Here is a 922,746-nt window from a genome sequence, read left to right as displayed (position 1 = left end):
ACCGCTTTAGGTCTATTTATTTCATCCATTGGTGCTAATCCAACGGCCAGCTACTTTGCAGGCATTAGAGAGCCTCAAATAAAGGTACTCGTTTACGTATTTAGTGGTTTATGTGCTGGATTAGCAGGGATGATACTAACCAGTGACATTCAAGGCGCCGATGCCAATAACGCGGGTTTATGGTCTGAGCTAGACGCCATTCTTGCAGTAGTGGTTGGCGGTACAGCACTCGCTGGCGGTCGTTACTACATAGGCCCCACATTAGTGGGTGTGTTAATCCTACAAACCATGACCACCACCATTTTAACCAGTGGTTTACCTGTGCAATTTACTCACATTGTGAAAGCGGGGGTTGTTATTCTAGTCATGCTAATAATGTCTCCGCAATTCCGCAAAGAGCTAAATGGATTTGGCAAGTTATACCAAAAGGAAGCTGGCAAATGAATATTAAATATATGCCCTTAATGGCGACTATTGTTGTATTTATATCCTTATACAGTTTGGGCTCTATACAGTTCGACAACTTTTTTAGCATGAGAGTTTTCACCAACTTATTTACCGACAATGCGTTTCTAGTGATTACGGCCATTGGCATGACATTTGTTATTTTGTCGGGTGGCATTGACCTGTCTGTCGGCTCTATGATCGCTTGTGTTGGCGTATCGGTTGCGGTGCTTATCGAGCATTACAACGTCCATCCTATTATCGCGTTTACCATAATTTTAATGTTGGCTTGGCTATTTGGTGGCTTTATGGGCTTACTTATTGAGCGCTATAAATTGCCACCATTTATCGTTACATTAGCGGGTATGTTTTTTCTGCGCGGCTTATCGTTTGTCATTAGTATTGAGTCAATTCCAATCACTCATGAATTCTATGATTCGATTGCTGATTTCTCGATACCGATTATCGGTGGAGGAAACTTAACGGTCAGCTCTTTAATCATGTTTGTTGTATTGGCTGTTGCTATCTATATCGCTCATTACACTCGATTTGGACGTAATATCTATGCGATTGGCGGCAACGAACAATCGGCTCGATTACTCGGTGTTCCGGTAGCGAAAACAATCATTAATATTTATGCATTAAACAGCCTATTTGCCGCCCTTGGTGGGATTGTATTCTCTTTCTATACGTTTAGTGGTTACTCACTTGCAGCAATGGGGCTTGAACTTGATGCGATTGCCTCTGTAGTAATCGGTGGTACTTTACTAACAGGAGGAGTGGGCTTTGTCGCTGGAACACTCTTTGGCGTGCTCATTCAGGGTGTAATACAGACCATCATTTCATTTGATGGAACACTAAATAGTTGGTGGACCAAGATATTTATTGGCTTACTTTTATTTGTATTTATCGCCATGCAAAGACTGCTTTCTTCGGCGCGAATGTTGCGCTTTTTAGAAAAATTAAAACATCGAAAACTCAGTGATGCTCACAACTAGTTATGCGCAATGCATTGAATAAGAAAACGAGGTATTTCAAAATAGATACTCAGCGGCTTTTAAATAAGCCGCTGAGAATCGCTATTTTGCTAAACCCAAAACTATCGGCTCACTCTGAAGTGATGCGAGGTATCAGTGATTATGTGAAACACCATGATATAAACTGGTCAATTGTGTTGAGCCAAGAGCTAAAATATAAAAAAACAGATGATATTGAACTGTGGTTTGATGGCATTATTGCTGACTATAGCCAGCCGCATATTCACAAATTACTTGAACCTCTAAACATACCCGTTGTGGGAATATTGAGTGGCACAGATCAAATAAAGGAAGACCATAAGCACCCTGTTGTTTGTTTAAACAATGAAATGATGATCTCGCTGGCCCATGATTTTTTGGTGGCCAAAGGCCTAGATAATATAGGCTTCTACAGCCTACATGATGACGATAGTAATCCTTGGCAAAAAACCAGAACGGAAACCTACTTTAAACTGCAATCTAAGCGTAAAAAGAACCCCATTCTTTACCAAGGCTATCAAGCCAGTTTCTCATCATGGATAAAAGAATACCATAGCTTGTCACACTGGGTTCATGGCTTAAGTAAACCATGCGGCATTATTGTCACTAGTGATGCGCGAGCTCGGACACTCATTAGCGTATGTGAAGAACAAAAAATAATTGTTCCTGATGAAATATCAATAGTGAGTATTGGAGACATAAGACCAACTGACTACTTTAGCTTAACCACTCTATCTGTTGTTGACCCCAATTATTATTCCTTGGGTCAGCTTGTAACAGAAAAATTGGCAAAATATATCGATAATCAACCTATCGAAAAGGTCACCTTCTCTAATCCTGAGTTGATTGTCGAGGGAACCAGCACCGACTTCCGTTCAGTGGTCGAACCTACCGTTATCAGGGCTTTACATTTTATACGTAACAACTTTGCCAAAGGTATAAAGGTCCAAGATGTGGTTGAATACGAAGGATGCTCAAGAACACAGCTAGAATCAAAATTTAAAGAAAGTCTCGGCCATTCTATTCATACAGAAATATTTCAATCCAAATTAGATAGTGCTGTGGATATGTTACTAGAAGAAGATAGCTTAAGCATCGATGAAATAGCCACCCTAGCGGGATACCCTTCTACCCACTATTTCTACACCTTATTTAAGAAAGAATTCAAATTAACCCCAACAGAATACAAAAATAGACATTTAGGACTGGGTAATTAAGTTCAAATTTAATAATAAACTCGCGATACAGACATGTTGATTCTTTATGTTCTCTAAAGCAGTGAATCCATAAGTAAAAGCTATTCATCATTTTGTTTTTTACAATCTAATAGAAAGGTTTCAAACATGAAGATAAATGATCATGCGCCATTCACGCCCTATGTTGCGGATGTTGCGCGGTATGAGTCAATGCCATATCGAAAGTGCGGAAATAGTGGCATTTTACTACCGGCATTTTCTTTGGGGCTTTGGCACAATTTTGGTCAGTTTGACAGCTTCGGCAACGCCAGAAACATTCTAAGAGCCGCCTTTGATTTAGGGATCACCCATTTTGACCTAGCAAATAATTATGGCCCTCCCTATGGGTCCGCTGAAGAAACCTTAGGTCGAATACTCGATGCAGATTTACGCCCATATCGCGACGAATTATTTATATCGACTAAAGCTGGCTATGATATGTGGCCAGGGCCCTACGGTAACGGCGGCTCTCGTAAGTACTTGTGTTCCAGCATCGACCAATCTTTAAAACGAATGAATCTAGAATACGTTGATCTGTTTTATCATCACCGCCCTGATCCCCAAACGCCAATAGAAGAAACCGTTTACGCTTTAGACTTACTGGTGAAACAAGGCAAGGCCTTGTATGTCGGGCTGTCTAACTATAACGCCGAACAAACCAACGCAGCCCTAACGCTATTCAAGCAGCTTGGTACTCCCTTTGTCATTAATCAGTCTAAATATTCGATGTTTGAACGTAGCGTTGAAGATGGCTTGCTGGATCTACTCAGTAACAAAAGCATCGGAATGATAGCCTTCTCTCCGCTGGCTCAAGGCATGCTCACCAATAAGTACCTTAATGGTATCCCTAAGGACTCTAGAGCAAACAATGATAAATCTTACCTCCAAGAGCAGCAAGTTATCGCACACTTACCACAAATAAATAAGCTCGCTACTATCGCCAAAGCCAGAGGGCAAACATTAGCGCAAATGTCATTAGCTTGGTTATTAAATGATCACCGAGTGACATCGGTGCTCATTGGTGCCAGCTCAGCCACACAACTTAGAGAAAATGTGTCATCTATCGAAAATCTAGATTTCACTGACGAGGAAAGCACTCTAATAAGAGAGACTATTGAGTCAAAGATACTCGTGTAGACAACTTAAGTCGCTGAGTCTTAACGGCTCAAAGCAAGTTGTCGCAAACAACCCGCTTGCCTAGCGACTCATTTGATCAACCATAGTGACTTATTTAATGGCTAACTAACTCGCTCACTTAACAGAAAGCTAGATAGCCATTTATTGCGGGATTTAATTGGTATACAATGCCGCACTCAGGCAAAAAGTCCCCTTAGTTCAGCTGGATAGAACAAGGACCTCCTAAGGGGCTTATAGTCCTAAAAATTATAAGTAGTCACTTATATACTCTAAATAAATATATGAAAATACTAATAAATATCAACAACATAACTAAATAACAGCTCATAATCCATCCAGTTATTAGCAATGGAAAATAATTGCCGGCCACCTGCAAAGTACTATTAGCCGTACTATGGTACTATAATATGTACTAGATTCGTTCATAGAAGAGTTTTCGGCAAATGGCAAACCGCTCAAATTTCATACCGAAGTTTACAGAAAAAACTCAGCTTGAAGCTGTTAATAAAAATGACTTCAACCTACCCGTTTATTTTGGCGACGCTCTTGCGACCAAGCCCGAAGAACTGAATAAACAAAAAAAAATTCGACGATTTCCTTTTAAAGATGCCGATATAGCAAAAATCCCACTTTTGACAGAACCACCGCCTAACTCTCAAGTGTTTATTGATTTAACAGATGATGTAGAAAGCATTCAAAACGCTTACTTGCTATTACGAATAACACACAAAGAAAAAGCATTTTATATAAAGACAAAGAGATCAAAAAACACAGTTGCTGCTTGCCGGAAAATTGCAATATGGCAACCTCGTGACCGAGGTGGCAAAGGTAGTCGTCCGCCATCTGGCTATATGACCACGGTAGACGCAAGAAAAGAATTTCAAAAACTATACGACCAACTATCAACTCAAACAACCGAGTCAAGACAGATAGGTAGTATGACCATAAAAGAATACATCACTTATCAATATGCAAAAGATCGCGAAAATTACAACCTTAAAAGTGGCAAACGAAAAAAGCTCAAACCAGAAACGATCAAGCAAATAACCCAAGGCTTCCCACTCTGGATTGATCGCAAGCTAAAAGATGTAGAAAAAGGATGGGTTGAAGAATTCATCGCATACTGGGATTCGTTGATCGTGACGGATCCAGAAACCAAACGACCTATACTTGACCCTAAAACGGGCAACGCCTTATCAACTAACAGTAGTGAAACGAGACGCAAAAAGTATACTATTATCAATGCGATGTTTAATATGTGCGCCCAAAGAGGTTACATACACAGTAATCCTATTGAGGGCGAAATTGGTCGCTTCCCACGTTCCAAATTCAAATCAAAAGTAGAGTACAAATACGAGTACGATGTCATCATTAAACATCTTTTTCAAAGCGAAGATGTTAATGGTTCTTTAGCCGGTAAAATTATTATCGCATCAATGATTTTGTGCGGAGCGAGAAACTCAGAAATATTTCGTAATTATACAAGCAGCTTTAATCTTGAAGCTCGTACTTTATTTATTCCTGAACACATTTCTAAGAACGGTGCCGAACGCACATTGCTCATCGAAAATGATACATATTGGGAGTTCATTGAACTTTATCTAACTCACACGCACTTTAAGAATGCATACGGACACATGTTTCCGAGCACAAAAAAAGAAGGACACGTTACTGAAGCCGTCTATCGTCCAGTGTGGAAAACTTTAAAATCAGTAATCAATCAAGATGGTCGACTTTATGATGTTCGCCACACATTCGCTCGCAGAGTCGAGCGTGAGTTCGGTATATCGAAAGCAGCTGAAATTTTAGGCGATAGCATCGAAACAGCCCACAATCATTATGTAAAAGGCAACGACGACGAAAAGTTTGAAGTAATGAAAGCGGTGCAATCAAAAGCTTCAAACAATACTCCAAAGCTGAATACTACACCTCATAATGCTGATGTTCTTTCCGAACAGAAAATCGTAATAGCAAATGAAGAGTTCATGCCAAGTGAAGTGGTTCGACTACTGAATATGTTCAAAAACGGCAAAATCTTTCCCGCATCCGGACAGATGTATGAAGAGCAATGGAGACACTTTGTCTCCCTAATTTCAAACAATCATCAACGATCAAACATGGGTGAAGATGTCGATGACTGGCTCATGATGCAATAATTTTTGGTAGAAGAATCAGTTCAGCCATAATTGGGCCTAGAATAGTGGCGGATAGATAGGAACTTCACCCCAACACCAAAGGATAAAATTTATTTTATTACAGTAAGCTTATGAAAACAAAGGAAATAAACTTAGCCATCTGTCTAAAACAGATTAAAGCCTATTCCACAGTCTAACATCAAAAAAAAAAAGATATGCTTTCTTGCAACGTTAGGTTCTTAAGTTAATTAATTACTAAGCTAACTTCAATTCTGACGAAAAACCTGACACGTTTTTGGACAAAAGCTTCACAGGCAGTCTGAGATGAAAGCCGAGAAATGATAATAAAATGTAGGGGGGAAGATCTTGATTGCAAAATTCAAGACCTGGCCCCTTCATTCACTCGTAATATGCCCACCGTATGACGCTAAAGGTGCTCTTTCATCTCCTCCGTAGTCTTAAATCGCTTATTCTCACCAATGAAATGTTCAACGGCTTTTCTGCCAAACATTTTCATGAGATTGCCTCGGGTGATGTTTTCAATGCCCAATCGCTTTTTATGGTACTTCATGACTTTGATGAACTCGTCAGCTGTAGGGAGACGAATTTTTGACTGACTTGAGCGACCTATTTTAAAGCAGAACGTATTGTGTTCAATCGCCACTGCCTGCATGTCCTTACATTCTCTTTTGAACCAATCAAGTAGTCCACCATAACCTTCTTCGGATATTTTACGATGTGGGGGGAAAGTGCCAGAGCGTAAAATATCATCGCTACCAGTGTTCAACTTAATGATTTTTTTAATGGTTTTGTCTCTGAGTTCCTTATCAAACCATGTACCTGCTGGGTTATTGTTACTCACTTTAACGGCAACATCGTCTGAAATGTTCATCACGCCCTGCTCATCAATAAGGTCTCGTATCTTCTCGAAGTGCGCTTTTAATGTGTTGGCGTCTGCCAAAGAATTAGGCTCTATTAATAAATATGGGAGAGAATGGCGCTCGTAGACTTCTATGCGATTATCAAGTTTAACTCGGTACTTGGCGGGGTCTTTGGCTGGGTTGTAAGCGTAAATCTTATCTAAGTTGTGTCTGAGCACCTCAATGTAGACTTTATGCCCCATTAAGAAGTCACTTTTCAAGTGTGAGTATTCGATAACAGGATGGGCAATCACATTCCAAAAAGAACCTCCTCGCTCGATGACATCGGTTTTATAGAGCATCAAGATTTCGTAGTAGTGCACCTCATTCCAAGAATCCAATTTGGTGCCATCTTTCGCCACTGGACCATGACATTGCTTTCTCATTGTTTCTGGTAGCTTGCCATCATCAATGAGTTCAAGGAAAAGCTTTTCTACGGTTTCATACGCAGCTTTAATTTCAGAGCGGAGGGTATTAGGGGCAATTTCGGTGCCATCAGTCAGTCTGAGTTTCTCGCCTTTAAAGTTCACCGATAGCTGGTGGTCGTTAACATACCTGCCCTTACCTTTAACTGTGTCAAGATAGCAGTTATAGATCATCGCTTTGCCTTCAGAGGTACGATGCAACGCCTGTTTCCGTGTTTTTAAAGCTCGCTTAAGATTGTACGTTTCGCAAAACTGATTGCGCTTTACTTCTGTTCTCAAGTGTTGCGATAGTGCTCGAAGTTCACTTTGAGAGTGATTTGCAAGAGTGCCATTACTGGGTAGGCCATCAAAGTGTTTTTCGCAAAGGGTGGCTGCTTTCTTTTTTCTGGCGGGGCTCCAGCGGGCCTGACTTGACTGATTGATAGGCCTGGCGTTAATCCACTCTTGCTCGCCATTAAAGCCATAATGTGCGTAGAGAAAAATACAGAGTGCAGGGCGAGCTATAAGCCTCTCGATGATTTCACTGTGCGTCGGTTGAGCGTCTTTGTAGATATCTCTTAGAGAACCGTTAAGCGTCTTAGTGATCGTTGATGTGATTTTTTCACCATGTCGGAGTGCACTAAGAATAGCGGCTTTGTTTCTCTCATGCATTCTTGTTTCACTCAATTCATTGTCTAGCACCGTACTCACTGCTTTTCGCCATTCTAGCGGTAGTTTGGCGATGCGAGCTTCGACATCGGGGAGTTGAAGCCACTTATTCATTAGCGGTGGTTACTAGATACAATCTCTTATCGACATTGAGTACTTGATTTTTACCAATTTCGATAAACGATTTGCTCCAATGTCGATGTCCGAAAGCAACGATGCCTTTACTTTTTGACAATAAATAGTTTGTGATTTCAAGCTCACCTAGCTGGCTATTTGTAATATCCGCAGGACCCAAATGTAATAGGATGAGGTCATTTTTAACAGTTGTAACTTTCGCTAGAGCGCTCATAAACTCCTGCTTTGATTTTCTTTGATTTCTGTCACTGCGCCCAATAATGCCAGATACGCCTCCAATGCGAACACCCAAATAATTTTTACTACTACCGTCGAGCACAATAGTATTCGATGCCAGATGCGACTCCACAACGATATCGTGGTTTCCATGCACGCCAATCACATATGGAAACTCTTTAGCGAATGCATTCCAAACGTTGGTTACGTCACCGGTGCCACCAAGTTTATGAAGCTCCGGATGATCGTAAAAGTCCCCAGCTAAGACGACAAAACTAATTGGTGGAATTTCACCCAATTCAGATAACAAACTTAACTCTTCTGCTACTAACTCTCCAATCAGTCGATTTGTTTTTTTATTTTGTTCTCGCCCTTGAAGATCCGAGGTTATAACAAAAGAAGTAACCCCCTCTGGTAACTCATCAACTATCGCTTTATAGAACGGAAGCACAACTTTACGAATCCTGCCTCCTTGTCCCGAAGATCTATATTCAATTTCATAAAATGGGTCTTCTGATACTTCTAAAAATCTCATGTACACTCTCCCTGATGCCTAACAGGTTAAAAATAAGGAATGATCGTAACCAAAATGATAGGCAATATGTTTCATACTAGAAGCCCTACGGCTAACTATTTACAGCAAATACGCGGAATGTGACGCCAATCCGTCGTGTATTGAGGCGTGAGCATATCCCTTCGCATATGCCACTTGGGGCTGATACCTTGTGAGCCTAAAAACAATGTGTCGCTACCATAGCGTTGATTTAAAGCATCAACCGCCTTCATTAGTTCTGGTCGGCCCGGCTTTGCCGTAAACATATCCAGCTGCTGATGCTGTTCATCAGCTAAGTCCATAAGGCCTACGCCGACTTTGTAGTATTTGATACCTGGAATAAATAGCTTCGGGATAGCTTGTGAGACCAGCTGACTCATCACAATGCTATCGTTAGTTGCACAAGCGGGCCGCAGTACCTGCTTAAAGCCACGACTGATACCATCATCAAACGGCGAGTTATGTGCAAAGATTAAAATCGCTCCAGCTACGCTACCTTGTTCTCTTGCTTTTAAACATGCACTACTTACATGTAGAGAGAATGCTTGAATCAACGAATGTAGCTCCAGTATTCGTTGGCCAGTACTTCTCGTTGAGAAAATCTGCTGCTTGTTCGCTCGAACTTCATCCCATGCTTTTGTGGATACCCCGTTAAGTTCGAGTATCGTTCTCTCCATTTCTACACTGAAATGCTGCTTGGCAAGTTTCGGTGGCATCTTTGCAAGTTTGAGCGCAGTTGTTATTCCCATGTCTTTGAGGCGTACACTTAGCTTTCGTCCAACTCCCCAAACATCGGACACACACATTTTAGATAAAATGCGGTCTCTTTGTTCATTGTTCTCAATCACACACACTCCATCGAAACCTGGTAGACGTTTAGCGGCATGATTAGCGACCTTACACAGCGTCAGCGTTTCTCCAAACCCCACGCAAACGGGTAAACGCACTTCTTTCCAGACAGCTCGTCGGATTTGCTTTCCCAGAACATCAAACGAGGGTAGTGCCTCACGGGCATTTGATACATCTATGAAGGTTTCATCAATACTGTATACATGTTGCCTCGGAGCAAATGCGCCAATGATTTGCATCATATGCATCGATAAATCTGCATATAGTTCATAGTTTGACGAGCACACAATGACACCATGCTTTTCACACAATGATTTTATCTGAAAAAACGGCTTAAAGCGCTCAATACCCATAGCTTTGGCCAAACGATTTACAGCAACTACACAACCATCGTTATTACTCAATACAATGATTGGTTTGTTGCGCCAATCAGGGCGAAACACAGCTTCTGATGAACAATAAAAGCTATTGGCATCAACAAGCGCAAACATTAAAGCAGTTTCAATAAACGAGAGGGACGATGACAGCGTATAGAGCGGATAACGACGCCTTCTACAGTGAACCTATCACAGCTACTAACTGCGACGGGACTATAGTGTTCGTTGGCTGATAGCAGCATACGTCTTGATTTATCGATAATCTTACACACAAACTCACCATTGATATTCGCGACAATTACATCGCCACTCTCAACATGGACGTGACGGTCAACAATCAATACATCTCCATCGTGTATACCGCTACCCAACATTGAGTCTCCGGACGCTAGACCGATAAATGTGGCAGATGGATGCTCAATAAGCAGGTCATCTAAACTCAGTGGGAGTTGTGAATATTCTGTCGCGGGGGACTCAAAACCGGTGAGACCAGCACTCGCGGAAATAGGGATTACTTTCATTCAAACCAAAAACTGTATATACATACAGCCATTATAGATACGTTATACAAAAAGAGAAACTAGTAATTGCTGTAATAAGGAGTCACTTGAGCCAGTCCCCGCATAGACTTCAAATGATTCGAGGATGTCTGTTCGTGTTTTTACAAAGCCTACCTGTCAGGCATGCAATTACGCTCAAGTGAGTAATTATCAACTTACAACCATATTGATAGTTATGTTAGATTTGGACTACACCCTATCTAAAGGATTTATAATGAAAGCATGGATAGCAATTCCGCTATTAGTCTCGGGGTACGTGAACGCTTCTGAATTTCGCACACCAAACTGCCCAATTGGCTGCCCAAGCCTTGATATTGAGGGAAATATCGTCATTTTTGAACGGCTATACACACTCTCCCAAAGTAAGAAAACGCAGTTTGCCGATTGGGTGGCTTATGAAGTAGATGTACTAAACTTTGGCACTACAACCAATCGAACGTGGAAAAACAATCCTTTACTCGATGAAAATGAGCGACTGGAAAAAGACGACTATAGTGGAGCGTCAAGTAAACTCGATATTGACCGTGGACACCAAGCTCCACTAGCTAGTTTTGTGGGAAGTCGCTACTGGCCTACCCTTAACTATTTATCCAATATTACGCCTCAAGCGAAAGGTTTAAACCAGGGCCCATGGAAAAACCTAGAGGAAGCAGTTAGAGATGCTGTTGGGTTTCGAGAAAATCTATATGTTATAACAGGCCCGCTCTACCGAAACGAAATGGAAGGCTTACCAAAAGCCGATGAAGCGCATGCAATACCATCTGATTACTACAAGATTATATATGATGATAAAGGCAACTCTGCCGCGTTTCTCATGAGCCAACAAACAACCAGAGATACAAATTACTGCACAACAAAGAAAACAATCTCTGAATTAAGGACTACCTTGCCATATACCATTCCTGGAGGCTTGGCTGACAGTAATGAAATTTTTGAACGACTAGGGTGCTGAATGTAATTCAAATATCTAGGGGTAGCTTGCTCAAACGACCTACGGATAAGACGCTCTAGCTCGTCTTTGGACAAAAGCGTGTTACGTTATTAGCTCAAATATCGGTGCTTCGGATTAGATTGAGTACGGTTAGATCGGAGTTAACGCCGCAATTTACGGCCGTAGTGTAGGTGCGAAGCACCGAAACGAAGGTCCAGTGAGCGCAGCGAACGAGGTAAGATTGCTTTGTTAAGTTTTGGTTAGATTAAAGCCCTAACCAAAATAAATAGGACCGAAACAATTGCAACTACCCACGCAATTTTACTAAGTAAAAAAATAAGAACACCAAAAATAGTAGCAAAAGCCCAAACAGCAACGGGCCATAGAAAAAAGTAACCTAACGCACAGAAAACCACTGCGGCAATTAAGTAAGGCATAGTATTACGAAGTTTCTATTGCATGTAGTAACTCTACCAACTCTATAGCTTGAACGTCATCCCATCGGAGATAACTATCCAAAGAGCTAGTCCCAGAATCTTTGCCAAGTACACCCAGACATATTTCTTGATGATCTTGTGATGCCGAGACCCATACTTTTTCCGATTGTTGGCAAAAGTATGTAGATCCTTTAATTCCCGTTTTTTGGATTCTCTTTTTCCATGTATCTACTTTCTGCGTAGTTATCTTAATTGACATAACACCTCCTCGAAACTTAACGCCGCCTTAAGCGGTGAGTAATAGTTGGCTAAAATGTGAAACGAAGCGGAACCGAGCCAACTGTTACGAATGATCTTCCCCCGATAAAGTAGACACCGGTTACGCTTCCTTTGCTCTGCCTTCGTATTCTACTGGACTTAAGTATTTTAAACTTGAGTGCAGTCTAAAACGATTATAAAAATGCTGCACATAACCTGCTACTTTATCTCTCAAATCCCACTCACTTGTAAAGTGATTCGATTTAATGAGTTCTCCTTTTAAGGTATGAAAAAACGATTCCATTTCTGCGTTGTCTGTACAATGCCCTGGTCGATTCATACTCGGTGTTACGCCGTACTTACTTAACAGTGATTGAACTTCATGAGCTCTGTACTCAGCGCCTCTGTCAGTGTGAAACACCAATCCAGCCTGTGGCTTTCTATTTCTAAAAGCCATGTGCAACGACGCCATCGTTACTGCTGTTGTTTTACGGTGATTCATCGACCAACCAATCACTTTTCGTGAATAGAGGTCGATAACCACTGCTAGGTATAACCAACGATTACCTTGACGAATATAGGTTAAGTCTCCTGCCCATTGTTCGTTAACAGCAGTTGGTTTTGGCATATCTTTGCGAATATTTTTTATCGATTGATAGAATCGATGTAGCTTAGCCATTTTAATGTAAACCCTTGAACAACGGGCTTTAAGGCCGCGCTCTCTCTCATCAACCTCGCCACGCGTTTTTTGCTGGTGTGGATACCTGCTCGCTTTAATTCTGCATGGACGCGAGGACTGCCATAAGTCTCTCTGCTCTTTGTAAATATCTTCTCTATCCGATAGGCGAGTTGCTTATCAACGAGCCAGTGGCGGCTCACTTTTCGTTTACAGAAGGCATAGTAACCAGAGCGAGACACCTTAAGAAACTGACACATCATGGTGATGGGAAAGCGTTGCTTATAATGGCTTATGAATCGGAATCTCGTCGACTTTCCTCCGCGACGAATCGTTGCCACTTTTTTAGCAAATCATTCTCCAGTTCAAGTTGTTTTACTTTCTTTTGAAGCTCAGCAATTTTTTCATTTTCAGAAAGATTCATGGGTTTGCTTAGTTTTTTCCGTCTTCTATCAGACATGATTTTCCCCTCGCGATAATCCTTTCGCCACCGAGATAACATGAACGGATGAATGTCGAGTGACTCTGCAACTCCTTTAACTGTAGCACCTGCCAAGTGGGTTAATTTAACGGCGGTTGCTTTGAATTCAGTTGTGTATTGCTGAGTTTTTTTACCTGTTTTATAAGCTGGCATAAACACCTCATCTTGTTTGAGTGAAGTGTCTACTGAATCGGATCAACTACAATGTTCCGTTTAAAGTTCTGGTTAGTAATAATTGGAACTAAACTAACGAGTAAGATATTTATTCTATTACCCTATAAGAACTAATTCCTGATCACCATGATAATAGCTATAGGACTCCTAACTCCCCCCTAATTTTCATTTTCCAAATTTCTCCGTCGCGACCAAAAAAAACTTTGGGGTTATTTGACACATCTTTAAAAGGTAAGTCTTTTGATGATTTAATTTTTACTTTGTCTTCAAAGTTAGGACTGCATAAATAAAATCCATCATTAAATCCTCTAACATTTAATATGTCACTCTTTGTTGTTTCTGCTAATGTAAAGTTAACGATTTCAGTAATGGGTTCCTTAACTTCATTTGATAAACCAACATTAAACAACTCAACCCATTTAAGTGTTGTATCTGAACACTTCAACTCAATATCTAATGCATATTTATTTAGTAAATCCAATAACTTTGATTTATTAACGCCTTTGGTTTTGTCATTTAAGACATTACTCAAATCTAAAGCTGCAACTCTTGACTTTATTCCAGCCAAGTAAATCTGAATAGCATCCATATTTGGAACACCTATTTCACAATATAAAGCCAACTCTTCTATTAATTCAGCTTCATCCTCTAAATCTAAATCATATAATTTTCTGACAATTGCATTAATCGCCCAAGGCAATGTCATCGAAAAATAAGAAACACAAATTTCCTGACCATTTTCAAAATCTGTTATTTCGGAAAGTGGTGCTGCACTAAACCACTTCTTACGAACCTTATTTATTTCTTCCTCATCAAAAGCATGTTTAAAAGAAACTGTAGGCATTTGTTGAATCAAGTTTTCAACGCCTTTTGAAAGTTCAATGAGGTTACTAACATCTTTGTCTGAGTCATTATATAAAGCAGTTATTTCTTTTATATGCTCTATATAATTATCTAATACTGACGAAGAGCTTAATGGTATTCCAGACTTTACGATGCCTTCCCAATTTGAAGGATCGCCAGCCATTTTAATTACTGCTTTATTTCTACTTTTAAGAAATTCAATTACCTTATCTTGCGATACGTCTTCATCTTTCTCTGCCTGAATATGAGCAAGAGAACAACGAAACACATCATCTATCCAACTTGAAGGATCTGCACTTAGGGATGCATTATTCTTGTAATCTAAAGCAAGTAATGTGTCATCGAGCCAATCAAAAATCTCTATAAAGCTAGAGGAATAATCGTTATTCCCTTCTTTTAATCTTGAAAAATCATTATCAGCTACCAATTCTAATAACAAATCAAAACTAACCTTACATCTAGCTGCAACATTTTTTAACGTCTTAATCATAGCCAATAGACCACTTTGTGCGTGTTCCATTTTAGAAAAATCAAAATATGATGCACAAAGTTGAAGATCTCTCTCTTTGCTCCAATTTGTTTCATCTATACAGTATAAAACTTTACCTTCAATATCAGAAAAAGCTCGTCCTGCTCGACCTGCAATATTCCAAAAATCTTTTGAGCCTATTCTTCTTTCTTCTTGATGATTCATAAATACATCAGAAAATATCACCGTAGATATACCAATATTTACACCTTGTCCAAGACTAGAAGTAGAAACAATTACTTTTACCTTCTCCGAACGCATTAATTGCTCTATTAGGACTCTAACTTCTGTTGGTAACTTTCCAAAATGGCAAAGAACGCCGTATTCAGCTAACTTAAATATCTCTTCAACTCCAGCTTCACAGCAAGCTAGTTTGAACGTCTCAAGAAGGTTTACATTTCGATAGCTATGCTTTTTAGCTGTCCCACCCATTGCTTTAAGTACTCTTCGAGCACTAGTCAGAACATACCGAGCCTGTGCTACAAATAACAATACAGTCCCTGATTGAGATAGCTTTAAAGCTAATGAAGCTATACCCTCACTTTTAACGTCTGGGAAATATTTTGTTCTTGCTTTTGGCGGAAGAAACTTTTTAATAAAATTCTGATTAAATGATTTTGGTTCACCTAACCACTCTATATTTATATTTTTAGCATGCGTCCATTTTGCAATTCCAAATCTTTTGTTAGCAATTGTCTTATCTGTTTCATAGATATTATTTTCGTCATTAGAAATCCATTTCGAAATGTCTTTTGTATTAGGTAATACCGCAGACAATAAAATAATTTTTCCATCATTTTTCTTAATATGATGTTTAAGCTCTTCAATAAAAAGCTCAATTTTAATTAACCTTTCATCTGCACCAAGCAAGTGACCTTCATCTATAATTAATAAATCTATACCATTGGCTATATCTTCATCTGCTCTTATAATTGCCTTAGCTTTTTCAGGCGTGGCTATAATTACATTTGAATTTTCGATCAAAGCTTTATCTAATTTACTATATTGCCCTCCCCCATATAATAATGTCGTTGTGAAACCTAATGGTGAGAACATTTTATCCATTGACTCTTCTACTTCATAAGATAATGAACGAAATGGTGCAAGGTAGAGTACTTTAGATAACGGGTTATTAACCAGAGCTTCTAAAATAGCAACTTCTGCAATTCTGGTTTTACCACTACTAGTGGGTAAACTAAGTACGATATCAGAAGAGATTTGCATAGCTTGTACAGCGTTATATTGTGCATAAAACATTTCTGTTATTGGGGGATCGTTTAAGGCTAATTGCGTCACATAATTATCAGTTATTTTATGTTCAATTAATTTAGGCAAAACATTCCAAAAGGAATATGTTTTAAACGTATTTATCAAAATAATTAATAATCGAGCAATCCACCAAGTAACAGGCTCATCATCAATAGATGATAACTGTTTTATATCATTGATGTGGTCTTGAGCAACTGCGAGAAACTCTTCTTTACCCGAATAAATATACTCTAAAATCAAGTTAAGAGCTTTAGATAATATAGCTGTGTAATACTTATTATTTCTCTCCAATTCTCCCCCAAGTTGACTAATTGAATCATCTAAATATTCATCATTCAATTGAACTTTATTTATCTCATTAAGTAAGTTTTTGAAATCCTTTTTTAGAAAAAAACTAACTAAACTAATCAGTGGCGAGGTAACTTCAACTTTTTTAATAACAATAAATGATTTTGAGTATTGCGTTGCTAAGTAAAAAGACAAACTACTAATAACCAGTAAAAAATTACTATTTTCATGATTAATACTATCAGGTGAATTGATATAGTGAATAATATCTCCTGCTTTTTCAAAAGCGGCAGAAGCAATATCACTATTTTCTCCGTTCTCTCTTAAAGCACACCCAATTGAAAGATATGTGAATGCTATACTTGTTATTCTTTCATCAAGTCCTTCTGTAAAACTAGGATGATTTTCTTCAGGCTCTTTTACTTCTAGTAATATATTTTTAGCATTCGATTGAGCTATTAAGTTTTGTACAAAACTGTCACTTTCAAATTCAGCAAATAAGTTTAGTGCGTTATCTATATTCACAATTAACCCATTATCATTTTTAACGCTGCGTCAAAACTATCTTTCACTATTTGCGCGGGATTGTTTTCACTGTAGGAAACAACTACAAGGTTTTTATTCTCTGAATTTAAATGTTTCTCTATGGTTTTATATAAATTAATATCACTGTGATAAAAACCAACATAAGTGATAGGAGTTTTAGATTTGTGAAGATTAGAAATCAGGTTATCAATTTCATCTGCTAAACCGATTTCTCCCATTCCTTCTAACCTATCGCAAACAAAAGTTAAGGAAATAGGTAAATTTTTGGTTGTTAAAGAACTAACAATGTCATCTAGAGCTTGTTTACTTTTGGTTGCCCTAAACTTGGCTTCTCCCATGATAATTTTACTCTGAACATCGCCTTTTTCAAAAAGTAAAATATCATCCCCTTTCATAGACTGCTCTACGTTAGGGTTATAATGAAGCTTATAAACTAATAACTCTAAAGCTGTGGATGCGCTTAAATACTCACCCAAAATTATTTCCCCTAAATTACCTTTTTGTGTAGTAAAAGACTTAACGGGAAAAGGCATTGTGTCATCCATATACCCCTTAAACTGATGCTTTCCTAAAATTTGCTTCTTTTTTTGTATCCGAGCTAGACGAGAGGGGGCTACATGATGTTTTAATATCCTGTTGGACAAATAATCAACAAGTGCATCATTTGCTAGTCCTTTATTGGTTAACTTTCTATGCTTCTTTCCGTCTGTTGCTGCTGTGTCTTCGCATTCAAACCAATCAAAGAAAACGCCAGAATTTGGATGTTCTCCAATTAATTTGCTTTGTTCTGACCTTTTATTAACTTTTGCCATAAATTTATTTTTCGCTACAACAATAATTGTCGCTAGCTACCTCTGCCTTTTATTGAGCTTGATGCGCTCATGTGTAGCACATCTATTGAATTACTTGCTAACGCCGCAATAAGCGGACTAAAGCAGTGGGTTATAATGTGGAGCGGAGCGAAACGTAACCCACTGTTTTAGTTCCGTTTAATTGCCTTGTTAGTTGCGTTCGTCAAATCTAGATACACTATCGCTACCCAAAAATGCATAATAGGACTTCAGTCTTTCTTTTCCGTATTCCCCTCTCAAAGGGAACATTGCTGTTGCTTGATCACCTTCATAGTCCGGAGAGCACTCTGCAATCAAGTTACTAATAAAGTACGGTGCGGAAAGTTTTTTTAAATTATATGCGTGCCAAATTGGCTGTCTAGGTAATCTACTTTGTGGATGTCCATTAGCCCAGTATCGAATGAATTTTTTATCCCCAACAGACACACAATTAATGACTCTTTTGCTGCAATTAGCAACATTAGCTTGTAGTGTTTTTAGTACTACCTCTTCTGATAACGTCCCTGCATCATAGATAAATAAGCCACACCAACAATCACTATTTAGTTCTCGAAGAGCTTCTATCTGATCACATAACTTCCCAATCACTTTATGTAATTGCTTTCCTCTAGAAATTGTAGTTTTTACTTCAATTATTGCACGTGTAGCGTCCGCTGTTACAAACTGTAAGTCGCCTTGTTTATATAGCGTTGGGAAATTACGTGATGTAATCAATACATCAATTTGACCCGAGCTTTTTTTCTGACTGGGATAGCATACGAAACCACTCCCGACACGATAGGACTCGGGAATAAACCCCGATATTACATCACGTAAGATATATTCTTTATGCTCCCCATCAGTTAGCCAATGATCACTACCAATCAGGTGCCGAATTCGATCTTGCTCTAGTTTTAGCGCATTACTAATAGCTAGTTGATAGCTTTCAAAGTTTTGTTCAATAGACATCGATACCTCATATGTGTGATAGCAACTAACACCTCACCTAAAGCATTGTGCCATAAACACTAAACTGGCTTGAAGTGAAAGCGCTGAGCGTTGTGAATCACTCTTAAATTTCTTGTCAGGTGCGTGTAACTGAGTGCACCACTTCTTCATATGCAGGGCCCTCAAAGTTAAACGTAATATGGTCATCAGGTGTTCCACTAGCATGGAAAACATTAATTTTTCCATGTGATTCAGTTGCTAGCTGTGATGAGCTGTCCTGAGGCCAAAATACAGCAATACGAAATTCATGCTCCCTGCTGTACGGGTCGGATGGTTTTACAAACGCCAACTGCACCTGAGAAAGATCGAGGATTTCGTTTTCACGCTCATAGTAAGTAATTGAATCAGTAATAACCTCTAAACCTAAGTGTTTATTTGCTGTTTCAATTAACTCCACAAGTTTCGCTACATTAATGCCAATACATATATCAGCCTTAAATAGTTCAAAAAGCTCCTTATCATGGCCTTTTTCGCTTAAGCACAGAACATGGCATCTTCTTGGCGCTTGGGAAAACGTTATAGGCTTATCTGGTACTACTTTGAATTCTCGACCTGCAATAATGACTTTAGTAATAGCATCTGGAGCAAGTTGGATAGACTTTCTTGCCTCGTCATCACTAATATTGTCATTCTCGAGTTTATCCATAGTAAACAAGTCTCGAAACCACAACCCTTTGCCCGTTTCAGCAAAGTGTTCTAAATATTGACTCTTCCCGTATAGATATTTTATCAATGATTATTCCTACTTTCCGCCAAAGCAACTAACGCCCGCATAAACTGCGTAGCAAGTTGGACGCTTTTTTGCGCCTTTGGTTTTTGCAAAAAAGCGGCCGGCTTGCGGAGTCAGATTTAATGCGATTGTTAGATTCTTACTCACTTGCGGGACCTCGCCCTTTTCGCTGATTTGGCGTGCCAGAGTCGATATTAAGTCGCTTATAGAATGGGTCATTTTTATCATAAATTTCAGTGACCTCGAAGGAGTCCATACCACCATCCTGTTGCTGATTACGTAATGTTTCTAATTGCTTTCTCTCGGAGTTTCTCAAGGAATACAATTGGAATACTTGGTTATTGGAATACCCAAGTTCAGATAACCGTTCCTGAACCGATAGCCAATCAAGTGCTTCATATGTACTTTGAGGAGGTTCGCTGTTTTTCCAAGGGAACGATTTCTCAGCAGCAAAGCGCCAATTATACCTAAAGGCTTCCCCCGCAATTTCCCCTAAGAAAATACCTACTGCAATAATGGCTAGAGCCGAACCTACGTAACCTTTAAAGGCTTGCTTATCTTCCGTGTCAATGAAATATTTCCCACCAAATACCGCGCCAGCTAAACCTATAGCTGCCGTGAGAAATGCTCCTACGACAGGTGAGTTTGACGCACCTATCAAGTAGCCAAAAACTAGCGATACTGCGAAGAACCCAGTGAATAACATTCATACCTCCAAGTAAATCTAACGCCTTGCTAAGCGGACTAAAATTGTGGGTTAAAATGTGTAGCGAAGCGAAACGTAACCCACTGTTTTAGTTCCGTTTAAGCAACTTGTTGAACGAAGCCGCTCTGCGGCAGAGTGCATAGCAGCAGATATCTCATACTCAATATTACGCGGCCAATCGGTCGTGATTAACCGGAGTATGCAGCATGAACCCTAGCCAACAACATCGTTATAATGCTTTATATAAACAACACCTTACCAATTTAACCTTACAAGGGAAACGCCCAGCTACCATTGATGCGTATTCACGTGCGGTACGTCGTATTTCTGCCCACTTTGACCGCTGCCCAGACACCTTAAGCACCGCTGATTTAAAGGCCTATTTTGCTCAACTGATTAGCAGCCATTCCTGGAGCACCGTGAAGTTAGACCGCAATGGCTTGCAGTTCTTTTATCGCTACACCCTCGATAAACAATGGCAGTGGTTAAACATTGTAAAACCCCCTCAAGTGAAACGCTTACCCGATATCTTAAGCCCTGCGCAAGTAGGCTTAGTGATTAGCATGACTCAACAACCCCGCTATCAAGTCTTCTTCTTGGTGTTGTATTCCATGGGGCTGCGCTTGAGCGAGGGCTTACAGTTAACCATTCATGATATTGACAGTCAGGCCATGCACGTCCATGTGCGTGATGCTAAAGGCGGTAAAGACCGCTTAGTGCCCATGCCGCATCGCACCCTTCAGGTTTTACGTGCCCACTGGCAAAGCCATCGGCATGCGCGTTTGTTATTTCCGCGCCAAGGTAAACAGGTGGATGTGCCTATGGATAAAGGCGGTGTACAAAAAGCCTTGAAGCGGGTATTGCGCGATTGCGGTATTCATAAACCCATTAGTCCTCACTCGCTGCGCCATTGTTATGCCACCCATCTGCTTGAGCAAGGCTTGGATTTACGCTCCTTGCAACACTTGCTGGGGCACGCCAGTTTAAACACCACCGCGCGCTATACCCAGTTGACCCAAGTGAAACAATTAGATGCGTCAAGGGCGGTGAATACACTCACCGACTCTCTCACCTTAATGTGGCCGTAGCCATGAGCACCTTTATTGATTTACTTCACCAACATGGGGCCAAGCTTGCCCCGCTTTTAGGGGCGGATGCTAAACGGGCAATGTATGCCATGCTGCGCTGTAAAACTGAGCAACAAGGTCAGAGCCATTGGCAGTGTGAGCATTGCCCCCATCATGACCAATTGACGCTTTCTTGCGGCCACAGGCATTGCCCGCAGTGCCAACATCATTGCACCACTGGCTGGTTAACTCGCCAACAACATAAGCTGCTACCCACTACTTACTTTATGGTGACCTTTACCCTGCCTTATGAGCTAAGGGCTTTAGCCCGCGTGCAGTCTAAAGCCTTATACCAAATCATGTTCAAGGTGGCATCAAGCCTGTTAAAGGACTTTGCCAAACGCCAGAACAAGGGCGAATTAGGCTTTACCGCGGTACTGCATACCCATAGCCGCCAGCGTAATCTGCATCCTCATTTACATGTATTGGTGGCCGGCGGGCGCTATCACGTTGCTAAGCAGCAGTGGCATCACACCAACAAGCAGTACTTGTTTAACGCCTTTGCGCTGGCCAAGGTATGGCGAGGGAGAATGCTGGATGCGATTAACCACCACAAGGCGCTGCCTCTGCCCAAGGCGATACCCGCTAAGTGGGTGGTAGATTGTCGCAACGTAGGTTTTGGACTGCCCGCGCTACAGTACTTATCTCGCTACTTGTATCGCGGTGTATTACCCGATAACGACATCATCAGTACCCATAACGGCCAAGTGAGTTTTAGGTATCAAGATAGCCAAAGCCACACCACCAAAATCCGCACCCTGCCTACCTTGCAATTCTTAAAGCTTATCTTGCAGCATGTATTACCCAAGGGCTTACAGCGGGTGAGAGATTATGGTTTCTTACGGGGCAACGCCAAACAGGTATTGCGGCGCATTCAGTTACTACTGCGAGTGCCTCAACGCGTTAACCTCACCGCGCTCCAAACCGACAACAACAGCGCGACCCGGCCATGCCCTTGCTGCCAACACCCCATGCACTGCACAGGCATTAGTCGAACGAGCTAGCCGAAAGGCGAACAGTATAAGGAGAATGGCAGGGCTTAACATGAGGATGAAAATACACACAAAATAACAACTTAGCACTACGCCAAACGGGTAAGGGCTTAACGCCGTTGACCCCGTCTTAGCCAAACTCGCCTTGCGAAAACTAACAAGGCCTTGGCCCCGCCAACATCAACACCGTTATTTACTATAGAAGGGAGCATCGGGCTTGTTCAACACCCGAATAAGGTGTCGGCTGCGCGACACCTATTCTTATTCGTTAACTGCCTTTTAATTTGGTTATGTCGATAGTTTTAACTTCAAGATCTGGCTTTTCAATTAAATTAGTATCTATAAATGCAGGTAAACCAATCTCACCTTGCCCATGAACCCAAACAAAAAGTTCAAGCCCCGTTATTGTTGGATGTATCACAAATGCGTATTGATCAACTTCAATTTTTTGTTTATTTAATTCATCAGGATTTTGTAGGGCAAAATGGTCCCCGATTAAATCTGATTTAGCTAAACCAGATAAAGCATGAGCAATAAATGGCATTTTATTTTGGTCGGGATCATTCGCAAATGTATCTTCATAACATTTTATGGGGACCACTAGAGTCAATTTAGCCCTATCGACATTACTATTTAAATCAAGTGTTAAGCTTTTTGCATGATGCCACATGAGATAGTAAAAAAAATAATGACATTTAATTTGATAGCTAGACATAGATTTAACTATCTGTGAGTAATATACACCTCGGTCATCTACACCATCTTCAGTTCTTGCTGAAGCTAAGACACCACCAAAGTACTCCGCAAGTAACTCATCTTCACTAAATCTTGCTTCATCGTAAACGTGTTTCATCACTCTCGGGTTTACAGTCCCAGGCGATTCTATTTTGGCACCACATTTTTTTTCTGCTTTTTTAAATACAGACGCAATATTATTTTGGCTTTTTTCTACTAGGTTTTTCATTTCACCGCCTAAATACTCGGCAGTTGGCCCTAATAGCTTTGAAACACCATCTTTCGAAAGATATGCGGCTACAGCCGCACCACCTATTGTCATCGGATCTGGCACAATTTCTCCTTGGCAGTTAACGCCTCAATCAGAGGCAAAAAAACAGTTGGTTAAAATAAGCGACGCAGGAGCAAAACCAACTGTTTTTTGTCCTGCTGAATTGACTTGTTAGGCAAATCACAACGTCCCAACTAGATGTAAAATGGATTCAAATGCACTTCTTGATATTTCAACTGCATCTCCTCTGGTATTCATTGAGGACCGCACAGAATCAACAAAGGCTACTGTCTCAGCTTTTTCATCAGTAAAAAGTTTACGATCTAATTTTGTACCCACCGGACAAGTCCAGTTGTATTCAAAATGATCACCATTAGGCTTATTAAAAGTGATGAATTGGGTATAGTTTTTTTGTTCTGGTAGTTTTTCTGATGTTTCCAACCATTTTTCATCAAATCCATGATATGGTGATTTTGTGGTGTAGTTTAAGTGATAGCCTTTGTTCACTTTTCTAATATCAATTAAGTTAATAGCCCATGATATTTGGTCATTCTGAAGGAAGCCACCTCTACTCTTTTTATACTTTGTGTTGGGCTTAGCTCCATAAGGATATACGGCTCGACCAGGTTCACAGTGGTCGAAACGAACGAAAACAACATAATCCCCATCAAGAATGTTCATTATATTTTTAGGATTATTGTTGTCTCTAAACGCCCAAATATCCTGTGGTTTACCATGATGTAAATAATGCTCTTCTGATGCACTAACAATGCAAACCACCCAAAATTTTTCACCACTAAGCCGTGATGGTTTACTTCCAGTTTTATTAGCTAACGCTTGAGATACAATTCCATATGATTTTTTAGTAAACCACTTTTTAAATTCTTCAGGACATAAGTAAACAGTTGGTATTTGATTGTCGCCAACAAATTTTGGTGAGTAATCTTCATCTTGTAAAGCAACGACAAAACCTTTTGATAATCTCCCATCGTAATGAGGAAATCGCTCTGGTTGCTTTTCAAAGTCTCTTACATTCCATTTTAACTCAATGTTTAACTTTGAAAGGCTTGTACTTGGCATTGGATAGAGAACAAAATCAGTTATATGAGCCCCTCCATCAGTTTTTTCACCGACTCTTACTTCAGGGTTCAATCCTTTCACAGCATTAGTTGCCGCATACTCTAAATATTTCTCAGGTAATAATTTTTTTCGTAATGGAGCGTCAGCCAACATAAAGCATTCAAAATAAAATTGCTGTAATACTTTTTCATCGATTAGCTTTTTCGAATTATAGAACACTGAACTTCCTTTGTTTGCCTAACGCTAAGTAGGCCGCACGTGCGGTCTATCCCATTCAATGAGCGCGCGTCCTATCACAAAAAACATGATCTTCATCACGTTCGCTCATCAATTTATGATTTGATATTAACCCATTGTCTACCTTAGTTTTTTACTTGGAATCAATCAATCGTCGATCCATTTCTATCATTGATTGCTTTGACAAATGACGCAAACGAAACTACAAATACTGTATATATATACAGCTTAAAAGTGCGCAACATGTCAAACACACCATTGCGGCTCCAGCAGCGATTTAGAAATACGATTTATCAGCACCATTACAGTATTCGCACCGAGCAAACCTATTGGCATTGGATAAAGCGTTTTTTGTATTTTAATCACAAGCAGCACCCAGCAAAGCTCGGAGCTGCTGATATTGAACGATTTCTAACTCACCTAGCGGTCGATAGGCAGGTCGCTCCGGCTACTCAAAACATCGCGTTTAATGCCTTAATGTTTCTCTATAACAAAGTTCTACGTATCGAAATGATTGGAATTCAGGCGAAACGCGCGAAAAAACGAGTCAAAATTCCCGTAGTTTTTACTCGAGGTGAAGTGAGCCAAGTGATTTCGAATTTACCCGCGGATTATCAGATCATGGCTTCACTGCTTTACGGGTCGGGACTAAGACTCAGTGAATGCTTGAGATTACGGATTAAAGACTTAGATTTTGATCAAAATACAATCACCGTACGGCAAGGCAAAGGAAATAAAGATCGCGTGACTTTGTTACCCCCTAACTTGATCCCAAAGCTTCTCGATAACATTCTCCAGAGCAAAAGTGTTTTTGCCCACGATATGAGTCTAAATTATGCTGGAACGACGATGCCTTACGCGTTAGCCCGTAAGTATCCACATTCTCAACGGTCGTTTTCTTGGCAGTTTTTGTTTCCGTCGACTCGCCTGTGTATCGACGCTAGAACAGGTGAGCTCAAACGCCATCATATTCATCATAGTGTTCTCCAAAAAGCAGTCACCAAAGCCGTGCGTAATGCCGGTATAAATAAGCCTGCAAGTTGCCATACCTTTAGGCACAGTTTTGCCACCCACTTATTAGAACAAGGGACGGATTTAAGAACTATACAAGAATTACTTGGCCATCAGGATGTAACAACGACTGAGATTTACACGCATGTTATCGGTCGTCATACCACGGGCGTCAAAAGCCCCTTAGAGGGCTTGGTTCAAGCTGCAAAATAGATGACTTATTAAAAGAGCATCAAGGCGCTTATGCATTCTAGTTGGCGATTAAACTTGGCTCGTAAAATCAGATTCAAAACCATTAGTTTTGGTATGGAAAGAGCAGTGGGAAATTTTGCTGTTCGCAAGAAGGCCTAACGCGTTTTGGGGCAATTTCGAGTTACGGATGGAAGCCACAAAATGTTGAGAACCTGGTATGTGTCTAGGATTCTCAGGCTTCATCACAGAGAACTGTAAGATTTGAAACTGCTAGCACCTCATAACAGTCAGAGAACTGTAAGATTTGAAACTGCTAGCACCTCATAGCAGTCAGAGAACTGACTTCTAGTGGATTCTACTCTCCAGATTTCAGTGTCCCTTGATATTTTACTGCTGACCGGTGAATAGTGATCATATTCACTATAAGTTATTAACTGATCTGGCTCGTAGTAGAAACACTGCTGTTTATCTAGCTTTCTTGCATAATCACGTGCAATCATTCGGCGATGAGCTTGCTTGATCTCCATTTCTTCGCTCTCTAATCCAAACAATGACAACATAAACTCTACGAACTCCATCAGCTTTTTAAGCTTAACAATCTCGTACTTTTCTTTACCAGTTTTATATATGAAGTCGACATATGGATTATTATTTATACTGCGAACTCGGTAGGGGGAGCGCTTGGTTTTTAGTCGTTTAAATTGCTTGGCCGTAAGCTTAAAACTAAATGTGAATTGTCCCGGGTCTTTAGCTAGACCCAACGCAAAATTGTCACGCTCTGGGTTGTAACTTATGCCTTCGTTACTCAGCAGTTTACCCCAAGTAAAGCGAGTAGCTTTGACTTTGCTTCCGCTAACCCAAGTACCATTTTTGCCGGTCTTGAATTTAATACCTTCGGGTTTACCGTTCTTGCCTTCTTTCACTGCTACAAATACGTTCACTTTAGCGAGCCTCATTACTAAGTCAGTCATGGTTTTGGGGCGACCAAAGCGCTTGTAAGCTTCTTTAAACCTTGCCCTGATAATAGCCGCCTCATCTCTTTTTATGGCGTTTAAACGACCTCCAGCTACTTTAACTTCGACTTTGGTGTAGTTGTAACCAAAATTTTCGTTAGGGTTTTGTAGCTTCCTCAATCCATATCTATTTTCTGCTCGCCTCATACTGGACCAGCCCTTTTCATAATCGTTCGCTGTCGATACTAGAGAGCGCCCCGGCTGATTTTGTACTAAACATGCAGCTATATGAGCGTGCTCTTTATCTGTGTCCATATGCACAGCAGCAGTCCATACAGTTAATCTTGAATAGCCTAAGTCGGTCATGTAATCATTGACTATTTGGTGCCATTGATCGTCTTGTAAGTGCTCACCAGGGGCCAAGGATATGACATAGTGCTTAAAGAGCTTTCGACCTTTCCCTTGGTATAGTGCAGACTGGTCTTCGAACTCTTCAATTATGTCTGAAAGATCCATTTTCCCTCCAGTCATAGGGTCAGCGCTAAATACATTTCCACCAATATGGCGTACTTGAGAGACCTCGTGCTCGTGGGCATCTCCGCGGTAAATGTAGAAAAGAGTAGAGGCGATAGTGTCTCGAGTTTCTTTTGGGTTGTGAGTTGCCATAGTTATAACTCCTCACTAATCTTGACTGTTTTACTTTTTGAAGGTTTAAGCTCTCTACGTATAGCTTGTATAACATTCATTGCTATTAGTAGTTGTTTCATATAAACATTCATAATTTGAGGACCCGCAATATGCAATGCTTTAGTTGCTTGATTTACGTTGTTGCCGAGACTCATCAGCTCAGCAACTAAAGCTGCATTAACTTGTGACTGCTCGATAAATATAAAGCCACCTTTGCTTATGCTTTCGACTGTAGCGTCATGAACAAAGCGCGAGACTTGCGTGTAACCTGCATTTTTTGCTTGATTTTTAAAGAATGCATATTCAGATTTAGTACAGCTAAATTTAATAACTTTACTACGTTTTTCTTCGTCGCTTAATCGTGGACGACCTCCAACTTTTGTTCTATTTTCGTTCATGTTTTAATTCCTCGTGCTTTTAGCATCTTTTTATTATGTCGCGCAGAACCCCCGAGGGTTTGAGCATCCAGTTTAGTTGTTAGTATGAAAAACCGATGGCGCAGCCTATTAAGGTTTTTTGGTGCTATAAAACATTGCTGGCGGTCATTTACTAAAAACTTAAGTTGAAATCTGTCGTTTCAATCTTTAATAAATTTATTATCTACTTTAATGATCAACAGTAACAGGATTTATTGCATGTATGCTTGAAAGTATTTATATGTCAATTGGACAAAAGTGAAAAAAATATTATGAATATAGTTTTAAGTACTAGTTGAATTTAACAACTTCCACACGTGTTACTTCAACTGCCGTACGTGGAAGTTTTTTGGCCGAACATCCACAGGCAATAAGTGTGAAACATCCAACTTTACAATTACCTTGTAGTACTTTAATGCGACCATCTTTTAACATAAATAATCGAAATTTGTTTCGCAAAGCATTAGTGCGAGAGATGAACTTCTTGACTCTTTCACACTCTAGAACAAACTAAATCAAACATAAAAAAGAACTAGGGACTAAGGAAATTCTTTGCGTAGCCGAAATTATTGTTGAATTAAAATACATTGCTACGCTAAATAAGTATCCATATTGCTACCCATTTACAACCAGACTATATGAAAAAAGAGTTTCAACAGATCAATTCGCACCTTTTTATAGAAAACCTACCACTATAATTATCCAATTTTTTGGGGTTCCAGCTAGGTTATCGACGTACTGATTCTATTATGCTATGAAAGTGTTGGCCTAACTAATTAAGCAATTTTCATTGTTAAAATTAGCAATTCACTATTAACTGGATTTCTACTTGCTGCGCAGCGGCAAGGCCACTGTCAAAATGTTTTGTTCATGGCCTGCTTCGTTCCTCGCAGAAAAAAACCAGTCAAGATCAAATAATACAAATTGAGCTTAAGAAGTAGATGGACGTTCTTATCCATTTTATTTGTTCTCAATTATAAGAGGAGTGCACTTTTTCAGAAATTTACAGTAACTTTTTTCACAAACTCTAAAAAAAGTATTATATTCCAAAAAAAAGGTATGCTTCGGTCATTTATACCATAGAGTTTCAAGTGTAATCATTGCGTTTTTCGCAAAAAACCGAGCTGCTAGCACCTCATAGCAGCTGGCATAATGTGAGAGCTGATACTGCTAGTAAGACTGAACGAAGTGAAAACTAAACTGGTAAGGTCTGCAAAGCTTAGACTCATTTTAGGTTCTCAAGACATTGTAGCTTCCATTCGTCATTCGAAACTGTTCAGGGTTGGGTTAGGTAACTCACTTTTGCCCCAAAGTTTGTTACGCCCTCTTACGAACTACACGGTTACACACGGCTTTTTTCATACCAAAACTAATTGTTTTGAATCTCGACTTTGCTAGTTGGTAACGACGGAATCTTGGGATTAGTTTAGCTTCCAAGGTTTGCGCACTTTTTAACTGTGCATCTTTACAGCATTCCTGGTGTCATTTGCGTCATTTGTCAAAGCAATCAATGAAAGCTTTGGATCGACGATTGATTGATACCGAGTAAAAAACTAAGGTAGACAATGGGTTAATATCAAATCATTAATTGATGAGCGAATGTGATAAAGGTCATGTTTTTTGAGATAGGCCGCACGTGCGGCCTACTTAGCGTTAGGCGAAATAGGTAACACCACACAGATGCGTATAAAGCGGAGGTTATTCATTCCAGTACTTGCTTTTCTAATCTTACTAGGATTGGTTATGGCTTTTGATAAAAAATTTCTTTCACTTTCAGAGATGAGAAGCAATTTCGCATTTGCTATCTATATTTATTTTCCAACCCTAATTTTTGCATTCGTTGGTACATTACAATTTCTTCGAGGGCGAAATTGGCCAATCGTAGCTTTCACGGCGGGCTTGTTTGGAACCGCCATATTCCATCAATGTGTCGTTGGTTTTTCCTACGGAAATCCTGGATATATGGTGCCAGGAGGCCACATAGTTGCTCCACTAGTGAGTATTGTCGCCTACTTATTCACTTTTCTTATAGCCTGGGGGATCACCAGAGTATTACAGAGAAAGCGCAGGAGCAATTCTCAAATTGATGAAAACCTTGTGTAAATACAGTCTCAACATTTCGCCTAACAAACGCATGCAGTCTGACTTTTCTGCCGGCTACGCCGTCAAAAAAGCCGCTGATGCGAGGCGTTAGAAGTCAAAATGAGTAAATGGAAATTACAGCACTTCAAAAGTAGAAAGACATCACCGATAAGTTATTGGATTCATAAAGGTGTCAACGAAGAAGAAACTGGCTATAGCTGGTGCACAGAGTATGAACCGCCTTTTCCTGAAAAAGATCCGACCAAAGGATATCCATATTTAACTGTTTCAGTTCAGGGGTTCGAAATTGAATTTGCTTCGTTATTGGAAATTGAGCACTTCCTTAGCGTAATGGAACAAAAGAACCTTCCAACGACCTTAGCCCTTTCTGAACTGAGGGGGACTGGATATGGACCCAATAACCATTGGCTCAGTCGTTTTCCAGCGCACCTGAAGTCTTGGGTTAAAAGAGAAAAAATCATTACAGCCGTTAAAAAAGCAAAAACGTCCGTGGAAGTTTCAGGAAATGACTTCTAACAAGTGCATAATGGTGTTCATAAATTCACTGGGACAAATTCTCGTTGGCTGGCGCTTCGCGCAGTATAGCCAACTCGTATTTGCCCCATATGCAAAGCGTTAACACCAACTGTTCCATACTTTCGCTAATCCGAAACACCATTGAATAAGTCATCACCCAAACACGCTTTTGTCCAATTATTAGTTACACCATATAGATGAGATTCGTTGTTAACACAGGTAGGCTTAGCTAACGTTTGTTATGCTAATGAGCTTTAACTAATTGAAACGAAAATAGACTACTAACCGACGAAAAAGTGGGTTATTTCGAAAGGGCCAAGAATAAGATTCACCAATAGCCAGAAATAACAAAGGCTCCTTCTAGGGAGCCTCGCCAAGAAACAATCTTGGATCCAGAACATCATTACCGGGCACAGCCTCGACCTCTAAGAGGTTACGTGATGTCATGCCAAAAGCATGTCTGCTACATCAGCAGTTGAGTGTACTCTCTCAAGAGCATTCGTCAACCACAAACAATATGGTAAACCGTCGAAAAACTGTAAACACCGCTATGGAGTTAAATCTTGAAGCACAACGGTGTTATTGACATCACTTCCGGAACTTAACAACTGATGCCTAAGGCCGCTGTACTCTTTTTGACATAAACTTGAAAAACAAGACGGCAACAACATACGCCGTTAGTACTAGGGCAACAATTTCCATTGTCATAGTCCCCCCGATAAACGCAAGTGTCGCTCTCGTAGCTGCTGCTCCTGATAACGCTGCAATTGCAGTTCCCGTTGATGCGATACCGTACAAAGCCGCCAACTTAAATACAGCAACACTCGCTAACCAGCCAACCGCTGCGGAAGTGACAACGATAAATGCTTTACGTAAAGGAAGTGTTTTAGGTGAATCATTGTTCGAATTGCAAAAAGGTTATTTTCTCATATAGGGTACTCTTTAACGTTTGCTCTCCTTGCCTGTGTTTATATCTTTAGAATTTATCAATATTTATATCGGTTGGTAGGGTTCGGACTTATAGGACTTTACCTAGAAAAGCCAAATCAGCTAACTGGTAAAGCCTGAGATGCAAATAAAAAACTGGGGGTGAAGGAGCATATTTAGGTGCTGCATGGGGTTTTATATTGATATTTAAGTCATTATAATTTAGCGTACTTGCTTCTTAATTACGACAAGGATGTATTATGCCCCTTGAGCAACGGGTCTATCCTCACCCAACAAGACCGAGTAATCCTAATGCGCTAGAGCTGGCGATTTATCAGTTTGAATTAAAAGCTAAGAAGTTTCATGATGCCAAGCTTGCTGGAGTCCCAGCTTCTAGTGAAGAGGAAAAAGCGCTACTTGAGAAAATGACTCGAGATTATGAGCATCTCGAGGCTGAAAAAAGCCGAATCACCAGCCTCGTTATTGCTCAGGAGTCATTAAAGGCTTATCGAGAGGCATGTTCTAGCGCCTCGTTAAAAGACTTAAAAGAAGAAGCTCATCATCCTACTGACCGCTTGGCAAGGCACCTCGCATCCGTGGGTGAGCCGAAACCTACTAAGCAGCATGAGCCACACCACATTGTGTGTGGTAAAGGGAAATTCTTACGCTCAAGAATGATGCGGGCGCGATTAAACCTCCACCTTAATGGCATTGGTATTAATGACCCCACGAATGGCGTCTGGATGATTAACTTCCAAAAGAACAAACCTGAAGATTGGGCCACGCCATCAACGCCATCGCATCGCGGTATTCATCGTTACAATTATGAGACGTGGATTACGCGCCACCTTGGCCAAACGAGCCTGCAAAAAGATATTTTTGAACGTCGCTTACGTCATATCAAAAATCAGATAAAATCAGGCTCATTGCCTGCTCAGGTTCTCGCACCGAAAGATACATCGTGGAAAGGAATTTAATGACGACCTATCAACTGAAAGCGCCGACGGGATCTTATGAAGTATTAGATCTCGATGACTTCACGTTAGCTGAGCAACTCGGCAATGAAGGACTCGTTGAGACATTGATGTCAGCGTCAATGAATAACACGCCTTTGTCTCCCCTCTGGCATGCCAATATTGCTTGTTCGTATTTTAGCGACGCGAAAGCTCAAGCCTATGATATTTCGATTTCTGGCAGTTTTTTGGTATTGAATCAAACTGCATTGAAGGTGCTGAAACCACAACTTGAAAGCTTTGGTGAGTTTTTGCCTATTAGTGTTGAAGGCGACGCTTATGTTCTGTTTAACTGCTTAACATTTGGCAAAGAACAGAAATCGCTTTGTCTTACGCGCTATCTTGAAGGGATTGAGGACGGCATTGATTCTCTGGTATTTGATGAAAGCGATGTGCAGGATAAGCTGATATTCAAGTCGAAGCTTCAAGGTGCCTCCTCGTTCTACTGTAACGAAGCATTTAAGGCACTGCTAGCAGAGCATTCGTTATCAGGGGTTACGTTTGACGAAGAGCTGTTAGAGCCTTTTTAGCTGCCATCATTGACTAATTAGTAAGGCAAGCCCAAAGGAGTCAGTATTGTCTAAAGAATCTAGAACGAGTTTTGTGAATCGGGTTATGGGCCTAAATTTAGGCGCGACACAAGGAAAATACTCGTACTGTAATGATACGAAAAAACAGGTTCTTTTTAGTTTGGACTTATCTAATGGGGAAGATAGCGACCTGATTCTTAGCCCTAATTGGGCTCCCAAAGGTTACGCCCACTCTCTTAAGCATATTGATAAAGTGATAAATGAAGGGTACGAACTTTTCATTTTTAAAACGCGAACACGCCAAAACAATAAAGGCCAAACGGTTGCTGATGGGTTTGAACCATCGATAGAGAAAAGAGAATTGGTTGTCGATGGAGATGAGTTTAGAGCGGTGCCTCTAGAGGTCTCTTATGAGATATTTGAAAAAAGCTTCAGAGAAAAAGTTAATCAATCATCTACGTCTTCTGCTGAGCTGCGTCGAAAACGTTTAAAAACAGCAACGCTTAAGCCAAAGAAAAGAATGGTATTGACGGCGGTTTACGATAGAAACCCTGATGTTGTCGCTGAGGTTCTATACAATGCAAAAGGTATATGCGGAGGATGTTCAAGTTTAGCTCCTTTTGACCGTAAATCTGATGGTAGTCCGTACCTAGAGGTTCACCATAAAAAACCTCTAGCTAAGGGCGGTGATGATAGTGTTGTTAACGCAATAGCTTTGTGTCCAAACTGCCATAGAAAAGCCCACTATGGCTGACGCTCATATAGCGTTACCAACGTTTGTTTTGCGCTTTTGCTAGGTTATGGAAAATAACCATGTCTTCGATGTTTCTGGTGTGATATTAAATAACCTGACTCACAGTCATGCTGCAAAGCTTAACTGAGGTATTGCGAAGCAAGTGTAACTGCCGATTCTTTATAGATGGGAAGTGGTAAGGCCTAGTACCTCTAGATACTTTCGATGGTGAAGGTGAGTCTCGTAGGATCATTCTCGCTAAAACACAATTGGACAAAAACAAGTTAGTCGAGAACCATCAAGGGCTTAACACTCTAAATTCATTGGATATACCAAGCATCTACATACTAAAATGACCTCTATTCTCCTGCCGACAAGCAGCTGCGTTTTGAGAACTTAGAAAGTATCTATGGTTCGCAGGCCTTACCAAACTGCTAGCACCTCATAGCTGCTGGCATTATCTTGCAGTGCTTTAATGCTACTAATTTTTAACATAAACAATCGAAAGTAGTTTCGCAAAGCATTAGTGCGAGAGATGAACTTCTTGACTCTTTCACACTCTAGAACAAACTAAATCAAACATAAAAAAGAACTAGGGACTAAGAAAATTCTTTGTGTAGCCGAAGTTATTGTTGAATTAAAATACATTGCTACGCTAAATAAGTATCCATATTGCTACCCATTTACAACCAGACTATATGAAAAAAGAGTTTCAACAGATCAATTCGCACCTTTTTATAGAAAACCTACCACTATAATTATCCAATTTTTTGGGGTTCCAGCTAGGTTATCGAGGTACTGATTCTATTATGCTATGAAAGTGTTGGCCTAACTCATTAAGCAATTTTCATTGTTAAAATTAGCAATTCACTATTAACTGGATTTCTACTTGCTGCGCAGCGGCAAGGCCACTGTCAAAATGTTTTGTTCATGGCCTGCTTCGTTCCTCGCAGAAAAAAACCAGTCAAGATCAAATAATACAAATTGAGCTTAAGAAGTAGATGGACGTTCTTATCCATTTTATTTGTTCTCAATTATAAGAGGAGTGCACTTTTTCTGAAATTTACAGTAAGTTTTTATACGAAACCCAAAAAAAAGTATAATACTCCAAAATACCGGCGTAACTCAGTCATTTCAACCATGAGATTTCAAATGTAGTCATTGCGTTTCTACGCAACAAAACCAAGTAAAATTATTTGAATAGACAAAGTATGCTGTGAAAACTAACACTAGCACCTCCTCGCTGTCTGGATAATGCTGAGTTTAGAAACTGCGAGCACCATTCGTTTATCAAGGTCACTTCTAGACGCTATTGAAAGCACTACGATGAAATAGCCAGATTGTTCAATAATTTCAGAAAAACCTAAATAAATGTAGCTTTTCAAAATCAGTTAGATAGACGTGAATATTAGCAAGGGCGAATTTAAGCTGTTGTTTTATTAGCATTTTAGTATGGTCAAAATAATTTTGATTGCTATGCTACCCCAAAATAACAGTGCATCTCAAAAAGAATGCACACAAAAAAGGGGGACACAAAATGCCTACTTCTAACTCTCGAACAGCGCTACATTTTGAAGAACTAACACGTACTCAAGCACCAAAAGCTCTGAGTTCAAATAATGCAAAGAAAAACAACCTTCTTATCAAAAAATTAGAAACTGCCATTTAAATCGAAACGAAATTAACAATGACAAATCATACGAAGCGGTATGTAACCACCACACTCTTTACATCACAATGAAAACAACAGCCCACAGGGCAAAAGGCAAATACAATGAATATCGAAACTAACGCACAAACGGAACTGAGAGAAGTACTTGCACTAGCTAGCCAAAAAGGAAGAACTCGAGACGGTTCGTTCGTAATGAAGCAGCTACAACAAAAAGGTTGGAACTTTAAAACCTACATCAAATCTTCAGACATTGTAAGTAAAACCAGCCATGCATGCGGCTACCAGGGCTGCTACGGAACAGGTGTAATGCATAAAATCGCTTAACATCTTCTCTCCGCTATACGGGACTTTGTAGTCAATTATGAAACGTGAAATCAATTACAAAGAACACTCAACAGAAGCAGCGACATTCGTAGCATTAGCAAAGCAAAGGCGAAATCGCCTTTTTTGGAGATAGCCATTCCCAGTGTTCCCCCCGAAAAAAGCTCGAGTGTCACGCTAAAGCCAGTAAATGTCCTGAAATGAGCTCAAGCTACAAAGATTCATCAGTGCTAACGCTTTGCTAACCCGAGTTCACTGATGAATTTTGTGGGCTTAACGCCCTCAGAATACTCCAGTGGTAACAGGCAAAAACAAGGCGGTATTACAAAGTGTGGCAATACCCTTGCAAAGCGAATACTAATCGAAGCCGCCTGGGCATATCGCTTTGCGCCCAAAGTTTCGAGAGAGTTACTGATATGCCAGCAAGACCAACAACTGAATTTACAACAGCGTTCATGGCAAGCCCAACAACACTTATGCCGACGCTTTGCCCATAATACGACCTGACTGTTTCGTTTTAACGTCTAGATCGCTGAAAGGCAAGAAGGTTCAATCTTGTTTGAGCAACAACACCATTTTAAGATCAAAGTGAGCTAAAAAGCTGTCAATGACACAGATCACATAAACAGAATTTGTTAGCTTTGTCATTCTCGGTTCAAGTCGCTGAATTTAAATGAATATAAAAACCCTAATAAAACTTAATTAAGTGCCAATGGGTTCCTTTAAAAAATTGGTTTTGATACACTATATTTGTCGTCAAATAAAGCCTTTAGTCTTAATTTAACCCCTAAGATTTTTGTCTATCATTGTTCATCAAATCACATGATTACTAGCGTATTTGACTTAATTACAAACATCATCATCTATCTGGATTAATTCTCAGCCAGAGGCTGAGGTATAAAACAACAGTTTGAAAACAAATAGCTTTTTTTCAAGGTTAATTTTTTGCGCTATACCCATGACTCCTTCAGTCGCACTTCACCTCTGCACTATCGCTATTATCTCGTTGCGTTTTATCCATGTTGATTTTTCAACATATTCTTCTGTATATAGACGACAATAATTAAACTTAACTCGTTCTGATGCCTCAATCTATTAACCCGCTGTTCTTACGTATTTCTACTGAGCAGAAACAATTAAATAACACATCCAGATTAACGTTGACGAAATCCGTATCCCCTCCTAACACTTATATTTAGCGAATTTTTCGTTACTTCAATATGAGATGATGACCTAGCGGCAGCTGAGCAATAATCCTGAACACAACTAGCCATTTGTTATTTATTGCTAATATGGCTATTTTCACTAGGTAATATTAAGAAGGAAAAGCAAAATGGAAGACAATGGAAAGCAATTTGAGTTACTTAATCAAGAACTCGCTAAGTACTTTTCAGTGCAAGAAATAGACTACATACTTGAGTTTATCCTAAAATGGTCAGGCGACATCAGCGTCGCAAACAACTGGTTCAAGCTGGAACCGTTACCTGCGTGCGCTAATCTAACCGCAAAGCAATTGTGTGAGTCGGGACGAGCTAATAACGTTCTCGAGTACATTAAAAATATTGAACTTGATGGTTATGCCTAAATTAGCACAATATAGTCATCGGCTCACTCGCAGTAGCTCACTGACCTTACCATAGCGATTGAACCCCAAAATGAAGTACAGCTAACCGATACCTAAGAGCTTGACCCAATTAAACTCACTAATTAGGCCCCTGCTACCTTGAGGTTGATTTTGTGTAAAGCGGAATATATAATTTTTTTGTATCAGCAATAGTTGCTACTTACGTTATGTAAGTGCTGATATGCCGCTATGTTTAACATAGTCCGCGACGGACTCGTTTGTGGGTTGACGGTCACTTGGGATATATTGAAGAGCTGCAACTGTTCTTAATCCCTTCATTTTTTCGCTTTTACCGTTCATTATTAACACTAAATACTGTCTTAAATACGCCTTTGATAGCAATCTCTTGATCCGTTATCTTCTTATTACAAGTTGACTTGATAGCCCGTTATGTGTCAATTCTGAAGTCTTTTGAAAGGTTACACCAATGTCTTCGTAATTCTATCTTTTGCTGCTCATCCATGGTTTTACCTTTTATAGTGAAGTTACATTTTTACCATAAAAAGCGTCGGATGCTCTCAGGCCTTACCAAAGTTTGACTTTTAACTTGCTAAACTGAATACTAAGCTCACTCATAGTTTAGAGAAAGAGTCTTTTATGCTTGGTCCCCGTATCGTCTAATCAGATCCGTGTAGTGGCACAATAAATTTGGCCACCTAATTAGAGGTGTTCTCATGACTTATCATCAATCATAACGATCACTGCTAACATATTTTTGGACAATTTCGAGCTAGAAAATTCCACGAGTAAATTTCAGCCAATGAAGATTCTGGGCAATTCTGATTTACACCCCTGAGGCTACTCGCGCTTATCGGGTAACTTCTTAGTGTTCCAACTAGGCTCCATGTAGTAAGCCAAACGCCCTTACTCACTAAAGTACTCTCTAATGAGCAGTCGTTGCTGGTTTCTGAGACCTGATCTAGAATCCCCCTTCATGTGAGGGAGCCGTTAATTAATAACGATAACTCATACCCTTGATTGAGTACGTCAACTTGAAAGTCGTTAGTCACTTTCACGTTCTTTCTTGCGTAGTGTTCACTAAAACCGCCCAAATCTACGGTCACACTCTCACTGGAATAATAAGCAGCACCCAAACGATAACCCACATAGTTTGTATTTGGACACTAATAATGACGTCACTTGTGTATATGGCTGTTTTTCCATCACTTATTCGTTTCGATATTGGATGAGACCGTGAATTGATATAGACTCTACCTTCTTCTTTGTTGTCTCCGTAGCTCAGTTGGATAGAGCAGGTCCCTCCTAAGGACAAGGTCGCAGGTTCGACTCCTGCCGGGGACGCCACTTTCTTTTTTGTCGTTTGTATATCAATCCACAAAGTTTGCCGAATATTAGCCCTAATTACTATTTTCAAGCATAAAAACGTACTAAAGAAGGTACTATGAAAAACACAATAAAACATATTGCTTTGATTTATATGAATTATTTTTACAAAAAATGATTAACAACACCCCCCTCCTAAGTCTTAGACGTGAGTTCGAATCTCGCAGGGGACGCCAATAATTCCAGCCCATACGGCAATAATCACCAGCCACACCAAATACAAAAAACCTCGAATAACATCGAGGTTTTTGAAACACACTTAAGCTATGGCCTACCAGTGTAAAGTGAAGTTAATCGAGCTTAATGACTATAGAGCACCAGCTCCCGCCATCGCCTTACACACATAAATACTTTCCTTTAAGCCAGTTTTTGCTTGATACTGCTGCTCTACTGCTTGGCATACTTTGTCTACTAAAGCCGGCGGCATTAACGCCACAATACAACCACCAAAACCACCACCAGTCATACGTACCCCACCCTCGGCACCAATGACTTGTTTAACAATATCAACCAAGCTATCAACTTCGGGCACGGTAATCTCAAAATCATCTCGCATTGAAGCATGTGATTGCTCCATCAATACACTCAAGCTTGCCATATCATTGGCTTTTAGCGCTTCAGCCGCTGCCAGTGTACGCGCATTTTCAGTAATAACATGGCGTGCCCGCTTAGCAACAACGGGGTCTAAGGTGTCAGCTTTTTCGGCAAACAAGGCTTCACTAACATCACGTAAAGAACTAAGCCCTAAACCTTTAGCTGCGGCTTCACACTGTTGCCGGCGAGTATTGTATTCACTGTCTACCAAGCCACGTTTTTTATTCGAGTTAATAATCACCACGGCCATCTCTTCCGGCATGGCGACTGCTTTAGTGTCTAGTGAGCGGCAATCAATCAGCAGAGCATGATTGGCCTCTCCTTCGGCAGAGATCAATTGGTCCATAATGCCGCAATTACAACCTACAAAGTTATTTTCAGCTTCTTGGCCAATTAAGGCCAATTGCTGCTGAGAAACCTCTAAATTGAACAGTGTTTTAAAGGTTTGGCCTATCACTACCTCTAGTGCAGCAGAAGAACTAAGCCCTGCCCCTTGTGGCACATTACCACTGACCGCAAGATCAACACCTTTTAGTTGATAGCCTTTAGTTAATAGACAATCAATCACACCGCGTATGTAATTCACCCACATGCAGGTTTCGTCAAATTCTAGCGGCTGACTAATATCAAATTGATTGACTTGATTATCATAATCTACCGATACAACCCGCACGATGCTGTCATCGCGAGGCGAGGCAGCGACTACAGTTTGGTAATCGATGGCACAAGGCAGCACAAAACCATCGTTGTAATCAGTATGCTCGCCGATTAAATTTACCCGCCCAGGAGCCTGAATGAGTTTGGCGGGGGCTGAGCCAGTCATAGTAGTAAAGGCAGTGCTTACCTTTTCAATTAGTTGTTTTTGGCGTTGAGTCATTTGCTGCTCCCTTATTTAACTTGTTCTTTATAATGAACGTCGCTGACATTGCGTAATTTTTCAGCCGCCTGTTCTGCCGTTAAATCTCGCTGGCTTTCGGCTAGCATTTCATACCCCACCATAAATTTACGTACACTGGCAGAGCGCAATAGCGGTGGGTAGAACAAGGCATGTAACTGCCAGTGTTCAGTAGAGCTATCACCTTCTTTAAAGAAGGGCGCAAAGTGCCAGCCCATTGAATAAGGAAATGAACACTGAAATAAATTATCGTAGCGACTGGTGAGCTTTTTAATCGCAAGGGCTAAATCATCTCGCTGCTGGTTTGATAACTCGCTAATACGACGAATAGGCGCTTTAGGCAACAACATGGTTTCAAAGGGCCATGCCGCCCAGTAAGGCACCACGGCGATCCAGTGCTCGGTTTCTACAACGGTACGCGTACCATCGGCTTGCTCTTTGCTCGCATAGTCCACCAGCAAGTTACTACCATGCTGTTGGTAATAGCTACGTAAATGCTGGTCTTTACGTTCAATCTCATTAGGTAAAAAGCTATTCGCCCAAATTTGTCCATGCGGATGCGGCTGTGAACACCCCATGGTTTCCCCTTTGTTCTCAAAGGCCTGCACCCATAGATAGTCTTTACCTAACTCTTCAATTTGTTGATTCCAGGTATCAATCACACAGCGAATCGCATTAAGCGATAACTCCGGTAAGGTTTTACTGTGGTCGGGAGAGAAACAAATCACTCGACTTAAACCGCGCGCTTGCATACTTCTAAACAAGGGATCGCTTGAGGCTGGCACCTCGGGTGAATCGGTCATTAAGGCCGCAAAGTCGTTGGTAAATACATAAGTCCCTTGGTAGTGAGGGTTTTTATCACCCGAAATACGGGTATTACCGGCACACAAAAAGCAGCCTTTGTCATAACTTGGCAAAGTCGCCGTTGCAGGGGCTTCGTCTTGGCCACTCCAAGGGCGCTTGGCGCGATGCGGCGACACCAAAATCCACTGCCCTGTTAGAGGGTTATAGCGGCGATGAGGATGCTCAGTGGGGTCAAATAAATTGTTTACCATGGGTTTATTACTCCATCAAAAACGTCATTTAAACGCTCTCTAATTTCAAAGTGATTACTTATCGTAGCCATTGGGATTGTTCGACTGCCAGTTCCAGGTATCCGCTGCCATATCTTCAACACTCCGGGTCGCCTTCCAGCCCAAGACTTGCTTGGCCTTATCGGTAGCGGCCCAGCATTCGGCAATATCACCATTACGGCGAGGGCAAATGTTATAAGTGATGTCTTTACCGCAAGCTTTGCCAAAGGCATTAAGCATCTCTAATACCGAACTACCTGTGCCAGTACCTAAGTTAAAAACATGTAGACCTGCTTGTTTACCCACCTTGGTCAAGGCAGCAATATGGCCCTCGGCTAAATCCATTACGTGAATATAATCTCGAACACCGGTGCCATCTGGCGTGGGATAATCATTGCCAAATACCGATAAACTGTCTCTACGCCCCACCGCCACTTGAGCGATAAATGGCATTAAATTATTAGGGATCCCTTGCGGGTCTTCGCCCATCAAGCCACTAGGATGTGCTCCCACCGGATTAAAGTAGCGCAGCAGGGTGACACTCAAGTCTGGCGCCGCCAGTTGAATGTCTCGGTAGCATTGTTCCACCATGTATTTACTGCGACCGTAAGGATTGGTGACATCGCCAGTGGGGCTACTTTCATCAATAGGCATCACACTTGGCTCACCGTATACCGTGGCTGATGAGCTAAATACGATGCTTTTAACCCCCGCTTTACGCATAACATCAATCAGTACCAGCGAACCAACGACATTATTATCGTAATACTCATAAGGCTTTTGTACTGATTCGCCCACCGCTTTTAAGCCCGCAAAGTGGATCACAGAATCGATTTTATGCTCAACGAAAATGCGCTCCAGAATGGCGCGGTCTCGCACATCACCTTGATAATAGGCTGGCTGCTTATCGGTTAAAGATTCAATACGTGCCAATACTTCAAGCTTACTGTTACACAAATTATCCAAAATAATGGGGCTTAAGCCAGCTTCAATCATTTGTACACAGGTATGACTACCAATGTAACCCATACCGCCCGTCACCAAGACCTTGTTCATTCCTTTCTCCATTTACGCTGTAACAATCGCTAAGCGCTCATCAAACTAACACTGCTTATAACAGCCTGAATAATTATATTGAAGCACGAAAGGGTAAACGTTTCCACTTTTATGTAAACTTTACTTCTAGTAATCATTATTTTTGTGTCTCTGCGCATTATTCTGTTTGCTTAGCATCAAATGATAAACAGGTACAAACACTGCTAAATAGAGGCTTTAGTTAACTAGCAAATACACTAAACCTTGAACAAAAGGCGTAAACCCCTTAGATACTTCAGCCTCTAATTTGGTCTGAAAACCGATAATAAGGATGAAGAATTACATTTGTATTCACGGCTAAAATGGCAACGTTTACCCATCATTCTAACGGCACTAAACTCGTCCTGCCACTTGCTCAGCAATTGGGGCATTGTAAGCGTCGCCTACAGACCAGAGTAATTGAGTGTGTTGTTGGTAATTCAAAGCCGCTAAGCAGCATGAATTATCGCTTCCCATAACGTGACGAAATATTATTTCATTTTTGCTGAGCTTACACTTGTTCGCTCAATCAAAACTCCCTAAAATAGCCCGCTCAAAGTGGCAACTACTTGCCCTCATCCATTTAAAGGTAAGAATACATGCAGCACATCGTTACCTTGCTTAGCCAACAAGCTCAGCAGCAAGCCCAACAAGTGGCGCTGAAAATTTGGCGTAATCAAGCCTGGCAGTGTTTTACATGGACCGATTTTTCTCAGCAATGGACGCTAGTCGCAAAAGGTTTGGTTCGCTTAGGCCATCAACCACAACAGCGGGTGGCGATTATGTCCCCCAACATGCCTGAATGGACCATCGCCGATCTTGGCATTTTGGCAGCGCGCGGCTGTGTAGTGCCGATATACCCAACCAACACCCTCGAGCAAAGCCAATACATACTAAAAGATGCTGACTGCAAAATCCTTTTTGTAGGTCAAGCAGAGCAGGTAGAAATAGGCTTAGAGCTACTGGCTGCAGGCCATGTGGAAACCTTAATTTGCTTTGAAGACAGCGAACATACTAAGCAGCAAAATGTACTTAGCTGGAAGCAAATTCTCACATTAGGCGAAAGCGCCAACGACACAGAACTTTCAGAGCGCCAAAAACAGCTGCAAATGGATGACTTAGCCACCCTTATTTATACTTCTGGTACCACCGGCGAGCCTAAAGGGGTGATGCTTGATCACCGCAATTTTGCCGCAGCCTTTGCTATGCATGACCAACGTTTAGCGGTAAATAGTGATGATGTATCGCTGAGCTTTTTGCCACTAAGTCACGTATTTGAACGGGCTTGGACTTACTACATATTGTATCGCGGAGCGACCAATATTTACTTAGAAGACCCGGCAACAATACAACAAGCCTTACCGCGCAGTCAGCCTACGCTGATGTGCAGTGTGCCGCGCCTGTATGAAAAAATCCACTCGGCGATTCTACAGAAAGTATCAGCCGCTCCAGCGGTAAAACAAACACTGTTTAACTGGGCAATGTCGGTCGCTCAACAGCGCTTAAACGCTAAGCAGCAACAGCAAACACCCTCTATTTGGTTGAAGCTACGTTACGCCCTAGCGAACAAACTGGTATTAGCTAAGATCCGCGCCGTGTTCGGCCCAGCAAGACTACTACCCTGCTCTGGCGCGAGATTAGCTGATGATATCAATAGCTTTTTTCAATGCTTAGACGTACCGATTAACTACGGCTACGGGATGACAGAATCGACCGCTACGGTGTCTTGCTATAGCGAAACACAAAAAGCGATCAGTACTATAGGTCAGCCCTTAGAAGCCCTACAGATAAAAATATCTGATAAGGGTGAAATTTTGGTTAAAGGTGACACCGTCATGCGTGGTTACTTTAATAAACCACAAGCTACCGCCGAAACCATCGTCGATGGATGGCTACACACCGGCGACGCTGGAAATATTGATGCCCAAGGTAATCTGGTACTGACCGAGCGTATTAAAGAGTTAATGAAGACCTCTGGCGGTAAATACATTGCCCCACAGCGAGTTGAAGGCGCGTTGATTCGAGAGCCTTTGTTTGAGCAAGTCGCGATTATTGCTGACGCTCGCCACTTCGTATCGGCGCTGATTGTACCCGCCTTTGAAGCCTTAGAACTGCATGCCAAACAGTTAGGTATAAAATGGCAACACCGCAATGAGTTGTTAGAAAACGCCGAAATCAAACAACTTATCCAAGCGAGGCTTAAACAAGTACAAACCAATTTGGCGCGCTTTGAACAGGTGAAACAATTTACCCTGTTGCCACGCGAGTTTTGTATGAAACAAGGTGAACTAACGCCAACACTTAAGTTGCGCCGCGCAGTCATCGAAAGTCGCTTTGCTGAGCAAATCAGTGCCATGTATGCCGAAACTAGAACGGCATAACGAGGCCTCTAAAAACAAAAAAGACGCATAAAGCGTCTTTTTTATTTTTTGTCTTGGCTAATCTTGCCACTTAGCCCGCATATTGGCGATAGTCAGTGCGCTGACCCCATGAACGTTAGAGTATTGCCCGTTACAACACACTATCTCTAACTCAGCCTGGTACTTATTGGCAAGGTCACGATAAGCTTGCATTTCCCATTGCTGTACAAAGGTGTTCGCCACTACTACATCATGGCCTAAGGCCAATTGTTGCTCGGTTTGCTGCTGGCACCATTGATGAGCCTGAGCAATTTTATCTGGCTGATAACAGTACTCGCCCTGTTGGTTCACAAAGTACATATCGGCCTCTAGATGAACCGCATCAATAGTATTAGCCAGTGTTGATTTACCGCTCCCGGGTAAGCCGCGTATCAGCGTGAGCTTAACCACTGTGCAATCCTAAGAGACCGCTTTTAAGTGCGGCTGGCGCGGCTCTTGGCAGTATGCCAAAGGCGCTTGTTTCAATAAGCGAATCACCGCATGTTGGTCCATCGCATCACAAGCGTCATTCAGATCGCTAAACAAATCCATCAGTTCTGCCCAAGGGATAAAACTCTCATTGGCAGTGAGGATCCGTGGGTGGTCTGTAGGCCTTTCATCATCGCCCACCAGCAACTCTTCATAGAGTTTTTCGCCAGGTCTAAGCCCTGTATATTTAAGTTCAATGTCGCCGTCAGGGTTATTTTCATCGCGCACTTCTAAGCCCGATAAATGCACCATTCGCTTAGCCAGTTCGGCGATTTTCACTGGTTCGCCCATATCCAGCACAAATACCTCACCCCCTTTAGCCATAGAGCCAGCCTGAATAACCAGCTGAGCGGCCTCTGGTATGGTCATAAAATAGCGAATAATATCCGGATGGGTGATAGTAAGCGCCTCTCCTTTACGGATCTGCTCTTTAAATAAGGGGATAACCGAACCCGAAGAACCCAGCACATTACCAAAACGCACCATGCTAATGGTCGTTTGTGATTGATGGTCGGCCAAGCTTTGCATAACCAACTCGGCTAAACGTTTAGTGGCGCCCATCACATTGGTAGGGCGAACCGCTTTGTCTGTAGACACCAGGACAAACGATCTTACATTTGCTTTGATGGCTGCTTGAGCAATGTTGTAAGAGCCAAATACATTGTTACACACCCCTTCCACCACATTTTGTTCAACTAAGGGCACATGTTTATAAGCGGCAGCGTGATACACCGTATCTACATTGTTAGTTTGCATAATGCTCGTTAAGCGAGGCAGGTGTTGTACAGAGGTCATTAGAGGCACTAGCTCAATGTTAAGTGCTAATGCTTCACAGCGACTCTTAAGCTCTCGTTCTATTTGATACAAGGCTACTTCTGAGCGCTCAATCAATAATAGTCTAGCCGGCCTAAACTGCAGTATTTGCCGACACAATTCAGAGCCAATAGACCCGCCAGCACCACTCACCAACACGGTTTTATTGCGAATTTGGCTTTCCATAAGGTGTACATCAGGGCTTACTGCTTCGCGCCCCAGCAAATCTTCAATATCGACCTCTTTGATCTGATCTACTTTCGCTTCACCGGTGACCAAGTCATTTAAACGGGGAACCGTTAACACTTCGGTATTCAGATTAGCTAAACCAATCAGAATTTCTGAGCGCCTTTTTTTACCCGCATTAGGGATAGCCAATAATACTTTAGATACTTGAAAACGGTGGATCAGTTTCGCTAACTGACTTGGCGGGTAAACCGTTAAGCCATGAATTAGCGAGTTACGTAGCTCTTCTTTATCGTCAATAAAGGCCACAGCTTGAAAATTATCACCTTGGCTAATGGCCTGTAATAACTGCCTACCACTTTCGCCGGCCCCAAAAATAATGACATTTTGTTTGGCACTATTCTCTAACCACACAAACAACAAGCGAATGGCAAACCGAACCCCGCCACACAACATCACCCCAAATGCCAAATAAATAAAAGGAGCCGTTCTGGGAATTAAGGCCTGAAAGTAAAATGAAGTCACAATCATTAATAGCGTTGCGAGCAAAAAGCTCAACAAGATACATTGTAAACTTTTGGCATTAATGTAACGCAATACCGAGCGATACAAACCAAAGTACCAAAAACCGATAAGGGTGGTTAGCGCCACAGAAAAGAAGGTGATCCAAGTGGGGGTATCTTTAAAGTAGTTAGCGTCAGCAAACCTTACCCATAAAGCGCCCCAAAACGCTAAGCTCAAAAACACAATGTCTAGTACTAGCATTAGCGCGGCTTTTTGACGGCGACTAATCAAATTAAGAATAGTGAGATAGGTATGATGAGCGAGCATCTAAATTCCTTTTACCTGCATGCTGTCTAAGTGTTGGTGAACAACAAGTTGCTGCAAAGTCGCTTGTATAGCGCTGCATATCTTGCTCATGTCTGCGGCCAACAAGCTTGGGTGCACCATAAACATCAAAGAACTACGGCTTAACTGCTGAGTATTGCGAAGCGCTTGGCTAGGTTGTACGCCTAAACCATTAAAGGCTTTCTCCAAGTAGATTTCACCGCAGGTGCCTTGCATACATGGCACACCATGCTGGTTTAACTGCTCGACAATCTGATCTCTCGTTATGCCCGCTAACTGTGACTCATCAACAAAGGCATAAAACTTATAAAATGCATGTTGGATATGCGCTGGAACGCGAGGGATGTTGATGAAACTAAACTCACTTAAACACTCGGTGAGCCTCTGTGCATTAGCCACTCGGCGTTGGTGCCAATCGCCCATTCTTTGTAATTGAATGCGACCAATCGCAGCTTGCATTTCGGTCATACGCCAATTGCTGCCAATGCTTTCATGTAACCAGCGAAAACCGGGTGGATGTTGGCGCTGATAAACCGCCTCCCATGATTTACCGTGGTCTTTATAAGACCACATACGTTGCCAAAGCGAAGCATTGTTGGTGGTGACCATACCGCCTTCACCGCCGGTGGTCATAATTTTGTCTTGGCAAAATGACCACGCCGCAATGTCGCCCAAACTGCCAACGGCTTGTCCATGATATTTGGCGCCATGGGCTTGAGCGCAATCTTCAATTAAATACAATTGATGTTGCTCTGCCAAGCGCTTGAAATCATTCATCTCACAAGGCCAGCCGGCCAAGTGCACACAAATTATGGCTTTGGTTTTATCGGAAATAAGCGGGGTAACGGTGTCGACGCTGATATTTTGACTGTCTAGTGCCACATCGGCAAATACTGGTTTTGCACCTACATTAACGATGCAACTGGCCGAGGCGATAAACGTACGAGAGGTAACAATAACTTCATCGCCCTCACCTATCTCTAAGGCACGTAACGCTAACTCTAAAGCTAAGGTGCCGTTGGCTACTGCTACGGCGTGTTCGCTGCCACACCAAGCGGCAAATTCTTTCTCAAACGCTTTACCGTTTTCGCCGGTCCAATAATTAACTTTATTAGATAACAAAACATCACTAACAGCTTGCGCTTCTTGCTCGGTAAAACTAGGCCAACGAGGTAACTCTTCCATGAATACTATTACTTATAATCCTTTATAAATGCTGCCGTTATAGTGAACCAAAGCGACGCCAGCTACAATCATTCAGGCCTTATTTAGCGGGATTTCCGTACACTTTTACAGCATGCTTCACATCTTTTACTACCACTGAACCTGCACCAACAATTACATCGGCTTTAATGATAATTCCCTGAATAATACAACTGCCAATTCCAAGCATACTCGCCCGTCCCACACTCACCTCTCCGGCAAGGTGAGCCCCGGGAGCAATATGCACTCCATCGGCACAATGTCCATCATGATCAACCGAGCTATTATGGTTAATGATGACCCCTCTACCGATGCGGCAATTCACACTCACCGTGGCATTAGCCATAATCACTGAGCCCAATCCAATGCTGGCAGAATCACTAACATAAGCCCTAGGATGAACTAATACGGGTTGCTGATAAGCCAAGCGTTCTAACTGGGCAATTTTGTCTAAACGCGTATGGTTATTACCAATAGCAACATGCACATCCGAGCTGGGCTTATCGGCCAAATAGCGAAGCAAAGCCTGCCAATCACCTTTTACCGAGCAAGCTTCTATCAACCCTAGCTGCTGCCAACGTTCATCAAACAAAACAATGTGGGTGTAACCCAGTTGTTTGGCGATATCAACCACCACCTTAGCATGGCCACCAGCGCCATAAATCGCAATGCTTTTCACGACTTACTCCCGGTGAATTTGCTCATAGTAGCCTGCCCAACTGCGTTAACATCATCTTTACTAATCACTTTTTTCACCGTTAAAAACAGTATTTTAATGTCTAGCCAAACAGAGCGATTTTCAACGTACCAAACATCCAGCTGAAATTTTTGCTCCCAAGTGACCGAGTTTCGGCCATTGATTTGTGCCCAGCCGGTTACCCCGGGTTTAACATTATGTCGTTTTGCTTGTTGCTCTGAATAAAGGGGTAAATACTCCATCAACAAGGGTCTGGGGCCAACAAAGCTCATCTCACCTTTAACGACATTCCACAGCTCGGGTAACTCATCTAAACTGCTGGCACGTAAGGCTCGGCCAAACGCGCCTAAGCGCTCTTCATCTGACAATAACCGACCAGTACTGTCTTTATCATCTCGCATGCTGCGAAACTTAATCATCTTAAACGCTTTACCGTGTAAACCCGGCCGCTGCTGGGTAAATAGGACCGGCCGCCCCAACTTGAACGCGATAAGTACCGCCACCATCAGCAACACCGGTGTTAGCAGCAGTAACAATATGGCAGCCAGCAGCCGTTCAAAGAAACTAAACATCTTGTCTTTTAGCAATTAACTCACTCCGTTGATGACATCTAAGATTTGTTGATTAACCCGTTTTACATCGTAGCGCTGCTCAGCATATTGCCGACTCGCCTGGCCATGCTGCTCAAGCAATTCAGGCTGTTGTAAATAGCAAATCAGCGCATCCGCTAAGGCTGGGCCATTTTGCGGCGCCACTAAAAAGCCATTTTGTTTATCTATCACTGTTTCACGACAACCGGGGGCATCAGTCGTCACAATCGGCCTTGCGGTAGCCATCGCCTCTAACACCGTACGAGGAGTGCCCTCACGATACGATGGCAGCACATATACGTGGCAATTTTCCAAAAGGGGTTTAACGTCATCTACCCGACCATGAAAAATCACTAAACCTTGCTCTATCCATTGCTTTAAATCGGCTTCATCAACACAGCTGGGGTTGTCATCCAACCAGCCGGCTAAATGAAACTCAGCCTGATAGCCCTTCTCTCTTAATATTTTAGCCGCTGCCACATACTCATAAATGCCTTTATCTTTAAGTAATCGCGCTATGAGTAGAAAGCGCAGTGTGGGTAAGCGTTCTGGCAAAGGCTTAGCGGCAAACAGCCCTAAGTTTATGCCAGAGCCATTAATCAGCTGGGTTTTAGCCAATGGCACAATATGTTGTTGAGTAAATAGCTCACGGTCGTCTGGGTTTTGAAAAAATACCGCACGGTTTAATGCCAAGCTCAGTTTATACATCGTGCACACTAAGGCATGTAAAAGCTTTTGCTTAAAGCTTATGGCATGGCTAAACACATAGCCCAAACCGGTTATCATCGAATAAATCTGGCGAACTCCCGCCAGCCTTGCCGCCAATGAGCCATAAATGACCGGCTTAATGGTGTAACTTAATACCGTGTTTGGCTGTAGCGTTTTAATCAGCTTAAATAATGACACCACACTCGACAGGTCTTTAAACGGATTAAGCCCGGTGCGTTGCAATTGATAGGCGTGACCAACAATCCCCATGCTCGACAACTGTTCCAATTGCGCTTGGCTAAAATCAGGGGCAGCCACATGTACTTGGTGGCCATTTGCTTGCATCGCTAACAGCAAATCACCTCTAAAGGTCAAAATAGAATCGGCGAAACTGGCGATAACCAGCACTGAACTACTCAATCTAAGCTCCACTCATCAATTTAAACATTATTTAGCCGCTACATTTTTCAAAATAGTGACTAATTTTTTTGACTGAACCTGCAAAGAGTAACGCTGTTCCGCGGCCTCTCGTCCCGCCAAACCCATTTTTTTTCTCAGATCGACAGACGATAACAATTGCGTTAAAGCCTCAGTCCATGGCTCCTCTGGCTTAACTAGCAAGCCCGATTGGCTATCTTCAACAATCTCGATATTGGCCCCTACCGCACTCGCTATTACTGGTACTCCGCAAGCCATATATTGAATCAACTTATAGCCACATTTCCCTTTCTCCCAAGGCCCATCAATTAAGGGCATAATCCCGATATCGATAGATTGGATAAAAGCGACTTCAGTGGCTTCAGACCAGTCAAAAATCTTAACGGATAAGCCATCAAGTTGCTGCTTTGTAGCAGAAGAGGCTCCCATTAAATGCAATTCAATATCAAACTCAGCGCTAATAACGCGCAGTTGCTCGGCTATTTCAACGACATATTTTGCCGTAGACGGCGAGCCGATCCAACCTATAACCAGCGGCCCCGTTTGCTCTCGCTGGGTGACTTTGTAGCGATCTATATCGAGCACCGTAGGGATAACAGATACACTAGTAGCGCCGGCTTTTTTAGCCTCAGCAGCTAAAAAAGCATTGCCCGCTACCACCCACTGAGCCTTATTCATAACCGAAGATATTTTGTTATTTAGTACTCTGCGAATCAGCCTATTAGAAGAGAGCTGATAGTTGTAAAAAATGGCATCATCGTAATCGACGATAAATGATATCTTGAACAATCGAAGACAGCGTTCAATCAACGCGGGGCAATAAGGAAACAGCTCTTTTTCAATCCACAGAACGTCGTACTTACGAGCGGTAAATAGCACTAACAAACGCCTAAGGTAATAGTACAACACCCGCTTTCTCGACCCGGTTTCATACAGTGTTTGCAGATACTCAGCATCGTATAAACTGCTTGTGGTTATCTTTGCCCCGCTGTCTGTCAACGCATCGAGGTACTGAAAGGTTCTTAACCTAGAGCTTGCGCCATTACGCGAGTATTTAGTCAATACTAACACTTTCATGCTATTTGCCCTGCTCACGAAAAATGGCCCATTTCCAAAGTTTTGAATAGGCAAGTAGCAACTCTTTACAGCCGTCCATATCTCTGCGCAATAAAGATTGCAGCATGCGCAGCAAGGGCTCAATCACTAAGCTTAACAAAGCAACAGCCACGGCAGTAAAACGGCCAAAATGTTTGAAGCAATACAATAGCCGACTTCGAATCGAATAAAACATGCGCAAACCTTTTACTTGCCTTGAAGTGCCTCCTCCCACATGAAAAGCATGAGTCTTGCTCAAAAAGTAACTTTTGTAACCCAAATCAGCAGCCCGTTTTGCAAAATCAACCTCTTCGTAATAAACAAAAAAGCGCTCATCAAAGCCCTTTAGTTGCTGAAAAAGAGTGCGTCGCACATAGTAAAACGCCCCTATAACTTGATCTACTTCGGCGTCGTTGTTGTGATCCCAATCGCGCATAGCTTGACCAAACCTGGGCCATAAACGGTCAATACCCAAAGCATGGGCGGCTATCCCTTTAACGGTGGGCCTGCGCGAACAACTCCTGGCCACCTGCTGATGTTCATCAAGTAGCGGAACCCCGCAAATGCCGATGGCTTGGTTTTCGCTAGCATTCATGAATTGGCTTACCTGCGACAAGGTATCGGCATCTAATGCAGCGTCGGGGTTGAGAAACAATACATAGTCAGAATCACCCAGCGATGCTCCCAAATTACAGGCTTTGGCAAACCCCACATTACTGCTTAATGCCGATAAAGTAACTGAAGGGTAAGCGCTAAGAAAATCAATAGAGGTGTCGCTAGAAGCATTATCAACGACCACTAATTGCCCAAGCAGCTTATGACTATGTTGCAACACCGAGTCTACGCAAGATTTAAGAAGATCTTTAGAATTCCAATTTACAATAACCACATCAACCAGCACAAAATATCCTTATTAATTAAGCTTTCTTGAAAGTAAAAGAGGGGTCGACAACAAAAACCCAATAATGACCCAAGTAGTGAGCAACGACAAATACTGGTCTTGAAACCATTGAATAAACAGTGCGTAGACACTTAAAGAGTAAGCCAGAACAAAACCATACTGACCTAACAATGCGCGTTTATATAACACCGTATGTAATACCCCAAAACCAAACTGGGTGGCAAATACGTATGTCAGGCCATAATCAAGATAATAAGGGTAGAAAACAGTATAAACATTGGTCGCTTGCGGGATGTAAACATAGGGTTTAACCAGCTTAACCGGCTCAAACTCAAAGCCAATTTTAGCCAAAATAGCAAAGAAGGTTCTTAAGGTATTTGACCCATATTGCAAATCATAGGGTTGGCTCAATACCACGTCAAAGGCAGATACCCCACCGAGTAAATACAAAGAGAAGGAAGACATAGCTTCACCTGCATTCTCTCCAACCTTACCCATTACAACACCAATAAAAAAGAAAAAGCCAATAATGGTCACGAAGCCAAGAATAAAGCTTTTCAGCCCCATTTTACTGGGGTTAGTAAACGAAAAAACAAATAAGATAGGAATAATCACTAAGAAGAAATAGGTTCGCCCGGTGCTCATCACCACGTAAAAGCAGGCAATAACTATCGCCAGTAAAAAGGTTAAACGGCCATTTTTAGACTTATAATCAAGCGCCGTTAAGTAGACAGCGGCAAACGCGATGAGGCTGATATACGCTAAGATACCAAAGCTTTGATTACCAAAGGCTTCATGATTTAAACCAAGACGCAAATTCAGCATAAATGAGCCAGTGGTTCCATGAGAGGCTATTTGTTGCGCTTTACGAAAAACAAAAGGTATTCCCAATAGTGCTATAGCGATATAGACCTTATAGAACCCTCGATATTTTCTTAAGTTATAGCTAGGTTTAATTTGGGCATTAGCATTAGTTTGATAAAGCGCGGTGACCAGCAGACAGCCGGCGGCAAAAGACAATAGCGCCCCAACAACCACCAGCAACACATTCGCCCCTGCCGCATTTAAGCTGTGAGGCATAAAACTATGCAAAAACAAAATTGAAGACCACACCAAACTATGTAACACAGCCGGATGTCTAAAGTCTTTGTAACTCACAAAGCTAAATGTCAGCATTGCAAAGGCAACAATGGTCGCAAACAAAGACTCAACACTAAGCGACATCGCTAGCCCCTGAAGACTCAGCCTCTGTGGTTGGCATCGACAAGTATCTATAGATTAGCAAAGCACAGTCTAGGGCTACTCGAAATACCCACGCAATGGCTGCGCCAACAATGCCAAACTCCCCCACCAAGAAATACAATAACATAGCGAAAAGAGGCAGCTCTGCGCAATGGCAAAGCGCCGTATACTTGGTATCACCATTGGCATGTAACCAAGCGTAATACATAACCCCTATCGCATTAAGAAATACGCCCAAGCACAGTATTTGACCAACCCAAACCGACGTTTGGTCAACATACCCCCCCACCCAAATAGACAGAATAATCGGCATCAACATAGCAATGCCAACCATTGCGACAAACATCATCACAGAGACAATAACCAACCAACGTTGAAACAAGGCTTTCGCCTGCTGGGGCTGACTAGCCAATAAACGCGATATCGCAGGAAACGCCACCGAGCTTATGGCCCCTACTCCAATGAGCGCTTGCACGGTAATCTCATAAGGAATGACATACAAAGTGACAGCGGAGGCCGTTAGCATTAGACCAATAAAGAAACGATCGGCTTGCACCAAAAATGGACTAATAATACTGCTTAAGGTGACCCAAGATGAAAACTCAAACAATCGCTTTAAGTGTTCAGTAGCGAAACTAGCGCCTTTGGTGACGCCCAGTTGTACTAAATTTGACTTAGCCAAGTAACGGTATACAAAAAAGGCGATTAACCGAGATAATACCAAGCTGCTAACGAGCAATGGCATGCTATGGCTATAAGCTGCAATTAAGAAAGGCCCACCGAAATTTGCCACTCCCAAAAACACTCTTAATATACTGATCCCTCTAAAACTAAGAAAAGCTTCGTTTAAGCCTTTATAGGTGGCGCTCATCGCTTGGAGTGGAATAGCTAGCGCCAATAACAGTAATGAATGATTAATCTCGGATGAGCTAACCTGCTGCTTGGGTATCCATTGCTCTACCCCTAAATAAACAGATAAACAAATCAGTAAAAACGCCAAACTACCTAGCAAAGAAGTGAATACCACAGCAGTGTTAACAATAGCGGGGATAAGTTGTACATCTTTTGCCCCCAGCTTCACTGACACGTAATGGGTTACCGCCCTCCCCACTCCTAAATCGAAAATACTGGCGTAACCGATTAGGGCCCAAGCCAAGGTTAAAAAACCAAAGCGCTCAAGTCCAATAACAGCCAACAGATGAGGGATGGTAATAACAGCAATAATTAAAGGGAAACCTAAGCCAACAAGATTCCATATGATGTGGCTAACTTTCAACTGAAAACCTCAGTAATACCTTGCAACTGCAACAACGCTTTATCCTTAAAGTGTGTAAAATAGTCATTCAATCCAACAAATTAGCATTAATGCCCATGATAAAAAACATTTTATCTTGGGCGGTCACTGAACCATCAACCAATTCGAACGGCCATGTTGATAAACCAACTCCTTTGACTTCATTTCCACTAACTGATGCAAGCTCAGACCTAGATCCAAACTAAACCTTAGGTTAGCCCCAGCCCCCGTGTCGCCTTGGCCCTGATTAGGGTGAACGGCCACCAAAATATCGAGTAACAAGGTATCTTGCTTACTAATACGTCGATGCTCTGGGTGTATAAGGCTATAAAATGCAAAAGCAGAACGCCGTTTTTGTCTAATGTTACTCATGCCCGCCAAACTATAAGATTGGCTCTGCAAGTTCGCCCAGCTTGCTGGCGCATCACCATTATTTCTGGCCTGGAGCTGTTGCCAAAAACGCTGTAACTCTAAGCCTGCTAGCTCAGCCAAATAAGGGCTTAAATAACCGTCTTGAACCAGCAACGTTCGCTGATGCTGGCTCAGTGTTTCAAGGTCGGCTAGATATTCAAACAAGGCAGTATGTCTTTCTTCTACACCCAAAACATGGTCGGCTTGTTGGCTACCAAGTTGTTGCGCCGATATCGAGCCTACACCACCGCAAAATAACAACACTGTTATCAAAGCACCGCTGAAGCTAGGCTTAAATATTGAGCGGCGAAGTATGGCGGTAAGCTTGAGCAGTAAAAGCATCTTAGTCATAAAATTGTCAAATAAAAGCCGATAAAAAAGCGAGTCTGTTGTATAACTAAAAGCAGATATCGACAACTACAAGGGATGTAAAATGCGAATCACGCCCCGTTTAAGCCAGCAAAACTTGCTTAACAAGCCAATTATTGGCAAAAGTTTAATCACCTTATCGCTGCTAGCAGCCTTATCACTTAATACCGGCTGCGCGAATACCGCCGAAGGTGCGGGTACCGGCGCATTAGCAGGCGCCGCTGGCGGGCTGGTGTCTGGCCTTATTTGGGGAGGCGACCCTCTCGAATCAGCCGCTAGAGGGGCAGCGGTAGGGGCCGCCTCTGGTGCAGCCGTTGGCGCAGTGCAAGACGCCAAACAAACCAGCGCGACCAAACAAGCCAGCGAAGACGCGGCAAAACAGCAACAAGCCAACCAGCCACCCAGTGATGAAGAGTTACGCCAGCTAATTGGCGAACCCGCTTTTAATGCCGTAAGCGCTTTAGCCAAATGTGACTACGCCAGCGCGCTAGATTTAGCCAACCAAGCTAAAAGTGCCAGCAACAATACCCATAAAGAAGCCGGTACTTGGGTCCAAGCATTAAGCTATGCAGAAACGGGAGATGTAGAGAAGCTAAACAGTAGTTACGCTGAAATTATTAAGCTAGACAAAAAAGTGACCAATGTATTAGAGGCGCAATCAAGCTTAAGTGACGCTTTAGATAAGCTAAAAACTATTCGTAAAGAACATAACTTGCCAGAAAGCTGTTCTTAGTGAGGGCCTGTCGATGTGCTTAAGCGAGGTAACACGCTATGCACATCGACAAATTTAAAGAGCGATAACTAGGTCCGGTAAAGCACTTTTACCACATGCCAGCCAAATTTGGTTTTCACTAAATGAGGCGTTAGCACCTCACCACTAAAGCACACTTTATCAAACTGCGGCACCATTTGACCGCGTCGAAACTCGCCCAAATCACCGCCCTTTTTACCCGATGGGCAGCTTGAATATTTTCTAGCAAGGGTTTGAAACTTAGCGCCTTTTTTAAGCTGAGTGAGTATATCTTCGGCTTGTTCTTTATGCTTCACCAAAATGTGTAATGCTGCTGCGGTGCTGGCCATGGTTTTTCCTAGAATTGTTTAGCCGTAAATGATAACAAATCTACAACCAGTTTGAGTTATTAATTACCCAAGAAAACCTGAGAAATAGGCTTGCATTGCGGTAACGATGTATTCCCATTGCTGCCAACGATAAGAACCATACGATGAGTAGGGCTAGTATAAGATAGTGACTGCTCAGCATGAAATGTAATCAGCGACTCTCAGCCAGTATCCGCCACCTAAGAACCCCTCTGTCATTAACGTCCTCATGGTTATTGCAAAATAATAACGCTTTCAATAAAGCTTAGAGATATTTATCTAGTTTCAATACTTTTAGGGTATGCGTTCTAATGCTAAGCTAAGTGCTGAATTATAGGCTTAGGCAATGGAAATGCGATTCAGTAAAGTAGTTATCTCGGCAGCACTGGCTGCGTCTCTTTTAGGCTGTACCCAAGACTATAAAAGCGCCAAAGAACTGGTAGATATCGCAGTAAACGGCTTGCCTGATATTCAATTATCAGAAGAGGAGCGCTTAGCGCTTAATTTTGCCGCTGTTTACATCAAATATGGCGAACATCCCAAGACCTATATCGCACTCGCGAAGGCACAAGGCGATGAAAGAGTATGGGCAGCCAGTGATGGTATCACCGTGGTCACTCGCAATGGCCAAATTATTCGCAGTGACGGCTTACCGTTTGCCAGCAGCGGCGTGCATTACCTCAAGCAAGACCCCTTTGCTCAAGGGTTACTCTCGGTAGAAGAAAACACCCCATACCTCGCCACCCGAGATTACATATCTGAAGACTTATTTGGGGTAACCAGCGAATCAAGCTTTACTGTGCATGAGACTAGCCAAGCAGTTATTGCCGGAAGCGAGCGACAACTACAAAGGGTAAGCGAGCAGTTAAGTGTGCCAGCACTTAAGTTCAGCACCACCAATCAATATTGGGTAGAACAGCGCAACAACAAACAAATTATTTGGCGTACAGAGCAACAATTAGGCCCCAATCAGCCAATGGTATTCTTAGAAAGCTTAATGCCTTTTTTTGAAGATATTTAGTTAACCGGTATTAACTCAAGCTGTGTTAACTCAACAAGGAAGAATGTTTATGCGCGTAATGCGTAAGTCTTTATGGGCCGCTGCGGCCCATTACTCTAGTGCGACAAGCTTAGCCAAACGGCCATTAGCCTTGTGGGTAAAATTTGCTAAAGCCACCCTGCTGGTGTCAGTGTTGAATATCGGTGTAAACAGCGCTCTTGCCGAAACAGCAACTGACGCAGCCACTAACCAAACACCACACATAAGCGTAGCGGTACAACAAGCCCATCAAGCGATACAGCAATATTCGGTTGCGCAAGGTTCACGCCTCAGCCAGCTTATCAGCCAGCTCAGCTTAAGTGACAACGATTACTGGTATGCCACGGCATGGTTGCGCCATGGTCAGGCACTTAAGCATCAACAAAAAAAATCAACCTTACTCACGCTGGTAGACCAGCAAATAGCTAAGCAAGATAAATATGCTGAGCAATGGCGCGCCGTTAAACAGCAGATCGCAGCACTGGTGCCTACCGATCGCTTCACCATTGCGGTACACCCAGACCGCGTGTATGCCGACGGCACGAGTAATTATCTATTACACGCGCAAGACAAAATCATTATTCCGGCTCGACCTAGCACCATAAGCATCACAGGCTTTGCTACATCACTAAATCTCGACCATCAGCCTAGCCAAGACTTAAACGATTACTTGAAAAGCGCCACAATGTTAGCCATGGCAGATAACAGCATCGTTTGGTTAATAAAACCCGATACCACTACCCTGCAGCTACCGATTGCTTATTGGAACAAGCTCAATACGCAAACCCTAGCGCCTGGCAGCATCATTTTTGTGCCCGCTAAAACACAAATATTTAGCGAACAACACCAACAAATAAATCAGCTCTACCTTGAGCTTCTGCAAAATCAGATAATAGGAAGCCCCCAAGGTGAGTAAACGTCAATTTCAAGCCTTAAACATTAAGCCCTTAGCCCCTTTAGCAATGGCTATTTCGGCATTATTACCCCTATCTGCCAGCTTGGCGGCGCCTTCCCAATCAGACTTTGGCGGAGTAGGTTTAATACAAATACCCACTGCCCGCATGAGCCCGGAGGGTGAGTTCGCCTTTAATCTAAACTATGTAGACCCCTATATCAGAGGGGCGATAGCAATCACCCCCGTGCCATGGTTTGAAGGCGTGATACGCTATACCTCGGTTGAGAACCGTTTATATAGCCCCTACCCCGGATACAGTGGCGACCAAAGTTATAAAGACAAAGGCTTTGACGCCAAATTTAGGCTGTGGCAAGAATCTTACTACGTACCTGAAATCGCTTTAGGCTTTCGTGATATTGGTGGCACGGGTTTATTTGCTAGCGAGTACTTGGTCGCCAGTAAACGCTGGGGGAACCTAGACTTCACCTTAGGCATGGGCTGGGGCTATCTAGCCAATGGCAGCGATCTAGATAATCCATTATGTAAAATATCTGACAGCGCCTGTGAACGCCCGGGGCGAAAACCCGGAGACAATGGAGGAAAACTGGGGGCTGGTGATTTCTTCCGTGGTCCAAATGCTGGCCTTTTAGCGGGCCTTGAATACCACACGCCCATTGAGGGCTTAAGTCTAAAGCTTGAATACGATTCTAACGATTACCAGCACGAAGCATTAGACAACCAATTCGATCAAAGCTTACCGGTTAATATTGGGGCCGTTTATGCCTGGGGCGACTACGTCAATCTAAACCTTGGCTACGAACGCGGTAATACGCTGATGGCCGGTATTACCATTCGTACTAACTTTCAAACGGTGCCCAATCAAATCAAGCTTGATGAACCACCAGAGGCTTTAAACGACACCGAAACCTCTGCCCAGGTAGATTACGACGACTTAGTCGACACGTTAGCCGATAACGCCGGATTACAAGCAAGTACCCTAGTATTGAGCGAGAACCGTATAAGCGTGAGCGGCGAGCAACTTAAATACCGAAAACGCAGCGACGCAGACCAACGCATTGCTCGCGTACTACATAACCGTTTGCCTGACACTGTGAGCGAATTTGAGATAGTAGAAACCGCACAAGGCCTGCCTTTATATAGCAGTACAATAGACCGAGCCGCTTTCTTAGATAACGCACAAAACCAACTTGAGCCAGAACAAGAAAGCCCCTATGTAAGCAGCCAAGTCTACCAAGAGTCTGACAGTACAGCGGCAAACCAAACCAGCACTCAGGTAGATAAAACGCCTTATAATGTCTCGCTGTACCCCGGTTTAACGCAAAGCATTGGCAGCGCAGAGACCTTTTATTTCTACGCGGTATCTTTACACCTAGCAGGAGAGTACCAATTTACCGACAAGTTAAAAGCCGATGGCATTGCTTCGTGGACAATTGCAAATAACTACGACAAATTTAATTATACGGTTGATGATTCCACCGGTGCAATCCCGCGTTCACGCACTTATATTCGGGAGTATTTAACCGCCAGTGATATAGGCCTGTCCAATCTACAACTCACCTACTTTGATAACTACGGTAAAAACTTCTACGCGCAATACTACGGCGGCTATTTAGAGTTTATGTATGGCGGTGTGGGGGGCGAACTATTGTATCGACCTTACAATAGTTCACTGGCTTTTGGCGTGGATCTAAACCGCGTTAAGCAGCGTGATTTTGACCGAGGTTTTGGTTTTAGAGATTACGAAGTCACCACCGGCCACGCCGCGCTTTATTGGCAATCTCCATGGTATGGAGTTAATACCGAGCTATCAGCAGGGCAATACCTCTCTGGTGACCGAGGGTTTACCGTTGATGTATCAAGAGAGTTTGATAACGGTACCATTGCTGGTTTCTTCTTCACAAAAACCGATGTCAGTGCTGAAGACTATGGCGAAGGTAGCTTTAACAAAGGCTTCTACATAAAAATCCCCTTCGACATGATGCTGACCCGTTCCAGTACCAAATATGCTGCCTTTAATTGGACGCCACTCACACGCGATGGCGGTCAAAAGCTTATTCGTAAATATAGCCTGTATGATGAGACTAAAGCCAAAGGCAGAAAGAGCATTGGTACTCACTGACCACTATGCTGTAACGCCTAGCTGCAAATAACTAGGCGCTAATCACCCCACAAAAAACGGCGCTAATTAGCGCCGTCTTTTAGTTAAAACCAATGTAGTTTGTACGACTTAATCACTACCAAACAAATCGCGGGTATACACCTTATCTGCTACGTCTTTAATTTCATCAACCATACGGTTGGCAATAATCACATCGCAGCTTTGTTTAAATTCAGCGAGATCGCGATACACCTTTGAGCGGTAAAACTCGTCTTCTTCCATCACGGGTTCGTAAATTACCACTTCAATACCTTTGGCTTTAATGCGTTTCATAATGCCTTGAATACTCGAGGCCCGGAAATTATCTGAGCCAGACTTCATAATAAGGCGATATACGCCTACCCGTTTAGGATTACGCCTAACAATAGAGTCGGCAATAAAATCTTTGCGGGTGGTATTCGCGTCAACAATGGCGCCAATAATATTATTAGGTACATCTTTATAATTGGCTAACAGCTGCTTGGTATCTTTTGGTAAACAGTAGCCGCCATAGCCAAACGAAGGGTTATTGTAGTGACTGCCAATTCGAGGGTCTAAACCCACCCCCTGGATTATATGTTTACTGTCTAGCCCATGGGTTTCAGCGTAAGTGTCTAACTCATTAAAATAGGCAACACGCAGCGCCAAATAGGTATTGGCAAACAATTTTATCGCTTCAGCTTCTGTTGAATCAGTAAGCAATACATCAATGTTTTCTTTAATTGCTCCTTCCACTAACAAGCTAGCAAACACCCGCGCACGCTCAGACTCCTCACCCACCACAATGCGAGAGGGATGCAAGTTATCGTATAAAGCACGCCCTTCTCGTAAAAATTCAGGCGAAAAGATAATATTGTCACAGTCAAACTTTTCACGAACCGATTTGGTATAACCCACTGGTACGGTAGATTTGATAATCATCGTTGTATTAGGGTTGATGGCTAATACATCCTTGATGACCGCTTCTACCGAGCCTGTATTAAAGTAGTTGGTTTCAGGGTCATAGTCGGTAGGAGTTGAAATAATGACGTAATCCGCTCCTGCATAAGCCAGCTTTTTATCTAAAGTAGCAGTAAAATTTAACTCTTTGTTTGATAAAAAACTCTCAATTTCTGCATCCACAATCGGTGATAATTTACGATTAAGTAGCTCGACCTTTTCTTCAATAATGTCGACAGCAACGACTTCATGGTTTTGAGAAAGTAACATAGCGTTCGATAAACCGACGTACCCCGTACCTGCAACTGCAATTTTCATATTTTTCCTTGTAACTCGTAAATATTAATAATCTTTAGTACTAGAGCGTCAAAGCTTTAATAACCTATTACTTAATGTACCGAATAATAGTCTTTATACCAATCAACAAAACGCCTAACGCCCTCATTGATGGCAACTTTAGGCTTATATCCTGTAGCTTGGTAAAGCTCTGAAGTATCCGCCCAAGTGTGATACACATCACCGGCTTGCATTGGCAAATAATTCTTTTTAGCGGGTATGCCAGTGGCATCTTCAATGGCTTTTACAAAGTCCATCAGCTTAACTGGCGCACCATTACCAATGTTATATAAAGCATACGGAGCCGTGCTTTGGTTGGGAAAACTGAAATCACTATGCTGGCTATCAGTAGGTATTAACGCTTGAATGCGCATAACGCCTTCCACAATGTCGTCTATATAGGTGAAGTCACGAGACAAGTCACCGTTATTATAAATATCGATGGTGTCACCATCCAAAATGGCTTTAGTAAACTTAAACGGCGCCATATCCGGCCTACCCCACGGCCCGTATACGGTAAAAAAACGCAGCCCGGTGGTTGGTAAGCCAAATAAATGGGAATAAGTATGAGAGGTCAGTTCGTTAGCACGTTTAGTCGCAGCGTATAAAGACACAGGATGGTCAACCGGATCTTTTACGGAGAATGGCATTTTATTATTCATGCCGTACACCGAGCTGCTAGACGCATATACCAAATGTTCTACTTTATATTTACTGCACCCTTCAAGAATATCGATATGTCCAGCAAGGTTAGCATCAGCATAGCGATGAGGGTTTTCTAAAGAGTACCGAACCCCAGCTTGAGCCCCTAAATGAATAACCCGCTGAAACTGTTGCTCAGCAAACAGTTGATCAATAGCCTCTCGATCGAAAAGATCGATAGAATAAAAATTGAAATGGTCGTAATTTTTAAGCTGCTCGAGCCTGGCTAACTTCAAATTAACATCATAATAGTTATTGAGATTGTCAATGCCTACCACTTCATGGCCTTCTGCGCATAAGCGCCTAGCCACATGAAACCCAATAAAGCCGGCTGCGCCGGTCACCAAATATTTCATAGTTACTTCGTTAAACAATAAAAGCTAGTTAAGGCAACTAGCTTTATTGTTAATTTAAATTATTACTTATAATAGCAATTACAAGCCATCGCGACTATTCAATATTGCTATGCATAAAAACCGTTTAAGCGGCGAATAAAGGCATCAAGTTGATCATGCGGTAGCCGATTAATACCTGCGGCTGCCTTTCTGCCACCACCTGTCACAAATTCGCTACACACTTCATCGGCCCCGGTTTTATTATTTAGCGGAGCCCGAACACTAATCAAGTATGTGTCATCGCCATTATCACTGACGACAGCGTGCGCCTTGTTAGGGTTATTATTGGCCAGTTGATTACCAAACACGCCACCTACCCGTCGGCTCCATTGTTGATTAGGCAGCAAATACACCTCTGCCACATCAGTACTTGCAGCACAATCACTGGCTTCTGCTAACGCCATATCGGCTTTATAAGCGTTCTGTAGCACAGCAAAGGGGGAATTATCAGCGGCAATAGCAGAAAATGGATTGTCGTAAGCCAATAAAGACTGAAATAACTCAACCGGCTTAATATGTAAATCGTCTAGCGTAGCACCGTAACCGTTATAGTTAATCAGTGTACCAAACTCTTTCAGCTGGGCTCTTTGAGATAGATTAAGTTTAGCCTCATCAGCTAACTGCTCAGCTTTAGCCAGCAGGTTGTCACCATAGGCTGCGGTAATGGCCCATAAATGAAATTGCCCATTTAAGTGTTTATCCACTAACAGCGCAGTACAAACGTTAGGATCCATATCAATGGTAGCGTTCAGCGAAGCGTGCTCAGGGATGGTTCCAGGACGATGGTGGTCAAAATAGCTAACTTTAGCACCGGCATTTAATGCTTTGGTCAGGCCATCGATATTCTTCTCCATAGAAATATCTAACACGGTTACTTCGCACTCGGCGCTAAATTCAAGCTTATTCATTAACTGAATGTCGCGCTTAACACCGGTAACCAATTGGCTATCTTTTGGCTCGGCTAAACGTAATTGTAATAAGGCAATAATGCCATCGGCATCACCGTTAAAAATGTCTATGTAGTTCACAACACAATCCTATAAAGGTACTTCGATACACGAGCTGCAAGCTACCAACACTATACTCATAGCTCGGAGCTCGGAGCTCGTAACTCGGAGCTCATAACGCGTAGCTCATAACTCGTAACTCGTAACTCATAGCTCGTAGCTCGTAGCTCGTAGCTCATAACTCGTAGCTCATAGCTCGTAACTCGTAGCTCATAGCTCGTAGCTCATAACTCGTAGCTCATAACTCGTAGCTCGTAACTCGTAGCTCGTAGCTCGTAGCTCGTAACTCGGAGTTCATAACTCGTAGCTCGTAACTCGTAGCTCGTAGCTCGTAACTCGTAGCTCGTAACTCGTAGCTCGTAGCTCGTAGCTCGTAGCTAGCTAATTATCCCAGCGTTTTCTAAGGCTGAAATCACCTCATTGGCACAGTCTTCAACAGATTTACCATCGGTTTCAACATGGATATCAGCACTAGTAGGTACCTCATAGGCTGAGTCTATACCGGTAAAGTGTTTAATTTCGCCTGCGCGAGCTTTCTTATACAAACCTTTAGGGTCGCGTTGTTCGCACACAGCTAATGGCGTATCAATAAACACCTCTAAAAACTCGCCGGCTGATAATTGATTGCGCACTAAATCACGGTCGGCCTTAAAAGGAGAGATAAAGGCTGTTGAAACCACTAAGCCCGCATCAACAAATAACTTGGCGACTTCCCCAATGCGTCGAATATTCTCAACTCTGTCTTTGTCAGAAAAGCCTAAGTCGCCATTTAAACCGTGGCGAACATTATCACCATCTAATACATAGGTATGTACATTACGTTTATGTAAAAGGTGGTCAACCGCATTAGCAACGGTTGATTTACCCGAGCCACTTAAACCGGTAAACCATAAAACACAAGGTTTATGTTGTTTATGCTCAGAACGGGCTTCACGGCTTACACTGTGGGCATGCCACACAACATTTTCGCTTTTATTATCCATAACAACCTCTACAAATTAAAACAAACTCTAGGCTAGCCTTAAATTTTAATAAATCACTCGACACTAGCTCAACGGAAACATCATAGGAACTAAAGTTAACACTACCGCCGCATAAACGAGAGCAACAGGAAAGCCAACTTTAAAGAAATCGATCAATTTATAACGGCCCGCGTTATACACCATTAAATTAGTTTGGTAACCATAAGGGCTAACAAAACTAGCACTGGCAGCAAAAGCTACAATCATGGTAAAGGTCATTGGGTTTGCATCAACCGCAATGGCAAATCCATAGGCAATTGGAAACATCAGTGCTGCGGCCGCGTTATTAGTGACTAGCTCGGTTAATAACCATGTAAGAACGTAAATTACGAGTAAAGACAGCATAATCCATTCCGGATCGGTGATATGGCCAAAGCCACTTTCTAACAATAATACTAGCCCTGAATTATGAAGAGCCTGAGACAGCGTCAGTGCCGCGGCCACAATTAACCAAATTTCTTTAGGAAAACGACGTAGCAACTCGCTAGGGCTTAAGCAACCAGAAAAGAGTAAGATGCCGAGCAATATAAACATCACCTTAAATAAAGGGACAACACCCACAGCGGCTAGCGCAACGGCTGTAAAAAAACCACCAATGGCAATCCATTCTCTAAAACCACTCAAACGGCTTTCCGTTTCTACTCCACTCACTACAATAAAGTTTTTACTCAAGTTGTTACGATTTTTAAAATCGCCACCTACCGCCAACACAAGGAAGTCGCCGACTTGCAAAACCACATCACCTAACTTCCCAGATACTCGCTGACCATCGCGGCGTATAGCAACAACCGCAGCATCAAACTGCGCTCTAAAACCAGCACTTTTAAGGCTTTTACCGTTCAGCATACTTTCTGGGCGTATCACTACTTCGGTTAAATTAGAACCAAGCAACCCGTTAGAATCGGCAAACATTTGCAAGCCAGAAAACTGGTTAAGTTGCATCAACTTGGTGATATCGCCACTAAATACCAACCGGTCACCGGCTTCAAGCACTTCATCAGGGGCTACGGGGCTAATCAGTTTGTTATGGCGAACTATCTCAACTAAAAACAGTGATTCTAAATGGCGTAAACCATTTTCTTCTACACTCTTGCCTATCAAACCTGAATCAGCTTGCACCTTGGCATCGATAAAATAGCTATGAAAGTCCACTTCTTCGGTGTCATTATCAGGCAGAAACCGCGAGCTAAACGCCAGGGTTACGCCACAAGCAATCACCGCCACTAAGCCAATCAAGGTAAAATCGAAAAAGCCAAGAGAAACTCCACTGGTGTCAATCAATAGGCTATTTACGATAAGATTAGTTGAAGTACCAATAAGGGTTAAAGTGCCGCCCAAAATAGCCGCGTAAGATAAGGGCAATAATAACTTGCTTGCACTATGGTTGGGGTTGTTACGAATAGGTGCCAATAAAGTGGCAACCACTGCTGTATTGTTCAAAGCCGCAGAGGCTAATACTGTAATACTGTACAGCCTGATCCACGTTTCTTTCAATGAAGGTTTAATGATTGAAGACGCCACTAAGCGCAGCAACCGTGTTTTTTCTAACGCAATCGAGCACAACATCAACAATACTAAAGTCAATAAGCCGGGGTTAGCCACGCTAGCAATGAGCTGCTCTGTAGACACTAAATTACAAAAGTATAAAAACAAAATAACCCCACCAAAGATTTTGGTCGGGTTATTTTGATAGCGGACTAAGGCCGCGATAGTGCTGGCAAAAACTGCCAGCACTATTATAGCTTGCCATGACATTATTTTAGAAACTCACGCAAGTCCTTGGCATCCCAATGTGGAAAATGCTTCCTAATGAGGGCATTTAACTCTACTTCAAAAGAAGAAAAGTGAGCATTCGGCTTGGTTTCATCTAGCTTGCCTTGACCGGTAATCATACCCGCGCCTACGGTGACATTAGTTATACGGTCAATAATAATAAATGAACCTGTACCTTGTGCTTTAGTGTATGCGTCAAAGGCGACTTGCTGGCTAAACTGGACTTGGCAATGACCAATTTCGTTCAAGTTTAAACGAACCGCGTCTTTGTTTTCTAAAGTATTCACATCAATTTGGTAGTCAATACTATCTACCGAACCCGATGTGGTTTTAGTCGCTAACTTAAAGTCATACTGTTTATTTGGAATTAATGGCTCTTCTGCCATCCAAACAACGGTAGCTTCAACACTGCTGGCTACAATAGGTTGGTTGTTAGTATGCACCAACATATTGCCGCGGCTAGCGTCAATTTCGTCTTCCAAGGTCAGGGTAACCGCCATAGGTGCAAAAGCTTCTTCTATTTCACCATCAAACGTGACGATAGAGGCAACTTTTGAAACTTTACCTGAAGGTAAAGACATCACTTCATCACCTTTACGGACAACGCCTGAGCTAATGGTTCCACAGAAGCCGCGGAAATCAAGGTTAGGTCGATTAACGTATTGCACAGGGAAACGGAAATCGTCAAAGTTTAAGCCAGACGTAATCGGCGCAACTTCTAACATTCCCATTAGCGTATCGCCGTGATACCAAGGGCTTAATTCACTGCGCTCAACCACGTTATCACCGTTAAGTGCAGAGATAGGCACAAACTTAATACTGTCGATGTTTAAGTTTTCAGCAAACTTCTGGTATTCGGCTTTAATTTCTTCAAAACGGGCTTCAGCAAAATCAACCAAATCCATTTTGTTAATCGCAACAACCACTTGCTTAATACCCAGCGACGATACAATGAAGCTATGACGACGGGTTTGCACTTGCACACCGTAACGAGCATCAATCATCACAATGGCTAGCTCACAGTTAGACGCACCGGTCGCCATGTTACGGGTGTATTGCTCGTGCCCTGGGGTGTCGGCAATAATGAATTTGCGTTTATCAGTAGAAAAATAACGATAAGCTACATCAATAGTAATGCCCTGCTCACGCTCTGATTGCAAACCATCCACTAACAAAGCCAAATCAAACTCGCCATCGGTGGTATTAAAACGCTTTGAGTCGTTTTTAATCGTGGCTAATTGATCTTCAAAAATCATTTTCGAATCATGCAGTAAACGACCAATTAAGGTACTTTTACCATCGTCTACACTGCCGCAAGTTAACAAACGTAACAGTTGTTTTTGTTCATGTTGTTGCAGATATTCTTCAATATCTGACGCTATTAAATCTGATTGATGTGACATTTCATCCTCACTCGCCGGGGCTCGCTCTGAAGCTATAAGCTATATGTTAAAAGCTATAAGTGAAACCAAGACTAAAATTACTAATTAATAACGACTACGCCTAAATGCTTTTAGCCAAGCCAAATAGCATTGAACCAAGTTCGCGCGTTTCTTGCATCCAAACATCACCTAAATCATTAGGTATATAATTAATTCGGATACCAATTAAAACTTGTGTACGTAATTCCGCACAAGAGCCTTGAGCGATATTGATAAAGTTTAACTTCTCTTTATCAGAGCGTCTTACCATGCCCTCAGCGATATTACTGGGGATAGACAAAGAAGAACGGGTAATTTGGTCCTTAAAACCGAAATCTTTTGAATCACTAAAATGAGAATAAATGTGAACAGATAAATCTACTGCGCGTTGCCAAACAACTAAGCGTTCAAAATCCATGTAATATCCAAACTCAAACTAAATTCAAGGTTATTCTGTCTCTCTGACTTAAAGCTATGCTCTTCGCTCTTATCGCTGACTTCTTAAGGCTTATGGCTATTTCTAAATCTAGAAATAGCCTTCCATCTTTTTCTTTTCCATTGAGCCAGCGCTGTCATGGTCAATAACTCGACCTTGGCGCTCAGACGTCTTGGTCAGCAGCATTTCTTGAATCACTTCTTGTAGGGTATCTGCTTCAGATTCAACCGCGCCTGTTAGCGGGTAACAACCCAACGTTCTGAAACGTACCATTTTATGCTGAATGTCTTTTTCATCAACCGGCATACGGTCGTCATCCACCATTATTAAGGTGCCGTCGCGCTCAACCACAGGGCGTTTCGCCGCTAGATAGAGAGGAACAATATCGATATTCTCTAAGTAGATGTATTGCCAAATATCAAGCTCAGTCCAGTTAGATAAGGGGAAAACACGAATGCTCTCGCCTTTGTTTACTTTAGAGTTATAAGTATTCCAAAGCTCAGGGCGCTGTGATTTAGGATCCCAGCGGTGGTTTTTATCGCGGAAAGAGTAAACACGCTCTTTTGCGCGAGACTTCTCTTCATCACGGCGAGCACCACCAAAGGCTGCGTCAAATTGATACTTGTCTAAGGCCTGCTTCAAACCTTGAGTTTTCATCACATCAGTATGCACGGCGCTGCCATGGGTAAAAGGCCCCATGCCCATGGCGATACCTTCCGGGTTTTTATGGACAATTAGCTCAAAACCATACTTTTCGGCCATTTTATCGCGAAACTGGATCATTTCTTTAAATTTCCAGTTGGTATCTACATGCATTAGTGGGAAGGGAATTTTACCAGGGTAAAATGCTTTACGTGCCAAATGCAACATAACCGCTGAATCTTTACCAACTGAATAAAGCATCACAGGGTTATCAAATTCAGCCGCCACTTCGCGGATAATGTGAATACTCTCAGCCTCTAAGGCCTTGAGATGGGTTAAATTAAAATTTTCCATTAATTTTGAGCTCTTAATTCCAATATTTCATTAAAAGAGAATACTACAACACCAGATTACGTGATTTTCTGCAATATCTCTAGATAACGCGCTATAACTTTATTGACGCAGAAATAACGTTGCATTCTAAGCCGCCCTTTATCACCCATGCTTATTCGCTGGGCATGTGTGAGATCGGCAATGTCATTAATAGCCAAGGCTAACGAAGCAACACTTTGCGGTTGACACAGTAGGCCCGTTTCACCGTCTTCAACGGTTTCACGGCAACCCACATTGTCGGTGGTAATAATCGGCTTGGCCATGGCAGCCGCTTCTAAAAGACTACGCGGCACGCCTTCGCGATAATAAGACGGCAGTACCACACAGTCACACAAACCAACAATACTAGGTACGTCATCAGACGAACCAAGATAATTAATCAGCCCTTTTTTATGCCATTGATTAACATCATTAATATTTATCGAATTAGGACTTGATGGTTCAGGTATACCAAGTAATTGAAACTCTACGTCACTACGTCGTCGCGCCACCGCCTCGGCGGCTTGCACATACTCGCGAATACCTTTTTGATTAAGCAGCCTAGCCACCAAAATAAAGCGCACTACCCCATCATTTGGCGCTTCCACGGCGCGAAACTTGTCTAAATTTATCCCTGAGCCAGGAATACGACTGGTATTTTCAGCCTTAACATAAGCACCATCTACAAAAATTTTCCGGTCATCTTCGTTTTGAAATAAAACATGCTGCGCCTTCGGTTGGCTATACTTTAACAAGCTACGCACAATGCGGTTTAATAGGTTATCTGAGCTAAAGCTAGTGCCAAGGCCCGTGATATTATTCACCACCGGAATACCTAAACTATGCGCAGCAACCGTGCTGTAAACATTTAGCTTAGGCGTATAATTAAACACCACTTTAGGATTGATTTGCCGATAAAGCGCACGAATAGCGCGTAGCGATAAAAAATCAATTAGGGGATTGGTGCCTCTACGGCTTAACTTAAGAGGGTGGTGAACTAAGCCCATCGCCAGCAACTTGTCAGTATGCGCATCGACCGGAGAGACCACGTGCACCAACCAACCTTCGTCCATTAAACGCTGCATTAAGCCTTGATGAAAGTTGTACAAATACCAAGAGGTGTTAGCAGCAAAAACACACTTTTTAATAGAAGACGGTATAGCAAACTCTCTTTGTTTCATCGTAGAAATTTTCCGCGAAAATATATCACAAACGCGATGAGATTTGAAAAAAATCGAAGTATTTGAGAAACACACAAAAAGCGATTAATCGTCACTCAAGAAAAAGTCATACCATACCTTTTCTTGTGCTTTAAATGTTAAGTCTCCTTCGCCTGGTCGAGCTAAGCCTGCTAGCCAATTATCCAATTTATCTCTTAATTCATCAGCGACCGCCACCTCTAAATTGATGTAGTTAGTTGATTCAGGATCAGGCTGGCTCAAATCAAATAAAAATTCGCTATTTTCAGCGACTCGTAAATACTTCCATTTACCTTTTCTTATTGCTGATTGCCCCCAAAATCGCCAGAATAATTCGCGCTCACTTAAATCAAGATCATCATTGATAACGGGCAATAAATCGAGTCCGTCAACATCTTTGTCGTCAACATCCACTCCAGCAGCGGCCAAAGCAGTAACGGTAAGATCAGTGAGTAACAACGGTTTATCTGTAACAAGCCCTTTAGCGAGTTTATCTGGCCACTGCATAACCATTGGAACTCGAATTCCGCCCTCTGTGAGCATCCCTTTTTCACCTACCCAAGGGGTATTCAAAGAGCCATCCCAAACAGCGCCGCCGGAGGGAATGGCCACATCTGGCATATCAAGTAATAGCGGCGCCCCGTTATCGCTAGCAAACATGATCAAGGTATTATCATAAATACCTTTTTCTTTAAGTATATTGACTAGGGCTCCAACGCCATCATCGATTGCCAGTAGCATAGCCAAAGCATGCCGCCTGCGTTCAGGCATCTCTTGAGGGAACCTATTTAAATAACTCTGTAGAGCAGCCAAAGGGGTATGAGGCGCTAGATACGAAAGATAAAGAAAAAACGGTTCTTCAGCATGCCTGCGTACGAAGGCCTTAGCTGCCGCATTCTTGATTGTAATACGATAGTTAGAGAACTCTTGATATGATAGTTCTTTATCGTTCCCTTCTAAATCGAAATTAGTCCAATACTTGTTGCCTAAACCAAAAAATACATCGTCAAACCCCCGATTTTCAGGAAAATAGGGCGCCAGTGTTTCCTCTGGTATATCGGCGGTTGCTATATTTGAATCGCCCAGAACATTTTGCTTCCAATACCTAGAGCCTGCGTCAACTTGCAAATGCCATTTCCCTACCATGCCTGTAACATAACCGGCACCTTGAAGACGCTCTGGTAAGGTAATTTGCTCAATAGGTAAAGGAGTAAAGCGAGTGTCTTCTAAGCCGAACCTTTGTTGATAACGGCCGGTAATTAAAGCTCCTCTAGAGGGGGTGCACTGCGGTGCAGTCGCGTATGCGCTTGTAGCCCTAACACCATTTATGGCTATTTGATCTATGTTAGGGGTTTTAACGAAGTCTGCTTGACCTTGAACACCCAAATCGGCATATCCATGGTCATCAGTCACTATAAGAATGATATTAGGCTTTGCTACAACATCCTTGTTCTTAACTTCCTGCTCTGAACCACAAGACATCAGACTAATAACTGATACGATTAAACATCCTTTTAATAAAACGCGCATAACAATCCCAAAATTTAAATAAACTGTTCAGATAAGGTTCTCGCAGCAAGCGCAGTAGTTTGCTTAGAAAGCAATTCAAGCTGCAGCGCTATTTGCTCTGTTCTTAGTTGCTTCGATGCTAGATACTTCAATACTAACGGCTCTAAATCATCTGGCGATGTAAAGCAAAGTCCTTTATAAAAGCCCTTGGCATTTTTATTATTATCACTAATAACTAAAGAGCCCGCACTTAAGAAGTCGACATATTTATGACTAACCGCACCATCCTGATTCATCGACTCATGATGGTCTATAAGGCACAACTTGGCATTATGTGCCAAGACCGATATGTCTTTATAAGGGATACTGGTTCCACTCCAATATTTCACCGCATTATTGTTACCACTATATTTATCCCAATTAGGACCGAACAGTTTAAAATCTAATTTATGCTTTTCAACTATAGGCAATATTGCTTCAACTATAGGTCGAATCCTTGGCGTTCCGATGAATGCAATGTCGCAGCTATACTTGGTATCGATAGTGGTTGAAGGGGTAAGTGAAGAAAAAGGTCGAATGATACCAATGTTAGCGGCAGGCAATCGGCAACGTTTATCTACATAAATTTTCGACTGCACTCGCTGACTACAAAAAAAAACGTGGTTAAATATTCCGTAATCTTTAACTTGATCGAAGTGGCAATAGGATAAAGCTATATTGTTCGCAGCTTCATCAAATGGTCCGACTTCAGGGTAAAAATGTAACACTCGCCCACCAAGTAAATAAATCCTATTCTTAGCGCCTGCTCGATAATTAAACCCCAGTAGCTTGAGCTCACTTTTTAAGTTGTCATACAAACGGTAGTCATACCAAAGCTCATTTTTATGCGGAGAAGCAATACAATAATCTGTCAATTTAAATGTTCCGAGTACGCTATAGGTTTAAAGTTTTACGATAACTTGCAATTTTATTCATAATCATCGGCCCGCCGGGCCTAACGACTAAAGCCTGTTCCATTACGCGAAGAGACGCTGCCAAATCTATACTCTCTAAAGCTACCGCCAAATCTCTTAACGCTTCTGCTGATTTACATTGTTTCAAATTGCTAGCATTAGTTATGCTTTTGATGACGTGGGAAAACTCACGTTCTGTGCATCCACGAAAAACTCTTAGTAAATCTAAAGCGTAAATGAGGGGCACACTACTTATCGAGGAAAGACAGTTATTATACCTGCTTTTAACAAACTCACGGCTGATAGAAAGCTCAGGTTCTAAATCGCTGATAAATGCATCAAGTTTTGACGAGTAGCTTTTAGCATTTACTTGTTCAGTTACGAATGAAACGTCTTCTCCTAGCGAGAAGTTATACCCAGAACGGTTCAGTTTAATATTAAGCTTATCAGAAGGGCGTCCCCTATTTAGCAAAGAAACATACTCCATTGGAGAACGAAACATACGGTGTACCACCATCGCAGCTCGGACTTGATGAAGCCGACTATGCAAACACTCTCTTAATTTAGGGTCTGAACGGAACTTAGTACCATCACACAGCACCGAACGCCCTGAGTGCAACAATGGGAAATGAAAACCCATAGCTTTCATATTACAATTGATTTTAACCGCTGTTTTTACTAGGGGGTGAAGCGCGCCATTTATTTCACCTTTTAGAGTCTGAAAAGGTTGCTGACCACCGTATTCATTTATCCATTGAAAGGATAATGTATCTGGGAAATCATTAGCTATAATGAAATCTTGGATTGATGAAACAGAATCATTACTCATCCAAAATTCATCTATATCTAAATAGAAAATGTAATCGAACTCATCGGCTTTCACCTCTTCATAAAAAGCCTTAGAGTAAACAACATATTGAATGTTCTTTTTAACTTGATCAGGGCAAAAGTCAACCCAGTCAGCATTAAAGAAACGTACATTTGAGAAAGATTCTTGGATTTTCTTAGCAATAGCGTCAGTATTATCTGATGTTCTGTTTATGTATATATCAATGGCATCAAAACCAACATTCAGGTGGTGAAACACCCACTCAGGTAGGTAAGCCGCCTCATCCTTTGCTACAGCAATGATCTTAACTTTAGGTTTAGGGCTACTATTCTGTAATAGGCTCACATATCGGTCCTCATAGCTGTAACAGCTTGACGTAACAGTTCCACAGCCTTTTGATTTAGCGTCCACGTAGGCTTAACTAACTTCAACTTTTTGACGGTTAAACACTCTTGATAATTAAGAATATTGGCTGAGAATTTACTGGATAAAACTTGCTCAGCACGACTATCAATAAGGTAGTCACCGATATTTATTTCGTATTGGTAGCTAGCTATAATGCCCTTTAATTCATGTAGCTGGGCGTTGTCAGGAGTATTTAGCCTTCCATAGCAATCCCTTACTTTACTACCTTGAAGGTTAAACTCTCGATAAAAGACTTCGTTTAAAGCTCGAATAATTTCCACATCTAATACATCCAGTGACTTGTTTACCGCATGTGGATTGTCATCAGCTAATAAAAAATCGTCACGCCAAGGGATTGAAACAGCGCTCAGGAAATCACGCAGCAAGCTGTTTTCTGAAGAGGAACGTTCATAATCAATTATCTTCACGTTGTTTTTGCCAAACACTGAACAAAACATGCTTATCTTCAGATCTGGAGATAACATTTGGCTTCTACCGGGCTTTGCAATGTGCTCATGAAAATAGTCAGAAAAAATATCCGTACCGCCGTGTTTTATTACTTCTTGCCAAATCGAATACATTTTGTAGCTAGCACGGCGCCAAGTATAAACGACAACAATTTCTTTCTTGTCAAACAAGCTCTTAATATACTCAAAATCAGACTTACCTAGGGATATAAAATCTTCACTGGAAAGTAAAAAATCATGGGGTTTGTCATTGATAAAATTCACATCATCTTTGCTCAAAGACTTGTTAGCAACCAAATCTCGAAACTGATGATGACCAAAGAACTTTATAAAGCGCTGAGGATAGACAAGGTTATTCCTAAATAGAGTATTTTTATTATCTAGTAAGAATTTTTGAATTAAGGTTGTACCTGTTTTATGAGGCCCAACATGTAAATATAGTTTATTCATTATTCACCTAAAAACGGAAATCGGCCAAAGTTACTCACTAACGGGCCCCATTTCATAATCTGTTGTTCATCTAAACCGTCGTCGACAAATGGATTTTGCCACCCAGCGGCTTGCCATTTATCCAAGGGGTTTAAAATATGCATATTCTGTAGACCAAAGTCACCGGGTATTTGGGCGTCGGCTACCACGTTGTCTCCCACGTGGATAAAGCTATCAGCTGGACCAACCTGAGTTTTAAGTTTCTTCCACATGCTGCCGTTATCTTTACGCAGCCCTAGCTCACTAGACACGTATAGGTGGTAACCGTGAGACAGGCCTACCTTTTTAAGCATGCGGGTTATTTGCGGTTCTGAGTAATAAGTATCTGATACGACGAGTACTTTCTTACCTGACAAAATCAAGTTATTGGCTATTTCTACCATTTCATCTTTTGATTCTATCATGTCTAAATCAAAGGCAAACTCAAGTTCTGCATACTCAGCCGCTAACTGTTCGCTCCAATTAAATGTACTGGCTAATGCCTGATAGGTCTCATCGATAGCGACATCGCCTATAAACTGTTTGGCTTTTCTTACTTCAAACTCGGCGTTATTTCGTTGTTTCACAAAATCATTTGGGTTGTTTATTTTACCTTGTTCGCACAAGTAATTAGCCAATTTTAGCTTGGCATAGTCAGGCACAAAATATTTACGTCGCACCAGAGTATCAAACACATCAAAAGAAACAGTCGTAAATGGCGCTAATTGATTAGCAATCCCATCTGCACTATTTACATAGTTAGCCAAAACAAAAGATTGATCATGGGTAAAAGCGCCTAAGGGCGGATAATAAAAGAGCTGTTTGTAGCCATTTTTTTCGGCTAATAAACCAATGCAACGCTCTAAGGCGTGAAGCTCTGACCCATCATTGGGTAAAGGTTCTGCAGGGAAGTCATCATAACTATAATCAGCGTCGAACAACTGCTTTAAGGCCTGCGGCCTTGCCCAAAACATCCCCCCCACAGGGTAAGCCAAAAAGTCACGGTCTAGCGATAAGCCCCATTGCGTTACCCAACGACCACTATGCGGTTTGTTTTTTAACCAATGGTTTACCCAGTTTGGCATCATCCAGAAAGAGGTAGGGTAATAAATCCCACAGTCTGGGTCGTTGTCGAAATGGGCAAGCATTCGTTTTAATACGGCTTGGTCTTTAAGCAAATACTCGCCTAAATAATCCGCCCACTGGCGTTGCTCTCGGCCTGAATACAAAGATTTTTTAGAGTGCATATGGCAAAGCAAATCATAATTTAGCAACTGCTTACCAAACTCAACTAACATAGGGCCAAAATTTCGCCCTCTATTAGGGACTATAGCGGTGACCACTTTGTTAACTGTAGCTAACTGAGACAACTGTTGTTGGGCCTTGGTGTCTATCCCTTCTTTGCTAACACTAATAAATATGTCTACTTGCCCAGGAAAGTCAGCCAAGCATTCTGCATAGTAGTCGATAAAATCTTCATAAAAAATATGAAAGCATAAGGCAATTTTCTTATCAGTTTTTTTACTGATCGCCTGTTGTTGCTCCAGTTTGTCACTGGGGCGCCATTTAGGAGAAGCAGGCATGGATATCCGCCCCTCATTGAGGCCAAAATTCAAATAATGCGCCAGAGGGTTAATACCTGCGTGATAAATATCTACGTTACACTTTTGATAAATTTCGGTATCAAAGGCGGGGCTAGGGTTAACATTAGAAAACATCGATTTATGCAAGTAATCGGCAAACGCTTGTTCATCGCTTGTAAATGCAGAATGCTGGTGATCATTATACCAATCTAGATCGAAGTGCCCGTGCTTTTTAGCCAATGTAAGCAAACCTAAGTCCGCCTCTCCGCGATATTTTATGCGAGTTGGGATACTTTTCAGATAATACTTAACGCTGCGAATACGCTTTTTTACTGAGCGTAAAAAAGCGTATAACAAAGGATATTGGTGCTTTATAACTGACTTATAACTCATTATCGTAATCCAAAAAACTGAAGCGGGTCTACCGTACCATTACCAGCAACATCATCATCTATTGCGAACAAATGCCATAAAGCACGAGGAATCATATGAGGCTTTACCATATGTTGAATAAGGCTAGACTCTACCTCTTCCTGGCGAAAACCAATGTTGTGCTTCGCGGCATGCACGACATAATCAACAACCCCCGCCATCACCTGTTCTAGTTCATGTATATGTTTTTGAGCGTTGACCTTACGACCGTAGTAAAAATCAAAATCACGCCCAGGTAATTCGCTGAGTCGAACATCCTGAAATTGCCCATTGGGAGAGGTTAACAGCGCCTCTAAAAACATCGACCTATCGAGAGGCACATAGCCATCTCCCATAGTTACCGATTGTTTTAGATAACCTTTCATTATGTTTTCTTGACCATGAAAAGTCGTCATGCCCGGCTTAGAGGAAATGAGATAATGCCCAGTTACCGGTTTTTCTAGCAATAAGCTCATCAGTTTTTGAATAGTGCCTGAATACCCAAGGTCTACAATATGCAAAACACTAGGGGCGTTAAGACCTAGACTATTGAGGTAAGCCAGATAGGCTGTTTTTGTTGGTGCTACAATCTCGGCTAAGTGTTTGGCCTGAGAAAGCAACAACTGACGAACTTTAGAATCATCATCAGGTAAGTTAATTATCGTAGTTTGTACTTTTTTATCAAAATGACGTTGAATCGTGCTGTTACTGATCATAAAGCGTGAGCGTAATAACTCGTAAAAAGTACCCGTGAATTCGCCTTTAAGCGAAAACTCATAGCTTCGTTCATCATCTAACAATAAGCGGAACATAAATGAGCGAGATGCTAATAAATATTGCCCATTATCAGGCATACCCAGTGCTTGCTGATAACGATTATATATATTATGTAAAAAATAGCCTTCGCGAGCGAGAAAGTAGAAAGGTACTTTCTGTTGACTTAGCTGCTCGCAAAAATATACCGCTAATGGGCCTAAGAAATTAGAACCAAACTGGCGAAAGTTTTGGGTTACCATTTAAAGTTCCCTAAGAAAAAAATCAAAAATATTTGCGTCATAGAAATTAAAGCCAGTGTAATACCAAAAAAAATCAATATAAAAATGAGTAAATGCGTTTATCTAGAACGTTAACCATTCTACAACCTTGACAACACAACAATAGAGGGAGTCTAGAAAGTATGAGTTTGAACTAAAATGCAAAGGCATTATATCGTCATTCAGCCTTTAAAGCAGCCCGATATTCTTCTACTTTACGCCGAATAAAAGGGCCCCTGGGCCGTGCTTGGTGGGCAATTTCCATTAGCTTTAAGGCGAGTTCTAGGTTGGTTGATTCTAACCTCAGCGCCTCATCTCTCAAGAAACCAACGTCTGCTGGGCCCTTAATATCCTGTAGGGTCACGTTATGAATAGTCCACTTTTCTGGTCGTTTAATACGAAGAAAAGAATAGCCGTGTCCAATTAGGGAGGTTATTTTATGCGCGTCTACTGCTTTCAACACTGAAATAACATACTCTTTTTCTGCAGTTTCCCCACTGACCACGAGCTCCCCTACATCTAAGGCCTTAATTAAGTCTTGTTTAGTCTGAATCGAGTGAAATGTGAGCAGACTCGCCGCTACAGTAACTAAGCCTGAGTGAGTGCTACTGTCGTTGACAGGCTCAAAACCACGAGAAGACACTGAAAAACGCCACGACTTTTTAAGGTCAATGATGTTAATGGCTAAGCTCGTCACTTTGCTAGAATCAAGTGATTGAGCCGAAATAACATAGTTCAAAGCCTTTGACACCGCGCGCGATTGCAGTTTATTAGGCAGTAGTCGTATGGCAGCGGTAAGGATTATTTTATTCATAATTTTACTCTGTAAATCGTGTTAGCTTTCCGTATCAAAAGTGGTGGTTAAATTTAAAAAGTGGAACACTTTAGCCATTTGTGCCAAGCCCCTCTTTGAAGAATATTGTTCCTCTGCGAGCGCTCTAGCGTTTTGCGAAATTCTCTCCCATAGGGCGCGTTCATTATGCAGGGCCATAATATGGTTTACCCATTGCTCAGGGGTTTCTGCAATAAGGGTACTAACATTGTGAGACAAACCGGTACTCTCAGCAGCAATCGGCGACAAGACACTTGGTAAGCCATAAGCGGCAGATTCGAGTACTTTACCTTTAATTCCGGCTCCAGATAATAACGGCGCGATAAACACCCGGTGTTTTTGAAAAACATCGTCTAAGTTTTCGATATAGCCAACACCTTCAAGCAACGAACTGCCTAGATCTTTATATTTTTCAGGCATATGACTGCCATATATATACAGTTTTACATTGATGGACCGCGCAAGAAAAAGAGGCATAAGCTGTTCAATAAAGAACTCTATCGCTTCAATATTAGGCGTGTGCTTAAATCCGCCTAAAAAGGCTACGCCATCCCGGTCATCAAAGGGCAGCGGTTGAGGCTTCGGTTCCAGAACCCACGGGCACTTAAAAATGTTTTTTTGCTCGAACAGGTGGGAGCAGATAACCGCATGCTCTGTTTCATTGTAAGAAAGAATCGCATCTACGTTGCGCATCACCTCTAACTCTGCGGTTTTAGTTTGATGGGCCTTAGCCAGGGCGATTTGGCGCTCTCCGTCGGTTTGATGGGTTGACAGGGCTGCTCGAACCTCTCTTAAAAAGTGTAAATCTGCATTATTGAAAATAATAGGTATCGCTGGCGCAGCCTTCTTTAAAAATTCAATAAAGTGCGCTGCTACGTTATAGCGCGTGATATAAAAAGCACTTATGTCTTTAAGCCGCTCATCAATGAAGTCTGCGATAGCGTTATAATGAGGGCTGTAACATACCTCTACCCCACTATTTTGCAAATTTTTTGTATAGGCATTTGAATACTTCAAATCAATGGGAACAAAAATAACCTGATAACCTAAACGCTGCATAAGACCTATTTCTTGAATTGCAGCGTAAGAGCCGGCGTCTTTATCTGGAGAAGGCGTTTGCACGTCTAACATTAATATAGTGCCGAGCGATAACTTTTTTGTGACTAGCGACACTTCATTTTTAAAATGTGCTGTTAACGGCTTTATAGACGGGGGCGGATTAGCGTCAGCATCCATAACATCGATTTTTTTCGACATAAACGAATCGTCATGAAAATCAATCGCTGAGTAAACACAAGCATTACCGAGATATACACCAACCTGCTTATCGGTAGTTACTTTAGTTTGCCACATCTGTATAAGCAGCTCTGCACAAACAGGGTCTGCGGTTTCCATAATATGGGCAAGTTCTTTGGTGCGATAAATACTGCAAGAATGAATCGCTTGGCGAACGGTTTGCGTGAAATTTACAGCAGGATGGTTCGCACTCATAACGCGTTCCGAGGGTATTGGTGAGTGCAAATCATTACCATGAGTTAAACCATTGCGATCGACTACCTTGCAACAAACAAAAGCATCCTTTGATGCTTCCATTGTGCTGATCAGCTGCGGTATGGCGTCTAAGCCAAACTCGACAACGTAAGGGCAAAAGAGTATCAATTCGCCCTTTGCCGCATTAATAGCCTTTGCCATAGCGCTTGTATATTGGTCGTTACAATTCAATGTCACTAAGTTGTTTACAGAGAAGGCCTCAGGGGTATTGGTGATCCAAATTATTTCATAAGACGCTTCTAGCAACGTTAGTATTACCGATGAAATCATCATCTTTGCGTCGGCAGCACTGATAAATGGCGGAAGGATAAGCGTGACTTTAGGTTCTAATACTGCTGGTAAACAAATGGTACAGTTTTGGTGCCCCGTTAATACAGAATAAGCAGTAGGAATAAGGCGCTTTTTTTTGTCAGATAACTGCGTTGTACGTAAAGCCTTAGAGAGCCCTTTTATTCTATCCCCTGTTATATCGATGTCAGTAGCGGCGAATATTTTCGTTGGTATGACACGATTAGGGTTGTTAGTGTTATCACTAATGTCTGATTGCCATACAAAACAAGGGAAGCCTTTAATTGCTAACTGATACAACGCTTTATCTGGTCTAACAAAATGGGCCGGTAGTGAGATAACAAACGTGCCATCAATGGCATTTATGTTGTGCTCTGTTGTAGCTAAAGGCGCTCCATTACAATAAAGTATCGTGGTATAAGCACCTAGCTCTACACCCGCATAGTTGAATACTAGCTGGTGTGCCTCCAATCCTTCTAGCTGAAGGGTTATGGCGTCGTAACGATCATCGTCGATTAAGGCTTCAGACACTGCGTTTTGCCTAATGTCTTGTAGGCGAATAACCTTGCCTGCCAACTCTTGGTAGGTTTGTTCAAGCAGCACAGAAAAAGCACATACCCCGTTGGCAAAACCCGCCTCTGCGAGATCAGCCCGGTAAATATCTGGCACAGCTTTGATGACTTGGTCTTCTATTGCTAGAAAAAACTCAGGCGTATCAGCCCAGAGCGGGTCGTAAAACCAACCATTTATTCGCCCAGAGTCTATGCTATCTATATGACCCTTTGCGGTTGTATTGCAAGAATGTGCCGTCAAACTACTGCCTTAAATCAATACTCAAAAAGTGTATGTAGAACACCGGAGACTTTAAGAGCCTCCAGATAGAACTAGATATTACTTACTGAAATGCTTTGTCAGTACCTTTTCGATAACGGATAGACGAGTAGAGATTTCTGCAATATTATTTATAGCGACATTAACCACAGTATTTAGAGAGGCCTGTTCATTAACAGGTGTAGCCTCAACAATTTGGTTGGCAATGCGCTGTGACTCAGCAGTGAGTAACTGCTCAAAACTGTCAATTTGTTCTGAAAACACCTCAACAAACTTAGCTTTATCTATGGCTTCTTGTGTAGTATTTAACTCAACGGGGTTTAGCAAAGTGGCTAGCCCATCTAGGTACACCTGACACTCCACCGAGGTAGAGGGGAAGTTAGCGGCATTTACTTTTAATGTAAAACCGTAATTGCCATCGCCAATGCCAGCATCAGCTAAGTCGACGCGAGGCTGGTCTGCAAGCCCAAACGCTAACACTTTATCTTCATGCTTCAACTCAACCGTGACGCGTTTAGTATCAGCATGAATGTTACGGGCCCAACCTAGCACCTCGTTGTGGCTTACTGCATCAAAATGACAAATGTAGTCTTCTGCTTTAAGTGATGTTAACTCAAGCCCAACCGGTTCAGGGTTTACCTTATGCCCATTGATCAATATATCCACCGATTCGATATCATTCTTCAACACCGCTATATCAGGGGTGATGTTAAACGCGCAATCCCCCAAACCCGCATCGACAAGATCGCTTCGAGCATGATCGGCGTTGTCCTCCCAAAGCAATTCGTCACCGCTGAACACTTCAACTTTAGCTGCTTTTTGCGGCTCCAAATTATTAAATGCCCAACCTGATATCGCTTCAGCAGAAACTACATCGATATGAAACTGAAGATCTTGGAGCGAGGGGGTATTTTTACCCAAGGCAGATTTAAGTTTTCTTTTAAGCATTACTTCAACGGATCCTATAACTGATATGGATTAAGCCATATTCCATTTTATACCCTTATGCGACACTAAAGGTAGAGGTTATGTCCCAAAATACTGATTCATATTAAGGAACTATGTTTACAGTGTTGGCCTTTGGCCTAAAATACTAGCTTCTAAAGTTATCTTGATTGTCTAAAAACCATTGATAAGCATCCTTTAGGCCCTCTTCAAGGTTATAGTTATAACGCCAACCTAAATCAGCTAAACGACTGACGTCCATGAGTTTTCTTGGTGCACCATCTGGCTTAGTGGTGTCCCATACTATGTCACCGCTAAAGCCAGTTACCTTAGCTACTGTTTCTACTAGTTCGCGAATGGTGCAGTCTACCCCTGTACCCACGTTAATATGGCTTAGCATTGCTGAGGTATTCGTATCGTAAGTGGCTTTGTCTAACTCCATAACATGGATCGACGCGGCAGCCATATCATCCACATGCAAAAACTCACGCATTGGTTTACCGCTGCCCCAGGCCGCTACCTGTTTATCACCGCGTAGGGTAGCCTCATGAAAACGACGTAACAACGCAGGAATAACATGCGAGTTTTCTGGGTGGAAGTTATCGTGCGGGCCGTACAAGTTGGTTGGCATTACGCTACGGTAATCAAGCCCATATTGGCGGTTGTACGATTCACATAACTTAATGCCGGCGATTTTAGCGATGGCATAAGGCTCGTTGGTTTCTTCTAGGGTACCAGTTAACAGCGCCGTTTCTTTCATCGGCTGTTCAGCCATTTTAGGATAAATACACGACGAGCCCAAAAACAGCAGATGCTTAACACCACTTTTATAAGCCGAGTGAATGATATTGCACTCTATCATCAGGTTTTGATAAATAAACTCTGCAGGATAGGTATTATTGGCATGGATACCCCCTACTTTAGCGGCCGCTAAATAAACCTGCTCAATATTTTCTTTGGCAAAGAAATCGGCAACCGCTTGTTGGTTGGTTAAATCTAACTCGTTGCGGCTACGTGTAACGACTTCAACATCAGCACGTTGTTCTAACTGCCTAACAATGGCAGAGCCCACCATACCGCGATGGCCGGCTACAAATACTTTATTCATATTATATTCTCTATTTACAACTAACCTGAGGTGACCGTACCTTTATATATCATGGGAGGCTCGCCCTCTTTACCCTCGAACTCTTCAAGCGTTGACGAAAAATCGCTGAACACTTTAGCGCTAATTTCCTTACCATAATAAGTCTCAGTAAACGCTTTAAGTATTTGCAAAACCATATACCTAGATACATGACGAACCACAGAGTCATCAGTACCGTATACTGGATAAGGTAGATGACAGCCAAGCCACTTTACTATTTCAAATGATGGCCAATAAAACGTATTATCTGGGGCCGTAGCCAAAGCTTCATGTAACGCTACTCTTAGCGTAGATTTAGAAACACAATCGGCAGTAACACATGATTGTCCCTGAAATGATGCTTTAAGAGGCACAGGGGATAAAGTTAAAATAACAGGGGCATCTTTATTCACCAGCTGTAACAATTTGATAATGGCGTTAATGTTTTCGGTATTTTCTGAAACACTAGATAACCTAAAGTTATGCCTTCCTTTTTCGAAAACAGATTCAGGGATGCCGCGCCAAAACACTTTATTGGTTAGGCTGTCTTCCCAAATTTCAGCTAAGCCCAAAGTAAAGACAAATGCGGAAGCCGATTTAAACTGACTCAGATAGAAACCACGCTCATATTCAGGCGTCCAGTCACTAACAACACCATCAAGATTTCGCTCGTAGCGATAGCCTTTTGACGTTTCTTCACCAGTAATAACCCAGTTCAAAAAATCTCTCAAGGCGAAAGTATTATTAAGGCCCGAGGGAATCCAAAAGCTATTTGAGGACAATCCCGCTGAAGTTAGGAAATGCCTTAGTTCAGCAGCAAAACAAGAGCCGATAGTAACAACATTACTATTATTGTTTAACAAAGGCTTAGTTGGAGTATGCCCAGTAACCACATACTCCTTTATACAATTGTTAACATCTTCAAATACTCGATTAAGCTGTGGGTATTCGGTGGCATTTTCCACATGCCAATAACTCTCCGCCCAAGACTTTGGACCACTGCCTTTACGTTCTGAGGCAATACTACCCACTTCGGTATCTTTCATAACATTCCCCAAGATAAAAAAGCCCAAGGATTAGGGCTTTTAGCAAACCAAGAGTAAAATTTATTCTTTCGCTACAGAAACATCAAAACCGTGCTGTTCAAGCAAGGCATGTTGCTTAGCTTTACTTAAATCATAGGCAACCATTTCAGCACACATTTCTTCAACGGTAATCTCTGGTACCCAGCCCAATTTTGCTTTGGCTTTCGCTGGGTTACCCAATAAGGTTTCTACCTCTGCAGGGCGGAAATAGCGAGGGTCAACTTTTACAATTACATCGCCAACCTTAACACCAGGCGCATCGTTACCCGAAATAGCCACAACAGTCGCGATTTCATCTACACCTTCGCCGCTAAATTCCAACTGGATGCCGGCTTCTGCGGCAGACATGCGCACAAATTCACGCACCGAAATTTGTTTGCCCGTGGCAATAACAAAATCTTCGGCTACATCTTGCTGAAGCATCATCCATTGCATGCGCACGTAATCTTTAGCATGGCCCCAATCACGGAGTGCATCCATATTACCTAAATACAAACAAGGCTCTAAACCCTGCGAGATATTGGCAATAGCACGGGTGATTTTACGGGTAACAAAGGTTTCACCACGGCGTGGTGACTCATGGTTAAACAAAATACCGTTACAGGCGTGCATGCCATAAGACTCGCGATAGTTAACCACTATCCAATAAGCATACATTTTAGCCACTGCATAAGGTGAGCGCGGGTGAAATGGCGTGGTCTCAGTTTGGGGGATCTCTTGCACTTCACCGTAAAGCTCAGAAGTCGACGCTTGATAAAACTTAGTCTTTTTCTCTAAGCCTAAAAAGCGAATAGCCTCCAACAAACGCAAAGTGCCCATGGCATCTACATCTGCAGTATACTCTGGTGCCTCAAATGATACCGCAACATGCGACTGTGCGCCTAAGTTGTATACTTCATCTGGCTCAACTTCTTTTAAAATACGGGTTAAGTTTGAACTGTCGGTTAAATCACCATAATGCAAAAAGAAACGCGGGTTTTCTTCATGCACGTCTTGGTAAATATGATCTACTCGCGCGGTGTTAAACAATGATGCGCGGCGTTTAATGCCATGTACTTCATAACCCTTTTCTAGTAAAAACTCGGCTAAATAAGAGCCGTCTTGACCGGTTACACCGGTGATAAGTGCTTTTTTCATTCTTATTCCAACTCAATAATATAAAAACCTGATTCTCGAATTCAACCTCAAAACACAGCTACCTTAAAGAAAATACGATACAACGTTGAATTTAAGGGTTTAAAGATAAAAAACCTTACAAAAACCCTCCAAAGAAGCAACTGACAAAATAACAAATGACCTTTCCTATTCGTAACCTAAGGAATTAAAGTAACCATTTTTAGAATAGAAGTATTCAACTTGTTCTTTTGAAAGATAGTCTAGGTGGGTATTCTTTTTCGCCTTCCAGAAAAAAGAATTATTACTAAATTTTGTTTTTTCATCCACTTCAACAAAAATGTCCAAGTCTAATTCAATTGCTTCATTTGGCATCAACTTGTTCAACAGATTTCTTACCGTTACGACCGGTTCATCCACTAAGTCCTCATAACGTATCGAAACGACTTTGTCATTATTGAACGCATCTTGTAGATACTTTTTATAATTTGATCTTTCACCTAACATCGAACTAAAATATCCGCTACCAACATCATCACAAAACTTATTAAAGTAGTAATCAAGTTCTCCTGCGGAGACTAGCTCATCTACATTTTTAACAATCCCACCTTTAAACTGCTCAGTCATTTTATGCAAATGAAAATAGTTCATACTAGAGAAAAATACATCCAGTGGATTTCGATATATCAACACTACCTTATCACATTTCATATTAGGATTATCTAATACATGTGACTTGTAAAACGAATAACTATCGTATTTTAAAACCGCTGATTTCATAATCTCCTTAGTTCTATAATTATGTTGATGAACGTCAGGTATTTCCTTATTAGGATCTAACATAAAAATTTGGCCAATGATATATCTCAGCCATGTATTACCACATTTAGGGTAAGAGGATATTTCAATAACTTTATTCATTAATATTTCCTAGTAACTATTATCTTCTAAGCAAGCAATTCATGAAACAGTTTAATATAATTTCTTGATTGAACATTTTGATTGTAACCAATTCTAGCGAAATCGACGCAATATGCTGAAAGTTTATTGAGATGACTTTCATCTACTAACGAGTTCAACATTGCATGCGCTAATCCGACTGAAGAAATGATGGGAACTAAAAACCCGGTTTCATTATTTCTTACCAAATCACCGACGCCTCCTATATTAAAACCAATCACTGGCGTTCCACATGCCATGGACTCTAAAATAGTGTTAGGGAGGTTATCTTCTTTGGATGGAATAACAAACACATCAGCAGCGCTATACACTAACGCTAGCTTCTCATCTTCACTGATTGTGCCTAGGCTTTGGATAGGAGTGGAGATCTCCCAATCTTCAACGGCGGCCTCTCCAAAGGTCAATATTCGAACAGGCCTCGCACTCAATTCTTGTCTCATTTTGTCGAAATATTCTGTAGCTTTTACAAGCTCATCAAAACCTTTGCGCTTTTCTTTGGCACTTTGAGCACCAAATAAAATAACAAACTCGCTTGGGTCAATACCTAATTGCTTTTTCGCTAAAGTTTTATCCGTTGGCTTATAAATATCAATCTCTAAAGAGTTTGGTATCACTTCAACCCTATGCTTACCAAATAATTCACTTTTCTTTGCTTGCTCACCAAGCCATTTACTTGGTGTTACGATCGTAAGATCTGCATTTTTTAAGGCTGTAATTTTATCTTTTAATACTTTGTGTGCTAGCCGGTGGCTGTTATCTTTTAACTGAATACAGTTTCGACAAGTGTTTGTCGAAAATTCGTAACACCCATTTGTATAATGACAGCCTCCAGTGAAAGGTCTTTCATCATGTAATGTCCATACAATAGGCTTACCAGAATTCGCTAATTTTGTTAGCGTATCTGGTGATATGAATTTTTCTATCCAATGTAAATTTATTACATCGCTAGCGCAGATTTCGGCTATAACTTCATCATCTAACGTAACAAGACTACAGCTAAAATAAGTGCTAGAGACGTCTGTTCTATTTTCATCAATTTTTTTCCATTGACAAAGTCCTTCTTCTTCTTCTTTACCGATAAATTGATCAACTAAATGCACATAATCAAAATTCGACTCTTTGACATTAACATAATAAATTAAGTCATGACTTTGCTTTAGCTTGGATGCTAGTCTCCAAGCCGCACGAGCAGCTCCTCCACCAATATCCCATTTATTTACTACTGAAATTTTCATACTGAAGAAACCTGTTGAAATCGCTTGAATACAAAATTAACAAGGGGTTGACTTGTTAATTTTAACGAGCCCTGCCGCCATTCATTATGATGGTGCATAAAATCATTTGAAAAGTATTCCTTAAGCTCTGTATAAGTATATGGCCTTCCCATTAACCTGTAGTAAGACTCTGATTGGTCTTCGGAGTCATTGTACGAACAATACGCGATAGCTTCTGCTTTCGTAGGCGCTAAAAAGAAGCGACGGTAGTTTTCCTCTAGTAAAGTGATATTATCTGTAGGGAAGCTAGCTAATTGTTCGTATTGGACAACATCCAATAACATATTGGTAAAGGACATCATAGAGGCGTGTTGTACTTTAACTCCCCAGCGAAGACCTACGTTATTATTTTTTTCTCGCAATACCGGAATAAATTTTTCACCATTGTTTTTGTAAAAGTTTGCCCCGCCGTGATCAGCCATTGTAAAAAGCTCTGTCATCGGAACAATATAAGCCTGTCTATCTAGCAGGTTAATCTCATCATCGTGATCAGTAAACCAAGCCGACATAGTGTCTGAAATCTTGTAAACTTTTCTTTTTCTGACACCGAAGTAATGGCCATGAAGGTTGACTTCTTTATTTAATTCCGTAGCAATTTTAGAAATAGAATATTGAAGTGTCCCTCCCCAGCCAATATCAACAATTGAGACATTTTTTGCATTAAAAAAACTTTCTTGGGTAAGATAACCAATTAAGTTATCTCGAAATTCTTCAGCGCGTTCAATAATCAACTCATTGTGCAGTATTAGAAAATCTCTTAATTTATCTCGCTGACGCTCGGTTAGATGAGAATGAGTGTCGGTTAACCCACAGGCCCTTAATTCATTTCTAAACTCGTCGCTTGTAAAGTTAATCCGTTTTAAGACTATATCTGCGCTCAACAAGGAAGTTGGAGCAAAAATCCAATCAAAGCCCTCCTCCACTGAGCTTTTTAGAGCAGGAAATAGTAAGGCCTGCCTCGACACATAAAGGTACTTAGCTTCAATTTTGCCTTTGTAAAACTTATCAATTATTTTACTCGCCATGTTGAATAATATTTGACCATCTCGAGCAAAATAAAAAATGGTTTTAATCCCCTTAGCTAATGCTTGCTGAATAGTCCAAAGCGTAAAATTGAACATAAGAGGCGCTGACACATTAGAAGTCACCTCATGTATAGCTTGTTGGTTAGCATCATCATAAGAATAAGCCAGACGATTGCAACGACTAACGCCGAGTAACATTTCCACTGACTCGGATTGTTCATTATTGCTTTCGTACCTAGTAGCAAAAGTATCTTTAAAGTGAAAGGACGTCATGCCTAACTTTGCTGGCTGTTCAACATCACTATTAAAGTTATCTCCATAATGAGCAAAATCTGTTGGCTTTGCACCTAAATCTGCGAAGACATGTTTGAACAACTCTCCATTCGATTTCATCACTCCTATGCTAGAAGATACATAAAGCTTATCTTGAGGTTTAAATATACCTAAACGCTCAATCGTTTCTTTAATGAAGCTTTCAGGAAGATAGATATCGGTAATAAAGACTATTACAGCCCCTTTATCCCTCAGTTCATCTAGTTGTTTAACAGCTTTCGAGTTGGAAAAAATTGAATTTCGCTCTAACTCAAGCTCTTTATTACGAAACCAAGTTAATTGTTCGGGTGAGTAGTTTGAACTAAGCTCATTGTGTAAATATATTTCATCAAAGGTTACTTCTTTGTTGAAGTGGTGAACTTCTCTAGCTTTGAACTCTGCATCAATTCTTCTTTTAGCGAATCCTTCGCTACTCATACCAGCCAAAGATGCTTCCTTCTCCATTACAGAAAAAACCTTAGCAGGCTTAAGGTATCGGCGCACAATCAACGTATCGAAAAGGTCAAACGTCACATATTTAAAGGAACTAACTAGCTTACTCATTGAATGACTTCCCAAAATACTTGCCACTCATTTTTTTCATGAGACCATTTTACAATTCTACCGCATAAATCTTTGCGAAGTAGACCAAAGCGTTCAGTAAGACGCTGCATACTCTCATCACTAAATGCTAGATATTTCTCCTTCGCATTATGCTCTGTGTCTAGAGCCATTTTTAGCTCTCTAAGGCCGGCTGGCACATGTACAATTGGCATCTCTGATTTATATTTTTCTGGGGCATTTGTTAGTTGATTATCATGATTTCTAAAGCCTCCAAGGAAAGAATATACTTTTACCAAATCAGTATATTTAGCAAAGCGTTGCCATAAGTGAAAATCTGCTGCTAATTTTAAATTTTCATTTAATGGACCTGCCTTATTCCACAGACTTCTTCTCCAGAAAGTCGACTCTTGTTGTATCCAATTTAAGCCACAATCAAGGTTCTGAACGTCATAGTAACCCGCGCGTATAAACTTTCTTGAGTAACTATTGGGAAAAGAGTCAAATCCGACACGTTGTCCTCTCATATTATAAGAGTTAGGAATCCCTGTTATCCAATCAACATCTTCATTCTTTGAAAAAACTTCATGTACCGTAGAAAGTGCAAATGGATGATACATATCATCTGTATTAAGCCATGCTAAGATATCACCTGTAGATCTCGCAAATGCTCTATTGATTGCAGAATACATTCCATCATCCTTTTCAATAAAGTATTTAAAGTCTACTTTTTTATTTTTCAACTTAATCTGTGTCGCTTTTCTTTCTAAGAAGCTAGCGATTCTCTCATCCCCTCCACCATCCTGAACTATATATTCTAGCTCAAAATCACCTTCTTGATTTACTATGCTATCAATTGTCGCCTCAAAATAATCAAGGCGCTTAAATGATGGTGTTACGATCGATATTTTCATTGCACTTACCAATTTTTATTAAAAACTTATTATAATAAAGTGACTCTTTAGCTTCGGCCATTAAGCTGTCACCCGCCAAACTTTCTCTACTGCCAATCACAGCAGAGCTCCGGCCACTATCACCAGTAACTTTAAACATACTAAACACGTCTTCAAAACTTTCATCAAACGGCAAATTTAATACGTTAGCTATTGCTTGCATCTGCTCTTGTGGCTCGTTTAAAAAATCTTCATATTTAAATATTTTTTCTGGTTCAAACTGCTCTAATAACAACAATAGTCGCCGACAATATTCGTCAAAACTTTTTGGTTCAAAATGCACCCAACCGTTTTTTACTAACGACGCATAAGAATCAATTGGATTACGCAAAGTCAATACTGATTTAATTTGGTAATCATCTTCAAGCAATGCTAACAGCGCACTTTTTTCAGGTATAGGTTCATTAGTAGTAAAATCTGCATGAGTATGGTCTCTCAATACTAAAACGCCCCCCATACTCTCGACATGACTGTATACTTCACTAATCGCACTTTTGAATAGTTTGGCCGCCAATTTTTTTTGCTTAGGAATTCCAGCATATTTTGATAAAGATATTATATCCGATGGTGCGTATTTGGGTTGTCCTGTCCCAACAGCAAGCTCTGTAAAAGGATGTACCTCACTCAATAAATATACATTAGGCATTGCTGATATACATTTAGATATTAAGGTACCGCCACTGCACGCTAAGTGATGAATAATTCTTATCGTTGGCTTTTTATCTTCATGTTGTTTACAAACAAGCTCACACCTTTCAAGCAAAGATTGCGTATCCACAAACTGCTCGTTAGCTTCTTGTGGTAATTGCGGTATATCTACTCCCGCCGCGCTTTCTACCAGTGCTAAAGCTTGATCTATTTGCTGTTTAAACTTATTAAAGTTATTACTCATCACAGCACCCCTTACTCATTTTCAGAGTGGTCATTATTCATTAACTCAGGGTGCTCTTGTTGCAGTTGGTAATAGTACTGGGAGGCAACAGTTAACTTGGCGCGTAGTTCTTTTATAAGGTCGATTAAATTTGCTTCAGAATCTAACTTCTCTGCATATTTCTCTCTTAAGTGCTCAAGATCAATATGCGATTTGGTCAGCATTTTTTGGCCTAAACGGCTCGAGCGAGTAAGTTCAGCGTTTTCGGTTTTTAGTTCACTATGCTCAGCCGTTAAGCTTGCTATATTAGCCTCAATTTTTGAGACTTTAGACACCAACTCAGACTCTTTGGCTTTGCTGCTACTTTTAAGCTGTTCGAAATCACTATTATGGCGTTGTTGCTCTTTTTCTTGCGCTATATTCTCGGCCTTGAGCTCTTCAAATAGCCTACTCAATTGAGCTTTTTCATCACTGAGCACAGCTTGCTTCAACGTTATCTGTTCGCACTCTTGCTCTACAGTAGTGACGCGTTCTAGTGCTTGTTGCTTGTCAGCCTCTAAGGCTGATACCTGAGATTCAAGCTTTTCCTTGTCGCTTTGTGCACTGGCTTGCAGTTGTTCTAGGCGTTTGTTTAGGTCAGCTTTCTCTTTACTGAGCTCGGCCTGCTTCGCCGTTAATTGTTCACACTCTTTAGCCAAGTGAGTATTTCGCTCTATCGATTGTTGCTTGTCAGCCTCTAAGGCTGATACCTGAGATTCAAGCTTTTCCTTGTCGCTTTGTGCACTGGCTTGAAGTTGTTCTAGGCGTTTGTTTAGGTCAGCTTTCTCTTTACTGAGCTCGGCCTGCTTCGCCGTTAACTGTTCGCACTCTTTAACTAAGCGAGTGCTTTTTTCTAGTGCTTGTTGCTTGTCAGCCTCTAAGGCTGATACTTGAGATTGAAGCTTTTCCTTTTCGCTTTGTCCACTGGCTTGCAGTTGTTCTAGGCGTTTGTTTAGTTCAACTTTCTCTTTACTGAGCTCGGCTTGCTTCGCCGTTAGCTGTTCGCACTCTTTAACCAAGTGAGTATTTCGCTCTATCGCTTGTTGCTTGTCAGCCTCTAAGGCTGATGCCTGAGATTCAAGATTTTCCTTGTCGCTTTGTGCACTGGCTTGCAGTTGTTCTAGGCGTTTGTTTAGGTCAGCTTTCTCTTTACTGTGCTCGGCCTGTTTCACCGTTAACTGTTTGCACTCTTGCTCTAAGGTAGTAGCGCGCTCTAGGGTTTGTTGCTTACCCAATTCTAATTGGTCAATTTCAGATGCTAATTCAGTAAACTGTTCCATAACTTGCTGCTGATATTCAGCAAATTCTTTTTGCTTAGGCTCACTAAAAAATGACTGTAAAGATTGGATAAAAGCCGAGCCAAGGCTTAATTCCGTGGTGCTTTTTGTATATTGATATAAATTGAAGAAGGGGCCTTGCTTTAAATTTGATAGTGTAAAACCGCTATATGATAAGCCGCTTAACACTAAGTTTTTTTGCTCTTCATATTCAGCGCTTGGGCTTTGTTTAAAAACATACAAGTCTATAGATTGAAAATTGCTCAGCTGCTCATGGCTTGAACAGGCTAACAATTGGCACTCTATACCATTGAGTTCTATCACTAACTTAGCCTGAACCGCCTCTTGTGTTAATTCAGGGTGTTGTTCAAGTAACTGTGTAATAGTAAATTTTTCAGCGGGGATTCTTTTATCTTCAGCGGCCTGATTAAACGTTCCGTCAAGCCACGAGGTATCAACGCCGCTGAATTGGGCAGGCTTAATACAAGTGAAGGTCGTCGCTTCTTGGTTAGGCGTAATAATTTGGTTGAACACTGTTACATTAGAATAAGCACTGCACTTTGTAAGCAAAGAGTCATAAGTATCAGGGTTGCCTTCATACAAATATATTTGCTTAGCACCACTTGATAGATATTTGTCTAACATTTGGCCACTGCCCGCCCCCAAATGAACAATTACATCTAACGCTGCTGATTTCTCCGTGGTTTTTATTTGCTGTTCAGTCATAATCAACCTTGGTTAAAGCCCTTGTGTCGTCTATTTATCTTCAAAAATATCAGGAATAAATTATACATTTATGTTCACCCCATTGCACTTAGAGGCATGGTACTTTTAGAAAACTTTACTTGTTAACTATTCAATATTAAACGTCCAAACATTTTTTTAGCCATTGAGATAATGGCGTATACAGTTGTATGCTGTATGGGTTCTCATTGGGTTCAGAAACCATTTGGGGAGCACTGCCAACATATCTGTCATTTAATGCCCACTTAATAACCGCTAAGCCGAGCCGTTTTGCTTCTCTAGTGACCCAAGTATCAGTGAAACAAATAATCTGTAATTTAAAGTAAGCAGCTAGCCAAAGAACACCTGAGCTTTGGTATTGGTACACGTCGTTACTATAGTTAAATGCTATGATTGAGCTGTCCTTAAACAAGCGCATCAGTTGCTTATGCTCTATAAAACCGCGTATAAGTGTTAGATTGGCGCGCTGAGTATTCAACAGTTGTAAGTGTTGGTCTATCGTCACTAAGTGTACCGCTTCTTTATTTATCGAGTATTGTATCACTATCTGCCAATTGGGGTATCGTTGTGATATGCCCTCTACCATGGTTGGTAGCTCACAAAACCCCTTGTTTTCTTTTGCATCGCCAACATACAAAATAATTTGTTTATTTACGTTATCAATACATTTAACCTGGTCTCGACTTAAATCACCTAGCAGCAAGCATGGTTGTAAGCCCACCTCACCACCAGCAAGCCCTTGAGCAACACCTATAATTTCGGCATCAGCGCCATATAAGGCAACATTAGGAAACTGAACCAGTCTGCGCAGGGGTATTTCAAAGCGCATCTTTTGTTTGATAATCGCGGTTTCACTTTCAACCAACTGGCGATAAGGGTGGTACATAAGGCAAATATTGATGTTCACCTTATCTAGAAAACAAGGTTTACCCCATTTTTTTTCTAACAAGCTAAGCGCTAAGCTAATAGCTTGCGCGTGTGGCCAGTCTACGGTATGACACCAAAAAGTGATTTTTTCAGCTTCGGGTAATTTGCCAACAGCATCAGATATCGCATCATAATACTCTTGCGCTAATCGCTGTATGTACGCTAATAGATCTTGCGGTGAGGGCTGATGATAAAAATACTGATAAAAGTCGGTTTTAAACACCGGTAATACTTCTACGTTCTCAGCCTCTAATTGTTGAGCAAACCCAGCCGGACATTGCTGATGACAATATACTAATAAGCGACAATCGGTTAAATGTTGCGAGGCCTGTGCTATCGATTTAATCGACGCGGGGTGGTGCCCGCCTAGCTCTCTTAAACCAGGGTCGAGTACCACCAAATATTTGTTAGACAGCGAAACCATTATTTCAGTGCACTAATTTCATAATAGTCATGCTTTGCTGTAAATGGTTTGGAACTATTTTAGGTTTTACGCCCTTTAAAGCTGTCCAAACTGCGCCTTGCTGGCACTTTACATAGTAAAATTCTAGCTCTTCTTGCAACTGATGAATTTGTAGCAATGCCAATTCATTTTCAGCTTCAAGCTCTCGTTTATTGGCCGCTAATTTAGCTACTTCCGTCGATAACTCAGATATTTTTACTTCAGCATTTTTTTGCAGTTTTACACTCTCTGCATTGGCTTGCTGGCTGACACCACTAGCATTGTGATGTGCTTGCTCTAACTCTTCTTGAAGCTGATGAATTTGCAGAAGTGCAAGCTCTCTTTCGCTTTCCAAGCTAGCCATTTGAGACTCTAGGCGCTTAACTTCACCCTGCAGGTCGCCTTCTTTAGCTTCAGCGGCCAGTTTCAGCTGGTAATTGTCTTCGCCAAGTTTCTGGTGAGTGTCCCGCTCTTTAAGATAAGTTTGCTCTAGCTCTTCTTGAAGCTGGTGGATTTGAAGTAGTGCAAGTTCATTTTCGGCCTTTAGCTCATTTCGACTAGACTCTACATCCTCAATTTGAGCTGAATACTTCGTTGCTTTTATTTGCGATAGCGCGTTTAGCTGTTGCAACTCGGTTAGGTAGTTCTGCTGCCTAGCGTTAATGCTTGGCTCAAATGCCTTGTTAAGCGAACATGAGGCGCTTTCAAGCTGTTCGTACAAAGCCTGCACTTCTTGGTTGCTATATATTCGGATACAACACGAGAGCACTGTCATTAGCTCTTCAAAATCGCTTTCGCTTGTCTGTGAAAAATGAGCTAAAGACACATTAAACAAACGGCTAAAAATATCGCCCCACTGCTGAGTATTGTTAAACACCTGATGTTGGTTAAACAGTGTTGAACGCGGTAAGTTTGAAAAATGTACATCTAGAAGCTGATTACTCGCCCCTACCCAGGCCTTTGTGGCCTCTTCATCAATACATGAAAACTCTGGCGCAGAATAAAAATGAATAAAGTGGCAATGTTGATAAATGTTTGCCGCATTAGCCAGTGTGCTCAACTCGCCTTGAAAGATGCACGCGTAGGCAGTAGCGGAAGCGTCATTGGTTTCTGCAACTATTTGTTCAGCACACGTTTGAAGTTGCAAATCGCTCTGCTGAGCGCCGAGATATTTAATTGAATCATTTTTGCCTAAGTAATCTTGCAGGGCTTGTTGGTTTTGGGCCTTATTCAGTCCACAAAAAACGAACAATGTCATTATTATTCCTTGGTTATTCTGCTAAGCGAAATAAAACATAGAGGATTTATTGCCTCTATGTTTTTTCAATTATAGTTTTTGTACTTCTTGCAGTGCTTGCTTTATATATTTGGAGGCCGTTTGTTCGTTACTTGCTTCAGCGTAACAACGCAACTCAGGGGCATTGCCAGAAGGGCGTAAATGAATAACATCGCCGTTAGTTAAATTCACTCTTAATCCGTCTGTGGTATCTATACCGTCAACCAGTACATCAGTAAAACCCAAATGAGATAGCAAACTTTGGGGATCTTTAGCACCTTGTTGCAAAATAGATACACTACGGGCTGTGGCAAAGTTTTGAATACGGTCACTGGCGGTAAAACGCTGTGGTAAATTTGCCACTAAAGCAGCAATCCCGTTATCGGCGGCAGCGATAAGTAACGCGATAAATGGAAGAACAGCATCGCGAGTGGGTAAGCTTTTAAGCGCGGTATTGTTAATATCAATATCACTACCTAATAAAAAACCACCATTAGCTTCAAAACCGGCAATACGCTGATATTTTGTGGCTAAATTATCAAATTCTGCGATAACATATGGAGAGCCAATTTTAGTTCTGCTCACATGCGAAAACTTGCCACTTAATTCAATCGCTGTATTACAGCTTACAGGCACAGCAAGTGCGTCAAGTTGTAACGCATCTGCACAGAGTAAACCTAGAATATCGCCACGTAACCACTCACCGTTTTCATCTGAGACTAGTGGGCGGTCACCGTCGCCATCTGTTGAAAAAATCGCATCAAAACCATATTGTTCAGACCAATTTCGCGCTTTAACTTTGTCTTCATCACTTACCGCTTCTGTATCGATGGGAACAAAGGTATTGGTTCGTTCTAAAGAAATAACTTCGGCACCCAACGCTGTAAAAATGTCAGGATACAAATCTCGCCCCGCACTAGAATGCTCATATATACCAATGCGCTTACCCGCCAATGGCTTTACCGTTTGCCCATTCTGCGAATAAAGTGAGGTATAACGCTGAATGTATTGTTGTGTAGCATCATTATCAATCGGCAATTCGGCAAAGTCAGCGAGCAGTTCAAACTGTACTTTCGCCGTTAGTATTGATGATTCGTCCTGTTTGCCAATTTCGCCGTCTGGTCGGTAAAACTTTAAGCCATTTCGGTCAAATGGTATATGACTCCCCGTCACCATAATTGACGGAATATGCTGTTGCATAGCTGAATACGCTAATGCAGGGGTGGGAATAACTCCGCAATAAACAACATTCACATTTGCTTGCTTGGCTGCTGCTGCGCAAGCTTGAGCCATTGCATAACTGCTTGGACGATTATCAATAGCTAAAGCAATCGTATCAAATTGATAGGCTTGGCGCATTACGTCAATAAAAGCATGAGTAAATGCTGCACAAACTTCTGGCGTAAAGTCTGTCACTAAGCCACGAGCACCACTGGTACCAAAAGCAACGTTACTATCACCCAGCACTTTGTCTGTAATACTTTTTTCAGTTGTCATATCTTAACCTTTGATTCGGCCATAACGGTCTTCAAATCGAACGATATCATCTTCACCCAAATAGCTACCGGTTTGTACTTCAATCATTTCTAGCATTATTTTACCGGGATTCTCCAAGGCATGGATAGTACCCAAAGGAATATAGGTAGATTGGTCTTCAGTAACAATGATAGTTTTATCACCATTGGTTACGCTAGCGGTACCGGATACAACGATCCAATGCTCGGCGCGATGATGGTGTTTTTGAATGGAGAGTTTTTCACCCGGTTTTACAGAGATACGCTTCACTTGGTCGCGTTTGCCAAAATCTATTGAGTCATACTTGCCCCAGGGGCGATAAACCTCTCGGTGAATATGATGTTCGGTTCTATTACTGGCCTTTAATTGCTCTACAATGGCTTTAACATCTTGTACTTGGTCTTTATTCGCCACTAACACTGCATCTTTAGTTTCAATAACCACGATGTTGTCTACACCTACTGCAGCAATCATTTTTTGTTCTGCATTAAAATAGCTGTTTGTAGAATTATGCGTTAATACATCACCGCGCATAACATTGCTATTTGAGTCCTTGTCCGATATGTCCCATAAGGCAGACCATTCACCCACATCGCTCCAGTCAGCATCTAAAGGAATAACCACTGCACTGGTGGTTTTTTCCATTACAGCATAGTCAATCGATTCTGAAGGGCAGGCTGAAAAGATGTCATTGTCGACCCGGACAAAGTCCATGTCTGAAACGGCAATATCCATGGCAGCTTCACAGGCTTTATATATGTCAGGTCTATGCTCGTTCAATTCTTCCAAATAGCGCGACGCTTTAAACAAAAACATCCCGCTGTTCCAATAGTAGTTACCATTATCTAGATAGCTTTGCGCTGTTTTTGCATCCGGTTTTTCTACAAACTGATCAACATTAAAACCATGTGTGGTCTCTTGACCTCGTTTAATATAACCATAACCGGTTTCTGGGTGTCTGGGGACAATGCCAAAGGTTACCATTTTACCGTTTTGCGCTTCAACGTAGGCTTTAGCAACACTCTCTTCAAAAGCACTTTGGTTTTTAATCACATGGTCAGCGGCTAACACCAGCATCATCGATTCGGGATCGTGTTTAAGTAGTTGAAAAGCGGCTAAAGCGATTGCCGGAGCAGTATTACGCCCTACCGGCTCTAATATAATTTGGCCAAGTTGGCCCACTTCTCTTAACTGCTCTGCGGCCAAAAACCGATGTTCATCATTACAAATCACAATGTTTCTTTGCTGAGTAAAGGCTTCGGTGCGCTTTACCGTTTCTTGCAACATGCTATTGTCGCTCGTTAATTTTAAAAATTGCTTAGGATGCAATGCGCGAGACATTGGCCATAAACGGCTGCCCGTACCACCCGCCATGATTACCGGAGTAATATTCATAATGATTACCTACAAAAATAGAAAAAAAATAGAATTAAAGTAATGGCTTCCACCAAGATTCGTTGCTTAAATACCAATCTAAGGTTTTTGCAAAGCCACTGTCAAAAGATTCTTTAGGCTCGTAACCTAATTCATGATTGGTTTTGGTAGCATCAATGGCGTAGCGGCGGTCATGTCCTGCGCGATCTTCAACATAGGTAATCAGTTGTTCTGCTTTACCATGTAAAACCTGTTTCGCTAAAGGGAATTGTTCTGCCAGCTGAGGTTGCTGAATAAACTTGTTATTCATCTGCTTACACACTAATTTAACAATATCGATATTGGCCCATTCGTTATTGCCGCCGATGTTGTAGTTTTCGCCAACACGGCCTTTGTTTAGAACAAGTTCAATACCGCGCGCATGATCTTCTACGTATAACCAGTCACGAATTTGTTGACCGTCGCCATACACTGGCAGAGGTTTGTCTTGCAAAATGTTGGTGATAATTAGCGGGATTAACTTTTCAGGGAAATGATAAGGCCCGTAGTTATTTGAACAATTAGAGGTGGTAACCTGTAATCCGTAGGTGTGATGATAAGCGCGAACCAAATGATCACTGGCGGCTTTAGAGGCCGAATACGGCGAGTTAGGCGCATAAGCGGTATCTTCGGTAAATGCAGGATCAGTAGGGCTTAATGTTCCGTATACTTCGTCTGTACTAACATGGTGAAAGCGGTGAGCTACAGCTGGTTTACCATCTATTGCGGGCTGATCTATCCATACTTTTTTGGCGGCTTTTAATAAGCTATAGGTACCCATAATATTCGTTTCAATAAAGGCATCTGGCCCAGTAATAGAGCGGTCAACATGAGATTCAGCCGCAAAGTGCACTAAAGTATCTATATGGTGTTGGTTTAGTAGTTTTTCTACTAACTCGGTATCGCAGATATCCCCTTTTACAAAGCTAAAGTTAGGGTTGGCCGCTACTGGTTCGAGACTAGCTTTATTACCTGCATACGTTAGCGCATCAAGCACTACCACTTTATCTTGAGGGTTATTACTTAACCAATAATGGACAAAATTAACCCCGATAAAGCCGGCTCCACCGGTCACTAATAAATTTCTCATTGTTTCCTCTAAAATATATAAAACCAAAAGTTAATCGCTATAAGTGTAAAACTTTACGTAAAAAGCCTATCACTTAGGGCTTAGTGCTTAGTACTTTCAGCTAAACTAACTGGTCCATCATGCTGCTTAATTGCTGACGCCAGTGCACCGTGTTTTGCCCGGATGCCTGCTCGGCAGTTTGTTTATCAATAACACTGAACGCAGGGCGAGCAGCGGGTAATGGGTAAGCCGCTGCCGCAATAGCTTTAATGGGTATCGCTTTACCTAGCAGGCCTTTTTCTATGGCTAACTCTTGAATAGCGACTGCAAAATCATACCATGAGGCTACACCTGCATCTGTCCAATGATAGATAGGCGTGCGATCTTGCCATTGAGGGTCTGCTGCTACGCTATTGCTAGCTTGCTTAGCTACCATTGCCCATAACCATAAAGCTAAGCCTTTGGCCCAAGTAGGGGTGCCCACTTGGTCATAAATAATACCTAGCTCTGGTTTATCCGCCATTAAACGCAACATGGTTTTTACAAAGTTATTGCCGTTTACCGAATACACCCAGGCGGTACGTACTATTAGCGCTTGCTCGGCTAAGGCCTCGTTTACCGCGATATCGCCCGCTAACTTAGATGCGCCATAAACGTTTATCGGCTTAGTTTGATCATCCACCTGATAAGGCGTGGTTTGATCGCCCGAGAATACAAAGTCGGTAGATATATGCATCAAGTACGCCCCCTGCTGCTTGCAGGCTTGGGCTATATATTTGGCACCTAACTCATTAACCGCAAAAGCGGTAGCTTGGTCCGCTTCTGCTTTGTCTACCGCCGTATAGGCCGCTGCATTTATCACAATGTCGGGTTTATGCAAACCGATAGCCGCTTGCACAGCCACTTGCTGAGTAATGTCTAGCTCTTCTAAGCCTAAGCTTATTAACTCGACATTAGCAGGCTTTGTTTGTTCGAGTTCCCAAGCCAGTTGGCCGCCCTTGCCGGTTACGAGTACTTTCATGAGTATCCTTGAGGTTTAAATGGCGACGATGCTTTTATCGCAAGTACGCCATGGTAACTATTATTGTTTTTACAACTTTGGCGCTAGGTCAAAAGCCAAGCCGTTTTCATCTTTCTCTGATATTAATGGCGCCAGCCCATTCACCAGCGGCCACTTGATACCTATAGCGGGATCGTTCCACTTAATGGATACATCAAATTCTGGCGCATAGTAGTCGGTGCACTTATACACAAACTCGGCTTCTTCACTGGTGACATAAAAACCGTGGGCAAAGCCTGCTGGCACCCATAATTGACGTTTGTTTTCGGCTGATAATAACACCCCAACCCACTGCCCATAAGTGGGTGAATTAGCGCGAATGTCTACCGCTACATCAAACACCTCACCGCTCACTACTCTTACCAATTTGCCCTGGGTATGCTGTGTTTGGTAATGTAAACCACGCAAAATACCTTGCTTAGACTTAGAGTGGTTATCTTGCACAAACGGCTGCTTAGTACAGTGTTGTTCAAATAAGCTTTGGCGAAAGGTTTCCATAAAAAAACCACGGTCGTCACCAAATACGGTAGGTTCGATAATTTTTACATCAGGTATTGCTGTTTCTACAAATTTCATTGCTGTCTCACTTTAGCTTCGGGCTTCGAGCTTCGGGCTTCGGGCTTCGGGCTTCGGGCTTCGGGCTTCGGGCTTCGCAAATATTGCCCTTGGGCTTATCAACACTCAAGCGGTAAATTAACTAAACACTTTGTTTTTAGTTAAGGCCATTAAGTACTGCCCGTAACCATTTTTAAGCATGGGTTTGGCTAAGGCTTGTAATTGTTCGGCACTAATTAACCCTTGTCGGTAGGCAATCTCTTCAGGGCAACATACCTTTAAACCTTGACGTTTTTCTAATACCGATATGAAGTGTGCAGCTTCGAGCAGAGAATCGTGGGTGCCCGTGTCTAACCAAGCGCTTCCACGCCCCATTAGTTCTACGCTTAATTCACCTTTTTGTAAGTAAAGGTTATTGAGATCGGTAATTTCTAGCTCGCCCCGTGGTGATGGTTTAATTGTTTTCGCCATTTCTACCACATGTTGATCATAAAAATACAAGCCTGTTACCGCATAATTTGATTTAGGTTCTGCTGGCTTTTCTTCTATAGATACTGCTTTGCCGTTGTCATCAAAGTCAACCACGCCGTAACGTTCGGGGTCGTGTACATGGTAACCGAATACGCTGGCACCAGAGGTTTGTTGATTCGCTTTTTTAAGCGACACACTCAAATCATTGCCGTAAAAAATATTATCGCCTAATACTAGGCAAGCTGGAGAGCCAGCTAAAAACTCTTCACCTAAAATAAAGGCTTGTGCTAAGCCATCGGGTGAAGGCTGAGCGACATAAGAAAAGGTTAGCCCCCATTGCTCGCCACTACCGAGTAACTCTTTAAAACGCGGTAACTCTTCAGGCGTAGCAATGATTAAGATGTCCGTTATGCCCGCTAACATCAGAGTAGAAATCGGGTAATAGATCATTGGCTTGTCATAGACAGGCATAAGCTGTTTACTAATTACTTTAGTTAACGGATAAAGTCGGCTACCGGAGCCGCCCGCTAATATAATTCCTTTTCTTTTCACTTCGTACGCCTTAATTTTTAGCTAGATACCACGAATAAGAATATCCATAGTACCCATCGTTAATTTTCATATAAAGTACTAAAAAACCGCCAGCTTAAACACTAAGCACTAGTGTCGGGTGATGCTAGTTGAGTTCTTTAATTGTTGCATGAATAATCTTACCCACACCAAACAGCAGCAACAATACAACCGCCATGAGCGCTAAATTATAATTAACATTTGGGTATTTATTCTCTTCTGGCTTAATCGGTGTTTCTACTCTAATAAGGTATTTAAGTTGGCGATAAGCTTCGATACGAGACTTTTCTAAAGATATCTGCGACGAGGTATATGCCGTTAAAGCGAGCTCTAAATCTACTTTATAGTCGGTAAATCTGGCTAACAATTGGCTAACCGACAAACCTTCAGGGTTAGTACTACTTAGCTCTCCACTACGTTGTTCGGTAAGGCGCTCTCTTTCGATAATCAGTTGTTCATATAAAGCATCTAATTTAGCTTGGGCCATAACAACCTGCGGGGCTTGACTGCTCATAGTAGATTTAAGAGCTCGAAGCTCTGCATGAGTAGTCGCAATTTGCCCCTCAATAGCATAGGCGATTTGCGACAATGCCATTCCCTCGGCCTCAGGATCAAGTAAGTTGTATTGCTGCTGAAAGCCTAATAAGCGTTTTTTTGCTTGCTGTAAGCGTTCTTCAACTAGCTGGTGCTCACCCTCTATAAAGGTAAGCTGGGCATTAGCCAATTGATGGCCGATAGAATTAATATACCATTCAGCTCTATTCGCTATGGCTTGACTCAAAGACAGAGAAAATTGAGGGTCAAAAGCTCTTACGTACACAGTAACGATTTGCGACGCATCATCGATATCTACTTGTACTTGATTCTGAAAATACTTGAAGGCGTCTTCTTGAGAGGAAGAATCAGACAGTTTGCTAAACCAGTCAATATCTGAGCTACTATAATGGGCTTTAATGGCGAGTTCAGATTCTAAATATTGCAACATATCATTAGAATAAATGTAGGCTTTAACTAACAGCGGATCGCTGTTACCACTACTGACACCTAAGCCACTTAATATTGCCATTGATGCGTCCATCGTCGCCATGCTGTCGGGTTGTTGCACAATGAGCTGCATTTGACTTTCATAACGAGGGCTAGCAATAACAAGCTGATAAACGGCAAACAGCATCCAAGGCATTAACACCAATAACACAATGGGCCGTTTCATAAATCCAATCAATAGCGCCAACTTACTATTCAGCCGATACTTTGACTTATCCTCGCTAGTTTGTGATTCACTAATAAGCGGGGGGATAGGGTTTTCTGGCGTGATTGAAACGATATTTTCTGTTGTTAAGGGCTCTAGCAACTCAGGATGACTTTTACTTAACTCGTCACGGAAGCGACGATGCAACCCGATAATTTCAGGGCCGTTGCCTTTTAAAAGCTTGGCTCGTTGAATAATACGATAAGCTAAACCAATGTTTGTTTCTGCCATATCACGCGCGATTTGCTTTAGATAAATAGCGTCATTCCATTTATCTTTATCTGTAGATTGCTTTAGCGCTAAGAACTGTGTTTCTATCTGCTCGATAGTGCTAGCGCTAGTCAGTTGGTTTTTCATAAATTATTATATCGCTCTATCGCTTGTTCTAAATCATTGTAAAACGTTAGCGAGCCATCATTGAGAATAATAGCGCTATCACAAAACTGTCTTATTTCATCCAAATCGTGACTCACCATTATTACGTTGGCTTCCTCACTTCGTTGAATTAGGGCACTTCTTGCCTTTCTTTTAAACTTGGGATCACCTACCGACGTTGCTTCGTCTATCAAATAGATATCAAAATCAATAGAAATACAGCAAGCAAATGCTAAGCGCGAACGCATGCCGCTAGAATAGCCTTTCACTGGCAAGTCAAATTTTACAGCTAAAGCCGCAAAAGACTGTACCTTTCTTTCAAATTCGTCTAAATCCATAACCCCGTTCACTCTGCCAATAAATCGCGCGTTTTCGCGCCCACTCATTTCAGGGTGAATACCCGTTGCTAGGGCGACTGGCCAGGAGATATTCAAGTCGGTGGTTATTCGGCCTTTATTCGGATATTCACTGCCCGCGAGCAAACGAAACAAGGTAGATTTACCTGCGCCATTAGCACCCAATATGCCAATATTATGACCAGCAGGAATGGCGAAATTCACGTTTTGCAAAATATACTGATTACCCAATTTTGACGGGTAATATTTTGTTACGTTTTCCAGTTGAATCATCGGCTAATTGCTCGCTTCCACAAAACTCTGTAACAACACAGAGACAAACACACCGCAGTTAAGGTAACAAATAGTAAATAATCTAAGCTTACGCCTTTAGCCCCAAAAGTCGTATAGGCAGCATCGCGAGCTAATTCTATGCCATTTAAGACTGGGTTCCAGTTTAAATATGGCCAATAAATAGAATTTATGTCTTGCAGGCTAAAAAACACGCCCGATATAAAAAATACCGGTTTCATTATCAAGTTTTCAACCTTACTCACTTCGATGACAAAACAACGTAAAAGGCCAAAAATCATACCGAATGCAGTAGCAAAAAGCCAAACAGTACACACTACCGTTATCAGTAGAAGAGGATTATCTAGGCGCACTTCAATACCAATCAGATACATGAGCCCGTAAATACCTAAGAAAACAGCCGCTTTTACTAATAACTCGAACAATGATGCAGCAATAACTGCACTAATCGGTTGAACTTGTCTAAAGGCAAATAGTGAACGATTGCGTAAAATGGCTCCCGAAGACGCAGAAACAGTGGTCAAAAATAGTTGAACCAAGGTCATCCCATAAAACATAAACACAAAGGTAGGAACGGTATGCGTATGCCCCCCTGACACTAAGCCGCGAATAGATGACAACAAAAATATAAATACAACTGGCTCGATCACTGCCCAACTGATACCTAGTTTGTCGCTAAATTTACTCCTAATCTCGCGAATAAAAATGGCAAAGATTACATCTTTCCACACAGCTAAACGGCTGCGTTTTAATACTGTGGCCATTAACCAACACCCTTTTCAGGTTTAACGGCGACTCGCTGAGCATGGCTGCGTTGCGAAATTGAAAGAGAAAACTCAGAGAGAACATCACTAATAATTGAAGGCATCTCACTTAACTCTTGCTGCATGTTGTTTTGCATGTCCTGCTTTAATTGAGGGTTATTATCCAGCTTTTGTAACTGCAGTGCAAAACTGGTATCGATTTCATTGGGTAACCACAAGGCAGATTGCAGGTTTTTGGTGTAAAACGGTATTTGGCCGACCGGCCTAACTAACGGAATAAGCCCTTGCTGCATCGCTTCTAATACGATCATCGCCATGCCTTCATTTTTTGAAGGCAACACTAAGTAACTAAAGTTGGCTAGCGTACTGGGTACTTGATTAGGTAACAGCGCCGGATGAAACTGCACATGTTCACCCAAGCTTAACTGCTCACCCAAAGCGATAAGTTCGGCTTTAGCCCCTTCATCGGGGCCGTATATATCTAAGCGCCAGCCATTGTCTAGCTTACGCATTAAGCTAAGTAGTTGCAGGGCTGTATTTAAGCCTTTATTAGCGGCAACACGCCCGATGAAGACCATTGATTTTGGGTGTTTTTCTGCCGGCACCTTTGCTTGCGGTATAAAGTGGTGGATTATAGAGACGTTTTTCTGCGTTAGCGGCATGATAAAGGCTTGGCTGGCTTCAGAATCTGTACACACTTTGTCAGATAACCTTAGTGACAACTGACTACTCAGCTTATCCAGCCAATGCTTAAACCGATTATTGTGAAATATGAACGCGGTTGAGATGCCAGTGAATAAGCTAATCACCCATAACAACGGTTGGCTACGCCACAAAGAAAACATCGCCCACTCTGGCTGTAGTTTAACCATTAGCTTATAGGCTTTAAAGTAAGTGATGGGGCTAAAGCGCTTGCCATTGATAATGTGCAGCCGTTGGCCTAGTAACTCTTTAGGTAAGCTGTCTACCAAGCCTTGTTCCGCCTGTTCTAAGCACACAAGGTGATACTCGATTTGCTCAGGTAAGTTGCTTAGCAAATACAATGCAGCGTTTTCCACTCCACCAATTTTTAGATGTGGCAAAACATGGACTAATTTAACGGGCTTTGACATTCTTCACCAGGTGTAGGTAACGCTCAGCCACTTGTTCTTTAGCAAAACATTTTTCCATCTCTTGCGAATGCACTAACACATGCTCTTGTTGGCAAGTGCTCACTATCGCAGCCACTAAACACGGCATATTTCTTATTGGCACAATGGTTGCGCCCACGGCACCTCTTACCGCCTCTCTCACGCCACTGCAAGCGGTAGCTATAACCGGCGTGTTTAGCAATAAGGCTTCGATAAGTACTGTTGGTAAACCTTCGTAGTCAGAAGTTAGTAACAATGCTTTGGCTTGTTGTATTAATGGGTAGGGATTGCTCACATGCCCAACAAAATGCACCTTATCGCTAATATTTAGCACATAAGCTAAACGCTCAAGTCGTTTGCGTAAACGCCCTTCACCCGCTATCACTAAAGGCTGGGTAACCTTGGCTTGTGCATAGGCTCTTAATAATCTATCAAAGCGTTTTTGCTTATCTAAGCGCCCTACGGCAATAAGATAGTTATTGGGCTGCAATTGCAACGCTAAAGGCAGCAACTGCTCTCCCGCTTTTAGGCGAATATCTTCAGCATCAATAATATTGGGGATCACTTCAATCATGTTATCGGTGACTTTAAGCCGACGCCGAATATCATTTTTAACTGACTTAGATACCGCTAGCTTGGGTCGGTTTTTTATCGACCTTGCCATCACCATCATATTGACCTTACTCGGCAGCCACCATTTGGCCTTGAGCTGCAAACTTTTTTTATTGTGCAGCACCATGTAGCAAGGCATTTGGCTGACTTGTGAGTAAAGCACTTTAGAATAATGACAATGTAAAAAAGCCACGTCGATGTCTTTTTCTAGCAGTAATTGCTCTAGCTCGGCACTTTTCCGCTTGGCTTTTAACTTGTAAAATACCAAGCCACCAACGCTATACTTGGCTATTCGCCTAACTAAATCGGTTTTCTTATTATTATTGTTAAGCAAACCTTTACTGTTTAGGCTGCTAATTTTAACCCCTTCAGGGGGCAAGATATCGGTGGGTTTTGCGACAATGATTTCTGATTCAATACCGCGCGAGCCAAGTTCTTGACATAAATTGAACACAGCTTTAGTCACACCGTTTCCATCAATACGATTAATGATATGTGCTACTTTCACTGTTGGCCTTGCCCCGCGTACTTTGTTTTACTGAAGCTTAATCGTAGTATGTCTTTAAGCAATGAGCTACTTGCTGCTGCATAGTAGTGATAGTAATTGGCCCGCCAATAGTGCGCCAAGCATTTAAAGCCAGCTAAACGGGCTTGTTTTCCTTGAATGATCGACAAGCGAAACTCTTGAAATGACCTTACTTGTAAGATTAATGCGCGCTGTTCATTTGAGCAATGCGCTGAGTCAAGCAAAGCTTGGTAAGCTTTCAAACGCATAAAAAACTCAGGTGGAAATTGATTACGCCAATAGCCTTTTAGCGCTTTTTTAATCTTCGTAGCCGTACTTTGGTATTGAGCACCCAAGGCATTTTGCTGATGTTGCCGATATTTAATTAATCTTTCAGGTATTAGACCAATGGCATCATTTTGTGCCGCTTTCAAGGCCAACCAGGCATCGTGAGGGTATTCACTATTTAGCGGCAACTGCTGCTTTACAAACTGCTTAGTGAGCGCCACTGTTGCGCCGGTCACCACGTTATGTCGAAGTAATACCGATAAAGCTTGTTGTTGATTAAAACGCTGCTGATTTAAAGACGAGAAGTGCACACACTGCCATAAGTCTGGCTGAATGATATTGAGCGCTTCGTCGGTGCGGTAAGCGTCACTAAATACCATCTGTTTATTAGGGTGTGACACCAAGTATGTTAGCTGTACTTCGGCCCTATTGCTTAGCCAATAGTCATCTTGATCGCTGAGCAATATATACTCTTGGGTACACAGGCTGAGCGCTTGCTCAAAGTTCTTAATAAACCCTAGGTTTACCGGGTTTTCAACTAATTTAAGCTTGATAGATGGGTGATTTTTTGCAAACAACCTGACCAGCGCCAACGAGTTATCGCTTGAGCCATCGTCACACACCACTAACTCATGAGGTGGGTGACTTTGCTTAGCGATGCTTTCTAACTGCTGCTGTAAAAATAGAGCACCATTAAAGGTGCACATGGCTACAGAGTATGCGGGTAGCATATTAGTCTCGCAGTACTACGTTAGCAGCAACAGCGATTTGATAGATAATCTGAGTGATATCTTTAACGGTTTGCATCGTTTTGGCATCAACTTTTGGCATCACCAAGATCTGATCACCAGCCACTAAGGTTTGCTGAGGGGAGAAGTCAATCATACCATTAGCATGCACTATCGCTATTCGCTCAATATCGGCACGCTCGGTAAATCCACCCGCCCAGGCTATGTAGTCTAGTAACACCGCATTTTCATTAAACACAATTGCTTGCGGCATCAATACTTCGCCCGCCACCTGAATAAGATCACTTTTAGGCGGAATGATTATCTCGTCGCCTTGCTCTAACCTTACATTAGCCACTTTACCGTTTGAGGCCAAAATAACCTTACCAAGTGGTTCAATTTGACGGGCTCGCTCAACAAACTGCAAAATTAACTCTGCTTCTTTTTGGCGAATTAAGGCTTCGCCATCTGACGACGCCGGCGCGGTAAATACACTTCGTTCTAAACGACGTAACGATTCTTCAATCAGTTCTTTTTGCTTTAAGGCGACACTTTCACGTTGAATATAAATTGATTGGGTATCGGCCAGATCAGGTTCGACAGAAATATAATCAAGTAGCTCTAATAAACGCGCATCTTTATTTACGGTGTAATAAGACGGCCCTAAATAACTACCTGATATTTTAACATCCACAACCTGCGGGCGTAGATCATCGTTAAAGGTGACTGTATCGCCATCTTTAAGCTCATAAGACTGAAACTGCCTAAACGGTAAATACACCGATACTGGGCCAGAGTCTCTATTGCCCGCCACTGCTACATGGCTAATTTTAGCCATTGGGCGCGCATAGTCAGTTAAACGTTGGCCTAAAGATGTTTGTTCTAACAATTCAAATCGAAATGGGTAGCGAGCCCCTCCTTCTACCGTGACAGTAGGGCCTTGCTCTCCCACCAAGATAACGTCGTTATCTTTGAAAGTAACTTTTGGCAATACTCCGTTTCTTAAGAAGTCATAAAGATCAATAACTTGTAATGGTTTGCCATTTCTGATGATGGTAATATTACGGTAGCTACCTCTTTCTGAATCTACCCCGCCAGTGCGATTTAAATAATATAGTACGCTGTCTGACGCTAAGCCCGCGTATTGACCAGGGCGCAATACCGGGCCGGTTACAAATACACTAACCGGTGTGGCATTTAGTAGGTTGACATACACGTTAACGTTATTGGTATATACCGCTCTAATTTTACCAGCAACAACATTATTTACTTCTGTTGCTGGTACCTCAGATACCTTAATAGGACCAATCTCAGGGATGAAAATGTTGCCTTGATTATCTACCGTTACAATAGCAGCATGGCTTACCGCCCCCCATATTGCTATCGATATCTTATCGCCTGGTGCAACGATATAATCAGGATTTAGCCCATCGCTACGCTCGGCCTCGTAGCCACCTGTAAACAAATTAGCGCCATAAGGCGGCGGCAGACCTTCTTCGCCTACCGGCAATACATTCGCTGAACTAGGGTTGATAGATTGACTAGGGTTGATTGATTGACTAGAAGACGCCACTCTAGATTGGCTAGCGAGAGCCTCTGCTTGAGAAGCTGGGATCAGTTCATTAGCCTGAACAACACTTAGACTGAGAGACGTAGTACTTACCGCCAACAAAAAACGACAAGTTAAAGTTTTAAAGAGATTTTTCACAAGCTTAACTACCTAAATTCAAGTCATAGGTTAAATCTGAAACAGCTGGAGACGAGAGGTACCAAGCATTATCTGTTTGTTGTTTACAGGCGACTCTTATTTCAGGTGAATCTTGAGTGTTGATTTCTTGCGCTTCAAACCTACGGCACAATTTACCACTAGCTGATTGATATAAATCTAGAAGGGTAATTTGATAAATTGATACTTGCAGCTGCTCGTAGGTTTGACCGGTGTCTAACACTACCCAATAGGATTCGGGAATGAGGTTTTTGTCTTTCTCAATAACATTTTCTACCAACTCGCGGCTCGCCACAGGTTGTTCGATAGGTTTAGCGCAGCCTAGCATTATGCCGCTCACACCAAACACTAACATCCATTTAAACATTCTCATTAGTTCAACTATCTTTATTTATAAGTTTAACAGTTTAAGCACCTAAACAAGGCTCTTAGACTTTATTTGACCCACTATAGCGTTATACAGAAAGAATGCGAACAAGAAGCTAGCGAACAGCAAAGGTTCTGGCATTTTGTACACGCAACTCACCACCCCAAAACAAGCCATGCCCAAGGCTAATAGACAGACAATCGCTAACACCTGCTTTTTACTGTAACCGGCGTTAAGCAGGCGGTGGTGAATGTGGCGGTGATCGGCTTTAAGTGGTGATTCGTTAGCTTGTACGCGATGGATGACTACTGAGGCCATATCCATTAAGGGAAGACCCACCATCCACAACGCAGTAGCGGAAGTGAAGCTAGGTGTACTACTCTGAGTACCGCCAATCAGTAGCCAAACCACACTGTAACCTAACAGCATGGCACCTGCATCGCCAAGAAACACCTTGGTTTTAAATGGCGGCACGGTTAAATTCATCAGCAAGTAAGGGATAAGCGCCACTGAAAGAGATAAGGCTAACATAGTGTTAAAGCCGATGCCGTTAAAAGAGAACAATAGTGCCATTGAGGCAAAGGTGACCATGGCCACCCCTCCGACTAAACCATCGAGGCCATCTAACATGTTAAAAGCGTTAATTGCGCCGACTACAGCTAAAGCGGTGAGTAGGTAACTTGCGCTGCCTAGGTAAATATCTCCCATGCCCACCAAATCACCTAAATTAAATAGAAAGTGTTCCATTTGAAAACACAAAAATAGGGTAATCAGGATCTGCATGAATAACTTAAACTTGGCCGACAGACCCGAACGGTCGTCGATGACTCCCAGCAATACACACATCAGCGCGCCGGAAAAATAAGAAATACTGTCGGAATCAAAAGGAACAAATACGAGGGTACTGGCAGCTAAACCAAAGAAAACAGCAATACCACCCACCGCAGGGACGGGACAGTCGTGGTTTTTTCGGCTATCGGGAATATCGTGTAAGCCAATAAACTCAGAGAATGGCTTTAAAAAAGCCAGAGCGACAAACGTTAATACTGTGGTTCCCAACAGTAAAAATATCAGAGATGTCATGAAAAACCTTAGCCTAATACTTTCGAAAAATCCGTTTGTTAACTACCCATTGTCGCAGATACAAAATTGCGAGCAATTATCCATTAGCACTATGTTGTGCCTTTATGAATGCTTTAGGCGACATGAACAACTATGATTATGGCAGTAAATTACTAAATCACAACAGTGAACGCCGACTCGGACATATTAACCCAAAATCGACAAAAATAGGAAGGAAATAAACAAACAATTCTCTCAATTAGCCTACAGGAAACAATTTTAGGCTAATGCGATCTTCAACCAAGTTACGAAAGCGAAGGCTGAAACCGATATCAGCCAGTTGAGCCACCCCTTCGGGGTAACGGGTATCTGCGCGAAGACCTAAAGCAAGGCCTGGATGAGCGGCATCGAAAGGTTTTGGCGCATCAATCAAGCCGGCATTAGCATAGCGAACTTGGTCATGCTCGATGATGCCGTATAAACATGCTGCGGGGGCGCGTAGGTCTGCGGCTTTAATAATGTTGTTTAAGGATTTTAAGGCTTCACTGGGTTGCAGCGCGGTAGGGTCGTTAACCAAAAAGCGGTTCCACATATCTTGAAAGAAGCCATTAACGATAACCGCTGCTACTACCCCTTCATCGCCAAGCAAGCAGATATCCACCACCAAAAAGCCAACGTGATGCTCATCGATTTGCTTAATAATTGGGAATAAGGTTTGGCCTTTAAGCCGATAGTGGCAAAAAAAGCCGACTATTTCTTGGGTCGCCTTAGGAAGAATTTCACGCAATACTAAACTGGCTTGAGCGTCATTGGCTCTGAAGTGGGCTTTGTGCTCATCAAATTCGGCAAATTCCATTTGCAAGTCTTGCTCTTCTGCCATGGATAAGCTCGACAAAATGGTACTGATTAATTCTTGAAAATCGGTGAGAGGTTTAACCAAAAAGTCACTGGCTCCTAATTGCAGAACCCTGCGCAAGTCGGCCATGGTACTTTTGCCAGAAATGACAATAATGCTGCCGTTATAATTGTCTAAGCGCTCCAGCAGTTCGACGCCATTCATGGTAGGCATCACTAAGTCCATTAATATTACGTCGTAATGTTGTTGAGCTAAGGTATCTAAGGCTTCTTGGCCATTTTCTACGGCGCACACCATCGCACCTTGCTGAGTGAGATAAGCAAGTAACTGCTGACGAAATACCACTTCGTCTTCAACAACTAATATAGAAATTCCATATAATGGATTTTCAGCTTGCAGCGACATTCCTTAGTCACCTTTTCCTTATTTATTAATACGTTATTAATTAAACCGTGGTCTATCCAGTTGACTATATAAGCAAAAACGCGATAACGCCAGTAAGCAACCGTAAAAAATAACCAACAAAAAACTAACATTTTCATAAACACACAAGGCAGGCATTTAATACAGCAGTATTGAAGATGGCTAGCCGATGATAGAACTTGAGCCTATTTGCATAAGCATAGACTAGCTCGGCTAATATTCTTCTATCTCGTCTAAATATTCTTCTAGGGCATCGTCTACGTCTTGTTTTGACGACGTTGGCGGCTTGCCGTTGTAGAAACGGTACAAACGATATTGCAAATAGGCATCTTTAACAAACGAGTAACTGTCTAGGGAGTTATCTAATAAAGGTTCTTGTTCAATCACTGAAGCACGCTTGTAGAGGCCATCTAAGCCCCACTTTATCGCTTGCTCTGTTAAAGTAAGACCGGTTAACGGCGACGCAAAAGCGTCTATCCAGTCTCCCACTTCTTTACGAACAGTGGTAGGACCCAACACAGGCAACATAACGTACGGGCCTTCTGGTACACCATAAAAGCCCATTACATCACCAAACTCTTCGATGTCACGGGTAACACCAGAACGCCCCATAAGATCAAAAATCCCAAACAGCCCAAAGCTAGAATTAAACAAAAACCGCACTAAGTTATTCGAGGCTCGCTCTACTTTACCTTGCAGTAAATGGTTGGCAAAACTGGCGGGTTCTTCCAAATTACGAATAACGTTATTGACCGCTTCGCGAAGACCGAAGGGCAAATATTCTGCGTAAACATGGGTAACCGGTCGGTACAAAGGTTTGTCTAAATACTGATAGTTAAAATTCCACATACTGCGGTTAAACCCTTCAAAGGGGTCTGAAAAGTCTTGGATTTCTTGGGCACGCGTCGGCAAAACCATTGAAAAAACGGTGGTAAACAACGCAAAAAACCAAACAACTCTATGTGGCACTTTACACCCCTTCCATGGCGACTTAATACCAAACTAAACAAATTATTAGCCATTCTGATGCGAGAAAAACAGCCACCATGCCTAGCAACGAGTAATGAGGATAAGCCCTTACTGTAATGCTTATTTCAATAACCGCGCGCTACCTGAGAAAGCTTCAGAACAACAATTTGTCTCAATTAGTATTACTACAAGCAGAGCTGGTTGAGTGTTAACAAGCTCTATTTTAGGAAATAAAAAGAGGCTGCATGGCAACCTCTATGCTTATTATGGCATCTAGTTACGAAACTGAATAGCAAAAATTATTAAGCTTAAAGTTAATAAGGTAACGCTATAGCTGAGTATCTATCAGTAGGGTTATCACATCTTCGCCCTCTTGACTTACCGGGGCCGATTTACCTTCCCAATCTCCGTCAGTAGTTTGCACATTATTGTCATAGGATAAGCGTGCGGTGATGTAAAAATCCCCCTGCTGAGACAATTTTAGTCCCTCCATCATACTGTCGTTATCAGAAAGATTAACCGTAACTGGAAATTGCGGGTGGGCAATTTTTTTTGCGGCTAACGGCATAGGTGGCCCATTCACCGCTTTAGCATAAACAAACAAGAAGCTTGAATCAGGTACCGAGAGCCCTTCTTTAATACTCACCCTAATGTTGTAGCCTGGCTCGTTGCTAACTACCCGCTCTTCACTAAGAGCTTGCGGTGCCTCTGTCGTAGCGTCTTTAGGGGGCGCTGTTTGCGCCAATTGGCCTTTGGCAAAGTCGATGCTTTGTTGCAGCATCAGCTCGCGCTCTGAGCCTTTTTCTACCAAGCCTAGCATGCGAGACCAACGATCGATGGCTAACTGAAACTGTTGTTGTTCAAGCGCCATAAATGCGTATAAAGACCACAACTCTAACTCACTAGGGTTTTGTTGCAGGGCTAGCACTAACAAACGCTCTGCTCGAGCTTGCTGAGCAGGCTCTCCACTGTAAAAAAGCGCTTGGGCGTAAATGGTAATATTGTTGGTGCTATTGGGCTCTCGCTGGTAAGCCTGCTCAGCGGCATCAGTCATAATGTCTAAGCGATTTAAGGCTTGGCCAACCTTTGCTAATAAAAACCAACCTCGAGTATCAGAGGGGTCTTGGTGTAATTTAGTTCGCAAGCCAAGCGCGAAGTCGGCTAAGTCTTGCTCGCTGACTTCACCACCTTGCCCCAGCAGCACTTTATTACTTAGCTCTGGCATGTTTTGCACAATGGCTTGCCAATCTTGAACCTGTTCACTACTGCCTAGCTTCATATACAAGCCGATTGAACTGGCCACTACGAAAAACACCCCTGGCAACACCACCCAAGTAGATACCTTTAGGCTCTGCTTAGGCTTATCGGCAGGTATGTCATCTAACAAGTTGTGTTGTAGCTCGCTGACTAGCACTTCGCTGTCGTCTGCTAAGCCTTGCTGGTCTTCTTTCTCAATTTCAGCTAAGCGGTCTTTGTATAGGGTCGTATTCAAATCAGTTTGAGATACCGATGTATTGTTCTTTGAAGCACGCAGCGGCAGTAATACTATCGCCACTGCTAGCAACGTTAACACGGCCGCAGCCAACCAAAACGCTGTCATTATTTATGTTGCTCCGTTTTTTTAATTAATTCAGCTAAGCGCTGTTGCTCTTGCTCATCCAGCGCTGGCTTGGCGCCTTTTTTACGCCTTGATAACTGAAATATGGTTAAACCACCAATTATAATAATGCCAATAGGTGCTAGCCACAGAGTTAACACCGCGGGTGTTAAGGGAGGATCATAACGTACAAAGTTACCGTAACGCGCCACCATGTAATCTAATACTTGTTGCTTATCGCTACCCGCTTTGACCATTTGATAGGTTTTTTCTCTCAGATCTTGCGCCAAACCCGCGTTAGAATCAGAGATATTATTGTTTTGACACTTCGGGCAACGCAGCTCTCTGGTCAACTCGCGAAATAGTTGCTCTTGCTCGGCAGAGTCAAACTGATGCGCTTCAATGGCGGCCATCGCTAGTTGAGAAAAAGTTAACATTAGGCCGACGACCAAACCGGTAATAAGTTTATTCATGTTTACTCCAAGCCTGCAAAAATAGGCCCAAGGGTTTGCTGCCAGTTACGCTGATTAACATCCCCCACATGGCGGTAACGGATCACCCCCTGACTATCGATGAAATAGGTTTCGGGCGCGCCATAAACACCCAAGTCTAAGGCTAGTAAACCTTTACCATCATAAAGGTTTACTTGATAAGGGTTTCCTAACTGCTCTAACCAAGAGATAGCTTTATTACGGTCATCTTTATAATTAAGACCCACAATTTTAACCCCTTGTGCCGCCAGCGAGTTTAAAAAGGTATGCTCGGCACGACAAGTAGGACACCACGTGGCCCATACATTAAGCAATAAGGGTTGCCCTTTGAAAATCTTGGCATCATGTTGCTTATCTTGCTGATAGATATCTTGCAAGGTGAATTCAGGGACAGGCTTGCCAATTAACACCGACTCTAGTTCAGTGGCGTCACTGTACAAACCTCGGTACAAAAATATCGCCACTAACAGAAAAGCAACCAAGGGCAGCATGAAGTACATTAAGCGCTTATTCACCTAAACCTCCTCGGCCAAAGCTTTGGCTTCGCTAGCCGTTTTACCGCTAAGTTGCTGCTGCTTAACTTTAAACCGATAACGTTTGTCAGCCATAGCAAAACAACCGCCCAGCGCCATAATCAGCGAGCCTAACCAAATCCAGCGAATAAAGGGTTTATAGTATAAGCGTACAGCCCAAGCCCCGCCGGGTAGTTGCTCCCCCATAGCGGCGTACAAATCTCGCCAGAATCCAGCATCAATGGCCGCCTCTGTCATCATATTACGCTGTACTCGATAAAAACGTTTTTCAGCACGTAAGGTAGTGGCCAATTGCTCGCCTTTATACACGTCAATCACGCCTACGTGACCTTCGTAGTTAGGGCCCACCAAGGGCTCAACCTGCTTAAAGTGAAAACGATAAGCGGCAAAGGTAACAGAATCACCGGCTTCTAAGCGCAAGTCTCGCTCAATGCTGTAATGACTAGTCATAGAGATACCAATTACCGATACCGCCAAACCAATGTGCCCTAGCACCATGGCCCAATGAGAGCGACTCAACTTGGTGAGTCCGATGCTAAAGGTATGTCGATGGGTGGCACGTAAGTACACCTCTAAGGCGGTACAACACACCACCCAAACAGCGAGTACCAATGCCATATAGGCTAAGGCGTAAAACTGCGGAGCCAATAGCTGCAGTAACAACAGCGGTAATAGCAAACTTATCGCTGCTATCACTAATAAAGGTTTAGTGAGAGGGCGGATATCTTGACGTTTCCAACGCAGTAGTGGGCCAATGCCCAAAGCCAACGCAAACGGCACAATCATCCAACTGAACATGCGGTTAAAGAACGCTTCGCCAATCGAAATACTGCCTAGGCCAATCTCTTTATGAATAAGTGGTAACAGTGTACCTAGCAATACCACTACTAATGCAGCGACCAGCAGAATATTGTTAATTAATAAAAAGGTTTCTCGCGAAAATAGATTATAGGTGCCACGGCTTTTAACCTGTGAACCACGGATCGCAAATAACAATAACGAGCCGCCAATAACCACTAACAAGAAGCCTAAAATAAACAAGCCACGAGCGGGGTCACTGGCAAAGGCATGCACCGATACCAACACGCCAGAACGAACCAGAAAAGTACCTAATAAGCTCAAAGAAAATGCAGAAATAGCTAACAGCACTGTCCATGATTTAAATACACCGCGCTTTTCAGTGACCGCTAATGAGTGCAATAGCGCGGTGCCCACTAACCAAGGCATAAACGAGGCATTTTCAACCGGATCCCAGAACCACCAACCGCCCCAACCGAGTTCGTAGTAAGCCCACCAACTCCCTAAGGCAATACCTACCGTTAGAAATACCCATGCTGCCATTGTCCAAGGTCGAGACCATCGCGCCCAGGTAGAGTCTAAGCGGCCTTCGATGAGCGCTGCAATAGCAAAGGCAAAAGCGACCGAGAAGCCCACATACCCCATGTATAACAACGGCGGGTGAAAAATAAGCCCTACATCTTGTAACAAGGGGTTAAGATCTTGTCCGTCGACGGGGAAAAACGGCAAGGTTCTGTCAAAAGGGTTGGACGTGAGCAGAATGAATAAGTAGAAACCTACACAGATCATCCCCATTACCGCCACCACCCGAGCCACTGCCGATAATGGCAAGCCTCGGCTAAATAAGGCTACCGCAGCCCCCCAAGCCGATAAGATAAGCGCCCACAATAGTAATGAGCCTTCATGGGCGCCCCACACTGCCGACAAGCGAAAATGCAAGGGCAACTGGCTATTAGAGTTATTGGCAACATACGCCACCGAGAAGTCGTTAATCGCAAAGGCGTAACTAAGGATAACAAAAGACAGTGTCACAAAGGCAAACTGCCCCAATGCCAAAGGCCGAGCCAGCTTCATTAATGTCACACTGTTTTTGCTCGCCCCCCAAAGAGGATAAATACTTTGTAAGATGGCTAACGTTGTAGCAAGAATGAGTGCGTAATGTCCAAGTTCAGGGATCATAGTTAACCGTCTCTAGTGCGTTGAGCCCTGTAATTGGGCCTCTGTATATTCTGGTTTAAAGTGTTCCATGCCAACTAACGCTTCGGCCACTTCTGACGGCATGTACTCTTCATCATGCTTGGCTAATACTTCAAAAGCCGCGACGGTATTCAGATCGCTAAGTTCACCTTGGGCAACAATGCCCTGCCCCTCTCGAAATAGATCCGGCAAGATGCCTTCATAGGTCACGGTGACTATTCCGCCGCCTGCATCACTGAGCTTAAAGCTCACTGCTAAACTGGTCTCTGAACGCTCTACCGTACCCGGCAATACTAAACCGCCAATTCTGAGACGCTGCCCCAATTCAGGCTTTAGTGCCTTTGGCCCTTTACCCTCTACCAATTCAGTAGGTGTATAAAACAAGTCTATATTTTGCTGTAAAGCAAAAAGCAACAAACCGATTGATGCGCCTAAGCCAACCACAATAGATAAAATAATTGTTAGGCGTTTTTTACGTCTAGGGTTCATAAGCGTTCAGTTACCTCTTTTGCTGCTTGAGCTCGCTGCTGGCGCGCCGACTGGCGAGCCACAGATTTAAAAATAGCATTGCGTTTTACAATACTGTCGACCACAACGGCAATCATCGCTGCGGCGCTAACGCCAAAAGCTAGCCACACATAAAATCCGTAGCCGCCCATAGCAAGAAAATCGCTTAAAGATTCAAATTGCATGCTAATTACCCTTTGCTTCAAGCTGTTTATTAATGAGTTGTTGTACCCAAGGCCTACGTTGCTCTCGGCGTAACAGTTCAGTTCTGAAGCGAATTAAACTTACCGCCCCTAAAAATAAAGCGAACGCTAACACGTTAATCAGCAAAGGCCAAAGCATTCGCGAATCGATAGAAGGTTTAGCAAACTTGGTAATAGTTGCACCTTGGTGGAGGGTATTCCACCACTCTACTGAGTAATGAATGATGGGAAGATTTATCACACCAACGAGACTTAAAATACCTGCCGCTCGGCCAGCCATGGTTTTATCTGAGAAGGCATTGTATAAGGCAATAACCCCAAGATATAAAAACAACAAAATAAGCTCTGAGGTTAAACGCGCATCCCACACCCACCAAGCTCCCCACATGGGTTTACCCCAAGCGGCACCAGTGAACAAGGCAACAAAGGTGAATACCGCGCCCACCGGGGCGACGGCTGCTACATACATATCAGCTTGTTTGATCTGCCACACTAGGCCAATAAAGGCTGCAATTGCCATTGAGGAGTAGGCCCCCATAGACATAATGGCAGATGGCACATGAATATAAATGATGCGGAAACTATCGCCCTGCTGATAATCAGCAGGGGCAAATGCCAAGCCCCAAATTAAACCAACTGTAAAACTGACAGCAGCAAATACACTAAACCACGGTATAAACTTACCCGCTAGCTGGTAGCTTGCTTCTGGTTTTGCATAGGGATGTAGCCATTTCCACATAATTGAAAGTTCTCTCTGTCCAAATTATAACGTTAGTTAATACTGACTTTTAGAGCCGCAGCGGTTGCAAAGGGGGCTAAGGTTAACGCTGCCAAACTAATGGCCCCCATAATCGCTAAATGGCCCGTATAGGGCAAGCTTAAAGATGCCGCTTCAATCGCCGATGTTGCAAAAATCAGCACTGGAATATACAAAGGCAAGATAAGCAGGCTCAATAATACCCCACCTTTACGTAAGCCCACTGTTAAGGCCACCCCTACAGAGCCAATCAAGCTCAATACCGGCGTGCCTAACAGCAGGGTATAAAAGGTCGCTTGAAAACTTTGCCACTCCAAGGATAGCAATACCGCCAACAAAGGAGACAACAACAAAATAGGTAGGCCGGTTATAGACCAATGGGCAACGATTTTTGCTAATGCGATCAGCGGTAAGGGCGAACCACTAATCACCATCTGCTCCAGCGAGCCGTCGGCATAATCGTCGCGAAATAAGCGCTCTAAAGATAGCAATGAAGATAACAGCGCTGCGACCCACAATATGCCAGGTGCTATACGCGCCAACAGGGCCGGTTCTGGGCCCACGGCAATGGGAAACAAGGTGATAACAATTAGAATAAACCAAAGCGGATTTAATACATCGGATTTTTGGCGAAATGCAGCCAGCAGCTCACGCTTGATAACAGCTAAAAAGGCCTGCATTACACGGCATCCTCAAACGAAGGCTTAATGGTTAAAACGCGGTACAGGTTTTTACTTAAGCTTAACTCTTGATGGGTTGTAAGCAACACCATGCCGCCCGACTGTGCATGCTCAACAATAACCTTTTCCAAATAGGCAACGCCTTGCTTGTCAATGGCAGTAAAGGGTTCATCCAATATCCACAACTTACATTTTACTAGCCATAAACGCGCTAGACCAACACGCCGTTGTTGTCCGGCAGATAGGTGTCCTACCGGTTCGTCTTCAAGCCCGGCTAAACCGACGCGAGCGAGAATGGCATACAATTGATTCGAAGACTGAGTTTGCCCCGCTAAACCGAGGTAAAACTGCAAATTTTCGAGAGCACTTAACTCTGCTTTTACGCCCGCATGATGGCCTAAATACAAACAGTCTTGGTGGTAACGGTCGTAAGTTTGTGCGATAGCCTGCCCTTGCCAACTAATATCACCGTGCTCGGCTCTTGATAAGCCGGCAATAAGCCGTAATAAGCTGGTTTTACCTGCTCCATTTGGCCCGGCAATTTGCAATATTTGGCCTGGCTCTAGAGAGAATGACAAATTGTCAAAAAGCACTCGGTCTTCTCTAACACAACACAGGCGTTTGACTTGCAGCATTCCATTCATTCTTGGTTTGGTAGGTTGTTCGGATGTTATCACAGCTAAACCTTAAATCTAGCTTAAGCGACTGATTTAAGGGATTAGTAAAGAAGAACTGCGGCGAGAATAACAGAACATGCAAGTCGTGTTAATCTCAAGCCTAAATCGAGTGTGTGCTTTTTAAGGTTATACCGTCTTCACAGCTAAACATAACGGAAAATACCGAACTCTAGGTGCGTTAGCAGCCTAACTAGCCTGCCCTTTTATTTTATTGCGCAAACTGAGTAGCAGTTCAGCTTCGGCTTTGGGTAGCTCACATTCGCGCATCACTTCTTCTAAGTCAGCACCTAACTCAACCAGTTTTACCGCTCTAGTATAAAGCTTACTATCAGGGTCTTGCGATTGGATTTCTGAGGTACGTAAAAAGGCTTGTTCAACTTGCTCACTTTGTCGTTCCAGCTCTTTTACTAAAGAAGCATTAGCAAGATGAATTTCTTGCAATTGCTTTTCAACAGAGCGGTGACTCACTAACAGGTTTTTTGTCACCACTTCTAAACTTGCCATTTTTTTGTCACTGCTAGCCACTTGTTGTTTTGCCTTATAAGTAAGCCAATAGCCACCTATAAGGCAAATAATTGTCGCGAGCAGGGCAGTAAGATTAATCCAGTCCATTTACAGTGAGCTTACTTCATCCCATTCGTCATCAGATAGTAGCTTGTTTAAGTCTACTAAAATCAACAATTGTCCATCTCTATTGCTCACACCTTGAATGAACTTGGCGCTCTCTTCGGTGCCAACATTCGGGGCAGAGTCAATCTCTGATGAACGTAAATAAACCACTTCGGCTACACTGTCGACCAAAATACCAATTACCTGAGACTCTGCTTCGATAATCACAATACGCGAGTTTTCAGTAATGTCGGACGACGGTAAACCAAAACGTGAACGGGTATCGATAACGGTAACAACATTACCGCGCAAATTAATAATACCTAACACGTAATCTGGCGCGCCCGGTACGGGAGCAATTTCGGTATAACGCAGCACTTCTTGTACTTGCATTACGTTAATACCGTAAGTTTCACTTTCTAACTGAAATGTCACCCATTGAAGTACTTCGTCTTCAGCTACGTTTTCTGCAATGTTACGTTGCTCGCTCATCTGAATGTCCCTTTTTTATTGTTCATGAGTCCGTTAGGATCTCGCAACTCTTATCTGTTCAGTATATATCATAAGTTATAAAACTAAATGACGGATTTTCCTACTCTTTCAACTAAAGAAACCCGCCAAGCTCTCATTAATTTAGTGTCCTTCGATATTCACACCTTGAGAAAGCATTGCTAGTAGTTCTTCTACGTGCACTAATGCGCACATTTTCTTCTTCACCATGCCCGCTAACCAGCGGCGCTGACCAGGTACCTTACGCCACTTAACATCATCGCGTGTTAAGCGTTCGGTACCAAATAGTTTTTCACAGCTCAAACCCCATGGGCTCTCTCCAAGCATAACGACATATTTATATTCTGGGTCGAAAGGTTGATTAGGCATCACCCATTTTGCGGTATCGACCACTGACAATTTTTGCTCGCGCTCGATCATGATTCCAGCAAACCATTCGGGCTTACCAAATAAAGGACTGACCTCACTGATTCGATGAATGCCACCTAATTCTGTTAAAGGCACCCCAAAGGTCACGCCGGCCACTTCAAAAAAGAGCGCCTGAAACTCATCATCGGTTTCAATGTTTTGCCACTCTGCGGCTTGCGGCTGTTCAACAAGCTCTGGCTCTGTCTGTTGTAAGGTTTCTGCTTGCGGTGACGCAACTACAGCCTCAACAGTATCTAGCACTACCGGTTCAGCCACGGTGGGTTCAACCATGGTTGGCTCCACTTGTTGCTCCGGTAGCTCTTGTATCGGCAACAGAATAGGCGGAGCGTCGCTCATTGCGGCAACCCGCGTTTCTGCTTCAGCAAATAGCGTTGCTAAAGGTTTAACCTGAGGTTCTGCAACCAGCGATGGTCTCTCTACAGTGGCTTCGCTAGGTTTAATCACTGGGGCGCTTTCTTCATTCAATAATGAATCAAAATAGCTGCCTAGTGCTTGCTCCATTAATTTATCACTGTTCATAATAAGCCCTGCTCGTCTGTCATTTGTAGTAAATGGGCCAGTAGAGTTTGATAGGCAAAAACACCACGACAGTTTTTAATATGGTAAGACGGCGGAGCATGACGCAAGCTGGCATCACGAAACTTAGTGTCAATCGGGATAACCGAGTTCCAAATGTTGTTGGGGTAGGTTTCTTGTAAGTCTTTTAAGGCTGCTAATGAGGCTCGGGTACGTTTATCGTACATAGTAGGCACAACCGTATAACGTAAGGGATCCGGACAAGAACGTTGCATAATCGCCAAGGTTTTCACCATGCGCTCTAAACCCTTAATGGCCAAAAACTCTGTTTGTACCGGGACTAACACACGGTCGCTCGCGGCTAATGCATTGACCATCATCACACCTAATACCGGCGGACAATCTATCAATACATAATCGTACTTGTCTTCGATTCTGGCTAGAATGCGTTTTAAAATAAGCCCCATGCCTTCACGTTGACCTAGCACTTTATCTAAGGTTGCTAAAGCCATACTGGCAGGGATGATATCCAAATTGTCGAAGGATGTAGCCTGAATACTATGAGTGACCATGGCATCGTCAAGCTGAGCATTTTGATAAAGCTCATACAAGGTGCCTTGCACACTATCTACATCAAAACCCAAATAACTGGTTAACGAGGCGTGAGGGTCAGTGTCGAGTAGTAATACTCGTTTGCCCTGTTGCGCTAACAAACCGGCTAACGATATCACCGTGGTGGTTTTACCCACCCCACCCTTTTGGTTAGCAACTGTCCAAACTTTCACTTATCATCCTGCCTTGTTGTAAACCTAACCCCACCACCTTCAAGTGGTACAGCCAACATAGTATCACTATCAGGCTTAGGCTTTGGTTTTTCTGTTGTCATCGTCGATTTCCCGTCTTCGACAATAGGCGCCCTTGGTGGCTGCCAACGCTTATTAGACAAAGCGATGACGACTCGCCTGCTCTTACTATGACTTAACTGATCGGTTTGAGGGGAATAGTGTGCATAGGCTTCAATCGCCATGCGTGCTGGTTGCACACCATTCGCTTCTAGTTCTCTTAATACACGGGTAGCTCTAGCTGCTGACAACTCCCAGTTACTTGGGTAAAGCGCACTGTCAATGCTGTCTTCATCGGTGTATCCGCGCACCCGTAAATAGTTATCCACCGTTTTTAGTTTGCCTGCCAACCGGATTATAATTTGTTCGGCTGGTTTAATCAGGTAAGCGCTACCACTGGCAAAAAACAATCGACTATCTAACTCAATACTTAACCATTGATCGTCATAACTCACTATTATGTCGTCAGTATGCAGATAATCTTTAAACTCTAGCGCAATTTGCTCTGCCAACATTGGCAAAGGTTCTAATTCAGGCTGATTTTTAATCACATCTTCAATAACTGCTTGGTTATTGTTTTCTAAAATAGTATCCCCTTCGCCCACCAAGATTGAGTGGTTTGAGTCTTCAACCGCTGGCGGTTCACTAATTTCTAATAGCGCGATAGCCTGTTGTAGACGCTGTTGTAACTCTGGGTATTCTTGTTCATTGGCTATGGCCATTGAGTACAGCACCACAAACAGCGCAAACATCAAGGTCATGTAATCCGCATAAGACACTAACCAGCGCTCTGTGTTGGCATTGCGCTTTGCGGGTGCCGCGTAACGATGCCGCATCTCAGTCGATATCCACGACAAAGCTTTTAAGACGTCGTTGCACATCTAAACTACTGGCACCTTCGGCGATAGACACTAAGCCCGCTAAGGTCATTTCTTGGTAAATAGCGCGATCGCCGGCTTGTGCACGTAACTTATTTGCAATGGGAAGAAATAAAAAGTTAGCGAAGCCCACCCCATAGATGGTCGCAACAAATGCAACGGCAATGCCCTGACCTAACTGTTCTGGGCTGCTGAGAAAATCCATGGCTTGAATTAACCCTAACACTGCGCCTAATATTCCTACAGTAGGGCAATAGCCCCCCATCGCTTCAAACACACCGGCTTGACGATCTAGCCGACTCTGCTCAAGATCTATAACGTCTTCTAAGGCTTGTTTTACTTGTTGTGGCTCGGCGCCATCGACCAGCATTTCTAGGCCTCGTAGGCTGAAGCTATCGGCATGCTGTTGTTGAGTTTCTAAAACCAGATAACCGTCTTTTCGAACAGTATTAGACCAGCTCAATATTAACTTTATCTGGCCTTGGGTATCGTAGCTAGAATTTTGCCAAACTCTTGGCGCGGCTTTAATCGCTTGCAGAAACTGGGCTGAAGGCGTTTGCAACATCACCGCCCCAATAGTGCCGCCTAAAACGATAAATAAAGCATGTAGGTTAATCAGATCACTTAGCTCGCCGCCAGCCAACATATGACCGAAGCCAACTGCAGAAAACGCCAAAAATATACCAAAGACGCTAAGTTTATCCATTCCCTATTTCCGCGACTATCGCATCTGAAAAACGCTCTAGTGGCAGTTGATTAGAGGCTAAACCGGCGCTAGCGACGGCTTGTGGCATACCGTAAACAACACAACTAGCCTCATCTTGAGCCCAGATTGTTGAGCCTTGTGCTTTTAACAGGCGACAGCCGTCTCTGCCGTCTGCCCCCATCCCGGTGAGAATCATGGCTAATACGTTGCCTTGATGACTTTTTGCTAAAGAAGCAAAAGTAATATCGACACAAGGTTTGTAATTTACTTTGTCATTGCCCTCAATGATACGGATTCGACCGTGGGCACCTCTCGACTCAATCAGCATTTGTTTGCCGCCAGGTGCAAGGTAGGCCCAGCCGGGTCTTAAGTCATCACCGTCTTCTGCTTGCTTGACATTTATTTTAGATAAGCTGTTTAAACGTTGGGCAAATGCAGCGGTAAAGGTCGCGGGCATATGTTGAACCAACAGAATAGGCTTAGAAAAACCCGCGGGGATTTGAGTTAATATCATTTGCAAAGCTACGGGGCCGCCAGTGGATGTGCCAATGGCAACCAATTTATAGCGCTTACCAGAAGGCTTAAAGCGAGTAGCAGGGCTTGGCCTCTCAATGGTTGAGGTAGCTGCAGTGGTTTTATTTACTGGAGAATGACCCGTTGATGGACTAACGCGCCTTGCTGAAGGTGTTGAGCTTGCCGGGCTAATTGGCGCACGGCGCGCCATAACACGGCGCCGAGCGATTGCTTTTACCCGTTGTTGCAGTAAGCTAACTGCTTCTTCGCGGTCTCTGGCAATATCCTCAAACTTTTTGGGAATAAAGTCTAAGGCACCTGCGTCTAAGGCCTCTAAGGTGGCTTTTGCGCCGTCATGAGTAAGAGAAGAAAACATCAATACCGGTGTAGGATACTTAGCCATTATCTCTTTAACAGCGGTGATCCCGTCCATCACTGGCATTTCAATATCCATGGTAATCACATCGGGCTTAAGCCTAGCGACCATTTCAATGGCTTCTTTACCATTTTTGGCGGTTTCAATCACTTCTAACGCAGGATCTGCGTTAATTATTTCGCTTACCCTACGTCGAAAAAAGCTTGAATCGTCAACTACTAAAACTTTTATAGCCATACTCAATTCTTCTTGGAGGCAACGCTTACATTTTACGAGCGTAGCGTTTTAACAGACTAGGGATATCGAGTATTAGAGCGATACGGCCATCACTGGTGATAGTCGCTCCTGCCATACCAGGAGTACCTTGCAGTAACTGGTCAAGCGCTTTAATCACGACTTCTTCTTGGCCAATCAGGTTATCAACCACAAAACCCACTTGCTGAGGACCAATTTGCACGATCACAACATGGCCTTGCGAACTTCGTTGACCGGGCTGCATATTCTTAATTAACCAATCCTGCAAATAAAATAGCGGAATCGCTTTATCTCGAACAATAACGGTTTCTTGGCCGTCGACAACGTTGGTTTTAGTTAAATCAAGGTGGAAGATTTCATTAACACTGGTTAGCGGTAAGGCAAATGTTTGCTTGCCAACATCTACCATCAAGGTAGGTAAAATAGCCAGCGTTAACGGAACTTTGATTTGCAGAATGGTGCCTTCGCCTAACTTAGAGTCGATATCAACCGATCCATTAAGTTGGGTGATGCTGGTTTTCACCACGTCCATACCCACACCACGCCCAGAAATGTCTGAAATTTCAGTTTTGGTAGAAAAACCAGGGGCAAAAATCAAACTGTAGGCGTCTTTATCTGGCATGCGAGCCGCAGCATCAGCGTCTAACACTCCGCGCTCAATGGCAATGCCTTTCAATTTGTCAGCGTTCATGCCGGCACCATCATCTTCAATTTTCAATAAGATGTGGTCTCCTTCTTGAGAAGCAGACAAACGAATAACACCGGTACGAGGTTTACCTGCAGCGACACGAATATCAGGCATCTCGATACCGTGATCCACTGAGTTTCTGACTAAGTGGACCAAAGGATCAGCGAGAGCTTCTACCAAGTTTTTATCGAGGTCGGTCTCTTCACCCACTAATTCCAAATTAATATCTTTCTTCAGGCTTCGCGCTAAATCACGTACCACCCGAGGAAAACGACCAAATACTTTCTTGATCGGCTGCATACGCGTTTTCATCACCGCGCCTTGCAAATCTGCGGTCACCACGTCTAAATTAGCGGTGGCCTTAGACATATCTTCGTCGTTACTCACTAAACCTAAACTGACGAGGCGGTTTCTCACTAATACTAGCTCACCGACCATGTTCATTATTTCGTCTAAAGTACGAGTATCAACACGAACCGTGGTTTCGCCTTGCGGTGCTTGTTTAGCGGCCTTCGCTGGCTCTTTAGCCGCCGCAGCAGGCTTAGCCGCAGCGGCGGGCTTAGCCGCAGCGGCGGGCTTAGCAGCCGGTTTTGGCGGCGCTTTTGGTGCCGGTGTCGCAGCTTTGGCGACGGGAGCCGGTGCTTTTGGCTCAGGCGCTTTTCCTGCACCATGTAATTGGTCTAACAGTTTTTCAAATTCGTCATCGCCTATTTCACCATCACTAGCCGAGCTAGCAGCAGCGGGTGGCGCTTTAGCAGCGGGAGTTTTTGCGGTGGGCGCATTAGAGCCATGCAGCTCATCAAGTAGTTTCTCGAATTCGTCATCTGAAATATCGCCTGCACTGGCAGCACTCGGAGGGCTAGCAGGGGCTGGCGGAGTAGCGGGCGCATTGGGCGCAGCACCACCATGTAGTTCATCGAGCAAACGTTCAAATTCGTCGTCACTGATTTCATCAATGCTGGCACCACCAGCGGCGACATCAGCAGCAGGCGCAACCGGTTCAACAGGCTGCTCTACCACCACTTCTGGTTCTGGTGCAACCACCTCATCGGCGGACTCTGGTTTAGAGAGTTGATGTAAACGCTCGATAATTTCAGGAGAAGCAGGGGTTAAGGGCTCGCGAGCTTGCACTTGACCAAACATATCGTTGACCGCGTCGAGAGCTTCAAGGATTACATCCATTAACTCTGAAGATACGCCTCGCCCGCCATTACGGAGAGTGTCAAAAACGTTTTCAGCACCGTGACATACGTCAACCAGTTCAGTTAATGACAAAAATCCCGCACCGCCTTTTACGGTGTGGAAACCTCTGAAAATGGCATTCAATAGGTCACTATCATCAGGACGTTTTTCTAAATCAACCAACTGCTCAGAGAGCTGTTCAAGAATCTCTGCCGCCTCTACGAGAAAGTCTTGTAAGATGTCTTCATCTACATCAAACGACATGCGCTACTCCCTTAAAATCCTAAACTAGATAACAGGTCATCAACATCATCTTGATCGTTGACTACGTCATCCCTTTGCTCTTTATTTATTATTGGACCTTCAGCTTCTATCGCTGATTTGGTGACCGGCTCAGCTTTAGCTAATTCGCTTTTCTCAGCACCGAATAAAGTCAGCATTTCTACCAAACTTTCTTCTACCTCTTGCACTAAGGTGATGACTTTACGGATCATTTGCCCGGTGAGGTCTTGAAAGTCTTGTGCCATCAATATCTCTGTCAACATGCTACGTAGTTTATCTGCATTTGTTGAAGAACTATTAAGGAAAATATCGATTTGGTGACACAGCGCCTTAAATTGGCCCAATTCAATTCGCCGTTCCATCAAACTCTGCCAAATCGGCATTATATCGTTGATGTCACTGGTTAATTTATCAGCAATGGGTAAGCCAGACTCTACCGCGTCCATGGTTTTGTTGGCTGCTTGGTCGGTCATTTCAATGACGTAATTTAAACGCTCTTTAGCGTCTGGAATTTCTTGATTCGCCAGCTCGTTGATACGTATATCGAGCTTAAAATCATTTAAAGAATCGTGGAGTTGACGAGTGAGCTGCCCAACTTTATCAAATAGCAGATTAGCTTTAGGTGCGCACAACTCACTAACGAGTTGATTGGCCTCTGCTACATTGCCTTGTTCAAGCAACGACACCAATTGTTTGGCATCAGCTAACGAAATAATCGGATTATCGGTGCTCACGCATCTTCCTTTATTATTGTAATCGTTCGAAAATCTTATCTAGCTTCTCTTTTAATGTAGCAGCAGTGAACGGTTTCACAATGTAGCCATTTACACCAGCTTGTGCAGCTTCGATAATTTGTTCGCGCTTAGCTTCTGCCGTTACCATTAGTACCGGCAAATGAGCAAGGCTTTCATCGGCACGAATATTTTTCAATAAATCGATGCCTTCCATGCCAGGCATGTTCCAATCTGTTACTACAAATTCGAAATCGCCACCTTTAAGCATCGGTAATGCCGTATTGCCATCATCAGCTTCATGTGTGTTATTAAAGCCAAGGTCTCTCAATAGGTTTTTAATAATCCTTCTCATTGTTGAAAAATCGTCAACAACCAGAATTTTCATATTTTTATCCAAGGTACTTCCCCCAACAGGATGCTTGCTAGCTCACAACTGAGCCATAAATTTATAATATGTAGATATTATGCCTTAATAAACACAATATTAGTCCATCTTTTATTAGTTTTGTAAGGATGAATTTCGCTATTGTGTCCAATCTCGCATTCGAGTTTTCACTCTGGCCAGTGCTTGACTATGAATTTGGCTCACACGAGACTCACTTACGCTCAATACTTCACCAATCTCTTTTAGGTTTAATTCTTCGTCGTAATACAAAGATAATACGAGGGCTTCACGCTCTGGTAGCCCCTTAATGCACTCTGCTAAAGACTGCTGAAAACGTTGGTTGGCAAAGCCTTCAAAGGGGCGATTAAGCTCGCGACTTTCTTCGCTTGAGATAACATCTTCACTTACGCCGAGGTCTTCAATGCCGAGGATTCGGCCACTATTAACATCGGCCAGCATTGAGTGGTATTCATTAATACTCACTCCCAGTTTTTCGGCTATTTCTGCGTCTTTGGCATCACCATTTTTTTCTCTTTCTACCGCCGCAATCGCATCGTTAATAGCGCGGCTGTTTTTATGTACAGATCGTGGTACCCAATCACCTCGGCGAATCTCATCCAGCATAGAACCGCGAATACGGATCCCGGCATACGTTTCAAAACTCGCCCCTTTAGAGCCATCGAAATTACGGGCGGCTTCAATTAATCCAATCATGCCTGACTGAATTAAGTCGTCAACGATGACGCTTGCTGGCAATCTAGCCATAAGGTGGTGGGCAATCCGTTTAACCAAAGTCGCATGACGCTCCACTAAAACATTAGTGTCGTTCACGCTGGCATAAGCGGCAACTTTATTCACTAAGCTGTTCTCTATTTTTGCGTTGACCAAATTCGAGAAGATTCTCGATGAAAAACTCTAAATGTCCACCCGCTTGCTCTGGTATTGGCCAAGTGGTGGCTTTATTTGCTAACGAGCGAAACGCTAGTGAGGCCGGTGATTTTGGATACGCTTCTACAACAACCCGCTGCTTTCTTACTGCCAACCTAACGTTATTGTCATAAGGGATACAGGACACCAATTCTAAGGTTGCATCGAGAAACCGGTCTGTGACTCGGGTAAGCTTAGCAAACAATTCTTGCCCTTCTCTTAGGCTACGTATCATATTGGCCACAATTTTAAACTTATACACACCATGATTATTAGAGAGTAGCTTAATCAGCGCGTAAGCGTCAGTTATTGAGGTGGGCTCGTCACAAACAACCACAACAATGTCTTGTGAGGCTTTAGCAAAACTTAACACCATATCGGAGATACCTGCAGCAGTATCAACCAACAAAACATCAATCGGCGTTTTTAGGCTGCTAAATGCGCGAATCAAGCCTGCATGTTCTGCCGGGCTTAACTCGACCATTGACTGAGTACCAGAAGTGGCAGGGGCAATCAGAATGCCGTTAGGCCCTTCTACGAGCACTTCGTCTAAGGTGCACTCTCCCGATAAGACATGAGATAAGTTTTTAGTTACCCGCAAACCCAGTAATACATCTACGTTCGCTAGACCCAAATCGGCGTCTAATACCATAACGCGTTTACCTTGTGCGGCCATGGCGATACCCATGTTTAGGGTAACGTTGGTTTTACCTACCCCACCTTTACCACCGGTGACAGCGATAACTTTTACATTATTTTTTTGTTGCATCATTCTGAGGCCGCTAGCTTGATCAAATTCATTATCTTTAGAATACATCTGAAACCTTCTGCTGCTCGGTTTCACTGAACCAGAAATGTTGTTGGGTATTGGAGTCCATCACTGATAAAGCTTGCTCTATCAACTTACTCGGCTCGGCCACCGCTATATCTTCTGGTACTTGCTGACCATTAGTCACGTAACTTATTGGTAAAGCGTGGCGTAAAGTGACATTGAGTACTTCACCTAAGGCTAAGCTTTCATCCAATTTGGTAAGTATGGTACCAGCTAAGGGAATGCGTTGGAATTGGTTCACAGTTTCTTCAATTACTCGGCGCTGAGCATTGGCTGACATGACTAAGTAGTTGCGAATATTAACGCGACTATTTTTCACCAACTTGTCTAATTGCTCATGCAGACGCAGATCGCGCTGACTCATTCCGGCTGTATCAATTAGCACCAATTTTTTGTCTTTAAATTGATAGAGTAGCTGCGATAACTCTTCTTCGTCATTGGCTACGCGAACAGCACACCCCATAATTTTTCCATAGGTAGCTAACTGTTCGTGAGCACCAATCCGATAAGTATCGGTGGTTATCATTGCCACACTGTCGGGGCCATGGCGCATTGAAAATTGGGCCGCTAACTTCGCAATAGTGGTGGTTTTGCCCACGCCAGTAGGCCCCAGCAAAGCGATTGCGCCACCTTTCAATAAGATTTCATCTTGACCCACCGGTAACTGATTGGCGAGTAACTCGCGTAAATGCTGCCAACCTTCTTGAACCCCTAACTCTTCAGGGATGTAGCCGGCAATTTGGTCTGCCATGTCTTCATCAAAGCCAACCACTTGTAACTGCTTTATCAACATTGCTCGTACAGGCTCTTGGCGCTCTACTTCCTGCCACATTAAACCCGATACTTGATGCTCTAGCAGCTTACGCATGGCTGCCATTTCTTTCTTGAGCTCGCCGACTTCGCTGGCACTGGCGTCTTGAGCCACCGGATTAGGGCTTCGTTGTTGCGCTTTACTTGATAACGAACCTTGCTGAACCCAGCCTTGTTGCTGCGCAATTGAGCGCGGAGCTTGAACCGTGCGAGGACGCTGGTTGTCTGCTTGGCTCTGAGATTTGGCGCGAGTAGATTGCTGTAAATTTTCTTTCTGACGTTTTTGATGACGCTGCATAAAATTAGTGAGATTGTCTTTTAGGCTAGCGTTTTCGTCAAAATCATGACTAGGGTGACTGTTTGTTGGCGTTTTTCGTGCAGATGAACTTGGAGCAGCCGATAATTTGACACTATCTTCAGCCAACTCTCGCGTTGTGGTACTGGCTGCCTCGCCGGCGCTTGAAGGTTCAATGGCAGCTACGATCTCTATGCCACCAGTAACCTTTTTGTTAGACATTATCACCGCATCACTGCCAAGTGTTTCTTTTACTTCAGCAAGTGCAGTTCGCATGTCTTTTGCAAAAAAGCGTTTCATTTTCACTGTTCACCTTCCTTTTGCCAGTACGCTGAGGCTACTGCCCTACTGAACTCACAATACGTATTTGTTTGTCTTCTGGTACTTCTTGATAAGAAAGTACTCTTAACGCTGGTAGTGCTGTTTTAACAAACCGAGACATGCTTGAGCGCAATATTCCCGAGGTTAATAAAATAGCAGGTTGGCCAGCCAGCTCTTGGTTTTGACATGCTTCAGTGAGTGACACTTGAAGTTTCTCAGCCAAACCAGGCTCCATCCCTGCTCCATCATTTCCAGCTGCCTGCATAGACTGATGCAATATTTGCTCCAAGTCTGGCGATAAAGTAATGACGGGTAATTCAGCTTCGCTGCCAATCAACTCTTGGACAATCAGGCGTTTTAGGGAAATACGGCATGCTGCGGTAAGAATATCTGCATCTTGGCTCTTCGGACCATACTCCACTAAGGTCTGAACGATGCTGCGCACATCACGCACCGGCACCCCTTCATTAAGCAAGTTCTGTAGTACCTTAACCACCGTTGATAAGCTCAATACATCTGGTACTAAGCCTTCGACCAATTTAGGTAAGTTATTACCTAGCATATCCAACAAGTTTTGAACTTCTTCATGGCCCAGTAGGCTCGAGGCATTATTGGTCAGTAACTGGCTCAAATGGGTAGCAACAACCGTTGCCGAATCGACCACGGTGTAACCAAGTGTTTGCGCATGTTCACGTTGTTCTGTAGCAACCCAGGCGGCTTCTAAACCAAACGCTGGATCGGTCGTCGCCTGCCCTTCTATCTTACCAAAAACTTGGCCAGGATTAATCGCCATTTCGCGGTCATGGAATACTTCAGACTCGCCGTAAGTCACCCCCATTAAGGTAATGCGATACTGGTTTGGCCCTAAGTCTAAGTTGTCTCTAATGTGCACTGCGGGCACCAAAAAGCCTAGGTCTTGAGATAATTTTTTACGCACGCCTTTAATGCGCGCGAGTAATTCACCACCCTGAGTCTTATCGACTAATGGGATAAGGCGATAGCCCACTTCTAAGCCAATAACATCCACCGGTTGAACATCGTCCCAACCTAGCTCTTTCGGCTCACTGCTAGACCCAGTATTTGCTGTGGATGGTTGTAGCGCGGTATCGGCCACTTTTTTCGCGTCAGCTTTATGGCGCATCCACGCTGCGCCTAAACATACCGCGGCACAAGTTAAAAATGCTAAATGCGGCATGCCTGGCACGATACCCATTACAAATAGAATCGACCCACAAATGATCATGACCCGAGGGTCTTTAAACATCTGCAGACTGACTTGCTCGCCCATATCGGCTTCGGTATTTTGGCGAGTCACAATCAAGGCTGCAGCAATAGATAATAATAGTGATGGGATTTGTGCAACCAATCCGTCACCAATGGTCAGTAGTGTGTAGACCTCAGCCGCCTCACCGAAGGTCAGGTCATGCTGAGCGACACCAATGATAAAACCGCCAAGAATGTTGATGAACAAAATCAATATCCCGGCGATGGCGTCACCTTTTACAAACTTACTGGCACCATCCATTGAACCGTAAAAGTCGGCTTCGTTGGTGACATCAGCTCGGCGTTCTCGCGCTTGCTCTTGGTCGATAATGCCAGCGTTAAGGTCGGCATCAATCGCCATTTGCTTACCCGGCATGGCATCCAAGGTGAAGCGTGCGCTTACTTCTGCAATCCGGCCAGCACCTTTGGTTACCACCACAAAGTTGATAATCATTAAGATTAAAAACACCACTAGACCTACGGCGTAGTTACCCCCGATCACCACCGAGCCAAATGCTTCAATAACATTACCCGCTGCGTTGCCACCGTTGTGACCTTCCAGTAATACGACTCGAGTAGAGGCAACGTTTAACGCCAAGCGTAATAAGGTGGCAATTAACAACACGGTGGGGAATACAGCAAAATCTAATGGTCGTTTAGTATAAACCGCCACTAGCAGCACGATAAGCGCTAGTGAAATGTTAAAAGCGAATAAAATATCTAGCAGCCAAGCTGCCATGGGTAATACAACCATACCCAAAGTGGCTAGCACCACCATTGGGGTGCCAAATCCTTTTATGATATTTACATCAACTTTTTTTAGATCTTTAAGCTTAAAGCTGGTGAGGCGATTGATGATTTCCATAAATGACGAAATACTGACTTCTTAACGACTGATTGAATGAGAAAAGCAATAACTGAGCCAACAACTAAGCTTGGGAAAGCGGAAGGATAAAATTGCGTTCAATATCGCAACTCGTTTGGAATAGGTAAGTCATCGGCAACCGGCTTAGGCCGCTTACCTTTACCTTTGCGGTATTGCTCCAACTGGAAAACAAAAGCCAGTATTTGGGCCACCGCTATGTATAAGCCTTCTGGTATATCATGCCCTAATTTCGTGGTGTGAAACAATGAACGCGTTAAGGCGGGTGCCTCCATGATGGGAACTTCATAGTGGCGTGCAACTTCACGAATTTTCATTGCTACTTCATCTACGCCCTTAGCCACCACTTTTGGCGCGCCCGTCCCATTGGTGTCATATTTTAAGGCGACCGAATAATGGCTTGGGTTAGTCACCACCACATCTGCTTGCGGCACATCGGCCATCATTCTGCGCGCAGCCATCTCCATTTGTAGACGACGAATCCGGCCTTTAACCTCAGGGCTACCTTCCATGTTTTTGTGTTCGTCTTTAACCTCTTGCTTAGACATTTTCAGCTGTTTGGTGTGGTTCCATATCTGATAAGGCACATCAATAATCACAATAACAATAAGGCTACATACTAAGGCCAACAGCATCCACTGCAGCATATCTAATGCATTGACAATTGAACCAGGAATGGACTGCATGCTTAACGATAAGATATCAGCAAATTTCCAGCGCAGTACAAACCATACCACCCCAGCTATCACCAATACTTTCGCGACACTTTTTATAAATTCAACAAAGGCCTGAACCCCCACCATTCGCTTAATGCCTTGCTTTGGCGACATTTTACTGGCTTTCGGCCGCATAGCTTCCCAGCTGAAAGAAATCCCCCCGAGCAAAGTATTGCCAATGAAAGCTGCCAGCATAATAAAGCTCATAATCCAAATTAATGGGCTTGCCAGCAAACTCGCCATTGAACCAATGATTTTTAGCATCAAGTTTACATCAAACACTTGCTCTCGAGTTAAACTGAAGGCCAGCTGAAACACCTTTACCATTGCCTCGGCTAACATCTCACCAAAGAACATGATGGACATTGCTGCCACAATCAACACCGCGGCGGTACCCAGTTCTTTTGAACGAGCTACTTGGCCTTTATTTCGCGCATCATCGAGTTTTTTCCCCGTGGGGTCTTCGGTTTTTTCTTGATCGTCATCCGCCATAAGATTCTCGGCCTAAGGCTTAACAGCCTATTTGAAGCAAGCTACACGCTGTGCTTCGGCCAACCTCCCACTGTCGTTCGAAATGCGCCAAAAAACCACCAATGGTGAGCCACAAAATAAATAGCCCAAATAACATACTGACCGCAAAACCAATACTAAAGATATTCAGCTGTGGCGCTGCCCGAGTCATGATACCAAAGGAGAAGTTAACCAATAACATGGCCACCACAGAAGAAATAGATAAGGCTAACGCCGCCAAAAACAACTGAGAATACCACCCCGCCAGTTGCTGATAATCAATACTTGTTAAACCGTTCATGCCAATGGGGATGGTTTCAAAGCTCATTGCTATTAGGGTAATTAATTGTAAATGGCCATCCATTGCGAGGAACAACAAGGTGGCTAACAATAAATAGAATTGGCCGACAACCGGTGTGCTTTGGCCATTATTAGGGTCAACCATCGAGGCAAAACCTAAACTGGTTTGCATGGCAATGATTTGTCCACCGACCACAAAGGTTTGCATCAGTAGCTGTGAAATAAAGCCAATTGCCGCACCAATCAACACCTGCTGCAAGATCACAATAATCGCTTGAAAAGAAAACACTTCGATGCCTTGAACATCGGGTAATACCGGTACTAGCGCGAAGGTGATCGCTAAGGCGAGTAATAAACGCACTCTAGTGGGTACAGATTTACCCCCAAAGCTTGCCAAAACCATTAATAGCGCGGCAACTCTAGTTAACGCCCATAGGTATTGGCCTATCCATGCCAATATAATATCGGCAGAAAATTCCATTAACCCACGACCTGAGGGATCATATCCACCATGGTAAAGAATAGCTCCATGAGTTTTGCGGTAAACCAATGGCCAGCAAACATCAGTGAGGCCAAGGTGACCAATAAACGGGGTAAAAAGCTTAAGGTTTGCTCGTTAATTGAGGTGGCAGCTTGGAAAATAGCCACCATTAAACCCACTAAAAGGCTGGGAATAATAGCTGCTGATACCAACAGCATCACTTGACCTAACGCAAGGCGGAATACATCAACAAAGACTTCCGGTTCCATCTAGCGGCTCCTTATGTCTATACGCCAAAACTATTAGCCAGGGTGCCCATAACGAGGCTCCAGCCGTCGACTAATACAAACAGCATCAGTTTAAAAGGCAGCGATACAATCATCGGGGAAAGCATCATCATCCCCATCGCCATCAGAATACTCGCCACGACCAAATCAATCACTAAGAAAGGAATAAACAACATAAAACCAATCTGGAAGGCGGTTTTTAATTCTGAGGTGATAAAAGCAGGAATGAGTACGTTAAATGGCACTTCTTCAGGAGAACCTACTTCTACTTTGGCTATTTTTACAAAGGTTTCTAAGTCGGTAAGCCGAGTCTGGGCGAGCATAAACTCTTTCATCGGCTCTTTAGCTTGTTCAAACGCCTGCATCGATGTGAGTTCTTCACTCAAATAAGGCTGTATCGCATTAGCATTCACTTCTTCTATCACCGGCGACATAATGAAGAATGTTAAAAATAGCGCAATACCAATAATGACCTGATTAGATGGGCTTTGTTGTAAGCCCATGGCTTGCCGTAGGATAGACATCACGACAACAATTCGCGTAAAGGAGGTCATCATAATCACTAAAGCAGGCAAGAACGATAACGCGGTCATCAAGGCTAAAACTTGCAGCGTCACCGAATACTCTTGCCCGCCATCTGAATTTGTTGTCATGGTTATGGCCGGAAGAATACCATCTTGGGCGTAACTAGGCAGGGCAAACATTGCAAGCATTAAAGCTAGCCAGTAGCAGCGCTTATTTTTCATTTTTCGACAACATTCCTTGCAGCTGTTTAGCAAACTGACTGGTCACTTTGTTGGTTTGCACAACCAGTGGTTGCTCTAGCTTATCAAGCAGGTTAATTGATTGGGCAGTCACACCGATCAGATACTGTTGCTCGCCCACTTCCACGACCATCACCCGCTCACGCGTACCCAAAGCCAGGTTTGCCACCACCTTTGCTTGGCCGCCGGCAAACTGGCTTAAGCGCGTTTTCTTTAATACCCAAGCACAAACAAATATTGTTACCAGCACCACAGCTAAAGACATAATCCAAGACAACAGCTCAACTTGGCTGCTAGGCGCTTTGGTCATAGCCTCTTCAGCTGCTACCGGTAGGCTTATGCTAAATACTAGGCTCAATGAGGTTCGTATTAACATTATTTAAGCTTTTTAATACGTTCTGTTTGACTAATAACGTCGGTGAGTCGAATACCGAACTTATCGTTTACTACCACTACCTCACCGTGAGCAATTAAGGTACCGTTAACTAATACATCCAGAGGCTCACCGGCAACGCGATCAAGCTCTACGACAGAACCTTGGTTGAGCTGGAGTAAATTGCGAATACTGATATTGCTGCGACCCACTTCCATAGAAATGGTTACCGGAATATCCATAATCGAATCGAGCTTACGCTGTTCCTCTTCGCTAATCGGCCTAGATTCGTCGACAAACTCCTCTAAAGGCGCAGGCTCTGCTTCCGCCATCGCTGCTGCCCACTCATCAGCCATATCATCTTGATCACTCATAGTTGTTCCTTATTGTCTATCACTCATCACCGGCAGGTCGGCGGCTACTGACCACCATTTCTAAGTCACTTTTTACAGTGTCTGGGCGTTTTAGTTGAGTATCAATTTTTAATGCCATTCTTTCGTTACGCTGACCCATTTTAACTCGGTAGCTAGGTAGGTCTTCAACATAAAGCATGGCTGTTTCTGGCATTTCTACGGGTATAATATCGCCAGCTTTTAGCTCCATTAGTTGCCGCAAGGTTACATCGGTTTCTAACAGTTTGGTATGCAAACCTACTGGTACATCCATGATTTCATCACCCAGCGCAGAACTCCAACGCTGGTCGGTATCTTGTTTATCACTTTGAACCCCGGCATCGAGTAGCTCTCTTATGGGTTCTAGCATTGAGTAAGGCATAGCAATATGGAAGTCACCACCGCCACCGTCTAGCTCAATATGAAATGAACTTACCACGATCACTTCTGTGGGGCTTACAATATTGGCCATTGCCGGGTTTACTTCTGAATCAAGGTAATCAAAGCCGACATCCATCACTGGCGCCCACGCCTCTACGTAATCTTCAAAAATAATTTTTAATAGCATTTGAATGATACGACGCTCGGTGGGCGTAAACTCGCGGCCTTCGATCTTAGCGTGATAACGACCGTCACCCCCGAAAAAGTTTTCTACCAAAATAAAGACTAAACGCGCCTCCATGGTCACCAAGGCAGTGCCTTTTAGCGGTCGAAAACGAACCATATTTAGACTGGTGGGTACAAATAAGGTATGCACGTATTCGCCAAATTTAATCATTTGCACGCCGTTGATTGATACTTCAGCAGTGCGGCGCATCATGTTAAACAGGCTGATTCGCATGTGACGAGCAAAACGTTCATTGACCAACTCCAAGGTTGGCATTCGGCCCCGAACAATTCGGTCCTGAGAAGAAAAGTCAAATTCGACCACACTGCCAGACATTTCTGGTTCAATGATGTCTTCTTCTATGTCATCGACACCATGTAACAGCGCATCGATTTCGTCTTGGCTTAATAAATCGCTCACAATGTTCCTTTATTGCATTACAAAGCCAGTAAATAGTATTTTCTCTACCACCACTTTACCGGTAATTTCTTTTAATGCTTTTTGTGTTTCAACGAGTGAATTTTCACGTAAGGTATCTTTACCTTCTTGGGTCGATAAGTCTTCGACCGATGCCGCGCTAAAGACACTCAGTAATGTACCTTCAATTAGCGGTATATGTAATTTTGCCATTTCTTCATTGTCGGTGCCTCTCACCAATAATTGTACTTTGATTTGTACTAATCGATCTCGGCTATCACCCACAATATTAAACACAAAAGGGCGAGGCATCCCTACATATAAGGCCGTATGGGTAACACTTGAGGTAGCTTCTGCTGCTGGGGTTGCTGCTGCAGGGGCTTGATCATCACCTCCGCTCATCAATAAAAACCCAACTACACCACCAATAAGTAATACCACTACTATTCCAATGATGATAAACAGCTTTTTCTTACTGCCACCCTCACCGTCTTCTACTTGTAACTCTGATTCTTCAGCCATCTGTGCTTCCGTGAACTTGCCGCTAAACTGCTTTTATTATTACATAGTTAAGAGCCGCTTCAACAGCGCCACGATGAAATAATCTAAGCGTAGAAGTCAATCCCATCACTATTTGCTTGGTTTGCCAGCAAAGCGCTCAGGTCTTGCTCAGTTGATTCATCAACTCCATCAAAATTTGTGCCCATTCCGGCACTGGCCGATTGACCCTGCCCATGCTGAGAGCTGCCACCTTGATGCTGTTGATTAACATGACTCTGCCCTAATTCTATCCCCTGTTGCTGCAACATTTCTCGTAAACGAGGCATGGTTTGCTCTAACGCTTCTCTGGCTTGAGGGTTTTGTACTTGAATTTGCACTGAGACTTGTTGGTCTTGATTCATTTGTAAACGAATGTGCATACTGCCAAGTTCGGCTGGGTCTAAGCGGATTTCCGCTTTTTGCATACCTTGGCTAAGCATGTATTGAACCCGTTGGTTCAGTTCTGCAGGGGCTTGATAGTGTGCTGGATTTAATCGCTGATTCATTTGAATATCTTTATCAAGCACCTGATTAGCTTGCTGTGCTTGTTTTAAGCTGACCTCATTTGACAGCTCAGCTCGGTTAGCGATGTCGGCCCCAGATACTGCCCGAAAAATGCTGTGATGATCTTGCGGGCGTGGCGCCTCAGAAGCATTGACAAGAGTAGCGGGTTGAGCTTGAGTTTGTTGGCCGGGTTCTCTATGGCTGCCTTCTTGCTGATTAGAATGTTGCTCTGGGCTACTGCCATCTGACGAGATATTGCTTAACTTTTCGGAAAACTGGTTTGCTTCAGCCGCGCTCGCTTTGTGGCTACTTGAGTGATTGGCTTGAGTCGTTAATTTGGGCTCTTGCGACAGCACTACTTGCTCTTTGGTGACGGCAGAGCTGGATTCAAGCGTTTGGCTAGTCGCAGCGGTCTTTGCGTCAGTTTGTGCAGCGTTATGCTCTACAGAAGACGGTGGATTGTTGATGACCACTTTGGCTGGGCTTCTGTTTTCATTAGCGCCCTCTCTCACTGAAGGCTTGTTCTCCGTTGTTTGGCTATTCCCTGATATGTCACCAGCACTATGTTTGGCCTTCTCTGAGTGGCTTTTATTTGCAAGGCTAGCATCAATGTCTTTCTTCTGATTAGCTTCTAGCTGCTTAGCGTTATCGGCGGTTTTGGGTGATTTTTCAGCGTCTAAGGCACTAGCCTTTGGCTTATTGGCTTCACCGCCATCGACGTTTTTAGGCGTTTTGTCAGCGTCTAAAGTATTCGCTGCCGATTTACCCGTTTGATGTCCATCGACGGGTAAGGCTTCTTTATTAGCCGCTAACTTTGAGCTGTCTTGCCCCAGCCCTGTTTTAGTTTCTAGTGTATCTTCACCTTTGACCGCCACCTGCTCAGCGTTAGTGAAAGACGGAGCTTGCTCTCGTTTCACTGCGTCAGTGTGCTGTTTAGTGGTAACAAGCTCTGCTGCCACGGCCAAACCTTCGCCCTTTTTATTTTCGGCGGAAACACTGTTAGACACCAACTGTACGCTGTTTGGGCCGGGTTCTGCTTTACCACTGGTCTCTACGCTATCTTTAGTGACGCTGGCGTGATTGGGGATTAACGCGCTTGTTGCGCTAACAGATTTAGCCTCTGATGATTGGCTAGGTGCTCCATTACCTTGTGCTTCTTGACTGGAACGACTCACCTGGCCACTGGTATTCGCGCTAGCTTGTTCAAGCATTGCACCATCTTTAACGAGAGCTTTCCCCTCAAGCACCTGGCCATTGTCTGCCTCAGCAGCGTTGACGGTGACTTGATTGTTTGCGCTGGCTTTGGCCTCTATTTCCGCTTGTTGCGTCGGCACATGGGGCGCTAGTTTATTGTCAGCAGCCACTGGCGGCAATTCTCTGCCGCTTGCCTCACCGGCTTTAAGCTCGGCTTTACTCGCTAACAAAGCTTGCTCTGGCTTGGTTTCAGAATCAGCTTGCGCTTCAAGCCCGGTGTCTGCATCAATGTCTATGCTATCGACTAAAGGGTCCAAGCCACTGGTTGTGTTTGCTGCTTGCTCGGCTGACTCTAAACCTTTGGCCATCTGCGTTGCTTCAGCCAACTGCTGTAGCAATTCGCTAGGGCTTTGAGCCCTTGGAGAAACGCGCGATGCCTTACTATCACTGGCGTTAGCGGCGCTATATTGTTTTTCTATTGCGGCACGTAAAGGGCTATCAGCTTTAGGTAATAGCGCTAGCTCTTTGACCATGTTGGCAAAGTCTTTTCCTTCTGCTGAAGAGGCAGTGGAAGTGCTATCAAGTGACCCGAATTGATTAGCATTTGCAGTGTCTGTTAACAATAATTCCATATTGTTGCTTACCTTTACGATTTATCATTATAGTTTTAATTGAAGCTGCAGTTAAACTGCTCGCTTCAAAACAAAGCAATATTTGCGCCAGCAGCTTAAACTTGCACTTGACCACGCAAGTGAGAATACAAAGCGTATTCGTCCAGTAGCTTTTGTTCTTCGCGACTTTGTTGTTGCTCTCGTAACTTTATTTGTTTGGCTATCAGCATTTCCATGGCTTTCCTTTTTGCTTGCAAGTCCAACCATTGTTTACGCTTGAGTAACACGTTTTTCTTTACCTGCTCAATGCTCTTACCCTGCTGAACACTGGCTTGTTCAAGTTTTTGAATAAATACTTGGTATTGGTGAAAGCTATCAGCATAAAATCCATCAACACCTTTAGCTAAAGCTTGATCAAGATAGGAGCGTCGATATTGTTCTAAGTGGGCTAATTGCGCTTCAAACTCACCGAGCTGTTGCTGCGCCTCGGCCATTTCTCTGGCCGCATCTTGTTCTTGATCGTGTAGGCGTTCGGCCAATAAATGTAATGCTCTTCGTGCCATGATCAACTCCTAAATAACACCCTGAGACAGCTAAATGATTCTAAGCCAAGCGCCCCTTAACCAACCGTTAGTTGAGCGGGCCTTGCGCGTTGATATTTGCCATTTGCATGGTTCGTTCCATACGCGTCAGACTTTCGTCATATGCAACCACTTCTTTCATCTCTTGCTGCAAGAACTGATCCATATGAGGTTTCATGGCAATGGCTAAATCAATCCGTTTATCGGCACCGCGCTGATAAGCGCCAATGGCAATAAGGTCTTGGTTTTGTTGGTAGGAGGCATTGAGTGATTTAAGTTGGCGAGCCAATTGTTGGTGGCCGTCGCTGGTCACCGCTGGCATGACACGACTAATAGATTTTTCAATATCCACCGCGGGATAATGGCCGGCATCTGCCAATTCTCGTGATAACACAATGTGGCCATCCAAAATCGCTCTGGCTGCATCGGCGATGGGATCTTGTAAATCATCTCCCTCGGTTAGCACCGTAAAGAAGGCAGTGATTGATCCCTGCCCTTCAGCACCATTACCCGCGCGTTCAACCAAGCGAGGTAACTTAGCAAATACCGAAGGTGGATAGCCTTTTGTCGCTGGCGGTTCACCAATAGCCAAGGCTATTTCACGTTGAGCTTGCGCATAACGAGTCAGCGAGTCCATCAGCAACAGTACATTGAGTCCCTGGTCGCGGAAATACTCAGCAATGGTCAATGTGGTATCACAGCCTTTTAGGCGCATCAACGGTGATGCGTCGGCTGGGGCCGCCACCACCACGGCACGTTTGCGCCCTTCTTCACCTAAGATTTCGTCAATAAATTCTTTTACTTCTCGGCCACGTTCACCGATTAAGCCCACCACCACCACGTCAGCTGTCGTGCCACGAGTCATCATGCCCATGAGAACACTTTTACCGACACCTGAACCGGCAAATAAGCCCATGCGCTGGCCTTGACCAACGGTTAATACCGAGTTTATTGAGCGTACCCCCACATCGAGTGGCGTTTTAATCGGCATTCTGCTCATCGGGTTTAGCCGAACAGAACTTAAATTAGTCACTTGTTTACAGGCGATGTCGCCTAAGCCATCTAAAGGTTTTCCGACCCCATCAATAACCCTGCCGAGCAATTCCATACCCACCGGTACACCATGATTTTCATGCATAGGGATGACTCGGGCTCCCGGCAAAACGCCGGTTAACTGCTCGCTAGGCATCAGAAATAATTTGTCGCCAGAGAAGCCCACTACCTCAGCTTCTAAGAAGCCATCGAGGGTTTCAACCGAACACAAAGATCCTAAGGGAGCCCGACAACCTACAGCTTCAAGCGTTAGGCCCACAACACGGGTTAGTTTGCCTGCCACTGTGGGTTTATTGCGGCTATGCTGGGTTTGATACCGCTTAAGTCGTTGATTCAGTTTCATCGTTTTGGCCATTTTGACGGATGAAAGACTGTAAGCTTTGTTTGATCACTTCATTCATGTCGACCGATACCGAAGAAAGATCGTTTTCAATGAGGCAATCACCTTGGGTAAGGCTGCCATCGGCTAACAGTTGCCATTGTTTTTTCTCTCTAGTATCAGCGGGAAATACTTGTTCGATAATAGCGAGATCAACGGGATGAAGATGGATCCTAATATGCTGTTTTTGCAGGGGCAATGCTTCAACGGCTTGTTTAACCGTTTTAATGATCACGTCGGGGTTAGTCACTAACTCGACTTGGACAATTTCTGCGGCCAGCTTCATGGCTAAATCAAGCACTTGTTGCTCAACTTCATCGTCTATTTGGCGATTCGGTTGATGAAGTTGTCCAATCAGGCTAGACCAATTTGCACTCAACTCATCAATTTGCTGCTGCCCCTCGTTTAAGCCTTTGCTTAAGCCTTCTTGCTGACCTTGAAGGATACCTTGCGCTAACCCCTCTTCGTGACCGCTGACTAAACCTTGCTTATGTCCTTCTTCTTTGCCTTCTGCAAAACCTTCTTCATAGGCCGACTGGCGCAGCGCCTCTAACTCTTCAATGGTCATCGGCTCAAAGTGGATTTCAGGCTCTTGCTCAACAGGCTCTTCACTGAACCAAGCCGGTTTCATATTGAAGGCGTTACTGGCGGGATCTTTGACCTCTTGTTTTACCTCGGTAAAATCTGGCAGAGGCCAGGCGATATCGTCCTCTTGGCTAGGCTCACTGGCTGGCGCAGCTTGTTGGCCGACATCGGCTAACATGTCATCGATGGCTGCTTGCTGATCAGTGGATACTGGTGTATCCGCATCATTGTCAGCGGCTGCTGCTTGGTCAGCGGGTGGTTGCTGAGTTTGCTCTAACAGCGCGGCAATATCGTCATCGTCCATTAAGTCATTAGCAGTATTTGTTTGCTGCTCTGGAATGGATGAGGATGGCTCAGCATCGTCTTGTTTATCGTGTTCAGTCATGGTTTATAAGAACTCATCCCCACCACCACCGCCTATCATAATCTCTCCGGCTTCAGAGAGACGGCGAGCAATAGATAAGATTTCTTTTTGGGCGGTTTCAACTTCACTGACTTTAATTGGCCCCATGGCTTCCAAATCGTCCTTGAGCATTTCCGCTGCACGTTTAGACATGTTGTTAAAGATCTTATCTTTAAGTCCGTCATCTGCCCCTTTAAGCGCTTTTTGCAATAGCTCGCCGGGAACATCTCGTAACAAGGTTTGAATGCCGCGGTCATCAATGTCCACCAAATTCTCAAAGACAAACATAAGATCTTGAATTTGTTGAGCCATTTCTTCATCGCTCTCGCGAATTGAGTCCATTAACATGCCTTCCATATTGGTATCTAGGAAGTTCATGATATTAGCCGCTGCTTTCAAGCCGCCCATTTTGGCTGCTTGAGCGCCAGCTTGGCCAGCGAACTGTTTCTCCATGATTTCGTTCAATTCGGTTAATGCTGCTGGTTGAACTTCTTCTAAGTTAGCAATACGCATCATCAAGTCCAAACGCACTTTGTCTTGGAACTGCGACATAATTTCGGCAGATTGCTCTGCTTCTAAGTAAGACAATACGATGGTTTGAATTTGAGGGTGTTCGTTTTGAATAATGTTGGCGACTTGGCGAGCGTCCATCCATTTTAATGAATCGAGACCCTTGGCTCCACTGCCCATGATAATTTGGTCAACCAAACTAGACGCTCGGTCTTCACCCAAGGCGGCGGTAAGCGCTTTACGCACAAAGTCTTGGCTACCAATACCGATGTTGGTGTATTTTTGGATATCATCAATAAACAAACGGTGTACTGCTACCACCCGCTCGTGAGAAAAATCCTCTAACGAGGCCATCGCCATACCTAAGCGTTGAACTTGTTTTGGCTCTAGATGGCGGAATATAGTCGCCGCATCATCTTCATTGAGGCTCAGCATTAAAATCGCTGCGCGCTCAATACCATTCATATCTCCCAAAACTTCTTCTGGGTTGATTTCGTCATCATTTGGCATCGTTAATTACCCAATCTTTAATCACCATTGCCGCTAGGTCAGGCTCATTAGCCACCAGTGCACGAACGGCTTTCAGCATATCTTCATCTTTATGTAAGTCTGGTAATTTCAGCTGTCCATCGCGTATACCAAAATCTACTTCGGTATTGTCAGCTGAAATTAACTGTAAGTCATCATCATTTTCGTAAGCGGCTAGTGCAGCGTCTAAATCGGTTTCTGCATGTTCAGAGTCTTCACCATTGGCCAAAATACGATTAAGCATTGGTCTAACAACCGCGACAATCAATACGATCAGTACTAATACACTAGCCGCTATACGCATCGCCCGCCAAAACCAAGCTTGCTCCCAAACAGGCAAATCAGCTTCGGTAAAAATCTCTGGTCTTGAGAACGGTACACTGACCACTTCTAAAGTATCACCTCGACTCAAGTTGAAACCAACGCCACCCTGTAGCAAGCGACGAATACTGGCAATTTGCTCAGCGTTACGCGGTTCACGCGTGGTTTCTCCCGCGTCAGAAACTTGACTGTTGTAATCTAAAGCCACTGAAACACTTAAGCGCCTTACTACACCCACCTGTGAACGAGTATGGCTAATGGTGGTATCTAATTCATAGTTTCGCGTTGACTCTTTATGACTACTGCCCGTTTGAGCTTGCGCATTTGCGCCTCCCGCTTGCTCAGGAATATCGGCGGCAACAGGAGGTTGATTGGTTAATGCTCCTGGAATGCCAATAGCGCCAGCGCCAATATTATTATCTTCAATGGTATATTCACTGCGAACCGCTGGTAAATCAGGGTTGAAACGCTTTTGGGTCTGCTCTACCGAGGTGAAATCTAAGGTGACATCCACTTCCGCGGTGTAATTACCAATGCCAACCACCGGAATCATAATCGAATCAATTTTGTCTTTGTATTCACTCTCGCGCTTACGCTCCATCTCAAACTCTTTACGGGTACGAGAGGATAGAGGGTCTTGGCTACCGGAGTTTAGTAGGCGACCATTTTGGTCTGTAACTGTGACTCGGCTTGGTATTAAGCCCTGCACTGCTGAAGCAACAATATCTACGATCGAGTCAATTTCTTCCTGCTTTAAGCCGTTACTACTTCTTAAATTAACCACCACAGTCGCCGAAGGTTTTTGCTCCCGGCGGGCAAATACGTTGCTTTTAGGTATCGCTAGTAGCACCTGAGCGTTACTCACGGAGTTCATTTGCTCGATGGCAGTGGCTAATTGACGTTCACGGCTAAGCTTTAAGCGCTCGCCTTCTAAACGCTGGCTAACACCAAAGCCCATATCGTTCAGTAGGATTTGTTCGCCGCCAGGGGTTGACTCAGTTAAACCAGAGCGACGTAGTTTGAGTTTAATATCTTGATATTGCTCGGCATTAACCAATACGGTATTGCCTTCGATGGTATAGGGGATTTTCGATAGATCTAAAAAGTCTAAGGTTTCGACCAACTCAGGGGTCGTCATACTGCCCAAGGGACGCATTTCTGGCTCTTTCGCCCACATGAGTAAAAATACCGCCATGGCCAGACAAATCGCTAAGGCCAAAATCATAATGATTTGGCGCAGTACGTCGCCATTGCTCAAGAATGACAATGCTGAACTTTGCTGCTCTGTTGCTTCTAAACTATCAGCTTCTGCACCTGAACCTAATAGTGCGGGTTCTTGACTCATTGCGTTACTTCCTTCGCTTGCCATCTTAATTTCCTAGCCAAATTAAACCGGCATAGACATGATTTCTTTGTATGCATCAACAAATTTATTTCTTACCTGAACCGTTGCATCAAAAGCAACGCTGGATTTTTGGGCGGCGATCATCACATCACCAATACTCACGCTGTGATCGCCTAAATCAAAACGTGTACGTAACTCATTAGCCTTCGATTGATGGCTATTTACGTTATTAATCGCGTCGCTTAACAGGCTGCCAAAGTCACTGTTTACTTTAGAAACACCTAAGGGGCTATTTGCTTGGCCAATATCTTGAGCAATACCAGCGGGTTTCATTTCACCGGCCATTGATTGGAGTTCGCTAAACAAGTTTGCTGACTCTATTCTCATGATTTCCCTCTACCGCCAGATTAATGGCATTTGTCTATGTTATGTAGGGAAAAGCAAAAGGCGCGCCAAGATTAGTTAACGACGAGTCGAAGGTTCTCTTTGGCCCGTGTTTTTAGGAGGTAATGATTAACAAAATCTTTTTCTGGCTGAGGTCTAGCGAAGAAATAACCTTGCGCTTGCTCACAGCCCATGACCGACGCTAGATTAGCTTGGGTTTGGGTTTCAATCCCTTCGATCAACACTTGATACTTCATACTACGGGCTATCATAACCATTGCTTTGACAATATGTTGATCAGATAGATTGTCTTCTAAACCAACCACAAAAGCACGGTCAATTTTCAAAATGGTAACGGGCAGATGTTTTAGATAAGCCATTGATGAGTAACCCGTACCAAAATCGTCAATCGCGATACCAAAGCCAGCATCACGCATTCGTTGAATACTGGCTTTTGCTTCTAAGGGTTGCTCCATCATCGCGGATTCGGTAATTTCGATGCAGATACGTTGGGGGTTAACTTGCCATTGGCGAGCATAACTAATCGCGATTTTCTCTGCGTGGCCCAAAGACACGGTACTCGCTGAAAAATTCACTGACAGTTTAAAACCCTCGGGTAACTGATTAGCGTATCGCGCCATAAAGCGCATCGCGTTTTGAAATACCCATTTATCCAGTTGTAGCACTAAGCCTGTTTCTTCGGCTACCGGTACAAATTCATCGGGAGAGATGGCGCCATCGGCAGTAAACCAACGCAACAGCACTTCTGCGCCAACGATAGTGTTTGTTTTTAAGCAATATTGAGGCTGAAAATATAACTCTAATTCGTTATTACCAATCGCTTTTCGCAATTTCGACTCTAAGGTCAATTTGACCAAACCCGCTTGACTCAAATCTGGATGATAGCGACAAATGCTCGCCCCTGTCTTAACGGCATGGTTCAGGGCGGTAAAGGTATTAGCTAATAGCGTGTCGCTGTGCAAGGCTTCTCGGCGAGGGTGATAGGCGCTATAGCCAACATGGCAACGCGTCAATAATTGCAGTTGTTCTAAGCGCAACCAACCCCGACAGCTTTGAACGATCTGCTTGGCAATCTCAATAACCTCTTTATCTTTATTTATTTGTGGCACTACCACCACAAAGTAATGATGGTACCAGTAGGCTAATTGCGCATCAGGATAGTGTTTCTTTAGGCTTTTTTGTACTCGCTTGGCATAGGCTTCTTTGGTGACCTCGCCTAAACGCTGACCAAAGTTTTCAAACACTTCGTTTTGTCGCGGAAAATCGAACATCAACACCGACAAAGGCATTGCGTCATCTAGCCAATTGGTAATTAATCGCGTGATTTGGCGTCGATTAGGTAAACCGGTGACTTCATCATGGTTTTTCCAATAATCTAATTGCTCTCGTAGTAGCAGGTTTTTATGGCTTGCTCGGCTAAGCTGCTGTCGAACCAGCAGAGTAATAGACGCCGTTATAGCCGCAACTAACAGCACGCCCAAAAACCACCAATAGGAGAACAACGAAGCCTGTTTATGAGGTGCAGCATAAGCTTGCCAGCGATGATAGCTTTGCTCAGTAAAATTAGCTTCTTGAGAATTAATACTGCGATTGAAGAGGGTAACTAAAGGTCCCCAGTCATCGCGAATAGCAAATTGGTGCGGCAATGACGGTGCCAACTCGACCGCTTGCTGTAGCCGCCATTGCGGCATGGCGCGCAAATGCGCGGCAACTTCATCGCTACCAGCCACTAAGGCAACGGCTTGTTGTTCGGCCACCGAGCGAATAGCCTCGATCAAAGTGGGATATAACAAAAGCTCTACACTGGGGTAAAACGTTAACAATGCTTCATGGGCGCTACTTCCAGATACCACCGCCACAGCTTGCCCAGAAAACTGCTGCATATCAGAAAAACGGGCTTTATCCAAAGGCTGGAATAAGGCTAGAGGTTGACTCCAAGTGGTTTGGGTATAACGAACAAAAGGATTGAGCCGTCGGTGATTGCTGGCGTTGCTAAGCATATCCACTTTACCTTGCTGTAAAGCCAAAATAGCTTCAGATACGCTAGCAAAGATTTTGTATTCAAGTTTTAAACGGGTTTGAAAAGCAAGTTGATTTAGCACTTCTACTGCATAACCTTGCGGAATGCCAGCATCGTCGACATATTCCAAAGGTAGGCTGTCGGCAATGACCGCAACTTTCACCTTTGGATTATCTTCAAGCCATTGATATTCATTCGCATTGACAATATAAGCATGAACGCTCAATGACCAACAGCAACCTACCACTAGCAACGTTAAAATTTTAACGAGGCACAACCGCAAACTATTTAGCTCCTAAAAAATACCACTGTCTTGGCGTTCTTCGGGCCAAGTACAATTTATCGAGAGAAATATTAACAAACTCACTCGTATCTTAATTTGATTTGAACTCAACAAAATACACTAAAACTTAGGTAAATGAGCATTCAACTCACAAAACTGGCAGGTCAGTCCAAAAACCCACGTTCTTCACTAACCGGAAGCGATCATCGACTGGTATTGCTCACTCCATAGCAGCGCTTGCAAATTCAATTGTTCAACTTGGCTATAGTCCATTCGCAACTGCACAGCTAAACGTTCAGTTAAATACCAATGCCCCTGCTCATAAGACTTAATGGTTAACAACATTGACCTTAATATCGATGGCTGCTCACTGCACAAAGCATCTCTGATTTCTTGGTCTAAAGGTAAACTGTACAACAAGTCATAAAGCGGTTTATCTAAAATAGCATCGAGCAAAGAAAACAAACCACACAAGAACGCAGCTTCACGCATGGCTGGCGATTTACGCATCGCCACTAGCTCACAAAAGCGCGCTCTATGCACCGACATTCGTACTAACTCTCTCGGTTTATGACTCACCGACATAGCACTGGCTAACAAGGCGACTAACTTGCGTAACTGAGCATTACCAATATACACAACCGCTTGTTTTATTGACGTTATATCGTCAATAATAGGTAAATTACCGGAGTTAACAAAACGTAATAACTTATAGGTTAAGCCCGTGTCACGTTCAAAGTAACGTACCACCTCGCTGACATTAACATCTTCTTTGGTTGCGGCATAAAATAAACGAGAAATCATCAGGTAGCTAGCGTCAAGATCCTTTGACAACTGCATCTCAGGCTTACAAAAATAATAACCTTGAAAGAAATTAAAACCTAACTCTGACGCTTTTAAATACTCTTGTTGGGTTTCAACTTTTTCAGCTAATAATTTAATATTCTTTCGCTTTTTAACCGCCGCAAATAAACTCTCAAGCTGCTCGAAAGGCGTTCGTTGAATATCCACTTTAATTAAGCGAATAAATTTTAGGTAAGGTTCCCATTCATCTTTGTAGACAAAGTCGTCGAATGCTAATCGGTAGCCACGATGAAACAGCGATTGACAGCGCTTGTACAATTTTTCACTGGGTTTGACGGTTTCAAGAATTTCAATCACTACCTGTTTATAGGGCAGTAACTTGATGATCTCAGAGTGTAGGCTTTCTTCAGAAAAGTTGATTAAAGCAGGCTTACCTTGGGTTATCGCCTTTAAGCCATCATTAAGCTGGGTTCGAACAATAAGCTTAGAGGTCGCTTCATGAGGGTCAATATCCGGAAATACGTTCTCTGGGCCATCTCTAAAAAGCAATTCATAGGCGACAACTCGCTGCCGGCGATCAAATATCGCTTGGCGCGCAGTATATACATTCATAGTTATTAGTTACCGTTTTTGCCGTGTTTTAGTATTGGCTTTTTGCCTATTTATTTTTAAACCCAGTGATACTTGGGTCAAAACACGGATGAAAAAAAAGAGTCACACTGTGACTCTTTTAAGATTAACTAAGTTACTAGTAATTATCGACTTATTTATTCGCTAAGTTGTTGCAAGCGATCAAAATAATCGGGAAAAGTTTTAGATGTGCATTTCGGATCATTAATCGTTACCGCGGTATCGCTTAAAGCCACTAAAGAAAAACACATAGCCATACGGTGATCGTCGTAAGTATCAATCGCCGCATGGTTCAGTTTCTGTGGTGCGGTCACTTCAATAAAGTCATGCCCCTCAACCACTGTCGCGCCCACTTTTCTCAATTCTGTCGCCATCGCCGCTAAACGATCGGTTTCTTTAACACGCCAGTTGTACACATTTCGGATACAGGTTGTACCCTTAGCAAACAATGCTGTAGTGGCAATGGTCATAGCCGCATCAGGGATATGGTTCATGTCCATATCTACGGCACTTAATTCACCGCGGCGAGCGATAATATAGTCGTCTCCCCATTCGATGTCTGCCCCCATCGCCGCTAGCACATCAGCAAACAATACATCGCCTTGCATCGACTTTTTGCCAACGCCGGTCACTTTAACTTCACCGCCTTTAATCGCACCAGCGGCCAAGAAGTAAGAAGCCGACGAGGCGTCACCTTCAACTAAAAACTCACCCGCGCCACGGTAAACTTGCTGACCTTTAACCACAAACCGCTGATAATTATCGTTTTCAACCTCAACCCCAAAAGCTGCCATCATCTTTAAGGTGATATCAATGTAGGGTTTAGACACCAAATCACCGACAATCGAAATCTCGATGTCTTGCTTAGCGTAAGGTGCGGCCATAAGAAAGGCCGTTAAAAACTGACTTGATACCGAACCATCGATATCAACCTTACCGCCCTGCAAGCCAGTACCACTGATCTTAAGCGGCGGATAGCCCTCATTTTTTAAGTAAGTGAGTTTTGCGCCTACTTGACGTAATGCATCGACTAAAGCGCCTATTGGTCGCTCTTCCATGCGCGGTTCACCGGTTAAAGTGAACTCGCCTTGGCTCAAGCACAAGGCTGCACATAGCGGGCGCATTGCTGTACCAGCGTTACCCAAAAACAGCTCTGCGGCTTGTTCAAGCTGAAATGCACGGCCTAAGCCATTTACTGTGCAGCGACTACGGTCTTCAGACAATTGGTAGTTAACACCCAATTTCTTTAGCGCGTTTAGCATGTGACGGATGTCGTCACTATCAAGCAGGTTACTTAATACTGTTTCGCCTTCAGCTAAGGCGGCTAACAACAAAGCACGGTTTGATACGCTCTTTGAGCCTGGTAGATTAATTTCACCATTAATACGCGAAATAGGCTGTAAGGTTAGTTGTTCCATGTTTCGAGTTCTCTACTTATTTAGTGCCAATAAGCTGGCTTAATGCTTGAATAAAGGTTTGATTTTCTTGCTCAGTGCCAATACTTACCCGCAAATAACCCGGCATTTGGTAAGGCCCAACAGGGCGTACAATCACACCCTTATGCAACAACTGCTGATAGAGTGCTTCGGCATCGCCATCTGGCGCTAAAAAGCTGATAAAATTACCTTTAGACGGGATAAAAGTAATCTTGTTGTCGCTAAAGAAGACGCTTAACTTAGCTAAACCTTGCTGATTTAAATCGACACTCTGCTGCAAATACTGCTGATCGTCTAAGGCTGCGACCGCCGCCACTAAGCTCAAGCTATTAACGTTAAAAGGTTGGCGTAATCGATTAAGTAAGTCAGCTATCTGTGGGGTTGAAATTGCATACCCCACACGCAAGCCAGCTAAGCCATAGGCTTTAGAAAATGTACGAGTAATCACCAAATTAGCAAATTCACTCAGCCAAGCGGTTGATGGCGCTTGTTCTTCGACCGACAAATACTCGTAATATGCTTCATCAAGCACCACCACTACATTTTCGGGAACACGCTGCATAAAGCCATATAGCGCTTCACTGGTGAGAAAAGTTCCGGTTGGATTATTCGGGTTCGCGATGAATATTAAACGCGTTTTGTCGCTTATTGCCTCAGTCATGGCGGTTAAATCGTGGCCCCAATTTTTAGCCGGTACCACAACCGCTTTAGCACCAATCGCTTGAGTAACGATAGGATACACCACAAAAGCATGCTGTGAGAAAATCACTTCGTGCTCAGGGCTAACAAATACTCGAGCAATTAAATCTAATACATCGTTAGAGCCATTACCTAAGGTAAATTGCTCAGCCGACAGCTGGTATTTATCCGCCAAGGCTTGCTTTAAATAAAAACCATTGGAGTCTGGGTAGCGCGTTAATTCTGCCACCGCTTGTTCGATAGCCACGCTTGCTTTTGGGCTCATCCCTGTTGGGTTTTCATTAGAGGCCAATTTAACAATATCGCTAATGCCTAGCTCGCGCTCTAATTCATCAGTAGGTTTACCTGCTTGGTAAGGGCGTAATCCTTGAATACCCTCGTTCGCTAAGGCCTGAAAATCACAACTCATGTTTTATCCTTAGCTATTACGCTTAGCAAAATCATCCATGAAGGCCACTAAAGCTTGTACCCCTTCAATGGGCATCGCGTTATATATACTGGCGCGCATGCCGCCTACAATACGATGGCCTTTTAGCGTGACGAGTCCTGCAGCCGCAGATTCAGCTAAAAACGCAGCATCTAGCTCGCTGTTAGCCAATCGGAAAGGAATATTCATTTTAGAACGGTTTTCAGCTGCAACATTATTTTGGTAGAAATCGCTACCATCAATAAATGAATACAGTAGCTCTGCTTTGGCAGCGTTCTTTTCGGCCATCGCGGTTAATCCGCCCTGTGCCTTTAACCATTTAAAGACTAAGCCCGCCAAATACCATGAGTAAGTTGGCGGCGTATTAAACATAGAGTCGCTGCCAGCCAACAAGCTGTAGTTAAAGATATTTGGCGTTAATGGGTGTGCTTTATCTAATAAGTCTTCACGCACAATGGCAATGGCTAAGCCAGATGGGCCAATGTTTTTTTGCGCCCCTGCGTAAATAAGGCCAAATTTGCTTACATCAATGGGTTGCGACAATATGGTTGATGAGAAATCCCCTACCAATACCATGTCACCGACGTCTGGGATTTCATCAATAGCGATGCCTTCAATGGTTTCATTGGGGCAATAATGCACATAGGCGGCGTCTTGATCTAGTTGCCATTCAGCGCTTGCTTTAACCGCTACCTGACCGTTTTCGTCAGTCTTTAAGGCATCGAACACTTTGGCATCTGCGTGTTTTTCTCCTTCGGCTACCGCGCTTTTAGACCACTGGCCGGTAGTAATAAAGCTAATAGATGTTTTCTCACCCAATAAATTGAGTGGAGCTGCGGCAAACTGACCACGCCCACCACCTTGGCAAAACAACACTTTATAGTTATCTGGGATATCGAGTAAATCACGTAAGTCTTGCTCGGCTTGTGCGGCCATGGCGATATATTCTTTACCGCGATGACTGACTTCCATTACTGATACACCTAGCCCCTGCCAATCACAAAACTCTGCTTGTGCTTGTTGCATTACAGCTTCAGGTAACATGGCAGGACCTGCACAAAAATTGTAAATTTTATCCATGTTAAATCTCTTACTAATATGTTGTGTGCGACCACTTTTGTGGTTCGTATATTGTTTTTAAAACAAAAACGAGCGGCTAAAAGCCGCCCGTTGTTTTTATTACTTTTTTACTATTCTTCTGGTTCGGGGTCACTGCTAGCAGCTTCATCACCGCCAGCTGCAGGCTCTTCACCACTGCTTGGGCTAGATTCTGCTTCTGCAGTGCCTTCTGCGTCGGCCACTTCACCTTCGGCTAGTTCGTCTAACTCTGGCTCTTCAATCTCGTCGATGCGCTGTAAGCCCACCACTTTCTCTTCTTCAGAGGTACGAATTAAAGTAACACCTTGAGTATTACGGCCTACCAATGATACTTCGTTGACTCGAGTACGCACTAAGGTGCCCGCGTCGGTAATCAGCATCATTTCTTGCGCTTCAGTAACCTGAACAGCACCGACTACCAAGCCGTTGCGGTCACTCACTTTGATAGAGACCACACCTTTGGTTGCACGGCTCTTAGCTGGGTACTCTTCAAGTCGCGTACGCTTACCATAACCATTTTCAGTGGCGGTTAGAATATCACCATCACCGTTTGGTACAATTAGCGACACCACTTTTTGACCTGCGTCGAGAGAAATACCACGAACACCTGCTGCAGTACGTCCCATTGGGCGTAAAGCCAATAACTCTTCGCCAGTTTCTGGGTCAAGTTTCACGGCGCCGGTTTCGCTATCGCGTTGCTTCTCGTTAAAGCGAACCACTTTACCTGCGTCAGAGAACAACATAACTTCGTTGTTACCGTCAGTAATGTCTACACCAATTAATCGGTCATCATCGTTTAGGTTAATCGCGCGGATACCGCTTGATAATGGACGTTTGAACGCGGTAAGTGGGGTTTTCTTAACCGTGCCATTAGCGGTTGCAAACAAGATGAACTTGTCTTCTTCGTACTCACGTACCGGCAGAATCGCGGTAATACGCTCATCTTCAGTTAACGGTAGTAAGTTAACAATTGGCTTGCCACGGGCTTGGCGACTAGCAAGAGGCAATTGATATACCTTCATCCAGTACACTTTACCAACAGTAGAGAAACACAATACTGTATCGTGAGTATTCGCCACTAATAACTTCTCGATGAAGTCTTCATTCTTCATCTTAGTGGCGGCTTTACCTTTACCACCACGACGCTGAGATTCGTACTCAGTAAGCGGTTGGTACTTAACGTAGCCTTCGTGAGAGAGGGTTACTACCACGTCTTCTTCGTTAATTAAGTCTTCAATTGATAAATCAGAGCTGTTTGCTGAGATTTCAGTGCGACGCTCATCACCAAATTGTTCTCGAACTGCAATTAGCTCATCTCGAATGACTTCCATCAAACGCTCAGGCGTATTTAAGATGTGCAGTAATTCTGCGATAAGATCTAACAGCTCTTTATATTCGCTGATGATTTTTTCGTGTTCTAGACCGGTTAACTTGTGTAAACGTAAATCTAGAATAGCTTGTGCTTGAGTAGGCGTAATGAAGTACTGACCATCACGAATACCAAACTCGGCTTCTAACCAATCTGGGCGAGCGGCGTCGTCACCGGCGCGTTCTAGCATCGCCGATACAGCACCGAGGTCCCAACCCTTCGCGACCAAGGCAGCTTTTGCTTCAGCGGGCGTTGGAGAGGTTTTAATTAGCTCAATAATTTCATCGATGTTAGCCAGTGCAATCGCTAGGCCTTCAAGGATGTGGGCACGGTCACGGGCCTTACGTAATTCAAATACGGTTCGGCGTGTCACTACTTCGCGGCGGTGACGAATGAAACATTCGATCATCTCTTGCAGGTTGAATATCTTAGGCTGGCCGTTATCAAGCGCCACCATATTCATACCAAAAGACACCTGCATTTGGGTTTGTGAGTACAAGTTATTTAGTACCACTTCGCCCACTGCGTCGCGCTTAAGCTCAACCACAATACGCATACCGTCTTTATCTGACTCGTCACGTAATGCTGAAATACCTTCTAATTTCTTATCTTTTACCAGCTCGGCCATTTTTTCGATTAAGCGAGCTTTGTTCACCTGGTAGGGGATCTCGTGAACAATAATGGTTTCTTTACCGTTTTTATCGGTAACCACTTCTGCTTTTGAGCGAATAGATACTTTACCGCGACCAGTGTGGTAAGCCTGAATAATGCCAGCTCGACCATTAATAATACCGGCGGTTGGGAAATCAGGAGCAGGAATATACTCCATCAACTCGTCGATACTAATATCTGGTTTTTCTATCATCGCCAAACAACCATTAACCACTTCGGTTAAGTTGTGTGGTGGGATGTTAGTCGCCATGCCTACCGCAATACCAGAAGAACCGTTAACTAATAAATTAGGCACTCGGGTTGGCAATACTTCAGGAATTTGCTCAGTACCATCGTAGTTTGGTACAAAATCAACGGTTTCTTTTTCTAAGTCAGCCAGTAATGAATGGGCTAACTTATCCATACGGATTTCGGTATAACGCATTGCCGCAGCAGAATCGCCATCAACCGAACCAAAGTTACCTTGACCGTCAACTAACATGTATCGCAGCGAAAATGGCTGCGCCATGCGAACAATCGTATCGTAAACAGCACTATCACCATGTGGGTGATATTTACCAATTACATCACCTACCACACGGGCAGACTTTTTATAGGGTTTGTTCCAATCATTTCCCAGTACGTTCATTGCGAATAGCACCCGACGGTGTACTGGTTTTAAACCATCACGTACATCCGGCAAGGCACGCCCCACAATAACGCTCATGGCATAATCAAGATATGAACTCTTTAGTTCATCCTCAATATTGACCGGCGTAATCTCTTTTGCAAGATCGCTCATAGACGACAAAATCCTTCGTTTTATTGCTTTTTACAAATACTCAGCGTAATCGCAAACTTTACCATAAAATAGCGACCTTAACAGGCCTGATGTCGCTCTTTTCTATTAGAAAAACGAAAAAACACCAGAATTGAACAAAAGCTTGTGACTGCGATTCACAAGTTCATATAATGCCTATAAATAGTGACGTGGATTGATAAAATAATGGAACAGCGCAATACAAGCGAAAATGTTGACCACCAAGAGATTGCTCATTTTGCGGGTTTAGCCTCGCGTTGGTGGGATAAGCAAGGTGAATTCAAAACCCTGCATCAAATCAATCCGCTACGACTTGACTATATTGAACGTGGTTCGGTTGGCTTATTTGGCAAGAAAGTGCTGGACATTGGTTGTGGCGGCGGCATTTTAGCCGAGAGCATGGCGGTACGCGGCGCAGATGTCACAGCCATCGATATGGGGAAAGAACAAATAGAAGTGGCCAAACTGCATGCCTTAGAAACAGGCACCCAGTTACGTTATCTGCAAACCACGGCTGAAGCCCATGCCGACACTCACGCGGCCACTTATGACGTAATTACTTGTATGGAGATGATTGAACACGTGCCCGATCCAGGCTCGGTGATTGCGGCGTGTGCGCAACTGGTGAAACCCGGCGGGAAAATCTTTGTTTCAACCATTAACCGTACTCCCAAAGCCTACCTTTATATGATTCTAGCGGCCGAGAAACTATTGAAGATAGTGCCTAATGGTACTCACCAGCATGACAAGTTCATTCGTCCTTCAGAATTACTGGCTTGGGCTGATCAAAATGGATTGCGCTCAGAAGCCATTAGCGGGGTACAGTTTTTGCCGATTATTGAAAGCTTTAGCTTAAGCACCAATGTTGATGTGAATTATATGGTGCAGTTAGCCAAGCCGGAGCAAAACCATGAATAAACAAGCCGCGGTGTTGTTTGACTTAGATGGAACTTTATTAGATACCGCGCCTGATTTAGGCGCAGCGGCAAACTATGTGTTAGCCCAATACCAACGAGCACCTCTTAGCCTAGCGCAAGCGAGAGAACTCAGTTCTCATGGCGCCATTGGCTTATTAAAAGCCGGCTTTGGCGACGATTGGGCTAGCCAAGCCCAAACAGAATTGCGCCAACAGCTGCTCGATTACTATCAACAGCACATATGTGAAGGCACAGATTTCTTCCCCGGCATAAAAGAAGCACTGCAACTACTCAATCAACGCGCTATTCCTTGGGGCGTGGTCACCAATAAGCCGGAAGGCTTAAGTAAACAATTGCTGGCTTATTTCCCTGAATTTGCGCAGTGCGGCGTATTGGTCGGTGGCGACACTATTGCTCAGCGCAAACCGGATCCTGAACCGATGCTGCTGGCTTGTAAAAACATCGCCGTTGAGCCAAACAACTGTTTGTATGTTGGTGACGCTGAACGAGATATTGCAGCGGGTAATAACACCAATATGACAACGCTATTAGCCTTATGGGGCTACATTTCAGCGCACGATAAAACGGATGACTGGGCGGCCGATTTACATTGTCAAAAAAGTGAGCAACTCGAGCAAACAATAAGCGACTGGTTGAATGATTTGTAAGCAAGTTCAAGTTTTATAAAAATAATTTTTTCGGCTAAAAAATCGTGAAAAAAACCTTGCATTGGTGCCAGCTGTTTAACACATACCGATAGCTAGTTAGTGGTCACTAACATTCATGAGTTATCTGCAAGTTATACACAATTTTTACACTTTTCCTAGATCTTGCTTAAAAGCCAAAACCTCATTATCTTGTATCCATAAATGTAAAAAACACTATATCTAGTGGCTAAAGAAAAACAGAGCAACTAGATAAGCAATAGCGAAATTAGGATAATAGGCCCCCCCTTCATGAATAAAGATCTACTGGTAACCAAACGAAGCGGTAAACAAGAAGCGATCAACTTAGACAAGATCCACCGAGTGATAACTTGGGCCGCTAAAGGGCTTAATAATGTATCGGTATCGCAAGTAGAGCTTAAGTCACACATTCAGTTCTATTCGGGGATGGCCACTAAAGATATTCATGAAACCATTATTAAATCTGCAGCCGATTTAATCTCGCAAGAAACGCCAGACTACCAATTTTTAGCCGCGCGTTTAGCGGTATTCCACTTGCGTAAAAAAGCCTATGGCCAATTTGAGCCACCGAAACTGTACGACCATGTGGTAAAACAGTGTGAAGCAGGTCGCTACGACATGCACTTGCTGAAAGACTACACGCCTGAAGAGTTTGCCCAAATGGATGATTTTATCGATCACTGGCGTGATATGGACTTCTCTTACGGTGCCGTTAAGCAATTAGAAGGCAAATACTTGGTTCAGAACCGAGTAAGCGGTGAAATTTACGAGAGTGCGCAATTTCTCTATATTCTGGTAGCCGCTTGTTTGTTTGCCCATTACGACAAATCGGTACGCTTGCAGTACATTCGTCGTTTTTATGATGCGACCTCGAAGTTTAAAATTTCATTACCTACACCGATTATGTCAGGTGTACGTACCCCTACGCGTCAATTCAGCTCTTGTGTACTGATTGAATGTGGCGATAGCTTAGAGTCTATAAACGCAACGGCGTCTTCTATTGTTACCTACGTGTCGCAACGTGCAGGCATTGGTATCAATGCTGGTCGCATTCGCGCCTTGGGCAGTGAAATACGCGGTGGTGAAGCCTTCCACACCGGCTGTATCCCTTTTTATAAATACTTCCAAACGGCAGTAAAATGTTGTTCGCAAGGCGGCGTTCGCGGTGGTGCAGCCACTATCTTCTACCCGTTTTGGCATTTAGAAGTAGAATCGTTATTAGTACTTAAAAATAACCGTGGTGTAGACGATAACCGAGTTCGTCACATGGACTACGGTGTGCAGCTAAACAAATTGATGTACCAGCGCTTGGTAAAAGGTGAAAACATCACCCTATTCTCGCCAAGTGATGCGCCTGGCCTTTACGATGCCTTCTTCCAAGACCAAGACGAGTTTGAACGTTTGTATGTGCAATACGAACAAGACTCAAACGTTCGTAAACAGTCGATTAAAGCGGTTGAGCTATTCTCACTGCTAATGCAAGAGCGCGCCTCTACTGGTCGTATTTACATTCAAAACGTCGACCACTGTAATACTCACAGCCCATTTGACCCAGTACAAGCGCCAGTGCGCCAATCTAACCTATGTTTAGAAATCGCCCTGCCAACTAAACCATTACAGCATGTACACGATGAGAATGGTGAAATTGCCTTGTGTACCCTCTCAGCCTTTAATTTAGGTGCGATTGAAAACCTGGATGAGCTTGAAGAGTTATCAGATTTAGCGGTACGTGCTTTAGACAGCTTATTAGATTACCAAGATTACCCAATATTAGCGGCTAAAAAAGGCTCTGATGGCCGCCGTACGCTTGGTATTGGTGTGATTAACTATGCCTACTACTTAGCTAAAAATGGCACCAAGTACAGTGATGGTAGTGCCAATAACCTGACCCACCGTACTTTTGAAGCGATTCAATACTGGTTATTGAAAGCCTCTATGCGCTTAGCCAAAGAACAAGGCGCTTGCCCAATGTTCAACGAGACCACTTATTCGCAGGGTATTTTACCTATCGACACTTATAAGAAGTCATTGGATACGCTGAGCAACGAGCCGCTACATTATGACTGGGAAGAGCTGCGCAACGAAATCACCACCCATGGCTTACGCAATTCAACCTTGTCAGCGCTGATGCCATCAGAGACTTCAAGCCAAATTTCTAACGCAACCAATGGCATTGAGCCACCGCGTGGTTTCATTAGTGTTAAAGCCAGCAAAGACGGTATTCTTAAGCAAGTGGTTCCTGATTTTGAAAACGTTAAAGACAACTATGAGTTATTGTGGGACATTCCCAATAACGACGGTTACTTACAACTCGTTGGTTTAATGCAAAAATTTGTAGACCAAAGCATCTCGGCCAACACAAACTATGACCCATCGCGTTTTGAAGGCAACCGTGTACCAATGAAAACGCTGATTGCCGACTTGCTAACCGCCTATAAATACGGGGTTAAAACGCTGTATTACCATAACACCCGAGACGGTGCTAGTGATCAACATGACAACATGAAACCAGAGCCAGAAGACGATGATTGCGCTGGCGGTGCATGTAAGATTTAAGCCAAGTTTACGCGCTCTAGCGCAACATGAATGTTTAGGAAAAATGTAGATGAGCTACTCAATTTTCACACTAGAAGCCAACGATGCCACTAAAGAGCCAATGTTCTTTGGGCAGCCGGTAAACGTGGCCCGTTATGACCAACAGCGTCATGAAATTTTCGAAAAACTAATCGAAAAACAACTGTCTTTTTTCTGGCGTCCAGAAGAAGTAGACGTCAGCCGAGATCGAATTGATTACAATAAGTTACCGGCTCACGAGCAGCATATTTTTATCAGTAACTTAAAGTACCAAACCCTATTAGACAGCATTCAAGGGCGCTCGCCTAATGTCGCCTTGCTGCCTTTGGTGAGTTTGCCAGAGCTAGAAACCTGGATAGAAACGTGGGCCTTTAGTGAAACTATTCACTCACGTTCATATACCCATATTATTCGTAATGTAATGGGTAATCCTGGTGAAGTGTTTGATGACATCATGCAAAATGAAGAAATTATCAAACGCGCTAACGATATTGCCGGTTACTATGATGACCTGATTCAAGCCACGTCTATTTACCATTTACACGGTGAAGGTCAGCATGAAGTTGATGGCACAATCCACAACATCACTATTCGCGAGCTAAAGAAAAAGCTTTATCTATGTTTGATGTCGGTAAACGTTTTAGAAGCGATACGCTTCTACGTAAGCTTTGCTTGTTCATTTGCTTTTGCCGAGCGAGAGCTCATGGAAGGCAATGCCAAAATCATCAAACTGATTGCCCGTGACGAAGCCTTGCACCTTACCGGCACCCAGCACATGATCAACTTAATGCGCGAAGGTAAAGACGATCCAGAAATGGCCGAAATTGCTGCCGAGTGTGAAGTAGAAGCGTGGCGTATGTTTACCGATGCAGCAGAGCAAGAAAAACAATGGGCCAAGTATCTATTTAAAGATGGTTCAATGATTGGTCTGAACGAAGAAATACTGTGCCAATACGTTGAATATATTACTAATAGTCGTATGCAAGGTGTTGGCTTATTACCTTGCTTCGAAGATCGTAGCAATCCGATCCCTTGGATTAATTCTTGGTTAGTCTCTGACAACGTACAGGTAGCACCGCAAGAAGCTGAAATAAGTTCTTACCTAGTGGGCCAAATTGACTCTAGTATCCACGTAGATGATTTTGAGGACTTTGAACTGTAATGTCTCAACAAGAAGGGCGAGTTATTGCAGGTGGTATTGAGGTGGTCGTAGATGGCCACCACAAAAGCATTTTAGAGGCCTACGAGCAAGCTGGTTTTACCCCAGAGTACCACTGTCGTGAAGGTGTTTGTGGCGCCTGCCGAACCACCTTAGTGAAAGGCGAAGTGGAATACAGCCACACGCCTTTAGCGAACATCCCGCAAGGCCAAATACTCAGTTGTTGCAGCAAGCCCAAAGGCACTGTTGAGCTCGCAGAGTTACCCCCTGTAAAACAAAAAATAGCCTAAATCCCTCCAAACATTGCGAGCATGGCTGGCAATGCTTGGGCTATACTGTGAATAAGACCTTCAGTTTTACGCTTAATGACAGATAACAAAGATACGTCTTTTTTATTTGTGTTGCTTGTGAGGCCGTAATGATCATTCGACGCCAACCGCTGATTGTGATTAGTAGCTCCCTATTATTGATTACCGCCGTGCTTATTGGCTGGAAAGTCATGAGCGCGCCCGCCATTGGCGAAACCGCCATTTGTCGTGCGGCCATCGCCACCCATTTTATGCAACGCCAGTTAGGCCAAATACAAGCGCTGCCCGATTACCCTCACCAGTATGTTAGCGCTAGCCAAGTCGGTGATGTGCCTAAATCGATTGGCTGCCAGATTAGTGGTCAATTGATTAGCATAAGCGAACAACAACAAGCGCTCGCCAACCTCTATTTCCAACAGAAACGTCATCAAGTAGCGATCATCGTGCCTCGAGCAGCGGCGCCTAACCGAGTGAGGTTATTTACCCGAGAGCAACTGACCTTTCCGAAAGTGCGCTTAGCGAAACATGACTTAGCCACCGGCATTCATGAGATGTACGGTGAAGGATTTGATACCAACCAAGTGATTCAGCAAACGGTTGCCTTAGTAAAAGCCAATCATATTTGTGGGCAGTTAGAGCGCCAACAAGACTTAAAACTGTCACCGGTGCCAGTCGAAGATAGCTATATGAAGCAAGCTCATAAACTAACCCCTTATCTGATAAATTTGGTACAGCGCTCGCCACTTAATGTTGAAGAAATGCTTAAAACCAAGCAGCAAATTGCAGATCTAGAACAAGGATTTCAAAAAAATACCGAAAGCTTGGTAAGCTGGCTTAACAAAACCGAGAGCAGTACCCCGATAGATAAACGACTACTGGAATACCATTTGCGCGATTTAAAACGGGCTAATCCGCGTTTAAATATACCGAGTTCATGTAATCAGGCCTATATCCACTCGGCAGAATTAACCCAAACCTTGTGATCGACAACAAAATTATTCTATGACAGGTTTTTTTACACCCTAATCGTTATACACTAGGCGAGCATTTTGAATATCGAGAGGAACTTTGCGCGATGGTTACAGATAGTGAAGGATACATTCAGCTTATAGGTTTTTTAACCGATAACTTGGCGTTGTTTGAGCATACTCGAACGCAACAAAACCCTTTGACTATATGCGACTACGTGACAGAGCAACTGGCTGAAAGCGTCATGTTAGTCTGCAGACAACATGAGCACCTAGACAGTGAGCATCGCTTTACCGTGATTAGAGAGATTGATTCGGTAGTGAATGACTTGGAACAAGTATTGTCAGGGGTATGGATGCGCAGCCCTACTCAGCAACAGCTGCAATTTATTGATGAGTTTGTCGGCTTGATTAAAAATATGTTCGACAATCAACTTATCGCCATTGACCCTATTTAAGCCTGCCAATCACGATACATCTTCCTCATCAATGTTCTTAATGCCATCTAAATGGCTAAAGCAATGTTCACGGGCAATATTTAAGAAAGCATCGATATAAGCACTATCTTGATGACTTTGGTGTTTGGCTGCGTACAAGTTTTGCCATAATTTTCCATCACCCAAAGGCCGAGTAACGATATAACCTTTTTTAACATACTCGGTTAAGGCCCAGTTAGGCAGCACTGCAACCCCCCTACCACTTGCCACTAACTGCATCATCATAATGGTCATATCAACTTTTCGAATAGCCAAAGGTTCTACCCCTGCAGGGTCTAAAAACAAATTAAACAGATCTAAACGATGGCTATCTACCGGATAAGATATCAGTACTTGCTTGGCAAAATCTTCAGGTTCGATCAGCGCCTTCTTGGCTAAGGGATGATTTGGACTTAGCGCCAAGGTGGGCTGATAAGAAAAAAGCGGGGAAAAAATAATTCCCTCACTGGGTTGGGGATCAGAGGTAATCACCAGATCCAATTGCCCCTGAGCCAACTCGGGTAATGGTTCAAAGCTAAAGCCACTACTAAAATCTAGCTCTACGTCTGGCCACAACGCTCGGTAGTTGTCGATAGCAGGCATTAACCAGTTAAAACAGCTATGACACTCTATCGCAAGGTGCAAGCGCCCTGCTCCACCGTCAACTAAACGGGCTAATTCTCGCTCGGTATGCTGAACTTGTTCAATCACACTATCGGCTAAATCTAATACTCGTAAGCCAGCCATTGTGAAACGCAAGGGCTTAGTTTTACGCACAAATAGCTTAGCGCCAATGCGCGATTCTAAATCTTTAAGCTGATGAGACAAAGCCGATTGAGTCAAACACAAACGTTGAGCAGCCACCACTAAAGAGCCTGTTTCTCTGAGGGCTTGTAAGGTTTTTAGGTGTTTGAGTTCTAACATTGGCTCACAATATAAGGCTAAAATTTAGTTAAGTTTATCATTAAGTTGCTAGTACTCACTGTTTAACTAAACAAAAAACCAAGAAAAAACTAAATACTCTTAGCAAATACTTGCATGCAGCGGCAAAAAATAAGTTAATAGCCCTATTCGCCAACGGTCGTAAAAATCATGCATCAAATAGTCAAATCACATAAGCTCGACAACGTCTGTTATGACATTCGTGGTCCAGTACTGAAACAAGCCAAGCGCCTTGAAGAAGAGGGGCATAGAGTTCTTAAATTAAATATAGGCAATACCGCCGAATTTAATTTTGAAGCGCCAGAAGAAATTTTGGTCGATGTTATTCATAACCTGCCTACCGCTCAGGGTTATTGTGACTCGAAAGGATTGTTTTCCGCCCGCAAAGCGGTGATGCACCATTACCAACTGCAAGGGTTGCGCACAACCACCCTAGAAGATATTTATTTAGGTAACGGCGTTAGTGAGCTGATTGTTATGGCCATGCAAGCGCTATTAAACAACGGTGACGAAATGCTGGTACCGTCACCTGATTACCCTTTATGGACAGCTGCCGTAACGCTGTCAGGCGGCAACCCCGTTCATTACCAATGTGATGAAGAGGCGGGCTGGTTCCCCGATATCGAAGACATACGCAGCAAAATCACGCCGCGAACCAAAGGCTTAGTGGTAATTAATCCGAATAATCCAACCGGTGCAGTATACAGCAAAGAAATATTGCTAGAGTTGGTAGAGCTGGCGCGTGAACATAACTTGATTTTGTTTGCTGACGAAATCTATTCAAAAGTGATATACGATCAAGCCCTACATATTCCAATGTCGACCTTGTCAGATGACGTACTAACACTCACCTTTAACGGCTTATCTAAAGCTTATCGAGTATGTGGTTTTCGTTCTGGTTGGCTACTCGTTAGCGGGCCTAAGCATCGGGCCAAAGATTATATTGACGGCTTAGACATGCTAGCTTCTATGCGCCTATGTGCCAATGTACCGGTGCAACATGCGATACAAACGGCATTAGGCGGCTATCAGAGTATTAATGAGTTGATTGTGCCTGGTGGGCGTTTATACGAGCAACGTAACCTGGCTTGGCAACTGCTTAACGATATTCCAGGGGTAAGTTGTGTAAAGCCGCAAGGTGCCATGTACTTATTTCCGAAACTTGATGTGAAAAAATTCAACATTAAGGACGACCAACAATTTGCCCTCGACTTGCTCCAACAAGAAAAAATCTTGGTGGTACAAGGTACCGGCTTCAATTGGTCTAAACCCGATCACTTCCGTATCGTGTTTTTACCACGAGAAGAAGAGTTGCGAGAAGCCATTGGCAAAATAGCCAACTTCTTAGAAGGTTACCGCCAAGCAGATTAAGCAAATACCTAAAAAGACTAAAGGGCGCTCACTAGCGCCTTTTTTTATCCGCGCTGTTTAGTATAAGGTCATGTAATTTTTAGAAAAGGTAGTGTAATGTAAATTAAACGCTTTAGCCTGGAGCTATCATCATGACCGAATTAAGCCAACAAGCTGGCACTGCGCGCTTCGCCGAAGAACAAAGCCAACGACGTAATGATCATAGAACCCCTTGGCAACGAGACCGCGCAAGGATCCTTCACTCAGCAGCATTTCGGCGTTTACAAAACAAGACTCAAGTATTGAGCATAGGCAACAATGACTTTTACCGAACTCGACTCACTCACTCTCTGGAAGTTGCCCAAATTGGCACCGGAATTGTCGGGCACCTGCAAGCCAAAAACCAAACCCTCAATAACTACCTTCCTGAGTTAAACCTCATTGAAAGTCTTTGTTTAGCCCACGACATTGGTCACCCCCCTTTCGGTCACGGCGGTGAAGTAGCTCTCAACTATATGATGCGCGACAATGGTGGTTTTGAAGGCAATGCTCAAACCTTTAGAATATTAACGAAATTAGAGCCCTATACCAAAGATGACGGGATGAATCTCACCCGCCGCACCCTATTAGGCATTATCAAGTATCCTTGTTTGCTAAGCCAATTACAGCGCCACCCCTTACCACCTGTCGCTAAAAGCTTTAGACAGCTTAAAGTAGCAGATTGGACCCCAGCTAAAGGGATTTATGACGACGACCAGAGCCTTTATAACTGGGTTCTGGCTAGCTTAAGCGCTAAAGATCGCGATCTTTTCACCCAATCCAAAACAGTAAACCCTTTACGCCATAAAAAATCCATTTATAAGTCTTTAGATTGCTCGATCATGGAGTTAGCTGACGATATCGCCTATGGGGTTCATGATTTAGAAGATGCCATTGTAATGGGGATCGTCAATCGACAAGACTGGCAAGAGCAAGTGGCTTCGGCCATCGCCGATATTAAACAATGCTGGTTGGCCGATGAAATAGGCGCGCTATCAGTAAAGCTCTTTAGCCGCCACCATTATGACCAAAAAGATGCTATTGGCAGCTTAGTTAATGCGTTTATCACATCAATAAGCTTGCAAGCACAGCAGCGCTTTGATGAGCCATTGCTCGATTTAAAAGCACAGATGGACCCTCCCATGGCGCAAGCCTTAGAGGTGCTTAAGCGCTTTGTACTACATTACGTTATCCAGACGCCCGAGATTGAAATGGTGCGCTTTAAGGGGCAGCAAGTCGTAATGGAGTTATTTCAAGCATTTGCCAGTGACCCAGAGCGCTTATTGCCGTTAAATACTCGAGTTCGTTGGTTAAAAGCTGGTGAAGACCAAGAGAACCCCGCGAGAGTTATTGCCGACTATATTGCGGGTATGACCGATGACTATGCTAATCGACTATTCCAGACCTTATTTTAATAAGCTCAACCACAGACTAAGCGCCCCTAAATACAACACTGCGTTTAATCGCTTTAGTTCTATTTACGGCAACAGACAGCATAGAATGCAGTATAAGTTTGCTTAATAAGCAAATTTTCTGCTGCTTTTTTTCTGATTTTTCAAGCTACTCGACAACTCTCACTGACTAAAAACCAAACCGTCGAATTCGTTGATTTTTATCAAGCCGTTTTCAGCATAAGCTTCTAAATTTAAAGGTGAGAGTAACTAAAAAGAGGCGACCGTTATGATTAAAGTATCAGACATCATGACAACTAATCCGCACACTGTTTTTGAGCAGACGACCTTAGAAGAGGCCGTTAGCTTGTGTAAAGAACATAAGATCCGTCATCTACCGATTATTGATGTAAACGAACACTTGATCGGTTTAGTCAGTGAGCGGACTTTACTTGCCGCGCAAGAATCATCGCTAAGCAAAACCACCGCTTCACAACGCCGCGCCCATGAACAACAAGTCATGCTTAAACATATTATGCTAACTAAATTGCATACCGTTGCTCCAGCAGCCGGAGTAGAAGAAGCAGCCAGGCATATAGAACGGTATCGAATAGGCTGTTTACCTGTTGTAGAGGGCAAAAAACTCATCGGGATAATTACTGATACCGACTTCGTGGGAGTGGCAATCTCCTTATTAGAAATGCTGGCAGAGCAAGAACCTATTAGCCCTGATAACTAAGTAACATTACAACATATAATGAAAATTAGGTGACGTAGTTCTCAATCGCCAGGCTAAACTTTACTATTTTAGTAAAAAAATTACATAAAGAGATTGTTTTGTGAGCGACATCACGTTATTATCAAAACATAAATCGCTAGGTGCTCTCATCCTATAGCGTCTTTTCAGCCGATACTGAAATTGTCGATTTATGGGGCTTACTAATAGCCCGCTAATTTGCCTTTGCAATAGCATGTATTAGTCATTCCTTATGTTTTTTTAGTCCAGCCTCGCGCTGGATTTTTTTTTGCCTAACGGTGAACGCAGGCGGTTGTCGCGCAAACACTAGTCAATAAAAAACCATTAACCCAATTGCAAACGTAGTCACATCATTTTCAATAACTTTAAAACGTTTCTGCTTGGCCGGTTGCTGTTATATGCTTACCTTCAACAACCTCAGTGTACTCAAACATACACTGCGAGTAACCACCATCACCTCTGCTAAAGGGTAAGCTAACGATGCACCTGGTTTTCCGCTTCTTTGCACTATTTTTGTTAACTGTCAGCATAGCTAGTTTAGCTGACGACATAGGCGAAACAGTTTGGATCCCAATGACCGACCCGGGGGTATTCTGGGATAGCCAGATAAAGCTAGAGGCCACCTTATATAAGCCCGAAGGTGAAGGGCCTTTTCCCTTAGTCGTGTTTAATCATGGCTCAACTGGCCCAGGTATTATTGAAGAAAACCTAAGCATTAAGCCTTGGGGTTTAGCGGCTTTATTGACTCAACAAAATATCGCGTTATTGGTACCAATGCGCCGAGGGCGAGGGTTATCAGAAGGCGATTACAATGAATCATATAACTGCAGTGTTAATAGCGTAGAAGCTGGCTTACGTTACGCGTCACAAAGCTTAGATGCCGCTTTTGCTTTTATCAAAGAACAACCTTGGGTTGACCCAAATAGAATAGTAATTAGTGGCAATTCACGGGGCGGTCTGCTTTCGGTTATTTACGCCGCAAAACATGCTGAATTATTTAAAGGTGTAGTCAATTTCTCAGGTGGTTGGATGGGCGAGCAGTGCCAAATAAATGCCCCCAGTGCTAGCAACGTAGGCTTGTTCACCAACGCGGGTAAAACTAGCCCTCTGCCTCACTTATTTATATATGGGCATAATGATGCTTATTACTCTGATGAGGCGATTCAAAGCTATATAAGCGCATTTAAAAAAGACGGTGGGCAAGTGGACTTTCAATTTTACCAATTAGGTAACGAAGTAAACGGCCACGAAATTTTTTATAAACATGCCGATTTGTGGTTATATGGCTTTAACCAGTTTTTACAACAAACAGGTATGGTCAGTGACCCCCCATTTACTGAAGAATAGATAGCGAAATAAATCACTGCACAGAACAGTCCACTAATATATGCTTAAGCGATGAACTATCTTGCGCATTTCCATATCGCCCAGCATACCTCAACCTCCATTTCTGGCGCTTTACTGGGTGACTTCGTAAAGGGTAATCAATGGCAAGACTACCCACCCGTCACTCAACTTGGGATCTTGCTACATCGGCAAGTAGATAGCTTTACCGATCAACACATCGCTGCCGAGAAAATAAGCCTGTGTTTTCAACCTGCCCTGCGTCGCTACAGTGGAATAGCCTTAGATGTTTACTTTGACCACTTGCTCACTCAGCAATGGGAAAACTACGCGTCACTCCCGCTCAACACGTTCATAAAGCATTGTTACCAGCAACTAAAGACATCCCCCTTAAATGACCGAGCCTTAGTCACGGCAAACCATATGCGTGAATATAATTGGTTAAAACAATATCAAACCAGAGACAACATTAAGCTTACGCTACAAGCGATAAGTAAACGCTTACGTCGCCCAGTACGATTAGACTTACTGATGGATGATATTGATAAGCATGAAGCAGTCATTGAAGCCGTATTTATCAGGCTTTATCCGCAAGTACTTTATAGGGCTGAGCAGTTTGTTAAACAACAAAGCCTATAACTGGGCTCGTCGCTTAGCTAAGTGAGCGCTTACAAGGTAAGCTACATTGACAAAAATAAAGAGCAGCTCAAGAGCTGCTCAAAGGGTATTAACTTAGCTTTTTATTATTGGTTTTATACTTAGCTTAACTAAGCGTTTAGCTAAATTGCTCTTCTTCGGTAGAGCCAGTTAACGCGGTGACTGAAGACTGACCACCTTGAATCACGTTAGTTACTTGGTCAAAATATCCGGTACCTACTTCTTGTTGGTGCGCGACAAAGGTATAACCACGGTCAGCGGCCTGGAACTCTTTCTCTTGAACCATGTTCACATAGTGCTTCATGCCTTCACCTTGAGCGTAATTATGCGCGAGGTCGAACATGTTGTACCACATGTTATGGATACCGGCTAAAGTGATGAACTGGTACTTGTAGCCCATGTCACTCAGTTCTTGTTGGAACTTAGCAATTGTTTCGTCATCAAGGTTTTTACGCCAGTTGAAAGAAGGAGAACAGTTATAGGCTAATAGCTGGTCTGGGTATTTAGCATGGATGGCTTCAGCAAACTTACGGGCTTCTTCTAAGCACGGAGTAGCCGTTTCACACCAAATCAAATCAGCATACTCGGCATACGCAAGACCGCGACTAATCGCTTGGTCTATACCGGCATTTACTTTGTAAAAGCCTTCAGCGGTGCGTTCGCCTTGAACAAACTCTGCATCATAGGGATCAACATCAGAGGTGAGTAAGTCTGCGGCATTGGCATCAGTACGTGCAATCACCAAGGTGGGAACTCCAGCAACGTCAGCTGCAAAGCGAGCCGCCACTAGTTTTTGTACTGCTTCTTGGGTGGGAACCAATACTTTACCGCCCATATGGCCACATTTTTTCACTGACGCGAGCTGATCTTCAAAGTGGACACCTGCCGCGCCCGCCTTGATCATATTTTTCATTAATTCGAACGCATTTAATACGCCACCAAAGCCAGCTTCCGCATCGGCCACAATAGGTAAGAAGTAATCTAAGCCACCATTTGCAGGTGATAATCCATTTGCCCATTGAATTTGGTCAGCTCGTTGGAAAGAATTATTAATACGCTCGACGACTTTTGGCACAGAGTCTACCGGATACAAAGACTGATCGGGATACATGCTTGATGCTGAGTTGTTATCCGCCGCTACCTGCCAACCAGACAAGTAAATAGCTTCAATACCTGCTTTAGCTTGCTGCACAGCTTGGCCGCCAGTAAGAGCGCCTAGGCAATTTACGTAACCTTTTTTGGCTTGACCATTGACTAAAGACCATAGTTTTTCAGCACCGTGACGGGCAATGGTATTTTCTGGAATGACTGAACCGCGCAATTTAACCACTTCTTCAGCGCTATAAGGACGCTTAACTCCTTTCCAGCGAGGGTTTTCGGCCCAGTCTTTTTCTAATGCTTGAATTTGCTGTTCTCTTGTTAATGTCATGTTCAATCCCTCTTAGACTTCTATTCCTAAGTACAGCAAGCTGTACTGCATATTCACGTAGGTTATTTAAGGCCGCTTATGATTGCGGATTGCCTTATGGCTATGGGTCAATTGACCGATAAAATATGGCTGAGTACTTTTAGTTATTGTTGTTTTATCTAAAAATACTAAGCCAAAGTTTGGGGAGCTCTATTCAGCCTTATTATTGCTATTGGCTGAGGCCTTTACCCCCGTTTCTAGCGTTAATGATGTGAACGCTTTTTTTTACTGCGTTTATCACATCAAATTGGTCGACTACATACTCATTCCAGCTCGGCCCTGACTAGGGCCCTGTTTATTGGCTTATACAGGCCAAAAACTGTAATCATCTTGTATCTGCCAGAAAACTTACATAAAAAACAAAGTAATTCCAACACTGTTAAAACTAAAGTATTACAGGCTCATATTTTAAAACACTTGTTTCAAAACCACTTCAAGAGCCTGTTTTTTATACCACCCAATAAACAAAACGCAAAGCTTTTTTTAAAGTATTAACTCTAATTAGCCAACAAGGCATTAACATACCGTTTACCACTAAGGTCTCAAATGGTTATAAAATTACGGAAATTAATTACAAATCAAGGGGTGATAAAGAAAACACTGCAACGACCTTTACGTTTACGTAAAGGTAATGGGTATATTGCATTTACAAATAAGAACAATTGAATAGCTAATTATTCAAATAAAGCATGTGCTTACACGTCATTTTAAACGGTCGTTTAAAATATTAGTAGGTAGGATATTTATCAGAATAAATTTACAAAGAAGCTGAAGGCCCCACAGATCGTTATAATACAAAAGTTTTTGTGTTCACTGCTCAGACCAGAAAATTGAAAATAAAATAAAATAAATTTTACTTAAAGTAAAAAAGCTGACATTAAGTCAGCTTTTTTCAGGCTAGTTTTAAGACTAAAGCAGTTTTTCTACTTCATCACCGGCTAAATGCCGTACGTCTTTACCTCGTACAAAATAAATAATGTACTCTGCAATGTTTTGACAACGGTCCCCTACTCGCTCTATGGCACGAGCAGCACTTAAGGCGTCAAGCACCTGAGGGATTGAACGAGGATCTTCCATCATGTAAGTCATTAGCTCACGAATCAATCGCTCATACTCTTTATCCACCTTCTTATCTTCTTGGTGAACCCTCCACGCCATATCAACATCCATACGGGCAAAGCCATCGAGTACATCGTGCAGCATCTTAGCGGTATGCTGGCCTAAATGCTCCAAGCTGGTTAACGACGCTTTAAAGGGTTTATCCATATTGCGCTCAACCATTCGAGCAATACTTTCAGCAGCATCGCCAATTCGCTCTAGGTCGGCAATGGTTTTAATGATTGCCATAATCACCCGTAGGTCACTCGCTGCCGGTTGGCGTTTAGCAATGATACGGGTACATTCTTCATCAATAGCCACTTCGTAAGAATTGACTTTGCTATCGGTAGAAATAACCTTATTGACTAACTCGGCATCGGGACGGTTTAACAAACTCAAGGCGTCATTGAGTTGCTGTTCAACTAAGCCCCCCATTGCCATAATTTGATTGCGCACATGATCGAGTTCAGCATTAAACTGACCAGATATGTGTTTGTTCATGTTCAACTTATCCATAATTATTCCTCAGCTACGGACTTTATTAACCGTAACGGCCAGTAATGTAATCTTCAGTTTGTTTCTTCGCGGGTGTTGTAAACAAGGTATTAGTATCAGCATACTCCACCATATCGCCCATATACATAAAGGCGGTTTGATCTGATACACGCGCCGCTTGTTGCATGTTGTGGGTAACTATCACTACCGTATAACGACTCTTCAAGTCGTTGATTAATTCTTCGATAGTTAGAGTCGAAATGGGATCAAGTGCAGATGTTGGCTCATCCAATAACAGCACTTCGGGTTCAATGGCAATAGCACGAGCAATGACCAAACGTTGCTGCTGTCCACCAGATAAACCAAATGCATTTTCATGCAAGCGGTCTTTTACTTCTTCCCACAATGCAGCGCCGCGCAGCGAACGTTCTACTGCTTCATCTAATACCCGGCGATCTTTCACACCTTGCAGGCGCAATCCATACACCACATTTTCGTAGATAGACTTAGGAAAGGGATTAGGACGTTGAAATACCATCCCCACATTACGGCGCAAAGCCGCTACATCGACACTCTTATCGTAGATATTTTGCCCATGCAGCAAGATTTCGCCACTGATTTTACAAATATCGACTAAGTCGTTCATGCGGTTGATACAACGTAACAAGGTTGACTTACCGCAGCCTGAAGGGCCAATAAACGCGGTAACTTGCCCCTTAGGAATCTTCATCGATACGTCAAATAAGGCCTGCTTATTCCCGTAATGTAGATTCAAGTTTTTTACTTCTAAGGCTGTTTGTTCTGCACTTAAGTTAGCCAAGTCTATTTTTGTATCTCGACTGTTTTCTGTATTCAAAGAAATCATTATTTTTCCTACAAATTTGCCGTTAGCTTATTGGTCTAACGTTTTAAACTTTTCACGTAAACGGTTACGGATCTGAATCGCAGCTAGGTTTAAACCTATGATAACCGTGACTAACAAGAAGGCTGTCGCATAAACCAGTGGTCGAGCGGCCTCTACATTTGGACTTTGGAAACCCACATCATAGATATGAAAACCTAAGTGCATAAATTTACGCTCTAGGTGAACAAACGGGAAGTTTCCATCTAATGGTAAGGTGGGCGCTAACTTCACCACCCCTACTAGCATCAAAGGTGCTACTTCACCGGCCGCCCGCGCTACCGCCAAGATTAAACCGGTCATAATGGCTGGGCTGGCCATGGGAATAACAATTCGCCATAGGGTTTCAGCCTTGGTTGCACCTAAGGCTAATGAGCCTTGGCGCACTGCACTAGGGATCCGTGATAAACCCTCTTCCGTGGAAACAATCACCACAGGCAAAGTCAAAATGGCTAAGGTTAACGCCGACCACATCACACCTGGCGAGCCAAAAGTAGGTGTTGGTAATGACTCGGTGTAGAACAATGAATCGATACTCCCACCCAGCATATACACGAAGAAACCTAAGCCAAATACGCCATACACAATCGAAGGAACACCCGCTAAGTTAATCACTGCGATTCGAATCAAACGGGTAAAGCTGTTATTGCCAGCGTATTCGTGCAAATAGATAGCGGCTACAACACCCAGCGGGGTCACAATCACCGCCATTAGCATAACCATGAATACCGTACCAAAAATGGCAGGAAATACCCCACCCTCAGTATTCGCTTCACGAGGCTCATCGACAATAAACTTGCCCGCTTGGTGAACCCAATGGCCAGCTTTTTGGAACCAGTTCATCTCATTAGGGAAGAACACGTCCAACACGTTATCCATAGGAATCGTGACTAACTCTCCGCGCATATCACGAATAATTAACTGGTCACGTCGTGCATCATCGCGATAAGCAAACAATTGCTTCTCTAACACTAAGTAGTCTTGATGCAATTGCTCGGCATCGGCTTCGATACTGGCTAATAGCGTGTCGTTAAGCTCACCATTCATTTCAAGCTTACGTTGCTTTAAACGCAGGCGCTCAAGCTTGTAGTTGATGCTACCAATATCATGACGCTGCAAAGAATCCGCTTGTTTAATGATGCCATTAGAACGTTCTAGCAATTCAAATAGCTGAGCATGCTCGCTATCAGCGGCGGCATCTATGGTGTCACTACCCTTTACAATACCTTCTACATAACCATAAAAGTTACCGTTGGTTCTACGTTCAACCACGGCCACATTGGAGGGAACACGTTTAGACAAGATTTCATTTTCGGTTAACCAGCGAAAATCCAAATTTACGTATTCACGGTTACCGGTCTTAATCAGTATCCTTTCAACAAAATCACCTTTTAGGCCTTCAGTATTAGCACCAGACGCATGTAAACGCTCAATTGGCACCAATTCGGTTTCATAAAGCTCACCAATGACCGTTTCATTTTTACCATACTGATTAACTTCCATTTCAAGCACTGGGCTTGGCCAGAAATAAACTAAACCGCGGGCAGCGATTAATAGCAGCAAACCTATTACTGCTACCAAGCTAATGCTTACTGCACCGGCTGTCATCCAAATCCACGGGTTACCTGATTTAAACCACTTATTCATCGGTTATTTCCCATATCCCTATTTACAGCGAGCTGTATTTTTCGCGAAGACGCTGACGAACAAATTCAGCAATCGTGTTAAATATGAAGGTAAACACAAACAATACGAACGCGGCTAAAAACAGCACTCGATAGTGTGAGCTTCCAACTTCTGACTCTGGCATTTCTACCGCAATGTTTGCCGCTAAAGTACGCATCCCTTGGAAAATACTCCAATCCATCACTGGCGTGTTACCCGTCGCCATTAATACGATCATAGTTTCACCAACCGCACGGCCTAAGCCCATCATCACGGCAGAGAAGATACCAGGGCTTGCGGTCAGAATGACCACCTTAGTTAAGGTTTGCCATGGCGTAGCGCCTAGCGCCAAGGAACCATTACTCAAGTGCTTAGGCACAGAGAAAATAGCATCTTCAGCAATCGAGAAAATCGTAGGGATAACCGCGAACCCCATTGCTAAGCCCACTACCATAGAATTACGCTGGTCGAAGTTAATGCCTAACTCATTGGTTAGGTAAAGACGCGCGTCTCCATCAAACATCCAAGCTTCTAGCATTGGGCTAAGCTGAATACAGCCCCAGCCAATAAATATTACTACCGGAATTAGCACCAACACATCACAGCCTTCGGGCATCATCTGTCGCAGTTTCTTAGGTAATTTTGACCACGCAAACGCAGTGGCTAAAAATCCAATAGGCAACAACAGCATGATGGCTATAACACCGGGTAGATTGTCTTCAATCAGTGGCGCTAGCCACAAACCAGCCAAAAAGCCCAAAATTACCGTAGGTAAGGCTTCCATAATTTCGACGGTAGGCTTGACCACTTTGCGTAATGAAGGGGACATAAAGTAGGCAGTGTAAATCGCGCCTGCGAGCGCAATAGGTGCGGCAAATAACATCGCATAAAGCGCCGCTTTTATCGTACCAAACGATATTGGTACCAAGCTAAGCTTAGGTTCAAAGTCATCACTGGCTGACGTCGACTGCCAAACATACTGGGGTTCTGGGTAGCCTTCGTACCAAATTTTACTCCATAAGGCACGCCAGGTTACCTCTGGGTGCTCATTATCAACGTGATAAAACTCTAACCCGGCAGCCGTTTCACTCAAAAGCCCACTAGCGCGCGGTGAAAAGGCCAAACTTAAACTGTTACCACTATTGGTATCTTCGCGAACTAAGCGACCGCCGCCAGTGGTATGAAATATCGAAATAGCGCCATCTTCGGTGCCAACAGCAAACCCTTTACGGAAGTACTCAACACCTATATCGAGAATGTTAGCGCCCGCATCAAACTCCCGAATTTGGGTCAGTTTTCGCGCGCCATTTTTCGCTACATCAAACCATTGAGACACTTTACCGTTGTCGTTAGCAACAATTAACGAGCTCGCGCCAGTTAACAACGCCACGTTAGTGACATTGGCATTACTACTATTAATAAAGTCTACCGAGGTGAGTTTTACATCATCAATATCTGAAATGTTGTAGTTGGCTAACTGATTACCACTTCGAATATATAAGCGGCGTAAATCAGGCGTCACCAGCATTTGATCTACGGTTTTTGACAAGCTAGGAATCGTAGCACGCGACGCCACCCATTCTAAAGACTCGCTGAACATGTCTTCTTCAGCTTCCAATCGAACCAGTAAGCCACGCCCATCATCAGTAATGGCAGCAAAAACCGCAGACTCTTCTTCACGCTCAAAAGCCAATTTAGTAATCGCATGCCCTTGATCGTCAATGCTTAAAGGGGCATCTCCCATTGGGTAGGCTAAACTTGGCGTTATTAGGCGCTTATCATTGGGGTAGCTCACACTGAACTTAGGAGCCACCACATAGGCTTCACCTTGTTCTGTCGCATAAGCCACTAAACCCTGATTAGGTACTGTACGGTCAGCGGCGGTAATGTTGGCCTCTAGCTGATAGTCGTCAAACTCGCGCTGTCCATCGGTTAAATTGAAAAAACGTAAACGCCCATCAGCATTGAAGCGATAAGCAATTTCATTTTGTTCTTCCACGCCGATAGCAATGGTACTACTGTTGTCATGCAGTGGAATAGTCTTCAATTTTTCTAGGCTGGCCCCATAAAAAATAGGCGCAACAACATATAATAAGTAGAAGAAGATTAAGATTAGCGCCAAAAGCACCACTATTCCGCCAGCACTTACGCCCCAGCGGGTTAGTCGATCCTTAATTTGCCGCTGGGCACTGCTATTAAATGACACTGACTGCGTCATATATCCCTCACAATTTAATAGGTCTGGCGAAAGTATATGGCAGTTTTATGACACTATTGTTACAGAGTGAAATACTAAAAAAAAAGTCACTTATAACAGCCGAAAATGCGGCGATAACACTATCTTTAGCAACTCAATATGACAATAATATGTATCTAATATTAAAGATAAAAAAATCAGCTAAGCTTAGAATATTAAGGGGTTATAACGCACAGAGTGGCTTCCCTAAAGCATAAAAGCTATGCATACTTTAGATTCTGGGTAGACACAACAATACTCTGAATTTATCCGACTAGTCTTACCATTCAAGGAGTATTTTATGAAACAATTGGTTATCAGCGTTTTAGGCAAAGACCGTCCCGGTATTGTTGACCAGTTATCCTCGTTAGTCGTAAAGCATCATGGAAGTTGGTTAGCCAGTAGTCTTACAGAATTAGCAGGGCAATTTGCTGGTATCTTGCACATAGAAGTCGCCGAAGAAAACGTTGCAGCCTTAAGTGAAGAATTACTCAATCAGCCACAGCTACTCATTAATATAGCCGAAGGCAGCGACAGCGATAACACCGCCGATGAACAGGTGATGATTACGGTTACCGCCAACGACCGCGTAGGAATTGTTCAAGAAGTCACTCAGGTGCTAAATTCATTAGGCATTAGCTTAAGCGAAATTAATACGCATGTGGGCAGCGCGCCCAATTGGGGAGGACTTATTTTTACCGCTCAGTTATTGGTTCCCTGTGCTAGCGATGACCAACGCAACCTGATTCAAGATTCTTTAGAATCCTTAGCTGACGATTTAATGGTCGACTTCTCAGACGAATAATACGTACAAGTGGCAATGGAAAAGTTTTAGATAAGATAGGTGTAAAATGAGCGACAGTCTTTATATTGAGAAAGAGCTAAGTTGGCTATCGTTTAACCAACGGGTTTTGCAAGAAGCACAAGATCATTCAGTGCCAATCATAGAACGAGTCAGGTTTCTCGGTATTTTTTCCAATAACCAAGATGAGTTTTATAAAGTTAGGGTGGCAGCTCTCAAGCGCCGAATTATCTTAAATGAGCTTAAACAAACCGATGACGGCTCTATTAAGTTACTCAATGATGTACAAGCGAAACTCGCCCAACTACAGCAAGATTTTGATGACACCTATCGGGAAATCATCCTGACTTTGGCTCGCCGTAATATCTTCTTAATCAACGAAGACCAATTGAGTAGCAACCATCAAAACTGGGTGAGAAAATATTTCAAAGACAAAGTATTACGCCATATCACCCCGATTGTTATTACCAAACGTACTGATTTGGTTCGCTTCTTGAAAGATGAATACACTTATCTAGCGGTAGAAGTAAAAAAAGGTGAAAAAGAAGACCACCTATTAATAGAAATACCTACCGATGACTTACCGCGATTTGTCGTGCTACCACCAGATGGCTCTAAGACCCGAAAAACCATGATAATTCTCGATAATATCATTCGTTTTTGCTTAGACGATTTACTCAGAGGATTTTATAAATACGATTCCTTAGCTGCCTACTCAATTAAAATGACCCGCGATGCAGAATACGATCTGACTGATGAAGTTGACCAAAGTTTGTTGGAAAAGATGTCTGAAGGCATTAAACAACGCTTAACCGCCGAACCGGTTCGCTTTGTTTACGATCGGGAAATGCCAAATAGCATGATCAAGCGGCTTAGCAAAATGCTACACATTTCTAAGTTAGATCACAGTGTTAGCGGCAGCCGTTACCATAATTTTAAAGACTTCATTGGTTTCCCTAATGTGGGAAGGAAATATCTAGAAAACGCCAAGTTATCGGCCTTAAACTGTAACGATTTTGACCAGTTTGATACCGTATTTGACGCCATTAGCCAGCGGGATATTCTGCTTTATTACCCCTACCATAAATTCCGTTATATCTCTGAATTTGTCCGCCAAGCCTCTTTCGATCCAAAAGTTAGCAGTATTAAGATAAATATTTACCGGGTAGCGAAGAAATCACATCTAATGAATTCGTTAATCGATGCGGCGAATAATGGTAAGCGCGTAACCGTGGTGATTGAATTGCGCGCCCGTTTTGATGAAGGCGCGAATATTGGATGGGCACAGGTACTTACTGATGCAGGTGTTAAAGTGGTATTTGGCGTTCCGTCTTTAAAGGTACACTCCAAACTGCTGTTGATTACTCGAAAGGAAAACAACCAACGGGTGTTCTATAGCCACATTGGTACTGGTAACTTCCATGAAAAAACAGCAAAAATATATACCGACTTTGCTCTGTTTACCAAAAGCCAAGAAATAGGCCAAGAAGTTGAAAATGTCTTTCGTTTCATTCATCAACCTTATCGCCGTTTTAAGTTCCAACACTTAATTGTTTCCCCCAACGAAACGCGTAGACGCCTATTTAGCCTTATTGACTATGAAATAAACCAAGCCAATGCCGGTAATCGAGCAGCAATTACCATTAAGGTTAACAATCTGGTTGATAAAGGCATCATTACTCGACTTTACGCAGCCAGTAAAGCTGGGGTAAAAATACGTATGATCATTCGGGGGATGTGTTCTTTGGTACCAGGGCTAGAAGGTATTAGTGACAACATAAAAATCATTAGTATTGTAGACCGTTTTTTAGAACACCCACGGGTTTTTCACTTCCACCATGCCGGCGAAGAGCAAGTGTATATCGCTTCTTTCGATTGGATGACTCGAAATATTGAAGAGCGAGTAGAGGTGGGGGTTCCGATCTACAACGAGGAACTCAAGCGCCGAGTGATCGACTTACTTGATTTACAGTTTGCCGATACCACTAAAGCTAGGATCATTGATGCCCAGCAGCAAAACAAATACGTACCAAGAGGAAACCGCCGTAAAATCCGCTCACAAATTTGGACTCATGACTACCTAAAGGCGATTGAATCTCGACCACTAAAACCGGTAGAACCCACTAAGGCCATCCAGCCCAATAAAGGCGATTAAACTAAAAAGACTTACTCATATTTATACCAGTAACTTGATAATCCAGTTGCTGGTATAAATGTTGCGCCTTAGTATTGTGCGAAAATACGTGCAACGAGATTTTATCCCCGCCCAGTTGTAAGACACATTTTTCAGCCTCTAGCAGCGCCGCCTTAGCATAGCCGCATCTTTGAAAAAGAGCATAAATTTCAAGATCGTAAACAAACGCACCAGCCCTTGGTTTATGCCTATCAAACATTAACCAGAGGTGCCCTACTGTTTGTTTATGATGCACAATCTGCAATAAATAATGATTTGGCGTCGCTATACCTTGTGGCAATAGTTTTTGATGAGCACCTTTAGAATCTTCCAAAGACTCTTCATCTGAGCAGCGCCCAGCTTGAACATTGTCCTTCGCATAGCTGACAATTGCAGCAGCCAAATAGGTAGAGAACTGCTGTTCGGTCATCGCAATCAGTTGTATCACTGAAATCAAGCTCCTTCCATTAAGTCTATAATTTTAGCTAGGTCTTAACTCGTGCTTAAGTTGCTGTAGGTAGTTCAGCATAAACTGGGTGCGTAACTGAGCTTCGCAACGAGCTGACGGGGTACAAACCGATTCACTGATGTGCAGTAGCTTGCTATAAAAATGATCGAGGGTATATTCTCGATCGTCGGGACATCTTTGCAGGCAAAAGGGATCGTGTTGGTTATATAGTGGTCGGTTTAAGCTGGTGCCTACCTGTAAACAACGACTAAGTCCTATCGCACCTAAAGCATCAAGCCGGTCAGCATCTTGGACGACTTCCGCCTCTATACTATTAGGTTTTACATCCGCGCTATAACTATGAGCCACAATCGCATGGTGAATGGCTGCAAAGTAGGCCTGCGGATAGCGTATACGGCTTAGAAATTCGAGCGCTTTATCGGCAGCCATTTGCGAAGCTAAATGACGTTGAGGGTGGTTTTTAGCCAAAGATACACAATCGTGTAACCAAGCCGCTGGCACTACGACCTCTAGTTGAGCGTGTTCTTGCTTCGCCAGGTGCTTGGCTAAAGCGACCACTCGGCGAACATGATCGATGTTATGGGCACTATCACTATGCTCAAGATCGCAAACGAACAGCGCGCATTGTTGCTCTAAGTCAGCTAACACCACATCCCCTTATACATTTTTTATTGGCGCCACGCTAACCATAATATCACCCACTGTCAAAGCGCTTTAAAAGGAGATGAAAACAGCGTCGCTTATTACAGCGGCTTTAGCGTTATCTTGCTTAGGTGAAGAAACGACGACTTAGTTAAGGCGTTTGGTATACAACTATCATCCTGGCAGTCGACATCATTTTGACTAATTACGTATTTAGCCTGTTTATTTTGGTGATTGTTGAGTAAAGTACAATATATCGTTAAAAAGCGTGAACTCGCGCATTAAAAAGTATAATCACACAGCCCTACCAATTTATTCAATATATTGCATTGTTTTTTCTGCCATTCCCTTTTCGTTATTTAGTTATCACCTACCTTTCATTGTTTATCATGACGCCGCCGCGCCTTTTGATCTTTTGAATTGACCTAAAAAAGACAAAAAAACAATACTAAATGGCAACAAAAAATTCACATTATAACCGCGTTTTCGAACGCTCTTTTGACGAGTTGTATAGTCGCAATACATAAGCCATGTATGACTAGTTCGTTGGTACTTTTAACGAAATTAGGACACTTTAATGAAGACACAACTTTTAGCCTTGTCACTCGCTTTAGGCGGATTACTCACCATTACCCCAAGCACCAGTTATGCTGCAAGCATCACCAAAACGATTTGTGATCCAGCTGGAGACTCTGATAATGGTTACGGCTCAGGCACTTATCGTGGACATTTTTACTCGTGGTTTGAGCTAAGCCAAAATAATATAAAAACCTGTGATGTCAAGATTGGTTTTTATAACGATGCTGGTCGCCATTATCGAGCCGAATGGAACATGGCCAAATCATGGGGCGAAGATGCCATTGGCGGCTTAGGTTGGAGCAAAGGGGCTAGATACCGAAAAATTGGTTATAACGTGGGTGAATTAACCAGTAATTCCAGCATTCAAAAAGCATTGATAGCCCTTTATGGTTGGTCTTGTAGTGGCAGTACCTCTCAAGAGTATTATGTGGTCGATACTTGGAAAGGCCCAGGCCAGTTTGTCCCTTGGGATGAAACAGCAGGCGCTCCTGCTAGCTCTAAAGGAACAGTAAATGCTAATGGTGCCACCTACGATGTGTATCTGGTTGACCGTGATGGCGCACAATTTTGTGGCAGTGGAGACAGTCGTAAATTTAAACAATATTGGAGTGTTCGCCGCTCACCTACCAAGACAGGTGACAACCATAATTTGAACTTTGGCCCTCACGTCAATCGGTGGGACAACTCAGATTTGGGCTTTAAGCGTGATGGCTTAGCAAACGGATATCAAATTTTGGCCATTGAAATATTCGGCGATGCTAACACTAATCACAAAGGTGCGGTCGATGTATCGCTGTGGTTAAGATAATGAATAAATAAAGCAACCAAAGAGATTGAATTAGCCCGCTCAATTTAATCTCTTTCTAGCAACACGTATTCAATTAGTATTTAGAATAACGTACTATTTTTCAGTGAATAAACCATAGAGGTTGAGTAATGAAACCTGTCATCGCGCTGCTGTCAGTCGCTACTTTATGTTTTGCTGGCGGATATCAATATGCACTTTTTAGGCATTCAGGGCCGTCGAATTATTCACAACACCAACAAGACGCTAGCGTATCAAGCTTTGTTGAAAGCCGTGCAACAAGTGCAAACATACCAGATGGTAGCTATACGCAAGATAGCGCTTTTAAGGCCCCAAGTGACTGGCAAGCTGAACCTGACCTGAATCGAGCTAAGCCTAATACGCCGGATCAGCGTACTATCGACGAATTAGACAGTATTCTGTCGAGCATAGACAACATTAACGAGCAAGACGATAAAGGCCAGATTATTGCCAATCAGTTCGATTTACTTAAACAAATGTTAATAAGTAGACCTGAACAGTTAGCTTATACCGTCGCTCAGCTCGATGACTACTCTATTGATGACCCTAAATTCAAACTGCTCATGTCGGTAATACAAAACATGCCCAACAACACTGCCGATGAAGCTTTATTTTCACTAGCAAAACAATATGGAATGTATTCTGACCCAGAATCACAACAAAAATTTGTGACCTTATTGGCCAGTACAACTTCAACGATTGACTCTGAAGAGATCGTACAAGGTTTAGTTGATTTATCCGTGATGGAACACACCGATAGCAACACCCGATTAGAGGCACTCAGTTTACTTAAACCCTTCCAGATTGAGACTGCTGAGAAAAACTTGCTGGTCACTGAAATTGAAAGCCTTATATATAAAAGCAATGCTTCAGACGCTGAGTTGCTGTTACCACAATTGATGCGCTTTGCCATTGACGAACAGCGAACAGCTATGGCAACCGATATGCTGTCTTACGATAACTCTGAATCACTGCGAATGGCTGTATTAGAAAATATAAGCGCAGGCAGTATAAGTGTATCGGACAACGTAAAAATTACTCTCTTGGAAATGGCAAATAATGACTCTGACCCGCTAAATATGGCGGCGAAAAATACCCTAATTGATAGCGCAACACTCAGCCATCAAGAATATTCCCAACTAAGGTATCATTCCCCTCCCTAAGGGCATCAACGGTGTTTTCTTTATCCCATAAACTCGCTGTTCGCCTGCGCTAATATTGGCCTCATGGCAGTGGTTGTTAAGACAGTACAACATGCTCTTTACTATCGTTTTTGTTCGGTATTGGCTCATATACCCAGCAAATTAGGCGTAGCAATGATGGCGGGGTTTCATCGACCTCATAGAATCTCAATTAACGTAAATACCCTTCAGTAGCGCCAGCAAACAATCCAAAAAGGATAAATTCCTGGTTTACAAAAAGACTAAATTCATTCATTATTTAATGATAAACGATAAATAAATGTCATTTTTAGTAATATTGGTCGGCAAGGAAGAACAACAATATGCAATCAATTCAGGCCATAAGCGCAGTAGGAAAACACATGCGGCGCGTATTATGGGGCTTGGTATTTTTCGTGCTGTTATGCTTAGTGGGATTTCCCAGCGAGTTGGGCATTGATATTGAACCGATGAAAAAAAGTCCGTGGGTGTTTAGTTTTTATACCGTCACGGACATGGTAACGGGCCCCCCCGTTGACGAATTGAAAAATCTGCCGCCTCATTTCAGGCCTAAAACGCTGAAGCCTCCTCATCTGCCCTTATCCATTTCTCATCGGATTATTACCGTTGCCATTTTTTTTGCCACTAGTGTGCTAATTGCCTCACTAATATGGCAAATAGACCGCTTATTTAAAGCCTATAGTGCTGGCAAGGTATTTACGGTAGAAACCGCCAAATATTTTCGCTCAATTGGGTGGTTTTTAGTCGCTTTGTTTCCAGTAAACAGTATTTCAAATTATTTCATTGAACAAATAGTACTGCCGCTTAAGCGACCCTTTCATAAAGGTCCACCTGATAATTTATATGACGTAATGCCTCCCGATATGGAGTGGACGGCCATTCAATACATCAGCTTAGATTTCCCATTATTGCTAGCAGGTTTATTTATGGTTGTTGTTGCATACGTCATGCAACTTGGTGTGCAAATACAGGCCGATGTAGACGCCACTATTTAATAGGAGTTGCCCATGGCGATCGTGATTAATTTGGATGTGATGCTAGCGAAACGCAAGATGCGCTTAAACCACTTATCTGAAGCAGTGGGAATTTCGATTCAAAATTTGTCGGTATTGAAAACAGGTAGAGCAAAGGCGATTCGCTTTTCGACACTCAACGCAATTTGTCAGGTGTTAGACTGCCAACCCGGTGATTTATTAGAATACCAACCAGATCAGGATGCCCCCGAAACTGACGGGCTTAACATAAAATAAAATGCCAGTTCATCAGGACGTTAGCATGATAAATAGACTTAAACAAAACCTACGGGTGATTGCCCCTATACTGGCACTAGCTTTCTATTTAGGTGGCGCACAAGCTGAATCTTTCAGTGAGTTGGAAGATCCTTTTGTGGTGATAGATTATGACGCCTCAATTACCCGGCTACCCAGTGAATATCAACAACAAGCAAGAGAGTGGCGCAAGCAATTACTTGGCTTAGAGAGTCAGTTAAGCCAAGAAACAGCTAATCAGCATTTACGCCTTGAAGTAAGTTTTAATGCTTTATACCAACAACTTGAACAGCTGTTTTATGAGGCGAAAATAGACGTTGTCAAAGTTAATATATTAGAAGAACTGCCCGCAGAGCAACAATTGAGCGTATTAAAGCTGTGGCGTGATATTCAAAGCAAAGAAATAGCATTACTTGCGGAATCCTATAACCAAAACACAGAACAGCAACTCGCCGAACAATATGCTCGATTAGATGAGATATTAAGCTCGCTAAATTAGCAACACCTAATAAAGGGTGCGCTAAGCGCCCCCTTGTCTTTAGATTACAGTTGGCGAGTAACTTTAATCAATAATGCTGATTCGGGATCCATAATTGGCAGCTGTAAACCCAACTTCATCAAGCTATCACCGCTAAAGTCAGTCGCTTGATTTATCCAACTTGGTCGTTGCTTCATAATGTGTTTAAAGTCGGGTTTATCTAATACCTCTACCCAATACCGTGCTTTAGGATCTAGGTTTAGTAATTTTAGTGCCCCCGGTAAACTGTAGCTTGGCATCGTTAACTGCACCGCCCAATATACCCCTTCTCCCGTTCGCTGATCTTGCACACCATAGGCTTGCCAACTGGCATCACATTGCGGTAACTGCTGCCAAGTACCACTGTGTAACAACGGGCGTAGGGTTTTATGCAAGGCGATATAGTGAGCAAATTGTTGCCGTTCTTGCTCTTCTACAGCGACTGGATCCAACTCCACCCCCATATGCCCCAACAAAGCGGTAAGGCCTCTAAAGCCAATGCTATGTTGCCGATAGGTAGTATGGCTATGCGCTGGACCAATGTGCGACCCCATCACTTCAGGCGGGAAGAAATACAACATGGCTGGCTGCATTATCTGCCGCTCTAAAGCATCATTGCTGTCAGATAACCAAAAACGCTGACTGCGTTTGAGCACCTCATAATCGATACGCCCTCCGCCTGACGAACAACTTTCAATTTCCAAATCAGGGTGGCGCTGAGCTAACTCATCAAGCAACGCATAAAACGCCTTAGTTTGACCATGCACCGCGGCTTCACCTAAGTGACTGGGTTGCACTAATTCTCGGTTCATATCCCACTTGATATAAGAAATAGTATACTGGCTAAGTAGGCTATCTAGTCGCGCTAATAAATAATCAAATACTTGGGGATGCTGTAAATCCAATACATATTGATAGCGTCCTGTTTTTTGCTGGTAACCCGCTTGACCAAGGATCCAATCAGGATGTTGACGGAACAAATCGGAATCAGGATTAACCATTTCAGGCTCAAACCACAGACCAAACTCCATGCCAAGCGCAAGAACGTGGTCAATCACCTCCTCCAAGCCGTTCGGATATTTTTGCGTATCAAGATACCAATCCCCTAAGCCGGCCTTATCGTGATCTCGCCCAGGAAACCAACCATCATCAATAATAAAGCGCTCAACCCCCATATCTGCAGCTAAGCTGGCCATTTTTTTGATATAAACAGGGTCATGGTCGAAGTAGATCCCTTCCCAGGTATTTAGATGAACTGGCCGAGCTTTAGTTTTGGGAAACCGTAGGATATGTTGACGGACAAAACGGTGAAAGTTTGCGCTCATTTGATTAAGGCCATTGGCCGAATAACTGGCATACAAAATCGGTGTTTGATAAGTCTCGCCTTGCTCTAAACCGACTTCGCCACTTAATAATAACTCTTCAGCTTGTAACCAGCGCCTGCCATCGGTTTTCACGCCGCTTTGTAGCCGATGGTTGCCGCTCCACGCTAAATGAAACCCATATACCTCGCCTTGCTGATGATTAAAACCTTGGCTGCCAATCATTGCACCTGGGAAGTACTGATGAGAAGTACGACCACGACGATTTTCTTGAGCGATGATCCCACGCTCTAGAGGCTGACGATACTGCTGAAACTCTTTTGTCCAGCGACCGTGCAGTGATAATAATTCATTACATTGTTGAGAAAGAGGCAAGGTTAACGCTAAACGCTGCAAGTTATAACGTTTAGCCCCTAAGTTGCTCAACGTAGTTTGCAAGGTCAGTACATCACTTGCTTCATCTAGATTCACACTGAGTTGCAGCGCTAATTGTGCACGCGTGTCTTGCGCCTTGATGGTGAGATGACTATGCCCACTTAAGCTGCAGCTAGCAGTAAAGCTTGGGCACCAATCTTTACCTGCCCGGTTCCCCTCTAAGCCGGGGCTAGCAAACCAACCCTCGCTCGCTTCTGGACAAACTGTTAATGCGACATCTTCATCTAAACTCGCTTCGCCAACGGGCCGAGAAATAGCACTTAATAAGTTATCATCTAAAGGGTGGTTTAGCTTAGCCCCCCAATAAATTATTTCTGGTAAGCTACTGGTTTCTCTCATAACCACACTGCTGCTTTGTCCGTATAAATGATAAATGCTCATTGCTCTGACCCTTTAACAGCAAATTCTATTTGATAATGATAAAACTCAGCGTGTACTTGGTGTTTAGGGTGAACCGATGGACTCCAGGAATCATCGCCACCCACTCCTTGATGCGCGACATCAAGCTGCACATACACCGTTCCACTATCACTTAATTGATAGTTGTGCGTCGCTTCACTCAACTGTTGCTGGCTGTATCGTCGAGCAGCAAACTGCAAGCTTGGTTGACACTCTATTAGCACCATTACGCCCTTATCGTGGTTTAACTCCAGCTGGCGAACGGCCCCCCTTCCTCCGTTTTCACTAGGATAAATATAAGGTGTATGTAGATCATCAACGCTCGATTGATAACGTCCAACCATGGCTGACGCCAAGCGATCACGGTAGTTTTCATGTGGGCCCAAGCCAAACCAACTCACTTGACTAAATTGTTTATCTAAGCTGAGTTCTAAGCCTACCCGGGGTAACGGTGGCAAATAAGGCGCAGCATTAATAGTCACAGCCAGCTTTACTTTATCGGCACTGATAACAAAGCGATGTTGTACCGAAAAGGCCAAGCGCTGTTCAAAGCTATAATCACTGTTACACTCTACCAGCCAGCAACCATTGCTTAATTGGGAAAACTCAAAGCCTACATTGTTACGCTGCAGTTGGTCTAAACCGGCATTCTGCCAACAAGCTATCCAAGAGTTAGGGTCCATTTGGCTCGCTTCGCTGACCCCAATATCGTTATCTAGCGGTGCACGATAGAAATTATCGGTTAAAGCGGCGCTAAATAATTCGCTGCCAGCGGATACCCATGATAGCCACTGAGCGGAAACACCATCAAATACTACCGTTTGCTGCGCGCTAACAAAGCTAATTAGTGAGTCTTGCTGCTGACACTTGACCTTTGCTTTGCTTAACGCCCCTTGCCTGATTAAACCGCCCACCGGCAGCTTAAACTGCTGGTGAGCCACACAGTAACCAGCTTTCGCCCAGTGCTTATCTTCTCTAAGTTTTACTTCAATGCTTAGCCATAATTCTCCACTGAGTTGCTTGGATACCGCCAACAAGGCTTCAGCAGGAAGCTGCAGATATTGCTGCTGTTGAGGAGCCAGCCTTAGCTCCAACTCTCCTTGAGTAAACAATTCACCTTGCTGCTCAATCCGCCAGAATAGACTCACATCGCGGCTATCGGTAAACAAATACTCATTGCTAACGCTAAATCGTCCTAGTGCTAAATCATCGGCTTGTATTTGCCAATATTGCTGTAAGTATTTAATTTCAGCCAAACTTGGGTGTGCTGTTCGATCAGGAAAAACCAAGCCATTAATGCAAAACTGTCGATCATTGGGCTTGTCACCAAAGTCTCCACCATAAGCCCAGTAAGCTTCGCCAGACTCGGTGTATTTGGTAATACCTTGGTCAACCCAATCCCAAATAAAGCCCCCCTGCAAGCGAGGGTGTAAACGAAATGCTCTCCAGTACTCTTCAATACTGCCTAAACTATTGCCCATGGCGTGGGCGTATTCACACAAAATTAATGGTCGTTGCTCATGAGGGTCGCCGATATGGGCGGTAATAGCACGCTTGGGTATCCCTTCACCGCCAGTATCCCAATCGACTCGAGCATACATCGGACAAAGTATGTCAGTTGCAGGGGTATTAGCACCCCCACCTTCATACTGGATAGGTCGGCTGGGATCAGCTTGTTTCAACCACCCGTACATCGCATCGTGATTGCTGCCATAGCCAGATTCGTTCCCCAGAGACCAGACAATAATCGAAGAGTGATTTTTGTCCCTAGCCACCATTCTAGTAAGCCGCTGCATATAGGCATGCATCCATTGCGGATCGTCAGATAAACGACACATAGGGAACATGCCATGGGTTTCTAGGTTGCTTTCATCCACCAGCAATAGCCCGTATTCATCACACAGTTCATACCAGCGAGGATGATTAGGGTAATGGGCGGTGCGCACCGCATTAAAGTTATTCTGCTTAAGCAGTTTAATGTCTTGCACCATCCTTTGTTCGGTCATGACATGCCCTAATTCAGGGTCATGCTCATGGCGATTTACTCCGCGAATTAAGAGCGGCTTGCCGTTTAGTGTTAACAAGCCCTTATTCACTTCTACACAACGAAAGCCTAACGAGCTTTGTTCAACTTCTAGCAATTCTCCGCTCGCATTAAATAAGCCAATTACTGCTCGATATAAATGCGGTTGTTCATCACTCCACAGCTTAGGCTGAGCCACCGGCTTGCTCAAAACTATCCGATCTGCAAATCCCCCCTTCTCATCGATGAGCTTATTGTTAGTATGCCCCACCAGTGCGGAGCCAAACAGGGGGGTGTCACCGTCATAGACTTGTAGCTCGACATAATAGCTATCAAGCTCGTTCAGCGCCCCTCCCGCTAACAGCACTTCCACCTCAAGCCGTGCATCGCGATAACAGGCATCTAATTGGGTTTGAATTGAAAAATCTGCAATATGTATTTGAGGTTTTGCGTAAATAGTCACATCGCGAAAAATGCCACTTAGCCACCACATATCTTGGTCTTCTAAATAACTGCCATCGCTCCAGCGATACACCACCACAGACAGTTGATTTTCGCCCTGTATTAAGTACTCACTAATATCAAACTCGCTCGCTAAACGACTATCTTGGCCGTAACCGACCATCTGTCCATTTAGCAATACATGAAACGCCGAGTTCACACCATCAAATCGCAAGCGTACCTGCTTACCTTGCCAGTCACCTTGATAGTTAAAGCTAGTGCGGTACACCCCGGTAGGGTTATCGCTAGGCACTAAGGGTGGCGTTACTTCAAAGGGATAAATAACATTGGTATATATCGCTTTGTCATAACCATGTAGCTGCCAATTGCTCGGCACTATCAAGCTTTGCCATTGCCCCTTAGCACCGGCTAACAACTGGTCATTGAGTATTTCGGGCTTAGCCAGTAAACAAAACTGCCATTCGCCGTTAAGATTCAAACAATGAACGGGATCTTGCTTATCTAAAGCCTGCTTTAGGTTTGGCCAAGACCGCAATGGCACGTGAGACGCTAAACGATTGCGCTCTGTAACTGCAGGGTTTTCCCAATCTCGGTGGGCTAATAATGTGGCGCTTAAGGGCGTCATTCCTTTCTCCATTGTCCAAACCATATAGGCTAAATGTCGAGTGCATTTATCATTATGGAATGATTTTAGTTGGCCTGCCCACCTGATAATGAGAACCTAATCACGAAAGCGGGAAAACGTTTACACTTGAATTACTCAGCTAAACTCGAATTTACAAAACAAGCGACGGCTAGCAGCCTTAAAGCAAACTTGATCAAAGCTCAGCATTGCAGTGTGGATGTGAAATAAAGAAAACTACGTCAATAGTAAGCCTACGGTCCTGCCTTTGTTAATAAACTTAGACGCTAACGACAGAAAGGCTTATATAAACGCAAGAAACGAGGAGTGGCGAGAATAGGTATTGAGGAGAACTTCGAGCAATGCCCTAACATACAGCCTCCTGTTACCCATTGAGGAGGCTGAAATGCATTTATTGAGCTTTCAGGCGACCCAAACGGGTACTAATAAAACCCAGCACAGCCAACACAAAGATACCAAAGGTACTTGGTTCATTAATCCGAGTAATAGTGGTGGGGTCTGAAGGGTCTCGGGCCCATACGTTTAAATGCGATATCGCTTGGGCATTTCCCCTCTGATTAGGGAAATCGTCGGTATCTAGCGTGCCTGATAATTTGTAAGGCGTGTTGAAGTCTAAGCTCGATGCAGGGTAAGCGAGGAGTTCTGCAGCAAAAATATCGATGAAGTCAAAATCATAAATAACGAAACCGTTACCCGCCTTAATTGAAATAGCCAAGTGGTCAAAGGTAGCCTCTCCCAACAGCTGTGAGACTTGATCAATAATGGTAGGGTCAGTTTCAATCACCCAATTTAGCGCGGTACATTCTCCATCATCACTCTCAACACAGGTGAAGGTCATATCTAACAAAGCATCAATATCTAAAAAGGAGCCACCGTCAACGATGGGACCGGCTTGGTTATAATCCACAGCCAACTTGTTATCACTGCCAACCTCTCCGCCGACACTGGCTAAATGAATCCAACCAGGGTCATCGGCAATGCCCACAGGGAAATTGTCTAAATTTTGTAGCTCGGAAGGCTCAATAAAAAACAAGGAATCATCAGGCCCGTATTTGGTGTTCAACAAACCATCGTCTTTTTGGCCAATGTTCACCACTGGCGCATTAGCGCTACCATCATCATTGCCATCAAACACCAAACAAGAAGAAGCGGAATAAGCAGGAGATGCTCCCCCCAATAATTCGTTAAACTGTCCTGACTCCATGATCGACGTTAACTGAACATTGTCGGTGTTACATACACCATCGGGCACAAAGGCGGTCACTGGTGTCGCCCAAGTGTTTATCGAAAACATCAAAGCCAAAGAAACACTCAACGCATTAAAAATTTTAGTACTCATAAAGCCCTCGGTTACTGCCATTAGGTTTAAGCGCCTATCTAAGTTAAACCAAATACTGTCTTATACGCTAACAAAGCATAATTTACGCCACCCTCACATAACGATTACATATCAACAAGTTGATTTTTGTATCAACGAAGTCAAGTTAACAACTTGTAAATAAAACCGACAAGTGTATAAGATTTATTACACTGATAGAATCATCTATTAATCAATAACTTATTAGTAGCTTTACGAATAGTGCCAAGGCTGAGCACTTGCTATAATTCACGCAAAATACTAACAATGGCCTCTTAATGACCAGCACCGTTTACTACCTTGAGCAGACCACCCTGCAACAACTAAAAGCTAAACCACTCCCCACTTCTATACAGGTGTGCGAAGTCATCGAAAACCAAGCACTTCGAAGCGAACAGTTTTACCGTGAAGTGGGTCAATATTGGCAGTGGACCGATAAACTAATTTGGTCAGCGTTGCAGTGGCAGCACTATACTGACGATCAAAGCTTACGTACTTTTGGCGCTTTTTTTGAAGGGCAATTTGTCGGCTATTTCGAGCTATACAAGCAGCAAGATGCAAGCGTAGAAATTGCCTACTTTGGCTTGGCTAAGCCATATTTAGGACAAGGTTTAGGAGGCAGCTTACTGACTCGGTGCATAGAAACCGCCTGGCAATGGCAAGCAAAACGAGTATGGGTACATACGTGTGATTTAGACCATCCCAGCGCGCTGGCTAACTACCAAGCGCGTGGAATGACATTATATAAAACAGCATTAGAAGATTAACGTTGCAAGTAGCTAAGGTCTAATTGCTCACCATTAACCGGTGGGCACCAATAATAAGCCGTGCTTAAAGGTCTGCTAAACTCAAACAACCCATCTTCAATGCCATCTTCGCAACCCAACATTCGCTTTAACTGTGCTTCAAAAGGGTAAAGACTGTTTGCAAAACACACAAAATTTAGGCCGCATTGCTGATCTTTTACCCAGGGTAAACTTCTACGTAACATGAAGGCTTCTGGAGTAAAACTCTCCTGAGCAGTGCGCCGCACGTGGGCAGAAGGAGGCGATTCAGCAAACTCTACATTATCACTTTTACGACGACCAATAATATTGTCTTGATGTTTGCTTGGTAGCATATTGAAGTGTTTTAGTTGATGTTGCCATTTTTGTACCGCTAGCATGGATGAACCAGCCATGCCCTTATCACCCATTAAGCTCACCACGGACTCAGCATTATCTTCAGGGTTTTCAGTGCCATCTTCATAACCTGTTAAGTCTTTGCCACCTTGATGACAAAAACCGTCTAATTGCTCATTGATACTAAATGTTGGACACAATACATCTAACCACTGCTGTACACGCAGCATCACTTGACCAGGATCGCCACCACTTAAGCGCAACCAAAGATCGTCCTGGTTGGCTGGGCTAGTGCGATTAACACCAACAATGCTGTTAGCAGACTTGAATTCAGGGATAGTTTTGCCTAATTGAGCGATTAGCGGAGCACCAAAACCCACTAAACTATCTTGGCAAGAGTATAGCGCGCTAAACGCTTGTATACATGACGCTAGCTGTTGATTATCTACCAAGCTAAAACGCAGAAAGCAGGCGTAACTGGAGACAGGCTTAAGAATTTGCGGTTGAATACACGACATAAGAAACTCTCATTCATCAATTATTACCTAGCAGTATAATTAATTTTGAGAAGTAGTTATTTGATTAAGCGTAAAATAATAGATTAACTAAAGGAGGCCGCTAACTGATTAGCGAAAAAAGAAAAAATCCCTGATGCGTTGATGCAATCAGGGATTTTAGAACATTTGACTCATGGTTTATTCTCGCTCAGTTGACTATTGCTATCTCGACTAATAAAAGTAGAGCGCTAAGTGCTAAGCTCACATGTTCAAATGTGAGGATTAACGGTGGATGTTTTTAGAATCAGTCGCCTTGTTGTAACCATCAGCTTTAGTGAAATAATAGGTTGTGTATAAAGAACCAAAGTAATCAAACATAGTGTTGCTCCTAATGAAAATAAAGTGTGACCCAAGTCACAACTTAGATATTAATGTGACATAGGTCACATTGCAAGTCTAATTTTGCTTCAAGCAGAAATTTTTCTATACCAGCTGAACCTGAGTCAACTAAGCAGGCATAAAAAAATGCCTGAAAGAGCGAGCTCGTTCAGGCACTGGGGTTAATTTGATTCATTACATTCTTCTCTGTTGTCGTTTACCTTGCCCTAAGCACCCGAAACGAACACAAGTCAATAATGCTGAACCAATGATCGGATGAAGAACCATATATTCACCTGTCAGCTTAATCTAGCGGTGAATATCTTTGCGAGTTTCGCAATAGAAGTTGTAATCATCGGCTTTAGTAACGTAATACGCTGAGTAGGTAGCAAAAAAGTAATCAAACATAATATTTCTCCTAAGTGTTTAATATTATTAGTGTCTTGGAACAATAGTGATCCAAGTCACACTTACAATTTAGTGTGATATAGATCACATTGCAAGTGACAATTTGATTACATTTAATGTTTACTCAGATCTACCAATGAAATGATTTTCAAGCCCTGCTCAGCGTGATATTTAGCTAGTAGACGTCTTCCAGCGCTATAAATCACTAGCAGCAAAATACTTCATTCAAGGACGAACAACATCATTCCTTAATTTTATGCTGCTGTATTGCCACTGTTAGCTGTTGCTGCTCGACACAATTTTCACAAAGCAACTTAAGTCGTTCAAGATTCTCTTGGGCACGGACTACTTGACCAAGATTCAAATACAACTCGCCAAGGTATTCTAAAGCCCCTAGGTGGGAAGGATCGATTGCCAGCGCTTGCTGATAGGCATAAAGCGCTTCTGGATAATGCGCTTGCTTCCTTTGGCTAAAGCCTAATAAATTCCATGCATCAGCCGATCGTCGGCCTTTTGAGCTGTCAACGTACTTGACCAACCAAGTGCTAGCTCGCTCATAGTGTTGCTGAGCTAGCATTTTTTCAACATAGGCTAAGGCACTCTCGTCAGCACTAGAGTCATAGCGGCCACTGCCTGCAGAAAAAGTAGGCAAAGACACGAGGCTTAGTAGTAATACAATTAAGACTTTCATTTTTATTCCTGATCTCATTGTTTTGTTATTACTACGCCCCATCAGCGTAATTAGTTTTTAATGAAATGATGGCTATGCTTAGACCCCTAAACCTAAAAACCCCCGCCAAGGCGAGGGTTTGTCAATTAAGCCAGTCTCTTAAAGAGAGATACCTAATTTTTCGAGGTCAGCCATAACTACTTTCGAAGGTAGTGGTACGTAACCGTCTTTAGCCACGATTTGCTGCCCTTTCTTGGACAATATCATTTTAAGGAACTCACGATCCATTGGCGCTAAAGGCTTATTAGGGTGCTTATTTACGTAAACGTATAGAAAGCGAGATAGAGGGTATTTGCCGGTAGCAGCGTTGTCTAATGTAGCCGCGATGTAGTCATTGCCTTTCTTCGCTAATGCTACAGCTTTAACACCTGACGTTTTATAACCAATACCAGAGTAACCAATCGCGTTCAACGAAGAAGACACTGATTGAACTACAGATGCCGAACCTGGCTGCTCATTGACAGTGTTCTTGAAATCACCTTTACATAGGGCTTTTTTCTTAAAGTAACCATAGGTGCCAGATACTGAGTTACGGCCAAACAACTGAATGTCTTTATTCGCCCATGACCCATCAAGCCCTACATCACTCCAGCGTTCAGCTACACCATTCTCACCACATTTTAGTGTCGATGAAAAAATCGCATCTACCTGAGCAAGGTTTAAACCTTCAATCGGGTTATCTTTATGGACAAATACTGCCAAAGCATCAATTGCTACGCGAACTGCTGTAGGCTTGTAACCAAAGCGTTTTTCGAAGGCTTCAATTTCTTTACTTTTCATTTGGCGGCTCATAGGGCCGAACTGAGAAGTTCCTTCGGTTAAAGCTGGAGGAGCCGTCGATGAACCGGCGGCTTGAATTTGCACATTTACATTTGGATATTCACGTTTAAACTCTTCGGCCCATAAAGTCATCATGTTGGCTAAAGTATCTGAACCGACTGATGAAAGGTTACCTGAAATACCTGTAGTTTTTTTGTATTCAGGAAGAGTGGCATCCAGGCCAGCTGCAAGTACGGTAGTTGTAAGCAATGAAGCAGAAATCGCTACTGCACTAACAAGTTTTTTAAATGTCATCTTTATCTCCATAAATGACGTGTGAAGTTATTTTCGTCATGTAGTATTGGTGAATTCGATGACAATTATATTTCTCTAGTGTGACAGTTGTGTGTCAGTCTCATTATTTCGTAAAAAAACGGTCTTATTCTTCAGCACGTTCAACTTCAAGCTCTAAAGCCATCGTATAAGCAATATAATATTTGTAGACGTTAGATACGTAACGTACTGTTTCTTTACCTATAATTTTTCCTGCTGCAATTTCAACATTACCAAACCAAACATTAGGATCTAAATTCATTTCTTTAGTTAAACGGCGCATTTTGTTCATTTTGCTGGGGCCTGCATTGTAAGCAGCCCAAATAAGCGCCATGCGTTCACTATCTTCAATGTCGTGCTGGTTGATATAGTGCTCTCGTAGCCACGCTAAGTACTTTATTCCTGCAGCAATGTTTTGCTCTGGGTCATCAAGATTGTTGTAGCCCATTTCTTTAGCCGTTGAAGGCAATAATTGCATAATTCCCTTCGCGCCACGGTGGCTCACTTTACTGTTGTCTAAGCCCGACTCTTGATAGCCCTGCGCCACAATAGCTAAATAATCAAATTCATATTCACTAGCATACTTTTTAAATAGAGGGGCGTAACGATTAAAACGATTACGGTCTTCAGAGTTGGCGAGGCGATTGATCCAAGCCGTATGGTCAAAGTAGCGATTTAGGAGCGTATTCCCTAATAAACTCCCCTGCTTCACCTGCTTATTGACGAACTCCTGTAAATTTTTCTGCAATTGAGGGTTTGTTTTACGTACCGCCCAGCCTAGGCTTTGCCCTTCGCTGGTGGTTAAGTGGTTATCAACTCGAATGTCCTTGAACACTTTTTCCCACAAATGCGCCTTGTAGTCATCTATTACTGTGTACTTCATCACCCCTGCATTCACCATCTCAAGAATATCCTCAGAGAGTAAATTACCATCGGCTTCAACCACCTTAATGGGCTTTACGCCTTGGCGTTTCAATGTGAGGTTCAATCGATCAAGATGCTCAACGTAACTACTGCCATCCATCACATATACTTTTTGACCTGATAGCTCTGCCCATTGTTCTGGTTTAGCGGTGTCTTTATGACTCACCAGCACCTCACTAATACCTTCAGCATTGCCTAAGGCAAACCGCAGTTGCTTTTTACGCTCTGGAGTGGCGGTCAAAAAGGCTGCCACTATATCGCCTCGGCCTGCTTCTAAGGCAGGTATCAGCTGATCAAAATGAACTGGCACTATTTTAACTTTGGTTTTTTCTACATCTCGGCGAATGCCTTTATTCAAAAATTCTTCATATAAGCGCAATAACTCAATTTGAATACCGAGGGGGCGCCCGTCGGCTAGGTGGAAGTCAGATTTTCCGTACGTCACTAAAGCGCGAACGATCTTACGCTGCTTGATATCAGCTAAATCGCCAGTAAACGACTGCTGAATATAATAAGGGAAATGCAGCAAGTCTGAATCTTGCTCTGTGTCAGCGGCGCTAGACTTAGCTTCTGTAGCGTGACTTAGGCCAAGGCTAAGCGACAGTATGCTAGTCAGCAATATTAGGTATCTAGACAGGCGGTAGGGAAGAGTTAATCGCAAAAGAATACCATTTAAAATCAAACTTATAGTTCAGTATAAGCTTAATTTTTCAAAAAATGGTAGTTAAGCAAAAAGCTGTGAAGCTAGGCAAGCTTCACGCGGCTTATGACTCGTTAGTAAACAACTTTCGTGGTAACACAAAGCTAAAGGTACTGCCTTTATCCAAAGTGCTTTTAATCTTCAATTGACTATCGTGATGTTGCAATGCATGTTTAACGATAGACAAACCTAGGCCAGCCCCACCAGTATCACGAGAACGCGCTCTGTCTACTCGATAAAAACGCTCTGTAAGTCGCTGTAAGTGCTTTGGCGCGATGCCTGGACCAGAGTCTTTTACTTTGAATAAGGCTCCTTGAGGGATCAAGGATAAGCTTACGGTTATTTCTCCGGGCTCTGTACAATACTTAATGGCATTGCCTAATAAATTGCCGCAAGCACTGCGCAATTGCTCGCGTTCGCCTTGAATGGTAACCCCCGCTTCAATGTTAAAGCTGAAGGTTAATTGTTTATCTTTGGCCAGCCCTGCTACGTCTGCCTCTAAATTGCTTACCATAGCCGAAAAATCTATCGACTCTTGGCTATCCTCAACTGAAGCCGACTCAATTTTTGCCAGTGTAAGCAGTTGGTTAACTAAATTTTCCATTCGGCTGCTTTGATCAAGCATGGTGTTGCGAGCTTTGCCCCAGATCATCGGATCCACTTGGTCTTGATCCAGCATTTCTAAATAGCCACGCAACACGGTTAACGGTGTGCGTAATTCGTGGCTAACGTTAGACACAAAGCGCTTACGCATTCTTTCCAATTTGCGCAGTTGACTCACATCTCTAACCACCAACAAGAGTTGCTGCTGACTATACGGCATTGCCCTAAACTCCAGCCAAACATCGGCTTGAACAGGGCTCATTATTTCTAGCGGCTGGTCAAAGTCTCCTTTGCGTAAGTAACTGACAAACTTGGGGGTTCGAACTAAATTGGTCAAATACTGGCCTGCATCAGCTGGCCACTTTAAGCCCAAAATGCTCTGCGCCAACTGGTTACACCAAAGTATCGCGCCGTCTTGGTTGGTCACAACAATAGCATCAGGCAACGCTTCAGCGCCCAGACGAAAGTATTTCATCAATTGGGCAAGTTCTCGTTCGCGGCCTAAGCGCCGCTTTAGCATATTGTAAATACCGTGAAATACCGGTTCCCAACTGCCAGAACCGTGAGGAGGAGAAAGTTTTCGCTGGTTATACAACCAATTAAGTAGTTTGTGCTGCTGGCTATACATCCAAATGATATGGCTAACCGCCGCTAACAAGCACATTTCTAATAAGTAGCCCGTTAAGGCACCTAAAACGAACAAGGGCGAGTACACTAATGCCACTCGCCATACTACCCGTTGCCAAGAAAAAGGCACAAACATCCGTATTTACTTCGCTCTAGTTGAAAAACGGTAGCCAGAACCACGTACTGTTTGAATGAGTCGATCATATCCTTGATGGCCGATGGCCTTGCGTAAACGACGAATATGAACATCAACAGTACGATCTTCTACATACACGTTAGTACCCCATACGTTATTTAGTAGCTGCTCTCGGCTATAAACACGCTCAGGGTGAGTCATAAAGAAGTGTAACAGCTTAAACTCTGTCGGCCCCATATCCAAGGGTTCATTTTCAACACTAACACGATGAGATACCGGATCTAAACGCAAGCCCTGAACCTCGATGGTTTCTTCTAATGAGGTTGGCGAAATTCGACGTATCACCGCTTTAACGCGGGCCATCAATTCCTTAGGAGAAAACGGCTTGGTTAAGTAATCATCCGCTCCTGCTTCTAGGCCTTGAACTTTATCTTCTTCTTCACCTTTAGCGGTAAGCATAATCACCGGTATTTGGCGGGTAAGGTCGTGGCGACGCATATGCTTAATAATCGAAATACCACTACCACCGGGTAACATCCAGTCTAATAAGGCTAATTCTGGGTAGGGTTCAGTGAGTTTTTCAATAGCTTGATCATAGTCAGCGGCTTCAATAGGTTCATAGCCATGCTGCTCTAATACAAAGCACAACATCTCACGAATGGGCGCTTCATCTTCTACTACAAGGATCTTCCTAGGCATTCCGTTTATCTCAATCTAAGAAACTGTGGCAATTATGCGACGTATTAATGACAGATTTATGACAAGGCAGAGTGTAAATCAAACACTTAGCTAAATATAGCCAGCAAATTACCACATTACGACAAAGCACCATAGTGGTGCGCATTTTAAAGAACCCGCTCATTTGCACCAATAAGGCTCAACATTAATCGAAGTTAGCACTAACAAAACTTTATTTATAATTTTAAAACTAAGCGTAAGGCACTAATAAATAATAACTTTACATCTATAGCAAGTATCACCTTAGCAATTGTGGCATTGCTCGTGCTTCTCCAAATATAAACTCGTCAAAGAGTATTAAGGAATCTCATGCAACATATAGCCAAGCAACTTTCGCCAGCCGAATTGCATATTACATCCAGTAACTTGCTGGTGTTTACTGATTTAGACGGGACCTTGCTCGACCACGACTCTTATAGCCTAGAGGCTGCCTTACCAAGCTTAAACCAACTCAAATTGCTGGATATCCCGGTTATCTTCAATACCAGCAAAACCTTTATGGAAGTGTTAGAGATACAGAAAAAACTGTCAATGGAACAGCCATTTGCGGTTGAAAATGGCTCAGCTATTTGTATCCCACTCAATAGCCCATTGCTCATAGAAGGTATGGATTCGCTTTCTGTTGGCAAACGACATTGGAAGATAAAAATATTTGGCCCCAGCTACCCTGATATATGCCAATACCTAAGTGTACTTCGCCAAAAGCATCATTTTCGCTTTCAAGGCTTCAATGACATGAACGTAGAGGAAGTGCAACTCCACACAGGTTTAGCAAAATACGATGCCCAATTAGCAAAACAACGGATGGCCTCCGAGCCAGTAGTTTGGAACGATAGCCAAGAAAATCTAAGCATTTTTATTAAAAAACTTGAGGACCATAACCTCGAGGTTGTTCAAGGAGGGCGTTTTCTTCATATCAAAGCGCGCTTTGACAAAGCAGATGCAATGATGTGGCTAAACCAAGTTTATCAAAGCAACTTTCAACATGACTTCATTAATCTGGCTTTAGGTGATAGTGACAATGATAGAACAATGCTTGAAAAAGCTGATGTCTCGGTGGTGATCCCACGTAAGCATTCTGCTGCGCTATTTATCGACCACCCACATTGCACTTTAGCACCTCACTCTGGCCCGCACGGCTGGAACCAAGTAGTTCAACAAGTTTTACAATCTTTTCTAAACGGAGCATAACCATGGCTGACTTTTATCAAAACGGCATTGTTACCACCTTACATAACCTTACAGACCGTCCACTAGAAGAATTAGAGCAAGAGCTCATTGCTTTCTCTAAAGTTAGACCTATGAGTTTAGTGCTCCCCTCCTTATTCTCTGAACTAGAACGTCCCGCTTTGGCGAAAATTGTAAAAGAACTGGCCAAGGTTCCTTATCTTAACGAAATCATTATTGGCCTTGATGCGGCCACCAAAGAGCAGTTTGATTATGCTAAAGAGTACTTTGCTGATTTACCGCAGCACGTGCGAATTTTGTGGAATGACGGTCCACGCTTAAGAGCGCTAGACGCGCAACTTGCCGAGCATAATCTAGCCCCAAAAGAAGCGGGTAAAGGCCGTAATGTTTGGTATTGCTTTGGTTACGCGTTAGCCTCTGGTAAAAGTAAAGCCATTGGCCTGCACGACTGCGACATTATTACTTACGACCGCAGTATGTTAGCGCGCCTAATGTACCCAGTGGCCAACCCCTTGTTTAACTATGAATTCTGTAAAGGATTTTATGCCCGCCATGCCGATGGGAAACTCAATGGCAGAGTGGCCCGTTTATTGGTCACGCCCTTGTTAAAAGCCTTGAAAAAGATCGAAGGCTACGATGACTACTTAGAGTATTTAGACAGCTTTCGCTATTCACTCGCGGGTGAATTTTCAATGCAATCAGATGTATTGAATGACTTAAGGATCCCATCAGATTGGGGTCTTGAAATTGGCGTACTATCAGAAATTTACCGAAATCACTCTACCAACCGAATATGTCAGGTAGACATTGCTGATGTATATGACCACAAACACCAAGATTTAAGCTTAGATAACTTGGATGCTGGTTTAGCCAAGATGGCCACCGATATTAGTAAGGCTATTATTAGAAAACTGGCGACACAAGGCCATACCTTCAGCCCCGGTAAACTGCGCTCATTAAAAGCCACCTACTACCGCATAGCATTAGATTTTATTGAAAACTACCACAGTGATGCCTTAATCAACGGCCTCACCTTAGACCGACACGCCGAAGAAGATGCTGTAGAACTTTTTGCCAAAGCCGTTATGTCAGCTGGGGATACTTTCTTAGAGAACCCTTCAGCGACACCGTTTATTCCAAGTTGGAACCGCGTACAAAGTGCCGCTCCTGATTTCTTAGAGCGTTTGTACGAAGCTGTAGAAGCGGATAATTGCTAGACTTTTCTGAATAATCCTTTCGCTCGGCAGCCAGCCTGCCGAGCACTTTTTTGTTGCTAACAAACACCAGCCGTTCGTGAAAAGTCAATTTTAGATCAACTCACTCATTCATACTTCATACCAATAACATAACGACTCAGGATATTAGGGGTGATTGGTATTGAGTAAACATCAAATAAGCAACGACAGAGCATTAATTGTCAGTACACTTACCAAGCTAAGCCCAGGCGTAATGGTAGACATTCAGCTATCTGCTGGTGACAAGCTACGTCTAAAAGCCAAATTGGTGGGCTATGAGGAAGGTGGATATTTTGCATTTTCACTACCAAAGCAGGTATATCATCAGTATCAAGACCGCTTATTTGAAGGTAAAAGCTGTGTGGTAAGAATGATCATTGAAGGTGAGTCTGGATTATGTGTTGCCTTTAAATCACAAATAATCACCTTAAATAAAAAACCACAAATTATGCTGTTTACTCAATACCCTGAGCAAATTGAATTCATTCGTTTACGTAAAAAAAACCGAATAAACACCCATTTACCGGTATTGCTAACGGAACAACAAGCGCCTAGCGACACTGCATCCATCGATCCAAGTGATCGTTTGGAAGGGGTGGTACTCGATTTATCTGAAGATGGGTGTCGGGTTGAATTAGCAGCCCCGCAAGGCCAACACAAATCATCATTGGTATTTGTACAACTACTCCTTCGTTTTCCGCTTAACCCCGACAAACCAATATTGTTAAACGGACAAGTTAAAAGCCAACAACGCTGCGCCAATAATAAGGTACGTGTCGGCATTCAATTTGAATCTAACAAATACCTTGAAACGGTATTTAATAAACTCAATTTATTTAGTCATCCAAGCTTTGCTTAAACAGCCAATAAGCTTTATTTCGGCGCTAACCACAACACTTGATAAGGTTTCAATTTGTAATCTGCTAAGCTGACGTTCTCTTCGCTCAGCAAGTCGTCACATTGTTCCAAAAAAGCCTTTGGTAGCTGAGCTAAGTGCTCCAATTGTTGAGGGTATTTAGTCAGGTTGAATACCGCTAATACCGAGTGAAATTTATCAATATCACTGTCTCTTGGCGCATCGCCTCGCTGCATCACAAATACCGCATCGCCGCAATCGTAAACCCGCTGAGCTGACTCAGGGTGAAAGGCCGTGATGGTTTTACGTAATGCTAACAAGGCACGATAGCGCTGAAAGACTTGTGCTTGCGGGCTATGCTCTTGAGCCAATAGCGTTTCAAATTCCTCTCTTTGCCAACGGTGGCGATTGATAGAACGCGTGCGACCGGTTTGTTCTACTAAAGACTGATCGTTAGCGGTAGCCGTTAAGCTGTGAATATAAATGCCAGGGATGCCTTGCAAGCTCAGTAACAGCTTTTGACTACACAAAAAGCGCTCTACTTGCCACTGATCTGATCCAGTTCGGGTACCTTGCAGCGCATCAAATAAAGAGATATTGAGCTCATAGGGGTTTTGGGTACCGTCACCGTTAGACTTCATGCTAACAAACCCACCAAAGTTATGAACTGATTCGCCTAAATCGGCAATTTCGTGCTTAGGAATAATCTGCTCTACTGCTCTCACCCCGATGCCGTCATGAGAGGCGACAAAATTGAAGTAGTTACACCCTTTTGGCAACGCGACTAAATCACGAGCCCAAGCGGTTAAGTAGTGGCCATTACCTCGGTTTAAGGCGTGCAGCAACAGCGGTGGCAAGGCAAACTGGTAGACTAAGTGGGCTTCATCACCATCGCCAAAGTAACTAATGTTTTCCTGATGGGGCACGTTAGTTTCAGTAATCAACACTAAATTCGGATCCAACTGCTCCATGACCCAGCGTAGCAGTTTCACTACTGCATGCGTTTGAGGTAAGTGAATACAATTGCTGCCCAGAACTTTCCAAACAAACGCTACCGCGTCTAAACGCACAAAGCGCGCGCCTTGTTGCAGATAGAAGATAAAAATGTCGACAAAAGCCAATAGCACTTTGGGATTAGAAAAATCGAGGTCTATTTGATCATCACTAAAGGTCGCCCATACATGTTTTATCCCTTCTCGTGTATAAACATCGACGATCAGAGGGCTGGTTCGAGGTCGTGTCACTGCGCTGTAATCAAGCTTAGGATCTGACTCTATAAAGTAGTCTTTACCTTCACCTGAACCGTTTACAAAATCGTTAAACCATAAACTTTGTCTCGAGCAATGATTCATGACCAAATCAAACATTAACTCAAAATCTTGGTTCAGCTGCTCAATGTCTTTCCAGTCGCCCAAGTTGTAATTGACTTGGTTATAGTCAATTACCGAGAAACCGTCATCAGAACTAAACGGGAAAAAAGGCAGTATATGAACCGAGCTAATCAATCCGGTTAAATACTCCCGCAAAAACTGATGCAAACTTTGTAAGGGTGGTAAACCACCACTTAATACGCTATCCCCATAGGTAATGAGAATAACGTCTTTTTCAGACCACGCTTGGTAACGAGGAAAACCAGCTTGGGCGGCTTCAACTTTTGAGAATATCTGCTTACTCAGTGGTTCAATTAACGAGGGTTCAAAAATTTGTTTTAACAGGTGTTCGAGTTGCTGCATACACGGCCCTTAACAATCAGCTAATACTGTTAGGCAAAAAGATTCCAAGTAACGTGCCAACCCTCAGGTAAACGACCTATTTTAAAAAATACACGCTAAGCAATTGTAAAATATACATTTAAATACTTAGTAGAAACAGCGGTTGTTTTATTGCTTATTTATTGAGTCATTTTTCAAATCGTTATGTTCATTTTTGATGCATTGGTATAGTTCAAGCCCCGGCGGCGCACCAACACGGTGCAAAAATATCAACAGCACTATCGACAAACAATCGAGACAATAACAATTAAACCAACAAATACAATTACTTAACATGCTTCACGTTGAGTACTGGCACTGCTCTTGCTGTACTAAATATAGTATTAATATCAAATCAACCTCACAGCAAAGAGCTGTACCAAGGAGTTTGTATGACCATGATTAAAAAATGTCTATTTCCTGTAGCGGGTTACGGTACGCGGTTTTTACCTGCCACTAAATCGATGCCGAAAGAGATGTTACCGATTGTAAATAAGCCTCTGGTTCAATATGGGGTTGAAGAAGCGGTTGCTGCCGACATGAGCGATATGGCCTTTATTACCGGTCGCGGAAAACGCGCTATTGCTGATCACTTCGACATTAGCTATGAACTCGAAAATGAAATAGCCGGCACCAGCAAAGAGGAGTATCTAAAAGAAATTCGCCACCTAGTCGATAATGTAAATTGTACTTACACTCGACAGAAAAAAATGATGGGACTAGGCCACGCAGTTCTGTGTGGTGAAACACTCATTGGCCAAGAACCCTTTGGCGTTGTGTTAGCTGACGACTTATGTTTTGGTGATGATGGCGGCGTACTGGCACAAATGGCAAAACTTTATGAACAGTTTCGCTGTTCAATCATTGCGGTGATGGAAGTCCCTAGAGAAGAAGCCCACAAATATGGCGTGATAGAAGGCGAAGCCTTACGTGACGATCTATTTCGAGTGACGTCGATGGTTGAAAAACCGCCGCTAGGAGAGGAGCCTTCTAACTTAGCAGTGATTGGCCGCTATATTCTGACCCCAGATATTTTCAGCTTATTACGTGATACCCCTCCGGGCAAAAATGGCGAAATACAATTAACCGATGCCTTACTGACCCAAGCTCAAAACGGTTGTGTCATGGCCTATAAATTTAAAGGTAAACGTTTTGATTGCGGCAGTGTAGAAGGATTTGTTGACGCCACCAATTACTGTTTTGAAAACTTATACGGCAAATAGCGCTTACATCGATACGCCAGTGATAAGTATTACTGGTGTATCAATTGCTTACTGGGGTAAGGATCGAAGCCCATATGTACCAAAGGATACCCGGTGTAACGCTCTGGGCGCTTCCAAAGGACTTCGAAGCGATGACGCAAGTAGAAACTAAATGCCTCTGAATTATCGGCAAACAAATGTAATTCTAAGCGAGATCGTAAACTTTTTGCCAACTCTAATAATTGCGAACCAATGCCCCTTCTTTGCCAGTTAGGCGCTACAAATAGCGCGATCAGTTTATGGTCGACTAAGGCTAGAAAGCCGCAAATTTGTTTTGATACTTCAGCTACCCATACTTCAGATTTAAACTGATATAAGCGCTGTAAAGCCTCTTGTCGCTCCCACCAATATTTTCCAGGCAAAAAATCATGAGCTCGTAAGCTAGCCGATAACCATATTTCACTAATATCGTCATAATCCGTGTTTTTTGCTTGTCGCAAAGTTAAACCTTGGGCAGTAGTGAAAGAGTTCAATGTGTTTTTCATCAAGAAATGATCAATGTTTGCTGATTATGGTAGCCATCTATTAAACATGGTGTGAAACAGATCGAATTTCCTAGGCTGATAGAAGATGTAGATCGCAGTTTACAATGAAAGGCTGTTTCATCAGCACCAAAGTGACCCGCGCCAAATAAACTAAGAAATATTAAAACTAACTGAGAAAGCAAAACTAAATGCCGATATAATGCTTCAACATTATAAGAGAAAACTCAATATTAAGGATGATAATGAGCTTAACTAACATCTTAAAACTCTTCAGTTTAACTATCACTCTCATGGCCACAATGACAAGCAATGCGCAAGTTTATAAGTGGGTAGATGAAAATGGAACCACTCACTTTAGCTCGCAGCGCCCCGCACATGATAAATATCAGGATATAGACATCAGTGTGTCTCCCAAGCGACAAGCGAGTAAAGAAGTACAAGAGTTTGCCGAAAGTCTCCAGCAAGCTGTACTCACCGACCACGGTGATGCACAACAACTTGACTGCTCCGCCGCAGTGGTAAATAGCAAAGACCAATTAAGCTCGATGCAAGCGGTCAGCCTTAAGAACCTACAAGATGGCTACTTAAGCCAAGCTGATTATGACCAGGCCAAGGTTGCAATCAGCGGGGCAAAGAATCAAATTTCGACCCAAGAATGCTTAAGCGCCACTGGCCCCGTGAAAAAATTCTACCTATGTATGAGCAACCAAATGAATCATGTGATGCGATGCGGAAAAAAATACGATTATGGCGCATAAGCACTGCGATGAACTATAAACGCTAAGTTCACATCGATGTAAAAAAAGCGTAAATCAGCACTGACAAGCCAAGTAGTTTTGTTAGAATAGCGCCCCTAATTTATTAATGAGTTATTCCGTTATGTGGTTTAAAAATTTAATGTTGTTTCGAATTACCAAAGAATTGGAACTCGAACCAGAAAAGCTAGACGCCACCTTAGAAGAGCTAAGCTTTACCCCTTGCGGAAGCCAAGACCTAAGCAAATTTGGTTGGGTAACGCCAATGGGCAAATTTGGTCAAAGCATGATCCATGTTGTGGGCAATGAGTATTTAGTATGCGCTAAGAAAGAAGAGAAGATGCTACCCGCATCAGTAATTCGCGATACCTTAGCCGATAAAATTGAGCTAATCGAGCAAGAGCAACAACGCCCGCTTAAAAAAGCCGAGAAAGATGCGTTAAAAGAAGAAATTGTCATGACGCTATTACCGCGTGCCTTTTCTCGTACCAGCTTAACCTACGCATGGATAAGCCCAGACAATAACTTAATCGCGGTTGATGCTGGCAGCGCCAAAAAAGCTGAAGAAGTTATTTCTCTATTACGTAAATCTTTAGGCAGCTTACCGGTTACGCCCATTAACTTAGCCAACCAAGCCGATGTAACCATGACCGACTGGATCAATGAAAAAGCTATTCCAGCCAACTTTGAACTGGGCGAAGAAGCTGAGCTACGCAGTGCCCTAGAGGGTGGCGGTATTATTCGTTGTAAAGAACAAGACTTGTTCAGCGACGAAATTAAAGTGCACTTAGATGCCGATAAGTTTGTAACCAAACTAGAACTAACCTGGGCAGAATCGGTTCGCTTTGTGATAAGCGAAGATATGAGTATAAAAGGAGTTAAGTTCACCGATACCATTACCGAGCAAAACGAAGATATCGAAAAAAGCGATGTGGCCGCGCGTTTTGACGCCGACTTCGCACTCGCCAGTGGCGAGCTGAGTAAAATGGTGCCTGATCTTATCGCCGCTTTAGGTGGCGAAATAACCAGCTAAACACCCCCATAAAACTTACCTATTTCACCAGCCATTAACATAGTTTCAAGTACTTAGTTACTGGCTGGCGGATTTTTAATCAAAAGCATTGCAAGCCCTCTTCTCTACGCGTAAAATGCGCGCCCTTATTGTGCTGTACGCAGCCCTTCTCAATGATTCGACTCAGACCCGGAGCTTTGATGTTTAAACCAGAATTACTGTCGCCTGCTGGCAGCCTTAAAAACATGCGTTACGCTTTTGCCTACGGGGCAGATGCGGTTTATGCTGGCCAACCTCGCTATTCCTTACGTGTAAGAAATAACGAATTTAATGCTGAAAACTTGCAGCTAGCGATTAACGAAGCACACGCACAAAACAAAAAGCTGTACATGGTCAGTAACATTGCCCCGCATAACGCCAAGTTGAAAACTTACCTGCGAGACATTGAGCCCATCATTGCGATGAAACCTGATGCACTTATTATGTCTGACCCAGGCATGATAATGATGGTGCGTGAAGCGTTCCCTGATCAAACTATTCATCTTTCGGTTCAAGCCAATGCCATTAACTGGGCTACCGTTAAGTTCTGGCATCAACAAGGTGTAGAACGGGTGATTTTGTCGCGCGAATTATCGCTAGATGAGATCGAAGAAATCCGTATGCAAGTGCCTGAAATGGAACTTGAAGTATTTGTACATGGCGCATTGTGTATGGCCTACTCTGGCCGATGTTTGCTGTCTGGTTACATCAATAAACGTGACCCAAACCAAGGTACTTGCACCAACTCGTGCCGTTGGAAGTACAACGCCCACGAAGCCAAAGAAAACGAAGTCGGCGACATTATTGCGGCACAACCGCAAATTGTAGAACCCACCTTAGGCGCAGGAGCCCCTAGCGACCAAGTATTCTTGTTGCAAGAGCAAGGTCGACCTAATGAGTATATGCCAGCCTTTGAAGACGAGCATGGTACCTACATTATGAATTCGAAGGATTTACGTGCTATTCAACACGTAGAGCGTTTGACTAAAATGGGTGTGCATTCGCTTAAAATTGAAGGCCGTACTAAGTCATTTTATTACTGCGCCCGTACTGCACAAGTTTATCGCCAAGCGATTAACGATGCAGTAGCGGGTAAGCCTTTCGACCCAAGCCTAATGGGTACCCTAGAAAACCTAGCGCACCGTGGCTACACCGAAGGTTTCTTACGTCGCCATACGCATGATGAATACCAAAACTACGACTACGGCTATTCAATTAGCGACACCCAACAGTTTGTGGGTGAAGTAGCAGGCCGCAATGCGGCGGGCCTTGCCGAAGTGACGGTTAAAAACAAATTTTTGTTAGGCGACACCTTAGAGTTAATGACTCCACAAGGTAACCTCAACTTCAAATTGGAGCACCTTGAAAACAAAAAGGGTGAGCTGATTGATGACGCTAAAGGCAGTGGTCATACGGTATTCTTACCCGTACCCGAACATGTAGATTTAGAGCATGCACTCATCATGCGCAATCTACAAACAGGACAAAACACCCGAAACCCACACCAAGAGACTGAAACTAAAGTGTAAATAAGCATTGCCTGTCTAGGCTAATCAGTTTGTTTACCCATTAGCACTTACCCGCCGATAACTCATTGCTATCGGCTTTTTAGTGCCTATAACCCCCTTAACTAAGGTGCATCTCTGACTAAACGCACATAGTTATAATAACGTTCTCCTCCTTCGCCCAAGGCGCCACCTTGATATTTAGTATCAAATCGCACACCACCCGCACCGTGGAAGTCATTTCCCTCGCCGTCGCTTGCCGTTCCAAATGCCACATACCATGCGTAATAATATTCTTGGCTATCACTACCAAAATAGGCGCTAGTACTAGACCAAAAATAACCATAATCCTTGTCATACACGGTCTCGTCATCTCTCAATTCTGTAATATCAAAAAAATCGGTATCAATAGCAGGCCCTAGGTCTACCTCATTTTGCGTACTAGGAGAGTGAGTGTAATCAACAATGCTGTGCAACTCTTTAATATTAGGCACCCGCCAATCAGTGTAACTTGCCAGCGTTGAGTCTGTTGCATAGGCCAGCGCTTCCTGCCAGTTCATACCATAGCCGCTGTCTTGTTGTGCCCACATTAAGCCTGTTGCTCTGTCAGTAATGGTGCCATCATCATTGTTGACAAACTGATTCACGCCGTAACGATCTCCGCGCACAGCGCGTACATAGTTACCCATTTGGCCAGAGACATCAGCGGCATAAGCTTTTATGTGACCAGAACCGTGGTTTACCCCAAAGGCGGCTGAGTCAGGTCCTGCTATGGTGCTCCCAACATAGACCTCCGTCCAATATTGCTCATCCTTGCTGACGACACTGCCCGCTAAACCAAAATAGCTTGTATCCAAATAAGGCCAACCTATTGAAAAGTCGCTTAATGAAAACAGTTCTTTAGTGCTAGGAACCCGCCAATCACTATAGCCAGCTAACGCTAAGTCATTACAATAATCCACCGCATCTTGATAACTCAACCCCCGATTGTCGGGGATTTGTTGCCACATTAGGCCGGTGATATTGTCGCTTACGGTGCCATCGTTGTTATCGGTGAAACTAAAAGGATTTCCTGAATATTGAGCATCTTGACCAAAATAGTCCTCTCCAGCAACGGGGCAATTAATGACAGCGCCATCATTGCCTAAGCAATTTACCTGCCCTGTGTCGGCCAAATTGAAATCCAAAACATCGTTGGCTTCTTCACTGCTATCGATAATGCCTTCGATGCCATTACACCCACAAAGGACGATCCCTAAACTGACTATACTTAAACGTTGAGGTAGGTGTGTTCGCTGCATTGTGGCTCCATCCTAAAGCTTATCCCGCGTTATTTATCCCTCGATTATTGACAGTGAATATGCAAAAGAGATGGAGAAAAAAGGGAAATTGGCAGTAATTGCCTTGGCGCAGAAGTCCGCCACTAATAGGTGGTCAACACGTTCGCCGACGCTTCTCTATTCACGTAAGTCAGTCTTCATCTTTTCTGCACAATTGGCGAACAAAATGCTTGTTATACTGAAGTGAAGTGACAACGTTCTCACTGACTAAGGCTTGAGCAAACGCAGCCTTCCGATCCGCCAAACTATGATACTCTGAACATGGCTCAGATTAAGCGTTTACCCAACGCTACGGTATTAACCATAAACGTCTCTAAAGTATGACCTTAACTCAAAAACTAAGTACCGCTTTTATCGGTATCACCTTATTTATCCTTGCGGCAACTTTGCTACTCGCGCGTTGGAGCTTTGAGCGCGGTTTTTTAGACTACGTCAATGCGCTTGAGCAGCAACGACTTCAGAGCCTTTCAGCAGAACTGTCTGATGAATACCAAAAAGCTAACAATAATTGGCAGGCGATCCCTAGTAGAACCATTGATCACCTCATTGAAAGGTCAATTGAGGGAGCATCGAGAGAACTTGGTCAGCCTTCGGGCCATAGGCGCCCGCCACCCCCTCGATCCCCTGACTTCAACCAAGCGCCTCCGCCTCCTAGGATGGCGGTGCCTACCTCTCTTTATGATGAAACAGGAACGCTCATCGCAGGGCCAATGCTCAGCGACATTGCAGAGCTTACAGTGGTTGATATTTATGTTGAAAACAGCAAGGTTGGTGAACTTCACAGTGCACCAAAACGAAAGTTCTATTCGCTTCAAGAAACTGCGTTTTCTCAACACCAAGCCCGCACCAGTATCATTATTGGCTTAATTTGTTTGGCTATTTCGGTGTTTGTTTCAGCCATACTTGCCCGCAAGTTACTGGCCCCAGTGAAACGACTATTGGCAGGTATATCTGAGCTATCAAAAGGTAATTACTCAAACCCCATAGGCGAACGGCGCAACGACGAATTAGGCGCGCTGATCCGCGATTTAGACAGACTAGGCCTACAACTAGAACATAACCGCAGCGCTCGCCGTCGCTCACTGGCCGATATATCTCATGAATTACGCACTCCGGTTACCGTATTAACCGGAGAAATAGAAGCGATTAAAGACGGTATTCGCCCCTTATGCATGGCTCAGTTACACTCAATAGACAATGAAGTGTCTCGATTAAGACGACTCATTGAAGACCTATACTTACTGTCACTATCTGACATTGGTGGTCTACATTATCATTTTGAAACACTCAATCTCGCCGAGTATGTAGGCCAAGTGGCACAGCAGTCCGCGAGGCGAGCAAACGAGCAAGGCCTTTCACTAAATATGACGTGTGATGCCCAACCACTCATCAACGGTGACCCAGTACGCATACAACAACTACTGACCAACATTGTGGATAATGCTCTCGCCTATACTGACTCCCCTGGCGTTATTAACATTGCGCTAAAGCAAGGCCCGCATGAGGTTTTGCTTTCGGTTAAAGATTCAGCGCCCGGTTTGGGTGATGCTCCGCCAGAGCAACTCTTTGAGCCGCTATATCGTCAAGATTCTTCACGTAGCAGACGGACCGCCGGAGCAGGTTTAGGCCTAACTATTTGCAAAAACATTGTTGAGGCCCATCAGGGTAGTATTACCGCTGCACCTGCCGAACTTGGCGGTATTGCCATTGAAATCCGTTTCCCCTCCCTTTAAATGAGGTACCAATGAATAACAGCACAATTCTTATCGTTGAGGATGAAGAGAAAATTGCCCAGTTGTTAGCCGACTATCTACGCAATGATGGTTTTCAAGTGAGCATCCTTCACGAAGGCACTCATGCAGTGAGCGCGATTAAAGCGTCTAAGCCGGCCTTTGTCATCTTGGATTTGATGCTGCCAGGTATGGACGGTTTAACCATTTGCAAACAGGTTAGACAGTTTAGCGACGTGCCAATTATGATGATTACTGCCCGAGTCGACGAAATTAGTCGTTTGCTGGGTTTAGAGCTAGGTGCTGATGATTATGTGTGTAAGCCATTTTTACCTAGAGAAGTGGTCGCCAGAGTTCACACTATTTTAAGGCGGGTGCGTTCGATATCGATGGAAGATAGTCATTCATCTATCCAGTATCGCAATATCAAATTAAAGCCTGATGAATTTAAGTGTTTGGTCAATGACAAAGACCTTGAACTGACCCCCGTTGAGTTCAAACTATTACAAACCTTGCTAGAGCACCCCGGTCGCGTATATTCGCGTGAACAGCTGATGCAGCAGTGTTATTCCGACAACCGAATTGTGAGTGAACAAACCATTAACAGCCACATTAAAAACTTGCGCAAAAAAATAACTGAGGCAGCCAATGGTGAAGAAGTCATTCACTCTATCTATGGTATTGGCTATAAAGTTGAATAAAACAAAAATTCGCTATTTCTGCATAATCACTACGCAATGTTTGCATGATGCTCAACTAAACTGTAGTCACTCATCAAATAATAGGATTTAGACATGTGGCTTAACAAACTTTCCCATAAATCACTGCTAACAGCACTTATCGTCGCTGGCCTGGCGCTTCCATTAACGACGGTGCAAGCTAAAGGGCCGCGTAAACCACCTCAAGAAGCCCTAGATGCTTGTGAGGGGATGTCAGAAGGTGATAGCTGTAGTTTTTCAGGTAGAGAAGATGAAGCAATGAGTGGTATTTGTGGTGCACCACCACATGAAGAAGATGCTGTACTCGCATGTATGCCAGAAGGCGGCCCGGAAAGACAATAATTGTCAGTGTAAAAACCATGCTGTAGCAAGGATGCCGTGGCGTGGTACCTAGCTCTATCGCTAGTCCATAGCATTAATATTTAGCACAAATTTACAGCTGACCATTATCACCAATGTGACTCAGTTGGCATTTTTCTGCATTATGGTAGAATGCGCCCGCAGCTTGCACCTAGCGTGATCATAATAAAACTACAGTGACCTGTGCGTCATCGATTCATAACAACAAATCATATTTGGTTATAAGCAATTAGCATTCATAAAGCCTTAGTATTATTCTGCCCAATGACAGAAATAATCGGGTTTTGTAATCGACGGTATTGATTGAAAATATTACGAGTATTGTTTTATGGCCCTGAAAATTAGTAAAAAATGCATCAACTGTGACATGTGTGAGCCAGAGTGTCCTAACCAAGCCATCTCTTACGATGGCGTGATTACGGTTATCGACCCCGAACGCTGTACAGAATGTAAAGGCCACTACGAGCGCCCTACTTGCATTGACGTATGCCCGATCGATTGCATAGCAGTAGACCCCGCTCATAATGAAACCGAAGAACAGCTGTACGATAAGTTTGTAGCCTTGCATGGAGACTTACTGATAGCAAAGGGCGCAGTGTAAAACTTTAGGTCTCTCGCCATACAAACAAAAACACTATAAAAAAAATACTTGCCATTCCTTAACTGGCACCTATTGCTTCTTCAGACAATCCAAGGTGTGGCTGTTATTTATCGCTCAGGTAAAGTGAATCAATGTCTAAAAATACACGCATCTCATACATTTAGCGGTAAACTCTAATTAAAATTAGACTTGTTTATACATATCAAGGAAGCTCAATGAACATTGACAAAATAAATGAAGTGCTCGCGATACCGGTTTTCACCATTCAAGATAAGGCCATCAGTTTAGGCGACATTTTGCTTATTCCCTTTTTACTACTGCTTAGTTACCTCACTCTGAAAACTATTATCAAATTACTAGTCAGGCGTATGACTCGCAAAGGCGTAACGCCGGATGTGATTCATTTAGTCAGTCGCATCGCTTACATACTTGGCATAGTAATAGTGTTAGTAATGGCCCTAGAACTGATCAACATCCCCATTACCGCTTTTGCATTTCTTTCCGGTGCGATAGCTATCGGGGTAGGTTTTGGTGCACAGAACATCATCAACAATTTCATTAGTGGCTGGATTTTGATGTGGGAGCGCCCGATTAAAATCGGTGATTTCTTAGAAGTTGATGGAGTGAAGGGCAATGTTGAAGCCATTAATACTCGCTCAACCCGAATTCGCCGAACTGATGGCGTACATTTACTGATCCCAAATAGTAAATTGCTTGAGAACACCGTGATCAACTGGACGTTAATTGATACTCGAACGCGTACCACTATTAATGTGGGCGTGGCTTATGGCTCACCTTGCCGCCAGGTCGCGTTGTTAATTGAACAGGCAGTAAAAGAACAAGAAGCAGTATTAAGCCAACCCGCCCCCACAGTCGTTTTTAACGACTTCGGTGATAATGCCCTAGCCTTTGTGGTGTATTTTTGGGTCGAAGCCCAAATGGAAGGACAACTTAGGCAGGTGAGCAGTGAGATTCGGTTTAGAATTGATGAATTGTTCGCTGAGCACGACATTATCATCGCTTTCCCACAGCGCGATATTCATCTAGATGGCGCGCTAACAATTTCTCATGCTCAGCAGACAAGTAGCACTGTCGCTTAGTTTCACCCAGCAGGCGCAACCTTGCCCTGCTGATATTTTAATCTGGCGTAGCATGCCGACTAAACAAATTGTAAATCACCATGCTACTTCCACAATTAGCGGTCTTTATTCTCTGAACAATCGGTTTTAGAAACGAATAGTAATACCGCACCAGTTATACTTTATAGTCATTGACCATCGTTCTTAGCTGGGTGGCTAATGCCACTACACGGTCACTGATAATGTTATCTTCACTGGCATCTTTGGCGGTCAATTCAGCGATATCTTGAATATTAGTAACATGGATATTCACTTCGCTAACCGCTTGATTTTGCTGTTCGGCAGACAGTGCCATTTGTGAATTTAGTTCGGCTATCTCGCCACTATGGCTGGCAATATTATCTAAAATGTCACACAACTCATTAATATGGCTTTCTGAATCTAGCGCTGAGCGATTAGCTTCGCCCATGACATCAACCACCCGATCCTTTTGCACACTCAACTGCTCGTTAATCGCTTTTATTTCGTCGGTAGATTGGCGGGTTCTGCTCGCCAGCGAGCGCACTTCATCGGCAACCACCGCAAACCCTCTGCCTTGCTCTCCGGCACGGGCGGCTTCAATCGCAGCATTTAAGGCTAACAAATTAGTTTGCTCTGCAATCGCAGAAATAGTATCAACCATCAGGTTCACTTTCTCGCTGCGCTCGCCCAACTCTGCCAGGCTTTGATTGGCCTTATTAACGATACCCACTAAAGTTTGCATATGGGTCAATATTTGCTGAGCCTTATTGGCCCCCGATTCAACTTGTAAATTGGCCCCTTGAGTTCGTTCTGTAGTGTATTTAGCGTTTTGTTTAACCTCATTGGATGAAGCTTCAATTTCCAATAAGGTGGCTGCCACTGAGTCGGTCCCTGATTTTAGGCTAACCACCGATTGCTCGGTAGACTCAGCCACACTTTTTACTCGCTCAGCCGCATTATGCAACTCTTCACTACTGCTAGAAATGTGGATCAGATTTTTTCTAAAAGAGGCGACTAAACTGTGAATAGAAGCGTATACCCCGCCTATTTCATCATGCCACTCATCGCTGAAATCTACGCGTAAATCAGAATGGGTGGAAGCCTCTAGCAAACGACTACGCAATAGGTTAAGCCGCTTGGCCACCGCACTGCGAAATATCAGCCCCAGCATCAACATACCAACAAAAAAGACGATAGCTAACAAGCCGGCCTGCTTAAACAACGCGCTATAAATCGCTTGCTGGGCATTCGCTAAAGAAAACTCCACTTGAATCACCGCCGCAACGTCTCCTTCTTTACTGGTAAGGTGACACGACAAGCAATCAATGCCGCCGTGATCTTTACTCATAAACACCGGTTGTAGCGCCGTAATAATCGGCTGACCATTGGCCATACCCGCTATCGATAAACGCTCCCCTTTAAAAGCCTGTTGCTGACTAACATTTAAACTGGGTAAAGGATCGTTGGGATGAAACATACTTTGAATAGGCGTAGCGGGGATTAAACGAATATCGAGGATATTATCTTGGCTTAGCATCTTCTTATGCAGCAGCTGTTTATTAGCCATTGCCCCCGATAACATCAAGGTATTTAGGGCTTCAAAGTAACTATCACTTAGTGATTTTATTTGCTGGTTAGCCATCTCACGAACTAAGGTTTGTTCATGGCTGTAGGTGAAACTAAGTGTAATAGCAAGTAGCGACAGGCCAACAATAACCATAGTGATATACAGTTTTGCTGCAATAGACCAACGATAAAAAATCGCCCTCATAAGTATCTCCGCCCTTAAGAATTGAATCCGTTCAACAATCTCCATTTAACCATAGTGTAAAAACCACAAAAATAAATTGATATTTTTCGCAATATACTCAGCCCTAGTCATCACTTCGTTAAACGGTGAGACACTAAGGCTAACAAGCAAAAGTCACCTTGAAAGGAACGGCTATTCGGGCCATAGCTAATAACGCTAAATATTGGAGGACATAATGCTTAGATTGACTCGCCCCCAAAAAAAAGCCAGCGACTGTTTTAGCTGGCTTTTTGCCCAATAAACGATATTTGTCAGCCCAAACAGGCCGTAACACTAAAATAGTTTAAAGATTTTGCCCGCAGTATCGGCTGCTTTGCCAATATCATCGAGGTCAATGCCGCTAGACTCTTGTTCCGCTTTGCTGTTGTTGGTTGAGTCCGTTTGCTTAGTGTGCGCAATTTTCGGAGCCGCTTGTTGCTGTGCTTCTACGATGACTTGCGCGTTCAAAGCACTAATTTCAACTCGACGGTTTAGCGCACGGCCTTTGTCAGTGCCGTTATCGGCGACAGGCTGAGTTTGACCACGGCCAATGGTGTTTAGGCGGTCCTCACTAATACCATGTTCGTCAATTAAGTAATCCATTACTGCCTCAGCACGTGCTGCAGACAGCTTACGGTTGTCACGTTTAGCGCCCACATTGTCGGTATGACCAACAATATCTATTTCAAGCTTGGGGTAGTCGCTAAGCACTTGGGCTAAATCGGCCAATTCACCGGCAGAATCAGGCTTAATCTCAGCCTTGCCGGTATCAAATAGAATACCGTACAAATCGATTTTACCGCTTTCAACTAGGCTAAGGGCGATGGGCGAGATGAGCGAGTCGTTAACTTGCTCTTCTTCGATGACATACTGAAACACTTTGGTTGTTTTATTCTGACGACTCACTAAAAACGTCACCGTCAAATTTCCCTTACGAGCGGCTAAGTAATAGACAGGCTCACCGAGAGAATAACTATTTTCTCGCCCATCGTTTATGACTGGCTCCCAATCATAAAGAGAAGCCCACTTTCCTCCACAAGGCTTTTCACAACTAAACAAAATGTCCATACCTTGACGCTTAACTAACTTTTGATAATTACGGAAGGCTTGCACTTGGGAAATATTAGTTGGCAGCTTGTAGAAAATGTATGTGTAATTTCCGCCAATACGCTCAATCTCATCAGCTTTCCACTGTTCTGCTTCTTCGTAGGGTACACTTAGAACAATATTAATTTCATCATAATCAACTTTGTCGTACTTCTTTATTGTTGCACCTGGAATACGATTAAAAGCAGGATGATCTTTAGCTTGTCCAGCCAGTACAGAAAAACAACTTAATCCCATTAGTGCGCTCAAGCCCAACACTAAACTTTTACGCAAACACTTACTCAACAACATTCTTTTAACATCCTTATCAATAACTAAGGACAAAAATATCAAAAATAGTTAGTAATTTCTATTCAATAACTTAAAGAAGCGAAACTTAATCTAGCTGCTCTATGGGTATGAGTAACAAAGCCATTGATGCGCTCAATGCAAATATCAACTATTGCTAGTTAAATAAAAAGGGCTCCATAAGGAGCCCGTTAGTTAATTATAGATTGAGCTTATACATCGAAGCGATCGGCATTCATTACTTTAGTCCAAGCAGTAATAAAGTCTTTGGCGAACCTTTCTTTATTGTCGTCTTGCGCATAAAACTCAGCATAAGAGCGTAATACCGAGTTAGAACCAAACACCAAATCAACCCGTGTTGCTGTCCATTTAGCTTCTCCACTAACACGCTCACAAATATCGTAAGAGTTTCTGCCCGTTGGTTTCCAGGTGTTAGCCATATCGGTAAGGTTTACGAAGAAATCATTAGTCAGTGTGCCAACCTTGTCGGTAAACACTCCCGCCTCAGAATCAGCATAATTGGTGCCTAATACTCGCAAACCACCAATTAGCACGGTCATTTCTGGCGCACTTAAGCCCATTAATTGAGCGCGGTCGAGCAGTAACTCTTCTGCGGTAACCACATAGTGCTTCGGCAAGTAATTACGAAAACCGTCTGCTTGTGGCTCCAATACTTCAAAGGACTCCACATCCGTCATCTCTTGGCTCGCGTCACCTCGGCCAGCCGTAAACGGTACAGCCAAGTTTAAACCCGCTGCTTTAACGGCGTGCTCAACACCCACATTACCAGCAAGTACAATAACATCAGCAAGACTTGCACCAGTATCTGCAGCAATTGCTTCCAACACACTTAATACTTTAGCCAGTTTTTCTGGTTCGTTAGCCTGCCAATCCTTTTGCGGAGCAAGGCGGATCCGTGCCCCATTGGCTCCACCACGTTTATCAGAGCCACGATAAGTACGGGCGCTATCCCAAGCAGTAGTCACCAATTCAGCTACACTTAGGCCGCTATCAGCAATGCGTTGTTTTACTGCATCTACATCATAAGATGTTGCTCCTGCTGGAATAGGATCTTGCCAAATAAGGTCTTCAGCTGGAATATCCGGACCAAGATAAACAGACTTAGGCCCCATGTCGCGATGGGTTAATTTGAACCAAGCTCGCGCAAAGGTTTTAGAGAAGTACTCTGGGTCATTCTTAAAGCGCTCAGAAATTTTGCGATACTCTGGGTCTACTTTAAGCGCCATATCTGCGTCGGTCATCACCGGGTTGTAGCGAATGTTCGCATCTTCAACGTCAACCGGTTTATCTTCTTCTTTAATATCTACAGGCTCCCATTGAACAGCTCCTGCAGGGCTTTTTGATAGCTGCCATTCATAACCAAACAGCAATTCAAAATAACCATTATCCCATTGGGTTGGATGGGTGGTCCAAGCACCTTCGATACCACTAGTAACGGTATCTCTGCCGATGCCACGCTTGCTATGGTTATTCCAGCCTAAACCTTGTTCTTCAATGCCCGCGCCTTCTGGCTCTGCGCCCAATAAAGAAGCGTCGCCATTACCGTGACACTTACCTACAGTATGACCACCCGCAGTTAAGGCAACGGTTTCTTCGTCGTTCATCGCCATACGTGCAAAGGTAGTACGCATATCTTGAGCAGTTTTAAGTGGGTCTGGCTTACCATCTACGCCTTCAGGGTTTACATAAATCAAGCCCATCATTACTGCAGCCAATGGATTTTCTAAGTCGCGTTCACCAGAGTAACGTGACCCTTCTCCGCCACTTTCTGCTAGCCATTCTTTTTCAGCACCCCAATAAATGTCTTTTTCTGGGTGCCAAACATCTTCGCGTCCAAAAGCAAAACCAAAGGTTTCTAAGCCCATTGATTCGTAAGCCATATTACCAGCTAACAGCATTAAGTCGGCCCAGCTAAGTTTGTTGCCGTATTTCTTCTTGATTGGCCATAATAGGCGACGCGCCTTATCTAAATTGGCATTATCTGGCCAAGAATTTAACGGTGCAAAACGCTGGCTACCACTAGCACCGCCCCCGCGGCCATCTGCAACACGATAGGTACCAGCCGAGTGCCAAGCCATACGAATCATCAAACCACCATAATGCCCCCAATCTGCTGGCCACCAATCTTGGTTGTCGGTCATTAAGGCTTTTAAGTCTTTTTTTAAGGCTTCTACATCAAGGGTTTTGAGCGCTTCGCGATAACTAAACGCCTCACCAAAAGGGTTGGTTTTAGTATCATGCTGATGAAGAATATCTAGGTTCAGTGACTTGGGCCACCAATTCATATTTGCTGCTTGGGGGGTGGTTGCTCCGCCATGCATCACAGGGCATTTACCACCAGAGCCATTATCATTCTCTTTCATAGTCACTCCTTAAATATCACGTTTATATTGTTTTTATATCGGCTGTAAGAGCAGCCTTAGACTAATTTCCAACTCGAAATTAAGCGTATAGCCATATCGTTGAGCAAGCCAATTTGTATAACCTATCGCAGCGATAAGCGGCGATAACCTTATAAAAATAATGGTTAATTAGAGTTTTAACCCAAAGTAAGTAGGAAGGGCCAAGAGCTTTACAATTCTTTACTTTGTGGTTAGCAATTAGAGCGTAGAACCCACAACTATTTGACCAAAACTTATGCAACTGCGGTGGTTGAAACTATAACTAAACTTACTAGCACATTAGGTAAGCTTAGCGCTAGAAACTAGGTGAGTTGCTGGAAGTTAGTCCGAAACATCCGGGCTATGAGGCTTAATAGGGAATAAAGTGTTCAGTGAGCTAGTGTAGGCATCAAGCTTTAAGGGTAGAGCAAGATTAAGTTCAGGCAAACAACGGCACAATAAGTGGACAAAGCATTGCACTAAAAGTAGCACTGAGCACTAGGGCTAATGCGCCGTAAGCGCCATGCTGGTGGCCTTCTTCGGCGATTCTTGCAGTGCCTAAGGCGTGGCAAGCCGTGCCCATGGCAATGCCTTGCGCTTTGCTTGAATGCACACCACACAGTTTTAGCACGGGGATCCCCACCACAGCCCCTACCAAACCGGTGATGACCACAGCAATGGCGGTTAAGGCTGGCTGACCAGCAATTTGTTCACTGATCAACACGGCAATGGGTGTAGTGACAGATTTTGGTGCCAGTGACGCGGCGATTTCGGGGGTAGCGCCCACCAACAAGGCCATGGCGACAGTAGTACTAATGGCTACTGTCGCTGCCACAATGATAGTAATAATAATTCTTGGAAGTTCTTTTTTTATCTCATGAAGCTGCTTGTAAAGTGGCACGCCTAACGCAACCACCGCAGGCTCTAGCAGTTTACTTAACCAACCGCTGTACTGGTTGTAGTCGTTAAAGGGAATATCTAAGGCTAATAAGGCGATAACTAAAATAGTGAGCGTAATCAGTACTGGGTTTAGCCAGGTGACCGACAAGCGTTGCTGTAAGTGTTTAGCGGCAATAAACAAGGCAATAGTGAGAGGTAAATAGAGGAAGTTAATCATGGTTTAGCCTCGCCTTTTAATGCGCCCTTCTGCTCTGAAGTATGCTCCCAATGCTGGTAAAGCTTGCCTACCACCACCAGCAACACCAAGGTAGCTACAGCGCAAGTCAGTAACATTGCCGGTAAAGCTTGTAATAAAGTTTCAATATGATCGACTAAACCGATACTGATGGGGACAAAGAGAAGTGACATCCAACGTACAAATTGATTAGCGGTACGCTCTACCCAAGATAAGCGAATCCAACGGAATTGTAAGGCGATGGTTAAGGCTAACATACCCATAATGCTTGCAGGGAGAAGCTGTCCGCTTATTTCACTTAGCCAACGACCAAGCCACAAAGCTGCGTAGATAACTAACAGACCAGAGCAAATTTCTAGTAACACTGATTTCTGAAACTTTCTCATAACACTTGTCGACTTTTGTTATTGAATGACGCTATTATGTAATAAAATTACAAAACAAGCTATCGTTAGCTAACATTGTTTTAGGAGACGCTATGAAGATCAGTTTTTTCAGCGCTAAGCGCTATGACCGCGAGCATTTCGATGCCCAAAATACATCTTCAGCTGTAAGCATTGAGTACTTTGACATAACTCTATCCGCCAAAACGGCACGTTTAGCACATGGTGCTGATGCGGTATGTGCCTTTGTGAATGACGACTTATCGGCAAGTACCTTACAAGAGTTACACAAAGAAGGCATTAAGCTGATATTGTTGCGCTGTGCGGGGTTCAACAATTTAGATATAAGCTGTGCTGAAGAATTAGGCATAACGGTATCTCGCGTACCCGCCTATTCACCTGAAGCGGTAGCCGAACACGCCATAGCTTTGATGATGACGCTAAACCGTCGTATCCACAAAGCGTATCAACGCACCCGTGACGCCAATTTCTCCTTAGAAGGTTTAACCGGGATGAATATATTCGGTAAAACAGCGGGGGTCATTGGCACCGGAAAAATTGGCTTAGCCACGGCGCGTATTCTTAAGGGGTTTGGCTGTAAGTTGATTGCTTTTGACCCTTACCCCAACCAAGCTGCTTTAGATTTAGGTATTGAATACGTCAGCATGCCAGAGTTATTGGCGCAATCACAAATTATTACCTTGCACTGCCCGCTAACGCCTGAAAATACCTACCTCATTGGTAAATCGGCCTTCACCCAGATGCAAAAAGGCACCTTATTAATTAATACCAGCCGCGGTAAATTAGTCGATTCAACCGCCTGTATTGAAGCCCTAAAAGACGGCACCCTAGGCGGCTTAGCCTTAGATGTATACGAACACGAACAAGAGTTATTCTTTGAAGATTTATCCGCTGAGGTAATTCTTGATGACGTATTCCGCCGCTTGTCTGCATGTCACAATGTTATTTTCACTGGGCACCAAGCCTTCTTAACTCAAGAAGCCTTGCAAAGCATTGCAGATACCACGCTAGTGAATGCCAAAGCCTTTAGCGAAGGCCAACGCAGCGGTAACGAAGTTACTGCCGAAGCGATTGACAATAGCTAGTCCCCGTTAGCGTAAAGCGCGTTAATAAAAAGCAGCAGGTAATTGCTGCTTTTTTGTATCTCACAAACCCACTTAATAGCTGGGCCGATTGTGATTGAGTATTTAACGCACGCCCTACTATTTAACTATTTAGTCTCGCCCAGACAACAAGCATTGTTCACGCAACCAGCGGTGGGTTGGCTCATTAGTGCGTGAGGGATGCCAGTACATATTCACTACAATGTACTCTGGTAAAAAATCGGCTTGTAAGCACTTTAAACCAAAAGCAGCACAATGTTGTTTAGCTAAACGTTCTGGCAATATGCCAATACAGTCACTTTGGCCAATCAGTGGCAACATATCCATAATACCGCTAGATTGCCAAGCTATTTGGCGCTCTGCTAAGCCGGCAATTCCCATGTCTCCTAGGTAGCCAGCTCGCTGCTCTGGCTGAGAGTGAATCACGTGTTTTTCACTCAAGTATTGCTCTAGGTTTAGCTGGTTGCCATTATATCTTGGATGTTGCTGCCTACATACCACCACCAAGCCATCTTGCATGATCACCTCAGATCGCAAATGAGGGTAGCGAGTAGAGTCGGCCTCTATCAGTAGATCCGTTTGGTGAGAACTCAGCAAACTATTCATATCTTGGCCAAATAAGGGCTCTGTTTTAATCGAAGCCATTGGGGCTTGTTCAAATATTCGCTTAGCTAATTGCGGGAACAAGGTAAAACTAAACACACTTAAGGCAGCAATGGTGAACTGGCGCTGACAGTTTGCTGGGTTAAAGTGACGCTGCTCGGGTAGCATGTGCGCAATGCTCTCTACAGAGTTAGCTAAAGCCGGATAAATATCCATAGCATAAGGTGTTGGCTCTACCCCATGGCTGCCTCGCACAAACAAGTTGTCTTTAAATACATCACGCAAACGGGTCACACTTTGACTCACCGCCGATTGGCTTATCCCTAAACGTTTGGCGGCTTTACTGTAGTTTCGCTCCTCTACTATTGCCACAAAGGTAGGAATTAGACTGTAGTCGGAGTGCTTCATATTTATTTCAAACTCAATAAATGCCATGTGTTATTAGATATCTTATATCAGTTATCGCCAAACAAATAGTGCTTTCCCTTAACCTACGGCCATCACAAACGTAAACAAGACATTGGCTTGATATGAAAAAAACAACGATTGCTTTATCTGCGGTACTTGCTATTGGCCTTGCCAACGTTGCATCTGCTGGAACGGAACATCGCTTTGACAATGTTGAAGTAACAATTCCCACCCTGTCTCACGATTACTACTTGGGCAAAGACTCGGGTGCGACCCACTACTGGCATGGTGAAAACCAAAACATGAAGTGGACAGCAACCGGCGGTAACGATGCGTTCGACGCTAAGTCAGACAAAGTACATCCGCAACTTACTGCTCATTCACAAAAAATGGAAAAAGGCATTTTTGCGTACCAAAACACCTTCTTCCAAGTTTACGGTTATGGTTTAACCTCGCCAATGATTGTTGACGGTGATAAAGGTTTGTTAATCTTCGATCCGGTTGAGTCTGTAGACAAAATGCAAGCGGTTATGAGCGACTTCCGTAAAGTAACCGGCAATACTAAGCCTGTTGCTGCGGTTATGTATTCTCACTGGCACCCTGACCACTACGCTGGCGTACGTGGTATTGAAGGCGCAGATGACGCGCTTATTATTGCTCACGAAACCTTTATGGCTAATGTAGTAAAAGGTTCTATGGGGGGCACTGGTCCAGCGCTTGGTTTTCGCGTTGACTACTCGCTGGGCACCCTACTTAACGTAGAAGAAGACGGCCGAATTAACGGTGGCCTAGGTCCAGATTTCGAAATCCGTGAGCACAGCCTTATTGCGCCAAACACCTTAGTGGAAGGTAAATTTGGCCAGCTAAACATGGAAATTGAAGGTGTTAAGGTAGAGTTCAAACACGTTCCTTCTGAAGCGTCTGACGAAATCACTGCCTACTTCCCAGAAGCTAACTTACTGTTTGGTTCTGAAGTAATCCAAGGCGAAAGCTTTCCTAACTTGCACACTATTCGTGGCACTCAATACCGTGACCCAAGCACTTGGTTCCCTGGTGTAGATACGCTTCGCGAATATAACGCCGATGTAATGATGGTATCTCACGGCCGACCTGTTGTGGGTGCTAAGCACGTAGACAACACATTAACGGCTTACCGTGATGCGATTCAATATACTTACGACCAGTCAATCAAAGCGATTAACAACGGCGCTACCCAAGAAGATTTGATTCGCGACATTAAATTGCCTAAACACTTAGAAAACCATCCTTGGTTGGGCGATTTCTACGGCTCTATCCGCCATGCGGCTAAGCAAATCTTTGTAGGTGAAATGGGCTGGTTTGATGGCGACCCAACAACCCTAAACCCCACTTATTCTGTTGAAGCCTCTAGCCGTTATGTTGCAATGGCTGGCGGTAAAGACAAGATGATGACTCTTGCTAAGCAAGCGTTTGACTCGGGTGATTACCAATGGGCTGCTGAGCTAAGCACTCACGTTATTCGAGTAGACCTTGAAGACATGAAACCGCGACGACTTAAAGCAGAAGCACTACGTGAACTAGCTTACCGTGAAACCAATAACAACTGGCGTAACTGGTACTTAACCTCGGCGCAAGAACTAGACGGTACCATTGATTACTCTAAAAAAATCAATCTACAAGCTCCAGACTTAATGGCTGAGTTTAAACCTGCGCAACTGGTTAACGCTTTGCGCTTTAGCCTAAATGCAGAACGCAGTGCCAACCAGCACTTCGCCATAGCTTTTAACTTCTCTGATAGTAAAGAAGTTCACGCTTTAGAAGTACGCCGCAGTGTTGCTCAATTCCATGAGAGCTACACTGGCGAAGCTAAAGCTACGGTTAACCTCACTAAACCAGTATTTCTTGGTTTACTTGTGGGCAAGGTAGATTTTTCTGAAGCAGTTAAAGCGGGCTTTATCACCTTAGATGGTGACGCAGCTACCGTTCCAGCATTCTTTGGCTTGTTAGACAAACCAGCAGAAAACCCAAAGATCACTTTGCGTTAATCGCCTAGTCGTCTCTTGGTTATGATGTAGAGCACCATTGGTGCTCTATTTTTTAATACTAAATCAACCATAGGCTAACCATGAAAAAGTATCTGTTAGTAGCAATGCTCACTGTTATTCCAGCAACCAGTTATGCCTGCAGCCACGATATGTTGTTTTCGGCGCCCCATCTACACGACCACGACGCACTAATAGAGGCCTTAAACCAATCACAAGGCAAACAACCTAAACCGTTTACTCTAAGCGAGTTACCCGCTAAGCCGAATAAAGCTAAATTCCAAGCCAAAGGATTGCGTAAACTGCCCGGTTATAAGATGCCTCCCCCACAAGAAAAAACTTAAAAATTCACCAAAATATGATGAAGCCTTAACACGCTCACGCAAATTAAAATTGCGTTAAAATACATATATTGGTAAAAAGCTCCACTCTTTATCGACGAACTAGAGTTATCAACTTCCAACTATGACCAATGGCCGTTTTATAGCGCGTGCACTCATTATATGGACATTACTGATAAGCCAGTACTCCAGCGTAATGGCGTTTGCCGAACAGTTACACCATAGCGGATCCCAACGCAGTTTAAGTACCGATACTAACGAGCAGCATCAAAATGATAACTGTGCTTCACAGTCTTTAATTCAACACTGTGCAACAAGCTTATTAACCAGCAGTTTTACATGGCGCGTAACGAAGCCATTTAGCCCAATACTAGAACCATTGGCTACAGCCTATTTACCCTTTACAAACCAGCACCAATTAATTCGCGCGCCGCCTCCCCATTCTCTTATCGTTAAACATACGTATATATTTACGCCACGCTGATTAAGTACGAGCGTAAATGGTTACCGCTATAACTTGTAAAGCGCAAGAGTATGGCTTAGTGAACACAGCTTATTTATAGTAAATGAAGCCGCAGAAACAGCGAATGAATTTGATGACTACGATTACAAAAAACACCCACTCCGCCACTATGGTTAAATCACCTAGGCTGGCATCTATTGATGTAATGCGCGGCTTGGTAATGCTATTTATGCTGCTCGACCATGTACGCGAGCGCTTTTATTACCAACACCGGATTACCGACCCCATTACGATTGAAGATACCGAAGCAGAGCTATTCTTTACCCGAATACTGGCTCACCTCTGCGCCCCCATTTTTGTATTTCTTACTGGTGTATCAGCATGGCTATATGCCAACCCGAGTAACAAGGCCCCCCGGTCGCCACGCGCGTTTCTATTAAAACGCGGGCTATTTTTAGTTTTACTAGAAGTTACCGTGATTAATTTTTCTTGGTTTGGTAATTACAACGCGCTGTACCTGCAAGTTATTTGGGCCATTGGCATTAGCATGATTGCATTAGCCCTGCTTAGCAGCTTACCTAACAAACTCATTGCTATAATCGGTTTACTCATTGTATTTGGTCACAACGCCTTGGCGCCTATTCAGTTTGCACCAGGAGAATGGGGATATAGCTTATGGACCATACTACATGACCGTAATCAGCTATTTAGTTCCGACACCTTTAGCGTATTTGCCTCTTACCCTGTTCTGCCATGGATAGGCGTTATTTTACTGGGCTACGCTATTGGCCCGCTATTTAGCAACAAAGTACAGCCTAAGCAGCGCCAGCGAGATTTATTAACCCTATCAGCCAGTGTATTGACACTTTTAGCGGTATTGCGAGGCTTTAATATCTATGGCGAAGCCTTACCGTGGCAACTGGGTTCTAGCCATATAGAAACCATCATGTCGTTTTTAAACTTCACGAAATACCCACCGTCGTTGCATTTTATTTTGCTCACCTTGGGTATCGCTTTTGCATTATTAGCGCTATTTGAAACCTTTAATAATAAGGCAACAAGCGCCTTAAAAACCTATGGCTCTGCACCGATGTTTTTTTATGTATTTCACCTGTACGTATTATTAATTGCTTACAAGCTAGCCATGCTAACGTTTGGGCCAAATGCAGGGGATATTTTTGGTTTTGCAGCACTATGGCAAGTGTGGTGTGTAAGCGCGATATTAGCGGTTGTGTTGTACTTCCCTACTCGGGCGTTTGCCAACTATAAACATACCAGCAACCAAGCATGGATTAAGTACCTGTAGGTGTTTGTCACGTAAATCTTAACACCAACAACGCCGACTTAGTCGTCGGCGTTGTTGTGTAAGCTAAAAGACACTAAAGCATTGAGTTACCGTTAGCGGTTTCTTCCGGCACCATTTGAATACTATCCCAGTGCTCGATAATTTTGCCTGTTTCATCGAATCGAAAAAAATCCATAGTGACGTATTGGTCATTGCCAGGCCAAGTTTGATGAGTATGTAGGGCCACGGTGTCACCTTCGGCAATGCACCTAAGAAATTCTATTTGCTTGTCTGGGTAGTCACGCTGCATCTCGTCAAAATAGTCTATAAAACCCTGCTTACCATTGGCTACCACTGGGTTGTGTTGAATGTAATCCCCTCCCACATAAGCCGCCACGGCTTTAGCGGGTTCACCTAAATAAGCCATTTTGTAAAATGCGATGGCATTGGCTTTGTTTAACGCTAGTTGATGACTCATAAACGCCCCTAACAACAGAATGCTTAACCATTGATACTAGACCACTCAATCCGCTTTGTAAGCCGCTTAAAGTTAAAAGAACAGGCCTGTTTCAATCTCACGTCACACTCAAAGAATAGTATAAGTCTGCCTTAATCTCTTAGAGAAAAACTAAAATCCTAAGCGCAGCTTGCCAATTCAAGCTGATTATTAACCTTCAGCAGTTGCCAAAAACCCTATGCTTAGCCACTTAGATTGCAATAACCACCAAAGCAGCTATTAATTAATCAAAGCTGATGAATTCATTTGCTGTATGTCAAACCGACTACTGAACGAGCACAAAGGATATTTATGACACTGCCACAGAAATTTTTAATCTTAGCTGCTTTTGGGTTGAGCCCTATCGCTTTGTCTTACGGTTTGGCACCACAAACCAGCTTAAATTGGTTATTCGATATATCCGTAAATAGTACTAATGCCACCCATATATTTCGTGCTGTTATGGGCCTTTATTTTGCCATGGTGGTGTTTTGGTTACTTGGTGCCTTTAAGCACAAATACACCCAAGCAGCCTTATATAGCCTCGTGGTTTTTATGCTTGGTCTGGCAGCAGGAAGAGCCGTGAGCTTGGTGGTTGATGGGCCTGCGCATTGGTTACTTATTAGCTATTTTTTACTGGAGCTAGCGTTTGGCCTAGTCGCCATAGTCATGTTACATCGGCTTGATTCTGCGAAGGAAGCTAATGCTACCTAAACGACAACCTAAAGCGGCTAGCTTAGCGCAAATTGGCTAAACCAAAATATTAGTCTTACTATCCAGTTACACCATTATTTTACTAACAACACCATGTGATCTTTTAGCGAGGAATCGCTCTTCAATACTCGTTATATTACAGGCTAGCATGCTTTTTCATTCGCTATTTACAACAAGATTAAATTAGTCGATATCAACAAAGCTGGCTAGTTACGGTTTAATCACTCGCTAACGGCAATAGAAGCGTCTATTTTAAAGAACCTGAACCAAACGAAAACTCAAAGGACTGCTGCATGATTACTCTTTACGGTTCGCCACGCTCTCGCTCACTGCGTGTATCTTGGATGCTCGAAGAACTAGCTATAGATTGGCATTACCATTACATTAATTTTCAAGCGGGCGACCATCGCAGTGAAGAGTTTCTTAAACTTAATCCCTGCGGCAAAGTGCCAGCATTAACCGATGGCGACTTAGCATTTAGCGAATCGGCCGCTATCTGCTTATATTTAGCCGAAAAATATGGCCCTCAATTTTTACCCACACCAGGCAGCAAGCAGGCAGCTCTGCATCACCGATGGGTGAGTTTCATTATCAGTGAGCTAGAACAAGCCCTTTGGACAATGGGCAAGCATCGCTTCGCCTTGCCTGAAGCACTACGCTTACCCGAGATGCAAACCACAGCAGAGTGGGAATTTAATAAAGCTGCAGCCATCGCAGAAATGTGGCTGCCAGATAGTGGCTATCTGATGGGTGAACAATTTAGCGTAGCCGATATTTTGTTATGCCAAACACTAAACTGGGCGGTTACTTTTCAACAACAGTTACCAGAAAAACTAATGGCCTATCGCAAACATGTTAGCCAACGCGAAGCCTTACAGCGAGGCTTGGAAAAAGAGCTCAATGGTAAAGCGATGAGTAAGTTATAACTCTCACCCTCCTTGGTTTTAGTGAGCCAAGGCCAAGCTTATTCTATAATTAGCGCAGTCTCTGCTTGGTGAAGACTCTGTAGATGACTATAATGCGCGACATTACAATCTAGGATAAGCATCATGAGCGGTATCATCACCCTTAAAGCCAAACGCGACAAAGCATTGTTGCGCCGGCACCCGTGGATTTTCTCTAACGGTATTCACAAAGTATCTGGCAAACCATTATCTGGCGAAACGGTTGAGGTTTATAGCGCCGAGGGTAAATACTTAGCGACTGCCGCCTATTCACCAGAGTCTCAAATTAGAGCGCGAGTTTGGAGCTTCAATCAAGAGCAACAGATTGATAAAGCCTATTTTATTGAACGCTTGCAAGATGCAGAAGCTGCCCGCAGCATTTTGTCTGAGTTTGCTAATACTAACGCTTACCGTCTGGTCGCAGGCGAAAACGATGGCTTACCAGGCATTACTATCGATCGTTATGCCAATGTACTGGTATTACAGTTACTAAGTGCTGGTGCCGACTTCCAGCGTGCTAACTTAATAGAAGCATTGAAACATTGTTATCCTGAAGATGTGATTTACGAGCGCTCAGACGTAGCGGTACGTAAAAAAGAAGGCCTAGCGCCTGCACAAGGGTTAATCCACGGTGAACTGCCCGCACAGCCGATGGAAATAGAAGAAAACGGGCTACGTTTATTAATTAATGTAGAAACGGGCCATAAAACCGGTTACTACCTCGACCAACGCAATAACCGCAAGTTGGTAGGCCAGTTAGCCAAGGGCAAAAAAATCCTTAACTGTTTTTGTTACACCGGCGGCTTTGGCACATACGCCTTAGCGGGCGGCGCTAAAAAAGTGGTTAACATAGATGTATCAGATGCTGCGCTGGACATTGCAGCTAAAAACGTTGAGCTAAATGGCCTCGATGCCAGTAAAATTACCCAGCTAAATGCCGATGTATTCAAGCAACTACGGGCCTACCGTGACTGCGATGAGCAGTTCGACATGATAGTGCTAGACCCACCGAAGTTTGTAGACAGCAAAGCTAGCTTAAATCGCGCTAGTCGCGGCTATAAAGACATCAACATGTTAGCCATGCAAATGTTGCGTCCGGGTGGCATTTTATTGACTTATTCGTGCTCTGGACTCATGCCTACTAGCTTATTTCAAAAAATCGTAGCCGATGCCGCCATTGACGCTAAGCGCGAAATGCAGTTTTTAAAAACCTTAGAGCAAGCTGAAGATCACCCTGTAGGCGGCCCTTACCCTGAAGGCCACTACCTAAAAGGTTTTCTGTGTAGAGTGAAATAACACTCCAACAGCACACTAGCTTTTTAATGCTATAAAAACAAAAACCGCAGGCTAGCCTGCGGTTTTTTATAGGTATAACGCTTCAAACCATTGCACGCTTTAGCGTGTTACACCAATACATGGCGATACGGTTTAATTGGTTAAATATGCAGCTTAAAGTGGAACAACTTTATTTGCACATGGACCTTTTTGGCCTTGGCCAACTTCAAATTCAACGGCTTGACCATCATTCAAAGTTGCGTAACCACCGCCAGCTTGGATCTCTGAGTGATGAACAAACAAATCTTTGCTGCCATCTTCAGGTGTAATGAAACCGAAACCTTTATCGGCGTTGAACCACTTAACTGTACCTTTACTCATTTTTTTTACTCATACTGTTGGTGAAATATAAAAATTATATTCGAATTCACCAGTTCGAATACAAAACTAAACTGTTAGATTGCGCTAAAAGTACTGCTATAGCTTAAAGGCAGAGTTAACACTCAAACACTGTCAATACCATGCCCGCATTCTCGAGTAACTGCAAGCGGCATGACCAGAGTAACACAGTTAAAGGGATTAATGTTGAGACCTCTATTTGTTATTTCTGTAATAAATTAGAACAATAATGCGCTAATTAGCCGTAAAAATGATATCGCCATAGTAGGATTCTGCTTTGCTACCGCTATTATCGGTGTCGGTCATAATGGCGATAACATCAATATAACGATAGGCCTGGAGATTTGCTTGGGCACTTCCTTTATCACCAAAATATTTAATGAGATCGTCATAAACATTGCGTTTTTCACTGTACCATTGGCTGATTAGGTCATCCCTTCCGCGTATTGATAGCATTTTGACATTAGCCCCAGCAAAGGCATTGTTCCACACTCGTCCTTTATCCTGACGGCTTGACCACACATAGCTTAAACACTGAGTGTTCCAAAACAACAACCCGCCGTCGATAAGCACATAGATTCTGGCTACGTAATCATCCCCCCGCTTACTCTGTTCATCCAATAATGGAAGCTTACTTTCGCTTAACCAGCTCCAATTGATAAAGGGCGTTGCTAACAAATCAATTTGCGTTCTTAACAAAAGACCTGAGGCTGAATTATCACTCTTTGCCTGTATCGCAATGCGATTTTTATACTGTAATACACGGTATTGGGTTTCCCTTGAGAAAACCTCATGCTCCCAATCCTTAAGACCGTTGTCCTGTAAAGAGCTTACATTATTCGAAGCAAAGGCACTCAAACTAAGCACGACAGCAAGGACTAACACTACACATCGAAACATTGGCTATTCCCTACAAGTATGTATTCGGATGAAGAAAATATCGGCGAAAGCTAAAAATAACTGTAATCCCTTAGGCTAGCTAGATGTCTTATTCTATACCTCGTTTGCTGTAACCACTGCGGAGCATCTATTCGGTATGTTGATTGAGTAACTGGTATTGCTGGCTGAGTTCTATTTCTTGTTTACTCAATCTATACATAGCAAAAAATAAAAGCGCTGTAATCGGATTAAAAAATGGGAAAAGTTGAATACCGGTCAAAGCTAACAATTGACCTCGACTTCTTTTTGAAATGGCTCTTTGTATCCAGAATGCATACGCCAGAGAGAAAAAGACCATCGCATACAAGACAAACGGTGAAAAACCCAACTCTTGATTCATTATTTCTGGCACAAATATCCAGACACCTGCCCCCAATACAATCACAGCAACGGATAGCCAATGAACAATCAGAAATAGCTTTCTAAACCAGCCTAAGCTAGAAAAATTCAATTGGTAGTTATTAATGTCCATATTTATCCTCAAGTTAAAACCCTTCACGGCAGCGCCACTCTCATCCGTCAACCTTTCAAACACTCAGTGAGTAAAAAACACCCGCGCTAAGAAGTGTTGTCATCACATAAAAACCACCAGAATAATTATCACTAATTCATATGGAATTCAGTTAGATAGAGCAAGAAATCACAATATTGTAATTATCCTAAAACTGAAACAGCATGATCATAGAGAACGTGACAGTCTAAAATGCTGACAGTTAGCCTACACGATCAACTCTCTCGTGATGTTGTAGATTATTGCTTGATTCTTCAGGAAGGCTTGAGAAATGGGCTTGTCTCGATATGTATATGTCAATACATAGTCACCAAAACGCATACGCCAATGGCCACTGCCTAGATTAGACTCAATAATCGAAGTCAGACAGGCCCCACTTACCAGTGGACAAAATGGCTTTGAAAGCGACCAAACAAAACGTTACTTATTTAAGTATGCTCTTAGGATATCCGTCGCCGAGACAATGCCTATAAAAATGGTACCTTCCATGACCACGAGGTGGTGAACTTTCTCTTTCACCATTAGCTCACCCGCTTCCTGAACAGACATATCAGGAGCGACTTCAATCACCTTATGAGTGCATAGCTCCCATGCATGTTCTAACTTGGGGTTCACGTGCAAGGTATTAAAATGCACTAAGTCGGTAGCACTTATCACCCCGAAGATTTTGCCGTCGGGTGTTAACACAGGTACACAATGCAGCTTGTTAGCATCTAGAACTTCACAGACTTTTTCAGCCGAATCATCAAGCTCTACACTAATCACGTTGCTTTCCATAAAGGAAGTTACTCGACTATTCATAGTACCCTCACTCTTTAATTTACTAACAGCCCTGTATTATCGATAAAATACTCTGTTCGTGTTTAATTATAGTTAGATAACCCGCCTTTCGCTTCTGATATATCGGCTAATAATTAGCGATTAACAGACTGTTGCGGTAAGTTATTCCAAAGCTTGAGACTATAGTAAACGGGCATATGGTCGGTAAAACTGATCGAAGTGTCTGCTTGCCACTGCTTTAAATTATCGCGCCATTCTTTAAATGACTCTAACAGGTGCTGGTTTATCTCATTTAAATCCATGTTGAGGCTTTTACGGCGAGCTTCCTGCGATTTAAAGGTGCTAAGCACTAACTGCTTATATTGCTCAGAACTCTTCTCTGGTCGCTGATATTCAAGGGTTTGGTCGCTGTGAATATAAACCAACTCACCGGTACTTTCGAAGCAAAACTTTAGCGCGGGTAAATTCGGTGGCAACATCGGGATCGGATCTCTGGCGTGCTCTATTCGCCATGCTGGACGATTGTCTATTAGGCCGTTAAACGCTTTATCACCAACTCTTGGGGCACCATATATATACAAGCCTGTAGCCCGCTTAGTTTTAGCAAAACATAAACTGGCCAGGGCCCCACCTAAACTATGTCCTGTCATCCACATTGGTCGATTGGGGTACAGATCGATTTGCTGCTGAATAAATGCAGCCAATCCAGCTTGGCCCTGCCAAATCTCATCTAGCGCCTTTTGAAACCCGGTATGTACCCGCCCACCTTCGGCAAAAGAACTGGGTAAGGCGTCTAGATCACTTCTTAGTTCATATAAAGCAGATAACGATTTTAGCTCGGTGCCACGAAAACTAATGATTAACACATCTTCATTTGCGGCAGCCATACATTCGGTACCGGTACCTTGGAAGAACCTAAACTGCTCAAAGCCCGCCAGCTTATAGGCCATTCGAGCGAACCCCGGGTGGGTATACGCCAGCAGAGCACAATCGGCTAACCACCAAGCGTTCACCTTGGAAAACACCGTATTGGTGGGCTCGAACGGATGCGTCTCTGCTGCATCAAAATACACATACCCCATATCAGGTGGCACAATATCGTAGCTTTTGGGATCAGGAATAGGCTTTATCAATGTCATCACTCATCACTTATGACTAAGCGCCTAGCTTACCTCATTGATAAGCTAAGCGGCTAAAGGCGAACAGCAGTTATTTTTGAAAATTTGAACTGAGCGAATACTTCAGCACATTTGCAGTAACAACTAAATGATGGCTAGCAGCAAACAAACCACCACAAAGCTAATTCAACGATGGGGCGTAAACCTAAATAGCGTGTGAGAAAAAAAACCACCTACTAATGCAGGTGGTTTCTGAAAAGGTTTATTCTAATGTCGGTCTAATTACTGATAACTAATTTCACCTTGGTCATCGAAGTCTGCCGCGTTGATCGGGCTATGCTGCTGCATAAAGGCTTTTAACACCTCGGCATCAACAAAACCGGTATCCACAAAACCGCTATGCTCAGTTATTTTAGGGTAACCGTCGCCGCCAGACGCATTGAAGTTAGGAATGGTAAAACGATAGCTTTCACTTTCTTGCAAGGCTTTACCACCAATCACTACATCACTCACCTTGCCATTAATCACTCGCATACTTATACCTGCAAATTGCGCATAAGCACCAGTATCTACCGGCATAGCAGCCACAACCGCAAGGTATTCTAATACTTCCGCGCCAGTCATATCCACATAGGTAATGGTATTAGAAAATGGCTGAACGGTAAGCACATCTTTATAGCTCACTGCGCCTTCTTCAATAGAGGCCCGCACTCCGCCAGAGTTCATTACCGAAAAGTCAGCATTCACTCGTTGCATATGAGCCGAAGCAATTAAACGCCCCAAGTTAGTTTGACCAAAACGAACTTTGTCTCGATCTCCAATTAAGCGGCCGCTGAGATCGGCAATTTCAACATTTAGCTGTTCTTGACCCTGTTCTTGATAAGGAGTCAGCAGGGCGAGAACCGCAGGGTCTTGCGCGATTTCATCCTGCACAAATACCCGTTGTTTTTTTCCATCTACTTTTATTTTTTTCTTTAGGTTAACCGGTATCAGCTGGTAGCTATCTAGGGAAAACTCGCCATTTTTAAACGTATAGTCGGCACGACCAACATATTTACCCCATTCATGGGCTTGAACGATCCACGTTCCATTTTGCTGGTCAGGCTTGCAATCATCACCCGGTTTGAAAGATTCTGCATAGTGATTATCACCTTCCATACAGACAGGCTCTTGAGAATGCCCCCCCACTATTAGGTCTAACTCACCATGGTTCAAGGAGCGAGCCAAGCTCACATCACCGGGTGCATTTACGCCATGTTTTGCATTGGCATAATGCCCCATATGAGTCACAGCAAACACTAAATCTGGCTGTTCCTTTTGGTATAACTCTGCGATGACCTGCTTTGCTTCAAGCTTGGGATCGCGAAACTCTAAGTCAGCCACCGTATCCGGATGAACTAACTTATAAGTATCTTCTGTAGTAAAGCCGATAACCGCAACTTTAACCCCCTGCAAATCAAAGGTTTGATAAGCTTGGAACTTACGTTCACCACTAGATTTTTGATAAATATTGGCTGACAAAAAAGGAAAACCGGCCCACTGTTGCTGCTTAGCCAAAACGTCTAAAGCATTATCAAATTCGTGATTACCTAAAGCCATAGCATCATAGCCCAGTAGGTTCATACCTTTAAAGTCAGGCTCTGCATCCAGTAGATCTGACTCCGGTACACCGGTATTAATGTCACCACCAGAGAGTAATAATACACTGCCCCCCTCGGCGGCAACCTCTTGCCGAATACTGTCAATTAGGGTTTTACGCGCGGCTAAACCATATTCACCATATTTATTCTGCCAAAAACGGCCATGATGATCATTGGTATGTAATACCGTTATTTGATAACTGCGGTCTACTTGCCAAGTTTGACTAGGCTCAGAGCTGCAGCCTACTAGCAGCCCCACTATCAATAATGAGGGGAGAATTCCGGTACGGTAAGCTATCTTCATCTTCAATCCTTGATGACATCAATAAGTTGCTTAATCATAGTTCAACAACAAGCTCTTATAACAGGCTAACAGGGATATAATTGCTTAAACCACAGCAAAAATTTACATCTTAGCCTAAGGTGTTGATGCTTATCAAAATCTGCTTAATTGAAAACATAACTTGGGCTAGATCAATAAACCCCAAATGATAATGATTTACATTTAGATTAAATGATAACTCGAGTAAGTCATGTCTAGCACAACCTGTTCAAGCAACATCGTATTACCTGAAATAATGACCGGTCAAGCAAGCCCTTCTCCACTGCAGTTCGCCTTTACCCAAAAAACCGCAGCGCATGCCAAACACGGGCAAAGAAAAACCCTCACTGGAGATGAAGCACATCGTGAATTGCGTAAACACTTAGATACTCCGGCTACAAGCCTACGCCCGCGGGCTATCTACATACATGTTCCCTTTTGTCGGGTTCGTTGTAGCTTTTGCAATTTCTTTCAATACGCCAGTAGCCAGCAAATGATGGATGATTACTTTAAGCTGTTGGAACAAGAGCTAATTGCTAAGTCTCAGTATGCATGGAGCCAAGCAAAACCATTTGATGCTGTTTACGTAGGCGGCGGCACTCCTACCGATTTGACCGCAGAGCAATTATTAAGGCTTGGTAAACTAATTCGCCGCTATTTTTCGCTCACTACCCTTTGCGAAATAACCCTTGAAGGTCGGCTAAATCGCTTTACTGACGACAAGTTTCAAGCAGCCTTAGACGGCGGTTTTAACCGTTTTTCCTTCGGTGTTCAAAGCTTTAACTCTACAGTACGTAAAGCGGCAAAAAGGCTAGATAAACGTGAATACATACTTGAGCGCTTACACCAACTCACTGATTCAGGTAGCGCGACTATCGCTATCGACTTGATTTATGGTTTACCACATCAAACTCCTGAAAATTGGCAGCAAGACTTGCAAGATGTGGTTTCCAGCGGTGTACATGGGGTAGATTTGTATCAGCTACTCACCTTTGGCGGTAGCGGCTTACAACGCAATATTGATGCTGGTAGAGCAAACGTTCCTTTAAGCACTAGCGACAAGGCCTTAATGTATCAACAAGGCCACCAGTTCTTTAAGGAAAAAGCATTCTCGCAATTAAGTTACTGTCATTGGGCTAGTCACCCTAGGGAACAAAGTCGCTACAACAGCTTAGCTAAACAGGGGGCAGAAATACTGCCTATTGGTGCTGGTGCCGGTGGAAATATCAATGGTTATGGGCTTATGCAGGCAAGAAACATTGATAGTTGGAGAACAGGTATTGAGCATAATCACTGGAGTTTCGAGCAACTCAGCTTACCCGCTGCAAACGCAGAATTAACTGCCGCAATTACCAGCGCCTGTGATCGAGGGGTGATTAAAGCTAGTGCATTTACCAATGGTCAAACACTATTTAAACAATGCCAACCTCTATTTGAAGCGTGGAAACGTAACGGTTTGGTAAGCACGGCTGACGACCAAGTAAAACTCAGTCTTGCTGGGCAATTTTGGTCGGTAAATTTAGCCAACGCCATGAGCAGTTACATACAGCAATATACGAGCATTTAAGTTGCCATTCCAAACCCATGACGAAAAATGCACACCCTACGGTTGTTTATTTCGCTCGGAAGCACGATGATTCAAGCACGCTGATTTTATAAAACTAAAAGGGATTTTGGTGTTTGGATCTGTAAGAACTTTCTGGGCTTTAATGGTGGTATTTGGTCATATATTTTGGCTCAGCGACTTTGGTCGCTTTGCTGTCTTTGGCTTCTATATTCTTAGTGGCTACCTCATGACTTATGTGATGCAAAATAGTTACGGGTATAGCAATAGTGGCCGTAAACGATTCGCCCTTAATCGCTTTTTACGGCTTTACCCAGCCTATTGGTTTGCCTGTATCACCAGCCTTATTTTACTCATAGTGTTGGCCAACTATCTACCTGAGACGGGCTTTTCAACAATACGATTACCGCATGATAGCTTAAGTATTCTATCTAACATTACGATGATTTTCCCACACTGGATCCCTCATACGATTACTCCACGATTGTCGCCCGCCACTTGGGCGCTTACGGTAGAAATATTCTTTTATATCGCCATTTGTTTAGGTGTATCTAAAACATTAATAAGAACCTATATTTGGTTGGGCTTATCGATAGCTTTCGTAGTGTTTAGCTACACAGTTGATTTATTTTGGCATGCTCGTTACTTCTCTATTCCAGCAGGTTCTTTGCCCTTTGCAATAGGCTCACTGATTTACTTTATGGTAAAAAACCAAAGCATCCCTAAAAGCTGGAACGTGTTTTTAAAACACCCCGCGGTTATTTTGATCCTTATGGTAACTATTTCAGCGGTAGTGGCGTGGCTAATACCTCAAGGTTTAGACCATCGTGTCGTTGAACTACTCTTTTACTTAAACATGCTAATTAGTGCTCTATTAGTGATGAGCTTGGCAATGGGTTACCAAGTGAGCCATTTAATAAGTAAGAACTTAGACAAGTTTATTGGCGACTTTTCATACCCCATTTACCTTCTTCACTACCAAGCATCGATGATCGCAAGTGTGCTCTTACTAGGCGAAGTAGCGAGGTTTAAGCCTGTTTTTGGTAGCCTTGATTTGGTGACCGTGTTCACTTTACTCACATTGCTATCACTGATAGTTATAAAGTGTATAGATATACCAGTAGAAAGACTCCGACGAGCAATACGACGTTCTAAGTAATTCTCGATTATTTAGGAGCGGGAGATGAAACGAAAAAAGCCACGCGATAGCGTGGCTTTTTAAAATGGCGGAGGAGGAGAGATTTGAACTCTCGAAGGGCTATTAACCCTTGCCGGTTTTCAAGACCGGTGCATTCGACCACTCTGCCACCCCTCCGCAGGGGTGTTGCTGCGATTAAAAAAGCCATGCTTTGCATGGCAGTCTTAATATGGCGGAGGAGGAGAGATTTGAACTCTCGAAGGGCTATTAACCCTTGCCGGTTTTCAAGACCGGTGCATTCGACCACTCTGCCACCCCTCCGCAGCGGTGTGAATATTACGTATATGACTTTCAAAAGTAAAGGCTAATTCTGTTCAACCGCTCGCAATTCAGTCAATTGGACTGAAGTTTCTGATTAAGTGATGAAATCTTAATCACCACTGGCAACGAAAGGATAACTAACCCCTATTTGATTCAATATTTCATCCATCACTTGCATGGTAGCAACACTGTCATTCCAACTAATCACCTCACTTTGAAGCTTGCCATTGCGAACGCAGCGCATCACTTCTTCAATTTGGTATTCAAAGCCAGAGGCCTTAAATGGAAAGTCGAATGTTTTCTCTACTTCTCCGCTAATGCAAATAGAGGCCTTAGTAGCGACCCAAAACATACTGGGGATCGTAATCCGCCCTTTGGTACCGTAAATAGTAAAGTCATTTGCGGTATCGGCCAGAAAGTTACAGGTGAACTGACTTACAGCCGTTGGGTAGCGCAATATTGCCGTGGTACGTTCGTCGACGCCGGTCACGCCTACATGCCCATCGGCAAGTACACTAACCGGATTATCCCCCATCACAAATTGCGATAACGACACATTATATACCCCCATATCCAGTAGCGAGCCACCAGCAAGCTCTAGATTAAGTAAGCGGTCAGTTTCGTCTCGGGGAATATTGAAGCCAAATGAAGAGTTGATCAGCTTGATGTCGCCAATGCATTTTTCGTCCAGCCAACGACGAACTTGCTGCCAAGCAGGTTGAAACCTAGACCATAGCGCTTCCATCAAAAAAACATTATTTTGCTGGGCAATGTCGACAAGCTGTTGCGACTGTTTGGCGGTAACAGTTAAGGGTTTCTCGCACAGCACGGCTTTACCCGCTTCTAAGCACATTTTTATACTGTCAAAATGAAAACGATGTGGATTAGCAATATAGATGGCATCCACCGCGGGATCATTAACCAAGCATTGATAATCATCCATGGCATGCTGAGCTGAAAAATCTGCTGCAAACGCTTTAGCTCTATCTAAATTAGAGCTGGCGACCGCATAAAGACAAGCATCAGGAATAACCGCTAAGCCTTCAGCAAAGTTGCGGGCTATCCTACCGGGGGCTATCACCCCCCAATTAAACATTTCGGTTGACATACAGCCTTCTATAAGTGAACACTAAAAAAAACATAGTACCCCGTCTTTGTTGGCTTACCAGCCACATTTTACCCCGTAGCTAAGCATAATAGTAAACTGTGAGTCAGCTCAAAATGACAGGCCAGCCAATGAAATAATTCATCATTAATATGCAGCAAAACATTACACCGCAGATCTACTAAGATCTGCAGCTAAGCGCTTATTCGCACTACGACTTAAATATCCAACCAAGATGACTAGACTACATAGCGAGAGTAACTGCCAGAGCCATGGTAATGGGCATAATAACAGTAAGGCTAAGAGCCCAAATGAAGCTCGTTCCCACAACAACAATTTACGTTTGTGCCAGCCTTGCATGACTAAAGTAAAGGCATATAAACCCGGAAGAGCAAAAGTAAACACCCACAACGCAGCCAGCCAGTCGCCATGGACGAGCGGCGTATAGGCAAATAATAGTGGAATAATATAAAGGCCTTTAGCAATCTTCCAAGAGGTAAATCCGGTGGCCATTGGCGGTGATTTAGCAATAGCTGCAGCCGTAAAGGTACATAGGCATACCGGAGGGGTAACATTGCTATCTTGCGATAACCAAAATATCACCAGATGCGATGCTAACAGCAGCATCGCGATGGTAGCATCGTCAAGCAACATCGGTCTTAACAGCGCCATCATTTCATCTGGCATTTGTTGTATCAACTGTTGCGCCTGACTAACACTCAAAGCCCCCTGCTCTGGGCTCACGCCAACTAAGGCTAATACAGCTTGAACCTCGGCACTAATGTCACCCGAACTTAAAACATTAACTAACTCTGTATTGGCCATTAATTGCAACAATGCAGGTGCAGATAAGGTCGCTAATACAATATAAGATGCCGTTACTGGCAGTCCCATACCCAGCACTAAAGAAGCGATGGCCACCAATAGCATTGCCACTAATAAGCTCCCGCCTGACCACTCTGTAATCATCAAAGAAAAGGTATTGCCAATTCCAGCAGTAGCGATGACATTAACAATCAGACCTACCGAGCATAACAGAATGGCTGTCACCACCATGTTTCTAGAACCCAAAGCAAACGCGTCTGCGATGGCTCTTAACCCCATTTTGTTAGGGGTAAACCATGAACTGACGATAACAGCAATGATGGCAACAACCGCTGCGTAAGTGGGAGTGTAGCCAATCACTAACAGCACAATAAGCAAGGTAACAGGAACAATAAACGACAAGCCTTCTCGCATTACCATCGGCAATAAGGGAGCACTAGGTTCCATTATTCGAGTCAAACCAGACTTATAAGATTCGGTGCGCACATAAAAAACTAAAGAGGCAAAATACAAAATAGCGGGCAATATGCTTACCATTACAATAGTACTGTAAGGGATCTGCGTATAACTGGCCATGACAAACGCCCCTGCCCCCATTATAGGCGGAACGATTTGCCCGCCAGTAGAAGCGGAGGCTTCAACAGCAGCAGCAAAGCGCGCACTAAAGCCAGCGTTTTTCATTAAGGGAATGGTCACCACACCTGTAGAGGCCGTGTTAGCAACCGCACTACCAGAAATTGTTCCTGTTAATCCGGAGGCAATTATTGCCACAATACCAGGGCCACCAACCATGCGACTGGCGATGCTTTTAGAGAGGTGAATAACAAAGTCGCCAGCCCCTGAACGTAATAAAAAAGCACCAAACAAAATGAACATGAAAACAAAGCTAGCGGATATTCTAGCGATGTTGCCAAAGATGGCATCATCGCCATAAATACTTCTAAATAACAGCGTTTCTAAACTTAAACCTTTAAATTGAAATACCCCAGGAACGTAATTGCCCCACCAAGCCAGATAAGAAATAGCAGTAACAATGAGAACCGGAATAACCCAACCGGTCGCTCGGCGGGTCATATCGATGGCTCCCACTATAACAATGGTTCCACATAGCCAATCTAGAGCAACAAGACGAACCCCCCGTTCATAGATCAAGTCTTCAGCAAACAACAAATACACCGCAGAGCATGCGATAGCCACTACCCACCCCCGGTCTAGCCAAGTGGTGAAACGATGTTTTGCTAGCGGCTTCAGTAAACCGCACAATAAAACGAAGCCCGCAAAGTGCAAAATATTTTGTTGTAACACCGCTATGTCGGCAAAAATATTAAAATAAACATGGCCGAGACTAATAATGATCCCTAGAACATACACCAGAGGGACGGCACGCGTGTCTTCAATTTCTTGACGAATACTTTCAGGTACAGCATTCCATTGCATAGTAAAAATATCCTGGGAAGTGGTTAGTTAAATAGCCCCTGACAGGGGCTATCTAGCTGAAAAGACTTAGTTAGCAACTAAGTTATCTGGGATGGTTAACCCTGCTTCTCGGTAATAGCGAGCGGCGCCAGGGTGAAGTGGTGCAGGCAAACCGGCTAATGCTTTCTCTAAAGCCATCGCATTGGTGGCTTTATGAATCGCCTGCAAAAAACCGAGGTTTTCATAAATAGTTTTGGTGAGCAGGTAAACAAACTCTTCATCAACATCGGCGTGTACCGCCAAGAAATTTGGCTGAGCCATGGTGTTCCAATCATTATCTTGTTTTGGGTAAGTCCCAGCCGGAATCACATAGCGGGTCCATAAACCTAAGCCCCCATTGGCTTGCTCTATTTGCTGGTCAGTAACATCTAGAGGGGCGACATCTTTTGCAGCCGCTGCAAATAACTTAGTCACGGCACCGGTTGGTGCACCAGCGGGTGTATTAATACCGGCTACTTGACCATTTTGTAGTGCTTCAGCAGAAGGGCCATATCCAGCAGAAAACAATTCCATTTGCTTGTCGATATCAACCCCTAAGTTACCTAACAAAAAGCGATTAGACCCGATTGTGCCGGAGTTCTTTTTACCTAATGCAAGCTTCTCACCCGTTAGGGCCAGTAAATCACTGAGGTCACCATTCTTGGCATACTCTTTCTTAACCACAAATTGCTCAACGTTCTGCCATAACATGGTGATAGAGCGTAAATGGGCTTGCTTGCCTTCTTTTTCAAGCGGGCCCGTGCCATTCACTGCATAAGAGCCATATAAGCCTTGTAAAATCGCAAATTGCGCTTCTTTATCACGCAGCAGTTTAATATTTTCACCGGAACCGGCCGAGTTAATCGCAGAGACACTGACTTTGTGTTTCGGTTGGATTTTCACTTTAGTTAAGGTAGCTAAAGCCACACCAACTGGGTAATAAGTACCACCTGTACTGGCAGTCGCTAATAGGTAATTAGTGCCGCTATCAGCTTGCACGGTAAAGGTTAAAACACTAGCAAGTAGTGCAGCCTTTCTAAGCCAGAAACGCATAGTTTTACTCTCCTTAGTAACAGACTTACTGAAGCTGAAGCCAAACCGACAATTTATGAGACGACACTTCAATGATTTTGTTGATTTTTCATCCTAAACACTACTCATAACATTAACAAGGCATTAACATCTTTCTACTACTAAAGTAGCAGTTATATTGACCTTTAAGGGCTATTCAAAATACTTGGTATATAAGTCGCTATAATCTTGAGATAAGCGGACTTGCGCTAAGGCTTGTTGAAAACGATTGAGCTCCTTAGTACTTAAAGATGAGTTAAAGGCAAAGCAATATTCTTTCTCAAAAAGTTGATATATCGGTTTAAAGCTACGCGGGTGGTCATCTAAATACTCTGAAACTAGCGCAATCATGTCTACCCTTCGCAAGGCTAATAACTTAAATGATTGCTCCACTGATTTGGTAGGCACTGCGCTAAACTGTAAGCCAGCTTTGTGCAAATAAGCTTCTATGGCTTGATCTTTTAAGACCGCGATTTTATAAGCGCTTAAATCAGCCAAATTTTGGACAGATAATTGGCTATCACTGAGTACATACAAATTTGCACTGCTTCGATTAATGGGACAAGCCCAGTGAAATAGAGGAAAACGTTGTTCAGTTTTTATGGTCGAAAACAGTGCTGTGTAGTCAAGCTTTTCAAGTAAAGTGTAACCACGCTTCCAGGGCACAATTTTCACCTCTGGAGGTGGGCTACCCAACTGTTTAAACACTAAACCCAGTAACTCAACGGAAAAGCCTGTGACTTGCAGATTTTCGGTATAGTTGTACGGGAAAAACTCTTCACTATAAAAAGTTATCTCTTCAAGGCTATGCGCTTTAGTTGTGCTACTAAGTAAGCCACTAAGAAAAATGACAACCGCCCCTATATGACGCAACATATTGATCCTTATATAAAGTAGCAACGACTCACAAAAGTGGTCAAAGACAAACAGTCCACCAGCGATAGCACTTAGGATAAACTCCAAGTACACTCTCTTTTCATTCTTTAAAAGAGTCATCGTTTTGAAATTCAACCGGCTGTTTACGACAGCAATTATGGGTATATTTTGCTTCTCTCTTTCTGCTGAAAGTTGGCCAGAGCCAGCAGCGAAGTCCCAGCACAAACGAACAATTAAACAAGTAGTTAAGACTTACCATAACGATAGTCTAAAGCGCCTATTACCGCTATTTGTTGCCGCTAAAGTCGATTACCCGCCACACAAAATAACGCTACTGGCCAGCAAACGCTCTCGTAGACTTGAATTATGGGCAGATAGCGGTGAAGGCCCTAGATATATCCATACTTATTGGATCCGCCATGCTAGCGGTACTGCAGGCCCTAAATTAAGAGAAGGTGACTTACAAGTGCCTGAAGGCATTTATCAAATAGAAGCGCTTAATCCCAACAGCAACTTTCATTTGTCGATGAAGCTTAACTACCCCAACAGCTTTGATTTGAAAAAGGCTAAGCAAGAGCAACGCCACCGTCCAGGATCAAACATATTTATTCACGGAAAAGCGTCTTCGGTAGGCTGCTTAGCAATGGGAGACCAAAATATTGAGGACCTATTTATTTTGGTAGAGCGAATAGGCCCAGGTAATAGCAAAGTCGTTATTGCCCCTCATGACCCAAGGCTACTGCCGCTATTTCCGGTACCTGATCACCTACCTGAATGGACAGCTGATTTGTACCAACAAATTCAAGGTGAATTTGAACAGTTTATTGAATAATTTATGGCTAGGTTATAAGAGAAACTAACGAGGTAGCCTAATTCGAAATCCTAATCCTTGAGGCTCAGCATTAAAACACTCAATGCTGCCCATTAAGTGCTGGTGAACCAGGTTATATACTTGGTTTAACCCTAAACCAACATTGCCTGCACTTCGATGGGTTGTATAGAACGGATTAAAAATCAATCCCAAATCATCATTTTGCACCCCTGAACCATTATCTTGATAATTAATGCAAATCTGCTCTTGCTGCGCGTCTATATAAACTTTGAGATGCGGAAAGCTATGTTTGCTGAAGCCGTGTTGAATAGAGTTATCGATTAAACAAGAAAGTATTAGCTCTAACGCTCGTTGGTTAATCAGTAAACTGGGGTTACTACCACTAATGGATAACTGAATGTGTAATTCACTAAAGGGTTGTAACAGCATTTTTAAGTGCTGTTCAAGCCACGTTTTTAGCTTAATTTGCTGTAAGTTCTCATCGATATCACTACCCGCTAAGGATTTAAAAGTATTTACTAAGGCCGCCGAGCGTTGCAAACTACTTTCCAATAACTCACAGCCTTTGGCACCTTGACTTAGCATTTCCTGCAGTTCTGATTTGGCTAAGGTCCCTTCAGCCAAGCTTTTTTCAATAACTTGGTAATTACTCGCTAGCTGCGAAGCGGCAGTAATACCCACACCCAAGGGCGTATTTAACTCATGTGCCATACCCGCAACTAACCCACCTAAGGCGGCCATTTTTTCTTGTTCTACTAGCTGTAATTGAGTGTCATTAAGCTTCTCTAAAGTATGCTTTAGGGTTGAGTTAGCTTCTTCCAGCTGATAGGTGCGTGCCACCACGCGCTGTTCCAATTGCTCTTGATCACTAATCACTTTGGTGGCCATACTTTTCAATAAGCCTCCTACTTGATTAAACTCTTCAAAAGCCAAATGCGGTACTTGGGTATCGTACTTACCTTGCGAGTACTTAGACACCAAGTGGCTTAATTTGCTTAGCGGTTCAACAATGCGTTTCATCAATAACACAGCAATTATTGTTACCAGTGCAAATACAAACAACAAAATGAGCACAAGATTGAATTGCCGTTCTACTAACAAGCTCCATAAAGAACGGCTTTGAGCGCTAAGTGACAACGACAACGGCTCGGGCATATTGTCTAAGAACAGATCTACATCTATATAAAACCGTCGGAGCGGTACTTCGCCTTTGTTGCCGCGAAATAGAAGCTGTTGTGAAAAAAATAATTCCAAAGAGCCTTGTTGCTCAATTCTCGACTCAACCGCATGCCAAATTGATTGCATTGGAATAAAAACAATTAGCGTTCCTACTTGTTGGCTTTCTTTGAGCGCGTTCAAATTTGACTGCATAATTGGCTGCATCAGTAGCAAGCCCGAGTCGCTGTATATGTCGCGCCCATCAGCAACCAGTTGGGCGAATTCAGGGTTTTGATAAACTTCAATTAAGGTTTGGCTATTGCCTAATTTTACCTGCTGGTTTAAACGGTCTATCGCGGGAAGGTGGGCTTGTATATCAAGCACCTCAGCCTGAAGCGGCGCGCCTTCGATAATTCGCCCTTCTGAATCAACAATATAAATAGCCGACACCCAGTCATTTTGTTGTAGCAACTCACTAATTAGTTGGTTAGATTGAAAACCAAAGATAGCCGACGTAGGCGTTAATATAATGTCATTCACCTGCGCTAAGCTTTGTAAATCTAGAGAGACTTGCTGAACTCGATGCTGAATACTTTGCGCAATATTATTAGCTTTTAAATACAGAGTTTGAGTAACACCTTGTTGATCTTGCTCGGAAATTTGCTTTAACAAGAATGAACCAATAAGAATACTCGGCAGCAAAGCTCCCAGCAGAATGCTGATAGTTAAGAACGTTCGAAGTTGATTAATTTTTACGCTCATTACTTTGCTTGCTGCCCGTAATCTCTATCGGCATATTGCTGCATATATCCACTGGCTTTTTCAGCATCAACTAACCCTTTGTTGAATAACTCGAAACCTTTGCGCATGCCAACCCAAGCGCTCGCTTGAGCGGCCTCTGCAGACATTGGCACAGCAAGCTCTAGCTGACTAAGAATAGCTTGCTCATTGCTAGTAGATTGTTGTTTTATTTGCTGAATCAGGGCTGAGTTAGCTGGCAAAAAACGAGCCTGAGTATGCAAGCGGAGTTGTACTTCAGGTGTCTGTAAAAATTCACTTAATTGGCGCAGTGCAGCCGCTTTAGCTGACGACAAACTTTGGTTAGGAAAAACCAATACTAAACTTGATGATAAAGGTCGAAAAGGACGCTCACCAATGCTTGGTATTACCGCAATCCCCAAGTCATCATCTAACTGCTTTTCAAAATCGTCGATGGCCCATTCACCATTGATCGCGTAGGCAACCTTTCCTTCAATAAAATCTCGATAACCACAATCATAAGCACAATCAGCAGACACTAAGTTGCGCGTGGCAATATTTCGATAAAAGTTTAAGGCATCATGCATTGCAGGTTCGTTCAAGGTCACTTTCTTACCACGGGTCATTCGACCACCAAAGGTATTATAGAAACCGGCAAACCAATACATTTCTGAGTAGTTCCAACCTATGGTTGCTACCCCTTGTTTTTCTATGACTGGCTGCTGTTCCAGTAACTCTTGCCACGTTTTTGCAGGTTTACCTACGAAGCGGCGGTTGTAAAATAGCATCAAGTGGTTTCCCTGCAATATTGGGATCCCGTATATTTTTTGATCGATACTAGCTGTAAGCAGCAGCTCTTTGCTCATATCACTACTAATAAGCGTTTCAGGTACCTCAGAAAATTTGGCTTGGCGGGCGATGCCAATGACATCGGAAGGGGCAAATACAACATCAGCTGACTGACCTTGCATTACCGACTTGATCAAGGTGGGTTTTAACGAGTCTGACGTAATCGTATAGATCGTGACTTGGTGATTATATTGTTTAGAAAACTCATCTAATAGCTCGCTAAAAGCTGCTTTCCCTTGCTCTCTATAATACATAAAGCTAAGTTGTTCAGCGCTTAACTTTGAGCAACAGAAAAAGATTAGTAGCAAACAAACGCGCATATTTCATCCTATGAACCACACCTAGGTTTAGTGTAGTCCAATTAACAATAATTGCGTGTTGAGATTCTATATATTGATAATTAGCAAGCACTTAAGCGCTTGCTAATTGAGTATTAGCCGTTCAAGCAGCTTGATATTTAGCGACTAAGCCAGCGCTTTTCTGGAGGCTATCACTCAACCAATCCGGTAAATTGTCAAAATCCAAATTATCCAGTAGGTTTTTAAGCTCCAAGCCCAGCTCAGTATCACCTTCTACTCTAAGACGGCGCTGAAAAAACAGCGTATCTGGGTCTTCCTGACGACCCATTAGCAAAACAAACTCATTCAAGTTACCAGAGAAACTCACGTCTGCATGTTCAACAACAGATTTTACTTTGAGCTGCTGTGCTTCAAAGGTAATAAACCAACTCGCCGATAAATCGCTGACTTCAACCTTTAACCAGCGATTCTCTAGAAAAGCGAGGTCTCCATCGTCAATGGCTTCGGCAAATGCCAATTTAAGCGCCTTTTCTAAGGCATAGCTCTGAATAGCAAATGGACAGTATCTAGCGGGGATACTTAAGATTCGTGGCATATCTTTCACTAAAGATTTCTTCAAGCTATCTAGCACCTAGGTACCTCATAAAAAATAATCGCATTGGGGCTCAAGTTTACTTAAGTTTGCCTAAGCCAAACCTGCTCTGAGTCAATATCCATTGGAACTAAGCCCAGTAGAATGATGAAAAAACTCATCAGTTGAAGGACTTATGGAATTACTATGCCCTGCAGGTTCATTGCCTGCGGTAAAAGCTGCGGTGGACCACGGTGCCGATGCTATTTATATCGGCTTTAAAGACGCGACCAACGCGCGTCACTTTGCAGGTCTAAATTTCGAAGGTAAAAAATTGGACAAAGCGGTTGACTACCTAAAACTACACCGCCGTCAATTACATGTTGCCATTAATACCTTTGCCCATCCGCAACAACAACACCTATGGTTCGCAGCCATTGACCGCGCAGTCGCTATCGGTGCTGACGTGGTGATTTTGGCGGATATAGCTTTATTAGAATATGCCCAACAAAATTACCCAGAACTCACTGTTCATTTGTCGGTGCAAGCCTCGGCGACCAACGCTTCTGCGATTGCTTTTTATCAGCGAAATTTCAATGTGAAACGGGTGGTATTGCCTAGAGTGTTATCCATTCACCAAGTAAAGCAACTGTCTCGGGCTTGTCCCGATATGGAACTGGAAGTATTTGCTTTTGGTAGCCTTTGTGTCATGGCTGAAGGTCGCTGTTATTTATCATCCTACCTGACTGGCGAGTCGCCCAATACGGTAGGCGCCTGCTCGCCGGCATCTTATGTTCGCTGGCAAGAAACCGAGCAAGGCTTAGAGTCACGTTTAAATGATATCTTAATTGATCGTTACGGGCCCAACGAAACCGCCGGTTACCCAACGCTTTGTAAAGGACGTTTCGACATTGATGGTCAGCGCTCACACGCGCTGGAAGAACCCACCAGTTTAAATACCATCGAGCTGATACCAGAACTGTTTGCCGCTAATATTTCAGCAGTGAAAATTGAAGGTCGTCAGCGCAGTCCTGCTTATGTCGCACAAGTGACTCAAGTATGGCGAGAAGCCATTGATAGTTATCAAAGCAATCCCGAGCAATTTAGTGCGAAAAACCATTGGATGAGCCAACTATCCAAATTATCGGAAGGTAGCCAAACGACCTTAGGCGCCTATCACAAGGCGTGGCAGTAACAGAAGGTATATTATGAAGTATGCATTAGGGCCAATTTTATATTACTGGCCAAATCAACAAATTGAAGAATTTTATCATCTCGCTAAAGCCAGCAGCGCTGACATAATCTATATCGGCGAAACGGTATGTAGCAAACGCCGCAATATGAAAGCTAATGATTGGATAGACTTAGCCAAACAACTGCACCAAGCGGGTAAGCAAGTGGTCATTTCAACGATGGCCCTATTGGAAGCGCCATCAGAGGTTAGAAACCTAAAAAAACTCATCGACAATGGCGATTTTATTATCGAGGCTAACGATTTTAGTGCCATTGAAGAAGCGCATAACGCTAGGCTGCCTTTTGTGTGTGGGCCCGCCATTAATATTTACAATGCCTATGCCCTGAACGTATTACTAAAGCAAGGGATGCAACGCTGGGTGATGCCGGTAGAGCTTTCCCGTGATTGGCTACAAAAACTGGTGAGTGAATGCAACGAAATGGGTATTCGCGATCGCTTTGAAATAGAAGTCTTTGCTTACGGTCATTTACCGCTAGCCTACTCTGCACGTTGTTTTACCGCGCAATCGGAAGGCAAGAGTAAAGACGATTGTGAAACCTGTTGTATCAAATACCCTAATGGTCGCCAAGTCGATAGCCAAGAGGGACAATCGTTATTTGTATTAAACGGTATTCAGACTATGTCTGGAGATTGTTACAACTTAATCAACGACCAGCAAAGTATGCAGGGCTTAGTTGATATAGTGCGCATTAGCCCAACGGGCGAAGAAAGCATAGAACATTTAGAGGCCTTTCGCCGTCGTAACCAATCTACCGAGCATTTTCCAACACCCGATAGTGTCAACGGTTACTGGCATCAAATTGCCGGCATAAGAAATCAACAAGAATAAGATTAAGCCCTACAGAGCCAACTGAGCTTGGCTCTCGTAACGACTTAATTCAAACAAGGCTAAACGGTGCTCTACGAAATCATACACATTATTTGCCAACGATAACTTAAAGTAACTACTGGCTAATGGGTGATTGCCTGCCTGCTGCTCTAACTTTGCCATATAAAAATAGGCTTCGCATAAACGCTCTGCTAAATCACGATTATTACCATCCACGTTCGCCGTTTCAGTTAAAAATTGTTGTTGAGTGATTTCGCCCGCGTATAAACGTACGATTTGCCAGCCCCAGTCATCGGTTTTATAGGTCTCGAAGGCTAGGTCTAACTCTTGCTGTGCTTTAGGGGCGTCAGTTTGCTGTTGAATCAGGTATCGCCATAAAACGCGGTAGGGATCATTGGGCGCTTGATCAGCATAATAATCAACATCGACTACCGCCAACTCAGGCTTGTTCGCGTAATTAAGCGCAATGCCTCGGTAGAAGTAAGCAAAGCTGTAATCGGGTGCGAGTTCAATGGCAGAATCGAAAGATTCAAAAGCGCTATCAAAATCTTCGGCCAAAGTGTAGTAAACCCCTAAGAAGTTATAGGCCTCAACAAAATTGGGCTTTAATTGCACCGCCCGTTTAAAGTCAAAGCGAGCCAGTGCTCGAAGACCGACTCGGTCAAACACAATGCCTCGTTCGTAAAACAACTGGGCTGTTTGTTCTTGGTTGTACTCTCCAGAATTTAACATTTGCCCTAAGCGGGCTAAGGCATTTTCAGACTGGTAGTCAACTTGCAGAGGCGTTGCTAATACTATCGTTGGCAGGGCTTGACTCGAGGTGTTAGCACACCCACTGAGATAAGCTATAGCCACCAACAAAAATCCACTGCGCCAGGCTCGTTTTAACATATTGCTTCCACTCGTTGAATCAAACTTAAGGGCTGCAGCGACAATTACAGCCTCACTATCTGTTTACCCTAACAAGAGAAAAAGCTTAGGGAAACTTAAAATTATCATTATAGATAAATATCTTATTTGGAATGAGTGTCTAAATGATCAAAAGACTTCACCAAGTCATCCAGTGCTTTTATCTGAGTCAAGAAAGGTTCCAACTTAGATAACGGTAATGCACTTGGTCCATCACATCGCGCATTTTCAGGATCAGGGTGCGCTTCAAGAAACAGGCCTGCCAAGCTAGTCGCCATTCCCGCTTTAGCTAGCTCACCCACTTGTTCACGGCGCCCACCAGAGGCCGAGCCCAATGGATCACGACACTGTAAAGCATGGGTCACATCAAAGATAACCGGTGAACCATTACTCACCTTCTTCATAGTGCCGAAACCGAGGGTATCCACGACCAAATTGTCGTAACCAAAGTTACTGCCACGTTCACATAAAATAATGTTGTTATTACCGCACTCAGCAAATTTATCAACAATATTACCCATTTGAGAAGGGCTCAAAAATTGTGGCTTCTTAACATTTATTACCGCTCCCGTGTTGGCCATCGCTTCAACTAAATCTGTTTGACGAGCCAAAAATGCGGGTAATTGAATAACATCAGCGACTTCAGCGACAGGGGCAGCTTGAGCAACTTCATGCACATCCGTAATCACCGGAATAGAAAACTGCTGCTTTATTTCTTCCAGTAAGCGTAAGCCTTCTTCCATACCCGGCCCGCGGTATGAATGAATAGAAGAGCGGTTGGCTTTATCAAATGATGCTTTGAAAATATAGGGAATACCAAGCCGGGTAGTGACTTCAACAAAATGCTCGGCAATTTGCATGGCCAAATCACGAGACTCAAGTACATTCATACCCGCGAATAAAGTAAATGGGGCATCATTGGCTACTTTAATTGAGCCTACGTTAATTGTTTTTTGCTGCATGCTGTTCCTCTTAATGCAAAATTGCAGGTTGAGAGTCCATCGTATGGATCTGCACTTTTAGTATCTTCGATAAAGGATCATCTGGACACTGTTCAATAAAGTATTCAAAATCGTTAATAGCGACACTATTACAGTCTAACTGCTGATAGATAAAACCTCTATCACGCATCTCATGGGGGTCACCAGGTTTGAGTCTAATCAGGATTTGAGAGGTTTGAAGGGCCCGCTCAAATTCATCTTCGCGTAAACACGCACTTTTTAGTTCACCAAGCCAACGTTTCGTCATGTCGGCAGAAGACATCGGCTCTAGGTTATCGCTTAACAAGCGAGCGAGATTCCCTTTATGGCCACGATGGATCACCTCTAGTTGAGCGACGGTTTTTTGTTCCGCTGAAAACGCATCAAAATAAATACACTTTGTGCCTAGACTAAACGCCAGAATGGTTTGCGCTGGAAATGCTATCGCGTGACACTCAATATCGAGTTTACGCGCGAAGTAATGTAACAGCACCGATAGGCTCGTACCATTACCGCAACGACGCGACAGTACATCGCTAATCAGAGAATTTTTACTGTGATAATAACTCTGCCAATCACTACTAAAACCTAACTCTTTATAAAACAGGTTTTTTAGTTGTTCAAAGCGTTGCTCGGGAGAGTCTTCGATAGGATTGAGTTTTAGCCAATCTAACCAAAGCCTGTGCAAGGTTTTTCTTACCAGCGCAAAAGACTGACCAGAGATTTCTTCTTCAAGACCTAAAATGCGAAAAATCACTGCATCTCTTTCCTTTAATAAATCTATTTTTGTTATTCGTTGCTAATGGCTAGGCCAAATAACAACCGCCGCTTACTCGGTCCATTCCACCATAGTCTTGCTCAGTAAAGATTTGGCTATAACCGGCCTTATCTAACAACTGCTGTACAGCTTGTTTTTGGTCATAGCCATGCTCCAGTAACAGCCAACCGCCAGCTTTTAAGTAGTCAGTCGCAGTATCGATGATATGTTTAATATCGGCTAAACCGTTTTGCTCAGAGGTCAAGGCGCTTATCGGCTCAAATCGCACATCACCCTGAGATAAATGCGGATCTTGCGGGTCGATATACGGTGGATTACTCACTATCAAATCAAACGTCTGACCTGAAAACGGCTCAAGCCACGATCCTTGTCGTATATCTACCTCAGACAAATGCAAACTACTGGCATTTTCCCTCGCTAACTGCACAGCATCTTCACGTAAATCACTAGCGTAAACCTTCGCTAAGGGGCACTCACTTGCTATCGCCAATGCAATGGCACCCGTTCCGGTACCCAAGTCTACGATTTCTGTATCGGCGAGGTTAACGATTTTCTTTAGGCTTTGTTCTACTAAAACTTCAGTATCTGGGCGTGGAATCAACGTTGCTGGAGAAACCTTCAAGGATAGCGACCAAAAATCGCGTAGCCCGATGAGATAAGCAACTGGTTGCCCAGCCTCTCGCTTTTCCAGTAAGTCTTGGTATTGCTGCCATTGAAGCTCTGTTAAACAGCGTTCTGGCCAAGTTAACAAATATACCGGTTCACAACCCAATACATGCTGCAACAATACCTTAGCATCCACTTGTGGAGATTCACCCAAGTGAAGCTTTTCTCTAGCCCAATTGAGCGCCTCAGCAATAGAAGGATACTTATCCTTCATTTTCGGCCAATGCTGCCAACTGGTCAGCTTGGAATTCTTGTTGAATAGGATCCAACAATGCTAGCAATTCACCTTCCATGATTTCGTTTAAACGATAAAGTGTTAGGTTAATTCGGTGGTCACTCACTCGCCCTTGCGGATAATTATAAGTACGAATACGTTCACTACGGTCACCACTTGCGACTAAGTCACGGCGCATACTGGTTTCTTCCGCGCGGCGCTTATCATCTTCAGCCGCTTGCAGGCGCGCCGACAATACCGACATCGCTTTAGCGCGGTTTTTGTGTTGCGAGCGCTCTTCTTGACACTCCACAACCACGCCGCTGGGGATGTGGGTAATACGAATAGCCGAATCGGTTTTGTTTACGTGCTGACCACCCGCTCCAGAAGCTCGGAAGGTATCGATGCGCAAGTCACCTGGGTTAATTTCAATTTGTTCTGCTTCTGGAATTTCAGGCATGACCGCCACGGTACAGGCCGAGGTATGAATTCGCCCTTGTGATTCGGTTTCAGGAACACGTTGAACACGGTGACCGCCAGATTCAAACTTCATTAAACTATACACGTCTTCACCGTCAATTTTAGCAATCAGTTCTTTATAACCGCCCTGCTCACTTGAGTTGCTAGACATTACCGACATGCGCCAGCCTTGCTGCTCAGAAAACTTGCTGTACATACGGAATAAATTGCCGGCAAAAATAGCCGCCTCATCACCGCCGGCCCCGGCTCTAATTTCCAAAAAGATACTTCGAGAGTCGTTAGGATCACGAGGTAACAACAGTAATTGCAAATCTTCAGACAGCTTGGTCATGCTTTCTTTAGCTTCGTCAATTTCCATTTGCGCCATTTCACGCATCTCAGGGTCTTCATCATTGAGCATTTCTTTCGCTGAATCGAAGTTTTCTTGAGCTTGTTGGTAAGCGCTAAAACAAACCACTACTTCTTCTAATTGCGAGTATTCCTTAGTGAGACCTCTAAACCTATTTTGGTCAGAGATTACCTCTGGCTCACCAAGCAATACTTGTACTTCTTGATAACGCTCTTGCAAGGTTTCAAGTTTAGATATAATTGACGCTTTCATGCTTTCTCTCTTTCAACGCAACATTCCGTCCGCTAACAATTAGCAACGAAACATCATCAACAATCGGGTTATTTTCTTAGGCCAATGGCCTCACGTATTACCGCTAATTCTTCTAAGCGACCATCACGCCCAGCCTTATTTATAGCTTCGGTGGGAGCATGGATTAATTTATTAGTAAGCTGGAAGGCCGTTTCGCGAATAATCAGTGCCGGATCTTTTCCGTTGGCTAACGATTCTAAGGCTTTTTCTACTGCTGCATCACGTACCCGTTCACTGTGACTTCGATAATCACGAATAGTGGTTACCGACTCAAGCGAGCGCAACCACCCCATAAACGCTTCACAGTGTTCTGTAACAATCAGCTCGGCTTGTTCGGCTGCCTCTCGGCGTGATGCCATATTTTGCTCAACAATACCCTGCAAATCATCAACGCTATACAAATAGGCATCACGCAGCTCTCCTACCTGCTCCTCAATATCTCGAGGTACCGCTATATCAACCAAAAACATCGGCTGGAAACGCCGTTTTTTAAGGGCCGTTTCTACCATGCCTTTACCTATAATGGGCAAAGGACTTGCCGTTGAGCTAATCACAATGTCGTAATGAGCTAAATGGTCGGGTATTTCATTTAGGGTAATAACATCGCCAGCAAATCGCTCAGCCAACAACTTAGCCCGTGAAGCCGTGCGGTTGGCCACCATTAGCTTTTTAACGCCCTGATCGACCAAGTGCTTAGCCACCAGTTCAATCGTTTCTCCAGCACCAACCAGAAGAACCTTAGACTGGCTCAAATCATCAAATATCTGTTTTGCCAAACTGACAGCTGCAAACGCTACAGATACCGCATTCACCCCAATATCGGTATCTGTTCTAACCTGTTTGGCCACCGAAAAAGCGCGCTGAAAAAAACGCTCAAGTACACTTCCTACCGCGCCAGCTTCTCGCGATTCGGTATAGGCTTGTTTAATCTGGCCAAGAATCTGTGGCTCACCTAGAATCAACGAATCTAAACCACTGGCCACACGCATCAAATGCGCCACCGCTGTTTGCTGATGATATTGGTAAAGGCACGGAAGAACCTCAGCTTGCTCGAGGTTTTTATAATTAATCAGCCACTGCACCACAGCCGCTGCATCGGTTTCGGCTTCAACAATGTGGCAATAGAGCTCGGTTCTATTACAGGTAGATACAATCACCATTTCTACACCAAGCGCAGAAACCGCATGGTTAAGCGCTTGGTTTACTTGCTCTGGACTAAACGCCACTTTCTCTCGCAAGTTAACGGGGGCTGATTTGTGATTGATTCCTAGAACTAACAGAGTCATCTTTGTGGGGCTGTTGCGCGCCGTATCCAAATAAATAAAGAGCCAAATTGTACGGGAATATAGGGGCAAATAAAAGAAACTCCCGCCCTAACCCGCCTCAATTAGCTAATTTTGCTGTGACAAGGGGACACATCTTTAGCTTTAAAGAATTTACAGCCACCCAGTAGAGCTTTTATACTGCAAAAAAAATACGGATTTATTGTGCGCCAACTCTTTATAATCATTTTGCTCGCTTGCACCATAACAGCCTGTACAACACCACCGCCGATCAGCACGGTTGATAGTGAATGGGAGCGGCACTTAGCAGCGCTAAATCAGCATCAGCACTGGCAGCTCAGTGGAAAAATAGCCTTTATAGGCGACACCACACGCCAAGCAGCTAACTTATTTTGGCAACAAGACGGCCAACGCAGCATACTAAAAATCAATGGGCCTTTAGGTATTCAAGCCATCGAGCTGCATTACCAACCCGGTAAAGTGTGGGTAAAAACCAAAGACCAAGAATACACCGGCAATGATGCTCAGCAATTGGTTGACCGCTTGACGGGTTGGCAAGTCCCGGTTGAGCAACTCCCTAGTTGGCTACTGGGTATTCCAACCCAGAATGATTATCAACTGAATCCACAACATCGCTTAGCTAGCTTTACTACCAAACAACAGTGGACAGTGAGTTACCTAAATTACGGTCAGTACCAAAGCTATCTATTGCCTAGGCAGATGGAAATGCGTTCAGCTGAAAACCTTTTGAAAATTAATATTCATAAATGGCAAATCAATGACTAAGCAACTTTCAAGCGGCCCATGGCTATCACCCGCTAAGCTCAATCTATTTTTATATGTAAATGGCCAACAAGCTAACGGCTACCATGAGCTACAAACCTTGTTTCAGTTTGTCGACTACTGCGATCATTTATATTTCTCCGTAAACAAGCAAGATACTATCTCGCTAAGTTGCGAATTAGATTTTCCTAATGATGATAACTTAGTGGTTAAAGCCGCTAAGCTACTTAAGGCGCATTGCCAAATTGTTCAAGGTGTCGACATTAAACTGGTAAAGCACCTGCCTATGGGTGGAGGCATTGGTGGGGGGTCATCAAACGCTGCTACCACGTTACTGGTGTTAAATGAACTATGGGACTGCCAATTAAACCTTGAACAATTAGCCCGCTTGGGTTTGCAACTTGGCGCTGATGTGCCTATTTTTATTCATGGTCATAGTGCCTTTGCAGAAGGTGTGGGTGAGAAACTACAATCGGTAACCGTGGATGAACCTTGGTATGTTGTTTTGCATCCAGACGTTCATGTTTCTACTGAAAGCGTTTTTGGCCACCCAGACCTAACCAGAACAAGCCCTAAGAGAACTTGGCAACAATTATCAAAGGCTAATTGGCAAAATGATTGCGAAGAAATTGTGGCTAAAGTTTATCCGGAGGTTGCACAAGCTCTTAGCTGGTTGGTAGAATACGCGCCGTCAAGAATGACTGGGACAGGTTCTTGTGTATTCGCCGCGTTTGACAATGAGCGTGAAGCCTTGTCAGTACTGGCGAAACGTCCAAAAAATGTATCCGGCTTTGTGTGTAAAGCCTGTAATCAATCGCCGCTTCATCAGCAATTGACTAACGAAAAAACACTCACAAACACAGCTGGGGCCTAAGAAATAACATTCTTAAGCCCTAAAAAACGTAACGCTCTTTTGACCCGATAAATCTGAGGTTTCCATCGTGCCAGACATGAAACTCTTCGCCGGTAACGCCACGCCCGAACTTGCCCAGCGTATTGCTGATCGCCTTTATACCACCCTAGGTGATATTTCAGTAGGTAGATTCAGTGATGGCGAGATTAGTGTACAAATCAACGAAAACGTTCGTGGTGGAGACATCTTTGTTGTCCAATCCACTTGCGCTCCAACCAACGACAACGTAATGGAGCTGATTGTTATTGTTGATGCTCTACGCCGTGCCTCTGCGGGTCGTATTACTGCGGTAATCCCCTACTTTGGTTATGCTCGTCAAGACCGCCGCCCTCGTAGTGCTCGTGTGCCTATTACTGCAAAAGTAGTAGCAGACTTCCTATCTAGTGTGGGTGTTGACCGCGTACTAACCGTTGACCTTCACGCCGAACAGATCCAAGGTTTCTTCGACGTACCGGTAGACAACGCATTTGGTAGCCCAGTACTTCTGCAAGATATGCTAGACAGAAATCTAGAATCTCCGGTTGTTGTATCGCCAGACATTGGTGGTGTAGTGCGCGCTCGTGCAGTCGCTAAAATGCTAAACGATAGCGATTTAGCGATTATCGACAAACGTCGTCCACGTGCCAACGTAGCCCAAGTAATGAACATTATTGGTGATGTCGATGGTCGTGATTGCATCATGGTTGATGACATGATTGATACTGGCGGTACCCTATGCCAGGCAGCAGCAGCGCTTAAAGCCAAGGGCGCTAAGCGTGTATTTGCTTATGCAACTCACCCTGTCTTTTCAGGTAATGCAGCACAAAACATCACAGAATCAGCACTAGATGAAGTTATTATTACTGACTCAATCCCACTGTCTGATGAAATGCGTAATGTTGAAAAAGTACGTCAATTATCATTGGCACCAATGCTAGCTGAAGCTATTCGTCGCGTGAGTAACGAAGAATCAATATCTGCAATGTTCTAAACAGCATTAAATAAAGATTGATTTAAAAGCGCGGTAATGTGAATTACCGCGCTTTTTTATTGGCTTTCAAAAACGTCAATGGTAGAATGCCGCGCCTTTTGAATTGAAGTGCTTAGGTGTTAATCACTTTTTCACCAAATCAACAAGGTACTGGTTAGAGTTTGGTCGCGAAACTTTAGCCTCATTAATTTATTTGGAGAAACACAAATGTCTAACATTAAACTTGACGCTGAACTGCGTACAGACCTAGGGAAAGGTGCGAGCCGCCGCCTACGTCACGCTGATAAAGTTCCTGCTATCGTATACGGTGCTGGCCAAGAGCCTGTATCAATCACTCTTGAGCAACGCCATGTGATGAAGGCTCAAGAAGCTGAAGCGTTTTACTCTAGCATTATTACTGTAAACGTTGCTGGCGAAGCCGTAGACGTATTAGTAAAAGACATGCAGCGTCATGCCTACAAGCCACGTGTACAACACATTGACTTCCAACGTGTTGATAATACTAAAGCTATCCACAAAGCCGTGCCTATTCACTTCTTAAACGAAGACACTGCAGAAGCGGTTAAAAATGGTGGTAAAGTACATCACTTGGCGACAGAGATTGAAGTTAGCTGTCTAGCTAAAGATCTTCCTGAGTACATCGAGCTAGATGTAGCGAACCTAGAACTAGGTGCTTCACTACACATCTCTGATATCACGCTACCTGCTGGCGTTACATCAGTTGAGTTAGCTAAAGGTGAAAACCACGACCAAGCTGTAGTATCTATTACTACTCCTAAAGGCGTGTCTGAAGAAGCTGACGATTCTGAAGAAGCAGCAGCTTCAGAAGAATAGTGATAAACGATATTCGTTTACTCGTGGGTCTGGGTAATCCAGGCCCCGAATATGCCGCCACCCGCCATAACGCTGGCGCATGGTTAGTCACGCAACTAGCCAACAATCATCACACCCAATTAAAACCAGACAGTAAACATTTTGGACTTACCGGGCGAATTCAGCTGGCAGACCAAGAGCTACGTTTATTGATCCCCACAACGTTTATGAACCTCAGCGGCAAAGCCGTTGCATCTTTGGCTAAATTTTATCGTATCGAACTTGAGCAGATCATGGTTGCTCACGATGAACTTGATTTACCCCCTGGCGTAGCACGCTTTAAAAAAGGTGGTGGACACGGCGGACATAACGGTTTGCGCGATATCATCAGTAAATTTGGTAATAACAAAGATTTTCATCGTTTACGGATTGGTATTGGACATCCAGGTCATAAAGATCGTGTTTCAGGTTACGTATTAGGTAAAGCACCTAAAAGCGACCAAGAACTAATTGATGATGCAATTGATGAAGCGGTGCGCAGTACCGATGTATTGCTTAAAGATGGTTTAAGCAAAGCAATGAATCGATTACATAGTTACAAAGCGGGCTAAGCCCCTTAAACAAATAGGTATTATTATGGGATTTAAATGTGGCATCGTTGGTTTGCCAAACGTGGGCAAGTCGACCCTTTTTAACGCTCTGACTCAGGCCGGCATTGAAGCTGCTAACTTTCCATTTTGTACTATTGAGCCAAATACGGGCGTAGTACCCGTGCCTGATGAGCGCTTAAATGCCTTGGCTGAAATTGTAAACCCACAGCGCATATTACCCACCACCATGGAATTTGTAGATATTGCAGGTTTGGTTGCGGGCGCATCTAAAGGTGAAGGCTTAGGTAACAAATTTTTAGCTAACATTCGTGAAACAGATGCCATTGGCCATGTTGTTCGTTGTTTTGAAAACGACAACATTGTGCACGTATCGGGTAAAGTTGACCCAGCAGAAGACATCGACACCATTAATACTGAGCTAGCACTGTCTGACTTAGATACCTGTGAAAAAGCCCAGATCCGCGTTGCCAAAAAAGCTAAAGGCGGCGACAAAGAAGCCAAGTTTGAGTCAGAAGTGTTGGTAAAAGTCCAAGCACATCTAGAAGCAGATTTAATGCTACGTAGTTTAGATTTAAGCAAAGAAGAAAAAGCAGCTATTGCTTATATGAACTTCTTAACCGCTAAACCGACGATGTACATCGCCAACGTTAACGATGACGGTTTCGAAAACAACCCTTACTTAGATAAAGTAAAAGAAATTGCCGCTAGCGAAAATGCTGTAGTGGTGGCGGTTTGTGCCGAAATTGAAAGTGAAATCGCAGAATTAGACGCTGATGAAAAAGCAGAATTCATGGATGAAATGGGCTTAGAAGAGCCAGGTTTAAACCGTGTCATTCGCGCCGGTTACGAGTTACTCGACTTGCAAACCTATTTCACAGCCGGCGTAAAAGAAGTTCGCGCTTGGACAGTGCCCGTTGGTGCCACCGGCCCTCAAGCTGCAGGTAAAATTCATACCGACTTTGAAAAAGGCTATATTCGCGCCGAAGTTGTTGGTTACGACGACTACATTGAGCATAAAGGCGAGTCTGGCGCTAAAGTTGCTGGCAAATGGCGCCAAGAAGGCAAAACTTACGTCGTTAAAGACGGTGACGTTATTCACTTCTTATTTAACGTATAAGCGCTAAGCTAAAAATAAAAGCCAACTTAAGTGTTGGCTTTTTTATTTCTGCCTGCCAAACAGCGATGTTAATCTCAATGCTCACCAGTAAGGCATTGCCCGCCCCACCGCGCCTATTTCTACACATTAAGTCACCACGTTAAATAGCACTATTTAGTGAACACTGAGAAGCCCTGTTTAGCGGCTAAACAACCCGCTATTTTTAAAGCAAGTTGAAAGCCTTCAACAAAGTTGTGTATAAAGCAACCAGACAAACTGAACAAACGGCCATCACCACGTACACAAAGTGTGCAAACAGACTTTTTTGCGGATTTTTGGCAAAAAAACGGTTGACGCTCCTAGGTCTGATACGCATAATACGCGCCGTTAACAACGCAAAGCGTCGTTCACAAGGCTATGTAGCTCAGCTGGTTAGAGCACAGCACTCATAATGCTGGGGTCGCAGGTTCAAGTCCCGCCATAGCCACCATCTTTCTCACTACCAAGAGTCTGATGTAAAATTTGCGGAAGTGGCGGAATTGGTAGACGCGCTAGATTTAGGTTCTAGTATCGCAAGGTGTGAGAGTTCAAGTCTCTCCTTCCGCACCATCTTTCTTTATGAAAGATACAATTTGTAGGGATATCGCCAAGCGGTAAGGCAGCGGCTTTTGATGCCGCCATTCGTTGGTTCAAATCCAGCTATCCCTGCCACCATTTTAGGCTTGAGTAGTTATACTTGAGTTAAACAACAAGAATTCGCTTTCTTAGTTGTCGGTCTACACTTTACAGTGAAGGCCATCGAAACGCAGTTTCGATGTTAAGTTTCTGCAGGGATATCGCCAAGCGGTAAGGCAGCGGCTTTTGATGCCGCCATTCGTTGGTTCAAATCCAGCTATCCCTGCCACTTTTATTGTGCTCAGGTTATAATCTGGGAAGCAGTAACTGAATAGGGCATTTGCCCAGGTAAGACAGTAAGTACTATGTCGTAGACTAGAATTTGCTAACCCTGCCGAGAAATTTGTAACTTTACCGAGTGAAGATACAAATGGCTATGTAGCTCAGCTGGTTAGAGCACAGCACTCATAATGCTGGGGTCGCAGGTTCAAGTCCCGCCATAGCCACCATTAGTTTTAAGAAGTATTTCGTGCGGAAGTGGCGGAATTGGTAGACGCGCTAGATTTAGGTTCTAGTATCGCAAGGTGTGAGAGTTCAAGTCTCTCCTTCCGCACCATTCTTCTTTAATGAAGAACCCAATTCAAAGAGTTTTGTAGGGATATCGCCAAGCGGTAAGGCAGCGGCTTTTGATGCCGCCATTCGTTGGTTCAAATCCAGCTATCCCTGCCACCTTAAAAGGCCTGCTTTTTAGCAGGCCTTTTTTCTTGTTTCAATTCACCGTCAATAAAAAAACCTGCATCGAGCAGGTTTGCATATCTATCGCTTGATTGTATCTGCTTAAGCACAACTCAAAAATAGGACAAGCCATTATTGTCCAGAGCTAAGATTAGTTAAAGATCTCCCAGCGCATATTTTAAGGCCTGATCTTTGATAGGTCCGCTAGCTTGTACGACTTTAATGGCTAGCTTTCGGAAACGCTGTAACGGCGATAACGAATTTGAAAATAACAAGTAGAACATGTCCATGCTACCTTGCATGACGAGGTTATCGGGACGACGACGCACTTCAAAGCGCCTTAAAGCCTTTGCTTTAGCATCCAGACCACAGTGTTCAATTTGCTCTATTAAACACTTCACATCACGATAGCCGAGGTTTACCCCCTGCCCCGCCAGCGGATTAATAGTATGCGCAGCATCACCAATAATGACCGCACTGTGTTTGACGTAACTGGCAGCATGGCGTCGAGTTAAAGGGAAACTGGCACTAGCCAGTATCTCAAAACCTCCTGGTAGTGTCGGAAACTCAGCGTCAATGCGTTGCTTAAGCTGCGCTTTATTTAACTGTTTTAAACCACGAATCGTGTCTTTAGCGTCATACCAGATTAATGCCGCATGTTGATCGGCTAGTGGTAATAAAGCGCGAGGGCCAGTCGGGTAAAACTGTTGCCAAGTCGCCGTTTGCTGCGGTGCATCCAACTTAATATTGATGGCCAAACAATCGTGGCGATAATCCCAAGCACTAATGCCTACACCAAGTTGCTGGCGCATGGTTGAATTAGCCCCGTCGGCTACCACCATAAGCTTGGCACTATATTGGGTATCGTCTGCCGCCAACACAATACCTTCGGGGTGATTACTCAGTAATCGGCTTTGCTTAGCAATTTTACAAGTGACCCCCGATTGCAGAGCGACTTGCCAAAGCCCCAATTGGATTATTCGATTTTCAACCATAAATCCTAATTCAGGTAAATCCAGCTGGGCAGAATCAAAGATTAACTTATGTTGAGGGTCTTCCCATACCTGCAACTGCTGGTAGGGGCATAATCGCATCGCATTTATCGCAGGCCAGGCTTGCAACTTTTTAAGCAAGCTAACGCTCGCTTGGCTAATCGCGCTAACACGTAGGTCCATCGCTTGGCTAAGCTCAAAGGCTTTCGGCTGAAAAGACTCTAGCATCAAGACCGATAGACCTTGCAGTGCAAAACCTTGGGCACTGGCTGCACCGATCATGCCCCCTCCCACTACAATAACGTCAAAATTTTCCACTACCGTTCAAACCAGGTTAGATATTTAGTTGAAGTTTAACCCGAAGCCCTAAGCGGATGCGAATCAGCTAAGGAATAATTGTGAATCAGATGGCCAGAGAGCCCAAGCGAACGTTTTTTAGTCTTTTTATGGTAAACAGCATGATTGTCTCTAGTCATCGAAACTTTAAACCAGTAAAATACGCGTCCTTTTTTAGCGATGTAATAAAGAGTAAAACAATGGGAAATAAGCTGCATATAAAAACTTGGGGCTGCCAAATGAACGAGTACGATTCGTCTAAAATGGCCGACCTGCTGGATGCGACCCATGGTTTTCAGTTGACAGAAGAAGCCAATGAAGCCGACGTATTACTACTAAACACCTGCTCTATTCGTGAAAAAGCTCAAGAGAAGGTTTTTCATCAATTAGGCCGTTGGAAGACGCTAAAGCAAAAAAATCCAAAGCTAGTGATTGGCGTAGGTGGCTGCGTAGCTTCCCAAGAAGGTAAAGCGATCCGCGAACGCGCACCCTACGTAGACATCGTGTTTGGCCCACAAACTCTGCATCGTTTACCTGAAATGATTAAACAAGTAAGAGGAGGCGAGAAATCCGTCGTCGACGTAAGCTTCCCTGAAATTGAGAAGTTTGATCGTTTGCCGGAACCTCGCGCTGAAGGCGCTACCGCGTTTGTATCTATAATGGAAGGCTGTAGTAAGTACTGTACCTTTTGCGTAGTCCCCTATACTCGCGGTGAAGAAGTGAGCCGCCCGCTAGACGACGTGCTCTACGAAATAGCGTCTTTAGCCGATCAAGGTGTGCGCGAAGTAAATCTGTTAGGTCAAAATGTCAACGCTTACCGAGGCCTTACTCACGACGACAATATTTGTAGTTTTGCTGAATTACTGCGTTACGTGGCCAGCATTAACGGTATCGACCGCATCCGTTTTACCACTAGCCACCCGATTGAATTCACCGACGATATTGTTGAGGTATATGCTGATACCCCTGAGCTTGTCAGCTTCTTGCACCTGCCTGTACAAAGTGGTGCCGACCGTATTCTTAACTTAATGAAGCGTGGCCATACAGCCATTGAATATAAATCTATTATTCGCAAGCTACGTAAAGCCCGCCCTGACATTGAAATAAGCTCTGACTTTATTGTTGGCTACCCAGGTGAAACTACCGAAGACTTCGCAGACACCATGAAGTTAATTGAACAAATCAACTTTGATATGAGCTACAGCTTCGTATATAGCGCTCGCCCAGGTACACCTGCAGCTGACTTGCCAGACGACGTAAGCGAACAAGAAAAGAAACAACGCTTATACATTCTACAAGAGCGTATTAACCAACAAGCTATGCAGGTTAGTCGCCGTATGCTCGATAGCGAACAGCGTATCTTGGTTGAAGGCCCGTCAAAGAAAAACCCAATGGAACTGCGCGGACGCACTGAAAATAACCGTGTGGTTAATTTCGAGGGTAGCCACGATACCATTGGCCAATTTGTCGATGTGAAAATTGTTGAAGTATTCGCCCACTCTCTTCGCGGTAACTTGCTAAGAACAGAACAACAAATGAAGTTGCGAAATGATGTGGCTCCTGCCACTATTATCGACAAAGCGGATGGGCAAGCAGACCACTTAGGTGTGGCAAGCTTTACCCCCTAGTCGCGCATTTGCAAAACTATTAAGGAGTTGGCTGGTTTTAGCTAAACCAGCCCATAAAACAATTTGAGTAATAAAATCAATTCTATTGAGATTTACCTGGAACCCGCTTCCGGTCCCCGTCTGGCTCAATTATGTGGCCCACTTGATGATAACTTAAAGCAATTAGAACGCCGTTTAGGGGTTGAAATTAGTTATCGCAATAATGAATTTCAAATCACTGGTCGCCATGGTATGTGTTTAATTGCCGCCAGTATATTACGCAGTTTGTACCTAGAAACTGCTCCGTTAAAAGGCGGCGATATTCCAGAGCTTAGCCCTGAGCAGGTGCACTTGGCCATTCAAGAGAGCCGAGCGTTAGATCAAGATGACGACGATAGCCAACACTATGGTAAGCAGTTAAACATAAAAACCAAACGTGGCGTGATTAAGCCACGCACCCCAAATCAAGCCACCTATATTGGCAACATGCTAGGGCATGATGTCACCTTTGGTATTGGCCCTGCGGGTACCGGTAAAACCTACTTAGCAGTAGCATGTGCCGTTGATGCGCTAGAGCGCCAAGAAGTTCGTCGAATATTGCTCACGCGTCCTGCAGTAGAAGCAGGTGAAAAACTCGGTTTTCTTCCCGGTGATTTAAGCCAGAAGGTGGACCCATACTTACGCCCACTCTACGATGCGCTATTCGAAATGCTAGGTTTTGAAAAAGTAGAACGGCTCATAGAGAGAAACGTCATTGAAGTCGCGCCACTGGCTTATATGCGTGGTCGAACGTTAAACGATGCGTTTATCATCTTAGATGAAAGCCAAAACACCACGGTAGAACAAATGAAAATGTTCTTAACCCGAATTGGTTTTAACTCTAGAGCGGTGATTACCGGTGATATCACTCAGGTTGACTTACCTCGCCATCAAAAATCAGGTCTTCGCCACGCCATTGAGGTGCTGAGCGATGTACCAGCCTTAAGCTTCAACTTTTTTCAAGCGGCTGACGTGGTTCGCCACCCAATTGTTGCAGCCATCGTAGAAGCGTATGAGCAACAAGATGAGCGCGATCGTATCGCTGAAGAAAAACAGAAACAACGCCGCGATGCAGCCCAAAAGCTTAGTCAAAGCGGTGGAGAATAAAATGGCAATTGTTGACCTACAAATTGCCAGTGGCGATGAAGAGAATCTTCCCACTATTACCGCATTTGAATCATGGCTTCATGCAACTTTAGTCGAGGAAGATGAAGATACCGAACTCACTATTCGTATTGTTGACGAAGCTGAAAGCCAAGCCTTAAATCATCAATATCGTGGTAAAGAGAAACCCACCAATGTACTGTCGTTTCCATTTCAGGCTCCAGCAGGTGTACCCTTACCATTATTAGGCGATTTGGTTATTTGTCGGCAAGTCGTCGAAAAAGAAGCGGAAGAACAAGGAAAAGCTGTATTTGATCATTGGGCGCACATGGTTGTACATGGTAGCCTTCATCTGCTAGGTTATGATCATATAGACGATCAAGAAGCTGAAGAGATGGAAGCATTAGAAGTAGCAGTGCTGACCAAACTTGGTATCAGCAACCCTTATTAATTGATTAGGTAAAACAACGTATATGAGCGACGACAACCCTCACTCGAGCACCGGCTCTGTCAGGAAAAGTTGGATTGAACGAGCAATTCAGCTAGTACAAGGCGAGCCGAAGAGTAGAGAGGAATTGGTAGAAGTAATTCAAGATGCCAATCAAAGAGAATTGATCGACCAAAACACCCGAGAGATGATTGAAGGTGTATTAGATGTATCAAGCCAACGCGTTAGAGACATCATGATCCCCCGCTCGCAAATGGTTACCTTAGACATAAGCCAAACCATTGCCCAAAGTTTACCTACACTTACCGATGCTCGTCACTCCCGTTTTCCGGTGATAAACGAAGACAAAGATCATATTGAAGGCATCTTACTGGCTAAAGATTTACTCTATTATGCTTTTAAAGAAGGCGGCGGAAAAACCCCGCTAGCTCAAGTGATTCGACCCGCGGTGGTGGTACCAGAAAGCAAACGTATCGACAAACTGCTAAAAGAGTTTCGTAGCGAACGCTACCATATGGCGATCGTGGTTGATGAATTTGGTGGAGTATCGGGCCTAGTTACCATTGAAGATATCCTAGAAATTATCGTTGGTGATATCGAAGATGAATTTGCTAACGAAGAAAATTTGCAAGATGATATTCGCCGAATTAATGACAAAACCTTTGCCGTTAATGCACTCACCGATATTGAAGATTTCAATCATTACTTCAGCAGTGATTTTAGCGATGATGAAGTGGATACTATCGGCGGTTTAGTCACTCATGCCTTTGGCCACTTGCCAGGGCGTGGTGAAAGCATTGATATTGAAGGTTATCACTTTAAAGTTCGAACCGCTGACCGTCGCCGCTTGGTGCAGTTACAGGTTAGCATTCCTGAAGATAAAGCCCTAAACTTGAGCGTTCAAGAATAACATGCCTTTAAGCTTGACACCGCGGCTACGTTTATTAGCCGCTTTTGCTGGTGGGTTAATCGCGCCTTTCGCCTTTGCTCCTTTCGGCTTTTGGCCTCTGATGCCAATCTCCCTATTAGCGTTAATATACTTGTTAAACCCAAAGCAATCGGGCTTTAAGCTTGGCTTATGTTATGGCTTAGGTTGGTTTGGCTATGGGATCCACTGGGTACATGTCAGCATGGCCGAGTTTGGCGGCATGCCACTGGTGGTTAGCATAGCGCTGATGGCCTTATTAGTGACCTACTTGTCGCTTTATCCCGCCTTAGCCTGCTGGCTAGCCAATAAATGGCAAGCAAAACGCGGGGCGGCCTTTTATCTATTGTGGTTTCCTGCCTGCTGGCTATTTTCTGAATGGTTGCGCAGCTGGGTGCTCACTGGCTTTCCTTGGTTGCAGCCCGGTTACAGCCAAATTGATTCGCCATTATCAGCAGTTGCGCCCATTTTGGGATTATACGGTGTTACCTGGTTAGTGTTAGTCGTCGCTGCAGCGGGAGTATTACTAATACGCGGACAACAGCGTATGCGCTGGCTAGCAAGTTTGGCGATTACGGCGCCTTGGTTACTCGGCATCGCTTTAACGGGGCATAGCTGGACCACCCCATCGCCCTCAATGACGGTGGCGCTGGTTCAAGGCAATGTGCCCTTAGACATAAAATGGCTGCCTGAAAATAGAGCTGCCAGCCTGCATATGTATCAACAAGAAACCTTAAACATATCTGATGCAGACGTTATCGTTTGGCCAGAGTCGGCCATTGCAGCGCTAGAATATGACGTCATTGAATTTTTGCACCAACTCGATGGTCAACTATTAGCCAAACAGCAAGCCTTAATCACAGGGGTAATCGCCCATGATCTGCAAACCAACGACTACTACAATGCCTTAGTGACACTTGGTCAAGAGAGCCAAGAAAATAATGCTAGTGCTAGTTACTATTACGAAAACCCCAATCGTTACTATAAAAACCACTTACTACCGATTGGTGAATTTGTGCCTTTTGAAAAGCTATTACGCCCTTTAGCCCCCTATTTCAATCTACCTATGTCTTCCTTTGGCCGAGGTGACCCCTTGCAAACCAACTTGCAGGTAAAAGGGCATCAATGGCTCGCGGCCATATGCTACGAGATTGCTTTTGGCGAGCTTATGCGCCCACAATTTACCGCAAACACCGATGCAATCATTACAGTCAGCAATGACGCTTGGTTTGGCACATCTATCGGCCCACAACAACACCTAGAAATAGCACAAATGCGAGCCTTAGAGTTTGGCCGCCCAGTGGTCCGCTCAACCAATACCGGGGTAACCGCTATCATTGACCGATTTGGTAAAGTGCAGCAACGTGCTCCAGAGTATCAATTGCTCACTTTAAAGGGAGAAATCATACCCGCAACCGGAGTCACCCCTTATCAACGCTTAGGTTTATGGCCAATGGGCTTGATAGTATTAGTCGGCTTTATCGTTCGACTGCTACCGACACGGCGTAACAAGTCACTTAAGACTGCAGTTCACTAATTGAGTGACGATAAAAACTGTCACCTTGGCAGTGGTCACATCGGGCGATAATTGTTGGATGCCATAATGCGGTCTTATCACCGCATTGCGCGCATTCAATCACTCCTAAACCGATCAGTTCACCACTTTTATAAACCCCCTGATGTTGCAAATCGCCGATCAGCTCGTGCCATTCGACTTGGCTTTGGTCACTCATTTTAGCCAACCAATACCAGATGCTTTCTTTTAGCATCGTCATTGAAGGGCTTTCATCATAAGCGCGTTTGTAGTCACTGCGCCAATCACTTAAGTCTCGCCGCACATAATTTGCAATTAGCTGCCACTCATCTTTACTTAGATCACTAGCTGCTTGCAGGTACTCTTGAGTAGTATCAATTAACTTGGATAGCTCTTCTTGCCCCACTTCACCGCTTTCTTGTATGCGTTTCTCCAAATCCTTCACAAAGGTTTGATAAGCTTTAACTCTTTTTGGCATAACTCACCCGCTCTCTAACGTGCATTATCAGGTTTAAGCATAGACCTTTTGTTGACTAGCAAATGTGCGCCAAACCAGATTTATCTTTTCCTGATCTTCGCTGAAACACCCCTAAGGGCTATATTAACAAGCCCCCTGCAAAAGCTGAGTACAGAGAAATCATCAGCATTGAACTCAACAAGCTAAGATAAACATGCTCCAGCTATTGTTGTCAGCAAGCGGACTCGGTATCCTATGCGGATCAAATACGGTGGCTACGTGCTGCCAAGTCCAAATTTTGGTTTATTCTGGAAGATCCCATAGATGCAAGAGCAATACAGTCCGCGTGATATTGAAACCAAAGTGCAGCAGCACTGGGAGCAAGCGCAAACCTTTAAAGTCGTTGAGCAACCGGGTAAAGAAAAGTTTTACTGCCTATCAATGTTCCCTTACCCAAGTGGCCGTTTGCACATGGGCCACGTGCGCAATTACACCATTGGTGATGTCGTTTCTCGCTACCAGCGCATGCAAGGTAAGAATGTTATGCAACCTATGGGTTGGGATGCATTTGGTCTTCCAGCCGAAAACGCAGCAATTAACAATAATACTGCGCCCGCTAAATGGACTTACGAAAATATTGAATATATGAAAACTCAACTAAAACAGTTGGGTTTTGGCTACGACTGGGATCGCGAGCTAGCGACCTGCAAGCCAGATTACTACCGCTGGGAGCAGTGGTTCTTCACTAAACTTTACGAGAAAGGTTTAGTGTACAAGAAAATGGCCACGGTTAACTGGGATCCAGTAGACCAAACCGTATTAGCCAACGAGCAAGTAATCGATGGCCGCGGCTGGCGCTCTGGCGCTTTAGTTGAACAAAAAGACATTCCGCAGTGGTTTATTAAAATCACTGACTACGCTCAAGAGTTGTTAGACGATTTAGACCAACTAGACGATTGGCCAGAGCAAGTAAAAACCATGCAACGTAACTGGATTGGGCGCTCTGAAGGCGTTGAAATGCAGTTTGGCTTGGAGAATAGCGAACAGTTAGTACCCGTTTATACTACCCGTCCAGACACGGTCATGGGGGTAACTTACGTAGGTATTGCTGCTCAACATCCGCTTGCCTTAGAAGCGGCTAAAACTCATTCTGAGTTAGCCGCCTTCATCGAAGAATGCAAGAACAATAAAGTAGCTGAAGCTGACATGGCCACCATGGAGAAGAAAGGTATGGCCACTGGCCTTAATGCCGTTCATCCACTGACTGGTAAGCTTGTGCCTATCTGGGTAGCTAACTTTGTACTAATGGGTTATGGCTCTGGCGCAGTAATGGCCGTGCCCGCTCATGACCAACGCGACTTTGAATTTGCTCAAGCTTACGGCTTAGATATTGTGGGTGTAATTAAGCCTAGCGATGCAGAGTTAGATTTATCAGAACAAGCATTCACCGAGAAAGGTGTATTGTTTAATTCTGGTGAATTCGATGGTTTAGAATTCACCGCCGCTTTTGATGCCGTTGCCAGCAAATTAGAATCTATCGGCAAAGGTACCAAACAAGTTAACTTCCGCCTGCGTGACTGGGGCGTAAGCCGTCAACGATACTGGGGCACGCCAATCCCAATGCTAAACCTAGCAAATGGCGATGTTGTACCAGTCCCCGAAGACCAGCTACCAGTGATTCTGCCAGAAGACGTAGTGATGAATGGCGTTACCTCGCCAATCAAGGCAGATCCAGAATGGGCAAAAACCGAATTTGAAGGTCAAGAAGCCTTCCATGAAACCGACACTTTCGATACCTTCATGGAGTCGAGTTGGTACTACGCGCGTTACTGTAGCGCCAATAACGAAGACATGATGTTAGATCCTGAGCAAGCAAATTACTGGCTGCCCGTGGATCAATATATTGGTGGTATTGAGCACGCCATTTTACACTTGCTGTATGCCCGTTTCTTCCATAAGTTACTGCGCGATAGCGGCTTAGTTGAGTCAGACGAACCATTTAAACGCTTGCTAACTCAAGGCATGGTATTAGCTGACGCGTTCTATTACGAAGATGCTAAAGGTGGCAAGGTATGGGTATCTCCGGTAGATGCAGTCACCGAAAAAGATGAAAAAGGCCGCATTACGAGTGCTAAAACTGCCGAGGGCCAAGAGCTGGTTTACGCAGGCATGAGCAAAATGTCTAAGTCGAAAAATAACGGTATCGACCCTCAGGTTATGGTTGATAAATACGGCGCTGACACAGTTCGCCTATTTATGATGTTTGCCGCCCCAGCAGAGCAAACACTCGAATGGCAAGACAGCGCAGTAGAAGGGTCGTTGCGTTTCTTACGTCGCCTATGGAAATTTAGCTTCGAGCATCTAAATGCCGGTGAAGCAGGTGCGGTAGATGTTGCTAGCCTGAATGCCCAACAAAAAGACTTACGTCGAGATGTGCATAAGACCATTGCAAAAGTCAGCGATGACATTGGCCGTCGTCAAACCTTTAATACTGCCATTGCCGCGATTATGGAGTTGATGAACAAATTAGCAAAAGCAGACCAAAGCGATGTAAATACCCGTGCAGTCACACGTGAAGCCATTAACGCAGTGGTATTAATGTTGTCGCCGATTACTCCGCACGTTTGTGACCAACTTTGGACCCATTTAGGTAATGTTGGCGAGATAGATACCGCCGATTGGCCAGTAGCCGACCCAAAAGCCATGGTTGAAGACAGCAAACTTATTGTCGTTCAAGTAAATGGTAAATTACGCGCGAAGCTTACAGTAGCCGCTGACGCCGACCAAGATACCGTACAAAGCTTAGCCATGAACGATGAAAATGTAAGTAAGTTTGTCGATGGTAAAACTATTCGTAAAGTGATTTATGTAGCGGGTAAATTGCTCAACATAGTAGCAAACTAAGCCTTTAGGGCGGGTTGCTTATCGGCCCGCCCTTACTAATTGCGAGATAGCATGAACTATAAAATTGCCAGCGTTGGATTTATTGCTCTGTGTTTAAGTCTATTAACCGCTTGTGGGTTTGCGCCACGAGGCAGTTACTTATTAGATGAAAAACTCACCCAAATTTACGTCTCGTCTAGTGATGAATTTAGCCCGCTCGTTCGCGAGTTAAAGCGCCAGCTTTCTCAAAACAACGTAGCTGTATTTGAGTTTCCTCAAGACGATATCCCCACCTTGCACATCGGCGGCGAAAATATCAGCAAGCGCACCCTATCTTTGTTTGATAATGGTCAAGTAGCCGAGTATGAACTGAGTTATCAAGTTGCTGGCTACTTACAAATTGCTGAACAAGGTAACTTTCCGATTAACGTACAGTTACACCGGGACTTCCAAGATAACCCCCTAGCGGCGTTGGCCAAACAACGAGAGCGTGAACTGCTTTATTCAGAGTTGCGCGTCATGGCTTCAGACCAAATCATGCGCCAATTGGCCACGGTAAGCTGGTAGATGCGAATTTTTGCTGACCGTCTTGCGCAGCAAAACTGCGCCAATTTTAATTGCTTCATCATCGCCGGTGAAGAACCGCTAATTAAGATTGAGAGTATCGACAGCATTCGCCAACAGCTGCAACAACAAGGTTTAGCCGAAGAGCGCTTAAAGTTTACCTTTGATACTGATTTTCAGTGGGGTGACATCTTTGATGCGATGTCTGAATTGTCCTTATTCAGTCAGTACAAACTGATAGAGTTACAAATAGACCGAGCCCCGGACAAAGCGATTCAAAATCAGCTGACTGAATTGTTGCCGCTGATTAACTCAGAAACCCGCTTTTTGCTCAGTTTGCCTAAGGTCACCAAGGCGAACGAAAAACAACAGTGGTACAAGCACTTCGAGCAACATGGCTTAGTAGTAATGGTTTATCCACCAGAGGGTAATCAGCTTCAAGCGTGGGTACGCCAGCGTCTTCAGCAGCACAAATTACCCGCCAGCAATGACCTTATAGCGCTATTGTTACATTACTACGAGGGTAATTTACTCGCGTTGAACCAAGCGGTTGCCAATATTGCGTTACGCTGGGGAGAAAAGCTTCCCTCGCTGAAAGAGATCGAAGCGGGTTTATCTCATGCCAACCATTTTTCTAGCTTTCAATTAGTCGATGCCCTATTAGCTGCTGACTTCCAGCGTAGCTTACTGATCATCAAGCAGCTACGACTAGAAGGTGAAGAGCCAACCTTAATAAACTGGGGGCTAGACAAAGAATTTAAGTTACTACAAATTCTGCAGGCTCAACCTACCAGCCATCACCCCAGCATCTATAAGCAACATGGAGTTTGGAATAAGCGCCAAGGCTTAATTTCTCAGGCGGCCAAGCGCTTCAAACCACAGCAAATAGAGCAAGTGCGCTTGCAAATAGCTGTGATTGACCAAGCCATTAAAGGCTTTACTGGCGATCAAGCTTGGCATCACCTAGAACGTTTAGTTTTCCAACTGGCTTCTCCACATCATGAGCACGCTTAAACTATTTTTCGGAGGGTCTTTTGACCCAATCCATCTAGGACATTTAACGAGTGCTGAACGCTTGCTCGAGATAACTCAAGCGCAAGACATTACTTTACTGCCTAATGCACTATCGCCACTAAAATCTCGGCAGCACATTCCCCCTCATCAGCGTAAACAACTGCTAGAACTGGCACTGCAGCAGTATCCCAATTTGAAATTAGATTGGCGAGAAGTAGAACGAGGTGGTCACTCCTTTACCAGTGATACCCTTCAAGAACTGTCACTGCAATATCCCAATAATCCCATTGGCTTTGTCATGGGCTTAGATTCGTTTAATTACTTAGACCGTTGGCATAATTGGCAGCAACTCAGTGACTACGCCCACCTGATCGTGATTGCTCGACCGGGCTATCAGTTACACATGTCTAAGCCTCTAAAACAGTGGTTAAACGCTAGACTTTGCCACAATGTTGCAGAGTTAGACCAATCAAAAGCCGGTAAGGTCTACTTCTGTGAATTGCAGCCAATGGATATTTCATCCTCGAAGATTCGTGAAAACATTGCCAGTCAGGTCAACCTGCATACCCTAGAAGATATGCTTCCCGCAGATCTAATCAGTTATATTGTTCAACATAAACTCTACGGCGCTTAACCTAGCTAGACTGAGCATGATATACTTAGCCTTTAAATCCAATTTTTGGGGTGCAATAGTTGCAAAACCAACAACTCGTCGATTTTGTTATCGATAAGATCGAAGATATGAAAGGCCGTGATATTCAAAGCCTAAACGTTAGCGAACAATCAACCATTACCGATACTATGATTATCTGTAGTGGCAACTCCAAACGCCACGTTAAGTCTATTGCTGATAATGTTTTTAGGGAAGCGCGTTTAGCTGAACTTGAAGTCATTGGTATGGAAGGCATTGATGAGTCAGAATGGGTATTGCTTGATTTAGGTGATGTGGTCTTACACGTTATGCAAGACAGCGCTCGTGATTTTTACCAATTAGAAAAGTTGTGGGCACCAAGCCACTCCGAGTCTAAGGCCGGATGAAAATACAGTTAGTAGCGGTAGGCACAAAAATGCCTGCCTGGGTCGAAACTGCCTACCAAGAATACTCCCGCCGCTTTCCCAAAGATATGCCCCTAGAGTTAATCGAGGTTAACGCAGGCAAACGTGGGAAAAATGCCGATATTAAGCGAATTCTTGATAAAGAAGGCGAAGCGACACTGGCGGTAATACCTAAAGGAAACCGAGTGGTCACTTTAGAGGTCACCGGCAAACCATGGACGACTCCACAATTAGCTCAGCAATTAGATGCCTGGAAGATGGATGGCCGAGACGTTAGCCTATTAATTGGTGGCCCTGAAGGCTTAGCACCCAGCTGTATTAAAATAGCAGAACAACGCTGGTCGCTGTCGGCACTAACCCTTCCTCACCCAATGGTTAGAGTGATAGTCGCAGAAACGCTATACCGTGCTTGGAGCGTCACTGCCAACCACCCCTACCATAGAGAGTAGCGACTGATTATGGTAAGAAAACGCGTCGCTATGCGAGACCACTCTGCTGAATCACGATTATTTAATCGTCGTTCTTTGGTCTCAATTATTGGCACTTTTGTATTGATTTGCGTGCTGTTAGGAAATCTTTATTACATTCAATTTGAACAGCATGAAACCTATACCACTCGCTCTAACGACAACCGTATAAAAGTATTGCCTCTGGCACCACCTCGCGGTTTAGTTTACGACAGAAATGGCGTTTTACTGGCAGAAAACCGCCCTAACTTTAGCTTAGAAATTGTGCCTGAAAATGTCGATGACCTCGATTTATTGCTGTCTGAGCTCAGCACCTTACTCGGCTTAAGTGAAACCGACATAGAGCGATTCTACCAGCTTAAAAAGCACACCCGTCGCTTTAAGCCTGTAGCCCTAAAATCACAATTAAGTGAACAACAAGTTGCCGTGTTTGCGGTTCAGCAACACAAATATCCTGGGGCAAGTATTGAGGCTAGCCTGATTCGTTACTATCCCTATGGCGATAGCCTTACCCATCTACTTGGTTATGTTGCCAGAATCAACGCGAGAGATTTAGAGCGCTTAGAAAAAGAAAACAAGCTGGCAGAATACGATGCGACGAGAACCATCGGCAAACAAGGTATAGAGCGATACTATGAAGAAATTCTGCACGGCAACGTCGGCTATCAAGAAGTAGAAGTCAATAATCGCGGGCGAATTATTCGCACCATGAAGATTGTTCCGCCTATTCCCGGCAAAGACTTATATCTGAATGTAGACATTCGATTACAATTAGAAGCCCAAAGACTGCTGGCTGGACGTAGAGGCTCGGCAGTATTATTAGACGCTAAAACCAGCGGGGTGTTGGCAATGGTGTCTAGTCCCAGCTACGATCCCAACTTATTTGTAAATGGAATCAGTAGCAAAAACTACAACAAACTACTTAACTCTACCGACCGACCTTTAATTAACCGAGCCACTAAAGGGGTCTACCCTCCTGCTTCTACCGTAAAACCACAACTTGCGGTGATGGGCTTAGAGCTAGGAAAAATAACCGTAGAGCAGCGTATTTGGGATCCTGGTTGGTTTCAAATTCCTAATACTAAACGCCGCTTTCGAGACTGGAAACGCTGGGGCCATGGTTGGGTTGACGTTTATAAAGCGATTGAACAAAGTGTCGACACCTATTTTTACAAATTAGCCTATGAAACGGGCATCAATGACATGCACGCCTATATGAATAAATTTGGCTTTGGTGAATACACCGGCATTGATATTCATGAAGAAAGTAAAGCCAACATGCCCAGCCGCGAGTGGAAACGGGCAAGGTATCGTCAGCCATGGTGGCAAGGAGATACTATTTCAGTGGGTATTGGCCAAGGCTACTGGACGACAACCCCTATTCAGTTAGCTCAAGCAACCAATATCTTGGCCAATCGAGGTAATGTCATTACTCCGCGAATTTTAAAAAGTGTCGGTAATTCCAATTCTCACATAGGGCTTCCCCCTCAAGTCAAAGAGCCCATTAAGTTAAACGATAGCAACAACTGGCAAGTGGCATTAGACGGTATGTATGGGGTAATCAACAAGAGTAACGGTACCGCGCGTAAAGCCTTTAAAGATACTCGCTATGTTGCCGCAGGGAAATCAGGAACAGCACAAGTGGTGAATATCGCAGAAGATGAAGAATACGATGCAGATAAACTTAAAGAACAGCATCGTGATAATGCCATGTTTGTCGCCTTTGCGCCCTTTGAGAAACCTGAAGTTGTCGCGTCTGTAGTGGTAGAAAATGCCGGTGGCGGTAGCTCAATGGCTGCCCCGCTAATTCGCCAGTTATTTGATCGTTATTTTGAAACTAAAGGCAGTTATTAGTTATGGGGAACTATAGCCAAGAACAAAAAAACTCACTGTGGTGGCGACTCCACTTAGACTGGCCACTGTTACTGGGTTTAGTGGCACTAATGAGCCTGGGGCTATTTGTTTTATATAGTGCCAGTGGTGAGAGTATGGACATGCTAAACCGCCAATTTATCCGTATTGGGCTGGCGGCTGTAGTGATGTTTGTTCTCGCTCAGGTTCCTCCTGATGTATATCTTCGCTGGGCCCCATTTTTCTTTTTTACTGGTTTGGTGATGCTGCTTGCGGTATTGATTGTGGGTGACGTTGGTAAAGGCGCTCAGCGTTGGCTTGATCTTGGTTTTATCCGTTTTCAGCCCTCAGAAATAATGAAGCTTGCCGTTCCACTTATGGTTGCGCGTTATATTAGCCAGCACCCACTTCCCCCGAGCTTCAAACATTTATTGATTGGCGCAACTATCGCTATTGCACCTACATTACTGATTGCAAAACAGCCCGATTTAGGGACTTCATTACTGGTAGCCGCCTCAGGGATATTTGCCCTGTTCCTCGCAGGTATGAGCTGGCGCTTAGTCATGGCTGCAGGAGGAATGATCGCGGCATTCATTCCGCTACTGTGGTTCTTTTTAATGCGTGATTACCAGCGACAGCGGGTTCTCACATTACTCAATCCTGAAAGCGATCCTTTAGGAGCGGGTTATCATATTATTCAATCAAAGATCGCCATTGGTTCTGGGGGATTTTCAGGCAAAGGTTGGCTACAAGGCACCCAATCTCAACTAGACTTTTTGCCGGAGCGTCATACTGATTTCATATTCGCGGTATTTGCTGAAGAATTTGGCTTTATCGGCGTAGTATTGTTGCTGTGTTTATATTTTTACATCGTAGGGCGAGGCCTATTCATTGCCACCCAAGCACAAACCGCTTTTGGCCGCTTACTGGCAGGGTGCATTATCCTCACATTCTTTGTTTATGTCTTTGTAAACATTGGTATGGTAAGTGGCTTGCTGCCGGTGGTAGGTGTTCCATTACCTTTAGTGAGTTATGGTGGTACTTCGATAGTGACACTGATGGCTGGTTTTGGCATTCTGATGTCTGTTCATACTCATAAAAGGCTTTATGCCCAATAAGGATAGCTATGCGCTTGTGCTGTTGCTTGGTTTTTGCTGTTACTCAATTATGGTTTAGCTCTGCGTTTGCCAATACCGAACAACAACGCATGGAAGCGTTAAGTAATGAGTTAAATATTCCTTTAACTCAATTGCAACAGGCCGCAGGACAAGCCCAATACCAACAAGCGGTCATTGATGCCATTACTCGCCCTTGGGAAGCCAAACCATGGCATTTATATCGCGCGCTTTTTCTTACAGAAGAACGTCTAAATGCGGGTATAGCTTTTTGGCAAGAGCATCAGCAGACACTGGAGCGAGCCGAAAAAGAATTTAACGTTCCTGCTCAAATGATCGTAGCCATCATTGGCGTTGAAACCTATTACGGGCGACATAAAGGCACCTATCCAGTTATCGATGCCTTATATACCCTAGGTTTTCATTATCCGAAGCGGGCTCAGTTCTTCAGTAAAGAATTCGCCTACTTCATCCGTTTAGCCGAGCAACAAGGTTGGCAATTAGACGAAGTTAAAGGCTCTTATGCTGGAGCAATGGGTTACGGCCAGTTCATCCCATCTAGTTACATTCATTATGGTGTCGATTTTGACCGAGATGGTGAGATAGATATGTTAAACAATCCGGTAGATGCGATTGGTAGCGTGGCCAACTACTTCAGCAAACATCGCTGGCAATTAGGTGAGCCGGTGGTTCACCCTGCTACTGCGAGTCAAATACAAGCAAAACCGTGGTTAACGAGTGAATTGAAATTGAAAGATACCTGGCAACAATTGCATCAAGCAGGCATCACTACTAAGGTGCAGTTAGCCGATAATACGCCACTAAAGTTACTCGAGTTAGAGGAAGTAGAAGGGCATAGTTACTGGCTTGCAGAGCATAACTTCTACGTTATTACTCGTTATAATCGCAGCCCACTTTACGCCATGGCGGTACACCAGTTTAGCGAGCAGCTCAAGCAAACCAAGGCCCAACTCGATGCTAACTAGCCCGCATAACTCTCAGCCTTTACGTCGCTTATTTAGCCTAGCCCTCACGCTAATTGTTGGCGCGTGTAGTTCACCTCCCAGTGAGCAGCGTTATGGCATGAGTAATGATACGGCGCCGGACTCGGCGCCAACTCTAGCGCACCTAGAAAACCCGGTTCCTCGTTATGAGGCATACAGCCGCCAAGGCAATAGAGATTACACAGTACGAGGGAAAAACTATCAAGTATGGCGCGATATAAAAGAGCATGAGACCACGGGCAATGCATCATGGTACGGTAAAAAGTTCCATGGACACCTCACCTCAAATGGTGAGATCTACGATATGTACAGCTTATCTGCCGCCCATAAAAACCTGCCTTTACCCAGCTATGTGGAAGTCACTAACCTTAGCAACGATAAATCAGTAATTGTTCGTGTCAATGATCGCGGCCCGTTTCATCAAGAGCGCATCATAGACCTCTCTTTTGCGGCGGCCTATAAACTAGACATGCTCAAGTCAGGCACAGCAAAAGTCAAAATAAAACTGCTTAAATTTGACAACACAGACTCGAATGCTGAGCGCGCGTTTATCGATGGCAAACAGTATTATGTGCAACTCGTAGCGAGCAAAAATACCGAAGTCATCAGCCAGCATAGAAGCCAACTTGATGCCGCCGGCCTAAGCACCGTATTGATTACAGAAAATGGTTGGCAAAAGCTTCGGGTGGGCCCCTACTACGATGTATTAAGTGCCGAGAACACCTTATTGAAAATGCAGCAAAGCCAATATAAAGATGCTTATATAATTAACCGAAAAGCTAAATAGTCGATTTAGCCTAGGAACTTACCAACACCGCTTAAGTTTTGTTATAGTGAGTGCCGTCCGAGTTTTATTGACTAACAAGCCAAAGAGCCAACAATGATTAAAAATGTATTCCAGCGTGTTAGCTACGCCTCTGTGCTTCTGATTGCAAGTAGCGTGAGTGTCGCTAACGCTGCTCCTCAAGTCATCCCCAACGCCCCTATTATTTCAGCCAAAGGCTATTACTTAGTAGATTTTGATTCAGGGCGAGTGCTCGCAGCCGAAAATGAAGAAGCAAGCCTGGCACCAGCCAGTTTAACCAAGATAATGACCAGCTATATCATTGGTAAGGAAATCAAATCGGGTAAACTAAACCCAAATGATATGGTGACGATTAGCGAGAAAGCTTGGTCTAAAAACTTCCCTGACTCGTCAAAAATGTTTATCGAAGTCGGTAAGCAAGTGCAAGTCGCCGACCTCAACCGCGGTATTATCATTCAATCAGGCAACGATGCTTGTGTTGCAATGGCCGAGCACATCGCTGGTAGTGAAGATTCTTTTGCAAGTTTGATGAACTCTTGGGCTGATCACTTAGGCATGGTGAATACTCACTTCGCCAACAGCCACGGTTTAGATAGCACAGAGCAGTACACTACCGCTAAAGATATGGCTATTTTGGCCACAGCGATGATACGCGACGTGCCTGATGAGTATGCTATTTACAAAGAGAAGTCTTTTACCTTTAACGGCATTACTCAACATAACCGCAATACCCTATTGTGGGACAAGAGTCTAAATGTTGATGGCATGAAAACAGGCCATACGAGTAAAGCCGGTTACAGTCTAGTGTCTTCTGCTACCAACAATGATATGCGTCTAGTCGCCGTTGTCATGGGTACCAATTCTTCGAAAGCTCGCGCCGCGGAAAGTAAAAAGCTGCTCAACTGGGGCTTTAGGTTTTTTGAAACGGTCAAGCCCTATCAAGCAGGTGATAGCTTTGTCGAGCAAGCCGTATGGATGGCAGACCAAGACTCAGTAGCACTAGGTGTTGACCAAAACATTGCGCTTACCCTGCCTCGCGGTCAAGCCAGTAAATTAAAAGCCAGCTTTGAGTTAAAAGACGAGCTAAAAGCCCCATTAACTAAAGGCCAAGTTGTCGGCTCTGTGTATTTCCAGGTAGATGAAACGGATGTCGCGGAATACCCACTAGTGGTGCTAGAAGACGTAGAGCAAGGCAGTATTTTCAAACGCTTACTGGATTACATAAAGCTATTTTTTGCTTCTTTGTTTAGCTAACAATTCAAGGGGCTAGCTTATTGGCTAAGCGGCTTCACATAAATCCTAGGTAAACATCACAAAAACGCGTTAGAATAACGCGTTTTTTATTTCCATCTGCTGCTTTATCGAGTAGCTAGATCTGTATTTTTAGGTCAGTTATGCAAACTAAATTTGATGAGTACTTAGAGTTCCCATGTGATTTTACTTTCAAAATCATGGGCGTTAACAATGACACCTTAGACGACCAAGTACTGAGTGTAATTCAACGCCTCGCGCCGGGTGACTATAGCCCTAAAACAAGACCCAGCAGTAAAGGCAACTACAAAGCGATTAGCCTCGTTGTAAAGGTTACCAGTAAACAGCATATAGAAAGCTTATACACTGAGATTGGCGCTATTGAAGATGTCCGCCACGTATTGTAATGCCTGAACAAAACACACTGCTCGTTCGCCACTTAGGCCTGCAAGAATACAATCAAGTCTTCCAAGCAATGCGTGATTTCACCGATCAACGTGGTGCTGAACAGACCGACGAATTGTGGCTGGTAGAGCATAAACCAGTGTTTACCCAAGGCCAAGCCGGTAAACCAGAACACTTGCTGGCGAGCAGTGACATTCCAATTGTTCAAGCTGACCGCGGTGGACAAGTCACTTATCATGGCCCAGGCCAATTGGTGGCGTACCCTCTATTGAACATTCGCCGCCGAAAACTTGGTGTGCGAGACTTAGTCACCATTATTGAACAGAGCATTATTCAAACCTTAAGCGCTTATCAAATAGACGCCTACGCAAAAAAGGATGCGCCCGGCGTTTATGTAGACCACAAGAAAATTGCCTCTTTAGGTTTACGCATTCGCAAAGGCTGCTCTTTTCATGGATTAGCATTAAACGTAAACATGGACCTTAGTCCATTTTTGCTGATAAACCCTTGCGGTTATGCCGGCCTAGAAATGGCCCAAATAAGCGATTTTGTAGATACCCTCACTGTTGAGCAAGTGGCCGAACAACTTACCCAAGTTATGGTTCAGCAACTGGCTTACAGCAATACCGAACATCAACAAGGACTGCCCACACTATGAGTGCAAAGAAAGTGCGTATGGAGCCCGGAGTAAAACTTCGCGATGCCGACAAGATGGCGTTTATTCCTGTGAAGGTAATACCCTCAGAAAAAGAAACAATGCTACGCAAACCAGAATGGATGCGTATCAAACTGCCTTCTGACACCACCCGCATTAATGAAATCAAAAGTGCAATGCGCAAGCACGATCTGCACTCGGTGTGTGAAGAAGCCTCTTGCCCAAATTTAGCCGAATGCTTTAATCACGGTACCGCTACCTTCATGATTATGGGTGACATTTGTACCCGTCGTTGTCCATTCTGCGATGTTGGCCACGGTAAACCCTTAGCGCTAGACAAAGAAGAACCGACAAAATTGGCAGCAACCATTGCCGACATGAAGCTACGCTATGTGGTGATCACCTCGGTTGATCGCGATGACTTGCGTGATGGTGGTGCGAGCCACTTTGCTGAATGTGTAAGCGAAATACGCAAACATAGTCCAAATATTCAAATTGAAACCTTGGTCCCTGATTTTAAAGGCAGAATGGATAAAGCCCTAGAAATCTTAGATAAAAATCCACCCGATGTATTCAACCACAATTTGGAAACTGCACCAGGTTTATACAAGCAGGTGCGCCCAGGTTCAGACTATCAATGGTCATTAACCTTGCTTAAACGCTTTAAAGAGTTACACCCTAATGTCCCAACAAAATCGGGCTTAATGATGGGCCTAGGCGAGACTAACGAAGAAATATTGCAAGTGATGCAAGATCTACGTGACCATGGCGTAACCATGCTGACACTCGGCCAATACCTGCAACCCAGTAAGCACCACTTACCGGTGACACGGTATGTCCCCCCAGCTGAGTTTGATGAACTAAAAGCCAAGGCAGAAGCGATGGGCTTCACTCACGCCGCTTGTGGGCCGCTAGTTCGCTCTAGTTACCATGCAGACCTGCAGGCTAAAGGTGAAGAAGTAAAATAGCGTCGCTGTTTTTATTTCGGAACAAACTGGAGAGCAGCAGCTCTCCTTTTTTATGGGCGTTTATCCCCATTCACCAGAACCATAATAAGCAGGCAAAGCAATAAGCTGAGCTACCCAGCAGCAGAAAGCTATAATAAAAAACCCGAAAAGTCCGACACGGTTCATTAATGCCAGTAATAGAAGAGAATAAATACGCAGAAACAAATACGCCAAGCTAAATTAGCTTGGCGTTCCAACCAAATACGGAAAGTAATAAACGGTAAATAGACTAACTTACTAAGCAGTGGGACTCACAAAACTACAAATCACACCACTCAACTAAGGCGGTCCAGCCATCTTAAGGATAAGCTCCTTAAGATCTGTAACTTTCCGACCTTGGATCACTCCAAGTTTGGCTTTGACTCAGCGCTGGCGAGACCAAAATACTCACCAACAAATTAATATTAAATCAAATTAGGTTGCTTTGGCAAGATTTAATCATCGATACTAGTAGTTAGTAAAATGTCTATACTTACCATACTTTCATAGCCTTAAAGTTATGCTACGATACCGCAAAAGGACTAGAAAACTCAGTAATGGCTACGCAATACGATTATAGCGGCAAACAGATCCTCATCGTTGACGACCAACGCGCCTTTCAAGTCATGCTGAAAGCTATGCTGCAAAACTTTGGTGCTACCGAAGTCTATTTTGCAAACACTGGCGAAGCCGCGGTTAAAGCCTGCAAAAAGCGTAAATTTGATATTCTACTTGTTGATTACAACCTAGGAACGGGTAAGAACGGGGGTCAACTTCTGGAAGAGTTGCGGGTCAGTAAACTACTCAATGTAGATGCCTTATTCTTCATCATTAGTGGTGACAATAATAAAAGCATGGTTCTCAGTGCACTAGAAATGGAACCCGATGAATTTATTACTAAACCCTTTTCGCAATTCCAGTTACACAATCGCTTAGCGAGGTCGCACTTAAAAAGGCAATCTTTACGCAAAATATATCAAGCGCTAGCCGACAAAGAGTACCAACAAGTTATCACCTTGTGTGACCAACAAATTGAAGCTGACAATAAATACAGTAATTATTGTCGAAATCTTCGCGTAGAAGCCCAAATTGCATTAGGTGAATATACAGCTGCCAAAGCTGCATTAGAAGCCATCTTAAAAGAACGTAAACAAACATGGGCAAAGGCAACCCTAGGCCGCGTTCATCTCTTGTTAAATGACAACCAAAGTGCCATAGCAACGCTTAACCGCTCAATTAGCGAAAGCCCTTTATTGCTTACCGCTTATGATTGGTTGGCGCGCGCTTACCGCGCCGAGGGAGACTTAGACAAAGCGTTAGAAACAGTACTTAAAGCCGCTAAACTGGCAGTAAATAGTATTGAACGTCAGCAACTGTTAGCTGAATTAGCCATGGACGCGGGAGATCTCAGTTTAGCTAAAGAAACCTTTTCTACCATTTTACAACTGGCCCGCCGCTCGATACATCGTGGCCCACACCACCTTTGTAACTACGTGCGCAGCCTGATCGACGAAGCGCAAAGCGAGGACGATTTATACCGTAAGAATCGTTTATTACAAGAAGTGAATTCGGTGTTGTTTCACGCTAGACGTGAAGAAGGTAAAGACGACGATTTCAATTTTGAAGCCTTTGAGGGGATTAGCCAAGCCAGAGTGCATGCCACTAAGGGAGAACTAAATAAAGCCAAGCGTTTACTCTTTGATAGCCATGATGGTTTATTAGATTCCCCCAGCAAGGTAAGCGGCGAGTTATTACCGGATACCTTCTTAACCCTAAATTCTGTCGGCGAATTTGAATACGCAATGCCATTTGCAGAAGAGTTAGAAAAACGCGATAACATCGATCCTGTATCACTATCTTCGGCCCATAAGGTGCTAAAAGCCGAAGACTTTGAGCTAAAATTAGGCCAATTTCGCGAATTTAACAAAATGGGCATTGAAGCTTACGAAGAGCAGCGTTTTTATGAAGCGACCAACTTTTTTGATAAGGCTCTGCAAGTAGCGCCCGGTAATACAGGGGCGATTTTGAACAAAATTCAAGCTATTTTAAAACAAATAAACGCCTCACCAAAGGGCGTTAGCGGTCAGTTGCTAGGTGAATGTAAAATCACTATCAAACTTCTGGATGGGCTTAAACTCAATGAAAATCATGCTGAACGTTACTCCACCTTAAAAAGTGAATTTCAACAACTTGGGAGTAACCGCGGCAAGTAACCCGCCAATCGAAATCTATAACGTTAACGATTTACCACACTGATTTATTTGTTATCCCAAGCAGGCATTAAAAGCTATTTACACCTCTCGCAGTTTCATTTATTTGGCATACACTTATAAAGATTGCAGCGAAGCAAGACTGATTAAGGCTTATGTTTTGTAACGGCCAGCGGGGTATTTGAATGGTGAGATGCGCAAAATGTTTATATCAAGATGCCTCTGGAGCCAGTTGCCAAGAACCGGCTTTGAAGAGTGGTTTATGTTTTTGGCATGATCCTGATGAAGATAAAACTGGGCCCGAAATAAAAGTAAAATTGGAGAACTACGCTAAAGGTGGCGGTGTGCTGCGAGGTATCAGTTTAAAAAAAGCCCAGCTAGTCGATATTGATTTGGTTAAATATAACAGTAAGCAAGGCTACGATATGAGTGGTGCTGATTTATATCGTTCAAACTTGAAAGGAGCCCACCTATTCAACATCGACTTCCAAAACGGCAGTCTGATGAAAGCCGATCTAAGAGGCGCTAACCTAAACCACGCGAATTTAAGCAAAACCAACCTACTTGGCACCAAAATGGATCTCTGTAAATGCGACAGTTTATGTGTTGGTGACAAAATACTGCAAGAACAACTCGGCAGTGCTGCTGAACGCCAGCAAGATAAAGAAGCAATGCATGATTATTACCAACAAGCTGAGGAAATTTATCGCTGTTTACGTAAAACCGCTGAATCCGAAGGCTTATTCACCACAGCAGGTGCTTTTTTAAGAAAAGAGCTCACCATGCGTCGCTATCAAATGCCCAAATTATCTTATCGCCGAGGCATATCTAAATTGGTCGATTTAGTATGCGGTTATGGTGAGTTGCCAACACGAGTAGTACTGACGTCTTTAATCATCATACTTAGCTGCGCCATTGTTTACTTTTTTACTGGTATTCATTTCAACGGCAACATTGTAGCCTTAGACCTCAACCAAAGTGTTAGCCATAACTTCGTGTCTTTTTTTGAATGCTTGTATTATAGCGTGGTCACATTTACCACTTTAGGTTACGGTGATTTTACCCCTGTAGGTTACTCGCGGGCTTTCGCCGCTATCGAAGCTTTTAGTGGGAGCTTCATTATCGCCTTGTTTGTGGTAGTTTTTGTAAAAAAAATGACGCGCTAGCTTACACCAGCAACGGCTGACGACTTCGATAAACAAATATAATGCAATTCTAAGAGTAGTTACGTAAAGTTGTATTAATACATACTTATGGAGGTTCTACATTGAAATTTGTAGTGCTAGCGCTGCTGGCAGTTTTTGTTATTTTATTTATTCTTCGAGCAAACAATGGCGCTAAGGTTACCAAACAAAACCGCCAGTTAGGTCAGGACTTCTTGACCAGTAACGGACAGCAAGAAGGTGTGATTACTACTGAGTCAGGGCTTCAATACAAAGTCTTGGAGGATGTAGTAAGCGATAACGACAAACCCACACCGCACAGTGTTGTAACAGTACATTACCATGGCACCTTACTCAGTGGTTTAGTCTTCGATAGCTCAGTAGACCGAGGGCGCCCCGCTCAATTTCCACTCGGCCAAGTTATCGCCGGTTGGACAGAAGGGTTACAGTATATGAATGTTGGTGAGAAATTTCGCTTTTTCATTCCTAGCCAATTGGCGTATGGCGACCGCAGTGTAGCTTCTATTCCATCAGGCTCAACGCTCATTTTTGATGTTGAACTGTTGTCTATCGACACCAAATAGACTTAACCATAACAAAGCGTTGGCTCTGCCAAGGCTTTGTTATTTAGCTAACTATCAAACCTGTTGTAAAGCCTGCTCAAAATCGGCCAATAAGTCTTCTGTATCTTCAATACCGATAGAACAACGGATCATTGTTTCGCTAATCCCCGAAGCTTGTCGCGCCGCTAATCCCATCTCAAAATAGATGGTCTCTGCTACCGGTAAAGCGAGTGTTCGGTTATCCCCTAAATGCGTTGCGTTAATAACCACCTTAGTTTTATCTAAAAACGCGGCGCAATCGATACCGTCAACCAAATCAAAGCTCACTAATGCGCCGAAGTGCTTAAACAATTCAGACGCGCGTTGATGTTGTGGATGTTGCTCTAAGCCTGGGTAGTATACCTTGGCTACTTTTGGATGAGCATCTAGCATCTTTGCTAACGCAAGTGCATTAGCACACTGTCGCTCCATCCGTAGTGCCATTGTTTCTGCACCAACTGATAACAAGTGAGCGGTTTGAGAGCACAAAGCACCACCAAAATCTCGTAGACCTTTTTTCTTAATCTGATTAATGCCCCACATTTTCGAATCACCGCTTCGGTATCCCTCAAAAATATTTGCATAGTTTGACCAGTCGAATAACCCTGTATCGCTAACTGAGCCACCTAACGCGTTGCCATGCCCACCAACATACTTAGACAATGAAGTTACTATGAGGCTGGCCCCAACGGCCTTAGCCTGGAATAAATAAGAAGAGGTTAGTGTATTATCTACCACATAAACCAAACCTCGCTGCTGACAAAGTTCGCCGATACCGACTAAATCAACAACTTGAGTGGCAGGGTTAGCAATGGTTTCCACAAACACCATTTTAGTATTGGCTTGGCAGGCCTCAGCCACTGCTTCTGCGCTGGTTGCATCGACTAAGGTTACTTCAATACCATAACCTTTTAGTGTGCCAAAAATACTGCTGGTATTCCCAAACAAAAAGCGACTCGCTACGATGTGGTCACCGGCTTTCAACAAGGTAAGAAACACCGTGCCTATCGCCGCCATTCCGGTGGCAAATACTAAACTAGCGATACCACCATCTAACATGGCGATTTTGCGTTGAAGGTAATCTAAGGTAGGAGTGGATTGACGCGCATAGGCATGCCCTACTTGCTTGCCTTGAAAGACATCGACCAAATCTTGGGTGGCGGCATATCCATACGGTACCGAGTTATGAATCGGAGCGTGTACAGCACCGTCTTCTACGCCAGCTAAGCGATCACAATGCACTAGCTGGGTAGTAAATCCTTTAAACGTCATAGGGCTACTTCTACTAAAAACCAAGTCGGGCTATTATGCCCCAGCACTGGTCTAAAAACGAGACGCCCACTTAAACTTGTTCAGTCCAAATACTCTGCCCTTTAGCAATAACTTGTTTTATCGCCAAGGATTGAGGGTCAAGCACCACACAATCAGCGTCAAAACCTTTAGCTAATTGACCTTTGTCCCTCAGACCTAAAGTTTTAGCCGGATTAGCGCTAATCACCGACAGCGCAATCTCCAAAGGAACCTTATAGCGTTGCACCGCCTCTCTTGCTGCTGTATATAAACTATCAAGCTTACCCGCTTGCATACCTACCAATTCACCTTCGAGGTTGAACATAGGGAGGCTCGCATTGGCATCTGAACTGAAACTAACTCGGGTCCAATCTAAGCCTTTATCATAAATAGCGTGCAGCGCTTCAGGACAACTAACTTCGCCTTGCTCCAACAATTGAGGACTGGTGCTAGTGGTTAAATCTATAGCCCCGCCTTCAGCTAAGAAGAGCAAAGCGTCATCAAACAAAGCTCGATTGCGATTACAATGAGTAGGATAAAGTTGAGTAATTGATAAGTCTGAGCAACTAACAATCTCTCGCAGGATATTCAACTTACCGTTACCGTCTCCAACATGAAAAAAGCTAATGCCCTTTTTACCCGCAAGCAAACCAGCAACTCTGGCTTCAGCGACAACGTCAATGAACGCCTGCAACGAAGCTTGACTAGCGCGATGATCCGCAATGGCAATTTCGCCTACCCCTATCATCTCGGGGATGAGAATGATGTCTTGTTCAATAGAGCCCGTTATCGTTTTAACAGGAAGATGATAAGACCCTGTATAACAATAACAACTTAAGCCCTGCGCCGATAACTCACGAGCCTTACCTAGTACTTGAGCCGGCGTGCGAGTCACACTGTCGGTACCTAAGGCGCCAACTAAAGTGGTAACACCGGTAGGTGCTGCGTCTGCAAAGCTCAATTCAGCAGTGCGATAAGCAAACCCTCCTTCACCTCCACCACCCGTAAAATGAACTAAAGCATCAACAAAACCAGGGGCTAAAATAGCTCCTTGCAGATCAATTATAGAGACTAAACCAAGGTTACTTTGCAGGGTGATATTTGGCGATACTTCAGCAATTTTTCCATTTGCTATAAGCACATCCATGGTTCCTAACGGACGAGGAGAATAGACCTGAGCATTTTTCAATAAACTAAGCATGATAATTACTTCTTAAACTAAAATAGCCAAAGGGGGCTATTTCGCCCCCTTTGTATGTATTTAACTGAGTGGCCTCAAATGGCGATGCCAGTGTTTTTCCCAATGTTTAAAACCAAACACCAACATGAAAGTAACACACAAATAAATTAACGCAGCGAAGGTGAACGCTTCAAAAGGTGCATAGTATTTAGCATACACATCTCTAGCTGCGCCAGTTAAATCAATAATTGTCACCACACTCGCAATTGAGCTGGCATGTAACATAAAGATCACTTCATTACTGTAAGCTGGTAGAGCTCTGCGTAAAGCACTGGGTAAGATAATTCTTCGCATAGCTTTAGCATTGGACATTCCATAGGCTTTAGCCGCCTCAATTTCTCCACGGGGGGTGGCTACGATAGCACCACGGAAAATTTCGGTCGTATAAGCTGCCGTATTAAGTACGAAAGCGAGCAAACATGGATAGAACGCTTCACGAACAATTGGCCAAAACATCGATTCTTGGATGCCCTCGATATACGTTACGCCGTAATAAATAATGTATAACTGAATTAACAATGGCGTGCCACGAAATACATAAGTAAACAACCACACGCTACGGCTAATGAAAAAATTATCTGATGCTCTCATCACCGCTAAAGGTATAGCGATAATTAAACCCAATATAAGCGACAAGAATACCAACTGGACAGTCATTACCAATCCGTCCCAGTAGGTAAGTACTGTGGCTAAGTTAAAAATGTCATTGCTGGCGAGCAAGTTTTCGATAGTTTCATACATAACTTAATCCCTACCTTTCAGTACCAGCACTGAAACGAATTTCTAGCCGCTTAAGAAAAATTTCTGACACGCTGGTTAGCGCTAAATAAACGAATGCAACCGGAATGAAAAACAAAAAAGGTTCATGCACAGCGCCAGCGGCTTCTTTTGCTAAACGCACCATATCAGCCAAGCCAATCACTGATACTAAAGCGGTTGTCTTAACTAATACCAACCAATTATTACCAATACCGGGGATCGCATGACGCATCATTTGTGGCACTGTTATTCTGCGAAACACCTGCATCGCACTCATGCCATAAGCTTTACCCGCTTCAATTTGGCCGTTATCTACCGCCAAAAATGCGCCACGGAAAGTCTCAGCCATGTAGGCGCCAAAAATAAACCCAATGGTGGTGACACCGGCAACAAATTCATTAATATTGATATAAAATTCAATATCAAAACTATCGTACACCCAATCAGACACTGCATTAACCATGATTTGGGCGCCAAAGAATATCAATAACATCAATACTAAATCGGGGACCCCGCGAATCACGGTGGTATAGGCAACAGCGACCCCATTAGCGATGCGATTTTTAGACAGCCGAGCGACAGCAGCCAGCATGCCAAGCGCTAATGCCACTGCTAATGATAAAAAAGCGACTTCAATTGTAACAATCGCCCCCATAAATATAGAAGGGCCGTAACCATGAAGATCTAGCATAATGAATCTCTTAGAAAGTTAACCCGAGCAAGGCTCGGGTTAATGGTAGTGCAAGGGTTTACTTTTTGATGCTGTATTCGAAGTATTTGTCGTTAATTTTGTCGTAAGTACCGTTAGTTTTAACAGTAGCTAGCGCTTTGTTGAACATCTCAATCAAATCACCATCACGCTTACGAGCAGCAACACCAACCCCCTCACCTAACTGAACGTTTTCACCTAGCGCTTTAAACTCTGCACCTTTTTCCACTTCTAAGATAGTGCTAACACCAACCGGGAAATCAATAACTACTACATCTAAACGGCCACCTTGAAGGTCAACAACCAAATCATCACCGGTAGTGTAACGCTTGATATCGGCTACTTTTGAATAGTTTTCTGTCGCGTAGGTATCTTGAATAGTGCCACGTTGTACGCCAACACGAAGTCCTTTCAAGGTTTCTGGCTTAGCCGGATCAACCATGCTAGCACTAGGGCCGAAGAAGCCGGTTGGAGTGTTGTAGTATGGTTCTGAGAACAACACTTTCTTAGCACGATCTTCATTGATAGACATTGAAGAGAAGATAGCGTCATATTTACGAGCCAACAGACCAGGGATAATTCCATCCCATGCTTGAATAACCCACTCACACTTAACTTTCATTTCTTCACAAACCGCGTTACCTAAATCGATTTCGAAACCAGTTAATGAGCCATCAGGCGCTTTATATTCAAATGGTTCGTAAGGCACGTCTACCGCAAGGCGAACGACTTCCCAATCTTTTGCTTCAACAACAGTAGTGGTTAGTGCTAAAGCACTCATCATCGCGACTAGTGTTTTTTTCATTTCATTTCTCCATTTTATTTATATTTAGAGCGCTATAGCGCCTTCTTCCATAGTTTTAATATTTCGGCGCAAGAAATTGTTTCATACGCTCGGAATCTGGATTTCCAAATACTTTTGAAGGGCTGCCTTTTTCTTCAACAACGCCTTGATGTAAAAACAGCACCTGATTAGATACATCTCGAGCAAAAGCCATCTCATGAGTCACAACCAGCATGGTGCGCCCTTCTTCTGCCAAACTACGCATCACCTTTAATACTTCGCCCACTAATTCCGGGTCTAAAGCCGAGGTGGGCTCGTCAAACAACATCACTTCGGGATTCATTGCTAATGCTCTAGCTATTGCTGCGCGCTGTTGCTGCCCACCAGACATATGTGCAGGGTAGTAATCTTTGCGATCGTGTAAGCCCACTCTTTCTAAAAAAGCTTCGGCTTGTTCAATCGCCTCTTTCTTAGGTAGTCCGAGAACATGTACCGGTGCTTCAATGATGTTTTCTAATACCGTCATGTGCGACCAAAGGTTGAACCCTTGAAACACCATAGATAGGCGGGAACGAATACGTTCTACTTGTTTATTGTCGGCGGGAAGGCGTTCACCATTACGAGCGTGCTTAAATGCTATTTGTTCACCGTGGAGTAAAATTTCACCTTGAGTGGGGACCTCAAGTAAATTCATACATCGAAGAAAGGTGCTTTTTCCCGACCCTGAAGAGCCGATAATCGAAATCACGTCGCCTTTTCTAGCAGTTAAATCGATCCCCTTCAGTACTTCATTATCGCCAAATACCTTATGGATATTCGATACTTCTAGTGCCGCAGCATCTTGCATACTTTTTACCTTGTTAATAGCTACGTTGAGTAACTAAGCCTTATTTCCCGAGGCGCGTTTTTATTGTTAAATATTTTGTTACACGTTCAACCCCACAAAAAGTATCATTCGAAAAGACAAAACTCAACATATTATGGGGCATTTAGCACAACAACGATTACAAAACACCCTGAACAGCCATTTTACCAGCATCTTTATATTCACGATGAGTGCATAGTTAAGCCGATAACCGTCAACCAGACGCATTTAATTTCAGTTTTCTCAAACCCACATTAATTTAAAGTGTGTCCAAACACCCCACACATCGGGCTAACTGAAAACGCACCTCTTGTTAATCTATTGTAAAAACAATCAATAAATTCGCCCCAATTTGGTGATTTAGCTCCCAATCTTTAAACCCTTCTTTTAGTAAGTAAATTACACAATTAGCTCTATCACGGACTATCTCCGGCTTTATACCTAGAAAAAAAGTAATAAAATTACACGAATCAGGGCTTTCTTGATTTAGATCAAATTCCATTTCTTACTTACTTTGCTACAATTTTGCCAACTAAATTATTAGGTAGATGTTGTGATTACTAACAACAAAGCAGCGGGTTTTGTTAATGACAAATTTTTGTCAAATATCACCTTTATTTTGTTAGTATGGCGTCACCAACTTCTGACGTTACCGTCTAAACTTCTACAGCGAAACCGCATGCTGTTATCCATGTGTATATACTCACTATCCTTATATGCTGTTCGTCATAATGAGGCGATTATCGCAAGTGAGAAGGATCTCAAGCTAAACGGCGCGTAAGCGCTAGCGATTAACCAAATTTTAAATTGTTATTTGAGGAAATTATGTCTAGCAATACCAACCAAACTCAAGACGAAGAGTTGAGTTATAAGGATGCCCACCGACCGGCTTCAGAGTTTGATTCGCGTTCAGATTACTTAGATCACGAATTGCAAATCATGAAGCCTCGTCGTTGGGGAATAAACTTGCCCGGACGTGATTTCCGTTTTGAGTGGGAAGATTTGGTTCCAGCTATCGCCGGTACCATCGGAATCATCGCGATGTATTCTGCGGTAATGATGGCATGGGCAGACGGCCTTACCGAGCGCTGGGACCACATAAACCTAGGTACTGAATTTGCCATTGAAGTAGCCCGTGTAGAAATGCTTATTCCGGCACTACTATTCTGTGTTCTTGCTTCAGGGATATTTAACCCGCGCGCTAACCTAGCGGGTAACCATGGACCAATGATCCCATTAATTGGCGCAATTGCTTTAGCAGGTGCACACCCATTAGCACTGGCTATTCTATTGGGTGTATTCGGTCTTTTATTAAGTTTCTTCAAGGGCGGCTCAAAACTAGTTAACCTTACTAGTGAAGGTGTTGCAGGGGGCTTATTAGTATTCCTTGGTTTTGGCGGAACCATGTCAATGATTGGCGATATCCAATCTTGGGCAAAAGGGCTAGAGTCTATCGATGCTGGCGTTGCCGCCGGTGAAATGGGGTATGTAGGCTTAGTGGTATTAGCTGCTACCGTTATCCTCTACGCCTTTTTAGCTAAAATCAACAAACGCTGGCTGGCGATTCCTGCTTGTGCAGTAATGGGACTAGCCATTGCTCTTGCATTTGGTGCAGGCTTCGACCTTACCTTTAAAACAGAAATGGGCTTACCTAACCTAAACCCTGTATACTGGTGGGGCTCTACCGAGCAAGGTTGGCAGTTAGGTTTACCTAACCTTGAGCACTTTATTGCTTCTTTACCATTCGCCATTTTAGCGGTTGCAATGTGGTCACCTGACTTCTTAGGGCACCGTATCTTCCAAGAGCTAAACTACCCGCGTGGTACAGACAAAGTACTCATGGATGTTGATGACACCATGACCACCTGTTCAATTCGTCAGATTGTTGGTACAGCAGTAGGTGGTGGTAACATCACTTCAAGTTGGGGGACATACATGATCCCAGCAGCTATTGCTAAGCGCCCAATTCCAGGTGGTGCAATCTTACTGGGCTCACTATGTATTGTGATTGCCATTCTAGGGTTCCCAATGGACGTCGCCGTTTGGCCACCAGTAATGAAGATTGCTTTACTAGTCGGTGTATTCTTACCACTACTAGAAGCTGGCATGCAAATGATTAAAGATACTAAAGATTCTCAATCTGCTGGTATTTGTATTTTTGCAGCCGCGGTAACCAATCCAGTATTGGCATGGGCCTTAACCATGTTATTAGATAACAATGGTCTTATCGGTAATAAAGAACGCCCTAAAACCTTATCCATGATTGACCGTATAGTGATTCCTGGCACCGTATTGCTAATCTGTTTCGTAGCGATGCTGGCAGTCGGCATGTTGGAAGGTAAATACGGCATTCCAGCACTATTGTAGTTTTAAAAACTTTACCTCTTGGAACAAGCGCTATACTTGTTCCAAGGCTTGATTCCGGTGCCTTTGGTACCGACATCTAAACCATAGAATATTCATTTGTATACCAACTTATAGGTGGGACAAAAAATGGCAGAGAAGAACGATGTATTTGCTAGTGCTTGGGCAGGCTTTGCAGCCGGCGAATGGCAAAATGAAGTTAATGTTCGTGACTTTATACAAACTAACTACACTCCATATGAAGGCGATGAGAGCTTTCTAACTGGCGCAACCGAAGCGACGGATCAGCTTTGGGACAAAGTTATGGAAGGCATTAAAGAAGAGAACCGCACTCACTCACCGGTTGACTTCGATACTTCAGTAATCTCAACCATCACCTCTCACGATGCTGGTTACATCAACAAAGACTTAGAAACTGTTGTTGGTTTACAAACTGAAGCTCCACTTAAACGTGCGATTATCCCGAACGGCGGTATTCGTATGATTGAAGGTTCTTGTAAAGCTTATGACCGTGAATTAGATCCAGCAGTAAGCAAAATTTACACAGACTACCGTAAAACCCATAACCAAGGTGTATTTGACGTATACACTGGCGCGATTATGAAGTGTCGTAAGTCTGGCGTGCTAACAGGTTTACCTGATGCTTACGGCCGTGGCCGTATCATTGGTGATTACCGCCGCGTAGCGCTATACGGTATCGACTTCTTAATGGCGGACAAAGTTAAGCAACACCGTTCTTTAGAAAAAGACATGGTCAATGGCTCAGACTTACAAGCGACAATTCAGCTTCGTGAAGAGATTAGTGAGCAACATCGTGCACTAGCTCAAATAAAAGAAATGGCCGCTAAATACGGTTGTGACATTTCTCGCCCAGCAGAAACAGCTAAAGAAGCAGTGCAGTGGACTTACTTCGGCTACCTAGCTGCAGTTAAATCGCAGAACGGCGCCGCTATGTCGTTTGGCCGTACAACGACTTTCTTAGACGTATACATTGAGCGTGATATGGCTGCCGGTACCCTTACCGAAAGCGAAGCGCAAGAATTAGTCGACCACCTAGTGATGAAGTTGCGTATGGTACGTTTCCTACGTACTCCTGAATACGATGATTTGTTCTCTGGTGACCCCATTTGGGCGACAGAGTCAATTGGTGGTATGGGTGTTGATGGTCGTACTCTAGTAAGTCGTACTGCATTCCGTTTCTTGAATACCCTTTACACTATGGGTCCTTCTCCAGAGCCAAACATCACTGTTCTTTGGTCTGAGCAATTACCTCTTAACTTCAAGAAATACTGTGCAAAAGTATCTATCGATACCTCATCAATTCAATATGAAAATGATGACTTAATGCGCAATGACTTCGACAACGATGATTACGCCATTGCTTGTTGTGTATCACCAATGGTTGTTGGTAAACACATGCAATTCTTTGGTGCTCGTGCCAACTTAGCTAAAACATTGCTGTACGCAATAAACGGTGGTGTTGACGAAAAGCTGAAAATCCAAATTGCTCCAGTTACCGATAAAATTACTGATTCAGTATTAAACTACGAAGACGTAATGGGTCGCTTAGACGTATTAATGGATTGGTTAGCAGAGCAATACGTGACCGCCTTGAACTGTATTCACTTCATGCACGATAAATACAGCTACGAAGCGTCATTGATGGCACTTCACGACCGTGATGTACGCCGCACAATGGCTTGTGGTATTGCTGGCTTATCTGTTGCTGCTGACTCTTTAGCTGCAATCAAATTTGCTGAAGTGAAACCAGTACGTGACGAAGACGGTATTGCTGTCGATTTCGAAATCAACGGTGACTACCCTAAATTTGGTAACAACGATGATCGTGTAGATACTATTGCTGTTGACTTGGTTGAGCGCTTCATGAACAAGATCCGTAAGCTAAAAACTTACCGTGATGCGATTCCAACTCAATCGGTTCTAACGATTACATCTAACGTTGTATACGGTAAGAAAACGGGTACTACTCCAGATGGCCGTAAAGCCGGTGCTCCTTTTGCTCCTGGTGCTAACCCAATGCACGGTCGTGACGAAAAAGGCGCAGTAGCTTCATTAACCTCGGTTGCTAAACTACCTTTTGCTAACGCTCAAGACGGTATCTCATACACCTTCTCTATCGTGCCAAACGCACTAGGTAAAGATGACGATACGCAAAAAGCTAACTTAGCCGGTTTGATGGATGGTTACTTCTATCACAACGCTGATGTTGAAGGTGGTCAACACTTAAACGTTAATGTTATGAACCGTGAAATGTTAGTTGACGCAATGGAAAATCCTGAGAAATACCCTCAGCTTACCATTCGTGTATCTGGTTACGCAGTGCGTTTTAACTCACTGACCCCAGAGCAACAGCAAGACGTTATTACCCGTACTTTCACACAAAGTATCTAAACTAAGGTTTAGTAGTTTCTGCTAAGCAGAAACTACGGTTATAATTGACCTTGTCCAAACTATTGGACAAGGTTTTTTTTTGGAGAAACAGATGTCAAAAATTGGTCGAATTCATTCTACTGAGTCTTGCGGAACTGTAGATGGCCCGGGGATCCGGTTTATTGCCTTTATGCAAGGCTGCTTAATGCGCTGTCAATACTGCCATAACCGTGACACTTGGGACTTACATGGCGGTAAAGAAGTCACCGTTAGTGAGCTAATGAATGACCTTACCCCGTATCGCCGTTTTATGAATGCCAGTGGCGGTGGTGTAACCGCTAGCGGTGGCGAAGCCATTCTGCAAGCCGAATTTGTTCGGGATTTATTCCGCGCCTGCCAAGAGCAAGGTATTCATACTTGTTTAGATACTAACGGCTATGTCCGTAAACATACCGATGTTATCGATGAACTATTAGACGTCTCGGACTTGGTGATGTTAGACATTAAGCAAATGCATGATGATGTTCACCAGGACTTAGTGGGCGTAAGTAATAAACGAACCTTAGATTTTGCCCGTTACTTAAACAAAGTCGGTCAAACAACCTGGATCCGTTATGTTGTGGTGCCAGGCTTTACCGATGATGAACAATCGGCTCATGATTTAGGCGAATTTCTAGCGCCATTTGATAACGTTGAAAAAATCGAGTTGCTGCCCTATCACGAGCTAGGCAAACATAAATGGACCGCCATGGGTGAAAACTACCCATTAGCTGGTGTGAGCCCGCCTAGTAAAGACACCATGGAAACCATCAAGAACATATTGCAGCAGTACCACTCAAAAGTAATTTACTAGCACTACTACGTTAAAAGGTTACTGCGTAAATGATTATTTGCCCAATTTGCCAAGCTAGCTTGAGCAAGCAAAATAAACAATGGTTTTGTGACAACGGCCATTGTTTTGACCAAGCCAAAGAAGGCTATACCAATCTACTGGCGGTGCAACATAAGCATTCAAAGCAACCTGGCGACAGTAAAGCGATGCTACAAGCTCGCCAACAGTTCTTGAATCAAGGTCACTTTGCTTTTTTGGCTTCGGCAATCAACCAAACCCTTAATCGCTACCAAGCGAGCAAGATACTTGATATTGGCTGCGGCGAAGGTTACTACACCGAATCAATTCAACACCATCAGGTTCAAGCAGAATCAGTGATAGGAATTGATATTGCTAAAGATGGCGTGAGAATGGCAGCTAAACGCTGCAAACAAGCGCAATTTTTTGTGGCCAGTAACCATCGACTGCCGATTGCTGATGCCAGCGTTGATTGGATCGTTAGAGTATTTGCCCCCAGCAATAATCAAGAATTGCTTCGCGTTAGCCAAGCCAACGCCTATCTACTGAAAGTAGTACCAGGCGCTAATCACCTATCTCATTTGCGCAAGCTACTCTATAAAGAGGTGCAATCACACCGCGAAGACGCCGAAGAGATGGAAGGCTGGCAATTAGTCGAGCAACAAAAGATTAATCAACTAAGTGTGTTAAATCAGCAAGATATGAATGCTCTGTGCATGATGACGCCATTTGCATGGAAAAAAAACCAACAATTAGCAGAGCACTTGTCTACGCAGCAACAGTTCGAGATGGACTTTGAATTTGTATTACAATTGTATCAGCGTAATTGATCGTTGAAATCATCGGCTAACACAAAACTTTTATCAAAACGCTTAAAGGCTTTTCTTAGTAACTCCGCTAATTCAGCGTAACGAGGCCGGGTTGCTGCAGGTGTAATACTCTCTCCCGCCTCTTCAAGTTTGTGATGAAGATCACGATACCAAGTCGCTAATGCGGGAGGCAATAGTTGATTAGCTCGGCAGCCCAGCCAATATAGCCCATGCATTGGTAACAGAAAAATCACCAAAGCCATCATCAGTGATTGTGGTAATATTTCAGTCAAATTAGCCATATATGGCATCATTACGGTGACCACTGCGATAGCTGGCATGGTTTTCATAGCCAATGAAGTAGCAAAAATAACGCGATTCTCAGGAAACAAAGGAGACAGAATTCGTTGGTTCGGCCAGCGTTTCATATAGCTTCGACCATCATTTAACATTTCAGAGAATTTGCCCATGGGCACCTCGTGTACAAAAATTGACTTAAACCAATAAACTAGTAATTTTTTTACATTTATAGCTAGTTATTAGTATGACATATATGATTGGAAAAACCTTTCAGGTATTATTACTGCGCGAACGGTTTCATATAAATCAGCTTACAATTTAAGTGTAGCTTGATTGAGACCAAGTCACTAGGCCAATTTAATTGGGCGGTGTCTGTAATTGATCGTTTGAAATGGAAAACGTGTCTACTACTCCCTACGTTTTTCCTTTCACTGACTATAATTGAACAAATTCAACAACAGGTGTCTATAGATGAGCAATAAGCTAGTACTCGTTCTTAACTGCGGTAGTTCTTCACTAAAATTTGCCGTGCTGAATGCCGAGAATGGCCAAGAAATAATTTCAGGCTTGGCAGAATGCTTCAATTTGGAAGATGCTCGCCTCAAGTGGAAAAACCAAGGTACCAAACAAGAAGCGAGTTTAGGCGCTTATGCGGCTCACCGAGAAGCGATTGAGTTTATCGTTAAGAATATTCTGGAAGAAAGCCCAGAGATCTTAGAAGACATTGTTGCTATTGGTCACCGTGTTGTTCATGGCGGAGAGAAGTTCACTCAATCGGCTATCATTACTGAAGCCGTAGTCGCCGGTATTCAAGAGTGCTCAGGCCTAGCTCCACTGCATAACCCTGCCGCATTAATTGGTATTAGAGCAGCTCAAGCTTGTTTCCCTAAACGCCCTCATGTGGCCGTATTTGACACCGCCTTCCACCAAACAATGCCTGAAAGCTCATACCTATATGCTCTACCTTACAAGCTATACCGCGAGAAAGGTATCCGCCGCTACGGTATGCACGGCACTAGCCACTTGTTCGTTGCTCGCGAAGCATCAGCAACTTTAGGCCTAGCAATAGAAGATACCAATGTAATTACCGCTCACCTAGGTAATGGCGCGTCGATTTGTGCGGTTAAAAACGGTAAAAGCTTTGATACCAGCATGGGCTTAACACCGCTAGAAGGCCTAGTAATGGGAACCCGTTGTGGCGATATTGATCCTGCTATTATTTTCCACTTAGTAGACCGTGAAGGTTACACCTTAACCGAAGTCAATAACATGCTACACAAACAGTCAGGGCTAATGGGTCTAACTGAAGTAAGTAGCGATTGTCGCTTTGCTGAAGAGGGCTACGCAGAAGGCAAAGAAGCCGCTATTCGTGCGATGAACGTATTCTGTTACCGTTTAGCTAAGAGCATTATGTCTTACGCTGCTTCCATGGACGGTAAATTAGATGCCTTAGTATTTACTGGTGGTATTGGTGAAAACTCGGCCTTAGTGCGTAAGCTGACAGTTGAAAAACTGGCTTTGCTTGGTTTTAGCCTAGATGAGCAAGCTAATTTGGATGCGCGTTTTGGTCATTCAGGTAATATTGGCACCAGCGATAGCAGACCCATTTTAGTTATTCCAACCAATGAAGAAATGGTTATTGCACAAGATGCAGTAGCATTAACTCAGTAGTCATACTGAAACACTATCAAGGTTAAGCACTAGCTTAACCTTTTCTACTACTTAACTTAAGAGGTACAGCCGTGGCTCGTACAATTATGTTAATCCCAGTTGGCGTCGGTGTTGGTGTAACATCCGTCAGTCTAGGTATGGTTCGCGCAATGGAACGCAATGGCGTAAACGTAAACTTCTTTAAGCCTATTGCTCAACCCAAAAGCCGTGAAAAAGGCGCAGAACGCTCAACAGCAATTATCCGCCAAGCGTCAAATATTATTCCCCCAGAGCCATTTACTCAGTCTTACGCAGAAAACCTGATAAGTGCTAATCAAATTGATGATTTACTTGAAGGTATTGTTGCCCGTTTTAATTCGGCAACCTTAGGGGCAGAAATTGTGGTGGTGGAAGGTTTAGTGCCTACCTCTGAATCACCTTATGCAACTAACGTAAACTACGGTATTGCTAAAGCGTTAGATGCCGATATGGTATTTGTAACCAACCCCGGCGGCGATACTTCGCAGCAATTAAAAGAGCGTATGGAGATAGCCTGCAACAACTTTGGTGGCTTGAAAAACAAACGCATCATTGGTTGTATCATCAACAAAGTAGGGGCGCCTATCGACGAGCATGAAATTACTCGTCCTGACCTTACCGAAATGTTTGATAACAAATCAGATCATTCGACCAATCTTGAAGTACTGCAGATGTTTGGTAAAAGCCCGCTGCGCATCTTAGGCTGTATTCCTTGGAATGCCCCATTAGTTGCACCTCGTGCTAAAGATTTGGCGAATCATTTAAATGCTGTGATTATCAATGAAGGCGATATGGATACTCGCCTTGGCCGAGTAACCTTCTGTGCCCGCAGTATTCCTAATATGGTTGAGCATTTTAAAGCAGGTAGCTTACTGGTCACCTCTGGCGATCGCTCTGATGTCATCGTATCGGCTTGTTTAGCGTCGATGAATGGAGTGAAAATTGGTGCGCTATTGTTAACGGGCGGATACCAACCAGAACCTCAAGTATTAAAACTTTGTGAGCGAGCATTTGCTACCGGCTTACCGGTCATGCTGATCAATTCTAATACTTGGCAAACCTCGTTGGCGCTGCAAAGCTTCAATGCTGAAATACCGGTAGATGATTCGCACCGCATAGAGCTGGTTCAAGATTACGTAGCAGGTCACATTGACAAACATTGGATTGAATCATTAACGGCAATCTCAGCACGCGCTCGTCGTTTATCTCCACCTGCTTTCCGCTACCAATTAACAGAAATGGCTCGCAATGCAAACAAACGTATTGTATTGCCTGAAGGCGAAGAACCTCGCACTATCGCAGCAGCGGCTATTTGTGCACAACGTGGTATTGCCCGTCCTGTTTTATTAGGTGACCCTGATATCATCCAACGTATTGCTCATCAGCAAGGTGTTGTGCTGGGCGAAAATGTAGAAATTTTTAACCCTAGCGATATTCAGTCTAAATATGTTGCGCCTATGGTTGAATTACGCAAAGGCAAAGGCTTAACCGAAGTGGTAGCCAAAGAACAGTTAGAAGACAACGTTGTTCTAGGCACTATGATGTTAGCCAACGACGAAGTTGACGGCTTGGTGTCTGGTGCGGTAAATACTACCGCTAATACCATTCGCCCACCTCTGCAGCTAATTAAAACTGCACCAGGGTATAACTTAGTCAGTTCAATCTTCTTCATGCTCTTGCCTGATCAAGTATTAGTATACGGAGACTGTGCAATTAACCCTGATCCAACTGCAGAGCAGCTAGCTGATATCGCCATTCAATCAGCAGAGTCAGCTGAAGCCTTTGGTATTGAGCCACGAGTAGCAATGATTAGCTACTCAACCGGTAGCTCTGGTTCGGGTTCAGACGTTGAAAAAGTACGAGAAGCCACCAAAATTGCTAAAGAACGTCGTCCTGAACTCATCATCGACGGTCCCCTGCAATATGATGCGGCTATCATGGAAAATGTGGCTAAAAGCAAAGCGCCTAATAGCCCTGTTGCAGGTAAAGCCACGGTATTCATCTTCCCTGACTTGAATACCGGCAACACAACTTATAAAGCGGTACAGCGTAGCGCAGACCTAATTAGTATTGGCCCTATGCTGCAAGGCATGGCTAAGCCGGTGAACGATCTATCCCGTGGTGCATTGGTAGACGATATTGTTTACACCATTGCCTTAACGGCGATTCAAGCAGGTCAACGCAAATAGTTACACCGCAATTAGCCATAGAAGCCGATCTTATGATCGGCTTTTTTTTTACCTATAATTCGCTACAGTATAGGTTTACAAATCTCTGCATGTTGATTCAAAGCGGCTTGCCCAGCGGTAAGGGTGATTGACAACATATTTTGCAGAAACGTGTTTTTTTGCCTTACAGACAAACTTCAACCAAGCCATTAATCAGCGAATCGACACCCCGACATCAATGAAATGTGGGGGCGTAAACTCAAAAAATGACTCAGGGCATAATCAACAAATAAGGTAAGCTTGAATCACACTGCTATTTATGACTCAATAATCCAATAAATAAAGAGAAATAAACTTGAAAAACGATACTTATAATAAAGCGTCAAATCGGGCGCTTCTTTTTTGCACAACAAACAAAAACCTTTAAAAACAACAACATAAAATAAAACACCGCTGTCATACACATATTAATCCACAGATTGTGTGGATAACAATGCCAAAACCCAAAAGTTATACACAAAACTATGAGTTTACTGCATCTTGAACGAATACTTATTCACAACTCACTGAGTTACTCCTGATCAAGTGGCACTTTATGGGTTAAAGCTTGAATTTGATGGGCGACCCCTACTGCCTCCTCAACATCTAATAATACAGCGATACCTTGGCCTTCTTCTTGATCAAACTCTGCCACGGCACTAATGGTATTCAGAATAGGTTTAGCTAAATGACTCTCTACTACAAAGAGTAATACGTCACGTTGAGATTCTAAATTTAAGCCAAAAAAGGTCTTTTTTCGATGAACCCCCTCGCCGCGAGCATTATTGATAACCGTTGCTCCTGTTGCGCCTGCAGCCCGTGCAGAGTCCAACACAACGGTCGTTTTTTGATCGTCAACAAAAGCTAAAATCAATTTAAATTTCATCGTCATCTCCTGACAAAGTATATCGAGCTAAATAATGGGTCATTTGCGCGTAGGCCAATACAGAAATAATCGGGAACAAACTAGCAAAAGCGATTAAACCAAAGCCGTCTAATAGGGGGCTACGGCCTGGCACCGATTCGGCTAACCCCAAACCTAACGCGGTAACCAGAGGCACCGTTACCGTAGAGGTAGTGACACCACCGCTATCGTACGCCAACGGCACGATAGCTTTAGGCGCAAATACTGTTTGTATAACCACCAGCACATAGCCCGCAATGATGTAATAGTGCAGTGGATCACCGACGACGATTCGATAACTGCCTAGAGCCAAACCAAAAGCTACGCCGAAGGCTACTGAGATACGCAGGCCACCCACCGATACCGCACCACCCGATACAGCATTTGCTTTAATTGCAACCGCCAGCAAAGACGGCTCGGCAATCGTGGTACTAAAACCAATAGCGGCAGAAAAAAAGTAAATCCACGCATAAGCAGTCCAATGTTCAGATACCACATAGGGCACTGAATCACTTAAGCCTAGAAAATCAGTACTGGTAAGCTGCTTGGCCATGGATTGGCCTAAAGGGAATAAAGCTTGCTCTAAACCTAACAAAAACAACACCATACCTAGAATGACAAACAGCACACCAAGCAATAACTGTTTTGGCTGATGTAAGGGCTTTTTAATGATGAAGTATTGAAATACTAAAATAGTCACCACAATAGGAAGCAAGTCTCCAAGGGTGCTAAATAGGGTTTCAATAAATGCTAAGAAAGCAACCATCAATAGATAATCCCGTACAGCATCACAAACATGATTGGAGTAAGCGAGGCTAAGGCGATGAGACCAAAACCATCGAGCAAGGGATTTCTTCCCTTAATCGAAGCTGCCAAACCTACCCCCAATGCGGTGACTAAAGGCACTGTTATGGTAGACGTAGTCACCCCGCCAGAATCATAGGCGATACCAATAATTTCTTGCGGTGCAAACAAAGTGAGAACAACAATAAGCAAGTAGCCACCAATAATAATTTGATATAAGGGCCAGCCTTTGATGATTCTTACGACCCCAATAACGATGGCGAACCCCACCGCAAAGGCCACGCTCAAACGTAATCCGGCTGCATATTCAGACATGCTTGCTTCGGAATTTTCAATATGTAATGCCTGCGCGGCAACCTCTGCCGCTTCCTTGGCTACCGCCACCAAAGCGGGCTCAGCAATGGTGGTACCAAAACCCAAACAAAATGCAAAAGCCAGTAAAGCGCTCAAACTGCCTTTGTTCGCAAATGCATGAGCAAGATTTTCGCCAATAGGAAATAAGCCCAGTTCTAATCCCATTACAAAAAAGGTCAGCCCTACTACGACCATGGCAGTGCCGGACAAAATACTTAATACATTAGGTAGCGGGCTATCGAGAACGAAAAGCTGAAAGAACAATATCACCACCACAATGGGTGAGATATCACGAAGGCTTTTTAATAGAGAGGAAAATAAGTGAGACAAGCGAAAGCCCATACTAACTCCTTGTATTAGCCCTTTTAATCAAAGACTAATACAAGCTTAGCAGAGCTATCTTAACAGCTAGGCTAAGCACCTTAGTGAAAGCCCGAATTGTGAAGTTTATTGTTATTTAAGGGAATGGTTCTTAAATATGAGTACTTTCAAACCATCATCTCGGCTTTTCTCTAACACTAAAGCTGGGCGCTCTAACGTCTCTACCAATTGCAATTGTGGTGTCTCTTCAGCTATCACATCTAAAATAAATGCTCTGCTTAACCATGGCGCATTTAAACACAGCATGGCGATGCCATCTTCAGTTAACAAGCTAGGTAATTGACGGATAATTCTAGGGTAGTCTTTTTCAACCAAAAAACTGCCCTTCTGCATTGAAGGTGGATCAGCAATCACTAAATCATAAGGGCCATGTTTGCGTAGTTTTCCCCAGGATTTAAATAAATCATGGCCAAAAAATCGAGCTTTTTTATCATCCAATTGGTTAAGTCGCAAACTGTCTCGGCCAACACTTAAGGCTGCTTTACTCATATCAATATTAACCACCGATTTGGCGCCACCAGCAATCGCCGCGACAGCAAAACCACAGGTATATGAAAATAGATTGAGAACCTGTTTATCTTGAGAATGTTGTTTAACCCATTCTCGCCCTTTGGCCATATCGAGGAACAAACCAAAATTTTGGTGAGTACCCACTTCAATTTTGTAACGAAGCCCAAACTCGGTCACTTCACTCGGTGTTTGTTCTATCCCCCACAAGTGGTTCACTGGCGCCATAGCTTGATCGCGTTGTTGCAAAAAAATCCCTTCGACCAATGGCTGTTCTTTAAGTTGATCCACTAATTGTGTGGTTATTTCTTTCGTTAAAGGTGCATAAGCCACAATCAACATAATGGGCGGTAGCCACTCAATATTGAATGATTCAGCCCCTTTAATACAGTGCCCACGGCCATGAACAACCCGCAAGGCCTGCTCATTTAATAGCGGAAGTTCAAGCTTCATCTATTTGTTTACTCTCTTTTTTCAAATCATCTGGATGGCTCAAGATCCGTGAGAACCAATGGCCACTATTGCTCGATTCTAAGCCAATTTTGATAATCATAGTTAGGGGTACAGACAACAACATACCTACGCTGCCAAATAGCCATCCCCAGAAAATCAATGATAACACCACCACCAAAGAGGACAGGCCTAAACCTTTCCCCATAATCCGAGGTTCGACAATATTGCCCATCACCAAATTCACTGATACATATAAGCCCGCCACCGCCAAAGATTGGCTAGCGCCAAGTTGCAAAAGGGCTAATAATACCGGTGGAACAGCAGCAATTAGCGACCCCACATTGGGAATATAATTCAGTAAAAAGGCCAAAATCCCCCACAAGATAGCGTAATCTAAATCCAACAAACTCAACACGATGGTGATGGGTATCGCCGTAAATAAACTAATCATGGTTTTCACCGCAATATAGCTATTCACCGCTTTAAGAAACTTACTGACCTGAGACATACGTACATCGGGATTGTGGATAGCATCGTGCATCCGCTGCGGCATGGTATCTGCTTCAAGTAACATGAAAATAGTGACCAGCAAAATAATAAATATATTGGCTGCAGCACCGCTCAATCCCGTTAAAGTATTAGCAAACAAACCAAGGATTATGCCCGGGTCAAAATAGTCGGTAACAATACTCATTGATAAATCGACATCAAACTTAGCCGCTAAGGCGACTAGCCCGGCTAAATAATCCAGCAATTGTGCGCGATAGATGGGGATAGAAGCTCGGAAATCGCTAATAGAGCTCCCCACTACACCCGCTAATAGCAAGATAAGGCACACGATAAACAGCAATACCATCATCACTGATATAACCCGAGGGATCCGAAAACGCGTCAAAAAGCTTACAATTGGGCTGGCGATAATTGCGATAAACATCGACAATAAAAAAGGAATTAGCACTGCAGTGGCGGCTTTTAATCCCGCCAACAAAACCACTAAAGCAGCCGCGGTGACTAAGCCATCACGTATTGAGGTGGGTTGATTCACCGTTCACTCCTAGAAATAACTGAACATGCTCAGCAGTTTAGCTTGCATATGCCTTAACTAAAAGGCTAAATAAATGCAAATCAGTAAGAGGGAGCTATAGATGTACTATCTTTGCAGTTTAGGCAGCAACATTAGGCCCCTCCAGCATATCCCAGCAGCAGTAGTTCAATTAAGTAAACGCTTAAGCCCAATAACTGTTAGCGCATTTATCCAAACTACGCCGCTAGGTATAGACGCCGAGCAAGACTTCGTAAACGGTTTAATGTGGTTTAGTAGCCAGCAATCAGAAGCCTGTTTAAAAAGGTTCTTTAATCAACTTGAAGATCGCTTTGGCAGAAATCGCAAAGACCCCTTGTCTAGCAGTAAATCTCGCACACTAGATATCGACCTCATCGGTGCTGCTCAGCGAGTTGAAGATTTACAGCAACTGACTGTTGACCCTTTCTTAGCGCCTCTTAAGCAGCAACTATTTGCGACTCAGCCTGAGCTTGAACGTATCGTCAAATTTGAAATAGTAAATGCTCATGGACACACCTTACCACTGGGCCATCGAACGACCACCGTCGACTTTAATTGAGCAGGCAGTGAGATAATCATTAGTAATAAGTAACTGAATGGTTTGCCAAATAGGTAATAAGCCTCCCTCTTTAGCTAAGGGGGTTTGCTCAATAACCCGTTCACGATGCGCTTTGTCGTGTTCGTCCAAAAATAACATGGGACCCGGTTCTATAGCATTGACCCTAACCTCTGGAGCCCAATGCCCCGCGTAGGATTTCATCAAATTGGCCAAACCAGCTTTAGAGGCGCAATAAGAGCGAAACAAAGAGTGTGGCTGGTCGGCGTATATATCGGTCATCATGACGACAGAGCCCTTCGCTTTCAACAATGCAGGGTGTAAGGCTTCATTGATAAGCTTTGGGGCCAACATGTGTACCGCATACATCGCATCAAAAAATTCGGCTTGTTGTAAACAACTATGCTTAGGGTCGTCTTTAACAAACAGTGAAGCATTGTGAACTAACACATCCAAGCTTTTGCATTGCAGGCTGATTTCTTCGGTAAAAGCAATCAGCTGCTCACGCAGGCTAAAATCAGCTTGAATAAGCGTTACCCCTTTATTGCGTAACGCAGTAAGCTCTGCACGCTCACTGCGATATTGACCGATCACCTGATAGCCCATATCAAGAAATTGATGTGCAAGGAAAAAACCTAAACGTCGTCCAATACCGGTGATTAAAACTGTTGGCATAATCTATCTATCCTAAAAAAACCTGCTATTGTTAACTAAATCAAAGAGTAACATTACAAGCCCTCGATAAGGACTATGTATATAATATGAAGATTTTACTCACCGGCGGAACCGGCTTTATCGGTTGCCGTTTAGTCAAACACTTACAATTTAGTCACGAACTAACCGTATTGTCACGTAATCCTATAAAAGCTTACCAAAAGCTCGGTCATAATTTGTTAGCAATACCTTCGCTAAAGGACCTAAAGGATTTAAACGACTACGACGCTGTGATCAATTTGGCTGGTGAGCCGATTGCCAATAAACGTTGGACAGAGCAACAAAAGCAACGAATATGCAGTAGCCGCTGGCAACTCACCGAGCAAATAGCCGAGCTATTTAAACAAAGCGAACACCCCCCTCATACCTTCATCAGCGGCAGCGCAGTTGGCTACTATGGCGAACAGGGTCAACAAGAACTCGATGAATCGAGCATTATCGAAGATGACTCATTTCCTCATCAAGTCTGTAAAAAGTGGGAACAAATAGCTTTGCAAGCCGCTTCTGAGCAAACTCGCGTTTGCCTATTACGCACCGGGGTGGTGATAGGTATCGAAGGGGGGGCATTGTCTAAATTGCTTCCTGTTTTCAGATTAGGTCTGGGTGGGCCTATTGCCCATGGTCAACAGCAGATGTCGTGGATCCATATTAGCGATATGGTAGAAGCGATTATATTTTTGTTAAACAATAAGCATTGTCAGGGAGCTTATAACCTAACCGCCCCTAACCCTGTCAGTAATCAAGCATTCAGTGAGGCCTTAGCTAAGCAGCTAAAACGCCCTTGCTTACTGAGAACCCCTGCTTGGCTAATGAATTCAGCCTTAGGTGATATGGCCAGCCTGATTGTTGGTGGCCAAAAAGTATTACCAAAGCGCTTAACTAATGACGGTTTCAACTTCCGCTATAAAGATTTGAGCCATGCTTTCAAAGAGATATTAGCTCGCGCTTAATCACCGCAAGTTTTAGGGCTTATTTTCACCAAAAGAGTAAGCGACCACTTGGCTGATTACCGTTAAGGGCATGCTGCTTTGTAGCTGCCAGCCGTTAAAGACCTGCTGCACAGCATTAAGGCCTTTGGCACTTGTGGGGGCTTTATTAACCACTCCTCTGCTGACTAAATACCCCACCACATCATTCGACAAAATAAATGTATCTTTACCCATACGACGTAATGCATAAGAGGCCGAGTTACCACCAAGGCGAGCGCCTTGTTTTTTTAGCATTAACCACAGGCCCACAATGTCGTCGCTAGGCCACTGGGCAATAAACTTGGCAAAGCTGCCATGCTCACGGGCAATGTCTATGATCAATTGCGCGTTGTGCGGCACGGTAATAATTTTTTGGCGATTACGAATAATGCTCGCGTCGTTGCACAGCCGCTCAATGTGGCTATCGTCTAACATCAGCATTTTCTCTGGGTCAAAATCAAAAAAGGCACGTTCAAAATCTGGCCATTTGTTCTCTACCACTCGCCAAACAAAACCAGACTGAAAAATCGTTTTAGTAAAAGCCGACAACCAACGGTCGTCACTAATGCCAGCCAAATACTCACTACTCAATGGTGTAGTAAGTATCTGTTGTAAGGCGGCGTCCCCGCCTTTTCGTTCAGCAGCTCGCTGCCAAATTGATGAGAAATCTTCAACCAAAGCCATCATCCTTATTAATCGAGAAGCAAACACTATGCTTAATATGCGGCTAATTCTAAACTGTATTTCAGGTTTAGGTCACTGCTGTTTAGCATTAATTGAGTAATTTTGTCCGCGGCTTAAGGCAGGTAGGCGCTTTCAGGTTTGTGGATGGCTTATACAATAACAAGGTGTGTCTTCATGCACCCACCAATCACCTAAGTAATAAGTGATTGAACAGTACGAGCGACCACTTGCGGTACGCTCGCATTGTCGATCTATTCTACCTGTACCGCGAGCTTAATGACTTAAGCACGCTAGCAACTGGTCTTCTAAGTTCTCATCAAGCTGGTTTGCAATAATTTCTATACGGCTTTCTTGGCAGTCGTCTAGTTCGGCTTCGCTTAAGCCATCGCTGGTGTAGTTGTAGCCAAATACACCGCTGCTCGTAATAAACACCGCTTTTATACGCTCTACTTTTAGGCTAAGTAGCAGTGCGCGCAACTTCTTTCGGTCAAATACTTTGGTGGGCGCAAACCGCCAACCAATGCTATTAAAGCCTTCACCTTGATTGCTGGCTTTTAGGTAACCGCTCTCGGGGATCGGCAACTCCGACGCCAGCGCTTTTTTATGGCCATGGTGATGATGCTCATCTGCCGCATAATTGCTGGCGGTGGCGCCTTGCAAACTGGCAAGATCTATCCTGCCGTGCTCACTAAACTGCACTTGCGCGCCTTTACGGCCATGTTGCGCTACATAGTTAATCAGGGCTTGTTTATCGTCGGCTTGATAAAGATCTAGCTTATTGCCAATGACCCTATCGGCAATGGCAATTTGCTGATTAAACGTATCGTGGCTGGTGTAGCGCGAGTCGGCTAAATGTCTTGCGTCTACGAGGGTTAAGGTTTTGTTTAACGACAGCACTTGCTGGTAGTACTTGGACGAGAGGACTTGTAGTACTTCTTTGGGGTGGCCCAATCCAGTTGGCTCAATCAGCAATCTGTCTGGCGTTGATTCACTTAACAGCTGGTTTAAGGCAATTTGCATCGGCAAACCGGCCGCGCAGCACATGCAGCCACCGGGCACTTCACGAATATAAACCCCCTGCTGTTGGTGCTGACCTTGCAATAACGCGCCATCGATGCCAATTTCACCAAACTCATTGACCAATACAGCCCAGCGCTCGTTCTCTGGTTTATTGCGCATTAACTGCAAAATAGCCGAGGTTTTACCCACGCCTAAAAAGCCGGTGATAATGTTGGTAGGTACGGTGCTAATTGGCTGGCGCTTACTGCTCATGGTGTTGTATTCCAGTGGTTGCTTATTCAGTTTATGGGAGTTCAGTTTTTAGAGTCATTAGATTGCACTATTTGGCGCAGTCGCAGTTTTCATGCTCATGCTGGTGACATAAGCGGTAATTAAGCCAGTGTCCTATTGCCACCGACGTAGCTCCCAATAGAGTCAGCGCTTTTTCGCCAATTTCACCCATTCTATCTTCGCCTAATACAAGAGCCAATACTAATAATGCTAGGCCTATAAAACCCCACACCAGCACTTTAATACGTTTATGTTGCTTACAGCCCATGGTTAGGGCGTAAATGCTAACCGGTAACACTGCCCCTACCATCCAAAGATGAAAGGCTTCGTTCTGTAGCGGCAACGCGACCATGCTGGGTACCAATATAAATACCAAGGGCAAGGCCAAACAATGAATAGCACACGCAAAGGATAACCCTATGGCAAATTTGTCGCTTATAGCTTGAGATACTTTCATTAACCCTTCTTCCTTGATTTTTAAGTCGTTTGTTGCTTAAGCCGCTTGTTGCATACAGTCGTCACACAGGCAGTTCATTTCTAGCTGTTGGCTCACTAAGGTAAAACCAGCCTGTTGGGCGTTTAGTTTGAGTTCGGCGATGGTTGAGGCAGCAATACTGATTTCTTTTACTTTGCTGCATTTGCCACAAATCAGAAACTGAGGTACGCCATGACTATGGCTGCAACAAATGTGCGCACAGGCAACATATTTGTTAGCCAAACTAAGCTTGTGCACCAAATGCTCGGTTTCTAAAAACTCCAGTATTCGATACACAGACATAGCAGGAATACTCTCATTAAACAGCTGCTTACAGTAATCAATCAGCTCATAAGCAGAGAGCGCTTTATTAGATTGCACTAAACCAGACAATACCTGTTTGCGTTTGTTAGTTAGGCGAACTCCTCGCTGCATGCAGTGTTGCTCGGCATGTTTAATAACGCTATCACATTGATCCATAATGAAAACTCACGCTCTGTTTACTGGGTGTGTGGTTAAACTCAAACAAATGTTACGTTGTAACATATCATTAATGCAAGCTTTGATTTTGCATTTTTGATTACGTTTTTTTTACCAAGCCAAACGCGAGTAATGAAGATGAATTTAACAACAAGGATTAAGCTGCTGAGAGGGTATCGCTGTGTTTCGCGGTTACCAGCAAGTTTATATAGAGACTTGCAGCATACTCGCCGACAAAACAACGCTATAAAGACTGAGGTTTATAGCGGATATGAGATGCCAACTTATTGGCCGACTTGGCTGAAATTACACGCTTATTAACGGCGGATAATAATAGAGGCCTCTAGCGCGAAGCTTTGCCCTAGCTCTTGGGTGATTTGTTGTTTTAGTAAGTCCAATTGTTGGTCACTCATGGCCTGTTTGCTTACCAACTGTAGGTGCAAGGTTAATGGTTTGGCGCTTCGTGCGCGCACCGTTCTTACCAATACGTCGTTAAAGGTTTTGCCCTGTAAACGCTGCACAATTCTGGCCTCTTCCGACAAGCGGTTAAAACTAAACACCAGTGGCACACTCACTAAAGCAACGGCCACTAAGGCGATGGCTAGGCCCTTTTTGGCGCGAGTAAAAGGTGCATAACCTAAGGCTAAAAAGGTTAACGCTGCCGAAAAAACAATACCCGCTAAGTTAGTTAAAAACAGTAATAAGGCGCCAGATGCTACCGATATATCTAACCAACCTAAACCAATGCCAGCTACCGCTAAAGGCGGTACCAAGGCCACTGCAATAGCCACACCCGCTAAGCTTTTGGCGGCATCAATTCGTGCATGGGCATAAGCGCCAGCTATGCCTGAGATAATGGCCACTCCCAGATCTAACAAGTTGGGACTAAGCCGCGCGGCAATTTCTGGAGTGACTAGTTCCATAGGAATAATGAAACTAGCGGTAGCAGCAAACCCTAAGGCCACACACAAACCAGTGGTTAAGGTGCGGATACTGGCGGTCATTAAACTCGGGTCTTGGCGGGTTAAGGCCATAGACAAGGAAATAATGGGTGCCATTAACGGCGCGAGGATCATCGCACCAATAATCACCGGTGCCGAACTGGCATATAAACCAATGGTGGCTAATAAAGTAGATAACACCATTAAGGTAAGAAAAGCTGGCGAAGTAGTGGCGTTATCACGCAACAATTGATAAAGCTCTTTAAATTCATCGGTGGCTGCGTGAGCGATCCACGGTAACGGTCGAGCAGCCATTGCGTTAATGGCTTCGCCTTCTGGAAGGTTAGTAATTTTGCGACTTTCTTTTACTGCCACCACATTGTCTTGGCACACCATGCCCACGGCTGGCAGCATAGACAGCGCTCTATGTTGACACTCTACGTTTAACTCGTTGCCATTTTTCTCAATGCCGTCATGCCAATAAACGATCTCTCGTTCGGCATTAATGGTGATTGACTTAGTTTTAATTAAACTTAGGAAGCGTGGTTTTCTGACCACCCGGCCAAACATAGCCAGTACTAAGAAACGAAACATCTCCATGATGCTACGCGGCGCGATTAACATGCTTTCTAACATGCCATCATTACAATGGGAATCTGGCAGAATTTGTTTCGATAACATTGAACCATGAGCATGTTCGACCACCACCAAGCCCACCACCGATGTTTCAAGGCAAGTTTCACTCGCCGTTGTGATAGCCAGCTTTTGTGGTTTAATTTGGCCAATTTTTTTTATGTTCAACCACGTTTGCGCCATACGCTGTCGCCATGATGCGTTATGCCCCCCGGGGCGCAGATTAAAACTATGTCCAACAACCAGATGATTGAGCACCACTTGCTGATTACACCGTAACAAGTCTATTTGAACAGCTTCAGTTGTTTGAAAGTGTTGTATCGCTTTTTCCAAATTAGCCGTCAAACCAAACGCCCGCCGCGCATGACTTCCCTTAGGGTGTGGCAGCACTGCAATAAGCCATTGCTGGCCTGTCGCCAAATCAATAGCATCAGCCAAGTCTTTATCACTGAGGTAACAATACACCAAACTACCCGCTTCAAATTCTGGAGGTTCGGCGCTATCCCAAGATTTAGGTAAAATCACCGTGTCAAATAAAGGGAGTATCTTTTGGCTTACTTGCTCACTAGCACTCGACTCAAACAATAAAAAGCTATCTGCCATTCCTGTGTCCATACAAGAGTTTATGGTTTTACTCAGCATGGAGGCTGTTTTTTCAAACTGCAAGTAAGTTGTCACAAATAGTGTGAATTGAATGGCCGAGTAAACGTAGAAAAACCATTAGCATGTTCCGTTCATTGACTGGCCAGCATTCGCACAATTAGTTTCAAATTTGTACAAACCGTTCAATCATCCAAAAAAACTCAGATTAATCTTTGCCAGCTCTCATCCAGCGTACGCTGCAAGATAAGATCTCGCCAAAGCCTTAAATAACCGGCGTTTAGACGGCTAAGCGGCTAGTTAAATAGTAAAAGAGTCAGGTTTTCGCTACATGTTTGGGTGAAAGCGCCGCTATTCTTCCTTAGCGTATTCTGCTATAACTGGCCTGAAACACTAAGAGTTCAGGCTGTTTTCCAAGGAAAGTACAGAATATGAACTCAATAAAAATAATTAACTATAAACACAACAAGGACTATTATGAAACGTGTCATTCAAACAGCAATTGCTGCAGTTACGCTTTTATCAAGCGCGGCATTTGCGCAACAAACGCTGCTACAAGAAATCACCGAAAGTGGAGAGTTACGCGCTTGTTTTGATGCTGGCTATATGCCTTTTGAAATGAAAGCTAAAAACGGTCAATTCATCGGTTTTGACATCGACTTAGGCAAGCAAATGGCTCGCGCCATGGGCGTAAAATATGTACCTGTAAATACTGCCTGGGACGGAATCATTCCTACCTTGCTTACTGGCAAGTGTCATCTAATAATGGGCGGTATGACCATTACTCCACAACGTAACATGCAAGTTAACTTTGCAGACCCTTACGTTGTCATCGGCCAATCAATTCTATTGAGCCCTAAATTAGAAGGTAAAGTAACTAGCTACCGTGAGCTAAACAGCGACCAATACACCGTAGTCACTAAATTGGGCACGACTGGTGAAGGTGCAATTAAGCGCTACTTACCGAAAACTAAAGTAAACTTGTTTGAAACCCAGTCTGAAGCCGTATTAGAAGTGACCAACGGTAAAGCCGATGCCTTCATCTACGACTTACCTTTCAACGCTATTTACGCGGCAGAGAACCAAGGCCAATTGGTTCACCTAGACCAACCATTTACCTTTGAACCATTAGGTTGGGCGGTACGCCAAGGTGATCCAGACTTTTTGAACTTCTTGAACGGCTACTTGCGTCAAATAAAAGGTGATGGCACCTACGACCGCATTTACGACAAGTGGTTTAAAGATGATGCTTGGTTAAAACAAGTTCAATAGAAAGACCTAAGTGGCGGCCTATAATCGCCACTTTTCTTTAGCGTGTCGCACCCTTTTGCGGCACAGCTAAAGTAAAACTAAAAATCAATAAAAGAGCTTTAGATGCAAACTCAAGCAAGCAAACTTCTGTGGAATGGCGTTTTTGTGGCCATTTTACTTAGCCTATGTGGCCTAATTTACCTCTCAGGCGAAAAAATTGACTATAACTGGAACTGGCAACGCGTTGTTCCTTACATTGTAAACAACGAAGCCGCCAGCGTTAGCGCTCCGCAAGATGGTTACATTGTGGCCAGCTCTACTGGACAACTGCAACTAGTATCAGATGCTGGCGATATCCTGGTGAACTTAGCTGATTATGAAAACATCAGCGTTTATGAAGGTGATTTAGTTTTTGAGGGCGACCAACTAGCGTCTTCAGAAGAGTGGCGTATTGGCCCACTGACCGAAGGGTTAATCGTTACTGTAAAAATATCTATATGGTCGCTTTTCTTTGCTATTTTTCTTGGCCTAATTATTGGCCTGATGCGCATTGCCGATAATCCAGCCCTACGCAAATTAGCGATTACCTACATCGAAATCATTCGTGGTACTCCGCTATTAGTACAAATTTTTATTGTTTATTTCTTTATTGGTACGGTCTTCGATCTCGAGCGTTTTACCGCTGGTATCATTGCTTTATCCGTATTTACCGCAGCCTACGTGGCCGAAATTATTCGAGGGGGTATTCAATCAATCCCCAAAGGCCAAATGGAAGCCGCTCGGTCCTTAGGAATGAATTACCCACAAGCGATGGTGAATGTCATTTTACCGCAAGCATTCAAACGCACGCTTCCGCCTATGGCAGGCCAATTTATTAACCTTATTAAAGATTCTTCACTGGTATCGGTTATTTCAATTACCGACCTGACCAAAGCTGGCCGAGAAGTGGTAAGCGGCAGCTTCGCACCTTTTGAAGTATGGTTTACCGTTGCGCTACTATACCTAGTACTTACCAGCAGCCTATCTTGGGCTATTCAACGCTTAGAAAAGAGGTTAGCTGCCAGTGACTAAAGATTATCAAGGCGACGACATGATCGTTGCAAAAAATATTAATAAAATTTATCCCAATGGCTGCCATGCATTAAAAGATGTTTCAGCTAGGGTTTCGCGTGGCGAAGTGGTGGTAATTGTCGGGCCTTCAGGTTCAGGTAAATCGACCTTTTTACGAACGCTAAATCAACTTGAAACCGTGAGTAGCGGCAGTATCCATATTGATGGTACCGACATGTATGCTAAGGGAACCAATATCAACAGCTTGCGCGAAGAAGTCGGTATGGTGTTCCAAAACTTCAATCTATTCCCACACAAAACTGCCCTAGGTAACGTAATGTTGGCTCCGCTAAAAGTGGCTAAACGGCCTAAGCAGCAGGTGGAAGATGAAGCCAAGGCCTTAATGCTTAAGGTCGGTTTAGCCGATAGAATGAGCAACTACCCATCGCATTTATCGGGGGGCCAACAACAACGAGTAGCCATAGCACGAGCATTAGCTATGCAACCCAACATTATGTTGTTTGACGAACCTACATCGGCCTTAGATCCTGAAATGGTGGGTGAAGTACTAGACGTAATGAAAGGCTTAGCTAACGATGGCATGACCATGGTAGTGGTAACCCATGAAATGGGCTTTGCTCGCGAAGTGGCCGACCGAGTATTGTTTATGGAAGAGGGTGAGCTACTCGTGGAAGCCTCGCCCAGTGAGTTTTTCGACAAGCCAGCTCATCCAAGGCTGAAGCAGTTTTTGTCTATGGTTCTGTAATTACGTTGCTAAATAAACGCTAAACAAAGGGAGCTAAGGCTCCCTTTGTTTGCTTGCCAAATACTAAACAGTCCTAACTAAACTGTTGCCAAAAGGCACGCACAATTTCTTTATCGGCGCGCTCTCGTAGCTTGATTAAATAAATAGACTCTTGGCTTCTATAGGCAAATTGTTCCACTTTTAATGACACCAGTAGGCCTTGCTCGAGTTCCTGCTGTACGATGTGCTCTGGCACCCTTGCCCAACCTAATCCCGCTAACAACAGTTCTTTCTTTATGTGGTAGTCATTTACGTACCAGCGCTGCCCCCCTGAAATGACGTTAATGTTGTCTGAACACTTCCCTGTACCTGAATCGGCCAGCAAAATATGCGGCTTATTACGCAGCTTACTTTGCTTTAGCACCTGCTCATGCTGCTTTAACAATTGTGGTGCAGCCACCGTTATCATGCGAATACTCGCTACTTCAATAAAATTAAAGCGAGCATCTAAGCCAATATTTGGCGCTAAGGCTAAATCTGACTGTTGCTTTAGCAGGGACTCTAAAATCCCAGATAAATGGCCAGAACCTAGTTTGAGCTGCAAGTTAGTAAATTGCTTGCCAAAGGCTTCTATCTTGCTAACTAAGGGGGGTAAATAGCACATAGGACTTAGGGTGAGTGAAAGCTCGGGATCAGCGCCCTGAGCAAGTTCGTGGCCGAGCAATTCCAACTCATTGGCCTGCTTTAACAAGCTTTTGGCTTTCACCAAAAAGCGTTCGCCTTCTGTAGTAAGCGTTGGTCGATAGCTACTGCGATTAAACAGCGTAATTGAAAAGTGCAGCTCTAAACTTTTAACAGATGCACTTAACGTGGGCTGGGTTTTGTTTAAATGCTGCGCTGCTGCGCGAAAGCTACCTAGCTTGGCAACACTAACGAAGGCACGTAGCTGCTCATAATTCATGGCTATCCTAGATGTAAATAATCTTCATGTTCAGCTTAAACTATATAGAAAAATATAATCAATATTATCCAAATAAGTAATTATTTATCTTTCATATAATTTGTTATTCTGCACGCACATTCACAAGCTCAATGGCTTACATTGAAAGAGGTAAAGTGGATAGCACGATCATTATCTTGCACTTAGTCGCCCTCTTAACGGGTGTTTCCAAATTCTCAATTGGTGGAATGGGCGCGCTTATTTTGCCACTATTGTTGATTGCCTACCCCGGCGGGCAAGCCCTTGCCATTCTCATCCCATTGTTTTTGTTCACTGACCTACTCACTATGGCGGTGTATCGTCATCAAATCTCCTGGCGGATCCTCGCTAGGTTACTGTTATTTATGGTAGTTGGCAGTGGGTTTGGCGCATTGCTCTTGTCTTACTTAGATACCAGCCGGTTCACTCTTGCCATTGGTAGTATCATTATTGGCATGTTGGTTTTGAGCATCTATTTAGAGCGCAGTAACTCTCAGTGTATGAAAGCGCCTGCTGTGGCCGCTGGCAGCGGAGTATTTGCTGGTTTCATTAGCATGACTGCCAACTCAGCCGGGCCTATCATCAGCTTATATATGATGCAGCAACAATTAGGTAAAACCAGTTATATAAGCACTCGTGCTTGGGTAGCAGGCCTGGTAAATGTTGCCAAAGTGCCCTTATTAATGAGCATCGGTTTACTCAATTTTGAGACGGCAAAAACCAGCTTAAGTGCTCTTCCTAGCTTGTTATTAGGTTGTGCCTTAGGTTTTCTTATTCTTAAGAAGGTAAACCTCAAACAAATGACTTGGGCCATTAGAGTGTTAATTTTTGCTGCGGCCATAAAACTATTAGTGAGTTAGCTTGAATGCCCTGAAGTTTAACGGTTCAGCCTTAGTACGACTGATAGGCATAAGTCAGTTTGTTTAGCAAAATGGATAAACATGTCAAAATCGTCTTGATTCAGGCTTGTCCTATCTGCTGTTCCATCAGCATAAATCAAGGCAATACAACGCCCATCAATAACGAGTGGAGCGAGAAAAAAAGGTTGTTCTCTACTGATACGACGGATCTGGGCATTCATAAGCGAAGCGTAGCGCGGGTTATTTTTGCCTTTAACCCAGATATTACGCTGGTCATTATAGGCTTGAATAAAAACCGTTTCGGTGCCTTTTAAACTCAATTTAAAATCAACTTTGTCTTGCTCAGGCTCTAAGCTGGTGACAAATCGAGGTATCAACTGGTCATGATTTTGATTAACCATTAGTACAATGACTCGATTTAAGCCGATCCCCCGCTGGATCCCTTCCATTGCCGTATGAATAACTAAATTAAGATCTGGGGTTTCTGTGGCCACTAAAGTTAATTCACGTAGCAATTGTAGTTGTAGATTTTGTTTAGTTTGCTCGTCAGTGTGTTCAGGTTCATCATTTGTATCACCATCCCTAAAACCAAAACTCAAGTATGGTTTCAAAGCCCCCGCCCCATAAGAAATCGCCAATTGACGAGTTTCTTCTGTACATTGATTTACCGCTTTGATTAGCTCCGGCAATGGGATCTGCATTTGCTCGGCAATATGCTTAAAGGCTTTTTGTCTAGCCGCTTGATCCTGATCGACCATGGCTTTACTAAATGTGTGAGCAAGATGAATACAGCGTAATTCTGGTGAGCGAGTATTGGGATCTTCCAAAGACTTAACTAACATGGTGCCCATATTCCAGTTGCTGGCTAAACCCACGCTTAGCTGTTGAAAACTGGTACCTAACAAGCCATGAACAATCTTCTCTTCTGTTTCACTCGATGACATTAACTCTTGATCTAAGCGCTCTGTCACCTCTCCACCGATTGTCCAAAAAGCCACTTCACCTAAATTATGTAACAAAGCCGCTATGTAGACTTCCTCTTGCGTTTCCTCGGCGTAATCTCGCAGCATCATCTTGGCCAACATAGCTGCGTGAAAAGAACGCGCCATCAACTTCAATACGCGTTTATAAACAGCCTCGCTAATATCATGGTTTTGCAACAGGCTATCAATCATTCTTGCGGTGATACAAATATGTTTCAAGCGGTCATAGCCTAAGATTACAGCAGCTCGACTAACGGTAGTTATTTGACTGCGGCTTCTATTATAACTAATGCTGTTTACGACTCGTAGGATGCGGGAAGTAAGACCATGGTCGTGCAATACCGACTGACCAAGAATGGCTAAAGAAGAAGTATCATCTTGAGCTATTTTCTCTAATAAGCGTACCGTTGCTGCTAGGGCGGGTAGTTCATGCTCACTAATCCGGTCGACCCATTGTTGGGTACCAAAAGTCTCTTTTCTCATCCGTTACTTACTTTAATTGGCTTACTAAGCAGTATGGCTGGAAAACAACAGAATTGGCCAACAATTTCGTAATATTTGTTATATAACTCAAGCCTTTAGTGACAAAGAAAACAATACAAGATATTTAAAATGTAGCTACTCGCTCTCAACGCACAGCACTAAGAGCGAACAATTGTTATTGAGCTTGCTCGACAGCTACACTCACAGCGACACTCGCGCCGACCATAGGGTTGTTCCCCATACCCACTAAGCCCATCATTTCAACATGCGCCGGAACCGATGAAGAACCAGCAAATTGGGCATCACAATGCATTCTGCCCATCGTGTCGGTGAGCCCGTAAGACGCCGGCCCAGCACCGACATTATCAGGGTGCATAGTTCGTCCGGTCCCCCCTCCAGAAGCCACGGAGAAGTATTCTTTGCCTAATAGTAAGCGTTCTTTTTTATAGGTGCCAGCAACAGGGTGCTGAAAGCGCGCAGCATTAGTAGAATTGCCCGTTATAGAAATATCAACATTTTCATGATGCATAACCGCGACCCCCTCTACGACATCATCAGTTCCATAACAGCGAATACTGGCTCTGTGGCCCTTACCGAACACTTTCTCTTTTACTATATTCAATGTGCCTGTTTGATAATCAAACTGAGTTTGCACATAAGTGAAACCATTCATACGAGCAATCATGTAGGCGGCATCTTTACCTAAACCATTTAAAATTAAGCGTAATGGCTGGTTTCTTACTTGGTTGGCGTATTCTGATATTTTTATTGCACCTTCAGCCGCCGCATAAGACTCATGCCCCGCCAAAAAACAGAAACAATCTGATTGACTAGACAATAAACGGGAAGCTAATTGGCCATGACCTAAGCCTACCTTACGCTGGTCAGCTACAGAACCTGGCACACAAAAGCTCTGCAAACCTTCACCAATCGATAGCGCGGCTTGTTCAGCGGTTTTATCTTGTTTTGAAAGTGCGATGGCAGCCCCCACCACGTAAGCCCAAGCGGCATTTTCAAAAGCAATAGCTTGAGTTTGTAACACGATGTCATGGGGATCAAATCCTCGAGATAGGCATAACTCCCGGGCCGCTTCCAGCGATGCAAGTTTATACTGCGCCAATACTTGGTTAATTCGCTCGATACGGCGCTCTTTTCCTTCAAATTCGACCATTATCTTGCCCCTATACTTTTCTTGGATCAACAAATTGAACGCCATCTTCAAAACGCCCATAAACCGACTTGCTGTCATCTAAAGCTTGATTTGCGTCTATTCCATCTGCAATAGCACTCATCATTTTTCCCATCTGTACGATTTCATAGCCAATAATTTCATTATCTTCATCCAATGCCATACGGGTTACATAACCTTCAGCTAGCTCTAGGTAACGAGCACCTTTCGCTTTGGTGCCATACGCCGTGCCCACTTGCGAGCGCAAGCCTTTGCCAAGATCATCTAAACCAGCACCTACTGGTAGGCCACCTTCAGAGAATGCGGTTTGGCTACGTCCATAAGCCAAATTTTCAAATACTGAACGCATGGCTACGTTTATGGCATCACAAATTAGGTCAGTATTTAACGCTTCCAATATGGTTTTACCGGTTAAAATTTCTGATGCCATAGCTGCTGAATGAGTCATACCTGAGCAACCTACGGTTTCAATTAAACACTCTTCGATAATGCCGTTTTTCACGTTAATTGAAACCTTGGTCGCGCCTTGGTGCGGAGCACAAGTTCCTACGCCATTAGACAAACCAGAGATATCGGTCACTGCAATGGCGTTCACCCATTTACCTTCAACAGGAATGGGGGAATTTCGATGATGAGGTCCTCGAGCTATTGGGCACATGGACTCAATAGTATTGGTAAAAGACATACTTAACACTCCTCAATTCAACCGTTTAATCAATAAGATAGACGATAAGTAACCAAGTAAAAAAGCCAAGCTCCGTGTAATGAGGAAATTGGCTATCTAAGTCATCAGATGTTTAATAAGGTAAACGTGAGCAATCTTTATCAGTTTGAATAGCTTGGTAAAGCGACTCACCATCACTGCCGTTAATAACGAGTTTAACCCGCACCCCGCGATACAAAGACTGCTGTTCCACTTTGCATATATCCGCTTTTATTTGTTGGGCAAACAACTCGGTGTCGTCGCGACTAAACACCTCCCGTGGCAAAGTTAGGTAATAATGTACTAAGTCCCCTTGCGCACTTGCTTGAGTTGCTATTGGTTTGCCTGAGAGCAGTCTTTGTTGATGATTGAAGCTAGCAGCTAAGGCTTGTGCAGCGTGGTCTCGAGTAGGAAGTGGTTCGGCAAAAGCAAGATTGATAAAGGCAAATATACTGCCAGAGAGTAGCCATACAAAATTACGTTTACGCATCAACATAAGCGACACTCAAAGTTAAACATCAAGCTTTGAGTGTAGTTACAGATGGCTTAAAGCAACAGGCCTCATCTACAAGAAAATACCACTAAGTGATACTTTTTGATTCTGATTGACTTAAATCTAAAGATTTGGTGGAGCTACGCGGGATCGAACCGCGGACCTCTTGCATGCCATGCAAGCGCTCTCCCAGCTGAGCTATAGCCCCGATATACGGTGGGATGTGAATTGGTGGAGCTACGCGGGATCGAACCGCGGACCTCTTGCATGCCATGCAAGCGCTCTCCCAGCTGAGCTATAGCCCCTAAATCACATTGCTTTCAAATCAATAAGCCTTGAAAGCGAGCAGAATTCTAAGCAGCCAGCCTTATGCTGTCAACCGTTTTTACTCATAAACGCTTCACCTGCTCATTTAGCCAACAATTAGGGCGACTTAAGTTCAATTTTTCTCAATATTGACAACGATAAACGACCTTTAGTACTGAACCGTTTTCTAAAATATCTAGTGATTCACACAACGACTCCACCAATAACAAACCTCTCCCAGAATACTGTTGGGGTTTAGCTTGTTGAGATAATTTTAGTTGGTCAAAACCCGCGCCACTATCCTCTACAACAATGGTAAAATCTCGATTCACTTTACCATCATAGCTAATCGATATTTTTACCCATCCCAACTCTAGTTGATCGGCCCTTAGCTTTCGTTGATGATAATAATTTTCAAAGCCCTCAGCGGAGTTTTTCAATGACGAATCAAGCTTTAACACACCGTGCTCATAGGCATTGTTGTATAGCTCACTGACCACCGTGAACAAAATATTCCGGTCAACATGATTAACTGACAACTCTTGGAGAGACGTCATCAATAACGGGATCGGCATGAGCGTTTTTAAACTATCCGCATCTAAACTTAATTGCCAAGTCCAACAGCCTTTTTGCACGGTGATATTTGCATTGCTGTTTTCTTCCAATGCGCTGGGGCGGCTCAGTAAATCAGGCAGTTCTACCATACTAATATCGTCAAGCTGAGGCGCATTTTGGCAAAAGGAATGCAGCTGTTCTTGAATAGAAGCAATGAAAGATGCGTGATCACGCTTATTCTTAATGGCGTGCTCTAAACGTTGCTGGCCAAACATTTGCTGATGTTGGTTTACTGCCTCGGTGACTCCATCACTTAATAACAAAACATGATCGCCCTTAAGCCACTTTAGTTGCTTAAGTTCAAATTCAAGATCAACTTGAATACCTAAGGGTAAACTTTCAGAAAGAGCCCTATCTCTGATATCCCCCAGCTGATTATTAAAGATAAGCAGTTCCGGCATTCCGCCATTCCATACGCGCAAAGATTGTTGCTGTAGTGATGCTTCGACTAAAATTCCAGCCATAAACATGCCAGTAGGTAATAAACGAAATAATCGTTTGTTTATTTGCTGAAGAATGGCGTCGGCAGAATAGCCTTTACGGGTCATACCTCGAAAAATATCTGCTACTGGCATTGCGCCAATTGCAGCACGCAGACCGTGCCCAGTAAAATCACCTAACAAGAAATTAATGTCCCCATTAGGCCGATATTCGGCAAACACCACGTCACCTGAAAAAGTAGAGGCGCTGTTTAAAGAAATCAATAACTCTTTATCTGCGCACAGAGAGTTACTCACCGCACTACTAAATACGCGCTCGGCTAACTCTTCTTCCTCTTGACGCTGAGAATGTAACCGGCTGATTTCATTATAGATAGCTCTTGTACGCTCAAACCCTAAGACCTTCGCTTTAAGCACAGCCTGGTGAACGGGTTTAAATAGAATGTCATCACCACCGCAAGCAATACACTTAACCAAGGAGTCTACATCGGTTTCTGCGGTGACAAATAGAATGGGGGTAAACTGGCGTCCGCTGATTTGCTTTATCTGTGCCGCCGCTTGGTATCCAGCCACTTCAGGCATAAATACATCCATAAATACAATATCGATATGCTGCTGCTTGAACAGGGTGACCGCTTCTTTACCATTTTCAGCAAAAATGACTTTATAGCCTATGTCACCAAGAATTTTCCCCAGCAATAAACGGCTAATACGAGTAGGATCTGCGACTAAGGCCGTACCTTTTACCGCTCGATTTAAAAAGCTAGCGATGTCATGCTCAAGCACTAGCTTTCAATTTTTAGCAGTTTGTCAAAATTAGCTACCTCTAGAATTTTCAAGATAGCTGGCGACGGTTTACGAATAATAAGCCCCATAGCCTGACTTTTTTCAGTATGCTCTTTCAATAAAAGCATCATGCCAAGTGCTGAGCTGTCCATGTAATCAGCAGCACTCAAATCTAAGATTAATTGCAGCCCCTCTACAGATATATTCTCGTAACATGCTCTAAAGTCGCGATGTAACGAATAGTCAAAGCGCCCTGCCACAATAATTGTCAGTTGGCCAAGCTCTCGATTTAATTGACTACTTATAGACATCTCTGCTCCTTGTATATACACACTATTAATTTTAGATAGTGACATCTAATTGTCTGACCGGTATTGATAACCAATCTAAACTAGCACCTACTAATATGAAAGAAAATATGAACATGCAACATCCTGTTTTTCTTGCTTAAAACCAACCATATCATTAGCTGATAGCCGATCACCATAGCAATTAGTGAACAAGCCGGACTAGCGGTCAACAATAATCACAAAACAAGCAACTATTAAGTTAACTACGGTGACGTAAGAATGGATCAGAAAACATTCAAATATATGAATTGAGTACCAAGCTTCCGCTAACAGTAAGATCCAAATGACGATACTTAAGGCTATAAATGAGATCTAAATTGGATTTTTATAAGGGGACCCACCGACAAAAAGCAAACTGTGAACTATTTCATGGTTTTCGAGCGTTGTTTTATCGCAATATGCCTTATCAGCTAATGCATATTAAAGGAACACGATGAGTATCAAGCTTCAATTGCAGTTCTTGTTAGCCCTAGGCTTACTTTTAGCCGCTTGTGGTAGCATATTATTGGTATAATAATTTAGCGGAAAGATTAAAAAAGCCAACTCAATATGAGTTGGCTTTTTATTATCTGAGCTAGGCCATTACCAGCTAGCTTTGTAAGCACGATAAGCTTTGTCCAAAGATTTAGCCTGTTTTTTACTTACACCTACATGGCTAAGAGCAAAACGCAAACGCGCTCGACTCATGTCTGAACCTAAAATAGCCATTGCATCAACCACCGATGTAGAGCTAGTTTTTCCGGTAATAGCTACAAATACAGGCTCAAGAAAATCACGGATCTTCACATCTAAGTGTGTAGACAATTGTTTAGCAACAGCAAAAACGGTGTCTTTATCCCAGCTGCGTTGTTCTTCTAATTGCCAAATAAACATCTGCAATAAACTACGCACTTGTTCTTCTTCTAGTTTACCCGCTGTCAGCAGTTCAGGCGCGTACTCAGGCATGCCAGAAACAAAGTGCCCCGCTAAAGGTGCTAAATCACTCATTACTTCAAGGCGAGCCTTAGCTTGTGGAATAATGCTCATCAACGTTTCTTGATTATACGCCCACTCTACTAGTCGTTGAGCTAACTGCTCATCACTTAACTCTTCGCGGATCCAAAGACCATTAAGCCACTTTAGCTTTTCAACATCAAAAACAGGCCCACCTAAAGAAACACGTTTCATATCAAAGTGCTCAATCATCTCGGCTAAGGTGAACTTTTCACGCTCATCTGGCATAGACCAGCCCATACGGCCAAGGTAGTTAAGTACCGCTTCTGGCAAAAAGCCCATTTTACGGTAGAAATTAATGCTGGTTGGATTTTTACGTTTACTTAACTTACTTTTATCTGGATTACGCAACAAAGGCATATGACCTAGCACTGGCGCTTCCCAACCTAAATCTTGATATAACTTAAGTAGTTTTGGTGCAGAGTTTAACCACTCCTCACCTCGGAATACGTGAGTAATTCCCATCAAATGGTCGTCTACTACGTTGGCTAAGAAATAAGTAGGCAAACCATCTGCTTTAAGCAATACCTGCATATCTATCTGTTGCCAAGGAATTTCTACTTCACCACGTAAGTAATCGTTAAAGCTAAAGCTACCCGACTCAGGTATTTTCATCCGCACAACGAAAGGTTTACCTTCCGCTAAATTCGCAGCCACTTCTTCTGTACTAAGTGTTAAACCACGACCGTCATATTTAGGTTGTAAACCTTCAGCCATTTGCTGCTTACGCATTTCATCTAATTCTTCAGAGCTTGCAAAACAATAAAATGCTTTACCTTCTTCAATCAGTTGCTGGGCATATTTTTTGTAAATATCGCTACGTTCGCTTTGGCGATAGGGGCCTACAGCGCCGCCACAGTCTGGGCCCTCATCCCACGCAAGACCTAGCCAACCAAGACTGTCATATAATGCTTGTTCTGATTCACGTGAGCTACGCGCTTGGTCAGTATCTTCAATGCGCAGAATAAACTCACCGCCATGTTGCTTAGCGAAACAGTAGTTAAATAGTGCAATGTAAGCGGTACCTACATGTGGGTCACCCGTTGGTGAAGGCGCGACGCGAGTGCGAACTGTCATGATTATTCTCTAAGTAAGTGTTAGACCGAAGTAATTGCCGCGGATTTTACCACACCAGCAAAAATTCGCTAGACAAGAGCCTTGCGAACATTAGCTTAAATGAGCCGAAAAATTGCCCTGCGAAGTTGCCATATTAGTCAATTTGACGAGATTTTGTGCAAGCAGTCATTTTCCTTAAAATTTGCGTTGACACCCACGCTGACCTCCCTATAATACGCCCCCACAAGACGGTCGCTTAGCTCAGTTGGGAGAGCATCGCCCTTACAAGGCGAGGGTCACTGGTTCAAGCCCAGTAGCGACCACCATATTTAAACAAATGGTTCATTGAACGGTTTGTAGTAAGACACAATTCGGTCGCTTAGCTCAGTTGGGAGAGCATCGCCCTTACAAGGCGAGGGTCACTGGTTCAAGCCCAGTAGCGACCACCATATTTAAACAAATAGTTCATTGAACGGTTTGTAGTAAGACACAATTCGGTCGCTTAGCTCAGTTGGGAGAGCATCGCCCTTACAAGGCGAGGGTCACTGGTTCAAGCCCAGTAGCGACCACCATATTTAGACACTAATGATTTAGTGTTTTTGGTGGGTAAGGGCGTCGCCCTACTCTCTACATGGCGAGAATCACAAGTTCAAGCCCAGTAGCAACCACCATATTTAAACAAATGGTTCATTGAACGGTTTGTAGTAAGACACAATTCGGTCGCTTAGCTCAGTTGGGAGAGCATCGCCCTTACAAGGCGAGGGTCACTGGTTCAAGCCCAGTAGCGACCACCATATTTAAACAAATAGTTCATTGAACGGTTTGTAGTAAGACACCATTCGGTCGCTTAGCTCAGTTGGGAGAGCATCGCCCTTACAAGGCGAGGGTCACTGGTTCAAGCCCAGTAGCGACCACCATATTTAGAAAGGCCTGCATCATCTGCAGGCCTTTTTATTGTCTGATATCTGAAGTTCGCTTAGCCAAATATAGAGCGGGAGAGCACCGCCCTCCTCTTTGCTAGGCGAGGGTCACTGGTTCAAGCACCGTCGCGACCACCATATTTAGAAAGGCCTGCATCATCTGCAGGCCTTTTTATTGTCTGATATCTGAAGTTCGCTTAGCCAAATATAGAGCGGGAGAGCACCGCCCTCCTCTTTGCTAGGCGAGGGTCACTGGTTCAAGCACCGTTGCGACCACCATATTTAGAAAGGCCTGCATCATCTGCAGGCCTTTTTATTGTCTGATATCTGAAGTTCGCTTAGCCAAATATAGAGCGGGAGAGCACCGCCCTCCTCTTTGCTAGGCGAGGGTCACTGGTTCAAGCACCGTTGCGACCACCATATTAAGAAGGCCTGCATTAATTGCAGGCCTTTTTGCTTTCTGGCGAATAGGAAACTCGAACCTATCGCTTAGCCAAATATAGAGCGGGAGAGCATCGCCCTCCTCTTTGCTAGGCGAGGGTCACTGGTTCAAGCACCGTCGCGACCACCATATTAAGAAGGCCTGCATTAATTGCAGGCCTTTTTGCTTTCTGGCAAATAGGAAACTCGAACCTATCGCTTAGCCATAAAGAGCGGGAGAGCACCGCCCTCCTCTTTGCTAGGCGAGAGTCACTGGTTCAAGCACCGTTGCGACCACCATATTAAAAAGGCCTGCATTAATTGCAGGCCTTTTTGCTTTCTGCCAAATAGGAAACTCGAACCTATTGCTTAGCCATAAAGAGCGGGAGAGCACCGCCCTGCTGGTTCGCTTTATAAAACGAAGATTAGTCCTCAGCTCCATATGGTAATAGTTATTTACATAAATCGGCTACTATTGCATTCCACTGCTGGGTGTTTCCATAAAAATCCGTATGAGGCAGCTTAATAAGCTCCCCCTTACGGGCCAATAATAAACTAGGAAACCCTGTCACCTGCCAACGTTGCATTAACCATTGAGTGTGCTCAATTTGTTGTTCAATAGCATTATGCTCTAATCCCTTGTCCCATTCCTGCTCAGAAATGCCTAGTTTTCCTGCTAAGTACTTTAGTACCTTGATATCACTAGTATCTTTAGCCTGAACAAAATGCGCATTTTGGATGGCCTTTAACATTTCAAAACCTTTTGCCTGAGTTCGCTCTACTAAGTCGATAGCTTTAGCGGTTAAATAAGAATCTAAGACTATTGTTTCATTATCGGCAATTTTTGTTTTGTAAGCTTCTCCAAATTGCTGACCAGTTAAAGACTCAATGCTTTGATCAAAGCGTTTTACTTTACTGCGAAAAGAAGCATCCATAACTTGTCGTTGAATCATCCCGCCTGCATACATTTTTAGTTCAACTCTAGAGTTCAGCCGCAACGCTTCCACTAGAGGGGTAGCACCGAAGCACCAGCCGCATAGCGGGTCGTAAAAATAATGTATTGTTACCACTTCATCTCCCCCATATGCACCTTGGCCCCGATATCAAGAGCTACTGCTAAGCCCGCAGATGGGTAAAGTGTTGTCATTTTCATGATAAGCGCATCGCTATCAGTGCTGTCACGTTTTGCCTTAGAAAAAGCCTCTAAATACTCTAGGGTATAGCTGATATTGCTGATTTCAAGTGAAGTACCAGCTTTCATATGACCAGGTATAACTTGCAGTGGTTGTAGTGCTTGCATTTCTTTGAGCTGCCTTTTCCAAGCCTCTAGAGCTTGACGACTTTGAGTATCTGCAGTCCAAACATGTAACTGCCCAAAAACCCCAATATCACCCAAGATCGTCTTACTCGATGGTATCCATAAATAAGGTCGATGAGCTAAAATACCGTCATCGGCCTTAATCTCTACTTTATATCCATCGACTGAGAATGAAGATGCCTTGTACGCATCAGGCAGCACTGGTGAGTTAGGAGCGTTGTTGAACATTTTAGGCCCCCAAAAAGCCAACTTGGCAGCCATTTTCTTGGCAATAGCATCTCTCACTGCGGGCGTAGCAAAGACCTTAACATCTGGGAACAACTGCTTAAGTGTTTCTACGCCAAAGTAGAAATCAGGGTCGGCTTGACTAACAAAAATAGTGGTTAAATGCTTACCTGAATCCAGTACATTGGCGGCAATACGTAATGCATCCGCTTTGGTGAATCCAGCATCAACCACCACTGCTTCTGTTTCACCATGAATCAGGGTGGAATTGACGTGAAAACTGTTTGAATCAGCGTTATATACTTTAAGTGTCAGAGGGGCTTCACTCGCGCCCCAAGTCGCGGTAGTAAGCAATAGCGAACTGGCTAATAATATTAGGTTATTGAGCATTTCTTATATCCATGTTTTGAGAAGACCATGAAATAGTAGGCACTTGACCTGCTCAAATATACACTCAATAATGAGCAACATTATTTCTTAATTCGTGCATATATGGATAGAGTAACTGCTGCGAAAGTATTTGTTGATGTCGCTCACTCAGGTAGTTTCACTGCAACAGGGGAGCGGTTAAACATGTCTCGGCCAATGGTGACCCGCTATATCGAAGCCATGGAAGATTGGTTTAACCAGCGCTTGCTACATCGCACAACCCGAAAAGTTAGCCTAACAACTGCCGGAGAACTGTGCTTACCTAATATTGAACAATGGCTAGATACGATAGACAATATGGTTGGTCAAGTCGCCCCAGTGAACGAGTTAGCGGGTTCAATCCGCATAGCTACCAGCATGTCCTTTGGACATTCTCAATTAATCGTAGCCCTCAGCGATTTTATGCAAAAGCATCCTAAAGTATGTGTCGATATAGACTTACAAGATAGCACCGCTGATTTGGTAAAAAGTCGTATCGACTTGGCAATTAGAATCGCAGCAAACCCTGCCGCTAGCTTAATAGGTAAGCCGATAGCTAAATGCCACTCAGTCTTGGTTGCTAGCAAGGCATATATGGCACGCCAACCTAGCCTAAAGCAGCCCGACGATCTTAGTGCGCACCAATGTTTAGGATACAGCAACTTTGATCAGCATATTTGGCATTTAAACCAGCGGGATAAACACCGTTCTGTAGCCGTTAATTGTCGTCTTAGCGCCAATGAAGCCACCACGCTAATGCAAGCTTGTCTCTGTGATGCCGGAATAGCGATGCTTCCCACCTATTTAGTTAATCCGCTTATCGCCGATGGTAGCCTATCAAGAGTACTGCCTGAATGGACACCTAATGAGATGAACATTTATGTACTTTACTCCTCAAGAAAACATTTGCCCGCAACCGTGCGGGCATTAATCGATTTTCTTAGTGTCTATTTCAACGCACACCCTTGGGAGTAACAGGCGTAAAAGTGAGAGGCTTTATGCCTCTATCTGCTTCCTGAAAAATTGGATCATTTCATCACGAGTTTTACGGTGGTTAAGATGAAAAATGTCCATCGGAAATAACAATTCAATCACCCCTGTATCAAACATGCGCTTCACTTCATACTCGTTGTGCGCAACATCTTGCTGATACATATAGTTTAACCAAGTGCGGTTGGTGTGAATAATAAACTCAACCCGCATTCCGCCAAGGCGAGCGAAAAACTTCATCATTGGCGTTTTATAACTCGACCCCACCGCCGAACCACGATATTCCGACCTATCGGTTAAGGTATCGGAAATATCTTCCAGTACCATTAAAGAGTTTGCTTGCGACGCACTGCGGGTTAAGTGCTTTTGAAAAGCCTTAATATCACTAACTGAATCTAGCACAGCCATTAACCCTAGCTCGTCGTCTACCGCAACGGCTGGGTTCTTCTGGTTTTTGCGCAGTAGTTTTAACACTTTAGCTTCTGGTGGTTTTTTACGAATAGATACATACACTGGGATCTTACGCTCCCCAACGGTGATACTACGCCGCTTGAGCAAGGTGAGCTTCTCACGCTCACCTTGCTGTACTAATTTTGCTTGGTGAGTATTCAACACCTTTACTTCAGAGCAGGCATAATCTTCTACTTGATGTTTAGAATGTAAATAAACGGGGTCGAGCTCGCCTATCTTCAGCTCATTACTCCACACATAACCGTTTAAAAATTTTAAGAATGCTGAGAACTTATTCTCAATTTCAGTTTCCCTCTCCCGTTGCTCAATACTGCCAGCTAAAGTCATCAGTATTAGCTTGCGCCGCGCTTCAAAGCGCGCCTTTTTATGGTAATCATCGTTAAACATAATCAACAATAACTCAACGGGGTTATTGGTGACTTCAATTTCGTTGGTATTTTCTATGTGTGAGGCATAAGGAGATAAAATTTTACCTTTTATGGAGTGAATCACTGCATCTGCAGTCCGCGCATACTCATCAATGCGGCTCTCAATTTCATTCAAGTTGCCATCAATACCAAACATATTACCAAGTAGATGCAAGGCACGCTCACTGCGTTGTTTACGTAAACTAGCATCATTAATTAGAGCTTGGATCTGAGAGAAGTTATCGATCCCCAAAAACTCAAAGATTTGACTACGTAAGGCTCGATACTTAGACACATTATTACTATCAAGCTGCAACTGCTTTACCCAAGTTCTAACAGATAAAGAAAACGGATGTACTACAACAGCATCACGACTCACCGCAAACGGGCCATCTTGCTGAAGGGAAGTAAAAACACTATTTGGAGAAAGAACCGACATAAGCTACCTAAACGCGAGCAACAGCAATAACTGACAATGATTAATCAAAGCAAAATATACACCAAACTGTATTAACAATCAGGTGCTTCACTCAGTCTGATATTTTATTTAAGCTTTTCTTGACCAAACGGCCAAAATAGCGCCTCATTTTACGGCAACAAACCAAATGATGTTGTCATTAACACTCGCCAGCGCGAGTTATGCCTAATTTTGATGCACCCCAGCACCGAAATTAAGCACAGACTGGCTAACGCTTTTTTAAGGTCTGCGCAGATAAATAAGCCAATAACCGAGACCAACAAATACGCCCCCACCAATAATGTTGCCGAGTGTTACCGGAATAAGGTTGTTTAAAAGGAAGTTACTGAAGGTCAAATCGGCAAAGTCTGCGGCACTTAACCCCGTAGCTTGCCAAAACTCTGGTCCAGCTATGGTTTTTATCCCAATCGCCATGGGTACTTGAAACATATTGGCGACGCAGTGCTCAAAGCCCGCAGAGACAAACATCGCTACCGGCAATATCATCACCATCACTTTATCGGTTAAACTGCGGGCACTAAACGTCATCCATACCGCTATACACACCAGCACGTTACACATAATACCTAACGCAACCGCCTGAGAAAAATCATGATGTAGCTTATGCTGGGCAATACGCATAGTGTTAATGCCTACCTCGCCATCAGCAAAGGTATATTGCTTAGTCAGCAGCATTAACAGTACCAACAAAATCGCCCCGGCAAGGTTACCCAAATACACCAAAGACCAATTTACGCATAAGCTTTTCCAGGAAATTTTACCACTGGCTTTTGCCACCAAAGTCAGTACCGAACTAGTAAATAACTCACCACCAGTAATGATCACAAAAATGAGCCCCAAGCTAAAAGCGACACCGCCAATCAGACGAGTAAAACCCCATGGAAAATCTCCCGCACCGGTTGTCACCGTAGTGTAAAACACAAAGGCAATACCAATGTGGGCGCCCGCAGTTAGCGCTAACATAAAAGCTTTAAGCGGATCTTTAGTCGCTTTGCTTACGCCAACATCAGCGGCCTTTTCAGCCATTTGTGGGGGGAGTAAGGAATCGAACTGGCTCATATTTTTCACTAATTCAGTGTAGATTAGCTAAAGAATAGTCGAATATGCTGCTTACAGATTAGGGGGTTATAAATCACTATAAATAGCAAAAGGCCCCTAAGGGCCTTTTTTAGGTGATAACTGCAGATTAATGTTTAAGTAAATCAACCAGTTGCTGTTCGTTCCATACCTCAATGCCCAACTCTTGCGCCTTAACCAACTTAGTGCCCGCAGCGTCGCCAGCAATCACGATATCTGTTTTTTTAGACACGCTGCCGGTAACCTTTGCACCTAGAGTTTGCAGAGCTTGTTTGGCTTCGCTGCGGCCCAATTGGCTTAGCGTTCCGGTTAATACAATTACTTTACCATTCATGGCTAAATCTTCTGTAGCTCGCTCTTCTATTGAAGGCCAGCTTAGCTGCTCGGCCAGATCAGCGACTAATTTAGCATTTTGCTCTTGAGTGAAGAAGAAGCGCAAATGCTTAGCCACAATCTCACCTACATCGGGTACATCCTGTAACTGCTCGACACTTGCTTTAGCAATAGCCTCTAAGCCTTTAAAATACTGGGCTAAATTACTGGCGGTAGCCTCTCCTACTTCGCGAATACCTAAAGAATATATGAAGCGCGCTAAGCTAGTTTGTTTAGCAGCCTCAATCCCCGCTAACAGCTTGTCCACTGACTTCTCTCCCATGCGATCCAATTGCATTAATACGTCGCGTTTTTGGTGTAGATGAAAAAGATCCAGGGGCGTTTCTAGTAGCTTTTCTTCGACCAACTGTTCAACCAGCTTATCGCCAATCCCGTCGATGTCTAAAGCCTTGCGAGCCACAAAATGCTTAAGGGCTTCTTTGCGCTGTGCGGCACAACGTAGGCCTGCAACACAACGAGCCACCGCTTCACCTTCTATCCGTTCAATGGGGCTATCGCAAACAGGACAGCTTGTCGGGAAGTGTATTTCTGTCGCGTCATCAGGGCGGCGCGCCAAAATGACTCCAGCAACTTGCGGAATAACGTCACCAGCACGGCGCACAATGACGCTATCACCAATACGCACACCCAAACGCTCAATTTCATCAGCGTTATGCAAAGTGGCATTACTGACTGTAACGCCACCAACAAATATTGGCGCTAAACGCGCTACTGGGGTAATCGCTCCAGTACGACCGACTTGAAACTCAACATCACGCAATAACGTGATTTCTTCTTGAGCAGGATATTTATGAGATGTTGCCCAGCGCGGTGCCCGTGCTACAAAACCAAGTTGCTGTTGAAGCGCCAAAGAATCAACTTTGTACACCACCCCATCAATTTCATAACTCAAGGCATTACGTTTATCACCAATGGCTTGAAAATACTCAAAACAAGCATCACTGCCAACCACCGTTTTTATCTCAGGGCATACAGGTAAGCCAAAAGACTTAACAATCTGTAAGTTACCAAAATGGCTATCACTTAGTTCTTGGCTCACAACCCCCAATGAGTATGCATAAAAAGCTAAAGGGCGAGTAGCGGTTACTGTGGGGTCCAATTGACGTAGGCTTCCTGCCGCAGCATTACGTGGGTTAGCGAAGCCTTTTTCGCCCTTTTCTTTTGCTTGCCGATTTAAGCGTTCAAAGCCCGCTTTAAGCATGAAAATTTCGCCACGAACTTCTAATCTTTCAGGCCAATCACTGCCTCTTAAACGCAACGGAATAGAGCGAATCGTTTTTACATTTTCAGTGACATTCTCACCCGTTGCGCCATCCCCACGAGTAGCAGCCTGTATCAAAATACCGTCTACATAAAGTAAACTGACAGCGAGGCCATCTAACTTAGGTTCTACACAGTAAGTAACGGAATTTACACTTGTTAAACGATCTTGCAGTCGTTTGTTAAACGCTTTTAGCTCATCTTCACTAAATACATTGTCTAACGACAGCATGGGCATTTCATGCTGAACTTGTTCAAAAGCCGATAAAGCTTTACCACTCACTCGCTGAGTGGGTGAATCATTGCGCAGCAAATCAGGATGTTGCTTCTCTAGCGCATCCAATTCGCGAAATACACGGTCATACTCTGCATCAGGAACCGTGGGTTCGTCGAGTACGTAATATTGGTAGTTATATTGCTCAAGCTGAGCTCTTAAATGCTCTATTTTTTGTGCTGGCTTGTCCATGGGCGACCTTCAAATAAAAAAGCCTTTCCAAAGTTCACATCTGGAAAGGCTTTAAAACAAATACAAGAAATTAGTTTACAAGCAATTGTTTACGTTCGTATTCGCGAACACGTTGCTCATAATGATTAACGGTTTGCTTGGTTAAAGGATTACGCTGGTCATCGAGCATAATCGCGTCTAAGTCTTTTGCTAGCGTCACCGCTGCGTTGTACATTAAAGCAAAGTTTTTAGTGGGCTCACCTTTACAAGGCACTGTCATAAAAATACTGACGCCACGAGTTTCTAACTGATCGATAGTGTTCAAATCAAAAGTACCGGGGTTAACCATATTGGCCAAGCTAAAGATGACCGGCCCAGCTCCGCTATTATCTAGATGACGGTGGAAGATATCCATCTCGCCATGGCGTAATCCAATCTTTTCAAGGCTGGCTAACAAGGCTCCCCCCTTTAAAAAACGCCCGGTCTGTGCCATCACATTTAAAATGAACACATCATCAGGCGCTTGCGGCTCTGGTAGGGGCTCAGCGACAGTTTCGATAGATTGCTCTGCCGGCTGCTCTTTGGCTTCGTCCATATCAAAAGCAAATTCGGGTTCAGGCTCAGATAGGCTTACTTCAGAGCTTGGTTCTGGTTCCAAACCACTTAAGCCCTGGCTATCAGCCATTACCGGCGCTTCATCAACCGCAGAGAAATGAAACTCAGGCTCTTGGCGTTGCGCAGTTTGCTTAGATACAGTTTCAACATTAATATTACTTGAAGCTGATGGCACAGGCTCAGTTACTGCTTTTTGTTGAGGCTCAGCATTATCAAATTCAGTGATAGCGTCATCGATGGGATCACCGATTACTCTAGCCTGGCCGACGCCAAAATCATCAAAACCTTGCTCATCACGCGATTTGGATGAGTCTTTGCTGCTAATATTTTTCTTGGGGTTAACCAGTTTTTCAGGACGTTGTTTGCGACTACTCCAAAAACCATGAGCGAGCAAAGCAATGATTAATATGATTCCTACAACGATAAGTACGATGCGTAATTCCTGCATTTAACTGTTCTCTAAAGCTATTATTCCACCATGGCTATCGCTTCTGCGATATCCACTGCCACTAAGCGCGAAACGCCGGGCTCCTGCATTGTAACCCCAGCGAGTTGCGAGGCCTTTTCCATAGTCACTTTATTGTGACTAATAAATATAAACTGAACCGTATCCGACATACTATGCACTAAATCAGCAAAACGTCCCACATTTACTTCATCTAAGGGAGCATCCACTTCATCAAGCATACAAAATGGCGCAGGATTTAAGCGAAATATAGCAAAAACCAAAGCCAAGGCCGTCAAAGCCTTCTCTCCCCCCGACAACAAGCTAATGCTAGCATTCTTTTTACCTGGAGGCCGAGCCATTATGGTTACACCCGTTTCAAGCAAATCATCAGATGACAATTCTAACCAGGCTTTCCCGCCACCAAACACCTTAGGGAATAGCTGTTGCAAGTCAGCATCTACTTTAGCAAATGTTTCACTAAATTTTGAGCGAGTTTGTCGATCAATTTTAGCAATTGCCGCACGAAGTACCTCAATAGCAGCTTCTAGGTCAATAAGTTGCGCGTGTAACTCCTGATATCGGGCATTTTGCTGATCGTACTCCTCTTCAGCCGCTAGGTTTACCGCCCCTAAGCGTTTTATCCGTGCATCTACTTGACTAAGCTCGCTATGGTAATCATCTTCTAAACGGGCTTCAGGTAAAGACAGCTCAAGATGTTTAAGCTTGTCGCCCTGCTCAGCGAGTTGTTCAAGCAATATTGTGCGCCTTGCTAACAAGTTTTGTTGCTTAATCCGCTGCTCGGTGCCTTGCTCTACCATCTGCTTAAGGCGCATTTGAGCCTCTTTCAATTGCAGCTGCCTTGTTTGCTGTTCACTCACTGATTGTTGGTGCGCTATTGCGGCCTTAGCTTGCTGTGCTTCTAATACCAGACTTTGATCAAGCAATTGTTCTATATGCTCAGCCAGCTGTTCCAGCTGCTCATTATGGGTCTCAGGCTCTACACTTAACTGTTGTTCCAAGTCATCTAACTTTTGCTTCTGATAAACCTGCTGCTGTTGCAGAGCTTGAAAGTTAGCTTGCTGTTGGCCAATCGCTAACTGCAATTGATGAGTGGCAGTTTGCTGTTGTTGCGTACTCGCGCGAAGTTGCTTTACAGCTGCTATTGCTTGTTCAACCTGTTGCGGCAAACCTAGCTGCTGATGCTGCTGGTTCTCTAACTGATGCAGCTGAACCGCTAACTGCTCTTCTAGCACTAGCTGTGACTCTTGGTCTTGTTCAAGATTTAGGCCCAATTCCTCTAGCTGCTGCTTAAGCTGTTCAGCTTGCTGTTGAGTTAACTGCTGCCGCTGCTCGAGTAATGCCAAACGACTTCGCCAATCGCCAACCTCCACGTGTAAATCTTGCAATGCGCAACTCACCGCCGTTATTTGTTCCTTGAGTTGAGTTTGCTGCTGCTCGAACAAAACCTGTTGTTGCCTAAATACTTGCTTGGCAGAATCCAATTCGGCCAAATTATCACTAAGTTCTGACCGCTCTTGCTGCAAACTTAAGAGTGAAAGTTGGTAACTGGGCGGACTAAGTTGTTGCCAATATTTACCTAGCCATTCACCTTTGGCTGTAATCAGTGACTGCTCAGCACTTAGATACTCCCGTAATAGCAAAGCCTGCTCCACTGACTCAACTAACAATACTTGACCACATAAATAACTAAGATCTACATTTTCAAGCTGCTCGGCCAAACTTTTTAAGGCTGCAAGTTGTGGGGCTAAAGAGCGATTAAAAGGTTCTTTTGGCGAACACAACGCTAAGGCGAAATGAGGTTCTAGGGTTTCACACCACTCCGCTTGAAGCCAAGTAGCCAATACCGTATCGGCTGCCAACTCCCAACCAGACTTAATACCGATGACATCAATGAGTGGGCGTCTTGCCTTGGTATCTACCTGCGCCAATAGCTTATCGACCCCTTCTAACCGAGTACGTTCAGCAGTGTACTGTAAATTATGTTGCTGCTGCTGGTGATGACAAGCTTGCAGCTGCTGACGGTTGGTTTGTTTATCATCTTGCAGAGCGTCAAGTTGTTGCTGTAGCTGATTTAACGTCGGTTCAGCAACCGCTATTTGAGCGATTAACTCATGGATTGACTTATCGTCATCACTATTATTCGTGAGATCTGCAAGCTTTTGCTGCAATTGATTAATTTGCTGTTGATGCCTTTGCTGTATTTGCTGACAATGGCGCAATTGCGCTTCTGTTTGCTCAACGGCATGCTTAAGCTGCTGATGTTTCCTAAAGTAATCAGCTTGCTGCTTCTGTTTCTCAGCACTGAGCTGCTCAGCATCCTCAAGCTTCGGCTCCAACTCCAATAAGCTATGTTGTTGCAACGTCAATTGTTCTTGTTGCTCAAATAAAGAGTCGTTTTCGCTGGCCAATTGTAAAACTAAAGCCTGTATATTTTTTTTAAGCTCAGTTTGCTGTTTACTATTATGAATTCGTGTTTGTTCAGATTGAGTCTGTTGCTGCTTGATATGAACCTGTTGTTGCTCTAACTTTGCTAACTCTGTTTTTAATTCAAAGCTTTGCTGTTGTAGATGCTGATGGGCTTCTTGCTGTTCAACCAATAGGTTATTTAATAAGGTGAGGCGATTCTCCGCTTGAGTTATCAGGTATTCTTCTGCCCGCTGGCTTTGCTCAGCCTGAGCATTATGTTCGCTAGCCCCTTCGATGCTTTCATCTAGCTGCCGTAACTCTTGCAAACAAATCAACGCTTTTAGCTCTCGATGACGAGCGCGGTATTGGCGATAACGCTTGGCAGCTTGGGCTTGGGTTTTGAGTTTGCCGACCTGTTGTTCTAACTCAGACTCAATATCGCGTAACCGCAAAATATTTTCGTCAGTATGTTTAATCCGTAGTTCGGTTTCACGGCGGCGCTCCTTGTATTTTGAGACGCCCGCCGCCTCCTCAATAAACACTCGCAACTCTTGCGGCTTAGACTCAATTAGGCGACTTATCATCCCCTGTTCAATAATGGCATAACTACGCGGACCTAAACCTGTTCCTAAGAACAAATCTGTAATATCACGTTTGCGGCACTTTACACCGTTTAACAAATAGTTATTTTGACCATCACGGCTCAATTCTCGGCGCACAGCTATTTCACTATAACTCGCGAATTCTCCGCCAACCCGCCCCTGTTGATTATCAAAAATCAACTCAACCATGGCTTTGGAGACTGCTGCACGCTGCGTTGAGCCGTTGAAAATCACATCGGTCATTGCACCACCGCGTAAATGACGGGCATTGCTTTCTCCCAGTACCCAACGTACCGCGTCGATCACGTTTGACTTACCGCACCCGTTTGGCCCAACAATGGCGGTCATATCAGTAGGGAACGGAATAGTGGTTCGGTCAACGAAGGACTTAAATCCGGCAAGGCGGATTTGTTTCAAGCGCATAAACGGTTTTGCTTTATTTGTTGCTATTGTTACGCAAGACTTTACCAGAGCTATCAACGCTTTGTAATATAGCAGTCCATAAACAAATGAGGGATCACAACAATGACACAGAGTTCGCTAGCTTCTCGCAGCGGAATATCATACATCGCGCAGGGTTTTAGTTTAATCACTCAACCTGGACTGCGACTTTTTGTAATGATTCCACTGCTAGCAAATATCTTGTTATTTGGTGCTGCTTTTATTTATTTGTATCAACAACTTGGTAGTTGGGTACAACAAATTGTCGATTACTTACCCAGCTGGTTAGATTGGTTAAGCTGGCTGATTTGGCCCAGCGCAATTATCGCTATTTTAATGGTATTCGGTTTCACCTTTAGCATTATAGGTAACTGGATTGCCGCTCCCTTTAACGGCTTACTGGCCGAAAAAGTCGAGCTGCATTTAAGTGGAAAAAAAATTGACGATATGTCTTTAGTGGATTTAATCAAAGATCTACCAAGAATCTTCTCTCGTGAATTACAAAAACTATGGTATTGGCTACCTAAAGCATTAGGGATATTACTATTATTCTTGATTCCAGCCATAGGTCAAACCGTGGCGCCGGTGTTGTGGTTCCTGTTTACCGCCTGGATGATGAGCATTCAATATATTGATTACCCTTTTGATAACCACCGGGTCCCTTTCTCTACTATGCGTGACCAACTAAAGCAAGACCGCGTCCGTAATAGCGGCTTCGGTGCGATCGTTTTATTCTGTAGCACCGTACCTCTGTTAAACCTTATCATTATGCCTGTGGCAGTGTGTGGCGCCACTGCCATATGGGTAGATATTTATCGAGATAAACTGGTTGAGGAGAAATCATCATGAAGGCAAAACCCATGTTATTAGCAAGCTTAATACTAGGTTTAAGCTGTCTTAGCTTTTATTCTACATCAGCAGAAAGCAGCGCCTTACAAAAAGTAAGCTATGCCGAAGCCCAAGAAATGAACCTAAGCAAAGTTGCCCAGAAAACATTCCTGAATAGGTTAGATCTAGATTTAGCCGAAAAAGAAGGCCTTGAGTGGGCGAACACGCAAAATGCCAGCCATTACTCGGTTTATACACTGGAGCGCAGTTCTAAACGCGAGCGCTATCGAGTATCGGTTGTGCTTTACACTAATTAAACCACAGGCTCTGATTTATCTTGATATTGAGCAGCAATGTCAACAAATTGCTGCTCACATCGGCAAAATGCCTCTACCACAGCAGGGTCAAAATGCTTGCTCTTACCCTCTAGAATGATTTGCTTGGCTTTGTCGTGAGAAAAGGCAGGTTTATAGACCCGCTTGCTAATAAGAGCATCATACACATCTGCTAATGCCATTAAGCGAGCGCTAAGTGGTATATCTGTTCCAGCAACACCGTGAGGGTAGCCACTACCATCCCACTTTTCATGATGGGACAAAGAAATTTCCTTGGCATATTGTAAGAATGCAGCATCTTCAGTACCAAATTGCCGTTCAGCCTCCGCTAATGCATCTGCTCCAATTTGAGGATGCTGTCGCATAACCAACCATTGTTCGTCATCTAATTTACCCGGCTTAAGCAAGATGGCATCGGGTACCCCGACTTTACCTATATCATGCAACGGCGCAGATTTATAAATAAGCTCAATAGTATGATCACTGAGTTGTTCAGCAAAGCCCGCCTCAGATTGCAACTCTTCAGCTAAAGCTTTAACGTAATATTGGGTACGTAAGATATGGGCCCCCGTTTCGTTGTCTCGTGTTTCGGCCAAAGTAGCTAAACTATGAATGGCAATATCGCGGGTTTGATGTAAAGAGTGGGTACTGCGCTTTAAGCTCGCTATCATGGCGTTGGTTCGTTGAGCAATAACACCAAACTCATCATTGCTACTTACGGTAACCTGACTGTCCAGATCTCCTTGCTGTACACACGCTAAGGTTTTATTTTCATTTGCTAATAACAAACTCAAATTTTTAGAATAACTGCTTATAACCCGCATTACATAAGCCATAATTACCAATACTACAAAGGCTATTTCGATCACGATAAAACGCTGTGCTTGCTGCATAGAGTAGCGCTCGTTTCCTACCGTCACTAACCAATCCAAATCTTTATTAATCACCAGAAAAATAACTAAGGCTAAGACCAGCGCACTTATTGCGGCAAACAAGGAGAACTTTTTACTGACAGGTAAAGCCTGCTCGTCGATTGGTAGATGCTCATCTCGCTCAGATAGTTGATGAGCAATGGTGTTTTCTTTTGATAGCGCCAAGTCACAAGCCACATAAAAACCTAAGGCAGTTAGCCCCAATAACACTTTCAGGTTAGATTCCCAAGGAGGATCAAAAAAGCTCGTATTATAGATAACAACCATCACACCAGCCAAAATGAACATTATAAAATCAAGTCGAAACTGGGCGCTCACCTGTTGCTTAAGTGCTTGCCGCTTAATCTTGTACATAAACAGTGCTCTAAGAACAAAAGTGGCCACAAAACTAATAACAATAGGGAATAAAAGTTGAAAAATAGTTTGAGACTCCAAAAAAGGACACACTTGTACGCCATAAATTGAAAACAACAACATAGCGACGAGCCAATGTTTATTTGCCAAGCGGGTGACCTGATCCATTTAGTTTTTCTCTCTTAGGTGATTGTTAATAAACAGTAATTCAGCTCGAAGCATTGTGAGCATAAACGCTTGTAGTGTAAATATAGACCGTTCAACTCAACAAATCTTCGTAAACGACCTCTAAATAGTAGTTACAATAGATTCAATTTATCTCTTAATTACATACCTTATAAACAAACGTTACTTCACCTTATGAATAAGCGCGTTATGCTAGTACGACTATTTATGTTGCAAGGCGCGAACAGCCTTAGATTGTAGCAACCGTAAAAACCTAAAAAGGAAGTTTCAATGAGCAAGATATATGAAGATAATTCACTAACTATTGGCCGCACCCCCCTAGTTCGCCTTAATCGCGTTAGCAAAGGCAACGTACTGGCAAAAGTAGAAAGCCGCAACCCAAGCTTCAGCGTTAAGTGTCGCATTGGCGCAAACCTAGTATGGGATGCTGAGAAAAAAGGCTTGCTTGGCCCTGGTAAAGAAATCATTGAACCAACCAGTGGTAACACCGGTATCGCATTAGCATTTGTCGCCGCATCGCGCGGTTATCCGATTACGCTAACCATGCCTAACACCATGAGCCTAGAGCGTCGTAAGCTACTTAAAGCGCTTGGAGCTAACCTAGTATTAACCGAAGGCGCTAAAGGTATGAAAGGCGCAATAGGTAAAGCCGAAGAAATTCGTGATAGCAACCCAGAGAAATATGTATTACTCGGTCAATTTGATAACCCTGCTAATCCAGAAATCCATGAAAAAACTACCGGTCCTGAAATCTGGGAGGATACCGATGGTGAGGTTGATGTGTTTGTAGCAGGTGTAGGTACAGGCGGTACACTTACTGGTGTTAGCCGTTACATTAAGCTTGAACAAGGTAAAAACATTACTTCCGTTGCTGTAGAGCCGGTAGATTCTCCGGTTATCGCCCAAGCAAAAGCGGGTGAAGACCTAACACCAGGCCCACATAAAATTCAAGGTATCGGTGCAGGCTTCATTCCTGGCAACCTTGATTTAGAGATGGTTGACGTAGTTGAACAAGTCACTAATGAAGACGCTATTTCAATGGCACAACGTCTAATGGAAGAAGAAGGTATCTTAGCTGGTATTTCTTCTGGAGCGGCAGTTGTAGCGGCTAACCGTATTGCAGAGAAGCCTGAATACGCAGACAAAACCATTGTGGTTATTCTGCCAAGTTCTGCTGAGCGTTACTTATCAAGCGCCTTGTTTGCCAATATTTTCACTGAGCAAGAAAACGTTCAGTAAATGAAATAAGTAAACCGAATCATTAGAGCGACCTAAGCGGGTCGCTTTTTTTTTGCGATCAACACTTTATTTTCACCGAAAAATAACATTATAGACTTGTGCTATTTTTTTGCAAAAACTATACTCCATCGCGTTAAATGTTACCGTTTTCAATGTATCTGAATGTAACCAAAAGTATCAAAACAGATACATTGTTCACAGCGATAAATTAAGTTTAATTCATATTATTCATTAACTTAAGCTGAAAAAAGCTTTGTAATATTAGGTAACTTTGTACAATTAAGGTTAAAAAGTTGACGCAGATTAATTTTTAACTTTATTTTTTACGTTATTTTTCAGGTGAAAACCTTTTACTAATAAACGTCTAAGCTTATATCAAGCATTAGACGGCTAAATTAAAAAATAAGGAATGTACGCATGTTTGAGAAAAGTGTTGTAATTACTGCAGAAAATGGTCTTCATACTCGCCCTGCAGCTCAGTTTGTTAAAGAAGCTAAAGCATTCGCTAGTGATATCACTGTTGAAAGCAATGGCAAATCAGCTAGCGCTAAAAGCTTATTCAAACTTCAAACTCTTGGCCTGACTAAAGGGACCAGTGTGGTTATTCGCGCTGAAGGCGATGACGAAACAGCTGCAGTAGAAAAACTTGTCGCTCTAATGGATGAACTCGAATAAGTCTTTTTTTACCCATAAACGAGTTTCAACTAAATAGGTGTAGGTTATGATTTCAGGTATTCCAGCTTCCCCAGGAATTTCATTTGGTAAGGCGCTATTGCTTGCGGAGCAAGAAGTAGTAATAAACCAAACTAAGATTGATGCGAGTAAAGTAGACAGCGAAATTCAACAATTTTTCGATGGCCGTAGTGCGACTTCAGCTCAACTCGAAGAAATTAAAGTAATGGCAGGCAAAACCTTCGGCGAAGAAAAAGAAGCTATCTTCGAAGGCCATATCATGCTGTTAGAAGATGAAGAGCTTGAAGAAGAAATTCTAGCCTGCATCAAAGAAAACTTAGTCTCAGCGGATAATGCGGCTCATACTATTATTGAGCAAAATGCTCAAATGCTAGCTGAGTTAGATGATCCCTATTTAAAAGAGCGTGCCACTGATTTTCGCGATATCGGTTCTCGCTTAGTCAAAAACATCCTTGGCATAGACATTATTTCTTTGAGCACCATTACCGAAGAAGTTGTATTGGTGGCTAACGATCTAACGCCTTCTGAAACCGCTCAAATTAATCTAGATAAAGTATTAGGTTTTGTTACCGATATCGGTGGCCGAACATCGCATACTTCTATCATGGCTCGCTCTCTTGAGTTGCCTGCGATTGTGGGTACTAACGATATCACTAAGCGCGTTAAAAACGGTGACATCATTGCGCTAGACGCAATCAACAACGAAGTGGTTATTAACCCAAGCGAAGAGCAACTCAATACCTACAAACAGCGCCAGCAAGCTTATTTAGATGAAAAAGCCGAGTTAGCCAAACTAAAAGATTTACCCGCTATTTCTTTAGATGGCCACCAAGTGGAAGTATGTGCCAATATTGGTACCATCAAAGACGTCGATGGTGCTCACCGCAACGGTTCTGAAGGTGTGGGCTTATACCGTACTGAATTCTTATTTATGGACCGTGATTCACTGCCGACTGAAGAAGAACAATTTGAAGCTTACAAAGCTGTAGTAGAGTCTATGCAAGGCCATCCGGTGATTATCCGTACTATGGATATCGGTGGTGACAAAGATCTTCCTTACTTAGACTTACCCAAAGAAATGAACCCATTCTTAGGTTGGCGCGCAATTCGTATTTTCTTTGATCGTGAAGAAATTATGAATGCCCAACTTCGTGCACTACTTCGAGCTTCGGCCTTTGGTAAAGTGCGCATTATGTTCCCTATGATTATTTCTGTTGAGGAAATCCGTACACTTAACGGCGTATTAGACACACTAAAAGCAGAACTTAAGCAACAAGGCATCGCTTACGATGACGAAGTTGAAGTAGGTGTAATGGTAGAGACGCCAGCAGCGGCAGCTATTGCTCATCACCTAATTAAAGAAGTTGATTTCTTTAGTATTGGAACCAATGACTTAACTCAGTATACTTTAGCGGTCGACCGAGGTAATGAACTGATTTCAGCACTGTACAACCCAATGTCTCCAGCGGTACTAACCTTAATAAAACAGGTTATCGACGCTTCACATGCCGCGGGCAAGTGGACAGGGATGTGTGGAGAATTAGCCGGTGACGAAACCGCAACGCTATTATTAATGGGTATGGGTCTTGATGAATTTTCAATGAGTGCCATTTCTATACCTAGGATCAAAAAAATGATCCGCAATTCAAATTATGCTGATGTGAAGAAACTAGCTGATGAGGCTTTATCACTGCCTACTGCGAGTGAAATAGAAACATTAGTTGATAACTTTGTTAAACAAAATGCCGTCTGCTAAGATAGCTTCAACTACACAATACATAAGAATTTAGGAGCTCGATAATGGGTCTATTCGACAAATTCAAAAAAATGGTTTCTGACGATAGTTCAAGTAAAAGCGGTATTGATATTATTGCTCCACTGTCTGGTGAAATCGTTCCTATTGAAGAAGTGCCAGATGTAGTCTTTGCTGAAAAAATTGTTGGTGATGGCATCGCGATTAAACCTAGCGGCAACAAAATGGTAGCTCCATGTGACGGTACTATTGGTAAAATTTTCGAAACTAATCATGCATTTTCATTAGAGTCTACTGATGGTATCGAGCTATTCGTCCACTTTGGTATCGATACTGTTGAACTTAAAGGTGAAGGTTTCACTCGCATCGCCGCTGAAGGGCAAGAAGTGAAACAAGGCGATGTTGTTATTGAGTTTGATCTAGCGGTTCTTGAAGAAAAAGCTAAATCAACTCTAACACCGGTTGTGATCTCTAATATGGATGAGATTAAAGAGTTAATTAAGAAATCTGGCTCTGTGACCATTGGTGAAACGCCGGTACTTACTATCATCAAGTAAGCACAACAGAAATAAACTAAACCACGCTTTATAGCGTGGTTTTTTTTGTCTTTTTTCAGCTAACTACAACTAATTACCGCACGAGACTCAATTGACCGATGAGCTTTTCGCTGAGCTCTGGTATTCTAATGCCAAAATATCAAAGGGAATTTACATGCCTGATACCAATATCGTCATGTTCGGCATCCCCAACTGCGACACAATAAAAAAAGCCCGCCGTTGGTTGAGCGAACACAACATCGAATTTAACTTCCACGACTATCGTAAAGATGGCGTCACTCAACAGCAAATTGTCCGTTGGTGTGAACAGCTAGGTTGGGAAGCAGTGCTTAACAAGCGTGGCACAACTTATCGTCAGCTTAGTGATGAGCAGAAAGAAAACCTTAACCAGGACGCTGCGATTGAGCTATTAGCCCAATATCCAGCGATGATTAAGCGACCCCTGCTGCAAGTTGAACAACACTACACTCTGGGTTTCAAAGCCGAGCTCTACCAACAACTCTTTTTTCCGGAAGCATAAAACACATGTCTGATAGCCCAGTGTTAAATCTAGCCAAAGATCTCATAAGCCGACCATCAGTGACGCCTGAAGATTACGATTGTCAAAAACTAATGGCCGAACGCTTGAGCCCTGTGGGTTTCAATATCGAAGAAATGGTATTTGAAGACACCACTAATATGTGGGCCCGCAAAGGTAAAACCAGCCCACTGTTTTGTTTTGCTGGACATACCGATGTAGTGCCGCCTGGTCCTGTAGAAAAATGGCACACTCCCCCTTTTGAGCCAACCGTTATCGATGGCGTATTGCATGGTCGTGGCGCTGCAGATATGAAAGGTTCTTTAGCTGCTATGGTGGTCGCTACTGAACGCTTTGTCGCTGATTATCCAAACCATAAAGGCTCTATCGCATTTCTGATCACCTCTGACGAGGAGGGGCCGTTTATTAACGGTACCACTCGTGTGGTTGATACTTTAATGGCCCGAAATGAAATTATTGATATGTGTTTAGTAGGAGAACCCTCTTCTACCCACCGCGTTGGCGATGTAGTTAAAAATGGTCGCAGAGGGTCACTCACCGGCGATCTCGTCGTGAAGGGTATGCAAGGTCATGTCGCCTACCCGCATCTCGCGAAAAACCCGATTCATGACGCCGCTCCTGCCTTAGCCGAGCTAGCAGCAATGCATTGGGATAATGGCAATCAGTTTTTCCCTCCCACTAGTTTTCAGATAGCGAATATACACTCTGGAACGGGTGCCTCTAATGTAATACCTGGTGAGCTAGATGTTCAGTTTAATTTCCGCTACTCCACTGAACTTAGCGATCAAGACATTGTTAAACGAGTACATAACATCTTTGATAGCCATGGCTTAGATTATCAATTGGACTGGACCTACAACGGCCAACCTTTTTTAACTGAAGAAGGCGACTTTCTTAGTGCGGTTAGCGCTGCAGTGACCAAAGTGGCTAAAACAGCCCCTGAATTACTCACTACAGGCGGTACTTCAGATGGTCGATTCATTGCCAAAATGGGTACCCAAGTAGTTGAATTAGGGCCTATTAATGCCACTATCCATAAAGTAAACGAGTGCGTGAAGGTAGCCGATCTAGAACAGCTGACCGATATGTACTACGAACTATTGGTGAACGTACTTGGACAGTAATCGGCATGCCAGTTAATCAATTAGCCCTGTACGGGCTAAGTAAAGACTTACTGCTCAATGTTCCTAATCTCGGTTGGGTGCATAGAGAGGTGCTGGCTGATTTAGAAAACTTGCGCGCTGCTGCTAAACAGGCCGGTTTCCAATTATCCATTTTTAGCGGATACCGAGACTTTCAGCGACAACTGACTATTTGGAACAATAAATGGAATGGGCTTCGTCCGGTACTCGATGCTGATAGTAAGCAAATTGATACCTCTACGCTTAGTAAGCAGCAAAAAATGCATGCTATTTTACGCTGGTCGGCACTACCCGGAGCAAGTCGCCACCACTGGGGGTGCGACTTTGATTTGTACGACCCAAGCTTACTCAAGCCGGATCAATCACTTGAACTTATCCCCCAAGAGTATGCTGCTAATGGGTGCCAGCACCCCTTTGCTTTATGGTTAGAGCAACACGCTCCTCAGCATGGTTTTTTCTACCCCTACCACCATTTTCAGGGAGGGGTGGAGTTCGAGCCTTGGCATTTAAGCCATTGGCAGACCAGCTCAATGTTAATTAGCCAGCTTGAGCCGCAAGCAGTACTTTCCCACTTAAAAGCCGCCAATGTTGCAGGCTTCGCCACTATCGAAAAACACATTGATCAACTATTCAACCAGTATGTTACCAACATTTGTTTACCGGAGAGTTAATGCCAAGTTTGTACTCAATTTTATTCGTTAGCCTGGTCGGCAGCTCATCTATCGCGTTTTTACTCATCATGTTAATTCTGCATAAAGGCGAACTATGCCCCGGCCAGAAAGGCAGAATTCAACGCCAAATAAGTACCTTAGTGAGTTTTATTACCTTAGCCGGATTAAGCGGCTTTGAAAGCCAGCAAGACAGTTGGTTAGTAGTGTTGGTGTTTGCCAGCGCATTGATTGGCTGGGGGTTAAGCTATCGACTGAATAAGCTTAAACACAAACGGAGCCTGCCCCTGATGACTTGGTGGGGAATGGGCGCACCTCTACTGGTGGTTGCCGCGACGCTAATCAGCCTCAATGGTGTAATACTATTTAGCCTCCTCACCAGCGGTGCTGCCATTAGCCACTGGCTAATAGTGAAAGCTAAGCACCGACTAAGTAGTTTCGATAAGCTGTTACCCTTACTCGGTCTAATTAGCGCTATGCTTAGCATGATGACAGTGTGTATTTACTTGCTGCTGAATCAGCAGTTAGTAGACAACGTTGAGTCAATTAAACAATTTGTGATTATGACCACGTTGCTGGTTAGCGCCTGCTTGCTATGGTTAGTTCCGCAATTTAGAAAAACGCCACCACCAGCCCAGCTATTACTCGTCGTCGCTTTACTTAGCTTTATATCTAACTTGAGCCTTCAAAAGCTTATCGCTTAATCCAGCACTTGTAGGGGTAATAAGCCCACAACATGTTAGTTTACTCATGATATTAGCCTTTGAGCTGTACGCGAGTCGATAGCTATTGAAAAAAGAGCAACGATAAGTCCCCCTTGTTCAATAGCAATAATAAAAACAGTGGAGTCAATCTAAGCCAGCCGCTAGAGTGCTAAGGGCTACTTATTTGTGGCTTCCAAATAGGTGTCCCTGGCTTTAACAGAGCCAGCTTGCTCGGCATCCAGTACAAACCTTAGCGCCTTTTGGTCATTCCCTTCAGCAACAGCTTGCTTAATTAGCTGCTCAAACATCGCTTCAACTTCTGGCTCTATATTCGCTATTCGCACATCACTGGTGGCTGTATTCCCGCCGATGCTGTCAGCACTAGAGTTACTGGCTACAGCACTTGTTGTAGTATTACTACTAGCCTCGTTAGCACCGATACTATCAGCACTAGAGTTACTCGCTTCGACACTTTCCTTTGGACGCTCTTGCATCGTGTTATCTGTATTCATTTCTTGATTATGACTACAAGCACTCAATGCCAGTAATAGGCTAACAGCTAACATTGCTTTCATGATTATCTCCTGATTATCTAAGTGACACCTTTAAGCCATAAGGATCTAAAACCCAAATACAGGCTTCTATTTAGGTATATAAATTTACCTACCAAAAAAATTCAACGAACATTTTTTAGTCGTCAACATAGTATAGCTTTACTTACATCGGTAGAGTGATTTTATTATCATGGAACAAGGAGTTAAAGAGTTAAGCAGCTAGCTTATTACATTTTTCATAGCAACAAAAAAGGCCCCGTTTGGGACCTTATCAATGTTGGTTCAGGTTGATGATACTAGCGCGACAAACTATCGCTAGTATCTAAGCCCATCTTCATCAAAATAGCCAAATATGGATATAGGCCCTTCACTTCACTAGGCTTCAGTATCACCCCTTCTGCATCAGCTAGGGTAATTTGGGTTACATTGCCATTTGACCCGACCGTAAACAAATAGTCTTTTTCTTCGAACTCCATGCTCGCTAAGCCATAACTTTCTAAAACGTCTTCTGGAGGTCGATCGTAGCTTAAGAATAAACTACCAGAGTTTTCGATGTAGTCAGTGATAGTAAACCCAGCAATAGGTAAAACCAAACGCAAGCGTTTCATGGTTTTTTCCATGTTAGCACGCGCTCTATAGTATGAAGCTCCACCGTCTTCTACCAAGACCAAACTGACCGTTTCATCAAAGAGTTGTTCTTTTTCCGCTTCACTCATAACGGCTAAACGTTCGCTCTCGCGTTTTGCAACTAACTCAGCCTCTAAAGCCTCTCGACGCTCACTAACATAACCAATCAAACGGTTTAGCTCTACAATTGCCAAACGCTCTTTATCAAACTCATCCAGTTGCAATGGCAAATCGCTGCCGTCTCGATACATTTCTGCATCGACAAAATCCACCGTTAAGCCCGCTGTACGGCCATGTGGTTTAACGTCGATTTGGTAAGTAAACTTTTGTCGCTGTTCCAGTGTTTTATCACGCGTAAACCAACCACCCTCGATGACTTCTTCATCAATCAACCAATTCGACGCTATTTTAGCTTGCTCATCATTACGCTCATCAACCGATGAATTGCGATAAGTAATATAATCCGTCACCAGTTGCATTATAGTTTCACTGGTTTCTTCAGCAGTTTCTGATTGTAATATGTCAAACCAAAAGACCAATCCTTTATCTGTTTTTTCGGTTCTACTTCCAGCAATTAACGGAATAATCTGTACCGGTGAGCGAACATCAACAGCACCGCCTAACAAAGGCTCGCCGTCTGGCTGAGGGCTGGGTATATTGAATTCGTTACTGGTATTCGGTGGCTTAACCCCCTCAGGGATAACTAAAGGTTCAACCTGAGCAACGTCAAGGTAATCGAAGTCGCGCTCTGCTTGACGGTGTTTAACTGCGCTATCTGAGCAGGCCATAAGAGTTGTCACAAGAACACTCAAGAATGCGAGCTTAATGGTTGGAAAAGAAACTAGTTGCATATCTCACTACATTTACAAACAAAACTGTTGAACTGGCACTCAGCTTCGACCTGCGAAAGCTGTCCAGAGTAAGGCCGTTATACTACTCAGCCACTTTAATAAACACAAGGTGAAAACCATCAGGGCTTGATACAAACTCAGCTTTTCCTATTACTGTCACTTATCTCTGCTAGAAATCACTTCTTTAAGCAAGTATCCTGATGTTCTCTATCAGCGATGTAATAAAAATATTATATGAGTCAACACTTAGTAGTTACTGCACTTGGCACCAATCGCACCGGCATTGTGAATGAACTTACTCAACTAGTTGCTAGCTGTGGTTGTAATATTGTTGATAGTAGAATGGCCTTGTTTGGCTCAGAGTTCACACTGATCATGCTTGTGTCAGGCTCGCACAATGCAATCATTCAGATTGAAAACCGTCTACCAGCAAGCGCGCAAGAACTTCAACTACTCACCGTATTAAAGAAAACTTCTCGCCACGAATTGATCGATTATTCACACTCCGCCGTTTTGCAATTATCGTTGCCGGATACAGCAGGTGTTATTAGTAAAATAACCCAGTTTATTAGTGACTACAAAATGAATATGGTGAGCCTGAAGTCTAACTTATTTAGCAAAGACAGTGTTGAAATGCTACACGCCGAATTTGAAGTAAAACTCAGTCCAGAACATCAAACAATCGATATTGAACAGCAATTTGCTGAATTGTGTATTGAACTAGGAAGCGAAGATTTCGGTCTACAATTCTTATCTAATTGAGTAATAAGGAATAATAATGAAGACGCTTACTGCAGGTAGCGCCGCGCCGCAATTTGATTTACCCAATCAAGATGAAAAACGGATAAAACTAAGTGACTATGCGGGTAAAAAAGTACTGTTTTATTTTTACCCTAAGGCTTTGACACCAGGTTGTACCACACAAGCTTGTGGCTTGCGTGACAGTATTCAACAATTGGCTGACGCCAATGTTGTCGTGTTTGGTGTAAGTCCAGATCCAGTAAAACGCTTACCCAAGTTTATTGAGAAGCACCAATTGAATTTCGACTTATTATCGGACGAAGACCACCAAGTGGCCGAACAATTTGGTGTTTGGGGACTGAAAAAATTCATGGGTAAAGAGTACGACGGTATTCACCGCATCAGTTTTTTAATTAACGAACAAGGTGTCATTGAGCACGTGTTCGACAAATTTAAAACGAAAGAGCACCACCAAGTGGTGCTCGACTATTTAGCGGGTTAATACTCAACGCCTTTAAGGCTGAGGAAGCTCTTCTTCAGCCTTTTCACCATGCGGCCAGGCGTTCATAACCGCTTTTACTAAAGTGGCTAAAGGAATAGCGAAAAACACTCCCCAAAACCCCCATAACCCACCAAACACTAATACCGCGACAATAATAGCTAAGGGGTGAAGGTTAACTGCTTCAGAAAATAGCACTGGAACTAATACATTGCCGTCGATCATCTGAATGATGCCATAGGCTAAGATTAAATAACCAAATTGAGGGCTTAAGCCCCATTGAAATAGGCCAACCATGGCTACAGGTATAGTCACAGCAAAAGCCCCGATAAAAGGTATCAGTACCGACAGCCCAACGAGTACTCCAAGCAATGCAGAATAACGTAAATCCATTACCGCAAATACGATATAGCTGGTTCCACCGACAACCAATATTTCTATCGCCTTACCTCGAATATAATTTATCACCTGACCATTCATTTCCGACCAAACCTGAGTCAGTAAACGTCGGTCATTGGGCAAAAATCGCGTCACGCTATTGATCAGCAATGTTTTGTCGCTAAGCATAAAGAACACCATTAATGGCACTAATACGCTATACACCATGACCGTCGCTAAATTGACGATAGATGCGAAGGAAGACTGCAACATTTGCTCGCCAACTCCCATTAAGCGAGTTCTAACGTTATCAACGACACTTTCAACTAATGCGCCATCAATAAACTCGGGGTACTGCTGAGGCAGTTGCTCCAACCATTGCTGACTACTGTTTAGCATAACGGGGTATTCAGCAATTAAATTCATTCCCTGCCCCCATACCGTAGGCAATACTCTAAGTACCGTAAACGTCGCGATAAGAAAAAATACCAATAGTACTACAGCACTAGCCAAGCCTCGTTTAAAGCCATGGCTTGCTAAAAAACTTACTGGCCAATCAAGTAAATATGCAAGTACTAAAGCAATAAGTAATGGCGCTAATAAATCGCCGAGAAAGTACAATGAAACAAACCCTATCACCAACACCAAAGCCATAGCTACGGCTTCTGGGTCGGAAAACATCCGTTGATACCAACGAGAGATCACTTTAAACATAATTGCTGCTTTATTCCTTAAGCGAACGAACGGTAATAGTGACGAGAAAGCCACCTAATTCTTGATTGATAACGACCCGATGACCTAGGCGCTGAAAATACTTAGGAATATCACTGCGCGAGCCAGCATCACCTAATAGTAGTTGCAGCTGTTCACCCGATTTAGCCTGTTTTAACCACAGCTTACTTTCTAATAAGGGCGTTGGACAACAATGTTTTTCGAAATCTATGTAAAGCATTAATATTCATTACCATAAAAAACCAAAGCTATTATTACAGTCTATGGGTAAGGACTCAATTTATAGCTTTTGAATAACAAGCTAAATCGGGGTATTCTCGCGATACTAATCTAATGAAAATGGAAAATGATGACGCGCCTCGCTCAACTTTTTTTAGCTAGTATGCTAGTTAGTTATGCTCCACTGATGTCAGCCAACAACCAATTACCTGAAATAGGTACTGCTGGTGCGTCTGCTCTATCGATAGACAAAGAGGTTATTTACGGCGAAGCTTACATGCGAATTATTCGAGCGAGCCACCGTATGACCAATGATCCGGTGTTATCAGAATATATTAGCGAATTAGGTAATCAGTTGGTCGCTAAAGCAGACCAAGTGCGCACACCATTTAACTTCTTTTTAGTGACCGATAACGAAATCAATGCTGCGGCCTTTCTTGGTGGTTATGTGAAAATTCATACCGGTTTGTTTCTCTACGCTGCGACTGAAAGTGAATTCGCCTCGGTGATTGCTCACGAGATTGCCCACGTGACTCAGCGTCATATCGCCCGTAGTATCGAAAACCAAGCCGCAGCGCAAAACTTATCAATGGCAGGTATGTTGGGTTCACTGTTGTTGGGCTTAGCTAACCCCATAGCAGGTATTGCAGCACTACAGGCTACGATGGCCGCAGGTGTTCAAAACTCGATTAACTATACCCGAGCTAACGAATTTGAAGCAGACCGAATAGGCTTAAGAACACTAGCCAATGCCGGATATGACCCCAGCGGTATGGGCAGTTTTTTCGGTAAACTGTCCGAGAAATATCGATACGCCAGTAAGCCACCTCAAATGCTCATTACTCACCCACTACCTGAGACTCGAGTAAGCGAAGCCCGTGCGCGCGCCAATCAATATCCGCACCGTTTTATAGCGCCATCGTTATCATTCCAGCTTGCCAAATCCAGAATTATTGTCCGTCACGGAACCCTAAACCCCAAAGAGGCTTTAGATTATTACCAGCAACAAATTACCCGCAAAGAATACCGCATTGAAGACGCGGCTTTTTACGGTAAGGCCCTGGCATTGTTTGGCTTAGGCGAATACCAAAAGTCACACGCTATTATTGACGGTTTGGTAAAGCGTCACCCAGATAACCTGTTTTTGTTGGACACCCTGACAGACCTTGATGTGGCGCAAAAACACTATGAAAAAGCAATTAGTCGTTTAAAAGAAGCTCAACCTCGCTATCCGGATAACCAAGTGATTATATTAAACCTATCACATGCCCTAAGCGAAGATGGTAAGTTTGAAGAATCAGCTAAATTACTAGACCGATACTTACGTAACAAACCGAATGATGCGCTAGCTTGGGGAGAGTTAAGCCGAACCCAACGTAGATTGAATAATATGGCAGCCAGTCACACCGCCCAAGCGGAGTATTTATCCCTACATTCAGATTATCGACGAGCGATTGACGAACTACATAGCGCTTTCAATTTAACAAAAAACAATCTAGAGCAAGCGCGTATTCAAGCGAGAATTGAACAGTTTAAATACGCAGAGCAAGAATTAGAAGCTCTTAACTAAAGCAAACTCATTAAGGAACAAACATGGCTAATGTAAGCATATTACATAATCCGCGCTGCTCAAAGAGCCGCCAAACTTTGCAACTTTTACAAGATAAAGGCATTGAGCCAGAAGTCGTCTTATACCTAAACACCCCACCCAGTGAAACAGAGATTAGCAATATCTTATCTATGTTACAGCTAGAGCCTCGCCAGCTGATGCGTACTAAAGAAGATATCTACAAAGAACTCAACTTGGCTGATAGCGCGCTAAGTTCAGAACAGCTAATAGCAGCAATGCACGCAAACCCTAAGCTTATTGAACGCCCTATTGTGATTAACCAAGGGCAAGCACGAATTGGCCGCCCACCAGAGCAGGTACTTGAGATTGTCTAAGCTTTCCACACCTCAGCTATTAAATTTGGCAAAGGCTAGTTATCTAGCCTTACTTATATGGGTATTACTATGGCATTTATGGTTATCACCGCCCGCTGAAATAAGCGTCATATTAATGCTGGTATTTTGGGTGTTGCCCTTGTTGTTTCCTTTACAAGGGATCTTAACCGGCAAGCCTTACACATACGCTTGGTCCTGTTTTATCCTGCTACTTTATGTATTGCACAGCACCACCTTATTGGTGGTTTCAGTTGAAGAACGCTGGCTTGCAGCCATTGAATTAGTGTTGGTTTTAGCCGCATTTTGGTTTGGCTTAAGCTATGCCAAACAACGAGGGAAAGAGCTGGGTATTGGTTTAAAAAAACGAAAAGATAAACAGTCAGACTAAATATCGAGTATTTCTTTAACAAATGGCACAGTCAGCTTACGCTGTGCCGTAATGCTCGCTTGGTCGAGTACGTCTAGCTTATTTAATAAGGTTGGCATATCGCGTGATAAGCGTTTCAATAGGAAACGGGCAACTTCTAGTGGCATCTTTAGCCCACGAAGTTCGGCACGCAATTGTAAAGCACTCAACTTTTGCTCATCATCGAGTTCATGCAACTTATAGGTTAATCCCCAGTTTAACCTAGACTGTAGATCAGCCAAACTAAATGATAACTGTGGAGCAGGGGCATTGGCAGTCACGATTAAACGAGTTGTAGACGCTAATTCTTTGCGGCGATTATAAAAATCAAAAATCGCTTCTTCCCAAGCGCTAATACCAACAATCGCATCAATGTTATCTAAGCACACCAAGGCCATTGTTTCCAAACCTTCTAACATTTGCGGAGACATTGCCTCATGCAAGTCTAGAGGTAAGTAAGCACTTGCAGATCCAACATCTGCCATCTCGGTACAACTGGCGTGCAATAAATGAGTTCGACCGCTACCCTCTCCCCCCCAAAGATATAACATCCGCTCGCCTTTATCTAAGGCAAGATTACGCAAAGCATTCAATAGCTGCTGATTATCGCCGGGGTAGAAACTAACCAAGGTTTCATCATCAGGTAAATGCACTGGGAGTGATAATTGTGGAGAAAAACTCAATGTAATAAATCAAAGCCGATACAAAACTTGCGTTATTGTACCAGCTCACTAAGAAGATGAGAAATTTTTGCTATTGGAAATAATAGTACTTTGCTTTCGTTTCGTCAGCTTGAAAGCGTGGGGCAATATCCAACGAAGACTTTAAGTCTTGCCAAGGACTCAGTAACTGAACTTCAAAGGTAAATACATCATGTTGCACCTTGTGCAACATGATACTAGCAACGCTGGGCTGCTGGTTAAGGAAACGCTCTAGCTCAACAGATTGGCTGATCGTGGTGATATTAGCAAAGCTAACTAATATCGCCTCATCAGCATTCTCCCCAAGCATCACTCCGTAGCGCTCAGCTAACTTCTCAGTGACCGCGCTAATAGCAGAGGTCGATACTTCAGCTAAAGTCCCCTGAACCACGCCTGAGTCTAACTGGGTTTGCGCATTACTATCTAATAAGCGCCACTGGATTTGCCAATGACTTCCTTGTGGGTATTGACGAAAACTAAGAATAAGAGGAGCAGAATAACGCTCACTGGCTCGATACACTGGGCCATCAAATCCCCCCCATACATCGTTTACGCTCAGCGCCATGCTATCCTCAAGATCCATAACCGGTAAACGGATAGGCAAACCAAGCAATTCGGCTTGTTCTCTGGCGTTTTGTAACCAATCTTGTTGATCACTGTCAGCTAATAACTGTCGATTAAAATCTTGCTCGTTAGCGTACCACAACACGATATTGGGACGTTGTTTGCCCCATAGTCGCAACTGAGCTTGCATCAATAGTTGATTAACCTTAGCTTCATTAAACAACACAGAGATTTTCTGGTCACGATAAGAAAACTGTTGAATATAAGGGTCTATATTCGCTTTAGCCTTAGCCACTAGCGGGTTCGATTTACTCGAACTGTCTCCAGTTAAGCGCAGCAACAATAGTTCAAAAGCCTGTTGTTGGTCTTCTTTATTAGTACCGTTTGCCGCCGCTTCAATTCGGTATAAATCGTTTTGCTGCGCAGCCTGTACTGGTAATAATACCAGGGCTATAACAAGTCCCAACAACCACTTTTTAATCACTACACTCTCCCAGATAAACCATTATATACAGACATTCACACTAAATTATTTGGTTCCGAATATCTTGTCACCCGCATCGCCCAACCCCGGAAGGATGTAACCCTGCTCATTTAGCTTTTCATCAATTGATGCAGTATACAAGACCAAATCGGGGTGTGCAGCTTCTAAGGCCTTTAATCCTTCAGGTGCCGCTACCAATACTAAAACCACAATATCTTTACAGCCTTGTTCTTTTAGCAAATCGATGGTGGCGATCATCGAGCCACCGGTAGCTAACATGGGGTCTACGACTAAGGCTAAACGTTCTTCAATCTGACCGACCAGCTTATGGAAATAAGGCACCGGTTCTAAGGTTTCTTCATCACGGTAAATACCAACAACACTGGTCTTCGCTGAAGGCATGTGCTCTAACACACCGTCCATCATTCCCAATCCCGCACGTAAAATAGGCACTACAGTGGCTTTTTTACCTTTAATTTGGTCAATAGTCACTGGACCGTTCCAGCCGTTGATAGTGACTTGCTCAACGTCCAAATTAGCGGTGGCTTCATAGGTAAGTAAGCTAGAAACTTCGCGAGCGAGCTCTCGAAAACGCTTAGTACTGATATCTGCTTCGCGCATTAAGCCAATTTTGTGACGCACTAAAGGATGTTTTACTTCAACAACTTTCATCTCTATTCCTTTGAATTACAGGTTTGTAAGCTGGTAGTGTAAACCAAGCTTGATATTGATATGTTAGCAAAAATCAACAAAATGTCTTAGTTATCGTTTATTACTGTTCCAGCGACGCGAACACTGCTAAAATGTCGCGAAATTTTTTTCCATGTTCGTTGCAAGGTAATCCCGTGACTAAACCAAACACTCCTTTAAGTTATAAAGATGCTGGCGTTGATATCGAAGCTGGTAATGCATTAGTAGAACGTATTAAAAGTGTAAGTAAACGTACGCAGCGCCCTGAAGTAATGGGTGGACTAGGAGGCTTTGGTGCACTTTGTCAATTGCCGACTGGCTACAAAGAACCTGTATTAGTTGCTGGCACCGATGGTGTAGGGACTAAATTACGCCTTGCATTAGATTTGGAAAAACACGACACCGTGGGTATCGACTTAGTCGCCATGTGTGTAAACGACCTTATTGTCCAAGGTGCCGAGCCCTTATTCTTCCTAGATTACTATGCAACCGGTAAACTCGACGTAGATACTGCCGCTGATGTAGTTAAAGGTATCGGTCAAGGTTGTGAGCAATCAGGTTGTGCACTGATTGGTGGTGAAACCGCTGAAATGCCAGGCATGTACCATGGTGACGACTACGACATAGCGGGTTTCTGTGTGGGCGTTGTTGAAAAAGCTGACATCATTGATGGTACTAAAGTAGCTGCCGGTGATGCACTTATCGCACTTGCATCAAGTGGCCCTCACTCAAATGGTTACTCTTTAGTTCGTAAAATTCTTGAAGTATCAAATGCAGATCCTAAACAAGCTTTAGGTAACAGTACGTTAGGTGAGACCTTGCTCACTCCAACCAAAATCTACGTTAAATCAGTATTAGCGCTACTTAAGCAATGTGAAGTACACGCTTTATCACACATCACTGGTGGTGGTTTCTGGGAGAACATTCCTCGCGTATTACCTGCTGGCGCCAAAGCAGTGGTTGACGAAAACAGCTGGCAATGGCCTGAAGTATTCAACTGGCTACAAAAAAATGGCAATGTTGAGCGCGAAGAAATGTACCGCACCTTTAACTGTGGTGTAGGCATGGTGATTGCTTTACCTGAAGCTGAAGTAAACGCTGCACTTGCCTTATTGACAGAGCACGGCGAAACAGCCTGGAAAATTGGCCACATTGAAGATGTAGCTGCCGGTGAAGGTCAAGTAGAGTTTAAATAGGATAGCTAATGGCGCGCAACATTGTTGTATTGATATCAGGTTCAGGGACTAACCTGCAAGCCATTATTGATGCCTGTAAAGAGGGGCGTATTAACGCCTCTATCGCCGCTGTTATCAGCAACAAGGCCGATGCATTCGGCCTTGAGCGAGCGCAACAGGCAGCAATTAACACGGTAGTTGTAAACCCTAAAGAATATAGCGACCGCAACAGCTACGATCTCGCCTTAGCAGAAGTCATTGAACAACAGCAAGCGGATTTAATCGTTATGGCCGGCTTTATGCGCATCCTAAGCCCAGCTTTTGTGGAACGCTTTAGCGGAAAAATGCTTAATATTCACCCTTCATTATTGCCTAAGTACCAAGGCTTACATACTCACCAGCGGGCCATAGAAGCCAACGATCAAGAACACGGTTGTAGCGTGCACTTTGTCACTGCTGAGTTAGATGGTGGCCCAGTAGTATTGCAAGCAAAAGTGCCTGTCTTCGAAGAAGATACCGCTGAAGACCTCGCGGCAAGGGTGCTAGTCCAAGAGCACGCTATTTACCCTATGGTCATTAACTGGTTCATGGAGCAGCGTTTATCGATGGACGGCGACGTCGCCCTACTCGACGGACGACAACTGCCCAGTAGCGGTTACGCTAGCAATTAAAAAAAGCGCCTAGGCGCTTTTTTACGTTTAACTACTGTAACTCTCCGTCCTTAAACAATACATAACTACCACTGGCAATTTTTTGCCAATGCTCATTATTGGTTAAAGGCTGGGTAGCAATCATGGTAACAACATCATTAGGGGTTGTTTCTTTACAAAAATCGATGGTCACATCAGCATCAGCCAATTGTGCTTCACCAAAAGGCGCACGGCGAGTAATCCAATGTAAATTAGTTGAGCAATAGGCCATCACAAATTCACCGTTACTCAATAGCATATTGAACACACCTTTTTCTCGTAACTGATCTGCTAGGCTAGCTACATACTTAAACATCGCTTTCATGTTGCTTGGTTTACGTGGATATTTAAGCCTAAGTTGCTCCAAAATCCAACAGAAAGCCCGCTCGCTATCGGTAGCGCCTATCGGCTTATAGAATCCAGTATCTAACTGTTTATAAGCTTTTAGTTGGCCGTTATGTGCGTAAGTCCAATTTTGGCCCCATAATTCACGGGTAAAAGGGTGAGTATTCTCTAACGAAACGCAACCACGATTAGCTTGACGTATATGGCCAATTACCGCTTGGCTTTTAATCGGAAAAGCTTGCACTAATTCGGCAATTTTAGACTCACAGCTTGGAGCAGGATCTTTAAAGCTACGACAGCCCTTCCCTTCATAAAAGGTGATCCCCCAACCATCTACATGTGGTCCAGTCACTCCACCACGTTGCACTAGGCCGGTGAAAGAGAAACAAATATCGGTAGGAACATTCGCACTCATTCCCAATAATTCACACATACCACAACTCGCTAGTTTACTTTTGGGGTGAGATACTGATTTATTCAGCCATGTATTTTTCAATTAATTGAATCAAGATATGAATCACCTTAATGTGAATCTCTTGAATTCGATCAGCAAAGCCAAAATGTGGAACTCTAATTTCCACATCAGCCAGGCCAGCCATTTTACCGCCATCTTTACCTGACAAAATAATGACTTTCATACCTTTTGCTTTGGCCGCTTCAATCGCTTTAATGATATTGCCTGAGTTACCACTAGTACTAATACCAAACAAAACATCACCAGCTTGCCCTAAACCTTCGATGTAACGAGAAAACACAAACTCGTAGCCATAATCGTTACTGACACAAGATATATGACTAGGGTCAGAAATAGCAATGGCTGGATAGGCGGGACGATCTTCGCGGTAACGCCCTGTCAGCTCTTCCGCAAAATGCATAGCATCACAATGCGACCCACCATTACCACAAGCTAAAACCTTACCTTGCTGTTTAAAAGTGTCTGCTAATAAACGAGCGGCTTGCTCAATCGCGTTAATATTCGTGTCATCGGCTATAAATGCAGATAGCACCTTGGCCGCTTCTTGTAACTCGTCAACAATCAAATTTTTCATTAATTTATCCTTTTTAAGGCAAGGCTTAATAGTCGAACACTATACCAATTTTTCACCTTCAAATCAGCGCTCTAAATGCGCTAAAAGCAAATTTGTTAAGCGAATAATACACAAACCATATGTTGTAATTTTGTAAATCACTTGAACATTTGTAACCAATGCGTTACAAATAACCAAAGAGGTCGGACCTCTAACCAAGTTCAAGGAGATTTAAATGTTAAGTTACTTACCGTTGTTGGCCATTGTTGGCATTGTGATATTAGTGGGCGGGCTCGCCTATTTCCGAGCTTCACTGATTGCCTTTAGCTTAGTCATTACAGCTGCGCTGCTTGGCTACAGTGCCATATCCCCATTTAGCGAGCTTTTCTGGTTAGGCTATTTAGTGGTCGTTGGCGGTGTAAACTTCAAACCACTTAGGCAACAACTGATTTCTAAGCCACTATTTAACATGTTCAAGAAAATCATGCCGGAAATGTCTCGAACAGAAAAAGAAGCCATTGATGCGGGTACCACCTGGTGGGAAGGAGAGCTTTTTCGCGGAGCGCCAAATTGGAAAACCCTGCATAGTTACCCAGCCCCTCGCCTCAGCCCAGAAGAACAAGCCTTTATGGATGGCCCGGTAGAGCAAGTATGCGCAATGACAAATGATTGGGAGATCACCCATGAGCTGGCCGACTTACCAGAGGAAATTTGGGATTTCTTAAAAGAGCACAAGTTTTTCGCCATGATCATCAAAAAAGAATACGGCGGTTTAGAGTTTTCTGCTTATGCGCAGTCTTGCGTATTGCAAAAGCTAGCAAGTATATCAGCTGTATTGTCGAGCACCGTAGGCGTCCCCAACTCATTAGGGCCAGGTGAATTACTACAACACTACGGAACCAAACAACAGCAAGACCACTATTTACCCCGCTTAGCAGAGGGTAAAGAGATTCCGTGTTTTGCTTTAACCAGCCCAGAAGCCGGCTCTGATGCAGGCTCGATTCCAGATGCTGGAGTGGTATGCATGGGTGAGTGGCAAGGTGAGCAAGTGCTCGGAATGCGTATCACTTGGAACAAACGTTATATTACTTTAGCGCCAGTAGCCACAATATTGGGGCTAGCCTTTAAACTATCCGACCCCGATGGTTTATTAGGTGGGCAAGAAGAGTTGGGGATTACTTGTGCCTTAATCCCAACCGATATTGAAGGCGTCGAAGTCGGTCGCCGTCACTTCCCTCTTAACATCCCGTTTATGAACGGCCCAACGAAAGCCAACGATTTATTTGTTCCGATTGATTATATTATCGGTGGCAAAGCGATGGCAGGCCAAGGCTGGCGCATGTTGGTGGAATGTCTATCGGTAGGCCGCGGTATTACTTTGCCTTCTAGTGCCACTGGTGGTATTAAAAATGCTGCATTAGCCACTGGCGCCTATGCGCGCATTCGCCGTCAATTCAAATTACCGATTGGTAAAATGGAAGGTATTGAAGAGCCTTTAGCTCGCTTGGCGGGTAACGCCTACATGATGGGTGCCGCCTCGGATTTAACCGTTACAGCAATTGACCTTGGCGAGAAACCCTCGGTCATTACCGCTATCGTTAAATACCACCTAACCCATCGCGGCCAACGAGCCAGCATTGATGCGATGGACGTGGTCGGCGGCAAGGGGATCTGCTTAGGTCCCAAGAACTTTTTGGCTCGTTCATATCAAGGCGCCCCCATTGCCATCACCGTTGAAGGTGCAAATATCCTTACTCGAAGTATGATTATTTATGGCCAAGGAGCGATTCGTTGCCACCCGTATGTCCTCGCCGAAATGGAAGCAACTCAACATCCAGATTTCAATCAAGGTTTGCAACAATTTGATAAGGCACTATTTAGCCACCTTGGTTTTGCTACTAGCAACTTTATCCGCAGCTTCTGGTTTGGTCTCAGCGCCAATAAACTGGTTAAAACCCCTTTTTCAGATCAAACCGCGGTGTACTATAAGCAACTCACCCGTTTTAGTAGCAATCTAGCATTATTGTCTGATGTTGCTATGGGTACGTTGGGCGGAAACCTAAAACGCAAGGAACGAGTATCAGCGCGACTTGGCGATATGCTAAGCCAGCTATATCTTTGTTCTGCCGCCCTTAAACGCTTTGCTGATGATGGTAGAAAAGCCGAAGATTTACCGTTGTTACATTGGAGTATGCAAGACTCGCTCTATCAATTACAAACAGCTCTAGATGAGTTATTACGTAACTTTCCCAATCAAGTTGTGGGCAAACTAATGCGTTTGGTTATTTTCCCATTGGGCACTCCACTGCATGCCCCAAGCGATGCACTTGACCATAAACTAGCGCGCATACTCCAGCAGCCTAGTGAAACTCGTAACCGTGTAGGACAAGGGCGTTTCGACAGCAGAGTGGCAGGTAATGTATACGGTGAGTTAGAGCAAACCTTAGAGGATGTGCTCGCTTGTGAAGCTATCTATGAAAAAACCTGCAAGGCTTTAGCTGAAAAACGTCCATTCACTCAACTGGACAAACTTGCTGAAGAAGGGCTCGCACTCGGGGCTATCACTGAACAAGAAGCGGCGTTAATGCGTCGGACCGAGCAAGGCCGATTAAACGCGATTAATGTTGATGACTTTGATCATCAACAACTGGAAAATACCAAGGCTACAAAGACTCAGCGTACTACCGAGCTAGATTCAGTCGCCTAAGTCCACCCCCACCTTGTTAAAGCGAGCCAAGTTGGCTCGCTTTTTTTATATATAAAACAATCAACACATTGAATTTATGCTGAAAATACTCTTTACTTATACAAAATAAGAAGCACGGAACGCGAATGAATAACGACATATTTGTGCTAGATGATACGGTTAGCGCGACAAGCCCACTCAAAGAACAATGGAAATTGCTAATTGTTGATGATGAACCCGAGGTTCATGACATTACTACCATGACTTTATCTCAGTTTGAGTTTGATAATAAGTCGATCCAATTTTTACATGCAAATTCAGCTACAGCAGCTAAAACGGTGTTAACTGAACATCCCGATATCGCCTTAGTACTGCTCGACGTGGTAATGGAAACCGATGACGCGGGGTTGCGCCTAGTCAAATACATCAGAGAACAATTGAATAACCAAAGTGTCCGTATCGTGCTTCGCACTGGGCAACCAGGTCAAGCCCCTGAAGACGAAGTTGTCGAAAACTATGATATTAATGACTATAAAGATAAAACCGAATTAACCTCGCAAAAGTTACGCACGTTAATCCGCTCTAGTTTACGTTCTTACCGAGATATCTGCTCTTTAGAGAAACACAAGTTAGGCTTAGAAAAAGTGGTTAGAGCATCACGTGGCATTTTCGAAAAAACGGCGTTATTTACCTTTGTGGAAGGCGCTTTAGAGCAATTAGCGGCTATTTTAGATATTGAAGATAGCTGTATTTATCACGTTGAGCAGTTTGCTTATAAAGTCAAATCAACCCAACTACAATTACTCGCCTACCAAGGCCCACAACGCCCTACTGAGCTTCAGCAACAATTGACTGATTTCCCTCAACCACAGCAAGCACTCTTCAATAAAGCTATCAGCACCAAGAAAAACATCTTTGAACATAACACCTTAGCAGTCTACTGTGAAAATACTGCGCATAGCTTATTATTTTATATCACCCGTCAAACTCCGTTCAATCAAGCAGAGCATCACTTTATCAATCTGTTAAGCGAAAATATTATTGCCGCTTTAGAGAACATACGCCTCAATGAAGTGATAACAGAGAACCAGAAGGAAGTGTTATATCGTTTGGGTGAAATTGTTGAGACACGCTCCAAAGAATCCGGCATGCATGTACGTCGAGTGTCCTTATTTACGGCCCTGTTAGCAGAGCAAAGAGGGCTTCCGCCGTTAATGGTTGAGAAACTTAAGCTCGCTTCACCATTGCATGATGTCGGCAAAGTAGCCATACCTGATTCTATTCTGCATAAACCCGGTAAGTTAGACGAAGCCGAATGGGAAATAATGATGACTCACGCCGAGATTGGCGAACGAATGCTAAGTGGTTCCAATATAGAGGTCATGCAGCTGGCTTCTGAAATTGCTGGTTCACACCATGAGAAGTGGGATGGCTCGGGTTACCCAAAGGGCTTACAAGGCGAGCAAATCCCTCTCTGTGGGCGTTTAACAGCCCTTGCTGATGTATTTGATGCTTTAGGTAGTATTCGTTGTTACAAGAATGCTTGGAATGACCAAGAAATTATAGAGTATTTGAAACAACAACGAGGCTTACAATTTGACCCTCAATTAGTCGACAGCCTCATCGATAATTTCGAGCAATTCCTTGCGATTCGCGAGAAATACCAAGACTAGTACCAGTATAAGTACAGCGGCACGCTGTACTTTGTACTCATTGACTAAACGCCAGATACAAAAAAACCTCGCATTAACGAGGCCTTATGTTTAGTAGTGGCGGAGTGGACGGGACTCGAACCCGCGACCCCCGGCGTGACAGGCCGGTATTCTAACCAACTGAACTACCACTCCGCATATACTAACGTCACGATTGTATTACTTATTCAATGCTGGCGGAGTGGACGGGACTCGAACCCGCGACCCCCGGCGTGACAGGCCGGTATTCTAACCAACTGAACTACCACTCCTACGCATTAAATTGTTTCGTCGTTGGCGGAGTGGACGGGACTCGAACCCGCGACCCCCGGCGTGACAGGCCGGTATTCTAACCAACTGAACTACCACTCCGCTACATCGAAACATTACACACAGACTAAACAGACTTGGCGGAGTGGACGGGACTCGAACCCGCGACCCCCGGCGTGACAGGCCGGTATTCTAACCAACTGAACTACCACTCCGCAGAACCATCTCGTCTGGTGCGGCGCAGATAATACGGTTATGCCTATGGTGAGTCAACAAAGAATTGCCTTATTTCTTTAAAAATCTGTTCAAGCGCTGATGTTTTAGCCAAAGCGATGACCTTTTAGCCATAACGGTTAAAAAATCACTCGGGTGGCATCTTTAATCCACCAGCCTCATCCATTTTAGGTTCTGCAGTCACGCTGGTTTCTGAAGCTTCACGCGCTCCCTTTAACGCTTCAGCAAAAGCTTTGCGTTTTCTCCACCAAATAAAGCCAAACGCCGAACCGACGAGTATTAAAAACCCACTAACCGATAACAAAATGATCAACCACAGAGACATTCCAGGATCTTCGACCTTGACCGGTATAGGCGCTACAACTTTTGGTGGCGGTGGGGGGGGCGGTAAAATCACAAAGTCTTCTTCCGGTAAATCAATCACGATCTCTCTGTTTTGCAGAGTAGTCGCCAGCAAGGTGCCCATTACGCGGTAGCGTCCTTGTTCTTTTGGGGTGGGCAAATCCACGGTAAACTGCTCACTCGTCGCATAAGTTTGAAAGGCCTGCTCCCAGCCAACGTTGTTATACACCTTGCCACTAATCACCACTGATTCAGGCTTGAGTTCATCGGTATCAATGACCAAAGCCATCCGCGCTTGCCGCTCCTCATCTTTCGGCGACATCACTTTTATCGCCACAGGATTAGGATAAATGAGTACCGGAGAACGTTGAGCACGAGTAAACACTTGGTTGAGCGTACTAATCACCATCTCGTATTTACCGGGGCGAGCCTCAAGCTTTACATGAGTAGTAAAAATACCGTCGTCGGGATACTCATCATAATTTTTCCCGTCATCATAAAACTTGCCTAGCTCTAACCTTCTTATTTCGACCTGTTGATCGTCTGATAGTTGTTGGCGCATTAACGCAATATTCATCAACGCTTCTTTAAGCATGAGCTCTAAATCGATACGCTCTCCTTTAGTGCTTAAACGAGCAGTGATTTTAAGCCGTTCACCTTGATAGAGTTGATGGGGTATCGGGTCTGTGGTGAGTTCTACTTCACTGAGTATACGAACCCTATTACGCCCTTTATTTTCGGCCACTGCTTGCCAAGGACCGCGCATCGGGTTAGCAATGGTAACAATGTCTAACTCGTCTGTTTCCAGCCAACTCACATTTTTGGGCACGTCCCAAGCGTAAATTTTACTTCCATCGGGGCGAACCAATATTGCGGCGGGCGAACCGGGAGTTCGATAAAGTAAAAACGTGGCTTTATCGATACTATGATCTAGCCTAAAACGGTTGTCGATTAGCGGAATATCCCGGTTTTCAAAAACCGTTGTAGCCTGCAGTGGTAACACTAAACATAAGCATAACCATAGGGTTGTTTTTATCATTATAATTAGTTTCGCCAGAGACACTGGCCTCCCTTTTTTTCAACCAAATCTAAACGTTCCTGATGATTCACTAGCTCTTGCTCGGTAGCAAACACTACCTTTAAAGGAGCTCTGTTGGTGTCAATAGGTCGTACTCCTGCACCATCACCACTCCCCTTTTGCTTCAAATTTAGTTTATTTTGACCGCCGGTCATTTTCAGGAAAACATCAGCCAACAACTCAGCATCAAGCAAAGCGCCGTGATAGGTTCTTGAAGAGCGATCTACACCATAATAGTCACTTAAAGAGTCCAAATTTTTACGAGCGGGTAAAGGCTTATTACCCGCTAATTGAATCTCTCGTTTATTATATTCGCCGCGTCGTGCCACCAACAGCGAATCGGTAATACTACAAATATCGGCACACTTAGGCATTGCTTGAGTTAATGTGCGAGACATCATGGCAAACTCGTGATCTAGGAAGCTAATATCAAAGTTTGCGTTGTGGGCCACTAACTCGGCTCCGCGAATAAACTCAATGAAATCGCGGGCTACTTCTCTAAATAAGGGTTTATCAACCACGAACTCATCGGTAATACCGTGAACACGTATCGCATCTTCGTCAATTAATTGTTCTGGGTTGATATAAACATGAAAAGTATTGCCCGTTAACTTTCGGTCAATCACCTCTACGCAACCAATTTCAATCACTCGGTGGCCTTGATAAATGGGGCCACCACTATCATTCATACCGGTGGTTTCTGTATCAAATACCACTAAGCGGTGGTTCTTTGCTTGGCTCAAAATAGCTCCTATACGACACTATGCGGATAATATCTCTAGTTTAACAAAGATATGCCAAAAGAAGTTTACTTGTTTAATCGTGTTCATTAGCGCAAAAAGGGCAAGCCTAACCAAACCCACTTCATTTGACTCAATCAAGTAAACAAACAGGGAATAAATAACAAGACCAGCAAATGACGGAAATCAACGGGCTGCATAATGAGTGATAGATGCTCCGGCTGTTGCTAAGGGAGAACAACAGCCCGCCTTTAACCACTTATAGAAGAAGGAACCGAGATACGACGTTTAACTCGCCACGCTTTTTTAATTGGCGTGAGCGGTGCCCGGCGCTTTCTTGCCACGATAAAATAAGCCGAGGCAGTGACCCTGAAGTAACGTTTCCCCCAACGCTCAAACCACTTTGGCGCTGGGCGACTGTTAATAAATGAGGTGTAAGCGAAGCGCTCATCATTGAGTATTTCAAAACCTAATAAATTTAACCAATCTTTTACTCGTGCAGGCGTAAACATTCGACAAGACCACGGCATACCACGCTTGCGAAATGGAAAATAACGACGTAAACCGACCAAACTAAAGGGATTAAAGCCACTAATAATAACGTAGCCATCGGCAGTAAGAACCCGCTCAACTTCGCGTAAAATTTGATGAGGGTCTCTAGAAAAATCCAAACAATGCGCTAATAAGCAAAGGTCTAAACTGCTCTCTTGAAAGGGCAATTGTTCTGGTTCAGCCCTTAAGCCAACTAAATGTCCTTTATTAGCAACATTAAGTTGATGACGAATCATTGATGCATGACAATTCAACTGAGCACTTAAATTGCCTAATTTAAGCATGTGGTACCCAAAGGCCACGGGTAAATATTGATCAAGCAAGCTTTGTTGTTGCTCCATCAACCAATCACCTAGAGGCAGATCTTGCCAGAAGTCTGGGCTGGCTATTACATCGCGTATTTTTGCCGGTTTCATCAATTCCCCGTACCAATCTACTGCAGTTAAGGCAATAATGTCCCAACGACTTTAACGACAGAGATATCATAATGCAAATCATCCATATTCCTGCCTTCAATGATAATTATATCTGGTTAGTAAAAGAGCCTGATTGTAACGATTGTATCGTAGTCGATCCTGGTGATGCGCAGCCAGTGTTAAAGCGCTTAGCTGATATGAACTGTCAATTAAGTGCAATACTGATTACTCATCATCATAATGATCATATAGGGGGGGTAGAGGCCTTATTGGCGGCCTATCCACATGCCCAAGTATTTGCGCCTAGTAACGCTCGTTATCACTTTTCTCATACCGTTGTTAAGGGTGGCGTGAAACTGACGCCCAATGGCTTGCAAAGCAAGATAAGAGTAATTGAAGTGCCAGGGCATACACTAGATCACGTTGCCTATTTAGCAGATGACCACCTTTTTATAGGTGATACCCTTTTTTCCGCTGGCTGCGGCCGACTGTTTGAAGGTAGCGCCAAGCAAATGCATACCTCTCTGAGCAAAATTAAGGCATTAGCACCCGAGGTGCTCATCTATGCCGCCCATGAATATACCCAGGCCAACTTACAATTTGCCTTAACGGTAGAACCTGACAATGTTGCACTACAAAAATATCAACAACATGTCAGCAAACAAAGGCAAATGGGCCTGCCTACCCTCCCCACCAGCCTTAATGAGCAATTGGCTATCAATCCATTTTTACGTTGTGGAGAAAATAGTATTCGTGATTCAGTCGCACTAGAGCTGATGCAACCACTAAACAATGAGATAGAAGTGTTCGCAGGTTTAAGATCATGGAAAGACCGCTTCTGACTTGCTAATTAAAGCTGACCTCAATACCATTAGCGGCTAATTAACACCAAACGGATAGATCATGAAAGCGCTCATAGTTGGCCTTTTTACATTGTTATTGGGCGCTTGCCAACTGACGACACCTACCACTCAAGATGCAGCGGTGGCTGTAGAAGAGCCCGCCACTCAACCATTAGACGCTCAGGCAGCAAAACCTGACGAGCGGGCACTCACGCAGTCAATCACCGATCAAGCCACAGCTACCGACGCTGAATTAGTTAATGCCCCTGTCGTTTACGACGACGTGTGGATTCGAATCGAAGACCAGTTATCCATTCCATTACCTGAAAATAACCGCCGCCTACAAGCACAGTTAAACTGGTTTCTAAAACACCCCGATTATATGAACCGGGTGTCACAACGCGCTAACCCCTATTTATTTTTTATTGTTGAAGAAATAGAACGTCGTGAACTGCCGCTTGAATTAGCCTTGTTACCGATTGTTGAAAGTGCCTTCCAACCTTTTGCTTATTCTCATGGGAGAGCTGCAGGTATGTGGCAAATCATTCCCGGTACAGGTACGCGTTTTGGCTTACAACAAAACTGGTGGTATGACGGACGTCGAGACGTATATGCCTCAACAAATGCCGCGCTCGACTACCTAGAATATCTCAATAAGTTTTTTGATGGCGATTGGTTACATGCTTTAGCGGCCTATAATTCTGGCGAAGGTAGAGTAAGAAGAGCGATAAGAGCGAACCAAAAAGCGGGCAAAGCCACCGATTTTTGGTCTTTAGATTTACCTAAAGAAACTCGCGCCTATGTGCCTAAATTACTGGCCTTAAGTCAAATGCTAACAAACCGAGAGGCCTACCAGTTAAATATTCCAGCGATAAGCAACCAGCCTTACTTTCAAAAAATAGATACCCATAGCCAAATTGACTTAGCCTTAGCAGCCGATTTAGCGGACATAGAACTTAAGGAGCTTCACCGTTTAAATCCAGGCTTTAACCGCTGGGCTACCGCTCCAGACGGACCTCATTACTTAATGATACCAGTAAAAAGTATCGCTAATTTTGAAATAGCCCTAGCGTCACTATCAAAAAGCGACCGAATGCAGTGGGCACGCTATAAAGTTAAACCTGGTGATAGTTTGAGTGTTATAGCCAAGCGCTACAATACCACTAGCCAACAAATAAAAGAGCTGAATCAACTCAATAGCACTCGAATAAGGGCAGGCCATCACCTACTGGTCCCCGTGTCATCTAGAGACCAAAGCGCTTACACTTTAAGTCAAAGCCAACGACTTGCGGCCAAGCAGAATAAACCTCGTGGCGATATTAAAATGAGCTATACGGTAAAACCTGGCGACAGTTTTTGGAGTATTGCTAAGACCTACAAAGTCAACCATCGCAATATTGCAAGTTGGAATAGTATGGCACCAACCGATACGCTTAAGCCGGGTAAAAAGCTGGTTATTTGGAAAAAATCTAACGCCAGTGATGAACGGACTCAAACGATCACCTACCAAGTAAGAAATGGTGACTCGCTGTCCCGTATAGCTCAGAAGTTCAAAGTGTCGGTCAATGACTTGCTTAAATGGAATGATTTAAGCAAAAGTCACTACTTACAACCCGGCCAAAAGCTGAAACTACATATTAATGTGGCAGAGGTTAGCGCCTAAGCAAACTAAAATTAGCTAATAAAGCGTTATGATCAGAGCTTTCTGAAATAACGCTTTGGCTACTATTTAGTCTGAGCCCTCGGTAAAAGATGTGGTCCAGAGCCTTACCGAAAAATCGCGTTCGGTCATCAGGCTTAAACTTAACGGTTTTTAGTTGGTGAGCACTGATAAATTGTTCAAGAATCGATAGCCGGCCTTCGCTCCAAGTATTGAAATCCCCCGCCAACACCATAGCGCCATCATAAGCTGCCAACCAAGGACCTAACTGTTGTAACTGCTTCATATAGTCATCTTCACTCAAGGTAAAATTGATGCTATGCACGTTGATCAATAACAGGTCCTGCCCTTGCCAGTGGTACAACTGTAATAACGCAGACTTAGGTACACGGATCCATGGCTCTGTGCTTAACGCTAAACAACTTTGAATACTGGCTTGTTTGGCAAAATTCATCACGCCTAAGCCATCACCCAGCCACTCAAAAGCTATGGCTTGGTACTGATGCCATCGAGGGCCTTCGGACCACCTAGCTAGCTGCTTACGACTTGCCTCTTGCAATAGAATGAAGTCTGCTTGCTGGCTTATCGCTGTAAAAGTGGCTAGCCAGTCAACATGTTGTCCCTTGTAACTATTCCATACTGCGATAGTAAATGGTTCAGTATCGTTTAAGCGCTGAATAGCGTCAGGTGATGGAGGTGTATACTGTAATGCTTGATTATTACAGCCGGGCAATTGTGCATGGCTTAGCCAACTAGTCACCAATAAAAAGGTACATAGCAATAACTTGCTAAGCAAAACACGCCAATTATTTTTCAAACTACACCTACCTATATCCCCAAACGAAGCCGCTATTGATTAAGCAATTAAGTTATTTCAATAAAGGCTAGCGATGTCAAAAATATGCGACATACTTTAACTATCATCAATCAAGGAAATGACGAATGCAATCAAGTGAGGCGAGAACCTTAGTACCTATCTTTGCAGGAGGAGGAACTCGCCTACCCGCGCACATCGGAATTTTGGCTGGCCTAAAAGAGCTCAACGTAGACTTTACTCACATTGTAGGCGTATCTGGCGGGAGTATTATCAGTTCACTATTTGCCAGCGGAATGAGTGTAGCGCAAATCAAAGCGATAGCATTAGACACCGATTTCGAGCAATTTAAGGGCTTCTCCCTCATCAGTTTATTACGAAACGGAGGCTTGTGTTCCGGCGACAAATTTGAAGCTTGGATAGATGATTTATTGCAAGGAGCTCGATTCAAAGATCTTCCAATGAAATTGCATGTTGTTGCTACCGATGTACGTTCAGGTTCACCAGTCGTGTTTGATGCCATAAAAACCCCCAATGAAAAAGTATCTCGAGCGGTGCGGTTTTCAATGTCGATCCCGCTTATTTTTTCTTTTAAGCCCTATCAAGATCATCTCATGGTTGATGGTAGCATTTTGTCTGAAGATGCTTTACATCAAGACTGGGCCACCGACGGCACCCCTGTTATCTGTTTTCGCTTACGTGGCGATAACGATATAAAACCTTTACAAACCAACGGTATCTTTCCTCTAGCCGCTTATATCTCACTGCTTATTCGTACCTTTATGACGACTATTTCCCGTGAGTACGTCAACGAGAAGTTTTGGCACCGAACCATCGTTGTCAATACCGGTAATACATCTCCTGTAGATTTTCATTTAAGCGATAAAGATAAATTACGATTGTTTGATATTGGCTATAAAACGGCACTCGATATTGTTCCCACTAAAATTTGGCATCAGCAGCACCCAGCTCCTGCCATTGTTGGAAATGATAACAATCAAAACATTTAATTGGCTTTGAAAACAAAGTCTTGATCACATTTACGAATTGATTTAAAGCTCAGCAAAATATTCAACACTAAGGCGACTACACTTACAATAAATTGCTAACTAACTATTGAATGGAATATCAATATGTCGCTAACCATACGTCAACGCTTAATTTTCTTAGCGCTTGCTCCAGTGCTGATTTTGGCTGCTAGTATCCTTGTACTCACCGTGACTGAAACTCAAAAATTAATCAACGAGCAATCATCTGAAACTCGAGAAAACATGTTAAATATGAAGAAGGTAGAACTTAAAGCCTTCATGGACATGACTTATTCCTCCATTTCCGAAATTTACGAAAACGGCGGAAGCTTAGACAGTGCATTACCACTGCTAAAGCGCCTTGAGTATGGAGATACAGGCTATGTATTTGGCTACACCAATAAGGGGCTTAGAGTATTTGTTGGAAATTCTGACAAAGGCATCGGCGACAACTTCTGGTCACTACAAGATAAGCAAGGCCAATACCTGATTCAAGACCTGATTAAAGCGTCAAAAAAAGGAGAGTTCTATACCTACTATTTCCCTAAACCGGGCGCTTCAGAACCCCTACCAAAGCTTAGTTACGCGCTGTATTTGGACCGTTGGAACCTGATGATCGGTACCGGGTTTTACACCGATGACGTTGAAGAAATGATTGAGGTAATTGAAAGCAATGCAAATGACAGTTTAGATGCCTCATTAGTGTTTATTTGCTTTACCGCCGCCGTTTTACTCGGGTTTGCCCTAATAACTGGCTACTTCATCAATCGAAGCATTATGGCCCCATTACAAGATCTCAATCACTCGTTTGAAAAGCTGGCCAGTGGCGAGGCTGACCTAAGTGCCCGCTTAAAAACCGATTACGTGCATGAGTTTGGCCAGTTGGCAACCAACTTTAATGCCTTTATCGAACTGCTACATGAAATTATCAGCATGGTTGGAAAGGTTTCGCATGATGTGGCCGATGAAACATCTTCAATGTCGAACAGAGCAAATACCGTTGACCAACTGCTAGTTGAGCAACGCGAAGAAACAGAACAAGTGGCGACCGCAATGACTGAAATGACAGCCTCTGCCCATGATGTTTCTGACAATGCTAACCAAGCTGCCGAGTCAGCACAGCAAGTTGATAATAATGCCGAGCAAGCCATGAACACCGTAAACAGTGCAGCAGAAACGGTACAATCCTTAGCCAATGAAATAGGTGAGGCCAGTGCTGTCATCGCCAAACTCGAAGGTGATGTTCAAAACATTTCATCGGCATTAAGCGTGATTCAAGGAATCGCAGAACAAACCAACCTACTGGCATTAAACGCTGCTATTGAGGCTGCTCGCGCCGGCGAACAAGGCAGAGGATTTGCTGTAGTGGCTGATGAAGTTCGTCAATTAGCTAGCCGAACTCAACAAAGTACCGGCGAAATCCATACTATGATTGAGCGCTTGAAAAGCGGCTCTGACGCCGCGGTATCTGCCATGGATACCAGCCAAGGGCGCAGTGGCGATGCGGTTACTGGCGCTAATGCGGCCAGTGAGGCCTTGTTATTAATCAAACAATCGATACAACATATTATGGATATGAATGCGCTAATTGCCACCGCGACCGAACAACAAAGCCATGTTGGCCAAGAAATTTCTCAACGCATCGTGCATATTGCAGATCAATCAAGTCAGTCGGCATCCTTAGCTCAAGAAAACCGCAGCGGCAGCATAAACCTCAATGAACGAGCCGAACAACTAGAAGGGTTAGTCAAACGTTTCACCTTGTAAGCTTGACAGCAACGAATAAACAGCCCTCATTTAGTGAGGGCTGTTAGGTGATAATTCGAAGCCCACATCATCTCCTTGTTAAATGGCGATTGAGCGATAAAATCGAGACAAGCAGCCGCTCAAAAAATGACAATAAACTCAGTTAAAACAGAGCCTTTATCACAATTATAAGGCTTAAGCCCAAGATGCCCTCTCCCTACACCAACTGCCGCCTATACTGATATAAGAACTCCTCAATACATTAGCGCATTAGCTATTTATAGCTAATTTGGAGACAGCAACTACGTTGGCTGTTAAGGCATTTTCTAAGCTGTATCGTGCCCAAATATGTTCACCATGCAATTAAGCTCAGATGTAGCAACAAAAATCTACCTATCTTTGGTATTGCTTAGGCGGGAATGGCTATGATTCACAAAACTCAATCTTCAACTATGTTAGCCTCCCCTAATATTATAAATAATTTGTAACCAAAACGTCATCGCGAGGGAATCTGCAATGTCATTAACCATCCGTCAACGCCTTTTAGTGTTAGCTTTAGCTCCGGTTCTTATACTGGCTAGCTGCATCTTGCTGCTGACTTACTCTGAAACCAATGAACTTAGTCAAGCGCAGTCTGCCCAAACAGAGCAAAGCATGCTATCCATGAAACAAGCTGAATTAAAAGCTTATATGGATTTAGCTTATTCAGCCATTGCAGACATATACGAATCAGGGGGGAGCTTTGAAGACGCCCTGCCCATTCTTAAGCGTCTACAATATGGAGACTCGGGTTATCTGTTTGGCTACGACAAGACCGGTACTCGGGTATTACTCGGAAAAAGCGATAAGGGTATAGGTCAAAACTTTTGGTCATTACAGGATAAAAAAAACCAATACCTTGTTAGAGACCTACTCAAAGCGTCTAAAAATGGAGAATACTACACTTACTACTTTCCAAAACCCAGCAGTAATGAAGCACTGGCAAAGCTAAGTTACGCTATCTATTTGGATAAGTGGGATATCTACATTGGCACCGGTTTTTACACCGAAGATGTTACTGCGATAATCGCCGAGTTAGAGGCTCACGCTAAACAAAGCCTGCAGTCTTCAATGCTATTTATCATGCTTACCGGCTTGGTATTATTAGGTGTCGCTTTGATCATTAGTTACTTTATCAACCGTAGTATTATGGCACCATTGCAAGACTTAAATCAGTCATTTGCCCGCTTAGCCTCTGGTGATGCAGATCTTAGCGCGCGCTTAGATACGAATTATGTTCACGAATTTGGTCAGCTAGCCACCAATTTCAACGCCTTCATCGCTTTACTCCATGACATTATCGGCATGGTGGGAAAAGTGGCTCACGATGTGGCCAGCGAGACATCATCAATGTCAGATCGTGCTAATACCGTTGACAAATTGTTGGTTGAACAACGAGAAGAAACCGAGCAAGTGGCCACCGCGATGACAGAAATGACCGCATCAGCCAATGACGTATCGGATAACGCTAACCAAGCCGCCAGCTCTGCTCAAGAAGTGGACAATAATGCCGGGCAAGCCATGAGTACGGTAAGTTCAGCGGTAAGTACTGTGCAGCAATTAGCCGATGAAATAGGCCAAGCCAGTGAAGTAATAGGCAAGCTTGAAAGTGATGTACAAAATATTTCATCCGCGCTTGGCGTCATTCAAGGTATTGCCGAGCAAACCAATTTATTAGCATTGAACGCCGCTATTGAGGCCGCGCGTGCTGGCGAACAAGGTCGTGGGTTTGCCGTTGTCGCTGATGAAGTTCGACAATTGGCTAGCCGCACACAGCAAAGTACTGGCGAAATTCATACCATGATTGAGCGCTTAAAAAATGGCTCTGATGCAGCTGTATCAGCAATGGATAGTAGCCAAAGTCGCAGTGACGAAGCCGTAAGTGGTGCAAACGCCGCCAGTGATGCGCTTCAGCTCATTAAAGAGTCGATTCAACACATTATGGATATGAATGCGCTGATTGCTACCGCAACCGAAGAACAAAGCCATGTAGGCCAAGAAATATCACAGCGGGTAGTACATATTGCCGACCAATCGAGCCAATCAGCCTCACTCGCCCAAGAAAATCGCGCGGGTAGTTTGACCTTGAATGAACGGGCAGAACAACTAGAAGAGTTAGTCAAACGCTTTACGCTATAGCTTGCCTTAGGCATTAAAAAGCCACCTTGCGGTGGCTTTTTTTATTGCGAAGCATAAATGTTGGGCTAGCCTACATTAACTCGAGCATTACGGAACATACGCATCCAAGGGCTATCTTCACGCCAGTCATCCGGGTGCCAGGAGTTCGCAACCGTGCGGAATACACGCTCAGGGTGCGGCATCATAATAGTGACTCGACCATCTTTGCTTGATAAACCAGTAATCCCCAACGGTGAGCCATTCGGGTTCGCGGGGTATTGCATGGTTGCGTCACCGTAGTTGTCAACGTAACGCAATGCGACTGTACCACTTTGCGCAATAGCGTCTAGATGAGCCTGATCACGCACTTCAACGCGGCCTTCACCATGTGATACCGCAATTGGCATTTGTGAACCCACCATACCATTCAAGAAAATAGACGGTGATTGCTGAATTTCAACCAAACTGAAGCGGGCTTCAAAACGCTCTGATTCATTGCGCACAAAGCGTGGCCATAAATCAGCGCCAGGGATTAATTCACTTAAGTTAGACAACATTTGACAGCCGTTACATACACCTAAAGCAAACGAATCACTACGCTCAAAGAATGCACTAAATTGCTCACGAGCGCGCTCATTAAACAAAATCGACTTAGCCCAACCTTCACCCGCTCCCAATACGTCACCGTAAGAGAAGCCACCACAAGCCACTAGACCGGCAAACTTGTCTAAGCTAACCCGCCCAGCAAGTATGTCACTCATGTGAACATCAACCGCGGCAAAACCGGCTCTGTCAAAGGCTGCAGCCATTTCATGATGCGAGTTTACTCCTTGCTCACGCAAGATAGCCATTTCTGGTTTCAGACCCTTAACAATGTAAGGAGCGGCAACATCTTCGTTAATGTCAAAGCTCAAACCAACGTTTAAACCAGGGTCAGCAGCATCGAGTTTCAGCTCAAATTCTTGCTTGGCACATTCAGGGTTATCACGTAACGCTTGCATCTGTAGGGTTGTTTCAGCCCAAATGCTACGGTAGTGAGTACGGCTGTTAGCCAAAACGACTTCGCCATTAAGGGTAAAGCGAACGGCGTCATCGTCATTTAGCGAGCCGATAACGTGGCTACAAGTAGCTAAGCCATGTCCTGCCAATACATTAAGAACTGCTTCTTTATCTTCAGATTTAACCTGAATTACTGCGCCTAGCTCTTCGTTGTATAATACCTCAAGAGGTTCTCCAGCCAGCAAATCAAGCGCGACATCTACACCACAATGTCCAGCAAACGCCATCTCTGCAATAGTCGTAAACAAACCACCGTCACTACGGTCATGGTAGGCAAGCAGCTTTTGCTCAGCGGTTAAGCTTTGAATGGCGTTGAAGAAGCCTTTTAATAATTCAGGCGAATCAACATCAGGCACCTTGTTGCCCAACTGTTTATACACTTGTGTTAAACATGATGCCCCCATGCGGTTCTTACCTTGACCCAGATCGATCAGAATCAAGTCTGTATCACCGGCATCATTACGTAGTTGCGGAGTAACAGTAAGGCGAATGTCTTCGACTTTGCCAAAGGCACTAATAATTAGAGATAGAGGCGATGTCACCGACTTATCTTGGCCATTATCTTGCCAAGCAGTCTTCATCGACATCGAATCTTTACCTACTGGAATAGTTAACCCTAAGGCTGGACATAATTCTTCACCAACCGCTTTAACAGCTGCATATAAGCCAGCATCTTCACCTGGATGACCAGCCGCAGACATCCAGTTGGCAGACAACTTAATGTTATTTAGCGACCCGATGTTGGTCGCCGCTATGTTAGTCAGTGATTCAGCCACTGCTAAACGCGCAGAGGCTGCATGATCAATCAACGCCACAGGGGTACGTTCACCCACAGACATAGCTTCACCATGGTAGGTATCATAACTCGCAGCAGTCACTGCACAGTTAGCGACAGGAACCTGCCAAGGCCCCACCATTTGGTCACGAGCCACTAGGCCGGTTACGCTGCGATCACCAATAGTGATTAAGAAGGTTTTCTCTGCAATGGTGGGTAATCGCAATAAGCGCTCTGCAGCTTCAGCTAAATCCAGCTTACTGCTGTTAAATGCTGGGCCATTAAAGCTTGCTGATTGCACGTCGCGATGCATCTTAGGAGCTTTACCTAACAAAACTTCAAGAGGCATACGAATAGGGTCGTTACCAAAATGTGAATCGTGAAGCACTAAGTCGCGTTCTTCGGTGGCCACACCAATAACCGCATAAAGGGCTCGCTCGCGCTCACAAATAGCATCAAATACCGCCAAATGTTCAGGCGCTACAGCCAACATATAACGCTCTTGAGATTCATTACACCATATTTCTAATGGAGACATGCCCGGTTCGTCGTTTGGCACTGCGCGCAGGTCAAAAATACCACCTCTACCACCATCATCAACCAATTCAGGACAAGCATTGGATAAGCCGCCAGCGCCGATATCATGGATAAAGGCGATGGGGTTCGCATCACCAAGTTGCCAACAACGGTCGATAACCTCCTGACAACGTCGTTCCATTTCAGGGTTTTCACGCTGCACCGAAGCGAAATCTAAGTCTTCACTAGATTGACCTGAAGCCATAGAAGAGGCTGCGCCACCGCCTAGACCAATGTTCATTGCTGGACCGCCCAACACAATGATTTTGGCACCAACTGGGATTTCGCCTTTTTCAACATGGTCTTCACGAATGTTGCCTAAGCCGCCAGCCAACATAATCGGTTTATGGTAACCGCGAACTTCTAAGCCATTAAAACTTTCTACTTGTTCTTCATAAGTACGGAAGTAACCTAAAATATTTGGGCGACCAAACTCATTATTAAAGGCAGCGCCACCCAGTGGGGCTTCCAACATAATTTCAAGTGCATTAACAATACGACTTGGCTTACCAAAATCGCTTTCCCAGGCTTGCTCAAAACCAGGAATGCGTAGGTTACTGACAGTAAAACCAACCATGCCTGATTTAGGTTTTGAGCCACGTCCGGTAGCGCCTTCATCACGAATTTCCCCTCCCGACCCCGTTGCTGCGCCAGGGTATGGCGAAATAGCGGTTGGGTGGTTGTGAGTTTCAACCTTCATCAATATATGAATGGCTTCTTGGTGGTAGTTGTATTGCTTGGTTTCAGCATTAGGGAAAAAACGCCCGGCCACTGAGCCAGTCATTACCGCCGCATTATCTTTATAGGCCGACAATACGTAATCGCTATTCAACTCGTAAGTATTCTTAATCATTTTAAACAGCGATTTAGGCTGTTTTACACCATCAATAGTCCAATCAGCGTTAAAGATTTTGTGACGACAGTGTTCAGAGTTTGCTTGAGCAAACATCATTAACTCTACGTCGTTAGGGTTACGCTTCATTTTTTCGAAATTTTCTACTAAGTAGTCAATCTCATCATCAGCCAGAGCCAAACCTAGCTCTTGGTTAGCTTGCTCTAAAGCCTGCTTACCACCTGACAGAATATCTACAGATGCGAATGGAGCTGGGCTGGCGTGCTCAAATAAAGCGTTAGCTTGGTCTGTTTGCGCGTAAACCACTTCCATCATTCGGTCGTGAATTAGACCTTTTAAAAGCGCAGATTGCGCATCGCTTAGTTCAGTGCTTGCTTCAACATAGTAGGCAATGCCCCGCTCTAAACGTTGCACATTGTTTAAGCCACAATTATGAGCAATATCACTGGCCTTTGAAGACCACGGTGAAATTGTTCCTGGGCGCGGCGTCACTAATAGTAACTGTCCAGCAGGAGTATGTTCCGCAATAGTCGGTCCATAAGTTAATAGCTTATCTAATACTTGTTGTTCTGCATCGCTTAGGTCATTCGCTATTTCAGCAAAATGCATAAATTCAGCGTAGATAGAATTAATCGGAAGATCTAGTTCTGCACAACGCTTCAGCAGTTGTGCAATTCGAAACTCAGACAGTGCAGGTGCACCACGTAGTACCAACATATTTATGTGCTCGCTTTTCCTGATGGAGGTGGGAGGGGGAAAATTGCGCGTATTATAGATAAAAACCGAGACAATGGTAAACAAAACGTTAGCTTAACGATGAAAACCAAGCTTAATACTAGACAGTTAAGCAGATATCCATAAAATCGAGTAAAAATATTTGTCTGGATACCAAATTTGATGATTAATCAGCAACGCTCTGCAATTCTATTTGCGTTGCTTGCCTTGTTTTTGTTACAAGGCTGTGAGCCGATACCATTCACTTCCGAGCTTGAACAGATCCGCCAGCGTGGAAAACTACGCGTGGGTACCTTATATAGTCAGCAAATTTTTTACTACGACCAGCACGAACAACCCACGGGCATGGAATACGAGTTACTCGAAGGTTTCGCCGATTACCTAGGTGTTGAGTTACAGATGGTGCCGCTGTATAACCAAACCGAACTTTATCGCGGCTTACATAGCCAACAAGTCGATTTGTTAGGTGCAGCCCTTTCCCCCACTAAAGCCTTACGTGAAAATTTCAGGTTTTCGCCAGAAATATATCAAGTAGATGCGACGGTGGTGTATAAGAAAAATACCCGTAGACCGCGCGACATTAGCCAAGTAGATTCACCTCTTTGGATTACATCGGGCAGTTATCATCAACCCCTTCTGAAGAGCTACCAAAAACAAAACCCCGAATTAACCATTGAGGCCACAGATCGCCTAGACAGCAGTGAATTGCTAAAAAGCATTGTAGACGAAGAGATCCGCTTCGCCCTAGTGGACAATACAACATTGGCGCTACATCAGCGGTTTTATCCTGATTTAGCAGAAGCGTTTACCTTACAAAAAGCCACCCCTGTAGTATGGATGGTAAAACGCCTTCGCGATGACAGCTTATATAGTGCGTTGATCGAATATATCGGTGAAAGGCACAGCAACGGTGACATAAGCCGTTTATACGAACGCTATTTTGGGCATATTCAAAAATTCGACTATGTCGATACTCGGGCCTTTTTAAGAGCCACCGAAACGCGCCTGCCTAAATACACGGAATGGTTTCAACAATACTCGGGCACTCTCGACTGGCGTTTAATTGCAGCGGTGTCTTATCAAGAATCGCATTGGCGGCCACATGCAAAATCTTTTACCGGGGTTCGCGGTATGATGATGTTGACCCTACCCACCGCTAAATCAGTAGGAGTGACAAATCGTCTCGACCCCGAACAAAGTATTAAAGGTGGTGCAGAGTATTTGCAGAAATTAATTAATCGGGTTCCCGATAGTGTCAGAGCTGATGACAAAATTTGGTTCGCCTTAGTATCCTATAATATCGGCTTTGGTCATATGCTAGATGCTCGTCGCATAACCCGCATTCAAGGTGGCGATCCTGATGCTTGGATTGATGTAAAAGAAAACCTCCCCCTATTAATGCGTAAAAAATGGTATCAGCAAACTCGGTATGGCTATGCCCGAGGACAAGAAGCGTACAACTATGTAAATAACATTCGCCAGTATTATCAAAGCCTATTGTGGCTAGATGCCCAAAAGAAAGAATCAGACCGTCGGCAGCAGTTAATGGAAAACCGAGCGCCTTACCCAGTAGAAAATCCTAGCGAAGACGGCGAAAAGCAAAATAATGAAGAGGCAACGCCCAAAAAATAGAGAATAATCTTGACGATATGTCATATTACTGTCATGTTTTATGCTTAGTCTATATGGAGATTAAGCCAGTAAAGCGTCCTACCGAACATAATGGAGAGGATAGATAGTATGATGAGAAAGAAACGCGTTACCCTTCACTCGCCACGCCGCCGCATTCAATTGGCCCGTCAGCATCGTAAGGTTTTATTAAGACAACGTTCTTTTGTGTTGTCTGAAATGGGTTTAGTCGGCTTCGCTGAGTAAACCACTGCTCTGTTGTTTTTTTCGCAATTTATGTTGTTCACGACGTTTGCGAAAAAAACGACTAATAGTCTCACCACAGGTTTCAGCTAATACCCCAGCCTCAACCTCTACTCGATGATTCAAACACTCACTACTAACAATGTTAAACACACTGCCGGCCGCCCCCGTTTTTAAGTCACTAGCGCCATAAACTAAACGTTTAACGCGAGCATGAACCATTGCGCCCGCACACATAGTGCAAGGTTCCAGTGTCACATATAATGTGGTATCGAGTAATCGATAATTACCAATATTAGCCCCAGCTTCACGCAGTGCTAATACCTCAGCATGGGCTGTGGCATCATGTAAACTAATGGTTTGATTCCAACCTTCGCCAACGATTTCATTTTGAAAGACCACTACAGCTCCTACCGGTACTTCACCTTGCGCCTCAGCGTACGCAGCAAGCTTAAGTGCGTGATTCATCCAGTCAATATCAGTGTTATTCAATTTCATCTCAGGCCAATAAAAATGTGAGGCTATTGTAAACCTGAATGCCTCACAGGTAAAAGCCTGCTAAATACTTTCAGTTTTCAAAGCGAACACCGATAGTATAAGTAGAGTTATTCGGATTTTGTGGTTCCCAACGGATTGGAGAGTATATGCTTGACCGCTTTAAACACCCGCTGCTCGTGGAAATAAGCCTAGCAATTAGCTTGATGATTGCTTTACAAGTTATCAGTGTAGGAATTAGCAGTAAGCAGGCCACTGAAAAACTCATTACTAAAGTTAGCCAAGAGTTGACCAAAAGCCAGCAAAATCTTGCCGAATATTTGCGCCAACAACAGCAAACGCTAGAGCAAGAGGCTAACCAACAAGCACTAGCGGCAAGTAAAGAATTAAGCCAACAACTAGTGACTCAGCTGGCCGCTCAGCAAAAAAAGTCACTGCTATTTCAAAAACAACAGGTTACCCAAGCGGCTACTAATTTTGCAGCATTACTCGCGTCCTCTGCACCAGCTGCAATATGGGATAACGATATACCTAAGCTGACGCAGCTGGTGCAAGCAGCGCATGCTGACCCTGATGTGGTATTCGCAGTTTTTTTCAATATGCAGGGAAAATACCTTACTCGCCATATTGACCGTCAAAAACCGAAAATTAAGCAGTTACTGACGCGAGGAGAAGGAAAAAAGTCCATTTTTAAAATATTGGATGCGGCAGCCAAAGATCCTGATATTTTACTCATTGAAGCAATGGTGAACCCTAGCGGAGCAGACATTGCTAAGCTTGTTTTGGCGATAGACCTCAATAGAATCAATCAACTGCAAAAAGAATTAAGCCAACAAGGTGAAGTCATTACAGAGCAAATGGGGGCATTGAGTGAGCAACAAATAATCGGCCAAGCCAATGCCGACCTCAGCCAGTTTTCAAACATCTTTAAACAACTTGAAGAGTCCAACCACCAGACAGCGTCCAATTTAAATCGAGAACTAGACAAGCAGTCTCGCCAAATGACCGTCAGTTTGCTCATCATTCTAATCGTTAGCGGCATTGTATTACTCATTGCGCTAGCGTGGTTCATGGTGAATCGCGTACTAAAAAAAATTAGTCGTTTATCCATTTCGCTAGAACAACTGGCGGCTAAGGGAGGCGATTTGACGCGGAGCCTTACCGTCGATCGTAACGACGAAATAGGTCAAATGGCACACGCCGTCAATCGGTTTTTGCAGGCTACTCGCGAACTCATCCAGCAAGCGAATAATAATTGTGACAATACCCACCAAAAAATAACCAAGCTAAACCAGTCCAGCGCCCTCGCCAGCCAATCGGTTGGCCAACAAACCGACGAATTGGTAAATGTCAGCAGCGCTATGGCGCAAGTAGCCAGTTCAGTGGCTGAAGAAACTCAAGCGATATTATTGGTTCAACAAGAGGTAAACGAACTTCAGCTCCACAATCAAGGAAATAGCCAACTTTTCAGCCAATTAACCGATCTAATTATTCAATTGTTGTCACAAGTTGAACACGCCAACAAAGAAGTCATCGGCTTTGAAAAACTGAGTAAAGAAATAGCGGCCATTCTCGATGTTATTAATAGCATTGCAGAGCAAACAAATTTGTTAGCGCTAAATGCAGCGATAGAGGCAGCAAGGGCCGGAGAAAGTGGCAGGGGCTTTGCTGTAGTGGCTGATGAAGTTCGCTCGCTAGCCAGTAAGACACATCAATCTACAGAGCAAATCCAACAGGGCATTGAAAAGCTCCAAGCTGGTGCTAAAGCCGCTGTCGGTAGTATAGACAAAGCCACACAACAGGCAGCCTCTTCCAGACAAAGCCTCGAACTCAGTGAATCCATGCAACAGCAAATTGGTACCGTCATTAATCAATTAGCACAGCAGATAGAAGCGATTGCCAGCATGGCAGAAGAGCAGCAAGATGTCTCTCGGCAGGTGGGTGAGTCAGCGGAACGTTTAGCGGAGAATAATCAACGCTCACAGTCTTCGGTCAATCAAACCCAGGGCATAAGCATTGAACTCCAGCAGCTTGTTGAAGATTTACGAAAAACCATGGCGGCATTTACCGTTTAATAGACTAACTATTTGCTTTAGTGAGCATCACGGCAAAACAGTCACTTTAGTGATGGCAGGCAATCAACATATCTAGAGCAAATAAAAAAGCACCGAACATAGTTCAGTGCTTTTTTGTAACTCGCTATTTAAACGAAATTGGATTTAGCTAATCCAAATAACGCTTATTCAGCTGGCTTCTCAGCAGGCGCTTCGCTAGGTTCAAGTGCTTCTTTAATGCTCAGACGTACACGACCTTGGCGGTCTACTTCTAGAACTTTAACTTTAACGATATCACCCACAGTTAGGTGGTCAGATACATTCGCAACACGCTCTTGAGAGATTTGCGAGATGTGAACTAAACCATCTTTACCAGGAAGAATTTCAACAAACGCTCCGAAGTCAGCTAGACGAACGACTTTACCTTCGTAGAACTGGCCAGCTTCAACTTCTGCGGTTAACTGCTGAATACGCTTGATAGCTTCTTGAGCTTGAGCGTTGTCAGTAGCGGCAACCTTCACTGTACCATCGTCTTCGATTTCGATTGTTGTACCGGTCTCATCAGTAAGAGCACGAATAGTTGCGCCGCCTTTACCGATAACATCTTTAATCTTCTCTGGGCTGATCTTGATAGTGTGGATACGTGGAGCGAATTCAGAAATCTCTTCACGAGAAGTACCAATAGCTTGGTCCATAACACCTAGAATATGTAAACGCGCGCCCTGTGCTTGACGAAGAGCGATTTCCATAATTTCTTTGGTGATACCTTCAATTTTGATATCCATCTGCAATGCAGAAATACCTTCAGAAGAACCCGCGACTTTAAAGTCCATATCACCTAAGTGATCTTCATCACCTAGAATGTCAGAAAGAACAACAAAGTTGTCGCCTTCTTTAACCAGACCCATTGCGATACCAGCAACAGACGCTTTAATTGGAACACCCGCGTCCATCAATGCCAATGAACTACCACAAACAGAAGCCATTGAGCTTGAACCGTTAGATTCAGTAATTTCTGAAACAACACGTACTGTGTAAGGGAACTCTTCAGAACTTGGCATTACCGCTGCAACACCGCGCTTAGCTAGACGACCGTGACCAATCTCACGACGTTTAGGCGAGCCGATAAAGCCCGTTTCACCAACACAGTATGGAGGGAAGTTGTAGTGAAGCATAAAGCGAGATGTTTGCAAGCCAGCAAGCGAGTCAATCATTTGCGCGTCACGCTCTGTACCTAAAGTACAAGTCACTAGCGCTTGAGTTTCACCACGAGTGAATACCGAGCTACCATGGGTACGTGGTAATACGCCGGTCATTACGTCTAGCGCACGAATCATATCGGGTTCACGACCATCGATACGCGGCTCACCAGCAATAATGCGTGAGCGAACAACGTTTTTCTCTAACTTGCCTAGCTCGTCGCCAATATCTTGGGCATTAAGTTCTGCGTCTTCAGCAGTAATCGCTTCAACAACCGCTTTCTTAATTTGGCCCACTTCAGCGTAACGTTCAGCTTTATCGGTGATTTGGTAAGCTTCAGTTAATTTAGCCTCTGCGAGTGCAGCCACTTTATCTTTAAGTGCAACGTTAACTTCAGGTGCTTGCCAATCCCAAGCTGGTTTAGCAGCTTCTTCGCACAACTCGTTAATCGCAGTAATTACCGCTTTAGATTGCTCATGGCCATATACAACAGCGCCTAACATAACTTCTTCAGACAGCAATTCAGCTTCAGACTCAACCATCAATACTGCGTTTTCAGTACCTGCAACAACAAGGTCTAGCTTGCTTTCTGGTAGCTCTTCAGTGGTTGGGTTAAGAATGTAGTTACCATCGATGTAACCAACACGTGCCGCGCCTACAGGGCCGTTAAAAGGCATACCTGAAAGGCTTAACGCCGCTGAGGTACCAATTAAAGCAACGATGTCTGGCTGAACTTGTGGGTTTACAGAAACCACGGTAGCCACAACTTGTACTTCGTTTACGAAGCCATCAGGGAACAACGGGCGAATAGGACGGTCAATTAAACGTGCGATTAAGGTTTCATCTTCCGAAGGGCGACCTTCGCGCTTGAAGAAACCACCAGGTATTTTACCTGCTGCGTAAGTACGTTCTTGGTAGTTAACAGTCAACGGGAAGAAATCTTGGCCAGGTGTAGCGGTTTTCTTACCCACTACTGATACGAATACTGTTGTATCATCCATAGTTACCAGTACAGCTGCTGTTGCTTGACGAGCAATAGCGCCAGTTTCGATGGTGACTGTATTCTCACCGTATTTAAACGTTTTTACGATAGGATTCACGTGAATTTCCTTTAATTTATGTGCTCTTTTAATTCGCGCTAAAGTATAAAACAATGCTATGGCAAAAGATAACTTTATCCTTACTAAAAGCCTTGTTATCTCGCGAGTTTGTGACTTTTATTTGAGCAACAAAAAAGGGAGCCAACCGGCTCCCTTTTAAATATTCTTTATTGGCGGCGTTAAATTAACGACGTAGACCCAATTTAGCGATCAACTCAGCGTAGCTCGCTTGGTTTTTACGCTTCAAGTAATCAAGCAATTTACGACGTTGGCTAACCATACGTAGTAGACCACGGCGGCTGTGGTGATCGTGGATGTGCTTCTTGAAGTGACCTTGCAAGTGGTTGATTTGTGCTGTTAACAAAGCAACTTGAACTTCAGAAGAACCAGTGTCTCCTGCTTCACGTGCGTATTCTGCAACGATTGCTGCTTTTTCAGTGCTACTTAGTGACATACTAACTCCTAAAATATATAAATTTACTCATCGCCAATCACTAACTCAGCGATGAAGGACGCGCATTATATAGCGACGTTTCAGCAGTTGCAAGCAACTCGCTTAACTATCTACACTTTGAATCAAACGCTTAGGTGCGACTAAGCCGTCATCATTAAGCTGACCAATACCGACAAAACGACGCTGCTCACCAATAGTGATTCTAAATACCTCATGTAACGGTGCACCTGCCACCTGCATAGCTTGTCCTTGCAGCAAATATCCCCCTAGACTTTCAGGAATGTTTACTTCAGCTAAATGAGCTACCGCAGAGTCCATCGGCAACAAAAGAGGATCAAGCAACTCTTTAGGTGCCATCTCACCGTCATTAGCCTGCTCAAGCAGCGCTTCTAGTTGTTCAGGGGTGACCATCCGTTCACTGGGGTAATCTGCCACTTGTGAGCGATGTAGTTTAACGACATGGGCTCCACAACCGAGCATTTCACCTAAATCGTCGATAATGGTGCGAATGTAAGTCCCTTTGCTACAGTGAATGTCCAGCGTCAGCATGTCACCGTCAAGCGAGATAAAGTTATTTTCATAGACAGTGATAGGTCTCGCTTCACGTTCAATAGTAATACCTTCTCGTGCATAGCTATATAAGGGTTTACCATTATGTTTTAAAGCAGAGAACATAGACGGAACCTGATTAATAGGCCCGCGAAACGCGTTTAAAGCCGTTTCTATGTCATTTTGAGTGGATGATACTTCACGTCGCTCAACCACTTCGCCATCAGAGTCAGAGGTATTCGTTCTTACCCCTAATTGCGCGGTGACTTGGTAGCGTTTATCTGAATCCAACAAGAACTGTGAGAACTTAGTCGCCTCGCCTAAGCAAATTGGCAACATCCCAGTAGCGAGTGGATCTAGCGCTCCGGTATGGCCAGCTTTTTGAGCAAAGTAAATGCGTTTCACCCGCTGCAATATGCCGTTAGAAGAAACACCAGTAGGTTTATTCAGCAGAAGGATCCCATCAATTGGGCGGCCTTTTTTTCTGCGTCCTTGTCCCATTTATTCGTCCTCTTTCTCTGGCTCTTGTTCTAAGTCGTCACTCAAGGTACGACCCGATGCTTCAGCTTTTTGCTGATCGCTTTTTACTGCCTGGCTAGCCAACTCTGTCATTCGCAAACCTTCACGCAAAGAACCATCGTAATCAAAGCGTAGTTCTGGAACAGCGCGTAAACGCATCGCCTTAGCTAATAAATGGCGAATATACGGCAAGTGTTCTTTTAGGGCTTCAAGGCTAGCCTTGACTGCTTCTTCACTGTCATCTAAAAAAGTCACAAAGATTTTGGCGTAAGCCAAATCTCGAGTCACTTCAACCGCTGAAACCGTCACTAGGCTTAAACGTGAATCTCGTACATCACGTTGCAAAATCACCGCGACTTCTTTTTGAATTTGTTGGGCAACCCTATCTGGGCGGCTAAATTCTCTAGGCATCATTATTCTCCTGATACCACTCACTAGGGAGCGTAAAAACAACAATGGGGGCGAAAGCCCCCATCTTAGAGATGTAGTAAAACCTTACACTTATAGTGTACGTTTAACTTCTACAATCTCAAATACTTCGATTTGGTCACCAGCACGAACATCATTATAGTTCTTCACGCCGATACCACATTCCATACCGTTGCGAACTTCGTTTACATCATCTTTAAAGCGACGTAGTGATTCAAGTTCACCTTCGTAAATTACGATATTGTCACGTAATACACGAATAGGATTAGAACGTTTAACCTGACCTTCAAGTACCATACAACCAGCAATAGCGCCAAGTTTAGGTGACTTAAATACGTCACGTACTTCAGCCAAGCCCATAATTTGCTGTTTGAATTCAGGTGCTAGTAGCCCTGTCATCGCACTCTTAACTTCATCGATTAAGTCATAAATAACACTGTAGTAGTGGAGATCTACGCTTTCCGACTCAATAATGCGACGCGCCGTTGCGTCTGCACGTACGTTAAAGCCTAACACGATAGCGTTAGAAGCAGCAGCTAAGGTTGCATCAGTCTCAGTGATACCACCTACTCCGCGACCAATGATATTAACTTTAACTTCATCAGTAGACAGTTTAGTTAATGAATCAGCAATCGCTTCAAGAGAACCTTGTACATCAGATTTCAGTACAATGTTTAGCTCCTGAACTTCACCTTCTTCCATGTTGGCAAACATGTTTTCAAGTTTAGATTTTTGCTGACGTGCTAACTTAACATCACGGAATTTTCCTTGACGATACAAAGCAACTTCACGGGCTTTCTTCTCGTCACGAACAACAGTAGCTTCGTCACCCGCTTGCGGCACACCAGAAAGACCTAAAATTTCTACAGGAATAGATGGACCCGCAGAATCAATATCTTTACCGTTCTCATCTTTCATAGCACGAATACGACCGTACTCTAGACCACAAAGAATGATATCACCTTTTTCAAGCTGGCCATGTTGAACCAAGATAGAAGCAATTGGGCCGCGGCCTTTGTCTAAACGAGATTCAATCACCACACCCGAAGCAGCGCCAATATGGCTTGCTGTTAGCTCTAATACGTCTGACTGCAATACGATGGCTTCTAACAAGTCATCGATGCCTTCACCGCTTTTAGCTGACACGTGAACAAACTGTACGTCACCACCCCAGTCTTCAGGGATAACTTCATGTTGTGATAGTTCATTCTTAACGCGATCTGGATCTGCGCCTTCTTTGTCCATCTTGTTCACTGCAACAACCAGTGGAACACCTGCTGCACGAGCATGCTGAACTGCTTCTACAGTTTGTGGCATTACACCATCATCTGCAGCGACAACCAACACGACGATATCGGTAGCTTTAGCGCCACGGGCACGCATTGAAGTAAATGCTGCGTGTCCAGGAGTATCCAGGAAGGTAACCATGTTACCGTTGGTCTCTACATGGTAAGCACCAATATGCTGGGTAATACCACCCGCTTCACCGTCTGCCACTTTTGCTCGACGAATATAATCAAGTAATGAGGTTTTACCATGGTCAACGTGACCCATAATAGTTACCACTGGCGCACGGTTGGTTTTCTCACCGGTTGACTCAGCTTCTTGCATCACTTGCTCTTCAAGCGCGTTTTCTTTAACAAGAACCACTTTATGACCAAGTTCTTCTGCTACCAAGGTGGCAGTTTCTTGATCAATCACTTGGTTAATGGTCGCCATAGCGCCCATCTTCATCATCGCTTTAATAACTTCAGTGGCTTTAACCGCCATCTTGCTAGCCAATTCGCCTACAGAGATCGTTTCGCTAATGCGAACTTCACGCTCTACAGGTTGAGCGGGTTTGTTAAAACCATGCTGCATAGCAGTGGGTGTAGCCACCTGAGGTTTATTGTTTTTACGACCACCACGACGAGAATTATTAGAATCATTCTGCTTAGGCTTACGCTTTTTGCGGCGTGGTGCTTCGGCTTTTTGTTCTTGCTCATCTTCTGCGGCACGCGCATAGGTAGAAGTTGTTACGTGATAATCAGCTGACTCTTCACGTTTCTTACGAAGTTTTTCTTCTTCAGCCCAGCGAGCAGCATTTTCTACCGCTAGTTTCTTGGCTTCTTCAGCTTTCTTCTCAGCCTCAGCCTCGGCTTTAGCGATGGCTGTCTCTTCTTGCTTACGTGCTATATCAGCCGCTTCTTTCTCAGCAGCGAGTTGCTCTGGAGATTTTTCAGCATCAGCGACACGTTTCTCAGCTTCTTTAGCTTTAGCGGCAGCAGCAGCAGCGGCAGCTTTTTCTTCACGCTTGATCTTTTCTTCAGCATCACGCTTGGCTTTTTCTTCAGCCGCTGTTTTAGCCGCTGCTTCAGCTTGAACGCGGGTTGCTTCTTCTGCTTCGATGCGAGCTTTTTCTTCTGCTTCTTGCTTTGCTTGCTCTTCAACAGCGCTGCGTTTTACATAAGTACGCTTCTTGCGAACTTCTACCTGCACAGCACGAGCTTTACCACCAGTACCAGCTACATTCAGAGTGCTTTTTGTGGTGCGCTTTAAAGTCATACGGCTTGGCGAGGTTTCATCGCCATGCTGTGACTTCAAGTGCTCGAGAAGTTTAGCTTTTTCTTCTTGAGTTACAGTGTCAGTTAAAGATTTAGTAATACCAGCATCTGAAAATTGCTGAATTAATTTATCTTCGTTTGTTCCCACGTCTGTCGCGAGTTGTTTAATTGAAACTTCTGTCATCGGGCTATAGTCCTCCGTCGACCTATTCTTCGTCGCCAAACCAGCAAATCTGCCTGGCGGCCATAATTAGTTCGCCGGCTTTTTCTTCCGACAATTCTTCGATATCTTCTAATTCATCAATGCCTTGCTCGGCAAGGTCTTCTAAAGAAATGATACCTTTACTAGCAAGTACAAATGCTAAATGACGTTCCATACCTTCAAGCGCTAATAACTCTTCACTTGGCTCAGCGTTCTCTAAAGATTCTTCTTTAGCTAAGGCTTCGGTTACTAATGCTGCTTTAGCACGTTCACGTAATTGGTTAACGGTGTCTTCATCTAAGCCTTCAATCGCCAATAACTCGGCTACTGGTACGTAAGCAATTTCTTCTAGTGTGGTAAAGCCTTCTTCGGCTAACACAATAGAAAACTCTTCATCAATATCTAAATACTGAACAAAGGTATCAACCGCTTTTTGCGCTTCAGCTTGGTGCTTATTGTTCGCTTCATCAACGGTCATGACGTTAAGTTCCCAACCGGTAAGTTGAGAAGCTAGACGAACATTTTGACCATTACGACCAATAGCTTGCGCCAAGTTGTCTTGCTCTACTGCGATGTCCATAGAATGGCTATCTTCATCAACAATAATTGAAGCAACTTCAGCTGGAGCCATAGCATTAATCGCGAACTGAGCTGGATTATCATCCCATAATACAATGTCTACACGCTCGTTATCTAATTCACCAGATACGGCTTGCACACGCGCACCACGCATACCAACACATGCACCCACTGGATCGATGCGACGGTCGTTACTCTTAACAGCAATTTTTGCGCGAGAACCTGGATCACGAGCCGCAGCTTTTAGATCAATCATTTCTTCTGCGATTTCTGGCACTTCAATGCGGAACAATTCGATCAACATTTCAGGGCGAGTACGACTCATGAATAATTGAGCGCCACGTGCTTCAGGTTTAACTTCATATAATAAACCTCGTACACGGTCGCCCGGTCGGAAGGCTTCACGAGGAAGCGATTCTTCACGGTGAATCACTGCTTCAGCGTTATTACCTAAATCAACGATGATATTTTCACGGCTAACTTTTTTAACAACGCCCGTTACCAACTCGTTTACTTGATCGAAATACTGTTCTACAACTTGAGCGCGCTCTGCTTCTCGTACTTTCTGTACGATAACTTGTTTAGCTGTTTGAGTAGTAATTCGGTCAAATACGACTGACTCGATTTGCTCTTCTACGTAATCACCCAGTTCTTTATCTGGTTCTTCGTATTGGGCCGCTTCTAAAGTGATTTCTCGGTAAGGGTTTTCGATAGCTTCTTGGTTTTCAACAACCATCCAGCGACGAAAAGTTTCAAAACTTCCGTCTTTTCTATCAATATCAACACGAACTTCAATATCACCTTCATATTTTTTCTTGGTTGCGGTGGCTAAGGCTACTTCCATAGCTTCAAAAATCTTTTCGCGCGGTAATGCTTTTTCGTTAGATACCGCGTCAACAACCAACAAGACTTCTTTGTTCATTCCTGACCCTCTTTAATCAAACTGGGGAACTAGATGCGCTTTTTGTACGTTACCTAGCGCTATCCGGTGTTGTTCTTTTTCAACTGCAAGCACGACAGTATCGTCTTCTACAGCAATGATTTCGCCCTGCCATTTTCGACGATTATTCACTGGCATACGTAATTGCATAAAAGCAATATCACCAATAAAACGTTGATAATGCTCTGCTTTAAACAGAGGACGTTCTAAACCAGGAGATGAAACCTCTAGGTTGTATTCTGTGCTAATTGGATCTTCAACATCCATAATGGCGCTAGCCTGACGGCTTACATCCGCGCAGTTATCCACATTAATGCCATCTTCATGATCAATAAAAAGACGCACGATGGAGTGCTTGCCAGCACTGACGTATTCAATACCCAACAATTCAAATCCCAGCGCTTCTACCGCGGGAGTAAGCATGTCAGTTAGTCGTTGTTCTACAGTTGCCAAGGTTCCCCTCCAGAAACAAAAAAAGGGCGTAATAGCCCAGTTCTAGCACCTAAGGTGCGGCGCGAAAATAACAAAAAGCCCCGATGAAGCGGGGCTTTAAAATTTCTGAGCCTTTTACACTATCACTACCTAAGTATTTGATAGTTGGTTGCGGGAGCCGGATTTGAACCGACGACCTTCGGGTTATGAGCCCGACGAGCTACCAGACTGCTCCATCCCGCGTCCGAATGCCAGTGATTATAACAACCACTAAGACACTATGCAAAAATAACTATTGGTGCCGAGAGCGGGACTTGAACCCGCACGTCCATAGGACACTACCCCCTCAAGGTAGCGTGTCTACCAATTCCACCACCTCGGCAGGTAAACTAGTTTGGAACGTCGCTACCAGGTGTAGCAGGTGAAGCTGGTACATCACCTACTGGAGCTACTTGCTCAGCGATTGGCTGAGACAAATCACCCCACTCATCAACTTGTTTAGTTTGCTGGGCTGAAAGGTTACCCAATACTAAGCTGATAAGAATAAACAACGTTGCGCAAATTGCGGTTGCTCGGGTTAGGAAGTTACCTGAACCAGAAGAACCAAATACGGTATTTGACGCCCCAGAGCCAAAAGATGCACCCATATCGGCACCTTTGCCTTGCTGAATTAACACTAAGCCAATTAAAGTCAGCGCCACTACTAAATAAACTACTAATAAAATTTCGTACATTCTCTTTCACCTAAGTGTGGGTCGGTCTAAATTCCGACCGTCAATTAGTGAAACACAAGTCACCAAAGCGGGCGAGATATTAGCGAACCTCTGTCACTAATACAAGCGCCAACTTCAAAAAACTTTTACTCTGTGTTCAACCGTTTAAATATTGTTCACATTAATCGCAAGCAAGGCGAACAGCTTCTGCAATATCATTGGCGCATTGTTCAACCAAAGCTGAATCAGCCCCCTCCACCATGACTCTTAATAATGGCTCGGTGCCTGATTTGCGCAATAATACCCTACCAGCGTCGGCTAACATTTTTTCAGCTTTTTCTTGAGCCTGCTTAACCAAGGCACTATTAAGCGGATCTGAGTCGCCTTTAAAGCGAACATTAACCAATAACTGCGGGTAAAGGGTCAAATCACTAAGTAAACCGCGAAGCGTTTGCTTTTGCGCCAACATAGCAGCTAAGACCTGCAATGCCGCTACAATACCATCTCCGGTAGTGGTATGTCCTAAACAAATGATATGGCCTGAGTTTTCGCCACCATAAGTCCACCCTTTGGCTGACAATAACTCCATAACATAACGGTCACCCACATTGGCACGAACGAAGGGGATATCCATTTCTGTAAAGGCTTGCTCTAACGCTAAGTTACTCATTAATGTGCCAACGACTCCACCACTAAGGTGCTGACTTAATTGAGCATCTCTAGCCAAAATATAAAGTATTTCATCGCCATCAACCTGAACACCATGTTGGTCAATCATCATGACTCGGTCGCCATCACCGTCTAAGGCAATACCTAGATCCGCTTGATGCGCTAACACTTGCTCTGCGAGCATTCGAGTATCGGTTGCGCCACACTTTTCATTGATGTTTAAACCATCTGGCTTATTGCCAATGGCGATTACCTCTGCGCCTAGCTCACTAAACACTTTGGGCGCGATATGGTAAGTCGCACCATGGGCGCAGTCGACCACAATTTTCAAGCCAGCTAAACTAAATTTATTAGGGAATGTACTTTTACAAAACTCAATGTAACGCCCTGCCGCATCTTCAATACGACGTGCTTTACCCAATGCTGCAGACTCTACACATGTCATCGGGTTATCGAGTTCCGCTTCTATCGCTAACTCGAGTTCATCAGGTAGCTTGGTGCCGCCTGCTGAAAAGAACTTGATACCGTTATCGTAATAAGGGTTGTGTGAGGCACTAATAACGATGCCCGCCTCAGCCCTAAAGGTGCGTGTAAGATAGGCTACTGCAGGAGTCGGCATCGGACCAACAAAACTGGCCTGTACACCAGCGGCTGATAAGCCGGCTTCTAATGCTGATTCCAACATGTAGCCGGAAATGCGGGTATCTTTACCAATCAAGACTTTTCGCGTGCCTTTGCTGGACAATACTTTACCTGCCGCCCATCCCAATTTTAATGCAAACTCAGGAGTAATGGGGTATTCACCCACCTTACCGCGCACACCATCCGTGCCAAAATATCGTCTCGTCATTACTTACTCGTCTGTACCATAGAAAAAACATTTAACGCGTCTGCAGTTGCTTGCACGTCATGAACTCGAAAAATTTGCGCCCCTTGCTCTGCTGCTATCATTACGCCGGCTACATTAGCCGCCAATAAATCACTGGCAGGGCGATTTAATAACTTACCAAACATACTCTTGCGCGACATACCCGCTAGTATTGGTAGTTGTAACTGATGGCATTCCGCTAAGCGGGCCAACAGCTGATAGTTGTGCTGTAACGTTTTACCAAAGCCAAAGCCAGGGTCAACTATTATATTGGAACGCTTAACGCCTGCTGCTACGCAGCTCTCAACTCGCGATTTTAAAAAATCGATAACCTCACTGACAACATCGCCATAAAGAGGATTATTTTGCATCGTTCTGGGTTGCCCTTGCATATGCATTAAACAGACAGGGACCGCAAGCTGGGCTGCCACTTCTAGTGCATTCGGCTTGGTTAATGCACATACATCATTGATAATATCAGCCCCATTTTGCACCGCTTGACGCATCACTTCCGCTTTGCTGGTATCAATAGACACTAAGCAAGAAAAGCGCTGTTTAATTGCCGATATCAAATCAACAATCCGCGCCAATTCGTCTTCCAAAGATACCTCAGGGGCACCAGGTCGCGTAGATTCGCCACCAATATCGATTATATCAGCTCCTTGCTCAAGCATTGCCTCAGCATGTTGTAGGGCCTTATCGTGAACAACAAACTTCCCCCCATCAGAAAAAGAATCGGGAGTAACATTAAGAATGCCCATAATCACCGGGCGCTGAAACTGGTGCGGGCCAATATTAAAAGAAACAGTCATATTCATTTACTTACAAAAAAGCCCTGTAACGCAAGTTACAGGGCTGATAAACAATCTAACAATTACTGAGCGGGATCTTCGCCTACAACTTTAGTTTCATCAACAGAGTCAGTGCTGTCCGCTTCCTTCTCACCTGAGCTAGGAGGAGTAACATCACTGTCAGTGTCATCCCAATCAGCTGGAGGACGAGGCGTTTTACGCTCCATTAAATCATCAATTTGTTTGGCGTCGATAGTCTCGTATTTCATCAATGTATCTTTCATTGAATGCAAAATATCAAGGTTCTCTTCCAGCAACGATTCAGCACGCTTATAGTTACGATCAATCACTGATCTAATTTCAGCATCAATCGCTTTGGCGGTATCATCTGACATGTGCTTAGTTTTTGCCGCACTTCGCCCTAAGAATACTTCACCTTCTTCGTCAGCGTACAGCAAAGGCCCCATAGACTCTGACAAGCCCCACTGAGTCACCATTTTACGCGCAATTTCAGTGGCACGTTCAATATCGTTACTGGCACCCGTTGAGACTTTCTCATCACCATAAATAATGCGCTCGGCTAAGCGGCCACCATATAAGCTTGAAATCATGCTTTCGAGATGCTGCTTACTATGACTGACTCGATCTTGCTCAGGCAAATACATGGTCACACCCAGTGCGCGACCACGAGGGATGATACTCACCTTGTAAACAGGGTCATGCTCTGGCACTAAACGGCCAACAATAGCGTGTCCGGCTTCATGGTAAGCGGTCATCTCTTTCTCGCTTTCAGTCATCACCATAGACTTGCGCTCTGCGCCCATCATGATTTTGTCTTTAGCTTTTTCAAATTCTTCCATGGCTACGACACGCTTACTACCACGTGCGGCAAACAAAGCAGCTTCATTTACAAGGTTCGCCAGATCTGCCCCAGAAAAGCCAGGTGTACCACGAGCAATCACGCTAGCATCAACACCATCACCAAGAGGCACTTTACGCATATGCACTTTCAGGATCTGCTCTCGGCCACGAATGTCAGGTAAGCCAACGGTGACTTGACGGTCAAATCGACCTGGACGTAATAACGCAGGGTCTAATACATCTGGGCGGTTAGTCGCGGCGATAACAATAATACCTTCGTTACCTTCAAAACCGTCCATTTCAACCAACATTTGGTTAAGTGTTTGTTCACGTTCATCGTGTCCACCACCAAGACCTGCACCACGCTGGCGGCCAACCGCATCAATTTCATCAATGAAAATAATACAAGGCGCTGATTTTTTGGCCTGTTCAAACATGTCACGTACACGTGATGCACCAACACCGACAAACATTTCTACGAAATCTGAACCTGAAATGGTAAAGAACGGCACTTTAGCTTCGCCAGCAATGGCTTTAGCCAATAAGGTTTTACCTGTACCGGGAGGACCAACCATCAAAATACCTGTAGGTATCTTGCCGCCAAGCTTTTGAAACTTGGTTGGGTCACGCAAGTAGTCAACTAACTCGGCCACTTCTTCTTTGGCCTCGTCACAACCCGCGACATCTGCAAAGCTTGTCTTAATTTGGTCTTCGCTCATCAGGCGCGCTTTACTTTTACCAAATGACATTGCGCCCTTACCGCCACCACCTTGCATTTGACGCATGAAGAAAATCCACACACCAATTAGCAGTAACATTGGGAACCACGAAATGAAGATAGAGGTCAGTAAGCCTTGCTCTTCTGGTTCTTTACCCAAAACAGTTACGTTATGGTTAATAAGATCGTTAATTAGGTCTTTATCATGAAGCGGAATGATAGTGTTATATTTTTCACCAGTACGTTTGGTTACTCCAATATCTTGCCCACTTATCACTACTTCACGGATCTGCTCTTGATTCACTTCCTTAACAAAGGTGGAATAATCCATTTGCCGACCACTGCCTGAATCAGGGCTGAAGCTTTGGAATACAGACATCAAAACCACTGCTATTACTAGCCATAGAATCAGATTTTTTGCCATGTCACTCAAGACGTGAACCTCATCGGTTATAATTTAATAAGAATTATTAACTAGCGTACTATAGTTTAAAGCCGCTAGCTACTATATAGACTTCTCTAGAGCGCGCCCTAGAAGAATCTGGCTTACGCGTTTTCACGCTGGTGAACATAGAACGTACGTTTTGTAGGTATTGATCAAACCCTTCTCCTTGGAACACTTTAACCACAAAACTCCCTTTGGGAGCTAGCACTTCACGGCACATATCTAATGCCAGCTCGACTAAATACATTGCTTTAGATTGGTCAACATTATTATTTCCACTCATGTTGGGTGCCATGTCAGACAACACAACATCAACTTTTTTATCGTCCAACCTTGCTAGCAAAGCATTTAGAACATCTTCTTCACGAAAATCTCCACACAGGAAATCTACGCCAGCAATCGGGTCCATAGGCAAAATATCACAGGCAATGACATGCCCATCTACGCCCAGTTGCTCAACACAGTATTGCGACCATCCACCGGGCGCAGCCCCTAAATCAATGACCGTCATGCCTGGTTTAAGCAGTTTGTCTTTATTTTGAATTTCTTCGATTTTAAATACTGCGCGCGAACGCAGCCCAAGCTTTTGCGCTTTTTGAACATAATGATCATCAAAATGTTCTGTTAACCAACGTTTAGAGCTGGCCGTATGTTTTTTATTGGTCACAAATAGTTTCCACTATAGTTACGAAACCACACAGGATAGTGATTATAAAATAGTATTAATTCTTAGATGGCGCTAGAATATGGCTTTTTCAACCCCGAGTAAGTAGAAAGTTTCATGCAACTGACTAACAAACAAAAACAGCACCTTAAATCCTTGGCTCATAACCTTAAGCCAGTTGTGATGCTTGGGTCTAATGGATTGACCGAAGGCATTTTAGCTGAAATAGAAATCGCCTTGGCTCACCATGAGTTAATCAAGGTGAAGATCGCCACTGACGACAGAGAAATGAAGCAACTGATTGCCGATACCATCGTAAGCAAAACAGAAGCCGTAAAAGTTCAGGTGATAGGCCACATTTTGATTATGTATCGCCCAAGCGAAGAAAAGAAAATAGAACTACCTAAAAAATAAAGAAAGCGGCTTGAGCCGCTTTTTTTATATCTGTATTAAATTCTATATCGCTAAAGATACTGTTTGATAAGGTTCTGGCTGTGGGCCTTCGCTGCCACCATACTTTGCATAGAATTCCGCGATAGCTAACTGCTGATTAACCTGCTTTTGCTGCTCTAAATTACCATTAATACTTTCTAAGGCCTTGTAGCTTACCTGCGCCGTATTGTTTTCTTTAGTGCTATTACCCGTAGAACTGGTGTAATAGATATCTAACAAGTTTTGTTGATGATTAACGGAAGACATGCCTACAGCAACGTTTCGCTTAGCGTCGATTTCAGCCTGTTGTTTTTGTTGGTAGCCACTTACCTCTTCTCCAACATACAAACGCGCATTACGTTGCTCTTCTGGGCTTAATTGAGCGTATTCATCAGAAATCTTATCGACGATGTCACCGTAACCAGGTTTAACGATAGAGTTACTAGCAGTACTAGAGGCTGCGACACTGGGCTGAGGATAACTATAAGCAGAACTGGAAGAAATTTGAATTGACATATACTCACCTGAATCAGTTAATTAACAACCAATCCATGGCGAACTTTTGTACTATAACAAATCCCTACACTAGGTACAATTTATCATCTGAATATCTAAAATAAGCCAAAAGCATACCTGCGCTGTTTACACTTGTGCTTGTCCAGTTCCTCCTCTATCCCTGCCACTATCAATTTACCGCTAAGAACTCAGCGAGCTGCATGTTGTGAACCATGACACAGTCCATACCAGCATTATGGGCAGCCTTTAAGCCAAAGGGTGTATCTTCGAACACTAAGCAACGCTCAGGAGGTACTGCTAAGCCCTTAGCGACGCTGAGAAAAGTGTCTGGTTCTGGCTTGTGGGCTTTAACATCTTCAGCGCAAACCATTACTTGAAAATAGCCGGCTAAATTGAGGTTAGTCATTATCCGCTGCATATTGATTCGTTCAGCCCCCGTACCAAGACCAAATTTTTTCGATGAAGCAAATTTGCTGAGCAGTTGGCAACTAGCATCGATACGATCCACCTTCTGCCACAAGGCATCAAAACCGGCACGCTTGTCCTTTAGTAGTCGCGGTCCGTCGATATCTACTCCAAATTGTTGTTGATACTGCTCGGCTATTTTCAAAGTCGGCATGCCACCCCGTTCTGCAACGAAGCCTATATGCACGGGCAATTGTTGTTTCAATAAGGCTTGTTCCCATGCAGCTAGGTGGGCAGGCATCGAATCGACCAAGGTGCCATCCATATCAAAAATGAACGCGTCATATTTGGAATAATCTATTGATAACAAAATGTACCTCCAATAAAAAACGCAGCTTATAGCTGCGTTTTCAAATTTAAGTCTAGCTAAATGTATTCGACTTTGATGACTTCGTACTCAACCTCACCACCGGGTGTGATCACCGTAACTTCGTCTTCTACTTGCTTTCCAATCAATCCACGCGCAATCGGCGAGTTGACCGAGATACGATTTTGTTTGATGTCAGCTTCGTCATCACCCACAATGCCATACGTAACTTCTTGGTCGGTATTTATATTTAATAGGGTGACTGTGGAGCCAAAAATTATCTTACCCGCATTGGTGATTTTGGTTACATCAATAACTTGAACATTGCTTAGCTTGCCTTCAATATCTTGAATGCGACCTTCACAAAAACCTTGCTGTTCACGTGCCGCGTGATACTCGGCATTTTCTTTAAGGTCACCATGCTCGCGTGCTACCGCAATATCTTCAATAATTCTAGGTCTAACGACCGTTTTCAAATGCTCTAACTCTTCGCGTAATTGCGTTTCGCCGCGCACTGTCATAGGAACAGGTTTCATATCTACTAACTCAATCAAACTAGAAAAACAGAAAAAAATTTGGCTGTCGATGACAGCCAAATTTACTTGTACTAATAACTGCAGTGTAACGCTATTTTACGCTGCGGTGAAGATCTTCACCGCTTTACAAATAACATTAGTCGCCGATTAAACGATGCGTTTGTGCAATTCTTGAAGAGAAGTCACAGTACCACGGTCATCCGCAGTATGTGCCTGACAAGTGGCAAATGCTCCGTTTAAGGTGGTAGTGTAGTTCACTTTCTGCGCTAACGCAGCGCGACGTAGTTGACGAGAGTCCTCAATAGATTGACGCCCCTCGGTTGTGTTGATTACGTAGCTATATTCGCCGTTTTTCAAGCGGTCAAGAATATGCGGACGACCTTCATGCACCTTGTTCACTAAGCGAGGGTTAATTCCCGCTTCACCCAAGGCTACAGCAGTACCGTGCGTTGCATCCAGTTCATATCCCAGCTCTAACAGTTTAGCGGCTAGCTCTGCAACACGTTTCTTGTCTGAGTTACGTACCGACAGCAATACCCGACCACTCTTAGGGCCATCGTTACCAATACCCAGCTCAGCTTTGGCGTAAGCTTCAGCAAAAGTGTCACCCACTCCCATTGCTTCGCCAGTAGACCGCATTTCTGGGCCTAATATAGGGTCAACACCTTGGAATTTGTTAAACGGCAATACGACTTCTTTCACTGAATAAAATGGTGGAATAACCTCTTTAGTAATGCCTTGCTCGGCTAAAGATACACCGGCCATTACCCTCGCAGCTACTTTTGCAATCGGAACGCCTGTAGCCTTAGACACAAACGGAACGGTACGCGCAGCGCGCGGGTTAACTTCGATTAAATAAATCTCATCGTCTTTAACAGCGAACTGGGTATTCATTAGACCAATAACGCCAAGCTCTAGGGCTAGGGCCCGAACTTGTTCACGCATACGGTCTTGAATCTGCGGGCTCAAAGTATAAGCAGGTAATGAACAAGCTGAATCACCTGAGTGAACACCCGCTTGCTCAATGTGCTCCATGATACCGCCAATCACCACATCTTTACCGTCACAGATGGCATCAATGTCGATTTCAACAGCATCATTTAAGAAACTATCAAGTAACACAGGCGAATCATTAGATACACTTACCGCTTCTTTAAAGTAGCGACGCAAATCTATTTCATCGTAGACGATTTCCATAGCTCGGCCACCCAGTACATAAGATGGGCGAACCACTAAAGGGTAACCAATGCGCTGCGCTGAGATAACCGCTTCTTCAGTGGTGGTTACCGTGTCATTTTCAGGCTGTTTAAGCTTTAAACGATCTACCGCTAACTGGAAGCGCTCACGGTCTTCTGCGCGATCAATAGCATCGGGAGAGGTACCAATAATAGGCACGCCAGCAGCTTCAAGTTCACGAGCTAGTTTAAGCGGTGTTTGTCCACCGTACTGAACAATCACGCCAGTTGGTTGCTCAATGCGTACAATTTCTAACACATCTTCTAAGGTAACGGGCTCAAAATATAGGCGATCTGAGGTATCGTAATCGGTAGATACTGTCTCGGGGTTACAGTTAACCATAATGGTTTCGTAACCATCGTCACGCATAGCCAGCGCGGCGTGTACACAACAGTAATCAAACTCAATACCTTGGCCAATCCTATTTGGACCACCGCCTAATATCATGATTTTTTTGTTATCAGTCGGTTTTGCTTCACATTCTTCATCGTAGCTTGAGTACATGTAAGCGGTATCGGTAGCAAACTCGGCAGCACAAGTATCAACACGCTTGTAAACCGGCAGTACTTCTAAACGATGACGTAATTTACGAAGCTCTTTTTCAGAGACACCGGTGAGTTTTGCCAAACGCGCATCAGCAAAGCCTTTACGCTTAAGTTTGCGCATTGTTGCCTCGTCTAAACTAGCAACCCCCGCTTTAGCAACTTGCTGTTCTAACAAGATGATGTCTTCAATTTGTACCAAGAACCAACGGTCGATGTTAGTTAGGCCAAAGATATCTTCTACACTCATGCCCGCACGGAATGCGTCTGCAATGTACCAAATACGGTCACAGCCTACGTTTTGTAGCTCGTGTCGAATAGTTTCCATCGCATCAGGTGCATTTAAGTCAACAATCGGATCAAAACCATCAACACCTACTTCTAAGCCACGTAAGGCTTTTTGTAGTGATTCCTGTTGGTTACGACCAATCGCCATCACCTCACCCACCGACTTCATTTGAGTCGTTAAACGGTCGTTGGCACCAGCAAATTTCTCGAAGTTAAAGCGTGGTATTTTAGTCACTACATAATCGATTGACGGCTCAAACGATGCAGGTGTTTGGCCACCGGTAATATCATTTTGTAGTTCATCAAGCGTAAAACCGACGGCTAGCTTAGCGGCTATTTTAGCAATTGGGAAACCTGTTGCTTTAGAAGCCAGAGCTGATGAACGCGATACACGCGGGTTCATCTCAATAATCACCATACGACCAGTATTTGGGCAAATACCAAACTGTACGTTCGAGCCCCCCGTTTCTACACCAATTTCACGCAAAACCGCTAACGAGGCATTACGCATCAATTGGTATTCTTTGTCAGAAAGGGTTTGTGCTGGGGCTACCGTGATCGAGTCACCAGTGTGTACACCCATTGGGTCAAAGTTTTCAATGGCACATACAATGATACAGTTGTCGTTTTTATCACGAACCACTTCCATCTCATACTCTTTCCAACCGATTAAGCTTTCATCAATTAATAGCTCACTGGTTGGAGAAAGGTCTAAGCCTCGAGTACAGATTTCGTCAAACTCTTCTTTGTTATACGCGATGCCACCACCGGTGCCACCCATTGTAAAAGAAGGGCGAATAATACAAGGAAAGCCTACTTGTTCTAAAACACCGTAAGCTTCTTCCATTGAATGAGCGATACCCGCGTTCGGACAAGCCAAACCTATGCTCTTCATCGCTTTGTCAAAACGGCTTCGGTCTTCTGCTTTATCGATCGCATCTGCAGTAGCGCCAATCATTTCGACATTGTATTTCTCTAGTACACCTTTACTTTCTAGCTCTAGCGCACAGTTCAATGCAGTTTGGCCACCCATGGTAGGTAACACCGCATCTGGGCGCTCTTTTTCTATGATTCGCTCTACCACTTCCCAATGAATCGGCTCGATGTATGTGGCATCGGCCATTTCTGGGTCTGTCATAATAGTTGCTGGGTTAGAGTTAACCAAAATTACTCGGTAACCTTCTTCACGCAAGGCTTTACAAGCCTGAGCGCCAGAATAGTCAAACTCACAAGCTTGGCCGATAACAATTGGGCCTGCGCCCAATATTAGGATGCTTTTTATATCATTACGTTTTGGCATAAGTTCTGTTGCTCTCTACCTACGCTTGGCCGTTAAGGCGCTGCTCAATTAATTCAATGAAATGGTCAAACAATGGCGCTGCATCGTGTGGGCCGGGGCTTGCTTCTGGGTGACCTTGGAAGCTAAATGCTGGCTTATCGTTACGATGGATACCCTGTAAACTTTGATCAAACAAAGAGAAGTGGGTCATTGTTAGCGTATCAGGCAAGGTTTTTTCGTCTACGGCGAAACCATGGTTTTGCGCAGTAATCATGACTCGGTTATGCTCGATGTCTTTTACTGGGTGGTTACCGCCATGATGACCAAACTTCATTTTCACTGTTTTAGCACCGCTGGCCAACGCAAGAATTTGGTGGCCTAAACAGATACCAAATACCGGAATATCAGTTTCTAGGAAGGTTTTAACCGCAGCAATGGCGTAATCACATGGCTCTGGGTCCCCAGGACCATTCGATAAGAAAATACCATCTGGATTTAACGCCAATACTTCTTCAGCTGAAGTTTGTGCCGGAACCACAGTCAACTTACAACCGCGGTCAACCAACATACGCAAAATATTACGTTTAACGCCAAAATCATAAGCAACCACATGAAACTTACTGTCTTCACTGTCTGCAGGTAAGCCATTCACTAAGTCCCAGCTACCTTGCGCCCATGAATAGGTTTTAGCCGTAGTCACTTCTTTGGCCAAATCCATCCCTTTTAATCCCGGGAAACCTTTAGCTTGCGCCAAAGCTTGCGCTTCGTCTAAATCATCTCCGGCTACAATACAGCCAGCCTGAGCCCCTTTTTCACGCAAAATACGGGTTAACTTGCGGGTATCAATATCCGCTATGCCAACCACATTGCGAGACTCAAGATACTCACTCAAACTTTGTTGGCTGCGAAAATTACTGGCTAACAAAGGTAAATCACGAATCACTAAACCACAGGCATGTATGCTAGAAGACTCTTCGTCTTCCGGGGTAGTTCCATAGTTTCCAATATGAGGATAAGTGAGGGTGACTATTTGGCGAGCATATGAGGGGTCAGTTAAAATTTCTTGGTATCCGGTCATTGAAGTATTAAAAACTACTTCTCCAACGGCAGAACCATTAGCTCCGATTGCGGTTCCACGGAACACGGTACCGTCTTCTAATACCAGCAGCGCTGATTTGCTCAAGGCAACCTCCTAACAAAGAACTGTCGACACAACAAAATGGAACTAAAGGGTAAACTTTAGCCCAATATAATAAAAATTTGGCAAATTCCGCGGATTATAGAAGAGATATTGGCAAAGGTCTATCGATATTTATACAAACTTGTAGAAATAGACTGTTAAAGGTTTTATTTGAAGATAAGGCTCAAAATATAATGTTTTGGATAATTGCTTAGCATTAGCATTTTACGTTAATTGTAAAGCCTATCAGCAATCACTGCATCTAAATAAAAAAGCCAAGGCAGTGTGCCTTGGCTTTTTACTACTAAGCAACTATAGCATTAGTTTTCTAGTTCACACATTGAAATACTACCGTTGTCAACGTTATCCGTTAACTCGCCATTTACGGTCAACGTTAAGATGGTATCACCAGCTAAAGTTATTTTGTTATTACCTGGGTCACCAATGGCACTGTCACCTACACGAGCCCAAGCTTGGTAGTCAACGTTCAGTACAAGATTCTCTACACGAGCACCATCTGAATAGGCAATCATTTGAGGATCCCAGTTATCTGCATCAGAAGCCAGTTTGAACTCGTATGCACCGGCCGCAAGCGATACCTGATAGGTATTGTCACCCTTGTATGATAGTGCGTACATTTCATCCCAACCCCAACCGGAGTGACTACCGCGAACCGCTAATTGAGTAGCCAAAGGCCCTGCGTCTGCGCTGTCTTCTAACAATTCACAACTAGCCACTGCAGCTGCTGTAACAACCAAAGTTGGCGCATCAACCGTTGAGAAATCAGTAACAAATGTGACCACCGATTTAGCATCAATAGAAAAGCTTAAATCTCCGCCATTGTACTCAAGCGTTTTAGCTGTACCTAGCTCTAGCGCACCTTCTGTTGCTCCGTAGTTAACATCACCCCAATCAGCATCTGCAACTTTGAAGCCATAATCTCCAGCTTCTAAAGTCGTGGTGAACTCATATTTACCATCTTTAGTAAACACCAATTCATCTTCTGGATTCCAAGTATTTACACCACGGATGAATATTTGAGTATCACCAAGCGGTGGAATTGCACTTACGTCTTTATTTGAAGTATCAACTGGAAGACCTGTACCACGTTCACCATCTCTTGGCTGAACAAATACTGCAGTAGTACGAGCAGGAACAGTAAAGGTTGCATCAGCAAAGCTTGCACCCTGTACCACTGAGTCTGCAGAATCTTGTTGAACTTCGTGCAAGTCAAAACCTGTTGCGCCTGCAACTTCAAAGGCTTGCTCTTCATCAGTTGCGTTTAATACAACTACGATAGCATCATTGTTTTCGTCTAAATCAGCCCCAGCACCCGTGCCGTTGTCGATAGACATAACAATTAGGCCTTGTACTTGCTCTGCACCCACATTGCGGAAGTCAACACGCGCTTGAACCTCTGCGGCTGTGGTTAAGCGGAACAAGTCACTGCTTGAACGGATAGTCAGTAGCTCTAAAAATTGCTGTTTGGCTAACTCTATATCTGCTTCTGCAGGCTCTGCAGTTTCATCAGCAATAATGGTTTTGATTAGATCCCAGTTACCACCATCTTTGTCTTCACGAGGTAAGCCAACATTCCAGTTATTATCAGAACCATCAAACCTTACACGGTTAAACCAATCACCAGAGTCGTAGCTATCGCGTTGCATTGATTTAGAACGAAGTAGTTCAGAACCCATGTGAATAAACGGAATACCTTGGCCAAGCATAACAGTAGACAAGCTAACAGTTTGCATACGCGAGCGGTCAGCAGCTGTTGTACCGGTAGCTGCTTTATAGGCGTTATTGTCCCATAAAGTTTGGTTATCGTGCTTAGATACATAAGAAATGTTTTCTGATGGATTCAAGGTATAACCAGCTTTAGCTCCATTATAGTTAACATCCTGACCACGCTTGGTATTTCCTGCAGAATCCAAAATTACGAATTTCTGTAAGTTACCTGCCATACCCACACGAATTAAGTCTTGGTTATGAAGCGCTTCTGTACGGTAGTTGTCAGCGTCAGTGTTTAACTCATTTAAGGTATCAGCATTACCAAAACCTTGAGTTTTACGAATGCCTTCGCCACTATCAAACGGGCTACCACCACGAACCGCGTCACGTAGACGGTCAGAGAACGTACCAATTTCGGTACCAGCCATATTCCATTGAGTCGCTTGCTCGAAGCGGGCATTGTTGGCTACTTCACCAAAATCCCAGCCTTCGCCGTAAAACAAGGTATCTTCATCTACTGCACGAACCGCTGCTAAAGAATCAACCATTAAGTCTTTTGGTTGGTGACCCATCAAATCGAAACGGAAGCCGTCAACATTATATTCCTTAGCCCAAGTAACTAATGAGTCAGTCATTAGCTTACCCATCATAAGGTTTTCAGTAGCGGTATTATCACAACATGTTGATGTTTCTACGCCACCGGTGTTGGCATCACGACGGTGATAATATCCAGGGACAATTTTGTCTAACACAGACTTATCGTTTACACCTGAAGCATTGGTATGGTTGTACACGACATCCATAACAATTTTTAGACCCATATCATGAGTCGCCTTCACCATTTGGCGGAACTCTAGAATTCGAGTAGTACCTTCAGCGTCGGTAGCGTAACTGCCTTCTGGCACAGTGTAATGGTAAGGGTCGTAACCCCAGTTAAAGCTATCAAGACCGCGTAGGTCATTCATCAACGACTGCGCATCACCAGTGCTAGGCTCAAAACTAGCTAGCTTCGCTTCAATCGTGCCAGAGGCATCGGCACAGTAATCATCGGTTTTATCAATTTTTGTACACAAATCAGCTAGCGGCGCATCGATGTCGATTGCACCTTCTTCGTCTACTGTCGCGATATCAAAAGCAGGGAGAATGTGAAGTGTGGTTAAGCCAGCATCTTTCAGCGCTTGAAGATGAGTCACCGACTCACGTTCTTCTTCAGTAAGCGCTAAGTATTTACCGTTTAGTGCTGCAGTACCTTGAGTATCGCTCACACTAAAGTCACGCAAATGTGATTCGTATAAGACGTGGTCTACATCGGCTTCAATTTCTGGATGCTCGTAATCATCCCAACCTGCGGGTTTAATTTCATCTGCATCTAGGTCAACCACTAATGAATACATTGAGTTAGTTGATAAGGCTAGAGAGTATGGGTCGGTAACCATACGGGTTTCAATGTTTCCAGTGGTTGGGTGGTATACGGTCACTTCGTAACGGTAGTATTTGCCAACAGCCCCAGCCTGCTCTACGGCCCACACACCATTGGCCGCTTCTTCCATAACAACAGCTTCACCCGCTGAACTCATGTCTTCTTCGTTGTATAAGTATAACTTAACGCTTTGCGCGGTTGGCGCCCACACCTTAAAGCTAACCTCATCACCTGAAACAATCGCACCAAGTTCTTCAGCTAATGCACCGCCATCACCCTTAACGAAAACTTCGTCAATCATGCCTGGCTTTTGCACTTGAGTCGCTGAAGTAGCTTTACCTTCGGCGTCCATCGCAACTACAACAATTTGGCTTTTTGCAATGGTTTTAAGTACTGCATCATCTACAGCTATTTTGGCCGCTGACAAACCAGCTAAATGCGGGAAGCGTGCTTTAGCATCATCAGACAAATCGCCAGCTGTTAACGCAATTGCGGTACCGCCAGTCACTTCTTTAGTATCAGGGTCCATGGCGATGCCATTTTCCAAATCGTAACGAAGCTCTAAAGAAGCTGCATCACCGGCTGATTCCCATGCGATAGTGTCAGCATCAACCCAATGGGCTTTGGCGCCATCAATGGCTACGGGGCGCTCTGCTACTGGCGCGTAGAATAATTCGCTGCTGCCATGGAAACCGAATAGACCTTTATCTTCTTGTAGCTTGGTCAGCTCAAACTTAGAGTTAGCGCTGCCAAATGCTTTATCATCACCGTTGTGTAAAATGAAGTTCATACACTCATGCGGATCTGATGCGTCTGGGTCAACGGTCAATACATAGTAAGCACCGTAGGTTTCACTGATACCGGTCGCAGCTCTTGGTGAACCCCAATCGGTTCCCCCATCAGCAATACCCATAGCTTCTAAATCAGTACTAGTACAACCTTCGCCATTCCAAAGGTGTAAACCCCAACCTTCATAAGCAGATTCGTCTACACGCTCATGGGCTTCATCGCGTTTGTAATAAACAACAACTTCATTTTCACCCGCGGTGTACAAACCATCAATGACGCCTCCACCGCCACCGCCTGGAGTCGTGTCATTATCACTACACGCACCTAGCAATGCAGTTGCTAGAATTGGCATTGTAAGCCTTGCTAACTTACTAATTTTTATATCCATGTCAGCCTTTCCTTTCCTATTGCCGAACCGATATTCAGCAATTATTGTTTTTTATGTTTTGAATTTTTAGCTCTCGCCTCCGACGGGCGAGATGCACATAAGGTAGGTTTTAGTGGCAAAAAGGACTGTGACGGCAGCGTAATTTTGGCTAACAGAATGTTGCAGAGCGGTGTTTTTTACAGCCTTTGTGAGACGGCTCAAAGAACAAAATCCTTGAAAACGGTTTCAAGAAAACTCATGATAACGCTTTCAAGAGCATCAGCCGAATAAAACACTAAGACTAAATTTAGATGTAAAAAAAACACCGCAATACGGTGTTTAAAAAATAAACGGGAATAGGGACCTATTTAGTCATTAAGATCTAACACATCACGCATATCAAACAAACCATTTTGCTTATCTTGCAACCAAACGGCTGCTCTTACTGCGCCATTAGCAAAAGTCATGCGACTTGATGCTTTATGGGTAATCTCAACACGTTCACCAATATCGGCAAACATTGCGGTATGCTCGCCCACGAGATCACCCGCACGAATAGTCGCAAAGCCAATGGTATCTCTGTCTCGTTCACCAGTGATGCCTTCACGTCCGTAAACAGCAACTTTCTTTAGGTCTCTTCCCAAGGTATCAGCGATCACTTCACCCATGCCCAAAGCGGTGCCAGATGGCGCATCGACTTTATGGCGATGGTGACCTTCAATAATTTCAATATCGGTATAATCGCCCATCACCTTGGCAGCAACTTCCAATAATTTGAATACGAGGTTAACGCCCACGCTCATATTTGGCGCAAACATAATAGCAATATCGTCAGCAGCCTCTTTTAACTGTTGTTTTTGCTCGTCACTGAAACCTGTAGTACCGATCACCATTTTTTTGCCATTGGCTTTTGCCCAAGCAACATGAGAAAGGGTTACCGTTGGGGCAGTAAAGTCGATAATAACATCGATATCGTCTTTGGCTTGTTTAAGGTCATCAATGATCGCTATGTTAAGCGTCCCCAAACCTGCTAACTCGCCGACATCAACGCCAATTAAGCTGGAACCAGGGCGTTCAGTCGCTGCACCTAATACCGTTGAAGCACTGTTATTTACAGCTTCTAGTAAGTTTTTACCCATTCGACCGTTACATCCAACAATAGCGACTCTTACTTGCGACATCCTTTTATCCTTTCGTTTACGGTTCGTACAACTGCAATATGCAACGGACTATAACAAAGCAAAAAAGATAAAACGAGACTGCTGTAATTCACGAATAAAGCTTTGATAAATATTGCAAGCTATTGAGCATGATTATTGCGCCGCGACGCTAGGCCTCGCTTTGTTCTTGCTAGAGCAAAAAAACGCCCCAACACCACAATGAAAACAACTAAAAATCAGTCATTTATGAGCATTTTCGAACTGAGAGCAAAGCGCTTTACTCCTGTCCATTGCAAGCCGCTTTACCGCACATGATATTCACATTACTCAAATCAACCGCTACAATTCCCTGACCCTTAAGCAAAAAAACGCCCTCGTATAAGGGCGTAGTGTTTTAGCAAAGTACTGAATTGAACCAAGATAAGCTAAGCGCTGGCTTGCGTACTGTTGTTTAAGCGGCCTTTTCAGATTTAACCAGTTTAGGCTTTGCCTTTTCATTGGCCTGAGCAGGGTTACGCTGACGCTCATAAAGAAACTTCAATACTTGTGCGCGATAATGGTTGTATTCAGCGTCATCAGCTAGCGCTACACGATTTCTAGGTCTATCTAACTCTACTGTTAGGATCTCACCAATTGTTGCTTCAGGCCCATTGGTCATCATGACGATTCGATCAGACAATAGCACCGCTTCATCTACATCGTGGGTAATCATAATCACGGTATTATTAAGTTCTTGCTGGATCTCCATCAAAGAATCTTGCAAATGAGCACGGGTTAAGGCATCTAAAGCGCCAAACGGTTCATCCATCAATAACACTTTAGGCTGCATCGCTAAGGCACGAGCAATGCCGACCCGCTGCTTCATACCACCAGAAATTTCATCGGGTCGTTTATGCATGGCGTGAGTCATATGTACTAATTCTAAATTGTGTTCGATCCACTCTTTCATTTCGAGTTTAGATTTTTGCCCCTTAAACACTTCTTTAACCGCGAGCTCAACATTTTGATAAGCGGTCAACCAAGGCAATAAAGAGTGGTTTTGAAACACTACCGCCCTGTCAGGGCCAGGCCGAGTCACTTCTTTACCTTCTAATATCACACCTCCTTCGGTGGCATTATATAAGCCCGCCACAATATTTAGCACGGTAGACTTACCGCAACCAGAGTGGCCGATGAGAGAGATAAATTCGCCCTTATCAATTTTCATATCAACACCATTTAGCGCTCTAAATGGCCCATTTTTGGTCGGGAAGTCGATGCTAACGTGATCAATTTCTAGATATTGTGACATAGGTATTTCCTTTAACTTTGCTTAGCGCGCGCTTTCTGGTGTTGAATGTGAAATCAGTTTTTGTAGGCTTAACATTGCCCAATCTAAGACATAACCGATAAGACCAATAACCACTACAGCCGCCATAATCCGGCCTAAGGAGTTAGAACTACCATTTTGAAATTCGTCCCAAACAAACTTTCCAAGGCCTGGGTTTTGCGCCAGCATTTCAGCAGCAATCAATACCATCCAACCAATACCAAGAGAGATACGTAAACCGGTGAAGATCATCGGCAATGAGGCAGGAATGGCAATTTTGAACACTTGCTTACTCCAATGAAGCTGGATCACTTTTCCTACATTAATCCAGTCTTTGTCGATTGACGCGACGCCAGTAGCAGTGTTAATCAGAGTTGGCCATAAAGAACATAAGGTTACGGTTACCGCTGATGTAACGAAGGATTTTGAGAATGCGGGATCATTGCTTACATACACGGCACTCACCACCATGGTAACGATGGGTAGCCAAGCCAGTGGCGACACGGGTTTGAGAATTTGAATAATGGGGCTGACCGCACCATATAGCTTTTTGTTTAAACCACAGGCAACGCCAATAGGGATAGCGATAACACTCGCTAATATGAAACCGGTAAACACGGTGTACAAGCTAGTCAATATTTGATCAAAAAAGGTTTCTTTGCCGGTATAAGGACGAACCTTTATGGTGGCATCCGGGTTTTTGGCTAACTTCTTAGCATTACGCTCGTCCTGTCGCACATAAAATGCTTTTTCTTTTTCGCGCTCCTCATGATGCTCCGCCACTAAGCCTTGGTATTGCTGCCAAACTTGAGCAGGTCCAGGCAAGGTGCCTAAGCTGGTTTGCACTTTAGCAGCAGAAATGCTCCACAATAACAAAAACACGGCAATAGCCAGTAACGGAAGACCGATACGTTCGAATATGTCACTGATTTGTTGTTTGGGGTTTTCTCCACTGGCTAAACGGACAAATGGCACCATGGGTGTCAGGCCTACTGTTTCTAGAGAGTGAATTAATTTATCTTTCATCACTACAACTCCTTTTGCGATTCGATATTGCCGGGCGACCTTCCGCCCGGCTGCTCTCAATGATTATTTGGCTTAGATCTTGTCGTCTTTTTTCAAACCAATAGTGAACTTGTCTAGATAGGCATTAGGTTTAGAACCGTCATAAACAATGTTATCGATGAAGTGTTTTTGAGGTGGTTTAAAGCCTGATTCAGTCGCAAAATTAGGGAATTCCGACGCATCAATGACACCATCAGCAATCAACTCTTTAGCTGCAATAGCGTAAATATCAGGACGGTATACCTTTTTAGCGATATCCATATACCAAGAGTCAGGTTTGTTGTCAGAAATTTGTCCCCAACGACGCATTTGCGTTAGATACCAAATGGCATCACTGTAGTACGGATAAGTGGCGTTATAACGGAAGAATACGTTAAAGTCAGGCACCTCGCGTTTATCACCTTTCTCATACTCAAAGGTACCCGTCATGCTGTTAGCAATTACATCGTAATCGGCACCTACATACTGGCTCTTAGACAAGATTTTAACTGCTTCTGGGCGGTTTTTGTTGTTCTCTTCATCTAGCCATTTGGCCGCTCGAATCATCGCTTTAACCACACGAATATGCGTATTAGGATATTCATCAGCCCAGCCTTGGCTCACACCAAATACTTTCTCTGGGTTGTTTTTCCAAATTTCATAGTCAGTCACAACCGGAACCCCAATGCCTTTAAATACAGCTTGTTGGTTCCACGGTTCGCCCACGCAATAGCCGTAAATAGTGCCGGCTTCCATGGTTGAAGGCATTTGTGGGGGTGGAGTTACTGACAGCAAGGCATCAGCATCAATTTTTCCTGAAGTATCCCCTTTATGAGGAGCGTAGTAACCAGGGTGTATACCACCTGCAGCCAACCAGTAACGTAGCTCGTAGTTATGGGTAGATACGGGGAATACCATGCCCATATTAAATGGCTTACCTTGATCTTTATAGCTATCAACCACCGGCTTTAAGGCGTCGGCTTTAATTGGGTGGACAGGTTTTCCACCTTCATGGGGGACATGGGGCTTCATTTGTGCCCAAATATCATTAGATACGGTGATCGCATTACCGTTTAGGTCCATACTAAAAGCGGTAATGATGTCTGCTTTTGTACCAAAGCCAATGGTGGCTCCGAGCGGCTGACCAGCCAGCATGTGCGCACCGTCAAGCTCCCCAGTAATCACCCGATCAAGCAATACCTTCCAGTTAGCTTGAGCTTCAAGCTGAACATATAAACCTTCATCTTCAAAATAGCCTTTTTCGTAGGCCACAGCTAAAGGAGCCATATCGGTCAGCTTGATAAAACCAAACTTTAAATCTTCTTTTTCAGGCTCACCGATTTCAGCATGACTAAAACCAATAAAGCTAGCCGACACTATCGCCGCAGCCATAGTGGTTTTAATAATGCGAGATAAACTTAAACGTGTTGATTGTTGCATTCCCTGCTCCTGCGTTACCTAAATGGGTATAACTCTAATTGTTCACAATTAGGGAGTTGCCAAGGACGTGCCAAGATCTAGATCACATTTTTTTAACACCTAAAATCATTAACTTAGGAAATTCTTTACCTCTAAAGGAGTATTTGGATTTTTCTTGTTAATTCACTAACTTAGAACACAAGTGCACAAATCTGGCGCATAAAAAAACCGGCTGATTAGCCGGTTTTTATATTGAGATTGGGTTTTAGCCTAAAATAGCTAACAGCTCAACTTCAAAGACTAATGCAGCAAACGGCGGGATAGCCGCGCCAGCACCTTGCGAGCCATAAGCAAGCTCTTGAGGGATGTAAAGCTTCCACTTATCGCCCACTTTCATACGTTGTAACGCTTCAGTCCAGCCTTTAATTACGCCGTTAACTGGAAATTCTGCAGGTTCGCCACGTTGTACTGAGCTATCAAATACTTCACCAGAAATTAACGTACCTTCATAGTGAACTTGCACTTTACTGCTAGCGGTCGGGGTATCGCCTTCACCTTCAACCAATACTTCATATTGAAGACCAGTTTCAGTTTTGTTGATCTCTGGACGTTGGCCGTTTTCTGCTAAGAACGTCTCGCCTTCAGCCATTGCTTCTTTATGCTGCTCAGCTTTTTTAGCTTCAATTTCTTTGGTGATTTCTTGGAAAGCTGCGCCAATTACCGCTTCGTCTAGCTGTGGCTCAGCACCGCTCATCACATCACGGATACCATCTAACATAGCATCAACTTTTAAGCCGTCAAAAGCTGCACGCTCAATCTGCTCACCAATTTGAAGGCCGTAGCCATAACTTGCTTGCGCTGCTGCGCCTTGATATTTATCGCTCATTTCAACTCTTAAAATTAATCATGAAAAGAACAAAATGTTACCATAAAGTCTTGCGAAAAAGGCGTAATTAGCAGACTAATTCAGCCTTTTTTTGTATGAATGGTGATCCAGAAAACTCCAGCTCACGCTGCTCACCAGTGAATTTAAAACCTAAGTGACGATAAAAACCTTGAGCGTGTTGATTATCCTCCATCACCCAGCAATGTAAGCGAGTAGCAAAGGACATTTTTGCCGATTGACTCGCTGATTCAAACAAGGCCCTTCCCCATCCTTTCCCCATCGCTTGGGGATCCAAATAGAGCGCCGTTAACTCAACACCTTCGACTTGTTGGTCAAGCATGACAAAACCTTGAACATTGGGTCTCGCTAATACCCACGTGGTATAACTGGGGCTGATTAAACGTTGTGACCACAAACGATGGTGTAATACTTCAGGTAATTGTTTAAACATAGCCTGAGTCACTTTTTTATTGTAAACATGCTGCCAACTACGCCGCTGCACTAAACTAATTTCAGCGGCGTGTTTAGCTTTAGCTAGCTGGATTGGCATCAGTGTTGGTTTCAGTATCTAGACTAAATTGTGCTGGGCGCTGGCATTGTGGCTGTTTGCCTTGCGCTATCGCTTGTTTTTCTAACTGTATAGCTCTGCTCATGCGCGCTTCTAAATCAGCTATACGGGTTGTATTTGAGGGGTGGGTTGAAAGAAACTCAGGGACTGAACCGCCGCCAGCCTTCGCCATATTCTGCCAAAGCGTCACGCTAGCCTGAGGATTAAAACCGGCACTAGCCATCAGGTCTAAGCCCATAAGATCAGCCTCACTTTCTTGGGTTCTTCCATAAGGCAACAATACCCCGTATTGCACACCTAAGCCCAAAGCAGCCATCGCAACGCCTTTATGTTTAACCTCATCGCTCACCCCAATAGCGATGGCAGCCACCGCCGTGCCTATGCCTGCAATTTGGTTTTGTGATAAACGTTCATTACTGTGTTCTGCTAATACGTGGGCTATTTCATGACCGATTACAGTGGCTAGCTGGTCTTGATCTTCAGCCACTTTAATCAAACCGGTATATACGCCAACATGGGCGCCAGGTAAGGCAAAAGCATTTACCTGCTCAGAGTCAAATACCACGACTTCCCATTTCTCTTCACCGTAGTGACCGGGTATTTCGGCGGTTACCGCATTCGAGATACACGCCACGTAATCATTGGTGGCTTGGTCTGTGACTATTTTTTCTTGTTTTTTTATTTCTTCAAAGGACTGAGCACCCAATGCACTCATTTTTGAATCATCATAAAGTAATACCCGCTTTCTTCCGGTTGGAGAAGCGGAACAACTTAGTAATGCGGCTAGCGAAACAACCCCTACAGCCAACTTTAGCATTTTGTTCATTTATGCATTTCCCTTTTTAAGGCAACCTTAAAAATTGCTATTCCTTTAATATTAGTGGCAATCCGGCACTAATGAATACAACCCTATCGGCAATGGTAGCCAATGCTTGATTTAAACGCCCTAATTCGTCGGCAAACATTCGCGCCACAGCATTATCAGACACCAAGCCTAAACCTACTTCATTGGAGACAATCACAATATCACTGTCTATCTGCTTTAGGGCTTCTAACAACAACGAAGACTGCCGGTGAATATCGACTAACTGTAACTGCGGTGACTTGTCCGTGCTTAACCACCACCCTAGCCATGTCGACATACATTCCAGCAAAATTGGCTGCTGCAAGTGGGCGTAACCAGCTAATACCTCAGCTAAACACTCTTCAGTAAAATTTAATTCATGGGTAGTAAAACGGCCGTTACGCTGACGTTGATGATGGTCAATCCGCTGTGCCATTTCATCATCACTGGCTAAAGACGTTGCAATATAAACAGATGAACCGATAAGGTCATCAGCAAACTGCTGTTCTGCCCAGCGGCTTTTTCCGCTTCGAATACCGCCCAATACCAAGGTTATCATCATTCACCTTAACTATACTCATCGCAATAAATGGCGAATCATTGTTCGTTGCTAAAAACCCAATAATGCTGTTTATTTTTCCGATTGTAGAATAACGACCTAGTGACAATAAATCGTATTTTCATACCGCTTATGCCGAGTCAATTTACCGGTCTAAAATAATTCTTGTCGCTATGATTTTGGTAAATAGTAGCATAGACAAAACCAACAACAATAGTTCAAAAACCAATAACTTAATGTAAATGATAGCCATAAAAAAAGCGGCTAACGCCGCTTTTTAATCGCTTCATTGATTAACTGGTTAGGTCATCGAAAAACTTTTTAACACCATCAAAAAAACCTTCAGCCTTTGGCTTGTGTTTGCTACTTGCAGACCCGCCACAACTATCCTCAAAGTCACGTAATAATTGCTTTTGAGTATCATTAAGCTTAACCGGTGTTTCTACTGTAACTTTACAGATCAAATCACCAATTGGTCCGCCTCGTACCGACTTAACTCCCTTACCACGCATTCTAAACATACGACCGGTTTGAGTTTCAGCAGGTACCTTAAGGCTTACTCGACCATCTAAAGTGGGCACTTCGATTTCGCCACCTAAAGCCGCCAATGTAAAACTAATTGGCACTTCGCAATATAGGTTATTTTCTTCACGCTGGAAGATGGGGTGATCTTTTACATGTACTTGAACATACAAATCACCGGCTGGAGCACCGCTCTCGCCCGCTTCACCTTCACCGGATAAACGAACGCGGTCACCAGTATCTACACCTGCGGGGATACTAACCGATAAGGTTTTAGAGCGTTCGTAACGGCCTTCACCATGACATTTATGGCAAGGATCTGAAATAATTGAGCCTTTACCTTTACAGGTTGGACAGGCTTGCTGAACCGCAAAAAAACCTTGACGCATTTGCACTTGGCCTTGGCCATGACAAGTACCACAAGTTTTTGGGCTCGAGCCTTTTTTAGCGCCACTACCATTACACTGTTCACAGTGTACTAAGGTAGGCACTCGAATTTCTTTTTTAACACCTTTTACCGCTTGCTCTAAGCTCAACTCTAGGTTGTAACGTAAATCAGAGCCACGTTGAGGCTGACGTCGACCACCGCCACCACGTCCACCACCAAAAATATCACCAAAGATATCGCCAAATGCGTCGCCAAAATCACCATGCCCGCCGCCAAAACCACCCGCTCCGCGGTTAGGATCGACTCCAGCATGACCATAGTGATCATAAGCTTCTTTCTTTTGGGCATCGTTCAGTACTTCGTAAGCTTCTTTTACTTCTTTAAATTTCTCTTCAGAAGCTTTATCACCTTTAGTACGGTCGGGGTGATATTTCATCGCCAAACGTTTGTAGGCTTTTTTAATTTCTCGCTCACCGGCATCTTTGCCTAGACCAAGAACTTCATAATAATCGCGTTTTGACATAATTGGAGTTCTGCTTTCTTACAAGCTAACAGCTTGGAAGTATTGGCGTTGATAGACACACGGGCGTTGTTTTCACAACGCCCGCTATTTACTTACTAAAGTATCGAAGACAAATTATTTTTTGTCGTCTTTCACTTCTTCAAACTCAGCGTCAACCACATCGTCTTGAGCAGGAGCTGCTTGCTCGGCATCTGCCGCGCCTGCATCTGCTTGGGCTTGTTGCTGTGCTACTTCCATCAGTTTTTGAGAGGCTTCAATCAAAGCTTGAGTTTTAGCTTCGATCTCTGCTTTATCTTCACCTTTAGTTGCTGCTTCTAATTCAGTCACTGCGGCTTCGATTTTCTCTTTATCTTCAGCAGGAAGTGCTTCACCGGCGTCTTCAATTTGCTTGCGTGTACCATGTACTAAAGCATCGGCTTGGTTACGAGCTTGAACTAACTCTTCAAACTTCTTATCTTCTTCAGCATTAGCTTCCGCTTCATTAACCATCTTATTGATTTCGTCATCTGACAAACCAGAAGAGGCTTGAATGGTAATTTTTTGCTCTTTAGCGGTATCTTTATCTTTAGCAGATACGTGCAAAATACCGTCAGCATCTAAATCAAAAGTTACTTCGATTTGTGGCACGCCACGTTGTGCAGGACGAATACCTTCTAGGTTAAATTGACCTAAAGATTTGTTGTCTGCAGCACGTTTACGCTCACCCTGAATAACGTGAACCGTTACCGCACTTTGGTTATCATCGGCTGTTGAGAATACCTGTGAACCCTTCGTTGGGATGGTAGTGTTTTTCTCAACTACGCGTGTCATTACACCACCCATAGTTTCAATACCCAAAGATAGTGGCGTTACGTCTAGTAGCAATACGTCAGTTTTATCGCCAGACAATACTGCACCTTGAATAGCTGCACCCATCGCGACAGCTTCATCAGGGTTAACGTCTTTACGTGGCTCTTTACCAAAGAACTCGGTAACTGCTTTTTGTACTAGTGGCATACGTGTTTGACCACCCACTAGGATTACATCGTTGATGTCACCCACAGATAAGTCAGCATCTTGCAAAGCGATGCGTAATGGCTCTAAAGAACGTTGTACTAATTCTTCAACCAAAGACTCAAGCTTAGAGCGAGTTACTTTGATATTAAGGTGTTTAGGACCCGAAGCATCAGCGGTGATGTAAGGTAGGTTTACATCAGTTTGTTGAGCTGAAGACAGTTCACACTTAGCTTTTTCAGCGGCTTCTTTTAAACGTTGCATCGCTAACGGGTCTTGCTTAAGGTCAAAACCTTGGTCTTTCTTAAATTCTTCAACCAAGTAGTTGATCAAGCGGCTATCGAAATCTTCACCACCTAAGTGAGTATCACCATTAGTGGCTAACACTTCGAAAGTTTTCTCGCCATCTACTTCATCAATTTCGATGATAGAGATATCAAAAGTACCACCACCTAAGTCGTATACAGCAACAACGTTGTCGCCTTTAACTGAGTTTACGCCGTAAGCGAAGGCTGCAGCAGTAGGTTCGTTGATAATGCGTTTAACATCTAAACCAGCAATACGACCAGCATCTTTAGTTGCTTGACGTTGTGAGTCGTTAAAGTATGCAGGTACCGTAATAACCGCTTCTGTAACGGCCTCACCTAGGTAATCTTCTGCTGTTTTCTTCATTTTCTTCAATACTTCAGCAGAAATTTGCGGTGGTGCTTTCTTCTCACCTTTTGCTTCTACCCAAGCGTCACCGTTGTCAGCATTTACAATTTTGAACGGCATAATTTTAATGTCACGCTGTACTTCGTCATCGGTGAAACGACGACCGATAAGACGCTTAATAGCAAATACAGTGTTAGTTGGGTTAGTTACCGCTTGGCGTTTGGCTGGTTGGCCAACTAAGGTCTCGCCATCCTCGGTGTAAGCAATGATAGAAGGTGTTGTACGATCGCCTTCAGCATTCTCGATAACTTTAGGGGTATCGCCATCTAAAATCGCAACACAAGAGTTAGTGGTGCCTAAATCAATACCAATAATTCTACCCATAATGGTGTTCTCCAAATTCTGTTTATAACTAATTTTTTGTTGTTGGAACTAAGGTGGGGGCGTCAATTTTCTTTTCAAGGGAAAAACTAAAAAAAAAAGCTAAATAGCTTGATATCAAGTTGATTACTTTCCATTCAACTTTTACCACCGCAAAAGCAACAGCAGCACATAAAACCACCAAAAACCGAACAGGAAGTAGCTAAAATGCCATTAGATATAACCTGTGATACTATAACCTTAACTTTAAGTTATATGCAGAGCATTAATCTGCATAAAAATAGAGAGAAGGGAAATGATCAACACTGCAAAACTGAGCCTCACACATAAGATAATAATCGGTATGATTACCGGTATTGCACTAGGGGTTTTCTTACAAACATTTTTTGCTGATTCAGTGCTAGTTAAAGACTATCTGGTTGACGGCATTTTAAATATTACAGGGTCTATTTTTGTTGCCAGCTTAAAAATGCTAGTTGTGCCATTGGTATTTGTATCCTTGGTATGTGGCGTGTCTTCAATGAAAGATACTGCTCGCTTAGGCCGCCTTGGTGGTAAAACAGTGCTTCTTTATTTAGCCACGACAGCGATTGCCATTTCACTGGCAATGGCGGTAGCACTATTAGTTCGTCCTGGCACAGGCATCGAACTAGTGGCTGAAACGGCCTTCCAGGCTAAACAAGCCCCAAGTATTAGCCAAGTCATTATCGACATGTTCCCGGATAACCCTATTGCCTCCATGGCACAGGGCAATATGTTGCAAATCATTGTATTTGCATTGTTGTTCGGTATCGCTATCGCAATTTCAGGTGAACCAGGCAAGCGTATAGCCAGCCACTTTGAAGATTTCAATGTAGTGATTATGAAATTAGTCACCATTTTAATGAACCTTGCTCCCTATGGCGTATTCGCGCTGTTAGCCAAACTGTTCTTTGGTATTGGCTTCGACGCGATTTATAGCCTGCTAGGTTACTTTATGGTGGTACTGGTTGTGCTACTGATTCACGCTTTGGTGGTTTACCCCACCTTACTCAAAGTACTTACCGGCTTAAATCCGGTTTTGTTCATCAAGAAAATGCGTGAAGCAATTGTATTTGCGTTTAGTACTGCTTCCTCTAACGCCACTATTCCAGTGACGATGGAAACCGCTACTCATAAATTGGGCGTACGTAACTCAACGGCTTCTTTTACTATTCCCTTGGGCGCGACCATCAATATGGATGGCACTTCAATAATGCAAGGTGTGGCGACCATTTTCATCGCTACCGTTTATGGTATTGATTTAACCGCCGGTAACTTTTTAATGGTGATTGTCACTGCAACTTTGGCATCAGTGGGAACAGCAGGCGTGCCGGGCGTTGGTTTAATTACTCTGGCCATGGTCTTACAACAAGTAGGGCTGCCCGTTGAAGGTATTGCTTTAATCATCGGCGTAGACCGTTTGTTAGATATGGTTCGTACGGCGGTCAACATTACCGGTGACAGCATGGTAACCGTAGCAGTCGCTAAATCAGAAGGGGACTTAAACCTAGACACTTACAACAACCCGCTAGCGGGTTTGTCGGAAGAAGAAGTTCACTTACCCCATGAAGCAGAGCCAAATGCTACAGTAGGCTTAGAAAAGGCCTAACCATATAAAGTACACAATAAAAAACGCGGCTTTATGCCGCGTTTTTTATTTTTGCGTCAACTACGTGAACGCTTACTCGATACCACTTATAGAAATATCAAGATTGTTTAAAATGCCATTCTGAATCGAATAAATACAACCATGAACAGATAGCTGTTGGCCGTTGCGCCAAGCATTTTGCAAGGTAGTGGTTTGGGAGACATTTTTCACTTGCTCCATCACATTTAATTCACACAAACGGTCGGCACGTAATTGTTTGTCTTCAATGCCATCAAGCTCGGCTTGATGAAAGCGATAAACGTCTTTTAAATGGCGCAACCAGTTATCAATTAAGCCGTGCTGCTCCTTTTCCATAGAGGCCAATACCCCACCACAGCCGTAATGCCCGGTCACAATAATATGTTTCACCTTCAATACATCGATTGCGTACTGAATCACCGACAAACAGTTTAAGTCAGTATGTACAACGACATTAGCAATATTCCGATGCACGAAAACTTCACCAGGAGGAAGGCCAGCAATTTGATTCGCAGGAACTCTACTATCACTGCAACCGATCCATAAATACTCTGGATTCTGTTGTTTTGAAAGTTCACCAAAGAAATCAGGATCATTTTCTTTGATTCTATGCGCCCACAGTCGATTATTCTTAAATAACTGGTCAATGTCGCTCATCTATTCCTCTTTGCTACAACTAGACTCTGAGCAGTATTTTGCCCGATGCGCTCGGCGACTGCTAGCATTACCCTGCGAAACACTGATCTGACCAGCAGCTAGTCATCGAACGGGAGTTCAGCTTGAGGAGCGTCTTGTGGTGTTTTGTCTGCCAATAGTTGGCGCTGCTTACGAATAAAGTACAGCTTACGTTGCTTGCTTAAACGCAACACATTTTGCTGCTCTGCAGGGCTCAGCCTCTGCCAAGAGAAACGTTCTTCTCTACTACGAAAACACCCCATGCAAAGCCCACGGCTGTTGGATTGACAGATACCACGACAGGGATTGGGAATATCAAAAATTTCGAGCTGTTCCATGAATTACTACAACTCCCCTCCAGCCAATACGAACAATACTTATTCAGACTATAACAATGGCATAGGCAATGCTTAGAGGTCAAAATTTTAAACAAAAGTATGTCAATTCCTCACCATTTAGCTGAACACTTAAGTTTACTCCCCTAATAATGTTCAATAAAAGGCACAAAAAAAGGGCCTACAGGCCCTTAACATCGTAATAGCTTGATTAAGCGCTGGTATCTACTGAAGCAGCTTTTGAGATCATTACCATTGCAGGTCGTAATAAACGGCCATTCAGTTCATAGCCTTTTTGCAGAACGGCTACCACAGTATTTGGTGCCACACCTTCTACCTCTTGCATGCCCATTGCTTGATGTTTAGCGGGATCAAAAGCTTGATCTTGCGGCGATACGACCTCAATACCAAACTTCTTAACTGCATCGATAAGGGTTTTCAGGGTAAGCTCTACCCCTTCAATCATCGATGACAAGGCCTCATCCTCACGGTTGGCATGTAATAAAGCCATTTCCATATTGTCGATGACAGGTAACAGCTCATTGGCAAATTTTTCTAAGGCAAACTTACGGGCTTTTTCAACTTCTTGTGCAGAACGACGACGAATATTGTCAACTTCAGCTTTAGCGCGAATTACCCCATCTTTTTGCTCAGCAACCGTTTGTTCAGCAGTCGCCAAACGCTCTAGTAACTCAGCAACGCTGATCTCTTCACCCACAGATTCAGCGTCTGCCTCTGCTTCCATTTCAGCTTCTAGCTCAGCTTCAATCGCATCAACTTGCTGTTCTACTTCGTTTTCTACTACAACTTCTTCTGATTGCGCTTTATTTTGCTCGCTGCTCATGCAGGGTCTCCGTAATTCTTCACAAATAACTCTAATCTGTTGCATATTATGGGGATCAAATAGATGCTTTCAAGTGATAGACGCGATAAAACTAGCTGAGTTCTTAATGGACACGCTATAATCAGCGATAACACAAAGTGAAATCAATAAGTTATGACTAAAGCTTTCAATACCATTGGGTTAATCGGAAAACCACATCATGAGGGTGCAAACAACACCCTTACCGCGCTATACCATTGGCTTACTCAACAGTCTTATACGGTGTTAGTAGAAGAGCTAACCGGCCAACAACTAGACATTGACGGGCTTAACTTAGTCAGTATTACTGACTTAGGGCTGCAAGCCGAGTTAGCCATTGTAGTGGGCGGCGATGGTAATATGCTGGGAGCCGCGCGTGTTTTATCCGGTTACGATATTGCCGTTATTGGAGTCAACCGTGGAAACTTAGGCTTCCTTACCGATTTAGATCCAGATGATTTTGAACACCCCTTGCAACAAGTGCTACAAGGCAAATTTGTCACTGAAAATCGCTTTCTATTAGAAGCAAGAGTGATGCGTCATAATACGCTAAAAAGCTGCAATAGCGCCGTCAATGAAGTGGTACTTCACCTCGATAAAGTCGCCACCATGTTGGAGTTTGAAGTATATATTGATGATCACTTTATGCTTAGCCAACGTGCCGACGGCTTGATTATCACTACCCCTACTGGCTCTACAGCTTATTCACTTTCAGCTGGAGGCCCTATTCTCACCCCTAATTTAGATGCGATAGCGTTAGTGCCCATGTTCCCGCATACTTTAAGCTCTCGGCCGATTGTGGTTGATAGCCAAAGTGAAGTGAAACTTAAGCTATCTTACGACAACAGCGAACATATGAATGTGAGCTGCGATAGCCACGTTTCACTCCCGGTGCTACCGGGAGACGAAGTAATTATAAGAAGACAAGCAAATCACTTGCGCCTGGTTCACCCCGAGAACTATGATTACTTTAAAATATTACGAACCAAACTTGGCTGGGGCAGCAGACTGTTTTAATCTAAGCCTTACAATTATCATCGCATCAGGGAAGTGAATCATTGAGCACAACTACCTCTCCACTGGTTAAACAGCGTCAACTAGTTGTTGAAATTATGCGCCAACTTTCTTTTGGCGATATTCTCGATGTGCAATTTGTTAAAGCAGGTGATGTGCGTATCAAATGCCGGTTAATCGGCGTTGATGACGGTAATTTTCTAATTTTTGCGGTTCCCAAAACTGCCCAACAAAGCCACGGTGATGTATTAGTTGAAGGGATGGCTTGTATTATTCGCTCAATAATTGAAGGTGAAGCCGGTCAATGTATCGCCTTTCGCAGCATCATCACAGACATAATTAAGTCGCCCAAACACCTTCTATTTGTAAAATACCCCTCTGAAATCGAACGTTTTAGTCTGCGAAAACAGCAACGGGTTAGCATTCGAGTTCCGGCGACCATGACTCACCGATCGTCAGTGAGCGATCACCAAATTGAAGATAGCCTCAGTTTCGATGGGATCATCTTAGATTTATCTGCTGGAGGCTGTCGCTTTAAACTCGCTTGGCCTGCGAGTAACGGCAAGCTGCTGTTAGAAGATGTATTTATCTATATTCGCTTTCCGGGTCACCCCGACAAAGATGCGGTCGTCGAGGGAAAAGTGAAAAGCCAAAGCCGTGAAGGAATCGACCACCTATCTGTAGGTATTCGTTTTGAAGGAGAAACGGAACTAGAAGAAGTCTTTAAACACCTCGCTCTAGACGTTTAACCCCGTCATTTTCTGCCATCTTAAGTGCAACTATTGTCGATATAACATCGCAAGTTTATGCTTTGTTTTGTTGCCAGGGAACTCGGTCAAATAAAGTAATTACCACTAAGCTAAATAACGCCACAAATAAAAAACCAAACACTACCGGATAGCAAGTATCGTTAAAACTTAGACCGATTAAACTACCAATTGGAATGGCCACCAACGTTGATATAAAGGCAACAAAAGCTGAGCCCATGCCCGCAATGGCACCAAGCGGTTCCATGGCTATAGAATTTAAATTACCGAACAAGATACCAATACAGAAAAAAGCAGGCACCAAATAGGCCATTAAAATCAGCAACGGCGGTACACCAGCATTAGCCAACAATATGATACAAAATAGACCCGTTAGTAGCAGTAAGCCCCATAAAGCGTAATTAATCATCTTACGCATGCCTAACTTTAGCACTAAGCGACCATTGACCAGTGAAGCTACGCCCACCGCACAAGCAGCAACAGCAAATAACAAAGCAAAATTGTCGCCTTGGTCGTATAAGTGTATAAATATTAAAGGGGCACTGTTTAAGTAACCGATAAAACCACCAAAAACCACACCGGATACCAAGGTATAAACCAACGCGGTGCGCTCAGCCAAGAGGAATTTCAAACCTTCAACAAAGCTTTTTACTGTAAGTGGTCGGCGTTTGTCTTCCACTAAGGTTTCCTCTTGGTACAAAAAGAACCAAAAACCAGTGGATACCGCCATGATTAACAACATACCAAAGATCCAGCGCCAATGGGCAACACTCAGAATTAACTGACCCACAGCAGGGGCTAAAATCGGCACGACAATAAATACTGAAAACACCACCGACATAATACGCGCCATTTCGGCGCCTTTTAATTTGTCTCGCACCAACGCCATGGTGATAATTCGCGGTGCAGCCGCCCCCATACCTTGCAAAACGCGCCCAACGATTAGCCAGTTAAAAGACTCTGATAAGATACAAATGATGCTACCGCTGATAAATAGCAAGTAACCTACATAAATTGGCGGCTTACGGCCAACTGCATCTGACCAAGGGCCATAAAATAATTGCCCTATCGACAAGCCAATAAATAAAGAAGTGATGGTCCATTGAGCCTGAGTGGCTTGCGGTAAATTGAAGTCGTTTGCAATGGCTACCAGTGCAGGCAACATCGCATCTACAGATAATGCCACCAGAGACATCATTGCCGCTAACAAAACAATAAACGCTTTAGCGTTGCTATTTCCAGTGCTCACCTGTTACTCCTAACTCCCTACAGAAAACAGGTCGTTATATCACGAGAAAAGTTGAATAGCGATAAGTAATGAAGTTGGCTACAGTAAGGCTACAAATAATCTAAAAGTCACAATAAAACAGCAGCTATAACCAAATAGCTGCTGTTTTATCGAATTTACTAAGTGTTGTTTTTTTGCTCATTATCAAACAGCATGGATATCAGAGCGATGAGTGCAGAGCCAAGCATTAACAATAGTGATACCGCATTTAGCACCGGCGTGGAGCCTTCGCGTAAACGGTCATACATGGCAATAGTTAAAGGGGCGTCAGAGCCAACTAACATCAAGGTGGTATTGAAGTTCTCAAAAGACATAAGAAAACTCACCACTCCGGCGCCAAGTAAGGCAGGGGTAAGAAACGGCAACACTACGGTAATAAAAGCAACCCAAGAACTTGCTCCCAAATTTAACGCGGCTTCTTCTAAACTAAAGTCAAATTTACGTAAACGAGCTAATATAACTAAAGTTGAAATAGTAGTGATAAACGCCACTTGGCCAATCACCACTAGGCTAAAACCGGGTCGTAACCATTCCCATTCCCAAGCAAAGGTATTCTCAATACTATTTGCCAAACTACTACTGGCCACCAAAATGGCAACCCCAAGGATAACGCCAGGAATGACCAGCGGTAGCAATAAGCCAATGTATAGCCAGTTTTTCCCAGGAAAATCGAAGCGAACAAACAACCAGGCATTTGCAGTAGCCAACACAATAGACACGAGGGTTACCAAGCAAGCAATTGAAGCGCTCACCCCAATACTAGAAAGCAAGCCGTCATCATATAAAATCCCTAATTTAGGTTCGGTTTGGCCGATAAACCAATCTAAGGTAAAACCTTGCCAAGGCAGGGCTGGATACAAACTATCATTGAAAGCAAAGATTGCCACAATGGTTAAAGGTAAGGCCAAAAAAACTAAAAAACCGACCATGTAAAATTGGTAAAGCGATTTAGCCGGACCGCGCAGTTGATGTAACATAAATCCCCCTATCGACCCAATGTTCGGCTAAACGACTGACCACTAAGCTTCAAGCCTAGGGCCACAACAAACGAGGATACCAGTAACAAGATCACACCAAAAGCGGCCCCTAACTCCCAATTAAAGCGGGTGATAAACTGGGTGAAAATTTGCTCGGTAAACCACAGGCTGTCTTTCCCACCTAATAACCTTGGGGTGAGGTAATTACCTAAACACAGCATAAACACCATAATACAACCAGACACTATGCCAGGCATCGCGTAAGGAACGATAATGGAACGAGTAACATCCCAACCGTTTCCGCCTAGGTCATAACCGGCCTCAATCAAGCTTTTATCTAGACCTTCTAAGGTACTCACCAGCGGCACCACCATAAATAACATCGAGGTATAAACCAAACCGATTAACATACTTACATCGTTATACAGAAACTCGATAGGTTGCTCGGTTAACCCCAAGGCCATAAGCCCTTTACTTATCACTCCAGACTCTCGCAGCAGAATCATCCAGCCGTAAGTACGCACTAACTCACTGACCCAAAATGGCAATAAACAAGTCAGTAATAACAAGCGTTTTGATTTGCCCTTCGCCACTTTGGCAATGAAAAATGCCACTGGAAAACTCACTAACAAAGTGATGAAGGTAGCTAATAAGGACATCCACACGGTACGCATTAGGGTGCGCCAGTACAGTGGTTCACCAAAAAACTGTTGATATTGGTAGCCACCCACGCTATCGCCTGCTGCGTAATCTCGTTTAATCAAAGATAACTCAAGCATTTGCATGTGTGGCAACACAATCAGCAATACAAACCACAATAAAAATGGCAGCAATAACAAGTAAAAACCTAGGCCTTTAGCTTTCACTGCTCGCTCCTTTTACAATGCACATTGCTTGCTCGGCATTCCAATAGATGCGCAGTAAACTGCCCACGCTGATGTTATGCAGCGCCAAATTTGCGCCTGGGGCAACTTGATAGACCTCATTATGATGGGTATCTCGAACCATTAAAGTAGAACTCGCGCCATCAAATAAACACTCTTCAACAACAACATCAAACTGGTTATCAGCTTGAATATCTTGCCCTGCCTTAGCAATACCGATAACTTCAGGTCGAACAAAAATGTTCACCGTAGTTTTGGCAATTTGCGGTACTTTAGTTTCCACGATCAAGTGGCGTCCACGCGCGGTTTTTAATAAAGCCTTCGCTTGGCGCTGTTCACATACCACCGCTGATAACTGATTAGTTTGTCCCACAAATTTGGCCACAAAGGCGGTATCGGGTTGAAAGTAGAGCTGCTGTGGGCTGGCAACCTGTTCAAAACGGCCATTATTCATCACTGCGACTTTATCAGACATCACCAAAGCTTCTGATTGGTCGTGAGTAATATAAATAAAGGTGGTACCAAACTCTCGTTGCAGGTGTTTTAGCTCAACCTTCATTTTTTCTCTAAGCTTTAAGTCTAAGGCGCCCAAAGGCTCGTCAAGCAATAGCAAGCTTGGCTCTAATACCAAACTACGCGCGATAGCGATTCGTTGCTTTTGGCCGCCTGATAGCTGTGAAATCTGTTTATCTTGGCTTCCGTCTAAGCCAACTCGGCTAAGTACATCACTGATTTTAATTTGCCGTTCAGCGGCCTTAACCCCCCGACGCTTTAAGCCGTAAGCGATATTCTCGGCCACGTTCATATTGGGAAAGAGTGCTAAATGCTGAAACACCATATTCACTGGGCGTTTATTAGGCGCTAATTCGTTGACCCGTTGTTGATGAATTCTAATCTCGCCCTTACTGGGCGATTCGAAGCCTGCTAGCATTCTCAACAACGTTGTTTTGCCACAACCGGACGGTCCTAAAATAGAAAAAAACGATCCCGCTTCTACATTGAAATTTAAGCCATCAACCGCAGTGAAGTCAGAAAATTGCTTGGTGAGACTTTCACATTCCAGATCAAATTTAACATTTGCCACTATAAAAACTCACTTTGAAATTTAAAGGGGCCGGTTGGCCCCATACACTTATTTTGCCGCTTGAACGCGATCTAATACCTTACCTTCCATGGCTTCTAAGCCCGCAGGTACAGCCGGATACCACTTGATGTTGTCGATATCATCACTAGAAAAGCTGGCGTTAAATTGGGCCTTAGCCACTTCGTTAACGTAAGCATCCGATCCTTTTGAAGCAGTGAAATTACCTGCAGACTCGGTGATTTTTGCCGCTATTTCAGGGCGCATAACAAAGTTGATCCACTGGTAAGCCGCATCAACCGCCTTTGATTTTCTTGGGATAGCAAAAGTGTCAATCCACCCAAGAGCCCCAGATTTAGGTGCAACAAATTGAATATTCTGTTGGTCACGGTTGAGCTTCCAACCACCAGCATCCCAAGCCATGGCCGCAACCACCTCATTTGAGCGCATTAAGTTCATTAACTCATCACCGCCAGACCAGTAAGCTTTAACGATAGGCTTACATTCGACCAATTTTTGTTCTACTTGATTCAATATTTGCTGGTATTTTGCAGGGTCAGAATAAGCAGCAAATGGGTCTTCTCCCAACGCGAAAGCAAAACCAATCAGAGTTGGACGCTTCAAACGATAAGACACTTTGCCTTTATATTTGTCTTGGCATAAGTCGGTATAATCAGCGACATCTTTGGCCATTTCACCGTTCACCACTAAGCCACTGGTTCCCCAAACGTGAGGGACGCCAAATACTTGGTCGCCTACTGCGGTGTTTTTCTTAGTGGCGTCCAACATAGAGGTAATCATTTGTTGCTGTTCAATACGGGTTAGATCAATAGCCTGATAAATGCCGAATTGCTGTTGAACACCAGTAATGCGGTCTTGGCTAGGCTGGGCTAAATCAAAACCAGAGCCGCCTGTTGCACGTAACTTAGAGATCATGTCTTCATTGTTTGATTTGGTCACCTTCACTTCGATGCCCGTCTCTTTTTCAAACAGCTCTATCACTTCTTGTGGGGCGTAACCACCCCAAGTGAGTAGACGTAAGGTTTCTGCACTGGCTTGTGCGCTAACAATTGCACCCATGCTAAGCGCTAAAGCACTCAGTGTTAAACGTTTATTCAACATAATATTCTTCCATGTATTTATAGGGTTAAGTAGTAAACCAAGTTGCTTGGTTTGAATACATCGCTCGAATGATAAACATGCACTACTTTTATGACACAAATGTGAAGGTACAAGCAACCGAAAAATAGGATAAAAAACAATCAGTTTTGAATTTTAGCTTGCAAGCTCAAAAATAGAACTATATATTTATACAGCAACTGTATGAATAAACAGGTATGGAAATGCTCACTCAATTAAGCGTACAAAATTTTGCGATTGTTCGATTTCTTGAACTCGACTTACATCAAGGTATGACCACCATTACTGGCGAAACCGGTGCCGGTAAGTCGATTGCGATTGACGCACTAGGCTTGTGTTTAGGTAATCGCGCCGAAGCATCAATGGTTAGGCAAGATGCCGACAAAGCTGAAATCAGCGCTCAATTTGATATAAGTACCAATCAGCGAGCCCAATTGTGGTTACAACAAAATGAGCTGCTGAGTGACGACGAATGCATTTTGCGTCGAGTAGTCACTAAAGAAGGCCGCTCTAAAGCTTATATTAATGGCACCGCTGTACCTTTGGCACAACTTAAGAGCTTAGGCCAATACCTGATCAGCATTCACGGCCAGCATGCACATCAACTGCTGCTAAAACCTAGCCAGCAGCTTTCTATCGTCGACCAATATGCCGCTCATCCGCAGTTAATAGGCGAAGTAAAACAAGCCTACCAAATGTGGAAGGGCCTGTGTAACGAGCAAGAGTTAGCAGAACAACAGCAGAAAGAACTCGCCGCTCAGCGACAACTACTTGAATACCAAGTGAAAGAGTTAGACGAATTTGCCCTTCAAGAAGGCGAATACCAAAGCATTGAGCGGCAACACCAATGTTTATCACATAGTACCGAGTTGCAACAAACCAGCTACCAGCTTACTCAGTTGCTGGGCCATGACGAACAAGTCAATGTGCTTGATATGCTGGCTCAGGCCTGTAAAACCACCAGTCAGCTACTGGAGTTAGATCCCAAATTAGACGCCATCAATAACCTACTGCACGAAGCCCAAATACAAGTTGAAGAGGCCACATCACAACTTAGCCATTACAGTGAAGAGCTAGACGATGACCCTGAGTTATTTGCCGAGTTAGAACAACGCCTCAGCCTCGCCCTAGAACTAGCCAGGAAGCATCAAACCACCCCTGAGTTATTACCTGAGCTGCATCAAAACTTACACACCCAGCTCAATCACATGAGCCAACAAAGCGAACGTTTTGAGCACCTTGCCGAAGAAATTGAAAAAACATGGCAACACTATCTTGGCAAGGCGAATAAACTATCTAAAAGTCGCGAACGTGCTGCTAATAGTCTCAGTAAATTGATCACTAAAGAAATACATAAACTCAGTATGGCCAAAGCACAATGTGAGTTTTCAGTTCACAGTGATGCCGAGCAGTTTATCAATGCTAATGGTATTAACCGCGTTGAACTACTAGTAAGAACCAACCCAGGTCAGCCGATGCAGGCCATCGAAAAAGTCGCCTCAGGCGGTGAGCTATCCCGTATTGGCTTAGCCATTCAGGTTATCTGCTCGGCCAGCATTTTAACCCCTACCCTCATTTTTGATGAAGTTGATGTCGGTATTAGTGGCCCAACAGCTGCTGTAGTAGGCAGCATGCTTCGCCAGTTGGGTAAGCAATGTCAGGTACTATGTGTCACTCACCTTCCGCAAGTTGCCGGACATGGACACCAACAAATGTTAGTGAGCAAGCAGCAAAAGAAAAATGAAACCATCACTAATATGCAAACATTGTCAGCAAAACAACGCTTAGAAGAATTAGCGCGTTTACTTGCCGGGGACGAAATTACCCCTTCAGCCCTCGCAAACGCGCAAGAATTATTAATCAGCGACTAATTTCTTCGCGATCGATGCTTCTTTTTCTGGCGGGGCTTAGTTATGATGCCTTCCTTAACAAGGAGCTTCGATTAACCATGCGTTTTACAGCAAAGATTTTTATCCTACTAGCCAGTTTAAGTCTAAGTGCCTGTTCAGCCTTTGACTGGATGGTATACAAGATTGATATTCCCCAAGGCAATTACATCGATGATGCAAAGGTAGAACAGCTTCGAATCAACATGAGTAAAGAGCAAGTGCGATTTGTGCTGGGTACGCCAATGTTAATTGATGCTTTTGAACAAGAGCGCTGGTATTACTTATATAGTTACCAAAACGGTAATGGCCCGCTAGAAAAGCGTAACTTAGTGGTTCAATTTGTAAACGACCACTTAGCCTTAATTGAGGGTGACTATGAAGTTAGCGAAGACTTTATGGTGCCATTAGATGCCGGATAGTTCTCACTAATAGCAAAAAGCCAGATAATCATTATCTGGCTTTTTTGTTTGTTAACTGTCGGTAGTTTTTGCCTTAGGCCTACCACCGGTGGTTTTATCGGCCCTACCGGCAGCTTTAGCCCGCTCGGCACGAATTTTTCTTAGCTCTTTAGGATCAGCAATTAGTGGCCGATAAATTTCTATTCGGTCACCATCGTGCAACATTTGGCTTAATTTAGCCGCTCGACTAAATATGCCTACCGATGCAGATTCAGGGTCTATTTCTGAAAAATGGTCCACAATACCCGAAAGCTTAATAGCGGTTAATACATCACAACCCTGCTCTACCTTGCAAGCCAACAGTACTTGGCGCTCAGGCAAGCCATACACAACTTCAATATTTATTTGCTCACTCACCACTAATACACCTGTTTTGCTCTATCTACGAACGCTTGCACCATATTACCCGCTAACTCCTGAAAAACCCGACCAAAAGCGGCTGCAATCAATTTATTACTGAATTCAAAATTCAAATCTAGCATCACCTTACAGGCTTGCTCGTCTAACGCGATGAAATGCCAGACACCCGTTAAAGACTTAAATGGCCCATTGACCAAGTTCATCTGAATTGATTGGTCTTCGGTTAAGGTGTTTTCAGTGACGAAACTATTTTTTATCCCAGCCTTGGCTACGCCCACTTGCGCCAACATACTCGACGGACTCTCTTCAAGTATTTCACTGCTCACGCACCCCGGTAAAAACTGTGGGTACGCATCAACATCATTGACTAACTGGTACATTTGTTTGGCACTAAACATCACCAAAGCACTACGGTTTACTTGCGGCATAACCCACTCTTTCTTCAAATCTGGCAACATTTTAGCATTAGCTTGGCTAATCCGCACAATATCAGTTTTAAAGCCACGCTGCATGCGTATAATAGCCGCCATGAGCAAGAAAAAATCAAAATCAAAAGTAGGTTCTAATACCATCGCGCTAAATAAAAAGGCGCGCCATGATTACCGTATCGAAGACAAATTTGAAGCGGGTATGGAACTACAAGGCTGGGAAGTTAAATCCATGCGAACCGGAAAGGTTAACATCGCGGAGAGTTACGTTTACGTACGCGATGGTGAAGCTTTCATTTCAGGTTTAAACATTCAACCACTGTTATCGGCATCTACCCATGTAGTGGCCGACCCAACACGTATTCGTAAACTGCTGCTTAATCGGCGCGAGCTAGATAAGTTGATCGGCGCTGTAGAACGTCAAGGTTACACCATTGTGGCTACCGCCCTATACTGGAAAGGCTCTTGGGCTAAACTAGAAGTAGGCTTAGCCAAAGGTAAAAAAGATCAAGACAAACGCGAAGATGAAAAAGACCGCGAATGGCAACGTACTAAAGACAGAGTAATGAAACACAGCTTTAGGTAGCTAGCGGCCTAAACTGGACAAATAAACAGCATTCAAGTTTTAGTGTCTATCTGTTTGCATAGCGCTTGTGTTAGAATAGCTGAGTAATTCTGGGGCTGAATTGGATTCGACAGGATCAGGAAGGCTTGTGGAGCATGTCGTGGGGCGGTTTGCCACGTAAAAAGCCGCAAAAAAATAGTCGCAAACGACGAAAACTACGCACTAGCAGCTTAATAACCCGCTAGAGCACTTCTACCCTAGCTTCCGCTTGTAAGACGGGGAATCATAGAAGTTCAAACCCAAACAAGATAGCGAGGGATGCTTTGACTAGAGAGCTGAACCGCGAAATAGAATTCTGGTATGTTAGTAAGTGGCGTGTTTGTTCGCAGCTTGCTAACGAGATTAAAGACAAACTAAGCATGTAGCGCCATTGGTTAGAATGGTTTTGGACGCGGGTTCGAAACCCGCCAGCTCCACCAACACAAAAAAAACGGTAACTCATTGAGTTACCGTTTTTTTATATCTAAGCCACTGAGTTAGACGTATAAAAGCACTTCTTGGGCTTTTTGCTCTTCGCTTCTAATAGCGCCGTAAATGCTTCGAATGGCATGGGTTAATCAACGTAGAACCCTAGCAACCCATATGGGCTCAAGACTTTAACTTGATAGCTAATTTCCATGCCTTTCGCTATTACTTCCAACTCGATATTGCTTCCAATTAATATCATCGATTCAGTCAGCGGTGACTCGCAACCAATAATACCTATTGAGATAGTTGAATCCATCCGCTGCTATTAATGCTCAATTCGATCTTTTTCTGTCTATTTCCCTGCAACTTTTTTAGCTACCGCTCGCATATATCCGGGCATTTTGTCGGAACGCTCGTTAGGGGAAGTGGAAAAGACAAATGCTGCAAAATCTCTTTCAGGGTCGGTATAAATACCCTGATGCATATTACCATGTTTAAACATACCTCCATCAGCCCAAATATGGTCCCATTGAGCCGAATTTCGTTCAGCCTTTTCCCCTGTCCACTCAAGGCTGTAAGCTTCTTCTTCAGAACCTACATAAGCAGCCGGATCGCCAAGGGTACGAATTCGTTCCAATACTTTTGGAGTGATGACTCTTTGCTCTGAAACCACATTCCAGCTCGGTGTGAACATCATCGCGTATTTTAATGCATCTTCGATGGTTGAGTTGACCAAACCGCCACCTACAGCAGTACCATCGGATGTTAGACCAACCATAAACTGATTTTGAACACCTAACTTGGACCAAACTTTTTCGTTGAATACGTCTTTATATGTTTGGCCAGTGGCGCCTTCAATGGCCATCGTTAAAGCTTGAGTAATCGCTGTAGAATAACGGAATCGTTCTCCTGGCTCTTCACCGTCTATAGCTTGCACATTTTTTAAGACGTCTAACCATTCTCCACCTTCTTTTTGAGAGAATAGAGAAGCGAAGAATTTCTCAATCCAACTATTTGGATCAGAAAAAGCAGCAGTTGTTTCTTCAAGATCTAAACCTGAGGCCATATTTAGTGCATTTTTAACGGATACCTTGTCCCATGCGGTTCCTTTTAACTCTGGCGCATAGAATGTAATCGATTTATCAAGATCCATTTTGCCTTCACTTTCTAGCAAAATACACAAGGTTCCAACCGTGGTTTTAGATGCAGACATCCAGACATGGAAATCGCTTGGGTTCATACCAGGGTATGCTTCGAACACAACTTTTCCTTTATGAGCCATAATTATAGCTTGTACTCTGTTGTAGTCATTCCCCAAATATTCTTCTAGTTTAGGGGTTTCTGAGCCATCTTCCTGAGTAAATGTGATGTCTTTTAAATCGGGATTAATCGCTCGTTTCAGATTCCTAATATCATGGGTGGGCATAGCGATATCCACGTTGATGAATTTTGGAATATTCAAATTTACAAAAACACCGTGGTCCCCTGCCGACTGCCAATTGGGGGTACTAAATTTTTCTGTTACATCTTGAGTAAAATTAAGCGGAAATGACCCCTTCGCCTTTGATAACGGAGTAGTTAAATCGGTTATTTTACTAATGTATATTTCCTCGTGAACATCTATTTTTGTCATATCTTCAGTTTTCACATGGCTTTCCTGCCCCCCAAAAGCAAGTGTCGGTCCCATAACGAGCAAAGCAAGGTACTTCATTTTATTCATGATTTGTTTCCATTTTTTGAGTTAAAGACAGTTATGTGGGCCTCTCTTCAGATAAACCTACAAATAAATCGTGTCTTGATTTAACGAAAGTATATTGGAGACCTTGATTATCAATAACTCTTCTGAGATGGACGCAATCATCATATATACATATTTTCCCTCCAGCCTTAATCAGTACAACTAACATAAGCACAACTGAAATAGTGCTTCACCAACTAATCAATAACGAATAATGCCTAACATACTCAGGCTAGATATTAATACCGCTGTAAACCCTATCAGCTGTCTGATGAAATGGACTGCATGCATGCCCGGTTTATAGACATTGGTAAACGGGTCACTAGGCTTATAGCGAATCATTAACTGCTTTAAGGCTGATATTTCATCAAGCTTAGCCTGCGCTTTGGCGCGCGTAGTGTAATCAGCGCTAAAATCATATTCGGTCCCTGTATACACGTTCCCCCCCACTGAGAAACGGCATTGAATAGCCGGCGCATAGTAGCGAACAGATTTGTTAGAGGTATGATGTTTGAGATAACAACGCTCTAGGGTGGCAATGGCTACTGGCCAAGTTTTGCTCTGTTTAGCCTCTTCTTTACCCACAAGCCCAGTAATAAAAATAAATACACCAGAATGATAAGCATCACCCACGCAACGTTGTCTAACCAAGGCCAATCGCCAACAACAGCGCAAGGAGCAATAAGAGAGAAAACGAATAAAAACCACGTTGAATATTGGCTTTTACCCAACGCGAGTTTGATTAAAAATGCTTTCATTGGCTCATCGTCCTACTGCCTTTTAGTTTTGTTTTGTTTTGTTTTGTTAAACAAGTACACCGTAAGAAGTACGCAATAGGGTCATTTATTCATTTGTCACAGTGACAATGCGTTGGAACGTATCTTGGTCACCTGATTGATCAAGCACCTTCAATATCACCGTGTAATCTCCAGCAGTAGCGAATTGGTGAACAGGATTAGGTTCGCCAGACACTGAACCATCACCAAATTCCCACTGCCATTGAGACACTACGCTAGTACTTTGGCTATTATCCGTGAACTCGCTCTGAAGCCCATGGGTACTATGCGTAAAGTGACTTAACACCCCTTCTTCAAATAACTTTATTTTCACTGCCTTAAACGCCGTAACCACGTCTTGAGTTGGCAGGCCTAGCTCTCCGGCTGACTCAATAATACATTTGGCGGCATCGGGTAATGTAGAATCGGCTTGCCAGCAAGTCTTCGCTGCATGTAAAAACACCTGATATGCAGACGCCACTCCCCATTGATTCGATAGCAAATAAAACGGATAAGTGATTAATCCAATACGAAGGTAATAGTTGTCACCAGCCTCGCTGTAGTCAAAATAGCTAGCCACTGCGGCAGATTCAGTGGTGATAGAATCTAAACGTCGGGTTGCCCCATGAGATTCAGCACCATGAATCCAAAGATGATCCGCTTCGTCATATTGAAATTCATGCTTAATTAACACCCCTGATATGTCAGAAAAGGCCTCGTGTAGAGTTCTCCCATCAACACTCAATTGGTTAGGAAATAGTGTTAAGGCAGACACTCGGCTCAACACGCCATGAGCCACTTCATGGGCAATGACGTCGAGTGACGCGGTAGAATACTGACTAGGATAACCATCACTAAAACTGGCGTAGGTACCGTCCCAAAATGCATCAACAATAAATTCGTAACCGTAGTGCACTCTTAAACGAATCTTGTCTTCTAGCGGAGGCTCGCCCAAATGCTTAAGGAAAGTGTCATATACAAAGGTTCCGTAAAACATCGCGTCATTCAATGTTGAATATGTCCACACGCCTATTTCGTCAGATATTGCTTTATATTCATTGATTGGCGATTCACCACATAAGAACTGGTATGGCGGATAGGCCGCTTCATTCACCTGATTAGGTCCCGGCGAGTAGACCCCACTTTCCCAATTTGTGTCCCTGCGATTGTTCATATCTGAAACAGCAACCAGCCCATTATCATATTGGCAGGTTCCCCCTGCAGCTGCCGATTTATAAGCAAGTATTTTGGGTCGATCTACTCCATAGTACCAAGCTTCCTTTTCATTCCCGCCAGAACCTGAAACTTCTGCATTACCTTTAAAATCATCAAACTTTACAACAGCCTGCTTAGCCAATTGCGGGTCTTCATTGTTGATAAGCAATAATAATTTGTTAACACCTTCCGGCACCGAAGTATTATTTGGCAGCGCCACATTATAGGGATGGTTTAATACCAATTGGAGTATCGGATCACCCACCGGCCGCGCTTGTTGGTCTAACCAATATACGCTGACATCCAAATTTTCAGTAAACGCTTCCCCTTGAGCATTGCGAATGCTCATATGAATAGCGCCAGATAGCTGGTCAATGGTGGCGTCTCTATCTCTAAAGTAAGCTTTTTCTATATATGGGATTTGGCTAACCACCACGGTCTCTGCATCGCCTCCACCACCGCCACAAGAAGACAACAACATCGCGATTAGCGTGGCGTTTGATAAATTCCCTAGATGCCTAACTGTAAGCCAGTTAAGTGTGTTTTCCACAAAGGTGGACTGGATATTTAAGATGCTAAAATTCACTGATGACTATCCCTGTCTATAAATGCTTTTTTTTGTTTTCTAAGTAAGTCATCTGGCACTATGGCGCATTAACTTGGAGCTTGGTTATACCGATTGAGTAAAGCGCCGCTACTTAAGCTTGAACCTATCTTGCTAGGCCTTAACTCGAGCAAGTAGATTAACGCTTTCACAAATGACACAGCAAGGCATAATGGCACTGAAAAGCTGGTTTCTCATAAAACCTTCAAGCGCTTTATTGTAACTAAACATTTAAGGAGGCTAAATGTCCCGCGGTATCTACGAGCTGTCCCTTGGTATCATTAATGACTGAACCGAGCACTGTTATCACTGTGTCAGTAGCCTCTATGAAGGACTTGATCAAGGCGTGTCTATTGCTTCCTCCCATCGGCAAAGATCAGTACCTGCGTTTACACCTAAACCATGAAGATACACAAAACCCCTTAGCTCGTGTTTCAGAGGCCCGTCTATTAGCGCTGTGGCATCTGTTAGCAGAATTTAGCCCATCTGATGATTTCGGACTAATTTTAGGCCAAACGATTGACCCTCAGTCAAAAGGTTTATTGGCCAGTTGGGTGAGCCAATCTGATAACCTTGGAGAAGCGTTGAATGTTTTTCAACAAAACATTGCCTTGATGAACGCCTCTGAACGCTGGGAAATTGAACATGATCAAAAAATCTGCTCACTAACGCTTTATATTGACGAAAATAGGGGCTATCCCTACCAAGCTATTGAACGCAGTATGGCCGCATTAGTATCATGGGCTAGAGCGCTCAGCTCGGACTATCTCTCCATCCAAAGTGCTAGTTTTACTTTTAAGCAACCCGCTTATCTAGACAAATACATCGCAATTTTTGGCGAAAACTTAAGCTTTAACGACACTCAAAACCGGCTGTCATTCTCCTCAAAATTGCTTGAACACCCCATAACAACTGGCAACCGTTACCTAAAATCTGTCATGGCTAAGTCAGCCTCCGAGGCATTAGATACCATTAAACACCCACAAAAAATCAAAAACCAGGTAGCAGAGATAATCGGAGAGCATCTTACTGAAGGCCATATTATTCGAGTTGATGATCTCAGCGCGCAATTGCATATGAGTCGCCAAACGTTGTATCGCAGACTAGAGCAAGAAAAGACCAGCTTCGTGGCTATCGTTGACCAGATCAGAAAAAAGCGTGCAGCAACGCTAATTAGAGCGGGAAAATTAACTATTCTTGAAATTAGCTATAGCCTAGGTTTTAGCGACAGCAGCAGTTTTCACAAGGCTTTTAAGAGATGGTTTGGTGTCACGCCTAGGGAGTACACCCCTCCTCCAGAGTAATGCCCATTACTTTGCGCCGAATCTTTTGCGGCATAAAACCTTTACTTCAATCAAATACGCCCTGGTCGTAGTGGCGAAAACCTCCACGTTTTGTCTCAAAGCCGGATACGTTCAGATGCTAGGGCGACACGAAACCAATCTATAACAAAATAATCATGCCTCCCAAGACCAAAACCACACTAAAACAAAGGGTTATATTGGTGAAAATGTATCCATCAGCGCATGTTTATTGTGCATTAACGTCCTCACTGAAGATTAACCCCACTCACCAGCCAAAACTAAATAAGACAACATAACCCCCTAAAATAAAACAATAAATAGTCATCCCATATTTAACGAAAAGACATTCTTGACCACTTGGCCAAGTTATTGCTTCGTAGCCAACGACTGACCAAGTGGTCAAGTAAAAAGTTATTACACAGTAAGGGAATACAATAATGAACAAACGCATCAAGTTAGCTTCTTTAGCATTATCTAGTTTAGTCATTGCCGGTTCGGCTTCAGCCGAAATGCAGTGGAGTGACTTTAGCCTAAGTTATCTTTACGGTACCGATTATGAATTTACCCCAAATGGTAAAATGCAGGTAATGACGCTAGAGCATACCAGCGGGCACAGCTGGGGAGACAACTTTCTGTTTATCGACAGAACAATGCCATCTGAGGGATCAAGTAGCTTTTATGGAGAGCTATCTCCACGTTTGAGTTTTGGTAAATTAACCAGCAGCGACTTAAGTTTTGGGCCGATTAATGATGTGCTCATCGCGGGTACATGGGAAATGGGCGATGGCTTTGATAACTTCCTATACGGGGTAGGTGTAGGTTTAACTGTCCCAGGATTCAAATACTTCAACCTGAACCTATACCATGCCAGTAACGACGTTTGGGATGATGATAATCAGCTTACGATCACTTGGGGTGCACCGTTCAGCATTGGCAATCAAGATTTCTTAATTGATGGCTTCATGGACTGGTCAACGGCCAGTGATACCAATAAGTCAGAAATGAACCTAACTCCGCAATTTAAGTGGAACGCGGGTAAAAATTTCAACTTGAAGTCACCACTCTACTTAGGTGTTGAGTATGCCTATTGGAACAATAAATACGGCTCTGATGTAGACGAGCGCGTGGCATCATTGTTAGTGAAGTGGCACTTCTAAAGCAGACTTATGCTAGCCGGTCAGTAGTGTCTGGCTAGCTAGTCATCAAGGTAATCATATTCGACAGCTCAAAAATTGAACGCTAAAAATCAATTTTTTTTGATTTTTCTATAATCCCTACGCACATCGTGTTAGTAATACCTCTAATCTAAGGCTAAGTCTTTAATACAAGTACATGTGTTTACATGAACCTGTTGCTAATGGCTGAATCTTTCTACAACTATATGGTGGGTTAAGTGTTTCTTTTAGTGAGTTTTTTGTGTCTTGCTATTTTTGTGTCCTTTCTATGTTCGGTGCTAGAGGCTGTGTTGCTCAGCGTATCGCCTAGTTATATTCAGTTGCAGCAGCAACAGTACCCCAAAATGGCCAGCAATTTAGCCAAATTGAAAGACAGTATCGATAAGCCTTTAGCGGCAATTTTAACCCTCAATACCGTAGCACATACTGCCGGAGCGGCAGGTGTAGGTGCCCAAGTAGCCTCACTATACGGCTCCCAATATCTGGCTATTTCGTCGGCCATTATGACGGTGCTGGTATTGGTATTATCCGAAATCATCCCCAAAACCTTAGGTGTAACCTACTGGCGTAAGCTGGCCCCTTTCGCCGCTTGGCTGCTACCGATAATGATTAAGGTTTTTTATCCTTTTGTTTGGTTAAGCGACCGTATTACCGATCGCATTGGCAAGCATGAAGAAGACTTCTCAAGCTTGCGCGAAGAAATCAGCGCATTAGCCGAACTGGGTCACCAGCAAGGGGTGATTGAGCCAGGTGAATCGCAAGTATTGCGCAACTTACTGCAACTAGAAAAGTTAAAAGTCACCGAAGTAATGACCCCACGCGCAGTGGTACATCGCATCGAACAGCAAAGTACCGTGGCCGACTTTATTGCATCACACTTAGCCGAGCCTTTCTCGCGGATCCCTGTATACCAAGATGATCGCGACAATTTTGTTTCCTATGTACATAAGCAAGACATCATGGGGGCGGCACTCAATAATCTTGGTGATAAACCAGTAGGTGATTTGTCTCGTGATCTACTCATGCTTCCCGCCAGTGTCAGCGTGCGTCATGCCTATCAGAGCTTGTTGCAAGCCCGCGATTTAATTGCAGTGGTAGTAAACGAATATGGCGAAGTACAAGGTTTACTGACTATGGAAGATATATTGGAAACCTTACTTGGCCAAGAAATCATTGACGAGAGTGACGCCATTGAAGATATGCAACGCCTAGCTCGCTTCCAATGGTTACGCCGTTTACGCAGTAAGAAACAACGTTACAGCCGCTAGCTTTATCTTTAAGTACTTAGCCTTACAGTAGGTTTCGCCTTGACGGTGACTCCCTTTTTCTTTGAAGACCAAAGAAAAAGGGAGGAAAAAGAAAGGCCGCCCTGCGCCCTGCATCTTCTCGCTCCTAGGGTCCTCCCACTAAAACCCAACAATTGAAACTCACTACAGTCAAACAACCATCTGCTTGTTCGCTTAAGTACTATGCGACTCAACGCAGGTGAAGGGGAAATAACAGCCAAGGAAAATACAGAGCGATTATTACTAGATAACAAAGAGTCGAGTGACAAACCAAAAAAATCAGCCCTGCGGCTGATTTAAATACACTTTAGCAACTAAATTAATAGGTCTTGTAAGGCAAGAACTTACCCGATAACACCACATTTACCCGATCACCGTTTGGGTTTTCCTCACGCTTAATATCCATAGAGAAATCAATCGCGCTCATAATGCCATCACCAAACTCTTCGTGAATGAGTTCTTTGATAGTGCTGCCATATACGTTAACCACTTCATACCAGCGATAAATAAGCGGATCAGTTGGCACAGCCGTTGGCAGCGAGCCTTTGTAAGGGGCTATTTGCAACCAGGCTACGGCTTCGTCAGATAACTCAAATAAGTCGCCCACCACTTCTGCTTGAGACTTATCAAAGGTCATTTGCCCTAAACAAGCGGCGGTAGTCCACTCTTTAGACAAACCAATGGCCGTTGCCACTTCACTCCATTTAATGCCTTTTTTCACTTTAGTGGCAACAATTAACTGGGTTACTTCTTCTCTACTGGTAATCATCTGTGCTTCCTTTCATTTACTGTAATGATTCATAACATCGTTTAAAAACAATACTGACTGAATGGCTATCACGCTCGCTAGGTACTCACTAAATAAAGTACCACCACAGCTAAAATCGCAGATATTCCCTGCCATACAACCACCGGGTTACGCTCTACTAAAGGTGCCCGTGTTTTATGTAAAAAGTCTTTATTAGGTTGGCGTAAATCACAGAGAAATTCGGTGATTTGTTCTTGGCGCTTTTGGGGGTTAACTTGTAACGCTTTTTCTAAAGCATCATCTATCCACACCGGTACTTCACTGTCTTTATCTAGCACCGATTGGTAAACCAAGCGTTTTTGCGCAGCTCGGCTTTTGGCGCCTGCCACTTTTGTCCCGTAGGGGTAACGCCCAGACAACATGTAATAGCTGATAACGGCTAAAGAGAACAGCTCGGCACGAGTGCTTCCTCCCTCACCTAAAAACAACTCTGGGGCAGAGTATAAGGCAGTGCCTAATAAATGCTGTTGGGTTATCTCTTGGGTTTGCTCGGCAAGACCTGCCGCCCACACAGAACCAAAATCGATAATTTTAATGGTGCCGGTTTTATCTATCATGATGTTATCGGGCTTGAGATCTTGATGCAGCATGTCCATGCGATGAAACGCTCGCAATCCTTTAGCCACCTGCTCAACAATTTCTCTTACCCTGCTAAGGTCGGCTTTTGGGTTGTCGGTAATCCACTGAGCGAGTGTTTGCCCTTCTACGTATTCAAATACGGTATACAAATAATTACGTTCACGCGGGGTTCGGTTGGCTTTGAGCACATACGCACTGTTAATGCGCCGTGCTATCCATTCTTCAGTAAGAAAACGCTCTAAATACTCTGGCACCTCGCGCATATCAACCGACGGCGTTTTAAGAATAACCTGCTGACCCGATTGCTCATCTAAGGCCAAATAAACATGGCTACGACTACTGGCATGAATTTGTCGAACAATGCTGTAGCCATCAAACTGCATTCGCGCCTCTAACAGCGGCGGAAAAGGCAGCACTTCGACTTGTTTCTTGAGAAGCAGACCGGTTTGTGACGCTAGTTGGTCTACTCGAATAATTTGTAAGCTAAGGTTATCGTCACTACCTGCCGCATAGGCTTGTTCAACGATATGTTTGGCGGCGACTTCTAAATCATCAGGATAGTTTTGAATAGTGCTGTTCACCAACGCGGCATCTATAAACTCATACACACCATCAGTAGCGAGTAGAAAAATATCGCCGGTGCTAACCCGTAAACTTTGGTAATCAAACTCACAGTATTCACTGATACCTAGGGCTCGACTTAGATAACTTTTATTTTCACCGGCCCATAAGCGGTGATCTTTTGTCAGTTGCTCTAGGCCATTGTCATTTAAACGATAAACCCGCGTATCCCCCACATGAAAAATATGGGCGGTATTTCCCTTAATGACCAAGGCACTAAAGGTACATACATAACCTTTGTTTTTATCGTAGTGATAAGGGCTTTGTTGCGACTGGGAGTACAACCAAGAGTTGGTAGCGTCTAGCACCTTTTCTGCCGAGTGCTGCACAGACCACACTTCAGACGTACAATAATAATCGTCTAAGAAACTTTTTACTGCTGTTTCGCTAGCGACTTGGCTAACTTCGCTGCTGCTAATGCCATCGGCCATAACAGCAGCGAACCCTTTGTGACTAAGCTGCGAGCCTCGCGGAGTAGATACGCCATAACAATCTTGATTAAGCGCCTTACGGCCTTTATCAGAACACTGGCCTATCGAAACACTCAGCTGGCTCGTCATTGATTAACCTTATGCGTTAACAGAAGCTGTTTTGCTAGGCGCTTCTACCGCTGATTTAGCGACTTTACGCTTAGGCGCTGTTCTGATGTGCGTGGTGTAAAGGGTTAGACCGGTAAAGGCTAATCCGCCCACTAGGTTACCTAAAGCCGTAGGGATTTCGTTCCAAAGGAAGTAATCCATCACCGAGAAATCACCGCCCATGATTAGGCCAAATGGGAACAAGAACATGTTTACTACAGAGTGCTCGAAGCCCATGTAGAAGAACAAGAATATTGGCATCCACATAGCGATAACTTTACCGCTAACATTGGTAGAAATCATCGCGCCTACTACACCCATTGATACCATCCAGTTACACAACATGCCGCGAACAAAAATAGTAAACCAACCTGCCACACCGTGTTCTGCATAACCTACGGTACGCGCTTCACCAATGGCTGCTGCTTTAGCACCCACCGCACCAGCTTCGATGTTAAAGCCGTAAGTGAAAATAAAGGCCATCATCACCGCAACGGTTAAGGCTCCACCAAAGTTACCTAAAAACACTAAGCCCCAGTTACGCAACAAGCCAGGTACATCTACGCCGGGCCGTTTATCTAGCAGCGCCAACGGCACTAAAACAAACACTCCTGTTAATAAGTCAAAACCCATCAAATAAAGCATACAAAAACCAACGGGGAACAAGATTGCCCCGATTAAGAAGTTACCGGTGTTTACCGCAATGGTAATAGCAAAGATAGCGGCAAGCGCCAAAATGGCCCCCGCCATAAATGCGCGAATAACGGTATCTCGGGTTGACATGAATACTTTAGATTCACCGGCATCAACCATTTTGGTAACAAACTCTGAAGGAGCTAGATAAGACATAATATTTCCCTATATTGCTTAGTAGTAAAGTAAAACTGTCGGTTTGATTCAGCGTGTTCATTGGTACGTACCAGTGATACACCTTTCACAAGTAGAGCACTTGGCTCTTGATTTACTTGCTGCTTGGGTCTGTCCTTGACCTACAACAAGGATTTTGCAAATGTTGCGCCAGCTCACACAAAAACCACACAAAACCCCAACAATGCAGTAACCATAGAGGCTTATACCGTTCTTTTAGTTTACTTTTGATCACCACTAGTTTGATATATTGCACTGCATTCGCCTCGTCTTGCACCAAATAAGACCGCGAATGAGGATTCATCGCTGAAAATACAGCCAAATCACGCTTAATTACCGGTTAATCAATAAATTCGCTGAATAGATAACGTTTTTTCGTGAAACCAAATTTGTGTTTTGCAATGAGATAGGCGACGCAGCATATTGTTGAAGCTTGTTATAAAGTAATGCGCATTTATCGATAGTTGCGAACTATAGGAAAACCAATGAAGCCCGAGATGCGGCACGCCATTATGGAAAAAGCGGTTAAGGCCCTGCAAGCTGGCAAGTACAGCCAGGCTATTTCAACCATAAACAAGATCAACAAGCTAAAATCACAGCAAGACTATAAAAGCCTTGAGTTAGAGGCCTATGCGCTGTTTCAGCAACAAAAAATTGACCGCGCATTAACTCATTACCAAAACCTGCTAGCCTATGCTGAAAATGACCAACAAAGAAATGCTACCTACAAAAATATTGGTAATGCCCAAAAAGCACTAGGCTTTACTCAAGCCGCAATTGCCTCATATCAGCAGTGCTTTAACTATGACAGCAGTATTGGCAATGCCAACATTGCCGCCTCATTAGGTGAATGCTATTTAGATGAAGACCGCTATTCAGAGCTAGAAGCCTTAGCGGAAAAGATGCAAAGCTGGTCAGGGTATTTCGCCCCAGCCCAAGCCTTATTGATATCGGCGGCAAAAAAACAGAATCAAAAACAAATAGCGCTAGCGCGTATAGAGGCCTTACTCGAACACTCAACATTTGTTGAAGAGTGGCAATTGGAGTTCTCCATAGACACCTTAATGTTTATTAGAGAGCACCACAAAGCGGCCCAACTGCTAAAACAAGCCGAATTAGATTTTGTCAATAAAGCATGGATTAGTTATTACCAAGCAGAGTTAGCAGCACGAGATAATAAGCACCAACAAGTCATTGAATTGTTATGTAATGAACGACTTGAACGTTTAGATTTTATGCGTAAAAAAGCCGCTTATAAACTACGCGCAGAAGCCTACGATAAGCAGCAACAGTTTGCTGAAGCCTTTGTCGATTTCACGGCTATGGCCAAATTAAACCACCAACGAGCGCAAAGTTTAGTGTTAAAAGATAAAGTCGCACTTTACCAAAAGCTTGATCTTTCTTTCTTAAAACCAACCGAAGCGAACAAGGAAACAGGTGCACAACCGGTATTTATGATGGGCTTTAATCGCTCGGGCACAACCCTGCTAGAAAACATCTTAGATACCCATGAAAAGGTGACAACATTGAGTGAAACCCGCTCATTGTTTAACGTTACTGAGGCATTCAGCCTACAGCTGAAGAAACGTTACCCACAAGATTTGCCCAGCTTAACTGAACAAGAGTTAAGCTTGCTTCGCCAAGAGTATTTTAGTTATTTAGACTCAATCAATATCGAGTTAAGTACAAGCAACTGCCTTATCGATAAATTTCCCCTTTACACCATTGATATACCGCTGATAGTAAGTCTATTTCCAAATGCCAAAATTATCTTTTGTTTACGCCACCCCGCCGATACGTGCTTAAGTAACTTCCAACAAAACTCAGCCAACAACCAAGAACAAGCTCGGCTAAACCGTTTAGAAGACTGCTTCAAGCGTTACCAGCAAGTGTTTACCCTGTTTAAGCGCTACCAAAACGAGCTCAACTTAAACATGCATTTTGTACGCTATGAAGACTTAGTCGACAACCTAGAGCAAGAAGCGAGCAAAGTATTTGAATTTTTAGGGCTGGAGCCAAGCGCAAACTGTTTACACTTCGATAAACACGCACAAAAGAAAATCGTGCTATCGGCTTCAAGCAACCAGGTAGTAAAGCCTATTTATACAGAATCACGCTACAAGTGGCTTAATTACCATCAACACCTTGCCCCCCATATCCCACTGATCAATGAGTTTATTGAACAGTTTGAATATCAAAAAGTTGGATAAAATAGCGTATAAATCAGCAAAAGAGCGCTTTAGCCTAAGCCCTAACGAATAAGCGCTCACTAACAAAAAATACTAGCCACTAGGTAAGTTTAGCCTTATTCAGCCGCTCAAAAGTCGGGATATTCAGCCAATCTTCATCCAGTTTAGCTATTGCTTGCTTGTGGGCTTGTCGATCAATGATACTTTCGCCAAAGATTTGTAAATGAGCCTTTTCCATCAGTTGATTGCTGGTGGCCTTATCCAGTAATCCTAAGGTTTCTCCCGCATGAATGAAGCCTTCTACCCGCCCCTTTATTTGCGGGCTACTCGTCTCGAGTTTAGATTGGGTAAATAAGGTCAGCAACTTCTCATAACATAGCTGCTGAAATTGCTGTTTAGAAACATCCATGCTTTGAATTCCTTTTACAGTGACTAGTTACTCTGGCAAATGGTCTTTGATGATCTGGTATAACTCAGGGCGATATTGAGCGATTTCTTGGGGGTTTAAGCCTTCCAGTGAATGCGGATACTTTAACCATTGACTGGTTTCATGTAGATAATAATCTGGAATGCGATCAGTTTTATTACGTTCAGGTTTAAAATACGGCACTGCTACACGAATGTCTTTGGGGGTATTAAGTCTCGCTAAGCGGCTTAGCTCACCAATGATCGCCTCTATAGAGCGCCCTGTATCAAATACGTCATCAACAATCAGTAGACGGTCGTGCTGCTGCACATGCTTGACTAGGTAATTAAGGCCATAGACCTTTACTTGCTTGGCTTGGCTGTCAATAGCCGCAGCATATGAAGAAGTGCGGATCGCGATATTGTCACTTTCAATGCCGTGATAAGCTAAAAACTCTTGCACAGCGATCCCTATGGGGGCTCCTCCGCGCCATACCGCAATAATAAAGCTAGGTTTAAAGCCACTTGCTAGCACCTTTTCGGCCAAACGAAATGAATCTTCCAGTAAGTCTTGTCCGGTGATATAAAGTTTGTCGCTCATAATTACCTGCTATAAAAAAAACTGACCTTTCAGTCAAAGGTGTAGTATAAAACTATCATTATAGAACCCGTTAACTCAAGGATACTTTCCATGCCAATGAGCCAACCAACAGCCCAACTGGAAAAACGCTATTTAGATGAAGATACGCTGATTCAAGATTCATTTCGTTTAGCGGTGCATATTTTTGAGAGCGGCTTTCGCCCCACTTTCATCGTGGGCCTTTGGCGGGGTGGCAGTGCTGTGGGTATTTACGTACAAGAGTGCCTGCAAACCCTGGGGGTAAAAACAGACCATATTTCAGTACGCACCTCTTATCAAGGGCAAGCCAATTACCAGCAAATTCTAGAAGCGCCCGAGTCAATCAGGGTTCATGGTATTCAGTATCTATTAGAGAACCTAAACGTTGACGACAGCTTATTGATTGTAGATGACGTATTTAGCAGTGGCCATAATGTTGCGGCGGTGATTAATCGCTTAAAAGCAAAACTAAAACTCAATATGCCCCGCCAGGTGAAAATAGCCACCTTATGGGAGCGCCCAAAGTTTAACCAAACATCGCTAACACCCGATTTTTGCTTGCATCAAACCGAGCAGTGGTTGGTCTTTCCCTATGAGTTAACCGGCTTAAGCGTAGAAGAGATAAAACAACACAAGGGCTTTGTGGCGCCGTTAATAAAACCTGAGTTACTCGGCTAACACTAGCTTCAAATATCAATAAAGCGGCTATTAAGCCGCTTTATTGATCGTTATAACGCTACATTAGTACTGGTATTCGTAAGCACCAATATCAAAGGCACTGCCACTTGGCCTAGTGTTACCATCTAGGTCGGTAGTGATCGAATCGCTCAAGTCCAAGCCGTTGTCGATGGCAATAGAATCAGGCAATAAGCGATAGCCATTTTCAGGATCTACCCCAGGAGTGTCGGTGAAGATGTTGTTTGCATTGGCATACTCAGTGTAACGATTGGGGAGAATGTTATTTTCGTCACTGACGTATTGTAAAAAATATTCATCAGAATAGTCAGGTTCCAACAAACGAACAACCAAGTTATTTTGAAAAACTGGCCGGGTTTCAGTAGTGTAGTTAATCACGCCGTAAACATTCACCAGCGTGTTATTTTGAATAACGGTATTACTGCTGGCCCAGTAACCACTGGTCCAAATGTACACACTGTTGTCACTTTCAAAACTAAATAAGTTGTTATCAATTGACGTATCGCCCTGAGATTCAATCAGAGAAAGGTAAGATGAGTACTCAACGCTACTTTGCACAACTTTATTCGAATTGAATAGCAGACCTCCAGAGCTAACAATTATTCCTCCTGAGTTACCATCTAAGTAGAATCGATTATTTGTAAAAGCCCCGCTGGCTATTTGAAAGTTACTATTACCTAAATAGACAGCAAAGCCATCAAGACTTAAAAAATGATTTGATGTTATCGCGCCCTCTGCATAATAGTCTGATTCTTCTGGCTGCAACCATAGCTCAACATTAGGGTTTGCCTTAAGCTGTAGCGGTTTATCTATTGATAAATGTCCGAGGTAAATACCTGATTCGACATCCACATCAATTGTAGTAGCATTATCAATAACGGCCTGCAGCACGGACATATTCTGCCCAAAAGAAAATGAAGTATGAGATTGAGTGGTTCGAATCAAATTGGGGCGGTAAATAGTATCTACTTCTAATTCTAACTCTGCCTTCCCCATAGCGGCGGGCTTATTTAGCTGAACTGTAAATTCATCCCACCAAGATATATCGAAACACTCAAACTCAAGCTCACTAACCGTGCATTTAGCATTTGAGTAATCGACTGAAACAGATGCTATCGAAAGGCCGAGATTGTGGCTGTTTAGTTTGCCACGAATATTCCCTCTATCTGCATAAATACTGCCTCTAGGGTCAGCGTTAACACGAAAGCTATAATCAAATTTATCTTTGAGTGTTCCAAGCTCAAACCCCAGTTGATAATCAGACACCCAAAGCGCTAAATCACTGCGTATGGGTTCAATATACATATTTAAGCTGTTGCGACTAAATGGGAAATCCAGATCCAAATTAGCTTGAGTATTAACTATCGTTGTGTCTTTAAAAACTACATTCAACTGAACTAATAAATCATCTCCGGCGAAACTCTCTATATTAGATAAATCAATGTTAGGGCAACTCAAAAGTTGGGAGCCATCTTCAGACTCCTCAATGACACAACCATGCTTACTGCTAGAGACAGACCAAGAATGCACCGAAGGCAATGGCATGGTAATTAGCACACCATTAACCAAAGGCAATAAGCCTTGGTCGACTGCACCGTAGAGATACAAGTCTATGGTTGCGTTTTCTTCGACAAACAGGGTTTCTAAATAATTATATATTGATACATCAAAATAAGGGTATGAATAAAAATCCTTTGGGTCTCGGTCAGCTAAATACTCGTAGTAATCGATAAAACCATCTTGATCAGAATCAACGCCATCATTTGAAAAGTTGGGGTCTAAGCCCTTAGCTATTTCCCAAGAGTTCGGAATACCATCGCCATCATCATCAGCGATATCACTATAGTTCTGATCGTTTAAGTACCAAGCAGGTACCTTGGTATCGACTTCAAGCATTCCATCTCGATTGCTATCAACAGAAACGTGCACAAAAGCATTGTCAGCGTTAAGTACAACTTCACTTCGCTCGCTAGTTAAAGTTAGCGTTCCACTTTGCAAATTATCATCGTAATCAACTACGATAGGCTCTGGAGTGACTAAATCTACATAGCCCTTATCTGAAAAATAAATGCGACCAGCGATACGCTGTTCGTCGTCATCAATACAAGAATAATAAGTAGCAACTAAGTCTTTTTCTAATACTGATACTTTATCTGTAGTCAGCAACATATTAGATGTTATCGATTGCTCACAGGTCGACATTCCGGAAATGTCGACAACCCCACGTAGAAGAGTAAATTCAGTACCTGATTGCTCACGAAAATCATCATAATAAATATCGAAGTTTATTGGCTGTAAAGAGCTCAAGTCCCACTTATGATAATCGAAAACGATTCGGCCCGAATATACGACGGAGCCATCATCACAATTTTTATAGTTTTCCTGGTATTTACCCACGCCCGTGTTTTGATTTAGATTTTCTGAAATGGTTACACTTCCACCATAAGGACAACTTTGGGTTTCTGATGCGCGGGCACTAACCGTGTCACTCGCTAACTTAGCGCGATTTACTTTATTGATTCGGTGTTTTGCCGAGCTTTGTAATAGAGGAGTAGTATCGCCATTAAACAAGTATTGAAGGGTGGGATAAATATCGTCGGCGGTTAGCGAAGCACTTTTAGTGCTACCTTGATATTGTTCCATCAGTAATTCAGCTGATACTTCCGGCGTAGAAATAGAAGTTCCGCCTCCATCGCCCCCCCCGCCGCCACAGGCAACTAAAGACAAAATAGCTAGACTCGAAAGAAAAAATTTGGACACAGTAGAAGAGCAATACACGCTAACATCCTTGTTAGTTATTAGAAGCTTAGGGGGTTTACTGACACTAAAATAGATAGTCTACTCAAGATAATGACAAATGGGATCAAAAGCCATACCCCATTTGCAGCAAACACCCCGCGAGAGCTTTAGCATCACATTAAAATTGCTGATTAGCCTTTCTATAGTTGCCCTGGTAGTCAAAAATACGGTGTTCAATAACCCAGTAATGCTTTTTCTTTTTGCCGATGACAAAGTCTGGGGCAACTATACCGCCAATTAACTGCTCTGCTTGTGAAGCGCTACTCACATCACGCTTAGTTCCCTCGACGCGTCGAGCAAAAACAGTATTAAACTGTTGCTTGGCTTTGGCGTAATCAAAGTTAAAGGATTCACTTAGCTCTGCGCCATCTTCATCGTGATAAATAAGCTTTAGCTTATTCCCCTCACTGCTAGCAGACATGCCACTGCACCTAAGCACAGTTCGATCTTTGAGCTGTAAGGCATCTTTAAGCTGATTATCGGGGTCGATTAGCTGAAAACCACAGCTATGGCATTGCCGTGCTGCTATGTCATTCTCAGCATTACATTGCGAGCACTGTTTGTATTTGTAACGATATAAACACTGCACTTGAAGAGTTGGGTTTGTGGCGTCTTCGACTAAGCCTTGGCAACGGCGGCCATAGTGCTCAATAATGTCGCCGTCTTTGTCGGTCATCCCCCAGAACATATTGGCAAACTCACATTGTGGGCAACTCACCTGTACTAAGGTGCTATTTGGGTTGGGTTTAGTTTCACCGATCTCGGGCTGGTATAAATCGTAATTATTGCCCGCATAATCAACAATTAGACAATCGCTTTTGCCTTCAAACAAACGCAAACCGCGGCCTGCAATTTGCTGATATAAACTAACCGATGCAGTGCGGCGTAAAATGGCAATCAGATCGACATGCGGTGCGTCAAAGCCAGTTGTGAGCACCGATACGTTAACCAAAAACTTAAGCTGCTGCTGTTTAAACTGCTCAATTAACTGGTCACGCTGCAGGTTTGGTGTATTAGCAGTAATCACCGCCGTTTGCTCATCAGGCAAATAATGAGCGATTTCTTTAGCATGATTAACCGTAGCAGCAAATACCATTACCCCGCGGCGCTCTTCAGCCAAATGCAATAACTGTTTACAAATGGCTTGTGTCACCCGTGGGCAACCCGATAAAAACTGGTCTAGTTGCGCTTCATTGTATTGGCTTGGTAGTTCATCAAACTGATAACGTGCGGCAGGTGCATCAACCACGACCGGTTGAGTAAGATAGCCTTGACTAATTAAATGCCGTAAGGGCAGCTCAAAAATACACTTTTTAAACCAAGCTTTGTCACTGCCTCGTACATAACCATGGTAATGCTGTTGGTAAATCCAGCCTTTATCTAACCGATAAGGGGTGGCGGTTAAACCCAACACTTTAAGCTGGGGGTTTTGCTGTTTTAAATGTTCAATAATAACTTGGTATTGGCTGTCACTCTCGTCACTCACACGGTGACACTCATCAATCACCACTAAGGAATAATAGCCCGCAAATTGTTCGAGGTTTCTGCTTAGCGATTGCACACTAGCAAAGGTAACTGAAAACTGGTTTTGCTTAAGCCCTAAACCCGCTGCAAAAATACCAGATTGAAAACCATAAGCTTGGTACTTACTGTGGTTTTGTTCCACCAGCTCTTTGACATGCGCGAGCACCAAGATAGGATGTTTTGCTAAACGGGCTAGCTCGGCGATAACGATGCTTTTCCCGGCCCCAGTGGGTAAAACCAACACTGCTGCGTCATCACTTTGGCGAAAATGGGTTAATACCGATTCCACCGATGTTTGCTGATAATCTCGCAGTTGTAACATGAAGCTTTAGACCTACGGTTTAAAATAATGAGCTATATTATGCCACGTTTCTAGATTGGAGAAGGATAGCGAATTAGGCGCGTTTAGATACTCGATATTACTAATGAAATAGGCTAAGCGGTGCAGTGTAAACAACCAAAAGCCGATTTATTAGCCACCGCACTATTAACTATTCAGACGTAAATCAGGCGCTTAATGCATCACTGCAAGGTGCTTCGCGGTATTTCATTCGCTTATAAATCAATACCGATACCATGGTAAGGTTAGCGATTAGTACTAGGGATGTGGTCACCGACAAGAGGGGGTCGCCGACGATAAAAACCGTATAGCTCCAGGCCAAAATAGCGTTGCACTGAAACATTATCCAACTTAAAAATGAAATGTCTTTAGCGGGGCCTTTGGTTCGCATTAAGCGAATAATTTGCGGGCTAAAAGACAAGATAGAAACTATCCAACTAAATGGATAGAGCATTTGTATTAACTGTTCCAAGTAAATCTCCGATAGCCAAACGCGCCATCCGAGGCGAACAGTCATACCATTAGTGCAGGCAAACAAACTTATATAAAAATGAATCGCGATAGTACAGCAAACATCAACAAGCGGTCAAAATATAATCATGCTCATTCAAGTTGAATTGCGCTACATCAATTAGTGGCTTTATGTGCATACATGTCTTTGTCAGCCAACTCTAACAAATACGCTACATCCATATCTAAGTCTACGTTTGTATGGCCGATTGAAACCGAGTATTCAGGCAACTGTTCTTGGCTACTCTGGCCAAATGTCTCAGTAAAGCGTTGCTCAATCGCATCAAAATCAGCGTCTTGTTCTATCAATACCAACGCAACAAACTCATCACCTCCCCTTCGGCCCAATACATCAGAGCTTCGCACGCAGCTTCGCATTGCTTGTGCCACGTCGATTAACACTTCATCTCCCACCGCATGGCCATGGTGATCATTAAGTAGTTTGAACTTATCAATATCTAAATAAAATAAGCCTAACCGTGAGCCCATGCGTTTAGCTAAACGGATCCGTTGCTGGGCCAGCGCGCTAAACCCCCTACGATTATTTAATTCGGTTAAAGGATCTGTCACCGCCAACTTTTGCATTTGAACGTACAGATCGAGCAGCGATAGATCAGCTTCCAATATATCTTTAAGCTGTTCGATTAATTCAAAATAGGTTTCTTCGTAGTGGGTCTCTCGGTAGTCCATCACACAAAATGTCCCGAAGGGCTTCCCATCAGGCCAAAACACCGGCACCCCCAAATAAGAACGGAATCCATCATTATGTACTTCAGGGTTAGTATCCCAGCAGGGATCTAAAGGGGCGTTCGCCACATACAAACTTTTTCGTGTTTCGACAATTCTACGACAAAAGATATTGGCTTCAGGTTCTATAAGCACGCCTGCTGGGTAAGGGTTGGATGCTTGATCACTGGCAATAGTCACTTGAAAGCCTGAAGCAGTGCATTGCACTAAAAAACCTGCGGGAGCATCAAACAACTTAGCAAGCAAGTTTACTGTGCGCTGCCACTTAGTCAGCGATATCAGATCACTGGGGTTATTTAGTATCCACTCATCAGGATCAATGGCAGGCTTTATCGGCATAACTACCTCTATTGCTAAGCTAGGTATACATTAAAAGATAGCAATAACCGAACCAAAGTGAAGGAGAATGACAATACCACTGCGTGATGCCCCATAGAAAAGCGCCCAGCAAGTTCAATATAATTAGTTAAATTAGTAACTTAGAGAGTTATATGAAAAAAGAGGGATTAACCACACTAAACAGTTTTTTTCTAGACAGTCAGTTCGTGATCATTTTTAGCTTTTAGCTAATAAGCCAGCCGTTTTTCAAAAACTTCCAGTAATAAACGCTAACAAGACTATCAGCACCCTAGTTTAAGAGTTTGATCTTATAAACTTCGTTAGTAATAAATATGCTCTATTAACATCACCAAATGGCTGAAATAGCTAAATGCTTACAGTGAAATATAGTGTCATGTTTTTTAACACCTTGTTTGAGGGTTTGCCTATCGCTTTTTATTTTCTCTTCAGAAAAATGCACCTCGCCTTACGCCATATCAACAAATGCCTCGCCTATTTTGATAAGCTTTAAGCCCCTGAATTGGAGTATTAGATGGCCAATACCGACATAAAGCAGGTGATCGAAAACTTTACCTGTATTGAACAAGCGCTGCACTTTTTCGAAATAGATTTCGATAATGGCTTTATCAATCAATATCGCGAACCTTTAGTTAAACACTTCAATGGCAATCTGATACTGAGCAAAGCCGATGACTGGTTCACAGCACGCCGCGCGTTAAAGAATGCCTACTGTAAGATTCAACGTGGGCGGATAGATAAACATACTCGTTCGGCTTGCCGTGGCTGTACATCTTGCGAGCGAAGGTAAAAATACGTATTCACTCTCCGTAAGGTCTCTTTGTCCAAACTGGCTACTGCTCTCTACACATCTTCAACTCAAGGTTTAGTCAATTAGCCTCTATTAGGTTTTATCTCTCATTTTTACTAAGCACTTGTTATTGATTGTGATTAAGCTCAATTGTCGCACTTACCTTTATTGCAATAAGCGAATGATTTTTCAATGCTGGTGATGCAAGTTATTGGGATAATATAAAAATGAAAACACGGAAGACAAGCCTTGCACTAACATTGCTAATGAGTGTGTTAAGTGCGCCAAGTTACGCTGAATCTGTAGAGCCAAGCCTCACTATTTGGACCGGTAAAAGCCACTCGCAAATGCAGCTAATTGCCGAACAATTCACTAAAAACACAGGGGTAAATGTTGACGTAAAGCGCCCAGTAGACATTACCGGAAATTTTGAGATTCAAGCCCGCAACGGGGAAGGTCCAGATGTAATATTTTGGCCACATGATCGCATAGGTGACTGGGCTAACGCAGGCTTAATCAGTGAATTACGCCCTAGCCAAACCCTAATAGATTCAGCCGTAGGTTATGCTTGGGACGCGGTCAAAGTAGAGGGTAAGATTTACGGTTACCCAATCGGCGTGGAGGCGATTAGCCTTATTTATAACAAAGCTTTAATTAGCCAACCGCCTAAGTCTTTTGAAGAGATTTTTGCCTTAGATCTGCAACTCCAAGAGCAACATCAAAGTAAAGCTATCCTGTGGGACTACAACAATACTTACTACACTTGGCCACTACTCGCTGCCGACGGCGCTTACGTTTTTGCGAAACAAGGCGAGCAATACAACGTAAAGGACACGGGTGTTAACCACCCTAGTGCGATGTATGCCGGCCACCTATTAAAAAGAATGCTTGATCAACAAATTATGCCGCGCAACGCCGATTACTCAATAATGGACGCAAAGTTTGTTAAGGGAGAAGTGGCGATGGTGATTAATGGCCCATGGTACTGGGATGAATTAAAGAGTGTGGGCATGGACTTTGGTGTAGCCCCGCTTCCGCAGATAAATGGCAAACCCGCTAAAGCTTTTGTCGGTATTTGGAGTGCGGTAGTGAATAGCGCGACAACAAACCGCCAATTAGTCGATGAGTTTCTCAATTACTATCTGATGACCGTAGACAATCAACGCTTACTATTTACCAGTGGCGACTTAGGTGCAATGGCCAATTTACAGTTACAAAATGAACTGGCCGACAATCCTAAAGTGCAAGCCGTTTACGCCAGTGCCGCCCAAGGGGAGCCAATGCCGAATGCTGCTGCCATGGGCAAGTTTTGGGCAGCGATGGCCACTACTCTAACCAATATTACGACCGGTAGGCAAGGTGTTGAAAGTGCGCTAAATGCGGCCGCCAAAAGGATAATTCGCTAATTTTATATCAATGAATGCTGAATACTATTCAGCATTCATTGAAAAGCCTCTATACGATACTGCGTGACAAGCCTACCTGCCGGCCTTCTTCCATTTCCCACTGCACGCCGTAGGGGTCAATCCAATAGAAAAAGGTAATCGGGAATCCATCTAGCTTATCTGGGTGGTAATCATCGGCGGGATTAATCATGCGAACACCCGGCTGCTGCTTTAGGTATTTAAAGACTTCATTGCAGTTACTCACCTCCATAGCCACATGCCTAGGGCCACCTAAATCATAGGTTTTTGGCTGTACCGGCAACTGCTGAGCCCCTTTGGGGTAACGATAATGCATTAATTCCAAGTACATCCCTGCTTGAGGGTGTTTTAAGAAACGTACATCAACATCCACCTTGCCATCACTTAATCCCGCATCTAGGGCGAAGCTGCTCATGGTGACGTGTTGATAATCCATTAGCTCACCCTGAGGGTCTCTGGCCAACTCAAAGCCTAAAGCTGATTGATAAAACGCAGTCGCCTTTGCAATGTCATCCACTATGATGTTGATGTGTGACATGCCCAAAACAAAATGCTGCATATCATGCGCTTTAATCCGGTCTAAGAGGAGCGGTTTACTTTGCTCAGAAATACTTGTGCAATAGCGAACAGCACGACCGCTATTAACCGCTTCAGAACAAATGAGGTAGTCTTTATCTTGTCCTTTTTCAGTATCACTAGGGCCTGATACTATTTCTACATCCCATTGCTCAGCGCTAAACCAAGCCGCGTTAATCACGTAAGCTGCAGCGATCAAATCAAAAGGATTAAAGCCAGCGGCGCCAAACACCAGCTCCCACTCTAATAACCAAGGCTCAGATTTTTTAGCTAAATAGCCGGCTACTTGACTGGTATTAAGCATCGCTAATAAGTCATGTTGTTTAATCCAAAACGAATTGCAGGCTTCGTAAGGCACCAACGTTATCGATAATGGACTATCTAGTAGCACTTTATAGGCGCTAACATCCGCTTCAAAGTTGAGATCTCTGAAAGGCTTTGGCTGATGATGCCCAGAAATAAAGTGCTGGTCAATACTGCGCCTACCAGCCAGTAATACCAGTTCATCAATCTTGCTCAACAGCTGGGGGTAATGCTTAACCAACAATGCAATATTGGTGGCGGCGCCAATACCAATAATACTCATATTCCCCTCTTCAAGCGCAGCAGCCATCGCTTTCACTCCATCCGGTACCGACTGACTCCCTTCTCCTAGAGGCGCACTAGCCCCGCGACTTACCACCACACTATTTGGGCCAAAACGATGAATAAAATCCGTCGCCACTTGAGTAGAGATGGCAATATCATTGGTATTTCCCAAAGTAGAACTAATACCGACCACATCAACTTCAACTGAACGCAACAAAGCCGCAATAGCGTAGCCATCATCCACATCACAGTAACTGACCGGACTATTCTTTTTACCTAAAGTGATATCACTGTCAATCCACAAGCGAGTTTGCGGCTTTACTGTTTTCATTGTTGAATTTCCCTATTCATTAGTTGGTACCCATTGCTTCATTTCTATCGCATTACGGCCTGCAGATTTTGCTCGATATAAGGCTTCATCAGCCATCTGATAAAGCGGATCAATACTGCTTACGCTAGGCAAGTCATCAGCGTCAACAAAGGCAACACCAATAGACATAGTCACTACGTCAAAAGGCGGATTCTTGGGGTGAATGATTTCTAAGCCTTCCAATTGCTGACAAAGCTGCATAGCCATTTGTTGAATGTCTTCAATATTTTGCGTTTGTAGAAGAATGACAAACTCCTCTCCGCCTAAGCGAAAAGCCATATCACTGGCACGACGCATGGTAGATTGAATACTCAGCCCCACCCTACGCAAAACACTGTCGCCCTCTGGGTGGCCTAGGCCGTCGTTATAAGCTTTAAAATTATCGAGGTCACAAATCAAAAAACCCACGCAACTGTTGCTTCTGGATGCTTGCTTGAGATAACTGGGTGCACGTTTTTCAAAAAGAAAACGTGAGCCTAGCTTAGTCAGAGGATCCAAAGAGGAGCGTTGCTCCAGCTCTACCATTTGCCCTTGCACTCGCTTAACCATTAAGTCAAAACGCCGAGCTAAAACCCCTAATTCATCCTTCCGAGTCAGCTCAGTCATGCCGGACAAATTAATATCTGCCACATCGCCACTCATTGACTCAGCGAGACGCTTAATCGGCTTCACTATCCACCAGCTTGCCCACATAATAAGCAGCACAGAAAAAAGTATTGCCACCATGGCTTCTCTCACTAACTGCATTTGAATATCGTGTTGCAACTTAAAAAGGTGCTGGGCATCAAAAAACAACCAAATGCTGCCGCCTTTTTGGTTACGCAACGCCAAATGCAATAGCATTCTTTGATTATCTGAATCTAGTAAATGCCCACCTAACTCTATTTGCGGTAATGAATAGACAAACTCAAAATCGAGTTTATGTTTTTGATCTAGGTGAAAACGCAGCAAACGCTCTTGAGCACGACCTAATAGAAACGCCAATTTAACTTGGTCAGAGTCGTTGGCTGAAAGCCGCTGCTGAAGCTTGTGAATTTGTTGTTCTTGCTGAGCAATATCAGCATCACTGATGTTGGTTTTCCATACTTGACCGAGCTCTTTAGCGTAGGCAAAAGCAAATTGCTTCGCTGAAAAATCAGAGATAGCATCCACTTCAAAATATAGTAGGTCTTCACTGGCGGCATACAAATCCAAAGCCGATTGTAATTTAATGTTGGTATAGTTTAACCCTGCGGCTGAGGGACTAACTAAATCAATAATGCCATTACTCACATTTAACGCACTCGACACAGCGTGTGAGATTCGAGTATCCCATTCACTTTGGTATCGGTTATAGCTCATCGTTAATACCAACCACAAAACCAGCACCAAATGTGATGCTAGTAGGAGTTGGCCAATTTTGAGCTTATTAACTAAGTCAATAAATGGCACGTTAACTTATTTATCTTCAAATAAGTCGATAACTGGCACGCTACAGGTTCCATTGATACAAATATCTTGGTAGGCCGTATGGCAGCGCCCGCAAAATTCAGGTTCAAAAGTAGGGTGCTGTGAACTAATGTCTAAGCCATTGGTATCATAAGTACCGTAAATAGGTTCTCCGGCAAGGTGCTCCGTAACAAACACAACCCCTGGTGTTTCATAGACTCCAACGACAGTAATGCCGTCACTGTAGGGCCCGTGAGTGGCATATTGGTCAATTTTATCGGGGTGAACATAAGTGGTTAACTTGGTTCCTTTACCCTCATTGATCCAATTATAAGCCGCTACAGCTTCTTGAATAAATAAAGGGGTTTCTTCTGGGAGAACAACATCCTTGCCTGGCACCATACTCACATTAGCCACCGGCCATGAGCGCCAATCTTCAGGATAACTGGCAATAGATGCCGCGTTACAGCAAAAGCTCACCAACAATAAAAACTGTGCGAAAAGCGCACACCACAACTTACTCATAGTACGTCCTTGTCATGAATTGTAATGCTTATAGATATTAGCCAAGTCTAAAACTACCCAATAAAAGGTATATCAGCAATATATAATAAACATCATATACCTGAACTGCGGGTCAATTCGAATACTTCAGCACCCTAAACGCAAAAAGATGGCACTGAGGCCATCTGCATTTTAGAATTTTTCAGGTTAATTCAAAACCGCGAGCTGGCCCTTAGGCTGTTCACAGAAGAAAAATGGAGCAAGCAAAGCGAGTTTTAGCCGTTTATCCCCTTATTGCTTTGATTTAACGCAACTTTCAAGCCGCATCAATCGCTCTTCATCACCAGGGTGGCTACTCATCCAAGTAGGAATATCGGATTCTACATGCGCAAATAGGGCCTGATAACCCGCCATCAGCTGTTGCTGAGGCAAGCCTAACTTATGGCTCCATTGGCAAGCAAATAAATCAGCCTGAGTTTCAGCTTCTCGTGAATAGCCAGAGCTTAAACCAAGTACTGCACCACTCATTAAGCCATCAACCAATAGGCTACTATCCCCCACCATCAACACAACAGCAGTACTAACAATGGTAGAGCGCACCAAACTTGCCATCACATCGTTGTTGGCAACGTGAGCCAGTTCGTGCAATAAAATACCGTTTAGCTGTTCTGGCTGTTGCATTAAGCCCACCAGTTGGTCGCTGACAATAATACTACCGTTGGCGAGCGTAAAGGCATTCGCTTCCTCACCCAGTTTGTAAAAGAGTAACTGTGGTTCAGGGCTTAGGGTGCCAATTCCAGTCACCAAGGCTTGAAAATGTTGCTGGATTTGCTGCTGCTTGATGGGATCAACAGTGCTTGGCTCAAAGCCTACAGACTCTAAATGCGCAAGCGTGCGCTCACCTAACTCCAATGCAATAGCTTCGGGTAGATGAGCAGCCAAATACTGTGATAAGCGGGGTAAACCTTGCTCAATGCTTAAGTATAAAGCGCCACAGCTAAAAACAACGGCAAACATAATCACCAATAGGTTTCTCTCTAGATATTTAACTAAAGAGTGCTTAGCGTGTTTATCCAACCACGCATTAAGCCGTTGCGGCTGATCGGCAACAAAGCGATCTCCATTGCTAAAGCTAACCGCTCGCGGCTGATTACCAATCGCCATTGACAACTCAAGTTCGGAGAGCTTGGCGCGCACAGAGCCTTGTTCATGCTGAAGTTGAAGCCACCCTTCGTCAGAACAATGCAGCTGTGCCACGCTCACTAAAGAACTATTGGCAACAAATACCTTTCCGCTAATAATCATGAGGTTTAAATTACGCCAATCTCAATACTAAAGGCATCAGCGACTTCATCAGCAATCGCGGCCTTGGTATCACTCACCTGGTTTTGTGTAGCAATATGAGTAATGTCACCAGTTACCGAGGTAGCATCAGCGATGAACTTAGCCATGCGAATTTTTGCCAGCGGAATGGCTAAACCTAAAGAAAATACACATATCAGCATGTTACTTAGCATCACCCCAAGAAAGGCCAATGGCTTTACTTCAGAATTCATATACAACTGACCATCTAGCTCTGTTTGACCAAATTGATAGTTTCTTAAGCAAGCTTGCAGATATGCCGTTACAAACCAACCCAGCAAAAAGAAACTTAAATAGACAGCTGCTAACAAACCCAAAATAACGGTCTGAGAACTGAGCGCATCCTGCAAACCACCTTGGCTTAATTGCATCAACACACCACCTAATTGACTAAAGTCAGCGTTAAAGGCAGCAAAAGCGATGCCAGCGAGCGCCAACATTAATACCAGCGTAGCCAATAAACCTATCGCCGCCACTTTCAAAAACACCTTAAATACCGCGTTAACATCAATCTCAGCGATAAACTGCAATTCACCCCACTGATAGCCATTCAATACGTAGCGGCTCATTTGAGTGGTCATTAAGGCATACATGTAAGTTGCGCCTAAACCCACCACAACCACACCAACAATACCTGCGACCACCGGCGAAATTAACGAACTAACGAATATCACAGCACTTACCACTAGCATGAAGCCAAGCACATACAATACCGGTAGCACGAACAAGGCCATATAGGCGCCGCCATAGCTCCCTGAGAAATTAAAACGCACATTGCGATAGCGAGTAACACGGCAATCAAAGCGAAGATTTCTAACCACTAGAACCGGCATCAAAGCTACAAAGGCTAAACCTAAAATGACACTTGCAGCCTCACTCACCGCAGGTAAGGTAGCCCAAGCGATCAGCAAAACCACAGCAATGATCCGACCCACTAATATTTGTAAAGGTTTAGCTAGGTACTCAAAACTCTCATCGGCTAATTCAGTATTGCCATAAAAATATTGTTTGTTACGAACCTTGGCCCATGCAGAGTAGATGCCTAAGGTTAAAATGGTAAGAAGAACGTTAACGATCCATATACCAAAATATTCCCCGACCTTACCGTTAAAGTAAAAAGGGTTATTCTTTTTTGTCTGACTGTCCATGCCTAACTTCCCTGATATTTATAAAGTGATTGATATAACTATATTTAAAATTAGACGAGGATAATAAACACTTTAATATTATTTTTGTTAATAAAAATCAAACTACGGGGTTGCGACCGCTACTTGTTTGTAAAGATATCGTTTTCGATCACATTTCAGCCCGTAAAGATCGGCGACTAACTATTTACTCGAACCTTACACAATCAAAAACACCCTACCGTGCAGGTGAAAAGTATTGCGTTTTACTTACCCAAGGTTACCATTAGCCTTTAGTAACACAGCCCAAGAATTGCTATTTTGAATACTTCTTCCCCTGCCAATACCGCTGTCATTCTCGACTTTGAGACCACCGGCTTATCTCCTAACCAAGGAGATAGAGCGATTGAAATAGGCGCAGTATTGCTTGAAGATGGTGTAGCCACTCAGCGTTTTCAAGAATTAATGAATCCAGGGTTTAGGGTGAGTTCATTTATCGAAAGCTACACCGGCATTAGCAACCACATGCTGCAAGCGGCGCCCCCTTGTGATGAGGTGATGGAGCGTTTCTATCAATTTATCGGCAAGCACAATTTAGTGGCGCATAACGCCTCATTTGACCAGCGTTTTTTAGCGGCCGAATTTGCACATATAGGTCGTCAAATCCCTGGGGAGTTCGCTTGTTCTATGCTGCTATCAAGGCGTTTATTCCAAGATGCCCCCAATCATAAATTGGGCAGCTTAGTCGCCTATAAGAACATTGATAACAATGGGGTGTTTCACCGAGCCTTGGCCGATGCCGAGATGACAGCAAAGCTCTGGTTATGTTTACTCGAAGAATTAAATCAAGAGTACCAATTGAACGAACCCACTTTTACACTAATGCAGAAAATCAGCGTTAAAAGCAAAAATGCCGTTAGCCAGTTTTTAACCCGCTCCTCTTGCCGAGGACCGAAATCAATATAAGCACAGATAGGGCGAATGTTTCGTAGCTTAGCACTACACTTTATGGGACAATCGCCGCCCTTTTTTAAGTCGCCCATCAACCAACAGGTGCCCCATGAACTTATTAGTCCGTAACTTAGCTCGCACAATTACCGAAACCGAGTTATCCGCCTTATTTGAAGCCCACGGAGAAGTGCAAAACTGTGATTTGGTGATGGATAAAGAAAGTGGAAAGTCAAAAGGCTTTGGCTTTGTGGAAATGGCTGACTCTGCAGCAGCGCAAGCCGCCATTAACGCCCTGAATGGCACTAAACACTCAGGCAACAAAATACGCGTTAAAGTAGCCGATGAAAAACCAGCTGAACCTCAGCCTGATGCAGATACCGATACTGGCAGCGTGTGGCCTGAAGTTGAGTAACGATTAATCCGCACCTTTAAGCGAGTATCTGATTTACTCGCTATCAAACTGAATCTGTCGCTTGGCATTGCGCAAAACAATGCCTTTAGTCGCTAATTGTTGGTCTATTTTCAGCATAAGTTGTTTTGGCTCACCAACTTGCTCAGCCGCCAGCAAGGTGGCGCGGTTATGATAAACACACAGCACCTGTAAACTATCAGGGAACCGCTGATAGTTTACTTTGTGGCTTATCCAAGAAAAACCTTCATTGTGCAATTTAGCAGCCTCACATACTTCAGTTAAGGCCGTGACAATGTCCTTATCGCGCTTCTTGTCCATTTTCCGCATTATTTTTCACTATCTGGTAAAAGGCTAGCAGCATGTAATTGCTGATTGAGTTGCTCGGCACGGGCTTCAGGTGAACCACTGAGCCCACCGAGTAAATGATACAAACACGGTACCACAAACAAGGTAACAAAGGTGGCGAGCAACATGCCACTGAATATAACAATACCGATCGCGAAACGAGTTTCAGCCCCTGCGCCGGTGGCCAGCAACATAGGTACCGCCCCCAGTAATGTGGTCATAGCGGTCATAATGATTGGCCGTAAACGATTTGTCGAAGCCTTAATAATCGCTTCTTTTACCGCTAAACCTTGGTCGCGAAGCTGGTTGGCAAACTCAACAATCAGGATCCCATTTTTAGTCGCCATACCAATCATCATTAATAGCCCTAATTGGCTGTAGATATTAAAGCTTTCTCCGGTAATTAATAAGCCAAGTAAACCACCTAATAGCCCCAAGGGCACCGTTAACATCACAATGGCGGGGCTTATAAAGCTCTCAAACTGGGCTGCTAACACCAAGTAACACACCAATAGTGCCATAGCAAACAGCAGCCAAATTTCCCGTTGGTTATCATAGAATTGCTTAGACTCTCCCGCATAATCAACGGTATAACCACTGGGTAGGATTTCGCTAGAAGCTTGGTTTAAAAAGGTTAGCGCTTCGCCCAAGCTCACCTTGTCAGCTAAATTGGCTTTAAGGTTAATCGACTTTTTACGCTGGTAATGGAATAAGCCACGTGCCGAAGCCACATCGGTAGCTTCGACCAATGAATCTAAAGATACCAAGGCACCGCTGTCACTACGTAAATACACTTTACTTAAGTCACTGGGTGACTGAAACTGGCTCTCATCGGCTTTAAGGTATACATCGTACTCTTCGCCAAACTCTTCAAAACGCGTTTGCGCCCTGCCCCCCAATAACACTTCTAAAGTACTGGCGATATCTTCAATACTAATGCCCAATTCTCGGGCAGCCAAACGCTTCACTTGCAGCAGAATTTCGGGGGTGGTGGGGTTATAATCTAACTGTACCCCGTGCATTAAACCACTATCTTTGGCTTGTTGTTCTAGTATTTGGGCATATTCATAAAGCTGCTTATAATCATCACCTTGCAACACGAATTGCACGGGCTCTCCCATACCACCACCAAAACTAGGCTGATAAGGATAAACTTTTACATCTGGCACATCATGGGCAGCAGAGCGAATCATTTCGACCACTTCAGAGGCATTCTCTGAACGTTCACCCCAATCCTTCAAGCGAACAATAAAGAAGCCTTGGTGATCCGCCCAAGAGCCAAAAGCAGGAGCAGAATAGTTGAGTGTTGCGATGGGGCCATTTTCACTCATCATCGGCAATAAGCGCTGCTCAATCTGCGCCATACTGTCTAACATGCGCTGATAACTGGTCGCCTCAACTCCTCCCACGTATACGTTCACTACGCCACGGTCTTCTTTCGGAGCAAACGCCGGCTGCTGTTGCTGATAAGCCCAAACCAATAGACCCATACACATTACAACCACCGTTACCGCACTAAACCGATAATGGATGATATTCGCTAATAAATCAGCATAACGCAGTTGCAGCGCCGCCATTGCGCGGCCAACTGAGCGACTCAGCCAAGTGGCTTTATTGGGATCTTTTTCAAACAGCTTACCGGCCATCACTGGCGCAAGCGTTAAGGCCACTAAGGATGAAAAAATCACCGCCGCTGACAGTAATACAGCAAACTCGGTAAACAAGTCACCTATCTTACCCTGCATAAATACCAAAGGTAAAAACACCATCACCAATACTACGGTGGTGGCAATTACTGCAAAATTGAGTTCTTTTGCGCCACGAAACGCGGCGACTAAAGGTGGCTCGCCAGCAGCGCGGTGACGAATAATATTCTCAACCACCACAATGGAATCGTCGACCACCAACCCAATAGCCAAAATTAAGGCCATTAAGGTGACTAGATTGATGCTATAACCCAATAAGTAAGCCACAGCGAATGCGGCAACCAAAGATACAGGTACCGTAACAGCGGGGATAATGGTGGCGCTTAAACGCCCCAAAAACAAGTACAAAACAGCAACCACCAACAGTGCACAAATCACTAGCGTAGAATAGACTTCGCTAATGGCTTGGCGGATAAAGATAGTACTGTCGTAATCTACCGTTAATTCGGCACCTTCAGGCAAGAACCGCTGTAATTGCTGTAGTTCTTTATGCACTGTGTCGGCGACGTCTAAAGGGTTGGCTTTAGACATGGCTACAATGCCCAAGCCCATGCTGTCTACCCCATTGCTTTTAAAAGTGGTGGTATCTTTTTTAGCACCAATGTAAATATCCGCGATATCTGACAAGCTGATGCTATCGCCACTCAAATTGGCTATTTGTAACTCGGCAAAGTCGTCAGCTTGCTGATACATGCGCTCCATGCGAACTACAATGTTTAAACTGTCATTTCTGACATAACCTGCAGGCAATTGAAGGTTTTCTCGGTTAAGAGCGGCTATCACATCGTTAGTGGTTAAGCCGCGCCCCGCCATTGCGATGGGATCTAATTCCACATACATCACCCGTTCTACCAAGCCTGAGGTATTAACGGCACTGACACCAGGTAGCAGGCTTAATCGCTCAATCAGAATACGTTCTGCAAAGTCGCTCAACTCAACGCGATCTTGCAAGGTCGCAGTAAGATTTAGCCACATAAATGGCGCTTCTTCACTGTCATTTTTGCGAACTACTGGTTCATCGACGTCATCAGGTAAACGATTACGAGCGCGGCTCACCGCATCACGCACATCACTCACCGCCGCTAACATGTCTGAACCTTGCTTGAAGGTGATTGTAATCCCAGACCACCCATCCCAAGACGAGGACCAAATATAGTCAATACCGTCAATTCCGCTCAGTTCATCTTCTATCGGTTTTGTGATTTGTGATTCAACGATAGAGGACGCACTGCCGCGATAAGGCGTGCCAATAGACACTACAGGGCTTTCTATATCAGGCATTTCGCGCACGGCCAACTGGCTATAACCAACAATACCAAATAGCATCAATAGCAAGCTAAGCACTATCGCCGCTACCGGGCGATACATCGACAGGTCAGAAATTTTCATCAGTTTAGTACTTCAACCTCGATACCATCGTGCAGCTTTACCAACCCTTTGTGTACCACTTTATCACCAGCGTTTAAGCCGCTGAGCACTTCTACTACATTGTCACCACGCAGCCCTAGTTTTAGTTCAACTTTCTCTACCTGTTGCTGGTTAAGGCGATAAGCAAAGCGACGGTCTCCGTCATAAGCGATAGCTTGTAGGGGGATGAGTAAACGCGGTGGTGCGTTTAAGGCTAACTCACCGGTCACCAAAGTGCCTGGTGCGATCCCCGCTTGTTGATTATCAATCGACAATTGAATGTAAACATTCAAGCTTTCGCCCCGCACTCGGCTATCAATACTGGACACCCTTGCCTCAAAGACCCGCGAATCTACACCGACTTGATGCACTGAAGCTTGCTGGCCAACTTTAATTCGCCCCAAGTAACGTGCCGCCACCGGAACATTTAAACGCAAGGTATCGGCATTATCTAAGGTCGTAAGCGTTTTATCGTTATCCAGCAGTTGGCCGGGACTTAAATCTACCAAACCTAGATTACCGCTGAATGGCGCTCGAATGGCTCGGTCCTGTAAGGCTGCCTCGGCGAGGGCTAGCTCGGCTTGCTGCATCGCGACTTCTGACTGGTAGCGGTCAACTTCGGCTTGAGTCGTCGCGCCTTTAGGCAACAGCTGCAGTAAATTTTGATGTTGGCGCAATATGTCATCAAGGCGGGCTTGTTCCCGCTGTAAAACTGCGCGTTGATGGCGGTCGTCAAGTTGCACCAACAGCTGACCAGTTACGACCTTTTGGCTAGACTTAACCGCTATAGATTCGATTCGCCCATCCACCTCAGCCTTAATGTTCACCGAGTGAGCAGAAAAGACATTGCCCAATAGATGAACATGTTCACGCAGTTGCCCCTCTGCTAACGCTACCACCTCTACTGTGACAGGTTTATTGGGCGTAACCGCTGACTGAGTAGCCTTGTTACTGTAAAACATCCATGTAACAACAGTAATTAGCGCAACCATAACTACAATGATGCGTGCCATTATTTATTTACCTCTACAAACAGAGTGCAGACTCTAACGCAAGCCAAGCTAATAGGTCTATCATTTGTTAGTAAAAACACTTATAAATACGAAGTTGACAACATTAAAACCCGCAACGATAACAATTTACAAAATTAAACATCAACATTACCCACTGTAAGCATTCTACCCGCCACAAGTGCGCGAGGTTATTTTAGATAAAGCGCTAGCTCATAAGCGACATTGCAAGCAATATCACTGTATGAATCTGTGGTTTACTCTCAACCATGATATACCTACACTAATAAACGTTTTTATCGTTGATTAATTGCAACTTTTTTGCTTTTTAGCAGCCTAAGTAAACGGATTTTACTTAGTGAGTGAAGCAACAACTTACTGAAATTACATACAGATATTGATATATAAGGTATTAAATGGGTATTGAATTGAACGATGGGGTTTTACTATTCGACTCCTTTTTCACCGCCACTATTGGCATTTTGGTTTTGTTCATTGGGCGACGGATTAATCAGGCGGTAGGCTTCCTTCGTGAATTTAGTATCCCTGAACCGGTAACCGGCGGCATTTTATTTTCAGTAATGATCGGCCTAATTTATGCGCTTACATCTATAGAAATAGAGTTCACCCTAGTCGCGAGAGATATTTTGCTGGTGTACTTCTTCACCACCATTGGCATTAACTCAAGTTTAAAAGATTTACTAAAAGGCGGCATGCCTTTAGTCATTTTACTGGGTATAACCATTGCCTACATGATATTGCAAAACCTAACCGGTATTACCGTTGCAAAAATATTTGGCTTAGAATCGGCGGTAGGCATGCTTGGCGGAAGCGTCTCGCTGATTGGCGGTCATGGAACAGCCATTGCCTGGGCACCAAGAATAGCCGAAGAATTTGGCATTAGTAACGCCATGGAAATAGGCATAGCCAGCGCCACTTTTGGCCTAATTCTAGCCAGTTTAATGGGTGGTCCCATTGCTCAATTTCTGGTTAATCGCCACAAGCTAAGCCCTAAAAAAGAGGAGCCGCTCGATATAGGTGTTGCGGAGAAAGGCAAAGACAGCAGCATCAAGGGTTTTGATTTTCTAGATGCGATTTTGGCGATCCATGTTTGTATTATTCTTGGCTTTGTTCTAAATGAAGCGATTGCGCAGGCAGGCCTACAGCTTCCGCTGTTTGTTACCTGTTTATTCGCCGGTATTGTTATCACCAACTTGGTACCGAAAAGCTTGCCACGTTTAACCGGTACCAAATGGCCATCACGTAAACCCGCGGTGGCACTCATAGCCGACATTTCATTGGGTACCTTTTTAGCCATGTCGTTAATGAGTATGCAGTTATGGACCTTAATTGATTTAGCTGGGCCAATTGTAGCGATTCTTGCAGCACAGTTTATTATTGCCATTTTGGTCAACATATTTGTGGTATTCCCAGCCATGGGCAGAAACTATGATGCCGCGGTGATTTGTTCCGGTTTTGGTGGCATATCTTTAGGCTCAACACCTACAGCTATGGCAAATATGTCGGCGGTTTCACAGCGTTATGGTAACTCTCATTTGGCTTTTATTATTGTGCCTTTAGTGTGTGCCTTCTTCATCGATTTAGTGAATGCGCTATTAATACCGTTCTTCCTCGCTAACTTCTAGTCAGACCAGAGGGAATGCCTTAAGAGCATTCCCTTAAATAAATAAGCGTATGTTTTTTATTACTATTTACAGGTATCTTCACTTGTTCTTAAAAAATATTTCGACAACACCTGACTAATTTCTGCTATACCTTAAACAACGGCTTGGTTTCATTACTCCCTACTTTACGGAGGCGCGTCTATGACGATGATCAGCGCTAAACAGTTTTCTGAGTGGCTACGTGAACGCTTTGGTGATGATGAAAAAGGTGTTTGCCTGTCGCGCGAAGATATCAACCAGTTAACCGGCCGCCAAAGCTTTTCATTAGGTTTCGTTCACGACATTCACTATGAATTAATGCCGCATGGTATGGGCTTTGTTACCGATACCTGCCGAGAAACCTTTTATTTGGTGCCAATCAATAAACGCCCTTGGCGACAACATCTGGAACAACAGTATGAACGAGAATTATTTTGTAACGTACTGCCACTAGATAAGTCCGGCACCACCGGCGGATAAACCGACACAAAAAAGCGTACTTTTCTAGCCCCTAGCAACGACAAACGATCCAATGCCCCCTTTGATGCGTATTCTTAATATCGAATAAACGGGATGGTATCGTGGAAAAACTACAGCGCAGCTACACCTTACTTGGGTATGCTGGTTTAGGCTTATTTATAATACTTAGTGTTGCTGTGATCATCCAGTTGCCTCTTTGGGCTCATAGCCCAAGCCAATGGTTCCTCTTCTATAGTGCCGTTATATTAAGCTTTCTCAGTGGCAGTTTATGGGCTCAAGCTATGAACGGTGATACTTTTGACTCCAAACAGTTATTCACCAGCAATGCTGTTTCCTTAGTCGGCTTTGCTTGTTTGCTTTTACCTTCCAGCACTAGCGCCTTAATCATTCTTACAGGCGGCTACATCTATATTTATTACTGTGAATGGCACGGGAAAAAGCGTAGCCGATTTTCCAAACACTACCACAAACTGAGGTTTAGGCTTACCTCAGTGGTTGTTTTTACTCATCTACTGGTTGCTTGCTACCAGTAACAGGAGGTTTTATGCAATTAAGAATTTTTTATGACGGTCAATGCCCCTTGTGTGCAGAAGAAATGCGCCAACTAAAGTTTTTTGACCACAGAGAACTGATCGAGCTGCAAGACATTAATCAAACTGACTTCGTGGATAATTTTCCACATATAGACCGATCTCAGGCTACTGATATACTGCACGCCGAAACCGATGCGGGTACCCTATTACTGGGCTTAGATGTCACCGCTCAAGCATGGGGATTAGTGAACCAAAAGCCTTGGATTCAACTATTACGAACACCTCTATTGAGAGCTGTTTCTGACAAAGCCTACTTGGTATTTGCTAAAAATCGCTTCAAAATTTCTCGACTACTTACCGGTAAAGCGCGCTGCGATGAACAAAGCTGCGGTATCGGCAAACAGTATGACTAATCAACTTGAACCTTAGCTGATGGAGGGTTTAATGCAGCGAATTGTAGATGTGAGCTTGGTGTTGCGGGTATACGAAAAAATTACTCGCTTAGGAACCAAGCACAGTGATGGTTACCTCTATGAGGGCCTAAATGCTAATTCTGATTGGGATGGCTACACCATTACAGTTAGTAATCAGCAACTTGGCCTGAGCATTTTTTTTCACAACAATTATCAATTCTCAGTTCACGATGAAAAAGTTATCGATACTTTTATTAAACAACTTGAACGGATTGATAAAAGTCAGGTTTCCTGAGATCTAGCTCGCAAACTGTCTCCCGATAGCTACGGGTTTGAGTGGTAGGCGCTATGCTCTCAAAGAACTACTCACTTCAGCAGGACGCCAAGTGAAAGTCAAAACCGTAGAACAGTGGTTTAGCGAATATGCGGTAAGCCACCAACACCCCAGCAACAAAACTATTCATTGGATTATGGTTCCAGCTATTTATTTTAGTTTTGTGGGTTTGTTATGGTCGCTCCCCTTAACGGGGATAAATTCAGACACTCATAACTCATTCCCATGGTTAAACGCAGCCAGTCTATTAGCACTGCCGGTCCACTGGTTCTATGTACGTCTATCAAAGCCCTTGGCCTTAGCCATGATGCTATTTACCATTTTTTGTTTTTTACTGTGTGAGCTACTGATTTCTATCAGCCCTCTCCCCCTTTGGCAGCTAAGCTTGTCTATTTTTATTATTGCTTTGCTTGGTCAGTATATTGGTCACAAAATAGAAGGTAAAAAGCCCTCGTTCTTTGAAGATATACAATACTTATTGATTGGGCCGCTTTGGCTAATGGGCTTTGTTTTTAACTATCTAGGCCTTGAATACTCACCCAAAAAATAAGCCGCTTTGATTGATATGCTTAGTCTGTCAATACCGAAGTCTAGATGTTCTAGCGCAAAAAATAAGCCGCTTTGATTGATATGCTTAGTTTGTGAATACCAAAGTCTGTGAATACCGAAGTCTGTGATTACCTAAGCCTAGATGCTCTAGTGCTAAAAATAAGCCGCTTTGATTGATATGCTTAGTCCGTGAATACCTAAGTCTGGATGTTCTAGCGCAAAAAATAAGCCGCTGTTGCGGCTTAGTCTACTTACACTTTAATGTTTATTGTTTCGCCTAGTCCTGGTCTGCTGGCTGGCGCCTGCTCAGGAACATCGGCTGCGGCAACGAGTTCTTGTACAGCTTTACCGTCTTGTTCTTGCTGGCTTTTAGCCAACTTGGCTGATATCACTTCCATTGACTGAGAAGTGCTTGCACCATTGATTTCCATTCTACCTCCTATTCCTGGTTATCATGCCTTTAGCGGCATGTCTGAGAAAAACTTTAGCCAGTTAGTTGCAAGGCGTCGTTTTTAGTAGTTAACCTTCACAAGTTTCGGTCGTCAATTGATGCTCTCCTTTGTCACTGCCTGAGGCAATGACAAATTCACTGACAAATCGGTAACAAGGCACTTGGCCCTGCATGACAATGGCGCTGATAGTGATCATGCCCTTATTACCCGAGCGATGATTACTCCATGCTTCTGTATCCCCCTGCTTGGGTTTTTTCATCAACTTTGTCATCGCCTTGGTATACTGTTCTCTATCTTGAGGGGTAAGACTATCTGCGTCTTTAAGACCTAAGCGCTCTGTGGTATTTTCGCCGATTTTATCAATCAAGTTAAATGGTGAAGTTAATATCCCCCCAACAAAACCGGTGACTAAGCCCCGGCTAGCTTCTTTACCGGCTTCTTCCGCTTTACCTACCAATTCATCGGCACTGGCAATCATTTGCGGTATTTCATCGCGCAAGGCTTCACTTTCAGCTAACACCAAAGGAATTTGCGGTACCACCTTGGCTATTTGCTGGTTGGTCCCACGCACCGAGGTATTGGTATCATCAACCCGTTTCAATATAGCGGGCAACTCTGCACGCCATTGATCAGATTGCTCAATGATGGGATCTATGGATTGGCCAATCTTTGATACTTCATCAATAATTAGCGGTAACTGCTGGTTAATCGTATCTATTCGGTTAAGTACTTCAGGGATCAGCGCTTGATAACCCGCACTTTGTTCGATAATTTGTGGAATGAAGGCTTTTAGCTCGGCAATTTCAGTCATGATAGGGTCAACCCTTTGAGCAGTACTATCAACTTGCTGCAACATCGCAGGTAATTGCTCTCGAAAATGACGCAACTCCAAAGTGAAAAATACAATGGCAGCAGCCAATACAAATAAACCGAGGCTCGTCAGTATTCTGGCGACGCGTAGCAAACCTTCCATAGAAAGATGTTTCCTTTTGAATAAAAGCTCGGTCAAGCTTAACCTATATAGTCGCAGGTATCAGCTTTGTTGCTTGCAAATAAAATTCTCTCGTTTTGCTTTCCCTGCAATAAACTGGAACTGATATAATGGCCAAGAACTTACAATTGGCCTTACACACTATGACCCAAGCAAACAACCCCCTTCACGGGAAAACACTGGAAAGTATTCTTAGCGAATTAGTCGACTTTTACGGTTGGGAAAACATGGGAGCAAGAATTAATATTCGCTGTTTTACCCACGATCCCAGTGTTAAATCTAGTTTAAAATTTTTACGAAAAAACCAATGGGCTCGTGACAAGGTGGAAAATTTATATCTAAGAATGAAAGGCTTAGCATAATTAACTTGTTATTTTTTTTAGCCAGCCATTCTACATTATCAACAAAACTAGCGTCAGTAAGCATTAAACCCTATAGTAAAGCCATCGCTAAGAGACTGATAAAATAAGGAAATGCCGTGCAACTCCGACTCATTTTAAACGGTAAAAAAGCTCATCTTCCTGAAATTCGAGACGCCATTTATACTCTTCGCGCTCAAGGGCACGATATTCAAATAAGAGTTACTTGGGAAGGCGGCGATGTAGCGCGTCTCGTTAGCGAAGCACACCAGCAAGGCTGGAATACCCCAGAGAAAAAGCTGATGATTGGTGGTGGAGATGGTTCAGTACAAGAAGTCGTATCAGCCTTAATGTGCTACCCACTAGTACAGCGCCCCAGCCTTGGTATTCTGCCTTTAGGTACCGCCAATGATTTTGCCACGGCTTGCCAGATCCCCACTAGCCCACTTGAAGCGATACAGTTCGCGCTAGAGACCTCGCCGCAAATGGTTGATGTAATGAGCGCGACCAACTTAGAAAGCCAGCAACAATACTATTTTATGAATGTACTTACAGCGGGTTTTGGCGCGCAAGTTACCGCCGAAACGCCCGTAGAATTAAAAAACTTTTTAGGGGGTGGCGCTTATACTTTGTCTGGCATTGTGCAAGCCATCAACTTTCGCCCCTACTTAGGTGAACTCACCAGCCCAGATAAAAGCTTTAAAGGCGGTTTAATTATCGGCGCGCTATGTAATGGTAAACAAGCTGGCGGTGGCCAAATACTCGGCCCAAACGCCTACCTAAACGATGGGTTAATGGATGTATGCATTGTACGAGACTTCCCCGCAACAGCGCTCAGCCAAGTATTACAAGAAGCCACCGCGTTCAGTAATGGCGAGCAGCAAGACGGCGAATATGTGATGAGTTGGCAAACGCCTTGGTTAGAAACTCAATCTGAGCAAGCAATTCCCACAAACTTAGACGGCGAGCCCCACATATTTAATCACGCTAGATTTGAAGTTATAAAACAAGCACTTCCCTTGCTCATTGCCAAATCTAGTCCTTGTTTGGCTAGGTAAAGGGGAGAGGCTAGCGGTAATAATGTGGCAGCTTTAGTTTTAGCATAGCTATACCGCTTGGATAAACTATTTCGACTAAGCTAAAAGATAAACCACAGGCATTGAGAGTGTATATGTTGAGGGGAAAACCACGCCCTCACTGTTGAGTTGCCAGTGCATTGCTAGAAAATATATCAATTGAAGGTAAATAATACTTCAACCAGCTAAAAATGCTGCCAGCGCAATACAAAAAAACATTTTCAGCACTCTATCTAATTCGTCACTATCACATGAAAAGTCGACCTCAAAAGATCACGCTGAATGAATACATTAATCAACTTGAATTGCTCATTTTACTTGTATCCGATGGGTAAACCTACCTATATTGGAAACTGTGATACAACAGCCTGTAAAGCGGGCTCAAAAGGAATTATCAATGACCCAGCAGAAACAGAAGGTATTGTTACTGTTTGCTCACCCTTCGCAAGACCGTTCCGAAATTAATCGCCCAATGTTTAAACTGGCGAATAAAATTGAAGGGGTAACAGCCATCGACCTCTATCGCGAATACCCGACATTTAGAATAAATGTCGATAAAGAGCAACAACGACTGTTAGAACACGATGTTGTCATCATGCAGTTCCCTTTATATTGGTATTCAACACCCGCTATTTTAAAAGAATGGCAAGACTTGGTACTGGAATATGGCTTTGCTTATGGTCACGATGGCGACAAACTTCATGGCAAAACGCTACTCTGTGCCCTAACAGCAGGAGGGGCTGAATCCGCCTATCGTGACAAGGGTTACAACCATTTTACTATTCGTGAATTACTGCATCCGCTAGAGCAAACAGCCTCCCTCACCGGTATGCGCTATTTAGCGCCTTTTACGCTGTTTAGTTCTAGAACCGCGAGCGATGAAAAACGCATTGATGGACATCTTAAAAATTGGTCGACGCTACTTCATGGTTTAGTCGATAACAGGATTGATTTACGTCTGGCCGCGAACTTAGAAAAGCTCACTTCACTTCCTGAAGAACTTTTTATGGAGGTATTATGACGGGGTATTTTTTACAAGCCTTTGTTTACCTGATTGCTGCGGTACTGGCAGTTCCCCTAGCCAAAAAATTAGGGCTGGGTTCAGTATTAGGCTACCTAATCGCTGGGGTTGTTATTGGGCCTGTGATTGGTTTAGTCGGCACTGAAACTGCCACTATTCAGCACTTTGCCGAGTTTGGCGTAGTCATGATGTTATTCGTTGTGGGCCTAGAGTTAGAACCGAAAATGCTCTGGGGAATGCGCCATAAGCTGATTGGCTTAGGGGGCTTACAAGTCACCTTAAGTACCTTGGTTGTGATGGCGATAAGTTTAAGCTTTGGTTTACAGTGGTCAGTCTCTCTTGCCATAGGTCTTATTTTTTCACTCTCTTCAACCGCAATTGTGCTGCAAACCTTTAATGAGAAGGGCCTAAGCAAAACAGACGGTGGCCGTTCATCATTCTCAGTACTGCTATTTCAAGATATAGCGGTAATTCCCATGCTCGCCCTAATTCCTCTACTAGCGCTACCGGAGTTAGTAGAGCAAGCCGAACGCTTAGGCGAAAAAGCTGCTGAGCACGGCGACAGCTTAAACATTGCGGCTCACCTACCGGGATGGGCCTATGCCTTGGTTGTAATCGTTGCCATCGCCACCTTGGTGGTAGGTGGCCATTACCTTAGTCGACCGCTGTTTCGCTATGTAGCCAGCTCTGGCTTAAGGGAAATTTTTACCGCCGCCACCTTAATGCTGGTCATCGGCATTGCTGCTCTGATGGGGCTCATAGGATTATCCCCCGCGCTTGGCGCATTTTTAGCGGGTGTCGTGCTGGCCAACAGTGAATTTAGACATGAATTAGAGTCAACCATTGAGCCCTTTAAAGGTTTATTGCTAGGGCTATTTTTTATTACTGTAGGTGCCGGCGTTGATTTTGGCGTATTGCAACAGCATTGGCCTAAAGTCATCGCGATGGCCTTAGCGGTAATGCTCATTAAAGCCGCAGTACTGTTTGTGTTAGCCATCATCTTTAAAATTAAGAACAGTGACCGCTGGTTGTTTGCTTTAAGTTTGGCGCAAGCAGGTGAATTTGGCTTCGTATTACTCAACTACACGGTACAAAATAATGTCATCCCTCAAGACATTTCACAGATATTATCTTTGGTGGTCGCTTTTTCAATGTTCTTAACCCCAAGTCTATTCATACTTTATGACAAGGTGATTTTACCGCGTTACGCGCGAGCAGAAAATCATCAAGACCCCGATGAAATTGATGAAAAAGGTACCGTGATTATCGCGGGCATTGGCCGTTTCGGACAAATTGTTAACCGCTTTTTAGTCGCCAATGGCATTAGTACCGTGGTGCTGGATCACCAAGCGGGTCAAGTAGAGTTAATGCGTAAAATTAATATAAAGAGCTATTTTGGAGATGCCACTCAACCGGAACTGCTGCACACAGCGGGCATTGAAGAAGCCAAACTTATGGTAGTGACCATTGACGACAAAGAACGGGTTAGAGAGATTGTAAAATACGTAAAACATGCCTTTCCTCACGTTCGTTTAATGGTCAGAGCTTTTGACCGAGGCCACGCGTATGAGCTGCGTAGCTTAGGCGCTGACCATATCATTACCGAAGCCTACTATTCAGCTTTGGAGATGGGTGGGCGAGCGCTATCAGAGCTAGGTGTTCACCCTTATAAAGCAGAGCAACTTAAAACAGCCTTTGACCAAATAGAAAAAGATAATAAAGATAAGCTCTATCATACTTGGCTGGCGAGTAGTGAAGACAACCGATTTAATAACGACTATCGTGAATTGTTCCTGCAATTAGAAGCCTTATTAGGTAAAGCGATGAGTAAAGATCGTAGTGATGGTCACTCACTTACCGAGCGCAGTTGGACGCCGCCTCCTAAAAACTACCAAGATGACTTTAAAGACAAAAAAACTTGAGGTAATAAGCGACATTTTTACTACAGCTAAGCGCTTAGTCGGCGCTTAACTGTCGCCTGCTTTCTAGGGTAAGCGGTAACTATCTTGCCAACTATCATGGGACTAGCGCATACTTAAGCCTCTTACATTTAGGGGGCAAATTATGTCTGCTGGTATATCTCTTCGTATCGATATTGTTTCTGACGTGGTTTGTCCTTGGTGTATCGTCGGTTACTTGCGTCTGCAACAGGCATTAAGCCAACTTGATGACAGTATTCGTCCACATATTCAATGGCACCCGTTTGAACTAAACCCTAAAATGCCAGCCGAAGGTCAAGACCTGCGTGAACATATTCAACAAAAATATGGCAGTACGGTTGAGCAAAGCGAAGCCGCCCGCGAGCAACTGAAAAACATTGGCCAAGAGTTAGGGTTTAGCTTTAACTTCAGTCAAGACTCAAGAATCTACAACACCTTTGAAGCTCACCAATTACTGCATTGGGCTCAGCCTTATGGCAAACAAACTGAGCTAAAACTGGCTTTATTCGACGCTTACTTTAGCCAAGGAAAAGATCCTTCACAACGTAACAACCTGCTCGATAGCGTTGAACAAGTTGGATTAGAACGCGAGTTAGCAGCCCGAGTATTAACTGATGAGATTTATGTAGCAGAGGTACGTAATAGCCAACAAAACTGGCAAAACCAAGGTATACAGGCCGTGCCCGCTTTTATCTTTAATAACCGCTTTTTATTGTCGGGCGCCCAGCCTGTTGAAACCTTATTACAAGTGATAGATGAGTGCTTACAAAAAAGTTAGTTTGCTCCGGTTAATGAGCGCCGTTGCTTCGGATAACGACTGTTTTCTGACAACCAAATATCTAAGAAATGTTGACTAAATAGCTGCTCATCTAGCGAACCAACATGCTCACCATTTAAGTAAAATCGCCCTTGGTGAGCCGATTCAGCCACCAATTGCAATTGGTCACCCTTTTGCAAATCAGTCCAGATACTAGACAGCTTGCTTAACCACTGCTGACAAGGCGCTTCATCACACACCCCCAAACGTTGCCATTCGTCCTGAGTAGCTTCAATAAGCTTGTTACGCTTAATGTCCCGCAGGTAATCAATGGTCAACACCATCGGGTAGCGGTCTTGTTGATAACGCCCATCAGGGCTATGTAAACTGACAGTATAAACAGGCCAAAATAGCACCTGCAATTTGGCATCACCGACCAATTGCAAACTGTCGACCGATTCAACGGGAGAAACACCTACAAGACTGGCAAAAACTAAAGCTTTAAGCATAGCGTTTCTCCAATAAGGTTTGAGCAAGATAAGCAAATACGCTCCAAAGCGGCAGCAAAATAAGCAAACCCAGCCATACACCCGGCTGTAGTGAAAAGACCTCTGCAAGGCTGGCTAAGTAGTAAGAAACCGGCCCCATTACTGCAACAAAAATGGGCATGATCGGTTTAGGTAACGAAGCTAAGGTAGGCAAAAATAATGCAAAGCTACACCACAATAACATCATAAATAGTGGCAGGTTTGTCGATGTAAAACTGAGTACTCCTAGCTGAACCAGTAGCAGGTCTAAAAGCACACCAACAAAAGCCAAAATAGAACAAGGTAATAACACCGCCCATTGGTAGTGACGCACCTGGAAGAACATCAGCGCTGCAATCCCAACGAGCATAAAGCTTATTGCTTGCTCGCCCCAAAAAAAGGCAGCTAGCCAATTGAGCTTAAAGGCAACCAATACCGGCCATTGCATGAGACTAGCCTTTGACCATAGTGAGCTGTTCAGTACCGGTATTATGACTACGAAAGCCGGCTTCACAATAGGCAAAATAAAAGTGCCAGAGGCGGTAAAACTGTTCATCAAAACCGAAGTTTTCGCCGCTACTTTTACGCTGTTGTTGAACCTTGTGATGCCAGTGTTGCAAAGTATCTGCGTAGTCTATGCCCATTTCTAAACGCTGAATAGGCTTGAGCCCTTGTTGAGTAAACAACTGATTTAACAAGCTTGGTGAAGGTAAAAAACCGCCTGGGAAGATAAACTGCTGAATAAAGTCTACTGTTTTGCTGTAAGCAGAAAAGCGACGGTCATCAATGGTAATCGCTTGCAGCAGCATAACACCGCCGACTTTAAGGCGACTAGCGCAGAGCTGAGCAAATCCCGGCAAATAACGCTCTCCCACCGCTTCAATCATCTCAATCGACACCAATTTGTCATATTGGCCCTCGAGCTCGCGGTAATCTTTATTAAGCACCGTAATTAAGTGCGCTAGATCTTGCTTTTCGATTTGCTCACAAACGTAAGCATGCTGTTTGTCAGAAATCGTCGTGGTGGTAACTTTGCATCCGTAATGACTCGCGGCATAAATTGCCAAACCGCCCCAACCTGTACCAATTTCTAATAAATGGTCAGAGGATTCGAGCTTTAGTTGCTCGCAAATACGTTTCAGTTTGTTGGACTGCGCTTGCGCCAAACTGATATCTTGGCCTGCAAATAAGGCTGAAGAATATTGCATCTGAGGATCCAAAAACGATTGATAAAAATCATTACCTAAATCGTAATGAGCCAAGATATTCTTCTTGGCTTGACGCTTATGATTGCGTCGAAAAAAGTGCTGCACCTTAAACCAAGTGCTGGTGAACCAATGTAGTTTCCTATCTAGGCTATCCAAATGGTCTTGGTTATCGGCAAGTAACTGCAATAAACGATGAAGATTAGAACAGCGCCACAGACCTTCCATGTAGGTTTCACCTGCTGCGATGCTTCCACCTTTAAGAATACGAGGAAAGACTTGAGACTCTAAAATATGAACTTCCACCGTATCAGGGTGATCTTTTTCGCCTAAGTGTACCGACTCATAACCAGCCTGGCTCATCAAAATTGCCCCTCCTTTTAACCCATCGAAGGTTTTTAAAACTAGGTGACGTGTCCAATCTAAGCCGGTGGAGGCTGAAGTCGAAGAGAGCGATTTAGCAGTAGTCATAGGGGTTCCTTTAAGGCAACTATCAATGGTTTTTGTCACTGGCAGGGTGACCATAAAAAGGCACTTTTTTGATCCACAACTTCATAGCTTGCCAGTAAATCCCTGCTACAACCTTTAGAGTAAGCAAAGGGTATGATTTAATAACGCGGCGAAGGCTGGAAGAGTTCAACGGCTGCTTAATTAAATTTATTCCTGCGCTAAACTCTTTATTCTTTCTCCAGCAATCTATCACCACCATGACCTGCTGCTCGATCAGTTTTACCTGCCAGTGGTAGCGCATGTCCATTGGATTAAATGGAGAGACATGGAAGGCTTTTTCATGGTCTTGTAAATTATTTAAATCCAACCAATATTGGTGTTTTTCTTTCCAAGGGGTATTGGTGACTTCAGCCAGCATATAATCAAATCTTTCACCATCACCATACAATACAAAATTGACTGGACTAAAGTACCAGCCCAAGCAACGAAGTTGCCCCAGCAACACCACTTGCTTAGCGTGATAGTCTGGCTGAAAGCCTTGCTGCGCCTTAATCGCTTTATCGCGAATGGAGCCAGACTGTTTGCCAAGGTAATCCCCTTCTTTTAAGCGAAACCAAGGCAAAAAACGACCAAAGTTTTTCAGTTCTTTACGAACAGCTTGCTCTTCGGCTAAATCGATCCAAGCGTAATAAAGCCGGTAACTAAAGCCATGTTTACGGGGCATAAAGCGTTGGTGAAAAGTATCACCAAAGGCGATGGAAGAATGCTGAATACTCATAATTCGATTCCAAACTTTTGACATACTTCAACCGCTGAACGCACCCCATCCTCATGAAAGCCGTTATGCCAATAAGCACCACAGAAATAGCTATTATTGTGGCCGTTGATTAGCTCGCGTTGCTGCTGTGCGGCAAACCCTTCTACCGAGAACACCGGGTGCATATAGTTAAAGCGTTTAATGACTTTATCTTCAGCTATCGGTTCAATCGGGTTTAAGGTGACACAAAACTGCGGCGCATCTTTAAGGCCTTGCAGACGATTCATATCATAGGTAACACTCGCGAGCCGGTCGCCTCGCTCGCTGCTCGGCGGTAGTAGGTAGTTCCAACTCGCTCGGGCGCGATGAATACTCGGTAATAGGCGCTCATCAGTATGTAAAATCACTTCATTGGCTTGGTACTTTAGTTTTCCAAGAACTGCTTGCTCATCTTGGCTAGCTTCATCACCTAATACCGACAAAGCTTGATCACTATGGCAAGCAAACACCACCGCGTCCCCCTGCCACTGCCAACCATCTTTGCAGGTGATAGCGACCCCATTATCAGCGCGTGTGATGCTGCTCACTTGACTGTTTAAACGAATTTGTTCTTCTAAGCCTGCTAACAAGGGCTTGATATATTGCTTAGAGCCACCAGGAATAACATACCACTGAGGTCGATTGGCGACGTCCAATAAACCGTGGTTAACAAAGAACCGAGCGAAAAACTGCATAGGGAATTTGTTAATGCCGTTCAGTGAGGATGACCAAATGGCCGCCCCCATTGGCAGCAAGTAGTTTTCTTGGAACATTTGTGAAAACCGGTGTTGCTGTAAAAATTGCCCTAAACTCACTGAGGTATCCAAATCTACTGCTTGCTTAGCCAATTTATTAAACCGCAAAATTTCTTTGATAAACCTATAAAAGCGGGGCTTAAAGAAATTACTTCGTTGAGCAAACAAGGTGTTTACGTCATGGCCGTTATATTGCAGATTTATCTCAGGGTTAACCACACTAAAACTCATCTCTGAGGCTTGCGCTTCGACCCCTAACTTAGCCAATAGTTTGTTAAATAAAGGATAAGTGCGATCATTAAAGACAATGAAACCAGTATCCACAGCGTACTCTTTACCATCGAGTTCTACTTGGTTCGTTGCGGTGTGCCCGCCAAGGTAATCGTTTTGCTCCAGTAAAGTAACGTCATGCTGCTCTTTTAATAAATGCGCACAGGTCATGCCGGATATTCCAGCACCGATAACTGCTATTTTCATCTATGCTCCTTCCTTGTGAGCTAAACGGCGACAAAGCGCCTGCTGCCAAGTTTTTGGCAAACAATTTAATACATGTAAAAAACCACTAAACATGGTTGGAAAATTAATCACAATTTTACCCTTTGCCAAACCCGAGATAATGTATCTACTGGCTTGCTGGGGACTAATCATACTGGGCATATCAAAGGTATTTTTGTCAGTCAGCGGGGTTTGAACAAAGCCAGGCTGAATGCAATGAACCGTTACTTGCTTATCCCCTAAATCAGTACCGATAGCTTGAGCGAGATAATGCACCGCGGCTTTACTGCTACCATAGGCACCAGCCTGACTAAACGGTAACAAGTGGGCTAAGCTCCCTACTAATGCTAATTGTGAACCGGGCTTTAGTTGGTCCCACAAGGCATCTAAACAGTTAGCCATTGTTTGCAGGTTACTCTGCCATACGCGGCTAAATAACTCGGCATCAAATTGTTTTGGGTCAAGGTACTCGCAATTACCAGCGCACAACACAATTAAGTCCATTTCAGGTAATGAGTTAAAACTATTGCGTACCTGCGACAAGTCTGCCAATTCTATTTGCAGCGGCGTGACCCCTTGGGTAGACAATTGTTGTAAACGCGTTGCATCGCGACCTTGCCCCCACACTTGGTGGCCAGCAGCGACATAATCTAAAGCGAGCTGTTTACCAATTCCTGAACTGGCTCCTGTAATGAGAATATTCATTGTGCCAAGCCATTTTTTAGTTTCTTAGACAACCAGCCAATCACTGGAATGTGATCATGCAGCATGGCACTTACATCATAGTAATCGCGGTGGTAGTAAATTTTTTCCGCGAACTTCAGGTGGCTAATACCATCTAAGGCAATTAAGCGGCCATTACCCAATTTCGGATGAGCAAACTGCATTTGCCAAGTTAGGCTAAATTCACCGTCGGCAATTAAGCGAGATGAAAAACTAAACTGACATTTGTCGGTATTTTGCAACAGATGCTCAAAGTAGTGACTGAGGTCTTCGAGGCCGTGCAAATGATGCAGTGGATCAATGAATTCTATATCCTCTGAGTATATCTCGGACAAGCGACCTACTTGGGTCATTCCAAGCTCAGCATAAAACTGCTCAAGCTGTTGAACGATGGCTGGCAATTGTGGCGAACTTTTCATGCAATATCCTGTTAGCTAAACAAATCTAAGCATTTGTTTCTATTATTGTTAATCATAGTACGTGACAGATATTAAGAAAGATCATTCATCTTTTTTTGCTTTTAGTACGTTATACCTATCAAACCCCGCTTTTTTAGGAAGATTGCTTGCGTCAACCACAGCTGTACCCACTGATTATTCGCAGAGAACATTTTATGCCGGAACGCAACGCTCAAATAAGCGGCGAAGGTATGGCGTTCATAGCCAGCCTGCGCGCGGCAGAAAAAGCCGGCGGTATGTGGTTAGCCTTTCAAGACAGTAAGGGTAGATGTGCGGTAAAACCACAGGACATTATTAGTTTTGCTCAAATCAAGCATATCGACTGGTTGAGCCAAGCGCGTATAACAGTAGACTTTACCGTTTTGAGCTGGGGAGTGGTTACCTCTAAAGCGCCTACTTTTTGCTCCACATGGATGACTCAAACCATTGAAGCCACCCCCTGTGAGCTATGGCCGATGATGCTTCAGCACAAAAATGTGCAGGAACTACAGCAAACGCTGCAGAAAATTAACGTCACTTACCCAGAATTGCAGGTTACTAATCTCAATCAAGAGCTTGAAAACAACCAAGTTAAAAGCCTTTGTTGGCGTTGGTTAGAACTTCTGCCTTTACCTATCAACACCAAACAGCGTTTGCTTAAGTCGCCTTCTGCTTCGTTATGTATTCGTTATTTAGGGTTTATTTTGAGACAAAGTGATCGTTTTAATCAACTACCCCGTTAATCAGTTATCAATCCGACAACGATTTAGGCATTATGGAAATACACAGATCTCAATCGACAATCGGCGGTATAAAAAGCCCCATGACTAGTCATGTATCTACGTCCAATAAAGACGATGAAATTGCCTTGCTGCTGTCCAACATAGCTAGCGAGCAATGCAGAAAAAGTTATGACCTGTTATTCCGACAAGTTGCCCCTCGCTTACTCAATTTAGCCCGTAAGCAATTTGTAAACGAATCTCTTGCTTTGGAAATGGTGCAAGAGACTATGCTCAAGCTTTGGTTGAAGGCAAGCCTCTATGACGCCAGTAAAGGTAATGCCATGACTTGGATTTTTTCAGTGTCGAGAAACGTAAAGTTTGACTTGATGCGAAAAGGCAAGCACCAACAAAACTGGATTCAAGGTGATGACCTATGGCCGATTCTTAGTGAAGAAGAAGACGCAGACAAAATTGCTTCTGAAGACCAAGAGCTAGTGAGTGAAGAGCTTAAACAGCTAATCACTCGCTTGCCTGAAGAGCAAGCCGACATTGTTAGGCGCGTATATTTGCATGGCGAATCCCAGCAACAAGTGTCTGAAATTTTAAATTTACCGCTGGGCACTGTGAAAAGTCGCCTTAGATTAGCGCTGAAAAAAATGAAGGAGGTTTTGGATGACTAGCATTCAATTTCATCCGGTTGAGCAAAGTCTTAACCTATATGCTGCCGGTCAGTTAGACCCAGCAATGAGCATCATGGTCAGTACCCATTTAGAGTTTTGCTCAACGTGTCGTCAAGCCGTTCACGCTGTTGAGCAAAAATTAGCGACTCAGCTTGAAGAAGCTAAAGCTGATGCTATGAACAGTGAGTTGGACTCAATGCTGCAAATGATTATGCAACAAAGTCCCGATACGGTGATTGAGCCTGCCAAACCTCAATTACAACAAGAGATTAACTTGGGTAATAAACGCTTCCCTCTGCCGCGTGCTTTACAGGCCCACCCTCAACACATTGGCCCTTGGGGAAGATTGCCAGGTAAAATTCAACGTGCGCGCGTTGATGCAGTCAGTGATAGCAAGATGAATTTTATCTATATGGATAAAGATAGCGCCTTGCCTGAACATACCCATCAGGGACAAGAAATTACCTTGGTGTTGGCGGGTACTTTTATTGATGACGCAGGAACTTATGTACCTGGTGACTTCATTATTCAAAACGCTGAGAACAAACACACTCCCAGAACAGCCGCGAACCAAGACTGTTTGTGCTTAACCTTGCTGGATGCACCCTTGCATTTCACCTCAGGTTTAGCTTCACTGCTAAACCCATTTAGCCAACTGTTTTTTAAGTAAAAATAATCCGTGCTAAAGATAAAAACCAGCCTAATGGCTGGTTTTTATCTTTACTCACATTCAGCTTTCAGCTTTAAAGCCAATTCTAAATCCGCCCCAATGCTTACCATTAACCAAAATGGGAAACGATAAATCATGCATAATTTCACCGGTATCCCGCTTGTAAGTTTGCAGCAACATACCATCGTTATTAGTAGCACAACGAATACCCGTAGGGTCATTAAACATACGTTTCGTTCGGCTATTAGCGACATCAATGTCATAGCGACCGGTTAAAGCTTTAGAAAAACACCGATTATGAGTCGGAAAATAACCTTTTTTATCAACGGCCCCAGCATAAATAATCGCGGTATGTCGCTGTAAAATTGGCTCTTGAACCGCGGGAAAATGTTGGTCTGTATAAGTATCAAATGCTGTCGAAAATTTGGCAGGGTTAGTGTTAGGAATGACTTTATAGCTAGGGCTAAAGATCTGCTGTTCAGTAAACGCACCTTTCGCTAAGCCCTTTTCTAAGCAATGCCCACAAGCTAATGCCGCGGCTTTTGCCTCTTCAAGAACGTGTTGATCAAAGGTATCCACTTTATAACCATCTAAGGCTTTAAATATGGCTTCTGTGGTAGTCGATAAACTAAATGCTTGACTAGATATTATTTCACTCTGGTCGCTAGTTGTTTTTAAGGATTGGCTTATTTGTCCAATAGCCTGAGAGATATCACTAGTGCTTTGGTTGTTCTCGTGTAAAGACCTGTCTATATTTTCTAACGCATCAACGGCTAATTGTGATCCGCTCGATATTTGGGTAAAGCTTTGTTCTAACTGCTCTATACTTGATGAAACAGTCGCTGTTTTGGTTACCACTTGTCCCATTAAATTTGAGGTGCGATCGGTATCGCTACGAATTTCCAACAACATTTTGGCAATATCACTCGTAGCCTGTGCGGTTTTGCTTGCTAAATGTCTTACTTCATCGGCCACTACCGCAAACCCTCTGCCTTGCTCACCCGCTCTGGCGGCTTCAATAGCCGCATTTAATGCCAACAAGTTGGTTTGCTCAGCCACTGAATTAATCACATCAGTGATAGTTTGAATTTGGTCCGTTTTCCCCTTCAGTAGCTGCACTTCTTCAGCCGCATGATGTACATCAGCACTTAAATCATTAATCGCCTCCATACCGGTGACAACATGTTGCTGGCCATGACGGCTATCTAGAGCAGCTCGCTTGGCACCACTGAGTATTTGATCTGCTTGCTCTGACAGTCCTTCGCTAGTATGACTTAATTGCTCTGCTGCCACCGCAATACTGCTGGCATGCTCGCCATTTTTGTCGACAGCCTTATTTAAACCATCAACAAAAAAAGAAACCTCTGCAGCACCGATCGCTATTTTACTTGCTGAACGGCTGATGCTGGTAGCAGATTTGTCGATAGAACCACTAGGTTGATGTTGTTCTGTCATCAATCTAGATTGCTGATTTTGCCGCAGAGTAAACAGCGTCACCGTACCACTAAGTACAAGCGCAATCATCAGCTGAACAGGCAATATAATACTTGTGGTACTCAACCATTGTGCGGTATTCAATACAACAATGATAGCAACGAAGCTTGCAACAAATACCCGCCATCCACTATATCCGACCATCTGATTCTACCTTCAATGAAATTCAATAAATCTATTGTCTACAGTAACTTATTCGCCGGATAAAAAATAACCACCGAGACTAAAGTCTAGTCTTGGTGGTTATTTAGTTTGTCATTTTGAGAACTGCCCAGTTAAAATTGCTATCGATAAAGCCGCCCCTTCGCGAATAAATGCCTTATTCGAGAGATTCGCGCATTCGTTGCTGTACGACATCCACCAGAAGGTCAGGTTGGAATTTAGAGATAAAGCGATTACAGCCTACTTTTTCAACCATCGCTTCATTAAAGCTGCCACTTAGTGAGGTATTGAGAGCAATAAACAACTCTCCCATTCGGGCATCCCCCCTAACTTCAGCAGTTAAGCGGTAACCATCCATTTCAGGCATTTCGGCATCAGTAATCATCAATAGGATTTCGTCATATACCGATTTGCCACTATCGGCCCACCCCTTCAGCATATTAAGGGCCTGTAAGCCATTTTCAGCTTCAATAATTACCATACCCAATTGGCTCAAGGTTGCCTTTACCTGCCCTCTGGCAGTTGATGAATCATCAACCACCAATACCCGCTTACCGTTTAGTTGGTTAGCCACCTCGTTATCTAACACTTCTTCAGAAATGGCTACGTTATAACTAACAATCTCTGCGAGAACTTTTTCTACGTCAATTATCTCTACTATACGGTTGGCATTTTCGTGTTCGATACGCGTGATAGCGGTTAAATAGTTACCCCGTCCAACCGTAGAAGGCGGCGGCAAAATATCCTTCCAAGAGGTATTAACAATGTGCATAACTTCGCCCACCATGAAGCCTTGTACAGTACGGTTATACTCGGTAATTATCAGATTACAATCACCCGCAACTGACGACGGTGGCATTCGTATCGATGCTCGCAGATCAATCACTGGAATAGACTTCCCACGAATGTTCACCACGCCCGAAACATGAGCGTGGGAGCCAGGTAGCTTATTCATTCGCGGTAGTTTAACCACCTCTTTCACTTTAAACACGTTAATCGCAAACAGCTGCATTGAGTTGAGTTTAAATATCAACAATTCTAAGCGGTTTTCGCCCACCAGCTGGGTTCTTTGGTCCACAGAGGCTAAAACACCAGACATACTACTCAACCTATTCCATGTTAGTTAATTCCTACAGTATAGCCGCCACACGCATTGCAGCAAAAACACTAGTGTTTATAGAACATCGATTTAGCGGACTAGCACACAGATTTAGCCTCCTCCTTGGTTAAATTAGTGCAACATAAACACCCCCCCTCGCTACATAAGAGCTGCATTTGGTAGCAATTTCATTACAATAGGCTTTTTTAAAAATGTGCTTCGGGATTACGCCCCGGTCGGCAAAGGAAATCGGTATGAGCCAAATCACTATTTGTGCCCTGTATAAGTTCGTTCGTTTAGATAATGTCCAAAAACTACAAGCTCCCTTGCTGGAGCTAATGAAACAACAGCAAGTTCGAGGCACCTTGTTGCTAGCCGAAGAAGGGATTAACGGCACTATTGCCGGGCCAGCCAGTTCTATAGAAGCGGTGTTGCAATGGCTAGAAGCCGATCCGCGTTTAACTAACATTGTAAATAAGCGTTCCTTTAGCGAGCAGCAACCGTTTAATCGCTCTCGGGTAAAACTCAAAAAAGAAATTGTTACCATGGGGATTGAAGGGATAGACCCAAACCATGTGGTTGGCTCCTATGTAAAACCCAGCGACTGGAACCAGTTAATTGCTGATCCAGAAGTATTAGTGGTAGATACCCGCAACGATTACGAAGTGCAGCTAGGCAGCTTTAAACATGCCGTAAACCCCAAGACAGAGACCTTCAGAGAGTTTCCGGCTTATGTTGCTGAGGAGTTAGACCCACAAAAACACAAAAAAGTCGCGATGTTTTGTACTGGTGGGATCCGCTGCGAAAAATCAACCGCCTACTTAAAAGAGCAAGGTTTTGCTGAGGTTTACCACTTAGAAGGTGGGATTCTTAAGTACCTTGAAGAGGTACCAGAGCAAGAATCTTTATGGGAAGGTGATTGTTTCGTCTTCGATGAACGGGTTACCGTAGATCATCAATTACAGCAGGGGCAATACCAGCTATGTAGTGGCTGTCGTATGCCAATATCGCCTAGTGACCTTCAAAGCCCTAAATTTGAAAAAGGTGTAAGCTGCCCGCATTGTTGTGACGCGCTCACTAGCGAACAAAAAACACGTTTTAGAGAACGTGAAAAACAAGTGCAATTAGCCAAGCAACGTGGTGAGCAACATGTAGGTATGGAGGCGGCCAAACACAGCGAACAGCGCCGCCAGCAAAAACAACAGCTACGTCAAGCACAGCGCGGAAAATCAGCAAAGTAAGATCTCGATGCTGGTAAGTACTTAGTACCTACCAGCAAGCCTATACTTCATTTAGCCTTTAGACGATTATTGACGTCACGACTAGTGCGGATTAAATCATCACCACCCAGCACTTGCTCTGATTTAGCTAAACGGTCGTACAACACAACATTAACCGTAGCGGCTAGGTTTAAGCAGCCTTTAGTGGGGATATAAACCACTTCGTCAGCTTTATCCACCAGCGCTTGGCTAATCGAGCCATCTTCTGGGCCAAAAATATATAGCGCCTGTTGGGGATGCTTAAAATTGGGCAGTGGAGTTGCGCCTTCGGCTAACTCGATGCAAACAATTTTCACCCCAGCGGCGGCCTGTTCGGTTAAATCTTCGACGCCGCTTAACGGAATATTCAAACTCTGATTCTTGGTATCGGTATTAAATCGAGCGGCGCGCGCATAGCGCTGACCAGTGTAAAATACAGCCTCAGCGCTAAAGCACCCAGCTGCACGCATGACCGACCCCACGTTACTGGGGCTTTTAGGATTAACCAGACCAATTTGAACCGATACTTGTTGCATATTTAAAACCGAATCTTGTGATAATGAGGGCACAGCTAATTAGCGCCCTAAACCAATACTGTAAAGTGAGCGAATCATACCTGAAATCAAGTGTCTCTGCCCCCCAACTCATCGAGAAGAACTACTTTGGAGAAGCAGCCCATGGGTCAAAAGGTTTGCCCTCTTCAGTGGCTGAATCATTCTCTTGATGGCGAGGTTTCGCTGCAACCTTAGCGCGGTAGTTGGTTTTAGCTTGGGTTCTAGATCTAGGCTTCGGTTTATTCTGTAGTTGTGGCTTTGCCGTTATATCAATCACAACTGGTGCTCGCGGTTTTTGGTCAGCCGGTACAATACGGTCTCTAGGCGGCAGAGCATACTGCTTATCATCTGGACGAGGGAGATGTTTAAAACGGTATAAATAAAAGGCCTCCACCTTTTCTCTCGCCCATTGGGTTTTGCGTAAGAACTTAAGACAAGACTGCGTATTAGGATTGTTTTTAAAACAATTCATATTCATCGCAAAGGCCAGCGTTTCCCAGCCATAGTGCGCAACAATCTCGTCAAGTAAGACTTCAAGTTTAACGCCATGCAAGGGGTTGTTTTGTTGTAATTCTTTCATAAGAGTTCCTAAAGCCAAACAAGTGAGAGTGCATGCATAAACGCATTATAACAGCACTCTGAACTAAATATTTACCCTACTAAACCACACGCCTAAGCATCTACCATCAAGGGACTAATACTAACGGTTAATAGCGAACCACTAGATTAATCCTCGAGCCTTAGCCCAGCGCTGATTAAGCGCCAAGGCGGCTAATATAATGGCGGCGCCAATACTCAGCCGCAACACATCGGCATCGTGGTTCCATATGAGCAAGTTGACTGCAATACCGGCCGGTATAAGCAGGTTATTGGCAACAGCCAAAGCACCAATATTGACTAAAGTAGCGCCTTTATTCCATGCAAAATATCCGAGACCAGAAGCAATGGTACCCAGATAAATAAGCACCCCCCATTGGGTGACGGTACTCGGTAATTTAGCGCTGTTTCCTAACAGAGCATAAGCGACTAGAGCAACCACTAAAGCACCAATGAAAAACCAAGCAAATACCGTTTGTTGAGTGAGCCGCTGAGGCGAATTTGCCATTAGACGTTTATAAGCCACTTGGCCGGAGGCAAAACACAGATTTGCCCCCTGTACCAATAAGAAGCCAGTAATAAAACCTTGGTCAATACCTTGATAACGAATCGCAACAGCACCTAAAGTTGCGATCAAAGCACTCACCAAGAACTGCGAATTGAAACGACGCTCAAAAGCATCGTTTACCAAGGTGACATAAATCGGCGTCATTACGGTGAACAGTAATACCTCAGGTACCGACAAATACAAAAATGACTGATAATAAAAACCGTACATACAGCCTAATTGAATCGCACCTATCAACATTAGTTTGAGCGCTAGAGAACGATTTACTTGTGTAGGTTTTAAAAAAGGTAAAAACACCAAAGTAGCTAATGCCACTCGCATTAATACCGAAAACCACGCATCAACCTGGCCTGCAAGGTAAACCCCAATTAAGCTAAACGAAAAGGCCCATAACAGGGTCACTGATAATAAATAAGGCATAATTACTCTAGATAGAAATCAAAGGCTTGAGTGTAATGATTGTGAGGCGGAAACCAAGCAGAGAATAGCAAAATAACGCGTTTGTGTTGCGTAGCGGTTTTTAGGAACAAAAGTCGCACGCTATTCGTTCAGCGCTAGTGGGTTATTTCCAGGCACCGCACAAATATTTTGCGTTATCTGGAGTTCGGGTAAATGGCTGGCATTGGCCACACTTTTGGCTTGCATTTTCCATTGATTTAATTCCATTTAATTTAACTATTCATCGACAATATAGCGTACTAATTAGTGCTAAATGGCCGTCTAAAGGTGTTTGCAGTCGACGGTAATTTATTCGCTGCACTCAAAGTTCTCGGTAGGACGACGCTTATTTAGTTACTCACGCACCTTAACGCTGCTAAGATCCAGTAAGGCTTGGTTAACTATTCAAATTTTCACAAAAATCTGCCACAGTAGCGCTCTATTTTTTGCTGAGGTTTTACACCATGTTTTACAGCCCGTCAGAGGCATTTAACGCCTACTTAAGTATCCCTGAACGCATGCCCCAAAATGTAGCGGTGGCCAACTGCCAAACCATCAATAGCATCACCGATATTATAGAGCAGATTGATGTGTTTTTGTTTGATGCCTACGGTGTGTTAAATGTTGGCGGCACCGCAATTAAGGGTGCCAAAGAACAAATTACCAAACTACGTGAAGCGGGAAAAATGGTGCTGGTAGTCACTAACGCAGCTACCCAAAACAAGCAGCAGTTATTCAATAAGTTTGTTCGACTCGGGTTTGACTTTAGCGATGCAGAAATAGTCAACAGCCGAGAAGTTCTGCTGCAATACATGGATTTACAAAGTCATTCTCGTTTAGGCGTAATCACCCTACCTGAATTTCATTTATCTATTCAACGACCTTGTTTATATCCAGAAGACGACGCATTTTGGCAGGCCGAAGAGTTTTTATTTTTAAGCGGGCAGGCTTGGAACGAGCAGCTTCAGCAACGTTTTATTGAGGAACTTCACCGCCAGCCGCGCACCGTTTGGGTGGGTAACTCAGATTTAATCGCTCCATTAGAAAGTGGGGTTTCGCAAGAGCCTGGCAGCTATACCCTAACCCTTCCCGATGAGCTTTACCCTAACGTTCGTTGCTTTGGCAAACCTTACGCGCCTATTTTTGAAGAAGCCTTAAGCAGAATCAAACAAGGGCTAGGAGACATTAACCCACAACGTATTGCGATGATTGGGGATACCCTACATACCGATATCTTGGGGGGGAATGCGATGGGCTTTAAAACCGTGCTGGTGACTCAACACGGTTTTTTAAGAGACTTAGATGTGGACGAACATATACGGCGCAGCCAAATAACACCGCATTACCAACTAAAATCCATCTAGAAAACACTCAGTGAGCAGCCATTTTTTTTATCGGTTTATCGGTGAGAAAAGCGTGTAAGTCTTGACACTTTTGTTGGCGCTGAGGGGCTTGCATTTGCCCCCATTCCTGCTCTGCAACATGAATCAGATTGGCGACCACAGAATCCATAGTTTTTTGCTGTTCAGTGGCCATTTTGCTTACCTCTTCACGCCCTTGTTTAATCTCTTGCTGATGACTAACTCGCCATTGTTGAAAATCGTCACTCAATGATTGATTGGCCGGATCAACGCGGCAAAACCCGGTTAAGGAATGATAAATAATGGATTGAGCAAACAGTTGTTGATTATTGCTGATTGAGGCTTTAGGAAATGCCTGCACTGAACTAATACCAAGCAAACCAGTAACAACAAACAGTAAGCCATAGCCTTTACATGGATTCATTTACTTGCTCCTAAAATGTTAAGTCTAACTAAATCAACTGAACAGAGAGCCTTGGCAGGGTAAAGCCCAAGCTATGATTCAGCTTAGCTTAATAAGTTCTGTAATTCGTTTAACTGCTCGGCAGCGGTTTCAAAATCATATTCTGCAGCCGCCTTATTCATTTTTACCAGTTGCTGCTGAATGGCTTCGGGATATGTCAATTCGGCAAGCCGTTCGATAAGGTCTACCGCATCAGCATCATATTCTTCTAACTGAATAGCCAAACCCGCCACTGCCTCAGTGAGTGCTAGCAGGTTGGATGCTATTTGGCTGTCACTTTCCGCGCCTTGCTGAGATTTATTCATAGATGGGGGATTGTCTTTTGACTGAGGCAACAACGCGTCTATCTCGTTCAATACATCCGCGAGATGGATAGCCAGTTCACCCACTACTGTTTGGATCCGCTCATTGCTATTGTCAAACCGCTCGCCTGGCTGTCCGGGTGCAATTGATTCTGCGATAGCCTCTAGTGTTCCTGCACAAGCCTGAAGGGTAATAGCACCAATATTGCCAGCATTACCTTTCAAGGTGTGCGCTAAGCGCGTAGCCAATTCCCAATCAAACTCTCCAGCGGCTTGTTCAAACTGGCTAATAAAAACCTGCTGGTTAACAGCAAACTTTGAGAGCATTTTTTTATAAAGGCTGGCGTTTCCATTACAGGTCGCTAAACCCGCTTGTTGATCGATAAATACAGTATCTAAATTCTTCAGCTCACCAAGTGTTACATCATCCGCAGGCACTGAAAGCCTATGCTTATGTTTGAGTCCCGACGCACTAACCCACTTTGCCAATGTGGTGATCATCAGGTCTACATCAATGGGTTTGCTAATATAATCGTTCATACCTGCGCTAATGACCTTCTCGCGATCTCCACTCATCGCATTTGCTGTCATTGCGATAATCACGATGTCGTTATTAAAGCGTCTTATTTGCTGAGTGGCAGAGTAGCCATCCAATACCGGCATCTGTATATCCATTAACACCCCGTCGTACTGGTGATGTTGAAGCATATCGACCGCTATCTGACCGTTCTCGGCTAACTCACAGCTCACTCCTATACTAGTAAGTAGCTCCAGTGCTAAATCTTGGTTTAATTCATTATCTTCAACTAATAAAACATGGGCGCCATCAAGCTTTTCTTTAGCTTGAGATAACTTATCGCTAATCGTGGAGAGTGGCGTATATAAGGCAATATCCCGGCCACTGATACGAACTAGCTCGTTAAATACCGCAGAGGCGGTAATCGGCTTAGCCAGATATGAACTCACGCCAGCTTCTTCGCTACGCGCTTTAAACCGAGCATGATCATAGGCCGACACCATAATGAAGTTTATGGGATGACTACCTGCTTCTTGGCGCAAGGCTTCACAGGTGGCAATACCATCCATATCAGGCATGCTCCAATCTACTATTGCTATATCAAATAATTCAGGCTCGGAAGAGACTAAAGCGATAGCTTCAGTACCAGAGTGAGCAGTTTTAACAGTAGGGCCAAATGAAGAAACAATGGACGCCATAATATCTGCAGCACTTTCATTGTCATCCACCACCAAAATGCTCATATCGTTGAGGCTATTAGCATTTACTGAACTGCGTAAGCGAGGTCGCTCAGGGTTTAAGGTAAACCATGCGGTAAATATAAAATCAGTGCCTTTTCCCAGCGTACTTTCTAACCAAATTTCACCGTTCATTAATTCTACTAAGCTTTTACAAATGGTTAAGCCTAAACCGGTACCACCGTATTGACGGGTAGTAGAAGCATCAGCTTGTGTAAAAGATTGAAACAGCTTTAGTTGCTGCTCTGGAGAAATGCCAATACCAGAGTCTTTGACCGAAAACTGCAACTTAACTTGCTGTTCATTTTGCTCAATGACCGTCACTGAAAAAACGATTTCTCCTTGCTCAGTAAATTTAATCGCATTACTCGCCAAATTGGTAAATATTTGGCCTAAGCGCAAGGGGTCGCCCATTAAATTATTGGGAACGGTTGGCTCTATTAGGGTGAGAACCTCTACTCCTTTATCTTGGGCTTTAAGCTCAATTAAATTTAGCTGGTTTTGTAAGATATCGTTGATGCTGATATCTAAACATTCCATGGTTAATTTACCCGCTTCAATCTTAGAGAAATCTAGAATATCGTTAATGATCCCTAATAAGGAGGCAGCAGCATGCGACACCTTATTAAGATAACTGCGGGTCTTGCGATCCAATTCTGCGGTTAATGCTAAATGAGTCATACCAATAATGGCATTCATTGGGGTGCGGATCTCATGGCTCATATTCGCTAAAAAATCAGACTTAGCTTGGTTCGCATTATCGGCTTCTTCGATAGCGTGGCTTAATTGAACATTCAAGTCTTTCATTTCAGAAATGTCATAACACCAAAATAACACTGCCGGTTGTTCTTTAAATTCGGTATTCAGGTAATTAGCGAAACCGGTAAAGTGGCTACCGTCGGTGCGTTTGAAATCTATTTCTTGATTGACTACCGCTTCCCCCCGACGCAATTTATCGTAGCAGACTTCTCGCTGCTCTAAGTTCCTATAGATATCACTAATCGAGAACTGGTCGAGATCTTCAGCCGCTACACCAAACATATCTCTAGCCGTTTTATTTGAAAACAAAGTATGGTTATCGGCGACAATCGCCACCCCGATCGGGGCTGAGTTGAGCATATCAAACAACAATTGCTCTCTCTCTTGTAAGCGTTGCTCAGCCTGCTCGCGCGCTTTGATTAATCCGGCTAATTTTCGGTTCCAAAATAGCGCCAGTAATACCAGTATCACGGCAGCAATAACGACCTGCCACACTAAGGTGTAATCGATTTTTTCTATGACTTTGTTAGGTACCCATTTAGAGGTGATACTGTTCTTTTGTTGCTGGGTAATAGCGGCGATTGCTTTACTCACTATCGATTGGAGTAAAGGCTGGCTTTTAAGCGCGTATAACGTAGAGGCTACGCTTTTATCAAAGTCGCCAGTGACCGCCAAATTGCTATAGCCGCGGGTTTGAATCATATAATTGAGTACTAAAACAGTATCAACCATACCGTCGATATCACCACTTGCAACCTGCTCTATACCTTGCTCCGTTGACTTAGGATAAACCCAATTGATGTCAGGGCTTTGTTCTACTAACGAGGCGGTTTGAGAGGCACCTTTAATGATACCTACAGTCTTTCCTCTCAAATCGTTTAACGAGTTAATAAACCCTCGTTGTGTAAGGCCTGCGTAACTCACTTCGCTTTTGATAATAGGGAGTGTGGTCAGGTAATCCAATTCAAGATGACTATTGCCAAAAGCCGCAGATGCCAGCATTACTTTGCGGTGATGAATAAGCTTTAATGATTGCTCCCAAGAGTCCACCGCCACCGGTTCAAATACAATGCCGGTACTGGCACTAATCAATTGTAAGTTGTCAGCAATAATGCCGATATATTCACCATCGCTGTCTAAGGCCTCATAAGGCAGTGCCGCTGGGTCTACCGCAATTTTAACCACTGGGTTGTCTCTGATCCATTGCTGTTCAGCCTCACTTAAATTAAGCAATTGTCCCGATAGTTCATGACGTTCATAAGTGAGTCGCATTTCTGCTAACTCAGGACCGTTTAGGTCACTGAATTGCCGTAAATCAGGCACATTAGCTGAGATGATTTTTTCTGGTGTATTTGCTTCCGCGTAAAAAGTAATACGGCCTACTTTATCAGTACTATCGTTATGCAAGAAAAAGCTTTCTTTAGATAAACGGCTCAGTTGAGAAACTTGGATTGCGTCTACCGTTTGTAACTCGCCATCGATCTCTTGTAACTGCAAAATAACCTTTCTTGGAGAATCTGAACTCACCGAAATAGCTTTGATGTTAGAGCTTTTGAAAAATACCCTAAGAATACTTCTCAGCTTTTTAATATTGTTATGAAAAATATAAGGCGCTACTAAATCAGCAATTAAATTGGCACGTTTAATTTGATGAATAAAATTGGATTGCAAATACAGTTGCACCAACTGCTCGTAGTCATCACTCTGTTTTAAGGTTATTAAAGCTTGGTTAAATAAATCTCGAATTTGCTCATCTCGAAAAGACACCTTATAACCCACATTAGGGTTAGCAAATATACGATGAAACCTATAATCATCAACCAGGCTATTGGTCATGCCTGAATTACGAATGGTCCACTTGACTAACTCTTCATCAGCGATTAATACCTCTGCATCGCCTGAGAAAAATTCGGCCAACGACAATTCTTGAACCAACTGCTCTCGAAAACTAGAAGATTTTAGCAAGCTGGCACCAAATTCAGAGGCATATAATTGCTTAGCGCCACCAAAACTGGTCACCGTGTAGTTGCTAAGTTGACTGGGCGAAGTGATATCCAAATTATCCATTTTACGTGTGACGGCAACATTGCTAAATTCAACGATATCGTCTGAATAAAACAAACCATCTTGTTGCTCTAGTACGCCTGCAGAGAAGTCTAAACTCTGATCTTCATTCAAAATAGTTTGACCGCGAAATGTGGGCAACTGTTCTACCGTTTCAATTCGGTAACCAATCGACGATAACACTTGGCGAACTATTTCATATTCTAGCCCTACTTCAGAACTCTGATCGTACATGTAAGGCGCACGGCCATAACCAAAAGCGCCATTCATGATTTTTTGAGAAGAACTATTGGTAAGCCAATGGCCTGAGATGCGATTACGGGTTTCTATATCTATATGTTCAATCGCTTTATTAATTACCGACAGTAATAATGGTGACTGCTTTGCTACCCCCATTGAAATAGCGATGTTTTTCCGCTCGCTAATTACAGTGTTCTTTTTAATATTATTTAAGCGCAGCTTATTTTTTATATATAAGGTAGAGCTCAGCTCACCAATGGTGCCATACACTTCGCCGTTGGCCACCGCCCGTAAACAATGGGCGGGCTCTTCATAGTATTTAAGCTGAATATTGGGGTAATGCAGCTTTAACCAATTAGTTTGCTCGTAACCTTTTATCACCGCTAAGGTTTTCCCACTAGCGCTATCAATAGAGACTAATGTAGGACTATCTTTTAGGGTAAAAAGGTACTCGGTATGTAACAGATAAGGAGTTGAAAAATAGGTAAAACTTTCTTTTTCCTGATCATTAAACATCATCGGGATTACGTCAAAACGCCCTTGCTTTAAACCCTCCAGCATGTCTGACCATGGTAAGCCCACTTGGTATTTAAATCGTAAGCCACTTAGCCTTTCAATTTCATTGAGATAGTCTCGCGAGATCCCCTCGAACTCGCCTGCGTCGTTGATAAACGCATAGGGGAAAAAGTTTGCATCAGGGGCAACTAATACTTCCCCTTGATTTGCGATCCATTGCTGCTCTTCAACACTTAAATTTAGGCCCGATGCGAGGGTGCAGTTTGCCAGTAACGTTAGGGCAAAAAACACACTCCCTAGCGCTAAAAATCGTTTCCATATAGTCAAATCATTCACCGAATATTATGTCGTTAACGACAACAAGCTGACCACGAGCTTATCTTAGGTTTATGTCTACTAATGATAATAGACCATTGAATCAAAGCGGGTTTGTTACAAGCTAAACTATGCGCTGCCAGTCAACTTGGTCACAAAATTTAATGAAGTTCTGCGTTTTAAGGAGGATATTAAGGCGTTGATGTTAATCAGTACTTTATTGTCTTGAGGTGCTAATACCGCTGACAACCATTGATAGCTGGTGTCAATGTAGTTTGATTCGGAAGGTTATTCGCAAATCCCCTAAATCTAGCGATAAAAAGAACATGGCAAAAAACGGCCATGTTCTTTTACTTATCCCATACTCATTAATTAACGGGAATAAATTTGATCCAGTTAAGATTGAAGTTACCTTGCTGAATATTAAAACGCAGCGTTTGCTGACCGCCATCAACCACTACATTGTTATGCATTTGGCTTTGCCAGTTTTGCCAACCGCCAGTAGCACCTACATTAGTAGCAGCGACCACCTGCTGGCCAGCCAACTCAATGTTATATTGACCACCGCCTGGGTTAGACGCTACCCGAACCTCAATTTGATAGGTGCCGGCGGCTAAATCTACGCTGTATTCCAACCACTCTCCAGCTGCTGTCCAACCTAGGTTGTAACCGCCACCGAGATCAGAGGTGATTTGCAAATCAACATCATCACTGCGGTAACTGCCACCCGCGTTACCACTGCTGGTATCATAAAACTGAGTGTAATCTTCCGCTTGCAGCAATACCTCACTTGGCGCAACGGGGTTACTGCTACCACTGTAAAGCTTATACCAATCTAACAAGGTGTCGTTTTGGCCTACATCGCTTTCCAATACAAACTTCAAGGAACTAACACTACTACTTAAACTAAAGTTTATGGTCTGCTCTGTGCGACTAGTGCCACTAAAGCTGCTTGTTCCGATCTTTTGAGACCCCGCATAAACACTGATTCCTGCAGCGGTATTATTACTTGACGAACCATTGATAACTAAGCGGTAAGAACCCGCGTTCAAGTTGCTGGTATTTACTGTTACTGCTTCAGAGTTACCGTAAAGAATAACCCCGGCATAGGGAGAGGTAATAGGTTGACGATAAGATGGCGAAATCACACCATTTTCCAACTGTACTTGCTCTAACAGCTCGCCTTCTACTGGTGGTGTACCACCGCCATCGTTAGCACTTACCGTAATAGCTACACTAGCATTCGCGGTAGCTTGTCCGTCACTAAGGGTATAACTAAAGCTATCACTACCTACAAAACCACTGTTTGGCGTATAACTTAAGGCGTTACCTACTTGGCTAACGCTGCCGTTACCGGCTTGAGTAAAGCTGGTAATAGTTAAACTATCACCATCGGCGTCGCTGTCATTTTGTAGAACTTGAATATTAACAGCCGTATCTTGCTGGGTACTTGCACTATCGTTGTTCGCAACCGGAGGCTTATTTCCACCGGTTGGTGGAGGCGTAACCACATCACACTCACCCGCTGGACAGATGATGCGATAGTTACCACTCAGGGCCAACATACCAAACATGTATAAGGTACCATCGTAATAACGGTATTTTCCGCTGGGTACAGGGGTATCCCAAAAGGCTTGCACAAACTCCCAAGAGCGTTCGTTATCAGAGGCTAAACTGGCTAAAGCATTCATCGCGACTAAGCCCGGTGAATGATCAGAATTGTTTTGGTAAGGCGTACCATCTAACTCATACAAACTTGAGTAAGAATCAATACCTTCACTCTGGAAAAAACCTTGTAAAGCGTTTACATAATCGGTTTGCCAAGGATCATTTTGCCACCATGCAAAGTCCATTGCAGCGTTACCTACAGTGCGCCAAGCGTCGTATTGGAAGGTATCTTTCCAGTGTTGGAAGTCACCATGTGGAGTACCATCAAAATAGGCGTAGTCTGGGCTTAAACCATTAGCAGGGTTAACCGTGGTTTTTAAAAATTCACGACTAGTTACTGCTAAGCCTGCCCAAAAATCATTATTATTATCGGCCCAGCGAGCCCACAATTCGTAAAAGGCCGGTAGGTGATAAGACGGATCGGTCCAGTTTCTGTCAGTGGGAGTTGCTGGCGAGAATACAATTTGGTTTTCCGCATGGTTAAACAAGCTGAATTCTTCAAGTTGCCCTTGGTTGTTGTAGCGAGTTTCGCCATTACCATACATATCTTTTAGGATCTGATTGGCTTGTTCACGATAATTATAAATACCGCTACCATCCCCCCACAAGTGGGATGCAAAAAATAACGCCGTAACAAAGTATTCCTCGCCATCAGGCGCTGGATTGGCATCTTGTATATTGCCGCTAGTGCTTACCTTCCATGCAAAATAACCTTTGTTATTGCCTGATTTATTTAACGAATAGGTATGTGCCCACTTCCACAACTTGTTGAAGTCTTCTTGTCGGCCCATTTGCACGGCCATCATCATGCCATAAGACATGCCTTCACTACGCACGTCGTTATTGCCTACATCCCAGATATAAGCCATGTCATTACCTACCGGGATAAACAAGGCTTTGTTGGCGGTGTCACTACTATGAAATAGCTGGTCGTAAACCGCTTGGACTTTGGCATCCACTTCGGCTTGAGAATATCCCAACTCTGCAAACATATTACGATAAACACCCGTTTCATAGGCGCCTGCGCTAGGTAATACCGGTGGCGGTGGTGGTGGCGCAACATCACCCACACGATGTAATTCAAACCAATCTAATAAGGTATCGTTGCTACCGTTATCGGTTTCCAACTTAAATTGCAGGGTAGAAGAGCTGGGTTGAGCATCTAGCTTAAAGCTAATGCTGTTTACCGAGGCACTGGTCCCTGAGAACTCGGTAGCCCCGAGTTTTTTGCCGGCCAAATAGACACTAATACCGGCAGTATTATTAGCGCTGCTAGCACCGCGAATATCTAAACGAAATTGACCCGGTATATTACTTAGTTGGACTTGAGCCTCTACGCCATCGTTATCGGCGTAGGCAGCCACTCCGTTAAACGGGCTATCAATTAAACCCGAATACCCCGGCAGCAAACTGCCATTCTCTAACTCAAACTTTTGTAACACTTCGGCTGAGCAGAGCGGTGACAGCACCGTTAGGCCAATCAGCGCCAATGTTGGTTTATTAAAGATCATTCCTTTCATCCTCATATATAATGTCTGCACGCGAGTGATGCCAATATTTTATTTTGATATCACTCTTATTTAGCTCTCTTATTGGTAGAGCGAGCTGTTTTTATATCGTATGCAGCACAAACCATAGCAGCGCTTAAAAAAACGCCAATACCAGATGAAAGCTATCATTAGTGTAAAAAGAAAGATCGTACAAAAAACAGGCGGAACTGTGAGCCACGTTAACAAAATGTTAATAGTGAAAATTCAAGAGGTGGGCTTCAGTCGATAGAAAGACATTAATACTGTGAAGTAACAACAAAACCCAACACTCTGCAAGCTTGGCTGTTTTGAATGATGAAAACGCGCCACTTAAGCGCTAGGTAAATCAAACCATAATGCTTCCAAAGGATGGTCTTCGGTCAAAATGGTCATCGCTTGCTCACCCGACAAGCCCACGCCATCGCCAGGCCGCACAGTATAGCTAAAGCCAGATGCTTGCTTTAAATTTGCCGCCCCCGATATCACCTGCAAATAACCGCATGCTTTAAGCACTTCTAGATTGAATTGGCTATTAGCGGGTAACAATAAACGGTAAATGGCAGCGTCTTGATTGAGTATTAATGAACCATCTCGACCGTCATGGGTTACTAAGGCAGTGAGTGGTGATTGCTGATTTATGGAGGCTTGCTGATAACCGGGAGCTAAACCTTTTTGCTGCGGCTTAATCCATATTTGTAAAAATTCTAAGGATTGTGACTGAGAGGCATTATATTCTGAATGACTAACGCCAGTGCCAGCGCTCATCACTTGAATGTCACCAGCAGGTACTTGGTAGCGATTACCCAAACTATCAATATGCTCTACCACGCCCTTGGTAACATAAGAAATAATCTCCATCTCTCTGTGCTGGTGAGTATCAAAACCTTTACCAGGAGCCACGTGGTCTTGGTTAATCACCCTTAATACTGAATACCCCATATGTTGAGGGTCGTAGTAATGGGAAAATGAAAAGCTATGCCGGCTTTTCAGCCAACCCAAATCTGCTAAGCCTCGCTCGCTGGCAGGTCGAAAATAGTGCATTTCGCAGTCCCCTATCACTTAATTCATTTTATTTACTATCACTTTACTGATAATACGCAGTGACTTACTTAAACGTTTTAAATTGGCACATATTTATTTCGCTTACTTTAAGGACCGAACAATGCCACGAAGTCATTCAATTAATTATGGGTAAAGCCCTAGAATTTTGATATTATTTAGGCGATTTTAAATCACCAGCGAGGATTCATAATGATTGTAATCAATACTCCACGGGCTCAGGAAAACGCATAGTCGTTCTCTCCTGCTCAGCCCGGTTCGTGCCGGGGCGTTATAACGACCCCTATAATTTTAAACACAGCACCTATGTGCTTTGGGGTAATCTCAATGAGTATTTCTTTTTCTCTATCGCAACTTGGATGGAAACCCTTTTTTCAACAACAACTAAATTTAAACGAGCTCAGTTCATCTGTGCCTGCTCGGGTATTTGAGCAACACCGTAGTGAGTATCTGCTGGCAACAGAATCGGGTATGCAACGGCTCAACATTACTGCCAATATGCCTAAAATGGCGGTGGGTGATTGGCTGCTCATCAACACACAAGACACCGGTGAGTCCAGCTTTATAAAACAGCTGGAACCAGCCACGTTATTTAGCCGTAAAGCAGTAGGAACACGTGCCGAATTGCAGTTAATCGCTGCCAATGTTGATACGGTATTTATTGTTTGCTCGTTAAATAGCAACTTTAATTTAAGCCGCATAGAGCGCTATTTGGCATTAGCCAATGAGGCTAAGGTTGATCCTGTAGTGGTGTTAAGCAAAGCCGATACGTGTGATGATGTTCCACACTATCAACAACAAGTTCAACGGCTTGACCCATTGTTAATGGTTGAAGCAGTGAATGCATTAGATACCAATGATGTAGCCAAACTTGCAGCATGGTGTAAACAAGGCCAAACAGTCGCGTTTATGGGGTCTTCTGGCGTAGGTAAATCAACCCTAATTAATACTTTATTAGGTGAGGCAACGAGCCAAACAGGTGCAATAAGAGAAAGCGATAGTAAAGGCCGCCATACCACCACTGCGCGCTCGATGCATTTAATGGCGGAAGGTGGATTGTTACTTGATACTCCTGGAATGCGCGAGTTGCAGCTTAGTGATTGTGAAGAAGGCGTAAATGCGACCTTTAATGACATCACTGAATTAGCCGAGCAATGTAAGTTTGCCAACTGCCAACACAATAGTGAGCCGGGTTGCCAAGTACGGCTAGCGATTGACCAAGGTGAACTAGACGAACGCCGTTTAGTGAATTACCAAAAGTTAATGCGTGAGCAACAATTCAATGCGGCCAGTATTGCAGAGCGCAGAGCTAGCGATAAAGAATTTGGCAAAATGGTTAAGTCTGTTCAATCAGGATCTCGTCATCGCAAACAGCGAGGATGATTAGCCAACATCGATAAACCACTCATCATTGTTCATTGATGTTGTAACAACGCTTAGAGAATGTATTCACTAAGCGTTTTTTAATTAATACGCACTAAAAAACATAACCATATCTAAATTGTGGTTTTAAGCACTATATTTTTTCAAAGCCCATATACAATAAAATCAAACTCTTAAGTTGTATAAGGATGTGGTATGAAACGTGTTTTGCTTAGTGTTTGTTTATTAGCTGGCGGCAATTCCCAAGCGGCAGCCCCCGCAATTCCTTCTGCCCAGCGCTGGCTCGAGAGCGTTGAAAAAGAACTTGCCCCCTTTTGGCTGCATCAAGACGCTGCTGGACACCCTATAGGTAACTTCCCTACTTATCGTTGTAACGACGGTTCGCTGTATCAACAAATGGAACCCTGTGATGATTTAGCTTTTGCTCCCGAATGGATGAAACCTCACCTTGGTGAGAGTTATACCCGCATGCAAGCTAGACACACCTTTGTATACGGTGTGATTTTTCACCTCACCGGAGACAAGCAAGCGCTAGAACTAGCCAAAGCAGGCGTTGATTATTTACGCGAACACTTACTTGAAGAACAAGGTTCGGTAATTAGCGTAAGAGAAGCTGGCCAATCCATATACTCAGCCCAGCAACGTACCACCCAAGACTTAGCCTATGCTCAATTAGGTATGGCTTTCTACTATTACCTAAGCGGCGACCAACAAGTGCTCGCCGACATACTTAAAGTAAAAGACTACATTTTTGAACAATACTGGGATGCTGATAGCCAGCGACTGCGCTGGGTAAACGCGCCTTCAAATAACGGTAGCGGCGATGAAATAGAACTGGTCGCCCAGCTGGATCAAATTAACGGCTACATGTTGCTGGTATCCCCCCTCTTACCTGAGCCTCACAAAAGCCAATGGGACGCTGACCTTGCTAAACTGCTCGATACCATAATAAGTCAATTTCTTCGCCCTCAAGAGTTTCGTTTTTGGGGGACCAAACATGGTCAAGAATACCAACTAGATTCAGCTCGGCATAACGATTTTGGTCATACCGCTAAATCATGGTGGATGACGTGGCTAGCCGCTGAATATTTGGGCAATAGCAAACTCGCTCTGCAAAGCCAAGCAGGCTTAAAACAAACCTTAGACGCCGCATTTATTGAACATGGGGAAGGCGGTTGGCGACGTTTGCCCAACGGCGCTCCCGCTATTTGGTGGGAATACGCAGAGCTGGATCAATCAGCGGCAACACTGGCGCTAGTTGATCCCAGTGCTAGCCACTACTTAGCCAGTACCTATCCGCAATGGTTTGACCGCTTCATTGCTGAAGATGGTGGCACCTATCCAGTAGCGAACAAAGGCTTAAAAATACATCTTTGGAAAAGTGATTATCACTCCCTTGAGCATGCTTTAGTTGCTTACTTAACTAGCGCACAACTTAATGGGGAACCAGCAAGATTATATTTTGCTATGCCAGCCAACCAAGCGGCCTTGCGTCAGCCTTACTTCTATCAAGCGAAACAAGCTCAAGCTAGCAAGGTAGGTGAGTGGCAAGGTTTACCGATTAGTGAAGTAAACTATCAAGGAATAGGTATTAAACAGCACAACTAACAAAACCAAGCGGTGGTCAAGCAGATCTTGCTTGGCCAGCGCGAATTTTTCAATAGCCACTTCCAAGCAGCTTCCTTATACACTCTCCAACGCAATCAGTTGCAATAGCGGGGATCTCACGACAAGCTAAACTGCCATAAATATAGAATAACAATGCAATTGAGATAGCCCAAAAATGCTAGCTACCAACGCCATTTCAACTATTGTTCAAAGCATTGTTATTGGTTTAGTTAAATGAGATTGTTAATAAAATTATTATCGCTTTGCGCCAATTCGCAAAAGTACAAATTATTCATGAAACAAAACATCGTCACTTTATGAAGTGTTACCATCGACCGCCGACGATTCGGATGAGAAAATCCCCTTAAGTTAAACCCAATAATCAAAGGAACAGGCATGACAAATACGCCCAAGGTTGAATGTATCTGGCCAGCACAAGCTCAATTAGGCGAAGGTGTTATATGGATAGAGCGAGAGCAAGCCTTGTATTGGGTAGACATCATAAAAGAAAGCCTGCATCGCTATGAACCTGCCACAGGCAAACAACAAACCTGGCAACAACAACCTATGATTAGCGCCATTTTGCCCACGCAAATAAAGGGTGAACACCCAACGTTTATTGCCACCTATGCTGATGGCGTTAAACTGCTACGCAACAACATCACTTATCCGCTCATTGATCCCGAACCACAAGCCCCTGATAATCGCTTAAACGATGCTTGGGTATCCCCAAATGGTGACTTGTGGCTAGGCTCTATGGATTGCGCCATTAAGCAAGCCAGCGGCCAGTTTTACCGCTTAACACCACAATTAAAGCTTGAGTCCTTGCCACAGAAATACTGGGTAACCAATGGCCCTACCTTTTGTGCCAACCAACATTATGGCTACTTTGTCGATACCGAAAACTTCGTAATTTTACGCGCCAGCATTAGCGATAATGGGCAATTAGATGAGTTACAGCCATGGCTTGAGATAGACCGCAGTTTTGGTAACCCTGATGGGATTACCCTAGATGCCCAACAGCATTTATGGGTTGCCCATTACAATGGGGCTCAAGTGAGCCGTTATACTCCAGAAGGCATACTAGAGCGGCAAATAGCGATTCCTGCTCTTAACGTCACCAAGTGTGCCTTTGGCGGACCAAACCTAACAACGCTGTATGTGGTAAGCGCCCGCGCCGGCATGAGCCCTCAACAACTAAATAACTATCCTTTAAGCGGGGGAGTATTTGCCATTGAGCTAGAAGATATCCAAGGCTTAGCCACCCCCGAGTTTGCCATGAGCGAGTGGCCAGAAGGACTTGTTTAAACAAACAAAAAGGCTTAAGCAATTGCTTAAGCCTTTTTGAACGTTACTATAGAAACTGAAAGTCTAGATATTCTGGCAGTCTTTAAAACTTTTTAGTTTTCCAATAAAGCCATTTTTTCCTTCAAGATTAACTAATAATGCAAAACCATATTTAAGTGCTTCTTCGTCATCTTCACAGACCTCTTCAAGGACCATTTTTGTAATGGTCGCTGCAGCTTGAGGGTTCCATTCCATACGATTATCAGTTAAGCGAAATTCGTAAACAATAACATCGCTCGATAGGTAGCACCCCCCTTCAAGATCACTATCCTTGTAACGAACCAAAGAACAGCTGTCTACAATTTTTTGACGAACAGTTTCTTTATGGGGCGCATTAAGCTCTGTTTGGTAACTGGCAGCCACTTCTTCCACCGTTGGTCCCGTTGCTGCACAAGCCGAAAGGCCTAACACGAAAAATCCTAACAACACACTAGTTTTCATACTTCATCCTTGAATCAAACACAGCGAAATTAAATCACCAAATAACAATCGAATCAATAAAAAGACCTTGTAAGTTATATAGATAAGTTCGCTTAAAAAATGTTGTAGAGTAAAATGGCGCTCACAATACGCCTTTCGATTAACTGCGATTATCTACTCAGTATTCAACCAATAAGCTAAGCCACACTCATGCCTCTCCGCCATTACATCATGTTCATGGTACTCGTTGTCAATTTAGCGGCCTGCCAGTCGAGCGGTATAACCACCAACAAGCGAAACTCGCCAGAAACTTCAGGCCTCATCGTTCAATCCATTGAGGGAATTGACGATAGCTTTATCAAAGGCGTAGACCTTTCTTCGATTATTGAAGCCGAAAGTAAAGGGGCTAAGTTTTATGATCAACACGGACAAGCTCAAGATATATTTAAGATCCTGGCTGACCATAACGTGAACTGGGTAAGAATTAGGCTTTGGAACAAGCCTTACGATGTTTATTGGTCAACAGAGCTAACCAAGCATCAAACTCCAATACAGGGGGCGATCGGCGGTGGTACCAACGACCTAGCAACGGCCATTGAGATCGCTAAGCGGGCCAAAAAACACAATATGCAGGTATCGCTTGATTTTCATTACAGTGATTTTTGGGCAGACCCCAAAAACCAAAGAATACCTGGCGAATGGCTAAACCTAGATCAGGCTGAGCTTGAGGACGCCCTTTATCAATTTACCTACAACAGTTTAACCAATATGCAGCAACAGCAAGTGTTTCCGGATATGGTGCAAATTGGTAACGAAATAGATAATGGTTTTGTGTGGCCCAAGGGAAAAACTATCACCAGCCCAGCAGCTATCGCATTAATTAAGGCGGGCATAACTGCCGCCAAAGATGCCAGCCAATTAGCCAAACGCCCACTTCCAATAATGTTACACCTAGGCGAAGGCGGCAATACAGAAAAGTTACTTAATACCTTCGACTCATTTGCTGCAGCCAAGCTGGACTATGACATCATTGGCCTGTCTTTTTATCCTTATTGGCATGGCGACATAAACACCTTGCAGTACAACCTCAGCACCTTATCTCAACGCTACAAAAAGCCAGTGGTGGTGGCTGAAACCGCTTATGCCTACACCTTAGACAACCTAGACAACACCAATAATATATTTGGCAAACAACAACAAAATGATGGTGGTTTTACCGCATCAGTTCAAGGCCAAGCCAGCGCGTTACGCGAGATATTTAATGCCGTAGCAACAGTACCCGCGCAGCAAGGCTTAGGCGTATTTTACTGGGAACCGGCTTGGTTGCGCGGAGGGTGGGTAACCGGCCAAGGGAATGCTTGGGAAAACCAAGCCTTATTTGACCTAAACGGAAAAGTACTAGCATCAATGAATGTCTTTAGCTTGATACATCAAGATGCCTTAAGTGAAGCCCCTATACTGGTGTCTACCGCGACGCCCACCTACCAATTTTCTAAAAATCAAAGCATCACCCTACCCGATACCATTGCAGCCACATACAGTGACGATTCTGTACGTGAAGTTCCGGTTCAATGGTCATTAAAAAACCTCCCCAATAGTCAGCAAGCAGGTACTTATTCAATCAGTGGCTTAAGCAACACTCAACATCCAGTAAACGCTTGGATAGTCGTTTCTAATCAAGAAAATCATATCACTAACCCTGGTTTTGAAGATGGTCATTTAGCGCCTTGGCACTCATCAAGTAAGGTGTTTAAAGTCAGTAACGAGCAAGCCTTAAGCGGGCAATACGCGCTCAACTATTGGGCAGGAAAATCGCAAAAAGTGGCTTTAACTCAAGAAATTACAGGGCTTCCAGTTGGACGTTACCAGCTGAGTGCTAACATGATGGGCAAGCCCTTAAAACAAGGCAGCATTAGCTTGCTGGCCAGTACCACAACTAAATATTACCCGCTGCGTTTTTCCCCTTCAGGATGGAACAACTGGCAACATTACAGTACAGAAATAGTGTCAGTTACAGATGGAAAGTTATCACTAAGCATCAAAGCAGATTTGCCCGCCGATAGCTGGGGGTGGATAGACGATTTACAATTGGTATTGCTTGACGAGAACTCAATACAATGAGTGCATATTATTAATTTACTTATTAATTGAAGTTATTCTTTGCCAATGATTTAATAGATTTTTTTAGTAATCATAGCGCTGTAACCCTATAGGTTTCATCTAAAGATTATGGGCATTTATACAATGGAGTTTTAGATGAAAAAAGTTCTTATCGCGGGCGCTGTGCTAGCGATTGGCGCAAGCGCGGGTGGTTATTGGTATTCACAACAAGCGGGGCCCTCGGTGTCTAGCGATGATGTACTGGCTTACGTACCAGCTGATACCGCCATATTCTCAGCCCAACTGAAGCCATTCCCGGTAAAATCCTATATCAACTCTTTGTCTAGCTCTTACAAAAGCTTACCTACAGATGCCTTTGACGAAGCAGACATTAGCGACCCGCGTGGTAAGTTCTTTTTAGCCTTATTTAACAGCTACAGCGCCGCCTTAAAAGATGGCCAAACCTTTGTTGACACCTTTGGCCTTGCCGATAATCTGCGCAGCTACTTTTATACCCTAGGCGCTGTGCCGGTCATTAAAGTAGAAGTGAGTAAATCCGAGGCTGTATGGGCATGGTTAGATAGCGCAGAGCAACAAAGCAGTTTCACCCATACTAAGCAAAACATCAAAGGTATTGAGTACCGCGCGTACACCTTAAATGATGAAGGCGACGACGAAACAGCCGACCTGATAGTTGCCATTAACAACAACATGCTTACCATTACCCTAAACACCTCTTTTAACGATCAAGCCGTGTTAGAAACAGCGCTAGGCTTATTACCTGCTAAGCAATCTATTGCCGACACGACACTGATAAGCGACAGCCTTACTAAACATGGATTTTTAGACGACGGTATCGGCTTTATTAACCATCAAGTCATTGCTAAGGCGATGACCACTACCGACGGTAACCTGCTGGCCAAACACCTTACTAAGCTGGTGGAAAAAGCCAATGATCAATCCTTAACCGAACTTCGTAATGCTACTTGTGACCAAGAATTTGCCAGTATTACCAGTAACTGGCCTAAAACAGTGGTAGGTTTCGACCATTTAAGTATTAGCGACCAAGAAAGTCGCTTTGACGCTCGTATGGTGGTTGAAAGTAACAACAACGTACTGCTAAAAGCCTATCAATCTATGAGTGGCTTTATTCCTTCTTACGCCTCTAAAACCGAAGATGCGGTATTTAGCATGGCCTATGGCATTGATGTAAACCAACTGGTACCTTCGCTACTGTCAGTATGGGAAGAAATGCTGCAACCAAGCTACCAATGTGCTCCATTAAACCAGATCCAAATGGCTATGCAGCAGCAAAACCCGGGCATGGTTGGCATGATGACCGGTATGGCGAACGGCCTTAAAGGCATAGGCATAGCCGTCTTTAACTACCAATTAGCTGACATTAGCCAACCTGAAGAACTAGAGAGCTTAGATGCGATTATCAGCGTATCGGCTGATAACCCAGCCGTTCTGTTTGATATTGCCAAACAGTTCTCTCCAGAACTTGCCAGTATTACTTTACCCGCTGATGGTAGCCCAGTTGACTTAAGTGGCTTGTTACCTATTCCACCGAATATGAACATTCAACCTAAGTTAGCCCTCAAAGGTAATCACTTAGTGTTATTTAACGGAGAACGCGCCGCCACAGTGAGTGAGCAGCTAGCCTCAGAGCCGGTGCAAAACAACGGTTTACTCAGCATGTACATCGACTACCAACAAATGTTCGAGCCTATCGTAAGTGGCATTGAGCTAAGCGGTGAAGAAGTACCCGAAGAGTTATTAGAGTTAAAAGACTACCGAATCAAAGCGCAGGTGAATATGCAGGTAAATGACCAAGGTATTTCCTTTGGTTCTAGCATGACTAGCCAAGCAGACAGCGCCGTAAACTAAGCATTATTTTTGCAACGCTAATACTAAGGCTCGCAACTGCGAGCCTTTTTTGTGGGTATCGGTGGGGCCGCCCCCCCTATTTAACTAAAGACATTATTAGCTAAAAAACAACAAAAATTGCGCCTTGTTGTTCAACTCCAGCTTACGCAAAGCGCTATTTCTATTGGAAAGGTGAACCGATGTATTAATCCGCTAAGTGTTATTTCAGGGGATACTGAAATGGTTAATCAAGACCCAAATAAACAGCATATTTATTGCGGTATATCATGAGCATTTTTCAAGCAAAAACTATACTTAAAATACAACAGCGATTTGCCTAATAGCGACTCTAAATACGGAGAATACCGCGATGGATTCAATCAAAGACAGAAGCACTTGGGCGATAGGTGGCGGCACCTTAGTGGGGCTAGGTATTGGTTTTTTCTTTTTGCAGCATTCTGCTCTGGCCTTTATTGGGTCGCTGATCGCAGGTTTAGGGTTTGGCCTCTTAGTCACCGCAATACTGTCTAATAAGCACCACCCAAAGTAAGCATAATATTGAAATACCTCACATAAAACGCGACTACCCTCCCCTAAGTCCTGCTTATTTGCGGTAAGTGAACTATGTACTGAATTTGAGTAATTTTGCTTAAACTTAGGGCCCTATACTCAAGTTGAAAGCATATCTTTATTGCGGGGCGGGCTGTTATGTTATTAACCGAAAACCAACTTGTTTGGCTCATGTTCTCCCCCTTCAAGCCAGCGCGACAGGGTCCAATGGCGTTACCCGCTAGTGTGCGATTATTACCGGGGGCTCGGCAAATAAAAGGTCACACTTTACTTAACACCGCGTCTAGCACATTTTATTGACCCATTGAGCAACTGCGGAATATCAAGTAGCCAAGCAAACAGTGTTAGTTAAATAAAACAAAAAAGACCCATAATAAACTATGGGTTTTTTCTTAATTCTCGTTTAGGCAGCATTCTTTAGGTAAGTTTGATAGCGGTCGTAAAAGTGAGAGTTAACAAACTCTTCGCCTCCTTCTACGTCAACTAAGTCCTGACGAGAATACTCAATAAAAAAGCGGTCTCTAAGTACATTTAGCAATAATTCACTTTCTGAAAAATCGTTTGTTTTCAAAGCAAGGTCCAATAGCCAAAAGTAACTAAACACGTCGTAAGGGTGGCTTAATATACCATTGCGCAGCACTGTTTTTGCAGTTTCTGTTTGGCCAGCCAAAAAGTGAATAGAGGCTATTTCAGCTTGAAGCCTCGAGTCTTCGAAAACCACTAAAGGAAGCTGCTTGAGACAATCTATAGCGGCTTGATAATTACCTACATCAGTATAATAGCCATAAAAACGTGGGTGAACAGGTTTTTCTAACTGCATGTATTGGCTGAAAGCTAGCGGTAACTCGGCACCTTCTTGCTCAGTCAAATAAGTTAACAACACGCTTAACACTACATTACTTTGTTGAAAACGCTTAGGAAGACGTTGATAAGCTAATGGAACTTTATCTATATCACCGTTTATAGCAAACTTAACAAAACTATTTAAACGTTGTTGTGTTTTAGCTGAAGTTTTAGCCTCGTTTAGCTGAATCGCTAATGAAAGCATTGAGCTAACGCCCATAGTTAGTAGGGTATTTTCAATATCAACTAGCTTATTGTTACGCCAAATCAGAGTGTAATAAGCAAAATAGTCCCCTTCTGTCGCTCTGTAATAACTTACTTTTTTATCATGCTGATTGAGTTCGCTGCCAACATATGTCCATTGTACATTTGTTTGTTCGCTTAGAACGCCGATCAAACGATCATTCAATGCTTCAATGACTTTTTCCACATCGCTTGTAGATAAAGAGTCAAAAGCAAGCTGTGTTTCAAGATAATCGGCACTAATGTCAACGTTAATTTTAGAGCGCAGTGCCTGCTCTGTGTCCTGATTGAGCGAATCGACAAATTGGATATAAAACCGTTCACTATCATAGCTATGCTCTTTAGCAAATTTACCATTACCAGACAAAGCGCTTGGCTGATGTTCAGCTTCAGTTACCGCGCAAGAGCTCAACAAAAAACAGATAAATAAAATACTGAAATACTTCACTAATTCACCTCCGCGGCACGAGTTTGTTTTAAAGATAACAAGTAATTGACTAGCTTGGCTACAGAACCATAAGCCTCATCTTCGGTAACGTTGGTTACGCTATAACTAATACTTAAGCGCTTACGTGCTTTACGTAATAACTCGATGTGTTGCTCAGTATCTTGCGGCGGTACTGAACGAGCTTTATTGCTGTAAGCATGATTAAATGAAATAGTTCTGTTTTGATAATCAAAGCTTGAGCTAAAGCTTATGTAATCATTTTCCTCAGACCGATGAGCGATTAAACTTGAGAAATCTACATCTTGCGGAAGTACTAAATGAGAACTCTGATAAACAGATAAAGGCGAGCCTAAAGCGAGAGACTGCTGACGATTTACTTTTTCTGGAATGTAGAGATAGTCATCCACCAAATCAGAGTAAAGCTCAAATACTGCCTCTCCATCCGCGATAGTCCAAAATTCTGGTACTAGGTAAGATTCACTAATAGTCAGTTGATTAGTGTTAGCGTCATCCACTACTTGAACGGCTTGTAGGCTGCTAAGTTTTGGGTATAAACGTTGGTAGTACTCTAAGTACTCCTTCGACATACGCTTGGCACTCTTACTGGCCACACGGTAACGCATTCTATCGGCTTGTGTGCCTGTATAGGTGCTTTTAATCAGCAACTCTACTGGTGACTGATAGTCAGCCGCTTTATAGGTTTGTTCAAATATAATTCGGTTATCTATGGCTTGGTAGTCGGGCATTTCTGACAAAGAGCTATTACCTTTGGCAACCACCAACGCATCACCTAAAGAGGATTGAACAATATAATTTAAACTCGTCGCTTGATAATTTTTAGTGGGGTCAATCCAGTATTCGTTACCATTAAAATCAAAGCGAACAATGGCATGATTAAACAGATTATATGCAGGAATAAAATCTCGGACGGTGTTTCGATTATAGGTTGAAACTAAAACAGGATAGGCATCAATTCCCAGAGATTTAAGCGCGGTCACCAGCAAAAAGGATTTGTCTTTACAATCTCCATAGCGGTTATCAAATACCTCAGCAGGAGCGTGTGGGCGATGGGAGTTTTCGCCAAGCTCAATCCCTAAATAACGAATATCTTGTTGAACAAAACTAATAGCTTGCTCCACTGCCGTCTGTTTTGGTAGTGCTTGCAGCTCTTCCAACCAGTGGTCAAATTCATTCGATTTTCCTGGCGAATGTTCAAATAAACCTAAAGCCCAATCGTTTACACCTTTCCAATCGTCAAAGTCGCTGACTAACCAATATGGCTGAGAAAACTCCCAAGATGGTTCATCACCATCAGAGTAATAAGCAGGAACATCAGTTAAGCTTAAAGAATAGCGGGACTCTTTGGCCCGTTTATCTACATTAATCTTCACATCTGTTTTTATTAGCTGGTGATTCAATTTACGCTTATTCGGTGCAATAACACTAACATTGGCTTGCTTTACTTCTATGCCCCAACCCAGCTTAAAAAAGTGGCTGTAGTGGCCTTCAAATACCGGATTAGAGCCTACTATGCTGTAGCTATATTCGATAACATCACCAGCTCGAATATCTTTCAACCAAAGTTGTAGCTGCTTTTGCCCCGAATAAATTTTGCTACTTTTTTCAGGTTCAATGTCCACTAAACGCACATCATGCTCAACCAAACGCGACGACGACTGGCCGTTTCTAATAACCTCAACCTTATGCATTACCACTGTTTGATAATCAGGGCTAAAAGTAATACTTAGATCAGAGTTATCTTCAACACCAGCCGCATCATTAACTTGGTAGCGATATTGATAGAAGCTCTGAACAACATCTAAATTCAAGTTCACTTGTGCGTCATACAGCAAATACTCTAAAGACTCTAGCCCCTCACCTATTTGAGGCGAGTTAAGATCAGCTTCTGTCCAGCTTGGTACTGTTGAGATTTGCCAAAAATTAGATGAGCTGGCGTGAACCACGGAGAGTGGTAACCAAGAAAACAGAATAGTAATAAAACATATACCGAGATACCTAAAAAAATCAATCACTGCGCTTCCTTATGCGTATTGATAAGGCAAACATGATAATGATTAGGCGCTAAAAAGAACAGTTCACTATTGATATATAGAGTTATTTTATTGCGTTATTACAAATAACAGCAGGAGAGTTAAACAATGATGTAGTGACTGGAAGAATAGTATAGAGAAAACCCTCACATTTGTTAAACATCAAAATGTGAGGGCGCATAAATTACGCTTTATCTTCTGCTGCTTGGCAACATGCTGCAGTAAACAATACGTCGGTAGAGCTGTTTAGGGCTGTTTCGGCCGAATCTTGCAATACACCAATAATAAAGCCAACCGCCACCACTTGCATGGCTACGTCGTTAGACACACCAAACAAGCTACATGCTAGTGGGATAAGCAGTAACGAACCACCCGCCACACCCGAAGCACCACAAGCCGATACAGCCGCCACAACACTTAATAAAAGCGCAGTAGCAAAATCAACTTGAATACCCAAAGTATGTACAGCCGCAAGAGACAACACCGTAATGGTAATCGCTGCGCCGGCCATGTTAATGGTGGCTCCTAACGGAATAGAGACTGAGTAGGTATCTTCATTTAGATTTAAGCGTTTAGCTAAATCCATGTTTACTGGAATGTTTGCCGCCGAGCTACGGGTGAAAAATGCGGTAACGCCACTTTCACGCAAACACTTAAATACCAGCGGATAAGGGTTACGACGTATTTTGTAGAATACCAATAGTGGGTTCATCACCAAGGCAATTAATAGCATTGAGCCAATAAGCACCAATAGCAACTGGCTGTAACCTAACAACACCGAGAAGCCCGTTTGCGCAATGGTATTTGCCACCAAGCCAAAAATACCAATTGGCGCTAAGCGAATAACAAAGCGCACAATACTTGATACACCAGCGGCTACGTCATTAAACAGGGTTTTAGTGGTATCTGATGCGCTATGCATAGCAATACCTAAACCAATTGCCCAAGCTAAAATGCCGATGTAGTTACCATTCATAATGGCGCTAATGGGGTTATCTACCACCTTAAATAACAAGGTATGCAATACTTCACCAATGCCTTGCGGTGGGTTTGCAGAGGTCTCCGTGCTCACTAAAATCAGTTCTGTTGGGAACAAAAAGCTCATACCAACAGCGGTAAGCGAAGCTGCAAAGGTACCTAATAGGTACAAGTAAATAATCGGGCGTAGTTGGGTATTTTGGCCGCGTTTATGGCTAGCAACAGACGCCGCTACCAATACAAAAACTAATACCGGAGCAACGGCTTTTAGCGCACCAACAAATAACTCACCAAATAAACCCACGGATGTCGCTACCGTTGGCGCTGCGATAGCTAAGATACTACCCGCAACAATACCGATGAGAATTTGCAGCACTAAGCTACCTTGGGTAAAAAAACGTAATATGCTGTTGTTTGTTTGTTGTTTCATGCTTCTTATTATCCTTTGGTGAAGCTATATAACTGGCGAAGGCGTAACCATATAGGATGAAACACCAACTTTAAACCAAATATCGATATAATATTGACACACCACAAAAACTTATTCAGATAAGCCGTCTAAACACTAAGCTCCTCACTTGCGCTTTGATAAAAAGCCATGCCGCGACCTGATTGATCCGTTAATCACTATTTCAACTTGCTCAACACATCCGTCACTACTTACACTTCAAGGAAGCGTCGAGTTTTCTATGCACCTAAAACATCAAATCAAAATAAAACTTGAATAATAATTAAGCCAAGAGTATAAATTGACGCATCGTCACATTATGACGACGTGTCACCAAAAGAGAACACATGAATACAAAAACCAGAAAAGCCCAAGAAGTAGCGAACCGCGAAGAGCTGTTATTAGACATAGCGCTCGAGCTAATGGCAGAAACCGGCTTTGCGGGCTTAACCATGGATAAAATTACCCAACGGTCTGAGTATTCTAAAGGCACCGTTTATAATCACTTTAACTGTAAAGAAGATGTGTTATGCGCCTTATGTTGTCGCTCAATGCGTATTCAAATCGATTTATATCAGCGCATTGCTACCTTTGAGGGCTGTACCCGAGAAAAGATGATTGCGATGGCGTTTGCCTATCAACTTTTTAGTCGTCTTTATCCAACGCTATCAATGGTGGTATTAAGTATGAAAACCCCCAATATCTTGGAGAAGACCTCGAGCGCGCGTAGCGCGAATGTGAATGAACATGAAGACAGAATTCTTGGTACCGCCATTAAATTGATTGAACAAGCCGTTGCCTTAGGCGAGATCCCAGCGAGTAAAAACGTAAATGCAAATGCGGCTACTTTTGCTGCGTGGTCAATGGCTTTTGGCACTAATGCACTCACCAGTGCGGTGTCAAACAAACAAACTCATGGCTGTTCTAGCGGCATGGATACTCAGTATGCCTTACTCTATAACGTTAATTTGTTGTGCGACGGCCTAGCTTGGAAGCCGTTATCTAATGAGCAAGACTACCTCGCCACTTGGCAACGTATTGGGCAAGAGTTATATGCCGACGAGCTTGCAACACTGGAGCAAACGGCACACCTGTAATATCAGCTTTACATAGGCCCTTAAACTCGCATCGCCAATTTAAGGGATTAACAAGAAAAAGTGCCAAGTTGTTCTACCTTTATTTAAGTAGTTAAAACAAAAGCACCATAGGCAAGCAAGAAAAACCGCGGTAACTAGCGGTTTTTTAAACAACACAAGTGACGATTCGTCAATTTTAGACCAATCGTCACAATCAACTTTAAACCAACTGAATGGTTCAATTGGTAAAGGACAGGGCTATGGAACAGAAATTTTTTAGTCAAGTAATCGCGCGACCTTGGTTAACGCTAATGCTATTAATGTTAACAGTAATGGCGATGGCATCTGGTGGGCGTTTTCTCACCTTTGTGGGGGATTATCGAATATTTTTTGGCGAAGATAACCCGCAGCTCCAAGAATTTGAAAGCATGCAAAAAGTCTTTAACAAAACCGACTCGGTGACTTTTGTTATTGCCCCAGAACAAGGCGATGTGTTCAACCATCAATCGCTAAGCCTTATCAAAGAACTGACCGATGAATCTTGGCAAATTCCCAACTCAACCCGCGTAGACTCTATTACCAACTACCAACATACCGAAGCGGTAGAAGACGACCTATGGGTAGAAGATCTATTGCTGGAAGCGGATATGTTAGATCCGCAAAAAATAGAAAAAATAAAACAAGTCAGCTTAAACGAGCAATTACTAGAAAGCCGCCTAATCAGCTTAAATGGTCAGGTAGCGGTAGTGGCCGCCACCATTACCATCTCTGAAGATGATATGCAGACCGAGGTGCCTAAAACCTCGCAGTTTGTTCGAGACTTACAAGCTAAATACCAACAAGCCTACCCACAACATAAGATACTGCTGTCTGGCATGATCATGATGAACAATAGCTTCATCGAACAGAGCCAAAAAGACATGTCTACCCTTGTGCCGTTAATGTTTCTGCTGATTTTGGTGATGTTAGCCATTTTGCTACGCTCGGTACTTGGCATGTTAGCGACCTTAGTGGTGATTGTGGTGACTATTGCTAGCACCATGGGCATGGCAGGTTGGATGGGGTTTGCTCTAAATACGGTTACCGTTAATGTACCCACCATGGTAATGACTTTAGCCGTAGCCGACTGTGTACATGTTATCGCTTCAATGCTCTATGAAATGCGCCAAGGAAAATCAAAAAATGAAGCCTTGGCATTTAGCTTAAAAATTAATAACAGGGCTATTTTCTTAACCAGTGCCACAACCGCAATTGGCTTCTTAACCTTAAACTTTTCCGACTCACCGCCTTTTCAAGCTTTAGGCACCATTGTAGCGGTAGGGGTAATGCTGGCCTATGTGTATGCACTGACTATATTGCCTGCACTGTTGAAAATTCTACCGATTAAGCAAGTCGCCAATACCGCGAGCCGCTCTAATTACGATCGCTTGGCCAACTTTGTGATTGATTCACGCAAGTGGCTAATGCCAGTGACCATTGTGGTAATCGTTGGGTTTATAGCCATGATCCCGAGAAATCAGCTTAACGATGTGGCCACCGAGTATTTCAGCAAGCAGGTAGATTTTCGTCAATCTACCGACTTTATGGAACAGAATATATCTGGCATTACCACTATCTCTTACGAAATAAGAAGTGGCGAAAGTAGCGGGATTAACGAGCCCCACTACATGCAAAAAATCGCAGACTTTAGTGCGTGGCTGCGGGAACAACCAGAAATTGACAACGTAAACAGCATCTCCGACATCATGCGCCGTTTAAACAAAAACATGCATGCCGACGATGCCGTATACTACCTGGTGCCTGAAGGGCGTGAGTTGTCAGCGCAATATTTGTTGATGTACGAAATGAGCCTACCCTACGGCTTAGATCTCAACAATCAAATCAACGTAGATAAGTCTGCCACTCGCTTAACCATTACCACTAAAAACATGGGCTCTATTGGTATGATCGCGCTAGAGCAACGCTCATTAGCATGGTGGCAAGATAACGCCCCCGAATACCGAGTAATAGCCGCCAGCCCTAACCTTATGTTTGCCCACATTGGCGAGCGTAATATGCCACAAGCCTTGAAAGGTGCATTTTGGGCTTTAGTGCTCATCTCGGTACTGATTGGTATTTCACTACGCTCGCTGCGCCTAACCTTTATTAGCTTGTTGCCGAACTTAGTACCAGCAGGCATTGGCTTTGGTATTTGGGCGCTGATAGACGGCAATATCAACCTAGGATTGTCGATAGTGATCAGCGTAACCTTAGGCATTGTGGTAGATGATACGGTGCACTTTCTCACCAAATATCAGTATGCGCGCAAACAAGGGAAGTCGGCAGAAAACGCCGTACGTTACGCCTTTGTAAGTGTGGGTAAAGCCTTAGCCATTACTACCGCAGTGCTAGTGGTTGGCTTCTCGGTGTTAATAGGCTCAACCTTCACCATTAATTCAAATATGGGGCTACTCACCTCTATTATTATTGCCGTGGCCTTAGTCATCGACTTCTTACTTTTACCATTACTTTTGATCACTTTCGACCGTGCAAAGGGAGCAGAAAATGCAGCAGCACTTCAACAAAAAACCGCCTAACATGTGGATAAACAGAACACTCATTCTAGCGTTAAGCCTGTTGCTACCGCAGCAAGTGTTAGCCGAAAGCCCAGCGGAAAAAGGCCTACGGATAGCCCAAGAACGAAAAGCCTTTGATTTAGGCTGGGTTGATTCGAAAGCCGAAACAGAAATGGTGCTATACAACGCCCAAGGGGATACCAGCACGCGCTCTATTCGCATTCAATCGCTAGAAGTAGACGGTGATGGCGACAAAGCATTAAGTGTGTTCGACCACCCAGCAGACGTAAAAGGCACCGCCTTTTTAAGCTTTTCTCACGCGCTAGAACCCGACGAACAGTGGTTATACTTACCGGCCTTAAAAAGGGTAAAACGCATTGGCTCTCGTAATAAATCGGGGCCTTACATGGGCAGCGAATTTGCCTTTGAAGACCTAAGCTCATTTGAAGTAGAAAAATACACCTATACCTACCTGCGTGACGAAACCATAGCAGGCCAAGACAGCTACGTAATAGAAAATGTGCCTGTAGACAAATATTCCGGTTATACCAAACAAATAACCTGGATGGACAAAGAAGCCTACCGCGTACATAAAGTAGAGTTTTACGACCGTAAAGGGCAGCTACTTAAAACCCTCACCATGAGTGATTACCAAGTGTATGCCGACAAACATTGGCGTCCGTCTAAAATGCTAATGGTGAATCACCAAACCGATAAAAAGACCGAGATGTTTTGGAACAATTATCAATTTAAAACGGGCGTAAGCGAGGCAGCCTTTAACAAAAACAAGCTTAAGCGAGCACGCTAATGAAGCCAGCTTATCGAATTCTTAGCCTCGCTAGCACCCTAGCGCTGGCCAGTTTTAGCAGTAACGCCATGGAGCTGCGCGGTAACATTGCCGCGCAGTACCGCGGCTTTTTTGAAGAAGGCGCATTTCCTAACCAACACCAACAGCATCAGGGCTCTATTAGCGTAGAACCAGAGCTATATTGGGAGTGGAATGACGGCATCGACAGCATTACGTTTACGCCATTTGCCCGCGCCGACTCTATGGACAGTGAGCGTAGCCATGCCGATATTCGCGAATTAAAGTGGCTTCATCTAGCCGACGAGTTTGAACTAGAAATAGGTATTGCTAAGGTGTTTTGGGGCGTAACCGAAACCCAGCATTTAGTCGATGTAATTAACCAAACTGACTTTATTGAATCGCCCGACGGCGACGAAAAACTCGGCCAAACCATGCTGCACTTTAATACTTATCAAGACTCGGGTATTTGGGATATTTTTATTTTGCCAGGGTTTAGAGAGCGCACATTTGCGGGGGTAGACGGCCGTTTTCGCCCGCCTTTACCGGTAGACCAAGACAATGCTAAATATGAATCGGGCGCGGGGAATAAACATGTAGATGTTGCCGCGCGCTGGGCACAAACCTTTGGCGATTGGGATGTAGGTACCGCATATTTTAGAGGGACCAACCGTGACCCCTTGTTAATACCTAGCCAAAACGGCACCCAGCTTACCCCCTACTACGAGCAAATGGATCAGCTCGGCGTAGATTTACAAGCTACCTTAGGTGATTGGTTATGGAAGTTTGAAGGTTTATATCGCAATACCTCAAGCAACAGCTATAGCGCAGCAGTAGGCGGTTACGAATATACCCTTGTAGGGCTATTTAACAGCAGTGCCGATTTAGGTTTACTCACCGAATATAACTGGAACAGCGACGGTAAAGAGGCCACATCCACCTTTCAAAACGACCTCTACCTAGGCGCTCGCTGGGTATTAAACGACGCCCAAAGTACCGAGTTTTTACTAGGTGGCGCTATCGATTTAGACTACGACACCAATGTAGTCACCCTAGAAGCCAGCCGACGTTTTGGCGAAAACTGGAAGGGCGAACTCGATCTTTGGTACATCGACGCCGATGATCTCGCCGACCCCACTTATGCCTTTAGCAAAGACAGCTTTGTACAAGTAAACATGGCCTACTTTTTCTAAGTTCATAGTAGGCCTCCGTGGGAATCATTTCCTACCGAAACATCGGTAGGTTGTTTTCCCTCATCAAAACTCGGCAATGATTCATTCCCTCCAATCAGCTGCTAACACTTGAATTGGTGAGAAATGTTGTTAGGCTGCAGCTAGTTTGTATCTAATTTGGAGACAATGAGATTATGCGTGTTGAAGACTTGTCGTTATTTATCAAAGTGGTTGAATCAGGTAGTTTTAGCGCCGCTGCTCACTCATTAGACTTGCCTCGCGCCAACGTAAGTCGGCGTATTAACGAGTTAGAACAGAGCCTTAATACCCGTTTATTCGTACGCACTACCCGTAAGTTAAACTTAACCAATCAAGGCCAGCAATACTACGAAAGCGTGCAAGACATAATGCGTCGCTTAATAGACGCAAACAGCGCCTTACAAAGCCATACATCTACACCCACAGGTCAGGTCAAGGTGGGAGTAAATGTAGGGAGTGATTATTATCTTATCGACATAACTAAATCATTTAAAAAGCTCTACCCCGATATTGATATTGAAGTACGTTATTCTAACGAAAGCTATCAAGGGTTGTTTGAGCATGGGCTTGATATGGCGATGTATATTGGCGATTTAACCGACTCAAGCTTTGTCGCTCGAAAACTCGGCGGATTTAATAAAATAGTGGTAGCTAGCCCCGCTTACCTAAAAGCCCACAGTACCCCCAAAACACCGCAAGACTTATTACAGCACAGTTGCATTGTATATCGTCGTCACGACCAAAAATTAGAAAATCGTTGGCAATTCTCTAATCAAGATATTGAAGTAAACCATCACCACATTAGTAATAACTATACCCATATTGCTCAAGCGGTAGAAGCCGATTTAGGCATAGCCTTACTGCCCTATATTTTGGCTTACCCGATGCTCGAAAATGGTAGCGTATGTCACTTAATGCCAGAATATTTATCACCCGCCGAAGACGCTTGGATGGTTTATCCAAGCCGTAATGGTTTAACGCATGCTGCGCGTTTACTCCTAGAGCATATTATTTCGCGGATCCCAACCTACATCTAATTGTCATGAAATTCGTGACACATATGTTCTCTTTCGCTAGCAGATAGCCACAATTAAAGTGTTTACTATGCACGCTCTAAATTTATCTTTCGGGGCAAGCTATGAAACACTCCTATATCGCTATAGCGTTAAGCGCAACATTACTTAGCGCCTGTAGTAACGAACAACCAGCAGAAACCATTCACACCAAGGTACGTCCGGTTAAAGTCATTAGCCTAACTGCTGCTACCCAGCTGGAAAATCAACACTACAGTGGAGTGTTAAGCTCTAGCACCAGTTCTAAATTGGCCTTTCGTGTGCCGGGCACAATAGAAGAAGTGCTGGTTTCTAGCGGCGAATCGGTAACTAAAGGCCAACTACTCGCCCGCCTAGACCCACATGACTATCAAGTAAGCTTACTGGAGCTACAGGCAAAACTCGCCGAAGCGACTGCTGCGCAAACCTTGGCATACAATGAGTACCAGCGTGTAGAACAAGCCACCAGAGACAACGCCATTGCTCCGGTAAACTTAAACCGCGCCTTAAGCGGTAAGCAACGTGCTGACGCTATGGTAGAAGTAGTAAACCAAAATATTCAACGCGCTAAAGACGCCCTGCGTTATACCGAACTTCACGCCCCATTTGATGGTGTAATCGCTCAGCGATTTGTGGAAGACTTTGAACAAGCGGTACCAGCGCTTCGCGTATTTACACTGCATAAGCCAGAGCAACTAGAAGCGGTTATTGATGTACCAGAGAATCAAATTGCCAGCTTTAAACTTGGCCAGAATGCGCAAATCACTTGGCATAACCAAGAGCAAGCCTTACCAGTAGAGCTAACTGAAATTGCCACCGTGCCAGATTTAGTCAAGCAAACCTACACCGTAACCTTCACGCTAAAGCAAGCGGCTAAAGACATTTACCCAGGTAAGTCCATTCACTTATCATTGGCTCAAGATGCCTCTCAACAAACCCGCTACTGCTTGCCTCATTCAGCTTTATTACTGGATGGCTCTAGAGCCCAAGTATACCGTGTTGAGCAACAGCAAGTTAAAAGTGTACCCGTAGAAATTGTTAATCAAACCCAGCAACAAGTATGTGTATCAGGCGATTTACGCCAACAAGACAAAATCATTGTGGCAGGAAGCCATTACCTTAAACACGGACAACAGGTAGGTAAATTGCTTGAAGTGAAGGGGGCTTAAGATGAATTTAGCTGAATTTGCTATTAGGCAACGCACTTTTGTGTGCTTCTTTACCGTGCTTTGCATTATTGCTGGTATAGGCTCTTACATTGGTTTAGGCAAACTAGAAGACCCGTCTTTCACCGTAAAAAGTGCTGTTGTCGTTACCCTTTACCCGGGGGCCTCGGCGCAAGAAGTGGAACAACAAGTTACCGACAAAATTGAAACCCGTTTACAAGAAATGGGCGCGGTGTGGAAACTACGCAGCTTATCTCGCCCTGGTAGCTCGATGATCTTTGTCGATCTAAAAGAAAACACCGCATCAGAAGAGCTGCCCCAGCAATGGGACTTACTGCGCCGTAAAGTAAACGACGTAAAATTAGATCTCCCTGCCACTGCGCAAATTAGCATCGTGCAAGACGAGTTCTCTGAAGTGTACGGTATGTTGTTTGCGGTTTACGGCGAAGGGGTAGAACCCGCCGAGCTTAAGCAGCAAGCTAAAGAACTACAACGCCGACTAAAAGCTGTCGACGGCATTAAAAAAGTTGAGCTACACGGTCTGCCACAACAAATCGTTACTATCGACTTACCAAACGAACGTTTAGCCGAAAACAACCTTTCTAGCCTACAGGTGTTTAACCAGCTTACTACCCAAAACATGGTGCTTGATTCAGGCAGTTTTAAAGTGGGTGAAGAACGCATTCGAGTGAGCCAAAACGGTACATTCAGCAATGTTAATGACATTAAAAACTTACTGATTAAAACTGGTGTAGCCAATGTAGGTAGTGGCTTAATCCGCTTGGGTGACATCGCCGACATTTACTTGGACTACCAAACACCCGCGCTATCGCAAAGCCGCTTTAACGGACAACCAGCAGTTACCATTGCAGTAAGCCCAGTTGACGGTATCAACGTAGTCGCCTTAGGCGATACCTTAAAACAAGTATTAAATGACTACACCAGTGAACTACCCATTGGCAGTGAAATAGGCACAATTGCTTTTCAACCTGACGAAGTAAAAAAATCTATCAATAACTTTGTGAGCAACCTGGTTGAGAGTATTGTTATTGTCGTCGCAGTTTTGTGGATCTTTATGGGTTTACGTAGCGCGGCCATTGTTGGCTCTAGCTTGCTGGTTACGCTACTTATTACTCTAATTTACATGCTCTTGGCTGGGATTGATTTACAACGCGTATCGGTAGGCTCATTTATTTTGGCCTTAGGCATGCTGGTAGATAACGCCATCGTCATTACCGATATGTTTAAAGCTAAACTTGCTCAAGGTATCGACCGTTTTCAAGCCGCCACCAGCAGCGTAAAAGAAACCGCTGTGCCTTTGTTGGCTGCTACCGTCATCGCTATTGCGGGCGCAACGCCGGTATTATTATCCCAAACTGACGCCGCAGAATTTGCGGGGTCGGTATTCCAAATATTGTGTAGCTCACTATTGCTTTCGTGGCTAATTGCCATGACCTTAACGCCACTCATGTGCTGGACATTTATTAAAGTAGACCCAACACAAACAGAACAAGCAGAGTCGAAGTTAGTAAAAATGTCTCGCCGAGTATTAACGTGGGTAGTGGCAAAACCGTTTAGCGCTATTGCCTTAGTGATTCCAGCGCTGTTAGTTACCGCGTTAATAGTGCCAAAAATTGCCATTAACTTTATGCCAGGCTCTGACCGCCCGATTGTATTTCTCGATTATTGGCTACCCAATGGTGGGCAAACTGAGATTGTTTCTCGCGATATGCTAGCAATTGAAAAGTGGTTACTAGAACAGCCAGAAGTGACCAGCATCTCTAGTTACATTGGTGCCAGTGCCCCGCGATTCTCGGTTACCGTTGAGCCAGAACCTTATGATAGTAGCTATGGGCAAATACTCATCAATACCCGTGACTTTGAATCTATTGACAGCTTAGTGGAACGCGGTGATCGCTGGTTAATGCAACAATACCCCAATGCAGAGCCACGCTTTAGAAATCTAAAACTAGCGACCAAAGATAAATTTGCCCTTGAAGCCCGCTTTAGCGGCCCAGATCCAAAGGTATTACAGCAGCTGTCTGAGCAAGCGCAAGCCATTTACAACGCTCACCCCAATACTAAGTATGTTCGTGACGATTGGCGCCAAACTAGCAAACAGTTAGTGCCGTTAATGAATCAAGACAAAATGCGCCGTGCGGGTATTAACCGTAGCGATGTTGCATTGGCTATTCAACGTGCCTCTAGTGGCGTTGTAGTAGGTGCGCTGCGCCAAGGTGATGAAACCTTGCCGATTAAATTACAAAGCACTAACACCGATATTGCGCATTTAAACAATTTGCCAGTGCGCTCACTACTTGGTTTACATAGCGTACCCCTTAGCCAAGTGATTGACGGTTTTGAAACCCGCGAAGAACAAAGCCTAATTTGGCGCAGAAACCGCGTGCCTATTATCACCGCACAAGCCGCAGTATTTGGTGCCACGCCATCAGATGTGCGTAAAGAGATAGCGGAGCAAATTTTAGCCATAGAATTACCTCACGGCTACAGCTTTGAATGGGGCGGCGAATACTACGACGAAAAACGCGCGCTAGACGATACCATTAGCCAAATTCCGAAAGCTGTCATCATTATGGTGATTATTATGGTGGCTTTGTTTAATGGTCTTAAACAGCCCGCTATTATTCTCGTCACCCTGCCTTTAGCCTCTATTGGTTGTGCCTGGACCCTGTTCTTATTTGATAAGCCCTTTGGTTTTATGGGCTTAACCGGCGCAGTGGCTTTATCGGGAATGATTATTAAAAACGGTATTGTACTCATAGACCAAATTGAACTGGAGCGTAAGCAAGGTCGTAGTATTAACGATGCCATTATCGAATCTACGATTAACCGTACTATGGCTATCTCTATGGGCGCGCTAACCACCGTATTAGGTATGGTGCCGCTACTTACCGACCGCTTATTCGACCAAATGGCAGCCATTATTATAGGTGGGTTAGTCGTCGCCACCTTCCTGTCGCTAGTTATTATGCCTGCTTGGTATCGGATCTTTTACCGTAACGAAGAACAAAGCCAACCTGAGCCTGAAGCTGAACCATCTGTGGAGCTTAGCCATGAAAACAACTAAACCTTTTACTTTTAAACCCAGCAAAGCAACGCTGTTACTCGTGTCGGTATTTGTTACAGGCTGCTCAATGGGGCCTGATTATCAAGCGCCAAATCCAGATATGGACGCCGCATACTCAGCGCAAACTGAGCAGCTAAGTACGCAACAAACGGTAACCAGTGGCTGGTGGTTACAGTTTAACGACAGCACATTGAATAGCTTGGTTGAGCAAGCCCAGCAGCAAAACCTAAACATAAAGATGGCAGCCAATAGAGTACAGGCTGCTCAATCTTACCGAAATGCCGTTGCCTCGTTTAAAGTGCCAACGGTAAGTTTAGGGGGCGGCTACACGAGCTACCAGTTAAGTAAAAATGATCCGCTAACTGGTCCAGCTTTTGGCATCGACAACCCATTGGGAGGTGGTCAGCTTGATTTACTGGAACGGCAAAATGGCGGCTTCTTTGCTGGCGCTAACGTTAGCTGGGAAATGGACTTATTTGGACGTATAAACAAGCAAGTAAGCGCCGCTGAAATTCGTGGTGAGCAAGCTGAAATATACCACCAAGGTATGCACACTTTGGTCACTGCTGAGATAGTTAATAACTACCTGCAGTATCGCGGTGCGCAGCAACGTATTGTTATTGCCCAACGTAATATTAACGAGCAAAAAACCGTACTTAAGTTAGTTAAATCGTTAAGTGCTAGCGGTTATGGTTCTGAATTAGATGTTGCCAAAGCGCAAAGTGCTTTGGCCCTTAGCCAAGCAGCCTTACCGCAGTTAAACAGTGCCGAAAATGTGCACTTACATCGCATGGCATTAGTACTAGGGCAAAGCCCTTCGCAGCTAACCCAACAGCTTAGTGGCAACAGCGAACTGCCTAGCTTTAATGGCCTAATTCCGGTGGGTTTGCCGTCGGATTTACTGACTCAACGTCCCGATATCAGCATTGCTGAGCGCGAGATGGCAGCAGTAAATCAAGAGTTAGCGGCAACGGTAGTGTCAGACTACCCTCGGTTTTTCTTAACCGGTGGACCGGGTTTAAGCGCAGAAAACTTTGATGATTTATTCAAAGCTGATTCAGGTGCTTGGTTAGCTTCGGTTGGCGTGCAATGGACATTGTTTGATGGTGGTCGTCATGACGCAATGGTAGAAATACAGCAACAGCGCTTTGATAATAGCGCGCTGCATTACCAGCAAGCAGTAAACGCCGCGTTTATTGAGGTTGAAACCATGCTAATGGCTTACGGCAATAGCCAAGAATTTGCCGTCAATATTGACCACGCTAGCCAGCAAGCAAACATTGCACTAAGTAAAGCTAACTCGCTATACCGTGCCGGTTTGATTGATCACTTAGCAGTGCTCGATGCCCAGCGCCAGCAAAACCTATTAGAAGATGCGCAAGTGTTAGCCAAGCTACAAACTGCCAACATCATTGTGGGTTTACATAAAAGCTTAGGGGGCGACTGGACCATTAATTAACACCTTTTCGGTGCCTTGGCTCTTTGGATTAGCCAATCGGTTCTCACTCTTGACACTAAGAGCTAAGGCACCACCGCCAACCCATATTCATCACTATCAATCTCATTTAGGCGCTTGGCGAAGATCTTAATATACTGTCTCGCTGATTGTATTTAAAAGCCAAGCGCCCTTTTAATCGCTAGAAAACAAATCAATTTCTTTGGACAGGTAAAATCCGTTGTTAAGGTGTTTAAGCTCATCTTCAGAAAAATCAGCTGGCGTATATTCATTGGAAGGTTTACCGCCAACCAATAGGCCCATCGTTTGATAAGCCGCCGCCACCAATTCACTACAAAATAACGAAGCCAAGTTTTCTTGATTCTCACCCCATGGCCCCTGCCAGCCAGCACGCGCTAACTCCCAGAAGCTCTGCTCATAATGGCGCCCTTGAAAATTTTCCAGCAATTGCATTAATTCAATTAAGGATGCTTCCGTCAGTTCCCCGCCTAACAGTTGGCGAACCGAAACACTGCCCGAGTGCCGATTGATCTTTTCATCTAAGGCTACCACCTGCACACCGTTACTCATTTGTTTACTGTATAAACATCGTTCGCCGGTCATTGGAACGGCTTCCCATAGGGTGACGAAATCGTAATCGTCAAGTAGTAACACCATGCCTACATGTGACCACTTGCTAAAGGTGCCGTAACGAATGATGTCACTGCTAAAGCCTTTACCTGAAAAAAAAACCAAGTCTCCTGTTTTGAGTTCTGTGGCTAAGTGTTGGTACTTCAGCATTTTGCCTACTCTTCAAATCATCCTTAAGATTAGTTTTATATGATAAAAACCAAAAGCCTGCAATGATGCAGGCTTAAATCAATAAAAATAGAAATGGTTTAGTACTAAGCGCTTATTAGCTGCGACGGCGTAAAACCAAACCAAATAATGCTAAAAACATCATAGCAAAGCTGGCAGGTTCGCTCACTTGCGCAGCAAGCGGCAAGTTATTAAAACGCACTAACAAGGTTTCCTGAAATCCGCCATTAGGCACTCGCTCAATCGGGTTAGAAAAATCACAGTGGTCATATCGATTATCAAAGTATTGAGCGCCACACTTACCTGTGTCACTAAAAAGGTTTCGCGCAGGGATATTGGCAAACTCTTCGATGCTAGCAAAACGCCAAATGCTTACGCCTAGCGCAGCATTTAGTACATCATCATATAGGCCACCTGCATATTCCCAGTTATCCACTAACTGACTACAGCCACCTGAACAAGGTGATGCCCATACCCAATCAAAAATATCGCTGGTGACAATCACTTCTTCGAGAGGGTCTATGACAATCACGCTGGCTGTAGATTGTAGGGAAAACAGCATGCTTGAGATAAACATACTTAATAGTGCAACTTTCTGTAAAAACTTCACTTTGTTAACGTCCTTGCATATATATTATTAAAAAACTCACTAAAGCAATAAATATGCCTATTTATTAATATATTAAATTACATGCACTTACAAAAAACAAAGCGAACGTTCTTTTTTGAACTGTAAAAATATCTGACAAAAAAATTAAAAAGTTAAAGTAAAATTCATTTAAATCAATACATTAATAATTTAGCTGTCAAAATAATGCAGTTAAATATGAACGGGCACCGTAATGCGACATAAATCGCACTTTAGCTGCGCTAGGAAAACGTATTATTGCGTTAAACATTGCTGCATGTGCTCTGCCACCAAGGTAAACCTAGAAGCCAACTGCTGATAGCGACGCTGCACCAAATAAATGGTCTCATTAACTGGGTTAGCTAAACGATGAATCGCTAACTTTTCAGGCATGGCAAATGCCGCTACCGCATGAGCGGGCAATACCGTAAACCCCAAGCCACGCGATATAGGTTCAAGAATCAACGATATTTGGTTGGAAAAACCACGTAAGCGAAATTGCTCTAGTTGCTCAAACTCGGGGTAATTTGCTGACAACAACAAATTTGAATGGTGAGCACCATCAGGGTGGCCCATGTAGCCAAGATCTTGCAAAGCTTGCCAGCTAGGTTTGGGGCAACTAGCGGGAGTCACCAATAGCAAAGCTTCTTGAGCAAACGCTTGAGCACTGAGTTCAGCTAACTGTGCTGGCCGCGTAATGAATCCTAAGTCGAGTTGTCGCTCTGCCAGTTGCTGCTCAATACGCGCGTTTGGCGCAAATTGATAATCGAATACCAAATCTGGATGCTGTTGCTGTAGTGCCAATAAACTCGGATAGAGCTTTAAACCTACACTACCAGGGCTGGCAATTCTGCATAAACCTGCGTGAGGGTCGTCTTGCTTCAAGCTCACCTCTAAACTGTTTAACTGAGCCAGTGTGCGCTGCGCCTGGGTATACACTTGATTGCCGGCCTCGGTTAAACTGAAACTTTTCCCCTCTCTTTGCAGTAACGCTGTTTGGTAATACTGTTCTAGCTTACGTATTTGTTGACTGACTCCCGGCTGAGTCATTGCCAGCTTCTCGGCGGTGCGAGTAAAGTGTCCCGTTTCCACTAGGGTGCAGTAGGTTTGTAACCAATCAATATTAATCATAATAAAACCTTATCAAACTAAACCATAAGATAATCTAATATTTTTATTATGCTGCACTACACTTTAAGCATCAAATTTAAGGTGGAACAAAGATGAATTTAACCAATAACCCCTACCCACGCACATTCTCACACATTGGTATTTCGGTGCCCGATTTAGCAGCAGCTGTAAAATTTTACACTCAAGTACTCGGTTGGTACGTCATCATGGAACCCACTGAAATTGTTGAAGACAACAGCGCTATTGGTGAAATGTGTACCGATGTATTTGGCAGTGGTTGGGAACGCTTCCAGATTGCTCACTTGTCAACGGGTGACCGCATTGGCGTAGAGTTATTTCAATTTAACAACCAACTAAATCCAGAAAACAATTTCGAATACTGGAAGACCGGGGTATTTCACTTCTGTGTACAAGATCCAAACCTAGAAGACTTAGCTGAGAAAATTGTCGCCGCGGGCGGGAAAAAACGCATGAAAGCTCCGCGTTACTACTACCCGGGAGAGAAACCTTATCGCATGATTTACATGGAAGACCCCTTTGGTAATATCGTTGAGATATACTCACACAGCTATGAGCTTACCTACTCGGATGGCGCTTATAAATAAGTCCTAAAGTGAACATTTAGAACGCGCATTAAAGGCTAGACATTTAGCTTGTTTATCAGGCAATTTGTGACACAGGCTCAATGCTAGTTAGCTGTAATGCACTATGATTAAAAGACCCTTTATTTACTAGGGATTAATCATGTGCCCGCATGCAAGCCACCCTAAATACCAGCACCAACATTTAGCTAAACTCAGTGGTTTGTTGCTAGGCCCCTTAGTACTTTTTGGCACCCTTATTTTGCCTTCACCTTTTCAAGGCTTATCAGCGCAAGCTTGGCATACGATGGGTTTAGCCACCATGATGGCTATTTGGTGGATTAGTGAAGCGGTGCCTATTCCAGTCACCTCATTTTTACCGATGGTGTTATCACCGCTGCTTGGAATAACCAGCCTAAAGGCCGCCACCGCTTCTTTCGCCCACCCGCTGATCTTCCTGTTCATGGGCGGATTCATCTTAAGTCTAGCCATGGAACGCTGGAACTTACATAAGCGTATCGCCTTAATCACCATGTTAGCGGTAGGCGATAAACCGGCACAGCAGGTAGGAGGATTCATGCTCATCACTGCATTTTTAAGCATGTGGATGAGCAATACAGCAACCGCAGTAATGATGCTACCGATTGGTTTGTCGATTATAAAGATGATGTCAGCAGGGAACCAACAAAGTGACTTTAGTACCGCTTTGCTACTCGGTATCGCCTATTCAGCCAGTATCGGTGGTCTCGCCACCTTAATTGGCACACCACCCAATGCGCTATTGGCCGCATACTTGGCAGATTCTTACGATATTCATTTAGGATTTGGCCAGTGGATGCTAGTAGGCCTGCCTATCTCTCTGGTAATGCTAGTCATTACTTGGTTTTGGCTAACAAAAATCAATTACCACCTGCCTAACTGCAGCCAAGGTAATAGCGAGCAAATGCTCCAGCAACAGCTTCAAGGATTAGGCCCCATGCAAGCCCCAGAAAAAGTAGTGGCAAGTGTGTTTATACTGGCTGCTGCTGCATGGATTTTTCGGCCATTAATCGCCAGTTGGAGCGGTTTACCTCTTACTGATACAGGGATAGCCATGTTCGCAGCTGTTACTCTGTTTATCATTCCGGTAGATTGGCGTAAACAAGTGATGGTTATGGACTGGGAAACCGCCAGAAACCTCCCTTGGGGGGTATTAATGCTATTTGGTGGCGGCTTAAGCCTAGCCGCGCAAATTAAAAGTTCTGGTATGGCCGATTTTATAGGCATGAGCCTTAGCTCAACCTCCCATTTGTCTCCTATTTTAGTGATAGCCATTATCACTACTGCAATCATCTTTTTAACCGAAATAACCAGTAATACCGCCACTGCAGCAGGCTTTCTTCCGTTGTTGGGGCCGATTGCTGAATCTATGGGGCTTAATCCAATGGTATTGGTGGTACCTGCTGCACTGGCCGCAAGTTGCGCATTCATGATGCCGGTTGCCACACCGCCGAATAGTATTGTGTTTGCCTCGGGTCAACTAAAGATTAAACACATGGCAAAGGCCGGTTTTGCCCTAAATCTTGTAGCCAGTATATTGATTACCCTGTTCAGTTATTACTTGGTGGCTAAGATTTTAGTTTCTTAGACGCTCACTAAAGCGTTGTTATCCTCAGCACGTGCTGTAACCGCTGCTTTAGTTTATACCAACAACGAAAAACAGCATGGCGAGAGCAGATGCCGCTGTTCGTATATGATTCCAAAAAGTCCATGACTGCAAATACTCCTGCCATTGCGCTAAATCTGATGCACTTAGTGTTTGCTCAGACTTTGAATTTAGCAACACTAAAGCCTTATTACGTGGCACATTGGCAATGGCGGTAACTGCAAAACATCCCAGCAGATAACTTAAAGCACCAGCCATGAGTAGATACGAGGGAGTAGATGCTTGCCACAACTGTAAGCCAATAATCGCTACGCTCAGTACTGCTGTCCCCATAAATGTACCCAAAAAGCCCGGATTAAGCACCGTAATGTTAATGCTTTGCATCGCTGATAAGCCTTGCTCGGGGCTGATTCTGGCTAAAGCTGGCATCACAAAATTAGAAAAAGCAAAAAACACTCCTGCTATTAACCCGCTTCCCAATACTGCCAGTAACACTAAACTGAAATCTATCATTGCCATGGCGACATCCCTAATATTGATCGCTTAAGCTCAGCAGCACACTAAACTTTCATTCCACGTTTAGGCCACCAGCTTAAGGCCAATCACACTGAAACACACTAAACTCATGGTCACCCATTGCTGCATACTGGGCTTTTCTTTTAAAAACCACCACCCCAGCAGCATGCTAAATACCATCATAGTACTTAATATTGCCGCCGCTATAGCCAATGGCCCTAGGGTCATTGCCAAAGCGTAACTGGCGGTACCTATTACCGTTGGTGAGGCATACATTAAGATCTGTTTAAAGTTGGCCATGGAGAGCGATTGAAAGCCGCCTTTTGAACTAAACAAACCTCGCCCCACAGCGATGAACATGGCCACTACGCCAATCATTACTTCCCAAGCGTACCCCACTAAAAACGGATGACTACTGCGCGACATACTAGCCACTAACACCAAGGCATAGGACATTAAGCCACCGTAACAAGCGCTAGCCACAATCCCAGTCAGTGGTTTGTATTGAGTATAGGCGGCTTGAGAGGCAACTTGCTTGGCTTTACGTGCTTGGCTGGCGCCTAATAGCAATACTGCAACCAATGTTATGCCACCCATTAGCCACTGCTGCAGACTCAGTTGTTCGTTTAAAAAAAACTGCCCTAACAAAGCAACAAATAGGGCCGTAAATGCCATTGATAAGGCACTGGCAATGCCCACAGGCAAGCGAACAAAGGCAATCGCATTCGCCCAATTTGCCACCGCGGCTAAACTGGCAGCTAATAGTAACCACGCCAATTGGCCTAAAAAATCTGCATAGGCAGAATGCGGTACTAACAGCAATAACGGAGACATGCTTATCAACAAACTTAAACCACGATAAGCCACTGCGCTGAGTTGATCGGATTGACGATATACTTTTGCCATTAAAACACCCTGTAAGGCATAAGCAAAAGTGGCACATAAGGCGATGATAAAAAACAAAGTAACAATCTCTAGCGGGTTTTAAGCGAAGCCTACGCAACTATTTATTGCGCAACAAGCCCTTAGAGAAGCATCAACATAGCCCAACTAAAAAACGTTACAAATACCTGCACTGGTCGGCGAATTTATTGCTGCAATAAATTACTGGCTTGCGCCTGTTTGGCCAAATACTCTTTTAAGTAATCAATGAGCAAACGAAGTTTTTTCGAGTTGGTCGCTCCCTTAGGAAATACGCAGTACACGTCGATATTTTGTAAGAAATAGTCGCTCATCACCACTTCTAGTTTGCCAGCTTTGATCTTTGGTAAGGCATCATATAGAGGGACTCGACCTAAGCCATGCCCGCCTTCGATAAAGGCAGTTCGCGCTGCTGCATTATTGGTACTCATTCCGCCCTTAATTTTAATACTAAACGAGCGAGAACCTTTGGTTAGCTGCAAGGTACTAGAGCCAGCGGTATATATCACCCATTGATGGGCGTCCAAGTCGACCGGGTTAAGTGGCCTACCATATTTATTAAGGTAGTCAGGTGATCCACACAAGCAGGTACTCAAGGTGGTGAGCTTGGACGCTTGTAAACCTGAGTCTTCGAGGGCGGCGCCACGGATCGCCAAGTCAAAGCCATCTTGAATTACATTCACCACTTCATCTGTCAGTACCACTTCAATATTGATTTTTGGGTACAAGCCACGAAACACGTTAAGTGCAGGCACAATGGTTTGTAAACCCGCATTGACCGGGCAGGAAACTTTAAGCGCACCTTCAGGCTCCTGCTTAATGTTCTCTATTTGCTGGTTTGCCGCTTTAGCTTGCTCGGCAATATTATGGCAACGCTGATAATACTGCTCTCCGGCCTCGGTAAGGTGCAAACTGCGGGTAGAGCGATTAAGTAAGCTAACGCCTAAATGTTGTTCGAGTTTTTTGACGTGGTAACTCACTACCGCACGAGTAATACCAATATGTTTAGCTGCAGCACTAAAGCTGCCCTGCTCTACCACCTGGGCAAACACGACCATGCTTTTTAACTGCTCAAAAGAAACGCTCACCCTAAAACCTCACTCTAGTTGCCCATCACTCACACCATTGTATCAATTAATCAACCAATCATGTCTATTTAATCTGCATTGTCGCAATTCGTATTGAGGTCTAGACTGCTTGCCATGGCTACTATTGTTATGCAGTAGTAATACCCAATAACGCACTCAAGGATTAAAGCAATGAGCACAGCTAAAAAGATTTTGATGGTTCTTACTTCACACGACCAACTAGGTACTACCGAGCACAAAACAGGTTTTTGGGTAGAAGAGTTTGCCGCCCCTTACTATGTATTCTTAGATGCCGGTGCCAACATCACTTTGGCTTCACCTAATGGTGGCCAGCCACCTATCGACCCAAGCAGCGAACTTGAAGACTTTCAAACCGATGCAACCCGTCGTTTTGATAAAGACGATACAGCCAAACAGCAATTAGCCACGACTTTGAAACTAGCCGATGTAAACGCCAGCGATTACGACGCCGTATTCTACCCTGGCGGTCATGGCCCACTGTGGGACTTAACCGACAACCCACAGTCGATCGCTTTACTAGAAAACTTCGTACAACAAAACAAGCCTGTAGCTGCCGTTTGTCATGCCAGTGCAGCGTTACTGAATGTTAAACAAGCAGACGGTCAGCTGTTAGTGAAAGGAAAAGCGGCGACCGGTTTTACCAACAGCGAAGAAGCCGCAGTACAACTTACTGAAGTCGTGCCATTTTTACTGGAAGATGAGCTAAAAGCCCGTGGCGCTGATTACCAATCAGTAGCTGATTGGAACCCGTTTGCTATTCAAGACGGGCTAATGATTACCGGACAAAATCCGGCGTCATCAGAAATGGCGGCTGAAAAACTGCTACAACACTTAGCGTAAGCACACCTAACCCGTTTGTTGAAGGAAATATAATGTTGAACTTTTCATTTCAAAATACCACCCAAATCCATTTTGGTGAGGGACAAATCGCTTCGCTAAGCAATGAGATCCCCGCTGATGCCAAGGTATTAGTAACCTACGGTGGCGGCTCTATCAAAAGCAACGGTGTTTACGACCAAGTGGTTAAAGCCTTAGCAAACCATCAGTGGTCTGAGTTTTCAGGTATTGAGCCAAACCCCAGCTACGACACCCTGATGCGTGCAGTCGCTCAAATTAAAGCTGAAAAACTCGATTATATTCTGGCGGTTGGCGGCGGTTCGGTGATTGATGGCAGTAAGTTTATCGCGGCGGCAGCTGAGTATCAGGGGGATGACCCTTGGGACATTATTGCTAAACAACATCCGGTCAACTCAGCGCTACCTCTAGGCGCAGTGTTAACCTTACCCGCCACAGGATCAGAAACTAACCCTGCAGCCGTAGTGACACGCGATGGTACTAAACTGCCATTTTACGCGCTGGCAGTGCGACCTAAATTTGCCGTGTTGGACCCAAGTGTAACCCTGAGTTTATCGCCTCGCCAAGTTAGCAACGGTGTGGTTGATGCCTTTGTTCACGTAATGGAGCAATACCTTACCTATCCCGTGAACGCTAAAATTCAAGACCGTTTTGCTGAAGGCATTTTGCTCACTTTGATTGAGGAAGGGCCAAAAGCGCTGGCCAAAGACAGCGCTCAAGATCTAGAAGTACGCGCTAATATTATGTGGGCAGCGACTATGGCATTAAATGGGTTAATTGGTGCAGGCGTGCCGCAAGATTGGGCAAGTCACATGCTAGGCCACGAGCTCACAGCGGCTTACGGAGTAGACCACGCACGTAGTTTGTCGATTACCTTGCCAGCGGTAATGAAAATTCGCCGTGAAGCCAAAGCCGCCAAATTACTGCAATATGCAGAGCGTATTTGGGGCATAACAGAAGGGAACGAACAACAACGTATTGATAAAGGTATTGCCGCAACTGAAGCATTCTTTAGCAGCATGCAAGTCCCTGTAAGGTTGAGTGAAATTGACTTAGGGACGAGTGACGTTGAGGTGCTATTGAGTAAATTAGAACAGCACCAAATGGTCGCCCTGGGTGAAGACCAGAAAATCACCCTTGAGGTAAGCCGCAACATACTAAGTACCGCTTTATAAGCCGGTAAACAGAAGACAAAGGGCCGCATGGGCCCTTTTTACTGTAAAGGAAGCCACTATGTTAACCGTACATCACTTACAACAATCACGATCTAAACGCGTATTGTGGCTGTTAGAAGAACTCGCCATGCCTTACCAGCTAGAAATTCACCAGCGAGATCCCGTCACCCGCTTGGCACCAGCAAGTTTAAAGGCAATCCATCCTTTAGCTAAAGCGCCAGTGATCGTCGATGGCCAAGTGACGCTATGCGAATCAGGTGCGGTGATGGAGTATCTGCTGGATAAAAGCAGTAGCAATGACTTACGCCCAGCTAAAGACAGCGCCAATTATTACCTTTTCTTAGAATGGCTACACTTTGCCGAAGGTTCATTAGCCCTGCCAGTGATCACTAATATGCTGCTGAGTTTAGAGACGAGAGGTGGCAAACAGGCTATGGATGGCTATATCGCCAAAGAGATAGCACTAGATTTTTCATATATTGAAGCACACTTAAACACTCACGATTACTTTGCTGGCGAAGCATTTACAGCCGCCGATATTATGATGACCATTGTTCTTGAGTTTGCCGAACGCCAAGCCCTACTAGCGACGCGCCCCGCAACCCAAACTTACTTAGCTAAAGTACAACAGCGCCCTGCCTATATATGCGCAGCCAAACAAGGCTAGTGTTTACACACTTAGCTTTAACAGTTATCGGCCCGCTGGCGGCGAGTATAATTCGCCGTTTGCTCAAGCTTATCTTGTTTGGCTTTCTCACTGGCTGCACGTTGTTGCCAAAATACCTTCGCCCCTTCGGCTTTAGCTTGTGCTCGCGTTAGACCAATATCTTTTAATAAGTCATCACTCAAGGCAAGTAGCGCTTGGCGACTGCGACGGCGAGCGCGGTATATAGCCGCAGTTTGCAGTAGTTGAGAGAGTATTCCTTGGCAATGGTTAATAATATTCATCTGTCTGCTCCTGTTCCTTGACTAGCGACCTTATTAGCTTAAAATTTAGCCAAGCAAGCATACAGATTCAGAATAATTATATTTTCCCATTACAGATGACAGATTAAGCCATCTATCATGCTATCTAGCCGATAATCTGTAACGCTACAGCGCTTAGCTTTGCTAATCTGTATTTTTCTGTGATATTACTAATAAATATTTCGGCAATGGATCGGCCCATGACTCTATATGAACAGTTTGCAGAAGAACTCAAAGAGCAAATAAATCAAGCTTATTATCCAATCGGACAAAAGCTCCCCTCGATTCGTGAAATGAGTAAGACCCGTGGACTAAGTATTTCTACAGTGCAAGAAAGCTATCGCTTACTCGAAGACGCAGGCCTTGTCCGCAGTAAACATAAATCAGGCTATTACGTTAAGCAGCCCGCTAATGCCGCATTATTGCCCGAGATAAGCCAACCAGAACAACGACCTGTTCCTATTGATAACTGGCAAGCGGTGTTAGCGCTCACCATGACCGAAAGCAGCAATGGCTTCTTAGCATTGGGGCGTGGCTCTCCTGATACTAGTTTCAGCAGTTTAAAACCTTTACAGCGATTAATGGCCGATAGTATCAAGCACCAAGCCAAGCAGATATTTAGCTGCTCCAAAGGCAATGGCTTGTTCAAGTTACGAGTACAAATAGCGCGTTTGATGCAAAACTCAGGCTGTCATATTCACCCTGACAATCTACAAATTACCGCGGGCTGCCAAGAAGCCCTGTCACTCTGCCTTAAGGCGCTAACTCAACCTGGAGATATTGTGGCCATTGACTCGCCTAGCTTTTATGGCTCTATGCAGGCGATTCGCTCTAATCAACTTAAAGTATTGGAGATCCCCACTCACCCAGAAACTGGCATTAGCTTGCCCGCCCTTGAACTGGCTTTAGAGCAATGGCCAATCAAAGTATTACAGTTAATCCCTAGCTCCAATAATCCGCTAGGGTATGAGATGCCAGAGAAAAACAAACATAAACTGCTCGCACTAGCAGAAAAACATAACTTTGCGATTATTGAAGATGACATTTTGGGCGATACTATTTATCGCACACCCAGACCACGCAGCTTAAAATCTTACGACAGCAACGAACGGGTATTGTTTTGCTCCTCTTTTTCAAAAACTATTGCTCCCGGCTTGCGGGTTGGTTGGGTGGCGGCGGGACGTTATAGTGAAATGCTCACCCACTTAAAATTTATCAGCTCACTGGGCTCGAATAGCTTGCCATTACTTGCCGTAGCCGACTTTATTGAGCAAGGCTACTATGAAAAGCACCTGCGGCTATCTAAACAACAATATCAAGCCAGTCGCGATGTAATGCTGCATTGGGTACAACGTTATTTTCCGCAGGGGACCAAAATGAGCTTTCCGCAAGGCGGCTTTTTTCTATGGGTAGAGCTACCAGACCGAATAGACTGCTTGCAGTTAAATGAAAATCTGAAACCCTTTAAAATCGGTATCGCTGCGGGAAGTTTATTTTCAGCATCAGGCAAGTATCAGCATTGTCTGCGCTTAAGCTACGCCAACAAGCCCAACGACAAAATTGAGCAAGCAGTGAAAACCATTGGTGAGCAAGCAAAGTTATTGCTTAACACTCCACAATAACTCAGCTCGCAGCTGGCCATTTGAATCTCTTACTTAAGCTTTTTCCACTGCAGTTTTACACATTTACCGCTTTCATCATGTAAGCGGCAGCCGAAGCGGTAACCCTCTTTAACCAGGCTTTTGTTATAGTGCTTAGCATTTTTATCAAACTCACTTAAGTCTGGCTTTACACTGGGTTGCTCTGCAGCAACGATGGGAAAACTCGCCGTTAAAGATAATACCAATGCAGATGCTGTAACTAAAATATTGCGCATAACCGTTCTCTCTATTTTGTTGACAAAACTAACTCTTGTGGCTTTATACCATCGAATTAATTAAGTTCAATTCAAGAAGAACGCTTGAAAAACAACAAAAAATCTAAGTAACACTAAAATAGCATTGAAATTATATGTATAAGTCACACTTTAAATAACAATTTAGTAAATAATAAAAATGATAGCGATTTCAACAGCAACAAATTTTTATTTATAAAGACGATTGTTCGCTTATTATTTAGGCAAAAAGCACATGGGCACCAAATAAAAATAGAAACCAACAAATTCCTTTAAAATCATAATATTAAAAAAACAATCAAGAAAACGATTTCAAGCGAAAACACCTTTGTTAATTTGTCAGTATCACCCACACATATATACTCAACTAAATTAACAAATACCCTTAATTATTTATTTCGACAGACAATTAGTCATTACAGCAAGGGTTTTTATACTATTCAGTTTGACAAGATTTAAGTCTTGGGATAATTTTTTCAAAATACTAAAATGGATTTAATGGTATTTAGTGGCTTAGGCTTTAAATATCTAAGGTAATAATGAATTTAAAGCATACTGTTAGCGCATCTATAATCTTGTTTAGCTCTACAACTATTTTAGCCGCAGAGGCTATAGATAAAGCTGAATTACCCACCCTTAAAAATTACGCTTTTGCTGCGTGCATGTACCATATCCAAGCTAAAATCGAACCAACTCCCATCGCCACTTTGGAAGGCCTTCGAAAAGAAATGGAAGTTTTTTATCAAAACAGTGTGTTAGACACTCACTACTTTGAAGCGGTATACGCTGAGGTAGAACAAGGAAGCCAAAACGTTCCGCCTTCGGGTTCCATTCGCTATTGTGTGAACTGGATAGTTGAAGATAAGATCGAGCGCATTGTGGCAACACTGCCCAAACAATGACAATTTGCTGTTGCACTCTGGTAGTTGTAACACCTAATCTGCATCATCCTTAACTATTAGTCAGCTTGGAGATAAATAATGCAACGCGCTTTAGTCACAGGTTTAAATGGTCGACTAGCCCCCTATTTGCAACAAGCTTTAGAGCAAGCAAACGTGGAAGTTATTAGCTTTGACCGTCAGCAGCTAGACATCACTCATCGCCCTCAACAAATTGCTTATATCCGAGCACATAAAATTGATGCCATTTTTCACTTAGCGACGGGCTCTGAAGATTGGCTGAGTATACTTGCCGATATCGCCGATGAACTGACTATCCCAATGGTGTTTACCAGTACAGAGAGCGTATTTAACCCCGACAGCAAAGGGCCTTTCACGCCTGAACATCCAGCCGATGCTGTAAATGAATACGGGCGTTACAAAATCAGCTGTGAACACGCTGCACTTGCTGCTAATCCCAACATTATTGTTGCTCGCTTAGGCTGGCAAATGTTCGATACCTTCGAACAAGATAACTTGTTGACTCATGTTCGCGATATGCATAATGAAAAGGGGTATTTAGAAGCTAGCACTGAATGGCTGCCCGCCGTAGCTTATGTTGAACATAGCATGCAATGTTTAATCCGTTTAGCGAAACAAGCAAAAGCCGGCATTTACCATATTGGTGGAAACGAGCTAGGTTTGTCATTTTACCAACTAGTAGAACTTATTAAGCAAAAATACCAATTAGATTGGGATGTACGCCCAGCAAAAGTACCTCAGCGTGATGGCCGAATCATCGATTCTAGAGTTGCCTGTGATAGCATTACTCAGCAGCTTCAGCGCTAAAAACCCGTTTATTGGGTCGACTTCCCCCACTTATTTGTTAGCGCATTTTCTTAGTAATTTGTGCTAGCATTTGCAACATCATTATTCGTCGTTTATCTAGAGTTGTTATGTCTAATCGTTCTCTAAAAGTGGTGGTCGGCTCACGTAATCCCGTTAAGATCCGCGCTGTAGCAAGGGCTCTTGCCTTGTATTACCCCGAGCAAACTATTGATTGCCAGGGCATTGATGCCCCCTCTTTAGTGCCAGAGCAACCAATGACCAGCCAACAAACGAGAGATGGAGCGGTAAACCGCTTACGCTTTTGCCAGCAACAGCAAACCGCCGACATTTATGCGGCCATTGAAGGAGGGGTTGATAAGTTTGAGGATGGCCCAGCGACTTTTGCCTATGTTGCCATAGCCAATGCACAGCAAGTGTCTGTAGGTAGAGGCGCTAACATGCCGCTACCGTCCAGTGTTTATCAAGCTCTAGAACAAGGTGAAGAACTTGGCCCACTCATGGACAAACTGTTTAACACCCATAACATCAAACAAAAAGGCGGTGCCATTGGTTTGCTAACCAATGGCCTTGCAACACGTGAAGACAATTACGTGCATGCCCTCGTTTTAGCCTTAGTCCAATTCGCCCATGCCGAGCTATTTTCGCAGTAAGCCTAACAAGCTAAAGAGCCACTCAAAAGGCTAAATGTCACTTCAATTGTGACAAAAGTTGACATTCAGCCACAACACTATAGAGTTAGCGCCATTAGAAAATCAGTCTATTTTTTGAACTCCGCTTTAGGTTGCCTTCATTTAACCTTCGTTCCGTCGTTTTAAATTCCAGCTTGTTTTTCCAATCTTGCTTAAAGCAAACGATTACTCTGCCCATCATATAACTGTCACAAATACAGTTTATAAGTCGGCATACATCCTTGCTAGCTAACCAAAATATGTTGGTGTAAACGCTAGTAACACATTTATTTGGCGACTCGAGCAACGAGCGCTATGGCCTAAAAACCTTGAGAGTTATATCTGAACTGCACATATAGAACATTTCATGATTTTCCTAGAGCAAGGTTATTGGCCCGATTAACAGAGAACAATAACTATGAGTAAACACTCAAGCTCTAGCGAGCAACAATATACCAATCCAATCCCAGATCGCGACGCCATCATTGCCCTTCTTGACGAGCAAGGTGAACCCCTTAACCGCGAACAGATTGCTGTTACTTTAAAGCTACACAGTGACGACGACTTAGAAGCGCTGCGACGTCGCCTCATTGCAATGAGCCGCGATGGTCAATTACACAGCGACAGAAAACGTAACTACTGGCCCGTAGATGAGAGCGAGTACTTAGTGGGCACCGTAATGGGCCACCGCGAAGGGTTTGGCTTTCTAAAATGTAAAGGCTACGACACCGACTTTGTGCTGCACAATAGCCAAATGAGTAAAGTATTTGATGGTGATGTTGTGCAAGCATTGCCTAATGGTTTTAACAATCGCGGCCGTGAAGAAGCACGCATTGTCAATGTTATCGAAAAGAACACCACGCAAATTATCGGTCGTTTCCAAGAGCGTGATGGTTACTTTAGTGTGCAGCCTGATAACCTGCGAATCACTCAACAAATCGATGTCCCTGCGGCGCAAACTATGGGCGCGACTGAAGGTCAATATGTGAGCGCCGTTTTAGTAAGCTATCCGCATAAGCGTGATAACGCGATTGCCCATATCACTGAAGTTATTGGTGACCCTATGGCTCCAGGTATGGAAATTAACGTGGCGATTCGTACCCACGATATTCCTTTCCAGTGGCCAACAGAAGCTTTAGAACAAGCAGAGAAGATTGAGTCGGAAGTCGCTGAACAAGACAAGCTACACCGGATTGATTTGCGAGATACCGCCTTTGTTACCATTGATGGCGAAGACGCCAAAGACTTTGACGATGCAGTATATTGCGAACCGACCAGCAACCGAGGCTGGCGCTTAATGGTAGCCATTGCCGATGTATCGCATTACATCCAGCCAAACAGCCCTTTAGATATGGAAGCGCAAAAGCGTGGTACATCAGTGTACTTTCCTGGGCATGTAGTGCCCATGCTCCCAGAAGCTATTTCTAACGGTTTATGCTCGCTTAATCCGCACGTAGATCGTTTGGTTATGGTGTGTGACATGCAAATTGATGCGCAGGGCGAACTCACTAGCTACCAGTTTTGCGAAGCCCTTATTCACTCTCATGCCCGCTTAACATACACTCAAGTGGGCGCGATGTTAGAGCAAAGCAATTCTTCAACCGGCCAAAAGCTAGCCCAACAGTTTGCTAAGGTTGTACCACAATTACATGATTTACATAGTTTGTACGCGGTATTAAAAGATGCCCGTACCCGCCGCGGTGCGATTGATTTTGAAACCAACGAAAGCCGCTTTGTGTTTGATGACCAGCGAAAAATTGAGCAAATTGTTCCACTGGTTCGTAACGATGCACACAAATTGATTGAAGAATGTATGCTGTGTGCCAACGTTGCTACTGCCCGCTTCTTAGAGCAGCTAAATATTCCGGCTTTGTATCGTGTACACCAAGGGCCTAAAGAGAAAAAGCTAAGCAGTCTACGGGCTTTTTTAGCTGAGCTTGGCTTAAACCTTGGTGGTGGAGACAAACCTAGTCCAGCAGACTACAACCAACTCATTGGCCAAATCCAACAGCGTGAAGATGCCAGCGTTATTCAAATGATCATGTTGCGCTCAATGAGCCAAGCTATTTACACCCCAGAAAACGACGGTCACTTTGGCTTGGCCTTTGAGGCTTATGCTCACTTTACTTCGCCTATTCGCCGTTACCCAGATCTCCTGGTACATCGGGCGATACGTTCAATTATTCGCAGTAAAGAAACTGGCGGTATTTTAACGCGCACCTTTAAAACGCTAAGTGGTAAGGGTTTAGACCCTGTGCAACGAGTCGCTGGTGCATCGCCATTAAAAATGGCTCAAAGCTACCCTTACGATACAGCCCAAATGTTAACGCTCGCTGATCACTGTTCGCTAGTAGCTCGCCGAGCCGATACCGCCAGCTGGGATGTAGACGCATGGCTTAAATGTGAATACATGCAAGATCGCATAGGCGAAACCTTTGACGGTATTGTTAGCGGCGTAAATGGCTTTGGCTTATATGTAGAGCTGCCCGAAATGGCTGTAGAGGGCGCGGTTCATATTTCATCACTGGCGGGAGATTTTTATCACTTCGATGCCAACAAGCAACGTTTAACCGGTGAAAATACCCGTAAGAGTTTTGCCATTGGCCATAAATTTAAGGTGAAAATTGCTCGCGTCGATATGGAGCAACGCAAAATTGAACTGGTACCTTTAGAACAAGCTAAATCGGCGGGTTCAGCGAACAAACAGAAAAAAAATAAAGCTAAATCTAAAAGCAAAGCTAAAAAAGTCGCTTAAACACGCAGCTAAGTAATTTGCCACCAGCTGACTTTCTAAAAGGTCGCTGGTGTGCGAACTTATCCAATTTACCAAGCTTTGACTCCGGCTTAAGCTAAGCCTAAGAACACTTCACCTTCACAGGTATTATTAGTCACGGTGGCGGTGTTACTTTACCAATAACAATCATCTTCAAGCTAAGCAAAACACTTAACTAAATGTCATAAACAAGAAAGCGAAACTTCGTTAACGATCCAGCTCTAAGAATTGAATAACCAACACCGCTGTATATCGAATATGCTGGCATCATCCTCTTTGATAAAGAATGGAGGCGATAATGCAAGGCTGGGTTACAGTATTAATAACGATCAGTTTATTTGCTTTCGACACTCTCGCCAGTGCAACCACTTCCCCGCCGAACAGCAATCACTCACCTGCCGTGAAATGGCAATTAACCTGGAGCGATGAGTTTGAGGGTAAGCAACTCGACCTAAACAAATGGGCATTTGATATCGGCAATGGCTTTATCTTGAATGGCCAATATATCTCTGGCTGGGGAAACAGGGAATTACAGGCTTATACCAATCACTCAAGAAATGTAGGCCTTAATGGTCAGGGGCAATTAGTGATACAAGCGCGCGTTGAGAGCAGCAGCGATTCATACGGAAACTACCGTTATAGCTCAGCCAGATTAAAGACCCAGGGTTTATTTGCGCAACGCTTCGGTCGCTTTGAAGCTAGAATCAAACTCCCCACCGGGCAAGGGCTTTGGCCCGCTTTTTGGTTAATGCCACAAGACAATGTTTATGGCACTTGGGCGGCATCGGGCGAAATAGACATTATGGAAGCGCGCGGCAGCGCCCCTTCACAAATCAATGGCACTATTCACTATGGTGCACAATGGCCCAACAATACTTATTCAGAACGTCACCACATCTTTAGTAATAGTGACATCAGTGAATTTCATGTTTACCGAATTGATTGGAGCCCTCAGGGGATTAGCTGGTATGTAGATGAGCAGCTATATGCCACTCAATCTTCGTGGTTTACTCAAGGCCAAGCGTTCCCCGCCCCCTTCGACCAACATTTCTATTTAATCATCAATCTCGCAGTGGGCGGCAATTACGATGGTAATCCCATATCAGACCGAATATTTCCAGCCCAAATGGAAGTTGATTACTTGAGGGTTTACCAAGCTCAAGATTAGCTAAATAATTGCAACTGGATTATCTGTTCTTGCAAATAAGCCACAAAATGTTGTAAGCGGGATGAATGTTCAATCTTCGGTGGATAAAGCATCCAAACTTGCCGAGGTTCAACTTGATAAAGACTTAAAACCCGCTGTAAACGGCCCGCTTTAACATGCTTCCATAGTAAGTGTTCAGGCACTCTAATTAGCCCTTGATGATTCAATGCGGCCTTAATCAAAATGTTATTATCATTTACCGCAAACTGTCCTTGGGCTTCAATCACTTCACTTTTGCCTGCGCGATTAAATGTCCAAGCGCGCCAGTTAGGAAAGGCCAAGCACTGTAACTCTGTCAGTTCACTAGGTTGCTGGGGAACAAAATGAGCCGCTAAGTATTCAGGGGATGCACACACCCAATGACTATACTGGGTCAGCTGACGAGCCACCATATTTTGCGGCGGTTGAGCGGTAACCCTTATGGCCAAGTCAAAGTTACGCTCGTGCAAATCTTCTAAATGATGACCAACATCAACCTCAAAGCTCACTTCAGGATAACGCTGGCTAAACCCTTGGCATAATTGCACCAAGAACGAATCAGCAAACGCTGCCGGAGCAGTGACTCGTAAGATACCCGCAACATCTTCGCCACTATGCTCTAAGTCTCGTTCTAAATCTAACAAATTATGGTGCATGGATTGAGCTTGTAGGAACACCTTATGCCCTTCGGTAGTTAACCTCACGGTTCGTGTGGTTCGAATCAACAGCTGAGTATGTAGGTCTTGCTCTAAACGGCGAATTTGTTGCGATAGGTAACTGCGAGAAATAGCCAATTGTTCAGCGGCTTTAGAAAAACTAAGCTGCTGAGCAACCTCGTAAAACAACAATAAGCGCTCTAATTTTTTGTGACTCTTAGACATTAACCACACCAGTAACTAAACATTTATGCACAATAATACTCAAAACAAGCCAATTATACGTTATATCAAACAGTAATTTTGCTTTATGCCTCTTTTTAGCGGGTATACAAACTCTATACTTGAGCTATCTTTTCCCATTTAAGCAGGTACAACATGCAATACCGTCGATTAGGTCGCAGCGGCCTTCAAGTCAGTGAGTTTGGTTTGGGTTCTTGGGTGACCTTTGGCAAGCAAGTCGATTTAACTGCCGCTAAACACATTATGACGCGCGCTTATGATGCGGGCATCAATTTCTACGATAACGCCGAAGGCTATGAAAGCGGTGAAAGCGAACGTTTAATGGGGCAAGCCATTGAGCAGCTTGGCTGGTCACGAGATAGTTTTGTTGTGTCTAGCAAGGTCTTTTGGGGAGGAAACAAACCTACCCAGCGGGGCTTAAGCCGTAAACATGTATTTGATGCCTGCCATGCCGCACTAAAACGCTTACGAGTTGATTACTTGGATCTTTTTTATTGCCATCGGCCCGACGTCGATACCCCGATTTATGAAACAGTACGAGCTATGCATGACCTAGTATGCCAAGGTAAGGTGATGTACTGGGGCACTTCGGAGTGGAGCGCTCAGCAAATTACTGAAGCATGGGCGGTAGCTAAAGCTGAAAACTTGCACGCACCAGTCATGGAGCAACCACAATACAACATGATGGTGCGCGATAAAGTAGAGAGTGAATACCTGCCGCTTTATCAGTTAACCGGATTAGGCACGACAATCTTTTCACCTTTAGCCAGTGGTTTACTCACCGGTAAGTACTTAAATGGGGTACCAGAAAATAGCCGTTTAAGTTTGCCAGGTTACGAATGGCTGCGTGATATGCTAATTGGTGAAAACAACAAGTTAGAACAAATCTCTCAGCTTAATCAACTTGCCCAGCAGCTGGATATGCCACTACACCACTTAGCCTTAAACTGGTGTTTACGTATGCCACAAGTAAGCAGTGTTATTTTAGGCGTATCAAAATTAGAACAATTAAATGATAACCTGCAAGCTCTTGAGTTGTCGCAGCGCTTAGATTCAACGATATGGGATAAAGTCGATACTATTTTAGCCAATAAACCCGCTGGACTTGAGCGCTTCTAACATTAAACAAACAATAACAGGGCTTAGCATTGTCTAAGCCTTTAGATGATTACAATTAAAGACTAAATATAAAGCCTCATAAAATAATAAAGGGCTTGGTGCTCAGTAAACACCCTGCCTGCTAATTAAGTTGTTTCATATTAGTGTTGCTGAGTTCACACTTTTGTCACACAAATGCAAAAAAAACTCATTTGACCTTCCATAATCCAAAGCTTGTTATAGACTAATGTTAGCGCTCTTGCTGAGCGATAACACAACAATAAGTACTAAACGCTTAAACTGATTAGGGGCCTTAGGGCCCCTTTTATTTTATTGCGCAAAAAACGACGATACCTGCTTAAGCACTTGTTCTGAAATACCATTCCAATAACGCCAAGTATGTCCACCCTCAGCGGTCAAGTAAGAAAACTCAACCCCCTGCTGATTAAGTTGTTCAACTAAACGTCGATTAGATGGGTAACTGATTGAGTCATCCTCTCCACAAAACAGAGTAAGCTCAGCATCCAATGTGAAGTTCTGCCAACTAAAGCTGGGATACATTTCCATATCAAAATAACCACTAAGCGGCAACGAAAGGCCAAATTGCTTTGGGTACTTATGTGCTAAATAAAACGCACCTGCGCCACCCATTGATATACCACTAATAGCACTATAACCTGGCCCAGCCTTAACTTGATATTGCTCAGCAACATGAGGCAGCAGCTCCTGCATAATGAAACTTTCATGCTGTCCTTTGTAATAGCTGGTTCCTGCAGAAGGCATTAACACAATAAATGGTTCAATACTCTTATTGGCAATCATGTTATCCATTAAGTGTTGAATTTTACCGTCTATAATCCACTGCTTATAGTTATTGCCATAGCCATGCAATAACACCAGTAAGGGGTAATCTTGTTTCGAGGTGTGATAATTAGGAGGTAAATACAGGGCATAAGCGCTGGTTTGAGCTAGATGCTTACTGGCCAGATCCGCTTCAATAATATTGCCATGGGCTACTGCTGAATCTGCCTTTAAGAGTAAATCTTCTTCGCCAATAAGCAGTACAGAGTTAACTCCACCATGGCTGTCTGGCACCGAATGACTATTGTTCTGATCAGCGATCCAAGTCCCGTCTACGATAAATTTATACTGCCAAGCACCTGGAGCCAAATACAAGGTAATAGACCACAAGCCGTTTTCATCTGGCTGCATAGCAAACACATTGGGCCGCCAATCACTCATTTCCCCCGCTAAGTAAACCTGTTTGGCACCTTTAGCTGTGATACTAAAGGTATGAGCTTGGCTATTTTCGCTTGGAGAAAGCATGGGATGCTTTATCTGCATAGCAAATTCTCCAAGTTCCGCCTTAGCAGCCTCTTGGTCAGACAAAATACGTCCTGCTACCGAGGTAGTCCCCGAGCAACGATAGTTGGCGTCACTCCATTGCCAGTGATAAGCACCGTTAATGACTTGATTGTCGATTTCTGCGAGCGCCGATGAATAGGTGATGGTTCCGCCATTGGCTTGACCGCTGGGTAAAGACCAGGTAATTCCCTGCCCTTTAATGTCGCCTTGAATACCACCATCAATAGTTAATTGGCATTGGTTTTGATTCACGACAAACACTTGCTTAAAACGCTGACCAACACCACTGCAATTGCTGTCATCAACATTAGCAACCAGTTCCCAAGTACCTGCATAATTGTTACAGCTTGGTTGACCAATACTGACGCAGCCACCCATTAGCCATAATACAAAAAGCGGTATGACAATAAACCGCATCTTATCCATTTTTAATACTGTCCCTTTAAAACTTTGCTAACAATTCAATCAAAAGCATTGAAACATAGAGAGAAACAAACCAATAGTCACAATGTAAATGCTTGCGACTAAATCCATAAAAATATATGGTTTATTTAGCCAGCTACTTTTAGAGGGAGATTAATGAACTGGCAGCAATCCGTTCAATGGAATAGGTTCTCACCTTAGGGAAGGTAGCTTTATCAGCATCAAAGCTGACATGGGTAGCACTCGGTATTAGGTCCCCTGTTAAAGGCTCGAATTTTTGGCGGCAAAACGCGTTTACCAACACACACAACTATCAATCAACAATCGTTCTAAGTACCTAATCAAATAAGAGGCCCTTAGACCCCTTTATTTACTATTAAGCGAGACCTTAGCCGACTTTACTCATTAATGCCTTGCGATACTCCACAATATCTTCAATGCTTAGTACTGGCATAGCATGCAACTTAGCAAACGCTACAATCTCCGGTAAACGCGCCATGGTACCATCTGGCATGGTTACTTCACACAGCACTCCCGCCGGCTTTAAACCTGCTAAAGTCACCAAATCTACCGTTCCCTCGGTGTGGCCACGGCGAGTTAATACGCCGCCAGGCTGAGCACGTAACGGGTAAACATGACCAGGGCGCGCTAAATCGCTAGGTGTTGCGCCGTCGGCAATGGCGGTTTTTATGGTAGTCACTCGGTCTGCTGCAGATACACCGGTGGTTACACCCACTTTAGCTTCGATACTCACGGTAAAGGCTGTACCAAATTGGCTAGAGTTGTCGCTCACCATTGGCGGTAGATCTAATTGTTTTATTTTATCATCATTGATACACAGGCAAACAATACCGCTGCATTCGCGAATCAGCATAGCCATTTGTGCGTCAGTGAGGGTTTCGGCAGCAAAGATTAAATCGCCTTCGTTTTCGCGGTCTTCATCGTCAACCACCAGTACACCTTGGCCTAAGCGCAAGGCTGTAAGTGCGGCGTCAACGCGTTCGATAGCATTGCCATATTCGGCAAGTAGAGACTGATTCATGGTTAAAGTCCTTAATTACAACATTAGGTTTTCCAGAATCAGGGCGTGCAGGAATAGCACCATAAACAAGGTTTATGATTTGTTATCGGCAACAATTTAGTACCGCGCAGGCGCGCACTAATTACTTAGCATCACACAAAATGAATGCAAAACTATGCTGCTTGATTCTCTTCCATCCGGACTCATCACAGCCAAGCTGCAAATTACCGTCGGCTCTGGACTATTAGCTAGACAAAAAGCTAAGTCACCAGATCTGCTGACCCCAACTGCTGTTGGGCGCTCGCGGGCTTTTAGGGTTAAATAACACTAATTACCGCCGGTGGGGAGTTACACCCCGCCCTGAGAATTTGTTGGAATTGCTAGTACAAGTCCAACCAGTTAATGGTGCCTCGATTTATACATAAACACAATGCCGTACTGACGAAGAAAAAATAGAAGACGAAATATGATCGTACTTACACCAAATAACCTGCCCGTCTAGCATCATAGAGAACGCTGCTAGCACAAAGCTAATATGTATATTTATGACTCGCTATTCAAAAAAGAAACCACATTTCATTTCAACTCCCAACGCTGGTCATTGAAGTGGTAGCGCTGCAGTGAATTGGTCAAATATTCCAATACCGGTCCACCAGCATGACGTCGAGAAATCAAGCACCCTATAGATGTTAACCATCCATTATATTCATGAGCCACCGGCAAGGCGACAAGTTGACCTTGCTCAATCTTATGGTTGACCAACAACTCCGGTACGTTCGCCCAGCCAATCCCTTTTTGTGTTAATTCAACTAAGGTTTGGTGGGTATTTGCATACCAAATCACCGTACTTATTCCGTAGCTGAACCAAAGCTCTTTTTGTTGATAGCTTCGATGCACACACTGCCGGTACCTTTTCAAATCAGCGTCATGTACGATAGGTAATTGTGCCAATTCATGCTCAGGTGATGAAATCGTAAGAAAACGAGCTTGTCCCAGCAGAAAGAAATCCATGTCCACTTTTAACTCCCCATCGGCATAAACGATTCCTAAGTGAGCTTTACCGGTGCTAACCATGATTTCAACATCGAAGGTTGAGCTAGCGACTATCTCAATATTAGTGATTGGAAATTTCGCTGCCAGCGGTTCAAGTATTTGCAAAAAATCATCACTGATTAAACTCTCATCAATCGCAATCACTAATTCATGTTCATATTCATTACTTAACGATTCGACCTTTTGGTCAAAGTACTTCTGCTGATGCAGCAAAGACCTTGCTATCGGTAGCAGTGCTTTGGCATTCTCAGTGAGTTCTGGCGTATTTTTTTCACGGCTGAATAAGTCTTGATTAATGGCTATTTCTAAATTGGCAATTGCTTGGCTTACCCCTGACTGAGCGCGCTTTAATTTACGAGCTGCTGCCGAGAAAGACCCGCACTCACACACCGTGACAAAAACTTTTAGTTGCTCAAAGCTGTACATGGTGACCTTAATATTAGCGGGGACAGCCCAAGCTATCACTATTCGTGATAGTTGTTAACTTTATTTCGACATCGCGCCTGTCATAATCACGCTTCTTTAATAAACGCTTTCGCGGAGAAATTGTATGAGTACGTTAGAAAGAGTCTTTCACTCTGTGTTATTTGAACTATTAGCCGTGACTTTATCAATAACAGGCTTAGCCATATTCACTGAGCATGAACTGAGTTCACTATCAGGAACCATGGTAGTTATAGCTACAATAGCGATGGTCTGGAACTATGGGTTCAATTTAATTTTTGATCGTTTTGCAACAGGCGAAAAAAATAGACGCCCATTGTCGTTGCGTATTGCTCATGTCATCTTATTTGAAGCAGGCTTATTAGTGTTAACCATTCCAGTAATGGCGTACATTTTGAATGTCAGCTTATGGCAAGCCTTTGTGATGGACTTAGGAGTAACTGTATTTATAACCATTTATGCATTTATCTTTAACTTTAGTTACGACCATATAAGAGTGATAGTTCGACAAAACCTAATGACTAGAAAACACATTGAAGCGCTACGGTAGAAATCAAAGCCACATAATCAGTACAAACGCAGAGTAAAAAGGAGCCTTAAGGCTCCTTAAATTAGTACATACTGAAGTGCTTAAACCCTGCGATATGGCAGGTATATAGGCTCCCACATGTGTTCAGCCAGCTCTTTTTCTATATCTTTACCGCTTAAACAGCCTTCTGGGTCGGTTAGCTGAATTTGCTCCAAAATAGCTTTTGCCACAACGCTAGACACGTCTTTTAACTTGCGCATTCTTGGGAATACGCAGCCGCTGTCTAAATCTTCTTGCGATACATACTCTGCCAAAGCAAATGAAGCGGTAGTGAACATTTCCATAGTGATTTTGCTCACCCCAGAAACGATAGTCGCTAAACCTACAGCAGGGAAAATAAATACATTATTACCTTGGCCAATACGGTAGGTTTGGCCTTTGTATTCAACGTCGTCAAATGGGCTACCAGTAGCCACAATCGCTTGGCCATTACTCCACTTGTATACGTCTTCTGGCAATGCTTCACAGTTGTCGGTTGGATTAGATAATGGAAACACCATTGGGCGTGTTGTATATTCCAGCATCTTCTTCACGTGGCTTTCTTTAAATGCACCACCCACGCCGCTACAGCCTAGCAATACGGTAACCGGCGTATTGTCGATAAGCTCGCCTAAGCTGGCTTTGCCTTCTTCGGCCAGTGTCCAGTTTTGTGCTAGCTCAAAAGGCTTGGCGTAGCGTTTTTTATATTCATCTAGATCAGCGCGATTATCAAATACTACCCCGCGAGAATCTAAAATGAAAATACGGTCTCGCGCCTCTTGATGATTAATGCCTTCTTTAAGAAGGCCTGCAAATATTTGGTCAGCAACGCCAACCCCACCCGCACCAGCGCCATATACCGCGTATACTTGCTCACCTAAGGTTTCATTCTTTATTTTAGTCGCGCCAATAACACCCGCTAGCACTACTGAACCCGTACCTTGAATATCATCGTTAAATGAAGGCAGCTCATCTTCATACTGAGACAAATTATCGAAAGCGTTAGATTTACTAAAGTCTTCCCATTGCAATACAGCTTCTGGGAAATGCAGCTTAGTTTGCGCCACAAACTTCTCGATGAAATCTTTATACTCTTGACCGCGCATCCGTTTTTTAGGAAGCCCTAAGTACATGGGGTCATCGAGTAAGTCTTGATTGTCGGTACCTACGTCTAGAGCAATAGGTAAACAGCGTGCTGGGTGGATGCCTGCGCCCAAGGTGTATAACGAAAGCTTACCAATAGGAATGCCCATACCGCCAATGCCTAAATCGCCTAAACCAAGGATGCCTTGGCTATCGGTAACAACGATAATTTTAATGTCTTTACCGGCAAAGTGACGCGCCATGTCGCCCATTTGATCTACATTCTCGGCGGTAATGTATAAACCACGGTCTTTTTGATAGCGGTGGCTAAACTCCTGACAAGCTTTGCCTACGGTTGGCGTATAAATAATGGGGGCCATTTCCTCGATATGGCGAGACACTAACGCATAGAACAAGGTCTCATTTCGGTCTTGTAGGGCTCGCAAATACTGGTATTGCTCGATATCGCTACAGGCGCTTAAAAACCCTTGGTAAACACGTTTTAATTGGTCTTCAAAGGTTTGCGGTTTAGGTGGCAATAAACCGGCTAAATTAAAAGCTTCACGTTCTTCAAAACTAAAAGCCGAGCTTTTATTTAAGGTTCGATCGTTAAGCAAAGCATTACCAGATAGTGAAACAGGGCGAAACTCATTCCCGTTTTCATCTTTCCAGCGTAAATATTTACCAGTGGCCATGACGTCCTCCAAGACAGCGAGTGAAAAAAATCGCGCAAAAGGTAAATGATAAATGATCCCGCTGATTCTGTACGCTATTTCCTTAAAAAACGGCCTTTTTTTTGCACCCACTTCGGCAATATGCAATATCCCTAATTTTTAACACGAAGCAATGACAACAAATTGGCCAAGCTGATATACAATTTAACCTATTATTCTTACTAAATGATTTCGCTTTGAGACAATCTCCTTTTGAAGTTAAACGAAACTTCATCATTAAATTGGGTAAAGCCCTGCACAAATATGGAACCCCTGCATTTCGCTTGGAATCTCACCTACGCAATGTGGCTGAGACTCTAGGTTTAAATGGCTATTTTTTGGTAACCCCAACCTCGCTAACATTTGTATTGTGGGCGCCTGATGATACGCAAGAATACAACTATGTGATGCGGGTAAAACCTGGTGAAATCGATTTAGGCATGCTGGCCAGAACCAACCAGTTAGTCGTTAAAGTGAGTAACGAGGAGATTAGTTTAGGCGAAGCCATGGATGCGTTAAATCGCTGGGAACAATATCCTGCTGTTCATTCACCACTAACCATGTTGCTCGCTTTTGCCGTTACCGGTGGCGCATTTGCTATGCTAATGTCGGCCAACTGGACCACTATTTTGTGGGCTAGCTTACTCAGTATTATTTCATTTTATCTAGCCTACCGCGCTGAGCATTCAAAAGGCATCAATGAAGCCTTGGAGCCGGTAGCTGCGCTGCTCTGTTCATTTATAGCAGTAAGCATCGCCCAACTAGAGCCACAGATAGATATACCGATCGTTATCCTTTCCTCGATTATCATCTTTATACCCGGATTATCACTAACCCTAGGTTTAAGCGAATTAGCCGCGAGAGAGTTAATTTCAGGCACAGCTAGAGTGATGGATGGTGTAATGGTGCTGTTTAAGCTCTATTTTGGCGCCGTATTGGGGATGGCTATTGGTTCGTTGGTATGGGGGCAGGTAGACCTGCATGTTGTAACGGTAAGCGACTGGTGGATAAAGTGGCTAGGGGTAGTGTTATTATCTTTGGGACTCACCATTGTGTTTAAAGTGCGCCGTAAAGATATGGTTTGGGGAGTACTGTCGGGGGTGATTGCTTACGCAGCGGCCTTTGCGGGTAGTTTCTATTTAGGCGATGCTCTAGGCCCCTTTATTGGTGCATTTGTCGTGGGAGTATATGCAAACCTGTTCGCAAAGCTGACCAAGTCGCCTGCATCAGTGGTATTACTACAAGGAATCGTATTGCTGGTCCCAGGGAGCAAAGCCTATATCAGTTTAAATTCGATGGTACTGGGTCAATCGATGGTGAGCATTCCAAATATTGGTTCACAAACGTTTTTGATTTTCATGTCTATAGTGGCCGGCATTCTGTTCGCTAATGTTGCAGTCCCTCAGCGCAGCTCTCTTTAAACATAACAATAAGCGATGATTACCATCGTGAAACAGTAGAAATGAAAAAAACGCTTAAGCTAGCACGGGCTTAAGCGTTGGAAAATTGTCGAACATTAATATGTAAATTCACTAGACCAAATAACTGAATAATTAAGTCCGACATCACCTAAATCGATACTTTAACGAGAACTTCTATAAAAATTACTCTGCAACTTCGCCATTTTCAGGCTGAACGTTGATTTCTATGTTGGCAAATTCGGCTTGACTCAAAACACCATCATTATCGGTATCAAGCTCAGCCCACACTTCTCCCAGAATAGGTAACTGTGCCGCTTCCTCTTGGCTTACTACCATATCTTGGTTGGTATCTAAGTCATTAAATACGTCACTATTTGCTGAAGCAAGGCTTGCGACACATAGGGCTAACATTGGAAAAGTATATTTAATTTTCATGGTAAAACTCCTTTTAAAAATCTATTACATTGGTTTTGACATCGGTATGGCTACTCGCTTAATAAGCAGCGCGGCAATAGACATATAGCAAGGCTTGAACCAATATTTAAAAAAAGATAAAAAACAATAACTTAATACCGAAACTCTAGTTGACAGCGCTATAAAGCTGTTGCTGTTTAGAGACACCTTTTTTGCCAAACAAACAAACAAACACGCCAGCACTGACTTAGGGGGTGTCTCTATATTGCGCCACCTTCGTGGCTACACTTTAGCCAAAGGTAAATTACAGCAATAAATTCAATAGCTTAATTAGACCATGGCGAGATAATCACTGAGTGCTACACTGGCTGTAACAGCCTAGTGGAAGGAAGCCCCATGTTGATTCGTAGTGTATTAGCCCTACTACTCACCTTTAATAGTTATGTCGTCGCAGGTAAACAAACTGCAGATTCGTTTGCACCTGAAGCCGCCAGTGGTTTGCAGAAAAAGCCATCAGTCATAGCCCACAAATTTATGGTCTCAGCCGCCAACCCTTTAGCTGTAGAGGCTGGTTACGAGGTATTGAAAGCTGGCGGTTCTGCGGTTGATTCAATGATCGCAGTGCAAACGGTGCTAGGTTTAGTTGAACCGCAATCTTCTGGTATCGGCGGCGGAGCATTTGTCGTCTATTATGACGCAACAAAGAAAGAACTAACCAGCTTTGATGCCCGAGAAACCGCGCCAGCAAATACCAATGGAACATTATTTTTAGATGATAACGGCCACCCCCTAAAGTTTTATGATGCTGTTGTTAGCGGCAGCTCTGTCGGTACTCCAGGGGTGGTAGCTTTATTTGAGAAGCTGCATATGGCTTATGGAAAAACTCAATGGGAGCGGTTATTTCAACCCGCAATAAGCTTGGCCAAGGAAGGATTTAGAGTAAGCCCCCGCTTAGCCTTATTGGTGGCTGGCGATGAACAACGCTTAAAGCGCTTTAACAGCACTCGAGATTACTTTTTAAAGGGCGGAAGTCAGCCAATTAAAGAAGGTGATTTACTTAAAAATACCGATTACGCCACTACCTTAAGCTTAATCGCCTCTCAAGGGGCTAAAGGCTTTTACCAAGGTGATACCGCTAAAGCCATCGTTTCAGCGGTCCAGCAAGCCAGCGATAAATCGGGTTTATTATCTGAAGAAGACTTAGCGAATTATCACGTGATTGAACGGCCTCCTATTTGCGTCAGTTACCACCAATATTCCATTTGTGGCATGGGGCCGCCGAGCTCAGGGGCAAGTACTCTAGGGCAGATAATGGGCATATCTTCCTATTTCCCATTAAAACAATGGGGGCCGAATAATACCCAGAGCTGGCGGATACTGGGTGATGCCTCTCGTTTAGCTTTCGCAGACAGAGCGAAATACTTAGCCGATAGTGACTTCGTAGACGTGCCTACCACTGCTTTGTTAGACAAACAATACCTCACGCTGCGTGCAAAGTTGCTAGAGCAGGATAAGGCTTTAGAACACGCTCTTGCCGGTGACCTACTGTCATTAAGCGCTCAAGCGCTAGACCAATCAATAGAACTCCCCTCAACTAGCCACATAAGTATCGTTGATCAAGACGGTAATGTTCTATCAATGACCAGCAGTATAGAAAATGCCTTTGGTTCTAGAGTGTTGGTAAAAGGCTTTTTACTAAATAACCAATTAACCGACTTCTCCTTTGTGGCTGAGAAAAATGGTCAACTTGTGGCCAACCGAGTAGAGCCCAAAAAACGGCCACGATCTTCAATGGCTCCTACGATTGTCTTTGAGAATGATCTCCCCATTATCGCCATTGGTTCGCCAGGAGGCAGCAGCATTATAGGCTATGTCGCGCAAACCTTAGTAGGGCATTTAAGCTGGGGCATGAGCCTGCAGCAAGCTATAGAACAGCCACACCTCAACAACAGGTTTGGCACCTACGAACTAGAAGCCAATACCTCAGCCGTTCTACAACAAAACGCCTTAGAAGCCATCGGCTATAAAACACAAATTAAAGATATGACATCTGGTTTGCAAGGAATAAGGATCTACCCTGATAAACTAGTAGGAACATCAGACCCAAGGCGCGAAGGCATTGCCAAAGGAGATTAAAAAAACATCTAGAGCTGGTAGTTTTGCAAAAAGTTGTTACCTTTAGTTAACATGTGCAAGCCACTCCGCGAGATGATTTTGGACAGGCAAGGAAGATTGATGTCAAAAACTAAAGGGTTATACCTGCTAATTTTGCTTTTTACATCACTTATGTTGAGCGCCTGCGGTAACGATGACTCGGCCCCCAAAATCACGGTAGACGCGGGTCAAAACCTAAGTATCAACGAGAACCAAGTGGTTGAAGTAACGGGGGTCTTACAAGACCCGCGAATGAAGCTTTCTGGAGCAGCTTGGAGCCAGCGCTCAGGCATTAGCGTTGATTTAACTCATTCTAAAGACTTACTACTAACCTTTGTTGCCCCCACTGTTAGCCAAACCGAAATATTAACTTTTGAGTTAAGTGCAAGCTCTGAATCCGGCGAGCTCTACTCCGATACCCTTGAAGTAACAGTACTCAACGTTAATCAACCGCCGCAAATTGATTTAGTTGATACCCTGCAGGTAGCAGAACAACGCACAATTAAGCTACAAGCTCAGGTGACCGATGCAGATTCTGATAGTCAATCGATTACTTACCAGTGGCGGCAAATCCCCTTCAACAATCAAGCTCAGCTAACCACCTCTGAAACTAACACAACTGAATTAAGCGTAAATATTCCTGCGCTTAGTTCAGCGCAAAGTTATCAATTTGAGCTGAGTGTAAGCGATGAACAACAAGCCACTAATAGCAAAGTTATTACACTGGAAGCTTTCCCTGTATTACAAGGCAGAATTATAGATGATCCCATTAGCCAATCTACCGTTAGCTTAAAAGATTGGCATAGCGGTGCGCTGATAGCCGAGACACAAAGTGATGAGACAGGGTATTTTGAGTTTTTATTGGATAATACCAGTCGTTATTTTTTAGTTGAATCCAGTGGCGGTTTGATAAACGGTGAAGCTTTTCTTGGTAGATTGAGCAGCGGATGCGAATTAACGAACCGAAAACAATGTAACCTTACGCCAATTTCTAGCCTAATACTGAACTACGCAACAAGAAACGATTTACGAGAACTTAGTCAGCAAAGTCAGTGGGTAGATGATATTGAAGCACTCATTGGTGAGATAAGCCCAGACCCATTCCTAAGTGGCGAAAATAATAATATTAATGTAGCAAGCATTCGCACAATACTCGGAAGCCAAGGGGAAAACATTCAAACGTGGCTCAATCAAGTGGTTGATTACATCGATGAACCCAACAATAGCCAGTTCAAACAACAAATCGAACAATCTTTTAACTACCTGAACTTCCTCCCTATCGTTAACGCCGGTAACGACCAAAGCGTCAATGAACAAAGCATGGTAATACTGAATGCCAATGCCAGTGATATCAATGGCGCTATTGCTAGCTTCGCTTGGACGCAGCTTAGTGGTACAAACGTAAGTTTAAGTAACCCAAATACCGCGATAGCGAGTTTTGCCTCGCCGGCTGTGATCGCCGCAGAAACTTTAGTATTTCAAATAACAGTTGCAGATACTGAAGGGGGGATCGCTACCGACTCCGTCTCTGTTAGCGTAAACCCCATAAATACGGCCCCACTAATCGCCGATAGCGCAGCTCAAAGTGTTAATGAGCAAGCCAGCGTAGTGTTAAGTGTTGATGCTACCGATGTTGACGGCCGTATTGTTAGCTACGCATGGACACAACTTAGCGGCACAAACGTAACTCTAAGTAACACGAATACCGCTATCACCAGTTTTACCTCCCCCGCCTTAATCACGACAGAAAACTTGGTATTTCAAGTTCTGGTTACCGATAACGAAGGCATGAGCACAATTGGCATGGTTTCGGTCACGGTAAATCCGATAAACACCGCCCCAATAGCCACTGCAGGCGCAGATCAAACGGTGAATGAGCAAACCAGCGTAGTGTTAAGTGTTGAGGCTACCGATGTTGACGGCCTTATTGTTAGCTACGTATGGACACAACTTAGTGGTAGCAATGTAACCCTGAACGATGCTAATAGCGCTATAGCTGACTTTACCTCCCCTACCTTAATCGCGACTGAAAACTTGGTATTTCAAGTTCTGGTTACCGATAACGAAGGACTGAGAGCTAGCGATACGGTTTCAGTTAGCGTAAACCCAGTAAATACCGCTCCGATAGTCTCTGCCGGCGTTGCTCAAACTGTGAATGAGCAAACGAACGTGGCCTTGAGTGGCGTCGCCAGTGATGCCGATGGCAGTATCACCAGCTACGCTTGGGCTCAACTTAGTGGTAGCAGTGTAACCCTGAACGATGCGAATAGTTCAATAGCAAGCTTCACCTCACCAACCCTGACCACCGCAGACACCTTAGTCTTTCAGATTACCGTTACTGACGATGAAGGGGCTGTAATTAGCGATACGGTTTCAGTTAGCGTAAATCCAGTAAATACCGCCCCGACAGTCTCTGCCGGCGTTGCTCAAACTGTGAATGAGCAAACGAACGTGGCCTTGAGTGGTGTCGCCAGCGATGCCGATGGCAGTATCGCCAGCTACGCTTGGGCTCAACTTAGTGGTAGCAGTGTAACCCTGAACGATGCGAATAGCGCAAATGCAAGCTTCACTTCACCAACCCTGACCACCGCAGACACCTTAGTCTTTCAGATTACCGTTACTGACGATGAGGGGGCTGTAATTAGCGATACGGTTGCGGTTAGCGTAAACCCAGTAAATACCGCTCCGACAGTCTCTGCCGGCGTTGCTCAAACTGTGAATGAGCAAACGAACGTGGCCTTGAGTGGCGTCGCCAGCGATGCCGATGGCAGTATCACCAGCTACGCTTGGGCTCAACTTAGTGGTAGCAGTGTAACCCTGAACGATGCCAATAGCGCTATAGCAAGCTTCACCTCACCCACTATTATTGCCCCAGAAACCTTAGTCTTTCAGATTACCGTTACTGACGATGAAGGGGCTGTAATTAGCGATACGGTTGCGGTTAGCGTAAACCCAGTAAATACCGCTCCGATAGTCTCTGCCGGCGTTGCTCAAACTGTGAATGAGCAAACGAACGTGGCCTTGAGTGGCGTCGCCAGCGATGCCGATGGCAGTATCGCCAGCTACGCTTGGGCTCAACTTAGTGGCACAAACGTCAACCTGAGTAATCCTAATAGCGCAAATGCAAGCTTCACCTCACCCACTATTATTGCCCCAGAAACCTTAGTCTTTCAGATTACCGTTACTGACGATGAGGGGGCTGTAATTAGCGATACGGTTGCGGTTAGCGTAAACCCAGTAAATACCGCTCCGACAGTCTCTGCCGGCATTGCTCAAACTGTGAATGAGCAAACTAACGTGGCCTTGAGTGGCGTCGCCAGCGATGCCGATGGCAGTATCGCCAGCTACGCTTGGGCTCAACTTAGTGGCACAAACGTCAACCTGAGTAATCCTAATAGCGCAAATGCAAGCTTCACCTCACCAACCCTGACCACCGCAGACACCTTAGTCTTTCAGATTACCGTTACTGACGATGAGGGGGCTGTAATTAGCGATACGGTTGCGGTTAGCGTAAACCCAGTAAATACCGCTCCGATAGTCTCTGCCGGCGTTGCTCAAACTGTGAATGAGCAAACTAACGTGGCCTTGAGTGGCGTCGCCAGCGATGCCGATGGCAGTATCGCCAGCTACGCTTGGGCTCAACTTAGTGGCACAAACGTCAACCTGAGTAATCCTAATAGCGCAAATGCAAGCTTCACCTCACCAACCCTGACCACCGCAGACACCTTAGTCTTTCAGATTACCGTTACTGACGATGAGGGGGCTGTAATTAGCGATACGGTTTCAGTTAGCGTAAACCCGGTAAATACCGTACCGACAGTCTCAGCCGGCGCGTCCCAAAGTGTTAATGAGCAAACTAGCGTGGTGATATACGCAGACGCCAATGATGCCGATGGCAACATTGCCACCTATAGTTGGACACAGCTTAGTGGTACGAACGTAAGCCTGAGCACAGCAGATAAAGCAATAGCAAGTTTCACCGCCCCTACTCTCTTATCTTCTGAGACCTTAGTATTTCAAATAACAGTGACCGATAATGAAGGCGAGAGTGTTACCGATACCCTTTCAATTAGCGTAAACCCAATAAACACTGGGCCAATAGTGACTACTGGAGCAGATCAAAGTGTTAATGAGCAAACTAGCGTGATGTTAACCGTGAACGCTAGCGATGCCGATGGCAATATTGCTAGCTATACCTGGACACAGCTTAGTGGCACCAATATAAGCCTGAGCGATGCAAACACCGCAATCGCTAGTTTTACCTCCCCCACTATAGTGACATCAGAAAATTTGGTCTTTCAAGTACTCGTTACCGATAACGAAGGTGAAAGTCAAATCGGTTTGACACGAGTAACTGTAAACCCGGTAAATACCGCCCCAACTGTTTCAGCAGGTAACGACCAAACTATTGATGAACAAAACAATGTATCGCTGAATGCAACAGCCAACGATACCGATGGCAGCATTGCCACTTATCAGTGGCAGCAAACCGCTGGAGTGACAGTTAGCCTACAAGATGCCAATACAGAAAATGCCAGCTTTATAGCCCCTGAAGTGAGCGGCGATAGCGTTGTACAACTTGAAGTAACCGTAACAGACAACGAAGGGATTAGCGTCAGTGACAACGTAAGTATTACCATTGCTAATAACTTCTCCCCCACGGCTGACATTATCGCTCCCATTCTGGTAAGGGAAACTGAATTAGTTGTATTAGACGGCAGCGGATCGACTGACACTGAAACAGCAAATTTGCAGTACGAATGGCAACAAACCGACAATAGCGGTATTAGCATTGCTTTTGCAGATAGTAGCCTTGAACAACTTCAATTTACTGCTCCAAATGTTACCACTTCGATAGTAGTCGCTATTTCCTTAACAGTCAGCGATGAAGGTGGCAAAACCGCGACTAACGAAGTAAGCATTGCGCTAACGCCAAGTAATACCAACTTAGCGCCAATTAACGATACTGGGATTAGTACCTGTGCAGATTATGCCTTCGGCGCCAGTGAGTCTCATCAAAATTCAGTTGATTGTAATCTGACCACCGATGCCGATGGTGACTCGGTCCCTCAAGATCAAGACGGTCACGTTGGAAGAGACATTAACGCCTCAAATAACGATGATGGAAAACTCGGCTTTAGCTTTATTAAATTAGATAGCCAAGGGCAAGCTCTAAATGCAGATGCCACCTCTTGGTCCTGTGTATTAGATACTGTGACTGAGCTAATATGGGAGGTCAAAACCACCGACAGTGGCTTACAAGACATTCACCATAACTATAGCTGGTTAGACAATAACAATAGCCAAAATGGCGGCAACAGTGGTGGCGCTGATGCAGGTAGTTGCGTAGGTACATGTGATACCGAAAGTTATGTGAATAGCGTAAATGCCCTAAGTTTGTGTGGTTTAACTAACTGGCGAGTGCCTGCATATCCAGAGCTACAATCCTTAGTTGACTATAGCCAAACTAATTTCGCCATAGAAAACGATTACTTTCCAAACACAGATAACGATGGGTACTGGACATCAACCACGCTATCCCAATTCAACAGTGCAGCATGGAGAGTGAATTTCAATTTAACTATTGATAGACTTCCATTTGCGCTTAAGTCTACCACTTTACCTGTGAGGCTAGTTCATGACCTTCCTTAAACTGAAATTGAACACCGCGAATTCCGATACGCAATTATCAAGAAATTTCTCTCTTGGATGCTTAGTCATTGTTACCGCTTGTTTGTTAACACCTCTACCCGCTCTCAGTGCTAGCATTTGCTTGGCATCATCACCATTAACTGCGCCAGATAGCCGCTTTGTTGATAACAACGACCAAACTATTTCAGACCAAGAAACCAATTTGATGTGGGCACGCTGTAGCGTAGGAAGAACTTGGGATGGCAGCACCTGCACTGGTGCAGCGCTAAGCCTAACCTGGAAACAAGCCGTTGAAGAGGGCCCCAACTCAACACTCGCTGGATACAACGATTGGCGCCTACCTAATGTAAAAGAACTCAGCCACCTAATAGAATACAGCTGTTATGACCCAGCGATTAACGAGAACATCTTTCCCTCTGCTTTAGGGGTTTCGATACCTTATTGGACAGCAACCCCTGATAGCCTTACTACAACCAAAGCTTGGTTTATCAAATTTATTAGTGGCGAAATAGACTTAGATAAAAAAGACGATGATTATGCAGTGCGCTTAGTAAGAGGCGGATTGTAAATCACAAAATATAAAAAAAGCGCCGTGAGGCGCTTTTTATTTAGATGATTCGATGTTCATCTAACATCGCTTGGCGAGCCTTTTTCTTTTGCTCTACCAAGGCCATTTTAGCTTTACGTTTATCGCAAGGTTCGGGGCAGTCGCAGACTTTCTCAATACCTAAAGCAGCAATACCACCACAGCTTCCGCTAATGGTTTTCTTTTGAAAAATGTAACCCACCGCCATAGCAGTGATAACCACTAAAAAGAATACAAAGGTCACTAAAAAATACGCCATTATGACTCCTAACTGCTATTGAACAACAAAGGGCACAAACGCCGAGCTGATATGCTCCACAAATTCATCCCCTTGTTTCTCGATAATATACACTGCTAACTGTTTATTTTCAGCAAAACGCATTGCCTGCTCAACCCCCATCACTGTAAACGCCGTAGCATAAGCATCGGCCATCATACTGGTAGGCGTAATCACACTGACCGAAACAATATGGTTAGCGATAGGCTTACCCGTATTCGGATTAATAGTATGTGAATATCTGACCCCGTCTTGCTCAAAATAATTTCGGTAATCACCCGAGGTAGCCAAACCATTATTGCCAGGCTCAATAATTTTTTGCACTGCGCGCTGCTCTGCCGAGGGTTTTTCAACCGCGATACGCCAGCCCACACCTTTGTCGTTGTGGCCTTTTAGGCGCAGTTCACCACCAATATCGACCATGTAGTTATGCAGCCCTTCGGCTTCCAGTAGAGCGGCAACGCGGTCTACCCCATGGCCTTTAGCAATCGCTGATAAATCCACATACAACTCAGGAAGTTCCTTAGATAGATTGCCATTGCTTAAGCTTAAATGCTGATAACCAATCTTGGCTTTAGCCTCTGCTAACTCTTGGTCACTTGGTCGCTGCTCAGGTCGCCCTTCAGGCCCAAACCCCCACAAATTAACCAGTGGGCCAACAGTTACGTCAAATGCGCCACCAGAGTCCTCTGAGAGCTGCAAAGAGGCTTCAATCACTAAGGCTAAGTTATCAGATATGTTTAAAGCTTGATCACTACGATGTTGATTAAAGAGCGACAACTCAGAATCAGGCATGTAGGTAGACATCTCTTGATTTACCTGCTGCAACACCTCATCAATTTTAGCCTGCATTACCTCACCAGCAGGCAAACTTGCAGTTGGTTCAGCTAGCTTCACTTGGTAATAGGTTCCCATAGTGCGCCCCTCAATTTGTAAGGTATACAAATTGTTTTGCTCACTACAGCCACTAATAAAAAAGGCTAGCCCAAGCAAGGCTAGCCAATAATGCTTAACGAAACTCACCGTTTAGCCACCAAAGTCATCAAGTAGAATGTTTTCGTCTTCCACACCTAAATCTTTAAGCATGTTAATAACGGCAGCATTCATGACAGGAGGACCACACATGTAGTACTCACAATCTTCTGGGGCGTCGTGGTCACGTAAGTAGTTTTCAAATAACACGTTATGGATAAAGCCTGTTTTACCTTCCCAGTCATCGCCTGGTTGTGGATCTGACAAAGCAACGTGCCATTCAAAGTTCTCATTTTCGCGGGCTAACATATCAAAATCTTCTTCGTAGAAGATTTCACGACGTGAACGCGCACCATACCAGAAACTAATTTTACGCTTCGAGCTTAATCGCTTAAGTTGATCAAAGATGTGTGAACGCATTGGGGCCATACCCGCACCACCACCAATAAAGACCATTTCAGACTCAGTCTCTTTAGCAAAGAACTCACCAAATGGACCAGAGATAGTGACTTTATCACCCGCCTTAAGGTTAAAGATGAACGAAGACATTTTACCACATGGCAGGCTCATGTTATTTGGCGGTGGCGTAGCAATACGCACGTTCAACATGATGATGCCTTCTTCTTCAGGGTAGTTGGCCATTGAGTAAGCACGAATGGTTTCTTCGTCTACTTTTGACTCTAAGTTAAAGAAACCAAAGTGTTCCCAGTCGCCACGGTATTGTTCTTCAACATCGAAATCTGAATACTTGACATGGTGAGCAGGGGCTTCAATTTGAATGTAACCACCGGCACGGAACGGCACCGATTCACCATCAGGGATCTGCAGCTTAAGCTCTTTAATAAAGGTTGCTTTATTATCGTTAGAGATAACTTCACAATCCCACTTTTTCACACCGAAGATTTCTTCAGGTAAAGAGATCTTCATGTCTTGCTTAACATTAACCTGACAAGCTAAACGTAAGCCAGTGGCTGCATCGCGCTTACTGATGTGATCCAATTCAGTGGGCAAAATATCACCACCACCTTCATGAATATGCACATGACACTGACCACACGAGCCACCGCCACCACAAGCAGAAGAAACAAAAATACCTGAATTACCTAATACGCCCAGTAGCTTGCTACCTGCTTGAGTGGTAATCGCTTTAGCCGGATCATCATTAATTAAAATATGTATTTCACCAGTACTTACCAGCTTAGACTTAGCAAACAAAATGATTGTTACTAAAGCCAAGACGAGCAAGGTAAACATGGTTACGCCGAGAATAATTTCCATCGACTAATTTTTCCTTGTAGTTATTGGCCGTCTTACAGCTGAACGCCAGAGAACGACATAAACGCCATCGCCATTAAACCTACAGTGATAAAGGTAATACCTAAACCACGCAGACCATCAGGCACGTCTGAATACTTCATTTTTTCGCGTATACCCGCTAGCGCAACAATCGCCAACATCCAACCGATACCACTGCCGATTCCGTATACCAAAGACTCGCCCAAGTTGTATTCACGCTGCACCATAAACGACACACCACCAAAGATGGCGCAGTTCACTGTAATCAACGGAAGGAAAATCCCCAGCGCTTGATACAAAGCAGGAAAGTATTTATCTAATACCATTTCAAGTATTTGAACTAAAGCAGCAATAACACCGATAAAGGTAATGAAGCCCAAGAAGCTTAAGTCTGCATCAGGTAATCCTGCCCAGTCTAAAGCGCCAGGAGCTAATAGATTAAAGTAGATGATTTGGTTCACTGGTACCGAAATACCCAGAACTACAATCACCGCTACACCTAAACCAAATGCGGTTTTAACTTTCTTAGATACCGCTAGAAAAGTACACATTCCTAACAAGAAAGCTAAGGCCATATTTTCAATGAAAATAGAGCGAACTAAGAGACTAATATAATGTTCCACTCGATTACTCCTTCGGCTCTACTTGCTCTGGGTATGCGGTACGCAAAGCCCAAATCAATAAACCAATGATGAAGAATGCCGAAGCAGGCAATAACAATAAGCCGTTGGGTTGGTACCAACCGCCGTTGTTAATTAGCGGCATAATCTCAATACCGAATAGCGAGCCAGAACCAAAGAGTTCACGCACAGCGCCTACCGACATTAGAATAGCGCCATAGCCTAAACCATTGCCAAGACCGTCTAAGAACGATTTGAAAGGAGGCTCTTTCATTGCGAAGGCTTCAGCACGCCCCATTACGATACAGTTGGTAATAATCAAACCAACAAATACCGAAAGCTGCTTAGAGATATCGTAAACCACCGCTTTAAGCACCTGGTCTACTACGATTACCAACGAAGCAATAATTGCCATTTGCACAATAATTCGCACACTGCTCGGAATGTGATTACGAATCATTGAAATAAATAAGTTGGAAAACGCAGTCACTACCATCACGGCGAGCGTCATTACAAATGCAGTTTCTAACTTACTGGTTACCGCTAATGCTGAACATACACCTAATACCTGTAAGGCAATTGGGTTATTCGCTATAACCGGTCCAAATAAAACCTTTTTGGTTTCCTTAGCATCAGCCATTGTTTAGTCCTCCCTGTTGCAATTTGGCCAGGAACTTACCAAAGCCTTTATCACTTAACCAAAACTTCAAGGTGTTATCGACACCATTGCTGGTTAGCGTTGCTCCTGATAACCCGTCGATTTCAGAAAGAGAATCAGCTGGCGCAGTACCTTTAATCACAGTGATCGCTGTTGCGCCACTATCATCAAATAACTTTTTGCCAACAAACTTTGCCTGCCATAGAGGATTAGCAACTTCACCGCCTAGACCTGGTGTTTCACCTTGGTCGTAATAAACGATCGCATCTACTGTATTACCGTCGGGCTGGATAGCAAGAAACGCATACATAGTTGACCATAGACCGCGCCCATGAACTGGCAAGATGATTCTACCAATATCACCCTGTGCATCTTTTACAAGATATACACTGGCTAAGTTTGAACGACGAACAATGCCTGCGGTATCTTCTTCACCAGATAAACGAATACTAGTGTTAGGATCTTTGGCTGATTTTCGTTGTTCAAAAGTAGCGGGGTCAACCTGACTAGCGTCAACAAATTCACCGGTGTCTAAATCAATAACACGCGGTTCAATCACCTCAAGGTAAACGTCAGCAACCTTGCGGCCCGCCAGTTCAACACCAGAAACGGCTAGAATATTTTTTTGTTTATCTTCTACAGCGTTCTGTTGCTGCATACCGCGCAAACCTACAGCTGCAAGCGATACAACAATTGAACACACTAAACTTACGCCAACCACAACCTTGATGGTTTTGGCTAAGGAATCATTACTGGCCATCGCGAGCAAGCCTCCGTTTGATATTGGCTTGAACTACAAAGTAGTCAAAAATAGGAGCAAACAAATTAGCAAACAAAATAGCCAACATCATGCCTTCTGGGAACGCTGGGTTAACCACTCGAATTAACACCACCATCAAGCCAATCAAGCCGCCATACCACCACTTACCTTTATTAGTAAATGAAGCCGATACCGGGTCAGTCGCCATAAAGAACATGCCAAGCGCAAAACCACCTAGAACCAAATGCCAATGAGGCGGTAGTTGGAACATTAAGTTACTGTCTGAACCCACAAGATTCAGTAGTAAACTGGTTGCCACCATACCCACTAATACGCCAGCGACAATTCGCCAAGAGGCAATGCGGGTGAAGATGAGGAACAAACCACCTAAAGCGAGTAAAAACGTTGACGTTTCGCCACTTGAACCTTGAATGAAACCGAAGAAAGCATCACTCCAAGTGATTCCCTGTGCGACGAGACCTTGCATACCTTCAGCAGCGACTACACTTAGTGCGGTTGCACCAGAGTAACCGTCTACAGCAGTCCAAACAGCATCGCCTGAAATTGCAGTAGGGTATGCGAAGAATAAAAACGCTCGACCAGCCAATGCAGGGTTTAAGAAGTTTTTACCGGTTCCACCAAACACTTCTTTTGCCACCACAACACCAAAGGTAATACCTAAGGCGACTTGCCATAAAGGCATCGTGGCTGGAAGGGTTAAAGCAAATAAAATCGAGGTAACAAAGAAACCTTCGTTAACTTCATGACCACGAACCGAAGCAAACAGAACTTCCCAAAATCCACCCACAGCAAATGCGGTAAGGTAGATAGGCAGGAAGAATATTGCGCCATAGATCATCGACGCTATCCAGCCAGCGTCAGCGCCCGTAGGCACACCTAACATGGCAATTAGCGCACCATGCCAATCATCAGGTACGGTTCCCGCCCCAGCAATAACGGCTTCGTTTGCTTGAATGCCCGCATTGTACATACCAAAAAACATCGCTGGCATGAGAGCGACCCAAACAAAAATCATGATACGTTTTAAGTCAATAGCATCACGAACGTGCGTGTTTTTCTTGGTAACTAAACCCGGCGAATATAAGAATGTCGCTGTAGCTTCGTATAAAGCAAACCACTTTTCGTGCTTACCACCCGGCATAAATTGTGGTTCAATCTTTTCAATATAATCTTTAATACTGCTCATGCTTAACCTTCCTTCTCAATCTTGGTCAAACAATCACGAAGTACGCTGCCGTATTCGTATTTGCCAGGGCAAACAAAAGTACAAAGAGCTAAATCTTCTTCATCAAGCTCCAAACACCCTAACTGCTGCGCACTGTCGGTATCGTTTGACAACAAATCGCGAAGTAACAATGTTGGAAGAATATCAAGCGGCATCACTCGCTCATATTGACCAATTGGCACCATTGCTCGAGAACTACCACCAGTGGTTGTAGTGAACGGGAACAATTTGCTCTTATTTAGGCCTGAGATAAATATGCGCGCTAGAGAGAATTTATTAGTACCAGGCACAGCCCAACCCATAAATTCTTTTTCATAGCCTTCTTCTAAAGCCACGACTTGTTGATGGTATCGGCCAACAAAAGCATGAACTCCAACAGCATGATTACCTAGCAGTACACCACCTGAAATCACTCGATGTTCACCATCGACCAATTCACCGTCAATTAACTGCTGAATGTCTGCTCCCACTTCGGTGCGGAGCAAACGAGGCTCTTTTACTACAGGCCCTGCTAAAGCAATCACACGTTGATTGTACAGTTTACCGCTTGTCACTAAATGACCGATAGCAATCACTTCTTGATAGGCAACAGACCATACTGTGCGTTGGGCACTAGCAGGTTTAAGAGTATGGATGTGGGTGCCGGCTAAACCCGCTGGGTGAGGGCCTGCAAATACATGTTCCTCTACTCGAGCAGCGTCTGACTGAGGTAAACTGTAGTCACCTTTACAAACGAAGACCTCACCATCAGTTAAGCGAGACAAAACACGTAAGCCGCTAAGATAAGCGCTTTCGTTTTGCTCAATAATCACTTTAGGATCAGCCGCAAGGGGGTTAGTATCGATGGCGGTAACAAAGATAGCTGAAGGTGTTGAGCCTACAGCAGGTACTTTGCTATAAGGACGAGTTCTAAAGCCAACCCATTGGCCAGACTTCACTAACTTGTCCACAATCGTTGAGCGCTCAGCGCTATCGATTTCTGCATCGCTTAAAGCGCCAAAATCTATGCTATCGCCTGTTTGTTTTTCAATAACAACAGACTGCAATACACGTTGGGCACCACGGTTAATTTCTTGAACAACGCCAGCGCTAGGTGCTGTAAACACCACTCCGGGGTTCTTCTTATCTTCGAACAACGCCTGGCCTTGGCTTACCACATCACCCACTCGCACTTTCATAGTTGGGCGCATGCCCACATAATCTTCGCCGAGTACAGCCACTCTGGTAACAATAGACGCGTCTACTATTTGCTGTATGGGACCGCCTTTAATAGGCAGATCTAATCCTTTTTTTATTGTAATCATACTCTCTTACACATGTGTTGGGTCGGAAGACGAGCGATGATTTCCGTTTAACTTTTGCACTAAAAAATAAGTACTCAACTAACAAGTCATAGACAATTAGCTAACAAGCCACAGAAATCGTGTGTATTCTAGCACCAATTAAACCTATTTCTCCAAAGAAAAAGGCCAAAAATATAACCTATTCGACTTAAGTGTTAGAGGTTTGTTAACAGAGTTAAACCATCAGCTAACTATTGAGCAAACCAACCTTAAGTCTAATTGTCATTTTTAATCACTACACCCAGCCTATTCTATGGCGGCCGGTAGCAATTCAATTTGGTTATATTTTTTAACGCCGAATTGAAAACGCTGGTAACTATTTAAAACTTTCTCAAAAAATGGATCCTTTGCCGCCAGCTGTTCCAGCACAGTATTACTGAAGCCTTTAAGCTCCTGCAATATTTGTGGAGAGAACGGCAACAGTTCAACGCCGTGTTCATTTGCCAGTACATCTAATGCTTCAATATTGTAGGCAACATACTCATTTAGCGTAGCTTGATTGACCACTTTAGTGGCATTTTCCACAATTCTTTGCAAGTCAGCAGGCAATGAAGCCATCGCCTTGCTATTAATAATAAACTCTAAGGTAGTGCTAGGCTCATGCCAACCGGGATAATAATAGTATTGAGCCACCTTATGAAAACCAAAGGCTAAGTCATTGTAAGGGCCCACCCACTCTACAGCATCTAACTCACCCGATTGTAACGCTGTATACAATTGTCCTGCGGGCAAATTGACAGCCTGCCCTCCTGCCAACTCCAGCACCTTTCCGCCTAGACCCGGCAAACGCATTTTTAGGCTTTTAAAATCACTAATGGTGGTGATTTTTTTGTTGTACCACCCCCCCATTTGCGCATCGGTATTGCCACCTGGAAAGGGTATCAGATTGTGCGGGGCGTATAATTCGCGCCATAGCTCTAAGCCACCGCCTAAATATAGCCAGGCATTTAGCTCTTTGGCCCGCATGCCAAAAGGTACCGAACTAAAAAAAACCGTAGAGGGTAGCTGATCCTGCCAATAATAAGCAGCACTATGCCCCATTTCGGCCTCGCCTGCCGATACCACGTTAAAAACATCCAGTGCAGGATATAATTCACCCGCGCCATAAACATTTATCGCTAGGCGACCGTTACTCATGGCGTTCACTTCTTCAGCGAAGCGGTCCGGGGCAGATCCCAAACCCGGTAAATGCTTGGGCCAAGACGTAACTAAGGTCCAAGTAAAATCAGCGGATTGCTGTTGTGAATCGATACCTTGGCGATCATTGCAAGCACTTAAAAATACACTAAGCAGAACAACCTTTACATATACCCGCATTAAACATTCCTTATTTGATGCAGCAATTGTGTGTAGCTTCAGCTATTAGTTTAGCTGCCTCCGCGACATTGCGGTGAGTCTGGTGTCTGTTGTTGCTCTGCCCATTGGCTTGAAGTGTAAGTGTGCATAGCTAAAGCATGAATGTCATTTTTTAACTCTTCGGCTAAAACTTGATTGACAGCTCGGTGGCGCTGCAACAATCGCTTACCCTCAAATTCATCGCTGACAATCGTAACTTTGAAATGACTTTCAGATCCAGCGGGCACGTTATGCATGTGACTTTCGTTTTTCACCTCGAGATAGCGAGGTGAAAATTGTTGCTGTAGCTTTTCATTGATGAGTGTTTCAACACGCATAGTTTGTCCCTGTAATATTTAGCTCACTGGCATTGTATAACGAAACGTAAAATTGATCCTTGGCTGTTTCACTCGCAAGGCTTTGGGCAAACAATGCTGCCACTGCTGTTGGCATAATCGGTTCATAAGCAATAGATCACCACTCTCCAATTGATACTCTATTTTTTGCTTATCCGCTCTATGGCGAAACAAAAAGCGTCGCGATGCCCCTATACTCAAAGAGGCGATTATCGGTCTTGTTCCTAGCTGTTTTTCATTGTCGCTATGCCACCCCATGTAGTCGCTACCATCACGGTAGTAGTTGAGCAGCACGCTGTTGAACGGTTGCTTTGCTTTTTGTTGTACCGCTAACTTTATTGGCAACAAAAAGCTGGGCCAAGGCAAAGGTTTACGCCATTCGCCAGAATAACGATAGGCTGTATCAGCGTCCCCTACCCAAAGCGATAAACGCGGCTCTAAGCAAGATTTACCAAACATCTTGATGCTGTGTTGTTGCCATGGCAGTTGTTGACGCATCTTTTGATAAACCAAAGCGGCACTCTCGGCGCGCAGCCAATGCTGGTAATGAACCAGCTGTTTTGTTGCAATGTCTTCTGTTAGCGCCACTTACCACAACCTAGATTCTACATGGGTGTTACTTTAGTTTAGCCTTCAACTTAGTTACACTGCAGCCACTATTCAAGGTCCGTATCTTACAAATCCACTATGAGTCAAAATTTGCAAATAAACACGCTCAATTTACAGCTCTCTCGCTACCCCCAAGCAGCCTCTAGCGATTTACGAGCTTGGAATGCTGCCGACGAATTACTGGTAGAGTTTATAGATAACTTGGATGAAGCGCCGGCAACTATTTTGCTGCTTAACGACGAATTTGGCGCTTTGGCCTGCGCCCTAATGGCCCATTATCGTTTTGCCAAGTCGAACATATACTGGCTAAGTGATTCATTTGTTGCCCGGCAAGCACTGACGCAAAACCTGCAAGCTAACCAACTAAACAGCGATCAGCGTTTAACAATCCTTGCTAGTACCAGCGCTATGCCAAAAGCTGATTTGGTGTTAATGCGCTTACCAAAAAGCCTGAACTATCTAGAACAACAGCTCATTGGCCTACAAGCCAGCTTGTCCGCAGAGTCACAATTTGCTTGTGGGGCGATGTTGAAAGGCCTGCCAAAATCGGTATTTGGTTTATTTGAAAAACACATCGGTAACGTCAGTACTTCTCTGGCTAAAAAGAAAGCCCGCTTACTATTTGGTCACTACACTGGTGTACAATCAACATCGCCCTATCCTAAACGTTGGCAAATTGCCGATTATCAATGGCAACTCAATGATCACGCTAATGTGTTTTGCTTTGGCAAACTGGATATAGGTACACGTTTTATGCTGGAAAATTTGCCACAAGGCGAATTTGAATCGGTCATCGACCTAGGTTGCGGCAATGGTTTATTAGGTTTACGCGCTCTAAGCCTATACCCAAGGGCTACTGTCAGCTTTTGCGATGAATCTCTGATGGCGCTAGCATCGGCAAAAAACAACATAAACCTAAACCTACCAGAGCAACTTGAACGTTGCTCATTTAATCATGATAATGCGCTGCAACATCAAGCCGACCAAAGTGCCGATTTGGTGCTGTGCAATCCCCCCTTCCATCAACAAAACACTATTTCAAGCCATATCGCTCAGCAAATGTTTAAAGATGCCAAACGTTGTTTACGCTCCGGCGGCAAGCTGATTGTGGTCGCCAATCGACACTTAGGCTATCACCCACTACTAAAATCTTACTTTGGCGGTTATAAGTTGCTGGCGAGCAATAACAAATTTGTTATTCTGAGCAGCACTAAGCGTTAAACAACCCATTAAGGTGGACTACTTGAACAAGCAATTATTATTGCCAGCCCTGTTGCTAGGCGGATTATTAGGGCTTAGCGCCTGCAGCAGTACGCCCCAGCAAGTGCAGTTAACCCCGCAAATTCAACTCGATAGCGTGCCGCAACATTCAATTATTGCAGCCATCAAATCACAAGATCTTCGTCCTAATCGCTTTTTAATCAGCATTCATCAACAGGGTGAAGAACAAGCTGAGCTGATCGCCAGTGGTGATAATCTGCGTCAAACGATCGAGCTACAATTATCCGCTGCTTGGCAGCAGCAAGGCTTGGGTTTTGTACCTGAATCGCCAAACACCATCACTATCGACATACTCGAACTGGCTAGCGAAGTCGAAGAAAGCAGCGTAAAACATACAGCAAGCTCTACCATGCGGCTTAAGGTCACCGTTGATACGCCGCATAAAACCTTGGCCAAACAGTTTCGTTCTACCCACACCAACGAAGGCGCGTTCTCGGTTAATGTAAATAAACAAGCAGTAGCCATGAGCCAACAGCTTTCTGAATTACTGACTCAAATAGTCAACGACCCCCAACTAATTGAAGTTTTGGAGTATCAAAAATGAATTGGCGTCTAATTCGCAGTACCTTTATATCTTTATGTTTAGGCCTAGCAAGTCTTCCTAGCTTGGCGCAAACGATAAAGTTTGTGACTAACCAAGGTGAGTTTGAAATGGCGCTAAACGCAGAAGCTGCCCCAAAAACAGTCGCTAATTTTCTACGTTATGTTGAAGACGGCAGTTATAAAGGGACTTTATTTCATCGCACTATCCCCAATTTTATGGCGCAAGCGGGTGGCTACTCGATCAATTACGAGCAAATTGATGTATACAATCAAATTGAAAATGAATCGAAAAATGGCTTGAGCAATAAACGAGGCACCGTCGCCATGGCCAGAACCAACGCGCCTCATACTGCAACTCGCCAGTTTTTCATCAACGTCATCGACAATGCCTATCTTGATGGCAGCCCTAATAAGTTTGGCTATACCGTATTTGCCGAGATAACGTCAGGTATGGACATCGTTGATAAAATTGTAAACCAACCTACAAAAACTGGTCCTATCCCTGGAATGCGTAATGTTCCCATGGAAAAAGTCATTATCGAAGATGTTGTAGTGGTTGGCGCAGAACAGCCTTAACCCCGTCCCTAAATCAAACCGAGTAATAAATGAACTCATCGCTAAATTGGTCACAAACCTTACGTTCTTATTTAGATAAGAGATTGCTTTGGGTATTTATGCTCGGTTGTGCCAGCGGATTTCCGTGGGTACTCATTGGTTCCAATATGTCAGGCTGGCTCACCGATGCAGGTTTATCCCGCTCAGCTATCGGCTTCTTCGGCTCGGTATTTACGGTTTACGCCATTAATTTTTTATGGGCCCCCTTAGTTGATAGAGTAAAGCTTCCCGTATTACATGCTTGGCTCGGTCAACGCCGCAGTTGGATCTTCCTCTGTCAGGCCATTGTATTAATCTGTACCTTTGGCATAGCCCAGTTCGACCCTGCCAATAGCTTGATGTTTACGTCTTTATTGGCCCTATGCATCGCCACGGCATCTTCTACTCAAGACATTGCCATTGACGCATACCGAATCGACACTTTCTCTAATGGTGACTCACATCAACTCCCACAAGCCTCAGCGATGGCAGTTATTGGTTGGTGGACCGGTTATTCGCTGCCCGGCTACCTTGCCTTTGTCAATGCCGATCAAATTGGCTGGAACGGCGTGTACCTAGGCATGTGTTTTATCGTGGCGCTGTTAATGCTGTTTACAGTATTAGTTAAAGAACCCGTTACTAACCGTGACGCGCTGCAGCAACTAGCCGAAGCTCGCCATGCCGAATACCTTGGAACTAAATCCCCCTTAGTCGCTTGGCTAACCGTAACCGTAGCCGAACCCTTTCTCGACTTTTTCCGTCGCAATGGGGTACGCGTAGCCATTACCCTGCTGTTATTCGTCTTTTTGTTCAAAATTGGCGAAGCCTTCTTGGGAAGAATGTCGATCACCTTTTACCGTGAAGTGGGCTTTAGTAATGAGCAAATCGGCTATTACTCAAAACTAATAGGCTGGGGAGCAACCGTATTATTCACCTTAATCGGCAGCGCCTTTAACGTGCGCTTTGGTATAATCAAAGGTCTAATTATTGGTGGCGTGGCAATGTCTGCCAGTAATTTAATGTTTGCCTGGATAGCCTCAACAGGCCCTAACGAACAGCTATTTTTAGCCACTATTATCGTAGACAACTTTACCAGCGCATTTGCTACAGTGGCCTTTGTGTCATTTTTAACCGTTCTTACAGGCCAAGCCTTTTCAGCAACGCAATATGCACTGCTGGCGAGTTTAGGAAACCTAGGACGAACAACGCTGGCTTCTTTCAGTGGCAGCTTAGCCGATTATTTGGAGTCGTGGCCGCTATTTTTCATACTGACAGCGGTGATGGTGATTCCAAGTCTAATCATGCTAATAAGCTTGCGTGGTTACTTCACTAAAATATTGCAGCATAACGAAGACAGTAAACGGAACGCTTAACCGGCTTTAAGTTTTGTTGGGCTGCAAGCGCCTGCGTAACAACTGCCTAATACTGTGGCTAGGTGCTGCTTGTATTGCCAGTTTGGCATTTCTAGCAGCGGATGCGTTATCCCCGCAGCGGTATTGCAAATCAGCAACTACCGCATACCAATGATAAGACTGCGCCAACCAACTAGGAATATCGGCCAATTGCAGGGCTTGTAAGCCTGCTGCTGCGCCCTGCCACTCGGCCAATGCTATCGCCTTATTCAAACTATGCATTGGCGATGGTGCGAGCTGCTCTAAAAGTTGGTAGCAATCGACAATCTTATGCCAACGAGTTTGCTCGAAAGAGCCGGCCAGACAATGCTCGGCTGCAATACTCGCCTCCAGATGATAACGGGATAGTCGCTCACCTTGCGCCGACTGTTGTAGATAAGCAACCGCTAGGCTTATTTGCGATTGACTCCATAGGCCTCTATCTTGCTCGGCCAGCAATAATAACCCCGAATCATCTTGCCGAGCATTCAGTCTGGCGAGATTAAAATACATCAAAGCTAACAAGGCATAACTATCAGGTTTATCTCCCACTCGACTGTCAGCGAGTAAGCCAAGTAAACGGGTTGCTTCTTCACACAAATCTTGGCGAATAGTGTGATCGACATGAGATGACAAATAACCTTCAGTAAACATCAGGTATAACACACGGTATACGTTGTTTAACCTAGCCTTCATGTCTTGTTCGCTCAAATGGTCTACATCTATCGCTTGGTTTTTCAGATACAGCTTTGCGCGGCTGAAACGTTTATAGGCATTGTCTTCACTTATATACAAACGTATCGAAGCCTCTTTGATGCTAAACCCACATAGGCTTTTTAGGGTAAACACTAACTGTGATTCAGGGGGTATTGCATCGTTACAGGTTACGAACAACATGCGTAACAATGCGTCACTTAACTCTCCGGCTAGTGGTGGTTCTGGAAACTCTTCTTGAAGATTTTCAATGCTGATAGAAAAAGCCGACTGTTTGTCTGCTTGACGCTGCCTCGAACGAAACTCAGACAATAGAAAGCGATGAGCGACCTTATACAGCCATGCTGAAGGGTTATCGGGTATTCCATCTTTATGCCAATGATCTATCGCTTGCACCATTGACCACTGCACAGCATCTTCAATCAACTCGACACCCGCTATTCCAAATCGACGCACTAATAACGCCACAAGTTGTCCATACTCATGACGAAATAAGTGGTCTATTTTTGAAATGTGGCTCAAAGGCGACAAATTTCTCTAATCTCAATACTGGTTCCTTCATTACCGACCATTGGGCTAGCTTGTATGACGGCTATAGCCTGCTCCAAACTTTCGGCACTTAATGTCATATAACCTCCGATAATTTCTTTTACTTCCATAAAAGGGCCATCTTTTAAACTATCCTGCTGCACCACCGCTCCACTCGCCCCCAGCTTGCTCCCCATATCTAAAATATTGTCGGCAAACTGTTCCTGCCAAGCCTGATACTTAGCAAACATCAACTCCATGTCCGCTGGAGAAGGCTTTTCACAACCACCAGAACTACTGCGCAGAAGACACATATATTGTTTATTGCTCATAATTTAACTCCTTTAAATGTTATGTTCAGTCAGCCAGTTAAACGCCTCTGACACATTAATGACGCCTGGGCGTTAATAAGTTGGACAGATACATAAAAAAAACGCACTAAACCTAAGCCGTGATACCAGATAAAAACAATCTAGAGCATTAAGCCTACTCACTGTCGTTAATGATGATTTATTAAGCTTAGAGAAAATGACAAAAAGCTTTCAAGTATTTTCATGTAAAATAGCCACTGGCTGGTAAGTACATTGATTAGGCCAAACACATGTCTCATTCTGCGCGACCATTTGGAGAGCTATCTAGGGTGTCATTGATAACCGCAAAAATTTTGTCTTACCCTACTGCACTGGCGGGTTTAGCGCTGGCAATAGCCAGTTTAGGGCTAACTTGGGAAGGCTTGCTTGAGTGGAATGGTGCGATACAGCATGCTACCGCGATAATCGCCAGCCTATTGTTACTGCCAATATTAATTAAGTTTGTACTTAAGCCTTCACTGTTTTTTAAAGAGCTCGCTCATCCCGTTGCTGGAGCTATGCTACCGGTCATCACCATGAGTATTATGGTAATGGCCAAGTCATTGGCAGATATTGAGCAAAACTTAGCAGTAGTTGTCAGCTTTTCAGCCTTCGTGATTCAAATTGCGCTGTTTGTGGCCTTTAGCTATCAACGCTACCAAGACTTTCAATTAACTCAACTAATCCCTTGTTGGTTCATCCCTCCAATAGGTTTGGCGTTATTTGTGGTGGTAGCGCCTATCGCTTTACCACAAACCTTAAAGGCGATTATTTTGTATGGCGCGCTCATCGCTTACTTAATGTTATTGCCGCTAATTGTTTACCGACTTTACACTTACCCTATACCCGCAGAGTTAAAACCCCTTTTGGCGATTATGGCAACCCCCGCCAGTTTAATCTTGTTGGGCTTTTTGGTTTCAGGTTTACCTTTAACAATCACCTTAATGGCTCCGCTTACCTTATTGGCCTTGGTGATGACAATCGCCGTTTACTTTGCTTTGCTATCCCTGCTGAAATTACCCTTTAGTCCTAGTTATGCGGCTTTTACTTTCCCACTAGTGGTAAGCGCTACTGCTTTATTTAGTCTTAAGGGTTTTCTACAAGAGCAAGTGAGTGGTTCTCGTTGGCAAATATTAGCAAACGTTTTGCCCAACTTAGAGTTAATTATCGCAACAAGCATGGTGCTATATGTAGCGGCTTGCTATATCAAACATTACACCTTAACTCGCGCATAAAAAAAGCCGCTCTACGCGGCTTTACAACAACTAATACGCTAAACAATAGTTAATCGCGAAAGTTCTCAAACTGAAATGGTTGGTCATATTCACCGCTGCGAACCAAGGCCATCGCCCCCTGTAAGTCATCACGCTTCTTACCGGTAACACGCACTTGTTCACCTTGAATAGAGGCTTGTACTTTTAGCTTGGCGTCTTTAATTTGCTTGACCACTTTTTTAGCCGTGGCTTGTTCTATACCATTTTTAAAATTAACCACCTGAGAATGGGTTTTACCACTGCGAGTTACCTTGGCTAAGTCGATAGACTTAGCGTCTATAGAGCGCTTAACCAACGCGCTGCGCAAAATATTTAGCAATTGGTCTAGCTGAAACTCAGTTTCAGCGGTCATTTTAATCGATTCGTCTTTGTATTCGAAGCTCGCTTCTACTCCACGAAAATCAAAACGCGTATCAAGTTGACGAATGGCGTTATCACAAGCATGGCGAACTTCGTTAGCGTCTATCTCTGAAACAATATCAAATGAAGGCATGTTTTATCTCCCCTAAATTTTTTCCGTATGCGAAAATGTTTGCATTATATCCCTTTGTGGCCAAAAGAGTATTGTCGAGTGATGAGTAAAGGCGGATTAATCTTTCGCTGGTTGTTTTATGCCAGCTTATTGGTGGTATTAGTACTAGCCCTTTGGCCTTTGAGTATTCAAGGCCCCGTGGTGCACACCGATAAAGGCCTGCATTTTTTATGCTTTTTTATGTTGGCTTGGTTGTCACAATTAGCCGCGTTTAGCCGTTGGCATAGCTTTGGGCTACTGCTTGTTTTCGGCATAAGCATAGAGCTCGCTCAGGGCCTTAGCAGCTATCGACAAGCTTCGTGGTTAGACTTGCTCGCTGACGTATTAGGCACTATCTGTTATTTGGCTTTGAGCTTTAACTCTACATTTCAAAAGGTGAATCGATGTATCACTGCGCAATAATTGGTGCAGGTGCGGTGGGTGGCTTGTTAGCGAGTCACCTAGGCCAACAGCAAACCGTTTGTTTTATTGACTCAAGAATCGCTCAGCCGGCCCAATGCACAATTAAGGTTAACAGCTTAAGCCAAGGGAAGATTGTTTTTGAGCTAGCAATACTACCAGATGTGCCTCGCTGCCAATGGTTGATTATTTGCGTTAAAGCCCATCAAGTAGACGCCGCCATACAAAGCTTGGATCTCTCGCCCGCCACCAATATTTTACTGATGGTGAATGGCATGGGTTCACATCATCAAGTATTAAAACATGTCGATGAGCATCGCTTGTATTTAGCCAGTAATACCCACGGTGCATTAGTTAACCTTAAAAGTTCAAGCGTATTGAGCGTTGAACATACCGGTTTAGGTAAAATCGATGTAGGGGCGTTCAATAAACAGCAATACCCTCCAGCCGAACTAGCCAGTTTACAAGCCTCTCTGCCGCCACTGCATTGGCACCCTGATATTTATCAAGCTTTATGGCTAAAGCTTGTGATTAACTGCTGCATCAATCCTTTAACTGCATTAAACAACTGTAAAAATGGAGAACTACTTCAACCAAACTACCAAGCTAAGCTTAAAGCCTTATGCCAAGAGTTAAGCCAAATAGCCTTGTTAGATGGCGTTGTTCTGAATTCAGCATTACTGCTCAGCACAGTGCGAGAGGTCGCCTTCAACACCGCCGAAAATTATTCATCAATGCAGCAAGACATAAGCCACCAAAGACACACTGAAATAGACTACATTAATGGATATGTGGTGAGCTTAGCGAAAACTCACCACGCGGTTTGTCGACACAATGTTGCCTTAGTACAGCAAATAAAGTTATTGGAGAAGCAATATGAATAAAGTGATGGTGGCCATTGCACCCGGTAGCGAAGAAATCGAAGCCGTTACCATTATTGATGTACTGCGCCGAGCAGACATTGAGGTGGATGTTGTAAGCATTTGCCCACAAGGAAAACTAGAGGTGATTGCCTCGCGCGGGGTAAAACTCGTGGCTGACTATCCGTTAAGTCACATTACAGCCGCTAGCTATGGCATGCTAGTATTACCTGGCGGAGTACCGGGCAGCGAAGTATTTCGCGACTCCCCACAACTGATTGAAATTATTAAGCAACGCAGTACTCAGCAGTGGTTAGCCGCTATTTGTGCAGCCCCCGCAGTGGTGTTGGCTCACCATCATTTATTAGCCAATGCCCAAGTAACTTGCCACCCCGCATTTCAACATCAGTTACCCCCTGCACAATTGTCAAACCAGCGAGTCGTGATTGATAGCACCAACCAGTTAATTACCAGCCAAGGTCCTGGTACCGCTATTGAGTTTAGCTTAGCCTTAATAGAACAACTTAAAGGTAAAGCTTGCGCTGAGTCGGTAGCTACGCCGATGGTGCTGGCTTAATTGATCAACAACCTACAATAGCAAGCCATGCATGACAGGGCTTGCTGCTTTTTCGCTTCAAAAAAGAGAACCGACTACTCCACAATTAAACGGGCATTAAGCGGCTGTACAGGGCGGTTATTGTTATGTCCCATTACTGCAGTAAAATCAACAATTTGCTGCTTTGAAGCGCTGACAGGTGTTTTAAGTACTAACCAAGTTACCCCTTCGCTACAAGGTGGTGTGGTTAACGAGCCATTAAAGCGGTAGTAGTCTTGATTGGCAGGCCACAGTGCTGCAGCACTAACCGGCGCTGTTAATGTGGCTTTATCACCAGCCTCAAGTGGTAGCTGAGCCCACGCTTTAGCCAATTCTTTATTAGCCTCACCTTGGGTAAACATTAAGGCTACCACCGCTAGCTGACCTTGTGCATCAGCATGTACAAAATGCGCTTCCAAGGGAAAAGACTGTCCTTTAACCGTATTTTCGCTAGGAGAGTGAAAGTGAAATTGTTTTAGCTCGAACTGCTGTCCGGCCAAGCTAACATAGCTACCAGGCGCATAATTCACTTGAATGCTATGGCCATTATTGAGTATTTTCTCGCCAGCCACTTCATAATTTGCTTCAAGCTTAGCAAGATCGCCTTTAGTGGTTTGACTAATATCGATAGGCGATTGATTTTTTCCGCTTGAACAGCGGGCAAATTCTGGTGCTAATTCGCCCCAATGCTCGGGCCCTTGGTGACCGGAATATCCCCAAGGTTCAGCGCTATCGCTAGCTGCCAAAGCAGAGAAACAAGTAAGATAAACTAACAAAGAGCTTTGAATCTTTTGGCGGTTCATTGTGTTTTTCCTTTAACTACTTAACAAAGCAAAACAAATCCTTACTCGCCATTTTCAAGTAAGGCTGCGCACCAATCAAAGGTGGTAAATAGGTTTTACCACCTTAGTGATATAAAGATCAATATAGAAATATAAAATGCTTATAAAACAAAAAAGCCTTACACAGTAAGGCTAAATATTTAAACTATATCGTTACATTTATTCACTTAAGCTGAGAATAGGTAATTCATCCCAAATTTTGGCTTCATCAGCGTCGCCACCCGAAAAGTTCCATGGGCCGGCATCAGCCGCTAACGGGCGATATACCGCAGACAGTCCATCTAAATCCCACGTGCTCACATAGAAGCGAATACCATTTAGGCTTTCTGGTCTACCCAAAGCTTCGCTGGCAAAATCCAAATATATAATTTGATTTTCTTTATCTACGGTAACTTTGGGTGCCGGCGTGACTGCTTCCCCCCAATTGCTAGCATCAGCACCCTCAGCATTATAAATCGAGCTCTGCCAGCCAAATACCACCGCATTTCGGTTCCAGGTGCCATCCGGCATTGTGGCGTTTATTTTTGGTAATACCGTTTGAGTACTGCCTTGGTCTTCAGGTAAATCAATAAAGATTGAGAAACCAACATGATCAAAGCCATTGGGTGGTAACCAAGTATCGGTCAGTTTATCCATCACCATTTTTAAACGAACATTGCTGCCCACCGAGTAAACTTCGAGCTGATTTACTGCCAGTTGGCTGTTTACTTTGTCAAAGCTGGGATCTTCCGGTAACGAGTAAGTGCCGTTTGGCCCTCCGCTCCCTTGTTGCACATCAGCACTATCATCAATAGCGATATCAGGCACACTAGACCATGCTAAGTCAGAGGTGAAATGTACATCGGCTAAACCTGCTTGCTCACTGGGTGAGTAAATCGCGAAACGATGCTGTTGCTCACCGATGGCAAAGTGGCGAGTAGACAAAAGTGCAGACCAATCACCGTTGCTGTCTACCTCGATATTCGTGGCGGTGCTTAAATTACCATTAACCACCAACTGTAGCTCTGCATTTGGCTCGGCTTGGCCAGTAATCAAGGTATCTTGAGTCACTGTGCTGTCGCTCCAATCACCGTCTAGGCTGATGCCTAAGTCGGGGGTGTCTACCGCAGTACTAGTCGCGGTTTTGAAGTAAATTACTGCAGATTTTGCTGGTAGCTCTAAACTTATTTCCCCGTTGCCATCGGCGACTAAGCCTGCTGGTGCTTGTAGCCAATTGGCTTGAATTTTCTGCTCAAATACGGTGCCTTCCGCTTGCTCTACATCTAGGCGATTAAGCAACATCGGGACGTTCGCTGTGTTCATCACCACCAACACATCTTCGTCGGCTAAATGACGGGTAAAACTAAACACTCCAGCGCCCGATTTATCACTGGCAATCACCTTAATGTCACCACGGGTCATCACTGGATTTTCACTACGTAACTTGGCGAGATCTTGAATGAATAAGTACATCTCGCTAGTACTGTCAAAGGAGTCTTTTGAACTGGCATCTTCTCTATAACCGCCTTCAAACATAGCGTCGCGGCTAGCGCTCATAGCTTGCTCGGTACCTTGATAAATAACCGGAATACCGGGAATACTTAACATCGTCATGAGTGCTTGTTTTAAGTCAGCTTGGCTAGCTTGAGACAAAAACCGCGGCATGTCATGATTGTCGATAAAGTTAGGCATGATGTAAGGGTTTGGAAATAACTCCATCATCTTCTCTATCCGAAAGCGCAAGTAATCGGTAGGTTGGCCAGAAGCAAATACCCGTGTCATTGTGGTTTGCATAGGGAAGTTAAGTAAGGAGCCAAGCTGCTTATCATCTCCTTCACCCAAGTAGCTCAGCATTTTCTGTTCACCTTCGGTGTTATAGGCACTTGAGCTTTCAAATACTTCGCCAAAGGTTAAAAAGTTCTGCCGCCCAGTTTGTTCCGCCTGCGAGATGACGCCATCATCCGCATGCAAAAAATCAGTCCAGAAATCGTGGTCTACAAACTTAACCGTGTCGATCCTAAAGGCATCAACCCCCACTTCCCTAATCCATTTGCGATAGCTATCTTTCAAGTAAGCTCGCACGGCTGGGTCGCTAGTATTTAAATCATCTAAATCAGATAACTGCCAGTTTTTTTCCTGAACAGGATCGTTATGGTCGGTAATGCTTGGAGTCCAATGGAAGCTACCCGAACCATCGTCTTGGCAAGTATTTTGGTTTAGCGGAAAAGGGAGTGTCTGCCCATCGGCAAGTGGTTTTTCGATTAAGCGAAAGCCTTCACAAGGTATAGAAGCATCATATTCCCAAGGCTTATCATAGGTAAAATAATTGCCAACATGGTTAGTCACAATGTCCTGAATCAAATACATACTGCGGCTATGAACTTCACTCGCGAGGTGTTGATAGCTGGCTAAATTACCAAAATGCTCATCTACCTTTTGAAAGTCTCGCGCCCAATACCCGTGGTAGCCGCCATAATTTTGCTGGTTATCCCACCACTGGTTCGCCACAGGAGGTGTAATCCAAACAGAAGTCGCGCCCAACTGCTGAATATAATCGAGTTTGTCGCTCACGCCCAGCAAGTCTCCACCACTGAATTTCTTATCAGAGCTTGGATCATATTCACCATAACCTTGGTCACTCAAGCTGGGATCACCATTGTTGAATCGGTCGATCATCAAAAAGTAAATAATCTGATCCTGCCATTCAGGTGACGACACATGACTACCTGCCTGCTGACTTACTTCGTCGTCAGAGTTACAGCCAGACAGAGCTAAAACCACAGAAAATGACAAAATATTAATGGGTTTCAATATATGACTATTGAATAACAACATACTGCATTCCTTTATCTTTTATGTTTCGCCAAACAATAAAGGAATAGCCAGGTTAATTTAGTGTCATGACACGCCAAAATATTGGTAGTTGGATGCCAGCTTAATGATTACGTGAGCAAGTTAGCAGTTATTGACGCCAACGGTTAGGCTAACCATTACACCGATTACACAGTGCCTATAGAAGCGGTGAAATAAACTGATAACTTTGGGGGTAATGCTGAGTCGCTAACTCTTGGTTTTGCTGGTCGAACAAACGAAACTGGCACTGTTTCACCAAGGCAGGGAACGGACTAGACAAGGTCCAAACCGTATATTGTTGGTTAGAACTCACTTTCTGTAAGGCCAGCGGCTCTATATTTTCACCGACATAACATAGCACTTTAGCCACAGCGTCTAGTTGGCAGGCAAGCTCAACAAACAACTGAAAAGCAAAGCCGGTTTTAATGATATTTAAGGTCGGCACAATATAAGCGGGTGAGCCAAATAACAAACGTTCGTTTACTTTGTAATCACGCTGCTGGTTGTCATCAATATACTTTTCACCGTCGACTTCATAACATAACCTAAACTGCAAAGGCTGCGCTACAGGCAAGTTAGCGGTCGACCACAGTTCGGTCCCATCACATAAGAAGTCGTCAAAAAAAGCAGGATAATGGCGCCACACACCATCTTGGTCTTTACACTCAACCGTTACCACTTTTTCAAATGCAATATTGTCTACTTCTAGCCGTACTTGACCCTCTTGGGTATGTAACTCCCCTTCTCCGCCCACCGGTCCTCGCGCATAATGCAGGCGCACCGGTTGATCTTTTCGTTCAGCGCGATTTTGCAGGCATTGCTGGCGAAAAAAACTTGGTGTAAAGCGAAACCAACGGCGAAATGAGCGATGAAAATTAGACGGGTCGTCGTACCCTAAACGCAAAGCAATACTGGCAATAGGCATCGGTGTATCGGCTAACAGATTAAGCGCCAAGGTTTTCTTTTCGTCTTCGATTAACTGAGAAAAATTAAGCTGTTTGTCGCGTAAACGCCGCTGTAACGTGCGGGTTGATAGGCCCATTTTTTTCGCCACATCATTAATACTGAGAGGCTCGACTAAGTGTTGTTTGATAATATTTTTAAGCTGCGAGTGTATATCAGGCAAGCTTATCGTCTGGTGTTGTAGTAAGTGATACACCTTTTGAGCAAAGCTATGAATAGCAGCATTAGGCTCGACACTTTGCGTTAGTCCTTTACTCGGGAATTGCAAAGCAAGTTGATTGTTTTTGCTGGAGAGCGTGGCGAAGCTAAGATGATTGAGCTGCTGTTGTAATTGCTCTAGCCGGAGTTTGCTCCAAGCCGGCAGAGCCTGTTGCTCGCGAGAATATAATGAGAGTAAAAAACTATCAGCCGATTCACTCACCTCAATATAGACCTGACGATCGAGTAAAGAGATACTCTTGCTCCACCAAATCAAGCCCTCTCTTAGTGACTCAGCGTGCTCTAGCAACATAGCTTGTAAGCGCAATAAGTCGCTGAGATGCCAGTACTCTCCTGCCACGCGAAGGTGCGAGTGACCGAGCTTTTTAGCAAGTATCGAAATATCCGCAGATTGATTCAAAATTCATAACAAGGAGATGAAATATTGATGCATTTTCTTACAATAAAGACCAATAGACAACCAAGCTATAATAAAATTGAGCAAGCAATCAATAATGTTTTGTCTTAGCACAAACATTTCACAGGGCAGCGGTTGCCAGCGCAGTGAGCAGGCCTAAACGGCAATAACTTGATCACTTTTCTATTTATCCGATTTTTCCGCATCTCAGTCAACACACCTAATGAGGGCATTAGCCCTCATACAAAATGCAACGTTCAGCTGTCGATTGATTTGCATGCGTCGTTAACAAGCAAAAAGAACGCCACTATTGGCACATTGGCTGCAGCCCATAAACACAGCGCTCTAATTTGGTATGGATGATGGGCTCTACCGCTTTACCTTGGTGAATATTATGTAAGGTGTAAATCGACTGATACCCCATATCATAAGGAGACTGTCCCACATTGCCGTGAGCTAAGCCCTGCGCCAGCAGTCTTTTTTGTACCGCTAAAGTATCGCCGAAAATTAGCAGCAAATTTTGTGAAGAAAGCACATCGATATGCGGGCTAACCAGCTCGGTATATTGAGCGTCTAATGTTTGTGGCCAAGCCCCTACGGTAATAATAACATCTAATAACCTAGGCTCGTATTTATGGAGCTGTATCATCCTGTCTAAGTTGTTTAACGTGCGCTGAGCATCGTCATCGGCATAAATCGGACAACGTGTATGTTCCTCCCATAAGTCACTGTTGTCGCTGTTGTCGCTACCAGTAAAACCTAAACCGGCATATACACCGTTAATCCTCTCTATTAAGTTGGCTGCGCTTTTATTGCCAGTTAGTATACAAAAGGCTCCACCTTGCGGCTTAAGCGCTTGAGTTAGCCGGCCCAACTGAAAGCCAAACTGAAAGTTGTCGGTACCAATGTAGCTGTGACGCAACCTTGGATTCTGCTCCAAAGCTTTATCTGAGAAGTCAGAATCAAAGGTAACAATGGGAATATTGTTCTGCTGAGCTAACAGCATACTGCGGTGTGTAAGCACTCGAGAGTTAATCACCGACACCGAAATACCGTTTACGCCCTTTTCGATTTGTTGAGTAATAATTTGATCTTGATAGCGAGCATCGGCTTCTTCCGGCCCGATGTAAATACACTCAACATTTAGCTCAGCGGCGGCTTGCAAGCAGCCTTTCTCTACATCATCAAAAAAGGGATTACTGACAGCTTTAGGGACCACCAAGTAACGAGGTTTACTCGATTCGTTAGCCGATACTTGACTACTAATCAGAACAAAAAAACAAACGAGGAATACTTTCACAGCTTCACCAAATCAAGCACTGGATAACTGTAAGCTAAGACAATAAAACGCGCTAGGTAAAGCTAAGCTGCGCTAACTGCAACTTAGCTCACGCTTTTTCGAATTAATCCGCTTCGTTATACAATTTAACAAACTCTTGATATCGCTGCTTATTTATACCCATGTCTGAGTAGCCGACGCGTGATTGAGAGCGAAAGTGCAGCTGCTGATTAGCTTCATCAAAAAGGAGTTCAACGTCATCACGATACCCCACGGTTGGGCTGAAAAAAACCACATGAACATACTCACCATTGCGGGAAATAACTTTGTTATTTGGCATATGTGCAAAGGCGCGAAGCGCTGCTAACTGAGTGGCTTTTAAATCTGCTTTAAATGGCAGGGCGGCTACTTTTTTGTCCGCTTCTTCAGCAAAACTTGATACACCATTTGGCGAGCTTGCTAACGGTGCTAAGCGGCCATTTTGTAAGCCTAAGTTATCAGGGGTATTGAGGTTTTTATATACCATAGCCCCCGGCACCACCAACAATACGATGACTAATCCCCACACTAGCATTTTCATTATCCTTCTCCAAAGCCGTTGCAATTATAATAGCTGCTACTATAACCAAAAAAGGTAAAAAAAAAGCCACACACTTAAAAAAGTGCATGGCTTTAACCATTTTTTTTCAGCGACTAGGCTTGTGGGCGCATCGCTGGGAATAAAATTACGTCACGAATAGTGTGGCTATCGGTAAATAACATCACTAAGCGGTCGATACCGATACCTTGCCCAGCGGTTGGCGCTAAGCCGTGCTCTAGAGCAGTAATATAGTCTGCATCGTAGAACATTGCTTCGTCATCACCCGCATCTTTTTGAGAGACTTGGTCTTTAAAGCGCTGGTCTTGATCTTGCGCGTCATTTAACTCTGAGAAACCGTTAGCGATTTCACGGCCACCAACGAAGAACTCGAAACGGTCGGTAATGAATGGGTCATTATCGTTACGACGAGCCAATGGTGAGACTTCTGCAGGGTATTCGGTAATGAAGGTAGGCTGAATTAAACGATGTTCAACCGTCTCTTCAAAGATTTCGGTAATCACTTTACCAAGACCCCAGCTTGCTTGTACTTCAATGCCCAGCTTTTTGGCTACTGCACTGGCAGCTTCCAGCGATTCTAGTTGCTCAGCGGTTACATCCGCGTTGTAGTCTAAAACAGACTGTTTCATTGGAATACGCTGGTAAGTACGACCAAAATCAAACTGTTCGTCACCATAAGCCACTACGCTGCTTCCCAATACTTCTTGAGTAACGGTGCGTAGCATTTCTTCAGTTAAATCCATGAGGTCTTCGAAGTTGGCGTAAGCCATGTAGAATTCCATCATAGTGAACTCAGGGTTATGGCGTGGCGATAAACCTTCGTTACGGAAGTTACGGTTAATTTCGAATACTCGCTCAAAACCACCTACTACCAAACGCTTCAAATAAAGTTCAGGGGCAATACGCAAGAACATTTCTTGGTCTAAGGCGTTATGATGCGTAACAAATGGACGCGCTGCAGCACCACCAGGAATCACCTGCATCATTGGCGTTTCAACTTCCATAAAGTCACGTTGGGTCATGAACTGGCGAATAGCATTAATGATCTTAGAGCGGATCATAAAAGTAGTACGCGAATCTTGGTTCATGATCAGGTCAACATAACGCTGGCGGTAACGTTGTTCTTGGTCAGTTAAACCGTGGAATTTTTCTGGCAAAGGACGCAATGCTTTAGTCAGCAATGTGTATTCGTCCATATTCACGTAGAGGTCACCCTTACCTGATTTATGCAACGCACCTTTAACACCAATAATGTCACCAATGTCTAAGCCGCCGATCTCTTTAAGATCTTTCTGCACTTGTTTAGGCGCATAAGCTTGGATACGACCAGAAACATCTTGAATCACCAAGAATGGACCACGCTTGGCCATAATACGGCCAGCTATCGCCGCAATATTGCCTGCTGCTTCCAAATCTTCTTTAGACTGCTCTCCAAATTGTTGCTGTAAATCGTCAGCTAGGTGCTCACGTTTAAAGTCATTAGGGTGGCCGTTGGCCGAGCAAGTTTCGCGAATTTTGTCTAACTTAGCGCGACGCTCTGCGATCAGTTTATTTTCTTCTTGTGCTGCTTGTTCCAGACTTTGTTCTGTTTGTTCCGACATGTGAAAACCTTGCTCGTTACAGCCCTGATTTAAGGCTAGCTTCTATAAATTTATCTAAATCACCATCTAGCACGGCTTGAGTATTACGGTTCTCAATTCCGGTGCGAAGGTCTTTAATTCGTGAATCATCTAACACATAAGAGCGAATTTGACTGCCCCAGCCAATATCTGACTTGTTGTCTTCTGCCACTTTTTTCTCGGCATTTTGTTTTTGTAACTCTAATTCAAACAACTTAGCTTTGAGTTGCTTCATTGCTTCATCTTTATTCTTGTGTTGCGAACGGCCACTTTGACACTGTACAACTGTGTTGGTCGGCAAGTGAGTAATTCGTACTGCCGACTCTGTTTTGTTTACGTGCTGACCACCCGCTCCCGAGGCGCGATAAACGTCAATGCGTAAATCACCTGGGTCAATGTCAACCTCAATGCTGTCATCTATTTCTGGATAGATAAATGCAGAGGCAAACGACGTATGGCGACGCCCGCTTGAATCAAAGGGCGATTTACGTACCAAGCGATGCACCCCAGTTTCGGTGCGTAACCAGCCATAAGCATACTCGCCGCTAACTTTAATGGTGGCGCCTTTAATACCGGCAACATCACCATCAGACACTTCCACCAGCTCAGCTTTGAACTGATGCGCTTCACACCAACGCAAGTACATGCGTAACATCATGTTGGCCCAATCTTGCGCTTCTGTACCACCAGAGCCAGATTGGATATCAATATAGCAATCGCTTTCGTCCATTTCGCCTGCAAACATACGGCGAAACTCTAACTTTTCTAATTGCTTAAGCAGCTCTTCGGCTTCAGCTTGTGCTTCGTTAAAGGTTTCTTCATCTTCTTCTTCAACCGCCAGCTCAACCAATCCAGCCACATCTTCAATGCCTTGAGTGAGGTTATCAATGGTATTCACCACCAACTCTAAGGCCGAGCGCTCTTTACCTAGGGCTTGAGCCCGTGCAGGATCGTTCCAAATTTCTGGTTGCTCTAATTCACGACTAACTTCTTCTAACTGCTCTGCTTTTGCATCGTAGTCAAAGATACCCCCGGAGCACTTGGGTGCGCTCTTTAATATCAGCTAGAGAATTGTTAACCGAATTAATTTCAAACATCGTGTAAAAACCTGCGTTGATGTACCAAAAACGCGCAATTTTAACCAATATAGCCTCGAATAAACATAGCTTGTGACAAGGAATACACGAAATAAGCGACTTTTTTTATATTGATTGGATTAAACCTTCACCGTTGTAGCAAATTGCAGCCTATAAATAGCTATTCACAAAACGCTGACCGCTATTACCTCTCACACCAAGCCACGTTCTTATACTGTGTTAAGCCTCTCAAACCTATAATGCTAAGCAGCTGAATATTTTCACTTTCAGTTAAACTACTCGCCAGCAATTACTTAAGCAGATCTCTTTAGCACTATGCTTGCATGTTTATCTAAACAACTTGTTTTGCCATTTTATGCCTTTGTTTTGATGATGCATCACACTAGCATCTTTGCCGCCGATTATTACGTCGATAACACCAGTGATAATCAGTTACCGTTTAGTGAAGCAACAGGCAGCCAAGAGCGCCCCTGGACTCAGCTACAATTTGCTATTGAGCAGCTAAAGGCTGGCGATCATTTATGGGTAAAACCCGGAACGTATCAGTTAGATAAACCACTGCAAGTTAATCAATCTGGACAGCCCAACCAGCCGATAGTAATGAGCAGTTTACCGGGAGAGCGGGCCAATACCGTATTGGTGGGCGCAGGCTTCTCGGTTAAACAGCAAAGCCATATTACGATTCAAGGTTTTACCATTCGCCAGGCGTTTAACGGTATTTACATTGAAGGCTCAGCCAGCAAACCAGTTAGTCATATCACTCTTCGTAATAACCATACCTTTCAAACGGTTCAGTCGGGCATTGCAGTATGGGGGGTTGCTTGGCAACAAAACCCTCACAACTATCAAAACTTAAGCCACCTGCTGATTGAAGGAAATCTTATCCAGCAAGCTTGTGTCGGAAGCGATGGGCACACAAGTAACGGTTATAACGAAGCTATCACCATCGCCAACGGCGTGCACCAATTTGAAATTAGAAATAACCACGTTTTTGATGGTGGTAATCCTCGTGTTGGCGGCGAAGGCATCGATTTAAAAGAAGGGGTTAAAGATGGCAGCATTCATCACAACCATATTTATAACTTACATCGTCGTGGTATTTATTTAGACGCTGGCGGCTTATTGGGCTTCACTCCGCCCTTTGTTAAGAACATCCTCATTCATGACAATCAGGTATATAACATTCGCGAAGCCTTCGATAAACAAACGGGTGAGCGCATATTTGAAGGAGCTGGCGCCATGGCGTTGATGACTGAGGGTGACGGCTCTATAAGCGATATACACATCTACAACAACCAATTTTATGATACGGACGAAGACGGCATTTTAATTTATCAACATCCCAAAGGTAGCGGTTTAGTCAGCGACATACGTATTTTTGATAACCACATTCATGCCAACAAACGCGCAGGTATTTTAGTAGATTTTGCTGAAGCGACATCCATTGAAATTAGCAATAATCACCTCTATAAAAACCAAACGAATTTACTATTGCTCAAAGGTTCTGCTCAGCAATACAACAATCTTTTCACCGTGCCTTGAGAAAGGGCCTCACTTCACAATGACGATTACGCCTTAATCTAAATATTGGTGCTCAATTTAGTCGAAATTGTCACTTGAAACTTGCCGAACTAAAGATCTCGCGTTAACTTGAAAGAGTAAACAAAAAGATATTCTGATTGATGAGTTTTTCAGGAGACAGCATTGCGAGAAGCACACGGCACTATTGAGTTCGCATTGAACGGTCAAATCATGGAGCTAGAAGGAACAGGCCCTTGGAACCTCCAACAAATGGAACAAAGCGGCGACGCCGCCGCTCCGCTTATAAATCAACTGCTCGATTCACCATGGGCGGTGTTAGCGACCTTTCATGGTGACGCCTTTTATACTGAAGATGCTGCAGACCAACTGATAGAGTGGCTAAAGCTTGAAAAACAACGTGGCCGAGTAGCCACCGCGTTGATACTGACCCATGCCAGCGTGCCAGAGTTAGCCAAATGGCACTTAAGTCAGATTTATGTCCGCGCTGGAGAGACCGTAGAAATATTTATTGAACGCGAAGCAGCCCTCGAATGGTTACAACAACAAATAGCGGTATATAAGCCAACACTAGAGTCAGCCAAATCATCCTAAATTAGCCAATAAAAAAGCCAATCAAATGACTGGCTTTTTTGATAGTAGATAGTACTACGCTAGGTGCGTCGACTATCGTTGGCTTGTTGCAGCAAACTACGGCTTTCTTCTAAGAACTCTTGCGAGTAATCTCCAAACCAGTCACTGACTCGCTCAAAAGATTCAATAAATCCAGCACGGTCTTTATTCTCGATCAGTGTAACCAATTCGCCAAAGTGTTGGTGATAGCGCTTGATCATGGCGGTGCTTTGATCTGAAGCCATAATAATATCAGCATACAAATCCGGCGATTGAGCAAACAAACGCCCCACCATGGCTAATTCCAAACGATAGATTGGCGAGCTTAGGTTAAGCAACAGCTTTAAGTCTGCATCTTCTTGCGCTAAATGCATACCATAGGCAAACGAGGTAAAGTGACGCAAAGACTGAATCAAAGTCATCGCTTTATCATGGCTTTCAGCTTCAACTGAATGTAAACGTGCTCCCCAAATCCCCATTTGCTGCAGTAACCATTGATACTGTTCACTGCCGCGGCCATCAGCATAAACAATCACTTGTTTCGCCAGGCTGGGAACATCAGGGCCAAACATCGGATGCAACCCCACCACAGGACCTTTATGCACTTCTAGCATCTTACTCAAGGGTGCAGCTTTAATACTGGTAATATCAGCCAACACACAATTTTCAGGTAAGTGATCTAGCTGCGTAATAACTTGTTCGGTGAGGTTAATCGGCACCGATACCAGCACCAAGCCTGCGTTCGCAAACAACTCAGGGGCTTTGTCCCAATCTTCTTTGCCTAAAACATCGACTTGGTAACCCGACAAGCTAAACATTTGCACAAATAAACGGCCCAGTTGGCCACGCCCGCCTATCACTACAATATTGCCCAGTTCTGGCTTTATAGTTTTAAAGCCACTGTCTTTTTCACTGGTATAAGATTCACGCATCACTCTGCGTAACACATCTTCAATCAGTGCTGGCGGAACACCTTTATTTTCAGCTTCGGCGCGACGTTTAGCCAACATTGCAGCTTCGCGGTCAGGGGCATAAATAGGCAAACCATGTTGCGTTTTTACTTCGCCAACTTTGTGTACTAGCTGAATACGTTGTTGTAGCAAATCAAGAAGTTGCTGATCCACTTCATCGATTTGGTCACGCAAGAGATTAAGAGCTTGAACCATGTTGCTTCCGTTATTATTCTGCCAAGCGTTTAGCTAAGCTATCACCAAGATCGTTAAACATCTTATCAAGTAGCGTCGCAGTAGATGTCCAATCAATACAGGCATCAGTCACAGATACGCCGTATTTAAGATCTGATTTAGGAGCTTCACTTGGCTGATTACCTGCTTCCAAGTTACTTTCTAACATTAAACCAATAATTGATTTATTGCCTTCTTCAATTTGATTAATCACGTTAGCGGCAACCAGCGGCTGAAGTTCATGGTTTTTGCTTGAGTTAGCATGACTACAGTCAACCACTAACTTCGGCTCTAGACCGGCTTTTTGCATTGCCTGTTCGGCCAAAGCTACGTTTACTGAATCGTAGTTAGGCTGTTTACCACCACGTAAAATCACGTGGCCGTCAGGGTTGCCTTGGGTTTGCAACAAAGAAACTTGACCTTGTTGATTAATCCCCATGAAACGGTGTGAATGGGCAGCAGACTGCATCGCATTAATAGCCGTACCCAAATTACCGTCAGTACCATTTTTAAAACCAACAGGCATAGACAAACCACTGGCCATTTCACGGTGAGTCTGTGATTCAGTAGTACGCGCACCAATCGCTGCCCAAGAGAACAATTCTGATAAGTACTGTGGGCTAATTGGGTCTAGTGCTTCAGTGGCTACCGGTAAACCTAATTCAGCGGTCCAGGTAAGTAATTCACGAGCGTTATGTAAGCCCGTCTCTACGTCAAATGAGTTATCCATGTGCGGATCATTAATAAAACCTTTCCAACCGACGGTTGTACGAGGTTTTTCGAAGTAAACACGCATTACAATAAACAAGCGATCGCTATATTGGTCGTGAAGTTTTTTTAGTCGCGTGGCGTACTCTTTCGCTTGTTCCAAATCGTGGATTGAACAAGGGCCTGTAATAACCAGTAAGCGCGAATCACGATGATGACAAATGTCTGCAATGGTTTTACGTGATTTAAGTACAAACTCCAGCGCGTCGTCTGAAGCGGGAAGTTTTTCACGTAATTGCTCAGGGGTGATTAGAACTTGTTCTGACGAGATATGAATATCGTTAATTGGATCTTTTTGCATTTGCTCTTTTACTCCGGTGGTGTTTTTCACCACACTTTCCATTCCCTTAAGGGATTAATTATTATAGAAACCCATCACAATACCAGCGCTAACGCCATTTGCAAGCAGACAAGCGTTACCAGCTTGTTACAAGCTTTATTCCTTCGTTTGGTAAGTCCTATTAGTTGGCGTAAACTGTATGCTAATATCCGGCTAACATCATCGAAAACCAGATATCATGTCGCCAACTTGCGAGGCTTTAATAGCTGATGATAAGTGATTTTTCTTTACTATTGTCTTTAGCTCAACAGATGAGCGTTTTTCTGGTGATTGCTTATTTACTGAGTAAAACTCCCGCTTTTTTACCTCTCACTAATTTATCGCCTCGCTTACCCAACACCCTAACCATTTATTGTTTATTTTCAGGCTTTTGTATCCTAGGCTCATTTTTTGGTTTAGCCATAGACGATGCTATCGCGAATACCCGCGCAGTTGGGGCTGTGCTTGGCGGTATATTTGGGGGGCCGGTGTTGGGGGTATTGGTTGGTTTTACCGGAGGGATGCACCGTTACTCGATGGGAGGGTTTACCGATGTAGCCTGTGCAATATCCACCACTTTAGAAGGCTTAGTAGGCGGCTTATTCCACCTATGGATCCGCCGACGCAGTCACCATAACGAACACTTGTTTTCACCTAGCATTGCATTTATTGCTACCTTGCTTGCCGAAACCATGCAGATGCTAATCATCTTAGCGATAGCTAAACCTTTTGACCAAGCATTAGACTTGGTCGAAAAAATTGCTCTACCGATGGTACTGGCAAATTCTGTCGGCGCCGCGTTGTTCATGATGATGATTCGCGACCGTCGTCGTTTATACGATAAATTTAGCAGCCACTCTTCCGCTAAGGCGCTCAATTTAGCCCAGCGCATGGTAGGTGTTTTTCACCAAGGCTTTAAACAAGAAGACGCTGTACGTATCGCCAATATTATCCACGAGGAAACGGGCGTTTCAGCCGTCGCAATTACCAATACCCAAGAAGTATTGGCATACAAAGGCTTGGGGAGTGACCATCATCAAGCCGGTAGGCCCATCTCATCAAAACAAACCTATCAGGCTATCAGTGAAAACCGTGTAGTGTTTGCTGATGGCGTAGAAGAGCCTTACCAATGCAGCTCTAGCGATAAATGCCCCTTAGGCTCAGCCTTAGTGGTGCCGATTCGCGGCAGTGACAATGAAGTAATTGGCACGGTAAAACTGTATGAGTCTAAACGGCGTTTATTTCTGCACATTAATCGCGCCTTAGGCGAAGGCATCGCTAAAGTTATCGCCGAGCAGTTACGAGACAGTCACGTTCAGCAACAACAGCAATTACTTACCGAAGCAGAGCTAAAGCTGGCTAGGGCTCAGATTAACCCCCACTTTCTGTTTAACGCGCTGAATACGATTAGCGCAGTAGTAAAAAAAGATGCCGGTTCAGCCCGAGAACTCATTGCCGATTTAGCCCTATTTTTGCGCATTAATTTAAAGCGAAATAGCCAAACTAGCTTAGTCAGTGTTGAACTCGAACATGTAAATGCTTACTTACACATAGAGCAGGTTCGCTTCGCCGACCGCTTGGTCATAAAGCAAGATATTGCGGCAGATTTTTTTGACTTAGAGCTACCTACTTTCACCTTACAACCCTTAGTAGAAAATGCCATTAAACACGGAACGTCTCACCTGCTAGATACAGGAGAAATAACCATTTATAGCCGTATTAAAGAGGGCTTGAAGCAAATTGTTGTAGAAGACAATGCCGGTTTATACCAAAAGCCTGAACAGGCCACCAGCGAGGGGCTAGGCATGCACATTGTGGATACTCGCTTACGCAATGCCTTTGGCTCAGCTTATGCCTTAAAAGTTGAATGCTTACTTAATCAATATACTCGCGTCATCATATCCATTCCTCAGGAGACACACCTATGAGAGCCATCATTGTCGATGATGAACCCTTAGCGCGTGAAGAACTGCTAGAGATATTAGAACAATTTTCAAGCATTGAAGTAGTAGCCCAATTTGGTAATGCCATCGAGTGCTTAAAGCACCTAAAGTCATTACAGGCTGATGTGCTTTTTTTAGATATCGAGATGCCGCAAATTAGCGGCTTAGAACTTGCTAACATGCTAGATACTGATTCCGCCCCAGCGATTGTGTTTGTTACTGCCTACGATCAGTTTGCGCTGGACGCGTTTGAACAAAACGCAGTAGATTATCTGCTTAAACCTATCGATGAAAAACGCTTAGCAAAATCGATTGTCCGCTTACAAGAGCGTTTTCCTAACACTCCCACCACTGAGCTACACCAAGAGCAGCGAGTTAATCATAACTATCAAGACATGCTGCAGAACCAACAATTACGTTTAATCCCTTGTTATTTTAACCAGCGAGTCAAGTTGATCCGCCTCGAAGATATTGAATATGCCTCAAGCGATTTAAGCGGCGTACATGTTGCCACCGAACAGGGTATAAACCATACCCAGCTCACCTTAAAAGTACTAGAGGAAAAATCTCCATTGCTACGCTGTCACCGCCAACACCTGGTAAATGTTGACGCCATTTTAGAAATATCTCTAGAAGAAAATGGCGGCGCGGTATTATTTACCAAAAGTGGGGCTCAGCTACCCGTTAGCCGCCGCTACTTTAAAGCGATTAAAGATCATTTTGGTTTATAAATATAAGCGCTTTGACAACCAAAGCCTTATAACCACTCAATGGCTATTGCAACCGCTTAAGGCCAAATATTACCGCTAGCTTATCCTCTAACTGCTAAGCCTAAATGGCTGTTTTACACTGTTCTCGATTACAACTAAGTACTGAGAGGATCACATGCTTTGGTTTCTAACTTGCGTCGCAGCTCTGCTCGGCGGCTACTTCATTTATGGCGCTTTTGTCGAAAAGGTTTTTGGCATCAAAGAGCAACGAAAAACACCCGCATACACTAAGCAAGATGGCGTCGACTTTGTGCCAATGTCGAAGAAAAAAGTCTACTTAATCCAACTACTCAACATTGCTGGCGTAGGCCCTATTTTTGGCCCTATTATGGGAGCCTTATACGGCCCAGCCGCTATGTTATGGATTGTAGTGGGATGTATTTTTGCTGGCGCAACCCACGACTATTTTTCAGGTATGTTATCGGTGCGCAATGGTGGCGCTTCTGTTCCTGCCCTCTCTGGGCGCTACTTAGGTAAAAGCGCGCGTCACTTCATGAATGTTTTTGCCATCGTATTATTGCTATTAGTGGGAGTGGTATTTGTTTCAGCCCCTGCAGGCATGCTCACTAATTTAATCAATGATCAAGCCGGTGTAAACATCGGTTTAGGCACCATGGTTTGCATTATTTTTGCTTACTACATCATTGCTACCATTGTTCCAATTGACAAGATCATTGGCCGTTTCTACCCACTGTTTGGCGCACTACTAATATTTATGTCGGTAGGCTTGATAACTGCAGTGGCATTTTCTAGCGAGCACCAAGTGATGGGGAGCTTTGAAGTCAGCCAAATGTTTAGCAACATGAACCCAAATAATTTGCCATTATGGCCGGCACTATTCATTACCATTGCCTGTGGGGCGATATCAGGTTTCCACGCGACCCAATCACCACTAATGGCGCGTTGCGTTGAAAATGAAAAAAATGGTCGCTTTGTATTCTATGGAGCAATGATTGGTGAAGGTGTGATAGCCCTAATTTGGTGTGCTATAGCCTTATCATTCTTTGACTCAATGGAAGGGCTTCAAGCCGCGGTTGCTAGCGGAGGCCCCGGCAAAGTTGTATACGATGCATCGTTTGGTTTATTGGGCGTGTTTGGTGGTATTCTGGCATTCTTAGGTGTGGTTATCTTACCGATTACTTCTGGTGATACAGCCTTCCGTTCTAGTCGCTTAATCTTGGCTGAATACTTCAACCTTTCACAGAAGCCAGTGAGAAACCGCTTAATGATTGCCCTACCGGTATTTATCATCGGTGGCATTCTGACCCAAGTAGATTTTGGGGTAATCTGGCGCTACTTCGGTTTTGCCAACCAAACCACTGCGGTGATGATGCTGTGGACAGCCAGCGCTTATTTATTACGTCATGATAAATTCCACTGGATAACCACCGTACCGGCAATGTTTATGACTACCGTGGTCATCACTTTCATCTTAAACTCAAGCACCCTTGGTTTTGGATTGCCAATGACAATCTCAACCCTTGCTGGCTGCATGACGACCTTAGTGATTACCGGCCTAATGATTACAAAACTGAAAGGGATAGGCGAAAGCGACTTAGATGGTGACGATGACCAAGAGCAAGCTGAGCTTAAGTCAGTGAAGCAAGTTTAATCAAAAGATTGTTGATTTTGAGCCGCTGATGCGGCTCTATTTTTTTCTTATTTTGTAGCAACCGTGGGGAACTTAGCTAACCAAGGTTGCGCTAAGCTAGCAATTTTTTGGGCGATGTCATACTGACTAAACTCCCCATCTAAGTTATCGCTAGCAATAAACTCTTGTTGCTCACCCTGCCACAAAAACCGCAGGCCATAAGCGTGCAAGTAACCGCGGTCTGCGGGTTCACCTGCGTAACGTAAATCCCCTAAAATAGGCGCGCCTAAGCTTTTTAAGGCGACCCGTAACTGGTGAGTGCGCCCTGTTAGAGGCTTTAATAGAAACAACCTACGCTTAGGGACAATCGAGTAGCTAAAAAATTGGGTGACAGCGGGATTATTGCTACTGTGACCCAATTTCCAGCTGCCATTGCGCGCTTTGAGCATGTCCCCTTTAACCAAGCCTTGCTTTTTCTTTGGTTTGGCCACTGCTATCGCCAAATAGTACTTCTCCATTTGCCCTTGACTAAACAAGACCTGAAATTGCGCAGCCGCAGTGTTGGTTTTAGCTAATATCAGTAAACCAGAAGTCAGTTTGTCTAGACGATGTACAGGCCATAACTCAATGCCAAATTGTTTTCGGGCTAGCTCAACTAAACCTAATTGATTGTTTTCCGTGTGGAAATTAACCCCAGCAGGCTTGTTAACTACGATGAAATCAGGCCTTTCGGCCACTAAACTCAAGGTTTGCATGATCTAATTCCTTACCAACATGCCGGCATTATCCGTAAGGCTCCACTTAAGGCAATAGCTATAACGCTTACTCTGCAATAACACTTATGGTAACTAGCATTTTGTCCGCTTGCTTCTCAAGGGCTTGGCGCTCAACAAAGGCACGATCAATCGACAAACCATATTGCTCGGTTAGCGCATCTTTTACAGAAACGGCTCGCTGTTCGGCTAAGCTGGCCACGTCACCCTCTGCTAACTCGATGGTATCCACCAAGCGTTGATACCAAAGACTGTGCAAATCAAGGTTTAACTGTTGAGGGCTTAAGGCTTCTTGCTCAGTCAACTTGAGAGTGATTTGTTGCTTGTCTATATCTCTGCTTGCTTGCTCTAATTGCTGCTGAGCCAGATTAACTAATGCTGTCCGCAAACTACGGTTATCAAGCACAGCACTTAAATCAACAGATTGAACCGGCATATCTAGACCAGAATTGGCAATTAATGTTGTGGCCAGTTGTTGACGCTTTAAGGCGGGAATATCTTGAGACGGTTCTACAGAACCTAGTAAGCTAAGTTTCAATTGAGGCCGTTTTTGCAACGCTACTGCTAAGGTAGAAAGTTGCTTGAGTTGCTCGTCACCCAGCTCACTGCTGCCAGCCACAAAGCTCACTTCATTAAGGGTTTCTTCACTACCAATCAACGAACCAATTAACGCAAAAGGAGAGGTAATGATCTTTTTCAAGGCCCCACCTAACGCTTTAAACACCAATCCTGCAACATTAAAATCAGGGTCATTGACATCACCACTTACCTCAAGGCCTAGGTCAATGACCCCTTGGTCATCTTCTAACAATGCAATCGCCAACTCTACGGGTAATGAAGTCGCCTTATCACTGTCGGTACGTTTGCCCAACTGCAACTGCTCAATGTACACATTGTTGCTACCCTGCAATTGGTTTTGATTGAGTTTATAGGCCAGCGCCAAAGACATTTGGCCGCGCTCTATCACGTAACCGGCATAAGTGCCGGAATACGCATTTAAGCGAGTAAGCTCTAAATGTTTAAAATCTAAGGCCGCATCAAAAGCGGGTTGCGGTGCGAGAGGAGCGACTTCTCCGGCAAATTTTACAGGCGCATAACCATCAACTTCACCGCTTAAACTGACTTTGGCTGGCTGCGTAGGATCTTGACTCAAGGTGCCGATTTTGCCCTCCACTTTTTCAATTTTAGCGGTAAAATTCGGACTTAAAGAATAATCGGCAAAGTCTACCAAGCCTTGGCTAAACTGGGTGCTGGCGATACTCACCTGCCATGGTTTAGCACTGGGTTTTGGCGCATCGCTGTCCACGACTTCTGTTTCTGATTCTGATTCTGATTCTGTTGATGATTTAACAATTCCCGCTAAGTTTGTAGAAAAATCCTCAGATATTTGAATCAAAAAGTAAGGCTGAATAAAATTGAGGTCACCCAACACTAATCGCTGTTTAGCCGTATCTAAGTCCAATTGACTTAAGTTAAATTCAGACCACTTAAGTAAGTCAGACTGGGCACGGGCATCTTTTAAATGCAATTGTTCAATACTTAATGGGCCACGCATGGCGATATCAAAGCCTTGCTGCCAATTAAGCTGCAACTGTTGCTCAGTAGAGAAATCAGCCGACTCCATTTTAAGCTCTGTATAACGGGCCAGATAAGGCTGATAAAATGCCAATCCAAGTTGCTCAACCACTAGCGCTAACTCTGCTTTATGTTGGGCAATGGCTAGCTCTCCTTCAATACTCACTTCGCCCCCTTGCTGGGCTTGCAGGTTCAGGGCAATATTAATAGGTGCACTCAAGCTTGATTCAATATTGTTCACGGTGATTAATGGTGCGGATAACTGATGATTTAATCGCTCCCCAGAGAACGGCTCACTTAAACTAAAACTTGAATTACTGGCCTTTAAAGCATCAATGCTTACCTGCCAACTGGCTTCAAGCTCTTGGCTAGGAGCTAAAGGCTCAGCAGAGATCTTATCTTTAGGTAATTCTACTGCCGTTTCAATAGCAGCAGCGGTACTATCCGGTAAAGGTTGCTCAGCCCCCATTGAGGCATCGCTGGCCGCCAATTGGAGTTGCTCAATGACATCTAGCTTGCCAGCTTCATCAACACTAGCGATAAGGGCCAAGCCCTCACTAGAAATACTGGCGATTGACAGGTCTTGCTTTGCTAACTCAAATCGAATGCCTTCAGCTTTGAGCTGTTTAGCCTCCAACCAAGCGGGCTGCTCGGCTTGCTCAGGAGCAACCAAACTCAGCTCAGATAATTGCAGCACCCCCTGCTCCGAACTAAGCTGAAAAGCATCATCAACAAAATGCATAGCCAATTGACTACTTAAGGCTAACTGGCCACTGTTAATCTGTAGTTGTACAAATGGGTCATACCATTTTTTGAGTTGACTCAAGGCCAAATTATCAAGACTTACTGTGCCTTGTAACCGTTGCTCGGGGCCGTTGAACGTTAGTTCACTGCGAACCGGGCTGGCTTGATACAGTTGCGCCTGCAAAGATAATGCTGTGGTTTGCTGCATGTCGCTAGAAAAGCCACTAATTTGCAGAGAGTCTAAGGTCAAGGGGTGAGTTTTTTTCTGGCCTAACCACGACTCGTTTAACAGTAAATCAAACTGCTTTCCGCTAAAGCCATTTAGGGCAATAACCCAAGGCGGGCTAGACGCTTCGGCCGAGTCAGCTACCGCCCCAGCTTGTGCAGGCTGATTGGTAGACTGCTCAGTATTTTGAGTTTCAGCAAGTAACTTTTCAAAGTGAAACCAAGAAGCCCAATTAAGCTGGGAGTGTTCATCAAAAGCAGCGCTAAACATGCCATCTGACAAGCTAATATCACCAAGGTTAAGAATCTGTTGCTGCAGGTCGAAGGCGATATTGTCTAGCCCAAGTAAAACAAACTCACTTCGAGTCTGTTGCATTGCTTGAACCTCAAAATCACTAATCGACAAATGACCTTGATCAGTTGAAAACTGAAACTGCTCTTTAAAGTCAATCAGGTAATTAGAGCTGAACGTCACTGCACCTTGAGTAATACGTAAATCAGTATAAGGGCGCATAAAAGCAAATGCGTTAGGCAATGGGAACTGTTCTAAAGCGATATTGCCCGAGATTAACGAGGCAGGTAAATCTACATTGCCACTCCAAGACAATCGACCCTGCTCTCCCACTTGCGCGTCGATACTGTAACCATTAGCAGCTTCCCCTGTCTTTTGGGTATAAAAGTCACTCAGTGAAAAATCGATGTTAGAAATGGTAAAATCAACGGCGTCTTCCGGTAAGTAATCACTCACTTTAAACTGGGCATCACGAAGCACAAAAAGGCCAATCCGCAGCCGTGGTACGCTAGCCTCTTGGTCATCGTTACTATCAACTGGTGCTGCTTGGCCATCCGAGGGAAATAAACTATCAGTATTTATTGAGCCGTCTTTCAGCCTGCTTAGATGAAAAAACAAACCATCTAACTCAAGTTTTTCAAAATTCCAACTCCAGTAAAATAACGAACTGAGTGTGAAATCTACATACAAGCGGTCAAAGCTAAAAAGATCTTGGTGTTGCTCTGGAGCAATGTCTCGAATAGCAAGCTGTCGTAAGGTCAAAGAAAGCTTTAATGGGTGGTATGCCACTTGCTGCACACTCACAGGGTGGCCACTGATAGCAGAGAGTTGCTTCTCAAGCTGTTGCTTTATCAGCCAGGGCACCAAGCTTAAAGACAAAATAATATAAAGTACGAAAACCGCCACCAAGTAAACCGTAGCTTTTTGCCAGCGATTAACGTCTAGCCAACGTGTTTTTGTTTGCCCGAACCATGCGGCCGCTTTCATAGCACTCCCTTTAGAATATGCAGCTGTATATTACTTCTGACTGCTAAATAGCAAACGAATTCCCAAACTCACTAAAACTAAACCCATAGTTCGGTCAAACCAATGGCCTATCTGCAAAAACTTGGCTCTTACACGTTGAGTACTAAACAACCATGAAACCATCATGAACCACAAAGCGGTAGCGGCGACCATATATATACCATAGCCCAATTGCACTAATGTAGGGGTACTTGGGCTAATCACTACAGTAAATAAAGACAAGAAAAAAAGCGTGGCTTTTGGGTTCAAACCATTAGTCATAAAGCCGCTTAAAAATGCCCCCTTATCACTGAGAACTAAGTTTCTACTCACAGTAATATTGTCAGCATTTTGAGGTTTAGCCCGCAAGCCTTGGATGCCGATCCAAACAAGGTAAGCTGCGCCTAACCATTTAATCAGGTTAAACAGCCAAATAGATTGAGAGATAATCAAGCCAATCCCTAGCAAGCAATAAATAACATGTACCATGATGCCACTCCCGACCCCTAAGGATGTGAAGATAGCGGCTCTGCGGCCAACGGATACGCTATTTTTAAGCACTACAGCTAAGTCTGGGCCGGGTGAAGCCACAGCCAATAGGTGTACCAGTATAACGGTTAAGAATTCAGCCCAATACATCAATGTCCCTCTTGAAAAAACAAACCTTTATGTCTTAGCATAGTGCAAAGTTATAATACTCTGGCGCAAATAAAAATCGATAGTAATTTTGTTATAAATCATAAAACTATTTTATTACTAAGCACGTAAATTTAATCTAAAACCTGCCGATAAGTTAACGACTAGGATATAGCTACCATCAAAGTAGTTAAGCCATATTTGCAATACTCATCGAGCTTATACCTCAGCTTAAAGTGAGCCTTTGTTCTACAATTAAACGAGACTAATTGGGAAAGTACTATATGCAAAAAGTTCTTATCGTCGAAGACAGCCCTACAGTGTTGAAAATTCTCAGCCATTTATCTTCACGCCTGAACGATTTAGAGCCCGTATTTGCCTCTAGCTTAGCGCAAGCCAAGCTTGCCTATTTTGAAGAACCCGATAACTACTTCGCAGCCCTCGCAGATTTCAATTTACCCGATGCTCCCAATGGCGAGTTAATCGATTTTTTGCTAGAGCAAGGCCTCCCTACTGTTGTGCTGTCCGGTTCATTTGATGAACAAACTCAATCACTATTGATCATCAAAGGTGTGGTGGATTACGTATTGAAAGAAGGCCGATATTCTTACGAACTGGCTTTTGATTCCATCAATCAACTCCATCAGAATCGCCATACAAAAGTACTGGTGGCTGAAGACTCAGATCTCGCAAGAAAACACATTTGTGGTTTATTGCATCGTCATTTGTTTCAAGTGATAGAAGCCACTGATGGCCTTCAAGCTTACCAATACTTACAACAAGACCCAGAGATTAAGTTGTTAATCAGTGACTACCAGATGCCAAATATGGATGGTTTCGAATTAGTCCAAAAAATACGACATGAAATGGGCCAGCGTCGACTGAGCATTTTAGGGCTGTCATCTGCCGATAATGCCACTGTTTCAAGCAAATTCATTAAGAATGGCGCAAACGATTACCTACATAAACCCTTCTCAATTGAAGAATTTCAATGTCGAGTTAATCACAGCTTACATACCCTAGCCCTAGTAGAAAGACTCGAAAAAGCAGCCTATCAAGATTACCTAACTAAAATACCCAATCGCCGCTACTTCGTTGAGCACGGTCGAAAATTACACCAAACGGCGCACGACAAAAATAGCCAACTAGCCGTGGCGGTGCTGGATATTGATCATTTCAAAAACTTTAACGATCAACATGGTCATGAAGCCGGAGACGCCGTTCTGAGCCACTTTTCTGCAATGATGAAATTAGGTTTAGCTAACTTTTTATTTGCCAGAACCGGCGGCGAAGAATTTAGTGTAGCGTTCGCCGGCTTAAATAACGAGCAAGCTTACCAACTGCTCGATGCATTTCGAGCTAAAGTGGCGGCGACCCGCTTTACCTATAATGATATACCGCTATCTATCAGCGTTAGTATTGGCGTAACCAATCAACTACAAGAACATCTAGAAGCCCAATTACACCATGCCGATGAGCGACTGTATAACGCAAAAAGTGCAGGGCGTAATATCGTTGTTGGTGATTAAAGCTTTAGTTAAAGACTGCTAAATATTGCTGAACAGTCTTTACTAAACCCATAAACAGAGCACCAAAGGCTGTGGCTATAAAGGCTTAGGTATAAACAGCATAGTCACCGCACTTAAGCTTCTTCAGGTAAATAGTCCTCGATGTTTACCGTATCTATTTGCTCCGGTTTCAGATATAAATTGGCGTATTCGAGATATACCCCCGACTGTAAAAACAAACGGAAAATATCTGAATCGATATGTTGGTCCTTACACATAAAATGCATAATTTTTAGCGACTGACTTAAACTCTTGCCTTTTTTGTAAGGCCTATCTACCGCCGTTAAAGCTTCAAATATATCGGCAACCGCCATCATTCTTGCCGTAGCTGGCATTTGTTCCTTAGTCAGCTGCATTGGGTAACCACTACCATCCATTTTTTCATGGTGCCCGCCTGCAATCTCAGGAACTCTACGTAAATGGTCGGGAAAGGGAAGTTTATCTAACATAATGATCGTTTGCACAATGTGATCATTGATTTTATAACGCTCTTCTTCAGTTAAGGTGCCACGGGCAATACTGAGGTTATACAACTCACCGCGATTATATTTATATTCCGGCACCTTAAGTTTGAAACCCCAAGGGTTATTCTCCGCAATCTTCTCATCTTCCCGTCGAAAAACAATATGCTCGGCCTTATCGTCTAACAGTTTCTCTTCTATTGGCAGCGTGTGCTGCACTGAGCTACGGCGGTCTAACTCCATGTGTGACAGACCTAAGCGGTCGTCGATGGTTCGCAGCCAGGTGCGTTGTGCTATTTCATGTAAACGCTCAATATCGGCTTGCCCCATAAACTCACCACCTATATTAGATTGAGCTACAAAGGCAAACTCTTCATCTAGCTGTCGTAAGTGCGCATCCAAAATTGCATGCAATGATGCCTGCTGCGCCTCATCAATGCCTTTGGCTACTTCTTGCCAGTAGTTTAACTGGGCGTCGCGTTTTAATACTTCAAAACGCATTCTCACTTCATGGATCCGGTCATAAATTGTTTCTAACTTGGTCGCTTTATCAACCACATATTCAGGCGTAGTCACTTTGCCACAATCATGCAACCAACTGGCAATATAGAGCTCTTCCCACTGGTCATCGCTCATGGTGAAATCTGAAAATGCTCCATGTTGTTGCTCTACCGCGGCGCTAGCCAGCATTTTAGTGAGCTCAGGTACGCGTTGGCAGTGTCCGCCCGTATAGGGTGACTTAGCATCAATCGCACCAGCGGTCAGTTTGATGAATGCTTCCAGTAGGTGTTTCTGTGATTCAATGAGGTGTCGGTTTTCAATCGCGATGGTAACCACACTGCTTAAGGCATCAATAAACGACATGATCCGTGCTGACACCGTGACAGTTTCAAAGCTAAAGCTCGCGATCATCCCCACCAGTTTTCCATCGCGGTTAATCATAGGGCAAACAACTAAGTTGAGTTTTTTGCCTTCATGTTCAAACTGCTTAAACTTCGTTTCGGCAGTGCTAGTAGCATCTAAAAGGTGCTTCAACAAAGGCTGAGATAAACTATCACTATCAACAAACTGTTTAGGCAAAGAAAGTTCATCTGGCGAGGGCGTTTGCAATACAAACTGTTGATCGTGCACTAACCAAATTGCACCATTGCTCATCCCCAAGACCGTTTGCATCTCTTGAACACTTTTCTCTAATAAGCGGCTAAAGTTATCTTCTTCGCCCAACATCGTTGAAACATCTGCAAATTGCTGAATGGTCACCTTCAGTTTTTCGGTAATTTTACTCAGTTGATGCACTTCTAATACAATGGAATTAACCGGCTTAGTTGCGTCAAAATCGAAGGCCATTATGGCTTCATTTTGATTCATTAACTCTCGAAGTGGTTTAGCGACAAGTCTTGATACGTACCAGGCAATAGGAATCGAAATTAAGACAATAAAAATATTAAAAATTATCGACTGATCCCGCGCCGTTCTGGCTTCCATTAATATTTCATCCTCGGGTGAGGCTAAGCCTAGGTAAAGCCTATTTAGCGATAAATGTTCACGTTCTGATTTGACATCTAGGGTCAGATTGATGATTTGGCCAATCCAATCCTCCTCCTTTCCCTCAATAATAAAACTATCGGCATTGCCACTTTCTGTATGGCTAGCCAGTTGAGAAAGTAAACCAAAATCTTGTTGGTCAAGACGCGGTAATACCACCCCTTGTTCGTCAATCTGCAGGTGCTCAGCGATCCAAGAAGGATTTTGGTGCGCGATAACTGAATAGTCTTCATCAAACATCACTAACTGAGAAGAGCGACTAATTAAATTATTGTTTAAACTTTTGGAGACGCTGGCAAGCGTAATATCGGCGCCGACCACCATATCGCGGTCGTTGTTAGCGTGGGCAAAGGTAACACCAACTTCTTTGGTGGTATAAAAAACATAGGGGTCGGTAGCCACTAAGTCTGACTGTTCCATGGCCAATTGGTACCAAGGGCGCTCTCGCGGGTCCAGCTGATACTCCCGCGAAACAAGGTCGACTAAGGGCTTCAATTGTTCATCGAAAAAGTCGTAGCTCGATATACCATCAACCACTTTAGTGACTAATACTACAGCCCCCTCGGGCGCGTTCACTACCCCCCTTTTGGCTTCAGTGTTTAGTGGCCTAACTAGATAAAAATCCCCATCGGCATAACCCATATACACCGCAGATAAACTACGTTGTTGGCTCAAGGCTGAATAGAGCATTGGTAACCAGCTATGTTGTTCACTATCAAGCTGCTGCATAGATAGATTCATCGTTGCCAAGCTATGCACAAAGTTCTGAGCAGGGTACATGATCCCTTCAAGTTCAGACACCGTTGCACGCCCCACTTGTTGCAAAGCTCGCGCTTGGTTCTTGGCAACAATATCGCTGGTATGGAGATAATTTAAGGTGCCGATCACCAAACCACTAGCGATAAGCATTAAGATCATCACGCTGACTAAATGAAGATGGAAAGAGAACCTACGTTTTGATTTAAGCTTATCCTCTGAAACATCAGCCATTTCCAGTCCTTTGATTATGCTTAATATTAATAATCTCACTATGGCAAGACAGACCCTTATAGGCAAGTGGAAACGTTTATTTCTTGAGCTTTCATCGTTAAAGTCGATCTGCCCATGATGCTCATGTAAGGCTGGTCATTGACGGGGGTCTTCACTGAATAACACGGTTTACCATTTCAATTGGCATGAAACCAAGATTAAAAAGCAATTAAGCCTGAATCCTTAATGTGAGCGTAGCCATTTACGGTTATAATCTGAGTCACATTTATCATTTGAGAGTAACAACTTGCAGTTTTCTGAATTTGGCTTAGATCCTCGCTTAAACAAAACCATTGAACACTTTGGCTTCGCCGAAGCTACCGAGATACAAACCAGAGCTATCCCGGCAGCAATGGCAGGCAAGGATCTGCTAGCGTCTTCAAAAACAGGCTCAGGCAAAACCTTGGCTTACCTGCTTCCCGCTATGCAGCGAATGTTGAAAACTCGAGCGCTCTCTAAGCGAGACCCACGAACCCTTATTTTGACGCCAACCCGAGAGCTAGCAAAACAAGTGTTTGCTCAACTGCGTCTGCTGGTAGCCAATACCCAGACGCGCGCTTGTTTAATTAGCGGTGGCGAAAACTTTAACGACCAAAGCAAGGTGTTACGTAAAGACCCGCACATCATTGTTGCGACTCCCGGCCGGTTGGCTGATCACCTAAGTAAGCGTCATTTATATCTTGAGGGTTTAGAGTTGCTGATCCTAGATGAAGCAGACCGAATGCTAGATTTAGGTTTCTCAGAACAGCTTAACATCGTTAATCAAGCGGCAAATCACCGTAAACGCCAAACCTTGATGTTTTCAGCAACCCTTGATGATGCCGCCATTAACTCATTTGCTTTGAAGTTACTTAATGAACCAGAACGAATCGCTGTAGGCTTTAGTTTCACTCAGCATCAAGATATCAGCCAACACTTTGTTCTCAGTGATAACTTAGACCAAAAACAGCTTCAGTTGAGCCAACTACTAAAGCAAGATCAACTGAAACAAGCCATTGTTTTTACCGCAACTCGCGCCGATACCCAGCGTTTAGCCGACGCCTTTAATCAGCAAGGTTTAACGTGCTCAGCGCTTAACGCAGACTTAAGCCAAGGTGCTCGCAACAAAATCATGGATGAGTTTAGTCGAGGTCATCAACAAGTCTTGTTTACCACCGACTTAGCCTCGCGAGGGCTAGACATTGTTCAGGTATCACACGTGATTAACTTCGACATGCCCAAGCATGTTGAAGAATATGTGCACCGCATTGGCAGAACCGGTCGAGCAGGAAACCTTGGAAAAGCCTATTCCTTGGTTGGACCAAAAGATTGGAATAGCTTTAAGAGCTTAGAGGCCTTACTAGAACAAAAAGTCGAATTTACAATACTAGAAGGTGAAGGCCTAGCGGCTAAGTTCAAAGGCTTACGCGCCCCTACCAAAAAACAAGCCCAGCTAAAAGCGAAACCAAACAAAAGCAAAAAGCGCAGCAGCGTGAAAAAAGATAAGCCGGTTAAAGCCAACCGCACCTTTGACGTTGGAACAGATATGGGGGATGCCCCCATTGTTCGCCAAAAGAAAGCCATCAATCCCATCGATATTGATAGCGACGACATCGAAGAATAATCTTCAAGCCGCAGCTAAACGATTAGCTGCGGCAACGCTAGCTTTTTCATGTCAGTCTTCGTAGACTTAGCTTATCGCAAATGAAAAAGATTCTTATTTAACTTATGAACTCAGGCTCAGCCTCTCCCGCTTTTACTTGGGCAACTATTCGCCAACAAATTTTTCAATATAAGAAACCCTTGGTATACGCTCACCTCATCGCCATTTTAGCGACTTTAGTCAGTGTACCTATTCCATTAATGATGCCGCTATTGGTAGACGAAGTACTGCTTAACCAACCCGGCAATGCAATTGCAATGATGCAAAATCTACTGCCAGAGGTGTGGCATAAACCCACCGGCTACATTCTCACCATCTTGGCGGTGGTAATTAGTTTGCGTTTGTTGTCACTGATAGTCGGGGTACTGCAATCTCGACAATTCACTTTTATCGGCAAACAAATCAGCTTCTTGATTCGCCAACGCCTGGTTGAGCATTTACCCAAGGTAGAACTTCGAGAATATGAAACTCAGGGGTCTGGCGGGATCAGTGCCCGTTGTATTACTGATGTTGAAACCCTCGATAAATTTATCAGTGAAAGCCTGTCGAAGTTTTTGGTCGCTTTGTTCACCATTATCGGCACCGCGGCCATTTTATTATGGATAGACTGGCAGTTAGGTTTAATAATTCTGCTATTAAACCCTGCGGTTATTTATTTCTCTCGATCGTTTGGCAAGCATGTTAAAGAGCTAAAGAAAAAAGAAAATGCTGCTTTTGAGTCTTTCCAGCTAGCACTGATTGAAACGCTAGATAGTATCCAACAGCTCCGAGCGACTCAGCGTGAAGGGCATTATTTTGCTCGCGTCGTCAGCGCTGCCAGTGAGTTAAAAGATCACGCTATTTCGTCGCACTGGAAAACCGATGCGGTAAACCGCTTAAGCTTTACCATCTTTTTAGTAGGTTTCGAAATATTCCGCGCTATCGCCATGTTAATGGTGGTTTTTTCAGACTTAACTGTTGGGCAAATTTTTGCTGTATTTGGCTACCTATGGTTTATGATGGGTCCCGTACAAGAAATCCTCAGCATCCAATACAGCTATTTTAGCGCCAATGCAGCCATGGCTAGGCTCAACCAATTATTCGAGCTGAAACAAGAGCCCCATTACCCTTGTGAAGTCGACCCTTTTGCCAGCAAGCAAAATTTTGATATTCAATTTAAAGACGTCAATTTTAGCTACACCCCTGACTCACCAGTACTCAAGAACATTAGCCTTGTGCTACCAGCGGGTAAGAAGGTAGCTATTGTCTCAGTAAGTGGTGGCGGAAAATCTACCCTGGTTAACTTATTGCTGGGCCTCTATCAAAAGGACAGTGGCCAAATACTCCTTGATGGCACGCCAATAGAAAAAGTCGGCTATGCCGCTATTCGAAGCAATGTTGCCACCGTGCTTCAACAGCCGATCCTGTTTAATACCACCATAAGAGAAAATCTTAATATGGGCAAACAGCATAGCGATGAAGAATTGTGGCAAGCTTTAAGCTCAGCCGAGCTTAAAGCAACAACTGAAAAGCTACCAAACCAACTAGATACAGTCGTTGGCCGCAGTGGCGTGCGTTTATCGGGGGGGCAAAAACAACGCTTAGCCATAGCCAGAATGATTTTAGCTAAACCGCAAGTGGTGATTTTAGATGAAGCGACCTCAGCGTTAGATACCGACACCGAAGCTAAGTTACACCACAATTTACAGCGCTTTTTAAGTAATCGCAGCACTTTAATCATTGCCCATCGCTTAAGTGCGATTAAACAGGCCGATTTAATTTATGTACTTGATGACGGAGAAATTAGTCAAGTTGGCGAACACCAAGACTTGATTGAACAGGCAGGCCTATATAAAACCCTTTATCAACATCAAAACTAAGCAGACTGCTGGCTAGCCATGCTTATGCTGTTTAGGTATTGAGAGGCTGCATCTATTTGTTCGAGGTAGTCTTTGAGGGCTGCCTCAGCAGATTGACCGCCTGGGTGGCGTTGTTGGCTTAGCACTAGTAAGTGCTGCTGACGACGCTCTAACTTTAATTCATGTTTAAGTAATAATTGATATTGAGTATCACTAAGGTGAGGTTTCATCGCTCGCCGATGCAAGCGAAACGCTGTTAGCTTATGTTCGCTACAGCGGATATGAGTGAGTAAAAGCTCTAAATTAACCGTCCAAGATTGCTGTTGGCAAAAACTCAACCACAATAATAAGTTCACATTTCGGTGGTGTTTATCTTGTAAGCATAAACATAGCTTTTTGACCTCAGGGGCCGAATAAACTTGCTTAGAGAAATGCCAAAACCGATCCGCTACACTTTGTAATCTCGGAACTAAAGATGAATTTAAAACCACAAGCTAGGTTACTCCACAGCAAACTTAATAAAACATGCTAATTTGGCGCTATGACGACATAGAACGCTTCTAGAATATTTAAGTTTAAGAGTCAGCAGCTTAACAAAGCCCCTAGGCCGCTGACAACAGCATCACTATCGGACCTTAGTCTAAGCTGTAAAGAAAAAAAAACGCCATCTGGTGCAGATCGCGTTTTTGACTGAAACTGTGAAACGGTGAAACTAAAACTTATAAAGGCGTTACATTTTCAGCTTGAGGGCCTTTCTGACCCTGTACAACGTCGAAGGTTACCGCTTGGCCTTCAGCCAATGTGCGACGACCGTCACCGTTGATAGCGCGAAAGTGAACAAATACATCTGGACCTTTTTCTTGCGCAATAAAACCAAAACCTTTCTCGTCATTGAACCATTTAACGGTTCCTGATAATCCCTGACCTGACATTATCGTCCTCTCATATTTCGTGTGTAAATTAACGTATTAGCTAGGCAAGCCAGCGACAAAAAGTTAACCACACCTAAAACTAGATAGGCCAAAACCTTTGGAATATCAACAAGCATTGCTACAGCGACTCATACTATCTACTAAATACTCAGTAATTTCACCCCTTAATCATATATTTAATATTAAATTTTGATTAAAGTTCTCAATAAAAGCACTTAGAAACAATACGCTAGCAAAGAGCTGTGTGAAAAACAACCAGGTATAGGCGAAAATTACTGCTCTTTTTTGTCCATTAGAGGCCAAATGATCTTTTCCAAACCCGCAATTTGAATCTCTAAAGCGAGCGCCATCAACTGACCTAATTCACCCGCGGGAAAACCATCATTATTAACAAACCACAATAAATACTCCTCAGGCAGTAGTATAATGGCTCGGCCCGAATACTTACCAAAAGGCATTTTATGGCGGGCGACTTTAAGTAACATTGCCTTATCGAAAGGTTCATTAGCATTCATAGGGTGCTCATTCATTGTGCATTCAACCAAGAGATAGATCCAAATAGCGTCACATTATGCTAGCCTGCACTTTTCTACAATCACTTCAAACAAGGAAATTTGATGTTACAGAGTAATGAGTACTTTAATGGACAAGTAAAATCTATCGGTTTTGCAGGTAGAGAAAAACCATCATCGGTTGGCGTTATGGCCGCGGGCGAATATGAATTCGGTACCGCCGAACCTGAACTCATGGTCGTAGTAGCCGGTGAGTTGATTGTTAAGCTACCCGGTGAAAGTGATTGGACAAGCTATAAAGACGGTGAGCAATTTAATGTCCCCGGCAACGCTAAATTTCAATTAAAAGTACCCACTGAAACCGCTTATTTGTGCGTCTACGGCTAAACCAAAATGTTGAAGAAAGATCCAGAGACCCTGCTAAAAAAACGCCCTCAATTGTTTCATTCAGAAAACATTAAGGTGTCCTCGCATGTTCAACGTGAAGAGCAGGACTGGATCTTACATACCCTAATGATTAGCGGCCATGATGTGCCGTTCATTTACAAACGTAAGCAACGTTATCAAGACTTAACTGGGGCTAGAGTTAACCTCAGTTACTATCCTAGCGTACAAAAACGCGCGGGCTTTGATTTTGAAATAATGAAAGTGGTCCGCTTGCGCCGCAGTTAATCACTTCACTCTCTTTAAGCATTGACTATTTCTCCGCCGCAAGAAGACAACTTAAATCACTTTTTACCATTTATTGATACATTGTGTGATAAATAAGCACTGCTAAATCTCATTCCTTTACACTCCCCGCGCACTTCAAAATTACTATCGATTGTAAAGGCTATTTCATGAAACAAACTATCCAAATAGTGCTGTTTGGCTTAATGCTAAACGGCTTTTCAGCGAATCTTTTTGCTGGCGGCTTTCACCTACCTCAGGCAGCATATGCCAACTTAGGCACCGCCGGCGCGGGTGATGGTGTCTACCGAGATTCGGCGGCGGCTATTTGGTCCAACCCTGCCATTATGTCCTTTATGGAACAAGATCTATTTACCGTGAATGGCTTAGCCTTAAATCTATCTAATACCTATTATGATAGCCAAAACGCATCAGATAACTCTAGGGACTCTGGTGGATGGCTAGGCGCTGTCGGCTTATTTTATAATAAAACCTTAAATGAACAGTGGGCTGCAGGCATAGCAATTACGACCATTGGCGGTGCCGCATTAGACTATGGTTCGGGCTGGAAAGGCTCTACTCAAGTGGTAGATACAAGCTTAATAACATTTCAAATTAACCCCTCAGTGAGTTACAAAATTAATAATCAGCTATCACTTGCTGCCGGTATGCAGGTCAACTACGCATCGGTAGATATGAGTACTCAATTGATAGGGCAACCCTTAGCAATGACCCCCACTAGTGATTGGGCATTAGGTTACAATTTAGGTGCAGTCTATCAATTTAACCAAGACACAATAGCAGGCTTAAGCTATCGCTCTAAGTTAGAGCATCAATTTAACGACAGTGTGAGTTACCTCAATCAAGTCGCCGACTATTCAATGAGAATCGATGCCGTTGCTTTTGCTCGTGCAGATCTAAGCCATCAGCTTAATTCGCAATGGGGAGTATTTAGCACCCTATCTTGGTACCAGTGGAGTGATTTCTACACTACCGAGATCATCATCGCTTCTTCTGATCAAAGCATCGCCAGAAACTGGCAAGATACTTGGGCATTAGCACTAGGTACAGACTATCAAATCAACGATAACTGGCGCTTAAAGCTAGGCGTTTCTTACGAAACGTCACCGTTAGATGAAGCGCAATTTCAATCACCAGATCTACCAGTAGATCGCCAAATTCGTTATTCTGTAGGTCTGAGGACGACTATCAATCAAGTGCCCGTGGACTTGTTTTACGAATACTCTGACGCAGGAACCCCGGGTATTAACCAAGACAACCAACTATTACCAGGCAACAACCTACATGGTCATTTTGATATGTATCTTCATTTCCTAGGCTTTGCGGTGAGCTTCTAACTATAATGAAACCTAGGATAACCCTCGCTTACCCTAGGTTTCATCTAAGCCCGCATGTTAAGACTATTTTTCTAAGCCTTGACCACTGGCTAAGCCTTCGATAATTGGACAATCTGGCCGTTGGCCACCTTGACAACACTCCACCACCACCGCCAAACTGTGGTGCAATTGCTGTAATTGTTCAATACGCTGCTCTATTTCCAGTAAATGTTGCTGAGCAATCTTTTTTACTTCTCCGGCACTTCTTTGTTTATCAACATACAACGACAACAGCTGCTTGCTTTGGGGTAGGCCAAACCCTAACTGCCGACAATTGGCAAGAAATTGCAAATGGGCAATCTGCTCGGCGCGATAATAGCGGTAGCCATTATCTGCCTTAAGGGCTTCGACTAAACCAATGTCATGGTAGTAACGCACGGTTTTTACCGACAAACCACAACGCTTTGCCATTTCACCAATTTTATACATCACGCTCCCCTTGCCAGTAGTTTAAACGTACAGCATTACTAACTACACAGGCCGAGCTCAAAGCCATTGCAGCCCCGGCCAGTGCGGGATTAAGTAAGCCCATGGCCGCAATTGGCACCCCTATCAGGTTATACACAAAAGCCCAAAACAAATTTTGTTGTAGTGTTTGCCAAGTGCGCTTGGCTAGCGCAATCGCCTGCGCTATCAGCAAAGGATCATCACGCATCAATACTACATCGGCGCTGTTTAAGGCTATATCACTTCCGCCGCCCATTGCGATACCAACATCAGCCTGCGCAAGGGCTGGCGCATCATTGACACCATCACCGACCATCATCACCACACCGCTGCCTTGCAGCTGCTTAACGTGCTGTAACTTGTGTTCAGGGAGTAACTCAGCTTGCCAGTCGCTAATCCCCATTTTATTGGCGAAGTCTTCTGTCACGCCCTCGGCATCGCCACTAAGCATATGTACTTCAAGTTTTAATCGATGCAAGGCTTTTACGGTAGCTTTTGCATTGGCTCGCTCAACATCAGCCAGACCAAGTACCGCCAAGACCGCTTCAGGTTTCGCCACAAACACAACCGTTAAACCATGTTGTTGCCATTGTTTAGCTAGTTGCAACTGCGGCTCACTCAACGCTAAGTCTTGCTGCTCGATAAAGCCTTGGTTTCCGATAAATAGTAAACCTGCGTGCTCACCACTGATTTGCGCTTCAATGCCTGCCCCAGGATAACTATTAAAATGGTCTAAAGGTAATAGCTTAGCGGGGTCGACCTTGGCTAACATTGCCGAGGCTAAAGGGTGCTGACTGCCCTGCTGAGCACTAGCACATAACACTAACAACTGCGCGTCACTCAGGGCACTATCGTTATGAATATTCACCAGTTTCGGTTTGCCTTGAGTAAGGGTTCCTGTTTTATCCAGCACCACTTTGGTTACTTGATGACTGCGCTCTAAGGCTTCGATATTGCGATACAAAATACCCAGCTTTGCGCCCCTTCCCGTGCCCGCCACTAATGCCGTGGGCGTCGCTAAGCCCAAAGCACAAGGGCAAGCAATGACCAATACCGATACCGCCGCCACGATCCCTTGCGCAAAGTCACCCAGCATACTCCACACCACTAACGTGCTTAAGGCTATCAACAAAATACTCGGCACAAAATAATGGCTTATTTTATCAACCAAACCTTGAATAGGCGCTTTACCTGATTGCGCCTCGTTGACCAATTGAATGATTTTATTAAGGGTACTGTCTTTATTTTCGGCGCTCACAGTGACTTGCAATAAACCTGAGCCATTCAAACTGCCAGCCAAGACTTTATCGCCTACTTGCTTGGTTAAGGGTTTGCTTTCACCAGTGATCACCGCTTCAGACACTTCACTGCTTCCCCAGTGCACCTGTCCATCAGCGGGTAGTACTTCACCAGGCTTAATCAATAATCGATCACCTAGCGCTAAACGCTCTACGGCTATTGACTCGGCGATACCTTGAGCGTTAATTCGAGAAGCGAGTTTAGGGCTTAAATTCACCAGTTCTGCAATATTTTTAGCGGCTTGCTGCTTGGCGTTTTGCTCTAAGTGTTTACCCACCAATACTAAACTAATGATCACTGCGGCGGCTTCAAAATAAAGATGCCCCCCCGCCCCACTTAACCACAAATACAGGCTGTACAAATAAGCGGTGGATGTTCCCATCACCACTAAGGTATCCATGGTGCTGGTGCGATGTTTTAGCGCTAGCCAAGCTCCCCGGTAAAAAGGGGCAGCAAGCCAAAACTGTACCGGCGTAGCCAATAACCACTGCCATACAGCTGGCAAATGTAGTTGGCTAAACAACATCGGTAATACTAGTGGGATAGACAAAAAAAGGCTGGTGATTAGCCGCCAAGGCAAGGCCTTGGCATGAGCTTTGGGTATGTTTTCGCTTTGCATAGCCACTTTAAAACCACAGCGTTCAACCGCTTGTTTCACTGCTGCCAAATACTGCGCATCAGGAAGGACTTCAACACTGAGCTGATTGAGCGCTAGGTTAACCGCAACCTTGTCAACGCCATCTAGTTTGTTCAGTGCCGTTTCAAGTTTGGCCACACAGCTGGCACAATTTAGCCCTTCTATTTTCAGCGTATGCTGCTCAAAGGGTATCTCAAAGCCAGCATCGCTAAGCTGCTGCCGCAGTGCAATCAGCACCCCGCTTTGATTGGTGGATAAGCGCACCTTGTTTAAGGCTAAGTTTACCGAGCTATCTAACACTGCGGTTTGTTGTTTTAAGATAGCGTCTACTTTTGATACACAAGAAGCACAGCGCAACCCTTGTAAAGGAAACTCCAATGTAATGCTCATCACTTACTCCACCAGTCAGCATGCAGAGTATAGTGTAAAGTCTCCTATAACTGGAGGGTCAAGTACTTTTTTTAGCCTGTTCAAACAAGCTCAATGCTAATTTACGCTGAATCGCGTGATCCACTATCGGCAGTGGATAAGCCAATCTGTGCCCATTTTTTTCAGCCCAACTATGCGGTTGATGGACTTTTTTACCGGGAATGTCGCTAAGCTCAGGAACCCAATGGCGAACAAAATCGCCATTGGGGTCAAAACGTTGCGCCTGAGTGGTGGGGTTAAATATACGAAAATAAGGCTGAGCGTCGGTGCCTGTTGATGCGGCCCACTGCCATCCTCCGTTGTTGGAAGCAAAATCACCATCAATTAAATGCTGCATAAACCAGCGCTCGCCTTCGCGCCAATCAATCAACAGATCTTTAGTTAAAAAACTGGCCACAATCATACGCAGGCGGTTATGCATCCAACCGGTATATTTAAGTTGGCGCATCGCCGCATCGATAATAGGGTATCCCGTTTGCCCTTGTTGCCATGCTTGTAATAGATGAAGGTCTTGTTGCCAAGCAATAGATTGAGTCCACGCCAAAAAGGCCTCGCCTTTACATAACCTGGGATTGACCGCAATTAAGTGGCGATAAAACTCTCGCCAAACAATTTCACTTAACCAAGTAAACGCTCCTCCTTCTTGCGCGTCTAAGCAGTGAGGATGGTCGAGATAAATCCGCGCTAAACATTGGCGTGGAGACAACATCCCCAAGGCTAAATAGGCGGACAAGTTACTGGTAGCAGCCAAGGCTGGGAAATCACGATCTTGCTTATAATCGGCCGCTTTACTGGCGCTAAAATCACGTAACTGTTGAATAATCGAGGGGTCATCACAAGTCCATTTGCTGCTATCAGCTCGATCATAGGAACAAGGTAGTGGCGAGTTGTTTTTCAACAATGCTAAAAATGCTTCAGGAAGGAGCGCTTGATCAATCGCTGCAGGCGCAGCAATGGGACTAAATTCTCGTTCTGTTAAGCCTGACACCCACGTTTTTCGAAAGGGAGTGAATACCTTAAAATTTTCTCGGTTTTTAGTCAGCACACTGCCCGGCGGCATGACACATTCACCATGATATTGCAGCAAACTCACGTTGTTAGAACTTAAGGCACTCAATACCGCATTGTCGCGCTGCTGCTCATTAAGTTCGTATTGGTAATGACAGTGTACATCGCTAATTTGGTATTGCTGGCAAAGCTCGGTTAAACACCGCGGCACATGATTGAAACTGTCAATTTCAACCACCAATAATGGGATATTGAGTAAGGCTAAATCTTGCTGAAGTTGCGCCAAACGACGCATGATTAAATCAGCTTGAATGGGGGCTAAATGATGTTGTTTCCATTGATGTCGGCACACAAGATAAACCGCTAATACCGGCTTACCGCTAGCGACTGCGGTAGTTAAGGCCTGGTTGTCTTTAGTTCGTAAATCATTTCGAAACCATACTAATTGCTTGCTCATCAAAAAACCTTTACTACCTTATTATATTCCTATGCCTACGTTAAAAAATAAGTTAAGGATCAATAAATTAAGAGCGACTATTGTAACAAGGACAGCCCATAAGGCGGTAACAGAGGCCCAAAGCAAGACACAGCTATAACTGATACAACTCTAAGGGCAAACCGTCAGGGTCATTGAAAAAAGTGAATTGTTTACCGGTATAAGGGTCTACCCGAATGGGCTCTACCGCTATGCCCTTGCCCGTTAAATACGCCACTACCCGCTGTATATCATCGACAGCAAAAGCCAAATGGCGTAAGCCTTGTGCCTCAGGGTAACTAGGCCTAGGCGGAGCCTCGGCAAAAGAAAACAATTCTATTTGTTCACCATTAGGCAAAGCTAAATCCAATTTGTATGAATTTCGCTGCTGACGATAATGCTCAGCCACAATCGTTAAGCCCAATATTTCAGTGTAAAAATATTTCGCACGAGCATAATCAGCACAAATAATCGCCACATGGTGAATCGCTTTCAACATCGTTAATCCTTATCAGAAATGGCTTCAGCAGCCCGAGCCCCCCAGAAAAAACCACTCAAGCCGAATAGAGCCATAAGTAGCATCATGCCAGCCATTAACCAATTGCTTGGAGATAAATGAAACGAACCACCAACAGTGGCCGCAAGCATCAATAAGGCCAAGCCCAGCAGCGCTAATACGCCGCCAACTCTAGCCAATAAAATAGCAATATAATCAATGCTTTGAAAATAAACTGAGGCAGCAACAAACAAGGCTAAGCCAATAAACAATAGCGGCCACCAGCTAACACCAAACGCCAGTAAACTAGAAAGGCTCGCGGCCACAGTAACAAGGCTAAATAAGCATTTCAAAATAGACGTCATCGTCATCCTTAACTTGATGGAGTGATACCCGCTTTGCAGCTGGGCGGAATAGCAAGCTGCCATTTAAGCACTTCGGTCACTTGCAATACCGCTGGATAGTCAGCCGCAAAACCGTCTTTAGCAGCAGGTAATAACTGCCCCCGCCAACTCACATAAATGGCTTGATAAGGGCTTGAAGTATTTGCTTGATAGTAATCGACTAACTCATCGACTAAACCGGAGTCGCCTTGCCACCAAACAGTCTCGCCATTGCAGGGGCTGAATTCTCTCACCTCATGCCCCCAGACAAAATGACCGTGAAAGGTCTGGCTTTGTTCTGCACAGGCAACATTAATCAGCGTCCCCAGCAAAATACCCAAAGCACAACCGTATTGTTTGCGCATCACTGAGCGCCTACATCGATGAACGAACCCGCTTAAGCAGCAAAAATTATCAATAAAACACCCCAAAAAACACTATCACTTAGGAACCGCACCATTGATAAAACATGATCGGCCACTCCATTAATCAATAACAAAATAGCAATAAACTGGCTCAAATAGATAGCTGATTTAATGCGATAACGAGCCAGTCAGCCTTAGCGAAGCTCGGTGCGTTAATTCGCGATTTTGCTTACTAGATCAAAGTTTAGCAAATTACTACAACGCTCTTAGTTTGCATTTTTGTTAACAAATAGTAACCAAATAATTAGCTGAAAACTCAGGTTTTATCTAGCTTAACAGCCACAAGTTAACTGCGACTAACAGTTTTCATATTAGAATATTCGCTCTGGTCGGAGTTGTAGAGGACCGATCAGTTACCTAAGATGCCCTCGATTATTACAAAAATAAAACAATACAGTTACGCCCAGCGGACTGAAAGCAACTATATTAGAGACCAGCAGTTATGAATAAACGTAAATTAAGTCTACTTGCCCTTAGCATTTCGCTAGTCACTGGCCAAAGCCTAGCGGCTGGCTTCCAACTTAATAGCCAATCAGCAACCGGTATCGGCCGCGCTTTTTCTGGTGATGCAGTCATTGCTGATAATGCCTCGGTATTGTCACGTAACCCTGCCGCCATGGCGATGTTTGATCGTAAAGCCTTATCGCTGGGTTTAACCTATGCTGAAGTAGATGTGACCATTAAGGATGTAAGTTACGGTCCAATTGACTACGGAAGCGAACCAGACGCAGCCGACAATAAAGTCATTCCTAACATCTACTATATTCACCCCATTAACGACGCCTTTGCGGTGGGTGTGGCAGCCTTTAGTAACTTTGGTACGGGTACCGATATTAGCTCACTAAATAACAGCGGCAAACCAATTACCCCAGTAGACCTATTTGGTAAAACCGAAATCGTTACCTCTAACCTTAACCTAAGCCTGTCTTACCGCATTAACCAACAATTTAGTATTGGTGCGGGTTTAGATCTGATTTACGGTGAAGGCACACTCAAACGTAATGGGCAAATTACTGACAACCCACTTAGTGAGACTACGCTAGTTGATGTTGAAGCTGACGGTTGGGCCCTAGGCGGCATTGTTGGTGCCACTTACGAAATCAATGATAAAAACCGCTTAGGTATCAGCTACCGCATGAGCCCGACTTTTAAGGCTGACGGAAAAGTAGAGTATCAAGGCCAAGCCTACGACGAAATTCACATTCCACTTCCCAACATTTTCCAAGTTGCTGGTTACCATGAGCTCAGCCCTAAATGGGCGGTTCACTACACTGCGCAACATACTAGCTGGGGTGATTTTGAACATATTACCGTTACCGGTTCAGCACCAGACGCTACGGTTAAAAGCTACCAATGGCAAAACTCATGGTTGTTTAGTGTTGGTGGTACTTACCAAATTAACGATACCTGGACAGCCCGTGCCGGTTACATGCACGACAAGGGTGTAGTTGATGAGATTAGCTCACTGTCTATTCCAGACTCAGATCGTAACTGGTACACCGCAGGCGCAAGCTACCACTTAAACAAAAACGCGACTATCGACTTTGGCCTAGCCTTTGTTCGTGGTGAAGACGTTGAAGTACGCGAAATGAGTGGTATTCCAGGAATTGGTGAAGTAGTTGGCCACACTCGCTCAGATGCTATTTACTACTCTATGCAATACAGCCACTTGTTCTAAGCCGGCTTAAGTGGCAAGCCTGCAGCTTGCCACTTTTATTACTCCCTCCTGTTCTCTTCTGCTTCACCCCACTCATTATTTTGCTTAATGCTTGTCACAGCCAGCAAACTTCAGACTCTGTTTATGCGTATAGCTATTAACGACAGTGACAAACAGGGTACATTTAATGAAGGTATTAGTGGTAGGTGGTAGCGGTGGCATTGGCCTAGCGTTAGTCAAGCAACTTTGCCAACGATCAGATATACAACAAGTCATTGCCACTTGGCATGTCAATCCTCAACACTTCCAACACCCTAAACTTAATTGGCAACCGCTTGATATAAGCAACGAGCAGAGTATTGCCCAACTATTTAGTCAAATAGATAAACTAGATTGGTTGATCAACTGCGTAGGGGTTTTACACTCATCAACACTTAAGCCCGAAAAAAGCCTGGCCCAATGCCAAGCAGACAACTTCATGTTAAGTATGCAGCTCAATGCTTTGCCCAGCCTTATGTTAGCCAAATACGCAGCAAGCGCCATAAAAGCCAGTACAACAGGTGTATTTGTGAGTATCTCTGCCAAAGTAGGCTCCATTGCCGATAACCGCTTAGGCGGTTGGCACAGTTACCGCAGTTCAAAGGCGGCGCTGAATATGGTGTTGAAGAACATTGCGATAGAGTGGCAACGTAGCCATCCCAAAATATGTGTGCTCGCTTGGCATCCTGGTACTACCAACACCGAGTTATCGAAGCCATTTCAGCGAAATGTTCCGGCGGTTAAGCTACTCAGCAGCGAACAAAGTGCCGCTTATTTATTGAAAAAAATAACAACGTTAACCAGCGAACACACTGGACAATTTTGGGCTTGGGATGGCACACAAATAGCGTGGTAGCAAAGGAATACGCATATTATTACCCATGAACACAAGCCAAAACTGACATCAACAGGGTGTACAAATGACACGTTGGACTAGCGCTTAGGCTCTATTTAAGCCCCAATAAAGCTGACCACTGAATAGGAGACAGCCTTAATGCTGGGTATTAAAACTGTGCCAAGGTAGCCACGATAAGCCCTCCTCTACAGCTTGACGCATTTGCTGAACCCCAGTGTTGTGGTAGCTGTACACCCGAATACCAAAAATATGTAGCATTAAGCTGCACGCCTTGGCTTTTGCTTCGGGTTCATCATAAAGCGACATTAAAAACTCAGCATACAAGGCTTCAATTTGCTGCAGTTGCTCACTCACATAACCTTGTAGTTCAGGCTCATTGCTAAACTCCAACTGGCTCTTCACTAAAAAACAGCTGCAATAATCACTATTAAGCGACTGCTGCAACATAGTATCGAGAATTTGGCATATACCTAGCTCAATGCTACTAGCAGCGCTTAAGCATTGCTGGATACCCTGTCGAGTGGTGTGCGCATAATGCGCCAAAGACTCTTTAAACAAGGCTTGTTTATTGCCAAAGGCCAAGTAAACACTGCCCGGTTTTAAACCAGTCTGTTGAAACACCTGTTGCATTGACGCAGCGTGATAACCTACACGCCAAAATAATTTGGTCGACTGCTCTAATACCTGTTCTCGTTGAAATTGCACCTTTGCCATGGGAATTCTCGTTACCTTCTTCTCTAGCGTTTAACACCCGCATTATACCTTGCTTACAACGATTAGACAGCTTTTTGAATGTTTGTTCAAAATTAACTTGAATGAACATTCAAAAACTGTTTGAATACACCCAACTTGAACGAACATTCAAGAAATGTATTCAACATACAACCAAAGGAATAGTCATGAGTTTGCAAACAGAAATCGCCGATTACATCGCTTCATTTGTCCAAAAAGCGCCATTAGATGTACAAAAGCTAATGAAACAAGCCACTAAAAATTTAGCAGAAAGCGAAATAGCGAAAAAGGCACCGCAAGCAGGCCAAGTGTTACCTAACTTTACCCTAGCTAACCAAACCGGTGAACAGGTGTCACTGAGCAGCTTGTTAGCCAAAGGCCCGCTTATCATCACTTTTTACCGCGGCGGTTGGTGTCCATATTGCAATTTAGAGCTGCGTGCATACCAGCAAATATTGCCGGAAATAAAAGCCTTAGGCGCTAACTTAGTGGCAATAACTCCCGAGTTACCCGACGCCTCACTAAGCACTACCGAGAAGAACGAATTACAGTTTCAGGTATTAACAGACACAAATGCAGACTATGCAAAAAGTTTAGATATTGTATTTGCCTTACCCGAGGAGTTGCGCCCTATCTATTCTTCTTTTGGTATTGAGGTAGAGCAGCACAATGGTGAAGGTCAATTTGGCTTGCCGCTAGCCGTAACCTATGTAGTCGCTCAAGACGGTACTATCGCCAGCGCCTTTATTGACGCAGATTACACCAAACGCCAAGAGCCTAGTGATTTGTTACCAGTACTAAAGTCTTTAAATAACTAAGCTTTAAGCTATACAAAGAAGCCTTGGTACTGCCTTGGCGTTAGTGCTAAGCGCTTCTTAAAATTACGTTGAAAATGGCTCTGGTCAGCAAAACCTAACGCCAAAGCCGTATTTGCAATACTATCGCCATCTCTTAACAAGGCTTTAGCCCGATTGATACGTTGATTAAGTTGAAAAGCATGCGGCGACAAACCGTAGATTCGCTTGAAGCTTCTCACTAGGTGGTAACGGCTTAAACCTGCGACGTCTGCAAGTTCAGTCAAACTTAAGGGCATAGCCAGCTGATCTTGAATACACTCTTGCACTCGCTTTATTTGTGGCTTAGCCAAACACGCTACATCAGCACGCAAGTTCTGTGGTTGACCAAATTGTTGCTCGCAAAAACTGACCAATAAACTCTCTTGCTGCAAGCTGCTTTGATCTAAGTGGACGGCAGAAAACAACTTATCTAATAAAGAAAACGTACTAGAACAATCTAAGTACTGGTGGGTAAATGGCCGATAATCACTCGCCGGTTTTGCCAGCATCTCTTGTTGTAGCTGACCAAGCCACGCGGTATCTACGAACAGCATCCGATAAGACCAAGCACCTTGCTTAGGGTTACATGAATGTACGTCTCCTGGGTTAATGGTCACGCAGTGGCCGGCACTAATGCTATTGTGCCGTTGCATGTTCTTATACACCGCTTCACCTGTGTCAATAAGCCCAAAAGAAAACTCATCATGAGAATGGCTGTGGTAACACGCTTCAGAATGCACAGCTTGGCGTAGTTCAACAAAAGGCAAACTAGCACTTCTTTTCAGTAACACCTTGGCTTGAGTATGCACATTACCGTCCTCATAAAAAACCATTAAACACTTGGCTAAACAAACAACGAAACCACTGAGCCCGCTAGCAACAAGGCCATTAAATGATTAAAGCGGCGCATCCTAGCGGGTGAACGAAGATAGCGCGAAATAAATGTGCCTATGGCAGCCCATACGCCCACACCAATAAAGCAAACCAGTAACGAAATAGTACAGAAAACCAACAAATAATACTGTGTTGATGGGTGCGGAGAAACAAATAAACTTACTCCCGACATCGCCACCATCCACGCTTTGGGGTTTAGCCCTTGCGCTAACGTTCCCTGCAGGAAATTTGGAGGTGTTGCCAAAGCCTTCGTCAGCTGCTGATTAACTGGCGCTACGGCTATTTTAAAAGCCATATACAACAAGAAGGCCGCCCCAAAATACTGAAGAATATCACTTAGCTTTGGCAACAACTGCACCATCTCATTTAGCCCTACCCCCACAATAAATACCACTAAGCAGTAGCCTACGCTGGCCCCAATAACATGAGGTAAGGCCAGCCGAAAGCCAAAGCTCGCGCCCGCCCCCGTCGCGATGATGTTAACCGGCCCTGGCGATATTGCGCCAATTAAGGCAAATACAAACATTGATATAAACAGGCTCACCACGATGTCCTTGTTCTGCAGAAAATCTAACTATATGCGCTAGGTCGCAAATTTTATTGAACAAAATTGCGCGAAATCATTGAGAGTTCCTTGTCCTACAAATCAGATAAAGAAAACGTTGCGCTAGGTATCACTTCTCAAGCTGATGACTTGCGCAATAGCTATGGGCTTTCTAATGTGGGGTAACAAAAATATATAGGAAGGCACAATGAAATTTATTCCCAATAACATCGCCGAGCTCAATTTACTGCTGCAATTTGATATGAGTAGTTTACAAACAGGGATTAAGGTTCACCACGATGCAGCCCCTGAGATCATTGCCGCTGCACAAAGCTTATTCGACAAAGGGCTAAGCACACTCCCTGACGGTGGTTACCTCACCGATTTAGGCATCGAAGTCGCCGAACACGCGCAAAAATTATTAGCCATTCTTTCAACAAAATCGGAACACGTAGCCGCTTAATAACCGGATTTGTTATTCACTAACCAAGTGCTAGCCACTTGGTTTTTTTTACCGCCATTTTTATAAGCGCAGTAAAACCTCCGATATAGCCCCCTCTATTGTTTGCTTTATCATTATTGGTAATTACAATCCTATCAACATAAACAAGGAGAGAATTCCCTGGTGAAAAATAATTTTCAGTGTTTATCACAACGCCATAAGCAAACAAGAGATAAATGCCTAACAGAATTAAAAGCCTCAGCAATGCCTGAAGCTGATTTGTATATATTGCATGGGCCTGAGCTTTTCTCACTATGGGTCGCCAAACAAAAGAGCCAAGGATTTGCCCAAAGTGCAATAAGTCAAAAATTGGAAGGTTTAGGTTTACCTGAACTCGCACAAAATGTACTTGTCACCTCGCTAAGCTTGGTGAACCAATTTGGCGGGCAAGTTATTGATGTAAAGACGATGGGTATTTTAGCCCTAGACATGCATCGAGGGGGTAGCATATTAGGTAAATACGAAATCACTCAAAAAGGTGCTAAAAGCTACATTAGCTTTAAGGGGAACCACAAGCTAAGAACAGTAATTAAAGGCACCCGCTACCTATCTACTAATACTAAAATGTTGACTTTAGGCATAGGTCAACAAGGGCTAAAAGCATCCGCTCGTGGCGGAGTATTAATCACTGTGGTGTTTTCAGTATCACACCACACGCTAGAATTGGTACTTAAAAAAGACTATTTGATAACCAATTGGGTAGTTGATGTAGCGACCGATATAACGATTGCTTCTGTAGCTGCAGTCTTCGGCTACGTAGTAGGAACATTAGCTATCTCATCAATCAGTGTGGTGGTTGTTCCAGTTTTAGCTGGATTCGCTGTAGCATTTTACGTGCAAGGGGAACTAAATAATTATGAGTCGCATTATAGAATTAAAGAAAGATTAGTTGAAAGCCTCAACCAGTCTGCACAAGTATCAGTTGAGCGAGATATGCAATTATTAAAACGAAGAATAGACCAAATCAAAGCTGTAACTAGCATGAACCATTCAACTTACCAATTCTTTTAGGCCTAAAAAATGACAAAACCAATGACTATAAAAAAGTCTTTAATCGGTCTAGTTTTTTTCTGCATATTATTAATCCCCCCATTTGAATCGTTATTCGATAAGGAGATTTTGGGTAGATTTGGTCGTTTAGATTTCCAATTGGCTGCCAACTACCCTGTTATATACATAAATATTGAATATAGTACGTTTATCGCGGGGGGAATTATCGCTCTATCTGGAGCTATGTTCATGCTGTGGCAGTTAATTTGTCTTAATAAAGGAAAGCCGCCTCGATCATCAGAACATTACTCAACAAAAGCTTTTGCTACAGCTGCAATCATAGGCTTTTTGTTCATTTTCCCAGGGAGGCATATAGAAAGGTCGCATATGGAAAGCCTAGCAGAGCAAAAAAGCTACCAAGCATGCCCACCATTTACCTTATTAATGAACTCGGTAAGCATTGATGCATGGGTGAAAGACTTTAGCCTATGTAACGATCCTGAGGTGGACAAAATCGCTATGTATGGTTATCCAGACGAGCCTGCAAAAATTGCTGAGCTTATCGCTATGCGCAACAAAGCATTAACGCGCCCCCAATAACTAAACCGCGCTATGTTGAAACAAAGTAAACGCATCATGTACCCCTTGTATCAACATTTGCATGCCAATTACCGTTAGAATTAAGCCCATTAAACGGGTGGTAATGTTGATACCACTTGCGCCAACTTTATCGATTAGCTTTGGTCCAAACAAAAAGCAAACAAACGTAATAACACACAGTAGGGCAAACGCACACATGGTAACGATGATGTTGAGCACTTCACCTGAAGCCGAATAGTTCATGGCCGTGGCAATGGTGCCTGGGCCCGCTAATATGGGTAAGGCTAAGGGAGAAATGGCAATGTCTTTATCGTCGTCATCGTCTACTTCGCCCGGGATATGAGAGTGCAATTTGGAGCTACTCCCCTGCAGCATATGGTAGCCCACCAAAAAGACCAAAATACCGCCCGCTAAACGCAGCGCGGGTAAGGTAATCCCAAATAGCTCAAAAATAGCTTTGCCTAACAAGCAAAAGGCAGAGATGATAAAAAAGGCACTTATTAAGGCTTTAAACGCGGTTCTTTTGCGCTGCGCTGCGCTTTGCTCACCTGTCATACCAACAAATACTGCGGTATTGGCAATCGGATTCATCATCGCAAAAAAGCCCATGAATACGGTTACCGCCATGGTTGTAAGGTCGTGCATTGACTAACTCGCTTATCTAGAGTTTCAACTAACAATAACAACCATAACACCACCATTACATTTTCGCCGTGAAATAGCCTATACCCCCCCGAATTAACAAACTATATTGCGCTTGTATCCCCCTTATGCCTCGCCTTTTCACATCACTGTTGTTTGCCATTAATCTGCTAACTGGCGCATAGCAATCTTAGAGTAAATCCGTATCATGCTGATATTAAGTATTTAATAATTAGGGAACTTGAGACATGGATGTATCATTAATTGTCATTTTAGTGATTATCGCCGCGACTATTTTTTATGTTGTAGGAATTTATAACCGTTTAGTGAGTTTGCGTAATCGCTACCAGAATGCCTTTGCTCAGATAGAGGTGCAGCTTAAACGTCGCTACGACCTTATTCCCAATCTTGTCGAAACAGCCAAAGCTTATATGAGCCATGAGAAAGAAACCCTCGAAGCCGTAATTAGCGCTCGTAATGATGCCAGTGCGCTATTGCGCGCCGCAGCAAAAGATCCAAGTGGTGCCACCTTAAGCAAATTAGCCAGTGCAGAGGGTTTACTGCAAGGTGCTATGAGCAAAATGAATATAGTGATGGAAAGCTACCCTGACTTAAAAGCCAGTGACAACATGATGCAGCTAACAGAAGAGCTCACCACCACCGAAAATCGCGTCGCCTTTTCTCGTCAAGCCTTTAACGACTCAGTGACCGAATACAACGAATATCGCCAATCGTTTCCACCGGTGTTTTTTGCAGCCCAGTTTGGCCACAAAAAAGACGCCAATTTATTAGAGTTTGCTGATAGCGCAGAGATCCAAAGCGCGCCTAAAGTTTCATTCTAATTAACTGAGTTTGCTTCATGAATTTTTTTGCCGAACAAGACCATGCTCGCCGCAACAGTAAATGGTTAATTCTATTATTTGTGGTAGCGGTAATTATTCTAATTGGTTTAAGTAACGTGATTATTGCCGCTTCGCTGTGGATGTTTCAGTCAAGCAACGAGACTAGTATTGCGGCTAATCGCCGCTTCTTCTCTCAAGATATTTTGTTTTTTGTTAGCGCGCTAGTAACCAGCATTATAGCGTTTGCCATTACCTTTAAATGGTATCAGCTGCGTGATGGAGGCCGTCGTATTGCTGAGTCACTGGGTGGGCAGCGGATCCTTCCCAACAGCCAGCAAGCCGAACAGCAACAGATGCTTAATGTTGTAGAAGAAATGGCTCTCGCCTCAGGTATGCCAGTGCCCTCGGTGTATCTGCTCCAAAATGAAATAGGTATTAACGCTTTTGCCGCAGGGCATACGCCAGCAGATGCGGTGATAGGCATCACGCAAGGCGCATTAGAGCAACTGAACCGTGAACAACTACAAGGGGTAGTTGCGCACGAGTTTAGCCATATTCTAAATGGAGACATGCGCTTAAACATGCAACTGATTGCTTTGTTAAGTGGCATTGTATTTATATCTAATGTGGGTGAATTTGTCCTGCACAGTCATCGTTATAGCAGCTCATCGCGCTCTAACCGTATAGAGAGCAATGACGCAAGAGTTGCCGCCGCAGGTTTTGGTTTACTGGCATTAGGTTGGATTGGCTGTTTTTTTGCCAATATGATTAAAGCCGCAATTAGCCGCCAACGTGAATACTTAGCCGATGCTTCCGCGGTGCAATTTACTCGTAATCCCAATGGCATTGCTGACGCACTAAAAATTATTGGCGGCTATGATGCCGGCTCTGGATTGCGAGCGCCGCTTAGCCAAGAAGCCAGCCACATGTTTATTGGTGATGCGCGCCGCTTGGGCAGCTTTTTTGCCACCCACCCAGCGATAGAACAACGTATTAAGCGCATTTTACCCCGCTGGAACGGCCAACTAATTAAACGAGACATCAAGAAAAAGGCTGCGCCTATTTACTCGACAACCAGCCAGCGAAACACCCAGCAAAACCAGCAACAGCAATTGAAAAAAACCGTGTTTGTTGCCACCGCAGCCGAGGCTGCCATTGATGCACTAAGCAATAAATCTAGCAAAGCTGAATATACGCTTTCACAAAACACCTTAACGGTCAGTGGTGAATTGGCTCATTTACCTGATGGTTTACTCAGCTTGGCTCATGAGCCCTGTGGGGTGATTAGCGTGGTGTATGCGCTGCTGCTAAGTGAAGAGAACGATCTTAGACAAAAGCAACTCAATGATATTAAAGACAACTTAAGTAAAAGCTCGCGAATAAGCGAAACCTTGCAAGCTTGGGATTGGATTACTTCGCTAGATAAAAGTTACCGCCTGCCATTGCTAGAGCTGTCACTGCCAGCACTAAAATGTATGTCAGGCAAACAATATCAACGCTTTATGACAAACTTGCGCCGCTTAATCAAAGCCGACCAGCAAGTAGATATGTACGAATGGTGTTTATACCACTTAATTAAACATTATCTAGCTCATCAATTTGAAAAGGTATCGCCCAGTAAACCCATTTTTAGCAGTCTGCCAGAAATCAGCCAACCTTTCGCAGTGGTATTATCAAGTTTGGCCTACTTTGGCCACCAACAAGAAACAGATATCCAGCGCGCTTTTGGCATTGGAGCCAACAGCGTCAGTTTGTATACCATTAGTTTATTACCCCGAGAGCAATGCCAGGTAGAGCACTTTGGCCCAGCCGTTAAACAGCTGGCTAATGCCTACCCACAAATTAAACAACGGGTATTACGCGCCTTGGTCGCTTGCGTATGTTTAGACAAACAACTCACTGTTCTAGAAAACGAGATGATCCGCTGTATTGCCGCGGTGATGGATTGCCCCGGCCCGCCTATCAGCTTGGGGGTAGCTAGACCATAAAAAAAGCCCGCTTTAGTCGCTAAAGCGGGCGTTCTAGTAGGTTGAGCGCAGTAACAATTAGCGGGTAGCGGCTTTTTCGCGTAAACCTTGGCGGGTATGCTCACTAATAAATGCCATTTTTAAACCATTGCTTTGCAGCTTAGCGATTTGCTCGTCGCCGAAGCCTAGCTGTTCTCGCGCAATCCGGTACTCATCGGGTAAATCTATTGCCGAGACCCCAGGATCATCGGTGTTCAAGCTGGCACGAATACCATGCTCTAAAAAGCGTTTAAGCGGGTGTTGGCTTAAGTCTGGCGTGGTATTGGTTTGAAAGTTAGATGACAAACACGACTCCACTCCAATTTTGTGTTTGGCCACATAATCCATTAAAGCCGGATCGTCTGCAATTTTAACCCCATGGCCAATTCGAGTCGCGCCCAGTTCACGAATGGCCTGCCAAACACTCTCAGGGCCGGCAGCTTCACCGGCATGCACTGTAATCCCAAAACCGGCATCACGTGCGCGCGAAAACTGCTCTACAAATAAATCACCGGGTTTACCTAATTCATCACCGGCTAAATCTACCGCGACAATGTGATCACGAAAAGCCATACAAGCTTCTAATTCTTTACTGCAACTTTGTTGGCCAAAAGTACGGCTCATAATGCCAATTAAGTTCACTTGCACATCATGTTTTGTCATCCCGCGGCGCACACCTTCGATCACTGCTTCAACGACCCCTTCAGGATTTAGTTTGTGGCTCATTGCCATGTAACCAGGGCTAAAGCGTAATTCAGCATAATCAATTTTTGCGGTCACTAAATCGGCGACATTTTCTTCAGCCACACGGGCGCAAGCCTCGTAATCACCCAGTACGCTAACACCAAAATCTAACTTAGATAAAAAGGCGACAAGATTAGGTTCTTGTTTAGTGATCTGCACATGCGGGATCAAGGCTTCTAAGCTAGTGGCGGGTAAGGCAACGTTAAATTTTCTGCCCAACTCAAGAATAGTTTCAGCCCGAATGGTGCCATCTAAGTGGCGGTGTAAATCAGTCACTGGATATTGTTTTAACATAGGAGCTCCTGCATTTTTTATATTTATTTTAGTTGGCTCAGTGTAGTCAGCAGTGGCCGCTGTTCCAACCAAGATTAACTCAATTGGGCAGTGCTTTTTCAATTAGTTTCCCGCTTTATTTAATCCTAGCCGAATATGTTGGCAGTTGACGATTATTCCCGGTAACTCTAGCTGTGGTTTTTCTTTTCGCCTAGCGCTTGACTTGGACTTAACTCCAAGTTTTACACTCACTATTCCATCATCAATATTTAACCCGCGTAATAGGAGTGACCATGGAATGGGTACCATTAGGAAACAGTGATTTGCAGATTACTCGCATCGGTTTAGGTGCTTGGGCAATGGGGTGTTTGAGCCTTTTCCATATCGGGTGTCCTATTTGTAGCCCCTCTCTTAAGCGCTGCGCTTAGCTGCCTAGCGCTGAGGAATACGCTGTAACATACGAGAAACGCCGCGCTCAATAGTTAGTTTACGTTCATCTAACGGTTGATGTTTAGCAGCCATCCCTTGACCGAGTACTCGCCAAAATGGTCCCGTTTCTAGGCTATAAAATAACGCCACCAACATAGAGCCTTTTTGATACAAAGCGGGGTCAACATCGCTGCTAGACATACCCGCCATTAACCCTGCCCGCTCTAGTATTTGCTGGTCACTCATTTCTGATTCAAGCGCCGCGCCAAAGCCAATAAAAAAGTCTGGTTGCTGATTGGCATTCACTTGGATATAGCCTTTTTCACTCATCACCTTGGCAATGCTTTTGCGCATTTCACTCAGCAGTAAGGCTTCGTTTTCTGCCTTTTTTAAATGTGCTTTGATCAGGCTAGGGTGCCAAGCGTAACGCCCCTTTGAGTTTTGTAAGTAACTCGTATCGCCGCTTACCACTGTGGTAGACCGTTTTTCCGGCGCACCTGCTTGCTCTGACGATACACAGCCAAACAACCCCGCGAACAAAATAGCTACAAACAAAAACGGCAATGGTTTCAAACGCATATTCAAGTGACCTAAGAGTAAATAGAAGGGCTACCCTATCATAAAATTTAACGTAGATTGATCGGATTTAGGCTTGGCTCAACATATCGCTTATTACGATGATTGACTAATTGTGTATTCAAATAAGTCTTGGTTATCGGCAGATTTTTTAAAGCCCATTTTAATAAGATACTGTTGATGGCTGCGCACAGCGCTATAACTGAGCAGTTTATTCGCCCCTAGTGCCTTAAAAAATCCAGAGTGATGGTAGAGAAAGTCACCCGTTTTAAAGTCTCGATATGCAGTGAAGACGTAATCGAGCTTCACTTCAAAATCTTGCTGGTGTTGCTTACCCACCAATATTCCCGCAGGCTCACTATTTCGCATTAGCATGTAACAACGTTGTCCAAATACACTATTAGCAGAAAACTGAGGGAAGTACTGCTCTATATCAGATTGATAGTGCTCTATCCAAAAGCGCAGCAAGGGGCTGCTCGCTTCTACTTCAATCAATTTAAATTGATGTTTGCTGCGATAAATTCCCTGCAAGTAGTAAATATTGGCAAATACAATAAATAAGTTTAACAAGGCCACTGGCATGGCGCCAATAACAAAGCCATAGGCGGAAAACAGCGCCGCTCCCACCATATTCAACCAGCGCAATTTCACAATTGAATTCATGGTTAATGAGATAGCGACCACTACCGATGCCAAGTAACCAAACCACTCTATCCAGTCCATCATAATCTCCATTCTACTGATGTTTTTATTGCCGCTCACTTTACGAGCGAAGCGGCAATTAATCTGGTTAGATCAAGCAAAAAAGCAAAATAAACAGCATTTTTAAGTAAAAATAACCAAATGTGTTGTTATGTTTACTCACTAGAGAGACCACTAGGTTAATTGAGTTTCAGAAGCGGATAATACTGCCGCTCAGCGCTGATAACGCTGTTGGTTATAACGCAACATGGCGAGTTTTAAGGCGCTAGAACGCTGCGGGACTTGCCGCTCAACACGCTCAGAAAATGCCGCCAAACTCTCACCTTTCTCGCGGGTGATGCCATGTCGAGCAAGCCACCAGCATTGCCACTTTAAGGCTAAAACGTATTTGCTTGGCACCCGCCATAACCAAGGTTTAGCCAACAGTAAAGCGCTCGTCATTACGCCAAGTAGTAACATTGCTCCTGTTAGCATCAACAAAGAGGTTCCCGGTAGCCAAGCCAGCAATTGCGAAAACAAGCTAAGCTGGCGATCTTGGTCAAAGTTAAGCACCCATTTAGCCCACCAGTAATCTGCTTGAGCCATCCACAGCCTAAGTTCATTCAAACCTTGTGAATGCCAAAGCCGTTGACCCCAAGAGCTGATATTTTGCCACTGTTGGGCGGTAGCTTGGCTTTGTTGCAAGCTACGCTCTACCCTGTCAGGCGCAATCCATGCGGTAGGATCTAAGCGTATCCAACGCTTACCGTTCCAATACTCCATCCAAGCATGTGCGTCATAATTACGCACCGCTATAAGCTGATCAGCTTGCTCCCACTCGCCACCTAAAAAGCCGGTCACCATGCGGGCCGGAATGCCTTGCAACCGCGCTAATACCACAACACTCTGCGCGTAGTGCACGCAAAAACCTCTTTGCTGTTCCAGTAAGAAGCGATCTATTCCCTGCAAGCCAGGATAAGCCGGAGGGTTTAAGGTATAGGAGAATTGTTGTCCCAAAAACCAAGCTTCAACTCTGCTCATGGCCTGTTCGGCATAGCCGGCGGAGCGAGGGTCAAGGCCTTGATTAAACTGTTCACTCAAGGCGACTACCTCTGGCGTAATCCCCTGCGGCAAGCGACTTAAAAAATGTAACTCTGCTGCCGCTGGATTAGGCTCTTGCTCATTCGCGGCTTGAAACTGAGTGAAGTTAAGAATTTGCCGAGGAAAGCTTTCACCGCTGCGCTGCCAGCTTTTATCCGCCTTATAGTTTGCCCCACCGCTACGCAGCTGACTAGGGGTTAAGGTGGCCAGCCAAGCTTGGTTGGCGGGTTCCAATAACAACTGGTACTGATTAATGGCAGTCGCGTTGTCAGGCTTAAAAGCGATGTTTTGCTGAGCCAGTTGACTGCGTGTCCATTGCTCGCCGTCAAACATGTCTAATACCATCGCTCGCCAATAAAGCGCATCGCGCTTTGGCGCACGGCTAAACTCAGCCCGAAATACTAACTTGTCAGAACGAATAAGCTGGCTAATATCACCGGGACGAACCACATCAGATAAACCCGTTTGGGCGCTGCTGGGGGTGGGCATTTTCCATAAAGGGGCTAAGCGTGGTGCCACCACAAACAACGCCACTGCTAAGGGAGCAATGGCCAAAACCCATATTGCTAACTTCTTAAGCCAAGTGGCATTAAGCTTAACATCTAAACTTAATAGTAATAGTAAGTGCATAAATGCCACAGCCGACACGATCAGCGCGGCTAAGGGGCGGCTGGAAAACACCAACGAGAACGCCAATAAAAAGAGACCGGTTAAGGCGAATATTTCTACGTCACGGCGCTTATGTAATTCAATGTATTTTAGGCTATAACCTAGCATCACTAAGCTAACCAGCTTATCAAATAACTCCACCGAGCGGCTTAACCACAGCGTGAGGGCAATTAAGCTAACCAGTAACAACTTAACCCAACGAGGTTTAGGTAACGAGGCTAAACCTTTAACGACCCGTAAACGCCACCAGCCAGCCAGCGCGCCAACCAATACCAGCAGCCATGGCAACTGCGGCAATAACACTAATGCCGTGGCCAAATAACACAACAGCGATAAACGAATATGCGCAGCACTAAGATTATTCATCGCAAGTACGGAGCCTCTGCTAATAAACTTAAGGCTTGCCGTTGATGCGCCACGCCGCTACCGGTTGCCAGTTGTTGCGCTCCCACCTGTAAACTAAAGCTTTGTTGCTGTTGTGCTAGTTGACGGACCCAAAATGTTAGCACCGACAAGCTTTGCTCGTAATTCAAGCCACTGTGTAGCCGATCAGTTAAATGTAAATCTAGCCCTGGGTTTCCGGTAAACGCCTTCGATTGTAAACCGCGACCAGCGGCAAATTGCTTCCACGCCAATAAGCTTTTACGCTCTCCAGCTCGATAAGCCTTTAGCCCTGCAAACTCACTTTGTTGCTGGTTGTCATTAGCGCCTTGTTCAATATCATGTTCTTCGGCTCGCTCTTGAGCAGGACATATATAACCAGCGAGTGGCGCAGGGTAAGCAATCACTTCACTGTTAAAATCGGCCACCGTCCAACAGCGAAACAACCCTAAAGGGAAAACACTGGCAATAGCGATACGCGGTAATGCCACTCGCCCCCGTTTACTCACCGCTAAATCTACAGCTATTTGCCCATCTAAATGCTGGCTAGCCTGCTCGTTTGGCCACAGCTTAAGTGTGGCGGTAACGGCATTAGGCCACTGGCCGTTTGGTTTTTCTAAAGACAATAACAAACGTAAGGGCCTATCGCATTGACCTTCGGGCCGCTGCACAACACTCACCCTACTGCCCGAGAGGTTTTGATGACATAACACTAAACACAGCAGCCACAGCGCTAACAGCCACAACGCTAAGGCTAGAATGAGGTTATTTTGATAGTTGCTGCCCATCATCAGCATAACAATTAAGCCAATCAGAAAACTCCAGCCAAAGCGACTGGGTAAAATAAACAGGTTTTTACGGTGCAGCGTCAAGCTGCTGCTAGCAGGAATACGCCGCGCCAACCAGGCTTGAGTGCGTAAACCTTGCCATTGCTTCAATGTTGTTAAGCCAGGTACCTTCATGTTTAGCTCAAATCGCCATAGGGGTCGACATCGGCCAAAATTTGCTTTGCATAGGCTTCGCCGCTATCACCGCGGCCTAAACGGTGGGCACTCACTGCACTAAATACCGCTTGCACATCTTCAGGCGAAACATGCTGTTGATGATGCAAAAACGCCCACGCTTTAGCACACGCCAATAGGGTTAAACTACAGCGTGGTGATAAAGGGTTTGCCCCCTCTAATACGCGGCTACAGTGAATTAAACGCAACAGATAATCTAATAAAGCATCACTACAATGCAGCTGTTCTGCGGCGTGTTGCAGTTGCAATAATTGTTCTATAGGTAAGGCAACCAGCGAACTTGCGGTGTGTTTCGGTCGTTTCAACATCGCCAATTCAGATTTAAGGTCAGGAAAGCCAATGCTTAAACGCATGGCGAAGCGATCTAACTGCGATTCAGGTAAATCAAAGGTGCCCAGTTGCTCACGAGGGTTTTGCGTAGCGATGACAAAAAAGGGAGATTCCAATGGATAACTTTGGCCATCGGTACTCACTTGCTGCTCTTCCATCGCTTCTAATAACGCGCTTTGGGTACGCGGGCTGGCGCGGTTCAATTCGTCGGCTAAGACCAAGTGATTAAAAATGGGCCCAGGATGAAAGCGAAACTGCTGCGTGGGTGGCTCAAAAACCGATACACCAATAATGTCAGCAGGCAATAGGTCACTGGTAAATTGGATCCGCTGAAAGCTTAAACCAAAGCCGGCCGCCAACCACTTAGCTAAACTGGTTTTACCCGCGCCGGGTAAGTCTTCAATCAATAAATGGCCAGAGGCCAATAAACAACTCAACGCTAAGCGCAGCGCTTTAGGTTTACCTAATAACTGCTGCTCAAGATATTGACACAGTGGTGCTAATTGAGGATGTATTTGATTCATATAAGTAAACACCTAGCTTTTAATAACACTAGCATACAAAGCTTTTATCTGTTTGGGCAGCATTTGTACGCCATGTGATGCGCTTTTTGGCTTCCGACCACACTGCCAGCGATAATCATGGCCAAACCAATTAGAAATACCGATATAAATTTTAGCAGCGTTACCCACCCAACAGCTTACCAAGCAAGGTTATGCCTCAAGCCGCTTAAAGATGTTTATAAATTAAGTAGGCAAATACCATTCGAAAACGGGCGGTTTTATCTGTTGTAAGGTTAGGCAAAGAAGTACGACGAAGATCTGAAAATGTGATAACAGAGCAGCGAATACGCTGGGCAATTAACGCGTTTCGCGGGTTGAAGCACTCTGCGGGACTCAAAGATTTATGAGGGGGTCCTCGAGCGCCGCGTTAAGTAGTGAGCAGCGCGACGACCTAATCTAAACTGTTGTGCCGTTAACACTAACGCTGATTCAAACCCAAAATGCCAAGCGTTGCGAATCTGCCTTAAAGGCTTTATCAAATGGCTAATTGTCGTAGCTTTGCATTTGCTAACAACGCAATTGAATCACCTGAGATACGCCGTACGCCAAAATAACCCCCTGACGACGAAAGTTGATGTACATGAAGTGAATCTGAGTCAAGCCTGTCAAACCAATATGGAGCTAAAGAGCATTGAGCTGAACCGGTTGCCAGATCTTCAGGTATACCAATTTTGGGCGCGAAATACCTTAAGACATACCCATTTTCACCATTCGCAGCTGTCACGATTAAAGCATGGTACTTGCTAAGCTGTTTAAAGCGCATTTGATCAGGCTGAAAACGTCTTACAGATTCTATAGAAGGTAAGACTAAAACTAAGTCTCGAGTTGAAAACACCTCAATTGCATCAGCAGCTAAGTGCGATATTTCTGGTGGAACGCTACATGTTTCACCTTTCCAACTAGGCAACTCAAGAGTGTATACATCGTTCTTTTTAGCAATTGAGACGTCCCCGTATTTGCTACTAAAAAGTACACTATCGAGTTTGTACTTAGAGATGATTGCAGCACCAGCCCCTAAGCTTCCATGTCCGCACAGGTTAATTTCTCCATCCAGTGCAAACCAGCGAATGTGAAATTGTCCATTAATTTTTATAACAAAAGAGGTAACCGGTAGCCCTGCTTCACACGTTATTTTCTGTAACTCTTCATCAGAAAGCCAACTATCAAGCTCTAATACACCACAAGGGTTACCAGAAGCCGATTCACCACCAAACACATCATATATATCTAATTGGATAACCCACCATCCTCGATTGCAATTTCACAACGCAGCAGCCGAGAGCGTGCGAGTCGGGTGCTTGCCGGCGTGAAGCGACTCTCTGAGACCAATACTCAAGCGCCTTGTCCCCGCCAACATCAACACCGTTTCAACACCCGAATAAGGTGTCGGCTGCGCGACACCTATTCTTATTCGTTATGTGTATATTTACGAATATTCCATGAGTTCTACTGGAGCGCCATTAACTTCAATAAATGCGACACGTAAGCCATTACTTGGTGAATTAGGTTGAATAATTACCGTTTTACCTTTGAGTTCATCATCTAAATTATCGACCACAAATGCAACATGTGGAACTGTTTTAACAAGTTCCGGATAAGGTGCATCCTTCCAATAACGTTGCCACTGAATCCCATAAGGGTTATTTTCATGATCAGACACCGTCATTTTTAGGTGTGGTAAATCAATTTCGCCTTCAAAATGATGTGTCACCGGAATCCCTACATGATTAAACTTCATAATTTAAATGTTCACCTAACCTTTAAATACACATTATGCCGCCAACACAGGCGAGCGACAGCGAGTCCAGCCCGCGCTTTTTGCGGGCGATTGTGGTTGGCTTTGTTATGCATTTTCTGGTGGATGTTCTGCATACTTTAGTACGCCTTCAGGAATTACTTCCCAAGCGGCTTTCGAACCAACAAAAATGTGATGGCCAATTTCGATTTCAGGGTCTTCGTTAAGGCAACCCAGCGTTACTCCGTGAACTTCTCCTTGATAAACACCACATAAAGTAGAACCGCATTTTCTGCAAAACTGCAAACCGAAACCGTGTTCACCCACGTATGAAGTCAAAAGTACCTCACCAGAAACCCATTGAAATTCAGAGGGTTCTACTAGCGCGTAAGCTGATGCTTGAGAACTAAAAGCTTTCCTACAACGAGAACAATGGCATGACCTAGCATCCCGAAGTTTTCCGTTTACTTCGTATTTCACTTCACCGCAAAAACACTCACCAGTTAACTTCACTTAATTCTCCATAATGCATAGCTTTGTTAGGCACTTGTTTCGCACTAAAATGTAGGGCTAATTGAATAGCCACAAGCTTTAAGCTCTTTTACTACTGAATTTTTCCATGCGCCAAAACTATCTAGCTCAACATATACTACACCACTAATATCATTAGGCGTTTCAATCCCTGGCTTTACCAACGAGCACACATTTTCTCTTCCTAGCTTAGCCATCAAATAACCATGTTCGAAAACTACGTTTTGGCGTGCCCTATCTCTAGCTGGAACTTTGGTTTCGTGAGCGCCTCTACCCTTATCGCAGGCTGTATATAAAATTAAAGCGAAATCTGCGTCATTAGAGTATTTTTCAATTTTTTCTATAATCGTCATCCCAGCACTAGCTTGCTCATGCAAAATGATTGCCTCCAAACCTAGTGTTTCAATAAATCTACCGGCCTCAATCTTTGTTTCATTATCTCTACCGTGCACGATAAATACCTTGCGTTTGTTCCTCGCTACTTGAGGTGGCTGGGGTATGGAATTACCGGGAAAGGAAGGTAAAGTAACTGGAGGAATTGAGTCTCCAAACTCTAATGCATCTAGCAATATCGTGAATTGCTCTGAAAGGTACGTTCTACGTTCAGCATATGTAGAAAATTTGGGCTGAATAAATCCCCAAAATGAATCAAGATTTCGATGTTGTTTTATCCAGGATGGTAGATGAGGTGCAATAGATTTGTTACTGAGCAACTCTCTTCGAAGAGTCTCGTACTCAGAATCATCAGAAGCCATCCCAGTAGCTCTAGCTGTCAATAGGTTAACCAAATAGCTGACTTTATCAAAGTCAGAATCTAAGAATTCAATACTCAAATCTAAAATTCCTTATTTCTCGTACAGACGCTAAATTCGAGCCTAACGCCGCAATCTAGCGAACCCTCTCATAATTCCTCGGAAATTCAATATAGTAGACGCGCACCTCGTTGTTTGAACTAATTAATTTCGCCAAAAACAAATCCTATCAAACTTGCACGGAGGCAGTCGGGATGCGCGAAATTCAAATTCTACACCAAATGCTTATTGAGCTGTGCCCTAATATTCACAAAAACACCTTAACTCTCTGATGGTTGCCACTACATCACTCTTGGATGGCGACAAATTGTCTCTCACTGAACTCGGGCGCAATATAACCAGCAGGGTCTCACCTAAACACTGCATTAAACGCATGGACCGTTTGCTCGGTAATCATCATTTAAATCGTGAGCGTTTAGCGATATGCCAATGGCATGCTCGGCAGATTTGCGGGGCCAATCCCATGCCTGTGGTGCTAGTAGATTGGGCTGATGTGCGTGAGCAATTACGCATGATGACCTTGCGAGCATCAGTCTCTATTAAAGGCCGCTCCATTACCTTGTATGAACGCACCTTCGAGTTCAAAGATTACAATGCACCACGTAGTCATAATCAGTTCTTATTTGAACTCGCCAGCGTGTTGCCTCAGGGCTGTACACCGTTGATAGTTACGGATGCGGGGTATCGCAATACCTGGTTTAGGGAAGTGGCCTCTTATGGCTGGTATTGGTTGGGTAGATTACGGGGCGAGGTCTGTTATCAGCTCAGTGACCAATGGGCGCTCACCAAAACGCTATATGCTTCAGCAAACAATAAACCACGTTATATCGGCGCGGTGCAAATAGCCCGCAAGAAACCCATGCCTTGTCAATTATACGTGTTTAAATCTAACGATAAGCACCGTAAAGATAAACGCTCTCGTCGCTCAGGCAATAACCATTCAGCCAAGAAGCTTTATCACCGCTCAGCCAAAGAACCTTGGGTACTCGCCACCAATTTACCGCCCGAACTCTTTAATGCGATACAAGTGACGAAGTTATATGCCAAACGGATGCAAATAGAAGAAACCTTCCGAGACTTAAAAAGCCCACAATACGGTTTTGGCTTACGCCACAGTCGCTCACGATGTCCACGCCGCTATGACGTACTGCTGCTGATAGCTTTACTGGCTGACATTATTTTGTGGTGGTTAGGTTTAGTGGCACAGCAAGTGGGTTGGCAACGACACTTTCAGGCCAATACCATCCGTAAACGGGCGGTTCTATCGGTAGTCAGGTTAGGAAAAGAAGTAAGACGAAGACCTGAATATGTGATTACGGAGCAGCGAATACGGTGGGCTATCAATGCGTTTCGCTGGTTGAGTCACTCTTCGGGAATCAAAGATTTATGAGGGGATCCTCCAGCGCCGCATTAAGCGGACAAAAATAGTGGGTTAAAATGTGTAGCGAAGCGAAACGTAACCCACTGTTTTTGTTCCGTTTAAATGCATTGTTAGCTATGGATTATTCCGTCGATATTTTGAGTTTCATTTACATACATAAGCATACTTTTTAAATTATCACTACCAACATAAGTAACAATATCTGCGTTATTGCTCAAAGGGGAGCCACTAATATCTCTTGCAAAATGTTTATTTTGCTCTTTAATGAATAATTCAGTAAGTAATTGCCTAGGACTAATTGGAAGTCTGTTGATTGATTTTTTTGTAAAAGCAACTCTTGTAGATACAGACGCTGTTATGTCAATTCTTTTTAATGATATCAATCCTTTTAACCTATTTGATGTGGCTGTTAAAGGGTAAGCCAGCATTATTAACTGAAATGTTCCTCTATTTTCATCTGTTGCACCATATAAAATCAGATGATTTTCAACTCTCACGCATGATCCTTCGACATAGAAATCTTCATCTTTCCAGCTTCCGTACATTGCAAATTGACATTCACCCGCTTTGGACTTAGTGATGCACAAATACTGAGAATAATAAAGTTCTTCATTGGAGAGAGGATTATCGGGTGCCATCTTTCTAATACCAAAGTATATCCCACAAATTGAGTCATCAATTTCCCTTACTTCCATTTTATTTAAGAAGTTACTAAGCGTTCTTGATTCTGCACTCTTTTTCTTGAATATGAACGTCATAGGTAAAGACACGACGGTTGCAATAAAGACAACCAATATAATAATTATTAAGGGACTAATTTTCACTTCCACAGATAGAAATGTATAAAGCAGTGTTATGAATGGTTTCACTTGTTCTGAAATACCAAAGAGGGATTCCATAGAGGCGTATGAACCAATAAGGCCAAAAATAGTTACAAATGACACTATCCATTTATTTGAAAATAACTTTTCCAAGTATACTCCTTGTAATAGCTAACAGCTTATTAAGAGGAAAAATTCCTTGTTTAAACAAGGAATTTTTCCTCTTATCATACATTTGATAAAAACAAGGTTATCACCTTTCCTAAGCTGTATCAGCCACCTAGCTAGAAAAATAACAAAAACATCAGCATGAAAGTATGCAATCACTTGCAGAAAGTAGGAATTGCAACAGCACTGTATAAAATCACAGCGTTTTGTCCACTAAAGTAGAAAAATTAAGGGTACATAGGTTTATTAAGAGTAGTTTTGAGGGAGCGGTAACGCGTAATGGGCATAAACGAGTCAGTAGCCCCTAGCCCACTTCTGGACAAAAGCGTGTTTCAAGTTGACCGAGTGAATGTCTGTAAATGGCACAGAATTAGCGCCTTTAGCAACTAAATATCTACTACGTTCTGCCCCTGATAGTGATAAAATATCCGCATCAGAATTACCGAGAAACTCTATGTTTATCCATCATGTTAACGGCATCGACTGGCTAGTGATTACAGCTTTTGAAGAACTGAAAACTATATTTATCGAAGACGCCGGTGCGATCCCCTTTTGCTTCTCTACCGCTAGCGAATTGAACCTGATTGATCAAGCCAAGCGCACTTATGGATATTTGCCTACACTCAGCGGCGTAATTACCGATACCGGCACGTTTCAAAGCAAGGATAATGAAGAAGAGTTGAACCCACAGCTTGCCTGCCTCGTTGAGGGGCGTGGTCGGGTGTTTATCTATTGCGGCGGCTTTGTGGCTTTTGTGGATGACGAGCAAACCTTTATTACCCGAGTGGACTGAAAATTATTCAGTAAGTTGAAATCGGCGAATGGGGATCCCTAGCCGTTCATCGGCAAGCGTTTCGTTTATTAACGGGGTGAGGTAAGGCAAAAGCTTCCCATAAAACAGGGGGGGGTGGGAGCTGTTGATCAATGCAGAATAATAAAAAGAACTATTGCCCTTAAACACAACAATAGTTCTTATACCTAGCACTAATAGTGGTAACTATTTAGGCAATTGCCGGTTCTCTTTTAAGGTACTTAACGATGCCTACCACCGATGCGCCAATCCAGAATAGCTCGATAATAAAGCTGGCTAGATTAAAGTTAATGCATAAACTAATGAGCAGCAATATTGCTCCACTTAAGTTCATTAGGTTATAGGAAAGTTGTTTTGGGTTTAAACGCTCCAACTGTAAAAGGAAGAACGCACCAACCACAAGGGCTGTACCGAGTAAGCCTACAATGTCGGCAAATATACTTTGCATAAGATTCTCATTAACAAGCAAAAATGTTCGTCCAAATTGCTGGCCCAATCCATGGGGTGGACGCTCTCAACTGCAATGCAGCATTCCATGAGACAGCTTGTTAGCGGCATTAAAAATGCGGGCGTAATCTACCAGAAAACGCTCGCCTATGCATGAATAATTTTTACGCAAAAAACACATTGCAACAATCTTTGTCTAACTCAATGATAAGCTAACAATTTAAGATCGGCGCACTCTACCAAGTAACAATAAAGCAATTAAACCAATACCGCCCAAGGCGCCACCGGCGCTTTCAGGCCGTGCGATCGCTTCTCTTTGCGAACACAAGTTGGCGTCTAAACGCTCTTCCGCATTGGCGTTAATCACTTGATTTATCCACGGGGCTAACTGACCAACATCAGCATATACACCGGGCGCACCAGCACAACTGCTGGTCCCCCAGCTGACAATGCCAGCAAGTTTGTATTGCGAACCTTCATCAATCAACAATGGGCCGCCACTGTCACCCGAACATGAGTCTGCCACCGGGCTATCGGCACAAAACATTTGTGCACTTAATAGATCACTTCCGTAGACATCCTCACAAGCTGCTTGAGCCGTTAGGAATAAGTCGGCTTGTTGTAAGGTGTCCAAATACTCAGGATTATCGGGATCGTTATTCACCCTGCCGAAACCAATCACTCGCATACCAAAACCGGGGCTATAGTCGTCAAAAACGGCTTTTTGGTTAAACGAAATAGGAGTAACGCTGCTGGCTTGTGTTAAGCGCAGCAATACCAGATCATTGTCACCGGTAACTCGATCAACGTGGTTGTCGGAAAAATCAACGTAATCTGGGTGCTGACAAACTTCGCTAACGCGCTCGCCGTCATTATCTAGATAAGAAAATACATCATCGCCTATTTTAAGCTTGATGGCTGAAGGTTGAACATGATGGCCCGCAAAATACTGATCAAAAGTACAATGAGCAGCACTAAGCACCCATTGTTCGTTGATCAACACCGCACCACAATAACTGCTGCCGGCTTTAAGCTGTGTCATCCATGGATACTCACCTTGAGAGGCATCTTCTCCGCCCACCACATAAGGGACAACTCTCTCTGTACTGGCTAAAGACAAGCCAGATGGGACAAGCAAAGCCGTTACCGCGAGAACTCGCCCTAAACCAGTTAACATCTATACATCCTTGTTTTTATTTTTTACAGTGCCTTATCTTCACATTAAAATTAATTAAATCAATAGTGTGAGATCAAGCTAAGCAAAGAAAAGGGGCAAACTGTTATTCCAACCAACAATAACTCACCAGTGGCCCCGCCCAATGCTTTGCCAGGCTAGTTGCCCGGTAGAGTAAAACCCGTCTCTTGCTGTATGCATTGTTGAAGCCCTTCAACTAGCTCTTTTAGGGTATCTAGTAAACTAGATTGCGCTTGGCCTATTTGGCTTAGTAGCAAATTAACATTCTTGACTAGATTAGCCGGGCGGATAGTGCACTGTGACTCAGCGTATTGCAACATACGTTTTTCGCCAGGGTGCGGTACCGCGTTCACAGCAAAAAGAATGTCAAAATAACTCGCCAAAAATTCGGCACAACGATGATTTACACTCACCCTATCTTGGCGTTTCAAGGCCTTTTCTAGCTGATAATAATAGGCGGGGATCTGGCTAATTAATAAAGGAAAGTTTTTATCGATAACGGCTTGTTGTAGCGGGCTTGGATAAACTACCGAGAAGCGTTGTTGTAGCTGTTTGGCCCTCCCCTTAGCATCATACAATACCTTCGAGCTTAGCAAGTTAGCCCAAAAACACGTGCTGTATCCTACCTTGGCTTGATGTTGCTCAACAACTGCCTGCAATTTTGTTTCTAAAAAGGCCAAGTCACGATAAATCAACTCAATGTCGATTCCATCAAGCAATACGCCATCATCTTCGGTCTCCCAAAATTGATTATTTAATTCCATGTATTGGCAATATTGGTCGCATATCCCTTGCCGTGTGGAAACATCTAAAGGAGCGTTAAGATAGATATAAACATCGTAGTCTGAATGCTCATCTGCTAAACCGGTGGCTCGAGATCCCGCTAATAAAATGGCCTCTACCTGTGGAAGCTGGGAAAATTGCTCCACCAAGGCTAAGAAATGGGCTGACTCTGTCATGAATAATGCTCAAATTAGGTGATATGATCACCATAAGCATTATTCAAACACATACCAGCGTGGTATATGCAAAAAGCGCTTTCAAGCAAACTTTCTTTAGTTGTTTTCGCTTTTTAGTTGCTCTTGCTCTTCATCTTTAAGGAAACGAATGTGGCTAAAGCCCATACGGGTAAAGCTTAACTCTCTATACTGCTTTATGGTGGCTTTGTCCCGCGTAGACATGGACAATTGTTTTTCCATCTCTAAAAAGTTTGAAATATCTACCCCTTCCGCAGCCGCCGCTGCTTCATACATATCGTGATATTTATCGAAAGAAAAGCTAATGACTTTCACTTGTTTTTTGTACTTATACGTAACTTGACGTGCCATAAAAACCTCTGCTGTTTGACAATGCGGCTAGATAATATAGTAAAGCGCAAATTGATGTTGTGTTTATTTAAAGGTGTTTGTCTGCATGCCACTAGATCACTGCCTAAGTAGCCCCTTCAGCCAAAATAAACACAAAGCCTATATAAACCAAACCTCAATTCTGGCGAAAATAACCGATGCTATGCATCGTAATTTCTGAGGCTAAGTTTAACCGGTTACGGTGTATATTGAGCGCCTTAAAATATTTTAATAATTACTAAAATAATTTTGACGTCTAAAGAGGCGTTTCGCAAGGATAGCGTTCTAGTTAGCATCCGCCAACTTTACAAATTGCAGGGAGTATTTGGCACTCTTTCGACAACGAGTTCAGCAGTTTGTATAGTTTGAGGATAGTGTTAATGTTTTTTCCCCGTCTTAAATGGGTAGCCATAATCTCTGGGCTACTGCTACTTAGCGCTTGTAATTCAGCCGATGTACCTACTTCGCGGCCAGCGGCGAGCTTAGTAAATACAGAATCAGTACAAAGCATTTTTTATGCGCCGTCTCAACAATTCATTGGCCGTATTGAAGCCTACAAGGACGTTGATATTCGCGCACAAGTAAGTGGTTACTTACTTGAAAGGCACTTTGAAGATGGACAAATGGTCAAACAAGGTCAAGTTCTTTACGATATTGACCCAACACGCTATCAAGCCGCTGTAGCGCAAGCTAAAGCCTCTCTTGCCCAAGCCAAAGCCAACTTAACCAATGCGCAAATAAACTGGCAGCGTGCTAGTAGGCTGTTACCACAAAAAAACATCAGCCAATCTGAATATGATCGTTTAACCGCAGAGAAGCTCTCTAGCGAAGCACAACTTGAAGCGGCCGAGGCGCTACTCAGCGCTAGCTTAGTTGATTTAAAACACACCCGTATTGTCGCGCCATTTGATGGCCGCATAGGTCAAAGCGAAGTGAGTCAAGGTGACTTAATTGCTAACAGCAACGGGCGTTTAACTAATTTGGTTAGCCTAAATCCAATTCGTGCCAGCTTTAAAGTCTCTGAGCGAGAGCGCTTAAACATGGGCTTAGACCAAGTAGACGCCCACTCTAGTGCCCAAACAGAAACAGCAATAGTGCAGTTAAAAATTAGTGATGAACGCATTTACGCCCACAAGGGGCAATTAGATTTCATTGATAACCGAATCGACTTAAATACCGGCACCATTGGCATCAGCGCTAAGTTTGCCAACCAGCAACAGCAATTACTGCCGGGCCAATATGTCGAAGTGCAGCTCACCAGCCACGCCTCTGTATCAGCCTTAGTTATCCCTCGTAGAGCGGTACAAAGTGACTTAGAGGGTGAATTTGTGATGCTAGTGAGTGAGCAAGGTACTGCCGAGCGACGCAATGTCAGCATTGGCCCAGTGCTTGAGCAAGGTGTAGTGATTACCACAGGCTTAGAAGGTGATGAACAAGTGATTACCGCCGGATTGCAACGCATACGCCAAGGCGTTCCGGTTCAAGTTGTTGAACCACAGGCCGGATAATAGGAAAACACCATGCTAAGTCGCTTTTTTATTCAACGACCAAAGTTTGCTTTGGTCATCTCTATTTTGCTGTCTTTAGCTGGCGCCATCGCCTTGATGGTGTTGCCCGTAGCAGAATACCCGCAAATTAGCCCACCGTCGGTGAGCGTAACGGCCTACTACACCGGCGCCAGTGCCGAAACTGTAGAAGAAGCAGTAGCCGAAGTGATTGAAAGTTCGGTAAACGGCGTGGAAGACATGTTGTACATGAACTCCAAAAGTGCAAATGATGGTTCTTACTCATTAACCGTGACCTTTGATATTGGTACCGACCCCGACATGGCACAAATTAACGTGCAAAACCGGGTCACCCAAATCGAATCTAAACTCCCACCAGAGGTGCGCCAGGTAGGGGTAACAGTGCGTAAGCGTTCACCTGACTTATTGATGGTGCTTAACTTCTTTTCACCAGACGGTCATTACGACGATACTTTTTTAAACAACTACGTCACTCTCAATGTTGAAGATCAGTTGGCGCGAGTTAAGGGCATCAGTGACGTTCGTGTTATCAGCTCAGCCGAATACTCGATGCGTGTTTGGCTAGACCCATTAAAACTGGCTAACCTTGGCCTTACCACCAGTGATATTCGTGGGAGTTTGGCAGAGCAAAACGTGCAAGTTGCGGTAGGCTCTATTGGTGCGCCGCCTTATGACGCCGCTAACGATGTACAGTTTAGCCTGCTAACCAAAGGCCGTTTAGACACCGTAGAAGACTTTGAGAACATCTTACTGATCGCCCATGCTGATGGATCAAAGGTTTACTTAAAAGATGTGGCTCGGGTAGAGCTAGGTAAGCTTGGTTATTCGGCTTTTAGCGAATTTAGAGGCCAGCCGTCGATCTCGGTGATTCTATCGCTGCAAACTGGCGCCAACGCGCTAGAAAGTGGCGAAGCCGTTATGACGCTGCTAGAGCAGTTAAAGCGTAACATGCCAGAGAAAATGGATTATGAGATAGCCTACGACACCACCTTGTTTGTCTCTGAGTCAGTAAAAGGCGTAATTAAAACCCTTATTGAAGCGGTACTACTGGTTATTTTAGTCACCTATATATTCCTTGGTAGCTGGCGCTCAACCCTGATTCCCGTGGTGGCGATTCCGGTATCACTCATTGGTACTTTTGCAATAATGCTAGCCACTGGCTTTACCATTAATACCATCACCCTATTTGGTTTAATTTTAGCGATTGGCATTGTGGTTGATGACGCCATTCTGGTGATTGAAAATGTTGACAGTAAACTCACCGCTCACCCCGAACTAAGCCCGCGCCAAGCCACTTTGAAAGCCATGCGCGAAGTGACAGGACCGATCGTCTCCTCAACCTTAGTATTGCTGGCGGTATTCTTACCAGTAGCCATGCTACCGGGGATTACCGGAGTCATGTACCGCCAGTTTGCGATTACTATTTGTATTTCGGTGGTCATCTCATCAATTAATGCCCTCACCTTATCACCCGCTATTTGCTCGTTAGTGTTAAAACGGGGCAAGCAAAAGCAAGCTCGCTGGTTTGCCTTGTTTAACCGTGGTTTAGTGGCGGTTACCCAGCGTTATGGCCAAGCTGCTGGTATGTTAGTTAGGCGTAGTTCAGCCTTGGTACTGTTCTTCTGTTTAGCCATGGCAGCGGTAGTTTGGATGGACCAAAACACCTCAAAAGCCTTTGTACCGCAAGAAGATAAAGGCGTATTGCTGGCTAATGTGCAATTGCCAGACTCGGCTTCGCTAAGCCGCACCGCTGAAGTGTCTGAGCGCCTAGCCAACATTATTGAGCAAGAACCGGGCGTAGAAGCCGTAACCTTAGCCAATGGTTATGGTTTATTGGCCGGCGCTATTCAATCAAACGCGGCCACCATGTTTATCAAGCTAAAACATTGGGATGAGCGAAATGCCTTAGCGGGCGACCATTCCTCGTTTGCGATTAGCCAACGGATTAATCAACAAGCCTTTGTGACGATTCAAGATGCTCAAATCTTCACTTTTGGTCCACCAGCGGTACCCGGAATGGGCACGGCATCGGGTTTTGAGTTTGTGCTACAAGACGGCTTAGGCCGCTCGCGTAGTGAATTAGCCAAAGTAATGCAAGACATCACCATCAAAGCTAATCAAGCGCCAGAGATTGGCAGTGCCTTTAGTACCTTCCGCGCCGACGTGCCACATTTTTATGTAGACATAGACCGCAGTAAAGCGAAGCAACTAGGTATTCCACTCGGTGATTTATTTACCACGTTGCAGGCCAATTTGGGCTCGTTATACGTAAACGACTTTACCCTTTACGGTAAAAACTTCCGCGTAACCATGCAAGCCGAAGACGAATACCGCAGTCGCTTAGATAACCTTGGGCAATTTCATGTTCGCAGCGCCAGTGGCGACATGGTGCCTTTAAGTACGTTGGTTAGCATTGAACAACAATTTGCTCCAGATGTAGCGTGGCGCTATAACCTGTACCGCAGTGCAGTGCTGCAAGGCCAGCCAGCTCTAGGTTACTCGTCGGGTGACGCCATTGCGGCAATGGAGCGCATTGCTGCTGCAGAGCTACCCAATGGTTACCAATTTGAATGGACAGGCTTGGCTTATCAAGAGATCCAAGCGGGCAATATGGCCATTTTTGCCTTTGCTTTGGCGTTGCTATTCATCTACTTATTTATGGTGGCCCAATATGAAAGCTGGACCATTCCGCTCGCGATTATTTTGGTGGTGCCAGTGGCAACCCTAGGATCTTATGTGGCCCTTGCTTTAGCGGGCTTACCGATGAACCTATATGCGCAGATAGGATTAGTGTTGCTGATTGCCCTAGCGGCTAAAAATGCCATTCTAATTGTTGAATTTGCTCGTATGCAACGCGAAGACAAACAAATGCCCATTGACCAAGCCGCTGTAACGGGAGGCACCTTACGATTTAGGGCAGTAAACATGACCTCTTGGTCATTCATCTTCGGCATGATCCCACTGGTGTTAGCTAATGGCGCGGGTCATATTAGCCAAAACTCTCTGGGTATTTCCTTGGTCGGCGGCTTACTGTGTGTATTATTAGTGGGCACCTTTTTAATACCGGGCTTCTACGCCATGATTCAGCGCCGCCGCGAAGTTCATCACGGTGGTTCAACGAAGTTAGAGGAAATAGAAGAAGGCTAAACATTCTTCTCTATAGGTACCAAAAAGCAAGCTATTACAGCTTGCTTTTTTATTGGCTAAATAACAGCTAAAAATCATCTCGGTAACGCCTTATAGCCCTATTTATATCCTGTAAATGGTCTACACAAGGAGACGATTTAGACATCACCATATAAATTAGTTGTCGACTGATACTGGGCTGCATATCCACCAACAAATCGGCATACTCTGTATTAGCAATTTTCAACCTGCCCCCATGCGTGGCATACAACAAATAATCAGCCCGTTGCAGTGCTACCAGCTTTAATGCTCGGTCTAAATCAGGCATTTCCGAAATAGTAAGATGTTGTCCTGCATAACTGTCAAACTGATCTCCAAAACTACTGCCCAATATTTGCAAACCCCGTTTACCCATCAGGCTTGTTACATCGTTATAGTTAAGGGCTTGGTCTTTACGAATAAACGCGCTGCTGTATTCTACGCCTATCGTTTCGCTGAATATAAACTTTTCACCACGCTCTTGGTTATAAAAAGCAGCAATAATTAAATCTAAATCACCCGTCTCTAGCTGCAAAAATTGCCGCTTCCAAGGCACCATTGCTTGGTAGTCAACCTTGATACCTACATCGGCAAATACTTGATTAGCTAACTCTACGGCTAACCCTTGCAATGGGGCTTGCGAGTTTTCTCTAAAAGACACATCAAACCAATTATGCTCTCCATTAACTCTAATGGTTTCACATGTGGCTTGCGCAGCACTAATCAACAAGCCATTTAGAATAATTATGAGTATGCGTAACACTGCAATGTCCTTTCTTTTTCCTTAGCTTAACACTAGTAAAAACACCAGCATTTTCAATGCTTATTTACAGGCGAAGCGAACAACTACAATTTACGGATAAATAGGATATAGTAATATATCAGTCACTTTTAGAGCCTAGCTACCGATCTATGCCTGCATCCATTGAGCAACTAGAAGCTTTTGTATACACAAAAGAAAATGGCGGTTTTGGCCCGGCAGCACGGATGTTGGGGAAACATCGAACCACCGTTAGCCACCTAGTTAACGATTTGGAAATTGATCTCGGCTTAAGCTTATTTACCCGTTCGGCAAAATCAGTTGAGCTAACCAGTGCCGGTCATTCTTTGTATTTATACGCTAAATCAGTTCTTAGCGACTTGAATCATTTCAATCAAAAGGCTCAAGGCTTACTCGCCGGACTTCCCGACAGACTGAGAGTTGCGGTTGACGTATCGTTAATGGATCAGCAATTTGCTGTAGGTTTAAAAACACTTAATGATCAATACCCTAGTTTAGATATTGACGTTCTCAGTGGTGACACGTTAAGTGTTCACCAATGGGTAGAAGACAGTCATGTAGATATTGGTTTTAGCTTAGGCACCTTTGAGTACTCTCCCCAACTCATTTATTCCCGAGCCTATCAATTTGAATTGTGTTGCGCTATAGCAGCCGATCCAACACAACAACTTGTTGAGCTATCGGAACAAGAGTTGCGCTTGCTTAGGCAAATTGGTTTTAATTTTTTCAATCAACTTGGCTTAGACTCTGGGCAAACCGTTAGTCACCGTTTAATGCAAGCTAGCAACAGCCAGCAGATTGTTGAATTAGTAAAGGTGGGGTTAGGCTGGGCTATATTGCCTCGTTATATTTGTCAGCCTTTATTTGAACAACAACAACTTAGCGAGCTTTGGGTTAAAGGTATGACCAAGGAACATTGGCATTGCGACGTAATTTGGAAAAAAGAACAAAGCCCCACCATCGCGATGCAAGTATTCACCGATCACTTCTGCAGATTAGAAGATAGGTAGTTTTAGTTTTATATATCTTTAATATAAATGTTGAGATAACCCATCAGTACAACTCCCCTCACACAAGATATTTCGCATTCAACATATTAAATCTAAATTAAGAGATACACTTTCAATCTCTAAGAGAGTGTTTAGTGTCGAAGAACTACCTTACACTGCATCCATGTTTTAGCAACAAAGCTAAAACAACACTTCAAAGCAGAGGATAATTCCATGAGTAATGCATTAGATATGATAGGCATCGGTATCACCTTAGAGGCATCACGCAACAATTTAAGTAAATTTTCCACTGAAGATTTAAAACAAAAAGTTGCCGAAGTCACCGCTTTGGCCAATAACATTAGAGCACAGGCCAGCCAAACCAATAACTAAGCCTTGAGCAAAGCCTAAACACCACTGCCATTGTTCGTTTAGGCTTTGCTCAACACAGCGTATAAAACTGACATTAACCTTAACCGCCATTCATAAAACACCAAACCCACCAAACATTACAGACGTTTATCTGCACTTTATCCACAAAACTGGTTACTTGAACAAGTTTGCTAATGATTTAGCTCAACGAATCGAAAAAATAGACTAGGGTTTATCAGACCAATCAGCTAATCTTGCGAGCAAAAATAGATAAGCGCTGTGTGCGGCAAAAATATCAACATGCAAGAGTAGTATCGCTAAATATACTCGGCATACGCCAACCACAGGGTGAGGATAGAAAATGAATTCAACAGACCAACCTTGGTTAAACAGCTACCCTGACGACGTGCCAGCAGAAATAAGCACAGAACAGTTTGAAAACTTACTGGAACTGTTTGAGCACAGCTGCAGTCAATCTCCCGAACAAATTGCCTTTGTGAATATGGGGCACAGCCTTAGCTACCAAGAGCTCGATCAAAAGTCCTTAGCCTTCGCCGCCTACTTACAGCAACATTTAGGTATGAAAGTCGGTGAGCGCATCGCTTTAATGATGCCTAATGTACTGCAATACCCTATTGCTTTATTTGGCGCACTGCGCGCAGGCTTAGTGGTGGTCAATGTTAATCCGCTCTACACGCCGCGAGAGCTAAAACATCAGCTTTGTGATTCTGGGGCCACCGCCATTGTAGCCGTCACCAATTTTGGGAATAGCTTGCAACAAGTCATTAAAGACACTCAAGTCAAGCACGTAATACTTACTAGCATTGGCGACCAACTGGCGGTACATAAGCGCACCTTGGTGAACTTTGTCGTTAAGTACGTAAAAAAGATGGTGCCTAAATACAATCTACCTGGCGCCATTTCTATGCGCAGAGCCTTAACTCAAGGCAAGACCATGGCTTACAAAAAACCACAACTTAGTGGTGATGACATGGCATTTCTGCAATACACCGGCGGTACGACTGGTGTAGCTAAAGGCGCGATTCTTACTCATAGCAATGTATTAGCCAACGTAATCCAGGTGTTTTACCACTTTGGGCCTCGCACCTTGTTAGATAAAGAACACGCCGTAACGCCCTTACCTCTTTATCATATTTTTGCCAACACCGTGAGCATGATGTTCATTTTGTATATTGGTGGAAAAAACCTATTAATTACCAATCCGCGAGATTTAGACAGCTTTGTAAACGACTTACGTAAATACCCGTTTACCATGATTTTTGGCTTAAATACCTTATTTAATGGTCTACTTAATCATGCCGGCTTTCGCCAATTAGATTTCTCAAGAGCCCGCTTCACTATTGCTGGCGGCATGGCCACTCAAAAACACATTGCAGACCAATGGCAAGAGCTAACCCAAATGCCAATAATTGAAGGTTACGGTTTAACTGAATGCTCTCCAGTTGTGGCTGCTGGTACTCACCAGCAACAAGCGTTTATCCCCTCTATTGGCGTGCCAATGCCTAGTACACAAATCCGCATCGTCGATGACAACGGCGCAGAGCTAAACGTTGGAGAAGTGGGCGAATTGCAAATTAAAGGCCCGCAAGTCATGAAAGGGTATTGGAATCAACCTGAAGAAACCGCCAATGTGCTCACCGAAGACGGCTGGGTTAAGTCTGGCGATATTGGCCGCATGGACGAAAAAGGCTACTTCTTCATTGAAGACCGTAAGAAAGACATGATTCTAGTATCTGGCTTTAACGTATTTCCTAGTGAAATTGAAGAAGTGGCGACGCTACACCCTTCGATTGTTGAAGCGGCAGCGATTGGTGTGGAAGATGACGTCACCGGTGAACGGGTTAAACTGTTTGTGGTGTGCAATGCTCGAGTCGGTCGCGATGAGATTAAAAAGCACTGCCGTAAGCACCTTACTGGCTATAAGATGCCGAAAGACATTGAGTATCGAGAAGAGTTGCCCAAAAGCAACGTTGGGAAAATTCTCCGCCGAGAATTACGCTAAATAAATTCTACTCGGGATAAATCAACCAACAAAAACGGCGCAGCTGAACACTGCGCCCAACACTAATAATATCTGCCAACACACACCCCCTCACAATAACCACTTTTAATCTATTGATTTATCGAAACTATTCCCCTCCCTCCCAGCCTGAAATAATGAAAGACCTCTAACTTCACAAAAGATAATTCTGGTAAACAATGAAACAGTTTTAGCAATGTGATGACAACGCATTGTTCGGTTTAATAGTGAGCAGACACCTAAGCAAGTTGAACTTGGTGGATTTGCTTAGCGCTAACACTTAATAAGGATTTTATATGCGTTTACTGTCTTCAGCTTTACTTCCTATAGCAATAAGCATGGCCCTTAGCGGCTGTGGTAGCTCTAGCTCAGAGCCCAGCGAACCGATTCGTGTACCAGAAATTGAGAGTTTAAAAGCCCTTAGCTCTATTTATATGGGAACCGCTGTTCCCGCTGGATATGAAGGCCAATTTTCTAACGGCATAGAAACCCGTCCAGATCTACAAGACGTGGTTATTCAACACTTTGACCAAATTACCGCTGAAAACATCATGAAATCGGCTTATATTCAACCACGCCAAGGTGATTTCACCTTCGATGATGCCGATACGTTGGTTGATTGGGCCCTTGCTAATAACATTACCGTACATGCCCACGCTTTGGTCTGGCATTCACAAATGCCGAGCTGGATGAGCAGCTATAGCGGCGACTGGTCAGCGATGATGGAAGATCACGTCACTACCGTTGCCGATCACTTTAAGGGCCGCGTAGTCAGTTGGGATGTTGTAAACGAAGCCTTTGATGACAGTAACACCGGCGGTTACGCACCTTACCGTAGTAGCCCTTGGTACAATAATTTAGGCAAAGACTTTATTCCTGAAGCATTTAAAATGGCGCGTGCTGCCGATGCAAACGCCGAGCTCTTTTACAACGATTACAATATTGAAGACGATGGCGCAAAACTTAACTCGGTATTGAGAATGGTGGAAGAATTGCAAGCCGCGAACGTGCCGATTGACGGCATAGGTTTTCAAATGCATGTTAACTACGACTGGCCAAGCATCACTGACATTGGCAAATCGTTTGCCAGAGCCGCTGACACCGGTCTAAAAGTTAAAGTGACTGAGCTTGACATAAAAATGAACCCTAACGGCAATAATAACTCATTTGACAACGCGAGAGCCGAAGAGCAAAAACAGCGCTATAAAGAGATTGTTGCCGCCTATTACAGCAATGTACCCGCTAACCAACGTGGTGGTATTACGGTATGGGGCGTGAGTGATGCTGACAGCTGGATCCCAGGATTCACCGGGCATAATGATTGGCCATTATTATTTAACAATCAGCTAGAGCAAAAACCTGCGATAGAGGGTGTAGCCGAAGCACTGCAATAAACTCAGACCTGAACATTAAAAAGGGGGGAGGCTTTAGCCTCCCCCCTTTTTTACTGACTGATCGTTATAAAATGACTAAAGGACTTTAAACGAGCGGCTTACCACCAAGATTCAAACATCGCACCTAATGCTAAGGTATCTTGTTTTGCTTCAAGAAGCTCATTAGAGCGTACTTGGTTGTCAGCTTCACCCACTGTCGCGTAGAAGCGTAACATCGGACGGCTGTTAGCAAATGCATTTAGCGTAACGTTCTGAGAAAGCGTGACTTTCCAAGCGGTATTTTTGCCACCTTGGTCATAGTCAACAACAGAGTAACCCGCTTCTAACCAAGTAGAATGCGTTTCGTTCCAGCTATACATTGGGCGTACAATGCCACTGTAGTTAGTACGATTGTCATCTGACGACTTAGCATCATAGTCATGATAAGCCCCTAAGTAACCTAAGCTAAAGCTTTCATTAAAGTTCACCGCCCCTTCTAAACTTACGTATAAGGTGGTTAGATCTTCTACTTTATTAAAGGTACTGGTGTCGGTGTTATCAGCATAACGCATAATCAGTTGATTACGCCCTTGCGACCAGTTTTGGTCAAATACCGCAGCCACTTGGTAAGCACTAATTTTGTCTTCGTTAGTGCGATCGCCGTTCTCATCGTATTGATCGTTTTCAAAGCCGTAGTTAAACAGTACGCTCATGTTTATTGAGTCGGTAATCCCGATGCTGTGTAGCTTAGAAGTAAACGCGTAGTTGCCGTTGTCACCGGGGCCGTCAACTTGACCGACAACCGAGAAATCCAATTTAGCGGCATCACCCAATTCCAAATTGTAAATACCACCACCTTGACCATCGTGGGTCATCCAGAAGTAGTCATTGAGATCTTGTTGTGGGCGCTGATGAAAATCTCGACCGGCCCAAATGTAGGCATTGGGTTGAGAAGCCAAAACATTGGTACCACCCGCATAGAATTTTTTCAGTGCAATATCGCCATACTCAGAAACGGTTTCACCACTATCTAAATCTGAGGTATATTTCCACCAGTTTTCAAGCATCAGTACCACATCCCAAATGGCACCACTGTCACTTTGAAATGCTTTAGCAAATTGGAATTCACCACCGTTACCTTCGTTACCTAAACGGCCCGTGGCATTACCCGCCAACTGTCCTTCGGCGCCAACATAGTGATTGATATCATCAGAATAATGTAAGCCGTAACGAGCATAGCCAGAGAATATGACACCTTTTTCAAGCTCATTACTTGGCGTAAGAACGATAGGCTGAGACTTAGCCACCTGCTCTTCTAAATCAGCATTTACATTTACATCAGCTTCGGCTTCAGCCAACACTGTCATTGGAGATAACGCTAAAGCCACAGCAGCGGAGAGTAATTTAAATTTCATAACTTTACCTATATTTTTGTATTGGAATAATCGCTTTAATTCTTATAAAGCTTCACTTATTGGACTCCGCCTAGTTATTAATGCTGCTTTCCTGCGCAATTTAAGTGAAATCGATAATACACATTAAGAAACCGCTTTCAAAAATCTTCAGTCACATAAACACAATGAAATTAAAGCTAATACTAAAACTGTGAGCCGCGGCACTACAAAAACCATATAAATGATAAAACCATGAAATTAAAAACCACAAAATACGCATTGAACTATAAAAAGTATCGCGAAGTGAGTATTTTTAGAGAGTTACGTCATGAGGCATTTAGGTGATCACGCTCTACCATCACCGCTACTGACAACAAAGGGTCTTTGTCGCGTAAACAGCGCACCTAAAGTGAATGGGTGCACAGAATGATTAAGCGATTGTTACAGGATGGCGTTGCACGAATAGGTTATGTGGCCAGCAGTCGCTAATAGCGAAAGCGCCAACAGTTAACCTCGCGCCCGGCTTATAAGAAATGCGAGGAAAAGTGAGAAGACGCATGGCCAAAGTAGTGTCATAGACCGTGAAGTGTAGCGAATAAAAAGGCGCAGGTTTTCACCAGCACCTTTCGCTAAATCACAGGGGCTACATTAACAAAAAAGTGTTAAGCCTGTGGCTTACCACCAAGCTTCAAACATTGCACCTAACGCTAAAGTATCTTGCTTAGCCGCTACAAGCTCGTTAGCCCGAATTTGGTTATCAGCTTCCCCTACTGTCGCGTAGAAACGTAGCATCGGACGGCTATTAGCAAATGTATTTAGCGTTACGTTCTGAGAAAGCGTGACTTTCCAAGCGGTATTCTTGCCACCTTGCTCATAATCAACCAGCGAGTAACCCGCTTCTACCCAAGTTGAGTGCGTGGCGTTCCAACGATACATTGGGCGCATAATAGCGCTGTAGTTAGTACGTGCTTCATCTGCTGGTTTGGTATCAGAATTATGATATCCCGCTAAATAAGCAAGACTAAAATGCCTATCAAGATTCGCCAAGCCTTCTACACTCACAAATAAAGTAGTTAGGTCTGCGACCTTGCTATAAACACTGGTATCGGTGTTATCTGCATAACGCACAATCAGTTGATTACGCCCTTGCGACCAGTTTTGGTCAAACACTGCGGCTACTTGATAAGCGCTAATTTTAGCTTCGTTAGTGCGATCGCCGTCTTCATCGTATTGATCGTTCTCAAACCCGTAATTAAATAGAACGCTCATGTTAATTGAGTCGGTAACTCCGATGCTGTGCAACTTAGAAGTAAAGGCGTAGTTACCGTTATCACCGGGGCCGTCAACTTGCCCCACCACCGAAAAGTCTAATTTAGCGGCAGCCCCCAATTCTAGATTGTAAATACCACCACCTTGACCATCGTGGGTCATCCAGAAGTAGTCATTTAGTTCTTGTTGTGGGCGCTGATGAAAGTCTCGCCCCGCCCAAATGTAGGCATTGGGTTGAGAGGCAAAAACATTGGTGCCACCCGCATAGAATTTTTTAAGTGCAATATCACCATACTCAGAAACGGTTTCACCGCTTTCTAAATTGATTTTATATTTAGACCAATTCTCTAGCATTAGCACTACGTCCCACAGTGCCCCTCCCTCATTTTGAAATGCTTTAGCAAACTGGAATTCACCGCCGTTACCTTCGTTACCTAAGCGCCCCGTGGCATTACCTGCTAACTGACCTTCGGCAAGCACATAATGTTTAATATCATCAGAATAATGTAAACCATAGCGAGCGTAACCAGAGAATATGACGCCTTCTTCAAGCTCATTGCTTGGAGTGAGAATGACAGGCTGGGAGCTAGCCACTTGCTCTTCTAAATCAGCATTTACATTTATATCGGTTTCAGTTTCAGTTTCAGTTTCAGTTTCAGTTTCAGCAAAAACAGTCATTGGTAATAATGCTAAAACCACAGCCGCGGAAAGAATTTTAAATCTCATAACATACCTGTATTTTTGTATCGGAATAATCGCTTTAATTTGTTGTGAAATGTCACTCATAGAACTGCACGTCGTTATTGATACAGCTTCCTTGCTTACGTTGAGCGAAGCGATAGTACAGACCATGAAAAGCCTTTCAAGAGTGGCTGGCGATATAACTTAATGGAAACTGCGGCGAATGCCTAAATTGTGGGCTAAAACACTGTAAGCGTTTGTTTAGTGAAACCTTTATGAACCCAAAAACCAAAATTAGTAATACTTAAAATCATCTGTCCGCGAGGAACAAAAGACCAGGGTGACCCGAAAAGTCAGACCAAGGTCACCACACTTTGTCATCATCATTGCAGCCAACAAAAACGCACAGTAGAGTAAACAGACAAACGACAGTGAACTCGATCACTGACCAATACGCACTTTGATAAGGTATGGGTGTTTTTGATGCGTTACCAACATATTGTGCCGCCAAAAGATGGCGAAAAAATCACGCTAGACCACCACCAAGTATTACAAGTGCCGAATAAACCGATCATTGCTTATATCGAGGGAGACGGTGTAGGGGTAGATATAAGCCCAGTCATGCTTAAGGTGGTAGATGCTGCGGTCGCCAAAGCCTATGGTGCTGACCGAAAGATAATGTGGATGGAGGTATTTAATGGCGAAAAGGCCGCCAATATGTACGATGGAGACTGGTTTCCACAAGAGACCTTAGGCGCAATTAGAGAGCACCGAGTCGCAATTAAAGGGCCCTTAACCACGCCTATCGGTGGGGGCTTTCGTTCACTAAACATATCATTGCGTCAAGAAATGGACTTATTTGTCAATATTCGTCCTATACGCTGGTTTGAGGGCGTACCTTCTCCCCTTAAACACCCTGAGTTAACCGATATGGTGGTATTTAGAGAAAACTCTGAAGACATTTATAGTGGTATAGAGTGGAAAGCCGGCAGTCCCGCCGCTGAGCGAGTGATTGATTTTCTTCAGCAAGAAATGGGCGTCAGCAAAATACGTTTTAGTGAAGAATGTGGCATTGGCATCAAACATATTTCAGAGCAGGGCTCGAAGCGTTTGATTCGCCATGCTATCCAATACGCCTTAGAGCATAAGCGGGCATCGGTTACCTTGGTGCACAAAGGTAACATCATGAAGTTTACTGAGGGCGCGTTTAAGAATTGGGGCTATGAGTTAGCAGAACAAGAGTTTGGCGCACGCCTTCACAATAACGGCTATTGGTTAGAAATTCCACGCGGTGAGCAACAAGCACCATTAATCATCAAAGACATTATCTCCGATAGTATGTTTCAACAAGTCACCTTGCATCCAGAACTGTATGACGTTATCGCCACCATGAACCAAAATGGGGATTTGTTGGCTGACGCGCTGGCTGCACATGTTGGTGGCATTGGGATTGCACCTGGCGCCAATATGAGTAGTGAAGTGGCCTTTTTTGAACCCACTCATGGCACTGTGCCTCGCCTTGCTGGACAAGATAAAGTCAATCCTTGTTCGATTATTTTATGCGCCCAAATGATGCTAAAACACATTGGCTGGATAGAGGCGGCAGAATTAATTAGCCAAGGTGTCAATGGCGCCATAGGTGCGCGCACCGTTACCTACGACTTTGCCCGTATGATAGAAGATGCTACCGAAGTAAGCTGCTCAGCATTTGGTGATGCGGTGATAAAACATATGGATAGTGCCCACTCAACTTGACACCGCCGAGTGTAAAATTAGTCAAGCAGAGCCAGCCAAATTAACTCGCTAAGCACTTCTTAAAGTACATAGTAAAGCCAATAGTCTACAGTTTGACCGGTATCACAATTAGTCGATTTTCAACCTTGCCTGTTTAATGAAATCGACACTAAACTCAATGATAAACCTAATAAATTTATAAGACTGTTGGCATGAAATTACAATCCAAGCTTTTGCTGAGTACCTCAACGCTCACTGTATTTTTTGTCATTACCAGCTGTTTAATCCTTGGCGGCATTACCATCTCTGAGTCGAAAAAGTTATTACTGGTGAACGCTGAAAATCAGCTCATTTCCAACCGAAATCAAGTGGCTAAACAGGTTGAAGGTTATTTTGGAACGATACGAGGCCAAATAGAAACCTCAGCCAGTAACTTAATGTACCAAGAGGCAATGGCGCAATTTAAAACGGCCTTTTTCGAGCGCCCCTTAGCCAATACATCAAATCAAACCTTAGAGCAGTACTATACTCAAGATTTTTCTGCTGAATATAGCAAGCAAAACCCTGGCGAAACGTCCCCTTCCAGCATGGCTCTTAAGCAACTGTCGCAACGCACTAAAGAGTTTCAACAAGTATTTATTGCTGATAACCCCGCTCCCTTAGGCAGTAAAGACCAGCTCACTAATATTGACGAAACAAGCGCGTATGCTCAAGCACACAGCAAATACCATTCAGCTATCCATCATTTTCAAAAAGAATTTGGTTACTACGATGTATTTTTAGTCGAGCCCGATAATGGCTACATTGTCTATTCGGTGTTTAAAGAGTTAGATTTTGCAACGTCCTTAAAAGAAGGGCCATATCAACACACCAACATTGGCCAAGTCTTCAAGCAAGTAATACAAACCAAGCAAACCGTTTTAACCGACTTTGCCGCTTACCCGCCTTCCTATGATGCCCAAGCGGCCTTTATCGCGAGTCCCATTATGGCCAATAATAGCGTGATCGGTGTATTAATTTTTCAAATGCCCATCGACCGGCTAAATAGCATCATGACTCATGACAATAGTTGGAAAACATCCGGCTTAGGAGATAGCGGTGAAACCTATTTGATCGGTCAAGATGGCTTAATGCGCTCTGATGCGCGTTTTTTGATTGAAGATTTAGCCGCCTATTTAACAGCAATGCAAAATTTGGGGATGTCAGAACAGAACATTGAAAAGATGAGAGCCAAACAAACCTCTATGGGGCTGCAAAAAATCGATACCCAAGGCAGTCAGGCGGCCATTGCCGGAAAAACCGGAACCGCTGTATTTGATGATTATCGCGGGGTGAGTGTTGTGTCGGCTTACCAGCCTTTATCTATTGAGGGGGTGAGCTGGAGTGTATTAAGTGAAATGGATGAAAGTGAAGCCTTGTACTTAGCCAGCCAAATACAAGAGAAAACCATTAGTAGCTTAGTTGGCTTAGCTATTGCGGCCTTGATTATTGCCAGTATCGTTGGCTGGCTGCTAGCGAAAACCATTACTGCGCCAATCAGAAACATGCTAACGACTGTCAGCCAGCTGTCTTCAGGACAAGGTGATCTTAGGATCAGGCTTGCCGAAAAAGGCAGCGATGAGATATCCACCCTAGCCAAGGGGGTAAATCTGTTTATCGGCTATTTAGACCAAACTTATTCGCAATTAATGGGCTCTATTATTAGAATGACGCCCATGTCTGAAGACGTTAAAGACATTAATGGTTCACTCACTGTTTACGCTAAAAACACTCAAGAGCAATCGGAAAATGTCCGCGAACAACTGACCCTAGCCTTAAATAGCAGCCACTCCGTCAATCAAGAGCTTAACAATATAAAATCGGCGGCAGAACACGCCACCGGTGAAATCATCGTAGGTCGGGATACGGTAGGTTCAACAGCGAACAAAATGGCGGCACTAAAACAAAATATTGTTAGTACCTCGTCTGCAGTAAGCCAGCTAGAAACCGATACCGACGAAATTGTCAGAATTGTTGATGTGATAAAAGGGATTGCAGAACAAACCAACTTATTAGCGTTAAACGCCTCCATTGAGGCTGCTCGAGCAGGAGAAATGGGCAGAGGTTTCGCGGTGGTAGCCGATGAGGTTCGTGGGCTTGCATCAAGAACAAAAGAGTCTGTAGATGATGTCACCAACATAGTGAATAAGATTACCCTCAGCACCACCCAGGTAACTAACATCATGGAGCAGGGATTAGCCTCAACGGAAGAATGCTCAATCAAAGTCAACCAAACGCAAAGCAGCTGGGAGGACATTGAAACGGCAATTACCACCATTGAAAAGTATGTGCAGAGCATCGACTCAGCAATTCAGGGGCAACTTCAATGCCTGTCAGATGTATCTGACAACTTTCAGCAAATGGATTCAAGCTTTGATAACACCTTGGAATCGATTCACTTGTGTGATCATGTGAGTAGCGATATCGGTAAACTGGGAGAACGCCTATTAGAATTAACCAATAGCTTTCAAGTCACCGACAATCAATTTTCTAGCCAACGGCGCGAAAAAGTAAGAGCGGCAAATAGTGACGAAAGCAACGGGAAATAACCCCCCTTGTTACTGCCAAGCTCATTCGGGCTTGGAATGCTTAAGGCTCAATGGGAACGAGTACCGGTAGGGCTTGAGCCAGTTGTTGTTGCGATAAGCTATGCATAGTAAACCACTGCCACTGATTATTGATACGGCTAAACCGCCCAATGCCTACATCTCCATTAGTGGACCATTGTTGCCAATTAGCTTGCTTATCTAACCAATAATCTGAGCCTACACTCATCAAGTATTGTGCTTGGTCTCGATTATCGGGACCATTGATATCATCCATCACCAAGCGAGCAGCCACCACAGAAATAACCCCTGCAATACGTGATTCACTGATACTTTTACGCCCACTATACTTAGGCCAAAAGTGAAAGTTATACCCCTCGGTCATAGCGACAGAGCTGGCCACAATTTCGTCTTTCAATTCTGCAGGTTTATTTTCATCATCTACAAAGTCTTCACGGTAATGATGGCCAGAGACTTCAGTGGAAGACTGCAACACATACCATTGCATATCTTGGCTATCTAACACGTAGCTGGTTAAATGGGCTATTTGTATTCGCACATTTGCTACTGGCTGCGAGCCAGCCGCTAAATAGGCTTGCCCCCAAGTGAGAAATGCAGAAAATCTACCCGGATAATTACCAAAACCAATACGAGGGGCTTGTGCCCAGTCAAAAGATGATGGAACACCGTTAGGTAACAATTGATGCGGTAAACTCATATCATCGCTTAAACGCAGGCTGAATTCAGCTTGCACGGCCACTGGCGCAAGTGATTCAATTTCCAATAAAGAAGATTGGCGTTGCTCAGTGCTTGGCGAGGAATGACAGGCTATCAGGAAACAGCTAGTAGCAATCAACATTAATACGCGTATTTTTGCTAAAGCCAGCACACCGCAGCCCCTTATATTTTCGAGCATGATCGTCTCCATCAGTAGGGTTAATACTATTGCTACCAATAACCAGCGCATTGTGACAGGTAAAATGAGATAGATTCTTATTAGATAAGTATGACCACGATGTCATGCGCTGATTGTGTTTTCTGAGATCTAGATAGATGGATAAGTGATTAGCTACTCATGAGCTGCTGATTTCATAAAGTATCGGTGAGAAACGTGAACTAAGTGGAAACTAAAAACGAGGCTTTCGCCTCGATTTTTAATGATTGATGTTACACGTTAGCCGTGACTTACCAGCGCCTTAGGCTGGCTATATTCGGCTCGCTGGCGTGCTTGTGCTATGCAAGCTACGTTATCGATGGGGCGAAGTACTTCAATATGTACAGTACTATATGTTAGCAAATCATGAGCGCGATTAAATACCGCTTCCATTAATTCGGCTTCAGCTACATTACTGGTACTTAAAGACAACATCATGTTTTGTTGCTCGGCAAGCAGAGTCGTGGTGAGTACGTCTAATATACAACTTGGAATAGCGCAGCCATACTCGTCTAAAATCGCTTTGCTGCTACCTCGACTAATATTAATGGCCGATTTTGCCTGGGCGCTGTCTTGGCATAATTGCAAATGATCTTCACCGGTCATCTCTTGATTACTTTGATTGAGTCGGCGATAGGTTCCACCAAATTCTTCTACCAAGACAGATAAAGCCTCAAAAAACTGAGCCGAACTAACGGTGCTATTAGATAGCAACTGCTGCTCAATAAAAGTCAGTAAAGAGGTGTCAATGAATAGATTGTCTCTGTGCTGGTAGCCTTGACCGCTTTGTTTAGATGTATTCATGGTCAATTTCCTTCTGGTGATTTTTGTTATTGTTTTGTTTGCTCAGCGAATGTCCCTAACTAAGCCTCACCTTCAAGATAGCGCGACGCTAATATAAAATGAAATTGTAGTTTTCTATACAAACTATAGATTTAATGAATAGTAGGGCTTATCTATCTTCCACCGAGTGGGAAAACGCCAGTAACGAGCGCCGCAGCCATTGATGCGCTTTAGAGTGTTGTAACAAAGGACTCCAAATCATTTTGGTCTCAATGGGCACTATTTGAAACGGCACACGAACAATCCGTAACTCAAGCTGATCTTTATGTAACATCGCATAGCGTCTTGGCAAGGTAGCAATGAGTTGTGGCTGAGACAGCAACAAACTCGTTACGCCATAATGCCTTGTATAAACGCGAATATTCCTGGTTTGGTCAAGCTGGGCTAAGGCCTCATCTACCCAGCCTAGTTTTTGGCCCGAGTTTTTACTCCCCACCGCCTTCTCTGCCCCCCAGCCTGCTCGATTTACCCAAACATGCTCTGCGGCTAAATAACTATCGAGATCTAAGGCTTGTACGTAAGGGTGATCTTTATGCAGTAAGCAACAAAAGTTGTCGCGCCAGATGCTCGATTGATGGAAGGTTTTAGGCAAACTCGTAAAACGATTAATCGCTAAGTCAATATTGCCCTTTTCCATATCCAATAGATCTATATCACCGGGACTAAATAGATCGAAATTAATATTGGGACAGGATTTCAGCACCCCTTGAATAAATGGTGCAAGCAAAGTGGCCTCTAGGTAGTCATTACACATAATACGAAAAGTATGGCTGCTTTGTTCTGGCGAAAAGTCTTTATCTGGCTGGGTTATTTTTTCTGCCATACTCAGCAAGCTGACTATTTCAGGCTTTAACTTGTTGGCTTTCTCGGTGGGCGTCATGCCTTCGGCGGTGCGCACCAACAAAGGATCATCAAACAACTCGCGTAAGCGCTTCAAGGCATTGCTCATGGTAGGTTGAGTAAGTGATAACTTACTGGCTGCCCGAGATACATTGCGCTCTTCAAGCAATACGTTGAGATAAACTAAGAGGTTGAGGTCAACCTTTCTAATATTCACCTAGCTGATACCTTTAAGAAAAACAATTTGTTATATCTATTATTAACCTTGATGCAAACGAGAGTAAAGCCCATTGCTTATGGTTTGCCTAATACGGCACACCTGTGGGGTAAAATACGTGTAATGGCAGAGGTGAAACTAAATAATGAGCAAAGGGTAGCGATGTTAAGCCCCATTAACTTCATGTAGCGCGGGCAAACAAGGCGCATGCCCGGCTAGTTAAGCTGAATTTAAGGTGTGGCTTTATACTTTAAAACCTAGCACCAACGCATTTTGCTGATGCGCTAATTCATCCAGTTTATTACTGACTTTTGCCACTAAATCGATAGACTGGCTGTTTGAGTCGGCAACATGATTTATATCTTCAAGATTACGCGCAATGTTATTCGCGGTGGTGGTTTGCTCTTCTGCAGCATGAGCAATTTGATAACTCATGTGGCTAATTTCAGCGATACTAGACTGAATATCTTGCATCGCATTATTGGCTTGTTCAGAATGCTCAACACTATTGCGCATCTCCGACACACAGCGTTGAATAACCTCTGAGGCATCCTCAGATTTGTCTTGTAAATTTTTAATCATGCTTTCTATTTCACTAGTGGCTTCAGTGGTGCGCTTAGCCAGCACTCGCACTTCATCAGCCACCACAGAAAAGCCTCGCCCCTGCTCGCCAGCACGTGCCGCCTCAATAGCCGCGTTAAGTGCTAACAAATTAGTTTGCATAGCGATTTTCTGAATCACATCAAGAATAGAGCCGATATCCACACTCATTTTTTGAACATCTGAAACCACATCAACCGACTCGTTAAGCTGCTCTGATAACAGATTAATGGTCGTGCTATTACTGCTCATCACTTGAGTACCGGTTCGAACCGCTTGCTCAACATCGCTGACTTTGTCCATTGAGCTACGCGCACTGGCTTCTACATCTTTAACCGAGTGCTGCATTTCAGTCATCGCTGTCGCTACCGATGCAGTTTGCTGGCGCTGCTCACTCAACCTGCCGCTAGAATCAGACATTGCCGATTGGTTCTGCGCCGAAACATCGGCTAAGTTTTTCGAGGTTAAACCTAGTTTAGTGAGAATATCTTGAAGGTGCGAAGCTAAGGTATTGATATGTTTGCTAAGCTGATCAAATTCAACAAATGAATTACCACTCACTCGCTGGCGCATGTCTCCGTCAGTTAAGGCCTCTAAGGCGGTCAATATTGACGCTAATGGTTTACGTACGTTTTGGGCTAATAACCAACCCAAAAATAGTAAAAATATGCTGACTACACCGCCAATTAGAAACGCTTGCTTGTAATTATCTTGATAGATGCTTTCTGCATTATCAATCGCGCCATCTTTTAACGAATCGGCTTGTTGACGAAACACGCTGAGTATCTCTAAAGATTTATCTATTTCACTCGCCAGTACTGCGATATTGGCATACAGTAAATCGCGTGACTTAACCGATTGAAAGTGAAGGTCAAGCACCCCACCCTTGTTACCCACGTCTTGGATAAACTGTTTAGTAGACTGCTCATACTTTTCTTTTAACTCGGGTAACTGAGCCACCAAGCCAAGATAAGAGAAATTAAGTTGAGTGACACTGCGCTTATTATTTTTAATTGCCTTAGCGATTTTTTTAGGGTCGTCGCTGGCCAAAGCATCAGATGTGATGGTTTCAGTTTGTTGAAGTTTTTGAAAATAGCTTTTAGACATCAACTTAACGGCTAAATCGTCTTGGCTATTAACGTAATCACTCATGCCTAAACGCAACTCTGTTTGCAGCTTTTGAAAACGGCGAGCAGTAATGACTCTTTCTTTCTGGGCCGCAATTTGATTCTGGTAGTTAAGCATGGCTAAGCGCGATTCAGAAAAGTAACGGTCTTCTAATTGAATAAGGGCCGCTAATTGCTCGCTTAAGGCTGGGATACCCTGTGAAGTTTTGGTTAACTGCTCTAGGGCTTGGCTAAAGGCTTGATGGTTAATTTCAAACCGGTCGGTAAATTCTTGCTGCTTAATCGGGTCTTCGGTGGTTAAGAAGTCTTTGAAGGTTTTATCTGCGATCAGCAAATTAACACTAGTGAGGTTGGCATAGGTCATCAAGGGTAAAGCATTTGAATTAACCGATAACAGCTGTTGATGCACTCGGCTTGTGCCATCAAGCATCAATGCGACGGTAATGATAAACAGCGCCACCATCAATATGAAGCCACCGTACATTCGGCGAATTACCGACATTTTTGCCCGCCGTTTAAAAGAAAACCACCTAACCATAAACATCACCTAATACTTAATATTCTAAATATATCCACTAACACTGCATAACAAATTACGACTAGTAAGAACAAACCGATAAAGAGCATAAAGCCTCCGTAATTAGTCTTATCCGTAAGCATTAACAACAATGAGAGAAACTAAAAAAGGGCGAGGAGCAGATGTCAATAACGTGCATACAGGGAGCACTAATGAATTGAACAACATATAAAAGTAATTAGTGAGATTGTTCAGCTAACTCTTGGTGACTAATTACTTTCAACGTTTACATCTAGCCCCTCACCGACGTTCCAAAAACACAACAATGCTAAAAAGAACAAAAGGAAAGGTTAAAGCTAGAGAGTGCCTACGACTGATAGCGCACTCTCAGGGGTTTAGTGTCTACCACCAAACATCCGCTTGAACACCCACAATGAAATCTGCGTCAGAGTTGCCCGCATCATCAGTGGCAGTCCAAGACTTAGGAAGGTAAGTCGCTAACAAGCGAATTTCTGGAGCTGGTCCCATGCCTGATGGCAAGATAAAGGTCGGTGCTACAGTGATTTTAGACGAGTTAGACGTTGCACCACTCCAGTTGTTATAAACATAACCAAGTTCACCTTGAACATAGAAATGTTGGCTAACTGGGAAGGTTGGACGCACCATTGCTGAGATCCAGTAATCGTAAGCACCTAGGTCATTTTCGTGGTGGTCGTTGTATTGGCCTTGGATAGATGGAAACAAACCAATACCATTATCAAAGGTATAGCCACCCCATAATAACAAGCGAGCCGACGTATCTTTCTCATCAACCATGGTTAATAAGCGTGTTGCATCACCACCATTAGAGGCAGAGCTCCAATCCCAATCTGGGTGTTCACCTTGGAACTGCGAACCAGGGTGGTAAGCGTTATAAGATGTAATTGTTGCGCCTAACAAATTACCTGAACCTAAACCTTTACCAGCTTGAGCGATAATCGTAGAAAAGCCATTCTTAAGACCAAAGAAGCTATTTAAGGTGTAAATTGCGGTTAAATCGTAACCGGTTTCAGCCCACTCAACCCCATCATAATCCCAGTTATCAGGCATTGTTTTGTACATTGCAGATAACTCTAAGGCACCGTAAGTCACGGAAAGCTGGAAGGCATGCATCAAGTTATTTAGGTTTTCTAAATTGCCGTCGGCATCTTCTGCCCAACGATCGATTGTTGGGTCTGTTCTATCACTGGCAATATAAGCAAAATCTAGCATGGCATCGCCAGCTTCATAACCGCTTATACCAACACCGGTTCCTGACATATCTGAATAGAAGAAATCAGTCATAAAGATGTAGTTATCTTTACCGTAATCACGTCGACCGGCCCAAAAAATACCGCTTGGCGAAACACCCTCAAACTCTACAAATATTTGACCAAAACCCATCTGATACGCATCAGCGCTTGAGCTCAGTGCACTTTCATTACCAAAGTCACCTAAACCCACGTTAATTTTTGCTGAGCGGCCGTCATCGAATACCCACGTTCGAGCAAAATCTAAACTTGCGTCGTTATCAGCCTCTAAGCCTAAACGCCCTAGTGTCTCTTTTTGGCCAGCAAAATTGGCCTTTTTAAAATCATTCTCAGCACTCAGCAATACGCCAGCGCGAAAGTAGCCGTGAAACTCAAAACCTTCGGTTGCTGCAGCCGCAGTACCAGTTACAGATAAGCTTGACACAGCAGCTAGGCATGCCAGCGTTAATTTGGATAATTTCATTTTAACTCCATTAAAACTCATTGTTTTCCATACAGAAATCAGCAACCAAAAAAGTAAGCGCTTTCTTTTTAGAACTAAAAAAATGAAAGTTTTTAACGCGCGTTGCACAAAATACGCCCTTAGCGATAATTCATCGACTAAACGGAATAAAAAACACATCAATTAACTTTCAAAATCAGTATAAAGGCTTTAAATAAAACTTTTTGTGACTTTTATCCCACAAAAGAAAGCGCTTTCTAAATTTATTTAGGCTGAATAAAACCAGAACAACGCTTTGCTACACAGCGAGAGATAAAGGATAAGCCACTGATAATTATAGGTAATATTAATTTACATAGAGGGTGTGGAATTCTATTTCACTTTTAGCGAGGTTCGCTAAAAGTGAAACAGAGTGTAGCGGATAAGGTAATAATAGCTATTGAGCGTGTTTCTTCATCGCATCGACCAATACATCTCTTGCGGTAGATGAACCGGCTTTCTCCGCATCTTCTACAATTTTAATCGCTTTATTGTAGTCACCACTGGCAACCGCTTTTTCAATTAACCCGCTAAACATCTCATCAACTTCAGGTTGAATACCAGCTTGGGGGGTATTTTGAGTTAACGGCTCGGTAGCTACTGACTCATTGATAACAGTAGCAGCGCTAGCGTCTACAATCGCTGCCGCGGCAACGGCTTCAGTAAGCGATTGACTAGTAGGTGTATAGTCGAAGGCAAGCCGAACAGCGCCAATAGCGGTATGAGGGATCGGCTTGTTCATATGTATTTTAACATTAGCATCTACTCGCCCAGACTCTGCCGCCCTGCTGCTGGGTGGTGTTAAGGTCGTCTGTTCATCCATCGCCGCGGCGGTGGTAAACACCACTAAATAACTGGCTTTCTGGCCACCAGCGTAGCTGGCAGGCAATTCAATATCACCAAATAAACGGTCAACGGTAATGATGGAGCTATTATCATAAGCAATCGCATCGTCACCAAATACTTTAAGCGGTTTATAGTCTTGGTCCAGTACCAAGATCGATGGCGCAAATACACTGTTCAATATAGGTGCTGACACTGCAATTTTAATTGCTGCCTCTGCCTTAGGCAGCGCAATCGCTTTAACAAATGAGCGACCAGTCGTGAAGTCAAACACCGGGTCATCGGCAGTAATCGTAAAATCAAATTTACCAGGCTCTAGAACAGGCAGGTAACTCAGCTCAGCTAAAGAGGCACAACAAATTGGCGCTCGAGCTAAAGCTTGGTAGCCCTCTTCCGCCGATACTTGTTGTATTGCTGGTGCTTCATCGGTGCCATAATCAACCACCATACTGGCGTTGTTGCTGCAGCCGACCAACGCGAGCATTACACTCGTAGCAAGAATTAACTTCATATCTATTCCCTAATTTATATTTTTTGACTGGCGCTTTTACACTCTCTACCGTGTTCGGTATAGCACTTCGACACAAAAACACGGGCTAAGTTCACGAATCCATTCATTCAGGAAAGCGCTTACTTTCTATCAATGTAATAATTATTGCGCTAAATACAAGCTATATGTCCGCTTAGAAAGCCTTTTTGTGAGATCGCAGTGCGAGCGAACCCAAAGTCTCGATAAACAGCCTATACAAACAGATGAACACAGTTTACTAGCCACGGCATGCTGAGGTCGAATTGAGCAGTAATAAAACATGATTGGTTGATAGTATGCGCATTTTACGTCAAGAAATTTACTACCCTTTGTTAGTGCTAGTCACTTTAAGCTTAATGCTTTGGCAACTACTAGGAATGAATCATTATCTGCACGTACCGGTAAATCAATCACTTAAGGTGAGTACCTTGAATGATGATATAAATGGTGGAAAGTCACTGGCAACACTAACCATCAACCAAGACAATGCGCACCTTAATTGCCAAACCGCTCAATCTGCCACCTTCCCTTTTTGTAGTATGCTAATTCCACTGAGCCAACAACCAGACCAATACCCTGATCTACGTAAATTTCATTCCATTGTATTAGATATGGTAGTGCATAATCCGCAACGAGATACCATTTTAGTCTACCTATTAAATAGTGAGCAAAACGCAACGCCAGCAGAGTCGGCTATTGGACAAACTAGGGCCAACCTTCAAACGATTAACCCTAGCTCTGGTAGATCAGAGTATACGCTCGCAATGAATCGTTTTTATGTTCCCTCATGGTGGATCTTTTCTAAACCTTATGGCATCGACACCAATGCAAAAATGGATCAAGTCAAGTACTTGCAGATCGCAACCGGCGACAGTTACCAGTTAAAAAATGTCGATATAAAGCTGTACTCATTTACCTTTATTGGTAAGTGGATCGCTGCAAAAGATCTTTATTTGGGGCTATTGTTTATTTGGATTACTAGCATTATTGGCCACTCTATCTTTTTAACATTAAGCCTCCGTAAAAAATATTTGAGTTCGAAAATAAAAGCCGCAGAACTCGATCGAATTAATAATTTCCTAAGTATCGAACGCGACAAGTTTGAATCTATGGCTAAAACTGACCCTCTGACCAAAGTATTTAATAGAGCCGGTTTGAGTAGTGTATTAAGTGAACTCATAAGCCAGTTTTCAACTCTCTCTCAGCCAGCGAGTTTAGTGATGTTTGATATAGACTTGTTTAAGCGAATTAATGATACCTATGGTCACGACGAAGGTGACAAAGTACTGATTAACCTCACCGCTTTAGTCTCTTCTAAAATTAGAGAACAAGATGTATTAGCGCGCTGGGGTGGAGAAGAGTTTGTGGTAGTTTGCAGAAATACCGACATAACAGGTGCTGCTATTTTCGCTGAACACCTAAGAGCCAGTATTGAACACGAGCTGTTAAGTCGCTTGTGTTCTGTTACCTGTTCCTTCGGTGTTGCCCAACTTCACTCGGCCAACGTAGATACTTGGTTCAAACGCGCAGATGAGGCGCTATATCGGGCTAAATCTCAAGGCAGAAACCAAGTAGAACAGGGCTAAGCCCTAACTCTCCACAAAGGATGATGTAAATGAAACGCTGGTTCAGTAGTAACAACGGTTTACTACTGCTGTTGTCGACAATGTTCAGTGCTTCTTGTAACGCGACCGACACTAAACATGTTGTTGTCTATCCCAAATATAGTCAACGCTCAGAGTTTTACGCACAAGTGCTAAACTTGGCTTTACAAAAAACTGCTAACGAATACGGAAGCTTTGAACTTCACCCCTTTGAACGAGAAGTCAGCACTGAGCGCCTGCGCCGTTATCTGAAGCTTAACCAACACATAGATGTATTATGGAGTTCAAGTAATAAGCAAAGAGACCGGCAGCTACGCGCAGTAAGATTTGATTTGCTAAAAGGTTTAAGCCAATACCGCTTCTTACTCATCAAAAAGGGCCAGCATACGCGCTTTTCGACTATCAATAAGCTAGAGGATCTACGTTATTTCACCGCCGGTTCTGGTACTTACTGGAGCGATACTCAAATTCTTAAATACAATGGTATTCCTACTATTAGCTCGGTGAACGACAGCCTGCTCCCCATGCTCGCAGCGGGTCGTTTTGATTATGTATCACGAGGAAGCTATGAGGTATGGTCTGAGTTAAATGCCTACAAAGGGCAATTCGACATTCTTAAGCATGTTGTGTTGCATTACCCAACCCGCTATTTTTTCTATGTTAATCCAGACAACACGCTATTAGCTGAGCGCTTAGAAAAAGGCTTATATATGGCGTTGGCTGACGGCAGCTTTGATCAATTATTTTTCTCTGTGGCAGACTTTCAACAAGGTTGGGATAAGCTGATTGAGTTAGAAAACAGTACCACTATTTCGCTACAAGTCCCCTAAGCCTAAACCCTAATACAACAAGCAACAAAAAAGGAAGCTGACGCTTCCTTTTTTGTTATTACCCTTAGTTACTAGTAAAAGTAAATATTATCGACATAAGCGCTATCGCTGGTTGAGCCCCAAAGCTGCAAGCCCATCTGCGTCAACTCACTGCGGTTAAAACTGCCGGTTGCTGAATCAAATGGGATCTCAACACTAATCCAACGACCGGTTTCAATTCCAGCAATATCTAAGATAGCAGGACCAGTGGAAGACAGCACTTGAAACTGAGCTCTGCTTATTCCACTAGTAGCATAAAAGTCGAAACGCAGCCCTGTCATGTTAGAACCATCAACAGGGTTAGTTACGCCGTATTGAATGCCTGTAACTCCTCCATTAGTGCCTTCAGGAGTAATTTGGAATTTAGAGGTATTATTACCGCCTAGGCTTACAAATGACTGTGTGGGTGGATTCCACCAAGGATCAGACCAGTAAGTAACATAGTGCTCGCTTGACAAGGTATCGCTAAAAATCGCTATAACATCGTCATTAGATACTGTTGGCACTGGTGCTGCCTCGGTTGGCCCTGCATTAGTTGGCACTAGGCTAATTGTCAGGCTATTCGCTCCATTAGCAATATCGCTCACCGCTTGGCCAATACCGTACCCATCAGCAGAGGCTTTCACTTTTTGTTTTCCTTCAGCGAGACTTAGTGTCGCTATACCCGAAGCATTCGTCGAGACTTCATAAGGTAAATTAAACTCACTTTCAGCGCCTACATAAACAACCGCGTCGGCCAATGGCGCACCTTGTTGGTTTTGCACTAATACATTTAAGTCATATTTATCGGCTTCGCCAGAAAAGTAAAAGTTGTCAACAAAGATAGCTTTGCCCGCTTCCCCCCAAAGTTGAATCCCAGCCATTTGCATCTGTGCCCCATTCAAAGCACTTTCTCCATTTAGGCCCATACTCAAAAATGGAATCGCATAGCTTACCCACTGAGCTGTAGGTGGATTATCAATAATATAACTAGCGGAGCCATCTGTAGATACCAGCTGCAATTGAATACGGCTAATACCAGGCTCTACGTATAAATCGATATTCCAAGTATTGTGATTTGATACATCAACACTGCCATATTCAATCCCGAATTGAATACCAACAACACCGCCTTCAGCGCCCGCGCCGACTATTTCGTAACGAGCATAATTATCACCATCAATACTTCCTGGCGAGTAAAAGGGTGCATTCCACCAATTTTCGTTCCATAGTGAAACGAATTTATCTTCATCTAAAGAATCACTAAATATAGAGAACGCTTGTTCATTGGAAACGCTAGGGGTAGGTGCAGCCGTTGATGGTTGGCTCCGGTCTACGTCTTTAGTAATTAAAGATACATTACTAATTTGGACACTCGCATCAGTATCACTAGCAAATACAAATGCAAACCAACTGAGTTGGCTGGTACTTGGAATAGCAACTTCATATTGCATCCAGCCGTCTGATAGTGGTGTACCTGATGCGACAGGGATAGCAATACTGAAATCTGGAATATTAAAACCTTGTACATGCACTTCAACATTGGCAAAACCATTAGGTTTCAAGTTAAAACGCGCATAGTTATAGGTGGAAGCATCGATCGCATTTTCTTGCTCATTACCCCAAGCAATACCGGCACCTTTACCCCAATTAGTGCCGCTAGTTACTTCGATGACCTTACTGAAGTTAGCGTCAACAATCGAATCATCTAGACCAGCACCAGAACCCCACGTATCCCCCCAGTATTGAACATAAAAGGAGTCGTCATTATCAGAGTGGTAAATAAACATCTCTTCTGGCGGGGGAGCCACAATGTCTTCTTCCAAGCTAAGCGTCAAACTGGCGGCTTCACCAGCGATGACTTGGGTCTGTTGGGCACTATCATAACCGCTAATTGTTGCCGATACTAAATAACTACCGTCGACTAACTCAAAGCTAGCTACACCCTGGCCGTTGGTGGTTTTCGATTCACTAGCAATTGTTACCGTAGCGCCGGCTAACGCGGTTTGGGCATTAGCATCGTTGACCGTTACCTCAAGTTCATACATTTCTGGATCTACAGATGGAGTCCCACCATCACCATCATCACCGCCACCACCACAAGCAAACAACAAACCGGTTAACGCTGTCAGCGTTAAGGTCCTAACATTTGAAAACATCATTCCTACCCTCCATAGTTTTAAGTAGAAAGCGCCTTGCTAATACTGTTGATTTGGTGCTTTGCACCAACAACAAAAAGAAAGCGCTTTCTTTATATATTGATACTAAGCGGTATAAAAATTAGGCGCAACAAGCAAAAAAGCAAAACAATGCCCAGATCACAATAAGTCATTGACAAACTACAAAGGGAAATTAACAACAGCATAATGAACCAATAAAACAAATTAAGAAGTATAAGATCCCACATAATGATCATGAAAAGCTTACCATTTGCGTAAAAACCTAATAGAACAATCAAAAAAACATCCACGGTAATCTTGGCGTGGTCGAAAAATGCAATAAATCCCACACTAATCATTACAGCCGCCTACGATTTTTTTCTTTTTATCTGCCGCCATGCAAAGCAAGCGCTTACTAAAAAAGCCCTGTCAAAATCAAGATGTAGTCCGCAATAGTTAAAAGAATTAGTAAGCTTAGCGCATCAAAGGTAGGCATAAAAACTGAAAGGTTGGAGCGATAACGTGGCAGGCAATAAGGTACATCGAATTGAAATAACATACCAAACAAGCGGTAAGCGCTTACAAAATAAGCGGTTAACTTGATGTTATTTGAGTCATATTTACTCAGCCCAAACACTAAGACTTACCCTTGCGACTTAATCAAGGTAATGAGGGCGACATAAAACAAATTGTCGCCCTAGTAAGGCTGAGCGATGAACACCTTAAATACTATGGGTTTAATAGCACTTGCTGATGGTTGCTTATATAACTATTGCCGTCGGGTACCAGCTCAAATACGGTGCTGGTATACCCCTCTTCTACAGGTAACTGCAAGCTATCAAGGCTTATCATTTGACGACTTTGCGTTGCCGGAAAAGTGAATTGACCAAATTCGCTAAACATAAGGCTTTCATTTAGATCTAAGCCCTTCACTTCATACAAAACCGAGAGGGGGAGGCTGTTATCACCACTTCGACTAACAATAATGTTTTCACCCTCCACGACTGCGCTCACTTCAAGTAATTCCGGCAGGATTCCTTTCGCCACCTTAATACGAACGGGGTTAATACCTAACATCAATACATTCTCACCGTCATACATCGAGAAAGCGGCAATATAGAAATTCCCTTGCTTATCCCAAGAGTCATAGCCCGCAATAAAATTCTCGGCGGCAGCTTGGTCGTCAAGTTCATCAATATTAACTAACACTGTCGACTCCCCAGTGGCAATCTCATATTCAAATAGTGCGTTGTTTTCGGCCCCCATGTCACTGAGCCCAATGTAAATTTTCTGCTCATCGGCCGATAACTGAAATATCCATGTTTTAGCTGCATTGGAAAAGCTCGGTCGCCCTAGGTATGCCCAAGAGGCAGTGGCGTCAGTGAAGACATAAATATTACCTTGATCATCACTGGTATATAGCCGCTGATGGGTTCGATCCCACTGACCAACCTCTAAGGCATTGGCCCCTTGTAATGCAAAAGCGGGTAACTCTCCAAATCCACTAAGCGGGTCGTAATACCAAACGTGGTTGAAAATTTCAGGATCTTCTCCGCGATTCCATTGGCTTCTCTCCGATCCACCGCTGATGTATACCCGACCACGTGAATCAAGCCACATAAAACGATTACTGTAAAAATAGCCATTCCATTGCTGCGGTCGGCCTAATACCGTGGTGACACCTTTTCCAATGTCATATTTCAGCAACCTGTTTTCGGGAATAGACATGCCATAAAGTAAGTCGTTTTCGGTATCAACCTGAATAGTGACCACTTGCATAGTTGCAGCCCCTACCCCATTGGCTTCAGTCGCGCTTAAATCGATAAACCGCTGGTCTTGATTATCATAGCCATACCAATGAAACCCTCGGGTATTTAAGTAGCTTGTGTCCATGCTCGATTTATCTAACGTTGCCACATAAACCCTCCCTTGATGAGCGGTAGGTCGAGTATGAAATTTCTCAGCCGTTTCCCCATCCTGCCAATTGTTAGCCGCTTCCGAGGCACTGCGGGCATCTCCCACCCAGCGTAATGTTTGGTCTGCTTGAAAGAGCCGATAAAGCATAGAGTTACTATGATGGTCATGCCCTGAAATATAGATTGCACCTTCAGAGTCAGAACCAAGGGCTAACCAAGACTGATCAGGCCGCGAACCACTAGGGGCATCGGGTAATTGCCAAATTCTGACCCCATCCACCTTACCAGCCCGCGCATTATCGAAAGGAACCGTGATGACCTCTGGCGGCTCGACGACTGGTGGTTCGCTGATAGGTGGTTCAACAACGGGTGGCTGAGTGACTGGTGGCTCGGTAAGTTCATTATTACTTGAGCTGCCACAGGCTACTAGTATGCTGGCCAAGCAAACGACAACAAGCTGTTTAGCCCCAGCTCGCTTAAAACATCCTTTCATCTTATTATCCTTAAATAATACACACCGTCCCACTGGCCACCGCAAATTATCCGATTGATGACGCCTTAGTGTCGATATTTGGCTACAGCAATGAACAATTCATATGGAGGTCGGACTAACGGAGCATCGCACTCCTCGAGGTCATGGCTATGTTATGGGGCTCAATCTTAGCCCCGCTTCTTGATATTGGAGGGAGCGGACACACACAAAAAAACACAATATGGCTAACTCTCGAGATGAATTAGCCATATTGGCTGTTAAACTGGCGGCATTTTAACGTTAGCGTTTTTTACGCAGTAACAACAAGCCAAATAAACTGAGTAATGCAAATAACCCACTACTCCCACCCGAAGAATCACTTGGTGCGGCAGGCAGCTCAACAGCAGAACTCACCGTAAAATCAAGCTGAGCTTCTCCAGATAAGTTGCTACCTTGGTCAGTGACAGTAATTGAAACTGAATAACTGCCATCTAGCATTGAAGCAGGGTCAAAGCTGACACGCTGTCCGCTAATAACAGGGCTAGGTAACTCATCAGTTTGCCATTCAAAGGTATAGTTATCCGTTTCTGAATCATCAAGCTGAGTTGTTATTACGACCTCTCCAGCGTCAGGGTCTATCTCGTCGCCAATAGCACCTGATTGGGAAATAGCCAACTGCACTGAAGGAGCAACGCCGCCAGGGTTTTCGTCAGCAACCGGCGCCGACTCATCACAGTAAATCGCGTCGCTATTAGCACTCGGTTGGCAATGCGCAATATAATCTACTTCCATGGTGGCTTGCGTTAAATCTGGATCGATAAAACCGCCCAAATTTCCGCCCATTGCAACGTTTAACAACGCGAACATAGGCTCTTTGTATTGCGCACAAGCACGTACGTCACGACTAATCACCAGTGTTTCATCTACGTAAAAATCAATTTTCTCGGCCGTCCACTCTACTGCATACTTGTGCCAGTCTTGAACGTCTTGTGCGCCATTAGGGTAACGGTAGCGGAATTCACCTCCACAATTGGAAGCGTTATAAAAATTGGTGATATAACTGCCAGGTTCATTAGAGAACCATTCCCAAACATCAATTTCGCCTGCACCGGGGAGTGGCCAACCCACATTATCGCCATCACCTTTAATAGGTTGCTCTGCGATGCGATTTTCTAGCATCCAAAATGCCGGCCAAGTGCCCGCCTCCAGATTATGAAACTTAATTCTTGCTTCGATACGACCAAATAAAAACTCTTGTTTGTCTTTAGAGTTGAGCCGCCCAGAAGTCCATGCTTTATATTTTCCTAAGTCCGAGCAAAAGTTGGGCTTTTTGCGGGCAATAATTTTCAACGTACCATCTGACACATCATAATTGCGTTCGCTAGAGTTATCGTCAGCGGTATAACATTGTACTTCATTGTTATAGTCGGCTTCGGTTTGTGCGGTCCAGTTTTCCCAATCCACACCATTGCCATCAAACTTATCGATCCATTGAACTTCCCAACCAGCCCAAGCAGAGCTAGACAAGCCCATAATTATACCAGCGGCTATAAAGTGTTTAAGTGGCTGAGCCGCATAGGCCGTTTTAGCTGTATCTTCATTACGAGTTGCAGGCTTAGAATATTGAGCTTGCAGACCAACAGCTGTGAATAAAGATGTAAATATCGACATGTTGAAACAGTCCTCATTTGTTAATGCAACTGAAAGTCAAAGCTTACAGGCTGCGATTCACACTAAAAAATGGCGATGATTTAGTCGTTACAATCATCGCCATTATTCGTGTTCAATAAGCTGTAACTCACTACAGGTTATTTTGGCGGATTAATCTAACCAAGAGATATTACGTACTTCAAAATTACTCTTAGTAGGCGCGCTGCCTCCTGACTGCTCATAAATATCAGCAATGGTAAATGGCGAGGTCACTTGACTTAAATCAGCCCCAGCAAAATCACCAAACTCGCTTAAGTTAATCGTGAAGGTCTGCCATTCTTCGGTAAGGGTGTAATCACCATCGTTAAAGCGAACCCAATGGTTACCGCTACCACCGGTAGTTTGGAAACCAACCCAGAAAGAGAATTCAGCCAAAACACTCTCTGCACTATTTACGCCGCGCATTTCAAAGGTCATTTGAGTAGAGCTAGACAAATTAGTAGATTGACCGTTAATACCAACACCTGCGCCCCAGCCCCATGTTGCAGCTAAAGAAGGGTCTGCAACCACGGTTAAAACTGCGGTAGCATCATCAACACCGGCCCATGCGGTAATTGGGTTATCCCAGCCGTAAGCAGCAGCACCTTCATATAATGCGCTACCTAACACAACAAACTCACCTTCTTCTGGCGGTGCGACAACCGGCGCATAGTTTGGTGCAAATACTGTTTCCATTAGCGAAGCGGTATCACCGTCGAAACTTTGGGTAAATGCTGAAACATCACCACGGGTTAACCCTAGGTCATTTAGTGTCTCTACCTTGTCCCACGCTAGGTATTTAACGTTGCCATCGATATCAACTAAACCAAAATGTTTTTCTGAGTGAGAAGCGTTATTTGGATCACCTTTCCAAGGCTCATCAAAAGCTTGGAAGAAGAACAATGAAGCACCAAACTCGTTTGTAAAGCTACGCATTGCATCATAAAAAGATTTTTGCTTGTATTCATCAGCCGCACGCGTACCGAATTCACCGAAGTTTTCAGTTGAAATCGTTGACCAACCCGTTTCACCTAGGTGAATAGGTTTAGTCGCATCTACTGTATTAACAAAAGCTTGAGACGCTTGGAATTGCGAAAGAGTGTGATCGTAAGCTCTAACCATTGCGGCATCAATTTGCTCAACAGTGCTTAACTCTTGTTCATCTTCAGGCACTTTCCATGCAGCTGCAAAAGTGGGGTCATACAAGGTATCGTGGTGAGCGTAAGTGTGCAGTGAAATGTAATCTACCGCGTTGATTAACGCTTTTAGATCCGCTTGCTCACCAACATTACCATTGGCATCAGAGCCGCCCCACACCGCATGGTTGTCTGAACTAGTAATCCAGATACCCGCTGTAGAATCGTCCTCTAATTTCCAAGACTGTAGGTCATTAACATGAGCAAGGATGACACCAGGCACAACATAATATTCTGTAGCCCAGTTAACCATTGCTTCGTTACCAACGGCAATCACTTTTACAATGTCAGGATAGGCTAGCGCCAACTGTTTAGCCATGGCGATTTCATCGTCGTTAGCAGGGCTGCCCTGAGTATGATCGACATCTTCAGTTCGAGCATCAAGCGCATCAATCCATACACCTAACATCACATACATTTCAAAGTTTTCGTCTTCGTCCATTAGCTGCTGAATCGCCTCTAATAGATTTTCAGTATTACTTTTACCATCTAAGCCGATAAAGCCCTGAGTATTGTAGGTGCGAATCACCTTGATACCCATGGCGTTTAAGATCAGCATGTCTTCTTTTTGCTGATCTACAGTAGGAACATTGGCACCAGACTCTCTCGTCGTTGTGCGCCATGCGCCATAAGAAATGGCCAAGTAGTCAGGATTGCCTAGAATCGCATCGCCATTTTTGGCCATAGGGTAAGTGTCTGGAGTCGGCTGCGGAGCCAAATCAGAAATGGGTGGTGGCGTTGGGCCTCCCGGATCCCCCCCCTCGGTTAAGGGGTCGTCGGCACAGGCAACCATCATTAGTGACATACTTGCCAACATGATTGACTTTAAACTACATATTTTCATTGTTACTTCCTTGCTACTAGCTCTGTTTTGCTAACCGATTGTTAAACCTTATTGGTAAGGCTTTATTAAAAATTTATTGAATTGAACTACCCAAAAATGGTCTCTTGAAAACATTCAAGAGACCAATGGCTATTGTTTTATTGCGTTATTTAGGACCAATGGTTACGTTATCGATGTAAACATCCATCTGACAACCAGCGACGGCACCACATACTGGACCCAAGGTTAAATCAATACCTCCGGTGGCAACGCCGCCTGCGGTAAAGTCATGGGTAATGGTTTGCCAAGTGGCTGTAGGTACGAAACTTTCTACGATATCGGTAGCGGTCACTCCGTTACCAATGGTGTGAATAATACCATTGAAGATGGCACCATCAGCAGAGGTACCCTTAACATCAAAACTTAAGGTTAATTGCTGACCACCAGTAACAACCCCTGCCCCGATTGCGGTTTGTTTGATGCGTGATTCACCGCCATTAATGGTAATATTGGCAGCACCATCAACTAGCGCAAACGCACCATCCCAAGCAGCCATCGTTGCAAAATCTCCGTTTAATACCCAATTGGTACCTCCCGTGGACTCTTCTTCAACAGTTACCGTACGGGTCACTTGTTTGGCATCGTTGCCATCGCTATCGCTAAGGTTATAAGTAATGGTGTATACGCCAACTATACTAGTATCAACAGGATTCACCGTTACAACGCTTGCGCTTAAGTCACCATCCAAATTGTCGTTAGCTGTTACACCGGCATCGGTGTAGCTATCACCAACAGTTAGGCTCACAGCGCTGTCACCTAATAAAGTGATCACTGGAGCAATTTCTGCAGCCGTAATCTCGGAAATAGAAACATTATCTAGCGTAAAGGTTGTGGATACGCCTGCACCCAAGGCGAAAATAAGATCGCCGGAGTTAGCGGCATTTGCGCTAGCAGTAAACAATACTTCGTATGATTCCATACTCGTTGTTAAGGCTACTGCTTGATCATTCATGAATGGGTTAAACCAAGGAGCGCCAGACAGTAGCTCACCAAGTTGAATATTAATGCTTCGATCTTCAGCCACCATCGCATCAAAGCGAATCGCATAAGTCACATCAGGTGTTACCACAATATCACCCTGCACTAGTCGAGGTTGATATGCAGCGCCGGGTGAAATCCCTTCAACGACCAACTCACCGTCAACAATAGTGGTGGTACCTTCACCCTCTTGCAGCTCCCACTCAGCACCTAGTGCGCTCTCGAAGTCACCATTTACGACAATAGTGCTAGCAGCTTCAATGACGTTCACTGTACGGGTTACTTCGGCAGCATCATTACCAGCCGCGTCAACAACATTGTAAGTAACTTGGTAGCTGCCTAATGTAGAAGTATCAACCGTACTATCATCAACAATAATATCAGCGGTAACATCACCGTCCACGTTATCAGCAGCGGTCGCACCAGGGTCAACATAGGTACTGCCAATAACAAAGCTAATTGTAGAGCCACCATTTAGAGTAATAACCGGTGCAATTTCATCGACTGAACTCACGTTGATTGTACGAGTGACTTCAACAGCTTCATTACCGGCAGCATCAGTAGCGTTATAAGTAATGACATAAGCGCCATCTGCACCAGTGTCGACAGTATCTCCGCCAACAGTAACCGTAATATCAGCATCAACGTTGTCACTAACATTGTAACCAGGGTCAACAAAAGCTGTTCCGTTGGTGAGGTTAATAGTCGCATCGCCCAACAAAGTGATAACTGGAGCTTCAGTGTCTACCACCGGTTCGGCATTTGCGTAAATGGCCACGTTGTCGACGACATAAACTAATCCACCCGCGGTTTGCCAGTTAGGGTACATCAGCATCAAATCTATAAGGCTTAAGTCAACTTGATCAGTATCAGACCATTCAGGCGGCAAAGTTGCTGCGATTTCAGCTAGGGTAAAGCGGAAATGCTGCCAATCGGTAGAAGGAAGAATTTTAAAAGGGACTTCAGCAAAGTTACCGTTAGCGTCTTCAAATTTAATTGACCATGGAACCATTTCAGCGCGCGCGGCGCTTTCCGTGGTAGTAGTACTAACAATTTTAAGGTCAAACTCAAACGTACCCGTATCAACTATAGCACTAGCATCGTAGGGGCTACCGTCAATTGCGTTATGGCCATCGGCTGTTGTTCTGGCTGTCATGCCGGCTACAGTTTCACCGTTGTCGGCAATGGTAAATTGCACTACATCACCATAATCACCATCTGTAACGATAGCAGCTAAACCTGCGTCAGAGCTATTGTAAACAGCCCAACCTTCACTTGCGGCGTTATCAAAGATGCCTAGAGCAGCCCCATCAGTACCGCCATCAGCAGGTGGCAAAACGGGTGGTGGAATTATAGGCCCTTCGACTTCGACATCATCGCCACAACCTGATAACGCCAAAGCAAGTGCAGCAACTAACACCGCATTGGCTACTTTAAATTTGTTATTTTTCACTCTCATTCCATGTGTCCCTTATAGTTATTAACGTCTTGTATTAACTAAAAAACTGTTATTTGGGGCGAGCCCTCAAAAAGAAAGCGCTTACTTTATTTAGCTAAAAAAATGACTTTTCCATTAGCCATTTTTTGTTTCACCTAGTCTTGTAAACAGACGCCCATCGTCCAGCACAATAACAAATTAACAACAAATTTCGGGGCCTGTACAGACAAATAGCCGAGGCAGATACAAAAAATAGAGCGCTGTCACGAAAGTAAGCGTTTTCTAAACAAGTGACCAAGAAAAGCCTTTCAAGCGGTAACCACTAACAAAATATAAGAACTGAGATATTAAAAAAAGTAAGCGAAAACCCCTTACAACGGTAAATAAAACCAAATAAGCCAAAAAAACCAAACATAAATGTGACGAAGGTAGAAATTCACGCTGACTTCAATTGCTCAGCGTTACTGCTTCCATTACCGTTAGAAAAGAAAGCGCTTTCTTTCGGGTTTTACCTTAAGTTGTGTAAGCGATTTTGGAATCTAACTATAGGGTGCGAACCTCAAGCACCAATAAATAAGGATTATCTAATGCAGAGTAAAACAGTTTTATCTTCTATCGTATGCGGCTTGCTGCTGTCATCGGGAAGTGTGTTGGCTGAAGACATCAAGCAAGGTGGAACCTTAACCGTGCCAATTATTGGTACTGGTTTTGTAGAGAACTTTAACCCATACACCTCAAAAGATTTATTCCACGGTGTTATGTTCGAACCGCTTATGATCTTTAACAACATGACCGGAAAAACCGAATGGCGTTTAGCTAAATCTGCGGAATACTCAGATGATTTGAAATCAATTGTACTTACTTTGCGTGAAGGCCTTACTTGGTCAGATGGTAGCCCACTAACAGCTAAAGATGTGGCTTACAGCTTCACCATGACAAAAGAAACCAGTGCTTTTGATCAACGTGGTATTTGGACAGATGGCAATTTAACCAGTGTTGAGGTAAAAGACGACACTACCGTGGTATTCAATCTAAACGAAGCTGACTCAACCTTTATTTGGAACTTAGAGAAATACCACATTGTTCCAGAAGCGATTTGGAGCAAAGCTAAAGATCTCACCACCTTTACTAACCCGAACCCTATCGGTAGTGGCCCAATGACCACGGTGAAGTACGTAAAAACTCAGCAAATTGAATTATGTCGTAACCCTAATTACTACCTAGCAGGTTTACCGCATCTAGATTGCATTACTTACCGTTCTTACAACGATAACTCTCAGATCCAACCGGCATTGATGAAAGGTGAAATTGATTGGGGCTCTAACTTCATCGCTGATATCGACAATACCTTTGTTGCCGCAAACCCAGAAGATCATCATTACTGGTACCCAGCTAATGACGCCATTCACCTTTACGTAAACACTAAAGAAGAACCATTTAGTCACTTAGACGTGCGTAAAGCGTTATCAATGGCATTAGATCGTGCCGAGATTGTTGATATTGCAGCCTATGGCTACCCTACTGCCAACTTTAATGTAGGGGGTATCGGTGAGTTATACGGCCCATTTATTGATAGTGAAGTGACTGCCAAATACCAAGATATTACTCAATACAACCCAGAAAAAGCGAATCAGTTACTCGATGCCGCTGGTTATAAAGATACCAATGGTGATGGTTTCCGTCAGATGAAAGACGGCAAACGCATTGAGTTTGACATTGAAGTAGTAAATGGTTGGACCGATTGGATTCAAGTCGTTCAAATGGTGACAGAGTATTACGAAGAAGTGGGCATTAAAGCTAACGTTAAAACGGTTGATTGGGCCGTTTATGATTCAGCGCTAAAAGATGCAACTTACAAAATGTCTATCAACTGGTCTTTGGTTGCTACTCACCCTATTCTGGCTTACCAAGAATACTTCTCAACCTCGCGAATTGGTAAAACATGGCACGCAGGGCATGGTATCCACACGCCTGAAATTGATGCCTTAATTGACAGCTTCGGTGATACTAACGATGCTGTAGCACAAGCCAAAATAATCAAAGAGTTACAGGTGTTTACTGCGGAAAATCTTCCGTTTATCCCACTGTTTTCTAACCCAACTTGGTTCCAATACAACAGTTCTAAAATTGTTGGTTGGCCAAATGCCGAAAACCCTTATGTACAACCCGTATGGTATGACGGTGGTAAACGTATATTGGTGCTAAATAACCTTCACCTTAAGTAACAAACCGTAAAGAGCCACTTTGTGGCTCTTTAATCTTTGGAAGAAATTATGAGTTTTTTATTACGCCGACTGGGCTTTTATTTTACCGCTTTTCTCATCGCTATCTCCTTTAACTTCTTATTGCCGAGGTTAATGCCAGGAGATCCAGTTGACGCACTATTTGCTGCAGCTCAAGGAAGAATGGACCCCGCCCAAATGGACGCGGTTCGGGAAATGTACGGTTTCATGGATGGCTCTGTATTTGAACAATACCTTGCCTATCTGAAAAGTGTTTTCACCTTAGACTTGGGTCCGTCTGTATTGATGTTCCCGGTAAGCGTGACAGAAGTCATTGCCATGGCTCTGCCTTGGACAATGTTCTTAGCGCTAGGCTCACTAATCGTTGCACTGATCATTGGTGTCTCAATTGGTACTTATGCCTCTTATCGACGAGAAGGCCTATTTGGCCAGATTTTTCCACCAGTGTTAGCCTTTATCAGTAACTTCCCTTATATCGTTACTGCACTATTACTGTTCTACTTTTTTGGCTTGAAAATGGAGCTGTTACCGCTTGCATATACCTACGACCCAACCTTAGACCCAGCTTTTAGCTTAGAGTTTATCGGTAGTGTACTCAAACATGCCATTTTGCCGATGGGTTCTATGGTCGTTGTAGGCATCGCCACTTGGGTATTCAACATGCGTAATGCGATGATTAATATCTTAGGAGAAGACTACGTCACCATGGGAGAGGCCAAAGGCTTAAGTAGCTTTAGGGTTATGTACCGTTACGCCGGTCGTAATGCAATTTTACCCGTAGCAACCGCGATTGCGATGGCCATTGGCTTTTCGTTTGCAGGTTCAATCATGACTGAAGTGGTATTTAACTACCAAGGTTTAGGTAACATTTTGCTAAAAGGCATCGTTGCTCGTGACTACCCGCTTATTCAAGCTATTTTGCTCATCTTGGTTACCGCGGTGCTAACCGCTAATTTCATCGCCGACCTCTTATATGTTTGGCTAGATCCACGAATTTCTAAGTAGGCTCACTATGGAACACTTAACTACTTCAGCCAAGTTTAAACAGTTTTTTGTTAAAGCTCGCGCATTTTTTCATGGTAACCCACCGGCAATTATCGGCGGCTTACTGGTTAGTATTATTTTAATTGGTGCACTATTTGCGCCGGTGATTGCATCGCATGATCCACAAAAACGTGTTTCTCGACCACATGTTGCACCCAACGCAGAACACATTATGGGTACCACCCGTAACGGCCGAGATGTATTTAGCCAAGTACTGTATGGCGCAAGAAAATCACTCACTGTAGCCATTACCGCTGGCATCATTGCCATGACTATTGCGGTGGCCGTGGGCGTAAGCTCTGGTTACTTAGGTGGCAAGGTAGATGAATGGTTAAACTTCGTCACTAACGTGTTTTTGGTTTTTCCGCAGCTTCCCTTGTTGATTGTGTTAGCGGCTTTTCTGGGGCAAGTGGGGTCATTGGTGATTACTGTGCTGTTAGGGGTAACATCCTGGCCATGGGGCGCCAGGGTAATTCGCGCACAAACCTTAGCAATACGTAATAAAGAATTCATCATTTCTGCTGAAGTCATGGGCGAATCAAAAATACGCATTATCTTAGTAGAGATTTTGCCAAACCTGGTATCGATTGTATTTGGTGGCTTCTTAGGTACGGTTATTTACGCCATGGGTTCTGAAGCAGGATTAGGCATTCTAGGCTTAGGTGACGCTACCGAAGTGAGTTGGGGTTCAATGCTGTATTGGGCGCAAGTATCTTCATCACTCTATACCGGAGCATGGTGGGAAATGTTAGTCCCAGCAATCGCATTGGCTATCACTGGCGGTGCATTAGCACTCATTAACATGTCTATTGACCAAGTCAGTAACCCGAAACTGAAAACCGGACCACACCTTAAAGTGTGGAAGAAACTTCAAAAAGCTGCAGATCAACGCCGAGGTTTAGCATGAGCCAGCCACTATTAGAAATTAACAACTTAAGCGTTGATTACGTATCACCCAACGGTATTGCTCGCGCGGTAAACAATGTGAGCCTTAGCATCGCACCAGGAGAAACCGTAGGGATAGCCGGCGAATCGGGCTGTGGTAAAAGTACCCTCGCCTTCGCGATTTCTCGTTTGCACAAAGCACCAGCACTGATCCCTGAAGGTGAAATACTTTATAAGGGGCGTGATGTACTGAAAATGTCTGACAAAGAGTTACGTGCTTTTCGTTGGAATGATGTCTCGATTGTATTTCAGAGTGCGATGAATTCGCTCAACCCCGTTATTACCATTGGTGAGCAGTTAATTGACGTCATTCTTGCTCATAAAGATGTGAGCAAGAAACAAGCGGTAGCTAAAGCAAAAGAGCTATTAGGCATTGTCGGTATTCATGGCGATCGCATGACAAGCTTCCCTCACCAATTAAGTGGCGGCATGCGTCAACGCGTCGTGATTGCTATTGCGCTCGCGCTTGAGCCCAAGCTGATTATCATGGATGAGCCAACCACCGCTCTAGACGTGGTAGTAGAGCGAGAAATTTTAAATGAGTTGTACGATCTAAAAGAAAAATTTGGATTCTCAATTTTGTTTATTAGCCATGATTTAAGCCTTATGGGCGAGATTGCAGACCGCATTGGCGTCATGTACGCAGGTAACCTGATTGAACTCGGCGATGCGAAAACTGTATTTACCCAACCGACCCACCCCTACACCAAAGGTTTAGTGTCATCGTTCCCAACTATTCATGGCCCTAAAGAGCGTTTGTATGGCATTCCGGGAGATCCGGTTAACTTACTCAAATTGCCCACTGGCTGTAATTTCCAAGAGCGTTGTAAAAGCTGCATAGACGTTTGTAAAACCAATGAGCCGATCCTTCGTGCTCAAGCCAATAATACCCACGCGGCTTGCCACATACTGGAGATATAGAGATGAGTTCAAACACTCCTAAAGAAGCCGTTTTATCGGTTAGAAACTTAATTAAAGATTTCCCTATGGGCCACTCTTCAAGTAAAGATAACTTGATGAGAGCGGTCAATGATGTGTCATTTGATCTATGTAAAGGTGAGGCCTTAGCCATTGTGGGTGAATCAGGCTCAGGTAAGAGTACTGGCGCCCGAGTGCTTACGCGTATTTACGAAAAAAATGGCGGCGATATCATCTTTAAAGGACAACCTTTAGATGAGTTTGTAAAACAACACGGTAGCCTAGAATACGCTAGACAAGTGCAAATGATCTTCCAAGACCCATTTGGCTCACTTAACCCAGTGCACTCTATCTATCATCATATTGCCCGCCCATTGCAGATTCATAAGCGCGCAGATAAAAATACAGTCACTAAGTTAGTTCATGAACTCCTTGATTTGGTCGGCCTTTCACCAGTAGTAGAAACTGCGGCTAAATATCCTCATGAGCTAAGTGGCGGACAACGACAACGTGTCGCCATCGCCAGAGCATTAGCGGTAGACCCTGAGGTAATTTTGGCTGATGAGCCAATCTCTATGCTAGATGTATCGGTCCGTTTAGGTATTTTGAACCTGATGGCCGATTTAAAAGACAAACATGGCATTTCTTTCATGTACATCACTCATGATATTGCGACAGCGCGCTACTTTGCGGAAAAAACTGCTGTGATGTATGTAGGCCACATGGTGGAATGGGGCAACAGTGATAAGGTAACGCAAACTCCGCAACACCCTTATACCAAACTGTTACTTTCAGCTGTGCCTGAAGCGACTAAAAGCGGTCGTCGTGAACTTGGAGCTAAAAAAGGAGACATCCCTATGTGGCACCCCACTTCAGTAGGTTGTCCGTTTGCCGCTCGTTGCCCTCAAGCGCAAGAGCGATGCAGCACTAGCTTCCCAGAAGTCACACAACTTGCTGACGACCATTTCATTCGTTGTTTTAACATTTAACGTAGATAAGTTTTTTTAGCAGCTTACAAGTAAGCGCTTACATAGGTTTAAAAATTATGATTGTAGAGAACATGGACACACAAACAAAAGAAGTAACAGGGACGTTTGTTTCTATTGATGGAGATAAATACTATCAAATAAAAAATGTTGATCAGATGAATCCATTTTTTATCAGTGTGGTATCAGCCAGTGACCACTGGCTATTTATCTCTTCTACAGGTTGTTTGTCGGCAGGCAGGATCCGCCCCGAAAACGCTTTGTTTCCCTATAAGTCGGTAGATTATATTCACGAAAGCGCTGAAAATACGGGCAGCAAAACCATTGTTAAAATCACCGACGATAACGGCTGTCAATTCTGGGAACCGTTTAACCAACAGCATAATAGCCTTTACCAATTACGCCGCAACATCTACAAAAATGTGGCTGGCGATAAAATCATCTTTGAAGAGCTAAACTTTGATTTAGGCCTAAGTTTTAAATATCAGTGGAGCACCAGTGATAAATTTGGTTTTATCCGCAGCGCAACCATCAGCAATACCACAGCCAATACACGTAACATTGAATTAATCGACGGTTTGCAAAACCTGCTACCTGCCAATACTCCGTTTGCGATTATGCAAGGCAGCAGTGCCCTACTTGACGCCTATAAATGGAATGAGCGCCCAGCTGACTCTAGTTTAGCGACATTTAGCTTATACGCTAAACTTAGCGACCGCGCTGAGCCTGCTGAGTCACTGTTAGCCACCAGCGTTTTCTCTATCAGTGAACACGACCAATCAATTTTACTTTCTAGTAAACAAGTTAATGCCTTCCGTAAGGGCCAAGCGATTGAAAACGAAGAGCTGACTCGCGGTTTACGTGGCGCTTATTTTGTTCACAAAATCTGTCAACTGGAGCCAGGTCAGCAAGAAAACTGGACAATTGTTGCCGATATTGATCAGTCACACAGTGATTTAGCCCAATTGAAACAGCTGATAGCTAAGCCACAACAGCTTACCGCTGAGCTTGAGCAATCAGTGGAAGATAATCACCAAGAGTTGATTAAATTAATGGCTGGTAGCGACGCCTACCAAAAAACGGCTGAAGATGAGACGTCGGTTCACCATTATGCCAATGTGTTATTTAATAACATGCGTGGTGGTGTTGTGGTTGACCAGTACTGGGTAGATACCAGTGACTTTATCCGAACATTAAAAGGTGCCAATACCCAAGTTGCGCTGCAACAAGAGGCGTTTTTAGAGCGATTGCCTGAGCAGATTAACTATGACCAATTGTTGATGTTGGCCGCCAAACAAAACGACCCTCAGCTGTTGCGCCTTTGCCATGAATATTTGCCACTAACCTTTGGCCGTCGCCATGGTGACCCAAGCCGTCCATGGAACCACTTTGAAATCAAATTAAAAGACGAAAATGGTGACCGCTTGCTGTCTTACCAAGGCAACTGGCGCGACATTTTCCAAAACTGGGAAGCGCTAGGTCTGAGCTACCCGAGTTTCATTAAGTCGTTTATCTCTAAGTTTGTTAATGCCTCAACGATTGATGGTTACAACCCTTACCGTATCACCAAAGCGGGGGTTGATTGGGAACTACTTGAAGATGACGATATCTGGAGCAACATTGGTTACTGGGGTGATCACCAGATCATCTACCTACTGAAATTTTTAGAGTTATCTAAAAAATATCAACCCACTGAACTTAATGAGCTATTAAGCAGCAGCATCTTTAGTTATGCCAACGTACCTTATGAGATTGAAGGCGCTGACAAGCTATTTGCTGACGCCAAAAATACCGTCGTATTTAACGATAATAAACAAAGCATTATTGAAGCTAGAGAAAGCCTCATCGGCAGTGATGCGCGCTTAGTATTAGATAAAGACCAAGAAGTCTATTTAGTTAATCTAAGCGAAAAGCTGTTAGTACCACTACTCGCTAAACTGGGCAACTTAGTCTTAGATGGTGGTATCTGGTTGAATACCCAAAGACCTGAATGGAACGATGCGAACAACGCCATTGTGGGTACCGGCCTGTCAATGGTGACGCTGTATTACATGCGTCGTTACGTTAGTTTCATGCAACAACTATTTACCGATCAACAAGGCCAACTAGATTTATCGTTGGAAGTGGCAGAATGGTTAAAAGCGACCTCTTCAATTCTGACCGAAGCCAGTCAGTTAGCTAAGTCTGGCGTAGTAGATAGCCAAAGCCGCAATAAAGTACTGAGACAACTTACCCAAGCGGCTGCTACATATCGCGCCAAAGTATACGCTAATGGGTTTGCCGGCAAAGTAAGTATCGACGCTGTAGAGCTCCAACAGATGCTTACAGCAAGCTTAACTGTCATCGATCAAAGCATTGCAACCAACCTACGTAAAGACGGTTTATATAATGCTTATAACATTATTAACTATTCAGAAAGCACTGTAGATGTAGATTTACTCTACCCAATGCTTGAAGGCCAAGTCGCGGTGTTATCAGCGGGTGTATTAAACCCTGAAGAAGCAGTACAGCTACTAGAAAAACTCTATGCCAGTGAAATGTTCCGGGCAGATCAAAATACCTTCATGCTTTACCCTGACAGAGATTTGTCTAAATTTGCGGATAAAAACTCTATCAGCAAAACCCGTGTAGAAGGCAATGCCTTGCTCAATGCTATGGTAGCTAAGGGCGACCGTCGAGTAATAGAAATGGATATAGATGGCCTATATCACTTCAATCAAAACTTCGACAACGCGGGTCCGCTTTCTGAGGTCTTGGCATCGATAAAACAAGAATACAAAGGTGTTGATAAAGCCTGCTGGGATGATGTGTTAGCCTGCTATGAAGAAGTATTTAATCACCAAGCATTTACTGGTCGTTCGGGTACCATGTTTGGTTATGAAGGTTTAGGCTCCATCTATTGGCACATGGTGTCGAAACTGTTGCTGGCCGTTCAAGAAAACTACTTTAGTGCCAGAGAGATTGATCCAAACTCTGCGGCTACCCAGCAATTAGCGGAATACTACTACCGCGTACGTGAAGGAATTGGTTTCAACAAAACACCACAAGTTTATGGTGCCTTCCCAACCGACCCATACTCGCATACGCCTAAGCAAGCTGGTGCTCAGCAACCAGGCATGACCGGCCAAGTGAAAGAAGAGATTCTTACCCGCTTTGGTGAGTTAGGTTTATTGGTTGATAAGGGTGAAATATCGATTCAGCCCTCACTTCTGCGCAATAGAGAGTTCTTAAGCGAAGCCGACAGCTATCAGTTTATCGGTCTTGACGGCGAGACTCAGTCGATTGAGTTGGCCGCGGGCAGTTTGGCATTTACTTATTGCCAAATCCCATTCATTTACCAACTTGAGGCTGATGATACCGCTAAGATCGAAATAACCACGAGCGATAACGCGCTAATCACTGTGAATACCCTGGCGCTTAACGCCGAGTTAAGCCGTGATATCTTTGAGCGTAACGGTAAATTGAAGCAGATTGTAGTGTCAATTCCTAACAACCTGCTATTAGATTAAAGCAGGAGAAGATAGTGAATAGTCACCTTTTAGAGGTGTCTGAATTTAACGCGGCGGGATACTCTCCCGTCGTTGATTTTCAGACCTGGCGGGTTGCTCTACTTAACTATATCGACGAGCTAGAAACAGAGCAAATAGACAACTTTCAATGTCATTTAGAGACTGACGAAGTATTTGTGTTGTTAGAAGGCAAGTGCATTCTATTCTGCGCTGAAGTCAGTAATGATGACATTGCAGAAATTGTTGCTTATGACATGCTTCCGAATAAAATCTACACCATCAAACAAGGTGTTTATCACACCCATACTTTAAGCCTTGATGCCAAAGTATTGATTGTAGAAAACCGTGATACAGATGAGCATAACTCCCCCAAAATCTTAGTAGGTGAAGAAATTCAATCTCGGTTAAGCCAGTTTAAAACCGAACTATGGCGAAGTTAGCGTATCGCTAGCGCGACACAAAAAAGGCTTAGTTATTAACTAAGCCTTTTCTTTTACCGGTGATTTTTTAAGGATTGATTGGCTTCACAGAGTCTCGAACAATCAACTTTGGCTCTAATCTACCGGCAATCGGATATTTTTGATCGTTCATCAGAGCAATCACTCCGTGGGCGGCATCATTGCTCATTTTTTCAATCGGAAAGCTTACCGTGGTCAGCCTAGGGCGGATATGTTGGCTATAGGTATCGTTATCAAAACCGACAATTGAAATATCTTCGCCCACTGTCAGCTTCATATCGCTAGCCACGTTGTATACCGCTAAGGCTATGTTATCGTTTTGACAGAAAATGGCGGTGAAACCACTGTCTCTTGCCATTAGTCTATGAACAGTTTCATGATTACCTTCGTGATCAAACCGACCTTCAATCACTAAGTTCGTATCATAAGGGATGCCATACTCAGCTAAGGCATTTCGATAGCCTTGCAAGCGATCACGGCTTTCCACTTTGCTCATTTGGCCAGTAATACAGGCCACTTTAACATGGCCGTTTTCAATTAAATGCTTGGTGGCCAAATAGCCGCCTAACTCGTTATCGATCCAAATACAGTGGTCGGCGAGCTCTGGGATATTCCGATTAAGGATAATTGACGCAGGGGTATCCTCAGTAATCTTAATCAGTTCATTATCAGAAAGCTTATCTGCGTGAATAATTAGCCCATCCACTTTTTTTGAGGACAAAAACTCGATGGAATCTACTTCTTTAGTTTTCGATTCTTGGCCACTCGCAACAATGAGGTGTAGTTTTTGCTCGCGAATAATATTCTCGGTGTTATACATCAATGGGCCAAAATACGGACCATCTAAGCTTCCCACTAACATACCGATACTATTCGAACGATTAGACGCCAAAGCCTGAGCAAAGGTATTAGGTTTATAGCCTAGTTGCTCAATGGCATCAAACACCTTAACTCGGTTCTTTTCTTTAACTGAGGAATGCCCGTTAATAGCTCTTGATACTGTAGCCTGAGAGACTTTAGCCAACTCAGAAACTTCCTTGATTGTAATCAACTCACTTACCTTACTGTTTCTATCAAACTCTACTGAACGAAAACCTAGATGACAGACATTCACTGACTTTAGCACATGCTCTGAACGCCAACTCTTTTGTGTAATATTATAATACTAACAATAATCGACTTCTTACGAAAAAATCATCTTATTACAAAGCCAACATTGTTTTTGCGATAATAGCACAGCTTTTTAGCATTAATTCATTTTGCCATATATCACATCGCAAACCACGTGGTCACTGCCCTCCACTTAATAAAATGGTTAGCTTATAGCTACCCTCACAAAGAAAGCGCTTGCTAAAATACAGGTTAAAAATCCGTCGGTAAATCATTTTAAAGCGAATAAAACGATAACGTAAGCACGCTATACAAATTCGTAATCCTGACCTACGGTTTCAATACTGGTGTGAGTTGAATCGCAAATGCTAACAACAATTGGCGTGATTAAAGCGGTAATATTCAAAGACTCCTTGATAAGTGCTATAAAAGAAAGCGCTTACAAAATGATTTCGCATTATAGGGAAGATAGATGATGAAAAATTGGTCAAAACCGCTGATGACCATTACCGCATTAGCAGTGACAGCGACAATGAGCGGTTGTGGTTCAACGCCTGCAGATAGTGGCGAACACCAACTGGTTGTTACAAAAGAAGCATTGGTACTCACAGCCGAGCCGGTAGAGCCAAGTGATTCATGGAAACTCATCTGGAGTGATGAATTTGATGGTGACGAGATTGACACCAGAAAATGGGGGTGGGAACAGAACTGTTGGGGCGGCGGTAATAACGAGCAACAGTGTTACACCAAACGCAAAGTAAACTCGTTTGTAGAAGACGGTAAACTGCACATTGTCGCCAAAAGAGGTAACTTTACTGGGCCAGACAACCCTGATGGTAAGAAGGGTTTAAATAAAACCTTGCCTTATACCTCTGCCCGTTTACGTACCTTAAACAAAGGCGATTGGAAATACGGTCGCTTTGAAGTAAGAGCAAAGCTACCTGAAGGACAGGGAACATGGCCAGCCATTTGGATGCTACCTACTGATTGGGTATATGGTGGTTGGGCAGCATCGGGTGAAATTGACATTATGGAAGCGGTTAACCTAAAAACCTCTTCTGATGAAAAAGGTTCAATTGGTCAACCTGAAAGCCGAGTTCATGGCACCTTACACTTTGGTAAAAAGTGGCCTGATAACGCCCACACAGGCCAAGGCGCCAAACTACCTAACGGCATTAACCCAGCCGATGACTACCACACCTACGCCATTGAATGGGAAGAAGGCGAGATACGCTGGTATGTCGACAATATTCATTTTGCCACTCAGAAAGATAATGGTTGGTATAGTCAATACGAAAAAGACGGGGAGTTAATCACTGCTACTGAACCCGGCGCGCCGTTTAACCAAAAATTTCACTTACTTCTAAACCTAGCGGTAGGCGGAAACTGGGCGGCTAAAGCCAATGAACACGGGATTGATGAATCGGTGTTCCCGCAAGCCTTGTCAGTTGACTATGTGCGCGTATATCGCTGTAGAGTGGACCGCTGGAAAGGTAAAGGTTGTGCGTCAGTGTCAGAAGATGCGGTGTTAGTGCCTGGTGTAGAGCCTCCTGCTATTTTAGCTGCGGATGATAGTTATGCCGATGGCCCGCTATTGGATATCTATACCGATAACCTAAATAGCAACCTAGCCTTTGAAAGCTACAATCCGGTTGATGCGGTTAAATACGCGGAAGTTGAAGAAGCAGGTCGCGGCAAAGTTATTCAAGTCACGAAGCAAGATGGGGCTGGTAACATCTATTTCCGCGCGCCAAAGACCGATTTAACACATTGGTTAGAGACCGGCCATTTAGTGCTAGACGTGAAAGTAGAGAGCCAAGCAAGCGCCGCCGAACTGCTAGTTAAATTGGATAGTGGCTGGCCGAACACCAGTGATTACACCGTAGAGTTACCTCCTGTTGGTAGCTGGGGTGAAGTGAAAATTAGTATTGCTGACATCCTAGCTGGCGGTAATCGCTTTGCTGGAGGCGCAGCCAATATCGCAGAAATTAGAAACTTGTTGGTATTTGAACAGTCGCCTAACACTGTAATAAAGCTAGATAACATTCGTTTCGAAAAGTAGCGAATTTGGTGTTAAATAGGGGGTGAACAGCCCCTCTACATACGGGTTAAGCAGATAAGTGCTTAGCCCTTTTTTTAGGCTATTCCCCATCGCTCCAACCCATCGCCCCCCCTTCAAGCTAGATTCACAGCGTTAGTTTCAGCCCCCTTAAATCAATACCTTTGATAAGGCTACACATCACTGACCTAGACCTAAAGCAAGCTCAAGTCATTACGTTCACAGGACGCTAAGCACTGAGTCGTTTGAACTATCGCTATCTGCTCGCTAAGACATCCAGGGCACTAGCTTTGCTAATGGGCGGCCTCTGTAGTTGAAACGCCCTCAAAGGGAGTCTGAGCCTATCTAGCTGGAAAGAAAAAAGCATCCATAGATGCTTTTGTTAATCAATGTCTAGAACTCGAAGAGAGCGTCATCAGTTCAGGTTTCTGGCCTACTGTTATTTAAGGTGCTACCTTCAACTCATCCCAGTAGAACACTTTTGGTCCGACATCTTCACCGCGTACACCAAAATTAAAAAACACTGTCACTTTGTTATAGTTCCAACGGCTATTCAGGCTAGGATTCGCTGTAGAGAAATCGAAGTTCAACCGCTCCCATTGGTTAGCGCTGCGTGTTTTAACTTCTACCTCAGCGAAGTGCTGTCCTTCTTTGCTATCAGCAATTTTAAGCCTTACCGGGACACCAGCCTCAGAAGAATATACCCAAAGGCTTAACGTAGGTTTATCACCCGTCATCACCAAGGGACTGGCAAAACCATCGACCCCGCCAACCGTTGTACCGGCCCATATTGCGGCATTTTCTGACTTAACGGTGGCGGCAACACGCCCTTTTTGGCCTTTAGGGTCATCAATGATCTCGGTTTGATTACCGCCAAAATCCACTAACTGATAATTAGCCTCTACTTTATCAAAATTGATTGGCATATCGGCTTCAGGGTACTCAAAGCGAATATTATCCAATTTAAAGGTCATCTTGCCGGTGGGTTCTATCACAAATAAATTTGTCACTTGCGTCATATCAACAAACTTACCCGACACCAAGCTATTACCATTTTCCACGAGATCAGCAACGTTCACTCTAATCTGGGCCCATTCACCTTTTTTAGGTAAATTTACCTTAAAGTCACTAGCATCAGGCCAACCACTGTCCATTTTCACCAACAGTGCCGCACTTTTATCCATAGATTGAATGTTTAAATCAAATATCAGCTCTCCACCTTTTAACCAGTGGCTCATATTGGTCGGTGGCGCGGTAAAATAGACATTGCCCGCCTTACCTGATTTACTGATCTTCACAACCTTACCGCGGCCAAGCTCATCAAGCTCTTGATAGATAATATTATTTTCTGGGTCATAACTGTTGGCGGTAAGACGACCGTCTAAACTGTCTTCAAATAACCCAAATACCGGGCCGGTTGCAAAACTACGGTCGGCTACCGATAACTCTGGAGCAAGGTAACCCTCGACCAACGCCGCATCATTAGAAATAGTGGCACAGCCCCTACCCGTTGAACGATCCACTGAACATTGATACACCCTGACATAATCAATACTTAGATTTTGCGGGAAAACAGAACTGTCGACTCCTGTATCGTTGGTATTTTCCGCCCAAGAACCTCCTACCGCTAAGTTAAGTAGTAAGTGGAAATTTTCATCAAAGGGCGCTGCGCCTTTACCATTAATCAACACACCATTCTCTTTGAATTGGCTGTACCACTCGTCTTGACGCTGTGTTGCATAGTGCAGATTATCTACGTACCAGCGGATCTCGCCTTCCTCCCACTCGATAGCATAGGTATGAAAATTGTCTGCGGGGTTTTTCCCGTAAGGTAAGCTGTAGGCTTGGCCGGAGCGCACATTTTCGGGGAAAGCTCGGCCGTAATGTAACCCACCATAAACCCGCGATTCTCGTTGGGTGCTGGGTGCATCTTGCAGGTCAGTTTTGGTTTTTAAATTTACCGCTTCTACAATGTCAATTTCCCCCGACGCAGGCCATTTACCGTAAACCGAGTTTGAGGGTAGCATCCAAATTGTCGACCAAGTGCCCTGCCCTTGCGGCATTTTTGCGCGGACTTCAAATCGTCCGTACTTCCAATCAACTTTGCCTTTGGTGTGTAGCTTGGCTGAGGTAAATGGAAGGGTCTTCTTCACACGTTTATCACCGCCGGGTAAAGAAGCGCCGCTATAGTTTCCGCGTTTGGCCGCTATATGCAGTGCGCCATTTTCAATAAAGGCATTGGCTTTTCTCTTTGTATAACATTGCTGTTCATTGTTCCCTCCTCCCCAGCAATGCTCTTCAAAGCTCCATTTAGCAACATCTATGTCAGCCGCATTAAATTCATCACTCCAAACCAACTGCCAAAGCGCACTAGGTCGACCAGTGGGATCAGTAGCATCGACACTCACTGCCGCTGGGGGTGCATTAGTTGAGCCACAAGCATTAAGCAATAAAACTAGACATGGTGCAGCCACCACCAAATGTTGTTTAACTCTCATTATTTGTCATCCTTGTCACAGTTATTTTGAAAGCGCTTTCATTTATACCATTGGTAGTTTAGGCTTAAAACCTTAGTGTTGATTGTTACTGATCTAGTCATCACAAATGGGATTAAACTCACATACAGCAGCAACTTAGAGCTTAAAAGTAAGTTCCAACCCAGTGTCTAAGGCTGACAAATACATCGACAAAGCAGCGCTAAATAAAACAAAAATTTAGAAAGCGCTTACTAAATATAAGTTACGGAAAACAACGTTAGCTATTTGAAGCAGATTGATTAATTGAACTCAAAGCCAGTGCAGGTTTATTCAAGCGTTTACACGATTTCGACGACTGATTGTTTGGATATATAGGCAAGAGTGGCTTTGCCATCATATTGAAAGGGAATATGTATGAAAAGGACCTCTATTTACTTGTTATTGTTGTGCTGCTTAAGTGGCATCAGCAAAGCGGCCAATGTGAATACTCACTGCGGCTCATTAAAATGTAATCCAGGCGATCGCTCAAGTTCGGCGACCATGAGCATTCACTTTAAGCCATTAGGCAATAAGAAGGATAATTGGGGTTTACATATTTGGCCTAGTAATGACACCAATGCCTCGCAAAACACACCAGCCAAAGCTGATTTCAGGCTTCGTCAGGCGACTAGCTTAACGTCTTTGTTAACCCCTAGCGCTACCGATGCCTTTGGCCTTACGTTTACTATCCCACTTAGGCGCAATGCTAAACAGTTCTCTTACGTGCTAAGCGATGGACAAAAATTTCATGCCGATGTCAAAGAATGGAAGTGGGTCAAAGATAAACAAGGCTTAGAAATATGGGTGATTGAAAACGACCCAGCCATTTATACCAGCCAACCTTCGGTAGCCATTGTTCAAGCGGCGCTAACTCACTTTAACAAAACCTCTACAGTTAGTCGCTCCGCCAAAACAGAAGAGCCAGTAAAAGCCACCGCTAAAGCCACCAATAAAGCGAAATCGACCAACACCTCAAACGCTTTGATCAGTGGTCAATTAAAACAGCTGGAACAACAACTGGTTAATCGAACCAATAGTATCTCGGCTCTACAATCTAGTTTAAATTCAGCCCAGAAAACCACACGACAACTTAATAGCCAGCTGAGCAATAAGCATAAAGAGTATTTAGCCCTAGCAGAGCGAAATGAAAAAATTAGGCAAGACAGTAGCAACCTTACCCAATCTAACAAGAACTTGAGTAATCAGATCAATAAGCAATTCACCAGCGAAGATAAGCAACGATTACAAACCCGCAATAATGAACTGGAAGAACACATTACCCGCTTGGCAGCGCAAATTGCAGGACTGAAAAAAACACTCACGAATACTCCAGCAGGCCCCGAGCGAAATAAACAAATCCAGCAGCAACTCGACAGCCTTGTAGAGCAACGCGAGCAATTACGCGCAGAAGGGAATAAGCTTAGTGCACAAATTTTAGCGTTGGTTCAGCAACCTATTGAACAGCAGCCCTTCAGCTTAAAGCTACTACCTGTATGGGCGCTTGTAGCAATAGTCGTCATTTTGATATGCCTAATTATTGGCCTATTTATACTGACGAACCGACACTACCGAACATTAAAACTGTCAATGACTGAAGCCCTAAAAAAGAAACAACAAGAGCTAGAACAAGAGAAAAACTACGCCAGCACTGCTAATGCAAAACTAAGAAAAGTGTTACATGGCCAAGTAAAAGAATCGAGTTGGTCAGACAACACAACATCCATAGGTATTCATAAAGAAACCGTTTAATCGAAAACGAGGTGGCTAATTCCTCGTGCTTGGGCTCAACGAGTCCAACACCGCTGTAGATAAGGTTTGCCCATTCAAACCTTATCTATCATTTTGGCTAACGCCGCTCTGCCCTTTACTCGCCTTAGCTTATTGGCGCGAAGGCTAGAAATTCACTTATTCTGGTCTATTATTTAACCATGACAGAGATAACAAAACCGAGCCAAACCAATAAAGCTCGTCGCTCATAGGCCGATACACTTCTATGCCTCAGTCAAGGCTAAGGTTAACCACTAATGGCTAGTGACAGCTTCATTTTAAGCCCAATAAGGTAATCTAGACATCGAGAGTAATACACTAAAGCACCGTATCCAGCGAGATGCCGCTAACCTGCTTTATGGCAATGCTTTGTCAGGGATCTTAATCTCTATTATTGCCTCTAGTTTTCTAGTGTTCGCCTTTAGTTCGCCTGAAATAGCACAATTTAAACACGCGTGGTGGCTATTGATGACCAGCCTATTGCTGATTAGGCTACTCGATTTATGGTGGTGGACAAGCCAGCAAAAAAACACCCTGTTCAATGGCCGCAAAGCGATTGCTCGCTTTATCACCGGCGCTAATATCACCGCCGTAATGTGGTCGTTATATGTGCTGTTCATTGTGAGCAATGAATTTACTAGTGATATTGATTTAAGTACCCATATCATCATCATTTCCGCCATGGCAGGAGGATCCGCAACGGTATTGGCTGGACACAAACATACCGCCATGTTTTATGCCTTTATTTTACTCGCGCCTCCTTCAACAGCGCTATTACTCTCCGGTGAGCACAACAAACAAATGCTTGGGATTCTGGGTCTACTGTTCAGCATTGTTATGCTGGTCATAGCTAAGAAAAACGCCCTATTTACCGAACAAGCCATGCTCCTAAAAAATGAAAATGCCGTGTTGGTTCACCAAATGGAAGAGCAAGTAGAACAACGCACCAATACTATTTATGAATTATCAAACCTAGACCCCTTAACTAACTTATTTAATCGCACTGCTTTTTTAAGACACTTAAGACAAGAGCTAACGCAGTCGCAAAAAGCCCATCAGCAACTCGCAGTGTTGTTTATAGACTTAGATGGTTTTAAAAAAATAAATGACGCGATTGGCCACGATACAGGTGACCAAGTATTAAAAAACACCGCGGATCGCCTGCAACAGCAATGCGCCAATCCAAAGCTATTATGTCGCTGGGGAGGCGACGAATTCCTAATCGCGCTAAACAACACCAATCAATCATCCGCCATTACCTATGCGAAGAAAATCATCGAAAACTTATCTACTGCCTATTCTTTCGAAAACAATCGACTATCAGTGGGAGCAACCGTAGGCATTGCCTTTTATCCCGAGCATGCTGATAACGAACATAGTTTAATTAGGCTTGCTGATACCGCTATGTATGCACAAAAAAAACGAATCCCTTGCTCTGTGGGGGTATTTTCAGAGCAACTAGAAAAACAAATACACCGAGAATTGCGACTCAAGGATGGGCTAAGCCAAGCCATAAATAAGCAACAGTTTAGTTTAGTCTTTCAGCCTATATTGCGTTCGTCAGATAAAAGCATTGTCGCTTTTGAGGCCCTATTACGCTGGCAGCTTGAGCAGGAGTTTATACCGCCTGACGAGTTCATTAGCATAGCCGAACAATACGGTTTAATTAGGCAAATTGGGGCCTGGGTGCTGCAACAAGCCTGCGAGGTAGCGAGTCGCTGGCCAGCTGAGCAAAAGCTGGCAGTATGTGTCAACGTATCGGTGATTCAACTCGAGGACTCTGACTTCATTGATATCGTCGCTGCCGCGCTGATACAGAGTCAACTGCCTGCAGAACAACTGCATATTGAGATTACCGAATCAGTATTTACCTCAGATACTGCCTTATTATCCACGCAGATTAGAGCGCTGCAAAAGAAAGGGATTACGGTATCAATCGATGATTTTGGTACGGGTTATTCATCATTATCCTTGATGCAAGATCTGGCCGTAAACATTGTCAAGATTGACCGCTCTTTTGTTGACCGCATTGATACCAATGGCTACGCAATCATCAATGCCGTTATGAATATCGCCGATTCACTGAAATATGAAGTAGTGGCCGAAGGCATTGAAACTAAAGAGCAAATGCATACATTAACGGATTTAGGTGTCGACTACTTACAAGGCTACTATTTTTCCAAACCTTTAAGTATTGAACATACCAAACAGTTCATAGCGCAAGCAGAAGCTTGCCCTGTTACCAATAAAAAAAGCCAACAGCTTTAACTCTCGCTCTCCTTTGAGCGTGCCGCTATAAACGATTATCTGTTATTGCAGCGCTTAAACTTGATGAGTAGTAATCTGCTGCTTACTTAGGACCGTAGCGCTGATCATAACCGCCACAGACTTAGACGTAGGGGTATCACTATAATCACCCTTGCTAGCCAGTGGCACCAAAGGATTAGCTTCTGGAAAATAGGCCGCTGCATTACCCGTCGGTATATCGTAACTCACCAACTTAAAGGCTAATACTCTACGCTCAATGTCATCTGGCCATAAGGTTTCAATATCCACTAGGTCGCCATCATTAAAGCCAAGTTCACTAATATCTTGTGGATTTAACAGCAAAATTTTACGTTCGTTATAGATCCCACGATAACGGTCTTCAAAGCCGTAAATAGTCGTATTATATTGATCATGAGAGCGCAATGTTTGCAGCACAAATATACGATTATCCGTTAATGCTCTTACCGAAGCGCTGACAATGTCTTCAGGTAAAGAGCACGTGGTTATTAAGGCTTTGCCAATAGCAGTATTCCATTGTCGGTTGCGGGCACTGTTGCCAAGGTAAAATCCACCTGGTTGTTCTATACGTTGGTTAAACTGCTGAAAGCCGGGAATCGTTTTTTCTATCAAATCTCTAATTCGAGCGTAATCGTCCACCACGGATAACCAGTCTATTGGCGATTGTCCTAAGGTGGCATGCGCGATGCCCGCCACAATGGCCGGCTCTGAGCGCATATGCTCTGTATTTTCATCTACAACTCCCGCGGAGCCATGCACCATTGAAAAAGAATCTTCCACGGTGACTTGCTGGGGCCCGCTCACTTGACTGTCGACATCAGTTCGACCCAAGCAAGGCAAGATCAGCGCTTGTTTTCCCGGAGTCACATGGGTTCTATTTAGCTTGGTAGCAATACTAACCGTGAGCTCACAGTTAGCTAAGGCCTGCTCACTCAATTGGGTATCAGGGGCCGCAGCAACCAGATTCCCCCCGAGACCAATAAACACCTTACTACGCCCATTTAACATGGCTTCAATAGCTTGAACCACGTTATGCCCCGGTTTATGTGGCGGCGTAAAGCCAAATACTTGTTCAATGCTTTGTAAAAAGGCCGCATTAGGTTTCTCGTTGATTCCCATAGTACGATCACCTTGAACATTAGAATGCCCCCTTACCGGACAAACCCCCGCGCCTTGCCTACCGATTTGCCCAAATAATAACTGCAGGTTGGTCATCTCGTGGATCGTGGCCACAGAATGTTTGTGCTGAGTAATCCCCATCGCCCAAGCAATGATCACTCTGTCAGACTGTTGATAAAGATCTGCCGCCGCCTCAATTTGCACTTGGCTTAAACCTGATTGCTCAACAATTTTACGCCAAGGTGTTTGTTCTACCTCTACCAGGTAAGCCTCTAAGCCTTGGGTGTGTTTGTCGATAAACGCCATATCAAATACCGCTTGCCCTTGTAACTGGGCTTGCTGATGTCTCGACAATAACACCTTTACCATCCCACGCACGGCAGCCATATCGCCACCCAGTTTGGGCGTGAAATAATGACTAGTCGTAGGACTAGAGCCTCCACTCAACATTTCTACCGGCTTTTGCGGGTTAGCAAAGCGCTCTAAACCACGCTCCTTTAAATTGTTGAACGCCACCACTTTTGCCCCTCGGTGCGTAGCATGAGCCAGCGTTTCTAACATTCTAGGGTGATTAGTGCCGGGGTTTTGACCGAACAAAAATATTGCATCAGCAAGCTCAAAATCTTCAATAGTCACGGTACCTTTACCAATACCAATGCTGGAGATTAAGGCATGGCCACTGGCTTCATGACACATATTCGAACAATCGGGGAAGTTATTGGTACCGAAGCGACGAGCGAATAATTGGTATAAAAATGCCGCTTCGTTACTGGCTCGGCCTGAGGTATAGAATTCTGCTTGGTTGGGGCTGTCGAGCTGATGTAAATGCTGAGCAATTAACGCAAAAGCCTGATCCCAAGAAATGGCTTGATAGTGATCGCTTTGTTGATTGTAGACGACGGGTTCAGCCAAGCGCCCTTGATACTCTAGAAAGTAGTCACTTTGTTTCGCTAACCAACTGACCGAATGCTCGGCGAAAAAATCTGCGTTAACACGCTTAGATGACGCTTCCCAATTAACCGCCTTCGCGCCGTTTTCACAAAAACGAAAGGTAGCCCGTTGGCCTTTTTCACCCCACGCACAACCGGGGCAGTCAAAGCCATGGTCTTGATTAGTTTTCAATAAACGTTTTACATTCTTGGCAACATTTTCACTTTTAACTAAATGTTTAGCGGTACTTGCTAACGCACCCCAGCCACCAGCGGCTCCAGTATAAGGTTTATGACTCATTAACTATTCCTTTTGGTGTTACGGATCCGCCACGGGGCGTGATAAACATTAAATTGTTCGGCTTTGGTAAAGCCGATTAAGCTTATGTCGAACTGCTTAGCGACCGCTATAGCAAGGCTTGAAGGCGCGCCCACCGCGACCACTACTGGGATACTGGCCTGCACTGCCTTTTGCATTAATTCAAAACTGACTCTGCCAGTTAACACTAATACTGTCTGACACGCTGTTATATTTTTTAGCAACAACTGCCCAAGTACTTTATCCACGGCATTGTGCCTACCGATATCCTCTTCTATAGACAACCATTGGCCTGCTGAATATAAACCCGCTCCATGCACCGCCCCCGTTTCTGGATAAAGTACTTGTTGAGCCCTTAATAAATTAGGAAGTTGGTACACCCGTTTTTCGTCAAGCCAACCACTCGCTTTATCGATATTTGCTTGATGACGAAGCGCTAACGCTTTGACACTGCTTTTACCACATAAGCCACAGCTAGAATAACTGGCAAAATTACGCTGCAATTGGCTCCAATCTAATTCCACTCCCTTGGCCAATTTTATCTCTATGTGGTTGTGCGCAAACATTGAATCATCATCAGCAACAGCTTGATATTGAATATCATCAACATCAGAGATGGCACTAATAATATTTTGGCTAAACAGAAAGCCGAGAGTAAGTGCCAAGTCTTGTCCAGGGGTGCGCATGGTTAAACTCAACTCGCGCTGCTGATAGGCTTGCAAGGTCGAGCTGAACCAAGCAATCGACAACTGCAGCGGTTCTTCAATTGCCAGTGAATCGTTGTCTAATTCTGTAGAACCTAAGGTCGCCGCTGAAAATTTACACACCGCTAATCGAGAATGTCCGTTTATCGAAACAGGCTCTGCCGGGGAAGTGTTGCCACGCGCAGAGTTTGCCGATAACCAGGTCAACGGTTTTGTCTGTACATGATCGCTTGGTAACGTCAATGGAATGGGCATTAGGCTCCTGCTTTGGTATTAACGAAAACAGCATTTACCGCTGTAACTACCATGCTCCCAGACTAATCAAAAGCCTAGGTCAAGGCCAGTAATATACTGCGCAATTAACCACGCTGTGATGCTGATTCCAATCCCCATCATATCGGGTTTGCATCACGCTTCATCTTTACTCAAATACTGAGATGTTTAGCATAATCGCTATGATGCAACCGATTGCCCATCAGCCACTGCGGCGCGATTACTGTAAAAGCGCTTCTCAATATCTCGCACTTCTACCGAAATCATGTCGACTTGAGGAAGTAACTCACATACTGCTTTAGCCACTGCATCTGCTAGGGCTTTTTTCTGCAGTTCACTGCGCCCACTAAGCAGCTGCACAGAGGTGTGAACATAAGGCGCTCGTTTGCCCCCCACTCGATAATGATTGGCTAAGACTAAACGGGCTTTTACATCACCTTTATTAAATAAACCACTTGCCTCAGCTGCATCGTGTACAGCCTCGACCAGCACATCAAAATTGACTATACGGGCTAAATCTGCAGGGCACTCAATTATACAATGGGGCATACACTTTCCTTAGTTTGGTTAATCGTGATTTTCGGTTCAAGATCGCACATTTGCTCAGTATGGTTGTATCGTTAATGCTTCTTCCATAAAGTGGTGAACGCTTTGTGGATAATACCATTGCTTTTGGAAAAGCAATGATGGTTCACCTCGACACTATTTAAAAGGAAAATTATGACAGTAGAAACCATTCACAAGATTATTCTTCACCCGTTCATCCAAGAATCGTTACAGAGTCTTAAAACAATGACGGGCTTAGAAGGTCGCGCAGATGAGCCATTTGTCGATAAAGTCGAGGATTTTCGATTCAAAGGTTACGCTGTTTGTTCTGACATGCATGGCCAGCTAGATGGTGTGGTATTGATGCATCACTACCAAGAAACCGCCATCGCTATCGGTCAAGCGGTACAGCAGTCCTTAGTGGGTGAAAGCAGTATCAGTGACTCGTTAAACGACGAGTTAATTGCCGCCCTAGAAGAATGGGGAAATACCATTGTAGGTAGAGCAACTCATCAGCTACAACAACACAATTTAGGTTTTGAATTCGCCAGCCCACATGTGGCATTAGATCTCAACGATATGAGCCGCTACCTACAGGGCGTACAACAAATTGTCACCGTGCCTGTGCACGTTGAAGGCGTAGGACGTTACTACTTCAATTTGTTAGTTCGTGAACTCAATACCGCCGATGTTTATCAAGACGCAATCACCAATAGCGAAGCCTGCATTATTCCTCCACCTATAGAAGGCTCCCCTTTAGCAAAGGATGCGCTCATTATGACAGTAGATGATAGCCCTATTATTCGTAAGGCCATGATCAAGCTGCTGGCTGGTTTAGGCTATAACAATGTGATTGAAGCAGAAGACGGTGACATTGCGCTTGAAAAATTAAGCTGCGAACAGCCTGACTTTGTCTTTATGGATGTAGTCATGAACAGGCTCAATGGAGACAAGGCATTAGCAGAGATGCGTAAGCTTAACCAGCATACTCCCATTGTTATGCTCTCATCGGTGACCGATTCCACCGTGGTAGATCAGTGTCAGGAGCTTGGCGTGCAAGGTTTTATCTTTAAACCTTTAAATGCCGAAACCGGTGGCCAAATATTACAAGCCTACTTAAAGAAATAACACGGCAATCATAAAACCAACGTGCGTTTACGCGCGTTGGCGCTTTACAAACACGATAGCTAACCAAGCCAATAGTAACAAACCAAAGCTTGTTGGTTCATTGACGCTTGCATTTTGTACCGCAAACGCAGCTAGCTGAGGTGCCTCGCCGACATAGACGTGATCAATCAGGTTACCGGTTGATCCTGGGGTTAATGATGTAAAACTAATTCTACTGGTGTTATCCCTTGCTACAAACGTTGCGCTGAATGCCAACCAGTCATTTTTGTTATGATCGTTAAGCACCCTTGATACTAGGCTTTTGCCTTGGCCATCCACAATACTGACCTCGAAAGATTCGTTTAAATTGGCGCGAGCTCGATAGTCAAAACCAAAGCGATATTGCTGACCCGCTGCAGTGGCGAAGTCTTGAAAAATTGAATAGTTTCCCGCTTGGCATGCCCTTGGCCCCTTACCTAAACAATGGGCGTTTAGCTCGATAAACTGTTCACCATCGGTGGCCGCAATACCAAATAAACTGTCCCATATTTCAATGTTATGTCCCTGCCACCCCGTGACTTGTTCACTGGCAAAAAAATTCCATGAACCGGTTCGCACATTATTATCTTCAAAACTACCATTGCTAATGATTCCGGCATTGGCGAACAATGGAAATAGGCAAACTAACCTTAATAGTAACGTCATTATATGCTCCCTTGCATTTTGCAAACTAAGTGCTTAATAAACCCTTGGCAGCAAACATCACACCAACTTCATGGTAAGCATTTAACATAATGATTTATTTGATTTTATAACTATTAAGTCCTTGAGCGAATTGCCTTTGTTATACGGTGTAGCAACGCGAATGTCGCTGAGGAGGAGATCGAAACCACCGCTGTAAGCGTAATGATAAGTGTCTACTAACTTGATTCACCCGGTGCCAACAAGGAGGCTCCAATTATCAATCGCGATAACAAAAGCAAGCCATCTAAAGTACCTAGCGGCCGCTTGGCTCGTTTAACCAGCTTAGGCTCGTTGGCATCTCGAGTCGCCGGCGGTATGCTGGCGGAAGGAGCGTCACAGCTAGCAGCAGGAAAGCGTCCAAAAATCAATCAAATGTTGCTCACTCCCAGTAATGTAAAAAGAGTGGCCGACCAGTTAGCTAAACTTCGTGGTGCAGCCATGAAGGTCGGTCAACTCATGTCGATGGATACCGGGGAAATGCTCCCTAAAGAACTCAGTGAGTTGTTAGCCAGACTTCGGGCCGAAGCCGACCCTATGCCTATCGGTCAATTGAGCCAAGTATTGTTAGCTGAATGGGGGGATAACTGGCAACAACAGTTCAAACAGTTTTCTTTAACGCCTATCGCTGCGGCTTCTATTGGTCAAGTACATAGTGCTTACTTAGACTCACAACAACGTTTAGCCATAAAAGTGCAATATCCGGGAGTTAAAGGTAGCATCGATAGCGATGTCGACAATGTGATCAGCCTACTTAACCTCAGCGGCTTGCTGCCAAAACAGTTTGCTTACCAAGAGATCCTCCAAGCAGCAAAAATCCAGTTACATAACGAAGCCGATTACCTCAAAGAATCCCAGTTTCTACTGCAATACACCGCCCAACTTGAGCAGCACCCCGAATTCGCGATACCTAAGCTTTACCCATCACTCACCACCAGCAATATTCTGAGTATGAGCCATGTAGATGGGGTGGCTATCGATCAGCTTAGCAACGCGCCACAGACACTAAAAAATCGTGTTATGCACTCCTTATTTAAACTATTGATGATGGAGTTGTTTGAATTTGGCCTTATGCAAACTGACCCCAATTTTGCAAATTACCTTTACTGCAGTGCTTCTGAAAAAATCGTGTTATTGGACTTTGGCGCCACCAGAGAGATTGCTCCCCAAATATCAGCAAACTATCAAAAACTGATTAGCTCTGCGCTAGACAGTAATTTTAGTTTAAATACTGAAGCACTTATGCAACTAGGCTTTATTGATGAGACAAGCACCGATAGGCAGCTAGAGACTTTAGCGACGCTATTAAAACTGGTCATTAGCCCGCTACAATTCGATGGGCCATACCCGTTTGCTAGTTCGCCGCTAGCCAAGCAAATGCGAGAGGCCAGCTTACGCTTAAGTTATGAAGAAGATTATTGGAACACCCCAGCCATTGATATCTTACTGATTCATCGAAAAATTGGCGGCATGTATTTACTCGCTACAAAATTAGGGGCTTCGGTGAATCTAAAGCAACTTTTTGCGCCCTACCTGTTAACCCATCAGCAATAATGGTCACTTAGTCTCTGACTCGCAGTTCTACCATTACCGCTGCGTGATCACTGGCTTGGCTATCAATTGCATAGTCGGCATGGGTGAGGTGCCTATCAAAGCACTGATAGTTAACTACTTCTGCCATCTGCTGCTCATAATCGTCAGAAAACTCTCCAGACAGTAAGATGTAGTCGAGAATATTGCCCTGCCCGCCCCAATAATGCGTGGCAGCGCGGGGCGATTGTTGTTTACTTAAGATATAAGCATCGTGGATCCGCCAACAACTTTCTATCTCTGAATGATGCGGCTGAGGCACATCAAAGATATGCGCTAAAGCACCTTGAGATACGTCATCGTTAAAATCTCCCGCTATTATCACCGGCTCCAATTGGCTACGCCGACAACTCAGAATATCTTTCATCAACAACGCTATTTCATGGGTACGCAAATTATCAGACTGCCAACGGCCCAAATATTCATCAATATCGGAAGGCTGACCAACAATAGACTCATCTAAGATAGGCCGCTTAGACTTGAGGTGAACCACATAAATCCGCACCCAAGCGAAACCGGGTAGTTTAACCTTGGCGATAAGTGGCGCGCGGCTAAACTCATCAGCCATTGTGGCATTGAACAAAGAGGCAGTACGCAATGGATACTTGCTAGCCAAAGCCTGACCGGGTTTGTGGTAAACATAACTATCTTCATCTAGCTGACTGCTGCTCGCCAAGAAGTGGGGATAACCTAATGATTTACACTGCGCAGCTAAAGCGTCAGCACTAAAAACCTCTTGAAACGCCATTACGTCAGGCTGGGCTTGATTAACCATACGGGCTAACCAGTCTTGTTTTTGTTGCCACTGATGAGCATCTAAAATATTGTCAAACTCATAGGCCGCAAAAGGAGGCGCTAGATAGTTAAGCAAATTTAAACTGAGTAGTTTGATAATGATGTCCTAAGCTAAGTGTTTGTTTAACTGATTTTTATATCGAAGAAAGTCCAAGATGTCTGTTCCAGCTTGTGATTTCAAGTATATACCCATTATTCAGCCTTCAAACGATTTGTAAGCAAGATCTCACTTAGTACTTTAAAGCCAATTAGTCGCTTTAGGATGGCTGAGATAAGCAAAAATTTGTTGTAAGATGACTTAATAAAAGCAACAGCGCGGTCACCCGACCGAGAAGGTATAGATGTTAAAAGCGATTACCGCAGAGTTTGTAATAAAAGTTGAAGGTCGCAATGTTGAGGTAAAAAAGGGCCGTGTGCCTGAGTATTTTATTCAAGAAATAAAAGATGTACAACGCAGTGGCCAAGCCATCACAGGAAAAATTTACGGTATGCGGCGAGGCAGGCAAATAAATCTAGAATGCTCGAAAAGCATCCCAGATTTCATGTTACAGCGGCTGCGAAATGTTTGGAAACCGACACCAACGCCAATTAATATCGGCAACCGTAAACGTCACTAAGTACCAATCTAAACCCCCCTACAAGCTAGCCATATAGTTACTTATTCATGGGTTTAATTCTAAAGCGATCAAAACGTCCTACGCCACCTTTTCTGTGAATAGCGAAAATGGTCACCTTGTCACTCTCACCACTGTTAAAATCTACACTAATACTTTCCCATTCAGGGTGATAATCATCTTCTGTGTAAGTTAACAACTTTAAGGTCTGAAATTTATTGACCACTTTTTCGTTTTCGCCAATTTTCCCCACCGTTGTCACGCCGACTTTTCCAGACCCTTTCATAAACAAGGTTAAGGTATAGTCGGTATTTGGCTGTACCGTTATGTCTTGTTCTATACGGCCATTAATATCAGTGATTTTTGCCGATGATTCATCATCTCTACCTTTATCAGAGATCGCTGATTCACCGGAATGTCTCCATCCATACCACCCTTGCTCAAAATCTGGATTAATCACCTTAACGCTTTTAGCTTGGGCACTATAACTAACAGCCGATATAGATATACCGCAAATTATCGCTAAAAAAACTTTCAGCATTTTTAATATCCTTATCATTAAACGAATAATCAATCCGCCGCTACCGCTTGCTTTACAGCTTCCAACAAACAACCAAAACGACATAGCGCTAACTAGAATCCCCGCTATATACCATCGAAACTGTCGGTAAGCTTTACTCTTTTCAGGGCTGCTTGTACGTCGATAACAGACAGCCAAAGAGCTTATTATATTATAAAAGTACTTATATCATAGGATCACAATGACACTCTGAACAAAGCGAAGTAAACCACAATTTATGTGATGAAGATCAACAAGATAAGTAAGAAGGTGATACAAAGAAACACGATATGAATAGTTAGTCGATGCACAGACAACGCAACAATGATCATTGTCGCGTTGCTAATCCACTCAGCCTTAAGGCAATAAATCCTTAATTGTGGCTGATGCTTAGTTGGCTAAAACTAAGGTCAAATATCTGTCCATCATAATCTTCGTCGGCAGTGAACTGAGGGTAAATACCCGCCTTAAAATAATAAGCGACGTCAGGGTCGGTCCATTGTTCACTGATCACAACACTGCCGTCGTTGGTATCTGAATACACTTCACCCCAAGGCAAGGTGCGAGACACTTTATTTGAACCATCGGCATATTCTGTTGCTAGACTAATCCCCGCTTCATCAACTTGAATCACGTATGACCACTCTTGCTCCGCTTGATAAGTGCCCATGTCGACACTAAATGACCATTCATCACAGTTTGGATCTGCAATGACATCTTCTTCTGAACCACACTTCTCATTGTTTTTGTAGAAGTCTTGATTCAAGATCACCCTAACTGGCGTATCACTGCCTTCCCAAAGCAACTTAACCAATGCCTGTTTCACTTCCCAGCCGTGCACCTGCCCAACCACGACTTTGGGCTTTTGACCGTCAATCGTCGGGTAATCGTCAATACGCAAAGTAGCGCTGAGACGGTGCGTTTTGCTATTCGTGTCACTGTCAACAATTGACCAACTTGTGGCATTAGAACTGGTACTACACGAGCCTACGCTTTGAGCATTAAATAACTCACGTAGCTCCGAGCGAATATAGTTGGTATTTGCTGTTGTCGTGCCATAAGCCATATTGGCTCTAAAATGCATCCGCCCATCAATGACATTGAAGTAAGCAAGCTCGGCGAGGTCATGATATATATTGGAATCATTATTCAGAACATCCTTAGATGAATCACAATGCTCAGGCTCTAGTTCAGCAGCGCTACTCCCCCCCTCGCCATACCAAGTATCTTTACTGGCGGGAATCGTGATTTTCCAACTATCGATATCCCATGAGCTTGTCTCAAGTTCATCAATAAATTCATTTTCATAGTATTGCAGCGTAGCAAATTGTACTTCACTCCCCCCATCGTAAAATTGGTTATACACACCCGCCTTAAAGTAACTGAGCAGCGCATCCCAATAGCTAATATCGTAGTTAAGCTTGGTTTCACCGTTCACCTTAAGTACCAAGGCGCTATTACCAACAATAATCTCAAAGTGAGTAGCTGCGTCCGCCGTATAGTGGGTCAATGGGAAGTAACGATAAGAATTGTCACATTCATCCTTACCATAATAGCTATCTTCATTGCCCTCTCCACACTCGTAAGCATTAGTTTTAACTACCGCCCAGTAATGACTTGAGTAATCAGTACCATCTACGCTGCGCGATTGTTCCCACACTACGCGTAATAAGGGGTGGGAAATGATGCCATCAGTACCACCACTAATCACAGTGCCTTTATTGTGAACTTGTAGCAGGGTGAAAGCATCTTTAGACGCAGTACTAGCGGCCACCGATTTTTCGGGTTCAATGGGTAATACGCTAGCCACCAAGCGTTGTTGGTATTGCTCACTGGCACTTGAAAAGTTGTTGAGAATGCGTAATTCAGAACGGTTGCTATAACCTTGCATGGTAAAAGTGAGGTCGCCGCTTTCTCCATCTATGTAAAAATACTCATCGTGGTATTCATCTAATTCGCTGATGGTAACTTTATTACCTGCTGAGCCTTCAGGATCGGATACCTGTAAGGAAGAGGCATCTATAACCCCTTGATAACGCTCCAGCGAATAAGGGATGCTATCTTCTGGGTACACGGGATCGACCGGGTCAATAGGGTCTATGGGATCTACGGGGCCTGCACAGTCTTGATTACATATCGGGTCGTAAGATGAATCTGAACCACCGCCTCCACATCCAAATAAACTCGCAGTGATAAGGAAAGCCAATACCTTTGGGTACATTGTTGTTGTCATTATACTTTTAGCCTAAGTCCGTTTGTCTCTAGCAGATTATAAAAAATACAATAATACAATACAACGTGATAGCTCTCACTTTTGCTAGGGTCAGAGACTGTAAGATGTGGAAACCGCCTATCAACACGCATCTCAGTGTTGTCTAAACGCCACCATCAGGCGAAAAAAAACAGGATAAAACTGCGTGGCTTCCAACAAACTTCACATTTCAGCTATACTAGCCAGCGCCAATATTCAGCCATAAACACTGTAGAACATGTCATTTAGCGCCTTAGGCTTACACCCTCAAATACTCAGCAATCTAAAACATGCGGGTTATCAACACAGCACGCCAGTTCAACAACGTGCGATTCCTGAAATTTTAGCTGGGCATGATGTCTTAGCAGTAGCTCAAACGGGTACCGGTAAGACTGCCGCGTTTACTTTGCCTTTGATCCACCAGTTAAGCCAACATGGACAAGCAGGCACGATCAGCGGTATTCGAGCGCTAGTATTAACGCCAACCCGAGAATTAGCCCAACAAGTTCAAGCTAGCGTGCAAAAATACGCACATGGCTGCGATCTTACATCGATAACCATTTATGGCGGTGCCAGCATTCAGCAGCAACAACAGCAACTCGCAGCAGGGGTGGCAGTCGTCATCGCAACACCAGGCAGATTATTAGATCACTTAAGGCGAGGTTCACTATCACTCAGCTCGCTGCAATATTTAGTATTTGATGAAGCTGATCGCATGCTAGATATGGGCTTCAAAGATGAACTAAAAGCCTTGCTTAGCTTCGTGCCAAAGGTTCGCCAAACCTTGATGTTCTCAGCGACCTTAGATGACAGTATTTTCCGCTTTGCCAAGCCCTTGCTAAGCAAGCCAAAATTATTAGAGATTGCCAAAGCGAACACTATCGCGACAAAAATTGAAGAGCGTGTATACGCGGTCGACAAGCAACAAAAAGCAGCCTTACTCAGCCACCTTATGATTCAACAAGCATGGCAACAAGTACTGATTTTCAGCCGTAGTAAACAAGCTGCCGACGAGCTAATCACCAAGCTAGCAGCAAAAAATATTGAAGCTGCCGCTTTTCATGGCGATTTATCTCAAGCAGCCCGTGAGCAAGTACTAGCAGCATTTAAGCAAGGAGAGATACAAGCCTTAGTAGCAACAGATGTAGCCGCGCGAGGTTTAGATATTGAAGAACTAAAATATGTGGTCAACGTTGAATTGCCCTTTAAAGCTGAAGATTACATTCACCGTATTGGCCGAACCGGTCGTGCAGGGAAAGCGGGTATCGCCATCACTTTGCTCAGTGTCGATGACGAACACCTATTAACAGAGCTAGAGATATTATTAGATCGTCGACTTCCCCAGCAATGGTTGGAAGGTTTTGAGCCTGATTTAACCAAAGCGCCACCGGTTAACAAAAAAAATTCACGCTCAGCACAAAAAAGAAAAGCTCGGCAACGAGCATTAGGCAGCTCAGCAAAAAGTCGAAAACGTTAATCATCTGCGTTCAGATGATGTCCCCATCACCAACCTACAAGGCTTAAAATAATGCCGCTTTCTGCGCCCTTGAAAAGAAACCTTCGCAGTGTATTAATCCTCTGCGCCATCATGATTTTTGTGCAATTTATTAACACCTTAACCCTAGGCTCGGTCTCTTCTTTAGGCATTTACCCGCGAAGTTTAGCCGGGTTACTAGGTATTCCATTAGCCCCATTTATTCATCATAGCTGGGTACACCTTATTTCCAACTTAGTGCCATTTGCCATCTTGATGATGTTAGTGGCCCAATTAGGGCAAAAGGTCCTTTGGTTAGGGAGCGGCGGTATTATACTGATTGGCGGAATACTGGTGTGGCTATTTGGCAGCAGCGGTATGCATGCCGGTGCCAGTGGACTGATATTTGGTTATTGGGGCTTATTGTTGGCTTATGCATGGTTTAATCGCAGCCTAAAAAGTCTGCTAATAGCAGCATTGGTGCTACTTATTTATGGTGGTATGTTCTTTGGTTTATTCAGTTTACGAGCCAATGTGAGCTGGTCTTCTCACATATTTGGCGCCTTGTCCGGTGTGTTCATGGCGTGGTGGCTAACAAATGCTAGGCAAAGTAAATAAGCTCTCGCTTTAATCGCAGATTTACTTAGCTATTTTCGCTTATTGATCAGACAATATCAGCCGTTAATATTAGTGGGTTGTGTTAGCCATCATGCGACGAGTTTCGCTAGCAGGTATTGCAACCCTCGACCAACACTATTGGAGTTACACATGTCCAAAGCAGAAACCAACCTTTCAGCCTTTAGCAAAGCGGTTATTAAAGCCGGCGAACTTTGGGTACTGAGTGCCGACGACGAGTTTGTCGTGGTTGATTCTATCGAGTTTGAAAATACCGATGTTATGCCGCTGTTCTCTAATCAGGCTGCCGCAACAGCGCTGTGTGTTGAAGACTGGGCAGACTACCAACCAGTCACAGTAAAAATAGACGACTTTTTTGATGAATGGCTACCCAACCTAGATGCAGACAAAGTCTTGGTTGCCATCGACTTAGATGAAAACTTAGTTGGCGAAGAAATTGAAGCCTTCACCTTAGCCAAACAACTGGCTGAAGATAACGCTTAAATTTTCACTAAAAAAGCCGCCAACACTTAAACAACAAGGCGGCTTTTAAATGCCTTAACAACGCTCGTTGATTCGATTTATTAAGATGATTCAACGCCCCGTAAACGAGGCCCTTTCACTTGGCGTAAGTGTGCACATTCGGCACTGTTCAATGCTGGTAAACAAAACCTCCATATAGATATTTAGTGGCTTCTGCGCCTAATACCAATACCTGATCGCCAGGCTCCAGCGGTTTAGTTTGCAATAAACGCGCGAAGCTCAACCAAATAGCCGCCGACCCTAAATTACCGAAATGTTTGGCGTCGTTTATAATTTGCTGCTGCGGATAAGCAAGGGCTTTGCTTAATAACTTGTCAATATGGCCATTGGCTTGGTGTGGCAGAATATAACGAAAATCCCTGAGTTGATAACCTCGCTCTAATACGGCTTTTAACCCTAATTCAAACAATTGAGAGCCCGTTTCTCTTACGGCATTACTATTGTGATGAAAGCGAGCCATTTGCGCCTCTCCCACCGTATCGGCCCCGGCATCTAAATAAAACCCAGGTTCTTTCTGATGGCCAATTTGCCCCAGGTAAATGTCTTTAATTAGTCCTCTAGCCTGCTTAGCTGGCGCAACAATGACCCCACCGCATCCATCTCCCATTTGAACAAAATTAACTAACTGTTGCTGGTCTACAAAGTGGGGGGCTAAATCAAAATATACCGATCCGGTTTCACTGCCAACAATGGCCACTGGCTGCTGGTCGGCGGCGCACAGCGCACTCGCCATTTGTAAGCAATTAGCAAAGCCGGTACAGGCTTGGCGTAATTCTAAGTAGGCTCCATGATAGGCCAACTGATCAGCTAACCAAGCAGCATTAGGGGGGACTTGGGTATGTGGCGTACAGGTATGAGTGAGCAAATACGATAGCTGATTAGGCTCAAGACCCGCTTCACTTAAACATTGCTCTATGACTTGTTTAGCCATAGATACGCCATTAGGCGATGCTTGGCTGCGGGGCTGTGCGAAGTTACGGCTAAAATATCGCTGTTCAACCCCCAGACGCTTGGCAAAAATGTGGGCTTTACGGGCCATTCGCCAACCACAGCGGTCGGACAGTTGTGCTAACAATTGTTGGTTACTCACCGCTTGATTCGGCACACACCAGTTAGCAGCCAGTAGATTTAACGAATGCCTTGCAAACTTTACAGCCATTTTAACTCCAGCTTCTTTTGTAATACCTCAAGATCGACCCCCAAAACCTCAAACTGATTGGCTTGGCGGCCTAATAATGTCATTAGCTGTTGTAATATCAACAGCCGCTCTTCAGCGATGTCTGCCACGCTAGCGCCCAAATGTTTAGCAAAGTATTTGCTCACATATACGTGTTTAGCTTCGTCTTTCTTAATCAAACCACACAACAATGAAAAGGGATGTTGGCTGCCAATAGTGCCCCGTTCCATCATCTGCATCAGTTGTGTCACGCAGGCATCTAAACTCGCGATACGAATAAATTGCTGTTGAAGGCTCTCACTGCGTCCCAAACCAGAATAAAAACGCTGGGCCGCACGGCGTATTTGATGCTGCTCTGTCAGTACCGGCAATTGGGCAAATACCCATTGTAGTGCTTCGTCGTGCCAAGCCTCATCGGCTTCAACTTCATTTAACGCATTAATCGACGATTTACACACTTGCGGCGCTAAGACCTTAGCCTGTTGCTGAAAAACCAATTGGGCAGATTGCTCACCACATAACAATAAGGGCATTAACAATGCCAGAGCTTCACTATGTGTATCGTTAAAATGTACACCTTGTTTGGCATAGTGCTGAGCCCACTTAGCAATTGCATGCTCAGTGTTAAGCTTGCCAGGATGGCTACTAAAGCAGCCCCCCATAGGATGACGATTCATATGCTCTCTCCTATTGATAAGGAGGGCGACGTATCACGCAACGGTAAACATAACGGGAGTAATAACAGATCAAACACCAAGGCGATCACCAAGCTTAAGCTCGACAATAAGCTCATTTGTTGAATAGGTAAGAAGTCCGATAACGCCCCTAAAGAAAAACCAATAACCAATGCTCCTGAGGTCAGTAACAAAGCTGGAATAATATCGTTCATCCCTTGCTGGAGATTAGCGACACTGCGAGCCGGGTGCACGTTGAGTAAAATATGCAAACTATCGTCAACAATGATGCCAAGCATCATCCCCATTACAACCGCGCTGCCTAAACTTAAATGCTGCCCACTCCATTGCCATAGAGCAAACACCCACAGTAATGGCAAACCATTAGCCAATAAGGCTAACACCATTAAGTACACACTGCGACGTAACAGCAGCACCACTAAGGCCACCAATAGAAGGGCCGCTGCAAAAGATAACAGCATCGCCTGACCGTTCGCCTGGCTGAATTTGGCAAACAGCAAATTGTTGCTATATGCCGGTGATAAATTAATCTGTTGCGAGCCAGCCCAATCTGCTACTCGCTGCTCAAAGGCGATGAGCTGACGACTAGTTAAAGGCTGCAGCCACACAGTCAATAATTGTTCTTGTTTAAGCCATTCAACATCAGCTTGTTGTAGCGCAAATACCTTAGCCTTAGCACTTGGATCTTGCTCAAGCCAGTCTAACCAATCGTTACGACTCGTTAGCTGGCGGACTTCCGGTTGCTTATTTAAAAAACCTAATAGGGATTCAAGAGCTGACACATCAGCAAATGATCGTTGGCTTTGATCTTTTTCAAGCAATAGATAGCGCAGACTATGCATACCCAAAAACTGCTGCTGAACAAGATTTCGGCTTTGCGAAAAGGGGTTATCATCAGGAAAGTAACCTAAGGAGTCGTCATCAAAACGTAGGTTTTTCACTGACATCACTGCTACAACACTTAGCCCAAACACCAGTATCAATAGGCTTTTTCGCGCTTTAATCAAGCCAGAAAATTTAATAGAATCTGCCTCAGGCCGCACATCTATGGTCGTGCTTGTCACGTCAATACCCTTTACCCAAAGTGGCAGTATTGAGTAACAAGCCACCGCATTAATCACCACAGCCATCGCCACCATTAAACCAAAATCTGCAATCGGAGGAGATGGGCTTAAATACAGCAACAAAAAACCAAGTGCTGTGGTCAATGCCCCCCAAAATAGCGGTAACAACTTACTCTCTAAGGCTAAGTGCATCGCCTGTGCGCTAGAAAGTGGTAACTGGTTGGCTTTTGTTCGTAATAAGCGACGCCAAGCAAAATAAAGATGGCTGGAGTAGGCCATGGCTAAACTCACCAGCACCAGCGGTAAAAAGGCACTAATTGCGGCCAGTTTTAAGCTCATCCAAGCACTTAAACCTAAGGTAATAAGCAGACTGATTAACGCGCAGCTAGCCATCCCCAGTAGCCAACGAGGCTGGCGAATAACCCAGCTAAATAAAAGAGCAAAACTGAGTAATAAAGCCGGAGCAAACCAGCTTAAATCATGGCGCAACACCGCTAAGTATTGGCGACTTAAGGCCAGTTCCCCCCCATAACGATATGAAAAACCGACCGTTTTGCTAAACACATCGAAACGACTATCTAAGTGTTCAAACAATTGCTTTAAGGCACTCGCTTGCGCTGCTATTTCAGGGGAGATATTTAAGCCCAAGCTGATGTTTAAGCTGTCTTCACTAACAAACTGTTTAGCAATATTGGGGGGCAGTGCCTGTTCTAGCGCTAATAAGGTGTAAGGGCTAACCGCGTCTACCCCTGAGAGCTGACCAAGTTGCTCTATAAAATCCTTAAGACTTTTTTGCTGTGAGGAACCACGCCATGAAACATCACTAGTCAATAATAACAATAAATTGGGTGCAGCCGTGTACTGCTGTTGAAAACGTTCAAGCGCTATAACTTGAGGGTCATCTTTGGAAAAATAAGCTTGAATGCTTGGCTGAACCTGCAACTTGGGTAATCCGACTACCGCCAATAACACCAGCAACAACCACCCTATTTGCACCCAAGCTTGCTGCATACTCACGATAAATCTTGAGATCCCCCGACTCTCCATTTAAGCCTTACCCTTAACTAAGCTGATTAATGACCATAATTGAGTAGACCCTAAGGAGGTGCATTTACGTTCAAAATAAACGGTAATAGTTTGGAACTGAAATATAGCCTATCAATCGTTAGCGAAGACACTCGATGTCATTCACTTGCACCTAAAGACAATAGAGAGGCGATATAACTAAAGATAGTCTTTAATATCATTAAGTTAACATGAAAAAACAAATTCTAAGGAAATCTAAATTAAATCTAGAAAATAAAAAAAAAACCCTTATCAGCAGTTATTATTTGACACTCCACCAGCGCGAGAACTACATTTGCGGTTTCCAGTGACCTAATATTGGACTGTAGTCTACAAGGTCGTGACCATCACTTACTCATTAATGAGGATTATTTATGCCAAGAGCAAGCGCACGCCATATTCTGGTAGACACAGAACAACAGTGTCTAGATTTAAAAACACAGATCGAAAATGGCGCAGCCTTTACCGAGATTGCCAAACAGCACTCTAACTGCCCGTCTGGCGCAAGTGGTGGCGAACTAGGTGAGTTTAACAAAGGTGATATGGTGCCAGAATTTGACACGGTGGTATTTAACGAAGCCCTAAACACCGTACATGGCCCGGTAAAAACCCAATTTGGCTACCACTTACTAGAAGTAACTAGCCGTAGCTAAACCTCTACGATGCCAATAGGCGCTGTAAGTTCAGCGCCTATTTATTTACAGCTACGTCCACCCTTGCCGCCATAGCGTGCTGTTTTTAAGCTCTCGCCAATTGATTTCAAAATCTTGCTGATTGTACACCGCCTGAATAACGCAGCGCTGCACTCGCTGATCGTCATCAATCTCTAACTCGATGACTTCAAAATGCTTCATCTTGTTTACTACTTGCCGTTTAGTCCATTTACTACGTAATAACTGTTTAGGGTTTATTTGATTACTCACTGACTTAAGCACCTGTTACCACTACTCATTAACAATAACTACCTAAACCATATCAAAAACGATCACTAGCAAGCTAAATAGCAATGCGATTAGCCTTGCTGCTAAGCTGCCATTTCCTGATATACTTAGGCTAATTACGTTTTAAAATTGAGATCCCATTATGTTAGAAAATATCAATATACCTGAAGGTATCGAGCAAGAGCCTGAGCTGCCCATTCCTAGCATGGAAGAACAAAAGGCCGTGGTTGCAGAGTTAAAACGGCTAGAAGAAGCGGGTGAACTCACCCCAGAAATTTTAGAAGCGTTTATGACCGGCAAACGTAAGCCTCAATAAACAATGCTTAAAGAAGGTAGAGTCTCTAAACACACTCTACCTTGCTGATCGTTTACTAGCGGCGTAATTTTCCAAGCGGCACACTAAAACCTGCAGTAGTGATCCATTGGTCTTTGGTGTACATCACGTCGGCAGTCAGCGCAAAGCCCACATATTTACTGTTAAAGTACTTAGCGAAGCGCACTGGAATACCCAAATAATCAGTGTGGACAGTTTGGTTACCCATTGAATCACCATTATCATAAGATACTTGCTCAGGAAACCTTACTTTCGCTACCCCAGCTTCCAATAAAAATTCATATTTCCCTAGATAAAAGTATTTCCCAACCATAATCCGAAACGTATCTATATCAAGATTTTCGTTATCAGTGTTACTAATCCCCCGCTCTAAATCGTCTCCGGTTCCTGCACCCAAAACGATGGTGTAATCAGAAATGCTGTAGCGAGCATCCAATTTAATATCAACTGCAGGTTTACCGTAAGAAATTCCCGGCTCTAACCAAAAATAGTGCTGTTCGGTTGGGCTTTGTTGCTCTGCCGCTGTTAAAGGCCTTACGACTGCAAATAACAGTAAAGCCCAAAAACTAAATCTATTCATCTCTTTCCTTAGCTGTATAGTTAATCCATTAGTGAATTTTTATAATTAAACTTGCCGGAGAATTAAAACACATTAAAAACAATAAGATAAACACTTAATGATGTATTTATTATTTAGTTGGAAAATACTGAAGAGACTAAAACTAAGGCGTATCGCTTAAGACCTCTGATTACTAATCCGTGCAACGCTTCTGTAAACATCGCTAATTCAAAACACCACCATCAAGCTAACCAGTTGATTTTATGGAAAAACATCATCAACCCGATGTCAGCAGCGGCTTGTGTGTGGCCGAGTCCAATTTATACGTCTGAATGAAGTGCTGAAGGTAGCCACATTTCTATTCAACAAAACAAACGCTTATTTAACTGGCTGTATTATAATGAATATTAGTAAGTTATTGATCTAAGCTGTATTACTTTTATTGAGCAACAAGCGCGATGGGAGTTTGCTAAGAGAGCGCAAGTGCCGACGATTCAATTAAAGCAAGAAGATAAAATGGTGGTTAAACTCCACCACCAAATGGAAATGCATACTCAACGGCGTATCGATGTGTATTTTTCTCTGCCTAAAGAGATGGGCATAGGCCCTAAAACGCTTAAAGAAAACACCTATTTTAACAGCGGCATCACCGGTAAACACAGCTACTTCAGCGCGGGTTTACACCTTCCTTTACTGCAAAGCCGTTTTGCCAGCATGAACAACCTCGCGCTGGAAGAGTACCGCGTAAATCTCAATTTATTTGCTTATCAGTATGTTGTTGCATTAGAGGTTGATGTAAACCTCACCCTCAAAGAGAAAGATCCCGAACAGTTTTACCTACTGGCTGCAGGCTTAGTCGAACAAAGCGCCAGCTTGTTAAAGAAGCTCCGCCGCAATATACCAACTGGCAGTGCCCAGCTTGCTCATTTTGAAAATGCTGACAATTATTTATCTTGGCATACCGAGCAGTTATTAATGCGAATGATGGCGAAGCGGCCACGTTCTAGTGAACTATTAGAGCAGCGAAACAGCATACTAGAGTACGCCAGAAGCGAAACCAACTACCGAGAAACGCGCGGTTATAACTCTGCAGCCACCGTGGCAGACCCTAACCGTATTGCCAATAAAATGCGCTTAATGCGTCGCTTAATTGAATATGGCGTAGTATTTCGCGAAAAAACCTATTCACTGGGCAACAACACTCGTCGCTTGGTGACTGGTTTAGCCACCGCTTTAATCATGATCGTGGTATTAAGCCTAATTATTAAAACCCAAGGTGCCTTAAGCGGTTTAACGGCCCTGATGGTACTGGTGTTAGCGGCTATTTACGGGGTGCGAGAAGTATTTAAAGAAGATTTAAAGAACGCCATGTGGCGGTTCATCAGTAAAGGCAAACCTAAATGGTCGAAAGATTTATATGACAGCGCCAATCAAACACTGATTGCCAAGCAAAAGATTTGGCTCGACTACATCAAAACCAAACATTTACCGGAATCCGTTGCTGATATTTTAGCGCACCGTCATCAACGTAATCGCCAATCAGCTGAATTACTGCACTATCGCGTAGAAAGCCGAGTTTTCGGGCGAAACTTTCGCGCCGGTTATAGCGCCATTCACGAATCAGTTTACTTAAATCTGCGCCCCTTTGCCCGTTATTTAGAAGGCGGTCGAGGGGTAGTGTTTAAAGAAGAGAAAGGCCGGGTATCACGAGAATCCATAGAGCGCCGTTATCAAATAAATTTGATACTTGCGATAGAAGATAATGGCGAAGCCCCTGTTTATCGACGCTACAAAATCACCCTCAATCGCAGTAAAATTACCGACGTAGAATTAGTTTAAGCACGCTGACTATCAACCTCATAAACTCACTAGGAGGCCACAACCTCCTTATTTATAAGGCCTAAGGCGCTAGGCACCCACGGCTAAACAGGCGTTTACCAATTGTGGAATAGCATGCTTTGCTAAGCCAGCAATATTAATGCGCCCTCCTCCCACAATGTAAATGCCGTACTGTTCGCGCAGTTGCTCAGTTTGCGCAAGGCTAAAACCGGTTAAAGAAAACATCCCTTGGTGAGCGGTTAAATAGTCAAAACGGTCACTGTTCGACTGTAAGCGAAACTCTTCAGCCAAAGCTTGACGAAGGCCACGCATTCTCAAACTCATGGCATTTAACTCGTCCTGCCATTGCTGTTTTAGCAAGGGGTCATTTAAAATTTCAGCCACTATCGCCGCCCCCCAATTGGGCGGCATGGTGTAACTTCGCCTTGCCAACTCAAATAGCTTGCCGCGCGCATTGCTAGCATGCTGCAGGGTTTGCCCTATCACGATGGCAATCCCGGTGCGCTCTCGATACAAACCAAAACTTTTCGAGTTAGAGCAAGTAATCAGTAACTCAGGCAAGTTGTCTGCCAGCAAACGTAAACCACCAATATCTTGGTCTATGCCTTCACCAAAGCCTTGGTAAGCCAAATCTACAAAAGGTAAGAAGCCATTGTTCAAAGCTAACTGAGCAATTTGCTGCCAAGCCTCAATAGACATATCAGCACCAGTAGGATTATGACAACAGCCATGCAGTAGCAGCACGTCGTCAGGACCCAGTTTGCTTATTTGCGCTAACATCGCCGCTTCATCAACTTGCTTGGTAAGGGGATCAAAATATGGATAAAACGCCACCTCTAAACCAGCGGCTTGCATGATAGGTTGATGATTTACATAGCTAGGCGTCGATAACCACACCTTGGCATTAGGCTTAGCGCTAGCAATGAGATCGGCGAGCAAACGCAAAGCGCCACTAGCGCCAGGTGTTTGAATACCAATACAACGGCCGTGAGCAGGACTGTCCATTAACAGCAAATCCAGCATTGCTTGGTTATAATCTGTATTACCCGCCAAACCAAGATAAGCTTGAGTAGTTTGGGCGCAAAGCAAACGCTGAGCCGCCACCGACACCGCCTTCATCACCGGAGTATTGCCTTGCTCATTGCGATACACACCAATACCCAAATCGAGCTTATTGGCTCGAGTATCTTGCTGGTAGGCAATACCTAAAGACAAAATAGGATCATCTTTAGCTTTATCAATAGCTTCAAACATGAAGGCTCCTTCTAATCATGAATGCGATCACGATACGCCTAGCTGGCGCCAACAGCAATACCTTGCATCCCCCCAAAGTGGAGCAACAATAGTGTTCAAGAGAGTAAACTCAAAGATGGGAGAAACAGAAGACATAAGCGCATTACCCAAAGCCAGCGTTAAGCTAGTGATAGGCCAGCAGCGAATAAAAAAGCCGATGTAAAATGGCATCGGCTCTGAGCTTAATAGTTTAAAAGGGATCGCTAAAACTTTACTTAGCGCTTTACCACAAAGGTATTCATCGAGTTATTAGCCAAAGAAAGGTCTACGCCCTGTCCGTCTATCACTAAGGTGATTTTATGAATAGCACCTTCGTTTTGTACCACCACCACTAAATCACCGTTTGGATTTTCAAAGCTAACCGCATGCACTTGCTCACTGTTATTCATACTCATCACCCGTTTTGCGCCCACTTCAATATAACGAGAGAAATGGCCAATATAGTAATAAGAGTTATTGTAGATAAGCTCTTTAGTTTGGCGGTTGTACATTAACGGCGCTTCACAGTAGTTAGCCACATGATTTGGCCCCCCTTGCTCGTTAAGCAATAAATTCCAATCAATCCATCCTTCTGAATAATGATTAAAATCACCAATAATATTGCGACCGTAGCGCTCACCATTACCCCAAGCACCTAAGTAACCACTTTTTTCATCGGCATCCACTGAGGTTTCAGTTAATTCAACACAACCTTCGGTGAAAATAATATGTTTGCTAGGGTACAGGTGATGAACCATGGCAAGTTGTTCAAAATCTTCACTTACATACCAATGGTTGCCGACGCCCCAAACATATTTAGCCGCTTCAGGATCAGCTAACACCGTGGAAGCGCGCTCAACCATCACGTCGCGGTTATGGTCCCAAATTAAAACGGCTTTATCTTGGTAACCGGCCTTATGCAAAGTAGGGCCTAAGTGGTTTTTTATAAAATCTCGTTCATCTTCTGCGGTGTAATGACACGAGTCCCAAATTTGATCGGCTTCAGGCTCATTTTGAATACTCACCCCCCAAATAGGCACACCGCGCAGTTCCATTTGCTCAATAAATTTTACGTAGTAGTTCGCCCAAGACTGTTGATACTCGGCCAATAATTTACCGCCGTAATTCATTTCGCCATTCGACTTCATAAATGCAGGAGGGCTCCAAGGAGACGCCAGCATAGTAATGCTTTGACCCGCTTTCTCAGCCGCCAGTTTAACCATTGGAATAACCCATTTTTCTTCATGAGATAAATCAAAGGTCTTTAACTCACTGTCTCCTTCATCTACATAGGTATAATTTCCTAGCGCAAAATCACACGAATGAATCGCCACTCGCCCCAGCACATAACCCAAACCTTGCCGCTTATCAAAGTAGGCCTCAATAAATTCATCTTGTAACTGTTTCGGCATTTGGTAAAAAGTAGATGCTGCGGCCTCAGTAAAAGCACCGCCAAAACCGATATGAGTTTGAAATTTTTCTGTTGAATTAACCACAATCATTGGCTGCTTAGTGGGATAAGAGGGTTTAAATTCAACATCTTTTTTCACGGCCCAGCGCTCACCGGTTCTCTCAAGAGTTCTATAATGCGTTGCTTTCATAAGGTTAAGTCTCCAACAAATTTTTCTTAAGCCCAGATTACCATGAAAGCGCTTACCAAATAAGCTCTGAGAAAAACAATGAAATACAAGCCAAAAAAACCAAAAATCAGCATATTACGCTAAATTAAAAAACACCTTATTTTAGTACAAACCACAAACTGAGTATTAACAACAACATTTACAATATAATTAATCAATTAAAATCAACAGCTTATATTTTATCGCTTTATAACCCCTTTCCGATAAATAGAATAGCAATGAGAATAACCAACGAAACTTTACTTTGCACTAAGCCACTTAGCGACATTAAAAACCAAACCCAAGAAAAACCAAAAAGAAAGCGCTTTCTTTATTTATGTGAGCTACATCAAAGCGTTTTCTCCCCATATCAGCGTAACAGTTGCACTTTTAGCCTATGCTGACTGAGGGCGAGCGAATATGGCGATAAAAATATAAACCTTGAAAGGTTTTAATCCGTATAAATGGCCTGATATCTATATTAACTAGATGAATAAAACCTAAGGAAGCAGCATGGTAGAGCAGTACACCCCCCCCAATGTTTGGACAATGGATAGTGAAAGCGGCGGTAAATGGGCGAGTATTAATCGCCCCGATTCAGGCGCGAGGCATCAGCAGGCCTTGGCTGTAGGTTTACACCCCTTGCAGCTTTACTCAATGGGCACCCCAAATGGCCAAAAGGTCACCATTATGCTCGAAGAGTTACTCGCCGTTGGGGTAAAAGAAGCGGAGTACGACGCTCACCTCATTAACATCGGTGACGCAGACCAGTTTTCATCGGGTTTTGTCGACATTAACCCTAACTCAAAAATCCCAGCCTTGCAGGATCGCTCCACTGAAACGCCAATCTCTATTTTTGAATCTGGCTCAATTTTGTTTTATTTAGCAGAGAAATTTGGCCACTTTCTGCCAAAAGATTTTGCTGCTCGTACCGAAGTAATGAATTGGCTATTTTGGTTGCAAGGCTCTGCGCCCTATCTTGGCGGTGGTTTCGGGCACTTTTATAGCTATGCCCCTGAAAAATTTGAATACCCCATCAATCGCTTTTCCATGGAAACCAAACGTCAGCTAGATGTACTAGATAAACAACTAGCAAACCACCCGTTTATCGCTGGCAGCGAATACAGCATCGCTGATATCGCCATATGGCCTTGGTATGGCAATTTAGTGCTCGGCTCACTTTATGACGCAGCAGATTTTTTGGATGTAAAAAGCTACCCCAACCTGATGCGCTGGGCAACCCAGCTAGCAGAGCGCCAAGCGGTGAAACGCGGCCAAATAGTCAATAGAACCTGGGGAGAAGAATGGGAGCAAGTTGCCGAACGCCACAGCGCGAGCGACATTGACCAAGCCTTAGCCAAGCAGCCTAGCTAACCGAGGCCTAGCGCTATTGGCTAATTACCCGCCAATAGCGCTGAGCCCAAATCTTAATTAACTCCGCGGCGTCGCTTAATCGTCGCCCTAAGCGCTGTTCACCCTCTTTCGGCCCCACTGAAAACGACCTAGCCCTTCCTCAAAGGTGCAATGGGCGGCAAAGGTTTATCGGTCTCGTTCATTGATACCGCTTACTTCACCACAAAATGGAACAATAGTTCCCATCAGTCCTACTTACTGCTGGTTAATGACCATGAGAATATCTCGCTCAGAAACGAATAACACCAAGGCCCACGGTTTTGTTCTCCAGATTACGTGAATCGCACCTAATCAATCAGATGACATAAACACGGCAGCCTATTTACAAAAATTAAGCTAACAACTAAATAACCAATAGTGCTTTCGCCGAGCACCCCTGAGGAACCTAAAATGAGAATATTGTTTAACCTGTATGCACTCACCTTAGCCTGCATCGCTATTTTCTGCGCTGTACTAATGACAGAACCAGGACAAGTTATCGGAGTACCAAGAGATTGGTTACTGAACTACTTCCACTATATGCCGTTATTTTGGGCCTTGCAGATCCTCGCTCTGGCTATTTTGTGGCTAGCCAATATACGTGGCAAATACTGGAAGCCCATTTGGATGGTGTTGGCCTCAATAGGAGTGGGTGTTACTTTTTGGGCGCAATCTTATGCCATGCCAACAGCCTTCCCCACCGAGCAATTTAGCGCTCAGTATTACTCGGTAGATGATGCTGATATGTTTATACCTGAAGAGGATTCACGGGTTTATGTTGTCGAACTCGATGGTGAAGCCCTTATTTTCCCTCGCTACCACCTACAAGTTCCTCATGTTGCCGGTTTTGAACAAAATGGCACCCAGTATGCGGTCACTTATTGTGGTTTATCTAACTTAGCCATGGTGGTAGAAACTGACTATGGGCTGGGTGAATCTAACTTACAGGTCTTAGGCCAAGCCCATAACAACCTCATCTTTAAAGATGTGAATAATGGTACAGCAATTCAACAAATTACCATGCAGTCTGAATTTACTGACCACACAACCACAGTACACCCCAACACACAGATGGAGTGGGAAACAGCTAAAGCAAACTACCCAAATGCCAAAGTATTCATATATGGTATGGATCGTATGATTGATGAGATATTACTGGGTTTGTTTGAGCAACCGCTTAAAGACCAGCGTAACATTGATAACCCAGACTTTATCTTCGATACACTGAACCTTGAGGATACCCGCCTTAATCCCAAACTAGAGGTTTTCGGCTACAGCAATGGCACTCATCAAATCGCTATATCACCAGACTTTGCTCACGCTAACGACGGCTATACCTTTCACTTAAACGGCGAACAATTACAAATATCTAGCGACGGTGAAATAGTTCAACTGTTGAATGCAGAAGGCGAGCAAGTCGCCACCCACAACGGTGTACACTATGGTATCTGGAGTCAGTTTTTCCCCAATACTAAAGTGCTAGGGTAAGTTTTTAAACGCCCCACTTCGCATGAAAATCAGCTATACCAATAGCTGATTTTTTGGGTTAAGCAACCTGTATTATGACCACATCTCGACAGAACTACGCTAGCCAAGTAACTATACTTAAGACTATATTTCAATCTAAACAAACATGACATGTCGACGTGTTTATTGTTTATCAGCCAAAGCACCCGCCCGTGGCTTAGATAACTTAATATACACAATCAATGACAAAAGAATGACTCCACCGCCAATCAGCTTTTGTAGCTCAAGCTGCTCCCCAAGAATAGCGATGCTTAGTAGCAGCGTCCAAATCGGTTCCAAAATCATGATCAACGAGGCGGTTTCCATTTTTATCGCCGATTGACCGATAGTTTGTAGTAAATAGCGAATAGCCGTGGCGGCAACAATAGACACCACAAACCAAGCCAATACCTGATGGCTCAACGCCAGCGGTTCTGTGGAGCTGAAAAATGCGCTGATTGCGCCAACTACACCCACCACAAATAACTGTAAACAAATAGATGTTAAAGGCTTAATACGAGTGATCAGCTTTTTATTGAGTACAAAATGCAAAGAAAGCAGCATAGCGGCAAGCAAAAAGTACCACTGGCTCTGCTCTATCTGCCAACCATTAGTTAGGGTCAGTAGCATCATGCCGATAACAGCAAGGGGTAAGGCCCTCCAAAAAGCACGATTGGGGGTTTTCTTAAATAACAGCCAAGCGGTAAAAGGAGCAAAAATCATCGCTAAACTCATGATAAAGGCCCCTTCAGATAAGCTGCTAGACACAGCGACCGCGGCTATCCATACCTGCATTGAGACAGCCAACATTAGCCCCACCCCGCAAATATAAGCAAACTCTTTAACCTTTAGTCGCCGCAACTGCTGATAACAAAATGGCAGTAAAATAGCACTCGCCAGTAAGAATCGAGAAGCAATGAAAACATCCCCCGGCATGCCTGAAATAACCCGTTTAGAGGCTATCCAACCAAGCGCTGCCAGCAAGGTGGCCAAGGTTAATAATAACTCGCCGCGCATCGTTAATCGTTTCATTAGGGTTTCTTATTGCTGAGTGAGTAGCTAATTTACTGAGAGCCAAAACGGCTAAAGCCCACAGCAACTTTTAGAAGAAAAAGCAGCGTGGGCATATACTAGCACTTAGTGATAAAGCAGGGTGCTGATACCGAGAGGCTACACCTAGCTAGCGCTATACTCAGGGTAATCGGTTAAGCCTTGCTCTGCACCACCAAACAATGTTTCAGGCTTATGCGACGCCAATGGATAACCATTTTTTATTCGATTGGGGAGATCAGGATTAGCCACAAATGGACGACCAAAGCCAACCATGTCGGTTACGCCAGCCTCAATAGCTTGCGCCCCTTTTTCTCCGTTGTAACGTCCGGCGTAAATTAACACCCCTTGGTAGGCTTCACGTACAGCCGGTTTAAATGATTGTGGGGTTTCAGGCGCGTCGTCCCAATCTACTTCAGCAATATGAATATATACCACCTTGTGACGATTAAGCAGCGCTGCAGCGGCAACATAGGTGTCTTCAGGTGTTGCGTCTACCGTACCGTTTAACGATGTGAACGGTGCAAGGCGAACTCCTACGCGCTCTGCGCCAATCGCATCGACCATGGCAGCGACGACTTCACTAAGAAAGCGCAGGCGGTTTTCAATAGAGCCACCGTATTCATCACTGCGCAGGTTTGCTTCAGAGTCAATAAACTGGTTAATTAAGTAACCATTTGCCGCGTGTAACTCGATGCCGTCAAACCCCGCTTCTATGGCATTTAATGCCGCTTGGCGATACTCTGCAACGACCTGCTGAATATCGGTTTTCGTCATTTCTCGTGGCTCAACCACATCAACAAAGCCAGGTTCATCGCTACCGTTATCAATGAATACTTTAACGTTTTGTGCCGTTAACGCCGAAGATGAAATAGGCTGCTCACCACCAATATTGTCAGGATGAGTCACTCGGCCTACATGCCACAACTGAGCGAAGATAGCGCCGCCTTTTGCGTGCACTGCATCGGTCACGGCTTTCCAACCGGCGATTTGCTCTGCTGAGTAAATACCTGGTGTCCAAGCGTAACCTTGCCCCATTGCAGAAATTTGCGTGCCCTCTGCCACAATCAGCCCAGCTGAAGCACGTTGTGCATAATACTCAGCCATCATTTGGTTGGCTACATTGCCTGGTTGGCTAGCACGCGAACGTGTCATTGGAGGCATCACAATGCGGTTTTTTAGCGATAAATTACCAAGTTGTATAGGTTGAAATAATGCGTTTGTCATTGGGAAATCCTCTTTACTGGCTAACTGGAGTCTGTTCAAGTTGAATCAGTTCTATCTGGTAATTATCAGGGTCGGTAATAAAGGCAATGTGAGTTTCCCCCCCTTTTACTGGGCCTGGCTCACGAGTGACGACACCTCCACGCGCTTTAATCTGATCGCAAGCTGCATAAATATCTTCTACACCCAGTGCTAGGTGGCCAAAGGCATTCCCCATATCGTACTGCCTAGTATCCCAGTTATAGGTCAACTCAACGGTAGTTCCACCAGCTTCATAACCAACAAATACCAAGGTGTAACGGTATTCACTATTCTCACTGCGTTGCAGCTCTTGCATACCCAGAACGTTAGTATAAAACTCGATAGATTTATCTAAGTCGGTAACACGTAACATGGTGTGTAAAAATTTCATCATTTGCCCTTTTAAATGGCTTCGCGAAGCGTAAACCATCAAGCTGTTAAACGCCGCTTGATGGTCGCTAATTCTCAATGCAGAAAATTTACAGCAATCTGCAGCCAATATGAAATTATCAAACTTTATTATATTAATAACGCTGAGTTATAACCCTCAATGTAAACTATCAAACCTAAAGGCATTGCACGGGTATATAGACTCGCGCCAAGACTGGCATTGTCATTCAGCCGTGTTTTGTTGCTTTCTATCGAGTTTGCTAAACTCGCAGGCTTTATCCTAAGGGGGACTCTGCTTGAAACCTATAATCATCTCTGGTGGTCCAGGTGCGGGTAAAACCAGCATCATTGGTGAGCTTAAAAATCAAGGCTATCGGGTGTTTAACGAAAGCTCGCGCACCCTGATAGAGCAACAATCCGCGATTAAGGGGGGTGTATTACCATGGACTGACTTAGCGGCATTTGCGCACTTATGTATTGAGTTGATGCAGCAACAAAAAGAGCAGGCCTTAAGGGGCTCGATGCCGGCATTTTTGGACCGCGCTGCGCCAGACATATGCGCCTATCTTAAGCTTGGCAAACAAGCAATAGACCCCATCTTTGAAAACGCCTGTGCTGGCTATTTCCCGACAGTATTTTTGTGCCGCCCTAATAAAACCATCTACCAGCAAGATGAGATACGCCCGCATAGTTTTGCCGAAGCCAAGCAGATCCATCAATTGTTGATTGAGACTTATCAGCAGCATTCGTATCACATTGTTGATGTGCCATGGGGCAGCATTGAGCAAAGGGCTCAGTTTATTCTAGCGGCTCTGCCTTCCAACTAAGCGCCCAGCCATTGCAGACTGGGCTTAATACCATTAGGAAGTTTAAGATTATTAAACGGGCTCTGGCAAAGTGCCACTCTTGCTAGCAACCAACAGCATATAAACACTGGTAGTGACAAAAATGGCTGCCAAATACATCGGCAGCGCCTGACTGGACTGCGTGCCTAAACCGGCAAATAAAGGCCCAATAATCGAGCCTAAGCTATAACTAAGTAACATCAGCTCTGTAATCGCCACAATACTCGTTGCACTTGCCTTGTAACAAGCCTGACAGATAGCAATCGGATATAGTGCAAACGCCGCAGCTCCTAGTGCAAACAAACACAGCGATAAACCTAAGACACTCTTCACCAACACAATCCCTATGGCTGCTAACAACCCTAAGGCGCTAATCAGCGCTTGCAACAAGGTTTTGTTAAAGCGAGCCGACAAATAACTACAAATGGGCTGAACTAACATTCCCCCTAAGATCAAAATGGCCATTAAGCTACCAATATTGTTGCGCCATAGCGCATCACTATTTAAATAAGCGGGCATCAATCCGTATATAGGCCCCAAGAGATTAAGCCCGATACCAAACACCCCATCACCGCCGGTTTACTCAAAGTCGCAATGGTTTTCAACGACAGCGCTTGGTGTTGAGTATGCTGTGGCGCACTGTTTTGGCTTAACAGGGGAGCCACTATGGCCAAGCCCAATAAAGCAATAATGCATAAAAATGGCAAGCCACCACCGGTTCCCAAATATTCTATTAACAATTGTCCCAAGGCATTGCCCGCATATAAGGTAACCATATAAAAGCCCAAACGTGACGCGCGTTGTTTATCGCAATCAACAAACAATAACCACGACTCAACAACCACAAATATGCCTGCAGTGGCCGCGCCTGCAACGGCCCTAAGCACCAACCAACTCAGCGAATTTGGCAGCAATAGCATAAACACTACGCTGACTAAAAGGCTTAGCAAAAACACCACAAAAGCCACTCTATGACCTAGCGCCGATATTATGGCTTGTGCCTTAAAAGCCCCAAATAATAACCCCGTGTAATAAACACTGGCTAGCCAAGGGCCTAAATGAACAGGTAGTGAATAATGACCTAAGGCTAAAGGTAACAGGCTCATTAAGTAGCCGCTGGCAATGGCAAAAAACGCTAAGCCCATTAAGGGAGCAAATAGCTTGTTTGACGTGCTGTTTACAACTGTGTTTGGCATGATTCAGTTAGCAATAATAGGGCCATAAAACATGGCGGGGTTAAAAATCCGCGCGATAGTGGCAGCAATCTAGCCCTAGGTAAAACAAAGCGTATTTGTCGTGACGATTACGATAATTTGATCAACTTAAAAACAAGCAAAAACCAACCATAAACCATTAATTTAAAAAGACTTAATGAATAAACCCTTCACTTGAATAATTATTTTATTGTTTGACCAACGCCCGCTTATGTAGCAGATTTGACGTGTAGGAGAAACGTCAATTTTACGCTTAGCCTCCTGCTTTAAAGACCTGTAATATTTATAGACACATAGGTTAACGTGTATGAAATACTCTAAGTTCGATGACAGTGATGAATGGGATGATGAAGACAAAGTCCATCGTGTTAAACAACATAACAAAGAGAAGAATGCCGCTCGCACTCGCAGAAGAATTGACGAATACAACGAACGAAAAAAACTAGAAAATGACTTGTTCGATTACGTTAGCTAATCAAGCTGAAAAGCCAAAGACAAGCGCTAATCGATGATATGCAGGCTATTCGCCGTAACATTTTCAGCGAATCGACCATAAATATAACTAAAGCCTATTAAGGCTTTAGTTATTATTTGCCAACGGCCGGCCAACAACCGTTTACGTTTCTACCTTTAGTGGCCATTTTCAATCTACAGACAACACATCACCATCAAGCTGACAAACAACATCCTCGACGCTAGGCTTTCCATCCAGCGTACACTGAAGTGATTTGAAGCTAGCATGCAGTTTTTATGCATCACCCCAAAAGCCTACGAGCCCCTCAGCGTAATCGATAAAAGCTGCCTGCCGGATATGTTTAAAACAATCTAAGGTCTCGAATTTTCAGTTTCTCGTAAAGTCAGCACTTCAAAGCCATTCGCTGTCACCAAAACTGTATGTTCAGACTGAGCAGACAATTTTTTGTCTTTTGTAATGACAGTCCAGCCATCTTTTTTGGTTTTCACTTTAGCTTTGCCCTGGTTCACCATCGGTTCAATGGTAAAAATCATCCCCTCTGCGAGTTTTAGCCCGGTATTTGAAGAGCCATAATGCAGCACTTGTGGATCTTCATGCATTTCTCGGCCAATACCATGCCCACAATATTCTCTTACAATGCTGTAGCCATAACTCTCCGCACACTGTTGAATGGCATGGCCAATATCACCAAGCCTTGAGCCGGGTTTAACTTGCTTAATGCCCGCCCACATTGCTTGGTAGGTGACGTCTACTAATTTTTTAGCGTCAAGGGAGGCCTCCGGCATCACATACATTTTGCTAGAGTCTGTTATAAACCCATCCTTCTCTAAAGTAATATCTAAATTAATAATATCGCGACTTTTCAGCAATTGATTGGCGCTAGGCACACCATGACATACCACTTCATTAATAGAGGAATTTAAGACAAACTGATAACCGTATTGCCCCTTACTGGCAGGTCTGCTATTTAGGTCATTAATAATAAAGTCTTCAACTCTATTATTAATATCCATGGTTGATATTCCTGGCTTTACATAGGTATCCAACATACCGAATACTTGCGCCAATAACGTGCCTGAATGACGCATCAATTCAATGTCAGTGGCTGACTTTATCTTCACGGCTCTATTCATTGATAGTGGCTTCCACCACGGAAGCTTTAGCCAACGAAACATCGGCAGATTTCATCAGTTCAGCAACAATTTGGCTGAAAGAACGTTGCGGATGTAGCTCTGCCAGCATCCCCATTTTTATCCAGAATTCTGCTTGTGAATTGATAGAGCGAGACATTACAGAACTGGCTTTTCTTACTTCTTCATGTAGCTCTTCAGAAATTTTCACGATACCCATAGATATACAAACCATATATAAAACGTATACAAATGGTATTATCAGCTCGCTATCGAGTCAAGCACTAAGCAAGAGCCTTGCGGCTTATCTACCACTACTTGTCTTTGCCTAGCAGGGTATATGCCGTTAGTTACAATAGCCTCAGCCCTTTTCATTCCAAATACCCTCATAGCCAGTTATATTACCGTCATGATTAACACGCTTAAGGAATACCAATGAGTAATAATTCAGCCAATAAGCAATCCAACCAGCAAGATACTTTAATGCTTTATCATTTTGTCGGCTGCCCTTTTTGCAGTATTGCTACGGCAGCGATCAATAGGCTTGGGCTAAATGTTGAATTAAGAGACACCATGAAAAACCCACAATATAGAGACGAACTGGTCAAGCAATTAGGCCGTGGCACCGTACCGGTATTGCGTATCATCGCCCAAGATGGAAGCGAAACCTGGATGCCAGAATCAAGAGACATTGAAAGGTACCTAGAGCAAACCTATGGCTGAGGGGTCGATAGAGCAATAAAAGCAACATGGTTAGCCAAGAAACAACCATTAGAAGAAGGCCTCGTTGAACCTCAACCCCCTGTCAGTAAATGTAGCCTTCACGATGTCATCAACGCCGCCGATGCACTGACTAGCAAAGAGAAAGAGCACCGACTTTACCAGCATACACTAGCGCAATATCAGCAACTTGCATCGGTGATAAAAAAGCTATAAAAGAGTAACGATATCGAGTGTGACAGTTGTGGTATTTAAATACTAGAACGCTTAGCGCTGGTCCCTACCGCACAACTCTGCGTTAGTTGCCAAAATGACATTGAAACAAAAAGATAACTGCAGTTCTTGTCTTCCCCCTTAGATTGACCAGTTACCATTACAAGGAGGGTATTCGACTTCGGTCTCTTTCCCTCGCTCGTAATTTCTAGTACGTCGAACCATTAATTATATGGTTTAGTCTCTCCTAGCGACGCCAAATCATCTGCAAATGCTATCGCTTTGTGCCCTCACAGAACCGTTGCCTTATTATCATTACAGAATATTGGGTATTCATTATGTTGCTGTTTTTACGTAAGCCTTGATCCCTAGATCATTCCACCTCCTAATTTAGCTCTAACACAGTGAATATTTCCACAGACCCACGACAACCATAAAACAAAGCTTGAGTTATTTAGAGGCTGGAAAACAACAGAGCCTTCAAACTCAATTTATTTTTAATAAAATCAACATAGAGCAATAAATCAAGATAAAACATGCATTTATTAAAATACACATTCAACGTACAATCTTTTTTGACGCTCAAAATACTCGATTAATCATGGAATAAGATAATGCCGTTATTGGATGACGTAGCTAAATTAAAAGCTGAGCTAGCCTTAATCAAATCACAACAAGGCACTTATCAAAGTCACTTAGACAATCAACTCGCGTCTTTTAGCCGCCAACTTGATCACCTTGCTCAGCAAATTCAATCTCAGCCTGACAGTGAGCAGCAATCGTTAGCAACAACAGTCGCCTCAGCTGAAAATGCGTCATCCAACAGCGAGCCGTCAATTGGTCATGTGGCTAAATCGACCGAACCAGTCCAACAACAAACGAGTCATTCCCCCAACGGACAATTTGAGAATACGGACCCTTCACCGCACCCTTTACAAGCTTTGCCTGCGAATCAGCAAACCAGCAAGCCCAGTGCACTAAATTCGCTGATGGCTCAACTTGGTGATTCTATAGCTGAGCTTAGCGCTATGGTATTTGGCCCTATCTCAGGATTAACACAGCAAGCCAAAGGCTTTTATCAACATTACCGTAGCAAAAGCTTAGGTGCCGTATTTTTAATGACTGTTGCTGGCATTATTGCCCTAACTCTGGGTTTTGGTTATTTACTGCAGTTCTCGATTAACAATTGGTTTTCAGCGCTAGGTAAAGCTTTGCTCGGATTAGGCGCCGCCAATACGATTATCGCGGGGGGCGTATTCATCAACAATAGACGCCCAGGCATGGAAGATTTTGGCTCTGGCTTGGTAGGCCTTGGCTTAATTCTCAACTATTTATGTTTATACTTCCTTGGCCCCTATTTTAATATTTTGCCAGCAAGCATCAGCTTTGCTTTGTTATTGGCCAACACTATTTTTGGTTATCAGTTATCGCTAAAACTTGATACTAAAGTTGTTGCTGTAGTGGCGCTATTAGGTGGCTCGCTAGCACCATTAATGCTGCTAGACGACAGCCATAATGCGTTTTTGTATTTGCCTTATTTGCTCATAGTAGGCCTATGCTCCTTAGTACAAAGCCATAAATTAGCTTGGCCAGTATTGATAGAAGTAACCGCCATACTGCACATTGCCTGCGTAGGAATAGTGAGTCAGTTCATCCCCTTGCCTTTTGGTAGCCTTAACTGGCAAAGCATAGTTGCGCTCATTACCATTATTGGCATGTTCTACCTCTATAGTATTGCCAGCTTATTATTGTTACTTAAGTCGTCACTCACACCTCGCTTGTTAGCCGTGCCGATTAGCCTATTAGCTTTCACTCTTTACACCTTAAGTGAGTTCAGTATTTATGCTGGCGAGCTATTTGTCGTCAATGCTTTAATCTGTATTGGCCTGTATAAATTAATAAAAAGAGATAAACAGATTTCAGCGCTGGCACTGGCTTTTGCTGGCAGCTTTGCTGGGTTTGGCGGGTTGTATTTGCTCACCCCTGACTTACTTGGCTTAGTATTACTGTTAGAGGGACTGTTGCTATTATGGGTCGGCTGTAAGGAGCAATTCAGCGCGATTCGAGCAGAAGCGTATGTGCTGCTTGCAGTAGGTATAATTAGTAGCTTAGTGCATACCGTTAACACCCTAACATCACATCAATATACCGCTTTGTCGACGTGGCAAGATCAGGCCACTCTTTGTTTATTACTAATGCTAAGCTGTGCAATAAGCTATCTCGCCAAGAAGCTATTAAGCCAATATAAGCGTTATCTAATCGCTGCTGAAAGACACTGCGTATATATCGTACATGAGTTACTCAGCGTACTTTACTCGGCCACCTTATTATTAGTGGCATATTTTATTAGCAACCAATACTTCTTGCTCATCTTGCCTCTTATCGGTCTATTGCTGCTGCACCTTAGCGCACAAAATTCGCTCCGTATTTCTGAAGTCTTGGCTTGGCTGTTGCAACTCCCGCTGCTGGGCTTAGTGATATTTGGTGTAATAGATGCAGCTAGCACTAGCTTTTCAGACCAAGCACTTAATGCCAAGCTGGCTAGAGTAGAACTGTTTATTTCCTTGCTTCTGGTTTACTACTGGTACAAAAAACACTATGCCAGCTCGCCGCTCATAAAGCTTGCCTATGTTTATCAAATCATTTGCTATGCAGCATTACCCCTGCTATTCCTACCAAAAGTTATGCGCAGCTTCCCAGATTATTTGGCCATCGCCTTATGGCTTAGCACTTCTATAAGTTTAATATTGGCTTACTTTATAAATAACAAAAACCTACGCTACGAAGCGCAGTTATTAAGCATATTGGCCATATTGGTTACGGCAGTAATGTGTTTAGGGAAACAATGGCAAGGGTTGGTGGCGTTAGCGCTAGGCATAGTTTTAATTGGCTTTATTATGCTGCGCTACACGCAACTATCCACTAAATGGCAGCAAGTGGTTAAATTACAATGGCATTTAAGTCCCTATTATTTTGCATTGGTATTGATTGTGGCTAGCCAAACTATTAGTAACTTATTGCTACCTAATTGGAGCCTTAGTGCAGTCTTGATTTGTGGCTATTTTTACTTAATTACTGAGCGTTCCAACCGACTAGGAAAAGCATTATCTAAGGCTTTAAAACCTAGCTATACTGTGGCCTACTTAGCGATGTTCGTCGCAGCATTAATCCCCTTTATTATCCACCTAGCTGCGCAACTCAACCCAAGCTTACATGCCAACAAACTATTGCTAAGCATTGCCGAACTCACCCTGTTGGCCTTACTCGCTCGTTATTTGTTAGCCCCTCGTTTAGGTATTAATACTCATGAAAGAATGCTTCCGCGCAAGGGTTTGAAATGGGCTTGGCACCTACTACTCTCTGCTAGCTACTTACTATGCAGCTACCAACTAGATCCCAGTATTTCAGCACCGCTCACAGCCATATTATTGATCAGCCATGCAAGTGTATTAATGTTTATTAGCTTGCGTCCACAGCAGGCAGATATGGTGCGCTTGGCGGCTATTATCTTTGCTACAGCATGCGTAAAGGTGATGTTTGTTGATATAGCGGCCTTTGAATTAATACAAAAAATTGTAGCGTTTATGGTAATAGGTATCATTTTATTAAGCGTTTCTTACTTCTACCAAAAAGCCAAGAATAGGATTAATTCTGCTGAGTCGGCACTGGCTCAATAAACGGTGTCGTCGTTCAGTGATGAAAGAACAGGGTGTTTCGCCTTCCCTAGATGTCAATGTAGCAAATACAGAAAAGGCGGTGCATTGCTGCTCCGCCTTTGTCGCGCTTAAACCACCAAGCGCGTTTTTCGCTACACATCTATCATGCAGATGCGGGTACTTCTTCCAAGGCTGGCGCCTCTTCGGTTTGCTCGGTCACGGTTAACGCGTCTTGAATAACGCTTGATTGCCCCGTGAGTAAATCTTCCAAGCTACCATTGTGTTTATCGACTAAACCCACTTCTCTTAGCATGGCATCTACCAAAGGTGCATTAGCACGGTAACCTAAGGCTGCTTGAGTCACTTGCTCTGCCAACCCTTGATTGCCGCCCGATTCACCATTTTGCGCACCGCCACTTGCAGCGCCATAACCTTGCAAGATTTTGATACCTTCAATGTTTTCTAAAGGCTTAACTGCGTTAGCCACGAGCTCTGGCAGTATTTTTAGAATCGCTAAGGATTTTTGTAGCTCTATCTGTTCGTCACGCAGGGTGTTTTCTGCGTCATACATCGCTTGTTTACCCGCCGCTTCTACTGCATACACCTTCTCATCGGCTTCGGCGCGCAGTTTTTTGGCGTCAGCTTCAGCCTTCGCTTCAATCAAAATGGCGGTCGATTTATCTTGTGCTACTTTCTTCTCGGCTTCAGCTTGTACAGTAATGCCTACTGCATCACGCTCCGCTTCTTTAAGCGCGTCAATCACTTCAATTTCTTTACGACGATTAGCTTCGGCGACTTGGCGTGCTGTTGTTACCGCTTCACTCTTCTGTACCATCAGTTTTTCAGCTTCGGCGGCGTTTGCTTGAGCGGCAGATTCTTCTTCAGATTTCTTAGCAATAGCAATTTGCTTGTCTTGCTCTGCCACTTCTAAGTCACGTTGGCGCTGAATGCTGGCTTGCTCTAAGGTTTTACTTTTTTCAATTTCGCGGGTTTCAATATCTCGTGATTTTTCAATCTCGGCCGCTTCTAGTGCGCGCTCTTTGGCAATTTCTGCTTCGCGCTCTTCCTGTTGTTTCTGTTCGCGGTTTTTAGCAATTTCGGCTTTTTGCTCAGCACGTTTAAACGCCAGTACTTGCTCTTGGGTTAGCTTGGCTTCTTCTTCTTGTTTGTTTACTTCCAGCGATTGTTTTTCAGCTTCTAGATTACGCTGCTCAATCTTAATCCGGTTTTCTTGCTGAATATCGTTGGTTTCTTTGCGTTTTTCTTCAATGATTTTAGTTAACCTAGCGCGACCTTCGGCGTCAAAGGCGTTGTTTTCATTAAAAAACTGCAAGTCTGTTTGGTCAAAACCGGTTAAAGAAACTGATTCAAGCTCCAAGCCGTTTTTCTCTAAATCGTTCATCACGTTTTGCTGCACTTTTTGTACAAAGTCAGAACGCTGCTCGTGCATTTCAGTCATCGACATTTCTGCCGCTACCGAGCGCAACACATCAACAAACTTAGACTCCATCAGCTTTTTCAACTCTTCCACGCGCATGGTACGCGTACCCAAAGTTTGCGCCGCCATAGAGATCCCTTCGCTATTAGGGGCCACTCTTAAGTAAAAGTCGGCCTTAACATCAACCCGCATTCTATCTTTGGTAATTAAGGCATCTTTCTGGGTTTTCTCTACTTCGATGCGCAGCGTATTCATGTTCACAGGAATAGTTTCATGCACCACTGGCAGCACGATAGCACCCCCATCTTTAACCACTTTTTCGCCACCTAAACCGGTACGAACAAACGCCGTTTCTTTAGTGGCGCGGGTGTACAACTTAGCCAAAATCAAACCAATAGTGAAAAAGGCAATCAGCCCTACACCAACCCAAATTAAATAAAACATGATGTTATTACTACTTCCTAAAAAATCCACAATCTATCCTTTATGATCGTTTAATAATTCGCTGAGTTTGCTAGCGGTCCAGTACTTACGGTGCCGCTCTAGCAGTACAATTTCAGTTCCCATTGGGAAGCTGTCATTGCTAGCGAGTGGCTGCACCATTAAATAGTGTTTTTGGCCATGTTGGTCGGTGCACACGGCTTCGGCGGGGCTACCAACTGTTGCGGTGCCCACCGTGACTCTGGCTTGTAAGCCCTTAAAGCCATGCTTAGAAACAGCGCTAGATTGGCTCTTAGGGAAAACCTTAGCGATAGCTCGACCTAAAAAGCGCGCGTTAAGCAGGGCAAATACCACAGCCCCAAGGTGAGTCACAGAAGAAGGGAGTAACCACTCTCCATTAGACAGACTGACATAATTGAGGGTGAGTCCAGCAAGGCCAAAGCTGCTTAAAAATAGAATGATCCACACCAATAAGGGTAATTGATGCAAGTATAACCAGCCTAAAACCCCCGATAGAGTCCCTCCGCTAACATCGGCGTCTACATCCACATCGATATCAATGGGAAGAATATCATCCAGAGTATTTAACAAGCTTAAACCCACTAACGAGCCCAATATCTCGACTAAAGCTAGCCCTAGTACAAAAACCAAAGCCAAGGTAAAGCTGCTATTTATATCTGCCAGTAAAAATTGGTACATTCAGCATCCTTTCTGCCGTAAAACAGCCTGAAGGCATGCCAAGCCAGTGCTTGATATGGCCTACAAGCTCACAAATATCCGTTACTTATTTATGCTTATATCTAATGCTCTGTGTTCCACAATGCCTTCGAACGATAGGCATAGCGAAATGGTGGAACCAACGTAAGCGGACAAAGCAATAAAATAAGCACCGACCCCAGCAGTTTGAGCGAGAAACCGCCATCGCCAGCCAAATAAGACACTTGGCCAATCAGCGCAAAAAACAAAATGAACGCCAGCAATATTGCCTGCAGCCAAAACAACACCTTCCACAGCACCAAATTCGCCACGACTTTTTGGTAGGCATAGCCGTAATAAGGGACCAGTAGTACCCCGGTAATTAGCGTGGACACCGCAATGGCAATAATCGGTTTGCCTTCATACAAACCTAACATCACGTTGGCGATTGTTGCTACAACCCCAAGCCAAAAGAAGACCTTCCATTTAAGCAAAGCGCTTACCTCTAAACCACATTTAAGCTGCGGCTATTCTACACCTTAATAGCCGTGTGTTATGACTGTTAATGCGACGTGACAGCGCCTGTCACTGTGTCGAAGAGTGCCAATACAGCCCGATTACAAGGTCAATACATTAGCATTAATTATCATCAAAAACAGCCCATTAGCAGGAAAGCTGATAATTGCATCAAAAAAATAACGATGGCGATAAGCGATACAACAAAAGAACAAACAACGACGGACTGAAATGGCTAGATAGAGCGTTAGAATAATGCGTTAAGATTATTTACATAATCATCAATTAATGTAGAGTATTGGTAATTCATGTCTAAATAAGCGCCACATTAATATAGGTTAGCCGATGTCTTTACCAAGCAAATGAGTGAAATCACATTAGCATCCAAAATTGCCGTTCTTTTGTTTATATCCGGGAGCTTGGGTATTTTTGTTTGGATTGGAGTCGTTCTTTACTTAAAGAAAAAGTGGTTACTCTTTTTAGCAGATGTACTTGATGATGGAGTTAGATTTTACTCGTTAAACTTTTTCTTTTCTGGACAAGGGGTTCTACAATACGCCACTGTTTTCTTAAGCTCTTTTCACGCCAAACGCTACCGAATGTTAGAAAAAAGAAAAAAGGTACCCCAAGATATTCAAAAAGCTTTTATATATGCTTTTTGCTGGTTCATGCTGAGCGTAGCTTTAATGGTAGCGAGTTACGTAATAATGAATGTGCATGATATATCGAGCTAATTCGTATTTAAGTAACCAACAATCTAAAGGTTCGCCTGATATACAGCTAATTCTACTATTGCCACTGGCTATAGGCAGTCACCACCATCACTTTTAGCAACATCAACGCTGATAATTTGGATAGAGCCTGAATCGGCGAGTCGTGGATCCTGCAATCACGGTGTTTCAATCCATCAGGGTTTTACTTTACATATTCGGTTTGGCTATTTGGTACTTAAGCTGAGTAAAGCCGCTTACTTTAGCGTTTTTGTTTTTTAGCCTATCTCTGACTAAAAAATCACCTTTTCATATAAAGTACAGTTAGAATAAGGCCTTACGCTATATCTTAAGTTGCATGGACGCTTAGGTTTAACGATGAAAGGAACTTCATGAGTATATTTACCCGTCTGCTTCGCTCGGCATTACTGTTAGTGTTATTTACCGCCTCATCTGCAGCGTTGGCGGTTGATTATGTGGGCACTGAAACCTGTATACGTTGTCACCAAGATGCTTATGAAGCATGGCAAGGCTCGCATCATCAATTGGCAATGCAACATGCCAGTGAAGACGCTATATTAGGTGACTTTAACAATGCTCAGTTCACTTTTAATGACAAGATCAATCGCTTTTACACTAAGGGCGAGCAGTTCTGGGTAAATATTGAAGGGCCTGATGGCCAGTTCCACGACTATCAAATCAAATACACTTTTGGAGTCACCCCACTTCAGCAATACATGGTTGAGTTTGATGATGGTCGGGTGCAACTGATCCCGTTTACTTGGGATGCCAGACCAAAGCAAGAGGGCGGCCAGCGTTGGTACCACCTTTACCCAGAGATGGCGAAAACCGATGAATTTTATTGGACAAATACCGGACAAAATTGGAACTTCATGTGTGCCGATTGTCACTCCACCGATCTAAAAAAGAACTACAACGCCGAGACCAATCAATACAACACCACTTGGGCTGAAATCAGCGTGGGTTGTGAGGCCTGCCATGGCCCAGCGAGTGAACATCTAGCATTGGCAAACCTTAAGCAAGACGGTGGCGAATGGAATAACAAACACTTTGGCTTTGACCGTGATTTATCAAAAGCGGTAAAAGAATGGGTTTATCAACAAGACAATAGCACCCTACAGCCCAAAGCGATTGAACACACCCAGCAAGTACCAGTGTGTGCGCAATGTCATAGCCGTAGAATTCAGCTTTCTGAAAAAAATGACCATGTTAACGGAGCGTTTCAAGATCGCTATTTATTAAGCATGATCACCCCACAGTTATATCACCATGACGGGCAAATCTATGATGAAGACTATGTCTATGGCTCTTACTTGCAAACCAAAATGGCTGAAAAAGGCGTAAGCTGTACTAATTGTCATGATCCACATAGCGCACAGTTAAAAGTACCAGAGCAAGCAGTATGCGCGCAGTGCCATGTAGCAGCAGAGTACTTGCCCGACAATCACACCTTTCATCAAGCCGATAGCGAAGCGTCTAAATGCACAACTTGCCACATGCCAGAAACCACCTATATGCAGGTTGACCCTAGGCGAGACCATAGCTGGCAGATCCCAAGACCAGATTTGAGCAAGCATATCAATACCCCCAACGTCTGCACCCGTTGTCATACCGATCAAAGCAATCAATGGGCAGAAGACGCACTGATAAAATGGTTCCCTGATTCACGCTATCGAAACCCTCAGCATTTCAGTATTGCCTTTTATGCGAGCAGTGTTAATCACCCTAGCGCTGGGCAGATGTTGTCATACATCGCTCAAGACCAAGCCCAAAGTAATATTATTCGTGCTTCCGCGATACAACGATTGGCCAATCATCCCAATAAAGATGCTATAAACGTATTAGCCAGTGCGGTTAAAGATAACAATGACATGATTCGCTTAGGCGCGGTAAAAGGTAGCAGCGCTTATCCTTTAGCCGACCGCTGGAAGTTAATTTCCCCGCTACTTAATGACCCGGTTTATGCAGTGCGTACTGAAGCAGCGGGTGCATTAGTCGCATACTGGAAAGCGCTAAGCGCACAGCAGCGTAGTGCTTTAGCATCAGCCCTCGCTGAGTATATTGAGATCCAAACATTTAGCAGTGACCGCGGCGCGAGCCGTACCAATTTGGGCAATATCCACCGTGCTCAAGGTCACTATCAGCTTGCTATTGAGGCTTATCAACAGGCAATTAAGGTTGAACCCAATTTTGCTAATAGCTACATCAACCTCGCTGATTTATACCGTGCTCAAAAAAATGAACCATTAGCGTTTAACACCCTAATGCAAGGGATTAAGGCGCAACCAAAAGCGGCAATATTAAGCTATTCAGCGGGGTTGTCTTTATTGAGGCAAAATCAGCCAAAGCAGGCGTTAGATTTATTCAAAAAAGCCTCTACCGTAGAACCCAATAACCCTCAATACTGGCTAGTTTATGGTTTGTCATTAGAGAAATTTGATTTACTTAAAGCAGATGAGGCTCTTCAGCAAGCCTTCGATATCAGCGGTAACCCAGACCATTTATATGCACGCTGTGAAATCTTAGTGAAGTATAAATCAGCCGGCGCCCCGGCCTGTATTGAAGCACTCAAACCCTACGCCCCAGACACGCTTATTCAGCAGTTAAATAGCCGCTTAAAGTAAGCGTATTTCGCAATCGTGATACAAGGTTTATCCATAAAAAAGCCCACTACTGTGGGCTTTTGTCACAAAGGTATAGGTTAACTAGTTACCCACTCCGCCATTATTTACGGCTTGTGATTCAGGGGTTACCGGAGGCCATTCTTCAAATGATGCAAGATGCTGAGCAACCGCCGCTTGCGCAGGACCAAAGGCCCACATTTTTTCGCCCATCCATTTTAAGTACATGCCTGATTCTTCGGCCGCTCGCTCATAAGGATCGCGACGCAAGTTAAATAGTAATGGTGCGTTTAGCTCTTCTTTAGGGCCACTCCAACCTTCGTTTTGTACCACAAAGTGGGCTTTCCAATCACCAACACGCACAGCTTGTAAGTTATCGCGCTCGTAATAGTAAATAACCTCACGCTTAGACTCGCCATCATTGGTTAACATCTCAACTTGGTTGTAACCATCAAGGTGCGCTTTAAAGCCATCGTAACCTGTTAGCATTTTCTCTTTTAAGTCTGCTGGGCCACCCGCGGCAGCCACTAAAGTGGGTAACCAATCCATGCCATCAAACATGCCATTATTTACCGCCCCTGCAGGGATTTTACCAGGCCAACTAATCAGCAATGGTGCTCTCACTCCTCCTTCCCAAGTTGTGCCTTTCTCGCCTTTAAATGGGGTCATGCCGCCATCGGGCCAAGTCATTATTTCAGGGCCGTTATCTGCCGTGAAAATAATAATGGTGTTATCTGCAATGCCTAGCTCTTCCATTTTGGCTAGCATTTCTCCTACATGGTCATCGAGATCCTTCATCACCACCTCTTGAAGGCCCCAGCCGTTTTCACCTAACATCGCTTCATATTTAGGGGATAAATGGGTCCAAACGTGGCCACGAGACGGGCAATACCAAGTGAAGAAAGGTTTATCGGCTTTTACCGCTCGCTCAATGAAATCAATGGTGTGTTTATTCACTTCATCATCGAGTGTACGCATCCGTTCTTTATGCAGCGGGCCATCATCAACAATGGTTTGCTTACCATTACCGTCTGATTTTGCGTGGATCACATTACGGGGAGCAAACTTTTGAAAGTCAGGGTCTTTTGGCCAATCTGGATCTTCGGTGTATTCCATGGCATTTAGGTGGTAAAGCCATCCCCAATATTCATCAAAACCATGCATAGTAGGTAAGAACTCATCTCTATCGCCAAGGTGATTTTTACCAAACTGGCCGGTCATATAACCCATAGATTTAAGCACTTCAGGCAATGTAGGCGTATCGCCACTTAAGCCAACTGGGCCACCCGGTAAACCCACTGAATGCATTCCCGTTCGCACCGGTAATTGACCGGTTAAAAACGCCGAACGCCCCGCCGTACAAGAGGGTTGTGCGTAATAGTCGGTGAGTAACATGCCTTTTTCAGCAATGCTATCAATGTTAGGCGTATGACTGCTCATCACACCATTGTGATAAGCACTTAGATTAGAGATACCAATGTCATCAGTGAAAATAACAAAAATATTGGGTTGCTCTTGCGCTGAGTGCGCAGTGAAAGGCAGTACGGCTAATACCCCTAAAATCAGGGAGCGAAACATCCTATTCATTCTTTCTCCTTAACTGATTACTCAGCTTTTTTAATGATTGTTCATCCAACAAGGCCGAACTCAAGTAATACCAGAGCGCTAATGCTTAGATACATAACAAGCTTAGAAAGCGGTAAAGCCGTAAGACAAGCGAGGCAGTATTAGCCCCACCCAAGCGGTCTCTTTAAGTGCTGCATTGCGCAAATAACTATGGCTGGTATCAATAAAGCGTAGATCAAATCTTGCGTGACACAAGCTATCCTCGGTATTGACCAACAAAAATATAACAATCAGAACAAGTGCTTATGTCAGTTTATAGAAGAAGGATTTAGCCTGAGAAATACTGTAGCCAATGGGTTGGGGTTACGTGCTCTCCGAGCGATAGCGATGGTTATGCTGAAGTGTCTGCCGAGGTTTCTCACCAAACAAGCGCATATAATCCTGACTGAATTGGCTAAGATGAAAAAAACCATAATCAAATGCTATCTCTGAAATCGTTCTGGCGCTGTCACAATTTAGCAGCCTACGTCTCACTTGGTTAAGCCGAATAATTTTAATATATTGCTTAGGTGACATGCCAAGACACTCACTAAAAGTGTACTGCAAGGTGCGGCGACTAACATGCACTGCCGCGCATATCTCGCTTATAGTGACAGGGGTCTTTAAGCGCGAGTCGCTTAAATAGTGTTTAACCCGCTTCATAATACGTAGCCGCTGATGAGAACCAACATGTGAAGCGGATACCTGCTGAGCTTGGCTAAGTAGTTCTTGCACCGCATCCTGAAGGATTATCTCCTGGGTGATACTACTCCAGCGATTACCTTGCGGTTGCAATAGCAGCGACAAGTATTGCCGAAATACCATTTGCGCCCCCGCGCCACTTCCTTCTATGCAAAGGCCTCTAGGCGTTTGGCTTATCTGAGCTTCTTCATTTTGTTCTGCGAATTGAGTTAACAAGCTTTTAGGCAGCACAAGACCAAAGATAGAAAAGTTATCTGGCGTCAACAGTTCAAAATCTAAGCCACCAGGCATGCATAAAAATTGGTCATGACTGGTCCGCTGATGATTAATGCGACAGCTTTTATTATTTGCGCTAACCCCTAACCATAGCCCACCGTCTTCTACTCGACACTGTTGCCGCAACTCATGGCTAGTATCTTCTCGAAACACATGAATATGCGGCAAGCTAACTTCATTTATTACACCAAGAAACTGGCCTTGGCTGAGTTGGTCAAACTCTTGCTGCCAGTTGATCAGGTTTGCCGCCTGATGATTTGCATCATTCGAGTGAAGTGTGCACAACAATGATTCATTGTTCGTTACAGTGCGTTTCTCCATATTTTCTATCCTTGGCTCGCCCAATGTATCAAAACAGGGCAAGACTAACTTATCACATTGTTATATATACACTTTTCCTCATTGCCACTTTTCGATAATCGTTCGGAATAAACATTGCAGCCTGAGTAGCAAGGCCTTTTAGTCTTATAAGTGAGCAAAAAATGGTCCAAATAAACGTGTCACCATATTGAAATGTTATAAAGCCATCTCGTCGCAGTGAGTAAAACTCAATTAGCGAATCAGACGGCATAGCAGCAACCATTTTAGACGCGCCACTCAATGGCACAACGCTGTACCTAACATCAACTTGGTCAACACCCCTGTGTTTTAAAGGATTAGAACAACAGCGCTGATGAGCAAAGGCTTAAGCCGTTAAGCCCGTTTACAGCGCCAAATTAGCAAGCTTAGTTGCCATGCTTTTGCGATAAGGAAATCTAATGCCCGGTTTTATTGTTGCCTACGTCAATTACGTTGATAGATTTAATCGTCTTATAGGCCGCTTTATGATGTACGGAATCTTCCTGATAATAGGCGTACTGATGTGGTCGTCTATATCCAAAACCTTTTTCTTGCCATCTCTATGGACCCTCGAGTCTGCCCAATTCATGATGGTTGGCTACTACATCCTTGGTGGCGCCTATGCCATCCAGCTAAACGCGAATGTTCGAATGGACTTGTTCTACGGTGAATGGTCGATAAAAAAGCGCGCTTGGGTAGATGCCTTTACCGTCTTCTTTCTGATTTTTTATCTGTTTGTACTTCTCTATGGAGGCCTAGAAAGCACACTTTATTCGCTTGAATATGGTCAGCGTAGCCGTAGCGCTTGGCGGCCCTATTTATGGCCAATTAAGGCCGTAATGTGCACCGGATTTTTAATGATGATCCTGCAGGCGGTCTCACAGTTAATAAAAGATATCGCGATTATTCGGAGAGTAGAAATCAAATGAGTTATGGCATGATCGCAACAATGATGTTCTCGTTGATGATGTTGCTAATGGCAACGGGTCAACGAGTGTTTGCTGCAATAGGCGCGGTTGCTTCCATCGCCGCTATTTTTCTGTGGGGAACAGGGGGAATAGAGATCCCTTTCACCGCCACCTTAAAGCTGATGAATTGGTATCCCTTGCTTACCCTCCCCATGTTTATCTTTATGGGCTACATCCTTTCTGAATCCAAAATCGCCGATGATCTTTACAAAATGTTTCATGTTTGGATGGGGCCAATGCCCGGCGGGCTAGCCATCGGTACTATCGGCCTTATGGTACTTATCTCAGCCATGAACGGGCTGTCTGTTGCAGGTATGGCAATCGGTGCCACTATTGCCCTGCCAGAGTTACTAAAACGTAACTATGACAAAAGAATGGTCACCGGGGTGATTCAAGCAGGATCCTCACTGGGTATTCTGGTGCCTCCTTCGGTGGTGCTGGTTCTGTACGCCATGATTGCTCGCCAACCAGTAGGGCAACTCTGGCTAGCGGGTATTATTCCGGGCCTCATTATGGCGGCGCTATTTATCATTTACATCGCTATACGCTGTCGAATGAACCCCAGCCTAGGGCCAACTCTTAGCGCTGAAGAGCGCAATGTTCCTATGGCAGAGAAAATCCGCCTGCTTGGTGCAGGGGCACTGCCATTAGGTATATTTGCAGTAATGATGGTTCCTTTTGTTAACGGCTGGACCAGTCTAGTAGAAAGCTCCGCCATTGGTGCAATGGCTGCACTGTTAGCGGCTATTTTTAAAAAACGCATGACCAAACTCGTATTCGAGAAGTCGCTGCGTAACACCTTAGCGATATCTTGCATGTTTATGTGGATCATCCTTGCAGCGCTGGGCTTTGGTGCCGTATTTGATGGGCTAGGCGCGGTAAAATCAATAGAAAACCTATTTACCGAGCAGTTAGGGCTAAGCCCTTGGATGATTCTTATACTGATGCAACTGTCGTTTCTGATCATGGGATCCTTCCTTGACGATACGGCAATGTTGGTTATTGTGGCTCCCCTTTATGTGCCACTGGTCAATGCGCTTGGCTTTGACCTTATTTGGTACGGTGTGCTCTACACCATTACCTCTCAAATCGCTTACATGACGCCACCATTTGGCTACAACTTATTTCTGATGCGCGCCATGGCGCCGCCTGAAATCACTCTGCGCGATATCTACGGCTCCATCGGCCCCTTTGTCGCCATAATGATTGCCTCACTGATTCTAATTATGATCTTTCCTCAGCTGGCTTTGTGGCTGCCGGAATACGTATATGGAAAGTAGCGAGGCACCCTTTGCACACTAACACCGAAATGCAAATACACGGCGGGCAACTGGCCCACTGAGACAATATCCATTGGAGGGATAACCATGACTTCTAGACGTAAGTTTTTAACCGGTGCGGCCGCTTTAACCGCGGGTACTTTATTGGCTCCGGCCAAAACGTTTGCAGCAAACCCAAAAATTAAGTGGCGTATGCAAACCTACGCAGGCCCGGCTTTAGCCGAACATGTAATTAAGCCCGCTATTGAAGCATTTAACCGGATCGCTGGTGACGAAATGCAGATTGAGCTGTACTTTGCCGATCAATTAGTGCCAACCGGTGAGCTATTTCGCGCCATGCAAAAAGGAATTATCGATGCAGTTCAATCTGATGATGATTCAATGGCATCCCCTACCGAGGTAACCACCTTCGGGGGCTACTTCCCGTTTGGTAGCCGCTATTCTTTAGATGTGCCGGTGCTTTTCAACCAATACGGTTTGGGAGAAATTTGGGCAGAAGAGTACGCTAAAGTCGGGGTCAAACACATCTCTGCAGGTGCATGGGATCCCTGTCACTTTGCCACCAAAAAGCCCATCAATAGCCTTGAAGACCTAAAAGGCTTAAGAGTATTTACCTTTCCAACGGCTGGTCGCTTCCTCGCTAAATTTGGCGTAGTGCCGGTGTCTATTCCTTGGGAAGATGTAGAAGTAGCCCTTCAAACCGGCGAGTTAGATGGTATTGCTTGGTCAGGTATCACCGAAGACTATACTGTTGGCTGGTCAAAAGTGACCGATTATTTCCTTACTAACAATATTTCTGGTGCCTGGATTGGTTCTTTCTTTGCCAATATGGATCGTTATAACGCACTACCAGACCACCTTAAAGAGCTACTTAGCTTATGTTTAGACACCTCTCATTACTATCGCCAATGGTGGTATTGGGGCGGAGAAGCCAAGCTACGTGTTGAAGGCAGTGATATGAAATTAACCACCATTCCCGATGAAGAATGGGCAACGGTAGAAGCAGAAGCACACCAATTTTGGGAAGAAATAGCCAAAGAATCGCCCACTAAAGCCAAGGTTGTCGAAATATTTAAAAAGTACAACGCCGATATGGTGAAAGCGGGTAGACCTTACCGATACAACTAACAGTGACGAACAACAGCGACCGTGGTCGCTGTTGTTATCATAGGCATTAATCACTAAAGGGAACGCTATGGCCGCAACATATCGCTGGCAACAAGGAGACAAGGTATACCAGTTCCATTCACTGGCCGATTTAATGGCAAAAGCCACACCCGCTCGCTCTGGTGATGCATTAGCCGGTATATGTGCAGAAACAGCAGAGCAGAGAGTCATCGCACAAATGGCCCTAGCCGAAGTGCCCTTAAAAACCTTTCTCAATGAGGCGCTTGTTCCCTATGAATCTGATGAAATAACCCGCCTCATCCTCGACAGCCACAATATCAGCGCTTTTGCTCCCATCTCTCATATGACAGTAGGCGATCTGCGCAACTGGCTGCTTGGTAGTCAGGCAGATGGAGAAAGCTTAGCTAAATTACGCCTTGGGCTTACTCCCGAAATGGTTGCCGCGGTAAGCAAAATAATGCGTAATCAAGACCTCATTCTGGTGGCCCAAAAATGCAATGTGGTGAGCGCGTTCCGCAATACTATTGGTTTACAAGGAAGGCTCTCTACACGTTTACAACCCAATCACCCTACCGACTCTCTTAATGGCATTGCCGCATGCATTTTCGACGGCCTAATGTACGGTAACGGCGATGCTGTAATAGGGATAAATCCCGCTACCGATAATGTAGCGCAAACTATCAAGCTGCTATCACTCATGGATGAGGTGATCCAGCGCTATCAAATTCCCACTCAATCTTGCGTGCTTACTCATGTCACCAATACCATAGAGGCCATAGAGAAAGGCGCTCCGGTTGATTTAGTCTTTCAGTCTATTGGCGGAACTCAAGGCACCAATGACACCTTTGGGGTAAACCTTAACCTATTAAAAGAAGCGCAAGAGGCAGCACTGTCACTAAACCGAGGAACCGTTGGCAACAACGTCATGTATTTTGAAACAGGGCAAGGCACCGCGCTTTCGGCCGATGCCTATTTCGGCGTTGATCAGCAAACCTGCGAAGCAAGGGCTTATGCGGTTGCCCGCCACTTCGATCCCTTACTGGTTAACACCGTGGTGGGATTTATCGGTCCTGAATACCTGTTTGATGGTAAACAAATTATTCGCGCCGGGTTAGAAGACCACTTCTGCGGTAAGCTATTGGGGCTGCCAATGGGCTGTGATATTTGCTATACCAATCACGCCTATGCCGATCAAAATGATATGGACAACCTGCTAACCTTGTTGGGTGTGGCAGGCTGCACGTTTATTATGGGGATCCCCGGCTCAGACGACATAATGCTTAACTATCAAACCACCTCATTTCACGATGCGCTATATGCACGTAAAGCGCTAGGCCTGAAACCGGCACCTGAGTTTGAATCCTGGTTGACGCAGATGGAAATATTTAGTGATGTTGAGCAGGTCCAGCTCAATCAAAATCTCGCTTCGCCCTTCAGGTCCTCACTCTCCCGATTAGAAGATGAAAGCGTATGAGTAAACCTTCAAATAAACCAAGCATCAAGGCTGAGCCACTGGTGACAGCAACGCCCTGGCAATCGCTAAAACAGTTTACCTCCGCCCGCATCGCTCTGGGCCGAGCGGGCAATAGTATTCCCAGCAATGAGTTACTGGCTTTTCAGCTCGATCACGCCCGCGCGATAGATGCGGTGCACAAAGCGCTAGATGTAGAAACCTTATGCAAGCAACTCGCCTGTTCACCTGTATTGCTTAGCGTTACGCAAGAGCCACCCATGGTGCTCGCGAGTAAAGCCACTGACAGGATGACTTATCTGCAAAGGCCAGACCTAGGGCGGCAGCTCAATCAGAACTCATGGCAAACACTCATCGAGCGGCGCGCAACAAATAACACAGAGTATGACCTCGCTATCGTAGTGGCCGATGGGCTTTCTTCCATCGCGATTCAACGGCACGCTCTGTCCGTCATAGAAAGGCTCGTGTCCACCTTAGCGCTCGATAAAAAACATCGTTGGTCACTTGCCCCGGTAACCATTGTCACTCAAGGTAGAGTCGCGGTGGGCGATGATGTAGGTGAGTGTTTGAAGGCAAAAATAACCATGATACTCATTGGAGAACGGCCGGGGCTAAGTTCGCCTGACAGCATGGGGATCTACATCAGCTGGGCTCCCAAACGCGGTATTAAAGATGCTAGCCGAAACTGTATCTCTAATATTCGGCCTGAAGGCCTAAACTATAATGAAGCAAGCCGCAAAGCCTTTTACCTGCTAAGTGAATCTATCAGGCTACGGCTCTCTGGTATTGGCCTAAAAGACCGCTCAACTAACCTTGAAGACAGTGAGGTAATAGAGGCACCTGCAAGCTCTAACTTTCTTCTATCCTAGTTAAGCTTGGGGCATCAACCTTGGCTTACAAGAAAGCGAGAAAGGGAAAAGCATACCGACTACATTTAGAGGCTCTCCCCTTTTATATTTTTAAGGTGAGTCTTCAATACAGAACACTCTCGCGTGTTGATTGCGTAACCTTTTGTCAAAGACAAACAGGTCGGCCTCATAGTTGTCACCTGACAGCGCTGGGTCTAATCGTACTCCAATAGCGCAATGCTTAGGCATAGGGAACGTGGTTTGTAGTTGGTCAACAATCTGATTATATCGACTAATTGAAAATGTCATTGATGTACTCAGCGCCAATATAACAACCACCGGGGTGTTAATCTCACAGTGGGACAAAACACTATCAATACTGCGCTTATTAAACCTGTGATATTGAGCTCTGCTTCCATCAATACTGCCAATGTTAAAATCTTCTATGTCAAGGTTGATCAGCGATGGCTTGGTGAGAATGTCATAGACCGCTGTCGACATAGTGGCATTACCGGGTAATACCAACACCCTTTTTCCATACTCACCCGCTAAAGCCTCTAAATCCGCTAACGCCCACTCCTTGTAACTATCATCCATACAAAAAAGCAGATTTTGCTGACCTCGCATTGCCACCAACATATCAGAATAAGTAGTGATGATAGTATTCGTAGTCGCCAATGTTTCTTTTATTCTCAACATAGACAGCCCTCTTGGTTGCAGTGATCTTTGGTGTAAATCATCGCTCAAAAGTAGCCCCTATTTCTTTGCTCCCAGCGATGATAATAATCGCTGTACAGCTCGTCCCTACCTCCTGTTTCTGTAATCCAGTCCTCGTACTCTGGCGAATCTTCAAAACCGTTACCCGAAAAACCCTGCAGTGGGTTAACGTTTGTCTTTAGTGATTGGGTCATCGTTTGGCTTACGGTTTTAAGCGGATTTTGGGTCAATAAACCAATCGCATCTTCGGCATCGTTTTTTAGTTCAGACAAAGCAAATGATGGACCAAGGCAAATAGTGTCTGAAATAACTTTTAGAATTCCCATAATCTTTCTCCATGGTTATCGCTTGTGATTAGTCAGCCTCTAGGCAAAGACCCCTTAGCGATATTTGTTGTGACCCCAAATGGTCACAGCGGTATTAGCTAAATGAACTAGCCTACTGGTAGTCGAGGAAGCATCACTTTGTTGCTCCCCCATTTATGAGCATTTATCGCTTTTTTAAAACCTGCAATGACCTCCCTGCATTCGTCGCTAATTCATCAATAACTTGGTCTTTCTGCGCTAACAGTTCTCGCATTAGCTCTAGCTCATTTTCAACAGAATTTTGCTTTGCTTCGGTATCTTCAACACCATCGTCATAGCCCTCTCCGTAGCCATCCATCCAAGCCAAACGATAGGTTTCTTCAAGAACACTGGCTTGTTGGTCTTGTAGGTTTCGCTCTTTACTATTAAAGCCCATGTTTATTCCTCATCTGTTCACGCATTTGCTGTCTTAATCCATCATCAATTGTTGTCCTCAAATGTTGAGGTAACGACATCGCTTTCCCTGCTGGCTTACTGTTATCGCTTGTTTCAGCCCCCCCCTCTCGGTGCATATTCGTGTCGCGCTTATGGTTCGCAAACTCATAAACGTTATTGCCTTTAGTCATTGGTAAATCTCCTTATCTCATTGTTTATGCTGGCATCCTCTTGAGACAACTGAGGACACCGATCCATCATGTTTAATGCTCTTGCTGCGGCTAAGCGCTTCACTCCTAACGGCCCGCTATTGATAAGCTCACTCGGCATCATGCAGTGTTAATCAAGTACCTTTGCTTTGCTTACTATTCATATCCACAGCACTTATTGAAAAATTCATAAATCGACGCCTTAATCATTGTCTTATTCAAAATAACCAAGGACACAAATAAAAGTCAATAGCAAAAATTAAATCAAACCATACACACATAAAAACACAAAAAAACACACCAAAACACCAGCAAGGCAAACATAACACTATGTGGAAATTTATAAATCGCAATAAAAACACACAAACGTAAAATTGGCATCTTTTTATTGCATTAATAGATAAAGTAGCAACACTCAACGGGAAGTTGGTGTTTTATCTAGGTCAAATGTTATGATTGAAGAAGCCAAATTACTTTATTGTGTGGGTTCATGAAGACCGAATTAAAAAATCCTTTTACTAACGCTATAGACCTAATCACCAATGAAGTGCTTCAACTATTACTCGTCGTTGAGTATTTGAAGACAGATAAAAATCTTTATGCGAAATTGCGAAAACTAGCAGAGTTAAAACAAGAAATAGATTCATCACAACAAATTCAAGACTATGTTAAAGCCTCTAACCACGCCTCGCCGAAACAGTCATATGAATTTATTGCTAGGGTCTGTACAGCATTAGATCATGGCTGGAGTGCTAACCGATTTACTAGGGAGTGCTTAAAAGACGTTATTCGTATAGAAGATAGCCAATCAACTCGCCTTAGATATCAGCAAGAATTGTTGAAAAAAATTCTTGACGATACCCTCCCCTCCATCCTCGATAACATTAACTTCAAGTTTGAAGGCTTTCATGACGCGGCGAATAACTACCAGCACCTACATCTCCTCTTGGCATATATCAATGCACAAGAGTTACTGAGTGAGGTAGCGGCACTAAACACTCTTGATTACAGCAATATTGAGTTTTTGCTTCTCGGAAAGTTCAAGCAAGAGCTAAGTAAATCAGTGCCGATGAGTTCAATAAACGAGTTATTGGAAAAAGCTGAAACATCGTTTCACTTAAATCGCAAAGTATATCGAATGGTTAACGACCTGTTTTATCAGGCGCTAAATCACCCTCTGGCGCGCATAGAAACGCTTCTATTGTGGGGCAAACAAACCAGCAAAATGCCACTGAATATTAAAACCGAAACAAAAACGGAACAGTGGGAAGAGTTGTTTTCAAGCTCTAACACTGAGGTGATCACAATAAAGATGAAAAAACAGGATGTAGAGCTCGAGTTCAAAGACAGTAATTGGGACGGCTTGTTCAACAGTTTTTATTATGCCCTAGATAAACAGCTTAGCGATGAAGAACAGCCTTGGGCTAGCGTACAGGCCTTTAACGCCGTTGAGGCGTACCTACAGTATGATTTTTGGGCCTCTTTCCGACGCGATCAGTTCATTAGCAACTTAAGCTCGGAAGATATCAATAAGAAACCATCAGCGCTCGCAAGGCGAAGACTCATTTCTCTACCTGTTATAACTAGGGGGCTAGCCTTTTCTATCTATTTTGCTAAAACCGCTGTGAATACAGAAAAATTAACGACTAAAGCGGCGCTAACACAATACTGCCAAGCTGAAGGGTACAGTGAGAGCACCATAAAGCAGTCGTATGAAGCAGTAAGGCGACTCGCCAAAAGCAGTGCATTTAAGGCGCTACTCCAATACCAAAAAGAATGGTTGCTTAATAATGAGCTTCCAAACTCACGGTTCGTCTTCCGCTCGCTTTTAGTTAGTGCTGAACGGTAACACTAAAGAAAAGTGGTGTACTGAACGAGAGCCCAATTGTGGCCTGTCTTAAATATCAAGGCGGCAGTGAAAATACAGGTGCGTAAACGCTAACCTTAACCGTGCTTACTTCATATTTTTGAGAGGGTTAAATAACTGGGTGTTAGCTTGCTAGCGTAGTAGCACCCCGCTGGCGGAAGTAACCGAGATAAGCGCAAATGCTTTTCTCTATCAACGCTTAAGTAATGTACTAGCGCTTGCCAAAATTTAAATTGAATGTTGTTTCCATTTGCAACCACCTCTTTTAACAGGCCTGGAGTGTAAGGTTTGTACAGCTCAATGTGATCAATCACTACTGCCTGCGAGTCAACCAGGCTGATATAAAGTGTTTCTTCATAGGGAGAGTCATTGCTGGTAAACCAAAGGCTACCTAGTGCTGGCACATCAAAGCCATTTTCAACCACTAGGCCTGGCAAGTTAATCGCCAGCGTAGAGCCAGAAGGTATAACGTTTACGCTACCCTCGCCCTTTACCACTCGGTAGCCCTTTAGTTCTTTCATCTGTCTACTCATTCCTTTGGTTTACCAGACAATAGCGCTAGCAGCGGCAATTAATACCAAAGCAACTCTACTCTGAGCTAAATGGCTGTAGATTATTTGAAAAGACTATCACCAGTAACAAAACAATCAATTGACATAATTGACAGCTTGTTTTTTTTGCCAATAGATTGTGGGGCCAAACTTTGGCTTAAAAACGCTAGCCAAGTTTTATTAGCTAGCACTCTATAAATTGATTTTATCTAGATAATACAGCAGTATAAACATCCTAATTGACTAAAAACGGCTTAAGGCTATGACGGTAAATTTCGCCAGCAAAATTTGTGGTTCTCGGCCTTATCCAGCCAAAGCAGATCTTAATGCCGACCTAAAGAAGTTTGAAAGCGACCGAGGCCGAATCATTAACAGCGCTGCGGTGCGCCGCTTACAACAAAAAACCCAAGTATTCCCGCTAGAGCGAAATGCCGCCGTACGCAGCCGCCTTACCCACTCGCTAGAAGTACAGCAAGTGGGCCGTTATATTTCGCAACTCATCTGCGAAGCCTTAGTTGATGAACAAAACAGCTACCAACTTAAGGGGCTTGAGCGCCAGTTAGAAAGCATTGTTGAAATGTCCTGTTTAATGCACGACATTGGCAACCCACCCTTTGGTCACTTTGGTGAAGCCGCCTTAATTGACTGGCTAAGCAAAAACCTCAATAGCTTGTATCAAGCGAGCCAAGCCACCGAGCTAGATGAAAACAAAGAACAAACACCCAAGCTGCCAGAAGCGATTCATCGGGATTTAGTCAGCTTCGAGGGCAATGCCCAAGGCATTCGGCTTATTCACTCCTTATTAAAGCTAAACCTCACCTACTCGCAAGCCTCAGGCATACTCAAATACACCCGCTGCGGTACAGAAGCCAAGCCAGGTAAAAGCGCTCCCTTTAGCTACCTTAAAAAGAAAGTGGGCTACTACCTTAGCGAGCAACGCTACATAGAAGACATTCGCGAACACCTAGCCATAGACCAATTCTGCCGCGCGCCCTTTTCTTACATTATGGAAGCCGCCGACGATGTGTCTTATGGTATCGCCGACTTAGAAGACGCCATAGAAAAAGGCGTGCTGAGCATTAAAGAACTAAAGCACGCCCTATTAGCCACCTTTGCCAAACTAAGCAGTGAACATGGCTGCAGCAAACCAAAAGAAATGGGCACCATTCTCGACTTTGCTCACCAAAGTAAAAAACCACAGCTGAGTGATGAAGAAAGAGACTCGATGTTTTTTGTTTATCTGCGCGTAGCAGTAAACCAACGCTTGCCCGAACATGCCAAAAACCAGTTTGTGGCAAACTTAGACGCCGTTTACCAAGGCAGCTTGAACCGCGCGCTTATCGAAGATGGCAGCGTAAACCACCTCATAGTTGAAACCTTTAAAAGCGTCGCACTAGAGCGTTGCTTTTGCCACCCAGAAGTAGAGGCCCGCGAGCTGCAAGGCTATCAAATCATCTCAGGCTTAATGGCTTGCTACCAACCGCTGTTAGCACTAAGCCAAGGCCAATTTGAATACTTAGTTGATAACAGCAAAGCAAAAGAAAAAAGCTCTGCTTACATACAACGTCTATTCAAAAAACTGCCGTCTAAACACTTGGCGGCGTATCAAAAAGCCATGAGCGACGCGCCAGTAAGCGATGCGTTTGGCAACGAGCAGTGCCGCGAGTTTTACTACCGCACAAGGCTGATTATCGACTACATCAGCGGCATGACCGACCAATACGCCTACGACGAATTTAGAGCGTTTAATGTGATAAGTGATTTTTAGGTAAGCGGAAAAGGTGCTAAAGAGAACAGATGTTTAAAGTGACTCTGACACCTTTTACTTTCTCTTCTTTTACTTTTCCTAACTCATTTTCTAGTGTTTCTGGCCTACTTAACCAGGCTTTAATTATAGTGAGCATGGTTAAGCCTCTTTAGCTGGAATTAACAGTAACGCCAACAAAGCTAGCCATGCTGTGAAGGGAATGAATGCCGCAATGGTTGAAAGCATAGCCCATTGCTTATTTCTGCCAAATATAGAAAGCGCCCGGCAATAGCAAAAGGCCGCATAAAACCAAAGATTAAGCATGCTGCTTAATGCAAAAAATAGAGCTATAGCGCTGTCTTTAAATACCACAATCCAAAAAACAGTCATGACCAAACCCAAAATTATTACGCCCATGTATTTCAAAAATTGCGCGCGGTTAATGGCACCGGAAAAAACTAGTGCCTCGTTGATAGTTGTTGCTGTTCTCATGGTTAATCTCTCGTTGGTTGTTGGTGATTGCTAAACGCCTAGCGTTCGCTTAATGCGACTAGGCAGTCTTGTGTATTTGTAGCCCCATCGGCTTTTCAAGGAATTGCCAGTTTTAAACCAGTCGCTACTATTACCTTGTAGTTCTTCCATATGCCGAGCGCTGGCGCATTCCATCTCGCTACTTTTATCATATTGCTCACCCCCTTAACTAGCCAAAGATGGCCCCAGGTTGCGCCCAAGCCTATAGTGATTGCCAAGCCAGTGATTGCTATTTTCTTTTTTAGGTTCATGGTTGCCCTCTCGCTGGCATTGGTTGTTCTTAAGCTCTTGGAGCACCCAAAAACCCAAGGCGCTGTCCTTGTTAAAAAATTAGTAAATCGTGCATGATTTCTAGCGCAGAAACTGTCACTAGTATTTCGCGCACTTGTTTAAACTGGCTGCGCGAACCTTCGTTGTCGTAGTATTCCTGCTCAGCTTTTTCTCGTTCATCGCTAACCGAAAAGCCCCCTAGTACTTGCCAGCCTTCCAGCTTATCAAGCACCGCCGCTATCGCCTCAACGCGCGGATCGTTATGACAGATTTCATCGGCTCGCTCGTAATAGGCGCAAACGTAACTAGCTAACTGCTTGAGACGGTCAATCTTGCTGAACTTACCGCCAGTGTCTAAATCAATGGCTGTTAAGCTTTGCCATTTATCATTGTCATACAATGCGCTTTCTAGTCGCTCGTTTAAGCTTTTGCCGATCAGCTTGTTTAACAGCTTCATATTTGCAGAAGCTAACCCCATTAAGCGTTTTACTTCCTGATCGCGCATGCGTTCTTCTAGCTCGCGTACATAGTCAGCTTCGAGGTATTCGTTAAACTCAGAATACCCGCCAAGCTCATTAATAAATTCAACGTGCGCTTTCACCTCGATTATTGGCGAATAGTTCGCTAATGCAATTTCAAGATTAGCTTTCGCTGCTAAAATGCTGTTGCGCCTAATTAGCTTCAGTGCTTCTTGGCTAGCTTCATGGTTAGCTCTTAATAGGTTATCAAGCTTGTTTTGGATCGCTGTATCATCGTAATTGCAGCCAAACATAGTGGTACTCTCTCGTTAATTGGTTGGTTACAGCCATAACCTAGTTACGATGTTGTAAATAGTTTAGTAATTTAAGATTAATAATTTTAAGTAAATAGTAGAATTGCTCCCTAATGTTGACCAATCAGCTATTCAACTAGAAACCGTACTAGGCTCACATTGATGAAAATAGTGACTCATTCAATGAGCCACTACTTTATTGGTCAAATGTTTAGATTAACTACACGTAGACCATGTGATTTTTTGATCCGCCCGCGCTTGCTGGTAGATATCGGCACACATGGGTTGAGTAAAATCGACCGTTTCTGCGAAATTTATGTTGATTTGTGAACCATTCCCTTCGTTGTAATAGGTCGTGTTACCTGTTTCTAGGTTGTAGACGTAAGTCTCCCACGTTGCATAAGATTCATGGTTAGTAGGGTCAATCAGGTCTTGAGGAACCTTATTACCAAAGTCGAATATACCTTTCATTTTTCCTCGTACATCAACCCAGTCAGCGTCGCCATCTAAACTAATGTTAGCCGTAGCATGCAGGCCACGTATGTAACGATCGGGAGAACTAATTGAACCCGGTAAGGTGGTAGCATCATTAAGGTCAAATTTTTTCGCGTACTTAAGCACGTCTTGACGTAAAGGTGCATTCGCCATCACTCTTAAGTCACTGTTAATGTCTCCACGGTGAACGACCATCTTGCCACCTTCATTTAGTTGGAATAAGGCAATGTCACCCGACTTATCTTGAACCGAGAAATGAAAACCATGTTGATGACCTCCGATACCAGTAATCCACGCGGCTTGAAACTCACCCGCGTCAAATGCCGTTACCGCTTCTTCAACAGTGGCAAACTGAGTCACTAAAAATTGAACTATATTCGACATATGGACTGCTGGAGCCCCAGTGTCGGTCGCACTATTCACAAATTCTACGGAAGGGTTTTGGTACAACATTGAAGCAGACAAACCTTTATCGTTAATCGCTTCGCCAGAAGTGTTGTGGAACGTTTCTACTTCTACATAATCAACAGTGTGATGCTTTACTGTCCAAGACGCTGGGCTTTGGTATTCCGGTACGTCGAAGGTCGTTATTTGGGTGCCAACGGGAAGTGCCTTGGCAATGGATTGCAGTTCCGAACCGCCCCAATCAAACGAGCGAGCAACCGTTACACCATGGGTATCGCCGCCATCCATTATAAGGCGTGAACATGCGCTTGCTGTTGAAAGGCTACCAGCAATAGAGGCCGCTGCAATGGCTGCCAAAGCAATTTTGTTGAACTTGAAGTTTTTCATGATCGTTCCTCTTAGGTTTATTGGTAATCAGCTGATATGAAGCAAAGCAACAATCTCAATCCTGATTGATGGTGCTATCATGCAACAGAGTAGTTAGACAAAGAACAAGCCCAAGGATGGGTTCAACCCTTTCTTGTGATAAGATTAAAACCCATGTAAAGAATCCGGATTTTTTAATGGCAGCAACTTTAGAGCAATTGAATGCTTTTGTAATAACGGTTGATAAGGGTAGTTTCAAACAAGCGAGCTACCAGATCGGGAAACATACGTCTACCGTGAGTGGCTTAATCGCGAATTTGGAGGCAGAGCTTGGGATTGAGCTTTTTATCCGAAAACCACGATCTTTAGAAATAACGCCTGCTGGTTCTGAGCTGTATCAATATGCGAAATCGGTACTACGAGAATTTGACCTGCTCGATGTTAAAGCAAACAGCCTCATCGAAGGGCTGCCGAACAGCCTCACCATTGCTGTTGACAGTGATCTTATGGGGGCAGAGCTGAGTGCGGTTTTCGCCAGTATTTTATCCAGCTACCCCGCTTTAGAGCTCAAGGTACTCAGCACCGATCCAATGCAAGTGCGTGGGCATGTATTAAATGAACAAGCAGATGTTGGCTTTGGAGTTTCACTCTTTAGCGGTCATCATGAACTGACGCTCGCTGATGGGTTTTCTTTCGATGTCACCTTTGTTGCCTCACCCGCATTAGGGTTCAGAGAGCAGGTAGTCCCTTTAGAGCGAGTTCGCGGGCAGTTACAAGTTGCGGCTTTGTTTATGAAGCAACTTGGCAAACAAGATACTCACAATCTGAGTTCACGAATCATCTATAGTAATAACTCTCTTAGCACTCTGGAGTTACTCTTGCAAAGCAATGCCTGGGCGATGCTGCCAGGCTTTATTTGCGAACGTGCTATTGCCGCTGGTGATTTGGAAGAGTTCTATATCTCTCCAACAGGCTCTGTACGAGCGAATCAATGGACAACGGAGCTGAGCTGGCTTACTGCAAAACCTAAAAATGCAGCAATGGACTTGTTTATCAAGAAAGTTGCACAACTACCAAATCGGTAATTAGTATTAAATTATAATGGTGATTTAGTAGCTCAAAATGACGCTTTGTGCACTTGATTCGTACTCAGCTAACGTGTTTTTGAACAGTTTCGAGTGACGAATGGAAGCAACAATGTCTTGAGAGACTATATTCTAAAAGGGTCAGAGTAACTTTAAATTCAACTGCGTAAACTCTGTAACTACACGCACAAAAAAAGCGAAGCATTGCTGCTTCGATTTTAATCATAACACACTGATAAATAAGACTTTACTCTTTATATGCTTCCACTGAAGGTACGCGAAGAATAAATTTCTATCCTCAAACACATCATCAATACGGTTTACGGTAGACCAAAATTTGTTTTGTTTAACTGCAGCACATGGGAACACCGCTAGCTCGCGGCTGTAGTTGTGGCTCCAATCGCCAGTTTCCACTTTGGCGGTTTCGGCACTTATCGACAACATAGCTGTTGATAAAGTTGGTGATCTCGCCATACGATTCTGGCTTGGTAGGCGAAATCAAAATATTAACTTACCAGTGGCGTAGCTTTCCGAATGGAACTCTAAAACCGAAGGATGCTAACCAATCATCAGTGGTAACTAAAGCCTCACCGGTAACAGCAAAACCTATGTACTTGAGGTTGAAGTATTTGGAAAATCGAATAGGGATACCATAACTATCACTCTCGAACGTTTGCCAAGTTTCCCCATCGAAATGATCTGTAGCCACAGAGAGTTTGGCTATTCCTGTTTCTACCAAAAACTCATACTCTCCAGGATAGAAGTACTTACCAACCATCAATCTTGTAGAACTATAATTATCCTTCCCATCTTCATACTCACATATCAATTGGCACCCATCATCATTCCCTCCTAGCACTCCTAAAGAAATACTATAATCTGAGTAACTATAATAAAGGTCTAGAGCGATACTCATTCCGGGCCGACCAAAAGAAAGCCCAGGTTCTAACCAAAGATAATGCTGTTGCTCTGTTACGCTCTGCTCCTCTGCTTGCAGAGGGCTTATTACCGCGCAAAGTAATAAAGCCGATATGCTTATATTTCTCATGCCTTTCCTTAGCTGTAAAAAAAATTCTTTATTATATTTTTATTTATAAAAACTTGCGGGCGCATTAAAACATTTAAAAACATAGAGATAAAAATTATTTTGAGACTTTGTGACTCAGCTATTAATAAATAACTGCATAGTATATAAAAATGATTCAGTTTGATAAAATGTGAATATTATTGCGTCACAAAGCAACTCTTAGGCAACGCGCATAGCATGATATAAAAGGCGATATATATTGAGTCAGATAACTTTAAATTCAACAGCTTGAACTCTACAACTACACGCACAAAAAAAGCGAAGCATCGCTGCTTCGCCTATCCTCTTAATCCATATCCTTAAAGGTGCAAACAGGCTCACCAATAGTTGTTTCGGTAAGTGGAATACGGCAATCCAAGTAATAAGAGATTAAATCTAAGGTCACTTCAAAAACATCAGCTGTAAATTTGGGAGAAAGGTAATCTACAGCCGCAACATCTGTTGTTACGTCTACAGTATTACCTTGTTGATCGGTGTAATGACATAGAGTTTTAGCAACGCCTGCACTTTCTAGCTGTAAAGTGATACATGGTTGCTCTTCGGTGTTGTATCTCATGTAAGTTACGGTTTCGCTACCTACAATGCCAACAACTTCGTCCCTTATTTGCAACGGCTTATTGTCTTGGGTACAAGCCGCGCCAGAAAATAGTAAGAAGCTAAGCGTTATAGTGTTGAGCGGTCGTTGCATAACGTAACCTAATTATTAGCTCTATGAGTGAAATACAAACAGCGCAATGAAATCAAACTAACCTAGTAAGTAACCTGAATAGCGTAGTAAATACGAGGAGAACGGAAGTACCAAGACAAATCATTGTAAACAACCAAAACTGAAAAGGCTCTTTATCTCGAGTCAATTCATCAGTTGAGCTAAGCAGCTCTATACGACCAACTTCAATGCCCTTTAAGCAATAAGACACCATAAAACAGCTTCCACTCAACCACATGCCATCCATTGCAATGGCAGTTCTATTAGGAAGCTCAATTATTCCACCAATGACAAGAGCGAGGCCAAAAAACGCAGCACTTAGCCAACAAACTACATTGTGTATCTTAAGAAATGTCACTTAAACAGCTTCTCTCTGATATACCGACTAATCCAAACAACAAACCTACCACTCCCCTTTATGAAAACACTTAGTACAAAGGCACGCAAACCTTGTCTTCTTCCAAGGTATAACAAACATCCGTTTCCGAGAGTGTTGGCGCTTCGCCTGTATAGGGATTATTGTACTCTTCTAAATTTATAGCCTCGGCTATAAAGCCAGCATCTTGATTAATCAGCAAATCCAACAACAAGATCCTAAGATCAAATTTAAGCTTTTCGGGATAAAAGGATAGAAAACGAGGGCGCGCCGTCATCTCCACAATTGAGCCAATAATATTCCGATAGTTGTTAAGCCCAAACCAAAACCGTTTATCAGAAGCCCATCTTACCTCTTCAAGTTGCTCATCTAGGCTAGTTTCGTGCAACTTAACTATCTCGATGAGGCCACCTTTTTCCACCTCCTCAGGAATCATCATTTGATGCCAAAACTTGAACGCCCTGTTTAACGTCATATTTTCTTTAAATTTAAGTTTTACTGTAAAAACGTTCCAGAGGTTACTTCTTACTCGCTTCCCTATAGACTCAATATTCTTTGCAAAATTAGAAAACTCACTTTGCCACACGCTGTTGAAGGATATCTCTTCAATAGATAAAGGCACAAACGCTGGAGCCAACAAATCCCAATTAGAAAACCCCTTCCTCTTCAACTCTATAATCAAAGGTTGATAAAAGCTCTCATAATTGACGATGGCCAAGGCATGAAACGCTAAATCTGGTGAGTTAATTAATAACTTCCTATCTATAACAATTAACTGCGAAAGCTGCTGTGCTGCCAACTCGAGGTTGTTATCTAATATATAAAAATACACCTCTAACAAAGCTAGCCTTTGTAGCGAAGCCAAAGAATCCATAATAGGTTTTGTGGCAAAGGTATTGATAGGGGTGAAATTGCTTAGCTTCGAAATGCTTAGATACCGATGAATTACGCTCTCAAATTGAAGCGTGTGTGCTTCTAACTCTATTCTGTTACGCGCTGTTTTCAATAAACAGTTTTCTTTATCGAAATAACAAAAGCTTGTTTCATCAAACACATTAGGCAAGCCATTAACATTTGGATACTGTAGCTCTTGAAAGTCAGATGGTGGAACAGTATTTATCTCGTGGAGTTTAGATTGATAACTATTGATAGCCTGCTTTCTAGAACACTCACCCGCTGAAGACAGCGCTATTAACTCAATAAAAGCATTGCCCTTTAAATCGACAGGCCTTGAGTAGTGCTCAATCCAACTCTTGGCTTCTGGGTGTAACTCGTCATCAGTTAAAATGTGGAAGATACCTGCAACAACGGCGATTAAGACAAAAAAACCTATTATTGGTATACACAGATATCCTTTCACCTTAAGCCTTATCCTTGTGCTTAAAAATTGAATCAGTTTATAGGCTCAGCTAGCCCTTTCACCTTACAACGCTCAAAACAAAAAAGCGAAGCATCGCTGCTTCGCTTTCTATCATAACACACTGAAAAGGTGTTGATTTTTACTCTTGATAAGCTTCCATCGGAAGGCATGCGCAGAATAAATTTCTATCTCCAAACACGTCATCAATACGGTTTACGGTAGGCCAGAATTTATTTTGCTTAACCGCAGCACATGGGAACACCGCTAGCTCGCGGCTGTAGTTGTGGGTCCACTGGGCGTCGGTAATATCGTCTAGGGTATGCGGGGCAAACACTAGTGGGTTGTCTTGCAGGGTCCACTCGCCGGTTTCTACTTTGGCTATCTCGGCGCGTATCGATAACATCGCATCAATAAAGCGGTCGATTTCAGCTAGCGATTCTGACTCGGTAGGCTCTACCATTAGCGTGCCCGCTACCGGGAAGCTCATGGTAGGCGCGTGAAAGCCGTAGTCGTTTAAGCGCTTGGCTACGTCCATTTCGCTAATGCCAGTGGCTTCTTTCAGTGGGCGCATATCAATAATACACTCGTGCGCTACGCGGCCATTTTTACCACTATACAAAATAGGGAAGGCTTGGCTTAAACGGCTAGCCAGGTAGTTGGCGTTGAGTATGGCAATCTCTGATGATTGGCGTAGCCCTTCGTTGCCTAACATGGCTACGTACATCCAACTAATAGGCAAGATAGAGGCACTGCCGTAAGGCGCTGCCGATACTGCCGCGTTAGCATGGCTGGCTTTGCCATTGCTTACTACGCTGTGGCCTGCCACAAACGGCGCTAAGTGGGCTTTTACCCCAATTGGCCCCATGCCTGGGCCACCACCGCCGTGCGGAATAGCAAAGGTTTTATGTAGGTTTAAGTGGCTTACGTCTGAGCCAATAGAGCCCGGTGAGGTAATACCTACTTGAGCGTTCATGTTGGCGCCGTCCATGTACACTTGGCCGCCATTGTCATGAATAACGTCACACAGTTCTTTAATGGTTTCTTCGTATACACCGTGGGTACTTGGGTAGGTGATCATTACACAAGATAACTGCTCTGAAAGCTCTTCAGCTTTGCTGCGCAAGTCATCCATGTCTACGTTACCCAGCTTATCACAAGCCACTACCACTACTTTTAGGTTAGCCATTTGCGCCGAGGCCGGGTTAGTACCGTGCGCCGAGCTAGGGATTAAACAAATATTACGGTGATGGTCGCCGCGGCTAGCGTGGTATTTTTGAATCGCTAACAAGCCTGCATATTCGCCCTGCGCGCCCGAGTTAGGCTGCATACAAATTGAATCGTAACCGGTAATGTTTACTAGCCAATCTTCTAGCTGGCTAATCATGGCGTGGTAGCCCTGCGCTTGGTCACTTGGGCAGAACGGGTGCATGCTAGAAAACTCTGGCCAAGTGACTGGGATCATCTCGGCGGTGGCGTTTAGCTTCATGGTGCACGAGCCTAGCGAGATCATCGAGTGGTTTAACGCTAAGTCTTTGCTCTCTAGCTTGCGAATGTAACGCAGTACATCGGTTTCGCTGCGGTAACGGTTAAATACTTCGTGCTCTAAAATGGGTGTATCACGTAATAGCGTGGCTGGAATACAGGTTTCGCCCTGCACGACGGCGTCTAAGCGTGCCGCGTCTAAGCCGTGGTCTTCGCCTAGTAATACCGTGAATAGGTCGTTTACATCAGCTGCGGTGGTGGTTTCATCCAGGCTAAGCGCCACTGCGCCGTCTAGGTCCATACGTAGGTTAATGCCTAGCGCTTCGCTACGCGCGTTAATCGCGTCTTTGTCGCTAACCTTAATGCTTAGAGTATCAAAGTATTGGGCATGCTCTGGGCTTAGGCCTTTGGCTTCTAGGCCGTGGGCTAAAATAGCCGTTAAGCGGTGAATACGCTGGGCAATAATACGTAGGCCGTCTGGGCCATGAAATACCGCGTAAAACGAGGCCATGTTGGCCAGTAATACTTGAGCGGTACAAATGTTTGAGTTGGCTTTTTCGCGGCGAATATGTTGCTCGCGGGTTTGCAAAGCCATACGCAAAGCTGGCTTGCCGCGGCGATCTTTAGAGACGCCAATAATACGCCCCGGCAGTGAGCGTTTGTAAGCGTCGCGAGTTGCAAAAAATGCCGCATGTGGGCCGCCGTACCCCATAGGTACACCAAAACGTTGCGCACAACCTAGCACTACGTCGGCGCCCATTGCGCCCGGTGATTTAAGTATTACCAAGGCCATAATGTCGGCCGCTACTGCCACAATGCCTTTGTTGCTATGTACCTGTTCGATTAGCTCACTTAAATCACGTACTCGGCCAGTGGTGCCAGGGTATTGCAGTAAAGCGCCAAATACATTGTGTTTTACTACGCTCTCGGCTGGGCCTACTTCTACGTCGAAACCAAAGAAGTCGGCACGCTCTTTTACTACGTCGATGGTTTGTGGGTGTACATCGTCGGCAATAAAAAACAGGTTACATTTTTTGTTTTTAGAGACGCGCTTGGCCAGTGCCATGGCTTCTGCCGCGGCGGTGGCTTCGTCTAGCAGTGATGCACTGGCTAACTCTAGCCCGGTGAGGTCTAGGCTTAACTGCTGAAAATTAAGCAGTGCTTCTAAGCGGCCTTGGGCTATCTCTGGCTGGTAAGGCGTGTAAGCGGTGTACCAACCGGGGTTTTCAAATACGTTACGCAAAATGACATGCGGTACATGGGTGTTGTTATACCCCATGCCTATGTAACTGCGGTACACCTTGTTTTGCTTAGCAAGCGTGCGGAGCGCGGCTAAGGCTTGTTGCTCAGTAAGGCTATCACCAATGTTTAAACCTTGGCTTAAGCGAATTTGCTCGGGCACCGTTTGCTCGATAAGTTGCTCTACCGAGTTAAGGCCCAGCTGCTTGAGCATGGTACTAACTTCGGCTTGATCGGGGCCAATGTGGCGGCGAATAAAGTCTTGGTTTTGCTCTAGTTCGTTTAAAGGCAAAGAGGGGTTCATTGAACAATTCCTGTATTACTGAAACAAAGTGCGTTGCGTTAGTTTGCTGAGTATTTTCTTTTTATAGATAAAAAAAGCGCCCCGACTAGCGGAGCGCATTTTTTGTTAAAGCTTATTCGTCTTCTTCGATGGTAGCGGAGTAGTCTTCGGCAGACAGCAGGTTTTCTACTTCTGTTTCGTCGCTCACTTTAACTTTGAACATCCAGCCGTCGCCGTAAGCATCGCTGTTTACTAGCTCTGGCGAATCTTCTAAGTCTTCGTTAATTTCTAACACTTCGCCACTTAAAGGAGCGTAGATGTCTGAAGCCGCTTTCACTGATTCAGCTACTGCGCAATCATCACCGGCATCGATGTCGTCACCAACGTCTGGCAGATCAATAAACACCATATCACCCAATAGCTCTTGAGCATGTTCACTAATGCCAACGGTGTAAACGCCGTCGCCTTCAGAGCGTACCCATTCATGAGTACTGGCATAACGCAGTTCGGCAGGGATATTAGCCATAATTCTATTCCTTTAAGTTCTAATTTTAAGGGTTAATTCAAATCTACATAATCGAGTAACTAAATGGCTTACACTTTGGCGCCATTACGCACAAAAACAGGTTTTACTACTTTCACTTTAACCTGTTTTTTGCGCATTTCCACTAAGGCTTCATCTACGTCGCAATCAGCGATGCGAGCAAGGGCAATACTTTGGCCTAAAGTGGGAGAAAAAGTGCCGCTAGTAACGATGCCAGGAAGGGCCTCGCCAAACTCATTCACTACCGTAACCGCTTGGCCTGCACGCATTACGCCTTTGGTTTCCATGATTAAGCCCACCAGCTTGTCGGTGCCTTCGGCTTTTTGTGCTGCTAGGGCTTGGCGGCCAATAAAGTCACGGTCTTCTGGGGCCCATGCAATGGTCCAGCCCATGTTAGCCGCTAATGGTGATATGGTTTCGTCCATATCTTGGCCATAAAGGTTCATGCCGGCTTCTAAGCGTAGGGTATCGCGCGCGCCCAAGCCGCAAGGTTGTACGCCTTGCGCTTCTAGGGCTTTCCATAATTCAACCGCTTTATCTTGCGGCACTACAATCTCGTAGCCTTGCTCACCGGTGTAACCGGTAGTGGCGATAAATAAATCACCCGCTTGCACCCCAAAAAACGGCTTCATACCTTCAATAGCAAGATTTTGATCGTTATCTAATACCGCAGCAGTGAGGGTTTTAGCTTTAGGGCCTTGCACGGCGATCATCGCCAGCTCTGGGCGCTCTATAATTTCTACCTGATAAGCACTGGATTGTTGATTGATCCAAGCTAGATCTTTTTCGCGGGTGGCCGAGTTAACCACTAAGCGATATTCGGTTTCGCTAAAATAGTAGGTAATCAAATCATCGATTACGCCACCGTCATGGTTAAGCATACCGCCATATAGCGCTTTGCCTTTAACTGTTAGCTTGGCTACATCGTTCGCCAGCAGCTTACGCAGGAAGGCTTGGGCTTGTTCGCCCTGCACATCAACAATGGTCATGTGGGATACATCAAACATGCCAGCCGCTTGACGAACCGCGTGGTGTTCTTCGATTTGAGAACCATAGTTGATCGGCATTTCCCAGCCGTGAAAATCAACTAATTTTGCGCCTGCATCTAAGTGTGCTTGATGAAGTACCGTTTGCTGTGTCATGTGCTGTTCCCTTTATTATGAGGACACGAAGGATAAACTCCCCCTGCCAATGCTGAACGATTATAGCTACAAGCGCGCCACTGTAAAACGTTAATCACAAATTGAGCTAATCTATAGCGCGTCCATTCTGCTTACATTCACTTAACAGCCTTGTGACAAGCTTTAGCCTAAAATCGGATAAAGCAGCGCTAAACACTAATAAAACCGCCTATAAACTGGCTTTATCACTAATTTATTCTCGTAAACTTGAATTTAACCACTATATCTAAGCCTAAGCTAACCGTAACAAGCATTAGTTAATCTAATCCACAGCAAAAAATTCAATAAAAATAAATCACCTGTAAAGCGACTCGCTTAGCCGCGTTAGTTTACCCCAAAAAGTGTTCACTAATTAAACAGGCCTTATTCACTTTACGCCATCTATTCGTTTATGCTGCTGTAAAGTTCTCATTAATGCATGCAGTAACTCTATATCTTCTGTGGGCATGCCCATCATTTCATCCATTAGCTTTAATACACTGGCTGGCACCGCTAACTGCCCGCCTTGCTGCCTGTCTATCTCGTCTACTGGGAAAAACTGCAAAATACTTACGTCTAACACTTTGCCCATTCTAAATAAGTCAGACACCGTAAACTGGCTCCCTTGGGCTTTATCCATTTTACTGTAAAAGGCGGTTTTACCTATGCCGGCTTTGTCGGCCAAAGCGCTTTTAGTGATGTTATTGTGCACCATGTAGGCCTCTACTCGCTCTATTAGCATCATTCTAAAACGTTGCTCGTCTTCACCAAAAAACTCAAAACCTTGGGTATTTAACTCGGCCATTGCTATCACTACCGTTTGCATAATATGTAATACAGCTTAGTTGTTTGTTCATATTTCGGAAACAGCTTTGTTTACTGTTTGCTCTGTAATTAACAGCACACAGCAGAGAGACAAGCTTAATGAGTAACAACAACTCGCTATTGAAAACAAAAACCGGCTTCCAAAAAATGAGACCGTTAGTGGCGAGTCTTAGTTTTGTCGCCCTTAGCCTGCCGGTTGTCGCCGGACAGCTAAATATTGGCTTGGGTTATGGGCCGCAAGTAGGGGCTAATGTAGACAGACAAAACAATGCTGTTTTCGATATTAACTACACGTTTTTACAGCAACGATTTGGAGAGACTAAGCGCTGGGAGATTCTGCTAGGTGCTGGATATAGCCGTTTAACTACTGATGTAGACGTAAACAGCAAGGTTGATGTTTATTCAGTATTGCCAACCGTTCGCTACTATTTAGACAGTAGAGAAGGCTTTGACCCTTACTTAGGTTTTACCGCGGGCCCTTCAATAATGTCATCCAACAAGTTAGGTTATCAAGAACAGGGCTCTACATTTTTGTTCAACGATTTTATTACCTTTGGGGCCTACTTTGGCGAGAACAGAGATTGGGAGCTAAGCTTCTCTTGGCGCCACCTTTCTAATGCTGATTTACTGCCACCCAACCCCGGCTTTGATGTTCCCTTTAGCGTAAGTGTAGGCCGCAGGTTTTAGTTAGCGATCCACCAGCAGATTTGCCACTTAACAAGCAAATAGTTTAGTCGCTACCACCTCTGTATAAATTATCTAGTTAACACGCCTTATTAAGTTCAAACTTCGAGCAAGATTAAAGGTGTGTGATTCTTTACCCGCTACCTTACCCCTAACTGTTTCTTGGTCATTTTAACTACAGCATCCCTCGTTTTGTTAAACATCAGTGTTAAGCAAGCTTTTCCCTTTTGCTGTTCTTTTTACTGCTCTCTTCGCTGACCCCTTCACTGTTCATAAAATGGAATTTACCTCTAACCCAATTCATATTACGAAATAACTATCCTTTATAGTGGCTTTATTGAAACGCAACAGCGAACAGATACAGCTTGAGGATCAAGTTGTTAGCATTAGGCAGGAGTCGCCTAAACCAATAGGTGGAACGACCATGAACAACAAAAAGAAACTTAAAACACAACTCATAGCAGCAATCACTACAGTGATAATTGGCACTAGCAACGTAAGTGCCGCGCCTTCTAACCAAACCCCTTTAAACATTGATACCTGGCAGCAACAACGCGCCCAGGGCTTAGTTAATTTGCCATCTATTACCCCAAACATTATGGCAGTGAATGCGCAAAACAGTTTTCCTCTTAACCATCAAATGCGCAATTACGATTTACATGAAATTGACTCTGTAGCCCGCTTAATTAACCATCCAGCCGTGGCGAGCATTGTAGTCATGAACAAACAGGGCGACGTCATGTTAGAGCACTATCGAGATAGCGACCGCTCTACCATTTATTCTGACCAGTCATCAACTAAATCGATGGGTTATGTTCTGCTAAGCCGAGCGCTTAAAGCCGGTCAAATACAGTTAGATGACAAAGTAGAAAGCTACCTTCCCGATATTGGCGCTGGCTTTAGAGGCCGCACCGTGGGCGACGTAGCCAACATGGCGGTAAATCATAGTATCTCTGAGTTGGCCGCCTACACAGGCGACCCACAAGCCTTAGAGATGTTTGATAACGACGAACGTGTGATTGGTTTACAGCGTAACGATAAGCGCCAAACCCTGCGTGAATTTGCCTCTGACATTGATGCCATGGGCGCGAGTAACCAATGGCAAGGTGAAATAGCCAATTACGCCACCATTAATACCAATGTATTAATGCTGATTCTTGAAGCCGCGACTGAAACACCTGCCGCTCAATTGGTACGCGAGCTAATGCACGATATCGGCGGAGAAAAAACCGTGTTTATGGGTACCGATTTTGAAGGTGTACCGATGATTGGTGCCTCTATGATGAGTGCCAGCTTAGACTTTGCCCGCTACGGTCGTTTATTAATTGAAGATACAAACGCAGTAAAACAAGACATTAAACACGCACAAAAAGAGGGCGAAGTTGTTCCTGCCGAACTCACCAATATTGAATCTCGCTATTACAAATCGGCAATTATGAACGACTACGGAGTGGGCCATAGTGGTTGGGGCGGCCAGCTTATTTGGGCTGACCCAGATTCAGGCACCATTATCGCCATTAACAGCCGTATCGCCAGTGAGTTACCGGCACCTTATGAGCACTTCAATAAGCTCTATCAAGCGGCCTACGACATTATTGATTTACTACGCAAACCTTAATAGAGAGAGACATTTTATAATGAATCCCCAAACACTGAATAGAAACATCCGTAAACGCACTGCGATAGTACAAGGCATGCTAGCTTCTATTGTTTTAATGTTACTGCTAAGCGTAACGGTAGAAGCAAGTGAAGCTGCCACTCAGCCCAGCGAAGAGTACGCAATGGTGATGGCCAGCGGTAAGTTACTCAGCTTAACCAAATGGAAAGTAGCGGTAGATTTTGGTCAAGAGCTTAAAATAGGGCTGCGTAACAACGATCTATTACGCGATGAGAATGGCAGCGTTATTTCTTTCAACTCGCCGATTGATGCCGTAAACCATTTACACCAACACGGCTGGTTATTGGTATCGGCAAATAGCAGTGGTGACCAGTTTTCGGCCATTATGAAGCGATCGATAAAACACGCACAATTATAGCGGCGTCTCAAGGCGCACCTAAGCGAGCATATTTTGCTACAAAAAAACTACCGTATCGGTAGTTTTTTTGTTCAAGAGTACAGCCAATACTGGTTTGCTGTCGGCGATGGCATAAACCAAAGCCGCTTTAATTAGCATCCTCAAGAGTTAGCCCTTCAATCCCCTCAAATAAGAATTCAATTAACGCCTTGGCAGCCATAGAAAGACTCGCTTTAGTGGGGTACACCAACCAACCCGTTGTGGTTAGTGCGTCCATCTCTGGTAACAAGTGAACCAATTGCCCTTGTTGAACGGCTTGTTGGGTTATGTGAGCAGGTACGTATGAAACACCTTGGTGCTCCAAACATGCATGCAGCAACAACGCTTCATGATTAACCACCAGCCTGCCTTTTGCTTCAAAGCTATGACCCTTAGATAAAGGCAGTTGCTTAGCCAACTTCCCGTTCGGTAAGCGGCTTATAATAAAGCGGTGCTGAGTAAGCTCTTGCTCGGTTTGAGGCAAACCACCCTGCTTGGCTAAATATTCAGGGCTAGCATAGTAACCAAAGGGAACCGTTTTTAGTGGCCGAGCAATCAGATTAGAATCGTCTAAACGCTTGCCAATTCTAAAGGCAACATCAATGTTGTGTTCAATGAGGTCGCGCTCATCTGCACTGGTAATAATTTCAATATGTACCTTGGGGTGCAGCGCCATAAACCTAAAAATTATATCCTCAAACTTATGGTTGCCAGGCAGCGGTAAAAGCTGAATACGCAGGTAGCCACTCAGTTCTGGCGACTCGGTAGTCATCTCTTCAATGGTTGTTTCTAATTCGAAGATTAAAGGTTTGGTACGTTGGTAAAATTGCCGACCATTCTCAGACAAGGTCATGGTTCGCTGATGCCGATGAAACAGATCCACGGTTAACTCATCTTCGAGATTTTTAAGCCGACGACTAAGGTTAGATTTAGGCAGATCAAGCCGTTCTGAAGCCTTAGTTAAATTGCCAGAGTCCACAATAAAGTGAAATAACTTAATGTCTTCCGTTTTCATGGCAATGCTGGTCCTTTAGGGTTATTGCTCAGCTAAAGCTTAACATTTCAATCCCATAATTCAGAACATAAAGTTTCGAACTGTTATGTTTTTGCAAACTTTAAAGCTACCTATACTAAGCGCTTCTTATAATACTAAGAGCAAGGTAAGTATGCTTATTCCCACTCAATATCAGATTGCACTCGTAGTGCTTGTATCAACATTCATCTCTGGATGTGACTTGTCGGCCAACGCCGCTGCCACTCCAATAGTGAAACCTAGACCGGTTAAGTTGATCGATATTGATCAATCTGTACCGTCTCTAGAGCGGACGTTTCCGGCTAAAATTTTTGCTAGTCAGCAGGCCGAACTCGCCTTTCGCATTAGCGGAGAGCTGGTGAAACTCGATTTGATTGAAGGGCAAAAAGTCGCGCGTGGACAAATTCTTACTCAGCTAGATAAACGCGATGCTGCAAACGCACTGTTAAATGCCGAAGCGAATTTTGAACTGGCTCAAGCAGACTTTGCTCGTATCCAAACGTTATTAAAGCGTAAGCTCATTTCCCCAGCCGATTTTGACAGCGCTAGCGCCACCTTAAAGTCGGCAGAGGCCACCTTACGCAGTAGCAAAGATCAATTGAGCTACACCACTATTTACGCGCCCTTTTCTGGTGTTGTAGCAAAGGTGCATACCGACAATTACCAAATGGTTCAGCCCCATCAAGCGATTGTGACCTTACAAAATACCAAGGTTTTCGAGCTAAAAATTCAACTGCCAGAATCTATGCTTTTGAGTTTGCAAAATGACGCTTCTCTCGAGGATGTGGACGCTTTTGCTCAATTGAATAACCAAGCCTTAAAACTCACTTATAAAGAACATAGCAATCTTGCCGCCGAGGGAACCCAAACCTACGAGATGACGTTTCATTTAACGCCGCCTGAGCAATTACACTTGCTACCGGGTATGAGTACATCGGTGGTTATTAAGCTGCCGTCAGCCCATTCAAAGCAAACACCTATTGCCATACTGCCGCTTACCGCCATTGTTCGAGATAGCAACATCGAGGCCACCAACGGTACGCCAATAGCCAGTGTTTGGGTATATCAAGCAAGCTCACAATCTCTGCAACTTACTCCCATTTCTTTGGGTAGGATTCATGCTAACGGAGTGGAAGTATTATCAGGCTTAGATAAAGGCGATAGGGTTGTAGCTAGCGGCGTTAATTCTCTCACCGGTAACGAACTGATCAAGCCGCTACATTGGGCGCGAGGAGTTTAACCATGAATGCTGCGCTGTATAGTATCAACCACAAAGTCATTAGCTGGATGGTCGTGATACTGATGTTAGTGGGGGGCGCCATATCATTTACTGGTTTGGGCCAATTAGAACAACCAGAATTTACGATTAAAACCGCGCTCGTTATTACCAACTACCCAGGAGCAAGTGCAGAACAAGTAGAAGAAGAGGTAACGCTGCAATTAGAAGATGCGCTGCAAAAGATGTCGCAAATAAAACATGTGTCTTCAATTAACAGTGCGGGCTTGTCGCAAATCGAAGTTGAGATGAGCGAGCAATATAATAAAGCAACCTTGCCACAAGTATGGGATGAGCTCAGACGAAAAATTAGCGACACACAAGGCCTGCTGCCACCGGGAGTGCAAACGCCATTAGTCATTGATGACTTCTCAGACGTATATGGCTACTTAGTGAATATTACCGGCGAAGGTTATAGCTACCGTGAACTGAAAAACTACAGTGATTTAGTTCGACGCGAATTAGTGCTTACACCAGGGGTTAAAAAGGTGTCGGTTGTCGGCGCCCCTCAAGAACAAATACTGATAGAAATTAGCCAACAAAAGCTGAGTGCTTTGGGTCTCGATCCCGCTTACATATACGACTTACTGCAAACGCAAAATGTGGTATCTAATGCCGGTAAAGCGCTAGTAAACGGCAATAGAATTCGGATTCACCCTACTGGTGAATTTGTCGATGAATCTGAAATGAAAGACATTTTAGTCAGCCCTCCCAGTAGCGATAACTTAGTTTACTTGGGCGATATAGCAGACATATACCGTACCACCACCGAGACCCCAAGCCAGATTTACCACGATAACGGCAATAACGCTTTATCGATGGGGATGTCATACGCCTCGGGTGTAAATGTTGTTGATATATCGAAACTAATAACCGCCAAGCTTGCTGAGCTGAAAACTGAAATGCCAATAGGTATGCAGATTAATGTGATTTACGACCAAGGCAAAATGGTAGAGCAATCAGTCAGCGGCTTCTTAACCAATTTGGCGCAATCTATCGCCATTGTAATTGTAGTGTTACTGGTATTTATGGGCGCTAGATCTGACCTGCTCATGGGGGCCGTATTAGTTATTACTATTTTGGGCACCTTTATCGTAATGAACGCGCTCAACATTCAACTGCAAAACATCTCTTTAGGGGCGTTAATTATTGCCCTTGGTATGTTAGTTGATAATGCAATTGTGGTTACCGAAGGGATCATTATTGGGCTTAAACAAGGTTTAAGCCGTAAACAAGCAGCCGCCAAGGTGGTAAGCCAAACCCAATGGCCACTACTCGGTGCCACCGTCATTGCCATCATGGCGTTTGCCCCTATTGGGCTGTCGTCGGATGCTACTGGTGAATTCTGTTTATCGCTATTCCAAGTATTGCTTATATCGCTTTCTATTAGCTGGATTACCGCGATCACCATTACGCCGTTTTTCTGCTACTTGTTGTTTAAAGACGGCGATCAAGACAGTGCCGAGCAAGAACCTTACAAAGGCGTAATATTTAGCATTTATCGCAGCATTTTAAATACGGCGATGCGTTATCGGATCATCACCGTTTTGATTGTTATTGCCATGCTAGGCTCTGCCATGTTTGGCATGAGCAAGGTGAAAAATGTATTTTTTGCAGCCTCAACCACGCCTATTTTTATGGTGGATATCTGGTTACCCGAGGGGACCGATATTTTAGCCACAGAAAAATTTGTCGGTGACATTGAGAAAACACTGCTTGCTAAGAAAGCCGATTCGGCGCATGGCATTGCCAATATCACCTCGGTAGTAGGCCAAGGTTCACAGCGTTTCGCGCTGCCTTATCAGCCTGAAAAAGCCTATCCGGCTTATGCGCAGCTTTTGATAGAAATGGACGATTTAGCCAGCCTGAATGTGTTCTTGCCTTGGGTAGAAGCAACCTTACGCCAAGATTTCTCTGAGGCTGAATACCGCGTTAAATTGATTATTAATGGGCCCTCGCCAGCAGCCAAAATAGAAGCGCGCTTTTATGGTGACGACCCGCAAGTATTACGTCAGCTCGCCGATAGCGCGATAGCCATTCTTAGAGACGAGCCCACAGCCGATAACATTCGCCACGATTGGCGCAACCAAGTGATGCTAGTGCGACCGCAAATAGACTTAGCCCGAGCCCGTGAAATAGGCATCAGCAAGCAAGATCTTGATGCGGCATTACTACGACACTTTAACGGTGAAGAAATTGGCGTGTATCGTGATGGCTCACACTTGCTGCCTATTGTGGCGCGCGCTCCCGCTAGCGAACGCCAAGCTAACTTAAATGGCTTGCAGATATGGAGTTCAAAGTACTCAAGCTTTGTTCCGATTACCCAATTCGTATCTAATTTTGATACCGAGTGGGAAGATCCCATTATTATGCGCCGCGATAGAAAACGCTTAGTAACGGTGCTGGCTGACCCTGCCAATAACAGTGCAGAAACGGCGGATTCACTATTAAGAAAAGTGCGCCATAAAGTTGAAGCCATCAACTTACCAGAAGGCTATTCGCTGGAATGGGGTGGCGAGTACGAAACCTCAACCGAGGCGCAAAAAGGCATTGGCGGTTCTGTGCCGATGGGATATTTAGCCATGTTCCTGCTAACGGTGCTGCTATTTAACTCGATTAGGCAGCCGTTGGTGATTTGGCTAACGGTACCGCTATCCATTATTGGTGTGAGCTTTGGCTTGTTAGCGCTAGATGCCCCACTCAGCTTTATGGCCATTTTAGGCATGTTGAGTTTAAGCGGGATGATTATTAAAAACAGCATTGTACTGGTAGACCAGATAAACATTGAGCTAAAAGAAGGCCGAGCAGCTTACGATGCAGTTTACCACTCGTCAGTAAGCCGAGTTCGCCCGGTAGGTATGGCCGCACTTACTACCATGTTAGGTATGTTGCCGCTAATGTCTGATCCTTTCTTCCAATCAATGGCCGTTACCATTGTGTTTGGTTTAGGTTTTGCCACGGTATTAACGCTGGTAGTACTGCCGGTTATCTACACCTTAGTCTTTAGAATTAAAGTGCCTAAACCCATAGTGACCTAAACCCATAGCGACCTAGACCTTAATCAGCTTAGCAAACACGTTTGTTTGCTAAGTTTACGCGCTAACACATGCCCATTAGCCCAATATCTTTGAGTGTTTTGACACCCTTACTGGATGTATTAAATGAATTACAGAACCAATATGTTGTTGCTATCATTTAGCCTAGCGACATTGGCCTTGCCTACACAAGCAGATGATTTACTGCAAATATATCAACTTGCTCAAGAAAAAGATCCACAGATCTTACAAAGCAAAGCTCAACGAGATATCGCCTTTGAGAAAATTACCGAAAGCCGCGCTGCATTGCTGCCACAATTAGCCTTTAGTGCAGGCATCAATTATACCAGCACTAGCAATAGCCTTGTCGACAGCACCACTAATAACAGTGCCAACATCGGTTTAAGCCAATCACTCTATTCGCAATCGTATTGGACCAACCTAAGCATTACCGAAAAAAGTGCCACAAGGGCCGACGCGCTCTATATGAGTGACCAGCAAAGCCTCATCATTAGGGTGAGTAAGGCCTATTTCAAAGTACTGCGAGCAAACGACAACCTTAACTTTGTCGCCGCCAATAAAACAGCGGTAGAGCGACAGCTTGAGCAAACTAAGCAGCGCTTTAATGTAGGTTTAACCGCCATCACCGATGTACATGAAGCACAAGCTGAGTATGACCGAACCCTTGCCGAAGAAATTCAAGCCAATAACAATTTGGCGAATAGCTACGAAGCCTTACGCGAACTAACCGGCCTTAAACACCAGCAACTAAAGGTATTAAATACCCAACGTTTCCAGCCTAGTGAACTAGAGCAAAATGCCAGTTATTGGCTAGATTCAGCCACCGATGCAAACCTAACGCTAAATGCTCAACGGATTGCCAAAGAGATTGCCCAGCAGCAAATAAAACTAGCCCAAAGTGGCCATTTACCCACTTTAAATCTAACTGCAGGGATCGGTTACACAAATAACCAATATGGCAATGATAGTTACGATACCAACTATGGCGGCGAAACTAACACCGGCAATATAGGCTTGGAATTCAATTGGCCGATTTATTTAGGCGGCAGTATCAACTCACAGGTGACACAAGCGCAATTTAGTTATGTTGCCTCATCTGAAGCACTTGAACAAAGCTATCGTGCGTTGCAAAGCACAGTAAATTCAGTAGTGAACAACGTGAGTGCCAGTGTCGGTTCAGTAAAAGCCTTTGAACAAACCGTTATCTCTTCTAACAGTGCGCTAGCGGCTACTGAGGCGGGCTTTGAAGTGGGTACCCGTACCATTGTTGACGTACAAGATGCGACCCGAAACTTATATTCAGCAATGAACGATTTAGCCAATGCTAGATACGATTACATCCTTAATATGCTGAGCCTAAAACAAGCGGCCGGTCGTTTAACTGAAGACGATGTGCGTTTAGTTAACGCGGGCTTAATTGACCCATTGTAACGAGAGAGCTTAAGCCAAGGAGCTCTTAGCTAGAGTTAATTAGCCGCGATAAACAAACAACTCTGTTTGAAGAATGAATATTTGCTTCGCTATCCAGTAGGTTCACTACTGGATTTTTTTTAGCGAAAAAACCGTGAGGGGCTCAGCTTATTCAATGCGGTTAAGCACCATTGGCTTTCGCCACTTGCGGTAAATCGCCCTCTAGGCCCAAAGCGCGACGCATGGCTTGCTGCTTTAGAGGTTCAGCTTTATCTACCAAGCTCATGCCTACACCACGCAGCAGTTTAAGCGCGGGGTTGTCATTACCAAACAGGCGCTTAAAAAACTCCATAGAGGCGATCATTTGGCTGGCTTCACTTTTACGCCAGCGCTCAAAGTGGCGCAGATTAGCATAATCGTTAATGCTTTTACCCGCTTGCTGCAGGGTGATTAGCTCTTGCGCTAAGGCTGCTGCATCCATTAAGCCCAGGTTGACACCTTGACCCGCTAACGGGTGAATGGTGTGGGCGGCATCGCCGATCAGTGCGAAGCCCTTGCCGGCAAAGTCTCGTGCATAACGCATTCGCAATGGAAAGCCCGCGCAGTCCCCCACTCGCTCACACAAGCCTAAACGCCCATCAAAGGCCATGGTGAGCTGCTTATTAAACTCGGCCTCAGGCAGTGCTTGAAGCTCAGCCGCTCTATCGGGCGAGACCGACCAAACAATTGAGCAAGTGTTGGCTTCACTTAAGGGTAAAAAGGCTAACGGCCCTTCTGGGGTAAAAATTTGTCGAGCGCAATCTTGATGTGGCTCGGCAGTTTTAATGGTGGCGACAATCGCGGTGTGCTGATAATCCCAGTAAGTAAGCGGCACATCTAGCTGCTCACGTAGCCAAGAGTTAGCCCCATCGGCAGCCACCAGCAATTTACAGCTAACACCTTGGCCATCGGCAAAGCTTAACCATGATTCACTGTCGCCACGGTGCAGTTTATCAACTGGCTGTTCTACAAGGGTGACATTACTTTGCTGACTCACTTGCTGCCACAGCGCATGGCGAATAATGTCGTTTTCTACAATGTGGCCAATTTGCGGCACTAACAGCTGCTCGGCTTGAAAGCGAATTTTAGCAAAACTGTCTTGCTCCCACACTTGCATGTCGTTGTAGGGCGCAACCCGTTGCTCAACAATAGCTTGCCAAACACCTAAAGACTGCAAAAATTGCTGCGAAGACAAGCTAATTGCACTCACCCGTAAACTGTATTGGTTTAGATCGGGTTGTTGCGAAGGCTTAGGCTCTACAATAGCAATGCGCAAGGGGCTATCAGCCAGCGCGCTAGCGAAAGCGAGTCCTACCATTCCACCACCAATAATGGCTATATCTACTGCTTGCATTGACCAGTCCTAAAGCGTGTTAACGAGAAAATAGACCTAAGCTTTGCTTCGCTAATAGCGATTTAAAGCGGGGTGACATTTGCATGGCCATAAGGCCTAGATTACGCGGTACTACCGAGCTTTTATCGCTGCTAGCAAATAGGCTAGCAAGGCTAGAAGTCATCGAAATAGTGCGTTCTATATCGTCTTGGCGTAGCTGTTGGTAGCGATCTAACAGGCTATGTGCGCCTAAGTCTTCAGCTTGCTGCCATTGGGCTAACACCAGCGAACTTAACGCCGCTACATCACGCAAACCAAGGTTAAAACCCTGCCCTGCTATAGGATGTAAACTATGCGCAGCATTGCCTAATACTAATAAGCGATGACTAAATAAACGTGGGTAATAACGCAAGACCAAAGGATAAGCATAGCGTTTACCTACATTTAAAAATTGCCCAGCTCGAAAGCCAAATGCTTGCTGTAAAGCGGCGACAAATTGATGCTCTTCTAGTGCTTGCAAACGTTTGGCTTCATCAGCCTTAACACTCCATACCACCGACCAACGGTTATCGGTCATAGGTAACAGTGCCAAGGGGCCATCTTCGGTAAAGCGCTCAAAGGCTCTACCGGCTAAATCTTGCTCGGCTTGCACATTGGCAATCAGCGCATACTTAGCAAAGTCATGCTGCTGTTGACTTAAGCCACCTTGCTTACCCACCACCGAATCAGCCCCATCGGCACCGATTAACAAACTCGCGCTAAGGCTTTGTTGGTTGTTGAGCTGAATAGTGACCTGCTGTTGTTGCTGCTCTATGTGTACCACTTTATTAGGGCAGAACAAACTAACGTTGTCACGCTGAGCTAATAACTGGTGAAACTCACGGCCGGCATGCTCAAGCTCGATCACTTGGCCCAAGGCATCAAGCTGGTATTCATGTGCATCTAAGGTGGTGCTGCCACAATGGCCACGATCAGAAACATGAATGTGCTCGATGGCACAAGCATGAGGCGCTAAAGGAGCCCAAAGATCTTGCTCGCGTAGCCAGCGCTCTGAGCCAGCCGATAAGGCAATGGCTCGACCATCAAAGCCTGGGTGCTGGCCAAAGTTGAGCTCGGCCGCTTCAACTAAGGCAATGCGAATGGCTTTGCCTTTAAGGCTGGGCTTTGACAGCGCCAAGGCTAAGCTGGCGCCGGCCATGCCAGCGCCAACAATAATCATGTCGAAGTGTTGCGAGTTTGGCGCGGTTTGCATGCAGTTAGCTCGCCATTAAGGCTTCAATATCGGCAACAGTTTTAGGCACATCAGCGGTGAGTACCTCACAACCATTGGCGGTAATCACCACATCGTCTTCGATGCGAATACCCACGCCTTGATACGCAGCAGGCACATCGGCATCTGCCGGAATATACAAACCCGGCTCAATGGTAATGGCCATGCCTTCAACCAACGGGCGCGTGCGTTTAACATCGTGGTAGTCACCGACATCATGTACATCTAGGCCGATCCAATGCCCTAGCCCATGCATGTAGTATTCTTTGTAGGCTTCTTCTTCAATCAGCGTGGCTACGTCACCTTGCATAATGCCTAGCTCAACCATGCCGCTAACCATAATGTTTAACACTCGTTGGTTAGCATCATATATAGACGCGCCGGGTTTTAGCATGTCAATGGCCGCTATTTGCGCTTCAAGCACGACGTTATATAACTTGGCTTGCTCGGGGCTAAACTTACCATTCACCGGGAAGGTTCGAGTAATGTCACCGGCGTACATTTGGTATTCAGCGCCAGCATCAATCAACACTAAATCACCGTCTTGCATCACGCTTTGGTTTTCGGTGTAGTGCAAAATACAAGCATTATCACCCGCACCTACAATGGTGCCGTATGCCGGAGCGCGTGCCCCCGCCATTAAGAATTCATGATGGATCTCCGCCTCTAGTTGGTATTCAAACATACCTACTTTAGCGCTGCGCATGGCGCGGCAGTGCCCAGCGGCAGAAATCTCACCGGCTTTGCGCATTAAAGCGACTTCGTCGGCTGATTTAATTAACCGCATTTCATCGACCAGTGGCCGCCAATCTTCTAGTTGAGTAGGCGCTTGCCAACCCGAACGTAGACCATTGCGTAAGCGCTCTATGGCCGCAAATATGTGCTGATCGTAGGCAGGATAGCGCCCTTGCGCTAAGTAAACTTTACTTAGGCCTTCTAACTCTAGGTGTAAATGCTCATTCAATTCTTCAATCGGTAAGGCTTTGTCTAGCGCTAGTTGATCAATAGCCTGCGTTTGGCCTAAGCGACGGCCTTGCCAAATCTCGGCGAGTTTATCTTTGCTTCTATTAAACAATACGCTGCGAGTTTCACCCGCTTTTTTTATTAGTAATAACAGCGCTTTGGGTTCACTAAACCCACAGAAATAGAAAAAGTCACTGTCTTGACGAAACGGAAATTCGGTATCACGACTACGCACTTGCTCTTCACTAGCGCAGAAAATCGCAACACTGTTGTCTGACATGGCAGTAAATAACTGCTGACGACGTTGTAAAAACACAGCAACTCCTTGGCGTTTATTTTTTAATGCAATGTAGCAGGTGGTTGATCACTGTCACTGGCGGTTTGGTGAGCAAAAATAGTGATGGCACCTATGCGCACATATTCCACCACTTGGAACAATGCTTGTTCGTTTTCTTCTTCATCATCTTCTAAGTCAGAAGATAATTGGCTAATTTCGGTAAAGTCTTTTACTAGCTCTTGCACATCTTCGGCAAGTTTAGATAAGTCACTTTGTACTACGCCAAAACCGACTAAAAAGCTTTGCACCCATTGAGCTAACGCTTCAGTGCGCTCTTCTACTGCCACATCGTCCTCTGGCAACATAAGCTGAAAACCAAGTAAGCTATCGCTCATCGAACTATGAGTAGCTTCCATCAGGGGCTTCAATTGTTTTTTGAGATCAACGGGTAAACCTTGGCCATCGTTTATAAGCATATTCATTTGGCTTAACCAATCACCGTCGGCCGGTAAACCAGCAGCTAACATGCCGCTCAACAAGCCATGCACTTCTGCAGGGCTAACAAATATTTTTGAACCGATGAGTAATTCGCCCAGATCTTCATAGTCTGGATACACAATTTTAGTCACTTGAAATACCTATATATAATTAATCAATTAATCCTACCACCTGATGCGCCGCGCAGCCATGTTATTGGCGGTGAAGAGCGCTAAAAGCTATCTTGTTTGAGCTTCTTTAAGTTGCTTTCGACGCAGCCTAACTCGCTCAATATATTGATCTCGAAACAATTTAATTAAGATGCCTTCTTGCTGGCGAATAAACCGCGTAGAAATGTGGCTGGCTTTATTAAACTGCAGACATAGCTGCGGATAAGGGTCGCGCTTGTTTTCGATTTTTCGACAGATGCGCGCTTCAAACTGATGTTCGTAGCCTTCGCTATTATAGGCAACGCCTAAGTCTGCAAAATCGTCTTGAACATCTTTAGGTAGATATTCGACGATTCGACTCAGATCTTTATGGAAGATAATTCGGCCAATCAACGCTTTATGGCTGATAGGTAAAGGCTCAGCAGACGAGCGCCATTGAATTCGACAGCCGCCTTCTGATAGATCTAGCACCGGAAAGACATGGTCTCCAAGATGCATCATCGGCATAAATTGCGCCGCATAGGCATCTTTAATTTCCGATTTTTTACGCCCTCGAGGGTCAACATTGGCTATTTTTGTATTGACCATTTTTATCAGTAGCTGAATCAAACGCACTGGATAAACAATGCGATAAAATCTGCGACGTTCATCGGCAAAACTGCCTGGTTGCGCCATTAAGTTATCTTTCCTATTACCTATAAATCGCAGTTGTACCGCTATTGTAAGCGTTCACGCTATGGACGAAGAGCGTTATGGTCGCCAATAATTGCGTCTTATTCAAGCCTATAGGTTGTGTTTTATGAGCTTGATTCCGCAGATTTGTTTAGCAATACAGCAAACTGGTCGATATTGCCGCAGAGCAACCCCCAGCCACCTTACAATGGTTGCAAGTTATTGCGAGGCGCTATATATTCACTCGAGTAATTGGGTTTAGCTAAGGCGAATCATGGCTCAGGGCGTTGACATTATATTGTTAGGTAAGAACTATAGAGTTGCTTGCCCAGAAGGTGAAGAAGACAAACTTCGTCTTGCTGCTGACGAATTATCGCAACGCTTACAAGCACTAAAAGAAAAAAGTAGTGTAAGTAGCACCGAGCATTTAGCCATTATGGTTGGTTTGCATCTCTCTTACGAGTTGCATAACGAGCAAGCTAAAAACCAAAATTACGCTGACAATATGAATCAGCGCATTAAAGATTTGCAACACACCATCGAGCGCGCTTTGTTAGAACAAAGCCAACCCGCTGGCGAAGAACTGGAGTAAATACGCTCGCGCTGCGCAGCATGTTTTACTACAGTGTATTAAAGAGTTTAGTTTCCTGGGGTGTTCGCCAGTTGGTGATGTCCCTGAGCCGATAATTGTATCTTTAGGGTGATTTTTTTCTACTATTGAGCATGCTCAGCCCGACTGAGAAGCCTACGGTATGAGATTTGTTACCCGCCTTGAACCTCATGGTTCAAGGGCTAAAATCAACAGCGGCACTCTGGGTACTTCTTTACTCTTATCATTTGTCATTAGTTACCCCCATCATTAGAACCTCACAACTCAAGGGCTAAAATCAACAGCGGCACTCTGGGACCTTCTTTACTCTTAATAACAGCGTTTCCCCTCTCCATACGAACCTCATAGCTCAAAGGCTAAAACAACACATGCAGTCTGTTACTTCTTTCCTTTAAAGGCACTATTTCGCTTTCGATAAGAACTTCATAGCTCAAACGCAAAATTTACAGCGACACTTTGGGTACTTATTTCCTAAAAAACCGACCCACAAATAGTAATCACATACTCGAACTTGCACATTCGCAGGTAAGTCACCAATAGAGCGTAACGTCAAACAAGCGGGTGTTGTAAATCACAATTGGACAATTCTGAGTTACGATTTCTTGCGAATACCGGACATGTGGATGAGAATAAGTAGGGCAAGAGACAAGGCCTGCCCCCATTTCGCAAGGACGGTTGCAACTACTATAAAATCGAAAAAGCCATCCTTCATGAAGAGTGATGGCCTGTCATTTTAATTTGTTACTAGATTTCGACTATTTAATATCAATACGTTGAATGTCACCTAATACAAAGTTGCCATTGAAGAAATCAGCTTGAGGGCCGTAAAGTCTAAATAAAGTAAAGAACTGTTCACCTTTAGTAATTGGCATACAGTTAGCGTAACCTCTATTTTCACAGTCTGAAGACCAGTAAATGTCAGTACTTCCATCTTGGTTGAATGCCATCTCTGGCTCATTGGATGCCCAACCTAAACGGTCAGCTTCATAGATAAAACTACCTGTTTCCATTGAGTAAGTTAGAAATGACCAAAAACGTTCCGCTGGCACATCCGCAGGGACATGAATGGTGTAATCGTAGTCACCAAACATTGGGTTTCCATCAGCATCAAGAATACCTTTGATATAGGTCGTCGATCGTGATTCCGCCAAAGATTTAGGTGGCGCTATGTAGTACGCAAATGTGGTTCCACGACCTGCATAATCGTGCCAGTAATCAGCAGTGTAGGTTGCATCGGTTAGCATCATTTCTCTGTTAACAGGAATCGTCCACTGCGATTGATCACCCCACAACTTAGGCGCATAATGTGTGAAACTATCTTTCATTTCTGCATGAAGCTTCACTAGTGCTTCATTCAACATATCTTCCTGCTGTTGATTAGGTGCGAATGCTTCCCCTTTTTCCAAGCCTAAATGACGTAGCATACCGTACATGGCTTTCTCATCACTCTTAACAACTTCATTTTGCAAAGCTTGATGTGCTCGTTCCCAAAAGGAGGTTGAAAAGTGCTCTTGCCACTGAAGGTGTGTATCAATAACGACATTATCCATTGCTATAAATGTTGTCTGGGTATTGCTTGAACCCAATGGGTACATTTTTACGCCTTTTGTAACGTAGTCGACATGACCCTTCATATCTTCTTCAGATGTAGTTTTTGTCATCGAACGTATCGTCGCATAGCCTTGGAAAGTTTCCTGTTCCACGACAATGTAGCCATCGGTATCACCCTTGTAACCTTTGGGCACTATCAGGTACTTACCACCCTTTCCTTGGTCAGCGCCATCCGGGCCAACGTCCATTAAAGGCTTATGCCAAGAGTCCAGCAAAGTGCCAAAGAAAGCATTATCTTCTGTTGCAGCAGGTATCTCGATGACCACTGGACCATCTTCAATACTATGATAAGTGTGAACATACGGCGTATTATTGTTGCCAGTCATCATCTGAGCATGCCAAGTCACAGGTCGTTCAAAAAAGTACACTGTGCTATTGCGGTCACCTCCAAATTTAGCAATCGTTTCAGAGGCAATCGTTTCATAAAGAACTTGTGGAATGAACCAAGTACCTGCTTCCAGAGCTCTACGTTCAAACCTTTGCTCAGCAATGGAAGCCGTTTCAATATGTACATTAGTATCATTGCTAGCAAAAGAAAATGATACGGGAGTTAATACAGTCGCAACACACAATGCGAGAGAAATTACTGATTTTTTCATAATATGCGTCTTCTAAATCTATGGTTATAAAGACACGTCCGTGTGAAGAGTTCCGTACAGTTGGACCTCTTGCTTGTCATCGTTTTTGAGCAAGTTATGCCAATCTGTAGTGATTAACTGGATGATTAGAACTGGTAGTTGACTTCTATACGGTGGTCGCCATTGGTGTAATTAGTCTGCTCTGTCCAGTTCGCGAAATAGCGTACGTTTGTGCGGTCATTAATCTGGTAACTAAGAGCGGCTTCATGATGAAGCATGGTGTCATCACCCTGAATGCCTGATTGTTTAAATGCATCTGACCCCGTCAGTGCTCCCATGTACATAGGGTTGTAGTTCAGCCAGATTTTGTCGGTGATTTCAAGCTTTCCGTATAGGCCTGCAACATAAAAAGTACCATGTAGGTCCCAGCGATTTTGAGCTTGCAGATCTCCCTGACGCTCTGTATCAAAAGACTCTCCAAAGGCCACCCCTAAACCAACAAGAGGATAAAGGTTTACTGGTCCCATCTTGGGTAGAGCTTGAATTAGGCTGTAAGATGCGGTGCCTTGTGTGCCTGTATCAGTAAAGCCAAGGTTTACGTCAACTTGGCCACCGCGTCCATTAACCATATCAACGTTAAAGTTACGGTAACGGATGGAGTCAATGCTGTCGTCTGTATCACGGTTACTCCAACCTAGCATGTCGCCTGCAAAGCCCTTCACCTCTAGAACATTCATAGCCATGGTGTCTGGGTTGCCTGTGTCATAGCTTTCTCCCACTTTAAGATTCAACCCTTTGTCGGTATAACCAAGACCAAATTGTGTATAGATGGCTAAAGGATCCGACATATCTTGAAGTTCGGCTTCTGCTTGAACGAAAGAAGTTGAAAGTGCCACTGCAAGGCTAACTGCGATTACTGCTTTATTAGTTTTCATATTGTTGTCTTCAAAATAGTTATTTAGTTTCTTTGAAGCGCATCCATATGCTGTTTGATTTGGTCTTAATGAGGAGCAACATCTGTTAACTAAAGATATATTCGTTGCCCTCACCCCTTGACGCGGACAAATATAACCAAACCATATTTAATACCAAATGGAATCATGGTACTTTAATTTATTCCAAATGCTCATGACTTATATTTTGGATGGAACTTATGAAAGATGAAGACCTGTTTAAAATTGACCTCAATACCTTGAAAGTGCTTAAGGTACTTGGGCATGAACAGAGCACGAAACGTGCGGCGGAGCGATTAGGGATTGGACAACCGGCGGTCAGTAAGGCGCTAAAGAAACTGCGTGAACAATTTGACGATCAACTCTTTTATCGCACTTTGCATGGCCTCGAACCGACACCTAAGTGCCAGACTATTTTAGGCTTACTCCCCAAGATCATGGATCAAGTGAAAGAGGTTTTTGAAAGCCATTCTAGGTTTGATCCAAGTTCATACGAAGGCGTCTTATCCTTACATATCAACCCTTCGTTATGCCATCCGCTCTCAATGATGCTCATCCATGCGCTGCATACACAAGCACCAAAGGCGTCATTGATGCTAGAGGACTGGAGTGATACTACGGATCAACAAATCAAAAACGGCGCAGTCAATCTCGGTATTAATTTCTATCCACTTAAAACAGTTCCGGGCCTTTCTAGCAAGATTGTTTGTCAACCCAGTTTTAAGTTCTGCTGTCGTCAAGGGCATCCACTGACTCAAAAGGATGCAATTACTGTTGAAGACGTAGCAAACTCTCCCTTAGTACTCGTCTCAATGGCCGGCTACACGGGAAGCGAAAGCATTACTGAAAGCTACCTAAAGCGGGTAGGTTATCTACCCAACGTTTTGTTTCGTTCGGATAGGCTGGACGCATGCGCAGATGTGATTAGAGCAACAGACGCGATTGCTCCCGTTTCAGAGATAGTACACCCTGTCGTTCAAGATCAGGGCTTAGCACTTCTCAACCTAAAAGGCTTTGATGACGTCCAACATAACTCCATTGCTCATTATGTTTCTGAACAAGCTAGAAATACCCCTTTATTGGATTGGCTAATCGATGCCGTAGAAGCCGAAATAAAGCAACTAATTGATAGGTATTCTAATACCAGCGATCAGTATGTTTACGACACGCTTTCCCAGATTGAACGCACTAGTGGGGGAAGAGATGAGTAAGAGTGAATTGAGTAACATGGACTTCAATGCTCTAAAGCTGCTGAAAATTTTAGGGGAAGAGAAAAATACAAAACGCGCGGCTAAACGACTTTTTATTACGCAATCAGGGGTTAGTAAAGCTTTAAAAAAACTCAGAGAACAGATCAATGATCCACTCTTTGTAAGGGAAGGGAACCACTTAATAGCAACAGAAAAATGTGAGCTCATGCTGACGAAGTTGCCAGCTTTAATTAACACATTAGATGAACTATACAATCGTACGAATGTATTTGATCCAGCCCAATATACCGGCAGCATTAGCATTGATATTAATGCGGCACTTTCGCGACCGCTTATGTCTATTCTCTTTAAACGGCTTAATAAAGAGGCACCGAATGCAACCATTATTCTTCATAATTGGACCTCAGATAGTGAATCTAAAATTAAACAAGGCTCTGTAGATATTGGGGTAAATTTTTATCCACTCGATATCTCGAAAGAGATCATCCAAAAGAACGCTGCCAGATCAAAAGTTTTACTTTGCTGCCATAGAAGTAACCCACTGCTCACCATCGATAGGCCCTCAGCATATGAATTAACTCGATATCCATTTGTGCTAACACAAATGCCTGATTTTAACCGTCAGCAGAATCAGCTTCTCAAGGTTCTTTCAGGTAGCGGTCACTCACCTCATGTAATGGTACGCACAGACAAGATTGATGTTAGCATTGACACAACACGGCAAATTCCGAGTCTACTTGTCATTAACGAACTGGCGAAAGGCGCATTGACTGAAGATCTTCAGCTTATCGATATCAGTCATATCAAGGGGGTCGATACCAAATCGATAGGGGTGCTTAGCTCATACAAGTCTATTGAAACCCCTTATCACCGATGGCTAAGTCAGATAACTATTGAGTGTGTCCAACAATGTTTAGCTTCGTTAACACTTTAAGCACCCACCGGAGAGAGTATGACCGCATAAAGACATACCTTTCTGCTCAGCAGTTACTGCCGAAATACTGAACAAGGCGGACATTCTACTGCTTGTCATTAATTAGTTTTTTCATGACATAACGAGTAATCATTTAAAATCACAAACCAAGCCTTAACTTATTTCGGGGCAAAACCTATTTAGTTCACCCAAACAGTTCACAGTTCACATTCCAACTAACCCATATAAAACCTCAATAATTCCCTTACCACTTATCCCTGCTTAAAACACTTTATCAACTTAACTAACCGTTTATCGCATTCAAATCAGTTCCCTTAGCCACTCTCATAAGCTAATGCTCAAAGGACACGATTTAACTAGGAAAACTTTTGGCTCAATTTCGTTTTATTTGGCTGCTATTGTTTACCAATACTTTTAGCCAAGCAGCTTGGCAGCAGCAATGGCATTTGGAACTAGATAGCGGTTTTGCTAGCGCTTCAAGTAGCCCGGCATTCGACAGTGAAGACCAATGGTTTGGCGATGCAGCTCTGCGCTGGTTTCCTCAATATGGCAATGTACAAGGGCAGCTAGTTGCTTTAAGCCAAGCCAAACAAAAGCAAGATAATCAGCATGACTTGATTGTGGCCGAGCTATTCTGGAAAACCGAGCTAGCCGAACGTGATTTGCTGGTAGGAAAACAACGCATAGACTTAGGCGTAAGTTATGGTTTTCGCCCTTTAGACATGTTTCTTCCTTACCGTCGCAACCCGGTAGCGATTCAGGTGGAAGAAGGCGTGGGAGTTGTCAGCATTAGCCAATTTAGTGGTTATAGCGAATATTCTCTGTTTTATAGCGACTCATATATCGCCACTGACACAGAAGGATTACAGCAGCGCGGTATTGGCATGCGTTGGTACCAATTAAGCGATGATAGCGAATGGCAAGGTCTGGCTTATTACGATAACAAACGTGCGCTTAACCTAGGAGGCTCGTGGGTAACCACCTTTGGCGATGCCTGGGAAGTACATGCCGAAAGCCGTTATCAACAGCATTACCAACGCTATGTTAGCCAGCTAACTTATAGCAATATTGGCCAAATAGCCCCTGTCAGTGAGCAACAGTTCCAAGATGGTTTTCAAGCATTATTAGGCATGACTTGGGCCAGCTTAGCTGGCCACAATATCATTATTGAATACTGGTTTGATAATCGAGCCTTAAGCCAGCAACAGTGGCAAGCGGTTACCGATATCAGCCAGTATTTGTTGCAACAAGGAGGTAGTGCCGCCGATTTACGTTTTTCACAAGGCGCGGTGTTTAATGGCCAAAACCTGCTGCAGCATAACCTAATGGTTCACTGGCATCGCGACATTGAAGATTGGCAACCAGCCTTTGATTTAATGCTGGCGCCAGAAGATGGCGGCGTGATCGCTACAGCAAGGCTAGATTATGAATTTAGCCAAGGATGGACGATAGGCGCTCGACTGCGTTATCTTGGAGGGGCTAGCGATGCAGTTTATCAACGACTACCAGAACGCACCGTTGGCTTAGTAAAACTTGAGGGGCACTTTTGAACACACCATGTTTTAAGTCGCTATGGCGCTCGCTCGTCATATGCGCATTATTTTCCTTTGCTATAGCCTATGTCACTAATGCTATATGGGGCGGCCCCTATTGGATGCATTATATTATCGCACTCGGTTTTGGTACCGTAGGTACAGTAACCAGCATGCTTATTAATGTGTGGTTTCCCAAACTAGGTAATTTTGGAACCTTTGTGGTTAGCGCCCCCATCACGCTTAGCATAGGTAGCGCCCATACTTGGTATTGGATTAGTCCTTATTACGATGATTTTGACTGGTCGCTAATGCTTAAAGTAGTAATAATTGGTTTAGTATTTTGTAGCGCCATTTACTATTACTTTTTTAGCCGTGAACATAGTTTGGAAATGGCCTCTGCACTACAGCAAGCCGAATTAGAAAAGCTAAAGGCGGAGCAAGCACTTACCTACAGCCAGTTACAGCTATTGCAAAGCCAAATAGAACCACACTTTTTATTTAATACTTTAGCTAATTTAAAAGCACTAATAGCCGTAGACCCTAAACAAGCAGAAGTATTGCTAGATAAGTTTACCGAGCTACTTAGGGTTACTCTCAAGAAAAGCCGCCAAGAAAGTATTCGCTTGGAAGACGAAGTAGCAGGTATTAGTGCCTATCTGTCAATTCAACAAATTCGTTTAGGCGAGCGCTTACAATTTAAAATTGATATCGCCCAGCCAGAGCTAAATCATCAGCAATTGCCGCCAATGTTATTACAACCCTTGGTAGAAAATGCCGTTTTTCATGGCATAGAGCCTAAAACTGACGGTGGCGAAGTCAACGTGCAGATTGCGATGCAAAACCAGCGCTGGCAAATAGCTATCGTTGATAACGGGATGGGATTTAATCAAGCACCTAGCCAAGGCAATGGCATGGCTTTAGCGAACATTAGAAAGCGATTAGCCAGCCTTTACCCCGACAACGCTAGCCTGCATATCACCGCGCAAGCCAATGGTGGCACCTTGGCGAAACTGGAGTTTCCATGCGAGCAATAATTGTTGATGACGAACCACTACTGCGCTTTCATTTAGACAAAATGCTAGCCGAATGTTGGCCAGAGCTAGAAATCGTAGACAAAGCCGGTGATGGACCCAGTGCCTTAGTTGCGGTGGAACAACTTGGCGCCGAGCTGGTGTTTTTAGATATTCGCATGCCCGGCATGAGTGGCATAGAAGTCGCGCAAAAACTTAATCAACTCGCGCAGCCGCCGCACATCGTATTCACCACGGCCTTTGACGAATACGCCATTCAAGCCTTTGAACAGCAAGCCATCGACTACCTGCTTAAACCCATTGATGAGCAACGCTTACTGCGCACTTGTCAGCGAATTCAACAGCAGCAAACACACGCCACCGTTGGCCAAGATTACGACCTAGAATTACTAGTGAAAGCCCTAGACGATAAACCACAATACTTACAGTGGATCCGAGCCAGTAAGGGTGAATCAGTTGAGTTGATAGCAATAGACTGTGTACTCGCGTTTGTCGCCGAAGATAAATACACCACGGTACGTAGCCAACAAGGTGATTATGTTATTCGCACACCATTAAAAGAGCTACTTGGGCAAATTCAACCCGGGCAATTTTGGCAGATCCATCGCTCGACTCTGGTAAGGGTGAATGCGATAAAACGCGTTAACAAAAACATGCTAGGTAAGCTAACGGTTGCCCTGGTAGATGGCAGTGAATATCCGGTAAGCCGCAGCGCCAACCACTTGTTTAAGGCGATGTAGCGCAACACTATTTTCAGCCTAACATCCCCTTACCCAAATAAAAAAGCCCAAACAAATGTTTGGGCTTTTTACATGCAGAGTAAAACTTAACTCACTTCTGCTGCGCTATTGAGTTTATTGCGCTTGATATGTCTAAAGAAGATACCCACCAACATAATCACTCCACAGAAACCGTAGGTTTGCATGATTGTTGGGTCGTCAGACATTAGACCTACATCAGAGAATACGATGAACGCGCCTAGCACCATATATAAAACCACGGCTGAGGCTTCAAAACGGAATTCCCAAGGCGTCACATCCATGCTCTGGTTAATCGGCATAACGTAGTCGCTTTCACGCGGTTTAAGTGCGCCAATAACAAACATTAAGAGGGTACATACGACAAACAAAATGGCGAGTTGATGCAAGAAGTGCAATGGCGTTTCAAATACCAGTTGCATCGCTGCATAAGATGACACAAACACAACCAAAGACACTTTAGCGGCAATTGCAGGCACTCGTTTAGAAATGTAACCAACAAATACAATGGTGAAGATAGGCACACTAAAGAAGCCCGCAACCATTTGTAAGTATTGAAATAAGCCTTCAGGCGCAAACATAATGAACGGTGCGATACACACTGCGATAATCGCAATCAATACGCCAAATATGCGGCCTTTTGCTACTAACTCTTGGTCTGTTTTTCCTTCGCCAAATAAGGGCTTATATACGTTTAGAGCAAATAAGGTAGTCGAACTATTTAACACCCCATTAAAGGTACTAAGAATGGCGCCAAACATTACTGCTACAAAAAAACCAACCAGAGGCTTAGGTAATACTTCGTTTACCAAACGGGTATACATGGTATCTGGGTTGCCCGCATCGGCACCAAACATGTGGAAAGCAATAATTCCCGGAATAATCAAAAATAGTGGTGAAATAACCTTAATTGCACCGGCCAAAATCACCCCTTTTTGCCCTTCTTTTAAGTTTTTAGCACCTAAAGCACGCTGGATAATAGATTGATCGGTTCCCCAGTAATATAAATTAACCAGTAATAGACCGGTAAACAGGGTTGAGAATGGCAGTGGATCCGTTGATGTACCTACAGACTGTAGCTTCTCTGGGGCAACCGTAATGATTTGCTGTAAACCGTCGCCAAAGCTGCCGCCACCTAATACCATTAAGCCAAATACCGGAATCATCAAACCGCCAATAATAAGACCTACACCATTAATGGTATCGGCGATGACGACGGCTTTTAAGCCACCATAAATTGCATAGAAGAAACCTAAAATACCAATGGTGGCCGAAATAATGGCAATGGCGGTAAATTCAGACACACCTAACAAGCCTTGAACGTCGAAGATTTCACCTAATACCACGGCACCTGCATATAAGGTGGTAGGTAAGATGTTAATGACGTATTGGCATAAGAACAGCAGGGTGACAAACTTTTTCACTGACAGATCATAGCGACTTTCTAAGAAGTCAGGAATGGTAGTAATGCCCTGCTTTAAGTAACGCGGCACCAACAATAGCGCGATGATCACCAAGGTAACCCCCGAGGCAACTTCCCAGCCCATTACACTCATGTTGTGGGTGTAAGCCTGTGCGCTCATGCCAACAAAACTGGTGGCACTAAGGTTAGTTAAGATCAGCGAGCTAGCTATTAAGCCACCGGTTAAACTGCGGCCTCCCAGAAAGTAGCCATCTTGCGAGTCATGCTTGTTTTTTTTCACCTTGTTGTAGGTAAATACCCCAACAAAGCCAGTAAACAGCAAGAACGATAAGAACACTGTTATAGACATAATTAATCCTTCATTTTGGTTGGCGAGCAGCGATCACTGGCCACTCGATTGAAACAAATATTGCTAAATTCTTTTTAGATGCAGCATCAGCGCTGATTCGGGGTCTAAAATCGGCAAAGTTAAGCCTATCTCTCGCAGGTTATCGCCGCTTAAAGTGAGGGTTTTATCTAGCCAACTAGGGCGCTGCTTCATGAGTTGGAAACTAGTGTCAGGCATCTCTACCAATTTGACTTGGTAATTGGCCTTTTCATCTACACAACTCACTCGTAGCGGTGCTGGTAGGGCATAATCAGGCATGGTTAATTGACATACTGTAATCAGCATTTCGTCGTCACTTTGCACCCCACTAATATGCTGGCGATGATCAGAAGCATCTAAACGGAAGCTGCGGCCACTATGCAGTAACTGACGGTATTGTTTATGCAATGCAATGTAATGGGCAAACGCTTTTTTCTCTTCTGCATCCACGTTGACAGGGTCAAGTTCTACTCCCATATGGCCGCTTAATGCAGTCATTCCGCGTAGGTTAATATGGTGACAACGGCGCGTGGTATGACTTTCATCTGGGCCAATGTGCGCGCCCATCACTTCAGGAGGGAAGAAATAGCTCATCCCCCGCTGAATGGTTTGGCGCTCTAAAGCATCATTACAATCTGAGGCCCAAAAACGGTGCGTACGCTTGAGGATTTCAAAATCGATACGACCACCACCCGATGAACAAGATTCAATCTCTACCCTTGGGTGAGCCTCTATTAGCTTATCCAATAGCGCATATAAGGCGGTGGTTTGACCGTTTACCGCAGGGCGACCATTATGGCCAGGTTGCACCAATTCACGATTCATATCCCACTTCAGGTAGGCGATGTTGTAGCGAGTTAATAATTCACTTAAACGCTCAAATAAGTAATTGAAACAGGCTTGATTTTGCAGGTTAAGTACGTACTGCCAGCGCCCTGAGGGCTGATGGTAGCCGCTTAACTCTAATACCCAGTCAGGGTGTTCACGAAACAGGATAGAATCTTTACTGATCATTTCTGGCTCAACCCACAAGCCAAATTCCATGCCCTGTCGGTTGACATGTTCAATCACCGGTTCTAAACCGTTAGGGTATTTTTTCTCATCAAGATACCAATCGCCCAGCGCACTGCGCTCGCCATTTCGGCCAATAAACCAACCGTCGTCAATAATGAAACGCTCTACCCCCATTTCAGCCGCTTCGCTAGCCATTTGCATGATGTATTGAGGGTCATGCTCGAAATAGATCCCTTCCCAAGTATTTAGATGTACCGGACGGGGTTTATTTTCTGGGAATTGGATAATGTTAGCGCGAACATAACGATGAAAACGCTCAGAAATACCGTTTAAGCCACGGTTACTGCAGCAAGCATACAACCACGGAGAGCTATAACTTTGCAGATAATCGAGGCAAACTTCGCCAGCCAGCAATAGCTCACCCGCCTGTACAAAGCGACGGCCATCACTTTTTACATCAGCACGTAGCTGGTGGTTGCCACTCCACCCCAAATGGAACCCCCACACTTGGCCATGCTGTTGATCAAAGTGCTTACTTCCCGCAAACAGACCCGGAAAGTTTTCATGGGAAGTGCGGCCACGACGATTCTCTTGCATGAAACCACCGTGAGAAAAGGCCTGGCGATGAGTTTGAAACTCTCGGCTCCAACGGCCATGAAAGGTCATTAATTCGTTGGCATGATGTGGCAATGGTAAGGTAGGTGAAAGCTTTGTCAGTAAGTATTCAGTGTGCGCTAAATTCGTCACTGTGATGCGTTTTTTGACAACATCGCTGTCGTAGTCCAGCTCTATTTCAATGCTCAGCTCTAAATTAGCCACGTCGTCACGTAGGGTAAACACCGCGCAACTATCACTGGCATAATGATCGGTGGTCTTAAAAACTGGCGCCCAATCAAAACCATGACGGTGCCCCTCAATACCAGGCGCATTAAAGTGCCCACTGCCCAATTCTGGGCATAGCGTTAAAGGGACATCCACGTCTAATCGAGCTTGCGAAATAGGTCGCTCGGTAGACAGTAAAATATCAGCGTCTAGCTGTTCAATTTTATTGCCCCAATGCAAGATTTCAGGGACCCGTTCTAGCTTAATGATCAAACTGCAGTTTTTGCTACAAAGGTGAATCAGCTGGTTCATGGTAACATCCAATTGTTTGCGTAAACATTGAATGCAATATGCGCTAACGCGTATTAATTCGCTAACATACCGCTTCTTTAATGTGACACCGATCAAATAGGTAAACGTTTACTTGTGAGCCAGATCTAACTATGTTTTCGTAAACACTTTACTTCAGGTTTATCTAACTCGCGTTTTATCGGCTTGGGTAAGATTTCCTAGCATCTCAGTGTTACAATCTGCCTGAGGCTGACAGGTGAGCAATAAAGCTAAGGAATTCAAAGGTGAGTGTTACATTCAAACAAGTGGCTGAGTTAGCAGGAGTATCGACTCAAACTGTGTCTCGCGTCACCAATGGTGCCAGCAATGTAGCCCAAGATACCCGAGATAAAGTCAACGCTGCCATTGCGCAATTGGGTTATGTGCCAAACAAAGGCGCGCAATTATTAAGCGGAGCTAAATCAAAGGTCATTGGCTTAATCACTTTAGATGTATCGCTGCACGGCATTTCACTTATCGCCAATAACATTCGTATTCAAGCGCAGCGGCACGATTTTGGCACCGCGTTCTCAGTGGTCGATGAGCATGCCTTCGACAAAATTGTTAGTGCCACACGCGAGCTAACATCCCAACGTATCGAATACATCATCGTTAACCTACCGCTAACCAAAAACGAAGCCGAGCAATTGGTTGAGCTGTTTCCCAATTTACATTTTGTATTTATTGATGTGCCCGATGACAGCCAGGTTAATTCCGTCAGTGCAGCGCATTACCAAGGTGCAAGTGATGCCGCTAGCTTGATGCTTAAGCAGCAACGACACAGGTTGTTGTTGCTTACCGGTCCGAGTGATTCCAGCGCTTCCAAATTACGTTTACAAGGTTGGTTGGCCCAAATAGAGCGACAAAAAGCGACTGTGGTGGCCCAACTAGAAGGCGATTGGCTTGCCAGCAGTGGCTACCAACTCACCCGCGAAGCACTGCGTAACGGGGCCCAAATTGATGGGGTGTTGGTGGCGAGTGATCAGATGGCCCTTGGGGTATTGCGTGCACTACATGAGCATGCGTTGACAGTGCCTCAGCAAGTGGCAGTGATAGGCTTTGATGATAGTGCCGACAGTGCTTACTTCTCCCCGCCTCTCACCACCATTAAACAAGATTTTTCACTTATATCAGAGCGAGCAATAGCCATGTTGTTTGATGATAAAAGCAGTTCGCTGCCTTTAAAAGCGTCTATAGCAACGCAATTGATTGAGCGCCAAAGTACTCAGCTGTTCACCGAGCAGAGCTATAACAAAGCAGCGTTGGAGCGGCTACTACTGCAAATAAAAAACGCCCTGCCTTAAAGGCTGTGTCAGCCCTTTTTTTGCAGGTAAAGCAGACGCTAAACGATAATCAAGTTAACTACGACTAACCAATCAAGTCACTACAAGCAGCCTTAAATCAACTTTTTTCTGCTCAATGGCTGCATTTGCAAGCCAAATCACATATTGTAGTACAATATTAAGATAGCATTAATAACCAGATAGGCTATTGAACTAAACTTGGATTGATTGCTCACAGGCTAATCATCAGGAAACTGCACAGGGATAACGCTCAGACTCGTGTTGGCCCAATAGTGCTCAATCAATAGTTCTTTTTAGTAAGGGCGGTGCTCGCCGACTCTCCTCATTTGAGCGCCGCCTTTACGCCCTCTTTGTATTGTTTGCCTTGCTATAACAAAGACAGCTAAGCACTTAATCAATCGTTATTTTTAGTTAGTTTAGTAAGGGCGGCGTTCACCGACTCTCCTCATTTGAGCGCCGCCTTTACGCCCTCTTTGCTAAACCCCCTCGTTGCCCAAAGGTAGGTGTCCAGTTTTCACCAAAATAATGGTTTCTTGCTCGACAAAAGGATGGTGCTTGCTCATGTGTGGGCTGCGTAGCCAAGTGTGCTTAGGGTAGCTACCATGCTCGTCTTTAAACTCGCCGGTCAATACTAAGATCTCTTCACCGCCAAAATGACTATGTGGCTGAAATACTTCACCCGCAGGCCATTTAACCAAGGCCACATTCTCGTGCTCAAACTGGTGTAAAGGCATGACCTCAAGGCCGCCAATGCCTGGTAACCAGGGCGTGTTATGGGTATCTACGCGTATCTCGGTAAGATCGCGTGTGTCAAACTGATTAAGCTTAACAAAGATCACACAACCGTCTTTACTAAAAGGGCTGTGCGCACTGCCAGGAGGGTTGCGAATGTATGTCCCTGCTGGGTAGTCGCCATGTTCATCAGAAAATATCCCCTCTAGTACCAGAATTTCTTCGCCCATTGGATGTTGGTGCTCGGGGAAGTAGGAGTCTGGCTGATACTGTACAACGCTAGTGACATGGCCCGATTCCTTGGCTTCACGCTCTAATGGTTTGCGCAATACTCCCGCTGATGGGCTTGTCACCCATTCTATTTGCTCGGTGTTAACTGCCAACGCTTGGCTAAAGTCCATGTTCAACATTGTTTTTCCTAACTGAAGGCTATGTTGAATAGAGTTGACTTATTAGCCACAAATTTCAAGTCGAAGACATATTTCTAAGCGTTCTAGTTGAGCTATATACGCTAAATTTGACAGTCAGCAACGAGGTCAGCATGCTAACTAGCATCCTCTTGGGAACAACCACGCAAGGAATGCGCATGTCTGAATATACCGCGACCGTAGAATGGCAACGTCAAGCCGATGAAACGTACATTAACAATCACTATAGTCGCGCTCACTGGTGGCATTTTGATGGTGGTCAAAGTGTGCCGGCGTCTTCTTCACCACATGTAGTGCCACTGCCTTATTCGGTTGAAGGCAACGTTGACCCCGAAGAAGCCTTTGTCGCCTCATTGTCCAGCTGCCATATGTTATTTTTCTTATCGATTGCAGCCAAAAACCGCTTAGTGGTAGACAGCTATGTTGATAATGCCGTAGGCGTAATGGCACTAAATGATCAAGGGCTTATGGCGATGATAGAGGTAAAGCTTAACCCTAAGGTGAGTTTTGCAAACAAAGACATTAGCCTGGCTAAACTTGAAAAAATGCACCATCAAGCCCACCAGCAGTGTTTTATTGCTAATTCGGTAACCAGCAAAATAACGACCCACATTGTGCGTTAAGTTTATCAATCGGCAATAGCTCCCCGCTTTTTATCCTCTGGGGAGCAAATAGCATGCTTGATTACCCCTTGTTTCTCTGTTGCCCCAACACCACCGATCTTCACTTCCTTGTATATCACCATTAGTCGGTCTTATTGGCATTTCGTCGCAAAGCGACTTTACCAGCCCGTAAACTCAGTAGGCTTAGTGATGTACCCAAACCAGACAAGGAAGCATCATGAAAAAGTTAACACTCGCCAGCCTAATACTCATTTGCAGTTATTCAGCACAGGCCACTGTCGATGAACAACTATTGGATCGTTACTTTACCGCCGCGCAAGGTGATTACTCTGAACTGAATCAAGTTTATAAAGATTTACAACACGCCAATCAGCAACAACCCAGTGACCCTTGGGCGCTCTTTTATTTAGGCGCGAGTGAAACCCTAAAAGGTGATGATGCTTGGCTACCGTGGAGCAAATTAAGCTACACCGAAGACGGCCTAGCACGCATGGACAAGGCCCTTTCAATGATTGACGACAGTCACTGGCAACAACAATACCGTTATTTGCCTAAAGCCATTTACATGCAAGCCACCGCTGCGGTTACTTTTACCAGTGTGCCTACATTTTTTAATTACCAAGAACGCGGAATGGAGCTATTTGACCAAGTGCTAAGTGACTCTCGCTTTCTTCAATCTCCTGCCCAAGCCACTAGCTGGGTCTACCGCTATGCCATAGAAGCTGCCCTGAATGCAGAACAAACAGCGCTGGCCGAACAGTGGTTTGCACAACTTAAGCAGGCCAGCGTAAACGACCAATATAGCCAAATGGCAGCGCAGTTAATGGCCCAACATAGCAACGGCTAAGCACTACACAACTAGATTGATATAAGGACACATCATGCTGCAATTTAATGGTCTTTCTAAGAGTTACCAAACAGGCCAAATCAAACAGCCAGCGCTAACCCAGATTAGTGAGCAGATCCACACCGGCGAAATGATCGGTTTATGTGGCCCTTCAGGCTCGGGGAAAAGCACCCTGCTGAATATTTGTGGCTTGCTAGATCTCAACTACCAAGGTGAATTGTATTTTGACGGCAAGCTGCTCGATAAAGACCCACAACACTGCATGTTACTACGTCGCCAACACCTGGGTTTTGTGTTTCAACGTTTCAACTTGGTCCCGGTAATGAGTGCCTATGAAAACGTAGAGTACCCACTCATTCTAAACACGATTTCACCAACAGAGCGTAAACGGCGTGTGATGCAAATTCTCGAGGCGGTAGGCATGGCTGAATTTGCTCAATCCAAGCCAGATAGATTATCAGGGGGGCAGCAGCAGCGTATTGCAGTGGCGCGCGCCCTAGTGCACCAACCACGCCTTGTGATTGCCGACGAACCGACAGCTAGCCTAGATAGCCACACCGCCCACCAAGTAGTGGAGTTAATGAAAGCGATAGGCAGAAGCCATAACACCACTTTTGTTATTGCTACTCACGATAGCCGCATGAGCGACCACTGTGACCGCTTAATTCAACTGCAAGACGGACAAATATTAGCCAAGGAGAAAACCGAATGCGTCGCGTAAAACATGCCTTATTGAATGTACAACGTAATCGCCGCCGCAGCATGATGTCGGTACTGATTATCGCTATTGCGGTTTTAGCGCTTGTCAGTGCGGGGGGGTTTGGTTTATTCACTTATCAATCGCTGGCTGAAGCTGCGGCTCGTGATACCGGCCACTTAACCCTGTCGAGCCAACAGTATTTTACTGAACAAGAAGACTCTCCCTTGCAATATGGCCTAGAAAATTGGCAACAACAACGTCAGCAACTGATGGCCTTGAGCGGAATAAAAGCAGTACAACCACGAATTGAATTTAGCGGCTTAATTAGCAATGGTGATAAGTCGGCGATTTTCATCGGCCAAGGCGTATTACCCAGTGAGTTTACTCAAAAAGGGCCGTTTCTTAACGTCAAGGCAGGGCGACTGCTCAACAACAAAGAAAGCCAAGATCAGCCGCAAGTGTTACTCGGCGAAGAGCTAGCCCGCAACATGAAAGCTCAACCTGGCGATTGGATCACCTTGCTAAGCACCACCACCGAAGGCGCGCTAAACGCCTATGACTTTATGGTGCAAGGCATTGTGTCTACAGGGGTACCAGACATGGACAAACGCTTAGTATATGTATCGCTAGATTATAGCCAAGCACTGCTGGCTACCGATAAAGTGAGTTTGATGTCGGTATTTGCCTTTGCTAACCAAGATATCTCTACTCTGGCGCAACAAGTCGCGCAGCAACAGAGCACACTGTTAGTGACACCATGGTGGAAACAAGCCTTTTTCTACGAGGCAGTAAAAGGCTTATATAACCGAATATTTGGGGTTATGGGCATCATTATGGCCTTGGTGGTATTTGTCGCTCTATTTAATACCTTAAGCATGTCGGTCACCGAGCGAACTCGTGAAATAGGTACCTTGTCAGCATTGGGCACGGCCAACTCCGAGCAACTAATTGGCTTTATCTTAGAGGCGATAGTACTGGCGGTGATTGGCAGTGCAATTGGCTTACTGCTGAGTGGTTCAGTATCGGTGTTCTTATTATTCGCCGATATCCAAATGCCCCCCCCACCGGGGCGCAGTGTGGGTTACCCCTTACACATTACCTTCTCCTTTATGCTGGCGGGCATTGTGTCGTTAGGTGTTGTTTGCATCTGCGCCCTCGCGTCTGCCATCGCCGCCAACAAAGGCTTAAAAAAGCCCATCACCGAGGCACTTATCTATGTTTAAGTTTAACATTTCAAAATATTGGCTGTTGGCGAGTTTATGCTGTGGAGGTCTTGCTCAGGCAGGTGAACAGGTCAGTGGTCGACTGTTAGAGGCCGACAGTTATCGGCTACAAAGCCGCTCGGCTAAAGTCGTCACCCAAGTGAGCCAGTACCATAACCAACAGCTTAAAAAACAGCACCGTTACAATGTGTATATCCGTCCTGAGCGTGAATCCTTAGTGGTATTTAAGGCCCAATCCGAGCTAGGGCAAAAAATGTTAATGCTCGGGGATAACTACTGGTTATTGATGCCCAATAGTCGTCGGCCTATCCGCATTACACCCATGCAAAAACTACTGGGAGAAGCATCGGTAGGTGATATCTCAACCCTCACCTGGAGTGAAGACTACCAAGGAGAATTAGGCGAACGCAGCGTAATTAATGGGATAAACGCAATTCACTTGGCACTCCAAGCCAAAACCAGTGGTGCCAGCTATCAAAAAATAGACTTATGGGTAGCGCTAGATAATAACTTTCCGCTACAAGCCGATCTTTACTTAAAGTCAGGAAAATTAGCCAAGCAAGCTTATTTTGAGCAGGGCCAGCGGAACGGGCAAACGGTGGTGCAAACTATGACGCTTATCGATAGCATTCAAACCTCTAAAAGTACGGTCATTAACTACGAGTCGGTAGAGCCTCACAGCCTAGCCGACAAATACTACAACCCCGCTTATTTGAGTAAACAATCTCTCGAACAACTCTAAATCAACTTAATCACAGTTGAATTGATAAAAATCGTGGGGTAATTACAGTTAATTGCCTCACGATTTAGCAACTTTCGCCGCATTATTGATCGAGAACCCCCGCCAGACCTTGTTCCCTGCGTTTCAGCTGGTAAAATCCTTTCCAGAATTTTTAAGCATCGATAAAAAAGAGCATCCCCATGGGCAGAAGTTTTGAAGTACGCAAGGCCTCAATGGCCAAAACCGCTGGTGCAAAAACCAAGGTTTATTCTAAATACAGTAAAGAAATCTACGTTATCGCTAAAAACGGCGGTGCCGATATTGAAGCCAATCTGCAACTACGCAGTGTGGTAGACCGCGCTAAAAAAGATCAGGTGCCTAGCCACGTAATCGATAAAGCCATTGATAAAGCCAAAGGCGGCGCAGGTGAAGATTACGTACCGGCGGTTTACGAAGGTTACGGCCCAGGCGGTTGTATGGTGATTGTTGAATGTTTAACTGACAACAACAGCCGAACCTTTACCGACGTTCGCCAAGCCTTTGTTAAAACCAAATCGAAAATTGGTAACCAAGGCAGTGTGGCTCATATGTTTGATCACCAAGCTATCTTTGCGTTTAAGGGTGACGACGAAGATGCGATTCTAGAAATCTTGCTAATGGATGACGTTGAAGTCACCGACGTAGAGAGTGAAGACGGTATGATTACCGTGTTTGCCCCACATACCGAGTACTTCAAAGTAAAAACCTCGCTAACCCAAGCCATGCCAGAGCTAGATTTTGAGATTGAGCAAATTAGCTTCGTGCCTCAAAACTACACCCAAATATCGGGTGACGACGTGGCAATGTTTGAGAAATTCCAAGCGATGCTTGACGACTGTGACGACGTACAAAACGTTTATCACAATGTAGAGCTCGACTAAAAGCTGAGCCTTTCAACCAAGCCTGTTATTCAGGCTTGGTGGTCGTTTACCTTGCATCACGCCCCTCTCTCATTGCACACTAAACCACACCCGTAGCCGCATAAGCCATAGTTATGAGCCAACTCGACTCTCACCACGATCAACAACATCGCCAGCAACTTCGCCAGAGTATTCGCCAACAACGCCGCGCCTTAAGCCCTGAGCAACAACAACAAGCTGGTTTAGCCATTCTAGAGCGACTACAGCAAGACCCAACACTGGCCAGCATGCAACGCTGCGCCTTATATTTGGCCTTTGATGGTGAGGTAGATCTAAGCGTGATCATTGGCTGGTTATGGCAGCAAAATAAACAGGTATTTGTTCCCTTAGTAGACCCAAGCACCAGCGGGGCAATGTGTTTTCATCATTACCATGCCAATAGCCCCATGCAGCTCAACCAGTTTGGCATTGCCGAGCCCGTATTTGACCATGCCGAAGTACAAAACTGCCAACAACTGGATGTGATACTAGCCCCCTTGGTAGCCTTTGACTCTGAAGGTAATCGCTTAGGAATGGGCGGCGGCTATTACGACCGCTTATTGGCCCAATGTGATGGCGAGAAACCAGCAGTAGTGGGCGTAGCTCACGATTGCCAGCAAGTAGACCAAGTGCCGATGCAAGATTGGGATCAGCCACTGAAGCGAATTATTACCCCCAGCAAAGACTGGCAATGGTAAGGCCAAACGCTAACCCCTCCTTGACTAACATTAATCAAAAAATCTGCAATAGCAATTGGCGTTAAATCGAGGGCTTGGTTATAATCCGCGCCAAATGAGCCAGCTTTACTGGCCACTCCCCTACACTTTGCTCGGAGCACTGTAATGACACAAGATGAGATGAAAAAAGCCGCTGGCTGGGCTGCCTTAGAATACGTTCAAGAAAACACTATCGTAGGTGTAGGTACCGGCTCTACCGTCAATCATTTCATTGACGCCTTAGCGACCATGAAAGACAGTATTGTAGGCGCGGTATCAAGCTCTGAGGCGTCAACTGAAAAGTTATTGGCTTACGGTATTGAAGTATTTGACTTAAACAGCGTTAGTGAACTGTCTGTTTATGTAGATGGTGCTGATGAAATTAACGCGCAAAACCACATGATTAAAGGCGGCGGCGCAGCGCTTACTCGTGAAAAGATCATTGCGGCAGTAGCCGATCAATTCATTTGTATTGTCGACAATACCAAAGAAGTACCGGTGCTAGGCGGCTTTCCATTGCCGGTTGAAGTTATCCCAATGGCGCGCAGCTATGTGGCACGCCAGTTGGTGAAATTGGGTGGAGACCCGGTATATCGTGAAGGGGTGGTGACCGACAACGGCAACGTGATTTTAGATGTACACAACATGAAAATCACTGATCCACTAAGCATGGAGCGCGATATCAATGCCATAGTAGGTGTTGTGACTAATGGTCTATTTGCGGCTCGTGGTGCAAACCAAGTCATTATAGGCACCCCTGAAGGGGCTAAAAAGCGCTAATCAAGCGGACAAATAAAAAAAAGAGTGCCTAGCGCACTCTTTTTTTTGTGTAATATTCTAACCATCCATAGATTAATCCATACAAACTCTATGGAAACTTATCTCGCCAGTAGTATATTTCTTAAAATTAACTATTGTCAGTTAATTATCTACAATATGAATTTAATTTGATGTAATAAAATTACATTCCCTAAGTGCTGCTTTTTTGCTAAATTTAGCCGCTCAGCGGTAACATGGGTATTAGGAAGCAAACATGGCAAAGTATTCGTTAGGCAAGGAAAAAATTAAGGTTTTGTTGTTAGAGGGTCTGCACCCTAGTTCACTACAATCCTTCCAATCTGCGGGTTATGAGAATGTAGAGATGATCAAAACCTCTCTTGCAGAAGATGATCTGATTGAGAAAATCAAAGATGTTCACTTCATTGGTATTCGCTCCCGTACAGACCTAAACGAACGCGTACTTGCCGCGGCTAATAAGCTAGTTGCTATTGGTTGTTTCTGTATTGGTACCAACCAAGTAGACCTAAAAGCAGCTCAGCAGAAAGGTATTCCTGTATTTAACGCACCGTTCTCTAATACTCGAAGCGTAGCCGAATTAGTATTAGGTGAAATTATCTTACTACTTCGTGGCATCCCAGAGAAAAACGCTAAAGCTCACCGTGGTGAGTGGATTAAATCTGCCGATAACTCTTACGAAGCTCGCGGTAAAAAGCTAGGCATTATTGGTTATGGTCACATTGGTACTCAATTAAGTATTCTTGCCGAAACCTTAGGTATGCAAGTCTATTACTACGACATTGAGAACAAATTGTCGTTAGGTAATGCTACTCAAGTCGCCGACTTGGACCAGCTACTGGCTATGAGCGACGTAGTAAGCCTACACGTGCCAGAAACAGCACAAACTAAATACATGTTTGGTGAAGCGCAGTTTGCTGCAATGAAACAAGGTTCTATCCTGATCAATGCATCGCGCGGTACTGTTGTAGACATCGATGCGCTAGTCTCTGTATTAGAAAACAAAAAACTGGCTGGTGCAGCCATTGATGTATTCCCAACAGAGCCAAAATCAAACAAAGAAGCCTTTGAATCGCCACTACTCGCTTTTGATAATGTGATTCTTAGTCCACACGTAGGTGGCTCAACTCAAGAAGCGCAAGAGAACATTGGTATTGAAGTGGCGTCAAAAATGGCCAAGTACTCAGACAACGGTTCAACCTTGTCTGCAGTAAACTTCCCAGAAGTTGCACTACCGGGCCACACTGGCACTAGCCGTTTATTGCACATTCACCACAACCAACCGGGTGTGCTAACTAAAATTAACTTGGCCTTTGCTGAAGACTCAATCAACATTGCCGCGCAATACCTACAAACCAACGACAGCATTGGTTACGTAGTCATTGACGTAGAGACCGCTCAATCTGAGCAAGCTATCGCCAAGCTTAAAGAGATTGAAGGCACCATTCGCGCCCGTATTCTTCACTAACAAAATGCCGATACGCGAATCAAACAAGCCAGTCTCAAGACTGGCTTTTTTTATCGCCCAAGGCCTCACTAAAATCACCGCTAGACCCCAAGCCAACTAGCCGTATAATGCCTTTATATATCACCATGTACGGCCTATTTTGCAGCAACTAAACCAACAAATTGAACGGTGCTTTCTGCAAGCAGAACAGCATTTTCAACGGTCCTTTACTCGACCAGAAATAATATTATCGAAGCGACGTAGCAAAGTGGCCGGCAGCGCGAACCTAAGCCAGTGGAAACTGCGTTTTAATGCGCATTTTTACCAGCAGCAACCCGCGGATTTTTTGGCGCAAACCGTGCCGCATGAAGTAGCACATTTACTATGCCACGCACTATATGGGCGTGTAAAACCGCACGGTAAAGAGTGGCAACAGATCATGCAGCAGGTATTTAATTGTCCAGCAAACACAACTCACAGTTACTCTATCGAGCAACTGCAACTCAGCACATTTGAATATCGCTGTGCCTGCCAACGCCATCATTTAAGCGTACGCCGACACAATAAAGTGCTGAGAGGAGCGAGTTATCAGTGCACAAAATGCCAGCAACGATTAAGCTTCGTTACAATCCTCAATAGTGATAACCCTGGTCGGTAAACCATTTCTTCCCCCAGCGAAGTTAACCATGTAGCCCATACCATCTTGCAGAGCGCCAAATTCCACATGAGAATTACAAACGTTATTAGCTAATCGAAGCTGAGAGTCAGAAATAGAATTTGCATTCCATTCCCTGCGCTTGTCGCGAAGACGGTGCTCAATAACCAATACATCACCCACAACATAACACTGCGTTTGTAAATAACTCACAGAACTTACTCTTTTATTGCAACGCTCAACGAGTAACTGTTTAGTAGTTTCGGTAACAACCGAAGGAGGATTGGGTTGATAGTTCAACGCTATTTCTTCCACTTTTTGATTGGTCGCAGCGCAACCTAAAAGCCCCATCATAGAAACAACCAAACCAAGTTTAATTACTTTCATATTCAGTCCCTTGAAAAAGGTACAGACTATAATAAATAACGAATAAATCAATATAGAAATATCCTAAGTACTAATGGATTACTAGGCATAAGTAAGCAATAGGTTTATCCTTTAACGGTCAAATCCTTAACCATAAAAACTACCCAAGGGCCTATTTTTAACCATGCGCATACCACGAATTTTCCACTCTCAACCACTCTCGCTCAACATGGCCACAGAACTTGATGATGAAGCTGCTAGTCACGTTGGGCGGGTACTACGCATGGAAGCCGGGCAATACTTAGAACTGTTCAATAGTGATGGTAATAATTATGCTGCGGTGATCGAAACCAGCAGTAAAAAGCATGTTTCAGTGAAAATCACCGCTGTTCAGGCCAACCATTCAGAATCACCGCTTAATATTCATTTAGGGCAAGTGATTTCTCGTGGTGACCGCATGGAATTTACCATTCAAAAATCGGTAGAATTAGGCGTAAACAAAATCACCCCGCTCACCAGTGAGCGTTGTGGAGTGAGGCTGAATCAAGAGCGCTTTGAAAAGAAACGCCAGCAATGGCAAAAAATAGCGATCGCCGCGTGTGAACAATCGGGGCGTAGTATCGTGCCTGAAGTGGCCGCACTGCAAAGCCTAGAGCAATGGGCCAGTGAAAACACTGACGCCATGAAGTTGAATTTACATCCAAAGGCCCCATATAGCATTAAGACCCTTCCTATTCCGCAACATGGAGTTAGGTTGTTAATTGGGCCAGAAGGTGGCTTATCAGAACAAGAAATTGACGTCTGTAATCAGCATCAATTTCAGGAAACAATATTAGGCCCGCGTGTCTTACGCACAGAAACCGCCGCGCTTACGGCAATTACCGCTTTGCAATGTCAATTTGGAGACTTAGCATAAATGAGTATTAGACTCGGTATCGTGATGGACCCCATCACCAAAATCAATATTAAGAAAGACTCTAGCTTCGCCATGTTGATGGAAGCCCAAGCACGCGGTTACGAAATCTATTACATGGAAATGCAAGACCTCTATTTAGACGGTGGTCGTGCGGCCGCAAATATGTCTCCCTTAGCCGTTCAGCAAGACTCTCAATCTTGGTTTGAGCTTGGCGAATCGGTGGATCAGAGCTTAAGTGAATTGGATGTGATCTTAATGCGTAAAGATCCTCCGTTTGACACCGAGTTTATTTACGCCACCTACATATTGGAGCGTGCAGAGGCCGAGGGCAGCTTAATCATTAATAAGCCACAAAGCTTACGCGATGCCAATGAAAAGCTGTTTACCGCTTGGTTCTCAGAATTTACCCCGACCACTTTAGTGAGCAGTGATATGCCTCGCCTTAAGGCTTTTCATCAACAGCACAAAGACGTGATCATGAAGCCATTAGATGGTATGGGTGGGGCGTCAATCTTCCGCCTTAAAGAAGGCGATCCTAACGTGGGAGTGATCTTGGAAACCTTAACCAATCACGGTCAAGAATACTGTATGGCACAGTGTTTTATCCCCGAAATTGTTGATGGTGACAAGCGTATACTGATCGTTGATGGTGAGCCTATGCCTTATTGTTTAGCCCGTATTCCTTCAAAGGGCGAAACACGCGGTAATTTAGCGGCTGGCGGCCGAGGTGTAGCTCAACCTTTATCGGAAAGCGACTGGAGAATTGCTAAGGCCATTGGCCCAGCGTTGAAAGAAAAGGGCTTGGTGTTTGTTGGCCTAGACGTGATTGGCGACAAAGTCACGGAAATAAACGTCACCAGCCCAACCTGTATTAAAGAAATTGAAGCGGCCTACGATATTTCGATTACAGGCAAGTTAATGGATGCAATTGAAGCTAGACTTAACGCATCAGCCTAAGCAGTAATAAGGTTAACCATTAATAGATGAATACTTTGCAGAATCAATTTTTATTGGCCATGCCAAGCCTCAATGATCCGTTCTTCAAACGCTCGGTTGTCTACCTATGCGAGCACAATGACGAAGGCGCGATGGGTTTGGTGATCAATGTGCCAGTAGATTTATCGGTAGAGTCATTACTTGAGCAAATAGAATTACAAAATCAAGTAGAGTTATTGCGCGAGAATCTTGACCGACCCGTTTACCAAGGCGGGCCGGTAGCCCAAGAACGAGGCTTTGTTTTACATTCGCCGGTAAAGGGCTTTAGTAGCAGTTTAAAAGTCAGTGACGAGCTAATGGTGACCACGTCTAAGGACGTGTTAGATACCTTAGGCACCGAGTCACAGCCTGATGATTATATTGTGACTTTAGGATATGCCAGTTGGGAAGCAGGACAATTAGAGCAAGAGATTGCCGAAAACTCTTGGCTAACCTTACCGGCCAGCGCAGACATTATTTTTGATGTACCCAGCCATAAACGTTGGGAAGCAGCCGCTAAAAGCTTAGGTATCGATATTTGGCAACTGTCTAGCCAAGTGGGACACGCGTAATGGCTAGAGCAGGAGAACGTTCGGCCTTGGCTTTTGACTTTGGTACCAAAAGTATTGGTGTGGCAATAGGTCAAGAGCTCACCGGTACCGCCAAGCCCTTAGCAGCGATAAAGGCCCAAGATGGTATTCCTAATTGGCCCAATCTCGAAAAGCTACTTGAACAATGGCAGCCCGATTTATTGGTGATTGGCTTACCGCTCAATATGGATGGCAGCGAGCAAGAGCTTACGACTCGCGCCAAAAAGTTTGCCAACCGTTTGCATGGCCGTTTTGGTTATGCCATTGAAATGCAAGATGAGCGTTTAACCACCGTCGATGCCAAAGAAAAGCTTTTTGAATTAGGCGGTTATAAAACCCTTGAAAAAGGCGCCGTCGACAGCCTTGCGGCAGCACTGATTTTTGAGAGTTGGTGCACCGAGCAATACGAAGCATAAACGCAACACTTTTACCTTCTCATCAGTTATAACAGGTAGCTAAAGCCAAACACTTAAAGGATGTAACTGCACACAACGTAACAGCCAGCAGCGCCCTAATACCGCCCCTACTAGCAACAAAACCGGCGCAACGTAGTGCTTAATGCGAGGTTTATTCGTTCGCTACAGGCCTATCTAGCGGCCTCAACAGCCACTCATGGCTTTAATTATGTCTTTGTTAGCCGAAACGAAGCAGAGAGTTTGACGAAAGTGGCAAAGCTTTTGGTCGAGTAGTCAGCGAGAAGTCGGTATGTTTGATAATAAAAAGCCAACTGACCAGCAGTTGGCTTTTAACCCATCAACGTAGGTTTAAGACTTGTTGGAGCCCGACCAAATATCAGAACTGAGCTGCTTCTTAAGCTCGGGGAAATCGTCGCTGTTGAACGTAGGCACTTTACCTGCGTCTAATTGGCGGTTGTAATCTTTTGCCAACTTAACCACAACGCCTGACAGCAACAAGATAGCTATCAAGTTAACAATGGCCATGAACCCCATCGACACATCGGCTAAATTCCAAATGATGTCAATTTTAACCACCGCACCAAACATTACCATTGCTAGCACCAACAAACGGAAAATCCACAAACCCGCTTTATGATTATGCTCTAAGAAAACTAAATTTGTTTCTGCGTAGGAGTAGTTCGCCACAATAGAGGTAAAGGCAAAAAAGATGATTGCCACTCCCACAAAGTAACTGCCCCAATCGCCCACTTGACTGCTCAAGGCTTGCTGAGTTAGCGCAATACCATCACCGGTCAATTGTTCGTTGTGACTCAGTAAGATAATGGCCGCTGTAGCGGTACAAATAACCACGGTGTCAATGAACACACCTAACATCTGCACGTAACCTTGCGAAGCAGGGTGTGGCGGGTAAGGAGTCGCCGTTGCCGCAGCGTTCGGGGCACTACCCATACCCGCTTCGTTAGAAAACAAGCCGCGTTTAATACCATTCATCATGGCGGCACCTAGGGCGCCCGCACCGGCCTCTTCAAAACCAAAAGCAGAACGGAAAATTAAGCTAAATACCTCAGGCATTTGCTGAATGTTCATAATAACAACCACTAGAGCCACGATGACATAAGCTAGTGCCATAAACGGAACCACTAGTTCAGCGAAGCGAGCAATACTGCGAATACCACCAAAAATAATCAGTGCGGCAGCGGCGACTAATATGCCACCCACAATGGCTTTATCAAAGCCAAAAGCTTCGTTCATCGCTGAGGCGATGGCGTTAGCTTGTACCGCATTAAATACCAGGCCAAAAGCCACGATCAAGCAAATAGCGAAGATCACGCCCATCCAGCGCTTACCTAAGCCTTGCTCCATATAATAAGAAGGACCACCACGGAAATTGCCATCGCTGTCTTTTACTTTGTAAAGCTGGGCTAAGCTGCTTTCCGCAAAGCTAGTTGCCATCCCTAACAAGGCAATTAGCCACATCCAAAATACAGCGCCAGGGCCACCTAATGTCACCGCGATCGCAACCCCCGCGAGGTTGCCAGTGCCGACTCTAGCAGCCAAGCTCGTGCATAAAGCCTGAAATGACGATATGCCGTTGGCATCACCTCTTCGGCTAGACTTCATCACCGAGAACATATGTCCAAAATGGCGAAACTGTATGAACCCAGTACGAAGGGTAAACAGAACTCCAGTGCCCACCAGCAAATAGATCAGCAAGTTGCCCCACAGTACGTCGTTTAACCAGTTAACTATTTCATTCATGGTTCAAAATCACCTTATGTTAGTAGTGCTTCATAAAACTAAGCCCAATTTAAGCGAGCGCAGATTCTAGGTGTCTGCAAACGACTATGCTTTGACTTATAACAAAAACAAGATAAAAACACGCCTATATATAAATAAAAGGTATTAATGTTGCCTATAAACCTAGCGAGAAAGCAGAAGTAACAGATAATTCTAGTGAAAACGCAAAAAAAAGTGACCAAGCATAACCTTTTTGTAACATTTATATTTTACTTTTTGTGTGGGTGTGGTACTTATTAATTGTGACAACATACAAGGAGATAACCATGGATAGGCTAGACTTGGATACTGTTGAAACCAGCAAATCTTCTCGCGGTTCAAACAAAAAACGAAAGTGGCGAGAGATAGAAGCAATTAAAGAAAAAATTCGCTTACAAAAAGAGCTACAGTCAATCGACAGTAGTTTTGACCTTCAAACCGAATACGAATACTAAAATGAAAAAACCCGGCTAAGCCGGGTTTTTTATTGGATTAGCATCCACTTAGTCTTCTTCTACTGGTTGAGACAGTTTGATCCGCTCAGACAAGGCTTTGTATTGCTCCGCAACTCGATGTCCAAATAATGGGTCTTCGTGATTGCCATGTTGCCAGCTTTGCTCTATCGCTCGCCAGTCGTCCGCAGTCAAATGACGCTTAAGCGCTGGGAATACCACCTCTTCTTCATAATTTAAGTGTTCCCATTGGGCTTTAATAAAGGCTTCTAACTTGTCACTAAATTGATCTAGAGGCACTACCGCATCTAACAAAATGATATCTAGAATATCGCTCAGCTCACTGGTCATTTCTAACAAGTGTTCGTGTTGCTGCTTTAGTTGGTTAGATAAATCATCTTCTACCACTCGATATTTAACGTAGTAATCGTAGATAAGATCTTCTTGGGGGTGATGGTAACGATCAGCATACTCTTGCATGTAGCTAATGATATGAGCAATTAATTTGTATTTAACCGCTTTTTCATCACGTATATGAGCTAATTTTTGCTCTAATACCTTAAGCAACTTGGCGATATTTTTATGATCTTCTTGAAGACTTTGTAACATTGCTTCTCCTTGGCTAACCAGCACTCTTTGATTCAGTATAAAGTACTCAATGTTGAATTATTATTGCGCTAGATCGTTAATTAGACAGATTTGTATTTCTCACAGTTCACAGTTTTTACCAATAATTCTATTTTCACTCTATTTTTTATAGGCTTACTCGCTAGAGATGGCCACTTAAACAGCGTTTGTTTAACTAATATACACAATTTGTATAGTGAATACCCAACAGCAATAAAACAACGAGCACAATTTTCACAAGCACCACTTAATCTTAATCAACAAAGAGAATAATAAAAAACAAAAAAAACCCTTTTTTGATTAAGGTCAATTGTAGTATAGTTACAGCAAGTGGCGATATTGATTCAATAAATGGCTCGGGCATCGCTATAACATGTAATAAAATTACAACAATTAGCTAATGAGGTATGTTATGACCACAGGTATTCAAATCACTAAAGCAGACAACGACGCGCTATTAGGCTCTTTTTGGCTACTAGACAACGAGCAAAACCAAGCCCGTTGCTTATGTGTAAAAGATGAGCTTTACGCTGAAGATGAAGTGGTAGCTATCGATGCATTGGGTCAAATCGAGTATCGCGAAGTACCAATGAAAGCTCAGGCTATCGAAGAAGGTGGTCAACACCTTAACGTAAACGTACTACGTCGCGAAACGTTGCAAGACGCAGTTAAGCACCCTGAAAAATACCCACAACTAACCATTCGTGTTTCTGGTTATGCGGTACGCTTTAACTCGCTAACTACTGAGCAACAACAGGACGTAATTACACGTACCTTTACTGAATCTCTATAAGACTCAGTGTCGCTCAATAAAAAAGCATGCCTAGGCATGCTTTTTTGATATCTGAAGCGGAATAAATCGCTTAACTGCGTTCTCTAATTAAGCCTTCCTGAATGGTTGAGGCAACCAGTTTACCGTCACGGGTGAAAAACTGCCCTCGAACTAAGCCCCTTCCCTGTGATGCTGCAGGGCTATCTACCACGTAGAGCAACCATTCATCTAAGCGGAAGTCTTGGTGGTACCACATGCTGTGATCAATCGTCGCGGTTTGAATGGTGGGTTCAATAAACGAACGGCCATGCGGCTGCAATGCTGTGGGTAAGAAATTGAAATCAGACGCATAAGCTAAAAGGTAACGGTGTATTCGGCTGTCATCAGGCATCTGACCATTAGCCTTAAACCAAACGCAACGTTTAGCGGGAAGTATTTCCGGCTGCAAAGGATTAACAAATTCTACCGGGCGCATCTCCAAGGGTTTATCACAGATAAACTTGTCACGAACCGAATCAGGCAACATTTCACGCAACTGGAAAGCGTACTCTTGTTCAGATTGGAGCTCTTCTGGGGCTGGTACGTCTGGCATCTTATCTTGATGCTCAAAGCCGGGAGCCACTTCTTGAAAAGAAGCTGTCATATAGAAAATAGGCTTACCAAACTGAATTGCTTTGATTCGTCGAGTAGATACACTGCGTCCATCACGAATGCTCTCTACGTCGTATACGATGCGATGATTAGTGTCACCAGGTCGTAGGAAGTAAGAGTGGAAGGAGTGAACTTGGCGATGTTCGGCCACTGTTTCTTTAGCCGCAGACAAGGCCTGCCCCATCACTTGACCACCAAACACCGCACCAAAACCTAAATCTTGGCTTTGACCACGATATATACCTTCTTCTATACGCTCTAAGCTCAGTAGCTCAAGCAAATCTTTTAACACTTTACTCATAGATATCGAATCTTTAAAAACTAGTCGGTGCAATATGCGCGAGAAGCAACAAAAGATCAACGTCTACACATTAGAATAAGCTAATTGATAACTAACTAAATGTTAGATAAAGGTATAACAAGAGCTGAAAAACTCGCTGAGACGAAACAATAGCTAAATTTAAACAAAAAAAGCAGCGATAATAATATCACTGCTTAGTTAGAGCCTTACTTCAAATAAACTAGAGTTTTAACAGCACTGCTCGCAATTGAGCAAAGTCTGCAGGCATCTCTAAAGACAGTAACTCTAGATCAGCTCTGTCGGCTAAAGGCTTTGGTATCTCAATAGCACGTTGCAAGATATCTTCTACGCTTTCTTTAAACTTAGCTGGATGCGCAGTACATAAGAATAAACCATGCTCACCCTCAGCTAATTGCTCAGTTAATTGCTGATAAGCAATCGCGCCGTGTGGTTCACACAAGTAACCCTCGGCATCGAGTGCTTTAACCGCTTCAGCTGTTTGTTGATCGGTCATTACCCCTTTACCTAGCTGGTTTAAGTCCCAGCCTTGGGTCTTGAATAGCTCTTCAACACGAGGCCAGTTGTTTGGCTGACTCACATCCATGGCATTAGACAGCGTCGCTTGAGTAGGCTTAGGCTCCCAGTTTCCTGATGCTAAATAACGCGGTACCGTATCATTAACATTGGTAGCAGCAATAAAACGCTTAATTGGCAAGCCCATGGCTTTAGCAATAAGACCCGCGGTTAAATTACCGAAGTTACCAGAAGGTACAGAAACCACTAGCTGAGCGCGTTGTTCTTTAGGTAGTTGAGCCGCTGCTTCGAAGTAATAACAAACCTGTGCCGCTAAGCGACTAATATTAATTGAGTTAGCAGAGTTGAGGCCAATGGCCGCTTTTAACTCTTGGTCATCAAAAGCTTGTTTAACCATCGCTTGGCAAGCATCAAAATCTGACTCTACAGCCACGGTGGTAATGTTGCCACCAAGAGTACAAAACAGCTTCTCTTGTAGAGGGCTAATTTTGCCTTTTGGATAAAGCACTACCACGTTGATGTTTTCCATGCCGTAAAAAGCATGGGCCACTGCTGCGCCTGTGTCTCCAGAAGTCGCCGTTAAGATAGTGGTTTTTTTGCCTTCTGAAAATTGTGCTAAACATTGCGCCATAAACCGGCCGCCAAAATCTTTAAAGGCTAACGTAGGGCCATGAAACAACTCTAAAGCGCTTATTTGATCGGTCACTTTTTCTAGCGGTGCAGGAAATGTAAACGCTTTGCTTACCATCTCAAACAAGGTGTCTTCAGATAACTCGTTATCTAATAAAGCAGCCAGTAATTTGGCGCAACGTGCATGAAAATCGAGATCTAATACCGCATCAATGTCATCAAATTGCGGAATTGTATCGGGGAAAAACAAACCTTGCTGCTGGCCTAAGCCCTGTTTTACCGCTTGAGTAAAACTCACTTGTTCTTCATGGTGTTTTAGATTGTATAAGTTCATAGCGACGTTCCTGTTACTCGTGTGCCTTGTTCATCGATTTTACAAACATGGCAAAATCCATCTTCGTTTTGAATAAAGTGTTGTTCTAACCAGTCTTTGGCGCGCTGGGCTTGCTCTAATACTGGTGTAACAATGAATATTGTAGGGCCCGAACCCGATATTCCACTAGCTAATGCGCCACTTTGCGCGGCATAACTGCGTACTTGCTCAAAGCCGGGAATAAGCGCAGCGCGGTAAGGTTCTGCAATAATATTGTCTTTTAATAAACTGGCTGCCAATGCAGGCTGCTTACTGTAACTCGCATGTACAAAGCCGGCTAAATTACGGCCAAATTCTAAGGTGTCTTGGCGACGATATTGGGCCGGAAGAATTGAGCGAGCTTGCGCAGTAGAAATATTAATACCTGGGTAGGCAACAATCCAATACCAATCTTCAAAGTGAGGAATGGCTTGGCTAGTCGCCCCAGCTTGTTGCAACATAAGTTGCATACCGCCAAGGTAACAAGGTGCAACATTATCGTAATGCACGCTGCCACTAATTTGCCCTTCCAGCTCACCCATCATAATCAGCATTTGCTCTTTATTGAAAGGCGTATTAACAAAAGCATTTAAGCCTTCTAGTGCCGCAACGACCGAGCAAGCACTAGACCCTAGGCCGCTACCAATGGGCAAGTTCTTTTCTAGGGTCATTTTTACACAACCCAGCTGCTTACCATGATGTTCAGCGTACTGCTTAACAAAGTAATGATAACAATCGTAAAGAATGTTTTGTTTAGGATCGGCTGGAAGTTTGTGCGCATAGCTACCCACATTCTCAATGATCACATCACTGCCTTCGGCGGCTTCAACCATGACCCTGTCACCCAGTAGCTGACCATCAATGGGCGATAAGGCCGCACCTAAAGAATCAAAACCGACACTGACATTCGCGGTTGAGGCTGGAGCATAAACAACGACACTCATATTACACCTCTTGGTTCCAGTTTAGTGTTCTTAATACGTCGGCAAACACACCTGCGGCGGTGACTGCTGTTCCCGCACCATAACCACGCAATACTAACGGAATCGGCTGATAGTAACGGCTGTAAAATGCTAAGGCATTTTCACCATCTTTCACTCGGTTAAGCGGGTCATCAGCGGCTACAGCGCTTAGCGATACCTTACACACGCCGTTATCAATGTTACCTAAGTAGCGAAGAACCTTACCTTCGGCCGCCGCGTCTTGCTGTAATTTAGCAAAATAGGCATCGGCTTCTGGCAAACGCGCCATAAAGGCTTCAGTGTCACCACTTGGATCAAAGTTTGGCGGTAAGGCCTTATCAATTTGAATGTCTTCAATGCTCAGTGGCATACCCGCTTCACGGGCAAGAATAAGCAACTTACGAGCAACGTCCATACCTGATAAATCATCACGAGGATCGGGCTCGGTAAAGCCATTTTCACGTGCAATAGTGGTGGCTTCTGAGAAACTCATCCCTTCATCTAACTTACCAAAGATGAATGATAATGACCCCGATAAGATGCCGTTGAAGCGCTCTAGTTTGTCGCCCGCTTTTAGCAAGTTTTGTAAGTTTTCAATTACTGGCAAACCCGCACCAACGTTAGTGTCGTATAAGAACTTACGACGCATAGCTAAGGCTGTTTTACGTAATTGCTGGTAATACTCCATACTAGAAGTATTCGCCTTTTTATTGGCGGTCACTACATGGAAACCGTTGGCTAAGAATTCTGCGTATTTACCGGCGATATCATCGTTACTGGTACAGTCCACTATCACAGGGTTAATCAAATGACTTTGATCTACCAAGCTAGCCACATTGTCTAAACTAAAGCCGCCATTTTCAGTGGTTGCTTCTAATTGCTGTTGCCAATGCTCTAAATCAAGGCCCTTAGCGTCGAGCAACAATTTACGGCTATTGGCGACACCGCAAACACGAATACCAATTTGTTGTTCTTTAAGGTGTTGCTGCTGAGCATGAATTTGCTCTAATAACGCTCCGCCTACGCCACCTACACCGATAAGGAATAAATCAATGTAGTGCATGCTGTTAAAGAAGTTTTGATGACAGGCACGTATCGCCTCTGCCGCTTTCTCTTGCGAAACGACCGCTGAGATAGAGCGCTCTGAAGAACCTTGAGCAATCGCCACGATGTTAATCGCCACTTCAGCTAGCGAAGTGAAGAACCGAGCGGCAACGCCTTTACTACGGCGCATGCTATCGCCCACTAGCGAGATAATAGCCAATTTATCAATCGCTTCAATTGGCTCTAATAACTGGTTAGCCAACTCTAACTCAAACTCTTCGTTTAAAGCGCTTAAAGCGCGCGAGGCGTCGATGCTATGGATACAAAAACTAATACTGTATTCGCAGCTAGATTGAGTAATTAAGGCCACTGAAATCTGGCTGCGTGAAATGCTTTCAAAAATTCGGCCAGCCATGCCAACCATACCTTTCATGCCAGGGCCTGAAACAGTAAGCATGGTAAGCTCTGATAAGCTAGATAAAGCTTTAACCGGTAAATCATCTTGGGCCGGGCTTTGTGCGCCAATTAAGGTGCCTTCACCCTGAGGATTAAAGGTATTCTTAATCAAGCAAGGAATATGATATTGAGCAATAGGGGCAATGGTTTTTGGGTGCAACACTTTAGCACCGAAATAGCTAAGTTCCATCGCCTCTGGGTAACTTAAACTGCGTAGCAAACGCGCATCATCAACAATCCGCGGGTCACAGTTATAAACGCCATCGACGTCTGTCCAAATTTCACAGCACTCAGCGTCTAAACAAGCGGCCAATACTGCGGCGCTGTAATCAGAGCCATTGCGCCCCAGCACTACCGTATCACCGTGTTGGTTTCCAGCGGTAAAGCCGGGCATCAAGTAAATCAGGCCTTCTTGGATCATCGCGCGATTTAAACGTTGTTTGCTGGCTTGAATATCGACCACTGCTTCAAGATAACCACCGGTAGTGGCAACCAATTTTTGCTGTGGAATGATAATTTCAGCACGTTGGCCTCGCACCGACAATAAGTGGTTCATTGTATGAATGCTTAGTTTCTCGCCGGTAGACAAGACCTTAGCGCGAATGTTGTCAGGGCATTGCTGTAATAAGGCAACACCATTTAATAGTTGACGTAATTCACCGAGCTCTTGATGCACCATCAATTGCATTTGTTCGATGGCAAAACCCGCATATTTTGCTTTTAAATCGGAGAGCAACTGCTGGAACGTTGCTTCAATACGGGTTAAATAGCTTTCACCATCGTTACCGTGGCTAACTTTATCTACCACAGCGACAAGATCGTTAGTCACCCCAGCGGGTGCCGACAACACCACCGCCATTTGCGACTGATGCTGATTACTTAATACAATATCAGCTGCCCGATTAAATCGCTCAGCGTCAGCTAAAGATGATCCACCAAATTTTAAAACTCGCATTGTTCCTCCCAAAAAAAAACCCGTATCGTGAGTGATACGGGCTTTCTTAGATGTAGTTAGTAGCTACAACCAGCCCGACCCGCATGTGGTGGTGCGGGTAATCATTGTGGTGGTTGTGTAAGCAAAACGTACTGACATCTGAATAAAAAACTAAGTCCAATTTATGTTCATACCATAACCAGCTGTGTTTCAGAGTCAAGTTTTATTTGTTCAAACTACCTTTATAAGGCGAATTTCGCCACCGCTAAACGACTATATGAAACCAGCAAGAGCGAACCGCACTTAACGCATAATGCGCAGCCAATTAATCGCGCATTGCAATGCCCCCCATAACACAAAGGCAAACCCTCATTCACCAAAGCGGGATCATTTGTCATCAGCCACAAACAAAAATTTGAACAGGTGTTTAAATCCTGCCATAGTGAATAAAAAAACAACAATAAGAAGACAAGCATGGATCAACGGATGGAACACCAAGCAGCACATGCGATGCTGCAACGCTTTAATAGTTTTTACCAATGTTTTCTCGAAGTGACTCGCGGTGCTAAACAGCGTTTTGAAGATGCCGATTGGATGTCTGTTCAATTGGCATCTCGAGAACGGATCCGACTTTATGACCACCACGTTACCGAAGCGCGCGCTGCCATTAAAGCGCTGACTGGTCACATGCAGCGTAGTGATGCATTTTGTGCGGCGGTAAAATCTCATTACTCAGAGCTGCTTACTCAACATGAAAACTTCGAAGTTGCCGAATCATTCTTCAACTCAGTTTATCAGCGTTTATTTCATCATCGCTATATAGAAGAGAACCAGCTATTCATTCGCCCCAGCCGATGCAGCAAATTGTTCGACTACCAACTGCTCACCTGCAGCCACCAAAATACTCACTTGGAAAGCCTACTGCATACCCTGTTTGATAACTATAGCTTTAGCATTGCCTATGAGGATCTTGCTCGCGACATCGCCTTTATTTGCCAACGACTGCTACAAATACCGCAACTCAGTGACCAGCAGCTGCATAAAATCACCATGTTAACGCCGGTGTTCTATCGCAATAAAGCCGCTTACTTAATTGGCCAATATCAAAGTGAAGGGCTGAGTTTTCCTATTGTATTCCCCTTACTTAACCAACAAGGTAAAGTGGCAATAGATAGTGTACTTATCGACACCGACGAAGTGAGTATTATTTTTGGCTTTGCCCGTTCTTACTTTATGGTAGACGCCCCTGCACCACGCCGTATAGTTAACTTTCTTAAACAACTCTTACCCAACAAGACCGATTACGAGCTATTTACCGCCATTGGTTGTCAAAAACACGGGAAAACCGAGCTTTATCGGCATTACCTGAATCACTTACATAATTCGACTGATCAATTCGAATTAGCGCCGGGTATCAAAGGCATGGTAATGACGGTATTTACTCTGCCTTCTTACGATGTGGTATTTAAGATCATTAAAGACGAATTTACCCCCCCTAAGGATGTTAGTCATGCCATTGTTAAAGAAAAATATCGCTTAGTAAAACAACATGACCGGGTGGGTAGAATGGCTGATACCCAAGAATTTTCTAATGTGGAGTTTCCCTTGGCTCGGTTTAGCCAGAGCTTATTGGACGAGTTACAAACCGTGGCGCCATCGGTGTTATCTATTGAGGGCGAGTCATTAACTATTAAGCACCTCTATATTGAACGCAAAATGATCCCACTAAACATGTATTTAGACCAAGCTGACGAGGCTCAAACTCGCCAAGTCATTGATGAATATGGCAATGCCATAAAACAGCTTGCGGCAGCGAATATCTTCCCTGGAGATATGCTATTTAAAAACTTCGGTGTCACCCGTCATGGCCGGGTAGTGTTTTATGATTACGATGAAATTTCATATATGACTGAGTGTAATTTTAGAGAGTTGCCTAAATCTCAATACCCTGAAGATATGTGGGACTATCAGCCAAGCTTCTCTGTGGGCCCTAACGATATATTTCCTGAAGAGTTTGCCACTTTTCTACTCGGTAAACCGACCGTAAAACAAGTCTTTCAAGAGCTACACCAAGACCTATTTCAAGCCAACTATTGGCAACAACTGCAACGCAACATTGAGAAAGGTCTATTCGAAGACGTATATCCCTATAGAAGACGGAGGCGTTTTATAAATCGTTAATATAATCTGCTATTAAAACCGGTAAACGAATGATTTATTAATCTAATCTCGGTTTTTTTAAGATCAGCAATGATCTTCTTAGGCAGATCAACCATACTAGATTAGGAAATAAAAATAACAATAAGGAGCAGTGATGGCTAAGTTACGTTTTCAGCATACTATTGCTGCTTTATTGGTTATTGCTAGCAGTTCGGTATTAGCCGCTGATATCGAAAGTAAAACAAGCATCAGCTATGGTGACGGAGAGCATCTCAACTTGTCTACCCGTAGCCAACTAAACAATTGGTATTTAACTGGATTTAACTCCAGCCAGTTTGTCAGTAACGGCGAACAAGATAGCAACCAAGAATGGTTTTTCAATGGTGGCTACCAACACAAATTATACAACGAGCTGTCGCTATTTGTGGAAGCCGGTGTCAATAACCAATACGACGATATTGCAACACGCAAGGGTTTCAATTTGTCTACGGGTGTGAACTACCAACCACTTAAAAGTTTATCTATTCAAAGTAAGTTAGTTCAAGTTCACCAGCCAAAATTCGACAACACCGAGAATAGCTTAGAGTTGTCGAGCACCTATCACCTTTTAAACAACATCGATGTTAAAGCGGTTTATCAAATTGAAGCCCAAAAAGAGCAAACTCAGCAACAAGTTCAATTTGGCTTAGGCTACCGCTTCTAAACAAAACCTTCAGGCAAGTTTAGCATCTGTTGGCTGATCAATACGCCATTCTCGTCTGCATATAAATACATCCCTGAATCTATAGACACTCCAGCAATGCTGACAGTGCCATCAACCTCTCCCAACCCTTTACGTTCAGTTTTCATTGGGCAAGCTGCCAACGCTCGAACACCTAGATCAATAGTGTTAATGGTGGTTACGTCTCGAATAGCCCCATTAATGACGACCCCAGCCCAACCATTGATATAGGCAGAATCAGCGATCAAGTCGCCCATTAATGCGCGTTGAAGATCTCCTCCTCCATCTACCACTAATACCCGCCCCTCGCCCGCAGTGGCCAGCAGCTCTTTTACTCGGCTATTGTCTTGCCAGCATTTTACCGTCACCACTTCGCCATGAAACAGCCTTTTTAAACCATAAATCTGAAATACCGGCGCGAATAACTGGACTTGCTCTGGGTAGAGATCGCATAACTCGGGAAGTAAATCTTGCATCTAATCATTCCTTGATAGCAGTAAGCATGAGCCTGTCATAATTAAAGCACTGTGAAGGTCTAAGGCCAAGTAGCAAATACTTCTATACTCGACTTTCACTGGCCACTTGGCATAACTCGTCAATAAGCCCAGATACGCCACAGCCTTGTTGATTAATTAACGAACATACAACAATCACAGCAAATTATTAAAACTTTCCCTAAAGTTACCTTACAAAGCTGTTTTGCTTCAAGGCATTAGCGCCCTTTAAACATGTAAGTTAATGACAACTTAAGCGCAGGTTAACAATGCGATTTATAAGCATTAAGTACCAACGACAAGAAAAGGTAGCGGCAAGCTTTTGATATCTAAGGCTAGACTTGCTGAAAGCTAGCGCTTAACGACAGAAAACAAGATGTAGTTTATTTTCAGTAATGTTTGCTGAAAATGACAATAATGACTAATTCCGATTGATTTGAATCAAATCCATCGCAGAAAACGTAAGCTTTTTTCAGACTCAAGTTGTTATATCACTGTTAAGCCAATAGAATATGTTTATTGCTTGTAACGAACAATGCATTTAGAAGGTGTCTCTCGCTGATTTATCACGCGTTTTGAACAAACTTATTGCCTATTTTTTTGCCATTCAACGAGTTTTAACACAAACTCAACATGGAAGAATTTGTAGCGTTTGCTTTACCTTCTATATAGCTACTTGTTCGCAAGCCACTTTATTCTAAACAGCATTGGGGAAGACCATGACACCAAATATTTTAATTGTCGAGGACGAATTGGTCACTCGGAATACGCTAAAAAGCACTTTTGAAGCCGAAGGCTACAATGTGTTTGAAGCTATCGACGGCAATGAAATGAATAGCATTCTGGAAGCACATTCGGTTCACCTAATTATCATGGATATCAATCTTCCTGGTAAAAATGGTTTGTTGCTGGCCCGTGAACTTCGCGACCGCGAACAAATAGCCTTAATGTTTTTAACTGGCCGAGACAATGAAGTAGATAAAATCTTGGGCTTAGAAATAGGCGCCGACGATTACATTACTAAGCCATTTAATCCTCGTGAACTTACCATTCGCGCTCGCAACTTGCTAAACCGCACCGTAAACGGTCAAGCAGCCAGTGAAGACAAAGGCACAGTTGAAGAATATCGCTTCAACGGATGGGCCCTAGATATCAATAGTCGCTCGCTAATTAGTCCTAACCAAGAAACTTACAAACTGCCACGTAGTGAGTTTCGTGCCATGTTGCACTTTGTTGAGAACCCAGGACAAATACAAACTCGCGCAGACTTATTGAAAAAAATGACAGGCCGCGAGCTAAAGCCGCATGATCGTACTGTAGATGTAACGATTCGTCGCATTAGAAAGCACTTTGAATCGATACCTGAAACGCCTGAAATCATCGCGACGATTCACGGTGAAGGCTATCGTTTTTGTGGTGAAATCGAATAAGTAATAAATAAACACCAAAACCTCGCAGTTTCGCGAGGTTTTTTTATACTTGCAAGATGCTCAAATTATGAGCAGCCCAGCAAGCTTTTACAAAATTGAACAATTAAAAAGCCACATTTGTGAATTATAAATCGACATTATTTTGATCGACATGCTGATTTGTAGTTATTTTTCTACATATCCTTTTGTGATCAATCTTGTATAATGTGCGCAGATTTTTTTACTAGTATCCTTAACGGAGAGTCACTTCAATGAAGAAAACCAAAATAGTTTGTACCATTGGTCCAAAAACTGAATCGGTAGAAATGCTAACTAAGTTAGTTGAATCAGGCATGAACGTTATGCGCCTTAACTTCTCGCACGGCGACTTTGCAGAACACGGCGTTCGCATCAACAACCTTCGCGAAGTAGTGAAAAACACTGGCAAGTCAGCCGCTGTTTTACTAGACACTAAAGGCCCTGAAATCCGTACTATTAAATTAGCTGGCGGCGACGATGTTAGCTTAGTAGCGGGTCAAGAGTTCACTTTCACTACTGACCAAACAGTGATTGGTGATGCCACTCGCGTAGCCGTAACTTACACAGGTTTTGCTGCAGACTTGAAAGTAGGCAACATCATTTTAGTAGACGACGGTCTAATTGAAATGGAAGTTATTGCCGTTTCTGACGACGAAGTTAAGTGTACTGTTCTTAATAACGGTGACCTAGGCGAAAACAAAGGTGTTAACCTTCCTGGTGTAATCGTTCAACTTCCTGCTCTTTCTGCTAAAGACAAAGGCGACTTAGTATTTGGTTGTGAGCAAGGCGTTGATTTCATCGCTGCATCTTTCATTCGTAAAAAAGAAGACGTTTTAGAAATTCGTCAACTACTTAGCGAAAATGGTGGCGAAAAAATCCAAATCATCTCTAAAATCGAAAACCAAGAAGGTGTAGATAACTTCGACGAAATTCTAGAAGTGTCTGACGGTATCATGGTTGCTCGTGGTGATTTAGGTGTTGAAATCCCAGTTGAAGAAGTAATCTTCGCGCAAAAAATGATGATTGAGAAATGTAACCGTGCACGTAAGTTGGTTATTACTGCAACTCAAATGCTTGACTCAATGATCAAAAACCCACGCCCAACTCGCGCAGAAGCTGGCGACGTTGCTAACGCAATCTTAGACGGTACTGACGCTGTAATGCTTTCAGGTGAGTCTGCTAAAGGTAAATACCCTGTTGAAGCGGTATCTATCATGGCAACTATTTGTGAGCGTACTGATGCAGTAATGCCTTCTAACCTTGATCCAGCTCGTGATAGCGGTAAATTACGTATCACTGAAGCGGTATGTAAAGGCGCAGTAGAAGCATCTGAGAAGCTAAGCGCTCCTCTAATTGTTGTTGCTACTGAAGGCGGTAAGTCAGCTAAGTCTGTACGTAAGTACTTCCCTAAAGCTAACATCCTAGCTATTACTACCAACATCAAAACTGCAGCTCAACTTTGTTTGACTAAAGGTGTTGTTCCTCACGTAGTAGACAGCATTGAAAGTACTGACGCGTTCTACGTATCAGGCAAAGAATTAGCGATTGCTTCTGGCCTAGCTAAGAAAGGCGACATCATTGTTATGGTTTCTGGTGCGCTAGTACCATCAGGTACTACTAACACTTCTTCTGTACACGTACTTTAATAGCAACGTTTACTGACGTTTAAAAAGGCGCCTTAGGCGCCTTTTTTATTGCTTGTTATTCAAGGGATGATAGGCACTGAGGTGCTCCATCTCCGTTAATATCGAATCAATCTGCTGTAACGCCAAACCATCAATATTGGCAGCCCTAGGATAAAGAGGTTGATGGCGGTCATCCACCCAGTGATGGACCCAGTAGTTGGTAGATAATAAAAACTCTCGAGCGTATTGCTCACTAATTGCTAAACACCCTCGCAAACACACATCTAAGTAAGATTGCAAAATAGGGCTAGTCGCTTGGGGGTGCCAATAATCATTAGCCACGTAGGTATAAATTTTGGCCGCTTGCTCTGGTAACTCAGATAAAACCTCTATTTGTGGTAGCTGTATACAGATACGCTGATAATCTCGTTCCCGTTCGTCTAACTCCGGCAAAAATGCTTCATCAAAGGGGATCAAAACCCCGTTCACACTGGCTTTTTCATCGGGGGCAATGACCACCGCTGAGCGATCGTCACCACTTTTCAAACCGCTCCAGTAACGTTGAAAGCCCTTTAACCTAGCGGCATAGGCGTGCTGTGCCGGAAACGTGCATTGCCGACAGTCGGCATCAATTAAGCTGCCATACCCAAAAATATAAACCATTTATTCTCCCTGCTTAAAACAGTGCTAATTGCTGGCTGTCACTGCCCACTGAGAAATCAAACTGTGAACAATCATTGTTTACTGCTGCGCCATTTAGCCATTGTAAACCTTGTTCCAAAGTAAACAACACGGGCATTCGGTGATGATATTCACTTAAGCTAGCCACTGCCGTTTGGGTCAAAACCACCATCGACTGGCTGTCATCTTGGGGCTCAGAAAAATACAGCCCCGCAATAAACAGGGGGGAGACTTGCTGGGTAGAAAACTCGAAGCGTTGCTGGTTACGCCACTCATGCCAAGCTTTAATAGGCACTAAGCAGCGCTGCTTTAGCCAAGCATTTTTAAAAGTGGTTTTATGCGCCGCCGACTCAATACGGGCGTTAATTAATCGTTGAGGGTGATAAGTCGACTTCACTCCCCAGGAATAACGTTCACACAGCAATTGCTGCCCGCTGAGAGACAAGGCCGGTAACCGCTGACCTGGTCGATATTGTTGGTTATCACCAAACTCTAAAAATAACGAATCTACACCAACGGCTTGTCTTATTTGGTACTCGCCGCCAATCATTACACTACCACACACAGTTTTACCTCACGCCAGAAATAAACCCAGTTCAGCTGCTAGCTAATCATTAATACAAACAGTACCATAAACCCTAGTAAACGCTTTCAAACTACTGGAAAAAAAGAGGTAACATGGACACCACTACCCGCAAGATGCAGGTTAGCAAGCGTATCGCGCTTGTGGCTCACGACCATAAGAAAGGCGCATTAATTAAATGGGCAAATAGGCATCGCGACGAATTAGTTAAGCACCAATTATTTGGCACTGGCACCACCGGTACGCTGTTAAGCCAACAAGGTTTTGAGGTAGAAGCTTTGCTGAGTGGCCCCATGGGTGGCGACCAACAATTAGGCGCCATGATTGCAGAAGGAAAAGTCGATCTAATGATTTTCTTCTGGGACCCACTCGATGCGGTACCGCACGACCCAGACGTTAAAGCCTTATTACGCTTAGCGGCGGTATGGAACATTCCTATGGCTACCAATCAAGCAACGGCTGACTTTATCTTAGCCAGCCGCCATTTTAATCAAGAGTTCTCAGTGGACGTTCCTGATTACGCAGGATATTTGAAACAAAGAACCGAGCCAAAGTAGTTTAAGCAGCGGTTCTGCTCTCTTCATCACCAGCGCGGATCCGAAATAACTTACCAGAGTGAGTTCTGTTAGCTTTGTAGTCGGCTTGTAAAAAACGGGGACGGATAGACTTTAAATGCTCTATTTGTTCCTCGTTCAATTTACCCACTGGCAACCCTAAGGCTTTATAGCTTAACAATGGCCGAGCGGCCAAATTGATCATCATGTCAACGTTGGTTCGTTGCTCTTGAACATGCTGCATGTTCATCGGTTTTAATACGCCGTTTTCCATCAAATTCATCACCGCGGGTTCAGCCAAAGGCAGGCTTAACACCGTGCGACGAGTTATCACAAACTCACGTAACACCGCTCGCTCTGAATGGTCAAGACACGCGACCATCGACGACAAACGATGTAACTCTCGGCGATGCTGCATACTGCGGCTTAAACTCGCTACCAACAACAACAAACTGCGACTGATAAAATAAGCCAAACCTGCTACACAGCTAATGGTTAATACCAAACTTAACTGAGGATTTAATCCAGCCTCTGGTAGCCATTGCTTAGGAATAACCAGTAGTAAGCCACTGGCTACCACCAACCACGCCATTAAAACGTCTAATACCCCCCAACGGGCAATTAACCTACTCAAAAATTCCATTGCTTCACTCTCCTGCCAAAATGCTGACGCTTGCAGGTAGTAATAGCAAGGCTTGTGCCAAAGAGTAAATTGACAGTGAGAGCGCTACGCTAAAACCTCAATGAAATTAAACACAAGGTTTAAGCGCTTACCCCCTCGGGCACTAAGGCTAAAGCGGCATGCATCACGTCGATACCGGCACCGCTTTTGTGAGCGTTTTCACTTAAATGTCTACGCCACGCTCTAGCCCCCACACAGCCTTGAAATAAACCTAATATATGACGGCTTATATGCTGTAAACGGCCACCAGCCGCTAGGTGCTGCTCAATATAAGGGAGCATTAATTCGGCCACTTGGTGACGGGTTAAGCTGGCTTCTTTACTGGCAAAAATTTGCTGGTCAACCGCCGCCAATAAGTAAGGGTTATGATAAGCCTCACGCCCCATCATTACGCCATCTAAGTGCTCTAAATGTTCTAGCGATTGCGCTAAGCTAGTAATACCACCATTTACACTAATAGTTAGCTGCGGGTAATCTTGCTTCACTTGATAAGCCCGAGAGTAGTCTAAAGGGGGGATATCTCTATTTTGCTTAGGGCTTAAGCCCGATAGCCACGCTTTGCGCGCATGAATAATAAAGGTTTCGCAGCCCGCCGCGGCAACCTGATCGATAAACGTACGTAGGAACGAGTAACTGTCTTGCTCGTCGATGCCAATTCGCGTTTTCACGGTAACCGGAATATTCACTTGCTGCTGCATAGTGCTAATACACTCTGCCACCAAGCTAGGCTCAGCCATTAAGCAAGCGCCAAACCGGCCGTTTTGCACCCGATCAGATGGGCAGCCTACATTCAGGTTAACTTCATCATAGCCTAGGTCTTCAGCGCGCTTTGCACACTCAGCTAACTCACTAGGGTTAGAGCCCCCTAACTGCAAGGCCACTGGGTGTTCTTGCTCAGAAAACCCTAAATAATCACCTTTACCATGAAGTATCGCCCCTGTTGTAACCATTTCGGTATATAACAAAGTCTGCTTACTCATCAAACGATGAAAAAAACGGCAATGTCTATCGGTCCAATCGAGCATGGGGGCTACCGAAAAACGGGATGATGAGTGCATATCAAGAACCTCTTTTAAATTCAAAAACACAGCGCACATCCTGCCGCTTTGTATTGTTCTATATTTTGTCCGATTCTAGCTTTGTTTAGCACTGAGGGACAAATAGTAGTCATTTTAGGGGACAACGTCGTCCCCCTTACGAACATAAGGCGGAGGATTATACAGCCGTAATGGGGTTGCTTCAATTGCAACTGCAAAGGTGTTTATTTGATCTCTCACTTTGAAACTTTCACAATGACTAAGAGATTCGAAATGACAAAAGCAACAATCGAAAAAGCAGGCAAGAACAGCACCCATACTGATTTTATTTCGACCATCCACTAACCTGTGACACTACGCGTCTCCCTTTAGGCGGCGCTAGTTGTCACACGCGGAGGTTAGGTTGATGCCGCAGAAGATATCTAGCCCTGCGACTATAAAGAACAAATAGAAGCTTCTTTGACCTTATTAATCAGCCAGACTATCGAGGGATCAACATTTCTCGATTTTGACCAATAAATCGATGCTTCGACTTTTTGGTCGATAAAGTCATTATCCAATATTTTTAAGTTGAACAAATCAATATTCGAAACCGCCATTTTACGAGAGAAAATAGCCAAACTATCACTATTTTTAACTGAAGATAACAACCCCCAATAACTTGCGACCTGCCGTTTAACTCTTCGTTTCTTTAATAGTTCTACACTATGGGGAGAAAAACTCTCGAAAAAATTCGCGTTGTCAGAGAGACTTGAAAGAGTGATATGTTGATTGTTTAAAAACTCCTCCTCTGAAATAGTTCCTTTCGAAAACAATGGATGGTTCTTACCACAGACCACTACCAACTCATCATCGTAAAATGTTTGAGACTTAATAAAAGGTGGTGTTTTGACAACCCCTTCGATCGCAATATCAATACTGCCTCCTCGTAACATATCTTTAGTCTCTTTGGTGCTGTGATTTTCAACCAGAAGCGTTACATGCGGAGCCTCTTCCTCTACTCTCCTAAAAAGATTTGGAATTAAAGTGTGCTCAAAAAGACTTATAGTAGAAATTCTAAATACACGCTTGCTCGACTTAGGGTCAAATTGAGTCCTTGTAGCAGATAGTGCGTCTAATCTTGAAATTGCATCCGCAATATCGGGGTATATTTCTAACGCAAACTCTGTCGGTCTAACGCCTAACTTTTCCCTTATGAAAAGTGGGTCATTATAGATATCTCTCAGTTTAGTGACACTTTGACTGACTGACGGCTGAGTAATGCCTAATCTCTTAGCTACCTTCGTGTACTTTCGCTCTTCAACTACTGCCGCAAAAACAGCTAACAAATGATACTCACTCGACTTCATACTTATAGCTTACCAATTAGATATAAAAATAATTATATCTAATAGTATCAGTTTTTTATCTAGAAAAATTAAACTCATCGGACATTACTGGATTGTTACATTCCAGAAAAATTCAAATAAAGCAATACCTATAAATCAATGTACGAAGGATGTACACAATGAAAAAAATAAGCTTCTTAGCAACGGCGATGACACTAGCGCTGTCCGGTTGTGGTAGCGATGACTCAAACCAATCTAATCCTACTCCAACGCCAGAACAAATCACGATAACAGCAATTGACGGTTACCTGTATAAAGCTAAAGTCTATATCGGTGATAACTGTGACATTTACAAAGGCTCCACCGATCAAAATGGTCAACTAACGCTTGACCTTACAGATGACATTATTGATCAAAAGGTGTGCATTACAGCCATCCCAAGCGAAACGATTGATATCACCCGCGGGGTTGTTGTTGATGAGTTTACCCTTGCGGCCCCTTCTGTACCAGAAAGCGCTGACGAGCCAGTCATTGTCAGTCCAATGACTAACCTTGTTGTCGAACAGATAGAGTATGCCGAAGAAAATGGCACTAAAATGACACAAGAAGAGGCCGAACAAGCGGTTGTTGAGTCCTTCAATATCAATGACAATGTGGTTTATACCGCTGAAGACATTTTTGGCGATTACGTTGCAGTAGCAGAGGGAGAAGGTGAAGAAGCAGAAAAAGCTAAAGCGGTCAACGTTGTTGGTGAAACGTTAGTAGATAATGATGATGTACTTGTTGACGTTGAAGATCAGCTAAGCGTTATTTCAGCTATTTCACAAGAAACATCAGACATTATTGCCGATGAAACCCAAGAGCTAAGTGATGATTATGCTCCAATTGTTCATACTGATGAAAATGGCTATCAAGGTATTGAGACAAACCATCGCCCGAGCGTTAATCTAGAGTTCTCGCAGCCAGAAGCGTTTGAACTTGGCGAATCAGTTAGTTACGATCTCTCCGCACTATTTTCTGATCAAGATACTAGCGATGTTCTGACTTATTCAGTTGATGCACAAGACAAAGCTGGAGCACTCATTGAGGGCTCAACTCTCACTATCACGCCAACGGAAACGGGTGTTCACAATGTATTGGCCTATGCCTCTGACGGTGTTTCTCGCTCTTACCCCTTGGTCATTGAAGTTGAAATATTTACACCCAATACTGCGCCAGTATTGAATGAGCAAAATACCGTACAGTCCGACCTTGATGCTTTAAATCTAACGGCAACCCAAAGTGTTGATGAACGTGTATCGATTAACAACTTATTTATCGATGCAGACAACGACGTCTTGACTTACGACGTAACAGACGTCACAGGGAATGGCTTAAGCATCAATGCTGATAACGAAAGCGCTGAGCTGCATATTATAGGAACACCAGAGCAAGAAGGTGTATTTACATTTCACGTGACAGCGAATGATGACCATCACCCTTCAGTAAGCGCCCTCCTAAAGCTAAATGTTGCAGAAGCACCGAATGCAGCACCAGAACTCAACACCGAAGTGCAACAGCGTATAGCCGATGAGCTAACAGCGCTTAATTTGCAGGTTGGTAATGTTGTTAATAGCGATATTAATCTTGACCAACTGTTTATAGATGACGATGTGTTGACGCTAACAGCGCAACATACGATCGAAGGGGTCAATACAACCATTCATGGTTCAACTCTTACGCTAACAGGCACACCTGAATCTTCAGGTGATGCCAATCTCAAGCTCTATGCAGATGATGGTGTGAACCCTCCTGAATTGGCATTGTTTACTGTACCTGTAGCAGAACAGGACTCTTCAGAACCTACAGACCCTGTAGTACCCGCTCCAGCCGCACGCTTTGAAGAGAGACACTTTATTGGCGGTGAGTGGCGTATGGGTGAGATTGGTGAAGATGAATTTGACCTAGAGATGGGTTGGGCTTCATTGATGAAAAGCCAAGATCAGCACTACTTCTGTTGGAAGAAAAGTATTGATATTGCGACACCGCAACAACTCGCTCAACTAGAGTTACCCGAAAATAAAACACTTATTATCAGCCCGAACAGTGATGATTGCTGGCCTGTTGAAATCCAACCGGATGGCACATTACTAGGTGACGGAGAAGTTTATACACCTGTTTATACATCAGAAAACAATGGCGACTATCAGGTTGTATTCAAAATTGAAAACGACTTGTTTTGGTTAGACTCGACTGAAAACTTGCCATTCAACGCGATGCTACCTGTCCCTGCGATGGATAACACCGTTTATCAAAGCATGGACTGGGATGACAGCTCCGGTGCTGATGAAGTGCGTTTTCTCAGCGCGGACTTTACTGTTAATCAGCAGAGTATCTACTCATCAGAGGTGACAAAATCAGGCACCTTCAAAGCTCGCGAACTAGATGGTTACGGCAGTTCACTACCTATGCATTGGACTGGTACTTGGGAAATTTCAACTTCGGGTGATGGTAAAGAGCTGTTGAGTTACAACTCACTGAATTCTGCCGACTACGAACAACATTACATGCGCCAATTTAATCAAGGTGAGTTACGTATTGTTGTTGGTCAACACGGAGATGAGATCGGTCAAAAAGTTGATATCGTATTAGAGTCTACCGATGATGCTCTATTGCGAAGTATCAATACTGTATGGGATCCCAAGTCAACGCTACCTTCACCTCTAGATCCTAACTTGCTCGAAGGGAAAACATTTTTCTTGACTGAGCATGGCTCTTCTAATGGAGAAGTCGACTTAACGCATCAAGTTGTATGGTGTGATGCATTCAAGTTTGAAAATGGCGAGTACTACGTTAACCAACGTAATGCTTCGAATAATACGACCTGCCCTACAGATGCCGATCTGGTTGTAGAAGGCAGTTACACTATCGATGCAGCAAGTGCAAACATTAAGGTTAATGCTGGTTTCTATTCGACCACATACACCGTGATTGGCGATGCTAGTGAGCTATCGCAGGGTGCCTTATCGGTTGTTTCATATGGCGAGCGAAAAGAGCACTTTACTGATAAAGCTGCTGTCGAAGCGCGATTAAATGCGAGTTCGAATGCAGGTGATAATAGCTTGGGTTTCTACCTGCCTACCAACCGAGATGGCTACTCTCAATTCGGTCAAGTTACTCTTAGCTTGACCGAGTCAAACGCCACAATAACCTTTGAGAAAGCCGTTGATGGTGATGACGTGACTTGTTCGCTTATTTCTGATTACTTCGAATCGTTTTGGTTAAGCTCTGGCGATAAGGCTGATTACAACTCGACATGTAGTAATAAAGCTCAAGGTAGTGCTTCGGTTACTATCCCTAGAACGGTATATGGCACCAAAGGTGAAAGTGCTACTTTATATAGCATCATTGGTACTTCAAACAACAAGTATCAAGAGTCTGTTAAATACAGTATTCAACCTAACGTTGCACAAACTAAATAATCACAGTAGCTAACTACATTACACGTAATACAAAGCCCTGCATCGCAGGGCTTTTTCCTTATTTCCCTCTCATTTTGATACCATTATGAAACACGCGACCTATGGTGAATACTGACAACCCTGTCAGCCTTCTCACTATCACCCAAACGAAAAGTGGGTAGTGGCTGCGCTTGCTCTCTCGCTTTTTTCAAAGCTGTATTGGGAGACATTCCTAGATACTCCACAGCAATATCTCGTTCAGGAATCACCGGGAACATACCAACATAATGAACAACATCATCCGAGCATCAAGTTTTTTGAAATTGGGGATCATTTTTTCTCCAAATTGTAATCAATTGGCTTGATTACACCTTGGAGTTATTGTTTCTCAAAGCGTTTGCGAGCGCAATAGATAGAGTGATTCTGGTAACTTAGAGTCAGCCACTGTTACTAAAGAAAGAATTAGAGAAAATGTTATTGGCGTTAAGATTTACAATCATCCCAACCAAGATTGAATGTGTTTCAGAAGTGAGATGATGCTATTGCAGTGAATTTTTTGACGATAGAAAGGTCATTGAAGAAGCATTTCGTCTCCAAATTGCCCCCTCAAAGAAAAACTGACTTGTAATGTTCTGATTAAAATAGGATTAGTTTTTATAATCCTATTAATCGAGCATCGGGGCTACCGAAAAACGATGGGGTTGGAACAGGGAAACTTCAGTCATGGGGCTCAACACATAAAAAGAAAAATTAAGTAGGTACTTTACGTTTATGACCCTACCCCTTTGAGTATGGTCAAACAAACATCAATAGCAACATGCTAGGCTAACGAATCGCTAGCCGGATAGTATACTACCGAGAGAGAAAACTTGGTAATTTTTGCCTAATTAACGAAGGATTTAGCATGGACGCAAAAACCTCTGTCATTATCCCCTATTACAATAATGATCAGTATATTGATAAAGCCTTACAATCAGTGTTTCAGCAAACGGCACCCGCCTTAGAAATCCTAGTTGTCAATGATGGCTCTAAAGAAGACTCCCGCTCATTTCTAGAAAAATATGCTCAGCAAGTTACCATTATTGACCACCCCATGAACCGGGGTATTGCTGAAGCCAGAAATACCGGCGCTAAACAGGCTAAAGGGGAGTTTTTGGCTTTTCTAGACGCTGATGATTATTGGGAAAGCAACAAGTTAGCGCTGCAACAACAGCTAATGCAAGACGAAGCAGAGCTGTCGGGCTGTCACTGCGGAACCCGCATTTTTAGTGAAGAAGGCAGCGCCAATGAAACCTGTATCAATAAACCCGAATATTTAGCCTTAAAAGACAGCCTGGTAGATTCTCATATTGTTCCATCTAGCTGGCTAGTTAAACGAGAGCATTTTATTCAAGCTGGCGGCTTTGATCCCAACGTCGTTGCCGAAGATTACGACTTGTTTCTTACCCTGCTAAGTCAGGGTCATCAATACAAGTTTATTAACCAAGCACTGGTGTGGTTTAGACGATCTAATCAAGGCAATGAATCAGCGCGCTGGCAATACATTTATTATGGACGACTCAAGGTATTCAAAAAACATTGGAAAGATCTATATAAAGAAGGCGGATTATGGGCGCTTAGTAACAACTTACAACGCACTTTTGAGTTAGCCAGTTGGCGAGCTCACGGGCTTAGGCATTACCTATTCAGGCTAGTATCTATTGGCCTGCCCCAAAACTATAAGGGTAAGTAACAACATAACTAGAGCAGCAACTGGCCTATAGCGACCGCTGTAGGCCACCAAGATGCCTTTGACATAAGCCTATGCGATGAGCAAATAGAAGCGACTAGCTAATGAGAATAAGCAACTAAGCCTAAAACCACTTGGCCTAAACGCAATGAACAACTAACAAAAGAAATAATAAAGCCTGCTTTAATGCTGCCACTGGAGGCAATCAGGACTATAGTAATCAGTGAGTGAGCTCGTAGTTTTATTTGTAAAAGTTGCAGCACATCGGATCTCATGCGATGCTTAAGCCAAAGCAACGCTATTTGGCTGTAGAATACCTTATTTGCAGCAATGCTAAATTCATTCAGACTAGGAAGTTATCTGAAACTATGGACGTAAATTTTGTAAACCCTTTTCTTAAATCTCTTCTCAATGTTCTGGAAACGATGGCTCAGTTAGAGCTGAAACCAGGTAAACCTGGTTTAAAACGAGATGAATTGGCTCGCGGTGACGTATCAGGGCTGATCGGTATGGTTGGACCGCAAACCAAGGGCTCACTTTCAATTAGCTTTGATAAGGGCTTAGCCATAGAGATCATGCGCCGTATGCTAGGCGAAGCGCCCGACTCTATAAATGAAGAAGTGACCGACATGGTGGGCGAAATCACCAACATGGTAACCGGTGGAGCCAAGCGCTTATTAGCCGACAGTGGTTATGACTTTGACATGGCTACACCGGTTGTTGTGTCTGGCCCATCTCATACTATTACCCATAAAACCGAAGGCCCTAAGGTGTTGATCCCTTTCACTTCCATTCATGGGCACGCCACCATTGAAATTTGTTTTGAAAACGTCTAACTAATCTTTGACGATAAAATGTAAGGCCTGCTCGAGGAGTTTAGTTCTCATTATTTACCGCGGGCGGGCTTACATTTAGCCATTAGCACTTTCTTCCGCAGCCCACGCCTTAATCATTACTCGACAAGAACACACCCAGCAAGCCCACGGTTACCCAAACGTTGGCGAAACCATCCACCAGCGGTAGCTCATCTGCAACGCTCCGTTCGCAGCCTTTAACTCATGCTATGGCTTTTGAGGCGGTGAGTTATTCTTTCAACCAAGCGGTAATCACCTCCTTATTGGGTACGCCGCCAGAATGCACTAACTGTTCATTGAGCACCACAGCGGGTGTAGACATCACCTGATAATTCATGATGGTTTCAAGATCCGTGACCTTTTCGACTACCACCTTGATATGTAGCTCATTGGCCGTTTGTTCAATCCGTTTGGCCGTGTTTACACAGTTGGCACAACCCGAGCCTAGCACTTTAAATGTTTTCATTTTTCTCTCCTAAAAACCCCATATAGATAAATTAAATACCCAACCCATTACGGTAAATGCCGTAAGTAGCAAGGCAAACAGTAACCCTAATAGGCGCCATTGCATGACTTGTTTTAGCATCACAAACTCAGGGATACTGGCCGCAACCGTACTCATGCAAAACGCCAAAGTAGTACCTATTGGTAATCCATTTCTGAGCAAACTTTCCATAATCGGAATCACGCCAGTAGCATTTGAATAAAGCGGAATGCCCACCAATACAGCGGCAGGTACAGACCACCATTGCCCTGCCCCCAAATGCGCTTCTATCCAGCCCTCTGGAACAAAGCCATGCAAACCGGCACCAATGCCCACACCAATAAATACCCACTTCCAAACCCGCCCCACTATCTCAGCCATCTCTTGTTTGGCGAAAGTATGCCTAGCACTTAATGAGAGCCTGCTCGATGGCTGATCGCCTAAAGGAGATTGCCGTTGCGCCTTAGCGGCTTTCATCGCTTTGGTCGCAAACGGTTGCAACCAACGCTCTGCCCCTATCACATCCCAAAAAAGGCCACTTAATACCCCAATCAACATCCCTACACCCACATACAGCAAGGTAAACTTCCAACCCAGCAAGCTAAATAGCAACAGAATGGCAATTTCATTAATCAATGGAGAGGTGATCAAAAATGCCATAGTAATGCCCAGCGGAATGCCTGCCGACGTAAACCCTAAAAACACCGGAATACTAGAACAAGAACAAAAAGGTGTAATGGCCCCAAAAAAACTGCCGCTCAAATAACCAAAAACCCGCTTTTTACCCGCCAGATAGTAACGAACCTTCTCCACATTGAGCGACGCACGAAACAGGGCGATGACATAAATCATTACCACTAATAGCAGCATGATTTTGCTGGTATCTTCGATAAAAAAATGTACCGCTCCCGCCAACTTCGAAGCGCGAGGCAAAGCCAATACCTGATAAGTTAACCAGTCGGCCAGCAGGGCAAAAATTTCAAACATATCGGCTCCTATATTCCTACAAGCAAGGCTTAGCGATGTTTAGCCGATGCTTTCTAATAAGACGCATGCACGCCCTAAAAGATGCACATTAATCTTGGCTGAGAATATAAAGAGATGTGAAAGAGGGCTTAACTCGAGGTTTTTGGTACATAGCAACAAACCCGCTGCTGCTCATCTAGCCGAATTAGACACTGCTTTTTTAGGGTGAGTTTAAGCTTATTACGGGCGCGTTGAATGCGCGACTTGGTGGCACTTAAGCTTAAGCCATGTTGGTTTGCGAACTGTTGCTGCGCCATGCCTTTCAGATCACAAGCTTCAATGATGTTTTGATCGGCCGGGCTTAACTGCTTTAGGGCGATAGGTAAACACTGAGCAAGGCTATCAACAACGGGCTGCTCCTCCGTAGTGTCTGCGTAAGCAGAAAGCAATAAGCCATCATCATAGCTAAGTCGCTTAGATTGCCTCAACATATCTACATACAAATTTCGGGCAACCCGAAATAGCCACGAACGTTGGTTTTTGATATCACAAAAGGCTTTTTTTTGCTGCAAGGCCCGTAGAAAGGTTTCTTGCAGCAAATCAAAAGCAATCTCTTGATTGGCCGATTGTTTAAGTAACCAGTAATAAAGTTCAGACTCGGTTAAATGCCACGTATCTAGAAGGCATGGCACTGTTAACGAATCACATATATCAGACATGGTATTATCACTTATCATCTAATGGGCAATATTTGGCGTAGCGGGTAAGCCCTATTAACGAGTGTAATGGATTAAAACAGAATCTGTAGTGTGGCGGGTTAAAGTTTCGCTCATACCCAGAAGTGTTGGCAAAGATATCCCGAACAATCAGCACTTGGTTAAGCTTACTACTCAACTGCCCCCGCCAAACAAATCGAGGAAACGGTCATGAAGGATATTGTCTTAGAATCTGAGATAACGTGCCCAAACTGTGGCCATAAAAAAGTAGACATGATGCCCACAAACGCCTGCCAGTGGTATTACCCATGTGAACAATGCCAACAGCTATTAACACCTAAAGCCGGGGACTGTTGTGTGTATTGCTCCTACGGCACGGTGCCTTGCCCCCCAATACAACAAAACCCCACTAACAAAGGTTGCTGCGCGAGTTAAACCAATAAAGCCCAATAACAACGGGAGCATGGGCCTAATGGGTTATTAAGGTTGAGAGGCATTAAGGAAATTTAAGACACAAAAAAGCCGTCACTAGGACGGCTTTTTCTAATTTGGTACCAGAGGCCGGACTTGAACCGGCACGTTATTTCTAACGGGGGATTTTGAATCCCCTATGTCTACCAATTTCATCACTCTGGCATTTGTTTTACTCGCCTTAGCGAGTGATTGGCATTATAAGCTGCGTTTTAAGATTGGCAAGCGCTTTTTAACCAATAAGGCGCTAAGTGTTTAAGAATTGCGCTAGCGCTATGCTTATTCGGCCTAAGCGGCAAAAAATGACGATTAATTACTCTGTGCCCGCTAGTTTTGCTAAAATGCGCAAAATTTCTGAGGGTTAACATAGATGAGCCAAGTTTCTTCTTTTGCACAGCTTCCATCAGCCGGCTTTTTTCGCCGACTCGGTGCTTACATATACGATGCTGTAATGGCAATTGCCATTGCAATGGTTGCCACCATGATTGGCCTAGCGATGGTTGCGCTGTCCACCAGCATGGGCTGGACCATTTTACCCGAGGGCATAGAGCACGCGAACTACTTAGTATCGCAAATTTGGTTTCAGGGATTGATGTGGGGCAGTATTATTTTGTTCTATATTTGGTTTTGGCATAACTCGGGGCAAACCATTGGTATGCGCGCTTGGCGACTACGGGTGCAAAATAAAGACGGCTCTAACATTAGCTATTCGCAGGCTTTAATTCGCTTATTTACCTCTGCACTGGGCTTAGGCAATTTGATGGTTATTGTCACCAAAGACAATACTGCTTTTCAAGATATGTGGGGCCAATGCAAGGTGGTAACTTTACCTAAAAAGTAAGCCCTCTAGCCCCCCAGCGAAGATTAATCGCCTCGCTTATGCGCGGCGATTAATAAGATAAAAAGCAATCGCTAGCACTAATACACTAGGTATAGCGGCACTAAAATAAGGTGGCACCCCATAAACTAGGCTCATTGAGCCAAGTACCTGATCCAAAATATAGTAACTAAAGCCTGCTACCACACCTAACATAATTTTGGCCCCCATGCTGGAACTCCGCAATGGGCCAAACACAAACGACAAGGCCAGCAACATCATAATACCGGTTAATATCGGCATCATTAATTTGCGTGCTAGGGCCAGCTCGTAGCGCGCTGGGTCTTGCTTGTTTTGCTTTAAATAACCGATATATGAGTACATGCCAGATATCGATAAATCGTGCGGCTTAATGGTTACCACACTCAATTTATCTGGTGTTAGTGTGCTGCTCCAAGGGTAGTCGTCATACACCTGCCTAATCACTCCGTCATCACTGAAGTCTGTCACTTTTGCTTGGCGAATGATCCAGCGGTTTGAATCATAAAAGGCTTGGTTACCTTCCACTTGTTGATAAAGCTCGGCGTCATCATTGAAGCGATAAATGGTAATATTAAACAGCTCTTTGCTCTCTTGAACTTCTCCAATATTTACAAAGCTGTCACCATCTTTAGCCCATACACCGCGCTGCACGGCAACTAATGCCCCACCCGATATTTTGCTTGAGCGCAGCTCTTTAGCGGCTAAATCGGTACGCGGAGCCACATACTCGCCTAATAACATCATCGCAATCATCATTGGCACAGCGGTTTTTACCACCGCGGTGGCAATATTCAACCTTGATAAACCGGCGCTTTGCATCACCACTAGCTCACTGGTGCTAGCCAACGAACCTAAGCCAATTAATGAGCCTAATAAGGCCGCCATAGGAAAAAATACTTCCAGCTCTCGCGGCACACTAAGTAGTACATACCAAAGCGCATCAACCACTTGATAATCACCTTGGCCAACACTGCCAAGCTGCTCCACAAACTTAACGATCATGCTCAGGCTTTGTAAGGTAACCAGTACCAGCAGGCAAGACATAATAATGGTGCGCCCAATGTACCAATCAAGAATTCGAAACACAGGCTTTTCCTTTAATCTTTCCACGCATTTTTAAGTAGTATTCACTGCGAATAAACAGGTACGCCAAGGCTATAACCAGCATCAATAAATGCACCGACCATAAACCAATATGAGGCGCTAAGCTGCCATCTTCCACACCGCTGCGTGCAGCACTTAGCATCAGGTAATAACTGAGGTAAAGTAGTATCGCCGGTAGCAATTTAGCATAACGGCCTTGTCGAGGGTTTACCGCTGCGAGTGGTACCACCATAAAGGTCAAAATGGGAATGGTTAAGGGCAACGATATTCGCCACTGCAATTCAGCAATGTGCGTTAACTCGGTAGCCCCCCATAAATCACGAGTAGGCAAAGACCATAAGCGCCTTTGTGATTGGTTACCTTCCTGTTGGCGTAAGTAAACCCTATAGCGCTCAAAATGCAGCACGCTATAGTCTAGTTGTTCGGGCGCTTTCTCATAACGTTTACCGTTCGTTAGCACCATCCATTGCGAACCGTCAGTGCGTCGTTCAATACCGCCTTCTGCGGCCATGACAACCGAGGGGCGAGTATCGGAATCACCTGAAGGCGTATGGGCAACAAACACTTTTTCTAAGTGTTGGCCTTTATTTTCAATTTGTTCAACAAAAGTAACAACCCCACCACCTAAAGATTCAAAGCGCCCCTGAACTAATACCGAGATCCCCGCTTCGGCGTCCATTTGATCAAATAGCTTTTGTTCGAGTTCATTGGTATAGGGGCTGAGGTATAGGGTATTAAAGCCAGCAGCAGCTGTTGAGAACAGTGCCAAAATCAAGGTGTCTCGCAACAGCTGGGCAGTACTGTAGCCGCAGGCTTGCAATACCACCATTTCACTATCAGCGTATAAACGGCCGTGAGCCACCAAAACACCAAGGAACATGCTTATTGGCAAGATAAGAATCAAAAAGGCCGGCATATTTAACAACATAACCTTAGCGATGATTTCGCCGGCCACATTGCCTTCTGCCGCTTGCCCCAAGACTCGGACAAATTTTTGTGAGGTAAAAATCAACAGCAAAACGGCCAACACTGCCAGTTGCGTTTTTGCAGTTTCTTTAAACAGATAGCGGAATATTAGCACTCAGTCATTCACTTCAAACATAGAACTTTGCTGGTAATAGCAAAATTTTCAGATAAACTTTCTATTTTTTACAGTTTCGCATAGCAATATGCGCCTGTATAACCCATATTTGTTTAATCAGCAGACAAGATCAGTAATCAGATCCTAGTCAGTCGGCTATCTTAACCCAGTTTTGGTGATTGTAGGAGTATTCATGGAGTTTAGCGTAAAAAGCGGCAGCCCGGAAAAACAACGAAGCGCGTGTATTGTTGTTGGAGTGTATGAACCACGCCGTTTATCACCAGTAGCCGAGCAACTAGATAAAATCAGTGATGGCTACATCAGCGCCTTATTGCGCCGCGGTGACCTAGAAGGTAAAGCCGGACAAGTATTGTTACTGCATCATGTACCTAACGTATTAAGTGAACGGGTATTGTTGGTAGGTTGTGGTAAAGAGCGCGAGTTAAACGAGCGTCAATACCGCCAAATCATTACCAAAACCATTAATACCTTAAACGACACAGGTTCTATGGAAGCGGTATGCTTCTTACCCGAGCTACACGTTAAATCACGCAATACTTATTGGAAGGTTCGTCAAGCGGTTGAAACCACCCAAGAGAGCTTATATAGCTTTGATATGCTTAAAAGTAATCGTGAAGAAACCCGTCGTCCACTACGCAAGATTGTGTTCAATGTGCCTACTCGCCGTGAATTAACCATTGGTGAAAACGCCGTGCAGCATGGTTTGGCGGTAGCCCGTGGGGTGAAACATGCTAAAGATTTAGCCAATCTCCCGCCTAACATTTGTAACCCCGCTTACTTAGCCGAGCAAGCTAAAGAGCTGGCTGAAAAATACGACAACGTTACAGTAAGTACCCTTGGCGAAGCTGACATGGCCGAGTTAAAAATGGATTCTTACTTAGCGGTAGGCCGCGGTTCAGAGAATGAATCAATCATGAGCATCATTGAATATTGTGCCCCTGGCTGCGAAGACCAAAAACCGATTGTATTAGTAGGTAAAGGCCTTACTTTTGATTCAGGTGGTATTTCACTAAAACCAGGCGCAGGCATGGATGAAATGAAATATGACATGGGTGGTGCTGCGGGTGTATACGGCACAATGAAAGCTCTTGCAGAGTTACAACTGCCGCTAAAAGTAACCGGCATCTTGGCTGGCTGTGAAAACATGCCAAATGGCAATGCCTACCGCCCAGGTGATGTGATTACTACGATGTCTGGTATCACCGTTGAAGTGCTTAATACCGACGCTGAAGGGCGCATGGTATTGTGTGATGTTCTTACCTACGTAGAGCGTTACGACCCAGAGTTAGTCATTGATGTTGCCACCTTAACCGGTGCATGTGTGGTGGCTTTAGGTCATCACACTAGTGGCTTAATGACTCCACATAACCCACTAGCCCATGATTTGCTAAACTGTGCAGAGCAAAGTGGCGACAAAACGTGGCGACTACCATTAGGTGAAGAATACCAAGAGCAGTTAGCCAGCAACTTTGCTGACATGGCTAATATTGGAGGCAAAACTGCCGGTTCAATTACCGCAGCCTGTTTCTTATCGCGCTTCACTAAAAAGTACAACTGGGCTCACCTAGATATTGCCGGTACCGCATGGAAAACCGGTGGAGAGAAAGGTGCAACCGGTCGACCAGTGCCGCTGCTTACTCAGTTTTTACTGAGTAAAACAGGACAAGAAGTCGAAGAATAAGCACTAAGTTATTTGCTACCTACAGGGAGCTTAGCTCCCTGTTTTGGTTTTTAACGGGCTTTGCCTTTTAATGTTTAGTGGCCGCGGTTATCGTTGCCGAGCTTATTTCAAACAAGTAGTCTCTAGCGTATGCAAGCGAAATTTTATATCATGCCCGATTCTGTCACCACTGACAGCGAAGCGCTCGATAAAATAGTGTGCCAAATAGTTGCGCAGTATTACAGAAATGGTGAACGCATTTTTGTTTATACCTCATCGCAACAACACGCCGAGCGGCTTGATGAACAGCTGTGGAAATTTGAGCCAGAGCAGTTTGTCCCGCATAACCTCAGTGGTGAGGGCCCCCAAGGTGGGGCGCCTGTCGAGATATCTTGGCAAGCACCTAGGCAACGCCGCCAGTGTTTAGTGAACCTCACAGATACCGCGCCCGAGTTTGCCAGGAATTTTCAACATATTATCGATTTTGTGCCAGCAGATGAAACCGGCAAGGCTGCGGCTAGAGAACGTTATCGAGTGTATCGCCAGCAGGGTCTACAATTAGACACTGCCGCATACACAAACCCAGACATTACATAGAGTCAGTACATCCAATGGAAAAGACCTACAACCCTAGCGCTATTGAACAGGCGCTTTATCAAGAATGGGAACAACAAGGCCATTTTAAGCCGCATGGCGACACCTCTAAAGAGGCGTTTAGCATCATGATCCCACCGCCAAACGTCACTGGCAGCTTGCATATGGGACATGCTTTTCAAGACACCATTATGGATACGCTGATCCGTTATCAACGCATGCAGGGCAAAAATACCTTGTGGCAAGTGGGTACCGACCATGCAGGTATTGCGACCCAAATGGTCGTAGAGCGTAAAATTGCTGCTGAAGAAGACAAAACTAAACACGATTATGGTCGTGAAGCCTTCATCGACAAAATCTGGGATTGGAAAGCAGAATCTGGCGGTACCATTACCAAACAGTTACGTCGATTAGGTGCCTCTGTGGATTGGGAGCGTGAGCGCTTTACCATGGATAAAGGCATGTCTAAAGCGGTAGAAGAAGCCTTTGTACGTTTGTACGAAGACGACCTCATTTACCGTGGCAAACGCCTAGTAAACTGGGATCCAAAGCTACACACCGCTATTTCAGACTTAGAAGTTGAAAATAAAGAGCAAAAGGGCCACATGTGGCACCTGCGCTACCCGCTGGCCGATGGTGAAACCACCAGTGAAGGCCTTAACTACCTCGTGGTAGCCACCACTCGCCCAGAAACAATGCTTGGTGATACGGGTGTTGCGGTTAACCCAGACGATCCCCGTTATAACGGCTTAATTGGTAAATTTATCGAATTGCCTTTGGTTGGCCGTCGCATTCCTATTGTGGGTGACGAACACGCCGATATGGAAAAAGGGACTGGTTGTGTGAAAATCACCCCAGCCCACGACTTCAATGACTGCGAAGTCGGTAAGCGCCACCAATTACCAATGATCAACATTCTTACCTTGAATGCTGACATTCGTGACGAAGCAGAAGTATTTAATACAAAGGGTGAGCCATCAAAAGCCTACTCAACCGACATTCCAGCCGAGTACCAAGGCCTTGAGCGCTTTGCGGCCCGTAAAGCCATTGTTGCCAAGTTTGATGAACTCGGTTTACTAGAAGAAGTGGCAGAGCATAACAACACCGTTCCTTATGGAGACCGTGGTGGCGTAGTGATTGAGCCAATGCTTACTGACCAATGGTATGTACGTGCTGCCCCGCTAGCTAAAACAGCAACCGAAGCGGTAGAAAATGGCGATATTAAATTTGTTCCACAGCAATACGAGAACATGTACTTCTCGTGGATGCGTGATATTCAAGATTGGTGTATCTCTCGCCAACTTTGGTGGGGACACCGCATCCCAGCTTGGTACGACGAGGCAGGCAAAGTGTACGTAGGCCGAGATGAAGCCGAAGTACGCAGCAATCATGGATTAAGCGACGACATAAGCCTTCGCCAAGACGAAGATGTCCTTGATACCTGGTTCTCTTCAGGTTTATGGACCTTTGCCACCCAGGGCTGGCCAGAGAAAACCCCAAACCTTGCTACCTTCCACCCGAGTGACGTATTGGTAACGGGTTTTGACATTATCTTCTTCTGGGTTGCCAGAATGATCATGATGACTATGTACTTCATCAAAGACGAAAACAACAAACCCCAAGTGCCGTTTAACACCGTGTATGTCACAGGGCTTATTCGCGATGAGAACGGCGATAAAATGTCTAAATCAAAGGGCAACGTGCTTGATCCTTTAGATATGATAGACGGCATCGATTTAGAAAGCTTAGTCACTAAGCGTTGTGGCAACATGATGCAGCCACAGCTTGCCAAAAAGATTGAGAAAGATACCCGTAAAACCTTTGAAGGTGGCATTGAAGCCCATGGCACCGATGCTCTGCGTTTCACCCTAGCAGCAATGGCGACCACTGGTCGTGACATTAACTGGGACATGAACCGCCTTGAGGGCTACCGTAACTTCTGTAACAAGTTATGGAACGCCAGCCGCTATGTATTAATGAATACCGAAGAGCAAGACTGCGGGAAAGACGGCGGCGAAATGGAATTTTCACTGGCTGATCGCTGGATCGAAGGCCAGTATCAAGAAACCATTAAAGCTTACCGCGAAGCCCTAGATACTTACCGCTTCGACATTGCCGCTCAGCTAATTTACGAATTTACCTGGAACCAGTTCTGTGGTTGGTACTTAGAGTTAACCAAACCGGTATTGTTCAAAGGTAACCAAGCACAGCAACGCGGTACCCGCTATACCCTGCTAAATGTATTAGAAAGTCTGTTACGCCTAATGCACCCGATTACGCCATACATCACCGAAACCATTTGGCGCCAAGTGGCACCGTTAGCCGGTAAAGCGCAAGCTAGCGATAGCATTATGCTGCAAGCCTTTCCTGAGTTTGACGCATCACGCATTGACCAAGCAGCGGTAGCCGATTTAGAGTGGCTGAAACAGTTCATTCTAGCGATCCGTAATATTCGTGGTGAGATGGACATTAGCCCCAACAAACCACTTAGCGTATTGCTGAAAAATGCCTCTGCTGAAGACTTACGTCGCTTGAACGACAATGCTCCGTTCTTAGCGTCACTGGCCAAACTAGAAAATACCACCGCATTGGCCGAAGGCGAACAAGCTCCGGCCTCAGCAACCGCTATTTTGGGTGATATGGAAATATTGATCCCAATGGCTGGCTTAATCGACAAAGACGCCGAGTTAGCACGGATTGGCAAACAACTTGAAAAACTAGAAAAAGAGCTAGCTAAAGTGTCTGGTAAGCTGTCTAACCAAAAGTTTGTGGCGAACGCACCTGAGCAAGTGATTGCTAAAGAACGTGCCAAGCTAGAAGAAATGGAAAGCGCTAAAGCTAAGCTTGTGGCTCAGCAAGAGACTATCGCGGCACTGTAAAACACCGCCTATAAAAAAGTCCTCCCCATGGAGGACTTTTTTGTTTTTGTAGAAAGGAGCAAATATGAATAAAAGCTTAATCACTAATCTGATAACTTTGGCCTTAGTGAGCTATGGGCATTTTGCGAATCAGCCGCTGGTGTTCTCCATTGGTTTATTTGCTTTATCTGGCGCGGCAACCAACTGGATAGCTATTCATATGCTGTTTGAAAAGGTGCCTGGTTTATATGGCTCGGGGGTTATTCCTGCCCGATTTGACGACTTTAAGGCTGGTATCAAGCAATTGATGCTTAATCAGTTTTTTACTGCTGAAAACATCGACCGATTTCTATCTGACGCAAGCGGCAAAGCGGTGCAGCTCAATTTGCGCCCAGTGATAGATAAAACCGACTTTAGCCCGGCCTACCATGCTTTAGTTGACACCATTGAAAGCTCATCTTTTGCAGGAATGTTAGCCATGGTTGGCGGTAAAGATGCGCTGACCCCCCTAGAGCAACCGTTTGTCGAAAAGCTGAAAAACGCCGTGATTGAAATTAGCGAAGACGAACAATTTTGTGAAGCGCTACGCGAAGAGCTTGAGCAACCAGAACACCTGGGTGATGTACAACAAAAAATAACGGTAATCATTGAGCAACGTTTAGCTGAACTCACCCCAAAATTGGTTAAGCAAATTATTCAAGAAATGATCCGTAAGCACCTTGGCTGGTTAGTGGTTTGGGGCGGCGTATTTGGTGGCTTATTTGGACTGGTTAACGGCTTAGTATAAAACCTAAAGAGCGCGCTAGTCGCGCGCTTCTAATTTGTGCTGATTGAGTATGGCGCTTATTTCACCGCTATCTAACATGCTTTGTATAGCAGTAGAGATCTCTTGCCTACGTTGCAACAGCGGTGACTGCTTAGACACTGCCAAATAAACATTTCGCTCACTATACTCAACGTAATGGGCATGTTTAAACCACTGGCTCAGCCCCTGTTGCTTGAGGAAGTTGTCCCCTTCAATACATGACATAATGACCGTATCGACGCGATCCCCTTTGAGTAAACGAAACAAACTCACATCATCAATGGCTTCATGTTTTGATATACTATCGTCATTATCAAACCGTTCAAAATAGGCTACTTTGCTTTGCAAACCCACGGTGATACTGGATAGGTCTTGGTAGCTGTTAAGCTCTACATCAGTTCCTCTATGTAGATAAAAGCAATGGCTTTGCTTGCTACGATACGGCGGGTCGATAAACGCCATGTATTGCTCGCGTTCTGCAGTTTTGAGCAGCCCTGTCATAACATCGCTTTCGCCCAGTACCATGTGTTTCAGGCAACGCTTCCAGCCACAGCCCTTAGTCTCTAACTGCAAGCCTAAACGCTGGCTCAGCTCTGTGAGAATGTCGATTTCAATGCCCGATAAACGTCCATCAGGTTCAAGCTCTCGCCAAGGGGGCCAATGGGCGTTGGCGGTTGTCAGCGTTTGCTGGGCCAGCACCGGCCAACAGAGTAAACACCCCAACACCACGAATCGTTGAATCACTGCTATTTCTTTAGCCTGTAGTCATCATGTCTAGTACTAATCAGTGTAGCAAAAAAAAACGACGCTATAGCGTCGCTTTTTGACAAATCATCAACTACTAGTCTTCCTGCTCTTCGTCTTCATCCGACTCAAAGTAGGTACCCCAGCCATCATAAGTCACCTTATTCTTTTCGGCGATGTTGGCGAGGCTTTCAATATCTTGCTTAATTCCAGCAGCGTCTAAGGGCGCTTCAACAATCACATCGAAACACCATACCTTATCGCCATCTTCCCACTCTGCTTCTTCGGCGTCACTGACTTCATAGCCAGCTTTAAATACGTCTACTGCCGCTTTCTCAAGGATCTTAAAGTCTTTACAGGCGATGTGGTGCTCAATGGTGTATTCAGCATCAGGATCACTGCCGTCAGCCAACAATTCTTGAATAATTAAATCGGTTTCAGTTTGCCAATCAGCAATAAGTTGTTTGGTACTCATTAATTCTCTCCTGCCATCGCTTTGCTAGTGTCGGTGATATTACGTTGATGAATCTCTGCATAGTCGGCGGCTTCACCGCGTGCTTCCATGGTGAGTTCATAAATACGCTGTTCCATTTGCTGATGCAAGCTAGCGATTTCAGCACGTAAATTACTCTTCCAATCGCTCACGTCAATTGGGCGGCCTACTTCTACAATCACTTTGCCGTTATTCCAACGGTTAAGTTTTACTTGGCCGTGAGTAGACGAACAGCAAATAGGCAGCATGGGCACTTTAGCTTGCATCGCTAAATGAAACGCACCGGTTTTAAACGCTTGCAAACCACGCCCATAGCTTCGTGTACCTTCTGGGAACATCCATACCGACAAGTGGCGTTTATCAATGGCCTCAGCGGCTTGCTTAATCGTATCCGCAGCTTTACTACGGCGATCTCGGTCGATCAAAATATTACCGGTAATCCAGTAAATTTGACCAAAAAACGGGATCTTCGCCAAACTCTTTTTACCGATGGATACCACCCCTTTACGCAGCGCAAATGGTAGGGTAAACATATCGTAACTATTTTGGTGGTTAGCTACCCACACGCCTTTCTCAGGCAAGTCTTGAGTAACAAATCGCACCTCTACCTTAATCCCAACGAAACGCCCACACTTGGCGATCAATACACCAATCTGATGGACCAAATCTGGATGTCGTGGTCGAGTTAAGCAATACAAGATCACAAACGGAAATGCCGTTAACATCACTACGGCAATAAATATAATTCGAATAACAGCTAACATAGCACCCCCATTAAAACAGCCAGCAGTATACTTGCTGATTTTTCGGTGAACAAGTGTAAGCTGAAAAACTTAAGCTAAGCATCATCTTGATTAAGCTCTTCGGTATCTATTGCGGTTGTTTCAACCTCAATGGCGTCAACCCGTTGCAGGCCACGCGGCAGCTTGTTACCTCGGCGGCCACGCTCTCCTCGATAGTGGTCTAAATCACTCGGTTTTAAGGTTAACTTACGTTTGCCTGCAAATAGCGTCACCGAAGCATCATCGGGTACGACACTTAGCAAGGTCACAAACTCTTCGCGGTTTTTAACCCTAGCAGAAGGGATACTAATCAGTTTATTCCCCTTGCCTTTAGCTAACTCAGGCAAGCTAGTTAACGGAAATACCAGCATGCGGCCTTCGTTAGAAATAGCCAAGCAACTATCTTTTTCGTAGTTATGCACTTCAATGGGTGCAATCACTTTGCTCCCAGCGGGTAGGTTCAAAAAGGCTTTACCGTTTTTATTTTTACTGAGCATATCGACAAACTTACCGATAAACCCATAACCCGCGTCTGAAGCCACCAAATAGCGTTGCTCATCATTAGCCATTACGACATTACAGAACAACTCCCCAGGGGCTAAATTAAATCTTCCCGTTAAGGGCTCACCTTGGCTACGCGCAGACGGAAGTGTATGCGAATCTAAAGCATAACTTCGCCCGGCTGTATCAAGAAACGCCGCTTGCTGGTTGCTGCGCCCAATAGCGCTAGCGAGGAAGGTATCACCGGCTTTATAACTTAGCCCATGCGCATCCACTTCATGGCCTTTAGCGGCACGCGCCCAGCCTTTCTCTGATAGCACCACGGTTAAGGCTTCATTTGGCATTAGCTCTTTTTCGCTTAAGGCTTTGGCTTCTGCACGAACCATTAAGGGTGAACGACGCGCATTGCCATAAGTTTCAGCGTCGGCTAATAGTTCTTTCTTAAGCAAGGTGCTCATACGACGTTCGCTGCCTAGCAGCTTTTCTAGCTTGTCGCGCTCTTCAGCTAACTCGGCTTGCTCACCACGGATCTTGATTTCTTCTAATTTGGCCAATTGGCGCAATTTAATTTCAAGGATCGCTTCAGCTTGTTTATTCGATAAACCAAAACGTTCCATTAAGGCCGCTTTAGGATCATCTTCGGTGCGAATGATATCAATCACTTCGTCAATATTGAGGAACGCAATTAATAAGCCATCCAAAATATGTAAACGCGCCAGTACTTTATCCAAACGATATTGCAAGCGGCGACGTACCACATCACGACGAAAACGCAGCCACTCGCCCAATATCTGAACTAAACCTTTCACTTGCGGGCGATTATCTAGCCCCAGCATGTTGATATTTACTCGGTAGTTTCGTTCAAGATCAGTAGAGGCAAACAAGTGGTTCATTAACTGATCAATATCCACTCGGTTAGAACGAGGCACGACGACAATGCGGGTTGGGTTTTCATGATCAGATTCATCACGTAAATCCACCACCATAGGCAACTTTTTAGCTTGCATCTGCGCCGCAACTTGCTCGAGTACTTTAGAGCCAGACACTTGGTGCGGCAAGGCGGTAATCACGACTTCGCCATCTTCGGTATGAAATACCGCACGCATTTTTATTGAGCCACGACCGCTTTCATAGATTTTACGAATATCTTTAGCAGGGGTAATTATCTCTGCTTCAGTGGGGTAATCAGGCCCTTGCACATGCTGTAACAAATCATCCAGCTGCGCTTTGGGGTTATCTAATAGATGCACACAAGCACTGGCTACTTCTTTGACGTTATGTGGTGGAATATCAGTCGCCATACCCACCGCGATGCCGGTCACACCATTTAATAAAATGTGTGGTAAACGTGCCGGTAATACCTTGGGTTCGTTCATGGTGCCATCAAAGTTCGGCGTCCAATCACAAGTCCCCTGACCTAGCTCACTGAGTAACACTTCCGAAAATTTAGAGAGCTTCGCTTCGGTATAACGCATAGCCGCAAACGATTTAGGATCATCGGGCGCCCCCCAGTTGCCTTGTCCATCCACCAAAGGATGACGATAAGAGAACGGCTGAGCCATTAACACCATGGCTTCATAACAGGCCGAATCGCCATGGGGGTGGTACTTACCCAATACGTCACCCACGGTACGTGCTGATTTCTTATACTTAGCGTTAGCCGATAAGCCTAATTCAGACATCGCATAGATAATGCGTCGCTGTACTGGCTTGAGGCCGTCACCAATATGTGGCAAAGCCCTATCCATGATCACGTACATGGAGTAATTTAAATACGCCTGCTCTGTAAATTGACTCATTGAGAGGCGTTCTACGCCTTCTAAACTGAGATCATTAGCATCAGTCATGCTCTATAACCCTTTTTATGTACCTTGCAAAGCTAGCACTGCAGATGCTTTGTCAAATTGCCAGAAATAGCGTGCGCTAGCTGGTTTTCCAATGTAATAGCCTTGTGAGTAATCCACTCCCAAGCTGATTAGTTCTTCGTTTAGAGCCTCAGACTCTACAAATTCAGCCACCGTTTTATGGCCCAACTTGTTGGCTATTCCCACCAAAGCTTGAATAAACACTTTGTCTTCTGGCTGGTTAAGAATTTCTCTAACAAACGAGCCATCAATTTTTAGAAAATCAAAAGGCAGCTGTTTTAAAGAGTGGAACGAAGAATAACCTACGCCAAAGTCATCAAGTGCGATCGCACAACCCAACGCTTTAAGCCTTCTTATATGTTCTTCAGCTTGTTTCATATTTGGTAACGCAGCGGTTTCAGTAATCTCAAAAATAATCATATCACCGGCAATATTTCTGCTGACAAACTCACGCGCAATGCGGGCAATGACTTTCTCACTGCAGAACGAACGGGCCGACAAGTTAATCGCTAGCTTGTCTTGGTAACCATTTCTTAAGTTGGTTTCCATTTGCTGTAAGGCCTGTTGCACTACCCACAAATCAATTTTGTCGATTTGGCCGTTTTTCTCTGCCGCCAAGATCAATTGATAAGGCGAATGCAGTTGATTATTGTCATCACGAACACGCAGTAACACTTCATAGTGTTCAACTTTATTCAGCTTATTGTTCATGATGGGCTGATAGAACAACTCTAAGCGATCTCGCTCAATGGCGTTTTGTGCTAGATCTAACCAGTAGTGTTGTTTAACTAACTCAGTATCGGCGTCTTCACTTTGAAAACTGACAACACAATTTTTGCCCCGTTCTTTAGCTTGGTTGTTACATATATCAGCTTTCGCCATTAAGTCTTCGCAACTATTACCATGCTCAGGGAAAGCCACAATCCCCACACAGGCTGAGGCGGTATGGATAATTTCATGCCCTGGTACACTGACTTGAGCCAACATACTAATAATACGCTGAGCTACCACCTCTGCGTAGGCTAAACTGGTGCCTTCAAGATACACGGCAAACTCATCACCACTGATACGCGCCAAAATGGTATCGCTAGGTAGTAGTCGCTCTAAACTGCTAGAGACTTGGCGTAGCATTTCATCACCAGCGCCATGACCACTGATGTCATTGACGTACTTAAAGTTATCTAAATCGACCATCAACAAACAACCAGAGCGCTGCTCATGTACCATTTGGTTGATCACGCGTTCAAATTTTCGGCGATTAGGTAGATCGGTCAAATTGTCATAATTTGCCACCCATTCTAACTCTTCTGCGCGGCTTTTTAGCTGCTGCTCTAGTGCTTCTAATTGATAAGATAATCTGATTAGTGCGTGGTTAAGTTCATCAGACTCATCTTGCAATAGTCGCTTGCTGGTGCCTTCTAAATTACGCCTAAACAAATTATGAGATGAACGTGCCAGCAAAGGTAGGTTATCAATCGTGCGGCGCACTCTGCGTAGCGAGGGGCTAAGCGCAAATATCACAATAGCGCCGGCAAAAATCCACGCGCTAATACCAAACAGGAAATTATTATAATCAGCATTTTTCAGCTGCTCTAGCTGAGTACTTACATCGTTAACAATGGCGTAATAAACAGGGTTTTGCTTACTGGTACTATTGACCTCAAAGGCATGCAATTCGGTCAGTCCCATCTCGGTGTTGAACTGTTCGATGCCGTCTACAATATCTTGGCTAGTCAAACCTTGAATAATGTCTTCTATGGCGTTTCGATAATCAGACTCGGCATACAATAGCGTTAACGAACTATCTTGATGTAGCTCAACCAAAAAATGGTGGCTGCCTTGGCTGGATGGAAATAACTCTAATAAACGTAACGAATCTAAGCTATAAAACGCACGATAGTCTTCATTACCTACGACGTTATCAAACTCAGTTGCAATAATGATTCGGCAGCTTAAAGGACAATCTAAAATCCAATTTGGGCCCGCTGGGTCTGGCGGATTGAGCATCCACTCTAAGGCTTTTTCGCTATGCACCAGATAGCCATATTCAAACTTTAAGCCATCTTGGGGGTCGATAATGCTCAGGCTGCGCACTGGTAACTCAGAGTTGCTGCGCAAGTCTTGCCAAAACGAGTCAAAAATCGTGGGGAGTTGCTGCGGCTGATAATAATCGAAGCGATAACTTTGGCTGTCATTTATATTTTGAAGGCGAGCAAATACCTCACGATAATAATTATGTAACTGATATTGCTGATTTTCGATGATTTGAGCGCGACCCACTCGAAAAAAAGTTTTCAAGTTATCGTGATTAAAACTAATCAACCCTACTAAGGTGATTAGCAATACACCACACAGCAGTAATAATGCCTTGGTAGCTAAACCCAGTCGTAAATCGCGCATGTTATTAATGTTCCCTGTGCTTAAACTAAGTCAGATGCCATATTCCCTTTAGCTTCTAACCATTCCTTACGATCGCCTGAGCGCTTTTTGGCTAACAACATGTCCATCAAACTAAGTGTACCTTGTTGATCGTCCACGGTGAGTTGCACTAAACGTCGAGTATTGGGATCCATTGTTGTTTCGCGAAGCTGTAGAGGGTTCATTTCACCCAAACCTTTAAAGCGTTGTACGTTCACTTTGCCGCGCTTTTTCTCTGCTTCAATACGATCGAGAATGCCTTGTTTTTCGTCTTCATCCAATGCATAAAAAACCTCTTTACCTACATCTATTCGGTATAAAGGTGGCATGGCTACATAAATGTGGCCTTGCTCAACCAAGGTTCTAAAGTGCATCATAAACAGTGCACACAACAAGGTAGCAATGTGTAAACCATCGGAGTCAGCATCTGCCAAAATACAAATTTTACCGTAACGTAAACCGCTTAAGTCACTACTATCGGGGTCAATGCCTATGGCTACCGAGATATCATGAACCTCTTGTGAGGCTAATACTTCACTGGCATCAACTTCCCAAGTATTAAGAATTTTACCGCGCAAGGGCATAACCGCTTGAATCTCGCGATCTCGCGCCTGCTTAGCACTCCCCCCCGCAGAGTCCCCTTCAACTAAAAACAGTTCACCTTTTAGCGGGTCTTGGCTAGTACAGTCGGTGAGCTTACCCGGCAGTGCCGGTCCTGAGGTGACTTTTTTACGGGCAATTTTCTTGCTTGAGCGCATCCGTCGCTGGGCATTGTTAATGAACACTTCAGCCAACAGCTCAGCTTGATCAGTATTGGTATTAAGCCACAAACTAAAGGCGTCTTTGACAATTCCCGATACAAACGCCGCTGATTGCCGCGAAGATAAGCGCTCTTTAGTTTGCCCCGCAAATTGGGGATCTTGCATTTTTACTGACAACACGTAACAACAGCGATCCCAAATATCATCGGGAGTCAGCTTTAAGCCACGGGGTAGTAAATTTCGAAACTCACAGAATTCGCGCATGGCATCCAATAAGCCTTGGCGTAATCCATTAACGTGAGTACCGCCTTGCGCAGTAGGGATTAAATTAACATAACTTTCGGTGATGCTATCACCACCCTCTGGCAACCAACTTACTGCCCAATCTACCGCTTCATCTTTACTGGAAAACGCCCCAGTAAACGGGTCTTCAGGTAGACTAATAAAATCTTTAAATGATTGGCTTAGATAGTCTTTTAAGCCGTCTTCGTAATACCATTCTTCTGTTTCGTTATTGACCTTGTCAATAAACTTAATGGTAAGGCCAGGACAAAGCACCGCTTTGGCCCGCAGCAAATGGCGTAAGCGCGAAACCGAAAACTTAGGGCTATCAAAATAGCTACCAATAGGCCAAAATCTTACGCGAGTGCCCGTGTTGCGCTTACCCACAGTACCCGTGACATGCAGTTCTTCTACTTTGTCACCACTTTCAAAAGCCATTTCAAAAACTTGGCTATCTCGTTTTACTTGTACTTCCACCCGAGAAGACAAGGCATTAACCACCGAGATACCCACGCCATGTAAACCACCAGAAAACTGGTAATTATCATTGGTAAACTTTCCGCCAGCGTGTAAACGCGTAAAAATAAGCTCTACGCCACTCACCTTCTCTTCCGGGTGAATATCTGTAGGCATACCTCGACCATCATCAATCACCTCGATTGATTGGTCAGCAAACAAGGTCACGCTAATAGAGCGCGCATGTCCGGCCAAAGCTTCATCGACACTGTTATCGATAACTTCTTGGGCTAAATGGTTTGGGCGAGTGGTATCGGTATACATACCCGGTCTACGTTTTACCGGGTCTAAGCCGCTTAATACCTCAATAGAGTCTGAATTATATTGATCAGCCATGATAGAAATCGTTACCTAAGTGCCAAAAAGTCAAGAATCGCCGCGCAGTGGTTTTCAAAGCCTTGAAAACTATGGTCGCCGCCCTCTTCGATAGTGAATGTCGCGCCTTTATACTCTGTGACCGCCAAGTTAAAGTCCAGCACTTCGTCTGCGGTTTGCAACAGCACCCAAAGCCGTTGTTGGCAGCTTAAGTTTGAGACTTCTAACTGTTTCAAGTGCTCAATATGCTGTTGTTCTAAACGGTAAACTTGTTGAGTATAAGGATTGGTTTGTTCGCCCAAAAAATCTTTAAGCAAGTTATAAGGCTTAACCGCTGGATTAACCAGTACAGCTGGAGCCTGAGTTAATTGGGCGACTCGGGTGGCTAAGAAACCACCTAATGAACTGCCCACCACCCCTAAATTAGCTGTTTTGTGTAGCTCAAGCAGCTGTTCAATTTGTTGCCAAGCAGCCATTGGATAACAAGCCAGTTGAGGACATACAAATTGAATGTGCGGTTGATGTGTCTTGAGGTAGCTGGCCATTGCTTGTGCTTTAGCCGAGTTCGGTGAACTATTAAATCCGTGCAAATACAATAATACTGATGCTTGCTCCACTCAATAACCCTTGGATTTTGGATCAGGAAGAAAACTTTGCTCTGATAAGCGACGCAAACGAGTAGCAATACGCCCTTCAGGGGTCAGTTGTAAAAAACGCCACCCGGGTTGCTGATGGTCCAAGGCGAAGTTAGCCGATAACGGTAAAAACTGAATACAGGTACTCGGCGTTGCAATAAACGCGACGCCATCAAACTGAAATTCGTAGTTTTGATGAACATGGCCGAATATCACCCCGCGAACATTTGGGTAATTAGCAATAACCGCGAAAAACTCATCGGCATTTTTTAAATTGTGCTGATCTAACCACTTACTACCAACCGGTATGGCCTGATGATGCATGGCTATCAACACATGTTTATCCGGATACTCAGCTAAGGCGTGTTCCAGATCATCAAGTTGCCGTTGACTCATCGTACCGTGAGGCTCACCTTCCACCTGAGTGTCCAGCATGATGATTTGCCAATGCTCGCTAATCAATTGTTTGGCAGCCATCACCCCATGTTGCTCAAGGGTGCGCATATTGTGCTGCAAATCATGGTTGCCCGGTAACCAGAAACAAGGGCGGTCTAGCTCTGCAATTTTTTCAGCAAAACGTTGATAGGAAGCTTTGGTATGATCTTGAGACAAATCACCCGTCGCCAAAATGTAATCAAAAGCGATATTGTCGTCTTGAATATTTTGGGTCACCGCACTAAAGCTGTCATAAGTGTTCACCCCTAACAAACCGGTTTTCTGATTTGCAAACAGGTGAGTGTCAGTGACTTGCAGTAAATGCACGTTGCCGTCGTCGGCTGTAGTTATATTTAATTTAGTAAATGCCACAATGTTTTCTTGGAGTTCGACTATTCAAACTCAACTTTAATCCGCTGTTTAAAACAAAATGCTAACCAGTCGTTAAGAAACTGATTTGTTTGATGCTTTTCATCTCGATGATGCATCTTTTTATTTGGGTAATCATACCTTGGTTTCAGCTTATAAATCTGCTGACTAGCACACACTTCCGCCAACCTCGCGTCGTGGTATAAGCGCACCAGCAATTGCGGCTGCAAATAATTACGCGGTATTTCACTCGCCTGAGTGATCTCATACAAAGAGGTATAACGCGTTCGCTCTTTACATTCAAGTAAGTAGTCATCCCCCACTTGTGGCGTAAGGCGTAAACACTGGCCCAACTCTAAAGCAGGCGGAAATAACCGCATCATAAAGGTGTAATTAGCCGCATACAATTGCATCAGCTCATCAAGATTAACTCGATATTTTGACGAAACACCCTTAGCGTTCATCACCGCGGCCACTATTCTGCCATTGCAGTAACACTTTCTGCAAATTAAGCTGTAACCACTGAATGGTAATTACCGCTGCTGCATTGTCTATAATACCAGCTTGCACTGCTTGAAAAGCCTGCTCTCTACTAAGTACTTTGACTAAAATATCTTCATTTTCATTATCTAGGCCATGCACACCACCCGCTGAGCTTGCATCAACTTCACCAATAAATAAATGAATCCGCTCGCTCAAGCCACCCGCGCCTGGCAAAAAACTATTACAGGGTATCACCCGCTTTACGCTTAAACCGGCTTCTTCTTGGGCTTCACGCACTGCAACGTCCAACGGCGCCTGATTACTATCTAGCATCCCCGCCACAATTTCGAGTAACCACGGGCTACTGCCCGTTTCTACTGCGCCAATTCTGAACTGCTCAACTAATACCACTTGGTCTAATTTGGGGTCAAATAACAAAATGCCCGCCGCATGCCCGCGGTCCATCATTTCTCGTTGGATCCAGTTACTCCAACCGCCTTGGTATAAGCGGTGGCGCAGAGTATAACGTTGAAGCTTAAAGAAACCTTGATATACGTCTTCTACCTCTTTAATTTCTAGGTCTTGATGAGAAAATTGGCTGTTTTCATGCATTGTCGACATACAAACTGGATCTCCGTTTTTTTGCTGCTTAGTGTATAATTTTGTCATGAGCGATAAATCAAACACCGAATTAACTTAGATTAGTAGTTTTTCTTTGTTATCTTGCTCTTACTCTACAATTAAAGCTGTTATAGACTAGCATCAATGAATAATAGTGAGATTAAACACTAGACTAGAGAATTAAGACTCTCGCAACTAACTTAACTCACTTCATATATAATCTCGCAGTTAAAACTAGCGTTCAAAGGAAAGGCGTAATGAAGCTTAAAATAAAATCGTTAATACTGGCTTGCGGTATGGGTTCAATCGCCCTTCAAGCTCAAGCCGATGATTTGTTGCAAATTTATCAATTAGCCCAAGAAAAAGATCCTGTTATTTTGCAAAGTAAAGCCCAGCGCGACATTGCCTTTGAACAGATCACCGAAACCAGAGCATCGCTACTGCCACAAATTGGCTTCGCTGCAGGCGCTGAATATACTGCTACCGACAACAGCTCTATTGACAGCATTACTAATACCAATGCGTCGGTAGGACTTAGCCAATCAATTTATTCAAAGACCAATTGGACCAGCTTAAGCATTTCTGAAAAAAATGCTACTCGCATTGATGCTTTGTACGGCAACGATGTTCAAAGCCTGATTATTCGCGTCAGTAATGCTTACTTTAATGTACTACGAGCCATTGATAACGTATCGTTTGTTGAAGCCAACAAAACCGCGGTTGGCCGACAGTTAGAACAAACCAAACAACGCTTTAATGTAGGCTTAACCGCCATTACAGATGTGCACGAAGCTCAGGCTGAATATGACCGAACCTTGGCCCAAGAAATTCAAGCGCGTAACGACTTGTCTAACAGTTATGAAGACCTACGTGAGTTAACGGGTATAGAGCACCGCCAACTAAACGTATTAAATACCGAGCGTTTTGAGCCAGCCGAACTGACTGATGGCTCAGACTTCTGGTTAGCGACCGCTACCGACCGTAACCTAGAATTAAATGCCCAACGTATATCTAAAGAAATCTCGCAAGAGCAAATTGAGTTGGCACAATCTGGCCATCTACCAACTTTAGATTTAACAGCCGGTATTGGTTATGACAACAATAAATACGGCAATAGCGCCTATGATTCACTTCAAGGCGGCGCTTCTAACGCCGGTAATATTGGCCTTGAGTTCAACTGGCCTATCTACTTGGGCGGCAGCATTGACTCGCAAGTAAGACAAGCTCAATTTAGCTACATCGCCTCTTCTGAAGCGCTAGAGCAAACTTATCGCTCGGTACAAAGTACCGTTAACTCAGTGGTAAACAACGTGAGTGCTAGCATTGGCTCAGTAAAAGCGTTTGAACAAACCGTCGTTTCATCGCAAAGTGCATTAGAAGCCACTGAAGCAGGTTTTGAAGTGGGAACTCGTACTATCGTTGATGTACAAGATGCTACCCGTAACTTGTACTCCGCTAAAAGTGATTTATCCAATGCGCGTTACGATTACATTCTTAACATGCTAGCGCTTAAACAAGCCGCAGGCACCTTAACTGAAGAAGATGTGGCATTGGTGAATTCTGGTTTAATGCCAGCCCAATAGTAAATATCAGATAGTAAAAAGGCGCCTTTTGGCGCCTTTTTTATTGCAAATAGTATGAGTTAGTCAATCTGGTTTTGACGAATAGACCTAATAATTTCAGAGGTCGAACAACCATCTTCAAAGTTAAGCACCCGCACTTCACCACCGTTGGCAATAACCTCTGCACCACCGGCGATGTCTTCAGGTTTATAATCACCGCCTTTTACCAACAAGTCAGGCAATAAATTAGCAATTAAACGCTGCGGCGTATCTTCACTAAAATCAACCACCCAATCTACTGCGCCTAAGCCGGCTAATACTGCCATACGCCTATCGACACTGTTCACAGGGCGGCCTTCGCCTTTAAGACGCTTAACCGAGTCATCACTGTTAACCGCAACAATTAAGCGATCGCCTAAGGTGCCTGCATGGTTAAGATAAGATACATGCCCTGCATGTAAAATATCAAAACAACCGTTAGTTAACACCACCGTTTCACCGCGTCGCTTGGCGGCTTCTAAAGCATATTTAAGCTGTTGTTCGCTCAATACCCCAAAGCCCGTTTCTTGGTGACCATATACCGCATTAGCCAACTCAATAGTAGACACGGTAGAGGTGCCCAGTTTACCCACCACAATACCGGCCGCTGCATTAGCTAAAGCACACGCATCGTCTAGGCTTGCGCCTGCGGCTAGCGAGCTTGCAAGCGTAGAAATAACCGTGTCACCGGCTCCGGTTACGTCGTAAACTTCTTGGGCAAGTGCCGCCAAATGTAACTCGGGCTGGCCCTTACGTATTAAGGTCATACCGTGTTCACTGCGTGTCACTAGCAAGGCTTCAAGGTCTAACTGTTCAATCAGCGCGAGGCCTTTAGAGATAATTTCGTCATCATCTTTACAGTGGCCCACCACCGCTTCAAACTCGGAGAAGTTTGGCGTAAGCAAAGTGGCTCCGCGGTATTTATCAAAAGCACTACCTTTTGGGTCAACCAACACTGGTACGCCCGCTTCGCGCGCCAATGCGATTAAATCACCAACTTGGTTAAGCGCACCTTTGTTGTAGTCAGATAATATTACCACTTGATGCTGTTTAATATGCTGAGCAAAACTTGCTGTTAAGTCTTTACTATCAACATCTTGAAAGCTTTCTTCGAAGTCTAAGCGAATCAGCTGCTGATGGCGGCTTAATACCCGAAGCTTAGTGATAGTGGGGTAATCAGCAAACTTGGTAAATTGGCAAGCAACCCCAACCGTTGCCAATTGGTTTTCTAAAGCAATACCCGCTTCATCTTCACCACTCATACCCAACAGTGTAGAACTAGCCCCTAAGGCAACGGCATTTAAGGCTACGTTAGCCGCGCCACCAGGGCGTTCTTCAATTTGCTCTACTTTAACCACTGGAACAGGAGCCTCTGGAGAAATTCGTCCAGTGGGTCCATGCCAGTATCGGTCTAACATTACGTCACCAACAACTAACACCTTAGCTTGGGAAAACTCAGGGAGGGTAATTCGCATTGTTCACTCTCATCGAAAATTAATTAATAGCAGTTTATCATAGTTAAATATTCGGTCTGCGGCATAATTGTTGAAAATGCGGTAGACTTTTATCATTACTCGGAACAACAAGTTAAATATGGCGAAAATATCTCCTCCTAAACTCTCGGCCTCATCGTTTCACCCTAAAAACTGGGGAGCTTGGCTGCTGATTGGGTTTATGTTCACAATCAGTTTATTGCCCTACCGAGTACAACACTATTTAGCGATAGGTATCGGTCATTTAGCCAAACGCTTGTTAAAATCACGGGTGCATATCGCCCGTAGAAATTTAGAAATTTGTTTCCCGGAAAAAACGACCGCGCAGCGCCAACAAATTGTAGACCAATGTTTTCAACATTTGGGACACTCGGTACTCGATACTTCAAATGCTTGGTTTTGGCCGCAATGGCGCTTTGCCAAACACTTTACAATTGAAGGTTTAGCGCATTTAGAACAAGCCAGAAAACAACCCGGTGGGATTTTATTAGTAAGTGCTCACTTTTGGACATTAGAGAGCCACGCCAGAGCCTATGGCACTATTGACCCAGGCGTGGGAATTTATCGCCCCAACAAAAATTCAGTGTATGAGTATTTTCAATACCATGGGCGCACCCGATCAAATAAATACTTAGTGGACCGTACCGATGTACGCGGGATGATTAAAGCACTAAGAAACGAAAATGCAGTTTGGTATGCACCAGACCATGACTATGGGACACACGCAGCGGTGTTTGTGCCATTTTTTGCCCAGCCCAAAGCCGCTACAATTACTGGCACAGCCACTCTCGCCAAGGTAAAAAACGTGCAAATACTCCCTACCTATGCACTGCGTAATGCTGATGGCTCAGGCTTTACCCTGATGATAGAACCCGCGGTGGAGAATTACCCTTGTGGAGACGATGAAGCCGACGCTCGCACCATCAACCAGATCATCGAACAGGCCATTTTAAAAGCCCCCGAGCAATACATGTGGATCCACCGGCGCTTTAAATCCCGCCCTGCCGGTGAAAAAGGCCTCTATTAACAAGTAGGCGCTGAGGCAAACTCAGCGCCTAAGCGACACGCTTAATGAACGATTAGTTGCTGCCAAGTAGCCACTACTACACTCAAGTCTAAAGCAAAATCTTGTTTATTCGCCAAACGAGGCAAGCCTTGCAAGCCACAGCGATGACACTCATCGCGAATGTCTAAATAACACTGAGACAAACCTTTAGCTTGACCTTCATCAAGCAACCCGACCCGCGCACAACTCTCGAATATACGAACATTGTCAGTCCACTGGCTCAATTCTGGAAACTGCTGAGTATTAAGCAAAACCAAATACTGAGCAATAAACTCGATATCTACCATGCCACCCGCTGACTGTTTTAGATCAATCACCTCGTGAGTTTCACGGCTTAGATGGTCACGCATTTTAGTGCGCATTTGGGTTACCTGTGCGGCTAACTCAGCAGGTTGACGGGCTATCGACAAAATCCCATGGCGTACCTGCTCAAAACGCTGTGCCAAGTCTTTGTCACCATAAATCACTCTAGCCCGCACTAGGGCTTGATGCTCCCAAGTCCACGCTTCTTTAAGTTGGTACTGCTCAAATGCCTCGATAGCCGATACCAACAAGCCAGACGCACCAGAGGGGCGTAAGCGCATATCCAATTCATACAACACGCCAGAGGCGGTGCGCGTATTAAACAAATGCATAATCCGCTGTGCCAGCTTTAAATAAAACTGTTTACTATCAATTTGTTTAGCGCCATTGGTATAAGTACTGCTGTCGCTATTGTGTAAAAACACCAAATCTAAGTCAGAACTATAACCCGTTTCGATGCCGCCAATTTTGCCATAACCTACTACCGCAAATCCGCGCTGCTGCTCACTCAAGTGCTCGGGGTAACCATGACGCTCTACCATTTGTGACCACGCCTGCTCTACAACTGCATCGACAATTACTTCAGCCACTGCGGTTAAGTGATCGCTCACCTTCATCAATGGCAAGGCCCCCGCGATATCGGCCGCGGTTATCCTTAACTGTTGAATTTGCTTAAACTGACGTAATGCCTCCATCTGTTGTTCCATATCATCTGGGGGTATGCGCAGCATAAATTCACGTAACTGTTGGGCATAACTGTCTGGACTAGCGGGGTTATACAACAATTTAGGGTCGAGCAATTCATCTAATAAGATAGGGAAACTGGCGAGCTTTTCAGCCAACATAGCGCTACCCGCACACAGCCTTAATAACTGCTGTAATGATGCTGGGTTTTCGGCCAATAACTCCAAGTATGCGGTGCGCGACAAAATACGCTCTAGCAATACCATAACGCGCGGTAGCACCAGACTGGTTTTGGGATGTTCAAACAACTGCTGAAGCAAACTTGGCATCAGTCTTTCTAGGGTTTGCCGGCCCCGCTGACCAATGTGTCTATGCTCAACCGCATGCATGAAGTGATACATAGTTTCTACACGCCGCAGCTGCTCTTCAGCACTACATACATGTCTATCCATCAGGCTGGCCAAGGCCTCACGATCGGCACCACAGTGCCACAAATCATCGTATTCTTGACCCGCTGGCTGCTCGTTTTGCTCTTCTTCACCAATCGCACTTTGGAAACACAAGTTAACCTCAGCGAGACGCACTTGTAGCTGCTGATAAAAATCATCCCAACTGACGGCGCCCATGACCCAAGCAATACGCTGCTGATCAATCGACGAACTGGGTAAAGTTTGGGTTTGTTGGTCGTCGATTTGCTGCAGAATGTTTTCAACCTGACGTAAGTAAAGATAGTGTTCACGCAACAACTTAGTTTGCTCTAGCGTTAACTCGCCATGTTCACTTAACTGTGACAAAGCCATTAACAACGAGCGAGTTTGCAGCACCGGCTCTCTACCGCCTCGAATTAACTGGAAAGTTTGCGCAATAAACTCAATTTCGCGGATCCCACCCGAGCCCAGTTTAATATTGTCGCGTAAGCCTTTGCGGCGGATCTCTGAATTGATCATCGCCTTCATCGAACGCAAGGCTTGTATCGCACTGAAATCAATATACCGCCGATAAACGTAAGGCTTTAGCATGGCTTGTATATCTTGGTCATAGCGTAAATCTTGATTAATGACCCGCGCTTTTACCATGGCATAACGTTCCCAATCACGGCCATGGTGCTGATAGTAGTCTTCAAATGCAGCGTAACTCACCGCCAAAGGGCCGGAGTCACCAAACGGTCGCAAGCGCATATCAACCCTAAATACAAAGCCATCTGCCGTTGGTTGATCAATCAACTGAATTAAGCGCTGTCCCATGCGAATAAAAAATTGCTGATTAGCAATACTGCGGCGACCGCCTTGGGTCTCGCCGTTTTCGGGGAAACAAAAAATAAGGTCTATATCAGAAGAGAAGTTAAGCTCGCGCCCCCCTAACTTGCCCATACCTATCACCACCAAAGGTTGGGCATTGCCCTCGGCGTCCATGGGGGTACCAGATTCAGAACAACAGCGCTGATATAACCACTGGTTTGCACAATCAACACTACTGTCAGCCACCGCCGACACTTGAACAAAACTGTCACTGGCCGCTTGCCCGAGCATCAAATCACGCCACGCGATCAGAACCATCTGTAAACGGCGGAATTGACGTAAGACTTTTTTAGCGCCGTCATCATTTATTTGCTCCGCCAAGTTTTGGCTAAGCTGTTGACGCATTTGAGTTTCATTTAGAATCTCATCCAACAAGTTATTCTGCCAAATATCCACCAGCATAGAGGGCTGGCTTATACAACTGCGAGCAATAAAGTCACTAATGGCAAACACTGCCTGGGTTTGCCGCTGTTGTTGCTGACTAAGCGTAGTTAGCAAGCTCGGTTGTAACTCTACAAGGCGCTCCCAAGACTTAAGCGCCAAGGCTTCTAGTTCGGGTTGAAGGGGTGAATTATTTGACATAACCTGAAAAGACCACAAGACAAAGAATGAATTAATCTGAACATGAAAGCTTGGCGAGTACAAGCGTCCGATGTCTGCTTATTGCAAACTTAAATGAGCAAACATAAGTCGCTACTAAGTCACTCAAATCATTTGATATGGGTGACTTAGTAGCGGCTTATGTGAGATCCTTAATAAGGTATAGTTTGGATGGTTCGAACACCTTGGCGATAGGACAAATAAATGAAAACCAACGTAAATGCCTTCGACTTGGCGATCATGCTGCTATCAATCATCGCTATTGGTATTGTCAGCTGCCTATTTTTCTACCCCACTGACTCCGAATTACGTTCTTTACTGGTCACCTTGGATACCCTAATTTGCTGTGTTTTCATTGCCCATTTCTTTAGCAAAATGCTACGTAGTAATAACCCTAAACGTTATTTTCAGCATCATTGGATAGATTTATTAGCCAGTATCCCTATGGTTGAACCTTTGCGCTTTCTGCGTTTCATTCACGCCTACAAGTTAATAAGTGCTATCTCAAAGCAACGGCAGCTGTTTAAAAAATTACTTAGCCGAAGAATTGAATCCACCTTGGCGATGATTCTACTGATTATCTTTTTAATCGTTTTAGCGGGTTCGGTGGGGATTTTATTGGCCGAAGGGGGAGAAGGCGGACAGATACAAAACTCAGGAGAAGCACTTTGGTGGGCGATAGTCACGGTCTCCACCGTCGGTTATGGCGACTTTGTGCCCGTCACCGATGCAGGGCGGATTCTCGCCAGTATCATGATTTTCACCGGCGTTGGCTTTTTTGGCGCGATATCAGGCTTAATGTCGGCGCTATTACTTCGTGATGACGCCACTAAAGAAACGAGGCTAGAGCGCTTAATTCAACAACACCAAGCCGAACAAAAAATGCTGCGAGAGCAATTAAGTTTGATCCAGAAGCAACTCAAAAAAATGCAGCAGCGAGATAAAGATTAAGGGTAGATTCAGCTTTTCAGCCGCAGCCAAAAATTTGCTAAAGTCTCATAAACAGCGGTATCGGCTTTAGCGATGTGACTTAAACGAGGAACAAAGGAGCGCCAGGTGAATGGCTTTTGCCAATTTCTAACTTGATAGTAAGTCGGCGCGGCGACAACCTGTAAATCATACCTTGCAAACCAAGACATCGCTCTAGGCATATGTGAAGCTTGGGTCACCAGCACCATCGATTGATCAGTATAAGTATTAGCCAGCCGAGTCACTTCGGTAGCGGTATCCTGATTATGATAGCTGCGGATTAATTGGGATTTTGGTACGCCTAAAGACTCCGCCAATGCGGCCAGCATATCGGCATGTTGTACGCCACTGCCTTCTATGTCGCCGCCAGAGAGTAATATACTTACCGAAGGGTTTTGTCGCCATAGGCGCACAGCTTCAACCACCTTCACCACCCCACAGGGCAAAATTTGACTAGATAGCGGTTGGTTATCATCTTGATAGTGTAAGCAGCCTAAGACCACGATTAAGTCGCTATCAGCGGGCAAGCGGGTTAAGCCTGAATACTGCCTTTCCCAGTAATGCAGCATTGCACCGCTAATCGGATACAAACTTAACAACAAGGTAGTGACTAAGGAAAAGCCAATTAAGCTTCGCCCTAGAAAGCGCCGCCCGACCAGCATAAAGAGCAAGCCCAATAACAGCAATATGACTAAAGCCGTGCTAGGCATAATCAGAGTAATCAGGATTTTTTTAAGAGCAAATGCGCTTAGCACTACCAATATACCGCTTGTTGTAGAGCTTGTTGTCGAGAAAACTCGATAGCCTCAAGTAAAGACTGTTCTTTTCTACGCATCCATTTTTCTATCGGCTTTTGTTGCTCTTGGTCTAAATTGGGCAATATATCGCGCAAGGGCTTGAACAAACTAAGTTCATCAATACCAGACAGTATATCAACCCATGGCAATCTAAACTCTTGCCGAGAGTCGGCTTCAAACAGTTCACCCACACAAATACCTACTAATAGGTTACGCCTAAGCTTAATGGCTTGCTTTATATAGGTATCGGCATTGACTTCAGGCGCGGCTAACTCTGACTTACGTAGCTTAGACCAACTGGTATCTAATACTTCTGTTGCCACCTGACGAATATTCTGCGATTGCAGCTGCTGATTTTTTTGCCATTGGCTTTCATATAACCAACGGGTGATTTTTAACATTAAATTGCAGTAGCGGGTGCTATGTAACAGCTGAATTACTTGCTCAGATTGCGGCAAGGCCAACTGCTGTTGCTGAAGAGATTTTAATAAGGAACGTTGCTGAGGGAGTTTTTTTATTAGAGCCCCGCGCTCGGCCGTTAAACGAGATAAGCTATTGGCCTGATTAATCCAACTGAACTGCTGGCGTAGCCAACGCAGCTCGGCTAACCAAGGGCACTCTACCAAGTTTAACTCACTAAACATCTTACACGCTTGACACAACATTTGTACTGCTAGCGATAACTGCTCTAAGGCGGCTAAGCTGGGGCGCTCAACAAAAAGCTGTTCATGATATTGCCAATGCTCCAGCGCGGTTAAAAAGATCAGGGTCAGCGATTCAGCAGTGTTGTTTGCGTCATTTAGAGGCACCGCCACCAGTGGCTTGACACTTTCGCTATGCGTAGTCGCCAATAAATAACCGCGTTTTGCTTTGCTTATGTTAGCTAAACGCAGGCCTTCTATGGTTGCAATGTCTTTAGCTAACTCAAAGAGCTGGGCAACATCACCTTTCACTAACTCTAACTCTATTTCACATATTGCTTCTTGATCGGTATTGGCCGTGAGCGAACCTTGATCAAAGGCCACCTCGATTAAAGTGTCGTTATCGAGATCAAGTAACCACGTTTGACGGGAAAAGGTAGTCGTAAATAAGGGGGCAAGCAAATTATTTAGCTGATTAAGATTCGCGTCGGCTGGCCATTCTAGCTGGTCAAACAAATACAGTTGCGGCTGGTTAGACTTAACAACCGTGTTATATTCAGGCCGCTGATGAAGGCCCCCAACCACCACACCGTTGGTTTTTAAGGTTTGAACATCATCGCCATCACCACTGCGAATACGTAAACCCATGCCCCAGCGCATTAATTGATGGTCAGGTGTATCAAAATAAACACTGGTTAAGGTTTTTATTTCTGTCTGTAGCACACTATACTGTGCAAGCCGTTCTAGCAAAACCGACGCACATTGAGGGTTAGCTAAGAGCTTGATTTCAATTTCATTGTTCATGGTTTATCCATGTTTGCTGACACAGTGACCAGCCCTCCTGTTCAGTTTTCAATCAAAACTTTTGATTCAGCTCTAGTAAAACTCGTGAATTAGACACATAAAAGCTTGCAACTATGCTTGGCTACGTTACCATGCGCCTCGCAAAAAATATATCGTTTGCATAGCTAATTGGAACAGAGATTATGTCCGGAAATACAATTCTAGGTTTGTTTGCAAAATCGCCAATTAAACCTTTAGAAGAACATATCAATGTAGTGCACGAATGTTGTGAAGGTTTAGTACCTTTTTTCGATGCTGTGTTAAATAAAGATTGGAAAGCGGCAGCTAAGCGCCGTAGAGACATCTCTAACTTAGAGAAAGAAGCCGATCGCATGAAGCGTGAAATCCGTTTAAACCTGCCGGGTGGGATTTTCATGCCCGTTGAACGTTCAGACGTGCTAGAGCTGCTAACCCATCAAGATAGAATTGCCAATAAAGCAAAAGATATTTCGGGCAGAATGCTTGGTCGTAAAATGGAGTTACCACCAAAACTAGCAGAGATGTTCATGGCTTACTTAGCCCGTTGCTTAGATGCAACAGGCAAAGCAAAAGAAGTGATCAACGAGCTAGAAGATCTGCTTGAGACCGGCTTTAAAGGCCGTGAAGTAGACATTGTTAAACAATTGGTTCAAGAACTCGATCTAATCGAAGATGAAACCGATGCCCAGCAAATCAAGATTCGTCGTAAGTTACAGAAGCTAGAGAAAAAACTAGACCCTATCGACGCAATGTTCCTATATTTCATCATTGAAGCTATCGGCGAACTCGCTGACCAAGCTCAGCGTGTTGGTGCACGTTTAGAATTGATGATTTATCGCTAAACAATAAAAGAAAATTACTTAGGTAACTCCAATGGAAATTCTTGCAACTTACGGCACTACGCTGATTATTATTGCGGCCGTTTTTGGCTTTGTGATGGCTTGGGGTATTGGTGCTAATGATGTAGCCAATGCTATGGGTACGTCTGTAGGCTCAAACGCTATCACTATTAAACAAGCGATTTTTATCGCTATGATCTTTGAATTTGCTGGTGCTTATTTGGCTGGCGGTGCAGTAACTAATACTGTGCGTAAGGGGATCATTGATTCAAGCGCGTTCACTCAAACACCTGAATTACTGGTATTTGGTATGATCGCAGCCTTATTGGCAGCAGGTACTTGGCTATTGATTGCTTCGTATAATGGTTGGCCAGTATCAACCACTCACTCTATCATCGGCGCTATTGTTGGCTTCGCAGCCGTAGGCGTAGGTACAGAAGCGGTTGAATGGGCCAAAGTAGGGGGCATTGTAGGTAGCTGGATTATTACTCCTGCCATCTCAGGGGTATTTGCTTATCTTATCTTTGTCAGCGCTCAAAAACTGATTTTTGACCATGACAACCCCTTAGCCGCAGCCAAGCGTTATGTGCCTGTGTACATGTTCTTAGCTGGCTTTATGATGGCACTTGTAACCATCAAGAAGGGCCTTAAGCACGTCGGCTTAGAAATGAGCGGTGCAGAGGGATACATTTGGGCAATAATTATTGGTCTATTGGTCGCGGTGGTGGGTAAAATCATCATTAGTCGCTTAAAAATCGACCCTAAAGCTGACCGTCAAATGCACTACACCAACGTAGAGAAAGTGTTTGCGGTATTAATGGTTATTACCGCCTGTTGTATGGCGTTTGCCCACGGCTCTAATGACGTAGCTAACGCTATCGGTCCATTAGCAGCAGTAGTCAGCGTAGTCAGTAACGATGGTGAAATTGGTGCTAAAGCAGCCCTAGCTTGGTGGATATTACCTCTAGGTGGCTTAGGTATCGTTGCGGGTTTAGCACTATTTGGTCATCGAGTGATCGCCACTATTGGTAAAGGTATTACTCACCTAACGCCTAGTCGTGGCTTTGCAGCTGAATTAGCAGCAGCCACCACAGTGGTCGTTGCATCAGGTACCGGTTTACCTATTTCAACCACCCAAACCTTAGTCGGTGCGGTATTAGGTGTAGGTATGGCTCGTGGTATTGCTGCGCTAAACTTAGGCGTAGTACGTAGTATCGTGGTTTCTTGGGTTGTTACTCTGCCTGCAGGTGCGGCTCTTTCTATCGTGTTTTACTACATCATGCTGGGTATTTTTGGCTAGTTTGATAAAAACAGCCTAACTTTACTCACAATAACAACGTTGCTGGTTGAGACTAGCAACGTTGTTTCGTACACTAAGCGCGACTACCCACCAATTCGAAGAGATACGCCGTGATCGTCAGAAACTTATCTGCTGCTGTTTTATCGCTTGCCCTCGCCTTTCCTGTCATCGCCCAAACTCGATATATTTCCGATGACTTATTTATTTTTCTCCACTCTGGTCCTAGTAATCAATTTCGTATTTTAGGCAGTGTTAACGCTGGCACCAAAATCAACCAAGTTGACTACAACGCGGAAAACAAATACGCCAAAGTGGTCTTAGAGAACGGCCGAGAAGGCTGGGTAGAGGCTAAATACTTAAATCGCACACCGGGTCTTGCCGCTCAATTGCAACAAGTGAAAACGCAATTGGAAACCAGTGAGAACCAAAGAAAGCAGCAGCTTGAAGACAGTGGCAACGCCACAGCAGAGCAAAGCGCACAGATTGAAGCGCAAGCTGTACAAATTGAACAGCTACAAGTCACTAACGACCAGCTTAACGAACAGTTAAACCAAATCAGTGAGCAAAACAGTAGCTTACAGCACGAGCTAGACACCAAAGATGAAGCAGTGCAAATGCAATGGTTCATGCGTGGCGGGGCCGTGGCTGGTATAGGCTTACTACTTGGTGTATTACTGCCAATGATTCCTCGTCGTAAAAAACGCGATCAGCAGTGGATGTAATCTCAATCATTTAAAAAGGGCGCCTAATCAGGCGCCCTTTTTATTTTAATGAAAATTTAACTGTCCTTTAGCAAAGCCGCTGACTCTACAACTAAATACACCTCTCCCATTTCGCTAAACTGACGCTAAATACTGTTCATCGCGTAAATCGTAGCCACTGGCCGAACCATTACCTCCCCGCGCGTAAGACATCGAGTCTAGGTAAAGCGTGTTATAGTTTTAATTGATTTAGAAAAAGTAAGCACAAGGATGTGTCATGCGGGTTGAATCACTCACCTTTTTTAGATTTATTGCTGCATTAATAGTGGTTATATTCCACTTTGGTGATGCCACGGGGTTTGAAGGGGCATTAATAGCGGGACCGGAAATGGTCACGTTTTTCTTTGTTCTATCTGGCTTCGTCATGTCCATATCGCATTTTGAACGAGATATTAAGACCCGCTCTTATTTATGGGCAAGGGTATCGCGAATAGTGCCTATTTACATGGTGGGGATACTTTTAGTAATAGGCTTGGATTTCTACCACAATACACCTATATGGTGGTCAGCATTATTGTTAAATGTTACTTTTCTACAATCGTGGGTTTCGCCATATCCACTCTCTATTAATTACCCTGGATGGTCACTATCAGTAGAGGCGTTTTTCTATTTAAGCTTTCCGTTCATTTTACTGTATATCAAGAAGAATAAGTGCTCTGTAAAGTCCTTAGCTATATGCTCAGCCGTTTATTGGCTGATAACCCAAACCATATTAACTTATGCTTTATCCAAAGAGACAAACAGCGCTTATTCCTCACTATTAAATGATTTAATTTACTACTTCCCTGCTTCTCATCTATGCAGCTTTTTAATTGGCATTTCAGGTGGAATATGGCTACTTCACAACAGATCTAACAAATCGAACGATACAATCGGATCTACGCGCCTTCCTATCGCATCAGCCGTGACCATCGTATTGGTGCTAGATAATAAGGAACACTTGGTAGACGTTATTGGGTTTGCAGTGCCGTTTAGCTCGAGCTTTTTAGCACCTTTATTTTTGATCTTTATTATTTCATTATCACTTTGTCAGTCAACGCTAGCCAGCTTTTTCAGCAGAAAACCTTTGGTGTTACTTGGTGAGGCGAGTTTTTCACTTTATATTCTTCAAGTTCCAGTACATAAACTATATACGATGCTTTCCTCTAAATTTTTTATCACATCGCCACTAATAAACTTTCTAACATACCTAATATCGTTAGTATTTATCTCTATTTTGACTTTTTTGTATTTTGAAAAGCCATCCAATAATTTTTTAAGATATCAACTACCGAAATTACTCAATATGGGAGCTAGGGACCGCAAAAAATAACCACTACTGGTAACAAGCTAGATTCTCTCGCAATACCTTTAGCAGTGGCTATTGATAGCATTTAACCCCAGTCTGATAGCGCCTTTAGGCGGCACAAATGGCCAGCCACCCTCAGCACGACATCGTCTAAACGAATAGCAACGATCTCAATGTTGTTATTAAGTAAGTCCCCTTCTAGTAACTGCTTATTGTTAAACGTAACGTATCGACGGGCAGGATCAGAAGAAAAGACATGCGAGTTAAAGGTAATAGCCGGTACCAGTTTTTGCATCTCAGGAGACAATGCCCCTAGCATGGGCGCTTCATCGTAAGCGACGGTATCGGTTTCTTCCTGCCACTCTAATACTTGGGTAGCCTCTACGGCTGCTGCAAAACGCTCTGCTAAGTTGGCATCATCGGCAGGCGCTAAGGGCTGACTTTTTTGCGGCGTAACAATAGGTGCTTGTTGAACCGTACGCTCAGCAACAGCATTACTTGCAGGTGCGTTAGGCGAACCCTCGACAATCTCTGTTTGGTTTGTTTGGTTTGTTTGTTGTGCCAATAGCTGGTCAAATCGTTGTTGGCGTAAAGTCAGTAAATCTACCTTCTTTAAATCGTTAAATTCGGGCAAGGGCATCAGTTCAAAGGCTAAGGGATTGGGCTCGATAGTCGAGACTTTAAGCACCGGCGGGTTAACCGGCGCAACAGTCACTGCAGGCGTAGTAACTTGGTTCTCAGGCTGTTGATGCCCCATCCACCACCATAGCGCCAACGCTCCTAAAGCCAAGGTTAACCCCGAGCTGATTAAGGCTAACACTAAAGGATTAACCCTAGAAGGAGCCACCAAGCTGACAGCTTCATCTGGTTGATGACGGCGCTGCGCCGTTAAAATACTAGACATTAGTTCAGCTCCTGAAGACGCGGTTGATCAACATAAATTTGCTGGTTTAAACGCAGTAAAGTAAAGACACCGGCAATACCGTCGGCGGTTAAACGATGACGGTGTTGAAATTGCTCAACTTGTTCGGCTAATTGGCGGTCAAACTGATAAATCTGGCGCGGCCTTTTACCCTGCAACAGTGACAAACTTTGCTCTAGCCAATATACAGCCTCACCTTGGCTGCCCTGTTTCAAGAGGTCATTAAAACCTGAAGGCGGCTGCCATAACACTTGAAACTCTCCATTCCAACGTTGCCCTAACCAGCGTTCACTCACTTTAAAAGAACGATCGCCTAGCCATAGTTCTACTTTCGCCCCCCAATGCCTAACCACGGCATAAAATTGAACCCCGTCTTCTTCCAGTTTAATCACCGCGGGAGAGTTTACATCGCGTAATGCTCGCATGCCGCCACTGAGAGATAAACAATGCAGATCCAAGTTACTGATTAAATCGCAGCGAGCTTGCACACTAGGTACATCGTAACCCCACAACCGCAGCAGTAACTGCCAAGCACCGTCAGAAAATCCATTGCTGCTTGTCAGCACTTGCCATTCTTTGGCTGTATCACTTAAGGCTTGGCTAGGCGCCAACGCAGCTAGCGGCGCTTGAGGTAAATTCGGCGGTGTTGGTTGCGCCGCAGCAGCGAGCGTTTTAGGGGGATGTTCAGGGGCTATATTAGTCGTACTTTGCTGATACAAATAGCCACCAGCCAAAATAAAGCCGCCCAGCAATGCACCCGCTAATACATGGTTAACGCTCAGTTCAGACTTAGGCTCTGTTAACGCCACCTCTTCAATGGCTTGCTGCAGTGCGCGTTTATCAACGTGCATGAGATGTCGGCCATAACTAGCCAGCAGCGCCCTATCACAGAGTAAATTAATCACCCTTGGGATGCCTTCAGCCGCTTTGAAAAGTTGCTTAATGACGGCACGAGGGAACAATGGCCGCTCACAGCCCGCCACCTTCAATCGGTGTGCAACATACGATTCAACTTCAAACACATTTAACGGCAGTAAGTGATAACGCGCGGTGATCCGCTGGGCTAACTGACGCAAAATAGGTTGTTTTAGTTTTTGCTGCAACTCAGGTTGACCAATCAGCACCACTCTTAATAGTTTGCGGGTATCGGTTTCAAAATTGGTCAGCAAACGCAGCTGCTCTAACACTTCTACCGACAGATGTTGCGCTTCGTCGATGAGCAACATGGTATTGCCACCCGCCCAGTGGTTTTCAAGCAGGCGCTGACGAATAATATCGCCGAGGCTTTTCACGGTAAGATGAGCGCTGTCATAGCTAATATTTAACTCATCACATACCGTCGCTAATAACTCCACTTCCGTTAAGCTGGGGTTAAGCACCAAAGCCACTTCTGTTTGCTCTGGCAATTGCTTTAACAAAGCACGCGAGACGGTAGTTTTCCCAGTTCCGACTTCACCCGTTAACAGAACAAAACCACCGGTTTCGCCCAAGCCAAAAGTGAGGTGAGCCAGCGCTTCTTTATGCCGCTCGCTCATAAACAAAAAGTCTGGGTTTGGCGCTATCGAAAAAGGATTTTCCTTTAAGCCAAAATAATCCAAATACATTAAACCACTATCCTTAAGCCTTAATCACTCAGCGGTAGTTTGCTCACTACCAGTAATCGAAGCGCTATTGCGCATTGATAGGTGTATAATACCCCCACACAAGCCTTTTGTGCATAGAGATTAGTGAGGAGTGATAAGTGGAAACCTATTTAGTGGGAGGAGCGGTTAGAGATATGCTGCTGGGTTTAAAGGTTTTAGACCGTGACCACGTAGTAGTAGGTGCATCGCCTAAGCAAATGTTAGCCTTGGGTTATCACCGTGTGGGTAAAGACTTCCCAGTATTTATTCATCCTCATTCTCAAGAAGAGTATGCCTTAGCACGCACCGAACGAAAACAGGGCAGTGGCTATACTGGCTTTACTTGTTACTTCGCCAAAGATGTCACCCTTGAAGATGATTTACTCCGTCGCGACCTCACCATCAATGCCATTGCCAAAGCCGAAACGGGCGAGTTAATAGACCCCTACGGCGGCCAAGCCGATCTGCAAGCAAAACTATTACGGCATGTATCTCCAGCGTTTGTTGAAGATCCTTTAAGGGTGCTGCGAGTAGCACGCTTTGCGGCGCGTTTTCATCATCTCGGTTTTACAATTGCTGATAACACCAAGCAGCTAATGAAAGACATCGCGCATTCGGGCGAGTTAAGCAGCTTAACGCCTGAACGGATCTGGAAAGAACTAGAAAAAGCCTTAAGCTGTGACTCACCGCAAGTGTTTTTTGAAGTACTGAAAGAGGCCGATGCCTTAACCGTGTTATTTCCCGAGTTAGACAATCTATTTGGCGTGCCGGCTAGCCCCAAGTGGCACCCAGAGATTGATAGCGGCATTCACACCTTGATGGTGATAGAACAAAGCGCTAAGCATCACTACAGTAACGAAGTTCGATTTGCCGCCTTATGCCATGATTTTGGTAAAACCCTCACCCCTCAAGAGAAATTACCATCTCACCCAGGGCATGGGCCAAAAGGCGTAAAGCTGATCAAAGCATTTTGCCAACGGCTCAAAGTACCCAATCATTATCGTGATTTAGCGCTGCTGGTGGCGGAACACCACATCACTATTCATAGCGCATTAGAACTGCGCCCTGAAACGGTTTTAAAGCTGTTTGACCGCTGTGATGCTTGGCGCAAGCCAGTACGATTTAAACAAATATTAGAGGCTGGAGTCGCCGATATTAGAGGCCGCTTGGGTTTTGCTGAACAGCCCTACCCCGCTTATGACTACTTGCTAAGCCAACTTGAAGTGGCTAACAGTGTTAATGTACAAGCGATAGTACAAGAAGGTTACCAAGGCTCGGATATTCGTGAGCAATTACACCAACAACGCTTAGCCTTAATCAGCCAAGCCAAACAAACCTACTTAGCAGAACACGCTAACTCAAACTAGCGAATATGGGCTATCTTAGCGATAGCCCATATAACAATCCTTACGCTAGGGCTAAAAACGCAAACAAACCTACGCCCAACAACATGCGGTAAATGACAAACGGCTTCATCCCTACTTTATTTACCCACTTAATAAACAAGTGTATGCATGAGTAAGCACTGACAAACGACACCAAGATACCTAAAGCCATCGCCGACCAGTCAATCACTACTGGTGCATCAGCAATGTCTTTCGCCATTAATACACACGCGCCAACAATTACCGGAATAGACATTAAGAAAGAAAAGCGCGCCGCTGCTTCGCGGGTTAGCCCCAACATTAAGCCTGCAGTAATGGTTATACCGCTGCGCGAGGTGCCAGGGATAATCGCAATAGCTTGAGCAACACCAACAAATAAGGCTTGTTTCCAGCCTATTTGATGCTCGGTTTTCTCTAACTTGGCTTGCGAGTCAGCCCACCAGAGTAGCGCACCAAATATTAAGGTGGTACTGGCAATAACATAGGCCGAACGCAAGTGCTCTTCAATCAGCGACTTAAACAAACCACCAAATAATACCGCAGGAATAGTGGCCAAAATAATCAACCAAGCAAGCAATGCCTCGGGGCTACGTTTACCGGTAAAAGACCCAAGCCAAGCCGTTAACATCGTCCAAACTTCTTTACGAAAGTAACCCAATACAGCAAACAAGCTGCCTACGTGTACCGCTACGTCAAATGTGATCCCTTGATCATCCCAACCAAAGATCTGTGAAGGCAGAATAAGATGCGCCGAGCTTGAAATAGGCAAGAACTCGGTGAGTCCTTGAATCAAAGCTAAAAATATCGTTTCAAAAGTACCCATTAAATAATCCTGTAACTAATCTAAAAATCGAGAGAGTCAACCAAGGTCAACACCTGACTAGGGTGATCAAAATCTTGCCACAATTGCATGTAACTTTTATTTATTGTTGGATGAATCATCGAACCCGCAATATCTGCAAGCGGTTTTAACACAAACGCACTTTTGGTTATTTCTGCTCTGGGCAGCGTACATGGTATATCTACCACTAAGTGGTTATATAAAAGAATATCGATATCTAGGGTGCGTGACGAGTACTTTTGCGCATCCATTGCTCTGCCGTGTTCAAATTCAATGCCTTTGATGGCATCAAACACCGCTTGTAAAGACAAGGGGCTAGAGAATTTCGCGACTAAATTGTAGAACGCCGGGCCGTCAAATCCTAAGGCGGGGCTTTCGTATACCGGGCTAAGTGTTAACCTACCAAAGCGCGCCTCTAAGGCTTCAACACCTTGGCGAATATAGCGCTCACGCTCAATGTTACTGCCGATGCCAACAAAAATATCCGCCATTACAAAGCGCTATCGGCTTGGCTACGTTCAATTTGCACACCAACACTAGTGGCAAAAGGAACGGCTCCGGGTTTATTAATGGTCACCTTAAGCCAAGGCACCGAAAACTGAGTTAACACTAAAGCGGCCACCTTCTCGGCAACGGTTTCGACCAATTCATGGGCTTGCCCTGTCACTAGGTCACTCACCGCTTGGCTTACAGCTGCGTAATCCAAGGCTAAGCTTAGGTCATCGGTTAAGGCCGACGGGCGGTTATCCCATGCCATTTCCAAATCAATCACCAGTTTTTGTTTGATTTGTTTTTCCCACTCATAGGCACCAATAGTGGCTAATACCGTGAGTTCTTTAATAAATACTTTATCCATGATGCTTTGCTGCTTTGTTGCAAACGCGCTTATTAGCCTTAGCTAAAAAAACAGCGTATGATTTGGCCTTTGAAAGAGCGCGATAATACCGCAATTCAGCAATAGGTGGAATGCTTCTAAGCTAATGGGTTTACTCGGTTTATTATTTATAACGGCAGCGTATTTACTGGGTTCGATATCCAGCGCCGTACTCATTTGCCGAATTTATCGCCTCCCCGACCCCCGCCAGCACGGCTCTAACAACCCTGGCGCCACCAATGTTTATCGCTTAGGCGGTAAAATGCCAGCCGCATTAGTGTTAATTTGCGACTTACTCAAGGGCACCATTCCGGTGTGGTTAGGCTATTACGCAGGGCTAGCCCCTTTAGTACTCGGATTTGTGGGTATCGCCGCGTGTCTCGGGCACATGTACCCAATATTCTTTCATTTTGAAGGGGGCAAAGGTGTGGCCACTGCACTGGGGGGCGTATTACCCATCGGCTTAGATTTAGCCGCCTTATTGGTAATAACGTGGATGATTACCCTAAAGCTGCGTGGTTACTCTTCATTAGCGGCGATTATTAGCGTGAGCCTTGCACCACTCTACACCTGGTTAATTAAGCCCGAATATACTCTGCCGGTTGCCATGCTGTCGTGCCTGATTATTATTCGCCACCAAAGCAATATTTCACGTTTGCGTAATCACACCGAAAGCAAAATAGTAAAAAAAGACTAACTCAGCACGCTAAGTTAGCCTCAACTCTATTCGCTGTTAACACAACTCGCCGCTAAGCAAGCGTAATAAACAACACAACACCTTATAGCGGTTTAGCCGCAGGTAGCTCATCTAATGGCCAACGCGGCATGGCCTTAACTGACAAGCCATGAGTTTGCCCCGCTTTAAAGCGTTGCATGCCAGCATAGGCAATCATCGCGCCGTTGTCGGTACAAAACTCTGCCCGAGGATAAAACACCTTACCACCACGCGACGCTAACAACTCGCCCAGCTGCTCGCGTAAGGCTTTGTTTGCGCTAACTCCGCCGGCAATCACTAACCGTGTTAAGCCGGTTTGTTTTAAGGCGCGTCGACATTTAATGATCAGCGTTTCTACCACTGCTTGCTGAAAGGCCAGCGCGATATCAGCTTGAGTTTGCTCGTCTTTACCTTCTGAATCGATGGTATTTTTAGCAAAGGTTTTTAAGCCCGAAAAGCTCATATCTAAGCCTGGCCTATCGGTCATTGGCCGCGGGAATTTAAATCGGCCTGGCGTGCCTTTTTCGGCCATACGGCTTAACGCAGGCCCGCCTGGGTAATCTAAACCCAGTAACTTGGCGGTTTTATCAAACGCCTCACCGGCGGCATCGTCGATCGACTCGCCCAAGATGGTGTATTCACCAATACCGTCAACTTCTACCATCAGGGTATGCCCGCCAGAGACTAGCAAGGCCAAAAAAGGAAACGCTGGTGGGTTGTCTTCTAACATCGGCGCCAGTAAATGCCCTTCCATGTGATGCACTGCGACGGCGGGTTTATCCCATGCCATGGCAATACTACGCGCAGTCAGCGACCCCACCAATAATGCCCCCACTAAACCTGGGCCGGCGGTATAGGCCACGGCATCAATATCATCGCTCGTGCAATTGGCAGCGGCCATCGCTTCTTTGATCAGCGGAATGGTTTTACGTATGTGATCGCGCGACGCTAACTCGGGCACCACACCACCATAATCTGCATGTAATTTAACCTGACTGTACAAAACATCTGCCATTAAACCTTGCTGGTCATCGTAAATTGCAATTCCGGTTTCATCACACGACGTTTCAATACCTAGTACACGCATAATCTTGCTCTTCCTGCTTGGTTACTGGTGTCAGTAACGTATAATCTGGCCCAAAGGCTCGCCTAAAATCGCGCCTATCTTACTTGTTCACCGCTTATTTCACCAGAGCTATACAAATAGGCTTTACATTGCCCCCTAGTTAGGCTTAAAATTCCGCACCATTTTTAAACACTCAGGCTGATTTTTGTTCGGCCGTTAATAAACCGGAAGGTGATAGGCATATGCCAATCGTTAAAGTACGTGAAAACGAACCATTTGACGTAGCTCTACGTCGTTTCAAGCGCTCTTGCGAGAAAGCAGGTATTCTTTCAGAAGTTCGCCGTCGCGAGTTTTATGAAAAACCAACTACAGCTCGTAAACGTGCTAAAGCTTCTGCTGTTAAACGTCACGCTAAGAAATTAGCGCGTGAAAACGCACGTCGCGTTCGCTTGTACTAAGCGCTGTTAAGACCTATGTCATTAAGAGAAACGCTACAAGAAGAACAAAAAGCAGCCATGCGTGCCAAAGACAAATTACGTCTAGGCACACTTCGCATGTTGCTTGCGGCTGTTAAACAAGTAGAAATTGACGAGCGCATTACTTTAGACGATGACCAGATATTGAGCATCGTTGTAAAACAAGTAAAACAGCGTAAAGACGCAGCTGAACAATTTTTAGCTGCAGAACGTCAAGATCTAGCTGATAAAGAGCTCGCTGAAATAACTATCTTGGAGACGTTCCTTCCTCAAGCGCTCAGCGAACAAGAGATTACATCGTTAATTGATGATGCAATCGCTAAGTCGGGCGCGGCTGGAATGCAAGATATGGGTAAAGTGATGGGTATCCTGAAACCTCAGGTGCAGGGTCGAGCAGACATGGGAGCTATAAGCACCGCTGTCCGCAATAAGCTCGCTTAAATCCATCTCTTAGATACTAGAATAAGCCGTGCACTCTATGAGTTCACGGCTTGTTTGTTTTTAAAAAGGCTAGCGACGCACTAAATGGCTGGAAGAATTCCACAACAATTTATCGATGATCTACTAGCTCGAGCCGATATCGTTGGCTTGATTGATCAGCGTGTGCGCTTGAAAAAAGCCGGTAAAAATTACTCCGCTTGCTGCCCGTTTCATAACGAAAAATCGCCCTCTTTTACGGTGAGCCAAGACAAGCAGTTTTATCACTGTTTTGGTTGTGGCGCGCATGGCAATGCCATTAGCTTCTTAATGGAATATGACAAACTTGAGTTTGTTGACGCCGTTGAAGATTTAGCCAGCCAAATGGGCGTAGAAGTAGAGCGTGAAAACAGTAACAACAGCAAGTTTGACCAAGCTAAAAGCCAGCAGCAACGGCAGCTAAGCAAAGATTTATACGAATTAATCGGCCACGCCAGCCGCTTTTTTCAGCAGCAACTTAGAGTAAACCCTAACAAGCAACAGGTTATTGACTACCTAAAAGGCCGTGGGCTAAGTGGTGAAGTAGTACAGCGTTTTTCTATTGGCTATGCCCCCGACGAATGGGACGCACTAGGCAAGGCTTTAGGTGGTTCACAGCAAGCCAGCCAGCAGCTGGTTGATGCCGGATTATCTATCGAAAACGATAAAGGCCGCCGCTACGATCGCTTCCGCGATCGGGTTATGTTTCCGATTCGTGATAAACGTGGCCGTTATATCGGCTTTGGTGGGCGCGTATTTGGCGATGGCACGCCAAAATACCTTAACTCTCCCGAGACCAGCGTTTTTCATAAAGGCCGCGAACTATACGGTTTATACGAAGTACGCCAAGCCCATAAACAAGTGCCGCAAATTCTGGTCGTTGAAGGCTACATGGATGTGGTGTCACTGGCGCAATTTGATATTGATTATGCGGTAGCGTCTTTGGGCACCTCAACCACCCCAGAGCACCTACAAACGCTGTTTAGAGCCAGCAATCAAATCATCTGCTGCTACGACGGTGACCGCGCCGGTCGCGACGCGGCATGGCGGGCCTTAGAAAACGCCTTGCCGCACTTACGCGACAATGTAGAGCTTAAGTTTATGTTTTTACCTGATGGTGAAGACCCAGACACCCTGGTTCGCCAAGAAGGTAAAGACGGTTTTGAAAAACGCATGCGTGAAGCTATGCCGCTATCGCGTTTTTTGTTTGAACGGCTTAGCCAAGAAATAGACATCACGACCGATGCTGGCAAAAGCCACTTGGCGTCTAAAGCTTACGAGCTTATCTCGCAGGTGAGTGCGGCGTTTTACAAAGAAACCCTGCTTACCGAACTGGCCACTCAGAATAGAATGATCCGTAGCCAGCTAGAAAAAGAGTTAGCCCGCTTAAAACAAGCCGAACGCTCGCGCCCCAATACCCAAGCGCAACTCAGCCTAACGCCAATGCGAAAAGCCATTGCTATGATTTTGCAGCTGCCTGCTATAGCCACTGACTTACCGCCGTCGGCGCAATTAAGCCAAGTAAACATAAAAGGCATGGGCTTATTATTACAGCTGATTGGCGAAGTGCATAAAAAGCCCGATATCACCACTGGCCAATTACTTGAACGTTGGCGCGGACAACCAGAACAAAAACACTTAAATATTTTGGCAGGCTATAATTTAGAAATTGACGAGTCTGGTTACCAAGACGAGTTACAAGATATTATCGCCAGTTTTGTTGATCAGTTGCTATTGCAACGCTACGAGCAGCTCAACGTAAAATCTATTAGCGGCATAATCACCGTAGATGAAAAACGTGAAATGCATCAATTAATGATTGAACTTAAGCCTTAATTGGGCGGTATATACAATAAACAAAAAGATTTTATATAAATGCCCTTGATATAGAAATTTTAACCCATACTTGATATACTTCTTCGTTTGCGCCAGCGGCGCTTACGTTTATGGTTTTGCTAGCTTAATCTACTTCGGATGACATCTATGGAACAAACCCCACAGTCTCAACTCAAACTCCTTCTCGCAAAAGGTAAAGAGCAAGGCTACTTAACTTACGCAGAAGTAAATGACCATTTACCTGCTGATATCGTAGATTCCGATCAAGTTGAAGATATCATTCAAATGATCAACGACATGGGTATTCAGGTACATGAAAATGCACCCGATGCTGATGACTTATTGTTGGCGGAAAATACTACCGACGAAGACGCAGCCGAAGCGGCAGCGCAGGCTTTAGCCACGGTAGAATCTGAACTAGGCCGAACGACCGACCCAGTACGTATGTACATGCGTGAAATGGGTACCGTTGAGCTGTTGACTCGCGAAGGCGAAATCGACATTGCTAAGCGTATCGAAGAAGGCATCAACGAAGTTCAGCGTAGCGTTTCAGAATATCCAGAAACTATCTCTATTTTGCTTGAGATGTACGACAAGTACCAAGCAGAAGAGCTTAAAATTAGCGACATCGTTAATAGCTTCATCGATGAAAATGAAGTAGCAGAAGCAGCCCCTACCGCTACTCACATTGGTTCGGAACTAGAGGAAAAAGACCTCGAAGACGAAGATGAAGACGAAGATGACGAAGAAGAAGAAGACACCGGCCTAGACCCAGAGTTAGTTAAAGAGCGCTTTGATACACTGCGCGCTCAATACGACAAAACGCATGCAATTATTGCATCACATGGT

798 protein-coding genes, 24 tRNA genes, 2 other RNA genes, 5 pseudogenes and 2 riboswitches (2 of these 831 running past the window's edge) are annotated in these 922,746 nt (G+C 43.9%); of the genes and pseudogenes, 343 read left to right on the top strand and 486 right to left on the bottom strand.

Features of this window, described 5'->3' with window-relative positions; all coding sequences use genetic code 11:
- The 5 genes from M0C34_RS07690 to M0C34_RS07670 all read left to right on the top strand — a co-directional run.
- Positions 1 to 444, top strand: partial view of an ABC transporter permease gene (locus tag M0C34_RS07690; RefSeq protein WP_248715046.1) — the final stretch only. The gene continues 609 nt to the left of window position 1, outside the view; only the last 444 of its 1,053 coding nucleotides appear in the window; its start codon lies beyond the left edge, outside the window; the stop codon is at positions 442 to 444.
- Entirely contained in the window at positions 441 to 1,442 is a 1,002-nt protein-coding gene (gene yjfF / locus M0C34_RS07685; RefSeq protein WP_248715045.1) for a galactofuranose ABC transporter, permease protein YjfF, read from the top strand. The genes M0C34_RS07690 and yjfF overlap by 4 nt, the downstream gene beginning before the upstream one ends.
- 86 nt (positions 1,443 to 1,528) lie before the next feature.
- Complete coding sequence (locus M0C34_RS07680; protein WP_248715044.1) at positions 1,529 to 2,677, top strand: AraC family transcriptional regulator; 1,149 nt, start codon at positions 1,529 to 1,531, stop codon at positions 2,675 to 2,677.
- Positions 2,678 to 2,803: 126 nt separating this feature from the next.
- The gene (locus M0C34_RS07675; protein WP_305883158.1) at positions 2,804 to 3,832 is read left to right on the top strand and encodes an aldo/keto reductase; all 1,029 of its coding nucleotides are present in this window, start codon (positions 2,804 to 2,806) and stop codon (positions 3,830 to 3,832) included.
- A gap of 443 nt (positions 3,833 to 4,275) precedes the next feature.
- Entirely contained in the window at positions 4,276 to 5,988 is a 1,713-nt protein-coding gene (locus M0C34_RS07670) for a tyrosine-type recombinase/integrase (RefSeq protein WP_248715043.1), read from the top strand.
- Positions 5,989 to 6,394: 406 nt separating this feature from the next.
- On the opposite strand, the gene M0C34_RS07665 is transcribed toward M0C34_RS07670, so the two are convergent.
- From M0C34_RS07665 to M0C34_RS07650, 4 genes are all read right to left on the bottom strand, one after another.
- Positions 6,395 to 8,074 carry a hypothetical protein gene (locus tag M0C34_RS07665; RefSeq protein WP_248715042.1) on the bottom strand — a complete coding sequence of 560 codons (1,680 nt, stop codon included), beginning with the start codon at positions 8,072 to 8,074 and terminating at the stop codon, positions 6,395 to 6,397.
- Positions 8,067 to 8,846: a metallophosphoesterase family protein gene (locus M0C34_RS07660; protein ID WP_248715041.1), complete on the bottom strand. Its 780-nt coding sequence runs from the start codon at positions 8,844 to 8,846 to the stop codon at positions 8,067 to 8,069. The genes M0C34_RS07665 and M0C34_RS07660 overlap by 8 nt, the downstream gene beginning before the upstream one ends.
- 95 nt (positions 8,847 to 8,941) lie before the next feature.
- Positions 8,942 to 10,204 (bottom strand): Y-family DNA polymerase, encoded by a 1,263-nt coding sequence (locus tag M0C34_RS07655; RefSeq protein WP_248715040.1) that lies wholly within the window; start codon positions 10,202 to 10,204, stop codon positions 8,942 to 8,944.
- On the bottom strand, positions 10,204 to 10,611 hold the full coding sequence (locus M0C34_RS07650; protein WP_248715039.1) for a LexA family protein: 408 nt from the start codon (positions 10,609 to 10,611) through the stop codon (positions 10,204 to 10,206). Before M0C34_RS07650 ends, M0C34_RS07655 begins: the two co-directional genes overlap by 1 nt.
- A 253-nt stretch (positions 10,612 to 10,864) precedes the next feature.
- Between M0C34_RS07650 and M0C34_RS07645 the strand changes: the two genes are divergently transcribed.
- Complete coding sequence (locus M0C34_RS07645) at positions 10,865 to 11,602, top strand: DNA/RNA non-specific endonuclease (protein ID WP_248715038.1); 738 nt, start codon at positions 10,865 to 10,867, stop codon at positions 11,600 to 11,602.
- Between the two features lie 795 nt (positions 11,603 to 12,397).
- On the opposite strand, the pseudogene M0C34_RS07640 reads toward M0C34_RS07645, so the two are convergent.
- The 6 genes and pseudogenes from M0C34_RS07640 to M0C34_RS07615 form a co-directional block, all read right to left on the bottom strand.
- Positions 12,398 to 13,586 (bottom strand): annotated as a pseudogene (locus M0C34_RS07640) (IS3 family transposase).
- A 157-nt stretch (positions 13,587 to 13,743) separates the two neighbouring features.
- Positions 13,744 to 17,082: a DEAD/DEAH box helicase gene (locus M0C34_RS07635; protein ID WP_248715037.1), complete on the bottom strand. Its 3,339-nt coding sequence runs from the start codon at positions 17,080 to 17,082 to the stop codon at positions 13,744 to 13,746.
- 2 nt (positions 17,083 to 17,084) lie between these two features.
- Complete coding sequence (locus tag M0C34_RS07630; RefSeq protein WP_248715036.1) at positions 17,085 to 17,915, bottom strand: Hachiman antiphage defense system protein HamA; 831 nt, start codon at positions 17,913 to 17,915, stop codon at positions 17,085 to 17,087.
- Positions 17,916 to 18,104: 189 nt separating this feature from the next.
- Complete coding sequence (locus M0C34_RS07625) at positions 18,105 to 18,902, bottom strand: DUF6602 domain-containing protein (protein ID WP_248715035.1); 798 nt, start codon at positions 18,900 to 18,902, stop codon at positions 18,105 to 18,107.
- Between the two features lie 115 nt (positions 18,903 to 19,017).
- The gene (locus M0C34_RS07620; protein WP_248715034.1) at positions 19,018 to 19,674 is read right to left on the bottom strand and encodes a hypothetical protein; all 657 of its coding nucleotides are present in this window, start codon (positions 19,672 to 19,674) and stop codon (positions 19,018 to 19,020) included.
- A gap of 136 nt (positions 19,675 to 19,810) precedes the next feature.
- On the bottom strand, positions 19,811 to 20,377 hold the full coding sequence (locus M0C34_RS07615) for a hypothetical protein (protein ID WP_248715033.1): 567 nt from the start codon (positions 20,375 to 20,377) through the stop codon (positions 19,811 to 19,813).
- Positions 20,378 to 20,583: 206 nt separating this feature from the next.
- On the opposite strand from M0C34_RS07615, the gene M0C34_RS07610 reads away from it, so the two are divergent.
- A complete protein-coding gene (locus M0C34_RS07610; RefSeq protein ID WP_248715032.1) occupies positions 20,584 to 21,465 on the top strand; it encodes a site-specific integrase in 882 nt (293 codons plus the stop codon).
- Positions 21,466 to 21,467: 2 nt separating this feature from the next.
- The gene (locus M0C34_RS07605) at positions 21,468 to 22,508 is read left to right on the top strand and encodes an IS91 family transposase (protein WP_248715031.1); all 1,041 of its coding nucleotides are present in this window, start codon (positions 21,468 to 21,470) and stop codon (positions 22,506 to 22,508) included.
- A gap of 256 nt (positions 22,509 to 22,764) precedes the next feature.
- Here M0C34_RS07605 and M0C34_RS07600 read toward each other — a convergent pair whose 3' ends face one another.
- Entirely contained in the window at positions 22,765 to 23,565 is an 801-nt protein-coding gene (locus tag M0C34_RS07600) for a hypothetical protein (protein ID WP_248715030.1), read from the bottom strand.
- 117 nt (positions 23,566 to 23,682) lie between these two features.
- A complete protein-coding gene (locus M0C34_RS07595; protein WP_248715029.1) occupies positions 23,683 to 24,801 on the bottom strand; it encodes a hypothetical protein in 1,119 nt (372 codons plus the stop codon).
- Between the two features lie 261 nt (positions 24,802 to 25,062).
- Here M0C34_RS07595 and M0C34_RS07590 point away from each other — a divergent pair, with 261 nt between their 5' ends.
- Positions 25,063 to 26,043: an integron integrase gene (locus tag M0C34_RS07590; protein WP_248715028.1), complete on the top strand. Its 981-nt coding sequence runs from the start codon at positions 25,063 to 25,065 to the stop codon at positions 26,041 to 26,043.
- Between the two features lie 266 nt (positions 26,044 to 26,309).
- Here the strand turns inward: M0C34_RS07590 and M0C34_RS07585 are convergent, their stop codons facing one another.
- Together M0C34_RS07585 and M0C34_RS07580 are read right to left on the bottom strand one after the other, a co-directional pair.
- Positions 26,310 to 27,641, bottom strand: a complete 1,332-nt coding sequence (locus tag M0C34_RS07585; protein ID WP_248715027.1) for a relaxase/mobilization nuclease domain-containing protein — start codon at positions 27,639 to 27,641, stop codon at positions 26,310 to 26,312.
- A gap of 2 nt (positions 27,642 to 27,643) precedes the next feature.
- Complete coding sequence (locus M0C34_RS07580; protein ID WP_248715026.1) at positions 27,644 to 28,060, bottom strand: plasmid mobilization protein; 417 nt, start codon at positions 28,058 to 28,060, stop codon at positions 27,644 to 27,646.
- A 1,761-nt stretch (positions 28,061 to 29,821) separates the two neighbouring features.
- On the opposite strand from M0C34_RS07580, the gene M0C34_RS07575 reads away from it, so the two are divergent.
- The 9 genes and pseudogenes from M0C34_RS07575 (at position 29,822) to M0C34_RS07535 (ending at position 38,822) form a co-directional block, all read left to right on the top strand.
- The gene (locus M0C34_RS07575) at positions 29,822 to 30,181 is read left to right on the top strand and encodes a hypothetical protein (RefSeq protein WP_248715025.1); all 360 of its coding nucleotides are present in this window, start codon (positions 29,822 to 29,824) and stop codon (positions 30,179 to 30,181) included.
- A gap of 99 nt (positions 30,182 to 30,280) precedes the next feature.
- Positions 30,281 to 30,697: a hypothetical protein gene (locus M0C34_RS07570; RefSeq protein WP_248715024.1), complete on the top strand. Its 417-nt coding sequence runs from the start codon at positions 30,281 to 30,283 to the stop codon at positions 30,695 to 30,697.
- A 1,187-nt stretch (positions 30,698 to 31,884) separates the two neighbouring features.
- Positions 31,885 to 32,601 (top strand): AHH domain-containing protein, encoded by a 717-nt coding sequence (locus tag M0C34_RS07565; protein WP_248715023.1) that lies wholly within the window; start codon positions 31,885 to 31,887, stop codon positions 32,599 to 32,601.
- On the top strand, positions 32,601 to 33,167 hold the full coding sequence (locus M0C34_RS07560) for a hypothetical protein (protein ID WP_248715022.1): 567 nt from the start codon (positions 32,601 to 32,603) through the stop codon (positions 33,165 to 33,167). The genes M0C34_RS07565 and M0C34_RS07560 overlap by 1 nt, the downstream gene beginning before the upstream one ends.
- Positions 33,168 to 33,213: 46 nt before the next feature.
- A complete protein-coding gene (locus M0C34_RS07555) occupies positions 33,214 to 33,921 on the top strand; it encodes an HNH endonuclease (RefSeq protein ID WP_248715021.1) in 708 nt (235 codons plus the stop codon).
- A 1,753-nt stretch (positions 33,922 to 35,674) separates the two neighbouring features.
- Positions 35,675 to 35,896, top strand: coding sequence for a hypothetical protein (locus M0C34_RS07550; protein ID WP_248715020.1), 222 nt, complete (start codon positions 35,675 to 35,677; stop codon positions 35,894 to 35,896).
- Between the two features lie 243 nt (positions 35,897 to 36,139).
- Positions 36,140 to 36,400: pseudogene (locus M0C34_RS21200) on the top strand (transposase); the annotation flags it as partial.
- 826 nt (positions 36,401 to 37,226) lie between these two features.
- Positions 37,227 to 37,478 (top strand): hypothetical protein, encoded by a 252-nt coding sequence (locus M0C34_RS07540; RefSeq protein WP_248715019.1) that lies wholly within the window; start codon positions 37,227 to 37,229, stop codon positions 37,476 to 37,478.
- A 1,267-nt stretch (positions 37,479 to 38,745) separates the two neighbouring features.
- Positions 38,746 to 38,822, top strand: a tRNA-Arg gene (locus M0C34_RS07535).
- 346 nt (positions 38,823 to 39,168) lie between these two features.
- Here M0C34_RS07535 and galK read toward each other — a convergent pair.
- The 3 genes from galK to galE are packed head-to-tail and all read right to left on the bottom strand — an operon-like array spanning position 39,169 to position 42,479.
- Positions 39,169 to 40,332 (bottom strand): galactokinase, encoded by a 1,164-nt coding sequence (gene galK, locus M0C34_RS07530; RefSeq protein WP_256469353.1) that lies wholly within the window; start codon positions 40,330 to 40,332, stop codon positions 39,169 to 39,171.
- 11 nt (positions 40,333 to 40,343) lie between these two features.
- Positions 40,344 to 41,405, bottom strand: coding sequence for a UDP-glucose--hexose-1-phosphate uridylyltransferase (locus M0C34_RS07525; RefSeq protein WP_248715018.1), 1,062 nt, complete (start codon positions 41,403 to 41,405; stop codon positions 40,344 to 40,346).
- Between the two features lie 54 nt (positions 41,406 to 41,459).
- Complete coding sequence (galE, locus tag M0C34_RS07520; RefSeq protein ID WP_248715017.1) at positions 41,460 to 42,479, bottom strand: UDP-glucose 4-epimerase GalE; 1,020 nt, start codon at positions 42,477 to 42,479, stop codon at positions 41,460 to 41,462.
- Between the two features lie 617 nt (positions 42,480 to 43,096).
- On the opposite strand from galE, the gene M0C34_RS07515 reads away from it, so the two are divergent.
- The gene (locus M0C34_RS07515; RefSeq protein WP_248715016.1) at positions 43,097 to 44,878 is read left to right on the top strand and encodes an AMP-dependent synthetase/ligase; all 1,782 of its coding nucleotides are present in this window, start codon (positions 43,097 to 43,099) and stop codon (positions 44,876 to 44,878) included.
- Positions 44,879 to 44,935: 57 nt separating this feature from the next.
- On the opposite strand, the gene M0C34_RS07510 is transcribed toward M0C34_RS07515, so the two are convergent.
- From M0C34_RS07510 to M0C34_RS07460, 11 genes are all read right to left on the bottom strand, one after another.
- A complete protein-coding gene (locus M0C34_RS07510; RefSeq protein WP_248715015.1) occupies positions 44,936 to 45,307 on the bottom strand; it encodes an AAA family ATPase in 372 nt (123 codons plus the stop codon).
- A gap of 9 nt (positions 45,308 to 45,316) precedes the next feature.
- Positions 45,317 to 47,215: a polysaccharide biosynthesis protein gene (locus tag M0C34_RS07505; RefSeq protein ID WP_248715014.1), complete on the bottom strand. Its 1,899-nt coding sequence runs from the start codon at positions 47,213 to 47,215 to the stop codon at positions 45,317 to 45,319.
- Positions 47,216 to 48,418, bottom strand: a complete 1,203-nt coding sequence (locus tag M0C34_RS07500) for a DegT/DnrJ/EryC1/StrS family aminotransferase (RefSeq protein WP_248715013.1) — start codon at positions 48,416 to 48,418, stop codon at positions 47,216 to 47,218.
- Between the two features lie 79 nt (positions 48,419 to 48,497).
- Positions 48,498 to 49,115 carry an acetyltransferase gene (locus M0C34_RS07495; RefSeq protein WP_248715012.1) on the bottom strand — a complete coding sequence of 206 codons (618 nt, stop codon included), beginning with the start codon at positions 49,113 to 49,115 and terminating at the stop codon, positions 48,498 to 48,500.
- Positions 49,112 to 49,705 (bottom strand): sugar transferase, encoded by a 594-nt coding sequence (locus M0C34_RS07490; protein WP_248715611.1) that lies wholly within the window; start codon positions 49,703 to 49,705, stop codon positions 49,112 to 49,114. The genes M0C34_RS07495 and M0C34_RS07490 overlap by 4 nt, the downstream gene beginning before the upstream one ends.
- A 15-nt stretch (positions 49,706 to 49,720) precedes the next feature.
- Complete coding sequence (locus tag M0C34_RS07485; protein ID WP_248715011.1) at positions 49,721 to 50,851, bottom strand: glycosyltransferase family 4 protein; 1,131 nt, start codon at positions 50,849 to 50,851, stop codon at positions 49,721 to 49,723.
- Positions 50,852 to 50,878: 27 nt separating this feature from the next.
- Positions 50,879 to 51,946: a glycosyltransferase family 4 protein gene (locus M0C34_RS07480; RefSeq protein WP_248715010.1), complete on the bottom strand. Its 1,068-nt coding sequence runs from the start codon at positions 51,944 to 51,946 to the stop codon at positions 50,879 to 50,881.
- Position 51,947: 1 nt separating this feature from the next.
- Positions 51,948 to 52,865, bottom strand: a complete 918-nt coding sequence (locus M0C34_RS07475) for a glycosyltransferase family 2 protein (RefSeq protein WP_248715009.1) — start codon at positions 52,863 to 52,865, stop codon at positions 51,948 to 51,950.
- A 12-nt stretch (positions 52,866 to 52,877) separates the two neighbouring features.
- On the bottom strand, positions 52,878 to 54,089 hold the full coding sequence (locus M0C34_RS07470; protein ID WP_248715008.1) for an O-antigen polymerase: 1,212 nt from the start codon (positions 54,087 to 54,089) through the stop codon (positions 52,878 to 52,880).
- Positions 54,079 to 55,383 carry a flippase gene (locus M0C34_RS07465; RefSeq protein WP_248715007.1) on the bottom strand — a complete coding sequence of 435 codons (1,305 nt, stop codon included), beginning with the start codon at positions 55,381 to 55,383 and terminating at the stop codon, positions 54,079 to 54,081. The genes M0C34_RS07470 and M0C34_RS07465 overlap by 11 nt, the downstream gene beginning before the upstream one ends.
- A gap of 123 nt (positions 55,384 to 55,506) precedes the next feature.
- Positions 55,507 to 56,163 carry a hypothetical protein gene (locus tag M0C34_RS07460; RefSeq protein ID WP_248715006.1) on the bottom strand — a complete coding sequence of 219 codons (657 nt, stop codon included), beginning with the start codon at positions 56,161 to 56,163 and terminating at the stop codon, positions 55,507 to 55,509.
- Between the two features lie 82 nt (positions 56,164 to 56,245).
- Here M0C34_RS07460 and M0C34_RS07455 point away from each other — a divergent pair, with 82 nt between their 5' ends.
- The gene (locus tag M0C34_RS07455; protein WP_248715005.1) at positions 56,246 to 56,914 is read left to right on the top strand and encodes a glycine zipper family protein; all 669 of its coding nucleotides are present in this window, start codon (positions 56,246 to 56,248) and stop codon (positions 56,912 to 56,914) included.
- 68 nt (positions 56,915 to 56,982) lie between these two features.
- On the opposite strand, the gene ppiC is transcribed toward M0C34_RS07455, so the two are convergent.
- On the bottom strand, positions 56,983 to 57,261 hold the full coding sequence (ppiC, locus tag M0C34_RS07450) for a peptidylprolyl isomerase PpiC (RefSeq protein WP_248715004.1): 279 nt from the start codon (positions 57,259 to 57,261) through the stop codon (positions 56,983 to 56,985).
- Positions 57,262 to 57,625: 364 nt separating this feature from the next.
- Here ppiC and M0C34_RS07445 point away from each other — a divergent pair, with 364 nt between their 5' ends.
- From M0C34_RS07445 to M0C34_RS07435, 3 genes are read left to right on the top strand one after another with little or no spacing between them, the layout of a single operon-like run.
- Positions 57,626 to 58,300, top strand: coding sequence for a YjbF family lipoprotein (locus M0C34_RS07445; protein WP_248715003.1), 675 nt, complete (start codon positions 57,626 to 57,628; stop codon positions 58,298 to 58,300).
- Positions 58,301 to 58,349: 49 nt separating this feature from the next.
- Complete coding sequence (locus M0C34_RS07440) at positions 58,350 to 59,234, top strand: capsule biosynthesis GfcC family protein (protein ID WP_248715002.1); 885 nt, start codon at positions 58,350 to 58,352, stop codon at positions 59,232 to 59,234.
- Positions 59,227 to 61,353, top strand: coding sequence for a YjbH domain-containing protein (locus M0C34_RS07435; protein ID WP_248715001.1), 2,127 nt, complete (start codon positions 59,227 to 59,229; stop codon positions 61,351 to 61,353). Before M0C34_RS07440 ends, M0C34_RS07435 begins: the two co-directional genes overlap by 8 nt.
- Before the next feature lie 108 nt (positions 61,354 to 61,461).
- Here the strand turns inward: M0C34_RS07435 and M0C34_RS07430 are convergent, their stop codons facing one another.
- From M0C34_RS07430 to gyrA, 90 genes are all read right to left on the bottom strand, one after another.
- Positions 61,462 to 62,628: a nucleotide sugar dehydrogenase gene (locus M0C34_RS07430; protein ID WP_248715000.1), complete on the bottom strand. Its 1,167-nt coding sequence runs from the start codon at positions 62,626 to 62,628 to the stop codon at positions 61,462 to 61,464.
- A gap of 71 nt (positions 62,629 to 62,699) precedes the next feature.
- Positions 62,700 to 63,704, bottom strand: a complete 1,005-nt coding sequence (locus tag M0C34_RS07425; RefSeq protein ID WP_248714999.1) for an NAD-dependent epimerase — start codon at positions 63,702 to 63,704, stop codon at positions 62,700 to 62,702.
- 107 nt (positions 63,705 to 63,811) lie between these two features.
- The gene (locus tag M0C34_RS07420) at positions 63,812 to 64,771 is read right to left on the bottom strand and encodes a DHH family phosphoesterase (protein WP_248714998.1); all 960 of its coding nucleotides are present in this window, start codon (positions 64,769 to 64,771) and stop codon (positions 63,812 to 63,814) included.
- 356 nt (positions 64,772 to 65,127) lie between these two features.
- Positions 65,128 to 65,733, bottom strand: coding sequence for an adenylyl-sulfate kinase (gene cysC, locus M0C34_RS07415; protein WP_248714997.1), 606 nt, complete (start codon positions 65,731 to 65,733; stop codon positions 65,128 to 65,130).
- Positions 65,734 to 65,796: 63 nt separating this feature from the next.
- Positions 65,797 to 67,527 (bottom strand): SLC13 family permease, encoded by a 1,731-nt coding sequence (locus M0C34_RS07410; protein ID WP_248714996.1) that lies wholly within the window; start codon positions 67,525 to 67,527, stop codon positions 65,797 to 65,799.
- Complete coding sequence (gene cysN / locus M0C34_RS07405) at positions 67,527 to 68,948, bottom strand: sulfate adenylyltransferase subunit CysN (RefSeq protein WP_248714995.1); 1,422 nt, start codon at positions 68,946 to 68,948, stop codon at positions 67,527 to 67,529. Before cysN ends, M0C34_RS07410 begins: the two co-directional genes overlap by 1 nt.
- A 100-nt stretch (positions 68,949 to 69,048) precedes the next feature.
- Positions 69,049 to 69,384 (bottom strand): four helix bundle protein, encoded by a 336-nt coding sequence (locus M0C34_RS07400; RefSeq protein WP_248714994.1) that lies wholly within the window; start codon positions 69,382 to 69,384, stop codon positions 69,049 to 69,051.
- A 108-nt stretch (positions 69,385 to 69,492) separates the two neighbouring features.
- Complete coding sequence (gene cysD, locus M0C34_RS07395; RefSeq protein WP_248714993.1) at positions 69,493 to 70,398, bottom strand: sulfate adenylyltransferase subunit CysD; 906 nt, start codon at positions 70,396 to 70,398, stop codon at positions 69,493 to 69,495.
- Between the two features lie 56 nt (positions 70,399 to 70,454).
- On the bottom strand, positions 70,455 to 71,597 hold the full coding sequence (locus M0C34_RS07390) for a glycosyltransferase family 4 protein (RefSeq protein WP_248714992.1): 1,143 nt from the start codon (positions 71,595 to 71,597) through the stop codon (positions 70,455 to 70,457).
- Positions 71,598 to 71,681: 84 nt separating this feature from the next.
- Positions 71,682 to 73,145: a sulfatase-like hydrolase/transferase gene (locus M0C34_RS07385; protein ID WP_248714991.1), complete on the bottom strand. Its 1,464-nt coding sequence runs from the start codon at positions 73,143 to 73,145 to the stop codon at positions 71,682 to 71,684.
- A gap of 14 nt (positions 73,146 to 73,159) precedes the next feature.
- Complete coding sequence (locus M0C34_RS07380; RefSeq protein ID WP_248714990.1) at positions 73,160 to 74,038, bottom strand: glycosyltransferase family protein; 879 nt, start codon at positions 74,036 to 74,038, stop codon at positions 73,160 to 73,162.
- 19 nt (positions 74,039 to 74,057) lie between these two features.
- Positions 74,058 to 75,251, bottom strand: coding sequence for a glycosyltransferase family 2 protein (locus M0C34_RS07375; protein ID WP_248714989.1), 1,194 nt, complete (start codon positions 75,249 to 75,251; stop codon positions 74,058 to 74,060).
- Positions 75,248 to 76,228: a hypothetical protein gene (locus M0C34_RS07370; protein WP_248714988.1), complete on the bottom strand. Its 981-nt coding sequence runs from the start codon at positions 76,226 to 76,228 to the stop codon at positions 75,248 to 75,250. The genes M0C34_RS07375 and M0C34_RS07370 overlap by 4 nt, the downstream gene beginning before the upstream one ends.
- Positions 76,228 to 78,222, bottom strand: coding sequence for a rhamnan synthesis F family protein (locus tag M0C34_RS07365; protein ID WP_248714987.1), 1,995 nt, complete (start codon positions 78,220 to 78,222; stop codon positions 76,228 to 76,230). Before M0C34_RS07365 ends, M0C34_RS07370 begins: the two co-directional genes overlap by 1 nt.
- Positions 78,222 to 79,256 carry an HAD family hydrolase gene (locus M0C34_RS07360; RefSeq protein ID WP_248714986.1) on the bottom strand — a complete coding sequence of 345 codons (1,035 nt, stop codon included), beginning with the start codon at positions 79,254 to 79,256 and terminating at the stop codon, positions 78,222 to 78,224. Before M0C34_RS07360 ends, M0C34_RS07365 begins: the two co-directional genes overlap by 1 nt.
- Positions 79,257 to 79,452: 196 nt before the next feature.
- On the bottom strand, positions 79,453 to 80,088 hold the full coding sequence (locus M0C34_RS07355; protein WP_248714985.1) for an SCP2 sterol-binding domain-containing protein: 636 nt from the start codon (positions 80,086 to 80,088) through the stop codon (positions 79,453 to 79,455).
- Between the two features lie 21 nt (positions 80,089 to 80,109).
- Positions 80,110 to 82,758, bottom strand: coding sequence for a glycosyltransferase (locus tag M0C34_RS07350; protein WP_248714984.1), 2,649 nt, complete (start codon positions 82,756 to 82,758; stop codon positions 80,110 to 80,112).
- Positions 82,759 to 82,836: 78 nt separating this feature from the next.
- Positions 82,837 to 83,724, bottom strand: coding sequence for a hypothetical protein (locus tag M0C34_RS07345; RefSeq protein ID WP_248714983.1), 888 nt, complete (start codon positions 83,722 to 83,724; stop codon positions 82,837 to 82,839).
- Between the two features lie 145 nt (positions 83,725 to 83,869).
- Positions 83,870 to 84,829 carry a GDP-L-fucose synthase gene (gene fcl / locus M0C34_RS07340; RefSeq protein WP_248714982.1) on the bottom strand — a complete coding sequence of 320 codons (960 nt, stop codon included), beginning with the start codon at positions 84,827 to 84,829 and terminating at the stop codon, positions 83,870 to 83,872.
- 20 nt (positions 84,830 to 84,849) lie between these two features.
- A complete protein-coding gene (locus tag M0C34_RS07335; RefSeq protein WP_248714981.1) occupies positions 84,850 to 85,893 on the bottom strand; it encodes a GSCFA domain-containing protein in 1,044 nt (347 codons plus the stop codon).
- A gap of 60 nt (positions 85,894 to 85,953) precedes the next feature.
- Positions 85,954 to 87,069: a GDP-mannose 4,6-dehydratase gene (gene gmd / locus M0C34_RS07330; protein WP_248714980.1), complete on the bottom strand. Its 1,116-nt coding sequence runs from the start codon at positions 87,067 to 87,069 to the stop codon at positions 85,954 to 85,956.
- Between the two features lie 165 nt (positions 87,070 to 87,234).
- Positions 87,235 to 87,966, bottom strand: coding sequence for a sulfotransferase domain-containing protein (locus M0C34_RS07325; protein ID WP_248714979.1), 732 nt, complete (start codon positions 87,964 to 87,966; stop codon positions 87,235 to 87,237).
- Positions 87,967 to 87,992: 26 nt separating this feature from the next.
- Positions 87,993 to 89,240 carry a glycosyltransferase gene (locus M0C34_RS07320; protein ID WP_248714978.1) on the bottom strand — a complete coding sequence of 416 codons (1,248 nt, stop codon included), beginning with the start codon at positions 89,238 to 89,240 and terminating at the stop codon, positions 87,993 to 87,995.
- Positions 89,237 to 91,180, bottom strand: coding sequence for an HAD family hydrolase (locus M0C34_RS07315; protein WP_248714977.1), 1,944 nt, complete (start codon positions 91,178 to 91,180; stop codon positions 89,237 to 89,239). Before M0C34_RS07315 ends, M0C34_RS07320 begins: the two co-directional genes overlap by 4 nt.
- On the bottom strand, positions 91,177 to 92,091 hold the full coding sequence (locus tag M0C34_RS07310) for a glycosyltransferase (RefSeq protein ID WP_248714976.1): 915 nt from the start codon (positions 92,089 to 92,091) through the stop codon (positions 91,177 to 91,179). Before M0C34_RS07310 ends, M0C34_RS07315 begins: the two co-directional genes overlap by 4 nt.
- Positions 92,060 to 93,022 (bottom strand): sulfotransferase family protein, encoded by a 963-nt coding sequence (locus tag M0C34_RS07305; RefSeq protein WP_248714975.1) that lies wholly within the window; start codon positions 93,020 to 93,022, stop codon positions 92,060 to 92,062. Before M0C34_RS07305 ends, M0C34_RS07310 begins: the two co-directional genes overlap by 32 nt.
- An 11-nt stretch (positions 93,023 to 93,033) precedes the next feature.
- The gene (locus M0C34_RS07300) at positions 93,034 to 95,043 is read right to left on the bottom strand and encodes a coiled-coil domain-containing protein (protein WP_248714974.1); all 2,010 of its coding nucleotides are present in this window, start codon (positions 95,041 to 95,043) and stop codon (positions 93,034 to 93,036) included.
- A gap of 136 nt (positions 95,044 to 95,179) precedes the next feature.
- A complete protein-coding gene (locus M0C34_RS07295) occupies positions 95,180 to 96,412 on the bottom strand; it encodes a hypothetical protein (protein WP_248714973.1) in 1,233 nt (410 codons plus the stop codon).
- 4 nt (positions 96,413 to 96,416) lie between these two features.
- Positions 96,417 to 97,688, bottom strand: a complete 1,272-nt coding sequence (locus tag M0C34_RS07290) for a coiled-coil domain-containing protein (protein WP_248714972.1) — start codon at positions 97,686 to 97,688, stop codon at positions 96,417 to 96,419.
- Between the two features lie 69 nt (positions 97,689 to 97,757).
- Entirely contained in the window at positions 97,758 to 99,203 is a 1,446-nt protein-coding gene (locus M0C34_RS07285) for a phosphomannomutase (protein WP_248714971.1), read from the bottom strand.
- Positions 99,204 to 99,206: 3 nt separating this feature from the next.
- A complete protein-coding gene (locus tag M0C34_RS07280) occupies positions 99,207 to 100,616 on the bottom strand; it encodes a mannose-1-phosphate guanylyltransferase/mannose-6-phosphate isomerase (RefSeq protein WP_248714970.1) in 1,410 nt (469 codons plus the stop codon).
- Positions 100,617 to 100,650: 34 nt separating this feature from the next.
- On the bottom strand, positions 100,651 to 101,724 hold the full coding sequence (gene rfbB / locus M0C34_RS07275) for a dTDP-glucose 4,6-dehydratase (RefSeq protein WP_248714969.1): 1,074 nt from the start codon (positions 101,722 to 101,724) through the stop codon (positions 100,651 to 100,653).
- Between the two features lie 100 nt (positions 101,725 to 101,824).
- A complete protein-coding gene (gene rfbD / locus M0C34_RS07270; RefSeq protein WP_248714968.1) occupies positions 101,825 to 102,724 on the bottom strand; it encodes a dTDP-4-dehydrorhamnose reductase in 900 nt (299 codons plus the stop codon).
- A 69-nt stretch (positions 102,725 to 102,793) separates the two neighbouring features.
- Positions 102,794 to 103,339 carry a dTDP-4-dehydrorhamnose 3,5-epimerase gene (rfbC, locus tag M0C34_RS07265; protein WP_248714967.1) on the bottom strand — a complete coding sequence of 182 codons (546 nt, stop codon included), beginning with the start codon at positions 103,337 to 103,339 and terminating at the stop codon, positions 102,794 to 102,796.
- A gap of 117 nt (positions 103,340 to 103,456) precedes the next feature.
- Positions 103,457 to 104,341: a glucose-1-phosphate thymidylyltransferase RfbA gene (rfbA, locus tag M0C34_RS07260; RefSeq protein ID WP_248714966.1), complete on the bottom strand. Its 885-nt coding sequence runs from the start codon at positions 104,339 to 104,341 to the stop codon at positions 103,457 to 103,459.
- Between the two features lie 124 nt (positions 104,342 to 104,465).
- Positions 104,466 to 105,965, bottom strand: coding sequence for a KpsE/RkpR family capsule polysaccharide export protein (locus M0C34_RS07255; RefSeq protein ID WP_248714965.1), 1,500 nt, complete (start codon positions 105,963 to 105,965; stop codon positions 104,466 to 104,468).
- Positions 105,962 to 106,612: an ABC transporter ATP-binding protein gene (locus tag M0C34_RS07250; protein WP_248714964.1), complete on the bottom strand. Its 651-nt coding sequence runs from the start codon at positions 106,610 to 106,612 to the stop codon at positions 105,962 to 105,964. Before M0C34_RS07250 ends, M0C34_RS07255 begins: the two co-directional genes overlap by 4 nt.
- Complete coding sequence (locus M0C34_RS07245; RefSeq protein ID WP_248714963.1) at positions 106,609 to 107,394, bottom strand: ABC transporter permease; 786 nt, start codon at positions 107,392 to 107,394, stop codon at positions 106,609 to 106,611. The genes M0C34_RS07250 and M0C34_RS07245 overlap by 4 nt, the downstream gene beginning before the upstream one ends.
- The gene (locus M0C34_RS07240; RefSeq protein WP_248714962.1) at positions 107,394 to 108,506 is read right to left on the bottom strand and encodes a glycosyltransferase family 4 protein; all 1,113 of its coding nucleotides are present in this window, start codon (positions 108,504 to 108,506) and stop codon (positions 107,394 to 107,396) included. Before M0C34_RS07240 ends, M0C34_RS07245 begins: the two co-directional genes overlap by 1 nt.
- Entirely contained in the window at positions 108,490 to 109,644 is a 1,155-nt protein-coding gene (locus tag M0C34_RS07235; RefSeq protein ID WP_248714961.1) for a glycosyltransferase, read from the bottom strand. The genes M0C34_RS07240 and M0C34_RS07235 overlap by 17 nt, the downstream gene beginning before the upstream one ends.
- A complete protein-coding gene (locus M0C34_RS07230; RefSeq protein ID WP_248714960.1) occupies positions 109,641 to 110,660 on the bottom strand; it encodes a glycosyltransferase family 2 protein in 1,020 nt (339 codons plus the stop codon). The genes M0C34_RS07235 and M0C34_RS07230 overlap by 4 nt, the downstream gene beginning before the upstream one ends.
- A 1-nt stretch (position 110,661) precedes the next feature.
- Positions 110,662 to 112,365 (bottom strand): polysaccharide biosynthesis/export family protein, encoded by a 1,704-nt coding sequence (locus tag M0C34_RS07225; RefSeq protein ID WP_248714959.1) that lies wholly within the window; start codon positions 112,363 to 112,365, stop codon positions 110,662 to 110,664.
- A gap of 4 nt (positions 112,366 to 112,369) precedes the next feature.
- A complete protein-coding gene (locus M0C34_RS07220; protein WP_248714958.1) occupies positions 112,370 to 112,756 on the bottom strand; it encodes a hypothetical protein in 387 nt (128 codons plus the stop codon).
- 42 nt (positions 112,757 to 112,798) lie between these two features.
- Positions 112,799 to 113,833, bottom strand: a complete 1,035-nt coding sequence (locus M0C34_RS07215; RefSeq protein WP_248714957.1) for an undecaprenyl-phosphate alpha-N-acetylglucosaminyl 1-phosphate transferase — start codon at positions 113,831 to 113,833, stop codon at positions 112,799 to 112,801.
- A 238-nt stretch (positions 113,834 to 114,071) separates the two neighbouring features.
- Positions 114,072 to 115,073 carry a response regulator gene (locus tag M0C34_RS07210; RefSeq protein WP_248714956.1) on the bottom strand — a complete coding sequence of 334 codons (1,002 nt, stop codon included), beginning with the start codon at positions 115,071 to 115,073 and terminating at the stop codon, positions 114,072 to 114,074.
- Positions 115,074 to 115,304: 231 nt separating this feature from the next.
- Positions 115,305 to 116,060 (bottom strand): MlaA family lipoprotein, encoded by a 756-nt coding sequence (locus M0C34_RS07205; protein WP_248714955.1) that lies wholly within the window; start codon positions 116,058 to 116,060, stop codon positions 115,305 to 115,307.
- 328 nt (positions 116,061 to 116,388) lie between these two features.
- On the bottom strand, positions 116,389 to 117,660 hold the full coding sequence (ccmI, locus tag M0C34_RS07200; protein ID WP_248714954.1) for a c-type cytochrome biogenesis protein CcmI: 1,272 nt from the start codon (positions 117,658 to 117,660) through the stop codon (positions 116,389 to 116,391).
- Entirely contained in the window at positions 117,660 to 118,130 is a 471-nt protein-coding gene (locus M0C34_RS07195) for a cytochrome c-type biogenesis protein (RefSeq protein ID WP_248714953.1), read from the bottom strand. Before M0C34_RS07195 ends, ccmI begins: the two co-directional genes overlap by 1 nt.
- 2 nt (positions 118,131 to 118,132) lie before the next feature.
- The gene (locus tag M0C34_RS07190) at positions 118,133 to 118,663 is read right to left on the bottom strand and encodes a DsbE family thiol:disulfide interchange protein (protein ID WP_305883156.1); all 531 of its coding nucleotides are present in this window, start codon (positions 118,661 to 118,663) and stop codon (positions 118,133 to 118,135) included.
- A complete protein-coding gene (locus tag M0C34_RS07185; protein ID WP_248714952.1) occupies positions 118,664 to 120,658 on the bottom strand; it encodes a heme lyase CcmF/NrfE family subunit in 1,995 nt (664 codons plus the stop codon).
- Between the two features lie 12 nt (positions 120,659 to 120,670).
- Positions 120,671 to 121,165 (bottom strand): cytochrome c maturation protein CcmE, encoded by a 495-nt coding sequence (ccmE, locus tag M0C34_RS07180; RefSeq protein WP_248714951.1) that lies wholly within the window; start codon positions 121,163 to 121,165, stop codon positions 120,671 to 120,673.
- A complete protein-coding gene (gene ccmD / locus M0C34_RS07175) occupies positions 121,162 to 121,368 on the bottom strand; it encodes a heme exporter protein CcmD (RefSeq protein WP_248714950.1) in 207 nt (68 codons plus the stop codon). The genes ccmE and ccmD overlap by 4 nt, the downstream gene beginning before the upstream one ends.
- A gap of 1 nt (position 121,369) precedes the next feature.
- The gene (locus M0C34_RS07170; RefSeq protein WP_248714949.1) at positions 121,370 to 122,125 is read right to left on the bottom strand and encodes a heme ABC transporter permease; all 756 of its coding nucleotides are present in this window, start codon (positions 122,123 to 122,125) and stop codon (positions 121,370 to 121,372) included.
- 32 nt (positions 122,126 to 122,157) lie between these two features.
- Positions 122,158 to 122,823, bottom strand: a complete 666-nt coding sequence (ccmB, locus tag M0C34_RS07165) for a heme exporter protein CcmB (protein WP_248714948.1) — start codon at positions 122,821 to 122,823, stop codon at positions 122,158 to 122,160.
- Positions 122,823 to 123,467, bottom strand: coding sequence for a cytochrome c biogenesis heme-transporting ATPase CcmA (gene ccmA / locus M0C34_RS07160; RefSeq protein WP_371923130.1), 645 nt, complete (start codon positions 123,465 to 123,467; stop codon positions 122,823 to 122,825). Before ccmA ends, ccmB begins: the two co-directional genes overlap by 1 nt.
- A gap of 219 nt (positions 123,468 to 123,686) precedes the next feature.
- A complete protein-coding gene (locus M0C34_RS21195) occupies positions 123,687 to 124,112 on the bottom strand; it encodes a DUF2802 domain-containing protein (RefSeq protein WP_305883155.1) in 426 nt (141 codons plus the stop codon).
- Complete coding sequence (locus M0C34_RS07150; protein WP_248714947.1) at positions 124,113 to 124,601, bottom strand: chemotaxis protein CheW; 489 nt, start codon at positions 124,599 to 124,601, stop codon at positions 124,113 to 124,115.
- A 141-nt stretch (positions 124,602 to 124,742) separates the two neighbouring features.
- Positions 124,743 to 125,567 (bottom strand): chemotaxis protein CheW, encoded by an 825-nt coding sequence (locus tag M0C34_RS07145; protein WP_248714946.1) that lies wholly within the window; start codon positions 125,565 to 125,567, stop codon positions 124,743 to 124,745.
- On the bottom strand, positions 125,564 to 126,349 hold the full coding sequence (locus M0C34_RS07140) for a ParA family protein (RefSeq protein ID WP_248714945.1): 786 nt from the start codon (positions 126,347 to 126,349) through the stop codon (positions 125,564 to 125,566). Before M0C34_RS07140 ends, M0C34_RS07145 begins: the two co-directional genes overlap by 4 nt.
- A complete protein-coding gene (locus tag M0C34_RS07135) occupies positions 126,346 to 127,287 on the bottom strand; it encodes a flagellar motor protein MotB (protein ID WP_248714944.1) in 942 nt (313 codons plus the stop codon). Before M0C34_RS07135 ends, M0C34_RS07140 begins: the two co-directional genes overlap by 4 nt.
- Positions 127,244 to 127,990, bottom strand: coding sequence for a flagellar motor protein (locus M0C34_RS07130; RefSeq protein ID WP_248714943.1), 747 nt, complete (start codon positions 127,988 to 127,990; stop codon positions 127,244 to 127,246). Before M0C34_RS07130 ends, M0C34_RS07135 begins: the two co-directional genes overlap by 44 nt.
- Positions 127,983 to 129,116, bottom strand: coding sequence for a protein-glutamate methylesterase/protein-glutamine glutaminase (locus tag M0C34_RS07125; protein WP_248714942.1), 1,134 nt, complete (start codon positions 129,114 to 129,116; stop codon positions 127,983 to 127,985). Before M0C34_RS07125 ends, M0C34_RS07130 begins: the two co-directional genes overlap by 8 nt.
- 25 nt (positions 129,117 to 129,141) lie before the next feature.
- Entirely contained in the window at positions 129,142 to 131,268 is a 2,127-nt protein-coding gene (locus M0C34_RS07120) for a chemotaxis protein CheA (RefSeq protein WP_248714941.1), read from the bottom strand.
- Positions 131,269 to 131,279: 11 nt separating this feature from the next.
- On the bottom strand, positions 131,280 to 132,020 hold the full coding sequence (locus M0C34_RS07115) for a protein phosphatase CheZ (RefSeq protein WP_248714940.1): 741 nt from the start codon (positions 132,018 to 132,020) through the stop codon (positions 131,280 to 131,282).
- A 13-nt stretch (positions 132,021 to 132,033) separates the two neighbouring features.
- A complete protein-coding gene (gene cheY / locus M0C34_RS07110; RefSeq protein ID WP_055734955.1) occupies positions 132,034 to 132,417 on the bottom strand; it encodes a chemotaxis response regulator CheY in 384 nt (127 codons plus the stop codon).
- Positions 132,418 to 132,543: 126 nt separating this feature from the next.
- Positions 132,544 to 133,263 carry an RNA polymerase sigma factor FliA gene (locus M0C34_RS07105; RefSeq protein ID WP_248714939.1) on the bottom strand — a complete coding sequence of 240 codons (720 nt, stop codon included), beginning with the start codon at positions 133,261 to 133,263 and terminating at the stop codon, positions 132,544 to 132,546.
- Entirely contained in the window at positions 133,256 to 134,149 is an 894-nt protein-coding gene (locus tag M0C34_RS07100) for a MinD/ParA family ATP-binding protein (protein WP_305883154.1), read from the bottom strand. Before M0C34_RS07100 ends, M0C34_RS07105 begins: the two co-directional genes overlap by 8 nt.
- The gene (gene flhF / locus M0C34_RS07095) at positions 134,139 to 135,575 is read right to left on the bottom strand and encodes a flagellar biosynthesis GTPase FlhF (protein ID WP_371923120.1); all 1,437 of its coding nucleotides are present in this window, start codon (positions 135,573 to 135,575) and stop codon (positions 134,139 to 134,141) included. The genes M0C34_RS07100 and flhF overlap by 11 nt, the downstream gene beginning before the upstream one ends.
- Positions 135,576 to 135,606: 31 nt before the next feature.
- Positions 135,607 to 137,718 (bottom strand): flagellar biosynthesis protein FlhA, encoded by a 2,112-nt coding sequence (gene flhA, locus M0C34_RS07090; RefSeq protein ID WP_248714937.1) that lies wholly within the window; start codon positions 137,716 to 137,718, stop codon positions 135,607 to 135,609.
- A gap of 98 nt (positions 137,719 to 137,816) precedes the next feature.
- On the bottom strand, positions 137,817 to 138,944 hold the full coding sequence (gene flhB / locus M0C34_RS07085; protein WP_248714936.1) for a flagellar biosynthesis protein FlhB: 1,128 nt from the start codon (positions 138,942 to 138,944) through the stop codon (positions 137,817 to 137,819).
- A gap of 19 nt (positions 138,945 to 138,963) precedes the next feature.
- Positions 138,964 to 139,743 (bottom strand): flagellar biosynthetic protein FliR, encoded by a 780-nt coding sequence (gene fliR / locus M0C34_RS07080; protein ID WP_248714935.1) that lies wholly within the window; start codon positions 139,741 to 139,743, stop codon positions 138,964 to 138,966.
- Entirely contained in the window at positions 139,743 to 140,012 is a 270-nt protein-coding gene (locus M0C34_RS07075; RefSeq protein ID WP_248714934.1) for a flagellar biosynthetic protein FliQ, read from the bottom strand. The genes fliR and M0C34_RS07075 overlap by 1 nt, the downstream gene beginning before the upstream one ends.
- 17 nt (positions 140,013 to 140,029) lie before the next feature.
- On the bottom strand, positions 140,030 to 140,776 hold the full coding sequence (fliP, locus tag M0C34_RS07070) for a flagellar type III secretion system pore protein FliP (RefSeq protein WP_248714933.1): 747 nt from the start codon (positions 140,774 to 140,776) through the stop codon (positions 140,030 to 140,032).
- Entirely contained in the window at positions 140,766 to 141,170 is a 405-nt protein-coding gene (gene fliO, locus M0C34_RS07065) for a flagellar biosynthetic protein FliO (protein WP_248714932.1), read from the bottom strand. The genes fliP and fliO overlap by 11 nt, the downstream gene beginning before the upstream one ends.
- Positions 141,170 to 141,541 (bottom strand): flagellar motor switch protein FliN, encoded by a 372-nt coding sequence (gene fliN, locus M0C34_RS07060; RefSeq protein WP_248714931.1) that lies wholly within the window; start codon positions 141,539 to 141,541, stop codon positions 141,170 to 141,172. Before fliN ends, fliO begins: the two co-directional genes overlap by 1 nt.
- Positions 141,542 to 141,560: 19 nt before the next feature.
- On the bottom strand, positions 141,561 to 142,586 hold the full coding sequence (fliM, locus tag M0C34_RS07055; RefSeq protein ID WP_248714930.1) for a flagellar motor switch protein FliM: 1,026 nt from the start codon (positions 142,584 to 142,586) through the stop codon (positions 141,561 to 141,563).
- Positions 142,587 to 142,595: 9 nt separating this feature from the next.
- Positions 142,596 to 143,105: a flagellar basal body-associated protein FliL gene (fliL, locus tag M0C34_RS07050; protein WP_248714929.1), complete on the bottom strand. Its 510-nt coding sequence runs from the start codon at positions 143,103 to 143,105 to the stop codon at positions 142,596 to 142,598.
- An 83-nt stretch (positions 143,106 to 143,188) separates the two neighbouring features.
- Positions 143,189 to 145,453, bottom strand: a complete 2,265-nt coding sequence (locus M0C34_RS07045) for a flagellar hook-length control protein FliK (RefSeq protein ID WP_248714928.1) — start codon at positions 145,451 to 145,453, stop codon at positions 143,189 to 143,191.
- Between the two features lie 95 nt (positions 145,454 to 145,548).
- Positions 145,549 to 145,995 (bottom strand): flagellar export protein FliJ, encoded by a 447-nt coding sequence (gene fliJ / locus M0C34_RS07040; protein ID WP_248714927.1) that lies wholly within the window; start codon positions 145,993 to 145,995, stop codon positions 145,549 to 145,551.
- Between the two features lie 67 nt (positions 145,996 to 146,062).
- Positions 146,063 to 147,409 (bottom strand): flagellar protein export ATPase FliI, encoded by a 1,347-nt coding sequence (fliI, locus tag M0C34_RS07035; protein ID WP_248714926.1) that lies wholly within the window; start codon positions 147,407 to 147,409, stop codon positions 146,063 to 146,065.
- Complete coding sequence (gene fliH, locus M0C34_RS07030; protein ID WP_248714925.1) at positions 147,387 to 148,415, bottom strand: flagellar assembly protein FliH; 1,029 nt, start codon at positions 148,413 to 148,415, stop codon at positions 147,387 to 147,389. Before fliH ends, fliI begins: the two co-directional genes overlap by 23 nt.
- A 3-nt stretch (positions 148,416 to 148,418) precedes the next feature.
- Complete coding sequence (fliG, locus tag M0C34_RS07025) at positions 148,419 to 149,453, bottom strand: flagellar motor switch protein FliG (protein WP_248714924.1); 1,035 nt, start codon at positions 149,451 to 149,453, stop codon at positions 148,419 to 148,421.
- Positions 149,443 to 151,161: a flagellar basal-body MS-ring/collar protein FliF gene (gene fliF / locus M0C34_RS07020; protein ID WP_371923119.1), complete on the bottom strand. Its 1,719-nt coding sequence runs from the start codon at positions 151,159 to 151,161 to the stop codon at positions 149,443 to 149,445. The genes fliG and fliF overlap by 11 nt, the downstream gene beginning before the upstream one ends.
- A gap of 18 nt (positions 151,162 to 151,179) precedes the next feature.
- The gene (gene fliE, locus M0C34_RS07015; RefSeq protein WP_248714922.1) at positions 151,180 to 151,524 is read right to left on the bottom strand and encodes a flagellar hook-basal body complex protein FliE; all 345 of its coding nucleotides are present in this window, start codon (positions 151,522 to 151,524) and stop codon (positions 151,180 to 151,182) included.
- Positions 151,525 to 151,595: 71 nt separating this feature from the next.
- Positions 151,596 to 153,788 (bottom strand): EAL domain-containing protein, encoded by a 2,193-nt coding sequence (locus M0C34_RS07010; RefSeq protein WP_248714921.1) that lies wholly within the window; start codon positions 153,786 to 153,788, stop codon positions 151,596 to 151,598.
- A gap of 246 nt (positions 153,789 to 154,034) precedes the next feature.
- Positions 154,035 to 155,261, bottom strand: coding sequence for an EAL and HDOD domain-containing protein (locus M0C34_RS07005; RefSeq protein WP_248714920.1), 1,227 nt, complete (start codon positions 155,259 to 155,261; stop codon positions 154,035 to 154,037).
- Positions 155,262 to 155,416: 155 nt separating this feature from the next.
- Positions 155,417 to 156,697, bottom strand: coding sequence for a 3-phosphoshikimate 1-carboxyvinyltransferase (gene aroA, locus M0C34_RS07000; RefSeq protein ID WP_248714919.1), 1,281 nt, complete (start codon positions 156,695 to 156,697; stop codon positions 155,417 to 155,419).
- A gap of 16 nt (positions 156,698 to 156,713) precedes the next feature.
- Entirely contained in the window at positions 156,714 to 157,823 is a 1,110-nt protein-coding gene (gene hisC, locus M0C34_RS06995) for a histidinol-phosphate transaminase (RefSeq protein ID WP_248714918.1), read from the bottom strand.
- Positions 157,824 to 157,832: 9 nt separating this feature from the next.
- A complete protein-coding gene (gene serC, locus M0C34_RS06990) occupies positions 157,833 to 158,921 on the bottom strand; it encodes a 3-phosphoserine/phosphohydroxythreonine transaminase (RefSeq protein WP_248714917.1) in 1,089 nt (362 codons plus the stop codon).
- A 110-nt stretch (positions 158,922 to 159,031) separates the two neighbouring features.
- Positions 159,032 to 161,761, bottom strand: coding sequence for a DNA topoisomerase (ATP-hydrolyzing) subunit A (gyrA, locus tag M0C34_RS06985; RefSeq protein WP_248714916.1), 2,730 nt, complete (start codon positions 161,759 to 161,761; stop codon positions 159,032 to 159,034).
- A 204-nt stretch (positions 161,762 to 161,965) separates the two neighbouring features.
- On the opposite strand from gyrA, the gene ubiG reads away from it, so the two are divergent.
- The 7 genes from ubiG (at position 161,966) to M0C34_RS06950 (ending at position 168,849) form a co-directional block, all read left to right on the top strand.
- Positions 161,966 to 162,697, top strand: coding sequence for a bifunctional 2-polyprenyl-6-hydroxyphenol methylase/3-demethylubiquinol 3-O-methyltransferase UbiG (ubiG, locus tag M0C34_RS06980; protein ID WP_248714915.1), 732 nt, complete (start codon positions 161,966 to 161,968; stop codon positions 162,695 to 162,697).
- Positions 162,690 to 163,364: a phosphoglycolate phosphatase gene (gene gph / locus M0C34_RS06975; protein ID WP_248714914.1), complete on the top strand. Its 675-nt coding sequence runs from the start codon at positions 162,690 to 162,692 to the stop codon at positions 163,362 to 163,364. Before ubiG ends, gph begins: the two co-directional genes overlap by 8 nt.
- 288 nt (positions 163,365 to 163,652) lie before the next feature.
- Positions 163,653 to 165,938: a class 1a ribonucleoside-diphosphate reductase subunit alpha gene (gene nrdA, locus M0C34_RS06970; protein WP_248714913.1), complete on the top strand. Its 2,286-nt coding sequence runs from the start codon at positions 163,653 to 163,655 to the stop codon at positions 165,936 to 165,938.
- Between the two features lie 49 nt (positions 165,939 to 165,987).
- Positions 165,988 to 167,118, top strand: coding sequence for a class Ia ribonucleoside-diphosphate reductase subunit beta (gene nrdB, locus M0C34_RS06965; protein ID WP_248714912.1), 1,131 nt, complete (start codon positions 165,988 to 165,990; stop codon positions 167,116 to 167,118).
- Complete coding sequence (gene yfaE, locus M0C34_RS06960) at positions 167,118 to 167,405, top strand: class I ribonucleotide reductase maintenance protein YfaE (protein WP_248714911.1); 288 nt, start codon at positions 167,118 to 167,120, stop codon at positions 167,403 to 167,405. The genes nrdB and yfaE overlap by 1 nt, the downstream gene beginning before the upstream one ends.
- A 128-nt stretch (positions 167,406 to 167,533) precedes the next feature.
- Positions 167,534 to 168,406, top strand: a complete 873-nt coding sequence (locus M0C34_RS06955; RefSeq protein ID WP_248714910.1) for a hypothetical protein — start codon at positions 167,534 to 167,536, stop codon at positions 168,404 to 168,406.
- Positions 168,407 to 168,498: 92 nt separating this feature from the next.
- Positions 168,499 to 168,849: a DUF3802 family protein gene (locus M0C34_RS06950; protein ID WP_248714909.1), complete on the top strand. Its 351-nt coding sequence runs from the start codon at positions 168,499 to 168,501 to the stop codon at positions 168,847 to 168,849.
- Positions 168,850 to 168,858: 9 nt separating this feature from the next.
- On the opposite strand, the gene M0C34_RS06945 is transcribed toward M0C34_RS06950, so the two are convergent.
- Positions 168,859 to 169,791: a LysR substrate-binding domain-containing protein gene (locus M0C34_RS06945; protein ID WP_248714908.1), complete on the bottom strand. Its 933-nt coding sequence runs from the start codon at positions 169,789 to 169,791 to the stop codon at positions 168,859 to 168,861.
- Between the two features lie 168 nt (positions 169,792 to 169,959).
- Here M0C34_RS06945 and M0C34_RS06940 point away from each other — a divergent pair, with 168 nt between their 5' ends.
- The 5 genes from M0C34_RS06940 (at position 169,960) to M0C34_RS06920 (ending at position 175,329) form a co-directional block, all read left to right on the top strand.
- Positions 169,960 to 171,180: a pyridoxal phosphate-dependent aminotransferase gene (locus M0C34_RS06940; protein WP_248714907.1), complete on the top strand. Its 1,221-nt coding sequence runs from the start codon at positions 169,960 to 169,962 to the stop codon at positions 171,178 to 171,180.
- A gap of 131 nt (positions 171,181 to 171,311) precedes the next feature.
- Complete coding sequence (locus M0C34_RS06935) at positions 171,312 to 172,613, top strand: anti-phage deoxyguanosine triphosphatase (RefSeq protein WP_248714906.1); 1,302 nt, start codon at positions 171,312 to 171,314, stop codon at positions 172,611 to 172,613.
- 265 nt (positions 172,614 to 172,878) lie between these two features.
- The gene (locus M0C34_RS06930; protein WP_248714905.1) at positions 172,879 to 173,328 is read left to right on the top strand and encodes a CBS domain-containing protein; all 450 of its coding nucleotides are present in this window, start codon (positions 172,879 to 172,881) and stop codon (positions 173,326 to 173,328) included.
- Between the two features lie 498 nt (positions 173,329 to 173,826).
- Positions 173,827 to 174,693, top strand: coding sequence for an alpha/beta hydrolase family protein (locus M0C34_RS06925; RefSeq protein WP_248714904.1), 867 nt, complete (start codon positions 173,827 to 173,829; stop codon positions 174,691 to 174,693).
- Positions 174,694 to 174,744: 51 nt separating this feature from the next.
- Positions 174,745 to 175,329, top strand: coding sequence for an acyl carrier protein phosphodiesterase (locus tag M0C34_RS06920; RefSeq protein ID WP_248714903.1), 585 nt, complete (start codon positions 174,745 to 174,747; stop codon positions 175,327 to 175,329).
- Between the two features lie 136 nt (positions 175,330 to 175,465).
- Here the strand turns inward: M0C34_RS06920 and aceA are convergent, their stop codons facing one another.
- The 5 genes from aceA to M0C34_RS06895 form a co-directional block, all read right to left on the bottom strand.
- The gene (gene aceA / locus M0C34_RS06915) at positions 175,466 to 176,776 is read right to left on the bottom strand and encodes an isocitrate lyase (protein ID WP_248714902.1); all 1,311 of its coding nucleotides are present in this window, start codon (positions 176,774 to 176,776) and stop codon (positions 175,466 to 175,468) included.
- Positions 176,777 to 177,724: 948 nt separating this feature from the next.
- Positions 177,725 to 178,429 carry a phosphate signaling complex protein PhoU gene (gene phoU / locus M0C34_RS06910; RefSeq protein ID WP_248714901.1) on the bottom strand — a complete coding sequence of 235 codons (705 nt, stop codon included), beginning with the start codon at positions 178,427 to 178,429 and terminating at the stop codon, positions 177,725 to 177,727.
- Positions 178,430 to 178,454: 25 nt separating this feature from the next.
- On the bottom strand, positions 178,455 to 179,273 hold the full coding sequence (pstB, locus tag M0C34_RS06905) for a phosphate ABC transporter ATP-binding protein PstB (protein ID WP_248714900.1): 819 nt from the start codon (positions 179,271 to 179,273) through the stop codon (positions 178,455 to 178,457).
- Positions 179,274 to 179,300: 27 nt separating this feature from the next.
- Positions 179,301 to 180,956 (bottom strand): phosphate ABC transporter permease PstA, encoded by a 1,656-nt coding sequence (gene pstA / locus M0C34_RS06900; RefSeq protein ID WP_248714899.1) that lies wholly within the window; start codon positions 180,954 to 180,956, stop codon positions 179,301 to 179,303.
- Between the two features lie 22 nt (positions 180,957 to 180,978).
- Positions 180,979 to 183,192, bottom strand: coding sequence for an ABC transporter permease subunit (locus M0C34_RS06895; protein ID WP_248714898.1), 2,214 nt, complete (start codon positions 183,190 to 183,192; stop codon positions 180,979 to 180,981).
- Between the two features lie 319 nt (positions 183,193 to 183,511).
- On the opposite strand from M0C34_RS06895, the gene M0C34_RS06890 reads away from it, so the two are divergent.
- Both M0C34_RS06890 and ppk1 read left to right on the top strand, forming a co-directional pair.
- The gene (locus tag M0C34_RS06890) at positions 183,512 to 184,015 is read left to right on the top strand and encodes a glycine cleavage system transcriptional repressor (protein WP_248714897.1); all 504 of its coding nucleotides are present in this window, start codon (positions 183,512 to 183,514) and stop codon (positions 184,013 to 184,015) included.
- A gap of 46 nt (positions 184,016 to 184,061) precedes the next feature.
- Positions 184,062 to 186,167, top strand: a complete 2,106-nt coding sequence (gene ppk1, locus M0C34_RS06885) for a polyphosphate kinase 1 (RefSeq protein WP_248714896.1) — start codon at positions 184,062 to 184,064, stop codon at positions 186,165 to 186,167.
- A 1-nt stretch (position 186,168) separates the two neighbouring features.
- Here the strand turns inward: ppk1 and M0C34_RS06880 are convergent, their stop codons facing one another.
- Both M0C34_RS06880 and M0C34_RS06875 read right to left on the bottom strand, forming a co-directional pair.
- Positions 186,169 to 186,633, bottom strand: coding sequence for a GNAT family N-acetyltransferase (locus M0C34_RS06880; protein WP_248714895.1), 465 nt, complete (start codon positions 186,631 to 186,633; stop codon positions 186,169 to 186,171).
- A 33-nt stretch (positions 186,634 to 186,666) separates the two neighbouring features.
- Entirely contained in the window at positions 186,667 to 187,302 is a 636-nt protein-coding gene (locus tag M0C34_RS06875) for an HD domain-containing protein (protein WP_248714894.1), read from the bottom strand.
- Between the two features lie 571 nt (positions 187,303 to 187,873).
- On the opposite strand from M0C34_RS06875, the gene M0C34_RS06870 reads away from it, so the two are divergent.
- From M0C34_RS06870 to M0C34_RS06850, 5 genes are all read left to right on the top strand, one after another.
- Positions 187,874 to 188,683: a glycoside hydrolase family 11 protein gene (locus tag M0C34_RS06870; RefSeq protein ID WP_248714893.1), complete on the top strand. Its 810-nt coding sequence runs from the start codon at positions 187,874 to 187,876 to the stop codon at positions 188,681 to 188,683.
- A gap of 128 nt (positions 188,684 to 188,811) precedes the next feature.
- A complete protein-coding gene (locus M0C34_RS06865; protein WP_248714892.1) occupies positions 188,812 to 189,864 on the top strand; it encodes a hypothetical protein in 1,053 nt (350 codons plus the stop codon).
- 380 nt (positions 189,865 to 190,244) lie between these two features.
- Positions 190,245 to 190,877, top strand: a complete 633-nt coding sequence (locus M0C34_RS06860) for a DUF2975 domain-containing protein (protein ID WP_248714891.1) — start codon at positions 190,245 to 190,247, stop codon at positions 190,875 to 190,877.
- 12 nt (positions 190,878 to 190,889) lie between these two features.
- Positions 190,890 to 191,132: a helix-turn-helix domain-containing protein gene (locus M0C34_RS06855; protein WP_248714890.1), complete on the top strand. Its 243-nt coding sequence runs from the start codon at positions 190,890 to 190,892 to the stop codon at positions 191,130 to 191,132.
- A 25-nt stretch (positions 191,133 to 191,157) separates the two neighbouring features.
- Positions 191,158 to 191,649 (top strand): hypothetical protein, encoded by a 492-nt coding sequence (locus tag M0C34_RS06850; protein ID WP_248714889.1) that lies wholly within the window; start codon positions 191,158 to 191,160, stop codon positions 191,647 to 191,649.
- A 44-nt stretch (positions 191,650 to 191,693) separates the two neighbouring features.
- On the opposite strand, the gene M0C34_RS06845 is transcribed toward M0C34_RS06850, so the two are convergent.
- From M0C34_RS06845 to M0C34_RS06835, 3 genes are all read right to left on the bottom strand, one after another.
- Positions 191,694 to 193,805: an alpha-galactosidase gene (locus tag M0C34_RS06845; RefSeq protein WP_248714888.1), complete on the bottom strand. Its 2,112-nt coding sequence runs from the start codon at positions 193,803 to 193,805 to the stop codon at positions 191,694 to 191,696.
- Entirely contained in the window at positions 193,802 to 196,933 is a 3,132-nt protein-coding gene (locus M0C34_RS06840; RefSeq protein WP_248714887.1) for a beta-galactosidase, read from the bottom strand. Before M0C34_RS06840 ends, M0C34_RS06845 begins: the two co-directional genes overlap by 4 nt.
- Before the next feature lie 409 nt (positions 196,934 to 197,342).
- Positions 197,343 to 198,290, bottom strand: a complete 948-nt coding sequence (locus M0C34_RS06835; protein WP_248714886.1) for a hypothetical protein — start codon at positions 198,288 to 198,290, stop codon at positions 197,343 to 197,345.
- A 296-nt stretch (positions 198,291 to 198,586) separates the two neighbouring features.
- Between M0C34_RS06835 and M0C34_RS06830 the strand changes: the two genes are divergently transcribed.
- A complete protein-coding gene (locus tag M0C34_RS06830) occupies positions 198,587 to 199,075 on the top strand; it encodes a GNAT family N-acetyltransferase (RefSeq protein ID WP_248714885.1) in 489 nt (162 codons plus the stop codon).
- On the opposite strand, the gene M0C34_RS06825 is transcribed toward M0C34_RS06830, so the two are convergent.
- The 6 genes from M0C34_RS06825 to phoB form a co-directional block, all read right to left on the bottom strand.
- A complete protein-coding gene (locus M0C34_RS06825) occupies positions 199,072 to 199,947 on the bottom strand; it encodes a Dyp-type peroxidase (protein ID WP_248714884.1) in 876 nt (291 codons plus the stop codon). The two genes, M0C34_RS06830 and M0C34_RS06825, sit on opposite strands and share 4 nt — an antisense overlap.
- A gap of 1,006 nt (positions 199,948 to 200,953) precedes the next feature.
- Positions 200,954 to 201,403 (bottom strand): tetratricopeptide repeat protein, encoded by a 450-nt coding sequence (locus tag M0C34_RS06820; RefSeq protein WP_248714883.1) that lies wholly within the window; start codon positions 201,401 to 201,403, stop codon positions 200,954 to 200,956.
- A 138-nt stretch (positions 201,404 to 201,541) separates the two neighbouring features.
- Complete coding sequence (locus M0C34_RS06815; RefSeq protein ID WP_248714882.1) at positions 201,542 to 202,516, bottom strand: PstS family phosphate ABC transporter substrate-binding protein; 975 nt, start codon at positions 202,514 to 202,516, stop codon at positions 201,542 to 201,544.
- A 124-nt stretch (positions 202,517 to 202,640) separates the two neighbouring features.
- Entirely contained in the window at positions 202,641 to 204,119 is a 1,479-nt protein-coding gene (locus M0C34_RS06810) for an MltF family protein (RefSeq protein WP_248714881.1), read from the bottom strand.
- A gap of 103 nt (positions 204,120 to 204,222) precedes the next feature.
- Complete coding sequence (gene phoR, locus M0C34_RS06805; RefSeq protein ID WP_248714880.1) at positions 204,223 to 205,524, bottom strand: phosphate regulon sensor histidine kinase PhoR; 1,302 nt, start codon at positions 205,522 to 205,524, stop codon at positions 204,223 to 204,225.
- A gap of 6 nt (positions 205,525 to 205,530) precedes the next feature.
- Positions 205,531 to 206,223: a phosphate regulon transcriptional regulator PhoB gene (phoB, locus tag M0C34_RS06800; protein WP_248714879.1), complete on the bottom strand. Its 693-nt coding sequence runs from the start codon at positions 206,221 to 206,223 to the stop codon at positions 205,531 to 205,533.
- A gap of 348 nt (positions 206,224 to 206,571) precedes the next feature.
- Between phoB and M0C34_RS06795 the strand changes: the two genes are divergently transcribed.
- The 3 genes from M0C34_RS06795 to M0C34_RS06785 all read left to right on the top strand — a co-directional run bounded on the left by M0C34_RS06795 (position 206,572) and on the right by M0C34_RS06785 (position 209,544).
- The gene (locus tag M0C34_RS06795; protein ID WP_248714878.1) at positions 206,572 to 207,453 is read left to right on the top strand and encodes an HAD-IIB family hydrolase; all 882 of its coding nucleotides are present in this window, start codon (positions 206,572 to 206,574) and stop codon (positions 207,451 to 207,453) included.
- Positions 207,454 to 207,455: 2 nt separating this feature from the next.
- Complete coding sequence (locus M0C34_RS06790) at positions 207,456 to 208,667, top strand: glycosyltransferase family protein (protein WP_248714877.1); 1,212 nt, start codon at positions 207,456 to 207,458, stop codon at positions 208,665 to 208,667.
- Between the two features lie 160 nt (positions 208,668 to 208,827).
- On the top strand, positions 208,828 to 209,544 hold the full coding sequence (locus M0C34_RS06785; protein ID WP_248714876.1) for a flagellar brake domain-containing protein: 717 nt from the start codon (positions 208,828 to 208,830) through the stop codon (positions 209,542 to 209,544).
- Positions 209,545 to 209,558: 14 nt separating this feature from the next.
- Here the strand turns inward: M0C34_RS06785 and M0C34_RS06780 are convergent, their stop codons facing one another.
- Positions 209,559 to 211,274, bottom strand: coding sequence for a sugar phosphorylase (locus tag M0C34_RS06780; RefSeq protein ID WP_248714875.1), 1,716 nt, complete (start codon positions 211,272 to 211,274; stop codon positions 209,559 to 209,561).
- A gap of 416 nt (positions 211,275 to 211,690) precedes the next feature.
- Here M0C34_RS06780 and galU point away from each other — a divergent pair, with 416 nt between their 5' ends.
- The gene (gene galU / locus M0C34_RS06775) at positions 211,691 to 212,515 is read left to right on the top strand and encodes a UTP--glucose-1-phosphate uridylyltransferase GalU (protein ID WP_248715607.1); all 825 of its coding nucleotides are present in this window, start codon (positions 211,691 to 211,693) and stop codon (positions 212,513 to 212,515) included.
- 29 nt (positions 212,516 to 212,544) lie between these two features.
- Here galU and M0C34_RS06770 read toward each other — a convergent pair whose 3' ends face one another.
- Entirely contained in the window at positions 212,545 to 212,994 is a 450-nt protein-coding gene (locus tag M0C34_RS06770) for a GNAT family N-acetyltransferase (protein ID WP_248714874.1), read from the bottom strand.
- Positions 212,995 to 213,281: 287 nt separating this feature from the next.
- On the opposite strand from M0C34_RS06770, the gene M0C34_RS06765 reads away from it, so the two are divergent.
- The 3 genes from M0C34_RS06765 to trhP all read left to right on the top strand — a co-directional run bounded on the left by M0C34_RS06765 (position 213,282) and on the right by trhP (position 216,374).
- Complete coding sequence (locus M0C34_RS06765; protein WP_248714873.1) at positions 213,282 to 213,797, top strand: DUF4124 domain-containing protein; 516 nt, start codon at positions 213,282 to 213,284, stop codon at positions 213,795 to 213,797.
- A gap of 121 nt (positions 213,798 to 213,918) precedes the next feature.
- Positions 213,919 to 214,827 carry a recombination-associated protein RdgC gene (gene rdgC / locus M0C34_RS06760; RefSeq protein WP_248714872.1) on the top strand — a complete coding sequence of 303 codons (909 nt, stop codon included), beginning with the start codon at positions 213,919 to 213,921 and terminating at the stop codon, positions 214,825 to 214,827.
- A 179-nt stretch (positions 214,828 to 215,006) separates the two neighbouring features.
- The gene (gene trhP, locus M0C34_RS06755; RefSeq protein ID WP_248714871.1) at positions 215,007 to 216,374 is read left to right on the top strand and encodes a prephenate-dependent tRNA uridine(34) hydroxylase TrhP; all 1,368 of its coding nucleotides are present in this window, start codon (positions 215,007 to 215,009) and stop codon (positions 216,372 to 216,374) included.
- 101 nt (positions 216,375 to 216,475) lie between these two features.
- Here the strand turns inward: trhP and M0C34_RS06750 are convergent, their stop codons facing one another.
- Complete coding sequence (locus tag M0C34_RS06750; protein ID WP_248714870.1) at positions 216,476 to 217,651, bottom strand: Lcl C-terminal domain-containing protein; 1,176 nt, start codon at positions 217,649 to 217,651, stop codon at positions 216,476 to 216,478.
- Between the two features lie 359 nt (positions 217,652 to 218,010).
- Here M0C34_RS06750 and M0C34_RS06745 point away from each other — a divergent pair, with 359 nt between their 5' ends.
- The 5 genes from M0C34_RS06745 (at position 218,011) to M0C34_RS06725 (ending at position 222,200) form a co-directional block, all read left to right on the top strand.
- The gene (locus M0C34_RS06745; protein WP_248714869.1) at positions 218,011 to 219,423 is read left to right on the top strand and encodes an ATP-binding protein; all 1,413 of its coding nucleotides are present in this window, start codon (positions 218,011 to 218,013) and stop codon (positions 219,421 to 219,423) included.
- 11 nt (positions 219,424 to 219,434) lie between these two features.
- On the top strand, positions 219,435 to 220,121 hold the full coding sequence (locus M0C34_RS06740; protein WP_248714868.1) for a response regulator: 687 nt from the start codon (positions 219,435 to 219,437) through the stop codon (positions 220,119 to 220,121).
- A gap of 93 nt (positions 220,122 to 220,214) precedes the next feature.
- Positions 220,215 to 220,481 carry a hypothetical protein gene (locus M0C34_RS06735; protein ID WP_248714867.1) on the top strand — a complete coding sequence of 89 codons (267 nt, stop codon included), beginning with the start codon at positions 220,215 to 220,217 and terminating at the stop codon, positions 220,479 to 220,481.
- Between the two features lie 346 nt (positions 220,482 to 220,827).
- Positions 220,828 to 221,100, top strand: a complete 273-nt coding sequence (locus tag M0C34_RS06730; RefSeq protein ID WP_248714866.1) for a YfhL family 4Fe-4S dicluster ferredoxin — start codon at positions 220,828 to 220,830, stop codon at positions 221,098 to 221,100.
- 215 nt (positions 221,101 to 221,315) lie between these two features.
- Positions 221,316 to 222,200, top strand: coding sequence for a mechanosensitive ion channel family protein (locus M0C34_RS06725; protein ID WP_248714865.1), 885 nt, complete (start codon positions 221,316 to 221,318; stop codon positions 222,198 to 222,200).
- A gap of 154 nt (positions 222,201 to 222,354) precedes the next feature.
- On the opposite strand, the gene M0C34_RS06720 is transcribed toward M0C34_RS06725, so the two are convergent.
- From M0C34_RS06720 to M0C34_RS06700, 5 genes are all read right to left on the bottom strand, one after another.
- The gene (locus M0C34_RS06720) at positions 222,355 to 223,971 is read right to left on the bottom strand and encodes a methyl-accepting chemotaxis protein (RefSeq protein ID WP_248714864.1); all 1,617 of its coding nucleotides are present in this window, start codon (positions 223,969 to 223,971) and stop codon (positions 222,355 to 222,357) included.
- Between the two features lie 312 nt (positions 223,972 to 224,283).
- Complete coding sequence (locus tag M0C34_RS06715) at positions 224,284 to 225,387, bottom strand: OmpA family protein (RefSeq protein WP_248714863.1); 1,104 nt, start codon at positions 225,385 to 225,387, stop codon at positions 224,284 to 224,286.
- Positions 225,388 to 225,596: 209 nt separating this feature from the next.
- A complete protein-coding gene (gene katG / locus M0C34_RS06710; RefSeq protein WP_248714862.1) occupies positions 225,597 to 227,768 on the bottom strand; it encodes a catalase/peroxidase HPI in 2,172 nt (723 codons plus the stop codon).
- A 457-nt stretch (positions 227,769 to 228,225) separates the two neighbouring features.
- Positions 228,226 to 228,903: an LrgB family protein gene (locus M0C34_RS06705; RefSeq protein ID WP_248714861.1), complete on the bottom strand. Its 678-nt coding sequence runs from the start codon at positions 228,901 to 228,903 to the stop codon at positions 228,226 to 228,228.
- Positions 228,900 to 229,307: a CidA/LrgA family protein gene (locus M0C34_RS06700; protein ID WP_248714860.1), complete on the bottom strand. Its 408-nt coding sequence runs from the start codon at positions 229,305 to 229,307 to the stop codon at positions 228,900 to 228,902. Before M0C34_RS06700 ends, M0C34_RS06705 begins: the two co-directional genes overlap by 4 nt.
- 92 nt (positions 229,308 to 229,399) lie before the next feature.
- Between M0C34_RS06700 and M0C34_RS06695 the strand changes: the two genes are divergently transcribed.
- Positions 229,400 to 230,410 carry a 2-hydroxyacid dehydrogenase gene (locus M0C34_RS06695; protein ID WP_248714859.1) on the top strand — a complete coding sequence of 337 codons (1,011 nt, stop codon included), beginning with the start codon at positions 229,400 to 229,402 and terminating at the stop codon, positions 230,408 to 230,410.
- Positions 230,411 to 230,539: 129 nt separating this feature from the next.
- Here the strand turns inward: M0C34_RS06695 and M0C34_RS06690 are convergent, their stop codons facing one another.
- Positions 230,540 to 231,439, bottom strand: a complete 900-nt coding sequence (locus M0C34_RS06690; RefSeq protein ID WP_248714858.1) for a LysR family transcriptional regulator — start codon at positions 231,437 to 231,439, stop codon at positions 230,540 to 230,542.
- A 122-nt stretch (positions 231,440 to 231,561) separates the two neighbouring features.
- Between M0C34_RS06690 and M0C34_RS06685 the strand changes: the two genes are divergently transcribed.
- The 3 genes from M0C34_RS06685 (at position 231,562) to M0C34_RS06675 (ending at position 235,570) form a co-directional block, all read left to right on the top strand.
- Entirely contained in the window at positions 231,562 to 233,463 is a 1,902-nt protein-coding gene (locus tag M0C34_RS06685) for an alkyl/aryl-sulfatase (RefSeq protein WP_248714857.1), read from the top strand.
- Between the two features lie 80 nt (positions 233,464 to 233,543).
- Positions 233,544 to 233,804, top strand: a complete 261-nt coding sequence (locus tag M0C34_RS06680) for a hypothetical protein (protein ID WP_248714856.1) — start codon at positions 233,544 to 233,546, stop codon at positions 233,802 to 233,804.
- 593 nt (positions 233,805 to 234,397) lie between these two features.
- Positions 234,398 to 235,570 carry an acetyltransferase domain-containing protein gene (locus tag M0C34_RS06675; protein ID WP_248714855.1) on the top strand — a complete coding sequence of 391 codons (1,173 nt, stop codon included), beginning with the start codon at positions 234,398 to 234,400 and terminating at the stop codon, positions 235,568 to 235,570.
- A gap of 73 nt (positions 235,571 to 235,643) precedes the next feature.
- Here M0C34_RS06675 and M0C34_RS06670 read toward each other — a convergent pair whose 3' ends face one another.
- Complete coding sequence (locus M0C34_RS06670) at positions 235,644 to 236,027, bottom strand: nuclear transport factor 2 family protein (RefSeq protein WP_248714854.1); 384 nt, start codon at positions 236,025 to 236,027, stop codon at positions 235,644 to 235,646.
- Positions 236,028 to 236,357: 330 nt separating this feature from the next.
- On the opposite strand from M0C34_RS06670, the gene M0C34_RS06665 reads away from it, so the two are divergent.
- From M0C34_RS06665 to M0C34_RS06655, 3 genes are all read left to right on the top strand, one after another.
- The gene (locus tag M0C34_RS06665; RefSeq protein WP_248714853.1) at positions 236,358 to 236,759 is read left to right on the top strand and encodes a DUF4345 domain-containing protein; all 402 of its coding nucleotides are present in this window, start codon (positions 236,358 to 236,360) and stop codon (positions 236,757 to 236,759) included.
- Positions 236,760 to 237,052: 293 nt separating this feature from the next.
- Positions 237,053 to 237,685, top strand: coding sequence for a glutathione S-transferase family protein (locus tag M0C34_RS06660; RefSeq protein ID WP_248714852.1), 633 nt, complete (start codon positions 237,053 to 237,055; stop codon positions 237,683 to 237,685).
- A 123-nt stretch (positions 237,686 to 237,808) separates the two neighbouring features.
- Positions 237,809 to 238,999: a class I SAM-dependent methyltransferase gene (locus tag M0C34_RS06655; RefSeq protein WP_248714851.1), complete on the top strand. Its 1,191-nt coding sequence runs from the start codon at positions 237,809 to 237,811 to the stop codon at positions 238,997 to 238,999.
- Between the two features lie 153 nt (positions 239,000 to 239,152).
- Here M0C34_RS06655 and M0C34_RS06650 read toward each other — a convergent pair whose 3' ends face one another.
- From M0C34_RS06650 to ushA, 6 genes are all read right to left on the bottom strand, one after another.
- Positions 239,153 to 239,359: a cold-shock protein gene (locus tag M0C34_RS06650; RefSeq protein WP_248714850.1), complete on the bottom strand. Its 207-nt coding sequence runs from the start codon at positions 239,357 to 239,359 to the stop codon at positions 239,153 to 239,155.
- 252 nt (positions 239,360 to 239,611) lie between these two features.
- A complete protein-coding gene (locus tag M0C34_RS06645; protein WP_248714849.1) occupies positions 239,612 to 240,277 on the bottom strand; it encodes a DUF3047 domain-containing protein in 666 nt (221 codons plus the stop codon).
- A 127-nt stretch (positions 240,278 to 240,404) separates the two neighbouring features.
- Positions 240,405 to 240,788, bottom strand: coding sequence for a hypothetical protein (locus M0C34_RS06640; protein ID WP_248714848.1), 384 nt, complete (start codon positions 240,786 to 240,788; stop codon positions 240,405 to 240,407).
- Between the two features lie 459 nt (positions 240,789 to 241,247).
- A complete protein-coding gene (locus M0C34_RS06635) occupies positions 241,248 to 241,628 on the bottom strand; it encodes a CBS domain-containing protein (RefSeq protein ID WP_248714847.1) in 381 nt (126 codons plus the stop codon).
- 113 nt (positions 241,629 to 241,741) lie between these two features.
- Entirely contained in the window at positions 241,742 to 242,746 is a 1,005-nt protein-coding gene (locus tag M0C34_RS06630; RefSeq protein WP_248714846.1) for a lipase family protein, read from the bottom strand.
- Positions 242,747 to 243,007: 261 nt separating this feature from the next.
- On the bottom strand, positions 243,008 to 244,669 hold the full coding sequence (ushA, locus tag M0C34_RS06625; RefSeq protein ID WP_248714845.1) for a bifunctional UDP-sugar hydrolase/5'-nucleotidase UshA: 1,662 nt from the start codon (positions 244,667 to 244,669) through the stop codon (positions 243,008 to 243,010).
- A gap of 229 nt (positions 244,670 to 244,898) precedes the next feature.
- Here ushA and hutW point away from each other — a divergent pair, with 229 nt between their 5' ends.
- Positions 244,899 to 246,254 carry a heme anaerobic degradation radical SAM methyltransferase ChuW/HutW gene (gene hutW, locus M0C34_RS06620; RefSeq protein ID WP_248714844.1) on the top strand — a complete coding sequence of 452 codons (1,356 nt, stop codon included), beginning with the start codon at positions 244,899 to 244,901 and terminating at the stop codon, positions 246,252 to 246,254.
- A gap of 109 nt (positions 246,255 to 246,363) precedes the next feature.
- Entirely contained in the window at positions 246,364 to 247,410 is a 1,047-nt protein-coding gene (locus M0C34_RS06615; RefSeq protein WP_248714843.1) for an acyltransferase family protein, read from the top strand.
- Positions 247,411 to 247,475: 65 nt separating this feature from the next.
- Here the strand turns inward: M0C34_RS06615 and M0C34_RS06610 are convergent.
- From M0C34_RS06610 to M0C34_RS06585, 6 genes are all read right to left on the bottom strand, one after another.
- A tRNA-Ser gene (locus M0C34_RS06610) sits at positions 247,476 to 247,566 on the bottom strand.
- A 53-nt stretch (positions 247,567 to 247,619) separates the two neighbouring features.
- Positions 247,620 to 247,710, bottom strand: a tRNA-Ser gene (locus M0C34_RS06605).
- A 109-nt stretch (positions 247,711 to 247,819) separates the two neighbouring features.
- The gene (locus tag M0C34_RS06600; protein WP_248714842.1) at positions 247,820 to 248,818 is read right to left on the bottom strand and encodes a Gfo/Idh/MocA family protein; all 999 of its coding nucleotides are present in this window, start codon (positions 248,816 to 248,818) and stop codon (positions 247,820 to 247,822) included.
- A gap of 162 nt (positions 248,819 to 248,980) precedes the next feature.
- Positions 248,981 to 251,077 carry a TRAP transporter permease gene (locus M0C34_RS06595; RefSeq protein WP_248714841.1) on the bottom strand — a complete coding sequence of 699 codons (2,097 nt, stop codon included), beginning with the start codon at positions 251,075 to 251,077 and terminating at the stop codon, positions 248,981 to 248,983.
- Between the two features lie 66 nt (positions 251,078 to 251,143).
- A complete protein-coding gene (locus M0C34_RS06590) occupies positions 251,144 to 252,148 on the bottom strand; it encodes a TAXI family TRAP transporter solute-binding subunit (protein ID WP_248714840.1) in 1,005 nt (334 codons plus the stop codon).
- A 171-nt stretch (positions 252,149 to 252,319) separates the two neighbouring features.
- The gene (locus M0C34_RS06585) at positions 252,320 to 253,042 is read right to left on the bottom strand and encodes a substrate-binding periplasmic protein (RefSeq protein ID WP_248714839.1); all 723 of its coding nucleotides are present in this window, start codon (positions 253,040 to 253,042) and stop codon (positions 252,320 to 252,322) included.
- Between the two features lie 157 nt (positions 253,043 to 253,199).
- On the opposite strand from M0C34_RS06585, the gene M0C34_RS06580 reads away from it, so the two are divergent.
- Positions 253,200 to 253,874 carry a L,D-transpeptidase family protein gene (locus tag M0C34_RS06580; RefSeq protein ID WP_248714838.1) on the top strand — a complete coding sequence of 225 codons (675 nt, stop codon included), beginning with the start codon at positions 253,200 to 253,202 and terminating at the stop codon, positions 253,872 to 253,874.
- Positions 253,875 to 253,898: 24 nt separating this feature from the next.
- Here the strand turns inward: M0C34_RS06580 and M0C34_RS06575 are convergent, their stop codons facing one another.
- The 3 genes from M0C34_RS06575 to ubiT form a co-directional block, all read right to left on the bottom strand.
- On the bottom strand, positions 253,899 to 255,794 hold the full coding sequence (locus M0C34_RS06575; protein ID WP_248714837.1) for an ATP-binding protein: 1,896 nt from the start codon (positions 255,792 to 255,794) through the stop codon (positions 253,899 to 253,901).
- Positions 255,794 to 256,960, bottom strand: coding sequence for a sugar ABC transporter substrate-binding protein (locus tag M0C34_RS06570; protein ID WP_248714836.1), 1,167 nt, complete (start codon positions 256,958 to 256,960; stop codon positions 255,794 to 255,796). Before M0C34_RS06570 ends, M0C34_RS06575 begins: the two co-directional genes overlap by 1 nt.
- A 121-nt stretch (positions 256,961 to 257,081) precedes the next feature.
- Positions 257,082 to 257,558 carry a ubiquinone anaerobic biosynthesis accessory factor UbiT gene (gene ubiT / locus M0C34_RS06565; protein ID WP_248714835.1) on the bottom strand — a complete coding sequence of 159 codons (477 nt, stop codon included), beginning with the start codon at positions 257,556 to 257,558 and terminating at the stop codon, positions 257,082 to 257,084.
- 148 nt (positions 257,559 to 257,706) lie between these two features.
- On the opposite strand from ubiT, the gene ubiU reads away from it, so the two are divergent.
- Positions 257,707 to 258,705, top strand: coding sequence for a ubiquinone anaerobic biosynthesis protein UbiU (gene ubiU, locus M0C34_RS06560; protein WP_248714834.1), 999 nt, complete (start codon positions 257,707 to 257,709; stop codon positions 258,703 to 258,705).
- 13 nt (positions 258,706 to 258,718) lie between these two features.
- On the top strand, positions 258,719 to 259,594 hold the full coding sequence (locus M0C34_RS06555; RefSeq protein ID WP_248714833.1) for a U32 family peptidase: 876 nt from the start codon (positions 258,719 to 258,721) through the stop codon (positions 259,592 to 259,594).
- Positions 259,595 to 259,603: 9 nt separating this feature from the next.
- Here the strand turns inward: M0C34_RS06555 and nlpI are convergent, their stop codons facing one another.
- The 6 genes from nlpI to hemA form a co-directional block, all read right to left on the bottom strand.
- Positions 259,604 to 260,485 carry a lipoprotein NlpI gene (gene nlpI, locus M0C34_RS06550; RefSeq protein ID WP_248714832.1) on the bottom strand — a complete coding sequence of 294 codons (882 nt, stop codon included), beginning with the start codon at positions 260,483 to 260,485 and terminating at the stop codon, positions 259,604 to 259,606.
- 122 nt (positions 260,486 to 260,607) lie between these two features.
- Positions 260,608 to 261,465 (bottom strand): 3-deoxy-8-phosphooctulonate synthase, encoded by an 858-nt coding sequence (gene kdsA, locus M0C34_RS06545; protein WP_248714831.1) that lies wholly within the window; start codon positions 261,463 to 261,465, stop codon positions 260,608 to 260,610.
- Between the two features lie 10 nt (positions 261,466 to 261,475).
- Positions 261,476 to 262,240, bottom strand: a complete 765-nt coding sequence (locus M0C34_RS06540; protein WP_248714830.1) for a SirB1 family protein — start codon at positions 262,238 to 262,240, stop codon at positions 261,476 to 261,478.
- A gap of 49 nt (positions 262,241 to 262,289) precedes the next feature.
- Complete coding sequence (gene prmC / locus M0C34_RS06535) at positions 262,290 to 263,141, bottom strand: peptide chain release factor N(5)-glutamine methyltransferase (RefSeq protein ID WP_248714829.1); 852 nt, start codon at positions 263,139 to 263,141, stop codon at positions 262,290 to 262,292.
- Positions 263,131 to 264,222 (bottom strand): peptide chain release factor 1, encoded by a 1,092-nt coding sequence (gene prfA / locus M0C34_RS06530; RefSeq protein WP_248714828.1) that lies wholly within the window; start codon positions 264,220 to 264,222, stop codon positions 263,131 to 263,133. The genes prmC and prfA overlap by 11 nt, the downstream gene beginning before the upstream one ends.
- A 68-nt stretch (positions 264,223 to 264,290) precedes the next feature.
- On the bottom strand, positions 264,291 to 265,547 hold the full coding sequence (hemA, locus tag M0C34_RS06525; RefSeq protein ID WP_248714827.1) for a glutamyl-tRNA reductase: 1,257 nt from the start codon (positions 265,545 to 265,547) through the stop codon (positions 264,291 to 264,293).
- 201 nt (positions 265,548 to 265,748) lie between these two features.
- On the opposite strand from hemA, the gene lolB reads away from it, so the two are divergent.
- The 6 genes from lolB to ychF all read left to right on the top strand — a co-directional run bounded on the left by lolB (position 265,749) and on the right by ychF (position 270,751).
- On the top strand, positions 265,749 to 266,330 hold the full coding sequence (gene lolB / locus M0C34_RS06520) for a lipoprotein insertase outer membrane protein LolB (RefSeq protein WP_248714826.1): 582 nt from the start codon (positions 265,749 to 265,751) through the stop codon (positions 266,328 to 266,330).
- Complete coding sequence (gene ispE, locus M0C34_RS06515; RefSeq protein ID WP_248714825.1) at positions 266,323 to 267,201, top strand: 4-(cytidine 5'-diphospho)-2-C-methyl-D-erythritol kinase; 879 nt, start codon at positions 266,323 to 266,325, stop codon at positions 267,199 to 267,201. The genes lolB and ispE overlap by 8 nt, the downstream gene beginning before the upstream one ends.
- 67 nt (positions 267,202 to 267,268) lie before the next feature.
- Positions 267,269 to 268,210, top strand: a complete 942-nt coding sequence (locus M0C34_RS06510) for a ribose-phosphate pyrophosphokinase (RefSeq protein ID WP_248714824.1) — start codon at positions 267,269 to 267,271, stop codon at positions 268,208 to 268,210.
- A 207-nt stretch (positions 268,211 to 268,417) separates the two neighbouring features.
- Positions 268,418 to 269,044, top strand: coding sequence for a 50S ribosomal protein L25/general stress protein Ctc (locus tag M0C34_RS06505; protein ID WP_248714823.1), 627 nt, complete (start codon positions 268,418 to 268,420; stop codon positions 269,042 to 269,044).
- Positions 269,044 to 269,634 carry an aminoacyl-tRNA hydrolase gene (pth, locus tag M0C34_RS06500; RefSeq protein ID WP_248714822.1) on the top strand — a complete coding sequence of 197 codons (591 nt, stop codon included), beginning with the start codon at positions 269,044 to 269,046 and terminating at the stop codon, positions 269,632 to 269,634. Before M0C34_RS06505 ends, pth begins: the two co-directional genes overlap by 1 nt.
- Before the next feature lie 25 nt (positions 269,635 to 269,659).
- Entirely contained in the window at positions 269,660 to 270,751 is a 1,092-nt protein-coding gene (gene ychF / locus M0C34_RS06495; RefSeq protein ID WP_248714821.1) for a redox-regulated ATPase YchF, read from the top strand.
- On the opposite strand, the gene M0C34_RS06490 is transcribed toward ychF, so the two are convergent.
- On the bottom strand, positions 270,741 to 270,878 hold the full coding sequence (locus M0C34_RS06490) for a hypothetical protein (protein WP_248714820.1): 138 nt from the start codon (positions 270,876 to 270,878) through the stop codon (positions 270,741 to 270,743). The genes ychF and M0C34_RS06490 overlap by 11 nt on opposite strands.
- A 265-nt stretch (positions 270,879 to 271,143) precedes the next feature.
- Here M0C34_RS06490 and M0C34_RS06485 point away from each other — a divergent pair.
- The 7 genes from M0C34_RS06485 to M0C34_RS06455 all read left to right on the top strand — a co-directional run bounded on the left by M0C34_RS06485 (position 271,144) and on the right by M0C34_RS06455 (position 272,074).
- Positions 271,144 to 271,220, top strand: a tRNA-Met gene (locus tag M0C34_RS06485).
- Between the two features lie 34 nt (positions 271,221 to 271,254).
- Positions 271,255 to 271,339 (top strand) — tRNA-Leu (locus M0C34_RS06480).
- Between the two features lie 27 nt (positions 271,340 to 271,366).
- Positions 271,367 to 271,441, top strand: a tRNA-Gln gene (locus M0C34_RS06475).
- 118 nt (positions 271,442 to 271,559) lie between these two features.
- Positions 271,560 to 271,634: transfer RNA gene (locus tag M0C34_RS06470), tRNA-Gln, on the top strand.
- 143 nt (positions 271,635 to 271,777) lie between these two features.
- Positions 271,778 to 271,854, top strand: a tRNA-Met gene (locus M0C34_RS06465).
- A 22-nt stretch (positions 271,855 to 271,876) separates the two neighbouring features.
- Positions 271,877 to 271,961: transfer RNA gene (locus tag M0C34_RS06460), tRNA-Leu, on the top strand.
- Positions 271,962 to 271,999: 38 nt separating this feature from the next.
- Positions 272,000 to 272,074 (top strand) — tRNA-Gln (locus M0C34_RS06455).
- Between the two features lie 161 nt (positions 272,075 to 272,235).
- On the opposite strand, the gene M0C34_RS06450 is transcribed toward M0C34_RS06455, so the two are convergent.
- Entirely contained in the window at positions 272,236 to 273,390 is a 1,155-nt protein-coding gene (locus M0C34_RS06450) for an FAD-dependent monooxygenase (protein WP_248714819.1), read from the bottom strand.
- Positions 273,391 to 273,608: 218 nt separating this feature from the next.
- On the opposite strand from M0C34_RS06450, the gene miaB reads away from it, so the two are divergent.
- From miaB to lnt, 5 genes are all read left to right on the top strand, one after another.
- Positions 273,609 to 275,036, top strand: coding sequence for a tRNA (N6-isopentenyl adenosine(37)-C2)-methylthiotransferase MiaB (miaB, locus tag M0C34_RS06445; protein WP_248714818.1), 1,428 nt, complete (start codon positions 273,609 to 273,611; stop codon positions 275,034 to 275,036).
- 63 nt (positions 275,037 to 275,099) lie between these two features.
- Positions 275,100 to 276,161, top strand: coding sequence for a PhoH family protein (locus tag M0C34_RS06440; protein ID WP_248714817.1), 1,062 nt, complete (start codon positions 275,100 to 275,102; stop codon positions 276,159 to 276,161).
- A gap of 1 nt (position 276,162) precedes the next feature.
- Positions 276,163 to 276,609 carry an rRNA maturation RNase YbeY gene (ybeY, locus tag M0C34_RS06435; protein WP_248714816.1) on the top strand — a complete coding sequence of 149 codons (447 nt, stop codon included), beginning with the start codon at positions 276,163 to 276,165 and terminating at the stop codon, positions 276,607 to 276,609.
- A gap of 22 nt (positions 276,610 to 276,631) precedes the next feature.
- Positions 276,632 to 277,516, top strand: a complete 885-nt coding sequence (corC, locus tag M0C34_RS06430) for a CNNM family magnesium/cobalt transport protein CorC (protein ID WP_248714815.1) — start codon at positions 276,632 to 276,634, stop codon at positions 277,514 to 277,516.
- A 1-nt stretch (position 277,517) separates the two neighbouring features.
- Positions 277,518 to 279,068: an apolipoprotein N-acyltransferase gene (lnt, locus tag M0C34_RS06425; protein WP_248714814.1), complete on the top strand. Its 1,551-nt coding sequence runs from the start codon at positions 277,518 to 277,520 to the stop codon at positions 279,066 to 279,068.
- Here lnt and M0C34_RS06420 read toward each other — a convergent pair.
- Entirely contained in the window at positions 279,049 to 279,543 is a 495-nt protein-coding gene (locus M0C34_RS06420; protein WP_248714813.1) for a zinc ribbon-containing protein, read from the bottom strand. The two genes, lnt and M0C34_RS06420, sit on opposite strands and share 20 nt — an antisense overlap.
- A 303-nt stretch (positions 279,544 to 279,846) precedes the next feature.
- Between M0C34_RS06420 and leuS the strand changes: the two genes are divergently transcribed.
- The 17 genes from leuS to M0C34_RS06335 all read left to right on the top strand — a co-directional run bounded on the left by leuS (position 279,847) and on the right by M0C34_RS06335 (position 297,535).
- Positions 279,847 to 282,426 carry a leucine--tRNA ligase gene (gene leuS, locus M0C34_RS06415; RefSeq protein WP_248714812.1) on the top strand — a complete coding sequence of 860 codons (2,580 nt, stop codon included), beginning with the start codon at positions 279,847 to 279,849 and terminating at the stop codon, positions 282,424 to 282,426.
- Positions 282,427 to 282,477: 51 nt separating this feature from the next.
- A complete protein-coding gene (locus tag M0C34_RS06410; protein WP_248714811.1) occupies positions 282,478 to 282,972 on the top strand; it encodes an LPS-assembly lipoprotein LptE in 495 nt (164 codons plus the stop codon).
- On the top strand, positions 282,973 to 283,983 hold the full coding sequence (gene holA, locus M0C34_RS06405; RefSeq protein WP_248714810.1) for a DNA polymerase III subunit delta: 1,011 nt from the start codon (positions 282,973 to 282,975) through the stop codon (positions 283,981 to 283,983).
- Complete coding sequence (gene nadD / locus M0C34_RS06400; RefSeq protein ID WP_248714809.1) at positions 283,970 to 284,617, top strand: nicotinate-nucleotide adenylyltransferase; 648 nt, start codon at positions 283,970 to 283,972, stop codon at positions 284,615 to 284,617. Before holA ends, nadD begins: the two co-directional genes overlap by 14 nt.
- A gap of 59 nt (positions 284,618 to 284,676) precedes the next feature.
- Positions 284,677 to 285,021: a ribosome silencing factor gene (gene rsfS / locus M0C34_RS06395; RefSeq protein ID WP_248714808.1), complete on the top strand. Its 345-nt coding sequence runs from the start codon at positions 284,677 to 284,679 to the stop codon at positions 285,019 to 285,021.
- Positions 285,018 to 285,488: a 23S rRNA (pseudouridine(1915)-N(3))-methyltransferase RlmH gene (gene rlmH / locus M0C34_RS06390; RefSeq protein WP_248714807.1), complete on the top strand. Its 471-nt coding sequence runs from the start codon at positions 285,018 to 285,020 to the stop codon at positions 285,486 to 285,488. Before rsfS ends, rlmH begins: the two co-directional genes overlap by 4 nt.
- 9 nt (positions 285,489 to 285,497) lie before the next feature.
- Positions 285,498 to 287,360: a penicillin-binding protein 2 gene (gene mrdA, locus M0C34_RS06385; RefSeq protein WP_248714806.1), complete on the top strand. Its 1,863-nt coding sequence runs from the start codon at positions 285,498 to 285,500 to the stop codon at positions 287,358 to 287,360.
- A 2-nt stretch (positions 287,361 to 287,362) separates the two neighbouring features.
- Positions 287,363 to 288,475, top strand: coding sequence for a rod shape-determining protein RodA (gene rodA / locus M0C34_RS06380; RefSeq protein ID WP_248714805.1), 1,113 nt, complete (start codon positions 287,363 to 287,365; stop codon positions 288,473 to 288,475).
- An 8-nt stretch (positions 288,476 to 288,483) separates the two neighbouring features.
- Positions 288,484 to 289,458, top strand: coding sequence for a lytic murein transglycosylase B (gene mltB, locus M0C34_RS06375; protein WP_248714804.1), 975 nt, complete (start codon positions 288,484 to 288,486; stop codon positions 289,456 to 289,458).
- Positions 289,448 to 290,263: a septal ring lytic transglycosylase RlpA family protein gene (locus M0C34_RS06370; RefSeq protein WP_248714803.1), complete on the top strand. Its 816-nt coding sequence runs from the start codon at positions 289,448 to 289,450 to the stop codon at positions 290,261 to 290,263. The genes mltB and M0C34_RS06370 overlap by 11 nt, the downstream gene beginning before the upstream one ends.
- Positions 290,264 to 290,356: 93 nt before the next feature.
- Positions 290,357 to 291,535, top strand: coding sequence for a serine hydrolase (locus M0C34_RS06365; RefSeq protein ID WP_248714802.1), 1,179 nt, complete (start codon positions 290,357 to 290,359; stop codon positions 291,533 to 291,535).
- A gap of 140 nt (positions 291,536 to 291,675) precedes the next feature.
- Positions 291,676 to 291,939: a DUF493 family protein YbeD gene (ybeD, locus tag M0C34_RS06360; RefSeq protein ID WP_248714801.1), complete on the top strand. Its 264-nt coding sequence runs from the start codon at positions 291,676 to 291,678 to the stop codon at positions 291,937 to 291,939.
- Positions 291,939 to 292,595, top strand: coding sequence for a lipoyl(octanoyl) transferase LipB (gene lipB / locus M0C34_RS06355; RefSeq protein ID WP_248714800.1), 657 nt, complete (start codon positions 291,939 to 291,941; stop codon positions 292,593 to 292,595). The genes ybeD and lipB overlap by 1 nt, the downstream gene beginning before the upstream one ends.
- Positions 292,592 to 293,560: a lipoyl synthase gene (lipA, locus tag M0C34_RS06350; protein WP_248714799.1), complete on the top strand. Its 969-nt coding sequence runs from the start codon at positions 292,592 to 292,594 to the stop codon at positions 293,558 to 293,560. The genes lipB and lipA overlap by 4 nt, the downstream gene beginning before the upstream one ends.
- A 319-nt stretch (positions 293,561 to 293,879) precedes the next feature.
- Positions 293,880 to 293,966: riboswitch (cyclic di-GMP riboswitch) on the bottom strand.
- 169 nt (positions 293,967 to 294,135) lie between these two features.
- Positions 294,136 to 295,791 carry a response regulator gene (locus M0C34_RS06345; protein ID WP_248714798.1) on the top strand — a complete coding sequence of 552 codons (1,656 nt, stop codon included), beginning with the start codon at positions 294,136 to 294,138 and terminating at the stop codon, positions 295,789 to 295,791.
- 182 nt (positions 295,792 to 295,973) lie between these two features.
- Positions 295,974 to 296,954, top strand: coding sequence for an ion channel (locus M0C34_RS06340; protein WP_248714797.1), 981 nt, complete (start codon positions 295,974 to 295,976; stop codon positions 296,952 to 296,954).
- A gap of 101 nt (positions 296,955 to 297,055) precedes the next feature.
- Positions 297,056 to 297,535 carry a BamJ family beta-barrel-assembly machinery protein gene (locus tag M0C34_RS06335; RefSeq protein WP_248714796.1) on the top strand — a complete coding sequence of 160 codons (480 nt, stop codon included), beginning with the start codon at positions 297,056 to 297,058 and terminating at the stop codon, positions 297,533 to 297,535.
- A gap of 54 nt (positions 297,536 to 297,589) precedes the next feature.
- Here the strand turns inward: M0C34_RS06335 and M0C34_RS06330 are convergent, their stop codons facing one another.
- The 6 genes from M0C34_RS06330 to M0C34_RS06305 all read right to left on the bottom strand — a co-directional run bounded on the left by M0C34_RS06330 (position 297,590) and on the right by M0C34_RS06305 (position 303,182).
- Entirely contained in the window at positions 297,590 to 298,825 is a 1,236-nt protein-coding gene (locus tag M0C34_RS06330; RefSeq protein WP_248714795.1) for a cystathionine gamma-synthase family protein, read from the bottom strand.
- A gap of 70 nt (positions 298,826 to 298,895) precedes the next feature.
- Positions 298,896 to 300,044, bottom strand: coding sequence for a beta-aspartyl-peptidase (iadA, locus tag M0C34_RS06325; RefSeq protein WP_248714794.1), 1,149 nt, complete (start codon positions 300,042 to 300,044; stop codon positions 298,896 to 298,898).
- Positions 300,045 to 300,104: 60 nt separating this feature from the next.
- Positions 300,105 to 300,824, bottom strand: coding sequence for an ABC transporter permease (locus M0C34_RS06320; protein ID WP_248714793.1), 720 nt, complete (start codon positions 300,822 to 300,824; stop codon positions 300,105 to 300,107).
- A gap of 10 nt (positions 300,825 to 300,834) precedes the next feature.
- Positions 300,835 to 301,533 carry an ABC transporter permease gene (locus tag M0C34_RS06315; RefSeq protein WP_248714792.1) on the bottom strand — a complete coding sequence of 233 codons (699 nt, stop codon included), beginning with the start codon at positions 301,531 to 301,533 and terminating at the stop codon, positions 300,835 to 300,837.
- 58 nt (positions 301,534 to 301,591) lie between these two features.
- Complete coding sequence (locus tag M0C34_RS06310) at positions 301,592 to 302,356, bottom strand: transporter substrate-binding domain-containing protein (RefSeq protein ID WP_248714791.1); 765 nt, start codon at positions 302,354 to 302,356, stop codon at positions 301,592 to 301,594.
- Between the two features lie 55 nt (positions 302,357 to 302,411).
- Positions 302,412 to 303,182 carry an ABC transporter ATP-binding protein gene (locus tag M0C34_RS06305; RefSeq protein ID WP_248714790.1) on the bottom strand — a complete coding sequence of 257 codons (771 nt, stop codon included), beginning with the start codon at positions 303,180 to 303,182 and terminating at the stop codon, positions 302,412 to 302,414.
- Positions 303,183 to 304,025: 843 nt separating this feature from the next.
- On the opposite strand from M0C34_RS06305, the gene M0C34_RS06300 reads away from it, so the two are divergent.
- From M0C34_RS06300 to rlmA, 4 genes are all read left to right on the top strand, one after another.
- Positions 304,026 to 305,567, top strand: a complete 1,542-nt coding sequence (locus tag M0C34_RS06300; RefSeq protein ID WP_248714789.1) for a DUF3360 family protein — start codon at positions 304,026 to 304,028, stop codon at positions 305,565 to 305,567.
- 126 nt (positions 305,568 to 305,693) lie between these two features.
- Complete coding sequence (gene pflB, locus M0C34_RS06295) at positions 305,694 to 307,976, top strand: formate C-acetyltransferase (protein ID WP_248714788.1); 2,283 nt, start codon at positions 305,694 to 305,696, stop codon at positions 307,974 to 307,976.
- A gap of 91 nt (positions 307,977 to 308,067) precedes the next feature.
- Positions 308,068 to 308,808, top strand: coding sequence for a pyruvate formate lyase 1-activating protein (gene pflA, locus M0C34_RS06290; RefSeq protein ID WP_248714787.1), 741 nt, complete (start codon positions 308,068 to 308,070; stop codon positions 308,806 to 308,808).
- Between the two features lie 29 nt (positions 308,809 to 308,837).
- Complete coding sequence (gene rlmA, locus M0C34_RS06285) at positions 308,838 to 309,635, top strand: 23S rRNA (guanine(745)-N(1))-methyltransferase (protein ID WP_248714786.1); 798 nt, start codon at positions 308,838 to 308,840, stop codon at positions 309,633 to 309,635.
- Here rlmA and yfbV read toward each other — a convergent pair.
- Entirely contained in the window at positions 309,623 to 310,084 is a 462-nt protein-coding gene (yfbV, locus tag M0C34_RS06280; RefSeq protein WP_248714785.1) for a terminus macrodomain insulation protein YfbV, read from the bottom strand. The two genes, rlmA and yfbV, sit on opposite strands and share 13 nt — an antisense overlap.
- A 301-nt stretch (positions 310,085 to 310,385) precedes the next feature.
- On the opposite strand from yfbV, the gene M0C34_RS06275 reads away from it, so the two are divergent.
- Positions 310,386 to 311,585: an acetate kinase gene (locus tag M0C34_RS06275; RefSeq protein ID WP_248714784.1), complete on the top strand. Its 1,200-nt coding sequence runs from the start codon at positions 310,386 to 310,388 to the stop codon at positions 311,583 to 311,585.
- 71 nt (positions 311,586 to 311,656) lie between these two features.
- Positions 311,657 to 313,792, top strand: coding sequence for a phosphate acetyltransferase (gene pta, locus M0C34_RS06270; RefSeq protein WP_248714783.1), 2,136 nt, complete (start codon positions 311,657 to 311,659; stop codon positions 313,790 to 313,792).
- Positions 313,793 to 314,342: 550 nt separating this feature from the next.
- On the opposite strand, the gene M0C34_RS06265 is transcribed toward pta, so the two are convergent.
- The 5 genes from M0C34_RS06265 to M0C34_RS06245 all read right to left on the bottom strand — a co-directional run bounded on the left by M0C34_RS06265 (position 314,343) and on the right by M0C34_RS06245 (position 318,258).
- Positions 314,343 to 314,696 (bottom strand): P-II family nitrogen regulator, encoded by a 354-nt coding sequence (locus tag M0C34_RS06265; RefSeq protein WP_248714782.1) that lies wholly within the window; start codon positions 314,694 to 314,696, stop codon positions 314,343 to 314,345.
- Positions 314,686 to 315,480 carry a DUF1538 domain-containing protein gene (locus M0C34_RS06260; RefSeq protein ID WP_248715606.1) on the bottom strand — a complete coding sequence of 265 codons (795 nt, stop codon included), beginning with the start codon at positions 315,478 to 315,480 and terminating at the stop codon, positions 314,686 to 314,688. Before M0C34_RS06260 ends, M0C34_RS06265 begins: the two co-directional genes overlap by 11 nt.
- Positions 315,480 to 316,214, bottom strand: coding sequence for a DUF1538 domain-containing protein (locus M0C34_RS06255; protein WP_248714781.1), 735 nt, complete (start codon positions 316,212 to 316,214; stop codon positions 315,480 to 315,482). The genes M0C34_RS06260 and M0C34_RS06255 overlap by 1 nt, the downstream gene beginning before the upstream one ends.
- Positions 316,215 to 316,325: 111 nt before the next feature.
- Positions 316,326 to 317,213, bottom strand: a complete 888-nt coding sequence (locus M0C34_RS06250; protein ID WP_248714780.1) for a class I SAM-dependent methyltransferase — start codon at positions 317,211 to 317,213, stop codon at positions 316,326 to 316,328.
- Positions 317,203 to 318,258, bottom strand: a complete 1,056-nt coding sequence (locus M0C34_RS06245) for an AI-2E family transporter (RefSeq protein WP_248714779.1) — start codon at positions 318,256 to 318,258, stop codon at positions 317,203 to 317,205. Before M0C34_RS06245 ends, M0C34_RS06250 begins: the two co-directional genes overlap by 11 nt.
- Positions 318,259 to 318,358: 100 nt before the next feature.
- On the opposite strand from M0C34_RS06245, the gene M0C34_RS06240 reads away from it, so the two are divergent.
- Positions 318,359 to 318,835 carry a 2-amino-4-hydroxy-6-hydroxymethyldihydropteridine diphosphokinase gene (locus tag M0C34_RS06240; protein WP_248714778.1) on the top strand — a complete coding sequence of 159 codons (477 nt, stop codon included), beginning with the start codon at positions 318,359 to 318,361 and terminating at the stop codon, positions 318,833 to 318,835.
- On the opposite strand, the gene M0C34_RS06235 is transcribed toward M0C34_RS06240, so the two are convergent.
- Positions 318,794 to 319,507 carry an SDR family NAD(P)-dependent oxidoreductase gene (locus tag M0C34_RS06235; RefSeq protein WP_248714777.1) on the bottom strand — a complete coding sequence of 238 codons (714 nt, stop codon included), beginning with the start codon at positions 319,505 to 319,507 and terminating at the stop codon, positions 318,794 to 318,796. The two genes, M0C34_RS06240 and M0C34_RS06235, sit on opposite strands and share 42 nt — an antisense overlap.
- Positions 319,508 to 319,593: 86 nt before the next feature.
- Between M0C34_RS06235 and M0C34_RS06230 the strand changes: the two genes are divergently transcribed.
- Positions 319,594 to 320,496 (top strand): TIGR01777 family oxidoreductase, encoded by a 903-nt coding sequence (locus tag M0C34_RS06230; protein WP_248714776.1) that lies wholly within the window; start codon positions 319,594 to 319,596, stop codon positions 320,494 to 320,496.
- Positions 320,497 to 320,508: 12 nt separating this feature from the next.
- On the opposite strand, the gene M0C34_RS06225 is transcribed toward M0C34_RS06230, so the two are convergent.
- The 5 genes from M0C34_RS06225 to M0C34_RS06205 all read right to left on the bottom strand — a co-directional run bounded on the left by M0C34_RS06225 (position 320,509) and on the right by M0C34_RS06205 (position 325,620).
- Positions 320,509 to 321,198 carry a DNA-3-methyladenine glycosylase I gene (locus M0C34_RS06225; RefSeq protein ID WP_248715605.1) on the bottom strand — a complete coding sequence of 230 codons (690 nt, stop codon included), beginning with the start codon at positions 321,196 to 321,198 and terminating at the stop codon, positions 320,509 to 320,511.
- Between the two features lie 273 nt (positions 321,199 to 321,471).
- A complete protein-coding gene (locus M0C34_RS06220) occupies positions 321,472 to 322,470 on the bottom strand; it encodes a CobW family GTP-binding protein (protein ID WP_248714775.1) in 999 nt (332 codons plus the stop codon).
- Between the two features lie 67 nt (positions 322,471 to 322,537).
- Positions 322,538 to 322,945, bottom strand: a complete 408-nt coding sequence (locus tag M0C34_RS06215) for a MerC domain-containing protein (RefSeq protein ID WP_248714774.1) — start codon at positions 322,943 to 322,945, stop codon at positions 322,538 to 322,540.
- A gap of 36 nt (positions 322,946 to 322,981) precedes the next feature.
- Positions 322,982 to 323,443, bottom strand: a complete 462-nt coding sequence (locus M0C34_RS06210; protein WP_248714773.1) for a Fur family transcriptional regulator — start codon at positions 323,441 to 323,443, stop codon at positions 322,982 to 322,984.
- Between the two features lie 317 nt (positions 323,444 to 323,760).
- Positions 323,761 to 325,620: a TIGR00341 family protein gene (locus M0C34_RS06205; RefSeq protein WP_248714772.1), complete on the bottom strand. Its 1,860-nt coding sequence runs from the start codon at positions 325,618 to 325,620 to the stop codon at positions 323,761 to 323,763.
- Positions 325,621 to 326,094: 474 nt separating this feature from the next.
- Between M0C34_RS06205 and M0C34_RS06200 the strand changes: the two genes are divergently transcribed.
- From M0C34_RS06200 to M0C34_RS06190, 3 genes are all read left to right on the top strand, one after another.
- Entirely contained in the window at positions 326,095 to 326,889 is a 795-nt protein-coding gene (locus tag M0C34_RS06200) for a transporter substrate-binding domain-containing protein (protein WP_248714771.1), read from the top strand.
- Positions 326,890 to 326,991: 102 nt separating this feature from the next.
- Positions 326,992 to 327,939 (top strand): amino acid ABC transporter permease, encoded by a 948-nt coding sequence (locus tag M0C34_RS06195; RefSeq protein WP_248714770.1) that lies wholly within the window; start codon positions 326,992 to 326,994, stop codon positions 327,937 to 327,939.
- 19 nt (positions 327,940 to 327,958) lie between these two features.
- Positions 327,959 to 328,684 carry an amino acid ABC transporter ATP-binding protein gene (locus M0C34_RS06190; protein ID WP_248715604.1) on the top strand — a complete coding sequence of 242 codons (726 nt, stop codon included), beginning with the start codon at positions 327,959 to 327,961 and terminating at the stop codon, positions 328,682 to 328,684.
- 73 nt (positions 328,685 to 328,757) lie between these two features.
- Here M0C34_RS06190 and M0C34_RS06185 read toward each other — a convergent pair whose 3' ends face one another.
- Complete coding sequence (locus M0C34_RS06185; RefSeq protein ID WP_248714769.1) at positions 328,758 to 329,624, bottom strand: LysR family transcriptional regulator; 867 nt, start codon at positions 329,622 to 329,624, stop codon at positions 328,758 to 328,760.
- 155 nt (positions 329,625 to 329,779) lie between these two features.
- Between M0C34_RS06185 and M0C34_RS06180 the strand changes: the two genes are divergently transcribed.
- Positions 329,780 to 330,502: a sulfite exporter TauE/SafE family protein gene (locus tag M0C34_RS06180; protein WP_248714768.1), complete on the top strand. Its 723-nt coding sequence runs from the start codon at positions 329,780 to 329,782 to the stop codon at positions 330,500 to 330,502.
- A 17-nt stretch (positions 330,503 to 330,519) separates the two neighbouring features.
- Here the strand turns inward: M0C34_RS06180 and M0C34_RS06175 are convergent, their stop codons facing one another.
- The 9 genes from M0C34_RS06175 to gltX form a co-directional block, all read right to left on the bottom strand.
- On the bottom strand, positions 330,520 to 331,968 hold the full coding sequence (locus tag M0C34_RS06175) for an HDOD domain-containing protein (protein WP_248714767.1): 1,449 nt from the start codon (positions 331,966 to 331,968) through the stop codon (positions 330,520 to 330,522).
- 175 nt (positions 331,969 to 332,143) lie between these two features.
- Positions 332,144 to 333,139: a GGGtGRT protein gene (locus M0C34_RS06170; RefSeq protein WP_248714766.1), complete on the bottom strand. Its 996-nt coding sequence runs from the start codon at positions 333,137 to 333,139 to the stop codon at positions 332,144 to 332,146.
- 10 nt (positions 333,140 to 333,149) lie between these two features.
- Positions 333,150 to 333,842 carry an iron-sulfur cluster assembly scaffold protein gene (locus M0C34_RS06165; RefSeq protein WP_248714765.1) on the bottom strand — a complete coding sequence of 231 codons (693 nt, stop codon included), beginning with the start codon at positions 333,840 to 333,842 and terminating at the stop codon, positions 333,150 to 333,152.
- A 112-nt stretch (positions 333,843 to 333,954) separates the two neighbouring features.
- A complete protein-coding gene (locus M0C34_RS06160; protein ID WP_248714764.1) occupies positions 333,955 to 334,356 on the bottom strand; it encodes a hypothetical protein in 402 nt (133 codons plus the stop codon).
- A gap of 129 nt (positions 334,357 to 334,485) precedes the next feature.
- Positions 334,486 to 334,561 (bottom strand) — tRNA-Ala (locus M0C34_RS06155).
- 21 nt (positions 334,562 to 334,582) lie between these two features.
- Positions 334,583 to 334,658, bottom strand: a tRNA-Ala gene (locus tag M0C34_RS06150).
- Positions 334,659 to 334,802: 144 nt separating this feature from the next.
- Positions 334,803 to 336,500: an ATP-binding SpoIIE family protein phosphatase gene (locus M0C34_RS06145; protein WP_248714763.1), complete on the bottom strand. Its 1,698-nt coding sequence runs from the start codon at positions 336,498 to 336,500 to the stop codon at positions 334,803 to 334,805.
- Positions 336,500 to 336,811 (bottom strand): STAS domain-containing protein, encoded by a 312-nt coding sequence (locus M0C34_RS06140; protein WP_248714762.1) that lies wholly within the window; start codon positions 336,809 to 336,811, stop codon positions 336,500 to 336,502. Before M0C34_RS06140 ends, M0C34_RS06145 begins: the two co-directional genes overlap by 1 nt.
- A 621-nt stretch (positions 336,812 to 337,432) precedes the next feature.
- A complete protein-coding gene (gene gltX / locus M0C34_RS06135; RefSeq protein WP_248714761.1) occupies positions 337,433 to 338,920 on the bottom strand; it encodes a glutamate--tRNA ligase in 1,488 nt (495 codons plus the stop codon).
- A gap of 229 nt (positions 338,921 to 339,149) precedes the next feature.
- On the opposite strand from gltX, the gene M0C34_RS06130 reads away from it, so the two are divergent.
- From M0C34_RS06130 to M0C34_RS06110, 5 genes are all read left to right on the top strand, one after another.
- A tRNA-Val gene (locus tag M0C34_RS06130) sits at positions 339,150 to 339,225 on the top strand.
- A gap of 47 nt (positions 339,226 to 339,272) precedes the next feature.
- A tRNA-Val gene (locus M0C34_RS06125) sits at positions 339,273 to 339,348 on the top strand.
- A 47-nt stretch (positions 339,349 to 339,395) separates the two neighbouring features.
- Positions 339,396 to 339,471: transfer RNA gene (locus M0C34_RS06120), tRNA-Val, on the top strand.
- A 146-nt stretch (positions 339,472 to 339,617) separates the two neighbouring features.
- Positions 339,618 to 339,693: transfer RNA gene (locus M0C34_RS06115), tRNA-Val, on the top strand.
- A gap of 47 nt (positions 339,694 to 339,740) precedes the next feature.
- Positions 339,741 to 339,816, top strand: a tRNA-Val gene (locus M0C34_RS06110).
- A gap of 875 nt (positions 339,817 to 340,691) precedes the next feature.
- On the opposite strand, the gene M0C34_RS06105 is transcribed toward M0C34_RS06110, so the two are convergent.
- Both M0C34_RS06105 and M0C34_RS06100 read right to left on the bottom strand, forming a co-directional pair.
- Positions 340,692 to 341,309 carry a DsbA family protein gene (locus tag M0C34_RS06105; protein ID WP_248714760.1) on the bottom strand — a complete coding sequence of 206 codons (618 nt, stop codon included), beginning with the start codon at positions 341,307 to 341,309 and terminating at the stop codon, positions 340,692 to 340,694.
- Complete coding sequence (locus tag M0C34_RS06100) at positions 341,303 to 342,172, bottom strand: MBL fold metallo-hydrolase (protein WP_248714759.1); 870 nt, start codon at positions 342,170 to 342,172, stop codon at positions 341,303 to 341,305. Before M0C34_RS06100 ends, M0C34_RS06105 begins: the two co-directional genes overlap by 7 nt.
- 102 nt (positions 342,173 to 342,274) lie before the next feature.
- On the opposite strand from M0C34_RS06100, the gene M0C34_RS06095 reads away from it, so the two are divergent.
- Positions 342,275 to 343,165: a LysR family transcriptional regulator gene (locus M0C34_RS06095; protein WP_248714758.1), complete on the top strand. Its 891-nt coding sequence runs from the start codon at positions 342,275 to 342,277 to the stop codon at positions 343,163 to 343,165.
- Between the two features lie 21 nt (positions 343,166 to 343,186).
- Here M0C34_RS06095 and M0C34_RS06090 read toward each other — a convergent pair whose 3' ends face one another.
- The 5 genes from M0C34_RS06090 to smc form a co-directional block, all read right to left on the bottom strand.
- Positions 343,187 to 344,497, bottom strand: a complete 1,311-nt coding sequence (locus M0C34_RS06090; protein ID WP_248714757.1) for a hypothetical protein — start codon at positions 344,495 to 344,497, stop codon at positions 343,187 to 343,189.
- 258 nt (positions 344,498 to 344,755) lie between these two features.
- The gene (gene focA / locus M0C34_RS06085; RefSeq protein ID WP_248714756.1) at positions 344,756 to 345,595 is read right to left on the bottom strand and encodes a formate transporter FocA; all 840 of its coding nucleotides are present in this window, start codon (positions 345,593 to 345,595) and stop codon (positions 344,756 to 344,758) included.
- Between the two features lie 127 nt (positions 345,596 to 345,722).
- Positions 345,723 to 347,732, bottom strand: a complete 2,010-nt coding sequence (gene ligA, locus M0C34_RS06080) for an NAD-dependent DNA ligase LigA (RefSeq protein ID WP_248714755.1) — start codon at positions 347,730 to 347,732, stop codon at positions 345,723 to 345,725.
- Positions 347,733 to 347,802: 70 nt separating this feature from the next.
- Positions 347,803 to 348,774, bottom strand: a complete 972-nt coding sequence (gene zipA, locus M0C34_RS06075) for a cell division protein ZipA (RefSeq protein ID WP_248714754.1) — start codon at positions 348,772 to 348,774, stop codon at positions 347,803 to 347,805.
- Between the two features lie 20 nt (positions 348,775 to 348,794).
- Positions 348,795 to 352,226 (bottom strand): chromosome segregation protein SMC, encoded by a 3,432-nt coding sequence (gene smc, locus M0C34_RS06070; RefSeq protein ID WP_248714753.1) that lies wholly within the window; start codon positions 352,224 to 352,226, stop codon positions 348,795 to 348,797.
- Between the two features lie 102 nt (positions 352,227 to 352,328).
- Between smc and cysZ the strand changes: the two genes are divergently transcribed.
- Together cysZ and M0C34_RS06060 are read left to right on the top strand one after the other, a co-directional pair.
- Entirely contained in the window at positions 352,329 to 353,093 is a 765-nt protein-coding gene (gene cysZ / locus M0C34_RS06065) for a sulfate transporter CysZ (RefSeq protein WP_248714752.1), read from the top strand.
- Complete coding sequence (locus M0C34_RS06060) at positions 353,090 to 353,389, top strand: hypothetical protein (RefSeq protein WP_248714751.1); 300 nt, start codon at positions 353,090 to 353,092, stop codon at positions 353,387 to 353,389. The genes cysZ and M0C34_RS06060 overlap by 4 nt, the downstream gene beginning before the upstream one ends.
- On the opposite strand, the gene M0C34_RS06055 is transcribed toward M0C34_RS06060, so the two are convergent.
- Positions 353,386 to 354,861, bottom strand: coding sequence for an HD-GYP domain-containing protein (locus M0C34_RS06055; protein WP_248714750.1), 1,476 nt, complete (start codon positions 354,859 to 354,861; stop codon positions 353,386 to 353,388). The genes M0C34_RS06060 and M0C34_RS06055 overlap by 4 nt on opposite strands.
- Before the next feature lie 288 nt (positions 354,862 to 355,149).
- On the opposite strand from M0C34_RS06055, the gene cysK reads away from it, so the two are divergent.
- The 8 genes from cysK to M0C34_RS06015 all read left to right on the top strand — a co-directional run bounded on the left by cysK (position 355,150) and on the right by M0C34_RS06015 (position 362,173).
- Entirely contained in the window at positions 355,150 to 356,118 is a 969-nt protein-coding gene (gene cysK, locus M0C34_RS06050; protein WP_248714749.1) for a cysteine synthase A, read from the top strand.
- A 417-nt stretch (positions 356,119 to 356,535) separates the two neighbouring features.
- Positions 356,536 to 356,793 carry an HPr family phosphocarrier protein gene (locus tag M0C34_RS06045; RefSeq protein ID WP_248714748.1) on the top strand — a complete coding sequence of 86 codons (258 nt, stop codon included), beginning with the start codon at positions 356,536 to 356,538 and terminating at the stop codon, positions 356,791 to 356,793.
- Positions 356,794 to 356,839: 46 nt separating this feature from the next.
- A complete protein-coding gene (gene ptsI, locus M0C34_RS06040; protein ID WP_248714747.1) occupies positions 356,840 to 358,567 on the top strand; it encodes a phosphoenolpyruvate-protein phosphotransferase PtsI in 1,728 nt (575 codons plus the stop codon).
- 44 nt (positions 358,568 to 358,611) lie between these two features.
- Complete coding sequence (gene crr, locus M0C34_RS06035; RefSeq protein WP_248714746.1) at positions 358,612 to 359,121, top strand: PTS glucose transporter subunit IIA; 510 nt, start codon at positions 358,612 to 358,614, stop codon at positions 359,119 to 359,121.
- A 154-nt stretch (positions 359,122 to 359,275) separates the two neighbouring features.
- Positions 359,276 to 359,641 carry an ArsC family reductase gene (locus M0C34_RS06030; protein ID WP_248714745.1) on the top strand — a complete coding sequence of 122 codons (366 nt, stop codon included), beginning with the start codon at positions 359,276 to 359,278 and terminating at the stop codon, positions 359,639 to 359,641.
- Complete coding sequence (gene dapE, locus M0C34_RS06025; protein WP_248715603.1) at positions 359,638 to 360,783, top strand: succinyl-diaminopimelate desuccinylase; 1,146 nt, start codon at positions 359,638 to 359,640, stop codon at positions 360,781 to 360,783. Before M0C34_RS06030 ends, dapE begins: the two co-directional genes overlap by 4 nt.
- 5 nt (positions 360,784 to 360,788) lie before the next feature.
- A complete protein-coding gene (locus M0C34_RS06020; RefSeq protein ID WP_248714744.1) occupies positions 360,789 to 361,472 on the top strand; it encodes a M15 family metallopeptidase in 684 nt (227 codons plus the stop codon).
- Positions 361,472 to 362,173, top strand: coding sequence for a hypothetical protein (locus tag M0C34_RS06015; RefSeq protein ID WP_248714743.1), 702 nt, complete (start codon positions 361,472 to 361,474; stop codon positions 362,171 to 362,173). The genes M0C34_RS06020 and M0C34_RS06015 overlap by 1 nt, the downstream gene beginning before the upstream one ends.
- Before the next feature lie 176 nt (positions 362,174 to 362,349).
- Here M0C34_RS06015 and M0C34_RS06010 read toward each other — a convergent pair whose 3' ends face one another.
- A complete protein-coding gene (locus M0C34_RS06010; protein ID WP_248714742.1) occupies positions 362,350 to 362,748 on the bottom strand; it encodes a hypothetical protein in 399 nt (132 codons plus the stop codon).
- Between the two features lie 275 nt (positions 362,749 to 363,023).
- Positions 363,024 to 364,154, bottom strand: a complete 1,131-nt coding sequence (gene bamC / locus M0C34_RS06005; RefSeq protein WP_248714741.1) for an outer membrane protein assembly factor BamC — start codon at positions 364,152 to 364,154, stop codon at positions 363,024 to 363,026.
- A gap of 285 nt (positions 364,155 to 364,439) precedes the next feature.
- Between bamC and M0C34_RS06000 the strand changes: the two genes are divergently transcribed.
- Both M0C34_RS06000 and bcp read left to right on the top strand, forming a co-directional pair.
- A complete protein-coding gene (locus M0C34_RS06000; RefSeq protein WP_248714740.1) occupies positions 364,440 to 364,967 on the top strand; it encodes a glycine cleavage system transcriptional repressor in 528 nt (175 codons plus the stop codon).
- A 16-nt stretch (positions 364,968 to 364,983) separates the two neighbouring features.
- Positions 364,984 to 365,448 (top strand): thioredoxin-dependent thiol peroxidase, encoded by a 465-nt coding sequence (gene bcp, locus M0C34_RS05995; RefSeq protein ID WP_248714739.1) that lies wholly within the window; start codon positions 364,984 to 364,986, stop codon positions 365,446 to 365,448.
- 12 nt (positions 365,449 to 365,460) lie between these two features.
- On the opposite strand, the gene M0C34_RS05990 is transcribed toward bcp, so the two are convergent.
- Together M0C34_RS05990 and M0C34_RS05985 are read right to left on the bottom strand one after the other, a co-directional pair.
- Positions 365,461 to 366,537 carry an AI-2E family transporter gene (locus tag M0C34_RS05990; RefSeq protein WP_248714738.1) on the bottom strand — a complete coding sequence of 359 codons (1,077 nt, stop codon included), beginning with the start codon at positions 366,535 to 366,537 and terminating at the stop codon, positions 365,461 to 365,463.
- Between the two features lie 10 nt (positions 366,538 to 366,547).
- Positions 366,548 to 366,775: a sulfurtransferase TusA family protein gene (locus M0C34_RS05985; protein WP_248714737.1), complete on the bottom strand. Its 228-nt coding sequence runs from the start codon at positions 366,773 to 366,775 to the stop codon at positions 366,548 to 366,550.
- 126 nt (positions 366,776 to 366,901) lie between these two features.
- Between M0C34_RS05985 and bepA the strand changes: the two genes are divergently transcribed.
- The 3 genes from bepA to M0C34_RS05970 are packed head-to-tail and all read left to right on the top strand — an operon-like array spanning position 366,902 to position 369,106.
- Complete coding sequence (gene bepA / locus M0C34_RS05980) at positions 366,902 to 368,344, top strand: beta-barrel assembly-enhancing protease (RefSeq protein ID WP_248714736.1); 1,443 nt, start codon at positions 366,902 to 366,904, stop codon at positions 368,342 to 368,344.
- Between the two features lie 23 nt (positions 368,345 to 368,367).
- A complete protein-coding gene (gene arsC, locus M0C34_RS05975; protein WP_248714735.1) occupies positions 368,368 to 368,718 on the top strand; it encodes an arsenate reductase (glutaredoxin) in 351 nt (116 codons plus the stop codon).
- Positions 368,711 to 369,106, top strand: a complete 396-nt coding sequence (locus M0C34_RS05970; protein ID WP_248714734.1) for a DUF2069 domain-containing protein — start codon at positions 368,711 to 368,713, stop codon at positions 369,104 to 369,106. The genes arsC and M0C34_RS05970 overlap by 8 nt, the downstream gene beginning before the upstream one ends.
- Here the strand turns inward: M0C34_RS05970 and hda are convergent.
- The 3 genes from hda to upp form a co-directional block, all read right to left on the bottom strand.
- The gene (gene hda / locus M0C34_RS05965) at positions 369,103 to 369,807 is read right to left on the bottom strand and encodes a DnaA inactivator Hda (RefSeq protein WP_248714733.1); all 705 of its coding nucleotides are present in this window, start codon (positions 369,805 to 369,807) and stop codon (positions 369,103 to 369,105) included. The genes M0C34_RS05970 and hda overlap by 4 nt on opposite strands.
- A gap of 70 nt (positions 369,808 to 369,877) precedes the next feature.
- Entirely contained in the window at positions 369,878 to 370,873 is a 996-nt protein-coding gene (locus M0C34_RS05960; RefSeq protein ID WP_248714732.1) for a DUF2066 domain-containing protein, read from the bottom strand.
- Positions 370,874 to 370,918: 45 nt separating this feature from the next.
- On the bottom strand, positions 370,919 to 371,545 hold the full coding sequence (gene upp / locus M0C34_RS05955) for a uracil phosphoribosyltransferase (protein ID WP_248714731.1): 627 nt from the start codon (positions 371,543 to 371,545) through the stop codon (positions 370,919 to 370,921).
- A 173-nt stretch (positions 371,546 to 371,718) separates the two neighbouring features.
- Between upp and purM the strand changes: the two genes are divergently transcribed.
- Positions 371,719 to 372,759, top strand: coding sequence for a phosphoribosylformylglycinamidine cyclo-ligase (gene purM, locus M0C34_RS05950; protein ID WP_248714730.1), 1,041 nt, complete (start codon positions 371,719 to 371,721; stop codon positions 372,757 to 372,759).
- A gap of 8 nt (positions 372,760 to 372,767) precedes the next feature.
- The gene (purN, locus tag M0C34_RS05945) at positions 372,768 to 373,409 is read left to right on the top strand and encodes a phosphoribosylglycinamide formyltransferase (RefSeq protein ID WP_248714729.1); all 642 of its coding nucleotides are present in this window, start codon (positions 372,768 to 372,770) and stop codon (positions 373,407 to 373,409) included.
- Between the two features lie 31 nt (positions 373,410 to 373,440).
- Here the strand turns inward: purN and M0C34_RS05940 are convergent, their stop codons facing one another.
- On the bottom strand, positions 373,441 to 374,205 hold the full coding sequence (locus M0C34_RS05940; RefSeq protein ID WP_248714728.1) for a class II glutamine amidotransferase: 765 nt from the start codon (positions 374,203 to 374,205) through the stop codon (positions 373,441 to 373,443).
- A 40-nt stretch (positions 374,206 to 374,245) separates the two neighbouring features.
- Entirely contained in the window at positions 374,246 to 374,821 is a 576-nt protein-coding gene (gene lpcA / locus M0C34_RS05935; RefSeq protein ID WP_248714727.1) for a D-sedoheptulose 7-phosphate isomerase, read from the bottom strand.
- Between the two features lie 214 nt (positions 374,822 to 375,035).
- Between lpcA and fadE the strand changes: the two genes are divergently transcribed.
- Complete coding sequence (fadE, locus tag M0C34_RS05930) at positions 375,036 to 377,507, top strand: acyl-CoA dehydrogenase FadE (protein ID WP_248714726.1); 2,472 nt, start codon at positions 375,036 to 375,038, stop codon at positions 377,505 to 377,507.
- A 125-nt stretch (positions 377,508 to 377,632) separates the two neighbouring features.
- Positions 377,633 to 379,159 carry a DUF3369 domain-containing protein gene (locus tag M0C34_RS05925; protein WP_248714725.1) on the top strand — a complete coding sequence of 509 codons (1,527 nt, stop codon included), beginning with the start codon at positions 377,633 to 377,635 and terminating at the stop codon, positions 379,157 to 379,159.
- A 97-nt stretch (positions 379,160 to 379,256) separates the two neighbouring features.
- Here M0C34_RS05925 and M0C34_RS05920 read toward each other — a convergent pair.
- From M0C34_RS05920 to M0C34_RS05890, 7 genes are all read right to left on the bottom strand, one after another.
- Positions 379,257 to 379,333, bottom strand: a tRNA-Asp gene (locus tag M0C34_RS05920).
- 39 nt (positions 379,334 to 379,372) lie between these two features.
- Positions 379,373 to 379,449: transfer RNA gene (locus tag M0C34_RS05915), tRNA-Asp, on the bottom strand.
- Between the two features lie 23 nt (positions 379,450 to 379,472).
- Positions 379,473 to 379,549: transfer RNA gene (locus M0C34_RS05910), tRNA-Asp, on the bottom strand.
- Positions 379,550 to 379,585: 36 nt separating this feature from the next.
- Positions 379,586 to 379,662 (bottom strand) — tRNA-Asp (locus M0C34_RS05905).
- A 146-nt stretch (positions 379,663 to 379,808) separates the two neighbouring features.
- A complete protein-coding gene (locus M0C34_RS05900) occupies positions 379,809 to 381,062 on the bottom strand; it encodes a TIGR03503 family protein (RefSeq protein ID WP_248714724.1) in 1,254 nt (417 codons plus the stop codon).
- A gap of 5 nt (positions 381,063 to 381,067) precedes the next feature.
- Positions 381,068 to 381,844: a DNA polymerase III subunit epsilon gene (dnaQ, locus tag M0C34_RS05895; RefSeq protein ID WP_256469335.1), complete on the bottom strand. Its 777-nt coding sequence runs from the start codon at positions 381,842 to 381,844 to the stop codon at positions 381,068 to 381,070.
- Positions 381,845 to 382,092: 248 nt separating this feature from the next.
- Positions 382,093 to 382,809, bottom strand: coding sequence for a class I SAM-dependent methyltransferase (locus tag M0C34_RS05890; RefSeq protein ID WP_248714723.1), 717 nt, complete (start codon positions 382,807 to 382,809; stop codon positions 382,093 to 382,095).
- A gap of 71 nt (positions 382,810 to 382,880) precedes the next feature.
- Between M0C34_RS05890 and gloB the strand changes: the two genes are divergently transcribed.
- Positions 382,881 to 383,651, top strand: coding sequence for a hydroxyacylglutathione hydrolase (gene gloB / locus M0C34_RS05885; RefSeq protein ID WP_248714722.1), 771 nt, complete (start codon positions 382,881 to 382,883; stop codon positions 383,649 to 383,651).
- A 61-nt stretch (positions 383,652 to 383,712) separates the two neighbouring features.
- A complete protein-coding gene (locus tag M0C34_RS05880; protein WP_248714721.1) occupies positions 383,713 to 385,314 on the top strand; it encodes a lytic transglycosylase in 1,602 nt (533 codons plus the stop codon).
- Here the strand turns inward: M0C34_RS05880 and M0C34_RS05875 are convergent.
- Positions 385,304 to 386,128 (bottom strand): endonuclease/exonuclease/phosphatase family protein, encoded by an 825-nt coding sequence (locus M0C34_RS05875; RefSeq protein ID WP_248714720.1) that lies wholly within the window; start codon positions 386,126 to 386,128, stop codon positions 385,304 to 385,306. The two genes, M0C34_RS05880 and M0C34_RS05875, sit on opposite strands and share 11 nt — an antisense overlap.
- Positions 386,129 to 386,253: 125 nt before the next feature.
- On the opposite strand from M0C34_RS05875, the gene M0C34_RS05870 reads away from it, so the two are divergent.
- From M0C34_RS05870 to M0C34_RS05860, 3 genes are all read left to right on the top strand, one after another.
- Positions 386,254 to 387,135, top strand: a complete 882-nt coding sequence (locus M0C34_RS05870) for a patatin-like phospholipase family protein (RefSeq protein ID WP_248714719.1) — start codon at positions 386,254 to 386,256, stop codon at positions 387,133 to 387,135.
- Positions 387,136 to 387,258: 123 nt separating this feature from the next.
- Positions 387,259 to 388,920: a methyl-accepting chemotaxis protein gene (locus M0C34_RS05865; RefSeq protein ID WP_248714718.1), complete on the top strand. Its 1,662-nt coding sequence runs from the start codon at positions 387,259 to 387,261 to the stop codon at positions 388,918 to 388,920.
- Positions 388,921 to 389,415: 495 nt separating this feature from the next.
- Complete coding sequence (locus tag M0C34_RS05860; RefSeq protein WP_248714717.1) at positions 389,416 to 391,077, top strand: methyl-accepting chemotaxis protein; 1,662 nt, start codon at positions 389,416 to 389,418, stop codon at positions 391,075 to 391,077.
- Positions 391,078 to 391,142: 65 nt separating this feature from the next.
- Here the strand turns inward: M0C34_RS05860 and purL are convergent, their stop codons facing one another.
- Positions 391,143 to 395,036 carry a phosphoribosylformylglycinamidine synthase gene (gene purL / locus M0C34_RS05855; protein ID WP_248714716.1) on the bottom strand — a complete coding sequence of 1,298 codons (3,894 nt, stop codon included), beginning with the start codon at positions 395,034 to 395,036 and terminating at the stop codon, positions 391,143 to 391,145.
- Positions 395,037 to 395,216: 180 nt separating this feature from the next.
- Here purL and mltF point away from each other — a divergent pair, with 180 nt between their 5' ends.
- Both mltF and M0C34_RS21190 read left to right on the top strand, forming a co-directional pair.
- Positions 395,217 to 396,686 (top strand): membrane-bound lytic murein transglycosylase MltF, encoded by a 1,470-nt coding sequence (gene mltF, locus M0C34_RS05850; RefSeq protein WP_248714715.1) that lies wholly within the window; start codon positions 395,217 to 395,219, stop codon positions 396,684 to 396,686.
- A gap of 108 nt (positions 396,687 to 396,794) precedes the next feature.
- Entirely contained in the window at positions 396,795 to 396,929 is a 135-nt protein-coding gene (locus M0C34_RS21190) for a hypothetical protein (protein WP_256469334.1), read from the top strand.
- Here the strand turns inward: M0C34_RS21190 and tadA are convergent.
- On the bottom strand, positions 396,909 to 397,424 hold the full coding sequence (gene tadA / locus M0C34_RS05845; protein ID WP_248714714.1) for a tRNA adenosine(34) deaminase TadA: 516 nt from the start codon (positions 397,422 to 397,424) through the stop codon (positions 396,909 to 396,911). The two genes, M0C34_RS21190 and tadA, sit on opposite strands and share 21 nt — an antisense overlap.
- Positions 397,425 to 397,570: 146 nt before the next feature.
- On the opposite strand from tadA, the gene M0C34_RS05840 reads away from it, so the two are divergent.
- Positions 397,571 to 399,496: a methyl-accepting chemotaxis protein gene (locus tag M0C34_RS05840; protein WP_248714713.1), complete on the top strand. Its 1,926-nt coding sequence runs from the start codon at positions 397,571 to 397,573 to the stop codon at positions 399,494 to 399,496.
- Between the two features lie 164 nt (positions 399,497 to 399,660).
- Here M0C34_RS05840 and pnp read toward each other — a convergent pair whose 3' ends face one another.
- The 14 genes from pnp to rlmE all read right to left on the bottom strand — a co-directional run bounded on the left by pnp (position 399,661) and on the right by rlmE (position 414,154).
- Complete coding sequence (gene pnp, locus M0C34_RS05835; RefSeq protein WP_248714712.1) at positions 399,661 to 401,775, bottom strand: polyribonucleotide nucleotidyltransferase; 2,115 nt, start codon at positions 401,773 to 401,775, stop codon at positions 399,661 to 399,663.
- Between the two features lie 184 nt (positions 401,776 to 401,959).
- On the bottom strand, positions 401,960 to 402,229 hold the full coding sequence (rpsO, locus tag M0C34_RS05830) for a 30S ribosomal protein S15 (RefSeq protein WP_016402372.1): 270 nt from the start codon (positions 402,227 to 402,229) through the stop codon (positions 401,960 to 401,962).
- 102 nt (positions 402,230 to 402,331) lie between these two features.
- Entirely contained in the window at positions 402,332 to 403,279 is a 948-nt protein-coding gene (gene truB / locus M0C34_RS05825) for a tRNA pseudouridine(55) synthase TruB (RefSeq protein ID WP_248714711.1), read from the bottom strand.
- Positions 403,280 to 403,708 (bottom strand): 30S ribosome-binding factor RbfA, encoded by a 429-nt coding sequence (rbfA, locus tag M0C34_RS05820; protein WP_248715601.1) that lies wholly within the window; start codon positions 403,706 to 403,708, stop codon positions 403,280 to 403,282.
- Between the two features lie 90 nt (positions 403,709 to 403,798).
- Entirely contained in the window at positions 403,799 to 406,453 is a 2,655-nt protein-coding gene (infB, locus tag M0C34_RS05815) for a translation initiation factor IF-2 (protein ID WP_248714710.1), read from the bottom strand.
- A 22-nt stretch (positions 406,454 to 406,475) separates the two neighbouring features.
- Positions 406,476 to 407,972 (bottom strand): transcription termination factor NusA, encoded by a 1,497-nt coding sequence (nusA, locus tag M0C34_RS05810; RefSeq protein ID WP_248714709.1) that lies wholly within the window; start codon positions 407,970 to 407,972, stop codon positions 406,476 to 406,478.
- Positions 407,973 to 407,984: 12 nt separating this feature from the next.
- Positions 407,985 to 408,443, bottom strand: coding sequence for a ribosome maturation factor RimP (gene rimP, locus M0C34_RS05805; protein ID WP_248714708.1), 459 nt, complete (start codon positions 408,441 to 408,443; stop codon positions 407,985 to 407,987).
- 145 nt (positions 408,444 to 408,588) lie between these two features.
- Positions 408,589 to 408,665, bottom strand: a tRNA-Met gene (locus M0C34_RS05800).
- Between the two features lie 53 nt (positions 408,666 to 408,718).
- A tRNA-Leu gene (locus tag M0C34_RS05795) sits at positions 408,719 to 408,804 on the bottom strand.
- A 7-nt stretch (positions 408,805 to 408,811) separates the two neighbouring features.
- Positions 408,812 to 409,156 carry a preprotein translocase subunit SecG gene (gene secG, locus M0C34_RS05790; RefSeq protein WP_248714707.1) on the bottom strand — a complete coding sequence of 115 codons (345 nt, stop codon included), beginning with the start codon at positions 409,154 to 409,156 and terminating at the stop codon, positions 408,812 to 408,814.
- Between the two features lie 160 nt (positions 409,157 to 409,316).
- A complete protein-coding gene (glmM, locus tag M0C34_RS05785) occupies positions 409,317 to 410,654 on the bottom strand; it encodes a phosphoglucosamine mutase (protein WP_248714706.1) in 1,338 nt (445 codons plus the stop codon).
- Positions 410,654 to 411,484, bottom strand: a complete 831-nt coding sequence (folP, locus tag M0C34_RS05780; RefSeq protein WP_248714705.1) for a dihydropteroate synthase — start codon at positions 411,482 to 411,484, stop codon at positions 410,654 to 410,656. The genes glmM and folP overlap by 1 nt, the downstream gene beginning before the upstream one ends.
- A 62-nt stretch (positions 411,485 to 411,546) precedes the next feature.
- A complete protein-coding gene (ftsH, locus tag M0C34_RS05775; RefSeq protein ID WP_248714704.1) occupies positions 411,547 to 413,475 on the bottom strand; it encodes an ATP-dependent zinc metalloprotease FtsH in 1,929 nt (642 codons plus the stop codon).
- A gap of 49 nt (positions 413,476 to 413,524) precedes the next feature.
- Positions 413,525 to 414,154, bottom strand: coding sequence for a 23S rRNA (uridine(2552)-2'-O)-methyltransferase RlmE (gene rlmE, locus M0C34_RS05770; protein ID WP_248714703.1), 630 nt, complete (start codon positions 414,152 to 414,154; stop codon positions 413,525 to 413,527).
- Between the two features lie 114 nt (positions 414,155 to 414,268).
- Here rlmE and yhbY point away from each other — a divergent pair, with 114 nt between their 5' ends.
- A complete protein-coding gene (yhbY, locus tag M0C34_RS05765) occupies positions 414,269 to 414,565 on the top strand; it encodes a ribosome assembly RNA-binding protein YhbY (protein ID WP_248714702.1) in 297 nt (98 codons plus the stop codon).
- Between the two features lie 42 nt (positions 414,566 to 414,607).
- On the opposite strand, the gene M0C34_RS05760 is transcribed toward yhbY, so the two are convergent.
- The 16 genes from M0C34_RS05760 to dnaK form a co-directional block, all read right to left on the bottom strand.
- Entirely contained in the window at positions 414,608 to 415,099 is a 492-nt protein-coding gene (locus tag M0C34_RS05760) for a hypothetical protein (RefSeq protein ID WP_248714701.1), read from the bottom strand.
- Positions 415,100 to 415,268: 169 nt separating this feature from the next.
- The gene (locus tag M0C34_RS05755; RefSeq protein ID WP_248714700.1) at positions 415,269 to 415,874 is read right to left on the bottom strand and encodes an HAD family hydrolase; all 606 of its coding nucleotides are present in this window, start codon (positions 415,872 to 415,874) and stop codon (positions 415,269 to 415,271) included.
- Between the two features lie 56 nt (positions 415,875 to 415,930).
- Complete coding sequence (greA, locus tag M0C34_RS05750) at positions 415,931 to 416,407, bottom strand: transcription elongation factor GreA (protein ID WP_248714699.1); 477 nt, start codon at positions 416,405 to 416,407, stop codon at positions 415,931 to 415,933.
- A 147-nt stretch (positions 416,408 to 416,554) separates the two neighbouring features.
- Positions 416,555 to 419,773: a carbamoyl-phosphate synthase large subunit gene (carB, locus tag M0C34_RS05745; protein WP_248714698.1), complete on the bottom strand. Its 3,219-nt coding sequence runs from the start codon at positions 419,771 to 419,773 to the stop codon at positions 416,555 to 416,557.
- 19 nt (positions 419,774 to 419,792) lie between these two features.
- Positions 419,793 to 420,935, bottom strand: a complete 1,143-nt coding sequence (gene carA, locus M0C34_RS05740) for a glutamine-hydrolyzing carbamoyl-phosphate synthase small subunit (protein WP_248714697.1) — start codon at positions 420,933 to 420,935, stop codon at positions 419,793 to 419,795.
- Positions 420,936 to 421,252: 317 nt separating this feature from the next.
- Positions 421,253 to 425,260 (bottom strand): pullulanase-type alpha-1,6-glucosidase, encoded by a 4,008-nt coding sequence (gene pulA, locus M0C34_RS05735; RefSeq protein ID WP_248714696.1) that lies wholly within the window; start codon positions 425,258 to 425,260, stop codon positions 421,253 to 421,255.
- A 347-nt stretch (positions 425,261 to 425,607) separates the two neighbouring features.
- Positions 425,608 to 426,420 carry a 4-hydroxy-tetrahydrodipicolinate reductase gene (dapB, locus tag M0C34_RS05730; protein ID WP_248714695.1) on the bottom strand — a complete coding sequence of 271 codons (813 nt, stop codon included), beginning with the start codon at positions 426,418 to 426,420 and terminating at the stop codon, positions 425,608 to 425,610.
- Positions 426,421 to 426,850: 430 nt separating this feature from the next.
- Positions 426,851 to 427,690 carry an ABC transporter ATP-binding protein gene (locus tag M0C34_RS05725; RefSeq protein WP_248714694.1) on the bottom strand — a complete coding sequence of 280 codons (840 nt, stop codon included), beginning with the start codon at positions 427,688 to 427,690 and terminating at the stop codon, positions 426,851 to 426,853.
- Between the two features lie 21 nt (positions 427,691 to 427,711).
- Positions 427,712 to 428,734, bottom strand: coding sequence for an ABC transporter permease (locus M0C34_RS05720; protein ID WP_248714693.1), 1,023 nt, complete (start codon positions 428,732 to 428,734; stop codon positions 427,712 to 427,714).
- A gap of 72 nt (positions 428,735 to 428,806) precedes the next feature.
- A complete protein-coding gene (locus M0C34_RS05715) occupies positions 428,807 to 430,144 on the bottom strand; it encodes a CmpA/NrtA family ABC transporter substrate-binding protein (RefSeq protein WP_248715600.1) in 1,338 nt (445 codons plus the stop codon).
- A gap of 292 nt (positions 430,145 to 430,436) precedes the next feature.
- Entirely contained in the window at positions 430,437 to 431,057 is a 621-nt protein-coding gene (locus M0C34_RS05710; protein ID WP_248714692.1) for a BamJ family beta-barrel-assembly machinery protein, read from the bottom strand.
- A 67-nt stretch (positions 431,058 to 431,124) separates the two neighbouring features.
- Positions 431,125 to 431,607, bottom strand: coding sequence for a GNAT family N-acetyltransferase (locus M0C34_RS05705; protein WP_248714691.1), 483 nt, complete (start codon positions 431,605 to 431,607; stop codon positions 431,125 to 431,127).
- On the bottom strand, positions 431,588 to 432,442 hold the full coding sequence (locus M0C34_RS05700; protein ID WP_248715599.1) for a M48 family metallopeptidase: 855 nt from the start codon (positions 432,440 to 432,442) through the stop codon (positions 431,588 to 431,590). The genes M0C34_RS05705 and M0C34_RS05700 overlap by 20 nt, the downstream gene beginning before the upstream one ends.
- Before the next feature lie 46 nt (positions 432,443 to 432,488).
- The gene (cobU, locus tag M0C34_RS05695) at positions 432,489 to 433,031 is read right to left on the bottom strand and encodes a bifunctional adenosylcobinamide kinase/adenosylcobinamide-phosphate guanylyltransferase (protein ID WP_248714690.1); all 543 of its coding nucleotides are present in this window, start codon (positions 433,029 to 433,031) and stop codon (positions 432,489 to 432,491) included.
- Positions 433,032 to 433,321: 290 nt separating this feature from the next.
- Positions 433,322 to 434,461, bottom strand: a complete 1,140-nt coding sequence (gene dnaJ / locus M0C34_RS05690; RefSeq protein ID WP_248714689.1) for a molecular chaperone DnaJ — start codon at positions 434,459 to 434,461, stop codon at positions 433,322 to 433,324.
- A gap of 114 nt (positions 434,462 to 434,575) precedes the next feature.
- Complete coding sequence (dnaK, locus tag M0C34_RS05685; RefSeq protein ID WP_248714688.1) at positions 434,576 to 436,492, bottom strand: molecular chaperone DnaK; 1,917 nt, start codon at positions 436,490 to 436,492, stop codon at positions 434,576 to 434,578.
- 292 nt (positions 436,493 to 436,784) lie between these two features.
- Here dnaK and M0C34_RS05680 point away from each other — a divergent pair, with 292 nt between their 5' ends.
- Positions 436,785 to 438,119: a dicarboxylate/amino acid:cation symporter gene (locus M0C34_RS05680; RefSeq protein WP_248714687.1), complete on the top strand. Its 1,335-nt coding sequence runs from the start codon at positions 436,785 to 436,787 to the stop codon at positions 438,117 to 438,119.
- A 72-nt stretch (positions 438,120 to 438,191) separates the two neighbouring features.
- Here the strand turns inward: M0C34_RS05680 and can are convergent, their stop codons facing one another.
- From can to grpE, 3 genes are all read right to left on the bottom strand, one after another.
- A complete protein-coding gene (gene can, locus M0C34_RS05675) occupies positions 438,192 to 438,794 on the bottom strand; it encodes a carbonate dehydratase (protein WP_248714686.1) in 603 nt (200 codons plus the stop codon).
- Between the two features lie 98 nt (positions 438,795 to 438,892).
- Entirely contained in the window at positions 438,893 to 439,150 is a 258-nt protein-coding gene (locus M0C34_RS05670; RefSeq protein ID WP_248714685.1) for a DUF1289 domain-containing protein, read from the bottom strand.
- Between the two features lie 208 nt (positions 439,151 to 439,358).
- Positions 439,359 to 439,991 carry a nucleotide exchange factor GrpE gene (gene grpE / locus M0C34_RS05665; RefSeq protein ID WP_248714684.1) on the bottom strand — a complete coding sequence of 211 codons (633 nt, stop codon included), beginning with the start codon at positions 439,989 to 439,991 and terminating at the stop codon, positions 439,359 to 439,361.
- 153 nt (positions 439,992 to 440,144) lie between these two features.
- Here grpE and nadK point away from each other — a divergent pair, with 153 nt between their 5' ends.
- On the top strand, positions 440,145 to 441,026 hold the full coding sequence (gene nadK, locus M0C34_RS05660; protein ID WP_248714683.1) for an NAD(+) kinase: 882 nt from the start codon (positions 440,145 to 440,147) through the stop codon (positions 441,024 to 441,026).
- A gap of 41 nt (positions 441,027 to 441,067) precedes the next feature.
- Positions 441,068 to 441,772, top strand: a complete 705-nt coding sequence (locus M0C34_RS05655; RefSeq protein WP_248714682.1) for a flagellar brake domain-containing protein — start codon at positions 441,068 to 441,070, stop codon at positions 441,770 to 441,772.
- Between the two features lie 55 nt (positions 441,773 to 441,827).
- Here M0C34_RS05655 and M0C34_RS05650 read toward each other — a convergent pair whose 3' ends face one another.
- The 5 genes from M0C34_RS05650 to M0C34_RS05630 all read right to left on the bottom strand — a co-directional run bounded on the left by M0C34_RS05650 (position 441,828) and on the right by M0C34_RS05630 (position 447,142).
- Positions 441,828 to 443,039 carry a multidrug effflux MFS transporter gene (locus tag M0C34_RS05650; RefSeq protein WP_248714681.1) on the bottom strand — a complete coding sequence of 404 codons (1,212 nt, stop codon included), beginning with the start codon at positions 443,037 to 443,039 and terminating at the stop codon, positions 441,828 to 441,830.
- Between the two features lie 158 nt (positions 443,040 to 443,197).
- On the bottom strand, positions 443,198 to 444,055 hold the full coding sequence (locus tag M0C34_RS05645; RefSeq protein ID WP_248714680.1) for an ABC transporter permease: 858 nt from the start codon (positions 444,053 to 444,055) through the stop codon (positions 443,198 to 443,200).
- Positions 444,056 to 444,063: 8 nt separating this feature from the next.
- On the bottom strand, positions 444,064 to 444,921 hold the full coding sequence (locus M0C34_RS05640; RefSeq protein WP_248714679.1) for an ABC transporter permease: 858 nt from the start codon (positions 444,919 to 444,921) through the stop codon (positions 444,064 to 444,066).
- Positions 444,911 to 446,023: an ABC transporter ATP-binding protein gene (locus M0C34_RS05635; RefSeq protein WP_248714678.1), complete on the bottom strand. Its 1,113-nt coding sequence runs from the start codon at positions 446,021 to 446,023 to the stop codon at positions 444,911 to 444,913. Before M0C34_RS05635 ends, M0C34_RS05640 begins: the two co-directional genes overlap by 11 nt.
- A 48-nt stretch (positions 446,024 to 446,071) precedes the next feature.
- Positions 446,072 to 447,142, bottom strand: coding sequence for an extracellular solute-binding protein (locus M0C34_RS05630; protein ID WP_248714677.1), 1,071 nt, complete (start codon positions 447,140 to 447,142; stop codon positions 446,072 to 446,074).
- 221 nt (positions 447,143 to 447,363) lie between these two features.
- Here M0C34_RS05630 and recN point away from each other — a divergent pair, with 221 nt between their 5' ends.
- Both recN and M0C34_RS05620 read left to right on the top strand, forming a co-directional pair.
- A complete protein-coding gene (recN, locus tag M0C34_RS05625) occupies positions 447,364 to 449,031 on the top strand; it encodes a DNA repair protein RecN (protein WP_248714676.1) in 1,668 nt (555 codons plus the stop codon).
- Between the two features lie 77 nt (positions 449,032 to 449,108).
- Positions 449,109 to 449,468: an outer membrane protein assembly factor BamE gene (locus M0C34_RS05620; protein WP_248714675.1), complete on the top strand. Its 360-nt coding sequence runs from the start codon at positions 449,109 to 449,111 to the stop codon at positions 449,466 to 449,468.
- 51 nt (positions 449,469 to 449,519) lie between these two features.
- On the opposite strand, the gene M0C34_RS05615 is transcribed toward M0C34_RS05620, so the two are convergent.
- Complete coding sequence (locus M0C34_RS05615) at positions 449,520 to 449,867, bottom strand: RnfH family protein (RefSeq protein WP_248714674.1); 348 nt, start codon at positions 449,865 to 449,867, stop codon at positions 449,520 to 449,522.
- A complete protein-coding gene (locus tag M0C34_RS05610) occupies positions 449,867 to 450,295 on the bottom strand; it encodes an SRPBCC family protein (protein ID WP_248715598.1) in 429 nt (142 codons plus the stop codon). Before M0C34_RS05610 ends, M0C34_RS05615 begins: the two co-directional genes overlap by 1 nt.
- Before the next feature lie 100 nt (positions 450,296 to 450,395).
- Here M0C34_RS05610 and smpB point away from each other — a divergent pair, with 100 nt between their 5' ends.
- Together smpB and ssrA are read left to right on the top strand one after the other, a co-directional pair.
- Positions 450,396 to 450,881: an SsrA-binding protein SmpB gene (smpB, locus tag M0C34_RS05605; protein WP_248714673.1), complete on the top strand. Its 486-nt coding sequence runs from the start codon at positions 450,396 to 450,398 to the stop codon at positions 450,879 to 450,881.
- A gap of 91 nt (positions 450,882 to 450,972) precedes the next feature.
- Positions 450,973 to 451,339, top strand: a transfer-messenger RNA (tmRNA) gene (ssrA, locus tag M0C34_RS05600).
- 341 nt (positions 451,340 to 451,680) lie between these two features.
- Here ssrA and M0C34_RS05595 read toward each other — a convergent pair.
- From M0C34_RS05595 to M0C34_RS05585, 3 genes are all read right to left on the bottom strand, one after another.
- The gene (locus M0C34_RS05595) at positions 451,681 to 453,048 is read right to left on the bottom strand and encodes a serine hydrolase domain-containing protein (RefSeq protein WP_248714672.1); all 1,368 of its coding nucleotides are present in this window, start codon (positions 453,046 to 453,048) and stop codon (positions 451,681 to 451,683) included.
- Positions 453,049 to 453,267: 219 nt separating this feature from the next.
- Positions 453,268 to 453,717, bottom strand: coding sequence for a DUF3592 domain-containing protein (locus tag M0C34_RS05590; RefSeq protein ID WP_248714671.1), 450 nt, complete (start codon positions 453,715 to 453,717; stop codon positions 453,268 to 453,270).
- A gap of 192 nt (positions 453,718 to 453,909) precedes the next feature.
- Entirely contained in the window at positions 453,910 to 455,643 is a 1,734-nt protein-coding gene (locus M0C34_RS05585; RefSeq protein WP_248714670.1) for a PKD domain-containing protein, read from the bottom strand.
- A 344-nt stretch (positions 455,644 to 455,987) separates the two neighbouring features.
- Here M0C34_RS05585 and M0C34_RS05580 point away from each other — a divergent pair, with 344 nt between their 5' ends.
- From M0C34_RS05580 to M0C34_RS05570, 3 genes are all read left to right on the top strand, one after another.
- The gene (locus M0C34_RS05580; protein WP_248714669.1) at positions 455,988 to 456,965 is read left to right on the top strand and encodes an AraC family transcriptional regulator; all 978 of its coding nucleotides are present in this window, start codon (positions 455,988 to 455,990) and stop codon (positions 456,963 to 456,965) included.
- Positions 456,966 to 457,402: 437 nt separating this feature from the next.
- Positions 457,403 to 458,122, top strand: coding sequence for an outer membrane protein OmpK (locus M0C34_RS05575; protein ID WP_248714668.1), 720 nt, complete (start codon positions 457,403 to 457,405; stop codon positions 458,120 to 458,122).
- A gap of 236 nt (positions 458,123 to 458,358) precedes the next feature.
- Entirely contained in the window at positions 458,359 to 459,408 is a 1,050-nt protein-coding gene (locus M0C34_RS05570) for a hemolysin family protein (RefSeq protein ID WP_248714667.1), read from the top strand.
- A 337-nt stretch (positions 459,409 to 459,745) separates the two neighbouring features.
- Here the strand turns inward: M0C34_RS05570 and cynS are convergent, their stop codons facing one another.
- From cynS to M0C34_RS05555, 3 genes are all read right to left on the bottom strand, one after another.
- On the bottom strand, positions 459,746 to 460,195 hold the full coding sequence (gene cynS, locus M0C34_RS05565) for a cyanase (protein ID WP_248714666.1): 450 nt from the start codon (positions 460,193 to 460,195) through the stop codon (positions 459,746 to 459,748).
- Positions 460,196 to 460,272: 77 nt separating this feature from the next.
- A complete protein-coding gene (locus M0C34_RS05560) occupies positions 460,273 to 461,994 on the bottom strand; it encodes a bifunctional protein-serine/threonine kinase/phosphatase (protein ID WP_248714665.1) in 1,722 nt (573 codons plus the stop codon).
- Positions 461,995 to 462,003: 9 nt separating this feature from the next.
- Positions 462,004 to 462,861 (bottom strand): formate/nitrite transporter family protein, encoded by an 858-nt coding sequence (locus M0C34_RS05555; protein ID WP_248714664.1) that lies wholly within the window; start codon positions 462,859 to 462,861, stop codon positions 462,004 to 462,006.
- Between the two features lie 503 nt (positions 462,862 to 463,364).
- Here M0C34_RS05555 and M0C34_RS05550 point away from each other — a divergent pair.
- Positions 463,365 to 465,089, top strand: a complete 1,725-nt coding sequence (locus M0C34_RS05550) for a tetratricopeptide repeat-containing sulfotransferase family protein (RefSeq protein ID WP_248714663.1) — start codon at positions 463,365 to 463,367, stop codon at positions 465,087 to 465,089.
- A gap of 79 nt (positions 465,090 to 465,168) precedes the next feature.
- Here the strand turns inward: M0C34_RS05550 and M0C34_RS05545 are convergent, their stop codons facing one another.
- Positions 465,169 to 465,477, bottom strand: a complete 309-nt coding sequence (locus tag M0C34_RS05545; RefSeq protein ID WP_248714662.1) for a hypothetical protein — start codon at positions 465,475 to 465,477, stop codon at positions 465,169 to 465,171.
- Positions 465,478 to 465,504: 27 nt separating this feature from the next.
- Positions 465,505 to 466,074, bottom strand: coding sequence for a phosphoribosyltransferase (locus tag M0C34_RS05540; RefSeq protein WP_248714661.1), 570 nt, complete (start codon positions 466,072 to 466,074; stop codon positions 465,505 to 465,507).
- 96 nt (positions 466,075 to 466,170) lie between these two features.
- Between M0C34_RS05540 and M0C34_RS05535 the strand changes: the two genes are divergently transcribed.
- Positions 466,171 to 466,770, top strand: coding sequence for a phosphoribosyltransferase (locus M0C34_RS05535; protein ID WP_371923118.1), 600 nt, complete (start codon positions 466,171 to 466,173; stop codon positions 466,768 to 466,770).
- Between the two features lie 63 nt (positions 466,771 to 466,833).
- Here the strand turns inward: M0C34_RS05535 and M0C34_RS05530 are convergent, their stop codons facing one another.
- The 4 genes from M0C34_RS05530 to M0C34_RS05515 all read right to left on the bottom strand — a co-directional run bounded on the left by M0C34_RS05530 (position 466,834) and on the right by M0C34_RS05515 (position 473,047).
- Positions 466,834 to 469,566, bottom strand: a complete 2,733-nt coding sequence (locus tag M0C34_RS05530; RefSeq protein WP_248714659.1) for a right-handed parallel beta-helix repeat-containing protein — start codon at positions 469,564 to 469,566, stop codon at positions 466,834 to 466,836.
- Positions 469,567 to 469,705: 139 nt separating this feature from the next.
- On the bottom strand, positions 469,706 to 471,433 hold the full coding sequence (gene radD / locus M0C34_RS05525; protein ID WP_248714658.1) for a DNA repair helicase RadD: 1,728 nt from the start codon (positions 471,431 to 471,433) through the stop codon (positions 469,706 to 469,708).
- 184 nt (positions 471,434 to 471,617) lie between these two features.
- Complete coding sequence (locus M0C34_RS05520) at positions 471,618 to 471,923, bottom strand: hypothetical protein (protein ID WP_248714657.1); 306 nt, start codon at positions 471,921 to 471,923, stop codon at positions 471,618 to 471,620.
- Positions 471,924 to 472,078: 155 nt separating this feature from the next.
- Positions 472,079 to 473,047 (bottom strand): sensor domain-containing diguanylate cyclase, encoded by a 969-nt coding sequence (locus M0C34_RS05515; RefSeq protein WP_248714656.1) that lies wholly within the window; start codon positions 473,045 to 473,047, stop codon positions 472,079 to 472,081.
- A gap of 532 nt (positions 473,048 to 473,579) precedes the next feature.
- Between M0C34_RS05515 and M0C34_RS05510 the strand changes: the two genes are divergently transcribed.
- Positions 473,580 to 473,855: a nitrogen fixation protein NifW gene (locus tag M0C34_RS05510; protein ID WP_248714655.1), complete on the top strand. Its 276-nt coding sequence runs from the start codon at positions 473,580 to 473,582 to the stop codon at positions 473,853 to 473,855.
- 227 nt (positions 473,856 to 474,082) lie between these two features.
- The gene (malE, locus tag M0C34_RS05505) at positions 474,083 to 475,261 is read left to right on the top strand and encodes a maltose/maltodextrin ABC transporter substrate-binding protein MalE (RefSeq protein WP_248714654.1); all 1,179 of its coding nucleotides are present in this window, start codon (positions 474,083 to 474,085) and stop codon (positions 475,259 to 475,261) included.
- Between the two features lie 49 nt (positions 475,262 to 475,310).
- On the opposite strand, the gene M0C34_RS05500 is transcribed toward malE, so the two are convergent.
- From M0C34_RS05500 to M0C34_RS05480, 5 genes are all read right to left on the bottom strand, one after another.
- A complete protein-coding gene (locus M0C34_RS05500; RefSeq protein ID WP_248714653.1) occupies positions 475,311 to 476,774 on the bottom strand; it encodes a nucleoside hydrolase in 1,464 nt (487 codons plus the stop codon).
- A 12-nt stretch (positions 476,775 to 476,786) separates the two neighbouring features.
- A complete protein-coding gene (locus tag M0C34_RS05495; protein WP_248714652.1) occupies positions 476,787 to 478,154 on the bottom strand; it encodes a GGDEF domain-containing protein in 1,368 nt (455 codons plus the stop codon).
- A 96-nt stretch (positions 478,155 to 478,250) separates the two neighbouring features.
- Complete coding sequence (locus M0C34_RS05490) at positions 478,251 to 478,766, bottom strand: hypothetical protein (RefSeq protein ID WP_248714651.1); 516 nt, start codon at positions 478,764 to 478,766, stop codon at positions 478,251 to 478,253.
- A 270-nt stretch (positions 478,767 to 479,036) separates the two neighbouring features.
- On the bottom strand, positions 479,037 to 480,050 hold the full coding sequence (locus M0C34_RS05485) for a M48 family metallopeptidase (protein WP_248714650.1): 1,014 nt from the start codon (positions 480,048 to 480,050) through the stop codon (positions 479,037 to 479,039).
- Between the two features lie 5 nt (positions 480,051 to 480,055).
- Entirely contained in the window at positions 480,056 to 481,255 is a 1,200-nt protein-coding gene (locus tag M0C34_RS05480; RefSeq protein WP_248714649.1) for a YjgN family protein, read from the bottom strand.
- Between the two features lie 294 nt (positions 481,256 to 481,549).
- On the opposite strand from M0C34_RS05480, the gene M0C34_RS05475 reads away from it, so the two are divergent.
- Both M0C34_RS05475 and M0C34_RS05470 read left to right on the top strand, forming a co-directional pair.
- A complete protein-coding gene (locus M0C34_RS05475) occupies positions 481,550 to 482,197 on the top strand; it encodes a 3'-5' exonuclease (RefSeq protein WP_371923129.1) in 648 nt (215 codons plus the stop codon).
- 94 nt (positions 482,198 to 482,291) lie between these two features.
- On the top strand, positions 482,292 to 482,594 hold the full coding sequence (locus M0C34_RS05470) for an RNA recognition motif domain-containing protein (RefSeq protein WP_248714647.1): 303 nt from the start codon (positions 482,292 to 482,294) through the stop codon (positions 482,592 to 482,594).
- A 33-nt stretch (positions 482,595 to 482,627) separates the two neighbouring features.
- Here the strand turns inward: M0C34_RS05470 and M0C34_RS05465 are convergent, their stop codons facing one another.
- From M0C34_RS05465 to M0C34_RS05455, 3 genes are read right to left on the bottom strand one after another with little or no spacing between them, the layout of a single operon-like run.
- A complete protein-coding gene (locus tag M0C34_RS05465) occupies positions 482,628 to 482,912 on the bottom strand; it encodes a Fis family transcriptional regulator (protein ID WP_248714646.1) in 285 nt (94 codons plus the stop codon).
- Between the two features lie 8 nt (positions 482,913 to 482,920).
- Positions 482,921 to 486,034 carry an efflux RND transporter permease subunit gene (locus M0C34_RS05460; protein ID WP_248714645.1) on the bottom strand — a complete coding sequence of 1,038 codons (3,114 nt, stop codon included), beginning with the start codon at positions 486,032 to 486,034 and terminating at the stop codon, positions 482,921 to 482,923.
- The gene (locus tag M0C34_RS05455; protein ID WP_248714644.1) at positions 486,034 to 487,065 is read right to left on the bottom strand and encodes an efflux RND transporter periplasmic adaptor subunit; all 1,032 of its coding nucleotides are present in this window, start codon (positions 487,063 to 487,065) and stop codon (positions 486,034 to 486,036) included. The genes M0C34_RS05460 and M0C34_RS05455 overlap by 1 nt, the downstream gene beginning before the upstream one ends.
- A gap of 413 nt (positions 487,066 to 487,478) precedes the next feature.
- Between M0C34_RS05455 and gltS the strand changes: the two genes are divergently transcribed.
- The 6 genes from gltS to M0C34_RS05425 all read left to right on the top strand — a co-directional run bounded on the left by gltS (position 487,479) and on the right by M0C34_RS05425 (position 491,036).
- Positions 487,479 to 488,708, top strand: coding sequence for a sodium/glutamate symporter (gene gltS / locus M0C34_RS05450; RefSeq protein ID WP_248714643.1), 1,230 nt, complete (start codon positions 487,479 to 487,481; stop codon positions 488,706 to 488,708).
- Between the two features lie 180 nt (positions 488,709 to 488,888).
- Positions 488,889 to 489,206, top strand: a complete 318-nt coding sequence (locus M0C34_RS05445; protein WP_248714642.1) for a hypothetical protein — start codon at positions 488,889 to 488,891, stop codon at positions 489,204 to 489,206.
- Between the two features lie 101 nt (positions 489,207 to 489,307).
- Positions 489,308 to 489,739: a DUF3429 domain-containing protein gene (locus M0C34_RS05440; RefSeq protein WP_248714641.1), complete on the top strand. Its 432-nt coding sequence runs from the start codon at positions 489,308 to 489,310 to the stop codon at positions 489,737 to 489,739.
- 11 nt (positions 489,740 to 489,750) lie between these two features.
- Positions 489,751 to 490,152, top strand: coding sequence for a thiol-disulfide oxidoreductase DCC family protein (locus M0C34_RS05435; protein ID WP_248714640.1), 402 nt, complete (start codon positions 489,751 to 489,753; stop codon positions 490,150 to 490,152).
- Between the two features lie 31 nt (positions 490,153 to 490,183).
- Positions 490,184 to 490,447, top strand: coding sequence for a DUF3081 family protein (locus tag M0C34_RS05430; RefSeq protein WP_248714639.1), 264 nt, complete (start codon positions 490,184 to 490,186; stop codon positions 490,445 to 490,447).
- Positions 490,448 to 490,538: 91 nt separating this feature from the next.
- Entirely contained in the window at positions 490,539 to 491,036 is a 498-nt protein-coding gene (locus M0C34_RS05425; RefSeq protein ID WP_248714638.1) for an Mpo1 family 2-hydroxy fatty acid dioxygenase, read from the top strand.
- Positions 491,037 to 491,286: 250 nt separating this feature from the next.
- Here M0C34_RS05425 and M0C34_RS05420 read toward each other — a convergent pair whose 3' ends face one another.
- Both M0C34_RS05420 and M0C34_RS05415 read right to left on the bottom strand, forming a co-directional pair.
- Positions 491,287 to 491,466: a hypothetical protein gene (locus M0C34_RS05420; protein WP_248714637.1), complete on the bottom strand. Its 180-nt coding sequence runs from the start codon at positions 491,464 to 491,466 to the stop codon at positions 491,287 to 491,289.
- An 88-nt stretch (positions 491,467 to 491,554) separates the two neighbouring features.
- Complete coding sequence (locus tag M0C34_RS05415) at positions 491,555 to 492,460, bottom strand: hypothetical protein (RefSeq protein ID WP_248714636.1); 906 nt, start codon at positions 492,458 to 492,460, stop codon at positions 491,555 to 491,557.
- A gap of 161 nt (positions 492,461 to 492,621) precedes the next feature.
- On the opposite strand from M0C34_RS05415, the pseudogene M0C34_RS05410 reads away from it, so the two are divergent.
- The 5 genes and pseudogenes from M0C34_RS05410 to M0C34_RS05390 form a co-directional block, all read left to right on the top strand.
- Positions 492,622 to 492,834: pseudogene (locus M0C34_RS05410) on the top strand (VF530 family protein); the annotation flags it as partial.
- 122 nt (positions 492,835 to 492,956) lie between these two features.
- A complete protein-coding gene (gene yegS / locus M0C34_RS05405) occupies positions 492,957 to 493,895 on the top strand; it encodes a lipid kinase YegS (RefSeq protein WP_248714635.1) in 939 nt (312 codons plus the stop codon).
- Between the two features lie 415 nt (positions 493,896 to 494,310).
- Positions 494,311 to 494,934, top strand: coding sequence for an NAD(P)H-dependent oxidoreductase (locus M0C34_RS05400; RefSeq protein ID WP_248714634.1), 624 nt, complete (start codon positions 494,311 to 494,313; stop codon positions 494,932 to 494,934).
- Entirely contained in the window at positions 494,931 to 496,856 is a 1,926-nt protein-coding gene (locus M0C34_RS05395; RefSeq protein ID WP_248714633.1) for a monovalent cation:proton antiporter-2 (CPA2) family protein, read from the top strand. The genes M0C34_RS05400 and M0C34_RS05395 overlap by 4 nt, the downstream gene beginning before the upstream one ends.
- A gap of 142 nt (positions 496,857 to 496,998) precedes the next feature.
- Positions 496,999 to 497,652, top strand: coding sequence for a DsbA family oxidoreductase (locus M0C34_RS05390; RefSeq protein WP_248714632.1), 654 nt, complete (start codon positions 496,999 to 497,001; stop codon positions 497,650 to 497,652).
- Here M0C34_RS05390 and M0C34_RS05385 read toward each other — a convergent pair.
- Genes M0C34_RS05385 through M0C34_RS05355 form a run of 7 tightly spaced genes read right to left on the bottom strand, consistent with a single transcriptional unit; the run spans position 497,649 to position 503,001 of the window.
- The gene (locus tag M0C34_RS05385; protein WP_248714631.1) at positions 497,649 to 498,140 is read right to left on the bottom strand and encodes a chalcone isomerase family protein; all 492 of its coding nucleotides are present in this window, start codon (positions 498,138 to 498,140) and stop codon (positions 497,649 to 497,651) included. The two genes, M0C34_RS05390 and M0C34_RS05385, sit on opposite strands and share 4 nt — an antisense overlap.
- The gene (locus tag M0C34_RS05380) at positions 498,133 to 498,606 is read right to left on the bottom strand and encodes a DUF2878 family protein (protein WP_248714630.1); all 474 of its coding nucleotides are present in this window, start codon (positions 498,604 to 498,606) and stop codon (positions 498,133 to 498,135) included. Before M0C34_RS05380 ends, M0C34_RS05385 begins: the two co-directional genes overlap by 8 nt.
- Positions 498,607 to 498,610: 4 nt before the next feature.
- Entirely contained in the window at positions 498,611 to 499,834 is a 1,224-nt protein-coding gene (locus tag M0C34_RS05375; RefSeq protein WP_248714629.1) for an SAM-dependent methyltransferase, read from the bottom strand.
- A 22-nt stretch (positions 499,835 to 499,856) separates the two neighbouring features.
- A complete protein-coding gene (locus M0C34_RS05370) occupies positions 499,857 to 500,591 on the bottom strand; it encodes a DUF1365 domain-containing protein (protein ID WP_248714628.1) in 735 nt (244 codons plus the stop codon).
- Entirely contained in the window at positions 500,588 to 501,841 is a 1,254-nt protein-coding gene (locus M0C34_RS05365; RefSeq protein WP_248714627.1) for an NAD(P)/FAD-dependent oxidoreductase, read from the bottom strand. Before M0C34_RS05365 ends, M0C34_RS05370 begins: the two co-directional genes overlap by 4 nt.
- On the bottom strand, positions 501,842 to 502,564 hold the full coding sequence (locus M0C34_RS05360; RefSeq protein ID WP_248714626.1) for an SDR family NAD(P)-dependent oxidoreductase: 723 nt from the start codon (positions 502,562 to 502,564) through the stop codon (positions 501,842 to 501,844).
- A complete protein-coding gene (locus tag M0C34_RS05355; RefSeq protein ID WP_248714625.1) occupies positions 502,561 to 503,001 on the bottom strand; it encodes a nuclear transport factor 2 family protein in 441 nt (146 codons plus the stop codon). The genes M0C34_RS05360 and M0C34_RS05355 overlap by 4 nt, the downstream gene beginning before the upstream one ends.
- Before the next feature lie 146 nt (positions 503,002 to 503,147).
- Between M0C34_RS05355 and M0C34_RS05350 the strand changes: the two genes are divergently transcribed.
- The 3 genes from M0C34_RS05350 to M0C34_RS05340 are packed head-to-tail and all read left to right on the top strand — an operon-like array spanning position 503,148 to position 505,091.
- The gene (locus M0C34_RS05350; protein WP_248714624.1) at positions 503,148 to 503,762 is read left to right on the top strand and encodes a hypothetical protein; all 615 of its coding nucleotides are present in this window, start codon (positions 503,148 to 503,150) and stop codon (positions 503,760 to 503,762) included.
- A 32-nt stretch (positions 503,763 to 503,794) separates the two neighbouring features.
- A complete protein-coding gene (locus tag M0C34_RS05345; protein ID WP_248714623.1) occupies positions 503,795 to 504,421 on the top strand; it encodes a sigma-70 family RNA polymerase sigma factor in 627 nt (208 codons plus the stop codon).
- Positions 504,414 to 505,091, top strand: coding sequence for a ChrR family anti-sigma-E factor (locus M0C34_RS05340; RefSeq protein WP_248714622.1), 678 nt, complete (start codon positions 504,414 to 504,416; stop codon positions 505,089 to 505,091). Before M0C34_RS05345 ends, M0C34_RS05340 begins: the two co-directional genes overlap by 8 nt.
- 60 nt (positions 505,092 to 505,151) lie before the next feature.
- Here the strand turns inward: M0C34_RS05340 and M0C34_RS05335 are convergent, their stop codons facing one another.
- Both M0C34_RS05335 and M0C34_RS05330 read right to left on the bottom strand, forming a co-directional pair.
- Entirely contained in the window at positions 505,152 to 506,729 is a 1,578-nt protein-coding gene (locus M0C34_RS05335; protein WP_305883153.1) for a methyl-accepting chemotaxis protein, read from the bottom strand.
- Positions 506,730 to 506,904: 175 nt separating this feature from the next.
- Positions 506,905 to 507,846, bottom strand: coding sequence for a chemotaxis protein CheV (locus tag M0C34_RS05330; protein WP_248714621.1), 942 nt, complete (start codon positions 507,844 to 507,846; stop codon positions 506,905 to 506,907).
- Positions 507,847 to 508,100: 254 nt separating this feature from the next.
- On the opposite strand from M0C34_RS05330, the gene trhO reads away from it, so the two are divergent.
- Positions 508,101 to 509,087 carry an oxygen-dependent tRNA uridine(34) hydroxylase TrhO gene (trhO, locus tag M0C34_RS05325; RefSeq protein ID WP_248714620.1) on the top strand — a complete coding sequence of 329 codons (987 nt, stop codon included), beginning with the start codon at positions 508,101 to 508,103 and terminating at the stop codon, positions 509,085 to 509,087.
- Positions 509,088 to 509,134: 47 nt separating this feature from the next.
- On the opposite strand, the gene M0C34_RS05320 is transcribed toward trhO, so the two are convergent.
- The 4 genes from M0C34_RS05320 to M0C34_RS21185 form a co-directional block, all read right to left on the bottom strand.
- Positions 509,135 to 509,641, bottom strand: coding sequence for an RNA methyltransferase (locus M0C34_RS05320; protein ID WP_248714619.1), 507 nt, complete (start codon positions 509,639 to 509,641; stop codon positions 509,135 to 509,137).
- Between the two features lie 121 nt (positions 509,642 to 509,762).
- Entirely contained in the window at positions 509,763 to 510,239 is a 477-nt protein-coding gene (locus M0C34_RS05315; protein WP_248714618.1) for a VF530 family protein, read from the bottom strand.
- Between the two features lie 141 nt (positions 510,240 to 510,380).
- Positions 510,381 to 511,244: a DMT family transporter gene (locus tag M0C34_RS05310; RefSeq protein ID WP_248714617.1), complete on the bottom strand. Its 864-nt coding sequence runs from the start codon at positions 511,242 to 511,244 to the stop codon at positions 510,381 to 510,383.
- A 120-nt stretch (positions 511,245 to 511,364) separates the two neighbouring features.
- Positions 511,365 to 511,490: a hypothetical protein gene (locus tag M0C34_RS21185; protein ID WP_256469331.1), complete on the bottom strand. Its 126-nt coding sequence runs from the start codon at positions 511,488 to 511,490 to the stop codon at positions 511,365 to 511,367.
- Positions 511,491 to 511,726: 236 nt separating this feature from the next.
- On the opposite strand from M0C34_RS21185, the gene M0C34_RS05305 reads away from it, so the two are divergent.
- A complete protein-coding gene (locus M0C34_RS05305; RefSeq protein WP_248714616.1) occupies positions 511,727 to 512,626 on the top strand; it encodes an HAD-IIA family hydrolase in 900 nt (299 codons plus the stop codon).
- A gap of 7 nt (positions 512,627 to 512,633) precedes the next feature.
- On the opposite strand, the gene M0C34_RS05300 is transcribed toward M0C34_RS05305, so the two are convergent.
- From M0C34_RS05300 to M0C34_RS05285, 4 genes are all read right to left on the bottom strand, one after another.
- Complete coding sequence (locus M0C34_RS05300; RefSeq protein ID WP_248714615.1) at positions 512,634 to 513,047, bottom strand: hypothetical protein; 414 nt, start codon at positions 513,045 to 513,047, stop codon at positions 512,634 to 512,636.
- A gap of 83 nt (positions 513,048 to 513,130) precedes the next feature.
- The gene (locus tag M0C34_RS05295; protein WP_248714614.1) at positions 513,131 to 518,548 is read right to left on the bottom strand and encodes a response regulator; all 5,418 of its coding nucleotides are present in this window, start codon (positions 518,546 to 518,548) and stop codon (positions 513,131 to 513,133) included.
- Positions 518,549 to 518,904: 356 nt separating this feature from the next.
- Positions 518,905 to 521,715, bottom strand: coding sequence for a glycosyl hydrolase family 8 (locus M0C34_RS05290; RefSeq protein WP_248714613.1), 2,811 nt, complete (start codon positions 521,713 to 521,715; stop codon positions 518,905 to 518,907).
- Positions 521,716 to 522,063: 348 nt separating this feature from the next.
- Complete coding sequence (locus M0C34_RS05285; RefSeq protein WP_248714612.1) at positions 522,064 to 522,774, bottom strand: pirin family protein; 711 nt, start codon at positions 522,772 to 522,774, stop codon at positions 522,064 to 522,066.
- A gap of 345 nt (positions 522,775 to 523,119) precedes the next feature.
- Between M0C34_RS05285 and rsgA the strand changes: the two genes are divergently transcribed.
- The 3 genes from rsgA to M0C34_RS05270 all read left to right on the top strand — a co-directional run bounded on the left by rsgA (position 523,120) and on the right by M0C34_RS05270 (position 527,091).
- The gene (gene rsgA / locus M0C34_RS05280) at positions 523,120 to 524,175 is read left to right on the top strand and encodes a ribosome small subunit-dependent GTPase A (protein WP_248714611.1); all 1,056 of its coding nucleotides are present in this window, start codon (positions 523,120 to 523,122) and stop codon (positions 524,173 to 524,175) included.
- 195 nt (positions 524,176 to 524,370) lie between these two features.
- Positions 524,371 to 525,783, top strand: a complete 1,413-nt coding sequence (locus M0C34_RS05275; protein WP_248714610.1) for an AGE family epimerase/isomerase — start codon at positions 524,371 to 524,373, stop codon at positions 525,781 to 525,783.
- Between the two features lie 396 nt (positions 525,784 to 526,179).
- Positions 526,180 to 527,091: an SMP-30/gluconolactonase/LRE family protein gene (locus tag M0C34_RS05270; protein ID WP_248714609.1), complete on the top strand. Its 912-nt coding sequence runs from the start codon at positions 526,180 to 526,182 to the stop codon at positions 527,089 to 527,091.
- Positions 527,092 to 527,154: 63 nt separating this feature from the next.
- Here the strand turns inward: M0C34_RS05270 and M0C34_RS05265 are convergent, their stop codons facing one another.
- Positions 527,155 to 527,571: a hypothetical protein gene (locus tag M0C34_RS05265; RefSeq protein WP_248714608.1), complete on the bottom strand. Its 417-nt coding sequence runs from the start codon at positions 527,569 to 527,571 to the stop codon at positions 527,155 to 527,157.
- Positions 527,572 to 527,760: 189 nt separating this feature from the next.
- Here M0C34_RS05265 and M0C34_RS05260 point away from each other — a divergent pair, with 189 nt between their 5' ends.
- From M0C34_RS05260 to M0C34_RS05250, 3 genes are all read left to right on the top strand, one after another.
- Positions 527,761 to 529,671 (top strand): glycosyl hydrolase 53 family protein, encoded by a 1,911-nt coding sequence (locus tag M0C34_RS05260; protein WP_248714607.1) that lies wholly within the window; start codon positions 527,761 to 527,763, stop codon positions 529,669 to 529,671.
- 135 nt (positions 529,672 to 529,806) lie between these two features.
- Complete coding sequence (locus M0C34_RS05255; protein WP_248714606.1) at positions 529,807 to 531,540, top strand: hypothetical protein; 1,734 nt, start codon at positions 529,807 to 529,809, stop codon at positions 531,538 to 531,540.
- Between the two features lie 349 nt (positions 531,541 to 531,889).
- Positions 531,890 to 532,069: a hypothetical protein gene (locus tag M0C34_RS05250; RefSeq protein WP_248714605.1), complete on the top strand. Its 180-nt coding sequence runs from the start codon at positions 531,890 to 531,892 to the stop codon at positions 532,067 to 532,069.
- Between the two features lie 423 nt (positions 532,070 to 532,492).
- Here the strand turns inward: M0C34_RS05250 and M0C34_RS05245 are convergent, their stop codons facing one another.
- The 3 genes from M0C34_RS05245 to sstT form a co-directional block, all read right to left on the bottom strand.
- Entirely contained in the window at positions 532,493 to 533,623 is a 1,131-nt protein-coding gene (locus M0C34_RS05245; protein ID WP_248714604.1) for a tetratricopeptide repeat protein, read from the bottom strand.
- Positions 533,623 to 535,656, bottom strand: coding sequence for a DUF3857 domain-containing transglutaminase family protein (locus M0C34_RS05240; RefSeq protein ID WP_248714603.1), 2,034 nt, complete (start codon positions 535,654 to 535,656; stop codon positions 533,623 to 533,625). Before M0C34_RS05240 ends, M0C34_RS05245 begins: the two co-directional genes overlap by 1 nt.
- A 202-nt stretch (positions 535,657 to 535,858) precedes the next feature.
- A complete protein-coding gene (sstT, locus tag M0C34_RS05235; RefSeq protein WP_248714602.1) occupies positions 535,859 to 537,082 on the bottom strand; it encodes a serine/threonine transporter SstT in 1,224 nt (407 codons plus the stop codon).
- A gap of 365 nt (positions 537,083 to 537,447) precedes the next feature.
- Between sstT and M0C34_RS05230 the strand changes: the two genes are divergently transcribed.
- The 8 genes from M0C34_RS05230 to M0C34_RS05195 all read left to right on the top strand — a co-directional run bounded on the left by M0C34_RS05230 (position 537,448) and on the right by M0C34_RS05195 (position 549,512).
- Positions 537,448 to 538,197 (top strand): TetR/AcrR family transcriptional regulator, encoded by a 750-nt coding sequence (locus M0C34_RS05230; protein ID WP_248714601.1) that lies wholly within the window; start codon positions 537,448 to 537,450, stop codon positions 538,195 to 538,197.
- Positions 538,198 to 538,436: 239 nt separating this feature from the next.
- The gene (locus M0C34_RS05225) at positions 538,437 to 540,752 is read left to right on the top strand and encodes an efflux RND transporter permease subunit (protein ID WP_248714600.1); all 2,316 of its coding nucleotides are present in this window, start codon (positions 538,437 to 538,439) and stop codon (positions 540,750 to 540,752) included.
- A complete protein-coding gene (locus tag M0C34_RS05220; RefSeq protein WP_248714599.1) occupies positions 540,721 to 541,539 on the top strand; it encodes an outer membrane lipoprotein-sorting protein in 819 nt (272 codons plus the stop codon). Before M0C34_RS05225 ends, M0C34_RS05220 begins: the two co-directional genes overlap by 32 nt.
- Positions 541,539 to 542,729: a hypothetical protein gene (locus M0C34_RS05215; RefSeq protein WP_248714598.1), complete on the top strand. Its 1,191-nt coding sequence runs from the start codon at positions 541,539 to 541,541 to the stop codon at positions 542,727 to 542,729. Before M0C34_RS05220 ends, M0C34_RS05215 begins: the two co-directional genes overlap by 1 nt.
- Before the next feature lie 173 nt (positions 542,730 to 542,902).
- A complete protein-coding gene (locus M0C34_RS05210; RefSeq protein ID WP_248714597.1) occupies positions 542,903 to 543,784 on the top strand; it encodes a LysR family transcriptional regulator in 882 nt (293 codons plus the stop codon).
- A 101-nt stretch (positions 543,785 to 543,885) separates the two neighbouring features.
- On the top strand, positions 543,886 to 544,968 hold the full coding sequence (locus tag M0C34_RS05205) for an efflux RND transporter periplasmic adaptor subunit (protein ID WP_248714596.1): 1,083 nt from the start codon (positions 543,886 to 543,888) through the stop codon (positions 544,966 to 544,968).
- Between the two features lies 1 nt (position 544,969).
- Positions 544,970 to 548,053, top strand: a complete 3,084-nt coding sequence (locus M0C34_RS05200; protein ID WP_248714595.1) for an efflux RND transporter permease subunit — start codon at positions 544,970 to 544,972, stop codon at positions 548,051 to 548,053.
- Positions 548,040 to 549,512, top strand: a complete 1,473-nt coding sequence (locus M0C34_RS05195; protein ID WP_248714594.1) for an efflux transporter outer membrane subunit — start codon at positions 548,040 to 548,042, stop codon at positions 549,510 to 549,512. The genes M0C34_RS05200 and M0C34_RS05195 overlap by 14 nt, the downstream gene beginning before the upstream one ends.
- A gap of 171 nt (positions 549,513 to 549,683) precedes the next feature.
- Here the strand turns inward: M0C34_RS05195 and M0C34_RS05190 are convergent, their stop codons facing one another.
- The 3 genes from M0C34_RS05190 to M0C34_RS05180 all read right to left on the bottom strand — a co-directional run bounded on the left by M0C34_RS05190 (position 549,684) and on the right by M0C34_RS05180 (position 552,066).
- Positions 549,684 to 550,289 carry a YiiX/YebB-like N1pC/P60 family cysteine hydrolase gene (locus M0C34_RS05190; RefSeq protein ID WP_248714593.1) on the bottom strand — a complete coding sequence of 202 codons (606 nt, stop codon included), beginning with the start codon at positions 550,287 to 550,289 and terminating at the stop codon, positions 549,684 to 549,686.
- Positions 550,290 to 550,404: 115 nt separating this feature from the next.
- Positions 550,405 to 550,917: a PEP-CTERM sorting domain-containing protein gene (locus tag M0C34_RS05185; RefSeq protein ID WP_248714592.1), complete on the bottom strand. Its 513-nt coding sequence runs from the start codon at positions 550,915 to 550,917 to the stop codon at positions 550,405 to 550,407.
- A 273-nt stretch (positions 550,918 to 551,190) separates the two neighbouring features.
- Positions 551,191 to 552,066 carry a LysR family transcriptional regulator gene (locus tag M0C34_RS05180; RefSeq protein WP_248714591.1) on the bottom strand — a complete coding sequence of 292 codons (876 nt, stop codon included), beginning with the start codon at positions 552,064 to 552,066 and terminating at the stop codon, positions 551,191 to 551,193.
- Positions 552,067 to 552,158: 92 nt separating this feature from the next.
- Between M0C34_RS05180 and M0C34_RS05175 the strand changes: the two genes are divergently transcribed.
- Together M0C34_RS05175 and M0C34_RS05170 are read left to right on the top strand one after the other, a co-directional pair.
- A complete protein-coding gene (locus M0C34_RS05175) occupies positions 552,159 to 552,671 on the top strand; it encodes a lactoylglutathione lyase family protein (RefSeq protein WP_248714590.1) in 513 nt (170 codons plus the stop codon).
- 139 nt (positions 552,672 to 552,810) lie between these two features.
- Positions 552,811 to 554,274, top strand: a complete 1,464-nt coding sequence (locus M0C34_RS05170; RefSeq protein ID WP_248714589.1) for an SLC13 family permease — start codon at positions 552,811 to 552,813, stop codon at positions 554,272 to 554,274.
- Between the two features lie 48 nt (positions 554,275 to 554,322).
- Here M0C34_RS05170 and M0C34_RS05165 read toward each other — a convergent pair whose 3' ends face one another.
- The 3 genes from M0C34_RS05165 to M0C34_RS05155 all read right to left on the bottom strand — a co-directional run bounded on the left by M0C34_RS05165 (position 554,323) and on the right by M0C34_RS05155 (position 556,817).
- Positions 554,323 to 554,811, bottom strand: coding sequence for an anthrone oxygenase family protein (locus tag M0C34_RS05165; RefSeq protein ID WP_248714588.1), 489 nt, complete (start codon positions 554,809 to 554,811; stop codon positions 554,323 to 554,325).
- Between the two features lie 60 nt (positions 554,812 to 554,871).
- Positions 554,872 to 555,771 (bottom strand): DMT family transporter, encoded by a 900-nt coding sequence (locus M0C34_RS05160; protein ID WP_256469329.1) that lies wholly within the window; start codon positions 555,769 to 555,771, stop codon positions 554,872 to 554,874.
- 125 nt (positions 555,772 to 555,896) lie between these two features.
- Positions 555,897 to 556,817, bottom strand: a complete 921-nt coding sequence (locus M0C34_RS05155) for a LysR family transcriptional regulator (protein WP_248714586.1) — start codon at positions 556,815 to 556,817, stop codon at positions 555,897 to 555,899.
- A gap of 171 nt (positions 556,818 to 556,988) precedes the next feature.
- On the opposite strand from M0C34_RS05155, the gene M0C34_RS05150 reads away from it, so the two are divergent.
- The 3 genes from M0C34_RS05150 to M0C34_RS05140 are packed head-to-tail and all read left to right on the top strand — an operon-like array spanning position 556,989 to position 559,535.
- Entirely contained in the window at positions 556,989 to 557,678 is a 690-nt protein-coding gene (locus M0C34_RS05150) for a type 1 glutamine amidotransferase domain-containing protein (protein ID WP_248714585.1), read from the top strand.
- A 32-nt stretch (positions 557,679 to 557,710) separates the two neighbouring features.
- Positions 557,711 to 558,868: an iron-containing alcohol dehydrogenase gene (locus M0C34_RS05145; RefSeq protein ID WP_248714584.1), complete on the top strand. Its 1,158-nt coding sequence runs from the start codon at positions 557,711 to 557,713 to the stop codon at positions 558,866 to 558,868.
- 58 nt (positions 558,869 to 558,926) lie between these two features.
- Positions 558,927 to 559,535 carry a glutathione S-transferase family protein gene (locus tag M0C34_RS05140; protein ID WP_248714583.1) on the top strand — a complete coding sequence of 203 codons (609 nt, stop codon included), beginning with the start codon at positions 558,927 to 558,929 and terminating at the stop codon, positions 559,533 to 559,535.
- Positions 559,536 to 559,552: 17 nt separating this feature from the next.
- On the opposite strand, the gene M0C34_RS05135 is transcribed toward M0C34_RS05140, so the two are convergent.
- Positions 559,553 to 559,816 carry a DUF1127 domain-containing protein gene (locus M0C34_RS05135; RefSeq protein WP_248714582.1) on the bottom strand — a complete coding sequence of 88 codons (264 nt, stop codon included), beginning with the start codon at positions 559,814 to 559,816 and terminating at the stop codon, positions 559,553 to 559,555.
- A gap of 218 nt (positions 559,817 to 560,034) precedes the next feature.
- Here M0C34_RS05135 and M0C34_RS05130 point away from each other — a divergent pair, with 218 nt between their 5' ends.
- Entirely contained in the window at positions 560,035 to 561,456 is a 1,422-nt protein-coding gene (locus tag M0C34_RS05130) for an aminotransferase-like domain-containing protein (protein ID WP_248714581.1), read from the top strand.
- A 29-nt stretch (positions 561,457 to 561,485) separates the two neighbouring features.
- On the opposite strand, the gene M0C34_RS05125 is transcribed toward M0C34_RS05130, so the two are convergent.
- Positions 561,486 to 561,710: a hypothetical protein gene (locus tag M0C34_RS05125; protein ID WP_248714580.1), complete on the bottom strand. Its 225-nt coding sequence runs from the start codon at positions 561,708 to 561,710 to the stop codon at positions 561,486 to 561,488.
- A 557-nt stretch (positions 561,711 to 562,267) separates the two neighbouring features.
- Here M0C34_RS05125 and M0C34_RS05120 point away from each other — a divergent pair.
- The 5 genes from M0C34_RS05120 (at position 562,268) to M0C34_RS05100 (ending at position 568,064) form a co-directional block, all read left to right on the top strand.
- Complete coding sequence (locus M0C34_RS05120; protein WP_248714579.1) at positions 562,268 to 562,630, top strand: hypothetical protein; 363 nt, start codon at positions 562,268 to 562,270, stop codon at positions 562,628 to 562,630.
- A 78-nt stretch (positions 562,631 to 562,708) separates the two neighbouring features.
- On the top strand, positions 562,709 to 563,455 hold the full coding sequence (locus tag M0C34_RS05115; protein ID WP_248714578.1) for a sugar nucleotide-binding protein: 747 nt from the start codon (positions 562,709 to 562,711) through the stop codon (positions 563,453 to 563,455).
- Positions 563,456 to 563,562: 107 nt separating this feature from the next.
- A complete protein-coding gene (gene yjjX, locus M0C34_RS05110) occupies positions 563,563 to 564,105 on the top strand; it encodes an inosine/xanthosine triphosphatase (protein ID WP_248714577.1) in 543 nt (180 codons plus the stop codon).
- A 436-nt stretch (positions 564,106 to 564,541) separates the two neighbouring features.
- Positions 564,542 to 566,878, top strand: coding sequence for a ribonuclease R (gene rnr, locus M0C34_RS05105; RefSeq protein WP_248714576.1), 2,337 nt, complete (start codon positions 564,542 to 564,544; stop codon positions 566,876 to 566,878).
- Between the two features lie 316 nt (positions 566,879 to 567,194).
- Positions 567,195 to 568,064 carry a glycoside hydrolase family 16 protein gene (locus M0C34_RS05100; protein ID WP_248714575.1) on the top strand — a complete coding sequence of 290 codons (870 nt, stop codon included), beginning with the start codon at positions 567,195 to 567,197 and terminating at the stop codon, positions 568,062 to 568,064.
- On the opposite strand, the gene M0C34_RS05095 is transcribed toward M0C34_RS05100, so the two are convergent.
- Positions 568,061 to 568,963 (bottom strand): LysR family transcriptional regulator, encoded by a 903-nt coding sequence (locus M0C34_RS05095; RefSeq protein WP_248714574.1) that lies wholly within the window; start codon positions 568,961 to 568,963, stop codon positions 568,061 to 568,063. The two genes, M0C34_RS05100 and M0C34_RS05095, sit on opposite strands and share 4 nt — an antisense overlap.
- Before the next feature lie 153 nt (positions 568,964 to 569,116).
- Here M0C34_RS05095 and M0C34_RS05090 point away from each other — a divergent pair, with 153 nt between their 5' ends.
- Positions 569,117 to 570,100 (top strand): aldo/keto reductase, encoded by a 984-nt coding sequence (locus M0C34_RS05090; RefSeq protein ID WP_248714573.1) that lies wholly within the window; start codon positions 569,117 to 569,119, stop codon positions 570,098 to 570,100.
- 309 nt (positions 570,101 to 570,409) lie between these two features.
- Here the strand turns inward: M0C34_RS05090 and M0C34_RS05085 are convergent, their stop codons facing one another.
- The 3 genes from M0C34_RS05085 to M0C34_RS05075 form a co-directional block, all read right to left on the bottom strand.
- A complete protein-coding gene (locus M0C34_RS05085; RefSeq protein WP_248714572.1) occupies positions 570,410 to 571,870 on the bottom strand; it encodes an alpha/beta hydrolase-fold protein in 1,461 nt (486 codons plus the stop codon).
- A 385-nt stretch (positions 571,871 to 572,255) separates the two neighbouring features.
- Positions 572,256 to 572,909: a 3,4-dihydroxy-2-butanone-4-phosphate synthase gene (gene ribB, locus M0C34_RS05080; RefSeq protein ID WP_248714571.1), complete on the bottom strand. Its 654-nt coding sequence runs from the start codon at positions 572,907 to 572,909 to the stop codon at positions 572,256 to 572,258.
- Between the two features lie 160 nt (positions 572,910 to 573,069).
- Positions 573,070 to 573,260, bottom strand: a riboswitch (FMN riboswitch).
- 204 nt (positions 573,261 to 573,464) lie between these two features.
- Complete coding sequence (locus M0C34_RS05075) at positions 573,465 to 574,367, bottom strand: LysR family transcriptional regulator (protein ID WP_248714570.1); 903 nt, start codon at positions 574,365 to 574,367, stop codon at positions 573,465 to 573,467.
- 124 nt (positions 574,368 to 574,491) lie between these two features.
- Here M0C34_RS05075 and M0C34_RS05070 point away from each other — a divergent pair, with 124 nt between their 5' ends.
- Entirely contained in the window at positions 574,492 to 574,935 is a 444-nt protein-coding gene (locus M0C34_RS05070) for a PACE efflux transporter (protein WP_248714569.1), read from the top strand.
- Positions 574,936 to 575,015: 80 nt separating this feature from the next.
- Here the strand turns inward: M0C34_RS05070 and M0C34_RS05065 are convergent, their stop codons facing one another.
- Positions 575,016 to 576,731: an NAD-dependent malic enzyme gene (locus tag M0C34_RS05065; RefSeq protein WP_248714568.1), complete on the bottom strand. Its 1,716-nt coding sequence runs from the start codon at positions 576,729 to 576,731 to the stop codon at positions 575,016 to 575,018.
- A gap of 215 nt (positions 576,732 to 576,946) precedes the next feature.
- Here M0C34_RS05065 and M0C34_RS05060 point away from each other — a divergent pair, with 215 nt between their 5' ends.
- Positions 576,947 to 578,170 (top strand): threonine/serine exporter family protein, encoded by a 1,224-nt coding sequence (locus tag M0C34_RS05060; RefSeq protein ID WP_248714567.1) that lies wholly within the window; start codon positions 576,947 to 576,949, stop codon positions 578,168 to 578,170.
- Positions 578,171 to 578,353: 183 nt separating this feature from the next.
- On the opposite strand, the gene M0C34_RS05055 is transcribed toward M0C34_RS05060, so the two are convergent.
- Positions 578,354 to 578,605, bottom strand: a complete 252-nt coding sequence (locus M0C34_RS05055; RefSeq protein ID WP_248714566.1) for an EF-hand domain-containing protein — start codon at positions 578,603 to 578,605, stop codon at positions 578,354 to 578,356.
- Between the two features lie 375 nt (positions 578,606 to 578,980).
- Between M0C34_RS05055 and ggt the strand changes: the two genes are divergently transcribed.
- From ggt to M0C34_RS05040, 3 genes are all read left to right on the top strand, one after another.
- Positions 578,981 to 580,720: a gamma-glutamyltransferase gene (ggt, locus tag M0C34_RS05050; RefSeq protein WP_248714565.1), complete on the top strand. Its 1,740-nt coding sequence runs from the start codon at positions 578,981 to 578,983 to the stop codon at positions 580,718 to 580,720.
- Positions 580,721 to 580,819: 99 nt separating this feature from the next.
- Positions 580,820 to 586,390 carry an Lcl C-terminal domain-containing protein gene (locus M0C34_RS05045; protein WP_248714564.1) on the top strand — a complete coding sequence of 1,857 codons (5,571 nt, stop codon included), beginning with the start codon at positions 580,820 to 580,822 and terminating at the stop codon, positions 586,388 to 586,390.
- On the top strand, positions 586,377 to 586,958 hold the full coding sequence (locus M0C34_RS05040; protein ID WP_248714563.1) for an Lcl C-terminal domain-containing protein: 582 nt from the start codon (positions 586,377 to 586,379) through the stop codon (positions 586,956 to 586,958). The genes M0C34_RS05045 and M0C34_RS05040 overlap by 14 nt, the downstream gene beginning before the upstream one ends.
- Before the next feature lie 40 nt (positions 586,959 to 586,998).
- Here M0C34_RS05040 and nqrM read toward each other — a convergent pair whose 3' ends face one another.
- From nqrM to M0C34_RS04985, 11 genes are all read right to left on the bottom strand, one after another.
- Positions 586,999 to 587,235, bottom strand: coding sequence for a (Na+)-NQR maturation NqrM (gene nqrM, locus M0C34_RS05035; protein WP_137672093.1), 237 nt, complete (start codon positions 587,233 to 587,235; stop codon positions 586,999 to 587,001).
- A gap of 15 nt (positions 587,236 to 587,250) precedes the next feature.
- Complete coding sequence (locus M0C34_RS05030) at positions 587,251 to 588,276, bottom strand: FAD:protein FMN transferase (RefSeq protein WP_248714562.1); 1,026 nt, start codon at positions 588,274 to 588,276, stop codon at positions 587,251 to 587,253.
- A gap of 3 nt (positions 588,277 to 588,279) precedes the next feature.
- Positions 588,280 to 589,503: an NADH:ubiquinone reductase (Na(+)-transporting) subunit F gene (gene nqrF, locus M0C34_RS05025; protein WP_248714561.1), complete on the bottom strand. Its 1,224-nt coding sequence runs from the start codon at positions 589,501 to 589,503 to the stop codon at positions 588,280 to 588,282.
- A 32-nt stretch (positions 589,504 to 589,535) separates the two neighbouring features.
- Positions 589,536 to 590,144, bottom strand: coding sequence for an NADH:ubiquinone reductase (Na(+)-transporting) subunit E (gene nqrE / locus M0C34_RS05020; RefSeq protein ID WP_248714560.1), 609 nt, complete (start codon positions 590,142 to 590,144; stop codon positions 589,536 to 589,538).
- Between the two features lie 4 nt (positions 590,145 to 590,148).
- Positions 590,149 to 590,781 (bottom strand): NADH:ubiquinone reductase (Na(+)-transporting) subunit D, encoded by a 633-nt coding sequence (locus M0C34_RS05015; RefSeq protein ID WP_248714559.1) that lies wholly within the window; start codon positions 590,779 to 590,781, stop codon positions 590,149 to 590,151.
- Entirely contained in the window at positions 590,774 to 591,559 is a 786-nt protein-coding gene (locus M0C34_RS05010; RefSeq protein ID WP_248714558.1) for a Na(+)-translocating NADH-quinone reductase subunit C, read from the bottom strand. Before M0C34_RS05010 ends, M0C34_RS05015 begins: the two co-directional genes overlap by 8 nt.
- Positions 591,549 to 592,766: an NADH:ubiquinone reductase (Na(+)-transporting) subunit B gene (locus tag M0C34_RS05005; protein ID WP_248714557.1), complete on the bottom strand. Its 1,218-nt coding sequence runs from the start codon at positions 592,764 to 592,766 to the stop codon at positions 591,549 to 591,551. Before M0C34_RS05005 ends, M0C34_RS05010 begins: the two co-directional genes overlap by 11 nt.
- A 2-nt stretch (positions 592,767 to 592,768) precedes the next feature.
- Positions 592,769 to 594,109 (bottom strand): Na(+)-translocating NADH-quinone reductase subunit A, encoded by a 1,341-nt coding sequence (locus M0C34_RS05000; protein WP_248714556.1) that lies wholly within the window; start codon positions 594,107 to 594,109, stop codon positions 592,769 to 592,771.
- Between the two features lie 285 nt (positions 594,110 to 594,394).
- Positions 594,395 to 595,465: a TRAP transporter substrate-binding protein gene (locus tag M0C34_RS04995; protein WP_248714555.1), complete on the bottom strand. Its 1,071-nt coding sequence runs from the start codon at positions 595,463 to 595,465 to the stop codon at positions 594,395 to 594,397.
- Positions 595,466 to 595,515: 50 nt separating this feature from the next.
- A complete protein-coding gene (locus M0C34_RS04990) occupies positions 595,516 to 595,821 on the bottom strand; it encodes a BolA family protein (RefSeq protein WP_248714554.1) in 306 nt (101 codons plus the stop codon).
- 18 nt (positions 595,822 to 595,839) lie between these two features.
- Positions 595,840 to 596,427, bottom strand: coding sequence for an alpha-ketoglutarate-dependent dioxygenase AlkB family protein (locus M0C34_RS04985; protein ID WP_248714553.1), 588 nt, complete (start codon positions 596,425 to 596,427; stop codon positions 595,840 to 595,842).
- Between the two features lie 99 nt (positions 596,428 to 596,526).
- Here M0C34_RS04985 and M0C34_RS04980 point away from each other — a divergent pair, with 99 nt between their 5' ends.
- From M0C34_RS04980 to M0C34_RS04965, 4 genes are read left to right on the top strand one after another with little or no spacing between them, the layout of a single operon-like run.
- Positions 596,527 to 597,669, top strand: a complete 1,143-nt coding sequence (locus M0C34_RS04980; RefSeq protein WP_248714552.1) for a methyltransferase — start codon at positions 596,527 to 596,529, stop codon at positions 597,667 to 597,669.
- Between the two features lie 22 nt (positions 597,670 to 597,691).
- Positions 597,692 to 598,273, top strand: coding sequence for a YajG family lipoprotein (locus tag M0C34_RS04975; RefSeq protein WP_248714551.1), 582 nt, complete (start codon positions 597,692 to 597,694; stop codon positions 598,271 to 598,273).
- Positions 598,270 to 598,848: a peptidylprolyl isomerase gene (locus tag M0C34_RS04970; RefSeq protein ID WP_248714550.1), complete on the top strand. Its 579-nt coding sequence runs from the start codon at positions 598,270 to 598,272 to the stop codon at positions 598,846 to 598,848. The genes M0C34_RS04975 and M0C34_RS04970 overlap by 4 nt, the downstream gene beginning before the upstream one ends.
- Positions 598,849 to 598,877: 29 nt before the next feature.
- On the top strand, positions 598,878 to 600,239 hold the full coding sequence (locus M0C34_RS04965; protein WP_248714549.1) for an AmpG family muropeptide MFS transporter: 1,362 nt from the start codon (positions 598,878 to 598,880) through the stop codon (positions 600,237 to 600,239).
- 6 nt (positions 600,240 to 600,245) lie between these two features.
- Here M0C34_RS04965 and M0C34_RS04960 read toward each other — a convergent pair whose 3' ends face one another.
- Positions 600,246 to 601,493 (bottom strand): RNA polymerase sigma factor, encoded by a 1,248-nt coding sequence (locus M0C34_RS04960; protein ID WP_256469328.1) that lies wholly within the window; start codon positions 601,491 to 601,493, stop codon positions 600,246 to 600,248.
- On the bottom strand, positions 601,490 to 601,831 hold the full coding sequence (locus tag M0C34_RS04955; RefSeq protein WP_248714547.1) for a YciI family protein: 342 nt from the start codon (positions 601,829 to 601,831) through the stop codon (positions 601,490 to 601,492). Before M0C34_RS04955 ends, M0C34_RS04960 begins: the two co-directional genes overlap by 4 nt.
- A gap of 269 nt (positions 601,832 to 602,100) precedes the next feature.
- Here M0C34_RS04955 and M0C34_RS04950 point away from each other — a divergent pair, with 269 nt between their 5' ends.
- Positions 602,101 to 603,084: a TDT family transporter gene (locus M0C34_RS04950; protein ID WP_248714546.1), complete on the top strand. Its 984-nt coding sequence runs from the start codon at positions 602,101 to 602,103 to the stop codon at positions 603,082 to 603,084.
- A gap of 49 nt (positions 603,085 to 603,133) precedes the next feature.
- Here the strand turns inward: M0C34_RS04950 and M0C34_RS04945 are convergent, their stop codons facing one another.
- Positions 603,134 to 603,616, bottom strand: coding sequence for a YajQ family cyclic di-GMP-binding protein (locus tag M0C34_RS04945; RefSeq protein WP_248714545.1), 483 nt, complete (start codon positions 603,614 to 603,616; stop codon positions 603,134 to 603,136).
- Between the two features lie 81 nt (positions 603,617 to 603,697).
- Between M0C34_RS04945 and M0C34_RS04940 the strand changes: the two genes are divergently transcribed.
- Genes M0C34_RS04940 through M0C34_RS04930 form a run of 3 tightly spaced genes read left to right on the top strand, consistent with a single transcriptional unit; the run spans position 603,698 to position 605,491 of the window.
- On the top strand, positions 603,698 to 604,057 hold the full coding sequence (locus tag M0C34_RS04940) for a VanZ family protein (RefSeq protein ID WP_248714544.1): 360 nt from the start codon (positions 603,698 to 603,700) through the stop codon (positions 604,055 to 604,057).
- Positions 604,039 to 604,938, top strand: coding sequence for a 2-dehydropantoate 2-reductase (locus M0C34_RS04935; protein WP_248714543.1), 900 nt, complete (start codon positions 604,039 to 604,041; stop codon positions 604,936 to 604,938). The genes M0C34_RS04940 and M0C34_RS04935 overlap by 19 nt, the downstream gene beginning before the upstream one ends.
- On the top strand, positions 604,931 to 605,491 hold the full coding sequence (locus tag M0C34_RS04930) for a DJ-1 family glyoxalase III (RefSeq protein ID WP_248714542.1): 561 nt from the start codon (positions 604,931 to 604,933) through the stop codon (positions 605,489 to 605,491). The genes M0C34_RS04935 and M0C34_RS04930 overlap by 8 nt, the downstream gene beginning before the upstream one ends.
- Before the next feature lie 74 nt (positions 605,492 to 605,565).
- Here M0C34_RS04930 and M0C34_RS04925 read toward each other — a convergent pair whose 3' ends face one another.
- The 7 genes from M0C34_RS04925 to prfB form a co-directional block, all read right to left on the bottom strand.
- Positions 605,566 to 606,312, bottom strand: a complete 747-nt coding sequence (locus tag M0C34_RS04925; protein WP_248714541.1) for a carbonic anhydrase — start codon at positions 606,310 to 606,312, stop codon at positions 605,566 to 605,568.
- A 198-nt stretch (positions 606,313 to 606,510) separates the two neighbouring features.
- Entirely contained in the window at positions 606,511 to 609,165 is a 2,655-nt protein-coding gene (locus M0C34_RS04920) for an alpha-amylase family glycosyl hydrolase (protein ID WP_248714540.1), read from the bottom strand.
- 175 nt (positions 609,166 to 609,340) lie between these two features.
- The gene (locus M0C34_RS04915) at positions 609,341 to 610,765 is read right to left on the bottom strand and encodes a helix-turn-helix transcriptional regulator (RefSeq protein WP_248714539.1); all 1,425 of its coding nucleotides are present in this window, start codon (positions 610,763 to 610,765) and stop codon (positions 609,341 to 609,343) included.
- A 304-nt stretch (positions 610,766 to 611,069) separates the two neighbouring features.
- Positions 611,070 to 612,062, bottom strand: coding sequence for a substrate-binding domain-containing protein (locus tag M0C34_RS04910; RefSeq protein ID WP_248714538.1), 993 nt, complete (start codon positions 612,060 to 612,062; stop codon positions 611,070 to 611,072).
- A 103-nt stretch (positions 612,063 to 612,165) separates the two neighbouring features.
- Complete coding sequence (locus M0C34_RS04905) at positions 612,166 to 612,621, bottom strand: DUF1499 domain-containing protein (RefSeq protein ID WP_248714537.1); 456 nt, start codon at positions 612,619 to 612,621, stop codon at positions 612,166 to 612,168.
- A gap of 113 nt (positions 612,622 to 612,734) precedes the next feature.
- Positions 612,735 to 614,216, bottom strand: coding sequence for a lysine--tRNA ligase (gene lysS / locus M0C34_RS04900; protein WP_371923128.1), 1,482 nt, complete (start codon positions 614,214 to 614,216; stop codon positions 612,735 to 612,737).
- Between the two features lie 40 nt (positions 614,217 to 614,256).
- A protein-coding gene (gene prfB, locus M0C34_RS04895) for a peptide chain release factor 2 (RefSeq protein WP_248714535.1) occupies positions 614,257 to 615,355 on the bottom strand; the annotation gives its coding sequence in 2 pieces (ribosomal slippage) (positions 614,257 to 615,279 and positions 615,281 to 615,355; 1,098 coding nt in all).
- Between the two features lie 369 nt (positions 615,356 to 615,724).
- Here prfB and M0C34_RS04890 point away from each other — a divergent pair.
- The gene (locus tag M0C34_RS04890; protein WP_248714534.1) at positions 615,725 to 616,897 is read left to right on the top strand and encodes a right-handed parallel beta-helix repeat-containing protein; all 1,173 of its coding nucleotides are present in this window, start codon (positions 615,725 to 615,727) and stop codon (positions 616,895 to 616,897) included.
- A 162-nt stretch (positions 616,898 to 617,059) separates the two neighbouring features.
- Positions 617,060 to 617,488 carry a hypothetical protein gene (locus tag M0C34_RS04885; protein ID WP_248714533.1) on the top strand — a complete coding sequence of 143 codons (429 nt, stop codon included), beginning with the start codon at positions 617,060 to 617,062 and terminating at the stop codon, positions 617,486 to 617,488.
- A gap of 59 nt (positions 617,489 to 617,547) precedes the next feature.
- On the opposite strand, the gene tyrA is transcribed toward M0C34_RS04885, so the two are convergent.
- Together tyrA and M0C34_RS04875 are read right to left on the bottom strand one after the other, a co-directional pair.
- Positions 617,548 to 618,672 (bottom strand): bifunctional chorismate mutase/prephenate dehydrogenase, encoded by a 1,125-nt coding sequence (tyrA, locus tag M0C34_RS04880; protein WP_248714532.1) that lies wholly within the window; start codon positions 618,670 to 618,672, stop codon positions 617,548 to 617,550.
- A gap of 13 nt (positions 618,673 to 618,685) precedes the next feature.
- Positions 618,686 to 619,759 (bottom strand): 3-deoxy-7-phosphoheptulonate synthase, encoded by a 1,074-nt coding sequence (locus M0C34_RS04875; protein ID WP_248715597.1) that lies wholly within the window; start codon positions 619,757 to 619,759, stop codon positions 618,686 to 618,688.
- Between the two features lie 290 nt (positions 619,760 to 620,049).
- Here M0C34_RS04875 and M0C34_RS04870 point away from each other — a divergent pair, with 290 nt between their 5' ends.
- From M0C34_RS04870 to M0C34_RS04860, 3 genes are all read left to right on the top strand, one after another.
- Positions 620,050 to 621,705, top strand: a complete 1,656-nt coding sequence (locus M0C34_RS04870) for a sensor histidine kinase (RefSeq protein WP_305883152.1) — start codon at positions 620,050 to 620,052, stop codon at positions 621,703 to 621,705.
- Positions 621,702 to 622,451 (top strand): two-component system response regulator BtsR, encoded by a 750-nt coding sequence (gene btsR, locus M0C34_RS04865; protein WP_248714531.1) that lies wholly within the window; start codon positions 621,702 to 621,704, stop codon positions 622,449 to 622,451. The genes M0C34_RS04870 and btsR overlap by 4 nt, the downstream gene beginning before the upstream one ends.
- A gap of 154 nt (positions 622,452 to 622,605) precedes the next feature.
- Positions 622,606 to 624,102 carry a carbon starvation CstA family protein gene (locus tag M0C34_RS04860; protein ID WP_248714530.1) on the top strand — a complete coding sequence of 499 codons (1,497 nt, stop codon included), beginning with the start codon at positions 622,606 to 622,608 and terminating at the stop codon, positions 624,100 to 624,102.
- A 47-nt stretch (positions 624,103 to 624,149) separates the two neighbouring features.
- On the opposite strand, the gene M0C34_RS04855 is transcribed toward M0C34_RS04860, so the two are convergent.
- The 3 genes from M0C34_RS04855 to M0C34_RS04845 form a co-directional block, all read right to left on the bottom strand.
- Positions 624,150 to 624,836: a TIGR01621 family pseudouridine synthase gene (locus M0C34_RS04855; protein ID WP_248714529.1), complete on the bottom strand. Its 687-nt coding sequence runs from the start codon at positions 624,834 to 624,836 to the stop codon at positions 624,150 to 624,152.
- A gap of 67 nt (positions 624,837 to 624,903) precedes the next feature.
- Complete coding sequence (locus M0C34_RS04850; protein WP_248714528.1) at positions 624,904 to 628,677, bottom strand: DUF748 domain-containing protein; 3,774 nt, start codon at positions 628,675 to 628,677, stop codon at positions 624,904 to 624,906.
- Positions 628,678 to 628,707: 30 nt separating this feature from the next.
- The gene (locus tag M0C34_RS04845; RefSeq protein ID WP_248714527.1) at positions 628,708 to 629,334 is read right to left on the bottom strand and encodes a LysE family translocator; all 627 of its coding nucleotides are present in this window, start codon (positions 629,332 to 629,334) and stop codon (positions 628,708 to 628,710) included.
- Positions 629,335 to 629,615: 281 nt separating this feature from the next.
- Here M0C34_RS04845 and M0C34_RS04840 point away from each other — a divergent pair, with 281 nt between their 5' ends.
- Positions 629,616 to 630,860: a diguanylate cyclase gene (locus M0C34_RS04840; RefSeq protein WP_248714526.1), complete on the top strand. Its 1,245-nt coding sequence runs from the start codon at positions 629,616 to 629,618 to the stop codon at positions 630,858 to 630,860.
- Positions 630,861 to 630,973: 113 nt separating this feature from the next.
- Here M0C34_RS04840 and M0C34_RS04835 read toward each other — a convergent pair whose 3' ends face one another.
- On the bottom strand, positions 630,974 to 633,895 hold the full coding sequence (locus tag M0C34_RS04835; protein ID WP_248714525.1) for an HD domain-containing phosphohydrolase: 2,922 nt from the start codon (positions 633,893 to 633,895) through the stop codon (positions 630,974 to 630,976).
- 286 nt (positions 633,896 to 634,181) lie between these two features.
- Between M0C34_RS04835 and M0C34_RS04830 the strand changes: the two genes are divergently transcribed.
- Both M0C34_RS04830 and M0C34_RS04825 read left to right on the top strand, forming a co-directional pair.
- On the top strand, positions 634,182 to 635,537 hold the full coding sequence (locus tag M0C34_RS04830; RefSeq protein ID WP_248714524.1) for a DEAD/DEAH box helicase: 1,356 nt from the start codon (positions 634,182 to 634,184) through the stop codon (positions 635,535 to 635,537).
- 104 nt (positions 635,538 to 635,641) lie between these two features.
- Complete coding sequence (locus M0C34_RS04825; protein ID WP_248714523.1) at positions 635,642 to 637,435, top strand: ABC transporter ATP-binding protein; 1,794 nt, start codon at positions 635,642 to 635,644, stop codon at positions 637,433 to 637,435.
- Here the strand turns inward: M0C34_RS04825 and M0C34_RS04820 are convergent.
- The 3 genes from M0C34_RS04820 to M0C34_RS04810 form a co-directional block, all read right to left on the bottom strand.
- On the bottom strand, positions 637,432 to 637,905 hold the full coding sequence (locus tag M0C34_RS04820) for a TIGR02444 family protein (protein WP_248714522.1): 474 nt from the start codon (positions 637,903 to 637,905) through the stop codon (positions 637,432 to 637,434). The genes M0C34_RS04825 and M0C34_RS04820 overlap by 4 nt on opposite strands.
- Positions 637,906 to 638,133: 228 nt before the next feature.
- A complete protein-coding gene (locus M0C34_RS04815) occupies positions 638,134 to 638,346 on the bottom strand; it encodes a cold-shock protein (protein ID WP_248714521.1) in 213 nt (70 codons plus the stop codon).
- A 272-nt stretch (positions 638,347 to 638,618) separates the two neighbouring features.
- Positions 638,619 to 638,861 (bottom strand): DUF3820 family protein, encoded by a 243-nt coding sequence (locus M0C34_RS04810; RefSeq protein WP_248714520.1) that lies wholly within the window; start codon positions 638,859 to 638,861, stop codon positions 638,619 to 638,621.
- A 102-nt stretch (positions 638,862 to 638,963) separates the two neighbouring features.
- Between M0C34_RS04810 and ppnP the strand changes: the two genes are divergently transcribed.
- From ppnP to M0C34_RS04795, 3 genes are all read left to right on the top strand, one after another.
- Positions 638,964 to 639,245 (top strand): pyrimidine/purine nucleoside phosphorylase, encoded by a 282-nt coding sequence (gene ppnP, locus M0C34_RS04805; RefSeq protein WP_248714519.1) that lies wholly within the window; start codon positions 638,964 to 638,966, stop codon positions 639,243 to 639,245.
- Positions 639,246 to 639,251: 6 nt separating this feature from the next.
- Positions 639,252 to 639,530 (top strand): hypothetical protein, encoded by a 279-nt coding sequence (locus tag M0C34_RS04800; RefSeq protein ID WP_248714518.1) that lies wholly within the window; start codon positions 639,252 to 639,254, stop codon positions 639,528 to 639,530.
- Positions 639,531 to 639,697: 167 nt separating this feature from the next.
- Entirely contained in the window at positions 639,698 to 640,885 is a 1,188-nt protein-coding gene (locus tag M0C34_RS04795) for an OmpP1/FadL family transporter (RefSeq protein ID WP_248714517.1), read from the top strand.
- A 63-nt stretch (positions 640,886 to 640,948) separates the two neighbouring features.
- Here M0C34_RS04795 and M0C34_RS04790 read toward each other — a convergent pair whose 3' ends face one another.
- The 6 genes from M0C34_RS04790 to M0C34_RS04765 all read right to left on the bottom strand — a co-directional run bounded on the left by M0C34_RS04790 (position 640,949) and on the right by M0C34_RS04765 (position 646,463).
- The gene (locus M0C34_RS04790; protein ID WP_248714516.1) at positions 640,949 to 641,353 is read right to left on the bottom strand and encodes a MerR family DNA-binding protein; all 405 of its coding nucleotides are present in this window, start codon (positions 641,351 to 641,353) and stop codon (positions 640,949 to 640,951) included.
- On the bottom strand, positions 641,346 to 643,697 hold the full coding sequence (locus tag M0C34_RS04785) for a heavy metal translocating P-type ATPase (protein ID WP_248714515.1): 2,352 nt from the start codon (positions 643,695 to 643,697) through the stop codon (positions 641,346 to 641,348). Before M0C34_RS04785 ends, M0C34_RS04790 begins: the two co-directional genes overlap by 8 nt.
- Positions 643,698 to 643,755: 58 nt before the next feature.
- The gene (gene phrB / locus M0C34_RS04780; RefSeq protein WP_248714514.1) at positions 643,756 to 645,201 is read right to left on the bottom strand and encodes a deoxyribodipyrimidine photo-lyase; all 1,446 of its coding nucleotides are present in this window, start codon (positions 645,199 to 645,201) and stop codon (positions 643,756 to 643,758) included.
- A 133-nt stretch (positions 645,202 to 645,334) separates the two neighbouring features.
- Positions 645,335 to 645,718: an SMU1112c/YaeR family gloxylase I-like metalloprotein gene (gene gloA2, locus M0C34_RS04775; protein WP_248714513.1), complete on the bottom strand. Its 384-nt coding sequence runs from the start codon at positions 645,716 to 645,718 to the stop codon at positions 645,335 to 645,337.
- Between the two features lie 2 nt (positions 645,719 to 645,720).
- The gene (locus M0C34_RS04770) at positions 645,721 to 646,080 is read right to left on the bottom strand and encodes a hypothetical protein (RefSeq protein ID WP_248714512.1); all 360 of its coding nucleotides are present in this window, start codon (positions 646,078 to 646,080) and stop codon (positions 645,721 to 645,723) included.
- An 8-nt stretch (positions 646,081 to 646,088) separates the two neighbouring features.
- Complete coding sequence (locus tag M0C34_RS04765) at positions 646,089 to 646,463, bottom strand: hypothetical protein (protein WP_248714511.1); 375 nt, start codon at positions 646,461 to 646,463, stop codon at positions 646,089 to 646,091.
- A 502-nt stretch (positions 646,464 to 646,965) separates the two neighbouring features.
- Between M0C34_RS04765 and M0C34_RS04760 the strand changes: the two genes are divergently transcribed.
- Entirely contained in the window at positions 646,966 to 648,201 is a 1,236-nt protein-coding gene (locus M0C34_RS04760; protein ID WP_248714510.1) for an OmpP1/FadL family transporter, read from the top strand.
- Positions 648,202 to 648,367: 166 nt separating this feature from the next.
- Positions 648,368 to 649,075: an SDR family NAD(P)-dependent oxidoreductase gene (locus M0C34_RS04755; RefSeq protein WP_248714509.1), complete on the top strand. Its 708-nt coding sequence runs from the start codon at positions 648,368 to 648,370 to the stop codon at positions 649,073 to 649,075.
- Positions 649,076 to 649,210: 135 nt separating this feature from the next.
- Here M0C34_RS04755 and M0C34_RS04750 read toward each other — a convergent pair whose 3' ends face one another.
- The gene (locus M0C34_RS04750; RefSeq protein ID WP_248714508.1) at positions 649,211 to 649,789 is read right to left on the bottom strand and encodes a TetR/AcrR family transcriptional regulator; all 579 of its coding nucleotides are present in this window, start codon (positions 649,787 to 649,789) and stop codon (positions 649,211 to 649,213) included.
- A gap of 185 nt (positions 649,790 to 649,974) precedes the next feature.
- Between M0C34_RS04750 and M0C34_RS04745 the strand changes: the two genes are divergently transcribed.
- Positions 649,975 to 650,625: a peroxiredoxin-like family protein gene (locus tag M0C34_RS04745; protein WP_248714507.1), complete on the top strand. Its 651-nt coding sequence runs from the start codon at positions 649,975 to 649,977 to the stop codon at positions 650,623 to 650,625.
- 8 nt (positions 650,626 to 650,633) lie between these two features.
- Here the strand turns inward: M0C34_RS04745 and M0C34_RS04740 are convergent, their stop codons facing one another.
- Positions 650,634 to 651,476, bottom strand: coding sequence for a helix-turn-helix transcriptional regulator (locus tag M0C34_RS04740; protein WP_248714506.1), 843 nt, complete (start codon positions 651,474 to 651,476; stop codon positions 650,634 to 650,636).
- An 11-nt stretch (positions 651,477 to 651,487) separates the two neighbouring features.
- On the bottom strand, positions 651,488 to 652,081 hold the full coding sequence (locus tag M0C34_RS04735; RefSeq protein WP_248714505.1) for a LysE family translocator: 594 nt from the start codon (positions 652,079 to 652,081) through the stop codon (positions 651,488 to 651,490).
- A gap of 208 nt (positions 652,082 to 652,289) precedes the next feature.
- Between M0C34_RS04735 and M0C34_RS04730 the strand changes: the two genes are divergently transcribed.
- From M0C34_RS04730 to M0C34_RS04720, 3 genes are all read left to right on the top strand, one after another.
- Positions 652,290 to 652,544, top strand: coding sequence for a TIGR02647 family protein (locus tag M0C34_RS04730; RefSeq protein ID WP_248714504.1), 255 nt, complete (start codon positions 652,290 to 652,292; stop codon positions 652,542 to 652,544).
- Positions 652,545 to 652,706: 162 nt separating this feature from the next.
- Entirely contained in the window at positions 652,707 to 653,594 is an 888-nt protein-coding gene (locus M0C34_RS04725) for a hypothetical protein (protein ID WP_248714503.1), read from the top strand.
- A 9-nt stretch (positions 653,595 to 653,603) separates the two neighbouring features.
- Positions 653,604 to 654,173, top strand: a complete 570-nt coding sequence (locus M0C34_RS04720; RefSeq protein WP_248714502.1) for a hypothetical protein — start codon at positions 653,604 to 653,606, stop codon at positions 654,171 to 654,173.
- Here the strand turns inward: M0C34_RS04720 and M0C34_RS04715 are convergent, their stop codons facing one another.
- Positions 654,174 to 654,818, bottom strand: a complete 645-nt coding sequence (locus tag M0C34_RS04715) for a MarC family protein (protein WP_248714501.1) — start codon at positions 654,816 to 654,818, stop codon at positions 654,174 to 654,176. It lies immediately after the preceding gene.
- Positions 654,819 to 655,063: 245 nt separating this feature from the next.
- Between M0C34_RS04715 and M0C34_RS04710 the strand changes: the two genes are divergently transcribed.
- Together M0C34_RS04710 and M0C34_RS04705 are read left to right on the top strand one after the other, a co-directional pair.
- Entirely contained in the window at positions 655,064 to 655,657 is a 594-nt protein-coding gene (locus M0C34_RS04710) for a LemA family protein (RefSeq protein WP_248714500.1), read from the top strand.
- 17 nt (positions 655,658 to 655,674) lie between these two features.
- Complete coding sequence (locus M0C34_RS04705; protein ID WP_248714499.1) at positions 655,675 to 657,645, top strand: M48 family metallopeptidase; 1,971 nt, start codon at positions 655,675 to 655,677, stop codon at positions 657,643 to 657,645.
- Between the two features lie 57 nt (positions 657,646 to 657,702).
- Here M0C34_RS04705 and add read toward each other — a convergent pair whose 3' ends face one another.
- The 10 genes from add to M0C34_RS04650 form a co-directional block, all read right to left on the bottom strand.
- Positions 657,703 to 658,701, bottom strand: coding sequence for an adenosine deaminase (gene add, locus M0C34_RS04700; protein ID WP_248714498.1), 999 nt, complete (start codon positions 658,699 to 658,701; stop codon positions 657,703 to 657,705).
- A gap of 411 nt (positions 658,702 to 659,112) precedes the next feature.
- Positions 659,113 to 659,688 (bottom strand): DUF4136 domain-containing protein, encoded by a 576-nt coding sequence (locus M0C34_RS04695; RefSeq protein WP_248714497.1) that lies wholly within the window; start codon positions 659,686 to 659,688, stop codon positions 659,113 to 659,115.
- Between the two features lie 93 nt (positions 659,689 to 659,781).
- Positions 659,782 to 660,411 carry a hypothetical protein gene (locus M0C34_RS04690; RefSeq protein WP_248714496.1) on the bottom strand — a complete coding sequence of 210 codons (630 nt, stop codon included), beginning with the start codon at positions 660,409 to 660,411 and terminating at the stop codon, positions 659,782 to 659,784.
- A 189-nt stretch (positions 660,412 to 660,600) separates the two neighbouring features.
- Entirely contained in the window at positions 660,601 to 662,502 is a 1,902-nt protein-coding gene (locus M0C34_RS04685; RefSeq protein WP_248714495.1) for a transglutaminase TgpA family protein, read from the bottom strand.
- Positions 662,499 to 663,479 carry a DUF58 domain-containing protein gene (locus M0C34_RS04680; RefSeq protein WP_248714494.1) on the bottom strand — a complete coding sequence of 327 codons (981 nt, stop codon included), beginning with the start codon at positions 663,477 to 663,479 and terminating at the stop codon, positions 662,499 to 662,501. Before M0C34_RS04680 ends, M0C34_RS04685 begins: the two co-directional genes overlap by 4 nt.
- Before the next feature lie 2 nt (positions 663,480 to 663,481).
- On the bottom strand, positions 663,482 to 664,393 hold the full coding sequence (locus M0C34_RS04675) for an AAA family ATPase (protein WP_248714493.1): 912 nt from the start codon (positions 664,391 to 664,393) through the stop codon (positions 663,482 to 663,484).
- A 514-nt stretch (positions 664,394 to 664,907) separates the two neighbouring features.
- Entirely contained in the window at positions 664,908 to 665,648 is a 741-nt protein-coding gene (locus M0C34_RS04665; protein WP_248714492.1) for a PhzF family phenazine biosynthesis protein, read from the bottom strand.
- Between the two features lie 210 nt (positions 665,649 to 665,858).
- Positions 665,859 to 666,170, bottom strand: a complete 312-nt coding sequence (locus M0C34_RS04660) for a VOC family protein (protein ID WP_248714491.1) — start codon at positions 666,168 to 666,170, stop codon at positions 665,859 to 665,861.
- Positions 666,171 to 666,275: 105 nt separating this feature from the next.
- The gene (locus M0C34_RS04655; protein WP_248714490.1) at positions 666,276 to 666,680 is read right to left on the bottom strand and encodes a GFA family protein; all 405 of its coding nucleotides are present in this window, start codon (positions 666,678 to 666,680) and stop codon (positions 666,276 to 666,278) included.
- A 44-nt stretch (positions 666,681 to 666,724) separates the two neighbouring features.
- Positions 666,725 to 667,531 carry a TIR domain-containing protein gene (locus tag M0C34_RS04650; protein ID WP_248714489.1) on the bottom strand — a complete coding sequence of 269 codons (807 nt, stop codon included), beginning with the start codon at positions 667,529 to 667,531 and terminating at the stop codon, positions 666,725 to 666,727.
- Between the two features lie 173 nt (positions 667,532 to 667,704).
- On the opposite strand from M0C34_RS04650, the pseudogene M0C34_RS04645 reads away from it, so the two are divergent.
- Positions 667,705 to 668,900 (top strand): annotated as a pseudogene (locus tag M0C34_RS04645) (IS4 family transposase).
- Between the two features lie 101 nt (positions 668,901 to 669,001).
- Here M0C34_RS04645 and M0C34_RS04640 read toward each other — a convergent pair.
- Positions 669,002 to 669,865 carry a hypothetical protein gene (locus M0C34_RS04640; RefSeq protein WP_248714488.1) on the bottom strand — a complete coding sequence of 288 codons (864 nt, stop codon included), beginning with the start codon at positions 669,863 to 669,865 and terminating at the stop codon, positions 669,002 to 669,004.
- A 469-nt stretch (positions 669,866 to 670,334) separates the two neighbouring features.
- On the opposite strand from M0C34_RS04640, the gene M0C34_RS04635 reads away from it, so the two are divergent.
- Positions 670,335 to 670,673, top strand: a complete 339-nt coding sequence (locus tag M0C34_RS04635) for a cytosolic protein (RefSeq protein ID WP_248715595.1) — start codon at positions 670,335 to 670,337, stop codon at positions 670,671 to 670,673.
- Between the two features lie 208 nt (positions 670,674 to 670,881).
- Here M0C34_RS04635 and M0C34_RS04630 read toward each other — a convergent pair whose 3' ends face one another.
- The 4 genes from M0C34_RS04630 to M0C34_RS04615 all read right to left on the bottom strand — a co-directional run bounded on the left by M0C34_RS04630 (position 670,882) and on the right by M0C34_RS04615 (position 673,661).
- A complete protein-coding gene (locus M0C34_RS04630; protein ID WP_248714487.1) occupies positions 670,882 to 671,139 on the bottom strand; it encodes a CBU_0592 family membrane protein in 258 nt (85 codons plus the stop codon).
- A gap of 219 nt (positions 671,140 to 671,358) precedes the next feature.
- The gene (locus M0C34_RS04625; protein WP_248714486.1) at positions 671,359 to 672,315 is read right to left on the bottom strand and encodes a S1 family peptidase; all 957 of its coding nucleotides are present in this window, start codon (positions 672,313 to 672,315) and stop codon (positions 671,359 to 671,361) included.
- Positions 672,316 to 672,470: 155 nt separating this feature from the next.
- Positions 672,471 to 673,292: a DUF4037 domain-containing protein gene (locus tag M0C34_RS04620; protein ID WP_248714485.1), complete on the bottom strand. Its 822-nt coding sequence runs from the start codon at positions 673,290 to 673,292 to the stop codon at positions 672,471 to 672,473.
- Between the two features lie 96 nt (positions 673,293 to 673,388).
- Complete coding sequence (locus tag M0C34_RS04615) at positions 673,389 to 673,661, bottom strand: DUF2960 domain-containing protein (protein ID WP_248714484.1); 273 nt, start codon at positions 673,659 to 673,661, stop codon at positions 673,389 to 673,391.
- 398 nt (positions 673,662 to 674,059) lie between these two features.
- Between M0C34_RS04615 and M0C34_RS04610 the strand changes: the two genes are divergently transcribed.
- Together M0C34_RS04610 and M0C34_RS04605 are read left to right on the top strand one after the other, a co-directional pair.
- Complete coding sequence (locus M0C34_RS04610) at positions 674,060 to 675,187, top strand: efflux RND transporter periplasmic adaptor subunit (protein ID WP_248714483.1); 1,128 nt, start codon at positions 674,060 to 674,062, stop codon at positions 675,185 to 675,187.
- A 12-nt stretch (positions 675,188 to 675,199) separates the two neighbouring features.
- Entirely contained in the window at positions 675,200 to 678,352 is a 3,153-nt protein-coding gene (locus M0C34_RS04605; protein ID WP_248714482.1) for an efflux RND transporter permease subunit, read from the top strand.
- A 67-nt stretch (positions 678,353 to 678,419) separates the two neighbouring features.
- Here M0C34_RS04605 and M0C34_RS04600 read toward each other — a convergent pair whose 3' ends face one another.
- Complete coding sequence (locus tag M0C34_RS04600) at positions 678,420 to 679,133, bottom strand: substrate-binding periplasmic protein (RefSeq protein WP_248714481.1); 714 nt, start codon at positions 679,131 to 679,133, stop codon at positions 678,420 to 678,422.
- Positions 679,134 to 679,282: 149 nt separating this feature from the next.
- On the opposite strand from M0C34_RS04600, the gene M0C34_RS04595 reads away from it, so the two are divergent.
- From M0C34_RS04595 to M0C34_RS04580, 4 genes are all read left to right on the top strand, one after another.
- Positions 679,283 to 680,161 (top strand): LysR family transcriptional regulator, encoded by an 879-nt coding sequence (locus M0C34_RS04595; protein WP_248714480.1) that lies wholly within the window; start codon positions 679,283 to 679,285, stop codon positions 680,159 to 680,161.
- Positions 680,162 to 680,374: 213 nt separating this feature from the next.
- A complete protein-coding gene (locus tag M0C34_RS04590) occupies positions 680,375 to 680,533 on the top strand; it encodes a hypothetical protein (RefSeq protein WP_248714479.1) in 159 nt (52 codons plus the stop codon).
- Positions 680,534 to 680,873: 340 nt separating this feature from the next.
- The gene (locus M0C34_RS04585) at positions 680,874 to 682,535 is read left to right on the top strand and encodes an AMP-binding protein (RefSeq protein ID WP_248714478.1); all 1,662 of its coding nucleotides are present in this window, start codon (positions 680,874 to 680,876) and stop codon (positions 682,533 to 682,535) included.
- A 314-nt stretch (positions 682,536 to 682,849) separates the two neighbouring features.
- The gene (locus M0C34_RS04580; protein WP_248714477.1) at positions 682,850 to 683,947 is read left to right on the top strand and encodes an endo-1,4-beta-xylanase; all 1,098 of its coding nucleotides are present in this window, start codon (positions 682,850 to 682,852) and stop codon (positions 683,945 to 683,947) included.
- Between the two features lie 98 nt (positions 683,948 to 684,045).
- Here M0C34_RS04580 and M0C34_RS04575 read toward each other — a convergent pair whose 3' ends face one another.
- Both M0C34_RS04575 and M0C34_RS04570 read right to left on the bottom strand, forming a co-directional pair.
- Positions 684,046 to 685,341, bottom strand: a complete 1,296-nt coding sequence (locus M0C34_RS04575; protein ID WP_248714476.1) for a carbohydrate porin — start codon at positions 685,339 to 685,341, stop codon at positions 684,046 to 684,048.
- 654 nt (positions 685,342 to 685,995) lie between these two features.
- Positions 685,996 to 687,315, bottom strand: coding sequence for a carbohydrate porin (locus M0C34_RS04570; RefSeq protein WP_248714475.1), 1,320 nt, complete (start codon positions 687,313 to 687,315; stop codon positions 685,996 to 685,998).
- A gap of 438 nt (positions 687,316 to 687,753) precedes the next feature.
- Here M0C34_RS04570 and icd point away from each other — a divergent pair, with 438 nt between their 5' ends.
- Together icd and M0C34_RS04560 are read left to right on the top strand one after the other, a co-directional pair.
- Positions 687,754 to 689,025 carry an NADP-dependent isocitrate dehydrogenase gene (icd, locus tag M0C34_RS04565; RefSeq protein WP_248714474.1) on the top strand — a complete coding sequence of 424 codons (1,272 nt, stop codon included), beginning with the start codon at positions 687,754 to 687,756 and terminating at the stop codon, positions 689,023 to 689,025.
- A gap of 191 nt (positions 689,026 to 689,216) precedes the next feature.
- Complete coding sequence (locus M0C34_RS04560) at positions 689,217 to 691,592, top strand: methyl-accepting chemotaxis protein (RefSeq protein WP_248714473.1); 2,376 nt, start codon at positions 689,217 to 689,219, stop codon at positions 691,590 to 691,592.
- A 40-nt stretch (positions 691,593 to 691,632) separates the two neighbouring features.
- On the opposite strand, the gene M0C34_RS04555 is transcribed toward M0C34_RS04560, so the two are convergent.
- The 6 genes from M0C34_RS04555 to M0C34_RS04530 form a co-directional block, all read right to left on the bottom strand.
- Positions 691,633 to 692,505: a hypothetical protein gene (locus M0C34_RS04555; RefSeq protein ID WP_248714472.1), complete on the bottom strand. Its 873-nt coding sequence runs from the start codon at positions 692,503 to 692,505 to the stop codon at positions 691,633 to 691,635.
- 258 nt (positions 692,506 to 692,763) lie between these two features.
- A complete protein-coding gene (locus tag M0C34_RS04550) occupies positions 692,764 to 693,327 on the bottom strand; it encodes a hypothetical protein (RefSeq protein WP_248714471.1) in 564 nt (187 codons plus the stop codon).
- 148 nt (positions 693,328 to 693,475) lie between these two features.
- Positions 693,476 to 694,423 (bottom strand): LysR family transcriptional regulator, encoded by a 948-nt coding sequence (locus tag M0C34_RS04545; protein WP_248714470.1) that lies wholly within the window; start codon positions 694,421 to 694,423, stop codon positions 693,476 to 693,478.
- A 243-nt stretch (positions 694,424 to 694,666) separates the two neighbouring features.
- A complete protein-coding gene (locus M0C34_RS04540; protein ID WP_248714469.1) occupies positions 694,667 to 696,688 on the bottom strand; it encodes a methyl-accepting chemotaxis protein in 2,022 nt (673 codons plus the stop codon).
- A 381-nt stretch (positions 696,689 to 697,069) separates the two neighbouring features.
- Positions 697,070 to 698,419 (bottom strand): carbohydrate porin, encoded by a 1,350-nt coding sequence (locus M0C34_RS04535; RefSeq protein ID WP_248714468.1) that lies wholly within the window; start codon positions 698,417 to 698,419, stop codon positions 697,070 to 697,072.
- A gap of 415 nt (positions 698,420 to 698,834) precedes the next feature.
- Positions 698,835 to 699,791 carry a MalM family protein gene (locus M0C34_RS04530; protein ID WP_248714467.1) on the bottom strand — a complete coding sequence of 319 codons (957 nt, stop codon included), beginning with the start codon at positions 699,789 to 699,791 and terminating at the stop codon, positions 698,835 to 698,837.
- A gap of 314 nt (positions 699,792 to 700,105) precedes the next feature.
- Between M0C34_RS04530 and M0C34_RS04525 the strand changes: the two genes are divergently transcribed.
- Together M0C34_RS04525 and M0C34_RS04520 are read left to right on the top strand one after the other, a co-directional pair.
- Positions 700,106 to 701,395: a GGDEF domain-containing protein gene (locus M0C34_RS04525; RefSeq protein WP_248714466.1), complete on the top strand. Its 1,290-nt coding sequence runs from the start codon at positions 700,106 to 700,108 to the stop codon at positions 701,393 to 701,395.
- A gap of 29 nt (positions 701,396 to 701,424) precedes the next feature.
- A complete protein-coding gene (locus M0C34_RS04520) occupies positions 701,425 to 702,243 on the top strand; it encodes a type 2 periplasmic-binding domain-containing protein (RefSeq protein WP_248714465.1) in 819 nt (272 codons plus the stop codon).
- A gap of 71 nt (positions 702,244 to 702,314) precedes the next feature.
- Here the strand turns inward: M0C34_RS04520 and M0C34_RS04515 are convergent, their stop codons facing one another.
- From M0C34_RS04515 to M0C34_RS04495, 5 genes are all read right to left on the bottom strand, one after another.
- On the bottom strand, positions 702,315 to 704,423 hold the full coding sequence (locus tag M0C34_RS04515; protein ID WP_248714464.1) for a carboxypeptidase-like regulatory domain-containing protein: 2,109 nt from the start codon (positions 704,421 to 704,423) through the stop codon (positions 702,315 to 702,317).
- A 726-nt stretch (positions 704,424 to 705,149) separates the two neighbouring features.
- Positions 705,150 to 706,829: a hypothetical protein gene (locus M0C34_RS04510; protein WP_248714463.1), complete on the bottom strand. Its 1,680-nt coding sequence runs from the start codon at positions 706,827 to 706,829 to the stop codon at positions 705,150 to 705,152.
- A 279-nt stretch (positions 706,830 to 707,108) separates the two neighbouring features.
- On the bottom strand, positions 707,109 to 708,479 hold the full coding sequence (locus tag M0C34_RS04505) for a family 16 glycosylhydrolase (RefSeq protein ID WP_248714462.1): 1,371 nt from the start codon (positions 708,477 to 708,479) through the stop codon (positions 707,109 to 707,111).
- Positions 708,480 to 708,629: 150 nt separating this feature from the next.
- Entirely contained in the window at positions 708,630 to 710,537 is a 1,908-nt protein-coding gene (locus M0C34_RS04500) for a glycoside hydrolase family 17 protein (RefSeq protein WP_248714461.1), read from the bottom strand.
- A 145-nt stretch (positions 710,538 to 710,682) separates the two neighbouring features.
- Complete coding sequence (locus M0C34_RS04495; protein ID WP_248714460.1) at positions 710,683 to 713,007, bottom strand: immunoglobulin-like domain-containing protein; 2,325 nt, start codon at positions 713,005 to 713,007, stop codon at positions 710,683 to 710,685.
- Positions 713,008 to 713,579: 572 nt separating this feature from the next.
- Between M0C34_RS04495 and M0C34_RS04490 the strand changes: the two genes are divergently transcribed.
- The 7 genes from M0C34_RS04490 (at position 713,580) to M0C34_RS04460 (ending at position 723,077) form a co-directional block, all read left to right on the top strand.
- Entirely contained in the window at positions 713,580 to 715,217 is a 1,638-nt protein-coding gene (locus M0C34_RS04490; RefSeq protein ID WP_248714459.1) for an ABC transporter substrate-binding protein, read from the top strand.
- Positions 715,218 to 715,265: 48 nt separating this feature from the next.
- Positions 715,266 to 716,240, top strand: coding sequence for an ABC transporter permease (locus tag M0C34_RS04485; protein ID WP_248714458.1), 975 nt, complete (start codon positions 715,266 to 715,268; stop codon positions 716,238 to 716,240).
- 7 nt (positions 716,241 to 716,247) lie between these two features.
- Entirely contained in the window at positions 716,248 to 717,186 is a 939-nt protein-coding gene (locus tag M0C34_RS04480; RefSeq protein WP_248714457.1) for an ABC transporter permease, read from the top strand.
- Positions 717,183 to 718,145, top strand: coding sequence for an ABC transporter ATP-binding protein (locus tag M0C34_RS04475; protein WP_248714456.1), 963 nt, complete (start codon positions 717,183 to 717,185; stop codon positions 718,143 to 718,145). Before M0C34_RS04480 ends, M0C34_RS04475 begins: the two co-directional genes overlap by 4 nt.
- Positions 718,146 to 718,147: 2 nt before the next feature.
- Positions 718,148 to 719,131 (top strand): ABC transporter ATP-binding protein, encoded by a 984-nt coding sequence (locus M0C34_RS04470; protein ID WP_248714455.1) that lies wholly within the window; start codon positions 718,148 to 718,150, stop codon positions 719,129 to 719,131.
- A 71-nt stretch (positions 719,132 to 719,202) separates the two neighbouring features.
- Positions 719,203 to 722,637 (top strand): hypothetical protein, encoded by a 3,435-nt coding sequence (locus tag M0C34_RS04465; protein ID WP_248714454.1) that lies wholly within the window; start codon positions 719,203 to 719,205, stop codon positions 722,635 to 722,637.
- A gap of 14 nt (positions 722,638 to 722,651) precedes the next feature.
- A complete protein-coding gene (locus M0C34_RS04460) occupies positions 722,652 to 723,077 on the top strand; it encodes a hypothetical protein (protein ID WP_248714453.1) in 426 nt (141 codons plus the stop codon).
- Between the two features lie 67 nt (positions 723,078 to 723,144).
- On the opposite strand, the gene M0C34_RS04455 is transcribed toward M0C34_RS04460, so the two are convergent.
- Positions 723,145 to 724,146 (bottom strand): LacI family DNA-binding transcriptional regulator, encoded by a 1,002-nt coding sequence (locus tag M0C34_RS04455; protein WP_248714452.1) that lies wholly within the window; start codon positions 724,144 to 724,146, stop codon positions 723,145 to 723,147.
- Between the two features lie 531 nt (positions 724,147 to 724,677).
- Between M0C34_RS04455 and M0C34_RS04450 the strand changes: the two genes are divergently transcribed.
- On the top strand, positions 724,678 to 726,267 hold the full coding sequence (locus tag M0C34_RS04450; RefSeq protein ID WP_248714451.1) for a glycoside hydrolase family 16 protein: 1,590 nt from the start codon (positions 724,678 to 724,680) through the stop codon (positions 726,265 to 726,267).
- 440 nt (positions 726,268 to 726,707) lie between these two features.
- Here the strand turns inward: M0C34_RS04450 and M0C34_RS04445 are convergent, their stop codons facing one another.
- Positions 726,708 to 728,762 (bottom strand): glycoside hydrolase family 16 protein, encoded by a 2,055-nt coding sequence (locus M0C34_RS04445; RefSeq protein WP_248714450.1) that lies wholly within the window; start codon positions 728,760 to 728,762, stop codon positions 726,708 to 726,710.
- A 393-nt stretch (positions 728,763 to 729,155) separates the two neighbouring features.
- On the opposite strand from M0C34_RS04445, the gene M0C34_RS04440 reads away from it, so the two are divergent.
- Together M0C34_RS04440 and M0C34_RS04435 are read left to right on the top strand one after the other, a co-directional pair.
- Entirely contained in the window at positions 729,156 to 730,529 is a 1,374-nt protein-coding gene (locus M0C34_RS04440) for a pullulanase-associated domain-containing protein (protein WP_248714449.1), read from the top strand.
- 387 nt (positions 730,530 to 730,916) lie between these two features.
- Positions 730,917 to 732,815 carry a putative bifunctional diguanylate cyclase/phosphodiesterase gene (locus tag M0C34_RS04435; protein WP_248714448.1) on the top strand — a complete coding sequence of 633 codons (1,899 nt, stop codon included), beginning with the start codon at positions 730,917 to 730,919 and terminating at the stop codon, positions 732,813 to 732,815.
- Between the two features lie 54 nt (positions 732,816 to 732,869).
- Here M0C34_RS04435 and M0C34_RS04430 read toward each other — a convergent pair whose 3' ends face one another.
- From M0C34_RS04430 to M0C34_RS04420, 3 genes are all read right to left on the bottom strand, one after another.
- Positions 732,870 to 735,182 (bottom strand): FdhF/YdeP family oxidoreductase, encoded by a 2,313-nt coding sequence (locus M0C34_RS04430; protein ID WP_248714447.1) that lies wholly within the window; start codon positions 735,180 to 735,182, stop codon positions 732,870 to 732,872.
- Positions 735,182 to 736,159, bottom strand: coding sequence for a formate dehydrogenase accessory sulfurtransferase FdhD (locus M0C34_RS04425; RefSeq protein ID WP_248714446.1), 978 nt, complete (start codon positions 736,157 to 736,159; stop codon positions 735,182 to 735,184). The genes M0C34_RS04430 and M0C34_RS04425 overlap by 1 nt, the downstream gene beginning before the upstream one ends.
- Positions 736,160 to 736,357: 198 nt before the next feature.
- On the bottom strand, positions 736,358 to 736,726 hold the full coding sequence (locus M0C34_RS04420) for a 5-carboxymethyl-2-hydroxymuconate Delta-isomerase (protein WP_248714445.1): 369 nt from the start codon (positions 736,724 to 736,726) through the stop codon (positions 736,358 to 736,360).
- A gap of 171 nt (positions 736,727 to 736,897) precedes the next feature.
- Here M0C34_RS04420 and M0C34_RS04415 point away from each other — a divergent pair, with 171 nt between their 5' ends.
- Positions 736,898 to 737,851, top strand: coding sequence for a response regulator (locus M0C34_RS04415; protein WP_248714444.1), 954 nt, complete (start codon positions 736,898 to 736,900; stop codon positions 737,849 to 737,851).
- Between the two features lie 27 nt (positions 737,852 to 737,878).
- On the opposite strand, the gene M0C34_RS04410 is transcribed toward M0C34_RS04415, so the two are convergent.
- The gene (locus M0C34_RS04410; protein WP_248714443.1) at positions 737,879 to 738,535 is read right to left on the bottom strand and encodes a DUF642 domain-containing protein; all 657 of its coding nucleotides are present in this window, start codon (positions 738,533 to 738,535) and stop codon (positions 737,879 to 737,881) included.
- 303 nt (positions 738,536 to 738,838) lie between these two features.
- On the opposite strand from M0C34_RS04410, the gene M0C34_RS04405 reads away from it, so the two are divergent.
- Positions 738,839 to 740,125, top strand: a complete 1,287-nt coding sequence (locus M0C34_RS04405) for an ABC1 kinase family protein (protein WP_371923117.1) — start codon at positions 738,839 to 738,841, stop codon at positions 740,123 to 740,125.
- A 7-nt stretch (positions 740,126 to 740,132) separates the two neighbouring features.
- Here M0C34_RS04405 and M0C34_RS04400 read toward each other — a convergent pair whose 3' ends face one another.
- On the bottom strand, positions 740,133 to 741,032 hold the full coding sequence (locus M0C34_RS04400; RefSeq protein WP_248714442.1) for an endonuclease/exonuclease/phosphatase family protein: 900 nt from the start codon (positions 741,030 to 741,032) through the stop codon (positions 740,133 to 740,135).
- A gap of 265 nt (positions 741,033 to 741,297) precedes the next feature.
- Between M0C34_RS04400 and M0C34_RS04395 the strand changes: the two genes are divergently transcribed.
- Entirely contained in the window at positions 741,298 to 741,573 is a 276-nt protein-coding gene (locus M0C34_RS04395) for a DUF3634 family protein (protein WP_248714441.1), read from the top strand.
- Positions 741,574 to 741,610: 37 nt separating this feature from the next.
- Here the strand turns inward: M0C34_RS04395 and M0C34_RS04390 are convergent, their stop codons facing one another.
- Both M0C34_RS04390 and M0C34_RS04385 read right to left on the bottom strand, forming a co-directional pair.
- Positions 741,611 to 742,111, bottom strand: coding sequence for a carbohydrate binding domain-containing protein (locus M0C34_RS04390; protein WP_248714440.1), 501 nt, complete (start codon positions 742,109 to 742,111; stop codon positions 741,611 to 741,613).
- Between the two features lie 391 nt (positions 742,112 to 742,502).
- On the bottom strand, positions 742,503 to 744,362 hold the full coding sequence (locus M0C34_RS04385) for a polysaccharide lyase family 7 protein (protein WP_248714439.1): 1,860 nt from the start codon (positions 744,360 to 744,362) through the stop codon (positions 742,503 to 742,505).
- 256 nt (positions 744,363 to 744,618) lie between these two features.
- On the opposite strand from M0C34_RS04385, the gene M0C34_RS04380 reads away from it, so the two are divergent.
- The 3 genes from M0C34_RS04380 (at position 744,619) to M0C34_RS04370 (ending at position 746,973) form a co-directional block, all read left to right on the top strand.
- A complete protein-coding gene (locus tag M0C34_RS04380; RefSeq protein ID WP_248714438.1) occupies positions 744,619 to 745,857 on the top strand; it encodes a DEAD/DEAH box helicase in 1,239 nt (412 codons plus the stop codon).
- A gap of 51 nt (positions 745,858 to 745,908) precedes the next feature.
- Positions 745,909 to 746,472: a rhomboid family intramembrane serine protease gene (locus M0C34_RS04375; RefSeq protein WP_248714437.1), complete on the top strand. Its 564-nt coding sequence runs from the start codon at positions 745,909 to 745,911 to the stop codon at positions 746,470 to 746,472.
- A 150-nt stretch (positions 746,473 to 746,622) separates the two neighbouring features.
- Positions 746,623 to 746,973, top strand: coding sequence for a DUF2750 domain-containing protein (locus M0C34_RS04370; protein WP_248714436.1), 351 nt, complete (start codon positions 746,623 to 746,625; stop codon positions 746,971 to 746,973).
- Positions 746,974 to 747,121: 148 nt separating this feature from the next.
- On the opposite strand, the gene M0C34_RS04365 is transcribed toward M0C34_RS04370, so the two are convergent.
- Genes M0C34_RS04365 through M0C34_RS04355 form a run of 3 tightly spaced genes read right to left on the bottom strand, consistent with a single transcriptional unit; the run spans position 747,122 to position 750,959 of the window.
- On the bottom strand, positions 747,122 to 748,171 hold the full coding sequence (locus M0C34_RS04365) for a 3-oxoacyl-ACP synthase III family protein (RefSeq protein WP_248714435.1): 1,050 nt from the start codon (positions 748,169 to 748,171) through the stop codon (positions 747,122 to 747,124).
- Complete coding sequence (locus M0C34_RS04360; protein WP_248714434.1) at positions 748,162 to 748,866, bottom strand: hypothetical protein; 705 nt, start codon at positions 748,864 to 748,866, stop codon at positions 748,162 to 748,164. The genes M0C34_RS04365 and M0C34_RS04360 overlap by 10 nt, the downstream gene beginning before the upstream one ends.
- A complete protein-coding gene (locus M0C34_RS04355) occupies positions 748,863 to 750,959 on the bottom strand; it encodes an efflux RND transporter permease subunit (RefSeq protein WP_248715593.1) in 2,097 nt (698 codons plus the stop codon). Before M0C34_RS04355 ends, M0C34_RS04360 begins: the two co-directional genes overlap by 4 nt.
- Before the next feature lie 428 nt (positions 750,960 to 751,387).
- On the opposite strand from M0C34_RS04355, the gene M0C34_RS04350 reads away from it, so the two are divergent.
- Positions 751,388 to 751,666: a peptidylprolyl isomerase gene (locus M0C34_RS04350; protein WP_248714433.1), complete on the top strand. Its 279-nt coding sequence runs from the start codon at positions 751,388 to 751,390 to the stop codon at positions 751,664 to 751,666.
- Positions 751,667 to 751,717: 51 nt separating this feature from the next.
- On the opposite strand, the gene M0C34_RS04345 is transcribed toward M0C34_RS04350, so the two are convergent.
- Positions 751,718 to 751,936, bottom strand: a complete 219-nt coding sequence (locus M0C34_RS04345) for a TIGR02450 family Trp-rich protein (protein WP_248714432.1) — start codon at positions 751,934 to 751,936, stop codon at positions 751,718 to 751,720.
- A 160-nt stretch (positions 751,937 to 752,096) separates the two neighbouring features.
- On the opposite strand from M0C34_RS04345, the gene M0C34_RS04340 reads away from it, so the two are divergent.
- Entirely contained in the window at positions 752,097 to 752,270 is a 174-nt protein-coding gene (locus tag M0C34_RS04340) for a restriction endonuclease subunit S domain-containing protein (RefSeq protein ID WP_248714431.1), read from the top strand.
- Positions 752,271 to 752,325: 55 nt separating this feature from the next.
- Here the strand turns inward: M0C34_RS04340 and M0C34_RS04335 are convergent, their stop codons facing one another.
- Complete coding sequence (locus M0C34_RS04335; protein WP_248714430.1) at positions 752,326 to 752,868, bottom strand: hypothetical protein; 543 nt, start codon at positions 752,866 to 752,868, stop codon at positions 752,326 to 752,328.
- Positions 752,869 to 753,330: 462 nt separating this feature from the next.
- Here M0C34_RS04335 and M0C34_RS04330 point away from each other — a divergent pair, with 462 nt between their 5' ends.
- Positions 753,331 to 754,686: a hypothetical protein gene (locus tag M0C34_RS04330; protein ID WP_248714429.1), complete on the top strand. Its 1,356-nt coding sequence runs from the start codon at positions 753,331 to 753,333 to the stop codon at positions 754,684 to 754,686.
- Positions 754,687 to 754,755: 69 nt separating this feature from the next.
- Here the strand turns inward: M0C34_RS04330 and M0C34_RS04325 are convergent, their stop codons facing one another.
- Together M0C34_RS04325 and M0C34_RS04320 are read right to left on the bottom strand one after the other, a co-directional pair.
- Entirely contained in the window at positions 754,756 to 755,940 is a 1,185-nt protein-coding gene (locus tag M0C34_RS04325) for an amino acid aminotransferase (protein WP_248714428.1), read from the bottom strand.
- Positions 755,941 to 756,194: 254 nt separating this feature from the next.
- Positions 756,195 to 757,559 carry a glycoside hydrolase family 30 protein gene (locus tag M0C34_RS04320; protein WP_248714427.1) on the bottom strand — a complete coding sequence of 455 codons (1,365 nt, stop codon included), beginning with the start codon at positions 757,557 to 757,559 and terminating at the stop codon, positions 756,195 to 756,197.
- 531 nt (positions 757,560 to 758,090) lie between these two features.
- On the opposite strand from M0C34_RS04320, the gene yghU reads away from it, so the two are divergent.
- Positions 758,091 to 758,951, top strand: a complete 861-nt coding sequence (yghU, locus tag M0C34_RS04315; RefSeq protein ID WP_248714426.1) for a glutathione-dependent disulfide-bond oxidoreductase — start codon at positions 758,091 to 758,093, stop codon at positions 758,949 to 758,951.
- A 429-nt stretch (positions 758,952 to 759,380) separates the two neighbouring features.
- Positions 759,381 to 760,457, top strand: a complete 1,077-nt coding sequence (locus tag M0C34_RS04310; protein WP_248714425.1) for a DUF3179 domain-containing (seleno)protein — start codon at positions 759,381 to 759,383, stop codon at positions 760,455 to 760,457.
- Positions 760,458 to 760,619: 162 nt separating this feature from the next.
- Here the strand turns inward: M0C34_RS04310 and M0C34_RS04305 are convergent, their stop codons facing one another.
- The 3 genes from M0C34_RS04305 to gloA all read right to left on the bottom strand — a co-directional run bounded on the left by M0C34_RS04305 (position 760,620) and on the right by gloA (position 763,161).
- Entirely contained in the window at positions 760,620 to 761,507 is an 888-nt protein-coding gene (locus M0C34_RS04305) for a DMT family transporter (protein ID WP_248714424.1), read from the bottom strand.
- A 144-nt stretch (positions 761,508 to 761,651) separates the two neighbouring features.
- The gene (locus M0C34_RS04300; protein ID WP_248714423.1) at positions 761,652 to 762,752 is read right to left on the bottom strand and encodes an alkene reductase; all 1,101 of its coding nucleotides are present in this window, start codon (positions 762,750 to 762,752) and stop codon (positions 761,652 to 761,654) included.
- A gap of 13 nt (positions 762,753 to 762,765) precedes the next feature.
- On the bottom strand, positions 762,766 to 763,161 hold the full coding sequence (gloA, locus tag M0C34_RS04295; RefSeq protein WP_248715592.1) for a lactoylglutathione lyase: 396 nt from the start codon (positions 763,159 to 763,161) through the stop codon (positions 762,766 to 762,768).
- 295 nt (positions 763,162 to 763,456) lie between these two features.
- Between gloA and M0C34_RS04290 the strand changes: the two genes are divergently transcribed.
- A complete protein-coding gene (locus tag M0C34_RS04290) occupies positions 763,457 to 763,987 on the top strand; it encodes an AAA family ATPase (protein ID WP_248714422.1) in 531 nt (176 codons plus the stop codon).
- A gap of 51 nt (positions 763,988 to 764,038) precedes the next feature.
- Here the strand turns inward: M0C34_RS04290 and M0C34_RS21290 are convergent, their stop codons facing one another.
- Together M0C34_RS21290 and M0C34_RS21285 are read right to left on the bottom strand one after the other, a co-directional pair.
- Positions 764,039 to 764,524 carry an MFS transporter gene (locus tag M0C34_RS21290; protein WP_371923116.1) on the bottom strand — a complete coding sequence of 162 codons (486 nt, stop codon included), beginning with the start codon at positions 764,522 to 764,524 and terminating at the stop codon, positions 764,039 to 764,041.
- The gene (locus tag M0C34_RS21285) at positions 764,524 to 765,201 is read right to left on the bottom strand and encodes an MFS transporter (protein ID WP_371923115.1); all 678 of its coding nucleotides are present in this window, start codon (positions 765,199 to 765,201) and stop codon (positions 764,524 to 764,526) included. Before M0C34_RS21285 ends, M0C34_RS21290 begins: the two co-directional genes overlap by 1 nt.
- Before the next feature lie 325 nt (positions 765,202 to 765,526).
- Here M0C34_RS21285 and M0C34_RS04280 point away from each other — a divergent pair, with 325 nt between their 5' ends.
- The gene (locus tag M0C34_RS04280; RefSeq protein WP_248714421.1) at positions 765,527 to 765,694 is read left to right on the top strand and encodes a PA3496 family putative envelope integrity protein; all 168 of its coding nucleotides are present in this window, start codon (positions 765,527 to 765,529) and stop codon (positions 765,692 to 765,694) included.
- Between the two features lie 350 nt (positions 765,695 to 766,044).
- Here M0C34_RS04280 and map read toward each other — a convergent pair whose 3' ends face one another.
- Both map and M0C34_RS04270 read right to left on the bottom strand, forming a co-directional pair.
- The gene (gene map, locus M0C34_RS04275) at positions 766,045 to 766,827 is read right to left on the bottom strand and encodes a type I methionyl aminopeptidase (protein WP_248714420.1); all 783 of its coding nucleotides are present in this window, start codon (positions 766,825 to 766,827) and stop codon (positions 766,045 to 766,047) included.
- Positions 766,820 to 767,044: a ParD-like family protein gene (locus tag M0C34_RS04270; RefSeq protein ID WP_248714419.1), complete on the bottom strand. Its 225-nt coding sequence runs from the start codon at positions 767,042 to 767,044 to the stop codon at positions 766,820 to 766,822. Before M0C34_RS04270 ends, map begins: the two co-directional genes overlap by 8 nt.
- Positions 767,045 to 767,259: 215 nt before the next feature.
- Between M0C34_RS04270 and M0C34_RS04265 the strand changes: the two genes are divergently transcribed.
- The 3 genes from M0C34_RS04265 to M0C34_RS04260 all read left to right on the top strand — a co-directional run bounded on the left by M0C34_RS04265 (position 767,260) and on the right by M0C34_RS04260 (position 771,434).
- Positions 767,260 to 767,547 (top strand): glutathione S-transferase N-terminal domain-containing protein, encoded by a 288-nt coding sequence (locus tag M0C34_RS04265; RefSeq protein ID WP_248714418.1) that lies wholly within the window; start codon positions 767,260 to 767,262, stop codon positions 767,545 to 767,547.
- A gap of 252 nt (positions 767,548 to 767,799) precedes the next feature.
- On the top strand, positions 767,800 to 767,877 hold the full coding sequence (locus tag M0C34_RS21280) for a TraR/DksA C4-type zinc finger protein (protein ID WP_371923127.1): 78 nt from the start codon (positions 767,800 to 767,802) through the stop codon (positions 767,875 to 767,877).
- A gap of 494 nt (positions 767,878 to 768,371) precedes the next feature.
- Positions 768,372 to 771,434 carry a DUF2339 domain-containing protein gene (locus M0C34_RS04260; RefSeq protein WP_248714417.1) on the top strand — a complete coding sequence of 1,021 codons (3,063 nt, stop codon included), beginning with the start codon at positions 768,372 to 768,374 and terminating at the stop codon, positions 771,432 to 771,434.
- Between the two features lie 142 nt (positions 771,435 to 771,576).
- Here the strand turns inward: M0C34_RS04260 and M0C34_RS04255 are convergent, their stop codons facing one another.
- The 3 genes from M0C34_RS04255 to M0C34_RS04245 form a co-directional block, all read right to left on the bottom strand.
- On the bottom strand, positions 771,577 to 773,295 hold the full coding sequence (locus M0C34_RS04255; RefSeq protein WP_248715591.1) for a flotillin family protein: 1,719 nt from the start codon (positions 773,293 to 773,295) through the stop codon (positions 771,577 to 771,579).
- A 33-nt stretch (positions 773,296 to 773,328) separates the two neighbouring features.
- Entirely contained in the window at positions 773,329 to 773,991 is a 663-nt protein-coding gene (locus M0C34_RS04250; RefSeq protein WP_248714416.1) for an OB-fold-containig protein, read from the bottom strand.
- A gap of 101 nt (positions 773,992 to 774,092) precedes the next feature.
- On the bottom strand, positions 774,093 to 774,482 hold the full coding sequence (locus M0C34_RS04245) for a hypothetical protein (protein WP_248714415.1): 390 nt from the start codon (positions 774,480 to 774,482) through the stop codon (positions 774,093 to 774,095).
- A 384-nt stretch (positions 774,483 to 774,866) separates the two neighbouring features.
- Here M0C34_RS04245 and M0C34_RS04240 point away from each other — a divergent pair, with 384 nt between their 5' ends.
- On the top strand, positions 774,867 to 775,238 hold the full coding sequence (locus tag M0C34_RS04240) for a hypothetical protein (RefSeq protein WP_248714414.1): 372 nt from the start codon (positions 774,867 to 774,869) through the stop codon (positions 775,236 to 775,238).
- Between the two features lie 368 nt (positions 775,239 to 775,606).
- Positions 775,607 to 777,859, top strand: coding sequence for a tetratricopeptide repeat protein (locus M0C34_RS04235; RefSeq protein WP_248714413.1), 2,253 nt, complete (start codon positions 775,607 to 775,609; stop codon positions 777,857 to 777,859).
- 81 nt (positions 777,860 to 777,940) lie between these two features.
- Here the strand turns inward: M0C34_RS04235 and M0C34_RS04230 are convergent, their stop codons facing one another.
- Positions 777,941 to 779,443 (bottom strand): arylsulfatase, encoded by a 1,503-nt coding sequence (locus M0C34_RS04230; RefSeq protein ID WP_248714412.1) that lies wholly within the window; start codon positions 779,441 to 779,443, stop codon positions 777,941 to 777,943.
- A 342-nt stretch (positions 779,444 to 779,785) separates the two neighbouring features.
- Positions 779,786 to 780,760, bottom strand: coding sequence for a helix-turn-helix domain-containing protein (locus M0C34_RS04225; protein WP_248714411.1), 975 nt, complete (start codon positions 780,758 to 780,760; stop codon positions 779,786 to 779,788).
- A 437-nt stretch (positions 780,761 to 781,197) separates the two neighbouring features.
- Here M0C34_RS04225 and M0C34_RS04220 point away from each other — a divergent pair, with 437 nt between their 5' ends.
- The 5 genes from M0C34_RS04220 to eutC all read left to right on the top strand — a co-directional run bounded on the left by M0C34_RS04220 (position 781,198) and on the right by eutC (position 786,494).
- Positions 781,198 to 781,707: a TRAP transporter small permease subunit gene (locus tag M0C34_RS04220; RefSeq protein WP_248714410.1), complete on the top strand. Its 510-nt coding sequence runs from the start codon at positions 781,198 to 781,200 to the stop codon at positions 781,705 to 781,707.
- 8 nt (positions 781,708 to 781,715) lie between these two features.
- The gene (locus tag M0C34_RS04215) at positions 781,716 to 783,026 is read left to right on the top strand and encodes a TRAP transporter large permease (protein WP_248714409.1); all 1,311 of its coding nucleotides are present in this window, start codon (positions 781,716 to 781,718) and stop codon (positions 783,024 to 783,026) included.
- A gap of 87 nt (positions 783,027 to 783,113) precedes the next feature.
- Entirely contained in the window at positions 783,114 to 784,154 is a 1,041-nt protein-coding gene (dctP, locus tag M0C34_RS04210) for a TRAP transporter substrate-binding protein DctP (protein WP_248714408.1), read from the top strand.
- 67 nt (positions 784,155 to 784,221) lie between these two features.
- Complete coding sequence (locus tag M0C34_RS04205) at positions 784,222 to 785,628, top strand: ethanolamine ammonia-lyase subunit EutB (RefSeq protein WP_248714407.1); 1,407 nt, start codon at positions 784,222 to 784,224, stop codon at positions 785,626 to 785,628.
- Positions 785,625 to 786,494: an ethanolamine ammonia-lyase subunit EutC gene (eutC, locus tag M0C34_RS04200; RefSeq protein WP_248714406.1), complete on the top strand. Its 870-nt coding sequence runs from the start codon at positions 785,625 to 785,627 to the stop codon at positions 786,492 to 786,494. Before M0C34_RS04205 ends, eutC begins: the two co-directional genes overlap by 4 nt.
- Positions 786,495 to 786,584: 90 nt before the next feature.
- On the opposite strand, the gene M0C34_RS04195 is transcribed toward eutC, so the two are convergent.
- The 4 genes from M0C34_RS04195 to M0C34_RS04180 form a co-directional block, all read right to left on the bottom strand.
- Positions 786,585 to 787,172, bottom strand: a complete 588-nt coding sequence (locus tag M0C34_RS04195; RefSeq protein ID WP_248714405.1) for an FtsZ/tubulin family protein — start codon at positions 787,170 to 787,172, stop codon at positions 786,585 to 786,587.
- Positions 787,173 to 787,216: 44 nt separating this feature from the next.
- Positions 787,217 to 787,516, bottom strand: a complete 300-nt coding sequence (locus M0C34_RS04190; protein ID WP_248714404.1) for a hypothetical protein — start codon at positions 787,514 to 787,516, stop codon at positions 787,217 to 787,219.
- Positions 787,517 to 787,679: 163 nt separating this feature from the next.
- Positions 787,680 to 787,931, bottom strand: a complete 252-nt coding sequence (locus tag M0C34_RS04185) for a hypothetical protein (RefSeq protein ID WP_248714403.1) — start codon at positions 787,929 to 787,931, stop codon at positions 787,680 to 787,682.
- The gene (locus M0C34_RS04180; protein ID WP_248714402.1) at positions 787,921 to 788,121 is read right to left on the bottom strand and encodes a hypothetical protein; all 201 of its coding nucleotides are present in this window, start codon (positions 788,119 to 788,121) and stop codon (positions 787,921 to 787,923) included. Before M0C34_RS04180 ends, M0C34_RS04185 begins: the two co-directional genes overlap by 11 nt.
- Positions 788,122 to 788,629: 508 nt before the next feature.
- Here M0C34_RS04180 and M0C34_RS04175 point away from each other — a divergent pair.
- Entirely contained in the window at positions 788,630 to 789,988 is a 1,359-nt protein-coding gene (locus M0C34_RS04175) for a hypothetical protein (protein ID WP_248714401.1), read from the top strand.
- A 110-nt stretch (positions 789,989 to 790,098) separates the two neighbouring features.
- Here M0C34_RS04175 and M0C34_RS04170 read toward each other — a convergent pair whose 3' ends face one another.
- Positions 790,099 to 790,527: a hypothetical protein gene (locus tag M0C34_RS04170; protein ID WP_248714400.1), complete on the bottom strand. Its 429-nt coding sequence runs from the start codon at positions 790,525 to 790,527 to the stop codon at positions 790,099 to 790,101.
- A gap of 292 nt (positions 790,528 to 790,819) precedes the next feature.
- On the opposite strand from M0C34_RS04170, the gene dgt reads away from it, so the two are divergent.
- A complete protein-coding gene (gene dgt, locus M0C34_RS04165) occupies positions 790,820 to 792,325 on the top strand; it encodes a dGTPase (protein WP_248714399.1) in 1,506 nt (501 codons plus the stop codon).
- A gap of 138 nt (positions 792,326 to 792,463) precedes the next feature.
- Here the strand turns inward: dgt and M0C34_RS04160 are convergent, their stop codons facing one another.
- The 3 genes from M0C34_RS04160 to M0C34_RS04150 all read right to left on the bottom strand — a co-directional run bounded on the left by M0C34_RS04160 (position 792,464) and on the right by M0C34_RS04150 (position 795,164).
- Positions 792,464 to 792,694, bottom strand: a complete 231-nt coding sequence (locus M0C34_RS04160; RefSeq protein WP_248714398.1) for a hypothetical protein — start codon at positions 792,692 to 792,694, stop codon at positions 792,464 to 792,466.
- Between the two features lie 463 nt (positions 792,695 to 793,157).
- Complete coding sequence (locus M0C34_RS04155) at positions 793,158 to 793,877, bottom strand: hypothetical protein (RefSeq protein ID WP_248714397.1); 720 nt, start codon at positions 793,875 to 793,877, stop codon at positions 793,158 to 793,160.
- A 216-nt stretch (positions 793,878 to 794,093) separates the two neighbouring features.
- Positions 794,094 to 795,164 (bottom strand): linear amide C-N hydrolase, encoded by a 1,071-nt coding sequence (locus tag M0C34_RS04150; RefSeq protein ID WP_248714396.1) that lies wholly within the window; start codon positions 795,162 to 795,164, stop codon positions 794,094 to 794,096.
- A 116-nt stretch (positions 795,165 to 795,280) separates the two neighbouring features.
- On the opposite strand from M0C34_RS04150, the gene M0C34_RS04145 reads away from it, so the two are divergent.
- A complete protein-coding gene (locus tag M0C34_RS04145; RefSeq protein ID WP_248714395.1) occupies positions 795,281 to 796,228 on the top strand; it encodes a LysR family transcriptional regulator in 948 nt (315 codons plus the stop codon).
- Positions 796,229 to 796,450: 222 nt separating this feature from the next.
- Here the strand turns inward: M0C34_RS04145 and M0C34_RS04140 are convergent.
- The 8 genes and pseudogenes from M0C34_RS04140 to M0C34_RS04105 all read right to left on the bottom strand — a co-directional run.
- Positions 796,451 to 796,733, bottom strand: a pseudogene (locus M0C34_RS04140) (hypothetical protein); the annotation flags it as partial.
- A 6-nt stretch (positions 796,734 to 796,739) separates the two neighbouring features.
- Positions 796,740 to 797,276 carry a hypothetical protein gene (locus tag M0C34_RS04135; protein WP_248714394.1) on the bottom strand — a complete coding sequence of 179 codons (537 nt, stop codon included), beginning with the start codon at positions 797,274 to 797,276 and terminating at the stop codon, positions 796,740 to 796,742.
- 325 nt (positions 797,277 to 797,601) lie between these two features.
- Positions 797,602 to 798,003, bottom strand: a complete 402-nt coding sequence (locus M0C34_RS04130) for a hypothetical protein (protein WP_248714393.1) — start codon at positions 798,001 to 798,003, stop codon at positions 797,602 to 797,604.
- Positions 798,004 to 798,449: 446 nt separating this feature from the next.
- Entirely contained in the window at positions 798,450 to 799,757 is a 1,308-nt protein-coding gene (locus M0C34_RS04125; RefSeq protein WP_248714392.1) for a hypothetical protein, read from the bottom strand.
- Positions 799,758 to 799,896: 139 nt separating this feature from the next.
- Positions 799,897 to 802,782, bottom strand: a complete 2,886-nt coding sequence (gene gcvP / locus M0C34_RS04120; RefSeq protein WP_248714391.1) for an aminomethyl-transferring glycine dehydrogenase — start codon at positions 802,780 to 802,782, stop codon at positions 799,897 to 799,899.
- 112 nt (positions 802,783 to 802,894) lie between these two features.
- A complete protein-coding gene (gene gcvH, locus M0C34_RS04115; RefSeq protein ID WP_248714390.1) occupies positions 802,895 to 803,287 on the bottom strand; it encodes a glycine cleavage system protein GcvH in 393 nt (130 codons plus the stop codon).
- A 68-nt stretch (positions 803,288 to 803,355) separates the two neighbouring features.
- Positions 803,356 to 804,447, bottom strand: coding sequence for a glycine cleavage system aminomethyltransferase GcvT (gene gcvT / locus M0C34_RS04110; RefSeq protein ID WP_248714389.1), 1,092 nt, complete (start codon positions 804,445 to 804,447; stop codon positions 803,356 to 803,358).
- Between the two features lie 406 nt (positions 804,448 to 804,853).
- Positions 804,854 to 805,291 (bottom strand): XRE family transcriptional regulator, encoded by a 438-nt coding sequence (locus tag M0C34_RS04105; RefSeq protein WP_248714388.1) that lies wholly within the window; start codon positions 805,289 to 805,291, stop codon positions 804,854 to 804,856.
- Between the two features lie 98 nt (positions 805,292 to 805,389).
- Here M0C34_RS04105 and M0C34_RS04100 point away from each other — a divergent pair, with 98 nt between their 5' ends.
- The 3 genes from M0C34_RS04100 to M0C34_RS04090 all read left to right on the top strand — a co-directional run bounded on the left by M0C34_RS04100 (position 805,390) and on the right by M0C34_RS04090 (position 808,010).
- Positions 805,390 to 805,977 (top strand): acyloxyacyl hydrolase, encoded by a 588-nt coding sequence (locus tag M0C34_RS04100; RefSeq protein ID WP_248714387.1) that lies wholly within the window; start codon positions 805,390 to 805,392, stop codon positions 805,975 to 805,977.
- Between the two features lie 421 nt (positions 805,978 to 806,398).
- The gene (locus M0C34_RS04095; protein ID WP_248714386.1) at positions 806,399 to 807,592 is read left to right on the top strand and encodes a serine hydrolase domain-containing protein; all 1,194 of its coding nucleotides are present in this window, start codon (positions 806,399 to 806,401) and stop codon (positions 807,590 to 807,592) included.
- Between the two features lie 19 nt (positions 807,593 to 807,611).
- Complete coding sequence (locus tag M0C34_RS04090; RefSeq protein WP_248714385.1) at positions 807,612 to 808,010, top strand: hypothetical protein; 399 nt, start codon at positions 807,612 to 807,614, stop codon at positions 808,008 to 808,010.
- Between the two features lie 127 nt (positions 808,011 to 808,137).
- Here M0C34_RS04090 and M0C34_RS04085 read toward each other — a convergent pair whose 3' ends face one another.
- Complete coding sequence (locus tag M0C34_RS04085; RefSeq protein ID WP_248714384.1) at positions 808,138 to 809,043, bottom strand: LysR family transcriptional regulator; 906 nt, start codon at positions 809,041 to 809,043, stop codon at positions 808,138 to 808,140.
- A 151-nt stretch (positions 809,044 to 809,194) separates the two neighbouring features.
- Here M0C34_RS04085 and M0C34_RS04080 point away from each other — a divergent pair, with 151 nt between their 5' ends.
- The 3 genes from M0C34_RS04080 (at position 809,195) to tolC (M0C34_RS04070) (ending at position 814,824) form a co-directional block, all read left to right on the top strand.
- Complete coding sequence (locus tag M0C34_RS04080; RefSeq protein ID WP_248714383.1) at positions 809,195 to 810,301, top strand: efflux RND transporter periplasmic adaptor subunit; 1,107 nt, start codon at positions 809,195 to 809,197, stop codon at positions 810,299 to 810,301.
- Positions 810,302 to 810,303: 2 nt separating this feature from the next.
- The gene (locus M0C34_RS04075; protein ID WP_248714382.1) at positions 810,304 to 813,375 is read left to right on the top strand and encodes an efflux RND transporter permease subunit; all 3,072 of its coding nucleotides are present in this window, start codon (positions 810,304 to 810,306) and stop codon (positions 813,373 to 813,375) included.
- A 123-nt stretch (positions 813,376 to 813,498) separates the two neighbouring features.
- Entirely contained in the window at positions 813,499 to 814,824 is a 1,326-nt protein-coding gene (gene tolC, locus M0C34_RS04070; protein ID WP_248714381.1) for an outer membrane channel protein TolC, read from the top strand.
- 160 nt (positions 814,825 to 814,984) lie between these two features.
- On the opposite strand, the gene M0C34_RS04065 is transcribed toward tolC (M0C34_RS04070), so the two are convergent.
- The 5 genes from M0C34_RS04065 to M0C34_RS04045 form a co-directional block, all read right to left on the bottom strand.
- Positions 814,985 to 816,196, bottom strand: coding sequence for an FAD-dependent monooxygenase (locus tag M0C34_RS04065; protein ID WP_248714380.1), 1,212 nt, complete (start codon positions 816,194 to 816,196; stop codon positions 814,985 to 814,987).
- A 19-nt stretch (positions 816,197 to 816,215) separates the two neighbouring features.
- Entirely contained in the window at positions 816,216 to 817,427 is a 1,212-nt protein-coding gene (gene ubiH / locus M0C34_RS04060) for a 2-octaprenyl-6-methoxyphenyl hydroxylase (protein ID WP_248714379.1), read from the bottom strand.
- Positions 817,428 to 817,431: 4 nt separating this feature from the next.
- A complete protein-coding gene (pepP, locus tag M0C34_RS04055) occupies positions 817,432 to 818,724 on the bottom strand; it encodes a Xaa-Pro aminopeptidase (protein ID WP_248714378.1) in 1,293 nt (430 codons plus the stop codon).
- 23 nt (positions 818,725 to 818,747) lie between these two features.
- Complete coding sequence (locus M0C34_RS04050; RefSeq protein ID WP_248714377.1) at positions 818,748 to 819,314, bottom strand: UPF0149 family protein; 567 nt, start codon at positions 819,312 to 819,314, stop codon at positions 818,748 to 818,750.
- Between the two features lie 87 nt (positions 819,315 to 819,401).
- On the bottom strand, positions 819,402 to 820,007 hold the full coding sequence (locus M0C34_RS04045) for a hypothetical protein (RefSeq protein ID WP_248714376.1): 606 nt from the start codon (positions 820,005 to 820,007) through the stop codon (positions 819,402 to 819,404).
- 271 nt (positions 820,008 to 820,278) lie between these two features.
- On the opposite strand from M0C34_RS04045, the gene zapA reads away from it, so the two are divergent.
- Positions 820,279 to 820,596 (top strand): cell division protein ZapA, encoded by a 318-nt coding sequence (gene zapA, locus M0C34_RS04040; protein ID WP_248714375.1) that lies wholly within the window; start codon positions 820,279 to 820,281, stop codon positions 820,594 to 820,596.
- 49 nt (positions 820,597 to 820,645) lie between these two features.
- Positions 820,646 to 820,827, top strand: a non-coding RNA gene (ssrS, locus tag M0C34_RS04035) — 6S RNA.
- Positions 820,828 to 821,369: 542 nt separating this feature from the next.
- Here ssrS and M0C34_RS04030 read toward each other — a convergent pair.
- Positions 821,370 to 822,824 (bottom strand): DUF1254 domain-containing protein, encoded by a 1,455-nt coding sequence (locus M0C34_RS04030; protein WP_248714374.1) that lies wholly within the window; start codon positions 822,822 to 822,824, stop codon positions 821,370 to 821,372.
- 125 nt (positions 822,825 to 822,949) lie between these two features.
- On the bottom strand, positions 822,950 to 823,738 hold the full coding sequence (locus M0C34_RS04025) for a hypothetical protein (protein ID WP_248714373.1): 789 nt from the start codon (positions 823,736 to 823,738) through the stop codon (positions 822,950 to 822,952).
- Positions 823,739 to 823,956: 218 nt separating this feature from the next.
- On the opposite strand from M0C34_RS04025, the gene M0C34_RS04020 reads away from it, so the two are divergent.
- The 5 genes from M0C34_RS04020 (at position 823,957) to M0C34_RS04000 (ending at position 829,207) form a co-directional block, all read left to right on the top strand.
- Complete coding sequence (locus M0C34_RS04020) at positions 823,957 to 824,967, top strand: LysR family transcriptional regulator (RefSeq protein ID WP_248714372.1); 1,011 nt, start codon at positions 823,957 to 823,959, stop codon at positions 824,965 to 824,967.
- Entirely contained in the window at positions 824,960 to 825,901 is a 942-nt protein-coding gene (locus M0C34_RS04015; RefSeq protein WP_248714371.1) for a LysR family transcriptional regulator, read from the top strand. The genes M0C34_RS04020 and M0C34_RS04015 overlap by 8 nt, the downstream gene beginning before the upstream one ends.
- 368 nt (positions 825,902 to 826,269) lie before the next feature.
- Positions 826,270 to 827,451 (top strand): hypothetical protein, encoded by a 1,182-nt coding sequence (locus tag M0C34_RS04010; RefSeq protein ID WP_248714370.1) that lies wholly within the window; start codon positions 826,270 to 826,272, stop codon positions 827,449 to 827,451.
- A 104-nt stretch (positions 827,452 to 827,555) separates the two neighbouring features.
- Positions 827,556 to 828,470 (top strand): sensor histidine kinase, encoded by a 915-nt coding sequence (locus M0C34_RS04005; RefSeq protein WP_248714369.1) that lies wholly within the window; start codon positions 827,556 to 827,558, stop codon positions 828,468 to 828,470.
- Positions 828,458 to 829,207: a LytR/AlgR family response regulator transcription factor gene (locus M0C34_RS04000; protein ID WP_248714368.1), complete on the top strand. Its 750-nt coding sequence runs from the start codon at positions 828,458 to 828,460 to the stop codon at positions 829,205 to 829,207. Before M0C34_RS04005 ends, M0C34_RS04000 begins: the two co-directional genes overlap by 13 nt.
- Before the next feature lie 86 nt (positions 829,208 to 829,293).
- Here M0C34_RS04000 and M0C34_RS03995 read toward each other — a convergent pair whose 3' ends face one another.
- Positions 829,294 to 830,997 carry a solute:sodium symporter family transporter gene (locus tag M0C34_RS03995; RefSeq protein ID WP_248714367.1) on the bottom strand — a complete coding sequence of 568 codons (1,704 nt, stop codon included), beginning with the start codon at positions 830,995 to 830,997 and terminating at the stop codon, positions 829,294 to 829,296.
- A 63-nt stretch (positions 830,998 to 831,060) separates the two neighbouring features.
- The gene (locus M0C34_RS03990) at positions 831,061 to 833,163 is read right to left on the bottom strand and encodes an alpha-galactosidase (RefSeq protein WP_248714366.1); all 2,103 of its coding nucleotides are present in this window, start codon (positions 833,161 to 833,163) and stop codon (positions 831,061 to 831,063) included.
- A 263-nt stretch (positions 833,164 to 833,426) separates the two neighbouring features.
- Here M0C34_RS03990 and M0C34_RS03985 point away from each other — a divergent pair, with 263 nt between their 5' ends.
- Positions 833,427 to 834,485: a LacI family DNA-binding transcriptional regulator gene (locus tag M0C34_RS03985; RefSeq protein ID WP_248714365.1), complete on the top strand. Its 1,059-nt coding sequence runs from the start codon at positions 833,427 to 833,429 to the stop codon at positions 834,483 to 834,485.
- Positions 834,486 to 834,961: 476 nt separating this feature from the next.
- Here M0C34_RS03985 and M0C34_RS03980 read toward each other — a convergent pair whose 3' ends face one another.
- Positions 834,962 to 835,627 (bottom strand): cupin domain-containing protein, encoded by a 666-nt coding sequence (locus M0C34_RS03980; RefSeq protein ID WP_248714364.1) that lies wholly within the window; start codon positions 835,625 to 835,627, stop codon positions 834,962 to 834,964.
- Positions 835,628 to 835,803: 176 nt separating this feature from the next.
- Here M0C34_RS03980 and M0C34_RS03975 point away from each other — a divergent pair, with 176 nt between their 5' ends.
- The 10 genes from M0C34_RS03975 (at position 835,804) to M0C34_RS03930 (ending at position 844,313) form a co-directional block, all read left to right on the top strand.
- Entirely contained in the window at positions 835,804 to 836,268 is a 465-nt protein-coding gene (locus M0C34_RS03975) for an OsmC family protein (RefSeq protein WP_248714363.1), read from the top strand.
- 217 nt (positions 836,269 to 836,485) lie between these two features.
- Entirely contained in the window at positions 836,486 to 837,115 is a 630-nt protein-coding gene (locus tag M0C34_RS03970; protein WP_248714362.1) for a hypothetical protein, read from the top strand.
- Positions 837,116 to 837,149: 34 nt separating this feature from the next.
- Positions 837,150 to 837,836 (top strand): ABC transporter ATP-binding protein, encoded by a 687-nt coding sequence (locus M0C34_RS03965; protein WP_248714361.1) that lies wholly within the window; start codon positions 837,150 to 837,152, stop codon positions 837,834 to 837,836.
- Positions 837,824 to 839,038, top strand: coding sequence for an ABC transporter permease (locus tag M0C34_RS03960; RefSeq protein WP_248714360.1), 1,215 nt, complete (start codon positions 837,824 to 837,826; stop codon positions 839,036 to 839,038). Before M0C34_RS03965 ends, M0C34_RS03960 begins: the two co-directional genes overlap by 13 nt.
- Positions 839,031 to 839,780, top strand: coding sequence for an outer membrane lipoprotein-sorting protein (locus tag M0C34_RS03955; protein ID WP_248714359.1), 750 nt, complete (start codon positions 839,031 to 839,033; stop codon positions 839,778 to 839,780). The genes M0C34_RS03960 and M0C34_RS03955 overlap by 8 nt, the downstream gene beginning before the upstream one ends.
- Before the next feature lie 179 nt (positions 839,781 to 839,959).
- Positions 839,960 to 840,679 (top strand): YebC/PmpR family DNA-binding transcriptional regulator, encoded by a 720-nt coding sequence (locus M0C34_RS03950; RefSeq protein WP_248714358.1) that lies wholly within the window; start codon positions 839,960 to 839,962, stop codon positions 840,677 to 840,679.
- Positions 840,680 to 840,792: 113 nt separating this feature from the next.
- On the top strand, positions 840,793 to 841,395 hold the full coding sequence (locus tag M0C34_RS03945) for a 5-formyltetrahydrofolate cyclo-ligase (RefSeq protein WP_248714357.1): 603 nt from the start codon (positions 840,793 to 840,795) through the stop codon (positions 841,393 to 841,395).
- Between the two features lie 144 nt (positions 841,396 to 841,539).
- The gene (gene rpiA, locus M0C34_RS03940; RefSeq protein ID WP_248714356.1) at positions 841,540 to 842,193 is read left to right on the top strand and encodes a ribose-5-phosphate isomerase RpiA; all 654 of its coding nucleotides are present in this window, start codon (positions 841,540 to 841,542) and stop codon (positions 842,191 to 842,193) included.
- A 253-nt stretch (positions 842,194 to 842,446) separates the two neighbouring features.
- Positions 842,447 to 843,676, top strand: coding sequence for a phosphoglycerate dehydrogenase (serA, locus tag M0C34_RS03935; protein WP_248714355.1), 1,230 nt, complete (start codon positions 842,447 to 842,449; stop codon positions 843,674 to 843,676).
- Between the two features lie 139 nt (positions 843,677 to 843,815).
- Positions 843,816 to 844,313 (top strand): SprT family zinc-dependent metalloprotease, encoded by a 498-nt coding sequence (locus M0C34_RS03930; RefSeq protein ID WP_248714354.1) that lies wholly within the window; start codon positions 843,816 to 843,818, stop codon positions 844,311 to 844,313.
- Here M0C34_RS03930 and M0C34_RS03925 read toward each other — a convergent pair.
- A complete protein-coding gene (locus M0C34_RS03925) occupies positions 844,269 to 844,697 on the bottom strand; it encodes a hypothetical protein (RefSeq protein WP_248714353.1) in 429 nt (142 codons plus the stop codon). The two genes, M0C34_RS03930 and M0C34_RS03925, sit on opposite strands and share 45 nt — an antisense overlap.
- A 163-nt stretch (positions 844,698 to 844,860) precedes the next feature.
- Between M0C34_RS03925 and rsmE the strand changes: the two genes are divergently transcribed.
- The 4 genes from rsmE to ruvX are packed head-to-tail and all read left to right on the top strand — an operon-like array spanning position 844,861 to position 847,573.
- Entirely contained in the window at positions 844,861 to 845,592 is a 732-nt protein-coding gene (rsmE, locus tag M0C34_RS03920) for a 16S rRNA (uracil(1498)-N(3))-methyltransferase (RefSeq protein WP_248714352.1), read from the top strand.
- Complete coding sequence (gshB, locus tag M0C34_RS03915; RefSeq protein WP_248714351.1) at positions 845,593 to 846,549, top strand: glutathione synthase; 957 nt, start codon at positions 845,593 to 845,595, stop codon at positions 846,547 to 846,549.
- Between the two features lie 26 nt (positions 846,550 to 846,575).
- Positions 846,576 to 847,139, top strand: coding sequence for a YqgE/AlgH family protein (locus tag M0C34_RS03910; RefSeq protein WP_248714350.1), 564 nt, complete (start codon positions 846,576 to 846,578; stop codon positions 847,137 to 847,139).
- A complete protein-coding gene (gene ruvX / locus M0C34_RS03905) occupies positions 847,139 to 847,573 on the top strand; it encodes a Holliday junction resolvase RuvX (RefSeq protein ID WP_248714349.1) in 435 nt (144 codons plus the stop codon). The genes M0C34_RS03910 and ruvX overlap by 1 nt, the downstream gene beginning before the upstream one ends.
- A 348-nt stretch (positions 847,574 to 847,921) precedes the next feature.
- Here the strand turns inward: ruvX and M0C34_RS03900 are convergent, their stop codons facing one another.
- Positions 847,922 to 849,334, bottom strand: coding sequence for an alanine/glycine:cation symporter family protein (locus M0C34_RS03900; RefSeq protein ID WP_248714348.1), 1,413 nt, complete (start codon positions 849,332 to 849,334; stop codon positions 847,922 to 847,924).
- A gap of 305 nt (positions 849,335 to 849,639) precedes the next feature.
- Here M0C34_RS03900 and M0C34_RS03895 point away from each other — a divergent pair, with 305 nt between their 5' ends.
- Positions 849,640 to 849,807 carry a DUF3545 family protein gene (locus M0C34_RS03895; protein WP_248714347.1) on the top strand — a complete coding sequence of 56 codons (168 nt, stop codon included), beginning with the start codon at positions 849,640 to 849,642 and terminating at the stop codon, positions 849,805 to 849,807.
- Between the two features lie 48 nt (positions 849,808 to 849,855).
- On the opposite strand, the gene M0C34_RS03890 is transcribed toward M0C34_RS03895, so the two are convergent.
- The gene (locus M0C34_RS03890) at positions 849,856 to 850,413 is read right to left on the bottom strand and encodes a hemerythrin domain-containing protein (RefSeq protein ID WP_248714346.1); all 558 of its coding nucleotides are present in this window, start codon (positions 850,411 to 850,413) and stop codon (positions 849,856 to 849,858) included.
- 430 nt (positions 850,414 to 850,843) lie between these two features.
- Here M0C34_RS03890 and grcA point away from each other — a divergent pair, with 430 nt between their 5' ends.
- Positions 850,844 to 851,224: an autonomous glycyl radical cofactor GrcA gene (gene grcA / locus M0C34_RS03885; protein WP_248714345.1), complete on the top strand. Its 381-nt coding sequence runs from the start codon at positions 850,844 to 850,846 to the stop codon at positions 851,222 to 851,224.
- 70 nt (positions 851,225 to 851,294) lie between these two features.
- Here grcA and tesB read toward each other — a convergent pair whose 3' ends face one another.
- The 4 genes from tesB to thrA all read right to left on the bottom strand — a co-directional run bounded on the left by tesB (position 851,295) and on the right by thrA (position 857,088).
- A complete protein-coding gene (gene tesB / locus M0C34_RS03880; protein ID WP_248714344.1) occupies positions 851,295 to 852,155 on the bottom strand; it encodes an acyl-CoA thioesterase II in 861 nt (286 codons plus the stop codon).
- Between the two features lie 220 nt (positions 852,156 to 852,375).
- Positions 852,376 to 853,653, bottom strand: coding sequence for a threonine synthase (gene thrC, locus M0C34_RS03875; protein ID WP_248714343.1), 1,278 nt, complete (start codon positions 853,651 to 853,653; stop codon positions 852,376 to 852,378).
- Entirely contained in the window at positions 853,650 to 854,615 is a 966-nt protein-coding gene (gene thrB, locus M0C34_RS03870) for a homoserine kinase (RefSeq protein WP_248714342.1), read from the bottom strand. The genes thrC and thrB overlap by 4 nt, the downstream gene beginning before the upstream one ends.
- A 1-nt stretch (position 854,616) precedes the next feature.
- The gene (thrA, locus tag M0C34_RS03865; RefSeq protein ID WP_248714341.1) at positions 854,617 to 857,088 is read right to left on the bottom strand and encodes a bifunctional aspartate kinase/homoserine dehydrogenase I; all 2,472 of its coding nucleotides are present in this window, start codon (positions 857,086 to 857,088) and stop codon (positions 854,617 to 854,619) included.
- A 453-nt stretch (positions 857,089 to 857,541) separates the two neighbouring features.
- Here thrA and aceK point away from each other — a divergent pair, with 453 nt between their 5' ends.
- Together aceK and M0C34_RS03855 are read left to right on the top strand one after the other, a co-directional pair.
- The gene (aceK, locus tag M0C34_RS03860) at positions 857,542 to 859,248 is read left to right on the top strand and encodes a bifunctional isocitrate dehydrogenase kinase/phosphatase (RefSeq protein ID WP_248714340.1); all 1,707 of its coding nucleotides are present in this window, start codon (positions 857,542 to 857,544) and stop codon (positions 859,246 to 859,248) included.
- Between the two features lie 133 nt (positions 859,249 to 859,381).
- Positions 859,382 to 859,930 carry a hypothetical protein gene (locus M0C34_RS03855; protein WP_248714339.1) on the top strand — a complete coding sequence of 183 codons (549 nt, stop codon included), beginning with the start codon at positions 859,382 to 859,384 and terminating at the stop codon, positions 859,928 to 859,930.
- Here M0C34_RS03855 and M0C34_RS03850 read toward each other — a convergent pair.
- The gene (locus tag M0C34_RS03850; RefSeq protein WP_248714338.1) at positions 859,927 to 860,424 is read right to left on the bottom strand and encodes a putative 4-hydroxy-4-methyl-2-oxoglutarate aldolase; all 498 of its coding nucleotides are present in this window, start codon (positions 860,422 to 860,424) and stop codon (positions 859,927 to 859,929) included. The genes M0C34_RS03855 and M0C34_RS03850 overlap by 4 nt on opposite strands.
- A 737-nt stretch (positions 860,425 to 861,161) precedes the next feature.
- On the opposite strand from M0C34_RS03850, the gene arcA reads away from it, so the two are divergent.
- Positions 861,162 to 861,872: a two-component system response regulator ArcA gene (gene arcA, locus M0C34_RS03845; RefSeq protein WP_248714337.1), complete on the top strand. Its 711-nt coding sequence runs from the start codon at positions 861,162 to 861,164 to the stop codon at positions 861,870 to 861,872.
- A 251-nt stretch (positions 861,873 to 862,123) separates the two neighbouring features.
- A complete protein-coding gene (gene pykF, locus M0C34_RS03840) occupies positions 862,124 to 863,536 on the top strand; it encodes a pyruvate kinase PykF (RefSeq protein ID WP_248714336.1) in 1,413 nt (470 codons plus the stop codon).
- Between the two features lie 45 nt (positions 863,537 to 863,581).
- Here the strand turns inward: pykF and M0C34_RS03835 are convergent, their stop codons facing one another.
- On the bottom strand, positions 863,582 to 864,178 hold the full coding sequence (locus M0C34_RS03835; protein WP_248714335.1) for a gamma-glutamylcyclotransferase family protein: 597 nt from the start codon (positions 864,176 to 864,178) through the stop codon (positions 863,582 to 863,584).
- Positions 864,179 to 864,191: 13 nt separating this feature from the next.
- The gene (locus tag M0C34_RS03830) at positions 864,192 to 864,761 is read right to left on the bottom strand and encodes an SOS response-associated peptidase family protein (protein ID WP_248714334.1); all 570 of its coding nucleotides are present in this window, start codon (positions 864,759 to 864,761) and stop codon (positions 864,192 to 864,194) included.
- A gap of 113 nt (positions 864,762 to 864,874) precedes the next feature.
- Between M0C34_RS03830 and M0C34_RS03825 the strand changes: the two genes are divergently transcribed.
- On the top strand, positions 864,875 to 865,336 hold the full coding sequence (locus tag M0C34_RS03825) for a methylglyoxal synthase (protein ID WP_248714333.1): 462 nt from the start codon (positions 864,875 to 864,877) through the stop codon (positions 865,334 to 865,336).
- Position 865,337: 1 nt separating this feature from the next.
- On the opposite strand, the gene M0C34_RS03820 is transcribed toward M0C34_RS03825, so the two are convergent.
- The 3 genes from M0C34_RS03820 to M0C34_RS03810 form a co-directional block, all read right to left on the bottom strand.
- A complete protein-coding gene (locus M0C34_RS03820; protein WP_248714332.1) occupies positions 865,338 to 865,976 on the bottom strand; it encodes a super-infection exclusion protein B in 639 nt (212 codons plus the stop codon).
- A gap of 119 nt (positions 865,977 to 866,095) precedes the next feature.
- The gene (gene dusA / locus M0C34_RS03815) at positions 866,096 to 867,073 is read right to left on the bottom strand and encodes a tRNA dihydrouridine(20/20a) synthase DusA (RefSeq protein ID WP_248714331.1); all 978 of its coding nucleotides are present in this window, start codon (positions 867,071 to 867,073) and stop codon (positions 866,096 to 866,098) included.
- Between the two features lie 413 nt (positions 867,074 to 867,486).
- Complete coding sequence (locus M0C34_RS03810) at positions 867,487 to 868,401, bottom strand: LysR family transcriptional regulator (protein ID WP_248714330.1); 915 nt, start codon at positions 868,399 to 868,401, stop codon at positions 867,487 to 867,489.
- Between the two features lie 158 nt (positions 868,402 to 868,559).
- Between M0C34_RS03810 and M0C34_RS03805 the strand changes: the two genes are divergently transcribed.
- Complete coding sequence (locus M0C34_RS03805; protein WP_248714329.1) at positions 868,560 to 871,841, top strand: putative Ig domain-containing protein; 3,282 nt, start codon at positions 868,560 to 868,562, stop codon at positions 871,839 to 871,841.
- A gap of 83 nt (positions 871,842 to 871,924) precedes the next feature.
- Here the strand turns inward: M0C34_RS03805 and M0C34_RS21275 are convergent, their stop codons facing one another.
- Entirely contained in the window at positions 871,925 to 872,098 is a 174-nt protein-coding gene (locus M0C34_RS21275) for a pyocin activator PrtN family protein (protein WP_371923110.1), read from the bottom strand.
- Between the two features lie 626 nt (positions 872,099 to 872,724).
- Between M0C34_RS21275 and M0C34_RS03800 the strand changes: the two genes are divergently transcribed.
- Both M0C34_RS03800 and M0C34_RS03795 read left to right on the top strand, forming a co-directional pair.
- Positions 872,725 to 873,552, top strand: coding sequence for a glycosyltransferase family 2 protein (locus tag M0C34_RS03800; protein WP_248714328.1), 828 nt, complete (start codon positions 872,725 to 872,727; stop codon positions 873,550 to 873,552).
- A gap of 365 nt (positions 873,553 to 873,917) precedes the next feature.
- Entirely contained in the window at positions 873,918 to 874,385 is a 468-nt protein-coding gene (locus M0C34_RS03795) for a chemotaxis protein CheX (protein WP_248715590.1), read from the top strand.
- Positions 874,386 to 874,632: 247 nt separating this feature from the next.
- Here the strand turns inward: M0C34_RS03795 and M0C34_RS03790 are convergent, their stop codons facing one another.
- The 3 genes from M0C34_RS03790 to M0C34_RS03780 all read right to left on the bottom strand — a co-directional run bounded on the left by M0C34_RS03790 (position 874,633) and on the right by M0C34_RS03780 (position 876,572).
- Positions 874,633 to 874,869, bottom strand: a complete 237-nt coding sequence (locus tag M0C34_RS03790; RefSeq protein WP_248714327.1) for a thioredoxin family protein — start codon at positions 874,867 to 874,869, stop codon at positions 874,633 to 874,635.
- Positions 874,870 to 874,878: 9 nt separating this feature from the next.
- A complete protein-coding gene (locus M0C34_RS03785) occupies positions 874,879 to 875,874 on the bottom strand; it encodes a permease (RefSeq protein ID WP_248714326.1) in 996 nt (331 codons plus the stop codon).
- 128 nt (positions 875,875 to 876,002) lie between these two features.
- The gene (locus M0C34_RS03780) at positions 876,003 to 876,572 is read right to left on the bottom strand and encodes a sigma-70 family RNA polymerase sigma factor (RefSeq protein ID WP_248714325.1); all 570 of its coding nucleotides are present in this window, start codon (positions 876,570 to 876,572) and stop codon (positions 876,003 to 876,005) included.
- Between the two features lie 207 nt (positions 876,573 to 876,779).
- Between M0C34_RS03780 and M0C34_RS03775 the strand changes: the two genes are divergently transcribed.
- A complete protein-coding gene (locus tag M0C34_RS03775; RefSeq protein WP_248714324.1) occupies positions 876,780 to 877,004 on the top strand; it encodes a GDCCVxC domain-containing (seleno)protein in 225 nt (74 codons plus the stop codon).
- A 114-nt stretch (positions 877,005 to 877,118) separates the two neighbouring features.
- Here M0C34_RS03775 and M0C34_RS03770 read toward each other — a convergent pair.
- Positions 877,119 to 877,205, bottom strand: a tRNA-Leu gene (locus tag M0C34_RS03770).
- 205 nt (positions 877,206 to 877,410) lie between these two features.
- On the opposite strand from M0C34_RS03770, the gene M0C34_RS03765 reads away from it, so the two are divergent.
- Positions 877,411 to 877,881, top strand: coding sequence for an RDD family protein (locus M0C34_RS03765; protein WP_248714323.1), 471 nt, complete (start codon positions 877,411 to 877,413; stop codon positions 877,879 to 877,881).
- A 36-nt stretch (positions 877,882 to 877,917) separates the two neighbouring features.
- Here M0C34_RS03765 and lptG read toward each other — a convergent pair whose 3' ends face one another.
- Positions 877,918 to 878,985, bottom strand: a complete 1,068-nt coding sequence (lptG, locus tag M0C34_RS03760; RefSeq protein ID WP_248714322.1) for an LPS export ABC transporter permease LptG — start codon at positions 878,983 to 878,985, stop codon at positions 877,918 to 877,920.
- On the bottom strand, positions 878,969 to 880,084 hold the full coding sequence (gene lptF, locus M0C34_RS03755) for an LPS export ABC transporter permease LptF (protein ID WP_248714321.1): 1,116 nt from the start codon (positions 880,082 to 880,084) through the stop codon (positions 878,969 to 878,971). Before lptF ends, lptG begins: the two co-directional genes overlap by 17 nt.
- A 193-nt stretch (positions 880,085 to 880,277) precedes the next feature.
- On the opposite strand from lptF, the gene pepA reads away from it, so the two are divergent.
- From pepA to M0C34_RS03735, 4 genes are all read left to right on the top strand, one after another.
- Positions 880,278 to 881,786 carry a leucyl aminopeptidase gene (gene pepA / locus M0C34_RS03750; RefSeq protein WP_248714320.1) on the top strand — a complete coding sequence of 503 codons (1,509 nt, stop codon included), beginning with the start codon at positions 880,278 to 880,280 and terminating at the stop codon, positions 881,784 to 881,786.
- Positions 881,787 to 881,915: 129 nt separating this feature from the next.
- The gene (locus tag M0C34_RS03745) at positions 881,916 to 882,362 is read left to right on the top strand and encodes a DNA polymerase III subunit chi (protein ID WP_248714319.1); all 447 of its coding nucleotides are present in this window, start codon (positions 881,916 to 881,918) and stop codon (positions 882,360 to 882,362) included.
- 14 nt (positions 882,363 to 882,376) lie between these two features.
- Positions 882,377 to 885,238: a valine--tRNA ligase gene (locus tag M0C34_RS03740; protein ID WP_248714318.1), complete on the top strand. Its 2,862-nt coding sequence runs from the start codon at positions 882,377 to 882,379 to the stop codon at positions 885,236 to 885,238.
- A gap of 64 nt (positions 885,239 to 885,302) precedes the next feature.
- Positions 885,303 to 886,004 (top strand): DUF445 domain-containing protein, encoded by a 702-nt coding sequence (locus M0C34_RS03735; RefSeq protein ID WP_248714317.1) that lies wholly within the window; start codon positions 885,303 to 885,305, stop codon positions 886,002 to 886,004.
- A 15-nt stretch (positions 886,005 to 886,019) separates the two neighbouring features.
- Here M0C34_RS03735 and M0C34_RS03730 read toward each other — a convergent pair whose 3' ends face one another.
- The 10 genes from M0C34_RS03730 to nudF all read right to left on the bottom strand — a co-directional run bounded on the left by M0C34_RS03730 (position 886,020) and on the right by nudF (position 897,242).
- Complete coding sequence (locus M0C34_RS03730) at positions 886,020 to 886,766, bottom strand: substrate-binding periplasmic protein (protein ID WP_248714316.1); 747 nt, start codon at positions 886,764 to 886,766, stop codon at positions 886,020 to 886,022.
- A gap of 97 nt (positions 886,767 to 886,863) precedes the next feature.
- Positions 886,864 to 887,241, bottom strand: a complete 378-nt coding sequence (gene rraB / locus M0C34_RS03725; protein WP_248714315.1) for a ribonuclease E inhibitor RraB — start codon at positions 887,239 to 887,241, stop codon at positions 886,864 to 886,866.
- Complete coding sequence (locus M0C34_RS03720) at positions 887,241 to 888,023, bottom strand: 1-acylglycerol-3-phosphate O-acyltransferase (RefSeq protein ID WP_248714314.1); 783 nt, start codon at positions 888,021 to 888,023, stop codon at positions 887,241 to 887,243. The genes rraB and M0C34_RS03720 overlap by 1 nt, the downstream gene beginning before the upstream one ends.
- A gap of 74 nt (positions 888,024 to 888,097) precedes the next feature.
- The gene (gene parC / locus M0C34_RS03715) at positions 888,098 to 890,389 is read right to left on the bottom strand and encodes a DNA topoisomerase IV subunit A (protein WP_248714313.1); all 2,292 of its coding nucleotides are present in this window, start codon (positions 890,387 to 890,389) and stop codon (positions 888,098 to 888,100) included.
- A gap of 15 nt (positions 890,390 to 890,404) precedes the next feature.
- On the bottom strand, positions 890,405 to 892,807 hold the full coding sequence (locus M0C34_RS03710; protein WP_248714312.1) for a putative bifunctional diguanylate cyclase/phosphodiesterase: 2,403 nt from the start codon (positions 892,805 to 892,807) through the stop codon (positions 890,405 to 890,407).
- Positions 892,808 to 892,827: 20 nt separating this feature from the next.
- On the bottom strand, positions 892,828 to 894,720 hold the full coding sequence (gene parE, locus M0C34_RS03705; protein ID WP_248714311.1) for a DNA topoisomerase IV subunit B: 1,893 nt from the start codon (positions 894,718 to 894,720) through the stop codon (positions 892,828 to 892,830).
- Positions 894,721 to 894,731: 11 nt separating this feature from the next.
- Positions 894,732 to 895,316 (bottom strand): YqiA/YcfP family alpha/beta fold hydrolase, encoded by a 585-nt coding sequence (locus M0C34_RS03700; RefSeq protein ID WP_248714310.1) that lies wholly within the window; start codon positions 895,314 to 895,316, stop codon positions 894,732 to 894,734.
- A complete protein-coding gene (gene cpdA / locus M0C34_RS03695) occupies positions 895,317 to 896,141 on the bottom strand; it encodes a 3',5'-cyclic-AMP phosphodiesterase (protein ID WP_248714309.1) in 825 nt (274 codons plus the stop codon).
- A 20-nt stretch (positions 896,142 to 896,161) separates the two neighbouring features.
- Positions 896,162 to 896,602, bottom strand: coding sequence for a DUF1249 domain-containing protein (locus M0C34_RS03690; RefSeq protein WP_248715589.1), 441 nt, complete (start codon positions 896,600 to 896,602; stop codon positions 896,162 to 896,164).
- On the bottom strand, positions 896,592 to 897,242 hold the full coding sequence (nudF, locus tag M0C34_RS03685; protein WP_248714308.1) for an ADP-ribose diphosphatase: 651 nt from the start codon (positions 897,240 to 897,242) through the stop codon (positions 896,592 to 896,594). Before nudF ends, M0C34_RS03690 begins: the two co-directional genes overlap by 11 nt.
- A 257-nt stretch (positions 897,243 to 897,499) precedes the next feature.
- Here nudF and tolC (M0C34_RS03680) point away from each other — a divergent pair, with 257 nt between their 5' ends.
- A complete protein-coding gene (gene tolC, locus M0C34_RS03680) occupies positions 897,500 to 898,825 on the top strand; it encodes an outer membrane channel protein TolC (RefSeq protein WP_248714307.1) in 1,326 nt (441 codons plus the stop codon).
- A gap of 59 nt (positions 898,826 to 898,884) precedes the next feature.
- Here the strand turns inward: tolC (M0C34_RS03680) and hldE are convergent, their stop codons facing one another.
- Positions 898,885 to 900,318 (bottom strand): bifunctional D-glycero-beta-D-manno-heptose-7-phosphate kinase/D-glycero-beta-D-manno-heptose 1-phosphate adenylyltransferase HldE, encoded by a 1,434-nt coding sequence (hldE, locus tag M0C34_RS03675; protein ID WP_248714306.1) that lies wholly within the window; start codon positions 900,316 to 900,318, stop codon positions 898,885 to 898,887.
- Positions 900,319 to 900,436: 118 nt separating this feature from the next.
- On the opposite strand from hldE, the gene lpxL reads away from it, so the two are divergent.
- The gene (gene lpxL, locus M0C34_RS03670) at positions 900,437 to 901,363 is read left to right on the top strand and encodes an LpxL/LpxP family Kdo(2)-lipid IV(A) lauroyl/palmitoleoyl acyltransferase (RefSeq protein WP_248714305.1); all 927 of its coding nucleotides are present in this window, start codon (positions 900,437 to 900,439) and stop codon (positions 901,361 to 901,363) included.
- A gap of 41 nt (positions 901,364 to 901,404) precedes the next feature.
- On the opposite strand, the gene glnE is transcribed toward lpxL, so the two are convergent.
- Positions 901,405 to 904,269 (bottom strand): bifunctional [glutamate--ammonia ligase]-adenylyl-L-tyrosine phosphorylase/[glutamate--ammonia-ligase] adenylyltransferase, encoded by a 2,865-nt coding sequence (glnE, locus tag M0C34_RS03665; protein WP_248714304.1) that lies wholly within the window; start codon positions 904,267 to 904,269, stop codon positions 901,405 to 901,407.
- Positions 904,270 to 904,491: 222 nt separating this feature from the next.
- Between glnE and M0C34_RS03660 the strand changes: the two genes are divergently transcribed.
- Entirely contained in the window at positions 904,492 to 905,238 is a 747-nt protein-coding gene (locus tag M0C34_RS03660; protein ID WP_248714303.1) for a potassium channel family protein, read from the top strand.
- Positions 905,239 to 905,246: 8 nt separating this feature from the next.
- On the opposite strand, the gene M0C34_RS03655 is transcribed toward M0C34_RS03660, so the two are convergent.
- Together M0C34_RS03655 and M0C34_RS03650 are read right to left on the bottom strand one after the other, a co-directional pair.
- On the bottom strand, positions 905,247 to 906,011 hold the full coding sequence (locus M0C34_RS03655) for a YdcF family protein (RefSeq protein WP_248714302.1): 765 nt from the start codon (positions 906,009 to 906,011) through the stop codon (positions 905,247 to 905,249).
- Positions 906,011 to 907,498 (bottom strand): CYTH and CHAD domain-containing protein, encoded by a 1,488-nt coding sequence (locus tag M0C34_RS03650; protein WP_248714301.1) that lies wholly within the window; start codon positions 907,496 to 907,498, stop codon positions 906,011 to 906,013. The genes M0C34_RS03655 and M0C34_RS03650 overlap by 1 nt, the downstream gene beginning before the upstream one ends.
- Before the next feature lie 182 nt (positions 907,499 to 907,680).
- Between M0C34_RS03650 and M0C34_RS03645 the strand changes: the two genes are divergently transcribed.
- The 4 genes from M0C34_RS03645 (at position 907,681) to M0C34_RS03630 (ending at position 911,728) form a co-directional block, all read left to right on the top strand.
- Positions 907,681 to 908,358 (top strand): TIGR00153 family protein, encoded by a 678-nt coding sequence (locus M0C34_RS03645; RefSeq protein WP_248714300.1) that lies wholly within the window; start codon positions 907,681 to 907,683, stop codon positions 908,356 to 908,358.
- Positions 908,359 to 908,389: 31 nt separating this feature from the next.
- Positions 908,390 to 909,655 carry an inorganic phosphate transporter gene (locus M0C34_RS03640; RefSeq protein ID WP_248714299.1) on the top strand — a complete coding sequence of 422 codons (1,266 nt, stop codon included), beginning with the start codon at positions 908,390 to 908,392 and terminating at the stop codon, positions 909,653 to 909,655.
- Between the two features lie 110 nt (positions 909,656 to 909,765).
- Complete coding sequence (locus tag M0C34_RS03635; protein WP_248714298.1) at positions 909,766 to 910,377, top strand: TIGR04211 family SH3 domain-containing protein; 612 nt, start codon at positions 909,766 to 909,768, stop codon at positions 910,375 to 910,377.
- A gap of 256 nt (positions 910,378 to 910,633) precedes the next feature.
- Positions 910,634 to 911,728, top strand: a complete 1,095-nt coding sequence (locus M0C34_RS03630; protein ID WP_248714297.1) for an acyltransferase family protein — start codon at positions 910,634 to 910,636, stop codon at positions 911,726 to 911,728.
- Positions 911,729 to 911,789: 61 nt separating this feature from the next.
- Here M0C34_RS03630 and M0C34_RS03625 read toward each other — a convergent pair whose 3' ends face one another.
- Complete coding sequence (locus M0C34_RS03625) at positions 911,790 to 912,608, bottom strand: general secretion pathway protein GspB (RefSeq protein WP_248714296.1); 819 nt, start codon at positions 912,606 to 912,608, stop codon at positions 911,790 to 911,792.
- Positions 912,608 to 914,230 (bottom strand): ExeA family protein, encoded by a 1,623-nt coding sequence (locus tag M0C34_RS03620; RefSeq protein WP_248714295.1) that lies wholly within the window; start codon positions 914,228 to 914,230, stop codon positions 912,608 to 912,610. Before M0C34_RS03620 ends, M0C34_RS03625 begins: the two co-directional genes overlap by 1 nt.
- 137 nt (positions 914,231 to 914,367) lie before the next feature.
- Between M0C34_RS03620 and M0C34_RS03615 the strand changes: the two genes are divergently transcribed.
- Entirely contained in the window at positions 914,368 to 915,615 is a 1,248-nt protein-coding gene (locus tag M0C34_RS03615) for a multifunctional CCA addition/repair protein (protein WP_248714294.1), read from the top strand.
- Positions 915,616 to 915,655: 40 nt separating this feature from the next.
- Here M0C34_RS03615 and M0C34_RS03610 read toward each other — a convergent pair whose 3' ends face one another.
- From M0C34_RS03610 to folB, 3 genes are read right to left on the bottom strand one after another with little or no spacing between them, the layout of a single operon-like run.
- Positions 915,656 to 916,456 (bottom strand): undecaprenyl-diphosphate phosphatase, encoded by an 801-nt coding sequence (locus M0C34_RS03610; RefSeq protein ID WP_248714293.1) that lies wholly within the window; start codon positions 916,454 to 916,456, stop codon positions 915,656 to 915,658.
- A gap of 20 nt (positions 916,457 to 916,476) precedes the next feature.
- Positions 916,477 to 916,965: a 2-amino-4-hydroxy-6-hydroxymethyldihydropteridine diphosphokinase gene (gene folK / locus M0C34_RS03605; RefSeq protein WP_248714292.1), complete on the bottom strand. Its 489-nt coding sequence runs from the start codon at positions 916,963 to 916,965 to the stop codon at positions 916,477 to 916,479.
- Positions 916,965 to 917,330: a dihydroneopterin aldolase gene (gene folB / locus M0C34_RS03600; protein WP_248714291.1), complete on the bottom strand. Its 366-nt coding sequence runs from the start codon at positions 917,328 to 917,330 to the stop codon at positions 916,965 to 916,967. Before folB ends, folK begins: the two co-directional genes overlap by 1 nt.
- 124 nt (positions 917,331 to 917,454) lie before the next feature.
- On the opposite strand from folB, the gene plsY reads away from it, so the two are divergent.
- On the top strand, positions 917,455 to 918,045 hold the full coding sequence (plsY, locus tag M0C34_RS03595; protein ID WP_248714290.1) for a glycerol-3-phosphate 1-O-acyltransferase PlsY: 591 nt from the start codon (positions 917,455 to 917,457) through the stop codon (positions 918,043 to 918,045).
- An 82-nt stretch (positions 918,046 to 918,127) separates the two neighbouring features.
- Here plsY and tsaD read toward each other — a convergent pair whose 3' ends face one another.
- On the bottom strand, positions 918,128 to 919,150 hold the full coding sequence (gene tsaD / locus M0C34_RS03590) for a tRNA (adenosine(37)-N6)-threonylcarbamoyltransferase complex transferase subunit TsaD (RefSeq protein ID WP_248714289.1): 1,023 nt from the start codon (positions 919,148 to 919,150) through the stop codon (positions 918,128 to 918,130).
- Between the two features lie 221 nt (positions 919,151 to 919,371).
- On the opposite strand from tsaD, the gene rpsU reads away from it, so the two are divergent.
- The 4 genes from rpsU to rpoD all read left to right on the top strand — a co-directional run.
- Positions 919,372 to 919,587: a 30S ribosomal protein S21 gene (rpsU, locus tag M0C34_RS03585; protein ID WP_016403353.1), complete on the top strand. Its 216-nt coding sequence runs from the start codon at positions 919,372 to 919,374 to the stop codon at positions 919,585 to 919,587.
- Positions 919,588 to 919,602: 15 nt separating this feature from the next.
- Positions 919,603 to 920,046: a GatB/YqeY domain-containing protein gene (locus tag M0C34_RS03580; protein WP_248714288.1), complete on the top strand. Its 444-nt coding sequence runs from the start codon at positions 919,603 to 919,605 to the stop codon at positions 920,044 to 920,046.
- Positions 920,047 to 920,130: 84 nt separating this feature from the next.
- Positions 920,131 to 921,897 carry a DNA primase gene (gene dnaG, locus M0C34_RS03575; protein WP_248714287.1) on the top strand — a complete coding sequence of 589 codons (1,767 nt, stop codon included), beginning with the start codon at positions 920,131 to 920,133 and terminating at the stop codon, positions 921,895 to 921,897.
- Between the two features lie 147 nt (positions 921,898 to 922,044).
- On the top strand, positions 922,045 to 922,746 hold the 5' portion of the coding sequence (gene rpoD / locus M0C34_RS03570) for an RNA polymerase sigma factor RpoD (protein WP_248714286.1). 1,125 nt of this gene lie beyond the right edge of the window; the window shows 702 of its 1,827 coding nt (coding positions 1-702); it begins with the start codon at positions 922,045 to 922,047; the stop codon falls past the right edge of the window.

The sequence above is a fragment of the Agarivorans sp. TSD2052 genome (assembly GCF_023238625.1).
In the GTDB taxonomy this organism is placed as follows: Bacteria; Pseudomonadota; Gammaproteobacteria; order Enterobacterales; family Celerinatantimonadaceae; genus Agarivorans.
Note: the sequence above shows the minus strand (reverse complement) of the source record. Positions and strands in the feature narration are given on the sequence as shown.

Excerpts from the sequence above, each read along its gene's own strand:
- yjfF (WP_248715045.1), top strand. The coding sequence starts at position 441 with ATGAATATTAAATATATGCCCTTAATGGCGACTATTGTTGTATTTATA.
- M0C34_RS07675 (WP_305883158.1), top strand. The coding sequence starts at position 2,804 with ATGAAGATAAATGATCATGCGCCATTCACGCCCTATGTTGCGGATGTT.
- M0C34_RS07670 (WP_248715043.1), top strand. The coding sequence starts at position 4,276 with ATGGCAAACCGCTCAAATTTCATACCGAAGTTTACAGAAAAAACTCAG.
- M0C34_RS07665 (WP_248715042.1), bottom strand. The coding sequence starts at position 8,074 with ATGAATAAGTGGCTTCAACTCCCCGATGTCGAAGCTCGCATCGCCAAA.
- M0C34_RS07660 (WP_248715041.1), bottom strand. The coding sequence starts at position 8,846 with ATGAGATTTTTAGAAGTATCAGAAGACCCATTTTATGAAATTGAATAT.
- M0C34_RS07655 (WP_248715040.1), bottom strand. The coding sequence starts at position 10,204 with ATGTTTGCGCTTGTTGATGCCAATAGCTTTTATTGTTCATCAGAAGCT.
- M0C34_RS07650 (WP_248715039.1), bottom strand. The coding sequence starts at position 10,611 with ATGAAAGTAATCCCTATTTCCGCGAGTGCTGGTCTCACCGGTTTTGAG.
- M0C34_RS07645 (WP_248715038.1), top strand. The coding sequence starts at position 10,865 with ATGAAAGCATGGATAGCAATTCCGCTATTAGTCTCGGGGTACGTGAAC.
- M0C34_RS07630 (WP_248715036.1), bottom strand. The coding sequence starts at position 17,915 with ATGGCAAAAGTTAATAAAAGGTCAGAACAAAGCAAATTAATTGGAGAA.
- M0C34_RS07625 (WP_248715035.1), bottom strand. The coding sequence starts at position 18,902 with ATGTCTATTGAACAAAACTTTGAAAGCTATCAACTAGCTATTAGTAAT.
- M0C34_RS07615 (WP_248715033.1), bottom strand. The coding sequence starts at position 20,377 with ATGTTATTCACTGGGTTCTTCGCAGTATCGCTAGTTTTTGGCTACTTG.
- M0C34_RS07610 (WP_248715032.1), top strand. The coding sequence starts at position 20,584 with ATGAACCCTAGCCAACAACATCGTTATAATGCTTTATATAAACAACAC.
- M0C34_RS07605 (WP_248715031.1), top strand. The coding sequence starts at position 21,468 with ATGAGCACCTTTATTGATTTACTTCACCAACATGGGGCCAAGCTTGCC.
- M0C34_RS07590 (WP_248715028.1), top strand. The coding sequence starts at position 25,063 with ATGTCAAACACACCATTGCGGCTCCAGCAGCGATTTAGAAATACGATT.
- M0C34_RS07585 (WP_248715027.1), bottom strand. The coding sequence starts at position 27,641 with ATGGCAACTCACAACCCAAAAGAAACTCGAGACACTATCGCCTCTACT.
- M0C34_RS07580 (WP_248715026.1), bottom strand. The coding sequence starts at position 28,060 with ATGAACGAAAATAGAACAAAAGTTGGAGGTCGTCCACGATTAAGCGAC.
- M0C34_RS07575 (WP_248715025.1), top strand. The coding sequence starts at position 29,822 with ATGGCTTTTGATAAAAAATTTCTTTCACTTTCAGAGATGAGAAGCAAT.
- M0C34_RS07570 (WP_248715024.1), top strand. The coding sequence starts at position 30,281 with ATGAGTAAATGGAAATTACAGCACTTCAAAAGTAGAAAGACATCACCG.
- M0C34_RS07565 (WP_248715023.1), top strand. The coding sequence starts at position 31,885 with ATGCCCCTTGAGCAACGGGTCTATCCTCACCCAACAAGACCGAGTAAT.
- M0C34_RS07560 (WP_248715022.1), top strand. The coding sequence starts at position 32,601 with ATGACGACCTATCAACTGAAAGCGCCGACGGGATCTTATGAAGTATTA.
- M0C34_RS07550 (WP_248715020.1), top strand. The coding sequence starts at position 35,675 with ATGAATATCGAAACTAACGCACAAACGGAACTGAGAGAAGTACTTGCA.
- M0C34_RS07540 (WP_248715019.1), top strand. The coding sequence starts at position 37,227 with ATGGAAGACAATGGAAAGCAATTTGAGTTACTTAATCAAGAACTCGCT.
- galK (WP_256469353.1), bottom strand. The coding sequence starts at position 40,332 with ATGACTCAACGCCAAAAACAACTAATTGAAAAGGTAAGCACTGCCTTT.
- M0C34_RS07525 (WP_248715018.1), bottom strand. The coding sequence starts at position 41,405 with ATGGTAAACAATTTATTTGACCCCACTGAGCATCCTCATCGCCGCTAT.
- galE (WP_248715017.1), bottom strand. The coding sequence starts at position 42,479 with ATGAACAAGGTCTTGGTGACGGGCGGTATGGGTTACATTGGTAGTCAT.
- M0C34_RS07515 (WP_248715016.1), top strand. The coding sequence starts at position 43,097 with ATGCAGCACATCGTTACCTTGCTTAGCCAACAAGCTCAGCAGCAAGCC.
- M0C34_RS07505 (WP_248715014.1), bottom strand. The coding sequence starts at position 47,215 with ATGCTCGCTCATCATACCTATCTCACTATTCTTAATTTGATTAGTCGC.
- M0C34_RS07500 (WP_248715013.1), bottom strand. The coding sequence starts at position 48,418 with ATGGAAGAGTTACCTCGTTGGCCTAGTTTTACCGAGCAAGAAGCGCAA.
- M0C34_RS07490 (WP_248715611.1), bottom strand. The coding sequence starts at position 49,705 with ATGTTTAGTTTCTTTGAACGGCTGCTGGCTGCCATATTGTTACTGCTG.
- M0C34_RS07480 (WP_248715010.1), bottom strand. The coding sequence starts at position 51,946 with ATGAAAGTGTTAGTATTGACTAAATACTCGCGTAATGGCGCAAGCTCT.
- M0C34_RS07470 (WP_248715008.1), bottom strand. The coding sequence starts at position 54,089 with ATGTCGCTTAGTGTTGAGTCTTTGTTTGCGACCATTGTTGCCTTTGCA.
- M0C34_RS07460 (WP_248715006.1), bottom strand. The coding sequence starts at position 56,163 with ATGACTAAGATGCTTTTACTGCTCAAGCTTACCGCCATACTTCGCCGC.
- M0C34_RS07455 (WP_248715005.1), top strand. The coding sequence starts at position 56,246 with ATGCGAATCACGCCCCGTTTAAGCCAGCAAAACTTGCTTAACAAGCCA.
- ppiC (WP_248715004.1), bottom strand. The coding sequence starts at position 57,261 with ATGGCCAGCACCGCAGCAGCATTACACATTTTGGTGAAGCATAAAGAA.
- M0C34_RS07445 (WP_248715003.1), top strand. The coding sequence starts at position 57,626 with ATGGAAATGCGATTCAGTAAAGTAGTTATCTCGGCAGCACTGGCTGCG.
- M0C34_RS07440 (WP_248715002.1), top strand. The coding sequence starts at position 58,350 with ATGCGCGTAATGCGTAAGTCTTTATGGGCCGCTGCGGCCCATTACTCT.
- M0C34_RS07430 (WP_248715000.1), bottom strand. The coding sequence starts at position 62,628 with ATGAAAATTGCAGTTGCAGGTACGGGGTACGTCGGTTTATCGAACGCT.
- M0C34_RS07425 (WP_248714999.1), bottom strand. The coding sequence starts at position 63,704 with ATGAAATATTTGGTGACCGGCGCAGCCGGCTTTATTGGGTTTCATGTG.
- cysC (WP_248714997.1), bottom strand. The coding sequence starts at position 65,733 with ATGGATAATAAAAGCGAAAATGTTGTGTGGCATGCCCACAGTGTAAGC.
- M0C34_RS07410 (WP_248714996.1), bottom strand. The coding sequence starts at position 67,527 with ATGTCATGGCAAGCTATAATAGTGCTGGCAGTTTTTGCCAGCACTATC.
- cysN (WP_248714995.1), bottom strand. The coding sequence starts at position 68,948 with ATGTCACATCAATCAGATTTAATAGCGTCAGATATTGAAGAATATCTG.
- M0C34_RS07400 (WP_248714994.1), bottom strand. The coding sequence starts at position 69,384 with ATGGATTTTGAACGCTTAGTTGTTTGGCAACGCGCAGTAGATTTATCT.
- cysD (WP_248714993.1), bottom strand. The coding sequence starts at position 70,398 with ATGGAAAATTTTAATTTAACCCATCTCAAGGCCTTAGAGGCTGAGAGT.
- M0C34_RS07390 (WP_248714992.1), bottom strand. The coding sequence starts at position 71,597 with ATGAAACAAAGAGAGTTTGCTATACCGTCTTCTATTAAAAAGTGTGTT.
- M0C34_RS07385 (WP_248714991.1), bottom strand. The coding sequence starts at position 73,145 with ATGCGCGTTTTATTAAAAGGATGTTTAATCGTATCAGTTATTAGTCTG.
- M0C34_RS07370 (WP_248714988.1), bottom strand. The coding sequence starts at position 76,228 with ATGAATAAACTATATTTACATGTTGGGCCTCATAAAACAGGTACAACC.
- M0C34_RS07365 (WP_248714987.1), bottom strand. The coding sequence starts at position 78,222 with ATGAGTTATAAGTCAGTTATAAAGCACCAATATCCTTTGTTATACGCT.
- M0C34_RS07360 (WP_248714986.1), bottom strand. The coding sequence starts at position 79,256 with ATGGTAACCCAAAACTTTCGCCAGTTTGGTTCTAATTTCTTAGGCCCA.
- M0C34_RS07355 (WP_248714985.1), bottom strand. The coding sequence starts at position 80,088 with ATGAATAAAATAATCCTTACCGCTGCCATACGACTACTGCCTAATAAA.
- M0C34_RS07345 (WP_248714983.1), bottom strand. The coding sequence starts at position 83,724 with ATGCTTAAAAGAAAACTTAAATCTGCCTTGGGTAAAAATACCCCCTCG.
- fcl (WP_248714982.1), bottom strand. The coding sequence starts at position 84,829 with ATGAATAAAGTATTTGTAGCCGGCCATCGCGGTATGGTGGGCTCTGCC.
- M0C34_RS07335 (WP_248714981.1), bottom strand. The coding sequence starts at position 85,893 with ATGAAAGATACCGAAGTGGGTAGTATTGCCTCAGAACGTAAAGGCAGT.
- gmd (WP_248714980.1), bottom strand. The coding sequence starts at position 87,069 with ATGAAAAAAGCACTTATCACCGGTGTAACCGGTCAAGACGGCTCTTAT.
- M0C34_RS07325 (WP_248714979.1), bottom strand. The coding sequence starts at position 87,966 with ATGAATAAAGTTATTGAAATATCCTCTTACCCTAAATGTGGTAATACA.
- M0C34_RS07320 (WP_248714978.1), bottom strand. The coding sequence starts at position 89,240 with ATGAAAATTTCAGTAGTAAATAAATGGGATATTGGTGGAGGAGCTGCT.
- M0C34_RS07315 (WP_248714977.1), bottom strand. The coding sequence starts at position 91,180 with ATGAGTAAGCTAGTTAGTTCCTTTAAATATGTGACGTTTGACCTTTTC.
- M0C34_RS07310 (WP_248714976.1), bottom strand. The coding sequence starts at position 92,091 with ATGAAAATATCGATCGTAACACCATCATTTAAGCGCCTTGATTATTTT.
- M0C34_RS07305 (WP_248714975.1), bottom strand. The coding sequence starts at position 93,022 with ATGAGTAATAACTTTAATAAGTTTAAACAGCAAATAGATCAAGCTTTA.
- M0C34_RS07300 (WP_248714974.1), bottom strand. The coding sequence starts at position 95,043 with ATGACTGAACAGCAAATAAAAACCACGGAGAAATCAGCAGCGTTAGAT.
- M0C34_RS07295 (WP_248714973.1), bottom strand. The coding sequence starts at position 96,412 with ATGGTTTCGCTGTCTAACAAATATTTGGTGGTACTCGACCCTGGTTTA.
- M0C34_RS07290 (WP_248714972.1), bottom strand. The coding sequence starts at position 97,688 with ATGACATTGTTCGTTTTTTGTGGACTGAATAAGGCCCAAAACCAACAA.
- M0C34_RS07285 (WP_248714971.1), bottom strand. The coding sequence starts at position 99,203 with ATGACAACTGAAAAAAGTATTACAGACAAAGTGCTGGGTGATAGTAAC.
- M0C34_RS07280 (WP_248714970.1), bottom strand. The coding sequence starts at position 100,616 with ATGAATATTACTCCGGTAATCATGGCGGGTGGTACGGGCAGCCGTTTA.
- rfbB (WP_248714969.1), bottom strand. The coding sequence starts at position 101,724 with ATGAGAAATTTATTAGTGACCGGTGGAGCCGGCTTTATCGGGGTTAAT.
- rfbD (WP_248714968.1), bottom strand. The coding sequence starts at position 102,724 with ATGAAAGTACTCGTAACCGGCAAGGGCGGCCAACTGGCTTGGGAACTC.
- rfbC (WP_248714967.1), bottom strand. The coding sequence starts at position 103,339 with ATGAAATTTGTAGAAACAGCAATACCTGATGTAAAAATTATCGAACCT.
- M0C34_RS07255 (WP_248714965.1), bottom strand. The coding sequence starts at position 105,965 with ATGAAAAACCAACTGACTAGCGCTAGCACTATCGAGCAGATAGAAACA.
- M0C34_RS07250 (WP_248714964.1), bottom strand. The coding sequence starts at position 106,612 with ATGATTCAACTGGAAAACGTAACAAAATATTACCCGTCAAAATTGGGT.
- M0C34_RS07245 (WP_248714963.1), bottom strand. The coding sequence starts at position 107,394 with ATGGCCACAGTATTAAAACGCAGCCGTTTAGCTGTGTGGAAAGATGTA.
- M0C34_RS07240 (WP_248714962.1), bottom strand. The coding sequence starts at position 108,506 with ATGTCAAAGCCCGTTAAATTAGTCCATGTTTTGCCACATCTAAAAATT.
- M0C34_RS07230 (WP_248714960.1), bottom strand. The coding sequence starts at position 110,660 with ATGCTACCCGCATACTCTGTAGCCATGTGCACCTTTAATGGTGCTCTA.
- M0C34_RS07220 (WP_248714958.1), bottom strand. The coding sequence starts at position 112,756 with ATGAGAATGTTTAAATGGATGTTAGTGTTTGGTGTGAGCGGCATAATG.
- M0C34_RS07215 (WP_248714957.1), bottom strand. The coding sequence starts at position 113,833 with ATGACATCTCTGATATTTTTACTGTTGGGAACCACAGTATTAACGTTT.
- M0C34_RS07210 (WP_248714956.1), bottom strand. The coding sequence starts at position 115,073 with ATGTCGCTGCAAGCTGAAAATCCATTATATGGAATTTCTATATTAGTT.
- ccmI (WP_248714954.1), bottom strand. The coding sequence starts at position 117,660 with ATGACAGCGTTTTGGTTGGCTGCGGCCGTGTTAACGTTGCTAGCAGTG.
- M0C34_RS07195 (WP_248714953.1), bottom strand. The coding sequence starts at position 118,130 with ATGAATAAACTTATTACCGGTTTGGTCGTCGGCCTAATGTTAACTTTT.
- M0C34_RS07185 (WP_248714952.1), bottom strand. The coding sequence starts at position 120,658 with ATGATCCCTGAACTTGGACATTACGCACTCATTCTTGCTACAACGTTA.
- ccmE (WP_248714951.1), bottom strand. The coding sequence starts at position 121,165 with ATGAACCCTAGACGTAAAAAACGCCTAACAATTATTTTATCTATTGTG.
- ccmD (WP_248714950.1), bottom strand. The coding sequence starts at position 121,368 with ATGCAATTTGAATCTTTAAGCGATTTTCTTGCTATGGGCGGCTACGGA.
- M0C34_RS07170 (WP_248714949.1), bottom strand. The coding sequence starts at position 122,125 with ATGTGGAAATGGCTACATCCCTATGCAAAACCAGAAGCAAGCTACCAG.
- ccmB (WP_248714948.1), bottom strand. The coding sequence starts at position 122,823 with ATGCAGGCCTTTTTAGCTGTTATCAAGCGTGAGCTGCTGGCTGCATTT.
- ccmA (WP_371923130.1), bottom strand. The coding sequence starts at position 123,467 with ATGAATGGAATGCTGCAAGTCAAACGCCTGTGTTGTGTTAGAGAAGAC.
- M0C34_RS21195 (WP_305883155.1), bottom strand. The coding sequence starts at position 124,112 with ATGGACTGGATTAATCTTACTGCCCTGCTCGCGACAATTATTTGCCTT.
- M0C34_RS07150 (WP_248714947.1), bottom strand. The coding sequence starts at position 124,601 with ATGAGCGAGCAACGTAACATTGCAGAAAACGTAGCTGAAGACGAAGTA.
- M0C34_RS07145 (WP_248714946.1), bottom strand. The coding sequence starts at position 125,567 with ATGAACAGTGATAAATTAATGGAGCAAGCACTAGGCAGCTATTTTGAT.
- M0C34_RS07135 (WP_248714944.1), bottom strand. The coding sequence starts at position 127,287 with ATGTGCAACGACGTCTTAAAAGCTTTGTCGTGGATATCGACTGAGATG.
- M0C34_RS07130 (WP_248714943.1), bottom strand. The coding sequence starts at position 127,990 with ATGGATAAACTTAGCGTCTTTGGTATATTTTTGGCGTTTTCTGCAGTT.
- M0C34_RS07125 (WP_248714942.1), bottom strand. The coding sequence starts at position 129,116 with ATGGCTATAAAAGTTTTAGTAGTTGACGATTCAAGCTTTTTTCGACGT.
- M0C34_RS07120 (WP_248714941.1), bottom strand. The coding sequence starts at position 131,268 with ATGTCGTTTGATGTAGATGAAGACATCTTACAAGACTTTCTCGTAGAG.
- M0C34_RS07100 (WP_305883154.1), bottom strand. The coding sequence starts at position 134,149 with ATGTATTCTAAAGATAATGAATTTGATCAAGCTAGCGGCCTCAGAATG.
- flhA (WP_248714937.1), bottom strand. The coding sequence starts at position 137,718 with ATGGAAATCATCAATCGCCTCACCAGCTTTAAGCTTAAAGATCTAAAA.
- flhB (WP_248714936.1), bottom strand. The coding sequence starts at position 138,944 with ATGGCGGATGACGATCAAGAAAAAACCGAAGACCCCACGGGGAAAAAA.
- fliR (WP_248714935.1), bottom strand. The coding sequence starts at position 139,743 with ATGGAATTTTCTGCCGATATTATATTGGCATGGATAGGCCAATACCTA.
- M0C34_RS07075 (WP_248714934.1), bottom strand. The coding sequence starts at position 140,012 with ATGGAACCGGAAGTCTTTGTTGATGTATTCCGCCTTGCGTTAGGTCAA.
- fliP (WP_248714933.1), bottom strand. The coding sequence starts at position 140,776 with ATGAAAAATAAGCGCTGCTACTGGCTAGCTTTAATGCTTGCAATGTTT.
- fliO (WP_248714932.1), bottom strand. The coding sequence starts at position 141,170 with ATGTTAATACGAACCTCATTGAGCCTAGTATTTAGCATAAGCCTACCG.
- fliN (WP_248714931.1), bottom strand. The coding sequence starts at position 141,541 with ATGAGTGATCAAGATGATATGGCTGATGAGTGGGCAGCAGCGATGGCG.
- fliL (WP_248714929.1), bottom strand. The coding sequence starts at position 143,105 with ATGGCTGAAGAATCAGAGTTACAAGTAGAAGACGGTGAGGGTGGCAGT.
- M0C34_RS07045 (WP_248714928.1), bottom strand. The coding sequence starts at position 145,453 with ATGGAATTATTGTTAACAGACACTGCAAATGCTAATCAATTCGGGTCA.
- fliJ (WP_248714927.1), bottom strand. The coding sequence starts at position 145,995 with ATGGCACGAAGAGCATTACATTTATTGGCCGAACGCCTACACGATCAA.
- fliI (WP_248714926.1), bottom strand. The coding sequence starts at position 147,409 with ATGAAACTGAATCAACGACTTAAGCGGTATCAAACCCAGCATAGCCGC.
- fliH (WP_248714925.1), bottom strand. The coding sequence starts at position 148,415 with ATGACTGAACACGATAAACAAGACGATGCTGAGCCATCCTCATCCATT.
- fliG (WP_248714924.1), bottom strand. The coding sequence starts at position 149,453 with ATGCCAAATGATGACGAAATCAACCCAGAAGAAGTTTTGGGAGATATG.
- fliF (WP_371923119.1), bottom strand. The coding sequence starts at position 151,161 with ATGGCAAGCGAAGGAAGTAACGCAATGAGTCAAGAACCCGCACTATTA.
- fliE (WP_248714922.1), bottom strand. The coding sequence starts at position 151,524 with ATGAGAATAGAGTCAGCAAACTTGTTTAGCGAACTCCAATCAATGGCC.
- M0C34_RS07005 (WP_248714920.1), bottom strand. The coding sequence starts at position 155,261 with ATGAATGTATATACTGCGCGCCAAGCGATATTTGATCGCCGGCAGCGA.
- aroA (WP_248714919.1), bottom strand. The coding sequence starts at position 156,697 with ATGGAACAACTAACCTTACAGCCTATTTCGCGTATTAATGGTGAAATT.
- hisC (WP_248714918.1), bottom strand. The coding sequence starts at position 157,823 with ATGAGTTGTGATTTTCAGGCCTTAGCGAACGAGGGTATTCAAGGATTA.
- serC (WP_248714917.1), bottom strand. The coding sequence starts at position 158,921 with ATGGATAAAATTTACAATTTTTGTGCAGGTCCTGCCATGTTACCTGAA.
- gyrA (WP_248714916.1), bottom strand. The coding sequence starts at position 161,761 with ATGAGCGATCTTGCAAAAGAGATTACGCCGGTCAATATTGAGGATGAA.
- ubiG (WP_248714915.1), top strand. The coding sequence starts at position 161,966 with ATGGAACAGCGCAATACAAGCGAAAATGTTGACCACCAAGAGATTGCT.
- gph (WP_248714914.1), top strand. The coding sequence starts at position 162,690 with ATGAATAAACAAGCCGCGGTGTTGTTTGACTTAGATGGAACTTTATTA.
- nrdA (WP_248714913.1), top strand. The coding sequence starts at position 163,653 with ATGAATAAAGATCTACTGGTAACCAAACGAAGCGGTAAACAAGAAGCG.
- nrdB (WP_248714912.1), top strand. The coding sequence starts at position 165,988 with ATGAGCTACTCAATTTTCACACTAGAAGCCAACGATGCCACTAAAGAG.
- yfaE (WP_248714911.1), top strand. The coding sequence starts at position 167,118 with ATGTCTCAACAAGAAGGGCGAGTTATTGCAGGTGGTATTGAGGTGGTC.
- M0C34_RS06955 (WP_248714910.1), top strand. The coding sequence starts at position 167,534 with ATGATCATTCGACGCCAACCGCTGATTGTGATTAGTAGCTCCCTATTA.
- M0C34_RS06950 (WP_248714909.1), top strand. The coding sequence starts at position 168,499 with ATGGTTACAGATAGTGAAGGATACATTCAGCTTATAGGTTTTTTAACC.
- M0C34_RS06945 (WP_248714908.1), bottom strand. The coding sequence starts at position 169,791 with ATGTTAGAACTCAAACACCTAAAAACCTTACAAGCCCTCAGAGAAACA.
- M0C34_RS06940 (WP_248714907.1), top strand. The coding sequence starts at position 169,960 with ATGCATCAAATAGTCAAATCACATAAGCTCGACAACGTCTGTTATGAC.
- M0C34_RS06935 (WP_248714906.1), top strand. The coding sequence starts at position 171,312 with ATGACCGAATTAAGCCAACAAGCTGGCACTGCGCGCTTCGCCGAAGAA.
- M0C34_RS06930 (WP_248714905.1), top strand. The coding sequence starts at position 172,879 with ATGATTAAAGTATCAGACATCATGACAACTAATCCGCACACTGTTTTT.
- M0C34_RS06925 (WP_248714904.1), top strand. The coding sequence starts at position 173,827 with ATGCACCTGGTTTTCCGCTTCTTTGCACTATTTTTGTTAACTGTCAGC.
- M0C34_RS06920 (WP_248714903.1), top strand. The coding sequence starts at position 174,745 with ATGAACTATCTTGCGCATTTCCATATCGCCCAGCATACCTCAACCTCC.
- aceA (WP_248714902.1), bottom strand. The coding sequence starts at position 176,776 with ATGACATTAACAAGAGAACAGCAAATTCAAGCATTAGAAAAAGACTGG.
- phoU (WP_248714901.1), bottom strand. The coding sequence starts at position 178,429 with ATGGATAAGTTGAACATGAACAAACACATATCTGGTCAGTTTAATGCT.
- pstB (WP_248714900.1), bottom strand. The coding sequence starts at position 179,273 with ATGATTTCTTTGAATACAGAAAACAGTCGAGATACAAAAATAGACTTG.
- pstA (WP_248714899.1), bottom strand. The coding sequence starts at position 180,956 with ATGAATAAGTGGTTTAAATCAGGTAACCCGTGGATTTGGATGACAGCC.
- M0C34_RS06895 (WP_248714898.1), bottom strand. The coding sequence starts at position 183,192 with ATGACGCAGTCAGTGTCATTTAATAGCAGTGCCCAGCGGCAAATTAAG.
- M0C34_RS06890 (WP_248714897.1), top strand. The coding sequence starts at position 183,512 with ATGAAACAATTGGTTATCAGCGTTTTAGGCAAAGACCGTCCCGGTATT.
- ppk1 (WP_248714896.1), top strand. The coding sequence starts at position 184,062 with ATGAGCGACAGTCTTTATATTGAGAAAGAGCTAAGTTGGCTATCGTTT.
- M0C34_RS06870 (WP_248714893.1), top strand. The coding sequence starts at position 187,874 with ATGAAGACACAACTTTTAGCCTTGTCACTCGCTTTAGGCGGATTACTC.
- M0C34_RS06865 (WP_248714892.1), top strand. The coding sequence starts at position 188,812 with ATGAAACCTGTCATCGCGCTGCTGTCAGTCGCTACTTTATGTTTTGCT.
- M0C34_RS06860 (WP_248714891.1), top strand. The coding sequence starts at position 190,245 with ATGCGGCGCGTATTATGGGGCTTGGTATTTTTCGTGCTGTTATGCTTA.
- M0C34_RS06855 (WP_248714890.1), top strand. The coding sequence starts at position 190,890 with ATGGCGATCGTGATTAATTTGGATGTGATGCTAGCGAAACGCAAGATG.
- M0C34_RS06850 (WP_248714889.1), top strand. The coding sequence starts at position 191,158 with ATGATAAATAGACTTAAACAAAACCTACGGGTGATTGCCCCTATACTG.
- M0C34_RS06845 (WP_248714888.1), bottom strand. The coding sequence starts at position 193,805 with ATGAGCATTTATCATTTATACGGACAAAGCAGCAGTGTGGTTATGAGA.
- M0C34_RS06840 (WP_248714887.1), bottom strand. The coding sequence starts at position 196,933 with ATGACGCCCTTAAGCGCCACATTATTAGCCCACCGAGATTGGGAAAAC.
- M0C34_RS06835 (WP_248714886.1), bottom strand. The coding sequence starts at position 198,290 with ATGAGTACTAAAATTTTTAATGCGTTGAGTGTTTCTTTGGCTTTGATG.
- M0C34_RS06830 (WP_248714885.1), top strand. The coding sequence starts at position 198,587 with ATGACCAGCACCGTTTACTACCTTGAGCAGACCACCCTGCAACAACTA.
- M0C34_RS06825 (WP_248714884.1), bottom strand. The coding sequence starts at position 199,947 with ATGTCGTGTATTCAACCGCAAATTCTTAAGCCTGTCTCCAGTTACGCC.
- M0C34_RS06820 (WP_248714883.1), bottom strand. The coding sequence starts at position 201,403 with ATGAAAGTCTTAATTGTATTACTACTAAGCCTCGTGTCTTTGCCTACT.
- M0C34_RS06815 (WP_248714882.1), bottom strand. The coding sequence starts at position 202,516 with ATGACATTTAAAAAACTTGTTAGTGCAGTAGCGATTTCTGCTTCATTG.
- phoR (WP_248714880.1), bottom strand. The coding sequence starts at position 205,524 with ATGTTTGTGCCTTTTTCTTGGCAACGGGTAGTATGGCGAGTGGCATTA.
- phoB (WP_248714879.1), bottom strand. The coding sequence starts at position 206,223 with ATGCCTAGGAAGATCCTTGTAGTAGAAGATGAAGCGCCCATTCGTGAG.
- M0C34_RS06795 (WP_248714878.1), top strand. The coding sequence starts at position 206,572 with ATGCAACATATAGCCAAGCAACTTTCGCCAGCCGAATTGCATATTACA.
- M0C34_RS06790 (WP_248714877.1), top strand. The coding sequence starts at position 207,456 with ATGGCTGACTTTTATCAAAACGGCATTGTTACCACCTTACATAACCTT.
- M0C34_RS06780 (WP_248714875.1), bottom strand. The coding sequence starts at position 211,274 with ATGCAGCAACTCGAACACCTGTTAAAACAAATTTTTGAACCCTCGTTA.
- galU (WP_248715607.1), top strand. The coding sequence starts at position 211,691 with ATGATTAAAAAATGTCTATTTCCTGTAGCGGGTTACGGTACGCGGTTT.
- M0C34_RS06765 (WP_248714873.1), top strand. The coding sequence starts at position 213,282 with ATGAGCTTAACTAACATCTTAAAACTCTTCAGTTTAACTATCACTCTC.
- rdgC (WP_248714872.1), top strand. The coding sequence starts at position 213,919 with ATGTGGTTTAAAAATTTAATGTTGTTTCGAATTACCAAAGAATTGGAA.
- trhP (WP_248714871.1), top strand. The coding sequence starts at position 215,007 with ATGTTTAAACCAGAATTACTGTCGCCTGCTGGCAGCCTTAAAAACATG.
- M0C34_RS06750 (WP_248714870.1), bottom strand. The coding sequence starts at position 217,651 with ATGCAGCGAACACACCTACCTCAACGTTTAAGTATAGTCAGTTTAGGG.
- M0C34_RS06745 (WP_248714869.1), top strand. The coding sequence starts at position 218,011 with ATGACCTTAACTCAAAAACTAAGTACCGCTTTTATCGGTATCACCTTA.
- M0C34_RS06740 (WP_248714868.1), top strand. The coding sequence starts at position 219,435 with ATGAATAACAGCACAATTCTTATCGTTGAGGATGAAGAGAAAATTGCC.
- M0C34_RS06735 (WP_248714867.1), top strand. The coding sequence starts at position 220,215 with ATGTGGCTTAACAAACTTTCCCATAAATCACTGCTAACAGCACTTATC.
- M0C34_RS06730 (WP_248714866.1), top strand. The coding sequence starts at position 220,828 with ATGGCCCTGAAAATTAGTAAAAAATGCATCAACTGTGACATGTGTGAG.
- M0C34_RS06725 (WP_248714865.1), top strand. The coding sequence starts at position 221,316 with ATGAACATTGACAAAATAAATGAAGTGCTCGCGATACCGGTTTTCACC.
- M0C34_RS06720 (WP_248714864.1), bottom strand. The coding sequence starts at position 223,971 with ATGAGGGCGATTTTTTATCGTTGGTCTATTGCAGCAAAACTGTATATC.
- M0C34_RS06715 (WP_248714863.1), bottom strand. The coding sequence starts at position 225,387 with ATGTTGTTGAGTAAGTGTTTGCGTAAAAGTTTAGTGTTGGGCTTGAGC.
- katG (WP_248714862.1), bottom strand. The coding sequence starts at position 227,768 with ATGAAAGAGAATGATAATGGCTCTGGTGGTAAATGCCCTGTGATGCAT.
- M0C34_RS06705 (WP_248714861.1), bottom strand. The coding sequence starts at position 228,903 with ATGATTAACTTCCTCTATTTACCTCTCACTATTGCCTTGTTTATTGCC.
- M0C34_RS06700 (WP_248714860.1), bottom strand. The coding sequence starts at position 229,307 with ATGAGAAAGTTTCAGAAATCAGTGTTACTAGAAATTTGCTCTGGTCTG.
- M0C34_RS06695 (WP_248714859.1), top strand. The coding sequence starts at position 229,400 with ATGAAGATCAGTTTTTTCAGCGCTAAGCGCTATGACCGCGAGCATTTC.
- M0C34_RS06690 (WP_248714858.1), bottom strand. The coding sequence starts at position 231,439 with ATGAAGCACTCCGACTACAGTCTAATTCCTACCTTTGTGGCAATAGTA.
- M0C34_RS06685 (WP_248714857.1), top strand. The coding sequence starts at position 231,562 with ATGAAAAAAACAACGATTGCTTTATCTGCGGTACTTGCTATTGGCCTT.
- M0C34_RS06680 (WP_248714856.1), top strand. The coding sequence starts at position 233,544 with ATGAAAAAGTATCTGTTAGTAGCAATGCTCACTGTTATTCCAGCAACC.
- M0C34_RS06675 (WP_248714855.1), top strand. The coding sequence starts at position 234,398 with ATGACTACGATTACAAAAAACACCCACTCCGCCACTATGGTTAAATCA.
- M0C34_RS06670 (WP_248714854.1), bottom strand. The coding sequence starts at position 236,027 with ATGAGTCATCAACTAGCGTTAAACAAAGCCAATGCCATCGCATTTTAC.
- M0C34_RS06665 (WP_248714853.1), top strand. The coding sequence starts at position 236,358 with ATGACACTGCCACAGAAATTTTTAATCTTAGCTGCTTTTGGGTTGAGC.
- M0C34_RS06660 (WP_248714852.1), top strand. The coding sequence starts at position 237,053 with ATGATTACTCTTTACGGTTCGCCACGCTCTCGCTCACTGCGTGTATCT.
- M0C34_RS06655 (WP_248714851.1), top strand. The coding sequence starts at position 237,809 with ATGAGCGGTATCATCACCCTTAAAGCCAAACGCGACAAAGCATTGTTG.
- M0C34_RS06650 (WP_248714850.1), bottom strand. The coding sequence starts at position 239,359 with ATGAGTAAAGGTACAGTTAAGTGGTTCAACGCCGATAAAGGTTTCGGT.
- M0C34_RS06645 (WP_248714849.1), bottom strand. The coding sequence starts at position 240,277 with ATGTTTCGATGTGTAGTGTTAGTCCTTGCTGTCGTGCTTAGTTTGAGT.
- M0C34_RS06640 (WP_248714848.1), bottom strand. The coding sequence starts at position 240,788 with ATGGACATTAATAACTACCAATTGAATTTTTCTAGCTTAGGCTGGTTT.
- M0C34_RS06635 (WP_248714847.1), bottom strand. The coding sequence starts at position 241,628 with ATGAATAGTCGAGTAACTTCCTTTATGGAAAGCAACGTGATTAGTGTA.
- M0C34_RS06630 (WP_248714846.1), bottom strand. The coding sequence starts at position 242,746 with ATGACATTGATAAAGCCTATTCCTGATCCCAAAAGCTACGATATTGTG.
- ushA (WP_248714845.1), bottom strand. The coding sequence starts at position 244,669 with ATGAAGATAGCTTACCGTACCGGAATTCTCCCCTCATTATTGATAGTG.
- hutW (WP_248714844.1), top strand. The coding sequence starts at position 244,899 with ATGTCTAGCACAACCTGTTCAAGCAACATCGTATTACCTGAAATAATG.
- M0C34_RS06600 (WP_248714842.1), bottom strand. The coding sequence starts at position 248,818 with ATGTCAACCGAAATGTTTAATTGGGGGGTGATAGCCCCCGGTAGGATA.
- M0C34_RS06595 (WP_248714841.1), bottom strand. The coding sequence starts at position 251,077 with ATGCAATGGAATGCTGTACCTGAAAGTATTCGTCAAGAAATTGAAGAC.
- M0C34_RS06590 (WP_248714840.1), bottom strand. The coding sequence starts at position 252,148 with ATGCGTTTCTGGCTTAGAAAGGCTGCACTACTTGCTAGTGTTTTAACC.
- M0C34_RS06585 (WP_248714839.1), bottom strand. The coding sequence starts at position 253,042 with ATGTTGCGTCATATAGGGGCGGTTGTCATTTTTCTTAGTGGCTTACTT.
- M0C34_RS06580 (WP_248714838.1), top strand. The coding sequence starts at position 253,200 with ATGGGTATATTTTGCTTCTCTCTTTCTGCTGAAAGTTGGCCAGAGCCA.
- M0C34_RS06575 (WP_248714837.1), bottom strand. The coding sequence starts at position 255,794 with ATGAGCGTAAAAATTAATCAACTTCGAACGTTCTTAACTATCAGCATT.
- M0C34_RS06570 (WP_248714836.1), bottom strand. The coding sequence starts at position 256,960 with ATGCGCGTTTGTTTGCTACTAATCTTTTTCTGTTGCTCAAAGTTAAGC.
- ubiU (WP_248714834.1), top strand. The coding sequence starts at position 257,707 with ATGGAATTACTATGCCCTGCAGGTTCATTGCCTGCGGTAAAAGCTGCG.
- M0C34_RS06555 (WP_248714833.1), top strand. The coding sequence starts at position 258,719 with ATGAAGTATGCATTAGGGCCAATTTTATATTACTGGCCAAATCAACAA.
- nlpI (WP_248714832.1), bottom strand. The coding sequence starts at position 260,485 with ATGTTAAAACGAGCCTGGCGCAGTGGATTTTTGTTGGTGGCTATAGCT.
- kdsA (WP_248714831.1), bottom strand. The coding sequence starts at position 261,465 with ATGCAGCAAAAAACAATTAACGTAGGCTCAATTAAAGTAGCCAATGAT.
- prmC (WP_248714829.1), bottom strand. The coding sequence starts at position 263,141 with ATGAAGGATAAGTATCCTTCTATTGCTGAGGCGCTCAATTGGGCTAGA.
- prfA (WP_248714828.1), bottom strand. The coding sequence starts at position 264,222 with ATGAAAGCGTCAATTATATCTAAACTTGAAACCTTGCAAGAGCGTTAT.
- hemA (WP_248714827.1), bottom strand. The coding sequence starts at position 265,547 with ATGACTCTGTTAGTTCTAGGAATCAATCACAAATCAGCCCCCGTTAAC.
- ispE (WP_248714825.1), top strand. The coding sequence starts at position 266,323 with ATGACTAAGCAACTTTCAAGCGGCCCATGGCTATCACCCGCTAAGCTC.
- M0C34_RS06505 (WP_248714823.1), top strand. The coding sequence starts at position 268,418 with ATGTCTAACATTAAACTTGACGCTGAACTGCGTACAGACCTAGGGAAA.
- ychF (WP_248714821.1), top strand. The coding sequence starts at position 269,660 with ATGGGATTTAAATGTGGCATCGTTGGTTTGCCAAACGTGGGCAAGTCG.
- M0C34_RS06490 (WP_248714820.1), bottom strand. The coding sequence starts at position 270,878 with ATGTGTAGAAATAGGCGCGGTGGGGCGGGCAATGCCTTACTGGTGAGC.
- miaB (WP_248714818.1), top strand. The coding sequence starts at position 273,609 with ATGGGAAATAAGCTGCATATAAAAACTTGGGGCTGCCAAATGAACGAG.
- ybeY (WP_248714816.1), top strand. The coding sequence starts at position 276,163 with ATGGCAATTGTTGACCTACAAATTGCCAGTGGCGATGAAGAGAATCTT.
- corC (WP_248714815.1), top strand. The coding sequence starts at position 276,632 with ATGAGCGACGACAACCCTCACTCGAGCACCGGCTCTGTCAGGAAAAGT.
- lnt (WP_248714814.1), top strand. The coding sequence starts at position 277,518 with ATGCCTTTAAGCTTGACACCGCGGCTACGTTTATTAGCCGCTTTTGCT.
- M0C34_RS06420 (WP_248714813.1), bottom strand. The coding sequence starts at position 279,543 with ATGCCAAAAAGAGTTAAAGCTTATCAAACCTTTGTGAAGGATTTGGAG.
- leuS (WP_248714812.1), top strand. The coding sequence starts at position 279,847 with ATGCAAGAGCAATACAGTCCGCGTGATATTGAAACCAAAGTGCAGCAG.
- M0C34_RS06410 (WP_248714811.1), top strand. The coding sequence starts at position 282,478 with ATGAACTATAAAATTGCCAGCGTTGGATTTATTGCTCTGTGTTTAAGT.
- holA (WP_248714810.1), top strand. The coding sequence starts at position 282,973 with ATGCGAATTTTTGCTGACCGTCTTGCGCAGCAAAACTGCGCCAATTTT.
- nadD (WP_248714809.1), top strand. The coding sequence starts at position 283,970 with ATGAGCACGCTTAAACTATTTTTCGGAGGGTCTTTTGACCCAATCCAT.
- rlmH (WP_248714807.1), top strand. The coding sequence starts at position 285,018 with ATGAAAATACAGTTAGTAGCGGTAGGCACAAAAATGCCTGCCTGGGTC.
- mrdA (WP_248714806.1), top strand. The coding sequence starts at position 285,498 with ATGGTAAGAAAACGCGTCGCTATGCGAGACCACTCTGCTGAATCACGA.
- rodA (WP_248714805.1), top strand. The coding sequence starts at position 287,363 with ATGGGGAACTATAGCCAAGAACAAAAAAACTCACTGTGGTGGCGACTC.
- mltB (WP_248714804.1), top strand. The coding sequence starts at position 288,484 with ATGCGCTTGTGCTGTTGCTTGGTTTTTGCTGTTACTCAATTATGGTTT.
- M0C34_RS06370 (WP_248714803.1), top strand. The coding sequence starts at position 289,448 with ATGCTAACTAGCCCGCATAACTCTCAGCCTTTACGTCGCTTATTTAGC.
- M0C34_RS06365 (WP_248714802.1), top strand. The coding sequence starts at position 290,357 with ATGATTAAAAATGTATTCCAGCGTGTTAGCTACGCCTCTGTGCTTCTG.
- ybeD (WP_248714801.1), top strand. The coding sequence starts at position 291,676 with ATGCAAACTAAATTTGATGAGTACTTAGAGTTCCCATGTGATTTTACT.
- lipB (WP_248714800.1), top strand. The coding sequence starts at position 291,939 with ATGCCTGAACAAAACACACTGCTCGTTCGCCACTTAGGCCTGCAAGAA.
- lipA (WP_248714799.1), top strand. The coding sequence starts at position 292,592 with ATGAGTGCAAAGAAAGTGCGTATGGAGCCCGGAGTAAAACTTCGCGAT.
- M0C34_RS06345 (WP_248714798.1), top strand. The coding sequence starts at position 294,136 with ATGGCTACGCAATACGATTATAGCGGCAAACAGATCCTCATCGTTGAC.
- M0C34_RS06340 (WP_248714797.1), top strand. The coding sequence starts at position 295,974 with ATGGTGAGATGCGCAAAATGTTTATATCAAGATGCCTCTGGAGCCAGT.
- M0C34_RS06330 (WP_248714795.1), bottom strand. The coding sequence starts at position 298,825 with ATGACGTTTAAAGGATTTACTACCCAGCTAGTGCATTGTGATCGCTTA.
- iadA (WP_248714794.1), bottom strand. The coding sequence starts at position 300,044 with ATGCTTAGTTTATTGAAAAATGCTCAGGTCTATTCTCCTCGTCCGTTA.
- M0C34_RS06320 (WP_248714793.1), bottom strand. The coding sequence starts at position 300,824 with ATGTATGAAACTATCGAAAACTTGCTCGCCAGCAATGACATTTTTAAC.
- M0C34_RS06315 (WP_248714792.1), bottom strand. The coding sequence starts at position 301,533 with ATGCTAGATCTTCATGGTTACGGCCCTTCTATATTTATGGGGGCGATT.
- M0C34_RS06310 (WP_248714791.1), bottom strand. The coding sequence starts at position 302,356 with ATGAAAAAAACACTAGTCGCGATGATGAGTGCTTTAGCACTAACCACT.
- M0C34_RS06305 (WP_248714790.1), bottom strand. The coding sequence starts at position 303,182 with ATGCAAGATGCTGCGGCACTAGAAGTATCGAATATCCATAAGGTATTT.
- M0C34_RS06300 (WP_248714789.1), top strand. The coding sequence starts at position 304,026 with ATGTCTAGCAATACCAACCAAACTCAAGACGAAGAGTTGAGTTATAAG.
- pflB (WP_248714788.1), top strand. The coding sequence starts at position 305,694 with ATGGCAGAGAAGAACGATGTATTTGCTAGTGCTTGGGCAGGCTTTGCA.
- pflA (WP_248714787.1), top strand. The coding sequence starts at position 308,068 with ATGTCAAAAATTGGTCGAATTCATTCTACTGAGTCTTGCGGAACTGTA.
- rlmA (WP_248714786.1), top strand. The coding sequence starts at position 308,838 with ATGATTATTTGCCCAATTTGCCAAGCTAGCTTGAGCAAGCAAAATAAA.
- yfbV (WP_248714785.1), bottom strand. The coding sequence starts at position 310,084 with ATGGGCAAATTCTCTGAAATGTTAAATGATGGTCGAAGCTATATGAAA.
- M0C34_RS06275 (WP_248714784.1), top strand. The coding sequence starts at position 310,386 with ATGAGCAATAAGCTAGTACTCGTTCTTAACTGCGGTAGTTCTTCACTA.
- M0C34_RS06265 (WP_248714782.1), bottom strand. The coding sequence starts at position 314,696 with ATGAAATTTAAATTGATTTTAGCTTTTGTTGACGATCAAAAAACGACC.
- M0C34_RS06260 (WP_248715606.1), bottom strand. The coding sequence starts at position 315,480 with ATGGTTGCTTTCTTAGCATTTATTGAAACCCTATTTAGCACCCTTGGA.
- M0C34_RS06255 (WP_248714781.1), bottom strand. The coding sequence starts at position 316,214 with ATGGGCTTTCGCTTGTCTCACTTATTTTCCTCTCTATTAAAAAGCCTT.
- M0C34_RS06250 (WP_248714780.1), bottom strand. The coding sequence starts at position 317,213 with ATGAAGCTTGAACTTCCGCTATTAAATGAGCAGGCCTTGCGGGTTGTT.
- M0C34_RS06240 (WP_248714778.1), top strand. The coding sequence starts at position 318,359 with ATGTACTATCTTTGCAGTTTAGGCAGCAACATTAGGCCCCTCCAGCAT.
- M0C34_RS06235 (WP_248714777.1), bottom strand. The coding sequence starts at position 319,507 with ATGCCAACAGTTTTAATCACCGGTATTGGACGACGTTTAGGTTTTTTC.
- M0C34_RS06230 (WP_248714776.1), top strand. The coding sequence starts at position 319,594 with ATGAAGATTTTACTCACCGGCGGAACCGGCTTTATCGGTTGCCGTTTA.
- M0C34_RS06225 (WP_248715605.1), bottom strand. The coding sequence starts at position 321,198 with ATGGCTTTGGTTGAAGATTTCTCATCAATTTGGCAGCGAGCTGCTGAA.
- M0C34_RS06220 (WP_248714775.1), bottom strand. The coding sequence starts at position 322,470 with ATGAGCAGTAAGCGCCAGCCAATTAGCACCGTACCTACCAACATTATC.
- M0C34_RS06215 (WP_248714774.1), bottom strand. The coding sequence starts at position 322,945 with ATGAAAGTATCTCAAGCTATAAGCGACAAATTTGCCATAGGGTTATCC.
- M0C34_RS06210 (WP_248714773.1), bottom strand. The coding sequence starts at position 323,443 with ATGGATCAATGTGATAGCGTTATTAAACATGCCGAGCAACACTGCATG.
- M0C34_RS06205 (WP_248714772.1), bottom strand. The coding sequence starts at position 325,620 with ATGGCAGATAGCTTTTTATTGTTTGAGTCGAGTGCTAGTGAGCAAGTA.
- M0C34_RS06200 (WP_248714771.1), top strand. The coding sequence starts at position 326,095 with ATGAAACGTGTCATTCAAACAGCAATTGCTGCAGTTACGCTTTTATCA.
- M0C34_RS06195 (WP_248714770.1), top strand. The coding sequence starts at position 326,992 with ATGCAAACTCAAGCAAGCAAACTTCTGTGGAATGGCGTTTTTGTGGCC.
- M0C34_RS06190 (WP_248715604.1), top strand. The coding sequence starts at position 327,959 with ATGATCGTTGCAAAAAATATTAATAAAATTTATCCCAATGGCTGCCAT.
- M0C34_RS06185 (WP_248714769.1), bottom strand. The coding sequence starts at position 329,624 with ATGAATTATGAGCAGCTACGTGCCTTCGTTAGTGTTGCCAAGCTAGGT.
- M0C34_RS06175 (WP_248714767.1), bottom strand. The coding sequence starts at position 331,968 with ATGAGAAAAGAGACTTTTGGTACCCAACAATGGGTCGACCGGATTAGT.
- M0C34_RS06170 (WP_248714766.1), bottom strand. The coding sequence starts at position 333,139 with ATGGTCGAATTTGAAGGAAAAGAGCGCCGTATCGAGCGAATTAACCAA.
- M0C34_RS06165 (WP_248714765.1), bottom strand. The coding sequence starts at position 333,842 with ATGTCTTTTACCAATACTATTGAGTCCATGTGCCCAATAGCTCGAGGA.
- M0C34_RS06160 (WP_248714764.1), bottom strand. The coding sequence starts at position 334,356 with ATGTTGATGCGTAAACGTAATTTTGTATGGCTACTCTCTGGCAGTATA.
- M0C34_RS06140 (WP_248714762.1), bottom strand. The coding sequence starts at position 336,811 with ATGTCTATAAGTAGTCAATTAAATCGAGAGCTTGGCCAACTGACAATT.
- gltX (WP_248714761.1), bottom strand. The coding sequence starts at position 338,920 with ATGACAGTTCGCACTCGCGTCGCGCCTTCACCAACGGGTGACCCACAT.
- M0C34_RS06100 (WP_248714759.1), bottom strand. The coding sequence starts at position 342,172 with ATGCTCAATAACCTAATATTATTAGCCAGTTCGCTATTGCTTACTACC.
- M0C34_RS06095 (WP_248714758.1), top strand. The coding sequence starts at position 342,275 with ATGGATAGAGTAACTGCTGCGAAAGTATTTGTTGATGTCGCTCACTCA.
- M0C34_RS06090 (WP_248714757.1), bottom strand. The coding sequence starts at position 344,497 with ATGTCGGTTCTTTCTCCAAATAGTGTTTTTACTTCCCTTCAGCAAGAT.
- focA (WP_248714756.1), bottom strand. The coding sequence starts at position 345,595 with ATGAGCCAGTTCGATTCCTTACTCCCCCCACAAATGGCTGAAAAGGCC.
- ligA (WP_248714755.1), bottom strand. The coding sequence starts at position 347,732 with ATGGACAAGCCAGCACAAAAAATAGAGCATTTAAGAGCTCAGCTTGAG.
- zipA (WP_248714754.1), bottom strand. The coding sequence starts at position 348,774 with ATGCAGGAATTACGCATCGTACTTATCGTTGTAGGAATCATATTAATC.
- smc (WP_248714753.1), bottom strand. The coding sequence starts at position 352,226 with ATGCGCTTGAAACAAATCCGCCTTGCCGGATTTAAGTCCTTCGTTGAC.
- cysZ (WP_248714752.1), top strand. The coding sequence starts at position 352,329 with ATGACACAGAGTTCGCTAGCTTCTCGCAGCGGAATATCATACATCGCG.
- M0C34_RS06060 (WP_248714751.1), top strand. The coding sequence starts at position 353,090 with ATGAAGGCAAAACCCATGTTATTAGCAAGCTTAATACTAGGTTTAAGC.
- M0C34_RS06055 (WP_248714750.1), bottom strand. The coding sequence starts at position 354,861 with ATGGATCAGGTCACCCGCTTGGCAAATAAACATTGGCTCGTCGCTATG.
- cysK (WP_248714749.1), top strand. The coding sequence starts at position 355,150 with ATGAGCAAGATATATGAAGATAATTCACTAACTATTGGCCGCACCCCC.
- M0C34_RS06045 (WP_248714748.1), top strand. The coding sequence starts at position 356,536 with ATGTTTGAGAAAAGTGTTGTAATTACTGCAGAAAATGGTCTTCATACT.
- ptsI (WP_248714747.1), top strand. The coding sequence starts at position 356,840 with ATGATTTCAGGTATTCCAGCTTCCCCAGGAATTTCATTTGGTAAGGCG.
- crr (WP_248714746.1), top strand. The coding sequence starts at position 358,612 with ATGGGTCTATTCGACAAATTCAAAAAAATGGTTTCTGACGATAGTTCA.
- M0C34_RS06030 (WP_248714745.1), top strand. The coding sequence starts at position 359,276 with ATGCCTGATACCAATATCGTCATGTTCGGCATCCCCAACTGCGACACA.
- M0C34_RS06020 (WP_248714744.1), top strand. The coding sequence starts at position 360,789 with ATGCCAGTTAATCAATTAGCCCTGTACGGGCTAAGTAAAGACTTACTG.
- M0C34_RS06015 (WP_248714743.1), top strand. The coding sequence starts at position 361,472 with ATGCCAAGTTTGTACTCAATTTTATTCGTTAGCCTGGTCGGCAGCTCA.
- M0C34_RS06010 (WP_248714742.1), bottom strand. The coding sequence starts at position 362,748 with ATGAAAGCAATGTTAGCTGTTAGCCTATTACTGGCATTGAGTGCTTGT.
- M0C34_RS06000 (WP_248714740.1), top strand. The coding sequence starts at position 364,440 with ATGAGTCAACACTTAGTAGTTACTGCACTTGGCACCAATCGCACCGGC.
- bcp (WP_248714739.1), top strand. The coding sequence starts at position 364,984 with ATGAAGACGCTTACTGCAGGTAGCGCCGCGCCGCAATTTGATTTACCC.
- M0C34_RS05990 (WP_248714738.1), bottom strand. The coding sequence starts at position 366,537 with ATGTTTAAAGTGATCTCTCGTTGGTATCAACGGATGTTTTCCGACCCA.
- M0C34_RS05985 (WP_248714737.1), bottom strand. The coding sequence starts at position 366,775 with ATGCTTTACATAGATTTCGAAAAACATTGTTGTCCAACGCCCTTATTA.
- bepA (WP_248714736.1), top strand. The coding sequence starts at position 366,902 with ATGATGACGCGCCTCGCTCAACTTTTTTTAGCTAGTATGCTAGTTAGT.
- arsC (WP_248714735.1), top strand. The coding sequence starts at position 368,368 with ATGGCTAATGTAAGCATATTACATAATCCGCGCTGCTCAAAGAGCCGC.
- upp (WP_248714731.1), bottom strand. The coding sequence starts at position 371,545 with ATGAAAGTTGTTGAAGTAAAACATCCTTTAGTGCGTCACAAAATTGGC.
- purN (WP_248714729.1), top strand. The coding sequence starts at position 372,768 with ATGGCGCGCAACATTGTTGTATTGATATCAGGTTCAGGGACTAACCTG.
- M0C34_RS05940 (WP_248714728.1), bottom strand. The coding sequence starts at position 374,205 with ATGTGTGAATTATTGGGAATGAGTGCGAATGTTCCTACCGATATTTGT.
- lpcA (WP_248714727.1), bottom strand. The coding sequence starts at position 374,821 with ATGAAAAATTTGATTGTTGACGAGTTACAAGAAGCGGCCAAGGTGCTA.
- fadE (WP_248714726.1), top strand. The coding sequence starts at position 375,036 with ATGTTAAGTTACTTACCGTTGTTGGCCATTGTTGGCATTGTGATATTA.
- M0C34_RS05925 (WP_248714725.1), top strand. The coding sequence starts at position 377,633 with ATGAATAACGACATATTTGTGCTAGATGATACGGTTAGCGCGACAAGC.
- M0C34_RS05900 (WP_248714724.1), bottom strand. The coding sequence starts at position 381,062 with ATGATAAAAACAACCCTATGGTTATGCTTATGTTTAGTGTTACCACTG.
- M0C34_RS05890 (WP_248714723.1), bottom strand. The coding sequence starts at position 382,809 with ATGAAACCGGCAAAAATACGCGATGTAATAGCCAGCCCAGACTTCTGG.
- gloB (WP_248714722.1), top strand. The coding sequence starts at position 382,881 with ATGCAAATCATCCATATTCCTGCCTTCAATGATAATTATATCTGGTTA.
- M0C34_RS05880 (WP_248714721.1), top strand. The coding sequence starts at position 383,713 with ATGAAAGCGCTCATAGTTGGCCTTTTTACATTGTTATTGGGCGCTTGC.
- M0C34_RS05870 (WP_248714719.1), top strand. The coding sequence starts at position 386,254 with ATGCAATCAAGTGAGGCGAGAACCTTAGTACCTATCTTTGCAGGAGGA.
- M0C34_RS05865 (WP_248714718.1), top strand. The coding sequence starts at position 387,259 with ATGTCGCTAACCATACGTCAACGCTTAATTTTCTTAGCGCTTGCTCCA.
- M0C34_RS05860 (WP_248714717.1), top strand. The coding sequence starts at position 389,416 with ATGTCATTAACCATCCGTCAACGCCTTTTAGTGTTAGCTTTAGCTCCG.
- purL (WP_248714716.1), bottom strand. The coding sequence starts at position 395,036 with ATGTTGGTACTACGTGGTGCACCTGCACTGTCTGAGTTTCGAATTGCA.
- mltF (WP_248714715.1), top strand. The coding sequence starts at position 395,217 with ATGATTAATCAGCAACGCTCTGCAATTCTATTTGCGTTGCTTGCCTTG.
- M0C34_RS21190 (WP_256469334.1), top strand. The coding sequence starts at position 396,795 with ATGATGAGAAAGAAACGCGTTACCCTTCACTCGCCACGCCGCCGCATT.
- tadA (WP_248714714.1), bottom strand. The coding sequence starts at position 397,424 with ATGAAATTGAATAACACTGATATTGACTGGATGAATCACGCACTTAAG.
- M0C34_RS05840 (WP_248714713.1), top strand. The coding sequence starts at position 397,571 with ATGCTTGACCGCTTTAAACACCCGCTGCTCGTGGAAATAAGCCTAGCA.
- rpsO (WP_016402372.1), bottom strand. The coding sequence starts at position 402,229 with ATGTCACTAAGTAGCACTGAAAAAGCAGCAATCGTTGCAGAATACGCA.
- truB (WP_248714711.1), bottom strand. The coding sequence starts at position 403,279 with ATGGGACAAGGACGCAGAAAAAAAGGCCGCCCAATTGATGGGATCCTT.
- rbfA (WP_248715601.1), bottom strand. The coding sequence starts at position 403,708 with ATGCCTAGAGAATTTAGCCGCCCAGATAGGGTTGCCCAACAAATTCAA.
- infB (WP_248714710.1), bottom strand. The coding sequence starts at position 406,453 with ATGACAGAAGTTTCAATTAAACAACTCGCGACAGACGTGGGAACAAAC.
- nusA (WP_248714709.1), bottom strand. The coding sequence starts at position 407,972 with ATGAACAAAGAAGTCTTGTTGGTTGTTGACGCGGTATCTAACGAAAAA.
- secG (WP_248714707.1), bottom strand. The coding sequence starts at position 409,156 with ATGTACGAAATTTTATTAGTAGTTTATTTAGTAGTGGCGCTGACTTTA.
- glmM (WP_248714706.1), bottom strand. The coding sequence starts at position 410,654 with ATGACGAGACGATATTTTGGCACGGATGGTGTGCGCGGTAAGGTGGGT.
- folP (WP_248714705.1), bottom strand. The coding sequence starts at position 411,484 with ATGACTGTTTCTTTTAATATTGGCCCGCACCAGTTTCAGCGCCCGGTG.
- yhbY (WP_248714702.1), top strand. The coding sequence starts at position 414,269 with ATGCAACTGACTAACAAACAAAAACAGCACCTTAAATCCTTGGCTCAT.
- M0C34_RS05760 (WP_248714701.1), bottom strand. The coding sequence starts at position 415,099 with ATGTCAATTCAAATTTCTTCCAGTTCTGCTTATAGTTATCCTCAGCCC.
- greA (WP_248714699.1), bottom strand. The coding sequence starts at position 416,407 with ATGAAACCTGTTCCTATGACAGTGCGCGGCGAAACGCAATTACGCGAA.
- carB (WP_248714698.1), bottom strand. The coding sequence starts at position 419,773 with ATGCCAAAACGTAATGATATAAAAAGCATCCTAATATTGGGCGCAGGC.
- pulA (WP_248714696.1), bottom strand. The coding sequence starts at position 425,260 with ATGGATATAAAAATTAGTAAGTTAGCAAGGCTTACAATGCCAATTCTA.
- dapB (WP_248714695.1), bottom strand. The coding sequence starts at position 426,420 with ATGTCGCAAGTAAGAGTCGCTATTGTTGGATGTAACGGTCGAATGGGT.
- M0C34_RS05725 (WP_248714694.1), bottom strand. The coding sequence starts at position 427,690 with ATGTCACAATATCTAGAAATTGATCACGTTAGCATCGACTTCCCGACC.
- M0C34_RS05720 (WP_248714693.1), bottom strand. The coding sequence starts at position 428,734 with ATGAAAGATAAATTAATTCACTCTCTAGAAACAGTAGGCCTGACACCC.
- M0C34_RS05715 (WP_248715600.1), bottom strand. The coding sequence starts at position 430,144 with ATGGCTGCGGCGATAGTGTCGGCTAGCTTTATTGGTTTTAGTCATGCT.
- M0C34_RS05710 (WP_248714692.1), bottom strand. The coding sequence starts at position 431,057 with ATGAGCGATAAATATCAAGGCGCAGCAGCGCAAGCAAGTTATGGCTAC.
- M0C34_RS05705 (WP_248714691.1), bottom strand. The coding sequence starts at position 431,607 with ATGCCAATCCAGCTAGCTAAAGCTAAACACGCCGCTGAAATTAGTTTA.
- M0C34_RS05700 (WP_248715599.1), bottom strand. The coding sequence starts at position 432,442 with ATGCTAAAGTTGGCTGTAGGGGTTGTTTCGCTAGCCGCATTACTAAGT.
- cobU (WP_248714690.1), bottom strand. The coding sequence starts at position 433,031 with ATGATGATAACCTTGGTATTGGGCGGTATTCGAAGCGGAAAAAGCCGC.
- dnaJ (WP_248714689.1), bottom strand. The coding sequence starts at position 434,461 with ATGTCAAAACGCGATTATTATGAAGTTCTTGGTCTAGGCAAAGATGCC.
- dnaK (WP_248714688.1), bottom strand. The coding sequence starts at position 436,492 with ATGGGTAGAATTATTGGTATTGATTTAGGCACCACTAACTCTTGTGTT.
- M0C34_RS05680 (WP_248714687.1), top strand. The coding sequence starts at position 436,785 with ATGATCAACACTGCAAAACTGAGCCTCACACATAAGATAATAATCGGT.
- can (WP_248714686.1), bottom strand. The coding sequence starts at position 438,794 with ATGAGCGACATTGACCAGTTATTTAAGAATAATCGACTGTGGGCGCAT.
- M0C34_RS05670 (WP_248714685.1), bottom strand. The coding sequence starts at position 439,150 with ATGGAACAGCTCGAAATTTTTGATATTCCCAATCCCTGTCGTGGTATC.
- grpE (WP_248714684.1), bottom strand. The coding sequence starts at position 439,991 with ATGAGCAGCGAGCAAAATAAAGCGCAATCAGAAGAAGTTGTAGTAGAA.
- nadK (WP_248714683.1), top strand. The coding sequence starts at position 440,145 with ATGACTAAAGCTTTCAATACCATTGGGTTAATCGGAAAACCACATCAT.
- M0C34_RS05645 (WP_248714680.1), bottom strand. The coding sequence starts at position 444,055 with ATGTTACATCAACTGCGCGGTCCGGCTAAATCGCTTTACCAATTTTAC.
- M0C34_RS05630 (WP_248714677.1), bottom strand. The coding sequence starts at position 447,142 with ATGTTGAATAAACGTTTAACACTGAGTGCTTTAGCGCTTAGCATGGGT.
- recN (WP_248714676.1), top strand. The coding sequence starts at position 447,364 with ATGCTCACTCAATTAAGCGTACAAAATTTTGCGATTGTTCGATTTCTT.
- M0C34_RS05620 (WP_248714675.1), top strand. The coding sequence starts at position 449,109 with ATGCGTTTTACAGCAAAGATTTTTATCCTACTAGCCAGTTTAAGTCTA.
- M0C34_RS05610 (WP_248715598.1), bottom strand. The coding sequence starts at position 450,295 with ATGCCGCAAGTAAACCGTAGTGCTTTGGTGATGTTTAGTGCCAAACAA.
- smpB (WP_248714673.1), top strand. The coding sequence starts at position 450,396 with ATGAGCAAGAAAAAATCAAAATCAAAAGTAGGTTCTAATACCATCGCG.
- M0C34_RS05595 (WP_248714672.1), bottom strand. The coding sequence starts at position 453,048 with ATGAATAAAATGAAGTACCTTGCTTTGCTCGTTATGGGACCGACACTT.
- M0C34_RS05580 (WP_248714669.1), top strand. The coding sequence starts at position 455,988 with ATGAAGGACTTGATCAAGGCGTGTCTATTGCTTCCTCCCATCGGCAAA.
- M0C34_RS05575 (WP_248714668.1), top strand. The coding sequence starts at position 457,403 with ATGAACAAACGCATCAAGTTAGCTTCTTTAGCATTATCTAGTTTAGTC.
- cynS (WP_248714666.1), bottom strand. The coding sequence starts at position 460,195 with ATGATTACCAGTAGAGAAGAAGTAACCCAGTTAATTGTTGCCACTAAA.
- M0C34_RS05560 (WP_248714665.1), bottom strand. The coding sequence starts at position 461,994 with ATGACGAGCCAGCTGAGTGTTTCGATAGGCCAGTGTTCTGATAAAGGC.
- M0C34_RS05555 (WP_248714664.1), bottom strand. The coding sequence starts at position 462,861 with ATGTCTTATCTAGCTCCTTCAGAGTTTGTTACCAAAATGGTTGATGCC.
- M0C34_RS05550 (WP_248714663.1), top strand. The coding sequence starts at position 463,365 with ATGAAGCCCGAGATGCGGCACGCCATTATGGAAAAAGCGGTTAAGGCC.
- M0C34_RS05545 (WP_248714662.1), bottom strand. The coding sequence starts at position 465,477 with ATGGATGTTTCTAAACAGCAATTTCAGCAGCTATGTTATGAGAAGTTG.
- M0C34_RS05540 (WP_248714661.1), bottom strand. The coding sequence starts at position 466,074 with ATGAGCGACAAACTTTATATCACCGGACAAGACTTACTGGAAGATTCA.
- M0C34_RS05535 (WP_371923118.1), top strand. The coding sequence starts at position 466,171 with ATGAGCCAACCAACAGCCCAACTGGAAAAACGCTATTTAGATGAAGAT.
- radD (WP_248714658.1), bottom strand. The coding sequence starts at position 471,433 with ATGTTACAACTGCGAGATTATCAGCAAACATCGGTGGAATCGGTATTA.
- M0C34_RS05515 (WP_248714656.1), bottom strand. The coding sequence starts at position 473,047 with ATGCCGATAAAGCCTGCCATTGATCCTGATGAGTGGATACTAAATAAC.
- M0C34_RS05510 (WP_248714655.1), top strand. The coding sequence starts at position 473,580 with ATGGCCAATACCGACATAAAGCAGGTGATCGAAAACTTTACCTGTATT.
- malE (WP_248714654.1), top strand. The coding sequence starts at position 474,083 with ATGAAAACACGGAAGACAAGCCTTGCACTAACATTGCTAATGAGTGTG.
- M0C34_RS05500 (WP_248714653.1), bottom strand. The coding sequence starts at position 476,774 with ATGAAAACAGTAAAGCCGCAAACTCGCTTGTGGATTGACAGTGATATC.
- M0C34_RS05495 (WP_248714652.1), bottom strand. The coding sequence starts at position 478,154 with ATGAGCTATAACCGATACCAAAGTGAATGGGATACTCGAATCTCACAC.
- M0C34_RS05490 (WP_248714651.1), bottom strand. The coding sequence starts at position 478,766 with ATGAGTAAGTTGTGGTGTGCGCTTTTCGCACAGTTTTTATTGTTGGTG.
- M0C34_RS05485 (WP_248714650.1), bottom strand. The coding sequence starts at position 480,050 with ATGATTATTAGCGGAAAGGTATTTGTTGCCAATAGTTCTTTAGTGAGC.
- M0C34_RS05480 (WP_248714649.1), bottom strand. The coding sequence starts at position 481,255 with ATGGACAGTCAGACAAAAAAGAATAACCCTTTTTACTTTAACGGTAAG.
- M0C34_RS05470 (WP_248714647.1), top strand. The coding sequence starts at position 482,292 with ATGAACTTATTAGTCCGTAACTTAGCTCGCACAATTACCGAAACCGAG.
- M0C34_RS05465 (WP_248714646.1), bottom strand. The coding sequence starts at position 482,912 with ATGGACAAGAAGCGCGATAAGGACATTGTCACGGCCTTAACTGAAGTA.
- M0C34_RS05460 (WP_248714645.1), bottom strand. The coding sequence starts at position 486,034 with ATGAAAATTTCTGACCTGTCGATGTATCGCCCGGTAGCGGCGATAGTG.
- M0C34_RS05455 (WP_248714644.1), bottom strand. The coding sequence starts at position 487,065 with ATGGCACGCATCATTGTAGTTATGGTTGCGCTAATTACTGTTGTTACA.
- gltS (WP_248714643.1), top strand. The coding sequence starts at position 487,479 with ATGGGTATTGAATTGAACGATGGGGTTTTACTATTCGACTCCTTTTTC.
- M0C34_RS05445 (WP_248714642.1), top strand. The coding sequence starts at position 488,889 with ATGACGATGATCAGCGCTAAACAGTTTTCTGAGTGGCTACGTGAACGC.
- M0C34_RS05435 (WP_248714640.1), top strand. The coding sequence starts at position 489,751 with ATGCAATTAAGAATTTTTTATGACGGTCAATGCCCCTTGTGTGCAGAA.
- M0C34_RS05430 (WP_248714639.1), top strand. The coding sequence starts at position 490,184 with ATGCAGCGAATTGTAGATGTGAGCTTGGTGTTGCGGGTATACGAAAAA.
- M0C34_RS05420 (WP_248714637.1), bottom strand. The coding sequence starts at position 491,466 with ATGGAAATCAATGGTGCAAGCACTTCTCAGTCAATGGAAGTGATATCA.
- M0C34_RS05415 (WP_248714636.1), bottom strand. The coding sequence starts at position 492,460 with ATGGAAGGTTTGCTACGCGTCGCCAGAATACTGACGAGCCTCGGTTTA.
- M0C34_RS05400 (WP_248714634.1), top strand. The coding sequence starts at position 494,311 with ATGACCCAGCAGAAACAGAAGGTATTGTTACTGTTTGCTCACCCTTCG.
- M0C34_RS05395 (WP_248714633.1), top strand. The coding sequence starts at position 494,931 with ATGACGGGGTATTTTTTACAAGCCTTTGTTTACCTGATTGCTGCGGTA.
- M0C34_RS05390 (WP_248714632.1), top strand. The coding sequence starts at position 496,999 with ATGTCTGCTGGTATATCTCTTCGTATCGATATTGTTTCTGACGTGGTT.
- M0C34_RS05385 (WP_248714631.1), bottom strand. The coding sequence starts at position 498,140 with ATGCTTAAAGCTTTAGTTTTTGCCAGTCTTGTAGGTGTTTCTCCCGTT.
- M0C34_RS05380 (WP_248714630.1), bottom strand. The coding sequence starts at position 498,606 with ATGCAATGGCCGGTATTGGTTGCCTTTAAGCTCAATTGGCTAGCTGCC.
- M0C34_RS05375 (WP_248714629.1), bottom strand. The coding sequence starts at position 499,834 with ATGACTACTGCTAAATCGCTCTCTTCGACTTCAGCCTCCACCGGCTTA.
- M0C34_RS05370 (WP_248714628.1), bottom strand. The coding sequence starts at position 500,591 with ATGAGTATTCAGCATTCTTCCATCGCCTTTGGTGATACTTTTCACCAA.
- M0C34_RS05365 (WP_248714627.1), bottom strand. The coding sequence starts at position 501,841 with ATGAAAATAGCAGTTATCGGTGCTGGAATATCCGGCATGACCTGTGCG.
- M0C34_RS05360 (WP_248714626.1), bottom strand. The coding sequence starts at position 502,564 with ATGAATATTCTCATTACAGGAGCCAGTTCAGGAATTGGTAAACAGCTC.
- M0C34_RS05355 (WP_248714625.1), bottom strand. The coding sequence starts at position 503,001 with ATGAAAAGTTCGCCACAATTGCCAGCCATCGTTCAACAGCTTGAGCAG.
- M0C34_RS05345 (WP_248714623.1), top strand. The coding sequence starts at position 503,795 with ATGGAAATACACAGATCTCAATCGACAATCGGCGGTATAAAAAGCCCC.
- M0C34_RS05340 (WP_248714622.1), top strand. The coding sequence starts at position 504,414 with ATGACTAGCATTCAATTTCATCCGGTTGAGCAAAGTCTTAACCTATAT.
- M0C34_RS05335 (WP_305883153.1), bottom strand. The coding sequence starts at position 506,729 with ATGGTCGGATATAGTGGATGGCGGGTATTTGTTGCAAGCTTCGTTGCT.
- M0C34_RS05330 (WP_248714621.1), bottom strand. The coding sequence starts at position 507,846 with ATGTCTGGTGTTTTAGCCTCTGTGGACCAAAGAACCCAGCTGGTGGGC.
- trhO (WP_248714620.1), top strand. The coding sequence starts at position 508,101 with ATGAGCCAAATCACTATTTGTGCCCTGTATAAGTTCGTTCGTTTAGAT.
- M0C34_RS05320 (WP_248714619.1), bottom strand. The coding sequence starts at position 509,641 with ATGCAACAAGTATCGGTTCAAATTGGTCTGGTTAATCCTAAAAGCCCC.
- M0C34_RS05315 (WP_248714618.1), bottom strand. The coding sequence starts at position 510,239 with ATGAAAGAATTACAACAAAACAACCCCTTGCATGGCGTTAAACTTGAA.
- M0C34_RS05310 (WP_248714617.1), bottom strand. The coding sequence starts at position 511,244 with ATGCCTTATTTATTATCAGTGACCCTGTTATGGGCCTTTTCGTTTAGC.
- M0C34_RS21185 (WP_256469331.1), bottom strand. The coding sequence starts at position 511,490 with ATGGAATTAAATCAATGGAAAATGCAAGCCAAAAGTGTGGCCAATGCC.
- M0C34_RS05305 (WP_248714616.1), top strand. The coding sequence starts at position 511,727 with ATGTTTTACAGCCCGTCAGAGGCATTTAACGCCTACTTAAGTATCCCT.
- M0C34_RS05300 (WP_248714615.1), bottom strand. The coding sequence starts at position 513,047 with ATGAATCCATGTAAAGGCTATGGCTTACTGTTTGTTGTTACTGGTTTG.
- M0C34_RS05290 (WP_248714613.1), bottom strand. The coding sequence starts at position 521,715 with ATGATCTTTAATAAACCAACATTGGCGCTGATTGGCCTAACGGTGCTG.
- M0C34_RS05285 (WP_248714612.1), bottom strand. The coding sequence starts at position 522,774 with ATGCACTATTTTCGACCTGCCAGCGAGCGAGGCTTAGCAGATTTGGGT.
- rsgA (WP_248714611.1), top strand. The coding sequence starts at position 523,120 with ATGAGTATTTCTTTTTCTCTATCGCAACTTGGATGGAAACCCTTTTTT.
- M0C34_RS05275 (WP_248714610.1), top strand. The coding sequence starts at position 524,371 with ATGAAACGTGTTTTGCTTAGTGTTTGTTTATTAGCTGGCGGCAATTCC.
- M0C34_RS05270 (WP_248714609.1), top strand. The coding sequence starts at position 526,180 with ATGACAAATACGCCCAAGGTTGAATGTATCTGGCCAGCACAAGCTCAA.
- M0C34_RS05265 (WP_248714608.1), bottom strand. The coding sequence starts at position 527,571 with ATGAAAACTAGTGTGTTGTTAGGATTTTTCGTGTTAGGCCTTTCGGCT.
- M0C34_RS05260 (WP_248714607.1), top strand. The coding sequence starts at position 527,761 with ATGCCTCTCCGCCATTACATCATGTTCATGGTACTCGTTGTCAATTTA.
- M0C34_RS05255 (WP_248714606.1), top strand. The coding sequence starts at position 529,807 with ATGAAAAAAGTTCTTATCGCGGGCGCTGTGCTAGCGATTGGCGCAAGC.
- M0C34_RS05250 (WP_248714605.1), top strand. The coding sequence starts at position 531,890 with ATGGATTCAATCAAAGACAGAAGCACTTGGGCGATAGGTGGCGGCACC.
- sstT (WP_248714602.1), bottom strand. The coding sequence starts at position 537,082 with ATGAAACAACAAACAAACAACAGCATATTACGTTTTTTTACCCAAGGT.
- M0C34_RS05230 (WP_248714601.1), top strand. The coding sequence starts at position 537,448 with ATGAATACAAAAACCAGAAAAGCCCAAGAAGTAGCGAACCGCGAAGAG.
- M0C34_RS05225 (WP_248714600.1), top strand. The coding sequence starts at position 538,437 with ATGGAACAGAAATTTTTTAGTCAAGTAATCGCGCGACCTTGGTTAACG.
- M0C34_RS05220 (WP_248714599.1), top strand. The coding sequence starts at position 540,721 with ATGCAGCAGCACTTCAACAAAAAACCGCCTAACATGTGGATAAACAGA.
- M0C34_RS05215 (WP_248714598.1), top strand. The coding sequence starts at position 541,539 with ATGAAGCCAGCTTATCGAATTCTTAGCCTCGCTAGCACCCTAGCGCTG.
- M0C34_RS05210 (WP_248714597.1), top strand. The coding sequence starts at position 542,903 with ATGCGTGTTGAAGACTTGTCGTTATTTATCAAAGTGGTTGAATCAGGT.
- M0C34_RS05205 (WP_248714596.1), top strand. The coding sequence starts at position 543,886 with ATGAAACACTCCTATATCGCTATAGCGTTAAGCGCAACATTACTTAGC.
- M0C34_RS05200 (WP_248714595.1), top strand. The coding sequence starts at position 544,970 with ATGAATTTAGCTGAATTTGCTATTAGGCAACGCACTTTTGTGTGCTTC.
- M0C34_RS05195 (WP_248714594.1), top strand. The coding sequence starts at position 548,040 with ATGAAAACAACTAAACCTTTTACTTTTAAACCCAGCAAAGCAACGCTG.
- M0C34_RS05190 (WP_248714593.1), bottom strand. The coding sequence starts at position 550,289 with ATGCTGAAGTACCAACACTTAGCCACAGAACTCAAAACAGGAGACTTG.
- M0C34_RS05180 (WP_248714591.1), bottom strand. The coding sequence starts at position 552,066 with ATGATTAATATTGATTGGTTACAAACCTACTGCACCCTAGTGGAAACG.
- M0C34_RS05175 (WP_248714590.1), top strand. The coding sequence starts at position 552,159 with ATGAATTTAACCAATAACCCCTACCCACGCACATTCTCACACATTGGT.
- M0C34_RS05170 (WP_248714589.1), top strand. The coding sequence starts at position 552,811 with ATGTGCCCGCATGCAAGCCACCCTAAATACCAGCACCAACATTTAGCT.
- M0C34_RS05165 (WP_248714588.1), bottom strand. The coding sequence starts at position 554,811 with ATGGCAATGATAGATTTCAGTTTAGTGTTACTGGCAGTATTGGGAAGC.
- M0C34_RS05150 (WP_248714585.1), top strand. The coding sequence starts at position 556,989 with ATGAGCACAGCTAAAAAGATTTTGATGGTTCTTACTTCACACGACCAA.
- M0C34_RS05145 (WP_248714584.1), top strand. The coding sequence starts at position 557,711 with ATGTTGAACTTTTCATTTCAAAATACCACCCAAATCCATTTTGGTGAG.
- M0C34_RS05140 (WP_248714583.1), top strand. The coding sequence starts at position 558,927 with ATGTTAACCGTACATCACTTACAACAATCACGATCTAAACGCGTATTG.
- M0C34_RS05135 (WP_248714582.1), bottom strand. The coding sequence starts at position 559,816 with ATGAATATTATTAACCATTGCCAAGGAATACTCTCTCAACTACTGCAA.
- M0C34_RS05130 (WP_248714581.1), top strand. The coding sequence starts at position 560,035 with ATGACTCTATATGAACAGTTTGCAGAAGAACTCAAAGAGCAAATAAAT.
- M0C34_RS05125 (WP_248714580.1), bottom strand. The coding sequence starts at position 561,710 with ATGCGCAATATTTTAGTTACAGCATCTGCATTGGTATTATCTTTAACG.
- M0C34_RS05120 (WP_248714579.1), top strand. The coding sequence starts at position 562,268 with ATGAATTTAAAGCATACTGTTAGCGCATCTATAATCTTGTTTAGCTCT.
- M0C34_RS05115 (WP_248714578.1), top strand. The coding sequence starts at position 562,709 with ATGCAACGCGCTTTAGTCACAGGTTTAAATGGTCGACTAGCCCCCTAT.
- yjjX (WP_248714577.1), top strand. The coding sequence starts at position 563,563 with ATGTCTAATCGTTCTCTAAAAGTGGTGGTCGGCTCACGTAATCCCGTT.
- rnr (WP_248714576.1), top strand. The coding sequence starts at position 564,542 with ATGAGTAAACACTCAAGCTCTAGCGAGCAACAATATACCAATCCAATC.
- M0C34_RS05100 (WP_248714575.1), top strand. The coding sequence starts at position 567,195 with ATGCAAGGCTGGGTTACAGTATTAATAACGATCAGTTTATTTGCTTTC.
- M0C34_RS05095 (WP_248714574.1), bottom strand. The coding sequence starts at position 568,963 with ATGTCTAAGAGTCACAAAAAATTAGAGCGCTTATTGTTGTTTTACGAG.
- M0C34_RS05090 (WP_248714573.1), top strand. The coding sequence starts at position 569,117 with ATGCAATACCGTCGATTAGGTCGCAGCGGCCTTCAAGTCAGTGAGTTT.
- M0C34_RS05085 (WP_248714572.1), bottom strand. The coding sequence starts at position 571,870 with ATGGATAAGATGCGGTTTATTGTCATACCGCTTTTTGTATTATGGCTA.
- ribB (WP_248714571.1), bottom strand. The coding sequence starts at position 572,909 with ATGAATCAGTCTCTACTTGCCGAATATGGCAATGCTATCGAACGCGTT.
- M0C34_RS05075 (WP_248714570.1), bottom strand. The coding sequence starts at position 574,367 with ATGTACAGCTTTGAGCAACTAAAAGTTTTTGTCACGGTGTGTGAGTGC.
- M0C34_RS05070 (WP_248714569.1), top strand. The coding sequence starts at position 574,492 with ATGAGTACGTTAGAAAGAGTCTTTCACTCTGTGTTATTTGAACTATTA.
- M0C34_RS05065 (WP_248714568.1), bottom strand. The coding sequence starts at position 576,731 with ATGGCCACTGGTAAATATTTACGCTGGAAAGATGAAAACGGGAATGAG.
- M0C34_RS05055 (WP_248714566.1), bottom strand. The coding sequence starts at position 578,605 with ATGAAAATTAAATATACTTTTCCAATGTTAGCCCTATGTGTCGCAAGC.
- ggt (WP_248714565.1), top strand. The coding sequence starts at position 578,981 with ATGTTGATTCGTAGTGTATTAGCCCTACTACTCACCTTTAATAGTTAT.
- M0C34_RS05045 (WP_248714564.1), top strand. The coding sequence starts at position 580,820 with ATGTCAAAAACTAAAGGGTTATACCTGCTAATTTTGCTTTTTACATCA.
- M0C34_RS05040 (WP_248714563.1), top strand. The coding sequence starts at position 586,377 with ATGACCTTCCTTAAACTGAAATTGAACACCGCGAATTCCGATACGCAA.
- nqrM (WP_137672093.1), bottom strand. The coding sequence starts at position 587,235 with ATGGCGTATTTTTTAGTGACCTTTGTATTCTTTTTAGTGGTTATCACT.
- nqrF (WP_248714561.1), bottom strand. The coding sequence starts at position 589,503 with ATGGAAATTATTCTCGGCGTAACCATGTTTACCTTGCTCGTCTTGGCT.
- M0C34_RS05015 (WP_248714559.1), bottom strand. The coding sequence starts at position 590,781 with ATGGCTGATGCTAAGGAAACCAAAAAGGTTTTATTTGGACCGGTTATA.
- M0C34_RS05010 (WP_248714558.1), bottom strand. The coding sequence starts at position 591,559 with ATGGCCAGTAATGATTCCTTAGCCAAAACCATCAAGGTTGTGGTTGGC.
- M0C34_RS05005 (WP_248714557.1), bottom strand. The coding sequence starts at position 592,766 with ATGAGCAGTATTAAAGATTATATTGAAAAGATTGAACCACAATTTATG.
- M0C34_RS05000 (WP_248714556.1), bottom strand. The coding sequence starts at position 594,109 with ATGATTACAATAAAAAAAGGATTAGATCTGCCTATTAAAGGCGGTCCC.
- M0C34_RS04995 (WP_248714555.1), bottom strand. The coding sequence starts at position 595,465 with ATGCGGGTATATGTAAAGGTTGTTCTGCTTAGTGTATTTTTAAGTGCT.
- M0C34_RS04990 (WP_248714554.1), bottom strand. The coding sequence starts at position 595,821 with ATGCGTGTTGAAACACTCATCAATGAAAAGCTACAGCAACAATTTTCA.
- M0C34_RS04980 (WP_248714552.1), top strand. The coding sequence starts at position 596,527 with ATGAGTCAAAATTTGCAAATAAACACGCTCAATTTACAGCTCTCTCGC.
- M0C34_RS04970 (WP_248714550.1), top strand. The coding sequence starts at position 598,270 with ATGAATTGGCGTCTAATTCGCAGTACCTTTATATCTTTATGTTTAGGC.
- M0C34_RS04965 (WP_248714549.1), top strand. The coding sequence starts at position 598,878 with ATGAACTCATCGCTAAATTGGTCACAAACCTTACGTTCTTATTTAGAT.
- M0C34_RS04955 (WP_248714547.1), bottom strand. The coding sequence starts at position 601,831 with ATGAGCAATAAACAATATATGTGTCTTCTGCGCAGTAGTTCTGGTGGT.
- M0C34_RS04950 (WP_248714546.1), top strand. The coding sequence starts at position 602,101 with ATGTCTCATTCTGCGCGACCATTTGGAGAGCTATCTAGGGTGTCATTG.
- M0C34_RS04945 (WP_248714545.1), bottom strand. The coding sequence starts at position 603,616 with ATGCCTTCATTTGATATTGTTTCAGAGATAGACGCTAACGAAGTTCGC.
- M0C34_RS04940 (WP_248714544.1), top strand. The coding sequence starts at position 603,698 with ATGAGTAAAGGCGGATTAATCTTTCGCTGGTTGTTTTATGCCAGCTTA.
- M0C34_RS04935 (WP_248714543.1), top strand. The coding sequence starts at position 604,039 with ATGTATCACTGCGCAATAATTGGTGCAGGTGCGGTGGGTGGCTTGTTA.
- M0C34_RS04930 (WP_248714542.1), top strand. The coding sequence starts at position 604,931 with ATGAATAAAGTGATGGTGGCCATTGCACCCGGTAGCGAAGAAATCGAA.
- M0C34_RS04925 (WP_248714541.1), bottom strand. The coding sequence starts at position 606,312 with ATGAACCGCCAAAAGATTCAAAGCTCTTTGTTAGTTTATCTTACTTGT.
- M0C34_RS04920 (WP_248714540.1), bottom strand. The coding sequence starts at position 609,165 with ATGTTGTTATTCAATAGTCATATATTGAAACCCATTAATATTTTGTCA.
- M0C34_RS04905 (WP_248714537.1), bottom strand. The coding sequence starts at position 612,621 with ATGAAAATGCTAGTGTGGGGATTAGTCATCGTATTGTTGGTGGTGCCG.
- M0C34_RS04890 (WP_248714534.1), top strand. The coding sequence starts at position 615,725 with ATGATGCATCACACTAGCATCTTTGCCGCCGATTATTACGTCGATAAC.
- tyrA (WP_248714532.1), bottom strand. The coding sequence starts at position 618,672 with ATGGTTCAAGCTCTTAATCTCTTGCGTGACCAAATCGATGAAGTGGAT.
- M0C34_RS04875 (WP_248715597.1), bottom strand. The coding sequence starts at position 619,759 with ATGCAAAAAGATCCAATTAACGATATTCATATCTCGTCAGAACAAGTT.
- M0C34_RS04870 (WP_305883152.1), top strand. The coding sequence starts at position 620,050 with ATGAGCGTTTTTCTGGTGATTGCTTATTTACTGAGTAAAACTCCCGCT.
- btsR (WP_248714531.1), top strand. The coding sequence starts at position 621,702 with ATGAGAGCCATCATTGTCGATGATGAACCCTTAGCGCGTGAAGAACTG.
- M0C34_RS04860 (WP_248714530.1), top strand. The coding sequence starts at position 622,606 with ATGCTTTGGTTTCTAACTTGCGTCGCAGCTCTGCTCGGCGGCTACTTC.
- M0C34_RS04855 (WP_248714529.1), bottom strand. The coding sequence starts at position 624,836 with ATGCAAACCTTGAGTTTAGTGGCCGAAAGGCCTGATTTCATCGTAGTT.
- M0C34_RS04850 (WP_248714528.1), bottom strand. The coding sequence starts at position 628,677 with ATGAAAGCGGCCGCATGGTTCGGGCAAACAAAAACACGTTGGCTAGAC.
- M0C34_RS04845 (WP_248714527.1), bottom strand. The coding sequence starts at position 629,334 with ATGTATTGGGCTGAATTCTTAACCGTTATACTGGTACACCTATTGGCT.
- M0C34_RS04840 (WP_248714526.1), top strand. The coding sequence starts at position 629,616 with ATGCAAAAAGTTCTTATCGTCGAAGACAGCCCTACAGTGTTGAAAATT.
- M0C34_RS04835 (WP_248714525.1), bottom strand. The coding sequence starts at position 633,895 with ATGGCTGATGTTTCAGAGGATAAGCTTAAATCAAAACGTAGGTTCTCT.
- M0C34_RS04825 (WP_248714523.1), top strand. The coding sequence starts at position 635,642 with ATGAACTCAGGCTCAGCCTCTCCCGCTTTTACTTGGGCAACTATTCGC.
- M0C34_RS04815 (WP_248714521.1), bottom strand. The coding sequence starts at position 638,346 with ATGTCAGGTCAGGGATTATCAGGAACCGTTAAATGGTTCAATGACGAG.
- M0C34_RS04810 (WP_248714520.1), bottom strand. The coding sequence starts at position 638,861 with ATGAATGCTAATGAACCTTTCGATAAGGCAATGTTACTTAAAGTCGCC.
- ppnP (WP_248714519.1), top strand. The coding sequence starts at position 638,964 with ATGTTACAGAGTAATGAGTACTTTAATGGACAAGTAAAATCTATCGGT.
- M0C34_RS04800 (WP_248714518.1), top strand. The coding sequence starts at position 639,252 with ATGTTGAAGAAAGATCCAGAGACCCTGCTAAAAAAACGCCCTCAATTG.
- M0C34_RS04795 (WP_248714517.1), top strand. The coding sequence starts at position 639,698 with ATGAAACAAACTATCCAAATAGTGCTGTTTGGCTTAATGCTAAACGGC.
- M0C34_RS04790 (WP_248714516.1), bottom strand. The coding sequence starts at position 641,353 with ATGTATAAAATTGGTGAAATGGCAAAGCGTTGTGGTTTGTCGGTAAAA.
- M0C34_RS04785 (WP_248714515.1), bottom strand. The coding sequence starts at position 643,697 with ATGAGCATTACATTGGAGTTTCCTTTACAAGGGTTGCGCTGTGCTTCT.
- phrB (WP_248714514.1), bottom strand. The coding sequence starts at position 645,201 with ATGAGCAAGCAATTAGTATGGTTTCGAAATGATTTACGAACTAAAGAC.
- gloA2 (WP_248714513.1), bottom strand. The coding sequence starts at position 645,718 with ATGTTGAAAGCGATTCACCATGTGGCGATTATTTGTGCTGATTATGCT.
- M0C34_RS04770 (WP_248714512.1), bottom strand. The coding sequence starts at position 646,080 with ATGACGTCTATTTTGAAATGCTTATTTAGCCTTGTTACTGTGGCCGCG.
- M0C34_RS04765 (WP_248714511.1), bottom strand. The coding sequence starts at position 646,463 with ATGCGCAAACAATACGGTTGTGCTTTGGGTATTTTGCTGGGGACGCTG.
- M0C34_RS04760 (WP_248714510.1), top strand. The coding sequence starts at position 646,966 with ATGAATAAACGTAAATTAAGTCTACTTGCCCTTAGCATTTCGCTAGTC.
- M0C34_RS04755 (WP_248714509.1), top strand. The coding sequence starts at position 648,368 with ATGAAGGTATTAGTGGTAGGTGGTAGCGGTGGCATTGGCCTAGCGTTA.
- M0C34_RS04750 (WP_248714508.1), bottom strand. The coding sequence starts at position 649,789 with ATGGCAAAGGTGCAATTTCAACGAGAACAGGTATTAGAGCAGTCGACC.
- M0C34_RS04745 (WP_248714507.1), top strand. The coding sequence starts at position 649,975 with ATGAGTTTGCAAACAGAAATCGCCGATTACATCGCTTCATTTGTCCAA.
- M0C34_RS04740 (WP_248714506.1), bottom strand. The coding sequence starts at position 651,476 with ATGGTTTTTTATGAGGACGGTAATGTGCATACTCAAGCCAAGGTGTTA.
- M0C34_RS04730 (WP_248714504.1), top strand. The coding sequence starts at position 652,290 with ATGAAATTTATTCCCAATAACATCGCCGAGCTCAATTTACTGCTGCAA.
- M0C34_RS04720 (WP_248714502.1), top strand. The coding sequence starts at position 653,604 with ATGACAAAACCAATGACTATAAAAAAGTCTTTAATCGGTCTAGTTTTT.
- M0C34_RS04715 (WP_248714501.1), bottom strand. The coding sequence starts at position 654,818 with ATGCACGACCTTACAACCATGGCGGTAACCGTATTCATGGGCTTTTTT.
- M0C34_RS04710 (WP_248714500.1), top strand. The coding sequence starts at position 655,064 with ATGGATGTATCATTAATTGTCATTTTAGTGATTATCGCCGCGACTATT.
- M0C34_RS04705 (WP_248714499.1), top strand. The coding sequence starts at position 655,675 with ATGAATTTTTTTGCCGAACAAGACCATGCTCGCCGCAACAGTAAATGG.
- add (WP_248714498.1), bottom strand. The coding sequence starts at position 658,701 with ATGTTAAAACAATATCCAGTGACTGATTTACACCGCCACTTAGATGGC.
- M0C34_RS04695 (WP_248714497.1), bottom strand. The coding sequence starts at position 659,688 with ATGCGTTTGAAACCATTGCCGTTTTTGTTTGTAGCTATTTTGTTCGCG.
- M0C34_RS04690 (WP_248714496.1), bottom strand. The coding sequence starts at position 660,411 with ATGATGGACTGGATAGAGTGGTTTGGTTACTTGGCATCGGTAGTGGTC.
- M0C34_RS04685 (WP_248714495.1), bottom strand. The coding sequence starts at position 662,502 with ATGAATAATCTTAGTGCTGCGCATATTCGTTTATCGCTGTTGTGTTAT.
- M0C34_RS04680 (WP_248714494.1), bottom strand. The coding sequence starts at position 663,479 with ATGAAGGTACCTGGCTTAACAACATTGAAGCAATGGCAAGGTTTACGC.
- M0C34_RS04675 (WP_248714493.1), bottom strand. The coding sequence starts at position 664,393 with ATGAATCAAATACATCCTCAATTAGCACCACTGTGTCAATATCTTGAG.
- M0C34_RS04660 (WP_248714491.1), bottom strand. The coding sequence starts at position 666,170 with ATGAAGTTTAATCATGTAGGGATTCCGGTGACACATCATTTTGAAGGC.
- M0C34_RS04635 (WP_248715595.1), top strand. The coding sequence starts at position 670,335 with ATGTTTATCCATCATGTTAACGGCATCGACTGGCTAGTGATTACAGCT.
- M0C34_RS04630 (WP_248714487.1), bottom strand. The coding sequence starts at position 671,139 with ATGCAAAGTATATTTGCCGACATTGTAGGCTTACTCGGTACAGCCCTT.
- M0C34_RS04625 (WP_248714486.1), bottom strand. The coding sequence starts at position 672,315 with ATGTTAACTGGTTTAGGGCGAGTTCTCGCGGTAACGGCTTTGCTTGTC.
- M0C34_RS04620 (WP_248714485.1), bottom strand. The coding sequence starts at position 673,292 with ATGACAGAGTCAGCCCATTTCTTAGCCTTGGTGGAGCAATTTTCCCAG.
- M0C34_RS04615 (WP_248714484.1), bottom strand. The coding sequence starts at position 673,661 with ATGGCACGTCAAGTTACGTATAAGTACAAAAAACAAGTGAAAGTCATT.
- M0C34_RS04610 (WP_248714483.1), top strand. The coding sequence starts at position 674,060 with ATGTTTTTTCCCCGTCTTAAATGGGTAGCCATAATCTCTGGGCTACTG.
- M0C34_RS04605 (WP_248714482.1), top strand. The coding sequence starts at position 675,200 with ATGCTAAGTCGCTTTTTTATTCAACGACCAAAGTTTGCTTTGGTCATC.
- M0C34_RS04595 (WP_248714480.1), top strand. The coding sequence starts at position 679,283 with ATGCCTGCATCCATTGAGCAACTAGAAGCTTTTGTATACACAAAAGAA.
- M0C34_RS04590 (WP_248714479.1), top strand. The coding sequence starts at position 680,375 with ATGAGTAATGCATTAGATATGATAGGCATCGGTATCACCTTAGAGGCA.
- M0C34_RS04585 (WP_248714478.1), top strand. The coding sequence starts at position 680,874 with ATGAATTCAACAGACCAACCTTGGTTAAACAGCTACCCTGACGACGTG.
- M0C34_RS04580 (WP_248714477.1), top strand. The coding sequence starts at position 682,850 with ATGCGTTTACTGTCTTCAGCTTTACTTCCTATAGCAATAAGCATGGCC.
- M0C34_RS04575 (WP_248714476.1), bottom strand. The coding sequence starts at position 685,341 with ATGAAATTTAAATTACTCTCCGCTGCTGTGGCTTTAGCGTTATCTCCA.
- M0C34_RS04570 (WP_248714475.1), bottom strand. The coding sequence starts at position 687,315 with ATGAGATTTAAAATTCTTTCCGCGGCTGTGGTTTTAGCATTATTACCA.
- icd (WP_248714474.1), top strand. The coding sequence starts at position 687,754 with ATGCGTTACCAACATATTGTGCCGCCAAAAGATGGCGAAAAAATCACG.
- M0C34_RS04560 (WP_248714473.1), top strand. The coding sequence starts at position 689,217 with ATGAAATTACAATCCAAGCTTTTGCTGAGTACCTCAACGCTCACTGTA.
- M0C34_RS04555 (WP_248714472.1), bottom strand. The coding sequence starts at position 692,505 with ATGCTCGAAAATATAAGGGGCTGCGGTGTGCTGGCTTTAGCAAAAATA.
- M0C34_RS04550 (WP_248714471.1), bottom strand. The coding sequence starts at position 693,327 with ATGAATACATCTAAACAAAGCGGTCAAGGCTACCAGCACAGAGACAAT.
- M0C34_RS04540 (WP_248714469.1), bottom strand. The coding sequence starts at position 696,688 with ATGGTTAGGTGGTTTTCTTTTAAACGGCGGGCAAAAATGTCGGTAATT.
- M0C34_RS04535 (WP_248714468.1), bottom strand. The coding sequence starts at position 698,419 with ATGAAATTATCCAAATTAACGCTGGCATGCCTAGCTGCTGTGTCAAGC.
- M0C34_RS04530 (WP_248714467.1), bottom strand. The coding sequence starts at position 699,791 with ATGAAGTTAATTCTTGCTACGAGTGTAATGCTCGCGTTGGTCGGCTGC.
- M0C34_RS04525 (WP_248714466.1), top strand. The coding sequence starts at position 700,106 with ATGCGCATTTTACGTCAAGAAATTTACTACCCTTTGTTAGTGCTAGTC.
- M0C34_RS04520 (WP_248714465.1), top strand. The coding sequence starts at position 701,425 with ATGAAACGCTGGTTCAGTAGTAACAACGGTTTACTACTGCTGTTGTCG.
- M0C34_RS04515 (WP_248714464.1), bottom strand. The coding sequence starts at position 704,423 with ATGATGTTTTCAAATGTTAGGACCTTAACGCTGACAGCGTTAACCGGT.
- M0C34_RS04510 (WP_248714463.1), bottom strand. The coding sequence starts at position 706,829 with ATGAAAGGATGTTTTAAGCGAGCTGGGGCTAAACAGCTTGTTGTCGTT.
- M0C34_RS04505 (WP_248714462.1), bottom strand. The coding sequence starts at position 708,479 with ATGTCGATATTTACATCTTTATTCACAGCTGTTGGTCTGCAAGCTCAA.
- M0C34_RS04500 (WP_248714461.1), bottom strand. The coding sequence starts at position 710,537 with ATGAAAATATGTAGTTTAAAGTCAATCATGTTGGCAAGTATGTCACTA.
- M0C34_RS04490 (WP_248714459.1), top strand. The coding sequence starts at position 713,580 with ATGCAGAGTAAAACAGTTTTATCTTCTATCGTATGCGGCTTGCTGCTG.
- M0C34_RS04485 (WP_248714458.1), top strand. The coding sequence starts at position 715,266 with ATGAGTTTTTTATTACGCCGACTGGGCTTTTATTTTACCGCTTTTCTC.
- M0C34_RS04480 (WP_248714457.1), top strand. The coding sequence starts at position 716,248 with ATGGAACACTTAACTACTTCAGCCAAGTTTAAACAGTTTTTTGTTAAA.
- M0C34_RS04475 (WP_248714456.1), top strand. The coding sequence starts at position 717,183 with ATGAGCCAGCCACTATTAGAAATTAACAACTTAAGCGTTGATTACGTA.
- M0C34_RS04470 (WP_248714455.1), top strand. The coding sequence starts at position 718,148 with ATGAGTTCAAACACTCCTAAAGAAGCCGTTTTATCGGTTAGAAACTTA.
- M0C34_RS04465 (WP_248714454.1), top strand. The coding sequence starts at position 719,203 with ATGGACACACAAACAAAAGAAGTAACAGGGACGTTTGTTTCTATTGAT.
- M0C34_RS04450 (WP_248714451.1), top strand. The coding sequence starts at position 724,678 with ATGATGAAAAATTGGTCAAAACCGCTGATGACCATTACCGCATTAGCA.
- M0C34_RS04445 (WP_248714450.1), bottom strand. The coding sequence starts at position 728,762 with ATGAGAGTTAAACAACATTTGGTGGTGGCTGCACCATGTCTAGTTTTA.
- M0C34_RS04440 (WP_248714449.1), top strand. The coding sequence starts at position 729,156 with ATGAAAAGGACCTCTATTTACTTGTTATTGTTGTGCTGCTTAAGTGGC.
- M0C34_RS04430 (WP_248714447.1), bottom strand. The coding sequence starts at position 735,182 with ATGAGTCATAAACCTTATACTGGAGCCGCTGGTGGCTGGGGTGCGTTA.
- M0C34_RS04425 (WP_248714446.1), bottom strand. The coding sequence starts at position 736,159 with ATGCCCATTCCATTGACGTTACCAAGCGATCATGTACAGACAAAACCG.
- M0C34_RS04420 (WP_248714445.1), bottom strand. The coding sequence starts at position 736,726 with ATGCCCCATTGTATAATTGAGTGCCCTGCAGATTTAGCCCGTATAGTC.
- M0C34_RS04415 (WP_248714444.1), top strand. The coding sequence starts at position 736,898 with ATGACAGTAGAAACCATTCACAAGATTATTCTTCACCCGTTCATCCAA.
- M0C34_RS04410 (WP_248714443.1), bottom strand. The coding sequence starts at position 738,535 with ATGACGTTACTATTAAGGTTAGTTTGCCTATTTCCATTGTTCGCCAAT.
- M0C34_RS04395 (WP_248714441.1), top strand. The coding sequence starts at position 741,298 with ATGTTAAAAGCGATTACCGCAGAGTTTGTAATAAAAGTTGAAGGTCGC.
- M0C34_RS04390 (WP_248714440.1), bottom strand. The coding sequence starts at position 742,111 with ATGCTGAAAGTTTTTTTAGCGATAATTTGCGGTATATCTATATCGGCT.
- M0C34_RS04385 (WP_248714439.1), bottom strand. The coding sequence starts at position 744,362 with ATGACAACAACAATGTACCCAAAGGTATTGGCTTTCCTTATCACTGCG.
- M0C34_RS04380 (WP_248714438.1), top strand. The coding sequence starts at position 744,619 with ATGTCATTTAGCGCCTTAGGCTTACACCCTCAAATACTCAGCAATCTA.
- M0C34_RS04375 (WP_248714437.1), top strand. The coding sequence starts at position 745,909 with ATGCCGCTTTCTGCGCCCTTGAAAAGAAACCTTCGCAGTGTATTAATC.
- M0C34_RS04370 (WP_248714436.1), top strand. The coding sequence starts at position 746,623 with ATGTCCAAAGCAGAAACCAACCTTTCAGCCTTTAGCAAAGCGGTTATT.
- M0C34_RS04365 (WP_248714435.1), bottom strand. The coding sequence starts at position 748,171 with ATGGCTGTAAAGTTTGCAAGGCATTCGTTAAATCTACTGGCTGCTAAC.
- M0C34_RS04360 (WP_248714434.1), bottom strand. The coding sequence starts at position 748,866 with ATGAATCGTCATCCTATGGGGGGCTGCTTTAGTAGCCATCCTGGCAAG.
- M0C34_RS04355 (WP_248715593.1), bottom strand. The coding sequence starts at position 750,959 with ATGCAGCAAGCTTGGGTGCAAATAGGGTGGTTGTTGCTGGTGTTATTG.
- M0C34_RS04350 (WP_248714433.1), top strand. The coding sequence starts at position 751,388 with ATGCCAAGAGCAAGCGCACGCCATATTCTGGTAGACACAGAACAACAG.
- M0C34_RS04340 (WP_248714431.1), top strand. The coding sequence starts at position 752,097 with ATGTTAGAAAATATCAATATACCTGAAGGTATCGAGCAAGAGCCTGAG.
- M0C34_RS04335 (WP_248714430.1), bottom strand. The coding sequence starts at position 752,868 with ATGAATAGATTTAGTTTTTGGGCTTTACTGTTATTTGCAGTCGTAAGG.
- M0C34_RS04325 (WP_248714428.1), bottom strand. The coding sequence starts at position 755,940 with ATGTTTGAAGCTATTGATAAAGCTAAAGATGATCCTATTTTGTCTTTA.
- M0C34_RS04320 (WP_248714427.1), bottom strand. The coding sequence starts at position 757,559 with ATGAAAGCAACGCATTATAGAACTCTTGAGAGAACCGGTGAGCGCTGG.
- yghU (WP_248714426.1), top strand. The coding sequence starts at position 758,091 with ATGGTAGAGCAGTACACCCCCCCCAATGTTTGGACAATGGATAGTGAA.
- M0C34_RS04310 (WP_248714425.1), top strand. The coding sequence starts at position 759,381 with ATGAGAATATTGTTTAACCTGTATGCACTCACCTTAGCCTGCATCGCT.
- M0C34_RS04305 (WP_248714424.1), bottom strand. The coding sequence starts at position 761,507 with ATGAAACGATTAACGATGCGCGGCGAGTTATTATTAACCTTGGCCACC.
- M0C34_RS04300 (WP_248714423.1), bottom strand. The coding sequence starts at position 762,752 with ATGACAAACGCATTATTTCAACCTATACAACTTGGTAATTTATCGCTA.
- gloA (WP_248715592.1), bottom strand. The coding sequence starts at position 763,161 with ATGAAATTTTTACACACCATGTTACGTGTTACCGACTTAGATAAATCT.
- M0C34_RS21290 (WP_371923116.1), bottom strand. The coding sequence starts at position 764,524 with ATGCCCGCTTATTTAAATAGTGATGCGCTATGGCGCAACAATATTGGT.
- M0C34_RS21285 (WP_371923115.1), bottom strand. The coding sequence starts at position 765,201 with ATGCCAAACACAGTTGTAAACAGCACGTCAAACAAGCTATTTGCTCCC.
- M0C34_RS04280 (WP_248714421.1), top strand. The coding sequence starts at position 765,527 with ATGAAATACTCTAAGTTCGATGACAGTGATGAATGGGATGATGAAGAC.
- map (WP_248714420.1), bottom strand. The coding sequence starts at position 766,827 with ATGAATAGAGCCGTGAAGATAAAGTCAGCCACTGACATTGAATTGATG.
- M0C34_RS04270 (WP_248714419.1), bottom strand. The coding sequence starts at position 767,044 with ATGGGTATCGTGAAAATTTCTGAAGAGCTACATGAAGAAGTAAGAAAA.
- M0C34_RS04265 (WP_248714418.1), top strand. The coding sequence starts at position 767,260 with ATGAGTAATAATTCAGCCAATAAGCAATCCAACCAGCAAGATACTTTA.
- M0C34_RS04260 (WP_248714417.1), top strand. The coding sequence starts at position 768,372 with ATGCCGTTATTGGATGACGTAGCTAAATTAAAAGCTGAGCTAGCCTTA.
- M0C34_RS04255 (WP_248715591.1), bottom strand. The coding sequence starts at position 773,295 with ATGTTTTATTTAATTTGGGTTGGTGTAGGGCTGATTGCCTTTTTCACT.
- M0C34_RS04250 (WP_248714416.1), bottom strand. The coding sequence starts at position 773,991 with ATGTACCAATTTTTACTGGCAGATATAAATAGCAGCTTTACCTTGGCT.
- M0C34_RS04240 (WP_248714414.1), top strand. The coding sequence starts at position 774,867 with ATGAGTGAAATCACATTAGCATCCAAAATTGCCGTTCTTTTGTTTATA.
- M0C34_RS04235 (WP_248714413.1), top strand. The coding sequence starts at position 775,607 with ATGAGTATATTTACCCGTCTGCTTCGCTCGGCATTACTGTTAGTGTTA.
- M0C34_RS04230 (WP_248714412.1), bottom strand. The coding sequence starts at position 779,443 with ATGAATAGGATGTTTCGCTCCCTGATTTTAGGGGTATTAGCCGTACTG.
- M0C34_RS04225 (WP_248714411.1), bottom strand. The coding sequence starts at position 780,760 with ATGGAGAAACGCACTGTAACGAACAATGAATCATTGTTGTGCACACTT.
- M0C34_RS04220 (WP_248714410.1), top strand. The coding sequence starts at position 781,198 with ATGCCCGGTTTTATTGTTGCCTACGTCAATTACGTTGATAGATTTAAT.
- M0C34_RS04215 (WP_248714409.1), top strand. The coding sequence starts at position 781,716 with ATGATCGCAACAATGATGTTCTCGTTGATGATGTTGCTAATGGCAACG.
- dctP (WP_248714408.1), top strand. The coding sequence starts at position 783,114 with ATGACTTCTAGACGTAAGTTTTTAACCGGTGCGGCCGCTTTAACCGCG.
- M0C34_RS04205 (WP_248714407.1), top strand. The coding sequence starts at position 784,222 with ATGGCCGCAACATATCGCTGGCAACAAGGAGACAAGGTATACCAGTTC.
- eutC (WP_248714406.1), top strand. The coding sequence starts at position 785,625 with ATGAGTAAACCTTCAAATAAACCAAGCATCAAGGCTGAGCCACTGGTG.
- M0C34_RS04195 (WP_248714405.1), bottom strand. The coding sequence starts at position 787,172 with ATGTTGAGAATAAAAGAAACATTGGCGACTACGAATACTATCATCACT.
- M0C34_RS04190 (WP_248714404.1), bottom strand. The coding sequence starts at position 787,516 with ATGGGAATTCTAAAAGTTATTTCAGACACTATTTGCCTTGGTCCATCA.
- M0C34_RS04185 (WP_248714403.1), bottom strand. The coding sequence starts at position 787,931 with ATGGGCTTTAATAGTAAAGAGCGAAACCTACAAGACCAACAAGCCAGT.
- M0C34_RS04180 (WP_248714402.1), bottom strand. The coding sequence starts at position 788,121 with ATGACTAAAGGCAATAACGTTTATGAGTTTGCGAACCATAAGCGCGAC.
- M0C34_RS04175 (WP_248714401.1), top strand. The coding sequence starts at position 788,630 with ATGAAGACCGAATTAAAAAATCCTTTTACTAACGCTATAGACCTAATC.
- M0C34_RS04170 (WP_248714400.1), bottom strand. The coding sequence starts at position 790,527 with ATGAAAGAACTAAAGGGCTACCGAGTGGTAAAGGGCGAGGGTAGCGTA.
- dgt (WP_248714399.1), top strand. The coding sequence starts at position 790,820 with ATGACGGTAAATTTCGCCAGCAAAATTTGTGGTTCTCGGCCTTATCCA.
- M0C34_RS04160 (WP_248714398.1), bottom strand. The coding sequence starts at position 792,694 with ATGACTGTTTTTTGGATTGTGGTATTTAAAGACAGCGCTATAGCTCTA.
- M0C34_RS04155 (WP_248714397.1), bottom strand. The coding sequence starts at position 793,877 with ATGTTTGGCTGCAATTACGATGATACAGCGATCCAAAACAAGCTTGAT.
- M0C34_RS04150 (WP_248714396.1), bottom strand. The coding sequence starts at position 795,164 with ATGAAAAACTTCAAGTTCAACAAAATTGCTTTGGCAGCCATTGCAGCG.
- M0C34_RS04145 (WP_248714395.1), top strand. The coding sequence starts at position 795,281 with ATGGGTTCAACCCTTTCTTGTGATAAGATTAAAACCCATGTAAAGAAT.
- M0C34_RS04135 (WP_248714394.1), bottom strand. The coding sequence starts at position 797,276 with ATGAGAAATATAAGCATATCGGCTTTATTACTTTGCGCGGTAATAAGC.
- M0C34_RS04130 (WP_248714393.1), bottom strand. The coding sequence starts at position 798,003 with ATGCAACGACCGCTCAACACTATAACGCTTAGCTTCTTACTATTTTCT.
- gcvP (WP_248714391.1), bottom strand. The coding sequence starts at position 802,782 with ATGAACCCCTCTTTGCCTTTAAACGAACTAGAGCAAAACCAAGACTTT.
- gcvH (WP_248714390.1), bottom strand. The coding sequence starts at position 803,287 with ATGGCTAATATCCCTGCCGAACTGCGTTATGCCAGTACTCATGAATGG.
- gcvT (WP_248714389.1), bottom strand. The coding sequence starts at position 804,447 with ATGACACAGCAAACGGTACTTCATCAAGCACACTTAGATGCAGGCGCA.
- M0C34_RS04105 (WP_248714388.1), bottom strand. The coding sequence starts at position 805,291 with ATGCAAACGGTAGTGATAGCAATGGCCGAGTTAAATACCCAAGGTTTT.
- M0C34_RS04100 (WP_248714387.1), top strand. The coding sequence starts at position 805,390 with ATGAGTAACAACAACTCGCTATTGAAAACAAAAACCGGCTTCCAAAAA.
- M0C34_RS04095 (WP_248714386.1), top strand. The coding sequence starts at position 806,399 with ATGAACAACAAAAAGAAACTTAAAACACAACTCATAGCAGCAATCACT.
- M0C34_RS04090 (WP_248714385.1), top strand. The coding sequence starts at position 807,612 with ATGAATCCCCAAACACTGAATAGAAACATCCGTAAACGCACTGCGATA.
- M0C34_RS04085 (WP_248714384.1), bottom strand. The coding sequence starts at position 809,043 with ATGAAAACGGAAGACATTAAGTTATTTCACTTTATTGTGGACTCTGGC.
- M0C34_RS04080 (WP_248714383.1), top strand. The coding sequence starts at position 809,195 with ATGCTTATTCCCACTCAATATCAGATTGCACTCGTAGTGCTTGTATCA.
- M0C34_RS04075 (WP_248714382.1), top strand. The coding sequence starts at position 810,304 with ATGAATGCTGCGCTGTATAGTATCAACCACAAAGTCATTAGCTGGATG.
- tolC (WP_248714381.1), top strand. The coding sequence starts at position 813,499 with ATGAATTACAGAACCAATATGTTGTTGCTATCATTTAGCCTAGCGACA.
- M0C34_RS04065 (WP_248714380.1), bottom strand. The coding sequence starts at position 816,196 with ATGCAAGCAGTAGATATAGCCATTATTGGTGGTGGAATGGTAGGACTC.
- ubiH (WP_248714379.1), bottom strand. The coding sequence starts at position 817,427 with ATGCAAACCGCGCCAAACTCGCAACACTTCGACATGATTATTGTTGGC.
- M0C34_RS04045 (WP_248714376.1), bottom strand. The coding sequence starts at position 820,007 with ATGGCGCAACCAGGCAGTTTTGCCGATGAACGTCGCAGATTTTATCGC.
- zapA (WP_248714375.1), top strand. The coding sequence starts at position 820,279 with ATGGCTCAGGGCGTTGACATTATATTGTTAGGTAAGAACTATAGAGTT.
- M0C34_RS04030 (WP_248714374.1), bottom strand. The coding sequence starts at position 822,824 with ATGAAAAAATCAGTAATTTCTCTCGCATTGTGTGTTGCGACTGTATTA.
- M0C34_RS04025 (WP_248714373.1), bottom strand. The coding sequence starts at position 823,738 with ATGAAAACTAATAAAGCAGTAATCGCAGTTAGCCTTGCAGTGGCACTT.
- M0C34_RS04020 (WP_248714372.1), top strand. The coding sequence starts at position 823,957 with ATGAAAGATGAAGACCTGTTTAAAATTGACCTCAATACCTTGAAAGTG.
- M0C34_RS04015 (WP_248714371.1), top strand. The coding sequence starts at position 824,960 with ATGAGTAAGAGTGAATTGAGTAACATGGACTTCAATGCTCTAAAGCTG.
- M0C34_RS04005 (WP_248714369.1), top strand. The coding sequence starts at position 827,556 with ATGCATTATATTATCGCACTCGGTTTTGGTACCGTAGGTACAGTAACC.
- M0C34_RS04000 (WP_248714368.1), top strand. The coding sequence starts at position 828,458 with ATGCGAGCAATAATTGTTGATGACGAACCACTACTGCGCTTTCATTTA.
- M0C34_RS03995 (WP_248714367.1), bottom strand. The coding sequence starts at position 830,997 with ATGTCTATAACAGTGTTCTTATCGTTCTTGCTGTTTACTGGCTTTGTT.
- M0C34_RS03990 (WP_248714366.1), bottom strand. The coding sequence starts at position 833,163 with ATGAACCAGCTGATTCACCTTTGTAGCAAAAACTGCAGTTTGATCATT.
- M0C34_RS03980 (WP_248714364.1), bottom strand. The coding sequence starts at position 835,627 with ATGTTGAACATGGACTTTAGCCAAGCGTTGGCAGTTAACACCGAGCAA.
- M0C34_RS03975 (WP_248714363.1), top strand. The coding sequence starts at position 835,804 with ATGTCTGAATATACCGCGACCGTAGAATGGCAACGTCAAGCCGATGAA.
- M0C34_RS03970 (WP_248714362.1), top strand. The coding sequence starts at position 836,486 with ATGAAAAAGTTAACACTCGCCAGCCTAATACTCATTTGCAGTTATTCA.
- M0C34_RS03965 (WP_248714361.1), top strand. The coding sequence starts at position 837,150 with ATGCTGCAATTTAATGGTCTTTCTAAGAGTTACCAAACAGGCCAAATC.
- M0C34_RS03960 (WP_248714360.1), top strand. The coding sequence starts at position 837,824 with ATGCGTCGCGTAAAACATGCCTTATTGAATGTACAACGTAATCGCCGC.
- M0C34_RS03955 (WP_248714359.1), top strand. The coding sequence starts at position 839,031 with ATGTTTAAGTTTAACATTTCAAAATATTGGCTGTTGGCGAGTTTATGC.
- M0C34_RS03950 (WP_248714358.1), top strand. The coding sequence starts at position 839,960 with ATGGGCAGAAGTTTTGAAGTACGCAAGGCCTCAATGGCCAAAACCGCT.
- M0C34_RS03945 (WP_248714357.1), top strand. The coding sequence starts at position 840,793 with ATGAGCCAACTCGACTCTCACCACGATCAACAACATCGCCAGCAACTT.
- rpiA (WP_248714356.1), top strand. The coding sequence starts at position 841,540 with ATGACACAAGATGAGATGAAAAAAGCCGCTGGCTGGGCTGCCTTAGAA.
- serA (WP_248714355.1), top strand. The coding sequence starts at position 842,447 with ATGGCAAAGTATTCGTTAGGCAAGGAAAAAATTAAGGTTTTGTTGTTA.
- M0C34_RS03925 (WP_248714353.1), bottom strand. The coding sequence starts at position 844,697 with ATGAAAGTAATTAAACTTGGTTTGGTTGTTTCTATGATGGGGCTTTTA.
- rsmE (WP_248714352.1), top strand. The coding sequence starts at position 844,861 with ATGCGCATACCACGAATTTTCCACTCTCAACCACTCTCGCTCAACATG.
- gshB (WP_248714351.1), top strand. The coding sequence starts at position 845,593 with ATGAGTATTAGACTCGGTATCGTGATGGACCCCATCACCAAAATCAAT.
- M0C34_RS03910 (WP_248714350.1), top strand. The coding sequence starts at position 846,576 with ATGAATACTTTGCAGAATCAATTTTTATTGGCCATGCCAAGCCTCAAT.
- ruvX (WP_248714349.1), top strand. The coding sequence starts at position 847,139 with ATGGCTAGAGCAGGAGAACGTTCGGCCTTGGCTTTTGACTTTGGTACC.
- M0C34_RS03900 (WP_248714348.1), bottom strand. The coding sequence starts at position 849,334 with ATGAATGAAATAGTTAACTGGTTAAACGACGTACTGTGGGGCAACTTG.
- M0C34_RS03895 (WP_248714347.1), top strand. The coding sequence starts at position 849,640 with ATGGATAGGCTAGACTTGGATACTGTTGAAACCAGCAAATCTTCTCGC.
- M0C34_RS03890 (WP_248714346.1), bottom strand. The coding sequence starts at position 850,413 with ATGTTACAAAGTCTTCAAGAAGATCATAAAAATATCGCCAAGTTGCTT.
- grcA (WP_248714345.1), top strand. The coding sequence starts at position 850,844 with ATGACCACAGGTATTCAAATCACTAAAGCAGACAACGACGCGCTATTA.
- tesB (WP_248714344.1), bottom strand. The coding sequence starts at position 852,155 with ATGAGTAAAGTGTTAAAAGATTTGCTTGAGCTACTGAGCTTAGAGCGT.
- thrC (WP_248714343.1), bottom strand. The coding sequence starts at position 853,653 with ATGAACTTATACAATCTAAAACACCATGAAGAACAAGTGAGTTTTACT.
- thrB (WP_248714342.1), bottom strand. The coding sequence starts at position 854,615 with ATGAGTGTCGTTGTTTATGCTCCAGCCTCAACCGCGAATGTCAGTGTC.
- thrA (WP_248714341.1), bottom strand. The coding sequence starts at position 857,088 with ATGCGAGTTTTAAAATTTGGTGGATCATCTTTAGCTGACGCTGAGCGA.
- aceK (WP_248714340.1), top strand. The coding sequence starts at position 857,542 with ATGGATCAACGGATGGAACACCAAGCAGCACATGCGATGCTGCAACGC.
- M0C34_RS03855 (WP_248714339.1), top strand. The coding sequence starts at position 859,382 with ATGGCTAAGTTACGTTTTCAGCATACTATTGCTGCTTTATTGGTTATT.
- M0C34_RS03850 (WP_248714338.1), bottom strand. The coding sequence starts at position 860,424 with ATGCAAGATTTACTTCCCGAGTTATGCGATCTCTACCCAGAGCAAGTC.
- arcA (WP_248714337.1), top strand. The coding sequence starts at position 861,162 with ATGACACCAAATATTTTAATTGTCGAGGACGAATTGGTCACTCGGAAT.
- pykF (WP_248714336.1), top strand. The coding sequence starts at position 862,124 with ATGAAGAAAACCAAAATAGTTTGTACCATTGGTCCAAAAACTGAATCG.
- M0C34_RS03835 (WP_248714335.1), bottom strand. The coding sequence starts at position 864,178 with ATGGTTTATATTTTTGGGTATGGCAGCTTAATTGATGCCGACTGTCGG.
- M0C34_RS03825 (WP_248714333.1), top strand. The coding sequence starts at position 864,875 with ATGGACACCACTACCCGCAAGATGCAGGTTAGCAAGCGTATCGCGCTT.
- M0C34_RS03820 (WP_248714332.1), bottom strand. The coding sequence starts at position 865,976 with ATGGAATTTTTGAGTAGGTTAATTGCCCGTTGGGGGGTATTAGACGTT.
- dusA (WP_248714331.1), bottom strand. The coding sequence starts at position 867,073 with ATGCACTCATCATCCCGTTTTTCGGTAGCCCCCATGCTCGATTGGACC.
- M0C34_RS03810 (WP_248714330.1), bottom strand. The coding sequence starts at position 868,401 with ATGAAGTCGAGTGAGTATCATTTGTTAGCTGTTTTTGCGGCAGTAGTT.
- M0C34_RS03805 (WP_248714329.1), top strand. The coding sequence starts at position 868,560 with ATGAAAAAAATAAGCTTCTTAGCAACGGCGATGACACTAGCGCTGTCC.
- M0C34_RS21275 (WP_371923110.1), bottom strand. The coding sequence starts at position 872,098 with ATGTTCCCGGTGATTCCTGAACGAGATATTGCTGTGGAGTATCTAGGA.
- M0C34_RS03800 (WP_248714328.1), top strand. The coding sequence starts at position 872,725 with ATGGACGCAAAAACCTCTGTCATTATCCCCTATTACAATAATGATCAG.
- M0C34_RS03795 (WP_248715590.1), top strand. The coding sequence starts at position 873,918 with ATGGACGTAAATTTTGTAAACCCTTTTCTTAAATCTCTTCTCAATGTT.
- M0C34_RS03790 (WP_248714327.1), bottom strand. The coding sequence starts at position 874,869 with ATGAAAACATTTAAAGTGCTAGGCTCGGGTTGTGCCAACTGTGTAAAC.
- M0C34_RS03785 (WP_248714326.1), bottom strand. The coding sequence starts at position 875,874 with ATGTTTGAAATTTTTGCCCTGCTGGCCGACTGGTTAACTTATCAGGTA.
- M0C34_RS03780 (WP_248714325.1), bottom strand. The coding sequence starts at position 876,572 with ATGTCTGATATATGTGATTCGTTAACAGTGCCATGCCTTCTAGATACG.
- M0C34_RS03775 (WP_248714324.1), top strand. The coding sequence starts at position 876,780 with ATGAAGGATATTGTCTTAGAATCTGAGATAACGTGCCCAAACTGTGGC.
- M0C34_RS03765 (WP_248714323.1), top strand. The coding sequence starts at position 877,411 with ATGAGCCAAGTTTCTTCTTTTGCACAGCTTCCATCAGCCGGCTTTTTT.
- pepA (WP_248714320.1), top strand. The coding sequence starts at position 880,278 with ATGGAGTTTAGCGTAAAAAGCGGCAGCCCGGAAAAACAACGAAGCGCG.
- M0C34_RS03745 (WP_248714319.1), top strand. The coding sequence starts at position 881,916 with ATGCAAGCGAAATTTTATATCATGCCCGATTCTGTCACCACTGACAGC.
- M0C34_RS03740 (WP_248714318.1), top strand. The coding sequence starts at position 882,377 with ATGGAAAAGACCTACAACCCTAGCGCTATTGAACAGGCGCTTTATCAA.
- M0C34_RS03735 (WP_248714317.1), top strand. The coding sequence starts at position 885,303 with ATGAATAAAAGCTTAATCACTAATCTGATAACTTTGGCCTTAGTGAGC.
- rraB (WP_248714315.1), bottom strand. The coding sequence starts at position 887,241 with ATGAGTACCAAACAACTTATTGCTGATTGGCAAACTGAAACCGATTTA.
- M0C34_RS03720 (WP_248714314.1), bottom strand. The coding sequence starts at position 888,023 with ATGTTAGCTGTTATTCGAATTATATTTATTGCCGTAGTGATGTTAACG.
- parC (WP_248714313.1), bottom strand. The coding sequence starts at position 890,389 with ATGACTGATGCTAATGATCTCAGTTTAGAAGGCGTAGAACGCCTCTCA.
- M0C34_RS03710 (WP_248714312.1), bottom strand. The coding sequence starts at position 892,807 with ATGCGCGATTTACGACTGGGTTTAGCTACCAAGGCATTATTACTGCTG.
- parE (WP_248714311.1), bottom strand. The coding sequence starts at position 894,720 with ATGGCTGATCAATATAATTCAGACTCTATTGAGGTATTAAGCGGCTTA.
- M0C34_RS03690 (WP_248715589.1), bottom strand. The coding sequence starts at position 896,602 with ATGAACGCTAAGGGTGTTTCGTCAAAATATCGAGTTAATCTTGATGAG.
- nudF (WP_248714308.1), bottom strand. The coding sequence starts at position 897,242 with ATGTCGACAATGCATGAAAACAGCCAATTTTCTCATCAAGACCTAGAA.
- tolC (WP_248714307.1), top strand. The coding sequence starts at position 897,500 with ATGAAGCTTAAAATAAAATCGTTAATACTGGCTTGCGGTATGGGTTCA.
- hldE (WP_248714306.1), bottom strand. The coding sequence starts at position 900,318 with ATGCGAATTACCCTCCCTGAGTTTTCCCAAGCTAAGGTGTTAGTTGTT.
- lpxL (WP_248714305.1), top strand. The coding sequence starts at position 900,437 with ATGGCGAAAATATCTCCTCCTAAACTCTCGGCCTCATCGTTTCACCCT.
- glnE (WP_248714304.1), bottom strand. The coding sequence starts at position 904,269 with ATGTCAAATAATTCACCCCTTCAACCCGAACTAGAAGCCTTGGCGCTT.
- M0C34_RS03660 (WP_248714303.1), top strand. The coding sequence starts at position 904,492 with ATGAAAACCAACGTAAATGCCTTCGACTTGGCGATCATGCTGCTATCA.
- M0C34_RS03650 (WP_248714301.1), bottom strand. The coding sequence starts at position 907,498 with ATGAACAATGAAATTGAAATCAAGCTCTTAGCTAACCCTCAATGTGCG.
- M0C34_RS03645 (WP_248714300.1), top strand. The coding sequence starts at position 907,681 with ATGTCCGGAAATACAATTCTAGGTTTGTTTGCAAAATCGCCAATTAAA.
- M0C34_RS03640 (WP_248714299.1), top strand. The coding sequence starts at position 908,390 with ATGGAAATTCTTGCAACTTACGGCACTACGCTGATTATTATTGCGGCC.
- M0C34_RS03630 (WP_248714297.1), top strand. The coding sequence starts at position 910,634 with ATGCGGGTTGAATCACTCACCTTTTTTAGATTTATTGCTGCATTAATA.
- M0C34_RS03625 (WP_248714296.1), bottom strand. The coding sequence starts at position 912,608 with ATGTCTAGTATTTTAACGGCGCAGCGCCGTCATCAACCAGATGAAGCT.
- M0C34_RS03620 (WP_248714295.1), bottom strand. The coding sequence starts at position 914,230 with ATGTATTTGGATTATTTTGGCTTAAAGGAAAATCCTTTTTCGATAGCG.
- M0C34_RS03610 (WP_248714293.1), bottom strand. The coding sequence starts at position 916,456 with ATGGGTACTTTTGAAACGATATTTTTAGCTTTGATTCAAGGACTCACC.
- folK (WP_248714292.1), bottom strand. The coding sequence starts at position 916,965 with ATGGCGGATATTTTTGTTGGCATCGGCAGTAACATTGAGCGTGAGCGC.
- folB (WP_248714291.1), bottom strand. The coding sequence starts at position 917,330 with ATGGATAAAGTATTTATTAAAGAACTCACGGTATTAGCCACTATTGGT.
- plsY (WP_248714290.1), top strand. The coding sequence starts at position 917,455 with ATGGGTTTACTCGGTTTATTATTTATAACGGCAGCGTATTTACTGGGT.
- tsaD (WP_248714289.1), bottom strand. The coding sequence starts at position 919,150 with ATGCGTGTACTAGGTATTGAAACGTCGTGTGATGAAACCGGAATTGCA.
- rpsU (WP_016403353.1), top strand. The coding sequence starts at position 919,372 with ATGCCAATCGTTAAAGTACGTGAAAACGAACCATTTGACGTAGCTCTA.
- M0C34_RS03580 (WP_248714288.1), top strand. The coding sequence starts at position 919,603 with ATGTCATTAAGAGAAACGCTACAAGAAGAACAAAAAGCAGCCATGCGT.
- dnaG (WP_248714287.1), top strand. The coding sequence starts at position 920,131 with ATGGCTGGAAGAATTCCACAACAATTTATCGATGATCTACTAGCTCGA.